This is a genomic window from Shinella sp. OV683 (assembly GCF_057787725.1).
In genome coordinates this window covers 1,423,332-2,333,697 of sequence record NZ_CM173543.1, presented here as the reverse complement: position 1 = coordinate 2,333,697, position 910,366 = coordinate 1,423,332, and the positions used below count along the sequence as shown (strand labels likewise).

General features: G+C 59.2%; 854 protein-coding genes, 4 tRNA genes, 1 other RNA gene, 12 pseudogenes and 2 riboswitches (1 of these 873 running past the window's edge). Of the genes and pseudogenes, 391 read left to right on the top strand and 480 right to left on the bottom strand.

Going from position 1 to position 910,366, the window contains the following annotated elements:
• From tsf to ACXHRN_RS11130, 3 genes are all read right to left on the bottom strand, one after another.
• Positions 1–838, bottom strand: the 5' portion of a protein-coding gene (gene tsf, locus ACXHRN_RS11140) for a translation elongation factor Ts (protein WP_488641379.1). Its footprint begins 89 nt before the window's first position; 838 of the gene's 927 nt are visible here — the first part of the coding sequence; the start codon lies at positions 836–838; the stop codon falls past the left edge of the window.
• Positions 839–1,080: 242 nt separating this feature from the next.
• On the bottom strand, positions 1,081–1,845 hold the full coding sequence (gene rpsB / locus ACXHRN_RS11135; RefSeq protein ID WP_488641378.1) for a 30S ribosomal protein S2: 765 nt from the start codon (positions 1,843–1,845) through the stop codon (positions 1,081–1,083).
• A gap of 174 nt (positions 1,846–2,019) precedes the next feature.
• Positions 2,020–3,006: a hypothetical protein gene (locus tag ACXHRN_RS11130; protein WP_488641377.1), complete on the bottom strand. Its 987-nt coding sequence runs from the start codon at positions 3,004–3,006 to the stop codon at positions 2,020–2,022.
• Positions 3,007–3,104: 98 nt separating this feature from the next.
• Between ACXHRN_RS11130 and ACXHRN_RS11125 the strand changes: the two genes are divergently transcribed.
• Positions 3,105–3,680, top strand: coding sequence for a nitroreductase family protein (locus ACXHRN_RS11125; protein ID WP_488641376.1), 576 nt, complete (start codon positions 3,105–3,107; stop codon positions 3,678–3,680).
• A gap of 4 nt (positions 3,681–3,684) precedes the next feature.
• A complete protein-coding gene (locus tag ACXHRN_RS11120; RefSeq protein WP_488641375.1) occupies positions 3,685–4,290 on the top strand; it encodes a flavin reductase family protein in 606 nt (201 codons plus the stop codon).
• Here ACXHRN_RS11120 and ACXHRN_RS11115 read toward each other — a convergent pair.
• Positions 4,287–4,805 (bottom strand): hypothetical protein, encoded by a 519-nt coding sequence (locus tag ACXHRN_RS11115; protein WP_488641374.1) that lies wholly within the window; start codon positions 4,803–4,805, stop codon positions 4,287–4,289. The genes ACXHRN_RS11120 and ACXHRN_RS11115 overlap by 4 nt on opposite strands.
• Before the next feature lie 145 nt (positions 4,806–4,950).
• On the opposite strand from ACXHRN_RS11115, the gene ACXHRN_RS11110 reads away from it, so the two are divergent.
• The gene (locus tag ACXHRN_RS11110; protein WP_488641373.1) at positions 4,951–6,090 is read left to right on the top strand and encodes a DUF2336 domain-containing protein; all 1,140 of its coding nucleotides are present in this window, start codon (positions 4,951–4,953) and stop codon (positions 6,088–6,090) included.
• On the opposite strand, the gene ACXHRN_RS11105 is transcribed toward ACXHRN_RS11110, so the two are convergent.
• The 5 genes from ACXHRN_RS11105 to ACXHRN_RS11085 form a co-directional block, all read right to left on the bottom strand.
• Positions 6,087–6,515 carry a hypothetical protein gene (locus ACXHRN_RS11105; RefSeq protein ID WP_488641372.1) on the bottom strand — a complete coding sequence of 143 codons (429 nt, stop codon included), beginning with the start codon at positions 6,513–6,515 and terminating at the stop codon, positions 6,087–6,089. The two genes, ACXHRN_RS11110 and ACXHRN_RS11105, sit on opposite strands and share 4 nt — an antisense overlap.
• A gap of 51 nt (positions 6,516–6,566) precedes the next feature.
• The gene (locus tag ACXHRN_RS11100) at positions 6,567–7,004 is read right to left on the bottom strand and encodes an HIT family protein (protein WP_488641371.1); all 438 of its coding nucleotides are present in this window, start codon (positions 7,002–7,004) and stop codon (positions 6,567–6,569) included.
• Between the two features lie 137 nt (positions 7,005–7,141).
• Complete coding sequence (locus ACXHRN_RS11095) at positions 7,142–8,317, bottom strand: GNAT family N-acetyltransferase (RefSeq protein ID WP_488641370.1); 1,176 nt, start codon at positions 8,315–8,317, stop codon at positions 7,142–7,144.
• Positions 8,314–9,042, bottom strand: a complete 729-nt coding sequence (locus ACXHRN_RS11090; RefSeq protein ID WP_488641369.1) for a glycerophosphodiester phosphodiesterase family protein — start codon at positions 9,040–9,042, stop codon at positions 8,314–8,316. The genes ACXHRN_RS11095 and ACXHRN_RS11090 overlap by 4 nt, the downstream gene beginning before the upstream one ends.
• Complete coding sequence (locus tag ACXHRN_RS11085) at positions 9,039–9,509, bottom strand: RidA family protein (RefSeq protein ID WP_488641368.1); 471 nt, start codon at positions 9,507–9,509, stop codon at positions 9,039–9,041. Before ACXHRN_RS11085 ends, ACXHRN_RS11090 begins: the two co-directional genes overlap by 4 nt.
• A gap of 110 nt (positions 9,510–9,619) precedes the next feature.
• Between ACXHRN_RS11085 and ACXHRN_RS11080 the strand changes: the two genes are divergently transcribed.
• On the top strand, positions 9,620–10,453 hold the full coding sequence (locus ACXHRN_RS11080) for a cell envelope integrity EipB family protein (protein WP_488641367.1): 834 nt from the start codon (positions 9,620–9,622) through the stop codon (positions 10,451–10,453).
• A 75-nt stretch (positions 10,454–10,528) separates the two neighbouring features.
• Here ACXHRN_RS11080 and ACXHRN_RS11075 read toward each other — a convergent pair whose 3' ends face one another.
• The 3 genes from ACXHRN_RS11075 to thrS all read right to left on the bottom strand — a co-directional run bounded on the left by ACXHRN_RS11075 (position 10,529) and on the right by thrS (position 14,163).
• Entirely contained in the window at positions 10,529–11,101 is a 573-nt protein-coding gene (locus tag ACXHRN_RS11075) for an NADPH-dependent FMN reductase (RefSeq protein WP_488641366.1), read from the bottom strand.
• A 158-nt stretch (positions 11,102–11,259) separates the two neighbouring features.
• A complete protein-coding gene (locus ACXHRN_RS11070) occupies positions 11,260–12,093 on the bottom strand; it encodes a lysophospholipid acyltransferase family protein (protein ID WP_488641365.1) in 834 nt (277 codons plus the stop codon).
• A 96-nt stretch (positions 12,094–12,189) separates the two neighbouring features.
• Complete coding sequence (thrS, locus tag ACXHRN_RS11065) at positions 12,190–14,163, bottom strand: threonine--tRNA ligase (RefSeq protein WP_488641364.1); 1,974 nt, start codon at positions 14,161–14,163, stop codon at positions 12,190–12,192.
• 253 nt (positions 14,164–14,416) lie between these two features.
• Here thrS and ACXHRN_RS11060 point away from each other — a divergent pair, with 253 nt between their 5' ends.
• The 5 genes from ACXHRN_RS11060 (at position 14,417) to ACXHRN_RS11040 (ending at position 19,581) form a co-directional block, all read left to right on the top strand.
• Positions 14,417–15,118, top strand: coding sequence for a toll/interleukin-1 receptor domain-containing protein (locus ACXHRN_RS11060; RefSeq protein WP_488641363.1), 702 nt, complete (start codon positions 14,417–14,419; stop codon positions 15,116–15,118).
• A 173-nt stretch (positions 15,119–15,291) separates the two neighbouring features.
• Positions 15,292–16,764 (top strand): antiviral reverse transcriptase Drt5, encoded by a 1,473-nt coding sequence (drt5, locus tag ACXHRN_RS11055; protein ID WP_488641362.1) that lies wholly within the window; start codon positions 15,292–15,294, stop codon positions 16,762–16,764.
• Positions 16,765–17,372: 608 nt separating this feature from the next.
• Positions 17,373–17,732, top strand: a complete 360-nt coding sequence (locus ACXHRN_RS11050) for a hypothetical protein (protein WP_488641361.1) — start codon at positions 17,373–17,375, stop codon at positions 17,730–17,732.
• A gap of 104 nt (positions 17,733–17,836) precedes the next feature.
• Positions 17,837–18,499, top strand: a complete 663-nt coding sequence (locus ACXHRN_RS11045) for a peroxiredoxin (protein WP_488641360.1) — start codon at positions 17,837–17,839, stop codon at positions 18,497–18,499.
• Positions 18,500–18,543: 44 nt separating this feature from the next.
• Positions 18,544–19,581: an MBL fold metallo-hydrolase gene (locus ACXHRN_RS11040; protein ID WP_488641359.1), complete on the top strand. Its 1,038-nt coding sequence runs from the start codon at positions 18,544–18,546 to the stop codon at positions 19,579–19,581.
• A gap of 28 nt (positions 19,582–19,609) precedes the next feature.
• Here the strand turns inward: ACXHRN_RS11040 and ACXHRN_RS11035 are convergent, their stop codons facing one another.
• From ACXHRN_RS11035 to ACXHRN_RS11020, 4 genes are all read right to left on the bottom strand, one after another.
• Positions 19,610–21,385: a tetratricopeptide repeat protein gene (locus ACXHRN_RS11035; RefSeq protein WP_488641885.1), complete on the bottom strand. Its 1,776-nt coding sequence runs from the start codon at positions 21,383–21,385 to the stop codon at positions 19,610–19,612.
• A gap of 135 nt (positions 21,386–21,520) precedes the next feature.
• Positions 21,521–22,063, bottom strand: coding sequence for a DUF1697 domain-containing protein (locus tag ACXHRN_RS11030; protein WP_488641358.1), 543 nt, complete (start codon positions 22,061–22,063; stop codon positions 21,521–21,523).
• Complete coding sequence (yidD, locus tag ACXHRN_RS11025; RefSeq protein ID WP_488641357.1) at positions 22,060–22,431, bottom strand: membrane protein insertion efficiency factor YidD; 372 nt, start codon at positions 22,429–22,431, stop codon at positions 22,060–22,062. The genes ACXHRN_RS11030 and yidD overlap by 4 nt, the downstream gene beginning before the upstream one ends.
• Positions 22,415–22,858, bottom strand: coding sequence for an iron-sulfur cluster assembly scaffold protein (locus ACXHRN_RS11020; protein ID WP_488641884.1), 444 nt, complete (start codon positions 22,856–22,858; stop codon positions 22,415–22,417). Before ACXHRN_RS11020 ends, yidD begins: the two co-directional genes overlap by 17 nt.
• A 308-nt stretch (positions 22,859–23,166) precedes the next feature.
• On the opposite strand from ACXHRN_RS11020, the gene folE reads away from it, so the two are divergent.
• The 3 genes from folE to ACXHRN_RS11005 all read left to right on the top strand — a co-directional run bounded on the left by folE (position 23,167) and on the right by ACXHRN_RS11005 (position 25,340).
• The gene (gene folE, locus ACXHRN_RS11015) at positions 23,167–23,802 is read left to right on the top strand and encodes a GTP cyclohydrolase I FolE (RefSeq protein WP_488641356.1); all 636 of its coding nucleotides are present in this window, start codon (positions 23,167–23,169) and stop codon (positions 23,800–23,802) included.
• 3 nt (positions 23,803–23,805) lie between these two features.
• Positions 23,806–24,237: a phosphoribosyl-AMP cyclohydrolase gene (hisI, locus tag ACXHRN_RS11010; protein WP_488641355.1), complete on the top strand. Its 432-nt coding sequence runs from the start codon at positions 23,806–23,808 to the stop codon at positions 24,235–24,237.
• 128 nt (positions 24,238–24,365) lie between these two features.
• Positions 24,366–25,340 (top strand): patatin-like phospholipase family protein, encoded by a 975-nt coding sequence (locus ACXHRN_RS11005; protein ID WP_488641354.1) that lies wholly within the window; start codon positions 24,366–24,368, stop codon positions 25,338–25,340.
• A gap of 76 nt (positions 25,341–25,416) precedes the next feature.
• On the opposite strand, the gene ACXHRN_RS11000 is transcribed toward ACXHRN_RS11005, so the two are convergent.
• Entirely contained in the window at positions 25,417–25,845 is a 429-nt protein-coding gene (locus ACXHRN_RS11000; protein WP_488641353.1) for a CBS domain-containing protein, read from the bottom strand.
• Positions 25,846–25,997: 152 nt separating this feature from the next.
• Positions 25,998–26,768, bottom strand: coding sequence for a rhomboid family intramembrane serine protease (locus ACXHRN_RS10995; protein ID WP_488641352.1), 771 nt, complete (start codon positions 26,766–26,768; stop codon positions 25,998–26,000).
• Between the two features lie 309 nt (positions 26,769–27,077).
• Here ACXHRN_RS10995 and ACXHRN_RS10990 point away from each other — a divergent pair, with 309 nt between their 5' ends.
• Both ACXHRN_RS10990 and ACXHRN_RS10985 read left to right on the top strand, forming a co-directional pair.
• Positions 27,078–27,683 (top strand): PAS domain-containing protein, encoded by a 606-nt coding sequence (locus tag ACXHRN_RS10990; protein WP_488641351.1) that lies wholly within the window; start codon positions 27,078–27,080, stop codon positions 27,681–27,683.
• Between the two features lie 137 nt (positions 27,684–27,820).
• Positions 27,821–29,032, top strand: a complete 1,212-nt coding sequence (locus ACXHRN_RS10985; RefSeq protein WP_488641350.1) for a UbiH/UbiF family hydroxylase — start codon at positions 27,821–27,823, stop codon at positions 29,030–29,032.
• Here the strand turns inward: ACXHRN_RS10985 and ACXHRN_RS10980 are convergent.
• Positions 29,000–29,962 (bottom strand): AEC family transporter, encoded by a 963-nt coding sequence (locus tag ACXHRN_RS10980; RefSeq protein WP_488641349.1) that lies wholly within the window; start codon positions 29,960–29,962, stop codon positions 29,000–29,002. The two genes, ACXHRN_RS10985 and ACXHRN_RS10980, sit on opposite strands and share 33 nt — an antisense overlap.
• A gap of 30 nt (positions 29,963–29,992) precedes the next feature.
• A complete protein-coding gene (locus tag ACXHRN_RS10975; RefSeq protein ID WP_488641348.1) occupies positions 29,993–30,742 on the bottom strand; it encodes a cytochrome c biogenesis CcdA family protein in 750 nt (249 codons plus the stop codon).
• Between the two features lie 187 nt (positions 30,743–30,929).
• Here ACXHRN_RS10975 and ACXHRN_RS10970 point away from each other — a divergent pair.
• The 3 genes from ACXHRN_RS10970 to ACXHRN_RS10960 all read left to right on the top strand — a co-directional run bounded on the left by ACXHRN_RS10970 (position 30,930) and on the right by ACXHRN_RS10960 (position 32,554).
• Positions 30,930–31,005 (top strand) — tRNA-Lys (locus ACXHRN_RS10970).
• A 164-nt stretch (positions 31,006–31,169) separates the two neighbouring features.
• Positions 31,170–31,796 (top strand): hypothetical protein, encoded by a 627-nt coding sequence (locus ACXHRN_RS10965; RefSeq protein WP_488641347.1) that lies wholly within the window; start codon positions 31,170–31,172, stop codon positions 31,794–31,796.
• A complete protein-coding gene (locus tag ACXHRN_RS10960; protein WP_488641346.1) occupies positions 31,793–32,554 on the top strand; it encodes a hypothetical protein in 762 nt (253 codons plus the stop codon). Before ACXHRN_RS10965 ends, ACXHRN_RS10960 begins: the two co-directional genes overlap by 4 nt.
• Before the next feature lie 2 nt (positions 32,555–32,556).
• Here the strand turns inward: ACXHRN_RS10960 and ACXHRN_RS10955 are convergent, their stop codons facing one another.
• Positions 32,557–32,730: a hypothetical protein gene (locus ACXHRN_RS10955; protein WP_488641345.1), complete on the bottom strand. Its 174-nt coding sequence runs from the start codon at positions 32,728–32,730 to the stop codon at positions 32,557–32,559.
• A 186-nt stretch (positions 32,731–32,916) separates the two neighbouring features.
• On the opposite strand from ACXHRN_RS10955, the gene ACXHRN_RS10950 reads away from it, so the two are divergent.
• The gene (locus ACXHRN_RS10950; RefSeq protein WP_488641344.1) at positions 32,917–33,852 is read left to right on the top strand and encodes a transglycosylase SLT domain-containing protein; all 936 of its coding nucleotides are present in this window, start codon (positions 32,917–32,919) and stop codon (positions 33,850–33,852) included.
• A 160-nt stretch (positions 33,853–34,012) separates the two neighbouring features.
• On the opposite strand, the gene ACXHRN_RS10945 is transcribed toward ACXHRN_RS10950, so the two are convergent.
• From ACXHRN_RS10945 to ACXHRN_RS10915, 7 genes are all read right to left on the bottom strand, one after another.
• Positions 34,013–35,674, bottom strand: coding sequence for an HAD-IIIC family phosphatase (locus tag ACXHRN_RS10945; RefSeq protein WP_488641343.1), 1,662 nt, complete (start codon positions 35,672–35,674; stop codon positions 34,013–34,015).
• 121 nt (positions 35,675–35,795) lie between these two features.
• Positions 35,796–36,032, bottom strand: coding sequence for an acyl carrier protein (locus ACXHRN_RS10940; RefSeq protein WP_488641342.1), 237 nt, complete (start codon positions 36,030–36,032; stop codon positions 35,796–35,798).
• 5 nt (positions 36,033–36,037) lie between these two features.
• Positions 36,038–37,474, bottom strand: coding sequence for an SDR family NAD(P)-dependent oxidoreductase (locus tag ACXHRN_RS10935; protein WP_488641341.1), 1,437 nt, complete (start codon positions 37,472–37,474; stop codon positions 36,038–36,040).
• Positions 37,475–37,481: 7 nt separating this feature from the next.
• Positions 37,482–37,883: an acyltransferase gene (locus ACXHRN_RS10930; RefSeq protein ID WP_488641340.1), complete on the bottom strand. Its 402-nt coding sequence runs from the start codon at positions 37,881–37,883 to the stop codon at positions 37,482–37,484.
• Between the two features lie 278 nt (positions 37,884–38,161).
• Positions 38,162–39,001 carry a transglutaminase-like domain-containing protein gene (locus ACXHRN_RS10925; protein ID WP_488641339.1) on the bottom strand — a complete coding sequence of 280 codons (840 nt, stop codon included), beginning with the start codon at positions 38,999–39,001 and terminating at the stop codon, positions 38,162–38,164.
• A gap of 135 nt (positions 39,002–39,136) precedes the next feature.
• Positions 39,137–39,406: a DUF1488 family protein gene (locus ACXHRN_RS10920; RefSeq protein WP_488641338.1), complete on the bottom strand. Its 270-nt coding sequence runs from the start codon at positions 39,404–39,406 to the stop codon at positions 39,137–39,139.
• A 248-nt stretch (positions 39,407–39,654) separates the two neighbouring features.
• Positions 39,655–40,800 (bottom strand): HPP family protein, encoded by a 1,146-nt coding sequence (locus ACXHRN_RS10915; protein ID WP_488641337.1) that lies wholly within the window; start codon positions 40,798–40,800, stop codon positions 39,655–39,657.
• 135 nt (positions 40,801–40,935) lie between these two features.
• Here ACXHRN_RS10915 and ACXHRN_RS10910 point away from each other — a divergent pair, with 135 nt between their 5' ends.
• Positions 40,936–41,502 carry a 5-formyltetrahydrofolate cyclo-ligase gene (locus tag ACXHRN_RS10910; protein ID WP_488641336.1) on the top strand — a complete coding sequence of 189 codons (567 nt, stop codon included), beginning with the start codon at positions 40,936–40,938 and terminating at the stop codon, positions 41,500–41,502.
• 9 nt (positions 41,503–41,511) lie between these two features.
• On the opposite strand, the gene ACXHRN_RS10905 is transcribed toward ACXHRN_RS10910, so the two are convergent.
• Positions 41,512–42,627, bottom strand: a complete 1,116-nt coding sequence (locus ACXHRN_RS10905; protein ID WP_488641335.1) for an anhydro-N-acetylmuramic acid kinase — start codon at positions 42,625–42,627, stop codon at positions 41,512–41,514.
• Between the two features lie 104 nt (positions 42,628–42,731).
• On the opposite strand from ACXHRN_RS10905, the gene tyrS reads away from it, so the two are divergent.
• Positions 42,732–43,985 (top strand): tyrosine--tRNA ligase, encoded by a 1,254-nt coding sequence (tyrS, locus tag ACXHRN_RS10900; protein ID WP_488641334.1) that lies wholly within the window; start codon positions 42,732–42,734, stop codon positions 43,983–43,985.
• Between the two features lie 8 nt (positions 43,986–43,993).
• Here tyrS and ACXHRN_RS10895 read toward each other — a convergent pair whose 3' ends face one another.
• The gene (locus ACXHRN_RS10895; protein ID WP_488641333.1) at positions 43,994–47,374 is read right to left on the bottom strand and encodes a YhdP family protein; all 3,381 of its coding nucleotides are present in this window, start codon (positions 47,372–47,374) and stop codon (positions 43,994–43,996) included.
• A 100-nt stretch (positions 47,375–47,474) separates the two neighbouring features.
• Between ACXHRN_RS10895 and bcp the strand changes: the two genes are divergently transcribed.
• The 7 genes from bcp (at position 47,475) to ACXHRN_RS10860 (ending at position 53,848) form a co-directional block, all read left to right on the top strand.
• Positions 47,475–47,945, top strand: a complete 471-nt coding sequence (gene bcp / locus ACXHRN_RS10890) for a thioredoxin-dependent thiol peroxidase (protein ID WP_488641332.1) — start codon at positions 47,475–47,477, stop codon at positions 47,943–47,945.
• A 40-nt stretch (positions 47,946–47,985) separates the two neighbouring features.
• Positions 47,986–48,810 (top strand): ferritin-like domain-containing protein, encoded by an 825-nt coding sequence (locus ACXHRN_RS10885; RefSeq protein WP_488641331.1) that lies wholly within the window; start codon positions 47,986–47,988, stop codon positions 48,808–48,810.
• Positions 48,811–48,862: 52 nt separating this feature from the next.
• Positions 48,863–49,756, top strand: coding sequence for a hypothetical protein (locus ACXHRN_RS10880; RefSeq protein ID WP_488641330.1), 894 nt, complete (start codon positions 48,863–48,865; stop codon positions 49,754–49,756).
• A gap of 105 nt (positions 49,757–49,861) precedes the next feature.
• On the top strand, positions 49,862–51,097 hold the full coding sequence (locus ACXHRN_RS10875) for a peptidoglycan DD-metalloendopeptidase family protein (RefSeq protein WP_488641329.1): 1,236 nt from the start codon (positions 49,862–49,864) through the stop codon (positions 51,095–51,097).
• Between the two features lie 70 nt (positions 51,098–51,167).
• The gene (locus ACXHRN_RS10870; protein WP_488641328.1) at positions 51,168–51,779 is read left to right on the top strand and encodes a LysE family translocator; all 612 of its coding nucleotides are present in this window, start codon (positions 51,168–51,170) and stop codon (positions 51,777–51,779) included.
• 147 nt (positions 51,780–51,926) lie between these two features.
• Positions 51,927–53,429: a DEAD/DEAH box helicase gene (locus tag ACXHRN_RS10865; RefSeq protein ID WP_488641327.1), complete on the top strand. Its 1,503-nt coding sequence runs from the start codon at positions 51,927–51,929 to the stop codon at positions 53,427–53,429.
• A 2-nt stretch (positions 53,430–53,431) separates the two neighbouring features.
• Positions 53,432–53,848, top strand: coding sequence for an NUDIX domain-containing protein (locus ACXHRN_RS10860; RefSeq protein WP_488641326.1), 417 nt, complete (start codon positions 53,432–53,434; stop codon positions 53,846–53,848).
• 4 nt (positions 53,849–53,852) lie between these two features.
• On the opposite strand, the gene ACXHRN_RS10855 is transcribed toward ACXHRN_RS10860, so the two are convergent.
• From ACXHRN_RS10855 to ACXHRN_RS10840, 4 genes are all read right to left on the bottom strand, one after another.
• The gene (locus ACXHRN_RS10855; RefSeq protein WP_488641325.1) at positions 53,853–54,173 is read right to left on the bottom strand and encodes a TfoX/Sxy family protein; all 321 of its coding nucleotides are present in this window, start codon (positions 54,171–54,173) and stop codon (positions 53,853–53,855) included.
• Between the two features lie 62 nt (positions 54,174–54,235).
• Positions 54,236–56,407: a TonB-dependent receptor domain-containing protein gene (locus ACXHRN_RS10850; RefSeq protein ID WP_488641324.1), complete on the bottom strand. Its 2,172-nt coding sequence runs from the start codon at positions 56,405–56,407 to the stop codon at positions 54,236–54,238.
• Positions 56,408–56,612: 205 nt separating this feature from the next.
• Positions 56,613–58,232, bottom strand: coding sequence for an NTP transferase domain-containing protein (locus ACXHRN_RS10845; protein ID WP_488641323.1), 1,620 nt, complete (start codon positions 58,230–58,232; stop codon positions 56,613–56,615).
• Between the two features lie 115 nt (positions 58,233–58,347).
• Positions 58,348–60,021 (bottom strand): NAD+ synthase, encoded by a 1,674-nt coding sequence (locus ACXHRN_RS10840; protein ID WP_488641322.1) that lies wholly within the window; start codon positions 60,019–60,021, stop codon positions 58,348–58,350.
• A 159-nt stretch (positions 60,022–60,180) separates the two neighbouring features.
• Here ACXHRN_RS10840 and ACXHRN_RS10835 point away from each other — a divergent pair, with 159 nt between their 5' ends.
• Complete coding sequence (locus tag ACXHRN_RS10835; protein WP_488641883.1) at positions 60,181–60,726, top strand: DUF1003 domain-containing protein; 546 nt, start codon at positions 60,181–60,183, stop codon at positions 60,724–60,726.
• Here ACXHRN_RS10835 and ACXHRN_RS10830 read toward each other — a convergent pair.
• Complete coding sequence (locus ACXHRN_RS10830; RefSeq protein WP_488641321.1) at positions 60,720–61,310, bottom strand: hemerythrin domain-containing protein; 591 nt, start codon at positions 61,308–61,310, stop codon at positions 60,720–60,722. The genes ACXHRN_RS10835 and ACXHRN_RS10830 overlap by 7 nt on opposite strands.
• Positions 61,311–61,398: 88 nt before the next feature.
• Here ACXHRN_RS10830 and ACXHRN_RS10825 point away from each other — a divergent pair, with 88 nt between their 5' ends.
• Positions 61,399–62,376, top strand: a complete 978-nt coding sequence (locus ACXHRN_RS10825; RefSeq protein ID WP_488641320.1) for a zinc-binding dehydrogenase — start codon at positions 61,399–61,401, stop codon at positions 62,374–62,376.
• Positions 62,377–62,408: 32 nt separating this feature from the next.
• Here the strand turns inward: ACXHRN_RS10825 and ACXHRN_RS10820 are convergent, their stop codons facing one another.
• On the bottom strand, positions 62,409–62,828 hold the full coding sequence (locus tag ACXHRN_RS10820; protein WP_488641319.1) for a GFA family protein: 420 nt from the start codon (positions 62,826–62,828) through the stop codon (positions 62,409–62,411).
• Positions 62,829–63,047: 219 nt separating this feature from the next.
• Between ACXHRN_RS10820 and ACXHRN_RS10815 the strand changes: the two genes are divergently transcribed.
• A complete protein-coding gene (locus ACXHRN_RS10815; RefSeq protein ID WP_488641318.1) occupies positions 63,048–64,331 on the top strand; it encodes a hypothetical protein in 1,284 nt (427 codons plus the stop codon).
• Between the two features lie 62 nt (positions 64,332–64,393).
• On the opposite strand, the gene ACXHRN_RS10810 is transcribed toward ACXHRN_RS10815, so the two are convergent.
• Entirely contained in the window at positions 64,394–65,767 is a 1,374-nt protein-coding gene (locus tag ACXHRN_RS10810; protein WP_488641317.1) for a class II 3-deoxy-7-phosphoheptulonate synthase, read from the bottom strand.
• Between the two features lie 172 nt (positions 65,768–65,939).
• Positions 65,940–66,110 (bottom strand): hypothetical protein, encoded by a 171-nt coding sequence (locus tag ACXHRN_RS10805; protein WP_488641316.1) that lies wholly within the window; start codon positions 66,108–66,110, stop codon positions 65,940–65,942.
• A gap of 531 nt (positions 66,111–66,641) precedes the next feature.
• Between ACXHRN_RS10805 and ACXHRN_RS10800 the strand changes: the two genes are divergently transcribed.
• Positions 66,642–67,505: a LysR family transcriptional regulator gene (locus ACXHRN_RS10800; protein ID WP_488641315.1), complete on the top strand. Its 864-nt coding sequence runs from the start codon at positions 66,642–66,644 to the stop codon at positions 67,503–67,505.
• 6 nt (positions 67,506–67,511) lie between these two features.
• On the opposite strand, the gene gor is transcribed toward ACXHRN_RS10800, so the two are convergent.
• The 3 genes from gor to rpiA form a co-directional block, all read right to left on the bottom strand.
• Positions 67,512–68,900 (bottom strand): glutathione-disulfide reductase, encoded by a 1,389-nt coding sequence (gene gor, locus ACXHRN_RS10795; RefSeq protein WP_488641314.1) that lies wholly within the window; start codon positions 68,898–68,900, stop codon positions 67,512–67,514.
• 119 nt (positions 68,901–69,019) lie between these two features.
• A complete protein-coding gene (locus ACXHRN_RS10790; RefSeq protein WP_488641313.1) occupies positions 69,020–69,541 on the bottom strand; it encodes a DUF2059 domain-containing protein in 522 nt (173 codons plus the stop codon).
• 23 nt (positions 69,542–69,564) lie between these two features.
• Positions 69,565–70,257 carry a ribose-5-phosphate isomerase RpiA gene (gene rpiA, locus ACXHRN_RS10785; protein ID WP_488641312.1) on the bottom strand — a complete coding sequence of 231 codons (693 nt, stop codon included), beginning with the start codon at positions 70,255–70,257 and terminating at the stop codon, positions 69,565–69,567.
• 220 nt (positions 70,258–70,477) lie between these two features.
• Between rpiA and ACXHRN_RS10780 the strand changes: the two genes are divergently transcribed.
• Positions 70,478–71,152 carry an HAD family hydrolase gene (locus ACXHRN_RS10780; RefSeq protein ID WP_488641311.1) on the top strand — a complete coding sequence of 225 codons (675 nt, stop codon included), beginning with the start codon at positions 70,478–70,480 and terminating at the stop codon, positions 71,150–71,152.
• 2 nt (positions 71,153–71,154) lie between these two features.
• Here ACXHRN_RS10780 and ACXHRN_RS10775 read toward each other — a convergent pair whose 3' ends face one another.
• Positions 71,155–72,264 (bottom strand): LLM class flavin-dependent oxidoreductase, encoded by a 1,110-nt coding sequence (locus ACXHRN_RS10775; protein ID WP_488641310.1) that lies wholly within the window; start codon positions 72,262–72,264, stop codon positions 71,155–71,157.
• A gap of 27 nt (positions 72,265–72,291) precedes the next feature.
• Entirely contained in the window at positions 72,292–73,137 is an 846-nt protein-coding gene (locus ACXHRN_RS10770; RefSeq protein ID WP_488641309.1) for a sulfurtransferase, read from the bottom strand.
• 110 nt (positions 73,138–73,247) lie between these two features.
• On the opposite strand from ACXHRN_RS10770, the gene thiM reads away from it, so the two are divergent.
• Both thiM and ACXHRN_RS10760 read left to right on the top strand, forming a co-directional pair.
• Entirely contained in the window at positions 73,248–74,126 is an 879-nt protein-coding gene (gene thiM, locus ACXHRN_RS10765) for a hydroxyethylthiazole kinase (protein ID WP_488641308.1), read from the top strand.
• Between the two features lie 83 nt (positions 74,127–74,209).
• A complete protein-coding gene (locus ACXHRN_RS10760; protein WP_488641307.1) occupies positions 74,210–74,650 on the top strand; it encodes a DUF488 domain-containing protein in 441 nt (146 codons plus the stop codon).
• 54 nt (positions 74,651–74,704) lie between these two features.
• On the opposite strand, the gene ACXHRN_RS10755 is transcribed toward ACXHRN_RS10760, so the two are convergent.
• Complete coding sequence (locus ACXHRN_RS10755) at positions 74,705–76,648, bottom strand: L,D-transpeptidase family protein (protein ID WP_488641306.1); 1,944 nt, start codon at positions 76,646–76,648, stop codon at positions 74,705–74,707.
• Between the two features lie 337 nt (positions 76,649–76,985).
• Positions 76,986–77,348 (bottom strand): ArsR/SmtB family transcription factor, encoded by a 363-nt coding sequence (locus tag ACXHRN_RS10750; RefSeq protein ID WP_488641305.1) that lies wholly within the window; start codon positions 77,346–77,348, stop codon positions 76,986–76,988.
• Between the two features lie 119 nt (positions 77,349–77,467).
• Here ACXHRN_RS10750 and ACXHRN_RS10745 point away from each other — a divergent pair, with 119 nt between their 5' ends.
• The 4 genes from ACXHRN_RS10745 (at position 77,468) to ACXHRN_RS10730 (ending at position 81,543) form a co-directional block, all read left to right on the top strand.
• Complete coding sequence (locus ACXHRN_RS10745; RefSeq protein ID WP_488641304.1) at positions 77,468–78,703, top strand: hypothetical protein; 1,236 nt, start codon at positions 77,468–77,470, stop codon at positions 78,701–78,703.
• Positions 78,704–78,842: 139 nt separating this feature from the next.
• A complete protein-coding gene (gene fumC / locus ACXHRN_RS10740) occupies positions 78,843–80,231 on the top strand; it encodes a class II fumarate hydratase (RefSeq protein ID WP_488641303.1) in 1,389 nt (462 codons plus the stop codon).
• A 115-nt stretch (positions 80,232–80,346) separates the two neighbouring features.
• The gene (locus ACXHRN_RS10735; RefSeq protein WP_488641302.1) at positions 80,347–80,664 is read left to right on the top strand and encodes a DMT family transporter; all 318 of its coding nucleotides are present in this window, start codon (positions 80,347–80,349) and stop codon (positions 80,662–80,664) included.
• A gap of 135 nt (positions 80,665–80,799) precedes the next feature.
• Positions 80,800–81,543 (top strand): EF-hand domain-containing protein, encoded by a 744-nt coding sequence (locus ACXHRN_RS10730; RefSeq protein WP_488641301.1) that lies wholly within the window; start codon positions 80,800–80,802, stop codon positions 81,541–81,543.
• Between the two features lie 99 nt (positions 81,544–81,642).
• Here the strand turns inward: ACXHRN_RS10730 and gyrA are convergent, their stop codons facing one another.
• On the bottom strand, positions 81,643–84,447 hold the full coding sequence (gene gyrA, locus ACXHRN_RS10725) for a DNA gyrase subunit A (protein ID WP_488641882.1): 2,805 nt from the start codon (positions 84,445–84,447) through the stop codon (positions 81,643–81,645).
• 196 nt (positions 84,448–84,643) lie between these two features.
• Between gyrA and ACXHRN_RS10720 the strand changes: the two genes are divergently transcribed.
• Both ACXHRN_RS10720 and ACXHRN_RS10715 read left to right on the top strand, forming a co-directional pair.
• Positions 84,644–85,285 (top strand): MarC family protein, encoded by a 642-nt coding sequence (locus ACXHRN_RS10720; RefSeq protein WP_488641300.1) that lies wholly within the window; start codon positions 84,644–84,646, stop codon positions 85,283–85,285.
• Positions 85,286–85,433: 148 nt separating this feature from the next.
• The gene (locus ACXHRN_RS10715) at positions 85,434–86,387 is read left to right on the top strand and encodes a homocysteine S-methyltransferase family protein (protein ID WP_488641299.1); all 954 of its coding nucleotides are present in this window, start codon (positions 85,434–85,436) and stop codon (positions 86,385–86,387) included.
• 65 nt (positions 86,388–86,452) lie between these two features.
• Here the strand turns inward: ACXHRN_RS10715 and ACXHRN_RS10710 are convergent, their stop codons facing one another.
• Complete coding sequence (locus ACXHRN_RS10710; protein WP_488641298.1) at positions 86,453–86,971, bottom strand: single-stranded DNA-binding protein; 519 nt, start codon at positions 86,969–86,971, stop codon at positions 86,453–86,455.
• 307 nt (positions 86,972–87,278) lie between these two features.
• Here ACXHRN_RS10710 and uvrA point away from each other — a divergent pair, with 307 nt between their 5' ends.
• Both uvrA and ACXHRN_RS10700 read left to right on the top strand, forming a co-directional pair.
• Positions 87,279–90,200 carry an excinuclease ABC subunit UvrA gene (gene uvrA, locus ACXHRN_RS10705; RefSeq protein WP_488641297.1) on the top strand — a complete coding sequence of 974 codons (2,922 nt, stop codon included), beginning with the start codon at positions 87,279–87,281 and terminating at the stop codon, positions 90,198–90,200.
• A gap of 1,007 nt (positions 90,201–91,207) precedes the next feature.
• The gene (locus ACXHRN_RS10700; protein WP_488641296.1) at positions 91,208–91,975 is read left to right on the top strand and encodes a class II aldolase and adducin N-terminal domain-containing protein; all 768 of its coding nucleotides are present in this window, start codon (positions 91,208–91,210) and stop codon (positions 91,973–91,975) included.
• Between the two features lie 20 nt (positions 91,976–91,995).
• Here the strand turns inward: ACXHRN_RS10700 and ACXHRN_RS10695 are convergent, their stop codons facing one another.
• Positions 91,996–92,307: an HlyU family transcriptional regulator gene (locus ACXHRN_RS10695; protein ID WP_488641881.1), complete on the bottom strand. Its 312-nt coding sequence runs from the start codon at positions 92,305–92,307 to the stop codon at positions 91,996–91,998.
• Between the two features lie 129 nt (positions 92,308–92,436).
• Between ACXHRN_RS10695 and ACXHRN_RS10690 the strand changes: the two genes are divergently transcribed.
• Positions 92,437–93,342: an alpha/beta hydrolase gene (locus ACXHRN_RS10690; RefSeq protein WP_488641295.1), complete on the top strand. Its 906-nt coding sequence runs from the start codon at positions 92,437–92,439 to the stop codon at positions 93,340–93,342.
• An 83-nt stretch (positions 93,343–93,425) separates the two neighbouring features.
• Complete coding sequence (locus ACXHRN_RS10685) at positions 93,426–94,007, top strand: hypothetical protein (protein WP_488641294.1); 582 nt, start codon at positions 93,426–93,428, stop codon at positions 94,005–94,007.
• A 6-nt stretch (positions 94,008–94,013) separates the two neighbouring features.
• Here ACXHRN_RS10685 and ACXHRN_RS10680 read toward each other — a convergent pair whose 3' ends face one another.
• From ACXHRN_RS10680 to proS, 3 genes are read right to left on the bottom strand one after another with little or no spacing between them, the layout of a single operon-like run.
• Positions 94,014–94,697 carry an ABC transporter ATP-binding protein gene (locus tag ACXHRN_RS10680; protein WP_488641293.1) on the bottom strand — a complete coding sequence of 228 codons (684 nt, stop codon included), beginning with the start codon at positions 94,695–94,697 and terminating at the stop codon, positions 94,014–94,016.
• An 8-nt stretch (positions 94,698–94,705) separates the two neighbouring features.
• Positions 94,706–96,007, bottom strand: coding sequence for a lipoprotein-releasing ABC transporter permease subunit (locus ACXHRN_RS10675; RefSeq protein ID WP_488641292.1), 1,302 nt, complete (start codon positions 96,005–96,007; stop codon positions 94,706–94,708).
• A gap of 11 nt (positions 96,008–96,018) precedes the next feature.
• Positions 96,019–97,347, bottom strand: a complete 1,329-nt coding sequence (gene proS, locus ACXHRN_RS10670; RefSeq protein ID WP_488641291.1) for a proline--tRNA ligase — start codon at positions 97,345–97,347, stop codon at positions 96,019–96,021.
• A 49-nt stretch (positions 97,348–97,396) separates the two neighbouring features.
• On the opposite strand from proS, the gene ACXHRN_RS10665 reads away from it, so the two are divergent.
• Complete coding sequence (locus ACXHRN_RS10665) at positions 97,397–97,555, top strand: hypothetical protein (protein WP_488641290.1); 159 nt, start codon at positions 97,397–97,399, stop codon at positions 97,553–97,555.
• Between the two features lie 695 nt (positions 97,556–98,250).
• Here ACXHRN_RS10665 and ACXHRN_RS10660 read toward each other — a convergent pair.
• The 21 genes from ACXHRN_RS10660 to ACXHRN_RS10560 all read right to left on the bottom strand — a co-directional run bounded on the left by ACXHRN_RS10660 (position 98,251) and on the right by ACXHRN_RS10560 (position 119,263).
• A complete protein-coding gene (locus tag ACXHRN_RS10660; RefSeq protein ID WP_488641289.1) occupies positions 98,251–98,520 on the bottom strand; it encodes a DUF1467 family protein in 270 nt (89 codons plus the stop codon).
• A 30-nt stretch (positions 98,521–98,550) separates the two neighbouring features.
• Positions 98,551–100,218, bottom strand: coding sequence for a ribonuclease J (locus tag ACXHRN_RS10655; RefSeq protein ID WP_488641288.1), 1,668 nt, complete (start codon positions 100,216–100,218; stop codon positions 98,551–98,553).
• A gap of 19 nt (positions 100,219–100,237) precedes the next feature.
• On the bottom strand, positions 100,238–101,002 hold the full coding sequence (locus ACXHRN_RS10650; RefSeq protein ID WP_488641287.1) for a biotin--[acetyl-CoA-carboxylase] ligase: 765 nt from the start codon (positions 101,000–101,002) through the stop codon (positions 100,238–100,240).
• Positions 100,999–102,441 carry an NADH-quinone oxidoreductase subunit NuoN gene (gene nuoN / locus ACXHRN_RS10645; RefSeq protein ID WP_488641286.1) on the bottom strand — a complete coding sequence of 481 codons (1,443 nt, stop codon included), beginning with the start codon at positions 102,439–102,441 and terminating at the stop codon, positions 100,999–101,001. The genes ACXHRN_RS10650 and nuoN overlap by 4 nt, the downstream gene beginning before the upstream one ends.
• Positions 102,442–102,458: 17 nt before the next feature.
• Positions 102,459–103,970, bottom strand: a complete 1,512-nt coding sequence (locus ACXHRN_RS10640) for an NADH-quinone oxidoreductase subunit M (protein ID WP_488641285.1) — start codon at positions 103,968–103,970, stop codon at positions 102,459–102,461.
• Positions 103,970–106,000, bottom strand: a complete 2,031-nt coding sequence (nuoL, locus tag ACXHRN_RS10635) for an NADH-quinone oxidoreductase subunit L (protein ID WP_488641284.1) — start codon at positions 105,998–106,000, stop codon at positions 103,970–103,972. The genes ACXHRN_RS10640 and nuoL overlap by 1 nt, the downstream gene beginning before the upstream one ends.
• Positions 106,001–106,007: 7 nt before the next feature.
• Positions 106,008–106,316, bottom strand: coding sequence for an NADH-quinone oxidoreductase subunit NuoK (gene nuoK / locus ACXHRN_RS10630; RefSeq protein ID WP_488641283.1), 309 nt, complete (start codon positions 106,314–106,316; stop codon positions 106,008–106,010).
• A 21-nt stretch (positions 106,317–106,337) separates the two neighbouring features.
• On the bottom strand, positions 106,338–106,952 hold the full coding sequence (locus ACXHRN_RS10625) for an NADH-quinone oxidoreductase subunit J (protein ID WP_488641282.1): 615 nt from the start codon (positions 106,950–106,952) through the stop codon (positions 106,338–106,340).
• Between the two features lie 122 nt (positions 106,953–107,074).
• On the bottom strand, positions 107,075–107,566 hold the full coding sequence (gene nuoI / locus ACXHRN_RS10620; protein WP_488641281.1) for an NADH-quinone oxidoreductase subunit NuoI: 492 nt from the start codon (positions 107,564–107,566) through the stop codon (positions 107,075–107,077).
• A 35-nt stretch (positions 107,567–107,601) separates the two neighbouring features.
• Complete coding sequence (gene nuoH, locus ACXHRN_RS10615) at positions 107,602–108,645, bottom strand: NADH-quinone oxidoreductase subunit NuoH (protein WP_488641280.1); 1,044 nt, start codon at positions 108,643–108,645, stop codon at positions 107,602–107,604.
• 19 nt (positions 108,646–108,664) lie between these two features.
• Entirely contained in the window at positions 108,665–110,746 is a 2,082-nt protein-coding gene (gene nuoG / locus ACXHRN_RS10610; protein WP_488641279.1) for an NADH-quinone oxidoreductase subunit NuoG, read from the bottom strand.
• 1 nt (position 110,747) lies between these two features.
• A complete protein-coding gene (locus tag ACXHRN_RS10605) occupies positions 110,748–111,260 on the bottom strand; it encodes a hypothetical protein (RefSeq protein ID WP_488641278.1) in 513 nt (170 codons plus the stop codon).
• A 4-nt stretch (positions 111,261–111,264) separates the two neighbouring features.
• Positions 111,265–112,569 (bottom strand): NADH-quinone oxidoreductase subunit NuoF, encoded by a 1,305-nt coding sequence (gene nuoF, locus ACXHRN_RS10600; RefSeq protein ID WP_488641277.1) that lies wholly within the window; start codon positions 112,567–112,569, stop codon positions 111,265–111,267.
• A gap of 11 nt (positions 112,570–112,580) precedes the next feature.
• On the bottom strand, positions 112,581–113,681 hold the full coding sequence (locus ACXHRN_RS10595; RefSeq protein WP_488641276.1) for an NADH-quinone oxidoreductase subunit E: 1,101 nt from the start codon (positions 113,679–113,681) through the stop codon (positions 112,581–112,583).
• Between the two features lie 16 nt (positions 113,682–113,697).
• Positions 113,698–113,943 (bottom strand): hypothetical protein, encoded by a 246-nt coding sequence (locus ACXHRN_RS10590; protein WP_488641275.1) that lies wholly within the window; start codon positions 113,941–113,943, stop codon positions 113,698–113,700.
• Positions 113,943–115,133, bottom strand: coding sequence for an NADH-quinone oxidoreductase subunit D (locus ACXHRN_RS10585; protein ID WP_488641274.1), 1,191 nt, complete (start codon positions 115,131–115,133; stop codon positions 113,943–113,945). Before ACXHRN_RS10585 ends, ACXHRN_RS10590 begins: the two co-directional genes overlap by 1 nt.
• Before the next feature lie 76 nt (positions 115,134–115,209).
• A complete protein-coding gene (locus tag ACXHRN_RS10580) occupies positions 115,210–115,812 on the bottom strand; it encodes an NADH-quinone oxidoreductase subunit C (protein ID WP_488641273.1) in 603 nt (200 codons plus the stop codon).
• 12 nt (positions 115,813–115,824) lie between these two features.
• Positions 115,825–116,409 carry a NuoB/complex I 20 kDa subunit family protein gene (locus ACXHRN_RS10575; protein WP_488641272.1) on the bottom strand — a complete coding sequence of 195 codons (585 nt, stop codon included), beginning with the start codon at positions 116,407–116,409 and terminating at the stop codon, positions 115,825–115,827.
• Complete coding sequence (locus ACXHRN_RS10570) at positions 116,400–116,765, bottom strand: NADH-quinone oxidoreductase subunit A (protein ID WP_488641271.1); 366 nt, start codon at positions 116,763–116,765, stop codon at positions 116,400–116,402. Before ACXHRN_RS10570 ends, ACXHRN_RS10575 begins: the two co-directional genes overlap by 10 nt.
• A 310-nt stretch (positions 116,766–117,075) precedes the next feature.
• The gene (locus ACXHRN_RS10565) at positions 117,076–117,585 is read right to left on the bottom strand and encodes a MarR family winged helix-turn-helix transcriptional regulator (RefSeq protein WP_488641270.1); all 510 of its coding nucleotides are present in this window, start codon (positions 117,583–117,585) and stop codon (positions 117,076–117,078) included.
• A 109-nt stretch (positions 117,586–117,694) separates the two neighbouring features.
• Positions 117,695–119,263, bottom strand: a complete 1,569-nt coding sequence (locus ACXHRN_RS10560; RefSeq protein WP_488641269.1) for a phytoene desaturase family protein — start codon at positions 119,261–119,263, stop codon at positions 117,695–117,697.
• A 302-nt stretch (positions 119,264–119,565) separates the two neighbouring features.
• Between ACXHRN_RS10560 and ACXHRN_RS10555 the strand changes: the two genes are divergently transcribed.
• The 4 genes from ACXHRN_RS10555 to ACXHRN_RS10540 all read left to right on the top strand — a co-directional run bounded on the left by ACXHRN_RS10555 (position 119,566) and on the right by ACXHRN_RS10540 (position 123,153).
• Positions 119,566–120,354 (top strand): cyclase family protein, encoded by a 789-nt coding sequence (locus tag ACXHRN_RS10555; RefSeq protein WP_488641268.1) that lies wholly within the window; start codon positions 119,566–119,568, stop codon positions 120,352–120,354.
• Positions 120,355–120,421: 67 nt separating this feature from the next.
• The gene (locus ACXHRN_RS10550) at positions 120,422–122,005 is read left to right on the top strand and encodes a phytoene desaturase family protein (protein WP_488641267.1); all 1,584 of its coding nucleotides are present in this window, start codon (positions 120,422–120,424) and stop codon (positions 122,003–122,005) included.
• Between the two features lie 14 nt (positions 122,006–122,019).
• Positions 122,020–122,526, top strand: coding sequence for a MarR family winged helix-turn-helix transcriptional regulator (locus ACXHRN_RS10545; protein WP_488641266.1), 507 nt, complete (start codon positions 122,020–122,022; stop codon positions 122,524–122,526).
• Between the two features lie 66 nt (positions 122,527–122,592).
• Complete coding sequence (locus ACXHRN_RS10540) at positions 122,593–123,153, top strand: hypothetical protein (RefSeq protein ID WP_488641265.1); 561 nt, start codon at positions 122,593–122,595, stop codon at positions 123,151–123,153.
• A 37-nt stretch (positions 123,154–123,190) separates the two neighbouring features.
• On the opposite strand, the gene ACXHRN_RS10535 is transcribed toward ACXHRN_RS10540, so the two are convergent.
• A complete protein-coding gene (locus ACXHRN_RS10535) occupies positions 123,191–124,390 on the bottom strand; it encodes an IS256 family transposase (RefSeq protein WP_488638174.1) in 1,200 nt (399 codons plus the stop codon).
• Positions 124,391–124,603: 213 nt separating this feature from the next.
• On the opposite strand from ACXHRN_RS10535, the gene ACXHRN_RS10530 reads away from it, so the two are divergent.
• On the top strand, positions 124,604–124,816 hold the full coding sequence (locus ACXHRN_RS10530) for a hypothetical protein (protein WP_488641264.1): 213 nt from the start codon (positions 124,604–124,606) through the stop codon (positions 124,814–124,816).
• Positions 124,817–124,863: 47 nt separating this feature from the next.
• On the opposite strand, the gene ACXHRN_RS10525 is transcribed toward ACXHRN_RS10530, so the two are convergent.
• Both ACXHRN_RS10525 and ACXHRN_RS10520 read right to left on the bottom strand, forming a co-directional pair.
• Positions 124,864–126,411: an indolepyruvate oxidoreductase subunit beta family protein gene (locus ACXHRN_RS10525; RefSeq protein ID WP_488641263.1), complete on the bottom strand. Its 1,548-nt coding sequence runs from the start codon at positions 126,409–126,411 to the stop codon at positions 124,864–124,866.
• A gap of 11 nt (positions 126,412–126,422) precedes the next feature.
• Positions 126,423–128,576 carry a thiamine pyrophosphate-dependent enzyme gene (locus ACXHRN_RS10520; RefSeq protein ID WP_488641262.1) on the bottom strand — a complete coding sequence of 718 codons (2,154 nt, stop codon included), beginning with the start codon at positions 128,574–128,576 and terminating at the stop codon, positions 126,423–126,425.
• A gap of 409 nt (positions 128,577–128,985) precedes the next feature.
• Here ACXHRN_RS10520 and ACXHRN_RS10515 point away from each other — a divergent pair, with 409 nt between their 5' ends.
• From ACXHRN_RS10515 to ACXHRN_RS10490, 6 genes are all read left to right on the top strand, one after another.
• Positions 128,986–130,521: an ABC transporter substrate-binding protein gene (locus ACXHRN_RS10515; RefSeq protein ID WP_488641261.1), complete on the top strand. Its 1,536-nt coding sequence runs from the start codon at positions 128,986–128,988 to the stop codon at positions 130,519–130,521.
• A gap of 110 nt (positions 130,522–130,631) precedes the next feature.
• Positions 130,632–131,645, top strand: a complete 1,014-nt coding sequence (locus ACXHRN_RS10510) for an ABC transporter permease (protein ID WP_488641260.1) — start codon at positions 130,632–130,634, stop codon at positions 131,643–131,645.
• Positions 131,638–132,486 carry an ABC transporter permease gene (locus ACXHRN_RS10505; protein ID WP_488641259.1) on the top strand — a complete coding sequence of 283 codons (849 nt, stop codon included), beginning with the start codon at positions 131,638–131,640 and terminating at the stop codon, positions 132,484–132,486. Before ACXHRN_RS10510 ends, ACXHRN_RS10505 begins: the two co-directional genes overlap by 8 nt.
• Entirely contained in the window at positions 132,483–133,343 is an 861-nt protein-coding gene (locus tag ACXHRN_RS10500; RefSeq protein WP_488641258.1) for an ABC transporter ATP-binding protein, read from the top strand. The genes ACXHRN_RS10505 and ACXHRN_RS10500 overlap by 4 nt, the downstream gene beginning before the upstream one ends.
• Complete coding sequence (locus ACXHRN_RS10495; RefSeq protein WP_488641257.1) at positions 133,343–134,185, top strand: ATP-binding cassette domain-containing protein; 843 nt, start codon at positions 133,343–133,345, stop codon at positions 134,183–134,185. Before ACXHRN_RS10500 ends, ACXHRN_RS10495 begins: the two co-directional genes overlap by 1 nt.
• 118 nt (positions 134,186–134,303) lie before the next feature.
• A complete protein-coding gene (locus ACXHRN_RS10490; RefSeq protein ID WP_488641256.1) occupies positions 134,304–134,903 on the top strand; it encodes a VOC family protein in 600 nt (199 codons plus the stop codon).
• 30 nt (positions 134,904–134,933) lie between these two features.
• Here the strand turns inward: ACXHRN_RS10490 and ACXHRN_RS10485 are convergent, their stop codons facing one another.
• Entirely contained in the window at positions 134,934–135,914 is a 981-nt protein-coding gene (locus ACXHRN_RS10485) for an AraC family transcriptional regulator (RefSeq protein ID WP_488641255.1), read from the bottom strand.
• A 168-nt stretch (positions 135,915–136,082) separates the two neighbouring features.
• Here ACXHRN_RS10485 and ACXHRN_RS10480 point away from each other — a divergent pair, with 168 nt between their 5' ends.
• The 3 genes from ACXHRN_RS10480 (at position 136,083) to ACXHRN_RS10470 (ending at position 138,731) form a co-directional block, all read left to right on the top strand.
• A complete protein-coding gene (locus ACXHRN_RS10480) occupies positions 136,083–136,595 on the top strand; it encodes a flavin reductase family protein (RefSeq protein WP_488641254.1) in 513 nt (170 codons plus the stop codon).
• Between the two features lie 66 nt (positions 136,596–136,661).
• Entirely contained in the window at positions 136,662–137,447 is a 786-nt protein-coding gene (locus ACXHRN_RS10475; protein ID WP_488641253.1) for an SDR family oxidoreductase, read from the top strand.
• Between the two features lie 48 nt (positions 137,448–137,495).
• The gene (locus ACXHRN_RS10470) at positions 137,496–138,731 is read left to right on the top strand and encodes a styrene monooxygenase/indole monooxygenase family protein (RefSeq protein WP_488641252.1); all 1,236 of its coding nucleotides are present in this window, start codon (positions 137,496–137,498) and stop codon (positions 138,729–138,731) included.
• A gap of 200 nt (positions 138,732–138,931) precedes the next feature.
• On the opposite strand, the gene ACXHRN_RS10465 is transcribed toward ACXHRN_RS10470, so the two are convergent.
• Positions 138,932–140,185: a cyclopropane fatty acid synthase gene (locus tag ACXHRN_RS10465; RefSeq protein WP_488641251.1), complete on the bottom strand. Its 1,254-nt coding sequence runs from the start codon at positions 140,183–140,185 to the stop codon at positions 138,932–138,934.
• 164 nt (positions 140,186–140,349) lie between these two features.
• Positions 140,350–140,904 (bottom strand): winged helix DNA-binding protein, encoded by a 555-nt coding sequence (locus tag ACXHRN_RS10460; protein WP_488641250.1) that lies wholly within the window; start codon positions 140,902–140,904, stop codon positions 140,350–140,352.
• Between the two features lie 125 nt (positions 140,905–141,029).
• Here ACXHRN_RS10460 and ACXHRN_RS10455 point away from each other — a divergent pair, with 125 nt between their 5' ends.
• The 10 genes from ACXHRN_RS10455 to ACXHRN_RS10410 all read left to right on the top strand — a co-directional run bounded on the left by ACXHRN_RS10455 (position 141,030) and on the right by ACXHRN_RS10410 (position 151,381).
• Positions 141,030–142,151, top strand: a complete 1,122-nt coding sequence (locus ACXHRN_RS10455) for an LLM class flavin-dependent oxidoreductase (protein WP_488641249.1) — start codon at positions 141,030–141,032, stop codon at positions 142,149–142,151.
• 86 nt (positions 142,152–142,237) lie between these two features.
• Positions 142,238–142,750, top strand: a complete 513-nt coding sequence (locus ACXHRN_RS10450; protein WP_488641248.1) for a flavin reductase family protein — start codon at positions 142,238–142,240, stop codon at positions 142,748–142,750.
• Positions 142,751–142,946: 196 nt separating this feature from the next.
• The gene (locus ACXHRN_RS10445) at positions 142,947–145,271 is read left to right on the top strand and encodes a bifunctional salicylyl-CoA 5-hydroxylase/oxidoreductase (RefSeq protein WP_488641247.1); all 2,325 of its coding nucleotides are present in this window, start codon (positions 142,947–142,949) and stop codon (positions 145,269–145,271) included.
• A gap of 8 nt (positions 145,272–145,279) precedes the next feature.
• Positions 145,280–146,065, top strand: coding sequence for an SDR family NAD(P)-dependent oxidoreductase (locus ACXHRN_RS10440; protein ID WP_488641246.1), 786 nt, complete (start codon positions 145,280–145,282; stop codon positions 146,063–146,065).
• A gap of 2 nt (positions 146,066–146,067) precedes the next feature.
• On the top strand, positions 146,068–146,916 hold the full coding sequence (locus ACXHRN_RS10435; RefSeq protein WP_488641245.1) for an enoyl-CoA hydratase family protein: 849 nt from the start codon (positions 146,068–146,070) through the stop codon (positions 146,914–146,916).
• Between the two features lies 1 nt (position 146,917).
• Complete coding sequence (locus ACXHRN_RS10430; RefSeq protein ID WP_488641244.1) at positions 146,918–148,087, top strand: acyl-CoA dehydrogenase family protein; 1,170 nt, start codon at positions 146,918–146,920, stop codon at positions 148,085–148,087.
• 4 nt (positions 148,088–148,091) lie between these two features.
• Complete coding sequence (locus tag ACXHRN_RS10425; protein WP_488641243.1) at positions 148,092–148,520, top strand: acyl-CoA thioesterase; 429 nt, start codon at positions 148,092–148,094, stop codon at positions 148,518–148,520.
• The gene (locus ACXHRN_RS10420) at positions 148,498–148,896 is read left to right on the top strand and encodes a RidA family protein (protein WP_488641242.1); all 399 of its coding nucleotides are present in this window, start codon (positions 148,498–148,500) and stop codon (positions 148,894–148,896) included. Before ACXHRN_RS10425 ends, ACXHRN_RS10420 begins: the two co-directional genes overlap by 23 nt.
• Before the next feature lie 4 nt (positions 148,897–148,900).
• On the top strand, positions 148,901–150,895 hold the full coding sequence (locus ACXHRN_RS10415) for a 3-hydroxyacyl-CoA dehydrogenase NAD-binding domain-containing protein (protein ID WP_488641241.1): 1,995 nt from the start codon (positions 148,901–148,903) through the stop codon (positions 150,893–150,895).
• Positions 150,896–151,072: 177 nt separating this feature from the next.
• Positions 151,073–151,381: a KTSC domain-containing protein gene (locus ACXHRN_RS10410; protein WP_488641240.1), complete on the top strand. Its 309-nt coding sequence runs from the start codon at positions 151,073–151,075 to the stop codon at positions 151,379–151,381.
• A gap of 37 nt (positions 151,382–151,418) precedes the next feature.
• On the opposite strand, the gene ybaL is transcribed toward ACXHRN_RS10410, so the two are convergent.
• The gene (ybaL, locus tag ACXHRN_RS10405) at positions 151,419–153,110 is read right to left on the bottom strand and encodes a YbaL family putative K(+) efflux transporter (protein WP_488641239.1); all 1,692 of its coding nucleotides are present in this window, start codon (positions 153,108–153,110) and stop codon (positions 151,419–151,421) included.
• Between the two features lie 158 nt (positions 153,111–153,268).
• Positions 153,269–153,565: a hypothetical protein gene (locus tag ACXHRN_RS10400; protein WP_488641238.1), complete on the bottom strand. Its 297-nt coding sequence runs from the start codon at positions 153,563–153,565 to the stop codon at positions 153,269–153,271.
• Between ACXHRN_RS10400 and ACXHRN_RS10395 the strand changes: the two genes are divergently transcribed.
• On the top strand, positions 153,564–154,646 hold the full coding sequence (locus ACXHRN_RS10395; protein ID WP_488641237.1) for an endo-1,4-beta-xylanase: 1,083 nt from the start codon (positions 153,564–153,566) through the stop codon (positions 154,644–154,646). The two genes, ACXHRN_RS10400 and ACXHRN_RS10395, sit on opposite strands and share 2 nt — an antisense overlap.
• Before the next feature lie 160 nt (positions 154,647–154,806).
• Here the strand turns inward: ACXHRN_RS10395 and ACXHRN_RS10390 are convergent.
• From ACXHRN_RS10390 to ACXHRN_RS10380, 3 genes are all read right to left on the bottom strand, one after another.
• A tRNA-Asp gene (locus tag ACXHRN_RS10390) sits at positions 154,807–154,883 on the bottom strand.
• A 269-nt stretch (positions 154,884–155,152) separates the two neighbouring features.
• Entirely contained in the window at positions 155,153–156,310 is a 1,158-nt protein-coding gene (locus ACXHRN_RS10385) for a CaiB/BaiF CoA transferase family protein (protein WP_488641236.1), read from the bottom strand.
• Positions 156,311–156,399: 89 nt separating this feature from the next.
• Entirely contained in the window at positions 156,400–157,104 is a 705-nt protein-coding gene (locus ACXHRN_RS10380) for a GntR family transcriptional regulator (RefSeq protein WP_488641880.1), read from the bottom strand.
• Between the two features lie 66 nt (positions 157,105–157,170).
• On the opposite strand from ACXHRN_RS10380, the gene ACXHRN_RS10375 reads away from it, so the two are divergent.
• The 8 genes from ACXHRN_RS10375 to ACXHRN_RS10340 all read left to right on the top strand — a co-directional run bounded on the left by ACXHRN_RS10375 (position 157,171) and on the right by ACXHRN_RS10340 (position 166,663).
• The gene (locus ACXHRN_RS10375; RefSeq protein WP_488641235.1) at positions 157,171–158,310 is read left to right on the top strand and encodes a mandelate racemase/muconate lactonizing enzyme family protein; all 1,140 of its coding nucleotides are present in this window, start codon (positions 157,171–157,173) and stop codon (positions 158,308–158,310) included.
• A 53-nt stretch (positions 158,311–158,363) separates the two neighbouring features.
• Positions 158,364–159,623: an ABC transporter substrate-binding protein gene (locus ACXHRN_RS10370; RefSeq protein WP_488641234.1), complete on the top strand. Its 1,260-nt coding sequence runs from the start codon at positions 158,364–158,366 to the stop codon at positions 159,621–159,623.
• 90 nt (positions 159,624–159,713) lie between these two features.
• Positions 159,714–160,580, top strand: coding sequence for a carbohydrate ABC transporter permease (locus tag ACXHRN_RS10365; RefSeq protein ID WP_488641233.1), 867 nt, complete (start codon positions 159,714–159,716; stop codon positions 160,578–160,580).
• Between the two features lie 10 nt (positions 160,581–160,590).
• The gene (locus ACXHRN_RS10360) at positions 160,591–161,424 is read left to right on the top strand and encodes a carbohydrate ABC transporter permease (protein ID WP_488641232.1); all 834 of its coding nucleotides are present in this window, start codon (positions 160,591–160,593) and stop codon (positions 161,422–161,424) included.
• 11 nt (positions 161,425–161,435) lie between these two features.
• Positions 161,436–162,497: an ABC transporter ATP-binding protein gene (locus ACXHRN_RS10355; protein ID WP_488641231.1), complete on the top strand. Its 1,062-nt coding sequence runs from the start codon at positions 161,436–161,438 to the stop codon at positions 162,495–162,497.
• Between the two features lie 2 nt (positions 162,498–162,499).
• Positions 162,500–162,829, top strand: coding sequence for an L-rhamnose mutarotase (locus tag ACXHRN_RS10350; protein WP_488641230.1), 330 nt, complete (start codon positions 162,500–162,502; stop codon positions 162,827–162,829).
• A 22-nt stretch (positions 162,830–162,851) separates the two neighbouring features.
• A complete protein-coding gene (locus ACXHRN_RS10345; RefSeq protein WP_488641229.1) occupies positions 162,852–163,832 on the top strand; it encodes an aldo/keto reductase in 981 nt (326 codons plus the stop codon).
• Positions 163,833–164,284: 452 nt separating this feature from the next.
• Positions 164,285–166,663, top strand: coding sequence for a calcium-binding protein (locus ACXHRN_RS10340; protein WP_488641228.1), 2,379 nt, complete (start codon positions 164,285–164,287; stop codon positions 166,661–166,663).
• 74 nt (positions 166,664–166,737) lie between these two features.
• Here the strand turns inward: ACXHRN_RS10340 and ACXHRN_RS10335 are convergent, their stop codons facing one another.
• The 12 genes from ACXHRN_RS10335 to ACXHRN_RS10280 all read right to left on the bottom strand — a co-directional run bounded on the left by ACXHRN_RS10335 (position 166,738) and on the right by ACXHRN_RS10280 (position 179,690).
• Positions 166,738–167,865, bottom strand: coding sequence for a fumarylacetoacetate hydrolase family protein (locus ACXHRN_RS10335; RefSeq protein WP_488641227.1), 1,128 nt, complete (start codon positions 167,863–167,865; stop codon positions 166,738–166,740).
• Positions 167,866–167,888: 23 nt separating this feature from the next.
• Positions 167,889–168,659 (bottom strand): enoyl-CoA hydratase/isomerase family protein, encoded by a 771-nt coding sequence (locus ACXHRN_RS10330; protein ID WP_488641226.1) that lies wholly within the window; start codon positions 168,657–168,659, stop codon positions 167,889–167,891.
• The gene (locus ACXHRN_RS10325; RefSeq protein ID WP_488641225.1) at positions 168,656–169,795 is read right to left on the bottom strand and encodes an extracellular solute-binding protein; all 1,140 of its coding nucleotides are present in this window, start codon (positions 169,793–169,795) and stop codon (positions 168,656–168,658) included. The genes ACXHRN_RS10330 and ACXHRN_RS10325 overlap by 4 nt, the downstream gene beginning before the upstream one ends.
• Positions 169,796–169,807: 12 nt before the next feature.
• The gene (locus tag ACXHRN_RS10320) at positions 169,808–170,563 is read right to left on the bottom strand and encodes an SDR family NAD(P)-dependent oxidoreductase (protein WP_488641224.1); all 756 of its coding nucleotides are present in this window, start codon (positions 170,561–170,563) and stop codon (positions 169,808–169,810) included.
• Positions 170,560–171,741 carry an aldose 1-epimerase family protein gene (locus tag ACXHRN_RS10315; protein ID WP_488641223.1) on the bottom strand — a complete coding sequence of 394 codons (1,182 nt, stop codon included), beginning with the start codon at positions 171,739–171,741 and terminating at the stop codon, positions 170,560–170,562. Before ACXHRN_RS10315 ends, ACXHRN_RS10320 begins: the two co-directional genes overlap by 4 nt.
• Positions 171,742–171,999: 258 nt before the next feature.
• The gene (locus ACXHRN_RS10310) at positions 172,000–172,914 is read right to left on the bottom strand and encodes a sugar phosphate isomerase/epimerase family protein (RefSeq protein ID WP_488641222.1); all 915 of its coding nucleotides are present in this window, start codon (positions 172,912–172,914) and stop codon (positions 172,000–172,002) included.
• Positions 172,915–172,939: 25 nt separating this feature from the next.
• Positions 172,940–174,031, bottom strand: a complete 1,092-nt coding sequence (locus ACXHRN_RS10305) for a Gfo/Idh/MocA family protein (RefSeq protein WP_488641221.1) — start codon at positions 174,029–174,031, stop codon at positions 172,940–172,942.
• 14 nt (positions 174,032–174,045) lie between these two features.
• Positions 174,046–175,110: an ABC transporter ATP-binding protein gene (locus ACXHRN_RS10300; protein WP_488641220.1), complete on the bottom strand. Its 1,065-nt coding sequence runs from the start codon at positions 175,108–175,110 to the stop codon at positions 174,046–174,048.
• Positions 175,111–175,113: 3 nt separating this feature from the next.
• Positions 175,114–176,205, bottom strand: a complete 1,092-nt coding sequence (locus tag ACXHRN_RS10295; RefSeq protein WP_488641219.1) for an ABC transporter ATP-binding protein — start codon at positions 176,203–176,205, stop codon at positions 175,114–175,116.
• Positions 176,202–177,152, bottom strand: coding sequence for a carbohydrate ABC transporter permease (locus ACXHRN_RS10290; RefSeq protein ID WP_488641218.1), 951 nt, complete (start codon positions 177,150–177,152; stop codon positions 176,202–176,204). Before ACXHRN_RS10290 ends, ACXHRN_RS10295 begins: the two co-directional genes overlap by 4 nt.
• Positions 177,149–178,009, bottom strand: coding sequence for a carbohydrate ABC transporter permease (locus ACXHRN_RS10285; RefSeq protein ID WP_488641217.1), 861 nt, complete (start codon positions 178,007–178,009; stop codon positions 177,149–177,151). Before ACXHRN_RS10285 ends, ACXHRN_RS10290 begins: the two co-directional genes overlap by 4 nt.
• A gap of 67 nt (positions 178,010–178,076) precedes the next feature.
• Positions 178,077–179,690 carry an extracellular solute-binding protein gene (locus tag ACXHRN_RS10280; protein WP_488641216.1) on the bottom strand — a complete coding sequence of 538 codons (1,614 nt, stop codon included), beginning with the start codon at positions 179,688–179,690 and terminating at the stop codon, positions 178,077–178,079.
• Positions 179,691–179,979: 289 nt separating this feature from the next.
• Between ACXHRN_RS10280 and ACXHRN_RS10275 the strand changes: the two genes are divergently transcribed.
• From ACXHRN_RS10275 to ACXHRN_RS10255, 5 genes are all read left to right on the top strand, one after another.
• Complete coding sequence (locus ACXHRN_RS10275; RefSeq protein WP_488641215.1) at positions 179,980–180,987, top strand: LacI family DNA-binding transcriptional regulator; 1,008 nt, start codon at positions 179,980–179,982, stop codon at positions 180,985–180,987.
• A gap of 373 nt (positions 180,988–181,360) precedes the next feature.
• A complete protein-coding gene (locus tag ACXHRN_RS10270; RefSeq protein WP_488641214.1) occupies positions 181,361–181,609 on the top strand; it encodes a hypothetical protein in 249 nt (82 codons plus the stop codon).
• A gap of 193 nt (positions 181,610–181,802) precedes the next feature.
• Positions 181,803–182,999, top strand: coding sequence for a polysaccharide biosynthesis/export family protein (locus tag ACXHRN_RS10265; RefSeq protein ID WP_488641213.1), 1,197 nt, complete (start codon positions 181,803–181,805; stop codon positions 182,997–182,999).
• 100 nt (positions 183,000–183,099) lie between these two features.
• Entirely contained in the window at positions 183,100–183,792 is a 693-nt protein-coding gene (locus ACXHRN_RS10260; RefSeq protein WP_488641212.1) for a hypothetical protein, read from the top strand.
• Between the two features lie 155 nt (positions 183,793–183,947).
• Positions 183,948–184,649: a hypothetical protein gene (locus ACXHRN_RS10255; RefSeq protein WP_488641211.1), complete on the top strand. Its 702-nt coding sequence runs from the start codon at positions 183,948–183,950 to the stop codon at positions 184,647–184,649.
• Between the two features lie 133 nt (positions 184,650–184,782).
• On the opposite strand, the gene ACXHRN_RS10250 is transcribed toward ACXHRN_RS10255, so the two are convergent.
• Positions 184,783–185,148 carry an Hpt domain-containing protein gene (locus tag ACXHRN_RS10250; protein WP_488641210.1) on the bottom strand — a complete coding sequence of 122 codons (366 nt, stop codon included), beginning with the start codon at positions 185,146–185,148 and terminating at the stop codon, positions 184,783–184,785.
• Positions 185,149–185,589: 441 nt separating this feature from the next.
• Between ACXHRN_RS10250 and ACXHRN_RS10245 the strand changes: the two genes are divergently transcribed.
• A complete protein-coding gene (locus ACXHRN_RS10245) occupies positions 185,590–191,997 on the top strand; it encodes an apolipoprotein A-IV repeat region-like domain-containing protein (protein ID WP_488641209.1) in 6,408 nt (2,135 codons plus the stop codon).
• 68 nt (positions 191,998–192,065) lie between these two features.
• Here ACXHRN_RS10245 and ACXHRN_RS10240 read toward each other — a convergent pair whose 3' ends face one another.
• Positions 192,066–192,485, bottom strand: coding sequence for a DUF6220 domain-containing protein (locus ACXHRN_RS10240; RefSeq protein WP_488641208.1), 420 nt, complete (start codon positions 192,483–192,485; stop codon positions 192,066–192,068).
• Positions 192,486–192,487: 2 nt separating this feature from the next.
• Complete coding sequence (locus ACXHRN_RS10235; protein WP_488641207.1) at positions 192,488–193,069, bottom strand: NAD(P)H-dependent oxidoreductase; 582 nt, start codon at positions 193,067–193,069, stop codon at positions 192,488–192,490.
• Positions 193,070–193,153: 84 nt separating this feature from the next.
• Between ACXHRN_RS10235 and ACXHRN_RS10230 the strand changes: the two genes are divergently transcribed.
• Positions 193,154–194,050: a LysR family transcriptional regulator gene (locus ACXHRN_RS10230; RefSeq protein ID WP_488641206.1), complete on the top strand. Its 897-nt coding sequence runs from the start codon at positions 193,154–193,156 to the stop codon at positions 194,048–194,050.
• A gap of 3 nt (positions 194,051–194,053) precedes the next feature.
• Here the strand turns inward: ACXHRN_RS10230 and ACXHRN_RS10225 are convergent, their stop codons facing one another.
• The 4 genes from ACXHRN_RS10225 to ACXHRN_RS10210 are packed head-to-tail and all read right to left on the bottom strand — an operon-like array spanning position 194,054 to position 198,047.
• Complete coding sequence (locus ACXHRN_RS10225; RefSeq protein ID WP_488641205.1) at positions 194,054–194,629, bottom strand: ABC-type transport auxiliary lipoprotein family protein; 576 nt, start codon at positions 194,627–194,629, stop codon at positions 194,054–194,056.
• 41 nt (positions 194,630–194,670) lie between these two features.
• On the bottom strand, positions 194,671–196,041 hold the full coding sequence (locus tag ACXHRN_RS10220; RefSeq protein WP_488641204.1) for an MlaD family protein: 1,371 nt from the start codon (positions 196,039–196,041) through the stop codon (positions 194,671–194,673).
• 48 nt (positions 196,042–196,089) lie between these two features.
• Positions 196,090–196,896, bottom strand: a complete 807-nt coding sequence (locus ACXHRN_RS10215; protein ID WP_488641203.1) for an ABC transporter ATP-binding protein — start codon at positions 196,894–196,896, stop codon at positions 196,090–196,092.
• An 8-nt stretch (positions 196,897–196,904) separates the two neighbouring features.
• Positions 196,905–198,047, bottom strand: a complete 1,143-nt coding sequence (locus ACXHRN_RS10210; RefSeq protein ID WP_488641202.1) for an MlaE family ABC transporter permease — start codon at positions 198,045–198,047, stop codon at positions 196,905–196,907.
• A 158-nt stretch (positions 198,048–198,205) separates the two neighbouring features.
• On the opposite strand from ACXHRN_RS10210, the gene dgcA reads away from it, so the two are divergent.
• Positions 198,206–199,189: an N-acetyl-D-Glu racemase DgcA gene (dgcA, locus tag ACXHRN_RS10205; protein WP_488641201.1), complete on the top strand. Its 984-nt coding sequence runs from the start codon at positions 198,206–198,208 to the stop codon at positions 199,187–199,189.
• On the opposite strand, the gene ACXHRN_RS10200 is transcribed toward dgcA, so the two are convergent.
• Positions 199,159–200,370 (bottom strand): MFS transporter, encoded by a 1,212-nt coding sequence (locus ACXHRN_RS10200; protein WP_488641200.1) that lies wholly within the window; start codon positions 200,368–200,370, stop codon positions 199,159–199,161. The genes dgcA and ACXHRN_RS10200 overlap by 31 nt on opposite strands.
• Before the next feature lie 226 nt (positions 200,371–200,596).
• Here ACXHRN_RS10200 and ACXHRN_RS10195 point away from each other — a divergent pair, with 226 nt between their 5' ends.
• Positions 200,597–201,409, top strand: coding sequence for an alpha/beta hydrolase (locus tag ACXHRN_RS10195; protein ID WP_488641199.1), 813 nt, complete (start codon positions 200,597–200,599; stop codon positions 201,407–201,409).
• 22 nt (positions 201,410–201,431) lie between these two features.
• Here the strand turns inward: ACXHRN_RS10195 and ACXHRN_RS10190 are convergent, their stop codons facing one another.
• A complete protein-coding gene (locus tag ACXHRN_RS10190; protein ID WP_488641198.1) occupies positions 201,432–202,274 on the bottom strand; it encodes a UDP-2,3-diacylglucosamine diphosphatase in 843 nt (280 codons plus the stop codon).
• A 200-nt stretch (positions 202,275–202,474) separates the two neighbouring features.
• Here ACXHRN_RS10190 and ACXHRN_RS10185 point away from each other — a divergent pair, with 200 nt between their 5' ends.
• Complete coding sequence (locus tag ACXHRN_RS10185) at positions 202,475–203,584, top strand: DUF2865 domain-containing protein (protein ID WP_488641197.1); 1,110 nt, start codon at positions 202,475–202,477, stop codon at positions 203,582–203,584.
• Positions 203,585–203,656: 72 nt separating this feature from the next.
• Here the strand turns inward: ACXHRN_RS10185 and ACXHRN_RS10180 are convergent, their stop codons facing one another.
• The 5 genes from ACXHRN_RS10180 to ACXHRN_RS10160 are packed head-to-tail and all read right to left on the bottom strand — an operon-like array spanning position 203,657 to position 207,364.
• Positions 203,657–204,352, bottom strand: a complete 696-nt coding sequence (locus ACXHRN_RS10180) for an XdhC family protein (RefSeq protein WP_488641196.1) — start codon at positions 204,350–204,352, stop codon at positions 203,657–203,659.
• On the bottom strand, positions 204,352–204,681 hold the full coding sequence (locus ACXHRN_RS10175; protein ID WP_488641195.1) for an XdhC family protein: 330 nt from the start codon (positions 204,679–204,681) through the stop codon (positions 204,352–204,354). The genes ACXHRN_RS10180 and ACXHRN_RS10175 overlap by 1 nt, the downstream gene beginning before the upstream one ends.
• Before the next feature lie 9 nt (positions 204,682–204,690).
• Complete coding sequence (locus tag ACXHRN_RS10170; protein WP_488641879.1) at positions 204,691–205,935, bottom strand: vWA domain-containing protein; 1,245 nt, start codon at positions 205,933–205,935, stop codon at positions 204,691–204,693.
• 2 nt (positions 205,936–205,937) lie between these two features.
• A complete protein-coding gene (locus tag ACXHRN_RS10165; RefSeq protein ID WP_488641194.1) occupies positions 205,938–206,867 on the bottom strand; it encodes an AAA family ATPase in 930 nt (309 codons plus the stop codon).
• A gap of 47 nt (positions 206,868–206,914) precedes the next feature.
• Positions 206,915–207,364 (bottom strand): flavin reductase, encoded by a 450-nt coding sequence (locus ACXHRN_RS10160; RefSeq protein ID WP_488641193.1) that lies wholly within the window; start codon positions 207,362–207,364, stop codon positions 206,915–206,917.
• Between the two features lie 198 nt (positions 207,365–207,562).
• On the opposite strand from ACXHRN_RS10160, the gene ACXHRN_RS10155 reads away from it, so the two are divergent.
• The 6 genes from ACXHRN_RS10155 to ACXHRN_RS10130 all read left to right on the top strand — a co-directional run bounded on the left by ACXHRN_RS10155 (position 207,563) and on the right by ACXHRN_RS10130 (position 212,193).
• A complete protein-coding gene (locus ACXHRN_RS10155) occupies positions 207,563–208,636 on the top strand; it encodes a branched-chain amino acid ABC transporter substrate-binding protein (protein WP_488641192.1) in 1,074 nt (357 codons plus the stop codon).
• Between the two features lie 94 nt (positions 208,637–208,730).
• The gene (locus ACXHRN_RS10150; RefSeq protein ID WP_488641191.1) at positions 208,731–209,729 is read left to right on the top strand and encodes a P1 family peptidase; all 999 of its coding nucleotides are present in this window, start codon (positions 208,731–208,733) and stop codon (positions 209,727–209,729) included.
• Positions 209,730–209,804: 75 nt separating this feature from the next.
• The gene (locus ACXHRN_RS10145) at positions 209,805–210,293 is read left to right on the top strand and encodes a hypothetical protein (protein WP_488641190.1); all 489 of its coding nucleotides are present in this window, start codon (positions 209,805–209,807) and stop codon (positions 210,291–210,293) included.
• Between the two features lie 135 nt (positions 210,294–210,428).
• The gene (locus ACXHRN_RS10140) at positions 210,429–210,827 is read left to right on the top strand and encodes a hypothetical protein (RefSeq protein WP_488641189.1); all 399 of its coding nucleotides are present in this window, start codon (positions 210,429–210,431) and stop codon (positions 210,825–210,827) included.
• Between the two features lie 101 nt (positions 210,828–210,928).
• Positions 210,929–211,738: a hypothetical protein gene (locus tag ACXHRN_RS10135; RefSeq protein WP_488641188.1), complete on the top strand. Its 810-nt coding sequence runs from the start codon at positions 210,929–210,931 to the stop codon at positions 211,736–211,738.
• The gene (locus tag ACXHRN_RS10130; protein WP_488641187.1) at positions 211,735–212,193 is read left to right on the top strand and encodes a YaiI/YqxD family protein; all 459 of its coding nucleotides are present in this window, start codon (positions 211,735–211,737) and stop codon (positions 212,191–212,193) included. Before ACXHRN_RS10135 ends, ACXHRN_RS10130 begins: the two co-directional genes overlap by 4 nt.
• 11 nt (positions 212,194–212,204) lie before the next feature.
• On the opposite strand, the gene ACXHRN_RS10125 is transcribed toward ACXHRN_RS10130, so the two are convergent.
• Positions 212,205–213,191, bottom strand: a complete 987-nt coding sequence (locus tag ACXHRN_RS10125; protein ID WP_488641186.1) for a magnesium transporter CorA family protein — start codon at positions 213,189–213,191, stop codon at positions 212,205–212,207.
• Between the two features lie 303 nt (positions 213,192–213,494).
• On the opposite strand from ACXHRN_RS10125, the gene ACXHRN_RS10120 reads away from it, so the two are divergent.
• The 6 genes from ACXHRN_RS10120 to ACXHRN_RS10095 all read left to right on the top strand — a co-directional run bounded on the left by ACXHRN_RS10120 (position 213,495) and on the right by ACXHRN_RS10095 (position 217,949).
• Complete coding sequence (locus ACXHRN_RS10120; RefSeq protein ID WP_488641185.1) at positions 213,495–213,899, top strand: DUF1236 domain-containing protein; 405 nt, start codon at positions 213,495–213,497, stop codon at positions 213,897–213,899.
• Positions 213,900–214,027: 128 nt separating this feature from the next.
• Positions 214,028–214,405, top strand: coding sequence for a fluoride efflux transporter CrcB (crcB, locus tag ACXHRN_RS10115; RefSeq protein ID WP_488641184.1), 378 nt, complete (start codon positions 214,028–214,030; stop codon positions 214,403–214,405).
• 27 nt (positions 214,406–214,432) lie between these two features.
• Complete coding sequence (locus tag ACXHRN_RS10110) at positions 214,433–215,443, top strand: RluA family pseudouridine synthase (RefSeq protein WP_488641183.1); 1,011 nt, start codon at positions 214,433–214,435, stop codon at positions 215,441–215,443.
• Entirely contained in the window at positions 215,440–216,096 is a 657-nt protein-coding gene (locus tag ACXHRN_RS10105) for an HAD-IA family hydrolase (protein WP_488641182.1), read from the top strand. The genes ACXHRN_RS10110 and ACXHRN_RS10105 overlap by 4 nt, the downstream gene beginning before the upstream one ends.
• Positions 216,097–216,109: 13 nt before the next feature.
• The gene (locus ACXHRN_RS10100) at positions 216,110–216,907 is read left to right on the top strand and encodes an ATP12 family chaperone protein (RefSeq protein WP_488641878.1); all 798 of its coding nucleotides are present in this window, start codon (positions 216,110–216,112) and stop codon (positions 216,905–216,907) included.
• A 229-nt stretch (positions 216,908–217,136) separates the two neighbouring features.
• Positions 217,137–217,949, top strand: coding sequence for a hypothetical protein (locus ACXHRN_RS10095; protein WP_488641181.1), 813 nt, complete (start codon positions 217,137–217,139; stop codon positions 217,947–217,949).
• A 52-nt stretch (positions 217,950–218,001) separates the two neighbouring features.
• Here ACXHRN_RS10095 and fghA read toward each other — a convergent pair whose 3' ends face one another.
• The 12 genes from fghA to ACXHRN_RS10035 form a co-directional block, all read right to left on the bottom strand.
• Positions 218,002–218,847: an S-formylglutathione hydrolase gene (gene fghA / locus ACXHRN_RS10090; protein WP_488641180.1), complete on the bottom strand. Its 846-nt coding sequence runs from the start codon at positions 218,845–218,847 to the stop codon at positions 218,002–218,004.
• Positions 218,848–218,872: 25 nt separating this feature from the next.
• On the bottom strand, positions 218,873–219,919 hold the full coding sequence (locus ACXHRN_RS10085) for a hypothetical protein (RefSeq protein WP_488641179.1): 1,047 nt from the start codon (positions 219,917–219,919) through the stop codon (positions 218,873–218,875).
• A 20-nt stretch (positions 219,920–219,939) separates the two neighbouring features.
• Positions 219,940–221,247 (bottom strand): replication-associated recombination protein A, encoded by a 1,308-nt coding sequence (locus ACXHRN_RS10080; protein ID WP_488641178.1) that lies wholly within the window; start codon positions 221,245–221,247, stop codon positions 219,940–219,942.
• Positions 221,244–222,638 carry a DegQ family serine endoprotease gene (locus ACXHRN_RS10075; RefSeq protein ID WP_488641177.1) on the bottom strand — a complete coding sequence of 465 codons (1,395 nt, stop codon included), beginning with the start codon at positions 222,636–222,638 and terminating at the stop codon, positions 221,244–221,246. Before ACXHRN_RS10075 ends, ACXHRN_RS10080 begins: the two co-directional genes overlap by 4 nt.
• 133 nt (positions 222,639–222,771) lie before the next feature.
• The gene (locus ACXHRN_RS10070) at positions 222,772–224,391 is read right to left on the bottom strand and encodes an FMN-binding glutamate synthase family protein (protein ID WP_488641176.1); all 1,620 of its coding nucleotides are present in this window, start codon (positions 224,389–224,391) and stop codon (positions 222,772–222,774) included.
• Positions 224,392–224,559: 168 nt separating this feature from the next.
• The gene (locus ACXHRN_RS10065; RefSeq protein ID WP_488641175.1) at positions 224,560–225,516 is read right to left on the bottom strand and encodes a DUF2950 domain-containing protein; all 957 of its coding nucleotides are present in this window, start codon (positions 225,514–225,516) and stop codon (positions 224,560–224,562) included.
• Positions 225,517–225,545: 29 nt separating this feature from the next.
• Positions 225,546–226,973, bottom strand: a complete 1,428-nt coding sequence (locus ACXHRN_RS10060; RefSeq protein ID WP_488641174.1) for a DUF3300 domain-containing protein — start codon at positions 226,971–226,973, stop codon at positions 225,546–225,548.
• 136 nt (positions 226,974–227,109) lie between these two features.
• A complete protein-coding gene (locus ACXHRN_RS10055; protein ID WP_488641877.1) occupies positions 227,110–227,439 on the bottom strand; it encodes a hypothetical protein in 330 nt (109 codons plus the stop codon).
• On the bottom strand, positions 227,439–228,230 hold the full coding sequence (locus ACXHRN_RS10050) for a DUF2092 domain-containing protein (RefSeq protein WP_488641173.1): 792 nt from the start codon (positions 228,228–228,230) through the stop codon (positions 227,439–227,441). Before ACXHRN_RS10050 ends, ACXHRN_RS10055 begins: the two co-directional genes overlap by 1 nt.
• A gap of 297 nt (positions 228,231–228,527) precedes the next feature.
• Positions 228,528–229,511, bottom strand: coding sequence for a SphA family protein (locus ACXHRN_RS10045; RefSeq protein ID WP_488641172.1), 984 nt, complete (start codon positions 229,509–229,511; stop codon positions 228,528–228,530).
• 354 nt (positions 229,512–229,865) lie between these two features.
• Complete coding sequence (locus tag ACXHRN_RS10040; protein WP_488641171.1) at positions 229,866–231,686, bottom strand: hypothetical protein; 1,821 nt, start codon at positions 231,684–231,686, stop codon at positions 229,866–229,868.
• A gap of 95 nt (positions 231,687–231,781) precedes the next feature.
• Positions 231,782–232,033 (bottom strand): hypothetical protein, encoded by a 252-nt coding sequence (locus tag ACXHRN_RS10035; RefSeq protein WP_488641170.1) that lies wholly within the window; start codon positions 232,031–232,033, stop codon positions 231,782–231,784.
• 1,316 nt (positions 232,034–233,349) lie between these two features.
• On the opposite strand from ACXHRN_RS10035, the gene ACXHRN_RS10030 reads away from it, so the two are divergent.
• Positions 233,350–233,493: a DUF1127 domain-containing protein gene (locus tag ACXHRN_RS10030; protein WP_488641169.1), complete on the top strand. Its 144-nt coding sequence runs from the start codon at positions 233,350–233,352 to the stop codon at positions 233,491–233,493.
• A gap of 138 nt (positions 233,494–233,631) precedes the next feature.
• On the opposite strand, the gene ACXHRN_RS10025 is transcribed toward ACXHRN_RS10030, so the two are convergent.
• Positions 233,632–234,510, bottom strand: coding sequence for an alpha/beta hydrolase (locus tag ACXHRN_RS10025; protein ID WP_488641168.1), 879 nt, complete (start codon positions 234,508–234,510; stop codon positions 233,632–233,634).
• Positions 234,511–234,651: 141 nt separating this feature from the next.
• Between ACXHRN_RS10025 and parE the strand changes: the two genes are divergently transcribed.
• The 3 genes from parE to ACXHRN_RS10010 all read left to right on the top strand — a co-directional run bounded on the left by parE (position 234,652) and on the right by ACXHRN_RS10010 (position 238,734).
• Positions 234,652–236,736, top strand: a complete 2,085-nt coding sequence (gene parE, locus ACXHRN_RS10020) for a DNA topoisomerase IV subunit B (RefSeq protein WP_488641167.1) — start codon at positions 234,652–234,654, stop codon at positions 236,734–236,736.
• 113 nt (positions 236,737–236,849) lie between these two features.
• On the top strand, positions 236,850–237,461 hold the full coding sequence (locus tag ACXHRN_RS10015; RefSeq protein WP_488641166.1) for a PilZ domain-containing protein: 612 nt from the start codon (positions 236,850–236,852) through the stop codon (positions 237,459–237,461).
• A 670-nt stretch (positions 237,462–238,131) separates the two neighbouring features.
• The gene (locus ACXHRN_RS10010; RefSeq protein WP_488641165.1) at positions 238,132–238,734 is read left to right on the top strand and encodes a transglutaminase-like cysteine peptidase; all 603 of its coding nucleotides are present in this window, start codon (positions 238,132–238,134) and stop codon (positions 238,732–238,734) included.
• Here the strand turns inward: ACXHRN_RS10010 and ACXHRN_RS10005 are convergent, their stop codons facing one another.
• The gene (locus tag ACXHRN_RS10005) at positions 238,735–239,193 is read right to left on the bottom strand and encodes a DUF6949 family protein (RefSeq protein WP_488641164.1); all 459 of its coding nucleotides are present in this window, start codon (positions 239,191–239,193) and stop codon (positions 238,735–238,737) included.
• A 133-nt stretch (positions 239,194–239,326) separates the two neighbouring features.
• On the opposite strand from ACXHRN_RS10005, the gene ACXHRN_RS10000 reads away from it, so the two are divergent.
• The 3 genes from ACXHRN_RS10000 (at position 239,327) to ACXHRN_RS09990 (ending at position 242,161) form a co-directional block, all read left to right on the top strand.
• Complete coding sequence (locus ACXHRN_RS10000) at positions 239,327–240,058, top strand: hypothetical protein (RefSeq protein ID WP_488641163.1); 732 nt, start codon at positions 239,327–239,329, stop codon at positions 240,056–240,058.
• 233 nt (positions 240,059–240,291) lie between these two features.
• Entirely contained in the window at positions 240,292–241,740 is a 1,449-nt protein-coding gene (locus ACXHRN_RS09995; RefSeq protein WP_488641876.1) for an SPOR domain-containing protein, read from the top strand.
• 151 nt (positions 241,741–241,891) lie between these two features.
• A complete protein-coding gene (locus ACXHRN_RS09990; protein WP_488641162.1) occupies positions 241,892–242,161 on the top strand; it encodes a hypothetical protein in 270 nt (89 codons plus the stop codon).
• 4 nt (positions 242,162–242,165) lie between these two features.
• Here ACXHRN_RS09990 and ACXHRN_RS09985 read toward each other — a convergent pair whose 3' ends face one another.
• On the bottom strand, positions 242,166–242,510 hold the full coding sequence (locus ACXHRN_RS09985; protein ID WP_488641875.1) for a DUF1489 family protein: 345 nt from the start codon (positions 242,508–242,510) through the stop codon (positions 242,166–242,168).
• A 203-nt stretch (positions 242,511–242,713) separates the two neighbouring features.
• On the opposite strand from ACXHRN_RS09985, the gene ACXHRN_RS09980 reads away from it, so the two are divergent.
• Positions 242,714–244,552 carry a calcium-binding protein gene (locus ACXHRN_RS09980; protein WP_488641161.1) on the top strand — a complete coding sequence of 613 codons (1,839 nt, stop codon included), beginning with the start codon at positions 242,714–242,716 and terminating at the stop codon, positions 244,550–244,552.
• On the opposite strand, the gene ACXHRN_RS09975 is transcribed toward ACXHRN_RS09980, so the two are convergent.
• Both ACXHRN_RS09975 and ACXHRN_RS09970 read right to left on the bottom strand, forming a co-directional pair.
• Positions 244,549–244,986 (bottom strand): DUF1489 family protein, encoded by a 438-nt coding sequence (locus tag ACXHRN_RS09975; protein ID WP_488641160.1) that lies wholly within the window; start codon positions 244,984–244,986, stop codon positions 244,549–244,551. The two genes, ACXHRN_RS09980 and ACXHRN_RS09975, sit on opposite strands and share 4 nt — an antisense overlap.
• A gap of 51 nt (positions 244,987–245,037) precedes the next feature.
• The gene (locus ACXHRN_RS09970; RefSeq protein WP_488641159.1) at positions 245,038–246,435 is read right to left on the bottom strand and encodes an L-serine ammonia-lyase; all 1,398 of its coding nucleotides are present in this window, start codon (positions 246,433–246,435) and stop codon (positions 245,038–245,040) included.
• A gap of 172 nt (positions 246,436–246,607) precedes the next feature.
• Here ACXHRN_RS09970 and ACXHRN_RS09965 point away from each other — a divergent pair, with 172 nt between their 5' ends.
• The 3 genes from ACXHRN_RS09965 to ACXHRN_RS09955 are packed head-to-tail and all read left to right on the top strand — an operon-like array spanning position 246,608 to position 248,822.
• Positions 246,608–247,300, top strand: a complete 693-nt coding sequence (locus ACXHRN_RS09965) for a DUF599 domain-containing protein (protein WP_488641158.1) — start codon at positions 246,608–246,610, stop codon at positions 247,298–247,300.
• Between the two features lie 31 nt (positions 247,301–247,331).
• Complete coding sequence (locus ACXHRN_RS09960; protein WP_488641157.1) at positions 247,332–248,318, top strand: heparan-alpha-glucosaminide N-acetyltransferase; 987 nt, start codon at positions 247,332–247,334, stop codon at positions 248,316–248,318.
• Positions 248,319–248,348: 30 nt separating this feature from the next.
• Complete coding sequence (locus ACXHRN_RS09955; protein WP_488641156.1) at positions 248,349–248,822, top strand: methyltransferase family protein; 474 nt, start codon at positions 248,349–248,351, stop codon at positions 248,820–248,822.
• Here ACXHRN_RS09955 and ACXHRN_RS09950 read toward each other — a convergent pair.
• From ACXHRN_RS09950 to mgtE, 3 genes are all read right to left on the bottom strand, one after another.
• Entirely contained in the window at positions 248,819–250,516 is a 1,698-nt protein-coding gene (locus tag ACXHRN_RS09950) for an O-linked N-acetylglucosamine transferase, SPINDLY family protein (protein ID WP_488641155.1), read from the bottom strand. The genes ACXHRN_RS09955 and ACXHRN_RS09950 overlap by 4 nt on opposite strands.
• A gap of 112 nt (positions 250,517–250,628) precedes the next feature.
• Positions 250,629–251,021, bottom strand: coding sequence for a MerR family transcriptional regulator (locus ACXHRN_RS09945; protein ID WP_488641154.1), 393 nt, complete (start codon positions 251,019–251,021; stop codon positions 250,629–250,631).
• A 59-nt stretch (positions 251,022–251,080) separates the two neighbouring features.
• Positions 251,081–252,484, bottom strand: a complete 1,404-nt coding sequence (mgtE, locus tag ACXHRN_RS09940; RefSeq protein WP_488641874.1) for a magnesium transporter — start codon at positions 252,482–252,484, stop codon at positions 251,081–251,083.
• 369 nt (positions 252,485–252,853) lie between these two features.
• Here mgtE and ACXHRN_RS09935 point away from each other — a divergent pair, with 369 nt between their 5' ends.
• The 3 genes from ACXHRN_RS09935 to ACXHRN_RS09925 are packed head-to-tail and all read left to right on the top strand — an operon-like array spanning position 252,854 to position 255,361.
• Positions 252,854–253,396 carry a Spy/CpxP family protein refolding chaperone gene (locus tag ACXHRN_RS09935; protein ID WP_488641153.1) on the top strand — a complete coding sequence of 181 codons (543 nt, stop codon included), beginning with the start codon at positions 252,854–252,856 and terminating at the stop codon, positions 253,394–253,396.
• 25 nt (positions 253,397–253,421) lie between these two features.
• Entirely contained in the window at positions 253,422–254,129 is a 708-nt protein-coding gene (locus tag ACXHRN_RS09930; RefSeq protein ID WP_488641152.1) for a response regulator, read from the top strand.
• Positions 254,126–255,361 carry a sensor histidine kinase gene (locus ACXHRN_RS09925; protein WP_488641151.1) on the top strand — a complete coding sequence of 412 codons (1,236 nt, stop codon included), beginning with the start codon at positions 254,126–254,128 and terminating at the stop codon, positions 255,359–255,361. The genes ACXHRN_RS09930 and ACXHRN_RS09925 overlap by 4 nt, the downstream gene beginning before the upstream one ends.
• A gap of 24 nt (positions 255,362–255,385) precedes the next feature.
• On the opposite strand, the gene ACXHRN_RS09920 is transcribed toward ACXHRN_RS09925, so the two are convergent.
• The gene (locus ACXHRN_RS09920) at positions 255,386–256,090 is read right to left on the bottom strand and encodes a hypothetical protein (RefSeq protein ID WP_488641150.1); all 705 of its coding nucleotides are present in this window, start codon (positions 256,088–256,090) and stop codon (positions 255,386–255,388) included.
• A 101-nt stretch (positions 256,091–256,191) separates the two neighbouring features.
• Positions 256,192–257,115, bottom strand: a complete 924-nt coding sequence (locus ACXHRN_RS09915) for a DMT family transporter (RefSeq protein ID WP_488641873.1) — start codon at positions 257,113–257,115, stop codon at positions 256,192–256,194.
• A gap of 225 nt (positions 257,116–257,340) precedes the next feature.
• On the opposite strand from ACXHRN_RS09915, the gene ACXHRN_RS09910 reads away from it, so the two are divergent.
• From ACXHRN_RS09910 to ACXHRN_RS09880, 7 genes are all read left to right on the top strand, one after another.
• Positions 257,341–258,468, top strand: a complete 1,128-nt coding sequence (locus ACXHRN_RS09910) for an S-(hydroxymethyl)glutathione dehydrogenase/class III alcohol dehydrogenase (protein WP_488641149.1) — start codon at positions 257,341–257,343, stop codon at positions 258,466–258,468.
• A 470-nt stretch (positions 258,469–258,938) separates the two neighbouring features.
• Positions 258,939–259,847, top strand: coding sequence for a LysR family transcriptional regulator (locus tag ACXHRN_RS09905; protein WP_488641148.1), 909 nt, complete (start codon positions 258,939–258,941; stop codon positions 259,845–259,847).
• 255 nt (positions 259,848–260,102) lie between these two features.
• Complete coding sequence (locus tag ACXHRN_RS09900) at positions 260,103–261,263, top strand: ABC transporter substrate-binding protein (protein ID WP_488641147.1); 1,161 nt, start codon at positions 260,103–260,105, stop codon at positions 261,261–261,263.
• Between the two features lie 270 nt (positions 261,264–261,533).
• A complete protein-coding gene (locus ACXHRN_RS09895; RefSeq protein ID WP_488641146.1) occupies positions 261,534–262,535 on the top strand; it encodes an ABC transporter ATP-binding protein in 1,002 nt (333 codons plus the stop codon).
• A complete protein-coding gene (locus tag ACXHRN_RS09890) occupies positions 262,532–263,476 on the top strand; it encodes an ABC transporter permease (RefSeq protein ID WP_488641145.1) in 945 nt (314 codons plus the stop codon). Before ACXHRN_RS09895 ends, ACXHRN_RS09890 begins: the two co-directional genes overlap by 4 nt.
• The gene (locus ACXHRN_RS09885; RefSeq protein ID WP_488641144.1) at positions 263,466–264,281 is read left to right on the top strand and encodes an ABC transporter permease; all 816 of its coding nucleotides are present in this window, start codon (positions 263,466–263,468) and stop codon (positions 264,279–264,281) included. Before ACXHRN_RS09890 ends, ACXHRN_RS09885 begins: the two co-directional genes overlap by 11 nt.
• 17 nt (positions 264,282–264,298) lie before the next feature.
• On the top strand, positions 264,299–265,723 hold the full coding sequence (locus ACXHRN_RS09880; RefSeq protein WP_488641143.1) for a gamma-aminobutyraldehyde dehydrogenase: 1,425 nt from the start codon (positions 264,299–264,301) through the stop codon (positions 265,721–265,723).
• A gap of 56 nt (positions 265,724–265,779) precedes the next feature.
• On the opposite strand, the gene ACXHRN_RS09875 is transcribed toward ACXHRN_RS09880, so the two are convergent.
• The 34 genes from ACXHRN_RS09875 to rpsL all read right to left on the bottom strand — a co-directional run bounded on the left by ACXHRN_RS09875 (position 265,780) and on the right by rpsL (position 286,290).
• Positions 265,780–266,412 (bottom strand): LysE family translocator, encoded by a 633-nt coding sequence (locus ACXHRN_RS09875; RefSeq protein WP_488641142.1) that lies wholly within the window; start codon positions 266,410–266,412, stop codon positions 265,780–265,782.
• Positions 266,413–266,480: 68 nt separating this feature from the next.
• Complete coding sequence (locus tag ACXHRN_RS09870; RefSeq protein ID WP_488641141.1) at positions 266,481–267,002, bottom strand: GNAT family N-acetyltransferase; 522 nt, start codon at positions 267,000–267,002, stop codon at positions 266,481–266,483.
• Positions 267,003–267,080: 78 nt separating this feature from the next.
• Positions 267,081–267,503: a 50S ribosomal protein L17 gene (gene rplQ / locus ACXHRN_RS09865; RefSeq protein WP_488641140.1), complete on the bottom strand. Its 423-nt coding sequence runs from the start codon at positions 267,501–267,503 to the stop codon at positions 267,081–267,083.
• Positions 267,504–267,621: 118 nt separating this feature from the next.
• Positions 267,622–268,632: a DNA-directed RNA polymerase subunit alpha gene (locus tag ACXHRN_RS09860; protein WP_488641139.1), complete on the bottom strand. Its 1,011-nt coding sequence runs from the start codon at positions 268,630–268,632 to the stop codon at positions 267,622–267,624.
• An 88-nt stretch (positions 268,633–268,720) separates the two neighbouring features.
• Complete coding sequence (gene rpsK / locus ACXHRN_RS09855) at positions 268,721–269,110, bottom strand: 30S ribosomal protein S11 (protein ID WP_488641872.1); 390 nt, start codon at positions 269,108–269,110, stop codon at positions 268,721–268,723.
• A 198-nt stretch (positions 269,111–269,308) separates the two neighbouring features.
• Positions 269,309–269,677, bottom strand: a complete 369-nt coding sequence (gene rpsM / locus ACXHRN_RS09850; protein ID WP_488641138.1) for a 30S ribosomal protein S13 — start codon at positions 269,675–269,677, stop codon at positions 269,309–269,311.
• A 58-nt stretch (positions 269,678–269,735) separates the two neighbouring features.
• Positions 269,736–269,912, bottom strand: a complete 177-nt coding sequence (locus ACXHRN_RS09845; protein WP_488641137.1) for a hypothetical protein — start codon at positions 269,910–269,912, stop codon at positions 269,736–269,738.
• Positions 269,909–270,559, bottom strand: coding sequence for an adenylate kinase (locus ACXHRN_RS09840; RefSeq protein WP_488641136.1), 651 nt, complete (start codon positions 270,557–270,559; stop codon positions 269,909–269,911). Before ACXHRN_RS09840 ends, ACXHRN_RS09845 begins: the two co-directional genes overlap by 4 nt.
• Positions 270,559–271,896 carry a preprotein translocase subunit SecY gene (gene secY / locus ACXHRN_RS09835; RefSeq protein ID WP_488641135.1) on the bottom strand — a complete coding sequence of 446 codons (1,338 nt, stop codon included), beginning with the start codon at positions 271,894–271,896 and terminating at the stop codon, positions 270,559–270,561. The genes ACXHRN_RS09840 and secY overlap by 1 nt, the downstream gene beginning before the upstream one ends.
• Before the next feature lie 217 nt (positions 271,897–272,113).
• On the bottom strand, positions 272,114–272,584 hold the full coding sequence (gene rplO, locus ACXHRN_RS09830) for a 50S ribosomal protein L15 (protein WP_488641134.1): 471 nt from the start codon (positions 272,582–272,584) through the stop codon (positions 272,114–272,116).
• A 16-nt stretch (positions 272,585–272,600) separates the two neighbouring features.
• The gene (rpmD, locus tag ACXHRN_RS09825; RefSeq protein WP_488641133.1) at positions 272,601–272,807 is read right to left on the bottom strand and encodes a 50S ribosomal protein L30; all 207 of its coding nucleotides are present in this window, start codon (positions 272,805–272,807) and stop codon (positions 272,601–272,603) included.
• A 12-nt stretch (positions 272,808–272,819) separates the two neighbouring features.
• A complete protein-coding gene (gene rpsE, locus ACXHRN_RS09820) occupies positions 272,820–273,395 on the bottom strand; it encodes a 30S ribosomal protein S5 (RefSeq protein WP_488641132.1) in 576 nt (191 codons plus the stop codon).
• A 144-nt stretch (positions 273,396–273,539) separates the two neighbouring features.
• Positions 273,540–273,902 carry a 50S ribosomal protein L18 gene (rplR, locus tag ACXHRN_RS09815; RefSeq protein ID WP_488641131.1) on the bottom strand — a complete coding sequence of 121 codons (363 nt, stop codon included), beginning with the start codon at positions 273,900–273,902 and terminating at the stop codon, positions 273,540–273,542.
• Between the two features lie 12 nt (positions 273,903–273,914).
• Positions 273,915–274,448, bottom strand: coding sequence for a 50S ribosomal protein L6 (rplF, locus tag ACXHRN_RS09810; RefSeq protein WP_488641130.1), 534 nt, complete (start codon positions 274,446–274,448; stop codon positions 273,915–273,917).
• A 43-nt stretch (positions 274,449–274,491) separates the two neighbouring features.
• The gene (gene rpsH / locus ACXHRN_RS09805) at positions 274,492–274,890 is read right to left on the bottom strand and encodes a 30S ribosomal protein S8 (protein ID WP_488641129.1); all 399 of its coding nucleotides are present in this window, start codon (positions 274,888–274,890) and stop codon (positions 274,492–274,494) included.
• Between the two features lie 12 nt (positions 274,891–274,902).
• Positions 274,903–275,208: a 30S ribosomal protein S14 gene (rpsN, locus tag ACXHRN_RS09800; RefSeq protein ID WP_488641128.1), complete on the bottom strand. Its 306-nt coding sequence runs from the start codon at positions 275,206–275,208 to the stop codon at positions 274,903–274,905.
• A 33-nt stretch (positions 275,209–275,241) separates the two neighbouring features.
• Positions 275,242–275,799, bottom strand: coding sequence for a 50S ribosomal protein L5 (rplE, locus tag ACXHRN_RS09795; RefSeq protein ID WP_488641127.1), 558 nt, complete (start codon positions 275,797–275,799; stop codon positions 275,242–275,244).
• Positions 275,792–276,103, bottom strand: a complete 312-nt coding sequence (gene rplX / locus ACXHRN_RS09790; protein WP_488641126.1) for a 50S ribosomal protein L24 — start codon at positions 276,101–276,103, stop codon at positions 275,792–275,794. The genes rplE and rplX overlap by 8 nt, the downstream gene beginning before the upstream one ends.
• A gap of 18 nt (positions 276,104–276,121) precedes the next feature.
• Positions 276,122–276,490, bottom strand: a complete 369-nt coding sequence (gene rplN, locus ACXHRN_RS09785; protein WP_488641125.1) for a 50S ribosomal protein L14 — start codon at positions 276,488–276,490, stop codon at positions 276,122–276,124.
• 204 nt (positions 276,491–276,694) lie between these two features.
• Complete coding sequence (gene rpsQ, locus ACXHRN_RS09780) at positions 276,695–276,931, bottom strand: 30S ribosomal protein S17 (protein WP_488641124.1); 237 nt, start codon at positions 276,929–276,931, stop codon at positions 276,695–276,697.
• Between the two features lie 12 nt (positions 276,932–276,943).
• Complete coding sequence (gene rpmC / locus ACXHRN_RS09775) at positions 276,944–277,144, bottom strand: 50S ribosomal protein L29 (protein ID WP_488641123.1); 201 nt, start codon at positions 277,142–277,144, stop codon at positions 276,944–276,946.
• 13 nt (positions 277,145–277,157) lie between these two features.
• Positions 277,158–277,571: a 50S ribosomal protein L16 gene (gene rplP, locus ACXHRN_RS09770; RefSeq protein ID WP_201663655.1), complete on the bottom strand. Its 414-nt coding sequence runs from the start codon at positions 277,569–277,571 to the stop codon at positions 277,158–277,160.
• A 31-nt stretch (positions 277,572–277,602) separates the two neighbouring features.
• Positions 277,603–278,313 carry a 30S ribosomal protein S3 gene (gene rpsC, locus ACXHRN_RS09765; protein WP_488641122.1) on the bottom strand — a complete coding sequence of 237 codons (711 nt, stop codon included), beginning with the start codon at positions 278,311–278,313 and terminating at the stop codon, positions 277,603–277,605.
• Entirely contained in the window at positions 278,313–278,702 is a 390-nt protein-coding gene (gene rplV / locus ACXHRN_RS09760) for a 50S ribosomal protein L22 (RefSeq protein WP_488641121.1), read from the bottom strand. Before rplV ends, rpsC begins: the two co-directional genes overlap by 1 nt.
• Positions 278,703–278,704: 2 nt before the next feature.
• Positions 278,705–278,983, bottom strand: a complete 279-nt coding sequence (gene rpsS, locus ACXHRN_RS09755) for a 30S ribosomal protein S19 (protein WP_477883458.1) — start codon at positions 278,981–278,983, stop codon at positions 278,705–278,707.
• Between the two features lie 19 nt (positions 278,984–279,002).
• Positions 279,003–279,833 carry a 50S ribosomal protein L2 gene (gene rplB / locus ACXHRN_RS09750; protein ID WP_488641120.1) on the bottom strand — a complete coding sequence of 277 codons (831 nt, stop codon included), beginning with the start codon at positions 279,831–279,833 and terminating at the stop codon, positions 279,003–279,005.
• An 11-nt stretch (positions 279,834–279,844) separates the two neighbouring features.
• The gene (locus ACXHRN_RS09745) at positions 279,845–280,138 is read right to left on the bottom strand and encodes a 50S ribosomal protein L23 (protein ID WP_488641119.1); all 294 of its coding nucleotides are present in this window, start codon (positions 280,136–280,138) and stop codon (positions 279,845–279,847) included.
• Positions 280,135–280,755 (bottom strand): 50S ribosomal protein L4, encoded by a 621-nt coding sequence (gene rplD, locus ACXHRN_RS09740; RefSeq protein WP_488641118.1) that lies wholly within the window; start codon positions 280,753–280,755, stop codon positions 280,135–280,137. The genes ACXHRN_RS09745 and rplD overlap by 4 nt, the downstream gene beginning before the upstream one ends.
• A 12-nt stretch (positions 280,756–280,767) precedes the next feature.
• A complete protein-coding gene (gene rplC / locus ACXHRN_RS09735; RefSeq protein WP_488641117.1) occupies positions 280,768–281,448 on the bottom strand; it encodes a 50S ribosomal protein L3 in 681 nt (226 codons plus the stop codon).
• A gap of 154 nt (positions 281,449–281,602) precedes the next feature.
• Complete coding sequence (gene rpsJ / locus ACXHRN_RS09730) at positions 281,603–281,911, bottom strand: 30S ribosomal protein S10 (protein WP_137156080.1); 309 nt, start codon at positions 281,909–281,911, stop codon at positions 281,603–281,605.
• A gap of 101 nt (positions 281,912–282,012) precedes the next feature.
• A complete protein-coding gene (gene tuf, locus ACXHRN_RS09725; protein ID WP_488641116.1) occupies positions 282,013–283,188 on the bottom strand; it encodes an elongation factor Tu in 1,176 nt (391 codons plus the stop codon).
• 70 nt (positions 283,189–283,258) lie between these two features.
• Complete coding sequence (gene fusA / locus ACXHRN_RS09720) at positions 283,259–285,358, bottom strand: elongation factor G (RefSeq protein ID WP_488641115.1); 2,100 nt, start codon at positions 285,356–285,358, stop codon at positions 283,259–283,261.
• 24 nt (positions 285,359–285,382) lie between these two features.
• On the bottom strand, positions 285,383–285,853 hold the full coding sequence (gene rpsG / locus ACXHRN_RS09715) for a 30S ribosomal protein S7 (protein WP_488641114.1): 471 nt from the start codon (positions 285,851–285,853) through the stop codon (positions 285,383–285,385).
• A gap of 65 nt (positions 285,854–285,918) precedes the next feature.
• Positions 285,919–286,290, bottom strand: coding sequence for a 30S ribosomal protein S12 (rpsL, locus tag ACXHRN_RS09710; RefSeq protein ID WP_137153564.1), 372 nt, complete (start codon positions 286,288–286,290; stop codon positions 285,919–285,921).
• 581 nt (positions 286,291–286,871) lie between these two features.
• Between rpsL and ACXHRN_RS09705 the strand changes: the two genes are divergently transcribed.
• Both ACXHRN_RS09705 and ACXHRN_RS09700 read left to right on the top strand, forming a co-directional pair.
• Positions 286,872–287,165, top strand: a complete 294-nt coding sequence (locus tag ACXHRN_RS09705; RefSeq protein WP_488641113.1) for a transcriptional regulator — start codon at positions 286,872–286,874, stop codon at positions 287,163–287,165.
• Positions 287,166–287,261: 96 nt separating this feature from the next.
• Entirely contained in the window at positions 287,262–287,969 is a 708-nt protein-coding gene (locus ACXHRN_RS09700; RefSeq protein WP_488641112.1) for an acid phosphatase, read from the top strand.
• A 96-nt stretch (positions 287,970–288,065) separates the two neighbouring features.
• On the opposite strand, the gene ACXHRN_RS09695 is transcribed toward ACXHRN_RS09700, so the two are convergent.
• From ACXHRN_RS09695 to ACXHRN_RS09635, 13 genes are all read right to left on the bottom strand, one after another.
• On the bottom strand, positions 288,066–289,538 hold the full coding sequence (locus tag ACXHRN_RS09695) for a calcium-binding protein (protein ID WP_488641111.1): 1,473 nt from the start codon (positions 289,536–289,538) through the stop codon (positions 288,066–288,068).
• Between the two features lie 499 nt (positions 289,539–290,037).
• The gene (gene rpoC / locus ACXHRN_RS09690) at positions 290,038–294,249 is read right to left on the bottom strand and encodes a DNA-directed RNA polymerase subunit beta' (protein WP_488641110.1); all 4,212 of its coding nucleotides are present in this window, start codon (positions 294,247–294,249) and stop codon (positions 290,038–290,040) included.
• A gap of 200 nt (positions 294,250–294,449) precedes the next feature.
• A complete protein-coding gene (rpoB, locus tag ACXHRN_RS09685) occupies positions 294,450–298,586 on the bottom strand; it encodes a DNA-directed RNA polymerase subunit beta (protein WP_488641109.1) in 4,137 nt (1,378 codons plus the stop codon).
• 194 nt (positions 298,587–298,780) lie between these two features.
• Positions 298,781–299,158, bottom strand: coding sequence for a 50S ribosomal protein L7/L12 (gene rplL, locus ACXHRN_RS09680; RefSeq protein ID WP_488641108.1), 378 nt, complete (start codon positions 299,156–299,158; stop codon positions 298,781–298,783).
• Positions 299,159–299,219: 61 nt separating this feature from the next.
• Positions 299,220–299,738: a 50S ribosomal protein L10 gene (gene rplJ, locus ACXHRN_RS09675; protein ID WP_488641107.1), complete on the bottom strand. Its 519-nt coding sequence runs from the start codon at positions 299,736–299,738 to the stop codon at positions 299,220–299,222.
• A 330-nt stretch (positions 299,739–300,068) separates the two neighbouring features.
• The gene (rplA, locus tag ACXHRN_RS09670; protein ID WP_488641106.1) at positions 300,069–300,767 is read right to left on the bottom strand and encodes a 50S ribosomal protein L1; all 699 of its coding nucleotides are present in this window, start codon (positions 300,765–300,767) and stop codon (positions 300,069–300,071) included.
• Between the two features lie 3 nt (positions 300,768–300,770).
• Positions 300,771–301,202, bottom strand: coding sequence for a 50S ribosomal protein L11 (gene rplK, locus ACXHRN_RS09665; protein WP_488641105.1), 432 nt, complete (start codon positions 301,200–301,202; stop codon positions 300,771–300,773).
• A gap of 195 nt (positions 301,203–301,397) precedes the next feature.
• Positions 301,398–301,928, bottom strand: coding sequence for a transcription termination/antitermination protein NusG (nusG, locus tag ACXHRN_RS09660; protein WP_488641104.1), 531 nt, complete (start codon positions 301,926–301,928; stop codon positions 301,398–301,400).
• 18 nt (positions 301,929–301,946) lie between these two features.
• Positions 301,947–302,147 (bottom strand): preprotein translocase subunit SecE, encoded by a 201-nt coding sequence (gene secE, locus ACXHRN_RS09655; RefSeq protein WP_488641103.1) that lies wholly within the window; start codon positions 302,145–302,147, stop codon positions 301,947–301,949.
• 176 nt (positions 302,148–302,323) lie between these two features.
• A tRNA-Trp gene (locus tag ACXHRN_RS09650) sits at positions 302,324–302,399 on the bottom strand.
• 131 nt (positions 302,400–302,530) lie between these two features.
• Positions 302,531–303,662 (bottom strand): peptide chain release factor 2 gene (gene prfB / locus ACXHRN_RS09645; protein WP_488641102.1). Its coding sequence is split into 2 segments (ribosomal slippage): positions 302,531–303,592 and positions 303,594–303,662, totalling 1,131 coding nucleotides; the frame shifts between segments, so codons are not numbered across the junction.
• A 101-nt stretch (positions 303,663–303,763) separates the two neighbouring features.
• Complete coding sequence (locus ACXHRN_RS09640) at positions 303,764–306,220, bottom strand: penicillin-binding protein 1A (protein WP_488641101.1); 2,457 nt, start codon at positions 306,218–306,220, stop codon at positions 303,764–303,766.
• Between the two features lie 194 nt (positions 306,221–306,414).
• Positions 306,415–307,638 carry an N-acetylmuramoyl-L-alanine amidase gene (locus ACXHRN_RS09635; RefSeq protein WP_488641100.1) on the bottom strand — a complete coding sequence of 408 codons (1,224 nt, stop codon included), beginning with the start codon at positions 307,636–307,638 and terminating at the stop codon, positions 306,415–306,417.
• A 720-nt stretch (positions 307,639–308,358) separates the two neighbouring features.
• On the opposite strand from ACXHRN_RS09635, the gene ACXHRN_RS09630 reads away from it, so the two are divergent.
• The 7 genes from ACXHRN_RS09630 (at position 308,359) to ACXHRN_RS09600 (ending at position 316,370) form a co-directional block, all read left to right on the top strand.
• Positions 308,359–311,247 (top strand): Rne/Rng family ribonuclease, encoded by a 2,889-nt coding sequence (locus tag ACXHRN_RS09630; RefSeq protein ID WP_488641099.1) that lies wholly within the window; start codon positions 308,359–308,361, stop codon positions 311,245–311,247.
• 197 nt (positions 311,248–311,444) lie between these two features.
• Positions 311,445–312,206 carry a DsbA family protein gene (locus ACXHRN_RS09625; RefSeq protein ID WP_488641098.1) on the top strand — a complete coding sequence of 254 codons (762 nt, stop codon included), beginning with the start codon at positions 311,445–311,447 and terminating at the stop codon, positions 312,204–312,206.
• A 220-nt stretch (positions 312,207–312,426) separates the two neighbouring features.
• On the top strand, positions 312,427–312,864 hold the full coding sequence (aroQ, locus tag ACXHRN_RS09620; protein WP_488641097.1) for a type II 3-dehydroquinate dehydratase: 438 nt from the start codon (positions 312,427–312,429) through the stop codon (positions 312,862–312,864).
• Between the two features lie 21 nt (positions 312,865–312,885).
• The gene (gene accB / locus ACXHRN_RS09615; RefSeq protein ID WP_488641096.1) at positions 312,886–313,365 is read left to right on the top strand and encodes an acetyl-CoA carboxylase biotin carboxyl carrier protein; all 480 of its coding nucleotides are present in this window, start codon (positions 312,886–312,888) and stop codon (positions 313,363–313,365) included.
• Between the two features lie 11 nt (positions 313,366–313,376).
• Positions 313,377–314,723 (top strand): acetyl-CoA carboxylase biotin carboxylase subunit, encoded by a 1,347-nt coding sequence (gene accC / locus ACXHRN_RS09610; RefSeq protein ID WP_488641095.1) that lies wholly within the window; start codon positions 313,377–313,379, stop codon positions 314,721–314,723.
• Positions 314,724–314,735: 12 nt separating this feature from the next.
• Positions 314,736–315,347, top strand: coding sequence for a leucyl/phenylalanyl-tRNA--protein transferase (gene aat, locus ACXHRN_RS09605; RefSeq protein ID WP_488641094.1), 612 nt, complete (start codon positions 314,736–314,738; stop codon positions 315,345–315,347).
• 78 nt (positions 315,348–315,425) lie between these two features.
• Positions 315,426–316,370: a DUF2167 domain-containing protein gene (locus tag ACXHRN_RS09600; protein ID WP_488641093.1), complete on the top strand. Its 945-nt coding sequence runs from the start codon at positions 315,426–315,428 to the stop codon at positions 316,368–316,370.
• A 23-nt stretch (positions 316,371–316,393) separates the two neighbouring features.
• Here the strand turns inward: ACXHRN_RS09600 and ACXHRN_RS09595 are convergent, their stop codons facing one another.
• The 4 genes and pseudogenes from ACXHRN_RS09595 to ACXHRN_RS09580 form a co-directional block, all read right to left on the bottom strand.
• Positions 316,394–316,762, bottom strand: a complete 369-nt coding sequence (locus tag ACXHRN_RS09595; protein ID WP_488641092.1) for a SecDF P1 head subdomain-containing protein — start codon at positions 316,760–316,762, stop codon at positions 316,394–316,396.
• A gap of 284 nt (positions 316,763–317,046) precedes the next feature.
• A pseudogene (locus ACXHRN_RS09590) lies at positions 317,047–317,430 on the bottom strand (DUF2155 domain-containing protein); the annotation flags it as partial.
• A 139-nt stretch (positions 317,431–317,569) separates the two neighbouring features.
• On the bottom strand, positions 317,570–317,965 hold the full coding sequence (locus ACXHRN_RS09585; RefSeq protein ID WP_488641091.1) for an NADH:ubiquinone oxidoreductase subunit NDUFA12: 396 nt from the start codon (positions 317,963–317,965) through the stop codon (positions 317,570–317,572).
• A 172-nt stretch (positions 317,966–318,137) separates the two neighbouring features.
• Positions 318,138–318,491, bottom strand: coding sequence for a hypothetical protein (locus tag ACXHRN_RS09580; protein ID WP_488641090.1), 354 nt, complete (start codon positions 318,489–318,491; stop codon positions 318,138–318,140).
• Between ACXHRN_RS09580 and ACXHRN_RS09575 the strand changes: the two genes are divergently transcribed.
• Together ACXHRN_RS09575 and ACXHRN_RS09570 are read left to right on the top strand one after the other, a co-directional pair.
• Positions 318,481–319,041, top strand: coding sequence for an SIS domain-containing protein (locus ACXHRN_RS09575; protein ID WP_488641089.1), 561 nt, complete (start codon positions 318,481–318,483; stop codon positions 319,039–319,041). The genes ACXHRN_RS09580 and ACXHRN_RS09575 overlap by 11 nt on opposite strands.
• Before the next feature lie 54 nt (positions 319,042–319,095).
• Positions 319,096–319,521: a hypothetical protein gene (locus ACXHRN_RS09570; protein ID WP_488641088.1), complete on the top strand. Its 426-nt coding sequence runs from the start codon at positions 319,096–319,098 to the stop codon at positions 319,519–319,521.
• On the opposite strand, the gene ACXHRN_RS09565 is transcribed toward ACXHRN_RS09570, so the two are convergent.
• Positions 319,522–319,980, bottom strand: coding sequence for a GNAT family N-acetyltransferase (locus tag ACXHRN_RS09565; protein ID WP_488641087.1), 459 nt, complete (start codon positions 319,978–319,980; stop codon positions 319,522–319,524).
• Complete coding sequence (gene gatB, locus ACXHRN_RS09560; RefSeq protein WP_488641086.1) at positions 319,977–321,479, bottom strand: Asp-tRNA(Asn)/Glu-tRNA(Gln) amidotransferase subunit GatB; 1,503 nt, start codon at positions 321,477–321,479, stop codon at positions 319,977–319,979. Before gatB ends, ACXHRN_RS09565 begins: the two co-directional genes overlap by 4 nt.
• 254 nt (positions 321,480–321,733) lie before the next feature.
• Between gatB and ACXHRN_RS09555 the strand changes: the two genes are divergently transcribed.
• The 5 genes from ACXHRN_RS09555 to ACXHRN_RS09535 all read left to right on the top strand — a co-directional run bounded on the left by ACXHRN_RS09555 (position 321,734) and on the right by ACXHRN_RS09535 (position 333,479).
• Positions 321,734–322,474, top strand: a complete 741-nt coding sequence (locus ACXHRN_RS09555) for a glycosyltransferase family 2 protein (RefSeq protein ID WP_488641085.1) — start codon at positions 321,734–321,736, stop codon at positions 322,472–322,474.
• On the top strand, positions 322,471–322,788 hold the full coding sequence (locus tag ACXHRN_RS09550; protein ID WP_488641084.1) for a lipid-A-disaccharide synthase N-terminal domain-containing protein: 318 nt from the start codon (positions 322,471–322,473) through the stop codon (positions 322,786–322,788). The genes ACXHRN_RS09555 and ACXHRN_RS09550 overlap by 4 nt, the downstream gene beginning before the upstream one ends.
• Positions 322,772–324,217 (top strand): glycosyltransferase family 39 protein, encoded by a 1,446-nt coding sequence (locus tag ACXHRN_RS09545; protein WP_488641083.1) that lies wholly within the window; start codon positions 322,772–322,774, stop codon positions 324,215–324,217. Before ACXHRN_RS09550 ends, ACXHRN_RS09545 begins: the two co-directional genes overlap by 17 nt.
• Positions 324,218–324,358: 141 nt before the next feature.
• Complete coding sequence (locus ACXHRN_RS09540) at positions 324,359–326,251, top strand: autotransporter assembly complex protein TamA (protein WP_488641082.1); 1,893 nt, start codon at positions 324,359–324,361, stop codon at positions 326,249–326,251.
• A 40-nt stretch (positions 326,252–326,291) separates the two neighbouring features.
• Positions 326,292–333,479, top strand: a complete 7,188-nt coding sequence (locus tag ACXHRN_RS09535; RefSeq protein WP_488641081.1) for a translocation/assembly module TamB domain-containing protein — start codon at positions 326,292–326,294, stop codon at positions 333,477–333,479.
• Positions 333,480–333,724: 245 nt separating this feature from the next.
• Here ACXHRN_RS09535 and ACXHRN_RS09530 read toward each other — a convergent pair whose 3' ends face one another.
• The gene (locus tag ACXHRN_RS09530; RefSeq protein ID WP_488641080.1) at positions 333,725–334,210 is read right to left on the bottom strand and encodes a GNAT family N-acetyltransferase; all 486 of its coding nucleotides are present in this window, start codon (positions 334,208–334,210) and stop codon (positions 333,725–333,727) included.
• A gap of 403 nt (positions 334,211–334,613) precedes the next feature.
• Here ACXHRN_RS09530 and ACXHRN_RS09525 point away from each other — a divergent pair, with 403 nt between their 5' ends.
• Positions 334,614–336,380 carry a serine hydrolase gene (locus tag ACXHRN_RS09525; RefSeq protein WP_488641079.1) on the top strand — a complete coding sequence of 589 codons (1,767 nt, stop codon included), beginning with the start codon at positions 334,614–334,616 and terminating at the stop codon, positions 336,378–336,380.
• Between the two features lie 51 nt (positions 336,381–336,431).
• Here the strand turns inward: ACXHRN_RS09525 and ACXHRN_RS09520 are convergent, their stop codons facing one another.
• Positions 336,432–336,659, bottom strand: a complete 228-nt coding sequence (locus ACXHRN_RS09520; RefSeq protein ID WP_488641078.1) for a DUF4189 domain-containing protein — start codon at positions 336,657–336,659, stop codon at positions 336,432–336,434.
• Positions 336,660–337,036: 377 nt separating this feature from the next.
• The gene (locus tag ACXHRN_RS09515; protein ID WP_488641077.1) at positions 337,037–337,321 is read right to left on the bottom strand and encodes a type II toxin-antitoxin system ParD family antitoxin; all 285 of its coding nucleotides are present in this window, start codon (positions 337,319–337,321) and stop codon (positions 337,037–337,039) included.
• Positions 337,322–337,452: 131 nt separating this feature from the next.
• On the opposite strand from ACXHRN_RS09515, the gene ACXHRN_RS09510 reads away from it, so the two are divergent.
• Together ACXHRN_RS09510 and ACXHRN_RS09505 are read left to right on the top strand one after the other, a co-directional pair.
• Complete coding sequence (locus tag ACXHRN_RS09510) at positions 337,453–339,060, top strand: fumarate hydratase (protein WP_488641076.1); 1,608 nt, start codon at positions 337,453–337,455, stop codon at positions 339,058–339,060.
• A 199-nt stretch (positions 339,061–339,259) separates the two neighbouring features.
• On the top strand, positions 339,260–340,330 hold the full coding sequence (locus ACXHRN_RS09505; RefSeq protein ID WP_488641075.1) for a GGDEF domain-containing protein: 1,071 nt from the start codon (positions 339,260–339,262) through the stop codon (positions 340,328–340,330).
• A gap of 53 nt (positions 340,331–340,383) precedes the next feature.
• Here ACXHRN_RS09505 and ACXHRN_RS09500 read toward each other — a convergent pair whose 3' ends face one another.
• Together ACXHRN_RS09500 and ACXHRN_RS09495 are read right to left on the bottom strand one after the other, a co-directional pair.
• Positions 340,384–340,689, bottom strand: a complete 306-nt coding sequence (locus ACXHRN_RS09500) for a hypothetical protein (RefSeq protein ID WP_488641074.1) — start codon at positions 340,687–340,689, stop codon at positions 340,384–340,386.
• Positions 340,690–340,783: 94 nt separating this feature from the next.
• Positions 340,784–341,038: a type II toxin-antitoxin system Phd/YefM family antitoxin gene (locus ACXHRN_RS09495; RefSeq protein ID WP_488641073.1), complete on the bottom strand. Its 255-nt coding sequence runs from the start codon at positions 341,036–341,038 to the stop codon at positions 340,784–340,786.
• A 216-nt stretch (positions 341,039–341,254) separates the two neighbouring features.
• On the opposite strand from ACXHRN_RS09495, the gene ACXHRN_RS09490 reads away from it, so the two are divergent.
• Positions 341,255–341,932 (top strand): L,D-transpeptidase, encoded by a 678-nt coding sequence (locus tag ACXHRN_RS09490; protein ID WP_488641072.1) that lies wholly within the window; start codon positions 341,255–341,257, stop codon positions 341,930–341,932.
• Positions 341,933–342,017: 85 nt separating this feature from the next.
• Here the strand turns inward: ACXHRN_RS09490 and ACXHRN_RS09485 are convergent, their stop codons facing one another.
• The 4 genes from ACXHRN_RS09485 to ACXHRN_RS09470 form a co-directional block, all read right to left on the bottom strand.
• On the bottom strand, positions 342,018–342,527 hold the full coding sequence (locus ACXHRN_RS09485) for a GNAT family N-acetyltransferase (protein ID WP_488641071.1): 510 nt from the start codon (positions 342,525–342,527) through the stop codon (positions 342,018–342,020).
• On the bottom strand, positions 342,515–342,784 hold the full coding sequence (locus tag ACXHRN_RS09480; protein ID WP_488641070.1) for a type II toxin-antitoxin system TacA family antitoxin: 270 nt from the start codon (positions 342,782–342,784) through the stop codon (positions 342,515–342,517). The genes ACXHRN_RS09485 and ACXHRN_RS09480 overlap by 13 nt, the downstream gene beginning before the upstream one ends.
• Positions 342,785–342,858: 74 nt before the next feature.
• Positions 342,859–343,485 carry a nucleoside 2-deoxyribosyltransferase gene (locus ACXHRN_RS09475; protein WP_488641069.1) on the bottom strand — a complete coding sequence of 209 codons (627 nt, stop codon included), beginning with the start codon at positions 343,483–343,485 and terminating at the stop codon, positions 342,859–342,861.
• A 26-nt stretch (positions 343,486–343,511) separates the two neighbouring features.
• Positions 343,512–344,321 carry a M15 family metallopeptidase gene (locus ACXHRN_RS09470; RefSeq protein ID WP_488641068.1) on the bottom strand — a complete coding sequence of 270 codons (810 nt, stop codon included), beginning with the start codon at positions 344,319–344,321 and terminating at the stop codon, positions 343,512–343,514.
• 254 nt (positions 344,322–344,575) lie between these two features.
• Between ACXHRN_RS09470 and ACXHRN_RS09465 the strand changes: the two genes are divergently transcribed.
• Entirely contained in the window at positions 344,576–345,031 is a 456-nt protein-coding gene (locus ACXHRN_RS09465) for a carboxymuconolactone decarboxylase family protein (RefSeq protein WP_488641067.1), read from the top strand.
• 55 nt (positions 345,032–345,086) lie between these two features.
• Here ACXHRN_RS09465 and ACXHRN_RS09460 read toward each other — a convergent pair whose 3' ends face one another.
• On the bottom strand, positions 345,087–345,695 hold the full coding sequence (locus tag ACXHRN_RS09460; protein WP_488641066.1) for a pyridoxamine 5'-phosphate oxidase family protein: 609 nt from the start codon (positions 345,693–345,695) through the stop codon (positions 345,087–345,089).
• Positions 345,696–345,740: 45 nt separating this feature from the next.
• A complete protein-coding gene (locus ACXHRN_RS09455; RefSeq protein WP_488641065.1) occupies positions 345,741–346,625 on the bottom strand; it encodes an alpha/beta hydrolase in 885 nt (294 codons plus the stop codon).
• Between the two features lie 44 nt (positions 346,626–346,669).
• Here ACXHRN_RS09455 and ACXHRN_RS09450 point away from each other — a divergent pair, with 44 nt between their 5' ends.
• The 3 genes from ACXHRN_RS09450 to ACXHRN_RS09440 all read left to right on the top strand — a co-directional run bounded on the left by ACXHRN_RS09450 (position 346,670) and on the right by ACXHRN_RS09440 (position 347,651).
• Positions 346,670–347,137 (top strand): MarR family winged helix-turn-helix transcriptional regulator, encoded by a 468-nt coding sequence (locus ACXHRN_RS09450; protein ID WP_488641871.1) that lies wholly within the window; start codon positions 346,670–346,672, stop codon positions 347,135–347,137.
• A 73-nt stretch (positions 347,138–347,210) separates the two neighbouring features.
• Positions 347,211–347,453, top strand: coding sequence for a DUF1902 domain-containing protein (locus ACXHRN_RS09445; RefSeq protein WP_488641064.1), 243 nt, complete (start codon positions 347,211–347,213; stop codon positions 347,451–347,453).
• 3 nt (positions 347,454–347,456) lie between these two features.
• Positions 347,457–347,651: a type II toxin-antitoxin system HicA family toxin gene (locus tag ACXHRN_RS09440; protein ID WP_488641063.1), complete on the top strand. Its 195-nt coding sequence runs from the start codon at positions 347,457–347,459 to the stop codon at positions 347,649–347,651.
• Here the strand turns inward: ACXHRN_RS09440 and ACXHRN_RS09435 are convergent, their stop codons facing one another.
• Positions 347,652–348,026, bottom strand: a complete 375-nt coding sequence (locus tag ACXHRN_RS09435; RefSeq protein WP_488641062.1) for a gamma-butyrobetaine hydroxylase family protein — start codon at positions 348,024–348,026, stop codon at positions 347,652–347,654.
• A 141-nt stretch (positions 348,027–348,167) separates the two neighbouring features.
• Here ACXHRN_RS09435 and moaA point away from each other — a divergent pair, with 141 nt between their 5' ends.
• The 14 genes from moaA to ACXHRN_RS09365 all read left to right on the top strand — a co-directional run bounded on the left by moaA (position 348,168) and on the right by ACXHRN_RS09365 (position 361,899).
• Positions 348,168–349,205, top strand: a complete 1,038-nt coding sequence (gene moaA, locus ACXHRN_RS09430) for a GTP 3',8-cyclase MoaA (protein WP_488641061.1) — start codon at positions 348,168–348,170, stop codon at positions 349,203–349,205.
• Between the two features lie 179 nt (positions 349,206–349,384).
• A complete protein-coding gene (locus ACXHRN_RS09425) occupies positions 349,385–350,752 on the top strand; it encodes a sensor domain-containing diguanylate cyclase (protein WP_488641060.1) in 1,368 nt (455 codons plus the stop codon).
• 210 nt (positions 350,753–350,962) lie between these two features.
• A complete protein-coding gene (locus ACXHRN_RS09420) occupies positions 350,963–351,865 on the top strand; it encodes a DMT family transporter (RefSeq protein WP_488641059.1) in 903 nt (300 codons plus the stop codon).
• 20 nt (positions 351,866–351,885) lie between these two features.
• The gene (gene mobA, locus ACXHRN_RS09415; protein WP_488641058.1) at positions 351,886–352,518 is read left to right on the top strand and encodes a molybdenum cofactor guanylyltransferase MobA; all 633 of its coding nucleotides are present in this window, start codon (positions 351,886–351,888) and stop codon (positions 352,516–352,518) included.
• 16 nt (positions 352,519–352,534) lie between these two features.
• Positions 352,535–353,068 (top strand): molybdopterin-guanine dinucleotide biosynthesis protein B, encoded by a 534-nt coding sequence (mobB, locus tag ACXHRN_RS09410; protein ID WP_488641057.1) that lies wholly within the window; start codon positions 352,535–352,537, stop codon positions 353,066–353,068.
• 82 nt (positions 353,069–353,150) lie between these two features.
• Entirely contained in the window at positions 353,151–353,630 is a 480-nt protein-coding gene (locus ACXHRN_RS09405) for a hypothetical protein (RefSeq protein WP_488641056.1), read from the top strand.
• 149 nt (positions 353,631–353,779) lie between these two features.
• Entirely contained in the window at positions 353,780–354,166 is a 387-nt protein-coding gene (locus ACXHRN_RS09400) for an acyl-CoA thioesterase (protein WP_488641055.1), read from the top strand.
• A 148-nt stretch (positions 354,167–354,314) separates the two neighbouring features.
• Positions 354,315–354,659: a DMT family protein gene (locus ACXHRN_RS09395; protein ID WP_488641054.1), complete on the top strand. Its 345-nt coding sequence runs from the start codon at positions 354,315–354,317 to the stop codon at positions 354,657–354,659.
• 72 nt (positions 354,660–354,731) lie between these two features.
• Complete coding sequence (locus ACXHRN_RS09390) at positions 354,732–356,276, top strand: DUF1800 domain-containing protein (protein WP_488641053.1); 1,545 nt, start codon at positions 354,732–354,734, stop codon at positions 356,274–356,276.
• Positions 356,277–356,298: 22 nt separating this feature from the next.
• Positions 356,299–357,474 carry a DUF1501 domain-containing protein gene (locus ACXHRN_RS09385; RefSeq protein ID WP_488641052.1) on the top strand — a complete coding sequence of 392 codons (1,176 nt, stop codon included), beginning with the start codon at positions 356,299–356,301 and terminating at the stop codon, positions 357,472–357,474.
• A 20-nt stretch (positions 357,475–357,494) separates the two neighbouring features.
• Complete coding sequence (locus ACXHRN_RS09380) at positions 357,495–357,815, top strand: PAAR domain-containing protein (RefSeq protein WP_488641051.1); 321 nt, start codon at positions 357,495–357,497, stop codon at positions 357,813–357,815.
• A gap of 250 nt (positions 357,816–358,065) precedes the next feature.
• A complete protein-coding gene (locus ACXHRN_RS09375; RefSeq protein WP_488641050.1) occupies positions 358,066–359,253 on the top strand; it encodes a calcium-binding protein in 1,188 nt (395 codons plus the stop codon).
• 280 nt (positions 359,254–359,533) lie between these two features.
• A complete protein-coding gene (locus ACXHRN_RS09370; protein ID WP_488641049.1) occupies positions 359,534–360,718 on the top strand; it encodes a M10 family metallopeptidase C-terminal domain-containing protein in 1,185 nt (394 codons plus the stop codon).
• Between the two features lie 125 nt (positions 360,719–360,843).
• A complete protein-coding gene (locus tag ACXHRN_RS09365) occupies positions 360,844–361,899 on the top strand; it encodes a calcium-binding protein (RefSeq protein ID WP_488641048.1) in 1,056 nt (351 codons plus the stop codon).
• Between the two features lie 162 nt (positions 361,900–362,061).
• Here ACXHRN_RS09365 and ACXHRN_RS09360 read toward each other — a convergent pair whose 3' ends face one another.
• Complete coding sequence (locus tag ACXHRN_RS09360) at positions 362,062–362,526, bottom strand: cupin domain-containing protein (protein WP_488641047.1); 465 nt, start codon at positions 362,524–362,526, stop codon at positions 362,062–362,064.
• 100 nt (positions 362,527–362,626) lie between these two features.
• Between ACXHRN_RS09360 and ACXHRN_RS09355 the strand changes: the two genes are divergently transcribed.
• Positions 362,627–363,610: a LysR family transcriptional regulator gene (locus ACXHRN_RS09355; protein ID WP_488641046.1), complete on the top strand. Its 984-nt coding sequence runs from the start codon at positions 362,627–362,629 to the stop codon at positions 363,608–363,610.
• 416 nt (positions 363,611–364,026) lie between these two features.
• On the opposite strand, the gene ACXHRN_RS09350 is transcribed toward ACXHRN_RS09355, so the two are convergent.
• Positions 364,027–365,019 carry a DUF3137 domain-containing protein gene (locus tag ACXHRN_RS09350; protein WP_488641045.1) on the bottom strand — a complete coding sequence of 331 codons (993 nt, stop codon included), beginning with the start codon at positions 365,017–365,019 and terminating at the stop codon, positions 364,027–364,029.
• A gap of 124 nt (positions 365,020–365,143) precedes the next feature.
• Between ACXHRN_RS09350 and uvrB the strand changes: the two genes are divergently transcribed.
• From uvrB to ACXHRN_RS09325, 5 genes are all read left to right on the top strand, one after another.
• Positions 365,144–368,176, top strand: a complete 3,033-nt coding sequence (uvrB, locus tag ACXHRN_RS09345; protein WP_488641044.1) for an excinuclease ABC subunit UvrB — start codon at positions 365,144–365,146, stop codon at positions 368,174–368,176.
• A 162-nt stretch (positions 368,177–368,338) separates the two neighbouring features.
• A complete protein-coding gene (locus tag ACXHRN_RS09340) occupies positions 368,339–369,184 on the top strand; it encodes a class I SAM-dependent methyltransferase (protein WP_488641043.1) in 846 nt (281 codons plus the stop codon).
• Positions 369,185–370,083: 899 nt separating this feature from the next.
• Positions 370,084–370,992 (top strand): LysR family transcriptional regulator, encoded by a 909-nt coding sequence (locus ACXHRN_RS09335; protein WP_488641042.1) that lies wholly within the window; start codon positions 370,084–370,086, stop codon positions 370,990–370,992.
• Between the two features lie 702 nt (positions 370,993–371,694).
• Positions 371,695–372,165, top strand: coding sequence for a hypothetical protein (locus ACXHRN_RS09330; RefSeq protein ID WP_488641041.1), 471 nt, complete (start codon positions 371,695–371,697; stop codon positions 372,163–372,165).
• A gap of 150 nt (positions 372,166–372,315) precedes the next feature.
• Complete coding sequence (locus ACXHRN_RS09325) at positions 372,316–373,752, top strand: FAD-binding oxidoreductase (protein WP_488641040.1); 1,437 nt, start codon at positions 372,316–372,318, stop codon at positions 373,750–373,752.
• Between the two features lie 66 nt (positions 373,753–373,818).
• Here ACXHRN_RS09325 and dusA read toward each other — a convergent pair whose 3' ends face one another.
• Both dusA and ACXHRN_RS09315 read right to left on the bottom strand, forming a co-directional pair.
• Positions 373,819–374,832, bottom strand: coding sequence for a tRNA dihydrouridine(20/20a) synthase DusA (dusA, locus tag ACXHRN_RS09320; protein ID WP_488641039.1), 1,014 nt, complete (start codon positions 374,830–374,832; stop codon positions 373,819–373,821).
• Position 374,833: 1 nt separating this feature from the next.
• The gene (locus ACXHRN_RS09315; RefSeq protein WP_488641038.1) at positions 374,834–375,523 is read right to left on the bottom strand and encodes a TerC family protein; all 690 of its coding nucleotides are present in this window, start codon (positions 375,521–375,523) and stop codon (positions 374,834–374,836) included.
• Positions 375,524–375,704: 181 nt separating this feature from the next.
• Between ACXHRN_RS09315 and ACXHRN_RS09310 the strand changes: the two genes are divergently transcribed.
• Positions 375,705–376,226, top strand: a complete 522-nt coding sequence (locus ACXHRN_RS09310) for a gamma carbonic anhydrase family protein (protein ID WP_488641037.1) — start codon at positions 375,705–375,707, stop codon at positions 376,224–376,226.
• Positions 376,227–376,232: 6 nt separating this feature from the next.
• On the opposite strand, the gene ACXHRN_RS09305 is transcribed toward ACXHRN_RS09310, so the two are convergent.
• From ACXHRN_RS09305 to ACXHRN_RS09285, 5 genes are all read right to left on the bottom strand, one after another.
• Positions 376,233–379,226 carry a putative bifunctional diguanylate cyclase/phosphodiesterase gene (locus ACXHRN_RS09305; RefSeq protein WP_488641036.1) on the bottom strand — a complete coding sequence of 998 codons (2,994 nt, stop codon included), beginning with the start codon at positions 379,224–379,226 and terminating at the stop codon, positions 376,233–376,235.
• Positions 379,227–379,392: 166 nt separating this feature from the next.
• Entirely contained in the window at positions 379,393–381,753 is a 2,361-nt protein-coding gene (locus ACXHRN_RS09300) for a heavy metal translocating P-type ATPase (RefSeq protein ID WP_488641035.1), read from the bottom strand.
• Between the two features lie 82 nt (positions 381,754–381,835).
• Complete coding sequence (locus ACXHRN_RS09295; protein ID WP_488641034.1) at positions 381,836–382,237, bottom strand: Fur family transcriptional regulator; 402 nt, start codon at positions 382,235–382,237, stop codon at positions 381,836–381,838.
• On the bottom strand, positions 382,234–383,055 hold the full coding sequence (locus tag ACXHRN_RS09290; RefSeq protein ID WP_488641033.1) for an iron chelate uptake ABC transporter family permease subunit: 822 nt from the start codon (positions 383,053–383,055) through the stop codon (positions 382,234–382,236). The genes ACXHRN_RS09295 and ACXHRN_RS09290 overlap by 4 nt, the downstream gene beginning before the upstream one ends.
• A complete protein-coding gene (locus ACXHRN_RS09285; RefSeq protein WP_488641870.1) occupies positions 383,048–383,971 on the bottom strand; it encodes an ATP-binding cassette domain-containing protein in 924 nt (307 codons plus the stop codon). The genes ACXHRN_RS09290 and ACXHRN_RS09285 overlap by 8 nt, the downstream gene beginning before the upstream one ends.
• A 122-nt stretch (positions 383,972–384,093) precedes the next feature.
• Here ACXHRN_RS09285 and ACXHRN_RS09280 point away from each other — a divergent pair, with 122 nt between their 5' ends.
• Positions 384,094–385,020 (top strand): zinc ABC transporter substrate-binding protein, encoded by a 927-nt coding sequence (locus ACXHRN_RS09280; RefSeq protein WP_488641032.1) that lies wholly within the window; start codon positions 384,094–384,096, stop codon positions 385,018–385,020.
• An 8-nt stretch (positions 385,021–385,028) separates the two neighbouring features.
• Here ACXHRN_RS09280 and ACXHRN_RS09275 read toward each other — a convergent pair whose 3' ends face one another.
• From ACXHRN_RS09275 to ACXHRN_RS09265, 3 genes are all read right to left on the bottom strand, one after another.
• Positions 385,029–385,403, bottom strand: a complete 375-nt coding sequence (locus tag ACXHRN_RS09275) for a hypothetical protein (RefSeq protein ID WP_488641031.1) — start codon at positions 385,401–385,403, stop codon at positions 385,029–385,031.
• A gap of 231 nt (positions 385,404–385,634) precedes the next feature.
• Positions 385,635–386,456, bottom strand: a complete 822-nt coding sequence (locus tag ACXHRN_RS09270; protein ID WP_488641030.1) for a c-type cytochrome — start codon at positions 386,454–386,456, stop codon at positions 385,635–385,637.
• A gap of 12 nt (positions 386,457–386,468) precedes the next feature.
• Entirely contained in the window at positions 386,469–387,143 is a 675-nt protein-coding gene (locus ACXHRN_RS09265; protein WP_488641029.1) for a glutathione S-transferase family protein, read from the bottom strand.
• Positions 387,144–387,287: 144 nt separating this feature from the next.
• On the opposite strand from ACXHRN_RS09265, the gene ACXHRN_RS09260 reads away from it, so the two are divergent.
• The 3 genes from ACXHRN_RS09260 (at position 387,288) to ACXHRN_RS09250 (ending at position 390,588) form a co-directional block, all read left to right on the top strand.
• On the top strand, positions 387,288–388,193 hold the full coding sequence (locus ACXHRN_RS09260) for a LysR family transcriptional regulator (RefSeq protein WP_488641028.1): 906 nt from the start codon (positions 387,288–387,290) through the stop codon (positions 388,191–388,193).
• Positions 388,194–388,303: 110 nt separating this feature from the next.
• Positions 388,304–390,268 carry an O-linked N-acetylglucosamine transferase, SPINDLY family protein gene (locus tag ACXHRN_RS09255; protein WP_488641027.1) on the top strand — a complete coding sequence of 655 codons (1,965 nt, stop codon included), beginning with the start codon at positions 388,304–388,306 and terminating at the stop codon, positions 390,266–390,268.
• A complete protein-coding gene (locus ACXHRN_RS09250) occupies positions 390,265–390,588 on the top strand; it encodes a hypothetical protein (RefSeq protein ID WP_488641026.1) in 324 nt (107 codons plus the stop codon). Before ACXHRN_RS09255 ends, ACXHRN_RS09250 begins: the two co-directional genes overlap by 4 nt.
• Positions 390,589–390,640: 52 nt before the next feature.
• On the opposite strand, the gene ACXHRN_RS09245 is transcribed toward ACXHRN_RS09250, so the two are convergent.
• From ACXHRN_RS09245 to ACXHRN_RS09205, 9 genes are all read right to left on the bottom strand, one after another.
• On the bottom strand, positions 390,641–392,254 hold the full coding sequence (locus ACXHRN_RS09245) for a glycoside hydrolase family 43 protein (RefSeq protein ID WP_488641025.1): 1,614 nt from the start codon (positions 392,252–392,254) through the stop codon (positions 390,641–390,643).
• A gap of 99 nt (positions 392,255–392,353) precedes the next feature.
• Positions 392,354–393,385, bottom strand: a complete 1,032-nt coding sequence (gene mgrA / locus ACXHRN_RS09240) for an L-glyceraldehyde 3-phosphate reductase (RefSeq protein WP_488641024.1) — start codon at positions 393,383–393,385, stop codon at positions 392,354–392,356.
• A gap of 189 nt (positions 393,386–393,574) precedes the next feature.
• Positions 393,575–394,708, bottom strand: coding sequence for a Gfo/Idh/MocA family protein (locus ACXHRN_RS09235; RefSeq protein WP_488641023.1), 1,134 nt, complete (start codon positions 394,706–394,708; stop codon positions 393,575–393,577).
• An 11-nt stretch (positions 394,709–394,719) separates the two neighbouring features.
• Positions 394,720–395,481 carry a sugar phosphate isomerase/epimerase family protein gene (locus tag ACXHRN_RS09230; RefSeq protein ID WP_488641022.1) on the bottom strand — a complete coding sequence of 254 codons (762 nt, stop codon included), beginning with the start codon at positions 395,479–395,481 and terminating at the stop codon, positions 394,720–394,722.
• Positions 395,482–395,580: 99 nt separating this feature from the next.
• Positions 395,581–398,025: a beta-mannosidase gene (locus ACXHRN_RS09225; protein ID WP_488641021.1), complete on the bottom strand. Its 2,445-nt coding sequence runs from the start codon at positions 398,023–398,025 to the stop codon at positions 395,581–395,583.
• 13 nt (positions 398,026–398,038) lie between these two features.
• A complete protein-coding gene (locus tag ACXHRN_RS09220; protein WP_488641020.1) occupies positions 398,039–399,124 on the bottom strand; it encodes an ABC transporter ATP-binding protein in 1,086 nt (361 codons plus the stop codon).
• A 5-nt stretch (positions 399,125–399,129) separates the two neighbouring features.
• Positions 399,130–400,026 carry a carbohydrate ABC transporter permease gene (locus tag ACXHRN_RS09215; protein WP_488641019.1) on the bottom strand — a complete coding sequence of 299 codons (897 nt, stop codon included), beginning with the start codon at positions 400,024–400,026 and terminating at the stop codon, positions 399,130–399,132.
• Positions 400,027–400,028: 2 nt separating this feature from the next.
• Positions 400,029–400,922: a carbohydrate ABC transporter permease gene (locus tag ACXHRN_RS09210; protein WP_488641018.1), complete on the bottom strand. Its 894-nt coding sequence runs from the start codon at positions 400,920–400,922 to the stop codon at positions 400,029–400,031.
• 111 nt (positions 400,923–401,033) lie between these two features.
• The gene (locus tag ACXHRN_RS09205) at positions 401,034–402,269 is read right to left on the bottom strand and encodes an ABC transporter substrate-binding protein (RefSeq protein ID WP_488641017.1); all 1,236 of its coding nucleotides are present in this window, start codon (positions 402,267–402,269) and stop codon (positions 401,034–401,036) included.
• Between the two features lie 428 nt (positions 402,270–402,697).
• Between ACXHRN_RS09205 and ACXHRN_RS09200 the strand changes: the two genes are divergently transcribed.
• Positions 402,698–403,738 carry a LacI family transcriptional regulator gene (locus tag ACXHRN_RS09200; RefSeq protein WP_488641016.1) on the top strand — a complete coding sequence of 347 codons (1,041 nt, stop codon included), beginning with the start codon at positions 402,698–402,700 and terminating at the stop codon, positions 403,736–403,738.
• A 60-nt stretch (positions 403,739–403,798) separates the two neighbouring features.
• Here the strand turns inward: ACXHRN_RS09200 and ACXHRN_RS09195 are convergent, their stop codons facing one another.
• The 11 genes from ACXHRN_RS09195 to cobA form a co-directional block, all read right to left on the bottom strand.
• Positions 403,799–404,647 carry a helix-turn-helix transcriptional regulator gene (locus ACXHRN_RS09195; RefSeq protein WP_488641015.1) on the bottom strand — a complete coding sequence of 283 codons (849 nt, stop codon included), beginning with the start codon at positions 404,645–404,647 and terminating at the stop codon, positions 403,799–403,801.
• A 54-nt stretch (positions 404,648–404,701) separates the two neighbouring features.
• Positions 404,702–405,241: a YbhB/YbcL family Raf kinase inhibitor-like protein gene (locus tag ACXHRN_RS09190; protein WP_488641014.1), complete on the bottom strand. Its 540-nt coding sequence runs from the start codon at positions 405,239–405,241 to the stop codon at positions 404,702–404,704.
• Positions 405,242–405,349: 108 nt separating this feature from the next.
• The gene (gndA, locus tag ACXHRN_RS09185; protein WP_488641013.1) at positions 405,350–406,783 is read right to left on the bottom strand and encodes an NADP-dependent phosphogluconate dehydrogenase; all 1,434 of its coding nucleotides are present in this window, start codon (positions 406,781–406,783) and stop codon (positions 405,350–405,352) included.
• Between the two features lie 155 nt (positions 406,784–406,938).
• Entirely contained in the window at positions 406,939–407,262 is a 324-nt protein-coding gene (locus ACXHRN_RS09180) for a hypothetical protein (RefSeq protein ID WP_488641012.1), read from the bottom strand.
• 231 nt (positions 407,263–407,493) lie between these two features.
• Positions 407,494–408,429 (bottom strand): glutaminase, encoded by a 936-nt coding sequence (locus ACXHRN_RS09175; protein ID WP_488641011.1) that lies wholly within the window; start codon positions 408,427–408,429, stop codon positions 407,494–407,496.
• A gap of 95 nt (positions 408,430–408,524) precedes the next feature.
• Positions 408,525–409,235, bottom strand: a complete 711-nt coding sequence (locus ACXHRN_RS09170) for a PAS domain-containing protein (protein ID WP_488641010.1) — start codon at positions 409,233–409,235, stop codon at positions 408,525–408,527.
• 472 nt (positions 409,236–409,707) lie between these two features.
• A complete protein-coding gene (locus tag ACXHRN_RS09165) occupies positions 409,708–410,136 on the bottom strand; it encodes a L,D-transpeptidase (RefSeq protein ID WP_488641009.1) in 429 nt (142 codons plus the stop codon).
• Positions 410,137–410,304: 168 nt separating this feature from the next.
• Positions 410,305–411,285, bottom strand: a complete 981-nt coding sequence (gene cbiB, locus ACXHRN_RS09160) for an adenosylcobinamide-phosphate synthase CbiB (protein ID WP_488641008.1) — start codon at positions 411,283–411,285, stop codon at positions 410,305–410,307.
• Positions 411,286–412,299 carry a threonine-phosphate decarboxylase CobD gene (cobD, locus tag ACXHRN_RS09155; RefSeq protein ID WP_488641007.1) on the bottom strand — a complete coding sequence of 338 codons (1,014 nt, stop codon included), beginning with the start codon at positions 412,297–412,299 and terminating at the stop codon, positions 411,286–411,288.
• The gene (locus ACXHRN_RS09150; protein ID WP_488641006.1) at positions 412,299–413,588 is read right to left on the bottom strand and encodes a cobyrinic acid a,c-diamide synthase CobB; all 1,290 of its coding nucleotides are present in this window, start codon (positions 413,586–413,588) and stop codon (positions 412,299–412,301) included. The genes cobD and ACXHRN_RS09150 overlap by 1 nt, the downstream gene beginning before the upstream one ends.
• Complete coding sequence (gene cobA, locus ACXHRN_RS09145; protein WP_488641005.1) at positions 413,585–414,418, bottom strand: uroporphyrinogen-III C-methyltransferase; 834 nt, start codon at positions 414,416–414,418, stop codon at positions 413,585–413,587. The genes ACXHRN_RS09150 and cobA overlap by 4 nt, the downstream gene beginning before the upstream one ends.
• A gap of 716 nt (positions 414,419–415,134) precedes the next feature.
• On the opposite strand from cobA, the gene ACXHRN_RS09140 reads away from it, so the two are divergent.
• On the top strand, positions 415,135–415,566 hold the full coding sequence (locus ACXHRN_RS09140; RefSeq protein ID WP_488641004.1) for a hypothetical protein: 432 nt from the start codon (positions 415,135–415,137) through the stop codon (positions 415,564–415,566).
• Here the strand turns inward: ACXHRN_RS09140 and ACXHRN_RS09135 are convergent.
• From ACXHRN_RS09135 to ACXHRN_RS09115, 5 genes are all read right to left on the bottom strand, one after another.
• Positions 415,530–415,814 (bottom strand): type II toxin-antitoxin system RelE/ParE family toxin, encoded by a 285-nt coding sequence (locus ACXHRN_RS09135; RefSeq protein ID WP_488641003.1) that lies wholly within the window; start codon positions 415,812–415,814, stop codon positions 415,530–415,532. The genes ACXHRN_RS09140 and ACXHRN_RS09135 overlap by 37 nt on opposite strands.
• A complete protein-coding gene (locus ACXHRN_RS09130) occupies positions 415,811–416,056 on the bottom strand; it encodes a type II toxin-antitoxin system ParD family antitoxin (protein WP_488641002.1) in 246 nt (81 codons plus the stop codon). The genes ACXHRN_RS09135 and ACXHRN_RS09130 overlap by 4 nt, the downstream gene beginning before the upstream one ends.
• A gap of 70 nt (positions 416,057–416,126) precedes the next feature.
• Positions 416,127–417,077 carry a nucleoside hydrolase gene (locus ACXHRN_RS09125; protein WP_488641001.1) on the bottom strand — a complete coding sequence of 317 codons (951 nt, stop codon included), beginning with the start codon at positions 417,075–417,077 and terminating at the stop codon, positions 416,127–416,129.
• A gap of 81 nt (positions 417,078–417,158) precedes the next feature.
• Entirely contained in the window at positions 417,159–417,569 is a 411-nt protein-coding gene (locus ACXHRN_RS09120) for a cobalamin biosynthesis protein (protein ID WP_488641000.1), read from the bottom strand.
• The gene (locus ACXHRN_RS09115) at positions 417,566–418,492 is read right to left on the bottom strand and encodes a hypothetical protein (protein WP_488640999.1); all 927 of its coding nucleotides are present in this window, start codon (positions 418,490–418,492) and stop codon (positions 417,566–417,568) included. Before ACXHRN_RS09115 ends, ACXHRN_RS09120 begins: the two co-directional genes overlap by 4 nt.
• A gap of 153 nt (positions 418,493–418,645) precedes the next feature.
• Here ACXHRN_RS09115 and ACXHRN_RS09110 point away from each other — a divergent pair, with 153 nt between their 5' ends.
• Positions 418,646–419,431: a TSUP family transporter gene (locus ACXHRN_RS09110; RefSeq protein ID WP_488641869.1), complete on the top strand. Its 786-nt coding sequence runs from the start codon at positions 418,646–418,648 to the stop codon at positions 419,429–419,431.
• A gap of 2 nt (positions 419,432–419,433) precedes the next feature.
• Here the strand turns inward: ACXHRN_RS09110 and ACXHRN_RS09105 are convergent, their stop codons facing one another.
• The 13 genes from ACXHRN_RS09105 to ACXHRN_RS09045 all read right to left on the bottom strand — a co-directional run bounded on the left by ACXHRN_RS09105 (position 419,434) and on the right by ACXHRN_RS09045 (position 432,155).
• Complete coding sequence (locus ACXHRN_RS09105) at positions 419,434–419,853, bottom strand: MerR family transcriptional regulator (protein WP_488640998.1); 420 nt, start codon at positions 419,851–419,853, stop codon at positions 419,434–419,436.
• 68 nt (positions 419,854–419,921) lie between these two features.
• Positions 419,922–420,548, bottom strand: coding sequence for a cob(I)yrinic acid a,c-diamide adenosyltransferase (gene cobO / locus ACXHRN_RS09100; protein WP_488640997.1), 627 nt, complete (start codon positions 420,546–420,548; stop codon positions 419,922–419,924).
• Positions 420,545–420,841 carry a Txe/YoeB family addiction module toxin gene (locus ACXHRN_RS09095; protein ID WP_488640996.1) on the bottom strand — a complete coding sequence of 99 codons (297 nt, stop codon included), beginning with the start codon at positions 420,839–420,841 and terminating at the stop codon, positions 420,545–420,547. Before ACXHRN_RS09095 ends, cobO begins: the two co-directional genes overlap by 4 nt.
• A complete protein-coding gene (locus ACXHRN_RS09090; RefSeq protein ID WP_488640995.1) occupies positions 420,838–421,098 on the bottom strand; it encodes a type II toxin-antitoxin system Phd/YefM family antitoxin in 261 nt (86 codons plus the stop codon). Before ACXHRN_RS09090 ends, ACXHRN_RS09095 begins: the two co-directional genes overlap by 4 nt.
• Before the next feature lie 52 nt (positions 421,099–421,150).
• Positions 421,151–425,053: a cobaltochelatase subunit CobN gene (gene cobN / locus ACXHRN_RS09085; RefSeq protein WP_488640994.1), complete on the bottom strand. Its 3,903-nt coding sequence runs from the start codon at positions 425,051–425,053 to the stop codon at positions 421,151–421,153.
• Complete coding sequence (locus ACXHRN_RS09080) at positions 425,053–425,364, bottom strand: HigA family addiction module antitoxin (RefSeq protein WP_488640993.1); 312 nt, start codon at positions 425,362–425,364, stop codon at positions 425,053–425,055. The genes cobN and ACXHRN_RS09080 overlap by 1 nt, the downstream gene beginning before the upstream one ends.
• Positions 425,364–425,645: a type II toxin-antitoxin system RelE/ParE family toxin gene (locus ACXHRN_RS09075; protein WP_488640992.1), complete on the bottom strand. Its 282-nt coding sequence runs from the start codon at positions 425,643–425,645 to the stop codon at positions 425,364–425,366. The genes ACXHRN_RS09080 and ACXHRN_RS09075 overlap by 1 nt, the downstream gene beginning before the upstream one ends.
• A gap of 57 nt (positions 425,646–425,702) precedes the next feature.
• Positions 425,703–426,767: a cobalamin biosynthesis protein CobW gene (gene cobW / locus ACXHRN_RS09070; protein ID WP_488640991.1), complete on the bottom strand. Its 1,065-nt coding sequence runs from the start codon at positions 426,765–426,767 to the stop codon at positions 425,703–425,705.
• 4 nt (positions 426,768–426,771) lie between these two features.
• Entirely contained in the window at positions 426,772–427,296 is a 525-nt protein-coding gene (gene cobU / locus ACXHRN_RS09065; RefSeq protein ID WP_488640990.1) for a bifunctional adenosylcobinamide kinase/adenosylcobinamide-phosphate guanylyltransferase, read from the bottom strand.
• Positions 427,296–428,033 carry a CbtA family protein gene (locus ACXHRN_RS09060; protein ID WP_488640989.1) on the bottom strand — a complete coding sequence of 246 codons (738 nt, stop codon included), beginning with the start codon at positions 428,031–428,033 and terminating at the stop codon, positions 427,296–427,298. The genes cobU and ACXHRN_RS09060 overlap by 1 nt, the downstream gene beginning before the upstream one ends.
• Positions 428,034–428,045: 12 nt before the next feature.
• Entirely contained in the window at positions 428,046–428,228 is a 183-nt protein-coding gene (locus tag ACXHRN_RS09055; RefSeq protein WP_488640988.1) for a CbtB domain-containing protein, read from the bottom strand.
• A 47-nt stretch (positions 428,229–428,275) separates the two neighbouring features.
• Positions 428,276–428,650, bottom strand: a riboswitch (cobalamin riboswitch).
• Positions 428,651–428,752: 102 nt separating this feature from the next.
• A complete protein-coding gene (locus tag ACXHRN_RS09050) occupies positions 428,753–430,507 on the bottom strand; it encodes a peptidoglycan-binding domain-containing protein (protein ID WP_488640987.1) in 1,755 nt (584 codons plus the stop codon).
• Positions 430,508–430,694: 187 nt separating this feature from the next.
• Positions 430,695–432,155 carry a cobyric acid synthase gene (locus ACXHRN_RS09045; protein ID WP_488640986.1) on the bottom strand — a complete coding sequence of 487 codons (1,461 nt, stop codon included), beginning with the start codon at positions 432,153–432,155 and terminating at the stop codon, positions 430,695–430,697.
• A gap of 156 nt (positions 432,156–432,311) precedes the next feature.
• On the opposite strand from ACXHRN_RS09045, the gene ACXHRN_RS09040 reads away from it, so the two are divergent.
• The 9 genes from ACXHRN_RS09040 (at position 432,312) to bmt (ending at position 441,804) form a co-directional block, all read left to right on the top strand.
• Entirely contained in the window at positions 432,312–432,776 is a 465-nt protein-coding gene (locus tag ACXHRN_RS09040) for an SRPBCC family protein (RefSeq protein WP_488640985.1), read from the top strand.
• Positions 432,763–433,101: an ArsR/SmtB family transcription factor gene (locus ACXHRN_RS09035; protein ID WP_488640984.1), complete on the top strand. Its 339-nt coding sequence runs from the start codon at positions 432,763–432,765 to the stop codon at positions 433,099–433,101. Before ACXHRN_RS09040 ends, ACXHRN_RS09035 begins: the two co-directional genes overlap by 14 nt.
• Before the next feature lie 932 nt (positions 433,102–434,033).
• Positions 434,034–435,629 (top strand): ABC transporter substrate-binding protein, encoded by a 1,596-nt coding sequence (locus tag ACXHRN_RS09030; RefSeq protein ID WP_488640983.1) that lies wholly within the window; start codon positions 434,034–434,036, stop codon positions 435,627–435,629.
• A gap of 123 nt (positions 435,630–435,752) precedes the next feature.
• Positions 435,753–436,709: an ABC transporter permease gene (locus ACXHRN_RS09025; RefSeq protein ID WP_488640982.1), complete on the top strand. Its 957-nt coding sequence runs from the start codon at positions 435,753–435,755 to the stop codon at positions 436,707–436,709.
• A 1-nt stretch (position 436,710) separates the two neighbouring features.
• Positions 436,711–437,544 (top strand): ABC transporter permease, encoded by an 834-nt coding sequence (locus ACXHRN_RS09020; protein WP_488640981.1) that lies wholly within the window; start codon positions 436,711–436,713, stop codon positions 437,542–437,544.
• Positions 437,545–437,546: 2 nt separating this feature from the next.
• Complete coding sequence (locus tag ACXHRN_RS09015; RefSeq protein ID WP_488640980.1) at positions 437,547–439,157, top strand: ABC transporter ATP-binding protein; 1,611 nt, start codon at positions 437,547–437,549, stop codon at positions 439,155–439,157.
• A gap of 91 nt (positions 439,158–439,248) precedes the next feature.
• Positions 439,249–439,596: an MmcQ/YjbR family DNA-binding protein gene (locus ACXHRN_RS09010; RefSeq protein ID WP_488640979.1), complete on the top strand. Its 348-nt coding sequence runs from the start codon at positions 439,249–439,251 to the stop codon at positions 439,594–439,596.
• A gap of 35 nt (positions 439,597–439,631) precedes the next feature.
• Positions 439,632–440,618 carry an aldo/keto reductase gene (locus ACXHRN_RS09005; protein WP_488640978.1) on the top strand — a complete coding sequence of 329 codons (987 nt, stop codon included), beginning with the start codon at positions 439,632–439,634 and terminating at the stop codon, positions 440,616–440,618.
• A 175-nt stretch (positions 440,619–440,793) separates the two neighbouring features.
• On the top strand, positions 440,794–441,804 hold the full coding sequence (bmt, locus tag ACXHRN_RS09000; protein ID WP_488640977.1) for a betaine--homocysteine S-methyltransferase: 1,011 nt from the start codon (positions 440,794–440,796) through the stop codon (positions 441,802–441,804).
• Here the strand turns inward: bmt and ACXHRN_RS08995 are convergent.
• Positions 441,801–442,817: a glycosyltransferase gene (locus tag ACXHRN_RS08995; RefSeq protein WP_488640976.1), complete on the bottom strand. Its 1,017-nt coding sequence runs from the start codon at positions 442,815–442,817 to the stop codon at positions 441,801–441,803. The genes bmt and ACXHRN_RS08995 overlap by 4 nt on opposite strands.
• A 144-nt stretch (positions 442,818–442,961) precedes the next feature.
• Between ACXHRN_RS08995 and ACXHRN_RS08990 the strand changes: the two genes are divergently transcribed.
• From ACXHRN_RS08990 to ACXHRN_RS08980, 3 genes are all read left to right on the top strand, one after another.
• Positions 442,962–444,659, top strand: coding sequence for an O-linked N-acetylglucosamine transferase, SPINDLY family protein (locus tag ACXHRN_RS08990; RefSeq protein WP_488640975.1), 1,698 nt, complete (start codon positions 442,962–442,964; stop codon positions 444,657–444,659).
• A 62-nt stretch (positions 444,660–444,721) separates the two neighbouring features.
• Positions 444,722–445,063, top strand: a complete 342-nt coding sequence (locus ACXHRN_RS08985; RefSeq protein ID WP_488640974.1) for a hypothetical protein — start codon at positions 444,722–444,724, stop codon at positions 445,061–445,063.
• A gap of 159 nt (positions 445,064–445,222) precedes the next feature.
• On the top strand, positions 445,223–446,455 hold the full coding sequence (locus ACXHRN_RS08980) for an acyltransferase family protein (protein WP_488640973.1): 1,233 nt from the start codon (positions 445,223–445,225) through the stop codon (positions 446,453–446,455).
• A gap of 93 nt (positions 446,456–446,548) precedes the next feature.
• On the opposite strand, the gene ACXHRN_RS08975 is transcribed toward ACXHRN_RS08980, so the two are convergent.
• Together ACXHRN_RS08975 and ACXHRN_RS08970 are read right to left on the bottom strand one after the other, a co-directional pair.
• A complete protein-coding gene (locus ACXHRN_RS08975) occupies positions 446,549–448,558 on the bottom strand; it encodes a YfbK domain-containing protein (protein WP_488640972.1) in 2,010 nt (669 codons plus the stop codon).
• 197 nt (positions 448,559–448,755) lie between these two features.
• Complete coding sequence (locus ACXHRN_RS08970; protein ID WP_488640971.1) at positions 448,756–449,277, bottom strand: RNA polymerase sigma factor; 522 nt, start codon at positions 449,275–449,277, stop codon at positions 448,756–448,758.
• A 184-nt stretch (positions 449,278–449,461) separates the two neighbouring features.
• Here ACXHRN_RS08970 and ACXHRN_RS08965 point away from each other — a divergent pair, with 184 nt between their 5' ends.
• Together ACXHRN_RS08965 and ACXHRN_RS08960 are read left to right on the top strand one after the other, a co-directional pair.
• Complete coding sequence (locus ACXHRN_RS08965) at positions 449,462–450,340, top strand: DMT family transporter (protein ID WP_488640970.1); 879 nt, start codon at positions 449,462–449,464, stop codon at positions 450,338–450,340.
• Between the two features lie 18 nt (positions 450,341–450,358).
• Positions 450,359–451,237: a DMT family transporter gene (locus ACXHRN_RS08960; RefSeq protein ID WP_488640969.1), complete on the top strand. Its 879-nt coding sequence runs from the start codon at positions 450,359–450,361 to the stop codon at positions 451,235–451,237.
• A gap of 51 nt (positions 451,238–451,288) precedes the next feature.
• Here ACXHRN_RS08960 and ACXHRN_RS08955 read toward each other — a convergent pair whose 3' ends face one another.
• Entirely contained in the window at positions 451,289–451,768 is a 480-nt protein-coding gene (locus ACXHRN_RS08955; protein ID WP_488640968.1) for a cupin domain-containing protein, read from the bottom strand.
• Between the two features lie 81 nt (positions 451,769–451,849).
• Between ACXHRN_RS08955 and ACXHRN_RS08950 the strand changes: the two genes are divergently transcribed.
• Complete coding sequence (locus ACXHRN_RS08950) at positions 451,850–452,815, top strand: LysR family transcriptional regulator (protein ID WP_488640967.1); 966 nt, start codon at positions 451,850–451,852, stop codon at positions 452,813–452,815.
• Between the two features lie 5 nt (positions 452,816–452,820).
• Here the strand turns inward: ACXHRN_RS08950 and ACXHRN_RS08945 are convergent, their stop codons facing one another.
• From ACXHRN_RS08945 to ACXHRN_RS08930, 4 genes are all read right to left on the bottom strand, one after another.
• Positions 452,821–453,498 (bottom strand): ferredoxin, encoded by a 678-nt coding sequence (locus ACXHRN_RS08945; protein WP_488640966.1) that lies wholly within the window; start codon positions 453,496–453,498, stop codon positions 452,821–452,823.
• A 101-nt stretch (positions 453,499–453,599) separates the two neighbouring features.
• Entirely contained in the window at positions 453,600–455,168 is a 1,569-nt protein-coding gene (locus ACXHRN_RS08940) for a trimethylamine methyltransferase family protein (RefSeq protein WP_488641868.1), read from the bottom strand.
• 158 nt (positions 455,169–455,326) lie between these two features.
• Positions 455,327–457,315: a putative bifunctional diguanylate cyclase/phosphodiesterase gene (locus ACXHRN_RS08935; RefSeq protein WP_488640965.1), complete on the bottom strand. Its 1,989-nt coding sequence runs from the start codon at positions 457,313–457,315 to the stop codon at positions 455,327–455,329.
• Positions 457,312–457,794 carry a putative pterin-binding protein gene (locus ACXHRN_RS08930; RefSeq protein WP_488640964.1) on the bottom strand — a complete coding sequence of 161 codons (483 nt, stop codon included), beginning with the start codon at positions 457,792–457,794 and terminating at the stop codon, positions 457,312–457,314. The genes ACXHRN_RS08935 and ACXHRN_RS08930 overlap by 4 nt, the downstream gene beginning before the upstream one ends.
• 280 nt (positions 457,795–458,074) lie before the next feature.
• On the opposite strand from ACXHRN_RS08930, the gene ACXHRN_RS08925 reads away from it, so the two are divergent.
• Positions 458,075–458,776, top strand: a complete 702-nt coding sequence (locus ACXHRN_RS08925; RefSeq protein WP_488640963.1) for a corrinoid protein — start codon at positions 458,075–458,077, stop codon at positions 458,774–458,776.
• A gap of 61 nt (positions 458,777–458,837) precedes the next feature.
• On the opposite strand, the gene ACXHRN_RS08920 is transcribed toward ACXHRN_RS08925, so the two are convergent.
• Together ACXHRN_RS08920 and ACXHRN_RS08915 are read right to left on the bottom strand one after the other, a co-directional pair.
• On the bottom strand, positions 458,838–458,972 hold the full coding sequence (locus tag ACXHRN_RS08920; RefSeq protein WP_488640962.1) for a hypothetical protein: 135 nt from the start codon (positions 458,970–458,972) through the stop codon (positions 458,838–458,840).
• Positions 458,973–458,996: 24 nt separating this feature from the next.
• Positions 458,997–459,143 carry an entericidin domain-containing protein gene (locus tag ACXHRN_RS08915; protein WP_488640961.1) on the bottom strand — a complete coding sequence of 49 codons (147 nt, stop codon included), beginning with the start codon at positions 459,141–459,143 and terminating at the stop codon, positions 458,997–458,999.
• A 305-nt stretch (positions 459,144–459,448) separates the two neighbouring features.
• Here ACXHRN_RS08915 and ACXHRN_RS08910 point away from each other — a divergent pair, with 305 nt between their 5' ends.
• From ACXHRN_RS08910 to ACXHRN_RS08875, 8 genes are all read left to right on the top strand, one after another.
• The gene (locus ACXHRN_RS08910; protein ID WP_488640960.1) at positions 459,449–460,054 is read left to right on the top strand and encodes a DUF1638 domain-containing protein; all 606 of its coding nucleotides are present in this window, start codon (positions 459,449–459,451) and stop codon (positions 460,052–460,054) included.
• Between the two features lie 205 nt (positions 460,055–460,259).
• The gene (locus tag ACXHRN_RS08905) at positions 460,260–460,931 is read left to right on the top strand and encodes an exopolysaccharide biosynthesis protein (protein ID WP_488640959.1); all 672 of its coding nucleotides are present in this window, start codon (positions 460,260–460,262) and stop codon (positions 460,929–460,931) included.
• A gap of 125 nt (positions 460,932–461,056) precedes the next feature.
• On the top strand, positions 461,057–461,359 hold the full coding sequence (locus ACXHRN_RS08900; RefSeq protein WP_488640958.1) for a virulence factor: 303 nt from the start codon (positions 461,057–461,059) through the stop codon (positions 461,357–461,359).
• Entirely contained in the window at positions 461,352–461,906 is a 555-nt protein-coding gene (locus ACXHRN_RS08895; protein ID WP_488640957.1) for a methylenetetrahydrofolate reductase C-terminal domain-containing protein, read from the top strand. The genes ACXHRN_RS08900 and ACXHRN_RS08895 overlap by 8 nt, the downstream gene beginning before the upstream one ends.
• Positions 461,907–461,914: 8 nt before the next feature.
• Entirely contained in the window at positions 461,915–462,967 is a 1,053-nt protein-coding gene (locus ACXHRN_RS08890) for a methylenetetrahydrofolate reductase (RefSeq protein ID WP_488641867.1), read from the top strand.
• 100 nt (positions 462,968–463,067) lie between these two features.
• Positions 463,068–464,036 (top strand): methyltetrahydrofolate cobalamin methyltransferase, encoded by a 969-nt coding sequence (locus ACXHRN_RS08885; RefSeq protein WP_488640956.1) that lies wholly within the window; start codon positions 463,068–463,070, stop codon positions 464,034–464,036.
• Between the two features lie 55 nt (positions 464,037–464,091).
• On the top strand, positions 464,092–464,370 hold the full coding sequence (locus ACXHRN_RS08880) for a hypothetical protein (RefSeq protein WP_488640955.1): 279 nt from the start codon (positions 464,092–464,094) through the stop codon (positions 464,368–464,370).
• A gap of 183 nt (positions 464,371–464,553) precedes the next feature.
• Positions 464,554–466,596, top strand: coding sequence for an ASKHA domain-containing protein (locus ACXHRN_RS08875; protein ID WP_488640954.1), 2,043 nt, complete (start codon positions 464,554–464,556; stop codon positions 466,594–466,596).
• Between the two features lie 72 nt (positions 466,597–466,668).
• Here ACXHRN_RS08875 and ACXHRN_RS08870 read toward each other — a convergent pair whose 3' ends face one another.
• On the bottom strand, positions 466,669–467,580 hold the full coding sequence (locus ACXHRN_RS08870; protein WP_488640953.1) for a LysR family transcriptional regulator: 912 nt from the start codon (positions 467,578–467,580) through the stop codon (positions 466,669–466,671).
• Positions 467,581–467,697: 117 nt separating this feature from the next.
• On the opposite strand from ACXHRN_RS08870, the gene ACXHRN_RS08865 reads away from it, so the two are divergent.
• The 3 genes from ACXHRN_RS08865 to ACXHRN_RS08855 all read left to right on the top strand — a co-directional run bounded on the left by ACXHRN_RS08865 (position 467,698) and on the right by ACXHRN_RS08855 (position 469,497).
• Positions 467,698–467,886 (top strand): hypothetical protein, encoded by a 189-nt coding sequence (locus ACXHRN_RS08865; RefSeq protein ID WP_488640952.1) that lies wholly within the window; start codon positions 467,698–467,700, stop codon positions 467,884–467,886.
• A gap of 84 nt (positions 467,887–467,970) precedes the next feature.
• Complete coding sequence (locus ACXHRN_RS08860; protein ID WP_488640951.1) at positions 467,971–468,165, top strand: hypothetical protein; 195 nt, start codon at positions 467,971–467,973, stop codon at positions 468,163–468,165.
• A 285-nt stretch (positions 468,166–468,450) separates the two neighbouring features.
• Positions 468,451–469,497, top strand: coding sequence for a GlxA family transcriptional regulator (locus ACXHRN_RS08855; protein WP_488640950.1), 1,047 nt, complete (start codon positions 468,451–468,453; stop codon positions 469,495–469,497).
• Positions 469,498–469,519: 22 nt separating this feature from the next.
• Here the strand turns inward: ACXHRN_RS08855 and ACXHRN_RS08850 are convergent, their stop codons facing one another.
• The 4 genes from ACXHRN_RS08850 to ACXHRN_RS08835 form a co-directional block, all read right to left on the bottom strand.
• The gene (locus ACXHRN_RS08850) at positions 469,520–470,812 is read right to left on the bottom strand and encodes a GGDEF domain-containing response regulator (RefSeq protein ID WP_488640949.1); all 1,293 of its coding nucleotides are present in this window, start codon (positions 470,810–470,812) and stop codon (positions 469,520–469,522) included.
• Between the two features lie 309 nt (positions 470,813–471,121).
• The gene (locus tag ACXHRN_RS08845; protein WP_488640948.1) at positions 471,122–471,955 is read right to left on the bottom strand and encodes a response regulator; all 834 of its coding nucleotides are present in this window, start codon (positions 471,953–471,955) and stop codon (positions 471,122–471,124) included.
• A 167-nt stretch (positions 471,956–472,122) separates the two neighbouring features.
• Complete coding sequence (locus ACXHRN_RS08840) at positions 472,123–474,684, bottom strand: GcvT family protein (protein ID WP_488640947.1); 2,562 nt, start codon at positions 474,682–474,684, stop codon at positions 472,123–472,125.
• A 206-nt stretch (positions 474,685–474,890) separates the two neighbouring features.
• Positions 474,891–475,661 carry a helix-turn-helix transcriptional regulator gene (locus tag ACXHRN_RS08835; protein ID WP_488640946.1) on the bottom strand — a complete coding sequence of 257 codons (771 nt, stop codon included), beginning with the start codon at positions 475,659–475,661 and terminating at the stop codon, positions 474,891–474,893.
• Between the two features lie 83 nt (positions 475,662–475,744).
• Between ACXHRN_RS08835 and ACXHRN_RS08830 the strand changes: the two genes are divergently transcribed.
• Positions 475,745–476,509 (top strand): class I SAM-dependent methyltransferase, encoded by a 765-nt coding sequence (locus ACXHRN_RS08830; protein WP_488641866.1) that lies wholly within the window; start codon positions 475,745–475,747, stop codon positions 476,507–476,509.
• A 180-nt stretch (positions 476,510–476,689) separates the two neighbouring features.
• Here ACXHRN_RS08830 and ACXHRN_RS08825 read toward each other — a convergent pair whose 3' ends face one another.
• From ACXHRN_RS08825 to ACXHRN_RS08810, 4 genes are all read right to left on the bottom strand, one after another.
• Positions 476,690–479,251, bottom strand: coding sequence for a mechanosensitive ion channel domain-containing protein (locus ACXHRN_RS08825; RefSeq protein WP_488640945.1), 2,562 nt, complete (start codon positions 479,249–479,251; stop codon positions 476,690–476,692).
• 113 nt (positions 479,252–479,364) lie between these two features.
• On the bottom strand, positions 479,365–480,384 hold the full coding sequence (locus tag ACXHRN_RS08820) for a FecCD family ABC transporter permease (RefSeq protein WP_488640944.1): 1,020 nt from the start codon (positions 480,382–480,384) through the stop codon (positions 479,365–479,367).
• Between the two features lie 54 nt (positions 480,385–480,438).
• Complete coding sequence (locus tag ACXHRN_RS08815; RefSeq protein WP_488640943.1) at positions 480,439–481,398, bottom strand: ABC transporter substrate-binding protein; 960 nt, start codon at positions 481,396–481,398, stop codon at positions 480,439–480,441.
• Positions 481,395–482,216: an ABC transporter ATP-binding protein gene (locus ACXHRN_RS08810; RefSeq protein ID WP_488640942.1), complete on the bottom strand. Its 822-nt coding sequence runs from the start codon at positions 482,214–482,216 to the stop codon at positions 481,395–481,397. The genes ACXHRN_RS08815 and ACXHRN_RS08810 overlap by 4 nt, the downstream gene beginning before the upstream one ends.
• A 228-nt stretch (positions 482,217–482,444) precedes the next feature.
• Positions 482,445–482,657, bottom strand: a riboswitch (cobalamin riboswitch).
• 179 nt (positions 482,658–482,836) lie between these two features.
• On the opposite strand from ACXHRN_RS08810, the gene ACXHRN_RS08805 reads away from it, so the two are divergent.
• Positions 482,837–484,168 (top strand): M10 family metallopeptidase C-terminal domain-containing protein, encoded by a 1,332-nt coding sequence (locus ACXHRN_RS08805; RefSeq protein WP_488640941.1) that lies wholly within the window; start codon positions 482,837–482,839, stop codon positions 484,166–484,168.
• Between the two features lie 4 nt (positions 484,169–484,172).
• On the opposite strand, the gene ACXHRN_RS08800 is transcribed toward ACXHRN_RS08805, so the two are convergent.
• Positions 484,173–484,577, bottom strand: a complete 405-nt coding sequence (locus tag ACXHRN_RS08800) for a type II toxin-antitoxin system MqsA family antitoxin (protein ID WP_488640940.1) — start codon at positions 484,575–484,577, stop codon at positions 484,173–484,175.
• Positions 484,578–484,643: 66 nt separating this feature from the next.
• Positions 484,644–484,883 carry a type II toxin-antitoxin system MqsR family toxin gene (locus ACXHRN_RS08795; protein WP_488640939.1) on the bottom strand — a complete coding sequence of 80 codons (240 nt, stop codon included), beginning with the start codon at positions 484,881–484,883 and terminating at the stop codon, positions 484,644–484,646.
• Between the two features lie 58 nt (positions 484,884–484,941).
• Between ACXHRN_RS08795 and ACXHRN_RS08790 the strand changes: the two genes are divergently transcribed.
• Entirely contained in the window at positions 484,942–485,367 is a 426-nt protein-coding gene (locus ACXHRN_RS08790) for a cupin domain-containing protein (protein WP_488640938.1), read from the top strand.
• A 16-nt stretch (positions 485,368–485,383) separates the two neighbouring features.
• Here the strand turns inward: ACXHRN_RS08790 and ACXHRN_RS08785 are convergent, their stop codons facing one another.
• Positions 485,384–486,589, bottom strand: coding sequence for an MFS transporter (locus ACXHRN_RS08785; RefSeq protein WP_488640937.1), 1,206 nt, complete (start codon positions 486,587–486,589; stop codon positions 485,384–485,386).
• A gap of 110 nt (positions 486,590–486,699) precedes the next feature.
• Between ACXHRN_RS08785 and ACXHRN_RS08780 the strand changes: the two genes are divergently transcribed.
• A complete protein-coding gene (locus tag ACXHRN_RS08780) occupies positions 486,700–487,539 on the top strand; it encodes an AraC family transcriptional regulator (protein WP_488640936.1) in 840 nt (279 codons plus the stop codon).
• Positions 487,540–487,559: 20 nt separating this feature from the next.
• On the opposite strand, the gene ACXHRN_RS08775 is transcribed toward ACXHRN_RS08780, so the two are convergent.
• Positions 487,560–488,801 carry a class I SAM-dependent methyltransferase gene (locus ACXHRN_RS08775; RefSeq protein ID WP_488641865.1) on the bottom strand — a complete coding sequence of 414 codons (1,242 nt, stop codon included), beginning with the start codon at positions 488,799–488,801 and terminating at the stop codon, positions 487,560–487,562.
• 177 nt (positions 488,802–488,978) lie between these two features.
• On the opposite strand from ACXHRN_RS08775, the gene ACXHRN_RS08770 reads away from it, so the two are divergent.
• From ACXHRN_RS08770 to ACXHRN_RS08755, 4 genes are all read left to right on the top strand, one after another.
• Complete coding sequence (locus ACXHRN_RS08770; RefSeq protein ID WP_488640935.1) at positions 488,979–489,164, top strand: hypothetical protein; 186 nt, start codon at positions 488,979–488,981, stop codon at positions 489,162–489,164.
• Positions 489,165–489,201: 37 nt separating this feature from the next.
• Positions 489,202–490,137, top strand: coding sequence for a transglutaminase family protein (locus ACXHRN_RS08765; RefSeq protein WP_488640934.1), 936 nt, complete (start codon positions 489,202–489,204; stop codon positions 490,135–490,137).
• A gap of 21 nt (positions 490,138–490,158) precedes the next feature.
• On the top strand, positions 490,159–491,019 hold the full coding sequence (locus ACXHRN_RS08760) for a transglutaminase-like domain-containing protein (protein WP_488640933.1): 861 nt from the start codon (positions 490,159–490,161) through the stop codon (positions 491,017–491,019).
• Between the two features lie 113 nt (positions 491,020–491,132).
• Entirely contained in the window at positions 491,133–491,381 is a 249-nt protein-coding gene (locus ACXHRN_RS08755) for a hypothetical protein (RefSeq protein ID WP_488640932.1), read from the top strand.
• Positions 491,382–491,417: 36 nt separating this feature from the next.
• Here the strand turns inward: ACXHRN_RS08755 and ACXHRN_RS08750 are convergent, their stop codons facing one another.
• From ACXHRN_RS08750 to ACXHRN_RS08725, 6 genes are all read right to left on the bottom strand, one after another.
• Positions 491,418–497,333 carry a beta strand repeat-containing protein gene (locus ACXHRN_RS08750; protein ID WP_488640931.1) on the bottom strand — a complete coding sequence of 1,972 codons (5,916 nt, stop codon included), beginning with the start codon at positions 497,331–497,333 and terminating at the stop codon, positions 491,418–491,420.
• Between the two features lie 260 nt (positions 497,334–497,593).
• Entirely contained in the window at positions 497,594–498,391 is a 798-nt protein-coding gene (locus ACXHRN_RS08745; protein WP_488640930.1) for an SDR family oxidoreductase, read from the bottom strand.
• A gap of 73 nt (positions 498,392–498,464) precedes the next feature.
• Positions 498,465–499,472 carry an ABC transporter ATP-binding protein gene (locus ACXHRN_RS08740; protein WP_488640929.1) on the bottom strand — a complete coding sequence of 336 codons (1,008 nt, stop codon included), beginning with the start codon at positions 499,470–499,472 and terminating at the stop codon, positions 498,465–498,467.
• 34 nt (positions 499,473–499,506) lie between these two features.
• Positions 499,507–500,367: a carbohydrate ABC transporter permease gene (locus ACXHRN_RS08735; RefSeq protein WP_488640928.1), complete on the bottom strand. Its 861-nt coding sequence runs from the start codon at positions 500,365–500,367 to the stop codon at positions 499,507–499,509.
• Positions 500,368–500,370: 3 nt separating this feature from the next.
• Complete coding sequence (locus tag ACXHRN_RS08730; RefSeq protein WP_488640927.1) at positions 500,371–501,264, bottom strand: carbohydrate ABC transporter permease; 894 nt, start codon at positions 501,262–501,264, stop codon at positions 500,371–500,373.
• 403 nt (positions 501,265–501,667) lie between these two features.
• The gene (locus tag ACXHRN_RS08725) at positions 501,668–502,927 is read right to left on the bottom strand and encodes an ABC transporter substrate-binding protein (protein WP_488640926.1); all 1,260 of its coding nucleotides are present in this window, start codon (positions 502,925–502,927) and stop codon (positions 501,668–501,670) included.
• A 198-nt stretch (positions 502,928–503,125) separates the two neighbouring features.
• Here ACXHRN_RS08725 and ACXHRN_RS08720 point away from each other — a divergent pair, with 198 nt between their 5' ends.
• From ACXHRN_RS08720 to ACXHRN_RS08700, 5 genes are all read left to right on the top strand, one after another.
• Complete coding sequence (locus ACXHRN_RS08720) at positions 503,126–504,163, top strand: Gfo/Idh/MocA family protein (protein ID WP_488640925.1); 1,038 nt, start codon at positions 503,126–503,128, stop codon at positions 504,161–504,163.
• A complete protein-coding gene (locus tag ACXHRN_RS08715; protein WP_488640924.1) occupies positions 504,112–504,930 on the top strand; it encodes a GntR family transcriptional regulator in 819 nt (272 codons plus the stop codon). Before ACXHRN_RS08720 ends, ACXHRN_RS08715 begins: the two co-directional genes overlap by 52 nt.
• Positions 504,931–505,021: 91 nt before the next feature.
• On the top strand, positions 505,022–506,026 hold the full coding sequence (locus ACXHRN_RS08710; protein ID WP_488640923.1) for an SIS domain-containing protein: 1,005 nt from the start codon (positions 505,022–505,024) through the stop codon (positions 506,024–506,026).
• Positions 506,027–506,038: 12 nt separating this feature from the next.
• Positions 506,039–506,938, top strand: coding sequence for an N-acetylglucosamine kinase (locus tag ACXHRN_RS08705; RefSeq protein ID WP_488640922.1), 900 nt, complete (start codon positions 506,039–506,041; stop codon positions 506,936–506,938).
• Between the two features lie 108 nt (positions 506,939–507,046).
• Complete coding sequence (locus ACXHRN_RS08700) at positions 507,047–507,970, top strand: adenylate/guanylate cyclase domain-containing protein (protein ID WP_488641864.1); 924 nt, start codon at positions 507,047–507,049, stop codon at positions 507,968–507,970.
• Positions 507,971–507,974: 4 nt separating this feature from the next.
• Here the strand turns inward: ACXHRN_RS08700 and ACXHRN_RS08695 are convergent, their stop codons facing one another.
• The gene (locus ACXHRN_RS08695) at positions 507,975–508,382 is read right to left on the bottom strand and encodes a GFA family protein (RefSeq protein WP_488640921.1); all 408 of its coding nucleotides are present in this window, start codon (positions 508,380–508,382) and stop codon (positions 507,975–507,977) included.
• A gap of 185 nt (positions 508,383–508,567) precedes the next feature.
• On the opposite strand from ACXHRN_RS08695, the gene ACXHRN_RS08690 reads away from it, so the two are divergent.
• On the top strand, positions 508,568–509,326 hold the full coding sequence (locus tag ACXHRN_RS08690) for a hypothetical protein (RefSeq protein WP_488640920.1): 759 nt from the start codon (positions 508,568–508,570) through the stop codon (positions 509,324–509,326).
• 257 nt (positions 509,327–509,583) lie between these two features.
• Positions 509,584–509,943: an endonuclease domain-containing protein gene (locus tag ACXHRN_RS08685; RefSeq protein WP_488640919.1), complete on the top strand. Its 360-nt coding sequence runs from the start codon at positions 509,584–509,586 to the stop codon at positions 509,941–509,943.
• 808 nt (positions 509,944–510,751) lie between these two features.
• Here the strand turns inward: ACXHRN_RS08685 and ACXHRN_RS08680 are convergent.
• The 11 genes from ACXHRN_RS08680 to ACXHRN_RS08630 all read right to left on the bottom strand — a co-directional run bounded on the left by ACXHRN_RS08680 (position 510,752) and on the right by ACXHRN_RS08630 (position 523,108).
• Positions 510,752–512,113, bottom strand: coding sequence for an NAD-dependent succinate-semialdehyde dehydrogenase (locus tag ACXHRN_RS08680; protein WP_488640918.1), 1,362 nt, complete (start codon positions 512,111–512,113; stop codon positions 510,752–510,754).
• A 29-nt stretch (positions 512,114–512,142) separates the two neighbouring features.
• The gene (locus ACXHRN_RS08675) at positions 512,143–512,967 is read right to left on the bottom strand and encodes a sugar phosphate isomerase/epimerase family protein (RefSeq protein WP_488640917.1); all 825 of its coding nucleotides are present in this window, start codon (positions 512,965–512,967) and stop codon (positions 512,143–512,145) included.
• Positions 512,968–513,021: 54 nt separating this feature from the next.
• Positions 513,022–514,197, bottom strand: a complete 1,176-nt coding sequence (locus ACXHRN_RS08670) for a dihydrodipicolinate synthase family protein (RefSeq protein WP_488640916.1) — start codon at positions 514,195–514,197, stop codon at positions 513,022–513,024.
• Between the two features lie 3 nt (positions 514,198–514,200).
• A complete protein-coding gene (locus ACXHRN_RS08665; RefSeq protein ID WP_488641863.1) occupies positions 514,201–515,349 on the bottom strand; it encodes a Gfo/Idh/MocA family protein in 1,149 nt (382 codons plus the stop codon).
• 167 nt (positions 515,350–515,516) lie between these two features.
• Entirely contained in the window at positions 515,517–516,224 is a 708-nt protein-coding gene (locus ACXHRN_RS08660; RefSeq protein ID WP_488640915.1) for a TetR/AcrR family transcriptional regulator, read from the bottom strand.
• 244 nt (positions 516,225–516,468) lie between these two features.
• Positions 516,469–517,230, bottom strand: coding sequence for a copper chaperone (locus ACXHRN_RS08655; RefSeq protein ID WP_488640914.1), 762 nt, complete (start codon positions 517,228–517,230; stop codon positions 516,469–516,471).
• A 30-nt stretch (positions 517,231–517,260) separates the two neighbouring features.
• Positions 517,261–519,249: a primary-amine oxidase gene (locus ACXHRN_RS08650; protein WP_488640913.1), complete on the bottom strand. Its 1,989-nt coding sequence runs from the start codon at positions 519,247–519,249 to the stop codon at positions 517,261–517,263.
• Positions 519,250–519,338: 89 nt separating this feature from the next.
• Positions 519,339–520,385 (bottom strand): extracellular solute-binding protein, encoded by a 1,047-nt coding sequence (locus ACXHRN_RS08645; RefSeq protein ID WP_488640912.1) that lies wholly within the window; start codon positions 520,383–520,385, stop codon positions 519,339–519,341.
• Positions 520,386–520,422: 37 nt separating this feature from the next.
• Positions 520,423–521,229: an ABC transporter permease gene (locus ACXHRN_RS08640; RefSeq protein WP_488640911.1), complete on the bottom strand. Its 807-nt coding sequence runs from the start codon at positions 521,227–521,229 to the stop codon at positions 520,423–520,425.
• Complete coding sequence (locus ACXHRN_RS08635) at positions 521,226–522,098, bottom strand: ABC transporter permease (protein ID WP_488640910.1); 873 nt, start codon at positions 522,096–522,098, stop codon at positions 521,226–521,228. Before ACXHRN_RS08635 ends, ACXHRN_RS08640 begins: the two co-directional genes overlap by 4 nt.
• An 11-nt stretch (positions 522,099–522,109) precedes the next feature.
• Positions 522,110–523,108, bottom strand: coding sequence for an ABC transporter ATP-binding protein (locus ACXHRN_RS08630; protein WP_488640909.1), 999 nt, complete (start codon positions 523,106–523,108; stop codon positions 522,110–522,112).
• A 527-nt stretch (positions 523,109–523,635) separates the two neighbouring features.
• Here ACXHRN_RS08630 and ACXHRN_RS08625 point away from each other — a divergent pair.
• From ACXHRN_RS08625 to ACXHRN_RS08605, 5 genes are all read left to right on the top strand, one after another.
• Entirely contained in the window at positions 523,636–524,922 is a 1,287-nt protein-coding gene (locus tag ACXHRN_RS08625) for an ROK family transcriptional regulator (RefSeq protein WP_488640908.1), read from the top strand.
• 104 nt (positions 524,923–525,026) lie between these two features.
• A complete protein-coding gene (locus tag ACXHRN_RS08620) occupies positions 525,027–527,276 on the top strand; it encodes a heavy metal translocating P-type ATPase (protein WP_488640907.1) in 2,250 nt (749 codons plus the stop codon).
• A 159-nt stretch (positions 527,277–527,435) separates the two neighbouring features.
• Positions 527,436–528,086, top strand: coding sequence for a general stress protein (locus tag ACXHRN_RS08615; RefSeq protein ID WP_488640906.1), 651 nt, complete (start codon positions 527,436–527,438; stop codon positions 528,084–528,086).
• 12 nt (positions 528,087–528,098) lie between these two features.
• Positions 528,099–528,584 (top strand): BON domain-containing protein, encoded by a 486-nt coding sequence (locus ACXHRN_RS08610; RefSeq protein WP_488640905.1) that lies wholly within the window; start codon positions 528,099–528,101, stop codon positions 528,582–528,584.
• A 23-nt stretch (positions 528,585–528,607) separates the two neighbouring features.
• Positions 528,608–529,192 carry a DNA-3-methyladenine glycosylase gene (locus ACXHRN_RS08605; RefSeq protein WP_488640904.1) on the top strand — a complete coding sequence of 195 codons (585 nt, stop codon included), beginning with the start codon at positions 528,608–528,610 and terminating at the stop codon, positions 529,190–529,192.
• Positions 529,193–529,321: 129 nt separating this feature from the next.
• Here the strand turns inward: ACXHRN_RS08605 and ACXHRN_RS08600 are convergent, their stop codons facing one another.
• The 4 genes from ACXHRN_RS08600 to ACXHRN_RS08585 all read right to left on the bottom strand — a co-directional run bounded on the left by ACXHRN_RS08600 (position 529,322) and on the right by ACXHRN_RS08585 (position 533,627).
• Positions 529,322–530,677: an FAD-containing oxidoreductase gene (locus tag ACXHRN_RS08600; RefSeq protein ID WP_488640903.1), complete on the bottom strand. Its 1,356-nt coding sequence runs from the start codon at positions 530,675–530,677 to the stop codon at positions 529,322–529,324.
• Positions 530,674–531,135 carry a DUF4126 domain-containing protein gene (locus ACXHRN_RS08595; RefSeq protein ID WP_488640902.1) on the bottom strand — a complete coding sequence of 154 codons (462 nt, stop codon included), beginning with the start codon at positions 531,133–531,135 and terminating at the stop codon, positions 530,674–530,676. The genes ACXHRN_RS08600 and ACXHRN_RS08595 overlap by 4 nt, the downstream gene beginning before the upstream one ends.
• 83 nt (positions 531,136–531,218) lie before the next feature.
• Positions 531,219–533,291, bottom strand: a complete 2,073-nt coding sequence (locus ACXHRN_RS08590; protein ID WP_488640901.1) for an ATP-dependent helicase — start codon at positions 533,289–533,291, stop codon at positions 531,219–531,221.
• 105 nt (positions 533,292–533,396) lie between these two features.
• On the bottom strand, positions 533,397–533,627 hold the full coding sequence (locus ACXHRN_RS08585; protein WP_488640900.1) for a hypothetical protein: 231 nt from the start codon (positions 533,625–533,627) through the stop codon (positions 533,397–533,399).
• Between the two features lie 311 nt (positions 533,628–533,938).
• Between ACXHRN_RS08585 and ACXHRN_RS08580 the strand changes: the two genes are divergently transcribed.
• Positions 533,939–536,284: a glucose/quinate/shikimate family membrane-bound PQQ-dependent dehydrogenase gene (locus ACXHRN_RS08580; RefSeq protein ID WP_488640899.1), complete on the top strand. Its 2,346-nt coding sequence runs from the start codon at positions 533,939–533,941 to the stop codon at positions 536,282–536,284.
• Positions 536,285–536,347: 63 nt separating this feature from the next.
• Here ACXHRN_RS08580 and ACXHRN_RS08575 read toward each other — a convergent pair whose 3' ends face one another.
• Positions 536,348–536,761 (bottom strand): HD domain-containing protein, encoded by a 414-nt coding sequence (locus ACXHRN_RS08575; protein WP_488640898.1) that lies wholly within the window; start codon positions 536,759–536,761, stop codon positions 536,348–536,350.
• A 348-nt stretch (positions 536,762–537,109) separates the two neighbouring features.
• On the opposite strand from ACXHRN_RS08575, the gene ACXHRN_RS08570 reads away from it, so the two are divergent.
• Positions 537,110–538,546 carry a metal-dependent hydrolase family protein gene (locus tag ACXHRN_RS08570; protein WP_488640897.1) on the top strand — a complete coding sequence of 479 codons (1,437 nt, stop codon included), beginning with the start codon at positions 537,110–537,112 and terminating at the stop codon, positions 538,544–538,546.
• Between the two features lie 15 nt (positions 538,547–538,561).
• Here ACXHRN_RS08570 and ACXHRN_RS08565 read toward each other — a convergent pair whose 3' ends face one another.
• A complete protein-coding gene (locus tag ACXHRN_RS08565) occupies positions 538,562–539,287 on the bottom strand; it encodes an SDR family oxidoreductase (RefSeq protein ID WP_488640896.1) in 726 nt (241 codons plus the stop codon).
• Between the two features lie 122 nt (positions 539,288–539,409).
• Between ACXHRN_RS08565 and ACXHRN_RS08560 the strand changes: the two genes are divergently transcribed.
• A complete protein-coding gene (locus ACXHRN_RS08560; RefSeq protein ID WP_488640895.1) occupies positions 539,410–539,562 on the top strand; it encodes a hypothetical protein in 153 nt (50 codons plus the stop codon).
• 8 nt (positions 539,563–539,570) lie between these two features.
• Here the strand turns inward: ACXHRN_RS08560 and ACXHRN_RS08555 are convergent, their stop codons facing one another.
• The 11 genes from ACXHRN_RS08555 to ACXHRN_RS08505 all read right to left on the bottom strand — a co-directional run bounded on the left by ACXHRN_RS08555 (position 539,571) and on the right by ACXHRN_RS08505 (position 550,044).
• The gene (locus ACXHRN_RS08555) at positions 539,571–540,542 is read right to left on the bottom strand and encodes a S1C family serine protease (protein WP_488640894.1); all 972 of its coding nucleotides are present in this window, start codon (positions 540,540–540,542) and stop codon (positions 539,571–539,573) included.
• Between the two features lie 187 nt (positions 540,543–540,729).
• On the bottom strand, positions 540,730–541,998 hold the full coding sequence (locus ACXHRN_RS08550) for an acetylornithine deacetylase (protein WP_488640893.1): 1,269 nt from the start codon (positions 541,996–541,998) through the stop codon (positions 540,730–540,732).
• Positions 541,999–542,071: 73 nt separating this feature from the next.
• Positions 542,072–543,010, bottom strand: coding sequence for an ABC transporter substrate-binding protein (locus ACXHRN_RS08545; RefSeq protein ID WP_488640892.1), 939 nt, complete (start codon positions 543,008–543,010; stop codon positions 542,072–542,074).
• 43 nt (positions 543,011–543,053) lie between these two features.
• Complete coding sequence (locus tag ACXHRN_RS08540; protein WP_488640891.1) at positions 543,054–543,833, bottom strand: ABC transporter permease; 780 nt, start codon at positions 543,831–543,833, stop codon at positions 543,054–543,056.
• Positions 543,830–544,612, bottom strand: a complete 783-nt coding sequence (locus ACXHRN_RS08535) for an ABC transporter ATP-binding protein (RefSeq protein WP_488640890.1) — start codon at positions 544,610–544,612, stop codon at positions 543,830–543,832. The genes ACXHRN_RS08540 and ACXHRN_RS08535 overlap by 4 nt, the downstream gene beginning before the upstream one ends.
• A gap of 46 nt (positions 544,613–544,658) precedes the next feature.
• Entirely contained in the window at positions 544,659–545,366 is a 708-nt protein-coding gene (tenA, locus tag ACXHRN_RS08530) for a thiaminase II (protein WP_488640889.1), read from the bottom strand.
• Between the two features lie 72 nt (positions 545,367–545,438).
• A complete protein-coding gene (locus ACXHRN_RS08525; RefSeq protein ID WP_488640888.1) occupies positions 545,439–546,764 on the bottom strand; it encodes an amidohydrolase family protein in 1,326 nt (441 codons plus the stop codon).
• A gap of 486 nt (positions 546,765–547,250) precedes the next feature.
• Positions 547,251–547,781, bottom strand: a complete 531-nt coding sequence (locus ACXHRN_RS08520; RefSeq protein WP_488640887.1) for a flavin reductase family protein — start codon at positions 547,779–547,781, stop codon at positions 547,251–547,253.
• Between the two features lie 58 nt (positions 547,782–547,839).
• Complete coding sequence (locus ACXHRN_RS08515) at positions 547,840–548,814, bottom strand: quinone oxidoreductase family protein (RefSeq protein ID WP_488640886.1); 975 nt, start codon at positions 548,812–548,814, stop codon at positions 547,840–547,842.
• 8 nt (positions 548,815–548,822) lie between these two features.
• Entirely contained in the window at positions 548,823–549,611 is a 789-nt protein-coding gene (locus tag ACXHRN_RS08510; protein WP_488640885.1) for an alpha/beta fold hydrolase, read from the bottom strand.
• A 46-nt stretch (positions 549,612–549,657) separates the two neighbouring features.
• Positions 549,658–550,044 (bottom strand): Rid family hydrolase, encoded by a 387-nt coding sequence (locus tag ACXHRN_RS08505; protein ID WP_488640884.1) that lies wholly within the window; start codon positions 550,042–550,044, stop codon positions 549,658–549,660.
• A gap of 206 nt (positions 550,045–550,250) precedes the next feature.
• Between ACXHRN_RS08505 and ACXHRN_RS08500 the strand changes: the two genes are divergently transcribed.
• From ACXHRN_RS08500 to ACXHRN_RS08490, 3 genes are all read left to right on the top strand, one after another.
• Positions 550,251–551,162: a LysR family transcriptional regulator gene (locus ACXHRN_RS08500; protein WP_488640883.1), complete on the top strand. Its 912-nt coding sequence runs from the start codon at positions 550,251–550,253 to the stop codon at positions 551,160–551,162.
• 145 nt (positions 551,163–551,307) lie between these two features.
• Entirely contained in the window at positions 551,308–552,435 is a 1,128-nt protein-coding gene (locus ACXHRN_RS08495) for an LLM class flavin-dependent oxidoreductase (RefSeq protein ID WP_488640882.1), read from the top strand.
• Complete coding sequence (locus ACXHRN_RS08490; protein ID WP_488640881.1) at positions 552,422–552,832, top strand: RidA family protein; 411 nt, start codon at positions 552,422–552,424, stop codon at positions 552,830–552,832. Before ACXHRN_RS08495 ends, ACXHRN_RS08490 begins: the two co-directional genes overlap by 14 nt.
• Here the strand turns inward: ACXHRN_RS08490 and ACXHRN_RS08485 are convergent.
• The 15 genes from ACXHRN_RS08485 to ACXHRN_RS08415 all read right to left on the bottom strand — a co-directional run bounded on the left by ACXHRN_RS08485 (position 552,819) and on the right by ACXHRN_RS08415 (position 566,682).
• A complete protein-coding gene (locus ACXHRN_RS08485) occupies positions 552,819–553,589 on the bottom strand; it encodes an IclR family transcriptional regulator (protein WP_488640880.1) in 771 nt (256 codons plus the stop codon). The genes ACXHRN_RS08490 and ACXHRN_RS08485 overlap by 14 nt on opposite strands.
• Before the next feature lie 66 nt (positions 553,590–553,655).
• A complete protein-coding gene (gene kce, locus ACXHRN_RS08480; RefSeq protein WP_488640879.1) occupies positions 553,656–554,594 on the bottom strand; it encodes a 3,5-dioxohexanoate:acetyl-CoA acetone transferase in 939 nt (312 codons plus the stop codon).
• Positions 554,595–554,631: 37 nt separating this feature from the next.
• Complete coding sequence (locus tag ACXHRN_RS08475; protein WP_488640878.1) at positions 554,632–555,645, bottom strand: branched-chain amino acid ABC transporter permease; 1,014 nt, start codon at positions 555,643–555,645, stop codon at positions 554,632–554,634.
• Positions 555,642–556,508 carry a branched-chain amino acid ABC transporter permease gene (locus ACXHRN_RS08470; RefSeq protein ID WP_488640877.1) on the bottom strand — a complete coding sequence of 289 codons (867 nt, stop codon included), beginning with the start codon at positions 556,506–556,508 and terminating at the stop codon, positions 555,642–555,644. The genes ACXHRN_RS08475 and ACXHRN_RS08470 overlap by 4 nt, the downstream gene beginning before the upstream one ends.
• 5 nt (positions 556,509–556,513) lie before the next feature.
• Positions 556,514–557,218: an ABC transporter ATP-binding protein gene (locus ACXHRN_RS08465; RefSeq protein ID WP_488640876.1), complete on the bottom strand. Its 705-nt coding sequence runs from the start codon at positions 557,216–557,218 to the stop codon at positions 556,514–556,516.
• Positions 557,211–557,945, bottom strand: coding sequence for an ABC transporter ATP-binding protein (locus tag ACXHRN_RS08460; protein WP_488640875.1), 735 nt, complete (start codon positions 557,943–557,945; stop codon positions 557,211–557,213). Before ACXHRN_RS08460 ends, ACXHRN_RS08465 begins: the two co-directional genes overlap by 8 nt.
• Positions 557,946–558,008: 63 nt before the next feature.
• Positions 558,009–559,295, bottom strand: coding sequence for an ABC transporter substrate-binding protein (locus ACXHRN_RS08455; protein WP_488640874.1), 1,287 nt, complete (start codon positions 559,293–559,295; stop codon positions 558,009–558,011).
• 43 nt (positions 559,296–559,338) lie between these two features.
• Positions 559,339–560,250 (bottom strand): 3-hydroxyacyl-CoA dehydrogenase family protein, encoded by a 912-nt coding sequence (locus tag ACXHRN_RS08450; protein ID WP_488640873.1) that lies wholly within the window; start codon positions 560,248–560,250, stop codon positions 559,339–559,341.
• A complete protein-coding gene (locus ACXHRN_RS08445) occupies positions 560,250–561,056 on the bottom strand; it encodes an SDR family NAD(P)-dependent oxidoreductase (RefSeq protein WP_488640872.1) in 807 nt (268 codons plus the stop codon). Before ACXHRN_RS08445 ends, ACXHRN_RS08450 begins: the two co-directional genes overlap by 1 nt.
• Positions 561,053–561,403, bottom strand: coding sequence for a cupin domain-containing protein (locus ACXHRN_RS08440; protein WP_488640871.1), 351 nt, complete (start codon positions 561,401–561,403; stop codon positions 561,053–561,055). The genes ACXHRN_RS08445 and ACXHRN_RS08440 overlap by 4 nt, the downstream gene beginning before the upstream one ends.
• Positions 561,403–562,242 carry a cyclase family protein gene (locus ACXHRN_RS08435; RefSeq protein WP_488640870.1) on the bottom strand — a complete coding sequence of 280 codons (840 nt, stop codon included), beginning with the start codon at positions 562,240–562,242 and terminating at the stop codon, positions 561,403–561,405. Before ACXHRN_RS08435 ends, ACXHRN_RS08440 begins: the two co-directional genes overlap by 1 nt.
• A 198-nt stretch (positions 562,243–562,440) precedes the next feature.
• Complete coding sequence (gene hemN, locus ACXHRN_RS08430) at positions 562,441–563,784, bottom strand: oxygen-independent coproporphyrinogen III oxidase (protein WP_488640869.1); 1,344 nt, start codon at positions 563,782–563,784, stop codon at positions 562,441–562,443.
• A complete protein-coding gene (gene cydX, locus ACXHRN_RS08425; RefSeq protein WP_488640868.1) occupies positions 563,784–563,933 on the bottom strand; it encodes a cytochrome bd-I oxidase subunit CydX in 150 nt (49 codons plus the stop codon). The genes hemN and cydX overlap by 1 nt, the downstream gene beginning before the upstream one ends.
• A 12-nt stretch (positions 563,934–563,945) precedes the next feature.
• Entirely contained in the window at positions 563,946–565,091 is a 1,146-nt protein-coding gene (cydB, locus tag ACXHRN_RS08420; RefSeq protein ID WP_488640867.1) for a cytochrome d ubiquinol oxidase subunit II, read from the bottom strand.
• A gap of 13 nt (positions 565,092–565,104) precedes the next feature.
• Positions 565,105–566,682, bottom strand: a complete 1,578-nt coding sequence (locus tag ACXHRN_RS08415; protein WP_488640866.1) for a cytochrome ubiquinol oxidase subunit I — start codon at positions 566,680–566,682, stop codon at positions 565,105–565,107.
• A gap of 144 nt (positions 566,683–566,826) precedes the next feature.
• Here ACXHRN_RS08415 and cydD point away from each other — a divergent pair, with 144 nt between their 5' ends.
• Positions 566,827–568,587, top strand: a complete 1,761-nt coding sequence (gene cydD, locus ACXHRN_RS08410) for a thiol reductant ABC exporter subunit CydD (protein ID WP_488640865.1) — start codon at positions 566,827–566,829, stop codon at positions 568,585–568,587.
• Positions 568,584–570,272, top strand: coding sequence for a thiol reductant ABC exporter subunit CydC (gene cydC, locus ACXHRN_RS08405; protein ID WP_488640864.1), 1,689 nt, complete (start codon positions 568,584–568,586; stop codon positions 570,270–570,272). Before cydD ends, cydC begins: the two co-directional genes overlap by 4 nt.
• Here the strand turns inward: cydC and ACXHRN_RS08400 are convergent.
• The 3 genes from ACXHRN_RS08400 to ACXHRN_RS08390 form a co-directional block, all read right to left on the bottom strand.
• Entirely contained in the window at positions 570,229–570,885 is a 657-nt protein-coding gene (locus ACXHRN_RS08400) for a Crp/Fnr family transcriptional regulator (protein ID WP_488641862.1), read from the bottom strand. The genes cydC and ACXHRN_RS08400 overlap by 44 nt on opposite strands.
• A gap of 349 nt (positions 570,886–571,234) precedes the next feature.
• Complete coding sequence (locus ACXHRN_RS08395; protein ID WP_488640863.1) at positions 571,235–571,807, bottom strand: DUF1349 domain-containing protein; 573 nt, start codon at positions 571,805–571,807, stop codon at positions 571,235–571,237.
• A 79-nt stretch (positions 571,808–571,886) separates the two neighbouring features.
• Positions 571,887–572,957 carry a GlxA family transcriptional regulator gene (locus tag ACXHRN_RS08390; protein ID WP_488640862.1) on the bottom strand — a complete coding sequence of 357 codons (1,071 nt, stop codon included), beginning with the start codon at positions 572,955–572,957 and terminating at the stop codon, positions 571,887–571,889.
• Positions 572,958–572,968: 11 nt separating this feature from the next.
• On the opposite strand from ACXHRN_RS08390, the gene ACXHRN_RS08385 reads away from it, so the two are divergent.
• Positions 572,969–573,646, top strand: a complete 678-nt coding sequence (locus ACXHRN_RS08385; RefSeq protein WP_488640861.1) for a DUF2161 domain-containing phosphodiesterase — start codon at positions 572,969–572,971, stop codon at positions 573,644–573,646.
• 284 nt (positions 573,647–573,930) lie between these two features.
• Here the strand turns inward: ACXHRN_RS08385 and hpaI are convergent, their stop codons facing one another.
• The 6 genes from hpaI to ACXHRN_RS08355 all read right to left on the bottom strand — a co-directional run bounded on the left by hpaI (position 573,931) and on the right by ACXHRN_RS08355 (position 579,709).
• Positions 573,931–574,740: a 4-hydroxy-2-oxoheptanedioate aldolase gene (hpaI, locus tag ACXHRN_RS08380; RefSeq protein WP_488640860.1), complete on the bottom strand. Its 810-nt coding sequence runs from the start codon at positions 574,738–574,740 to the stop codon at positions 573,931–573,933.
• Positions 574,741–574,750: 10 nt separating this feature from the next.
• Positions 574,751–575,554: a 2-oxo-hept-4-ene-1,7-dioate hydratase gene (gene hpaH, locus ACXHRN_RS08375; RefSeq protein ID WP_488640859.1), complete on the bottom strand. Its 804-nt coding sequence runs from the start codon at positions 575,552–575,554 to the stop codon at positions 574,751–574,753.
• 3 nt (positions 575,555–575,557) lie between these two features.
• The gene (locus ACXHRN_RS08370; protein WP_488640858.1) at positions 575,558–576,430 is read right to left on the bottom strand and encodes a fumarylacetoacetate hydrolase family protein; all 873 of its coding nucleotides are present in this window, start codon (positions 576,428–576,430) and stop codon (positions 575,558–575,560) included.
• Positions 576,431–576,691: 261 nt separating this feature from the next.
• The gene (gene hpaD / locus ACXHRN_RS08365) at positions 576,692–577,672 is read right to left on the bottom strand and encodes a 3,4-dihydroxyphenylacetate 2,3-dioxygenase (RefSeq protein ID WP_488640857.1); all 981 of its coding nucleotides are present in this window, start codon (positions 577,670–577,672) and stop codon (positions 576,692–576,694) included.
• A 54-nt stretch (positions 577,673–577,726) separates the two neighbouring features.
• The gene (gene hpaE / locus ACXHRN_RS08360) at positions 577,727–579,241 is read right to left on the bottom strand and encodes a 5-carboxymethyl-2-hydroxymuconate semialdehyde dehydrogenase (protein WP_488640856.1); all 1,515 of its coding nucleotides are present in this window, start codon (positions 579,239–579,241) and stop codon (positions 577,727–577,729) included.
• Positions 579,242–579,316: 75 nt separating this feature from the next.
• Entirely contained in the window at positions 579,317–579,709 is a 393-nt protein-coding gene (locus ACXHRN_RS08355; RefSeq protein ID WP_488640855.1) for a 5-carboxymethyl-2-hydroxymuconate isomerase, read from the bottom strand.
• Between the two features lie 134 nt (positions 579,710–579,843).
• Here ACXHRN_RS08355 and hpaR point away from each other — a divergent pair, with 134 nt between their 5' ends.
• Complete coding sequence (hpaR, locus tag ACXHRN_RS08350; protein ID WP_488640854.1) at positions 579,844–580,323, top strand: homoprotocatechuate degradation operon regulator HpaR; 480 nt, start codon at positions 579,844–579,846, stop codon at positions 580,321–580,323.
• 3 nt (positions 580,324–580,326) lie between these two features.
• Here hpaR and ACXHRN_RS08345 read toward each other — a convergent pair whose 3' ends face one another.
• From ACXHRN_RS08345 to ACXHRN_RS08320, 6 genes are read right to left on the bottom strand one after another with little or no spacing between them, the layout of a single operon-like run.
• Entirely contained in the window at positions 580,327–581,301 is a 975-nt protein-coding gene (locus ACXHRN_RS08345) for a phosphotransferase enzyme family protein (protein WP_488641861.1), read from the bottom strand.
• A gap of 2 nt (positions 581,302–581,303) precedes the next feature.
• Positions 581,304–582,587 carry an aspartate aminotransferase family protein gene (locus tag ACXHRN_RS08340; protein ID WP_488640853.1) on the bottom strand — a complete coding sequence of 428 codons (1,284 nt, stop codon included), beginning with the start codon at positions 582,585–582,587 and terminating at the stop codon, positions 581,304–581,306.
• A 1-nt stretch (position 582,588) separates the two neighbouring features.
• On the bottom strand, positions 582,589–583,947 hold the full coding sequence (locus tag ACXHRN_RS08335) for an aminotransferase class III-fold pyridoxal phosphate-dependent enzyme (protein WP_488640852.1): 1,359 nt from the start codon (positions 583,945–583,947) through the stop codon (positions 582,589–582,591).
• A 14-nt stretch (positions 583,948–583,961) separates the two neighbouring features.
• Positions 583,962–584,621: an HAD family hydrolase gene (locus ACXHRN_RS08330; protein ID WP_488640851.1), complete on the bottom strand. Its 660-nt coding sequence runs from the start codon at positions 584,619–584,621 to the stop codon at positions 583,962–583,964.
• Complete coding sequence (locus ACXHRN_RS08325) at positions 584,618–585,871, bottom strand: Tm-1-like ATP-binding domain-containing protein (RefSeq protein WP_488640850.1); 1,254 nt, start codon at positions 585,869–585,871, stop codon at positions 584,618–584,620. The genes ACXHRN_RS08330 and ACXHRN_RS08325 overlap by 4 nt, the downstream gene beginning before the upstream one ends.
• Positions 585,871–586,656: an IclR family transcriptional regulator gene (locus tag ACXHRN_RS08320; RefSeq protein ID WP_488640849.1), complete on the bottom strand. Its 786-nt coding sequence runs from the start codon at positions 586,654–586,656 to the stop codon at positions 585,871–585,873. Before ACXHRN_RS08320 ends, ACXHRN_RS08325 begins: the two co-directional genes overlap by 1 nt.
• Positions 586,657–586,947: 291 nt before the next feature.
• On the opposite strand from ACXHRN_RS08320, the gene ACXHRN_RS08315 reads away from it, so the two are divergent.
• The 3 genes and pseudogenes from ACXHRN_RS08315 to ACXHRN_RS08305 all read left to right on the top strand — a co-directional run bounded on the left by ACXHRN_RS08315 (position 586,948) and on the right by ACXHRN_RS08305 (position 590,550).
• Positions 586,948–588,399: an APC family permease gene (locus ACXHRN_RS08315; protein ID WP_488640848.1), complete on the top strand. Its 1,452-nt coding sequence runs from the start codon at positions 586,948–586,950 to the stop codon at positions 588,397–588,399.
• Between the two features lie 61 nt (positions 588,400–588,460).
• A complete protein-coding gene (locus tag ACXHRN_RS08310; RefSeq protein ID WP_488640847.1) occupies positions 588,461–589,939 on the top strand; it encodes an aldehyde dehydrogenase in 1,479 nt (492 codons plus the stop codon).
• A 270-nt stretch (positions 589,940–590,209) separates the two neighbouring features.
• Positions 590,210–590,550, top strand: a pseudogene (locus tag ACXHRN_RS08305) (immunity protein Imm33 domain-containing protein).
• A gap of 15 nt (positions 590,551–590,565) precedes the next feature.
• Here ACXHRN_RS08305 and ACXHRN_RS08300 read toward each other — a convergent pair.
• Both ACXHRN_RS08300 and ACXHRN_RS08295 read right to left on the bottom strand, forming a co-directional pair.
• The gene (locus tag ACXHRN_RS08300) at positions 590,566–591,078 is read right to left on the bottom strand and encodes a flavin reductase (protein WP_488640846.1); all 513 of its coding nucleotides are present in this window, start codon (positions 591,076–591,078) and stop codon (positions 590,566–590,568) included.
• 12 nt (positions 591,079–591,090) lie between these two features.
• Positions 591,091–592,656, bottom strand: a complete 1,566-nt coding sequence (locus ACXHRN_RS08295; RefSeq protein WP_488640845.1) for a 4-hydroxyphenylacetate 3-hydroxylase N-terminal domain-containing protein — start codon at positions 592,654–592,656, stop codon at positions 591,091–591,093.
• A gap of 98 nt (positions 592,657–592,754) precedes the next feature.
• Between ACXHRN_RS08295 and ACXHRN_RS08290 the strand changes: the two genes are divergently transcribed.
• The 4 genes from ACXHRN_RS08290 (at position 592,755) to ACXHRN_RS08275 (ending at position 599,090) form a co-directional block, all read left to right on the top strand.
• Entirely contained in the window at positions 592,755–593,630 is an 876-nt protein-coding gene (locus tag ACXHRN_RS08290) for a helix-turn-helix domain-containing protein (RefSeq protein ID WP_488640844.1), read from the top strand.
• 176 nt (positions 593,631–593,806) lie between these two features.
• Positions 593,807–594,916, top strand: coding sequence for an efflux RND transporter periplasmic adaptor subunit (locus ACXHRN_RS08285; protein ID WP_488640843.1), 1,110 nt, complete (start codon positions 593,807–593,809; stop codon positions 594,914–594,916).
• Entirely contained in the window at positions 594,913–595,992 is a 1,080-nt protein-coding gene (locus ACXHRN_RS08280; RefSeq protein WP_488640842.1) for an efflux RND transporter periplasmic adaptor subunit, read from the top strand. The genes ACXHRN_RS08285 and ACXHRN_RS08280 overlap by 4 nt, the downstream gene beginning before the upstream one ends.
• Positions 595,989–599,090 (top strand): efflux RND transporter permease subunit, encoded by a 3,102-nt coding sequence (locus ACXHRN_RS08275; protein ID WP_488640841.1) that lies wholly within the window; start codon positions 595,989–595,991, stop codon positions 599,088–599,090. The genes ACXHRN_RS08280 and ACXHRN_RS08275 overlap by 4 nt, the downstream gene beginning before the upstream one ends.
• A 33-nt stretch (positions 599,091–599,123) precedes the next feature.
• Here the strand turns inward: ACXHRN_RS08275 and ACXHRN_RS08270 are convergent, their stop codons facing one another.
• From ACXHRN_RS08270 to ACXHRN_RS08220, 11 genes are all read right to left on the bottom strand, one after another.
• Entirely contained in the window at positions 599,124–599,861 is a 738-nt protein-coding gene (locus ACXHRN_RS08270) for an ATP-binding cassette domain-containing protein (RefSeq protein ID WP_488640840.1), read from the bottom strand.
• 10 nt (positions 599,862–599,871) lie between these two features.
• Positions 599,872–601,071: an alanine racemase gene (locus tag ACXHRN_RS08265; RefSeq protein ID WP_488640839.1), complete on the bottom strand. Its 1,200-nt coding sequence runs from the start codon at positions 601,069–601,071 to the stop codon at positions 599,872–599,874.
• 14 nt (positions 601,072–601,085) lie between these two features.
• Complete coding sequence (locus tag ACXHRN_RS08260; protein WP_488640838.1) at positions 601,086–602,060, bottom strand: ABC transporter permease; 975 nt, start codon at positions 602,058–602,060, stop codon at positions 601,086–601,088.
• A gap of 170 nt (positions 602,061–602,230) precedes the next feature.
• Complete coding sequence (locus tag ACXHRN_RS08255; RefSeq protein WP_488640837.1) at positions 602,231–603,295, bottom strand: substrate-binding domain-containing protein; 1,065 nt, start codon at positions 603,293–603,295, stop codon at positions 602,231–602,233.
• A 68-nt stretch (positions 603,296–603,363) separates the two neighbouring features.
• On the bottom strand, positions 603,364–604,425 hold the full coding sequence (locus tag ACXHRN_RS08250) for a substrate-binding domain-containing protein (RefSeq protein WP_488640836.1): 1,062 nt from the start codon (positions 604,423–604,425) through the stop codon (positions 603,364–603,366).
• A 64-nt stretch (positions 604,426–604,489) separates the two neighbouring features.
• Positions 604,490–605,746: a M20 family metallopeptidase gene (locus tag ACXHRN_RS08245; protein ID WP_488640835.1), complete on the bottom strand. Its 1,257-nt coding sequence runs from the start codon at positions 605,744–605,746 to the stop codon at positions 604,490–604,492.
• On the bottom strand, positions 605,743–606,957 hold the full coding sequence (locus tag ACXHRN_RS08240) for an ROK family transcriptional regulator (protein WP_488640834.1): 1,215 nt from the start codon (positions 606,955–606,957) through the stop codon (positions 605,743–605,745). The genes ACXHRN_RS08245 and ACXHRN_RS08240 overlap by 4 nt, the downstream gene beginning before the upstream one ends.
• A 312-nt stretch (positions 606,958–607,269) precedes the next feature.
• Positions 607,270–608,352 (bottom strand): ABC transporter permease, encoded by a 1,083-nt coding sequence (locus ACXHRN_RS08235; RefSeq protein WP_488640833.1) that lies wholly within the window; start codon positions 608,350–608,352, stop codon positions 607,270–607,272.
• A gap of 23 nt (positions 608,353–608,375) precedes the next feature.
• Complete coding sequence (locus ACXHRN_RS08230; RefSeq protein ID WP_488640832.1) at positions 608,376–609,923, bottom strand: sugar ABC transporter ATP-binding protein; 1,548 nt, start codon at positions 609,921–609,923, stop codon at positions 608,376–608,378.
• A 73-nt stretch (positions 609,924–609,996) separates the two neighbouring features.
• Positions 609,997–610,920 (bottom strand): sugar ABC transporter substrate-binding protein, encoded by a 924-nt coding sequence (locus tag ACXHRN_RS08225; protein WP_488640831.1) that lies wholly within the window; start codon positions 610,918–610,920, stop codon positions 609,997–609,999.
• A gap of 230 nt (positions 610,921–611,150) precedes the next feature.
• Positions 611,151–611,954, bottom strand: a complete 804-nt coding sequence (locus ACXHRN_RS08220) for a TIM barrel protein (protein ID WP_488640830.1) — start codon at positions 611,952–611,954, stop codon at positions 611,151–611,153.
• Between the two features lie 253 nt (positions 611,955–612,207).
• Here ACXHRN_RS08220 and ACXHRN_RS08215 point away from each other — a divergent pair.
• Positions 612,208–612,654: pseudogene (locus ACXHRN_RS08215) on the top strand (YqfO family protein).
• Positions 612,655–612,660: 6 nt separating this feature from the next.
• Here ACXHRN_RS08215 and ACXHRN_RS08210 read toward each other — a convergent pair.
• Positions 612,661–613,692, bottom strand: coding sequence for a LacI family DNA-binding transcriptional regulator (locus tag ACXHRN_RS08210; RefSeq protein WP_488640829.1), 1,032 nt, complete (start codon positions 613,690–613,692; stop codon positions 612,661–612,663).
• 170 nt (positions 613,693–613,862) lie between these two features.
• Between ACXHRN_RS08210 and ACXHRN_RS08205 the strand changes: the two genes are divergently transcribed.
• The 7 genes from ACXHRN_RS08205 to ACXHRN_RS08175 all read left to right on the top strand — a co-directional run bounded on the left by ACXHRN_RS08205 (position 613,863) and on the right by ACXHRN_RS08175 (position 619,052).
• A complete protein-coding gene (locus tag ACXHRN_RS08205; RefSeq protein WP_488640828.1) occupies positions 613,863–614,954 on the top strand; it encodes a fatty acid desaturase family protein in 1,092 nt (363 codons plus the stop codon).
• 87 nt (positions 614,955–615,041) lie between these two features.
• Positions 615,042–615,356 (top strand): MocE family 2Fe-2S type ferredoxin, encoded by a 315-nt coding sequence (locus ACXHRN_RS08200; RefSeq protein ID WP_488640827.1) that lies wholly within the window; start codon positions 615,042–615,044, stop codon positions 615,354–615,356.
• Positions 615,356–616,591 (top strand): NAD(P)/FAD-dependent oxidoreductase, encoded by a 1,236-nt coding sequence (locus tag ACXHRN_RS08195; RefSeq protein ID WP_488640826.1) that lies wholly within the window; start codon positions 615,356–615,358, stop codon positions 616,589–616,591. Before ACXHRN_RS08200 ends, ACXHRN_RS08195 begins: the two co-directional genes overlap by 1 nt.
• A gap of 24 nt (positions 616,592–616,615) precedes the next feature.
• Positions 616,616–617,410, top strand: coding sequence for a 3-methyl-2-oxobutanoate hydroxymethyltransferase (locus tag ACXHRN_RS08190; RefSeq protein ID WP_488640825.1), 795 nt, complete (start codon positions 616,616–616,618; stop codon positions 617,408–617,410).
• A 102-nt stretch (positions 617,411–617,512) separates the two neighbouring features.
• On the top strand, positions 617,513–617,767 hold the full coding sequence (locus ACXHRN_RS08185) for a hypothetical protein (RefSeq protein ID WP_488640824.1): 255 nt from the start codon (positions 617,513–617,515) through the stop codon (positions 617,765–617,767).
• Between the two features lie 109 nt (positions 617,768–617,876).
• On the top strand, positions 617,877–618,395 hold the full coding sequence (locus ACXHRN_RS08180) for a hypothetical protein (protein ID WP_488640823.1): 519 nt from the start codon (positions 617,877–617,879) through the stop codon (positions 618,393–618,395).
• A 21-nt stretch (positions 618,396–618,416) separates the two neighbouring features.
• Positions 618,417–619,052: an alpha/beta hydrolase family protein gene (locus ACXHRN_RS08175; protein ID WP_488640822.1), complete on the top strand. Its 636-nt coding sequence runs from the start codon at positions 618,417–618,419 to the stop codon at positions 619,050–619,052.
• A gap of 13 nt (positions 619,053–619,065) precedes the next feature.
• Here ACXHRN_RS08175 and ACXHRN_RS08170 read toward each other — a convergent pair whose 3' ends face one another.
• The gene (locus ACXHRN_RS08170; RefSeq protein WP_488640821.1) at positions 619,066–619,830 is read right to left on the bottom strand and encodes an SDR family oxidoreductase; all 765 of its coding nucleotides are present in this window, start codon (positions 619,828–619,830) and stop codon (positions 619,066–619,068) included.
• 123 nt (positions 619,831–619,953) lie between these two features.
• Positions 619,954–620,940 carry a substrate-binding domain-containing protein gene (locus tag ACXHRN_RS08165; RefSeq protein ID WP_488640820.1) on the bottom strand — a complete coding sequence of 329 codons (987 nt, stop codon included), beginning with the start codon at positions 620,938–620,940 and terminating at the stop codon, positions 619,954–619,956.
• A gap of 330 nt (positions 620,941–621,270) precedes the next feature.
• Here ACXHRN_RS08165 and ACXHRN_RS08160 point away from each other — a divergent pair, with 330 nt between their 5' ends.
• The 11 genes from ACXHRN_RS08160 (at position 621,271) to zwf (ending at position 632,673) form a co-directional block, all read left to right on the top strand.
• Positions 621,271–622,011, top strand: coding sequence for an ATP-binding cassette domain-containing protein (locus ACXHRN_RS08160; RefSeq protein WP_488640819.1), 741 nt, complete (start codon positions 621,271–621,273; stop codon positions 622,009–622,011).
• A gap of 44 nt (positions 622,012–622,055) precedes the next feature.
• Positions 622,056–623,054 (top strand): ABC transporter permease, encoded by a 999-nt coding sequence (locus tag ACXHRN_RS08155; protein WP_488640818.1) that lies wholly within the window; start codon positions 622,056–622,058, stop codon positions 623,052–623,054.
• A 428-nt stretch (positions 623,055–623,482) separates the two neighbouring features.
• Positions 623,483–624,205 (top strand): FadR/GntR family transcriptional regulator, encoded by a 723-nt coding sequence (locus ACXHRN_RS08150; protein ID WP_488640817.1) that lies wholly within the window; start codon positions 623,483–623,485, stop codon positions 624,203–624,205.
• Complete coding sequence (locus tag ACXHRN_RS08145; protein ID WP_488640816.1) at positions 624,202–625,368, top strand: PLP-dependent transferase; 1,167 nt, start codon at positions 624,202–624,204, stop codon at positions 625,366–625,368. Before ACXHRN_RS08150 ends, ACXHRN_RS08145 begins: the two co-directional genes overlap by 4 nt.
• 35 nt (positions 625,369–625,403) lie before the next feature.
• Positions 625,404–626,663 carry an ABC transporter substrate-binding protein gene (locus ACXHRN_RS08140; protein ID WP_488640815.1) on the top strand — a complete coding sequence of 420 codons (1,260 nt, stop codon included), beginning with the start codon at positions 625,404–625,406 and terminating at the stop codon, positions 626,661–626,663.
• A gap of 97 nt (positions 626,664–626,760) precedes the next feature.
• Positions 626,761–627,696, top strand: coding sequence for a carbohydrate ABC transporter permease (locus tag ACXHRN_RS08135; RefSeq protein WP_488640814.1), 936 nt, complete (start codon positions 626,761–626,763; stop codon positions 627,694–627,696).
• A gap of 4 nt (positions 627,697–627,700) precedes the next feature.
• Positions 627,701–628,534, top strand: a complete 834-nt coding sequence (locus ACXHRN_RS08130) for a carbohydrate ABC transporter permease (RefSeq protein ID WP_488640813.1) — start codon at positions 627,701–627,703, stop codon at positions 628,532–628,534.
• 4 nt (positions 628,535–628,538) lie between these two features.
• The gene (locus ACXHRN_RS08125; protein ID WP_488640812.1) at positions 628,539–629,603 is read left to right on the top strand and encodes an ABC transporter ATP-binding protein; all 1,065 of its coding nucleotides are present in this window, start codon (positions 628,539–628,541) and stop codon (positions 629,601–629,603) included.
• Positions 629,604–629,702: 99 nt separating this feature from the next.
• On the top strand, positions 629,703–630,215 hold the full coding sequence (locus tag ACXHRN_RS08120; RefSeq protein ID WP_488640811.1) for a hypothetical protein: 513 nt from the start codon (positions 629,703–629,705) through the stop codon (positions 630,213–630,215).
• A 46-nt stretch (positions 630,216–630,261) separates the two neighbouring features.
• A complete protein-coding gene (gene gnd / locus ACXHRN_RS08115; protein ID WP_488640810.1) occupies positions 630,262–631,269 on the top strand; it encodes a phosphogluconate dehydrogenase (NAD(+)-dependent, decarboxylating) in 1,008 nt (335 codons plus the stop codon).
• Positions 631,270–631,296: 27 nt separating this feature from the next.
• A complete protein-coding gene (zwf, locus tag ACXHRN_RS08110; protein ID WP_488640809.1) occupies positions 631,297–632,673 on the top strand; it encodes a glucose-6-phosphate dehydrogenase in 1,377 nt (458 codons plus the stop codon).
• Between the two features lie 10 nt (positions 632,674–632,683).
• Here the strand turns inward: zwf and ACXHRN_RS08105 are convergent, their stop codons facing one another.
• From ACXHRN_RS08105 to ACXHRN_RS08090, 4 genes are all read right to left on the bottom strand, one after another.
• Positions 632,684–632,824: a hypothetical protein gene (locus tag ACXHRN_RS08105; protein ID WP_488640808.1), complete on the bottom strand. Its 141-nt coding sequence runs from the start codon at positions 632,822–632,824 to the stop codon at positions 632,684–632,686.
• A 25-nt stretch (positions 632,825–632,849) separates the two neighbouring features.
• The gene (locus ACXHRN_RS08100; RefSeq protein WP_488640807.1) at positions 632,850–633,320 is read right to left on the bottom strand and encodes a hypothetical protein; all 471 of its coding nucleotides are present in this window, start codon (positions 633,318–633,320) and stop codon (positions 632,850–632,852) included.
• Positions 633,321–633,503: 183 nt separating this feature from the next.
• Positions 633,504–639,014: a DUF4347 domain-containing protein gene (locus ACXHRN_RS08095; protein ID WP_488640806.1), complete on the bottom strand. Its 5,511-nt coding sequence runs from the start codon at positions 639,012–639,014 to the stop codon at positions 633,504–633,506.
• A gap of 265 nt (positions 639,015–639,279) precedes the next feature.
• Positions 639,280–640,053 carry an outer membrane protein gene (locus ACXHRN_RS08090; protein WP_488640805.1) on the bottom strand — a complete coding sequence of 258 codons (774 nt, stop codon included), beginning with the start codon at positions 640,051–640,053 and terminating at the stop codon, positions 639,280–639,282.
• Positions 640,054–640,320: 267 nt separating this feature from the next.
• Between ACXHRN_RS08090 and ACXHRN_RS08085 the strand changes: the two genes are divergently transcribed.
• Positions 640,321–641,490, top strand: coding sequence for an aminotransferase (locus ACXHRN_RS08085; RefSeq protein WP_488640804.1), 1,170 nt, complete (start codon positions 640,321–640,323; stop codon positions 641,488–641,490).
• A gap of 42 nt (positions 641,491–641,532) precedes the next feature.
• On the opposite strand, the gene ACXHRN_RS08080 is transcribed toward ACXHRN_RS08085, so the two are convergent.
• The 9 genes and pseudogenes from ACXHRN_RS08080 to ACXHRN_RS08040 all read right to left on the bottom strand — a co-directional run bounded on the left by ACXHRN_RS08080 (position 641,533) and on the right by ACXHRN_RS08040 (position 650,180).
• Positions 641,533–642,930, bottom strand: coding sequence for an APC family permease (locus tag ACXHRN_RS08080; RefSeq protein WP_488640803.1), 1,398 nt, complete (start codon positions 642,928–642,930; stop codon positions 641,533–641,535).
• A gap of 56 nt (positions 642,931–642,986) precedes the next feature.
• Positions 642,987–643,469, bottom strand: coding sequence for a hypothetical protein (locus ACXHRN_RS08075; protein ID WP_488640802.1), 483 nt, complete (start codon positions 643,467–643,469; stop codon positions 642,987–642,989).
• 95 nt (positions 643,470–643,564) lie between these two features.
• Positions 643,565–644,755, bottom strand: coding sequence for a nitrilase-related carbon-nitrogen hydrolase (locus ACXHRN_RS08070; RefSeq protein ID WP_488640801.1), 1,191 nt, complete (start codon positions 644,753–644,755; stop codon positions 643,565–643,567).
• Between the two features lie 240 nt (positions 644,756–644,995).
• Entirely contained in the window at positions 644,996–645,688 is a 693-nt protein-coding gene (locus tag ACXHRN_RS08065; RefSeq protein ID WP_488640800.1) for a helix-turn-helix transcriptional regulator, read from the bottom strand.
• A gap of 136 nt (positions 645,689–645,824) precedes the next feature.
• Positions 645,825–646,841 carry an ABC transporter permease gene (locus tag ACXHRN_RS08060; protein ID WP_488640799.1) on the bottom strand — a complete coding sequence of 339 codons (1,017 nt, stop codon included), beginning with the start codon at positions 646,839–646,841 and terminating at the stop codon, positions 645,825–645,827.
• The gene (locus ACXHRN_RS08055; protein WP_488641860.1) at positions 646,841–647,929 is read right to left on the bottom strand and encodes a sugar ABC transporter ATP-binding protein; all 1,089 of its coding nucleotides are present in this window, start codon (positions 647,927–647,929) and stop codon (positions 646,841–646,843) included. Before ACXHRN_RS08055 ends, ACXHRN_RS08060 begins: the two co-directional genes overlap by 1 nt.
• Positions 647,903–648,331, bottom strand: a pseudogene (locus ACXHRN_RS08050) (ATP-binding cassette domain-containing protein); the annotation flags it as partial. The gene ACXHRN_RS08055 and the pseudogene ACXHRN_RS08050, both read right to left, overlap by 27 nt.
• A gap of 179 nt (positions 648,332–648,510) precedes the next feature.
• Positions 648,511–649,458, bottom strand: a complete 948-nt coding sequence (locus tag ACXHRN_RS08045; RefSeq protein ID WP_488640798.1) for a substrate-binding domain-containing protein — start codon at positions 649,456–649,458, stop codon at positions 648,511–648,513.
• A gap of 188 nt (positions 649,459–649,646) precedes the next feature.
• Complete coding sequence (locus ACXHRN_RS08040) at positions 649,647–650,180, bottom strand: DUF992 domain-containing protein (protein ID WP_488641859.1); 534 nt, start codon at positions 650,178–650,180, stop codon at positions 649,647–649,649.
• A 519-nt stretch (positions 650,181–650,699) separates the two neighbouring features.
• Between ACXHRN_RS08040 and ACXHRN_RS08035 the strand changes: the two genes are divergently transcribed.
• The 10 genes from ACXHRN_RS08035 (at position 650,700) to ACXHRN_RS07990 (ending at position 663,985) form a co-directional block, all read left to right on the top strand.
• Entirely contained in the window at positions 650,700–651,731 is a 1,032-nt protein-coding gene (locus ACXHRN_RS08035) for a substrate-binding domain-containing protein (RefSeq protein WP_488640797.1), read from the top strand.
• A gap of 90 nt (positions 651,732–651,821) precedes the next feature.
• Entirely contained in the window at positions 651,822–653,369 is a 1,548-nt protein-coding gene (locus ACXHRN_RS08030) for a sugar ABC transporter ATP-binding protein (protein ID WP_488640796.1), read from the top strand.
• Positions 653,370–653,388: 19 nt separating this feature from the next.
• Positions 653,389–654,375, top strand: a complete 987-nt coding sequence (locus tag ACXHRN_RS08025; RefSeq protein WP_488640795.1) for an ABC transporter permease — start codon at positions 653,389–653,391, stop codon at positions 654,373–654,375.
• A gap of 5 nt (positions 654,376–654,380) precedes the next feature.
• Complete coding sequence (locus ACXHRN_RS08020) at positions 654,381–655,388, top strand: sugar-binding transcriptional regulator (protein ID WP_488641858.1); 1,008 nt, start codon at positions 654,381–654,383, stop codon at positions 655,386–655,388.
• The gene (locus ACXHRN_RS08015; RefSeq protein ID WP_488640794.1) at positions 655,385–656,380 is read left to right on the top strand and encodes an aldo/keto reductase; all 996 of its coding nucleotides are present in this window, start codon (positions 655,385–655,387) and stop codon (positions 656,378–656,380) included. Before ACXHRN_RS08020 ends, ACXHRN_RS08015 begins: the two co-directional genes overlap by 4 nt.
• Before the next feature lie 18 nt (positions 656,381–656,398).
• Positions 656,399–658,117 carry a glycerol-3-phosphate dehydrogenase/oxidase gene (locus tag ACXHRN_RS08010; protein ID WP_488640793.1) on the top strand — a complete coding sequence of 573 codons (1,719 nt, stop codon included), beginning with the start codon at positions 656,399–656,401 and terminating at the stop codon, positions 658,115–658,117.
• A gap of 1 nt (position 658,118) precedes the next feature.
• Positions 658,119–658,958 (top strand): class I fructose-bisphosphate aldolase, encoded by an 840-nt coding sequence (locus tag ACXHRN_RS08005; protein WP_488640792.1) that lies wholly within the window; start codon positions 658,119–658,121, stop codon positions 658,956–658,958.
• A gap of 163 nt (positions 658,959–659,121) precedes the next feature.
• The gene (locus ACXHRN_RS08000; protein WP_488640791.1) at positions 659,122–660,615 is read left to right on the top strand and encodes an FGGY-family carbohydrate kinase; all 1,494 of its coding nucleotides are present in this window, start codon (positions 659,122–659,124) and stop codon (positions 660,613–660,615) included.
• A gap of 14 nt (positions 660,616–660,629) precedes the next feature.
• On the top strand, positions 660,630–662,249 hold the full coding sequence (locus ACXHRN_RS07995) for a GMC family oxidoreductase (protein ID WP_488640790.1): 1,620 nt from the start codon (positions 660,630–660,632) through the stop codon (positions 662,247–662,249).
• A 113-nt stretch (positions 662,250–662,362) separates the two neighbouring features.
• Positions 662,363–663,985 carry an ABC-F family ATP-binding cassette domain-containing protein gene (locus tag ACXHRN_RS07990; RefSeq protein WP_488640789.1) on the top strand — a complete coding sequence of 541 codons (1,623 nt, stop codon included), beginning with the start codon at positions 662,363–662,365 and terminating at the stop codon, positions 663,983–663,985.
• A 56-nt stretch (positions 663,986–664,041) separates the two neighbouring features.
• On the opposite strand, the gene ACXHRN_RS07985 is transcribed toward ACXHRN_RS07990, so the two are convergent.
• Both ACXHRN_RS07985 and ACXHRN_RS07980 read right to left on the bottom strand, forming a co-directional pair.
• On the bottom strand, positions 664,042–664,659 hold the full coding sequence (locus ACXHRN_RS07985) for a hypothetical protein (protein ID WP_488640788.1): 618 nt from the start codon (positions 664,657–664,659) through the stop codon (positions 664,042–664,044).
• Positions 664,656–665,579, bottom strand: a complete 924-nt coding sequence (locus ACXHRN_RS07980) for a helix-turn-helix domain-containing protein (RefSeq protein WP_488640787.1) — start codon at positions 665,577–665,579, stop codon at positions 664,656–664,658. The genes ACXHRN_RS07985 and ACXHRN_RS07980 overlap by 4 nt, the downstream gene beginning before the upstream one ends.
• Positions 665,580–665,756: 177 nt before the next feature.
• Here ACXHRN_RS07980 and ACXHRN_RS07975 point away from each other — a divergent pair, with 177 nt between their 5' ends.
• From ACXHRN_RS07975 to ACXHRN_RS07900, 16 genes are all read left to right on the top strand, one after another.
• Positions 665,757–666,533 (top strand): phytanoyl-CoA dioxygenase family protein, encoded by a 777-nt coding sequence (locus tag ACXHRN_RS07975; protein WP_488640786.1) that lies wholly within the window; start codon positions 665,757–665,759, stop codon positions 666,531–666,533.
• Between the two features lie 135 nt (positions 666,534–666,668).
• The gene (locus ACXHRN_RS07970) at positions 666,669–667,691 is read left to right on the top strand and encodes an ABC transporter permease (RefSeq protein ID WP_488640785.1); all 1,023 of its coding nucleotides are present in this window, start codon (positions 666,669–666,671) and stop codon (positions 667,689–667,691) included.
• 34 nt (positions 667,692–667,725) lie between these two features.
• Positions 667,726–668,697, top strand: coding sequence for a sugar ABC transporter substrate-binding protein (locus ACXHRN_RS07965; RefSeq protein WP_488640784.1), 972 nt, complete (start codon positions 667,726–667,728; stop codon positions 668,695–668,697).
• Between the two features lie 62 nt (positions 668,698–668,759).
• On the top strand, positions 668,760–670,265 hold the full coding sequence (locus ACXHRN_RS07960; RefSeq protein WP_488640783.1) for a sugar ABC transporter ATP-binding protein: 1,506 nt from the start codon (positions 668,760–668,762) through the stop codon (positions 670,263–670,265).
• An 11-nt stretch (positions 670,266–670,276) separates the two neighbouring features.
• The gene (locus ACXHRN_RS07955; protein ID WP_488640782.1) at positions 670,277–671,227 is read left to right on the top strand and encodes a ribokinase; all 951 of its coding nucleotides are present in this window, start codon (positions 670,277–670,279) and stop codon (positions 671,225–671,227) included.
• Positions 671,209–671,679, top strand: a complete 471-nt coding sequence (gene rbsD / locus ACXHRN_RS07950) for a D-ribose pyranase (RefSeq protein ID WP_488640781.1) — start codon at positions 671,209–671,211, stop codon at positions 671,677–671,679. Before ACXHRN_RS07955 ends, rbsD begins: the two co-directional genes overlap by 19 nt.
• Before the next feature lie 5 nt (positions 671,680–671,684).
• On the top strand, positions 671,685–672,506 hold the full coding sequence (locus ACXHRN_RS07945; RefSeq protein ID WP_488640780.1) for a 3-methyl-2-oxobutanoate hydroxymethyltransferase: 822 nt from the start codon (positions 671,685–671,687) through the stop codon (positions 672,504–672,506).
• A gap of 152 nt (positions 672,507–672,658) precedes the next feature.
• Positions 672,659–673,675, top strand: a complete 1,017-nt coding sequence (locus ACXHRN_RS07940; RefSeq protein ID WP_488640779.1) for a LacI family DNA-binding transcriptional regulator — start codon at positions 672,659–672,661, stop codon at positions 673,673–673,675.
• Between the two features lie 23 nt (positions 673,676–673,698).
• The gene (locus ACXHRN_RS07935; RefSeq protein ID WP_488640778.1) at positions 673,699–675,018 is read left to right on the top strand and encodes an ABC transporter substrate-binding protein; all 1,320 of its coding nucleotides are present in this window, start codon (positions 673,699–673,701) and stop codon (positions 675,016–675,018) included.
• Between the two features lie 55 nt (positions 675,019–675,073).
• Positions 675,074–675,919 carry a carbohydrate ABC transporter permease gene (locus ACXHRN_RS07930; protein ID WP_488640777.1) on the top strand — a complete coding sequence of 282 codons (846 nt, stop codon included), beginning with the start codon at positions 675,074–675,076 and terminating at the stop codon, positions 675,917–675,919.
• On the top strand, positions 675,916–676,749 hold the full coding sequence (locus ACXHRN_RS07925; protein ID WP_488640776.1) for a carbohydrate ABC transporter permease: 834 nt from the start codon (positions 675,916–675,918) through the stop codon (positions 676,747–676,749). Before ACXHRN_RS07930 ends, ACXHRN_RS07925 begins: the two co-directional genes overlap by 4 nt.
• A 33-nt stretch (positions 676,750–676,782) precedes the next feature.
• Entirely contained in the window at positions 676,783–678,891 is a 2,109-nt protein-coding gene (locus ACXHRN_RS07920) for an ADP-ribosylglycohydrolase family protein (RefSeq protein WP_488640775.1), read from the top strand.
• Positions 678,891–679,970, top strand: a complete 1,080-nt coding sequence (locus ACXHRN_RS07915) for an ABC transporter ATP-binding protein (protein ID WP_488640774.1) — start codon at positions 678,891–678,893, stop codon at positions 679,968–679,970. Before ACXHRN_RS07920 ends, ACXHRN_RS07915 begins: the two co-directional genes overlap by 1 nt.
• 112 nt (positions 679,971–680,082) lie before the next feature.
• The gene (locus tag ACXHRN_RS07910) at positions 680,083–680,679 is read left to right on the top strand and encodes a GNAT family N-acetyltransferase (protein ID WP_488640773.1); all 597 of its coding nucleotides are present in this window, start codon (positions 680,083–680,085) and stop codon (positions 680,677–680,679) included.
• The gene (locus ACXHRN_RS07905; protein ID WP_488640772.1) at positions 680,640–680,981 is read left to right on the top strand and encodes a hypothetical protein; all 342 of its coding nucleotides are present in this window, start codon (positions 680,640–680,642) and stop codon (positions 680,979–680,981) included. Before ACXHRN_RS07910 ends, ACXHRN_RS07905 begins: the two co-directional genes overlap by 40 nt.
• A 445-nt stretch (positions 680,982–681,426) precedes the next feature.
• A complete protein-coding gene (locus ACXHRN_RS07900; RefSeq protein WP_488640771.1) occupies positions 681,427–682,479 on the top strand; it encodes a C45 family autoproteolytic acyltransferase/hydrolase in 1,053 nt (350 codons plus the stop codon).
• 24 nt (positions 682,480–682,503) lie between these two features.
• Here ACXHRN_RS07900 and ACXHRN_RS07895 read toward each other — a convergent pair whose 3' ends face one another.
• Both ACXHRN_RS07895 and ACXHRN_RS07890 read right to left on the bottom strand, forming a co-directional pair.
• Entirely contained in the window at positions 682,504–682,719 is a 216-nt protein-coding gene (locus tag ACXHRN_RS07895) for a hypothetical protein (protein WP_488640770.1), read from the bottom strand.
• A 181-nt stretch (positions 682,720–682,900) separates the two neighbouring features.
• Complete coding sequence (locus ACXHRN_RS07890; RefSeq protein ID WP_488640769.1) at positions 682,901–687,703, bottom strand: NAD-glutamate dehydrogenase; 4,803 nt, start codon at positions 687,701–687,703, stop codon at positions 682,901–682,903.
• 221 nt (positions 687,704–687,924) lie between these two features.
• Between ACXHRN_RS07890 and ACXHRN_RS07885 the strand changes: the two genes are divergently transcribed.
• Complete coding sequence (locus tag ACXHRN_RS07885) at positions 687,925–688,830, top strand: ketopantoate reductase family protein (protein ID WP_488640768.1); 906 nt, start codon at positions 687,925–687,927, stop codon at positions 688,828–688,830.
• 49 nt (positions 688,831–688,879) lie between these two features.
• On the opposite strand, the gene ACXHRN_RS07880 is transcribed toward ACXHRN_RS07885, so the two are convergent.
• The 6 genes from ACXHRN_RS07880 to ACXHRN_RS07855 form a co-directional block, all read right to left on the bottom strand.
• Entirely contained in the window at positions 688,880–689,680 is an 801-nt protein-coding gene (locus ACXHRN_RS07880; protein WP_488640767.1) for an enoyl-CoA hydratase-related protein, read from the bottom strand.
• Position 689,681: 1 nt separating this feature from the next.
• Complete coding sequence (locus ACXHRN_RS07875) at positions 689,682–690,596, bottom strand: hydroxymethylglutaryl-CoA lyase (RefSeq protein WP_488640766.1); 915 nt, start codon at positions 690,594–690,596, stop codon at positions 689,682–689,684.
• Between the two features lies 1 nt (position 690,597).
• Positions 690,598–692,601, bottom strand: a complete 2,004-nt coding sequence (locus ACXHRN_RS07870) for an acetyl/propionyl/methylcrotonyl-CoA carboxylase subunit alpha (RefSeq protein ID WP_488640765.1) — start codon at positions 692,599–692,601, stop codon at positions 690,598–690,600.
• Between the two features lies 1 nt (position 692,602).
• Positions 692,603–694,204, bottom strand: a complete 1,602-nt coding sequence (locus ACXHRN_RS07865) for a carboxyl transferase domain-containing protein (protein ID WP_488640764.1) — start codon at positions 694,202–694,204, stop codon at positions 692,603–692,605.
• 300 nt (positions 694,205–694,504) lie between these two features.
• Positions 694,505–695,677: an isovaleryl-CoA dehydrogenase gene (locus ACXHRN_RS07860; protein ID WP_488640763.1), complete on the bottom strand. Its 1,173-nt coding sequence runs from the start codon at positions 695,675–695,677 to the stop codon at positions 694,505–694,507.
• Positions 695,678–695,780: 103 nt separating this feature from the next.
• Complete coding sequence (locus ACXHRN_RS07855; protein WP_488640762.1) at positions 695,781–696,254, bottom strand: Lrp/AsnC family transcriptional regulator; 474 nt, start codon at positions 696,252–696,254, stop codon at positions 695,781–695,783.
• A gap of 261 nt (positions 696,255–696,515) precedes the next feature.
• Between ACXHRN_RS07855 and ACXHRN_RS07850 the strand changes: the two genes are divergently transcribed.
• The 10 genes and pseudogenes from ACXHRN_RS07850 to ACXHRN_RS07805 all read left to right on the top strand — a co-directional run bounded on the left by ACXHRN_RS07850 (position 696,516) and on the right by ACXHRN_RS07805 (position 706,758).
• Positions 696,516–697,697 carry an acetyl-CoA C-acyltransferase gene (locus tag ACXHRN_RS07850; RefSeq protein ID WP_488640761.1) on the top strand — a complete coding sequence of 394 codons (1,182 nt, stop codon included), beginning with the start codon at positions 696,516–696,518 and terminating at the stop codon, positions 697,695–697,697.
• 12 nt (positions 697,698–697,709) lie between these two features.
• Positions 697,710–698,837, top strand: coding sequence for an acyl-CoA dehydrogenase family protein (locus tag ACXHRN_RS07845; protein ID WP_488640760.1), 1,128 nt, complete (start codon positions 697,710–697,712; stop codon positions 698,835–698,837).
• Positions 698,838–699,080: 243 nt separating this feature from the next.
• The gene (locus ACXHRN_RS07840; protein WP_488640759.1) at positions 699,081–700,313 is read left to right on the top strand and encodes a thiamine pyrophosphate-dependent enzyme; all 1,233 of its coding nucleotides are present in this window, start codon (positions 699,081–699,083) and stop codon (positions 700,311–700,313) included.
• A 1-nt stretch (position 700,314) separates the two neighbouring features.
• Positions 700,315–701,328 (top strand): alpha-ketoacid dehydrogenase subunit beta, encoded by a 1,014-nt coding sequence (locus ACXHRN_RS07835; RefSeq protein ID WP_488640758.1) that lies wholly within the window; start codon positions 700,315–700,317, stop codon positions 701,326–701,328.
• Positions 701,329–701,330: 2 nt separating this feature from the next.
• Positions 701,331–702,569, top strand: coding sequence for a dihydrolipoamide acetyltransferase family protein (locus ACXHRN_RS07830; RefSeq protein WP_488640757.1), 1,239 nt, complete (start codon positions 701,331–701,333; stop codon positions 702,567–702,569).
• Between the two features lie 4 nt (positions 702,570–702,573).
• Positions 702,574–702,648 (top strand): annotated as a pseudogene (locus ACXHRN_RS07825) (hypothetical protein); the annotation flags it as partial.
• Positions 702,637–703,971 carry a dihydrolipoyl dehydrogenase gene (gene lpdA / locus ACXHRN_RS07820; RefSeq protein ID WP_488641857.1) on the top strand — a complete coding sequence of 445 codons (1,335 nt, stop codon included), beginning with the start codon at positions 702,637–702,639 and terminating at the stop codon, positions 703,969–703,971. The pseudogene ACXHRN_RS07825 and the gene lpdA, both read left to right, overlap by 12 nt.
• Complete coding sequence (locus ACXHRN_RS07815; protein ID WP_488640756.1) at positions 703,955–705,046, top strand: enoyl-CoA hydratase/isomerase family protein; 1,092 nt, start codon at positions 703,955–703,957, stop codon at positions 705,044–705,046. The genes lpdA and ACXHRN_RS07815 overlap by 17 nt, the downstream gene beginning before the upstream one ends.
• 18 nt (positions 705,047–705,064) lie before the next feature.
• Positions 705,065–705,961 carry a 3-hydroxyisobutyrate dehydrogenase gene (gene mmsB, locus ACXHRN_RS07810; protein ID WP_488640755.1) on the top strand — a complete coding sequence of 299 codons (897 nt, stop codon included), beginning with the start codon at positions 705,065–705,067 and terminating at the stop codon, positions 705,959–705,961.
• Between the two features lie 26 nt (positions 705,962–705,987).
• Positions 705,988–706,758 carry an enoyl-CoA hydratase gene (locus ACXHRN_RS07805; RefSeq protein ID WP_488640754.1) on the top strand — a complete coding sequence of 257 codons (771 nt, stop codon included), beginning with the start codon at positions 705,988–705,990 and terminating at the stop codon, positions 706,756–706,758.
• Positions 706,759–706,871: 113 nt separating this feature from the next.
• Here ACXHRN_RS07805 and ACXHRN_RS07800 read toward each other — a convergent pair whose 3' ends face one another.
• From ACXHRN_RS07800 to ACXHRN_RS07770, 7 genes are all read right to left on the bottom strand, one after another.
• Positions 706,872–707,213, bottom strand: a complete 342-nt coding sequence (locus ACXHRN_RS07800) for a cytochrome C oxidase subunit IV family protein (RefSeq protein ID WP_488640753.1) — start codon at positions 707,211–707,213, stop codon at positions 706,872–706,874.
• Positions 707,214–707,222: 9 nt separating this feature from the next.
• Positions 707,223–707,945 (bottom strand): heme-copper oxidase subunit III family protein, encoded by a 723-nt coding sequence (locus tag ACXHRN_RS07795; RefSeq protein ID WP_488640752.1) that lies wholly within the window; start codon positions 707,943–707,945, stop codon positions 707,223–707,225.
• Between the two features lie 12 nt (positions 707,946–707,957).
• Positions 707,958–708,662, bottom strand: coding sequence for a cytochrome c oxidase subunit 3 (locus ACXHRN_RS07790; RefSeq protein WP_488640751.1), 705 nt, complete (start codon positions 708,660–708,662; stop codon positions 707,958–707,960).
• Positions 708,659–710,434, bottom strand: coding sequence for a cbb3-type cytochrome c oxidase subunit I (locus tag ACXHRN_RS07785; RefSeq protein WP_488640750.1), 1,776 nt, complete (start codon positions 710,432–710,434; stop codon positions 708,659–708,661). Before ACXHRN_RS07785 ends, ACXHRN_RS07790 begins: the two co-directional genes overlap by 4 nt.
• Positions 710,435–710,491: 57 nt before the next feature.
• Complete coding sequence (locus tag ACXHRN_RS07780; protein WP_488640749.1) at positions 710,492–711,307, bottom strand: cytochrome c oxidase subunit II; 816 nt, start codon at positions 711,305–711,307, stop codon at positions 710,492–710,494.
• A 134-nt stretch (positions 711,308–711,441) separates the two neighbouring features.
• The gene (locus ACXHRN_RS07775) at positions 711,442–711,828 is read right to left on the bottom strand and encodes a c-type cytochrome (protein ID WP_488640748.1); all 387 of its coding nucleotides are present in this window, start codon (positions 711,826–711,828) and stop codon (positions 711,442–711,444) included.
• A gap of 95 nt (positions 711,829–711,923) precedes the next feature.
• Positions 711,924–712,742, bottom strand: a complete 819-nt coding sequence (locus tag ACXHRN_RS07770) for a DUF2189 domain-containing protein (RefSeq protein ID WP_488640747.1) — start codon at positions 712,740–712,742, stop codon at positions 711,924–711,926.
• Between the two features lie 347 nt (positions 712,743–713,089).
• On the opposite strand from ACXHRN_RS07770, the gene ACXHRN_RS07765 reads away from it, so the two are divergent.
• The 7 genes and pseudogenes from ACXHRN_RS07765 to ACXHRN_RS07735 all read left to right on the top strand — a co-directional run bounded on the left by ACXHRN_RS07765 (position 713,090) and on the right by ACXHRN_RS07735 (position 718,869).
• A complete protein-coding gene (locus ACXHRN_RS07765; RefSeq protein ID WP_488640746.1) occupies positions 713,090–713,506 on the top strand; it encodes a hypothetical protein in 417 nt (138 codons plus the stop codon).
• 149 nt (positions 713,507–713,655) lie between these two features.
• A complete protein-coding gene (locus ACXHRN_RS07760) occupies positions 713,656–713,907 on the top strand; it encodes a hypothetical protein (protein ID WP_488640745.1) in 252 nt (83 codons plus the stop codon).
• 570 nt (positions 713,908–714,477) lie between these two features.
• A pseudogene (locus ACXHRN_RS07755) lies at positions 714,478–715,796 on the top strand (glucoamylase family protein).
• A 223-nt stretch (positions 715,797–716,019) separates the two neighbouring features.
• Positions 716,020–717,045, top strand: a complete 1,026-nt coding sequence (gene adhP, locus ACXHRN_RS07750) for an alcohol dehydrogenase AdhP (protein WP_488640744.1) — start codon at positions 716,020–716,022, stop codon at positions 717,043–717,045.
• Between the two features lie 58 nt (positions 717,046–717,103).
• Positions 717,104–717,568, top strand: coding sequence for an NUDIX hydrolase (locus ACXHRN_RS07745; RefSeq protein ID WP_488640743.1), 465 nt, complete (start codon positions 717,104–717,106; stop codon positions 717,566–717,568).
• A 51-nt stretch (positions 717,569–717,619) separates the two neighbouring features.
• Positions 717,620–718,192 carry an aminotransferase class V-fold PLP-dependent enzyme gene (locus ACXHRN_RS07740; protein ID WP_488640742.1) on the top strand — a complete coding sequence of 191 codons (573 nt, stop codon included), beginning with the start codon at positions 717,620–717,622 and terminating at the stop codon, positions 718,190–718,192.
• A complete protein-coding gene (locus ACXHRN_RS07735) occupies positions 718,189–718,869 on the top strand; it encodes an aminotransferase class V-fold PLP-dependent enzyme (RefSeq protein ID WP_488640741.1) in 681 nt (226 codons plus the stop codon). The genes ACXHRN_RS07740 and ACXHRN_RS07735 overlap by 4 nt, the downstream gene beginning before the upstream one ends.
• An 81-nt stretch (positions 718,870–718,950) precedes the next feature.
• On the opposite strand, the gene ACXHRN_RS07730 is transcribed toward ACXHRN_RS07735, so the two are convergent.
• The 3 genes from ACXHRN_RS07730 to ACXHRN_RS07720 form a co-directional block, all read right to left on the bottom strand.
• Positions 718,951–721,413 (bottom strand): phosphoketolase family protein, encoded by a 2,463-nt coding sequence (locus ACXHRN_RS07730; protein ID WP_488640740.1) that lies wholly within the window; start codon positions 721,411–721,413, stop codon positions 718,951–718,953.
• Positions 721,414–721,568: 155 nt separating this feature from the next.
• A complete protein-coding gene (locus ACXHRN_RS07725; RefSeq protein ID WP_488640739.1) occupies positions 721,569–724,079 on the bottom strand; it encodes a glycogen/starch/alpha-glucan phosphorylase in 2,511 nt (836 codons plus the stop codon).
• A 92-nt stretch (positions 724,080–724,171) separates the two neighbouring features.
• Positions 724,172–724,837, bottom strand: coding sequence for a CBS domain-containing protein (locus tag ACXHRN_RS07720; RefSeq protein ID WP_488640738.1), 666 nt, complete (start codon positions 724,835–724,837; stop codon positions 724,172–724,174).
• 565 nt (positions 724,838–725,402) lie between these two features.
• Here ACXHRN_RS07720 and ACXHRN_RS07715 point away from each other — a divergent pair.
• The 6 genes and pseudogenes from ACXHRN_RS07715 (at position 725,403) to ACXHRN_RS07690 (ending at position 731,857) form a co-directional block, all read left to right on the top strand.
• The gene (locus ACXHRN_RS07715; RefSeq protein ID WP_488641856.1) at positions 725,403–727,529 is read left to right on the top strand and encodes a DUF3141 domain-containing protein; all 2,127 of its coding nucleotides are present in this window, start codon (positions 725,403–725,405) and stop codon (positions 727,527–727,529) included.
• 3 nt (positions 727,530–727,532) lie between these two features.
• Positions 727,533–728,582: pseudogene (locus ACXHRN_RS07710) on the top strand (phosphate acetyltransferase); the annotation flags it as partial.
• A 4-nt stretch (positions 728,583–728,586) separates the two neighbouring features.
• Positions 728,587–729,759 carry an acetate/propionate family kinase gene (locus tag ACXHRN_RS07705; RefSeq protein WP_488640737.1) on the top strand — a complete coding sequence of 391 codons (1,173 nt, stop codon included), beginning with the start codon at positions 728,587–728,589 and terminating at the stop codon, positions 729,757–729,759.
• 78 nt (positions 729,760–729,837) lie between these two features.
• Positions 729,838–730,620: an enoyl-ACP reductase FabI gene (gene fabI / locus ACXHRN_RS07700; protein ID WP_488640736.1), complete on the top strand. Its 783-nt coding sequence runs from the start codon at positions 729,838–729,840 to the stop codon at positions 730,618–730,620.
• A gap of 415 nt (positions 730,621–731,035) precedes the next feature.
• On the top strand, positions 731,036–731,353 hold the full coding sequence (locus ACXHRN_RS07695; RefSeq protein ID WP_488640735.1) for an ATPase inhibitor subunit zeta: 318 nt from the start codon (positions 731,036–731,038) through the stop codon (positions 731,351–731,353).
• 27 nt (positions 731,354–731,380) lie between these two features.
• Entirely contained in the window at positions 731,381–731,857 is a 477-nt protein-coding gene (locus tag ACXHRN_RS07690; protein ID WP_488640734.1) for a DUF2721 domain-containing protein, read from the top strand.
• 36 nt (positions 731,858–731,893) lie between these two features.
• Here ACXHRN_RS07690 and ACXHRN_RS07685 read toward each other — a convergent pair whose 3' ends face one another.
• Both ACXHRN_RS07685 and ACXHRN_RS07680 read right to left on the bottom strand, forming a co-directional pair.
• The gene (locus ACXHRN_RS07685; protein WP_488640733.1) at positions 731,894–732,778 is read right to left on the bottom strand and encodes a hypothetical protein; all 885 of its coding nucleotides are present in this window, start codon (positions 732,776–732,778) and stop codon (positions 731,894–731,896) included.
• Positions 732,779–732,859: 81 nt separating this feature from the next.
• On the bottom strand, positions 732,860–733,918 hold the full coding sequence (locus tag ACXHRN_RS07680; RefSeq protein WP_488640732.1) for a glycosyltransferase family 29 protein: 1,059 nt from the start codon (positions 733,916–733,918) through the stop codon (positions 732,860–732,862).
• 262 nt (positions 733,919–734,180) lie between these two features.
• On the opposite strand from ACXHRN_RS07680, the gene ACXHRN_RS07675 reads away from it, so the two are divergent.
• Positions 734,181–734,444, top strand: coding sequence for a hypothetical protein (locus ACXHRN_RS07675; RefSeq protein ID WP_488640731.1), 264 nt, complete (start codon positions 734,181–734,183; stop codon positions 734,442–734,444).
• Between the two features lie 1,868 nt (positions 734,445–736,312).
• Here ACXHRN_RS07675 and ACXHRN_RS07670 read toward each other — a convergent pair.
• A protein-coding gene (locus tag ACXHRN_RS07670; RefSeq protein WP_488641855.1) for an IS3 family transposase occupies positions 736,313–737,391 on the bottom strand; the annotation gives its coding sequence in 2 pieces (ribosomal slippage) (positions 736,313–737,196 and positions 737,196–737,391; 1,080 coding nt in all).
• 32 nt (positions 737,392–737,423) lie between these two features.
• On the opposite strand from ACXHRN_RS07670, the gene tnpA (ACXHRN_RS07665) reads away from it, so the two are divergent.
• From tnpA (ACXHRN_RS07665) to tnpC (ACXHRN_RS07635), 7 genes are all read left to right on the top strand, one after another.
• Positions 737,424–737,825, top strand: a complete 402-nt coding sequence (gene tnpA / locus ACXHRN_RS07665) for an IS66-like element accessory protein TnpA (RefSeq protein ID WP_488640730.1) — start codon at positions 737,424–737,426, stop codon at positions 737,823–737,825.
• Positions 737,822–738,169 carry an IS66 family insertion sequence element accessory protein TnpB gene (gene tnpB, locus ACXHRN_RS07660; protein ID WP_488640729.1) on the top strand — a complete coding sequence of 116 codons (348 nt, stop codon included), beginning with the start codon at positions 737,822–737,824 and terminating at the stop codon, positions 738,167–738,169. Before tnpA (ACXHRN_RS07665) ends, tnpB (ACXHRN_RS07660) begins: the two co-directional genes overlap by 4 nt.
• Before the next feature lie 66 nt (positions 738,170–738,235).
• Positions 738,236–739,822, top strand: a complete 1,587-nt coding sequence (tnpC, locus tag ACXHRN_RS07655) for an IS66 family transposase (protein ID WP_488640728.1) — start codon at positions 738,236–738,238, stop codon at positions 739,820–739,822.
• 98 nt (positions 739,823–739,920) lie between these two features.
• Complete coding sequence (locus ACXHRN_RS07650; RefSeq protein WP_488640727.1) at positions 739,921–740,250, top strand: hypothetical protein; 330 nt, start codon at positions 739,921–739,923, stop codon at positions 740,248–740,250.
• A 135-nt stretch (positions 740,251–740,385) separates the two neighbouring features.
• Positions 740,386–740,859: an IS66-like element accessory protein TnpA gene (tnpA, locus tag ACXHRN_RS07645; RefSeq protein WP_488640726.1), complete on the top strand. Its 474-nt coding sequence runs from the start codon at positions 740,386–740,388 to the stop codon at positions 740,857–740,859.
• Positions 740,840–741,193, top strand: coding sequence for an IS66 family insertion sequence element accessory protein TnpB (tnpB, locus tag ACXHRN_RS07640; RefSeq protein WP_488640725.1), 354 nt, complete (start codon positions 740,840–740,842; stop codon positions 741,191–741,193). The genes tnpA (ACXHRN_RS07645) and tnpB (ACXHRN_RS07640) overlap by 20 nt, the downstream gene beginning before the upstream one ends.
• A 54-nt stretch (positions 741,194–741,247) precedes the next feature.
• Positions 741,248–742,822, top strand: coding sequence for an IS66 family transposase (gene tnpC / locus ACXHRN_RS07635; RefSeq protein ID WP_488640724.1), 1,575 nt, complete (start codon positions 741,248–741,250; stop codon positions 742,820–742,822).
• A gap of 66 nt (positions 742,823–742,888) precedes the next feature.
• On the opposite strand, the pseudogene ACXHRN_RS07630 reads toward tnpC (ACXHRN_RS07635), so the two are convergent.
• From ACXHRN_RS07630 to ACXHRN_RS07580, 11 genes and pseudogenes are all read right to left on the bottom strand, one after another.
• Positions 742,889–743,011, bottom strand: a pseudogene (locus tag ACXHRN_RS07630) (transposase); the annotation flags it as partial.
• 63 nt (positions 743,012–743,074) lie between these two features.
• Positions 743,075–743,329: pseudogene (locus ACXHRN_RS07625) on the bottom strand (transposase family protein); the annotation flags it as partial.
• 115 nt (positions 743,330–743,444) lie between these two features.
• Positions 743,445–744,401, bottom strand: coding sequence for a hypothetical protein (locus tag ACXHRN_RS07620; RefSeq protein ID WP_488640723.1), 957 nt, complete (start codon positions 744,399–744,401; stop codon positions 743,445–743,447).
• A gap of 4 nt (positions 744,402–744,405) precedes the next feature.
• On the bottom strand, positions 744,406–746,007 hold the full coding sequence (locus tag ACXHRN_RS07615) for a GMC oxidoreductase (protein ID WP_488640722.1): 1,602 nt from the start codon (positions 746,005–746,007) through the stop codon (positions 744,406–744,408).
• Positions 746,008–746,259: 252 nt separating this feature from the next.
• Positions 746,260–747,732 (bottom strand): hypothetical protein, encoded by a 1,473-nt coding sequence (locus tag ACXHRN_RS07610; protein WP_488640721.1) that lies wholly within the window; start codon positions 747,730–747,732, stop codon positions 746,260–746,262.
• Positions 747,733–747,916: 184 nt separating this feature from the next.
• On the bottom strand, positions 747,917–748,630 hold the full coding sequence (locus tag ACXHRN_RS07605; protein ID WP_488640720.1) for an HAD family hydrolase: 714 nt from the start codon (positions 748,628–748,630) through the stop codon (positions 747,917–747,919).
• Positions 748,617–749,438 (bottom strand): hypothetical protein, encoded by an 822-nt coding sequence (locus tag ACXHRN_RS07600; RefSeq protein ID WP_488640719.1) that lies wholly within the window; start codon positions 749,436–749,438, stop codon positions 748,617–748,619. The genes ACXHRN_RS07605 and ACXHRN_RS07600 overlap by 14 nt, the downstream gene beginning before the upstream one ends.
• Positions 749,435–750,181 (bottom strand): class I SAM-dependent methyltransferase, encoded by a 747-nt coding sequence (locus ACXHRN_RS07595; RefSeq protein ID WP_488640718.1) that lies wholly within the window; start codon positions 750,179–750,181, stop codon positions 749,435–749,437. The genes ACXHRN_RS07600 and ACXHRN_RS07595 overlap by 4 nt, the downstream gene beginning before the upstream one ends.
• The gene (locus ACXHRN_RS07590) at positions 750,165–750,851 is read right to left on the bottom strand and encodes a flavin reductase family protein (RefSeq protein WP_488640717.1); all 687 of its coding nucleotides are present in this window, start codon (positions 750,849–750,851) and stop codon (positions 750,165–750,167) included. The genes ACXHRN_RS07595 and ACXHRN_RS07590 overlap by 17 nt, the downstream gene beginning before the upstream one ends.
• Positions 750,848–752,128, bottom strand: coding sequence for a DegT/DnrJ/EryC1/StrS aminotransferase family protein (locus ACXHRN_RS07585; RefSeq protein ID WP_488640716.1), 1,281 nt, complete (start codon positions 752,126–752,128; stop codon positions 750,848–750,850). Before ACXHRN_RS07585 ends, ACXHRN_RS07590 begins: the two co-directional genes overlap by 4 nt.
• Positions 752,125–753,858: an adenosylcobalamin-dependent ribonucleoside-diphosphate reductase gene (locus tag ACXHRN_RS07580; RefSeq protein WP_488640715.1), complete on the bottom strand. Its 1,734-nt coding sequence runs from the start codon at positions 753,856–753,858 to the stop codon at positions 752,125–752,127. The genes ACXHRN_RS07585 and ACXHRN_RS07580 overlap by 4 nt, the downstream gene beginning before the upstream one ends.
• 257 nt (positions 753,859–754,115) lie before the next feature.
• On the opposite strand from ACXHRN_RS07580, the pseudogene ACXHRN_RS07575 reads away from it, so the two are divergent.
• Both ACXHRN_RS07575 and ACXHRN_RS07570 read left to right on the top strand, forming a co-directional pair.
• Positions 754,116–754,178: pseudogene (locus ACXHRN_RS07575) on the top strand (type II toxin-antitoxin system RelE/ParE family toxin); the annotation flags it as partial.
• A gap of 438 nt (positions 754,179–754,616) precedes the next feature.
• A complete protein-coding gene (locus tag ACXHRN_RS07570) occupies positions 754,617–755,189 on the top strand; it encodes a histidine phosphatase family protein (RefSeq protein WP_488640714.1) in 573 nt (190 codons plus the stop codon).
• A gap of 70 nt (positions 755,190–755,259) precedes the next feature.
• Here ACXHRN_RS07570 and ACXHRN_RS07565 read toward each other — a convergent pair whose 3' ends face one another.
• The 3 genes and pseudogenes from ACXHRN_RS07565 to ACXHRN_RS07555 form a co-directional block, all read right to left on the bottom strand.
• Positions 755,260–756,162 (bottom strand): hypothetical protein, encoded by a 903-nt coding sequence (locus ACXHRN_RS07565; protein WP_488640713.1) that lies wholly within the window; start codon positions 756,160–756,162, stop codon positions 755,260–755,262.
• A 61-nt stretch (positions 756,163–756,223) separates the two neighbouring features.
• Entirely contained in the window at positions 756,224–756,442 is a 219-nt protein-coding gene (locus ACXHRN_RS07560; protein ID WP_488640712.1) for a hypothetical protein, read from the bottom strand.
• Between the two features lie 603 nt (positions 756,443–757,045).
• Positions 757,046–757,486, bottom strand: a pseudogene (locus tag ACXHRN_RS07555) (IS3 family transposase); the annotation flags it as partial.
• A gap of 481 nt (positions 757,487–757,967) precedes the next feature.
• Between ACXHRN_RS07555 and ACXHRN_RS07550 the strand changes: the two are divergent.
• The 3 genes from ACXHRN_RS07550 to ACXHRN_RS07540 all read left to right on the top strand — a co-directional run bounded on the left by ACXHRN_RS07550 (position 757,968) and on the right by ACXHRN_RS07540 (position 762,583).
• Positions 757,968–759,659 (top strand): ABC transporter ATP-binding protein, encoded by a 1,692-nt coding sequence (locus ACXHRN_RS07550; RefSeq protein ID WP_488640711.1) that lies wholly within the window; start codon positions 757,968–757,970, stop codon positions 759,657–759,659.
• Positions 759,652–761,475 carry an ABC transporter ATP-binding protein gene (locus ACXHRN_RS07545; RefSeq protein WP_488640710.1) on the top strand — a complete coding sequence of 608 codons (1,824 nt, stop codon included), beginning with the start codon at positions 759,652–759,654 and terminating at the stop codon, positions 761,473–761,475. The genes ACXHRN_RS07550 and ACXHRN_RS07545 overlap by 8 nt, the downstream gene beginning before the upstream one ends.
• Positions 761,476–761,665: 190 nt before the next feature.
• On the top strand, positions 761,666–762,583 hold the full coding sequence (locus tag ACXHRN_RS07540; RefSeq protein WP_488640709.1) for a nucleoside hydrolase: 918 nt from the start codon (positions 761,666–761,668) through the stop codon (positions 762,581–762,583).
• A 277-nt stretch (positions 762,584–762,860) separates the two neighbouring features.
• On the opposite strand, the gene ACXHRN_RS07535 is transcribed toward ACXHRN_RS07540, so the two are convergent.
• On the bottom strand, positions 762,861–764,582 hold the full coding sequence (locus ACXHRN_RS07535; protein WP_488640708.1) for a phospholipase D-like domain-containing protein: 1,722 nt from the start codon (positions 764,580–764,582) through the stop codon (positions 762,861–762,863).
• Between the two features lies 1 nt (position 764,583).
• A complete protein-coding gene (locus ACXHRN_RS07530; protein WP_488640707.1) occupies positions 764,584–768,072 on the bottom strand; it encodes an AAA domain-containing protein in 3,489 nt (1,162 codons plus the stop codon).
• Between the two features lie 85 nt (positions 768,073–768,157).
• Between ACXHRN_RS07530 and ACXHRN_RS07525 the strand changes: the two genes are divergently transcribed.
• The 4 genes from ACXHRN_RS07525 (at position 768,158) to ACXHRN_RS07510 (ending at position 772,785) form a co-directional block, all read left to right on the top strand.
• Complete coding sequence (locus ACXHRN_RS07525) at positions 768,158–769,039, top strand: SIR2 family NAD-dependent protein deacylase (RefSeq protein WP_488640706.1); 882 nt, start codon at positions 768,158–768,160, stop codon at positions 769,037–769,039.
• A gap of 926 nt (positions 769,040–769,965) precedes the next feature.
• Positions 769,966–770,523: a DUF3489 domain-containing protein gene (locus ACXHRN_RS07520; RefSeq protein ID WP_488640705.1), complete on the top strand. Its 558-nt coding sequence runs from the start codon at positions 769,966–769,968 to the stop codon at positions 770,521–770,523.
• Position 770,524: 1 nt separating this feature from the next.
• A complete protein-coding gene (locus ACXHRN_RS07515) occupies positions 770,525–771,040 on the top strand; it encodes a DUF2924 domain-containing protein (protein WP_488640704.1) in 516 nt (171 codons plus the stop codon).
• Positions 771,037–772,785, top strand: coding sequence for a recombinase family protein (locus ACXHRN_RS07510; RefSeq protein ID WP_488640703.1), 1,749 nt, complete (start codon positions 771,037–771,039; stop codon positions 772,783–772,785). Before ACXHRN_RS07515 ends, ACXHRN_RS07510 begins: the two co-directional genes overlap by 4 nt.
• Before the next feature lie 301 nt (positions 772,786–773,086).
• Here the strand turns inward: ACXHRN_RS07510 and ACXHRN_RS07505 are convergent.
• The 4 genes from ACXHRN_RS07505 to ACXHRN_RS07490 form a co-directional block, all read right to left on the bottom strand.
• Positions 773,087–773,162 (bottom strand) — tRNA-Lys (locus ACXHRN_RS07505).
• Between the two features lie 129 nt (positions 773,163–773,291).
• The gene (locus ACXHRN_RS07500) at positions 773,292–774,191 is read right to left on the bottom strand and encodes a PhzF family phenazine biosynthesis protein (protein ID WP_488640702.1); all 900 of its coding nucleotides are present in this window, start codon (positions 774,189–774,191) and stop codon (positions 773,292–773,294) included.
• A gap of 77 nt (positions 774,192–774,268) precedes the next feature.
• A complete protein-coding gene (locus tag ACXHRN_RS07495) occupies positions 774,269–775,009 on the bottom strand; it encodes an NUDIX hydrolase (protein WP_488640701.1) in 741 nt (246 codons plus the stop codon).
• Positions 775,009–776,115, bottom strand: coding sequence for an endonuclease/exonuclease/phosphatase family protein (locus ACXHRN_RS07490; protein WP_488640700.1), 1,107 nt, complete (start codon positions 776,113–776,115; stop codon positions 775,009–775,011). Before ACXHRN_RS07490 ends, ACXHRN_RS07495 begins: the two co-directional genes overlap by 1 nt.
• A gap of 325 nt (positions 776,116–776,440) precedes the next feature.
• Here ACXHRN_RS07490 and ACXHRN_RS07485 point away from each other — a divergent pair, with 325 nt between their 5' ends.
• Together ACXHRN_RS07485 and ACXHRN_RS07480 are read left to right on the top strand one after the other, a co-directional pair.
• Positions 776,441–776,821 (top strand): DUF4189 domain-containing protein, encoded by a 381-nt coding sequence (locus ACXHRN_RS07485; RefSeq protein ID WP_488640699.1) that lies wholly within the window; start codon positions 776,441–776,443, stop codon positions 776,819–776,821.
• 142 nt (positions 776,822–776,963) lie between these two features.
• Positions 776,964–778,022: an aldo/keto reductase gene (locus ACXHRN_RS07480; protein WP_488640698.1), complete on the top strand. Its 1,059-nt coding sequence runs from the start codon at positions 776,964–776,966 to the stop codon at positions 778,020–778,022.
• 12 nt (positions 778,023–778,034) lie between these two features.
• Here ACXHRN_RS07480 and ACXHRN_RS07475 read toward each other — a convergent pair whose 3' ends face one another.
• Complete coding sequence (locus ACXHRN_RS07475; protein WP_488640697.1) at positions 778,035–778,844, bottom strand: GNAT family N-acetyltransferase; 810 nt, start codon at positions 778,842–778,844, stop codon at positions 778,035–778,037.
• 70 nt (positions 778,845–778,914) lie between these two features.
• On the opposite strand from ACXHRN_RS07475, the gene ACXHRN_RS07470 reads away from it, so the two are divergent.
• A complete protein-coding gene (locus ACXHRN_RS07470) occupies positions 778,915–779,580 on the top strand; it encodes a TetR/AcrR family transcriptional regulator (protein WP_488640696.1) in 666 nt (221 codons plus the stop codon).
• Position 779,581: 1 nt separating this feature from the next.
• Here the strand turns inward: ACXHRN_RS07470 and ACXHRN_RS07465 are convergent, their stop codons facing one another.
• From ACXHRN_RS07465 to betI, 3 genes are all read right to left on the bottom strand, one after another.
• Positions 779,582–780,814 (bottom strand): aminotransferase-like domain-containing protein, encoded by a 1,233-nt coding sequence (locus ACXHRN_RS07465; protein ID WP_488640695.1) that lies wholly within the window; start codon positions 780,812–780,814, stop codon positions 779,582–779,584.
• Positions 780,815–780,966: 152 nt separating this feature from the next.
• Positions 780,967–781,602, bottom strand: coding sequence for a trimeric intracellular cation channel family protein (locus ACXHRN_RS07460; protein ID WP_488640694.1), 636 nt, complete (start codon positions 781,600–781,602; stop codon positions 780,967–780,969).
• A 25-nt stretch (positions 781,603–781,627) separates the two neighbouring features.
• Positions 781,628–782,272, bottom strand: coding sequence for a transcriptional regulator BetI (gene betI / locus ACXHRN_RS07455; protein WP_488640693.1), 645 nt, complete (start codon positions 782,270–782,272; stop codon positions 781,628–781,630).
• 106 nt (positions 782,273–782,378) lie between these two features.
• Between betI and choX the strand changes: the two genes are divergently transcribed.
• Together choX and ACXHRN_RS07445 are read left to right on the top strand one after the other, a co-directional pair.
• The gene (gene choX / locus ACXHRN_RS07450) at positions 782,379–783,326 is read left to right on the top strand and encodes a choline ABC transporter substrate-binding protein (protein ID WP_488640692.1); all 948 of its coding nucleotides are present in this window, start codon (positions 782,379–782,381) and stop codon (positions 783,324–783,326) included.
• Positions 783,323–784,354 (top strand): alcohol dehydrogenase catalytic domain-containing protein, encoded by a 1,032-nt coding sequence (locus ACXHRN_RS07445; RefSeq protein WP_488640691.1) that lies wholly within the window; start codon positions 783,323–783,325, stop codon positions 784,352–784,354. The genes choX and ACXHRN_RS07445 overlap by 4 nt, the downstream gene beginning before the upstream one ends.
• Before the next feature lie 184 nt (positions 784,355–784,538).
• On the opposite strand, the gene ACXHRN_RS07440 is transcribed toward ACXHRN_RS07445, so the two are convergent.
• Positions 784,539–785,135, bottom strand: coding sequence for a TetR/AcrR family transcriptional regulator (locus ACXHRN_RS07440; protein WP_488640690.1), 597 nt, complete (start codon positions 785,133–785,135; stop codon positions 784,539–784,541).
• 70 nt (positions 785,136–785,205) lie between these two features.
• On the opposite strand from ACXHRN_RS07440, the gene ACXHRN_RS07435 reads away from it, so the two are divergent.
• Complete coding sequence (locus ACXHRN_RS07435; protein WP_488640689.1) at positions 785,206–785,694, top strand: cupin domain-containing protein; 489 nt, start codon at positions 785,206–785,208, stop codon at positions 785,692–785,694.
• A gap of 71 nt (positions 785,695–785,765) precedes the next feature.
• On the top strand, positions 785,766–786,143 hold the full coding sequence (locus ACXHRN_RS07430; protein ID WP_488640688.1) for a hypothetical protein: 378 nt from the start codon (positions 785,766–785,768) through the stop codon (positions 786,141–786,143).
• On the opposite strand, the gene ACXHRN_RS07425 is transcribed toward ACXHRN_RS07430, so the two are convergent.
• From ACXHRN_RS07425 to ACXHRN_RS07410, 4 genes are all read right to left on the bottom strand, one after another.
• Positions 786,128–786,538: a PIN domain-containing protein gene (locus ACXHRN_RS07425; protein ID WP_488640687.1), complete on the bottom strand. Its 411-nt coding sequence runs from the start codon at positions 786,536–786,538 to the stop codon at positions 786,128–786,130. The genes ACXHRN_RS07430 and ACXHRN_RS07425 overlap by 16 nt on opposite strands.
• A 7-nt stretch (positions 786,539–786,545) precedes the next feature.
• Positions 786,546–786,803 (bottom strand): type II toxin-antitoxin system Phd/YefM family antitoxin, encoded by a 258-nt coding sequence (locus ACXHRN_RS07420; protein WP_488640686.1) that lies wholly within the window; start codon positions 786,801–786,803, stop codon positions 786,546–786,548.
• A 78-nt stretch (positions 786,804–786,881) separates the two neighbouring features.
• Positions 786,882–787,799, bottom strand: coding sequence for a hypothetical protein (locus ACXHRN_RS07415; protein ID WP_488640685.1), 918 nt, complete (start codon positions 787,797–787,799; stop codon positions 786,882–786,884).
• Positions 787,717–789,702, bottom strand: coding sequence for an SEL1-like repeat protein (locus tag ACXHRN_RS07410; RefSeq protein WP_488640684.1), 1,986 nt, complete (start codon positions 789,700–789,702; stop codon positions 787,717–787,719). The genes ACXHRN_RS07415 and ACXHRN_RS07410 overlap by 83 nt, the downstream gene beginning before the upstream one ends.
• Before the next feature lie 280 nt (positions 789,703–789,982).
• Between ACXHRN_RS07410 and ACXHRN_RS07405 the strand changes: the two genes are divergently transcribed.
• Genes ACXHRN_RS07405 through ACXHRN_RS07395 form a run of 3 tightly spaced genes read left to right on the top strand, consistent with a single transcriptional unit; the run spans position 789,983 to position 791,040 of the window.
• Positions 789,983–790,192, top strand: coding sequence for an AbrB/MazE/SpoVT family DNA-binding domain-containing protein (locus ACXHRN_RS07405; RefSeq protein WP_488641854.1), 210 nt, complete (start codon positions 789,983–789,985; stop codon positions 790,190–790,192).
• Positions 790,192–790,569, top strand: a complete 378-nt coding sequence (locus ACXHRN_RS07400; RefSeq protein ID WP_488640683.1) for a PIN domain-containing protein — start codon at positions 790,192–790,194, stop codon at positions 790,567–790,569. Before ACXHRN_RS07405 ends, ACXHRN_RS07400 begins: the two co-directional genes overlap by 1 nt.
• A gap of 30 nt (positions 790,570–790,599) precedes the next feature.
• Positions 790,600–791,040 (top strand): DUF4260 family protein, encoded by a 441-nt coding sequence (locus ACXHRN_RS07395; protein WP_488640682.1) that lies wholly within the window; start codon positions 790,600–790,602, stop codon positions 791,038–791,040.
• Positions 791,041–791,122: 82 nt separating this feature from the next.
• Here the strand turns inward: ACXHRN_RS07395 and ilvC are convergent, their stop codons facing one another.
• The 5 genes from ilvC to ACXHRN_RS07370 form a co-directional block, all read right to left on the bottom strand.
• Positions 791,123–792,142 (bottom strand): ketol-acid reductoisomerase, encoded by a 1,020-nt coding sequence (gene ilvC, locus ACXHRN_RS07390; RefSeq protein ID WP_488640681.1) that lies wholly within the window; start codon positions 792,140–792,142, stop codon positions 791,123–791,125.
• Between the two features lie 92 nt (positions 792,143–792,234).
• Entirely contained in the window at positions 792,235–792,879 is a 645-nt protein-coding gene (locus ACXHRN_RS07385) for a TetR/AcrR family transcriptional regulator C-terminal domain-containing protein (protein ID WP_488640680.1), read from the bottom strand.
• Positions 792,880–792,988: 109 nt separating this feature from the next.
• Positions 792,989–793,492 (bottom strand): GNAT family N-acetyltransferase, encoded by a 504-nt coding sequence (locus tag ACXHRN_RS07380; RefSeq protein ID WP_488640679.1) that lies wholly within the window; start codon positions 793,490–793,492, stop codon positions 792,989–792,991.
• Positions 793,492–793,800: a type II toxin-antitoxin system TacA family antitoxin gene (locus ACXHRN_RS07375; RefSeq protein ID WP_488640678.1), complete on the bottom strand. Its 309-nt coding sequence runs from the start codon at positions 793,798–793,800 to the stop codon at positions 793,492–793,494. Before ACXHRN_RS07375 ends, ACXHRN_RS07380 begins: the two co-directional genes overlap by 1 nt.
• 117 nt (positions 793,801–793,917) lie before the next feature.
• Positions 793,918–794,820 (bottom strand): LysR family transcriptional regulator, encoded by a 903-nt coding sequence (locus ACXHRN_RS07370; protein WP_488640677.1) that lies wholly within the window; start codon positions 794,818–794,820, stop codon positions 793,918–793,920.
• A gap of 112 nt (positions 794,821–794,932) precedes the next feature.
• Between ACXHRN_RS07370 and ACXHRN_RS07365 the strand changes: the two genes are divergently transcribed.
• Positions 794,933–795,937, top strand: coding sequence for an aldo/keto reductase (locus ACXHRN_RS07365; protein WP_488640676.1), 1,005 nt, complete (start codon positions 794,933–794,935; stop codon positions 795,935–795,937).
• A gap of 32 nt (positions 795,938–795,969) precedes the next feature.
• Here the strand turns inward: ACXHRN_RS07365 and ACXHRN_RS07360 are convergent, their stop codons facing one another.
• Together ACXHRN_RS07360 and ACXHRN_RS07355 are read right to left on the bottom strand one after the other, a co-directional pair.
• Entirely contained in the window at positions 795,970–797,235 is a 1,266-nt protein-coding gene (locus tag ACXHRN_RS07360; RefSeq protein WP_488640675.1) for an NAD(P)/FAD-dependent oxidoreductase, read from the bottom strand.
• Between the two features lie 103 nt (positions 797,236–797,338).
• The gene (locus tag ACXHRN_RS07355) at positions 797,339–797,803 is read right to left on the bottom strand and encodes an Lrp/AsnC family transcriptional regulator (RefSeq protein WP_488640674.1); all 465 of its coding nucleotides are present in this window, start codon (positions 797,801–797,803) and stop codon (positions 797,339–797,341) included.
• A gap of 164 nt (positions 797,804–797,967) precedes the next feature.
• Between ACXHRN_RS07355 and ACXHRN_RS07350 the strand changes: the two genes are divergently transcribed.
• Both ACXHRN_RS07350 and ACXHRN_RS07345 read left to right on the top strand, forming a co-directional pair.
• Entirely contained in the window at positions 797,968–798,693 is a 726-nt protein-coding gene (locus ACXHRN_RS07350; protein ID WP_488640673.1) for an aspartate/glutamate racemase family protein, read from the top strand.
• 30 nt (positions 798,694–798,723) lie between these two features.
• Positions 798,724–799,146 (top strand): DUF4087 domain-containing protein, encoded by a 423-nt coding sequence (locus ACXHRN_RS07345; RefSeq protein WP_488640672.1) that lies wholly within the window; start codon positions 798,724–798,726, stop codon positions 799,144–799,146.
• A gap of 15 nt (positions 799,147–799,161) precedes the next feature.
• Here ACXHRN_RS07345 and ACXHRN_RS07340 read toward each other — a convergent pair whose 3' ends face one another.
• The 3 genes from ACXHRN_RS07340 to ACXHRN_RS07330 all read right to left on the bottom strand — a co-directional run bounded on the left by ACXHRN_RS07340 (position 799,162) and on the right by ACXHRN_RS07330 (position 802,175).
• Positions 799,162–799,665 (bottom strand): GyrI-like domain-containing protein, encoded by a 504-nt coding sequence (locus ACXHRN_RS07340; protein ID WP_488640671.1) that lies wholly within the window; start codon positions 799,663–799,665, stop codon positions 799,162–799,164.
• 425 nt (positions 799,666–800,090) lie between these two features.
• On the bottom strand, positions 800,091–801,368 hold the full coding sequence (locus ACXHRN_RS07335) for an FAD-dependent oxidoreductase (RefSeq protein WP_488640670.1): 1,278 nt from the start codon (positions 801,366–801,368) through the stop codon (positions 800,091–800,093).
• 54 nt (positions 801,369–801,422) lie between these two features.
• Positions 801,423–802,175: a pyridoxine 5'-phosphate synthase gene (locus ACXHRN_RS07330; protein ID WP_488640669.1), complete on the bottom strand. Its 753-nt coding sequence runs from the start codon at positions 802,173–802,175 to the stop codon at positions 801,423–801,425.
• A 387-nt stretch (positions 802,176–802,562) separates the two neighbouring features.
• On the opposite strand from ACXHRN_RS07330, the gene ACXHRN_RS07325 reads away from it, so the two are divergent.
• Positions 802,563–803,261 (top strand): MerR family transcriptional regulator, encoded by a 699-nt coding sequence (locus tag ACXHRN_RS07325; RefSeq protein ID WP_488640668.1) that lies wholly within the window; start codon positions 802,563–802,565, stop codon positions 803,259–803,261.
• Here the strand turns inward: ACXHRN_RS07325 and ACXHRN_RS07320 are convergent.
• The 4 genes from ACXHRN_RS07320 to ACXHRN_RS07305 all read right to left on the bottom strand — a co-directional run bounded on the left by ACXHRN_RS07320 (position 803,258) and on the right by ACXHRN_RS07305 (position 806,139).
• Positions 803,258–804,385, bottom strand: a complete 1,128-nt coding sequence (locus tag ACXHRN_RS07320) for an ATP-dependent DNA helicase (RefSeq protein WP_488640667.1) — start codon at positions 804,383–804,385, stop codon at positions 803,258–803,260. The two genes, ACXHRN_RS07325 and ACXHRN_RS07320, sit on opposite strands and share 4 nt — an antisense overlap.
• Before the next feature lie 67 nt (positions 804,386–804,452).
• Positions 804,453–805,478 (bottom strand): DUF1254 domain-containing protein, encoded by a 1,026-nt coding sequence (locus ACXHRN_RS07315; RefSeq protein WP_488640666.1) that lies wholly within the window; start codon positions 805,476–805,478, stop codon positions 804,453–804,455.
• A 10-nt stretch (positions 805,479–805,488) separates the two neighbouring features.
• Complete coding sequence (locus ACXHRN_RS07310) at positions 805,489–805,611, bottom strand: hypothetical protein (RefSeq protein WP_488640665.1); 123 nt, start codon at positions 805,609–805,611, stop codon at positions 805,489–805,491.
• 135 nt (positions 805,612–805,746) lie between these two features.
• Entirely contained in the window at positions 805,747–806,139 is a 393-nt protein-coding gene (locus ACXHRN_RS07305; protein ID WP_488640664.1) for a VOC family protein, read from the bottom strand.
• A 79-nt stretch (positions 806,140–806,218) separates the two neighbouring features.
• On the opposite strand from ACXHRN_RS07305, the gene ACXHRN_RS07300 reads away from it, so the two are divergent.
• The gene (locus ACXHRN_RS07300) at positions 806,219–807,499 is read left to right on the top strand and encodes an NAD(P)H-binding protein (protein WP_488640663.1); all 1,281 of its coding nucleotides are present in this window, start codon (positions 806,219–806,221) and stop codon (positions 807,497–807,499) included.
• Entirely contained in the window at positions 807,499–807,981 is a 483-nt protein-coding gene (locus tag ACXHRN_RS07295) for a DUF2269 family protein (RefSeq protein WP_488640662.1), read from the top strand. Before ACXHRN_RS07300 ends, ACXHRN_RS07295 begins: the two co-directional genes overlap by 1 nt.
• Here ACXHRN_RS07295 and ACXHRN_RS07290 read toward each other — a convergent pair.
• Positions 807,973–808,566, bottom strand: a complete 594-nt coding sequence (locus ACXHRN_RS07290; protein WP_488640661.1) for a LysE family translocator — start codon at positions 808,564–808,566, stop codon at positions 807,973–807,975. The two genes, ACXHRN_RS07295 and ACXHRN_RS07290, sit on opposite strands and share 9 nt — an antisense overlap.
• 151 nt (positions 808,567–808,717) lie before the next feature.
• Between ACXHRN_RS07290 and ACXHRN_RS07285 the strand changes: the two genes are divergently transcribed.
• The 4 genes from ACXHRN_RS07285 (at position 808,718) to ACXHRN_RS07270 (ending at position 811,348) form a co-directional block, all read left to right on the top strand.
• Positions 808,718–809,566 (top strand): aldo/keto reductase, encoded by an 849-nt coding sequence (locus ACXHRN_RS07285; protein ID WP_488640660.1) that lies wholly within the window; start codon positions 808,718–808,720, stop codon positions 809,564–809,566.
• A gap of 96 nt (positions 809,567–809,662) precedes the next feature.
• Complete coding sequence (locus ACXHRN_RS07280; protein ID WP_488640659.1) at positions 809,663–810,040, top strand: COG4315 family predicted lipoprotein; 378 nt, start codon at positions 809,663–809,665, stop codon at positions 810,038–810,040.
• Positions 810,021–810,578: an RNA polymerase sigma factor gene (locus tag ACXHRN_RS07275; RefSeq protein ID WP_488640658.1), complete on the top strand. Its 558-nt coding sequence runs from the start codon at positions 810,021–810,023 to the stop codon at positions 810,576–810,578. The genes ACXHRN_RS07280 and ACXHRN_RS07275 overlap by 20 nt, the downstream gene beginning before the upstream one ends.
• Positions 810,575–811,348: an anti-sigma factor family protein gene (locus ACXHRN_RS07270; protein ID WP_488640657.1), complete on the top strand. Its 774-nt coding sequence runs from the start codon at positions 810,575–810,577 to the stop codon at positions 811,346–811,348. The genes ACXHRN_RS07275 and ACXHRN_RS07270 overlap by 4 nt, the downstream gene beginning before the upstream one ends.
• Positions 811,349–811,506: 158 nt before the next feature.
• Here the strand turns inward: ACXHRN_RS07270 and ACXHRN_RS07265 are convergent, their stop codons facing one another.
• The 3 genes from ACXHRN_RS07265 to ACXHRN_RS07255 form a co-directional block, all read right to left on the bottom strand.
• Entirely contained in the window at positions 811,507–813,198 is a 1,692-nt protein-coding gene (locus tag ACXHRN_RS07265; RefSeq protein WP_488640656.1) for a hypothetical protein, read from the bottom strand.
• Between the two features lie 305 nt (positions 813,199–813,503).
• Positions 813,504–814,076 (bottom strand): acetolactate synthase small subunit, encoded by a 573-nt coding sequence (gene ilvN / locus ACXHRN_RS07260; RefSeq protein WP_488640655.1) that lies wholly within the window; start codon positions 814,074–814,076, stop codon positions 813,504–813,506.
• Positions 814,077–814,201: 125 nt separating this feature from the next.
• A complete protein-coding gene (locus ACXHRN_RS07255) occupies positions 814,202–815,983 on the bottom strand; it encodes an acetolactate synthase 3 large subunit (RefSeq protein WP_488640654.1) in 1,782 nt (593 codons plus the stop codon).
• Between the two features lie 326 nt (positions 815,984–816,309).
• Between ACXHRN_RS07255 and ACXHRN_RS07250 the strand changes: the two genes are divergently transcribed.
• The 4 genes from ACXHRN_RS07250 to ACXHRN_RS07235 all read left to right on the top strand — a co-directional run bounded on the left by ACXHRN_RS07250 (position 816,310) and on the right by ACXHRN_RS07235 (position 820,677).
• Positions 816,310–817,407 carry a helix-turn-helix transcriptional regulator gene (locus ACXHRN_RS07250; RefSeq protein WP_488640653.1) on the top strand — a complete coding sequence of 366 codons (1,098 nt, stop codon included), beginning with the start codon at positions 816,310–816,312 and terminating at the stop codon, positions 817,405–817,407.
• A 60-nt stretch (positions 817,408–817,467) separates the two neighbouring features.
• A complete protein-coding gene (locus ACXHRN_RS07245; protein WP_488640652.1) occupies positions 817,468–817,836 on the top strand; it encodes a winged helix-turn-helix transcriptional regulator in 369 nt (122 codons plus the stop codon).
• A 113-nt stretch (positions 817,837–817,949) separates the two neighbouring features.
• On the top strand, positions 817,950–818,528 hold the full coding sequence (locus ACXHRN_RS07240) for an NADPH-dependent FMN reductase (RefSeq protein ID WP_488640651.1): 579 nt from the start codon (positions 817,950–817,952) through the stop codon (positions 818,526–818,528).
• A 127-nt stretch (positions 818,529–818,655) separates the two neighbouring features.
• Entirely contained in the window at positions 818,656–820,677 is a 2,022-nt protein-coding gene (locus ACXHRN_RS07235; RefSeq protein WP_488640650.1) for an ATP-binding protein, read from the top strand.
• A gap of 9 nt (positions 820,678–820,686) precedes the next feature.
• Here ACXHRN_RS07235 and miaA read toward each other — a convergent pair whose 3' ends face one another.
• Entirely contained in the window at positions 820,687–821,553 is an 867-nt protein-coding gene (gene miaA, locus ACXHRN_RS07230; RefSeq protein ID WP_488640649.1) for a tRNA (adenosine(37)-N6)-dimethylallyltransferase MiaA, read from the bottom strand.
• A gap of 22 nt (positions 821,554–821,575) precedes the next feature.
• Here miaA and serB point away from each other — a divergent pair, with 22 nt between their 5' ends.
• From serB to ACXHRN_RS07215, 3 genes are read left to right on the top strand one after another with little or no spacing between them, the layout of a single operon-like run.
• Positions 821,576–822,466, top strand: a complete 891-nt coding sequence (gene serB, locus ACXHRN_RS07225) for a phosphoserine phosphatase SerB (protein WP_488640648.1) — start codon at positions 821,576–821,578, stop codon at positions 822,464–822,466.
• A 49-nt stretch (positions 822,467–822,515) separates the two neighbouring features.
• Complete coding sequence (locus ACXHRN_RS07220; protein ID WP_488640647.1) at positions 822,516–822,806, top strand: BrnT family toxin; 291 nt, start codon at positions 822,516–822,518, stop codon at positions 822,804–822,806.
• Complete coding sequence (locus tag ACXHRN_RS07215; protein ID WP_488640646.1) at positions 822,748–823,068, top strand: BrnA antitoxin family protein; 321 nt, start codon at positions 822,748–822,750, stop codon at positions 823,066–823,068. The genes ACXHRN_RS07220 and ACXHRN_RS07215 overlap by 59 nt, the downstream gene beginning before the upstream one ends.
• Before the next feature lie 72 nt (positions 823,069–823,140).
• Here the strand turns inward: ACXHRN_RS07215 and ACXHRN_RS07210 are convergent, their stop codons facing one another.
• The 7 genes from ACXHRN_RS07210 to ACXHRN_RS07180 all read right to left on the bottom strand — a co-directional run bounded on the left by ACXHRN_RS07210 (position 823,141) and on the right by ACXHRN_RS07180 (position 829,277).
• Entirely contained in the window at positions 823,141–824,706 is a 1,566-nt protein-coding gene (locus ACXHRN_RS07210; RefSeq protein ID WP_488640645.1) for a Do family serine endopeptidase, read from the bottom strand.
• 125 nt (positions 824,707–824,831) lie between these two features.
• Positions 824,832–825,740: a protease modulator HflC gene (hflC, locus tag ACXHRN_RS07205; RefSeq protein WP_488640644.1), complete on the bottom strand. Its 909-nt coding sequence runs from the start codon at positions 825,738–825,740 to the stop codon at positions 824,832–824,834.
• The gene (gene hflK / locus ACXHRN_RS07200) at positions 825,737–826,825 is read right to left on the bottom strand and encodes an FtsH protease activity modulator HflK (RefSeq protein ID WP_488640643.1); all 1,089 of its coding nucleotides are present in this window, start codon (positions 826,823–826,825) and stop codon (positions 825,737–825,739) included. Before hflK ends, hflC begins: the two co-directional genes overlap by 4 nt.
• Before the next feature lie 172 nt (positions 826,826–826,997).
• Entirely contained in the window at positions 826,998–827,504 is a 507-nt protein-coding gene (locus ACXHRN_RS07195; protein WP_488640642.1) for a dihydrofolate reductase, read from the bottom strand.
• 228 nt (positions 827,505–827,732) lie between these two features.
• Complete coding sequence (locus tag ACXHRN_RS07190; protein ID WP_488640641.1) at positions 827,733–828,335, bottom strand: histidine phosphatase family protein; 603 nt, start codon at positions 828,333–828,335, stop codon at positions 827,733–827,735.
• Between the two features lie 40 nt (positions 828,336–828,375).
• The gene (gene thyA, locus ACXHRN_RS07185) at positions 828,376–828,678 is read right to left on the bottom strand and encodes a thymidylate synthase (protein WP_488641853.1); all 303 of its coding nucleotides are present in this window, start codon (positions 828,676–828,678) and stop codon (positions 828,376–828,378) included.
• A gap of 254 nt (positions 828,679–828,932) precedes the next feature.
• Positions 828,933–829,277, bottom strand: coding sequence for a helix-turn-helix domain-containing protein (locus ACXHRN_RS07180; protein WP_488640640.1), 345 nt, complete (start codon positions 829,275–829,277; stop codon positions 828,933–828,935).
• Between the two features lie 129 nt (positions 829,278–829,406).
• Between ACXHRN_RS07180 and ACXHRN_RS07175 the strand changes: the two genes are divergently transcribed.
• Both ACXHRN_RS07175 and ACXHRN_RS07170 read left to right on the top strand, forming a co-directional pair.
• The gene (locus ACXHRN_RS07175) at positions 829,407–829,733 is read left to right on the top strand and encodes a DUF6634 family protein (RefSeq protein ID WP_488640639.1); all 327 of its coding nucleotides are present in this window, start codon (positions 829,407–829,409) and stop codon (positions 829,731–829,733) included.
• Positions 829,730–831,730, top strand: a complete 2,001-nt coding sequence (locus ACXHRN_RS07170) for an AAA family ATPase (RefSeq protein WP_488640638.1) — start codon at positions 829,730–829,732, stop codon at positions 831,728–831,730. Before ACXHRN_RS07175 ends, ACXHRN_RS07170 begins: the two co-directional genes overlap by 4 nt.
• A 507-nt stretch (positions 831,731–832,237) precedes the next feature.
• Here the strand turns inward: ACXHRN_RS07170 and ACXHRN_RS07165 are convergent.
• Positions 832,238–833,131, bottom strand: coding sequence for a LysR family transcriptional regulator (locus ACXHRN_RS07165; protein WP_488640637.1), 894 nt, complete (start codon positions 833,129–833,131; stop codon positions 832,238–832,240).
• Positions 833,132–833,282: 151 nt separating this feature from the next.
• Here ACXHRN_RS07165 and ACXHRN_RS07160 point away from each other — a divergent pair, with 151 nt between their 5' ends.
• The 4 genes from ACXHRN_RS07160 to ACXHRN_RS07145 are packed head-to-tail and all read left to right on the top strand — an operon-like array spanning position 833,283 to position 836,302.
• On the top strand, positions 833,283–834,473 hold the full coding sequence (locus ACXHRN_RS07160) for an MFS transporter (protein ID WP_488640636.1): 1,191 nt from the start codon (positions 833,283–833,285) through the stop codon (positions 834,471–834,473).
• A complete protein-coding gene (locus ACXHRN_RS07155) occupies positions 834,470–834,826 on the top strand; it encodes a cyclophilin-like fold protein (RefSeq protein ID WP_488640635.1) in 357 nt (118 codons plus the stop codon). Before ACXHRN_RS07160 ends, ACXHRN_RS07155 begins: the two co-directional genes overlap by 4 nt.
• A gap of 11 nt (positions 834,827–834,837) precedes the next feature.
• The gene (locus tag ACXHRN_RS07150; protein WP_488640634.1) at positions 834,838–835,854 is read left to right on the top strand and encodes a zinc-dependent alcohol dehydrogenase family protein; all 1,017 of its coding nucleotides are present in this window, start codon (positions 834,838–834,840) and stop codon (positions 835,852–835,854) included.
• A gap of 52 nt (positions 835,855–835,906) precedes the next feature.
• Positions 835,907–836,302 (top strand): (R)-mandelonitrile lyase, encoded by a 396-nt coding sequence (locus ACXHRN_RS07145; RefSeq protein WP_488640633.1) that lies wholly within the window; start codon positions 835,907–835,909, stop codon positions 836,300–836,302.
• A gap of 141 nt (positions 836,303–836,443) precedes the next feature.
• On the opposite strand, the gene ACXHRN_RS07140 is transcribed toward ACXHRN_RS07145, so the two are convergent.
• Positions 836,444–837,088 (bottom strand): metallophosphoesterase, encoded by a 645-nt coding sequence (locus ACXHRN_RS07140; protein ID WP_488640632.1) that lies wholly within the window; start codon positions 837,086–837,088, stop codon positions 836,444–836,446.
• 150 nt (positions 837,089–837,238) lie between these two features.
• Here ACXHRN_RS07140 and ACXHRN_RS07135 point away from each other — a divergent pair, with 150 nt between their 5' ends.
• From ACXHRN_RS07135 to ACXHRN_RS07125, 3 genes are read left to right on the top strand one after another with little or no spacing between them, the layout of a single operon-like run.
• Entirely contained in the window at positions 837,239–837,901 is a 663-nt protein-coding gene (locus ACXHRN_RS07135) for a Chromate resistance protein ChrB (protein ID WP_488640631.1), read from the top strand.
• A gap of 23 nt (positions 837,902–837,924) precedes the next feature.
• Positions 837,925–838,482, top strand: coding sequence for a phosphatase PAP2 family protein (locus ACXHRN_RS07130; RefSeq protein ID WP_488640630.1), 558 nt, complete (start codon positions 837,925–837,927; stop codon positions 838,480–838,482).
• 10 nt (positions 838,483–838,492) lie between these two features.
• Positions 838,493–839,080, top strand: coding sequence for a cation efflux transmembrane domain-containing protein (locus ACXHRN_RS07125; protein WP_488640629.1), 588 nt, complete (start codon positions 838,493–838,495; stop codon positions 839,078–839,080).
• Between the two features lie 108 nt (positions 839,081–839,188).
• Here ACXHRN_RS07125 and ACXHRN_RS07120 read toward each other — a convergent pair whose 3' ends face one another.
• The 5 genes from ACXHRN_RS07120 to ACXHRN_RS07100 form a co-directional block, all read right to left on the bottom strand.
• The gene (locus ACXHRN_RS07120; RefSeq protein ID WP_488640628.1) at positions 839,189–841,105 is read right to left on the bottom strand and encodes a diguanylate cyclase; all 1,917 of its coding nucleotides are present in this window, start codon (positions 841,103–841,105) and stop codon (positions 839,189–839,191) included.
• Between the two features lie 307 nt (positions 841,106–841,412).
• On the bottom strand, positions 841,413–841,751 hold the full coding sequence (locus ACXHRN_RS07115; protein ID WP_488640627.1) for a YnfA family protein: 339 nt from the start codon (positions 841,749–841,751) through the stop codon (positions 841,413–841,415).
• A 100-nt stretch (positions 841,752–841,851) separates the two neighbouring features.
• Positions 841,852–842,559: a cytochrome c biogenesis CcdA family protein gene (locus ACXHRN_RS07110; protein ID WP_488641852.1), complete on the bottom strand. Its 708-nt coding sequence runs from the start codon at positions 842,557–842,559 to the stop codon at positions 841,852–841,854.
• A gap of 6 nt (positions 842,560–842,565) precedes the next feature.
• The gene (locus ACXHRN_RS07105; protein WP_488640626.1) at positions 842,566–842,952 is read right to left on the bottom strand and encodes a thioredoxin family protein; all 387 of its coding nucleotides are present in this window, start codon (positions 842,950–842,952) and stop codon (positions 842,566–842,568) included.
• A complete protein-coding gene (locus ACXHRN_RS07100) occupies positions 842,949–843,491 on the bottom strand; it encodes a hypothetical protein (RefSeq protein ID WP_488640625.1) in 543 nt (180 codons plus the stop codon). Before ACXHRN_RS07100 ends, ACXHRN_RS07105 begins: the two co-directional genes overlap by 4 nt.
• Before the next feature lie 121 nt (positions 843,492–843,612).
• On the opposite strand from ACXHRN_RS07100, the gene ACXHRN_RS07095 reads away from it, so the two are divergent.
• The 4 genes from ACXHRN_RS07095 to istB all read left to right on the top strand — a co-directional run bounded on the left by ACXHRN_RS07095 (position 843,613) and on the right by istB (position 846,849).
• Positions 843,613–844,059, top strand: coding sequence for a MerR family transcriptional regulator (locus ACXHRN_RS07095; protein WP_488640624.1), 447 nt, complete (start codon positions 843,613–843,615; stop codon positions 844,057–844,059).
• 74 nt (positions 844,060–844,133) lie between these two features.
• Positions 844,134–844,409 (top strand): metal-sensing transcriptional repressor, encoded by a 276-nt coding sequence (locus ACXHRN_RS07090; RefSeq protein ID WP_488640623.1) that lies wholly within the window; start codon positions 844,134–844,136, stop codon positions 844,407–844,409.
• A gap of 135 nt (positions 844,410–844,544) precedes the next feature.
• Positions 844,545–846,065, top strand: coding sequence for an IS21 family transposase (gene istA / locus ACXHRN_RS07085; RefSeq protein ID WP_488638460.1), 1,521 nt, complete (start codon positions 844,545–844,547; stop codon positions 846,063–846,065).
• Complete coding sequence (istB, locus tag ACXHRN_RS07080; protein ID WP_488638461.1) at positions 846,055–846,849, top strand: IS21-like element helper ATPase IstB; 795 nt, start codon at positions 846,055–846,057, stop codon at positions 846,847–846,849. Before istA ends, istB begins: the two co-directional genes overlap by 11 nt.
• A 268-nt stretch (positions 846,850–847,117) precedes the next feature.
• Here the strand turns inward: istB and ACXHRN_RS07075 are convergent, their stop codons facing one another.
• The 6 genes and pseudogenes from ACXHRN_RS07075 to ACXHRN_RS07050 all read right to left on the bottom strand — a co-directional run bounded on the left by ACXHRN_RS07075 (position 847,118) and on the right by ACXHRN_RS07050 (position 853,257).
• Entirely contained in the window at positions 847,118–848,773 is a 1,656-nt protein-coding gene (locus tag ACXHRN_RS07075; RefSeq protein WP_488640622.1) for a tyrosine-type recombinase/integrase, read from the bottom strand.
• The gene (locus tag ACXHRN_RS07070; RefSeq protein ID WP_488640621.1) at positions 848,773–849,099 is read right to left on the bottom strand and encodes a hypothetical protein; all 327 of its coding nucleotides are present in this window, start codon (positions 849,097–849,099) and stop codon (positions 848,773–848,775) included. The genes ACXHRN_RS07075 and ACXHRN_RS07070 overlap by 1 nt, the downstream gene beginning before the upstream one ends.
• Positions 849,100–849,142: 43 nt before the next feature.
• On the bottom strand, positions 849,143–851,059 hold the full coding sequence (locus tag ACXHRN_RS07065; protein ID WP_488640620.1) for a hypothetical protein: 1,917 nt from the start codon (positions 851,057–851,059) through the stop codon (positions 849,143–849,145).
• A 152-nt stretch (positions 851,060–851,211) separates the two neighbouring features.
• The gene (thyA, locus tag ACXHRN_RS07060) at positions 851,212–852,135 is read right to left on the bottom strand and encodes a thymidylate synthase (RefSeq protein WP_488641851.1); all 924 of its coding nucleotides are present in this window, start codon (positions 852,133–852,135) and stop codon (positions 851,212–851,214) included.
• Positions 852,136–852,328: 193 nt separating this feature from the next.
• A pseudogene (gene thyA / locus ACXHRN_RS07055) lies at positions 852,329–852,847 on the bottom strand (thymidylate synthase); the annotation flags it as partial.
• Positions 852,848–852,948: 101 nt separating this feature from the next.
• Positions 852,949–853,257 (bottom strand): DUF2853 family protein, encoded by a 309-nt coding sequence (locus ACXHRN_RS07050; RefSeq protein ID WP_488640619.1) that lies wholly within the window; start codon positions 853,255–853,257, stop codon positions 852,949–852,951.
• Positions 853,258–853,361: 104 nt separating this feature from the next.
• Here ACXHRN_RS07050 and ssrA point away from each other — a divergent pair.
• The 3 genes from ssrA to ACXHRN_RS07035 all read left to right on the top strand — a co-directional run bounded on the left by ssrA (position 853,362) and on the right by ACXHRN_RS07035 (position 854,598).
• Positions 853,362–853,722: a transfer-messenger RNA gene (gene ssrA, locus ACXHRN_RS07045) on the top strand.
• A gap of 158 nt (positions 853,723–853,880) precedes the next feature.
• Positions 853,881–854,387, top strand: coding sequence for an SspB family protein (locus ACXHRN_RS07040; protein WP_488641850.1), 507 nt, complete (start codon positions 853,881–853,883; stop codon positions 854,385–854,387).
• A gap of 19 nt (positions 854,388–854,406) precedes the next feature.
• Positions 854,407–854,598: a DUF4169 family protein gene (locus ACXHRN_RS07035; protein WP_488640618.1), complete on the top strand. Its 192-nt coding sequence runs from the start codon at positions 854,407–854,409 to the stop codon at positions 854,596–854,598.
• 121 nt (positions 854,599–854,719) lie between these two features.
• Here the strand turns inward: ACXHRN_RS07035 and ACXHRN_RS07030 are convergent, their stop codons facing one another.
• Entirely contained in the window at positions 854,720–855,253 is a 534-nt protein-coding gene (locus tag ACXHRN_RS07030) for a thioesterase family protein (protein WP_488640617.1), read from the bottom strand.
• A 105-nt stretch (positions 855,254–855,358) separates the two neighbouring features.
• On the opposite strand from ACXHRN_RS07030, the gene ACXHRN_RS07025 reads away from it, so the two are divergent.
• The 3 genes from ACXHRN_RS07025 to ACXHRN_RS07015 all read left to right on the top strand — a co-directional run bounded on the left by ACXHRN_RS07025 (position 855,359) and on the right by ACXHRN_RS07015 (position 861,370).
• Positions 855,359–856,771, top strand: coding sequence for an FAD-binding oxidoreductase (locus ACXHRN_RS07025; RefSeq protein WP_488640616.1), 1,413 nt, complete (start codon positions 855,359–855,361; stop codon positions 856,769–856,771).
• Positions 856,772–856,842: 71 nt separating this feature from the next.
• Positions 856,843–860,484 carry an AsmA family protein gene (locus ACXHRN_RS07020; protein WP_488640615.1) on the top strand — a complete coding sequence of 1,214 codons (3,642 nt, stop codon included), beginning with the start codon at positions 856,843–856,845 and terminating at the stop codon, positions 860,482–860,484.
• 91 nt (positions 860,485–860,575) lie between these two features.
• Positions 860,576–861,370, top strand: a complete 795-nt coding sequence (locus ACXHRN_RS07015; protein ID WP_488640614.1) for an AAA family ATPase — start codon at positions 860,576–860,578, stop codon at positions 861,368–861,370.
• Between the two features lie 50 nt (positions 861,371–861,420).
• Here the strand turns inward: ACXHRN_RS07015 and ACXHRN_RS07010 are convergent, their stop codons facing one another.
• Genes ACXHRN_RS07010 through ACXHRN_RS07000 form a run of 3 tightly spaced genes read right to left on the bottom strand, consistent with a single transcriptional unit; the run spans position 861,421 to position 865,966 of the window.
• Positions 861,421–861,633: a ribbon-helix-helix domain-containing protein gene (locus ACXHRN_RS07010; RefSeq protein ID WP_488640613.1), complete on the bottom strand. Its 213-nt coding sequence runs from the start codon at positions 861,631–861,633 to the stop codon at positions 861,421–861,423.
• 8 nt (positions 861,634–861,641) lie between these two features.
• Positions 861,642–864,779, bottom strand: a complete 3,138-nt coding sequence (locus tag ACXHRN_RS07005; protein WP_488640612.1) for an efflux RND transporter permease subunit — start codon at positions 864,777–864,779, stop codon at positions 861,642–861,644.
• Entirely contained in the window at positions 864,776–865,966 is a 1,191-nt protein-coding gene (locus tag ACXHRN_RS07000) for an efflux RND transporter periplasmic adaptor subunit (protein WP_488640611.1), read from the bottom strand. The genes ACXHRN_RS07005 and ACXHRN_RS07000 overlap by 4 nt, the downstream gene beginning before the upstream one ends.
• Positions 865,967–866,145: 179 nt before the next feature.
• On the opposite strand from ACXHRN_RS07000, the gene ACXHRN_RS06995 reads away from it, so the two are divergent.
• A complete protein-coding gene (locus tag ACXHRN_RS06995) occupies positions 866,146–868,743 on the top strand; it encodes an ATP-dependent helicase (RefSeq protein WP_488640610.1) in 2,598 nt (865 codons plus the stop codon).
• 154 nt (positions 868,744–868,897) lie between these two features.
• On the opposite strand, the gene ACXHRN_RS06990 is transcribed toward ACXHRN_RS06995, so the two are convergent.
• Positions 868,898–870,547, bottom strand: coding sequence for an arylsulfatase (locus ACXHRN_RS06990; RefSeq protein ID WP_488640609.1), 1,650 nt, complete (start codon positions 870,545–870,547; stop codon positions 868,898–868,900).
• Positions 870,548–870,884: 337 nt separating this feature from the next.
• Between ACXHRN_RS06990 and ACXHRN_RS06985 the strand changes: the two genes are divergently transcribed.
• The gene (locus ACXHRN_RS06985) at positions 870,885–871,463 is read left to right on the top strand and encodes a hypothetical protein (protein ID WP_488640608.1); all 579 of its coding nucleotides are present in this window, start codon (positions 870,885–870,887) and stop codon (positions 871,461–871,463) included.
• A gap of 215 nt (positions 871,464–871,678) precedes the next feature.
• Positions 871,679–871,945 carry a hypothetical protein gene (locus ACXHRN_RS06980; RefSeq protein ID WP_488640607.1) on the top strand — a complete coding sequence of 89 codons (267 nt, stop codon included), beginning with the start codon at positions 871,679–871,681 and terminating at the stop codon, positions 871,943–871,945.
• A gap of 190 nt (positions 871,946–872,135) precedes the next feature.
• Here ACXHRN_RS06980 and ACXHRN_RS06975 read toward each other — a convergent pair whose 3' ends face one another.
• Positions 872,136–872,912, bottom strand: coding sequence for a polysaccharide deacetylase family protein (locus ACXHRN_RS06975; protein ID WP_488640606.1), 777 nt, complete (start codon positions 872,910–872,912; stop codon positions 872,136–872,138).
• A 190-nt stretch (positions 872,913–873,102) separates the two neighbouring features.
• Between ACXHRN_RS06975 and ACXHRN_RS06970 the strand changes: the two genes are divergently transcribed.
• On the top strand, positions 873,103–875,196 hold the full coding sequence (locus ACXHRN_RS06970) for a S9 family peptidase (RefSeq protein WP_488640605.1): 2,094 nt from the start codon (positions 873,103–873,105) through the stop codon (positions 875,194–875,196).
• A 31-nt stretch (positions 875,197–875,227) separates the two neighbouring features.
• Here the strand turns inward: ACXHRN_RS06970 and ACXHRN_RS06965 are convergent, their stop codons facing one another.
• Both ACXHRN_RS06965 and ACXHRN_RS06960 read right to left on the bottom strand, forming a co-directional pair.
• Entirely contained in the window at positions 875,228–876,139 is a 912-nt protein-coding gene (locus ACXHRN_RS06965; RefSeq protein WP_488640604.1) for a c-type cytochrome, read from the bottom strand.
• Between the two features lie 136 nt (positions 876,140–876,275).
• Positions 876,276–876,719, bottom strand: coding sequence for a c-type cytochrome (locus tag ACXHRN_RS06960; RefSeq protein ID WP_488640603.1), 444 nt, complete (start codon positions 876,717–876,719; stop codon positions 876,276–876,278).
• 232 nt (positions 876,720–876,951) lie between these two features.
• On the opposite strand from ACXHRN_RS06960, the gene ACXHRN_RS06955 reads away from it, so the two are divergent.
• Positions 876,952–878,178, top strand: coding sequence for a glycosyltransferase family 87 protein (locus ACXHRN_RS06955; RefSeq protein WP_488640602.1), 1,227 nt, complete (start codon positions 876,952–876,954; stop codon positions 878,176–878,178).
• Here ACXHRN_RS06955 and ACXHRN_RS06950 read toward each other — a convergent pair.
• Complete coding sequence (locus ACXHRN_RS06950) at positions 878,126–878,764, bottom strand: LysE family translocator (protein WP_488640601.1); 639 nt, start codon at positions 878,762–878,764, stop codon at positions 878,126–878,128. The two genes, ACXHRN_RS06955 and ACXHRN_RS06950, sit on opposite strands and share 53 nt — an antisense overlap.
• A 144-nt stretch (positions 878,765–878,908) precedes the next feature.
• Between ACXHRN_RS06950 and ACXHRN_RS06945 the strand changes: the two genes are divergently transcribed.
• Positions 878,909–879,634, top strand: a complete 726-nt coding sequence (locus ACXHRN_RS06945; RefSeq protein WP_488640600.1) for a helix-turn-helix transcriptional regulator — start codon at positions 878,909–878,911, stop codon at positions 879,632–879,634.
• A 12-nt stretch (positions 879,635–879,646) separates the two neighbouring features.
• Here ACXHRN_RS06945 and ACXHRN_RS06940 read toward each other — a convergent pair whose 3' ends face one another.
• Positions 879,647–880,249: a superoxide dismutase gene (locus ACXHRN_RS06940; RefSeq protein ID WP_488640599.1), complete on the bottom strand. Its 603-nt coding sequence runs from the start codon at positions 880,247–880,249 to the stop codon at positions 879,647–879,649.
• A gap of 184 nt (positions 880,250–880,433) precedes the next feature.
• Between ACXHRN_RS06940 and ACXHRN_RS06935 the strand changes: the two genes are divergently transcribed.
• Positions 880,434–880,859, top strand: a complete 426-nt coding sequence (locus ACXHRN_RS06935; protein ID WP_488640598.1) for a hypothetical protein — start codon at positions 880,434–880,436, stop codon at positions 880,857–880,859.
• Between the two features lie 49 nt (positions 880,860–880,908).
• Entirely contained in the window at positions 880,909–881,382 is a 474-nt protein-coding gene (locus ACXHRN_RS06930) for an SRPBCC family protein (RefSeq protein WP_488640597.1), read from the top strand.
• On the opposite strand, the gene ACXHRN_RS06925 is transcribed toward ACXHRN_RS06930, so the two are convergent.
• Both ACXHRN_RS06925 and ACXHRN_RS06920 read right to left on the bottom strand, forming a co-directional pair.
• On the bottom strand, positions 881,379–883,388 hold the full coding sequence (locus ACXHRN_RS06925; protein WP_488640596.1) for a hypothetical protein: 2,010 nt from the start codon (positions 883,386–883,388) through the stop codon (positions 881,379–881,381). The two genes, ACXHRN_RS06930 and ACXHRN_RS06925, sit on opposite strands and share 4 nt — an antisense overlap.
• Before the next feature lie 183 nt (positions 883,389–883,571).
• Positions 883,572–883,946 carry a hypothetical protein gene (locus ACXHRN_RS06920; protein WP_488640595.1) on the bottom strand — a complete coding sequence of 125 codons (375 nt, stop codon included), beginning with the start codon at positions 883,944–883,946 and terminating at the stop codon, positions 883,572–883,574.
• Positions 883,947–884,160: 214 nt separating this feature from the next.
• Here ACXHRN_RS06920 and ACXHRN_RS06915 point away from each other — a divergent pair, with 214 nt between their 5' ends.
• From ACXHRN_RS06915 to ACXHRN_RS06905, 3 genes are all read left to right on the top strand, one after another.
• Positions 884,161–885,717: a helicase HerA-like C-terminal domain-containing protein gene (locus ACXHRN_RS06915; RefSeq protein WP_488640594.1), complete on the top strand. Its 1,557-nt coding sequence runs from the start codon at positions 884,161–884,163 to the stop codon at positions 885,715–885,717.
• 46 nt (positions 885,718–885,763) lie between these two features.
• Positions 885,764–886,225 carry a methyltransferase family protein gene (locus ACXHRN_RS06910; protein ID WP_488640593.1) on the top strand — a complete coding sequence of 154 codons (462 nt, stop codon included), beginning with the start codon at positions 885,764–885,766 and terminating at the stop codon, positions 886,223–886,225.
• Between the two features lie 351 nt (positions 886,226–886,576).
• On the top strand, positions 886,577–888,100 hold the full coding sequence (locus ACXHRN_RS06905; RefSeq protein ID WP_488640592.1) for an ABC-F family ATP-binding cassette domain-containing protein: 1,524 nt from the start codon (positions 886,577–886,579) through the stop codon (positions 888,098–888,100).
• Positions 888,101–888,103: 3 nt separating this feature from the next.
• Here the strand turns inward: ACXHRN_RS06905 and ACXHRN_RS06900 are convergent, their stop codons facing one another.
• The 3 genes from ACXHRN_RS06900 to ACXHRN_RS06890 all read right to left on the bottom strand — a co-directional run bounded on the left by ACXHRN_RS06900 (position 888,104) and on the right by ACXHRN_RS06890 (position 890,331).
• Complete coding sequence (locus ACXHRN_RS06900; protein WP_488640591.1) at positions 888,104–888,931, bottom strand: class I SAM-dependent methyltransferase; 828 nt, start codon at positions 888,929–888,931, stop codon at positions 888,104–888,106.
• A 46-nt stretch (positions 888,932–888,977) separates the two neighbouring features.
• Positions 888,978–889,742, bottom strand: coding sequence for a VOC family protein (locus tag ACXHRN_RS06895; RefSeq protein WP_488640590.1), 765 nt, complete (start codon positions 889,740–889,742; stop codon positions 888,978–888,980).
• A 139-nt stretch (positions 889,743–889,881) separates the two neighbouring features.
• Positions 889,882–890,331 carry an organic hydroperoxide resistance protein gene (locus tag ACXHRN_RS06890; protein WP_488640589.1) on the bottom strand — a complete coding sequence of 150 codons (450 nt, stop codon included), beginning with the start codon at positions 890,329–890,331 and terminating at the stop codon, positions 889,882–889,884.
• Between the two features lie 113 nt (positions 890,332–890,444).
• Here ACXHRN_RS06890 and ACXHRN_RS06885 point away from each other — a divergent pair, with 113 nt between their 5' ends.
• The gene (locus tag ACXHRN_RS06885; RefSeq protein WP_488640588.1) at positions 890,445–890,879 is read left to right on the top strand and encodes a MarR family winged helix-turn-helix transcriptional regulator; all 435 of its coding nucleotides are present in this window, start codon (positions 890,445–890,447) and stop codon (positions 890,877–890,879) included.
• A gap of 15 nt (positions 890,880–890,894) precedes the next feature.
• Here the strand turns inward: ACXHRN_RS06885 and ACXHRN_RS06880 are convergent, their stop codons facing one another.
• Positions 890,895–891,734: a L,D-transpeptidase gene (locus ACXHRN_RS06880; RefSeq protein ID WP_488640587.1), complete on the bottom strand. Its 840-nt coding sequence runs from the start codon at positions 891,732–891,734 to the stop codon at positions 890,895–890,897.
• A gap of 77 nt (positions 891,735–891,811) precedes the next feature.
• Positions 891,812–892,387, bottom strand: a complete 576-nt coding sequence (locus ACXHRN_RS06875; RefSeq protein ID WP_488640586.1) for a TMEM175 family protein — start codon at positions 892,385–892,387, stop codon at positions 891,812–891,814.
• A gap of 130 nt (positions 892,388–892,517) precedes the next feature.
• Between ACXHRN_RS06875 and ACXHRN_RS06870 the strand changes: the two genes are divergently transcribed.
• On the top strand, positions 892,518–893,888 hold the full coding sequence (locus ACXHRN_RS06870) for a TIGR03808 family TAT-translocated repetitive protein (RefSeq protein WP_488640585.1): 1,371 nt from the start codon (positions 892,518–892,520) through the stop codon (positions 893,886–893,888).
• Positions 893,889–893,928: 40 nt separating this feature from the next.
• Here ACXHRN_RS06870 and aqpZ read toward each other — a convergent pair whose 3' ends face one another.
• Positions 893,929–894,618 (bottom strand): aquaporin Z, encoded by a 690-nt coding sequence (gene aqpZ / locus ACXHRN_RS06865; protein ID WP_488640584.1) that lies wholly within the window; start codon positions 894,616–894,618, stop codon positions 893,929–893,931.
• Between the two features lie 181 nt (positions 894,619–894,799).
• Here aqpZ and ACXHRN_RS06860 point away from each other — a divergent pair, with 181 nt between their 5' ends.
• Positions 894,800–895,294: a CreA family protein gene (locus tag ACXHRN_RS06860; RefSeq protein ID WP_488640583.1), complete on the top strand. Its 495-nt coding sequence runs from the start codon at positions 894,800–894,802 to the stop codon at positions 895,292–895,294.
• Positions 895,295–895,483: 189 nt separating this feature from the next.
• On the opposite strand, the gene ACXHRN_RS06855 is transcribed toward ACXHRN_RS06860, so the two are convergent.
• Positions 895,484–895,948 (bottom strand): chemotaxis protein CheW, encoded by a 465-nt coding sequence (locus tag ACXHRN_RS06855; protein WP_488640582.1) that lies wholly within the window; start codon positions 895,946–895,948, stop codon positions 895,484–895,486.
• A 247-nt stretch (positions 895,949–896,195) separates the two neighbouring features.
• Between ACXHRN_RS06855 and ACXHRN_RS06850 the strand changes: the two genes are divergently transcribed.
• From ACXHRN_RS06850 to panB, 5 genes are all read left to right on the top strand, one after another.
• Positions 896,196–896,354: a hypothetical protein gene (locus tag ACXHRN_RS06850; RefSeq protein WP_488640581.1), complete on the top strand. Its 159-nt coding sequence runs from the start codon at positions 896,196–896,198 to the stop codon at positions 896,352–896,354.
• 94 nt (positions 896,355–896,448) lie between these two features.
• Complete coding sequence (locus ACXHRN_RS06845; RefSeq protein WP_488640580.1) at positions 896,449–897,054, top strand: SCO family protein; 606 nt, start codon at positions 896,449–896,451, stop codon at positions 897,052–897,054.
• Between the two features lie 2 nt (positions 897,055–897,056).
• Positions 897,057–897,932, top strand: a complete 876-nt coding sequence (locus ACXHRN_RS06840) for a 50S ribosomal protein L11 methyltransferase (RefSeq protein WP_488640579.1) — start codon at positions 897,057–897,059, stop codon at positions 897,930–897,932.
• 693 nt (positions 897,933–898,625) lie between these two features.
• A complete protein-coding gene (gene panC, locus ACXHRN_RS06835) occupies positions 898,626–899,483 on the top strand; it encodes a pantoate--beta-alanine ligase (RefSeq protein WP_488640578.1) in 858 nt (285 codons plus the stop codon).
• Between the two features lie 14 nt (positions 899,484–899,497).
• On the top strand, positions 899,498–900,328 hold the full coding sequence (gene panB, locus ACXHRN_RS06830) for a 3-methyl-2-oxobutanoate hydroxymethyltransferase (protein WP_488640577.1): 831 nt from the start codon (positions 899,498–899,500) through the stop codon (positions 900,326–900,328).
• A gap of 51 nt (positions 900,329–900,379) precedes the next feature.
• Here the strand turns inward: panB and ACXHRN_RS06825 are convergent, their stop codons facing one another.
• A complete protein-coding gene (locus tag ACXHRN_RS06825) occupies positions 900,380–900,664 on the bottom strand; it encodes a hypothetical protein (RefSeq protein WP_488640576.1) in 285 nt (94 codons plus the stop codon).
• 771 nt (positions 900,665–901,435) lie between these two features.
• Here ACXHRN_RS06825 and ACXHRN_RS06820 point away from each other — a divergent pair.
• Together ACXHRN_RS06820 and ACXHRN_RS06815 are read left to right on the top strand one after the other, a co-directional pair.
• The gene (locus tag ACXHRN_RS06820) at positions 901,436–902,146 is read left to right on the top strand and encodes an AzlC family ABC transporter permease (protein WP_488640575.1); all 711 of its coding nucleotides are present in this window, start codon (positions 901,436–901,438) and stop codon (positions 902,144–902,146) included.
• Positions 902,146–902,448 (top strand): AzlD family protein, encoded by a 303-nt coding sequence (locus tag ACXHRN_RS06815; protein ID WP_488640574.1) that lies wholly within the window; start codon positions 902,146–902,148, stop codon positions 902,446–902,448. The genes ACXHRN_RS06820 and ACXHRN_RS06815 overlap by 1 nt, the downstream gene beginning before the upstream one ends.
• Here ACXHRN_RS06815 and ACXHRN_RS06810 read toward each other — a convergent pair.
• From ACXHRN_RS06810 to lpxC, 5 genes are all read right to left on the bottom strand, one after another.
• On the bottom strand, positions 902,445–904,280 hold the full coding sequence (locus ACXHRN_RS06810; RefSeq protein WP_488640573.1) for an aminopeptidase P family protein: 1,836 nt from the start codon (positions 904,278–904,280) through the stop codon (positions 902,445–902,447). The two genes, ACXHRN_RS06815 and ACXHRN_RS06810, sit on opposite strands and share 4 nt — an antisense overlap.
• A gap of 62 nt (positions 904,281–904,342) precedes the next feature.
• Positions 904,343–906,499 (bottom strand): NAD-dependent DNA ligase LigA, encoded by a 2,157-nt coding sequence (gene ligA, locus ACXHRN_RS06805; protein ID WP_488640572.1) that lies wholly within the window; start codon positions 906,497–906,499, stop codon positions 904,343–904,345.
• Positions 906,500–906,560: 61 nt separating this feature from the next.
• On the bottom strand, positions 906,561–908,234 hold the full coding sequence (recN, locus tag ACXHRN_RS06800) for a DNA repair protein RecN (protein ID WP_488640571.1): 1,674 nt from the start codon (positions 908,232–908,234) through the stop codon (positions 906,561–906,563).
• Positions 908,235–908,256: 22 nt separating this feature from the next.
• Positions 908,257–909,105, bottom strand: coding sequence for an outer membrane protein assembly factor BamD (locus ACXHRN_RS06795; RefSeq protein ID WP_488641849.1), 849 nt, complete (start codon positions 909,103–909,105; stop codon positions 908,257–908,259).
• A 204-nt stretch (positions 909,106–909,309) separates the two neighbouring features.
• The gene (gene lpxC / locus ACXHRN_RS06790; RefSeq protein WP_488640570.1) at positions 909,310–910,263 is read right to left on the bottom strand and encodes a UDP-3-O-acyl-N-acetylglucosamine deacetylase; all 954 of its coding nucleotides are present in this window, start codon (positions 910,261–910,263) and stop codon (positions 909,310–909,312) included.
• Positions 910,264–910,366: the final 103 nt, after the last annotated feature.

The window sequence follows — 910,366 nt, the reverse complement described above, 5'->3', positions numbered from 1 at the left end:
CGACTTCAATGGAAGCACCAGCAAGCTTTTCAGCGTCCTTGACGGCCTGGCCGACGGTGACTTCCGGGTTCATGACGAAAGCCTGCGACAGAAGCGCGACTTCTTCGAAGAACTTGCGCATGCGGCCTTCGACCATCTTTTCGATGATGTTGTCCGGCTTGCCGGAAGCGCGCGACTGCTCGATGAACACGTTGCGTTCGCGTTCGGCAACGCCTGCATCGACTTCGTCGGCGCGGATGGCCAGCGGATTGGTTGCAGCAATGTGCATGGCGACCTGCTTGCCGATCGAATTGAGCACTTCCTTGTCGCCGACCGACTTGAGCGCGACGAGAACGCCGAGCTTGCCGATGCCGTCACCGGCAGCGTTGTGGATGTAGGTCGCGACAACGCCGTGCTCGACATGCAGCAGGGCCGCGCGGCGCAGCGTCATGTTTTCGCCGATCGTGCCGATCGCGTCCTTGATGGTGTCGTCAACCGACTTGCCGGTTGCCGGATAGTTCGACTTGGCGATAGCTTCGACAGTGCCGTCTGTGCCGATGGCAACGTTGGCGATGCCGCGGACGAGTTCCTGGAAAGCTTCGTTGCGGGCAACGAAGTCGGTTTCGGAGTTGAGCTCGATGGCAACAGCCTTGGTGCCGGCGCTGACGATGCCGATAAGGCCTTCAGCTGCAGTGCGGCCCGACTTCTTGTCGGCCTTGGAAATGCCCTTGGCGCGCAGCCAGTCGATGGCCGCTTCGATGTCGCCGTTGGTTTCGGTCAGCGCCCTCTTGCAATCCATCATGCCGGCGCCAGACTTTTCGCGCAGGGTCTTGACCATTTCAGCTGTAATCGTGCTCATTTTGATCCTCTTTAAATCGGCAAAGTCGGAACAGCCCCGGATGGGAGTAACGCGACTTCGCGCTTCGAACGGAGTTGAACGAGATGCGTGACAGGGATGTGACGAAAGCGTCGTCTTCCAGATCCCGTCTTGCCCACATCCCGGATATGGGAAAGGCAAAGGCCATAAGCGCATATGCGGTACGGCCTTTGCCCTGAATTCAGCGGACGGGGACCAAAAGTCCCCTGCCCGGCATTTTGTTATCAGGCGTTGTTTTCAGCCAGAGCCGGCTCGTCGATCGGCTCAGCTGCCGCACCGAGATCCACGCCGGCAGCGCCATGCTGGCGGCCGAGGCCGTCGAGTGCTGCACGAGCAAACAGATCGCAATAGAAAGCGATGGCGCGCGAAGCGTCGTCGTTGCCCGGGATCGGATAGTCGATCAGGTCGGGATCGCAATTGCTGTCGATGATGGCCACGACCGGGATGCCCAGGCGCTTGGCTTCGTCGATGGCGATCTTTTCCTTGTTGGTGTCGATGACAACCATCAGGTCCGGCGTGCCGCCCATGTTACGAATGCCGCCGAGGGCCTTTTCAAGCTTCTCGCGTTCGCGCTCGAGGTTCAGGCGTTCCTTCTTGGAATAGCCGGCACCCGAAGTGGCGAGAATGTCGTCGACCTTGCGGAGACGGGCGATCGAGTTGGAGATGGTCTTCCAGTTGGTCATCATCCCGCCGAGCCAGCGCGAGTTGACATAATACTGCGCCGAACGCTTGGCAGCGTCAGCGATCAGGTCAGATGCCTGGCGCTTGGTGCCGACGAACAGAACGCGGCCGCCATTGGCAGCAGTGTCGCTGATGACCTTGAGGGCCGAATGCAGCAACGGCACGGACTGTGCTAGGTCGATGATGTGAATGCCGCTACGGTCGCCGAAGATGAAAGGCTTCATTTTCGGGTTCCAGCGATGAGTCTGGTGACCAAAGTGAACACCGGCTTCGAGAAGCTGGCGCATGGAAAAATCTGGCAAAGCCATGTTTTTAATCCTTTTCCGGTTGAACCTCCGTGAAGCTTGAAGCAGAATTTTGGTCCTGCCACCGGGTGGAACTGACCGGATTTCTCCCGGACAGCACCGACTTCACGTGTGGAATGAGGGGCGCCTTAAACCGAAACAGCTGGGATTGCAAGCGATAGCCGCGAAAAACAGCAATTAGTCCTGCAGCAGAACCTCGATATCCTGGTTTCGTCCAGGAGTAACGTTGAAGTCGCGCTGGTAGATCTTGTCCTTATGCCGCGCAACGGCCGTGTATTTGCCTTCCGCCAGAATGACGACCGGGAATGCGCCGACGCTTTCGCTGACGGCATCGCCCGAGCCGGTGAGGATCGACCACGCCGTGTCGGCGATTGCCTCGCCGCCTTCCTGCGAGACGAGTTTCAGCGTGATCTTCGCCGCCTTGTGCTGGATCGTCGCTTCGGTCAGCTTGCCCGCCTGGATCTGGATATCGGCGCGGATCGTCGCATTGACGTTGCCGTAGTTGGAAACCACGTGATAGGTGCCGGCATTCAGGCGCACGACCTCACCGGGCTTGACGTCGCCCATGATCAGCGGCCGCTCGCCATCTTCCTTCACCTCGTTGGTGTAGACGTTGAAGGTTAGTTCATCCGGCGGAATGGCCATGTCGGCACCGGAGACAGCGTTGAGCACCATGCCGCCGGCATCGAGAACGAAGGTCTGCGGCTCGGGCGCGGCGATATCGGAAACGATCAGCTTCTTGGTGGCGCCGGCGCGGCCAAACGCGACATGAACGAAATACTCGCCGGGCACGAGTTCGAAATTGGTCGAGCCGCCTTCGGAACTCGCCAGCAGCGGCAGCTTGCCGTCGGCGCCGGCGATGGGCTGGAACACCCGCCAGGACAGGCCATAGGTCATCGGCTCGCCCTTCTCGGTCAGACGGGCCTCCAGATGCACGGTCTTGGCGTTTGCAAGCGCGGTATCATGCTCCAGCACGGGTGAGAAACTGTTGAGATGGAGATCTTTGAGTGGATCGACTGCGGGCTTGGCACCCTCCGCGGCGAACGGGTCCGGATCCGGCTCCTGTGCGTGCGCGTATCCGGCATATCCACCAAGCAGCAATAGGCCGAGCGCAGCCGCTATCAGCGGAGATCGAAACGATCCGAACAAAACCGAAATACTCATGTTTTCAGGGTTGACTCTCAATTGGCTGCGGCCCACTTCTCCCGCATCGGTGCGGCAAATTCAAGACCCGCCTGCCAGACATGCTCCAAAGAGGCAAAATGAAGTCCGATATCAAACTCATCGACTACCTCACATCAAGACGTTCCATGCCTGCCTTCCAGATGCGCGCGCCCGGCCCGTCGAAGGTGGAAATTTCCGAGATCTTGACGCTCGCGAGCCGCGTTCCCGACCACGGGAAGATCTCGCCCTGGCGTTTCATCGTCTATAGCGGCGACATCAGGGAGACGATGTCGCTCGAGCTTTCGGCCATTGCCAAGGCGAACAAGCCGGATCTCTCCGAAGAGATGATCAAGGTCGAGGAAACCCGGTTCACGCGTGCCCCCGTCGTTATCGCTGTCGTCTCGACCGCCGCTCCGCATTTCAAGATCCCGGAATGGGAACAGCTGATGTCGGCCGGTGCCGTCTGCCTTAACATGCTGATGGCCGCCAACGCCTATGGCTATGTCTCGAACTGGCTGACCGAATGGATGGCCTATGACGAGCGCGCCTATCCCATCCTCGGCGTCAAGCCGGGCGAGAAGGTCGCAGGCTTCATCCATATCGGCTCGACAGATTTCCCCGTGGTCGAGCGCCCGCGCCCGGAACTCACCGATATCGTCACCTGGACCGAGTAACGCGATGTTCTACGACGCCGGCACCCGCGACCACGGCATGCGCCATGATCCCTTCAAGGCGATCGTGGCGCCGCGGCCGATCGGCTGGATCGGTACAAGGGGCCTCGACGGCTCGCGAAATCTGTCGCCCTATTCGTTCTTCAATGCGATCGCCGATGATCCGAAACTGGTGATGTTCTCGGCCGGTGCCGGTAAGGACAGCCCGCGCAATGCCGAGGAGACGGGTGTCTTTACCGCGAGCTTCGTCAGCCGCCACCTCGCCAGGCAGATGAACGCATCTTCGGTTGCCGTGCCCTACGGTGTCGATGAGTTCGAGATCGCCGATCTCAAGGCGGAAACGGGACGCATGGTGGACGCGCCTTATGTGGCAGAAGCCTATGCCGTCCTAGAGTGCAGGGTCACCGAAATCGTCCACCCCAAAGGCATCGATGACCAACCGTCCGGCAGTATCATGGTGATCGGCCAGGTCATGGGCATCCATATCGATGAGGCGATCATCCGCGACGGCCGGCTGGACATGGCCATAGCCCAGCCCATCGGCCGCATGGGCTATATGGATTACGCAGAGGCCAGCGAGGTCTTCGAGATGATGCGTCCCACGCGTCCCTAAGCGGGCAGAACGACGCCATCATAGCCCAGTGCGCGGGACTGCTCGATGAACGCATCGGATGGTTCGACCACCGCCCCTGAAGCCGCGTCATACGCCAACACCCCCGCCGCCCGCGCCGCGATCACCAATTGGAGCCGCGCCAGTTCCACCGTCGCGGCGGCGAGATCACAGCGAATATCGGCGGCAAAAGCCGTCCGATTCCACGTCAATCCCACAAGCCGCGCCGATTTTCCGCAAAGACTACCGAGCTTCGCATAGCCCAGGGCGGAATCGACCGCGCTGGCAATGATCCGGGTCCGGCCTTCGGCCAGCCCCAGCCTCGCCTCCGCCACCGATAAGATCATGTCGAAGCGCTGCAGGTCCTCGCCGCCTCGGCAATCCCGCAGAATCACACAATCGGTGTCGGATGCATCAAGAACGGTCTCCAGCGACTCGGCATCTTCAAGTTCGGCGACCGGCAGTATGTCGTGCCGCTGCGGCTGGACATAGGAATGAATTCTCAGGAAGCGTGCCACTCTCTTGCCAATCCGGATCTTGACGGTTCCAAACCCAGCAATTCCACATGGTTAATGTAGAGCTAAAGGATATAGTGAACCAATCTTAAACTTTTTGCCGCTACCGTCACCTCCAACAAGTATCGTGTGCAGGGGACGGCAAAGCGTGATCATTGAAACCTTTCTTCGCTGGGCAGACAAGGCAAAGTCAAGTGATCGCGCCAAGGCTGCCAACGCCCTTGGTCGCGCCTGGCTGCAATCCGACATGAGTTCCGAAGAACGACAGGCCGCGTTGATGGCGCAGACCTGGCTGCTCGACGACCCCTCACCCAATGTCCGCCGCGCACTCGCCGAAGCCATCGCCGATGCCGCGCATGCACCGCGCTCGCTGATCCTGCCGCTGGCGGCCGACCAGCCCGACATCGCCTGCCAGATCATTGCCCGCTCGCCCGTCCTCACCGAGATCGATCTCGTCGAACTCGCCGCGCGTGGCGATTCCATCACCCGCGCCCTGATCGCCTCGCGCTTCATCGTCAGCCCACCAGTCTGCGCTGCCATTGCCGAAATCGGCAGCGAGCCCGAGATCGAGGCGCTGCTCAACAATCCCGGCGCCATCATCACCCGCCAGAGCCTTCGCCGCATATCGGAGCGTCTCGGCGCCTCGGCTGAAATCCGCGACCTGCTTCTCTCCCGCGAGGAACTGCCCGCCGACGCCCGCCATGGCCTTGCCGTTAGCATTTCCAACGCACTCGGCGAAAGCGACCTCGTGCGCCACGCCATCGGCGAAGTCAGGTTCGATCTCATCCGCCGCGAGGCCTGCGAGGCCACCACCATCGCGCTGGCCGCCCAGGCCCAGGCATCGGATATCGCCCCACTGGTCGAACATCTCCGCCGCGACGGACGCCTGACGCCGAATTTCCTGCTGCAGGCTTTGTGCACCGGCCGTGTCGATTTCTTTGCATCCGCCATCGTCAGTTTGACAAGCCTTGCCGAAAAGCGTGTGCGCGCAATCATGGCCGACGGTCGCTTCCACGCCATGCGCGCGCTTTATGAATCAGCTGGCCTCAGCCGCGAAATCTCGGAAATCTTTGTCGAGGCCACACTGCAGTGGCGCAAAGCCTCGCGCGGCGATGACGCCTCGCATTTCGCCACCATCGCCGAGCGCCTCGTGTCGAAATTCCGTCTCGGCAAGAAGACCGACGCGGTCGCCGATGAGTTGATCGACATGGTGGAGAAATTGCAGTTCGCCGAACACAGGCAATCCGCCCGTGCCTATGCGTCCTTCCTCACTGTGGAAGCGGCCTAATCGACGATCTTCCGGGCGACCCAGGAATAGGTGTCGCTGACGAAATGCACCGGCTTGGTGATGATGGCCGATTTCAGCGTCTTCCGGCTCGGCAGGGCGTATTCGACCAGCGCGATGGCGCGTGCAGTAATGCCGTGACCTTCGGCTTTCAACACGGCAGGAGGGGTTGGAGGCAGGGCAGCCTGGGTCGGATCGTTCTCGTTGAGGTCCATTTCGGAGTCGGCCAGCGCCGTCGTATCGGCTGTCTGGCAGACGGCGACGACCATCGGAAAATTGACATTCTTGAACTTGTCGAGTTCACGCTCAGAGGCCGCATCGCAGGTGGCGACTGTGGGCCATTCGCGTGCGACGGTACCAACCGGTTGGCACTGGACGCCGCTGTCGTCGCAACCCAAAATGCTCATGACTATGAATGCTGCCTTCATGGCGTGTTCCTCAAGCTTGCAGCCGGGATGTCACATTCAATCATGGTCATTTCATGAAACGTATTTCAGCGCTTCGCGGATCATCTCGGCATTGTGCGCCAGGATGCCACCATCTTCCATCTCGCCGCCATGCGGCTTCAGCGCCACGCCCTCTCGCATGGGAATGACGTGGAAATGCAGGTGGAACACCGTCTGACCGGCTGCGGGCTCGTTGAACTGTATGACCCTGACCCCCTCGGCATGAAAGGCCTTCTTCGAGGCCTTGGCAACCTTCTGCACGGTCGGCATCAGCCACATGAAGGTGGTGGGATCGGCATCGAGAATGTTGCGCGATGGCACTTTGGGGATCACCAGCGTATGGCCCTCGGCCTGCGGCATCACATCCATGAAAGCCAGCGTATGTTCGTCCTCGTAAACGGCATGACACGGAATCTCGCCCCGCAGTATCTTCGAAAAGATGTTGGTGGGATCGTAGGGAATACCGGACATGCGAACTATCTCCTCACGCTGCACTTGCGGGCAAGATTGCTCCCAAAACGCTTTCGCTTCAAGCCTCTAATGGCTTTTCGACGCACAGGCGCACGTATCCAGCCGGCCACCGCGCGGTGAGATAGGTCAAATGGGCTCTATTCCTGTTCCATATGAAGGTTCTTGCGGAAGGGACTGTGTTCCTGAAGATATTCGCCGATCGACTCCACTTCCCGCCGCTCTTCCTGCAGATAGTCGTCGATAGCGCGGCGCAGCCCGGGATGCGAGATGTAATGCGCTGAATGGGTGGTGACCGGCAGGTAGCCGCGCGCCAGCTTGTGCTCTCCCTGTGCGCCTGCCTCGACCGTCTTCAATCCCTTGGCGATGGCGAAATCGATGGCCTGATGGTAGCAGACCTCGAAATGCAGGAACGGGTGATCCTCGATGCAGCCCCAATGACGCCCATAAAGCGCCTCTGAGCCGATGAAGTTGATGGCGCCGGCAACATAGCGGCCATTGTGCCTGGCCATCACCAGCAGGATATCATCGGCCATCCGCTCGCCGATCAGCGAATAGAACTCGCGCGTCAGGTAAGGGCGGCCCCATTTGCGGCTGCCGGTATCCATGTAAAAGGCAAAAAACTGATCCCAGATCGATTCCGTCAGGTCGCTTCCGGTCAACCAGTCGATCTCGATGTGGTTTTCCAGCGCCGTGCGCCGCTCCTTGCGCAAGACCTTGCGCTTGCGGGAACTCAGAGTCTCGAGAAACGCCTCGTGGTTTGCATAGCCTTCGTTGAAGAAATGGAACTGTTGGTCCGTGCGGTGCAAATAGCCACGCCTTTCCAGCAACTGCCACTCACCATCCCGGACAAAGGTGACGTGAGCCGAAGACACGCCAAGCGCGTCGGTCTGGGTGCATATGCCCTCCGCGAGCGCGTTTTGCACGATCTCACTGTCGGCGCCTTCCGCCACCAGCAACCGGGGACCGGTCGCCGGCGTGAACGGTACGGTAAACTGCAGCTTGGGATAATAGCGGCCGCCGGCGCGCTCGAAAGCCTGCGCCCAGCCGTGGTCGAAGACATATTCACCCTGGCTATGGCTCTTGAGATAGCCGGCGACGGCGCCAAGCAGCTTGCCATCGTCGTCCTCCAGCAGCAGGTGCCGGCCAAGCCAGCCGCTCTGGCGAATGGCCGAGCCCGATTCTTCCAGGCTCGACAGATAGGCATGCGAAACAAAGGGATTGTAAGCTGTGTGCCCGCCGAGTGTGGTGCCGGAAAGCGTGTTCCAGCGTCCGGCATCGATATCTCGAAAACTGTCGACGGGCCTTATTCTCAACCTGCTGCCTCGATTGCTCTGGGATCAAACCCCTCGAAGGTGATCTGCTCCGCATTGGCATAGGAATGTGCAGCCTGTGCGGCATTTCGCACCGTCCAGGTGATGATGGGTACGCCTCTGGCCCGCTCTGCGTCGATGAAGGGGTTCGGCAGATGCCTGACATTGTAGGAAATGAAATCCAGGCCGTAGCCCATCGCCTTGCGGTGCTCGGCGAGGTCCTTCTCCGTGGTGCCCTCGGCCGTCAGCCCGACAGGAACCGGGCAATCGAGTTCCTTGAGTTCAGCGAGCAGCCACGTATCGAAGCTCATTAGCGCAAGTTCGCCCTCGTAGCCTTCGATCACCTCAAGCAGCGAGTCGACGAAACCTTCGTCATCGCCCTTGCGGCCCTTGAGCTCGAGCAACAGCGGCACCCTGCCCTTGACCAGCTTCAGCGCTGCCTTGAGCGAAGGCACCTTGTCCCTGGTACCACCGATCGAGGTCAGGCTGAGTTCGGCCACGGTCCGCGACCGGATATCGGCTCTGATGTTGCAAAGCCGCTGCATGTCGTCGTCATGAAAGACCACCGGCTCGGCGTCTGAAGCGTATTGCAGGTCGCATTCGATCGCGAAGCCCGATTCTATCGCCCGTTCGAAGGCCGACAGCGTATTTTCCCACACAAGGTGATTGCCGTCATGCAGGCCCCGATGGGCGACCGGCTGGCGCGTCAGGAAGGCAACATCCTTCATGCCTTGACTTCCACGATGACGTCGATCTCGACCGAGGCATTGAGCGGCAACGCCGCGGTACCAACCGCGACGCGCGAATGCTTGCCGGCCTCGCCGAGAATTTCGGCCAGCAGGTTGGAGGCGCCATTGGCGACCAGATGCTGCTCATAGAAATCCGGCGTCGACGACACCATGCAGTTCAGGCGCACGATGCGGGAAATGCGCGACAGGTCGCCGCCGAGCGCTGCCTTGGCCTGCGCGAGAATGTTGATGGCGCACAGTTCGGCTGCGCGCTGGCCCTCGGAAACGCTGACGCCGGCGCCGAGCTGGCCGGTCTGCGCAAGCTTGCCATTCTCCATCGGCAACTGGCCGGAAATGTAAAGCAGGTTGCCCGTCAGGGCATAAGGCACGTAGTTTGCGGCCGGAGCAGCCGCCACAGGCAGAACAATCCCCAGTTTTTCCAGTCGCGCGTCGATCTCGGCCATCATTTCCTCGCCTTTCCGTAGATTCTTCTTTTATGAACCCAGCGGATCAGATAGTTCCGATGGGATGCGCTTCTAATTAATAGCATTCGTTTGCGGTGCAACAGGAGAATTTGATGATTTCTCGCCGAAGCTTTTATGCGGGCATTCTGGGTGCAAGCGCCGCGTTCAGCGGCCTCCCGGCGACCGCGCAAGGCATTGCCGGCCTCCTGCCACACCGCGCCGTCTACAATCTCGAGCTCAAGGACGCATCCGAAAGATCCGGCATAAACAATATGTTCGGCCGGATGGTCTATGAATTCACCGGTTCTGAATGTGAAGGCTATCGCGTCAACTTCCGATTCGTCACCCAGATCGACAATTCTGGCGAAAAGAAAGTCACCGACCAGCAGAGCACGACGTTCGAGGATCCCAAGACCGGCCGGTTCGAGTTCGAATCAAAGACCTTCAACGACGACCGTCTCGACAAGGAAGTGTCGGGTTCCGCCGAAAAACACTCCGACAAACTCACGGTCGACCTGACCACGCCGATCGAAAAGCAGCTCAGCCTGACGACGGCCCGCTTCCCCACCCAGCACACGATCGATGTGATCGAGCGCGCCAAACATGGCGACCATTTCTTCGAAGCCCGCGTCTTCGATGGCTCCGACGATGGCGACAAGACGCTCTACACCTCGACGATCGTCGGCTCTCCCGTCGGCGTGGCGCCGGATGATCCGGATGATAGCAATGCCGGCAAGCTGAAGGGCGAAAAGACCTGGCCGGTGACCATCGCCTATTTCGACGACAAGGCCGGAACCGACGCGCTGCCCACCTATCGCATGTCGTTCAAGCTCTATCCGAACGGCGTTTCACGCGACCTGACGATGGATTACGGTGACTTCGTGCTGAAGGGCAACCTGGTCAAGCTCGACTTCCTGCCGGAAGCCAAGAGCGCCTGCAAGAGCTGATTGATCGCTCAGGCCGTCGCAGCCCTGGCGTCGCGCGGCCCCATCGCAAAAACGCAATCATAGAGATATTGCAGCTTACGCGTCCCTCGGCAGGACCGAACGAACCCTTGCGACGAAGATATGGAAGTCCTGCATGAAAGTGCGAAGGAACTCGGCTGTGCTTTCGTTTGTGACCTCGCCGTCATCGGTGATTAACCCCGGCGCAAACTGGATATAGGCTTCCGGCGCATTCATCTGGGGCGAGTTGCAGAAGCTGAGTACGCTGCGAAGGCTTTGCTGGGCGACAGCTGTCCCTATCGCGCCCGGCGACGTGCCTATTACCGCCGACGGCTTGCGCGTGAACGAATTGGTGCCGTAGGGGCGGCTCGCCCAATCGATCGCGTTCTTCAATCCGCCGGGTATGGAACGATTGTACTCCGGCGTCACGAACAGTAGCGCATCGACAGCCGCAATGGAATTCTTAAACGCCTTGGCGACCGCGGGAAAATCGGCGTCATAATCGTAACTGTAAAGCGGCAGGTCCTTGAAGGAAATCTCCGACATGACAAGTTCAGGTGGAGCAAGTCGCACCAAAGCCATGGCAAGCTTCCGATTGATAGAGCCCTTAGCGAGACTGCCAATGAGATAACCGACTTTGTGCGTGGTCATCGGATGCTCCTGATACCAAATTGAACGGAAGGTCGATTGCCATCATGTCTCGAACGACATTGTTCTCCTATTCAAAGCAATTGTCACCTTGTTTGTGTGGAGTAGTAGCCGTTGCGAGATGAGATCACGATCAGTTGATCGCCAGGCAAGACCAGCAATCAGACCGTGGCGGGCTTGCTCTCCCGCACGCCCATCGCAAACACGCAATCATAGAGATATTGCAGCATCGCCTTGCGGTCGGTGATGGGGGCGATGTCATCCCAGGCGACAATCGAGCCGATGTTCGAAAAAATCGTCGTGCCCGACAGCTTGCAGAATTCCCGGATCAGGAACGACAGCCTGAGCGTCAGCGAAAAACGGCTGGCGAGATGGAACAGCCAGCTATTCTGGCCCTCGAAATAGATCGGCAGTACGCTCGCCTTGGCCGACTGGATCAGCTTGGCCGGAAACATCTTCCACGGCAGGTCTTCCGCCTGGCCAAAGCCCTTGGGCGCCGTTGCCACGCCACCGGCCGGGAAGATGACAATGGTCACGCCTTCCTTGAGCAGCCTCAGCGCCTCGACGCGGGTGGCCATGTTGATCGCCAGCGCCTCGCGCGTCTCGTCAAACGAGATCGGCAGCGCATAGGGCCGCATTTCCGGCACCTTCAGAAGCTGATCGTTGATCAAAACCTTGAACGGACGGCCGAGCTGTTCGGCCAGCGCCAGCACGGCGATGCCGTCGGCAATGCCATAGGGATGGTTGGCGACCATGACGATCGGGGTATCGGGAAGATCCTTGGGCGGCCAGTTGCCTTTCACCGAGAGATCGATGTCGATCAGTTCCAGCATGCGCGAAAAGATACGATCGGACTTGCCAACCACTTCGGTGCGCCACTGGCGGTAGACTTTGACGTATCTGTTGCGCCCCGACAAATTCTCGACAGTATGAATGACCAAGCGTTTGAATAGCGGGTCGGTTTCATTTGCGTATGAGAGTTCTTTGAACTTCACTTGTCGAGTCACCTGTTGGAGAGTGTTTCGTTGGCATAAGCAACGCCCATGACAATTTGAAGACGGCCGGGGCGTTTATCCCCGGCCGTGCAATGATCAGGCAGCGCGAGCCTTGCGGATCAGGTCCGGCGGCGTCGCTTCCTCGACCAGCGCGGCAATCGCTTCCTCCAGCGTCATCGGCATCTGGTTCTGCGAACCGAGGCGGCGGATATTGACCGAGTTCTCCTCGGCCTCGCGCTTGCCGCAGACGATGATCACCGGAACCTTGGTCACCGAATGCTCGCGGACCTTGTAGTTGATCTTCTCGTTGCGGAAGTCGGTCTCGACGATCAGGCCGGCGGCGCGCAGGCGATCGGCGACCTTCTGGCCGTAATCGTCGGCATCTGATGTGATCGTCGCCACCACCACCTGCAGCGGCGCAAACCACAGCGGGATGTGACCGGCGAAGTTCTCGATGAGGATGCCGAGGAAGCGCTCCATCGAGCCGCAGATGGCGCGATGGATCATCACCGGCTGCGTCTTGTCGGAGTTCTGGTCGATGTAGAAGGCGCCAAAGCGCTCCGGCAGGTTGAAGTCGACCTGCGTCGTGCCGCACTGCCATTCGCGGCCGATGGCATCCTTCAATGTATATTCGAATTTCGGCCCGTAGAACGCGCCCTCGCCCGGCAGGATGTCCGTCTTGATGCGGTTGCCCGATTTCGCCTCGATCGTCTTCATCACGTCAAGCATGACGCTTTCGGCGCGATCCCAGAGCGCATCGTCGCCGACCCGTTTGTCCGGCCGCGTCGACAGCTTGAGGATGATCTCCTCGAAGCCGAAGTCCTCATAGACCGACAGGATCAGGTCGTTGATCTTCAGGCACTCCGCCGCCATCTGCTCGTCGGTGCAGAAGATATGCGCGTCGTCCTGCGTGAAGCCGCGCACGCGCATCAATCCATGCAGCGCGCCCGAAGGCTCGTAACGATGCACGTTACCAAATTCCGCATAGCGAATAGGTAGTTCGCGGTAAGACTTCAAGCCATGCTTGAAGATCTGGATATGGCCGGGGCAGTTCATCGGCTTGAGCGCGAAGATCCGATCATCGTCGTGGTCATCGCCGGCGACCGTGACCTTGAACATGTTGTCGCGATACCAGCCCCAGTGACCGGACGTCTCCCAGAGCGACTTGTCGAGCACCTGCGGCGCGTTGACTTCCTGGTAGTCGACGGCCAGCCTGCGGCGCATATAGGCCGTCAGTTGCTGGAACATCCGCCAGCCCTTGCCATGCCAGAACACCACGCCCGGACCTTCTTCCTGGAAATGGAACAGGTCCATCTCGCGGCCGAGCTTGCGGTGGTCGCGCTTTTCGGCTTCGGCCAGCATATGCAGGTAGGCGTCGAGTTCGGATTGCTCCGCCCAGGCCGTGCCATAGATGCGCGTCAGCATCGGATTGTTGGAGTCGCCGCGCCAATAGGCACCCGCCACCTTCATCAGCTTGAAAGCCGTGCCGATCTGCCCAGTCGAGGCCATGTGCGGGCCGCGGCAGAGGTCGAACCAGTCGCCCTGGTAATAGATCTTCAGGTCCTGGCCGGCCGGGATCGCATCAACCAGCTCGACCTTGTAGGCCTCGCCCTTGTCGGCAAACACTTTTTTGGCGTAGTCGCGCGACCACACCTGCTTGGTGAACGGCTTATTGCGGCCGATGATCTCTTTCATCTTCTTCTCGATGACCGGCAGGTCCTCGGGCGTAAACGGCTCGTTCTTGGCGAAATCGTAGTAGAAACCGTTCTCGATCACCGGGCCGATGGTCACCTGCGTACCCGGCCAAAGCTCTTGGACGGCCTCGGCCATGACGTGGGCGGTATCGTGACGGATCAGCTCAAGTGCTGCCGGATCGCTGCGCGTGACAATGGCAATCTTGCCGTCGACGACGGGATCGCTGAGGTCGCGGATCACGCCATCCAGCGAAATCGCCACGGCCTTCTTGGCCAAAGACTTGGAAATGCTCTCGGCAACATCACGGCCGGTCGTGCCAGCGGCAAATTCACGGACAGAGCCATCGGGAAATGTAAGGGAAATGGGTGCGGACATTTATGCTTCTCCTATCCAATCCCGCCAACGAATGCGGGTGGTAACGATATAGACCGGGAATCCCCGGCGTTTGACGGGTGGGGATATAGAGGGATTTGGTCGGGGTGTGAAGGGGGCGATAGCAGTAGACATCTCTCTGGCCTTGCAAGTAGTTGCGTATTAACCTCTACTACTACCAATAGTGATTCATTGGCGTAAATTACTCGGCGATGAAGCTATTTTTGAAATTTGAGAACATTTTTTGGGGTGGGGAATGACCAAAGTTGCGGCTGGAAGGAAAAGTAGCGGAAGCTTCGAAGAGCGCTTTCTAAAGGAGTTGGCTCGGCAGTGCGACGGGCAAGACGTTGCTATACTTAATCGAGTCATGCGAGAGCAACTTGGCTGGCAGGACGACCGTTTCGATAAAGTCCGGGCTGGCCTCCTAAAAAAAGGCGTCATTAAAGCGGCGACAGGCCATGGAGGCAAAACAAGATTTTCCAATTTCCACGAACCCAAACCAAAAATAAAGGCACTTAGGGTGTTTGTGTCCTACTCACACGCAGATGAGGCCTTGAAAGACAGACTGTTGCAGCACCTCAAGCCATTGGAGCGCCTGGGGTTAATTTCTAACTGGCATGACAGAATGATAAAGCCGGGAGACACGTTCGGTGAAGTTATCTCCAAAGAGCTTGAGGACGCGGAGATCGTTTTACTTCTTGTAAGTGTAGATTTCATAAATTCAAAATATTGCTACGAAATTGAGTTGAATCGCGCGCTCGAGCTGCAGGCAAGCGGAAAAACACGCGTCATTCCGATAATTTTACGCGACTGCCTTTGGACACACGCTCCATTCGGAGGACTCCAAGCTCTCCCGAAAGATGCGAAAGCCGTCGCATCGTGGTCCGACATCGATGAAGCATTCACGTCGGTAGCAAAGACAGTCCACGAGCTGGCAGTTGAACTTGTAGCTGCGTAGATGCGTACAAAATCTAATCGGTACACCAAAAAACACTTTGAACGGATATGTAGGGGTGTATGGGGTCTCAGCTCCACTGAAACCAGGTACGACACATGCCTTCTACCAATTGATATAGCTCACCGTAATCTTGAGATGGAAATTATAAGGCTAATCAAAAAGTTGGAAGACTTATGCAAACCACCACAGATTTCTTTGAGTACGACTACAAGAGTACGCTTTTTCCGATGGAAACATGCAGGTTTCTCTTTTCGAATGGAGCAGTGGAGATTGACGCATATATTCAACGCTGTCTGAGCAAAAACAAGGCCGATGAAGCCTATCAGTTCTTAGCACAAACGAGAGTATATGCGTCCAAACCTCGCGGGCATTTACGACGTACAGTTAAGCTCGATCCTGTGGCAGAATACTTCCTCTATGACATAATTTTTCGAAACAAAACAATGTTTAGAAAACCATTTCAGGAGAACCGAAAACACTTCGGGTATAGATTTGAAGATGGCGAACCGATAAATCCAACCAGTTCTTATGGTGGATTTAAGAAGGCTCTCGTTGCGTACCACGCAAAGTACAAATACTCTATAAGCTTTGACGTTGCGTCGTATTTCAATGGGATATACCACCATGACATAGTCTCCTGGTTCGCGAATTCTGGAGCGGACATCGGCGACGTTAATTCACTTGGTTCATATCTGCGGCAAAGCAATTCCGGACGAAGTATAGACTGTTTGCCACAAGGTTTGTATCCAGCAAAGATGATGGGAAATGACTTTCTGAGATTTGTCGAGCAGCATCATGCACTAAAGTCAGACGCAGTCGTCCGATTCATGGATGATATTGTGCTGTTCTCAGAGAGCCAAGAGCTTTTAGCAGAGGACTTTTACCTGATCCAGAAGTTGCTCGGTCAAAAAGGCCTCTCGGTAAACCCCAGCAAAACGGAGCGAGGTGGTGTCGCTGGCGTGCAGGTCGAAAAGGGAGTGGACAAGATAAAGGCAGATTTGCTTCGCAAGCGCCGACAAGCAATGAAGCATGGGTACGATTTAGAAAACGAATCTGACCGGAATGGTATTCAACTGTCCGAAGAAGAAATAGAATACATTAGAAATCTACTTAAAGACAAAAATCTGAATGAGGAAGATGCTGAGTTAATTCTGAGCATATTCCGGGATCACACTAAAGAGGTGGCTCCCTACCTCGGCCAATTTACAATCGGTTTCCCGCACTTAGCAAAGAGTATTTGGTCTTTTTGCAGCCACCTTAACGACAATCTGTTTGTGGCCCAGTTTCTTTTAGCGGCCTGCAAAAATTCTAGTGTCCAAGAATACCAGTTGTTTTGGTTCGCATGGATTCTCCAGGACTTCTTAATGGGCACACCCCAAGCGCCAGCAATTATTGGTGCGCTATACAATCATCCAAATGCCATAACAATCTCGCGCGCAAAGATCTTGGAGATTCCTGACAACCGGTTTGGTTTGCTGGAAATGAGAGATGAGCATCTTGTGGCCGGTCGTTCTGACTGGCTTGCGTGGTCGAGCGCTGTGGGGCATCGCAATTTGCCCGCAGTGTCCAGAAACCATAAGCTTGAGTATTTCGGCAACTCATCTCCGATGAATTATTTGGTCAAGTCTATTGTAACTCGCGTTTGAGGCTCGATGGATCAATAATCCGCCTACCAGCGTTGAAGAAATTTATTTACAAGCAAATAAAAGTAGCCAAATCAAAACCCGCCACAAACCCAAATTTCCCCAATCTTTCCAATCCCCAAAAAAATATTTCACCCCCTTTCATCCCCGCCCTCTCCACCGCTGTTATCCTACATGTCCTTCCGCCACCGGATGGATCGCCTGACGTGGCGGTCCAGGTGGAAGGAGGCGCTTTCGTCTCTGTCGTAACGTGCGGCTTGGGCGAGAGAGGCGCGGAACGTTGCGGCGGGTGTTTTTGCCCGCTGTCGCTACAGGCTTCCCCCTTCCCCGGGTTCAGGGGTCGGTTTGGGTCCGCCATGCAAGTCTTCGGATGTCACCATCCGGAGATGCAGCGAAGCAGGTCCGTGTCTGAAGGAGGTTGGACCGCCTCCGAAGAACGCCTCAAGGCAGCGCGAGAGCGGAGCCATACTAAACTATATCCAGAGGCAACGCTCTTGCGCGGCTTTCCGGATCGAAAATCAGCGGGGCCAGCGTGCCCCGGAAAGAGAGAATGCCAGTATCAACCCGGTGGGCGCCATGCGGGCGTTTTGCCATGCCTGAAAGGAAGAGCAATGGCCTACAACATCGATGATGATCATTTCTGGGGGATCAGGGCCCGCCGGCGGGTGGCGCGCATGCAGCCGACCTTGCGTCTTGGGGCAACCCATATCGGCAACTTCAAGACCTGCAGCCTGCCCAAGTGCCGGCGATCGAAGCAGTGCCTCGGTTGCCATCTGCCGGAAGAGATCGGCACCACGCACTGGAAGAGCTTTCCGCCCTGTATTTCCGACAGTAATGGACAAATGGCCCTCAAACGCGGCCTGGGCGACTTGGTCGAAAGGGACAAGGCGGCGATGCGCGCCAGGGGCGAGGATGTCGAGGCGTGGGAAAAGTCGCTGTATGACGGCCCGGACCCCTTCGATGAAGATTGAATGACTGGGCGGATTTTGGCGATATTTCGCGTTGCCTAAATCGGAAAAAGGAGCAAACTGCGCCGCGTTGACCAGTATTTCCAGCTCTATGGGAGGTATATATCATGACACTTGCAATCAACGAACTTGCGCCGGATTTCACGGTCGGAACCACCGAAGGCGAGATGCGGTTTCATGACTGGATCGGCGATTCCTGGGCAGTGCTATTCTCCCACCCGAAGGATTTCACGCCGGTCTGCACCACCGAACTCGGCTACATGGCTCGGATCAAACCCGAATTCGACAAGCGCGGCGTCAAGATCATCGGCCTGTCGGTCGATCCGCTCGACCGCCACGCGGGCTGGGTGAAGGACATCGAGGAAACCCAAGGCTTTGCGCCGAACTTCCCGATGATCGCCGACGTGGATTACACAGTGTCGAAGCTCTATGGCATGCTGCCGGCGCCTGTGTCTGGCGATCCGACCGCGCGGACGGCGGCCGACAATCAGACGGTGCGCAACGTCTTCGTCATCGGCCCGGACAAGAAGATCAAGCTGATCCTCGTCTATCCGATGACCACGGGGCGCAATTTCGACGAGGTGCTGCGCGTCATCGACTCCCTGCAGCTCACCGCAAAGCACAAGGTCGCCACGCCGGTGAACTGGAAGCACGGCGAAGACGTGATCATCGCGGGCTCCGTGACGGACGAGGAAGCCAGGCAGAAGTATCCCGATGGCTGGAAAGCGCCAAAACCCTATATCCGCATCGTACCGCAGCCGCAGGGATAGGGCGCCGCCGCCGCCCGCACAAGATACGCGCGATGGAGCCGCCGATGATCTTCCGCCAGCTGTTCGATAGCGTTTCCGGAACCTACACCTACCTTATTGCCAGCCGGCACGGGGGAGAAGCGCTGATCATCGATCCGGTCCTGGAAAAGGTCGATCGCTATCTCAAGCTGGTCGAGGAGCTCGACCTCAAGCTGGTGAAAGCGGTCGACACACACCTCCATGCCGACCACATCACAGGCCTCGGCGCCTTGCGAGACCGCACCCACTGCATCACCGTGATGGGCGAGCAGACGCTTGCCGATGTGGTCTCCATGCGCGTGACCGAAGGCGATCGGGTGTCGATCGAAGGGCTGAGCCTCGACGTGCTCTACACGCCGGGGCATACCGACGATTCCTACTCCTTCCTGATGGGTGGCCGTGTCTTCACCGGCGACACGCTGCTCATTCGCGGCACCGGGCGCACCGATTTCCAGAACGGCAACCCGCGCCAGCAATATGATTCCATCTTCAACAAGCTGCTCAAATTGCCCGACGAAACGCTGCTCTATCCCGCTCATGACTACAAGGGCGACACCGTCTCGACCATCGGCGAGGAGAAGCGGTTCAACCCGCGCCTGAGGGTTCAATCGGTCGACGAATATGTCGACATCATGAATAATCTCAATCTACCCAATCCCAAGATGATGGATGTGGCCGTGCCGGCCAATATCCATGTCGGTCTCCATCAGGCGGAAATCGCGCACAAGGGCTGGGCGGTCTCGGCGACGGAGGCGCTGGCGCTGCGCGGCCGCCCCGACATTGCCATCATCGACCTGCGCGAGAAGGCGGAACGCGAAAAGCATGGAACCATTCCGGGCTCGCTGCATGCGCCCTATCCGGAACTCCTGGAAAACATCAGTGCGGGCGGCATGCTGCACGAACTGGCATCAGCCACCGGCAAGCGGATCGTCTTCTATTGCGCCTTCGGCGAGCGTTCGGCGATGGCGGTCGAGGCCGCCCAGGATGCCGGCTTGACGAGCGCCTGCCACATCGAGGGCGGCATCGATGCCTGGAAGAAGGCAAACGGGCCAGTGGTGCGATGATCCTGACTGCTCGCCCTCGTCCATCGCGTCAGGCGATCAGCCCTGCCTTGCGGATACCCTCGACGCGGCGCTCGAAATCCTCGGGGTTTCGGAATGGCAGCACGCGGCGGCGGCGCTCTACGGAAAAGGCAGGATTGATCTGCAGCGCACGCGCCCAGGCCTGCCTACTCTCCTCAAGCCGGCCAAGATGCCCCAGGCACGATGCGAGCAAGGCATTGGCGGTTTCCGATTGGGGGTTTCGTGCGAGCCGCTGCTCGAGCATGGACATCGCCTCGGCATATTGGCCGAGGGAAAAGCGCGCATCGGCGACAAACTGCAGCACGATTTCCGGATAGTGCGGATCGAGCCGCATGGCAGCATCGAGCGTCTCCAGGGCGGCTGCCGGCTCTCCCGAGAATATCTGCACATGAGCCATCACCATCAGGATTTCGACGGAGTTGGGTGCAAGTGCCAGGCCCCGCTGCGTCTCCGCGCGTGCCCGGTCCAATTGCCGGTCCCACATGCAGGCCACGCCGAGCGCGAAGTGAACGTTGGGCTGTCCCTCGGCCATCTCCACGGCCTGCTCCGCCAACTCCAGCCCCATCCGCAGCGACTGCTCCGGATCGGTGCTCCAGGCGTTGACATAGTCGAGCACATGGGTAAAGGCGACGAGCGCGTGGGCCGCCGCATATCCCGGCTCTCTGGCGATTGCCGCGGCGGCGAGGCTGCGCGCCTCCATGTTGCCGGTGCGTGTGGACGCCAATGCCTGCTCCCGGCTACGCAGGAAGAATTCGTAGGCCTGGACGTTGACTGCGCGCGCCTTGGCCAGCCGATCCTGGTCGACGACCGTGAGCTTCAGCTTGAGCGCCGCCACGATTTCCTGCGTGAGTTCGTCCTGAACCGCAAAGATATCAGTGAGGTCGCGATCGAAGCGGCTCGCCCAGACATGCCCGCCGTTGGTCGAATCGATCAATTGGGCTGTCACCCGCACCCGGTTGCCGGCCTTGCGCACGCTTCCTTCAAGCACGTAGCGAACGCCAAGCGCCTTGGCGACTTCGGGTATCGAAACGGCGGCCTTCTTGTAGACAAACGACGAGTTGCGGGCGATCACATGCAGTTCGGACAGCTTCGAGAGGTCGGTAATGATGTCCTCGCTGATGCCGTCGGAGAAATACTCCTGTTCGGCGTCGCCGCTCATATTGTTGAATGCAAGCACGGCGATGGAAGGCTTGTCAGGAACGGTCGGTGGAGAAAATGGCTCTTGCGATGCGTGGGGTCCGGCAGGTACAGCCGGCTTCGGCTGTGCGGCGATCCCGACCTGGAGCGAATAGACCCTTATCGGCTCGGCGATGTTCTTGAGTTGGGTCGCGCCCAGATCCGTTGCCAGAAGATCGAGTCTCGCCTTCACCTGGCGGTAGGCGTCCTCCGAAAGACAGATAGCGCCGGGCTGGGCAATTCCCTGCAATCGCGCGGCAATGTTGACCCCATCGCCCATGAGATCGCCGTCGCTTTCCTCGACCACATCGCCCAGATGAATGCCGATGCGGAACTCGATACACCGATCCGGCGATACCCCGGCATTGCGTTCGAGCATGGCGTTCTGGACCTCGATCGCGCAGCGCACGGCATCGACGACACTGCGGAACTCGATGAGGCTTCCGTCGCCTGTGCGCTTGACGATGCGGCCATTGTGCACGGCGATGGTCGGATCGATGAGATCGCTGCGCAGAGTGCGAAGCCGCGCCAGGATGCGATCCTCGTCCGCGCCGGCGAGCCGGCTGTAGCCCACCACGTCCGAAACCAGGATCGCGGCGATTTTCCGCATCTCGCTCACAGCGCCACCTCCCTTTGGACCATGAATGGCAAAGGTATGCACAGCATAGCATCCTCGCCAATGCGTCCCAAGCTCGATTTGGATCACCAGGAGAACTGCGGATGCTGGGTAGCGCCGGCCGGGTCTTTACTCCGCCAGCATCTCGCTCAGCCGTCTGACCGTGTTCCAGTTGCGCGCCGTTCCAATGCCGCCCATGCGTTTTGGCGTAAGAATGCCCGCAAGCTTCGACTGGCTCGGCCGGCCGGCAAAGGCGACCCAGACATCGCCATCAACGATCCGCACCTGTTCACCCTGCGTCTGATAGGGCTTGAAAAGTTCGGAGAGCTCGTCCTTCGCCGGCTCGCGCATGACGCGCACCGCCACCAGGTCGGGATGGGCGAGGCTTTGTTCGGGAAACGGGTTGGCGACGACCAGCTTGCGCCAGTCCTCGGCGCTGCGGATGATGATATCCACATGCTTGCCGTGGAAATCCGCAAAGCTCTGTTCGAGCCCGGCTTCAAGTTTTTCGACAGGTTGCTCGTCGGCCTCGAAGATCATGTTGCCCGTCGAGACCAGCGTGCGGACGTTGATGTGTCCGAGCTTCTCGGCGATGCCGCGCAAGTCTGCCATGGCAATGCGCCGACTCTTGTCGATAATGATCGAATAGAGCAGCGCGACATAGGTGGTCATACAGCGTCCACTTTGCTGCGGCGCCAGTATGTCCAGGGGAGATACCAGCGCATGCGGCTTTCAAGTTGTTCGGGAACCGGATCGATGCCGTGGCTACCGAACGGGCCGCAACGGGAGACGCGGAAAAACGTCATCCAGCCACCAGCCCACAGCCCATGCCTGGCAATCGCCTCATATCCGAATTCGGAACAGGTCGGCATGTGCCGGCAGGAATTGCCGATCAGGCTGGAAAGGGTGAGCTGGTACAGACGTATGAAACCCATGCCGAACAGACGCGTCGGCGTTTTCGGGAACGGGCCGGACCAGTTGCGGCCCTTGTATTTCAACCCGCCCGGTGCGGAATGGCCGCAATCAGGCTGGCTGCACATGGCGCGCCGCCTCGATCTGGCCGAGGCAATCGACGACGGCGTCAAATGTCAGCATGGTGGAGGCGTGGCGGGCCTTGTAATCCCTGACGGGCTTGAGGTAGCGCATATCCTCGAAACGGCCACTCGGGCCCTCGCCGCCCTCCTTCAGCATGGCGAGCATGTCGAGCCGCGCCTGCTTGAGCTCGTCCGATGTCGCGCCCACCACATGTCGGGCCATGATCGACGACGACGCCTGGCCGAGCGCGCAGGCCTTGACGTCGTGGGCAAAGGCGGTGACGCGGTCGTCCTCGGTCTTCAGCCACACCTTGACCTTCGAGCCGCAGAGCTTGGAATGAGCCTGCGCGAAGGCATCGGCGTCGTCCAGCAAGCCGGTCAGCGGTATGTTGCCGGCAAATTCAAGGATCTTGTTGTTGTAAATATCGTCCATCGCCATGTCGCAAATATTTCATTGGAGTGTTTGAACCGGGCAGGATTTTCCACCGTATCCAGTAAAAAGACAACGGGGGCCCTTTGCCTCAGCCAGACGCATACTATATGGTATGTCGCGATGGGGCGACAGATTTGCAAGTGCAATTGTTGCCCGTTGTTTGGGAAACCGTGCAGAGGAACCGTCACTGAGACGATGGGACCGACGCCCCGGAGCCCGCCAACGGAGCTCATGCCTGCAGGGACAGGTGAATGGCCAGCGGCGAGTAGTCCGACTTACATGTTCCTTCAGGGATCACGAGGCCATTCATGGACGCAGTTGTGAAGAAATTTTCGCGAGAAGACGAAGTCTCCCGCAAGCCTAGCAAGAAAGAAGCCGAAGAAGCCGTGCGCACGCTGTTGCGCTACATCGGCGAGGATCCGGAGCGCGAAGGCCTCCTGGACACGCCGGCGCGCGTGGTCAAATCCTACGCCGAGCTGTTTTCGGGCTATGAGAAATCAGCCGACGAAGCACTCGGCCGCACCTTCGAGGAAGTGGCTGGCTATGATGATATCGTCATGGTCAAGGACATCCCGTTCTTCTCGCATTGCGAACATCACATGGTGCCGATCATTGGCAAGGCGCATGTCGCCTATCTACCGGACGGCAGGGTTCTGGGTCTTTCCAAGATCGCCCGCACCGTTGACGTGTTCGCCAAGCGCCTACAGACGCAGGAAGCCATGACGGCACAGATTGCCAAGGCGATCGACGAGACGCTGGCACCACGCGGCGTCGCTGTTCTGATCGAAGCCGATCACATGTGCATGGCCATGCGCGGCGTCAAGAAGCTCGGCTCGTCGACCTTGACCACGACCTTCACCGGCGTCTTCAAGGACAACCCGCAGGAACAGGCCCGCTTCATGACCATGCTGCGCGGTTTTTCCTCCGGCGGCTTTTTGAGCTGACCCATGGTGCTCGCCTTCGACGCGCCCTCCCCGGACAAGCTGGTTCTCGAGGAGGGCCTGACCTTCAGCCCTAAATTCGACGCCAACGGCCTGGTCACGGCCGTGGTGACGGATGCGCATGACAATGCGCTGCTGATGGTAGCGCATATGAATGCCGAGGCCCTGTCGCTGACGCTGGAGACCGGCATCGCCCACTATTTCAGCCGCTCCCGGAACAAGATCTGGAAGAAGGGCGAAACGTCGGGAAACCTACAGACCGTCGTCGAGCTGATGACCGATTGCGACCAGGACGCACTGCTGCTGAAAGTGTCGGTCGGCGGTCATGCTGCGACGTGCCACACGGGCCGACGCTCCTGCTTTTACCGCAAGGTGGAATTGGCCGGTGGCATCGCCAAATTAATAATTGCCGACAATGTGAAGCGCTTTGTTCCCTAGGAAATATACAAGGGTTAGGCATCTGCTTCATAATTGCACAAAGGAAGAAATTCTTTGACTTTCTTTAACCTGTTTGCGCAACTAATGTTCCTAGCGGAAGTTGTTCAGCCAGTGTAGGAAAAGTAGCGATGCTGAACTGGAATTTTCATCGCCAGACCGAACCGGCCGTCTCTCTTGAAAACGGCGTCAGCAACATTGCCGGAGTACCCGGAACCATCGAAAAAGCCAAGCCACCCAAGCCCAAGATCGCACTCGCCCTCGGTGGTGGCGCCGCGCGCGGCTGGGCCCATATCGGCGTATTGCGCGCGCTGGATGAGGAAGGCGTCGAGATCGGCATGATCGCCGGCACATCAATCGGCGCACTGGTCGGCGGTTGCTACCTCGCAGGAAAACTCGATGAACTCGAAGCCTTCGCCCGCTCGCTGACCATGCGGCGCATGGCTGCCCTTCTCGACCTGACTATCGGCGGTGGCGGATTGTTTGCCGGCATGCGGCTGACCAAGCGCATGCAGGAACATCTCGAAGGCATCTCGATCGAGGGCCTCGGCCAGCGCTTCGTCGCGGTCGCGACCGAAATCCGTACCGGCCATGAAGTCTGGATCGAATCCGGCTCGCTGATCACCGCCATCCGCGCGTCCTACGCCCTGCCCGGCATCTTCGAGCCTATCACCTGCAACAATCGCACATTGGTCGATGGCGCGCTCGTCAATCCGGTGCCGGTATCGGTCTGCCGCGCCTACGAGCAGCCGCTGGTCGTGGCGATCAACCTGCATTACGACCTCTATGGCCGCTCGGCGGTGGTCAAGCATTCCGCCACCGTCCAGCCGCTTGAAAAGACCTTCGAGCGCGATGGCGACCACCGCAAGATGGGCAATCTCGGCGTAACCGCCGTGATGGTCGAAGCCTTCAACATCATCCAGGACCGTATTTCCCGCGCGCGTCTCGCCGGTGATCCGCCGGATCTGGCACTGCAACCGCGGCTGTCCGATATCGGCCTATCGGAATTCCACCGTGCCTCGGAGCTGATCGACCGCGGCTACGAGGAAGCCAAAGCTATGATCCGCGAGATCAGGCGCCTGCAGGAAGCCATCCGCTCCTATTGATGTCTACTGTCTGGAAATGCAAAAGGCCGCACGGTGGGATGCCGCTGCGGCCTTTCGGATTCGTGCACTGGAATGTTCACCCAGCGATGTATGCCTTGATCTCCTCGGCTTCGCGCTCGATCGCCTTGATATGCGCTTTGACCACGTCGCCAATCGAGATGATGCCAACCAGATGACCATTCATCTCCACCGGCACATGGCGGGCACGCTTGGCGCTCATCAGCGACATCAACTCGCCGATCGACGTATCCTCGCGGCAACGATGCACATTCGGCCACATGATCGATGAGACTGATTTATCGAGGCACTCGGTGCCAAAGCGGGCAATCGCCGAAACGATATCGCGCTCGGCGAGAATGCCGGCGATACGCTCGTTCTTGTCGATTACGATGACCGCGCCGATATGATGATCGTGCAAGGTCTTTGCAGCTTCCCTGACAGTCGCTTGCGGCGAAATCGTCAGAACATTGCGGCCTTTTTCGTCCAGTATCGCCTTCACACTCATGCATTTCTCCTCCTTGCATGGGTACAAATGCCCTGGGTGGCCACCGGGGAGTCTAGTTGGAGCAACATATGCTCCCTACGAATACGCCACCGTCGAACAAAGCAATCGTGCGCTTGAAAATCGGCAAAAGCAAGAATTAGCGGGAAATAAAGTTACCGGCCGGCCGGCGACGTCATGAACCGCGCCGTGTCAAAGAAGCCAAAGGTAAGGTACCCGAACAGGAAGCCGCCGACATGCGCCTGCCAGGCGACATTGTAGCCCTGCGTCGGCACGCCTGCTCCATAGACCACGAGCGCGTTGGAGAGCACCCACATCAGGATGAACATGATCACTGGCCGATAGGTCAGCGCCTCAAAAATTCCGAGCCTTGGCGCAAAGCGTGCAAAGCGCATCGCCGATGTTCCGGAAAGCGCCAGCGAGAACCTGCAGGCCGCCCCAACAGTGGCCGAGATGACGCCTGAGGCACCAATCAGCACGACATTGGCGAAATCGGTGATGAAGGCCTGGAAGAAGGCACTGAAGATCGCCGACGTCACCCACAGCAGGATGAAGCGGACGCTGCCGATGCGCTGCGCAAGCGGCGTTGCGAAGGCGGCTAGCCAGACGCAATTGAAGATCAGATGGACAAAGCCGCCATGCAGCAGCGAATAGCCAAGAGGACCGATCAGCCAGCCGGCGAGATCCTGCTCGGCGAGAGGATGGAGGTAGCGCACCGGTATGAACGCCATCACCATGATCACCGCATCGTCCCATGCCGGTGGCAGCAGAAAAGTACGAACCAGGTGAATGATCACCATCAGGCCGATGAAGAAGATCAGGATGGCAGGAATATTGAAGATCGGCTCAGACTTGGGCGGCGCGATCTCTTCCGTCGCCGCATGCTCGACCACAGGTTCGCCCGACTGGTTTTCCAATTCACTCATCACGCTGCTTTCATGCCATTTGGCGTGGCTATGCTCATAGCAGCAAAAAAAATGCCGTCCAGCATTGTTTGCGGACGGCACGATCGACTTATTGGAGGTCTGACCGGTTTAGTATGTGCTGAAGGAAACCCTTCCTGAGATGGGATTATCCATGCCATTTGGGCGCAAAGATGGCAATGAAAACACAAAATTAACCTTAACATCCACGCGCTGGCATCTTGCCCCGGCGTGGCACGGTTTTCGCTACACCCTTACTAAACGTCCACAAATCTTGAAACAGGACGTGTAAAACAGGTTTAGACGAAACAGATGCGCCACAAAACAACACAGGGAGTTTTGGACTATTTTAACCTCGTACGGAAGCACGAGGCCGCCCCCCTGCGAGCCGATATCGACCCGCAGGCCCTTAAAACAGTCCTGCCCGACGTTTTCATTCTCGAAATGGACCAAGCCGGCACGTTCCGCTTCCGGCTGGCCGGCACGCGTGTCTGTGCCATCCTGGGACAGGAAGCGCGCGGCAATGACTTCCTGTCGTATTTTGCTGCGATGCAGCGTCACAAAATGAAACTCGCAGCCGAAAGCGTACTGGCAAATCGTACGCCGCTGCTCATCGATATTAACGGTCAGGCGGAAGACGAGGAGCCCTTCGCCTACGAAATGCTGCTTTTGCCACTCAGGTCCAAGGATGCGGTCTGCGACCGGCTGTTTGGATCGCTGGCGTCTCTTGATGCCGCGCCCCGAATTGGCGATCGCGGCCACACGCTCGACGCAACCCGTCTCTCATTCCTCAATGACATGACCACCGCATCATTGGTCGAGCCGCTGGCCAGCGTTGCGGTCAGCCAATCCGCGCCGACGCCCCTGATGTCGCGCATCCTGCGTCTCAGGCTGCTGCAGGGCGGCCGCCAGGACTGACCCCTGCCGGCCTGCGCCAAAGAGACCAATGGATTTGGCGCAATCGTTGCTATATTCCTTTGCGAACAAGCACGCTGTCCAGCAAAGCCGAGTCCGGCGATGAGACGCGGCGTTTAGCAAGAAGGGAAGGTTCGCCAATGAACACTTTCGAAATCACTGTGGTGGGCGGTGGCCTTGCCGGCTCTGTGGCAGCACTGGCATTTGCCCGCAAAGGCTTCCACACGGCATTCATCGCGCCTGACGACGGCAGGATCGACGCCCGCACGTCGGCACTGATGGACAATTCGGTGAAGTTCCTCGAGACCCTCGGCATCTGGGATCTTGTCGCTCCACATGCCACCGCGCTCTCCACCATGCAGATCGTCGACGCCACCAACCGCCTGCTGCGCGCGCCGACCGTGGCCTTCCGGGCCTCGGAGATCGACCTGCCCGCCTTCGGCTATAACATTCCAAATGCAGCATTCCTGGAAATCCTCAACACGGCCCTGCAAAGCGAACCGCGGCTGACGCGATTGCCTGCGCAGTTGACGTCCATGGCTGTGATCGGCGAGACCGCTGAGCTGACGCTGTCAACAGGCGAAACAATTTCAAGCGGCCTGGTGGTCGGTGCTGACGGCCGGAACTCGTTCGTCCGCCAGTCCGCAGCCATCGATGTTCGCACGCACAACTATCCGCAGACGGCCGTCGTGTTGAATTTCGCCCATGATCTGCCACACAAGAACATCTCGACCGAATTCCACACCGAGACCGGCCCCTTCACGCAGGTCCCGCTTGCCGGCCGGCGCTCCAGCCTTGTCTGGGTCGTCAAGCCGGAAGAAGCCCAGCCGATCCTCGATCTCGATGAAGCCACCCTCAATCTCAAGATCGAAGCGAAGATGCAATCGATGCTCGGCAAGGTGCGTGTCGAAGGCAAGCCGCAGGCTTGGCCGCTGTCATCCATGACCGCGCATCACTTCGGCAAGGGCCACGTCGTGCTGATCGGCGAAGCCGGCCACGTCTTCCCGCCCATCGGCGCACAAGGCCTCAATCTCAGCCTCCGCGATATCCCCACCGCCGTCGATCTCGCCTATGACGCCAAGCTGCGCGGTGCAAGCCTCGCGATCGGTGATGCCTATGATCGCCAGCGCCGCGCCGATGTCTATACCCGCACCGCCGGCATCGACCTGATGAACCGTTCGCTGCTGTCGGGCTTTCTGCCGGTGCAGATGCTGCGCGCGGCGGGATTGCAGTTGCTGGCGTCGGTGCCACCGCTGCGCCATCTCGCCATGCAGGAAGGCGTGTCTCCCGGTCGCGCCTTCAGGAATTTCCCGAGCTTCCTAAGGAAAAAGGTCGATCGGCAACGCGCCTGATTTCAGCAGATATAGCAGCGCCGAGACAGTCAGAACCGAAACGACGGTGGTGATCAGCACCGTCGCCGAGGCGCGCTCCTGCCAGATGCCATATTGCTGGGCGATGACGAAGACATTGGTCGCCGTCGGCAGTGCCGAAAGCAGCAGCGCCGTCTCCACCCACACGGCCGGGAAGTTGCCGAACAGGCTCATGAACAGATACATCACCACCGGCAGCAACACGAGCTTGGCCGGCACGATGTAAGGGATTTCTGCCGGCACGCGCTTCAGCGGCCTGAGCGCCAGCGTCACGCCCATGGCAAACAGCGCACACGGCGCGGCCGCCTGCGCCAGATTGTCGATCATCGTCTGCAAGGCTGCCGGTGTCTCAAAGCCGCTATAGGCAGCGAGGAAACCCGCAAACGTGGCGATAATGAAGGGATGCAGCGCAATCTTCAGCGCAACATCGCGGGCGAGCACCAATGGCGGGCGCTTCTCATGCCCGTCGAAGGCCATGAATGCCGGCGCCACGGTGAAATGGACAAGGTTCTCAAACGCGAAGATCAGGGCGAGAGGCAGGGCTGCAGCCTCGCCGAAGGCTGCAAAGGCGATCCCGGGACCGAGATAACCGATATTGCCATAGGCCGCCGCCAAGCCCTGCAAGGTCGCCTCCCCAATGGAATTCCTTCGCATCACGCGCCCGATGATGAAGATCAGCGCAAACACCGTGTAGGTCGCGCCAAGGCTGGTGAGGATAAAATCGAAGCGCGTCAGCTGCTCGATCGGCGTGCGGCCGATGATCTTGAAGAACAGCGCCGGCAGCGCGATGTAGATGATGAAGAAATTCAGCCAGCCCAGTGCACTCTCATCGAGTTTTCGCAGTTTGGCAGCGACGAAGCCGAGCAGGATCAGCCCGAAAAACGGCAGGACAAGCGTGGAGATTTCAGCCATTCGGTCTGTTTTCGCGGATCGAGGACGTTCTCAGCCGATCTTCATCAGAATCGGGAAGGTCTGCTGGAACCAGATGGCGATATCACCGACGAAACCGAAGATGAATGCAAGCCCGGTGAGAACCAAAAACGCCCCCATGACCTTCTCCACCACGCCAAGATGCTTCCGAAACCGCATCAGGAAGGCCATGAACAGGCCGGAGAAGGCCGCAGCCAGCCAGAACGGCCCGGCAAGACCAAGCGAGTAGACACCGAGCAGCACCGCCCCCTCGCTCACCGTCTGCTGCGAAGCCGCCACCGCGAGGATCGTTCCGAGAATCGGACCGATGCACGGCGTCCAGCCGAATGCGAAAGCCAAGCCCATGATATAGGCGCCGGTCAGCGTCGCCGGCTTGCCGCCCGACTGGAATCGGGCTTCACGCGACAGGAAGGGAATCTTGAGGATGCCGAGAAAATTCAGGCCCATGGCAATGATGATCACGCCTCCAACCTGGGCAAGTATATCCAGGTGCTGGCGAAGTGCCATTCCGATGGTAGTAGCGCTGGCACCCAGCGCAATGAACACCGTGGAGAAGCCGAGCGTGAAGAACAGCGAGGCGAGCATGACAGCCCGGCGCGGCGTCCTGTCGGCTTCGGCCGCCTGCGGATTCTTGAAATCCTCGATCGAAATGCCGGCCATATAACAGAGATAGGGCGGCACAAGCGGCAGCACGCAAGGCGACAGAAATGAAAGCGCGCCAGCGGCCAGCGCGCTGAAATAGGAAATATCCGAGACTGCCATTCCAACTCCGGGCCAACCACTTCGCGGCTGCTGGTTTAGCCAAGCATGCCGGTTTAAGCCAGTCACCTTTTGTTGAGGGCACCTTTTGCCGCAGATCACTTGAAAAAATTGTTGAATTGAGGGTTGACCGGCAAAAGCCGCTTCGCATATGTATCGCCCACTTCCGCAACGCAAGATCGTTGCCTGGGAGAGCGTAGCTCAGCCGGTAGAGCAACTGACTTTTAATCAGTAGGTCATGGGTTCGAATCCCATCGCTCTCACCAAAAACTATATAACAATCAAATAGATACCGGCGAAAACTAATTTCTTGTCACCCCGAAAACCGCTGGGGTAACGCGTCGCAGTGCACTCACTGGACTCCTGCACGTTTTAAGACATATTCTTCTCCCGGGGAATCACGGCCATCACATGCCGGCGGAGAGAAAATATGTCAAAGGAAGATTTAGACGCTCTTTTGGAGCGTATGCCGAAGATTGCTGAGGCCGCGAACGCATTTAGCTCCGAAGCGGTTCAACAGGAAGCTTTTAAGGCGATGGTTGCAGCTTTTTCGGGCGAAAAGAGCGGACACAAGGAGCGGGTAATCCATGTGTCCAAGCCCCACGATGATGAACAGGACGTCGAAGAGATCGACCAAGGACAGTCCGATGAGCGCGGCAAAAAGGGCGCAGGTCGGAAAAAGCGAGCAAACGGTAAGTCATCATGGTCGCTTAATAAGAACCTTGATCTGCATCCGCAAGGAAAGGCCAGCTTCGAGGATTTCCTAGCTACCAAACAGCTTACCACTGCGCTGTCTGATCAAGATATGATAGCCGCGATCGTCTATTATCTTTCTGAGATACTGGAACTTCCAGCGACTACTATTGATGATGTCGGAACAGTCATCCGCAGAACCCCGGCGAGAAAAGAGCCAACAAACTTGCCGTCGGTATTGCGAAACGCCCAAAGCAGAAAAAGCACTATTGATTGTAGCGATCTTCAAAACATAAAACTAACCTCAGCGGGCCGAAATTTCGTCGAGCATTCTTTGCCGTTGAAGGTGAAAGCTAAGAAGTGACCGCAGCTCCTTCCAACTTTTTACACAATATTCCCTCTGGGCTGCGCGATCCATTGATCGAAGAGTATAATAAGCTTGCGAGGAATTTCCGCGAAGGCCGTTGGGAGCCCGCCGAACTCAGCGGCGGCAAGTTTTGTGAGATTGTATATTCAATTCTAAAAGGACATGTAGACGGAAGTTTTGCTGCCTCACCGTACAAGCCACGATCAATGGAAGGTGAGTGCAAGAAGCTCGAAAACGAGGTGGCTTTCCCGCGCTCGATCCGGATCCAAATACCCCGAATGCTCGTCGCTCTTTACGAAGTCCGCAACAACAGAAATGTTGGGCACGTTGGTGGAGACGTTGATCCAAACCATATGGACGCGACACTGGTATTTTCGATGTGCCAATGGATCATGGCGGAGTTAGTGCGCGTCTTTCATGCTGTGTCGTTAGACGAAGCTGCGGATATCGTTGAAAGTATAATTGATCGCCCGGTTCCCATTCTCTGGAAAGTCGGTGGCCGAACACGCGTCCTTAATACATCCCTTTCGGCTAAAGATAAGATGATGGCATTGATGTACGGTTCGACTGAAGACCTGACAGTTCAAGAAGTTCCAAATTGGATTGAGTATAGTAACGCCAGTGTGTTCAAATCGAAAGTAGCCAAACCCGCCCACAAAGTAGGATTGATCGACTACGATCAAAAAACAGGTAAGCTCAAGATTTCGCCCACGGGGATTTCTTACGTGGAAACGAACATTAAGCTTACACTGTAGCCTTAGTGAAAAGCTTTCAGCCGTGTAACGGCCTGCATAAAGTCACCACCGCCGTCCTCGCCCCCGGTCTTGCCGAATAGCGCATCGACCTCGCCGCTGTCTGCCCACTGGACCGCCGCCGCATGCGCATAGCTGACAACGGCCTTGCCGATCACGAACACCTTGCCGTCGCGCACTGAGAATTTGTGCGGCGAGATAAACGCGCAGTCGTCGCATCCAATGTCTCCGGTCGGAAACGCTCCCGTGTCGCCACCGCTTTAAAGGTCGGACTCGCATTTTTTTATTGGCTTATGCTAATTTAGTCCCAGCAACTTGCCGAACGTGGGGTAGGTTCGAGTTAAAGACGACGTTGGGTGATGGGGATGAGCCGGGTGGCCGCATTGCAAAAACGTATCGTTTTGTGCCTCATGCTCGGAATCTGTCAGGGAGTTGATCCTCGGTCTTCCATTGCGGACCCCGTTGCTTCGACCAAGGCGTGTCTCTACGAACGCCCCGCCAGCCGCCTTGCAAGGCGAATCTGCATTCGTTCCGAGACTTATCCTCAAGATCTGTGCCGTGCCATTGAACAATTCTCGATTGAGAACGGCGTTCCATCCGAATTTTTCGCTCGGCTCATCTGGCGCGAGAGTCTTTTCCAGGCAGATGCCGTCAGCCCCAAGGGTGCTGAAGGCATCGCGCAATTCATGCCGGGGACAGCGAAACTGCGTGGCCTCTCAAACAGCTTCGACGTGGTGCTGGCGCTTGAGGCTTCTTCGCGCTATCTGAGCGACCTGCGCTCCCAATTTGGCAATCTTGGCTTGGCCGCGGCCGCCTACAATGGGGGTGAAGAGCGGCTGCGCACCTTCTTGAGCAGCGGGCGGCTGCCGCTGGAAACGCGCGACTACGTCTTTGCGATTACCGGCCATCCAGTAGAGACATGGCAGGATGATCCTCCTAAAATCGCTGCCGCATCTCTGGATCCGGCAAAACCCTTCCTCGACGCCTGCGTTCGGTTGGCTGTGAGCCGACGTTTGCGCGAGCCGATCCTAATTCAATCCGCCGATTGGGCACCCTGGGGTGTCCAACTCTCTGCACATTTCGATCCAGGCATCGCGAGCCGGCTTTTTCTCCAGGCTGTCGCCAAGTTACCCAAGCCTCTCAATAGCGAGCGCGCGCTGATCGTGCGGCAAAAGCCCAGGAGTATCGGCATGCGCCAGAAGTTTGCAGCAAGAATCGGCCGGGAGACAAGAAAGGACGCCAACAACCTCTGCGATACGATTCTGAAGGCCGGGGTAGCCTGCGCGGTAGTCAAAAATTAGATTTTAATCGATCCGGCCACCGAGGCAGCCGGCGAGAGGGGATCAGAGCCCCTCGCCGCGTTATTATCGTCCTTCTTCTGGAACGTTGATCGCGTCCCAAAAGCAGAGGGCTGGCAACCTCGGTTGCCAGCCTTCTCCCACTCTGAAAAGCTTCGGAGGATCACAAGCCCAGGCGGCCGATTTCCTCGGGCCATTTCGATTTGGCCATGTCGTCGAGAACCCAGCGCTCCGACGATACCTGCTCGAAGCCATAGTCGGAATAGAGACCCGCAACCAGCTGGTTCTTGTTGGTCTTGAGGTAGCTACCCACCAGCTGTTTCGTGCCGCGACGGCTGACGAGGTCGGAGACGGCTGCAAACACCGACTTCTCCACCCCGCGGCCGAGCACGCGGCAGCTCATCAGCAGCGTTTCGATTTCCGACGATTCGTCTTCATGTTCCAGGATGGCCACGCCGACCAGGCCGTAGTCGCCAAAGCGGTCCGAGACCCGCCAGGCCAGAACCGAGTGGTTCGGATCGGCCAGTAGGCGCGTCAGTTCCGCCTCCGTCTTCCGGCGGGTGGTCAGGTTGAACTGGTTGCTCTTGTTGATGAGCTGGACGACGCGGGAAATGTGTTCGTCGCGTACCTCGAACACATCGATCTTGAGCTGCAGATCGCGCCGGAATTCTTCGGGGCTAACTGCGGTCGCGAGATCCCGCCGCTTCTTCTCCTGCAGCATCATGTCGGAGCGAACGCGGTCTTCGCTGCTGATCTTGTCGCGATCGAAACCGCGATAGGCGCCGAATTCCCGCGGGAATGTCGTCAGCTCCGTTGGCACGAGAATGCAGGTGACCATGGGCAGGGCCGCCCTGACATGCTCGATTTCCATCGGGTTGTCATCGACGAAGACAAAGCTGTCGAGGCCGATATTCAGCTCTTCCGCCAGGCTGGCGATATTGGCTGGCTTGTCGATCCAGTTGATCCGGGCAGCAACCACGTCGTCGCGCTTCAGCACCATGCCGTCATGCTTGTCGAACACTTCCCAGACGTCGGCTTCGTTGTTCTTGCTGCAAAGCGCGATCATTACGCCCTGGCTGCGCAAGGTCTTCAGCTGCTCCTGGAAGTCGCGGAAGATCGAACCGGGATGGTCTTCGCTGATCTGGATGCCGCCGAGCCCATCTTCGCCGATGATCCCGCCCCACAGCGTGTTGTCGCAATCAACGACGACGCATTTCTTCGAGGCGGTCGATTGCGAACGAATCAGGGCAGCGCAGCCCTCGGCAATCCGGTCCCAGAACGCTTCGCTATAGGGCTGGCGGTAGAGATACCACTTGCGCCAATCGAGCGACGCCTCAATCCCTGCATAGCGCTGCATGCCGTCGAGATCGAGAAGCCCGACATTGTTGATTTCGCTGATCCGGGACACCCACAAGTCGACGACCTTGCGATGCAGGGCGCCGACCGTGGTCGAGCTCGAAATCGCGCGGATATCGTGGTCCGACTGGTGCGGAAATGGCGGAATGCTGCAGACAATGCGGCCGCCGAACGTCTTGCGTAGCATTGCCACCGCGTCGGCAAGCTCGCCGACCTTCTCGAAGATGGTTGCATCAGAGCCACCGCGCAGCACCGACTGGAAGTCATTGCGCAACAGATCCTCGATGCGCCAGAGAATGACGATGACTTCAGGCGTATGGTCCGCATAATCCATCTGCCAGTTGTGGCAAAGCTGGAAGAGCTGGTTATAGGGCGCGATGGTCAGGACGGGAGGCCGCGCGGGATCGTCGACGAGGCGCGCACCAAGATAGGGAACGATCGGATCTGCGGTGAAGGTCGCCGCGACCACGATTCTGTCTCGCTTTTCTTCGGAGATAGTTGTTGCCCGGCTTACGCGGAGCCAATCCGTTCTAAGCTGCATCAAAGACATGGCTGCCTCACAAAATTGTCGTTTCGAACATGCGTCTGGATTAGACCGCGACTGCGTTGCGCTTTTCGAGCACGGCGCGCACCTTGCCGACGCTTTTCATCGACTCGATTTCGGCCGTCGTCAGCTCGATTTCGTAGGTTTCTTCGATCGCCGCGATCAGCAGCATGTTGGCAAGGCTATCCCACGCCTCGTTGTTGGCCGGCGCCGTATCGTCGTTGATCGCTTCGGCGGGCTGATTGAGGGTGAGTGCAAAGATTTCCACCAGCTTGTCGGTCATTTCATTCATCCATTTCGAAGTTGGTTGGTATTTGTATTCGCCGCGGTCATCCGCCGGCATATGCCCAGCATGACAGCGACCGGATCGGCCGTCGCGACATTCATCAGCGTCGCAGTCTGGTCGGTCGGCAGCCGCGGCAAGCGGTCCACCGTCACGGTCACGGCGTCATCGTATAGGTTCAACATCTCGCAAGCTGCTTCACCTGCCATTTTGCCCACATAGTATTCCGCAAGATCCTTCAAGGGAGCATTCAGCGCATCACTGGAGGGATAGAAAACCGCAAGGTGGCCATCGCTGACCTTTTTGGTTTCCTCCAGCACTGCCAGGAAATCGCTCACATAGGCCTTGATGAATCCCGAGGTCAGATTGTCTTCGAACAGCTTCTTCTTGCGCACGAAAATGTGCGGCGTCGCAAAATAGAACATGTCTGTGACAGTTCGATTTGCGCGTTGCAACATATCGAATGCTTCGCCCGGCGACGACGCGTCGAGGTGAACGGCACTGGCGGTCAGATTGGCCACCCGCAAGGCTTCGGCAGCGGCTTCCGCCTCCTCTCGGCCGTTGCGGTAGGTCAGCACGACGTCTGCGCCACCAGCAGCCAGCAAATTGGCCGTCAGCAACCCCAAGCCGCGCGAACCGCCGATGATCAAGGCGCGACGACCGGAAAACTCTCCTGCCGTGACAGCCTGCCGGCAGGCTTCAAGCGTAACGGCGGCGATCCGCGGCCGGACAAATGTTTCAGCCGACCCCTTGAGCGCGCTGTTCTCAAACTGCAATTGCACATGCGAAAGTTTGGGCGTGACGCGCTTTGCCTGAAAACGCAGCTCAGTTCCCAGCCCCTGAAGCAGCTCGACGGAAAGTGTCGCAAACATCGAATGAAGCCCCGGAACTTCCATCCCGATCACCTGGGTGATTGCAAGCAGGTTGGCGATGCGATTGGCTCCGTAGCCGATGGAAGCACTCGGAAACACGGTGCGGATATCCGCAGGCGATTGCGGCAACGACACGACACCTTCGAGCCCAACCATCTGCTCGATGCTGCGCTCTCGCGGCGTTCTGGGCAGCGTATCTTCGGCGGGCGACCAATCGCCATCGGAAAAACTTGCCGGCTGCGTCAATGTCATCGTCGTCAGTTGCGCACCGTCGCTGGCATAGGAAACTTCCAGCCCGTTCGGGACCGAGCGAATCTCCAGCGACAAGGGCTCATCCAGGAACACCGGGCGATGAAAGCGCGCGACAATCTTGCCGAATGTCGGCACGTCACCCTGCCCCGCGAGCACATCGAGCGCGCGCAGAATCAGGTGCATTCCATGCACGATCGTCCGTCCGAACATGGTTCGCCTTGCGGCCACGTCGTCGATATGGACCGGATTGTAATCACGTGACAGCTGCGCGAACAGGTGTTGGTCCGCCATCGTGAACGGTGCAATCTGCAAGCTCACACCTCGCTCATTCAGCGCTGACACCAGCGGCCGCAATGGGAGCCGCATCGGCGGCAACTTCAGGTGCCGGCAATCTCTGGCCCAGTCTGCCGGTGCGGATGTTTGTCTCGATGACCCGGCCGGGATTTCCGGCAACCACGGAATTGGATGGCACGTCTTTCATCACCACGGCAGCGGTGGAAATGATGCAGCTGTCGCCTATCTTCACGCCTGGATAAATGATCGAACGAGCGCCAATCAGGCAGTTTTTGCCGATCCAGACATCGAGGTGTTTCCGGTTGACGAAATCATGAGTCAAGATCACCGACTCAAACGTCACGGCCGTGTAATCGCCGATATGGATACCCCGGGGATTGGTCTTATCCAGCCGGGCACTATAGGAAACTTCGGTGCCTTCGCCGATATCCATTCCCCAAACGCTACGCAGCCACCAGCGGCGCAATCCACGCGCAAGCGGGTTGAGGCCGGACCGTATTCTTGTTGCTAAGGGCTTCGAAGCCATTCGATATCCACCATGTTGCACTGCGGCATACAATAACAAGGTAAACGTCTATTCAGCAAGTGATCTTTGACGAGAGATCGAAAAACTGCGCATACCGGTCGTGTCACGGGCCTGATTTCTCCGTGTTAAGATCGCCCCGGAAGGCTGATATTCAGCCCCGACAGCTGCCAGAAAAATGTAACCATTCACCCCGTTCGACCCATCGACAAAGGCAGGGGAAGCCCTGTTACGTCATAGGTCCAGACGCGAAATGCCTTGAGTTCATGCGGGCCAAAGGAGTTGATCAAAGGCACATCGGCGGCGTCCCGGCCGCGCGCAACCACGATCCGGCCGATGCGGGGAATGTTGTTGCGCGGGTCGAAAGTCATCCATCGATTGCCGACATAGACCTCGATCCAGGCGCTGAAATCCTGCGGGTCGAGAATCGGCACGCCGATATCGCCGAGATAGCCGTTCACATATCGCGCCGGAATGTTCATGCAGCGCAAAAGGGTAATCGCCAGATGGGCATAGTCGCGGCAAACGCCAATCTGCTCCTCATAGGCTTCGTACGCGGTGCGGGTGCTACGGGCGTCCATGTAACCGAAAGTAATGCGCGAATGGGCAAAATCGCAGATCGCCTGCACACGCCGCCAGCCGGGGGCTACATTTCCGAAAAGGTCCCAGGCGATCTGGCTCAGACGATCTGTCTCGCAATAGCGGCTGCCCATCAAGAATAGCAGGCACTCGTCGGGCAAATCCGAGACCGGTGTTTCCTGTGCGTCGAGGAAGACCGGATCATGCAAGCCGCTATCTTCGATGGTCCCGTCACCCCAGATCGAGAATTGACCGGCCGGAGCCGTGAAGCGCCGGCAGACATTGCCGAACAGATCGACATAGGTTGTCGTCGGCACCAAGGGCTGTGTCGCCACCTGCTCGGGCGACCGGATATCCCCTGCCCGGTCGAGATGGGAACTGAGCAGGCACACCATCGGTGTCTGCTGTTCACACTGGATGGTTATGTCATAGCCAAAGCGGATCAGCATCGTTCACGTTCCCTCTTGTTGTTTTGTGTGCGAGAATTTGGAGCATGAGCGCCCGGCGATGACCAGCGGACGAAAATCCCTATCCGCCCAGCGTTGCAAAATCTCTTGCGACGCTGGAAGGGAGGACCAATGTTTTCAGGCGAAATCGGCAACGCTCAGCGTGCAGATCGTGGCGGCGCGGCCGCGACCATAGGCCTTCTTCGCCGCATCCAATATGGCGTCGCGGCCTGTATCGAAGGTCGAAAGATATTCATTTTCATTTGCCGCTTTACCGGCAAACACCCTGTTGAGAGCTTCGATCTCGATGAAAAAACGGATTTCGAACATGCCGTCATAGCCGGAAAAACGGATGCGTCGGCCGGTCTCGTCATAGCTTCTACTGTGGTTTGGAAAACTTAGTGTCAAAGGAAATGTCCATTCCGGTCAAAGGACCTGGATATCTCCGTATCATAACACGTCCTGAACGAGAGCGTTTGGATATTCGGCAGTGCAATGGAACTCTCTCGCGCTGATCTCGTTGAGTACGGCGCGTCGCGAATTGTCGTCGGACGTCGAACCAAGGAGAGACCGCGCGGGTGCTAAAGCAGATCGCGTCAAAGGCGCGGCCAAAGCCATGGGCCGTCGACAAGCCGGCCTTGCGCGTATTTACCCGGCTAAATTCCCTGCGCACGCTGCATGAATTCTTCGCTGCGAACGGGTGAGGCCAGGCTCTTTGACAAGGCCGCGAGAAGATCGGTTTGAGAAACGATGCCCTCGATCTTCCCTGCCGCATTGGTGATGACTATGGCATGTGTGCGTCCATCGGTCAGCGACGGCAGAAGGCCGATCGCGGGAGCGTCGGCGCGCGCCGTAATTGCGGAGGACACCGGCGTCGTATCCCGGTCAGGCGCTTGCGCCAGTTCCCGCAGCCCAACGGTGCCGACAAGCTTGCCGTCGGGTCCGGTGACCGGCAGCGTTCTCAAATCATGCTTCAGCAACAGGGCCCGCGCTGTGGTCCCGCTCTGATCCATTTCTATGCTGATCACGTCACGCGACATGATGTCGCCGCAAGTCAATTCGCCGTGCTTGCGGATCAGCGCCTTCATCTCGACCTGCCGCAGCAATCGATCGAGATCGCCACGATCGATATCCAGCGTTTCGTTCAAATCGGCGATCGCTGAATCGATATCTTCGTCACGGAAGCCGACCCGCAGAAGTGGCGGTGCATCAGCGGTCTTGTGGATATTGGTCCCGGCGTGCACTGTTCGATGCGGATAATTTCGCCGCGCCAGCCGATGAAACAGCAGGCCAAGCCCAACCAGAATGGCGGAATTGATGGCAACGGGAACAAAGGGAAACCAGAAGCCCGCGGAAGCAACGGCCGGCCCGCCGATCACTGCCGTCAGTGCCGCGGCGCCACCCGGCGGATGCAGCGAACGCGTAAACGACATGGCAGCGATCGCCAACGCCACCGCAAGCCCCACGCCGAGCATCGGATCGTGCACGAATCGGGCAACTGTCACCCCAACCAGCGCCGAAATCGTATTGCCGGCGATAATCGGCCAGGGCTGCGCCAGCGGGCTGGCGGGAACTGCGAACAGCAGTACCGCCGAGGCGCCGATCGGCGCAACAATCAGAGGCAGCGCAACATCGGAGCCGAAGAGGTAGCTGCAGAAAAGGCCAGTGACGCAAATGCCGATCAGGGCGCCGAGACAACCCAGCAATCGCTCTCTGAGAGTCGCGCCGGCAAGAATTGGAGAGAATAGCTGAAATTTAGGCAATATGGTCGAATTTTGATCAGTATGCGGCGCGTCCGTCATATCGACATCCAGTGAATGGGCAGAGAATAATCACAAATCGCTTTATCTGCGCATTATTTAATCATTACAAGATGGCTGAGCGACGTGTTTCCGTCCCAAAGACGGCACTGTTTCAAGGGCGTGGAGGGTAATTCATTGGAGGCCGCAGAAGTCTATGCGTGGCGGAAGCCCGAGCGAGAGCGGTTGATTGCCATGCGCCTACAGCTCTCGGCCGACGAGCGGAATGCAATGACGGTTTCCATCGCTTCCGGGCTGGATCAGACCATTGGCGACGTCAGTGGAAAGGCGATCAGCCTCTATTGGCCATTTCGCGGCGAGCCGGACTTGCGTCCATGGATTGAACGGATCGTCGGGGGCGGCGCAACCTGCCTCCTGCCGGTAGTGGTGACCAAGCGTCAGCCGCTGGTGTTTCGCTCCTGGCGCCCGGGCGAAAGACTCGACCGTGGCGTATGGAACATCCCATTTCCCGCGGATGGCAGGGAAATGCTCCCCGATGTCGTCATAGCGCCGCTCGTTGGCTATGACTCGTCATTTTATCGACTGGGCTATGGCGGTGGATTCTTTGACCGGACGCTCGCAGCCCATCCTGGCAAGCCGACCATCATCGGCGTCGGCTACGCAATCCAGCGACTTTCGACAATTTATCCGCAAACGCACGATATCCCGATGACGCACATCATCACGGAAGAAGGCCGTCTCTAGCCGCCGAAATCAGGGCCTCGCGAGAACTCCGCCCGTAACCGGCTTCTTTACGCCGGTCGTCCCCGGAAACGTCAGTGGCAAGCCACGCGACGAACGAACCGCAAGATAGGCCCAGGCCTCCGCCTCCATGCTGTCGCCATCGAATCCGAAGGCCTCGGCGGGCTCGACCTCCGCGCCGTCCGAAAGCATCTTGAGATCAGCCATGATGACCCGGTTGAGCCTGCCGCCGCCGCAAACGATGATCAGCTCAGGCTTCTGCGGCAAATGTCGCATCGAGCGCACGATCGCGGCCGATGTGACATAGGCAAGCGTGCGAGCGCCGTCATGGAGCCCGGCTTCATCGGGTGCCGGCGGAACAAAATCGTTGCGATCCAGCGACATCCGCGCGTCGGAGGTAAAGAAGGCATGGTCTAGATAGCGATCGACCAATCCACCAAGGACCCCACCCTCGAGCGCTATGGAACCACCCTGGTCGAACGGCACGCCGGCATGGGCCTCAACCCATTGGTCGATGAGTGTGTTGCCAGGTCCGGAATCGTAGGCGACGATGGTGCGGTCCGAACCGATGAAGGTGAGGTTGGAAATGCCGCCGATATTGACGAACATCACCGGCCGGCCGGCGAACCCTTCAATCCCGGCCGCAAGCGCCGCATGATAGACGGGCACAAGCGGTGCGCCCTGCCCGCCATGCACCATGTCATTGGCGCGCATATCGTAGACAACGGAAATACCGGTCTCCTTTGCCAGTAGCCGCCCATCGCCGATCTGCACCGTCAGTGCCTGATGCGGACGATGCAACACGGTCTGTCCATGAAAGCCAATGAGATCAATATCTTCTTTTGCTAATTGAATGTGCAGAAGGAACTGCCGCACCGCATCTACATGCCGTAACGTTAGTTCGTGCTCAACGTCGCCGAGATTTCCGGGACGCTGGTCGCGCTTGTCAATCTGCTTGGCGGTCTCCAGCGCGGCAGCCAGTGTTTTCCTGAATGCCGGCGGGTAGGCAAAGCCGCGCGACGGCCCGCGCTCGACCCGGCCCTCGCCGTCGGTCCGCACAAGCGCGACGTCGATGCCATCCATCGATGTGCCGCTCATCAGGCCGATCGCAGTCTTCAGGTCACTCATTGATGAGCCTCATTCCAAACATTGATAGCCGACAGGGGTGCAAGTCTTGAAAATCTTTGCTAAAGGCGCGGGCAAATACATCGTCCATCCGAAAGCAATCGGTCATGTCCAAGTTCAAATCCGACTTCCTCCACACGCTCTCCGAGCGCGGCTTCATCCATCAGATCTCTGATGAATCAGGCCTTGATGAACTTTTACAGAAGGAAACGGTAACCGCCTATATCGGATTTGATCCGACTGCACCTTCCTTGCATGCCGGCGGCCTGATCCAGATCATGATGCTGCATTGGCTGCAGGCGACCGGCCATCGCGCCGTCTCTCTGATGGGTGGCGGCACCGGCATGGTGGGCGACCCCTCATTCAAGGAGGAGTCGCGCCAGCTGATGACGGTGGACACGATCGCCTCCAACATTGCTTCTATCAAGAAGGTGTTCTCGAGCTACCTGACCTATGGCGACGGCGCCAAGGATGCGTTGATGATCAACAACGCCGAATGGCTGACCAGCCTCAACTATCTCGAATTCCTGCGCGATGTCGGCCGCCACTTCTCGGTCAACCGCATGCTGTCCTTCGACAGCGTCAAGACGCGACTGGATCGCGAGCAATCGCTCAGCTTCCTCGAATTCAACTACATGATCCTGCAGGCCTACGACTTTGTTGAGCTGTCCAAGCGTTACGGTTGCCGTTTGCAGATGGGCGGATCGGACCAGTGGGGCAACATCGTCAACGGCATCGACCTCGGCCACCGCATGGGCACGCCGCAGCTTTATGCGCTGACCTCGCCGCTGCTGACCACCTCGTCCGGCGCCAAGATGGGCAAATCGGTCAATGGCGCGGTCTGGCTGAACGCCGACATGCTCTCGGCCTATGACTTCTGGCAATACTGGCGCAACACCGAAGATGCCGATGTCGGCCGCTTCCTGAAGCTCTACACGACGCTGCCGATGGATGAGATCGCACGCCTCTCCGCGCTCGGCGGCTCGGAGATCAACGACGTCAAGAAGATCCTCGCAACCGAAATCACCGCCATGCTGCACGGCCGCGCGGCCGCAGAACAGGCGGCCGAGACCGCCCGCAAGGTGTTCGAGGAAGGTGCTGCCGATAGCAACCTGCCCACCATCACCCTGCCCGCCGCCGAAATCGAAGCCGGCATCGGCCTGCTGGCATTGTTCGTCAAGGCCGGCCTTGCCGCCTCGAATGGCGAAGCCCGCCGGCATGTCCAGGGTGGCGCGGTGCGGATCAACGACGAAACCGTCAGCGACGAAAAGCGCGTGATCGGCTCGGGCGATCTCAATGCCGACCAGGTCATCAAGGTCTCGCTCGGCAAGAAGAAGCATGTTCTGGTGAAGCCGACCTGACAGCCGGCTCACTCAAACTCGAAGATGTTCCTGAAAACACCCGGCGCGATCAGCGACAGCGGATTGATCGACAGCTTCGGCTGATCGAACGCTCCGACTAGTTTGAAGGTAATGCCCAGCAAGCCGCGGTCGCGGCCATTGCCGAGGATCGTGCCGATCAGGGGAAGCTCGCTGAACAGCCGGTTGAGACCGTAGGCGGGCATGAACGTGCCGGTCATGTCCATATTGCCATTCTGGTCGCGCACCGTGCCCTGGAATGTCGCACCCACCTCGTCGCCGCGCACCACGCCGTTGTCGATCCGCACCAGCTTGCCGTCGATCATCACGCGAGCAAAGCCGCGCCGGAATTTCTGCGAGCTCACGTCAATATCAGCCTTTACGGCTTCCGAAAGACTCCGCCCGTCCTTGCCGGTCCTGGCGGAGACGATCGATTTCAGCCGCGCTTCGTTGACGAGTGCAAAATTGCGAAGGTCGATCGACCCGCGCCAGGAGTCCTTGTCGCGTGCCTTGAGGCTGACATTGAGCAGACCGCCAGTCATGTTGCGGTAGATATCGGCAAACCGTGCAACAGCGCCCGCATCGCCGCTGCTGATTTCCAGAGCGCCCGCTGCGGTATCCCGCGTGATCACAACAGCCTGACCGGAGCGGGTGACCGCGCTGAAGTGCAACGACGAGACCGCACCTTTGATCGTCTGCAATTTGAGATCGATCGCAGACAGCGTTTCCTTGTTATAGCCGACGGCATTGTCGACCGTCGCGGTCACGGTATGATTGCTGCGCGTCGCCGGCTCGCCAGTGTCGCCGGACGGTGACTTTACCTGACTGAGAAAAGGCCGCATGTCGATCGAATTGCCGCTGACATTGATCGCCATACCTGAGGATTTGCGCTGCACCGTCAGGCCGAAATCGTCTGCGGTCGACAGTTTCACCTTGCTGAACTTCGCCGAAACGACACCTTTGCTGTCAAGCACCATGCTGCCTCTGGCGCCGAAACCATCACCGGAAAACTCGAGATCCCTGATGGTGGTCTGACTGTCTTTCTTGTCAATGGTGAACTCGGCCGTCGCGGCAATGCCTGGCCCCTTGCGCCAGCCGAAGATCGGCACCGAGATTTCGGTATTGGTCAGCGCAAGCTTTGCCTTCTGCAACGTGCCATCGTCGCTTTCGATATCGATACCGATATTACCGGCAACGTAACCAGCCAGCGTTGGAGCAACTTTCAGCAACTCGCGCTCCGAGACATCGCCCTTGATCCGCCATTTCCGTTCGCTATCCGACCCTTTCCGGAAGGGTTCCGTCAGCGCAACGTCAAAGCTCATGCCGTCGATATCGGCGGTTCCCTTCATGACGGCCGACTGGGTGTCGATCGCCACGGTGCCATCGACATTGGCGATCCTGCGGCCCTGCAGCGCCTGCTTGAAGCCGACATTATTGAGGCCAAGCGTCACATCCCACGTCGGCTTTGGCGGGTTGTGCTCCTTGTCCAGGCTGAAATCGGCGCTGATATCGGCCTTGACGCTGCCGGTGAGGTCGCCAGGGGCGAACGGCATCCTCGACAGTGCATCGATCGGCTTGAAGCCGGCAAACTCCGCCACCGCTCCGGCATCGCCCGCAGCCGTGATCACCAGCGAAGCCATGATCGGCTTCCGCGAAATATCCTCGATCTGGAACACGCCATTGCTGGCTTGAAGCATCTTGCCGGACGGCAGTGGCACCACGCCATCCTTGATGTCGATCCGGATACTGCGATCTTTCATCTCGAAATGGCCCGACGTCTTGTCGGACTGCGGCATTTCCGGCAGGAATTTAACCTTGGTGTTTTCGGCATCGAACGCAATGCGCAACTCGTTGTCTTTGAAGACCAGCGGTTCCGGATGCTCGGGAATGCGGCCAGCTGCAAGTGAGACATCGATCTCGCCGTTCTTTACCGTTCCGCCAGTGATATTTGCGAGAATCCAGTGGCGCGCCTTCTTGCCAAACCAGAACGGCCAGAGCTGCTTGACTGTTGCGACGCTCAGCGTATCCGAGCGCGCGGCAAAATTGACGGCCGGCGACGGCTTGACGAAATGCACGTCAAGTGAGCCTGCGAAGTTGCCGGAAGCAGCGGCGATGCCGATCTTGTCGAGCCGCAACTCATTGGTTTCGGGCAGAAAGTAACCCGAGGTGGTGGCGTTGAAGTGCTCCGGCGCCTCGTTCGAGCCCTCGGCGCTCGCCACCGCGTCGTTGCCGACGACCTCGAAAGCAAAGCCGTGTGGCTTGTCCTTGGCGACATGATCGAGATCGAGCAGTGTGCCTTCGAGCGGAACGACCGTGTCGCCGAAATCCATCAAGCCATCGGAAAGCTCGATCTTGTTGGCCTTGAAATCATAGGACAAGATAGCGCGCCCGGCATTGACCGCTTGGGGATCGCCATCCGCATAGAAGATGCCCTTGCCGGCCATCACCCTGGCAACGAGGCTCTTGCTACGCTCGGACGCCACCGCAAATTCGAGCGGCAAGTCGATGCCATAGCGCTTCTCGCCGGTGATCTTGCTGTATTTCAGCATCAGCGGCTCGGAAGCAAGATTCTCGATAGAGGCCTGGAAGCCGGTTGCCCTCACGCCGTCGCTCTGAAGCGCCAGCGTCAGTTTCGGCGAGAGCTTGCCATGCAAGAGCGTCGCCGTCAGCTCATATTGATTGTCCTCGGGGCTGGAGAAGTCGACATCGTCCAGCTCGACGCTGTCTCCCATCTCTGTAGGCGTTGGCAACAGAAGCGATAGTTTTCCGGCGATCAATTCCTCTGTGTTGGTCTTTTTCAACATCGCGACCGCCTGGTCCAACATCGGATAGACAACAGCCAGATCTGCCGGCAGACCGTCAATCCTGATCCTGGACCAGTCGATCGGCGGCTGCGGCGGCAGGAAGCGCAGATCGCCCTCGGCCGAACCGATCTCCGTCCGCGCCAGCGCGATCCTCCCATAGAGCAATGCGATCGGGTCGAGCACAGCCTTGATCGAATCAGCTTTCAGCGCCGTTATTCCGCTCGCTTTGTGTTTGATAGTCACATCGCCGGCCTCGAAAGCCAGCATCCAGTTCTGGGAGAAACGAAGCCGGATGGCACCGACCTTCGGCTCGAACCCATCGCCGAGCGAATTGGACAGCGCGGTCTCGGCCTCTACAGTCAATGTGTTGTCGAGATATCCGCCCTCCAGCGCCAGAAACAGCGAACCGACAGCGATGATGGCAATGAGAACGAGAGAAGCGACGAGTTTGATCAGGCGACCGGCAAAGCTTCGGCGCTTCGGGACGGCGAGAACGATCGCGTCCCCTCTCTCTGTCGACGGCATGGCATCAAGAGGGTGGTAATCTGCCTTGCCGAACACGACTTTTTCGCCGCGAATTTCATTCACAAAGCGCTGCCTTTCACATTTGCACGCCGTATAACGGCTTACGTGCCGGCATGATTCCCCACCGGACGATGCTTACGCGCAGAAAGGGTTTCAAGGCAACATGACCGAACTATCCATCGGCGATCAAGCCCCGGAATTCACATTACCCAAAAACGGCGGCGGTGATGTGTCCCTGTCAGAGCTTTCGGGCAAAAACGTGGTCCTCTATTTCTATCCAAAGGACAATACCGAAGCCTGCACGGTCGAAGCCATCGATTTCACCTCGCTGGTCAAGGATTTCGAAAAAGCCAATACCGTCGTCATCGGTGTGTCACCCGACAGCGTCAAGAAACACGACAATTTCTGCCGGAAATACGATCTCGGTATCGTCCTTGTCTCCGATCAGGACAAGACGTTGATCAATGCCTTCGGACTCTGGGTGGAAAAGCAGATGTTCGGCGTCAAATATATGGGCGTCGAGCGCACCACATACCTCATCGACAAGAAAGGTCGGATCGCACAGGTCTGGCACAAGGTGAAAGTCAAGGATCACGCTCAAGAAGTGCTTGAGGCAGCAAAAGCGCTTCAATAGCCTCCGTCGGCACCTCAACTTTTCGCGCCAAGAGACTCAAATGACTCTCGATTTCAACATCCAGACGCTGCGAGCCGGCGCGATTGCGGCGGTATCCGCCGCCGACCTCGACCGCAAGGTGGCGCTGACCAGTGAAACCTATCGCCTGTGGCATGAGCGGTCTCTATCGCTGCGCTCGCCACTTGATCCAACCGTACCGCTGCGTCCGGGAAGGCCGGAAAAGCCGGATCTCATCTCGCCCGGCAAGATGAAGAAACGTTCCCTGCACAGCAGGAGCGGCCGGATCGCGCTCCTGCATGCCATCTGCCATATCGAACTCAATGCAGTTGATCTGGCGCTGGATATCGTCGCCCGATTCGCCGATCAACCTGTGCCTCGCTCGTTCTTTGACGGCTGGATGCAGGTGGCCTTCGAGGAGGCCAAGCACTTTTCGATGGTTCGCGAGCGCCTAAGGCAACTCGACGCCGACTATGGCGACTTGCCCGCCCATGACGGTCTCTGGGAGGCAGCCCATCATACGCGCAACTCGCTGACCGCTCGTCTGGCCGTGGTGCCGCTGATCCTCGAGGCACGCGGCCTCGATGTAACACCCTCGATGCGCGACAAGCTGCGCGAACTCGGAGACGAGGAAAGCGCTGCGATTTTCGACGTGATCTACAATGACGAGAAAGGCCATGTAGCGATCGGCGCCAAATGGTTCCGATTCCTATGTGCTCGCGAGAAGAAGGACCCAGCCGCCGCCTTCCAGGATCTCGTCCGCGCCAATTTCCGCGGCGGACTGAAGGCGCCGTTCAATGACCTTGCGCGTGCCGAAGCAGGCCTGACGCCGGGATTCTACCGTTCGTTGACTTCCACAAGTTCTTAATTCATTCTTACTTTGCTTGCATGCTGCACATCCGGCAGACCAGCGAGGGGACATGGAGGATTTTCTTTCGAATCTGAAAGTGGTTGCGACCAGTCCTTACGCCCTCGTCGGCTACCTAATTCTCATTGGGGCTTGGGTTGTCGTGAGCATAAGCAATTCACGTCTTAAAAATATTGCAGCAAGCCTGAAAGATATACCGGAAGCTGAACGGGCAAAAATACTTGAGAAAAACTTCGGTATTCATCTCAAGGAAGGAATGAGCGCCGACAAATACATTTCAGCAAGAAAGAGCTCCTATTATTTTTATATTGCCTCAATCGCTATACTAGCGCTTCTGATCGGCTATCTAGCCTGGCTGCAGAAAGCAAACTCATCCCCGCCCGACGAAGAAGCTAAGAACTTTTGCGACAAGACATTACTGCTAGCAAACGACCTCGAGGAAAACTTCAAAAGTTCGATCGGGAAAAAAACGGGAGGAACCGCCAAGGAAGTTGAGTACACGTCAAAAAATAACATCCCAAACGGGCGCTTCTCAAACATTCAGCACGACACAGAGGATGACACCTATACTTACTTTACGTCTTTCTACACTGGGGAAGACAGCGAAATCGCAGGAAAGGTTTTTACAAAAACGATTTCTCTTTTTGAAAAATGTCTTCCTGAATGGTTCGAAACAAACGGCGCACTTGACAAAGATCATGACGATGGAAGCTACGTCACATTTGTGGAGGGGGATCGAAAAATAATCCTTCAACTCAGCGGCCCCGAAGAGGATGACGACTTGAACTATGTGATCTGCATGATCACACTAACGCCATCCGCGTTGGAACGCAGGAAAACTCCAATCAAAACAAAGCGACGTGACAAAGTAGACCGTTTATTAACCTTAATAGTTTGTAATCGCCCGCAAGCTGAACATGCATTCAATTCGGCAAATCTCGCGTAAGCGTGGAGGGCGTAGGTCATGACAGGCGGCGGTCAGAGCCAGATATTCGGAAAGCGGAAAGAGAATCACCTGCTCATCCTCGCTTGCGGCGAAAGGGTGAGGCACATGACCATCCGCCCATGGATGGCCGCCGGCACCATCTCCATCTTCGGTCTTTTCACCATCTTCTACCTGACCGCCACCGCCTACCTCGTCGTCCGCGATGACCTGATCGGTGCTTCCATGGCTCGACAAGCCCGCATGCAGCATGAATATGAGGATCGTATCTCGTCACTTCGCGCCCAGGTCGATCGCATCACCTCAAGGCAGTTGCTCGACCAACAGGTCGTCGAGGACAAGGTTGAAAAACTCCTCGAACAGCAGATGGCATTGACCTCGCGCCAGGGCAAACTTGGTTCTGTGCTCGAGCGCGCCGAGAATTCCGGCCTGGACACATCTGGCGACGACAAGACTACCGCCGCAGATGATAGCTCAACAACGGCAGACGACTCGCTCGGCGCAGAACATACCGACGCCGGCGAACTGAAATCCTTCAAGACCCTGCTGAGCGAGCAGCGCGCCGATCTGAGCACAGGCAAGACCCGTTCACTGAGGCTTGCCTATGCCGACGACAACATGGCCGATCGCGCCGACAAGCTGTTTTCGAAAGTCACCTATTCACTGAAGAACATCGAGCAGGAACAGCTCGCTCATATCCAGAACCTGACAGCCGCTGCTTCGGAGCGCACGGAAAACATCCAGCGTATCCTGCAGAACACCGGTGTGAAGATGCCGGAGAAGTTTGCGGCGGCTGACGACGGCTCCGAGAGCGCCATCGGTGGGCCCTATGTCGCCCCGGAAACCGCCGCCGAATTCGAAAACTCGATCTCCGAACTAGACCTGGCACTCGACCAATTCGAGAAGGTCAAGCAATTTGCCCTGAAACTGCCCTTCGCCAACCCCGCCCCCGGCAAGCAGATTACCTCGCTGTTCGGCAACCGCGTCGATCCTTTCTTCGGCAAATTGGCCATGCATGCCGGCATCGACTTCCGCCAGAAGACCGGCACCAACGTGCGAGCCACTGGTGACGGCGTGGTGATCAATGCCGGCCCGTTTGGCGGCTACGGCAACATGGTCGAGATCGACCATGGCAACGGCATCACCACCCGCTACGGCCACCTGTCGAAGATCCTGGTTGGGAAGGGCGACAAGATCAGCGAAGGCGAGACGATCGCTCTCTCTGGCTCGACCGGACGCTCCACAGGCCCTCACCTGCATTATGAAGTCCGCCGCAACGGCCAGGCCGTCGATCCCATGCGGTTCCTGAATGCCGGAATGAAGCTGAATACTTATATCGAATAGTGTTCGGTTCGATTGCCGAAGCGAAGAATCTCTGCCAGCATCCCGCATTGCCTCCAAAGCGGGACCAGCCATGGATTATGTGACACTTCTGACCTTTGCTGCAGCCTTCTTCGTCTTTGCCGCCAGTCCCGGTCCTGACAACATGACCATCGTCGCCCGAGCAATGGCGCATGGACCAATCTCCGGCATCGTCTATGGACTTGGCACTGTCACTGGCATCCTGATATTCCTCGCGCTTGCGACACTGAGCCTCTCTATGCTCGCATCAGAGATGGGCATTGCGATGACCTTACTGCGTTACGCCGGCGCGGCATGGCTGATCTGGACGGGTATTAAGCTCTGGACGGCTAAGCCCGAAATGGCCGAAGTCCCGCCACGATCCGGAACCGGTCTTCTCTCTGCCTATTTCACCGGCATTGCGCTGAACCTTGGTAATCCCAAGATGCCTCTGTTCTATGTCGCTCTTCTGCCCAACATCGCGGGTGATGCGTTGAACCTTGGAACTGCGCTGCAATTGGCGGTGGTCATTCTGCTGGTCGAAACGGTTGTCATCGGCGGCCATGTCTTGCTAGCGCTGCACACCAGCCGCTTTCTTCGCTCGCCGAAAATCGCTCGGCGCATCAACCGAACAGCTGGAACAGTGATGATCGGCACCGGCGCCATTGCGCTTACGGTGCGATAACATAGTCACCTGTTAAGGTTATCGCTGGCAATCCGGTGATTTTCTTGACTTTGCAGGCGTTAACGATTATGAGCACCCCAACCTTGGCGGCGCGTATGCACGCCGATTCCCATGCTAAGAACACAAACCACGGAAAAGTCATTTAACTTGACCACCTTTCAAGACCTTGGCCTTAGCCAAAAAGTCCTCTCGGCCGTCACTGACGCCGGTTATTCGATCCCCACTCCCATTCAGGCCGGCGCCATTCCCCCTGCGCTGATGCGCCGCGATATTCTGGGCATTGCCCAGACCGGGACTGGCAAGACCGCATCCTTCGTGCTGCCGATGCTGACGCTGCTCGAAAAGGGCCGCGCCCGGGCGCGCATGCCCCGCACGCTGATCCTCGAGCCGACCCGCGAACTGGCCGCCCAGGTTGCCGAAAACTTTGAGAAATACGGCAAGAACCACAAGCTCAACGTCGCGCTGCTGATCGGTGGCGTTTCCTTCGACGAGCAGGATCGCAAGCTGGAACGCGGCGCCGATGTGCTGATCTGCACGCCTGGCCGCCTGCTCGACCATTGCGAGCGCGGCAAGCTGCTGATGACCGGCGTCGAGATCCTGGTCATCGACGAGGCCGACCGCATGCTCGACATGGGCTTCATCCCCGATATCGAACGCATCGCCAAGATGATCCCGTTCACCCGTCAGACGCTGTTCTTCTCGGCCACCATGCCGCCGGAAATCCAGAAGCTGGCTGATGCCTTCCTGCAGAATCCGGAACGTGTCGAAGTCTCCGCACCCGCTTCTACGACCAAGACCATCACCCAGCGGCTGGTCGCCAGCCATGGACTGGATTGGGAAAAGCGCGCCGCGCTGCGTGACCTGATCCGCGAAGTCGATGCCGACATCAAGAACGCCATCATCTTCTGCAATCGCAAGAAGGACGTCGCCGACCTCTTCCGTTCGCTCGAGCGCCACGGCTTTGAAGCCGGCGCGTTGCATGGCGACATGGACCAGCGCTCGCGCACCAACATGCTGCAAGGCTTCCGCGATGGCAATCTGAAGATCCTCGTCGCCTCCGACGTTGCGGCACGCGGCCTCGACATCCCCGATGTCAGCCACGTCTTCAATTTCGACGTGCCGATTCATGCCGAAGACTATGTCCACCGCATCGGCCGCACTGGCCGTGCCGGTCGCTCCGGCGCTGCGTTCATGCTGGTGACCAAGCGCGACAGCAAGCATCTTGACGCCATCGAAAAGCTGATTGGCGAAAAGATCGAATGGCATCATGGCGATATCTCCGCCCTTCCCGTGCGTGAAGAGAGCGACGAGAAGCCACGCGGCCGTTCTGGCGGCCGCGACCGCGATCGTGGTGCTCGCAAGGATTCGCGCGGCCCGCGCCGGGACGCTGCTCCCGTTCACACAAATGACACGGTAGCGGCAGATGTTGCTCCGGTGATCGACTTCGAATCGAAGAGAGCGGAAAAACCACCTATGGCGAAGAGCAGCACAGCTCCCAAGAAAGACTATTCCAACCGTCAGGAACGTCCTTATCCGGCTAACGACGACTCGCGTCGCCGCCGCTACCATCAGCAGGACGATGGCCCGACGCCGGTCGGCTTCGGTGACGACATCCCCGCCTTCATGCTGACCAGCGCTGCCCTGAAGTAACAATGGCCGGGCTGCCAGGTATCAATTTTCCCGGTCTCGGGACTGGTCTTGCCATCCTTCGGGATGGCAAACTGCTTTTATACAGGCGCACGCGCCCACCTGAAGCCGGCCACTGGAACATTGTCGGCGGCAAGATCGATCATCTCGAACAGTCCGATATCGCCTCTCGCCGCGAGGCCGAGGAAGAATCCGGACTGATAATCGGCGCCATCCAGTTTCTCTGCATGTCTGAGCACATCTTCGAAAACGAGGGCCAGCACTGGGTCTCGATCATGTACCACACGACAGATATTTCGGGCGAAGCACAGGTAATGGAGCCAGATAAACTGCCGGAATTCGGCTGGTTCGCGCTGGACGATCTTCCGATGCCGCTTTCACGCTTTGCTGCCGATGCCGTAAGGGCACTCAAATCAGCGTAGCACGTCACCTACTCCGGATCGCCGCGGCAAGCGCCACCTTCGCCCATTTCGCCGCCTCGTCGGGATCGTCGAATGCGTCTTCCGGAATTGTCCAATAGGGCATTGAGACCGGCTTGTTGCTCTTCCTGTGGGTATAGGTCCATTGCCGCGAGCCCGCCGCTTCGTAGAGCGCTGCAGCCTCGGCATCGCCCTTGAGGCGAACTTCGTCGCGCAGGTCGACGGCAATGATCATGCCATCGACATAGATGCCCTTGCCACCAAACATCCGCTTGATGGTCACCGGCCCGACGGCCTGAAAAAGATCCTGGAGAGAATCCGCGTCCATGAAAAACCCCCGACAGCCGTTTTGGCCATCGGGGGTATATTCGTCGCGATTGTCAATATCTGTCAGAAGCGCGCAGTGGCGCCGACGATGATCGTCCGGCCGCGGCCATTGGTGATACCGCTGAAAATATCCGATGTGCCCGAATTCGCCGTCCAGTAGCTTTTGTTGAAGACATTCTCGACATTGACGAAAGCGCTGAAATTCTGCGTCACCTTCCACGAGGCATAGGCGTCGTAGAGGGTGTAGGACGGACGCTCGATCGAATGCTCCTTATCGCCGAACGCCTGGAAGCTCTCGCCAGTATAGCGGATACGACCACCAATGGTCACCTTTTGCTCGAAGAAACGAGCACCGAGATCCAGGGTCGCGAAATCGTCCGGCAACTGTCCGACATCGCTGCCGATGCCGGGTGCGATACCGAGGGGCTGCTTGGTATCGGCGATGGTCACAGCGAGTTTTCCATAGGCAAAGCCCGCGTCGTAGCCTCCTTCGAGTTCTACGCCCTGCATCACCGTCGTTCCGGGCAGGTTGATCCACTTCGCCTCATTGTTGGAATCGTAGCCGTAGGTGATGTAGTCGGAGATCTTGTTATGGAAATAGCCCACCTTCACATAGCCCTGGTCGTCGGCAGCCAGCAGGCCCTCGCCCTTGAGGTTGATGCCGATATCCAGCCCCTTCTGGCGCTCGGGAATCAGGTTGGGATTGTTGCTGATCGGGTCGCCCGTGCCGGTGAAGTTATGGCCACCGGGATAGAACATTTCCGAAGCAGTCGGCGGACGCATCGTATGCGCATAAGTCGCATAGAGCTGCATCCATTCGACGGGCGTGACCGTCGCACCGATCTTCGGATTCCACTCGCCGCCATTGCGGGACAGTTCATCACCGTCGCAAAGGCCGTTATGGCCAGCCGGGCAACCCGGCGTGCCGGGTTCGAGATATTCGGTGATACCGTTGGTCTTCCATGCATCGTAGCGCAGCCCACCGTTGACGCTAAAAATGCCGCGCGTCAGTGTCGCGTCGGCGAATGCGCCGCTCTTGACCAGGGTACCATCCGGGTTGGCGCCACGCGCATCGTTGCCCTTGTAGTCGTCGGAATTGACGCCCGCACCATAGAACAGCTTGAGTTCGGTCTCAGCGTTGATATCGACGATGCTGGTATTGCTGACGTCGAAACCCAGCCCGGTATCGGTGCCGGCACGACCGCCAAAGACACCATCCGGAGTGATATTCGTCATCTTGATGTCGGTGATGTTCATATAGGCGTTGATCTTGAGATCGATCAGGTTATCGCCGGGCTGGTAGGCGTATTTCGCCGTATACGTCTGGTTCTTCACCGCCCAGTCGTACCCCGCCGTCTCGACCGCGAAGGCGTTTTTGTAGAGAATGCCGCCCAGTTCCAGCGAATGATCCGAATCCGGGGCGAAGTTGAGCTTGAACAGGCCGGAACTCGGCTGCTGGGCGGCATCGTAGGGATATTCGATGCCGTCGCCGTTCTTGTAATTGGTGAAATTGCTGCCGCTGAGCGCCCCCACCATCGAGATCGAGCCTTCGTGGCTGAGATCGTGCCGCCAGCCGGCGGCGGTCAACCGCGAGAAATTCTGGCCGTTGGTGCCGGCCTTCAACGTCTGCATGACGCCGTAATCCTTGCCCTCCAGCAGCACATCGTTGACGCCGATCGTCCGCAGGTTGGCGGCGCCCGAAAGGGTGCCCAGCCCCTCGTTGCCCGCCACAGCACCACGGGCAATGTCGACACCCACCAGCATGTTGGGGTCGACATAGGCCATGTTGTCGAAGGTGCCGCCGTGACCGGAGAGATTGCGGAACGTCTGTGGCACGCCGTCGATCATGGTGTTGACACGGCCCATGCCCTGCATGCCGCGTACATTGACTGATATGCCAGGCTGTTCGGCGCCTTCGCGGGTAAAGGCGCCGGGCGTCGAGCGGATGGCATCGTTGGTGTTGCCGGCGAAGCGCTGCTGGAAGGTTTCGGTATCTATGGTCGAGACCGGCGCTGGCGTATTGGCGATGTCGCCTGCCGCCTGATCCGAGCCGACCACAAGCCGCTTGAGCTTGGTCACCCCGCCTTGGTCAGCGCTGTCGCCGCTATTGTCGGGGTCGTCGAGCACGATCTGATCCGACTCGTCGGACTGCGCCCATGCGCTGTAATGCGGCATAACCAGAACAAAGGCCGTCCCCGCCATAAGCGTGACGACCACATTCTTCAAAACACTCACGGCAAACCCCCGCCAATTCCAATTCTCGACGTGTCTGGCTTGCCCCGATGAGAATTGGTGGCTGGCTGATGACAGGAACGCACGCGCTTTCGCGTTCCCGTGCAGGCCGGAAAATGCAGAAGTATACTATTTATGTCAAGTTATAATCGATGTTTTTCAAGGCAATAATACGGCGCGTTGCCGAAATCGCGCACACGTTACTGCTCTAGTCAATCAACACGCCGCCAGCGGCCATGATCGCCTCTGGCGTATCGGTATCGAGATGCGCGGCTGCGCCAATTTCCACGTCGATTACCGGCAGGCCGCTTTCCTCCACGATCGGCCGTGCGCCGATATCACCCTCTAGTCGCACAACCGCTTCGAATGTCGCGCGCGGCAGGATCACCGGATTGCCGCGCTTGCCACCCGACACGGCGCGGACGATGGCCGCACCATTCTCGGCACGAAAGGCAGCGATCAGCAGATCGAGGTCGGAACTTGTGAGGCCAGGCATATCGGCGAGCATGACCAGCATCCCATCGGCCTTGTCGCGGATAGCCGCAAGGCCGACCCGCAGAGAGGACGCCATGCCGCTGGCGTAGTCGGGGTTTTGCACAACCGGACAGCCTGTGCCGTCTATGGCATGGACAATTTCATCGGCACGGTGACCGGTGACAACAACCGCGCTGTCGGCGTGCGAGGCCAACACGGTCTGCACCGATTTACGGATCAGCGGTACACCATCAAACTCTGCGAGCAGCTTGTGACGGCCCTCGGTACCCATGCGCCGCGCCTGCCCAGCCGCCAGCACCACGGCGGCGACATGCAGGGCCTGTGAGCCACCTTCGCCCGCCAGACGCGGCTGCGGCCTCGTAGGGATCTCCATCAGCAGGCCGCCGACACCCCAGCCGCTGAGATCGTCCGATGTCGGCGGATCGCCAGAGAGGATACGCGAAAGCACCCAGTCGAAGCCGTTTTCCTTCGGGCTGCGGGCACAGCCCGGTGCGCCGATCACATCGATATCGCCGACATGTCCCAGGACCAGCAGATTGCCGGGATCGACGGGAAGCCCAACCCTTTCCACTCTGCCTCCTGCCATCCGGATCGCAGCGGGAATGACATCGTCGGGATCGGCCACTGCCGACGCACCAAAGACGATGATCATCCGGTGATCGGCCACACTGACCCGGATCGCCTCCGCCACCGCCTCGGTGGTATGCCGGACTCGATGTTCGATGGCGAGCCTGCTTCCTGATGGCTGCAGCCGCGCCTCAAGCAATCGCCGGGTCTTGTCCATTACAGACGGTTTAAGCGACGGAAGCTCCGTGGCGATCAGTGCAACATCACGAGCCTCGAATGGCTTGACCTCGAACGGCCTCGCGGACCTCACGAGCGCTTCCGCCTCAGCAACCCTCCCGCCCGCCACTGCCAGCGGAATGATCTTGATCGTCGCAACCATGTCGCCTGCCCGCACATCGGCGAAATCCTTGAGACAGGCAAGCGTGATGGCCGGGTCGATCCTGTTCAGCCGGTCAACGACGACACGATCGGCGCGGAACAGGCCGTTGACATCAGAAAAGATGTTGACGCGGCCGGTCGTGGCTGGCGACAACTTGAGATGGTCAACCGGGATCGCATGGGCAATGCGGCCCGCGGCCTCATCCTCGAGGAGATCATCGTTGGAGAGTTGCGCAGCGATGACGGTGGAAATCCCGACGCCACGAAGTCTTTCGATGTCGACCGATGTCAGGCGATGCCCCTTGGCATAGTGCAGTTCGCCCGCTTTGAGCGAATGCGCCAGCATCGCACCTTCCGCCTCCTGCAAAGCCACGTCGCCGAATTTCATAGCTTATCTCTCGCATGCATCTGGACGAGCAAGAGACCACGCTGAAACGGCGGCGTAAATGCCGCCGCCTGTCGCTCGGTCTGAATTTCACGCCGGATGGCGCAATTCTGCGCCGTCAGCTGCGATCGCGAAATCTATTGGTAATCGGATAGCGGCGGTCGCGACCGAAATTCTTCTTGGTGATCTTCACGCCTGGAGCGGATTGCCGGCGCTTGTACTCCGCGACATAGAGCAGATGCTCGACACGGTGCACAGTCGCGGCATCATGGCCGCGTGCGATGATCTCCTCGGTGCCCATCTCGAGCTCCACCAGGCATTCCAGGATATCGTCGAGCACCGGATAGGGTGGCAGCGAATCCTGGTCCGTCTGGTTCGGCCGCAGTTCGGCCGATGGCGCCTTGTCGATGATGTTGACCGGGATCACTTCGCCCGAGGGTCCGAGTGCCCCCGGCGGCACATGCGCATTGCGCCAGCGCGACAGGCCGTAGACCTGCATCTTGTAGAGGTCCTTGATGGGATTGAAGCCGCCATTCATGTCGCCGTACAGGGTGCAGTAACCCACCGACATCTCCGACTTGTTGCCGGTGGTCACCACCATCGAGCCGAATTTGTTGGAGATCGCCATCAGGATCATCCCACGCGCGCGGCTCTGCAGGTTCTCCTCGGTGATCCCCTCCTCCGTCCCCTCGAACAGGTCGGCAAGCGCCGTCAGGAAACCGGTAACCGGCTCCTCGATCGCCACGATGTCGTAGTGGCAGCCCAGCGCCTTTGCGCAGGCTTCAGCGTCAACCAGCGAGTCCTTCGACGTATAGCGGTACGGCATCATCACCGTGCGGACGCGTTCCTCTCCGAGCGCATCGACGGCAATTGCCGCGCAGATCGCCGAGTCTATGCCGCCGGACAGTCCGAGCACGACATTCTTGAAACCGTTCTTGTTGACGTAGTCGCGGAACCCGAGCAGGCAGGCGCGATAGTCCGCCTCTTCGTGATCAGGCAGCCGCGACATCGGCCCAGACGTGCAGGTCCAATGTCCATCCCGCTTCTTCCAATCGACCAGGGCGATCGTCTCCTCGAACTGGCTCATCTGGAAAGCCAGGTTCTTGTCTGCGTTATAGGCAAAACTCGCGCCGTCGAACACAAGCTCATCCTGGCCGCCGAGCTGGTTGGCAAAAATCAACGGCAGGCCGGTCTCGTCGATCTGGCGCAGCGCCACTTGATGGCGGACATCGATCTTGCCTCGATAATAGGGCGAGCCGTTCGGCACCAGCAGGATCTCGGCACCGGTGTCCGCGAGCGTCTTGCAGACGCCCTTGTCGTTCCAGATCTCTTCGCAGATCGGCACACCCAGTATCACGCCGCGAAAATTCACCACTGCGGGCGTGCCACCCTCGATAAAGACCCGCTTCTCATCAAACTCGCCATAGTTTGGCAAATCGATCTTGTCGCGGAATCCGAGGATTTTGCCGCCATCAAGAACGGCTACGGAGTTATGCCGACCCTTTTCGCCCTGACGCGGAAAACCGACGATCACACCTGGGCCACCATCGGCGGTGTCTGCGGCAAGCGCTTCCACCGCCTTCAGGCAAGCTGCGAGGAAGGCTGGCTTCAGCACCAGGTCTTCCGGCGGATAGCCGGAAATGAACAATTCGGTCAGCAGCAGCAGGTCGGCACCCTGTCGGGCGGCATCGGCACGCGCCTCGCGGGCCTTAGCGAGATTGGCGGCGACGTCGCCAACCGTGGGGTTCAACTGCGCAACCGCAATGCGGAGAATGTCTGAAATCGTGCTCATGCTACTGATCTAGCGTGCTCGGGCGGCCAATTCAATCGCATTTCAGCGATCGATTGCTTCGATTAATTGATGAAATGGCTTCAGCCATCGTGCGAAAGCCATTGTTTTCGTGAAGAGATTGGAGAAAGGATCAGTCCATCGACACACGGAGTCTCACTTATGTTTCACGATATCGAAAAAGTGCTTTTCGGCAAGACCGCCAACGAGCTCACCGCTGCTGAAAAAAGGGTTCTGAGACTTACGCGCGAACGCAAGACGCTGTCGACCAATGCCAGCGACGATTTCTTCGCGGACTCGACGCCGGGCCAAAGACTGGCGGATGGCATTGCCAGGGTCGGCGGTTCTTGGGCCTTCATCATCACCTTCCTCGTCTTCCTGGTATTGTGGGTCGCGCTTAACACGATCGTGTTGTTCACCCACGCCTTCGATCCGTATCCCTTCATTTTCCTCAACCTCGTTCTCTCGATGCTCGCCGCCATCCAGGCGCCGATCATCATGATGAGCCAGAACCGGCAATCGGAACGCGACCGTTTCATGGCAGCCAAAGACTACGAGATCAACCTGAAGGCAGAGATCGAGGTGCTGGGCTTGCACCATAAGCTTGACTTACAGGTTGTAAATGAAATCAAGGAATTGAGAGAGCAAATTAATGTGCTTTCACAGCACATACAGACGCTGAATTCGGCGGGCGGCACCGGTCAATAACCACCGAACTTTCGTTCGCCCTGGTCGAGCAGCAGCGGGATCAGCAGATCCTCTTCGTCTTCCAGATGCCGCAGCAGTCCCTTGAGCAATTGTTGCGCTTCCTCCGCATAGGCGTCACGTGAATGAGCCAATTTGTCCGAGTTGCTCAAGAGATCGGCATAGAAGTTGTTGGCGGCGTCCGCATTGCGCTCAAGCAATGTGTGAATAAGCTCATGGTCGGCTTCAAGAAGTTCAAATCCATGTGAAAGCCGCGCGTCGGCCGCAGCAAACAACGGAAAATACTGGTGGTCCTCGACTTGATGGTGCCCATCGAGATCGCCGAGGAAATGATTAAGCCGGCGGGCGAACCAGTTTGCAAACACCTTCGTCTCGACCCTACCTTCCCTGAGATCGTCGATGCTGGAAACCAGCGTGCTACCGAGTTCACGAAACATGTCGTGGCGCTGGATCCAGAAACGACCGAGATCGCCCAATGTGTGGACGCTGCCCCAGCCGGAACGCGGATACTTCTCGATCAGGATCTTCAGGTCATCCGGCAGGCCTTGCCGCAGCATCAGCTTGAGCGTGTCATTTTCAGAAGTCATATCTTTACCTTTCCGGCGCTTCGGGATGGCGTATGCTGGCATTCAGAGACGCGCAGGCCTATCTAGACCGCATATATAGGAGCACCCCATGCGCAGCGCTATCCACACCACCTTCGGCAAACCCTCCGACGTCCTGAAGATCAGCGACAGTCCGATCCCTCAGCCAGGCCCCGGCGAAGTCCGGATCAAGACGACGCTTGCAGCGATCCACAATCATGATCTGATCACCGTAGAGGGCAACTATGGCTACAAGCCGGAATTGCCCGCCATCGGCGGCAGCGAGGCGGCTGGCACGATCGATGCGCTCGGCGACGGTGTCTCCGGACTCAAGATCGGACAGCGCATCGCCGTCAGCGGTGTTCATGGCACCTGGGCCGAGTACTTCATCGCCAAGGCAGCATCTGTCGTGCCATTGCCCGACAGCATTTCCGACGAGACGGCCGCCCAGCTTGTGTCCATGCCGCTCAGCGCGCTGGTGCTGTTGGAGTTCGTCGGCGCAAAGCCTGGACAATGGGTGATCCAGAACGCGGCCAATGGCGCCGTCGCCAAGGTTCTGGCGATGATCGCCAAGACCCGAGGCATCAACGTTGTCAATGTCGTCCGTCGCCAGGACAGCGTCACTGAGCTCAACGCACTCGGCATCGACAATGTCGTTGCGAGCGCTGATCCAAAATGGCAGGACAAGGTGCGCGCGATCGTTGGCGACACCCCGATCAGCGCAGCCGTTGACGGCGTCGGCGGCAAATCGGCGGGCGAACTGATGTCCCTGCTTGGCGAAGGCGGCGTACTTGTGTCGTTTGGCGCGATGTCCGGCGAGCCGCTCTATATTTCGCCGGGAGACCTGATTTTCAAGCAGGCGGTCGTCAAGGGTTTCTGGCTGAGCAAGATCGCCGGCACGATGCCGCGCGAGGAAATGGGCCGGCTGATCGGCGAACTGATCGGGCTCGTCGCCTCCGGCAAGGTCACTCTCCAGGTGGGCGGCGTCTTCGATCTCGACGACATCTCCAAGGCGGCCATCGCCAGCGGCGAGCCCGGCCGCCCGGGCAAGATCCTGCTTCGGCTTTGACGCCTATCGAGGCGAGCCCGCCGCGCCTCCTCTCACTCGGTATTGGTCACCAGACCTGGGCTGTCCTTGCGGAACTGCGGCAGCCCATCGTTGATCTCATAGAAATCGCCCTTGTCCTCGCAGAAGATGTGATAGCCGGGCGTGACATTGGTCGGCTGGTCGAGCGTGCCGACCATGATCGAAATATGCTCGACGCCTTCATACTTCCAGAACAGCGCCGAACCGCAATGCTTGCAGAAACCCCGTCTGCCCTTGTCGCTGGAATGATACCAGGTGATCACGTCCCGGCCGTTGACGGCAAGGTCCGCTTCCATTGCGTTCGTCGCGGCATAATAGAGCCCGGTCTGCTTGCGGCATTGGCCGCAATGGCAATAAACCACCTCGCGCAACGACCCCGACGTCTTGTAGGTGACTGCGCCGCAAAGGCATGAACCCGTGTGAACGTCCGACATTGTTTTCCCCTTGTTTTGCCACAGCATTTACCGAAGCTCACGAACAGGTCAAATGAATTGGACTTGAGCGCTGGATCAATTATTTTGAGCAACGTGCTAGTTCGTTCGCGATCCTCTCGAAAATCAACCAACGGCACTGAATTTCCTTGCGCGCATCTCGTATTTCAATTTATCCGTGTCTACGCGCCTTTGTAATAAGCCATTCCTCTTGAAAGCATCATGATTTCATCGACTTTTCTTCTGCGGACAGCCCTGCTTGTGATTGTTCTGCTTTGTCTGCAACTGCTTCGACGGATTGGCAGCGGTCGCGAGATCGTGACGATCAGCCGCCGATCACAGGCCGATGTCGAGACGTCATGGGCAAATCTGCGTAGCGCCTGGGAAAAAACCGGCTTCACCTTCATGCCGGTGGACATCGATGAATCCGAGGATGGCACGCGCAGCATTGTCTCGCGCCTGGCACCCCACACTGGTCCGATCGTATTCGGAACTCTACCAACCGCCGCACCGCACTCCATCGCGTTTACGCTTGTCAGCGAGAACGGCGTGGATTTTCCCCGAGGCCAGGATCACTTCGAACGATGGTCGGTCGAGCCGGACGGAACCGGCTCCCGTATCATTGTCGAAACGCGCTTTGCGCAGCGGCTCAGTGCCACGATCAGGACATTGTGGGCGCTCCGCAAACAGGCAGGCATTCTTGCCTCGCCTGAGGCAGAGCTAATCGTCGCAGCGTTGCAAGCGCAAGCCTCGGTGAATACGCAGACGGCCAGCGCCCAGACAACAACTGCACCGCCGGCTACGCGCCAAAAGGCGGCCCCGACCAAACTGCCATCCTATTACGGGCGCGAGGCGGCGATCTCACTGATCGCCTTCGCCTACCTGCTCACTCAATATACCTGGCAGTCGGCCGTGGTGCTGGCGCTTGTCATCCTCTGGCACGAATATGGCCATCTGCTCGCCTATCGCCTGACCGGCAAGACTGGCAACCGGTTGATGCTGGTGCCGTTTTTCGGTGGTATTGCGGTGGCCGGCGCCCCGCATAAGAGCGAGTTCGAGAAGGCCTTCTGCGCGTTGATGGGTCCGGGCATCTGCGCGCCGCTGACGCTGGCGAGCTTCGCATGGTGGTATTACACCGACAATTATCTCGTCGAGCAATGGATGTGGCGGTTCCTCTATTTCAGCTCGGTGCTCAATCTGCTCAACCTCTTGCCGATCTATCCGCTGGATGGCGGCCAGACCGCCGAAAGCTTCCTGCGCTCCTTCCTGCCGGGATCGATACTGGTGCATCTGTCAGGCCTTTCGGTCGCGGGGCTGGTCGTGCTGGCAGGCCTCGGCTATTACCAGATGATCCTGTTTCTCGGAATCTTCTGCCTGATGGGCCTGAGAACCCTGCCCCCACACTCGCCGCTGCCGGCCATGACGCGCGGCCAGGCGTGGATGATGGCGACCTTCTATGCGATCATCGCTGGCGCCCATGGCTGGGTGTTCTGGTATATTCAGTGAAGACCTGAATCAAAAAGGGCGCCCTTTCGGACGCCCCTTCCAATTTCTACACATCAACCACTTTAAGCGTTGACGGCCAGCTTCTGTTCGTCGCGGCCGGACTTCAGCTTCTCGGCCAGCAGGAAGGCCAGTTCCAGCGCCTGGTCGGCATTGAGGCGCGGGTCGCAATGCGTGTGGTAGCGGTCCTGCAGGTCCTCGCCGGTCAGGGCGCGAGCGCCGCCGGTGCATTCCGTCACGTCATTGCCGGTCATCTCGATATGGATGCCGCCGGGATGCGTGCCTTCCGAATGATGGATCGCGAAGAAGTTCTCCACTTCGGTCAGGATCCGGTCGAACGGCCGGGTCTTGTAGTTGTTGAGCGTGATCGTGTTGCCGTGCATCGGATCACACGACCAGACGACATTCCGGCCTTCGCGTTCCACGGCGCGGATGAGGCGCGGCAGGTGCTCGCCCACCTTGTCATGGCCGAAGCGGCAGATCAGCGTCAACCGGCCGGCTTCGTTGGCCGGGTTGAGGATGTCGATCAGTTCCAGCAGGCCATCGGCAGTCAGCGACGGGCCGCATTTCAGGCCGATCGGGTTCTTGATGCCGCGGCAATATTCGATATGCGCATGGTCCGGCTGGCGCGTACGGTCGCCGACCCAGATCATGTGGCCGGAGGTCGCGTACCAGTCGCCCGAGGTCGAGTCGACGCGGGTCAGCGCCTGCTCGTAGCCGAGCAGCAGCGCCTCATGGCTGGTGAAGAAATCGGTTTCGCGCAGCGACGGATTGTTGTCGGGCGTGATACCAATTGCGGCCATGAAATCCATGGTTTCGGTGATGCGGTCAGCAAGCGCACGATAGCGCTCAGCCTGAGGGCTGTCCTTGATGAAGCCCAGCATCCAGCGGTGAACGTTGTCGAGATTGGCATAGCCACCCATCGCGAAAGCGCGCAGCAGGTTCAGCGTTGCAGCCGACTGGCGGTAGGCCATCAGCTGGCGTTCCGGGTTGGGAATGCGTGCTTCCGGCGTGAATTCGATGCCGTTGATGATATCGCCGCGATAGCTCGGAAGCTCGACGTCACCCTTCTTCTCGATCCCGGAAGAACGCGGCTTGGCGAACTGGCCGGCAATGCGGCCGATCTTGACGACCGGCTGCTGGGCGCCGAAAGTCAGCACCACGGCCATCTGCAGGAACGCGCGGAAGAAGTCGCGGATCGTGTCCGCGCCATGTTCGGCAAAGCTTTCGGCGCAATCGCCGCCCTGCAGCAGGAAACCCTGACCGTTGGCGACCTTGGCGAGCGAGGCCTTCAAACGCCGCGCCTCACCTGCAAAAACCAGCGGCGGATACTTGGCGAGTTCGGCTTCCGTGGCTTGCAACGCTGCCATGTCCGGATAGTCCGGAACCTGCTGAATGGGCTTAGACCTCCAGCTTGTCGGGTTCCAATTCTGTGCCATGATACTCACCTGTTTGACGAAAAATATAGAGGTTTGTTTCGCGTGCTCCTCTCGCGAATGCGCGCTTATATACATTAAGAAGCCGATTGCAAAGGTTCAATGCGCAAAGCACTGGGCTTTGCGCATTTCAGCGGGTGCACGCACCGTCAACCGGATCTGCCATTGAAAGGAACTAGTGCAGCATTTCCCACGCTGCGAAAGCGATCGCACTGATGGCGATGAACGGAAAAAGCGCATAGCTGATGAAGAATCCGCTGCGCTGGGTATCCAGCACCGGATCGTCGATGTTGTAAGCCTGCTCCAGCCTTTGGCGGGCGGCATCGATATTGGCCTGAACAATCATGGTTTCCTCCTGATACAGGTTTCATCCTGCCGGCCGACCCTCTCCCCAGGGCCGGACGAAGCCACGCGTATTTCAACAGTGTCGAATATAACACAGGCAAGAAGAAAAACAATTCAGCCCACAGCGAGTATTGCAATCTCGGTAAACGCGTGGGCTGCGCTAGCTGAGTCGGCGTATCAAAATGGTCGCCACAATGGTTGAGGTACGGCACGGGAATCGCGGCGTCCCGCTGATAGCACGTGTCTTTGCCGTATAAGCCGTTCGACAAGCGGAATTGTCCATCGCAGCCCTGTCCATTCTGCGCCTTCGAGCGGATCAACAAATGCGTCCTTCCTTGGCCTGGCGGAGGTTGCGATCCATCCTACCCAGAGCATACTCCATTGCATTGGCATGATCCTGTCTCCTTTGTTTGCCATGCAACGGAGCTAATGTCCCATGCGACGCCATTGTAGACGCATGCATGAAAGGGGCATTTCATCTGTGAAAGATGCGGAATGACGGCGGATCGCCTATACAAAATGAAAGGAGCAGATGATGAATGATGCCAACTGGGACGATTTGCAACTCTTCTTCCACGTTGCATCGGAAGGTGGCCTGAGCGGCGCCGCCGAGCGCACGGGGTTCAGCGCGCCGACCATCGGCCGGCGCATGCTGGCGCTGGAGCGGACGACGGGTCGATCGCTGTTCATCCGCAGCCAGCAGGGCTATCGGCTGGCGCCGGACGGCGAAGTGCTGGTCGAACATGTCAGGACCATGCGCAAGGCGGCCGACAGCATTGCAGACTGGCACGGCAATGCATTTGCGCTGCCGATCGTCTCGGTCGCCAGCGACGGTTGGCTCTCGGGCTTCATTGCCGATCATGCCATGGAGATTCGTGGCAAGGACGATGGCTTCCGTTTCTGCTGCAAGCATGCTCACGAGACGCTGGATATGACCTTCCGAGAGGCCGATGTCGCTATCGTCGACGAACGCCCGAAATCCGGCAATTTCGCCGTTCTGCGCTCCGTCGCTACGGCCTACGCGGTCTACCGGGCAGCAAATCTGCCGGAACGAGAGGACTTTCCCTGGATCTCGATCGGCACGCAGGATGCCCGTTCGCCGGCCGAAAAATGGGTTTTCCAGAACCGTGAAGCAGAAATCTTCACCTGGACGAATTCGCCGGTGATCTTGCCAAAGCTGATACGGACGGGCGCAGGCCGCGGCGTGTTGCCGTGCTTCCTGGGGGACAGCGATCCCGATCTCACCCGCGAGGGTGATATCATCGAAACACTGTCCCACGCCTTATGGATCGTGGCCAACGACGACGATCGCCATCGGCCCGAAATGCGCACGGTCATCGACCGGCTGGCAGAATTGCTGAAACGCGAGGAAGCACGATTTGCCGGAACAAGGTAGCGGGCTTCAGACTCGCTCGCCGTTCTTCACCCGGTAACTCGGCGAATACATCGTCACCAGCTCTTCTGAAGCGGTGGGGTGAACAGCCATGGTCCGGTCGAAATCGTCCTTGGTGACGCCGGCTTTCAACGAAATGCCGAGCAGCTGCGCCATTTCGCCGGCTTCGTGGCCGAGGATATGGGCGCCGAGAACCTTGCGGTCAGCCGCATTGACGACCAGCTTCATGATCATCTTCTCTGCACGACCAGACAGCGTCGCCTTCATCGGACGGAATTCGGCGCGATAGATGTCGAGATCGGGATAGAGCTTTGCTGCCTGGTCTTCACTCACTCCGACAGTGCCGATTTCCGGCTGCGAGAATACCGCGGTGGCGATAAGATCGAGATCCGGCGAAGTTGGGTTGTTTTTGTACTCGGTCTCGATGAAGCACATTGCCTCGTGGATAGCCACGGGCGTCAGCTGTACCCGGTCGGTCACGTCGCCGAGCGCGAAGATCGACGGCACGTTGGTGCGCGAATAGGCGTCGACGAGGATGGCGCCCTTCTCGTTGGTCGCGACGCCGGCCGCTTCCAGCCCGAGACCTTTCGTATTGGGCGAACGGCCGAGCGCCAGCATGACCTGCGAGACCACAAGCGACTTGCCCTGTTTGGTCGAGGCGGTCAACAAACCATCGGTGTTCTTTTCCACCTTCTGGATCACATCCTCGCAGAGAATGGTGATGCCCTTGGCGACCATCGCTTCGTGCAGGCCCTTGCGCATATCCTTGTCGAACCGCGAGAGAATTTCCTTGCCGCGATAGATCAGCGTCGTTTCGACACCCATGCCGTGAAAGATGTTGGCAAATTCGACGGCGATATAACCGCCGCCCTCGACAACGATGGACTTCGGCAGTTCCTTGAGGTTGAAGGCTTCGTTCGAGCTGATCGTCAATTCGTGGCCCGGCAGAGCCCCATGCACAGACGGCGCCCCGCCGACGGCCACGATGATGCGCTCGGCAGTCACGGTCTTTCCGGAAGATTTGAGCAGGACAGTATGCCCGTCCTTGAGCTCGGCACGGGTCTCGAAAATCTCGGCATTGTTGTTGGCGAGCCCCTTGCGATAGAGGCCTTCGAGCCGGGAAATTTCCTGGTCTTTGGCGGCAATCAGTTTCTGCCAGCTGAACGTACTTTCGCCAACGGTCCAGCCGAATCCGGCCGCATCCTCGAAATGTTCATGAAATTGCGATGCATAGACGAGCAGTTTCTTGGGCACGCAACCACGGATCACACACGTCCCGCCAAAGCGAAATTCCTCGGCAATCGCCACCTTCTTGCCAAGCGACGCCGCAACGCGCGCCGCGCGCACGCCACCAGAGCCGCCACCAATGACGAACAGGTCGTAATCATATCCAGACATGTTAACCCCTAAAAACCACTCTGCCTCCCGCCTGTCATATGGCGACCGCGAGGCAAAAAGAAAAGCCCGCTTCAGATGAAACGGGCCCTATTTCTCGTCCACCACAGAGGCGAAGACTTTTACTTGGTCTTGTTCTGCTCGGCGATCTTCTTTTCGAGCGCTGCGTCGGTCGCCTTGGACATGTCGCGCGAAATACCGGTCGCCCATATGTCGCCGGCCTTGCCAAGTTCGCGGATCGCCAGCGGACCATCCTTGAGAAGCTTCTGGCCTGCCGGAGAGGTGTAGAATGCGGCGATCGCGTTCAGTTCCTCTTCGGTGAACGCCTTGGCGTAGATCTGCGCGGCTTCCTTTTCGAGATCGGCACGACGCGGCACGAGAGCCAGAGCCTGCTCGTCGACGACATCGCTGATGATCGGTTCGTAGTTCGGCGAACCCTGGATCAGGGTGCTCTTCAACTGCATGGAGATCGTCGGCAGGATGTTGTCGAAAGGATTGGTCACCCGGATCGCATTGATCGCGGCGCGTGCGGCCTTGAGATGCGATTCGCTGGCGCCGTCAGCAGCAAACGTGCCGCCTGCGACGATACCAGCAGCAACAAGCGCCCCAAAGGCAATCCCGCCGAAACGTTGAATTTTCATCATGGGATACTCATCTCCTCGTCAGATTAGGGTGCCAGCGTCCGCGCTTCCGCAGGACCGGCAATGATGGCAAGCGAAGCCAGATTGATAAAAAGCCCGTGTTCTACAACGCCCGGGATGGCGTTCAGACTCGTTGCAAGTGCCTCTGCATCAGAAATGCGGCCAAAAGAAGCATCGAGAATGTAATGTCCACCGTCTGTTTTGTAGACGTCTTCGCCAGATTTGCGCTGATGGATCGAACCCGTCAGGCCCAGCCGGGATGCCGTCTTTTCGATAGCGATGCGCGTCGCCGACAAGCCGAACGGATTGACCTCGATCGGCAGCGGAAACGCGCCGAGCGTGTCGACGACCTTGCTCTCGTCAGCAATGACGATCATCCGCTTCGAAGCCGCAGCGACGATCTTTTCGCGCAGCAATGCGCCGCCGCCGCCCTTGATCAGGCGCAACGACCCATCGACTTCGTCGGCGCCGTCGATTGTCAGATCGAGTTCTGGAAGTTCCTCAAGGGAGTTGAGCGGCACACCCAGCTCGAGGCAGAGGCGCGCGGTGCGCTCGGAGGTCGGAACCCCTCTCACCTCGAAACCTTCGGCAACCTTTTCTGCCAATAGACGGACGAATTCCTCGGCGGTCGAACCGGTACCGATTCCCAGTCTCATGCCGTTTTCGACATGTGTCAGCGCCTCGGCGGCGGCTATGATTTTCATTTGCCGGGCGTCCATCCGCCAGGGTCTCCGATTGATCGTGAACGGGCTTTTACACGAGCTTTCAAAGGAGTGAAAGAACTATCGATTATTTTAGGTACCTTGCTCCTCCAATATTTTCGGGGGTCGGAGAAAAACCGCAAAGGGCTATGATTTCCTTCTGCAGCGCTGCGCAACATTTGCTTTTGCCGGCCGTTTGACTTAACCGGCTAGCGACTGATTTTCATGGAGCCCACCCGTGTCGCCTTTGCTTGCCGTCTTCGATCTCGATGGAACCCTTATCGATACTGCGCCCGACCTCGTCGACAGCCTGAACTACACGATCGCGGCGCGCGACCTCGAACCGGTGACCTACGCCGATCTGACATACCTAGTCGGCCATGGCGCAAAAGCAATGATCGAGCGGGCTTTCGCGCTACGCAACGCGCCGCTTGCCAACGGCGATTTCGAGCCGATGCTCGAGCGCTTCATCGAGCACTACAAGGGCGGCATGCCGGGCAAGAGCCTGCCCTATCCGGGCCTTGTCGATGCGCTCGACCGCCTGGCCGATGCTGGCATCCTGCTCGCCGTCTGCACCAACAAGATGGAAAGCCTGGCCCGGCCGCTGATCGATGGCCTGGGCATGACATCGCGCTTTGCCGCGATCACCGGCGGCGACACATTCGCTGTTCGCAAGCCCGATGCCGAACATCTCCTGGGTACGATCCGGCTTGCCGGCGGAACGCCATCCCGTACGGTTATGATCGGTGACAGCCTCAACGACTTCAAGGTTGCTTCGAATGCAGGCATCCCGTCCGTCGCCGTGCCCTTCGGCTACTCCGATGTCGCGGTCGAAACGCTGAACCCGAGCCGTGTCATCCAGCACTTCGACGAATTGACCCCCGACCTGCTCAGCAGCCTGCTGGCTTCCTGAACTCAGCCGATCTCGTTGAGCCGCGGAATCAGCAGATCTGCAACGTTCTGCGCCTCTTCGATCAATGGCCAGCCGGACAGGATCAACGCTGTCAGTCCCGCTTGCTTGTTGTAGAGATCGACATTGGCTGCGATCGAATCCGGATCACCAACGAAATAGGCGGCTGACGAACCCGTGCCAAAAATGTCGAGCGATGACCATGCGGACATGCCGGCAAACACGTTGTGCTCAAGCCTGAGGGATTCGAGCGGCGGCAGCTTGCCGGCAAGCAGATAGTTCACCCATTCTTGCCTCCGGGCATCCGGCGCCTTGTAGGTCGCGAGCGTCTGTTCGCCTCCCGAGCGGCGACGCACCACCTCCTCAAGCTTGGCGCGAAGCAAGTCCACGCCGGTCGCCTCGAAGATCGAGTAGAAGTGCTTCTCCGCCTCGGCCCTGCTCTTGCGGACGATAACGCTGGCAAGGGCACCCATATCGGCGAACTTACGCCCGTGCGCTTGCGCCGCTTGCTGCGCCTTCTGGAGCTTATCCGTGATCTCACTCAGTTCCCGCAGCATGAGGAGGTAGACGTCGACCACCTTGCCGGCATGGACCACACCGGCGGGCGACTCGCCGGTGCCCCACAGTTCGACGCCCTCATGCCGCGTCGGCTCGATCTTGAACTTGGTATTGGGAAACAGCGACGGATTGCCGGCGCGATAATGTTCCTGGAACTCCTGCCAGTAATCCTCGCCGATCCTGTAGCGGTCATCCGATGACATGGAGATATTGTAGGTCTTGACCCGTTCTTCGCGGCCATTGATGTGGTTGAACATCAGCCGCCCACCAGTCAGCGCGTCGAATGTCAAAGCCTGCTCGGCCAGAAGCTTGGCCGGGGTCATGCCGGCGTAAGAGGCCACCAGAAAGCGCATGGTCTTGGTGTAACTGGCGATCGATGACGCAGAGACCAGTGGATCGTTCGGCCAGGTCGCCACGAGCGCGCCATAGAAGCCACCGCGGTCGATGGTCTCGGCGAGCCTGCGGTAGCGGTCGAAATCGACGCCGAAGAAACCATCCTCCATCCAGGGATAGCGACCGTCCGCCATGCTGAGATACCAGAGCGCCTTGATGGCCATGATGTGTCCTTTCAGAATGAAACGTAGCTAGGAGAGCGTGACCATCGGCAGTTCCGGGTCGGCCGACCATTCGTTCAGCGAGCCGTCGTAGACGGCCACGTTTTCGCGACCGAGAACCGCGAGCGCCAGCGCGGAACCGGCCGCGGTGATGCCACCGCCGCAGTAAGTCACCACAAGCCCATTGCCCTCGCCTATGTCGCCTAGGCGTGATTTGAGCGCCCGGGCATCAAGCAGCGTGTTCGTGGCGGGATCGATCAGTTCCTTGTAGGGAACATTGATACTGCCGCGGATATGGCCCGGTCGCGCATAGTTCTGCTCGCTGCCGGCAAAGACCGGTCGTCGCAGGACATTGACCAGCGTCGCCTGAGATTTTCCCTCGACCACACCCTTTACGAAGGCTTTGTCGACGAAGTAGCCATCTTGCTGCTGTGCGATGAACTTGCCGGGCGAATAGGGCCTTGCGCCGCGTTCCAATGGAAATCCCACGCTTTTCCATCGAGCCAGCCCACCGTCCAGAACCGCAACCTGGTCATGGCCGAACGACCGAAGCAACCACCACAGCCGCGCCGCCCATATCCCGTTCGACCGATCGCAGACAGCGATCTGTTCGCTGCCCGAAATCCCAAGACGGGAGGCAGCTGCCTCGAATTGCCGAGCACTCGGACGCGCAAAAGGAAACTCCCCGCCCGGGTCAGAGAAATCATTGACGAGGTCACCAAACCGAGCGCCCGGGATATGACCCTCGGCAAGAAAGGCGCGTTGCCCCTCAGTTGAAACGCCTGGCTGGCCGACCTTGTCCGCGGTCGCATCGACGACAACCCAGTTCCCTAGTTCCGCAAACAGACGATCGACTGAAACAAGTGGCGGAAACATGCTTGGCTCCAGAAAAATCCCGCGTCGGAGCGCAGGGGCAAGAATGAGCCTTGCTAGCGCAAAGCAAAGCGAATATCTACATATTTTATAGATTTTATTCGGAGATCAAAATGCCTGCTTCCCGTTTTGCCAAACACGCTCCCACCGTCGATGATGTCATTGCCGCTCACCGCGCCCTGCGGGAGACCAGACCACTCGTCCAATGCCTGACCAACATCGTCTCCGCCAATTTCATGGCCAATGTCCTTTTGGCGGCTGGCGCGTCTCCGGCCATGGTCGACAACCCGGAAGAAGCCGCTGGTTTTGCAACGATCTCCGGTGCGGTACTGATAAATCTGGGCACGCCCAATACCGAACAGGTCGCCTCCATGCGGCTGGCAGTCGCGGCTGCCGAGCAGGCCGGCACACCCTGGGTGCTTGACCCTGTCGGCGCGGGCGGCCTGCCCTGGCGCGGTGGCGTCGCTGCTGAACTGTTGCGCCACAAGCCCACCGTCATTCGAGGAAATGCATCCGAAATCATCGGCCTTGCCGGACTTGGCGGTGGCACGCGCGGCGTCGACAGTTCCGCAGACCCGGCAGATGCGGTTGGCGCAGCCGTCGAATTGCTGACGCACGCCGCAGCAGTCTCCGCCTCCGGGCCAATCGATCATGCCGTCGGCTGGATTGGTGACACCTATAATACAGCCCAACCCAAGTTGGTGCGCATCGCCGGCGGCAGTGCCCTCCTGCCGAAAGTCACGGCAACAGGTTGCTCGCTAGGCGCCCTGACGGCCGCTTACACTGCTGTTTCCCCCGACGCGCTGACAGCGGTGACCGCAGCGCATGTGCATTTCGCAATTGCTGCAGAACAGGCGAAACGCACCGCCAGAGGTCCGGGCTCGTTTGCGGCCGCCTTCCTCGACGGCCTCGATGCCGTCAGCGAAGAAGAAATCCGCCGCCATGCACAGATCGAGGTGGCAGCCGACCTCGGAATCCGCAAGGTCGCCTGATCGTCTGACCGCCGAAGACCTGTGTTTTGAAACGCCTGCGCCGATGCTATGCTGTGCGGGCTTTTCAACTCTCAGGATCGCCAATGCATACCGTCCACACGATCGGCTTCACCAATAGCACGGCCGAGAAATTCTTCGAGCGGTTGCTTGCTTCCGGATCGCGCAAGGTCATCGATGTCCGGTTGCACAACACGTCGCAGCTTGCAGGCTTTGCCAAGGCAGCCGACCTCTCCTATTTCCTCGATCGCATCGGCGGCATCGGTTACGACCACCAGACGCTACTTGCCCCTGAGGACGAGATGCTGAAAACCTTCAAGCGCGACAAGGGTAGCTGGACGGATTACGAGATCGAATTCAAGAACCTGATGGCGGCCCGAAAGATCGAAGAGAAGCTCAAGCCCGACTACTTCACCGACGCCTGCTTGCTTTGCTCCGAAGACACACCGCACCGCTGCCATCGCAGGCTGATTCTGGAGTATCTCAACGATCGATGGGGCAATGTGCTTGATGTGAAGCACCTGTGAAAAAGGCGGCCACTGGCCGCCTTTTCGCAACATACCCCCAAGGCCACCGCCGCATCAGCTGTCAGCGTGGCGAACCTTCTTCGTCGTATCGAAAGCACGGTTCATGTAGGCATCGCGATCATAGACGTCGTCGAAATATTGCACGACGCCATCCTTGTCCGGGAACGCCGTGAAGTAAGCAACATAGACCGGGAATTTCTCCGGAACCTTCATCTGATGGTTCTGGCCCGTTGCGATTTCGGCATTGATCTGTTCGACCGACATATCCATCACGGCAGCCGCCATCCGCTTCGGATCGACCAGACGCACGCAGCCATGGCTCAGCGCCCGCATGTCGCGCTTGAAGAAGCTCTTCTGCGGCGTGTCATGCATGTAGATGGCATGCGCATTCGGGAACATGATCTTCAACTGGCCAAGCGCATTGCCGTTGCCTGGCGGCTGGCGCACATCGACAGCATCGGTGCTATCCCAGTCGATATCGGTCGATGACATCTGCTGGCCGTTGATCGATGTCTCATAGCCGAGACGGTCGAGATAGCTCGGGTCATCGCGCAGCTTCGGCAGCATCTCGTTGACGATGATCGAGCGCGGCACCCCCCAATACGGGTTGAATTCGACGATTTCGATTACGTCCTGGAAGAAGAAGGTCTGGTGCGCGGGCGAGCCCACGACAACCCCCATGTTGAACTGCTCTTTGTTATTGTTGTGATAATAGGCCGTGAATGCCGGCTGGTTGATCAGCACATAGCGCGGACCGAGTTCGTTCGGCAGCCAGCGCAGTTCTTCCATCGCCACCACAATCTTGTTGATCTTCGAGGAAGCGGTATCGCCCCCCGACAGCAGACGGATCGTGCCCTTGCCGACCACACCGTCCCCCTTGAGGCCATTCTCTGCCTGGAAGGCTTTGACGACATCAACAAGGTCAGGCGTGTAATCCGGCGTGCCCTGATAGGACGCCAGCGTCACGGAGTGATCAAGCTTCAGCGTGTCCGAACCATGTTGACGGATCGCCGCAATGATATTTGCGACCTCGGGATTGGACTGGCCCGGCTTCAGCAGCGTGCCAGGCGCAATCTCGATGCGTGCGACTTCGCCACCGGCAGCCGCTTTGAGCGTCGCCAATTCGCGCTTCAGCGCCTGGAACTGCTCGTTCTGCGGATTGCGGCTTTCGAGATAGGCCTTGATGTCGGCCGAGACGGACGCGTTCAACAATGCGCCGTCGAGGTTTACCGCCTTGCGCTTGAAATCATAGTATTCGGCGATCCGGTTCGGATCGATGCGGCCACGCTGGGTGTCCTGAACGAACGTCAGCACAGCGGCGGAAAGCTCGATCTCGAATTGCATCAACTGGCGCTGCTTGGTGACCGCATCGACCGACGCAAACGTGTCGGTGGGATCCTGTACCGCGTAGTCGGCGGGGTCGAGTCCGACCTGGTCGACTTCGGCCAGCACCGCTAGCGCCTGCTTGGCCTTTTCGGTCACGCCATCGGCGTCGACCCAGAGCAAGCCGTCATGGGTACTGTAGAACTTCTCGATCGCGGCAGCGACATCGGCAGGCGCCTTGGCCCGCACGTCCATCATGAAAGCACGCGGATTGCTGGCGAAGTCGAAGGTCGGGGTGACACTGACCGTCTCGATCGATCCGGTTTGGGTCGGATCGGCCTGAGCGGTTTCCATCTTCGGCGCGAATTTTGAGACGGCGATCAGCTTGAGAGCATCGGCCTTGTAGGTGAAGTATTTCGGGCTGGAAACCTTGGGAAGGGGCTTGCCCTTCAGCGGGCTGTCGGGAAAGGCTCCGAAGTCGTCATCGAGCGAACCCGCCGAATTGTCGCGGCTGCCGAACAGCGTGTTGTTCCGCTTTCCGGCCTTGCCGTCGTTGGATGTCTTGTCACCGCGCAGGAAATCAAGAAGTGTTGCTGAATGTGCGGCCGGTGCGCCGAATGTGATCGCGCAAGACAATGTAAGCGCGGTGATGGCCGCATTCCGAAAGATCTTCATATTGGTATCATTCCCAGCGGTCGAAAGCCGCTCTCACCCGGATCAAAATGTTGCGCAACAGTAGCTGATTGCCCGTCGCTTGAAAAGAAAACGGATCAGACCGGCAGTTCATTCAGAGGGTCACAATTTTGTGACCGGAATCTGGCGCGTCCGTTCGTCTTCAATCAACAACATACTGATTAGCTTAATTTTTATTTAATTTTTACTGCCGGCATCAAGCACTGATCAGCGAAACGTTGCCGCCGCGTAATCCAATTGCCGGCGCGTGTGACGAAAATGGCACGACGCAGTGCACCCGATTGCGCGTTCCATGGCACCGCAATTCGAGATTCGGAATTCAGCGTCGGTTGCATTCCGCAGGCAGGCCGAGTCTCTCGAAAACACCCTCGCTCATGTCGCGGCTGCCGCCACAACAGTCTTCCATCAGGTAGCGCAACAGAAGCCCCATGGACTCCATTCGGGCGAAGTAGCGGATGTTGCGCCCTTCCCGCTCGAAATAGACAAGACCGTTCGCAGCCAGTACCGAAAGGTGCGCCGACAGCGTATTGGCCTTGATATCAAGCTTCTGGGCGATATGGCCGGGCAACAGACCGCTCTTGCCGGCGCCGATCAGCAGCCGGAATATATCGATGCGGTTTTCGTGCCCGAGAGCCGAAAGGGTCGAGAGAGCGCCCGTCTTTTCCATACTTCCAGAAATCATGAAATGATTCCGATAGCAAATGAACTTTCAGTACAGATTTAGGAAGAGGCGAAGGCATTTCCAACCCTTGCATTTCGAACGTCCCGGCCTTTCAATCGCCGCCCAATAGGAGAGATCAGATGTTGCCCCCAATACTGCTTGTTATTCTTGCTTTTCTTTGCAGCACGGCCGTTGCCAGGGCCGAAGACGCTCAGCCGAAATATCTGTGGATGGGAACGCCGGTCGACTGGAACATCAACGATCTCGGCGGGTCCTATAGCTATTCCGATCAGCAGGACAGGACATGGACGGCCAGCCTGACGACGGAAGGCCAGGTCGAAGGCAAACCGAAATTCCTCAAGCTCACAGTCTCGGGACCGAGTGTGAAGCCGGTCTCCATCGATCTGGATGTCGAACTCACCGCCGAGTCCGGCACGCTGGCGGTCTACGATTTCGACAAGGATTACCCGGCCTTCATCGTCACCAACTATTCCATGGGCGCACATTGCTGCATCGTGGCAAAGGCGGTCGCCTTCGACGGGCAAGCCTTGGCTGGTGTCGATGTCGGCGAATTCGACGGGGATGCCATCACCGTTAGGGACATCGACGGCGACGGCACCTATGAGATCGAAACTTACGACCAGCGCTTCCTCTATGCCTTTGATTCTTATGCGGCCTCCCTGCCGGCTCGAAAACTGCTGAAAATCAGCGGTGGCAAGGTCGAGGACGTCACCACCGGCGCCTACTACTCCAACTACCTGATTGGCGAGGTCAATAAGCGGATCGGCGATTGCCTGAAGGAGCCGACGGCGGGCGTTTGTGCCGGCGTGCTCGGCACCGCAGCCAAAGCCGGCCTCTATCAGAGCGTGGCCGCCGAAATTCCATTCAAGCAGATATCGGCGCAGATGGACGCCACCTACCTCGATTGCAGCCCCGACGAATGCGAGACGCAAATCACCTTCGCCTCGTTCCGCAAGGCGCTGGAATATCGGCTGACCAAGTGGGATTACGAGACGCAGTCGTCGATGACCGGCCGCGTGCGCGACTATTTCCGCCAGCTCAGCGCTTTCCCCAAAGGCTTCGGTTCGCCCGACAAGGACAGCGAGATGGCCTGTGGCCGCGGTCCGGTGAAGATCGCCATGAACAAATCGGAGCGATATGTTGAGGTCGAGGGTTATGAATATGTCTGCAATGTCGAGAAGGCCAATATCCTCGACAAGTCGGCTGTGGCTCTAGGCTTGTGCCGTGGCGAAGGCGAGCACTACTCGACCCTGTTGCTGTTCGAATACGACAAGGGCCGGCTGCTCATGAGCTCGATCTATAATGGTGGGGTCAATTCCAACCTGGAGCCGATGGATCTCACGGCGTGCCGCTAGGTACGCGCACTGTGCGAAAACAGATTCCAAATTACATGACGAAAACAATCATATTTTCCGCGACTTGCGGTTTTCAAGCCGGCAAATCAGGCCTACATAAACGGTCCAAGCCACGGAAATTGATTTCGGAGATGGAACGATGAGCACGCGCAGCGAAACCGATACGTTCGGCCCTATCGAAGTCGATGACAGCAAGTACTGGGGTGCACAAGCTCAGCGCTCGCTCGGCAATTTCAAGATCGGCTGGGAAAGACAGCCGCTTTCAGTCGTTAGGGCTCTCGGCATCGTCAAGCAGGCCGCTGCGCGCACCAATATCGCCCTCGGTCAGCTTGATGCCGAACTGGGCAAGACCATCATCTCGGCTGCCCAGGAAGTCATTGACGGCAAGCTCAACGAGCATTTCCCGCTGGTCGTCTGGCAGACGGGCTCCGGCACCCAGTCCAACATGAATGCCAACGAAGTTATCTCCAACCGGGCGATCGAAATGCTCGGCGGCGTCAAGGGCTCCAAGAAGCCCGTCCATCCCAACGACCACGTCAATATGAGCCAATCGTCCAACGACACCTATCCGACGGCGATGCACATCGCCTGCGCCGAGCAGATCGTTCATCACCTGATTCCCGCCCTCCAGCATCTGCACGCAGCACTAATAGAAAAGGTGAAGGCCTTTGCCGACATCATCAAGATCGGTCGCACCCACACCCAGGATGCGACCCCGCTCACGCTCGGCCAGGAGTTTTCAGGCTACGCCGCACAGGTCGCGTCGGCCATCAAGCGGATCGAACTGACTTTGCCCGGTCTCTACGAGCTCGCCCAGGGCGGCACAGCCGTCGGCACCGGGCTCAATGCACCGATCGGCTTTGCCGAGAAGGTGGCGGAGGAAATCGCTGCGATTACCGGCCTGCCGTTTGTCACCGCACCCAACAAGTTCGAGGCGCTGGCCGCCCACGATGCAATGGTATTTTCGCATGGCGCCATCAATGCAGCGGCAGCGGCGCTGTTCAAGATCGCCAATGACATCCGTTTTCTCGGCTCTGGCCCGCGCGCCGGCCTCGGCGAACTGGCGCTGCCGGAAAACGAACCGGGTTCGTCGATCATGCCCGGCAAGGTCAACCCGACCCAGTCCGAAGCGCTGACCCAGGTCTGCGCACACATCTTCGGCAACAATGCCGCCATCACATTTGCCGGAAGCCAGGGCCATTTCGAGCTTAACGTCTATAATCCGATGATGGCTTATAACTTCCTGCAATCGGTGCAGCTGCTGGGCGATGCCGCCCGCTCCTTCACCGACAATTGTGTTACCGGCATCGAAGCCCGCCGCGACAACATCAAGGCCGGCCTCGATCGCTCGCTGATGCTGGTGACCGCACTGGCACCGATCATCGGCTATGACGGAGCCGCCAAGATCGCCAAGACAGCCCACAAGAACGGCACCACGCTGAAGGAAGAAGCCCTTGCAAGCGGTCTCGTCACCGAAGCACAGTATGACGAAGTGGTTCGCCCGGAACTGATGATCGGTCCGCACTGAGCAGCTCTCCGGCGGCCCTTGACCGTTCAGCTCTGGATATCTAAGTCAGGACAAGAGGACGGCCTCGGCCATTTCGGCGCACGTTCAGGGACGGCCCTGGTCAGAGGACTACCAAATGAACTGGATTTTGTTGTTGATTGCCGGCCTCTTCGAAGTGGGCTGGGTCTACGCCCTCAAAGTATCGGACAACTTCTCCAACCTGAAATTCGCAGCACTGGCGGTCATCCTGCTGGTTATCAGCATGGCCTGCCTGTCGCTATCGCTAAGAACCATTCCGGTCGGCACGGCCTATGCGATCTGGACCGGCATCGGCGCCGTGGGCGCTGCTGCCCTCGGCATTACGCTGTTTGGAGAGCCAGCGACAGCCATTCGCCTGATCTGCATCACGCTGATTGTCGCTGGTGTCGTTGGCCTGAAGCTCTCGGCGGCTTAGAGAAATCACGCATAGAGGCTCGGTCGAAAGGCCGGGTCAGTGCCAATTCCCACTTCGGTAAATATTTAGCCTCTGGAAAAAAGCCGGATTCATAGATTGCAACTATGACGAAAGCTCTTTCCTGGAGGTTGAATCATGCTTTTGCGCGCCATCGCTCTTTCCCTGGTCATATCGGCAGCGTCAGCCGCCCATGTCTCCGCTCAAGCCCCCGATCCCGCCATGCGCTGGATTGCCAAGATGATGCTGGGAACGCCGGGCGGAAGGCAACTGAGGCTTGAAACGGCGGAGCGGCAGATGCTGCTCGTCTATAAGTCCATGAACAATGATGGTCTGCCGCGTTTCAACGAACTCGCTTTGCAACTCGACCAAAGCAATCGCGCACCGCGCCAACGGGCGCAAGCGATCGCCCGCTTCCTTGAAAAGGATCTCGACAACGACGGCAAGGTGACCACGGACGAGCTCAAGACGTTTCTCGAACCGCAATCGCGGATGATGCTTCAGTCCACGACCGGGATCCAGGTAGAGCCTACCGCCGAACAGATGGACCAGATCATCCAGCAATTGCTGGCCAAGAATCTCCAGGCCGACACCAATGGCGACGGCACCATCGATTTTGACGAGATGCGGGCGTCAGCAGCACAAGCAACCGCGTTCTCGACACGGATTTCGAGCTTTCGCCTGGCGGACCCGGTGATCATCAAACTGCTGGATACATCAGGTGACAAGACAGTGAGCCAGGAGGAATTCCTGACGGCCGTCCGCAAAACCTTTGTCGCGATGGATCTGGATAAGAATGGCTTTGTCGATGCCACCGAGTCCTGCTCGGCAGACGTCAAATACGTCAAGCCGAAGACCCAAGGCATATATACTTGCTTCTGAGATACTGCGGCAAGTATCGGCTCGGTTCAAATGAAAAGCACCCGCTGCCTGTGAGGCCAGCGGGTGCTTTTTGATCCTAGCAATATCTCCTGAGATTGATCAGGATTCGCTTTCCGGCGCACTGTTCTCGTCAGAAGCCGCGCCTTCAACAGGCGCAGCACCTTCGGCAGCAACCGCGCCCTCAGCGCCCTCGTCCTCATCCTCAGGCTCATTGATCCGCTCGACCGACACGACCTTTTCATCGGCTGCCGTCGAGAAGATCGTCACACCCTTGGTGGCGCGGCTGGCGATGCGGATGCCATTGACCGGCACCCGGATCAACTGGCCGCCATCCGAGACAAGCATGATCTGGTCGGCATCATCGACCGGGAAAGCTGCGACCAACTCGCCGATCTCGCCCGTCTTAGACGTGTCGGTGGCGCGAATGCCCTTGCCACCGCGTCCGGAGATGCGGAAGTCATAGGACGATGAGCGCTTGCCGTAGCCCTTCTCGGAAACCGTCAGCACGAACTGCTCGCGCGCCTTGAGTTCCTGGTAACGCTCCTCGCCGAGCTCGCTTTCTTCCGCGACCTCCTCGCCGACCAGCGCAATATCTTCCTCATCGACGCCCATGGCGCGGCGATCTGCCGCCGAGCGCTTGAGATAGGCGGCGCGCTCCGACGCCTCCGCATCGACATGGCCAAGGATCGTCATCGAGATCAGGCGATCACCATCGGCCATGGTGATGCCCCTCACCCCGATCGAGTTGCGGCCGGCAAATACTCGGACCTCGTCGACCGAGAAGCGGATGGCCTGGCCAAGCGCGGTCGTCAGCAGCACGTCATCAAGTTCGGTGCAGGTTTCGACCGAGAGGATCTCGTCGCCCTCGTCTTCCAGCTTCATGGCAATCTTGCCGTTGCGGTTGACCTGGACAAAGTCGCTGAGCTTGTTACGGCGAACGGTGCCGCGCGTCGTCGTGAACATCACGTCGAGATTTGCCCAGCTGTCCTCGTCTTCCGGCAGCGGCATAATCGTGGTGATGCGCTCGCCTGGCGTCAGCGGCAGCATGTTGATCAGCGCCTTGCCGCGCGATGTCGGCGTGCCGATCGGCAGGCGATAGACCTTTTCCTTATAGACGATGCCACGCGAGGAGAAGAACAGTACTGGCGTATGGGTATTGGCAACGAACAGGCGATTGACGAAATCTTCGTCACGCGTTGTCATGCCGGATCGGCCCTTGCCGCCGCGACGCTGCGCACGATAGGTCGCCAGCGGCACGCGCTTGACATAACCTGCATGCGAAACCGTCACGACCATCTCTTCGCGTGCGATCAGGTCTTCGTCATCGAGGTCGAGACCGTAATCGACGATCTCGGTACGGCGCGGCGTGCCGAACTCGTCACGGATCGATGTGAGTTCGTCCTTGACGATCGTCATCACCCGCAGGCGTGAGCTCAAGATGTCGAGGTAGTCCTTGATCTCGGCGCCGATCTTGCTGAGTTCGTCGCCGATTTCATCGCGACCAAGCGCGGTCAGGCGCTGCAGGCGCAGTTCGAGGATGGCACGCGCCTGTTCCTCGGAGAGATTGTAGGTGCCGTCCTCGTTGATGCGGTGACGGGGATCGTCGATCAGGCGGATCAGCGATTCGACGTCCTGTGCCGGCCAACGGCGGGTCATCAACTGTTCGCGTGCCGTCTGCGGATCGGGTGCGCGACGGATCAGCGCGATCACTTCGTCGATATTGGCAACAGCGATGGCCAAGCCAACCAAGACATGCGCACGGTCGCGCACCTTCTTGAGCAGGAACTTGGTGCGGCGGCTGACGACTTCTTCGCGGAAGGCAATGAAGGCCTTCAGCATGTCGATCAGCGTCATCTGCTCCGGCTTGCCACCGTTGAGTGCCACCATGTTGCAGCCGAACGAACTCTGCAGCGGCGAATAGCGATAGAGCTGGTTGAGGATGACGTCGGAATTGGCATCGCGCTTGAGCTCGATGACAACGCGGTAGCCATCACGGTCGGATTCATCGCGCAGGTCGGAAATGCCTTCGATGCGCTTGTCGCGCACCAGCTCGGCCATTTTCTCGATCATCGTCGACTTGTTCACCTGGTAGGGAACTTCAGTGATGATGATCTGCTCGCGATCGTTGCGCATCGGCTCGATCCGGGCGCGACCACGCATGATCACCGAGCCACGGCCCGTCTCATAGGCCTGGCGGATGCCCGAGCGACCGAGGATCATTGCTCCGGTCGGGAAATCCGGACCCGGCATGATGTCCATGATCTGCGCCAGTTCGATTGCCGGATCGTCGATCATGGCGATACAGGCATTGATGACTTCGCCGAGATTGTGCGGCGGAATGTTGGTCGCCATGCCGACGGCGATGCCGCCCGCGCCGTTGACCAAGAGGTTCGGGAACTTGGCCGGCACGACCACCGGCTCCTGCAGCGAACCATCGTAGTTGTCGCGGAAATCGACGGTTTCCTTGTCGAGGTCGTCGAGCAGCGAATGGGCCGCCTTCTCCAATCGGCACTCGGTGTAACGTTCGGCCGCGGGCTTGTCGCCGTCGATCGAGCCGAAATTCCCCTGCCCGTCGATCAAGGGCAGACGAAGCGACCAATCCTGCGCCATGCGGGCCAGCGCGTCATAAATCGCCAGGTTGCCGTGCGGGTGGAACTTACCCATCACGTCACCGGTGACGCGGGCACATTTTACGTATTTCTTGTTCCAGTCGATGCCGAGTTCATTCATCCCATAGAGAATGCGGCGATGCACAGGCTTGAGGCCGTCACGGACGTCCGGCAACGCACGCGAAACGATCACGCTCATCGCGTAATCGAGGTAGGAGCGCTGCATTTCTTCGACAATGGAGATCGGCTCGATGCCGCTGGGGCCCTTGCCGCCGGGTGGGGTAATCTCAGTCAAATCGGTCACGTTCTTTCAAATGGGAATCGATGCCGCCTTTATAACGGAAAGGCGGCACTAAGGCCAATTTTGCGGCGTCTTTATGAACAGGCTTTTGCCGCATTGGCAAGCCTTTGCGTGCACTTTGGCCTACTCAGCCTGCCCCTTGCCGGAACGAGCTGGCACAGATACGCTGACAAGCAATAAGGGGAAAATAATGACCAGCTTGGAAGCAATGCTGAATGCATTCACGACACTGCTCGTGACCACCGATCCGCCTGGACTCGCGCCGATCTTCATCGGTCTGACGGTGGGTATGACCAGGGTACAGCGACGCCAGACGGCACTGCGCGGCACGATCATTGCCTTCGGCATCCTCACGGTGTTTGCGCTGACAGGCTCCAGCATCCTGTCAATGCTCGGCATTTCGATGCCGGCCTTCCGCATCGCCGGCGGCATGTTGCTGTTCTTCATCGCCTTCGAAATGATTTTCGAAAAGCGCCAGGAACGCAAGGAAAAGACCAGCGAGACGGCGATCACCAAGGATCACATCCACAATCTCGCGGTTTTCCCCCTCGCCATTCCGCTGATTTCCGGTCCCGGCTCGATCTCGGCGACGATCCTGCTGGCCGGCAACCATCCATCCGCCGTCGAGAGGCTGGAGCTGATTGCCGTAATCGCTGTCGTATCGTTGATCCTGCTGGCGGCCTTGCTGGTTGCAGACCAGATCGACCGCCTGCTCGGCCAGACCGGCCGGGCAATCCTCACAAGGCTGCTCGGCGTTCTGCTGTCGGCGCTGGCCGTGCAATTCGTCATCGATGGCGTCAGGGCGACCATGACCGTCTATGTCGGCCCGTAGCGGCGGCCACCTCCAGGGCTCCGGGAATTTCCCTGCAGCTTTGTTGCTCGAAAGAGTCTATGATCGCCCGGTTTTCTGAGAAGATGTCATATCTCGATGCAGCTGCATAAAGCAGCCGGACGCTCTGTTGCAATATCGGAGGCATCCCATGGCAAAATATCGACACGACCTTCCGCAGCTGAAGGGCGGCGACTTTCTTACCGACGGCGGAATGGAAACGACGTTTATCTTCCACCGCGGCATGGATCTGCCCCATTTCGCATCATTTCCGCTGGTCGACAACGAAGACGGGCGCGCCGAAATCATCCGCTATTTCGAGCCCTACGTGGATGCTGCCCGAGATCGCGGGGTCGGCTTCATCCTGGATGCACCGACATGGCGGGCCAACCCGGATTGGGGTCTAAAGCTCGGCTATGACCTCGAGGCACTGGTCGCCCTCAACATCCGCTCCATGGATTTCCTCGACAGCTTGCGGCAACGTTGGGAGACTGCCGATACGCCTGTCGTGCTGGAAGGCGTCATCGGTCCGCGCGGCGACGGCTATAAGGCGGGCAATATGGATCCGCACGAAGCGGAAGACTACCATTCGCTGCAGATTGGCGCCTTTGCCAAATCAGCAGCCGACCTGGTCGCGGCCTTCACCATGAATACGACGGGAGAGCCTATCGGCATAGCCCGCGCCGCCAAGGCAAACAGCATGCCTTGCGCTATTTCGTTCACGGTCGAGACCGATGGCAAGCTGGTGAATGGTACGACGTTGCGCGAAGCGATCGAGCGCACGGACGACGCCACCGGCGGCTCGCCAATCTACTACATGGTCAACTGCGCCCATCCCACGCATTTCGACCAGGCGCTCAAAAACGGCGAGGACTGGGTAAGGCGGATCGTGGGCATTCGCGCCAATTCATCGACCAAAAGCCATCAGGAACTCGACGAATCCACCGAACTCGATATCGGCGATCCCACCGATCTTGCCCGGCGCTATCATGCTCTGCGCAAAGACTATCCCGATATGCGCATTCTTGGCGGTTGCTGCGGGACCGACCATCGGCACATCACCGCGATTTGCGAAGCATGCGCACCAAAGCGTCTCGCCGCATAAACGCAAAGGAGCAGCTCCGGGCAAACCCGGCGCCGCTCCCGATATTTCCATTGCTCAACAAGCGATCAGAACGGAATGTCGTCGTCCATGTCACGCGAGAAGGACGGCGCATTCTGCGGTGCGCGGGCTGCCGGCTGCGAACGGGCCGGCTGGCTCGAGCGGTTGTCGCTGCCGCCGTATCCGGAATCCATATTGTCGTCGTAACCGCCCTGAACGCGGCCGCCGCCTTCACCGCGACCATCGAGCATGGTCAGCGTCGAGTTGAAGCCCTGCAGCACGATTTCAGTGGAGTAGCGCTCGGCGCCGCTCTGGTCCTGCCATTTGCGGGTCTGCAGCGCGCCCTCGATATAGAGCTTGGCGCCCTTCTTGACATATTGCTCGACGACCTTGCACAGGCCCTCGTTGAAGACCACGACAGTGTGCCATTCGGTCTTCTCGCGGCGCTCGCCGGAATTCTTGTCGCGCCACTGTTCCGAGGTGGCGATGCGAAGGTTGGCGATCGGCCGGCCGTCCTGCGTACGCCTGATTTCCGGGTCGGCACCAACATTGCCAATCAGAATAACCTTGTTTACACTGCCCGCCATACCAATATCCTGTTCTCGAAAAGGGACGGTCAACGCCCCGGAGCCATAGTCTCGCCGACTTTACTCGTTTGGTGCGACTATTACGCCCCCGCGGCCGCTGCAATCCACAGATTTCGGGACTTCCATTCGTTCCGTTTTTGTTCTATCCAATCTCGCAAACGATGTCAATCGAGTCGTGACGCTGTGGAAAACCGGAATTTGTGGGAGGCCCCTGACAACCAATGTCAGCATGTCCCGTTATAAGAACCAGATGCCCGTCATAAGAACCAGATGCCCGTCATAAGAACTAGACCATGAAGCAGGCAAGATGAGCGAACTCAAGACCATTTCCATCCGCGGCGCGCGCGAGCACAACCTCAAGGGCATCGACCTCGACCTGCCCCGCAACAGCCTGATCGTCATGACCGGCCTGTCGGGTTCGGGCAAGTCGTCACTTGCCTTCGATACGATCTATGCCGAAGGCCAGCGCCGCTATGTCGAAAGCCTGTCGGCCTATGCGCGGCAGTTCCTGGAAATGATGCAGAAGCCGGATGTCGACCAGATCGACGGCCTGTCACCGGCCATCTCGATCGAGCAGAAGACGACGTCGCGCAATCCGCGTTCGACGGTCGGCACGGTCACCGAAATCTATGACTATATGCGCCTGCTGTTTGCCCGCGTCGGGGTGCCCTATTCGCCTGCGACCGGCCTGCCGATCGAGAGCCAGACCGTCAGCCAGATGGTCGACCGCATCCTCGCCTTCGAGGAAGGTACGCGGCTCTATATCCTCGCGCCGCTGGTTCGCGGCCGCAAGGGCGAGTACAAGAAGGAACTCGCCGAGCTGATGAAGAAGGGTTTTCAGCGCGTCAAGATCGACGGCCAGTTCTACGAGATCGCCGAAGCCCCGGTGCTCGACAAGAAATACAAGCACGATATCGATGTCGTGGTCGACCGCATCGTCGTACGCCCCGATATGGCCAGCCGGCTGGCTGACAGTCTTGAGACCTGCCTGACGCTCGCCGACGGCCTGGCGATCGCCGAGTATGCCGACCGACCGCTGCCGCCGGAAGACACAGCTGAAGGCGGCTCGGCCAACAAATCCGCCAACGAAACCCACGAACGGGTGATGTTCTCGGAAAAATTCGCCTGCCCGGTCTCCGGTTTCACCATTACCGAAATCGAGCCGCGCCTGTTCTCGTTCAACAATCCGTTCGGCGCCTGCCCGTCCTGCGACGGCCTCGGCACCCAGCAGAAGATCGACGCCGACCTGATCGTGCCCGAGCAGCAGCGGACACTGCGCGACGGTGCGATTGCTCCCTGGGCCAAGTCGGTCTCCCCCTATTATAACCAGACGCTGGAAGCACTCGGCAAGGCCTATGGTTTCAAGCTTTCCGCCCGCTGGAACGAGCTGACGGAAGAGGCGCAGGACGCCATTCTCAATGGCACGGGAAGCAAGGAAATCACTTTCCACTACGCCGATGGCGCACGCTCCTACCAGACGACCAAGACCTTCGAGGGCATCATTCCCAACCTCGAGCGGCGCTGGAAGGAAACCGATTCCGCCTGGTCGCGCGAGGACATCGAGCGCTTCATGAGCCAGGCGCCCTGCCCCGTCTGCAATGGCTTCCGCCTGAAGCCCGAAGCGCTGGCCGTCAAGATCGACAAGCTGCATATCGGCCAGGTCTCGCAAATGTCGATCCGTGTCGCCAACACCTGGTTCAACGAACTGCCTGCACATCTCACCAGCAAGCAGAACGAGATTGCCGTTCGCATCCTCAAGGAGATCCGCGACAGGCTGAAATTCCTCAACGATGTCGGCCTCGAATATCTGACGCTGGCGCGCAATTCCGGCACGTTGTCGGGCGGCGAAAGCCAGCGCATCCGGCTGGCCTCGCAGATCGGCTCGGGCCTCACAGGCGTGCTCTATGTGCTCGACGAACCGTCGATCGGCCTGCACCAGCGTGACAATGCCCGCCTGCTTGATACACTCAAGCATCTCCGTGACATCGGCAATACGGTCATCGTCGTCGAACATGACGAGGACGCGATCCTGACCGCCGATTATGTCGTCGATATCGGCCCGGCCGCCGGTATCCATGGCGGCGAGGTAGTGGCTCAGGGCACACCCGCCGACATCATGGCCAATCCGAATTCGCTGACAGGCAAATATCTGTCGGGCGAACTTTCCGTTTCCGTTCCTTCGGAGCGCCGCAAGCCAAAGAAGGGCAAGGAAATCAAGATTTTTGGCGCGCGCGGCAACAATCTGAAGGACGTGACGGCGGCCATTCCGCTCGGTATTTTCACCGCGGTTACCGGCGTTTCCGGTGGTGGCAAGTCCACCTTCCTCATCGAGACGCTTTACAAGGCTGCGGCCCGCCGCGTCATGGGCGCGCGCGAAAATCCGGCCGAACACGACCGGATCGACGGATTCGAGAATATCGACAAGGTCATCGACATCGACCAGTCGCCGATCGGCCGTACGCCGCGCTCCAATCCCGCCACTTATACCGGCGCGTTCACACCGATCCGCGACTGGTTTGCAGGTCTGCCGGAAGCCAAGACACGCGGCTATGCACCCGGCCGCTTTTCCTTCAACGTCAAGGGCGGCCGCTGCGAAGCCTGCCAGGGCGATGGCGTCATCAAGATCGAGATGCACTTCTTGCCGGATGTCTACGTCACCTGCGACGTCTGCCACGGCAAGCGCTACAACCGCGAGACGCTCGACGTCCATTTCAAGGGAAAGTCGATTTCCGACGTGCTCGACATGACGGTCGAGGAAGGCTGCGATTTCTTCGCCGCCGTGCCCGCCGTGCGCGACAAGCTGATCGCGCTCCGCGAAGTCGGGCTCGGCTATATCAAGGTCGGCCAGCAGGCCAACACGCTTTCGGGCGGTGAAGCACAGCGCGTCAAGCTGGCCAAGGAACTGTCAAAGAAATCCACCGGCCGAACGCTCTACATCCTCGACGAGCCAACCACCGGCCTGCATTTCCACGACGTCGTCAAGCTCCTGGAAATGCTGCATGAACTGGTCAACCAGGGCAATTCTGTCGTGGTCATCGAGCACAATCTCGAAGTCATAAAGACTGCCGACTGGATCCTCGATTTCGGCCCGGAAGGCGGCGATGGCGGCGGCGAGATCATCGCCCAGGGCACGCCGGAGCAGGTGGTCAAGGAAGAACGCTCCTATACAGGCCAGTTCCTCAAAGACCTGCTGGAGCGGCGGCCAATCAAGCGGATTGCGGCTGAGTAGATTGAGTGGGGCTTATGCCCCCCGCTCTTGCGATTTCTAACACTTAGGCTTTGCGAGCAGCGCCGCGTTAGTCGAACTGTTTCCGGACGCGAAGTCTAAGAGTTGAAATCGCTTTCTCGCCCGCCGGGGGCGAGATAAACCCGCCGCTACTGCCTCGCCTCCATCTATCCTCGAATGTTCAGCAGCCTCAACAATCGATTTGGGCAAAACGAAAACCGCGAGCGCCTATCTCAGCGAGAAAGCAAAATCACGGCTTAACATCTGCGTCCGGAAACGGTGCGGCAGTCAGCAAGAGCGCTCGCAGTTGTTAAGTCGTAGATTTTGCAAGAGCGGGGGTCATCCCGCGAAAACAATCCAAATCCGCCGATCATCCGAATCGAAATATATCAACATCCTCAATCTCTTATCCGCCAATATCCCCGCCCTCCACACCTCCTTTATAATACCCCTGTTCCGCTGCCGGAGTGTATCGCGAGACGTTCGTGTGCAGGCGGAATGGGGTGCTTTCGTCTTGTTTCAAAACGTATGAAACGAGACGAAAGAGACGCGGGACGCTGCGGCATTGCAAGATGCCGTCGTCACAGGCTTCCCCCTTCCTCCTGTCCGGAGGTCGGTTTGGGTCCGCCATGCAAGCGAGGCTTAAAATCCTCGTGCAGCGAAGCAGGACTGCGTCTGAAGGAGCCCGGACAGGCTCCGAAGAACACCTCGTGGCCGCGCGAAAGCGAAGCCATTAATAAACAAAACCAGAGGCAACGCTTTCGCGCGGCTCTCCGGTCTCATTCTTCATGCCACGGACGGAAACCCGCCGCGTGAACACCATGCCACGCCGGCAACAACCAAGCGGCGCCGGCCAGCCCGGCACCTGTCGGAAGCAAGCAGAGCAAATTCTAACGGGCGCTAGACCCAAAATCCTTTTTGCCAGTCTTGCCCAGAACTTCCACCGATCCGATTGACGGCAATGGCCTAGGCGTTCATCCTCCGGGCGACGAACGAATAGGGAGTGTCACATGTCTGTCAGCGCTGCATCGGTCCACCGGCTGGACAATCTGCCCTTCTATCAGGAGCGCGTCGATCTCGCTGCCGCCTTCCGCTGGACTGCGCGCCTGAACATGCACGAGGCGGTGGCCAACCACTTCTCCCTCGCCGTCAACGACGACGGCACGAAATTCCTGATGAACCCCAATCAGGTGCATTTCTCACTAATCAAGGCATCGAGCCTGCTGTTGCTGGATGCCAACGATCCCAATACGATGGACCAGCCCAATGCGCCCGATCCCACGGCCTGGGGCCTGCATGGCGCAATCCACCGCCATGTACCGCATGCACGTTGCATGATGCACGTCCATTCGATCCACGCCACGGTGCTGGCATCGCTGGCGGACTCGCGGCTGCTGCCGATCGACCAGAACTGTGCCACCTTCTTCAATCGCTATGTCATCGATGACAGCTACGGCGGGCTGGCATTTGAAAACGAGGGCGAGCGCTGCGCCCGCCTGCTCGGCAATCCGCAGCACAAGGTGATGATCATGGGCAATCACGGCGTGCTGGTGATCGGCAAGGACGTCGCCGATACCTTCAACCGGATGTATTATTTCGAGCGCGCCGCCGAGACCTATATCAAGGCGCTGATGACCGGCCAGAAGCTGAGGGTGCTGAGTGACGAGGTTGCCGAGAAGGTCGCCAAGGAAATGGACGATTACCCCGACCAATGCGACCGCCACCTCGCCGACCTCAAGACCTTGCTTGAGCGGCAGGAGCCGGACTTCATGCATTGATGATGACGGGTGACTTGAATTTAAACCTGGCGCTCGGCAGCGCCATCGTTGAACAGTCCCGGGCCATGCTGGTCGATGATCTGCTTGGCCTTGCGGAACGTCGTTTCGACTGTGTCTGTCTCGCTGGAGAACAGGTCGGCACGGACGAAATTGCGGACCAGCACCTGGCCATTGGCCTCATGCTCGATGCGGCCGGCAAGGCGATACTGCGCGCCTTCCTTGCGAGGGGTCGCATAGACGGTGTATTCACCGATTTTCTGCATATGCTCCTTCGACGGGGTAGAGCCGCCAGACGAGGAACCGCCAAACAATTTTGAGAAAAATCCAGCCATGTCCGTCGTGTAGCATAGGCCCATTGCCGGCGAAAGAGGTTTTGACGCAGCAAATTCCATGAAAGTTCTGCCTTAAATTCCCCGTAAGCAGCGCCGTGCTAGACTGCTCATCCTGCATGGAGAAAAGGCATGACTGGCGCCTCAGATTTGAAGTCTCATTCCCCGACGATCGCGGACGATCCCGAAGCCTATGTCCGGGCTTCCGAGGCGCAGATACCAGGCATTCGGCCGGGTTCCGAAAAACAGATCGTCTGGGCGCATCCGGATAGGAGACGCACCGCCTTCGCCATCGTCTATTTCCACGGCTTTTCAGCTTCTGCCGGCGAGATCCGCCCCGTCCCGGACCGGGTGGCAACCAACATCAAGGCGAATCTGTTTTTCGCCCGTCTCACCGGTCATGGCGTCGATGGCGCTGCCCTCGGACGCGCCAACATCGAGGACTGGCTCGACGACATCGGCGAGGCAATCGACATCGGCGAAGCACTGGGCGAAAAGGTCATCCTGATGGGGGTCTCCACCGGTGGTGCGCTGGCCACATGGGCACTTTCCCGGCCTCGACTTGCGGAAAAAGTCGCAGCAGCCGTTTTGATCTCTCCCAACTATGGGCTGAGGACGGTCGGCGCCTTCCTACTCAATGCGCCGTTTGCGCGCCAGCTCGTCCATATCACTCTGGGACGGACGCGCAACGCTGAGGCCCGCACCGATCTGCAGCGCAAGATATGGACAACCAACTACCCCACCGAAGCCCTGCTGCCGATGGCGCGGGTCATTTCGCTCGCCAGAAAGACCAAGGTGGAGGCGATCCATACGCCGGCGCTGTTCTTCTATTCGCCGGACGACAGGATTGTGGATCCCACAGGGACTGTCAGCATGGCGAAGCGCTGGGGTGGACCGCATCGGGTGATATCAGTCGAACATACCGACGATCCCAACCGCCACGTCATTGCGGGAGACGCCTACTCGCCATCCACGACCGATATGGTCATCACGCAGATTTGCGCCTGGCTCGCTACGACGCTCCGCCTCAATTCTTGACCGAATCGAAATATACGGACCTAATTCAAGAGCAGGTGGACATCGATGATTCACGGAAAGGTTTGGCTTTGGCTGAGACGAGCATGTTGAAGACTTTTCGCGGATGCCTGCTTGTTCCCGCACTTTGCCTCGCGGCGCTTTGCCTTCCGGCACATGCCGGGCCGCTCGCCGATCTCGGCACCGAAGCTGATGCGTTGATCGACAGGGGCGATGGGTTGGCCGCTTACGAAAAGCTGCGCCAGTCCCTCGCCCAAGCCTCAGAGAAGATCCCATTCAATATCCGCAAGGCATTCTTCGTCAGCGAAAAGCCGGTGATCTTCGGCAATTACAACAGGGTCAAGAGCAATGAATTCCCGGTGGGCTCATCGCTGATCACCTATGCCGAACCGATCGGCCTTGCCTGGCGGCCGGCCGAAGGTAGCCAGGTGCAATCGCAATTCACCGTGGATTTCGAATTGCGCAATCCCTCTGGCGAGATCCTCGCCGTGCAGAAAGCATTCGGCAATTTCAAAATCACCAGCCGCGAGCCGCTGTTCGAGATCTATACGCCGCTGACGCTGGACGTGTCGGCGGTGCCTGCCGGCGATTATGTGCTGAAATACACCTTCAACGACCTCAATTCGAAGAAGACGTCGGATATCGAGCAGCGGTTCACGTTGAAGTAAGCCGGCTTACAATTCGACGATCTGGCCGTCTTCGAGCGTCACCCGACGATCCATCCGGGCGGCCAGTTCGTGATTGTGGGTTGCGATCATCGCCGCGAGGCCCGACTGGCGCACCAAAGCCTCCAATGCATCGAAGACATAATGCGCCGTCGCGGGATCGAGATTGCCGGTCGGCTCGTCGGCCAGCAGGATCAGCGGTGCATTGGCCACGGCACGGGCGATCGCCACGCGTTGTTGCTCACCACCGGAGAGTTCGGACGGCCGATGTTCACCGCGATGGCCAACCCGCATATAGTCAAGCAGCTGGCTGCCGCGCTCGCGGGCTTCCTTGCGCGACAGGCCGGCGATCATCTGCGGCATCATCACGTTTTCGACGGCAGAGAATTCCGGCAGCAGATGGTGAAACTGGTAGACGAAGCCGATCTCCGAACGGCGGATCGTCGTCCGCTCGCTGTCATCCAGCGAACCGCAATCACGACCGTTGACATAGATATTGCCGGTGTCAGGCCGTTCGAGCAGGCCCGCCAGATGCAGCAGTGTCGACTTACCCGTGCCCGATGGCGCCACGAGACCGATTATCTCGCCCTTGCGCATTGACAGATTGGCATCCTTCAGGATGTCGAGGCGAAACTCGCTCTCGCCGAAATGGCGGCCGACATTCTCTATCTTTAAGATTTCGGCACCAGCCATCTCGAACCCTATTCGTAACGCAAGGCCTGGACCGGATCGATCCGGGACGCCCGCCAGGCTGGGAAAATCGTCGCGAAGAAAGACAGGACAAGCGCCATGACGACCACCGTCATCGTTTCGCCGAAATTCATCTCCGCTGGCAACTGGCTGAGGAAATAGAGTTCGGGATTAAACAGCGTCGTGCCGGAAAGCCAGGAGAAGAACTCCCGAATGCCCTCTACATTCAGGCAGACCACCACGCCCAGCAACACGCCGGCAAACGTCCCGGTCACGCCGATGGCCGCCCCGGTCATGAAGAAGATCCGCATGATCGAACCGGACGTGGCACCCATGGTGCGCAGGATGGCGATGTCGCTGCCCTTGTCCTTCACCAGCATGATTAACCCGGAAATGATGTTCAGCGCCGCGACCAGCACGATCAGCGTTAGAATCATGAACATCACGTTGCGCTCCACTGCAAGCGCGGAGAAGAACGTCTTGTTTCGCTGTCGCCAGTCGGTGATGTAGATTTGCCGGGCAGCCGCGTCCTCGACTTTCAGCCGCATGTCCTCGATCTCGTCCGGCTTGTCGACGAAGATCTCGATGGATTGCGCAATGCCCTCGGCATTGAAATAGAGCTGCGCTTCCTCGAACGGCATGAAGATGATCGAGGCATCATATTCCGACATGCCGATCTCGAAGATCGCCGAAACCTTATAACTCTTGACCCTGGGATTGACGCCCATCGGCGTCACGTCGCCATCGGGAGCAATCAGCGTTATGGAATCGCCTTCTGAAAGCCCGAGTTGTTCGGCAAGCCGGCTGCCGATCGCCACGCCGTCGCCCGCCGCAAAGCCCACAAGATCGCCTTGCTTGATGTTGTCGGCCACCATCTTGAGTTTGGTCAGGTCCTCGGCCCGGATGCCACGCACCAGAGCGCCGGTGCCGGCGCCGTTCTTGCCGGAGGCCAGCGTCTGGCCGTCGATCATCGGGATCGCCATCTTGATGCCCGGGATCTTGGCGAACTTGGCAGAGAGGTCAGCGTAGTCGTTGAGCGTGCCATCGATCGGCTGGACGATCATGTGGCCGTTAATGCCCAGAATCCGGCTAATCAGTTCGGTGCGGAAGCCGTTCATCACAGCCATGACGATGATCAACGTCGCTACGCCCAGCATGATGCCGACAAAGGAGAAGCCTGCAATCACCGAAATGAAGGCTTCCTTGCGGCGGGGCCGGAGATAGCGGAGCGCCACGATACGCTCGAAGGTGGAGAATGGTCGTGCGGATGCCGCAGGCGCCGCCCCCTCCGAAACCGCAGTCGCTTCGTTCATTCCCACACCGTTCAGTTGGCTGCCAAAATCTTGTTGAGCGCCGATTCCATCGTCAGCGTCTCGCGTTCGCCGGACTTGCGGTCCTTCAGTTCGACTTCGCCATTGGCGATCGAGCGCGGCCCGACAATGATCTGAGTCGGCACGCCGATCAGGTCCGCGGTCGCGAACTTCGCCCCGGCGCGATCGTCGGTATCGTCATAGAGAACGTCGAAACCAGCCTTGGAAAGCTGGGCGTAGAGGGATTCGCTCGCAGTATCGCAAGCTGTGTCGCCAGATTTCATGTTGATGATTGAGACGTCGAAAGGCGCCACGGATTTAGGCCAGATGATTCCATTGTCATCATGTGAAGCTTCAATGATGGCTGGAACAAGGCGTGTCGGGCCGATGCCGTAGGAGCCCATATGCACGACATGCTGCTTGCCATCCGGCCCCTGGACGCTCGCGCCCATGGCCTCGGAATACTTGGTGCCAAAGTAGAAAATGTGGCCGACTTCGATACCGCGTGCCGAAAGGCGCTCGCCCTCGGGAATGGCATTGAAGGCTGCCTCGTCGTGCATTTCCGATGTAGCGGCATAAACCGAGGTCCATTTGTCGAAAATTGCCTGCAGGCCGGCAACATCATCGAAATTGGTGTCTTCGGCAGGGATATCGAATTTGACGAAATCCTTGTGCGAATAGACCTCCGACTCGCCGGTATCGGCCAGGATAATGAATTCGTGGCTGAGATTGCCGCCGATCGGGCCGGTATCGGCACGCATGGGAATGGCGCGCAGCCCGAGCCGATCGAAAGTGCGGAGATAGGCAGCGAACATCTTGCGATAGGAATGCTCGGCTCCCTCGCGGTCGAGATCGAAGGAATAGGCGTCCTTCATCAGGAATTCGCGCGAGCGCATCGTGCCGAAACGCGGACGCACCTCGTCGCGGAATTTCAGCTGGATGTGATAGAGGTTGAGCGGCAGGTCCTTGTACGACTTCACGGACGAGCGGAAGATCTCGGTGATCATTTCCTCGTTGGTGGGACCGTAGAGCATCTCGCGATCTTGGCGGTCCTTGATGCGCAGCATCTCCTTGCCATAGGCGTCATAGCGACCGCTTTCGCGCCATAGATCGGCCGACTGCAGAGTCGGCATCAAGAGTTCGATGGCGCCAGCGCGATTCTGTTCTTCCCGGACAATCTTGTTGACCTTGTCGAGAACTCGCTTGCCCAGCGGCAACCATGAATAGATTCCCTGGCTTTGCTGGCGGATCATGCCGGCACGCAGCATCAACCGGTGGGAGACGATTTCCGCCTCCTTGGGATTCTCTTTCAGTATGGGCAGGAAGTAACGGGAAAGACGCATAATACGGATCCAGAAATGCAAGCGTTCTACAATCTTCGAGCAGAATCGCGTGGCTGAGTTCGAATTTCCCCGTTTTCATATCGGCTTCACAGGCGGAAGAAAACCCGCAGGCTGCGGATTTGCCGAAATGTTGCAAACGGAAGTACATCTCAGGCGAGGCTGCTCAAATCATGGGCACGAAGTAAATGAAATTTTCGCCGGTGAATGAGTATCCCCGCTTAACAAGCATGCTACGGCATCGTATTCTGGCGCCTGAAAGCCCTGAATTCACTGCGATAGCAAGTTTTATTTTGTCAACGAAATTTTTTTTCCTATGTGTCGCATTTTTGCAAAAAAGCGGATGACAACGCTTAAATCTTGGGCTACGGTCCGGCCATAAATAAGGCAAGGAGTTCAAATCCTTGCCAAACTCGCGGTCAAGTCTTGGGAGGATGGGATCTTAGGCGCGCTAACCCGCTGCCCCCGCAAGGGAAATAGGTCACGCGAAAATTAATGAAAAACAAGGCTTTATGCCTTGTTTTTTTTTGACTTTAATTTGGATGTCCAATCACCGGAGAGTATGGCCGTGCGCCCCCGCTATCTGCACTCACAGTAGGATTAATGCGCGGTTAATTGAGCATTCGCCCGCTTGTGAGGCAATTGATCAAAAAACACAAGAACAGCCTGTTCCAGACCTGCTTGCTCACCGGGAGCGAACTCATCCTGTCATAAAACCGCTATAAAACTGATGTAAGGGGCCGCGCCAGGCAACGGCATGTGGTCAGGAAATGGCGCTTGCCAGACACTATCGTCGACTGCGCGACCGTGTGCCGAGCCGTCGCAAGACGCATCCGGTTCCAGGCCTCTCAGCATAGTCGCAAGGTGGCCAGCTCTGACAACGAAGACTGAGCACGACAACTGAGATCACTTGAACTGCGGGACGATGCGCGGAAATGACAGCGCGTTGAGACCCAGCACTGTGGTGGCGACATACCAGATCGCGTAGAACACACCCGCCAGCACCGTCGTCATCAGGAACACCCGCAGCGGCCGGAATTTGGCCGGTGCGCTTTCGACGGTGCCGTTGACGACGCTGTTCTCATCGCCCTGTGTGCGCAAGCCGATCGGCAGCACGATGAACAGCGTGATCCACCAGCAGATGAAATACTCGGCGAATACGGATACCCAAGGCATGGCGATGGCTTTCGGTTAAATCTCGGGCCTTTATACCCGCGTGACGAACACAGTCACAATCGGTTTCTTGCCCCAGCTATTATTTGCCGCAGACCGGACCGCGCGACGCGCAGCCTCCTTGACCATGTCGAGGTCCTTGCGCTTGACGCGCGGAATGCTCTCGACGGCGCTGAGGACGGCGTCATAGAGCAGGTCTTCCATGTCCTCGCCATCCTCGTCCTCTGCCGGCAGACCGAAAGCCGTGACATCGGGATCGTCAAGGAAATCATAGCGGCTGTCGAGGATGATGTTGACCGCGACATGGCCGGCAAAAGACAGCTTGCGGCGGTCGCCGATCCCCATCTCGTCGATATCGCCGATCAGGTTGCCGTCCTTGAAGATGCGGCCATGCGGCGCTTGATCGATGATGACGGCAGGGCCTGGAGCAAGCCGCAGCATGCCGCCGTTGCGCACTTCGGCGACTTGGGCGATTCCGGCCCTCACGCCGAGTTCGGCATGCGCGTGCAGATGCGCAGCCTCGCCATGCACGGGCACCAGGATCTGCGGCCGCGTCCATTCATACATGCGCTTGAGTTCGTTCTGGCGTGGATGGCCGGAGACATGCACGAGCGCATCGGTATCGGAGACGACGATCATGCCCTGGTCGATCAGGGCGTTCTTGATTTCGAGAATAGCCTTCTCGTTGCCCGGAATGGTGCGCGAGGAAAACACGAATGTGTCGCCCTTGGTAAAGCCGATGTTGCGCATCTCGTCGCGGGCAATCTTGGCGAGTGCAGCACGCGACTCACCCTGGCTGCCGGTCAGGATGACAACCGCATTTTCACGCGGCAGATAGCCGAATTCATCCTCGGCGATGAACGGCTCGATACCTTCGAGCATGCCGAGGTCGTCGGCGACATTGGTCACACGGCGCATCGACGAGCCGAGCAACAGCACTTCGCGGCCAGCTTCCTCAGCAGCCAACGCGATCGATTTGATGCGCCCGACGTTCGAAGAGAAGGTGGTGACGGCAACGCGGCCGGCAGCGTTGCGGATGACTTCCGCGAGACTCGCCGAGACTTCCATCTCCGAAGGAGAATCGCCTTCGCGCTGCGCATTGGTGGAATCGCAGATCAGCGCCAGCACGCCCTCGTCGCCGACCTGGCGGAAACGTGCCTCGTCGGTGCCCTTGCCGAGCGACGGCGCCGGATCGATCTTCCAGTCGCCGGTATGGATAACATTGCCGAGCGGCGTGCGAATGACCAGCGACATCGCTTCGGGAATGGAATGCGCCACGGTCACCGGCTCGATCGAGAACGGACCAACCTCGATCCGCATCCCCGGCTGCATATTCTTGACCGGGATCTTGTCACCTGTCTTGTCGTAATCGCCCTTGGCTTCCAGCATGCCAGCCGTAAACGGCGAGGCGTAAAGCGGCACGTTCAGCCGTGGCCAGAGATCCCGGACAGCGCCGTAGTGGTCCTCATGCGCATGGGTGATGAACAGCGCCAGGAGATTTTCGCGCTCGGCCTCGATGAAGCTGATATCCGGCAGGATCAGTTCGACGCCCGGCAGTTCGGGTCCGGCGAAAGACACACCGCAATCGACCATGATCCACTTGCGATGTTCGCGCGGGCCAAAACCGTAAAGCGCGAGATTCATACCAATCTCGCCCACCCCACCCAGGGGGAGGAACACCAGTTCGTCGTTTGCGGCCATGAAACTCAGTACCTACTCTTCAAGAGAAAAACACGTCGCCCGAGGCGATCGGCATCACTTCGCCGGTCGGCAATCGCAGTTGCAACCGGCCATCATCTTCTATACCGGAAAACACACCGGATATCGACCTGTCCGGCAGGTTGACCGTGATCGCCCCGCCGATACCTTTTACATGCCGCTTCCACCCATCAACGACAGTGGCGATGCCCCTGCCCTCGTTCCATGCAATCAGAACCTCGGCCATCTCCTGCATCAATCGGGCAAACAGGCTTTCCGGCGATGTTGTTACACCTGCTTCAGTCAGCGTGATGGTCGGATAGAGCGGATTGTCCGGTCGATGGGCGACGTTGACGCCACAGCCGATCACCACAGCCTGCCTGCCATCACCAAGATTTTCAGCCTCCACAAGAATGCCGGAGACCTTCTTGTCATCGACCAGGATGTCGTTCGGCCACTTGATCGCAACGCGCTCGGCAGCCCACGGCATTTCCCCGACAATGGCGCGATAAAGTGCCAATGCGACCGCAATTGGCAGCGATCCGACCGCCGATGCCGGCCCCGGATCGATCAGCAGTAGCGAGGCATACAGATTTCCGGGCTCAGAGATCCACACCCGCCCGCGTCTACCGCGTCCGCCCAATTGACGGCGCGCCGTGACCCAGACATTGCCTGGGTCGCCGGCGCGCGCCATTTCCATGCACACGGTATTGGTCGAGCCGACATCCCCGAGCGCTTCATGCCGGAACCGATCGATTCCGTAGCGCCCCGGATTGCCCACCGTCAAAACAGCGCTGCCGCAGCCGCTTCAGCCGCCGTGCCGATCGGCCCACCGATCAGCACATAACCCAGAACGAACAGGCCGGCGATGCTGAAGATGACCTTGAGGCTGCCCGGAACGCGGGCGATTTCCCTGGTCGCGGCATCAAACCACATCAGCTTGACGATGCGCAGGTAATAGTAGGCACCCACGACCGAGGCGAGAACGCCGATCACCGAAAGCGCATAAAGGCCCGCCTTGATCGCCGCGACGAACACGAAGTATTTCGCAAAGAAGCCGGCGAGCGGCGGGATGCCGGCAAGCGAAAACATCATCGCGGTCAATACGGTCGCCATCAGCGGATTGGTGGTCGAAAGGCCGGCGAGATCATCTACCCGTTCCAGCGCCTGACCGTCCTTGCCGCGCATCGACAGGATGATCGCGAATGTGCCCATCGTCATGACCAGGTAGATTGCCATATAGAGCGCAACGCCGGAGACGCCCTCCTGGCTGCCGGCGGCGAGGCCGACAAGCGCATAGCCCATATGACCGATAGACGAATAGGCCATCAGTCGCTTGATATTGCTCTGGCCGATGGCGGCAAACGATCCCAGCACCATCGAGGCGATCGAGATGAACACCACGATCTGCTGCCAGTCGTGGAAGATCGGCTGGAAGGCTTCCATGACAACGCGCACGAAGATCGACATCGCGGCAACCTTCGGAGCGCCGGCAAGAAAGGCCGTGACCGGTGTCGGCGCGCCTTCATAGACGTCCGGCGTCCACATGTGGAACGGCACGGCCGAGATCTTGAACGCGACGCCAGCCAGCACGAAAACCAGGCCGAAGACCAGGCCGAGCGAGCGGGTTTCGCTCGACAGCGCGGTGGCGATATCGGCAAAGCCAGTGTGACCGGTAAAACCGTAGACCAGCGACATGCCGTAAAGCATCATGCCCGAGGAAAGAGCGCCGAGCACGAAATACTTGAGGCCGGCTTCCGTCGAACGGGCGGAATCGCGGTTCATCGCCGCGACGACATAGAGCGCCAGCGACTGCAGTTCGAGCGACATGTAGAGCGAGATAAGATCGTTGGCCGAAATCATCAGCATCATGCCGAGCGTCGAAAGCACGACCAGAACCGGATATTCGAACTTGTCGATATTGTTGGCCCTGGCCTGGCTGAGCGACATGATCAGCGCCACCGCAGAGCCGATCAGCGCCAGAACTTTCATAAAGCGCGAAAAGCCGTCTGAGCGGAATGCGTCATTGTAGGCAGAGCCGTTCGACGGAACCCAGATCACCCAGATCGCGGCGATGACGAGCAACAGCACTGAAAGCCAGGTGACGGCGGGAGCGGATTTCTCTCCTCCGAACACACCGATCATCAGCAGCGCCAGGGCACCGGCTGCGATGATCAGTTCCGGTGCCGAGAGGCTTAGACTTGCGACAATGGTATCAGCAATCATTTTGCAAAGTCCTGTGATCAGTACGCCGCCGAGGCGACATCATGCGCTGCCTGAACGGCGGCGGTATAATTGTTGACAAGGAGATCCACCGAGGCAGCCGTCGCATCGAAGACGGGAGCCGGATAGACACCGAAGAAGATCGTGAGCGCAACCAACGGATAGAGGATCAACTGCTCGCGCGGCGAGAGGTCGAACAGCTTCTTCAGGCTGTCCTTCTCGAGCGCGCCGAAGATAACCCGACGATAGAGCCACAGCGCATAGGCAGCCGAAAGAACAACACCCGTCGTTGCAAACAGCGCCACCCAGGTATTGGCGCGGAAGGCGCCCAACAGGGTCAGGAATTCACCGATAAAGCCCGATGTGCCGGGAAGACCGACATTGGCCATGGTGAACACCATGAAGGCAACAGCATATTTCGGCATGTTGTTGACAAGGCCGCCATATGCAGAAATTTCGCGGGTATGGGTCCGATCATAGACCACACCGACGCAAAGGAAGAGTGCGCCAGAGACGATGCCGTGCGAAAGCATCTGGAAGATCGCGCCCTGCACGCCCTGCACATTGGCGGCAAAGATGCCCATGGTCACGTAGCCCATATGGGCGACCGAGGAATAGGCGATCAGCTTCTTGATGTCTTCCTGCATCAGCGCCACGAGCGACGTGTAGATGATGGCAATCACCGACAGCGAGAAGACGAAGGGTGCGAAATACTCCGACGCCAGCGGAAACATCGGCAGCGAGAACCGCAGGAAACCGTATCCGCCGAGCTTCAGCAGAATACCCGCCAGGATCACCGAGCCCGCCGTTGGCGCCTGAACGTGTGCGTCAGGCAACCATGTATGCACCGGCCACATCGGCATCTTCACCGCAAACGAGGCGAAAAACGCTAGCCATAGATAGGTCTGCATTTCAGCCGGGAACTTGTGGGCCAGGAGCTGGGTGATGTCGGTCGTGCCGGCATCCCAGTACATCGCCATGATCGCCAGCAGCATCAGCACCGAGCCGAGCAGCGTATAGAGGAAGAACTTGTAGGATGCATAGACGCGATCCTTGCCACCCCAGACGCCGATGATGATGAACATCGGGATCAGGCCTGCTTCGAAGAACACGTAGAACAGCACGATGTCGAGCGACACGAACACGCCGATCATCAGCGTTTCGAGCAGCAGGAAGGCGATCATGTATTCCTTGATGCGCTTTTCGATCGAAAGCCAACTGGCCAGCACGCAGAAGGGCATCAGGAACGTCGTCAGGATGACGAACAGCATGGAGATGCCGTCAACGCCGAGATGATAAGAAATGCCGCTGTTCAGCCACTCCGCCTTCTCGACGAACTGGAAACCGGCATTCGAATTGTCAAAGCCTGCCCAGATGAACAGCGAGACGATGAAGGTGACGACAGTCGTCGCAAGGGCGATGTAGAGGACATTTTGCCGTCCGGCGTCGCTGTCGCTGCGCATCAGCAGCAGCAGACCGGCACCCACCAAGGGCAGGAAGGTAACCAGCGAAAGAATAGGCCAACCGGACATCAGAATGAACTCCCGAGCATCATCCAGGTTACAAGGGCAGCAATGCCGATCAGCATTACAAATGCATAGTGGTAGAGGTAACCCGTCTGCAGGCGGACGACACGACCTGTGACATCGACGACCCTCGCCGCAATGCCGTTCGGGCCGTAGCCGTCGATAACCCGCCCATCGCCTTCCTTCCACAGGAAGCGGCCAAGCCACTTGGCCGAGCGCACGAACAGGAGATCATAGAGCTCGTCGAAGTACCACTTGTTGAGCAGGAACTTGTAAAGACCACTTTGCTGGCTCGCGAGATACGGCGGAATCCAGGGTGAGCGGATGTAGAATACCCAGGCCGTGACCAGACCCACCACCATCGCCACGAACGAACTCCACTTAACCCAGAGCGGTACGTGGTGATAATGCTCGAGGATCTCGTTTGTCGGCAGCGTGAACAGGGCGCCCTTCCAGAATTCGGCATAATGTTCGCCGAAGAAGTAGTCATGGAAGATGAAGCCCGACAGCAGCGCGCCGAGCGCCAGGAGATAGAGCGGCACCAGCATGACATTCGGTGATTCATGCACGTGATGCATGACATCGTGGGGAGCGCGCGGCTTGCCGAAGAACGTCATGAAAATCAGGCGCCATGAATAGAAGCTGGTGAACACGGCAGCAATGACGAGCAACGTGAAGGCAAAGCCTGCAAGCGGACCGTGGCCGGCAAACGACGCTTCGATGATCGCATCCTTGGAGAAGAAACCGGCGGTACCGATCAGGGTGCCAGGGATGCCGACGCCGGTGATGGCAATGGTGCCGATCATCATCGTCCAGAATGTCTTGGGGATATGCGTCCGAAGACCGCCCATGTAACGCATGTCCTGCTCGTCGGAGACGGCATGGATGACCGAGCCCGCGCAGAGGAACAACAGAGCCTTGAAGAAGGCGTGCGTGAACAGGTGGAAGATCGCCGCGCCATAGGCACCCGTGCCGAGCGCCACGAACATGTAGCCGAGCTGCGAGCAGGTCGAATAGGCGATGACGCGCTTGATGTCGTTCTGCACCAGGCCGACCGAGGCAGCAAAGAAGGCGGTGATCGCGCCGACCAGAACAACCACGTTAAGCGCGGTCTGCGACAGATCGAAGATCGGTGACATACGGGCAACGAGGAAGACGCCGGCGGTGACCATGGTTGCGGCATGGATGAGCGCCGACACAGGCGTCGGGCCTTCCATGGCGTCCGGCAGCCAAGTGTGCAGAAGGAACTGCGCCGACTTGCCCATCGCGCCCATGAACAGCAACAGGCTGACTGCGGTGATCGCACCGGCCTTGTCGAGCTGCATGCCGAAGAGGTTGATGACCGCGTCCGTCACAACAGCATGCTCGCCGGTCGCGGCGGCTGCATCGGCACCATGTTCGGCAGCAGCCGGTAGGTACGTGGCGGCAGCGGCGAAGATCGATTCCAGATTGATCGAGCCGAACAGCACGAACAGTCCGAAGATGCCCAGCGCAAAGCCGAAGTCGCCGACGCGGTTGACAACGAACGCCTTGATGGCTGCTGCATTGGCTGATGGCTTCTTGTACCAGAAGCCGATCAGCAGATAGGACGCCAGACCCACGCCTTCCCAGCCGAAGAACATCTGCAGCAGGTTGTCGGAAGTCACCAGCATCAGCATGGCGAAGGTGAACAGCGACAGATAGGCAAAGAAGCGCGGGCGATGCGGATCGTGATGCATGTAGCCGATCGAATAGACATGCACGAGGCTCGACACCGAGTTGACGACGACGAACATCACCGCCGTCAGCGTATCGATGCGGAAAGCCCATTCGACATCCACGCCGCCTGACTGCACCCAGCGCATGACTGGAATCGTGATGTGTTCCTGGTCGCCAAGCGCGACATTGAAGAACACCACCCAGGACAGGACTGCAACGATCAGCATCAGGCCGGTCGTGACATATTCCGACGCCTTTGCCCCGATCGAATTGCCGCCCAGACCGGCGATGATCGCACCGAGCAGTGGCAGGAAGACAATGAGTTTGTAGATGATCATAGCCTTCTCAGCCCTTCATCATGTTGACGTCTTCAACCGCGATCGTGCCCCGATTGCGATAGAAGACGACGAGTATTGCAAGACCGATCGCGGCTTCCGCAGCGGCAACGGTCAGAATGAACAAGGCAAACACCTGGCCGGTGATGTCATTGAGGAACGCCGAGAACGCCACCATGTTGATGTTGACGGCGAGCAGGATGAGCTCGACCGACATCAGGATGACGATGACGTTTTTCCGGTTCAGGAAAATACCGAAGACGCCCAGCATGAAGAGGATGGCGCTGACGGTGAGATAGTGGCCGATTGTGATTTCCATGGTCCTGATCCTTCGTCTTCCTTAGAGCCCTTGGCCGGGCTTGGGGTTGACGATCGAAATTGCGGTTTTCGGCGTACGGGCGACCTGACGAGCGATATTCTGCCGCTTGATGTCGGTGCGATGCTTGAGGGTAAGCACGATCGCGCCGATCATGGCGACCAGAAGCACCAGGCCGGCGATCTGGAAGAAGAAGATGTAGTGGGTATAAAGAACATCGCCGAGCGCTGCGGTGTTGGTGCGCTTTGCGGGATCCGGGATTGGCATCGAGATCGTGCCGGCAATCTTCGGCGACAGCGTCGAACCACCGATGACAATGATCAGTTCAGCCGCAACGATAAGACCGACGAGCACACCGACGGGAGCATATTCCAACGCGCCAGATCGAAGCTTGGCGAAGTCGATATCGAGCATCATCACCACGAACAGGAACAGCACCGCAACCGCGCCGACATAGACGACCAGGAGGATCATCGCCAGGAACTCAGCCCCCGTCAGCAGGAACAGCCCCGCCGCGTTGACGAAGGTCAGGATCAGGAACAGAACCGAGTGAACCGGGTTCTTCGCCCAGATGACCATGAATGCCGACGCGACTGCGACGAAGGCAAACAGATAAAAAAACAGAGCCTGCAGACCCATTTTGGCGCCTTTATATTTTCGGGGAAGCCTGTCGAAAGCCCCTGCCCGTCCCTGTCCGGCAGACCGCCGGAAGTTTCGATTTCATGCCGCTTCGGCCGGTGCCGAAGAATTCTTTGGCCGGATTACCGGTAAGGCGAATCCAGCGCGATGTTGCGCGCGATTTCACGCTCCCACCGGTCGCCGTTGTCGAGGAGCTTTTCCTTGTCGAAATAGAGCTCTTCGCGGGTCTCGGTGGCAAATTCGAAATTCGGGCCCTCGACGATGGCGTCAACCGGGCACGCTTCCTGGCAAAAGCCGCAATAGATGCACTTCACCATGTCGATGTCGTAGCGCACGGTGCGGCGGGTACCATCGTTGCGGCGCGGGCCGGCTTCGATGGTGATCGCCTGAGCGGGACAGATCGCTTCGCACAGCTTGCAGGCAATGCAGCGCTCCTCGCCGTTCGGGTAACGACGCAGCGCATGTTCGCCACGGAAGCGCGGGGAAACCGGTCCCTTTTCATAGGGGTAGTTCACCGTCGCCTTGGGCGAGAAGAAATACCGCAGCGTCAGGAAGAACGCGTTGACGAATTCCCGCAGGAACAACGAGCGGACTGTCTGTGTGATCGCCGACATCGTTTATTCTCCCTTCATTCCAAAATACTTGCCCATCATGCCCATCCCATAATCTTCAGGACGAAGGCGGTGATGACGACCATCGCCAGCGAGATCGGCAGGAAGACCTTCCAGCCCAGACGCATCAGCTGATCGTAGCGGTAGCGCGGCACGAAAGCCTTGACCATGGCGAACATGAAGAACACCATCGTCGCCTTGAGCACAAACCAGATAATACCCGGTACCCAGTTGAACAGCCAGAAGTCGACCGGCGGCAGCCAGCCTCCGAGGAACAGGATGGTGGTCAGCGAGCACATCAGTACGATGGCCGCGTATTCGCCGAGCATGAACATCATGTACGGCGTGGAGCCATATTCGACCATGAAGCCGGCAACCAGTTCCGATTCCGCTTCGGGAAGATCGAAAGGCGGACGGTTGGTTTCAGCCAGTGCCGAGATGAAAAACACCACGAACATCGGAAACAGCGCCAGCCAATGCCAGTCGAGGAACGAGTTCGGCAGACCAAGACGGGTCCCGATGCCATCCTTCTGGGCAAGCACGATGTCGGTCAGGTTCAGCGACCCAACGCAGAGCAGCACGGTGACGATGACGAAGCCGATCGAGACTTCATAGGAGACCATCTGTGCGGCCGAACGCAGCGCGCCGAGGAACGGATACTTGGAGTTCGATGCCCAGCCGCCCATGATGATGCCGTAGACCTCAAGCGAGGAAATGGCAAAGACATAGAGGATGCCGACATTGATGTTGGCAATCACCCAGTTGTCGTTCAGCGGGATGACGGCGTAAGTCGCCAGTGCCAAAGTCACGGCGACCAGCGGCGCCAGCAGGAAGACGGCCTTGTTGGCCCCGGCGGGAATCACCGGTTCCTTCAGCATGAACTTCAAAAGGTCGGCGAAGGACTGGAAAAGTCCCCACGGGCCCACCACATTCGGTCCACGGCGCAGCTGGACGGCTGCCCATACCTTGCGGTCAGCGAGCAGGATATAGGCGATGAAGATGAGCAGCGCTACGAGCAGCAGCAGCGACTGACCAATCATGATCAGCGCCGGCCAGACATAGGTCGTGATAAATGCGTCCATAATACCTTGTCCCCCGCGCCTATTCGGCCGCAGCCTTGAAGTTGTTGCGGGCCAATGCAGAGCATTCGGCCATCACTGCCGAAGCGCGCGCTATCGGGTTCGTCAAATAGAAGTCTTTGACCGGAGAAGCAAATCCGGATTTGCCCATTTTCCGCGGTTTTTTCGCCACTGCGACGATTTCGTCCGAGGAGCCTGGCTTGATCTGGTCGACTTCGGCGAAATGCGGGAACTGGGCGTAAAGCTTGCCGCGCAATTGCTGAAGCGAATCAAAGGGAAGCTTCTTGCCGAGGACGTCGGAGAGTGCGCGGATGATCGCCCAGTCTTCCTTGGCCTCGCCCGGCGCGAAGTTTGCCCGCATACCCATCTGCACCCGACCTTCGGTATTGACCCAGATGCCAGACTTTTCGGTGTAGGTGGAACCCGGCAGGATGACGTCGGCAGCCTGGGCGCCATTGTCGCCGTGCGAGCCGATGTAAACCAGAAGATTTGTGCTCTTCTTGGCGAGGTTGAGCTCATCCGCACCGAGCAGGAAGAGAACATCCATGGTCGCAACCTGGGTCGCGGCATCGACGCCCTTTTCGCCCGGCACGAAGCCGAGATCGAGGCCACCGACACGTGCGGCAGCCGTGTGGAGCACTGCAAGACCATTCCAGTCAGCCTTGACCGCGCCAACCGCTTCAGCAAGGCCGGCGATCGTCGCGAGAACACCGCGACCATCGGTGCGCGACAGCGCGCCCTGGCCAACGATGATCATCGGCTTCTTGGCCTTCTTCAGCTTGGCGGCAAACTTGTTGGTGCCGTCGAGCAGCTCCGAAAGCGTCTCCGTGCCGGCACCGAGATATTCGTAGTCGTAGCGCAGTTCAGCGGCTTCACCGATCACCGCAATCGGGAATTCACCACGGCGCCAGCGCTTGCGGATGCGGGCATTGAGCACCGAAGCCTCGTAGCGCGGATTGGCACCGATGATCAGCAGCGCATCGGCTTCTTCGATCCCGGCAATCGTCGGGTTGAAGATGTAGCTTGCACGACCGAGCGCCGGATCGAGCGCGACGCCATCCTGGCGGCAATCGAGATTTTCCGAACCCAGCGACTTCACCAGTTCGGAGAGCGCGTACATTTCTTCGACCGATGCCAGATCGCCAGCGATCGCACCGATCTTCTCACCCGTCGTTGCCGACACGGCAGCCTTGATGGTGGCAAAAGCTTCCGGCCACGTGGCGGGAATCAGGCGGCCATCCTTGCGGACGTAGGGGCGGTCGAGTCGCTGTGTCTTCAGGCCGTCCCAGATGAAGCGGGACTTGTCCGAGATCCATTCCTCGTTGATGTCTTCGTTGACACGCGGCATGACGCGCATGACTTCGCGGCCACGCGTATCGATGCGGATGGCCGAACCAAGCGCATCCATCACATCGATGGATTCGGTCTTGTTCAGTTCCCATGGACGCGCAGTAAACGCAAAGGGCTTCGAGGTCAGAGCGCCGACCGGGCAGAGGTCGACGACGTTGCCCTGCAGTTCCGATGTCATGGCCTGCTCGAGATAGGTCGTGATCTCGGCATCTTCGCCGCGACCGATCAGGCCGAGTTCAGCGATACCGGCAACTTCCGTCGTGAAGCGGACGCAGCGCGTGCAGTGGATGCAGCGGTTCATCACCGTCTTGACCAGCGGTCCGATATACTTGTCTTCGACGGCGCGCTTGTTCTCGGTATAGCGGGACGCATCGACACCAAAGGTCATCGCCTGGTCCTGCAGGTCGCACTCGCCACCCTGGTCGCAGATCGGGCAATCCAGCGGATGGTTGATCAGCAGGAATTCCATCACGCCTTCGCGGGCCTTCTTGACCATCGGAGTGTTGGTGAAAACCTCGGGCAATTCGCCATTCGGGCCGCCGCGGATATCGCGCACGCCCATGGCGCAGGAGGCTGCCGGCTTCGGCGGGCCACCCTTCACTTCAACCAGACACATGCGGCAATTGCCGGCAACCGACAACCGCTCGTGAAAACAGAAGCGCGGAACTTCGGCGCCAGCCTCCTCGCACGCCTGCAACAGCGTGAAATGATCCGGTACCTCGATCTCTTTTCCGTCAACTTTCAGCTTCGCCATTTCAGCCTTCCAACAGCGCTTTCGCTTGGCTCGCCCAGTCATCCCGGATGATCCGGTTTTCAAGGCCAAGCTTGTCATCTATTTCGCGCATTTCGGCTTCAGTCCATTTGGCGATCTCAGCCAAAGTCTTGATGCCCATGCCGTTGAGTACCTTTTCCAACCTCGGGCCGACGCCCGAAATCTTCTTCAGATCGTCCGCCACCGGCGCCCGATCCTTTTTCACTACACGCAATGGCACAATCTTGGCCGTGCCTGCGCGCTCTTTTCTTGTCTCTGTCGCCGCAGGTGCGGCCGGGGCCGGCTTTGCCGCCTCGCCCCGATCGAGCGCATTGGCGAATGCTCCCATGAACGCACCGGCCATCTGCGCCGTGAGGTTCATGCCAAATGCCGTCATCATCGTCATGGCCGCAGTCTGGTCCGCGAAGAACTTGGCTGAAGCGTCGGCAAGATTCGACGCAGCGGTGGATTGATCCACCGTCTCGTGCCGATCCTGGCTTTTCGCTTCGTTCGTCAAGACCTTACTCCGCAGCCTCGAGCACGGCGCCGTGTGACGTCGAGTTATAGGTGTATTCGTCGATACGCTTTTCGATTTCCGGACGGAAATTGCGGATCAGACCCTGGATCGGCCAGGCAGCAGCATCGCCGAGCGCACAAATCGTGTGCCCCTCGATCTGCTTGGTCACCGCAAACAGCATGTCGATCTCGCGCTTTTGGGCGTTACCCTTCACCATGCGCTCCATCACCCGCATCATCCAGCCGGTGCCTTCGCGGCATGGCGTGCACTGGCCGCAGCTCTCATGCTTGTAGAAAGCCGAGAGGCGCCAGATTGCCTTGATGATGTCAGTCGACTTGTCCATGACGATTGCAGCCGCCGTCCCGAACGACGATTTCACGTCGCGCATGCCGTCGAAATCCATCGGCGCGTCGATAATGTCTTCACCCTTGACGACCGGGCAGGATGCGCCGCCGGGAATGACCGCGAGCAGGTTGTCCCAGCCGCCGCGAATGCCGCCGCAATGCTTGTCGACCAGTTCACGGAACGGAATGCCCATAGCATCCTCGACCGTGCACGGCTTGTTGACGTGGCCTGAAATCATGAACAGCTTGGTGCCGACATTGTTCGGACGGCCGATGGCCGAGAACCAGCCAGCGCCACGGCGCAGGATGGTCGGAGCGACGGCAATCGACTCGACGTTGTTGACGGTTGTCGGACAGCCATAAAGCCCCATATTGGCCGGGAACGGCGGCTTCAGGCGCGGCTGGCCCTTCTTGCCTTCAAGACTCTCGAGCAGCGCTGTTTCTTCGCCGCAGATGTAAGCGCCGGCACCATGGTGGACAAAGATCTCCATGTCCCAGCCATGCTTGTTGTTCTTGCCGAGCAGGCCAGCGTCGTAGCATTCGTCGATAGCAGCCTGCAGCGCCTCGCGCTCGCGGATATACTCGCCGCGAACATAGATGTAGGCGACATGCGCGCCCATCGCGAAAGACGCGATCACGCAGCCCTCGATCAGCGTATGCGGATCGTGGCGCATGATGTCACGGTCCTTGCAGGTACCGGGCTCGGATTCGTCGGCATTGACCACGAGGTAATGCGGGCGACCGTCGCTCTCCTTCGGCATGAAGGACCACTTGAGGCCGGTCGGAAAGCCTGCGCCGCCACGTCCGCGAAGACCGGAAGCCTTCATCTCGTTGATGATCCAGTCGCGGCCTTTTTCCAGTATCTGCTTGGTGCCATCCCAATGGCCGCGCATCATAGCGCCCTTGAGGGACTTGTCCTTCAAGCCGTAGATATTGGTGAAAATCCGATCCTTGTCGTCTAGCATCACGTCTATCCTTAGCGCGGCTTCTTGCCGAAGACCTTGATATATTCCGCTTCGCCGCCCCGGGCCAGGGCATCAGCCTGCTTGACCCAGTCTTCGCGGTCGATGCGACCTTTGAAATTCAGATAACCATCCACCCATTCGCGCTCGGCCTGCTTCCAGGATGCCACCTGAGCATAGGTGAAGATCCCAAGCTCGTGCAGCGTGCCCTCGATCTTCGGCCCAACACCCGAAATCATCTTGAGATCATCCGGAATTGCAGGCTTTTCGACACCGGCAGGCCGGTTCGGATCGTCAAGCGCAGGCTTGGCAACCTTCTGCTCGACTGAAGTGGTGACCTTGATGGGCTCGCCGCCCGGTGTGGCGGTCTTACCGTCAGCCGGCGACTTGATCGCAGGCGTGGTTTCGATGACGTCGGTCTTCGGCTTTGCCGCATTCGACGGCGGAACGCTGACAGCATCTGCAGCCGGAGCAGCCTTGGCCCTCACAGCCTTAGGCTTCTCATCCGGCGTGGTCAGCGACGTCAGGCCGCCAATCGGTGCCGAGAAGATGCGATCGATCTGCGTGCCCGGCTTGACTTCGCTCGCCCTGCCCGCTTCGAAACGCTCGATGACATATTCCAGCTGGCGCGGCGTCAGATCTTCGAAAGTGTCGTTGAAGATTGCCACCATCGGTGCATTGACGCAGGCGCCGAGACATTCGACCTCTTCCCACGACAAGGTGCCGTCGGCATTGAGGTGATGCGGCTCGTGATGAATCTTCGACTTGCAGACCGCGATCAGCTCTTCCGAGCCGCGCAGCATGCAAGGAGTGGTGCCGCACACCTGGATATGAGCGCGGGTGCCGACCGGCTGCAGCTGGAACTGCGTGTAGAATGTCGCGACTTCAAGCACGCGGATATAGGGCATGGCGAGCATGTCGGCGATGGATTCGATCGCAGCCTTGGTGACCCAGCCGTCCTGTTCCTGCGCACGCATCAGCAGCGGGATGACAGCGGATTGCTCGCGGCCCTTGGGATACTTCTTGATCGTTGCCTTGGCCCAGACCGCATTGTCCTTGCTGAACGCAAAGGCTGCGGGTTGAACATTATCTTCGGCTAGTCGACGTACGGACATTCGTTTTCACGCCCTATCACTTGATCTTGCCACATTGCGAAGTGGACAAACCGGCCATCTCGCATGCGTAACCTTCATTGTCTTTCTGGAGGAAGACCACGAACCGCTTGCCATTCTGCACGGCGGCCTTGATCTCGAAACCCTCGGAGATCAGCGTCCCCATCGAGGATCCCTCGACACTCACCGTCTGATCTGTAGTGTCCTGTGCGAAAGCGGCACCGGAAACAGAAATCAGCGTCGCGACAAGTGCCATCCTCAGCATCAGCGGTCTACCTCACCGAACACGATGTCCAGCGAGCCAAGCACTGCCGCCACGTCGGCGAGCTGATGGCCAGCACAGAGGAAGTCCATCGCCTGCAGATGAGCAAATCCCGGAGCCCGGATCTTGCAGCGATACGGCTTGTTCGTTCCGTCTGCCACGAGATAGACGCCGAACTCGCCCTTCGGCGCTTCGACGGCTGCGTAAACTTCGCCAGCCGGCACGTGATAGCCTTCAGTGTAAAGCTTGAAGTGATGGATCAACGCCTCCATCGACCGCTTCATCTCGCCGCGCTTCGGCGGCACGACCTTGCCATCGATCGAATTCACGGGCCCAACCTTGGCGACACCCAGCAGCCGATCGACACACTGGCGCATGATCCTGGCGGCCTGGCGCATCTCGAACATGCGGATCAGGTAACGATCGTAGCAGTCGCCATTTTTGCCGACAGCCACTTCGAAATTCAGATCGGAATAGCATTCGTAGGGCTGCGAGCGGCGCAGGTCCCAGGCAGCGCCCGAACCACGTACCATGACGCCCGAGAAACCCCAGTTCCACGCATCGGCGAGTGTCACGACACCGATATCGACGTTGCGCTGCTTGAAGATGCGGTTTTCAGTCAACAGACCTTCGATGTCGTCGAGCGTCTTGATGAACGGGTCAATCCATTTGCCAATATCTTCTACGAGTTCCGGCGGAATGTCCTGATGTATGCCGCCCGGACGGAAATAGGCAGAGTGCATGCGCGCGCCGCAGGCACGCTCATAAAACACCATCAGCTTTTCGCGCTCTTCAAAGCCCCAAAGCGGCGGCGTCATCGCGCCCACGTCCATGGCCTGCGTCGTCACGTTCATGATGTGCGACAGGATGCGGCCGATTTCCGAATAGAGCACCCGGATCAGCTGGCCGCGGATCGGGATCTCGATGTTCAGCATCTTTTCGACGGCAAGCGCGAAAGCATGCTCCTGGTTCATCGGCGCGACATAGTCGAGCCGATCAAAGTAGGGCACCGCCTGCAGGTAGGTCTTGGTCTCGATCAGCTTCTCGGTGCCACGATGCAAAAGGCCGATATGCGGATCGACGCGTTCCACGATTTCACCATCGAGCTCCAGCACAAGCCGAAGCACGCCGTGAGCAGACGGATGCTCCGGGCCAAAGTTGATCGTAAAGTTGCGGACGTTATGTTCTGTCATTCTGGATGCTCCGAAGTGGAGGCGAATAGGCGGTCATGAAGGCAGCTGGCGCGAGGCCGGCAGTATCAAAAGGCCACTACTGACTCTTCTTCTCGTCCCCCGGCAGCACATAATCGGTGCCTTCCCAGGGAGAAAGAAAATCGAAATTGCGGAATTCCTGCCTCAGCGCCACCGGCTCGTAGACCACCCGCTTGACGGCGTCGTCGTAACGAACTTCGACGAGACCCGTGGTCGGGAAATCCTTGCGCAGCGGATAACCTTCGAAACCGTAGTCCGTCAGGATGCGGCGAAGATCGGAATGGCCGGCAAACGGGACGCCGTACATGTCCCAGCACTCGCGCTCGAACCATTCGGCACCCATGAACAGGCCAGTCAGCGAGGCAAGCGCTTCATCTTCCGCCACCGCAGTCGTGACACGAATACGCAGGTTATGTTTCGGCGACAGCAGGTGAACGACGACATCGAAGCGCTTTTCACGCGACGGCCAGTCGACACCGCACAGATCGATAAAGCTGATAAACTGGCAGCGCTCATCGTCGCGCAGGAATTTCACCAGCTCGAGATAATCGCCGCTGCCCGTCGTCACTGTCAATTCGCCGTAAGCGATGACGGCATCGAGGATGGCTGCGCCACGGCTTTCGCGGAGGTAGACCGAGAGGTCTTCAAGAGACGTTGTCATTTTCAGTCTCCCTTAGCGCTCGATCGTGCCGGTGCGGCGGATTTTCTTCTGTAGCAGCAGCACGCCATAAAGCAGGGCTTCCGCCGTGGGGGGACAGCCCGGAACATAGATGTCTACCGGCACCACACGGTCGCAGCCACGCACCACCGAATAGGAATAGTGGTAGTAGCCGCCGCCATTGGCGCAGGAACCCATCGAGATCACGTAGCGCGGCTCGGGCATCTGGTCATAGACCTTGCGCAATGCCGGAGCCATCTTGTTGGTCAACGTACCTGCAACGATCATCACGTCAGACTGGCGCGGCGAGGCGCGAGGCGCGACGCCAAAGCGTTCCATGTCGTAGCGCGGACCGGAAACCTGCATCAGGCCTTCGACGGCACAGCAAGCCAGACCGAACTGCATCCACATCAACGAACCGCTGCGTGCCCAGGTGATCAGGTCTTCAGTCGCGGTGACAAGAAAACCCTTGTCGGCAAGCTCATTGTTGATTTCACCAAAGAAAGCGTCGTTCGCGCCGATCGGCTTGCCGGTCGACGGATCGATGATACCCTTCGGCTGCGGCGCAACCATGGTTGCGCCCGGGGAGGTCACGCCCATTCGAGCGCTCCTTTCTTCCATTCATAAATAAAGCCGATCGTCAGCACGCCCAGGAAAACCATCATCGACCAGAAACCGAACCAGCCCACGGCGCCGAACGAGATGGCCCAAGGGAAGAGGAAGGCCACTTCAAGGTCGAAAATGATGAAGAGGATGGAGACGAGATAGAAGCGAATATCGAATTTCATTCGGGCGTCATCGAATGCGTTGAAGCCGCATTCAAAAGCCGAAAGCTTTTCCGAATCGGGCGCCTTGAACGCGACGACAAAGGGCGTGACGAGAAGCACGGAGCCGATGACGAGAGCGATGGCGATAAAGATAGCGATTGGCAGATAAGAGCCAAGAAGACCAGTCATTTCAATCCAACCCCGCTTGCCGCGCGACACGAAATTGCGACCTGCGTTCGTGCGCTTCGGCATAGCCGAAAATTGTTGCAACGCAGTCGTGGTTAGCGCAGCTATACTCGATTAGCAAGTCTTTGAATCCATTTTCGCCATATTGTCACACGAATTGGAATTCGCATTCTGCGGCGTCGGCAAAGCCCCGAAATCCAGCATGTCTCGCGGACTATAACATGACTATTTTGATCAACAAAGCACCTGGCACACAGTGGCGAAACAAAGGCGAATAGCAGCCTCCCGCAACGCACATAGCTTGATATGCATTTTAGTCGTCGTCGGAGCCTGAAAGGTGGTTGCTGACGGATTGTTTAACGAGATGCATGTCAACCAGCAGCGTATCGATCTCCGAGGGCTGTACATCGGCCATCATGTCGCGCAGCCAACCCTCATGTGCCTTGGCCATGGCGCCAAATACCTCCGTGCCGCGCCGCGTCAGCTTGGCGACCGTCACGCGGCGGTCGCCTTCCGGCGTCTCGCGAATGATCAGCCCATCGACTTCGAGCCGCTCGACCAGTCCCGTGACATTGCCATTGGTGACCATCGTGCGCTTGGAGAGTTCGCCGAGACGCAGGCCGTCCTTCTCTCTATAGAGCTGGGCGAGCAGATCGAACTGCGGCAGCGTGGCGCCGAATTCGGTGCGCAGCCGCCGGCGGATTTCCTGCGAAATCAGCTTGGTGGTCGACAACATCCGCAGCCAGAGCCTCAGCTCCGGCTTCTTGCCTTCCTGGGTGTCCCGGACGATGATCTCGAGATCGATTGTGTCGTGGTCTGTCATAGTGATGCGCTGCGCCCGTCGCCCAGACGGACCGGCTCCGCTGGATTCGCGGATAGTTTAAATCTCAAAGGATTGTTGGGCAAGCGGCCATTCAGCCGCGTGGCCGCGCTTATTTCGCCAGCATCTTTGCCAGCATGAAACCGGAACCCGCACCGGTGCCCGCGCCCGGCCATGTCGAAGCGCCGCAGAGATAGAGGCCTTTGACTGGCGTCTTGTAGCGCGAATAGCCAGCCACGGGTCGGAACAGGAAATTCTGATCGAGGTGATGGCTGCCGGAGAGATTGTCGCCGCCGATGAGATTGGGATTCTCCCGCTCTATATCCAGCGGCGAATAGACCGAGCATCCGAGAATTTTGGCCTTGGTGCCCGGCGCATAGGTCTCGAGGATATCCAGCACACGATCTGCATAGGCTTCCTTGACGGAATCCCAGTGGCGACCCTCGATCTCGCCCTTGGCATCGCCTTTGATAACGGCGGGCAGGACGCGGACCTGCACCCACAGCACATGCTTGCCATCCGGCGCGCGCGACGGATCGATCGCTGTGGGTTGGCCGACCACCAGGGCAGGTTCGGTCGGCAGCAGCCCGGCCATGGCTTCAGAATAGACCTTCGACATCATCTCAAGGTCTGGCGCGACATGCACATAGGCAAATTGCTTCAACGCCTCGCCGGCCCTCCAGTCAGGCAGGCCATCCATGGCAAGATGGATCATCATGGCGCCCGGACCAGCCCGGAACTTTTCGATCTTCGCGTCGAAGGCAGAACGTGACGAATCCTTGCTCAACAGCTTGCCAAATACGAGTTTGGGATGCGCGTTGGCGATCACCGCCCGCTTGGCCTTGAGAATGCGACCGTCTGCGAGCTTTACGCCGGTCGCAGAGCCGTTCTGGGTGACAATGCTTTCGACAGCCGTCCCCAGCAGCACCTCGCCGCCCTTGCTCTTTAACAGAGCCGTCATGGACTTGATGATGGTATCCGCACCGCCCTGCCCGATCACCATGCCGAAGGACTGATTGGCCATGGACTCAAGATAGGGAAACAGCGCACCTCCAGCGACATCGGGCGCAAAGTCGAGATGCAGGCCCCACGCAGCCATCATCGCCTTGATCTTTGGGCTCTCAAATCGCGCATCGAGGAAATCGCGTGGCGAAGCCAGCAGCAGCCGTGCCGTATCATAAAGCCAGCCGATACCGCGCTCGCGCCAAGCCTTCCAAACCACCTTAGCGGAAGCGAATGACGGCATGGGCGAGCCGAGCAGGCCGAATATATAAGGAGCATCCTTGCCAAACTCGCCGACCAGAGCACGCCAGGCGGCAGCATCGGTAGGCGAAAGCGCCGAAATGTCGGAAACGGTTTGTTCGAGATCGGTTCCGACGCCGAGATAGGTGCCGTCACGGAAAACACTGGCAAAGCAGTGGGCAGCGGGAACGAAGCCAAGGCCATTGGCAAACAAGGCATCTTTGTTTTTATTGAAAAAGGCAGAGCCGGCAAACATCGAAAGGTTCATGGCGCAGAGGTCGTGGCGATAACCCGGCAGCGTCAACTCCCGAGTCTTGACGGCGCCGCCAGCTTCATCCTTGGCTTCGACAACGGCCACTGACCAACCCTTGGAGGCGAGTTCGACGGCCGCGGCCAGACCGTTGTGCCCCGCGCCGACTACCACGGCATCATAGTTCATCGCCCTGCCCCTCCGTTCAGAGTATTCCCCGCTTTAGTCGCATATGCATACATTTTCCAAACGGCATCGCAAGCGTGAAATATTTTAAACATATAATTTTCTGGGATGAACAGTTCAAAAGACCGAATAGTCCAGCCTATACAGTAGCATAGAGCTCGTTTTTTACTCCGTCCACGGCAGCTTTGGGTGCTGGCCGCGATACTTGCAATTCCATATTTATTGGCATAGCTTTTTTCACACGGAGACCGCATGCAGGCTGGTGAAAACGCCGCGCGAGGCTCTGAACCATAGGGAACCTTACCATGACGACAGCCAATATTCTCTCCAACATCGCTTCCGCGCTGCTTTCCGGATCCGTTAGGGTTGTGGACCTCACCGCGCCGCTCGGCCCTGACACGCCGGTGCTTTACCTTCCGCCGCAGTTTGGCAAGAACACGCCGAGCGTCAAGGTGCACGAGATCTCGCACTACGACGAGAACGGCCCCTTCTGGGCCTGGAACTGGCTGGAACTCGGCGAACATACCGGCACGCATTTCGATGCGCCCTGTCACTGGATCACCGGCAAGGACCACAAGGGCAACACCACCGACACCATCCCGCCGCAGAATTTCGTCGCCCCCGTAAATGTGATCGACCGCTCCAAGGAATCGGCTGCCAATCCCGATTACCTGCTGACCGTCGAAAGCATCAAGGAATGGGAAGCCCAGCATGGCGAGATCGAAGCCGGCAGTTGGGTGCTGCTGCGCACCGACTGGTACAAGCGCAACGGCTCGACCGAGACCTTCCTGAACGCCGACGAGAACGGCCCGCATTCGCCCGGCCCGACGGCCGAAGCCATCGAATATCTCGTCTCCAAGAACATCATCGGCTGGGGTCAGGAAACCATCGGCACGGACGCGGGCTCCGCCGGCGGCATGAACCCGCCCTTCCCGGCCCACAACCTGATGCACAAGGCCAACAAGTATGGTCTTGCCAGCCTCTGCCATCTCGAGGAACTTCCGGCCAAGGGTGCGATCCTGATCGCCGCCCCGCTGAAGTTCGTCAAGGGCACCGGCTCGCCGGTCCGCGCATTGGCGCTGGTCACCAAGTAATATTTGGTGGGCGCGGCTTCGGTCGCGCCCTTTTCATTTTCAATGTAATTTTTGCGGTGCGCGTTCAATGACCACCTACGATCACATCATCATCGGTAGCGGCATCAACGCGTTGGTCGCGGCAGCTTTGCTCGGCAAGAAGGGCAAGAAAGTCCTTGTTCTGGAGCGCAACGACCGCATCGGCGGCTGCCTGCGCACTGAGGAAATCACCGCACCCGGCTTCAAGCACGATGTCATGGCAACCACCATGGTGCTGTTCCTGACCTCGCCGGCCTATGGCGCGCTTGCCGCCGATCTCGGCGCGCGTGGGCTGGAATTCTGCCATGCCGACCTGCCCACCGGCGTGCTACGTCCGGATGGCTCGCATGTGGTCTTCTCCAAGGACCGCAAGCGCAACATCGCCACTTTCGAAGCACTCGCCGCCGGCGATGGCCACGCTTTCTCTCGGGAAATGGACAAGCTCGGTGCCGACGCGCCATTCCTGTTTTCGCTGCTCGGCGGTTCGCTATGGTCAGGCAGCATACTGAAAGTCGTCCTCAAGGAGGCATGGAAGCGTGGACTTCGCGGTTTAGCGGGCTGGTTCGGCGAAGCGTTGGTCTCGGCGCGGGCTCACCTCGAATCCACTTACCAATCCGAAGATACCCGCGCGCTATGGGCGCCCTGGGTGCTGCATTGCGGCCTCGGCCCCGAAAGCGCCTATTCCGCCGAAATGGTCAAGGTCATCGGCTTTGCCATCGAGATGGCGGGCTGCCCGATCGTCAAGGGCGGCGCGGAAAACCTGCTGAAAGCCTTTGAAAAGCTGATCACCGACAACGGCGGCACCATTCGCACCAATGCAGATGTCGATGAGATTATCGAAAGTGCCGGAAAAGCCAGCGGCATACGCCTCTCCGGCGGCGAAGTGATCCAGGCGAGCCACGGCGTCATAGCCTCGGTGACACCGAGCCAACTCTATGGGCGCCTGCTCAAGGGCAGCACCAAACTGCCGATTGACGTTACGGAAGGATTGAAGAACTACCGTTACGGCAAGGGCAATATGCAGATCCATTACGCGCTAAAATCGCCGCCACGCTGGAAGGGCAGCGAGGAACTGGGAAAGGTCGCATTGCTGCACCTCACGCCCGGCCTCGACGGCGTATCGCGTGCCTCCAACGAGGCCGAGCGCGGCCTTCTGCCGTCGGTGCCAACCATTTGTGTCGGCCAACCCACCTCTTTCGACCCGAGCCGTGCGCCGGAAGGCAATGCCATCCTCTGGCTGCAACTGCCGGAGGCCCCGCGCTACATCAAAGGCGACGCCGCCGCCGAACTGCCGATCCCCGTCGATGGCAAATGGACGGAGGAACTGCGCGAACGCTTTGCCGACCGCGTCCAGCGCATCCTCGAGCAGCACATCGAGGGCTTCTCGGAAAACATCCTGCATCGCAAATCCTATTCGCCCGGCGATCTCGAGGCCATGAACATGAATCTGGTCGGCGGCGATCCCTATGGCGGCTTCTGCGGCGTCGACCAGTTTTTCCTCTGGCGGCCGTTCAAGTCATCGGTTAATCACCGCACCCACATATCGGGGCTCTATCATATCGGCGCCTCGACGCATCCCGGCCCGGGCCTTGGCGGCGGCTCTGGCTTCCTGCTGGCTTCTTCGCTCAAGTAACAGACGGAACTGACATGAAGGAACGCTTTGCCGGAACAGTGCTGAGAGAAACCGATGGTGAGGAAGCCAAGCGCCCGACCATGGGCGAAATCGGCCTCAATCACTTCGCGCCCTATCTGATGAACCGGGTGATGGCGCGCTGGAACGCCAATCTGGCCACCGAGCTCAAGGCGCTCGACATGACCACCGCCAAGATGCGGGCGCTGGCAATCCTCGCGATCACCCCGTCGGTGACCATCAACGAGCTCTCCGTCTTTGCCGTCACCGAACAGTCGACCATGAGCCGGACGATCGATTCGCTTGAGGAACAGGGTTTCATCAAGCGCCAGCCTCGCCCGGACGACATGCGGGTGCGCGACGTGACGATCACCAAGGAAGGCCGCGCCGCTTTCGAGAAACTCTGGCCGACTATGTATGACTCGCTGATGCAGATGTTTCACGGCATCGAGGAGGACGAGTATCGCGCCTTTATCGGCACGCTGCACAAGATGCTGGTGAATATCCGCAAGCATGAGTTTTAGACGGTTTGTAGAATAGCGGAAATTCTTCGATAGTCTCCGCCTGTATCTAACAGGGGAGACTATACCATGTTCCGTGATTTCATCAGTGTATTGCCCGACTGGATCTCGTCAATAGCATTGGCGGTCGCAGGGAGTTGGGCGTTCCTTCGTATTAAGTACGAACGCGTCTTAGCACCGCAGATCGAATTCACCATTGAGGCCAGTTTTTTTAAAGTATCGGACGGAAGCCGCGCGGCGGAATATGTCCTCGTTTTTAACAACAGAGGCAAAACGAGAGTACAGGTCAATAAGATAAAGTTTCGCGTTCGGGGCATCGGAGCCGGCGAGAACATCGGCTATCGGGAGAAGCAGCAGTCTGCGCTAAAATTTCCCCACGAGGTCGTTCCCACTATTGAAAACATCGTCCCGCCGAGGTTCGAATACATATTCTTTGAACCCGGAGTTCGTCAGGAATTCCGCTACGTCTCGATCGTTCCTTCCAATATCGATCTACTTTTGATCCACGCGGAGTTCAATTATGTCGGGAATGGCGATCCGCACACCGCAGAGAAGGTGGCGCGTGTTACCGACGCCAGCATCGCGCCGGCAAAACACGGATCGTGTCCCGTAGCGTGGTGTAGCTTTTGACAACCACGGTGTCTTCCGGTCTGGGCCGGAGGGAATATCAACGTGCCACGGCAGGCAAGTTGATGAGTGGATCATCGCTCATTTGGGCGATGGTTTCCAGTGTCATGTATCTTGATCGCTGGACGGCCCATTCGTCGTTCTGCTCCAGCAATAGCGCACCGACGAGACGGACGATGGCGTCGTCGTTGGGGAAAATACCGACGACCTCGGTTCGTCGCTTGATTTCGCCATTGAGGCGCTCGATGGGATTGGTCGAATGCAGCTTGGCCCAATGCTGCTTTGGAAAGGTCATGTAGGCCAGCACATCGTTCTCGGCATCGTCCATGAGCGCGGCAAGCTTTGGCACTTTCGGCCTGATCTGGTCGGCGACGCTGCGCCATTGCGTGCTGGCGGCCTCCGGCGTCTCCTGAGCGAACGCCGTGGCGATGAAGGCGGATACGACGCGCCGCCCGCTCTTTCCGGCATGGGCCAGGGCATTGCGCATGAAGTGCACCCGGCAACGCTGCCAGGTCGCGTTGAGCACCTTGCCGACGGCGGTCTTGATGCTTTCATGGGCATCCGAGACGACCAGCTTCACACCCCTCAAACCCCGGCGGGTCAGCTTGCGCAGGAACTCTGTCCAGATCGGCTCGGCCTCGGATGTGCCGATCTCCAGCCCAAGCACTTCACGGCGTCCATCGGTGTTGACGCCGACGGCGATAATCACGGCGACAGAAACGATGCGACCGCCGCGCCGGACCTTGAGATAGGTGGCGTCGATCCAGATGTAGGGCCATTCGCCTTCGATGGGTCGATCGAGGAAAGCCTTGACCCTGACATCGATTTCCTCGCAAAGCCGTGACACCTGGCTTTTGGAGATGCCACCCATGCCCATGGCTTTGACCAAGTCATCGACCGAGCGCGTCGAGATACCCTGGATATAGGCTTCCTGGATAACCGCCGTCAGAGCTTTCTCGGCCATTCGGCGCGGCTCCAGGAAGCTCGGGAAATAGCTGCCCGTCCGCAGCTTGGGAATGCGAAGCTCCACCGTTCCAGCCCGTGTTTCCCAATCACGGTCGCGATAGCCATTGCGCTGGGCGAGCCTGAGTGGCGTCTTCTCTCCATGCGCAGCACCCGTCGTATGGCCGACCTCCAACTCCATCAGGCGTTGGGCCGTGAAGCCTATCATCTCGCGCAACAAATCGCTGTCGGCGCTCTTCTCAACAAGCAAACGCAGGTTCATCATCTCGTCGGTCATCGGTGGTGTCCTTCAGGTTGGCTCTAAGCAACCCGACCCTACCGGAATTCACCGATGGCTATGAAACCCAGCTACACCACGCGCGGGGACACGATCAAAACACGCTGCGGACGAACCAGCGCTCGCAGCGTCCCGATCATGATTACTCTATAGGCTTCCGGCCCATTTCGCGATAAAATGCTTGCTCCGGCATGTGCGTTACGGAGTACGGCCATGAACGAACAGGACAGAGTTGAATACCGTCGCCTTTACGAGGCAACGATGCACCATATCCAGGAAACCGAGGAATTCGTGCGGCAACTGCATGCCGGGCCGGACGCCGGCGTCAAATCGCGCATATTGAACGCCGTCAGCGAAAATCTGCATCAGTTGCAAGAGGATGCGGACGAACTGGAGCAACTGGGCTGGGATAGCGGCAACGCGTGACAGAAAGACGGGTCCGCTTCCGGACCCGCCGCCGAACGTCCGCTCTTTCAGAGCGTCTCAACGGTCTTCAGCGCGCCATCCAGCTCGATGCCGTTTTCGTCGAGCAACGCTGCCTGGCGCAGCCGCTTCATCCACGCCGCGCCGTCCTCGCGACCAATCAGAAGCGGCAACGCTGACATCACCCGATCGAACTTCGACAGGCCCCGCGAATGGGTGTCCGAATAGCCCTTGACCAGCCGTCGAGCATTCAGCACCTCCACGGCGAGCGCATAATTCGTGCCGATCAGATCGGTCGCTTCCTTCAGCCATGCATCGAGATGCTCCATCTCCCGCATATGGCGCAAGGTGCCGAGACGACGGCCGCGCAGGGCGGAAACCATATAGAGCCCGAGGAACCAGAACACCGTGCCGGTCTTCACCCGCCGCCCCCTGTTGACCATCTTGTCTAGACGCGCAAACAGTTTGGGGCTGTTCTCGAGCCACAGGCCGAGGCCTTTCGGCATCGTGCCGCAGACCTCTTCCATGCGCGGATGCATATATTCGGTCATGTAGACGAGTTGGTCTTCCTTGGCGCCGACTTCCTTGCGAACACGATCGAAGCGCGATTCCCGCACTTTCAGATCGGCAACGCGAATGACATCGTCATAGGCGAGCGCATTGGCGAGATATTTTGCAGCCTGTGCGGTGAAGGCAAAACCCTTGTCCTCGCCGCCGGACGTCTTGTCGAGCGCCAGCAGACGCTGCATGCGGTCGAGATAATCCTCGGCATAGGCCGGATCCTGGAAGTCGGTGAGTTTCTTGACGCCGGCAAACAGCAGCGGCCGCGCTTCCTCGGGAAATTCGTTGCGGATGCGCGTCACAAGGCGATCGAGCGCCGGATGACCCACGGTTTCCGGCAGCGCGTCAAAGCGCTTGGTGGGCAGGGCAGACAGCGCATCGTTCGACTTGGCCTTGGCGCGCTCATAGGCAGCGTTGAAAGCCTTGACGCTCGATTCGATGCCCTTGCCACCGGCACGGATCGTCGCCTCGAAATCTTCCTTGGTGAAAGGCAGGACGTCAGCGCCCGCCAGCGCACCAAACAGCGACGAGGACACGACCGTGCCGCTTCGTGTGGCAATCGCCTCCATATCGAAGGCAATCGTCCGCTTGGCCGCGAAATCCGTGGCATCGATGACGACGGTCGGATCACCGATACCGTCGCCGGGACGCTCCTTCTCGACGATTGCGAAGGCGCGATGGGTCGAGGCAATCAGCGTCGTCTTGTCCGGTGTCACAAGCCCCCGCAAAACAGAGCGGCCGGCTTCCATCAATTCGGCAGCGATCACCAGATCGACATCGCCCGGCGTCGGCATCAAAGCCAGGATTGGCGCCTGGCCATCGCGCGATTTCATGATCTCGACATAGTAGATCGTCGCTCCGGTGCGCTGGGCTACGCCCGGCACCGAGGTCGACTGCGCCACCCAGCCCTTGGATTCGGCCAGCGCCACCACCCAATCGGCAAGCACGCCGCCGCCCTGCCCGCCCATGGCGAGGATGGCGATGGCGATCGGCTTGTCAGTGGAGAGCGACGTGTTCATACGGACCATCTCGTTCATGGCAATCTCCCTCAACCGGCAAACATGACGCGCTTGGACTGGCGGCGACGCTGCAGCCAGCCAATCACGGCGTGGCGCATACGCGCGGCGAACTTGTCCCAGCCCGTCGGGTTGTGGATGATATCGGCACGATAGAAGGAAGGACAGAGAACGGCGGCCTCCGAAACCTCGCCGCAATTGCCGCAGCCGACGCAGGTGTTGTCGATTGCCGCGACTGGATCATCCCTGAGCGGATCGTCGGTATGCTTGACCGACAGCGACGGACAACCCGACAGCCTTATGCAGGCGTGATCGCCGGTACAGACGTCCTCATCGACGCCGAACCGCTCCTTGACCATGCGCTTGCCGTCTTTCACCGCCTTGTTGAACTCGGGTTTCACACGGCGCTGCTTGTTGAGGCTGCATTCGGAAGACGCGACGATGATCTTCGGGCCGGGCTCCTTGGTGGTCAGAGCCTCGCGCAGCGTGTCGCGCATCTTGGCAACGTCATAGGTCCGGTCGATCTGCCGAACCCAGGTCGCGCCGATGCCCTTGACCGCGTTGACGATGGAGTTGTTGGTCTTGCGGCGCGGGTTGATCGCCCGCGACGACAGGATATCCTGGCCGCCGGTGGCTGCCGAATAGAAATTATCGACCACCAGGATCACGCCATCCTGCTTGTTGAACACGGCATTGCCAACGGAGGTGGCGAGACCATTGTGCCAGAAGCCGCCGTCGCCCATGACAGAGATCGACCGCTTGTCCGCCTCGACGTTGAAGGCCGATGCAGACGCCGGACCCAGGCCATAGCCCATCGTCGTGCCGCCGATATTGAAGGGCGGCAGGATGGAGAACAGATGACAGCCGATATCGGCCGAGACGTGATGTTTGCCGAGTTCCTTCTCGACCAGTTTCATCGCCGCAAAGATCGGCCGCTCGGGACAGCCCGTGCAGAAACCGGCCGGACGCGGCGGCACGACGGCCGCCAAGGCCTTGACCTTGGGATCGTTGAGAATGGGGCTAGGGTCTGGAATCGGCGGCTGGTTGCCCAGCAACAGCCGGTCATGGGTTTCGACAAAGGCCTTGATGCCCTTGGTCAGCACCGGCGTCGTATATTCGCCGCCGAGCGGCAGCACGTCCTTGCCGGCGATCCGGGTCTGGATGTCGCGGCGGCGCAGCAGCGTGTTGAGCGACTGCTCGATATATTCAGGCGCCCCCTCCTCGACCATCAGCACGGCCTTCTTGCCGACGCAGAACTCGACGACTTCATCGTCGATCATCGGATAGGAGACGTTCATGACATAGAGCGGGATCTTTGAATTGCCATAGACATCGGCAAGGCCGAGCTGCTGCAAAGCCCGCATCACGCCATTGTAAACGCCGCCCTGCAAGATGATGCCGACATCGCCGGTCTCTGGCCCAAAATGCTCGTTGAGCTTGCGCGACTTGACGAACTCGACCGCAGCCGGCCAGCGTTTCTCCAGCTTTTCCTTCTCATGGACGAACGAAGCCGGCGGCAGCACGATACGGTTGACGTCGCTGATCGGATTTTCCAGCGCCTGCCGCAATGTATAGGCCGGCTTCTTGTTGTCTTTGGCATCGAACTGGCCATGCACATGACAGCTGCGAATGCCGACCTGCAACAGGACAGGCGTGTTGGAGGCTTCCGAAAGCTCGAAACCATGCTCCACCGCATCGACGATCGACGGCAGATTCGGACGCGGCGTCAGCAGCCACAACTGCGACTTCATGGCAAAGGCGTGGCTGCGCTCCTGCATGATCGAGGACCCCTCGCCGTAATCCTCACCGATAATGATCAAAGCACCACCGGTCACACCACCGGAGGAAAGATTGGAGAGCGCATCCGAGGCGACGTTGGTCCCGGCCGAAGATTTCCAAGTGACGGCACCGCGCACAGGATACATCACCGAGGCCGACAGCATCGCCGCGGCAGCCGCTTCCGAGGCCGATGTCTCGAAATGCACGCCCAGTTCTTCCATCACGTCCTTGGCGTCGGCAAGCACGTCCATCAAATGCGAAATCGGCGAGCCCTGATAGCCGCCGACATAGGAGACGCCCGACTGCAGAAGTGCCTTGGTAATTGCCAGGATGCCCTCGCCGCGGAAGACGTCACCATCTCCGAGTTTCAGGTCCTCGACTTCGCGTGCGAATGATCTTTCGGCCATATCAGTTCCCTCGGCCTCTTTTCGAGGCTCACAGCTTCATTCATTTGCAAAATCATATTTCTTGTGGAAGCATTTTGTCAAATGGCAAATGATGAATTGCACACAACGCTCGTATCCAAGTGATAAATCGACGAAATTCAAATTCGTAAAGCCGAGCAATTTATATGCATTTACATATATATTGGAGATAGCCACGATGTAGAACTCGCAAAATCAATTAAACGCATCCGCGGCGTACACCTGCACCAACCCACAGAAACAATGGCCAAAATCATAATTCGCGAACAAAAATCCACTTGCGGAATTTTTTATTTATTTTAAGATTAAAACATTCCGATCAATAATTTATCCGGCAGGCCGTCATTCATAAAAAAGCCGTCCGGATTTCAGGGGAACGACGGAGAACATCATGACAGATCTTACACGTCGCCAGACACTGGGTCTTGGCGCAGCCGCATTTCTGACGAGCGTTTTTGCTGGCCGCACCATGGTGCAGGCTGCCGAGAGCGATACATTGACCATCGCCTACAACGTCAACCTGCCGTCCTTCGATCCGACGGTCGGCCCTTCGGCAGTCAATCCGACGATCCAGGCGATCTATCGCTCGATCTTCGACCAGTATGTTGGCCAGGGTCCAGACCTGAAATTCCAGCCGGGCCTTCTGACCGCCTGGGGCTGGAACGATGACAGGACCAAGGTGTGGATGGATGTCCGCGAAGGCGTGACCTGGCACGATGGTTCACCCTTTACACCGGAAGACGTGGTCTGGTCGCTCGAGCGCGCCGCCAACGAAAAGACCGGCAACCCGATCCAGTTCATCTGGTCGACCGCCAACAACTACAAGATCGAAGGCAATAAGATCACCGGCGACGTCGTCCGCTTCGAGCCCACCTTCTTCATGTGGATGGCGTTCCTGACCGGCTACATTCTGCCCAAGGCCTATTATGAAAAGGTCGGTGCTGAAGGCTTCGAGAAGAAGCCGATCGGTACTGGCCCCTATATGGTAGACGCTTATGAAGGCAACGCCTTCCTGCGCCTCAAGGCCAACCCGAACTATTATGGCGGCAAGCCCGCTTTCGACACTGTGATCTTCAAGTTCGTACCCGACGCCACCAGCCGCGTTGCGGAAATCGAATCCGGCTCTTCCGACATCACGCTCGAAGTGCCCTATGAGGAATTCGACCGCCTCAAGGCAATCAGCGGTCTGGCCGGCGTCGCCGCGCCTATCTCCGACATCGGCATGATCTTCATCAACAATATCGAAGTGATGAACGACAAGAATGTCCGTCTTGCCGCCCATCACGCCATCGACAAGGACGCAATCGTCAAGCGCCTGTTGCGCGGCTACGGCGTTCCGATCGACACGCTCGAAGCACCGGAATATTCCGCCTACGATCCCTCGATCAAGGTTGGCTATGACGCCGAAAAGGCCAAGACGCTGCTCGCTGCATCCGGCTTCTCGACCGACAAGCCGGCCAAGTTCAAGATCCAGACGACGCGCGGCCTGAAGCCCAAGGATTACGAGATGATCCAGGCGATCGTCGGCATGTGGCGCAAGGTCGGCATCGAGGCTGAAATCGAAGTCTACGAAATCGCCAAACATTACGAACTTCGCGCCGCCGACCAGCTCGCACCTGCCGCCTTCTACAATTGGGGCAATGCGATCGGCGACCCGACCACATCGACCGGTTTTGCCATGTTTGGCCCATCGCCGCACTCGGTCTGGAACACTGATGATCTCGACGGCATGATCGGCCCGCTCTGGGGCGAAAAGGACGAGGCCAAGCGCATCGCCGGCTGGAAGGCCGTCGACAAGTACATCGCCGAGCAGGGCTATGTGATCCCGCTGCTGCAGTATGCCCAGCCGATCGTCTACAAGGCATCGCTGAAGGTGACCCCGAACGTTTCGGGCGCACTGCAGCCGACGCTGGTGTCGAAGGCCTGATGCCAGCGGCCGGGCAGCGATGCCCGGCCTTTCCTTATGATTGATCCGGCGATTTCGACCGGATACGCTCCGCCGTCACTCGAAGTGTCTGGCGCAAGGCTTTCACATATATGCCATTACTTGCCCTCTCAATTCTCAACCGGCTCGTGCTGGCCGCGATCACGCTGTTCGGCGTCGCGGTCATCGTGTTCGTGTTGCTGCGCGTCGTACCCGGCGATCCGATCGCCATGATGATCTCGCCCGGCTCGACTCCCGAGCAGATCGCCCAGATGCGCGCCCACTACGGCCTCGATGGCAGCATTCTCAGCCAGTTCTGGATCTGGTTGAAGGCCATCCTGTTCGGTGATTTCGGCACCTCCATTTCGCTTCGCCGTAATGTCATCGAGCTTCTCGGCGAGCGATTGCCAGCGACGCTCGAGCTTGCCTTCGCCGCTTTGGTCGTGGCTGTGCTGTTCGGCGGCGGCGTGGCGATCCTCGGCACCGTGCTTCGCCGCACGCCGGCCGAACCGGTCATCGATACGGTCAATGGTACGATGCTGGCAGTACCGGATTTCGTCTGGGCTTTGGCGCTAGTGCTGGTACTCGGTGTGTTTCTGCCGGTCTTCCCGTTGTCCGGCCGCATCAATCCCGGCACCGAGATCGATTTCGTCACACCGTTCTATCTACTGGAAAGCCTCGTACGGCTTCGCTTCGCGGTGTTTGGTGACCTGCTGTCGCATATGGCGATGCCCGTACTGGCATTGGCCCTGCCGCTGGCCGCCATCATTGCCCGCGTATTGAAGGAGGCGCTGCTTGAAGCCATGGTGCAGGACTATATCCTGCTGGCCAAGCTCAAGGGCATGTCGACTTTGCGCCTCGTGCTGCAGGAGGCGCTGCGCAACGCTATCGGCCCGACAATCGCGCTGACAGGCGTGCAATTCACATTCCTGATTGGCGGCACGGTTATTGTCGAGCGAATCTTCTCCTATCCCGGCATCGGCAACATGGCGATCGACGCGGTGATCAATCGCGACCTGCCGCTGATCCAGGGACTGGTGCTGGTGTTCGGCGCCCTCTTCATCATCGTCAATATCCTGGTTGATCTCCTCGTGGCAGCCTTCAATCCGAGGCTCCGCAATGCGTAAGACCCTTCGCGCCATCCTCTCCCAGCCCAAAGCCGTGTTCGGCGGCGGCTTCATCCTGTTGTTGATCCTGATCGCCATCTTCGCACCGTGGATCGCGCCAAAAGATCCGCTCGAACAGGACCTGATGCTCGGCACCCTGCCCCCGGTCGGCAATTCCGGCGCCGAGCCCGGCTACTTCTTTGGCACCGACGATCTGGGTCGGGATGTCCTCTCCCGCCTGATCTACGGCACGCGGGTGGCGCTGATCGTCGCTTTCGTCGCAGCGAGCCTCGCCGCCTTCGTCGGCACCGCGCTCGGCCTGCTCGCCGGCTGGTATCGCGGCTGGGTCGATCTGGTCATTTCGCGATTGGTCGACATATGGATGGCTTTCCCACCGGTGTTGTTGTCTATCTTGCTGGTCGCCGTCTTCGGCTCGGGCGTCCATTCGGTGATCGCCGCCATCGTCATCATCGACTGGACGCGCTTCTGTCGCGTCGTCCGCTCCGAGACCATGGCGCAGGCCGGCCTCGATTATGTCACCGCCGCCCGCACCATCGGCTTTCCGAGCTTCACCATCCTTATGCGCGAAGTGCTGCCGAACGTGGCGCCCGTCTTGATCGCGCTCGTCAGCCTCGAAATGGGTATCGCCGTGATTGTCGAAGCCATTCTGTCCTTCGTCGGCCTGTCGGTGTCCTCCGACACCCCGACATGGGGCGGCATGATCGCCCAGGGCAGGCAGATCGTCTATCAGGGCTGGTGGGTGCTGGTGGCACCGCTGGTGATGCTGTTTGCCACCGTGCTTGCCTTCAACCAGCTCGGCGATGGCTTGCGCCGCGCCCTCGATCCGATGATGCGCCGATGACCGACACCTTGCTCTCCATTACAGGTCTTTCGGCGGTCTCGGATCGCGATGGCGGCGCGCCGATCCTGCGCGATGTCTCGTTGACGCTCAATCGCGGCGAGGTTCGCGGTCTGGTCGGCGAAAGCGGGGCCGGCAAATCGACCATTGCCAAGGCATTGCTCGGGATATTGCCGCGCACCGTGCGGGTCACCGGCGGCTCCATCGACTTCGAAGGTAAGGACCTGCTGACGCTTCCGGCGCATGAGCTCCGCGATATCATGGGCACCGAAATCTCGTTGATCCCGCAGGATCCGCAAACCGCGCTCAATCCGGGTCGTCGCATCGAGTCGCAACTGACCGATGGACTGCGGCTTAGAAAGGGCATGTCCGGCAAGGCGGTCCACGACAAAGCGCTGTCGCTGCTGACGGAAGTCCATATCCGCGACCCCGAGCGCGTGCTCAAATCGTATCCGCATGAACTCTCCGGCGGCATGCGTCAGCGCGTGTTGATCGCGGCCGCCTTCGCACTCGAACCCAAGCTGGTGATCGCAGACGAGCCGACGACGGCGCTCGATGTAACCGTCCAGAAGCAGATCCTCCGGCTGATCCGCGGCATGCAGCAGGCATATGGAACCGGCGTTGTTTTCGTCACCCACGACCTCGGCGTCGTCGCCCAGATCTGCGACAGCGTCACTTTGCTCTATGCCGGCAAGGTGATCGAGGAGGGCTCGACCGCCGATGTGCTGCAAAACCCAAGACATGCCTATACCAAGGCGTTGATGGCAGCCGGCCCGCGCTACGACCGCCCGAATGCGGGGCTGGAACCGGTGCCGCAAGCCGTCTTCGACCAGTTGCGCAACGAGATCGGGATCAAGTGATGGCGGACTCATTGCTCACGGCACGCGGACTGGAAGTGACGTATGGCGCCGGCCGACTGCTCGGCAAAGGGGCCGGCCACAAGGTGCTGCACGGCGTCGATATCGACATTGCCCGCGGCGAGACGATCGGAATCGTCGGTGAATCTGGATCGGGCAAGACGACACTCGGACGCGCATTGCTGCGCCTCGTCGAGACGTCGTCCGGGGAAATCCGCTTCGATAACAGAGATATCACCAAGCTCGGCGACGATGCGATGCGGCCTCTGCGTCGCCGCATGCAGATGATCTTCCAGGATCCGATGGCATCGCTCAATCCGCGCCACTCGGTGCGCCGCATCCTCGTCGAGCCGATGCTGCTGCACAAGCTTGCCCCGAATGCGCAGGCTGCCGAGGAAAAGGTGCTGAAAATCCTCAACCGCTTCACATTGCCCAAGGTGGTGCTGGATCGCAATCCGCATGAACTCTCCGGTGGGCAGCGTCAGCGCATCGGTATTGCCCGCGCCGCATTGCTGGAGCCCGATTTCGTGCTGGCCGACGAGATCGTTTCGGGCCTCGATGTCTCAACGCAGGCGCAGGTGCTCAACCTTCTAAAGGACCTATCGAGGGAGATGGGCCTGGCGATGGCCTTCATCAGCCACGACCTTTCGGTCATCCGAGCCATTTGCGACCGCGTCTACGTGATGCGTTTTGGCAAAGTGGTCGAGGCCGGGCGCTGCGACGAGGTGTTTGCTGCGCCGAAATCGACCTACACTCGTGCGCTGCTCGACGCCATTCCATTGCCAGAGATCGATCCGGCATGGCTGGACCGCCAGAGCCCGGTCGAGGACGTTGTAAACCTTTAGTGCCTGACCGCCGCAAAGCGGCGTGAATCGAATTGATAGCAGACCCAAACACCACGCCGGAGCCGCGGGCGCCGACGCAGGCGGAACCGTGCCCGCACATTAACAAAGGGGAATAGCAATGAAGAATGTTCTCTTGACCACAATCGCCGCAGCAGCTCTCGCTGCGGGAATAGGCACTGCAAATGCTGACGGCCTGCCTGGCCTTCGCGGCCACGACCACACCGGCATCACCGTTCCCAACATGAAGGAAGCTGTGGATTTCTTCGGCGGCGTGCTGGGCTGCAAGACTGCCATGTCGTTCGGACCATTTTCCGACGACAAGGGTACTTTCATGACCGACGTGCTCGGTGTCGATTCCAAGGCGGTGATCAAGACGATCACGCAGGTGCGCTGCGGTTTCGGCTCGAACATCGAACTGTTCGAGTATTCCGCACCGGATCAGCGCGACCTGAAGCAGAAGAATAGCGATATTGGTGCTTTCCACATCGCCTTCTATGTCGACGACGTCGCCGAGGCGAAGAAGTATCTCGACAGTAAGGGTGTCGCAACCCGCGTGGGTCCCGTGCCAATCAACGATGGCCCGGCTGCGGGCCAGACCATTCTCTATTTCCAGGCACCTTGGGGTCTGCAGTTCGAGGCGATCAGCTATCCCAAAGGGATGGCGTATGAAAAGGGCGCAGAGACCTTGCTTTGGGATCCAAAAAATCCGGCCAAATAGGCAAGACGGGCAGGCCTCGCGCCCGCCCCTTCAATTCCGCCTTCTGAGCGTCTCCGAAGGCGTTTCACCGTATCGCTCTCGATAGGCGGCCGCCGCCCGCCCCAGATGTCCGAATCCGGCGGCAAAGGCGATCTCCGCCACGGTTGCGTTGGGTCCAGCAACAAGTAGCCCTTCGCGGAAGCGCCCGAGACGGGCGTTCAGCAGCCCATCGCCAAGCGTCATGCCATGTGTTCGCTTGTAGGCGTCCTGCAGCGATCGCAGCGAAACACCGGCGGCGTCCGCCACCTCGCCCATCGAGATCGCCCGTTCCGCATGGGCACGAATGAACTCTTCGGCACGATTGACGGCCGAAGGCCCGGCCGCAGGTGCCGGCCGAGAAAGCGCCGACGTCTTGTTGTTGGCAAAGCCGCTCAGGAGCAGCGTCGTCAAGCCATCGCGCAGCAGCGTCTGATAGGCACTCGGCACCGCCGGACCGTCTTCGGCAGCCGCCAGCATCATCTGCGCATGCTGCCAAAGTGCTCTTCCAAGCGGCGAATGCAGATCCACGCCGGTCTGGAACTCGATGTTCTGGCTCTTCTCATGCGTCAGCGACTCGAACTGCGCCTCCACCGTCTCGCGGCGGATCAGCAGGATCAGCTTTTCGCAGCCTTCGTTCCAGGTCATGCGCGTCGGCAAGGTCGGCGACAGAACCGAGGCCGAGAAACCCGCCTGCACATCCGCGAAAACAGTGCCGCAGCGCACCTTCGCCGACCCCTTGAGCGGGATCTGCAGCAGGAAGAACCGGGAGAGTTCACCGGGGTCGATCTCGACGGTGGCGCCGTAGCTGACGAAATTGACGGAGTAGCCGGCCTGCTCCACCGTGTGGTGACGGGCATGGAAGGCGCGCGGATTGCGCTCTACGGGGCTCAGGAAATGCGGACAGAAGATCCGGCCGATCGCTTCGCGCGCGTCATCGGGCGAGCGCGTGTCAACGGCTGCAAAGCGTGAGAGCGGCACGTCCTGTGTCTGCATCGGCATTCACTCCGCGAGTCGGCGATACGTCCGGCCCACATCTGGCACATCTGCTTGCCGGATCTGGACAACGGCCCGCGCAATCTGGATTGCGAACGGGCCTTTGCGGGCGGATCATCTACATACTTTAAATGTAAAGCGAATGGAAGCCTCGGGAGGATGGACGCCATGGACAAGGACCAGTTTCGCGCCGCAATGCGCCAGGTCGCGGGTGCAGTCACCATCGTCACTACGCGCGGGCTGAACGGCGAACCTCGTGGCGTCACCGCCACCGCCGTCTGCTCGCTGACAGTCGAGCCGCCCTCGGTGATCGCCTGTGTTAATCGCGAAACGTGGGTGGGCCAGTTCGCGCCCGAAAGCAAGAACTTCTGTGTCAACGTTCTGACACGCGAACAGCAGACGATCGCCGAGACCTTTGCAGGCCGCACCGATCTGGCTGCTGCGGATCGTTTCCAGATCGGCGATTGGTCGGACGCTCATACGGGCGCTCCGGTATTGCAAGGCGCGATTGCCAGCTTCGATTGCGAATTGGAGCAGGCGGTGGATTTCGCAACCCATGTTATACTCATCGGGCGCGTGTTGAAAACCGTCAGCGACAATGCCAGTGCCGAACCGCTCGTCTATGTCGGCGGCGCCTTTACGACGACCCACAGCGAGGTCGCCGCGCCCGCAGCAGCCTGAATAGAAGATTAGATATCGTTTACATTAGCTTGCAAGCAAATCCTGATAAAAAGAATGGGGAACCATATGCGTGGATTGAACGGAAAAACCGCCATCGTTTCGGGCGGTGCCACCCTCATCGGCGAAGGTGTCGCGAAGACACTGATCGACTACGGAACCAAGGTCGTGATCGCCGACATTAATGAAAAGGATGGAGCCGAAGTAGCAGCCCGCCTTGGCGCGAATGCCAGCTTCATCAAGACAGATATTACCAGTGACGACGACATCGCAAAGCTCGTCGCCAAAACTGTCGAGACCACCGGTCGTCTCGACTTTCTCGTCAATGTTGCCTGCACCTATCTAGACAATGGCGCGGAAACCAACCGCAGCGACTGGCTGAAGGCACTCGACGTCAACATCGTCGGTTCCGTCATGCTGATGCAGGCAGCGCATCCGCACCTCAAGGCCAACAAGGGCGCCATCGTCAATTTCGGCTCGATCTCCGCGCGCGTCGCCCAGACCGGCCGCTGGGTCTATCCCGTCTCGAAGGCGGCGATCCTGCAGCTCACCCGCAATCAGGCGATGGATCTGGCGCCGGACGGCATTCGCGTCAACGCAGTATCGCCCGGCTGGACCTGGAGCAACATCATGGTGCAGCTGACCAATGGCAACCGCGAGAAGACCGACAAGGTCGCAGCACCCTTCCATCTCTTGGGCCGTACCGGCAATCCGGAAGAAGTCGCCGAAGCCGTCGCGTTCCTGCTCTCCGACAATGCCAGTTTCGTCACGGGCACCGACATCTGCGTCGACGGTGGATACAACGCCATGGGCCCCGAACAGAACGTGCCGGCCATTCCGAAACTGATGGAATAATTTTCAAGCCAAGACCGTAAATCAACAAAACCAATGGGAACTGAAACAATGGCAAAACGCAAAATCACCATCGTTGGCGGCGGCCAATCCGGCCTGCAGCTCGGCTGTGGCCTGCTTTCCAACGGCTACGAAGTGGAGATCGTCCAGAACCGCACTGCCGAACAGGTGCGCACCGGCAAAGTGCTATCGAGCCAGTGCATGTTCGACGAAGCGCTGCAAAACGAGCGCGATCTCGGCCTGAATTTCTGGGAGAAGGATTGCCCGACCGTCGACTCCATCAATTTCGTCGTGCCGGCACCGGACGGTTCCGGCAACAAGGCGATCGACTGGAACGGCAAGCTCGACCGCTACGCCCAGAGCGTCGACCAGCGCGTCAAGATACCCGGCTGGATGGCCGAGTTCGAAAAGCGCGGCGGCCAGATGACCATTCTCGACGCCGGCCTTGATGACCTAGAGAAATATGCCAAGGCTTCTGATCTGGTGATCGTGGCGGCCGGCAAGGGTGACATCGCCAAGCTGTTCGAGCGCGACGCGGAAAAATCACCGTTCGATAAGCCGCAGCGCGCTTTGGCGCTGACCTATGTGACGGGTATGACCCCTCGCGCGGATCACTCCGCCGTGAATTTCAACCTGATCCCGACGGTTGGTGAGTATTTCGTCTTCCCGGCACTGACGGTCAACGGCCCCTGCGAGATCATGGTGCTCGAAGGGATTCCGGGCGGCCCGATGGACTGCTGGAAGGACGTCAAGACGCCGGCAGAACATCTCGCCAAGTCGAAATGGATTCTGGACACCTTCCTTCCGTGGGAAGCCGAGCGCTGCAGGAACATCGAACTGACCGACGACAACGGCATTCTCGCCGGCGCCTTTGCACCGACGGTGCGCAAGCCGATCGGCAAGCTGCCCTCGGGCGCCATCGTACTGGGCATGGCCGACGCCGTGGTACTCAACGATCCGATCACCGGCCAAGGTTCGAACAACGCTTCCAAATCAGCCAAGGCCTATATGGATGCGATCCTCGCGCATGGCGACAAGCCTTTTGATGCAGCGTTCATGCAGGCGACCTTCGACACCTACTGGAACTATGCCCAGTTCGTGACCGGCTGGACCAATGCCTTGCTGCAGCCGCCGCCGCCACACGTCCTCAACATCATGGGCTCGGCACAAGCCTTCCCAACGCTCGCCAAGCGCATTGCCAACGGCTTCAACAACCCGGTCGACTTCTTCCCGTGGTTTGCCGTGCCGGAAGAGGCCGACGCCTACCTGCAGAAACTCGCAGCCTGAAATCTTCCCCATTTCAAGCGAGAACCTTACCCGCCGGAGCGATCCGGCGGGTTTTTCGTTCAAGCACTGTGCGAGGGCCAACGAAGCATTTAACGCGTGCGCCGGCTGCCTATGGCCGCGCGCTGCCGGTCCTTGTTTCCAAGGATTTGGCAGCGTGCGCTTCCTGGTGGCCCAATTCCCTGCTGCGTTTGGATCGATCTCTAAAACGTTACCTTTTCCAACGGCTTGCGCGTCTTTTCGAACTCCCTCAAAGTTGCCTCCCGTTCCGCGATGTAATTGCGGTCATAGGGGACGGCATCCTGATGGCGGGCGATCTGGATCTGGAAGACAAACAGGCGGTCATGGCGGAAGGCGACTTCCGAGACCGCCAGATAGAATTCCCACATGCGGAAAAAACGCTCATCGTACAGCGCTGCGGCTTCCGCTTTGCGGGCAACAAAACGTTCCCGCCACGCCCTGAGCGTATAGGCATAGTGCATCGGCAGGATTTCAATGTCCTTGACCAGTAGTCCTGCTTTTTCGACCGCAGGCAACACTTCAGCGACAGATGGCATGTAGCCGCCGGGGAAAATGTACTTTTCAATGAACGGATTGGTCGCGTAGTTCGGCTTGGTGCGGCCAATGGAATGCAGGACCATGACGCCCTTCTTGTCGAGGATTTCCGAGACCTTTCTGAAGAAATGCCTGTAGTTGCCGACGCCGACATGCTCGAACATGCCGACCGAAACGATGCGGTCGAACTGGCCCTTGAGGTCGCGGTAATCCGTGAGCTCGAAGCGGACACGACCGGAGAGGTCGCGGTTCGCCGTCCGCGCGCGCGAAACCTTTAGCTGTTCTTCGCTAAGCGTGATGCCGGTGACGTCCACCTCGGCGGCCTCTGAGAGATAGAGTCCGAGCCCGCCCCAGCCGGAGCCGATTTCCAGAACGCGATTGCCTTTTTCCAGCAGCAGCTTGGCAGCGATGTGGCGCTTCTTGGCGAGTTGCGCTTCGTCCAGGCTGATGCCGGACGGCTCGAAATAAGCGCAGGAATATTGCCAGTCCTCGTCGAGAAACAGGTCGAACAGTTTTGCTCTCAGATCGTAGTGATGGGAGACATTTTGCAAATTGCGGTTGATCGGCAAGCGCATGTTGATCTGCGTGCCGACGATGCGCGCCAGGCCGTGGGCCACCATCCTGAGCGTCGCAGCCTTCTTGATGCCGTTGCGACGAACCAGCGACAGGAAATCGAAAATATTGCCCTCATCCAGAATGAAGCGACCATCCATGTACATCTCACCGAGCTTCAACGCTGGATCCAGCGCGATCGCCTGTTCGGCCTCGGCATCAGTGATACGAACGACGATTGTCTTTTCCGAGCTGTCACCGAAGAGATGTGTTTCTCCGGACGCTCGGATGAGCCGCAGCGAGCCCTTGGTGACGATCTTACCAATCATCTTGGAAATGTCGGACGCCATGCTTTCTCCGAATAAGAGCCGGGGACTTATCCTTATGCACATCCGCCCGCGCGGATAACCGGACTTTAGCGTGTTCTAATCCGGGAGCAAGCGTTTAAGCCATCCGCGTCCACCAACTCTAAAACAATACGGCGCAACCTAAGCATGCAACCAACATTCCACTCCTACCGATATGTCCGCCGATGCGTCGCGGCCACGCGTGCCACCTGCTCGTAAATACCTGTGAGCAGCTCCAGCGTCCGTGTCGCCTCTTCGAGCTTCTGGGTAAAATCCGGCACGGACTCGATCGCCTCGACCAGCAACGAGCCGCGCACCTCGGCATAGCGATCGGTAACCTCGCGTCCCCGCTCCGTGACAGAGTAGGTGACCCCTGCCCGCCCCGAGCCCTCCCGCACCACCAGGCCTGCGCCGATCAGCTTGCGCAGGCTATATTGGATGTTGGGGATATCCTCGCGATTGGCCAGCCGCGCCAGATCCTTGATGGTCTTCGGTCGGTCGTTCATGCGGATGATATGCAACATGGCATTTTCCTCGCCGCTCGCTGCAAAATCAATGACTGATGCCAGACACTCGGTCTGCCAGCGCTCGAAAGCCTGGTTGGTGCGCATCAAGGCATACTCAATTTCCGCGACATCGATTTCGACGGCGTTGCGCGCCAAATGCCAGTGCCGATCGAAGCCATCCGACGATTTCGAAGGTCTTTTGTCTTTTTGAATCATCGTCTTCAAACTCCTGCGCATGAACCTTTTCCACATCAACAGGTAGCGGATTTTGGCCGATTGACAAGACTCGATTTATTGATAGACTTTCTATCGTAAATTCTATCATAATTTTGGGGAACTCCATGAGCACGTCACAAAACAGCATGTTCGCCGCCGATCAATTCATCCTCGGTACCTTCTCGTCCAACTGCTCCGGCGGCATGTCGGTCACCAAGATTCCGGAGCGCTGGAACAATTCCTGGGACAACAACCTCAAGCTTGCCAAGCAGCTCGACGCCGCCGGTATCGAGTTCATGCTGCCGATCGCCCGCTGGATCGGTTATGGCGGCGAGACCAATTTCCACGGCAGCGTCCTGGAAACCATGACCTGGGCGGCAGGCCTGCTGGCGCATACCCAGAATCTCAACGTCTTCGCCACGATCCATGTCGCGGCCAATCACCCGGCTGTTGTCGCCAAGCAGATCGCCACGATCGACCAAATCTCCAAGGGTCGTGTCGGGCTGAACATCGTCGCCGGCTGGAACCAGCCGGAATATGAAGCGCTCGGCCTCGACCTGCCAGCCGCCCATGAAGATCGTTACGCCTACGCCGAGGAATGGTTCGACATCGTCAAGACGCTCTGGGAAAAGGCCGAGGCATTCGATTTCGACGGCAAGTTCTTCCACCTCAAGAACATTCTTGGCGATCCGCGCCCATCCCGCAAGGTGCCGATCCTCAATGCGGCAGGCTCAGGTCAGGGACGTGAATTTGCCGCCCGCAATGCCGATTTCCTTTTCACGCCGGCGATCGATCTGACCCGTTCGACGGATGAGATTGCAGCGCTGAAGCAGCAGGGCAAACAGGCCGGCCGCGACGTCGGCGTGCTGACTTTCTCGCATGTCATCTGCCGTCCGACCGAAAAGGAAGCGCGCGACTACCTCAAATATTACTGCGAGGACAATGCCGACTGGGACGCAGTCGACAACCTCGTCCGCCTGCAGTTTGCACATGCCCAGTCTTTCCCGCACGATCTGCTCGCGCTGATCCGCGACCGTATGGCGGCCGGACATGGCGGCTTCCCGCTGATCGGCACGCCCGAGCAGGTCGCCGAAGGCCTGATCTCGCTGCACAAGGCCGGCTTCGGCGGCACCACCCTCTCCTTCGTCGACTATGCCGAAGAATTTCCCTACTTCCGCGACAACGTTCTGCCGCTCCTGGAGCAGGCAGGCATTCGCAGGGCCGTTAAGCTCGCGGAAGCAGCGTGATCGACAACAGGGACTGTCGATCGAGGGCTGCGCGACGGATGTCGCGCAGCCAATTCCTTCAAGCCTAGTCCACCCGGAGTGCCACCATGCTGCATGTTCCCGTCAGGCCTGCCACGGCTTCACCAGAGGCCTTTCGAACCGCCATGCGACAGTTCGTCGGCCAAGTCAGCATCATCACTGCAGGTTCCGGCGATGACCGCTCCGGGCTGGTCGCGACCTCAGCTGTTTCACTCTCTATGGATCCACCGCTGATGTTGGTCTGTGTCAACCGCACATCATCGACGCACCAGCTGTTTGACAGATACGGACATTTCGCCGTCAACATGCTGTCGCCCGATCAGCAGCCGATCGCCGAGCGCTTTTCCGGCAAGGACGGGATCAAGGGAGCGGATCGCTATGCCCTCGGCAATTGGACGACCGAGGTCACCGGGGCTCCCATTTTGCGCGACGCGTCCATCGCGCTCGATTGCGAACTCGAGGATCTCATCGACAAGGCCACCCACTCTATTCTCATCGGTCGCGTCCGCGCCATTCACCAGCGGGACAGCGCTTCCGCACTGGTTTACTGGCGTGGCCAGTACCTTGCGGTAGGCGCCTGATTGGCAGACCCCAAGGCATAACGTTGCCGGAGCGCCAATCGCGCGGCACACCACGTTTTGCGCATATATTTTAAACCTAAAATAAATTCACACCGCCTGCTATTCGGTTGACAACCGTCAAACGCACCTATATTTTAAACTTCAAATAACTGAAGGCTCCGAGCCTTCTTCCGGCATCTCTTTCATGGAGGTCAAGATGCGTATCGTCTGTATCGGTGGCGGCCCGGCTGGGCTTTATTTTGGCCTGCTGATGAAGAAGTTCCATCCGGAACACTCCGTCACCGTCGTGGAGCGCAACAAGCCTTACGACACGTTCGGCTGGGGCGTGGTCTTCTCCGATGCCACGATGGAATCGATGAAGGTCTGGGATCCGGAGAGCGCTGCCGAAATCCAGGATGCCTTCAATCACTGGGACGATATCGAGGTGCTGTTCAAGGGCACGCGCCAGCGTACCTCCGGCCATGGCTTCGTCGGCATCGGCCGCAAGAAGCTGCTGAACATTCTGCAGAAGCGCTGTGAAGAACTTGATGTCGAACTGAAGTTCGAAACCGAATCCAATGGCGATCTCGATTATCCCGATGCCGATCTGGTCATCGCCTCCGACGGCCTGAATTCCAAGGTCCGCCATCGCTATCCCGAGATTTTCCAGCCCGATATGGTCGTGCGGCCCAACCGCTACATCTGGCTCGGCACCGACAAGTCCTTCGACGCCTTCACCTTCGATTTCCGCAAGACGGATCACGGCTGGTTCCAGGCGCATATCTACAAGTTTGACGACAAGACATCGACCTTCATCATCGAGACCACCGAGGAAGCCTATGAGGCGCACGGTCTCGGCGAGATGGACCAGCAGGGTTCGATCGACTTCTGCCAGAACCTGTTCTCCGAAGTGCTGGACGGCTCGTCGCTGATGACCAATGCCCGCCACCTGCGCGGCTCGGCCTGGCTGAACTTCACCCGCCTGATCTGCGGCAAGTGGAGCCATTTCAACGGCAATTCGCATGTCGTGCTGATGGGCGATGCCGCCCACACCGCCCATTTCGCCATCGGTTCGGGCACAAAGCTCGCCATCGACGACGCGATCGAATTGACCCGTCAGTTCCAGGAACTCGGCCACACCAAGGACAAGATCCCGGAAGTCCTGCATGCCTATGAGGAAATCCGTCGCGTCGATGTCGCCCGCATCCAGAATGCCGCGCGCAATGCCATGGAATGGTTCGAGGTCGTCGGCCGCCGCTATGCCGATACGCTGGAGCCGGAACAGTTCATGTATTCGATGCTGACCCGTTCGCAGCGTATCAGCCACGAGAACCTGCGCCTGCGCGATCCTGCCTGGCTGGAAGGCTATGAGCGCTGGTTTGCCCGCAAATCCGGTCTCGACACCACGACCAACGGCCGCTGCCTGCCGCCGATGTTCACGCCCTATACGCTGCGCGACGTCACGCTGCCCAACCGCATCGTCATGTCGCCGATGGCGATGTATTCTGCCAAGGACGGCCTGATCGATGATTTTCATCTCGTGCATATCGGCTCCCGCGCCATGGGCGGTGCCGGCCTCGTCTTCGGCGAAATGACCTGCGTCTCGCCCGACGCTCGCATCACCCCAGGCTGCCTCGGCCTCTGGAATGAAGAACAGGCCGCCCAGTGGAAGCGTCTGGTCGAGTTCGTGCATTTCAACAGCCCGGCCAAGATCGGCATTCAGATCGGTCATGCCGGTCGCAAGGGCTCGACCAAACTCGCCTGGGACGGCATCGACCAGCCGGTCGAGAAGGACGGCTGGGATCTGATCTCGGCCTCGGCCCTGCCCTATCTCAAGCATAGCCAGATGCCCAAGGCGATGGATCGCGCCGATATGGACCGTGTGCTGGCGGACTTCGTTCGCTCGGCCGAGCTTGCCGCCACAACAGGCGCCGATTGGCTCGAACTGCACTGCGCCCACGGCTATCTGCTGTCGAGCTTCCTGTCGCCGCTTACCAATCGCCGCACCGACGAATATGGCGGCAGCCACGAGAACCGGGCGCGCTATCCGCTTGAGGTGTTCGCAGCCGTTCGCAAGGTCTGGCCGGAAGACAAGCCGATCTCCGTGCGCCTCTCCTGCCACGACTGGTTCGATGGCGGCAACACGCCGGAAGATGCTGCGATCTTCGCCGGCATGTTCAAGGATGCCGGCGCTGACCTGATCGACTGCTCGTCGGGCCAGGTGTGGAAGGAAGAAAAGCCGGTCTATGGCCGCCTCTTTCAAACGCCGTTCTCCGACAAGATCCGCAATGAAATCGGCATCCCGACCATCGCCGTCGGTGCGATATCCGAGGCCGATCACGCCAATTCGATCATCGCTGCCGGCCGCGCCGATCTCTGCGCCGTCGCTCGCCCGCATCTGGCAGATCCCGCCTGGGCGCTACACGAAGCGGCCAAGATCGGTATCAACACCATCGCATGGCCGAAGCAGTATTATGCGGGCAAGGCCCAGTACGAGACCAATCTCGCCCGCGAACGCGCTGTCGCCACCGGCACGAAGTGAGCCCTGATATGTCTGAACAAGGTGCACTGAGCGGTCATCATGCTCTCGTCACCGGTGCCGGTAGCGGCATCGGGGCTGCGATTGCCCGCGCCCTGGTTGGCGCGGGTGCCAATGTGACGCTAGCCGGCCGACGTCGTGAGCCGCTCGATACCTTGGCTGGCGAACTCGATGCCTCGCGCGTGTTCGCGGTGGATGACTTCGACGTGACAAACGCCGGCAAGATCGCAGCGGGCCTCGAAAAGGCCCGCAAGACATTCGGACCCGTCTCGATCCTCATCAACAATGCAGGTGAAGCACCCAGCGCGTCTTTCGAAAAGACGACGCTCGATATGTGGTCGCATGTTCTTTCAGTCGATCTGACCGGCGTGTTCCAGGTCACGCAGGCTGTATTGCCGGATCTGAAGGCTCGCGGCGAAGGTGCGCGGATCATCAACGTTGCCTCCACGGCCGGCCTTTCGGGTTACGCCTATGTTTCCGCCTATTGTGCTGCAAAGCATGGCGTCGTCGGCCTCACCCGAGCGCTGGCGCTTGAGCTTGCCAAGAAGGGCGTGACAGTCAATGCCGTCTGCCCCGGCTTTACCGATACGCCGATGGTCGCTCGTTCGCTGGCTGAAATTGTCGCCAAGACTGGCAGGACCCACGAACAGGCGCTCGCCGAGTTCACCAAGTCCAATCCGCAAGGACGGCTGGTGACGCCGGATGAAGTGGCCGCCACTGCACTGTGGCTTGCATTGCCCTCGTCGGGCTCGATCAATGGACAGGCAATCGCGATTGCCGGTGGGGAGGTTATGTAATCATGGGTGAAGCGGCATCGATGCGCGGCCACCTCAAGCCGTTCAAGGACTACAAGGCGCAGCATTTCCTCTGGAATGTCAGCGAAGACGGCCGCGTCGCGACGTTGACGCTCAACCGCCCGGAACGCAAGAACCCGCTGACATTCGAAAGCTATGCCGAGATGCGCGACCTGTTCCGCGACCTCGTCTATGCCTCGGATGTGCGGGTCGTGGTGCTGACCGGCGCCGGCGGCAATTTCTCCTCGGGCGGCGATGTCTTCGAGATCATAGAACCCCTCACCCGGATGGCGATGCCCGACCTGTTGGCCTTCACCCGGATGACCGGCGATCTCGTCAAGGCGATGCGCAAGTGCCCGCAACAGATCATTTCGGCAATCGACGGCATCTGCATGGGTGCCGGCGCCATCCTCGCCATGGCATCCGACATGCGCCTCGCCACGCCCGAAACCAAGACCGCGTTCCTGTTCACCCGCGTCGGACTTGCCGGCGCCGACATGGGCGCTTGCGGCATCCTTCCGCGCATCATTGGCCAGGGCCGTGCTTCGGAATTGCTCTACACCGGTCGCTCGATGTCGGCCGATGAAGGCGAACACTGGGGCTTCTTCAACTCGCTGCATGCCGGTTCCGAGGTTGTAGGGGCTGCCACAAAACTTGCCCATTCGATCGCTGACGGCCCATGGTTTGCGCATGGCATCACCAAGACCATGATGAACCAGGAATGGGCGATGGGCATCGACGAGATGATCGAATCCGAGGCGCAGGCTCAGGCGATTTGCATGGCGACCGGCGATTTCCGCCGGGCCTTCGAGGCTTTTGCCGCCAAGCAGAAGCCGGTCTTCGAGGGCAACTGAAATGACGAGCCGCACAGGTCCAACACGCGAACATCTTGATTGGCCGTTTTTCGACAAGACGCATGCGGATTTTGCCGCTCGTCTGGATGAATTTGCGGGTTCAGGCGTTCTTGCGTCTGTCGATCACCACGACACCGACAAGGCCTGCCGTTCGCTCGTGAAATTGCTCGGCGACGCCGGCCTGCTTGCGGCCGCCACCGGTAATGCCGGCAAGACCGCCATCGATTCCCGCTCTGTCTGCCTGGCGCGCGAAACGCTTGCCTGGCATGACGGCCTGGCCGATTTCGCCTTCGCTATGCAAGGCCTCGGCACGGGAGCGATCGGCCTATCGGCAACGGACGAACTGAAGGCGGCGGTGTTGCCCAAGGTCACGTCTGGCGAATGGCTCTCGGCCTTCGCGCTGTCGGAAAAGGAAGCCGGCTCGGATGTTGCCGCCATGGCCTGCGCGGCACGTGCCGATGGCGACGCTTACGTGCTCGACGGCGAAAAGACCTGGATTTCCAATGGCGGTATCGCCGATGTCTATACCGTCTTTGCGCGCACCGGCGAGGCACCCGGCACCCGCGGTATCTCGGCTTTCGTGGTGTTTGCCGACGATCCCGGCTTCTCGATTGCCGAACGTATCGATGTTATCGCACCGCATCCGCTGGCAACGATCCGTTTCGACAATTGCCGCATTCCCGCCTCCCGGCGCCTCGGTGCACCCGGCGAAGGCTTCAAGATTGCCATGCGGACGCTTGATATCTTCCGCGCATCGGTTGCCGCTGCCTCGATCGGCTTTGGTCGCCGGGCGCTGGACGAGGCGCTGGACCATGCCCGCACCCGCAAGATGTTCGGTGCGACGCTAGGCGACCTGCAACTGACACAGGCGGCGCTTGGCGATATGGCGACATCAATGGATTCGGCTGCCCTGCTCACCTACCGCGCTGCATGGCGCCGCGACGTGCAGAAGCTGCCGACCACCAAGGAAGCGGCGATGGCAAAGATGACATCAACCGAAAACGCCCAGAACGTCATCGACCGTGCCGTGCAGATGTTCGGTGGGCGCGGTGTCAGATCCGGTGAGATCACCGAGAAGCTTTACCGCGAAATCCGCGCACTGCGCATCTATGAAGGTGCTACCGAGGTGCAGAAACTGATCATCGCCCGCGAAATGCTGAAGGCGGGATGACGCGATGTTTTCCGTGATCCGCCCCTTGCGCTTCGGAGATTGCGACCCCTCGGGGATCGCCTATTACCCGTCGTATCTGCGCATCATGGACAGCGCTGTTGAGGATTTCTTTGCCTCCTTTGGTGCCAATCGCAACGAGATGATCAACGATCGCCGCATGGGAACGCCCACGGTCACCCTCGATCTTGCCTTCGTCCGGCCGGGCTTTCATGGCGACGACCTGACATTCGAAATTCGCGTCGAGGCACTGGGCCGCTCGTCACTCGACCTTGCACATACCGTGTCTGCGCACGGTGACACGTTGTGGACCGCGCGCCAGCGGCTGGTCGCCACCTCGCTTGAAACGCACAAATCCTTCGCATGGCCGGACGATATCCGCGCCGCGCTCGCCAATCATCTGGAGAACACCAATGCACACAATCCTTCAACCTGAAGGCTGGGCCAAGCCGATCGGCTATTCAAACGGCGTCGAAGCGCGCGGCCGCACGGTGTTCGTCGGTGGCCAGATCGGCTGGAATGGACAATGCCAGTTCGAAAGCGATGATTTCGTCGATCAGGTCCGCCAGACGCTCAGGAATGTCGTGGCGATTCTCAACGAAGCAGGCGCCGAGCCGCGTCACATCACTTCGATGACGTGGTATTTCACCGACAAGAAGGAATATACCGAAAACCTCAAGGGCCTGGGGCAGGCCTACCGCGAGGTCATCGGCCGGCACTACCCGGCAATGGCCGCCGTTCAGGTGGTGGCCTTGGTCGAGGATCGGGCCAAGATCGAGATCCAGGCGACAGCCGTCATCCCGGAAGAGTAAGCCGATGTCTGCTCATGAGGCGGAAGCCGTGAACGATCTCGAATTCTCGGCCTGCGTCAGGGGTCGCATCAGCGATGGCGTGCTGATCGCCGTCATCGACAATCCCCCGGTCAATGCCGCCTCGGCCGCGATGCGCACTGGCCTCGCGGCAGCCACTTCCTACGGCAACGACACGGCAACCGTCAAAACCATCGTTCTGACAGGTGTAGGCAGGATCTTTGTCGGCGGCGCTGATATCACCGAATTCGGCAAGGTGCCGGCAAACCCGATCCTGCCGGATGTTTGCACGCGGATCGAAAATTCCGCCAAGCCAGTCATCGCGGCCATCAACGGTGCGGCTCTCGGTGGCGGCCTCGAAATCGCGCTCGCCTGCCACTATCGCCTTGCCAGCCCCGCCGCGAGCTTCGCCTTCCCCGAAGTCAAGCTGGGGATCGTACCCGGCGCCGGCGGTACACAGCGGCTGCCGCGACTAACGGGCATCCTCGAAGCCATCGACCTGATCGGCAGCGGCCGCAACGTCAAGGCCAATGCAGCGCTCGTCGCCGGGATCATCGATGAGATCGCAGAAGGCGAACTCCTCACGGATGCTCTTACGCTGGCTAAGCAAAACGACAGCGCCAAATTCCGCAAGACCTCCGCCCAGCACGTAGCGCCCGTCTCATCCGAAGCAATCGAAGCGACATCGAAGAAAATCACCTCACGCGCTCGTGGCCAGCAGGCGCCGGCAGAAGCCATCAGGCTCGTTGTTGCAGCCGCAGCGGTGGATTTTGAAGCTGGCCTTGCCGATGAACGCGCGACCTTCCTGCGTTTGAAGGACTCGCCCGAAGCCGCGGCACTCCGCCACGTGTTCTTCGCCGAGCGCGCTGCGGCCAAGGTGGAAGGACTTGAAGGCGTCGCTCCACGCAAGATCACGACCATCGGCGTGGTCGGAACCGGCTTGATGGGCTCGGGTATTGCCGTATCCGCGCTTGATGCCGGCTATCGCGTCATCGGCATCGAGCTGACCGACGAGGCCGCCCAGAAAGGCCTGGAACGCATTGTCGGCATGCTCGACAAGAATTTCAAGTCCGGCCGCATCGACGAGGCCGGCCTTTCCGATCGCCTTTCGCGTCTCACGGTGCGCGGCGCACTGACTGAACTCATGGATGCCGATCTGGTGATCGAAGCCGTCTTTGATGACTTCACGGTCAAGTCTGAGCTCTTCCAGAAGCTGGATGGCATCGTTCGACCGGATACGATCCTGGCCACGAACACCTCCTATCTCGATCCCGACCAGATTGCCGCGACGACGGCTCACCCTGAGCGCGTGCTGGGACTGCATTTCTTCTCGCCTGCCAACATCATGCGGCTGATGGAAGTCGTCCGTTGCGCTCGGGCGACGCCGGATGTGCTGGCGACCGGTCTTGCCGTCGCCAAAAAACTCGGCAAGCTGCCGATCGTTACCGGCGTCACCGAGGGCTTCATCGGCAATCGCATCTTCTCGGCCTACCGGCGCGAGGCAGAATTTTTGATCGAGGACGGCGCCGAGCCACAGGATATCGACAAGGCGATGGAAGATTATGGTCTCGCCATGGGGCCGTTTGCGGTCTTCGATCTCGCCGGCCTCGAAATCGCCTGGGCACGGCGCAAACGACAAGCAGCCGCGCGCGACCCGAGCGAACGCTACGTCGATGTCGCCGATCGCCTGTGCGAAGCGGGGCGTTTTGGCCAGAAGACCGGCAGAGGCTGGTATACCTATGAGAATGGGAAGCGCGCCGTCGACCCCGAAGTCAGGGCCCTCATCGCCGCTTCGCGCGCCGCCAAAGACATTGCACCGCGAGACATTTCGTCTGAAGAGATCGTTTCGCGCCTGCTTCAGGCAATGGCTGCGGAGGGCGGCAAACTGCTCAACGAGAAAATTGCAGCGCGCGCCAGCGATATAGACCTGGTTGTCATCAACGGATACGGCTTCCCGGCTCACAAGGGTGGTCCACTTTATGCGCTTGGAATGGCTGAATAATACAAGTTTTTTCAGTTGAGTTTGATGCTGCCGGCCGAGTGCCGGCAGTTCCATTTTGGCACGCACTGCACAATTTTCGCTCCATTTCGTTGCAGATAACGCATTGACTTTCTGCACTGCAACATGAATATTTTACCAGAAGACTCTCTGATTTCCATCGCAGCGACGGAGCCGACAATGGAATGGATAGCGCTAAGATCGCGTCTCGTGTCCGAAATCGCCTATGATGCGGAACAGGAAGTGCTGCATATCCGCCTGCGGACAGGCACATTGAAAAGATACGAGAATATCTCGCCGACGATGTTCGATAATTTGCGAACGGCAGAATCGCCTGGCTTCTATTTCAGCTATTATATCGCCCGGACTCACCAAAAAGCTCCAGCTCCAACTCGGAATTCGGCCGTCCCCGCTCGCGCGAAGCGCCTGATGCGTCTACTCGCCGTCACCGGCGTTTTTCTCGCGTCAGCGAACATGTTCATTCACTGACGCGAAAAGTCCAAGCGCGTACTTTGCGAGAAAGCGTCTACTCTCCCAAAATGTCTCGCACCATGCCGCGGGCGATTTCGTCCTCGCCCATGAAAACCGCATCGGCGCCAACGGATCGAAGATACTCCACGCCCTCTACGGAATGGGCGCGAGCAACGATCCGAATGCCGGGATTGGCCCTTCGCGCCACCTCGATGATGTGGCCGGCTTCGAACGGATCGGGAATGGCGGTAATCAGCCATTTTGCCCGCGGCAGATTGAGTCGATCTATCAACGCCTGCTCGCCGCCTGCTCCTACAAACGTCTCGACGCCTTTGTCCTTCAACTCGGCAATTGACGTCCCCTCTTCCTCGACAACCACAAAGGGGACATTGCGCGCTATCAGATCGCGGCTGACCCGAGATCCGACGCGACCATGGCCGACGAGCACAACATGCTGCGTGAGGCTGGTTGGCTGTTCGACGGGAATTGCTTTCAGCGGCTTTTCAGCAGCAACCGGAGTGTTCGGCACCGTAGGAGGGCTCAGTCGATCCAGGACCATGAACAGGATCGGGTTGACGATGATCGACAGGATGGCGCCGGCAACCACCAGATCTCTCGCCGTCTCCGGCAGGATGGCAAGGTTGACACCCAAGACAACCAGAATGAAGGAGAACTCGCCGATCTGGGCAAGGCTCGCCGAGATCGTCAGCGCCACCGAATTTGGATGGCCGAAAGCGCGCACGATGAGGTAGGCCGCGACGGACTTGCCCGCCACGATGATCAGGAAGGTCGCTAACACGACGAGTGGCTGGTCGAGCAAGACAGCGGGATTGAACAGCATCCCGACCGAGACGAAGAACAGCACCGCGAACGCATCGCGCAGCGGCAGCGTTTCCTTGGCCGCCTGATGGCTGAGCGGCGATTCCGCCAGCACCATGCCGGCGAAGAATGCACCAAGGGCAAAAGAGACGCCGAACAGCTTTGCCGAACCATAGGCGACACCGATAGCAATGGCGAGCACCGCCAACCGGAACAGTTCGCGCGAGCCGGTATGAGCGACATAGTGCATGATCACCGGGATGGCGCGCCGGCCGATGACCAGCATCAGCAAGACGAACAGCCCCACCTTGACCGCCGTGACCAACAGCGTCGCGCTAACTGTGTCCATGCCCATATCAGCTATCCAACTGATATCGACGCCGGTCGATTGCTCCTTGCCTCCAAGCAAGCCAGCAAGCGGCGGTATCACCACCAGCGTCAGAACCATCACCAGGTCTTCGACAATCAGCCATCCCACCGCGATCCGGCCGCGCTCGCTCTCGACCAGTCGCCGCTCCTGCAGGGCGCGCAGCAGCACGACCGTACTCGCCACCGAAAGCGTCAGGCCAAAAATCAGCCCGGCCCCGATGCTCCAGCCAAGCAGCCAGGACAAGCCCATGCCCAGCAAGGTCGCCACGACGATCTGACCGATGGCACCAGGGATTGCGATCTTTCGAACCGACAGGAGATCTTTGAGCGAGAAATGCAGCCCCACGCCGAACATCAACAGGATCACCCCGATCTCCGCCAGCTCTGAGGCAAGATCCTGATCGGCCACGAAGCCGGGCGTGAACGGTCCTATGACGATGCCCGCCACGAGGTAGCCGACCAGCGGTGAAAGCTTGAGGCGCTGCGCCACAAGGCCGAACACCAAAGCTAGGCCGAAGCCGGAGGCAAGGATGGCGATCAGGGGGGTACTATGCGGCACGAAATCTCCTAAATTCGGATCGAAGCGGTCATTTGCAATTTAGTCGGTACGCGCAAGAAATAAACCGTGGTCGCGGATAATATGACTAGGACAGCAAGAAATCCGTCTGGTGCTGGCAAAATTTGCCGACAAGCCTGCGTATATTATGCCGTGTCAATTTATTCCAAACTAAATTGTCTGGACAACTTGCTCTGAGTCTCCGGCACGCAGCGGATAAAAGTCCTCGCTTTATAAGGCGAGGCGTTGACAAGCGTGAGCTGCACCGCTGTTTTTGCGTTGCACAAATACTTGCTGGTCTTTAAGAATCCGACGGAAATCGCGCCGGGTTCACGCGGTAACCGGCTGGCCTCGTGCATTGTTTTTCTTTGCGTATGGGGATGCTCCCGAAGCCGCTCCGCGCGTTCGAAAAGGAGCTTGCTGATGTCGTTTCCATCATTGTCGCGTCGATCTTTCATGGCGGCAGCCAGTGCAACAGTTGCCACCGCTGTGACAATGCCAGCCACTGCTTTTTCAGCGAATGCTGCCGGTATCAAGGATCTCGCGGCCTCAAAGGGCTTGTTCTTCGGCACCGAGGTCGCTGCTGAGGCCTTGATGAAGGATGCGCAATATCGTCAGGCGGTGCTGACCGAAGCCGACATCATTGTCGCCGGCTATGAAATGAAATGGGGCCAGACGGAGGCAAAAAGGGGCGTACACAACTACTCGAAAGGCGACTACATCGTCCGCTTCGCCGAGCAGAACCATCTCGTCATGCGGGGGCATGCCGCAATTTGGCACCAGAACATACCGCCCTGGCTGGAAGAGGCACTCTCGGAACCCAACGGCTGCGGTCTCTTAAGCGCAAGGGTGAACGACATCGTCAGTCACTATAAGGGCAGAATTGCCGAGTGGGATGTGCTCAATGAAGTTATCGAACCTGGCGACGGTCGTCCGGACGGACTGCGCGACGACCTGTTTATGAAGGCTTGCGGACAGGATTACATCCTCGACATTTTCAGGGCCGCGCGCGATGCCGATCCGAGCGCCAAGCGCTTTTACAACGATTACGGATTTGAGTATGACACCGACGCTGAAGATCTGCGCCGGGAGAACGTGCTAAAGCTCCTTTCAAATCTTCGCAGCGAAAAGCTGGTGGATGGCCTTGGCATCCAGTCCCATCTAAAGGCAGGCAATCGCTTCAATCAAAGCAAATTTCGAGCTTTTCTCGCTGATGTCGCCGGCCTGGGTATCGAGATCGTCGCTACCGAATTCGACGTCAACGATTCTCGTCTGCCAGAGGAGCTTGGCGAGCGAGATCAGGGCATTGCCGATCACGCGCGCGTCTATCTCGACACTCTGTTAGACGAGCCTGCGGTCAGCGGACTTGTCGTGTGGGGAGTATCCAGCCGGTACAGCTTCCTCAATTCCGGTCAGATGAAGCGCGCCGACGGCGCGCCGACCCGCGGACTGATTTATGACGAAAACATGAAAGCTACGCCGCTGCGCGCCGAAATAGTGCGGGCCATTTCAAGCGCACCCTTGCGTGAAACCAAGTGACAATCAGCTGTTGCGGCCGCCACTTTCAACGCGATTGAACTTCAGCCTAACTCGAAACAAGATTTGGAGTATATTTGTGGCTGGCAGATACTTCCGCCATCTGGCATCTGCGTGCCACCACATCTTCAACGCAATATCCTGCAAGAAGATCGAGAGAAAATGGCGCGAGTGACGGGGCTCGAACCCGCGACCTCCGGCGTGACAGGCCGGCACTCTAACCAACTGAGCTACACCCGCGCATTTTCTGTCTGGTCAGTGTCTCGCTGCGTTTCCGCTTGCGTTTCGCTGCCCGTGAGCGGCTAACTAAGGGGTCGGGCCCAAAGTGTCAAGCAGGTTTTGTGACAAATTATCCGAGGCCAGTTTTTTTATCAGGAAGACTGACTTAAGAGTTTGAAACATATCAATTTTTGCAGATGATAAAGTTCGGTGAAAAAGTTGTCGCGAGGCTGCACGGGAACCTCGCGACAATGAAAATCAGGTCGGCGTAACGAACGATTCCTGCCGGCTCATTTCGCCTCGATTGCGTCCAATTCACTGAGAACCTCGGCGGAATGCGCACCCAGCGTCGGCGCACCCTTGGACAGTTCGAGATTCGATTCCGAGAATCGGATCGGCGTGCGAATCCCCGGCACACCTTCCGGATCGATCTTCATCTGCCGGAACTGGAACTGCGGATCATCGAAAACATCAGCAACGCTGTTGATCGGACCGGCCGGCACGCCCTCCTTCTCGAGAGCAGCAAGCAGATCGTCACGCTTCCAGTCCCTCGTCCTGGCCTCCATGACCTCGGTTAGCCGCTCGCGATTGCGGACGCGCGAAGCGTTGGTCTTGAAATTCTCGTCTTCGCCAAGCGCGGGCAAGCCCAGCAGAGTGACGAGCCGTGTGAACTGTCCATCATTGCCGCAGGCGACGATCAGATGGCCGTCGCTCACCGGGAATGTCTGGTAAGGCGCAATATTGGGATGCGCATTGCCGAGCCGCTTCGGTACCTTGCCCGAGGCGAGGAAGTTCATGGCCTGATTGGCGAGTACGCCGGTCATGCAATCGAACAGCGACATGTCGATATGCTGGCCCTCACCTGTCTTTTCGCGCGCGATCAATGCCGCCTGGATGCCGATGACGGAATAGAGACCGGTAAAGATGTCGGCGAAGGCGACGCCGATCTTCTGCGGCTCACGATCCGGTTCGCCGGTGAGGTCCATGATCCCGCTCATGCCCTGGATCATGAAGTCGTAGCCGGCGCGCGGCGCATAGGGGCCGTCCTGGCCGAAGCCGGTGACCGAGCAATAGATCAGTCGCGGATTGATCGCCTTCAGCGTCTCATAATCCAGCCCGTATTTCTTCAGTCCGCCGAGTTTGAAATTCTCGATCAGCACATCTGCCTGCTTGGCGAGCCGGATCACCAGCACTCTGCCCTCCTCCTTGGTGAAGTCGGCAATCACCGAACGCTTGCCACGGTTGGCGGCGTGGAAATAGGCGGCGGATTGCTCACCGTCCTTCTCTATATAGGGAGGTCCCCATTTGCGAGTGTCGTCGCCTTCCGGGCTCTCGACCTTGATGACATCCGCGCCAAGATCGGCCAGCGTCTGCCCGCACCAGGGTCCGGCCAGGATCCGGGCCAGTTCGAGCACCTTGATACCGGAAAGCGGCGTCTTGTCTGTCATATCCATTCCCTGCACATCATATTTAGAGACGTCAGGTGGATACGCGTAAAGGCGGCTTAAGTCCAGATTTGGGGTTGACGGGCTTCGGCTTAGAAGAAGCCGAGATTGCGTTGCATGGCCGCCTGGAAATGTGCATCAAGTGCGGCCTCGGCCCGCACCGCATTACGCTGAATGCAGGCCTCGATGATCTCGATGTGCTCCTTGATGGTCCTGAGCGCCAGCGGCGCGGTCAGCTTGCGGTCTAGGCGAAGCAGCCGGAGATAGTTGTGCATGCGACGGTAGCTGGTATCGATCAGCGAATTGCGCAGGATGCCGATCACGGCGTCGTGCAGCAGATGTTCCAGGGCATCGAGTTCGACAAGGTCATCCGCCGTCAGTCCATTCTGTTCGATCGCCCCCATCACTGCCCGGTGACGCGCAAGCATCTCGGCCATCTCCTGCTCATCACCCTGCTCTGCATAGACGCGCACCGCCGACCGCTCCAGGATCGAGCGAAACTGATAGGTCGAGCGCGTCAGCTCCAGCCCGGGCTTGATGAACTGGATGCCCGAGCGTGGATGGATGGTCAGGATACCCTCGGCCTCCAGCACCCTAAGCGCATCGCGCAGCGGCGCCACCGGCACATCGACGAGCTCCGAAAGCTCGCCCTGCGACACGAAGGCTCCGGCCTGCACCTTGCGGTCGAACAACGCCTCGAGGATGCGGTCGTAGGCGACGTCGCTCAGCCGCTGCACCGGGATGTCATCAGAAATAGGAACGATTTTTGTCTTGCGGGCCACTTGCGTCATATCCAGTTCTGCCATATTAGATACAGCAACTGATCGATCAGATCAACAGTTTAATATATCAGAGCTCAATTCATGACCATCAGCGCATTCCGCATCACCCGTTTCCAGTTCGCCCGTGACCGTGTCATCGGCGACAGCCAGGTGCGCGCCGATGACGCCAATGTAGCAGCACTTGAGCTTATCTCCGATAGCGGCAAAGTTGGACTTGGCTTTATCCAGACGCTTTTTACCGCAATTCCCTCGCAAGCCGAGATCGAACGGGTATTTGCATCCGAGGTCTTTCCCGGCCTCGAAGGCCAGAAGGCCATCGGCCTCGTTCACCGCGTGTCGCGGCCTCGTGGCGGCAATCTGCGGCCCTACACACTTCCTTTTCACGAAGCGTTGCAGGTTGCCCTATGGGACCTGGCGGCCAAGGAAGTCGACCTGCCGCTCTACAAGCTGCTCGGCGGCACGCGCAACAAGGTCAGAGCCTATGCCAGTGGGTTGGATTTCCATCTCAGCGACGACGAGTTCCAGGCGCTCTTCACCCATGCGACGAGCATCGGCTACAACGCCTTCAAGATCAAGGTTGGCCACAAGGATTTCGCCCGCGACCTCCATCGCATCGAACTCTTGAAGCAGGTCATTCCTGCCGGTTCGAAAGTGATGATGGACGCCAACGAGGCGTGGTCGTCCAAGGAAGCGCTGGTCAAGATGGAGGCTGTGCGCAACACCGGTGTCGATCTTCTGTGGGTGGAGGATCCTATCCTGCGCAGTGACTTCGCCGGCCTAAAGCTGCTGCGCGAATCCGCACCGTGGACGCAGATCAACTCCGGCGAATATCTCGATCTCTCTGGCAAGCGCCTGCTGCTCGAAGCCGAGGGTGCGGATATCATCAATGTCCACGCTCAGGTGGGTGACGTGATGAGAATTGGTTGGTTCGCGGCCGAAAAAGCCATTCCCGTCAGCCTTGGCAACACGTTCCTGGAGATGGGCGTGCACATGGCCTGCGCGCTGCCGGAAGTCGAATGGCTCGAATACTCCTTCCAGAATTTCGACCATCTCGTCGATGACCCCATCGAGATCCGGGACGGCTGGGCCTATGCGCCGGACCGCCCGGGTCATGGTCTGGTGCTCAGCGAAACCGCGCGCCGCGACTGGTCGCGCCCCGAAGTGCTTGCTCGTGCCGATCTGGGACCGGCGCCCGCCAATCCGCGATTGCCCAAATTCTGACGGCCCCTTCTTAAGACGTTGGGCCGTAGACTATTCCAAGGGAGGAAACCACAATGCGCTTTCATTTGAAGACCTTGCTGCTGGTCGGCACCATGCTGACCGCAACCCCGGCACTTGCCGCAGAACTGACCGTCTGGGATTGGAAATCCGGCGATCCGCTCAGTGCGCCGTTCTACGAAAAAGCCAAGGAACTGTTCGAGGCCAAGCATCCTGACGTGACGATCAACTATGTCATACAGCCGAACGACCAATATTACACCCTGCTCGGCACCGCCCTCTCGTCGAATGCAGGCCCCGATCTCTTCCTTATGAATGGTGGCGCACAGGCAAAAGCCCGCTTCGGCGCGCTGGTGAACCTCGACGCCAAGGTCGCCGATATCAAGAGCGATCTCGTCGGCTGGGAAGAATTCAGCGACAAGACAGGCACTTACGCCGTGCCGCTGTCGATCCAGGGTTTCGTCGTCTACTACAACAAGAAGCTCTACACCGACGCCGGGCTCGACGCATCCAAGCCACCGAAGACATGGGCCGAACTTTCCAAGGTTTGTGATGTGATCAAGGCCAAGGGCGCAGTTCCGTGCTTTGCCATGGGCAACAAGGAAGGTTTCGGCATCGAATTCTGGCTGTCGTCGATCGCTGCGACCTCCTGGACCGCGCAGGAACAGGCTGATTTTGCTGCCGGCAAGCTCAAATGGTCGAGTGCACCAGTCAAGGCTGTACTGCAGAGCTGGGTCGACGCCAACAAGGCAGGCTGGTTCCCGCAGGGTGCCAATTCGACAGCCAAGTTCATGGACGAATACGAAGGCTTCATGCGCGGTGAAGCCGCCAACACGATCGGCCTGATCTCCGATGTCGCACATTGGAAGCAGTTCGACGAATTCCTCGGCGCCGAGAACGACGGCGTCTTCCCGATGCCCTCGCCGGCCGTCGCCGCCGACAAGACCGATGGCGAGCCGAAATTCCCGCTAGCGGGCGGCATCGGCTACGGCGTCAACAAGTCATCGCCGAATGCCGAACTGGCAATCGAGTTCGCCAAGGTGCTCGCCTCGCCTGAGCCGGCGCAGATCTTCTTCAACGATGCAGGCGCGATCTCTTCGAACTCCAAGGTCGATATGGCAGGCCTTTCCAGCCCCGCAGCCAAAGCGATCGTGGAAATGATGGCAACATCCGGTGCACCGATGGCGCATGCCAATGCGACCGCCAAGGAACTTGAAGAAATCCACCGTGTCAGCCAGTCCTTGCTGAATGGCGAGACGACTGTGGATGATGCGGTCAAGCGGATGGATGAGGTCCAGGCGGAGGCTCATAAGTAAATCCGCTAGACGGCATCAGCGACCGGGGCGCCATGATAGCGTCCCGGTCGACCTTCCCTATGGAAACGCATTCAATCCTGGACGACAAGCGTGGGCACTTCAGTAGAAAAACGCATCGCATATCTCTTCATCGCGCCCGCGATCCTGTTGGTGACGGTGTTCCGCATCTTCCCGCTGATCTGGGGTTTCGTCCTGTCGTTTTTCGACACAGATGGCATGGCCAAATTTCAGTTCGCGGGCTTCGACAACTATGTCGCCATTGCCAGCGACCACGGATTTCGCGACAGTCTCGAAAACACGCTGATCCTGATCGCCACGCTTCCAATCTGGGTGGCGCTGCCGATGATATTGGCGATCCTCATTCATTCCGGTGTGCCGGGCGGCAAGTTCTTCCGCGCCGTCTATTTCTTTCCCGCCGTGCTTTCGAGCGTCATCATCGGCTCGATCTTCAACATGGTGCTGCGCTTCGACGGCAGCCTCAATGCGATGCTGAAGTCAGTCGGCCTCATCCCGGTCGACTGGCTGGGCTCAGGCACGACAGCGCTGTTCTGCCTGTTTGCGGTCCAGCTCTGGTCGACATTCGGAATGAGCCTGCTGATCTTCATGGCCGGCCTTTCGACGGTGCCGACGGAGCTTACCGAAGCCGCCCGGCTCGATGGCGCCAAGCCGCTGCAGATCTGGTGGCACGTGATCATTCCGGTGCTTCGCCCGATTATAGAATTCGTCGGCGTCGTGACCACGATCGGTGCACTGACGTCGATGTTCGGCCTCATCTACGTATTGACGGCCGGCGGCCCCGGCACTTCAACGGCTTTGCCGGAATTCCTGATCTGGCTCGAACAGGGCAAGATGAACCGTCCCGGCTACGCCGCCGCAATCTCCATGCTGCTCTTCGCGCTGATGGCCGGGCTTGCCTATGTGCAGATCCGCATCATGTCGAAGAACACCAATCTCTGAGGCGCGCACCATGGCACTCACCGGAAAACGCGAAAAGATCTTGCTGCGCGCCGCCTCGCTGCCGATGTGGCTCCTGGCGCTGACCTGCCTCTATCCAATCTATTTCGCCATCAACAATGCGCTGAAGACCGACAAGGGATACATCCTCAACCGTTTCTCTGTTGTCACCGACCCCACGTTCAAGAACTTCGTCAATGCCTGGAATCGTTCGCATCTGTCAGACTACTTTCTGAATTCGGTGGTCACGACTGCGGGTGCGGTAGCGATGCTGCTGATCGTCTCGTCGCTGGCCGGTTTCGCCTTCGCCATGCTGCGCTTTCCCTATCGCAAGGTGCTGTTCATCGTGGTGCTTGCATCGCTGATGATCCCCGTGCAGGTGGTGCTGGTACCGTTCTACCGGACGATCATCACACTCGGACTGGTCAATACTCGCATCGGCCTGATCATCTCCTACACCGCGTTTTTCCTACCGTTCTGCGTCTACCTGATGACCGCCTTCTACTCCGGTCTGCCGCGCGAACTGGTGGAAGCCGCCCGCATGGATGGCGCCAAGCTGCTGCAGATCTGGTGGCACGTGATGCTGCCGCTCGGCAAGCCAGCGCTGATTACGCTCGGGATTCTCAATACGCTCTATTGCTGGAACGACGTGCTGATCTCGCTGCTGGTTCTGCAAAAGGAGCGCACGCTGATGGTCGGCATCGCGGCACTCAAGGGCGAATATACCACCAATGTACCACTGCTCATGGCCGGCATCGTCATCGCTGCCGCGCCCATCGTCATCATCTACATCATCTTCCAGCGACGCATCGTCAATGGCATCGCCACCGGCGCCGTCAAGGGTTGAGGAATATTCACATGCCGCAGATTGAATTGAAGAATGTCGCCAAGACCTACGGTGCCGTCAAGGTCATCCATGGCGTGTCGATGGCGATCGAAAAAGGCGAATTCACCGTCTTCGTCGGCCCTTCAGGCTGCGGCAAGTCCACCTTGCTCCGCATGATCGCAGGCCTTGAGGAAATCACCGGCGGTGACCTGTTTATCGGCGGCGCCCGGATGAACGAGCGCGAGCCATCCGAACGCGGCGTCGCGATGGTCTTCCAGTCCTACGCGCTCTACCCGCATATGACGGTGTTCGACAACATGAGCTTTGGCCTGCGCATGGCCAAGGCGCCGAAAGCCGAGATCGAGGCAAAGGTCAACAACGCCGCCTCGATCCTGCAATTGACGCCTCTGCTGCAACGCAAGCCGGCGGAACTCTCCGGCGGTCAGCGTCAACGCGTCGCGATCGGTCGTGCAATCGTCCGCAACCCCGATGTCTTCCTGTTCGACGAGCCTCTCTCCAATCTCGATGCAGAACTGCGCGTCCAGACCCGCGTCGAGATTGCCAAGCTGCACCAGACATTGGGCAATACGATCGTCTATGTCACCCACGACCAGACTGAGGCGATGACCCTGGCCGACAAGATCGTCGTGTTGCGTGCCGGCTTGGTCGAGCAGATCGGTTCGCCGGTGGAACTCTACGAGGATCCGGACAACGAATTCGTCGCCGGCTTCATCGGCTCGCCGCGGATGAATTTCATCAAGGCAAAAGTGTCCGCCGACGGCAGCCGTATCTGTGCAGGCGGCATTGATATGCCTGTCCCCAAGCTCTCAACGTCACTTGCTGCCGGCACTTCCTTGAAGCTCGGCATTCGCCCCGAGCATCTCGATGAAGCGGAAGGCATAGCGCTTTCGGCAACTGCGGAAGTCATCGAGCAACTCGGGTCGACCGCCTATGTCCATGCCGCCCTGCCCTCCGGCGAAACCGTGATCGCCGAACGACGCCGCACACAAGTGAAGCCCGGCGAGACGCTCCAATTCCGCTTCGATCCTGCCAATGCACGCTACTTCGCTGACGACGGCAAGAGGCTACGCTGACCATGGCGCGCATGGGCATGGTGATCGGCCTGAAGCCGGACAAGGTGGCCGAATACAAGGCACTGCACGCGGCACCCTGGCCGGAAATGAACGCCGCGCTGAAGAACGCCAGCATCCACGACTATTCAATTTTTCTGAGAGAACCGGAAAATTTGCTATTCGGGGTTTGGGATTATCGCGGAAACGATTATCAAGGCGACATGAGGAAGCTCGGCGAGAAGGATGTCACCAGAAGGTGGCTTGCCCTAACCGATCCCTGCCAACAGCCGCTCGCGTCCGCCGAACCCTGCGAATGGTGGAGCTTCATGAATTCAGTATTTCATCTCGATTGAGATTGCCCAGAGGATATTTGCCATGAAAACCCGTCCCATTGGTTCGACAAGCGTCAACGTCACCGAAATCAGCTTCGGCACGGCACCACTTGGCAATCTTTATCATGTCGTCAGCGAAGAGGATGCACGGGCGACATTGCAGCGCGCCTGGGATGCCGGCATCCGCTATTTCGATACGGCTCCGCATTATGGCGCCGGTCTTGCCGAGGAGCGGCTCGGGCGCTTTCTGGCTGGCAAGACAGATTTCGTCACCTCGACAAAAGTCGGCCGGATCATTCACCCGACGACTCGCGATAAAGCCGAAGACCACGGCTTCGTCGATGCCCATCCGGCCATCCTCGAATATGATTACTCCGGCGACGGCATCATGCGCAGCTTGGAGGCCAGCCACAAGCGCATGGGCCTCGACCATTTCGATATCCTGTTCGTCCATGATATCGGCCCCCTGACCCACAAAACTGAGGCCAATGCGCGGCACATGAAGGCGTTCTTCGACACCGGCATCAAGCGCCTCGACGATCTCAGAGCCGCCGGCACGATCGGTGCCTGGGGCGTTGGCGTCAATGAGACGCAAGTCTGCCTCGACATCATGGCCGAGACACATCTCGACGTTATCCTGATGGCCGGCCGCTATACGCTGCTCGACCGCAGCGCCGAAGCCGAACTGCTGCCGTTGTGCAAGCAGCGCGGTACGTCCTTCGTCATTGGCGGCGTGTTCAATTCCGGGATTCTCGCCACCGGCCCTGTGGCCGGCGCGCCATTCAACTACACGCCGGCCAGCGACGATGTGTTGCGTCGTGTCGCAGCCATGCAGGATATCGCCAAAGGAGCCGGTACAGATCTCGCGACAATCGCCTTGAACTTCCCGTTCCAGAACCCGGTAACGGCAAGCGTGCTGCTCGGCACTGCCAAGCCGTCGAGCCTTGCGAGGAATATCGCCGCGCTCGAGCGGACGATCGATCCCGCGCTTTACGCAGCGTTTGAACCCTTCGCGCTGCGCTAAATCGGCTGGAAAGTGCGCAATTTCCATGATTTGAGAAAACGGCCGCTTAACATGATAAAAATAATCAGGTTAACGCCGTTTTAACGCCCGCGTGATGTTGACTCATATTGTCATGTTTTATAGAACGCGCGGTGAAGAAGACAGGCCTGGCTTTCGGCTGATCGACCCCCCACTCTTCTTCTGACGGGATTTGGACTTTTAACATCAGGTCGACTGATTGGTGAGGCTGCGAGCAGATCGCAGCCCATGCTTTCGTGCGCCTGTGTGACAGGTCCGGGGGCGGCAGGATCGGCAAACGTGTTTTCGCCGGCATCAAAGAAAGCCAACCCGAGCATTCCCGAACACCACGATTTCAAGCCGCCGGGTAACTGGCGGGACCAGCGCTTTGTCGATGGCAGGGCAAACACCGCCCCGGGACTCGAGAAGGATCTCGGATTTGCAAGGAGAATAACATGGCTGACATGATCACGATCGACGCTTCGGCGCTCTCGTCCATCGATTATAACCAATACCTTTACGACTATTTCGCCTCGCTCGGCACGACCGCAGGCACGAATACCTATTATGGCGGCAGCTACTCATCGGATCTGGCAGGTTACTACTCCGGCTCGCAATACGGCGTGCGCTATGCCGGCACGACCAACGATGCTCAGGTGCTGATGGAAGGTACGGCAATCCAGTACGATGGCGTCGTGGGTCAGCATGGCGCCTACTCCGGAACCATCGACTCGATCACCTTCGGCTCCTACGACGCCAACACCACCTATACGCAGGACGACACCGCCGGTACGCGCAGCGAACTGACAGGCGTCCTCCAGGGCCTTCTCGTTTCCGACCTCGGCATATCCGAGGACGTCGGCACGACCGCAAGCACAACTGATAACAGCGTCTACCAGCTGATGGATGCCCTGAAGAAGGCGACGACGGCAGAATCCTATATCGACCTGCTCTACCAGATCTTCGCAAGCCAGGCGCAGCACTTCATCGGCTCCGACGGCAACGACAACTATGTCGGCACGGACTATGGCGACCTGATCGATGGCGGACTCGGTGCAGACACGCTTGCCGGCGGTCTCGGCGACGACACCTATGTCATCGATGATTCCGGCGATGTCGTCACGGAAGCCGATGGTGAAGGCAGCGACACGGTCCAGACCGACCTCAACCATTACCAGATCGGCGACTATGTCGAAAACCTGACGCTGACGGGCAGCGATGATCTCTACGGATACGGCAATAGCCTCGACAACGTCATCACCGGCAATACCGGCGCCAACATGCTCTATGGCATGGACGGCGACGACACCCTCGATGGCGGCGACGGAACCGACACGCTGACCGGCGGCGCAGGAGACGACACCTATGTGGTTGGCACGGGCGATGTCGTCGTGGAAGCCGATGGCGAAGGCACCGATACGGTCCAGACCACCCGCAATCACTATCTGCTCGGCGACTATGTCGAAAACCTGGCGCAGACCGGCTCTGATGATCTGTACGGCTACGGCAACAGCCTCGACAACGAACTGACCGGCAACAGCGGCAACAACTACCTCGCGGGCCAGGGCGGCAACGACACGCTCGACGGCGGCGACGGCACGGATACGCTGAATGGCGGTGCTGATGATGACACCTATATTGTCGGCGAGGGCGACGTCGTCACCGAGTTGACACAGGCCAGTGCCGATGCGGGCGGCACCGATACCGTCGAAACGGCAATCGACGGCTACACGCTCGGCGACTACATCGAAAACCTCACGCTGACGGGCACCTCCGATGTAAGCGGCTACGGCAACAGCCTCGACAACGTGCTCACCGGCAATACCGGCACCAACATTCTCGACGGCGTGTCCGGCGCCGACACGATGATCGGCGGTGCTGGAGACGACAACTATGTCGTCAACAGCCTCGATGACGTGGTGACCGAAGCAGACGGCGAAGGCACCGATACCGTCCAGGCGAGCGTCAGCCACTATCAGATGGCGGCTTATGTCGAAGCCCTGCTGCAGACCGGCACCGACAACCTGTACAGCTACGGCAACACTCTTGATAACACCATGACCGGCAATAGCGGTGCGAGCTATCTCGCCGGCCTCGCAGGCGACGACACGCTCGATGGCGGAGACGGCGCCGATACCTTGAGCGGTGGTGCAGACGACGACACCTACATCGTCGGCACCGGCGACACGGTAACGGAATTGACGCAGGCCAATGCGGATGCCGGCGGTACTGACACCGTCAAGACGTCGGTCAACAACTACGTGCTCGGCGATTTCATCGAGAATTTGACGCTTACCGGAACCGTGCTCAAGGGCACTGGCAACGCGCTGGCCAACACCCTCGCCGGCAATGCCAGCAACAACTCACTGTTCGGCCTAGCAGGCAACGACACGCTGAAGGGTGCGGCTGGCGATGACACCCTCAAGGGCGCCGAAGGCAAGGACGTGCTTACGGGTGGCGCCGGCGCCGACAAGATCTATGGTGGCGCAGGCCAGGATACGCTTTCCGGCAACGCCGGGGCCGACGCGTTCGTGTTCGCCACCGGCGACACCTCTGCCAACAAGGCCAAAGCCGATATCATCCTCGACTTCAACTTCAAGCAAGGCGACCACATCAACCTCGTGTCCATCGACGCCAACGAAGATCGCAAGGGCAACCAGGCCTTCGACTTCATCGGCACGGACAAGTTCTCAGGCGATGCCGGCGAGCTGCGCTATCAAAAGATCGGCGGCGACACCTATGTCTATGGCGATACTGACGGTGACAAGAAAGTGGATTTCGCCATTCACTTTGATGGTGGGATCAACTTCAAGGCCGACTACTTCGACCTGTAAGGCGTAGTAAGTCACGATACACAAAGGGGCGGACCACAAGGTCCGCCCCTTATTCGTCTGAAGAACCAGCATTTCTAGAGCAGGCCGCGCGCCGCCAGATTGCGCATCAGCGATGTCGTACCAAAGCTCCAGGGCGCGCATTCTGTCGACAGCTTCACAATGTTGCTCAGGCTGCCGAGCTTGGCGTTGGAAATCGTCACCACATCGCCGATCTTGTGGGTAAAACCCTGCCCCTTGAAATCGCGGTCCTCGACCGGTGCGAACAAAGTTCCCATGAACAGCATGAAGCCATCGGGATACTGATGGTGCTTGCCGATCGTCTGGCTGACGAGATCGAGCGGATCGCGGCTGATCTCTTTCATCGAGCTCTTGCCCGCGAGTTTGAAACCGTCTTCACCGCTGACGGCGAGATCTAGATCGGCGTTGCGAACGTCATCGATCGAATAGGTCGCATCGAACAGGCGAATAAATGGCCCGATCGAGCATGATGCATTGTTGTCCTTGGCCTTGCCGAGCAACAGCGCCGAACGGCCTTCGACGTCGCGCAGATTGACGTCGTTGCCAAGCGTCGCACCCTTGACCTCACCCCTGGAATTGACCGCGAGCACGACTTCAGGCTCCGGATTATTCCACTTGGAGATCGGATGCAGGCCGACGTCGGCGCCGTAGCCGACCGACGACATCGGCTGGCCCTTGGTGAACACCTCGGCGTCGGGACCAATGCCGACCTCGAGATATTGCGACCAGACGCCTTCCTCGATCAGCGCCGCCTTGACCTTCATGGCCTCTTCCGAGCCGGCCTTCAGGTTGCGCAGGGAATCGCCGATCAATGCCGTGACGCGCTCGCGCATCTTTTCAGCCAATGCCGGATTACCGGCCGCCTTTTCCTCGATGACGCGCTCGATCATCGAGCGTGCGAAGGTCACACCGCAGGCTTTCACCGCCTGCAGGTCGCAAGGGGCGAGCAGCGAGCCACTGGCACTGATCTCCGCCAGCGAGCCAATCGGCTTGGCAGGCTGCGCCTTGAGCCATGCCACTGGATCGGCCATTTCAAGCAGGTCCCGAACCGTAGCAACCTCGCGGCTGGTCACATCATGCAGGACGCCATCAACGAGATACACGACGGCCGGACCGTTGACGTCTTTCAGCCAGACGCGACCGACAAAGGTGCCGGACGCAAATGTTTCTGGATTAAGGCTCACTTCAAATCTCCCTCGAAATTCCCTCAACGCCGCTTGAAAACAGGCGAGCGTTTCTCCTTGAATGCGGCGCGACCCTCGGCGGCATCCGCCGTTGCAAAGCATATGGTCTGCAGATCGCGCTCATATTCGATAGCCTTTTCCACAGGCATCGAAAAGGCCGCCTTGAGATTGATTTTCGCTGTCTCGGCTGCGATCGGTGCGCGCGAAGCAATTGTCTTCGCTAGTGTTTTCGCCTTTTCAAGCAGTTCTGCCTGCGGCACCACTTCGCTCACCAGACCCCAGTCCTTGGCACGCGATGCCGGAATGGCGTCGCCGGTCATGATCATGAGCGCCGCATTCGACGGCCCGATGGAGTGGGCGAGATGCACGGCCATGCCACCGCCGCCGATCCAGCCGAGCTTGATCTCGGGCGCGGCGAACTGAGCATTTTCTGACGCTATGCGGATGTCACAGGACAGTGACGTCTCCAGCCCCCCACCAAAGGCATAGCCGTTCACGGCCGCGATGGACGGCTTCAACAGCGCCCGGATCGCGTCGCAATAGTCCGGCCGATTGCGGAATTCCCAGGGCGTCTCGTAGGTATCAAGTTCCTTGATATCGGAGCCGGCGCAAAATGCCCTTTCACCCGCCCCAGTCACGATGACGCAGCGGATCGTATCGCTGTCGTTGCATTCGGTCACAGCAGCGACGATGGCGTCGGCCATTTCCGGTGTGACGGCATTGAGCTTTTGCGGGCGATTGAGCGTGATGATGGCGATATCGCCTTCCACCTCGAAGCTGATGTCTTCGGTCATCGGGAATTCTCCAATGTCTTCCTGTAAGTCTCGTTCAATGTCCGCACGGCCACAGCAGCGCCGACATTGCTTGCAAAGGCTTCACGCAACAGGGCCGATGCCTCGGTCTGGAAGGCAATGTATCCGTTGAAGCGCGGACGCATATAGGCATTTTCCAGCGTGTCAGATTTGTTGCGGTAGAAGTCGCCCCAAACAGCATTGACGCCGGCATCGTGCCAAGCCTCGCGGCGCGATGGCTGGCCCTGGTGAGACGGAATGAAGCGCGTCTGGGCTTCACTGCCCATCAGCCACAGCAGGTGCTGCTTCAGTTCTGACGTTATCTCGCTACGCTTTGAAATGCCGATGCCAGTGCCGCCAAGCGTAGAGCCGGGCCTACCGCCGTGTGCAGCACGCGGGGCATTGTGAAATGCGATGCGATGACCGGAAGCCGGCGCCGAGTAATTCACGTAGCCATAGATCAACGGGCAGAGCGCAACGTCATCGTTGGATGCCATATGGCCGAGAATGCCGATCGGATTGAGCGATATCACCGATCGAGGACTTCTCGCCGCCAGCTCCTGCATCAGCCCATAGGCTGCGATGCCGACGGCGTCGCCGATCAGATAATCATTGCCTTCCCTGCCCGCATCTTCGCCCAGTGACGCGCAGGCCGACAGGAAGGATAGCGCCGCATGCGGCCCAGCAAGTGATAGCGCCACTTTGCCAGTCTTCTCGGACAATGCAGCGACTTCAGTCCATGTCCCCGGCGAGGGACTGCCGAGCAGATCAGGCCTTGCGGCCATTACCTGTGTCGCGGCGTCCAAGGGCAGCGCCCAGGTCGATCCCGCATAAGCATAGCTTTCCAGGCACGGACCAATGGTTTCGCGGCCGATCGCTGCGAGCGCCTCTGCATCAAACACGCCTTCAAGCGGCTGCAGGCAATCTTCTGCGATCGCTTCGCCGACATGCGGATGGTCGAGTACGACGAGGTCATATTTCTGGCAGAGATCAGCAATCGGGTGGGATTCGAAGCCTTCGAGAGGATGCTTGTCCCACGCGATATCGACAAGACCGTCGCGGCGTGCCGAGTCAGACGCGACGGCCAATGCATTGTAGCCCCGGGGGTGATCCCAGGTCAGCGCCTTGTAACTTTTCATATCGGAACTCATTCAGTGCATTACCCAGCCGCCGTCGACATTCAGCGTCTGGCCGGTGATGAAGCCCGCGCCATCCGATGCCAGGAACATCAGGGCATTGGCGATATCGGCCGGCGTGCCACGCACCTTGACCGCCTGGTGGTCCAGCACATGCTTGGCATAGCCTTCGGGATCTGGATGGATCTTCTCGGCGTCGGTCGGAAAGGCACCGGGCGAGACGGCATTCACCGTGATGCCGTCGACGCCATATTCACGTGCCCACGCCCGTGCCAGTCCGATCAGGGCGCCCTTGGACTGTACATAAGGCGCCAGCAGCGCCCAGCCACCGTAGAAGGTGACGCTGGCGATGTTGATGATCCGGCCCCATTGCTGGGCGCGCATATGCGGCAGCGCCGCTTGCACGCAAACGATCGCCGCATCCACATTGATGCGCTGCACGGCCTGATGCTCCTCGACGGTAAATTCGTGGAACGGCTTGGACGGATAGATCGCCGCGTTGTTGATGACCACATCAAATCCACCGAAGGACGCCTGGATGTCGGCCAGTTCCTTCCTCAGCCCATCGAGATCGGAAAGGTCGAAATCGCGGATCAGCAGCCGTTCGGCGTGATGTGTCCTGGCGGCCTCGGCAAGCGCTTTCATCTTGGCCTTGTCGCGATCAATGACAACGACGCGCGCCCCGGCATCGAGAAAATGCATGGTTGTTTCCAGGCCCAAGCCACCGGCGCCACCGGTGTAGAGTATCGTCCTGCCCTTCATATCGATCATTTCCGCCCCCCGATCGGCAGGTGCTTGCCGGACGGCTGGGGATATTCTTCCTGCGGCTGATGGGCGATGGCGCGGATGCGCTTCTCTTCCGAGGCGATCTCGTCCCTGCTGGTCAGAATGCGGAATGTGCTGTCATAACGGCGCTCGTCGCCATGCTCGAGCCAGATCAACTCACCCTTTTCGCGCGCATAATCCTTGCCGAGAACGTGATTGCTCGAAGGTTCGATGCCCAGTGCATATTGGCCGGCCTGCAGGTTCTGCCATTCATACATGCACGGAAACTGTTCCTTTTTCGTGATCAGCTCGAAGCCGATCCCGAGCTCTTCATTGACCAGCGCCACCGGCACTTCGCCATTGGCATCGGAGCCCATCTCGTGCTGCCAGACCTGCTCGTGGAAGTTCATCTGCGGTGCCGGCATGGTACGATAGCCGACCTTCTGCTTATGGTAATCCGCACCGGCATGAGCCGCCCAGACAACGTCCTTGAGCGGCGCGATGTAGCGCGAGCCTTCAGCCAGAACCGGGTGACCGATATTGATGTGATAGCAATACATATGCGGGGTGCGATAAAAGCCTCGATTGACCACGCGATCCGAAATCTTGATGTCGTTGGTGCCTGCCTTGATTTCGATGCGGCGGATCAGTTCGAGATGTTCGGCAAACACCGCTCCCTGTGTCACCGTGCCCTCCGCCCAGAGGTAGCAATCGTCCCCATCCCAGCGCTCGCCGTATCCATTGAGCTTGCCGGGGATCGTGCCGATGCGGCCATGAAGAGAGTGGCTGATCGTCTTGCGCGGACCGTAGACATAATGGTCGCCGGGCTCGTCGTTCATGAACAGAATATGGTCGAGGCCGCAGGTGACCATCAGGCCCGAGAAGGAGCGCAGCCAGCCAAGGCCGCCCTCGCCCTCGTATTCATGCAGGCCAGGATGCTTGAAGCCGGCTGGCGAATTCCAGCCCACCGCCATCCCGCGATACTCACAATCGCCGATATCGAAGGCGCGATCGATCAGCACCGTGAACCGCAATCCCGTGCCGCTGCGAAATTCGAGCATGCGGATGCCGCGCTCGACGCCGTCGCCAAGCGTCATCAGCCGAACGCCGGCAAATTGCGAAAAAGACCCTGCATGGGCCGCAAGATCTCGTCGTGATCTTTGGCCACCATATAACTCAACCATGTCTGCCTTCCTTATGACCTGCGTCGCCAGGCTATTCAGGTAGATGGCCGGAACAAGCCCCCGCCATCCAGTTTGATGACGACTGGACAACATACTCTACGTCATCCTCGGCCTTGTGCCGAGGATCTGCCAAGCCGCGATAAAGCCGGTCCGTTGCAGATGCTCGGGACAAGCCCGAGCATGACGGCAGTGGAGTTCTGCGGCGTTGACATCATTCCAAATGGCCGGAGCAAGCCCCGGCCATCCTGTTTCAATGTTTCAGAGACCCTGAGCGCGCAGCTTGCCGTCAAGGAACTTCTTGGCGCGCGGCACGTCGGATTCTTCCAAATGCTCGATGATCACCGGGATGTTCGGATGCTTGCGCGACAGGAGCTTCAGATAGAGATCGTAGTTCAGCGAACCGAGGCCGGGTGCCGGCAGTTCGATTTCACCGACGCCGCGGAACGTGTGGCTTTCGAGCGCATCGGCATCACCGATATCGGCATGCTTTTCCGACTTGTCGTCGCCTGAACGCTTAACGTCCTTGGCGTGGCCGATCTTGATCTTGTCCTGCAGCGTGTCGAACACCTGGTTGAGGATCGCATCCATCTTGTCGATATTGTGCGTCTCGAAATAGTTGGTCGGGTCCATCAGCAGGCCAAGGCCAGGGTGATCGACCTGCGCAAACATCTTCACCGTCTCTTCAACCGAGCCGACGACATTGTTGACATAGGTTTCGAGCAGGAACATCGCACCATGATCATAGGCGAATTGCGAGAGATCGGCGATAACCTTGCGGCACTCTTCGAAACCTTCTTCCGTCTTGTTCTTCGGGTGATGCACCCAATCGGATTCGGTGTTGTAGGTGCCGGTCTCCGAGATCACATAGGGCGTGCCCAGATATTGGGCATGCTTGATGATCTCCTTGAGGTAGCCAACACGCCTCGCCCGCTCGTCCTTGTCGGGATGAATGATGTTGGTGTAACCCGAAATGCAGCAGATCGGCAGGTTATGATCACGGAACGTGTTGCGGATCGTGTTGCACTTGTCCTTGGTGATCTGGCCGACGCTGACATCGACGTCCTTGAAATGCATGTCGAGCTGAACGGTGTTGAAATCGAGAGCGCGGATCTTCTTTGCGGTCTCTTCCAGCGAGTACGGGAAATATCCCGTGAAAATACCGGTCTGCATCATTGGCGTATTCCTCCCTTTATGATGGTCAGTTAATTGCGATTTCGCTGAGCTTGACAGCGCGGCCTTCGTCCATCGACTTGTAGCCTGCTTCCACCAGAGCCATGGTCTTGACGTTATCGGCGACGTTGAGCACAGGGGTCTCGCCGTGCTTGACGGCATACTGCAATTGCTCCATCACGCCGATGAAGGCATGCGGGAACCACATTGTTTCCCAGCTTGGGGTCACCCATTTGCCGCCGGTGGTCTTCTTGGACGCGTAGGTCAGTGTCGAGGCAGTGCCATTCGGCCAGCCGATGGTGCCCTGTGCGACGCCATGCGTGCCTTCAACGCGCCATTTGATGTAAATGTCGCTGTCGAAGCCCTCTTCACGCGGACCCGACCAGACGTCCTCCAGCGACACCGCCAGAACATTGTTCGGGAACTTGATCGTCGAGACAGTGATCCCATCCTTGTGGTCGAAGGTGGTGCGCGGATCCGAACGGGTGGCGGTGTAGATTTCCTCGGCGTCACCGAACAGGAAACGCAGCACATCAAGATGATGGACGCTCATGTTGGAGAGGGTGAGCCGATCAAGCCCCTCGAGGAACGTCTGCCAATGCGGGATGGCGCGCATATCGATCGTCGCGATCACCACCTGGCCCAGTTCGCCCTTGTCGAGGATCTGCTTGAGAACCCGCATCGACTGGTCGTAGCGCATGTTCTGATTGACCGAGAGCACCTTGCCTGCGGCCTTTGCTTCATCGCGGAGCTTGCAGGCTTCATTGAGCGACAGGGCGAGTGGCTTTTGCGCGAGGATGGCTTTGATGTGCGGCTCCTTGAGCGCCGCACGGATCAGTCCCGGCTGCAGGTCCGGTGGATAGGCAATGTCGAGGATTTCTATCGAGGAATCCTTGATCAGCGCCTCCGGCGTATCATGCACCTTCGGGATATCCCAACGCTTGGCAACCTCTTGCGCCTTCGAAGTCGTACGCGAGGCAATTGCCGCTACCTTGAAGCCAGCCTCCTTGTAGGCAGCCAGATGGCATTCCGCCATGATCATGCCAGCGCCTATTGCACCGATCCTGTATTCGTTGACCCGGACATCGACATCCGGCTTGAAACCTTTGGCGTCGGCCATATCTCCTCCTCCCATCATGATCCGGCCGTCGCTGGCGCGAGCGCCTGTCCGTCCAGTTTGAAAAAGTGGATGCGGCGCGGGTCGCAGGACAGCGCCACATCGGTATCGACAGCGATTTGAGGCTGGCCTCGCATGAGCGCACGCAGCTTCTGCTCGCCCGCCGACAGAGTAACCACCGTATAGCCGCCAAGCGGCTCCACTTCGAACACTCTCGCCGGGATTCCGGGCTTTCCCGCACCCCATGGTTCGGCCTTCAAGTCTTCCGGGCGAATGCCGATGCCGGACGCCCCCTGAGGCACAGCCTGGCTGTCAAGATCGATCGTACCCGCACCTGCGGTAGCGCCGGCGAGCTCGAGCAGATTGATCGCCGGCGAGCCGAGCAGGCCGGCAACGTATTGGCTTTGCGGGTGATCATAGATTTCCGATGGCTTGCCAGTCTGGCGGATTTGGCCGTCCTCCATGATCGCCATACGGTCAGCAATCGACATCGCCTCTTCCTGATCATGCGTCACGTAGACCAGCGTATGGCCGAGCTCGCGCTGGATGCGCTTGAGCTCGACGCGGGTCTCTTCGCGCAGGCGTGCATCAAGTGCCGAGATAGGATCGTCCATGAGGTAGGCGGCGGGATCTCGAACCAGCGCCCGCGCAATCGCCACGCGCTGCCGTTCACCACCCGACAGCTGTGCGGGCGGCTTGTGAAGGAGATGGCCGATATGCAGCTTCTCCGACACGGCGGCCACCCTTGCCTTGATCTTGTCTTCCGCCACCTTGCGCTCGACCAGTGGAAACCGGACATTCTGCTCCGCCGTCATATGCGGAAACAATGCAAGGTTCTGGAACACCATCGCCACGTTCCGTTCGGCAGGTGACAACGCGTTGACCGGCTTGCCGCCGATCAGGATCTCGCCTTCGTCGGGTGCTTCGAGCCCAAGGATCATCTTCAGGATCGTCGACTTGCCGGACAACGGCGGCCCGAAGAAGCAGAAGAACTCATTGTCTGCGATGTCGAACGAGACATTTTTGACTGCAGTTGTATCGCCGAACCGCTTGGTGACATTCTTGAATGAAATGCTCGCCATTGCTCAGGCCCTCCCGATGGCCGCGCCGCTGGCGGCATCAAACAGCCGCACGGCGCCCGGATTGACCGACAACTTCGCCGACATGCCAGCCTCGAGCCCGTTGTCATTGTCCATCACCACCTTGATCGTTGCCTTGTCGCGGCCGAGATGGACGATGGTGCGCGCGCCGATCCGTTCGACGAAGAAGACGGGAATGCCGCCCTCGCCTGCCGAGGTCAGCGTCGCCTGCTCCGGCCGGAAGCCGTAAAAGACCTCGCGGCGGTTTTCGTTGGCGGCCACCCGCGACAGGTTGTCATCAAGCAGATCCGAGAGGCCAAATGCCCCCATATCGGCCACCAGCCCGCCATTCGCCCCGGTCAAGGTGGCGCTGACGAGATTCATGCCCGGCGAGCCGAGGAAACCGGCAACAAAGGTGTTGGTGGGATTGTTGTAGACCTCGACGGGCGAACCGCTCTGCTGCAACACGCCGTGATCCATAACGGCGATCCGGTCAGCCATGGTCATGGCTTCGAGCTGGTCGTGCGTGACATAGACCATGGTCTGCTTGAACTGCCGCTGCAGATGCTTGAGTTCGGTACGCATCACGGCACGGAAAGCGGCATCGACGTTGGAAAGCGGCTCATCGAGCAGGAAGATCGCTGGCTCGACGATGGCGGACCGACCGATTGCCAATCGCTGCAGGATATTCACCGACAGCTTTGCCGAGGGCTGCTGCAGCAGCGAACCCAGTTGGAGAAATTCAGCGATCGCCTTGACGCGGCGGTCGATCTCACCTTCCGGCAGCTTGCGCATTCTCAGGCCGTAGGCGAGATTCTCGTAGACATTCATATGTGTGAAGATGGCGTAGTTCTGGAATACGAAGCCGACGCCACGCTTGCCCATGGCCACGCCGGACATGTCCCGGTCGTCGAATAGGATGCGCCCCGAGGTCGGGTCTTCCATGCCGGCGATCATGTTCATGGTCGTTGATTTCCCGCAACCGGATGGGCCGAGCAGAGCGACGAACTCGCCGTCATTGATGGTGAGATCCATCGTCTTCAGCGCCTGGAACGCCCCAAAACTCTTCTGGAGATTTTCGAGATGGATTGAGGTCACTTGCGGCCTCCTTCGCGGGCAGCGTTCATCTTCTTGATGGCGAAGTTGACGACGACGGAGAGCACGATGAGGATGACCAGTGCGATGGCAGCGACATACCCCCAGATCAGGTCGTTCTGGGTGACCTTGTAGATGTAGACGGAGATCGTTTCGGTCGCCACGCCCGGCCCACCGCCGGTCATGATATAGAGCGTGTCGAAAATCTTGAAATTCTCGATCACCCGGATCGCCAGCGCGATGATGATGATGGTCTTCATCTTCGGCAAGATGATCGTTCGGAACCGTTGCGGCCAGGACGCCCCGAGCAATGTTGCAGCCTTCAGCTGATCCTCAGGCACACCTGCGAGCCCCGCGAGCAGGATGAGGAACATCAGTGGCGTCCATTGCCAGATGTCCGAGATCATCACCGCCACCAGCGCCCATTCCGGGCTCGAAAGCCAGGCAAGTGTGAAACGCGTCCCCGTCAGCGATGAGATAATGTCATTGACCGGTCCGCCGGACTGGAAAAGCATGAAGAACATGTAGCCGGCAACCGCGGGCACCACCATCATCGGCATCAGCAGAACGGAATAGAATACCCGCTTGCCGCGGAAATCATCCATGAACAACAGCGCCAGCGCAAAGCCGAGCAGGAACTCGACCGGCACGCAGACCAGCATGACGATGGCCGTGCGGCCAAGCGCAGACCAGAAACGGTTGTCGACGGCAAGGTCCGTGTAGTTGGCGAATGTGTTCCAGCTCTCCCACGCGCTCCACCAGCCCACGCCATCCAGCGGCGACCAGTCGGTCATGGAAATGTAGAGCTGCATCAGCAACGGAAACACCGAGATGAACAACACGAGGATCTGTGCTGGCAGCGTCAGGCGGAAACCAAGCTTGCGGCTTTCGCGATCGGTGACCACAGGTGCCGGCGTCGCAGCAACCGGCAAGGAAACAGCATCGGTCATTGCTTCAGCGCTCCGAAGGTCAGGCCGCGCACAAGATGCTTCTGGATGGCGATGCCCATGATCACGGGCGGCACGGCGGCAATCAGGCCGAGTGCCGCCTTGGCGCCATAAAGCTGGCCGGTCATCGACGACGACAGCGACGCCATGTAGACCGGGATCGTCACCCATTCGCGCGTCGTCAGCAGCAGGCCGATCAGGTAATCCGACCAGTTGAGGATGAACACGAACAGCGCCGAGCTCGCGAGCGGAGCCCGCATCATCGGCAAGGTGATCTGGGTAAAGACGCGGAACCGCGAGCAGCCTTCGACACGCGCCGCATCTTCGATCTCGCGCGGCATGTCATCAAAGAAGGTTTTCATCAGCCAGAAGGCGAACGGCAGCGTCACAATTCCGTAGATTAACGCCAGCCCCCACCATGTATCGACCAGGCCAAGGAACGCCCACATGATCATCACCGGGATCATCACCGCCATTGGCGGAAACAGGCGCAGCTGGATCAATGCGAGCGGCAGATTGTTGCCCGAGCCGAAGCGCGACAGGCCATAGGCGGCAGACGTGCCGGCAGTCATGGCAATCAGCGTGCCGAAAACCGCCGACAGCAGCGAGGCAAGGATGGGCTTGGCGGCAGTTTTGTCGAGGGCGACGATGAGATCGCTGGTCGAGGTGCCGAAAATGAAGCGGAAATTGTCAAGCGTCGGGTTCTTCGGCCACCATGTCAGGTCGGCGCCGGAAGCGGACCATTCAGCGATTGGCTTGAACGCCATCGAGGCCATCCACAGGATCGGCACCAGCGTCACGGCAACGGCGGCAATCACCGCCACATACCGGAAGATTTCAAAGAGGGGTGAACGTGTCATCGTCTCAATCTGCAAATGAAGGCGCAAGAGAGGGCGGCGAACCGCCCTCTCCGTCTCGAACAAGCAATCAGGCTATCGGATCGGCAAGCGTTGGCCAGGCCGCCTTGTTGGCCTTGATCGCCTCGATCAGCTTGTCTTCACCGGTACGGCGCGCAATGCGCTTCCACTGCTTCTCGGTGTCGGCCATCGCCTGTTCCGGCGTCTTGGACTTGGTCAGCGCCGCAACGAGGTTTTCGTCGAGCGCGTTGTGGAATGCAGTCGCGCCGGGATAGTTGATCGTCGGCACAGTGCGCGCCACGCTCTCCTTGACGATATCCATGTGGTAGGCGTGGTAGGTCTCGCGCACCAATGGATCGGCAAAGTTGGCCAGCTGGAATGGGTCGAAATAGCCGCCCGGATTGGCCGTCATCCACGAATAGATGCGGCTGGAGCCAAGCCACTGCAGCAGCAGGTAGCAGACTTCCGGATGCTTGCTCTGCGACGAGATCGAGGCCGAAAGGTTCAGCCACAGCACAGTGCGGCGGATCAGCTTGCCATCGATTTCGCGGCCCGGCGGCAGCATCGAGCCGATCTTGCCGGTGACCTTGGAGCCTTCATTGCCCTTGTTGTCGAGGAACTTCGGCAGGTTGGAGAAGGCGCAGGTCATAGCCGCGCCGCCGCCGGCAAAGTTGCCATATTGCTCCGGCCAACCCCAGGAAATCGCATCCGGTGAGTGGTGCGCCAACGATTCCACATATTCGAGCGTGGCGGCATAGCCGGCATCCGAATTGATCAGCGCATTGCCGCTTTCATCGAACAGGAATTGGTTGGGATTGCCCATCGAAACGAAGCGCTGATACCAGTTGGTATAGCCCCAACCCTGATTGCGCAGGTCGGTCGAACCGAACAGCCCCTTATCCGGGCGCTGGAAGAAAGCTGCGATATCGGCGTGCTGTTTCCAGGTTGTCGGCGGCGCAAGCTCATAGCCGTGTTTGTCGGAAAACGCCCTTTTTTCGTTCTCGTCATTGAAGAGATCGGTGCGGTAGTTCCATGTTTGAAAATCACCATCCAGTGACACGCCATAGGTATGGCCGCGATACTGGTTGAGCAGCGAAACGCCGGCCGCGCCACCGACATAGCCGCGCTCAGGATCGTCCCATTCCGGCTTGTGACTGGCGACGAAATCATCGAGTTGAACGATGCCGCCGGTTTCGGCGAGGTCGCCCAGTCGGTTCCATTCGACAGCGTAGATGTCATAGGCGCCGCTCTTGGTCGAGATATCCTGCATGGTCTTGGTGAATTCCTGACCATTCGGAACGCCGACGATTTCCAGCTTGATGCCGGTTTCTTTCTCCCACAGGTCCTTGATCGAAGGCGCACCCTTCGGAAAAGGCTGGGTCAGCTGGCCGATCGAGCCATCGGAAAGGCCGAGCACGATCTTCTCTGGGGCCTTACCCGATGCCTTCAAGCTCTTGGCTGCCTCGATCGCCCGCCCCTCGGGCGTGTCGGCACCATATTGATAGCGTTCTGCACCATCGAAGCCGGTCGGACCGCCGATCATGCCGGATGCAAGCGCATCAGCAGCACGGGCGCGGCTCGGACGGATGAACTGCGGCGCGATGCCGATCGCGGCGGTGACGCCGGCCAGTTTCGTGGTCGTGGAAAGAAAGCCACGACGTGACACTTCTAATTTATTGGACATATCAAACCTCCCTCACGCTGGACCTCCATCCGAGCGCGTGAGGCACATTGATTTATCAATTACTTGATGTCAACGTCATATTACATCAATAAATCACCCACAAACACATCTATTTAAATCAATCAGATGGAAATTGTGCTGCATCGCAACAAATGCTCAGAATCCGGAAGATATCCTGATGCATTTTGATTGGGTTATCGGAATATGCGGAATCTCGCACAGTTTCATGTTGCATCCGCGTGGCCTTCGAATACATCATTTCAAATCATTCGAATGAAGGGAATCACGTGTGCGTTCGACACTGATTGACATAGCCCGGGAGTCGGGCGTCTCGACCGCGACCGTAGACCGGGTGCTCAACAATCGCTCGGGCGTCAGCGGACGTACCCGCACCATCGTGCTCGATACAGCCAAGCGCCTCGGCTATTTCGGCCATAGCTCGCAGTCGTCGGACAAGATCCGTCTCGACTTCGTGCTTCCGTCAGGCACCAATTCCTTCATCGTCAACCTGAAGAACCAGCTCGATCGCCAATGCGCGGCGCAAGAGATCATCGAGTACAACATCCACGCGGTCGAAGGCTTTAATCCGATCTCGCTGGCACAGAAGCTGATCGAATTGAAGGACACGACCCAGGGGGTCGCGCTCATCGCCCAGGACCATCCGGCCGTGCGCGAGGCCATGCGGACACTATATGATTCAGGCGTCAAGGTGGTCACGCTGGTTTCCGACATCCTGCACGTCTCCCGAACCGGCTATGTCGGCATCGACAATCGCGCCGCCGGCCGCCTCGGTGGCTATCTGCTCGGCAGGCTGCTGACATCGAAAGAGCCGCGCAAGATCGCCCTGTTTGCCGGCTCGCTGTCCTATCGCGGCCACGAAGAGCGCGAGATGGGTTTTCGCCACATCATCTCCGAAGAGTTTCCACATCTCGAAGTCGTCGAACTTCGTGAAATCCGCGACGACCGCAGCCGCGCCTACGAAGAGGCCGCGGCACTGCTCAAACGCCATCCGGATCTGGCCGGCATCTATAATATCGGTGGCGGCAATTCCGGTATCGGCCAGGCCATCAACGAAGCCGGCAAGCAGAAGTCCATCATCTTCATTGGCCACGAACTCACCGACAACTCCAAAACGCTGCTCTTGTCCGGCACCATGGACGCGGTCATCGACCAGAACCCGCGCGTCGAGGCGCGCGAGGCGATCTCGATGCTGACCCACGCCATCCTCGAAAAATCCTTTGAATATCACGCGCCGAGGCTACAGGTTGTGTTCCGCGAAAACATCCCGGAATTCTGACTTTCTCGCACTTGCAGCATATTCTCCGCCTATTATTCCGCATGATCGGCGCGGCTGTGTACTTTTGAAACAAGTTGAAAGATTCGCGGAGCACACCGGATCAATTCATCCGCCAAGCGCCAGCGATCCCAACGAGCAATCCCCTAATAAAGAAAAATGCGAATTATCAACAGATTGAATAATTCTCAAATCCACTGAGATTAGCCTCGAAATCGAACATCTCGTACGGAAAGCTCTCAATTGCGGGCAGAATCTCCCGATCACAGGACGGAAAAACACCTCCCCGAATGTACAATTTCGTTATTGCACTGCCAAATTCAGTTGAACATTGCCGGTTAACGCTTTATGACGGACTGACCCAAGAGGATACACCATGCAGCGCAAAACCGCAGAGACGCCCGATCATGAGCCCTCCGCCACGCGATCCGCGGAAGACGAAGCGATCAATGCAAAGCTGGTCGGCATCATCAAAGCCAACGCAGTGAGGCTGGACGCAGAACCGGCGACATATCCGCGTGACAGGAAGCTGGGTTATTTTGAGGCAGGTCGGGCATTCATCGGACTGCTCGGCTTGATGTTTGCTGCCTATATCTACAGCCTGTTGGTCAAAAAAGAAGCATAGTTGCGCCGCGGTGAGAGCTCGCCAAATATCCGAGTGACAAATCAGCAACATTGATTCAGTAAGTGTGCCGGTGGGGGAACGTTAACCATTCTTATCTGTCGCTCATGACATGAGCATGTGCAAAAAATTCAAGAACGGCAAAGACTATTCAGCGCTAGACTGACTTGCCGAAGTAGTAAATTAGGGACATCTCATGCAAGGTATCAAAGTAGCGCACTGGTCGGCGACGTTCATCATCGTCGCCAGCTTGAGTTCTTGCACGGCCTTGCCGGCAGCGGGTCCTGGACACCGGGCGATCACCGAGGGCGCCACGACGAGACTGGCATCGACCGCCAAGTCGGTTGGCATCAGCTACGCACTGGTCGATGTCAACAAGCACATCGCCAGCATTTTTGATTACACCGTCATCAATTCGCTCGATAAGGGCTTCGGCGGTGGTCGCGGCCCTGCGCCCGATATTCCGCTTGGCATCGGCGACGTCATCCAGGTCACCATCTTTGAGGCGCAGGCTGGCGGCTTGTTCATTCCTGATGATGCAGGCAGCCGTCCCGGCAACTACATCACCCTGCCATCGCAGACTATCGATCATGAAGGCATGATCAATGTTCCCTACGCCGGCCCTGTAAAGGCCGCAGGTCGTCCGGTCTCGGACGTTCAGGACGATATTCAGAAACGGCTGGCCAACCGCGCCATCGAGCCGCAGGTCGTGATCACCACGACACTCAGCCGCTCTAGCAACGTGTCGATCCTCGGGGATGTCAACACACCGGCCCAGCTCGAAGTCTCCCCGGCCGGGGAGCGAGTGCTTGATGTCATTGCCCGCGCAGGCGGCCTGAACGCCCCGGGCTACGAAACATATGTCACGGTGGAACGGAAGAGCCGCCAGGCGACGGTGCTTTTCCGCACCCTCGTCGATAATCCCAAGGAAAACATCTTCGTCCGGCCGGGTGACACCATCTACGTCAACCGCGAGCGTCGCACTTACCTGCTGTTCGGCGCGAGCCAGCAGGCCGGGCGTGTGGATTTCGAAGACTCGAACCTGACGATGGGCGAAGCGATCGCCAAGGGCGGCGGGCTTCTCGATGCACGCGCAGATCCGTCGCAGGTCTTCCTGTATCGTGAGGTCGATCGCAAGACGCTCGCCGAAGCGGGCGTCGATGTGTCGAAGTACCAGGGCGACGTGATTCCCACGGTGTTCAAGGCCGATCTGCGTGATCCTGCAATCTTCTTTGCAATCCAGCAATTCAAGATGAAGGATAAGGATATTATCTATGTCTCAAATGCTGATGCAGTCGAATTGACGAAGTTCTTGTCGATCATCAATGATGTCTCGGATACAGCCGCAAATATTCCGTCAAACGCGGTGACAACCAAGAATTCAGTCGACTGACTCAACAATTAACCTCGATCATAGACTTTCACGACTTTGATCTTGTCTAGTGCACCGCACCATGTTAATGGCTTGTTAAGTTTAAATTCGGGGAAGTAACGTGCTGACAAAGTCTAGCATTCGCAAAATCTGGGCCACCACTGTCATCGGCGCAGTTGTGGGTTGTGGAAGTATTGCGCTGGCTGAAGAAAAGCCGGCTGCCGCTACACCAGCCAAGACCGACCAATCTTGCCTCGTGGCCCCTGCAAAGCTCGGCGACAAGGAAGTACAAGACTTCATGGCCGCTCCTGCAAAGCTGCTCACGGACAATCCGGCTGGCGGCTTGCCGATGTCCAATCGGGTGCGCGAGCTCGCGGGTTCTTCCAGCGGCGCCATGGATCAGCTTATCGGCCTGACCAAATCAGCCAATGATGGCCAGAAGTCGGCAATCGCGGCGGGTCTTGCGCGCGCCGTATCGGCTTGTGGCACGGTCAATCCGGATTACGCCTCGGTGATCCAGAATGCAGTGGCCGGACTGGGCGATCCAGCCCTTATCGCCGCCTTCGCTCAAGCGACCAATGATATCAAGGTGGCCGCTGTGGGCGCACCTGGTGCGTCATCCTTCGCAGGTGGCGGCGCTACGGGCGTGGGTGGCGTCAGCAAGCAATCCGGCGATAATTCCTACAAGTATTCCAGCGAAGGTGGTGTCGACACCAGCTCCGGCAGCTACGACATCGGTAGCGCCAATTCGGTTTCTGGCCAGGACACCGTGACGACGACCATCATCAGCACGGTCACGACGACCGGCGGCTGAGCCAGACCGCTGATTGACGATTAGAACGCTGGGGCCGAAAGGCGTCAGCGTTTTTATTTGACCGGGGCCCAAATCTCGCCTCGCATCGCCGAGAACAAACCCTTCCACCAGCTTCCATTTACAGTCCCGCCAACTTCCTTCCGGATAACGCGCAGATGCCCCTGCTCCGCATAGCCAGCATTTTGCTCTTTGCGGCAATGGCCGTCTACGGCGCGATGCTCAGCACGACCAATTTCGGTCAGGCGAGGTTGCGAAACATGTCCGAAGACTTGATCATGCGTCGCAACCTGACCGCGACGCAGGTGCACGATGCGGCAGCATCCCCCGAAATCGACGTTGCTGTGTGGAGCTGCCGCAGCGACCTGCTCGACGAGGCCCTGTCCGTTGCCCTGGCTGATCTCAATCAGGTCAATCAGGTCGCCGATTACGGCGAGTGGGCCAAGACGCATGGACGGAGCCAGAAATTCCTCCAGGGAATGCTGCGCTGCCTGCCCATGAACGGCAACGCCTGGATCCGCGATGCGATGGTGTCGAGGGCCATTGCCGAAGATCCCGCGGAGCTGAAGAACAAGCTTGAGCTTGCAAGCCAGCTTGTGCCGTTCGAGCGCCAGCTGATCGTTGCGCGGCTTTCCCTGTGGAAGCAGCTTTCGCCGCGGGCGCTCGCCATCTGCGTGCCGCTTATGCAGGGCGATATCCTCTCGGTTCTTCGCTATGGAACCGATCCCGTCGTCAAGACGCTGTCGGTCGGAGCGCCGGACGGATTCGCGAGCGTTGTTCTAGCCGAACTCGAAAGCGTTGGAAAAGACCGGCGCACCGTGTTGGATCTTCTGCTCGGCACCGCGGCACAGGCAAACTAAAATCGATTGGATTTTGGGCCTCGGCAGATGTTTCCATAGCACGCGAAGCACTGAATTGAACGGGGCAAGATTGCCCCGCAATATCATCGATGACCCTACGCTTGTCCCAGGCGGGTCATCGGACGTCCATTCCTCAGCGCGAAAGCTTCAGGATAAAGTTCTCGGCTTCGATCACCGCAGCACCGAGCTGGGCGATATGGCCCGCATCGACATGGACCTCGACCTGTTCGGCAGCGTTGGAGACATTGAAGGCGCCGATGGCCAGAGCGGCCCCCTTCAGCTTGTGGGCGGTCTTGCAGACCGTGTCATATTCACCTGTGGCAAGTTCGCTCATGCAACTGCGGGCCTGCTTGGCAAATGTGTGCAACACTTCGAGTTCGAGATCCTTGTCACCGGATGTCTGCTGGGCGAGATGGACGAGGTCGATCGGGCAGTGTTTGGAAGGTGAAGCGCCGCTGTAATTGTCGGGAGCTTCGAACGCGATACTCAAGGCAGCCATTGTTTTTCCCTGTTTATGTTTGATTGTGACACAGGCCAATTTCATTTCGCCGCCCATTGTCGCAACGCCGCTTGGATGAATGCTTAATTGCGGCAATTTCGCGGAAGGAAAACTCGAACTATGGTTAATCCACTCTAAATGAATAATTTCGTTCGATTTTTTTGCAGGGGGTACTAAAATACTCGTTAATAAATCGTATACGGTTTATCCAAGGCATGCCCATGTGATTGTATCAAAACGGCTTCTGTGCCACTACGTTACGTGGATTATTGCGGCCCTTTTTAACCAAGGGGCACGAAATGCCAGCCGAAATGCGCCCCGTTGTCGATCCGTAGCGGGTTAAGTGTCATGATCGGCCCTATAGTGCATGGCCTTGAAATCACTGATGTCCGGCGTTTTCGGATCCGGTTCCAGGGCAAGTAAGCGATGAGGCGAAACGGGATGACGATCAAGTCGGAAAAAGACGTGGTGGCAGAGAACGCATACAAAGCGCTCGAAGAGGCCCTTGCCATCGATTTCCAGGATGACCGCCCGCCGGAGGCAAATTTGTCAGATGTAGCCAACCAGACACCCCGGAAATCCGGCAATGATCCTGCCCGTCCGGCCGCAAACCGCGCAGACGAGATCGCGCGTGCACTTTCGCCGGAACCGGGTCCGAAGTCGCCTTCGCACAAGCCCGCCAACGACCAGAACCCTGCCCAGGCCACACAGGCGCTGCGCGGATTCGAGATGCAGCGCTCCGGCTCGCCGTTCAGGATTGCCACGATTGCGTCGGTCCTCTGGGTGCTGCTGGGAATCGGTGCTGCCCACCTGCTCTATTCGCCGGCCATCTGGCAGATCCGTTCACTGCAGGATTTTGCAGCCGTGCCCGGCGCGCTCGGCCTGATCATTGGCATCATCTTCCCCATCCTGATCTTCTACGCCTTCGCCAACATGATCGCCCGCGCCCAGGAACTCCGGCACGCCGCGCGCTCGATGGCTGAAGTCGCATTGCGTCTCGCCGAACCTGAAAACGCTGCAGCGGAACGCATCATGTCGGTCGGCCAGGCCGTGCGCCGCGAAGTCACCGCCATGAACGAAGGCATCGAGCGGACTATCGCCCGCGCCTCCGAACTCGAAACGCTCGTGCATTCCGAAGTCAACGCGCTCGAGCGCAGCTATACCGACAACGAACTGCGCGTGCGCAGCCTGGTGCAGGAACTCGGTTCCGAGCGCGAAGCCATCATAGGCCATGCCGAACGCGTCCGCTCCTCGATCTCCAGCGCCCGCGACCAGTTCAAGGAAGATCTGGCCGCCGCCAGCACCAACATTTCCAGGAACATCGCAACCTCGGGCGAAGCCGTCGCCCAGATGATCGACACCCAGGCCGCGATCATCATGCAAAAGACCGGCAATGCGGCCGACTCGCTTAATGTCATCCTGACCGGCAAGACCGAAACCTTGCTCACCAACCTCAACGAGACCGGCCTGACGCTGGCCGAGGAATTCGACACTCGCATCGAAGCGCTGGGCTCGGCGCTTGGCGATCGCGGCCGTTCGCTGCTGTCCGAATTCGAGACCCGCGCGTCGGTGCTCGATGCCAACACCGAAAAGCTCAATGCCGCCCTGCAGGAACGCACCCGCCAGCTCAACGAGACGCTGATTGCACGCACCCGCCAGATCAACGAGTCGCTGACAACGGGCGCCCAGACCGTCACCTCCAGCCTGGACGACGTGCTGCGCACGCTTAATGCCTCGCTCGACGAAAAGGGCGCAAGCTTCCGCCAGTCGCTCAAGTCCACGGCTGATGAAGCGATCATGGATCTCGACCTGCGTTCGGGCTTCTTCGACGAAAAGCTGCGGTCGTCTGTGGATCTGGTCTCCAGCGCCTTCGATGGGCGTCTCGAGGAGTTTGCCGATGCCTTCGACAAGCGCTCGGGTTCGCTGGACGTCAAGCTTTCCGAGAGCCTGGCTCGCATCAACCATTCGCTCGGCAGCGGCAAGGACGCGCTCGACGGCATCCTCAGCTCTTCGCTCGAACGCCTCGCAGGCGCTTTCACCGGCCAGTCTCTCGCCTTGGAAACGGCGCTGGGCACAGGCCAGGAACTCATCGAAATGTCGCTGGAATCCAAGGTCGGCGACATCACCCAGGTGATTTCGGAAGCCAACCAGAAACTGGACAGCGGCTTCGGCACCAAGGCGGAGGAACTTGCAGCACGGATTACCGAGCGCACCAACGCCATCACCACAGCCGTGACCGACGGCCATGAGAAGATGGCCGCTCTGCTTGACGAGCGCTCAACCGGCATCACCGCGGCCTTCGAGGAAACCCATCGCCGCATGGACGGGACGATCACCGCCGGCCAGCAGGCGATCACCTCGCTGCTTGACGAAAAGTCGTCAGCCTTCGAAAGCGCCTTTGCGACCAGTACGTCGCGCCTGGAAACGGCCGTTGGCGGTGGCCACGAGAAAATCGCTTCGTTGCTCGACGAAAAAGCGACTTCTATAGAGGCGGCATTTGCCGATAACCATCAGCGTCTTGAAACCGCGATTTCGCGCGGCACTGAAATCATCACCGGCAATGTCGACGATGCGCGTACCCGCCTCGCCCGCACGCTCGGCGAAAACGCTATTACCATCGCCGCGACCTATGGCGAGCACCAGAAGCTGCTGGACGATTCCTTGCAGGAACGCTCTGCCGCCATGGCCGACATTATCAACCGCGGTGCAAGCCATATCGAGCAGGCCACTAGCGATGCCACGCGCAACATTGCCGAAACCCTGAGCTCGACCGTCAAGGAAATCGATAGCGCGCTCGAAAACGGCAGCGCCGACCTTTCCATGCAGTTCGCGACAACCCACGAGATGATCCGCGCGACGCTCGAAGATCGCACCAACGCCATTACCATTGCGCTCGAAGAGGGCCGCAAGCATATCGACGACACGCTCGCCGACCAGGCAACCACGATTGGCACCAGCATCGCCATGGGCGCAAGCATGCTGGAAATGTCCTTCGAGGAAGGCGAAAACCGCATTCGCGACACTGTCGAGAAGAACACTCGTACGATCAGCGATACAATCGACAATGCCTCCATCGGCCTGAATGACACGATTGCCAATGCGTCGTCCGGCCTGAGCGGGGCGATCGCCAGCCACACTTCAGCGCTGTCGAGCGCGATGACGCAGAGTGCCACCGAGCTCGAAGAGAGCGCCACGCGCTTTGCCGACAAGATTGAAAGCCGCGAGAAGAACCTGCGCCAAGTGCTTGATGCGACCGCTGATTCTCTCGACGGGCGGATGCAAGCGAGCGCGCTGGCCTTCGCCGGCGGTTCGAAGAAGCTCGAAACGATCCTCACAGAACGTGAAGCCAGCCTGGTGACAGCCATCAACGACATGGCGCAGACCCTGGACGACCGCCTGCTGGGTACTGCGAGCGGCATCAGCATCGGCATCGAGGCTACGCACGACGCACTGCGCAAGACACTCTCCGACAACGCGCTGACGATCGACGAGACGGCAGCAAAGCTGGTAGCCCAGATTTCCGCCCATCGCGATGCTCTGCACGAGACGATCGATGCCAGTGGCGCCTCGCTCGACGAACGCCTGCAGAGCGGCGCGGCAAGCATGCTGTCCAACATCATGACGCTGGACATGCAGCTGGAAGAACGCGAGGAGGCCCTCAAGGCTGCGATCGCGGCCAGCGCTGCCGAACTCGAACAGGCGCTGTCCAGCAGCACCGGCGTGCTGGCGGAGCGCTTCGGCGGCACCGCAAGTGAGATCGCCCGCGCCGCCGACGTGTTCTCGAACCGTATTGACGGCACATTGATCTCGGTCACCCAGCGCTTCGACGAAACGGGCGGGCGCATCCTTACCAGCTTCGACAAGCTCGAAACCGGCATCCACAACGACGCCGGCAAGTTTGCAGAAGCCATCGACACAGCGGGCCTCAAGCTGCAGGGCCTGATGGAATCGCAGATCCAGACCTTCGACCAGGTCACCGACGCAAGCACAGCCAAGATCGCCGAGACATTCGATACGCGCACCGCACGCGTCGAGGAGCGGCTCTCTACCATGGACCGCGCACTGACCATCGGCCTCGACAATGTCTCCAAGACAATTGACGGCAAGGCTTCCGGTCTTGCCTCGACATTGCGCAATGCCGTCGTCGAAACTTCACAGACCATCGATGCCGACGCCGCCCGGATCGTCGAGACGATCGCGACGAAGGGCATGGAGTATGCCGACGAGATGGCTTCACGCAGCGCCGGCTTCTCGACCAAGCTCGCGACCGAAGCCGAGCAGTTCTCGGCCAAGCTCGTATCCGATGCCGACGCCTTCACCTCCGGCCTTGCAGAAAAGGCCGAAGGCTTCACCGGCAAGATCGATCAGAATGCCACCGAGTTCCTCAGCCGCGTCGAGGAAACATCCGGTCGCGTCTCCGAAGAAGCCACAGCGATCCGCACGCAGCTGGATGCCGCCGACAAGGCTCTGGCTGCCCGCAACGCGGAAATTCGCGCCAATTTCGACATGGCAGACCAGGCTCTCGGCGCCCGCAGCGAGGAAATCCGCAGCAATTTCGATATGGCCGACAAGGCTCTCGTCGCTCGCACCGAGGACATTCGCGCCAGCTTCGAGACTGCAGACAAGGCACTCAATGCCAGGACCGAGTACCTTCGCGCCAACTTCGACAATGCCGACAAGGCGCTCGTTGCGCGCAATGAAGAAATCCGCAGCAACTTCGATGCCGCCGAAAAGGCGCTCGCCGCCCGCAACGAAACGATCAAGTCGGTGCTGGACGAGCGGACCCGCGAGCTCAACTCTGTTCTCGCTGCCCGCTCTGCGGAACTGTCGAAGATCATCGATGAGAAGGCTCGGCCGGCAGCCGATGCCTTGACCGACCTCGGCCGTGATGCGGCACTGCGCATCAGCCAGGCCGTTCAGGAGAGCACCAACGCATTGCAGGCCGAGAACACGGCGTTGATCAGCGCCATCGCCTCGCGGACGGAAGAAACCGCCAAGGCCATCGGCAATTCCGAACAGTCGCTGAAATCCACCGTCATGGAATTGATCGGCGCGCTCGACCAAAGCAATGCTGGCCTCCAGAAGCTGGTGGCCGACACCGGCACCAACCTCGGCTCGGTCGATCAGGCACTGAGCGCGACTGCTGACCGGTTCGCAGACACGGCAGCTCGGGCCGCCGATTCCGTCAGCGCCTCGACCCGCCTGCTAGACGGCAACGCAGACCGCCTGACCGCGGTATCCAACGATACGCTCTCGCAGATCGGCGGCATCGTCAACCGCTTCGACGACCATTCCAAGGTCCTGGGCCAAGCGTCCGAACTGCTTTCGGCAGCGCAGTCCAACCTTGTGTCGACACTCGAGGAGCGCGAAGACGCGCTGCAGACACTCGCAGTCGGCCTGGTGAACCGCTCGGAAGACATCGAAAACACCATGCGTTCGCTCGCCGGCCTTGTCGAGGCAGCCTTCGACCGCGCCGAACAGCGTTCCGGCCAAGTGTCCACCAACCTGCGCGGCGGCGTCCAGACCGCCTTCTCGGAAATCGGCAAGATCCTGTCGGAGACCGAAAAGCGCGCCACCGACATGGCCGACGTCATCAAGACATCTGTCACATCAGCCGTGGAAGAAGCATCCGGCTCCGTCGAAGTCTCGCTCAGCAAGGCCAACGAGCGCGCTGAGGACATGGCCAGCCGCCTGCGCGGCGGTGTCTCCTCCTCGCTCGCCGATGTCGACCGGCTGCTGGGCGAAACCGGCAAGCGCTCGATCGCCACGGCCAGCCAACTCCGCGATGCCCTAAAGGACGCGATCGAAGAGGCCGTCGGCCGCTTCGCCGGCGCCACCGACGAAATCCGCCGCACTGCCGGCGAGATCCGCAAGGAACTCACCGACACCCGCGCCGAACTGAAGCGCAGCGCCTTCGACCTCCCGGAAGAGGCCAAGGAAAACGCCGCCCAGATGCGCCGCGCGGTGGCCGAACAGGTCAAGGCACTGCAGGAACTCTCCGGCATCATCGGCGTCTCCGCTGCCCATCTCGAAACGCCGAAGGCCGCTGTCCGGCAGGAAATGGCTGCCGCCGCAGTTGCCCGCCCTGAGCCGGAAGTGATGCAGGTGCAGCAGCGCCAGGCAGAACCGATCGTCGCGCGCGAGCCTACGATCGTGGAGCGTCGTCCTGAGCCGGTGGCCCGGGTTGACCAGCCCCGCCGCGAAGAACCGCGCAGGGTCGAGGAGCCACGCCGCGCCGAGGAAAATCGTCGTGCCGAAGACGTGCGCCGCGCCGAACCGATCATCCGCCCGGCGGAAGCTTCCGGCCTTCGCGGCAGCCTGGGTGTAGAACGCCGTGAACCTGCCAAGGCAGCCATCGTCCCGTCGTCCGAACCGGCCCCACGCCGCGAGGAAGGCCAGGGCTGGATCAGCGACCTGCTGCGCAGCGCCTCGCGTGACGAGGAAGAGCAGGAGCCGCGAGCCAACCCCTCGGCAACCGCCCGCCCCGACAGCCGCAACCCGCGCCATGTCGTCGAATCGCTGAATTCGCTGTCGGTGGATATCGCCCGCGCCATCGATCACGACGCCTCTGTCGATCTCTGGCGGCGCTACCAGCGCGGCGAACGCGACGTCTTCACCCGCCGGCTTTATACGCTGAAGGGCCAGCAGACCTTCGACGAGATCAAGCGCAAATACGACCGCGAGCCGGAATTTCGCACTGCCGTCGATCGCTACATCAACGATTTCGAAAAGCTGCTCGCCGATGTCAGCCGCAACGATCGCGACAAATCGCTGACGCAGAGCTACCTGACCTCGGACACCGGCAAGGTCTATACGATGCTGGCCCACGCCGCCGGCCGCTTCTCCTAAGGGAAAGCAGCCGCGAGAATGCAGAAAGGGCCGCTGTTTCAGCGGCCCTTTTCATTTCTATCGTCTCCTCAGCCTACATTCGCAAGTGCCGATGCCTGGCCACGGCGACGTTCTATCTTGGCAAGCAACACAAGGCTGGCGATCAGCAACAGGCCCGCATTGAGCGGATGCAACGACAGGCCGAGTGGTGCAGCGCCTGCTGCGAGCGCCACTTGACCCAGGTAGAGGGCGAAGACCAAGCCCGCCCACCAGCCAAAGCCACTCAGCCGCGGCAGGATCAGTGAGCCGGCCAGCAGCACCAGGACAGGCACCGACAGGCTGCCGCCAAGTGCGCCGTGCGCGCCCCAGAATTTGCTGTCGCGGAACAGGGCCTGTCCGGCCAGCAGGAACTGGACGAGGATGCCGGCGGGCAGGACCCGGCCCGAAAGCGTGAACCACCAGGGAGTGCCGGCAGCGAGATCGCGAAAGGTGTCGTGCGCTTTCTGCATGATCAAGCCTCCCGGACCGCAGGCAGCGAGGCGATGGAGAGCGGCAGCCTCCGCAGCTGATCGGCATAGTCGCGCGCCACCACGGCCAGTTCGTCCTGCGAAAGCTTGTCGGCACGATAGACCACGAAATGCGGCTCCCAGTTCAGCCCGCAGCGATGCGACGTGGCCATCAGTGGCGCGAGCAACGCCGTCATGGTGAACGCATTCTGGCCGCCGGGCTGATAGGCTTCAGGCACATTGCCGGCGGTGACAGCAACCATCAGCGACTTGCCATAAAGCGCCCGCCCCTCCGTGTCCGGGTGGATGTAGAACATCCTTGTCAGCACGGCGTTCTGCCAGGCCTGGACCAACGGCGTGGCCGAATACCATTGAATCGGAAACTGCAGCACGATGTGGTCATACGCAATCAGGCGCTCCGCTTCCCTGCCGCCATCGCGAAACATGTCGATCTTGCCATCAGGATATTCAGCCTGGACGTTGACGACATCGACACCATCCAGCTTGGCGGCTTCAGCCGCAAGCGCAGCATTGGCATTGGACTTTGAGAGGTCGGGGTGAAATGCGAGGATCAGTGTCTTGGTCATTTCCAGTCTCCATTTTCGATGAAGACAGGATGTGGAAATCTGATACATTACTCCAATCGATTAATGGTATATCCGATTATTGACATGACGAATTTAAGGGCCATCGACCTCAACCTGCTGGTCATCCTAGATGCGCTGCTCGACGAGGCCCACGTCAGCCATGCCGCCGATCGGCTGGGCCTGTCGCAACCGGCAGCATCGGCTGCGCTGCAACGATGCCGTTACCTGTTTCGCGACGAGTTGCTGGAGCGCGGGCGCGGCACGATGTATCTGACGGCGCGTGCGGAAGCCTTGCGTGCGCCGCTGAAATCGCTGCTCGCCGATATCGTGGAGCTGATAGATCCTCCGGAGATCCCGCTCAGCGAACTTCGCCAGACCCTGCGGCTGACGACATCGGACTATCCTGCCCTGGTCATCCTCGGCCCATTATTACAGGAACTGCGGGCCACAGCGCCCGGCATCGATATCGTCATACAGCCTTGGCATGGCGCAGACGCCGCGCAAGCTGCGTTGATCGACGGCAGCAGCGATCTCGCCATTTCGCTCTTTCCCCGCGACCACGAGGAACTGCGACGCGAGTTGCTGCTCGATGAAACCTATCGCGTCGCCATGCGTCGCGGGCATCCAGCGGCCGAAGGCTTTAATCTCGATGCTTGGCTCGCCTATCCGCACATAATCGTATCGGGGCGCGGTGACGTGAGAAGTCCGCTCGACGCTGACTTGGCGACCCGCGGCCTGACGCGGCGGGTAGGCCTGGTTGTTCCGACGTTCCAGATGGTGCCTGAACTGCTCGAACAATCCGAGATGATCGCCATGCTGCCATCGCACTGCTTTCCGGCCTCGGCTGGAGAACACCTGGCAGTGTTCGAGCCGCCCATTCCGGTGGAGGGTTTTCCTCTGCATCTCGCCTGGCATCGTCGTCGCGACAATGACGCAGGTCTGCGGCACGTCGCCGGGATCCTTACTGCAATCCTCAAATAGCGGTCAGATCGACTTCAAGGTCCAGCCGACGATATCGGTCGTCACCTCAGAGAAGGCGGCATCCAGCCCGGCGACGAAGCTAGGATTATCCGAACCGCTGACCGGCACATCGGCGGAAAACACCCGCTGCGCCCTCACTGTGCCATTGCGGTCGTTGAGGATTTTTACGGAAATCTCGACATGGGCGTGCGAGCCGCCGCTCGCCTGGATTTCGAAGGCCCTTATATCACCGACGACCTGGTAGTCGATCGCCAATCCCTCGCCCGGCCTGCCAACGCCGCCGAGCTTGCCGGAATTCTCGAATGCTTCCACGAGCTTCGACTGTACCATCTTCGGCAACCGGTCGCTCCAGCGCGCCTTGCCGAGATACTGGATCTCGGCCGGCGTGACGCGGATAACGATTTGCTCGGAATCAAGCGCCTTGAGCGCAGTCGGCTCGGGGATCAGGATCTGCCTGCCCTTCGCCGATGGACCGGCGACCTCATGGGTCGAAGACAGTGCAAACGTATCGCTCGTCGCCTTGCCGCCGCCGCAGCCGGACAATGCTGCGAGCGCGACAAATATGGTTGCGGCGCGCATGCGGCGCCCTGTTGCTGCTGCCCCCATAGACCCCCGCACCATCAACGCCTCACGCGTCCGTCAAATTGTTTTACTTCATCACCGCCGAACAGCAACCGCTGCGGATCGCTATCGAGCCGTGTAATCGCCCGATCGAGGTTGTTCATCGTCCTACGAGTATCATCCACCAGCGCCTGCACATTCTTGAGACCAGAGCCGGAGAACCGGGCGAGATTGTCGGCGATCGGCCCGATCTTCGCATTCAGCGTATCGGCGACCTGCTTGAACGACTTCATCGTCGCGCGCGCATCGGCAAACAGCGAGGAAGAGTCGCCCGTTCCCAGGAAACTGTCCACCTTGGCAAGCACGCCGTCCACCCGTGTCGAGGCCTTGTTGAGCTTTGCCGACATCTCGGAGATGTTGCTGATCGTCTTGTCGATATCGTCGCGGCGCTTGTTAACGTCTTCCGATATGCCCTTGAAATTGTTGATCGCCGTGCGCGCGTCAGACACCGCTGCCCGTATGTCGGTCAGTGAACCCTGCACCTTCTCAGGGTCGATCGATGCCATCAGCTTGTCGATATTGTCGAGCGCCTTGTTGGCCTTTTCGCCAACCGTCTTGTAGGTGGCAAGTGTCTCGTTGGCGTTCTTGATCGTGGTGGTGATATCACCCGAAGCTGCGGCAAAATCAGCGCTGACCTTTTCGGCATTGGCCAGGATGGTATCGATCTTCTTGGGATCGACTGACTTGATCAGATTGTCCACCGACGCCAGCGTCGAATCCAGCCGGCCGGAGAGGTTTTTCACCGTACCCGAAAGCGAGCTCACCGCCTTCAGGAATTCATCGATGCCATTGGCGTTCTTCTGCAGCGCGTCGGAAAAGACTTCCGCATTGGAAATGGTCTTGGTCAGCGGCGCTCGGTTGTCTTTCACAAATCCCGCGATGTCCACCAGCGCCTTGTCGGTTTTGTTGAGGATTTCGCTCGCGGTCGCGACGATGTTGGTTACGCCGGATTGCCGCGCCTCGAGCATTGCCACCTCGCCCTTCTTGGCGGCCGTTACCAGGATTGGCTCGTCCTTGGGATTGCCGCCCGTCAGCTCGATATAGGCCGCACCGGTGAGGCCCTGGATTTCCAGCACCGCCTGCGTGGTCGGATAGACCGGGGAATCCGAACGTATTTCAGCCACGGCCAACGAGTAATCCGGCCGTTGGCGGTCGAAATCGAGCGCGCGCACCGAGCCGATCGGGATGCCGTTGAAGCGCACCGGCGAGCCGACGCTCAAGCCGTTTGCCGAGCCGGGAATGCGGACAACCATCCGCTCCATCTTGCCCTCGCGGCCATAGGCGGACATCCAGTAGACGAAGCCGAAAGCAAGCAGCATCACCGCGACGGTGAAGAAGCCGACAATTGCGTAATTTGCCTTGGTTTCCATCAATGAGACCGCTTCACGTTCGCGTCTTGCCGCGTCCTGATACTGTTCTTATGCATTTGCGACAAATCCAGGAATGGAACGAGCTCGCTTTCCCCGGAAATAGGACTGAACCCATTCATCCGGGCAATCAAGCATATCTTTGATCGTACCCTCCACCAATACACGCTTTTTGCCGAGCACTGCAATTCGGTCACACACCGAAAATAGACTGTCGAGATCATGGGTTACCATGTAAACGGTCAGCCCCAGCGTATCGCGCAGCTTGGCAATCAGCTGGTCGAATTCTGCCGCACCAATGGGGTCAAGGCCTGACGTGGGCTCATCGAGAAATACCAGTGCCGGATCCAGCGCCAAAGCGCGCGCCAGCGCCGCCCGCTTGATCATGCCGCCGGACAGTTCGGACGGGAACTTGTCACCCGCCTCCGGCGCCAGCCCGACAAGTTCGATCTTCAGGCGCGCCAACTCGTCCATCAAGCCCTGCGGCATGTCGAGATATTCGCGCATCGGAAACTGGATGTTTTCCTTCACCGTCAGCGCCGAAAACAGCGCGCCGTGCTGGAAGAGCACGCCGAGCTTCATGTCCAGTTTGTAGCGCTCGTCGGCGGGCATGCTGTCATAGTCCGCGCCCAGCATCTCTATGGTGCCGCCGCGTCGTGGCAAAAGTCGCAACACTGTGCGCATCAGCACCGACTTGCCTGTACCGGACGCACCCACAAAGCCAAGGATTTCCCCACGGTAGATGTCGAGGTTGAGGTTTTCGAGGACGATATTGTCGCCAAAGCCCACGGTCACGTCCTTAACGGACAGCACCACCTCGCGGCTCCCTTGGGCATTTTCTTTGGCTTCAACGATCATCCATCACCCTAAAAATCGATTGCCGCGTAGAAGATGGCAAACAAGCCATCCACGAGGATGACGACGAAAATCGCCTTGACCACCGAAGCCGTCACCTGCCGGCCAAGCGATTCAGCACTGCCGCCGACCTTCATGCCTTCGACAGCAGCAACGATGCCGATGATCACCGCCATGAAAGGCGCCTTGAGCAGGCCTGACACCACCGTTGACAGGTCGATCGCCTGCTGCAGGCGGCCGAGAAACACCTGGAACGTAATACCTGAATATAGATTGGCGACGACAGCTGCTCCGCCAAGGGCTGCGAAGTTGGAAATGATCGAAAGTAGCGGCAGGGCAATGGTCAATGCCAGCAATCGTGGGAAGACCAGCACACCAACGGGGTTGAGCCCCATGACCTGCAGCGCATCGATTTCCTCGCGCATCTTCATCGAGCCGATTTCAGCCGTGATCGCGCTGCCGGAACGGCCCGCCACCATGATCGCGGTCAGAAGAACCCCAATCTCGCGCAATTGCAGGATGCCGACAAGATCGACGACGAACACCTCTGCGCCGAAATAGCGAAGCTGGAACGCGCCCTGCTGGGCAATGATCGCCCCGATCAGGAACGACATCAGCGCAATGATCGGCACGGCATTGACGCCCATATGCTCGAGCTGGGTAAACACTGCTGCCGGCGAAAGGCCGCTGCCCCGCCCGAGCTTCAGCTGCGCCCCGCGCACCGCCGATCCGATAATGCTCAACGCACTCATCGCATCGTCGGCCAGGTCTGCGACCAGCCTACCCACCGGCGAGAAAATGCGATCGAACAGAGTGCGCTTCTTCTTGATGACTTCCGGTACGGGTAAACTGTCGGGCAACGCCGAAATCAGTTCTGTCATTCCCGGTCGCGCATCGCTGACCGAAAGATCGGAATGCGTCTTCTGCAGTGCCGTCAGCAACCGCCGGATGATCCAGGCGCCACCCGTATCCAGGCTGGTGATACCGCTGAGGTCAACTTTTGCAGAGCCGGAGACTTGAGCCTGTTCCAGCTCCTTCATCTGCTTGTCGATTGCCGAGATAGTCGTGCTGAGCCACGCGCCGGTCATCCGGACCATCAGTCCGCTGCCGGGATAATCAATACTCAGGCCGGCGGTCTCTGCCGAATCCGGCATTTGGCGGTTCCTTTGTGCTGGACGTGGCGGCGCCAGCCAACCTCTGCTTTATAGTGAGCAAAAGCGACGATTCGACAGGCGCGCTGCGGTTTTGACATCTACATTGGGGATGATCAAGGCACGAGCGGCCATTGTTGAAAAATCAGGGAGAATTGGACTTGCCGCGTCACCTCGATACCACAATCGAACATTTTCCGATCGCCGGTGAATTCAAGATTTCACGCGGCTCCAAAACCTCGGCCGACGTGATCATCTGCACGATCACCGACGGTGATATCACTGGGCGCGGCGAATGCGTGCCTTACAGGCGCTACGGCGAGACGCTGGAGAGTGTGGAAGCCGAAATCAGGCGTGTGGCCGACGTTATCGCCGACGGCGCATCCCTGTCCAAAATCGAGGCGCTGCTGCATCCGGGCGCGGCGCGCAATGCCGTCGATTGCGCCCTTTGGGACCTTGAGGCCAAGCTGAGCGGCGTTAGCGTCGCGACCACCCTCGGCCTGCCCTCACCTCAACCGCTCACGACAGCCTATACGCTGTCGCTGGATACACCTGGGGCGATGGCGAGACAGGCGGCGCAATATGCCCATCGCGCGCTGCTCAAGATCAAGATGGGCACCGACGATGACGAGTCCCGCATCCGCGCCGTCCACGCCGCCGCTCCCAATGCCACCCTGATCCTCGACGCCAATGAAGGCTGGACCGAAGCCAACATTCGTCATCATCTGGCAGTCTCGGCCGAATGCAAGGTGGCGCTGGTCGAACAGCCCCTGCCCGCCGGCCAGGATACAATCCTCGCCGAGATCGACCATCCCATGCTGATCTGCGCCGACGAAAGCGCCCATGTCTCAGCCGATCTCGCCGGACTTCTCGGCCGCTACGACGCCGTCAATATCAAGCTCGACAAATCAGGCGGGCTGACGGAGGCTCTCAGGATGAGGCACGAGGCAGAACGGCTCGGCTTTTCGATAATGGTCGGCTGCATGGTCGGCTCGTCGCTGGCCATGGCGCCGGCGGTACTACTGGCACAAGGCGTCGAGTTCGTCGATCTCGATGGGCCGTTGCTGCTGGCGCGCGATTGCGAGCCGGCACTGACCTATAAGGACTCCCTGGTCTATCCGCCGAAACGGACTCTCTGGGGCTGACGCAGCATCGCCGCGAGCACCATCAGAATGCCGATCACGGCTAGCACCGCCATGATGTAGAATCCGTGCACCCCGAACCTGCCGTAGATATAGCCGGAACAGAGAATGATGATGGCGTTGAAGAGCGCGATGAACGTCTGGTAAAAACCTTGCGCCGATGCCTCGCGCGTCTCGCCCACCCGCGTCATCAGGAACCGCTGGATGCCGATATGGATGGTGGCAAATGTGAAGGCATGCGTCGCCATCAGCGCCAGATGTGGCAGGAAGCCTGTGATGTGCGGGAAGATCAGCCAGCGCGCCACAGCCACGACGCTGCCGGTCAGGATCAACGTCCAGATGCTGAAGCGCGACATAAGCCACGTTGAGATGATGAACATGGTGATCTCGGCAACGACCCCCGACATCCAGAAAAGGCCAATCTCTCCACCGGAGAAGCCCAGGCTTTTCTCCCAGTAGATCGAGGCGAAGCTGAACAGCATGCCGTGGCTGCCCTGCACCAGAGCCGCCCCCCCGGTAACCAGTACAAAATCCGGTCGCCAGAGTGGATTATGCGCATTCAGAACCCCACCGACCGGCTCCGCCGCCGGCATCTCGGAGCGCCCAAGCTTCGGCGCGAGTATGGCCATCAGCACCGTCAGCAGGAAGAACCCTGCCATTGACGGAATGACCATGGCGCCACCGAACAGCCCAAACAGCCAACCACCGACAACAGTCGAGACGATGAATGCCACCGAACCCCAGAGACGCAGGAAACCATAGTCGAAGCTCCAGCGGCGAACACCGGTGATCAGGATGGCTTCCGCGATTGGTGCATAGGGCGCGTAGAAAATGCCCTGCAGCGCATAGACGATCAGCACCGCCCAGAACGAATGCGTGTAGAGCATCGCCACCGCCGTGCAGAACGAAATCGTCGCCGACCACAAGAGCACATGCGAGCGATCACTGGAACGGTCCGCTGCCATAGCCCCGAGCGGCGTGCCGATCATGCGCACAAGATGCGGCACGGCGAGGATGATGCCGATCTCGGCCGCGCTCATCTTCAGATAATCAAGGAAGACAGGAAAATACGGCAGACCAATACCATTGACCATCATCGGAGCGCAAAACAGAAGTGCTGCCCTGAGCGCAAAAAGTCGCGGCGCATCCTGCCGGTTGGCCGGCACGGTCTGATGGTACATCATAGAATCCAAGTCAGCCGGCACGATCGCGTGGGAGCCGCGCCGCACCTGTCCTTCGGGAGTCAAAGGGTTTGAATATTTATAGCCCTATCATCGGCATAGATTCGCTAAAAGCCCGAATTATGGTCGTGCAAAAATAGTCGTAAACGATTGCATTCCAGCAACAAAGATCTCTACCTCGCCTTGCAGCGGTGCCAAACACCGCTATGGTCTCGGCATGACGTTCTTCATGACCACGCTCAAGATTCTGGCGGTTGTCACTGGCCTAATCTATCTCGCTGCCTCGTCCTATCTCTATGCAAACCAGGGCCGCTTCCTGTTTCCCGGAGCCTATAGTCCATTGCCATCCGGTGCCGAGGATTTCGGCACGAACTATGGTATGCAATCTGTAGAGATCGCCACATCTGACGGCATCAAGATCTTCGCGTTTGCAAGTCCACCACAGCCAGGAAAGCCGATTGTCATCCTTTTTCATGGCAATGCCAGTTATCCCGAGAGCTACGGATTTCTCTATGTCGGTTGGATGGCTGGCGGTTTTGGCATCGTCGCACCAGCCGCGCGCGGTTATCCGCGCTCGTCAGGCGAAGCCGACGGCGAGAAGATGCTTGTCGATGCGCTCGAGATCTTCGACTGGGCGAGGCAGACCTATCCAGATCACCCAATTGTCCCATTCGGCCAGTCGCTTGGCACGGCTCCGGCCATTCATGTCGCGGCCAATCGTCCCGTCGCTGGCGTCGTGCTGGTCTCGCCCTTCAGATCGATGCTGTCACTCGTGCGAAGCAAGCTGCCATATTTTCCGATATCGGCTTTGCTAACGTCGCCGTTCCGCAGCGATCTCGACATGCCTCGCATCGCGGCGCCAATGCTGGTCTTTCATGGCGATCTGGACCAACTCGTCCCCATAAGTTCGGCCGGCGAACTTGTCGCCCTGACAAAGGCTCCCGTAACGTTTGACACCATCGAAGGCGCTGGCCATGCCGCCGGTCTGTTCGACAACGACATGATCGACCGTATCTACCATTTTATCAGCGCTGCCAAATGAAGGAGAGGCTTCTTTTACTCGCTCAAGCCGCCTGCACTGCCTTCGGCAGGTCGTGCGTCAGCAGCCGAACCGGCACCATCGGGCCGCTGATCGGCGTGGCTTCCGTCAGCGACTGCCAGCGGATGAGCTCCATCCGGCCATCGAAATGCTCGACGATCGCCGTGCAGCTTTCCACCCAGTCGCCGGTATTGATGTAGCGGATGCCACCGATATCCTCGATCACCGCGTGGTGGATATGGCCGCAGATCACACCGTCGACATTGTGCCGGCGCGCTTCCTCGGCCACAACATGCTGGAACTCGCCGATGAAATTCACGGCGCGCTTGACCTGCAGCTTGGCCCAGGCGGAAAACGACCAATAGGGCAGGCCAAGCGCGCGTCGTGCGCGGGCGATCCAGACATTCAGTGCAATCGCGGTGTCGTAAGCCCAATCGCCGAGATGGGCGATGAACTTGGCGTTGCGCACCACCACATCGAACTCGTCGCCATGCAGCACCAGGTAGCGCTTGCCGTCCGCCGCTTCGTGGATGATGCTCTTCTCCACCTCGATCCCGCCGAAGTGAATTCCGGGATAATCGCGCATGAAGGAGTCGTGATTGCCGGGGATATAGACGATGCGGGCGCCCTTGCGGGCCTTGCGCAGCAGTTTCTGCACCACATCGTTGCAGTTCTGCGGCCAGTGCCAGGAACGCTTCAGCCGCCAGCCATCGACGATGTCGCCCACCAGCACGATGGTCTCGGCATCATGGATGCGGAGAAAATCGAGCAGGAAGTCCGCTTTGGCCGCCTTTGAGCCCAGATGGATGTCGGAAATAAACAGCGTCCGGAACCTGCGGTTTTCGTCATTCTCGCCTGCGTCTACCATCGACCTGCTCCGCCAATATTTCATGCTTTGGAAAAGCAGAGTCCTGTTTCACCTTTATGACAACGGCCGTTAACTGCACTCATTAAGCCCAATTTCATTGTTTTAGGACATCGTCACCCACGGAATGCTATGTTGATCCCAAGGCATTTCCCTGCCCGATCGACCCCGCGTCCCACATCCACCGTGCGAGTGAATTCATCATGTTCAGACATGTCGTGACAGCCGCGGTGACACTGCTGGTCGCATCGGGCATTGCGAGCCCGGCATCCGCGTCGGCAATCTGCGAGCAGCTGAGATTCGATCTTGCCAATTTTCGGGATATGTCGGACGCGCAGTCCGACGCCCGCAAATTCGCCCGCGCCATCGCCGACCAGAAGGCCAGCCTCCGCAAACTCGATTTTGTCATGCGCCAGAATGGTTGTTCTGCCGGCAGTATGGTGGTTGTTGACAGCGAACCGGATGCAGAATGTGGTGAGTTGCAAGCCAAGCAGGCGCGCATGGAGCGCAATCTCGACATCCTGGAGGAAAAGCGGATTTCGCTTCTGTCCGACAACCAGAGCGGCCTTGCCCGCCAGCAGTTGGTTCGCGAACTGGACAAAAACGGTTGCAACGACGAGCCCATGTTTGCAAGCGCTCCGGACGACGGTTTTGACACCCAACCCCTTGTCCGCGACGATCCCGACGGCTTCGAGACGATCCGGGTGCCGTCTGATGACCCCGATTATGGCGAGAGCCAGTTTGTCGATCTCGGCGGTGCCGCCGCCAACGGCAATTTCCGGACCATGTGTGTTCGCACATGCGACGGCGCCTACTTTCCGGTGTCCTCCAATGCATCGAGCCGGAATTTCCGGCGCGATGCACAGGTCTGCTCGATGATGTGCCCCGGCACGGAGACAGAACTATTCTACCATTCGATCAGCCAACAGAGCGCTGACATGCGCTCGACGACCACGGGTCGCGCCTACGATGAGCTGCCCAACGCCAATCGCTTCCGCACGGAGAGCGTCGAGAACAAAGGCCAATGCGGCTGCAATTTCTCGCTCTACTACAAGGAAATGATGAAGCGCGAAGCCTATGTGAAGGACCCTGCCAGCCAGCCGGTCAATCAGAGTTCGATCACCTGGATCAAACCTGAATTGCGCGGCGGGCTGAAACCGGCCAAGGAAGTGGCCGAAGTCAAGCCGAAGACAGCCGAGCGCGCCTACCAGCCCAGCGACAAGATCCGCATCATCGGACCACGTTTCCTGCCGGACGACAGCGGCCTCGACTTCAAGACACCGACCGGCTCGGTCGAATCCGACGCTAACTGACCTTAGGTAAGGTGCCGTAACGTCATGCCAGGGCAGAACGTCGCCTGATATTGCTTGCCGTCGCCCTCTTCATCATGCGGCTCCCTGAAGCGTCCGCCTGCGGAAAGCCTGAATGATCGCCCCCATCACCGCAACAGCTATTTCCGAGGGGCTCTGGGCGCCGATATCAAGGCCGATCGGTGCATCGATCCGTGCAATGAGATCATCGCTGATCCCTGTCGCCATCAAACGCTCGACACGCTTTGCATGCGTCTTGCGGCTGCCGAGCGCGCCCACATAAAAGCATCCGGTCCTCAATGCCTCGGCAATCGGGAAATCATCGATCTTCGGATCATGGGTGACCGCAACCAGCGCCGTATAGGCATCGAGCGGCCTCTCCCGCAATACGTCTTCCGGCCAGTCCGCCGTCAGATCGACGCCGGCAAAGCGCTCGGGCGTCGCAAATGCGGTGCGCGGATCGATGATCCGGAGATCGTAACCGGCAATCGGTGCAATCGCCGCCAGTGCCTGGGAAATATGCACCGCACCGATCACTGCGATCCGTAGCGGCGGGACCTGGACATTGAAGAACAGCTTCCTGCCATCCAGTTCCACCAGCCCCGACTTGCCGGTTCTGAACACCCTTTCGGCATCGGCCCGCAGAACGGCATTGATCTGCGCGCCCTCGACAATCACCTGGCCCGCGCCTGTTGCGATATCGGTAACCAGGATCACCGCACGACGCGCGCGGCGCGCTGCATTGATATCAGCGAGATGCTCGCCCCGCATCAGCCGATCCTCTCGACATAGACGGCGATCTTGCCCCCGCAGGATAGTCCCACCCGCCAGGCGGTCTCGTCAGCCACCCCGAATTCCACCATTTTGGCCGTACCAGAGGAAATGACGTCGATCGCCTCGGAAATCACTGCCCCCTCGACGCAGCCACCGGACACGGAACCCTCGAAATTGCCGTCGGCATCAATCACCAGATGCGACCCGACAGGCCGCGGTGCCGAGCCCCAAGTCTCGATGACGGTGGCGATCGCCACATTGCGCCCCTCGCCTTTCCACGCCTCGGCGATGTCCAGCGGGTCGCGAATTTCAGCTATGTCAGTCATCTCTCCTCCTCATGTCGAGGTCATGAATCGTCTGGGATCCGCATCTCTCGCCCGCCCGCCCGAAAGCGCCGTGGCGAGATCGCCGATGGCATCGAGATTATGCACCGCGCGCAGCTCGTCGACATGCGGCACCATTGCGCGTACGCCCCGCGCCCGCGCCTCGAAGCCGTCGAAACGCAGCAGCGGATTGAGCCAGATCAGCCGCCGGCAGGAGCGATGGAGCCGGTCGGTCTCCTGCTCGAGCAGCTCCGCATCATCGCGCTCCAGCCCATCGGTGATCAGCAGCACGATCGCCCCCTGCGACAACACCCGGCGCGCCCAGAGCTTGTTGAACTCCTTCAGCGTCTCGCCGATCCGCGTTCCGCCCGACCAGTCCTTGACGGCCGCCGTGCACATGGCAATCGCCTCATCGGGATCGCGATGGCGCATGGCGCGGGTGACATTGGAGAGCCGCGTCCCAAACAGGAACGTATGCACGCGTCGACGGCGCTCGGTCAGCACATGCATGAAATGCAGGAAGATGCGGGTATATTGGCTCATCGAGCCGGAAATGTCAGCTATGATCACCAGCGGCGGATGGATAGTTTTCTGCTTGCGCCACTTCGGCAGGATCAGCTGGCCACTTGTCTTCATCGCCGCCTTCAGCGTCGCGCGTGGATCGATGCGCGCCACCTTGGACGACGGCTGAAAACGACGGGTCCGCACGTCGTCCATCGGCAGAATCAGCCTGGAAAGTTGCTGCCGCGCCTCGTTGAGCTCACGCGCCGACATCTGCGCAAAATCAGTCTTGCGGAACACCTCACGTTCCGAGACCGAAAAGCGGGAATCGATCTCGATTTCCTCGCGCTGCCGTTCGCGGTCAGGCCGCTCAGCGCAAAGTGATTCCGAGACACGGGCGGCGGCAGCCTTTGGCCTGTCCTTCTCGCCGATATCGGGCGTCATCCGCGACAGCATCTGGATCAGTTTGCCCTCGAAATCCCGAGGCCGCCAGAAGATCCGGAAGGCCTCGTCGAACACCGCCTGATCCTCGTGCCGCTTGACGAAATTGCAGAACAGCGCCGTGTAGAATTCCTCGCGCGAACCGATGCCAATCACTGTGACGGATTCAATCGCGTCACGGATGGCTCCCGGCCCGATCTTCAGACCGGCGCGCCGCAGCACTCGTCCGAAATAGACGATATTGTCGGCAAAGCGTCCATCCCCGAGCGGAACGCGCGGCACCACGATCCCGTCGCTGTTTGCCGCAGGTTTCAACATTACCCCGTCGCCCTGAGCTCGGCCTTGACGGCATCGAGCGCCTGCCGGCCTTCCGAACCGTTGATACGGGCGATGTCATCCTGATACTTCAAGAGCGCTCCAACCGTATCAGAAATCGTCTCGGGATCGAGCGCGACACGATCGAGTTCGGTCAGCGCGGTCGCCCAGTCGATGGTTTCGGCGATGCCGGGATTCTTGAACAGGTCGAGCGTCCTGAGCTTCTGCACGTAGCCGACGATTTCCTGTGCCAGCGCCATGTTGCAGCCCGGCACCTTGCGTCGAATGATTTCCAGCTCCAGCGCCGAAGAGGGATAGTCCACCCAGTGATAGAGGCAACGACGCTTCAGCGCATCGTGCACCTCGCGGGTGCGATTGGTGGTGATAATGACGATCGGCGGCTCATCGGCCTTGATGGTGCCGAGTTCCGGGATAGTCACCTGGAAATCCGAAAGAATCTCGAGCAGGAACGCTTCGAAGGCTTCGTCTGTGCGGTCGAGTTCATCGATCAGGAAGACGGGCGCTCCGCCGCTTGAAGCCGATAGCGCCTGCAGCACGGGCCGGCGGATCAGATGTTTCTCCGAAAACAGATCGCCTTCGAGCCGCTTGCGGTCGCTGATCCCCTCCACCTCAGCCAGCCTGATGTCAAGCATCTGGGCAGGATAGTTCCACTCGTAGACCGCCGAGGAAACGTCGAGCCCCTCGTAGCACTGCAGCCGGATCAATTCGCGGCCGAGCGACTTCGCCAGCACCTTGGCGATCTCTGTCTTGCCGACGCCGGCATCGCCTTCAAGGAAAAGCGGTCGCTTCAGCTTCAGGGCCAGGAACACGACAGTGGCAAGCGAACGCCCGGCCACATAGTCGTTTGCCTCCAGCATGGCGATCGTTTCGTCGATCGTTGCGGGCAAGGCGGTTTTTGCGGATTGATCCATGTTCACTCCAGAGCGCCTGGCCGGAGCCGGGCATTTCTCCATGGAGATTACAGCGTATGGTAGGAACGGTCCATATAGACGAGCGCCGGATTTTTGCCGCCAAGTCGCATTGCTGCGACTTCTCCGATGACGATCGTGTGGGTGGCATGCGGCACCAGCTTGACGACACGGCAGTCATAAGTGGCGATTGCATCCGCCAGCGTCGGCGCGCCGGTCACCAGCGTATCCCAGTTGCCCTTGGCGAAACGCTCCTCCATCGACAGCTTTTCGAGCCCGGAAAAGGCATGGCTGAGCGCCTGATGATGGCCCGCCAGCGAATTGAGCGCAAAGACACCGCTCTCGAAGAAGATGTGGTTCTTCTCGTTGTCATGGTTCAGGCACACCAACACTGTCGGCGGGTTATCGGATACCGAGCAGGCGGCGGTGATCGCAACACCGCGGCGGACGCCGTGCAGCGCTGTTGTGACGACCTGTACGTGGCCTGCATAGCGTGCCATCGCGTTTCGATAAATTTTGCCATCTTCCATGGACAGCGGAGCAAGATCTCGGTTCAGCATGATGTGGTTATATAGGACAACAATTGAGAAAGTCGAAACTCGCAAGCGGAAAAGTCTGGACAAATTCGGGGATCGGCGCGCTTCTGCTTGCGCTTGCTGCCCCTCGGGCTACATTCGCCTCGAACTGGAATAGCCGCAATGAACCGCCACGTCCTTATCGCCGCCTTCACGCTTGCCTTGTCGCCATCGCTCGCGCTCGCGGCCGGGCCGAAGATTGCCGTTGTCGCGCCACAGGACGGCAATCTTGCGATATTGGGCCAGCAGGTGGTCGACGGCGCGAGGATTGCTGCCGACAGCCGGGCTGAGATCATCGTCATTCCGGAAAGCTGCGAAGAGGGTTCCGGCACTGCCATCGCCAACGATATCGTTAGCTCAGGCGCCATTGCTGCCGTCGGCTTCCTCTGCACGGATTCGCTTGAACCGGGCCTGGATGTGCTAGCCAAGGCCAAGATCCCAGCCATCACGCTCTCCGTGCGTGCTTCGATCGTCATGGAAGACGCCCTGAAAAAGGGTTGGCCACTCTTCCGCCTCGCGCCCTCGCCGACTGCGGAGCGCGACAAGATCGTCGAGGCAATCTTCGCCAACTGGAAAGGCAAGCCTTTCGCACTGCTCGACGACGGCACCATTACCAGCCGCGAGACCTCGGAGACGGTGCGCGAAGCACTTGAGGTCAAGGGAATGAAGGCGACCTTCATCGACAATTTCCGTCCCGCACAGGAAGTGCAGACCCAATTGCTCCGCCGCCTGGCCAAGGCCGGCGTCACCAATGTCTTTGCCGCCGCCGATCGCGGCGACATGTCGGTGATGGCACGCGACGCCAAGGCGGCGAACCTGCCGCTGACGTTCATGGGCGGCGATTCCCTCAACGGCAACGACCAGGGTGTCCCGCTCGAAAAAGGCGTGCTGGCCGTCACCCTGCCGGATTACACCACCCTGCCCGCCGCCAAGCCAGTCGTCGATCTCGCCGCAAAGGATGGCAAGTCGGCCGAGGGCTACGTGTTGCCGGCACATGCAGCGGTGGCCATCGTCCTCGATGCCGAGGAAATCGCTACGGGCAGCGGATCACCGCTCCCGGATGCGCTGGTCGATACGCCATTCGACACGGTTCTCGGTAAGATCCAGTTCACCAAAGCCCATGAGCTCGCGGTCAATCCATTTGTGCTGCAAGAATGGAACGGCGAGACCTTCGTGCCGCCGTCCGGCACACAGTAAAAACACTCGCTTTCAACCGCTTGCGCCTGCAAGCGGATTCATTTTGCGAGACCCCGGACGTGCAGGCAAACTTTGAGTATCTGAGGACAAATCCATGAAATCCGGCCCCAAAAACCTGATCACGGACGTTGCGGGCCTGAGAGTCGGCAACGCAGAGGACCGCGCGCTCAAGTCAGGCGTAACGGTGGTGGTGTGCGACCCCTCAGCAACGGCCGCCGTGCATGTGATGGGTGGCGCACCGGGCACGCGCGAAACAGACCTGCTGGAACCGCACAACACGGTGCAGGCAGTCGATGCCATCGCGCTGTCCGGCGGCTCTGCCTTCGGCCTTGATGCCGCCTCCGGGGCGCAGGCCGCCTTGCGCGAAATGGGACGAGGCTTCGCAGTCGGCCCGGTCCGGGTGCCGATCGTGCCGGCGGCCATTCTTTTTGACCTATTGAATGGCGGTGACAAAGGTTGGGGACTCTACCCGCCCTATCGCGAACTCGGCTATGCGGCAACGCTGTCAGCCGGCGATACTTTCAAAACGGGCTCACACGGCGCCGGCACCGGTGCGCTGACGGCTGGGCTCAAGGGCGGGCTTGGCTCAGCCTCCACAGTGCTGCCGAACGGCATCACCATAGGAGCACTGGTCGCCGTTAATGCCCTGGGCTCGGTGACCTGGGGCAACACGAAGCATTTCCGCGCAGCAGGTTTTGAAATCGGCAATGAATTTGGCGGGCTTGGCCTGCCGTCCACAATCCCGCCCGGGGCCGGCGAGATCTTCACCAAGCTCGATCTCGGCCAACCCAAGGACGGCAACACGACGATCGGCGTCATCGCCACCGATGCTATCCTGACCAAGGCCGAGGCAAAGCGGCTGGCGATTGCGGCACATGACGGCTTTGCGCATGCCATCTGGCCCTCGCACACGCCGATGGATGGCGACCTGATCTTCGCGCTCGCGACCGGCACGTCAGGCAAGGCAATCACTGCGGAGGATTTCATCGCGTTGTCTGCGGCCGCTTGCTCGACAATGGCGCGCGCCGTCGCGCGCGGCGTCCATGATGCGACGATGGAATCTGGTGACCTGTTGCCGGTATGGCAAGGCTAAGCCACACTGCCGTTAACGCGGAATAAAACCAGCCGATATTATGCTCCGGCAACACGATTCTGCCGGAGCTTCCCGATGCGCCTGATGTCCGCCACTCTTGCCTTGCTGGCCGTCCTGAGCGGCTCTTCAGCGCTCGCCGATCCCGCCGGAAAATACGACGTCCTCGGCACCAACCCCGATAAATCAGGCGAATACACCGGCACCGTGAAGGTCACGCGAAATGGCGACACCTACAAGGTCGTCTGGACGATCGGCGACAGCCAGACCGTAGGGGTCGGCATTGGCGGCCGCCTGGTCGGCGAAGGTTATCGCATGGGCCCCGCAAGCGACGAAGACACAATCCTTTCGGTCGCTTACTCCTCGGGCAATACGGTCGGCACCGCGCTCTATTATGAAGGTCCAGATGGCGTCTGGCGTGGAGCCTGGGCCTATGACGGCGCCGGCCGTTCGGCGACCGAAAACTGGACGCCAAAGGCAGGCAAGAAGAAGATCGTCGTGCGGGCGCTGAAAACCGAGAAGGCGATCTCAACCCCGAAACCTGTCATGGCCGGCCCCAAATCCTGAGCCGGACATAACGCCTGAAATTCTCCCGATAATAGTACGACGCTCAGCCTTCTAGGCTTTTGAAAAACAGGTGTATCAATCATCGGAATTTGACCGACGCGCCGACACAAGAGCGCGCAACACCGGAGGGACCCTATGCACATTAGAACGATCGCAGCCGCTTGCCTTATCATTGCCGCACCGGCCATCGCCTGGGCCGATCCCACGGGCCAGTACCAGGTCCAGGGCAAGAACCCGGACGGCGGTGACTATACCGGAACCGTTGCCGTCACGCGCAATGGCGAAACCTACACCGTGGTCTGGAATGTCGGCGGCACCGAATTCATCGGCACCGGCCTCGGTGCCAAATTCGTCGGCGATCGGTTCCAGATGGGTCCGGCGAGCCCTGACGACACGGCGATCTCCGTCGGCTATGTCTCGCAGAAATCGTTCGGCATGGCGATGTATTTCCAGCAACCTGACGGCCACTGGCAGGGCGTCTGGACTTATGGCGGCTCCGACAAGGCATCGGCCGAAAACTGGCTGCCAAAGTAAACCAAAAGCATTTTTCTTGCAGAAATCCGGAACATCACCTAGGGTTGTCGCGATCAACGATCGCGGCAGCGCGAGGGCATATATTTGCCGGGAAATCCAAAGTGCGCTCGAACAGAACAGCGTTTGCGGATTACTTTAGTAAGCGTAGGGATGTGGTTGTCCCTCTTGCTTGTTTTGCCGTTGCACTGTTCTTCCTCAAATATCTCGAGATCAAGGCGGACAATATCAGCCTTGCGCTGCTTCTGGTTTTCCCGCTGGTCGTATGGCTACTCATCTCCAACAGGTTAAGCGAACTCTCCCTGCCCGGAGGCATAGCGCTCAAGCTTATTCAGAAGAGCAGCGAGCCGGTGTCCAAGTCGGGCATGCAGAATATGCTCAATACCACGGAAACCATGCACCTCCTGAAAAAGGAAGGAGTGGAGCGTCTGTCGTCGATGGCCAAGAACCTGCCGCGAACCAGCCATATCGCCATCACCATCGATAAGGACAAGCGCCGGGGGTACTATCAAGCGGATGACGTCCGGGACTACATCAAATTCTTCCAAGCCTATGACTACGATACCCACATCGCGGTGGTGGACAAGGATGGTAAGTTCGTAGCGTCCGGCCACGGCAATTCGGTGTTGCGCTATATCGAGATGTCGGCGCAGCCGAGCGGTACGCCGCGCAAGACATTTCAGGCCGTACTAGACTCGACCCGAGATGCCGACTGGCTCGATGCACCATGCTTTAGCACCGACTACATCTCGGCAAACGCAACCAACGCCGAGGCGCTGGAGCGCCTTACCGAATTGGGCCTCACCTATTTGATCGCCGTCGACGCACAACGTCGCCCAGTGGGGTTGATCGACAGAAATTTGCTGTTATCCAAGCTGTTCCAGGAATTGCTGTCCCCTAAGAAAGCCAGATGACCGAGATCTTTGTCGATGCCGACGCCTGCCCCGTCAAACCGGAAATCCTCAAAGTCGCTGAACGTCACGGCCTGAGGGTGACTTTGGTGGCCAATTCGGGCCTGCGCCCCTCGCGCGACCCAATGGTCCGCAACATCATCGTCTCGGCGGGCTTCGATGCCGCCGATGACTGGATCGCGGAAAACACCAACGTCAACGACATCGTCGTTACCGCAGACGTGCCTCTTGCGGTGCGGTGCGTCGCCAAGGGCGCGCATGTCACGGGTCCGACGGGCCGCATTTTCGACGAGAAGAATATCGGCATGGCGTCCGCTATGCGGGACCTCGGCCAGCACCTCAGGGAGACCGGCGAAAGCAAGGGCTATAACGCCGCCTTCAGTCCGCGCGACCGATCCGCTTTCCTTGAAACGCTGGAAAAGCTCTGCCGCCGGGCGAAGGCGGCAGAGCAGGGTTAAGGCAGCGGAGCTCAGAGCCAGCCGCGACGCTTGAAATAGTAGAACGGCAGCGCCGCCGACAGGATCATCAGCAGCATCGCCCAGGGATAGCCGAGGAACCACCGCAATTCCGGCATGCCTTCGAAGTTCATACCATAGATCGAGGCAACAAGCGTCGGTGGCAGGAACACCACCGAGGCGACGGTGAAGATCTTAATGATCTGGTTCTGCTCGAGATTGATCAAGCCCAGCGTCGCATCCAGCAGGAAATTGATCTTACCGGACAGGAACGCCGCGTGATCGCCAAGCGAGGACGCATCCCGCTGCAAGAGCCGGATCATCTGCTTGGTTTCCTTGGTCGGCTTCTTGGCCGAATTTTCGAGCGCCGCATGATAGGCCACGAGCCGCGACATGCTGACCAGACTTTCCCGAATGCCTGTCAGCAGGTCGCCCTTGCGCCCCAGTTGCTCGATCAGCGACTGCAGATCGCGCGTCTTCTTGGTGGCGCTGGCGACCTTGCTGCGAAACACTTCACGCGAAATGCCGTCGATTTCGTTGCCGACGCGTTCGAGCACATCGGCCAACCGGTCGATGACCGCCTCGACGAGGCCCAGCATAATCAACTCGCCGGTGCTATAGGTCTGGCCATTCGTCCTGAGCGCCCTGCTCGCGAAAAGCAAAAACGGCTTCGGCTCGGAATAGCGCACCGTGACCAGCGATGTCCCCTTCAGGGCAAAGGTCACCGGTGTCTTGACCGGGTTGTCGCCGTCGAGATCGATCAGCGCGGTCATGGTCATGAACTCGGCACCGTCCTCCTGATAGAGGCGGGCAGAGAGCTCGATCTCTTCCATCTCATCGCGGGTCGGTATGGCAATCGCCAGTTCCTTCTCGACAAGCCGGCTTTCGTCAAGCGTCGGATTGATGAGATCGTACCAGACGGCGGCGGATGGTGTCTCGGTCGCTACGGAGAGGTCGCGCAGGACAAGCTGTCCGGCTTCGCGGATGTAGGTGCGCAGCATTGGTATGCTCCTTCAGGAATGTCTTCCCGTCCGGAGCAGAAACATGGTTTCCTCAGCGGACAGGCCGTTAGGTTGGCGTCGATCTTCGACTGGAGGGGTCCATGTGTTTCTTCCTTTGAAACTGACGGCTCTCGACCGTCGCGAAACGCATGCGACCAAAGTTCGCTGTTGTCAATCGAGACCTTGAATGAGCACCAGACTGAGCCATTTTGCCGCACATCGTCTCGCTTCGAAACATCGGAACCATCCCCCTGCGGGCACGTTAGCCCTGCATAGGCACAGGCAATGTGAAGGAGAAAAGAGATGAAAACCAAGATTCTTATGGCCGCCGTTGTGGCCCTTTCCGCTGCTGGCTCATATGCTTATGCTGGTGACGATGATGCCAAGGTAACAGGTCTTGCAGGTGGCGCCGTGACAGGTGCCGTCGTCGGTGGCCCCGTTGGCGCCGTGATCGGTGGCGCAGTGGGTTTGGCCGCGGGTGTAGCCCTTGATCCTCCGCCGCAGAAGGTCGTTACTTACGTCCAGCAGCAGCCGATCCCGAGCGACCCTGTCGTCATTGAGCAGCCGATCGTTGTCGGCAAGCCGCTGCCGTCGGCCATTATCGTGCGGCCGGTGCCAGACGATGACACCTATGCTTACGCAATCGTCAACAATCAGCGGGTGATCATTGATCCCCGAACAAATACCGTCGTGCAGGTCTTGCAGTGACCTCACTAAATCTGTGCCTGTGACGAGCCGCTCTTCGGAGCGGTTCGTTTCGTTTGGGCGCGTTTTCCATTGGATTATCGGCTGCGCGTGGCTGGCCTTGGACAAAGTTGAAGCGCTATAAGATGCCTATGCTCCAGATCATCCTTGTCGCCATAGGCGGAGCGATCGGCTCCGTCGCCCGCTATCTTACTGGCTCGTTGACCTTACGTCTGTTCGGGCCGAATTTTCCGTGGGGCACGCTCGCCGTCAATGTGGTCGGCTCGCTCGCAATCGGCGTCTTCACGGAGCTGATAGCGCGACGTTTCGGCGCCTCGCAGGAATTGCGGCTGCTTATCGTCACCGGTTTCCTCGGAGGCTTCACCACCTTTTCTGCCTTTTCGCTTGATGTAGCGGTGTTGGTCGAACGCGGCGCGATGGTGCCGGCATTCGCCTACGTTGCCGTCAGCATGCTGGTTTCCCTGTTCGCTGTGTTTGCAGGACTGGCGCTTGTACGCGCTTTGCTCTAAAGGCACCGGAAAAGGATTGTTTAGACTATGGCAAGCGTAGAACACAGACAGGTCGAAGGCGACGAAGCCGGAATGCGGCTCGACCGCTGGTTCAAGGTTCACTATCCCGGCCTCGGCTTCGGTCCGCTGCAGAAGTTGCTGCGCTCCGGTCAGGTGCGTGTCGATGGCGGGCGGGTGAAATCCGATACCCGCGTCCAGCCCGGCCAGACCATTCGCATCCCGCCGATCGACGCCGATGAAAACAAGGGCAAGCCGCTCAGCGGCAAGGAGCTCTCGCATTCCAGCGACCACGAGCTTCTGTCGCGCATGGTCATCTACGAGGACAAGAAGGTCATCGTGCTTAACAAGCCGCATGGCCTGCCCGTACAAGGTGGTTCAGGGGTCTACCGCAATGTCGACAAGATGCTCGAAGCATGGACGAGCCCCAAGGGCGAAAAGCCACGGCTCTGCCATCGTCTCGACCGCGACACGTCAGGCGTATTGGTGATTGCCCGCACCCGTGGCGCGGCGCAGGCACTGACCGGCGCCTTCCGCGAGCGCGACACCCAAAAGACCTATTGGGCACTGGTCAAGGGCGTGCCGCGACCTGCCGAAGGCAAGGTTTCCACCTGGCTGGTCAAGGAACAGACACCGGACGGCGACCGGATGCGCATCGCCAAGCATGGCGAGGATGGTGCTGACCACGCCGTCTCCTATTTCAAGGTCCGGGAACAGGCCGCCCAACGGCTGGCATGGCTGGTCATGGAACCTTATACCGGCCGCACCCATCAGTTGCGTGTCCATGCCGCCCATATCGGCCATCCGATTATCGGCGACCCCAAATATTTCGAGGCCGAGCAAGGCTGGGATTTCCCTGGCGGCGTTCAAAACAAGCTGCATCTGCACGCTCGCCACATCGATATCCCGCATCCCGATGGAGGCCGGCTGCGCGTCACGGCTCCCCTCCCGCCGCATATGGTGCAGACCTGGAACCTGCTGGGTTTCGAAGAATCCGACGGTGGCGACATCGACGAGGTCAATGGAATTTTCCCGAAATGAAACTCGTTCTTTTCGATTGCGACGGCACGCTGGTCGATAGCGGCCGGCTGATCCATGAAGTGATGGTGCGGACATTCCTGCACCACGGCCTCGAGCGGCCGGACTATGCCAAGACAAAGTCGATCATCGGCCTGACGCTGGACACGGCGATCGCACGCATCATGGGCCACGACGAGGTCGACGACCGGGTGCGGGCCATGACCCAGCACTACAAGGACATCTATGCACCCGTTCGCACGGAGCCGGAATTCCAGGAACCGATGTTCGAAGGCATCAGCGAGATGCTGGCCGCGCTTGAGGCGCGCAACGACGTCGTCATCGGCGCCGTGACGGGTAAGGAGCGCAAGGCGCTCAATCTCATCATCGACGCCCATAACTTCCACAAAACATTCGTCGTTTCGCGTACGGCCAGCGATTGCCCATCCAAGCCTGATCCGGCCATGGTGCTCGAATGCTGCACCGAGACCGGCATCGATCCCGCAGATACGGTTGTCATCGGCGATGCGATCTACGATATATTGATGGCCAAATCAGCCGGTGCCAAGGCTATCGGCGTCTCCTGGGGCTACGGTGAGGTCGATGACCTCCGGGCCTCCGGCGCCGATGTCATCGTCAACCTGCCGCACGAAATCCTCGATCATATCGAGAGGTAACAAGACCATGCCCATCCGAGATATCTTTTCCGACCTCTCCGGCCCGATCCTGTCGGACGTCGATCCGGTTCGCCGCGCCCAGATCCAGATGAAACAACCGCTGCCGAAGCGTTTCTACAAGGACGTGACGACGAGTGGCACACCGGATGGCTTTTCGATCCTGCTGGATGGCCGCCCCGTCAAGACGCCGGGTAAGCGTGCGCTTGCGGTGCCGACTGCCGCAGCCGCCGATATGCTGGCGCGCGAGTGGGATGCACAGATCGCCGAGATCAATCCCGTCAAAATGCCGCTGACCCGTCTGGTCAACACCTCGATGGATGGCATCGAAGCCGAGATCGACGCGGTGTTCGACGATATCGTCAAATTCGCCGGCACCGACCTGCTCTGCTATCGCGCCGAAAGTCCGGAATCGCTGGTAGCCCATCAGGCGCGGCTGTGGGACCCCGTCGTTTACTGGGCCGCAGACGAGCTCGGCGCACGCTTCATTCTCGCCCAAGGCATTATTTACCGCGAGCAGCCCGACGAGGCGATTGCGGCCTATGCCGACACTTTGGAAAAGCACCGCTCGGCGCTGAAACTCGCCTGCCTGCATACGATCACAACCCTCACTGGTTCGGCGCTGCTGTCCCTGGCCTTTGCCGAAGGCAGGCTGACGGCCGAAGAGACCTGGCAGGCGGCCCATGCCGATGAAGACTGGAATATCCAGCTGTGGGGTGCCGATGCTGAAGCGGAAGCGCGCCGCAATACCCGCTGGATCGAGATGAAGGCAGCAGCCGACCTGTTCGATGCGATCATTGATCGGCGCGCCTAGTTCAATCAATACATTAGCATTTTAAGGTATTTGCAGATAAATGCTGATGTACCGAATGAGCTGAAAGCAATCTCGCGGATCAGCCAAGCTTGTGGGCACGTCGGGCACCTTGCAAGCCGACGACGTCAACCGTTTCGTTCGGAAATCCTTAGAGATTTCAGCTATTTTAACCCTTCGCTAACCATAATTGTTAATTCTGGGGCAAGAGTTTTTCCAAGGGATTCGCCCCATGCCTCGCCTTCTGCTGCGCGCTTTGTTTTTCACACTTCTTGCCACGATCCTGGCGGCTTGCGCGCCCCGCCCGAAGACGGTCGACGACATACCGCGCTCGGTGGAAATCCGTGCAGTTGTGGTCACCGCTGCAGCCGACGTTTCGCCTTCCGTGCTGCGCAACACCCAGACCCAACTCAAGAAGGCTGTCCGCGACACCGTTCGGCCCGTACCGATGCTGCACGCGGTCATGCAGGTCCATATTGTCGGCATAGCCAAGGGCCAGGCCTATGATGGCGTGACTGCCCAGGCGGATGTCAATGTCGTGCTTGCGGACGTCGAGAACGGCATGGTGCTGCTCAACCGCGACTTCGCCATCCAGGCCTTCGCCTTCAACCAGCGCGCCCTCAACAATGCCGTGGTCGAAGCCATCGTCTCGCGCCTTCGTGTCGAATACGGGCTGAGCCAGCCGGTCCTCCGCGAACTGCCCAATCAACGCGTGGTAATTTCGACGCGCATGCAGGATGATCAGCCGCGTCTGGCAAAGCATGAAGAAGTCGTTCCAGTCACCGTGGTCCCCCTCAAGTCCATGAAGCGTATCGGCGCTGACGAAGATCCGGTGCTGAATTCGCGCACGAAAGTCGGCGCGGTGGAAAAGCCTGCGAAGGCAGTGATCCTTCCTGGCGCCAAGCTCAAGACAGACAGTGCCGCGACAGCCGAGAACGCGCTCGAATCCGGCGCCAAGGCCAAGGTGACGATCAAACCCAAGACAGCCGAGGCCGCCCCCGCCGACAACGAGCCTTGCGTCGAGACGATGGACAAGAAGTGCTGAGCATCGCGCCTTGAGAACGTTAAAAAGCCCGGTCGATGCCGGGCTTTTTTTGTTATTTCAGCAGCCGTTCCGCATGCCAGCGCAAATGATCTTCCATGAAGCTTGATATGAAATAATAGGAATGATCATAGCGCTCATGGTTGCGCAGCGTCAGCTTGATGTCGGTGTCCTCGACAGCCTCCTCAAACAGCCACGGACGCAGACCCGTCTGCAGGAAGCCGTCGGCCAGCCCCTGGTCGATGAGGATTTCCGGGAAGGTCGCGCCATCCTCCACCAGCGACACCGCATCATACTTGCGCCACGCCGCCTGATCCGGGCCGAGATACTTCTCGAACGACGGTTGCGACCAGTCGGCAGTCGAAGGCTGGACGATCGGCGCGAACGCCGAGCAACTCTTGAAGCGGTCGGGGTACTTGAGCGCGATCGTCAACGCGCCGTGGCCGCCCATCGAATGACCAAAGATCCCCTGCCGCTGCATGTTGGCGCGGAAGGTGCTGCCGATCAGCGCCGGTAACTCTTGCGTAATGTAGGTGTACATCTGGAAGTGCTCAGCCCACGGCGCCTCAGTAGCATCGAGATAGAATCCCGCGCCCTGCCCCATTTGCCAATTTGTGAGTTCGTTCGGCACATCATTGCCACGCGGCGAGGTGTCGGGGCAGACGATGATCAGGCCGAGTTCGGCGGCCAGCCGACGGTATTCGCCCTTCTCCATCACGTTGGCGTGCGTGCAGGTCAGCCCCGAGAGATACCAAAGCACCGGTCGCGGACCCTCGATGGCCTGAGGCGGCACGAAGACCGCAAACGTCATGTCACACTTGCACGCCTCGGATGCGTGCGAAAACACGCCCTGCATGCCGCCATGCGATGCGACTTCGGAGATAATGTTGAGTTCCGGCATGGATAACCTTCTATTCTTGTTTGGTTTAGGCGGTTGGGGTGCCGTGAATGGCGGCGAGCAGATACTGGTCGTATTGCTGCTTGAGACCCGGCTTTACCCTGTCTGCAATCAGACCAGCAATGTGAAACATCTTGTTGATGTCCGGATCGTCCGAATTCACGGCCTCGGCGAGGTGCGGAAACAAATCCATCGCCGCAGTATAGTCAGTCGGCGTCTCGTTGGCACGCGAGATCAGCTTCTTGAGGAAGACTAGGCCAAGGGCATAGGCGGCCTTGTAGCGCTCGGCAACCGGCATGTCGGGGCCGTCGCGAAACATCAGGACATAGCTGTCGAGATAATGGAACAGCAGCATGTAGGGCCGGGCCTCGCGCGGTAGACCGGCATCATCGAACAGCTTGTCCATGGCTTGGCTTGCGGCTTCGAAATTTGCCCAGCGGGCATTGTCGTAGCGAATGGTGATCGACGGATCGTGGACGATCTTCCCGGTCGCGGCGAGCGCATAAACCAGTGCGAAGTCGGAATTGCCGACCTTTGTCGGATGATGGCCAATGAAAAGCCGGTAGATTTCCTTGAGAGCACCACCGCGAAAAAACGAGTAATAGCTGGAGTTACCGCCCCCCATTTTCCGGGAATACTCAATCACGCGAGAGGCCGCATCGCCTTCAGAGAGCGTGAACTCGTTGACTTCGCTGACGCCACCCTCGGCGCTCCAGAGCTCGATGCGCGGCTTGACCCCGATGACATCCGGCAACAAAGACGAGAAGTCGATGCCGGGCACATCTTCCTTGGCGCTGATGAAATCGTCGTCGCCCAGCAGCAGTACGAATTCGCTATCGGCTGCAGACAACGCGGACAAGACGTTTTCGGCTGCACTCTCGGGACCGTCCGCGATGTACTTCACATGCTCCGGCGCCCCGGCAAAGTATTCGCGCTTTTCAAGATCGCCGGAATTGTCCGAGATCACGACTTTCATGCCCTTCGCCTCGGCAAAATTGATCGCGCTCCACAGCGGCTCGACTGCCTCGATCAGAGGTCGATTGCTTGGAATACAGATGGTCGCCAGATTCGTCATAAAAGTCCCGTTCTTGCTTGTCACTTGTTCTGCCGCTCACGCCGCAGGTTGGCCCAATACTGGAGCCGTTTGTTGATCTCACGCTCAAAACCACGATCCGGCGGCTTGTAGAATTGTCGGCGGCCCATTTTCTCCGGAAAGTAGTCCTGGCCGGAAAAGGCGTCGGGCTCGTCGTGGTCGTAACGGTAGCCGTCGCCATACCCTTCGCTGGTCATCAGCTTGGTCGGCGCATTGAGAATATGCTTGGGCGGCAGCAGCGAACCGTTGAACTTGGCCGCCTGCGTCGCTGCCTTGAAAGCGGTATAGACGGCATTCGATTTCGGCGCGGTCGCAAGATAGACCACCGCCTGGGCAAGCGCCAGTTCGCCCTCCGGCGAACCCAGGAAGTCGAAGGCGTCCTTGGCCGCATTGCAGACCACCAGCGCCTGCGGATCGGCCAGGCCGATATCCTCGACCGCCATCCGCACCAGCCGACGGCCGAGAAACAGCGGATTCTCGCCGGCGTCGATCATCCGGGCAAAGTAGTAGAGCGCAGCGTCCGGATCCGATCCACGAACCGATTTATGCAGCGCCGAGATCAGATTGTAGTGGCCATCCTGACCCTTGTCATAGATCGGCGCGCGGCGCTGCACGACTTTCAGCAGATCCTCGGGGCCAAACATCTCGCCGTCGCGCGCGGCCCGCCACGCCTCCTCGGCAAGGGTCAGCACCGCGCGGCCGTCACCGTCGGCAAGCGTGATCAGCAGCGCACGCGCATCCTCGTCGAGCGGCAGCGGCTTTTCCGTCTCTTCCTCGGCGCGGCCGATCAGCGCTTTGAGGCTCTCCTCATCATGCGATTTGAAAGTCAGCACCCGCGCCCGCGACAAGAGCGCGGCATTGAGTTCGAAGGATGGGTTCTCGGTCGTTGCACCCACCAACACGATCGTGCCGTCCTCCATGACGGGCAGAAAGCTGTCCTGTTGCGAACGGTTGAAGCGATGGATCTCGTCGACGAACAGTAGCGTCTGCCGTCCCTGCCCGCGCCGCATGCGCGCGGCCTCGAACACCTTTTTGAGATCAGCGACCCCCGAAAAGATCGCCGATATCTGTTCGAAATAGAGATCGGTCTCGTTTGACAACAGTCGAGCCACCGTTGTCTTGCCGGTTCCCGGCGGTCCCCAGAAGATCATCGAGCCCAGCGACTTGGATTCGATCATCCGCGTTAGCGCCCCGTCCGGACCGGTCAGATGCGGTTGGCCGCTAACCTCAGCGAGCGTCTTGGGGCGCAACCGGTCGGCCAACGGCCGTGGCGCATTTGACGTTCCGGCCTGGGTGAAAAGCTCGTTCATCGGATGAACTGCCGGATGCGCTGGCCGTCGCGCTCGATCTCGACGCGCCAGAAGCTCGCATCAGCCTCGACGACTGTCTGCAATGTGGCGGTGTTGGTAATGTTTTCGCCGTTGACGTTGATGATGATGTCATGCGGCTCGAAACCCAGCCGAGCGGCCGGCGAACCACGGGTCACGTCCTCGATCACCACACCCTTGAGCTCAGTCGCCATCTGCAACGATTCTGCCAGTCGCGGCGAGAGATTGGCCACAAGAGCACCTGCAAACGGATTGCGGCCATCGATCAACCGCTCGTCCTTGGGCTGGGTTTCGGGCGCCTGCTCCAGCTTCAGCGAGACCTCACGCTCCGCGCCATTGCGCGACACAGTGAGCTTGACCGTCGCGCCAAGCCCCGCCGTGGTCAGGCGGTAGCCGAGCGCGTCGGGATGTTCGACGGCGTGACCATTCGCGGCAAGGATCACATCGCCAACCTTGAGGCCCGCAGTTGCTGCCGGACCGCCATCGATGATCTTGGCGACCAGCGCCCCACGGGCGATCGTCAATCCGAGCGCCTCGGCAACTTCAGACGTCACCGGTTCAAAGGATGCGCCGATATAGGGCCGTGTGAAGCCGGGCTGGCCGCCTTCGGCTGCTGATATGAACACCTTCAAAAGATTGGCGGGGATGGCAAAGCCTATACCGTTCGAACCGCCATCGCGCGAATAGATCATCGTGTTGATGCCGATCAATTCGCCCTTCATGTTGATCAGCGCACCGCCGGAATTGCCGGGATTGATCGAGGCATCGGTCTGGATGAAATAGGAGAAGTCGCCCTCGCCGATCTTGCTGCGCGCCAGGCCCGAGACGATACCCGAGGTAACGGTCTGGCCGACCCCGAACGGATTGCCGACGGCAAGTACCAGGTCACCCACCTCAACCGCATCGGAATCGCCGACCGTCAGCGCCTCAAGGCCATCCTTGCCAGCATCGATCTTCAGCAGCGCCAGATCAAGCCGCTCATCCTTGAACGCCACTTTCGCCGCGAACTCGCGGCCATCGGCCAATGCAATCCGCACATCGTCAGCCCCGGCAACCACGTGGTTGTTGGTGATGACCAGTCCCTTCGCATCGATAATGACGCCGGAGCCGAGCGAGCTCTGCTTCTCCGTACGGTTGGGCATCTGCTGGCCGAAGAATTCCTCGAAGAACGGATCGGAGTAGAGCGTCGGGCGCGTTACCTGCTTGTCGGCATAGACATTGACCACGGTGCCGGCGATGCGCTTGACCAGAGGTGCAAAAGAGAGCTGCATCTCGATCTTGTTTTCGGGAACAGTCTTGAGCTCTTCCGCCCATGCCGCATTCGCCAATACACCACCAACCAACATAATCAACGCGGCGAGCCGGATCATCATCTGATTCCCTCATCTCTCAAGAGTGACATTTTCTCACCTTCCTATCCTGCTTGCAAACCGGGCAGGATGATGGAACGGCGAATTCCTGTCGCTTATGACGAACTGGAGAGAGCAAACATTCAACTGCTGTCCTTTAGGCTGCCTGAAACGTCTCGGCACGGGCGATATCCCAGGGAATGCGGAATCGGACGTCTTCGGTGCCTTGCAGTAACTCCTCGGATGCCAGCGCCGGATAGAGATGGGTAAACGTCGTCACCTGGCTGTGGTTGATGCGCTTGTGGAAATGAAAAGGCCGGAATTCAGAGGGGTGATAGAGCCCGGCGCCGGCCACCACTTCGGCCAGCGCTTCCAGCGTCTTGCCATGGAACTGGGCGACGCGCGTCGCCTTGTCGGGCACAACGATCGCCCGCTGGCGGTTGGGATCCTGGGTCGCGACCCCCACAGGACAGGTATCGGTATGGCAGGCCTGCGACTGGATGCAGCCGATGGCAAACATGAAGCCGCGCGCCATGTTGACCCAATCGGCACCCAATGCCATCACCCGGGCAATGTCGAAGGCCGAAATGATCATGCCGGACGCACCGATCCTGACCCGGTCGCGCAAGCCTGCGCCGACCAGCGCATTGTGCACAAAGCTCAGACCCTCGCGAAGCGGCATGCCGATATGGTCGATATATTCGGAAGGTGCTGCCCCGGTGCCCCCCTCCTTGCCATCGACAACGATGAAGTCCGGCGTTATGCCCGTCTCCAGCATCGCCTTGATGATCGCCAGGAATTCATGGGCATGCCCGATACAAAGCTTGAACCCGACCGGCTTGCCGCCGGATAGCTCACGAAGACGCGCAATGAAGGCCACGAGTTCGAGCGGCGTTGAAAATGCCGGATGGCCGGCCGGAGAGACACAGTCCCGATCCCTCTGGATACCACGGATTTCGGCGATCTCTTCGCTGATCTTGGCCATCGGCAGCACACCGCCGTGACCCGGCTTTGCACCTTGCGAGAGCTTGATCTCGATCATCTTGACCTGATCGAGCCCAGCCGTCGCGGCAAAGCGTTCGGGCAAGAAAGTGCCGTCGGGATTGCGGCAGCCAAAGTATCCGGAACCAAGTTCCCAGATGATGTCACCGCCGTTCTCCTTGTGATAGGGCGACAGGCCACCTTCGCCAGTGTCATGGGCAAAGCCACCCAGCTTCGCACCTTTGTTGAGCGAACGAATGGCATTGGCCGACAGCGATCCAAAGCTCATCGCTGATATGTTGAGCACCGAGGCGTCATACGGCTGCTTGCATTCCGGGCCGCCCACACGAACGCGGAAGTCCGGGTCTGCCAGATGGGTCGGCGCCAATGAATGCGAAATCCACTCGTAGCGCGGCTCGTAGACATCGTATTCGGTGCCGAAGGGCCGCTTGTCGAGCTGGCCCTTGGCGCGTTGGTAGGCAAGCGAGCGCTTGTCGCGCGGGAACGGCCTGCCATCTTTCTCGCCCTCGAAGAAGTACTGGCGTATCTTCGGCCGCAGATCTTCCATGATGAAGCGAGCATGACCCGAGATCGGGTAATTTCTCAGGATCGACCGCTTGGTCTGCAGGACATCGTGGACACCGATCGCTGTTAGGAAGGAAAAGACAAATAGCGGCACAAGTGCCCAATAGGACGTCTCGCCCGTCAGGATCAACACCGCACACAGAAGCGCAATCAGCGCCGAGCCCGTCAGTGTAATAAACCGCGGCGAAAGATAGAGTTTCAGGCGTTCCATGCATTCCCCCGAGTGCTGAGCTCGGCAGCATATATCGCTCTATTCTTGCCCGAAGATGACAAGAAAAGCCGGTGGGTGCATTCATTCGTCGGAAAACATGCGGCCGAAAAGCAAAGGCGCCCGGATCGAGTGGCCCGGACGCTTTCGATACTGACCTGTAATCGGCAATTAGTCGTCCGTGATCGTCCACTTGTCGCCGGGATTAAAACGCTTGATATCCCGCGCCAGCTTGTCGGTGTTCTCGCCAAGGTCGGCCTGATAAACGATCCCTTCTTTGCTGACGACGAAGGTGTTCACGCCGGTCTCGCCGTATTTCACCGGCCAGGCGACCAGCCCGAAGCCGACGATCATATTGCCGTTGATGATATAGTCATACTGGCCGCCGGCGATGTTGGCGCCCTGTCCCGTAAGGATGCGGTAGTGGTAGCCGAAGTAGCCCTCGCCGGCTTTCGCCTTGGCATAGGCCGCTGCTGAGAGTGCCGCACCTCCCGGACTGTCATCGTCCTCCTCCGTATCGCCCTCTTCGCGTTGCCAGTAGAGACCATCATGCGTGCCTTCGGTGCTCAGCAGCTTCTGGGAGTATTCGAGCACGCCGTCGCCATCGCGATCGGTCTGCGCATATTCGATCTGCGCATCGACATAGTCGCGTATGGTGTCGATCGTCTGCAATTCGTTCTCGCCGATGCGCCGGCTGAGAATTTCCTGCAACCCGGCAAATGTGTCGAACGACCATTTACCGTCCTCACCCTTGGAGATCGGGAAAGGCATCGGCCAGAGCCGGTCACCCAGGACGAGGATCTTGGCTCCATCGACCTCGCGCACGATAAGGCTTTTGGCCGCCCCGTCGCGGATCGCCTGATACGTGTCCGCAGCACCATCGCTGGTCTTGGCCTTGGCGGCGTCGAGCCCGAGAAGATCGGCGAGTTTGGCGATATCATTGGTGGCAAGCGCCGTCTTGAATGCGGCGACCGCCTCTTCCGGCGTGGCAAAGGTCGGGGGCTCCTTGGTCGACGCATAATCTGCGATAGAGGCCTGCGCTGCGATCGCCTGCGAGAATGCCCCACTCATAAGCACTGTGCCACTGAGCAACGTCGTCAGAACGAGAGAATGATAGAACTTGGACATGATCGTTTTTCCCACCTTGATTGTCATGATCAGCGACGCCGGCCGCCGCCGCGGGGCATCCGCGCGCTGCCTCTGTTGTGGCTCATCGAAGCGCGACCACGATTGGATTGCCGCTGCGCCGTCCTGCCGCTCCGGACTTCGCCGAGCGCCGAGGGGTGGCGACCGCGATTATCCACTCGCCCGCCTGGTTTCGGCTTTCTCGCCTGCCGGTTGACATTGGAGTTCCTCTTGACGTCAGAACGCTTCTTGACATTGTTGATCTTGTTGCTGTTGCGCGCTTGGTTAGCCTTCGAATTTTTGTTGCCGACGTTCTTCCGGTTGGCCGTCTGCTTGTTGTTGACCTTCCGATTGTCGTTGCGGCTCTTATCGACTTTGACGTTGTTGTTGACCTTAACCCTGTTGCCGGAATTCTTCGCCGCACGCACATCGTTGGCCGACACCCTGTTACCCGAGCGGTTGTTACCGATGCTGGTGTTGCCCGACTTGCGGGCGTTGTTCACCCGGTTGTCGAAACTGTTGTTGTTGGATCTCAGGCTCTTGTTGAAGTCGTTGCGGTTGAAATTGTTGAACTGATTGCGATCGAAGTTCATCTTGCTGCGATCAACGTTGCGCCAATCCACGTCGTTCATCCGAACGCGGCCATTGATATTGTTGAGGCACTTGTTGCAGTCGATGTTGACATCATTGTTCCAACGCCCGCCCCAGACACCATAATCGCCCCAGTTGACCGCTGCAGCCCAGACCACCCCGGTCACGGCGGCGGCGAAGTACGGTGCATTCGGATAGTAATAATTGGGATAGGGATCGGGATAATAGGTGATCGGCGCTGGCGCATAGTCCGACGTGTAGAGCATCTCCGGCTCATAGCGCGGTACATAAACCTTGTCGCTATTGACCGGCTGGATAATGACATCGTTGTCCTGCTGGACCACTTTGATCTTGTCGTCCGTCTTGATGATGCCCTTGGCTACGGCTTCGTCCCGAAGCTGCTGGATGGCCACAAGCACATCCTTCTGCTGAGCGGCGAGCGCATCGCCGAGATCCTGCGTCCACTCGAGATCTTCGCTCATCATCTTGACGATGTCGGGGTAATTCAGCAGCGAGATAACGCTGCCGTCCCAGGTAGTCTTCGGCTTCAGCGACTTGTCTTTCTTTTTCTTTTCGAGATAGCGCTCAGCTTCCACGATCTGCAGAGGATAAATCGAGGCAGACGTGACGAGCGCAACCAGGTCGTCCGGATAGAGCGCGATGCGCGCTACGAGCACCTGAAGCTCGTCTTCGCTAAGCGGCTCGTCAGCGTCGCTATCATCGGCGGTTGCTTGAGCCGCATCATCCGCGGCGGCAGTGGTGGTCTGCGCTTGTAGAGCCGATGGCAGTGATATGCCGAGGGCGAATGTGAGGCCGAGCAGGAGCACGGTCCAGAGCGCGGTTTCGGATCGGAAGGGTGACGAAGACATTTCGGTACCTCTCAACATTTGCACGGAGGAAAATGGCGTTCGACGTATTTGCGTACCACCACACACATCTCGTAGTGGCCTTGGGTCCAATGGCACAGACCAGGCAGCGCCAACGGATGAGGAACATCGCATGCAGCTATTCGATAACGACCTTCACGTACGCGCCGCCGCTGCGAGCATAGTAGGCGCCACCACAGCGGTAGTAATAAGATCCGTAGTAGGCCCCGTAGACGCATCCTGCAGGCAATGAGTTCACCCGGATCGTCGTCCGGCGGGCAACCCGGCGCGTGGTACGCCTGGCAACGCCGGCGTAGGACAACGGCGTCAGCGGATGCCCGACCCGGGCCTCGGCGGGCGTTGCCAGCATGACGGTTAATGTGGCGACATTCACGCCATCAATCGACAGGTCGGCCGGCATGAAAGCAAGCGCCAGAAGCAGCGTCGAGAGTTTTTTCCAAGTTATCATCATTGTGCTCCCGTGTCATCGGTGGGCGTTGGCAACTCGTCGATCATGCCGAGTTCGCTCAGATCGACCGTCTTGCTGTTCTTAGGTAACTCGATGCTGAAGCTTGTCTTCGCCACCTCACTGCCGGTCTTGAAGTTGCTGATCTGCAGTGTGTATTGAGGCGCTTGCGCCACATGCTTGGTGGTCACGACATATCTCATCGGCACTGGCTTGGGACCGCTTGATATCCAGATCTGCCAGTCAACCTCTGGCGTCCGGAAGGCCAGATATTCGCAGTCCACCCCGCCGACCACGGCGCTGGCGACATGTTTGGCCTCCGTCACCTCCTCGGTGAGAAGCTCGAAGGAATGCGCAGAAAACAGATCCGAGCCCGGTGCGCCGACATCGTTGGCCGTGAGTTGGTCGAACAGATCGTCCAGCGTGCCCTTGGCCTCGATCTGGGCATAGGCATCCAGGTTCTTACCATGAATCGTGAGCTTCTTGCCGTCGAAGCTGACATCGAGATCGGCAAAGCCGCCTCTGCGGGTCAGCCTCAGCTTGTCGGGTCGGTTGACCGTGGCCGTACCGGAACTGACGAATTGCAGCTTCTCGAAGCTTGGCGTCACCGCCTCGACCGAGGACTGGTAGTCGAACGAAAATGACTGCTGGGAACCCAGATAATCCGACATTGCCTTGAGGAGGACCTCGGCATCATCTGTACTCTCTGCCGCCAATGCCGCCGGCGCCATGAGGCTGAATGCCATCACTCCAGCAAACAGCGCCTTTCGGCCAGGATGAGAATTGGACCACATGCTTTCTTCTCCCCATGAAAATTTCGCCAACTTTAGCAACTACTGATCCATTCTCCGTAGCCAGCGTAAAAACAAGTACGTTACGGTTACATTGCCGTTGCGAAGGCCCCGCTGCCGGCGCCCCTACGATGGGCAGCGGGGATTTTGAGGCCGGGCGGACGCCTCAGGCGGACGCCCGGTCTTCCATATGATCGATCCAGGCCGGGCGGATGTGAAACGCTGCGCGCAAACGAAAAAGGCCTCCCGAAGGAAGCCTTTTAATCTTCATAGCAGATTGGGACGCCGCCCGAGCTCGCCTTATTTTGCCGGCGCGAAAATCGCCAGCGGCATCGACAGGGTCGCAAACACTGCATCGCCTTCGGCACGATTGCGGGCGTCGAATTCGTGGAAATATTTCAACCGCGTCGCGAGCGGCACTTCGCCGACCTTGAAGTTCCAGCCGACGGTGGCGCCGAGAGCCGCAACCCGTCCCTTGAACGCGCCGAGCTTGGCGCCGTCGCCGCTGTCGCCCGTTACCTGATCATAGTAGTAGCCGACGATACCAGCGGAAAACTGCTCATTGAACTGCTTGGAAATCGCGCCTTCAAAGTGGAATTCGTTACCCGTCTTGTAGTCCGTTGCCGGATTTTCGGCATTCATAGTCAGGCCCAGCACGCCGGAAAAGTCCCAGCCGGTTGCAGGATCGAAGTAAGTGCCGGCGGCAAACACGTCAGCACCCCAATGGTGGAAGGCGATATTGGAAATCTCGCCTTTTTGATAGTCGCCAATCGGCACATTGATCAATGTGCCGACCTGCCAGTGGAAATTGCCCTGCTCCCAGCCGAGCATGCCGCTGACGATCGGGTCACCCATGGTGAAGACGTCGTCGGAGACCCCCGTGCTGCGATGCCCAAGCAGCGGTCCATCGAATGTGACGTCTGCGGACGTGTTTTTCCATCCCAGCGGCAGGCTCATGGACAGCCCGACCTTGCCACCGAGGAAATTCTCCGGCAGCACCACGAGCGCGGTCGGAATTTCGATCGCGGCCTTGCCATTGACGCCGACGGCCACCTTGCCGCCCGTCTGCAGCTTCTTGCCGCCACCCAGATCACCGGAATAGTAGTAAAAATCGTTCTGGAAGAAGACCCCAGCCGGGGGCATGATCGCGGCTCCCGGCCCCTTGGAACCGAGAAGGTAGAAGCCCGCTCCGCCCTCAGCGGCTGTCGCATTGCCGGCATGGGCCGCGCAACACGCCAGCATTGACAGCGAAAAAATGGTCCGAAGACGACTACTGGTCATCATAAAACTCCCCGCATCATATTCACGGTCGCCCTGTTCGACCGCGGTCCCATATTAGCAGCGTCACATGATTCCATGCCCCTCGCCACCCCGAAAGTTGCGCACTACCCGCGTTGCGACCGTTTCGACTGTCGCGTTGCGGCAGTATTGCAGCAGTATTGCAACTGCGCCCCGGCCGGCGGCGAACGCAGCGATACGCGCGGTATCATCCGGCAGCCCTTGACGAAACAGTCGCCCCAATCCCGAGCAACAGCGTTTCACTCCGATGGAAAGTTGCAAGTACGTTACGGCAAATGTTCCGTAACGTAAGGTGCATAGCCGATTTTGGAAGGAGCCGTCATAGGCGCAGAACACAGCTCAGCTTTGCGCGCCGGCTGCGGCGAGATCGCGGGTCAGCATTGCCGTGAGGCCGGGGTCGAAGTGTCGGATATCCAGAATCGCGGCAAGCAGTTTGCGAAACTGCGGATGCAGGCGCTGCGCCTCGTCCAGCGCGGCAATCGCTTCCTGCTGCTTGCCCATTCGCACCAGCGCGGCGATCCTCACGGCAGCGCCGATCGTGTCGTTTCCGACCATGGTGTCCAGTTGCCGTAGCGCCGCCTTGAAGGCTCCGCCGCGATAATTTTCGAGCGCAAGCACGAGTTTGGCATCGGAGGAAACAAGTTCGGGCTGCTTCAGGGTTTTGCGTGCAAGTGCCACGCCCTTCGCCCAGGAACCGCTGGCGTAAAGGCGCAACGCAAAGGCACCGGCAATCTCGCCATTCAGGGGATTGGCATTCAACGCATCATTGCCCGCTGACACGGCAGCATCGGGTCGGGAATTCGCGTAAAGCGCCACCATGCGGGCGGCAAGCGCGCGGTCGGAACCAGGCGCCATCGAGACAGCGTTGTTGGCCAGCGCCAGTGCTTCGGCGGAATGTGCGGAGGAACCCGCCGCCTCATCGATTGCCACAAGGACACGTGAAAGTGTCGCATTGGCATCGGCATTGCGTTCGTTTGAATTCAGCGTCGATGTCAGGCAGGAGCGCGCCAGTATGATGTCGGCGGTTCTGCCGCGGCCGAGAGCATATTCACCGCGCAGCACACATATGTTGCCTATGGTGTTGGCCGCAGGGTCCCTGTCCAGCTCAAGATCGCCGAGCAGGCTGAGGCCCGAACCGAAACGCAGCGCGAGCGCAGAAACCAGTTCTGCATCGACATCGTCAATGGAGCGCCCGGCGGTCATCGCGTTCTCCTCACCGGAAGCCAACGTCTCGCCGCTGCGTGCCTCGAGCACAGCCCATTTCACGCTCCGCTCACCCACTCCGACCTTGTATTTGAGGGTAACCTGATAGTTGCTCATATCCTGCCCGAGGCCGCGATAAGCACCGGCCAGCCCCGCAACGGGCTGGATTGCGGCGGTGACCTGATTGTTGGTGATGCGCAACGTGCCAAAGCGTTGCACGGCAACCATCAGGTCGTCTTCGAGATTCTCCATCCGTTCGCCGTTGACCGGATCGCGGGTCGTGACAATGAAACTCACAAGCGGCTTGTCGACGACCCGCTGAGGCGTGGATTTTGCGGGAGCAATGACTTGAATGGTACCGAGCACCAGCAAAGTTCCTGCTGCAGCGAATGCGGCTGCGCCAACCGCAAGCCTGCTCCAGTGGCTCGAACGCACGTTTGAGGCAGCACTTTCGATGGCATCAGCAGCGACAGGCATCGGGCTCGCTTCAATCGCAAGAAAACGTTCGGATGGCGGCAGCCTCTCGTTATGCGGCCGGGAGACAACCCCTTCGGGAATAACGGAAAATTCAGCCACATAGTGGCCGCGCGGCAGGCTGACGCGCAGCTGGTGCGCCATGCCATACGCCTCGTAATACTGATCGAGCGCTGCCCTGACACGCGCAGCCTCGATGCGGACGATAGGGTCCGTTGCCGGGTCGAAACTCGATGGACGGCCGAAAACATCGATCGCCACAGCATAGGCCTTGGCGCCCTTCGGGTTGCCAGCGAAATTCTCGTTGGCAACATAGCGCAGGAAGGCGCGGTTTCGGTCTGTCAGGTGAAAACGGGAGTCCGCGAGCAGACGTTCGATCTCGGCTTTTGCCGCGCACAAATCAACCGCATCCGGCGCAATCGTATATCTATCCTCTTCCACGACACACACCCCCACGGTTATTGTCAGAGTGGAATAGAGCATTGAAGTGCGATCCTAACGCGCAGTATATTAGTTGGCGAGCACAATCTGGAACAGACGGTGAAGATTACCGTAAGTTGTTGCAAACAGTTGTGTTTTTATCGAACACTCGAGCCCCAGACCGAGCACAGCTCCACGACCTCGCTCTCAAGCCCGCTACAGACGGTCTCGTAATCCGAGATGATCGCACCATCGGAATGGGGATTGCTGCGCAGCCGCGCCAGCATCTGCGTGGCCTCGTCATAGGCATCGCAAAGATCACGCAAGGTCCGATCATGGCTGTGCAAGCGCTGCAAGTCGCTCCGCAACGCGGGGAGACGCACCATCAGCTTGAGCAGTCCCCTGGACATGTTGTCTCTGGACATCATTATCGTCACAAAATGGAGTTGCCATGCTCTCGCGTGGGGCACCAGCCAGCCGAATGTGATTTTGCCATGTGTGGACGGGGCCTCGGTTGCAGATGCTAGTCCGCGCGCGGAAAAGAATCGAGTACGTTACGGTTACATAGCCGGCATTTGCAGGCTTTGCAGGGGCCACAACAGTCCTGCGAGACACATCAGAAAGACGTGATGCCGCCGCCAAGCTGCGGAAAACACTTCATGTTACCGTAACGTACCGCGCCTGAGACAATTACCGCGCAAATCCTCAGATCTAGACAACGAAAGCCCCGCCAGGATCGAGGCAAATGAGGTCGACAAAGCGGTCTTCGCCGTCCCTTCTGGGCGTAGGGCATGGCGTAACGCGCATGACGCGGTGGAGCCCAGCAAACATCTGCTGTTCTGAGGATCACGACGAATTTGCGTCGATCTCCAACTGCATATCCCACCCCGAATTTTGTCCGTACAACCGCGGCACGTTCGGGCCTCTCGTTAACGCTTTCTAAATCATCATTTCGTAATGTAGAGCTTACTGAATTCGTTTCGCTCTCGAGCCATGCGGTTTTCGCATAATTCCTATGAGAATATTGCGCTGCACAAAATCGAAACGGCGGTCTATATATAAATCATCGAACGGCAACGAGCTGAACGATGAAAGCGGATCTGGCAGGCCGCGCCCGGCAACGGATGAAAGAGCCCACTTCGGATGAAGTGACATAGAATTCGGAGCAAGCGCACTCCTCCTCCCAGCGCCCTCCGATTTGACTGACGACACTCCTCCTCCCAGTCGTCAGTCATACCCAACGACGGCCACCGGACCTCCTCCCCCGGTGGCCGTTTTGTTTTTAGCCAGCAGTAATCATTACAGTTTTTAACCATGACGCGTTGGCCGCAGCCGGTCTTCGCTCAAATGCCAGCATGCGCGTTTACGCTTTTGTCCGCACGCTATGCGCCTGCGCCTTGCCTGAAGGACCACGGTGCGGCTCAAGAAGTGGCCATCAGCGGCAGAACTGTGCCGGCTAAGCCGGACCGCTCACCCAAAAGTCAAATGTCCAAAACCTCGGCAAATGCCTCGCAATCCAAGATTCGCCGCAATTTCTGCCCGAAAATGCTGCAATGATGAACAAAAAATGAGCTTTATTAATAACTTATCAATAAGCCTTGCGAGAAACGCATAGGTGCGATGCCGCAAAAGCGCTGGTAAATAGTGCAATGCAGCATTATCTTCGGATCATGAAATTCAAACGGCGGCGCCAAACGGAAGCCAGCCAGATCGAAAGGAAATGACCATGAACATCGCACGCGCTTACAACAACTGGGTCAAGTATCGCCAGACCATCACCGAACTCGGCCGCATGACCAACCGCGAACTCGGCGACCTCGGCATCAACCGCGAAGACATCCGCAAGGTTGCCCGCCAGGCAGTTCGCTAACATCGAACTGACGCCGATGGGAAGCAACGCTTCCTAAGTGGTGAGATCTGCAAGAAATTGAAAGACCGCTGGAGAAATCCGGCGGTTTTTTGTTTGCACGCCACCCTCGCCTCGCTCCTTTAAAAGCGAGGCTCAGTGCTACTGGGCGAAGATCCAGTCGAGACTGTCGCGCCAGTCCGTCATCCGCACCGGTGTGCCATGCGAACCGGTCTGGAACAGCACGAAGCGTGTCGGGTAACTCGCCGAGATCAGTGACTTGTAAAGCTTCACCTGGTCGGCCGCGGCATAAACGCTGTCATGCGACCCATGGCTGAAGAACATCGGCAGCTTGGCTTTGTACGCGGCACTGTTGCTGAAATCGGCATCGGTCGCGCCACCCATGACCATCATCCCCGTCAGTTCGCCAACCGTCTTCGCCTCCTTGGTGATGCCCCAGCAAATGAAGCTGCCCATCGAGGCACAGGAAAGCACGATCTTCGCCTGCGGCGCGGTCTGGGCGATATAGCCGATCAACGCCGAGATATCCGCAGCGCCATCGCTGTCGAAGGTCTTTACACTTGGCGCATAATAAACACCGCGATTTTCAACGGCGAGATTCTTGAGCCGATTGAAGTTGCCGCCGAAGCTGAAGTCGTTGGCCCCCAGCTTGCGGTCGCCGCCGCGCCCATGGATGAAGATGACGGCAAACTTGGCGCCGGCGAGATCGCCAACCCGCAGCACGTCGACCGACCGCCCACTTGCCGAGATGTTTTCGAATGCCTGCCCTCGTTTGGCACCAAGCGAGACATATTTGCCTTTAGCCCGTCGCTCCGGAATATCGTCGCGGCCGTTGATGTCGCGCATTTCCTGGTAATCGACCGTGATGAAGGCGCCATTATCTTCCTGCGAGAGGATGGCGGGATAGGCGAACAGGTCGTCCTTGTAGCTCTTGAGTTCGAGCGCGGCGGCGGGTAAATTCGCCACGGCTAGCATCGCAATAGCGGCGCAGCATCTAAAAGCCAAATGAGCTGTGGACATCAGCAACCCTTCCCGTGATACGGATGGAGGGCGCTTGTCATCCCGTCCATTGCGCGCAATCTTTCGCATATTCGCGATTTGTTCGGCTTTCTGGCAGAATCCGGTGATTCGCGGAACCGACAACGCTTGGAAAAGGCAAATATGAGCCACGCATTCGATCTCTTCTCCGGAATGCCCGAGGAACCCAAGAAGCCGGAGACTGCTGTGGCTCCTGCAAGCCCTGCTTCCGTGGAGCCGGCGGCTGCCGCAGTGGCCGCGCCTGCGCCGGGGCACCCGCAAGCGCTGAAGGAATCGGCAGGCGATGACTACGGCGCGTCGGCGATCCGCGTGCTCGAAGGGCTCGAGCCGGTACGCATGCGGCCAGGCATGTATATCGGCGGCACCGATGAGAAGGCGCTGCATCATCTGTTTGCTGAAGTCATCGACAACTCGATGGACGAAGCTGTCGCTGGCCACGCCAATTTCATCGACATCAATCTCGATGCCGAAGGCTTCCTGACTGTCACCGACAATGGACGCGGTATTCCGGTCGAAAACCATCCGCAGGTACCAGGGAAATCGACGCTCGAAGTCATCATGACCAAGCTGCATGCCGGCGGCAAGTTCGATGGCAAGGCCTATGAGACCTCGGGCGGTCTGCACGGCGTCGGCATCTCGGTCGTCAACGCGCTCTCGGATTTCGTCGAGGTCGAGGTCGCCCGTAACAAGCGGCTCTATCGCCAGCGCTTTTCGCGCGGCATTCCGCAGGGCGGGCTCGAAGAACTTGGCGAAGTCCACAATCGACGCGGCACGCGGGTGCGCTTCCATCCAGATGCGCAGATTTTCGGAGCGCACGCAAAATTTGATCCGGGTCGGATCTTCCGCATGTCGCGCTCCAAGGCGTATCTTTTCGGCGGCGTCGAGATCCGCTGGAGCTGCGATGCATTGCTGGTCGAAGGCACGGACGTGCCGGAGAAGGCCGTCTTCCACTTCCCCGGAGGGCTGAAAGACTATCTTGCTGCACAGATTGGCAAGGAATTCACCGTCACCCGCGACATCTTCGCCGGCAAGACGGAGCGACCCGGTGGCCATGGCTCGGTCGAATGGGCCGTCACCTGGTATGGCGGCGACATGATGCTGCATTCCTATTGCAACACGATCCCGACCACCGAAGGGGGCACCCATGAAGCGGGCTTCCGCATCGCGCTCACCAAGGGCCTGAAGGCCTATGCCGAACTGACCAACAACAAGCGCGCCGCCGGCATCACCACCGATGACGTGATGATTTCAGCGGCCGGTATGCTCTCGGTCTTTATCCGTGAGCCGGAATTCGTTGGCCAGACCAAGGATCGCCTTGCAACGGTCGAAGCCCAGCGCATCGTCGAAAATGTCATCCGCGACCCCTTTGACCACTATCTCGCCGACAATCCATCGGAAGCCGACAAACTGCTGGAATGGGTGATCGAGCGCTCCGAAGAGCGCATGCGCCGGCGCAAGGAGAAGGAAGTCAACCGCAAGTCGGCAGTGCGCAAGCTGCGCCTGCCGGGCAAGCTCGCCGACTGCTCGCAGAATTCGGCCGAAGGCGCCGAGCTCTTCATTGTCGAAGGTGACTCGGCCGGTGGCTCCGCCAAGCAGGCGCGCAACCGCTCCAATCAGGCCATCCTGCCGCTCAGGGGCAAGATCCTCAATGTCGCAAGTTCCGGCCGCGAAAAGCTTGGCGCCAACCAGCAGATCGCCGATCTGATCCAGGCGCTCGGCTGCGGCTCGCGCACCAAGTATCGCGAAGAGGACCTGCGCTACGAGCGGATCATCGTCATGACCGATGCCGACGTCGACGGTGCCCATATCGCCTCGCTGCTGATCACCTTCTTCTATCAGGAGATGACCGACCTCGTGCGCAAGGGCCACCTCTTCCTGGCCGTGCCGCCGCTCTATCGCATCACGCAAGGGGCCAAGACGCTCTACGCTCGCGATGACGCCCATCGTGCCGAGCTCGTCGAAACCGAATTCAAGGGCCGCGGCAAGATCGAAATCGGCCGTTTCAAAGGTCTCGGCGAAATGTCAGCTGGCCAATTGAAGGAAACGACAATGGACCCGGCAAGCCGCACCCTGCTGCGAGTCGAGATCGATGAAGTGGATTTCGAAGGCACGCGTGATGCGGTCGACAGCTTGATGGGCACCAAGCCCGAAGCGCGATTCCGTTTCATTCAGGAACGGGCGGTGTTTGCCGACAATCTCGACATCTGAAATGAAACAGAAAATTCGGTCGGCGAAAGCGCACCCACAGCGAAAAGCCAAAAACGTTTTCTTAACGTCGTTTGAGATAGATTGCTGTGCAGTGAATCTCTGGACCGACAAACATGCAAGCATTTCAGACCGCACAAACCATGGCTGCTAACACACCTGTGGACACGCGCGCTTTCCAGCGCGTGGCGGTCAATCTGCAAGGTCGCCTGATGCTCGCCGATCTCTCGGAATTCGACTGCAAGGCCATCGATATGTCGCCGAGTGACATTCGCTTCCAGTGCACGGCGTTTCCAAGAGTCGGCGAACGCATTATCGCCTATATCGATCACATCGGCCGGCTGGAAGGCAACGTCTTCAAGCTGGTGGATCATGGCTTCGTCGTGACGCTTCAGGCAACTGAGCGCAAGCGCGAAAAGCTCGCGGCACAGCTCACCTGGCTTGCCAACAAGACGGCGCTCGGCCTGCCCGAGGATCGCCGCCACGAGCGCGTTGCGCCACGCGCCACCCGCTCCGAGATCGGCCTGGACGATGGCCGCAACTATCCCTGCAAGATTATCGACCTTTCGGTGTCAGGCGCGGCGATCGAAATCGACGTGCGGCCAGCGCTCGGTACGCCGGTCAGGCTTGGCAACATGCGCGGCCGTGTCGTCCGCCACTTCCAGGAAGGCGTCGCGGTCGAATTCTCGAATATGCTGAGCCGTGAAAACCTGGAAGAGTTCGGCTGAGCCAATCAATCGCATGTGATCAATGAGCGCCGGCGGTTTCCGCCGGCTTTTTTGTTTCGGCTCAACTGGGTCGGCGCGGTGGCGGGGCAATGCCTTTCAAGTTTTCCCAATTGCGGACGGTAAACCGGCGCGGTGAGCACTGTTTTATGATGGGCAGATCGACGCTTCCTGCCTCAATACTGGACCAAAATCGAACACCTCTGCCACATTCGCCGAACTTCTGGCGCGTTGCAGCCAACATTTTGCCATCGGCTCGAAATTTTTATTGAACATTTTCTGGGCGCCCTTTGCATCGATTTTGGGGCCTATTCCAGGTTACCGCGATCGTCGCAGACTTTCGACAGAGGTAAGCGAGTGTAGACTTCAAACTAGAAGACCGGACACTTGCCAGCGATCGCGGACGATCCGCGGCTTGCGCGCTCTTCAATAGACATACATTTTCAATGACTTAAGACAAAGCAGTCAGGATTCTCATAAAATTTTCGACGAATTTCGCTCAAAACAACGGAAAACTCGATGAAAATACAAGTCAAAATAACTTAAAATACAAATACGATTTTATTTCAATTTAATACTTATACGCATTAATTCAATACTTGTTTTTACTGGTGTTTTTCGCTTGAGGTAAAAACACCTGTGCCATTGTCTTCCCAGAACGGGGAGACAACACATGCATGCAAAGACTGCCGTGAAGGCAATAATCGCAGCCTTGATGTTCGGGGCCGCAGCAGACGCAGCCCAGGCTTTCTCGGCCAATATGCTCACCCTCGGACGGACCAATCCGCCAATAGGGCATTACGAATTCTGCCAGCAATTTGCCGACCAGTGCGGCTCGAACGGATCCGACGGCGGCCCGATGGAACTGACCCAGGCGCGCTGGAAGTCGATGCTGCAGGTCAACTACAAGGTCAACAGCGCGATCGAGCCAGAGACCGACGAACAGATTTATGGCGTCGAGGAGAAATGGGCCTATCCGACCACAGTCGGCGACTGCGAAGATTACGCTCTCCTCAAGCGAAAGATGCTAATCGGCAAGGGCTTTTCGCCAAGCAACCTGTTGATCACAGTGGTGCTGCAACCGAATGGCGATGGCCATGCCATCCTGACCGTGCGCACCGATCACGGCGACTTCGTGCTCGACAATATGCGCAACAAGGTCCTGCTGTGGTCCGACACTGAATACACATATCTGAAACGTCAATCGACTAAGAATTCAGGACAGTGGGTCAAGATCGAAGACGATCATTCGCCCGCGGTTGGTAGCTTGCAGTAGTCAACTTGGACACAAGGCACCAGTCACCTTTGAGTCCGCCTGTAAATTGATGATTTTGGGCCAGGTCACGTCCCCAATCCCCGTCCTAGACCTGACCCCAATGCCGGTTCCGTTGTCCCCGGGACCGGCATTTTTTTGATTTAAATCCCAAACAGATTTTTTGGCGATTGAAAGCATCACGAAGCCGTAGATACCGGCCCAGCCCAACGTGATAACCACGCCATGGGCAATATCGCCTCGCGACATCGCCCCTTCCCGCCAACCTTCCGCGACGCGATCGACCAGCAGTGCGGGGCCAGCAAGCAGCGCCAGAACCCACGGCAGAGCGCGGCGCTCGAACTGCAGACCGTTGATCTGAAGCGGCAGAGAACCATCCAGGATAGTGCGGGCAGCGTCGAGGATCGCCAATGGCACAGCAAGACCTGCGACCAGGCATACGAAAACATCACCAAATGTCATAATAGGCCAGCCTCACAATATGTACGCATTACTGACGCTTTTTCAGCAAGAAGCGTGCCACCCCCACTCGCTCCAGTTTGGCACAGGCAAATCAGGCTTTGATACATATTTGACAGTCAGACGGACGGCAGCGATGGCGAATGAGCACGAAGATGATACGGTAACTTCGTTGTTCTCCAACGCCTTTCTCCTGAAAGCCACAGCTTTCATCGGCGTCCTGGCACTGCTGACAGCCGGCCTGACGATTGCCGGCAAGATGTATGGTGATCGCCTGGCGATGGACGGGCACACTCTTTCAAAAGATGTATTCCGTATCTCTATTGGCCAGGACCTGCTGTCCCTGCCCGCCAACATGATCCGTTTCGAGAACCAGCGCCACGACGGCGCAGCCCGGGTGGTCAATGCCTACCTGTCCTGGCCGGAAATGGACGGTTATACCGAAGCAAGTGCTGGCCGGTTCTCCGATCCGAGTGGTGCTCGCGACCTGATTTTTATCGAACTCACCCAAAGCGTTATGTCTCGCGACATGTCGGGGCGGCTCGAGCCGATCTACAAGAAGCTGTTCAAGAGGCAGCCGGAGCAAGGCCCCGCCGGCCTTTCCCTGCATCACCTCGACGAGAAATCTGGCTTCGGGTCGGAAGTCCTGCTGACCGGCAGGACAAAAGCAGGCGCTGACTACGTCGTCCGCTGCATCCTGCCCAAGGATTCCGCCGCGGCGACGTCAGCGGATTGCCAGCGCGATGTCCACGTCGGGCGCGACCTGACGCTGCTTTATCGATTTTCGGCCGAGTTGCTGCCTCAATGGGAGACCATCGATTCCAGCATCCTCGCATTTGCCAACAAGCACCTTCAATCCGGCACGTGATCCCTGTCCCGGCATGCGGCCGGACCTCATTCACACCGCCCCGAACAACTGATTTATTTTTCCACAAATCCTCATCAACGCTGAAACAATTCATTCATCATAAACCGATTGGTAACGCTCCCCCGCTACATTTCTCTCTCAAGTTCTCCGGATCCTCGTCCGGACTGCGCAACGAAAAAACGAAGAGTAGCATAGTGTCACAGTCCAAGTTCTCGTTGCCCTCGATCAAGGGCATGTGCGTTCCAGTCGCCAAGGCTTTGTTTTCACTAGTAGCCGCCATATCGTTAAGCGTGCTCGTTGCCAGCCCCGCCTATGCTGGCGCCAGGCCGGCAAGCATCGTGATCGATGTCCGCACGGGCGAGGTCATGGCCTCGGAAGATCCCGATGGCCTGCGCTACCCGGCCTCCCTCACCAAGATGATGACGCTCTATATGGTGTTCGATGCGCTGGAGTCCGGCCGCATTTCGCTCAACAGCCGTGTGCCTGTGTCAAGACATGCCGCTGCTCAGGCGCCGTCGAAACTCGGCGTCCGCGCCGGCCAGACATTTACCGTCGAGCAGGGTATCCTGGCGCTGGTGACACGCTCCGCCAACGACTGCGCGACCGCATTCGCCGAATTCCTCGGCGGCACGGAGCCGCGCTTCGGCAAGATGATGACCTCGAAGGCGCGTGCACTCGGCATGACCCGCACCGTCTACTACAACGCCAACGGCCTTCCCGATCCGCGCCAGGTCACCACCGCGCGCGACCAGGCCCGTCTCGGCATCGCGCTTCGCAAGCATTTTCCCGAATATTACGGCTACTTCTCCACACGCAGCTTCAAATACGGCCGCCAGGTCATCGGCAACCACAATCGCCTTCTCGGTAAGGTTCAGGGCGTTGACGGCATCAAGACCGGTTATACCCGCGCTGCCGGCTTCAATCTGGTCACCTCGGCGCAGGTCAATGGCCGCTCCGTCGTCGGCGTTGTCCTCGGCGGCACTTCCGGCTCGCAGCGCGATGCCAAGATGCGCCGCCTGATCGAAGCCTATCTGCCGCAGGCAAGCCGCCGTGGCGGTGACGCGGATGCTGTTGTGGCTGCCGCAAAGCCGAAGAAGCAGGTTTTCGAGACTGCCTATGCCGAACCGGTCAAGGCATCCGACGCAGCCATGGAAGTTGCCTCGGTCTCCAACGATCTCGACCTGCCGCACAAGGGCCCGGTTCCGGAAGCGCGCTACGATGCGGACGAAGAGGTTGCCGATGCCCAAACCACCAATACGGTTCCGGTGATCCGCACCAAGACGATCAAGATCTCCAAGGCTACCAAGGTTGCCTCCCTCGAAGCTGCGCCTTCGGAAGACATTCCGGCAGTCGCTGAGACCGAGGAAACCACTCGCTCGGTCAGCAAGGTCGAAAAAGTGGACAACGTCACCACCGCCTCCACCGAAACTGCGTCCAAGGGCTGGGTGATCCAGGTCGGCGCCGCACCGGGCAAGGAACAGGCGATGAATCTCCTGCAGAAAGCGCAGGATAAGGGCGGAAAGGTATTGCGTTCCGCCACCCCATTCACCGTTGCCTTCTCCAAGGGCAATGAGCAACTCTTCCGCGCTCGCTTCGGCGGCTTTGCCGACCAGGACGCCGCTGTCCGCGCCTGCAAGGTGCTGAAGAAGAAGGGCGTCAGCTGCTGGGCAAGCCTGCAGTAAGAAATCTGGTGCCGCCCCGCGCAAGCCGGGCGGCATTTTTCCGGCTTAGCGTATTTTGGCTGGAGCTAGTGAATGGAAAACCGGGCGCAACAGTCGCGGCTCAGGTGGTCCAAGTGAACCCTCGATTTGTATTGCGTACGAGGCACCTCTTATGGCTCGAAAAGGAAATCACCCGGACTTTCCGGTTCTCCCTGCCAAGAAGCAGGGCGCGCGTGGCATGGGCCTGCTGCCCCTGCACGAAGCTGCCATGAAGCTCGCCGGCATGGGTCTCGATCGCTCGCAGCACAAGACCAAGGATCTGGTCGCCATGCTGCTCGGCCACGGCGCCCGCGCCTGGCGCGCCGGCCAGCCCGCAGCCGTTCTTCATCTGCATGTGAAAACTCCGAAAGGCCGCCACCCGATACGGCTGCGGCTGCGCTGAAATCTTAAAGCAACCCGAGTTCAGCCAGTTCGCGCTTGAGATCGGCCGGCGTGTCCTGCTCGCTCTGCCCGGCCTCGTAGAGATCGCGAGGCGCATCTTTCGCCTCGTAATAGCGCCAGCCCTGAAGCGGTCGCTGGGGCCACGGCATCGTTTCAATGACCTCAGGATTCAAAGCAGCTTGTGGCGCGCCGCCGCCTGCCTCTTGGTCACCAGCGGAGCGATCTGCTTTCGAGACGGTCGGCCATCCGCTCCTGCACCCTGCGATTGTGCGTTTTGGAGCCCGCCCTACCCGGATCGATGCACTCGGGTCGGCGTATACAACACTGACAAGTTCCGCCAATCTGCCCATTGCCAATCTCGACATCGTCGGTATAGTCAGAAAGTGAACGTGGAAACAGATTTCCTCCAAGTCAATCTCGTGAACTTGCAGGCGCTGCATGTATTGCACGACTACTTTCGAGAAACTGTTTTAATAATCCTCTACGCATTCCCCAATTAGACTATCGCTCGACGCCAACAGGCAGCACTTCAATCCTGCTCCGGGAGTTTCTCATGGCCAAAAAGAAATTCCTTACCGCGAATGACGACACTTACCACGGCATCACGATTGCGGATAATGTCTTTGGTTTGGCTGGCAATGACCAGATCTACGGTCGAGGTGGGGACGATAAACTCGATGGCGGGGACGGCAGTGACAAACTCGTCGGCGGCGACGGCAACGACACCCTTCTCGGTAGAGCCGGCAATGACAAACTCGACGGCGGAGATGGCAACGACGTTTTGAAAGGCAGCATTGGCGATGACACGCTTGTTGGTGGCATCGGCAATGACGACCTTGATGGCGGTGATGGCCGCGACGTTTTAAACGGCGGCGATGGTCGCGACGTCTTGAATGGTGACAATGGCACCGACACACTTATCGGCGGCGACGGCAACGACATACTGGCAGGTGGAGGCGGCAACGACAGGCTGGTTGGCGGCAGCGGAAGCGACACGCTGGATTACAGCAAGGATGCATTGCACGGCGCAACAGCAGGGATCGTCCTGGACTTTGCGATCATTACCGTTGGTGAGAATGCCGGATGGTCTTCGGCCACCGATGGATTTGGCAATGTCGACTACTTCAAAAGTATCGAAAATGCCATCGGTACGAAGTTCGCCGATATCATCACCGGCGATGACGTTGGCAGATCGCTCGACGGCATGGGTGGAAACGATACGCTGACGAGTGGTAGCGGTATTGACACGCTGACAGGCGGTAATGGCAATGACACGCTGATTGGCGGCGCCGGCGACGACAGGCTGCTTGGCGGCAGCGGCAGCGATACGCTGGATTACAGCAAGGACGCATTGCACGGCGCAACGTCCGGGATCGTCCTCGATTTCACTGTTATCACTGTCGGTGAGAATGCCGGTTGGTCCATGGCCACCGATGGATTCGGCAATACGGACTATTTCAAGGACGTCGAACATGTTATCGGCACGGCGTTTGCCGATGTCATGACCGGCGATGCGCTCGGCATTTCGCTGGACGGCAAGGATGGAAACGATACGCTGACAGGCGGCAGCGGTGACGACACCCTGATTGGTGGCGGCGGTGCGGATAGATTTATTGGCGGCGACGGCATCGACACGCTTGATTTTCGCTATGATGTTCAGGCCGGCGGCAATTCGGGCATCTCGCTCACCTTCGACGATAATACGGAATGGTCCGCAACAACCGACGGATTTGGCAATACCGATTATTTCAAGGAAGTCGAACGTGTTATCGGCACGAATTTTAACGACACGATCGTTTGTGGTCCCATTAGCAAGTCGTACAGCGGCTTGGATGGCGTCGACACGATTGTCGGCGCAACGGGCCTGCTGAATGACACGGTTGATTTCCGCGGCAACCTTGCCGAAGAAGGCGTCATCATCAATTTGCAGACTGGCGTGGTGACAAACGACGGCTTCGGCAACGCCGAACACTATAGTTATGTCGAGAACGTTTACGGCTCGAGGTTCAACGATGATCTCACGCCGGGCGGAGCCTATTCGTCGGCGGACGGAGGATTGGGCGATGACATACTCCGGTCAAGCTCCATATATGGACAAAACTTCACGGGCGGCGGCGGCGCCGATACATTCATTTTCACCCTGGCAACGGCTGGCGCGCATGCGATCTATGATTACAGCCGGGCAGAAGGCGACGTCATCCGCTTGGAGGGGTTCGGCCCGATGGTGTTCATCAACTCCTACGAATTTTCGGGAACCCAGGCCGAATGCGTGCTGTATGTAAATCAGTTTACGACCGACGCGATTATCGACGCCGACGCTGACGGGGTGGCCGATTGTCGCATATCCGTCTGGAAGTTCGGTCTCGACAGCAGCGACTTCAATTTTGTTTAGAGAAGACCAAGCTCAGCCAGTTCGCGCTTGAGTTCGGCGGGCATGTCTTGCTCGCTTTGCCCCGCCTCGTAGAGATCGCGCGGCACATCCTTGGGATCATAATAGCGCCAGCCCTGGAACGGTCGCTTCGGCTGCGGCATAGTTTCAATGACCTCGGGGCCAAGCATCAGCCGGCAGCGGCCAATTCCATCCGTATCTGTAAATTCAACGATATCGAGCAGTTTCTGGCGCGCGGCCACCTGCCCCTTGATCACCCAGTAGAGCGAGCCGCCTTCGAGCAGGTCTGTCATGCGCTTGGGCACCATGCGGGTGACATGGCTGGAGTGAGGCTCCTGCCCCGCAGCGATCGCCAACAACGACCGCTCGGTGACCCATTCCTTGAGGTCATCGATAGAGTCGGCACCGACGCAGAGCTTGATCAGATTGAGGGCCATATCCGGTATTTCCGCCAAATGCCGATTGGGGTCAATCGGCAAATCGCACTATCAACACTCCACGACGTTGACGGCGAGACCGCCCATCGAGGTTTCCTTGTATTTCTCGTTCATGTCATTGCCGGTCTGTCGCATCGTCTCGATGCAGGCGTCGAGCGGAACGAAATGTTGGCCGTCGCCCTTGAGCGCCAGCGAAGCGGCGGTAACGGCCTTGACCGCGCCCAGCGCATTGCGTTCGATGCAGGGTACTTGAACGAGACCAGCAACCGGGTCGCAAGTCATGCCGAGATGGTGCTCCAGCGCAATCTCGGCGGCATTTTCGATCTGCTCCGGCGTACCGCCCATGACGGCCGCGAGGCCGGCCGCAGCCATGGCCGCCGCAGACCCCACCTCCCCCTGACAGCCGACTTCGGCGCCGGAGATCGAGGCGTTGTGCTTGACGATACCGCCGACAGCGGCAGCCGTCAGCAAGTAATCGCGGATGCCGTTCTGGTCCCAATCCTCATGGAAATGCTGGTAATAGCGGATGGTCGCGGGAATGACACCAGCGGCACCATTGGTCGGGGCGGTCACAATCCGGCCACCGCCAGCGTTCTCTTCATTGACCGCCATGGCATAGACCGACAACCAATCATTGGCGAGCAGCGGATTGGATTTGTTGGAGCGCCACTCTTCCTGCAGCTTGTCGTGAATCTGCCGCGCACGCCGGCGAACCTTCAGTCCGCCCGGCATGATGCCGTCGACGGCGAGCCCGCGATCGATACAGCTGCGCATCGCATCCCAGATCTTGTCGAGCCTGGCGTCGAGATCCTCACGGCTCATCGTCGATTCTTCGTTGGCCCGCTTCATCTGGGCGATCGTCAGCCCGGAGCGCGCTGCCATTTCCAGCATCTGCTTGGCGCTGGCGAAGGGATAAGGGACCTTGACGGCTTCCTGCTTCTTGCTCGCCCGCATCTTCTCGAGCTCAAGATCCGTGACCACGAAGCCGCCGCCGATGGAATAGTAGACTTGCTTGAGCAGCAAGCGACCAGAGCCATCGAACGCCTGAAACAGCATGCCGTTGGCGTGACCGGGCAGCGGCGTCTTCTTGTCGAGCAGCAGGTCCTCCTTGGGGCGGAAGACGTAATCGGGATGGCCGGGCGGTGAGATCCTGCCTGTGCGCTCGACCTCCGCGACGGCGGCATCCATGGCATCGGGATCGATCGTCTCGGCCGTCGCCCCTGTCAGGCCCAGAATGACCGCACGATCGGAGCCATGCCCAATGCCAGTATGCGCCAGCGAGCCATGCATGCTGACCTTGATCGAGGCGACCTTGGCACCGGTCGGACGCGGCCAATCCGGCGACAGGATGAGGTCAAGAAAGCGATTGGCCGCCGTCATCGGTCCCATGGTATGGGAACTCGACGGGCCAATGCCGATCTTGAAAACGTCGAACACGGATAGAAACATCGTTGACCGCCTTTGAGTCGCCTGTGGCGCATTGCCTGCTTTTTGTACCGTAGTCTAATTTACATATGGCCGCGCCATGAACTTCCGCCAAGTGCTGACACACAGGCGACATCCTGTTGCTTCATGGACAGGGCCGTTCACAAGATCAGCGAATCCATGCAAGATTGCCGTCATGACAACGAATGACTATATCGCCCTCGCCTTCTTCATAGCACTCTGGGCTGCCTTCAACTGGGTGACCAGTGGTGAACGCAGGTTCAAGCGCGTCAGCGTCACCCGTGCCATGACCATGCACCGTGCTGCCTGGATAAAGAACTCGCTGCATCGCGACCTGAAGATGATCGATACATCGATCATGGCGGGCCTGCAGAACGGCACCGCCTTCTTCGGCTCGACCTCGCTTCTGGCCCTCGGTTCGTCGTTTGCCCTGCTCGGAGCGACGGAACAGGCGCAAGCGCTGTTCAATGACCTGCCCAACATCTTCCACGGCAGCCGCACGGCGTTCGAACTCAAGGTCGGCGGGCTCTCAGCGATCTTCGCCTATTCCTTCTTCAAGTTCGGCTGGTCTTACCGGCTTTTCAATTACTGCTCGATCATGTTCGGAGGCTTGCCGATGCAGGCCGACGCGCTTAAAGACCCGCATGCGGCAAATCTGGCGGCCGAACGGGTCATCGCCATGAATGTCATCGCCGCCAAGAATTTCAATGCGGGCCTGAGGGCGCTGTTTCTGTCGATCGGTTACCTCGGATGGTTCGTCAACGCCTATGTCTTTGCAGTGATGTCACTGTTCATCTTCGCCATTCTCATCCGCCGGCAATTCTTCTCCGAGGCACGCAAGGCGCTGCTGCAGGGCCTGGAAGAGTGAAGCTTCGCCTTTCCAGCGGCGAGGCCGCCCAATGACTTCGGCTGACGCGGTCCAACAGCAGATATCAACTACTCACAAGCCGGCACGTTTCCAGTGGCTGGATGTGCTGCGCGGCGCCGCGCTGCTTGCCATGGCAAGCTATCACTTCATGTGGGATCTCGCCGATTTCGATTATCTGGCGTCGGACTTTCCGTCCACCGGCTTTCCAAGGATCTATGCCCGCGCCATTGCCTCAACGTTCCTGTTCCTGGCCGGCTTTTCGCTGGTACTGGCGCACGGCAACGGCATCCGCTGGAAGAGTTTTGGCATCCGCTTCGCCAAGATCGCGGCTGCGGCCGCTCTGGTGACGGTGGGAACTTATTTCGCCATGCCGCGCGGTTTCATCTTCTTTGGCATCCTGCATGAGATCGCGCTCGCAAGTTTGATCGGGCTTCTATTTTTGAGGGCGCCTGCTCTCCTCACCGCTGCCGTGGCTGTGATTCTCATCGCGGTGCCGCAGTTCTATCGCTTCGAAGCCCTGAACGATCCGTGGTTCTGGTGGATCGGCCTCAGCACCCAAACCAAGATCTCCTTCGACTACGTGCCGGTATTCCCCTGGCTCGGACCGTTTCTGCTCGGCATGGCCGCTTCGCGGTTTGCCGGCCCTTGGCTGGCCCTGCGACAAAATAGTCTGGGGATAAGTACGACAAATCCGGTGAAAACCGCTTTGACCTTCCTCGGCCGTCACAGTCTCGTCTTCTATCTGATTCATCAGCCCATACTGATTGCGATGCTCTATGTGTTCTCATTGGTCGTACCCGCCCCAAAGGTGGATCCCGGCCCTCAATACATCGAGAGTTGCGCCCGAACCTGCAGTGCCAACCAGAGTCCTGAATTCTGTAGCCGCTTCTGCTCATGTACCCTGGAACAGCTGCGAGCCGGTGACCTGCTCGAGCCGCTCCAGTCCGGCGCAATCTCGGTGGACAATGATGAGCGCCTCAGTGGAATCGCAATGCAGTGTACAGCGCAGTCCGAGTAATCGGGCTCGAACAGAGGCCGAAGCGTACCCATGAATGCCTATCGCAGCAGACCCTTGAAATATCCCTGGCCCTCGACGCTGTACGTGTTCGCCCTGCTGGCCGCATTCGGCCTACAGAAGGTCTTTCCGCTGGAAATCATGCAAGGCGGGCGCTTCTGGCTGCAGTTTGGCGGCGGCCTGCTTTTCACATTCGGCCTAGTGCTGATCGTCTGGGCGCTGAAGACGCTGCTGCAACACCGCACATCGATATTGTCGACCCGTTCGACCAGCCATCTGGTGACATCAGGGCCGTTCCACCTGACCCGCAATCCCGTCTATCTCGGCTACACGCTGGTTATCCTGGCGCTTGGCATGCTGACGGGTTGCGCATGGACGATCGCTGCCTCGATCCTGACGGCTGCAGTCATCCACCTCTACGTGATCCGCCGCGAGGAAAAGCATCTCCTGGCACGCTTCGGCTTCGATTTCGAACGCTACTGCCGCCGCACGCGAGCATGGATTTAGCGCCTGAACGGCGTATCTCTCTGTGCTAGCGCGGTAATATGCAGATGGTCTGGCTCGTCGCCGTTGCGGCAGCGCATCGCCATCGCCGCGAATGCAGCTTCCAGATGGCGGGTGAAGCGCTCCGTATCGAAGAGCGGCGCGAGGAAACGTCGTTCAAGCAGTTTGCGCCGGACGTTTGCAAGCGTCTGCGGCTCCCGTGCCAGCTTGACCGCCATAGCGACGTAATCGTCCACAGTCTCGGCAACAAGCTCCGGCAATCCAACCGCGTTCAACAGGCTCTCGGAGACACGCGACGCGAAGTGGGTGCCCCTCACCGTAACAACTGGCAAACCGGCCCATAGTTTGTCCGACGTCGTCGTGTGGCCGTTGTAAGGAAAGGTATCGAGCCCAATAGACGCCGCCTGCAGCCGCGAAATGTGAGCATCCTGACCAGTGCTGGAAGCAAAGACGACGCGCTCGGCGCCGACACCGGCCTTGCCGGCATGAGCGAGCAGATTGGTTTGCGCCGCAGGGTCCTTGCACATCATCCACAACACGCTTTCAGGGACTTGGTTAAGGATGCGCATCCAAGCATCAAACACCTGCGGGGCAATCTTGCGAACGGCATTGAAGGAAGCGAAGACAATCTTGTCGGCAGGCAGATCGAGATCTGTACGCCGCGTCGGTGGCGGCAGCGGTCGATAGACATTGTCATTCGGTTGATAGCATTCCGGCAGCCGGCACAGCTTCTCATGATAAAACGGCTTGCTGGAATCCGGCGTGACGACCTGGTCACCGATCACATAGTCACAGTCGATACCCGTACCGCTGCCGGGGAAACCCAAAAACGCGGCCTGGACCGGGGCCAGTCCGAGATTGACAAGATTGCTCCTGCTTTCGAGCGTGTGGCCCTTCAAATCCACCAGCAGATCGAGCTGATGGCTTCGGATCAACTCTGCGGCCGCCGCGTCGTCGAGATGGCCGATCTCGATGATGTTTTTCTGCGCTGCACGAAAACCCTGGTCGATGCGCACAAGGTCGGGCGCCGTGTAGCAGAAAAGCCGAATGTCGAGCTTGTCGCTATCGTGAAGTTCCAGGACACTTCTGAACAGCACCATTGTTGCGTGATAGGTGGAAAAATCGTTGGAGAGATAGCCGACCCGGATCTTGCCTTCCGGTGGCGGTAGCCTGCGGCGTTGCGCACGGCTCTCCGGTGTGAATGCCTTGACAGCCGGATCGAAGATCGCCGCGTTGATCTTTTCGTCCGGGCACCAGCTGACGTTATCCAACGGCAGTTCAGATAAGATTGCGAAGGGATCATTGGCCCTGAGGGCGGCAAGCATCTGTCGATTGCTCGCCTTGAGTTCGTCGAACATAAGATAATATGGAAGATAGTGCCGGCGGAACCGCGTGGCCAACAGGTGATGCGGATCGGCCAAGAGCAGATGCTTTGCAGCTTCCAGCTTCGCCAGCGTGTCCGTCGAAAGAGCAAATGCCAGTTCAAGCAGCTGCTTTTTCGGCGGGTCCCCGGCAAGCGCCGCCCGCAAGAACAATGGTGCTGCCTTGTCGGCCTGCTTCTGCTTGTAGTAGCTCTGCGCGACGACCAGGGGTCCAGTCTCGGAATCCGCCGGCAAGCCATCGGGCTCGCGCTCATAGAGGTCGATCACTGCCTGGAAATTGCCGGATCGGTATTCATCGATGAGAGCTTGAAACATCTGGCGGCATCAAGCCCTTCACTGCGGCACCTCACCGGCGCGATTCGTCTTGCAGGGCCGATTATACAATGCACGCGTCTGGCGACAATGCCGAGGCAGGTAGAAGCGCGGCTTAGGTGCTGACGCCGATTTCCGCCAGGCGGTTGAGGCACGCCTCCTCGATATTGTCGAGTTCGTCGATTGTCTCGTCGATATCCTTGCGCTTCTGGCGCAGGTCGTTGCGCTTCTCGTCCACCCGCTTCATCAGGATGTTCAACTGCCCGACTTCGCCCGGCGGTTCGCTATAGACGTGGATGATTTCGCGAATCTCGGCGATGGTGAAGCCGATGCGCCGGCCGCGCAAGATCTGCGCGATCAGGTGGCGGTCTGCCGGACGATACATGCGCGTGCGGCCACGACGCTCAGGATGGATCAGCCCCTCATCCTCGTAAAAGCGCAATGTACGCGTCGAAATATCGAATTCGCGCGTTAGCTCCGTAATGCTATAATATTTGGTCACAGCCATCCGCCGATTGATTTGAAGTCGGCATTTTATTGACTTTTACGTCAAAGTCAATTTTGCACTCAATGCAGTACTCCAAACCACAAAGTAGCCAGGCCAAGGAAGCCGAAAAACCCAGTCATGTCGGTGACCATGGTCACAAAGACCGATGAGGCGACCGCCGGGTCGGCGCCGAATCGGTTGAGCAGCAGTGGCACGAAGTTGCCGGCGAGCGCTGCGGCCATGAAATTGATGAACAGCGCCAGGCCGATCACGATGCCTAGGTGATAGTCGTGATACATGAAGCCTGCGACAAGGCCCACCATACAGGCGAACATCAGCCCATTGGTCGCGCCGACCCCCAGTTCGCGGCGAATGATCCGCCCGGCGTTATAGATATCAAGGTCGCGTGTCGCCAGGGCGCGCACCGTAACTGTCATGGTCTGGGTGCCGGCATTGCCGCCCATCGAGGCGACGATCGGCATCAGCACCGCGAGCGCCACCATCTCCTGGATCGTGGCCCCAAAAAGCCCGATCACGGTCGAGGACATGAAGGCCGTGCCGAGATTGATGAACAGCCACAGGAAGCGTGAGCGCACCGTGGACATGACATTGTCCGACAGCTCTTCGTCGCCGACGCCGGCGAGGCGCTTGATGTCTTCTTCCGCCTCTTCATGGATGACGTCGACGACATCGTCGATGGTGAGCACGCCGACCAGCCGGCCGTTCTCGTCAACCACGGCGGCGGACAGAAGGTCGTATTGCTGGAAGAGCTGGGCGGCCTCTTCCTGGTCCATCTCGGCCGGGACCGGATGGTTGGTCTCCCGCATAATGTCTTCGACCTTGGTGCCGCGCTGCGAGCGCAGCAGCCGGTCAAGATCGACAACGCCCATCAGCTTGAATGTCGGGTCGATGACGAAAATCTGGGTAAAGCTCTCGGGAAGGTCCTGGTCCTCGCGCATGTAGTCGATGCACTGACCGATCGTCCAGAACGGCGGCACGGCGACGAATTCCGACTGCATGCGCCGGCCGGCGGAGCTTTCCGGATACTCGAGAGCCCGGCGCAGACGCACTCGCTCCGTAAACGGCAGCTTGGCAAGAATTTCTTCCTGGTCTTCCTTGTCGAGATCTTCGAGAATGTAGACGGCGTCGTCGGAATCCAGATCTCCGATCGCCGCGGCGATCTCGTCGTTGGGGATCTGTTCGACGATCTCGAGGCGGATCGCCTCATCGACTTCGGTCAGCGCGGCAAGATCGAAATCGTCACCCAAGAGATGGATGAGCGCCATGCGCTGTTCGGGCAAGATGGCTTCAAGCACATCGCCCAGTTCGGAAATGTGCAGGCGGCCGACATTTTTGCGCAGGAAGATGACATCGCGGTCGGCGATCGCAGCCGCGACCATGACAAGAAAATCGTGCCGCACCGAACCGTCTTCGGTGTAGATATCGGAAAGCTCTGCTTTCTCATCCAGTACGGGGGCTTCCATGACGTCGTCTTCGCTATCTTTTTCCATAGCTAAGCCCCTATCCTGAAATGTCTTGCCTGTGGCGCCTCCCGCTTCTACGGGATATTCGTCAAGGCATGGTTACATGAGCGATTTCTCTTTCCGGCCGAATTCTCCGGCCGCCATGGTGCTAGAACAATTCCGCCCGCCGGTCCACCAAAAACAGGTGCGGGTTTCCGATTTGGCTCGATCCTCATTAAATCAAGCAAATCAAGCGGCTGCGAAGCGTTCCTGAATCGAAAAGCGCGGTCGGTTCAAACTTTACGTTTCTTCACATTCGGGAAAAACCACGGCAACAGAGCCCATCTATCTTGCCCTCATCCAACACGTTCCAAAAGGAAAGATACGGATATGAGCAATAACGAAAACGACTTCCCCGAGAACGGCCGAGACGACTTCACGATCAAGCCCGCTCCGGTCAAGAAAGCCGGTATGGGCCGCAAGCTGATCATCGGCGCTGTCGCCGCCGTCGTGGTGATTGGTGCAGGCGCCGCCGCCTTTGCGGATGGCGACATGAGTCCCGGCCACTGGCGCGGCAAGTTCATGCGCGGCTTCATGGAATATCGCATCGACCAGGTTTTGACGGATGTCGGCGCCTCCGCCGATCAGAAAGACAAGATCAAGGCGCTCTTCAAGACCACCATGGAAAGCGTGCGTCCCGACCACGGCGACCGCAAGGAAATGCGTGCCGAAGTGATCAAGCTTCTCGAAGCGCCGACCATCGACCGCAACGCCATCGAGGCACTGCGGGCCAAGCATGTCGCCGAGATCGACGCCAAGTCGAAAACCATTGCCAAGGCAGTGGGCGATGCTGCAGAACTCCTGACACCCGAACAGCGCAAGAAGCTGGTCGAGGAGCTGGACGATTTCGGCCCCGGACACGACGGCCCGTAATCTCTGTTAGCGAAGGAACGCGTGCATGGCGGCTGACATCCTGATCATCGATGATGACACGAGACTATCGGCCATGCTTGCAGAGTATCTCAAATCCGCCGGCTACCAGGTCCGGGCTGCCCCCAGCGGTGACCGAGGATTGCAGGAGATCGCCCGCAAGGCGCCCGATGCAGTCATTCTCGATGTCATGCTGCCGGACTTCGACGGGTTTGAGGTCTGTCGTCGCATCAGGGCATCAACCATGCTCCCCGTCCTGATGCTGACGGCGCGCGGCGACGAGACGGATCGCGTTGTAGGCCTGGAGCTGGGTGCAGATGACTATCTGCCCAAGCCTTTCAGCCCACGCGAGCTCGCCGCGCGCCTTAAAGCTATCCTCAGGCGCACGCAATTGACCGCGCCGCCTACCTCCGTCCTTCGCTTCGGCACGCTCGAGATCGACCGAGACCAGCGCACCGTGTCGCTCGACGGCACCGAGGCGACGCTGACCGGCTACCAATTCGACCTGCTGATCACGCTTGCGGAAAATGCCGGCCGGGTGCTGAGCCGCGACCGGTTGATGGAGCTCACCAAGGGCGACCAGTTGGAAGCCTTCGATCGCTCGATCGATGTGCATATTTCCCGCATCCGGGCCGCAATCGAGGCTGATCCACGCCATCCCCGCCGCATCATCACCCTGCGTGGCGCAGGCTACCTGTTTGCCCGCAATCAGGATGAGGGGTCGCAGTCGACATGATCCGCTCCCGCCTGTACCTGCAGATCTATGTCACCCTGCTCGTCAGCCTGGCGTTGGTGGCCCTGACCTTGTCGCTGCTGGCCATGATGGGCCGCTTCGACAGCAAGGGCCCGTTTGAGGATCGCGTCGAACGCTTTGCAGCCGCAATGTTCGACCCCGGCATGACGCGCGATGACCGGCAGCACATGATCAACAGGCTCTCGCTCGGCCTCGATGCCGACGTCGCCATCTTCGACCAGCAAGGACGCTTCGTTCAGGGCGCCGGCAATCCCATCAGCTCGCCAGACGAAGTCGGCCCACGTTTCCGGGCCTGGAGTGCGACCCTTCCGGGCGGAGAGCGCATCGTCGCGCTTGTGCGCCGGGAAATGGGGCCGCGCCGCAGCCATCTGGTTTTCGTCTTCCTGATCATCGCCGCCGTCATCGGCATCGCAGCCTACCCGGTCGTCCGCTATCTGACGCGCAGGCTGGACGCGCTTCGCGACGGCATGGAACGCTGGGGCGGAGGCGACCTCTCGGTGCGAGCCCGAGTGGCCGGCCGCGACGAGATCGCCACCGTCGCACGCACCTTCAACACTGCGGCAGACCGCATCCAGGCGCTGGTCGACTCACAGAAAAGCCTACTGGCAAACGCCAGCCACGAGTTGCGTTCACCCTTGGCGCGGCTGCGCATGGCCACCGAGCTCTATGAGGTGAATCAAAGTGAGAACAACAAGAACGAAATCGTCAGAAACCTCGCCGAACTTGATGATCTGGTTGAGGAAATCCTGCTGAAGAGCCGCCTCGGCAGCGATCAGCCCTATGTCCTGGATCAACCAGTGAACCTGCTTGCTCTCGCCGCCGAAGAGGCTGCGAGCGCCGGCGCCAACGTCGAAGGCAGCGACACTGTCGTCCGCGGCAATGAGAAGCTCATCCGCAGGATGATGCGTAATCTCGTGCAGAATGCCGCGCGGCACGGAAAGCCACCCATCGACGTGACGCTTATGGAACAGGCCGGTTTTGTCGAAATCCGTGTCCGCGACCATGGCAAAGGCTTGCGGCACGAGGATATGGCTAGCGTCTTCGAACCATTCTTCCGGCCCGTAGGCCGCAGCGAATCGGATGGCGGCTGGGGATTGGGTTTGGCGCTCGTGGCGGAAATTGCCCGCCTGCACAAAGGCCGCGCCTATGCCGAGGAACCGGATGGCGAAGGCGCCTGCTTCGTAGTTGAGGTGCCGATAGTGAAAACGGCCTGAATCATTCAGGCCGGCCTGAACCCGTCAGGCCGCTTCGTAATCATTGCTGTCGGAAGACACCATCTTCAACCACGGCTCAGCCGAAGCATGGCCATCCTGGTCGCGCACCGCGACCGACTTGATCAGGTAATACCAGGCGGGGTGATTGATCTCGTCGCGGACGATGGCGTCGATCGCCTCGATAACCGCGATTTCGCTGCTATAGAGCACCATTTTGCCGTTATGCACGGAGCCGCGCAGGATCCGGTAGATGAAATCGATATCGCATTGGGAAATGCCCACCCGCTTGGCCATGCGGCGGTCGGAATAGACGCCCTTGCCCGTCTGCATTGCCAACCGCAATTGATCGAGCGCCAGCACAGTCAGCACATCGGGCACGTCGACGGCCATTTCCATCGCGTGCAACAGCAGTTCCAGTTCGGCCTGCGTGCAGATCACGCCGTCTCTCGACAAGTTCTCGATCAGGAAACCGGCATTGGACGTGTCGAGCGCGCCGCGTGGATCGGTGCGCGCGACGACGAAAGCCGCGACAGCTTCTACGAACCAAGTGTCCCATTCGCGAGTGGTCTCAGCGGCGGACTTGTGAACAGCGATCAACTGGGCTGCGTCATCGAGGAACTGCAGGCCCTGGGGAAACATGTGTCTGCGCAATAACATGACGTCATCGGCGGTCAACCGATGCTTGCCGGCGATTGCGGATGCCGGATATGTGAGGGTGCGTGCGAACATCGGCTGGCTCCGGCTTCGTCATGAAACCAGCATGCAGCATGACCGAGAACTGTTAAACCTCGGCAAAAAGAAAGGGTTAAGCACAAATAAATCGCCACATCCTAATGGACTGCGGCAGTCGCCCGGCGCTCGCGCCAGATAATGAACAGGCCGGATCCAACGATGATCACCACGCCCAGCCATTTCGAGGCGGTCGGGAAATCGCCGAACAGCAGAAAGCCGAGAATGGTCGCCGAGATGATCTCGAAATACTGGAACGGCGCCAGAATCGACACAGGCGCCAGCCGGAAGGCGCGAACCACCAGCAGGTGACCATAGCCGGACAAGGCACCCAGCACCACCAATAGCGCCAAAGTGAAGCCGGAGTTCGGCAGCGCCATCGCAAAGTCCGCATTGCCCATCCGGTCGCCGATAAACAGCGCAACACCCATGAACAGCGTACCCCCGACGCCCGAAATCGTCTGCATCGTCAGCGGCGCATCGGCGTCACCGATCGCGCGGTTCAGGAACAGATAGAGCGCAAACAGAAACGCGCAAGCCACCGGCAGCAGCGATGTCAGCCCAAACAGCGCAAAACTCGGCTGAATGACGATCATCGCGCCGCCAAAGCCGATGACGATCGCCAGCCAACGCCGCCAGCCGACCTTCTCGCCGAGGAACACAGCCGACAAGGCCGTCAGCATGAAGGGTTCGACGAAATAGATCGCAAACACATCGGCAAGCGGCATATATTTGACCGCAGTAAAGAACAACAGCGTTGCAGCCGCATGCAACACGCCCCGCAGCAGGTTCATCCATGGGCGCTTCGCCCGGAACGCACCAGCGCCGGCCACGGTCAACAGCAACGGCACGGTCAGCACCATCTGGAAGAAGAAGCGATAAAACGTCACCTGCCCCGGCGACATCGCATGGAACGTCGACATGTATTTGGCAATCGCATCCATGCAGGGCAGGATGGTCATCGCGACAGCCATGATGACGAGGCCTCTGATGAGATGAGGATGCGGATTGGCAGCTTCGGTCATGGGACTCAATGTGTCGATTTTTCCACAATCGTCATTAGAGCAGCAGGCCCGTTGGTGATAGCGGTTTTCTATCGAGGCTGGCGGCAGTCGCTTCGCAGTCGGACCAGTTTTTGAATGGCCATGCCGCATTTGGCTATTGTCGGAACAATCTGCTGCATGCCATTGTGCGCTCAATCAAAAAACCAATCGCACAAACCGACAAGAAACGAACTGGAGGATTATCCAATGGATGTTCGCGCCGCTGTTGCCGTACAGGCCGGCAAACCGCTTGAGATCATGACTGTGCAGCTCGAAGGCCCCCGCGCCGGCGAAGTGCTGATCGAAGTCAAGGCCACCGGCATCTGCCATACCGACGATTTCACCCTGTCTGGCGCCGATCCCGAAGGCCTGTTTCCGGCCATTCTCGGCCATGAAGGCGCGGGCATCGTCGTCGATGTCGGCCCGGGCGTAACGTCCGTCAAGAAGGGCGACCACGTCATTCCGCTCTACACGCCGGAATGCCGCTCCTGCCCGTCCTGCCTCAGCCGCAAGACCAACCTCTGCACCGCGATTCGCTCCACCCAGGGCCAGGGCGTCATGCCCGATGGCACGAGCCGCTTCTCGATCGGCAAGGACAAAATCCACCATTACATGGGCTGCTCGACCTTCGCCCAGTTCACGGTGCTGCCCGAAATCGCCGTCGCCAAGGTGCGCGAAGACGCGCCTTTCGACAAGATCTGCTATATCGGCTGCGGCGTCACCACCGGCATCGGCGCGGTCATCAACACAGCAAAGGTCGAGATCGGCGCCACCGCCATCGTCTTCGGCCTCGGTGGCATCGGCCTCAATGTTCTTCAGGGCCTGCGTCTTGCCGGTGCCGACATGATCATCGGCGTCGACATCAACAACGACCGCAAGTCCTGGGGTGAACGCTTTGGAATGACTCACTTTGTCAATCCGAAGGAAGTCGAAGGCGACATCGTCGCTCATCTCGTCAACATGACCAAGCGGGGAGCCGACCAGATCGGCGGCGCCGACTACACGTTCGATTGCACCGGCAACACCAAGGTTATGCGCCAGGCACTCGAATCCTCGCATCGTGGCTGGGGCAAGTCGGTCATCATCGGCGTTGCCGGCGCCGGCCAGGAAATCTCCACCCGCCCCTTCCAGCTGGTCACCGGCCGCACCTGGATGGGCACCGCCTTTGGCGGCGCGCGTGGCCGCACCGATGTGCCGAAGATCGTCGACTGGTACATGGACGGGAAAATCCAGATCGACCCGATGATCACCCACACGATGCCGCTCGAAGACATCAACAAGGGCTTCGAGATGATGCACAAGGGCGAAAGCATCCGCGGCGTCGTCGTGTACTAAGCCTATATCGACAACCGAATTTGCAGATCGCCGGGCCTCGCCCGGCGTTTTGTTTTCCGCTGTGACATTCCTGCGCTTGCATCCAATGGGAATTTCAACCATCAAGCAGCGCTGACAACAACCAACCACAGGAGGCAACCATGTCACGCAAGCGCAAGCACCTCCACGATGTGAGCTTTTGAGGTCACGTCCAAGCGACGCAAGTCCTTCCCATCCGAAACACGCGTAAAGGCTGGCGACCAAATGGTGCGCGGATCGGTGGAACTCATCGAAAAACTCGGGCGCAACGACCCCTGCCCCTGCGGTGCATGGAGGCGGTTTCAAGAACTGCTGCATGCAATCCGGCGAGTTTGATGGTTCGCTCAGGGACCACTACTTTTAGAGAGAGGTAAGCACATGAGGCCGGATCGGCGGTTCAGCCGGCCAGCCTCGCTTGCCAATCCCGCCCCTCCCATGCCATCACTCCGCACATGGCCTTCACGCTCCGTCAGCTTCAATATTTCATCGCCGTTGCCGAACAGGGCACGGTGAGCGGTGCTGCGCAGGCGCTCAGCATCTCGCAATCCTCGATCACCGAGGCCGTCAAGGAGCTTGAGAGCGATCTCGGCGTCTCGCTGTTCGAGCGGCACTCGCGTGGCCTGACGATCACCCACAACGGCCACCAGTTTCTCAGGCACGCCACAAACATTCTCGCCTCGGTCTCTGATGCAAGACGCACCTTCACCGACAAGAAGGATGAGATGGCTGGATCGCTCAATCTCGGCGTGACCTCGCTGGTTGCCGGTTATGTGCTTTCGGACCTGCTGCGCCGCTACCGCCGCGCTTATCCCGCCGTCGATGTCAGCGCCATCGAGGACAATGGCTCCTATCTCGAACACCTGTTGATCGGCGGCGAGCTCGACATCGCCGTGATGACCATCTCCAACCTGCGCGACCGCATGGCGCTGCAGGCCGAGATCATCGAGACCTCGCCCTATCGCCTGTGGCTGCCGATGGGGCACCCGCTCGGCAGCGCCGATATCATCTCGGTCAAGGATATCGCCCGCGAGCCGCTGATCATGCTGACCGTGGATGAAATCGAGGAGAATACCGGCAAGCTGATGACAGCGCTGGGCGCCAAGCCGCATGTCGCCTTTCGCACCCGCTCGGTGGAAGCAGTCCGCAGCCTCGTGGCCACCGGCGCGGGCGTGGCCCTGCTGCCCGACCTCGTGTACCGCCCGTGGTCGCTGGAAGGTGACCGCATCGAAAGCCGCGACGTGTCCGGCGCCCTGCCCGTCGTCCAGGTCGGGCTGGTCTGGCGGCGCGGCTCGTCTCTTCCCGCCTCGGCCAAGGAATTTCTGCGCATGACCGAAACGGCGCGAGGCGTGAGGGACCGATAGACTAGCCCCTCATCCGGCTGCCGCCACCTTCTCCCCGTTTTGACGGGGAGAAGGGACTCGCGGCGAACTCGAAGTAGATTCCCTCGCCCCGCCTGCGGGGAGAGGTCGGAGCAACTTTGTTGCTCCCGGGGTGAGGGGCAAACTTCGATGATATCGGAAATTCCGATATCACATTTCTGAATAAAGGATTTGCGAAAGCGGCAAAAGTTTGGCTTCATTGCATCCGGGAACAATTGCGAAAAAGGGAGCATCAATATGAAGACTATTCTGAAGTCCACGACCGCCCTCCTCATTGCCATGAATTTTGCCGGACAGGCTGTCTCCGCCGAAATGCTCAAGGCCATCGGGCCTGGCGAAGGCGAGGTTTCGATCGTCGCATGGGCCGGCTATGTCGAGCGCGGCGATAGCGACAAGGCTTATGACTGGGTCACATCGTTTGAAAAGGAAACCGGCTGCAAGGTTTCCGTCAAGACTGCAGCGACCTCCGACGAAATGGTCACGCTCATGAACCAGGGCGGCTTTGACCTCGTCACCGCCTCGGGCGACGCGTCGCTGCGCCTCGTGGCAGGCGGCAAGGTTGCGCCGATCAATGTCAACCTGATCAAGAGCTGGTCGACCGTCGATGATCGCCTCAAGGATGCCGCATGGCACACGGTCGATGGCGTGCATTACGGCACGCCCTACCAGTGGGGCCCCAACGTGCTGATGTACAATACCAAGGTTTTTGGCGACAAGGCGCCGACCAGCTGGAACGTCGTATTCGAGGAGCAGGACCTGCCGGACGGCAAGACCAACAAGGGTCGCGTCCAGGCCTTCGATGGCCCGATCTACATTGCCGACGCAGCACTGTATCTCAAGGCCAAGAAGCCGGAACTCGGCATCAAGGATCCCTATGAGCTCAACGAAGAGCAGTATGCCGCCGTGCTCGAATTGCTCAAGGGCCAGCGCTCGCTGATTGGCCGTTATTGGCACGACGCCATGGTGCAGATCGACGACTTCAAGAACGAAGGTGTCGTGGCTTCCAGCTCATGGCCGTTCCAAGTCAACCTGCTCGTCGCCGACAAGCAGCCTGTCGCGTCGACCTTCCCGGTCGAAGGTGCCACCGGCTGGGCCGACACGACGATGATGCATGTCGACGCCAAGCACCCCAATTGCGCTTACATGTGGATGGAGCATTCGCTTTCGCCCAAGGTGCAGGGTGATCTTGCCGCCTGGTTCGGCTCGGTGCCGGCCGTGCCGGCCGCCTGCAAGGGCGATGCACTGCTGACCGATACCGGTTGCGCCACCAACGGCTTCGATAACTTCGACAAGATCAGCTTCTGGAAGACTCCGGTCGCCAAATGCGCAAGCCAGGGCGAATGCGTGCCATACCATCGCTGGACGTCGGATTTCATCGCCGTGATGGGCGGGCAGTAAGTCGCGTGAGGGGTGACCCCGAAGGCTACCCCTCACCAAGCGCGCCCAATGTGATCGGCTACGCCTCTCACGGGCTTGCTATCCTCTCCCACAAGGGGAGAGGCAGGGTGCCCCACGGCCAGACCTTCCATTTGGGCGAAACGGCGCCGCGAGTTTTTCCTCTCCCCTTGTGGGAGAGGATAGTTCGCCCCAAGAGGCGAAGCCGATTGGCTCGGCGAATTTGGTGAGGGGTATAGCCCCTGGACAAAATTCTATATTCGGAGAATCCCCATGGTTTCGGCAGTATCCTTCCGCGACGTGTCGCGCCATTTCGGCGATGTGAAGGCCGTCGACAAGGTCAATCTTGATATTGCCGAGGGTGAATTCTTCGCAATGCTCGGCCCGTCCGGCTCCGGCAAGACCACCTGCCTCCGGCTTGTTGCCGGCTTCGAGCAGCCGACTGGCGGCGCGATCGAGATTTTCGGCGAGAACGCCAATGGCGTGCCGCCCTGGAAGCGCAGCGTCAACACGGTCTTTCAGGACTACGCCCTCTTTCCGCATATGAGCATCCTCGACAACGTCGCCTACGGGCTGATGGTCAAGGGCGTGGAGAAGTCCACGCGCCGCACGGCCGCGGAAAAAGCGCTCGAACTCGTAGCACTCAGCGGCTATGGGCATCGCAAGACCGGCCAGCTCTCCGGCGGTCAGCGGCAGCGCGTGGCGCTAGCCCGCGCACTGGTCAACAAGCCCAAGGTGTTGCTGCTCGACGAGCCGCTCGGCGCGCTGGATCTCAAACTGCGCGAACAGATGCAGGAAGAATTGAAGACGCTGCAGAAGGCACTCGGCATCACCTTCATCTTCGTCACCCATGATCAGGGAGAGGCCCTGTCGATGGCCGACCGCGTCGCCGTGTTCAACGATGGTGGCATCGTCCAGTCGGGCTCGCCCGAAGATATCTATCAGCGGCCGGCCTCGAAATTCGTCGCCGATTTCGTCGGCTCTTCCAACATCCTGCCCCCCGATTTCACCGCTTCCCTCACCGGCAACCGCGTCTGGGCCAGCCTCAGGCCCGAAATGATCCACGGTGGCGAAGGCACGGCCGAAGACCTGACGGTGCGCGCCCGCCTGACCAACCGCAGCTTCCTTGGCTCGGTCACCCGCGTATCCCTCGACACCGGCACTGCCAAGCTGCATGCCAACTTGCCGGCCTCAAGCAATCTGCCTGCCGACGGCGAGAATATGTTCGTACACTTTTCGCGCGATGCCCTGCATGTCCTGGGTGACGCGGCATGACGACGGCGAACCTCACCACTCCGCCGCAGGAGGGGGCGCTATCGCGCCTCTCCGCCACTTTCTGGCGGCGGCCGAAGCTGCTGCTGGCACTGATGCTCGCCCCGCCGCTATTGTGGCTCGGCATCATCTATATCGGCTCACTTTTCGCGCTGCTGCTACAGAGCTTCTTCTCGATCGACGATTTCACCGGCCTGGTGAAATACCAGCTGACACTTGATACCTATGCGCAGCTGTTCCGATCGTCCAATCTCGACATCATCATTCGTACAGTGACGATGGCGGCGCTGGTGACCATCGCCTCCGCGATCATCGCCTTCCCCATCGCCTATTTCGCCGCCCGCTATGCCAAGGGGCGCTGGAAGGCGATGTTCTATCTCGGCGCGATGCTGCCGCTGTGGTCGAGCTATCTCGTCAAGATCTATGCCTGGAAGCTGATCCTCGCCAAGGAAGGCATCCTCAACTGGTTCTTCGGCAAGCTGCATCTCTCCTGGCTGCTCGACGCGTATCTGTCGATCCCGGTCATCGGCGGCAACTCGCTGTCCGTCAGTTCGACAGGTACGTTCCTCGTCTTCGTCTATATCTGGCTGCCCTATATGATCCTGCCGGTGCAGGCTGCACTCGAACGGGTGCCCGCGAACCTGATTGAGGCCTCCTACGATCTCGGCGGCGGCCCGGGCAAGACATTCCGCCACGTGCTCTTCCCGCTGGCGCTGCCGGGTATCATTGCCGGCTCGATCTTCACCTTTTCGCTGACGCTGGGCGACTATATCATTCCGGGCATCATCGGTTCGTCGCGGCTGTTCATCGGCCAGGCCGTGTATACCCAGCAGGGCACCGCCGGCAATGTGCCGCTCGCCGCCGCATTCTCGGTCGTGCCGATCATCATCATGGCGTTCTATCTTTGGGCGGCTAAGAAGAAGGGGGCATTCGATGCGCTCTGACAAGACCAACTCCGCCCCGCTCGCCCTAAAGATCGCTGCCGGCGCCGGCCTGATCTTCCTGCAACTGCCAATCCTGCTGATCTTCGTCTATGCGTTCACGACGGAAGAAAAGAGCTTCCAGTGGCCGCCACCGGGCTTTACATTGCAATGGTTCGGCCGTGCCTGGGATCGCCCCGACGTCTGGTCAGCGCTATCGCTGTCCGTACAGGTAGCCGCTATCGCCACGGCTGTCGCCCTGCTGCTCGGCACGCTCTGCGCCGCCGCCGTCGCCCGCGCCAGTTTCTTCGGCAAGGAGGCCATCTCGCTTCTGGTCATCCTGCCGATTGCGCTGCCCGGTATCGTCACCGGCATTGCCCTGCGCTCCGCCTTCGGCCTGATGGAGATCCCCTTCTCCTTCTGGACGATCGTGCTCGGCCACGCCACGTTCTGCGTCGTCGTGGTCTACAACAACGCGGTCGCGCGCTTCCGGCGGCTCTCCGGCTCGCTGGTTGAGGCGTCCTACGATCTCGGGGCCAACAGCTTCCAGACGTTCCGCTACATCATCCTGCCGAATATCGGCACGGCACTACTCGCCGGCGGTATGCTGGCCTTCGCGCTGTCGTTCGACGAGGTCATCGTCACGACCTTCACCGCCGGCCAGCAGCAGACGCTGCCGATCTGGATGCTGCAGGAGCTGATCCGGCCGCGCGAGCGACCCGTTACCAATGTCGTGGCCATGTTCGTGGTCATCGTGACATTCCTGCCCATTCTGGGCGCCTATTATCTGACCCGGGACGGCGCGGAAACCGCCGGCGCCGGCAAGTGAGCGAAGGGAGAATAACCATGGACACACAGATGCTGATCGGCGGCGCTTTTGAAGCCGGCACCGAGATGGAGGAGCAGATCCTCAACCCCAAGACCGGCGAGACCGTCGTCGCCATTCCGGAAGCCTCGACGGCACAGATCGACCGCGCCGTCGATGCCGCCGAAGCCGCGTTCACGACCTGGTCCGAAACAACGCCTGCCCAGCGCGCCGGCTATCTCCTGGCCATCGCCGATGCAATCGAGAAGGAAGCCGTGGGCTTTGCGACGCTCGAGGCGCTCAACTGCGGCAAGCCCATCAACGCGGCACTGAATGACGAGATCCCGGCGATTGCCGATTGCTTCCGGTTCTTTGCCGGCGCCATCCGCACACAGCACGGCCCGATCGCCGGAGAGTACCTCCCCGGCTTCACCTCGATGATCCGCCGCGATCCCGTCGGTATCATCGGCTCGATCGCCCCGTGGAATTATCCGCTGATGATGGCCGCGTGGAAACTGGCGCCCGCACTCGCCGGCGGCAACACCGTCGTCATCAAGCCGTCCGAACAGACGCCGCTGACGACGCTCAAGCTCGCCAAGGTTCTGGCCGACGTGCTGCCGGAAGGCGTAGTCAGCGTCGTGCTCGGCCGTGGCGAAACCACTGGCAATTACCTGATCAATCATCCCAAGATCAGCATGGTGTCGATCACCGGTGACATCGCCACCGGCAAGAAGGTGCTGGTTGCAGCCTCCAAGACCGTCAAGCGCACGCATCTCGAACTCGGCGGCAAGGCACCGGTCATCGTTTTCGGCGATGCCGATATCGATGCCACCGTCTCGGCGATCAAGACCTTCGGCTACTACAATGCCGGCCAGGATTGCACCGCCGCCTGCCGCATCTACGCGCACGAGAAAATCTACGACAAGTTCGTCGCCGACCTCGCGGCAGCCGTCTCGACCATCAAGTACAATCAGGCCGACGATACCGAAAACGAGATCGGCCCCTTGATCTCCAAGCGCCAGCGTGACCGCGTCTCGAGCTTCGTCGAGCGCGCCAGCGAACTCGGCCACATGCAGATCGCCGCCGGCGGCAAGATGGGCTCCGACAAGGGTTTCTTCTTCCAGCCGACCGTCGTCACCGGCGCCATGCAGGATGACGAGATCGTCCGCCGCGAAGTTTTTGGTCCGGTCGTATCGGTGACCAAGTTCTCCGATGACGCCGATGCCGTCACCTGGGCCAATGACAGCGACTACGGCCTCGCCTCCTCCGTCTGGACCAAGGACGTCTCCAAGGCGATGAAGGCGTCTGCCAAGCTGCGTTACGGCTGCACCTGGGTAAATACCCACTTCATGCTGACCAACGAGATGCCGCATGGAGGGTTGAAACAGTCCGGTTACGGCAAGGACATGTCAGCCTACGCGCTGGAGGACTACACCGTCGTCCGCCACGTGATGATCGCGCATTGAGCTGAGAAACTATCACCTGATATGAGCCCCGCTTCGGACATCCGCAGCGGGGCTTTTTAGTTCGTCGCCCGGCGGTAAAATGCCAGCGAGCCGGCAAGCAACAAAAGCGCCCCACCGCACACCCGGTCGAGCCACATTGCTCCCGATGTCTTCAACATCCGCACCGCTTGCGAACCGAGAAGCGCATAGAGCAGCATCACCAGAAAATCGATCGAGGCGAAGACAAGGGCGAGCGCCGCATATTGCTGAACCTGCGGTGCATCAGCGACGACGAATTGTGGCAGGAAGGCCGAGAAGAACAGATAGCCCTTTGGATTGGTGACGGCGACCAGAAGACTGCGGAGAAAGATCGCCAGCCGCGACGCCGAACCGCTCTCAGTGTTCCGCAACGCCTGGTCGAGCGTTCCCTTGGATCGCAGCATCATCACGCCCAGAAAGGCCAGATAGCCGACACCGACCCATTTGACGACCGAGAACCAGAATTCCGAGGCTGCAAGCAATGCGCCCAGCCCCAGCGCCACCGCACCGATCAAAATGAAATCCGACAGAACAGCGCCAATCATCCCATAGAGCGAACGCCGGACGCCGTGCCGCGAGCCATTGCTCAAGGCGAGCAATACCGTCGGCCCCGGAGTGGCGATGCCGATGAACGACACGACAGCGAATGTCAGAAGAATGAAGTGATCCATGCACGCCTCCCAGCCAAATCCCTGGCTCGGCATCATGCATAGCGACGACGACCTGGCAAGTCGGCCGATCAGCGCGGCAGCAAACGCTCGCACAGGATCAACGGATTGCCCTTATATGTCGCCTCGGCAAATTCCGAGAAGCCGAGCTTTGCGGCTAGACGCCTTGACACAACGTTCGAGTGATCGATCATGCAGACAGTGCGTTCCGCCGCCACGGTTCTATCAAACCATGCTGCCGCGGCCGTCATCGCCTCCTGTGCATAGCCCTTGCCACGATGCTCGGCCGTGATCTTCCACATGCCTTCCGGCGATATATCAAAGGCTGGTCCATGGCCGCGATGGAAGTAGGCAAAGCCGATCTCGCCACAGATCGTGTTAGACACACGATCCACGGCTACGAACGGCCCAAAACCGAATGTCGCCCAATGCCCGGTCCAGCGCAGGATCCGCGCCCAGACCTCTTCCTCGTTCAGCACCGGCAGGCGCGATGGTGCGCCGTCAGGCCCCGGCTCCTCCTGCCAAAGCGGCATATAGCCGAAAAGGTCATCCGTGTTCACCGGTCGCAGTAGCAGATGTTCGGTCTCGATCATCAGTGGACACCTTCCATGAACGCAAAAAAAGCCGGGCTCAACACCCGGCTTCTTCGTATTACAGTGCTGATGTCGCTATCAAGCGGCTTCGGCAGCCTTTTCAGCTTCAACGCGAACGAGGTCCGCAGAGCCCTTGGCAGAAACGTCGCGGTCAACGAATTCGATGACGGCGAGCGGGGCATTGTCGCCACGGCGGAAGCCGGCCTTCATGATGCGGAGGTAGCCGCCATGACGGTTGGCATAACGCGGTGCAATGGCTGCGAACAGCTTGGCAACCAGTTCGGCGCTACCGATCTGCGAGATCGCCTGGCGACGGGCATGAAGGTCACCCTTCTTGCCGAGCGTCACGAGCTTTTCGACGATCGGGCGGATTTCCTTTGCCTTCGGCAAGGTGGTGACAATCTGCTCATGCTCGATGAGCGAGGCTGCCATGTTTGCAAACATCGCCTTGCGATGGCTTGCGGTTCTATTGAGCTTGCGGCCGACCATACCATGGCGCATTGCTATTCTCCTTTAATCGCAGGTTACCCTAATCTTGTTTGGGCCTGCCGTTTCCTGGCACATGCAGATGAAAACCTGCTGTTTGACGGGGAAAGGCAGGAACCTGCCTTAACTATTGTTAGTACTGGTCTTCGTAGCGCTTGGCGAGTTCTTCGATGTTTTCCGGCGGCCAGGCGGGAACTTCCATACCAAGATGGAGGCCCATGGACGCGAGAACTTCCTTGATCTCGTTGAGCGACTTGCGGCCGAAATTCGGAGTACGAAGCATTTCGGCTTCGGTCTTCTGAATGAGGTCGCCGATATAGACGATATTGTCGTTCTTCAGGCAGTTGGCCGAACGGACCGAAAGTTCCAGTTCGTCCACCTTCTTGAGAAGCGCCGGGTTGAAGGCGAGTTCCGTAATGGTCTCTTCTTCGGTTTCCTTCTGCGGCTCGTCGAAGTTGACGAACACGGAGAGCTGGTCCTGAAGAATGCGGGCCGCAAAAGCGACTGCGTCTTCACCGGTGACCGAACCGTCGGTTTCGATGGTCATGGTCAGCTTGTCGTAGTCGAGAACCTGGCCTTCGCGGGTGTTTTCCACCTTGTAGGACACTTTCTTGACCGGCGAGAACAGGCTGTCGACCGGGATAAGGCCGATCGGAGCATCTTCCGAACGGTTACGGTCGGCAGGAACATAGCCCTTGCCATTCGACACGGTGAATTCCATGCGGATTTCCGCGCCCTCGTCGAGGGTGCAGATGACATGGCCCGGATTGAGGATTTCGATATCACCCACGGTCTGGATGTCGCCGGCCGTTACCTGGCCAGGACCCTGCTTGCGCACGACCATGCGCTTGGAGTCATCGCCGTCCATCTTGATGGCGATTTCCTTGATGTTGAGCACGATATCGGTCACGTCTTCGCGGACGCCCGGGATCGAGGAGAATTCATGCAGCACGCCATCGATCTGCACCGCGGTCACGGCAGCGCCGCGCAGCGAGGACAGAAGAATACGGCGAAGTGCATTGCCGAGCGTCAGGCCGAAGCCGCGCTCGAGAGGTTCTGCAACAAGCACGGCCTTGATACGGCTCGAGGAGGAAAATTCCACCTTGTTCGGCTTGATGAGTTCCTGCCAGTTTTTCTGAATCATGTGTTTTAAGCCTTCCATTCGCGCCACCATCCAATCGTGGCGATCGACATCGAGGAACGCCGGCCGGAGCCGGCGCGTGGATAAATGATCAGACGCGGCGCTTCTTGCGCGGACGGCAACCGTTGTGCGGGATCGGCGTCACGTCGCGGATCGACGTGATCGTGAAACCGGCAGCCTGGAGCGCGCGCAGAGCGGATTCACGACCCGAGCCCGGACCGCAAACTTCCACTTCGAGCTGCTTCATGCCGTGTTCCTGGGCCTTCTTGGCAGCGTCTTCAGCAGCCATCTGGGCAGCGAACGGGGTCGACTTGCGCGAACCCTTGAAGCCCTTGGAACCAGCCGAAGACCAGGCAATTGCATTGCCCTGTGCGTCGGTGATGGTGATCATGGTGTTGTTGAATGTCGAATTGACGTGAGCGACACCCGACGAAATATTCTTGCGTTCGCGACGGCGTACGCGTGCGGCTTCCTTGGCCATATGCTTTCCTTTCATTGATCTCTTCGCCGCCGTAATTCCAGCGGCTACACCGGGAAAGGTACATCGACCCCTGCCCTGTCATTCCAGCCACCGTTTCCGGAGGCTGCATTCCTTCGGATAGTTTTCACTATCCGAAACTAGCAAAAGAGGCCCGTGCCTGCGGCACCAGCCTCTTTTCATTCCGCTTTGAGACGGAAATTACTTCTTCTTGCCAGCAATCGCCTTTGCCGGACCCTTGCGGGTGCGGGCATTGGTGTGCGTGCGCTGACCGCGAACCGGCAGCGAGCGGCGATGACGAAGGCCACGGTAGGAACCGAGGTCCATCAGACGCTTGATGTTCATCGAGGTTTCACGACGCAGGTCGCCTTCAACCTGATAATCGCGGTCGATGGTTTCGCGGATCTGCAGAACTTCAGCATCCGTCAGCTGATGCACGCGACGCTCAGCCGGGATACCAGCCTTGTCGACGATTTCCTGTGCGAATTTCGGACCGATCCCGTGGATATACGTCAGAGCGATTACAACGCGCTTCTGAGTCGGGATGTTGACGCCAGCGATACGAGCCACGCCTGTTCTCCTTGCATTCCGCTTGCCATCCGGCAATCGGCTTTTCGTTACACAGCCGTCAAGCAGCTGCCTGTTTCATTTGTTCCGGTCGCTTCATGTCAAAAACGATCGGGCCGGTCTTCCCCTGCTTCCAGAAGAAATCCACGCCGATCGCATCATGTCTCGCGAGTTGGCGCGTCAATAGCGGAATCGCCCGTAAAAAGCAACTGTCCGCCAAAAGTTTTTTGATCGTCACAAGTTCTTAAGAATCGCTTCGATCGCCTGCGTTACTTCATCGATCTCGGCCATGCCGTCAACCGATTTGAGAAGTCCCTTGGCATGATAGTAGCCGATCAGGGGCGATGTCTCTTTGTAGTAGACCTGAAGCCGCGTCGCCACAGTCTCCGCATTGTCGTCGGGGCGCCGCTTGAATTCATGCGACCCGCACTTATCGCAGATGCCCTCGGCCTTCGGCTTGTGATTCCGGTCATGATAGCCCGCGCCACACTTGGCGCAGGTGTACCGGCCGGAAATACGATCGACGAGTACGGCGTCGTTCACCTGGAGTTCGACAACCACGTCAAGCTTGGTGCCCTTCGAGGCGAGCATCGTCTCAACGGCATCGGCCTGCACGAGTGTCCGAGGATAACCGTCGAGAATGAACCCCTTGGCGCAATCGGCAGCGTCGATTCGCTCGGAGACGATGGCGTTGACGATCTCGTCGGAGACCAGATTGCCGGCGTCCATCACTGCCTTCGCACGCTTGCCGACGTCAGTGCCCGCCTGGACCGCTGCGCGCAGCATATCGCCTGTGGATAGTTGCGGAATACCGTACTTCTCGACGATACGCTGAGCCTGGGTGCCCTTCCCCGCCCCCGGCGGCCCCAACAGAATTAATCGCATTATCCCCTCTTCCCTCCACGAAGTTTCGACTTCTTGATCAGTCCCTCATACTGCGTGGCAATCAGGTGACCCTGTATCTGTGCTACAGTATCAAGGGTGACGCTGACAACAATCAAAAGCGACGTACCACCAAGGTAGAACGGCACACCCGTCTGGGCGATCAGGATCTCAGGCAGAATGCAGACGATGATGAGGTAAGCGGCACCGATAACGGTGATGCGCGTCAGCACATAGTCAATATATTCAGCTGTCCGTTCGCCGGGACGAATGCCCGGAATGAAGCCGCCATGCTTCTTGAGGTTATCCGCGGTGTCCTTCGGATTGAAGACGATGGCGGTGTAGAAGAAGGCGAAGAAGGCAATCAGCGCGCCATACATCACCATGTACAGCGGCTGACCGTGACCGAGCGACGCGACGATGGTCGTTGCCCAATCCGGCAGGTTCGAATTGCCCGAGAAACCAGCCAGCGTTGCCGGCAGCAGCAAGAGCGAGGACGCGAAGATCGCCGGGATGACGCCCGAAGTGTTGAGCTTCAGCGGCAGGTGCGACGTATCGCCCTGGAACATCTTCTGGCCGACCTGTCGCTTCGGATACTGGATCAGCAGGCGCCGCTGGGCGCGCTCGAAGAACACGATCATGGCAATGGCAGCGATGGCGACAACGATGACCAGCAGGATGACGGCGGTCGAAAGCGCGCCAGTACGGCCAAGTTCGAGAGTGCCAGCGAGAGCATGTGGCAGAGCCGCGACGATACCGGCGAAGATGATCAGCGAAATACCGTTGCCGATGCCGCGCGATGTGATCTGTTCACCCAGCCACATCAGGAACATCGTGCCACCGAGCAGCGTAACCACGGTGGAAATACGGAAGAACCAGCCGGGATCGCCGACGATGCCCTGGCCCGCTTCCATCGAGACCGCGATCCCGTAGGCCTGCAGGGCACCGAGAATCACCGTGCCGTAGCGGGTGTACTGGTTGATCATCTTGCGGCCCTGCTCGCCCTCTTTCTTGAGCTGCTCGAGCGCAGGCACGACGGAGGTCATCAGCTGGACGATGATCGAGGCGGAAATGTAAGGCATGATGCCGAGCGCAAAGATCGCCATACGGCTGACCGCGCCACCGGAAAACATGTTGAACAGGCCAAGGATGCCGCCAGACTGGCCCTTGAAGGCGTTGGCGAAGGCTTCAGGATTGATTCCCGGCAGCGGGATATATGTGCCCAGGCGATAGACGAGCAGCGCGCCCAGGGTGAACCAGAGGCGCTTCTTCAGGTCTTCCGCTTTCGAAAAAGTTGAAAAACTCAGATTGGAAGCAAGTTGTTCCGCAGCAGAAGCCATGAATATCTCCGCAACACCAGATCCAGGAACCCTAATGGGTTCGGCTTGGTGGGTCAGTCCTGTCAGTTAAACCGGGAGCGGGCTGCAATACTGGGATTACGGCCTCACTTCTGGCGTCGAATGTCCGAAAACCGCAAGATACGGGTTCCCGGCGTGAGGCTCTCATATAGGAGCAAAAACGCCCGGTGTGAAGCACACCGGGCGTCTAATCTAAGGCTTATTCTGCAGCAGCAGAAAGAAGCTTTACCGAACCGCCGGCCTTTTCGATCTTCTCGACCGCGGTCTTGGAAGCACCGGCCACTTCGAGCGTGACCTTGGCCGTCAATTCGCCATCGGAGAGGACGCGAACGCCATCCTTGATGCGACGGATAACGCCGGCAGCCTTGAGGGCGGCGGCATCGATCGTCTGCTTCGGATCGAGCTTCTTGGCATCGACAGCTGCCTGGATACGGGCAACGGAGACAACCACGAAGTCGTCCTTGAAGATGTTGTTGAAGCCGCGCTTCGGCAGGCGACGGTAGATAGGCATCTGGCCGCCTTCGAAGCCGTTGATGGCTACACCCGAACGTGCCTTCTGACCCTTGACGCCGCGGCCGCCGGTCTTGCCGGAGCCCGAGCCGATACCACGGCCGACGCGCTTGCGGTTCTTGGTAGAACCTTCATTGTCCTTGATTTCATTCAGTTTCATTGTCGTCTCTCCCGTCTCACTTGCCGTCGACGACACGAACCAGATGTCCGACAGCGGCAATCATGCCACGGACAGACGGCGTGTCTTCGAGCGTACGGACGCGATGCATCTTGTTGAGGCCGAGACCGATCAGCGTTTCGCGCTGCTTGGACGGACGGCGGATCGGCGAACCGATCTGTTCAACGGTGACGGTGTTCTTCTTCGCTTCAGCTTTCTTGGCCATTATCTCGGCTCCTTATTCTTCAGCGGCATTGCCGGCACCGCTCTGCGAGCGGCGAGCCTGAAGCGTGGCGTATTTGATACCGCGCTGGGCTGCAATGTCCTTCGGATGAACCTGGTTCTTGAGCGCGTCAAACGTCGCGCGAACCATGTTGTAGGGGTTCGAGGAACCGGTCGACTTGGCAACGACGTCATGGACGCCGAGCGTTTCGAACACGGCGCGCATCGGGCCACCTGCAATGATACCGGTACCGGCCGGAGCCGAACGCAGCAGAACCTTGCCGGCGCCGTGACGGCCCGGAACGTCGTGATGCAGTGTACGACCATCGCGCAGCGGCACGAAGATCAGATCGCGCTTGGCAGCTTCAGTTGCCTTGCGGATGGCTTCCGGCACTTCACGAGCCTTGCCATGACCAAAGCCAACGCGGCCCTTCTGGTCGCCAACGACGACGAGTGCTGCGAAACCGAAGCGACGGCCGCCCTTGACGACTTTCGCGACGCGGTTGATTGCTACGAGCTTGTCGACGAATTCGCTATCGCGTTCTTCGCGGCCCTGACGGTCTTCGCGCGAAGACCTCTTTTCCTGTGCCATTGTCCTTTTCCTTTTTCTTTTCCGGTGCAATCGGCGGTTCAAAACAAGACCCCGGAGCTTCCATTTTTTGGGAAACTATCCAGGGCCCGGTGGGTTGAAGCAAAAGAGCTTCAGAGCGAAAGGCCCGGCAAGCCGGGCCGTCCATTAGAAGTTCAGGCCACCTTCGCGGGCTGCATCGGCAAGAGCCTTGATGCGGCCGTGGAAGATGAAGGAGCCGCGGTCGAAGACCACGTCCTTCACGCCAGCTGCAACGGCGCGCTCGGCTACGAGCTTGCCAACTGCGGCGGCTGCGGCAGTGTCGGCGCCGGTCTTCAGCGAAGAACGGAGGCCGGTGTCGAGGGTCGAGGCCGAAGCAAGGGTCTTGCCGGCGACGTCATCGATGACCTGTACGTAGATGTTCTTGGAAGAACGATGCACGGACAGGCGCGGGCGGCCATTGGCGACCGACTTGAGATGGCGGCGAACGCGGCTTGCGCGGCGCACCATTTGATCTTTTGTGCTAGCCATTTTTGCGCTTCCTTACTTCTTCTTGCCTTCCTTGCGGACAATACGCTCACCGGCGTACTTGACACCCTTGCCCTTGTAGGGCTCGGGACCGCGGTATTCACGGATCTCCGCAGCAACCTGGCCGACAACCTGCTTGTCGATACCGATGACGGTGATTTCCGTCGGCTTCGGCACGGCAATGGTGATGCCTTCCGGCGGCTGGTACACGACGTCGTGGGAGAAGCCCAGCTGCAGCTGCAGGTTCTTGCCCTGCAGGGCCGCACGATAACCAACGCCGTTGATTTCGAGCTTCTTCTCGTAGCCGTCCTTGACACCCTTGAAGAGGTTCTCAACCATGGTGCGGGACATGCCCCACTTTGCGCGGGCGTCCTTGGAGTCGTTGGCTGGGGTAACAGCCACCGTATTTTCTTCGAGCTTTACAACAACTTCATCATTGACGACGAAGAACAGTTCGCCCTTGGGGCCTTTAGCCGTTACCTTCTGTCCTTCGACAGTGGCGGTCACACCTGCAGGAACCTGAACGGGCTTCTTACCGATACGAGACATATTTTCTACCTGTCTGTTCGTTATGCGAGGATCACTTTGCCGATCAGAAGATCGAGCAAAGCAATTCGCCACCAACGTTCTGTTCGCGAGCCTGGTGATCGGCCATCACACCCTTCGGAGTCGAAAGGATAGTGATGCCGAGGCCGTTCGCGACCTGCGGAATGGACTTGACCGAGACATAGACCCGGCGGCCCGGCTTGGACACGCGGTCGATCTTGCGGATCACCGGTGCGCCTTCATAGTACTTCAGCTCGATGGTGAGCTCGGACTTGCCGTTCTCAAAATCGACCTTGGAATAACCGCGGATGTAGCCTTCGGACTGCAGGACGTCGAGCACGCGGGCACGAAGATTCGATGCCGGGGTGGAAACAGACGACTTGCGGCGAGCAACACCGTTGCGGATGCGGGTGAGCATATCACCCAATGGATCAGTCATGGACATGGTTTGCTCTCCTTACCAGCTTGACTTAACAATGCCGGGGATCTGCCCAAAATTGCCGAGTTGACGCAGAGCGATACGCGACATTCCGAGCTTCCGGTAGAAGGCGCGAGGACGACCGGTGACTTCGCAACGATTGCGAATCCGGACCTTCGAGCCATTCCGCGGCAGTTCAGCCAGTTTCAGAGTTGCCTTGAACCGGTCTTCGATCGGAAGATTGCGGTCCGAGATGATTGCCTTCAGCTTTGCACGCTTGTTGGCATGCTGGGCAACCAATTTACGGCGGCGCTTGTTCTTTTCAACTGCGCTCGTTTTCGCCATTTGATAGTTCCTTTTCTACGCTCGTCGTTACGGTTAGGTACGGAACGGGAAGTTGAACTCTGTCAGAAGAGCCCGTGCTTCGTCGTCGGTCTTTGCCGTCGTGCAAACGATGATGTCCATGCCCCACATCTGATCAACTTTATCGTAGTTGATTTCAGGGAACACGATGTGCTCCTTGATACCCATGGCGAAGTTGCCACGGCCGTCAAAGCTCTTCGGATTCAGGCCGCGGAAGTCGCGAACGCGCGGAAGCGCGATGTTGACCAGGCGATCCATGAATTCATACATGCGAGCGCCGCGCAGGGTAACCTTTGCGCCGATCGGCATGAATTCGCGAACCTTGAAGCCAGCGATCGAGTTGCGCGCCTTGGTGATGACAGGCTTCTGGCCTGCAATCGCGGCCAGGTCGGCAGCAGCTACGGTAGGCTTCTTGGAGTCGGCAGTTGCCTCGCCAACGCCCATGTTGATCACGATCTTGTCGACGCGCGGGATCATCATTTCGTTGGAGTAGGAGAATTTCTCCTGCAGGGCAGCGCGTACGCGCTCCTTGTATTCAATCTTGAGCCTCGGCTCGTACTTAGCTTCAGCCATCGATCGACACTCCCGAACGCTTGGCCACGCGGACCTTCTTGTCGCCCTCGATCTTGAAACCGACGCGGGTCGGCTTGCCGTCCTTGGGGTCGGCGATAGCGAGGTTCGAGAGGTGAACCGGGGCTTCCTTGTTGATGATACCGGCTTCCTGGGAAGCGGTCTGGCGCTGGTGGCGCTTCACCATGTTGATACCGCGGACTACAGCGCGGTCTTCCTTCGGCATGACAGTCAGGACTTCGCCGGAGCGGCCCTTGTCCTTGCCGGTCAAAATGACGACCTTGTCGCCTTTGCGAATCTTTTGCATCTCAGTTGTTCCTTTCGATCACAAAACTTCAGGAGCCAGCGAGATGATCTTCATGTGGTTCTTGGCGCGGAGTTCGCGCGGAACCGGTCCGAAGATACGGGTGCCGATGGGCTCTTTCTTGTTGTCGATGAGAACAGCTGCGTTGCTATCGAAGCGGATAACGCTTCCGTCGGCACGGCGGATGTCCTTTGCGGTACGAACCACAACGGCTTTCATCACATCGCCCTTCTTCACGCGGCCGCGCGGGATGGCTTCCTTGATCGAGACGACGATGACGTCGCCGATCGATGCGTATTTACGCTTGGAGCCGCCCAGCACCTTGATGCACATGACACGACGTGCGCCGGAATTATCCGCCACGTCGAGGTTTGTTTGCATCTGAATCATGTCAGGTCGCCTTCTTGTTATGACCGGACTGGTTGGGCAAGGCCTCTCGGCCCGGTCCCCTGATCCGGCTTGTCAATCCAAGTTTCACTGGAATGGCCGCGTCTTATACAAAACACGGCCAAAATCAAGTCATTTCTTAAAAAGAGTTCACGCCCGGAGGATAATCCGGGCGGGCGCTCATCTCTCTAGCGTTTGCGTAACGGCTCAGGAATGAACCGTCACCACCCGCCAGCGCTTGTCCTTGGAGATCGGTGCGCATTCCTCGATGGAAACGACATCACCGGTCTTCACTTCGTTCTGTTCGTCGTGCGCCTTGTACTTCTTGGAACGGCGAACCGTCTTCTGAAGCAAGGGATGGGCAAAGCGACGTTCGACACGGACCACGACGGTCTTGTCATTCTTGTCGCTGACGACGGTGCCCTGCAGAATGCGTTTCGGCATTTCTTAAATCCTTCAAGCCTTTGCGTCGGCCGCCTTCTGGCGGGCGATCGTTTTAATCCGGGCAATATCCTTGCGAACTTCATTGAAGCGAGCGGTCTTTTCAAGTTGACCAGTCGCCTTCTGGAAGCGCAGGTTGAACTGCTCCTTCTTCAGCTTGGCAAGTTCGTCATTCATTTGGTCGGCACTCAGTGCGCGAACATCAGAAGCTTTCATTTCAATTCACTCCTTACTCGGCAATGCGTTGAATGAAACGCGTCTTGACCGAGAGCTTGGCGGCGCCCAGGCGAAGGGCTTCGCGAGCAAGCTCTTCGCTCACGCCGTCGATTTCGAACATCACGCGACCTGGCTTGACCCGGGCTGCCCAATACTCGACAGAGCCCTTGCCCTTACCCATACGCACTTCGGTCGGCTTCGCGGTGACCGGAACGTCCGGGAACACGCGGATCCAAACGCGGCCAGCGCGCTTCATGTGACGGGTAATCGCGCGGCGGGCCGCTTCGATTTCGCGGGCATTCACCCGGTTTGGTTCCTGGGCCTTGAGGCCGTATTCACCGAAAGCAAGGTCAAAACCACCCTTGGCAACACCATGGATGCGGCCCTTGAATTGCTTGCGGAACTTCGTTTTCTTTGGCTGCAACATTTTTTATTCTCCGAAGTGCCTTACGCGCTTATCACGCGTTTTCGCGGCGACGGTTGGTGTTGCCGCCCTGGTTGTCACCTTCGATCGCGCGACGCTCGGAAGCCATCGGATCGTGCTCAAGGATTTCGCCCTTGAAGATCCAGACCTTGATGCCGCACACGCCGAAAGCGGTGTGAGCTTCTGCAACGCCGAAGTCGATGTCGGCGCGCAGCGTATGAAGCGGCACGCGGCCTTCGCGATACCACTCGCTACGGGCGATTTCCGCACCACCGAGACGGCCGGCGCAGGTGATCTTGATGCCTTCGGCACCCAGACGCATGGCCGACTGGACGGCGCGCTTCATGGCGCGGCGGAATGCTACGCGGCGCTCGAGCTGCTGGGCGATGCCCTGTGCAACCAGCGTCGAGTCGATTTCCGGCTTGCGCACTTCAACGATGTTGAGATGCGTTTCGGAGTTGGTCATCTCGGAAACCTTCTTGCGAAGCTTCTCGATGTCCGCACCCTTCTTGCCGATGATCAGACCCGGGCGAGCCGAGTGGATCGTCACGCGGCACTTCTTGTGCGGACGCTCGATCACGACCTTGGCAATGCCTGCAGCCTTGAGCTCGTTCATCAGATAAGCGCGGATCGCGAGATCTTCATGAAGAAGCTTGCCGTATTCGGCGTTGTCAGCAAACCAGCGGCTGTCCCATGTACGGTTGATGCCGAGGCGGAAGCCGACTGGATTAATTTTCTGGCCCATTATGCAGCCTCCCCTTTTTCGGCAACTTCGCGAACAACGATCGTCAGATGCGCGAACGGACGTTCGATGCGCGATGCACGACCACGGCCACGAGCGTGGAAACGCTTCATGACGATCGACTTGCCAACATACGCTTCTGCGACGACGAGCGAATCGACATCCAGATCGTGGTTGTTCTCGGCGTTTGCGATTGCCGATTCAAGGGTCTTCTTGACGGTTTCCGAAATCCGCTTGCGCGAGAATTCGAGTTCGGCAAGAGCCTTGTCGACCTTCTTGCCGCGGATCAGCGCAGCAACCAGGTTCAGCTTCTGCGGGCTGACACGAATGGTGCGGGCTACTGCCTGCGCCTCGTTGTCCTTGAGCCGGCGTTCTGTTTTAGCCTTGCCCATGATTACTTCCTCTTCGCCTTCTTGTCCGCGCCATGACCATAGTAGGTACGGGTCGGAGAAAATTCGCCGAACTTGTGTCCGACCATTTCTTCGTTGACCGACACCGGCACATGCTTGTTGCCGTTGTAGACGCCGAACGTCAGACCGACAAACTGCGGAAGAATGGTGGAGCGACGGCTCCACATCTTGATTACTTCACTGCGGCCGCCTGCGCGCACCTTCTCAGCCTTCTTGAGAAGATATCCGTCAACAAACGGGCCTTTCCATACTGAACGAGCCATATCTGACTTCCTCTCTCAATTAGCGCTGGTGACGGGAGCGCATGATGAACTTGTTGGTCGACTTGTTCGACCGCGTGCGCTTGCCCTTCGTCGGCTTGCCCCAAGGGGTAACCGGATGGCGACCACCAGAGGTGCGGCCTTCACCACCGCCGTGCGGATGGTCGACCGGGTTCATGGCGACGCCGCGAACATGCGGGCGCTTGCCCTTCCAGATCGAGCGACCAGCCTTGCCGTCGTTGGTGTTGCCGTGGTCCGGGTTGGACACTGCACCGATCGACGCCATGCACAGGCCCGAAACCAGGCGCTGTTCACCAGAGGTGAGGCGAAGGATCGCCATGCCCTGGTCACGACCGACGAGCTGCACGTAGGTGCCGGCCGAACGGGCCATCTGGCCACCCTTGCCTGGCTTCATTTCCACATTGTGGACGATGGAGCCGACTGGGATGAACTGCAGCGGCATTGCGTTGCCCGGCTTAACGTCCGCACCCTTTTCGGATGCGATGACCTTGTCGCCGGTTGCCAGGCGCTGCGGCGCCAGGATGTAGCTCAGCTCGCCATCGTCGTACTTGATGAGGGCGATGAACGCTGTGCGGTTCGGGTCGTATTCCAGGTGCACGACGGTTGCTTCAATGTCGAACTTGCGACGCTTGAAATCGACGAGGCGATAGGACTTCTTGTGACCACCACCCTGGTAGCGCGCAGTGACGCGACCCATGTTGTTGCGGCCGCCCTTGGAGCTAAGACCTTCGGTCAATGCCTTGACAGGCTTTCCCTTGTGCAGGCCGGAGCGGTCAACGATAACCAGCTGGCGCAGGCTAGGCGTTACCGGATTGAATGTTTTCAATGCCATTGTCTTATTCCTCAGAGACCGGTGGTCACATCGATCCTCTGGCCTTCGACCAGAGTTACGACGGCCTTCTTAACGTCCTGCTGCGTACCAATCGTCTGCTTGAAACGCTTGGTCTTGCCCTTGCGGACGAGCGTATTGACGGCCTTGACCTTGACGCCAAACAGAGCTTCGACGGCAGCCTTGATTTCAGGCTTCGTAGCATCCTTGGCGACGTTGAACACGACCTGGTTATATTCGGAAACCAGGGTGGACTTTTCGGTGATCGCAGGTGTGCGGATCACGTCGTAGTGGCGAAGATCAGTCATTTGAACCGCTCCTCCAGAGCTTCCACTGCTGCCTTCGTAAGCACGAGCTTGCGGCGACGCAGAATGTCGTAAACGTTGATGCCTTGGACCGGCAGCACATCCACATTCGGGATGTTCTGGGCTGCGAGCTTGAAATTGGCGTCGAGTTCGGCGCCGCCGATGAACAACACGTTGGTCAGGCCGAGGCCGCCGAGCGCACCGAGCAGAGCCTTGGTCTTTGCTTCTGCAGCAACCAGGTTGTCGACGATGATCAGCTCTTCAGACTTGAGCTTGGCCGAAAGGGCGTGACGCAGGGCCAGAGCGCGGACCTTCTTGGGAAGATCGTGGGCGTGGCTGCGAACAACCGGACCATGTGCACGACCACCGCCACGGAACTGAGGAGCACGAGCGGAATGGTGACGGGCGCGGCCGGTACCCTTCTGCTTGTACATCTTCTTGCCGGTGCGGGAGATTTCCGCGCGGGTCTTCGTGGCGTGCGAACCCTGCTGCTTCTTGGCGAGCTGGTAGCGAACCATGCGGGCAATGATGTCTTCGCGCGGGTCAAGGCCGAAAATGGCGTCCGACACGGAGACCTTGCCGGCATCTTTGCCTTCAAGTGTTTTTACGTTGAGATCCATGACAGGGCCCTCTTACTTCGCTGCGCGGATGCCAGCCGGACGCGGAGCGTCAGCCGGGATACCCGCCTTTACGGCGTCACGGACGATGATCCAGGAGCCCTTGGAACCGGGGACTGCACCGCGGACCAGGATAAGGCCGCGATCGTCATCGGTCGAAACAACTTCGAGGTTCTGCGTGGTCACGCGAGTCTGACCCATGTGGCCGGCCATCTTCTTGTTCTTGAAGACCTTGCCCGGATCCTGACGGTTACCGGTAGAACCATGCGAACGGTGAGACACGGAAACACCGTGAGTAGCGCGAAGACCAGCGAAGTTGTGACGCTTCATGGCACCGGCAAAACCCTTACCGATCGATGTGCCCGTCACGTCGACCAGCTGGCCGGCGATGAAGTGGCTGGCGGCAATTTCAGTGCCGACATCGAGAAGGTTGTCTGCGGAAACGCGGAACTCGGCAAGCTTCGCCTTCGGTTCGACCTGCGCGAGAGCAAAAGTGCCGCGCGAAGCCTTCGAGACGTTCTTTACCTTGGCAACGCCTGCACCGAGCTGGACTGCGGTGTAGCCGTTCTTTTCTTCCGTGCGCTGAGCCACCACCTGGCAGCTTTCCATGCGCAAAACTGTGACGGGAACATGCTCGCCTGCATCTGTATAGATGCGGGTCATTCCCACTTTCTGTGCAATTACACCTGAACGCATTGGTTCATTCCTCTTAGAAGTCCATCCGGGGAGCAACCCCCTTCATGCCTCTTGTTTAAGGATTCCGTCCGACCACCGGCCTTCGGGTTTCCCGTTTCTGGAAGACGTTGGCAGATGCCACGTACCTTCCTTGTTATTTCGGCTTTCGCCGGACTTAGAGCTTGATTTCCACGTCGACGCCGGCGGCCAGGTCGAGCTTCATCAGCGCGTCCACGGTCTGGGGTGTCGGATCGACGATATCGAGAAGACGCTTATGCGTGCGCATCTCGAACTGTTCGCGGCTCTTCTTGTCCACATGCGGCGAGCGGTTCACGGTGAAACGCTCGATACGGGTCGGAAGCGGCACCGGGCCACGAACCTGGGCACCCGTGCGCTTCGCGGTCGAAACAATTTCGCGCGTGGAGGCATCGAGGATCCGGTGATCAAACGCCTTCAGGCGGATGCGGATATTCTGGCCGTTCATTCGACTAGTCCTTGCTGATCATGTCCGCTTGCCGGACACTGTTCTTGTTCTTCGAAGGCAGCAGGCAGGGATCGAAACCCCTGCCCTCAATCTGGCGATCGTTATTCGATGATCGAAGCGACGATGCCGGCGCCGACGGTACGGCCGCCTTCGCGGATGGCGAAGCGCAGCTTTTCTTCCATGGCGATCGGCACGATCAGTTCGACAGACACCGTGACGTTGTCGCCAGGCATGACCATTTCCGTGCCTTCCGGCAGGCTCACGATACCGGTCACGTCAGTCGTACGGAAGTAGAACTGCGGGCGGTAGTTGGTGAAGAACGGCGTATGACGGCCGCCTTCTTCCTTGGTCAGGATGTAGGCTTCGGCCATGAACTTCTTGTGCGGCTTGACCGAACCCGGCTTGCACAGGATCTGGCCACGCTCGACGCCGTCACGGGTGACGCCGCGGATCAGCGCGCCGATGTTGTCGCCGGCCTGGCCCTGGTCGAGCAGCTTGCGGAACATTTCAACGCCGGTCACCGTCGTCTTGGTGGTGGCGCGGATGCCGACGATCTCGACTTCTTCGCCAACCTTGACGATGCCACGCTCGACGCGACCGGTCACAACCGTACCACGGCCCGAGATCGAGAACACGTCTTCGATCGGCAGCAGGAACGGCAGGTTGATCGGACGTTCCGGCGTCGGGATGTAGGCGTCAACCGCTGCCATCAGTTCGCGGATCGCGTCTTCGCCGATCTTCTTGTCGGAATCTTCAAGCGCGGCCAGAGCCGAACCCTTGATGATCGGGATTTCATCGCCCGGGAAGTCGTAGGACGACAGCAGTTCGCGCACTTCGAGCTCAACGAGTTCGAGAAGCTCGGCATCATCGACCTGGTCGACCTTGTTGAGGAACACGACGATGGCAGGCACGCCAACCTGGCGGGCCAAGAGGATGTGTTCGCGGGTCTGCGGCATCGGGCCGTCAGCGGCCGAGCACACCAGGATCGCGCCGTCCATCTGTGCGGCACCGGTGATCATGTTCTTGACGTAGTCGGCGTGGCCGGGGCAGTCAACGTGGGCGTAGTGGCGGGCAGCCGTTTCATATTCGACGTGCGCCGTCGAAATGGTGATGCCGCGGGCCTTTTCTTCCGGAGCAGCGTCGATCTGGTCATACGCCTTGTATTCACCGAAATACTTGGTGATCGCAGCCGTCAGCGACGTCTTGCCGTGGTCGACGTGACCGATCGTGCCAATGTTGACGTGCGGCTTGTTCCGCTCGAATTTGCTCTTTGCCATTGTAGGCTCTCCATTCTCGTGACCCCCGAAGGGTCGTAAGTTCAAACAATTCGGTTAAGGGGTATTCCGATCAACGCTGACCGGAATACTTTGCCTGGATTTCCTGGGCCACATTCGCCGGAACCGGCGCATAATGGTCGAAGGTCATCGAATACTGGGCGCGGCCCTGGGACATCGAGCGCAGCTTGTCAACATACTTGAACATGTTGGCGAGCGGCACATGCGCGTTGAGTACAACGCTGACGCCACGAGCTTCCTGACCCTGGATCTGGCCACGGCGGGCATTGAGGTCGCCGATGCAATCACCGACATAATCCTCAGGCGTCACGACTTCGACCTTCATGATCGGCTCGAGCAACTGGGCACCGGCCTTCTTTGCAGCTTCGCGGAAGCAGGCGCGGGAGGCGATTTCGAATGCCAGGACAGACGAGTCAACATCATGGTAGGCACCGTCGATCAGCGTCGCCATGACGCCGAGCATCGGGAAGCCAGCCAGCGGACCGGAGGTCAGAACGCTGAGGATACCCTTTTCGACGCCGGGGACGTATTCCTTCGGCACCGCACCGCCGACAACCTTGGACTCGAACTTGAAGTCGTCGCCATCGGGATTCGGCTTGAAGACAATCTTGACGCGGGCGAACTGGCCGGTACCGCCGGACTGCTTCTTGTGGGTGTAGTCTTCGGTGTGCTCGCGGGTGATGGTTTCGCGATAAGCAACCTGAGGCTCGCCGACGGTGGCTTCGACCTTGAACTCGCGACGCATGCGGTCAACGAGGATATCGAGGTGAAGTTCACCCATGCCGGCGATGATCGTCTGGCCGGATTCTTCGTCGGTCTTGACGCGGAACGAAGGATCTTCGGCAGCCAGACGGTTGAGCGCGAGGCCCATCTTTTCCTGGTCGCCCTTGGACTTCGGCTCGATGGCGATCTGGATGACCGGCTCGGGGAATTCCATGCGTTCCAGGATAACCGGCTTCAACGGATCGCAGAGCGTGTCACCGGTGGTGGCATCCTTGAGGCCGGCGAGAGCGACGATGTCGCCCGAGAAGGCTTCTTCGATGTCTTCGCGGCTGTTGGAGTGCATCTGCAGCATGCGGCCGACGCGCTCGCGCTTGTCCTTGACCGTGTTCAGAACAGATGTGCCCTTTTCGAGCTTGCCCGAATAGATGCGGCAGAAGGTGAGCGAACCGACGAACGGGTCGTTCATGATCTTGAAGGCCAGCATCGACAACGGCTCGCTGTCGTCGGCATGACGTTCGATTTCCGCGTCCGTCTTGAAGTCGATACCCTTGATAGCAGGGATATCGGCCGGCGACGGCAGGAAGTCGACGACTGCGTCGAGCAGCGGCTGAACACCCTTGTTCTTGAAGGCAGAGCCGCAGAACATCGGGAAGAACTTGACGTCGATCGTGCCGCGACGGATGAGCGCGCGGATCTGGTCGTTGTCAGGCATGTTGCCTTCGAGATAAGCTTCGGTGGCAGCTTCGTCGATTTCGACGACCTGCTCGATCATCTTTTCGCGCCATTCGACCGCAGCATCCTTGAGATCGTCCGGAATTTCAACGACGTCCCACTGAGCGCCGAGCGACTCGTCGCGCCAGACCAGTGCGTTCATTTCGATCAGATCGACGACGCCCTTGAATTCGGTTTCAGCGCCGATCGGCAGCTGGCAAACGACGGCAGTGGCGCCGAGGCGGCTCTTGATCATTTCAACCGAACGATAGAAATCGGCGCCGGTCTTGTCCATCTTGTTGCAGAAGATCATCCGCGGGACTTTGTACTTGTCGGCCTGACGCCAGACAGTTTCCGTCTGCGGCTCAACGCCGGCATTGGCGTCGAGAAGAGCGATTGCACCGTCGAGAACGCGCAGCGAACGCTCGACTTCGATGGTGAAGTCGACGTGTCCTGGGGTGTCGATGATGTTGAAGCGGCGGGTCTTGCCGTCACGGCCCTTCCAGTAGGTCGTGGTCGCAGCAGACGTGATCGTGATGCCGCGTTCCTGCTCCTGCTCCATCCAGTCCATGGTGGCAGCGCCGTCGTGGACTTCGCCGATCTTGTGCGACTTGCCGGTGTAATAAAGCACACGCTCGGTGGTCGTGGTCTTGCCAGCGTCGATATGCGCCATGATACCGAAATTGCGGTAGTCTTCGATTTTATATTCGCGAGCCATGACAGACTGCCTTTCTTTCGATGATTACCAGCGGTAGTGCGAGAACGCGCGGTTGGCTTCAGCCATCTTGTGCGTGTCTTCGCGCTTCTTGACAGCCGAACCGCGGTTGTTGGCAGCGTCCAGCAGTTCGCCGCACAGGCGGTCGATCATGGTGGTTTCGTTGCGCTTGCGGGCGGCAGTGATCAGCCAGCGAATGGCGAGAGCCTGACGGCGCTCCGGACGAACGTCGACCGGAACCTGGTACGTTGCACCACCGACGCGGCGCGAACGAACTTCAACATGCGGCGCAATGTTGTCGAGCGCAGTGTGGAAGAGACCGATCGGCTCAGCCTTCGCCTTTGCCTGGGCTGCATCGAATGCGCCGTAGACAATGGTTTCTGCAGTCGACTTCTTGCCGTCATACATGATGGCGTTCATGAACTTGGTTACGATCAGATCGCCGAACTTCGGATCCGGATTGATCTCGCGCTTTTCTGCTTTATGACGTCGGGACATATTTCTCGTCTCTCAACTGGATAAGGGACTGGCCGGGCGGAAAACCGCGACCGGCCAAATACTGATTACTTCGGACGCTTGGCGCCGTACTTGGAACGGCGCTGCTTGCGGTTCTTGACACCCTGGGTATCGAGAACACCGCGGATGATGTGGTAGCGAACGCCCGGCAAGTCCTTGACGCGGCCGCCGCGGATCATGACCACGGAGTGTTCCTGAAGGTTGTGGCCTTCGCCGGGGATGTAGCCGATGACTTCGAAGCCATTGACCAGGCGGATCTTGGCAACCTTACGAAGCGCCGAGTTCGGCTTCTTCGGGGTCGTCGTATAGACGCGGGTGCAAACACCACGCTTCTGCGGGTTTTCCTGCAGAGCAGGCACCTTGTTGCGCTTGACCTGTGCCTGACGCGGCTTGCGGATCAGCTGGTTTACGGTAGGCATGTAACCATCCCTTTAGAAAACTGTTTTCCTAACCCTCTCGGGCCAATGAACGCCGTCTCCGGCACCTCACACGATACATAATGCGCAAAACCGGACCGATCCGCCTATCTGGCAGATGACCCGAAAAAACAGAGGATACCCCGGTAAAGGAGCATCATGCGTGCAGCAATCGCGTATCAACGTGCTTTAGCGAACCTTGTTTGGAGCGAACTTCAGGACGCGTCGTCCCGAACCAGCCAGCCCCACATCGGCTCTGATGAGCGGGGTACTAAAGGTATAAACCCGTCTCGTCAAGAGCCGCCGGTAATATTTTGTGGCGAAGCGCTGGAAACGCCGGACTTCGGGCCGGATCGGGCACCCTGCCCAGCCTACACCACACCTTGTATAGGCCTATTTAGCACTTAACCCCCTGTTAAGACAATAATCTGTTTGAAGAGCAGGTTTGAAAGCGGTATTTTCTCAAGCACGGTGCAACGCCTCCGTCATTGCCCGTCACATCTGATTCTTAAGGCAGAATCACAACAACAAGTCAGCAAGAGGCGAGAAAGACGCCCTGCCCCGCCAATAGGAAAGAATCAGCCATGCAAGAACCCGTCAACGACAACGACCCCAAGGACGGCTTCGTGTTCATCATCATCGGCAAGGCCTATACCGAGGGTGACGACGAGGGCGTGGACATCCATGTCATGCTGCGCGCGCCCGACGACGACACAGCCGTGCGCGACGCCCTGAACGCCCTTACCGAGGAAGGCTTCCACGAAGCGGACCTCGACCAGATCGGCACGATCATGGGCGAGCCCGACGAAGAACCGCACGCCTCCGCCTATCAGGGCGCGCTCGAAGGCGAAGTGGCCATCATCCGGTTCAATACATAAGGTCGGCGACGGGCTGCGCTGCTTACCGGGCATTGTCACAAGGCCATGACATTTGATTGATATGTTTGGGGGTCACCGCCTTGAAGGAGTCCCCCCATGCGTGATCTCACCAAAATTTTCGCCCTTGCCCTGGCCATCGGCTTTGCCGCGCCAGCTTTCGCTGAAGACGCCAAGCCGTTTGCCGACGACAAGCAGATCAACCTGACCGAGCTTCTGTCGCCGCCGCCTGCCAATGACTCCGCCCAGATGAAAGCCGAGCTTGCCGAAATCCTGACGATCCAGGTCACCCGGACGCCTGAGATGGAAGCCCGTGCCATCGCCGATGCCGAGGAAGATGTCTGGCGGTTCGGCGATGTCATCGACAATCCCAAATTCACCAAGGAGAATTTGCCGAAGTTTTCGGCCTTCTTCGACCGCGTGGTTGCGACCGAAGGCGCAGTCGTCGATCCGGCGAAGGATTTCTGGAAGCGCCCGCGTCCGCATCTCTACAGCGATCTCGTCAAGCCGGTCGTCCCGCTGTCGAAGTCGGGCGCCTATCCCTCGGGTCACACCACCGTCGGTACGCTGATGGGTATCGTTCTTTCGAACATGGTGCCGGAAAAGAAGGCCGCCCTGATGGCTCGCGCCTGGGAATACGGTCACAACCGAATGGTCGGCGGCATCCATTACGCCACCGACATCGAGGCTGGCCGCATCGCCGGCACCGTCATCGCCCAGACGATCATGACCCACGACGACTACAAAGCCGAATTCGAAGCGGCCAAGGAAGAGCTCCGCACGGTTCTCGGCCTCGGCCACGTTTAATCTCCAAATATCCCACCTGCATAGAAGAAGAAAGCCGCCGGGTTTCCCCGGCGGCTCGGAGTGCTGACGGACCCAGTCGATCAGCAACTGCCAGTTTCACAAGGACAGATCGCTACCAGCAATGGCGATTACGCCGTTTAACTCCAGCGCGAAGTCAGCCACTCCGTTACCGTCGACATCTCCGAGCAGGAACGTATTAGCCCCGTCCTGCACGTAGCGCAGTTCACCTGCGGTATTGCTGAAAGCGTTGGTGCCGATGAAACTTAGGCCATTAATCGCGCTCAGGTCGATCGTGTCGTTGCCCTGATCGAAGTCCCCTATGAAACCGTGCGCGCCATTTCTCGTGCCGATAGCGGACGTCGAGAGAAACACGAATGTATCTTCGCCGCTGCCGCCTTCGAGGTTGTCTCCCGCGGCACCCGCAGTCAGGATATCATTGCCGTCATTGCCAGAGGCCCAACCGCCGGCGGATCCGAGCTTCAGCTTATCGTCAAAGACGGTGCCACCAAGCGCTTCAATACTCTTTGTCGTCTCGACGTTGCCGAAGCCGTCATCCTTGATCTGATGGTTGGCGAGCGTCAGATCCACGTCGACGCCATGCTGGCCCAGATTCTCCCACCAGTCGAAGTTCACTTCATCCTTGCCTTTGCCGCCATCGAATGAATCGACGCCGCTCAGTCCACGAAACTGGTTGTCGTGGCTGGATCCAATGAACTTGTCATTGAAGTAGGTGCCATAGACTGCCTCGATATTCCTGACCTTGTCGATATTGCCAAAACCATCCTTAACACTGCCAATGGCGAGATTGGCCGTGATCCCGTGATGGCCGCCGTAGCTGTCATCCTTGTGATAGCGCACTTCGTCCCAACCCTTGCCGCCATCGATCACGTCCTTTCCGCGCAGGCCCATGAAAGCTTCATTGCGACCGCTGCCTTTCAACACGTCGGCATAGACCGAACCGTCGAACTCCTCGAATTTGCTGTTGAACTTGTCTTTGTCGCCCCAGCTGTCGAGTATCGTTCCCGCAACCGCATCAAGTTTGATGCCTTGCTTGTCATCGTTTCGGTAAAAGGTATCGTTAAATGAGATCGTATCCCAACCGGCGCCACCCTTCATCGTATCGTTGCCTTCAGAGCCGCCCATGAACGAACCGGCATTTCCCGCGATGATCGTATCGTTACCGTGGTTTTCTGCGAAATTGAGATCATTGCCGACGTTGCTGCCAATGATCTTGTCATTGCCAGCAGTGAGAAGGGTCATAAAGTCGTAAATGTTGTCGTTCTTGATGAGGGCGTCCGACAGCTTGCGCGCATTGTAGGCTCCTTCCGTCACCGAAATGAGCGTTCCACCGCCATCGTCCAGGAATAGGACGCTGTTGACCGTCCCATCGCTCATGTTCTGGCCGTGAAATGTAAGCTTGCTCCCCAACAGGACGATATCGAAACCGTTGATATCTTCGTAAACGGCTTTGCTGCCCGTATGGGATTTCAAGGCAAGGCTGGCTTCATCGAACAAGTCACCGAACCAGGCGTATTCCGGCATGGCATTGCCGACCTTTATCTTGGCCATGATCATTTCCTCCCATGTGGTTCCCCGGTATTGCCGCGCACGGAAATCAACTGGATCCTTCGCACAGCGCAATGTATCGCGGCGCCGAAATTCAGCGGCACGTCACGCAGATTTCCTCCTCCGGCTGCTGACCCGGATGGAACATGTCACCGATGTGCCCGGCGGCTGATTGAAGTGAGAAAAGCAGATCGCAGAACACCAATGACGACAATTGCCCCGCGTTAGCAGGAAGGCAGATATAGTCGCAGTCCCTCTCTCACTCCCACAAGACAACGGTGAGTGAAAATAAAGTATTCAGCTCTGAACGGCGGATAATATACACAAATAAGAATGTAATGCAATTCTTATATATGGATTGAACTGATGCGTAAGCATGAACGTCCAGGATTGACTTCAATCACAACGGTAAATCCTGGAGTCTGCATCGCGCGATTGCCAAATAAAAGGCCGCCGGAGTTTCCCCCGGCGGCCTTTTGCATTTCATCGTTTCGATCAGCGATTACTCGCCGGCCCGAAGCTTATCTTCGCCTGCAAGATCCTGCAGCATCGGGGTTGCGGATTCCGCACCCGAGCCACGCTTGCGTTCCTCGAGGATCATATCGTCGCGGGCCATGGCGATCCGGCGGATCTGGGTCATGGTACCACCCGTACCGGCCGGGATCAGACGACCGACGATGACATTTTCCTTCAGGCCCTGCAGCGTGTCGCGCTTGCCGGCGATCGCAGCTTCCGTCAGCACCTTCGTCGTTTCCTGGAAGGACGCGGCGGAGATGAACGACGGAGTCTGCAGCGACGCCTTGGTGATGCCGAGAAGGACAGGCTCGCCGTAAGCGGGCTTCTTGCCTTCCTCGATCAGGCGCTCGTTGACTTCTTCCAGCTCGATACGGTCGACATTGTCGCCCGTGATATAGCCGGTATCGCCCTGCTCGGTGATCTCGACCTTCTGCAGCATCTGGCGAACGATCACCTCGATGTGCTTGTCGTTGATCAACACGCCCTGCAGACGGTAGACTTCCTGGATTTCATTGACGAGGTAGGAAGCGAGTGCTTCCACGCCCTTGATGGCCAGGATGTCGTGCGGCGCAGGATTGCCGTCGAGGATGTAGTCGCCCTTTTCGATGAAGTCGCCTTCCTGAAGATGGAAAGGCTTGCCCTTCGGGATCAGGTATTCGACCGGATCGACTCCGTCTTCGGCAGGCTCGATGATGACGCGACGCTTGTTCTTGTAGTCGCGGCCGAGGCGGATCGTACCATCGATTTCGGCGATGATCGCATGATCCTTCGGACGACGTGCTTCGAACAGTTCGGCAACGCGCGGGAGACCACCGGTGATGTCCTTGGTCTTGGCGCTTTCCATCGGCGAACGTGCAAGCACGTCACCCTGGGAAACCTTCGTACCAGGCTCGACCGAGAGAATGGCTTCGACCGACAGGAAGTAACGGGCGTCACCACCACGAGCGAGCTTCAGGATGTTGCCGCTCTCGTCCTTGATGACGATTGCCGGCTTCAGATCCGTACCGCGCGGGGTCGAACGCCAGTCGATAACCTGACGCTTGGTGATACCCGTGGATTCGTCGGTCGCTTCGAGGACCGAGATGCCGTCGACGACATCTTCGAACTCGATGCGGCCGCCCACTTCCGTCAGGATCGGGCGGGTATATGGATCCCACTCTGCCAGACGCTGACCGCGACGAACCTTGTCGCCGTCATCGACGTGGATCTTCGAACCGTAGGCAACACGCTGCGACGAACGTTCGACGCCGCGTTCGTCCAGGATCTGCACCGCCATGTTACGACCCATGGCAACGAGATTGCCATCGGAGTTGCGCAACATGTTGCGGTTCTTGATCTGGATCGTGCCTTCGTAGGACGCTTCCAGGAACGACTGGTCGACCACCGTTGCCGTGCCACCAAGGTGGAACGTGCGCATGGTCAGCTGGGTGCCCGGCTCGCCGATCGACTGCGCGGCGATGACGCCGACAGCTTCACCCATATTGACAGGCGTGCCGCGAGCAAGGTCGCGGCCGTAGCAGACGCCGCAAACGCCGGTGCGGATTTCGCAGGTCAGCGCCGAACGGATGCGGACCGACTGGATGCCGCACTTTTCGATAGCTACGACATTGGCTTCGTCGATCATAACGCCGGCCTTGACGATGTTCTCGCCGGTCAGCGGGTTGTCGATGTCGTCGAGCGCCGTACGGCCGAGGATACGCGTACCGATCGAGGCCACGACCTGGCCGGCGTCGATGATCGCCGTCATGGTCAAACCAGTTTCGGTGCCGCAATCGACATGGGTAACGATGCAATCCTGGGCGACGTCAACGAGACGACGCGTCAGGTAACCCGAGTTCGCGGTCTTCAACGCGGTGTCTGCAAGACCCTTACGGGCGCCGTGGGTCGAGTTGAAGTACTCGTTGACGGTCAGGCCTTCCTTGAAGTTCGACGTGATCGGCGTTTCGATGATCGAGCCATCCGGCTTTGCCATCAGGCCGCGCATGCCGCCGAGCTGGGACATCTGCTTCGGTGAGCCACGAGCGCCGGAATGGCTCATCATGTAGATCGAGTTCATCTGCTTCTGACGACCGCTCGGCAGGAATTCAACAGCCTTGAGGCGCTGCATCATTTCGTCGGCGACCTTTTCGGTTGCCTTGCCCCAGGCGTCAACGACCTTGTTGTACTTCTCGCCCTGGGTGATCAGGCCGTCGTTGTACTGCTGTTCGTATTCCTTCACCAAGCTTTCGGTGTCGTCGACGATCGTGTACTTCGAGGCCGGGATGACCATGTCGTCCTTGCCGAACGAAATGCCGGCGCGGCAGGCATGGGCAAAGCCCAACTGCATGATGCGGTCGCAGAAAATGACCGTGTCCTTCTGGCCGCAATGGCGGTAGACCGTGTCGATCATCTTGGAGATGTTCTTCTTGGTCAGTTCCTGGTTGCAGACGTCGAAGGGAACGTCAGGGTTCTTCGGCAGCAATTCGCCAACGATCATACGGCCCGGCGTCGTTTCGAAAATCTTCGAAACGGGCTTGCCTTCGCGGTCGACGCTCTTGAAGCGGCCGCGGATCTTGGTGTGCAGCGTCACGACCTTGTTTTCAAGCGCGTGCTGGAGTTCGCCCATGTCGGAGAACACCATGCCTTCGCCCGGCTCGCCCTTGGCGACGATCGAGAGATAATAGAGGCCAAGCACCATGTCCTGCGACGGCACGATGATCGGCGCGCCGTTCGCCGGATGCAGGATGTTGTTGGTCGACATCATCAGCACGCGTGCTTCAAGCTGGGCTTCAAGCGACAGCGGCACGTGAACGGCCATCTGGTCGCCGTCGAAGTCGGCGTTGAAGGCCGTGCAGACGAGCGGATGCAGCTGGATGGCCTTGCCTTCGACCAGGGTAGGTTCGAAGGCCTGGATGCCCAGGCGGTGCAGCGTCGGTGCGCGGTTCAGGAGAACCGGATGCTCGCGGATAACCTCGTCGAGGATGTCCCAGACTTCCGGCTTTTCCTTTTCAACCAGCTTCTTGGCCTGCTTGACGGTCGAGGAGAAACCCTTGGCGTCAAGGCGGGCATAGATGAACGGCTTGAAGAGCTCGAGCGCCATCTTCTTCGGCAGGCCGCACTGGTGCAGCTTCAGTTCCGGGCCGGTCACGATGACCGAACGACCGGAATAGTCGACGCGCTTGCCGAGCAGGTTCTGACGGAACCGGCCCTGCTTGCCCTTGAGCATGTCGGAGAGCGACTTCAGCGGGCGCTTGTTGGCGCCGGTGATGACGCGGCCACGACGGCCGTTGTCGAACAGCGCGTCCACAGCTTCCTGCAGCATGCGCTTTTCGTTGCGGATGATGATGCCCGGTGCGCGCAGTTCGATCAAGCGCTTCAGACGGTTGTTACGGTTGATGACGCGGCGATAGAGGTCGTTGAGGTCAGACGTCGCAAAGCGGCCGCCATCGAGCGGCACCAGCGGACGCAGGTCCGGCGGGATGACCGGGACGACCTTCATGATCATCCATTCCGGGCGATTGCCGGATTCGATGAAGTTCTCGACGATCTTCAGACGCTTCATCAGCTTCTTCTGCTTCAGATCCGACGTCGTGTCGGCGAGATCCGAGCGCAGTTCGCCGGCGATCTTTTCGAGCTCGAGGCCAGCCAGCATTTCGAAGATGGCTTCGGCGCCGATCATGGCGGTGAACTGGTCTTCGCCATACTCGTCAACAGCCAGCATGTAGTCTTCTTCAGACAGCAGCTGGTTTTCCTTGAGCGCGGTGAGGCCAGGCTCGGTGACGATGTAGTTTTCGAAGTAGAGAACGCGCTCGACATCCTTCAGCGTCATGTCCAGCAGCGTGGAGATGCGGCTCGGCAGCGACTTCAGGAACCAGATGTGGGCAACGGGAGCGGCGAGCTCGATATGGCCCATGCGCTCACGGCGAACGCGCGACAGCGTCACTTCGACGCCGCACTTTTCGCAGATGATGCCCTTGTACTTCATGCGCTTGTACTTGCCGCACAGGCATTCGTAGTCCTTGATAGGTCCGAAAATGCGCGCGCAGAACAAGCCGTCACGTTCCGGCTTGAAGGTACGATAGTTGATGGTCTCCGGCTTCTTGATTTCTCCGTAGGACCAGGAAAGAATCTTCTCGGGCGAGGCGATCGAGATCCGGATGGAATCGAACACCTGTGCCGGGGCCTGCGGATTGAAAAGATTCATGACCTCTTGGTTCATGCTTGTCTCCTTGGGGGCGCCATACCCTGAAAAGGGAAGCGGGGCTGATCTCGTGGGGTGCGGGATCCTTCGCTTCCGAAATGTCAGAAACCGCGTTGTCGCGGCATTCCACCCAAAGTCCGCTCAACGCAATGCCATGCGAAACGGACCAAAAGGTGACGCCGCGCGCGAATGAGTTCGCGCGCGGCTTGTCGTTTGCGTTACTCGGCCGCGTCGGGCAGTTCGACCTGCGCCTCGTCGATAACGGTGTTCTCGAGTTCGACCGAGAGACCCAGCGAGCGCATTTCCTTGACGAGAACGTTGAAGCTTTCCGGAATACCGGCTTCAAATGTGTCGTCGCCACGGACGATGGCTTCGTAGACCTTGGTACGACCCGCCACGTCATCCGACTTGACGGTGAGCATTTCCTGCAGCGTGTAGGCTGCACCGTAGGCTTCGAGCGCCCAGACTTCCATTTCCCCGAAGCGCTGACCACCGAACTGCGCCTTACCACCGAGCGGCTGCTGGGTGACGAGCGAGTACGGACCGATCGAGCGGGCGTGGATCTTGTCGTCGACAAGGTGGTTGAGCTTGAGCATGTAGATGTAGCCCACAGTCACCTTGCGGTCGAATTCCTCGCCGGTACGGCCGTCATAGAGCGTGGACTGCCCGGTGTCGGACAGGCCTGCCTTGGTCAGCAGAGTGTTGATGTCTGCTTCATGCGCACCATCGAACACCGGAGTGGCGATCGACACACCCTTGCGGGACTGCTCGGCAAGACGCACCAGCGACTCGTCGTCGAAGTCCTTGACCGGCTCGGCCTTCGGGCCGGAACCCATCAGCTCGTCCATGGTCAGGCGCAGCGGCTTGATGTCGCCGGATGCCCTGTAGGCATCGATCATGTCGCCGATCTGGCGGCCCATGCCTGCGCATGCCCAGCCCAGATGCGTTTCCAGGATCTGGCCAACGTTCATGCGCGACGGCACGCCCAGCGGGTTGAGCACCACGTCGACCGAAGTACCATCCTCAAGGAACGGCATGTCTTCGACCGGAACGATGCGCGAAACCACGCCCTTGTTGCCATGACGGCCGGCCATCTTGTCGCCCGGCTGGATCTTGCGCTTCACAGCGACGAAGACCTTGACCATCTTCATGACGCCCGGGGGCATTTCGTCGCCACGCTGGACCTTTTCGACCTTGTCCATGAAGCGCTGCTCGAGCAGCGACTTGGACTCGTCGTACTGGCCGCGAAGCGATTCCAGCTCGCCCTGTGCCTTCTCGTCTTCGACGGCGAACATCCACCACTGCGAACGGGGATATTCGGCGACGACCGACTGCGAAAGCTCGGTGCCCTTCTTGAAGCCCTTCGGACCGGCGATTGCCACCTGGCCCTTGAGCATGTCGATAAGGCGGCCGTAGACGTTACGGTCGAGGATCGCCTGTTCGTCGTCACGGTCCTTGGCGAGACGCTCGATTTCCTCGCGCTCGATGGCCATGGCGCGTTCGTCCTTTTCAACGCCGTGGCGATTGAAAACGCGAACTTCCACGACCGTGCCATAGGTGCCCGGAGGCATGCGCATGGACGTATCGCGAACGTCGGAAGCCTTTTCACCGAAGATGGCGCGCAGAAGCTTTTCTTCCGGCGTCATCGGGCTTTCGCCCTTCGGGGTGATCTTGCCGACGAGGATGTCGCCGGGGGTCACTTCAGCACCGATATAGACGATGCCGGCTTCGTCGAGGTTCTTCAGCGCTTCTTCCGAAACGTTCGGAATGTCGCGCGTGATTTCTTCCGGGCCGAGCTTGGTGTCGCGCGCCATCACTTCGAATTCTTCGATGTGGATGGAGGTGAACACGTCGTCCGACACGATACGCTCGGAAAGCAGGATCGAGTCTTCGTAGTTGTAGCCGTTCCAGGGCATGAACGCGACGAGCGCATTGCGGCCGAGCGCCAGATCGCCGAGATCGGTCGAAGGACCGTCGGCAATGATGTCGCCCTTGTTCAGGATGTCACCGACAGTGACCAACGGACGCTGGTTGATGCAGGTGTTCTGGTTGGAACGCTGGTACTTCTGCAGGCGGTAGATATCGACGCCGGACTTGCCCGGATCGAGGTCTTCCGTTGCGCGGATAACGATACGCGTCGCATCGACCTGGTCGACCACGCCGCCGCGACGAGCGCCGATGGCGGCGCCGGAGTCACGGGCAACGATCGGCTCCATGCCGGTACCGACGAACGGTGCTTCGGCACGCAGCAACGGCACGGCCTGGCGCTGCATGTTCGAGCCCATGAGCGCGCGGTTGGCGTCGTCGTTCTCAAGGAACGGAATGAGCGCCGCCGCCACCGAAACAACCTGCTTCGGCGAGACGTCCATGAGATTGATCGTTTCGCGCTGGGCCAGCATGACGTCGCCGGAATGGCGGCAGACGACGAGCTCTTCGGCGAAGGACTGGTCTTCGTTCATGACCGAGTTGGCCTGAGCGATGTAGTACTTCGCTTCTTCCATTGCCGAGAGATAGATCACGTCGTTGGTCAGCTTGCCGTCAACGATCTTGCGGTACGGGCTTTCGATGAAGCCGTACTTGTTGACGCGGGCAAACGTGGCCAGCGAGTTGATCAGACCGATATTCGGGCCTTCCGGCGTTTCGATCGGGCAGATACGGCCATAGTGGGTCGGATGCACGTCGCGGACTTCGAAGCCGGCGCGCTCGCGGGTCAGACCACCCGGTCCAAGTGCCGAAAGACGGCGCTTGTGGGTGATTTCCGAAAGCGGGTTGACCTGGTCCATGAACTGCGAGAGCTGCGAGGAACCGAAGAATTCGCGAACCGCGGCAGCTGCCGGCTTCGCATTGATCAGGTCCTGCGGCATGACAGTATCGATCTCGATCGAGGACATACGTTCCTTGATCGCGCGCTCCATGCGGAGCAGGCCGAGACGGTACTGGTTTTCCATCAGTTCGCCGACCGAACGCACACGGCGGTTGCCGAGGTTGTCGATGTCGTCGATTTCACCCTTGCCGTCGCGCAGGTCAACGAGCATCCGGACCACGGCCAGGATGTCTTCCTTGCGCAGGACGCGGACGGTATCGGCGACGTCGAGGTCAAGACGCATGTTCATCTTGACGCGACCGACGGCCGAAAGGTCGTAGCGCTCGGAGTCGAAGAACAGCGAATTGAACATCGCTTCGGCGGATTCCATCGTCGGCGGCTCGCCGGGACGCATCACGCGGTAGATGTCGAACAGCGCATCCTGGCGGTTCTCGTTCTTGTCGACGTGGATGGTGTTGCGGATATAGGCACCGACATTGATATGGTCGATGTCGAGAACCGGGATTTCAAGGAAACCGGAAGACAGAATGACGGGAAGCGTTTTCTCGTCGATTTCGTCGCCGGCTTCGAGATAGATTTCACCCGTCTTCGGGTTGACCATGTCCTCGGCAAGATAGTTGCCATAGAGATCGTCATCCGAAGCGCGAAGCGACTTCAGGCCCTTCTCGACCAATTGCTTGATCAGGCGCGGAGTCATCTTCTTGCCGGATTCGACAACCACCTCGCCGCTATCGGCGTCGATCAGGTCCGAAAGAACCTTGGTGCCCTTGAGCGTTTCGGCATTGAACGGCACGCGCCATCCCTTGCCATCCCGCGCATAGTAGGACTTGGTGTAGAAGGTCGACAGAATGTCTTCGCCGTCCATACCGAGCGCCATGAGCAGCGACGACACGGGGATCTTGCGGCGACGGTCGATACGCGCATAGACGATGTCCTTGGCGTCGAACTCGATGTCGAGCCAGGAACCGCGATACGGAATGACGCGGGCAGCAAACAAAAGCTTGCCCGACGAATGGCTCTTGCCCTTGTCGTGGTCGAAGAACACGCCCGGCGAACGGTGCATCTGCGAGACGATAACGCGCTCGGTGCCGTTGACGATGAACGTACCGTTGTTGGTCATGAGCGGCATGTCGCCCATGTAAACGCTCTGCTCCTTGATGTCCTTGATGGACTTGGAGCCGGTATCCTCGTCGATATCGAACACGATGAGGCGCAGCGTCACCTTCAGCGGCGCTGCGTAGGTCAGATCGCGCTGGCGGCATTCATCAACGTCGAATTTCGGCGGCTCGAATTCGTAGGACACGAATTCCAGCATTGCCGCGCCCGAAAAATCGGTAATCGGGAACACGGACTTGAAAACTGCGTTCAAGCCTTCGTCGGGACGCCCGCCTGCGGGCTCTTCCACCATCAGGAATTGGTCGTAGGATGCCTTCTGAACCTCGATGAGGTTCGGCATTTCTGCGACTTCCGGGATTTTTCCAAAAAACTTGCGTACGCGCCTACGACCATTGAATGAAAGGGTCTGAGCCATCGTCGCTCCTATCGGTTATAGCATTCGGGCCTGCAACAGACGGTTACCGCTGGCCAAACGGCTCCGTCATAAACTCGGGTACTCTTATCTTTAGAACCCAATACCCAAAAGCCTGTTTCAGGCTTTTGGGTAACCGGTTCGGCAGAACAGACAGTGGGAGACGGTGCCGAGCACCATCTCCCACTGCTTATATATTACTTGATTTCAACCTTGGCGCCGGCTGCTTCAAGCTTCTTCTTGAGGTCTTCGGATTCTGCCTTGTTGACAGCTTCCTTGACAGGCTTAGGAGCGCCGTCGACCAGGTCCTTGGCTTCCTTGAGGCCCAGGCCAGTGATGACGCGGACTTCCTTGATGACGTTGATCTTGTTTGCACCGGCTTCGACGAGGATAACGTCGAATTCGGTCTTTTCTTCAACGGCAGCAGCCGGAGCACCGGCGCCGGCAGCGGCTGCAACAGCAACCGGAGCAGCGGCGGAAACGCCCCACTTTTCTTCGAGCAGCTTGGAAAGTTCTGCAGCTTCCAGAACGGTCAGGCTGGACAGGTCTTCTACGATCTTTGCGAGATCAGTCATTGTTGTATTCCTTATTTTCAGTTCGAACTTGGTTTGGTTTAGGTGACAGCGAAGTACCGCCTTATGCGGCTTCGCTCTTCTCGGCATATGCTGCGAACACGCGAGCAAGCTGGCCTGCCGGTGCCTGGATGACAGCTGCGATACGGGTTGCGGGGGTCTGAATCATACCCACCAACCTTGCACGCAGTTCATCAAGCGACGGAAGGGTCGCAAGCGCTTTCACGCCTTCGGCATCAAGACTTGTGCTGCCCATGGATCCGCCGATAATGACAAGCTTGTCATTGGTCTTGGCGAATTCAGAAGCAATCTTGGGAGCCGTGATCGGGTCATTGCTGTAACAAATCAGCGTCTGTCCCTTGAAAAGATTCTGGATCTTTTCCGACTCCGTGCCCTGAAGAGCGATCTTGGCCAGGCGGTTCTTCGCGACTTTGACGGTGCCGCCGGATGCGCGCATCTTGGAACGAAGATCGTTCATCTGCGCGACCGTGACGCCAGCATAGCTCGCCACGACGACTGAGCCCGAAGCCTTGAAGACTTCGTTCAGTTCGGAGACGAATTCGCGTTTTTCCGCTCTATCCACTGTCTCACTCCAGTTAAGCAGGACCGCTATATTGCCGCGGACCCTGCCGGGTTGCCTTTGCCGCATGGGAATGATCCCAAGCGACGCTTGAGGATCCTGTCCCCTCGCGCCTCATTTCGCGGGCGAAATGCAGCACAAGGCATCCAAGGTTCGAACCGTTCTTTGCGGCATTCGCCGCGGAAACCGGTCGTACCCGTCTCATGCAGGCCAAGTGATTAAGGTTGACCACCTGCAATCTCGGACAGGAATTCGATGGGTTGCCCCATCGATCCCCGGCCCGAAGGCCGGGAATTGGTGAGGGAGCCTGATGGAAGGCTCCCCGAAAACTTATCAAGCGGCTGTAAGAGTAGCCGGATCGACCTTCACGCCAGGACCCTGGGTCGAGGAGATCGCGATCTTCTTGAGGTAGTTGCCCTTGGCGCCAGCCGGCTTCGCCTTGACGACGGCGTCGGCGAAAGCGCGGATGTTTTCTTCAAGAGCCTTGGCAGCGAACGAGGCCTTGCCGATACCGGCATGGATGATACCAGCCTTCTCGACGCGGAATTCGACAGCGCCACCCTTGGAAGCCTTAACGGCGCCAGCAACGTCGACGGTGACGGTGCCGACCTTCGGGTTCGGCATCATGCCACGCGGACCGAGAACCTTGCCGAGACGACCGACGAGCGGCATCATGTCAGGGGTCGCGATGCAACGATCGAAGTCGATCTTGCCGCCGAGGACGATTTCGAGCAGGTCTTCCGCACCGACGATGTCGGCACCGGCAGCCTTGGCTTCGTCAGCCTTGGCGCCACGAGCGAAGACGGCGACGCGAACGTCACGGCCCGTGCCGTTCGGCAGGTTGACAACGCCGCGGACCATCTGGTCGGCGTGGCGCGGATCAACACCGAGGTTCATCGAGATTTCGACAGTTTCGTCGAACTTGGCGACCGCACGTTCCTTGACCATGGTCACGGCAACATCAAGGCCGTAAGCCTTGTTGGGGTCAACGCCTTCGCGGATCTTCTGAATACGCTTTGCAATCTTCGGCATCTATCAGCCCTCTACCGTCAGGCCCATGGAGCGGGCAGAGCCCTCGACCATGGCCATTGCGCCTTCGACGTCGGCGGCGTTGAGATCCTTCATCTTGGCTTCGGCGATCTTGCGAATCTGGTCGCTGGAGATCGTGCCTGCCTTGGCGCCCTTGCCGGGAGTCTTCGAGCCCGAAGTGATCTTGGCTTCCTTCTTGAGGAAGTAAGAAACCGGGGGCTGCTTCATCGCGTAGGTGAAGGACTTGTCCTGGTAATAGGTGATGACGACCGGGATCGGCATACCCTTTTCCATTTCCTGCGTAGCCGCGTTGAACGACTTGCAGAATTCCATGATGTTAATGCCACGCTGACCAAGCGCCGGGCCGATCGGCGGGGACGGGTTTGCCGATCCTGCCTTGACCTGAAGCTTGAGCTGGCCTGCAATTTTCTTAGCCATTTCTCTGCCTTTTCTTCAGGTTCCGTCCCCTTGCAGGGTCCGAAACCGGTGAAAGCCGGTTGCCCGGCTCAAATGCCAACCCGTTTAGAGATGGCGGCTGCGGTTGCGTGGTCGCGGCGCTTGACGGAACCAGGCTAAGGTCCCTCGCCTCCCACGCGTGTATGGATGACGGCCAAAACCGTCACCCAATGCCTATCAGACCTTTTCGACCTGACTGTATTCCAGCTCGACCGGCGTTGCGCGGCCGAAGATCGACACTTCGACCTTGAGGCGCGAACGCTCCTCGTCGACATCCTGAACGATGCCGTTGAACGAAGCGAACGGCCCATCGGCCACCCGCACCTGCTCACCGACCTCGAACGAGACGGAGGGCTTCGGATGCTCGACGCCATCCTGAATCTGGTTCAGGATGCGCTCGGCTTCCGAATCCGGAATCGGAACCGGCTTGTTGTCGGATCCCAGGAACCCGGTGACCTTCGGCGTATTCTTGATCAGATGATACGCTTCGTCGGTCAACTGCGCCCGGACCATCACATAGCCCGGAAAGAACTTGCGTTCGCTATCGACCTTGCGGCCACGGCGAACTTCAACGACCTTCTCGGTCGGAACCACGATACGCTCAAAAAGATGGCTCAAGCCCTTCTGGCGAGCCTTGTCTTCGATCGATTCCGCGACCTTTTTCTCAAAATTAGAATATGCGTGAACGATATACCAACGTGCGGCCATCTTCATCTCCACCCGAAATTAGAAGCCGACATTCAGGATAAGGCCGATTACCCAACCCATAAGCCAATCAGCAGCAAAGAAAAAAATCGCGGCAAGACCCGCCATGATGAATACCATCATGGTCGAAATCATTGTCTCGCGCCGGGTAGGCCAAGTCACTTTTGACGTCTCCGAGCGGACCTGCTGCAGAAACGTAAACGGGTTGGTTCTAGATGCCATTGACTGCTCACGCCATTTCGGCGCGTAAAGCTGACAGTGCCAGCCCCACGCACCGCGTGTCTGATTTAAACCTTACATAGACTCCGATTCCCTTTTTAACAAGGGGTAAATCGAAGCTTTCTCTCACGAACAAGAAATCGCGCCTCAAGCGCGTCATCATCGATCGCTTATTTATTTGGCAGGGGCAGTAAGGCTCGAACTTACGACCTGCGGTTTTGGAGACCGCCGCTCTACCAACTGAGCTATACCCCTATATCTCTTCAAGACCAGCGAAGCGCCGTTCCCAAACGAGATGGCGGCTTATTATTCAATCTATTTTCAAAAGACAAGCCGCTTCGAAAAGAAAGTTTAGGGGCGGCATTGTTTACCGTCCCCAACCGTCGTTACGCCAGATCATCCACCACAGCATCAGCGCTGCCAGAAATCCGGTGTGCGAGTGCCGCTTCCATGAACGGGTTGAGGTCGCCGTCGAGCACGTCGGACGGCGCCGAGCTTTCCACACCTGTGCGCATGTCCTTGACCATCTGGTAGGGCTGCATCACGTAGGACCTGATCTGGTGACCCCAGCCGATATCGGTTTTCGACGCAGCCTCCGCATTTGCCGCCGCTTCGCGCTTCTCGAGCTCGACCTCATAGAGCCGCGAGCGCAGCATTTCCCAGGCCTTGGCCTTGTTCTTGTGCTGCGAACGTTCCTGCTGGCAAGCCACTGCGATGCCGGTCGGAATATGCGTGATGCGCACGGCCGAGTCGGTGGTGTTGATGTGCTGTCCACCGGAGCCCGAGGCACGGTAGGTATCGATTCGGCAGTCGCTCTCGTTGATATCGATATTGATCGAATCGTCGACAACCGGATAGACCCAGATCGACGAGAACGAAGTATGGCGCCGCGCATTGCTGTCATAGGGCGAGATGCGGACCAGGCGGTGAACGCCCGATTCGGTCTTCAGCCAGCCATAGGCATTGTGGCCCTTGACCATGATGGTCGCGGACTTGATGCCGGCTTCTTCGCCGTCGTGCATTTCCAGGATTTCGACCTTGAAGCCCTGGCGCTCCGCCCAGCGCGTATACATGCGCAAGAGGATGTTCGCCCAATCCTGGCTCTCGGTGCCGCCTGCCCCGGAATGTACTTCGAGATACGTATCGTTGCTGTCAGCTTCGCCCGAGAGCATCGCCTCGACCTGCCGGCGGTTGGCCTCAACCAGCATCGCCTTCAGCGACTTCTCGGCGTCCTGGATAATTTCCTGGTCGCCTTCCATCTCGCCGAGTTCGATGAGATCGATGTTTTCCTGCAGCTGCGCCTCGAACTTGCGGACGCTGGAAATGCCATCGTCGAGCTGCTGGCGCTCGCGCATCAGCTTCTGCGCTTCCTGCGCATCGTTCCACAGATTGGGGTCTTCAGCCTTGTTATTGAGCCAGTCCAGTCGCCTTATCGCCTGGTCCCAGTCAAAGATGCCTCCTCAGCAGGCTTACGGCCTGCTTGATTTCGTCGACAACATTCACAATTTCATTGCGCATACAGTTTTACCACCACTCGCATATATCAAATCGGGCCCGTCATTAGTGACTGGCGTAAATAATGTAAAGTCGGCTGGCCGCGAAAACCAAGACCGAGAGGCTCAGAAAAGCCCGCCCTTCTGGCTTTGCACGGCATCCTTGGCCTGCTGCGAGGAATTGAGGATCTCCTCCGGCGTCTGGTAGCCTTCGGCACCGATCACCGAGAACACGTCGGCCGGGCCGGTGCCGGGCTTGAAGGCTTCCATGATCGTGTCCGGATCGCCTTCCGTCGCCTGCATGCCGGTCTTGCGGTTGACGGCAATCAGCTTCATGCCTTCCGGGACGATGAACTTTTCCGGCTTCTCGCCTCGCAGCGCGTCCTGCATGAATTCGTTGAAGATCGGTGCCGAGATCGCGCCACCAGTGCCGCCACGACCGAGCGGCTTGGGATCGTCCATGCCGATATAGACGCCGGCCACCAGATTGGGGGTGAAGCCCACGAACCAGGCGTCCTTTTCATCATTGGTCGTGCCCGTCTTGCCGGCAACATCGGTGTCGAGCTTGATCTTGCCGGCCGCCGTGCCGCGCAGGATGACGCCCTGCATCATCGACGTGATCTGGTAGGCTGTCATCGGATCGAGCACCTGCTCGCGATTGTCGACCACTTCCGGCTCGTCCTGGCCAGTCCAGTCCTCGGCATTGCAGGTCTGGCAGACGCGCTCCTCATGCCTGAAGATGGTCTTGCCATAGCGATCCTGGATACGGTCGATCAGTGTCGGCGCGATCTGCTTGCCGCCATTGGCGATCACGGAATAGGCCGAAACCAGCCGCAGCACGGTCGTCTCGCCCGAACCCAGCGACATCGCCAGCACCGGGGCCATCTTGTCGTAGATGCCAAAGCGCTCCGCATATTCGGCGACGATGTTCATGCCCAGGTCGTTGGCGAGCCGAACGGTCATCAGGTTGCGCGACTTTTCGATGCCAAGTCGTAGCGTCGACGGGCCGGCACTCTTGCCGCCATAGTTCTGCGGCCGCCAGATCTGGCCGTTGCCGGTATCGAGCTCGAACGGCGCATCGAGCACCACCGAGGCCGGGGTGTAGCCATTGTCGAGTGCCGCGGCATAGACGAACGGCTTGAAGGACGAACCCGGCTGGCGCATCGCCTGCGTCGCACGATTGAATTCGGACTGGCTGTAGGAGAAGCCGCCGACCATGGCGAGAACGCGGCCGGTGTGCGGATCCATGGCGATGAAGCCGCCCTGCACCTTCGGCGGCTGGCGCAGCCGATAGCTGCCTTGTTGTTCCGTGAGCGCCTGGACATAGACGACATCACCCGGGCTCAGCACGCCAGCAGGATTCTTGGCGGTCTTGCGATCGCCCGCCGCCGAGCGGTAGGCCCATTTCATCGCGCTGGCATCAAGGCGGCCCGTCACCCTCGCCGGATCGATCTTGCCGGCTGCATCGACTTCCGGGCGGATACCGATATCGACACCACCGTCATCTGTTGCCAACACGATGGCGAGCTTCCACTCGGGAACGTCGCGGAACGGAGTGACCTTGGAAAGCGGCACGCCCCAGTCGGCTCCAGCGTCAATATGCTGGATCACGCCGTGGAAACCGCGTGGCTCGTCATAGGCAAGTAATGCGTCCTGCAACGCCTTGCGCGCATAGAGCTGCAACTTGGGATGGATCGACGTGCGGACAGAAAGGCCGCCCTCAAAAAGCGCGTTCTCGCCATACTTTTCGGTGAGCTGCCGGCGCACTTCGCTGGCGAAGTAATCCGATGCGAAGAGATAGGAATTCGCCTTCTTGGCGTTGACGCCGAGATCGCTTTGCTTGGCTTTCTCGCCGTCGTCCTTGGTCACATAGCCGTTTTCGACCATGCGATCGATGACCCAGTTGCGGCGCTCGAGCGCAGCTTCCGGGTGGCGGAACGGATGGTAGTTCGACGGACCCTTCGGAAGCGAGGCGAGATAGGCGGCTTCGGCGATCGAAAGCTCGGTGACGGGCTTGTCGAAATAGGTCAGCGAGGCGCTCGCCAAGCCATAGGAATTCAGGCCGAAAAAGATCTCGTTGAGATAGAGCTCAAGGATACGATCCTTCGAATAGGCCTGCTCGATGCGGAAGGCCAGGATCGCTTCCTTGACCTTGCGGTCGATCGTCTGGTCGGCCGACAGCAGGAAGTTCTTGGCGACCTGCTGGGTAATGGTCGACGCGCCGACCGGACGGCGGCCCGAACCCATATTCTGGACATTGACGGCGATCGCGCGGACCAGCCCTTGGAAGTCAATACCATTGTGCTGGTAGAAATTCTTGTCTTCGGCCGAAAGGAACGCTGCCTTCACCCGGTCGGGAATGGCCTGGATCGGCAGGAACAATCGCCGCTCGCGGGCGAATTCGGCAATCAGCGTGCCGTCATCGGCATGCACGCGCGTCGTCACCGGCGGCGAATAGCTGGCCAGCACTTCATAATCCGGCAGGTCCTTGGTGACTTCGCCGAGATAGACGGAAACCACCATCGCGGCGCCCAGGAACAGCACCGTGCCCAAACCGAAGAAATAGCCGATCAGTCGTATCATAAAATTCTTTCCGCGGATCGCACGGGGGCGCCAAGTCAGCCGGTTCTACCCCATCCATCAGAGCGATGCCAGACTTACGGCACCACGAACAATACAACGGTCCTTACATCGTGGAATGTGAGGAAAATAGGGCCAGCGTGGCTTTTTCCCCGGTCTCGGCACGCAGCACCGGTTATTTTAGAAAAGAGTGAAACTCATCCGCCACGCATGACGCCAGAGGAATCGAGATAAGAGTCCACCGCCTTGGCGATCAGATCGGCTGTCTTGTTTTGCCATTCCGGATCCGTCAGCAGCTCCTCGTCCTTGGGATTGGAGAGAAAGCCGAGCTCAAGAAGAATGGACGGAACATCGGCCGCCTGCAGCACCCGAAACCCCGCATGGCGCAGCGGATTGTTGATCACGTCGATCTGGCCCTTGAAGGATTTGAGAACATTTTCGGCAAGCTGGATCGAAAAGGCCTGCGTCTCGCGACGCGTCAGATCGATCAGGATGTCGGTCACCTCGGTGGGCTCGTCCTTGATCTCCAGGCCGGCGATCCCGTCGGACAGGTTTTCGCGCTCCGCCAGGCTCTCGGCCAGCTTGTCGGAGGCCCTGTCGGAAATGGTATAGACCGTTGCGCCCCTGATGTCCTTCTGACGCAACGTATCGGCGTGCAGCGAAATGAACAGCTTTGCGCCCTGCTGGCGGGCGATCACCACCCGCTCGGAAAGCGAGATGAAAGTGTCGTCTTCGCGGGTCAGGAAGGCGTGCAGGCCTTTTTCCTTGTTGAGCCGCTCGGTCAACGCCTTGGCGAAGGCGAGCGTGACGGTCTTCTCCTCGACCTTGCTCACCGTACCGCGCGCGCCGGCGTCGATGCCGCCATGGCCGGCATCGACCGCGATCACGAAATCTGAGGTCGGAACTGGCGCGGTGGGTTCGGAACCGAGCCGGTCGGTCTTGCCGGCAGCCACCTTCTCGGTACCCAGCCACTTCTGGTTGGCAACGATCGCGGCGAACTCCTTTTCCGGCACGACCTCGCATTCGATTACCAGCCGGTAGCCCTTGTCGGCGTCATTTTCCTGCACCTTGGCAATGACCGCCTTGATCGATCGATTTGCCGTCATGACGATTCGCGACACCCCCTCGCCCATCTGGCCGTAGCGAATGTCGGAGAACAGCCCAATCGGTTTCAGGTCCTTCTCATCGAAGCCGAATGCGGTCTCGTCGAGATCGACGATCACCCGGTTTGGCCGCGCCGTATAATGGATCGAGAATTTCGGTTCACGATCGAAATCGATGACGATCCTCGTCCGCGCGTCATCGCCTGCGATCCGGGCGGCATAGGCGATCAAAGCGGTGGTTTCAGCGGCTCTCGCCTGCAGCACACCGGCAAGAAGGACGATCAACGTCAAAAAGATGGTTGCGCGCTTACTCGCCATTACAAATCCCGTTTCCCGTGCCGCGATCAGGCGCGCCGTTGCCCGTCGCAGACTCATTATATCTATGCATATGCCGCGCGTTTCGTGACCAGTCGGGGGAAGCACGAAGCAAATCAGACGCTTTCACCGATTCCCTCAAATCCAGTCCTATCGCGCTGGACCGGAGCGAGGCTTGTCATCGCCCCGTCAAGGCAATTCGAGGCCTGCGGCCCTCGGTGGCATGGAATTGAGCAATATTGTGACGGATTTGCGTCACCACTTGATATTCACAACGATAAACCATATTAGGGAAGATAGGGTGAAAGGCGAAGACGGGATTCACTCGCTAGCGAGGCCGCCACAAGATTGGCGCCATGGAAGCGAAAATATCTGCCGCCGAAACGTGCTCACCTCAGGCTCAATCCGAACATGCGGGGATCCCCGCATGGCTTTATGGCGGCTCGCCGCCTCACGCCCGTGCTTCGGGCAAATTCATTGGACCGCAAGGTCTTGGGCATTGGCATTCTCGCTTGGTATTTCGACGTTGGCGCAAGGGAATTTGTTAGTAGCGGCATTCAAGGCAAGACCGGTTGATCCGGTTTGCAGCCGCCCCTTGGCAAAACCGCCTGTCGATACCGGGAGAGTCAAAAAATCCGGCAGCAGTCGCTTCAATCGCATTCATAATCCCTCCGGGGATAGCCTGCGGCAGCACAGCGCCTCTTGCCGAGGAGTTGTAATTACATGGCAGACAAGATGCTTATTGACGCGTCTCACGCTGAGGAGACGCGCGTAGTTGTCGTACGCGGCAACCGCATAGAAGAGTTCGATTTCGAATCGGAACACAAGAAACAGATACGCGGCAACATTTACCTGGCCAAGGTAACGCGTGTCGAACCCTCGCTGCAGGCCGCATTCGTCGATTATGGCGGCAATCGCCATGGCTTCCTGGCCTTCGCGGAAATCCACCCCGATTACTACCAGATCCCGCTCGCAGATCGGCAGGCGCTTCTGCGCGCCGAGGCTGAAGAGCATCGCCGCGACGACGATTTCGAACCGGCAGGCCCAGCGAGCTCCGCACCGGCCGAGGAATGGCCGGTTTCCGCAGATCACGTATCGGAAGAATCACCGCAACCGGTGATCGAATCATGGCAGGGAACCAAGGAAGAGGCCGCCCCCGCTGCGGCCGAACCGGAAGTTGCCGAAGTTGAAGCAACCGTTGCCGAAGAGGCGCCGGCCAAGCCCAAGCGTGTCCGCAAGCCGCGCGCCAAGAAGGTCAAGGCCGAGGACGCCGCAGCCGGCGAAGAAGCCGCTGAAGCCTCCGACGACGACGGCTCGACGCCGCCGGCCATGCCGATGGTCGCCGACATCGACTCGGTCTCCGAAGACGCTCCCCGTCGTTCGAACGACGATGATGACGACGACGATGACAACGAAGAAAAGGAAGTCATCGAGAATGTCGGCGCCGAAGACGCGATGGAAGAAGTTCCCGATCGTGTCCAGCGCAGCAAGCCGCGCAAGCAGTACCGCATCCAGGAAGTGATCAAGCGCCGGCAGATCCTGCTCGTGCAGGTCGCCAAGGAAGAACGCGGCAACAAGGGCGCAGCCCTCACCACCTATCTTTCGCTCGCCGGTCGCTATTCGGTTCTGATGCCGAATACGGCGCGTGGCGGCGGCATTTCCCGCAAGATCACCAGCCCGCAGGATCGCAAGCGTCTCAAGGAGATAGCACGGGATCTTGAAGTGCCGAACGGCATGGGCGTTATCCTGCGCACCGCAGGCGCCAACCGCACCAAGCCGGAAGTCAAGCGCGACTTCGAATACCTGATGCGCCTGTGGGAAAACGTCCGTACCAAGACGCTGGCCTCGACCGCGCCCTGCCTCGTCTATGAGGAAGGCAGCCTGATCAAGCGCTCGATCCGCGACCTCTACAGCAAGGACATCAACGAAGTCATCGTCTCCGGCGAGGAAGGCTATCGCGAAGCCAAGGACTTCATGAAGATGCTGATGCCGAGCCACGCCAAGGTGGTTCAGCCCTATCGCGATCTTCATCCGATCTTCTCGCGCGCCGGCATCGAAGCCCAGCTCGACCGCATGCTGCAGCCGCAGGTGACGCTCAAGTCCGGTGGCTACATCATCATCAACCAGACCGAAGCGCTGGTGGCAGTCGACGTCAACTCCGGCCGCTCGACCCGCGAGCATTCGATCGAGGACACCGCGCTCCAGACCAACCTGGAAGCCGCCGAGGAAGTCGCGCGTCAGTTGCGCCTGCGAGACCTTGCCGGCCTCGTGGTCATCGACTTCATCGACATGGAAGAGAAGCGCAACAATCGCCACGTCGAAAAGCGCCTCAAGGACCATCTCAAGAACGACCGCGCCCGCATCCAGGTCGGCCGCATCTCGCATTTCGGCCTCTTGGAAATGTCGCGCCAGCGCATTCGCGCATCGGTGCTCGAAAGCACGATGCAGATCTGCTCGCATTGCGGCGGTACAGGTCACGTGCGTTCGCAGTCGTCGGTCGCCCTGCATGTCCTGCGCGGCATCGAGGAGTTCCTGCTCAAGAGCACGACCCACGACATCGTCGTCAAGACGCTGCCGGATACCGCCCTTTACCTGCTCAACCACAAGCGCGGCACGATCGTCGATTATGAGAACCGTTTCGGCGTCTCGATCGTCATCGAGTCCGATCCAGAGGTCGGCGCTCAGCATTTCGCCATCGAGCGCGGCGAAGCCGTCGAAAACCCGGTCAAGATCGAACAGCTCATCGCCTTCCCCGTTGACGAGGAAGAAGATGAAGACATTCCGATGATCGAGGACGATGAGGAAGAAGCCGAAGAAAAGCCTGCGGCAGCAGCTCAGACCCAGGCGCAGACACCGGCGGCTCCGCGCAGCAGTGACGACCAGAACGGAAAGAAGAAGAAGCGTCGGCGTCGGCGTCGCGGTGGCAACCGCAGTGGCGGCCCGGAAGGCGCAAATGCCCCGAATTCTTCGTCGGCAACGGCGGAAGACATGGGTGATGGCGCCGAGGACGACGAAGACGACAGCGACGATAATGCTGCCGGCGAAGAAATCTCCACCACCCAGGATCAGGCTGCCGATGCCACCGACAGCGATGGCCGCAAGCGCCGCCGCCGTGGCAAGCGTGGCGGACGTCGTGGTCGCGAAGGCGAAGGCCAGCAGGACGAGGGTTCTGTCGAAGCCGGCGACAGCACGACCGGAACGGTGGTTGCAGCCGACATCGAATCGTCAGCGGTTGTCGAACTGACACCCGACAGCGATGCTGGCGACGAAGGCACTGTGGAACCGGTTGCTGAAAAGCCCGCCAAGCGCCCGCGTCGCACCAAGAAAGCTGCCGCTGAAGCCGAGGCTGCCGCTCCGGCACCGGTCGTTGCCGAACCTGTCAAGGCGCCCGAGCCGGTCAAAGCTCCGGAACCTGTGGCAACGGCACCTGTTGAACCGGAAGCAGCGACTGAAGAACCAGCGCCTGCTGAACCCGCAAAAGTTCGCGCCAACCGTGGCGAGGCTGCGATTGCCGCCTCCCGTCCCGTCGTCTCTTCGAGCACCGCGGAGCCCAAGGACGACGACTCCAAGCCCAAGAAGGGCGGATGGTGGCAAAAAAGGGGGTTTCTTTGATGTGATCCAGAAGATCATCAAAGGCTCTTGAGATCAGAAAACCCGCCGAATGGCGGGTTTTTTCTTGGGCCACGGATTGATCACATTCCTGCGAGCAATAACCACATCTAGATTTTTCGGTTTCGCCGCCCGAAATCTGCCTCTATAGATTCTATAACCAAATCACCGCACTGTGTGATTGTACGAGGATTCACCTGATGAACTTGAAGAAACTGCTCTCCGCGACCGTGCTTTCGGCCGTCGCCTTCTCCATGACCGCAATGTCCGCAAATGCGTTCGACGATGCCCAGAAGAAGGAAATCGGAGCGATCGTGAAGGATTACCTGATCGAGCATCCGGAAGTCATGCTTGAAGTCCAGCAGGCCCTGCAGAAGAAGCAGGAGGAAGCCCGCCTCGCGCAATCCAAGGCTGCCGTCGAGGAAAACCAGGACGCGATCTTCAAGGCTACCGACGATTTCGTGCTCGGAAATCCCAAGGGCAAGATCACCGTCGTAGAATTCTTCGATTACAACTGCGGTTACTGCAAGCGCGCCATCGGCGATATGGATGCCGTGATCAAGAGCAATCCGGAAGTCCGTTTCGTGCTGAAAGACTTCCCGATCCTCGGACCGGATTCGCTCGCTGCCCACAAGGTGGCAGACGCGTTCCGCCGCATCGCTCCTAACAAGTATGGCAAGTTCCATCGCGAACTGCTTGGCGGCCAGGCGCATGCCAATGAGGCGCGCGCGCTCGAAGTGGCGGAATCGCTCGGCGTCAAGGAAAGCGCGATCCGCAAGAAGATGACGGAAAACACCGAAGACAGCAGCGTCCAGCAGACGTACAAGCTGGCAAGCCAGCTCGGCATTTCCGGCACGCCGTCCTACATCCTGGCCGACGAGGCGATCTATGGTGCCGTGGGTGCGGATACGCTCAACGAAAAGGTCGCCAATGTCGCGCAATGCGGCAAGACGGCCTGCTGATTTTTCAATGCCCGTCGGCCTGAGACAGTGAATCAGGCCGACTCCATGCCTCCGAAATCGATAGCGATTTCCGGAATATGGTCGCAAAGCGACCCAAAGCCCCCAATTCGACACATTTTCACGTTTGCAGCTTGTGGACAAACGGGCAGACTCTTCTTGCCCCTTTTCCTCTCCTCTTCCGGGGGGTATAGGAAGACGTGCAGAATTCCGGGAAGAGTTGATGAAGCAAACAGTTTTTATCCTGAACGGGCCCAATCTCAATATGCTGGGAAAACGGGAACCGGGGATATATGGCGGAAAGACGTTGGACGCCATCGCCGAGGAATGCCGGAACAAAGGCGCAGAACTTGGTCTTGAAGTCGATTTTCGCCAGTCCAACCACGAGGGTGTGCTTGTCGACTGGCTGCATGAATCCAATGACAAGGCGTCTGCCGTGTTGCTCAATCCGGGCGCCTATGGACACACCTCGATTGCCCTTCACGATGCGATCCGCGCCATCGGCGTGCCGGTGATCGAGTTGCATCTCTCCAATATTCATGCGCGCGAAGAATTCCGGCACAAGACCTGGACTGCACCCGCAGTCAAGGGTGTCATCTGCGGCTTCGGCCCGGACTCCTACCTTCTGGCGCTTCAGGCCGCCAAAACGCTTATTAAATAACAAGAATCGGGACATTGAAAAATGGCTGACAAGAAAACGACCATCGACCAGGCACTGATCCGCGATCTCGCGAATATCCTCAAGGATACCGACCTGACCGAGATCGAAGTCGAGCAGGACGACCTGCGCATCCGCGTTTCGCGCAATAGCCAGACTCCGCAGGCGGTCTATGCGCCGCAGCCCTACCCCTACCCCCAGCAGCAGGCAATGCAGGCTCCGGCTGCTATCCCGGCGGTTGCCGCAGTGCCTGAGAAGGTCGTCCCGAACGGCTTTACGCTGACGTCGCCGATGGTCGGCACCTGCTACTATTCCCCGGCTCCCGGCAGCCCGGCTTTCGTCGAAGTCGGCGCCACCGTCAAGGAAGGCCAGACCGTCCTCATCATCGAAGCGATGAAGACGATGAACCAGATCCCCGCTCCGCGTTCCGGCAAGGTCACCGCCATTCTGGTGAGCGATTCCGCACCGGTTGAATTCGGCGAGCCCCTCTTGATCATCGAATAGGCGGAATTGGCATGATTCAAAAAATCCTGATCGCCAATCGCGGTGAGATCGCCCTCCGGGTGCTGCGCGCCTGCAAGGAACTCGGTATCGCCACGGTCGCCGTGCACTCGACCGCCGATTCCGACGCGATGCATGTGCGCCTCGCCGACGAAAGCGTCTGCATTGGCCCGCCGCCGTCGCGTGACAGCTACCTCAACATCCATCAGATCGTTGCGGCCTGCGAAATCACCGGTGCCGATGCCGTCCATCCGGGCTACGGCTTCCTGTCGGAAAACGCCAAGTTCGCCGATATTCTCGATGCCCACGGCATCATCTTCATCGGACCGACCGCCGACCATATCCGCATCATGGGCGACAAGATCACCGCCAAGCAGACGGCACAAGATCTCGGCATTCCGGTTGTGCCAGGCTCCGCGGGCGAAGTGATGGATGAAGCCGACGCGCTGAAGACAGCCAAGGAAATCGGCTATCCTGTCCTGATCAAGGCAACGGCCGGCGGCGGTGGCCGCGGCATGAAGGTCGCCAAGACGGAGGCTGACCTGCTTGAGGCCTTCAACACCGCCCGTTCGGAAGCCGCCAATGCCTTCGGCAACGATTCCGTCTACATGGAAAAGTACCTCGGCAAGCCGCGTCACATCGAAATCCAGGTGTTCGGCGATGGCGAAGGCAATGCGATCCATCTCGGCGAACGCGACTGCTCGCTGCAGCGCCGCCACCAAAAGGTCTGGGAAGAAGCCAATTCACCGGCGCTCAATGTAGAGCAGCGGATGAAGATCGGCGAAATCTGCGCCGCCGCCATGCGCAAGCTGAAATATCGCGGCGCCGGCACCGTCGAATTCCTCTACGAAAACGGCGAGTTCTATTTCATCGAAATGAACACCCGCCTGCAGGTCGAGCACCCCATCACCGAAGCCATCACCGGCATCGATCTTGTCAACGAGCAGATCCGCGTTGCCGCCGGTGCCGGTCTTAGCGTCACCCAGGAAGACATCGTCTTTTCCGGTCATGCGATCGAGTGCCGCATCAATGCCGAGGACCCGCGCACCTTCGTGCCCTCGCCCGGCACAATCACGCATTTCCATGCGCCCGGCGGTCTTGGCGTCCGTGTCGATTCCGGTGCCTATCAGGGCTACAAGATCCCGCCCTATTACGACAGCCTCATCGGCAAGCTGATCGTGCATGGTCGCACCCGCGTCGAATGCATGATGCGCCTGCGTCGCGTGCTCGATGAATTCGTCATCGACGGCATCAAGACGACGCTGCCGTTGTTCCAGGATCTCGTGACCAATCCGGATATCGCCAATGGCGACTATGATATCCATTGGCTCGAGGACTATCTGGCAAAGACGTCTGCGTAACGGACTCGCGTGATGGTGCGGTACAGCAGTCCCCCCGCCATCACGCCTGAAATCCTGCTGCGCGCCTATTCGGCGGGCCTGTTCCCGATGGCGGAATCGGCCGACGACCCGGACATCTATTGGGTACAGCCCGAACTGCGCGGCGTCATCCCGCTCGACCGATTCCATGTCTCGCACAGCCTTGCCAAGACCATCCGCGCCAAGCCTTTCGAGATCCGATTCAATACAGCCTTTTCGCAGGTCATCGAGGCCTGCGCTGAAGCGACCGACGACCGGCCGACCACCTGGATCAATCCGCTTATCCTGACGCTCTACAAGGAGCTGCATCGCATGGGCTACACCCATTCGGTCGAGGCATGGCAGGGCGATGAACTGGTCGGCGGCCTCTACGGCGTCACGCTCGGCTCGGCCTTCTTCGGCGAAAGCATGTTTTCGCGCCGCTCCGACGCCTCCAAGATCTGCCTCGTCTACTTGGTGGAGCGGCTGAAGGAAAAAGGCTTTACCCTGCTCGACACGCAGTTCACCACCGAGCATCTCAGGACCTTCGGCGCCATTGACGTGCCACGCAAGCAATACGAGAAGCTGCTCGCCAAGGCGATGCGATCCGACGACTTGGTCTTCTGAAAACTCACAATATTTTCGTCCGATGCCATTGAAGTATTCGCGCTGTCGTTGCAATGTCTCCCTAAACAGGGGACGTTCATGCGCAAATTTGGAATCATGTTGTTGGTCGGCGTCGCCTGGTCGACACTTGCGGAAGCCAAGACCTACAAGGAAATGTTCGGAGCCGATCCGGATGTCGACCCGAAATACAAGACGGTGCTGGAGACACTCGATTTCAAACAGGGCAAGATAGCTTTAGCTCGAGCACACGCAAGCCTGAGCACCGGCGCCGACTTCTATTACCTCGATGCTGCCGACACAGCGAAGGTCCTCAGCGCCCTCTGGGGTAATCCGCCCGATCAAGCCGGAAACACGCTTGGCATGATCTTTCCTGCCAAAAGCACCCCTGAAGGTGCAAACAGCTGGGGAACCATCATCGAATATTCCGACGATGGTTACGTCTCTGACGAAGAAGCCGAGAACGCGGATTTTTCGAGCGTGCTTGCGGATCTCCAGAAATCTACAAATGAAAGCAACGAAGAGCGCAAGAAGGCCGGCTACGAGCCGATCACCCTTGTCGGCTGGGCCTCACCGCCATTTTACGACAAGGCAACACATTCGCTGCACTGGGCGCGCGATCTCATCTTCGGAACCGACATGAGCGCACGCCACACCCTGAACTATCAGCTTCGGGTGCTTGGTCGCGAAGGCGTGCTGGAGATGAACTTTGTCGCCGGCATCGATCAACTGTCTGACGTAAAGGCCAGTATCCCCAAAGTCACCGATCTGGTCGCTTATGACGCCCTGAAGAAATACAACGACCACAAGGACGGCGACAAAGTCGCAGCTTACGGGCTCGCGGGTCTGATCGCCGTCGGCGCAGGCGCAAAGATTGCCGCAAAGGTCGGCTTCCTGGCGCTGGCGCTTGCGTTCTTGAAAAAGGGCTTCGTGGTGGTGCTGATCGCAGCCGGCGCCATCTTCCGGCCAGTGGCCAACTTCTTCAAAAAGAAGCCAGCGAAGACACCACCAGATGATCTGACATGAGATAGGAGGAGGCGAGCAGCTTCCTACCTGTCGCTGCCTTCAACATCGAGAGTACCGCCCGCAGCTTTGATGTTGTCGACCAGTTCGCCGGCGCTGGCTTCGGTGAAGTTGCCCGACATGACAAGTGCGCCGCCGGCAATCGGTTCGCGGACGATCGGCTCCATCAGAACCTGGTTTCCGAAACGCACCCGAACCTGTTCGCCGACATGCGCCTTGGTGAAATCGGCAAAGGCAGCGGTGCTTTTCGGCGAAAGCTGGATGCTGACGATCGGCTGGCCCGTCGCCTGGTCAAGACCGGCCTCGGCATGCTCGACCTCCACCTTCAGCGTCTCTGCAAGGACGGGTTGGCTGACCAAAAAAACCGAAGCAATTACAGCCAATGGCTTCAGCATCCCATGCCCTCGCTCTTCGTTGTCGCCGACGGGGAGCATGTAAGAACACGGCTCAGCCCGGCGCCAACGCATTCTATCAGAGAAAGCGTGCTGGCACAGGCGTCTTCAGGAGTTGCCTGATAGCGGAAATTTTACTGCTGCGGTGCCGTGCCGATATCAGTATTCGGATCGAAATCCAGATTCAAATTCTGATCAGCGTCGGTCGCCGTATCGGGAACAGGCTTGATCTGGTCATCCGGCTTGGTTTCGGTTGTTGTGTCCGACGGCGTCGTGTTGTCGGTCTTGGCCTTGGTTTCGGCCGGGGCCGGTACGTCGGAGGACTGCTTGCAATCGGTCAGCCAAACGTCATAGATCGGATGATCGACAGCGTTCAGGCCCGGCGAGGCGGCAAACATCCAGCCGGTAAAAATCCGGCGGATCTTGCGGTCGAGCGTAATCTCGTCGACCTCGATGAAGCCGGAAATCTTTTGAGGTTCGGATTCGTCTCTGGAGTAGCAGACCTTGGGCGTCACCTGCAGCGCGCCGAACTGCACGGTCTCATCGATATAGACGTCGAAGGATGTCGTCCGGCCGGTGATCTTGTCGAGACCCGAAAAGACAGCAACGGGATTCTTGATCTTTGCGGCCAAGGACGGGTCGGCCAATCCTGCCGCCAGCAGACCGAGCATGAGGACTGAGAGCGCCCGTGTCCGTCTTGCCGCAATCGCTGTCGCTAAATTCATCGATGCCATCCGTCGCCAGGCTTTCTGCAATTCAAAGCCCAGCGCTAAAGATCAAATATGGCCGGAAAAGGGTTTGGACCAGAGTTCAGCCGCGCGGCGTCCAGGCGTCATAATCGCCCGTGACCTGCGGCCGCACGCCACCCTCGGCAATCGAGCCCTTGGGGCGATAGGCCTTGGCCGAACCCGTCAGGTTGACCTGATGCGGCTTCTGCCAGTCGCGCGGCTTGTAGTCTTCCCGGCTCGGCGGCGTGTCGGTGCGGTGATGCATCCAACCGTGCCAGCCCGGAGGAATGGCACTGGCTTCGGCGTATTCCTTATAGACCACCCAGCGCCTTTGCAGGCCGTAGGTAGACAGCGGGCCCTCGTAATACACATTGCCCAATTCGTCGGTACCGACCTTCTTGCCGAAGCGCCAGGTAAAGAAACGCGTACCGATGGTCTGACTGTTCCACCAGGTGAAAATCTGCAGAAGCAATTTCATATCGAGAGTACCCTGAATGAGGCGGTCCACGCGACGGCGCGCTGCCCTATATTGTCACCCGCTTATGCCGCCTCGGACCTGAATTGTCCAGTGTGTTTTGGTGCATGGCACCCCTTTCGCACTTGCATTCCGGCTGCCGCCCGACCATGCTTCGAGAGGGGAAACGCATATTCTAACAAGAGTTTGGGGAGGACAACTCGATGCGGCGCATCGGCCGGATTCTACCTGCCTTGCTATTGTTGATTCGCGCTCTGCCGGCGGCATGGGCCGATGGCATCGCCATCGTCCAGGCTCCTGAACAATCCTCAGGCATCTGCGCCGGCAAATCAGCCAAGGAAGCCTTTGCCTGCGCCATCAGGAAATGCGTGGCGGGCGGCGCTGCGGCAAGGAAGCCGAATCTGCCGGCAAGCTGGCTTGCAACAAGACGCGCATGAAGGAATTGATGGAATGCAGCGCGGTGCAGTTCTACGATCCAAGCGGCAAGCCGCAGCTTGAGAATTGATGGGAAGAGGGAAATGACCAGCATTGCAGACATGGGCGCCAGGGCGCTATGGGAACTTGGCACCTGCCTCGATGGCATCAACGAGAGCGAGATGACCGAACTCATCGAGATTCTCGCCACGTCGCGCCGCATCTGTCTCTATGGCTGCGGCCGTGAAGGGCTGATGATGCAGGCGCTGTGCATGCGCATGTATCACCTCGGCCTCGACGTCCATATGGTGTTCGACATGACCACGCCGCCGGTCGGCCCGGGAGACCTGCTGTTGGTGAGTTCCGGCCCCGGCTACACGTCGACGGTGTTGGTCCTGCTCGCTCAGGCACGCGCAGCGGGCGCCGGGACAGCCTGCTTCACCGCCGAACCGGGTTCCGAAGTGACTGATCTATCCGACTTCACGTTCGTCATCCCCGCGCAGACCATGGCGCGTGACGAATTCGGCGCCAGTTCGTTCCTGCCCATGGGCAGCCTCTACGAAGGTGCCCAGTTCCTGCTCTACGAAATCCTGGTGATGAGGTTGCGCGACCGGCTGGGCGAGACCGCCGAGTCCATGCGCGACCGCCACACCAATCTCGAATAAACCGCAAAAATCGGCTATGATCTCCCGTTGTCGTTCCAGACATGGGAGGTCGGAATGATCAAGCTCTCTTCGACGATACTCTTGGCCATACTCTTGCTGCTCGTGACCGCCGTCGCCGTCGAAGCCGGCGGTCTGGCCGCAGCCTTCTCCGGCTATGGAAACCCCGAGCGCGGCTTTTGCGTCGGGCCTGACGTTACGGCGGCCTCAATCTGCGCGGTCGATGCCTGTATGAAGAGCGGCGGCAAAACCGTTGAATGTGCTCAACTTCGCACCTGCGCTTTTCCGGGCTGGTCCATGTCCGTGTCGCTGGTCAGCAAAGACGGATACAAATGGGAAGAGTTCCACTGCGGCTTCCCGAGCCAGGCAAGTGCGCTGACCGTGCTGAGAATCATGTGCAATGAAGACCGCATGAATGCACTACGTGCCTGCCGGATCGCCTCGCTTGCTGATCCCGACGGCAAGCTGATGCCGATCAAGTGATCAGAAGCTGAGGCTCTTTTCGAGGATCAGCACCTCCGCTTCAGCAGGCCGGTCCGTTCCGTGCTTGGCCCAGCCGGTTTCGGCAAAGCCCAGTCCCTGGAAGAAGCCCAGCGCAGCCGCATTGTCCTTTTCGACTTCAACGCGCATGCGCTTGGCATCGGGAAAGCAGGTCTCAAGCTCGGCAAACAGATCGCGACCGATCCCCTGTCCTTCGAACGCCGCGTCGACATGCAACCGGTGCAGGATCACCACATCGGTCTCGTCCTTGGCCGCGGCGGCATAAGCCATGCCGCCGATCTGGCTGCCATCGTCGGCAACCACGAATTCGGAATCGGGCCGCACCATGTCAGCCTTGAGGTTGAGCACCGAACGCGGGGCGCCGGGCTGGCGCGCTTCGATCAGTTTCGACACGACAGCGAGATCGCCATCAGCTGCCGAGCGTATGAAGAACAGGCTCATTCCTCGATCCCCAACTTGGCCTTGACCAGCGCCTGCACCGCCTGTGGATTGGCCTTGCCGCCGGTCGATTTCATCACTTGGCCGACGAACCAGCCGACCAGCGACGGCTTTGCCTTGACCTTCTCGACCTGATCCGGATTGGCAGCGATGATCTCGTCAACGGCTTTCTCGATGGCGCCAGTGTCAGTCACCTGCTTCATGCCACGGGTCTCGACGATTGCCTTGGGGTCGCCGCCCTCAGCCCAGACGATCTCGAACAGATCCTTGGCGATCTTGCCCGAAATCGTGCCGTCCTTGATGAGATCGAGGATCGCACCGATTTGCCTTGGACCGACGGGTGTTTCTTCGATCGACTTGCCTGCTTTGTTGAGCTGGCCGAGCAGATCGTTGATCACCCAGTTGGCGGCGATCTTCGCGTCGCGGCCTTCGGCCAACTGCTCATAGTAGTCGGCAATCGCCTTTTCGGACACGAGCACCGAGGCATCATAGATCGTCAGGCCCAGATCCTTGACGAAGCGGATCTTCTTGTCGTCTGGCAGCTCCGGCAGCGCTTCCAAAAGCTTGCCGACGAACTCGTTGTCGAATTCCAGCGGCAAGAGATCCGGATCGGGGAAATAGCGGTAATCGTGCGCATCTTCCTTGGAGCGCATCGAGCGTGTCTCGCCCTTGCCGGCATCGAACAGGCGGGTCTCCTGGTCGATCGAACCGCCCTCTTCCAGAATGCCGATCTGGCGGCGGGCTTCATACTCGATGGCCTGGCCGACGAAGCGGATAGAGTTGACGTTCTTGATTTCGCAACGCGTGCCGAAAGCACCGCCCGGCTTGCGCACGGACACATTGACGTCGGCGCGCATCGAGCCTTCATCCATGTTGCCGTCGCAGGTGCCGAGATAGCGCAGGATAGTGCGCAGCTTGGTGACGTAGGCCTTTGCTTCATCCGCCGAGCGCATATCGGGCTTGGAGACGATTTCCATCAGCGCCACACCCGAGCGGTTGAGGTCGACATAGGACATGGTCGGATGCTGGTCGTGCATAGACTTGCCGGCATCCTGTTCGAGATGCAGCCGCTCGATGCCGATCTCGACATCCTCGAACTGGCCCTGGCGATCCGGGCCGATCGAGATGACGATCTTGCCCTCGCCGACGATCGGATCCTTGAACTGCGAGATCTGGTAGCCCTGCGGCAGGTCGGGATAGAAATAATTCTTGCGGTCGAACACCGAGCGATGGTTGATCTGCGCCTTCAGCCCGAGGCCGGTGCGCACTGCCTGCTTGACGCATTCCTCGTTGATGACGGGCAGCATGCCGGGCATGGCGGCGTCGACAAGCGAGACGTTGGAATTCTGTGGCCGGCCGAATTCGGTCGAGGCGCCGGAAAACAGCTTCGAATTGCTAGTGACTTGCGCGTGAACTTCCAAACCGATAATAACCTCCCAATCGCCGGTAGCACCGGGGATGAAGCGTTTCGGATCGGGGGTACGGACATCGACGAGGGTCATGTGAGGCTCTTCTCAGATTTTGGCTTTTCCGTTTTCTCGGTAGAGCAATTGGCTGGGAGGCGCAAGAGATCGTGCTTTTCCCCGGCCTTCTCATGATGTATCTGTGTGCTCCAAGCGCTCGACACAATACCTTCACAAAACCAAGGTATCGAGCGCCCCTTGGCCGGGACGATCCTGCTTGGCGCATTTGCCGCGCCTCGCCGCCATTCCTATAATCGCGCAAGCGCAAGAGCAGTTTCAAAAGATCCGTGACCATGTCGACATCGAATCATCCCCTCTTTTCCGTCGTCGTACCGATGAAGAACGAGGAAGAAAATGCAGGCCCCCTGCTGAAGGAAATAGCCGAAGCCTGTTCCGGATATGACTTCGAAGCAATCCTCATCGATGACGGATCGTCCGATAGGACGCTTGCCCGGCTGAAGGAACTGTCTCCCGTATATCCCTGGCTTCGGATTATTCAGCACGTCTCCTCGGGAGGGCAATCGGCCGCGGTCCATTCCGGCGTGCAACTGGCGCGGGCGCCTGTCATCTGCACGATGGATGGCGATGGCCAGAACCCGCCCTCGCACATCCCCTCCCTGGTCGCTCCCTTGCTCGCGGTTGACGCTCCCGACCGCCTCGCGCTGATCGCCGGCCAGCGCGCCAAGCGTCAGGACACACTTTCAAAGAAGCTTGCATCGCGCTTCGCGAACTGGGTTCGCTCGAGCCTTCTCAACGACGGAACCCGCGATACCGGCTGCGGCCTGAAAGCCTTTCGTCGCGACGCGTTTCTGGAACTTCCCTTCTTCAACCACATGCATCGCTATCTGCCCGCTCTGTTCAAGGCACATGGCTGGACGGTCGAGCTGGTCGACGTCTCGCATCGTAACCGCAACGCCGGTAAGTCGAACTACAACAACCTGCAGCGAGGCCTCGTCGGGATCCACGACCTGATCGGCGTCATGTGGCTCATCAAGCGCCGCAAAGCAGTACAACCCAAGGAAATTGCCACATGAGCGACCTGCTGGCCTATTTCAAGATTCACGATGCCGGCGATCTCGTCTGGCTGCTGATCGGCATCTTCGCCCAATTGATGTTCTCGCTGCGCTTCATCATCCAGTGGCTCAGCTCGGAACGCGAACGCCGCTCGGTCGTGCCGACCGCCTTCTGGTGGTTTTCGCTGTTCGGCGGTGTCACACTGCTCGCCTATGGCCTGCATCGCCGCGAGCCGGTCATCATTCTCGGCCAGGCATTCGGCATCATTATCTATGCGCGCAATCTCATGATGATCCATCAAGCCAAGAAGGCCGACAGTGTCGCGCAGGCTTAGCCTCCTCCTGATACTGGCCGTCACGGCCTACCGTATCATCCTGCTCGCCTTTGACTCCACCGACCTGTTCGTGGACGAAGCGCAGTATTGGCTGTGGGCCCAGCATCTCGATTTCGGCTATTATTCCAAACCGCCAATGATTGCCTGGGTGATCTGGCTGTTCACCAATCTGGCGGGATCGGACGACATCTTCTGGATCCGGCTGGCAGGCCCCATTTTCCACATGGCCGCCGCCCTCGCCCTCATTCCCGCAACCAGACGGCTGACGGGCAGCGCCGAGGCCGGATGGTGGGCCGGCGCGACCTATGTCACGCTGCCGGGCATCGCACTTTCCTCGATCCTGCTGTCGACCGACACGATTCTATTGCCGTTCTTCGCGGTTGCCCTCCTCGCCTACAGCCATCTCATCGAAAAACGTTCGGCTTCCTGGGCGCTCACGATGGGCGTGGCGATCGGGCTGGGCATGCTGTCGAAATATGCGATGCTCTATTTCGCGCTGACGGCCGGTCTTGCGGCGCTGGTGATGGCCACCGCCCGGCTTTCCCTCCGGGATGCCGCCATCGCCGCCGCAGCCGCCGTCGCCGTGCTGGCCCCGAACATCTGGTGGAATGCCGCCCACGATGCGACCACGCTCCGGCACACCTCGGAAAATGCCGGCTGGAACGGCCTCAATTTCCATCTCGGAAAGGCAGCCGAATTCCTCGGCGCGCAGTTCGGCGTCGTCGGACCGGTCATCTTCGCGGCCATGATCGCAGCGCTCTTCGCACTCCTGAGGGGACGCGGAATACCTCGGGAAAAGCATCTGGCGCTGCTTTCCTGGCCCATCGTGATTGCGATCGTCATTCAGGCCCTGATGTCGCGCGCTTATGCCAACTGGGCGGCGACTGCCTATGTCGCCGGCATCATGCTCGCCATCTCGTTCCTGCTTCGCACCTATCCCCGTGCCCTGACGGCCTCGCTGATCATCAATCTCCTCGTCAGCCTGGTGCTGCCGATGTTGTTCTTTCTCGCCGGCCGCGCGCCCCTGCCCGTCGCAGAAGCGGTGACCAGCCGATATCTCGGACGGGCAGCGCTCAGCCGCGAGCTCGCGACGATCGCCCAAAAGGCAGGTGTGAATACCATTGTCGCCGATCAGCGCGATGTCCTCGCCGACCTGTTCTACACCCTTCGCGACCAGCCAGTGACCATTCGCGCGCGTACCCTCAAGGGTTTCCCGCGGAACTATTACGAGCAGGAATTTCCGCTGCGACAAGACGAAACCGCGGGCAAGGTTCTCTATGTCACCCGCGGCGAACTTTCCTGCCCTGGCCTTGGTCCGCAGCAGCCGGCTGCGACAATCAAGCCGGCGAATGGCTACATCGAGGGCAAGGTCTTAAAGACCTTTGTGGTCCCCGCCGATTGCCTGGCCGCAACAGCTTCAAGCAACTAGATCAGCCGAGCTGGCATGCACGCAGCAAGCGATCGCCGTTAACCTTCAGCTGCGGATTGTTGAATCAAATCAGCGCCGGGGTTCTATTTCGGGTTCCTTTCTGTTACGTTTTGGGTCCAAGGCGGGAAGATTAACGGGTACATGCGTAAATTTTCGGCACATATCAGGGCTTCGAGCATGCTTGCTGCGTTTGCCCTCCTCGCAACCGCCTCCGTGCCGTCGGCCAACGCTTTCGAGATTTTCGGTTGGAAATTCTTCGAGGACGAGGAAGATACCGTGGCCGTTTCCGACCCCGTCCACTACTCCTTGCAACTGAACATTCCGGAAGAAGATCTCACCAAGGACCTGCAGAACGCCTCGGCGCTCTATGCCGACCAGAAGAAGCCGGTTTCCGGTGACCTCGGCGTGGTGATCAAGGCACGCGACGATCGCGACCGCCTGCTGGCCGCACTCTACGAGAAGGCCCGCTACGGCGCCGTGGTCACCGTCAGGGTCGCCGGCACCGAGATCGGTCAGTTGCCCGCCGTGCCCAGCTTCCCGCGCGACCACCCGGTGCCCGTGACCGTGGACGTCCGACCCGGCCCGGTCTTCACCATCGGATCGGTGAAGCTGACCGGCGATGCCGCCAAATTCAATCCGGACGACTATGGCCTGGTGGCCGGCATCCCGGCCGAATCCCGGCTGGTGCTGAGGGGCGCCGACAAGATGGTTGCTGATCTTGAGGAAGAAGGTCGCCCGCTGGCCAAGCTGACCGAACGCCAGCTCGTGGCCGATCATGCGCACAACACCGTGGCCATCACCATCGGTGCCGATGGGGGGCCAGTGGCTCCGCTCGGCGATATCAGCGTCTCCGGGTCCAAGCTCGTCAATCCGGAATTCATCGAGAAATGGTCGCGGCTGCGCGAGGGCCGTCCCTATTCGCCGCAGGAGATCAAGGATTCGTCCGAACGCCTGCGCAAGCTCGGCGTCTTCTCTTCGGTGACGATCACCCACGCCAACAAGCTCGACACGTCAGGCCAGATCCCCATGGCGATCAATGTGTCGGATGGCAAGCAGCGCTATTTCGGCGCCGGCGTGCAGTTCTCCTCGCTCGACGGTGCTGGTGTGCTGGGATACTGGGGTCACCGGAATCTGTTCGGCAATGCCGAATCGATCAAGATTTCCGGCTCCGTGTCCCGTCTGGGCGAAGCCACCGACGTCAAGGATCTGGATTACTCCGCTTCGATCGTCTTCTCGAAGCCGGCGGCCTTCAGCGACATCACCACCTTCAACGCGGGCATCGTGGCCGCGGCGGTCCATCCCGACAGTTATCGCTCGGCTCAGGTTTCCATCTACACGAACATTGACTGGGAGCTTTCAAAACAGGATACTGTCACCGGCGGCTTCGACCTCAGCTGGAACGAGACGGAAGACACATTCGGAACGCACCAATACCTGATTAAATCGCTGCCGGTGAGCTGGACGCGCGACGCGAGCAACAATACCCTCGACCCGACAGAAGGCTATAAATTCACTCTCAAGACGCAGCCGAGCTACGAATTCTACTACAAGAACATCTTTACCTCGCTGGAAGGCTCGGTCTCCGGCTACTACGGCATCGGTGAAGACGACGGCGTGGTGCTGGCGGGCAAGCTGTCGCTGGGCTCGTTAGTCGGCGTTAGCGAGATCGAGGAAATCCCGGCAACCCGGCGTTTTTATGCCGGCGGCGGCGGCTCGGTGCGCGGTTATGCCTATCAGGAAATCTCGCCCTACAATCATGAAGGCGACGCCATCGGCGGCCGCTCCTATTTCCTCGCCTCGTTCGAAACTCGCATCAAGATCAACGACACATTCGGCGTCGTGCCCTTCCTCGATGTGGGCACGGTCAGCCGCGAAGAATATCCCGATTTCAGCGATATCCGCGCCGGCTTCGGCATCGGCATCCGCTACGCCACCCCATTCGGGCCTCTGAGGCTCGATGTCGCCATGCCCCTTAACCGCTACGAAGATGGGAGTGCCTTCGGCGTCTATGCCGGCATCGGCCAATCGTTCTGAACCTTAACTCCGCCGCGAAAGACAATTAGATTCTGAATTCATGATGATGCAGTCGTTTGTTAAATTTGCCTGGAGCTTCTTCAAGGGCCTCGTCTGGGGCCTGCTGTTTCTGCTCGTGCTGCTCGTGGCTGCCATCTCGTTCATCGGTTTCACCGCCTACGGCAATCAGTTTGCCGCCAACCAGATCGCCAATCTCGCCTCGACGCCCGATCTGAAGATCTCGCTGCAGGGCGCGCGCGGACTGCTGCAGGGCCATTTCCGGCTGGACACGATCACGCTTGCCGATACCCAGGGCGAATTTGCCCGCATCGACGGCCTGAAACTCGACTGGACGCCGACTGCCCTGCTCAGGCAACGCTTCCACGCCGAAGAGGTCGCCGCGGCCAAGGTGGTCTTCAGCCGCGCTCCCGTCCAGACAATTCCGTCTCCACCTTCCCAAGGCGGGCGATTCTCGTTGCCCATCGAAGTCGCGGTCGACAAGATAGACCTACCGCTGGTGGCTCTGGGCGAGGCGGTCGTCGGCAAGGACACGGAAGTCGCAATTGCCGGATCGGCCAAGGCGATCACCGACCAGATCTCGCTCGACATCAAGGCCAATGAAAAGGCCCGACCCGAAGCCGGCGCCACCGCCAAACTCGCCTATGGAGTCAATGCCCGCACGCTCACTCTCGACGCCAGAGTTGCCGAGCCGCAAGGCGGGTTGCTCGCCCACGCGCTGGCACTGCCCGGCATGCCGCCCGTGGTGATCACCGTCAAGGGCGATGGTCCGCTCGACGCCTGGCAGGGCGCGATATCCGGCAAGGTCAACAATGTCGATGTCCTGCACCTCGCGGGCAAACACACGAGATCGCAAGAGGGGCTGCATGAGCTGATAGTCAACGGCGGCGGCCAGGTGTCCGAGCTGTTGCCGCCTGCTCTGCGAAGCCTGTTTGCCGGCGAGACCAAGGTCGATATCAATGCCGAGTTCAACCAGGTCGGCCTCGTACAGATCCGTGCGGGCTCCATTGCCAATGACAGCCTGTCCGTCACCGCAAGCGGCAGGCTCGACCCCAAGGGCGACGCCGCGCTAAAGGCGACCGTAACCCCGGCCAGGGAAACGATCGACATCTCCCTGCCGCTGGCGTCAGGTGCGCTGGAGGCAGCACTCAAGAGTGTCGACGCAACGCTGATCGGCCCGTTCCACCAGGCGCGCTTGAATCTCGATGCCGTGGTGGACCACATCTCAACTCCGGATGCAGCCGTGGAGGCCATTGCGCTGAAGGCCTCGTCGCCCGCTTTCAACCTTGAGAACAAGTCCGGGCCGCTGGTGCTGACCCTGAACGCCGGCAAGACCAGTTTCAAGAATGAGCAGGCCGCAAAACTTGTACAAGGCCCACTCAAGATCGACGCCGCCATGGACATCGATTCCGAACTGATCGATGTCGAGAAAATCGCTATGGAGAGCCCGAAGTTCGGCGGAATGATCACTGGCGAGTTCAAGCCGCTCACCAAGGACCTGACCGCCGACCTCAAGCTGTTCGTGCTGCCGGACGCGCTGCTGCCGCCGGACCTTGCAGCCAAGGCAAAAGGCACCATCGCGCTCTCAGGCAAGGTCGCAGCCACTCTGCCTGGCAAGGCAGCGGTCACCGACCTCAAGCTTGCCTCCAATCTCGTCAACACCGAGGGCACTGCAAGCTACAATGCCGGCGCTCTGACTGCCAGCCTGCGCGGCGCGCTTGCCGATCTCTCGCTGTTCCAGCCGGGTGCCGCCGGCAAGCTGGATTTCGCGGTCGATGTTTCGGGCAAGGCCACATCACCAAAAATCGCAGCGCTGGTGAGTTCGGCCGAAGTGAAGGCCGCCGGCCAAACGCTGACAGACCTCGACGTGAAATTCGACGGGATTGTCGACCCCAAGCGTCCGGGCGGCAAGGTCAGCGCCGCCGTCACGGTGCTTGGCCAGAAACTCGATGCCAGCGCCGATGTGGTCTCGCAGGACGGTGTGGTTTCCGTCCCCGCCTTCAACGTCAAAGCCGGCGCCAACGCGTTGTCCGGAGCGATCACCCTCGACAAGGCGTTCAAGCCATCGGGCAAGATCGACATCGACCTCGCCGACATCGCCTCGCTGGCAGCCATCGCCAACCAGAAGGCCGAGGGCGCGTTGAAGGGCAGTTTCGAACTCACCTCTGCCGACGGCAAAACATCCGGCCAGCTGACGCTCGCTGGTGCCCAGATCAAGGCCCAGGGCGTCGATATCTCCAGCCCGACGATTGCCGTCAGTATCGCCGACCTCGCCTCCAAGCAGATCGACGGCGTGGTCAAGGCCACGACCATCGCTTCGGGCACCAACAAACTCGCTGATGTCGCACTGAACTTCGCGCTTGCTGGGCCTCAGACCAAGTTCGATCTGTCCAGCCAGTTCGATGGTGCACCGCTGACCTCAACGGGTTCTGTCGAGCAGAGCGATGGTGCCATCGCCGTGGTTCTGCAATCCTTTGCAGCGGCGCCCCGCAAGATCCCGGTCAGGCTTTCCGCCCCGACCACGATCACCGTCCGCGATGGTACGGCGCTGATCGACAACCTGCTGATCTCAGCCGGGGAAGGCACGATCGCGGTCAAGGGTTCGGCCGGCAAGGCACTGAATCTCGAGGCCAGGATCGACGCCCTGCCCGCCAGCCTCGCTGACACTTTCGCCAAGGATCTCGGCGCCGAGGGCGCGCTCTCCGCCAACGTCACCGTCAAGGGCACCGGCGCCGCGCCGATCGTCGCCTTCGACGCAAACCTCACCGGCGCCTCGACAGTGCAGACGCGCGCACGCGGGTTGGAAAATCTCGACATCACCGCCAAGGGACAGTTGGTGAACAACGTCCTGAATGCCGATGCCACAACCACACTCAGGGACCAGCCGACACAGGCGACCGTGCAAGTCAATCTCGCCGGTGGCAAGGTCGACATACCCTCGATCAAGCTGACGCTGGGCGACACGACGCTGACCGGCAATGTTGCGCTGGATGCGGCCGGCAAGCCTTTCGGCAAGTTCAATTTCGACATTCCCGATGCTGCCCAGCTGGCAGCCGTTGCCGGCCAGAAGGCCGAGGGTGCGCTGAAGGGCACGGTCGACTTTGCCCAGGTCGGCAATGCGATCAAGGCCACGGTTGCCTCGACGGGCAGCCTGCGCGGCCAGCCGATCGCCATCGATCTCGACGCCATCTCCGAAAAGGGCGCGGTGTCGCTGCCGTCGCTCAAGGTCGATATCGGCAAGAACAGCATTTCCGGCTCCATCAATCTGAACCCAGAGTTTTTGCCGACCGGCAGTGTCACCTTCGACCTGCCCGATCTTGCCCTGCTTGCCGCCATGGCCGGCCAGACCGCGGAAGGTTCGCTCAAGGGCAAGGCTGATATCACGTCGGCAGACACCAAAATCACCACCAACGTCGATGCCACCGGCGCCATTCGCGGCCAGGCCGTCACCCTACAAATTCAGGCGATCGAGGACCAGGGCGCGATTTCGCTGCCGATGCTCAACGTCAAGACCGGCGCCAACACGTTGTCGGGAGCGATTACCCTCGACAAGGCGTTCAAGCCATCGGGCAAGATCGACATCGACCTTGCAGACATCGCTTCGCTGGCGGCCATTGCCAACCAGAAGGCCGAGGGCGCATTGAAGGGCAGTTTCGAACTCGCCTCTGCCGATGGCAAGACGTCCGGTAAGTTGAAGCTCGCCGGTGCCCAGCTCAAGGCTCAGGGCGTCGATATCTCCAGCCCGACGATTGCCGTCAGTATCGCCGACCTCGCCTCCAAGCAGATCGACGGCGTGGTCAAGGCCACGACCATTACTTCGGGCGCCAACAAACTCGATGATGTCGCGCTCAACTTCGCGCTCGCCGGACCGCAGACCAAGTTCGATCTGTCCAGCCAGTTCGATGGTGCACCGCTGACCTCGACGGGCTCTGTGGAGCAGACCGACGGTGCCATCGCCGTGGTTCTGCAATCCTTTGCGGCGGCACCCCGCAAAATCCCGGTCAAGCTTTCCGCCCCGACCACGATCACCGTCCGCGATGGTACGGCGCTGATCGACAACCTGCTGATCTCAGCCGGCGAAGGCACGATTGCGGTCAAGGGCTCGGCCGGCCAGGCACTGAACCTTGAGGCCAGGATCGACGCCCTGCCCGCCAGCCTCGCCGACACTTTCGCCAAGGATCTCGGCGCCGAAGGCGCACTGTCCGCCAATGTGACCGTAAAGGGCGACAGCGCCGCCCCGGTCGTCGCCTTCGACGCAAACCTCACCGGCGCCTCGACGGTCCAGACACGGGCACGCGGCCTTGAGAACCTCGCCGTCACCACCAAGGGACAACTCGCCAACAACGTCCTCAACGCCGACCTGACCACCACGCTCAGGGACCAGCCGACGCAGGCGAGCGTGCAAGTCGATCTCGCCGGCGGCAAGGTTGACATCCCCTCTATCAAGCTGACGCTGGGCGACACGACGCTGACCGGCAATGTCGCGCTGGATGCCGCCGGCAAGCCTTCCGGCAAGTTCAATTTCGACATTCCCGATGCTGCCCAGCTGGCAGCCGTTGCCGGCCAGAAGGCCGAGGGTGCGCTGAAGGGCACGGTCGACTTTGCCCAGGTCGGCAATGCGATCAAGGCCACGGTTGCCTCGACGGGCAGCCTGCGCGGCCAGCCGATCGCCATCGATCTCGACGCCATCTCCGAAAAGGGCGCGGTGTCGCTGCCGTCGCTCAAGGTCGATATCGGCAAGAACAGCATTTCCGGCTCCATCAATCTGAACCCAGAGTTTTTGCCGACCGGCAGTGTCACCTTCGACCTGCCCGATCTTGCCCTGCTTGCCGCCATGGCCGGCCAGACCGCGGAAGGTTCGCTCAAGGGCAAGGCTGATATCACGTCGGCAGACACCAAAATCACCACCAACGTCGATGCCACCGGCGCCATTCGCGGCCAGGCCGTCACGCTTCAGGTCCAGGCAATCGAGGACAATGGCGCGATTTCACTGCCGGCGCTCAAGGTCGATGTCGGCAAGAACACCATCAACGGTGCAATGACCCTCGATGAGGCCTTCATGCCGTCCGGCAGGGTCGACTTCAATCTGCCTGACATAGGACTACTGGCGGCCATGGCCGGCCAGAAGGCGGAAGGCGCAATCCGGGGCATCGCCGAGATCAAGTCGGCGGATGGCAAGATCACCGGCACGATCAAGGCAAGCGGTCCAAAACTGGTTACCAGCGGCACGGAGATCATCAAGCCGGTCGTCGACCTGCAGATCGTCGATCTCGCCACGGGCCAGATTTCTGGCACCGTCACATCGAACAGGATCGCTTCGGGCACCAATCAGTTCTCCAACCTGGCACTCGGTTTCCAGCGCAACGGCCCCGAAACCGCCTTCGACCTGAAGAGCCAGTTTGATGGTGCACCACTGATCGCCAAGGGCGCGATCGAACAGCAGGCAGCCGGTGCGCTCTCGTTGAAGCTCGCGTCGTTCTCCGCGGCGCCGAAGCGGATCCCCGTCAGGCTCGATGCCCCTGTCGAGATCAAGATCGCCAACGGAAATGTGGCATTCAACAACGTCTCCATCACTGCCGGCCAGGGCAGGATTTCCGTCACCGGCTCGGCCGGCAAGGCACTCGATATCAAGGCCAGGATCACCGCCCTGCCCGCGAGCCTCGCCAACACCTTTGCGAGCGGTCTCGACGCCACAGGCACGATATCAGCCAATGTCACGGTATCGGGTTCATCATCGGCTCCGACCATCGCATTCGACACCAACGTGCAGAATGCTTCGATTGCCCAAATCAGAGCCGCAGGCCTCAGGCCACTGGCGATATCGGCAAGGGGCAATCTCGCCCGGAATGTGCTGACGATCGACACAACGGTCCGCAATGCCGACGGCCTGTCGCTGACGGCCAGGGGCACGGTCGGCGTCACCGGTGCAACGCCGCTGGCGATCAATGTCAACGGCCAGCTGCCGTTCACCGCAGCCGGCGCCCAACTCGCAGCTCAAGGCATTGCGCTCAGGGGCGACGCCCGCTTCAATCTGGTGATCAGGGGTACGGCGGCCAGACCGGCGGTTTCAGGCTCGATCAACACATCGGGCGGCACGCTGACGGTTATCCGCCAAAATCTGGTCATCAAGAACCTCGCTGCAAATGTGACGCTCTCGGGCGAACAGGCGCGCATCGTCAATATCTCCGGTACGCTCGATGGTGGCGGCACGATTTCTGTTACAGGCACGATCGGTTTCGCGCCGGGCTCGGGGCTACCCGCCAACCTCAAGATCAATCTCAAGAATGCCGTCTATGTCGACGGCAGTATTGTTGCGGCCAAGCTTACCGGCGATCTCGCAGTCAATGGCAGGCTGCAGAATTCGCCGGCACTGACCGGCACCATCCGCCTCAATCGCGCCGACATCACCATTCCTGAACGGCTTCCGGGTTCGCTCTCTAAAATCGACGTCAAACACAAGAATGCGCCGGCCGATGTCAAAGCACAGAGCGCCGAAATGCGGGCCAAGACAGAGGGCAGAAGGAGGGGTGACAGCGCCGGTGGCATCAGGCTTGAGCTGACGATATCGGCGCCCCGTCAGATCTTCGTGCGCGGCCGCGGCCTTGATACCGAACTCCGCGGCGAGGTGAAGATCACCGGCACCTCGAACAACCCCAACGTGGCGGGTAGCTTCAAGATGGTGCGCGGTCGGCTGGCGATCATCGGCAAGCGACTCGATTTCACCACCGGCCAGATCACATTCGGCGGCGGCATGATGCCCTATCTCAACATGGTGGCGTCCTCGGCTGCCGGTTCGACCACGGTCTATGTCAATGTCAACGGCCCGGCCAACAGCCCGACATTCACCTTCACCTCATCACCGGCCCTGCCGCAGGATGAAGTACTGGCGCAGTTGATTTTCGGCCGCTCCTCCTCGAGTCTGTCCGCGGTGCAGATTGCGCAGCTTGCCGACGCGGTCGCAACGCTGGCCGGCGGCCAGTCGAATTCGCTGTTCAACAGGCTGCGCCAAGGCCTCGGCGTCGACGATCTCGACATCGGCAGCGACGAGAACGGCAGGACCAATGTCACCGCCGGCAAATATCTCAACAAGCGCACCTATCTGGAGCTTCAGCAGGGCGCGACGTCGAAGGCGATCATCAATCTTGATATCGGCAAGGGTGTGAAGCTCAAGGGTGAGGCAGGAGCCGATGGCTCGACCGCGACCGGCCTCTTCTACGAGAAGGAATATTGAGCAAGCTGCTTCAAAGTTTGGAAGTCTTTTTCAGGCGCCAACCTATCCTCCGTCATTCCCTGCTTTATGCAGGGAATCCAGCAGCGCCGCGTCGGCGGCGCGGAAGAGTCTTTTGCACTCAAGGACTTGAGTGCGCTGGATTCCTGTGACAGGCACAGGAATGAGGGGTGGTGGAGGCTTTGCTCGAACTCAGCCACAGCCGTTGAGTTTACAAAAAGTGCCGCAAACAACTCTTACAACAGCAGCTAAAATTCCGCGTAGGCATCGACCCGCTCGGTCACCGTCAACCGCTTGACCAGACCGACCGTGTCGACATCGCGGTCGAGCTTCGGCGACCAGATCGCCGTCATCCAGTTGATCGAATAGCCACGGCTCTTGAGGAAATCGATTGCCCTGATGTTCTGGGCATGGGTTTCGAGTGTCACCGTCTCGTAGTCCTGCGCCTTGATCTCTTCCTCGAGCTTGTCGAGCAGGGCTATGCCGTACCCCTGGCCCTGCCAGATCGGATCGACCCAGAGGTCGCTGATGTGATTGTCGAAGTTCTCCCGCGCTGCCCAGCCCGTGACCTGCCCGCCCTTTTCGGTGACGTCGATGGTCAGATAGCGCTGACGGGTGAAATCCACGAAAGCGCGATGGGCATTTTCGCGCAGCAGCTCGATACTGATCCAGCCGGCCACGGCGCTTTCCCAGGCCCGGATGCCTATTCCGGCCAGTTCATCGGCATCGTCCATTCGAGCACTGCGAATTGACGCCATAGCTGCGATCCCCTCTCGCACGCCTCCCAAGAGCAATCGAAACGCGGATTCGCGCATAGGTCAAGACGCATGAAGCCAGGATGTTGCAGTTTGAACGATTCCAGGCCCAGTAAAACAGGTGATCCACAGGGGCTCGCCGGATTCGTGAGCTAAACCGCTGGATTATGCGGGATTCTAGGCCCATACAACAGTCGTGGCGTCGAACGCGCCACAGAATCGCATGACGGTCCGATTGATCGTCACCCCCGCCTTCGCGCATTGGCTGCAATCGATGTTGCGGTTCCGATTTCGTAGAGAGACTTCCGAAAATGTGCGCCGCAAACGACCTGCGTGACAAATGATCCCAGGCACCAGGACCATGCAACCGATGGAGACCTTCTTGCTGAAACGAACCGCTCTCGTCCTCTTGCTCTCCTGCTCATCTCTTACTGTCTCTTTCGCCCAATCGGCAGAGCGTACATTGTTGCGCACAGCCGATCTCGGCATGCCGGTCCAGGCCTATGCGCTAGTAGAAAACAAGGCCTTCCTGCCGCCGGAAGACGCCCAACCCGCGCTCGATGAATTCTCCGGCAAGTTGGTCCTCACCGAAGGCCCGATGTTCACCATGCCGGCCAAGTTCAAGAGCAACAAGGTGCTCGGCAAGGATCCGCAGGTCTTTCCGGGCGTCACGCTTGCCTTCACCACGGTCGGTGACGATCTCGTGCCCGAAACCCAGGACGTGATCCGCAACGGCACGACACCGGACGGCAAGAGCTTCTGGGATATCATCGTCCAGCCAGGCAAGGTCTGGTCCGAAGGCGCCGATAAAGGCTGGTCGCGCGCCTCCTTCCCATTCTCTTTGATGAATTCGATTGAAGGCGAGACCCACAATGGCGTCGCCACCTTCCTTTATCGCAATGGCGAAGTCAGTAACCTGCGCTTCCAGATCCTGACGCAGACCTCGCCCTTCTATGTCGAAGACTATTTCACCGCCTCAGGCTCGGTGCCCGCGACCTACCAGCCCGGCAAACTCGCAGACGAAGATGCCCTGAAGGCGCTTCACAGCAAGGCAATGGCCATCCGCGAACCACTGCAGCCATGGTCTGATCTCGACGCCAAGTATGGCAAGGACAAGCTCATCGGCTTTGACAGCAAGATCCGGCCGGGCGAGATCGTTCTCGACGGGCTTTCGATCGACGGCAACTTCTACCTGAAGTCTTGCCCGACGCCGGCCGGCGACCTGCCCTATTGCGATCGCCAGCGCTTCGGCGTCTGGTCGGTGACCAAGTCAGCCGGCAATGCCGCTGCCATGCTCGCCATCGCCGAGAAATACGGCCCCGGCATCTTCGACGCCAAGCTCATCGACTACATCACCGAAGCCAAGGACGTTGCCGGCTGGAAGGACGTTACCTTCGGCGATGCGCTCAACATGGCCACCGGCGTCGGCTATGGCTCGGATAAGGCTGAGCCCGCAGCAATCTCGGAACCGTTCGGCGATGCATACTACGCCTGGTACGAAGGACGGACCACCAAGGACAAGATCGACGCGCTGCTGAAGGGCGCCAAGCCCTATCCATGGGGTCCGGGTAAGGTGGCACGATACCGCGACGAGGACATGTTCCTGCTGGGTGTCGCCGTGACCCGATTCCTGCAGGCAAAAGAAGGCCCGGAAACCAATGTCTGGGACTTCCTCAGACGAGAAGTTTACGAGCCGATCGGCATCTACTATGCACCGATCAACAAGACCATCGAGGCCGATCCCAAGAACGATCAGGCACTGATGGCCTACGGCTTCTATCCGACCATCGGCGACCTCATCAAGATCGCCCGCCTCTACCAGAATGGTGGCAATTTCCAGGGCAGGCAGATCCTCAATGCTGAAAAGCTGGCGGACATCATGCCCGCAAAGCAAGCGGTGGGCCTCGCCACCGGCAATCCGGAAAAGCCACAATATTACAAGGCGTTCTGGCGTTCTGCTTACAAGGCGCCCAGCGGTTGCTCCTTCAGCTATCCACTGATGGACGGCTGGGGCGAGAATTATGTCATGCTGCTGCCCAGGGACGTCACCGTCTTCCGCCTCGCCAAGAACTGGGACGGCGATCCCGGCGCCGGCAACCTCGAAAACATGACCGAGGTGGCCGGCAAGCTGAAGGATCTGTGTGATTGAGGTCGATCGTTGCCGGATACTCCCCTCGCTGTAACGAGGGGAGTGGCGCGCCTAGCCGTTCGGATCGCACTGGTCCGTCTGGCAATCGTCTGTCTTTGTCCGCTTGTCGCATTCCTTGAGCGCCGTCAGTTCCGCATCCTGCTCGTCAGGCCAGTTGTAGCTGTAGCCATACGCGCCATCGCTGGCGACCGCCGTGCAGCCCCAAGCAAGAGCCTCGCCCGATGACGCCGCGCCGATTGCCAGCAAGGCCAGGCCAGCCAAGATCATTTTTACACGCATTTACGGTCCCCCTCAGAATCCGAGGCGGTTTTACCCCAAACGCGGAAAACTGGAAAGCTGGCTCAACTCGTATTTCCGAAATCGAGCGCCGCAGCCTAGTTCAGCCAGTTCGCAACGTCCCTCGCTCCATACACAATCGAAACTACAAATATCCCGTAGGGCATAGGCTCGTAGATGATGATGTAGTTGCCCTCGATCGGGATGCGAGCGGAAGGGCTCAACTCCGGGCGAGGCGATCCCATTAGCGGCTGCTCTGACGCAAGCTCCGCCTTATCAAAATCCGCATCAAAAGAGCATCGGCGGCAGCCTCATTATCTGGCGCGATCTCACGCCATATTTCCCGCAAATCCTGTTCTGCCTTGGGACTCAGGATGTACTTAGCCACGGGAGCGCGCTTCTGCCTTCAATTCCGTCAGAAGTGTTTTGGCGTCGATCTCGCGTCCCTCGCCGCTCGCCATGCCTTCGTCGTAAGCACGCTTCAATCGCGCAAACTCAAGCTGCCGGCGTTCCTCCTGCTGCTCCCAAAGACGCAACGCATCCCTGACCACTTCGCTGTTTGACGCATAGGCACCGGACTCCACCGCATCTTGCAAGCGGGCGACCTGTTGCGATGAAAGGGAGACAGTGAGAGTTTTCATAGGTTCGGTTTTCATGAGTTCCATTTAACACCACTAATAGAAACTAACAAGATCTGTTAGGCCTGCGCCAATCGCCTCACCCACCTTAGAATCATTGCAATTCGCCGCCGAGCCTCTTAAACCACCGCCATTGCAACATCTCGAAGGGCAGCCTGATGGCCGGTGATCTCTTTCCGCTTGGTGACGACAAGACGTCCTACCGCAAACTCACCTCGGATTTCGTGTCCGTTGATACGTTCAAGGGCCAGGACATCCTGACGGTCGAACCCGAGGGCATGCGCCTACTGGCCGAAACCGCCTTTGCCGATATCAACCATCTCCTGCGCGCCGACCATCTCAAGCAACTCGCCTCGATCCTCGACGACCCGGAAGCGACGGCCAACGACCGTTTCGTTGCCTATGACCTGCTCAAGAATGCCAATATCGCCGCCGGCGGCGTGCTGCCGATGTGCCAGGACACCGGCACCGCGATCATCATGGGCAAGAAGGGTCGCCGCGTTTGGACCGAGGGTGGCGATTACGAAGCGCTGGCCGGCGGCGTTATGGACGCCTATCTCAAGAAGAACCTGCGCTATTCGCAGCTGGCGCCGATTTCGATGTTCGAAGAGAAGAACACCAAGAACAACCTGCCCGCCCAGATCGACATCTACGAGGAAGGCACCGACGCCTACGACTTCCTGTTCGTCGCCAAGGGCGGCGGTTCGGCCAACAAGACCTATCTCTACCAAGGCACGCCATCGCTCCTGACACGCGACCGCCTGGTGGCGTTCCTCAGGGACAAGATCCTGTCACTCGGCACCGCGGCCTGTCCCCCATACCATCTCGCCATCGTCATCGGCGGCACCTCGGCCGAGATGAACCTGAAGACGGTCAAGCTTGCCTCCACACACTATCTCGACGAACTGCCAACCGAGGGTTCCGAAAGCGGCCATGCCTTCCGCGATCTGGAGATGGAAAAGGAAATCCACAAGCTGACGCAGAGCCTCGGCGTCGGCGCCCAGTTCGGCGGCAAGTATTTCTGCCACGATGTCCGCGTCATCCGCCTGCCCCGTCACGGCGCCTCGCTGCCGATCGGCCTTGGCGTCAGCTGTTCCGCCGACCGCCAGGCCAAGGGTAAGATCACCAAAGACGGCATCTTCCTCGAAGCGCTGGAAACAGATCCCTCCAAGTATCTGCCGGAGATCGAGGACAAGCATCTCAACGACGATGTCGTCAAGATCGACCTCAACCGTCCAATGGCAGAGATCCTCGCCGAACTCAGCAAATGCCCGATCAAGACGCGGCTATCGTTGTCCGGCCCGATCATCGTCGCCCGCGATCTGGCACATGCGAAGATCCGCGAACGGCTGGAATCCGGGCAGCCCATGCCGGATTATTTCAAGAACCATCCGATCTATTATGCCGGTCCGGCCAAGACGCCGGAAGGCTATGCCTCGGGCTCGTTCGGTCCCACCACCGCCGGCCGCATGGATAGCTATGTTGACCAGTTCCAGTCTTTCGGAGGATCGATGGTCATGCTCGCCAAGGGTAACCGTTCGCGACAGGTCCGCGAGGCCTGCGGCACCCATCACGGCTTCTATCTCGGTTCGATCGGCGGTCCCGCCGCCCGCCTTGCCAAGGATTGCATCAAGAAGGTCGAGGTTGTCGAATATCCTGAACTCGGCATGGAAGCGATCTGGCGCATCGAGGTCGAAGATTTTCCGGCTTTCATCGTCATCGACGACAAGGGCAACGACTTCTTCAAGGAACTCAACCTAGAATAGAAACGACGCGAGTGACGGCCGCGCGGCAAGCGTGTCGCGCCCCGCGCCTGATCTGACAAGCGATCATGTACAAGTTCATGCTGCCAGACAGCAACAAAACAAGTAAAAACAAAAGAATCTCAGTCATCTGAAGTTAACCGTTTCCCAACATTTGAGGCCTAGAACGAATTAGGGAACGAAGCGGTTTCAGGAGTTTCGAATGAGTGTGGCACAGCCGCAGCCAAAGATGCAGGTGCCGGATATTGCGGCGCAGGTGACATACGCCATGCGCCAGATGGGTGTTTCTCCAATCCCGCGCAATTACGAGCTGTTTTACGAAGCCTATATCGGCTCGAACCCGAAGTTGACCAAGGAATTGGCAAGCCTCGGCGTCCGCGCGACGCAGGACGAGCTGGATGCGATCGGCTCGCAGTATTTCGGACATCACCAGCCCAATGTTGTCGATGGCGCCCATACCAAGATCGTCTCCGAGCTCGAGGAACTGGTGACGATGCTGCGTCAGGAGCATTCCTCGCTTGAGAGCTATAACAAGCTGCTTGGCGAAACCTATTCGCGCATCACCTCGAAAAGCGCCTCCAGCGCCGACCTCCTGCACAATGCGATCTCGCTGCTCTCCGATGCCACCGGCTCGAAGATGGCAACCGGCCGCGTGACGATGGATGGCGTCGAAGCGAAATCCCGCGAGATGGAAGACATCCGCAAGGAACTCGACGAGTACAAGCGCATCGCCAATACCGACTCGCTGACGCGTCTTCACAATCGCCGCGCCTTCGACGACCGTCTGGCCGCGATCTATGACAGCCCGCTTGGTCATGCCACGACGACGCTGATCATCGGCGACATCGACAATTTCAAGAAGATCAACGACACCTTCGGCCATCCGGTCGGCGACAAGATCCTGGCGACAGTCGCCAACGTGATCCGTTCCAACCTCCGCAAGGATGTATTCGTCGCCCGCACCGGCGGCGAGGAATTTGCCGTGATCATCGAAGGTTCATCGATCGACGACGCCGCCATTATCGCTGAACGCGTCCGGCGCTCGCTCGAACAGACGCCCTTCAAGAATTCCAAGACGGGCGTCAACTATGGGCCGGTCACCATGTCGTTCGGCCTCTGTGTCGCCGCAGAAGGCGAGAATCCGCAGGATCTCTACCAGAAATCCGACGTGGCGCTCTATTGCGCCAAGAGCAACGGCCGCAATCGCACCGTCGTCTACGAAGACGGCATGAAGAAAGAGCTCTCCAAGAGCTGGCTGCTCTACAAGAAGTAGCTCATCGGGACATTCAGACTGGAAACGCCGGCTCGACGCCGGCGTTTTTGCGTTTATCGTCTCGGTACCGCGCGCGAAGCGCCCGCTCGCATGACCGCGGCGGCTTCCGCGGCAATCGTTGCCATGAATGCCCGACTGAACCTGCCAAGCGCCTTTGCAGCTTCGACCACAAAAGATGTTTCCAAGTCATCGGTATTGAATTCGTCGACGATCACCCAAGCTGGCGTATAGAGTTTTGCACGCCTTGCTTCCGTTTCAGGTATTTCAACGGCATGATCGCCTTTGCCAGGGGCCTTACTGGTAATGGGGAAAATCAGCGATGTCTCCTGCCCATCCTTGCCCGCGACGATGATCATCACGCAGGCTGGCCTCGCCTTTCGCCCGCTCTCCTCGCCGCGATCATGCTCGCGTGCCCAGAGATAAGAGTATAGGATCACTTGGCCGTGGAGTGGCTTAGTCATCGTCCAGCCGTCCCTCGCGGGCGACGGCTTCAAGACCTGTCAGAAAGAACTCCCTGTCCTCCTCCGACAAATCTTCTGAGCGATAAGCACGCTGACGCGTCGCGCCAGCGAGACGATCAAAATCTTCGACCGTCATCAGCACGAATTTCCGTTTGCCACGCTTGGTGATTTCCACCGGCCCCCGGAAGGCGGCCTCCGCAACTTCGCCTGATCGGTTGCTAAGATCAGTAAGACTGAATTTGGTCATATCGAACTCCATTGTCACCATTTTAGCTAAAATCACGATTATGGCAACTCTGCTCTGCCAAGCGGCCCATTCCCTCAAAATTGAATAAAATTAACCTTGTTCCTTAAGAAACAGCGCCGATACCGACCGTGTCCTAGAACCTCTCCATCAGACAACGGGATGAGGCGCGGCCAGGGCATCAACGGCCCCTCTCCTCAAACGAACGGAGAGACTTCAATGAACAAGGCAATCACACTCCTCGCAGCAGCAGTCGCAACCACAATCGCGTTCGCGGCCCCTGCCCACGCCGGCTTCTTCTTCAAGAAGCACTCCCAGACCACCGACGCCCAGTTCGTCTCGCTGCAGACCAAGAACACCAAGCTTGGCTGGATGCAGATCCTCTCCGACGAGACCCCGGTCAAGCCACGCGTCAGGAAGGTCAAGGCCGACATCAACGCCTCACCGATCGCCCGCAAGCTGATCCCCTATGACGAGAATGTCGCCGTCGGTACGATCATCATCGACCATTCGGATCGCCGCCTCTACCACGTCATCTCCAAGGGCATGGCCATGGTCTACGGCGTCTCGGTCGGCCGCGAAGGTTTTGGCTGGACGGGTTCGGAAGTAGTCACCGCAAAGTCGGAATGGCCGACTTGGAACCCGCCAAAGGAAATGCGGGTCCGTGAAGCCAAGAAGGGCCACATCCTGCCGGAAACGATGGAAGGCGGCCTCGACAACCCGCTCGGCGCCCGCGCCATGTATCTCGGCAACACCGAATACCGCATCCACGGCACCAACCAGCCCTCTTCGATCGGCAAGGCGATGTCCTCCGGCTGCATCCGCATGGCCAACGAGGATGTCGAAGACCTCTATGCCCACGTCAAGATCGGCACCCGGGTCATCGTCCAGCAGTGATCGACTCTATGAACCTATCACAAAGCCGGCCTCGTGCCGGCTTTGTGTCGCTTTAATTTCGAAGGAATTTCCGCGCAACTCTCTACTAACCAAATCCATTGAACTCGAGATCGACCATTCGCACAATCATACTTCGCTTGGGATCGAAAGGCAGATCAACGAAGCCGAAGCGGGTGTAAAACGATCGCACGCCGTCATCTAGCGGATGCGTCACCACCCCAAAGCAGCCGATGTCGCGCGAAACCTGCATCGCCGTTTTGAGAGCATGGAAAAGCAAAGATGCTGCGTGCCCCTTGCCGGTATAGCGAAGATCGACCGCAAGCCGCCCTAGAAGGATCACTGGCACGGGGTCGGGCCGATTCCTCTGATCGGTCTTGGGCAGAATTTCCCGCTCGACCTGCGCGGCACTCAGTGAGACATAGCCGACAATCAAGTCCTTGGAGCCATCCGCGATCACGCTAATACGAGACATACCCGACGCGTGGTTTCGCCAGCCGTGCCTTCGAAACCACAAATTCATCGACTCGCGACCGCAATCGAAAGCTTCCCTTTCATCCGTCTGCAGAAGCGGCCGTGGAAGGCTTATTTTGTCCATTCGGCTCTGGCTTGAGCTAGCTTCTTCAGAGCGGGAATTTCCTTCGCCGGCGCATCCCGCCAAGCCTCGAATCTCTCCCAAGCTTCTGCGGGAATTGTAATCACGGTTTGCTCGGAGAGCTCGGATTCCGCAGCGGCCACGACCCGGCGGCGTATGAAATCGCTGATGTTAGTTCGCGCGTGTTCCGCTGCCGCCCTGACAAGATCGCGCTCTTCAGGCGTCAAACGAACGCTGACAGGTTGCATTGCCTCGGTCATCGGATTTCACCTCATCGTATGACATCAGCATACGCCGTCAAAATCAAAAGGCAATGGTATTCGCGGTACGCTCCTCAATCATCATTACTCGCATCCAGCTCGTCCGGCCGCTTGCCGTTGTCCCTCGCCTGCGTCTTGATCTGCGCGGCAAGCGTCTTCAGGCACTCCTCGAACCCGGTCAAATCCGTATAGAGCGCATCGGCGGCGGCCTTGTGGACCGCCACGTGGCCGCCCCGCCGCTCGACGCCGCCATGCAGCATCAGATTGTCGATCATGTCGAAATCTTCCAGCGACAGGCCGTCCGGGCCGCGCTTGTAACCCTGTGCGTCTTCGCTGATCCGGCCGTCGTAATAGCCAACCGTCCGCTGGTAATGATCCTCAACGACGTTGGTATAGGCGGCCACCAGCTTGCCCTGTGCGCACATATAGCCAAGCTCGAAGCAGGTACCGACATCGGCCGCGATACCGCGGAACGGCGTGAGGTTGGCGATCACGGCATCTGCGCTGTCCATCATCTCTTCGTCGACCTTGCTGATCGCCAGCCCGAACGCCTTCATTGTCTCGGCGGGCGGAATGTCGAGATCGCCGGGGCAGATCGCGGTAAAACCATATTTCTTGCAGAGCGCGGTCTTGGCATCCATGATTTCGCGGGCATTGGCGAGAAAGACTTCCGGTCCGGCGGTGTAGATTTTCAGCGACATTCGTTCCATCCCATCATTTCATCCCATCACTTGCAGGCCGCAACGCCCGAACGCCTGCCGATTTCCAACAATTCTGGGCGATATTCAAAATGCATCGTGTCGTAGTGATACCAGCGCCCGCCCCAGATGAAACCGTGTTTTTCGAAGATCTCGACGATATCCATCGGGAATTGGTTCTTGTAGACCGGCACATTGCCCGGCTTGCCGCCAGACCAGACCCAATAATCCGCAAACTTGGTGTCAAGGTCGATCGCAGCGCCAAAGCTATGGACGGAGAGATTGGATTGACCGGAAACCTTGCGCCAGTTGAACACTCCAGCCGATGGGCTCAGATATTTCCTCAGATCACTGCGTGAGACGAGGTCATCACGCACCTTTTCGAGCGCCTCGTTGACGCCGTTGATTTTGGTGACATGCAGAGTCTCGCCAAACCATTTGACATCGACCAGATTGGCCTGAACTTCCTTGGCACTGTCGCCATACATGACCCGCAAAAACCGCTCAGAGCGGATACGGCCGGGATCCTCGTTCCTCTGCGGCTTGGTCTCGCAGGGGCCGGCTTCGTAGAGCTGTTCCAGGCTGTCCTCGATATCGCCGTTTTCAAGTTTCTGGAAATGATCACGCGTCTTGCCATCGTCAACAACAACGGCTTCGGCCTTGAGCTTGAAGACAACATGGTTGTCGCCCGCGCTCAGCAGCGTCTCCGGATAGGACTTCACGAGGATGTCGAGCTTCTCCTCCAGCGTCAGCGCGCCGGCCTGAACGACGCCGGCGATTGCCCACATCACCAATGCAATTGCGACCGTCCCTACGCCATACGTGATCGATTTCGCCATTGGCGGCTCATCCCCCTGCTCATGCCTTCTAATTGGTAGACGCTTGAGGATACTCCGGAATTCGAGGCAGGAATACCGGATTCGCGTGCAGTCATCAATCTTACACGCCTCCTGCGGGCCTCGCGATCCATGCACGGCAATGTGAACGAACGAATCCCCGAACGCCGATTCTTCCCTTGCATTTCTTACGCTGTAAACTTATTAATGTTGCCAACCTTACAGTGTAAGGCCAACCCGAAACAGGAGGAATGGATATGATTACCCGCAGTCTTAAAAATCTCGCCGTCATGTCTGTCATCGCAAGCGCAGCACTTCTGTCTTCGACGGCATATGCGGCCGACGCCCAATCGCCGGCCGATGCCGCCTATGCCGAAATGCAAAAAATGTTCGGTGGCGTTCCGACATTCGTGAAGGCCTTTCCGAAGGCAGGCATCGCCGGCGCCTGGGCTGAACTCCGCGACATCGAGTTCAGCGACAAAACAGCGCTCGACGCCAAGACGAAATCGCTGATCAGCCTTGCGGTCGCCGCACAGATTCCCTGCACCTACTGCATCTATGCCGATACGATTTCTGCCAGGCGTGCCGGTGCAACCGACCAAGAAATACAGGAAGCCGTCGCCATGGCCGCGCTGACACGCCACTGGAGTACGGTCTTCAACGGCATGCAAGTCGATCTCGACACGTTCAAGAAGGAAATGGGCGACCACTGATACTGTAGTCTTCACCCGAAAGCGAAAACCCGGCGTAGGTCGGGTTTTCCGCCAGTCACCACATCGTCTTGGCGGCCCTACCGGGCCAATCCCGATCATAGGCCTCGCCGTCGAAACCCTCCTTGATCGTCTTCATCATCTGGCCGACGGTCGGCAGGCAGCCGGGCGCCACGAATTTCTCAGCGTTCCAGAGATCGGCGCGGATCACCGCGCGGGCGCACTGGGTGTAAACCTCGTCGATGGTGATCACCACGACGGAGCGCGGATGCTTGCCGTCCATCTCGAAGCGTTCCAGCAGGTCAGGCTCGATCGCAACCACGCCGCGTCCATTCACCCGCATCGTCGTTGTCGAGCCGGGAATCAGGAACATCAGGCCGATACGCGGATCGCGGACGATGTTGGAAAGCGAATCGACCCGGTTGTTGCCGCGCCAGTCCGGCATCAACAGCGTCTTGTCGTCATCGACATAGATGACCTGGCCGGAGTCACCGCGCGGTGAGCAATCCAGGCCCTCCGGCCCCACCGTCGCCAGCGCAACGAAGGGAGACGCCTCGAGCGTCTGCCGGTATTCCGGCGTCAGCCTCGGCGTGACCTTGATGATGGATGCTTCCACGGGCTGCCCGTAGAGCCGGTTCAATTCCTCGACGCTTTCGATCTTGCGCATGGCTGCCTCCGGTTAGGAGTTTCAGATAGCCAATATCAGCGCAAATTACCCGAGAAAAGTTTTGATGGTTTCAATCGCTTGGGGTGAACTGACGATGCGCCGGTGACCGAGACCATTGACCCATTGAAGATTCACATGCGGCCCGGCACGGCCATAGCGACGGGCAGCACCAGCCCCGACCTCCTTGTCGTCCTCGGCATGCAGCACCAGCACCGGCAGATTCGGAACCGTTGCCAGCATCTGGTCGGCGGCAAAAAATTCGATCGGCCGGCCAACGATCGCATGCGCCTGATCCTCGAGCGCACGATGGACCCGCGAGGTAAATCCCATCATGCCGGCATAGCCGTCGAAGACATGCTTGGCAGCCACCGGGGCGGCGATCAGGACCAGTTTCTTCGGCATGCGCCGGCGCACCCAATCCTCGGGGCCAGCGGCGACCATGGCGGCGACAAAACCACCGAAGGAATGGCCGATCATCGCATCGAAACTGCCGAACTGACGCCACGCCGCGTCGATCGCACCCACCGCCAGCGGCACCGTCAGCACGCGCCCCGTCGAGCCGCCATGGCCGGGCAGATCGAGGCCCACAACCTCCGCGCCGGTCTGTCGCAGCGCGGTGACCAGCGACTGCATATAGTCGATCCGCGAGGCCCAACCATGCACGACAAGATAGCGCCTGCCGCTCGGCGCGCCGATGGGCGGGAAGCGATGCGCGGCCACGTGGCCTTCCGGCACCGGCAATAGCAATCTTTCGGCCTGACGCATCGAGGCCTGCGAGACCTCATAGAGCTTGCGCGCCTTGCCCTTGGCCGGCACATCCGGCTTTGTGGCGGAAAACAGCCGGAACGCCATGCGGCCTGCCGCTTGTGGGGCGACGAGCCCGGTCAGATTGATCGCTTGCCCTGCTATCTTGGCAATATATGATGACATGACGAGAATCCTGAAAGTTCAATGCTGAACAATAAAGTACAATGATGAACAAAAATCAAGTCCTGCCTTGGGACCATCCGCGTTTTCGCACCTGGATTGCTGTCGGCCGTGCCTGCCAATTGATGCAGCTGACGCTTCAGCGCAATATCGGCCATCTCGCTATCAAGCCGCCGCATCTCGATATCCTGATCAATCTCTACCGGCGCGAGGGCATTTCCCAGCAGGAACTGGCGCGCAAGCTATTGGTCGGCCGCTCCAACATGTCGATGCTGCTGCCGCAACTTGAAAAGCGCGGCCTGGTCGAGCGCCGCGGCGACGGCAAGGACAAGCGCGTGCTGCGCCTGTTCCTGACCGCGGAAGGCAAGGAGATCACCGAAAAGGCAATGGCAATCCAGACCGAACTGATCGACCTGGTGATGGGAACCTCCAGCGAAAGCCAATGTCTGGGGATCGCCGACCACATGGAGAAGATCGTCGGGATATTGCTGGCGGAGGAAGCGAAGGAGGAGTGAGGCAGGTCACGCGTCGTCTGATTGCAAATCAGTATCCCAAGCTCTATTTATGATCTGAACAGGAGCCATTTCGATGAAGAATCTTTCAATCGTCGTTCGTGCATTCTGGGACGATGAGGCCCGGGTCTGGGTCGCCACAACCAGCGACATCGACGGCCTTTCCGTCGAAGCGGATACGATGGAAGTCCTGCGAACAAAGGTGTTGGACGCTATTTCCGATCTGATGGAACTGAACGGCGAAACCTCGGACTTGCCGGAAATTCCTGTTCACATCGTTGCCGAACAGACCAGCCGAATTCCCAATCCGGCTCTCTAGCCAGTGGCGAGTTTTCTTAAGCAGCTGAAAGAATTGCTGGAAGCCGGCGGTTGCTATTTCCACCGCGACGGCAAGGGTGATCATGAAATCTGGTTCAGCCCGATCACCAAACGTTACTTCACCGTCGACCGCGGAACGAAATCGCGACATACCGCTAATGAGACCTTGAAACAGGCCGGATTGCCGAAGGCGTTTTGATTACCGCGGCTTTTCGCTGACATCCCTCGTCATTCCCTTTGCCGCCAGAGCCTTCTCATAATCGGCAAACATTTCCGCGCCTCGCTCGCCAAGTTCGCGCAGATAGGTCCAGGTGAAAATGCCGGTGTCGTGGAAATCGTCAAAGCCGATGCGGATCGCATAGTTGCCGGTCGGCGTCACCGCGATGATTGCCACGTTGCGCTTGCCCGGCACAGTGACTTCCTGGCCCGGGCCATGGCCCTTGACCTCGGCGGACGGCGACAGGACCCGCAGCATTTCCGCCGACAGGTTGAATGTCTCCGCGTCGTTGAAGGTCACGGACAGCGATTGGCGATCTTTCGAAACGCGGATCTCGGTCGGCCAGAAATTCGTCATGCAAACGTCCTTTTTTCGCCGGATTAGCCTTTGCGTGTCGCATCCGCAAGACATTTTGACTACCAAAAATGCCATCAATACCTATATAGGAATTGACGGCCACGCCTGCGCCAGCAACATGGTGCGTGGAGGAAACAGCATATGAATACGCATCCGGGTCCGCTCGGCCCGACAGTTCAGCCCGCGCCCATGATCGACCCTTTCGGCCGGATGGTGAGCTATCTGCGCGTTTCGGTGACCGATCGCTGCGATTTCCGCTGCACCTATTGCATGGCCGAGAAGATGGTCTTCCTGCCGAAGAAGGACCTGCTGACGCTCGAGGAACTCGAGCGTCTCTGTTCGGCCTTCATCGACAAGGGCGTCAGGAAGATTCGACTGACTGGCGGCGAACCGCTGGTGCGTCACAACATCATGTACCTCGTCCGCGCGCTTGGCCGGCAGGTTCGCGATGGCGCGCTTGAAGAAGTCACGCTGACCACAAACGGCTCGCAGCTCGCCAAATATGCCGACGAGCTCGCCGACAGCGGCGTCCGCCGCATCAATGTATCGGTCGACACACTCGATCCACAGAAGTTCCACGAAATCACCCGGACAGGCGACCTCTCCAAGGTGCTTGCCGGCATAGACGCCGCGCAGAAGGCTGGTATTCATGTCAAGCTCAACGCCGTGGCGCTGAAGGATTTCAACGAGCGGGAAATTTCCGAGATCATGCGCTGGGCGCATGGCCGCGGCATGGACATGACGGTCATCGAAACCATGCCGATGGGCGAAATCGAGGAAGACCGCACCGATCGCTACCTGCCGCTTTCCGAGCTGCGCAACACGCTGGAACAACAGTTCACGCTGGAAGACATCGGCTTCCGCACCGGCGGCCCCGCGCGCTACGTCAAGGTTGCGGAAACCGGCGGCAAGCTCGGCTTCATTACGCCGATGACGCATAATTTCTGCGAGAGCTGCAACCGCGTTCGTCTGACCTGCACCGGTACGCTCTATATGTGCCTCGGCCAGGAAGACGCCGCCGACCTGCGCGCCGTACTACGCGAAACCGACGACGAGGCGGTGCTTAGCGCCGCCATAGACGAAGCGATCCGCCGCAAGCCCAAGGGCCACGACTTCATCATCGACCGCACCCATAATCGCCCGGCGGTCGCCCGTCACATGAGCGTTACCGGCGGCTGATTCAGCAGACTGCCGTTACGTCAGGTGCCGCTACGGCACACTTTTCTGCATCATTTATATTTCATTAACCGCTTTATTAAGCGAAACCTGAATATTCGACTGCTAATCTTGGCCCAGTGCTAATGGGCAACACTATGAATCAGGCGTCAGCAGAAACAAGCCAGGCATTTACACGAAGAGTGATCTTTCCACTCTCGGCGCTGGTGGTCATGCTGCTGATTTTTGCAGTTGGTGGCATTTTCTGGACCGCCGATTACCAGACCAGGATCGCTATTGCCCAGCAGGCAAGGCTCGCTAGTGGAGCATTGCGCATCCACGCGGAAAAACTCGCGGTCAGTGCCAGTGATTACGGCTATTGGGATGAAGCGGTCACGGCACTGGTCGAGGCGCCGGATTATCAGTGGATGAAGGACAATATCGGCACGGGCGCGGCAAAAAGCCTGGGCACGGACATGGCCTTTGTCATCGATGCCAACGGCCACACGATGTTTTCCTACGTCAACAAGACAGACGCCACGCCGGATACCGTCGTGGCGATGCCGATGGCCTTCCTGAAATCCTACGATGACTGGAAAGCCCGTGCCGCGGGAGCCAGCTACTCGGGCCTGCAGCCCTTTGCGGATTCTGCCGTGGCCATCGCCATCGCACCTGTGCGTTCATGGACCGATGCCGAGAAGCCCCCAACCGGCTACGCCATCGTCTTTGTCGACCTCGTGGATACCGATCTGCTCACCGACCTTGCGCGCGACTTCGAGCTTGCCAATTTCCGCTCGGTCAAGTCCGACGCTGACATCAGTGACAACAGGGCACTGATCACCCTGGGCGAAGCCGACAGAAAAGGCGCTGGCGTTGCCCGCTTCACCTGGGATGCGCAAAAGCCCGGCAATGGCCTGCTGCAGATCGCCCTGCCCTTCATCGCCATCTTCCTGCTGGCTCTGTCGCTGTTGGCCGCGATGTTGCTGCGCTATCTCGCGACTTCGGCCCGGATCATCAACGACCGCGAGACGAAGGCCTATTGCGACCCACTGACCGGCCTTGCCAACCGCACGCGTTTCTTCAGCGAACTCGACCGCTGCATCGACCAGATTGTCCCAAGCCTGACCGGCGTGGTCGTCATGTATCTCGATCTCGATGGCTTCAAGAAAATCAATGACACGATGGGCCATTCCGCCGGCGACGAGTTGCTCGTCCAGGCAGCACAGCGCTTCAAGTCCTGCATGCGCGATTCCGACCTGGTGGCGCGCATCGGCGGCGACGAATTCGCCATCATCATGTCCGGCCGTATCGAAAAGGCCCACATCCAGGCCGTCGGCGCCCGTATCCTGATTGCTCTTTCCGAGCCATTCCACCTCACGGCCGGCTTGGCCGAAATCGGGTGTTCGATCGGCATTGCCGATTGTTGGCAGCGCGGCATCCAGAGTGCCGACCTGCTCAACCGCGCCGACAAGGCACTCTATCAGGTCAAGGCATCCGGCAAGAATGCACTGCGCTTCGCAGAGGAGGAGCCGGCTGAATCCGGCAGCCGCGACGACCTGATGGTCGCCTGATCCCAATCCCAGAATTGGCCTTGAAAACACGAATCTTTTGGTATTGCCTGCCCCGGCACGGGAGGTGCAATCGCGGCAAATCCATGTCGCTTGATCGCCAGTGCCATAGCGGGCAAACGAAATAGGCCGGGAATGTCCCCGGCAGCCGTTGTATGGCGGGTGCGGAGCGTTCTATACACAACTGGAACTGGGTGGCGGACTCCTGACATAATGGCGATGAACGACAACTACAAAGGCGCTTTCCTGATGTCGTTCGCGATGGCGGGATTCACGGTCAACGATGCCATGGTCAAGCTGGTCGCGCACGATCTCAATACCGGACAGATCATGTTCATTCGCGGCGCCCTGACCACGGTGCTGATCTTCACCGTTGCCTGGCGGCTCGGGGCCTTGCGCCCGCTCAGGCTTCTCGCCGACCGCTACCTCGTGCTCAGGACATGTGGCGAGATCTTCGCTTCGATCACCTATGTCAGCGCACTTCGCATGCTGCCCCTGCCGAATGCGGCAGCGATCCTGCAAGCATTGCCGCTGGCGGTAACAATGGGTGCCGCATTGTTCTTTGCCGAACCGGTCGGCTGGCGGCGTTGGGCGGCGATCCTCGTCGGCCTGTTCGGCGTCATCGTCATCATCCGCCCCGGCGCCGAAGGTTTTACCGTTGGTTCTCTGCTGGTGATCGGCTCAGTTGCTGCCGCCGCTGTCCGCGACCTTGCCACACGCCGCATCAATCCCGAGATTCCATCGCTGCTGATCTCGGCAGTCACCGCACTGGTGATCACGATCGTCGGCGGCCTCCTGATCGGACCGTTCGGGGGCTGGAAGCCAGTCAGCACATTCGAATTGGGCGCTCTGGCATTTGGCGCCTTCGCGCTGTTTGCCGGCTACCAGACCGTGATCATGGCGATGCGCGCCGGCGACATATCCTTCATCGCGCCGTTCCGCTATACTGGATTGATCTGGTCGATCATCCTTGGGATCTTCATGCTGGCTGAGTTCCCGGACTTCTGGATGCTGATTGGCTCGGCAATCGTTATCGCTGCCGGCCTCTACTCCTTCTATCATGAGAGCCGGCTCAGCCGTGAACTCGATGCCAGCGCAAACCTCACTTCGTCCTGACGACAGCCGGAGAACAAGTCATGACGGCAAGATTTCCGGGTGTGATCCTCAGCGGCGGCAAGTCGTCGCGCATGGGCGAACCGAAGGCATTACTGCCCTTCGGCCCGGCGCGGCTGATCGACCATGTCGCAGCACGCCTTGGCCCGCAGGTCACCACGTTGGCACTCAATAGCAACAGCGAGGATATCGCGCTCCCCGATGTTGTGTCCTTCACTGATCGGTTTGCGGATTTTCCGGGGCCGCTGGCCGGGATTCACGCAGCGCTTGCCCACACCCAACTTGCCTGGCCGGATGCCAGCCACGTTGCTGTCGTCCCCACCGATGCACCGTTCTTCCCTCTTGATCTGGTCGATCGATTGGCTGCAGCATTGACCGGCAGCGACGATATCGCCTTGACCATGTCCGACGGCCAGTTGCATCCAGTCATCGGCCTTTGGCCGGTTTCAGTGCTGGACAAGCTCACGATCTGGCTGGAACACCCGCCGACGCTGAAAGTACGAGCTTTCCTCGACGGCCTGCCGGTGCGCACGGTCGTCTTCGAAGCGATCGAGACACCGCTGGGTCCGCTTGATCCGTTCTTCAACGTCAACACACCGGATGACCTTGAACATGCGCGCAAAATCCTGGAAGCAATGAACTCCATTTCGATTTGACTGGGAACACAACGTGGTGACATCACCTAAAATCTTCGGCATCGCCGGTTGGAAGAACTCCGGCAAGACCGGCCTCGCAGTCCGTCTTGTGACCGAGCTCACAGCGCGCGGCTACAAGATCTCGACTATCAAGCACGCCCATCACGATTTCGATATCGACAAGGTCGGCGCCGATTCCTTCCGCCATCGCGAAGCCGGTGCGTACGAAGTGACGATCGTCTCCGGCACGCGCTACGCCATCATGCACGAGCTGCGTGGCGCCCCCGAGCCGAGCCTCGCCGAAGTGCTTGCCCGTCTCGCACCATGCGATATCGTGCTGATCGAGGGCTACAAGCGCGAGCCGGTGCCGAAAATCGAAGCCCGACGGCTGGAAGCGAATAGCCGCGAGCCGCTCGCACCCACCGATCCCTACATCGCGGCAATCGCCGCCGATCATCCGGTGCCGGACACGACGTTACCCACCTTCGATCTCGATGCCACGGAAGAGATCGCCGACTTTATCCTGAAAACGCTCGGCATGCCGGCCTCGAATAAAGCTGACCTTGAATAAAGCCGACCTTGAATAAATATCAGGCTTCGCGCGTCCATGATTTTGCAGCTATTGTCGGCTGAACGATCCGGGAGCCACCGCCATGAGATGCCTTGCCGCCCTGCTTTTCCTCACGCTGCCGTTGCCGGCACTTGCCGACCAATGCGATCACTGGACCGCGTCGATGGAAGAAGACGAGGGCGGCAAAGTCATGATGGCCCATGTCTGCAAGGGCACCGGCAACGCCGCCCATGAACTCTATCTCCAATGCGGCGCGCCGGACGAACTGTCGATGCGCTTCATCCCGGTCGCGCCCACCAATTACCCACCGAATGACGGCAACTACTCCACCGATTTCACGCTGTCTTTCGGCGACAAATCCGTCACCCACAACGCCATCTACGAGGATATGGATGGTGCGATGTCCTTCAATTTCCCGATCAATGACCCGGTAACCGCCCTCATCCAATCGGCACCCGACATGACGCTTTCCGATGTCGGCGGCAAAGTGCCTGGCGCCACCTTCCCACTCAAGGGCTCGAAGAAGGCCGTCGACACCCTCATCAAGAGCTGCGCGAAGTAATTCAGCTTCGCCCTCAAACCAAAAAGGCGTGGATTGACCACCCCCATTTGCCGACATCGGCACTGCCGGCTTGCGCTACGGCCGACTTGACCTAAAACTGAGCCATGACCTCCGAGCCCGGACAACCCGGACAACATGATGAGCGCCATATGACCATTCCAACCCATATCGCCGGAGACTTGACGCTCCGCACCATCGCCATGCCAGCCGACGCCAATGCCGCCGGCGACATCTTCGGCGGCTGGGTCATGGCGCAGATGGATCTGGCGTCGGGCATCCGCGCCGCCGAGCGTGCCCATGGCCGCGTCGTCACCGTGGCTGTACGCGAGATGGTGTTCGAGCTTCCAGTCAAGATCGGCGACACGCTTTCGATCTACACCGAGATCATCAAGGTCGGCCGCACCTCGATCACGCTGAATGTGGAGGCCTGGGCACAGCGCTACCTTCTCCACCAGATGGACAAGGTCACCGCCGCCATTTTCGTCATGGTCGCACTGGATCAGAACGGCGAGCCGACGCCGGTGCCGCGGGATTGAGCCGTCATATTTGGGGTCATGCCATCTTCCAGGCAGAATCGCTCCATAGAAATTTAGCGGCAACCTAATCTCGGCATGCACGTTTGACAGCGAGCGCCCAACGCGCTTGATCCTGCCGTATCTTCCACCCTCCGATTCGAGTTTCCTCATGCTGCTTTCTGCCAAGATCGCCCCGATCGCCATGCTTGTCCTCTCCAATGTGTTCATGACCTTTGCCTGGTACGGGCACCTGAAGTTCAAATCGTCGCCCCTTATCATCGCCGTTGTCGGCAGTTGGGCAATCGCCTTCTTCGAATATTGCCTGGCAGTGCCCGCCAACCGCTATGGCAGCGCTTACTATTCCACCGCCCAGTTGAAGACGATGCAGGAAGTCATCACGCTGATCGTGTTCGTTGGTTTCTCGGTGTTCTGGCTCAAGGAGAGCGTCACCTACAACCAACTCATCGGGTTTGCGCTGATTGCCGCCGGAGCGTCTTTCATCTTCCGTTCATGATGGCTTTGCTAATCGAATTGTTGACGAATTTCGGAGCGATGATCCACCGTCGCCCGCTTCCGAGGAGAGACCATGTCCCTGTCCAGGCCGACCATGAGCGCCATCCGCTTCGGCTACGGTATCCGCCCCGGTGAGGCCCCGCCTGACGGCGCCGATGCGCTGCTGGCGCAGCTGGACAAGGCCGCCGAACAAAAGCTGCGCTTTCCAGTCGGGGGTGTCGAGCAGCGCTATCTCAAGCTCAAGGAGTTCAACGACAGGCTTGCGTCGATTCACACCAAGGACAAACGCGAAAAACGCCTCAAGATGCGGCCGATCCGGCGCGAAATCTATCATGTCCTCGGCCCGGATCAGCATGCACGCATCGCCCAATCAGCCTTCTCGCCCTACGGATTTCACGAGCGGCTCGCCACCTTCTGGTTCGACCACTTCTCCGTCAGCGCCCGTAAATTCCGCACCATGTACCTGATCGTGCCCCTTTACGAGGTCGAAGCCATCCGCCCGAACATGACAGGATCGTTTTCCGACCTTCTGCGCGCAGCCATCCTGCATCCGGCGATGCTGACCTATCTGGATCAGATCAAGTCGGCCGGGCCAAATTCGCCTCGTGGTATGCGCAAGGGCAAGGGTTTGAACGAAAATCTCGGCAGGGAACTGCTCGAACTGCACACGCTCGGCGTCGACGGTGGCTACAAGCAGCGGGACGTCCATGATGCGGCGATGATCCTAACCGGCCTGGGAATCGACAAGGAGACCGGCCAAACCGATTTCAAAACGCTGCTCGCCGAGCCGGGTCCGCTCACCTTCATGGACAAGTCCTACGGCAGCAGCCGTCGCTCGATCGACGATGTCTACCAGATGCTTGACGACATTGCCGCAATGCCACAGACGGGCAAACATATCTGCCGAAAGCTCGCGGTGCATTTCGTCTCGGACAAGCCGCCCGAAGCACTTGTTGAAGCGATGAACGGCGCATGGACGCAATCAGGCGGCAATCTCCGCTCGGTCTACGAGGCCATGCTTCGCCACCCCGCAGCCTGGGACAATCCAGGCGAGAAGGCGCGGCAACCCTATGATTTCGTCGTTGCCGGCCTGCGCGCGCTCAGCGTTCCCGAGCAGGCGCTCGCCTCGCCGTCTGGCGACGACGACCAGCAGATGGACGGTGGCAGCGATCCTGGCAAGCCCGCGCCAACCATGGCGTCCAATTCCGCGGCAAAGACCCCGGATATGCAGCAGGATGAGGATATGCGCGACGATGAGGCTGCCGACCGCGAGGCGAAAGCCAGGAAAGGTCGGCGCATGGCAATGCAGCCAAGCCTCAATCCGCTGACGGCCGGCGCTGTCCGGAAGCTCGGCCAGCCGGTATGGGAGCCATCAAGTCCGGCCGGTTTCGAAGAGGGATTTTCGACCTGGATTTCCTCGAGCCAGATTACCGGCCGCATCGAATGGGCTCAGCGCGCAGCCGCAAAGTTTGGCGGGCGCGACAGCCCGGATGCATTGCTGAAGGCCGTGCTGAGCGATGCCGCCCGCGACGACACGATCAAGGTGGTATCGCAGGCCCCGAACAAGACGGCCGGCATGGCGCTGGTGCTCGCCTCTCCCGAATTCAACCGCCGCTAAGCGGTCAGGAAGGATATTGATAATGGAAAAGTTTGTCCTGAGCCGGCGCACGTTCCTCGCTTCCGCCTGCTGCGCGGCAGCCTCGCCGTTGCTGACGCCGATGTCGTTCGCGGCAGTGCCCGGCGACAAGCGGATGATCACCATCATGCTGCGCGGCGCACTCGACGGCCTGGATCTCGTCCAGCCCTATGGCGATCCGCTCCTGAAGCAATATCGACAAGACCTCGCCCTCGACCCCTCCATGGGTCTGCTCGACCTCGACGGCTATTTTGGCCTGCACCCACAGGCAGCCGAGCTGTTGCCCCTCTGGAAATCTGGCGATCTTGGTTTCGTGCATGCGGTTTCGACACCCTACCGGGATGCGCGCAGCCATTTCGACGGCCAGGATATGCTGGAATCGGGCGGCCAGCATGTGGCAGATATCAATTCTGGCTGGCTCAATCGCGCGCTGTCCGCCATTCCTCGTTCCGAGAGCCGCAAGGCGATCGACATCAGCACGTCGGCCGAGTTGATCCTGAGCGGTCCAAATAAGGTCGACGTCTGGTCGACCGAGTCCGATCTCAACATCGAGCCCGATGAACTGGCCTTCTTCACCCGGCTCTACAAGAATGACCCTGCTTTCGCGCAGGCCTTTGGTGAGGCTGTGGGAACAGACACCGATTCCGATAATGTCTTCAACGGCATCCAGCGGAAGGACAATCCAACCGGCATCGCCAAGCTCACCGCCGGCATGCTCAAGGCCGAATATCGCATCGCCAACTTCTCGATTGGCGGCTGGGACACTCATATTGGCCAGAGGAGTGTCTTTCATCGACCATTGAAGGGCCTTGTCAAATCGATCACCGCCCTGAAGGCGGAGCTTGGGCCGGACGTCTGGTCAAAGACTGCAATCCTGGCGATGACCGAATTCGGCCGGACAGTGCGCCAGAATGGCTCGAAAGGTACCGACCACGGCACGGGCGGCGTCGCCATCATCGCCGGTGGCGCAATCCGCGGCGGCAAGGTCTATGGCAAATGGCCGGGCATCAAGGAGAACCAGCTGTTCGAGAACCGCGACCTGATGCCGACCGCAGATGTGCGAGAAATTGCTGCTGCTCTGCTCAATAGTCAGTTCGACATCGCTCCAAGCGCCCTGTCGTCCAAGGTCTTTCCGGGCCTGTCGCTGGACCTCCGGAGCCAGGGCTTCCTCAAGGGCTGATGCGGCCAGGGAGAATAAGCATGTTCAGGACGTCCGCCTTAGTTCTTCTGGTGACGCTTCCCACCGCCGCCGTCGCCCAGGATATTCCCGCCTGCGCCCTGTCCGGCAGCATGACGGTGATGATCGGCGGCAAGCCCGCACTACGTCTCTCCGACGTTGCCAACTGCCCGCCGGAACTCTACGAGACCATCAGTTCGATCATGATCGACGGCCAGCCTGTGGTGCATTTCAAAACCGGTGCGGCGGGCAAGACACGTTGTGCGGCCAAGGCCAATCCCACCGTTTCGGTGGAGGGCCATGATGCCCAGACGCTCGGCGATATCAGCTGCAAGGCCGACTAGTCCGACCGGTAACTTCCGTGCCGATGCAATCCGGCTGTGTCCGGAAACATTTGAAACGGAACTGTTTCTTGGCAGACACATTTCTGAAACGCTGCGACTGCACACCGGCGTTAGTCGAATAAATCAGCGGCTTCCGACGTCTCTCATTCAGCCTACGGAAACTTTCACGCAACTTCCAAACGTCTTTTGTCACTGTGGCAAGCCGCATGGGCGGGAGCATCCCTCAACGGCAGCGCTTACAGGACATCACATGGCCAAGCACCACATAACGGGCAATACAAGCCAGCCATTCCACGTCACCGGCTCGGGCGACACCTGGATCGTCGACAAGACGGCATCGATCATCACCGCCCAGGATTTCCACGAAGCCGCGATTTCCGACGATGTGAATTCTCATGACTCCCGGATCGTCATCAACGGCCACATCACCGGCAGCCCTGAAGGCGATGACTACGGCGTGCTCCTCCAGGGGCGCAATGCCAGCGTCGAGATCGGGCAGTCCGGCGAAGTGACTGGCTACATCGCCCTCTATGCGACCGGCAGGCATCAAAGCGTCATCAATCATGGGGATATTCTCTCTGACGGGTATGCAGTCTATTCGGGGCATCGCATCACCGTCGACAACAGCGGCAACATCATCACCGGCAGCGGCATCCACACGACATCCGGCGGCGGCGATATTACCAACGAAGCTGGTGCAAAGATCATTGTCCAGGATGCGGCCGTTCGCCTTGCCACTCTCGACGGGGACGTGTCGACAGTCGTCAACCGCGGATACATCGAGGCGGGTTATTACGTCATCGATGGTGGGTACGGCGATGAAACCGTGATCAATCGCGGCGTCATGAAAGGTGTGATCAGCCTCAAGGCCGGAGACGACACGTTCGACAATCGCGGCGGCTCTGTCGATCACGACATAAGCAGCGATGAGGGAAACGACACGCTGATCACCGACGATAGTGCGGTCAAGCTGGTCGAGGCCAACGGCGGCGGAACCGACACCGTCAAATCCACTGTCTCCTACACCCTTAACGACTATGTCGAAAACCTGCTGCTGATTGGCAAGGCCGATAGTAACGCAATCGGCAACACCTTGAAGAACCGCCTCGACGGCAACGCTGGTAACAACCATTTGTCGGGCGACGCAGGCAAGGATCACCTCGATGGCCACAAGGGCAATGACATCATGACCGGGGGGGTCGGTGGCGACACCTTCGTCTTCGCCAAGGACTACGGTCATGACACCATCTCCGATTTCGAGAAGGGCGTCGACCGGGTCGACCTCAGGGGTTGGACCGATGTGACCAGCTTTTCCGACCTCAAGGCGCATCACTTGCATGAGGTCGGCAATAATCTGGTCATCCAGACGGGCGACGACCGACTGACTTTGAAGTCGGTCGATATCACCGATCTTCACGCTTCGGATTTCATCTTCTGATCCACCCGACTTTCGTCCACACCGGGCGGGCGGCCTCGGAGGCCACCGCCCGATGTCACGACGCAAGCGTCACGTCCGCCCCATTCCGCACAGAAACAATTGAAACGAACGTCATCCCATCAAGATATAAAGCTGAAACAAACTCGCGCGATCTTCGACGCACTCCGAACTGCCTTCGGCCGCTCAATTCCCGAGCGGTCTGTCCAGGCTCACCAGGAAATTCCGTCTTTTGTCATTGCTCAGGTCGCAAGGGCGAACGCCGACGTAAAGGATCAGGACGATGACGACACACATAATCGAAGGCGATACGAGTGTCCCTTTCAACATAAACGGCTCCGGCGACAAATGGGTTCTTGGCGCGGGCAAGGTTATAGAGACCGCGCTGCCTGCCACCGAAAGTGCACTCTACGAAGCGGCAAAATATCATGACAACAAGATCGTGCTCGGAGGTCATCTGAAGGGCGGTCCGGAGGGCGAAGATTCCGGGATGCAAATCCTGGGTTTGCGAACCAGCGTGGTCATTCAATCAACGGGCGAGTTGGAGGGCATGACTGCACTTTACGGAAGCGGCAAAGGCCAATCGATCGTCAATCATGGCGCGATAAGCGCCGACGGCTATGCCATCTCCGCGCTCCATGCCACAAAGATAGAAAACCATGGCCACATTGAAGGCGGCACCGCGATCAACCTGTCCGAAGACGGCAACACGATCATCAACGGGACAGGGGGTACGATTCTCGCCGCATACGACGCGGTATCGGTATACTATGGTCATGGCAGCGCGCACCTGACCAATCACGGCGTCGTTGAAGCCGGTGGCGTAGCGTTCTTCGGCGGAACCGCCACGGACACTGTCATCAATGACGGTATCATCAAGGGCCTGATCAACATGTCGGCCGGCAACGACCGGTTCGACAATCGAGGCGGCTCTGTCGACCACGCCATTCAGGGCGGCGCGGGCAACGACCTGCTGATCACGGATGACAGCGCCGTGGAACTTGCCGAAAAAGCCAAGGGCGGCACCGATACGGTCAAATCCTCAGTGTCCTATACGCTCGGTGCCAATGTCGAGAACCTGGTCCTGATCGGCAAGGCAAATGTCGATGCGACTGGCAATGACAGAAGCAACCACCTGGATGGCAACGCAGGCAGCAATGCGCTGTCAGGCGCGGGCGGCAAGGACCATCTTGATGGTCACAAGGGCAACGACATCCTGGCCGGAGGCGCTGATGCCGACACCTTCGTCTTCACCAAGGGCTCCGGCATGGACACGATCATCGATTTCCAGAAAGGCATCGATCAACTCGATCTGTCTGGCTGGAGCGATGTCACCAGCTTTGCCGATCTCAAGGCACATCATCTGACGGTTTCAGGTGATGATTTGCTGATCTCGACCGGAGAGGACAGCCTGATCTTGAAGAATATCGACAAAGCAGACCTGCACGCCGCGGATTTCATCTTCTGATCAGCGACTTGATGCTGTCGATTTTGACGCCGTCGACCTCACGCAGCCATCCCCTACCCCATCAACGCGCGAACGCCTGCGTTTGAACCGCCGGCACGCTACACAGCCAATGACAGGATCCGACTATGACCACTTGGAGATACCCCACAAGCGTCACGCAGGCAGGAGACGTCGTCAGTCTGATTACGGACGAGAACGTCTATGTCGGATCCGGCGTCTCGATCGCAACCACGGCGGCGGGCGGCGTCACGATCAGTGGAGGCACCTACCACCAAGAGGCCTGGATCGACGGATCTGTTGCCGGCAGCACCGCGATTTACTTTGGAGAGAGCACCCAGACGTCCTACGACGCAAAGGTCGTGGTTTCCGACAGCGGCAAGCTTTTCGGAGCAGCACATGCGATCAAGCTGGTGGCTTACGGATCCGAGGTCGAGAACGACGGACAGATCACTTCGATGGGCGACGGCATCTCGATGGGCGGTGCCAATGCCGGCACGCTTTCGCAAATCCACAATAGCGGCACCATCCGGGCCGAAAACTTTGCCATTCACAAATTTCTCGGCGCCGAGAGTTTGTACGTCGAGAATTCAGGCACGATCAAGGGCGGCAATCTCTCGTTCTTTAACGAAGGTTCGGGCGTCACCACGATATCGAATACCGGCACAATCATCGGACAGGCCATCCTCGGCGACGGCAACGATGTCTATGACGGCAGGAAAGGAACGTTCCAGGGAGTGTTCATGGCCGGTGGCGGCGATGACCATCTGCAATTCGGCAAGGAAGCCAACCAGATACAAGGCCAGGCAGGCAAAGACACGATCGAGGGCGGCAAGGGCGGCGACCGGATGTCGGGAGGCAGCGATGCCGACACCTTCGTCTACAAATCGGTTGCCGAGTCCACCGTCAAGAGCGCGGGCCAGGACACGATCATGAGCTTCCTGCGCTCGGAGCACGACAGATTGGACCTCCATGCCATCGATGCCGATACGCATGCGGCCGGCAACCAGACGTTTGATTTCATCGGCAAGCACGCCTTCACGCATCATGCCGGAGAACTACGCTTCGAAAAGGTCTCCGGCGACACGCATGTCCTCGCCGATATCAACGGCGACGGCAAGGCGGATTTCGACATCCATCTCGAAGGTGTCGTGAAGTTCACCGACAGCGATTTCCTGTTGTGATCGCCAGCGGAGTCCGACGAGCGCCCGCGCGTCGGACGGACCTCAATCAGCGGGTCGGTGGCTTGCCGGCGTTAACCGCCAGTTGAGCGTCGAAAGCCCGCGTGTAGGCCGGCCACGTTTCGCCGCGGGCGACATAGGCGGCGCAAGGAGATAAGAGCGTGACTAAGGCCGTTCTTGGCGCGATGTCTGGGCCAGCCCGGGGCCGGTAAATTGCGAGCCATAGCGTGCCGCACATTCGGCAACAGCGGCTATGTCACGCGGTATTTGAAAACCGCCTGCGGCGACTTCTTTGAAAAAGCCTTCAAAGCCACCCGGCGTCAGCACGGTGATGCAAACGGCGCCGTCGGGACCGGTGCGGAAGCTGTGACGCTTGCCACGGGGGATATATGCAGTCTCCATCGGACCGCGTCGAAACACGGCGCCTTCAAGTTCGAAGTCAATGACGCCTTCCAGCACAAGGAAGGTTTCGTCCTCGGCCTCGTGGACGTGCGAAGGCGGGCCTTCAAGCGGGCCGGCAACGCCGTGGACGATGGACATGGCGCCTTGAGTTTCGGCGGAGGACAACAGGATGCGATAGGTGGTGCCGTTCCAGCTATGAGACTGCTGTGGCTGGGTGTATATGTTCATGATGCAGGGACCTTTTTGGTTGGTTGATGGGAACGTCCCCGATGTAGCGAACCGCCGGGCTTGTGATAAATTGAATGATTATATCGACTGAATTGGTCCCATGAATTTATCCGCGTTCGACCTCAACCTGTTGAAAGTGCTGGATGCCTTGTTGCGCGAACGGTCTACCGTGCGCGCCGGGGAGCGGGTTGGCCTATCGCAGCCGGCCGTGTCGGCGGCCCTTGGGCGGTTGCGCGCCGCCTTCGGCGATCCGCTGCTCGTGCGTGATGGCCAGCAAATGCGCCCCACCGAATTCGCACTTGGTTTGGTGTTGCCGCTGACGCAACTGCTTGAGGATTCAAGCCGCTTCTTGAACCCGGCAAGCTTCGATCCAGTGAGCGCGGTGCAGACTTTTCGCATTGCAGCGTCGGATTTTTTCACCGAGATGATGCTTCCCGGCCTGCTGGCTAACCTGGAACAGCGGGCGCCGGGCATTTCGCTGCGCTATACCGACTCGCTCAATCTCCAGACCATGGACGACCTACGAGAAGCCAGGCTGGATCTGATCTTGTTGCCTGCGGGCAATTTTTCGCCCTGGGTCGATTGGCGACCGATTTTTCATGCCAGTTACGTTGTTGTAGCGCGGCAGGATCATCCGGTTCTACGCCAGCACGATGTTACGCCAGCGGCGGCGATGCCCGTCGAACTGTATTGCAGCCTGCGCCACGCCGCCTTCCGCGTTATGGAGATGGCGCCCGATCGAGAAACGGCGGCACTTGCTGCACTGGGCCTGCAACGCGAGGTAGTCCTGTCAGTACCGACCTTTACGGCCGTCTGGCGGTCTGTGGCGGCGACAAACCTCGTCGGAATTATACCGCGCCGGATGGCCCTGAAAGTGGCCATCGCAGAGGGGCTTGCCATTCATCCGCTGCCGTTTGCTTTGCCGCCAACGCTGTTGGCAATGACTTGGCACCGGCGCAATTCCGCCTCCCGTGCGCACGCCTGGCTGCGCGATCAGGTCTCCGAAATACTCACGCCACTCGATGATCTTGAACAGGCCAGCGTCGGTAGCGCGGCATTGGGAAGCGCTGGCAATCTCGATTGATTGCGGGCCAGGTTTGCGTCCCGCATCGGGCGTTCTGGAACGGCTGCTCTCGATACTTAGAAGCCGAAAACCGACCGTCAGCTTCCGGCCATTTCGGGCCTCCGGCGTAGTAGGGCAAACGTCTCCTTCTGGCACAAAGGAGACCTCTGCAAACTCAAATTTCATCTGATGTGATATCGTGATTCAAGCCCGGCAGGAGGACCTGCCGATGTCCGATCAACCGCGAGCCAAACGCCGGTTGCCCGCAACATGTGCAAGACTTTGTATCGATAGCGACACAAGGTCGAGAATATGTTCGCAAGGCTAGAAGACTGGCGGCGTATCTCAATGCGCTACGCCCGCTGTGCCCACGAGTTCTTCAGCTATCTGCAATCGCGGCAACCGTGATCTCCTGGCTCGATCAATGTGTCCTGACCTTAATGCGCGTCCCCGACCGGTGACTCACCTGCAACCTCCGCCTCCGGCACGGCCACCTTGCGCATCAGATGCGCCACCGCCAGCAGCACGGCCATCTCGCGGATCATCGGCTTGACGTCGTCATAGGCGACGTCGGTGTGGATGTCCGGAAGGGCGAAGTAGTCCTGCTTCGACGGCAGCAGCAGGAAGCATTCGTCGCCTCTCAGCGCGATCCGCACTTCCCCTTCATACCATTCCCCCTTCAGGTAGTGCAGCGCCGAGGCGAGCGGCCCTTCGACGAGCGGCTTGGCGGCGGAATAATTGTCGGTGTGGAACTCGTGCGTCTCATCGATCGCCCAGTCGCCGGAAGCGATCATGTCCGAGTTGCTGCCGAACATCTCGCGCACCCATTGTTGCAGCCAGTTGCTGCGCTTGGCGGCATAGAGCAGTCCCGGAAATGGCTTGTCGAGGTTGAAATGGAAGATCAGCCCCTGAAACACCGTCTCCTTGTGCTTGCCGCTGCCCATGATCAGCTTGGCCTCGACCAGCTCGAAATACAGGCCGTCATGGGTGCCCTTGATCACATCGTCGTTTTCGGTCGAGGAAAAGCGCACCATCTTCATCGCGTTGATGTCATCAACGAAGCCCGGTGAGTAGCCGTGACTGTAGGAGACATCCTCGATAAAGCCGAAAATCTCGGGAAACAGCCGGTAGCGCAGCGTCAGCTGGTGATCCCTGATCGGCCGCATCAGATATTCCCACAGCTTGAAGCCGCCGAACATCACCAGCGCCCCGACGATGCCGGCCAGCTTGTGCTTCTCGTCGAGATTGAAGGCGCCGATCACCAGAACCGCTGCCACGGCCACATAGGCCGCCATGCTCAGCGTCGCCATCGTGTAGCAGTTTTTCAAGATCCCCGGCCGCTCGAGATTGTACTCGTCGATGGCCGCCCGGATCTTCTCCTGGCGGGCGGCGTCCGGCATATAGGCATTCACGTCGGTGGAACTGTCCATAGGCATATCCCCTCGCTGATATTGCAATTCGGATCGATACTGCTGTCAAGTTCTGTCAGGGTGCGTTTCCCTTTTGTACGCATGCGGCCTTTATTTTATTCGATTCTCTTGCCATATATTCGCCATGGCAAAATCCCCGAAAAATTCTCCTTCCGGTTTTGAAGAAGGCCCGCAGGCACCCTTTGAAGGAGCGCCGCTTTCGGGATCCGTTTCCGATTGGGTCAAGCAGCTCGAACAGGAAGCCGAGCAGGCCTCGCGCGCCGAAAGCATGCGCGAAATCCGCTCCAAAGCCGGCAAGCACCGCAAGACCGTCGAGAACGCCGCCCGCAAGCATTCCGAGACAGTTGCAGTCGGCGAGAAGCGCTCGGCGCGCGGCGGCTCGCTCGGCGGTTCGAACGATCCGCGCACCCGCGCCGCCGCCGGCCTCAATCCGGTCGCCGGCCTCGATCTGTCGCTCGAGGAAGCCGAACGGCTGAATGCCGAAGGCAAGGCGCGCGAAAAGGCCAATCGCGGTGCAAAGTCCGCCACACCGGGCTTTGCCGAGAACGATCCGCTCGACAGCACCCCCGCTGGCGCCGTGACCGCCACGGTCGCAGCCCTGTCGCAGCTCATCGAGTCCGGCAATCCACTGTTCAAGGACGGCAAGATCTGGACGCCGCACCGCCCTGCCCGCCCCGAAAAGTCCGAAGGCGGCATCGCCTTCAAGCTGGTGACCGACTATCAGCCGGCCGGCGACCAGCCCACGGCGATCCAGGAACTCACCGGCGGCCTGAAGACGGGCGAGCGCAATCAGGTGCTGCTCGGCGTCACCGGCTCCGGCAAGACCTTCACCATGGCGCAGGTGATTGCCGAGACCCAGCGACCGGCCGTAATCCTGGCGCCGAACAAGACGCTGGCCGCGCAGCTCTATTCCGAATTCAAGAACTTCTTCCCCGACAATGCGGTGGAATATTTCGTTTCCTACTACGATTATTACCAGCCCGAGGCCTATGTGCCGCGCACGGACACCTATATCGAGAAGGAATCGACCATCAACGAGCAGATCGACCGGATGCGCCACGCCGCCACCCGCGCGATCCTCGAACGCGACGACTGCATCATCGTCGCGTCTGTCTCCTGCATCTACGGTATCGGCTCGGTCGAGACCTATACCGCCATGACCTTCCAGATCGAGATCGGCGACCGGCTGGATCAACGTCAGCTATTGGCCGACCTTGTCGCCCAGCAATACAAGCGCCGCGAGATGGACTTCCAGCGCGGCTCCTTCCGGGTCCGTGGCGACACGATCGAACTCTTCCCCGCCCACTTGGAGGATGCCGCGTGGCGCATCACCATGTTCGGCGACGAGGTGGAGTCGATCACCGAATTCGACCCTCTGACCGGCCAGAAGACCGGCGATATGAAGTCGGTGAAGATCTACGCCAATTCGCACTATGTGACGCCCCGCCCCGCGCTCAATTCGGCGATCAAGTCGATCAAAGAAGAACTCAAGCACCGCCTTGCCGAGCTCGAAAAGGCCGGCCGCCTGCTCGAAGCCCAGCGGCTGGAGCAGCGCACCCGCTACGACCTCGAAATGCTCGAGGCCACCGGCTCCTGCCAATCGATCGAGAACTATTCCCGTTACCTCACCGGCCGCAAGCCTGGCGAGCCGCCACCGACGCTGTTCGAATATATCCCCGACAACGCCATCCTGTTTATCGACGAGAGCCACGTGACCATCCCGCAGATCGGCGGCATGTATCGTGGCGACTTCCGCCGCAAGGCGACGCTGGCGGAATTCGGCTTCCGCCTGCCCTCCTGCATGGACAACCGGCCGCTGCGCTTCGAGGAATGGGACGCGATGCGCCCCGAAACCGTCGCCGTCTCGGCCACCCCGAGCAAGTGGGAGATGGAGCAGGCCGGCGGCGTGTTTGCCGAACAGGTCATCCGTCCCACCGGCCTCATCGATCCGCCGGTGGAAGTCCGCCCGGCCCGCAGCCAGGTCGACGACGTGCTCGGCGAGATCCGCGAGACCACGCTCAACGGCTACCGCACGCTGGTCACCGTACTCACCAAGCGCATGGCCGAGGATCTCACCGAATACCTGCATGAGCAGGGCGTCCGCGTCCGCTACATGCATTCCGACATCGACACGCTGGAGCGCATCGAGATCCTGCGCGATCTCCGCCTCGGCGCCTTCGACGTGCTGGTCGGCATCAACCTGTTGCGCGAAGGCCTCGATATTCCCGAATGCGGCTTCGTCGCCATCCTCGACGCCGACAAGGAGGGCTTCCTGCGCTCAGAGACCTCGCTGATCCAGACCATTGGCCGCGCCGCGCGTAACGTCGACGGCAAGGTCATCCTCTATGCCGACAACATCACCGGCTCGATGGAACGCGCCATGGGCGAAACCGCCCGCCGCCGCCAGAAGCAGATGGACTGGAACACCGCCAACGGCATCACCCCGGAAAGCGTCAAGTCGCGCATCTCCGACATTCTCGACAGCGTCTACGAGAAGGACCATGTCCGCGCCGACATCGGCGTCAAGGGCGTCAAGGGCGGCGCCACCGATCTGGTCGGCGGCAATCTGCAGGCGCATCTCAACGCGCTGGAAAAGCAGATGCGCGACGCCGCCGCCAATCTCGACTTCGAAACTGCCGCCCGCCTGCGCGACGAGATCAAGCGCCTCAAGGCCGTCGAGCTCGCCAGCATGGACGACCCGATGGCTAGGCAGGAGGCGATTGCCCTGGAAAGCAGCGGCAAATCAGCCAAGGGCGGCAGAGGAAAGGCAACCGCACCCTCGACCTCCCTCTTCGCCAAACCCTCGCTCGACGACATGGGCCCCGGCACCGACATGGCCAGGCCGCTGTTCAAGAAGAATGACCGTTCGGACGCCTTGTCCGGCGAAGCCGGGCAAGACAGCGGATCCGAACCAACAGGGGATCCGGGCTATTTCAAAAGAAATAGCCTCGACGAGATGACCGTCCGCCGCACCGAAAGGCCCGCCTCTTCCGGCCCGCTGCCCGAAAAGCCGCAGGAGCTGGCCGCCAGGGTGATCTCCAAGGACGACCCGCGCCCGGTCATCCGCGCTCGCACCGGCGTTGGCTCCTACGAGGACCCGGCGGATGTGAAACGCGAAAAACGCGGCAAGGGAAAGAGCGGTAAGCCGGGGGCGTGAGAACAACGCCTCATAGCTGGCGGGACCAGCTCCCGGCTTGCGACCCGCATCACTCTCGGGCAACCTGCCTCCCGCTGTTCAACGGTTGCGAAAATGCTATGTTGCACTTTCTACCGGGCGGGATGCTGCGCCATGCCGCATCAGGAGAGTGGAAGACACACGATGAGCAACCCCTCGAATTCCGATCAAATCACATCGGCCGGGCACAAGCTCAGCGCCGGAGGACATCTTGACCTCCATTACCTGGCGCTGAAGGACGAGTATGACGCCACCCTTCGTGCCGCCGGCATCCAGCCCGGCTGGTCCGTGCTTGACGCAGGTGCGGGCAACGGGGTCTTCCTGCCGTTGATGGCGGAATTGCTGGGCAGCCAGGGACGCATCGAGGCTCTGGATCTGACACCGGAAAATGTCGAGGCAATCCAGGGCCTGATTGCGAGCCGGCAGTTTGCCTGTCCGGTCAGCGCGCGAACCGGCGACATCACCGCGCTGCCCTATGAGACCGGCACGTTCGATGCCGTCTGGAGCGCCAACGTCATCCAGTATCTGAGCGACGACGAACTCACCCGGACGATCGAGGAATTCCGCCGCGTCGTCAGGCCGGGCGGACTTGTGGCTGTGAAGGAGGTCGATATCTCGGTCTGGCAGTATCAGCCGCAGGATCCCAAACTGACATGGCGCCTGCTCGATGCGCTATCGGACGACAGGCAGATGTCCGGCGCCATGCGGGGCACGCGCGTGCCCGCCTGGTTTCGAGCGGCGGGCCTTGAGAACGTCTCGGCCATCACCACGCTCGCGGAGCGCCGTCAGCCACTAAGGCCCGTGGAGCGCCAATACATCCGCAACAACCTCGAATTCCTCTCCGGCCTCGCCCGCACGCGCGACTTGCCGGAAGCGGATCAACACCAATGGAAGGCGATCGGCGAAGAGCCGGACCGCCTGCTGTCCGACCCCGACTTCTGCTATCGCGAAATGTGGGTCCTCAGCTCGGGTACGGTGCCGAACGGCTAAGTCAACGTCGGCTGGGCGTTGTTGTGCAAGCGGCAAGCCGAGGGCGTGAGAGATCACCCCTCACCAAGTTCGCCAAGCCAATCGGCTGCGCCTCTTGGGGCTCACTATCCTCTCCCACAAGGGGAGAGGCAGAAATGCCGCGCCGCCGCGAGTCTACCTCTCCCCCGTGGGCTTCGGAGCGGTGGCCGAAGGCCAGAAATCGACGAAATCGATTTCAGCGAACGGAGGCCTGAGCGCGACGTCGCGCGAAGGCGATAGCAAGACCGCGAGAGGCGCAGCCGATCGTTTGGGCGCGCTTGGTGAGGGGTAACCGCCGCAGCTTGAAGCATCACATCTCTCCGGCTTGCCGAAGCAAGCCGATGCCTAGTTCAGCATGTCCAGGAACACATTTTGTATTCTTGTCCGCAGTCGCGTGCCCTGCTGGTCGTGCAGCTGCTGAAGACGTGCACGCAATCCGACAGGCAACTCTTTCGTTCGCCGGCATCTGCCACGTGAACAAAGCCGGAAAGGGAGTGACTGTTGCTGGTGCTCATACTGGAATCTAAACCACATTGATGTGAAGAGGCCGACAGAGATGTTGACGAGGAGCTGTCTCCGCATTCTTCAGCAGCGTTGGCCGGCACATTTGCAATGCCAAGCGAAACAAGGAATGCCAAGCGAGTTCCAATCTCTAGATAACGCATGATCTTCTCCCTTATTGTATTGAATTGACGGCAGATATCCTTAATGCAATCAAGTCTTCTTCTTGACTGGGCTTTCGAACACCGGCGATTCAATACGATGTTGTTATCCGCCATGCATGGCGACAGCATCATTTATTCAGATGACGCTGTTTCTGTCTTGTGCTAAGTTTTCGCTGGGCCGGTGCAAAAACTGCATCGGCAACGCAGAGGCTGCCCATGCGTTATCTGACCTCCGCTCACTACGTTGATGTGGTGGCCAAGGCTGGCTCCATCCGTGCCGCAGCTGAATCGCTTGCCATAACCTCGACAGCACTTAACCGCCGTATTCTGGCCATGGAGGCTGAGCTTGGGGTTGCTATCTTCGAGCGCCTGCCGCATGGAGTGCGGCTATCCAGTGCAGGCGAGCTTCTCGTCCACCACATGCGGCACCAGCTCTCGGATATGGAACGGGTAAAATCGCAGATTGCGGATCTAGCCGGCGCCCGGCGCGGCCACGTCGCAATCGCCTGCAGCCAAGCGCTTTTGCCCCATCACCTGCCGACCCAGATCGCGCTTTACCGAACGAAACACCCAAATGTAACTTTTGGCGTGCATCTGCGTGATCGCGAGGAGGCCGAGCGAGCATTGGTCGATCATACCGCCGACATCGCCATCGTCTACGAGCCGGCGCGGTTGTCCGCTTTCATGACCCTAATGCGGGTGCATCAGCCGGTGCACGTGGTCATGCGGCCGGGTCATCCGTTGGCCATGCATCAGACTGTCCGGCTGCGCGCTTGTCTCGATTATCCGATCGGGCTGCCCACATCACCTTATGGCGTGCGTTATCTGCTCGACATTGCGGCGCAATCGTCGACAATGCGCCTGGAGCCGGTGGTCGAGTCAGACAGCTTCGAATTCCTGCGCAACCACGCTATCTCGGAAGATATTATCACCTTCCATTTTCCCATTGGCCTCTCGGCGCAGACGATGACTGGCGAAATGATTTCTCGCCCGCTCGACCCGCGAGACGTCCCGCCCGGCGTGCTTTATGTAGGTCAGCTCAAGGGGCGCACTTTGCCAGTTGCCGCCGCCCGCTTCGCTGATCAGCTTTGCGCCTCTATCGCGGAGGTGAATCAAGCCTCCTGACTCGGTTGGGGCGCTGGGAAATGGCGCTCATTGAGGCACCGGCAGGCCGCACGACCGCTAGGAATGTGCCGGCCACGCGCACTCATGTAGGTAGCCTCAGTTGCACAAGGTGGCGTTAGGAGCTTCGATCCGGAATGCACCGATGCGACTATCCCCGCATTCGCCATAGTTGCCAGCGGCGTGAGAGCCACTTGATTGCGAGCACCCAGGCGAACTCCCCAAGTAATGACCACCCTGGGTCAGACGCAGCCTCGAAAATAAATTTCACCCCCTTTATCCCCGCCCTCCGCACCTCCCGTATAATACCCCTCGTCCCATCACGGATACACCATGAGGCGTCATGGCGAGGTGGGGCCGGTGCCTGGTTTGAGAGGACGACGTAAATTCTCTTATCGGGGGCTTGTGAGAAACGGAGCCCTCTTCGGCGGCGTTCGAAAGGACGTGGCTGGCCGCGGACGTGCCTCAGAGGCACACATCTCCCCACCGGGCACACTGCCGCGGTGGGGAAGCAGATCTCCAGGTTCGCAGGCAAAAACCACCGAAACGGGGCACATTGCGTGTCACCTATAAAACTTACCTGAGGCACACGATGTGCCCCGGCCTAAATGCCCGCACCCTCTGGAGGGAAACGGGCCGACAATATTCAAGCCACGGAGCGGAAACGCTCGCGCGAATGCAATCCCGTGCCCAAAGGAGCGCCCCATGCCGATACAAGAAGAAGCCGCCGTTGCTCATGTCAGCGCCGTGCTTCTGCGCGGTTGCATCAACGAGCTGCGCTTTCCCCGCATCTGCCCGTCGCGCTCCTGCCGCCGCCACCACAACTGCCGCGACATCAGCGATGGCGAGCCGCGCTGCCTGACGGCGCTTCACCACATCGACCATCGTGCCCTTGCTGATCTGTTCGAGCTCGCCACGGCAATCCTTTCGCGCCGCCATCCGCCCCGCCGCTCGAAAGATGCGGTCCAACGTGACCTGGAAGATCAGGCAATCGTGGTCATCTACGTCAGCCTCGGCGCCCTGCCCGCATACAGGCCGTGGTTCCTCGACTGGACCGACCGCTACAACGCTCCGGAAGCGCCGCCGGTCGACACATCTGCCGTGCTTGCCGAGATGAAAGCGACGCTGGCACGCGACAAGATAATGAGCGATTTCAGAAACTTGCGAACCAGTTAACGTAAGGTGTGCCATCTCCGCACCTTTCGCGTGCTTGCTTTGGGCGGGTCGAAGGAGCAAGATTCGCCGCGTCGAACATGCAGCCTTCAACACTGAGTGCAACCATTTACCGGTGAAAGGCTCTAACCCCAAAAAGGGAGGACCCCAATCATGAACGACGCAAGACTCACCACATTGCAGACCGGCCAGACCACTGTCAGCGGCGCAATCATCGACGCCCTCGCCATGCAGGAGCGCGGACGCGTGCTGCAACCCGGTGACGCCGCCTATGAGGAGGCCCGCAAGATCTGGAATGCCATGATCGACCGCAAGCCGGCCCTCATCGTTCAGTGCTTCGGCGCCGCCGACGTCATGCATGCCGTCGAGCTGGCCCGCGACAACAACCTGCTCGTCGCCGTGCGCGGCGGCGGCCACAACATTGCCGGCAATGCCGTCTGCGATGGCGGCCTGATGATCGATCTGTCGCCGATGAATTCCGTGCGCGTCGATGTCGCCGCAAGGCGGGCCTGGGTCGGGCCGGGCGCAACGCTCGCCGATGTCGACAAGGAGACCGCCGCCTTCGGCATGGTCATCCCCACCGGCATCAATTCCACCACCGGCATCGCCGGCCTGACGCTCGGCGGCGGTTTTGGCTGGACCACCCGCAAGTTCGGCCTGACGCTCGACTGCCTGATGTCCTGCGACGTGGTGACGGCGGATGGCCGCATGCTCAAGGCCAGCGCCACCGAAAACGCCGACCTTTTCTGGGCGCTGCGCGGCGGCGGCGGCAATTTCGGCATCGTCACGTCGTTCGAGTTCAAGCTCAATCCGCTCGGGCCGCAGGTCATGGCCGGGCTGGTCGTGCATCCCTTCGCCGATGCGCGGCATATCCTGTCCGAATATCGCAAGGCGCTGGAAACCGCTCCTGATGAGTTGACCTGCTGGGTGGTGATGCGCAAGGCGCCGCCGCTGCCCTTCCTGCCCGCCGAATGGCACGGCAAGGAGATCCTGGCGCTCGCCATGTGCTATTGCGGCGATATGGCCAAGGCCGAACAGGCCTGCGCCCAGCTGCGTGGCATCGGCAGGCCGATCGCCGACGTGGTCGCACCCTGCCCGTTCACGGCCTGGCAGCAGGCCTTCGATCCGCTGCTGGAAAAGGGTGCCCGCAACTACTGGAAGAGCCATGATTTCATGGAACTTTCCGATCCGGCGATCGACGTCGTGCTCGAGGCGGTGCGCAACCTTCCGGGACCGGAATGCGAGATCTTCGTCGGCCATGTCGGCGGTGCCGCCGGGCGCGTGGCGGCCAATTCGACCGCGTTCCCGCAACGCAATTCGCATTTCGTCATGAATGTGCATGCCCGCTGGCGCGAACCCGCAATGGACAAGACCTGCATCGACTGGGCGCGCAAGCTGTTCGACGCGGCAAAGCCGCATGCGATCGGCACGGCCTATATCAACTTCATGCCGGCCGACGAAGGCGATCGTGTCGAAGCTGCCTATGGCGGCAACTACCAGCGGCTGTCGCGGATCAAGAAGATGTATGACCCGCAGAACATGTTCCGGATGAACCAGAACATCCGGCCTGATATGGGCATGGCCCATTGACGGCAGAGCGGGATGAGGAAAAGTGTATGCGGTTTTCCGCCCGCATCCCGCTCCTATTTGAATCGATCACTCCGCCGCGACACCAGCGGCGGAGCCGATGCCAACCGCCTCGAAGGCGAGAGCGATGACCTCCGCCCCCGCCCCCGGGCGGTTGGCGTCGGTCGACAGGATCTGCCGGTAGCGACGGGCACCGTCGATGCCGACGAACAGGCCGATCATGTGGCGGGTGACGTTGCCGAGCCGTCCGCCTGAGGCAATGAACTGCCCGGCATAGTCCATCATCGCATCGCGCACGAAAATCCAGTCTGGTTCCACCGCCGGCGCGCCGAACAAACGATGGTCGACATCGGCGAGGATGGCAGTATTGTGATAGGCAGCGCGGCCGAGCATGACGCCGTCGACATGATTCAAATGCTCAGCGGCCTGATCGAGATCGGCGATACCACCATTGATACCGATGAAAACATTCGGATATTTCTGCTTGAGACGATAGACCCGATCGTAATCCAGCGGCGGGATTTCGCGATTTTCCTTCGGCGAAAGACCCTTGAGCCAGGCCTTGCGAGCGTGCACCCACAGCGCATCGGCGCCGGCATCAAGGACGCGGGCGGCAAGTTCGTCCAGCGCCGTTTCCGGGTCCTGCTCGTCAACACCGATCCGGCATTTGACGGTGACGGGAACACTGGAAGCCTTTTTCATCGCGGCGATGCAATCGGCCACGACATCGGGCGTCTGCATCAGACAGGCGCCGAACGTACCGGATTGCACCCGGTCCGACGGACAGCCGACATTGAGGTTGATCTCGTCATAGCCGAAGTCGAGGCCGATACGTGTGGCTTCGGCCAGTTTGCCGGGGTCGGAGCCGCCAAGCTGCAGCGCTGTGGGATGTTCGCTGGCGTCGAAACCCAGCAGCCGCTCGCGCTTCCCATGGATCGCCGCATCGGCGACAATCATCTCGGTGTAAAGCAGCGCCTTCCTGGACAGCAGGCGGTGCAGGTAACGACAATGGCGGTCCGTCCAGTCGATCATCGGCGCGACGGCAAACACCTTCGTTCCGGAACTGAGGGCGGCCGCGTACATTTTAGTTCACCACGGCTACGCTGCTCTTGAGCAGCGGAATGGCCGGCAGCGTGTGGCCGAGCACTTCGTCGGCGCCTTCGTAGACCATGCGGACGGCGACGAAGAGGATGATGATGAAGCCGACCCAGGCGATCCACTTGAACTTGTTGAGCAGCTTGGCAATGACGGCAGAGGCCGCACCCATCATCACAACGGAGAGTGCGAGACCGAAGATCAGCGCCCAGAGATGGTCACGCGCAGCACCCGCAACGGCCAGCACATTGTCCAGCGACATGGACACGTCAGCGATGATGATCTGTGTCACCGCCTGACGCAACGTCTTGCCGCCATTCTTGGCGCCAACCGTGCCGTCAGAATTCTCATCGAGACCAGTCAGCGCCTCCTCGGCCTCGTGCATTTGGCGTTCGGTGGTCACCAGTTCGCGATACATCTTCCAGCACACCCAGAGCAGCAAGATACCGCCGAGCAGGATCAGGCCGACGATCTGCATCAGCCATGTCGTCGCCAGCGCAAAGACGATTCTGAGCACGGTGGCGGCAAGAATGCCGATCAGGATCGCCTTCCTGCGGAGAGGCGCAGGCAACCCTGCCGCAGCCATGCCGATCACGATAGCATTGTCGCCAGCAAGCACCAGATCGATCATGATGACTTGCAGGAGGGCGGCGAGAGCCGCATAATCGAGACCGAGCATGAGGTTGGATTTCTCCGGTTAAGCGTTGCCCTGGGGCGAAATTTCAGGTTGCTTGCCAATTGGACGGAATTATCGCTGCTGTCAACCAGCCAGCGGCAGGCTAGCGCCAAAGTGGGGTCGTGGGCTCAAATTGCAAGGTTTTTCCACGACCCTGCACGAATGATGAAATGGAGAATGAAGCATGCCGCTCTATGCATTGGGGGAACATCGCCCCCTCACCCTCGGTTCCCATTGGCTGGCGCCGGGCGCCCATGTGATCGGCAAGGTGGTGTTGGGGACCGATGTCGGCGTCTGGTTCGGCGCCGTGCTGCGCGGCGACAATGAGACGATCTCCGTGGGTGCCGGCAGCAACATCCAGGAAGGCGCGATGATCCACACCGATATGGGCTACCCTGTCACGATCGGCGCCGGCTGCACCATTGGCCATCACGCCATCATCCATGGCTGCACGATTGGCAACAACTCTCTAGTCGGCATGGGCGCGACCATCCTCAACGGCGCCAGGATCGGCAACAATTGCCTGGTCGGCGCCAATGCGCTGGTGACCGAAGGCAAGGAGTTTCCGGATGGCTCGCTGATCGTCGGCAGCCCCGCCCGCCTCGTCCGACCGCTGGATGAGGAAGCCATCGCAGGCCTCAAGAAATCGGCAGAAAGCTACGTGGCCAACTGGCAGCGCTTCGCCGGTGAGATGAAGCTTCTTTGATTCCGCTTATGCGGAACGCAGGCTATCCTCGCGGAATAGCTTGAAAGTTTCGGCAGATGGCATCGGCCGCCCGAAATAGTAGCCCTGGGCGAGGCCACATCCCAACTGGCGAAGCACATCCGCCTGGCCGAGCGTTTCCACCCCTTCGGCCGTGGTTACCATGCCGAGGTCGCGGCAGAGATGGGTCACTGCGCGGATGATGGCGAGCGATTCCGGATTGTCGCTCATGCCGCGCACGAAACTCTGGTCGATCTTGATGCGGTGGAACGGGAATTTCCTGATGTAGCTCAGGCTCGAATAGCCCGTTCCGAAATCGTCCATGGCGAAATGCACGCCGAGCGCATGGATTTCGTTGAGCGACGCCATGGTCTGGTCGGTGTCGTTGAGGAACACACCTTCGGTGATCTCCAGCATCAGCCGATCTGGATGCAGTCCGCTCTTGGCAAGGGCCGCCGCCACAGTCAGAGGCAGGTGGCCCGAGTTGAACTGCAGCGGCGAAATATTGACCGCAATGCTGATATGCTCCGGCCAGCGCGTTGCCATGGCGCAGGCGGTATCGAGGATCCAGACACCCATCTCGTTTATCAGCCCGGCTTCCTCGGCGACGGGAATGAACTCCGCAGGTGAAACGTTGCCGCGGCGCGGATGCGACCAGCGGATCAGAGCTTCGAAGCCGACGATGGACTCGTCGCCAAGGCCGACGATCGGTTGATAGTGGAGTTCGAACTGCTTGAGGGCCAGCGCCTCGCGCAGATCGTGCTCCATTTCGTGCCAGTCGCGCATGCGACGGTCCATGTCCTTCTCGAAGAACCGGTGCTGCCCCTTGCCCTCCTGCTTGGCGCAGTAGAGCGCAAGGTCAGCATTCTTGGAAAGGTCGTCAGCGTCCGAACCATCGATGGGCGCGATCGCAATGCCGATCGAGGTGCCAATGACAATATGGTGGCCACTGATATCGAAAGGCTCGGAGATGCGGCGGATTATTTCTTTTGCCAGTTGTTCGGCGCCGTGCGGTTGGGCAACACCAGTCTGGTAGACCGCAAACTCGTCGCCGCCGAGGCGGGCGGCAAAGCAATTATCGTCAAGGCCGGTGCGCAGGCGTTCGGCTACTTGCACCAGCAGCGCATCGCCGACAGGATGGCCCAATGTGTCATTGACGATCTTGAAGCGATCGAGATCAAGGCAGAGCAGCGCCGTTTGCGATTGGGGATCGCTATCCATCGCATGACGGGTGATATGGGTGCGAAACAGGGTTCGGTTGGCGAGATCAGTCAAGCTGTCATGTAGCGCCATATGGGCGATCTTGGCGCTCGCGGCCTGCTTTTCGGTGATATCCTCGTGGGTCACGACGTGGCCGCCGTCAGGCAGGCGCATCACGGTCATGGTCATGATGCGACCGTCGTCGAGTTCGACCACACGCTGGGATGTCTGGTAGCCGGAGCCGCCATCATTCTTGCCCGAGAGGATATCGTCTGACAGCGTGCGGCGGACACCTGCCCCACCTTCACGACAAAGCGCAATGAAATCACTGACCTGCATGCCGAAGAGTTTCGTCGCAGAGCCGATATTGTAAAGCTCCTGTAGCCTGCGATTGGCGATAATGATGCGGCCATTGCGATCGAGCATGTAGAGGCCTTGCGGCATGTTCTCGATCGCGCCGTGCAGGCGATCTCGCTGCAGGCTGATTTCAGCCCGCGTCGTTTCCTGCAACTCCCGCCTGGCGTTCGAAAGCGCGTGGAACGTGCGGGCGAACTGATTGGCGAGGTCGCCGATTTCATCGCGTCGCATCAGCAACTCGGCGTCGACCGGCGTCGTCTCGCTGCGCATCGCCAGGCCGAGGTTGCTGACATTGTCCGTCAGCGCTTCGAGCGGCGTGGTCACCGCCCGCTTCAGATACCAGCCGATCAGCAGCGCCAGCACAGCGCCGACAACGACACCAGCGGCAATTTCCCAGTTGGCAAGGTTGGCGTCGCTTTCGGTGCGCAATTGCGCATTGCGGTTAATACGCTGGGCGACGTCCATGATGTTGAGGAGTGCCACCGAGAACTGCCCCTGCTCCCGCTGCAGGCGTAGCACCAGCGACTGCTTGACGCGTTCGTTTTGCAACAACGCCGCCTGCGAGTTGAACAGCGATTCAGCCGCGGTGTGCGACATTTGCTTGGTCTGGTCGGCGAGCACCAGCAGATTGACATACTCGTTGGCGCGACCGTTCGCAGTGAAATAGGATCTGAGCCCCTTCACGTTCTTCTCGAGCGCCAGGATCTTGATCCAATAGCCTTTCCGGAGACGCTCGAGCTCGAAGGACTTGGTGGTGCTGCCGAGCACCGAACCGACATTGACGAGATCGGTCACCAGGATTTTGAGGCGATAGAAATCCCGCAGCCGGCTCCAGGTTTCGCGTGCCTGGTCACCGGCGGCATCAGCCTCCAGAACAGCGGAAACAGGAACCTCGGCCCCCAGTGCCATGCCGTAGCGAATGTCCGGCAACTGCGCTTCGAGCATGATGATGTTCATCGATGCCTGCACCGCGATCAGGTTCGCGGACGAGCGCATGGCGTTCTCGGCGGTCGAAACATGGCTCCGTGCCGTGGTGCTCTTGCGGCAGATATCGAGCAGCGCCTGGCGCGTCTTGAAGATCTTGTTGCCGGAAAATTCGTAGCGATTGAGCTCGGTCGCAGCATCCGCGACTTTGGCAAGCTTTTTCAGCTCGATGAGCTTGACACGCTGGTTTTCCTGGGACTGCTCCAGATAGCGTGTAGCGCCCTCCAGGCCCGCGCAATTCTTCATCACCGGATCGAAGATGCTTTGCAGTTTCTGGTAGCTTTCGGAGAGCGAAATGACGCCGATCAGCAGTGGTGAAGCCGACATGGCGGAGAAATTGACCGAGGCTTCCACCTTGCGGACATTGTAGACGGCGTTGACGCCGGAAAAAGTCGCGGCGATCAGCGAAATGCCAACGCCGAGCATAACCTTGTTGCGGAATCGAATATTCGATCCCTTCAAGGTATCGCCCAATCTAGCCCAGAAAGCGCCCGCCATCCTGCACCCGTCATGCCCTGAAACAGGCATATGTCTCCCACGGCGCAATTGTTATAGAATACTACTTGAAAATGAATTAATCGATTGAACAATCATTCTTTGAGCCGCTTGGGTTGCTAAGCTAGGTATTTCACAGCCTCGCGCGGCGCAGCCGCAACGCGTTCGCCACCACCGAAACGGATGACAGGCTCATCGCACCCGCGGCGATCATCGGTGACAGGAGCATGCCGGTAACCGGATAGAGCACACCGGCCGCGACCGGAACACCGACGACGTTATAAGCAAAGGCAAAGAACAGGTTCTGCTTGATGTTCGATATCGTTGCCTCGGCAAGCTTGCGGGCCCGCAGGACTGCGGCCAGCTCGCCTTTGAGCAGGGTAATGCCCGCACTTTTCAACGCCACGTCAGCGCCAGTGCCCATGGCCATGCCGACATCGGCAGCAGCCAGCGCCGGCGCATCATTGATGCCGTCGCCGGCCATGACCACCACGCGACCGCTCGCCTGAAGCCTGTCGATCAGGGTCTTCTTGTCCTCGGGCGACTGGCTGGCATGGATTTCGGCAAGGCCGAGCGCCTTTCCGACATGACGCGCCGTGGCCTCGCTGTCTCCGGTCGCCATGATCACCCGCATGCCCGATTTCGTCAGCGCATCCACCATCGCCTTGGCGTCCGGCTTGATTGGATCGGAGACGGAGATCAGCGCGGCGATCTCACCGTCGACGGTGCAGTAGAAGACGGTTTCGCCAAAGTCTCGCATTGTGTCGGCCATCTCACGGACATCGCCCAGATCGACTTCATTGGCGCCCATCAGCGACTCGTTGCCAAGCATGATCCGGGCACCGCCAACCGTGCCGATAATGCCGCGACCATTGACAGCCTCGAAATTCTCGACCTTTTCGAGCGTCAGCCCCCTGGCACGGGCGCCTTCGACAATCGCTTCGGCAATCGGGTGCTCCGAGCCATTTTCCAGCGCTGCCGCCAGCGCCAGCACACGATCGGCCGTCAGTCCCGTCACCGGCATGACGGAGCGAAGGGTCGGCTTGCCGAGTGTCAGGGTGCCGGTCTTGTCGATCACGAGCGTGTCGGCGGATGCGAGGCGCTCGAGGCTGGCAGCATCGCGGACCAGCACACCTGCTTCCGCCCCACGGCCAGTCGCCGTCATCACCGAAATGGGCGTCGCAAGCCCCAGCGCACAGGGGCAGGCAATGATCAGCACCGACACCGCTGTAATCACGGCGTAGACCAGTCGCGGCTGCGGCCCGAGCATCAGCCACGCGGTAAATGCCCAGATCGCCACCAGCAGGACAATCGGCACAAACCAGGCGGAAACGCGGTCGGCGAGTTTCTGGATCGGTGCCCGAGAGCGTTGCGCTTCGGCAACCATCTGCACGATACGCGAGAGCAGGGTGTCGGCACCGACAAGGCCGGCCCGCATCACGAATTGTCCGGAGCGGTTCATCGTCCCGCCAGTGACGGCGGAGCCCACGGCCTTTTCCACCGGCACAGGTTCGCCGGTGATCATGCTCTCATCGACCGTGGAATTTCCTTCGGTGACATCACCGTCGACCGGCACCGTTTCGCCGGGCCGGACGCGCAACAGGTCACCGGGCAGGATGTTTTCGAGCGGCGCATCGAACTCGATACCGTCGGGCTGTAAGCGTCGTGCAGTCTTGGGTGCCAGCTTGCTCAGCGCCCGGATCGCTTCGCCGGTGCGTGCCCTTGCCCTCAGTTCGAGGACCTGCCCGAGAAAGACCAGTGCCACGATGACAGCAGCGGCCTCGAAATAGACGGGTATTTCCCCCATATGGCCGGCAAGCGCCGGCGGGAAAAGCTGAGGCGCCACGGTCGCAACCACGCTGTAGGCGAAGGCGGCGAGCACGCCAAGTGCGATCAGCGTCCACATATTGAGATGCCAGGTGCGGACCGACACCCATCCACGCTCGAAGAACGGCTTGGCCGCCCAGAGTACGACGGGAGCGGCGAGCAGCAACTCGAGATAATTGGCAATACCATGACCGATCCAGTCTCGGATCGGCAGGCCCAGCATCGGGCCCATCGACAGGATAAGCAACGGAATGGAAAAGGCCGTACTGACAAGGAAGCGACGGGTGAAATCCACCAGCTCGGGATTCGGGCCCTCGACCTCCGCCGGATTCATCGGTTCGAGCGCCATGCCGCAGATCGGGCAAGCGCCGGGTTCCGAGCGGACGATCTCCGGGTCCATCGGGCAGAAATACTGCACGGCGGCCTTTGCCTGCTTCGGCTTCTCCTTCGAGCGGCCCGATACATAGAACCGCGGATCGGCGGCAAACTTGCCGCGGCAGCGCTCGCTACAGAAATGATACTCGGTGCCTTGATAGGCGATGCTCGGCTTGCCGATGCCGAGCTTCACCGACATGCCGCAGACGGGATCGATGGCTGTGCCGCTCTCTGCGATAGCATTCTGAGCGTCAAAAATGTGATCGGTGGAATGAGAGTCGTGATGTTGCATTCTGCCTTTGTAGCAGGTTCAGCATCGCTGTCATCTGCGTCCGGAGCGCGCAGTCAAAGGAAGTTCGCGGCGCTGATCCAGATCAGGCGCAGGCCTTGCAGGCACCACGGATCTCGATCGTGGTTTTTTCGGGCTTGAAATGGCTGGCCTTCTGCCACTCCGCCAGCCGATGCTCGATCGTATGATCGTGGAATTCGGTGACATTGCCGCAGCTGTCGCAAATGGCGAAAGCGGTCACGCCATGCTGATGGGCTTCATGGTCATGCGGATCGGCGCAAGCGACAAACGCGTTGATACTTTCAAGCCGATGCACCAACCCGAACTCGATCAGCTTTTCCAGCGCACGATAGACCTGCAGCGGCGCACGAAAACCATCGCCGCGCAATCGGTCGAGAATATCATAGGCGCTCTGTGGCCCGCCTGTCGCACTCAGCGCCGAGAGCACGAGCGTCTGGTTGCGGGTAAGATCCTGCTGGGCGGTCATGACCGTCCTCCTTCCTGTGCGGCCATGCGCCGGCCGAATGGCATCGGCAGAAGGCTGAACACAAACAAAACAAGTGCAGCGACCACGATCGACGGCCCCGATGGCGTGTCGAAGGTCAGCGAACCGTAGAGCCCGCCGACTACGGCAATCACACCGATCAGCGCTGATAGCACCGCCATGATCTCCGGCGACACCGAGAAACGTCTTGCTGCCGCAGCCGGAATGATCAGCAGCGAGGTGATCAGCAAAATGCCGACGATCTTCATGGCGATGGCAATCACCAGCGCCAGAAGAAGCATGAAGATCAACCGGGCGCGCTTCGGGTTCAGTCCTTCGGCTTCGGCGAGATCTTCCGATACCGTCGCAGCAATCAGCGGCTTCCAGAGATAGACGAGCGTCATCAGCACAAGGATGCCGCCGCCCCAGATGATGTCGATATCGCCCTCACCCACCGCGAGAATATCGCCGAACAGGAAGCTGACCAGATCGACCCGCACCCATGTCATGAACGCCAGGATCACCAGCCCGACCGATAGCGAGGCATGCGACAGAATGCCGAGCAGCGCGTCCGCGGACAGCGTTCCGGCGCGTTGCAGCAGCAACAGCAACAGCGACACGCCGGCGGCGACCACGAAAACCGCGATCATGATGTTGAGATTGAAGAGCAGCGACAGCGCCACGCCCAGCAAGGCCGAATGCGCCATCGTGTCGCCGAAATAGGCCATGCGCCGCCAGACGATGAAGCAGCCGAGCGGACCGGTGGTGAGCGCAAGCCCTGCTCCGGCAACGATGGCGCGAACGAAGAAATCGTCAAACATCGGCGCTGTCCTCCTTGGCGGACTTCACAGGCGCCAGCCGGCTGTGATCATGACCGCAGGAGCAGTTCGCCCCATGCACATGATCATGGCCGGCGTGATCGTCATGCTGATGGCCGTCATGGTGCCCATCGCCGGGGTGGCAACTATCGGTCACCGAGCCGTCGTTGTGCAACACGCGACCGTCAGGCAGATGCGTATGGTCGTGATGATGCGTGTAGATCGCCAGCGCGCCCGCTCCGCGCATGCCGAACAAACGCTGGTACTCCTCGCTCTGCGAAACCATTTCGGGCGTTCCAGTGCAGCAGACATGGCCATTCAGGCAGACCACCGTATCGGTCGCCGCCATCACCACATGCAGGTCATGCGAGATCAGCAGCACGCCGCAGCCGGAGCGGTCGCGGATCTCGCCGATCAGCTCGTAAAGCGCAATTTCGCCGTTGTAGTCGACGCCCTGCACGGGCTCGTCGAGCACCAGCAGGTCTGGCTTGCGGGCAATGGCGCGGGCGAGCAGCGCGCGCTGGAACTCTCCACCCGAGAGATGCTGGACCTCGGCCTTGGCGAGGTGCGAAATGCCGGTCTCGGCCAGCGCGGCCGAGATTTCCTTGCGCGAAGGCGAGCCCGTGAGCGTCATCAGTCTCTCGACCGTCAGCGGCATGGTGCGATCGATCTGCATTTTTTGCGGCACATAGCCGATCCTGAGATCGGGCCGCGCCGCCACTGTACCCTCGTCCGGCTTGAGCAGCCCGAGCGCCATGCGCGCCGAGGTCGACTTGCCGGAACCGTTGGGGCCGATCAGCGTGACGATCTCGCCGCGCTTGATCTCGAAGGAGACGCCGCGCACCAGCCAGCGGCCCTGGCGGCTCGCGCCAGCATTGTCGAGACCGACCAGTCTCCCTTTTTCTTCCGCGCGCTTCAGCATGAAAAATTTCCGTTTTCGGGGCTTGGCACTGGGTATGCCATACGTTATAGCATAACACAATAAATGTAATAACATAACATTCCATTTATCTAGGCAGCATGATGAGAAGGATCAAGTCCATGCTTTCGAAATCCCGCAAAACCCTGCTCGCGACGCTTCTGCTGGCGGCTTCATATACCACCGCCTTCGCAGCACCTGATGTGATCGTCTCGATCAAGCCGATCCATTCGCTGGTCGCATCGATCATGAAAGGTGTGGCCGCACCCGGGCTGATCGTCGATGGTGTCGCCTCGCCGCACACCTACCAGATGAAGCCGTCGGATGCGACGCGGCTGCAGAACGCGGAAATCGTCTTCTGGGTTGGCCATGATCTCGAAAAGTTCATGGAAAAGCCGCTGGAGACGCTGGGCTCGAAAGCCAGGATCGTCGAGCTTGATGACGCACCCGGATTGATCAAGCTGCCGACGCGTGAGAGCGGCACATTCGAGCCGCATGCCGATGGTGACGAGCATCATGAGGGGGAAGTCGAATACGACCTGCATCTCTGGCTGAACACATCAAATGCCAAGGCAATGGCGGCGGAGATCGAAAAGACGCTTGTCGACGCCGACCCCGGAAATGCGCAGCTTTATGTCAAGAACCTCAATGACTTGAACGCCAAGCTTGATTCACTTTCTGCAGAAATCAGGCAGACGGTCGCGCCGATCAAGGACAAGCCTTTCATCGTCTTCCATGACGCCTACCAGTATTTCGAGAAGGAATTCGGGGTTGCCGTGGCCGGCTCCATAACCGTGACGCCGGAAAACATGCCCGGCGCAGCCCGGATCAGCCAGATCCACGACAAGGTCAAGACGCTTAAGAGCACCTGCGTGTTTGCCGAACCGCAATTCGAGCCAAAGCTGATCAGCGTCGTGCTGGAAGGTACCGATGCCAAGACCGGCACGCTCGATCCGGAAGCCGGCGCATTGAAAGCCGGCGAGAACCTCTATGGCGACATGATGCTGGGCATCGCAAAGTCGTTGAAGGAATGCCTTTCGGCTGGGTGACGATACGCTTACTGATCCCGCTTAAACAGCTCTTTTAAGGACTTCGGTTTGGACGAAAAACCAACCCATTCGAGCTGTGCGAAAAAGCAAGATAGCGTTCCCAGCAGGTGCTGACCCGCAAGGAATAGAACAAACGCTGTTCCGCCAAGAAGCGCTGCAAAGGCCAGCGCTATCCATTTCTTGTACCCAGTAAGCACCACCGGCCAGGATATAACGGCGCCCAATAAGATCAGTGTGAAGTAGGGAAAGATTCTACTGGTTTCGAAGCCCATAAAACTGGGATTTGCCGCATGAAGAAAGCAAAATACAACGGCACCGGCTGTAAGAAATAAACCCAAGATAAAATGCTTCAACGAGGCGCTGCCAAAAACAAGTGAAAACATAACCAACTTGAAACGTAGAGAAATCTTAGCTTGCAACTACGAGATTAAACACTTGCAGTCCATCCCTTGGCTGCCCACGGAGACGTTTCTCCACAGCAGGCCAACCGATGACCAGAAACTAAGAAGCACCCGGCCCGAACCGGGTGCTGGCAGCGTTGACAGATGCGCTCTTAAGTACCGCCGCCGTGGTGATCGTGAAAGTCAGGCGCAGGCTATGATGCTCGCGCCTCTCTAATCCTTCACCAGGTAATCATAGATCGCCCGCTTCTCCGTATCGGTAAAGTGGGCAAAATCCACCCGAGCCAGTTCCGACATCAGCCCGACCTCCCGACCGCCTTTGGCCTTGCCGGTCTTGAAGAAATCGGCGAACTCCTCGAAGGTGTAGCTCTGCACCATCATCTTCAGCGGTGGCGCCTTCATGCCGAAACCATTGTCGCGCGCTTTGTCGAGGTCGTGGCAATGCGAACAGGTCGCTGCAACAAGATAGGGCGCGACATCGTCGGGCCGCGTTTTGGGATGGCTGAACTGGGTGACGTGATCGGCCTCGTAGGGGATCTTGCCTAGCGCAAGCGCCAGCCGTCCAAGCGGACCGAATTCGATCTTGCGCTTCTCCTCGTCATCCCGCGGTGCGCGGCTGCGCATGAAGGTGATGATCGCGGCAACGTCCTCGTCGGCGAGCTTGGCATAGGTGGCGGACGGCATGGCGATCACGCCGGTGCCGTCTTTCTTGATCCCCTTGCGGATCAGCCGTTCCAGTTCGCTGTCGGTGTATTCCGGTATCTTCTTGCTGAGGTTGGGCGCGACGAGGCGACCGACATTCTTTTCCTCGAAGATCACATGTCCCGCCTCGCCGTGGCAGCTCAAGCACATCAGCGATTTGGCGCGCTGTTCGGCCACTTCAGGCGCAAAGTGGAATTTCGTGGCATCGAAATCGACCAGCGCCGTGTCATAGGTCCTTGACAGCCGCATCTCGGAGGCCGCGTAGACGGCGGCGATTGCCAGGATGGTGATCGCCACGAGAGCCGTGGCGATGCGATTGAACCATTTCTTCATTGGCCGATCCTGTCAGGCAATCTTCAGGACATGGCGGCGCGTGGCGCCGACCACCCGGTCGAATTCCTCATAAGCCGGCGCCCATCCGTCGCGGCACCGCAACGTATCCAGCCAGCGTGCCACATTCGGGTAATTGCTGAAATCCATGCCGGCAAACATGCCGAGCGACACATTGGCGGCGCCGACATAGTCGGCAAGCGTGATCTCGTTTCCACAGATGAAGCGATTGGCGCCAATCATGTGGTTGTTCAGCACTTTCAGATACTTCTCGCTGCCGCCGGCGCCGATCGCCCGCATTGTCGCGAGCGTCTTCGGATCAAGCGCCTGCATGTTCGGAAGGATGTAGCTGTAGGAGAGCAGCGCGCAATGGTACGTGTGAAAATTGGTCTGCAGCCATGAGATCGCCTCGTCAACTTTCGCGCGCCGCTGCTGGTCGAATGGATAGACTTCGAGCCCGTACTTCGTCGCGACATAGCGGATAATCGACGAGCTCTGCGACAGGCTGAAGCCATTCCGCTCGATGAGCACCGGCACTTCGCAATTGGGATTGACGAGTGCGAGCTCCGGCTGGCGTTGTTCGCCGCTGGCGATGGCGATACGCCGGTCGTCGAAAGCGATATCCTGGTCGTGCAGGAAGAAGGTCACGATGCGTGAGGATGTCGATGCTGGATCGTAAATCAGTTTCATGGCGAAGCCTCAATTGTAATAATCGTTTCAGATATGTCCCTGCACTCCATTACGTTTGACTTCGATTTTTCCATTTGCATTTCTATTCTGCATTATTGCATAACGATTGCGGCATAGATTTCTCCTCTCCCTGGACGGCCGGCCATGCCCGATTGGAACGATTTGAAATATTGCCTGCATGTGGCGCGCGAAGGGTCGACGCTTGCGGCGGCCCGCGTATTGGATATCAGCCAGACAACGGTGATGCGCCGCATCGCAGCACTGGAAGAGCAGCTCGGCTATGAGCTGTTCGAAAAGCGCCGCAACGGCTACAGCCCGACCCAAACGCTGCGCGACCTGCTGCCGCAACTCGAGGCGGTCGAACAGGCCCACGCCGCTTTCGATCACGCATCGGCCCACGCGGGACGAACGCTGAAGGGAACTGTGCGGCTGACGGCTGCGGAACTGCTAGTTTCGCATTTCGTGAGCACTGCATTGGCCGAATTCGGGCGCGAATATCCCGACATCAAGATTGAGCTGTTCACCACAGATGCTCTGCTCGACCTCACCAAGGGCGAGGCAGACATCGCCTTGCGGGCGGGCGATCCGCCGACCGAGGCGACCCTGTTCGGCCGAAGGATCATCGCCGACGATAGATGGAGCATCTGCTGCAGCCGCGTCTACGCGGCCAAGCACGGCATTCCCAGAAACATCGATGAGCTGCAGCAGCACATGCTGGTCTCGGTGATTGAAGGACAGTTCCAGAGCGCAATCGTCGACTGGGTGCGCGAAAACGTGCGCGAGGAGAATATTGCCATCCGTCACAACAGCCTGATGGCCATCTACATGAGCGTCAAGGCTGGCCTTGGTGTCTCCCCCTGCCCTGATATGCTGTCGGCCGTCGACCCCGACCTCATCCGCTGCATGCCGCTGGAAATGGGCGCCAACAAGGAGGTCTGGATCCTTGCGCCAGAACGGTTGCGCCAGACCCGACATGTGCGCATCGTCCTCGATTTTCTCGCCAACCACATTATCAACGCGTTGAAGCAAGCGGAACGGTCCACGTCTTGAGACTGGAAAGCCGTCCGTCACTTTAAGGCAAGGCTGAGAGTGTCTCTAGATCGTAAAACAGGCGCGATTCGGATGAATCATGCTTGTGGAGTTCATTTGCGAGAACCTTGATGCCGGATCCATTCCAACAAGCACTCGAAGCATGGCAAGCAGGAGACCTGCCCACGGTATTCGAGGCGATCAATCTGGCCATGCAGTCTCCGGCCGCATCCAATCCAGCCCTGTTCGACTTGCTGGGCCAAGCTTTGTCGAAGGCGGGCATGCCTGCGGAAGCCGCCGAGGCCTTCGAGGCTGCCGCCGCTCGCGCGCCGGACGGAGGCTTTGTCCATCTCAAGCAGGCAGTCCTGGCTCGATCCGCTGCAGGCGACGAGGAGCGGGCTTTCCTGCTGGCACTGAAGGCGCAGAAGCTCGATCCCACTGACATGGATATGGTCTTCGTGCTGGTGAAAGGCCTGAAGCTCCGCAATGAGAAGGAGCTGCTGAGCTTCTTCCAGAACAAGCTCACGGCCAGCGACAGACCGGAGCACCTGCAATTTGCCGCGGAACTGATCAGCGCCGAGAACCGCAACCCCAACAACCTCGCCCTCTTCAAGAAGCTTCTCAGCCATTATCCGGACGACCACTACACGCATTTCAAGCTGATGTCGGTGGCGCGCGAATTCTGCGACTACCAGACAGTCGCCGAACAGGAAGCCTGGTTGCAGGATCAAGTGAATGCCGGTCGGGAATGGATCTTCGAGGGCGAGACACATTTCGCCAACCTTCTGCATTGCGCCGATGAGCGACTGAACAGGCTTGCCACCAACAATATCTGCATCAAGGGCACGCCGCCCGCCTTGGCGACCCAGGCGCGCCGCTCCATGCCGCACCGATGGGCCGAGCGGATCAGGATCGGCTATCTCTCAAACGATTTCGGCAGCACCCACGCCACAATGCGGCTGTTGCGCAATGTTCTGGAGCTTCATAACAAGTCGCGCTTCGACGTCACGCTGTACTGCTACACATCAGATGACCACATCGTCCGCGATGATGGCGGGCGCAATCAATGGGGCCGGATCGTCCCGGTCGGCGACCTCAGCGCCGAAGCGACCGCCAACCGCATGCGGCAAGATGGCATCGACATAGCCGTTGATCTCAAGGGCCATACCGGCAATTCGCGCAGCCAAATCCTCAACTTTGCGGCGGCGCCTGTTCACGTCGCATGGCTTGGTTTCCCGGGTTCGACGACCGGAGTGGATGTCGATTACGTCATCGGCGACCATTTCGTGCTGCCCGACAGTTCGCGCCCGCACTATCATGAAAAGATCGTGCGGATGCCCGCGAGCTACCAGCCCAACGACCGCCGCCATCGGCCTCTTCCGGATGCGGCGCAAAGAAGCGATTTGGGACTGCCGGAAGACAAGATCATCTTTGCGACCTTCAACTCCAACCGCAAGATCACACGACAGACGCTCGATCTATGGATCGCCGTCATGCAGCGTGTGCCCAACTCCGTCCTCTGGGCAATGCTCTATCATGACCAGGCGCGGAGCAACTTCCGCGACTACCTCGCCGCGTCAGGTATTTCGGCGGACCGGGTGATCTTCACCGACGCGGCACCTTACGAGGAACACCTGGCTCGCGTTCAGGCCGCCGATCTTGGCCTCGACACCTTTCCCTACAACGGCCACACGACCACATCAGACATGCTTTGGGCCGGCCTGCCGGTGTTGACCAAGCGTGGCAGCAATTTCGCCTCCCGCGTTTCGGAAAGCCTGCTGAACGCCGTTGGCTTGCCAGAGCTCGTCGCGAGAGACCAGCGGCATTTCGTCGATCTCGCAGTCGAACTGGCCGAAAATGGCACTCGCCGTGCAAACCTGCGCGAGAGACTGGTTCAGACCCGCCCAACCGCTTCTCTCTTTGATCCCGAAGCTTTCTGCGCGGCGCTCGAGAGCGCTTTCATGGCTATGGCCGAGCGTGCCCGGAGCGGACTGCCGCCTGAGCATTTCGATGTTTCGCCGCCCGTCCCCAGGCATGTGGTTGATTTCGAATCGCGATTTGCAACCAATCGGCAGGCCCGATCAAACACCAGTTGACGAAACTGACCCCTCACTTCTATTTTCGTGTCGAAAGTCGAATCAAAGAAAGGAAACACCCCATGAAACTTCCTGCTCTCAAGACCCCGGCAATCATTGCAATTTCCATGGCAATCGGCATCACTGCAGGCGCCGGCGTCACCGCCATTGCCGCCGTGCAGCCGAACATGCAGGCAGCACTGGATCGCCTCATTACGGCCGACGGTTATCTTGCACGCGCAAACGCCGATAAGGGTGGCCATCGTAACAAAGCAAGGCAGCTTATTGGCGCCGCCATCGCAGAAGTGAAGGCCGGCATCCGTTACGCGAACAGCAATTAAGACTGTTGGTTTCCTTGAGGCCCGGGGAAACGATACGCCGGGCTTCCTCTTCTCAGAGCCTTTGATAGACAAAAGCGTCGAAGTCCGCCGTCGCCCCTCGACCGCTGATATCATAGGCAAACATGCCGACGAACGCACCGGTAAACGAGCCATGCTCGCCCACACCGCCTTCGTCAGAGACGACGCCGGCGTCCAGCACCGGTCCGATTGCCCGCCACTCCGTCTCACCCTCTTCATGCCAGAAGAACTGCAGGTCGTTTAGATATACCTCGGCTGCCAGATGGATGCGCCCCTCGGGAAGGGACAAACCGCTGCCGATCGGAAACTCGAGCTTTCCGTGCGGATAATCACCGACACAGGACTGGATCACCAGCACCCGGCCGAGGTTCTCGTGCCATGAGACGCCCAAGGCATGGAACTTGAAGCGGTTATAATAGTGCGTCAGCCCCGCGACGTGCTGATAGGTCTCCGGAGAGAAGTCGATCACAGTCTCGGCCCCGAACGAATGATCCTCCTGCCGGCGTGCGACCAGCGAAAACTCAAACCACGAACCGATGCTTTCGCGACCAAACAGGCGCAGATGCCCCGCTCTTTCGCTGAGCGAAAACAGCCGCTGCGGCTCCGGCGTGCGCAACCACTGGAAATCGGTGGGCAGAAAGCCGTCGTCGAAATCTGTCGCAACGAGCCGCGGTGGCGGTTGTGTCGCAGCCCCGGTCGGCGACGGCACATGAACGGCCGGCACCATGCCGCCATGCGCCAACCTCAACCAGCCATCCTCACCCCAGACGCATTTCTGCAATGCGGTTTCCCGGCCGAGCGTGCAACGGCGATGCGGCGCCAGCGGCCGCCCACAAAGATGCGTGTGATAGACCTCGCCCTCCGGCGTCTCGACATATTGCCCATGGCCGGAACGCTGCAGCACCGCATCCGGCGCATCCTTCGAGGTGATCAGCCACTTGTCAGGATGGATCTCATACGGCCCCAGGACATCGCGAGACCGGCCCATGGTGATGGCGTGATCATAACCGGTGCCGCCCTCGGCCGCCGTGATATAGTACCAGCCATTCTTCTTGAAAATATGCGCCCCCTCGACAAGACCAAGATCGGTGCCGCCGAAGATATTGTGAACCCCGCCGATGAGCTTCTTCGTCTTTGGGTCCCATTCCTGGCAAAGTATGCCGTCAAACGCAGTATTCCCGCCATTGGTGTTATAGGCCTCAGGCCGATGGTTCCATTGCATCTGGATGAACCATTTGCGGCGCCCGTCATCATCGTGGAAAAGCGACGGGTCGAAGCCTGACGAATTGACATAGACCGGGTCCGACCACGGCCCTTCGATCGTGGATGCGGTGACAATGTAATTATGCGCGTCCTTGAAATTGCCGTCGAACCGCTTGACGTCGGTATAGACCAGCCAGAACAGACCATCGGCATAGGACAGGCACGGCGCCCAGACGCCACAGCTATCAGGATTGCCGCGCATGTCGAGCTGGCTCTTGCGATCGAGCGGCCGCGTCACAAGCGTCCAGTTGGCCAGATCTCTAGAATGATGGATCTGGACGCCCGGATACCATTCGAAGGTTGATGTGGCGATGTAGTAGTCTTCGCCGACACGGACGATCGAAGGATCCGGATTGAACCCGGTCAGGATGGGATTCTTGATCATTTGAGCCACTCCTCACGCAGCAAATGAAATCTTGGTGTACGTACATCAAGATTGAGCAAAAAGACGCCCGGATGTCTCCATCCGGGCGCATCATATCACTTAATCGCGTTCAGCCGACTTGGCCCAGAGATTGATGTCAGCTTCCTTGGCATAGACATCGATCTCCCGCAGTTCTTCCGCCGTAAAGTCTTGGTTGCCCAAAGCGGCGACGCAATCGACGATCTGCGACGAACGGCTGGCGCCGATCAGCGCCGACGTCACGCGGCCACCACGTAGCACCCAGGCAATGGCCATTTGCGCCAACGTCTGGCCGCGCTTTTCGGCGATCTCGTTGAGCTTCTTGATGTTGTCGATGATCGACGGGCGGATGAAATCGCGCTTCAGGAAGTGGTTCTGGGCTGCACGGCTGTCCTCAGGGATACCGCCGAGATACTTGGTCGTCAGCATGCCCTGGGCCAGCGGCGAAAAGACGATCGAACCCATGCCGGTATCGTCAAGCGTGTCCAGCAGCTTGTCGTCCTCGACCCAGCGATTGAGCATCGAGTAGCTGGGCTGGTGAATGATGCAGGGCGTGCCGAGTTCCTTGAGGATTTTGGCGGCTTCCCGCGTGCGCTGGGAATTGTAGGACGAGATGCCGACATAGAGCGCCCGGCCCGAACGGACGATATAGTCCAGCGCGCCACAGGTTTCTTCAAGGGGCGTCTCGGGATCGAAGCGGTGCGAGTAGAAAATATCGACATAGTCGAGGCCCATGCGCTGCAGGCTCTGGTCGCAGGAAGCGATGAGATACTTGCGGCTGCCCCATTCGCCATAGGGGCCCGGCCACATGTCGTAGCCAGCCTTGGACGAGATGATCAGTTCGTCGCGCAGGCCCGAAAACTCAGTGCGCATGATTTCGCCGAATGCGGTCTCGGCACTGCCCGGAGGCGGGCCGTAATTGTTGGCGAGGTCGAAATGGGTAATGCCGAGGTCGAAAGCCGTACGGCACATGTCGAGCTTGCGCTCATGCGGTGTGTCATCGCCGAAATTGTGCCAGAGACCGAGCGAGATAGCCGGCAGCTTCAGCCCGCTCTTGCCGACCCGGTTGTATTTCATTTTGTCGTAGCGATTTTCGGCGGGTTGCCAGGCCATGATGTCTCTCTCCAATAGTATGATTTGTATTGGGTGTCTTTACCCCTCCCCGACCCCTCCCCACAAGGGGGAGGGGTTAAACCGCGACGCTGTCCCAGCAAAAAGATTCCTTAAGCAAATGAGGAGCGCCAAAGCCAACGAAGCACGCGAGATAGAGCCCCTCCCCCTTGTGGGGAGGGGTTTAAGTTCTCAACGCAGCAACGATTTTGCCTCTTCAATTCCCAGCGCCGCCGGCTGTGAGCAGGTCGTCTTGATGTCGACCGCCCTACCCTCTTCCGCCGAGTGCAGGATCGACGTCAGCACATCGATCGTGTGCAGTGAACGATCCAGCGAGCAGCGGTGATCGCGGCCGGTTTCGACGCCGACCATCATGTCGGCAAGGCCAACACCGCGATAGTTGGCCTGCAGGCCCCACTCGAAATTGTAGTTCTTGGCAGTGAGAGGATGATCCCAGACCTCCGCCTCATGCACTTCCTTGTCGGTGCCGGCAACTTCGACCTTGCCGCCGAAGAAGTTAGGATCCGGCACGAAGATCGCGCCATCCGTGCCGTAGAGCTCCATGTTCTGGTGGCGATTTGCCCACACGTCCCAGCTCGCCATCAGCGACACCTGCGCACCGGACTGAAACTCCAGCACCGCATGCACATTGGTCATGACGATGACTGGCACTTTCTCGCCGCTGCGGGGACCATTGCTGATGGTCCGCTCCTGCTTGGCCTTGTTGGCCATTGCCACGACGCGCTTGACCGGTCCGATCAGGTTAACGAGGTTGTTGACATAATACGGCCCCATGTCGAGGATCGGCCCACCGCCCGGCTGGAAGAAGAAGTCCGGGTTTGGATGCCACATTTCCATGCCCGGTCCGAGCACATGCGCCGTGCCCGACATGATCTTGCCGACCTTGCCGCTGTCAATCAGATGACGGGCGAATTGGTGGGAGCCGCCAAGATAGGTGTCCGGCGCCGAGCCGACCCGCAGGCCCTTGGAATCGGCTGTTTTGCGAAGATCTTCGCCCTGCTCGATCGACAGCACGAAGGGCTTTTCCGAATAGACATGCTTGCCGGCTTCGAGCGCCTTCTTCGACACCGGATAATGCGCCTCCGGAATCGTCAGGTTGACGACGACTTCAACAGCCGGATTGGCGAGCAGCGCGTCGATATCCTGCGCCTCAACGCCGAACTCCTCGGCACGTGCCTTGGAGGCGGCCGGGTTGATGTCGGCGCAGGCGACGACTTTCAGGTTCTTGTAGAGCGGAATGAGCCTGAAGTAAGCCGCCGAGATGTTGCCGCATCCAATGATGCCGACGCCATATTCTTTTGCCATTGTGGTGATCCTCAGAAAGTCTTGATGGTTTCGATCGAACGCGTTGCGCAGCGCACGAGGTCGGACGGATTGTCATGCTCGACGATGAAGTGCTTGGACTTTGTGGCCTTCAGTGCCGCCCAGAGCTTGCTCCACTGAACGGTGCCATGGCCGACATCGGCCCAGCCACCTTCATCCTCGTTCTCGCCGGCCGGCGCGATGTCCTTGACATGGACGGAGGTGATCCGGTCCTTGTAGCTATCGATGAACTTGAAGGGGTCGGCGCCACCGCGGATGACCCAGGCAACATCCATTTCCCAAGAAAGACCGGGTGCTGCTTCAAACAGGCGGTCATGCGGCAGCGAGCCGTCGGAAAGCGCGACGAACTCGAAGTCGTGATTGTGCCAGCCGAATTCGAGGCCGGCATCCTTGAACGGTCTGGAAGCCTTCTCGAGCCTTGCGCCAAAGGCCTTCCAGCCATCAGCATCCTTCGGGCGATCTTCGGGCATCAGGTAGGGGCAATAGATCGAGTCCATGCCGAACGTGCGAGCGATCGACAGCATCCGCGAGGGCTCGTCTTCGAGCTGGTCAATGCCGAAATGGCCGGTGGCCATGACAAGGCCATTGGCGTCGAGCTCGGATTTCAACGACTTGATCGCGCTATCGTCCATCGGTCCGTAGATGCCGCCGAAGCCTTCGACCTCATTGTAGCCCAGCGAGCCAAGCAGGGCGAGGACATCGGAAAGCGGCGGATAATTGCGGGCGCTATAAAGTTGGAAAGAGACTTTGGTCATGGGATGGATCCTCCTTCTTGGGCTGAGATCGCCCGGATCTTCAAACAATGTATTCCCCGCCCCGCGGATCTGCGGGGAGAGGGCTGGTAGCTGGAGCAATCACTCCGTCGCCTGGCAGGAATGGAGATCGCGGACGACAAAGCCGGGCTTTGCGGCGCCTGCCTCGGGCGTAAAGATGATGGTACGGCTCTCGCCGGCCAGCATGTCAAAGGCGTTGTCGGAGAAGCGTCCGGCACAATCGGCCTCGATGGATACGAATAGGGCCAAGCCTTTCGATGACAACGCGATCGACCAGGTTCCATCGGCTTGTTCCGAAACGACATGGCCGAGCCCGGCAGGCTCAAGATCCAGCGTTTTGTAGGTAGACACCAGATGGTGGCCCCTGCCCTCCGTTCCCGCCGATGTGTGGAAATCCCAGAACAACAGCCTGTCTGTACCGATCTCCGAGACATCGACTGTCGCCAGCACCATGGACTTGTCTGGCCGGCAGGTTGCCCTGGCTGATTTGAGCGGCGCGCGCGTGCCGTCCAGCCCAACCGTATAGAGCTCGGCGGAAACCTCTGTATTGTCGAGGAGGTCGTTGACCATTGCCATCTCGACAGTCTTGCCGTCCTTCGAGGGGATGGCGAACAGCGCGACCGGAGCGAAGAAGCGGCGCGCCTGATAGTGCATGCTCTTCCAGTTGCCGCCGTAATCGAGGCTGGCCCAGGAGGCCACCGGCCAGGTGTCGTTGAGCTGCCAGATGATCGTACCCATGCAATGCGGCTTCAGCGAGCGCCAGTATTCCACCGCCGTCTTGATCGCCAGGCCCTGCTGGATCTGGCTGAGATAGACGAAGTTGGAAAAATCCTTGGGGAAACGGAAATAGCGAAACATCGTGCCCGCGATGCGCTCGTTGCCGCCGGCATTCTTCTGGTGGACCTCCATCACCGGCGAGGCGATGTTGATGTCCTTCTTGTCGGCGAACTGCGAGATCAGCAGGTTCGACGTGTAGGACTGGAACCCGAACTCCGAGCAGAAGCGCGGATTGACCGTGCGGTAGTGGTCGAAACTCTTGTTCTCATGCCACACCGACCAGAAATGCATGTCGCCGGAACCATCGGCGTGCCAGGCATCGCCGAAATCCAGCGGCCCGACCGACGGGCTCGACGGCCACCAGATCGTGTCGGGATTGGCCTTCTTCATCGCCATTTCGATCGTGCGGTTCAACCGGTCATAGGAGACTAGGTAGCGGTCGCGATCCTTCTTCGACACATCGAACCAGGTCAGCGCGCCGACAAGCTCGTTGTCGCCGCACCAGAGGGCAATAGAGGCGTGATGCGACAGGCGCTTGACCTGATAGTCGACTTCCTGGGTGACATTTTCAAGAAATTCAGGCGTCGACGGGTAAAGGTTGCAGGAGAACATGAAATCCTGCCAGATCAGCAGGCCGAGCCGGTCGCAGATGTCGTAGAACCAGTCGTGCTCATAGAAGCCGCCGCCCCAGATGCGGATCATGTTCATATTGGCGTCGACCGCCGATTGCAGCAGCGCCCCGGTCTTGGCCTCCGACGTGCGCGAGAACAGCGCATCGGCCGGAATCCAGTTGGCGCCGCGGCAGAACACTTCCTGGCCGTTGATGCGGAAGGCAAAGCGGCTGCCGGCCTCGTCCTTGTCGGTGATCAGCTCGATTGTGCGCAGCCCGACCTGGCGGGTGATACTGTGGCCGGAGGTTTCCACCGAAAGCGTGTAGAGCGCCTGCTCGCCGCTGCCGGCTGGCCACCAGAGTTTGGGCCGGTCGATGACGAAGACGTGCCGAAGCGTGGTCTCGCCGGGATACACGGCGCATTCCAGCCGCACATTCTCCCCATCAAGATCGAAATGAACCGGCACGATCGCCTGCTCGGCGGCAAATAGCGTCACGATGACATGCAGTTCGACGGCACCATGGGCGTGGTGCACCTGCCGCGTCGTCACATGTTCGATGCGGGCCGGGTCAAGCTTGCGGAGCGCGATCGTCCCGTAGAGGCCCGATGGCGCCAGTGCGATGTTCCAGTCCCAACCGAAATCGCATTGCGGCTTGCGCAGCATATTGCCGTAGGGGATCGGCGAGTTCCAGGAAATCCACGGCACTTCGAAGGGCTGGCGATCATAAACCTTCTTGCCTTCGGCCACCGGCGAATGCAGCGTGACCTCGATCCGGTTGTCGCCGACCTTCAGTGCCTTCGACACATCAGGTCGATAGCGGCGGAAGCAGTTGTCGGCTTCGAGCACCACGGTGCCATTGATGCGGATCGTCGCGACCGTGTCGACGAAATCGAGATCGAGATACCAGTGACCATCCACCTCATCGAGATGGAACTCGCGCGACAGCACCCAATCCTGATGCGCCACCCACTGCACATCGGCTTCGTTCTTGCCGAAATACGGGTCGGGGATCACGGCTTGAGCCTGCAGCGCCGAATGCACGTCACCGGGCAGCGAGATCGTCAGGCCCGCTTTCTGATCATGGGAGCCAAGCGTCCAGACCCCGCTGAGGTCGAGATTGTTTGCTGAATTGCTCATGCCAATGCTTCCGTCAGATCCTCAGTTCGGATTCTGCATCGAACAGGGAGGCTAGCCCCATGGCGAATGACAGCTTGATGTGCGAGCCGGGCGCATAGCGCCGGGCGCCAGCGATGCGGACCGAAATCGTATTGCCGGCGAATTTAAGCCATAGCAGATTATCGGCGCCCATGGGCTCCTCAATATCGACGACGGCGTCAAAAGTCATCGTAGCGGCGGGATCATCGACGTGAATATGCTCCGGGCGGACACCGAGGACGACCTTGCGGCCAGCTTCCGGCATCGCTTTGGTTTCATAACCGGCCAGCGGAATGCGGACATCATTGGTATGGATCACCGGCCCGCCTTCACCGACTTCGACCACGCCCCGCAGGAAGTTCATCGCCGGTGAGCCAATGAAACCAGCGACGAACAGGCTTTTCGGCTTGTTGTAGATGGTCATCGGATCATCGAGCTGCTGGATGATGCCGGCCTTCATGATCGCGATGCGGTCGGCAAGCGTCAGCGCCTCGATCTGGTCGTGGGTGACGTAGATCATGGTGTTGTTGAGTTGCTGGTGCAGACGCTTGATCTCGACGCGCAGCTCGGAACGCAGCTTGGCGTCAAGGTTCGACAGCGGCTCGTCGAACAGGAACACATCGACGTCGCGGACGAGTGCGCGGCCAATCGCGACACGCTGCCGCTGCCCGCCGGACAGTGCCGACGGCTTGCGGTCGAGCAGCGCCTGGATCTGCAGGATTTCTGCGGCCCGGGCCACGCGGCTGTCGATCTCAGATTGCGGCAGACCCGCGATCTTCAGGCCGAAAGACAGGTTCTTGCGGACCGTCATCTGCGGATAGAGCGCATAGGACTGGAACACCATGCCGATGCCGCGGTCCTTGGGTTCTTCCCAGGTGACGTTCTTGCCCTTGATGAAAATCTGCCCTGCAGACACGTCGAGAAGGCCCGCGATGCAGTTGAGCAAGGTGGACTTGCCGCAACCCGAAGAGCCGAGCAGCACGAGAAACTCGCCGTCGTTGATCTCGAGATTCAGGTCCTCGAGCACTTTGACCGCTCCGAAATCCAGCGAGAGGTTCTTGATGGAGACACTGGTATTCATCGGGATCAACCTTTCACTGCGCCGGCGGCGATGCCGCGAACGAAAAGTCGTCCGGACAAGAAGTAGATGATAAGCGGCACCGCGCCCGTGAGCAGCGTGGCGGCCATGTTGACGTTGTATTCCTTGACGCCCTGCACCGAGTTGACGATGTTGTTGAGCTGCACCGTCATCGGATAGGTGTCCGGACGGGTGTAGACCACACCGAACAGGAAGTCGTTCCAGATGCCGGTGATCTGGATGATCATCGAGACGACGAAGATCGGGATCGACATCGGCAGCATGATCCGGAAATAGATGCCCCAGAACCCAGCCCCATCGACACGCGCAGCCTTGAACAATTCAGGCGGCAGGCCGGAGAAATAGTTGCGGAACAGCAGCGTGTTGATCGGCATGCCGAAGATCGTATGCACGAGGATCAGGCCGGCGAGCGAGCCATAAAGCCCGAGTTCGCGCAGGATGATGACGATCGGATAGAGCATCACCTGATAGGGAATGAAGGCGCCGATCAGCAGGATGGTGAAGAAGATGTCCGCACCGCGAAAGCGCCAGTTGGCCAGCATGTAGCCATTCACCGAAGCAATCGCGATCGACAGGATCACCGACGGAATGGTAATGCGTACCGAATTCCAGAAGCCCTTGCTGAGGCCGGTGCAATCAAGCCCCGTGCAAGCGGTCGACCAGGCCTTCACCCAAGGCTCGAAGGTGAATTCGACCGGCGGCGCGAAGATGTTGCCGAGCCGGATTTCCGGCATGGTCTTGAACGAGGTCACGACCATGACATAGAGCGGCAGAAGGTAATAGATCGAAACCAGGATCAGCGTACCATAGACGAAGATGTTGCCGGCGGAGAATATCGGGCGCGGCTTGGCGCCGCTAGGCCCGGAAAGAGTTGTTTTGGCCATGTCTATTTCCGCCTTCCGAATTCGAAGTAAGCCCATGGCACGATGATGATTGCCACGAACATGAGCATCATGGTCGAGGCTGCAAAGCCCTGGCCGAGATTCTGCGCATGGAACATGTATTCGTAGACATACTTCGCCGGCACTTCCGACGAGATGCCCGGCCCACCCGATGTCTGGGCGACGACGAGATCGTAGACCTTGACGATGCCGGCAGCGATGATCACCAGCGTCGTCACCAGGACCGGCCGCATCATCGGCAGAATGATGGAAACATAGGTGCGCCAGGTCGGGATGCCATCGACACGGGCTGCCTTCCAGATATCCTCGTCGATGCCGCGCAGGCCTGCGAGCATCAGGCACATGACCAGGCCGGTCCCCTGCCAGAGTGCGGCAACCATGATGCCGTAGATGACGATATCGGAATTGTAGAGCGGATCGAAATTAAAACTCGTCCAACCCAGCGACCGCACGACGTGCTGGATGCCGAGATCCGGATTGAGAATCCACTGCCAGACAAGACCTGTGACGATGAACGACAGGGCGAATGGATAGAGCAGGATCGACCGGAACGTGTTCTCGAAGCGGATCTTCTGGTCAAGCAGCGTCGCCAGCACGAAGCCGATGACCAGCGAGAACACCAGCATGCAGATGCCATAGATGAACAGGTTCTCAACGGCGATCAGCCAGCGAGGCGTCTTCCACAACCGGTAATATTGATCGAGACCAACAAAACGCAGCCTCGGCAGCAGCTTGGAATCGGTGAAGGAATAGAAGATCGTCCAGAATGTGCCGCCGACAAAGACCACAAGGGCAGTCAGGATAAGCGGGATCGCTGCGATCTTTGCGCTGACGTTGCGCAGGAGCCGGTTTGGGCGTCCGGTCGATAGTTCGGCCATGATTTTTGCCTCCGGAGGGCGTTTCCGGTTACAGAACGGAACGATGACCGTCCCGCACCAAAAGATCCCGGCGACCGGGAAAACCGGCGCCGGGACGATTCTAGCGGTAAGTTACTGAGCCGAAGCGATGATGTCAGCGAAGCGCTTCTGGGCAGCTTCAGGTGTCATCGCCGGTGTTGCGAAGAACTCCGAGAACAGATCGTTGATCTGCGTGTTGGAATCTTCGGTCATCATCTGGTTCGTAGAAGGAACGGTATTGCCCTTGGCAAGGATATCGAGACCCTTCTTCATGCAATCGTTGGCAGCATTGGTGTCAACGTCGCCACGCACTGGCAGCGATCCCTTCTTGAGGTTAAACGCGACCTGAGTTTCCGGCGATAGCATGACCGAGGCCAGCACTTCCTGTGCCTTGCTCTTGTCAGCGTCGGCAAGCTTGGGGAAGTAGAAGGAATCGCCGTCGGTCGAAATCACCGCGTTGACACCCAAGCCCGGCAGGCAAGTATAATCCTTGCCGGCGACCTGCTTTGCCACCTGGAATTCACCCTGTGCCCAGTCACCCATGATCTGGCCGCCGGCAGCGCCCGTGATCACCAGATTCGTCGCCTGGTTCCAATCCTGAACGTTCGACTTGGCCGCCATCTTGCGTGCGTCGTCAGCCGCCTTGAACACCTTGGCAACTTCCGGGCCGGCCGCAACAGTGGCATCCTTGTCGCCATAGACCTTCTTGTAGATGTCCGGTCCGCCGATAGCGACCATCAGCACGTTGAAGGCGCCTGAGGTCTGCCAGGACTGACGACCAACGGCGAGCGGAATCTTTCCTGCCTTTTCAAGCGCAGGCGCCGCGGCAACGAACTCGTCCCAGTTCTTCGGAACCGCTACGCCAGCGTCCTCGAAAGCCTTGTTGGACAGCCACAGCCACTGCCAGGAGTGGATGTTGATCGGCACGCAGTAGACCTTCCCGTCGACGGTGCATTCATCGAGCAGGCTGGCGGGGCGGATCACATCCTTCCAGTGTTCCTTTGCCGCGACGTCGGTCAGATCGCGCATCAGGCCAGCGGCAACCAGTTCTTCAGCCTGACGGCCATGATTGAACTGCGTTGCGGCCATCGGATCACCACCGGTGATACGGCTGATCATGATCGGGCGGGCAGTATCGCCGCCGCCGGCGATGGCACCATCGACCCAGTGATTGCCGGTGGCGTCGAATGCCTTGGCGAATTCGGCGACGGCAGCGGCTTCGCCGCCGGACGTCCACCAATGGGTGACTTCAAGATCGGTCGCGTAAGCCGCACCTGCGGAAAGCGCTACGGAAGCCGCGAGCGCTGCTGCGAATAGACGAGATTTCATGAGTTTTCCTCCCTCACTGAAACGTTGCCGGAAAAACTTATGCGAATTGGCGGAAAGCCGCAACAGGGCTGAGTGAAAAATTATTCGATGCTCGAAGAAATACATCCGCGGGTTGCCGATGCGGATTATTTTTCCTTTAAATCGGTTTAAACTCCGGCGGATGTGCATATGCAAAACAGCCAATTTAACACCTGAATTCATTGAATAATACCAGATGTGAACGCTATCTTAAACTTTTGAAACTCTTCGCAGGCGCAAAATTTTTCCACAGGGCTAATTGTTGCACCACAGAATTGATTTTCTGCAGGTGTCGAAAAAAATGCTCGACATTTCACCTGTAACGTTACAGATTTTTACCAATGCGGAGGAGGACATGGCGTCTCGGAGAAAATTGTCCTAGAGGTCATGCTGCGTTCAGGAAAGAATCGATGAAGGGCATTTTACAGGCGGGTAACGGGTCGGCGACGGGGGAAAGACCGACTCTGAAAACCATTGCCTTCATGACCGGCCTGGGTGTCACGACCGTGTCGCGCGCGCTGAAAGATGCGCCTGACATCAGCCAGGAGACCAAGGAACGCGTCCGGCTCGTCGCCACCCAGATTGGCTACCACCCGAACCGTGCGGGTGTCCGCCTGCGCACCGGCAAGACCAACGTCATCAGCCTGATCCTCAATATCGATGAAGAACTGATGGGCCTGACCTCGCACATCGTCTATGGCATCTCCGAGATTCTCGCGAACACCAATTACCACCTGATCGTCACACCCTATTCACGTACCAAGGATCCGATGGATCCGGTCCGCTATATCCTTGATACCGGTTCGGCAGACGGCGTGATCCTGTCATCGACCCAGCCGGATGACCCGCGCATCCGGCTGCTGCTGGAGCGCAACCTGCCCTTCGCCACCCATGGGCGAACCAATATGGGCCTGGTTCACCCCTATCATGACTTCGACAACGAGGCCTATGCCTATGAGGCCGTGCGGAAACTGGTCGGCCGGGGTCGCAAGCGGCTGGCGATCCTTGAACCGCTGCCGAAATACACCTTCTATCACCACATGCATGCCGGCTTTCAGCGTGGCCTACGCGATTTCGGTGGCGAGGAAGTACCGCTCCCGGACGCCAGCCTGCACGATTCACTCAATGTGGTTCATCAGGCGGCGATGCGGTTGATGCTGCATTCCGATCCGCCGGACGGGTTTATCGCCGGCTCAAGCGCGGGCGCCGTGGCAATCGCGTCAGCCATTGAAATGAGCGGCAAGGTGCTTGGCCGCGACATCGACATGGTGTCCAAGCAACCCGCCAATTTGCTGCGCTTCATGAAACCGGAGATCATGACGGTGAGCGAGGACATCAGGCTCGCGGGCCGCGAGCTCGCCAAGGCAGTGCTCGCCCGCATCGAGGGCGTGCCGCCCGAGCGGCTGCAAAGCATCAGCCTGCCGGATGGGCGGCTGGTTTATCCGAACTAAAGCATGTTGCGCAAAAGTGTGCAGCGGTTTTGCGCCTAAAACATGCGCTAAAACAAAGAGCTAAAGCGCGACAAGCGAATCCGCGGGATCGCGACGCGCTTTAGACCGGTGATGCCCTCGGATTGCGCTCGGCGGAAATCCGAACCGATCTCGGAACCGGATGGCAAAGCGGCTCTGTGATTCAAAGCCCGAACTTGCGGCGATCGCCGAAACCGGCATCTGCGACGATTGCAGCAGGCCCATCGCATGCGTCATGCGAATATCGGTCAACACTTCGCGCAAGCTGATGCCCTCTTCCTGCAGACGCCGCCTGAGTGTGGCATCGCTGACGCCGAGCGTCGAGGAGATCTCCGCGCTCGACCAGGCATGATCCGGCCGCCGGCCGACGAGCCGCCGGATGCGAGCGGCAAAACTGTCGGGCTGGGCGATGCTGAAGCGAAAGCCGCTGGCCCCCAGCCACGCCAGCAATTCCGTCACCCTATGGCGGATCACGGCATCGGGCAGTTCTCCATCACCGCACAGCGCTGACACAGCCTGCTCGAAAGCATGGGAAAGCCCGTCGCTCATATGTCCCAGCAATCTGGCCGGCATCACCGGCTCCGACTTCTCGGGATCGCCAAAAGCCTCGACCACGGCGGGGTCCAGCGCCAGCCACCGGGCTTCATAATCGCCGTCGCCAGCGGGAATGTTTTCGAAATCGAAGACTTGTCCCTGGGCAATGGCGATCGCTTCGCCTGCTTCTAGTTCATACGAATAGCCAGGTGACCGGATGACCTTGCGGCCTCGCCGGACGATGATGATGATCGGTGCCGTCGTGGTCAGCGAGGTGAAATTCAACCTCGTCGCCTGGGTGATGTGACCCGTGGCGCCGATCCCGGGCTTCTCGGCAATCATATGTCGTATCTGCATATCCATCGTTCCACCAATAGCCGATCTGCCCGGAATCATCAGTCCATCATCCCATCAACGGCCGCCCGTTGCCACGACGGAGGCTTCCGCGAGCTTGTTCATGTTGGACACGAAGCCTACCAGCGCCGGCGTCGCATTGGCCGGAATTTCGAGCTTTGCAACTTTCAGCGCCTTCACTGTGATCTTGTATTCGTGCGTCTCGCCGGGAGGCGGGCATGCACCGAGGAACGCCGCGACACTGGCGTCGTTGTTGATCATATCAGCGCCTTTGGGCAGCTTTGCGACAGCAGCGCCTGCCCCCGCCGGCAGCGATGTCGCATCGCCGGGAATGTCGACGACCACCCAATGCCAGAAGCCCGAGCCGGTCGGCGCGTCCTTGTCATACATCGTCACCACGAAGCTCTTGGTACCCTCCGGTGCACCGGACCAAGAGATATCAGGCGAGATATTGCCCCCCGTGCAGCCGAAGACATTTGAGAACTGCGCCTCCTGCACTTTTCCGTCTTTGAAGTCAGCGCTGGTAGCCTTGAACTCATCCGCCTGGGCAGCACTTGCCATCATCAGCGCTGCTGCAGTCATAGCAAAGAATTTCATCGTCTTTTCCTTTCATCATTCTCGATGACAGGAATCTACAAAGGCAAAGAGCGGGCTGATATGCCCGCTCCCGTCAACTTTGGTGCCGAAACGCTCAGGTCGACGAAATCAGAAATCGGCCAAACCGCTACCCCACGGGCCGTGGTGCTTATCGACGCCGTCGACCCGGTCGAAGCCATGCGCCCCGAAGAAATCGCGCTGTGCCTGGATAAGGTTGGCCGTGCCGCGGCCGCGGCGGTAGGAGTCGAAATAGCTGAGCGCCGAAGCCAGTGCCGGCACCGCGAATCCGCCGAGCGCAGCCGTGGAGACCACGCGCCGCAGCGCGCCGTCGGTCTCCTTCACCAAAGCAGCGAAAGCAGGCGTGATCACTAGATTGTCGGCATCCGGCATGGCGCGGAAGGCCGAGGTGATATCATCAAGGAACTGCGAGCGGATGATGCAGCCAGCGCGCCAGATCTGGGCAATGGTCGGCATCGGCAGTTTCCAGCCGAATTCCTTCGATGCCTCTGCCATGACAGCAAAACCCTGCGCATAGGCGCCAATCTTGCCGGCGAGCAGTGCCAGTTCGAGGTCGGCGATCAGCTGCTCCTTGTCGGCGCCGCTGATCTTGCCACCACCGGGCAGGCCGAGGATCTTCTCGGCGTTTTCACGCTGGGCCTTGAACGACGACAGGCTGCGGGCGGCCACGGCGGCTTCGATACCGGTCGCCGGCACGCCCATGTTCTGCGCTTCGATTGCCGACCATTTGCCGGTGCCCTTCTGGCCCGCCTTGTCGACGATCATGTCGACCATCGGCTTTCCGGTAATCGGATCACTCTTGCTCAATACCAGTTCGGAAATTTCGATCAGGTAGGATTCAAGGCGCCCCTTGTTCCACTTGCCGAAGATATCGCTGCATTCCTTGGCTGAAAGTCCCAGTCCATCGCGCAGGATGCCGTAGATTTCGGCGATCATCTGCATGTCGGCATATTCGATGCCGTTGTGGATGGTCTTGACGAAATGACCGGCGCCGTTTTCACCCAGCCAAGCGCAGCAATCCTCGCCCTTGAACTTGGCGGAGATCGAGGTCAGCACCTTTTCGACGCGCTTGTAGGAGGCTTCGGTGCCGCCGACCATGATCGAAGGTCCATGGCGGGCGCCCTCTTCTCCACCCGACACGCCCATGCCGATAAAGGTCAGGCCGGAATCCTTGAGGCCCTCGAAGCGGCGGATCGTATCGCGGAAATTGGCGTTGCCGGCATCGATGATGATATCGCCTTCCGACAGGTAGTTGCGCAGCGTGGCGATCAGCTCGTCGACCGGATCACCAGCCTTGACCATGATGATGACCGGGCGCGGCGGACGAATGGCGGCGACGAACTCCTCGAGCGTCTTGGTCGGGACGATCTGGTCTTTCAGCGCACCGGCCTCGGCGAAGAACGTATCCGTCTTGTCCGGCGAGCGATTGAAAACGGCGATCCTGTTGCCTTTTTCAGCGATATTGAGCGCGAGGTTCGAGCCCATCACCGCCAGTCCGATCAGTCCGATTTCCGCCTTTTCCATGCCGGTCTCCCTTGAGGATTCTATAGGATAATTTGGCCGGACTATAGGCATCGCCCACAGCCGGACGCAAGGCTATATGCAGGAAAATCCGGCAGGTCTGCATTGCGGTGAGCGTGCCTCGCCTTGGAGGCTTCAGGCACGCGCGCCGCAGACCATCACTTGATATAAACGATCAATCGTCCACTGAACGGTTTGCTGATACCGATGACATTGTTGATTTCCACGCCACGGGCGCGGAGTTCGGCGGCAAGCGCGCGATCGCCCTTGATCTGCGCCTGTGCTTCGGACTTGTTGGCATGCGCCTTGATAAAGGCGGATGTGCCCTTGCTCTGGTCGCCGGGACGGATCACCGTGAAGAGCTCGGGACGGTTATACTCCGATGAAGAGGGATAACCGAGAATCTTTTCGCCGGCAAAGGCGGCCGGAGAGACAAATACGGCGGCAGCAATGGCAGCAGCCACAACAGCAATGTTGCGCATGGTAGACTCCTATTGTTCACTATCTATTGACAGTCGAAACTTTAATTCGCTCTGCCGAGTAACAGTTAGGAGTTCGAGATTGCCGCTTCAAGGGTCGTCACGGATGTGGATAGTTCACTATTTCATGAAATATTATTTTAGTCGTTGATTTCGCTTGAGATTTTCGACGCCTGTCACAAATAATTCATGATTTTCATCAGCTTAGAGCATACTGTTCGTTTGAACGCAAAACTAGCGCGGACCAAAAATAGACCAACCGGCCTGCTTGGCCAGGCTTTCGAGTGCCCTTGTTCCGGTTGCAGAATTGCCATTGTGGTTCAATCCCGGCGACCAGACGGAGATCGCCGCCTTCCCCGGCACAATTGCCAGAATGCCGCCGCCGACACCGCTCTTTCCCGGCAGGCCCACACGAAATGCAAAATCGCCAGACGCATCGTAGTGGCCGCAAGTCAGCATCACGGCATTGATGCGCCGCGCGCGTTCGGCCGACACGGCATGGTGGTTGCTGCCCGCCAGCCGGCCACTGTTGGCGAGGAATACACCAGCCTTGGCCAACTGGACGCATGTCATCGACAGTGCGCATTGGTGATAATAGACACCAAGCGTCTTTTCGACGGGATTGTGGATATTGCCGAACGCATGCATGTAGTTTGCGAGCGCGGCATTGCGAAAGCCTGTATGCTGTTCCGACCGCGCGACCTCGGCATCGATCACGATCGTCTCGTCTTCGGCGAGATGCCGGACGAAGCTGAGGATCTCGCCGAGCGTTTCCCTCGGCTCGTGCCCCGACAGCAGCGTATCGGCAACCACAATCGCACCCGCATTGATGAACGGATTGCGCGGGATTCCGTGCTCGCTTTCGAGCTGGACGATCGAATTGAACGGCGTGCCCGATGGCTCCCGCCCGACCCGCTTCCAAAGTCCCTCGCCCACGCGGCCAAGCGCCAAGGTCAGGGTGAACGCCTTGGAAATACTCTGGATCGAAAACGCCTCGTCGGCATCGCCGATCGAATGCACCCGCCCATCGACCGTGACGATGGCCATGCCGAACTTCTTCGGATCAATCTTGGCGAGGGCCGGAATGTAGTTGGCGACCTTGCCGTCACCGATATAGGGCTCGATGTCGGCATAGACCGCCGCCAGCAACTGATCCAGATCCACAGACATTCTCCGAGACGACAGAAACGACACGTTTCCTCTGTCTTAAAGCACGCCCACCGCAGCGCACAAGACCGCCTGGCGAAATGCGTCGCGAAGAAACATCAGCAGGATATTTGCAGGGGAGACAGCGCAAACTGGCGAAAGAGCACCATCACGCCAACTGCCGGTCCCTTGTCGAGAAACAGCGGCTTCAGTTCAACCGGTTCGAACCCCCGGTGCGATACGCGCTGCGTCGGCGGATTGTCGAAGCGCGCCTTTTCTTCGCCGAAGCACGCTTCGATGCGGCTATCAAAATCCAGCGGCAAACCATTGCCGAATTCGAATTCGTGGAAATGCCTGCCGACACATTCGAGCGGGCGCCGATGGTGGGCGCTGGCAAAGGCAAGGTTGGCGAAGATAATCCGCGCATCGCGCCCGACCAGCGCGACCTGATCGCTCATCGCATCAAGCATGGATTGGTAAAGGTGGGCATCGTCGGCCAGCTGGAGATCGTCGCCCCTGCGCAACGGCGGCGCAATTCGCCGCCTTGCCTCCGAGCCGGGCCGCTGGAAGCTGCGGTCAAGCAGCTGCAGCAGGGCATTCATGCTACGCCGCACACTTTGCGGATCGCCGGCATCGCTGAGCACCAGTTCGCCGACGAAACGCAGCTGCTGGTAAAGCTCCCTCGGAGAGGTGGCGTGCGCGTCGAGCAAAGTATGGAGCGACTGGGCAATGTCACGGTCGAGGAGGTGCACAAGCCGGTCGTCGCCTCCCGTCACTGCTTGGTTCAATTGCTGAAACTTCATCTTCAAGCGTTCAATCAATTGATACACGGCAAGCCTGCTCTCAGTCTGCCCTGCTGCGCCAATCTGGCGAAGCGGAACGGGGCATTGTAACTCGATGATACTGAAGCGCATCGCGGTTGTAAAGTTCTTGCCATCCGTTCTTAAATAGATAGAGTGACACCGCCACCTATATGTTCGATACATCTATATTTCAGGAAGATGTCTTCGTCTTACGCGCAAGTCTTAAAGCTTGGTTGACTGGGCAACTTGTAAATGTGACACACAATCACTTCCGACGAAATTTAGGAAAATATTTCATTCTCGCAATCTCAATTAGATCGCCAATATATAGGTGGATGTTTATTTGCACCCAAGTCGCCAATGCTTGGAGTGAAAAACGCCACAGATTCGGATAATCCACGGCGTTTTGCTTATTCATCTACTTTTGATACGTAAACGCGAGCAAATCGGATCAAAAATCCGCAAGATTTTCTGCCGACTATTTGTGCAGAAACGCCATTCAGCGACTGATAATGACTTTCGTATTGCCCAGACCATTACGCTCGGCGAGGCTGAAGAAGACTGCGGCATTGTCCGGATGCAGACGTACGCAGCCATGCGACGCCGGCCGACCGAGATGCTTGAGATCAAAGGTCGCATGCACGGCATAGCCGCCGTTGAAGAAGATCGCATAGGGCATCGGCGCATTGTCGTATTTGCGCGAACGATGGTGGCGGGAGGCGAGATACGCGCGATAGCTGCCGACAGGCGTGACATAGCCGCGGCGCGCCGTGGATATCTTCCACTGGTAGCGGACGAAGCCGTTTTCGGTGACGGTCATCGTCTGCTTGGATATGTCGATCCGTGCAACAATCGTTCCGGCTTCGGCGATGGAAGCGGTGAAACTGAAAGTCATGAGAGCCGCCGCGGCTACCAGCATCCTGCGCATGTCATTCTTCCCCATTGCCCGCGCGTGACGCGCCGTTACCCCTTGAGAAGAATACAACTACCTCACGATCGACTATATTTACTTAAGATCGGTGGTAAATCGAGATTGAACAAGACTTGATTGCGCACACGACAATTGCAGATCACGCTGGGCAAGTTATTTTCGATTTTAGACTATGATCGCCAGTACAATCAGCAGCGCTGGAACCAGCAAATTGAAGACGGTGCAGGCCGAACCGAACACCGAAATCGCCGCGTCGATATCCGCTGGTCCAAGATCCGATCGACCGGCGGCGTTCTGCATCGGTTCCTGCACGCGCTCGCCGGCATAGACCCGCGGACCGGCAAGAGCCACATCAAGCGCGCCGGCCATGGCCGATTCCGGCCAACCGGAATTGGGCGAGCGGTGCAGGCCGTGGTCGGTGAATGCGGTTTTCAGCGACCGGCTGGCGGCACTCGTTCCGCGCTCGATGCAGGTACCCGCTGCGATCAACAGCGCAGACAACCGCGCGGCGGGCCAGTTGGCGAGATCGTCGAGCCGCGCCGAGGCCCAGCCGAATTGCAGATGGCGCGCGGTCTTGTGGCCGATCATTGAATCCGCAGTATTGAGCATCTTGTAGGCGAATATTCCCGGCAATCCGAAGACGGCATAGTAGAGTGCCGGCGCCACCACACCGTCGGAAAAATTCTCGGCGAGGGTTTCGATCGCCGCCCGGCAGATCGCCGGCTGGTCGAGCGTTTCGGGATCCCGCCCAACGACCATGGCGATGGCCCGCCGGCCGCCCGCCAGCCCATCCTGGCGCAACCCGTTTGCAACGGCCGCGACATGATCCGACAAACTTTTCTGCGCCAGCAGCACGGCGACAATCAATATCTCGATCAGAATGCCAAAATTGCCAGTGGCGCGCAGCAATCGATGCGCCAGCCAGCCGGCAAGCACGCTGGCGATCAGCAATGCCAGGATCGACATGATGCCATAGGCCCGACGATCACGGCTCGCAAGCCCGCGGCCATTGAACTGATGGTCGAAGAAGGAGATCGCCTTTCCGAACAGCACCACAGGGTGCGGAATCTTCGACCACAGCCGCGGCGGATCACCAAGAACCCGGTCAATCAGCAATGAAAATGTCAAGATGAGAAGCGTCAGCATTCAATCCCGAAACGAGGCGAGCGTGTCCGCCAGCCTCTTGTCCCCCTGCTCATCCGGCGCCAGTCCGATCCGCAACCAGCGCGGTTCATAATCGAACTTGCGCACCAGTATATGGGAGCGTGCGAGATGTTCAAAGAGTTTCGGAGCACTGTCCAGTGCGACGAGCGCAAACAGTTCCGTGCCGCCAGCGATCGCAAGCCCAGCGCCATCTAGCGCGTTCTGCAAGCCGCGCCTGCGCTGCCTCATCGCCTCGAGTACGGGCGCACGGTCGCGCTGCATCATTTCCTTGGCAAGAAAAAGTGCCGGACCAGAAACTGCCCATGGCCCCAGCGCCGAATCGATCGTGTCGAGCGTCTCAGCTATTGCAAGGACAAAACCGAGACGAATGCCCGCCATGCCGAAGAATTTTCCAAAGGAGCGGCTGACGCTCAGTCCCTCCGACGTCGATGCCGCGCCAGCAAGACTGAGCTCGGACCGAGCATCGCCGAATGCTTCATCCACATGCAAATGGCCACCTTGCGCGCACATGCGGGCATGGACATCGAGGAGTTCCTGTCGCTGGAGTGTCCGTCCATCGGGATTGTTTGGATTGACGATGACAAGCGTGCCATGCTCGTCTTTGAGTGCGTCCAATGATCTGATTGGATCGACTTCAAATCCTGCCTTCTGGAAGCAATGGGCGTATTCTCCGTAGGTCGGAGACAGAATTGCGACAGGTCGATTCTGCGGCACCAGTTTCGGCAGTACCTGGATGAAGGCCTGCGTACCGGGCACAGGAAGCGGGACAGGGTTTGAGGTTCGAGTCTTCTCGACTGCATACCAATCCCTTGCCGCCATCCTCGCCGCCTCGACGAGCGCCCGGTCCGGCAGACGATTCCATATATCGACCGGAATCTCCGGCAGCGCCGGCGTGTTCGGATTGATACCCGTCGACAGATCGAGCCATTCCGCTGGCTCTCCGCCATAGACCTCGATTGCCGCCGTCAACCCACCCCCATGGACTATGCCGGCCATCACGCGGCTCCAGCGAGGTCGATGACATGCATGTAGGAGCCGGAGACATTGCCACGGCACAACCCCGATGGACCAACCATCTCGCCGGCCGCATCGACAGCATCAAACAGCCGCTCGGCCTGCCCCTCCTGGACGATGGTTGAATAGTGAAATTCGTGGGCGGTCAGTTGCAGCCCGGCAAATGCACCGCTCAAGCCCGTGACCTTGCGGTAACCGAGATGCCGCTTGTGCGTCTCGAACGATGTCACCAGCGGCAGCAGGCCGAGCATTTCGTGGCAGGCGCCTTGCGCATCGACGAGCCCCTCGCCCAAAGTCATGTAGCCCCCGCACTCGCCATAGATCACCGCTCCAGCATCCGCCTGTGCCAGCATCCCGCGTCTGAAATGCTCAGCGGCACTGAGACGCCCGGCATGCAGTTCCGGATAGCCGCCCGGCAGGAACACGGCGTCAGCCCCGTCCTCCGGCGCCTGGTCGGCCAATGGTGAAAAGAAGGACAGTTCCGCGCCCTGAACTCGCCAGCCGGAGACGAGATGCGGATAGAGGAATGCGAAGGCCTCGTCGCTGGCAATCGCCATCCGCTGCCCCAATGGCGGGATGAGGCTCGGCGTATCGCCACCCTTGTCGGAATGCCGCCCGGCGAGGTCGGCCAGCAATTCGATATCACAACACGCAGCCACCCTTTCGGCCGCATGGTCCATAAAGGCATCGATGCCGACAATCTCGCCGGCCTGCACGAGGCCGAGATGCCGCTCCGGCAGCGCGAGTTGCTTGTCCTGCATGATCACGCCAACGATCGGCACCGGTACCGAGGCAAGCCCGGCCCGCAGCATCGCCTCATGGCGTGCACTGCCAACGCGGTTGAGGATCAGGCCCACAATCCGCACAGAGGGATCGAAGCCTATATAGCCTGACACCAGCGCACCAACCGAATGCGACATGCGCGCGCAATCGACAACCATGATCACCGACAGATCAAGCAAACGCGCCAAGCTTGCGGGCGATCCAGTATGATCAGCCGCGCCATCATAAAGGCCCATCATCGCCTCGATGATCAACGGACCCTGTGTTTGAGCTTGCTGGTGCAGGAGTTCGGAGCGCATAGCCCAAGGGTCGAAATTGACGCATTCGTGGCCACAGGCAATGCGGTGGAAGGCAGGATCGATATAGTCCGGACCAGCCTTGCCGGGCTTGACCGCAATCCCCCGATTGCGCAACGCCCGCAAAAGCCCGAGCGTCACGGTCGTCTTGCCGGAGCCCGATGTCGGTGCCGCGATCAGAAGACCGCTCATGCCGGATCTTTCAGGCCGCGAGATTGCAGGGGATCCGCGACCAGCACCTTACCCGACAATGCTCCCAGCCAATCCAGCCCTGCACGGAGGCGCACAACCTCGCCGATGACGACGATGGCGGGTGGCTCAAGGCCGGCGGCGTCACGTTCGGCATGCTCAAGCGTCGACTCGACGACAGATTGCCCCGCCGTGGCGGCATTGCAGACAAAGGCAAGCGGCTCGGATGGTGGACGGCCGGCGGCGATCAATTGCTTGGCGATCTGGCCCATATGTTTCATCGCCATATACATGACGATGACGGGCGATCCGCGACCGACCGCCTGCCAATCGATGGCGTCCGGGATCAGACCCGAAGAATCATGCCCGGTCAGGAAGGTTACCGTGTGATTGATTTCCCGATGGGTCACGGGAATACCGGCATAGGCCAGGCCCCCGATGCCGGCTGTAATGCCCGGCACGATCCGAAACGGAATGTTGTGATCGACCAGCGTCAGGGCCTCTTCGCCCCCACGTCCGAACACCAGCGGATCGCCGCCTTTCAGCCGCAACACGCGCTTGCCGGAACGTGCAAGTTCCACCAGCCGCAACGAGATATCGCGCTGCTTGGAGGACGGCTTGCCGCCGCGCTTGCCGGCATATTCGAGCACCGCGCCGGGATGCGCGCGCTTGAGGCAGGTCTCGTCTACGAGCGCATCATAGACGATGACATCAGCTTCCCTCAGCCCCTTCAGCGCAAGCAGGGTCAGCAGCCCGGGATCCCCCGGACCCGCACCCGTCAGCCATACGCTGCCAGGCTCGAATGCCGGCAGATCTGCGAAGATATCGTCCATCCCTGCTTCCTATGCCGCCGAAAGCGGAAATGCAATCAAGTGCTGTTCAGATGTCCCTCGGTATCGAGGGCACCTGTCGACCATCAAGTCTGAACGCTAGACCGCGCATTGGCGCCGACATTGCCTGACAGCGGCATCGGATGATCCACGGACGAAGCTGGTATTGGAACGCTAGGGTCAGGACCTATTAATCTGGCATCAACTGCCAAGACCCATCGCTTTCGGAACAGGCCACGAACGGCAACTTCCCGCCATTATGAGATTTAGACCAAGGTCTCAAAAGCGCCAGAAGCAGTCATGTGTAGCCCATAGTCAAGGAGGGTTTCCTTGACTATCAGATTGGCGGGAACGGTCGGACGATAGCTTCCGCTGAAGCAACTGGCTTTCAGGATATTCGCTGTGTAATGACACTGACGCGGGGGCGGCCTTGGTCGTCAGTCTCGCGAGCGACTCTTACTTCGAATGTGTAACCCGGCTTAGTGGCCCGCTCATAGGCAAGGCGTACGTCGTGGGAGTGGCGCATTTCAGCATCGGTAAGTATTATTTTTGCACTCATGGGAGCTCCTTTCTGTTAGACTTGAAATATCATACGCCTAGATCTCCGCCATCGAAAGAGCCCCTCGATTCCCGACGATGCGGTTGCGATTGATGTAGGTCAGAGCGGGTGCATATTTGGCAAGCGGGTGAGATCAGACCGGGGATTTACGATGAGAGCAATGTATTTTCCGAAGGTACTGGAGACGATCAGCGATCACATGGTGCCGCTGATCGGCTATGAGGCCGAGTGGGATTATTCGCATCACGTCGACACCGGGCCCTACGCCGGGCAAGCGGCGTTTTACATGAGCCGAGATGATCCGCGGCATCTTGATACCCTCGCGGCATGGGTGCCGCTGGAAGATTTGGTGCCCGTGTACGAGGCGCTAGAGCGCTTGGTGAGTGTCGATGGGAAGGATACGCTGTGGCTGCAGGCTTCCTTTATGCCGAATAGCGGTATCCGAATCGCGACCACTAAAGCCCTTATAGGCGGAGAGCTTGCTGGGTTCTATCTTGGTCCAGAAGACGCCAACGCACTCGGACAGGCATTGATCCGTTGGGCCAAGGCGGGACGTCAGGGGAATCCCATACCAACCACTTTCGTGTCGTGACGCCCGACCGCAATGGGCCAACAGGGGACGGTGGCATTTCCACTTGCGGCGTCATCGAGAATGCTGCGGATACTAAGATCGAGATCGGTTCGCGTCCTACCCATCTTCGGCATAGCTGCTGCTCTGCCAAACGCGTCGTAAAGCCCGTCGATATAGTCGTCGGCCTGGGCCTTGCTCCATTCCTCGATTGAATAACCATAGATGTTCAAGAGGTCGATCTGAGCCTCCTGAGACAGAACATATGTCACGCCGACTTCTTCCGCCCGGCGGCCAAGCGCTTGATATCCTCGGCGGTCGCGTGACTTACCCGACCAGCCTGTATCGAAGCCAGTCCAGCAAGAAGATCGGAACGCAGGATTTCGCGCTTGGCAAAGTATTCCATTTGCCGCTGAAGCGCATCTTGAACCACATCGCTTGCACTGTCGAAGCGGCCTGCCTTAACCTGCTTTTCGACGTAGTCCTGCCAGCTTTTCTCTAGCCTTACATTCATCACGACCTCTTGCTTTGGTGAAGCATGATGCCGAAAAATGAGCCTTGAGGCTAGCGTTTTCTGTATGCACTCAAACCCGAACAAGCGTCTCTTCGACCAGTGTCATGATGCCTGCAGCGTTGACATCGACGGAGACGAACTGGGTCGGCTGATCGTCCCAGACGCTGGGACCGAAGCGCATGCCGTCCGGCTTCTGCATCGTCCTGCCTTCGCCGACGCCTTCCACCTGTACCCGCACAGAGCCGGAGCGCAGGGTGAAGAGTTCGGGGGCCACGACATAGACACAGGCGCAAGTGTCGTGCACGACCATGCTGTCGGCGACTTCGCCATCGTAGAAATCGATGTAAAACTGCGAAATCCGGTCGAGGAGCGCGACTTCGGCACCGCCCTTCTTGACAAGTTCCGCAAGCCTGGGCCGCGACATCGTGGTCTTCAGCGTAACATCGAGGCTGATCGCCACGACCTTCCAGGGGGCGATGAACACCACGTCTGCGGCAAGCGCATCGCCATGGATGTTGGCTTCGGCAGCCGGCGTGACATTGCCAGGAACGTCGAAGGCGCCGCCCATCATCACCACTTCCTTGACCAGGCCGGTGATTTCGGGGGCTTCCTTCAGCGCATTAGCGAGATTGGTCATGCGACCGACAGCGATGATCGTCACCTCGCCGGGATTGGCCTTGACCGTATCGATGATGAACTGATGCGCCGGACGGGGATCGAGCGCAATGTCGATCATTTCAGGCACATCGATGTTGCCCAGTCCGTCATGGCCATGGACATAGGTCGGGTAGTGATAGATCTCGCCGGTTGCGAGATATTTCTGGCCGTAGCCCTTGGCGACCGGCGCGGCGATGTTCCATTCGCGCTTCAGGAACAACGCATTGCGCGTCGTCGTTTCGATCGAGGCATTGCCGAAGGTGGTGGTGATGCCGAGGAGATCAATGTCGGGATGGCGCGCCAGGAAAAGCAGCGCCATCGCATCGTCTACGCCCGGATCGGTATCGAATATCACCTTATGCATCACATCAACCTCATCTTTTCTCTCGTGGGGGCGAGCTTTGACAAAGGCGGAGGAAAATATCCACCCCTTTTTACCAGCCGGTCAAAATATTTCGTCGGCAACCGCCACGGCAACAGTCGCTTGGCACGACTTCATCTTGCCGACGACAAGCCTGCCCGCCGGCCCGGCCGAGGCCAACGCCGCAGCCTCGGCGACACCATGACATCCGGTCCGAGCGAATACCTCGTCGGACGGATTTAACAGGCGCGGTGTCTCCGCTTCAAGGACATTCGCTGGGAAGGAACCAACGGAAAGACCATGGTGCGCGGCAAGTGCGACGACTGCCGGATGATTACAGCGGGTATCGATCGTGGCGATGCAAACAAGCCTGCCTTCAGCGATATTGGCCGACTTCAGCGCCCGCTTAGCAAGCGCGATCAGATCTTGCGCCTCTGCGGTCTCGGCAACTCCGACACCAAGATACAAGGTCGCCGGCGCCTGTAGATCCGTCATCGCGATGCTTCGGCCTCAGGCACCTGTCGGACGTCGAGCAGCGGCAGGTCGGTTAGGTATCGCGCCGAAAGAGTGGCTGCCATTTCGGCCGGCAGGCTTACTTTTTCGCTGTTGGAAAACCTCTCAAGCGGCAACAGGCCATAGCGCCGACCCATGTGATGGATAGTACGGCGGGATTTCGAACTCCAGGAAATCGCATCCGCGATGCGATTCCATCGCCGGTAAACATCCACCATGCCCGCCCCGATGGATGGGTTCTTGCTCGGCAATTCTCGTCCAGCGTCTCCCAGCGCCGCCATAATTTCCGGAAAGGCAGTTGTCAGGAAGCCATAGGAATTCCTGACCAGATCTGCATGATCGAAAACACCGACCTTCGCCGGGTCGAAATGCTTGCGCAAAGCGTCGACCGGGGTTTGCCATGTGACAGTCGAAAAATCATAGGTGCCGAGAAAGTTAGCAAGCGTATGTTTCGACCCCATGCGCACCGACTGGACATACCACGATGCCAGGAAGGCGGCGTAATCGCGAACCACGAAGCGAACTTCGATGTCATGATCCTCGAGCGCCAGCGCCAGCCGCTCGGCCGTCTGAACGGCCCTTGGATAGAAGCCGGTGTAGCGAGGGACGAAGGGCTTTCCGAGCATCCCCTCGTTGGAGATGATCAGCGTATGCGCATCGGTCTCGGCGTAAAGCCTGTCCAGCACGTTGCGAATGCGGTGAAGGAAAATCTGATTGTCGTTCTCAGGCCTCAGAACGTCGGACAGCAGAATGCGGATATCGTCCTTAACGCGCTTCTTGCGCGATACGGCGGGGCTGTAGAAGCCCGCCTTCAGCAGCAGTTCGCGGTTCGCATACAGCATATGCTGGAAACTGGTGGAGCCGGTTTTCGGCGCCCCGCAATGAAGTATGATTTTCCGTGTCATGTATTCCGGTGTCCATTCGTCGTCTTTGCCGACACTTCGCATTCGAGGGTGGCGCGGTCAAGGTTCAAGCCATGCAGTTGGAAATGGGCATTTGCAGGCTTGAATGGGCCTAAAGCCTATGCGAAGACGAATGGCGACCACATCGAGACTGCTTTGCCTGAAATCACCCTTCATCTCATAGCCCTGCTTTTTCTCGCGGCTTTCGTCGCGGGGTTCATCGATTCCATCGCCGGCGGCGGCGGCATGATCACCGTGCCGGCGATGCTGATTGCAGGGTTTTCGCCGATCGTCACGCTCGGCACCAATAAACTGCAATCGCTGTTCGGCTCCGGGTCGGCAACGCTTGCCTATGCGCGCGGGGGTCATGTCTCGCTTCGAAGCCAGTTGCCGATGGCTGTGATGTCAGCCTTGGGATCGGCGGTCGGCGCGGTCGCGACTACCTTTATCCCAGGCTATGTGCTGCAGGCGATGATGCCGCTGCTGCTGATCGCGATCGCACTCTATTTCGGCTTCAAGCCATCCATGAGCGATATCGACCAACATCAGAGAATGGCTCCGTTTTTGTTCGGCCTGACCATTGTACCGCTGATCGGTTTCTACGACGGCGTATTTGGTCCCGGCACCGGCTCGTTTTTCATGCTGGCCTTCGTGACGCTCGCGGGTTTCGGGCTGCTCAAAGCAACCGCCCATACAAAGATGCTGAACTTCGCCTCCAATATCGGCGCGTTTTCGGTCTTTGCGTTTTCGGGCGTTGTCCTGTGGAAGGTCGGGCTGGCCATGGGCATCGGGCAGTTTCTCGGCGCCCAGGCCGGATCCCGGCTAGCCATGAAGAATGGCGCAAAAATCATCCGCCCATTGCTGGTTATTACCTGTATCGCACTCGCGATCAAACTGCTCGCCGACCCAGCCAATCCCGTCAGGATCTGGCTCGGCCTTTAACGTCAGTGGTCGCTGCTGCAGTGGCTGTGGTCGCTGAGCACCTCGATGATCCGGCAATCTGCGGCCGAGCCGCCGCAATGCCCCTCGACCATCCGCTCCAGCTCAACCTCCAGCCGTCGCAGCCGGGCAATCTTGCTCTTCACCTCGGCAAGCCGCTCGGCCGCGATGGCGTCGGCATCGTTGCATGGCCGTTCGGGATGATGGGACAGTTCGATCAGGCTACGGATTGCATCGAGCGGAAAGCCCATCTCGCGTGCATGGGCGATGAAGGCGAGCTGATCGCGTGCCTTGCGGTCATAGCGGCGCTGGCCACTCTCAGTACGAGGCGGCGCGGTGAGCAAGCCGATATCCTCGTAATAGCGTATTGTCGGCACCTTGACGCCGGTGCGCTTCGACAATTCTCCGATCGGAAACTCAGCCATATCCAAACCCTCTAGTCTCTAGAGGGTAATGTAGTGCCACAGCCGAGAATTCCAAGCCAGAAAACGGCTTAGAATTCGATGCCCTTCTGACCCTTGATGCCGGAGCGGAAGGGGTGCTTGATCAGTTCCATCTCGGTGACGAGATCGGCAATCTCCATCAGTTCGTCCTTGGCATTGCGCCCCGTCAGCACGACATGGGTCATCGGCGGCTTGTCGGTTTCGAGGAACTCGATGACGTCCTTGATGTCGATATAGTCGTAACGCAGTGCGATGTTGATTTCGTCCAGCAGCACCAGCGATTTCCCACCTCGGATCAACTCCTTGGCTTTTTCCCAGGCGGCCTGGGCAGTGGCGACATCCCTCGCCCGGTCCTGCGTTTCCCAGGTAAACCCCTCGCCCATCGTGTAGAATTCACAGATGTCGGAGAAATGCTTCTCGATCAATTCGCGCTCGCCGGTGACCATCGCCCCTTTGATGAATTGCACGACCGCGCAGGGCATGCCGTGAGCAATGTGGCGGAAGATCATGCCGAAACCAGCGGTCGACTTCCCCTTGCCCTTGCCGGTATGGACGATGATCAGGCCCTTCTCGCCCGTCTTGGTGGCCATGATCTTGTCGCGCGCGGCCTTCTTCTTGGCCATCTTTTCGGCGTGGCGGGCGTCATCGTGGGTGACTTCCTGGGTTTCTTCGGTCAATTGATTCTTCTTTTCTGCAAATTGTCATAGTGGAAGCGGCATGCAATGACCGATAGAACAAAGTTATCCGGCTTGCCGAAAACTTTGTAGATGAAGCGGTGTTCAGCTGTTACTCGACGCGACCAAAAGCCGGATAGCTCACCTCTCAACGGTTCAGGCTTTCCAATGCCAATAAAGGGAGACCGAAGGCAATCTTTGACAAGGGCATTTATTTTGGACGCCATTTGTCCATCGTTCTCTTGCCAGTAGATATATTCTTCCCAAGCCTGCTCGGTCCAATGAATGTTCTTCATTCATCGAAATCCGAAGCGTCCTTCATGATGATCCTACCAGCCTCCAGCGACGCTATCGAATCTCTCAGTCGCTGAGCGTTCACCGGATTTGACAGCAAATGCAGAGTTTCTGCCATGCTTTCGTACTCTTCTTCAGAGATCACCACGAACGCCTTGCCTTTGCTGCGGGTCACGAAAAGCGGAGCGCGGCTTTCTTCGACTGCATCCAGATGCGCCGCCAGGTTCTGGCGAAAGTCTGAAACGTTGATATGAGCCATGACTAAAATCCTTTTTATGTACGTAAACATGTACACTAAGCGGTATGGATTTTCAAGGCTCAGCCAATTTGGCCGGTCTCACCATCTCCTCCAATTCAAATCGCGCCGAATTCGATTTCGGCGCCCATAGCGATCGATCCATCGCTTCAAGAAACTTTGCCGCCAATTCCTTCAGCGCCGCCGGGTTCTTCTCCGACAGGAAATCCTGAACCTGCTGATCGACAAGGAAAGCCTCGTAGGCTGCCTCGAAATGGTGACTTTTGACCGCGCCGGTCGTGGCGGCATAGGCGAACATGAAGTCGACCGTCGCGGCAATCTCCGCCGCACCTTTGTAGCCGTGGCGCATGGCGCCGGCGATCCATTTGGGATTGACGACCCGGCCGCGAACGACGCGCGAAATCTCTTCCTCGAGCGAGCGGATGACAGGTCTCTCAGGCCGTGAATGGTCGTTGTGATAGATAGAGGGCTGCTGGCCGGAGAGATGCGCGACCGCCGCCGCCATACCGCCCTGGAACTGATAATAGTCATCGGAATCGAGCAGGTCGTGCTCGCGATTGTCCTGGTTCTGGACAACGGCCTGCAGGCTCTTGAGCCGCTCGGCAAACAACTCCTTATCTTCGACGCCTTCGCCATCGACGCCATAGACATAGCCGCCCCACTCCAGGAAGCTTTCGGCCAGCTCGGCTTTGTCTTCCCAGCCGCCTTCATCCATCAACGCCTGCAAGCCGGCACCATAAGAGCCCGGCTTGGAGCCAAATATGCGATGGCCAGCGCGACGCCTGTCATTGTCGGAAGCCTCAGCCTTCATGCGCGCGGCGATCGGATTGTCCGCAGCATCCTCATCGAGCGCGCCGATGGCACGCACTGCACGATCAAACAGCGTGATCTGCTCGGGAAAGGCATCGCGAAAGAAGCCGGAAATCCGCAGCGTCACGTCCACCCGTGGCCGGCCAAGCATGGCCATCGGGATGATCTCATAGCCCGTGACCCGTGCCGAACTCATGTCCCAGAGCGGCTTGGCGCCAATCAGCGCCAGCGCCTGGGCGATGTCGTCGCCGCCGGTGCGCATATTCGACGTGCCCCAGCATGTGATGCCGAACGAGGTCGGCCAATCGCCGTGATCCTGCACATAGCGGGTCACCAATAGCTCGGCGGACTTCTTCCCCAGTGTCCAGGCCGTCGGCGTCGGTACCGAGCGTGTGTCGACCGAATAGAAATTCTTGCCGGTGGGTAGCACATCCGGCCGCCCGCGCGTCGGCGCGCCGGATGGCCCGGGCGAGACGAACCGGCCGGAGAGGCCGCGCATTAGGGCATCGATCTCGGCTTTGCCGCAGGCTGTGATGGACGGCTTTAGGTGAGCGACGACCTCTTGCATGACGAGGCGTGTTTGAGGCCAATCGTCTGGACAGGTGATTTCGCCCGCCACCAATTTTGCAGCCAGCAATTCTATCCGCTCGACCGTGTCGCCGTTGGTGCGCCAGGGGGTGTCGGCGAGCTCAGACAAGACGGCTGGCTTTGGGCCAGTCCATTCGCTAGCCATATCACAGTCGAGAGGGTCCAATGCTGCAGCACCCCCCTCTGCCCTGCCGGGCATCTCCCCCTCAGGGGGGGAGATTGACTCGCGGCCGCCGCTCTGCCGCGAGCTGCCATCCGGTTCTGAACTTGCCACGGCGTTTTGAGCCGATAGGGGAACTCCATCCGTTCTCCCCCCTTGAGGGGGAGATGTCCGGCAGGACAGAGGGGGGTATGCCAGCAAATCCCCCGCAATCGCCCGATGCAAACTCTGCTCGCCGCCCTCGCCAGTCCCTCGCGGAACGCGGGCGAGCGCAACCGTCAGATCGGTCAGCAATCGCCCCTCTGGCGACACGCCGAACACATGCAGGCCATCGCGGATCTGCAACTCCTTGAGGTCGCAAAGCCAAGCGTCGAGCTTCTGCAGCGCCATGTCCTCATCGAGTCCGTCGATACCGGCATCGTGACGCAGGCCGGTATCGCCCGCCAGCTCGAGGATCTGTTTCTTCAGGAGCACCAGCCGTCGCGGATCCGTGCCCTGCGCCTGGTAATATTCATCGACCAGCGCTTCCAGATCCTTCAGGTAACCGTAGCTTTCCGCGCGTGTCAGCGGCGGCGTCAGGTGGTCGATGATGACGGCCGACGAGCGCCGCTTGGCTTGCGTGCCTTCACCGGGATCGTTGACGATGAACGGGTAGAGATGCGGCATCGCACCGAACGCCGCTTCTGGGTAGCACGTTGCCGACAACGCCATGGCCTTGCCGGGGAGCCACTCCATATTGCCGTGCTTGCCCATGTGGATCACGGCATCGGCGCCAAAGGCTTCGCGGATGAAAGCATAGAAGGCGAAATAGCCATGCGGCGGCACGAGGTCCGGCGAATGGTAGCTGTCCTTAGGATTGATGTTGTAGCCACGCGCTGGCTGTATGCCTGTCAACACATTGCCAAAGCGCGCCAGCGGCAAGGCAAATACGCCGTCGAGAAAGAACGGATCATCTTGCGGCTTACCCCAGCGTGCCGTCACCTCGTCCTGAATCTGAATGGGCAGACCAGCGAAGAAGGCATTGTATTGATTGAGGGAAAGCGTCTCGCGGATCACCCGCCCATCGGTCGCCGCATTTGTCGGACCGTTCATAAGATGGTTGATCAGGCTATCGCCGTCGGCAGGCAGATCGCCCGTGAGATAGCCTGAATCGCGCATGGCCTTCAAGACCTCCAGCGAACCTGCCGGAGTGTCGAGGCCCACGCCATTGCCCAGCCGCCCGTCCCGGTTGGGATAGTTGGCGAGGATCAGCGCTATGTGCTTGTCGCTGTTTCCGAGATGCCTGAGCCGCGCCCAGCGGGCAGCCAACTTGGCGACGAACTCGATCCTGTCCGGCTCGGCCACCGGCGCGACAATATTGACCTCAGCCCGCTCATCGAAGGTCGCGGCACGCTTGAAGGACACGGCACGCGTCAGCACACGGCCGTCCACTTCGGGCAGCGCAACATTCATGCCGAGGTCGCGGGCCGAAAGCCCCATCGAAGAACCCAACCAACTCTCTCGGGTGGAGCTGGAGAAAATTACCTGGAAGACCTGGGCGCCGGTCTCGTCCAGCACCGTGCCGGTCTTGTCAGCGCCGGGCGACACGACAGCAAAGCTCGTGGAATTCAGTACAACGTCAGGGGCATGATCGGCGAACAGATCTCGGATCAGCTTCGCGGACACCGGTTCCTTGAGGCTGGAAACGAAGATCGGCAACACGCGGAGGCCGTGACGGGCCAGCGCATCGACCAACGCCTCGACAGGCTCCGTCTGCCCGCTTTGCACGAGGGCTCGATAGAAGGTGATGACGGCGAGAGGTCCCGCGTAAGCCAGTGACCGGCCGGACAGAGCCTGCCATTCGCTAACATCAATCACACCCCTGCCCGGCCACCAGATACCAGCCTTGGCGAGCTTTTCTGCAGCTTGCGGCCGCTCTCCGCCCGAAACCAGCGCCTCTGCAAAACAAGCAAAGCGGGCGAGATTTTCGCTGCCACCCTCCACCAGATAGGACCAGAGTGCCCCGCTATCCTCTTTCGCCACCGTCGACCAAGGATCGAGCCCTGCGTCGGGCCGGTCGTCGCCCGGCAAGACCGCAAGCTGAAAGCCATGCGCGCGCGCTGCGGCCATCAGTGCTTCGATGAGATAGGAGAAATAGCTGACGCCGCCGAGCCCGCGAAACACAACGAGCTTGGCATGCCGCGCCGTCTTTTCGATCCACATGTCGATCGACATCGGATGTTTCAGGCTGGCAAGATTGACCAGCCGCCAGGAGACCGCGCCTCGATTTGCCACAACAGCAACGCTGGCGATCTCGGTATCGGCTGCCGACAGGAACAGGATATCGCCCGGCGTCTGGCCAAGGTCGAACGCCTCGTCGCTATCGGAAATCGAGCCTTTCTGGGCAAGAAGAAGATGCATCAGGCCGCTTCAAGCGGGACAATCGCCTTGAGCGATTCCGCTTTCTCGACTTGCGCGATCTTGAAATCATACCCCGTCTGCATCGACATCCAGAGATCAGGGCTGGTACCGAAAAACTTTGCCAGGCGAAGCGCGGTATCGACGGTCACGGATGTCTCCTCCGCAATCAATCGTTCGATACGCGTCCGGGGCACGCCTAGACGCTTTGCCAATCCGCCGGCGCTCAGGCCAACAGGCTTCAAATACTCTTCCCTGAGGATTTCACCTGGATGAATGGCAGGGAGTTCAGCGTAGTATTTCATAGTTTCCATCAGTGATAATCCACGATCTCGACATCATCCGGTCCATGTTCCGTCCATCTGAAGCAGATGCGCCATTGCGCATTGATCCGGATGGAATATTGGCCGTCACGATTTGCCTTGAGTTTCTCCAGCCTGTTTCCCGGCGGAATACGCAGATCTTCCACCGATTTGGCATAGTGAAGGATCGTTAGCTTTCGGCGAGCAGACTGCAGCACATCCGGCGGAAAGCCCCTCGGCGCCTTTCCTTCAGCAATCTCCGCGCTCCGCTTGTCACGATAGGAGACAATCAACTTTGCCTCCTCGACAGGGCACTCGTTCGCATCTCAAGACTGCGTCAATGTATCATTTCATGATACATTGTTCAACCCCAGCGCCTTGATCTCGCCGATAATAGCCACATCGTCCATCTCGTCATGTAGGCCAATCACCACCAAGCGGGTGCTGCGAACCTCATCGGGCGCCCACGGGCGGTCGAAATAGCTGTCGATGCGCGAGCCGACGGCCTGGATGACCAGCCGCATCGGCTTGCCCTTGACTTCGGCAAAGCCCTTGAGACGCAGGATGTCGTGCTTGTCGATCAACGGCTTGAGCTGATCGATGAAGCTCTTGGGCTCAGCAATCGCGCCCAGCTCGACCACGAAGCTCTCGAACTCGTCATGGTCATGATCGTGCGGCGCACCTTCATGCTCGAGCTCGTGATGCGACTTGCGGTTTTCGATGTCGCTTTCGGTGCCGACACCCAGACCGAGCAGTACGGAGGCCGGAATATCGCCATTGCGTGCCTCGATCATGCGCGGCTTGCGGGCGATTGCGCCCGAGACGATATCGCGCACGCCCTGCAAACCCTTGGCATCCAGGAGATCTGCCTTGTTCAGAATGATCAGGTCGGCGGCAGTCAGCTGGTCTTCGAACAGTTCTTCGATCGGGCTTTCGTGATCCAGCCCCTGATCCTCGACGCGCTGAGCATGCAGCGCATCATGATCGTCGGCAAAGCGCCCGGCGGCGACAGCGGCGCTATCGACAACGGTAATAACGCCATCGACCGTGACCGCCGTCTTGATGCCTGGCCAGTTGAAGGCCGCGACCAGCGGCTGCGGCAGGGCAAGGCCGGATGTCTCGATGATGATGTGATCGGGGCGGTCTTTGCGGGCCAAGAGCTTTTCCATCGTCGGGATGAAATCGTCGGCAACCGTGCAGCAGATGCAGCCATTGTTGAGCTCGATGATATCGTCCTCAGTGCAGGCTTCCGCACCGCAGCCCTTCAGCACGTCGCCATCGACGCCGAGATCACCGAATTCATTGATGATCAGGGCAATCTTGCGGCCTTCGGCATTCATCAGCATGTTGCGGATCATCGTCGTCTTGCCGGCACCCAGGAAGCCGGTGATCACCGTCGCAGGAATCTTCTGCATCTCTTCAACCCTTCATCTTCAGCGGCAACCCGGCCGCTATGAAATAGACTTCGCGTGCAATCGCCGCGATTTGCTGATGGAGCCGTCCCGCGTGATCGCGGAAGTCGCGCGCCATCTTGTTTTCCGGCACGATGCCGAGGCCGACCTCATTGGAGACGAGCACGACCTTTGCCTTCATCCCACTGAGACACGCACATAAGTCGGAGCTCGCAGCCGCAATGTCGCGCTCTTCGAGCATCAGATTCGTGACCCAGAGCGTCAGGCAATCGATGAGAATTACATTGCCTGCATCATCCAACGCACCCAGCCGCGAAACCAGATCGAGCGGCTCCTCATGCGTGGTCCAGCCGTCACCGCGCGTTTGGCGATGATGGGCGATCCGCGCCTGCATCTCCGCATCCCAGGCACGGCCCGTGGCGATGTAATGACGCGAGAGGCCGGTCTCGGCGACCAGCCCCTCGGCAAAAGCGGATTTTCCGGAGCGTGCTCCGCCCAGTACCAGAACGGCGCCGGAGGGAGCGTTTTCCATCAGGCGGTCTTGAGCCAACGGTCGTTGATCGCACCCATGACGAGCCCGAGCACGATCCAGAAGAACAGACCGGCCGAAAGCGTGGCGACGGCAAATTCTGCGGCCAGGATCGCCGGCACGTTGGTGGCTTCGTCAGCCGGCTGCGGTGCGCCGATCAGGTGGGGCACGAACAGCAGCACGACACCGATTGCCTTGGCCCATGGCTCCTTGCGCAGGATGATGAGATAGAGTGCAATCGCTGACACGACCACGGTGCCAAGCCACCACATCTGCCGATCGAAAAGATCAGCCGCCGGAAATCCGGGAAGTTCGGGCGGCAGGCCGATCGCCGGAAACAGATGGAATGTCAGCCACGCAACGCCACCCCAAAGGGCGCCAGTCGCCAACGTCACGGTCCGCCCGGTAAACAGGCTGACCGCCATCATCAACAACGCAAAGCCGGCACCCGTGACCAGATCACCCATCAGCGTTCCGGTGATCCGGCTGACGCCGAGCAGCATGCCGCCTTCTTCTTCCTCGCCGGCAGGTGTAGCAGCAGCTTCGTGCTCGTGGGCACTGGCCTTGCTGACGATCAACAGGTTAAGGCCCGTCGTGTGATCTGGTGTCGCCACCGGAGCATTTTCATACTTTTCGGCTTCGAGAATCAACGGCACGACTTTGGCTTGCTGGGCGACGGTTTGAATCGCACCAGCAATCAGCCCGGCCACAAGCGCAGCCAAGAGATATTTGACAACCATTTGAGTGGACCTTTAGTGGCAGGGAAAGCCGTTGGCGTGGCGAACGTCATGCGCCGTGTCATGCAACACGTTCGAATGCGCAAAGCCTGCACCAAAGATCAGGAAGGAACCGACGAGCAGGGCAAGAATGCCTGCCGTGAAACGATCCGAAACGGTAACGATCTTGGTAGAAGAAATAGAAGAAGCCTGAGCCATAACAACCTCCGTGCTGCTGGCAAAATACAAAAAGAGACGCGGATTAGGCGCCGTGGTCTTGTCTGGCAGGTCTCCTGGCTCACGGTTCCCGCCCAAAGGACTAGACCTTTGGGCATGCAGCATCCCCTCGCCTTCCCGAAACTTTTAGCCATGCGCGAGTGGACGATTCGTAGAAAGGAGGCGTCCCGCCCGTGTTGCCGCAAGGCCGTTTCAGTGGCTTTGGAACTGCTTCGAAAAAAAGCGCCTCGGGCACCACGCCCTTTGCACGCAACCTCTTCCAAACAGTTCCTGGGAATACCTCAGCCGCTCTACAGTCGCGGGGTCGGCCGGGATAGAAATGCCCAATATGGGTCCATTCGTCCCGTTCCCTTTTGATCCCTTGGGCTTTGCGCCCGCTGGGAACCAAACACATCACGATGATTATGTTTTTGACGGCTCGAAGTCAATCTCATTCGCGACACCGCCAGACGCGAAAACGGGCCGCAATGCGGCCCGTCGTCCTAAAATTTGATAGGCCGGTCAGTTCAGCAGCGGCGCTTCTTACGGCATCCTTGAACCTTGCCGAACTTGAACTTGCCGATAACCTGAACACGGCCCGGTCGCGCGCGTCCAACCTTGTACCGGCCGACCCGGTGAGCACCGACGACAGCGCCGAGTACGCCGACCGCAATCGCCGCATCAAGAGCCGGGTTGCGACGTTCCTCGATCACCACGATCTTTTCGCGACGCGGACGAACGACCTGCTGCTCGACCACCGCCTGCTGAGAATTCAGCCAGTTTGCGTAAGAGACCTGCGACAGCTTGCGAATCTGGGCGATCTGGTCGCCGGAGAGATAGCCGGTCACCGGTGCGCCGTTGTCGGTCTGCCAGTTGCTGATCGCAGTGCGGCTGTTGGGGCCGAAGGAGCCGTCGCTGCCGAACGTGTCATAGCCGAGCGAAGTCAGGCGGCCCTGCAATTCATGTCGAGCTTCGCGGTTGAGGAATTCATCCTCGGTTTCCGGCGTGCCTTCGGTGTATTGGATGTTCTGGTCCGGCTGGGCATTCTGGCCCATGTCGTTCTGATTCTGGTTATCCTGCTGATTGGCAGCCATCTGCGACTGGTCATCGGCCTGCGCCTGATTGGGATCCTGGTTCGGATCCATCTGGTTGGCCTGGTCCGTCTGGTTGGACTGATCGTCAGCTTGCGGCTGGTTCTGGTCCTGGGCCTGATCTTGCGGCTGATCCTGATTTTGGTCCTGCGACTGAGTCTGGCTATGATCGTCAGGCTGCTTGGCAGTGTTTGCCTGCTGGTCGAGTGGCTGCTCGTCACCTTCCGCAACATTGTCTGCGGGCTGCTCGGCAGCGGCCAGCTGGACGATGCGGGCCTGCGCGATCGCTGCGAACTTGCCCTTCGGATAAGTGCTCAGATAGGCCTCGTACTCCTTGACGGTATTGCCGTCGGAGGCAGCCTTCCACAGAGCATACTCCTGTTCCCAGTCACCGGCAGGCGCCTTTGCCTGTTCCTGCGGCTGGGCATCATCGGCCTGCGCTGCAGCCTGATCCTGCTGTTGGGCGTCGTCCACCTGGGCCTGATCCTGCTGACCGGCATCATCGGCTGGGGCAGACTGATCCTGAGCTTGTTCCTGACCCTGATCCTGCGATTGATCCTGCGCCTGCTCCGGCTGCCCCTGATCGTTGGCCTGTGTCGCGTCATCGGCCTGCGCAGCTTCCGTATCCAGCGCGTCAGCCGCCGGCGGTGTGGCGGCGGCTATAAGGCTTTCGATCCGCGTCTTGGCGATCTTGGCGAACTTGCCCTTTGGGAAGGCCTTCAGATATTTCTCATAGTCGGCCTGCTTGCCGGTCTTGGAAACCTGGCGCCAGAGCTCGAGGTCGCGCTTCTTTTCCGCGTCCGCATCGACCGCATCCGCAGCCATGACCGGCTTGGCGTCAGCAGCCTGATCGTCGGCGACAACCGCCGTCTGCTTGGCAGCCGTGGCGTCATCGGCCGGCTTTGCAGCGTCGGTGGTGACAACACCATTCAGGCTGTCGATGCGCTGCTTCGCAACACTTGCGAATTTGCCGGCCGGATAGGCCTTGAGATAGGATTGATAGTCAGCAGCCTTGCCGGACTTCGACACCGAGCGCCAGAGCTGGAACTCCTTCTGCCAGCCTGCATCGCTGGGTGCTTCCGCGGCGGGAGCATTCTGTGCATAGGACGGCATCACGCCGATCGGTGACGCGGCGAGCGACACGCTGACAGCAGACGCCATCAACATATTGAGATGCTTGGACAGTTTCATGACTTCCCCCTGTTCCCGCTGAAAACTCGTTTCAGAACAGCCCCTTGTCGTTGCGAAATACATATCCGAACTGGAATAAAAAGCACGACAATTCAGCAGTTTTAGCTTTTACTGCTTGTGAGAACGGGCGTTAAACGGGCTTTATTCGCAACAAGGCGCGTTATTGTTTGTTTTATTTCAGATACGCTCACGCGCGCCCAAGAAACGAGGCAAGCCATTTCTCGTCGAGCACCGCCTCAAGCTCGGCCGCCACCTCGTCGAGCGCGGCGTCAACATCAGCACGATAATCAAAGCCGCCGCCACGAATACCAAAGCTCGCCAGCAGCTCGCGGCGGAAATCATCGCTGTCGAACAGCCGGTGCAGATACGTACCGACGACATTGCCATCGGCCGACATGGCGCCATCCGGCCGGCTCTCGATCGAGACATAGGGACGCGCGCAGTCAGCGCCCGTCGTTTCACCGAGATGGATCTCGTAGCCTGCAAGCCCGACATCATAGGCAAGCGAGCGCGCCTGGCTATTGGCAAGCCGCTTTTCCGGCGCCATGACTGTCGTCACATCCAACAGGCCAAGCCCCTCGACTTCGCGCACCGAGCCCTCGAGGCCGAGCGGATCGCGGATCGTCTGGCCAAGCATCTGGTAGCCGCCGCAAATACCGATGACCCGGCCGCCACGCCGCGCATGCGCCTTGATCTCAGCATCCCATCCTTCGGCCCGTAGCACAATGAGATCGGCGATCGTTGATTTGGAGCCAGCCAGCACGATCAGGCCTGCGTCGGACGGCATGCGTTCGCCCGGCTTGACGAAGACCAGCTCGACTGCCGCCTCGCCCTTCAGCGCGTCGAAATCGTCGAAATTGGCAATGCGAGGCGTCACCGGAACAGCAATCTTCAGCGCAGCGCGCTCGCCCTTTGCCAACCTCTCCAGCGTCACGGAGTCCTCGGCCGGCAACCGTCCTGCAGCCTTCAGCCAGGGCACGACGCCGAAACAAGGCCACTGGGTAAAGCCTTCGATCGCCTTGATCCCATCATCGAACAGCGAGATATCACCGCGGAACTTGTTGATAATGTAGCCCGCCACCATCGCCCGGTCCTCCGGTGGCAGTATCAGATGCGTCCCGACCACGGACGCGATCACCCCGCCGCGATCGATATCGCCGACCAGTACCACGGGCACGTTGGCGGCACGTGCAAACCCCATATTGGCGATATCGCCCTTGCGCAGGTTGATCTCCGCCGGCGAGCCGGCGCCTTCGACGATAACGAGATCCGCATCCTCGCCGACAATAGCAAAGCTCTCGAGCACCTTGCCCAGCAGTTCCGGCTTCAGCCGCTGGTAATCGCGCGCCTTCGCCTGACCATAGACCTTGCCCTGGACGATGATCTGGCTGCCATGATCGGTCTGTGGCTTGAGCAGCACCGGATTCATATGCACCGACGACGGCACCCGGCATGCCAAAGCCTGCAACCACTGCGCCCGGCCGATCTCGCCGCCATCGTCGCTGACGGCGGCATTGTTGGACATGTTCTGCGGCTTGAACGGCTGGACTTTCAGGCCGCGATTGGCCGCAAGCCGGCAGAGGCCGGCGACCAGCACAGTCTTTCCGACATCCGAACCCGTGCCCTGCAACATGACAGCCTTGGCCATTTCAGCTCCGATGAAAACCTCACCCCGCCATGCCATTTGCCGATGCAAGGCGCAAGTCGACATCCGCCTTCCATTGCCGCAAAGGCAAATAGGCAACTTTTTGGTTGCCATTCATGTTGGAATATGGGTAAAATAGGCAACCAGGAGGTTGCTGATATGTCAAATGTCGTCGAGAATACCAACACCATCGAAAAGACAATCGAGATCAAGGCGCCTGTCGAACGCGTCTGGCGCGCGCTGACAGACCATCGTGAATTCGGCCAGTGGTTTCGCGTCAATATCGAGGCACCATTCGAGCCGGGAAAACCTGCACGCGGCAAGATCACCCATCCCGGCTTCGAACATGTTGTCTGGAATGTGATGATCAAGGAAATGAAGGAACCCGATCTCTTCTCCTTTACCTGGCACCCCTACGCGATCGATCCCAAGGTCGATTACGACAACGAGATGCCGACGCTCGTCGAGTTCCGCCTCAAGCCCACGGCCAATGGCACCCACCTGACCGTCACTGAGAGCGGCTTCGACAAAATCCCCGCAAACCGCATGCCGGAAGCCTTCAGGATGAACGATGGCGGCTGGGCAGAGCAAGTCAAGAATATCAAGACCCATGTCGAATCTTGAAACCCTGCCGACTGCCTTGAACACCGCACCGATCTTTGCTGCCCTGGGCGACCAGACACGCCTGTCGCTGCTCGCGAAATTGAGCGGCGGCGAGCGCCAGTCGATCGCCCGGCTCTCTTCTGGCACTGAACTGACACGCCAGGCCGTCACCAAGCATCTCAGGGTACTTGAGGATGTCGGCCTGGTCGTCTGCCATCGTATCGGTCGCGAGAGCCAATATGCCTTCCGGCCAGAACCGATGATTGAGGCCCGAAACTATCTGGATGGCGTCTCGCAACTTTGGGGTGAAGCGCTGGGTCGCCTTCAGGCTTTTGTGGATCGTTGAGCGGCACCACTCAAGCCATAAAGCGGCGAAAACCGTGCCGTCCCCTTTCGGAGCGAAGCACGGTTCGCCAAAACTCGATGGCTCCTCGGCGGTTACGCTGCCGAGTGCATCTCCGGTACGCAATACCTGATCCGGAGTGGCGGATTTTTCAGCCGCCGCGTTAAAACCATTAGCGACACAATCTTACCGGATCGTTAGTGAGAGCTTAAACAATGGTGAATTTGGACTTTTTTGCATTAAATTCTAAAAAAATTCACGCGTCGCGATCAGGCAGGAAATGCGTATTTGCGACACAAAACGTCTTGCCCCGGCCCGTGATTGCATCAGAACTTTGAAACGGCAGACAAAAATACCCCAAACAAGACACTAATGTCCATAATAGACAATTACAGGTAGCAAAAACGCCAGTATTAGAGGCCTAAAATTGATCGATTTGCCCATGACATTGGCGGATGTACCTGCATTGGGCAGTTGATTTCTTTTCGAGAACCCGTAAATTCGCAATGCACAAGGATGAAAATAGTGCGGTGATGACAGGGTTCCATCACCGTGCAAAACAAAAAACGCCTTGGCATGGGAACAAAAAACTCCGTTGATAGGCCCTGGACCTGCGGAAACCGTTTGCAGCCGGACCATCAAAGGAACAACGTCGAGATCTTGCGGCGCATATTGTCATGCGGGCGCGAACTGGGAGACTGCAGGATGAACATTCCGGAGCTGGCTTGGCGTCTGAACTCCGCTGACTGTTGCTTTTTATCTTCCGATCCGAACCAATGATGTGCAGCCGCGCGTATCAACGCAGGTAGACGAAGCTTTTGCGTCGTTTTCCAATGTTGACGCTAAGGTGTGAAAGTGAAATCTTTCGGAAATTGCCCTCGGGGAACAACAACTTGGGCACGCATTCAAAGACCAATAACAAGGGAGACTAAAAAATGAACGACTTCGAAAGCAAACTGAAGAGCGCCGAGCAGATGGCCCGCAAGGGCAGTCTGTCCCGCCGTGACTTCATGCAGCTCGCAATGGCCGCTGGTATCGCCATTCCGGCTGCCTCCACGATGTTCTCCAAGGCCCAGGCTGCAGAACCCAAGAAGGGCGGTACGCTTCGTCTCGGCATGGAAGGCGGCTCGGCCTCCGACTCGCTCGACCCGCGCACCTACGCCGACTCCATCATGATCGGCGCTTCGCTTGCCATCATGAACTGCCTGGTCGAATTCGACGCCGACGGCAACCCTACCGGTGAACTGCTCGAAAGCTGGGATGTGCAGCCGGGTGCCCAGGATTGGGTGTTCAATGTCCGCCAGGGTATCAAGTTCTCGAACGGCAAGACGCTCGATGCCGACGACATCATCTATTCGATTGGCCTGCATCGCGGCGAAACCAAATCGCCGGCCAAGGGCATCCTCGAGCCGATCGTGGAGATCAAAGCGCTTTCGCCCACGCAGGTCGGCATCACGCTCAGCGCCGGCAACGCCGACTTCCCGGCCATCCTCGGCGACTATCACCTCGTGGTTGTCCCCAAGGACCACACGGACTGGGACAAGCCGATCGGCACGGGCGCCTATACGCTGGAAAGCTTTGAGCCCGGCGTCCGCATCGTCTTCAAGAATCGCGGCGACTACTGGAAGCCGGGCCGCGGCAATTTCGACCAGGTCGAAATCCGCTACATCCAGGATCCAGCCGCTCGTACCGCCGCACTGCAGTCTGGCGAAGTCGATGTCGCCAACCGCCTCGATGCCCGCACGGTCGACCTTCTGATGAAGGACCCGAACCTCGCCATCGTTCGCACCAAGGGCACGGGCAACCGCTTCTGCTTCGTCTCACGCGTCACCATGGATCCCTTCACCAACAAGGATCTCCGCCTGGCGCTCAAGTATGGTATCGACCGCGAAAAGATCATCAAGCAGGTCTATAACGGCTATGCGATCCCCGGCAACGACCACACGCTCGACCCGTTGAACCCTTACTACAACTCGACGATGCCGCAGCGCGCCTACGATCCGGACAAGGCCGCCTTCCACTTCAAGAAGGCAGGCCTCGCCGCCGGCACCAAGATCGAACTGCAGACGTCGGAAGGCGCCTGGGGCTCGGCCGTCGACTGCGCCCAGATCTACCAGGAATCCATCAAGAAGGCCGGCGTCGACCTCACGGTCACCAAGGTCTCCGCGGACGGTTACTGGGACAATGTCTGGCTCAAGGTTCCGTTCTGCGCCGTTTACTGGGGTCGCCGTCTCACGGCCGACCAGACCTTCACACAGGAGTTCGGTTCGGCTTCGGATTGGAACGACTCCAACTGGAAGGTGCCGGAATTCGATGCTCTGGTCGCCGAGGCCCGTATCGAGCTCGACGATGCCAAGCGCAAGGAAATCTATGGCAAGTGCCAGGAAATGATCGCCGAAGACGGCGGCATGATCTGCTTTGCGATCACCGACTACCTCGACGGCTACTCGCCGAAGGTGCAGGGCGTCAAGCCGCATGCACGTTACGACCTGGACGACCAGCGCGTCGCTGAAAAGGCCTGGTTCGCTTGATCCAAGCCTGTGCAGGCCGGCTCGTCCGGCCTGCACATTGCCTATGCATTCGACTGTCGGTTCGTGGGGAACAACGGAACCGGCATAGGCAACATGCCCATAACAACAAAAAGGGGCGGCTAGATGCTACGCTTGTTATTGACCCGACTGATTCTCGGCATAGTCACGTTGTTTGCCGTCAGCATACTGATTTTCGCAGCGACGGAAGTCCTGCCCGGAGACGTCGCGAGTGCGGTGCTCGGCCAGGGCGCGACACCTGAAACACTCAAGGAATTCCGCCACGAACTCGGCCTCGACCGACCAGCCTATGTCCGCTACGGCGAGTGGCTGGGCGGCGTGATGCATGGAGACTTCGGCAAGGCGCTCACCAACAAGCGAGACATCGTCAAGACGCTCGGACCACGCTTCCGCGATACGCTGTTTCTTGCCGGCTTTGCTGCCTGCATCGCCGTTCCGCTCGCAGTTGGCCTGGGTATCCTTGCCGCGATCAACGAAGGCAAATGGATCGACAAGCTGGCCAATATCTTATCGCTCGCGGCGATTTCAGTTCCCGAATTCTTCATCGCCTACCTGCTGATCCTGTTTTTCGCCGTCAGGCTCCATTGGTTTCCATCCCTGGCGACGGTGTATTCAGACATGTCATTCGGGCAGAAGCTCTATACGGCCGCCCTGCCCGCGGTGGCCCTGACGCTGCTGGTCATGGCGCACATGCTGCGCATGACGCGCTCCTCGGTGCTGTCGATCATGTCGCAGCCCTATATCGAGATGGCGTTCCTCAAGGGGCTGTCGCGCTCGCGCGTTATCGTGCGGCACGCCCTGCCGAATGCTGCGGCGCCGATCATCGCGGTTATCGCGCTCAACCTCGCTTACCTGATCACCGGCGTGGTGGTCATCGAAGTGGTGTTCGTCTACCCCGGCGTCGGCCAGTACATGGTGGATGGCGTGTCCAAGCGAGACCTGCCGGTCGTCCAGGCCTGCGGCCTGGTGTTTGCCGGCGCCTTCATCATTCTCAATACATTTGCGGACGTCCTGAGCATCCTCGTCAATCCGCGTCTTCGCAAACCGTCGATGGGGAAGTGACATGAAGATAATGGGTCGCAAACCAACCATATCCGCCTGGGTCGGCATCACCATTGTCGCGCTCTTCATCCTGATCGCCATTTTTGCCCCCTGGATCGCCCCCTACAGCGAGGCCGAAACAGTGGGCGATACATGGGCTGGAAGCTCGGCACAGTTCTGGCTCGGCACCGACAATATCGGCCGCGACATGCTGAGCCGCCTGCTATATGGCGCCCGCATGACGATCGGCGTGGCACTTGCCACGACCATCCTGTCGTTTACCATCGGCACCATCGCAGGGCTTTTCGCCTCAATCGGCGGACCGGTTGTCGATCAGGTCCTGTCGCGCTTCGTCGACATCATGCTGTCGATCCCGCTGCTGGTCTTCGCGCTGATCGTGTTGTCGATGTTCGGCTCGTCCATTCCGACGCTGATCCTGACGATCGCTATCCTCGACTCGACACGCGTCTTCCGCCTGTCGCGCGCCGTGGCGATGAACATCGCGGTGCTTGAATATGTCGAAGCCGCACGCCTGCGTGGCGAAGGCAACTGGTGGATCATGCGCAGGGAGATCCTGCCCAATGCCCTGCCGCCGATGATTTCGGAATTCGGCCTGCGCTTCTGTTTCAACTTCCTGTTCGTTGCCGGCCTCTCCTTCCTCGGCCTCGGCATCCAGCCACCTTATGCGGACTGGGGCGGCATGGTGCGTGACAACGGCAAGGCGATTTCCTTTGGTCTGGCGGCGCCACTCTGGCCGGCAGCGGCAATCGCGCTGATGACCGTTGGCGTCAACCTCGTCGTCGACTGGATCCTGTCCATCAATGCCCGTCCGTCGGGCGCATCGGCGGAGATGTAACCATGGCCCAACCGGTTCTCAAACTCACTGACCTCCGCGTCGAAACCGTCAATGGCCTCGTTCTGGTCGACAATGTCTCGCTGGAACTGCAGCGCGGCGAGGTTGTCGGCCTGATCGGCGAATCCGGTGCAGGCAAGTCCACTATCGGCCTGTCGTCGATGGTCTATGCCCGCGCCGGCTGCCGCATCACCGGCGGCAAGATCGAGATCGACGGCGTGTCGGTCCGCGACCTCTCCTATGAGGGTCGTCGCGACATGCGCGGCCAGCGGATCGCCTACATTGCCCAGTCGGCGGCGGCATCGTTCAATCCTGCCCATACGATCATGGACCAGGTCACAGAAATGCCGATCCAGCACGGCTTGATGAAGAAGGAGGAGGCGCAGAAGGCTGCCGTCGATCTCTTCCGGTCACTCGGTCTTCCCAATCCGGAAACCTTCGGCAATCGCTATCCGCACCAGGTTTCGGGCGGCCAGCTGCAACGCGCCATGACCGCCATGGCGATCTCCTGCCGGCCGGACATCCTGGTCTTCGACGAGCCGACCACCGCGCTCGACGTGACGACACAGATCGAAGTGCTGGCGCTGGTCAAGAAGTTGATCAAGGAGCTCAACACCGCAGCGCTCTACATCACCCACGATCTTGCTGTCGTCGCCCAGGTCGCCGACCGCATCATGGTGTTGCGCGGCGGCAAGATGATCGAACTCGGCGCCACCGAACACATCCTGATGAGCCCGACCAATCCCTATACCCAGGCACTGGTCCACGAACGTGCCGCCGCCGACAAGTTCGATGAAGATATCGAGGAACCTGTACGCGGACCGACGGTGCTGAAGGTCGACAATGTCGTCGGCAAATACGGCGATTTCACCGTGCTCAAGAACGTCTCGATCAATGTGTCGAAGGGCGAGACGGTGGCCGTCGTCGGCGAGTCCGGTTCCGGCAAGAGCTCGCTCGCGCGCCTGATTGTCGGCCTGTTGCCGCGCAGTTCAGGCTCGGTGAATTTCGGCGGCAAGGAACTCGCACCGGTAACCAAGGACCGGACAAAGGATGACCTGCGGCGCATCCAGCTGATTTATCAGCTTCCCGATGTGGCGCTCAATCCGCGCCAGACCATCGGCGAGATCATCGGCCGGCCCTACGCCTTCTACTTCAACAAGTCGGGTGCCGAAGTGAAGGCGCGCGTTGCCGAGTTGCTGACCCAGGTGGGCCTGCCCACCGATTATGCTGGGCGCCTCTCAACCGCGCTGTCGGGCGGCCAGAAGCAGCGTATCTGCATCGCCCGTGCGCTCGCCGCCAATCCGGAACTGATCATCTGCGACGAGCCCACTTCGGCGCTCGACCAGCTGGTCGCCGAGGAAATCCTCAAGCTCCTGAAACGACTGCAGGATGAGCTTGGTCTGAGCTACCTCTTCATCACCCACGATCTCGGCATCGTCCGCCGCATTGCCCATCGAACGGCCGTCATGCTGCGCGGTGAAGTGGTAACCGAAGGCCCGACGAAGCAGATCTTCGCACCACCGTTCCACCCCTATACGGAGAAGCTGATTTCATCCGTTCCGGAAATGCGGACTGATTGGCTGACCGACGTGCTGGACAAGCGCAAGGTGATCTGAGAACGCCTTTGTGCCCTGATTTCAAAGCCGCCATTCGTGGCGGCTTTTTGCTGACTTCACCTCTGAGGTGATAGTCTGCTAGAAAGGTCTCATGACCTTCGAAGACCTGACCGCCCTGCTCCTGACCTGGCCGCATGTCGAGGCATCGACATCCTATGGCACGCCGTCGTTCAAAGTAAGGGACAAGCTGCTGACGCGCCTGCGTGAGGACGGCGACTCCCTGCTGATAAAAGGCGTGCCGCCTGACGAGCGCGTGATGCTGGTCGAGGCCTATCCGGATCTTTATTACTTCACCGACCATTATCGCGACTATCCGATGGTCCTGATCCGCCTGTCTCGCGCCGATGAGCAGACGGTGGCGACGATGCTCCAGCGCACCTACCGGGAAATACTCCCCAAAAGATATCGACAAACTATTGACTCCTCGCGTGCCGGCTGAGAGGTTCCGCGCAACAAAAATCAGGAGATTGCCCAATGAAATCACGTCAATTCAGCCGCACGCCATGGTCGGTATCCGAGATCGGTTTCGGGGCATGGGCCATTGGTGGCTCATGGGGCGACGTCTCCGAAGCCGACGCCAAGAACGCCTTGAATTCGGCGCTCGATGCCGGCATGACGTTCATCGACACCGCCGACGTCTATGGCGACGGCCGCTCGGAGAAGATCATTCGCGAGGTGCTGAAAGAGCGCGGCGGCACACGGCCGATGGTGGCCACCAAGGCTGGCCGACGGCTCAATCCACACGTCGCCGACGGTTACACCAAGGCCAATCTCGAGGGCTTCATCGACCGCTCGCTTGCCAATCTCGGCGTCGATACGCTTGATCTCCTGCAGCTTCATTGCCCTCCGAACGCCGTCTACTACCATCCCGAAGTGTTTGGTGCGCTCGACGACTTCGTCACCAAGGGCAAGTTGCGTTACTACGGCGTTTCGGTCGAGAAGGTCGAGGAAGGCCTGAAAGCCATCGAATATCCCGGCGTCGTCTCGGTGCAGATCATCTACAATATCTTCCGCCAGCGGCCGCAGGAATTGTTCTTCCGCGAAGCCAAGGCCAAGAATGTTGCCACGATCATCCGCGTTCCCCTCTCCTCCGGCATGCTGACCGGCAAGATGTCGGCCAAGAGCGAATTCGCGACCGACGACCACCGCGCCTTCAACCGCAACGGCGAATTCTTCGACATGGGCGAAACCTTCTCCGGCGTACCCTATGAGGTCGGTCTCGAAGCAGTCGAAGCACTTCGTCCGCTGGTTCCGGGCGGCGCCACAATGGCGCAGTTCGCACTTCGCTGGATCCTCATGCAGGACGCCGTGACTGTCACCATTCCAGGCGCCAAGAACAAGCAGCAGGCCGGAGACAATTCCGCAGCCTCCGTGCTTGCTCCGCTTTCGACCGATGTGATGGCAGAAGTGCGCAAGATCTACGAAGGCAAGATCAAGCAGTACGTGCATCAGAAGTGGTAATGAGACTCACAAAGCGTTTTGTTGATAATTCGGTCGCGCTCGTCGCGACCGAATTCCCGCGAGTCTGCCTGAAACAATGAGGTCGTAGCGGATACCACTGCAAATGGGATCACCCCTTGCTTTCACATAAAGATATCTTTATATCTTTCTACAAATTGAAATTCGAGGATTCCCGATGACCGTAGCCGCCAATCCGCTTTCCGATCTCCTTGCCGAAAAAGGCGTGCTGCTTGCCGACGGCGCAACGGGCACGTCGCTGTTTGCCATGGGCCTTGAGGCTGGCGAAGCACCGGAACTCTGGAACACCCAGAAGCCGGAAAACATCACCAAGCTGCATCAGGATTTCGTCGATGCCGGCGCCGATATTATCCTCACCAATTCCTTCGGCGGCACGCGCCACCGGCTGAAGCTGCACCACGCGCAGGACCGCGTCCATGAACTCAACAAGCGTGCGGCAGAAATTGCCCGCGCCGTAGCCGACAAGGCGCCGCGCAAGGTCATCGTCGCCGGTTCCGTCGGCCCGACCGGCGAGTTGCTGATCCCGCTCGGCGCAATGTCCTACGAAGACGCGGTCTCCTCCTTCGCCGAGCAGATGGAAGGCCTCAAGGCCGGCGGCGCCGATGTCGCCTGGATCGAAACCATGTCTGCACCGGACGAAATCCGCGCCGCGGCCGAAGCCGCCGTCAAGACCGACATGCCCTATGTCTATACCGGCTCGTTCGACACGGCAGGCAAGACGATGATGGGTCTCGCACCCAAGGATCTGCCCGGCGTTGCCGCCGATATCGGCGACGGCCCGATTGCCGTTGGTGCCAATTGCGGCGTCGGCGCGTCCGACATTCTGGCGACGCTGCTGTCGATGTCCGAGGCAAACCCGGACGCGACCATCGTCATCAAGGGCAATTGCGGCATTCCTGAATTCCGCGGTGAAAAGATCTATTATTCGGGCACCCCGCCGCTGATGGCGGAATATGCGCATCTGGCCATGGATGGCGGCGCCAGGATCATTGGCGGCTGCTGTGGCACGTCCTGCGAGCACCTCGCCGCGATCCGCGAAGCCGTTGATGCACATGTACCCGGCCCACGCCCGACGCTCGATGTCATTGTCGAAAAGATCGGCCCGTTGCGCAACAAGACCTCCGAAGAGCAGGCCGCGCCGCGCGAGCGCCGCAGCCGCCGCACTTAAGCGGCCATCGAGACCTGGTGGAACGCCCGGTATCGCGCTGTGAGGCCGGGCAACACCTGATCTGCCAGTTGCAAGGCCAGTTCGAATTGAGCGTCAGTGTCCGACTCGGCGCCGATCCGCCGACAGAACTCGATCACCTCTTCGGTATAGGCTGATGGGTCGGTGGCGACCTTCTTGCAAAAGCCCCCGAGAATAGGCCGGCCCGCCTGGCTGGCGAGATTGCGCTTGCCCGCTTCATCCAGCGGCGATCCGCTCCATCGCGCCAGAATCATCAAGTCTAGGTAGAAAAGCAGCAGGCTCAGCCTGTAGCTGTCGCCTGGCAGTCCGACCGCCTCATACATACCTTCGAGCTGGCCGTCGATTTTGTCGTGCTTGTCCCAGCGATGATAATTGTATTTGAAAATCGTCCCGGGATCGTAGGGCATCTTGCCCCACGAAAACAGCGCGGTGGCCAGCGCCCAGTCGCAATAGCCGCCCTTCAGCGGATGATGGCCGAAGAAAAATCGATGCAGGTCGATGAACGGTTTACGCCGGAAGATGCTGTAATAGGCGGCGTTGTCACCCTTTGCGTGGTCGTTGTAGGTCATGACGCGGCCGCCGGGCGTCTCGTCCATAACGCCGAAATCCTTGACCCGGATCACTTTTCCAGCAGAATTTGCCACTGCAATCATCGGCCGGACACCGACAAACGCTGGATCAAGTGTATTGAGATCCAAAGGCATATCCTTGGGGCTGACGAACAGCTCGTCGTCGTCACCGATCATCAGGACGAACTCGGTCTCGGCTGCGGCGTAGACATTGAGAAGATTGGCCTCGAGGCCATCTTGTTCGGGAACGATATAGCGGAGCCGAGGCGAGGCAGCTTCGAGCAATTGCCGCTTTTCCGGATCGCGCGAATTGTCCGATACGATCAACAACGCGTCCTGCTTTTCGCAGAATCGGAGCGCCGTCTCGATCGAACGCCGGCTGGCAGCAAGATCGCGGTTGGACGGCATAAGCACGGAGAGAAGCATGTCTGGAGATCCGAAGCGGTAGGGGCTTGCGGTTTCATAGCCCGCGTGCCCTGCCCCGCGCTTACGCTGCGACAGGTCAGGGCAAGCCAGGACATGCGATCATAGTAGGCCATATCTGATTACCGCAGCTGAAGTCGGACTCCCATGACCCATCCCCTCGAAAGCGCCCTCAGGCAATACAAGGCAGGCGACTATCAAGGCATCATTCGTGACCATGGGCCGGCGGCAAACAATCCCGGTACAATTGATCAGAATCTACTTGTCATCATTGCGCAGAGCCTGATGAAGACCGGCGCGCCTATGCAGGCTGCACACCACTTTCGCCGCGCCGCCAATGCCCCCGGCCAGAATCATCTCAACTATCTGCTGATCGCGGGCAATCTCTTCCTCAAGCACGGCGCCGTCGGCGAAGGCTATGAGGCGGCCAAACGCGCCCGTGCCATGATGCCCGGCGATCCGCAGGTGCTTGAACTCTATTACAGAGCACTGCGCCAGACCTGCCTGTTCGAGGAAATTGAAAGCGAGAACGCCAAGCTACTGGAGCAACTGAAGCGCGGCGATAAGCTGGCGACATCGGTCGACAATCCCTTCAGCAACATCTCGTGGTGCGCCGATGAGGCGATCAATGCCAGCCTTGTGCCGAAGGCAATCGAAAAGCCGGTGACGCCGGCAATGCAGGCTGCACGTCGTGCACGGCCGCATCAATGGGGCGAAAAACTGCGGATCGGCTACCTCTCCAACGATTACTACGACAGCCACGCCACCATGCTGCTGTTTCAGGGCGTCATGCTGAGCCACGATTCCTCGCGCTTCGAGGCAACGTATTTTTGCTTCAGCGAGGCTCAGCAGATCAAGTCTGACGGCGGCAACCGCGCCCATTATCCCAATCTCGTGCCGGTCGGCCACCTCAACGATGCCGACGCCGCCGCTCTGATCCGCAGCCATGGCATCGACATCCTCGTCGATCTCAAGGGCCATACGCAGGGCTGCCGGCCCAATCTGATCAATCTGGGACTGGCACCGGTGCAAGCGGCCTATCTCGGCTATCCCGGCTCGGGCAATGGCATCGATTGCGATTATGTGATCTCCGACAGGATCGTCACCCCGGACGCCTCGATCCCGCATTATCACGAAAAACTCTGCCGCCTGCCCGACAGCTACCAGGCCAACGACAGCATGTTTCGCGCCCTTCCGCCGGCAAAGAGCCGAGCAGCGCTGGGACTCCCGCAAGACAAGATTGTCTTCGGCTTCTTCAACGCGACCCGCAAGATCACGCCGCAGACCTTCCGCCTGACGGTCGACATTCTGCGACGCGTCGAGAATTCGGTCTTGTGGATCCTGTTCTTCAACACCTTCGCCCAGGATAATTTCCTCGCGGCGATTGAACGCGAAGGCATCGATCCCGCGCGCATCGTCCTCGCACCCAAGGCGAGCTACATCGATCATATCGCTCGACTGCAGGCTGCCGATATCGGCCTCGATTCCTTCCCCTACAATGGCCATACGACCACCTCGGATGCGCTTTGGGCGGGCGTGCCGGTGGTGACTGCGAAAGGCATGCATTTCGCTTCGCGTGTCTCCGAAAGCTTGCTGACGGCATTGCAAGTTCCCGAACTCGTTGCCGAGAGCCCCGATGCCTATGTCGCGCTTGCCACCTCGCTTGCCACCAATCATCAGGAGCGACTCGCCCTTCGCGAGAAGATCGCCGCCAAGCGGATAACCGCGCCTCTGTTCGACACCGCGCGCTTCACCCGCCACTTGGAGCGGGCGTATGAGATGATGGCCGACCGGGCTAAGCAAGGCATGGTGCCGGATCATTTCGACGTGCCGGCGCTGGTTTGAAAGCACTGGCATGCCTGGCGATCTTTGCTATATGAGCGCTGCAACCAAACGACGGTGAAACCATGAATGCCGCCCCCTTCCCCGACCGCGACGCCGTCGCAGACAAGCTGAACTCGTTCTCAGAGTCAGATCACTCCTATCTCAAGCTGCTGATGGAAAATGCCGTGCAGGACGACAACCTGCTGGCAGGTCTTGCACTATGGCTCAACAGGGCTTCCGATGCGCGTATCCTCAACACGATGAAGCTGGACCGAACCGGCGAATGGCTGGGTAAAAATGCGCCGAACCGCTTGCAAGTGCGGTTGATGGAAACCGCAAAGTCTTCGCAACATCCGGCATATGTGGCTTTTCGTGACGGACTGACGCGCTCCAAAGGGCTGGAGAAAGCCTATCCCAAAGTATGACTGTCCCGTTGATACACACTAAAGGCCCACTGGAAGCTTGAAATTTTGTGCACTGCGGCATAGGTTGCCGCATCTTGATAGCGTTCGACCCGACATGTCTGGCGCTTTATCTACAGCTGGCTGCCCTGTTTTTTAGGCATACAAGCTTCGGACGGAAACATGAAAAGCAGCTCGACCAACGTCGTCGTTTCATCTGATAATTTCTCCACATGGCTCGATTTCTTCCGCTGGGCAGCAGCCCTTGCAGTGGTGTTTGCGCATACCAATCACCGAATGCTCGTCCCCATCATGCAGCTGCCGCATTCCGAGCGAAGCATTCCCCACATCATCTTGGCCGGCATATCTTCGTTTGGCTGGCCGGCGGTGATGATCTTCTTCGTCCTGAGCGGCTATCTCGTCGGCGGGACGACCGAGGAACGATTCCAGACCCAGAAGAAATTCGACTATCCTCTTTACATGATCAGCCGCTTTTCGAGACTTTGGAGCGTGCTGATCCCGAGCTTTGCGCTCATATACATTGTCAATTCGATCGGCATGCACCCCTTTGGCGCCGAGCAGATCGGCATATACACCGCACCGGGTGCGGAGGGTGACACAGGCTTTCGGCAGGACTTCGCGGCAGCAGCCTGCACCACCGCTTTTCTGCATTTGGTGGCATCGTGCTCAGGCTTTGGTGGCAATGGGCCGCTCTGGAGCTTGTTTCATGAGTTCTGGTATTACTTCACCTTCCCGATGATCATGCTGGCGATCTGGGGCGGCCAGAAGCCTGCTGTGAGGGTGGCTCTGGCGGGCCTTGCGATCCTCTTTCTTTTTCTGCTTGGACAGGTACAAACCGCTGGACCAAACGTGCTGGGCTATTTCGGCATCTGGCTCATGGGCGTCTGGGCAGCCCGGCGCGAAAAGCCATTCCTGCCGGTGGGCGCACTCGGCGCCGCCCTTGTCTTCGTGGTAAGCTTGCTGGCGTGGCGACTTCTTTCGCCAACAGGGACTGTCGGCCCGGACAACTTCTTCTCGCTGAACTCCCTGCTCGACTACATCATCGGACTTGCCTTCACCAATCTCATCATCGCGATGAAGGCTTCTCCGAAGCTTGTTGCGCCGCCGCTGGCTGCCATTCATGAGAAGCTGGCAGGGTTCTCATTCTCGCTCTATGTCTTGCACACCCCGTTGATCAACTGCTTCGTGGCTTTCCTGGTGATGCAGACCGGTCGCGGCTGGCACAACAAGCCCGAAAGCGTTGCAGATTACATCTACTTCCTCTGCTGTATCGCCATCTGCGTGGTCGTCGCCTGGCTTTTTTCGCTGGTCACCGAGCGCCACACGATGGACGTTCGACGTTTCGCCACAAGGCAATACAAACGTCTGCTTCCGACCGGCGCCGGAGTGACCTGAGAAACAGAAACCCTCCCCTCGAGGGCGCGAGGGAAGGGCCGGAAGCCTTTGCAGGCTCCCATGAAGGGCGAATAATGCAAGTGGGAACGGGGATCACTCGCCCTTCAGACTTTTGGCCAACTCGACCATTTTCAGGAATTCTGCGCGGTAGCCGAAAGGATCCATGCCCTTGGAGTCGGTGCCGAGCTTGAGGATATTATCCCAGCTGTAATCCGAGACTTGGTCTTCACCCTTGAGCTTCTGGCCGAAAGCGGCAACCGCCACCGAGAAGCGCACATCCGGGTCGGCATCATCCAGCTTGATCTTGGCTTCATCACCCTTGACCGGCATGGTAATAAGGTTGCTCTTGTCCTCATTCGGCTTCTTGTAGCGAATCTTGATGAAGGCGAGCTCATCGCTTGGCGCATTCTTCGTATCCACTGCTGCAGCGTCCTGCTCGGCCTTTTCGGCATAGCGCAGGTCGTCGTTGAGCACCGCCGGGCTGCCCTTCGGCGTGATCTCGTAGATGGCTGTAACACGGTGGCCCGAGCCGATTTCGCCGGCATCGATCTTGTCGTTGTTGAAATCCTCGCGCTTCAGGGCGCGGGTCTCATACCCGATCAAGCGATACTCGGCGATTCTCTCCGGATTGAACTCCACCTGGATTTTTACATCCTTGGCGATCGGGAAGAGCGAAGCCGTGGCTTCCTGCACCAACGTCTTCTGCGCTTCCGACAGCGTGTCGATATAGGCAGCGATACCATTACCATTCTGCGCCAGCGTCTGCATCAGCGCGTCATTGTAGTTGCCGGTGCCGAAGCCCAGCACGGACAGGAAAATGCCTGTCTTGCGCTTGGCCTCGATCATCTTCTTCAGCGCCTCGTCATCCGACGGGCCGACATTGAAATCGCCATCAGTCGCCAGAAAGATGCGGTTGACGCCATCCTTGACGAACGCCTTTTCCGCCAGCCGGTAAGCCGCCTCGATACCTTCAGCGCCGGCGGTCGAGCCGCCCGGGGTGAGGTTGTCGATCGCGGCAAGGATCTTCGCCTTGTCGGATGCCTTGGTCGGCTCGAGCACCACACCGGAATTGCCGGCATAGACGACGATCGATACCGTGTCGGTCGGCTTCAGCTTGTTGACCAGCAGCCGGAAGGCGCTCTTGAGCAGCGGCAGCTTGTCGGGCTCGTCCATCGAACCGGACACGTCGATCAGGAAAACGAGATTGGCCGCCCTCTGCTCCTGCTGCTGAATCTCATAACCCTTGATGCCGATATGCATCAGTTGCGTGTTGGCATTCCACGGCGTCGGCATGACGGTGATGTTGGCATTGAACGGTTGGTCGACGCTCTGCGGCGGCTTCCAGTCATAGGGGAAATAGTTGACCATCTCCTCGACACGCACGCTGTCCGGCTCTGGCAGGTGACCATTCATGATCGCCTGTCGAGCATAGGCATAGGAAGCCGTATCGACGTCGATCGAGAAGGTCGAAACAGGATCGGCAACCACGGAATGCACCGGGTTGATGTCCTTGGAGGTGAACCGATCGCCGGATTCTTCCTGAAGGACAGGTGGCTGGCCGACCATGCTTTCGCTGTCGACAGCACCGCCAAGGATTTTCTTGCTCAAAACACCCGTGGGCTGCGCCGACATCGGTTTGGCCGCAGCCAGTGCATCGACACGAGTCTCGACTTGAGCCTGGTCGAACGCACTCGCCTTCTTCCGCGGAGCCACCGCATCTGCAGCACTGTCATTCAACAGCGCGGGTTCCTGTACCAGGCCATCAACGATTGGGGCTGTTGACGTTGCCGATTCAGCAGGTAAGCCGGCGGAGTTCTGATCCGACTTGGCATCGACTTCTGCGGGCTTCGGCTCGGCCTTGATCTCCGACTTTACGACAGGCTTGTCGGCGGGCTGCTTGCCGGCTGCGATCTCCACCTCGCCGGCCTTCTGCTTCTGCTCGGCACGCAGGCGGGCGTCGTCGCCTTTGTCCGTCGCCGTCAGCACCGGCACTTCGCCAAGACCAACCGTCTTGTTGTTGAGCATTCCAAACGTGATATAGCCGGCGGCGGGCACGACCAGCAGCGTGGCGAGGGCCGAGCCGGCAAGCAATTTTCCATTCATGATAGTGCTCCACAGTTGCGTTGTTATGGAGCTTTGACGACGGGGCTTTTCGCTTCCTTGGGGTGCAGTCGAAAATTCTTCTCTCGCGTCGAATGCTGCCATGGCAGCAGCAAGCGCGCGCTCACGGGCAGCGTCCGAAGCTTTGGGCGGGGACATCCGGTTGAGTTTGTCGAGTTCGTTTTCCATCAAATGCTCCTTCACGCCACTTCACGGCCGAGAATGGTCTTCAACCGCTTGCGGGCCTCGTGGAGATGCCACGAGACCGTACTTTCCGAGCAGCCCAGCACATCCGCAGCATCGCCGTGGTCGAGCCCTTCGGCATAGACCAGCATGACCGCATCGCGCTGCTTGGGAGAAAGTGTCTGCACGGCTGTCCAGATTTCCTGCATGTCATCCTCTTGGGCACCCTCGCCTTGCGACGAAGGATCGAGGCTCCATTCCGCAGTTTTGCGCCGCTCTCGTTCCGCTTTTCGGGCGAGGTCGCGCACCGAGTTCAGCACCAGACTGTAAAGCCAGGTGCGAAACCGCCCCTCGCCACGAAAACCAGCAATCGCATAGGCGAGCCGGACACAGACATCCTGGGCGATATCATCGGCGTCGGTGCGATTGCGCGTCCATTTCCAGGCGACCGCATGGATAAAATCATAATGCATCTCCAATAGCTCGCCGAAAGCCATCCGGTCTCCCTGGGATGCTCTTCTGATCAGTTCAGGTTCCAATTCCCATCGCCCTCTCACACCACTTTCAGGAGTAAGACGTTTGCCCCTGCCAATTCCTTGGGTAGGCGTGGAATATTTTGTCCGACGCACCCATCGGGATCGTGTACAGGAAGCGCTTGCCGTTCCGACCCTGTCCGGCAAACCGATTCCTGTTCGTAAAAACGCCGCTTATCAAGGCCATTCAATGTCTTCGCGCCGCGACTACCAAATCGGTCTGCTTTTCGTGACCATATCGGCCATTGCCTGGAGCACGGCGGGATTCTTCACGCGCCTCATCCCGCTCGACAGCTTCACCATGCTCGCTTGGCGCGGCATTTTCGGGTCGCTCAGTCTGCTCGTGGTCATCATCGCGATGAACGGCCGCGGCTGGGTCGGCGAATTCACCCGCTTCGGCCGGGCCGAATGGACCTACGTCGGGCTGACCGTCGCCGGCATGATCATGTTCATCACCTCGCTCGGACACACGTCGGTTGCCCATGGCGCGGTGATCTACGCGACAATCCCCTTCCTCGCCGCGTTCCTAGGCTGGATTTTCCTCGGCGAGATCCCGGGACGAAGCGCGATCATTTCCAGCGGCGTGGCGATCCTCGGTGTGTTGCTGATGGTCGGTTTCGGCAGCGATGGAGGGCTGCTGGGCGATCTCCTGGCTTTCGGGATGACTCTGTGCATGGCGCTGTCAATCATCGTCATGCGCAAGAACCCGACAATGTCGGCGGCGCCGGCCGCCTGCATCGGCGCCGTCATCAGCATCTTCATCTGCTGGCCGCTCGGCACGCCGCTGGAGGTGACCGGCATTCAGATTGTCCACCTCGCCCTTTTCGGAATGATCAATTCCGCTGTAGGTCTCGCCTTTTTCGCTTGGGGATCACGCAAGTTGCCAGCCGTCGAAACCGCGCTGATCGGTGCGCTCGACACACCGCTTGCGCCGCTCTGGGTCTGGCTCGCCTTCAATGAGAAGCCCGGTATCAATACATTTATCGGCGGCGGCATCGTCTTCTTGGCTGTCGTCGGCCATATCATTGCCAGCCAGCGGTCGCAGGCCGTACCGCAACCGGTGGGCTGATCATTTCAAGGGATTTGCATGGACCCGCGTCGGGAATATCAACTTGGCCTGCTCTTCGTTATTGCCTCGGCCATCACCTGGAGTTCGGCCGGCTTCTTCACCCGCCTGATCGGGCTTGACTACCCTACTATGATCGCAGGCCGCGGCATCTTCGGTGCACTGGGCCTGATCATCGTCATCATCGCCGTCAACGGCCGCAAGTGGCCGCGCCTGTTCATGACAATGGGCCGTAATGAGGCCACCTATGTCGCCCTCGTCGTCTTGGGCATGATCGCGTTTGTCGGCTCGCTGGGCCTGACATCTGTTGCCCACAACTCGGTGATTTTCGCAACGCTGCCGCTGATCGCGGCTTTCCTAGCCTGGGTCTTCCTGAAGGAACTGCCCTCCGCACATGCGCTCATTGCCGCTGTGTTCGCAATCTTCGGCGTCGGCATCATGGCGGGTTTCGGACTGGACGGAGGGCTCTCGGGCGATATCCTTTCGCTGCTCGCGACGCTCTGCATGGCACTATGCATTATCATTATTCGCAAGAATCCAATGATCTCCGTCACGGCCTGCGCATGCGTCGGCTCGTTTATGAGCGGCGCGCTGTGCCTGCCCTTCGCAGATCTCGGCGCTATCGACGGCACACATTTGATCTATCTCGTTCTGTTCGGCCTGTTGAACTCGGCCGCAGGCCTGACGCTGTTTTCACTCGGCTCCAAACGCCTGCCGGCGATCGAGACAGCCTTGATTTCGACGCTCGACACGCCACTCGCACCGCTTTGGGTATGGCTCGCCTTCAACGAGGCTGCCGGCCCGCAGACGCTGCTCGGTGGAATCATCGTGCTGAGCGCGGTGACCGGATACATCGTCGCGAGCCAGCGAGCCCGGATAGCTGCCAGGCCAGCCGAATGAAGCCAGTGCGAGAGCAGCGATACGCAGCCCTCGCGTGAGCCCAGCGCGTCGCTAGCCGATCGGCGCGCCAATAATGTCGATATTGTTGGCGGCACAGGCGCTCGACAGCTTCTCGATCAATTCGGGGGTCGGGGCAACCGCTTCCGGCAGGTCGGCATACGCAGCGGCGCGACTGGTCTGGCGCACCATGGTCTCGAAGTCTGCGCCCTGGGTAATTGTCAGGCAACGCGCGCCAGCCGTGCTTTCGACGCGGAATGCATGCGGCACGCCCTTGGGCGCCAGCAGCGTCTGGCCCGCCTGCCCGACCAGTTCTCCGTCGCCGACGCGAAAGCGGATAACCCCTTCCAGGATGTGAAAGACCTCGTCCTCGCGCTGATGGATATGCAGGGGCGGTGCCTCGCCGTGGGGCATCCAGTGCTCCACCACCGAGATGCCGTCCGCACCAGCGCGGGATGCTAGCCGGATTGCGACCAGGGTGTTGCCGAACCACAGAAGATCATCGTTCAGGCGAACGCTGTCGTGAATGTTCATGCTCACAACCTTTCATAAATGTGAACTTCGAATGAAATCGATGTACAATTCGTTACAGGATCAGACCAATCGAATGATCATATGGGGTCCATCCACGTCATGAATTTCAATGCGATCGACTTGAACCTGATTCGTGTTTTCGATGCGCTCTCCCGCGAGCGAAGCGTGACACGGGCCGGAGAACGCATCGGGCTTTCCCAACCCGCTGTAAGCGCCGCGCTTAACCGGCTGCGCCATGTCTTCAATGACGCGCTGTTCGTGCGCCATGGCCACGAAATGCTGCCAACGCCGCTTGCGTTGGAACTCGGCGCGCGCGCCCGCTCGGCGCTTTCCGATATCGAATGCATGATCCGCGCGGTGCGTGGCCTCGACCTCTCCGGCCTCACCAGAACATTCACCCTTATGGGTGCGGATTTCTTCTCGATGCTTCTCATGCCCCATCTCGCGCATAAGGCACACGCACAGGCGCCACTGGCCAGAATCCGCATGCTTGACAGCGCGCGTGGCGATGTGGCGCGTCTGCTGCTTGAAAACGCAGTCGACATAGCGCTGGAACCGGACATGGACATGCCCGACTGGATCTCAAGCACACTGTTGCTGAGATCGCCCTTCGCGATCATTGCCTCGAAGGACAATGCGCGTCTCGCAACCGTCAAGGAAGGCTCGATGATCCCGATGGAGATTTATACCGAGCTGCCCCACGTCCTGCGGTCGATCGACGGTTCCATGTCGGGCTGCGTCGACGAAGCGCTCGCCGCAAACGGCCTGAGCCGAAGGCTCACGCTGGCGCTCCCCAATTTTCATGGAGTGACGCTGGCCGTGGCTGCCGGCAACCACATCGCCGCCATACCGGTGCAATATGCCAATGCCATGCGTTCGCAGCTCGGCCTGCGCCTTTACCTGCCGCCGGTGGATGTCCCGGCTCCTGAGGTCAAACTCTATTGGCATGCGCGCTACGACGATGATCCGGCACATGCCTGGATGCGGACGCAAATTATTGAAGCCTCGGCCGAGCTTCGGCTGAACGAAGTCTCGCTCGCGCTCTGACTGGATCAGCCAAGCGCCACCATGTGAAACCTGATCTGCTCCGGCGAGTAGCGATACGCGCCTCCCACCGGACAAGCGTTGCGCGCCAGGCATCCTGAAACCATGCAGCCAACCTGCCCTTCTGGCGAATGAATATGCGATCGGCAGCCGCCGACGTCGAAAGCCGCTGATGTCACCGCACCGACGGGACAGTGTGTCAGGCAAGGCTTGTCAAGACAGTGATCGCAGGGATGGCTATCGACGCGGCCGCTGGCCTCGCCAATCCTCTCGGCAAAGCCGATGGCACCGCGATAGCCGTGCCACAAACCATATTCGGGATGAATGAGAATCCCCAGCGGCGAAGGTTTCAGGCCCTCTACCCTCATTGCCCATTGCTGGAAGGGATGCCATGGCTTTTCCGAAGGAAACCAGGCGGTTGCGTCGAGTTCCTCAGCCACCGGCCAAATGGTTGCCATCGACCATGTGTCGAGCGGGTCGGCAACGTCAGTATTCTCCGAACGCCAGCGATCGAAGGCCGGCCAGATCGATCCGCCGATATTTCCCAGCAGGATCACGGTAGCAGCGCGGCCGCCTGTCTGAAGTTCAGGCCCGTCGCCGTCGAAATGCAGCACGCCACGCAAAAGAATTCCGTGCGGGGCAAGCCTCGCACGGATCGTTTCAATTGTGGTTTCGCTCGTGCCCATTATGTCCGGTCAGGTGGCTTGTAGTGAGGACGCCAGACGTCGCGCTGGATCCAATCCGCCACCTGAAACCGTCCGCCACTCTCCCTGGCTTCGGGACCCTTTCAAGTGAAAGCGTCGGGCATCGAATCCTTCTTCTGCTTGATGTAGGCGAGAAGGGCTTCGTCGATCGCAGGATCGAGCGCCGGCGCTTCATACTGGTCGAGCCAGGAGCGGCAAAGCGCATTTGCACGTTCCTCAACTCGCTTGGCGCCTTCCACTTCCCACTGTTCAAACGAGTTGTTGTCAGCCAGAGCCGAACGGTAGAACGCCGTCTGGAAGTTGGCCTGCGTATGGGCGCAGCCGAGATAATGGCTGCCCGGGCCGACTTCCTGGATGGCATCCAGCGCCTGCGCATTTTCAGAAAGGTCGATACCTTCGGCCATCTTCTGCATCATGCCGAGCTGATCCTGGTCGATCATGAACTTCTCGTAGGACGACACAAGTCCGCCTTCGAGCCAGCCTGCGGCATGCAGCACGAAGTTGGTGCCGGCCAGCAGCGTCATGTTGAGCGTGTTGGACGATTCGGTGGCTGCCTGCGCATCCGGAACCTTCGACGCGCAAAGCGAACCACCGGTACGGAACGGCAGGCCGAGGCGGCGGGCGAGCTGGGCTGCACCGTAGGAGACCAGCGACGGTTCCGGCGTACCGAAGGTCGGAGCACCCGACTGCATCGAGATCGATGCCGCGAAGGTACCGAACAGCACCGGCGCCCCCTTGCGGATCAGCTGTGTGAACGACGCACCAGCCAGCACTTCGGCGAGGATCTGCGTCAACGTGCCTGCCACAGTCACCGGGCTCATGGCGCCCGCCAGGATGAACGGCGAGATCACCGTGGCCTGGTTGTGACGGGCATAGACTTTCAGCGCGCCGACCATGGTCTCGTCGAACACCATCGGCGAGTTGGCGTTGATCAGGTTGAGCGTGACGCAATTGTTCTCGACGAACTCATCGCCGAAAACCAGCTTGGCCATGGCGATCGTGTCTTCGGCGCGTTCCGGCGCAGTGACCGAGCCCATGAACGGCTTGTCGGAATACTTGATATGGGAGTAAATCATATCGAGGTGGCGCTTGTTGACCGGCACGTCGACCGGCTCGCAGACAGTGCCGCCCGACGAATGGATCGACGGCGCCATATAGGCGAGCTTCACGAAATTGCGGAAATCCTCGATCGTCGCATAGCGGCGGTTGCCTTCCAGGTCGCGGACGAAGGGAGGGCCGTAAACCGGCGCGAACACGGTCGCCTTGCCGCCGATATGGCAATTGCGCTCCGGATTACGGGCGTGCCAGGTGAAACTCGACGGGGCGGTCTTCAGGATTTCGCGGCAAAGGCCCTTGGGGAAATGCACGCGCTCACCACGCACGTCGGCACCGGCTTCCTTCCACAGCGCCAATGCTTCTGCATCTTCGCGGAACTCGATGCCGATCTCTTCGAGGATGCGGTCAGCATTGTTCTCGATCAGCTGCAAGCCTTCTTCGTCGAGCACTTCATATTCGCGAATCTTGCGGATGATATAGGGAAGAGATGGGTTGGGACCACCGCCCGTGCGCGCCGCGCGCCGCGCGGCCGCACCACGTCCACGGCGACCGCCACCTTCTGCCGGCACTTCAGCCTGTTCGTTTGTCTGGTCCATCATCGTTTCCTCTACCGATTTGCCCGCTCCAACGGGTGACTGTTGTCGCTGATCCTAAACAATGCCGCAAAAGGAACATTCCTCAAAGCGCCAATGAGTAGGCTGGAAGCGAAGCGACGGAAATAGGATGCATCGCGGCTAGATCATCGAAAATGGGTTCAGACCGCCTTCAGTTGCGGTCCGTCACTGGAATTGGGCTTTGCGGGCGCCGATGGCGCGAGATAGGCAAGAAGCGACAGCGCACTCATCGGCCGCGCATAGTGAAAACCCTGGCCAAGCGCAATTCCGAGCTCCAGCAGCACCGCGGTCTGGTCGGGGCTTTCGATACCCTCGGCGACGACATTGATGCCGAGTTCGCTTGCCATACGGCTGATTCCGCGAGCGATGCCGAGGCTGCGATCGGATGTGGTCACGCCGTCCACAAGCGACTTGTCGAGCTTGATCTTGCGAAACTCAAGACTGGCGAGCCGACTGAGGTTGGAGTAGCCCTTGCCGAAATCATCGACGGCAAGGTAGATGCCGAGCATACGAAAATGCTCGACGTTCTGGTCGACGATCTCACTTTCGGCCATGACAGCATCTTCGGTCAGTTCGAGAAGCAATTGTCCGCGCTGCATGTCATGGCGCTTGGCCACCTCGCCTACCGCCCGGGCAAAGCCGGACAACGCCATCAGTCCCGGCGAAACGTTGGCCGTGACCTGGATGTGGTGGCCGCATGCCGCCATGTGATTGCGGGTCGCACAGGCCTTGTCGATCACATAGAGCGTCAATGGCAGGATCTGGCTGGTCTGCTCTGCCGCTTCGATGATTTCGATGGGCGGGACCGCGCCGAATTCCGGATGATTCCAGCGCACCAGTGCTTCGATGCCCCTGGTCTCGCCGGCGCTGAGGGAGACGATCGGTTGATAGGCGACGTCGATCCTGCTGTCGAGGATCGCCCGCTTCAGGTCGGCCCGCAGCGTGCGTTTGCGATTGCTGGCACTGGTGATCGCGGATGATGTGAACTGCACGCAGTTGCGGCCAGCAGCCTTCGCCGCATAGAGTGCCGCATCGGCATTGCGCAGCATACAGCCGGTCGTGGTGATCGGCACATCGCCACTATGCGCGACACCGATGCTGGTCGCAGCCTTGATCGGATTGCCCTCGAACAGCACGGGATCGGCGAGCCGCAGGATGACGCGATTTGCAAAAGCAGCTGCCCGTTCCTTCGAGCCCCGCAGAAGCACGGCGAACTCATCGCCGCCCAGCCGGCAGACCACGTCGTCGACGCCGCAGGTCGACGACAGTATCGATGCGACATGCCTGAGAAGATGATCCCCTGCCGCATGGCCCAACGTATCATTCACGGCTTTGAAGCCGTCCAGGTCGAGCACAACGAGGCTGAAGTTGTCTGATATGTTGCGACATTGCAGCGCCGTCTCGAAGCGACGGCGGTTGCCGATACCGGTCAGATGGTCGGAGATCAGCATATGCTGTTTCTCTTCCACCGCCAGGTTGAGTTTGCGGTTGCCGCGGCGCGACAGATAGAGCTCGAACAGCACATAGAGAAAGGTCAGGCAGGCAAGACCGGCATATTCGAATTGCAGAATCTTGAGATTGTCCAGGCTATCGATTTCCCTCTCGACCATGCCGCGCATCTGGTTGCGGCGCGCCGAGTAGGCCTTGTCGCTATAATGAGCGATATCCGCCTGGTAGCGAATTGCAAACTGGCCCATTTCCGCATAGGTGGCGGGCTGGTCGAACTTCAGGGCCTGAACCGCCTTTTCGAGCTCCGGCAGCGCTGCAAATAGATCGGGGATGATCGAGGTCTCGACGACGCCTGCTCCAGTCAAGGCATCCCGATAGCTCGCTGTCTTCAGCACATTGACGCGTGACCAGAAGATGTCGAGTGCCAGAGCAATATCAACATCCCTGACACTGCCGTCGCCGGAAGAATAGCGATAGGCTTTGCCCAGCAGATCGTTGAACTCCATCTCCGCCCGCGTCGCCTCTTCGAAACGCGCCGACTTGAAGAGATGCATGCTGATGCCGTCGGTAATCGACGCGATATTCTGGCTGCCAATCACCATCATCGCCGCAAACAGCGCGAGAATCGCAGGAAACCGAATAAGCAGCAGGTTCGACCGTGTCACACGCGGCAGCTTCATTTGATGCTGATTTCTTTCAGTTGCCAGATACTCCGGGCTTCGTAAATCGCGCTTTTGCGCAGATCCGGATTATCGCCCGAGGGATAGACGACCCATGCTGGCCCCTTGTCCCGGATAGATATCGGCTTGCCGTCGATTTCAATGGCGGCGATGACATCGAACTCCTCGAAATCCTTGGTCGGGATCTCGGCTTCGTAGTTGTCGAGAGCAACGGCGTAGGCTGTCGTACCGCTGGCACCTGCCGCCTTCAGCAGATCCCGCAACAGCGGCCCGCGCGCCTCATGCAATGCATCGTCCATTCCCGGCAGCAGGGCCATGTACTTCGTCGTGCCGACATTCGCGATCACCTGATCGGTCACCTCGAAGGCCGCCGTCTTGCCGTCTCTGGCAACAATGGAGAAGTAGACCTTATCTGCGCTTGCAGCCGGAGACAAAAATACAACCAAAAGGAAAGCCAACCCTATGATTAATTTTGACAAAACGGTCGCGCTCCACTGAAAAACCACCACTTCCAACTAGATTGAATTGATTAAAATTGAATTATTGCGACACCGGCTCAGGACGAAATCACCAAACCTATTGCGCAACCTCACGTATCAACAGCAACTAAAAGTGGGCAACCCTTCAAAATGCGACAGCACCGTCGTTTTTCGCCATCGCCTGCGTCGTTTTCGAAAACGCTTTGCAAACGTCCATGGCTAACTATAGTGGACGATAGGATTTGTCGAAATCCGGCACCATTCAATTGACGAGGATCCAATGGCAGACGATGAAATCATTCTTTCGGAACTCTCCGACGAGGAGCTTGTGCAGCAGATGCACGACGACCTCTACGACGGACTGAAGGAAGAGATCGAGGAAGGCACCAACATCCTGCTCTCACGCGGCTGGGTGCCCTATGACGTTCTGACTCAAGCGCTCGTCGAAGGCATGCGCATCGTCGGCATCGATTTCCGCGACGGCATTCTGTTCGTGCCGGAAGTTCTGCTTTCGGCCAACGCCATGAAGGCCGGCATGTTCATCCTGCGTCCGCTGCTCGCCGCCACCGGCGCGCCGAAGCAGGGCAAGATGGTCATCGGCACCGTCAAGGGCGACATCCACGACATCGGCAAGAACCTGGTCGGCATGATGATGGAAGGCGCCGGATTCGACGTCATCGACCTCGGCATCAACAACCCGGTCGAGAACTATCTCGATGCGATCGAGCGCGAACAGCCTGATATTCTCGGCATGTCCGCCCTGCTGACCACGACCATGCCCTATATGAAAGTCGTGATCGACACGATGAAGGAAAAGGGCATCCGCGACGACTACATCGTTCTCGTCGGCGGCGCTCCGCTCAACGAGGAATTCGGCAAGGCCGTCGGCGCCGACGCCTATTGCCGCGACGCCGCCATCGCGGTGGAAACCGCCAAGGAATATATCAAGCGCAAGCACAACACGCTGGCTGCGCGCGCCTGATCATTCATCAAAGGATAAAAAGAGCTGGCCGCACACATGTGCGGCCAGTTTCGTTTTGGGATTAGTTGGCCGCGTCCTTGACGGCGTCCTTGGTATTCGACATGTCACGTCCCGCCCCGCGGATGGTGTTTGCACACGAGGACAGGAAGAGTGCGGCAATCAGGGCGCAAATAATCTGGGTGGTGACCTTAGGCATTGGAATCTCCCGACCGTGCTCGGTTTAGTTCGCGACATCCTTGGCCGCCTTCTCGGTTGCGTCCGCGGTATTGGCCACGTCGCGACCGGCACCGCGGATAGTGTTGGCGCAGGAGGTAAGGAACAATGCCGCAGTCAGGGCGATCACAATTTTAGCAGAAATATTCGTCATCTCAGCTCTCCAAATGGCAATGGGATGGTGCGGCAGCAATGCCGCATATGTTGCAGAGAGCGGCCTTCGACAAGGAAGGAAAATACCTCCCGGCGCGCCGCATGGGGGCACAACGCGCGAAACGGGAAAATGTTCACTCAATAGCAATTCCTTCGGAAGAAATGCGGTTCGGGAGCCTCTCGCCGTTCAGCGGGGCTATGCAGGCAGAACAAGCCCGCCGCGTTCGGCATCACCTTTTGCCGCAACCGGCATTCCATGCTGAGAAAATTTCCCTATATTAGCGGGGCGAAACAGTCAGGACGCCCATGAACGAGGATTTAACGAAACCCGAACCGCTCCGCATCATCGCATGCGGCGCGATTGCGCGCGAAATCCTCGCGGTCAAATCAGCCAATGGCCTCGACCACGTCGACCTGCAATGTCTTCCCGCCATATGGCACGTCTATCCGGAAAAGATCGTGCCCGGTCTGCGCGAAAAAATCGCCGAGGCGCGTGCTGAAGGCTTCAAGCGCATCTATATCGGCTATGCGGAATGCGGCACCCAGGGCCAGCTCGACAAGCTCTGCGAAGAGGAAGGCATCGAGCGGATCGCCGGCCCACACTGTTACGCCTTCTTCACCGGCACGGAGAAGTTTCTCGCCGAATGCGAGGACGAATTCACCGCCTTCTACCTGACCGACCTGATCACCCGCCAGTTCGAGGCTTTCGTCATCGAGCCCCTGAAGCTCGACAAGCATCCCGAGTTGCGCGACATGGTGTTTGGCAACTACACCAAGATCGTCTACCTCGCCCAGACCGTAGACCCCGCTCTGCAGGAGAAGGCAAAGTGGGCAGCCGACTACCTGAAGCTGGATTATGAATACCGCTTCACCGGCTATGGCGACCTTGCGCCGGCCCTGATAAGGGCATAGCCTGCTCCGACAGGGCAGTTCTCCGAAAATACGACAAAATATTTGGCGACGGTCATACGTTGTCTTATTTGCATGATAATCGCGCCTTAAGGATCGCCCTTTAGAGTATCCCGGTGGGAGACTTTGCTAGAAACATCACCAAGATTTTCCGGTAAATCGCACTCCGCGCCATGAAAACAGTAGGTGCCAAGTGTCGGATGCCAGCATGGAACTAAGCCTCAGGGAAAAAGTGGTCAAGGAAAGGCCGGAGCGGCTTTCGGAACTGCTGCGTCACGTTTCGCAGCAAGCAGGTGACAAGATATCGCTCGGCGTGATCGCCGAAGCCATGGCCGACCGATCCTTCGGCGCCTTCCTCGTCGTCTTCTGTCTTCCCAACCTTATTCCACTGCCGCCGGGCGCGACCTTCATCCTCGGCATGCCGCTGGTGTTTATCGCCTTCCAGATGGCGTTTTCACGCCTTGATACGATCTGGCTGCCGAAGCGGCTGCATGACTATTCCTTCGACAACAAGGCTTTTGCCTCCGTCCTCGACAAGTTCGTGCCATGGATGGAAAAAGCCGAGAAGCTGATCAAACCGCGTTTCTGGAGCGGCAATACCCGCCTCTATGAGCGCTTTATCGGCATCTTTGCCCTGCTGCTGGCGATCGTCATCTTCCTGCCGATACCGCTTGGAAATATGGGCCCGGCCTATTCGCTGGCCTTGATGGGACTTGGCCTGACCGAACGCGACGGCATCGTCCTGATGATCGGCGCCGTGATCGGCCTCGTCTTCTCGGCGGTCGTCGGTTATGTCGGATATGAGCTCCTTCATCTTATCCCCTACTTCTTCCATCAGATTCCGCATTATTGGGATGTCTTCCTGCATTTCTTCGCTTGATCGCGTCAGCGTTTTTTGTGAGGATTTTTGCGGTGTCGCAATAAGGCCAAAGCGACGTCGTGCCTAGCCGGGCAGCGACACCCCCTCTCATTCCATTGTAGCCGCAGCATAGGGAGTTTCGGGGAATGGCTGACCGCATCATCGTCTACTGGCGCGATATACCTGCGCAGGTAATCATCAAGAAGGGCCGGACAAACGCCAAGCGCGAATTGTCGCTGCGGTTCACGGAAGCCATCGACATGTGCGCCATGCGCACCGGCGCCGCGGAAAGCGGCGATTACCTCGCCGACTGGCGCAAGGCCGACCCCGTCGAGGTCTCCGACGATCTCGAGGCCGAGGCCGACAAGACAGCCGCCGAGCTTGAGGCCACCTATGACCGCGAGCGGCTTGTCGCACTCGTCAAGCGCGGCGGTCGCGAAAATGGTTGAGCTGAAAATCCACAAGAAGCCACCAACGGCCTATGTACCGTCCGGCGTTTCCGCTGTCGGCCGCCAGAAGCGCAGCTATACGATCCGCCTCTGGTCGATCCGTCATTCGCGCATGCTCGAATGGTTCTACGACAAATTCGCGAAATTCTTCCTGCTGCTACATCCGGTCTGGAACAAACTCGGCTATCAGCGTGTCGAATGGCCGATCAAGGCCGTGGAGAAGCGGGTCAAGGGACTGATGTTCGACTGTCGCATGTGCGGCCAGTGCGTGCTTTCCTCGACCGGCATGTCGTGCCCGATGAACTGTCCCAAGCAGCTTCGCAACGGACCTTGCGGCGGCGTTCGCGCCAACGGCAATTGCGAAGTCGAGCCCGACATGCCTTGCGTCTGGGTGAAAGCCTGGGAAGGGTCGCGCAACATGGTGCATGGCGACAAGATCATGACGGTGCAGAAGCCCGTCGATCAGTCCCTGCGCGAAACGTCCGCCTGGCTGCGCACGACGGCGACTGCCGCCGCCGCCAATGAAGCTCTGAAGAAAGAAGCGTGACCGCAATGGTGCATATCGATGAGAACCCGCTCGGCCCGCACCTGCCTCTCGATCCCCTGCCCGGCCATTCCTCTCTAGGCCGGCTGGAACGCGTGCTGCGTCGCGGCGAATTCGCCGTCACCGCCGAGCTGAACCCACCCGACAGTGCCAACCCTGAAGAAGTCTATGAGCGCGCTGCGATCTTCGAAGGCTGGGTGGACGGTATCAACGCTGTCGATGCGTCGGGCGCCAACTGCCATATGTCGTCGGTCGGCATCTGCGCGCTGCTGACCCGCATGGGCTATGCGCCAATCATGCAGATCGCCTGCCGCGACAAGAACCGCATCGCCATCCAGGGCGATGTGCTGGGTGCCGCCGCCATGGGCGTCGCGAACATCATGTGTCTGACCGGGGACGGCGTCCAGGCCGGAGACCAGCCGGGCGCCAAGCCGGTCTTCGACCTCGATTGCATGTCGCTGCTCGAAACCGTTCGCACGATGCGCGACGAGTCAAAGTTCCTGTCGGGCCGCAAGATCACCACGGCACCACAAGTGTTCCTGGGTGCCGCAATCAATCCCTTCGCTCCGCCCTACGATTTCCGCCCCTATCGCCTCGGCAAGAAGATCGAAGCCGGCGCGCAGTTCGTCCAGAGCCAGTACTGCTTCGACGTGCCGATGTTCCGCGAATACATGAAGAAGGTCGTCGACCTCGGCTTTGCCGAAAAATGCTTCATCCTCGCCGGCGTCGGCCCGATGGCGTCTGCCAAGACGGCCAAGTGGATCCGTTCCAACGTTCCCGGCATCCATATCCCCGATTCTGTAATCAAGCGCCTCGAAGGCGCCGAAAACCAGAAAAAGGAAGGCAAGCAGCTCTGCATCGACATCATCAACGAGGTGAAAGAGATTCCGGGCGTCAGCGGCATCCATGTCATGGCTTACCGCCAGGAAGAATATGTATCCGAGATCGTTCATGAGTCCGGCGTACTCAAGGGCCGCACGCCCTGGAAGCGCACGCCACGCTCGGACATTCACGAATTCATCGAAGAAACCGCCAATGGCCTGGTGGACCATTCCGTCAGATGATCTGCGCATGCAATTGACCCACTGTCGACTCGTCGGCTTGCCACCAATCCAATAAAGACTTAGTGCAAACCCTCTGTCTTTGAGCTCTCAAGGGATAACAATGACCCGTACCATCGTCGCATCCGCTACCCGCGAAATCATCATCGGCTTTGACCAGCCGTTCTGCGTCATCGGCGAGCGGATCAATCCGACCGGCCGCAAGAAGCTGGCCGCCGAAATGGCCGCCGGCAATTTCGAGACCGTCATCAAGGATGCGCTGGAACAGGTCGCCGCCGGCGCCACCATGCTCGACGTCAATGCGGGCGTCACCTCCGTCAACCCCAACGAGACCGAGCCGGGCCTGCTGGTGCAGACGCTCGAAATCGTCCAGGGCCTCGTGGATGTACCGCTGTCGATCGACAGCTCGGTGACCGCTGCCATCGAAGCCGCTCTCAAGGTCGCCAAGGGCCGCCCGCTGGTCAATTCGGTTACCGGCGAAGAGGAAAAGCTCGAAGCCATCCTGCCGCTGGTCAAGAAGTACAACGTTCCGGTCGTGGCGATCTCCAACGACGAAACCGGCATTTCGATGGACCCGGACGTGCGCTTTGCAGTCGCCAAGAAGATCGTCGAACGCGCCATGGACCACGGCATCAAGCCGGAAGACATCGTTGTCGACCCGCTGGTCATGCCGATCGGCGCTCTGGGCGATGCCGGCCGCCAGGTCTTTCAGCTGCTTTATCGCCTGCGCAACGAACTCAAGGTCAACACGACCTGCGGCCTCTCCAACATCTCCTTCGGCCTGCCGCACCGCCATGGCATCAATGCCGGCTTCATCCCGATGGTCATCGGCGCCGGCATGACTTCGGCGATCATGAACCCCTGCCGCCCGCAGGAAATGGAGGCCGTCCGCGCCGCCAACGTGCTCAACGGCACCGACCCCCACTGCAGCCACTGGATCAAGACCTATCGCGACCACAAGCCCAATGAACTGGGCGCTGCCGCTGTCCCGACGCCGGCGGCATCGTCGGCCCCGGCTGGTCGCCGCGGCGGACGTGCAAGCCGCGTGGGTGCTGGTGGCGCGGCGGAGTAACTCTCGAAAAGTGGTCTTGAATTTAACAAAGACGAAGATAATCACGGCTCTCAGGATGGTCGTGATTATCGTTCCGCTGGTGTTCCTGATCATCAAGTATGGACTTAGCGCCGCGGAGTTTAGTCACTTGTACACGGTCATGCATTCCACCATTGGCGCCCTCTTTTATCTGATACCCTTGCCATTGGTAGGTCTCGCAGGACTGGCAGTCATCAACTTCGTTGAACCAGACCAGCCGGAGCGGCGGGATTCAATCATGTCCTGGGCAAGTGTACTGGCTGTCGCAACAACGTTTCTGGCGTTGACTGCCTATGCCAAGATCACGACACCTTAGCGTGGGCGGCGGCCAGTCGGCAGTTCCAATTGTTAGATCACCCTGCACAAATGCTGCAGGGTGATCTTTGCATGTCGGGATTTGGATAATATTCAAGGCGATGAGGGTGCACTCTGCTAGAGAGCTGCATTCAGAGAGAAATTTGATATGCGATACGACGACACGTCGGGAAATGAGTCCGCAATGGCCGAAGGCGCAAGCAAGGATCCGCTCGTTCTATTCATGCCATCTGGCAAGCGCGGGCGCTTCCCGGTTGGCACGCCGGTTCTCGAAGCCGCCCGCAAGCTCGGCGTCTATGTCGAAAGCGTCTGCGGTGGCCGCGCCACCTGTGGCCGCTGCCAGGTCGAAGTGCAGGAAGGCAATTTTGCCAAGCACAAGATCGTCTCGTCCAACAACCACATTTCGGCACGCGGCCCCAAGGAAGAACGGTATGACCGCGTCCGCGGCCTGCCGGAAGGCCGTCGCCTCTCCTGTTCCGCCGAGATTCTTGGCGATCTCGTCATTGACGTGCCCCAGGATACCGTCGTCAACGCCCAGGTCGTCCGCAAGGCCGCGAGCGACCGCGTCATCGAGCGCAATGCCGCCGTCCAACTCTGCTATGTCGAGGTCGATGAACCCGATATGCACAAGCCGCTCGGTGACCTCGACCGCATGAAGATCATGCTCGAAAAGGATTGGGGCTGGAAGGATCTGCTGATCGCGCCCCACCTGATCCCACAGGTCCAGAAGATCCTCCGCAAGGGCAACTGGGGCGTCACCGCCGCCATCCACCGCGACATGGATTCCTCGCGTCCTTTCATCGTCGGCCTGTGGCCGGACCTCAAGAACGAGGCCTATGGCATCGCCTGCGATATCGGCTCGACCACCATCGCCATGCATCTCGTATCGCTGCTGTCTGGCCGTATCGTTGGCTCCGCCGGCACCTCGAACCCGCAGATCCGCTTCGGCGAAGACCTGATGAGCCGCGTCTCCTATGTCATGATGAACCCGGATGGCCGCGAAGCGATGACCGTTGCCGTGCGTGATGCGATCAACGGCCTGATTGGCAAGGTCTGCCAAGAGAATGGCGTCGACCGTGACGACATCATGGACATGGTATTCGTCGCCAACCCGATCATGCACCACCTGTTTCTCGGCATCGACCCGACCGAACTCGGCATGGCGCCCTTTGCACTCGCCGTTTCCGGCGCCCTGCAATATTGGGCGCACGAGATCGACATCAAGGTCAATCGCGGTGCACGCGTCTACATGCTGCCATGCATCGCCGGCCATGTCGGCGCCGACGCCGCTGGCGCGACCCTGTCGGAAGGCCCCTATCGGCAGGACAAGATGATGTTGCTGGTCGATGTCGGCACCAATGCCGAAATCATCCTCGGCAACAAGGATCGTGTCGTCGCCGCCTCCTCCCCCACCGGCCCGGCCTTCGAGGGCGCGGAAATCTCTTCGGGCCAGCGCGCAGCACCAGGCGCGATTGAGCGCGTGCGCATCGATCCTGTGACACTGGAGCCGAAGTTCCGGGTGATCGGCGTCGAGAAATGGTCCGACGAGGAAGGCTTCGAGGAAGATGCGGCAGCGGTTGGCGTCACCGGCATCTGCGGCTCGGCGATTATCGAAGTGGTTGCGGAAATGTATCTCTCCGGCATCATCTCGGAGGACGGCGTCGTCGACGGCGCGATGGCCGAACGCAGCCCGCGCATCATCGCCAATGGCCGCACATTCTCCTACCTGCTGCGCGGCGATGGCGAACAGCGCATCACCGTCACCCAGAACGACGTGCGCGCCATCCAGCTCGCCAAGGCCGCACTCTATGCCGGCATCAAGCTGCTGATGGAGAAGCTCGGCATCAACAAAGTCGATACGATCCGTTTCGCTGGCGCCTTTGGTTCGTTCATCGATCCGAAATACGCCATGGTTCTCGGCCTCATCCCCGATTGCGACCTCAACGAGGTCAAGGCCGTGGGCAACGCAGCCGGCACCGGCGCGCTGATGGCCCTGCTCAATCGCAACCACCGCCGCGAGATCGAGGGAATGGTCAAGAAGATCGAAAAGATCGAGACCGCACTGGAATCGAATTTCCAGCAGCTGTTCATCGACGCGATGGCGATGCCCAACAAGGTCGACGCCTTCCCGGAACTGGCCAAGGTCGTCACCCTGCCCGAGCGCAAGTCCGTGACCTCGGGTGGCGAAGATGGCGGCGGCCGCAGGCGGCGCCGCGAGCGCGGGTGAGAGCCCAGCCCTCATCTTGAATCAAAAAGCGCGCCACGAGGCGCGCTTTTTGCATTTGTTGGATGTTTTGGTTTACGCCGCCATTGCCGCGGGACGGCCAACCTGCAGGTCGCCGAGGGCTGCGCGCACATAGTCGGCAACGGCCCGCGCGGGTGCCTCTGCTCCCTCGCGGATGGCAAGGCCGATATCATAGGTGCCGAGATCCGGCAGGCCTTCGCGTTCGCCCAGCACGACCATGTCATCCTGGACCAGGAAGCGGGCCAGCGGCGCGATGGCAATATCGGCACGGATCGCCGCGGACTGGCCCATATGGCTGCCGCAATAGTAGGCGATGCGGAATTCCTTCTCCGACTTGGTGAGCTCTTCGAGCGCACGCGACCGCCAGATGCAGCCGGAATCCCACACGGAGATCGGCAGCGGTGTCTTCAAATGCGCCTGACCATGCTTCTTGCCCACCCAGACGAGTTTCTCCGCCATTACCTTTTCCGAGGGATCGGACCTGACGCCACCCAGGAAATTGTAGAGCGCCAGATCCAGCCGACCGTCTTCGATCGACTTGTGCAGGTTGGACGAAGAGTCGATCGTCACTTCGATCGCGAGGTTCGGCCAGGTCTCGGAGAGATGCTTGAGAATGCCGCCTAGCATCAGCTCGCCGATATCGTCAGGCGCACCGAGGCGCACGATGCCGTTCATGTCGGGGACGATGAAGCGCGACACCGCTTCGTTATTGAGTGCAAGCATGCGCTTGGCATAGCTCAGCAAAATTTCGCCATTGTGCGTCAGCGTCACCGAGCGCGCATCGCGGCGGAAAAGAGAGGCGCCAAGCGTTTCCTCGAGCTTCTTGATCTGCATCGACACAGCAGACGGCGTGCGGAACACCGCTTCGGCCGCCGTCGTGAAATTGCCGGTGTCGGCAATTGCGATGAATGTCTTCAACACATCCAGTTCGAGGACCGGCAGCGTTGCGGGGATTGCATTGGCCATTTCTGCACCTTCAATTTAATTGAACGATATCATCATTCCATTTCGTTTGATTGAACATCAAATAAATCCGATAGTCAAGCCGTCACCAAGGCTCGCCTCTCAAGAAAGGAAACGGCAATGCAGAATATCCTCTTCTCCGGTTCTGGTTCATTCCTCAACTATATTCAGGTCCACGCTCGCAGGGCACGCCTCGCCAAGCAACAGGCCCGGCTTCAGCGCGAACTCGCACGTCTGCCTCGTTATGTTGCAGATGATATCGGCGCCGGTCCCAATCAAGATCGATTCATCAATATTCTTGACGACTAGCATAAGACATATTCGTTTGTCTTATGAGACGCATCGGTAGATAAATTTAGCGGGTTCAACCCACCATCACGAGGAAGTACGACAATGAGCATCTCCAGTTTCGATAGCGGCCACTATTCCGGCATCCCGTCCCGGCATTCTTCAGGCATCTCCGGCTTCATCGCCTTCATCAGCGCCAAGTGGTCTGAGTACCGCCTGATGCGGTCGATCGAATCCGTTCCCTATGATGTCATGAAGGACGTCGGCTTCCCGGCCGCCGAGCGCACGAATGAAATGTAATCCCTGTCGCAAATAGGTCCGGAGTTCTCGGCATGATGCCGACGACCTCCGGACTACGCATTCAACCGATCGCTTACTCAACCTTTGTCTGCATATATTTTCAAAAACGATATTATCGCTAATTGCAGTTCGCTTCTGGAATACCCCTCCCTCCCCGGTTTTCTCCATCACCACCTGTGAACTTTTTGCGCCTGCCGCAATAAAGCTTGCAAGTGTCGCTAATACGCTATTCTTTTGTGACGCATTCAGACCAATTTTGTTCTACGCGACATAGAGAGAGTGACCATGCGCCCCGAGAGCTATTCGATCACCAAAAAGCCCGCCGCCATCAAGCGCACGATCGTGTTCTTTCTGGTGCCAAACTTCACCATGCTGCCGTTTTCGGCTGCGGTGGAAACCCTCCGCATCGCCAACCGCATGCTGGGCTACGAGGCCTATCAGTGGCGCCTGGCATCTGCTGACGGCCAGAAGGTCTACTCTTCCTCCGGCATCGGGCTTGAAGCCAAGACGTCGCTTATGGACGAGCGCAAGAACCTCTCCGGCGAAATGCGTCCCAACATGGTGCTGATCTGTTCGGGCATCTATGTCGAGGAATACCGCAACAAATCCGTCAACGCCTATCTGCGCGAAGTCTACAATCGCGGCATTGCGGTCGGCAGTCTCTGCACCGGCGCCCATGTTCTGGCGCAGGCCGGCCTGCTCAACGGCAAGCGTTGCGCCATCCACTGGGAGAACCTGCCCGGCTTTGCCGAAGCCTTCCCGCAGGCCGAAGTGCATGCCGACCTCTTCGAGATCGACGGCAACATCTACACTTGCGCCGGCGGCACCGCCTCGCTCGACATGGTGCTCTATTTCATCCGCCAGGATTTTGGCGAAAACCTCGTCAATCGAGTCTGCGAACAGCACCTGACCGACCGCGTCCGTTCCGCAAGCGACCGCCAGCGCCTGCCGTTGCGCGCCCGTCTCGGCGTACAGAACTCCAAGGTCCTGTCGATCATCGAGATCATGGAAAACAATCTGGCCGAACCGTTGTCCCTGGTCGACATTGCCGACAAAGCTGGCCTGTCGCGCCGCCAGATCGAACGCCTGTTCCGCCAGGAAATGGGCAGGTCCCCCGCCCGCTACTATCTCGAAATCCGCCTCGACCGCGCCCGCCATCTCTTGGTGCAATCCTCGATGCCGGTGGTCGAAGTAGCGGTGGCCTGTGGCTTCGTCTCCGCCTCGCACTTCTCCAAATGCTACCGCGAGCTCTACGGCCGTTCGCCGCAACAGGAACGCGCAGATCGCAAGCAGCTTGCGACCCAGCCGAGCGTCAACGGCGCCGTAATGTAAGACCGACAGACAAGATCATGGCTTACGAAGCCATGATCTTGGTAACCTGATAATCCGAAAACACCTGGTTTCGACCGGAATGCTTGGCCAGATAGAGATACTGGTCGGCAGCGTTCAGGTAGTTGTCGAAGGTTTCGGCCCCCGAGATCGTCGCGAGCCCCATCGACACGGTCACCGACAGGTCCTCGTCATCCACGACGACGCGCACCCTGGCGATCTCCTCGCGGATATGGTCGCAGAATTCAAAGGCCTGCTGGATATCCAGCCCACAATAGAGGACGCCGAATTCCTCGCCGCCGAGCCGCGCCACCATGTGCCGCTTTTCGCCGACCACCGCCAGCAGCCGCTTGGAAACCGCTTTCAGCACGAGATCGCCGACTTCGTGACCATAGGTGTCATTGAGCCGCTTGAAATGATCGATATCCATCAGCGCCATGGAGACAGGCATGTCCTGCCGCAAACAGACATCGACGATCTTCGGCCCACGATCGAAGAAGTACCGCCGATTGAGAAGGTCGGTGAGATAGTCGCGGCTGGCCATGCGCTGCAGCGCCTGGATCTGCTTGTGGATCGTCATCACATGGTTCAAACGACCGGCAAGGTCCTCGGAGCTTATCGGCAGGTGGACGAAATCGTCACCGCCGGCCCCTAGAAAGCGCGCCACGTCATCCTGCCCCGTGAGCTTGGAATAGCCGACAACCCGCAATGTGCTCTCGCCGTAGCGGTTCTGCAGCGCCGTGATCAGCTCGAAGTTGTTCGGAGCGGCGAGATCGGCGCGCACCAGGATCAACTCGATATTGCGGCATTTATCCAGTTGTGTTGCCGCCTGTTCTTCCGAGTTCACCACAAGCGGGAAATAGTCGACTGCGCTCAGCAAGTCGGCGATGGCGCAGTTCTCGTCGGAATCAATCACCAGCAATTGCGCGTGGCTCTGCTGCAGGCAGCGGTCGACCACCCCGGTCAGGTCGTCTATCGAATGAATGGAACTCTTGGCGACGTAATCGTAGACGTTGCGAGCCAGGATTTCCGCCCTGCGGATATCGCTGCTGATGCCAGAGAAAACGACCGAGGGGATATTCTCCGACAACACGAGTTCAAGCGCCTCGCCGTTTGGCGCATCCGACTGGCAAAGGTCGAGGATTGCAAGCGCGAAGGTCTCGCGTGAGGTCGACAGAAGATGCCGAAGTGCAGCCAAGGTCGCACAATGCGTCACCGTCACGCCAAACAGTGTTTCGAGCCGGTCCTTGATGGCGATGGAATAGAAACGCGTATCCTCGACAAGCAGAACTTGCCGGCCTTGATATTTCCCAGGCATCAAAGACTTACGGATCGCTTCGCGAAAAGCCACGTTTCGCACATCCCCTAGACGTATCGATTTTATTGGTAGCAGGACGGTATGCGCTGCTAGCCGCTGCCGGGAGGGAATAACCCGCCTCACCAGTGGAGCACAGTATGTTTTTCTTATATGCAGACGTTATTCCGTGTGCACTTTCCAAAGTGTTAAAGTATCTGAATCTTTGTACTGCTTTGGGAATACAGTTTACTTCGTCCTAAATATTAGTGATTCCTAACATTAGAGTTTTTGCTTCGACTTATTTAAGACTATCCTTCGACACCTGCGCGATCAGCTCGCCTTCTTCTGACGCGACAGCAGCAGCTTCATCTGCGACAGCGTGTCGAGGTTCTGGTTGACGCGGCAGTAGAATTCCTCGTCGATGAACGGGCGCATCATGAAGTCGTTGCCGCCGGCCTTCAGGAAACGCGCCGAGAGAAGGCGATCGGTCGAAGACGACACGCCGATGATCCTCAGCTGGTGCGAACCGATATGCGCACGCGTCCGCCGCGTCAGTTCGAAGCCGTCGATATCGGGCATGTTGTAATCGGTGATCATCAGCGAGATGTCGCGATTTGCCTTCAGGATATCGAGCGCCTTCTGGCCGTTTTCGGCGGCGCTGACCTTGAAATTGTAGCGCTTGAGGCGCGTGGTCAGCAGCGCGCGTGCGGTCTGGCTGTCATCGACGATCAGTACATGGTGGGTATGGTTGGTCAGGAAGCGGCACACGGCTTCGACAAGCATGTCGACGGCAAACACGCTGTCCTTGATGATGTAATCGACGATCTGGTTCGACAGCAGCTTGTCGCGCGTCGTATCCTGCAGCGTGCCAGTGAAAACGATGGTCGGGATCGCCACATCGACGAGATAGTCCAGGGCCTCGCCCTGCTCGGCGCCCGGCAGGTTGATATTGGAAATCGCCAGCTTGATCGGGATGTCGGACTTCTCGTTGGCCTGCTGCAACTCTTCGAAATTGCGGCAAATCTCGATATCGATATGCAGCAGTTCCTTGATCCGCTGGCTGATCATCGAGGTGAAGACATTGGAGTCCTCGGCAACGATAATGCGGTTGCCCTTCAGCGACACGCCGGAATAGTGCATTCCGGAAACACCCAAGAAATCCATGACTTGCCTTTGCCCAGATTGAAATTGCCCCGATCCGGGAAGCTATGCGACAGGCTTTGAAAATTGGTTAAGGACGAACTGCAAGAAAACCGGGCATAACCATGAAAAACGGCCCCTGTGACGGGGCCGCAATTCAGTTTCCAAATGGCTTTCCGGATTACGCCGGCTCACGTCTTGGGCTTGAGGTTCTGCGGGTCGTAGAGCGGCTTGTAACCGATGCCGACGACCTCGACCGGATAGGTCTCGTTGAAATACTCGACCACCAGCTTGCGGCCTTCCTGGCAATAGGACCAGGGAAGATATGCGAGCGCAATGTTTTTGCCGATCGTCGGGCCAAAGGCGACCGAGGTGGTGTAGGAGCGGCGTCCCAGTTCGTCGACCAGTACTTCCTTGGTCTCCGGGTCGATGACCGGCATCGTGCCGACGGGATAGCGTTTGACACCCCTGGAGTCGGTATTTTCAGTCATGACAAGCGTGCAGAGCATTGCCGGCTGGTGTTCGCGCGCCTTGTATTCGAGATGCTTTGCCTTGCCACGGAAATCGGATTCCTTGACCTTCGGGCGGGCGAGATCGGCCTCGATGAGGTTGTATTGGGTGAGCAGGTCGGCATTCTGCAGACGCAGGCTCTTTTCCATGCGGCGGGAATTCGCATAGGTCTCGACGCCGAAGGCCATGACGCCCGTGGAGCGAAGCGCATCCCAGACGGCGAGGCCGTCCTCGTATTTCATGTGAAGTTCCCAGCCCTGCTCGCCGACATAGGAGATGCGGAAAGCGGTGACTTGTCTGCCGCCGATCTCAATCTGCTTGATGGCGGCGAAGGCGAAGTTCTCCGCATCGAGTCCCGCGGGGTCCTTGACAACCTTCTTCAGCGTGTCGCGGGCGTTCGGCCCCCAGATGCCGATGGTGATGAATTTCTCGGTCACATCGGTGATGGTGACGTCGAGGCCACGATCCTCCGCCACACGTTTCATGTAGTGGAAATCGCGCGGGCCGGCATCGGCGCCGTTGATCAGCCGGCAACGGTCAGCCATGCGGATGACGGTGAAGTCGGCGCGCACCATGCCCTCATCATCGAGGAAGTGGGTGTAGATGCCCTTGCCGATATTGTTGTCGCCACCGATCTTGGCAGCGCAGAGCCATTCGAGAAGCTCGACATGGTCCGGCCCCTCAATGTCCACCATGTGGAAGTGGCTGAGGTTGACGATGCCGCAATCCTCGGTCATCGCCAGATGCTCGGCATTGGAGACGCGCCAGAAATGGCGGTTGTCCCACTCGTTCTCGCGGACCGGGACCTGATTGCCGTACTTTTCCAGCAGGTGCTCATTGGCGGCGTAGCCATGGGCACGCTCCCAGCCGCCGAGTTCCATGAAGTAGCCGCCGAGTTCCTTCTCGCGCTCGTAGAAGGGCGAGCGCTTGGCGCCGCGGCCGGAGGCGTAGGGCTCGCGGGTATGGACGGCCGGGAAATACACCTTCTGCGCGGCTTCGAAGCAGCGGCCTTCGATGAATTCCTCGGTCAGCTGGTGTGGATAGAAGCGCGAATAGTCGATCGAGTTGTGGTCGATCTCCGTACGGCCGTCGGTCATCCAGTCGGCGATGAGCTTGCCGTAGCCCGGGCCATCCTTGACCCAGATCGCCACGCAATACCACAGGCCGCGGACCTTCTGGCTTTCGCCGCAGGACGGGCCGCCGGCAGCGGAAACCTGCAGCAGGCCGTTGAAGGAATGACCTTCGTTGTAGCCGATTTCACCGAGGATCGGCGTCAACTCGATTGCCTTTTCGAGCGGCTCGAGGATCTGCTCCATCTCGAGATCGCGCTGCGAGGGCGAGAGGCGGGCCTCGTTCTTTTCAAGGATATCTCTGGGGTGGCAGAGGCGCGGATTGGTCTGCTCGTAATAGCCCCATTCGATCTGGCCGCCCTCGGTCGTCTTTGGGTCGCCAGTGTCGCGCATGTAGGCCGAGTTGCCCTGGTCGCGCAGCAGCGGAAAGCCGATTTCCTTGCCGGTGCCTTCGAACTCATTGTAGGGGCCGAAGAAGGTCAGGGGATGGTCGACCGGCATGACCGGAAGATCCTCGCCGACCATTTCGGCGATCAGGCGCCCCCAGATGCCGGCGCAGACGATGACGTGGTCGGCCATGATGGTGCCGCGGTGGGTGACGACGCCCTTGATGCGGCCGTTCTCGACGATCAGAGACTTGGCTGGCGTGTTGGAAAAGGACTGCAGCTTGCCGGTCTTTTCGGCAGCATCCACCAGCTTGCCGGCAACGGTCTGCGAACGGGGAATGACGAGCCCGGCATCGGGATCGAACATGCCGCCCATCACCTTGTCTTCCTCGATCAGCGGGAACATCTGCTTGATCTCGGCAGGGTCGACATAATGGGCGCGGGTGCCGAAGGCCTTGGCGGAGGAGAGCTTGCGCTTGATCTCTTCCATCCAGGAGTCGTCGCCGGTGCGGGCAACTTCGAGGCCACCGATACGAGCGTAGTGGCCCATCTTCTCGTAGAAATCGATCGAATACTGGGTGGTCCATACCGACAGGAAGTCATGGCTCGTTGTGTAGCAGAAGTCCGACGCATGCGCCGTGGAGCCAATGTCGGTCGGGATGCCCGATTTGTCGATGCCGACGATATCGTCCCATCCACGCTCGATGAGATGATGAGCGATGGAGGCTCCCACGATGCCACCCAACCCGATGATGACGACTTTCGCCTTTTGCGGAAACTCTGCCATTTGCCTTACGATCCTGATTGATGTTGAGGACGGATTTTGGGGTCTGCGACATCTACGCGTTCCCGAAAATCGAATTGAGAGGACTATGATGAAGTCGCAACAAGGCTAGCCGCTCGTTTGCGACATGAGAAGGGGATCACGCGACTTGCCAGAAAAAAACCAAATCGTGACGCAAATTCGCTATTCACCGAACAGGCGCCGAAGAGTCAGGCAGGCATCAGGAAGACCAGTTTGTAGTCCGGGCGATCCGAGGGACGAAGCGTGTGCTGCTCGAACGTGAGCATGCCGCGCTTTGCATGCGAGAAGGTTCGGGAGCCACCCTCACGATCAAGCACGCTCTGTTCCTTCCAGGTCCGCGCAAAGAAGGGGCTTGCCCGCTTCAACTCATCGAGCAACGCATTCATTTCGGGATCGTTGAAGCTGTGGCTGTAGTCCGCACGCAACTCCGCCAGAACCCGCGCCGCGCGGTGTTCCCAGGCGGGAATGAGTTTTTTCGCCACGGGATCCAGAAAGATGAAACGCAGCAGGTTTCGCTGGCAGCCGTCGCAGAGCCAGCCGTCGAACAGTTCCGCTGCCGCCTCGTTCCAGCAGCAGGCATTCCAGAAGCGGTCTAGCCCATAGGCGGGATGCTCAAGCGAATCGACCACCGCCCGCAGCGATGCCGGCGCATTGTCGGTGTCCTCATGTGCCTCGGCGTCTGGATCGCGTCGACCAGCCAGGTCGAACAGATAGACCCGCTCGGCCCGCGTCAGTCTCAATGCGACCGCCAGCCTGCTCAGCGCCTGTGGCGAGGCCTGCACCTCCCTGCCCTGTTCGATCCAGGCGCACCAGGTCGCCGAAATGCCGGCGCGCACCGCAAGCTCCTCGCGGCGGAGACCGGGCGTTCGCCGCCGTCCCGCCGGCTGTTCGGGCGTCAGCCGCTCGCGATGCGCACGCACGAATTCCCCCAGCAACTGTCTTTGATCGTCATCCAGCATGGGATCACTTATACCAGGATAAACTGTCATCTTGTAACAGAATAATTTTCAGGCATGCTCTCTCCAATCCAAAGGAGAAAATGATGAAACCCGCCCATGACAGAAACGTCCAGAACCAGTTCGGCCCGCGCGCCACGGCCTATGTCGAAAGCGCCGTCCACTCGCAAGGTGAGGACCTGATCGCGCTCGAAAAGATCGTCAGGGACATTGCTCCCCACCATGCGCTTGATCTGGGCTGCGGCGGAGGCCACGTCGCCTATACGATGGCGACCTATGCGAGGCAGGTCACGGCATCGGACCTGTCTGCCGACATGCTGTCGGCGGTCGCCGAGACTGCACGGTCGAGGGGTCTCAGCAACATCGAGACGGTCGAGGCATCCGCCCAGGATTTGCCCTTTAACGACGGCACATTCGATTTTCTCGGCTGTCGCTATTCCGCCCACCATTGGTTCGACATCGAGCAAGGCCTCCGTGAAGCGCGCCGTGTACTGCGGAAGGGCTCGACGGCGGTCTTCATCGACGTCTATTCGCCTGGTCGCCCGTTGCTGGATACCCATCTGCAGGCGATCGAACTGCTGCGCGACACGTCACATGTCCGCAACTATACGGCCGCGGAATGGACCAACATGCTGGCGCATGCCGGCTTCACGGTCAGCGCTACGAAGACTCGCCAGGTGCGGATGCATTTCGAGACCTGGATCGCCCGCATGGCGACACCGCCTGTCTACGAAAAGGCGATCCGGGCTTTGCAGGAAGCCGCGCCCGCCGAGGTCCGCGAGCATTTCGCCATCGAGGCCGACGGGTCGTTCATGCTCGACATGCTGATGGTCGAAGCTGTCGCGGCGTAAGGCACGTCAGACTACTGACAAAGTCTCCGTCGTCATCCTCGGGCTCGTCTCGAGGATCTGCCACCGTGAAATATAATCATCATTTTCAATTACTTAATGAGTCGAAGTAGATCCTCGCCACAAGGGCGAGGATGACGATGCGGGGCTGTACAGGTTTATCAACAAGCAGGTGAGCGCTGCTTAGCGCGCGTCATCCCCATCGCCATCATCGCGCGGGCCGTTGTCGGGTGTGTTGTCGCCGTCCGCATCGTAATTGTCATCTGACCGGTCGAGATCCCTTGCCTTGGCCTCGGCCTGCTTGCGGCTACGTTCACGTTGATGGCGGATGTTCCTCGCCGCTTCAGGTGAAAGCCCTTCGGTATCCTCCAACTCGCCCTCTCGTTCAAGCCGCACGCTAAGCTCGCGCCGCGGGAACGGAATCTCGATTCCCTCCTCCTTGAAACGCTCGAGGATGGCGATCCGCACGTCGTTGCGCACGGGACCACCATTGAGAATATCCGCCAGATAGAAACGCAGCTCGAATTCCAGCGCGAATTCGCCGAATCTGAGAAAGCTGACATTCGGCTCCGGCACCGTCAGGATTGTCGGATGCGCATTGGCGATTTCCATCAGGATTTCCATCACTTGGCGCGGATCGCTTTCATAGGCAACCGAAACCGCAACCTCGCTGCGCGCCAGCGAATTGCGCAGCGTCCAGTTGCCGACGGCAGCGTTGATCAGCTGCGAATTCGGCACGATGATCGACTGGTTCTGGAAGGTCTCGACTTCAGTGGCGCGCACGGAAATCCGGCGCACAAACCCCTCCGTCGGTCCCGCCACGATCCAGTCGCCGACCTTGAAGGGACGCTCGGCCAGCAGGATCAGGCCCGAGACGAAATTCTGCACGATCGTCTGCAAGCCAAAGCCGATACCGAGCGAGAGAGCACCGGCGACCAGCGCAAGGCTGGACAGGTTGATGCCCGCCGCGGAAATCCCGATCAGGCCGGCAAGCGCAATCCCGACATAGCCGAGTGCGGTGTTGACCGAGTTGCGCACGCCCATATCGACATGCGAGCGCGCCATGACATTGCGGTCCAGCCACTTCTGGAACCAGCGGGTGCCGAAATAGCCCGCCACGAACAGCAGCAGACCGACGAGAATGCCGAGCAATGATATGGTGATGTTGCCGATCTTGATCTCGGTAAACAGCCGCACGAACAGCGCCCAGATATCCTCGCTGCGAAATCCCCATTGCAGCATGATCAATGGCAGGCCGATGATCGTCACCAGAACATAGATCGCCAGGCCGATCACCAGCCCCAGCTGGTCGAGTTTGATGTCATCGAATTTGTGATTTTCGGCAAGACGATGCCCGGCCGCCGTGTCGCGGAAGACATTGTGCTTGGAGATTGCATGACCGGTGAGAAAGCCGATGTAGATTGTGATGAGAAGCGCACCGGTAATGACGATCTGCGTTGAGGCGAATTGCGCAAGCCCGATATAGCCGACCAGCGCAGTGATGATCAGCGCAATTCCGCCGATCAGGAAGACGACCCGGATGAAGCGAGGCCATGGGAGATCAGGGCCTCCCGCCGGGTCTCGCATCGGCCGCACGAAGGCCAGGGCGATCAACAGCAGGCCAATAATGACCGAGGACAGGAAGCCGCGGGCAACCGAGAGCGCAATTGGAGAATCGAGCGCTTCAGTCGCCTCGCCGGCAAGATAGCCGATGCCGTTGATCACGGCCATGATTGTCACGTAAGCGAGCAGGATCTGCGCCCCGCGGTCAGACACGTCGATCAACCGCCAGGCTGGCTTGCGCGGCGCCACGATCGATCGCGCCAGCTTGTAGACGAAGTAGATACCAGCGAGCACCCACATCAGTGCCTGGAATATCTGCGCGATATCCTGGCGCAGGACATTGAAGTAATTGAGCAGGAACAAGCTGGTAATCACAAAGCCCGCAGTGGCGATATTGGGAATGAGGGTCGACCAGAAGGCTCTGGAAAGCCGGGTGATGTAGGCAGGGTTTTCGTCCTGCTCTTCCCTGCGGATCAGCGGCGCAAACGCCCAGCGCACCAGCCACATGAAAATCATCGCCGCACCGAGCGACAAGAACAACGCCGAGAGCAAACTGCTGCGCTTGTAGTTCCACATGAAGTCCAGCGAAGAACTCGTCTTGGTGACCAGTTCCTGGCTCTCTCCGCGCGCTGCTTCGACAGTCTCTTCGAGCAATTGCGGCGTAACCTCGGTGCGGCGCAGCAGGGTCTCGGTGAAAAGCTTGCGCCTCAAATCACTGATATGGGTGGAGAGTTTCGTCGCAGCCGTGTCAAGCGCTTCACCATCCGTGAGGATAGTGTTCATCTGGGCCTTCTCGCCCTGCAGGCGCTTGCGGTCGCTGGAAAGGCCAGGATTCTCCACAGGCTGGCCTTCGTCAGGCGCCTTGCCGATCTCGTCCAGCCGCTTGGCGACCAGATTGTAGCGATGCTCGAGCGATCCCATCGCCGTCGAGATGGCCTTGCCGATGCTTTCGGCCTGTATCTTGAGCTTGGAGAGCTGCGCATCGGCGGTTGCCGCTTCATCGACCTTCTTCTGCAAGGCCTCCAGCGATTGGCCAGCCTTCTGAAGATCCGCCTTTACCTGCTCCTGCAATGCTGCGACAGCGGCGACGACCGCACTCTGCGACTCGCCATCTTCCTGCGCGAAGGCAGGCGTAGCGGTCGTCGCACCCAGTGCCAGCCAGCCGGCCAACAGCTGGATCATCAGGAGTTTCGTCACCGTCGTGAAGCTGTGCAAGTCTCAAGTCCTCGTCATCTGGTTGCCAGCGGCGCTGCCCGTTCATGAAAGAAAAGGCCCTGCACGGCAAGCAAAATCCGTCAGTCCGACCGGCTGAGGATCCAGATGAATGCCAACCCGCCCGCCAATCCCGTCACCACGCCGATCGGCATATCCTCGGGCGCCATGACGATGCGCGCCACGAGATCTGCCCAGATCAGCGTCAGTGCCCCCGTAAAGGCGGAAAGCGGCAACACCTTGGCATTGTCGCCACCGACCACCAGACGCACGAAATGCGGCACCATCAGCCCGACAAAGCCGATCGCGCCGGAAAATGCCACCATCACGCCGGTCAGCAGCGCAGTAACGACAAACAGCGTCATGCGAAACCGAACGACCGGAATGCCGAGCGTGGCTGCCGTCTCGTCGCCCATGGCAACCGCATTGAGCGCGCGTGCATGCGCCATCAGATAGGCCAGCGTCGCCCCGAGCACGACAGCGGGAAAAATGAGCTGCGGCCATTGCGCCAGACCCAGCCCGCCCAGCATCCAGAACACCACCGATTGGGCCGCGCGCGGATCGCCCATGAAAACCAGCAGGTTGGCGAGCGCCGTGAAGATGAAAGCCACCGCCACGCCTGCCAGAACCAATCGGTCCGCCTGCATGGAATTGGTGGCTCGCGCCACCAGGGGCACCGCCATGATGGCAATCAACGCGCCGCCGAAAGCAAATAGCGGGACGGTCAGCAATCCCAGGAACATGCCAGTATGCAGCAGCGCCAGCACAGCCCCGAACGCCGCCCCCGAGGACACGCCGAGCAGATGCGGATCGGCCAGCGGATTGCGCGTCAGCGGCTGCAGCACAGCCCCCGTCAACCCGAGCCCCGCCCCCACCAGCGCACCCAGCAGCACACGCGGAAACCGCACATCCCAGACGATGCTCTCGCGCCCAGCCGACCATGTCGCGGCGAATGTGCCGGGCGAGACCTTGTTGATGACGATCTGCCAGACGGTGACGAAAGGGATATCGGCGGCGCCGAGGGAAACGGCTGATGTAATGGAGAAGAGTGCGAGGAGGATGAGGATAAGCGAAATCAGAAAAGTCGGAAGGCGGCGGGACATCAACAGGTGCCCCACATCGGGGCCTTGCGCCCGGGTGTGCTCAGCATGCAGATCTCACGTCCCCTTCGGGTGAAACGCCCTGGCCAGCCGCGCGATCGCGTCGATATTGCGCGGGCCTGGCGTTGCCTCGACGTAATCGAGCACCACGAAACGATCGTTCTTCACCGCATCGATGTTTTTGAAGGCCGGATTGTTCTTCATGAAAGCGATCTTCTGTTCGGCCGTTACCTCGCCGTAGTTGACGATGACGATCACCTCCGGGTTCTTGTCGATCACGGGCTCCCAAGAGACTTCCGTCCAGCTCTTCTCCACATCGTCCATGATGTTGGTGCCGCCCGCCGCCTTGATCTCGGCAGTCGGAATGCCGAAGCGACCGGCCGTAAACGGCTTCTCCTCGCCGGAATCATAAACGAACACCCGTACCGGCCGGTCGATCTTGCCGATACCAGCCTCGATCCCGGCGAGCTGTTGGCGGTAGCCATCGACCAGTGTTTGCGCCCGATCCTCGACATGGAAGATCTTGCCGAGATTGATGAGATCGACATACATGTCGTCCATCGTGGGCTTGTTCTTCGCCATGATGTGGATGCAGCTTTCGGTGAGTTCATAGACCTTGATGCCGAGCGGCTCCATCGTCTCGGGCGTGACGTCTCCGCCCACCTTCATGCCGTAGTTCCAGCCCGCGAAATAGAAATCGGCATCGGCATTCAGCAACACTTCCTTGCTCGGATATTTCGGCGACAGCTCCGGCAGCTCCTTGACGCCCTCGCGTAATTTCGCATCAAGCGTCTTCCAGCCGGACACGCCGGTATAGCCGACCATATGGTCCTGCAGCTTCAGCGCCAGCATCATCTCGATGAGATTGACGTCATTGGCGATCGCCCGCTTCGGCACATCGGCAAAGGTGACATCGCGGTTACAGCTCTTGACGGTGACCGGCGCGGCGAGCGCAGAAGTGGCAAGAAAGACCAGCGCCGCGGCGCTCGCAAAAGCTAGAAAAGGCTTATAGATCACGCAATTGCTCCTATTTGTTCAGAGATTGTGTCAGAAAGCGAAAAGGTAAAACGAGCCTGCTTGCTCAAGCCGCCGGCATGCGCAGTCGCACTCACCCCGAAAGCCTGGGAAATGTTGCTCGCGGTGAGCACGTCACGCGGCTCGCCGAAGGCGACGAACCGGCCATGATCGATGATCGCCGCCTTGGTGGCGAAATCGGCGGCCAGATTGATGTCGTGCAAGGTGGTGATGATGGTGATGCCGAGCACCTTGATGCGCTCGATCACTTCAAGCTGATGGCGAATGTCGAGATGATTGGAGGGCTCATCGAGAACAAGCAGTTTGGGCGATTGGGCAAGCGCTCGCGCCACCAGCACCCGCTGCTTCTCACCGCCGGAAAGCGTAGAAAACTTGCGATCCTCCAATCCCTCAAGGCCGAGATGGCCCAGCGCATGCGCGGCATGCTGATGATCGGCGTCCGACCAGCGCGTATAGCCCTTGCGCCAGGGAATGCGCCCCATCAGCACGATATCGCGAACGCTGAAGGGAAAATTCGCCGGCGTCTCCTGCAACACCACAGCGATGATACGCGCCACGTCCGAGGGCGATTGCGCCCAGATGTCCTGTCCACCCAGTCGCACCATACCGGCATTCGGCTTGATGGCACGATAGAGGCAGCGCAGCAGCGTCGACTTGCCGGCGCCGTTCGGCCCGACGATCACCAGCCGATCACCGGGCGCCACCGAAAAGCTGATATCCCTGATCAGGCTGTCGCGTCGACGCGGTGCCCAGCTGAGACCCGTAACGTCGAGGCTGACTCCAGAGGTGACGCAACTCATCGGCCCCGCCCTCCGAGAACAGGTTCCATGCTGCGACCAGCCGCCAAGAGACGTCGATATGTCAGGTCATGCGGGGAGATCCGCAGCCGAAAGCGTGCGGTGAAATGATCTGCTCGATCCATGAAGTGCCTCCCGGAGCCTGTCCGGAGGCAAAATTCCATGCAGAGATGCGGACGCAAGGCGCCGTCCGCGCAACCATGTATTTTCCATCGGAACACCCCGTCCGTTGCGGTTTACGTCGAGATGGCAGGTCTCCTGGCTTGCGGGTCGCTGTCGGTTTGCGCCTTCCCGGCTTGCGCCAGTGGCAGAATGCAAACAGACTCACCGCTCACAGTTGCGGGGGCAGCCACGGAATAGGACCCCATTTGGGTCATCCCTACCGTGTTCCCTTTTCAGCCACCGCCCATTGTCTTGGCGGCAGCACCATCGCGGTCATCACTGCCATGCCCTGCCGGCGAAGACAAGATGAACTTCGAGGAATCTCATCCAGCATCCGCTTCATTCGCAATACGTTATGATATTACATAACGTCAATAGTCCTATGCGAATTTTAATGTTCCACGCACAGGTCCTGTTTACCCCTGCCCGATATCATCGCGGCACCATCCAGGGATCGCCGTATGCTGAAGTGGAACATCATCTCCGATCACAAGACCTACAGCACCGAGCGTTTCGAGCTGCTGGTTCTGCTCGAAGGCTCGACCTCACTGCCCTATGTGGATTCGGTGGGCGATGCGACCATCGGCATCGGCTTCAATCTGGTCTACAATCTCGACCCGGTGCTGAAAGCGATGATCGGCGCCAAGCACTGGAGCAACACATTGCGCGACCGGCTCGAGGCGCAGATCGACAAGGACTATTCGAGCGGCCAGAACACCACGCTTCGCGCCAATCTCGACAAGGTTATGGCCGACTGGCACAACAAGTACGACAGCGGCGTGCCGACGACCTTCGCATTCAAGAACGACGCCCAGATCACCAGGGCGCTCGATGCCATGGACGATGACTATGACGACCACATCGACAACTGGATCTCCGGAATTCCCGAATCCAGTGAACGGTCCGCCCTGTTCTCGTTGTGCTGGAATGCGCCCAGCATGCTCGGCCCAAAACTAAAAGCCGCGATCGAAAGCGGTGACCGCGCCGAAGCGTGGTATGAGATCCGCTACAATTCCCTGTCGAGCAGCCTGCCCGCCTCGGTCAAGCCAGCCATTGCCTATCGAAGATATGTCGAGGCCGACGAATTCAATCTCTACGACAGGGACGGCAGCGTTAGATATGCCGAGGCCGTCGAGACCGGCCAGATGCTCGCCAATCATCACGAGCGCATTCTCGGCTACGAGGCGAGCTATAGCCCGCTGAAGGCCGCCGAAATCAAGGGCATCGCGACCATTGGCACAATCGCGACCGAGCTGCAGCCGGCGATCAAGGTGGTGTTGGGCAAGTTCGAGCTGCCAACTTCGAGGCATATGGAAGAACTGCTCGTCGCCAGCAAGACGATCGCCGATATCCATGGCGACGGCACCGCCTACGACAGCAGCAAGAACGATGACGACTTGATAATCGGCACGACAGCATCCAACACGCTCTCGGGCGGCGCCGGCCACGATGTCGTTGTCGGCATCGGCGGCAAGGACACACTGACGGGCGGCGGCGGTGCCGACTGGTTCGTCTTCACGGCGATCAAGGACAGCGCGATCAATTCCGCTGACATCATCACCGATTTCCAGCACGGCACCGACAAGATCGTGCTCAACAAGCTGATGGATGGCATCGGTGCGCATCTGCTCGACAAATCAGCCGATTTCACCGGCGACGCAGGCGAGATCCGCTGGTTTGTGTCGGGGAAGTCGACAAAGGTCGAGATTGATCTCGATGGCGACGGCCATGCCGATATGGGCCTGACACTGACCGGTAAGCTCATCTTGAGCGACGGAGATTTCCTGCTCTAGCGTCTCAGTTCTCAAGCTCCTTGACGAGTTCCGGATGCCGGTCGAGCAACCGCATCAGCTTTGCCGCAGGCCCGCTTGGCATGACGAGACCGCGTTCATACTTGTCGAATGCCCTCTCACCCACGCCGAACAGTTGCCCAGCCTTACGCTGCGACAGTTTCAATTTCGTTCGAAGTCCGCGAATTGTCGCCGGCGCCGGGATGCCATCGATTTCCTCGCGCAAACCACGCAGCGCATCGTCCACCACCTGCATGTCTGCACCAACATGGACCGCTTCTCCGTCGCCTTGCGGATAGTATCCAGGCAGGCCGACCTCAACGCTATGTCCTTTGTAGGTCACGGCGAAATTTCTGATATCACGACGCAAGACTTCACCGGTGTCTGGAGAGATCATCGTTTCAGCGTCCATCTCACTTCTCCTTGAACGACACGACCCGAAACTCGGTCACCGTATCGGCTTGAAACTTCACATAGATCAGCCACCCGTCGTAGGCACGTGGTAGACGTCCTGCCATATCCGATGATCGAAATTAGTGGTCATCGATTTGAAGAACATCTTTGATGTGGTGGACCGGATGACCTCCACGATCCCAATCCGGTCGAAGCCCATCTCAATTGCGCCTTTCAGAGCCGTGGTCGTCAACGCCAGCCGGTCGACATTGCCGATCGACTTCTTGATCGCCTCGAGATTATAAGTGGGGCGAAGCTTTTCCATCACAAAAATATGACACCATTATGGTGTCGTTGACAAGACACCGACAGCAGGGAAATTCATGACGACCGCAGCCGACATCATCTCCGCCCTCAAGCTCGAACCGCATCCGGAAGGTGGATGGTATATCCAGACGTTCAAGGACGAATCCGGCGTGGATGGTAGGGCGCGATCAACGGCGATCTTTTATCTGCTGGCGGCAGGTAGCAGGTCTCATTGGCATAAGGTCGATGCAGTGGAGATCTGGCATTACTATGCCGGAGCACCGCTCGAGCTCAGTCTGTCGATGGATGGCAAGGAGACGCGTGCGCTGGTGCTCGGGCCGGATGTTCTGGCTGGCCAGACACCACAGGGCATTGTCCGGCAGGACGAGTGGCAGAGCGCCAGAAGCCTTGGCGAGTGGACGCTGGTCGGCTGTACGGTAGCGCCGGGCTTCGAATTCTCGGGCTTCGAGATGGCGCCCCCGGCCTGGGAGCCGGGAGCCTGATTTCTTGTAACGCGCCTTAGGCGTGCGCCTGCTTCGGCAGGCGCGGCAGAAAGATGGTCAACAGACCCAAAAGCGGCAGATACGAGCAGATCTCGTAGACGAAGGCGATGCCATGCGTGTCGGCGAATTTGCCGAGGAAGGCCGCGCCCAGTCCACCCGCACCGAATGCAAAGCCGAAGAAGATGCCGGCGATCAGGCCAACCCGTCCCGGTATCAGTTCCTGTGCGAACACCACGATCGCCGAAAATGCCGAGGCAAAGATCAGGCCGATAACCACGCTGAGCACACAGGTCCAGAACAGATTGGCATAGGGCAGCATCAACGCAAACGGAATAACGCCGAGGATCGAGAACCAGATCACGAACCGCGCACCGAACCTGTCACCGATCGGTCCACCGAGGAAGGTGCCGGCGGCGACGGAGCCCAAGAACAGGAACAGCATCAACTGCGAATTCTGCACGCTCATGCCGAAGCGCTCAATCACGTAGAAGGTGAAGTAGCTGGAAATGCTCGACATATAGACATTCTTCGTCGCGGTCAGCAGCACCAGGATCGCAAACGCCCAGAGCACGCGGTTCTTCGACAGCGGCAGGGCGCGGCTGACTGGCGCCTTAGTCGCGGACTGCTTGCGATGCTCGACATACCAGCGACCAACCCAGCTCAAGATCAGGATGCCAACCATGGCGATCACCGAGAGCCATGCGACGCTGCCCTGTCCGTTGGGCAGCACGATGAAGGCCGCGATCAGCGGGCCGATGGCCTGGCCGGCATTGCCGCCGACCTGGAACAGTGACTGCGCAAAGCCATGCCGACCACCCGAAGCCAACCGCGCGATGCGTGACGATTCAGGATGGAACACCGCCGAGCCGAAGCCGATCAAGCTCGCGGCAATCAAGAGGACCGTGAAGTTGTGCGCATTGCCCAGCAGGATCAGCCCGAAGAACGTGCTCGCCATGCCGACGGGTAAGGCATAGGGCATGGCCTTGCGGTCCGTGACGATGCCAACGATTGGCTGCAACAAGGACGCGGTGATCTGGAAGGTAAGGGTCAGCAGGCCAATCTGCACGAAGTCGAGATTATAGTTCTCTTTGAAAAGCGGATATAGCGATGCGAGTAGCGACTGCATGATATCGTTGAGCAGGTGGCCGAAGCTCACTGCAAACAGAATGGACAAGGTCGCCTTTTGAAACCGGGGGACTGCCCCCTCTATCGCTATCGTCATCAGAACTTCCTCTTGGGTCGCAGTCTTTCCGCCGCGAACGAGGTGTCTTAACGCGATTGCATGTGACCTTCTTTTGTGATTTGGTCCATTTCTTTCGCGTTTGGGCCAAAATGAAAAAACTGTCGCCGCAGCTTCTGGAAACGCTGCATGAGAATCATCATCGCAACATCGCCTGGATGGAGCGCTCGAACGCCGACGTGCTGGTCCACAGTTCGGAAGATCCGCCGGGTTATGTCGTGCCGACGCACAGCCACAGCCGCACGCAATTGCTATGCGTATTTTCTGGCGTCGTGCTGGTCACCACCGAGAAGGGGCGCTGGATGATGCCTCCCGGCCATGCTTTGCTGATCCCGGCGCGACTGCTGCATTCCGTCGAGATGTTGAGCGAGGTGACGATGAAATCCGTCTACATGTTCGACAAGCCGGGTGATACGCCGGCCATCGCGCCCAGGGTGCTGGAGGTGACCGATCTTGCCCGCAGTCTCGTACTGGAAGCAATCCGCCTGCGCGAGGCTCAACAATCCGACCGCAAGGCCGATCTGGTGCTGACACTGCTCATCGAGGAGATCGCGACCCTAGTCGAGCGCCCGCTCAGCCTGCCCTTCCCAGCAGATCGTCGCCTGTCCGCTCTCTGCCGCGACTATATGGCAAACCCCTCGCCCAATGTCCGGCTCGACGACTGGGCGGAAAAGCTGGCCATGAGCAGGCGCACGTTCACGCGCTTCTTCCGGGAGCAGACAGGCATCAGCTTCGTCACATGGCGTCAGCAGGCCAGTGTCTTCGCCTGCCTGCCGATGCTCGCCGAAGGGGTGCCCGTGACGCTGGTTGCCATGGAGGCCGGCTACGAGAATGTAGCAGCCTTTACAACCATGTTCCGCCGCATGCTGGGCAGCGCCCCACGCTCCTATATGGTAGAACGCCACGCCTTTGGCCGGGCGTATAGTGGCTGAAGCGGTGGTGGCGATAAATCTCAAAACAACAGGTTCAGCGCCTTCTCTTTTTCGATATAGGCGCGCTGCGTGTCGGTGATGTAGTCGCGAACGACGGGCGCCGCGTCGCGCTTGCGCGACAGTTGCAGGTGGAACACCAACTGGCTGCCAGTGCGGAACATCATCTCGGCAGATATCAGGTAGAATTCCCACATCCGTGCGAAGCGCTCGTCATACATCGCCACGACCTTGTCGCGATTGGCATCAAAGCGCTCGCCCCAGTGCTTCAGCGTCGTGGCGTAATGCACCCGCAGGAATTCGAGATCTGTGACCCACAGCTGGTTCTGCTCGAGCACCGGAAACACTTCCGACAGAGCAGGCGAATAGGCGCCGGGGAAGATGTACTTCCGCAGCCAGGCACTCGCCATGCCGGGCGGGCTCATGTGACCGATCGAATGCAGCACCATGACGCCGTCATCCGGCAGCAGCGAATTCACCTTCTTGAAGAACTCGTCGTAGTGGTGAACGCCCACATGCTCGAACATACCCACCGACACGATGCGGTCGAACGGCCCGGTGACATCGCGGTAATCGCGCAGTTCGAAGCGCACGCGGCCTTCCATGCCCGCAGCCTTGGCGCGCTCTGTGGCGAGCGCCTGCTGTTCCTTGGAAAGCGTGACGCCCAGCACTTCAACATCCTCGAGTGCAGCGAGATAAAGCGCCAGATCACCCCAGCCGCAGCCGATATCCAGCACTTTCATGCCCGGCCTCAGCCCCAGCTTGCTGGCCAGCAGCCTTAGCTTGTTGCGTTGCGCCTCCTCCAGCGTCTCCGCGGGATCGCGGAAATAGGCGCAGGAATACAGCATGTTCTTGTCGAGGAAGAGCTTGTAGAATTCATTGCCGAGATCGTAGTGATGGGCGACATTCTGCTGCGCCTGGCCCTTGCGATTGGATTGCTGCTTCTTGCGGAATTTCATCCGGATCGCCCGCAATATCTTCTGGAGGGGATATGAACCCAACGACAACCTGTTGGTCGAAAACAGCTGCAGGAAATCCCTGAGCGTCGATCCCTCTTCGAACCGCATCGTGCCGTTCATATAGGCTTCGCCGGCCGCAAGCTCGGAATTGAAGACCAGGCTCTTATAGAGCTTCTTGTCCGTCAGCCGCATCGTCACATGCAGGCCCGGTTCGCCCTCGAAAACATGGCGTTTGCCATCGGCGTCAATAACTGTCAAACGTCCTTTGCGGATGAAAGCCTTCATCATGTGGGCGAGTGGAAACATGCGCACCTCACGCTTGAGAAAAATCTTCGTCACGCGAGTTATGCAACTAAATTAGCCGAACGCCACCCCAAAAACACAAAGCAGGCATTTGATTCAACAAGATGGAACTATCCGAGCGGCACCGCCGTTAGCCGGAAGTACCTTCGAACCGAATGCAAGACGTGAATGGAGTGCGTGATGCCAGGACGATATCCGGAAGCCGAAGACAGGGACGAACAGGCCGCCAATGCCGACTCAGTGGTGATCGACATGCAGCAGTTCCGCAAGAGCCGCAAGATTGTCGAATACGATACCAATGCCAACCAGCGGCCAAGGCCGACTGGCGGAAGCGGCGCCGGCGCCAGAAACGAGCCCGTGGAATAGATCTTCGCCTCCCGCTGGCGGAGGACCGAGGAAATACATGACGATATATGCCGTCCGGCACATCACCGACTACCGCTACCGGCGGCCGGTCGAATTCGGCGAACATCGCTTGATGTTCCGCCCGCGCGACAGCTATGACCAGACACTTCTCGGCGCGACGCTCCACGTGGAGCCTGCGCCGGAAAATATCCGCTGGATCCACGATGTATTCGGCAACTGCGTCGCCATCGTCACCTTTGGGGCGCCTTCGAACCATCTGCGGTTCGAGACCAATATCAGGCTCGATCACAGCACGATCGCTCCGCTCGATTTCGAAATCAACGACGCGGCGCGCACCTATCCCTTCGCCTACGATCCCGACGAGGCACCGGACCTCGAGCCGCTCTGGACGCGCCACTACCCCGACATCAATGATGATCTCGGTCATTGGACGCGACGGTTCCTGAAGCTCGGAAAGCCGACGGACACCGGCCACCTGCTGATGACCTTGTGCTATGCGATCCGCGAGAGCTTCATCTACTCGAAGCGCATTGAGCGGGGAACGCAAACGCCGCTGGAAACCTTGTCGAAACGCCAGGGCACCTGTCGCGATTTCGCCGTGTTGATGATGGAAGCGGCGCGAACGCTCGGCCTAGCCGCCCGTTTCGTCACCGGCTACATCTATGTGCCGGAACGCGACGGTTCGACGACGCGTGGCGGCGGTTCGACGCACGCCTGGTGCCAGGTCTATCTGCCCGGTGCCGGTTGGGTCGAGTTCGACCCGACCAACGGCATTGTCGGCAACCGTGACCTGATCCGCGTCGGCGTAGCGCGTTTGGCGAGCCAGGCAATCCCGCTCTATGGCAGCTTCGACGGCGAACTCGAAGACTGCACCGACATGGATGTGCAGGTCAATGTGGTGACCCAGCAGCCGGATTTGCCCCAGCGGCGACTGGAACCCAATGCGGCCCGAGGCGTTAGGGAAGCATCGTAGTACTGACGGGAAGAACCACTGATGAAGATACGCGCCGGCTTTCGCCTTGGCTATGAATGCACCCAGCCGACACCGATGCTTCTGGTCCTCAACATCCACCCTTCCCGCCGCATCGATCTGCTCACCGAGCAAGTCCTGACCTTCGATCCGCCGATCGACTGCTGGGAATATGTCGACAGTTTCGGCAACGCCTGCAATCGCATCCTGGCACCCGCGGGCCTGACGACGATCTCCACCGAGTTCGAGATCTATGACAGCGGCCTGCCCGATCCCGTTCCGGAGGATGCCGTGCAGCATGCGATCCAGGACCTGCCGGATGAAGTGTTGCCCTTTCTGCTCGGCAGTCGCTATTGCGAGACCGACCGCATGGGCGATTTCGCCTGGACGACCTTCTCCCAAACACCGCTGGGCTGGGCGCGTGTGCAGGCGATCCTCGATTTTGTCCATGACCACATCGCCTTCGACTACCTGAAAGCGGATGCGACCCGCACCGCACATGGCGGCTACACCGATGGCACCGGCGTCTGCCGCGACTTTGCCCATCTCGCGATCACGCTGTGCCGCTGCATGAATATCCCTGCCCGCTATTGCACCGGCTATCTCGGCGATATCGGCGTGCCCCCCGATCCGGCGCCAATGGATTTCAACGCATGGTTCGAGGTCTATCTCAGCGGCCGCTGGCACACCGTCGACGCCCGGCACAACACTCCCCGCATTGGCCGCATACTCATGGCAACCGGGCGCGATGCCACCGATGTAGCACTGTCGACCAGCTTCGGCCCGAGCCTGCTGACGCATTTCGAGGTGATCACCGAAGAGGTCGGAAACGCCGAGCGCGAAATCCCGGAAGCCGCCGCTCCGCGGCTTCGAAGCGCAGGTTGATGCGCAGCGCGGGCTGACATGCTCGCGCGTTGCCAACTCGCTGCTCCTGCGATCGTCGACAAGTCGGCCCACCGATCCGATATCTCGCTGAAGCAACAAGGGAGGAAACGGCCATGACTCCGGAAGCGATGGAAGGCAAGCTCAACGCCTATCGGGGGATTTTGATCTCGCTGCTTTCCCTTCTCGTCAATGACGAGAAATACAAACCTTTGTTCGACGAACTTGAAAGCGACGCGCTGTTTCAGGACGGCGAGGAAGATCCCGGCACCGTCCCGAGCGAAGGCTACGCCACCGACGCAGCCGCAGCAGCGGAAATCCGCTCGCTGATCGATGCGGCCAGAGCCAGATCGAAATACCGCTGACCTCGTGGGTGGCTAAGGCAGGTAGTCGGACTCCTGCTAAAGCAGGTAGTCGGACTCCCCAAATGAGCCGCCCAGCGCCGATGGCGCGTGCCCCTCAGCGTGAGTATCAATTTCGTAATGAGCCGCAGATTTTGCTCTTCCGGGGAAGTCGAAACCGTCATTCACATCGTGAACATTGAAGCGGAGGCTTTCCGAATCCTCGAAACTGTTGCCGATTGACTTGTCATCCACCCGCACTTTGACATCGAGGTGGCGGTTGGTTTCAAAATCGAGTGAAACGCCGGCTCTCAAATAGAGTGCGCCGCCGGAAATGCGAAAGTACCAGGCGTCGTCGCCCGCGAGGTAGAGCTTATTTGTCCCCAGGCTGTCATCGGTAACGACAATATCGGCAACCTTGCGATCTGCGCCGAGAACGGTATTCTCCGGAAGTGATTTGAGCACCTGTATCAGCTGCAGCTTGGGCGCTTCGTTGACATCCGTCACCTTCAGCTGGAAATTCTTCGTCACCTCCGGCTGGTTGCCATTGATCGAAGGATCGTTCAACTCGACTGAAACGGAGTACGTCTTCTTGTCTTCGTAGTCGAGATCGACGCCGCGTCTGAGATAGAGGCCATCACCGGAAATCTTGAAATATTTGGCATCCGCACCCGACAGGCTGAGCTCGTCCTTCCCGAGAGCGTCGTCAGAGATGACGATATCCGCAACCCGGCGATCGCTCGAGGTCGATGCAGATTCGGCAAGTGATTTCACCTGGTTTGCCAGCTTCATCTCCGGCGCTTCATTGATGTCTGTAAGCCTCAGCTGGAAGTTCTTGGTAAGTTCGGGATGATTGCCATTGATCGTCGGGTCGTTGACTTCGACTGTGACGTTGTAGGTCTTCTTGTCCTCGTAATCGAGATCGACGTCCTGCTTGAGATAGAGAGTGTCGCCGACGATGCGGAAATATTTGGCATCCTCGCCCGACAGGCTGAGCTCGTTGGTACCGAGATTGTCGTCGGTAACGCCGATGTCGGCGAGCTTGATCTGCGAGTTGGTGTTGGTGTTTTCAGCGATCGTATTTGTCACATGGCTGAACGAGATCGCCGTCGGCGCATCGTTGATCTCGGTGACGCTGAAATTGAACGTCGACGGTGTCGGCGTGGAGCTATCTTCATTGCCGTCTTCAACCACCACGTCGAATGAGCCGATGGTGGTTTGCGAACCATCGTGTTTGAAAGTGACCAATCCATCCGTCAGCTGTTGGCCGGTAAAGCTGGTGGCAATGACGCCATTCACCAGCACCTTGCCATTGGCCAGGTTCGAAATGGTGAACGTCACGTCGCTCGGATCGTCGTCCGGATCGGTATAGCTGAGATCGGACGATGTCAGCGCGTAGTTTTGACCGTTGCCGATCGTCGCAGCGAGATCGCCACCCAGCACGGGCGCGTCGTTGACGGGCGTGATCGTGAAATTGAAGGTCGATGGCGTGGGCGTCGAGCCGTCTTCGTCGCCGTCCTCGACAGCCACCTCGAACGAGGCGGTCGCGGCTTCTCCGGCATCATGGACGAATGTGACCAAGCCGCCCTGCAACTCCGCAAAGGTGAAACTGCCAGCCGCAACGCCACTGACCTGCAAGCTACCGTGGCTGAGATTGGAGATCGTGAATATCACGCCGATCGAAGTGTCGTCCGCGTCGGTGAAATTCAGATCGGTCGTGGTCAACTGATAAGTGTCGCCTTCGAGCATGGTTGCGGTGAGATCGCCAGCGACGATCGGAGCATCGTTGACCGGCGTGACCGTGAAGTTGAAAGTCGATTCACTCGGCGTCGAGTTGTCTTCATTGCCGTCTTCGACGGATACCTTGAAGGAAGCGGCAGAAGCCTCCGAGCCATCATGCAGCACCGAAACCAACCCATTGGCGAGCTGCAGGCCGGTGAAGCTGGTGGCCATCACGCCATCGACCTTGAGCGTGATACCGCTGAGATCGGAAACCGTGAATATCACGCCGCTAGCGGTGTCGTCGGCATCGGTAAAGCCGAGATCGGCCGACGTCAGGGTGTAGGTGCCCCCCTCCGCAACAGTGGCCGCGAGATCGCCCGTCAGCACCGGCGCATCGTTGATGGCGTTGACAGTGAAATTGAAGGTCGATGAGCTCGGTGTTGAACCATCCTCAATGCCGTCGTCGACGGACACATCGAATGAACCTGTCCCGGTATCGCTGCCATCATGCTGAACGGAAACCAGGCCGTCTATCAGCTGCTGTCCGGTAAAGGTGGTGGCGGCAACGCCATTGACGGTCATAGTCAAGCCGCTGAGGTTCGAAATGGTGAAGGTCACCCCACTGGCGATGTCATCCGGGTCGGTAAAACCGAGATCGCTCGATGTCAGCTCGTAGCTGCCGCCTTCGATGATGACGGCGGCAAGATCGCCGGTCAGCACCGGCGCATCGTTGACAGGCGTTACAGTCAGATTGAAGGTCGAGGCGACGGGCGTGGACGCATCTTCGTTGCCGTCCTCGACGGACACATCGAAGGACGCAGCCGTTGTTTCGCCGCCATCATGGGTGAACGTTACCAGCCCACCCGTGAGCTGAGCATAGGTGAAAGTTGTAGCGGCTGCACCGTTGACCAGCAGCGTACCGTGGCTGAGGTTTGAAACCGTAAACGTCACGCCACTGGAAGTATCGTCCGTATCGGAGAAATTGAGGTCCGTCGTCGTCAGCGTATAGCTGCCGCCTTCCAGCACTGTGCCAGCCAGATCTCCGTTGACCACGGGCGCATCGTTGACCGGGGTGACCGTCAGGTTGAATGTCGATGACGTCGGCGTGGAGGCATCCTCGTTGCCGTCATCGACGGAAACGTCGAACGACGCCGACGTGGTTTCCGAGCCATTGTGCTGGATCACCACGAGCCCGTCCGTCAATTGCTGACCGGTAAAGCTGGTTGCGGCAACGCCATTCACCAACACGGTGACATAGGTCGCATTGGAGATCGTGAAGGTGACGCCGGTCGCGATGTCGTCGACATCGGTGTAACCGAGATCGCTCGATGTCAACGTATAGCTGCCGCCTTCCGCAAGGGTGGCCGTCAGATCGCCGGTGAGTACCGGGGCATCGTTGACCGCGCTGACGGTGAAATTGAAGGTGGATTGCGTTGGCGTGGAACTGTCTTCATTGCCGTCTTCAACCGACACCTTGAAGGACGCCGTCGTCGTCTCGCCGCCATCGTGCTGGAAGGAGACCAGGCCGTCGGCGAGCTGCTGGCCGGTGAAGCTGGTGGCTGCAACGCCGTTGACGGTCATCGTCACGCCGCTGATGTTCGACACGGTAAATGTCACGTCGGCGGCGATATCGTCAGCATCCGTGTATCCGAGATCGGCAGATGTCAGCTGATAGGCCCCGCCTTCGCTGATCGTCGCGGCAAGATCGCCCGTCAGCACCGGCGCATCATTGACCGCGGTGACGGTGAAATTGAAGGTCGACGGCGTCGGTGTCGAATTGTCCTCGTTTCCATCCTCTACAGATACGCTGAAGGACGCCGTGCCCGTCTCATCGCCATTCTGCTCGAATGTCACGACACCGCTCTGGAGCTGCGCATAGGTAAAGGTGGTCGCCGCCGAACCATTGACCAGCACCGTGCCGTGGCTGAGGCTGGAGACTGTGAAAGTGACACCCGTGGAGGTGTCATCTGCATCGGTGTAACCGATGTCGGTCGTCGTCAGCGTATAGCTGCCGCCTTCCACCACGGTCGCGCTGAGGTCGCCCGTCAGCGTGGGAGGCAGATTTGCCGGGCCTACCGTGAAGTTGAAGGTTGATTGCGTCGGCGTCGAGCTGTCTTCATTACCGTCTTCGACCGATACCTTGAACGATGCGGCCAGAGTGCTGGTGCCATCGTGATGAAAACTCACCAGGCCGCTGGCCAGCTGCTGGCCTGTAAAGCTGTTGGCAGCAACCCCATTCACCCACACGGTACCGTTTGTCAGGTTCGTCACGGTGAAGGTGACGCCGCTTGCGGTATCGTCGATGTCGGTGAAATTGAGATCGGTGGTCGTCAGGACGTAGGACGCGCCGTTGTTCATGCTCGCTGCAAGGTCACCCGTCAGGACCGGCGCGTCGTTGACGGCGGTCACCGCCAAGCTGAACGTCGAATTGCTCGGAGTAGAATTGTCCTCATTGCCATCCTCCACCGAAATACTGAACGAGGCAGATGACGTCTCGCCTCCGTCATGGGTGAAGACGACGAGACCGCCAATCAGCTGGCTGTAGGTAAAGCTTGTCTGAGAAACGCCGTTGACCGTCAACGTGCCGTGGCTGAGGTTCGAAACGGTGAAGGTAACGCCGCTCGAGGTGTCGTCCGGATCGCTATAGTTGATATCGGACGATGTCAGCGTATAGCTGCCGCCTTCAAGCACAGTCGCACCAAGGTCGCCGGCCATCACTGGCGCGTCGTTGACGGTGTCGATGGTGATCGTGTTCTGGCCGGTGTTCTGGCCGACCGGATTGCCGGAAGCGCCATCATTGACCTGCCAGGTGATCGTGCGCGTGGTATTGCTGCCGGAGTTGGTGGGGTTGTTGCTGTTGGCAACGAAACGGATATCGCCGAGCACCTGCTCGTAATGGGCGATGGTATCATAACCCGTCAGCGTCATCGTCTGGTTGCCGCTGCCATCGGTGCTGATCGACACGACGATGTTGGTGCCGCTGATCGTGCCGCTGGTGACGCCTGCCACCGAAAGCTGGTCGCCGCTGCCGGCAAAGCTTCCGCTGGTCTTGACGGTGGCGCTGGCCAGATGATTGCCATCGACATCTGTGATGGTGGGATCGGCAATCAGTAGCGTGTAATTGGTCTGTTCGACCGCATGCGCACTGCTCGCCGAAAGGCTGAGAGAGGCGAGACTGTCAAAGATCATGCCGCTCAGATTGGTGTAGTTCTCCGTGAATGTCGGAGAGATGGTGTCGATCAGCGTCGCTGACGTGCCGGCGCCATTGAGCTGGAAAACCAGGATTGCATCATCGCTGCCGCTACTGTCCACGCCCTGCTCGGATTCGACGTAGAGGATGCGATTGACTTCGTCGAGCTGCATGTCGCCGGGATAGAAATTTGCGGTGTTGACGCCGCTCAGCGTGACCTTGGTCGCAGCCGTGCTGCCATTGGCCGAGGTGCTGATATACCAGATCGCGTTTTGCGCCGTATTGCCGCCGCCCGGCTCCTCCTCCTGCGTCGTGAAGTAGACCAGGCCGTGGCTGGAATCGACTTCCACGTCGATGATGAAACCATTGGCGGTGACAAAGTCAGAGCCGTTGCCATCCAACGCAAATTGCGATTGCTGCAGCACCGGTGTGGCCGCCGCGGTGGGATTGTCGAGATCGATCTTCCAGATCAGGTTGGATTCAAATCCATCCCCGAGAGTGAGCTGGGTGAAATAAAGCGTGTTGGTTGACAGATCCAGATCGAAATCGCGCGGCGCCATCACGTCGACGCCGCTGGCCACGCTCGATTGGATATTGGCCGTCGCCTGGGTAACGATGAAGCTGTTGTTGATGGTACCATTCATGGGCACCGCGGCACCGGTGGTCGGATTGTAGTTGAACTGGATGACGCCCTGGAGACTGTTGTTCAGATCAACGTCGGTATAGCTGACATAAAGACGGTTGGTGGTCGGGTCGATCAAAATCGCGTTGACGAGATCGTCAGCCGGGAAGGTTTGAATGACGGTCGGCGCGGCGGAACTGCCGATATGCCCCATCAGCAGGGTGGCGGTGTCGCCGTTGCCGCCATTGTTCAGAATGTAATAAAGCCCGGCAGCTGAATCGATTGCGATGTCCTGCGGAAAAGCACCGCCGAGCGGTTCCGGCAGGGCGCCGTCGTTTTGCAGTAGCGTCGTGGCGCCGGTTTTGTCGCTGTTTATGAATGCGAGCCGGGCGTCAGCATTGCTGCCCTGCGATAAATACCAAAGCTGCCCATTGACCGCCATATGCGTTCTCCATCCCGAGAATTTTTTCTGAAGGTTTATTGATGCAATGAATTACCCGCCGCTCGTCACAGCAGTATTTTATTAACTGATAAAGAAATCGCGTGAAAATTGCAATGAGAGGGGCGAGTCGTCCCAATAAAAGTCAATTTTAGGTTTTGCTAAACAACCGTTTTTTAAGTATCTCGGTCGCATCCAGACTGAAATCTCGGAGTATCTATCTGGCGTCGCTGCCTTTTTGACCTAATATCTGGCAACAACGTTTAGCTGTAGCGGCCGACATTGGGCGCGCCCGGAACGGCCTGTTCAAGGTCGATCAAAGCGCCGGTCAACAGTCCTGAGAGATCGCTGAGTAGGAAAAGCGTCAGGTGCGCCACCTCGTCCATCGTCAGCAACCGCTTGAGTGGCAGGCCGGCGGCAACATCCCGTTCCCAGCCGGCGCCCTTGCCCAGCGTCTCCCCCTGCATGCGGTTTTCGTTCGGCGTCGCCGTCCAGCCCATATTGATGCCGTTGACACGTATGCTCTCGGAAAGATGGGCGTTGGCTGCATTGCGAGTCAATGTCGCGAGCGCGCCCTTGGTGGCGGAATAGATGGCGAGATCAGGTGTGCCACAATGAGAATTGGTCGACAGGATATTGACGATGGCGCCCGGTGCCCTGCGGGCCAGCATGTCGCTGATCACGCCTTGCATCAGGAAGAACGGCGCTCGCGCATTGACCGAAAACAACCGCTCCCAGTCGTCGCTCGTACCGTCGAGCAGCGATGCCCGATCGGTCGAGGCTGCGGCGTTGACCAACAGGTCGATCCGGCCGAATGCCTCTATTGTTCCTGCCACGATCTTACCAGGTGTATCAGCGTCGCAAAGATCGGCAGGGATGTAGAGAACCCGGCAACCGTGTGCCGCAAGTTTGGCTTGCATCGCCTGCCCGGCGGCGGCATTTCGCCCACAGATGGCAATCGCCTCGACACCGCATTCCGCTGTGCGCTCGGCAATGACGGAACCGAGCCCCTGCGTGCTGCCGGTCACCAGCAGCACTTTTCCTGCCAAATCGATCTGCAAGCCAACCTCCCGAATGGAATTGCATGTCCATCCCGGAAAACTGCTTGCGGCAATGCTGAGTGTCAAGTTGCCATCAATGAGCGACAGGCATGCCCCCGGCATCGAAGAGATGGTAGTTGTCGCCCAGAGGCGAAAAGCCCAGCACCTCGCCGGCGCGATGAAACGACTTGCCGCTCTGGCGGATGATGATCGGCTTGCCGGCATCCATGTCGATGTAGATGTAGGAATCCGGTCCCAGATTTTCCGAATGCACCACCTTGCCCGACCAGACGCCACCGGAAGGCTCCACCACCAGATGCTCCGGCCGCACGCCAACGGTCGCCGCCTTGTAGCCCTCTGCATTCCTGCCGGTCATGAAGTTCATTTCCGGAGAGCCGATGAACTGCGCGACAAACAACGTCTGCGGCGTCTCGTAGAGCTCCATCGGCGTGCCGACCTGCTGGACGACCCCATCGCGCAAAACGACGATACGGTCGGCCATGGTCATCGCCTCGACCTGGTCGTGGGTGACGTAGACCATGGCGGTGTCATCGAGGTTCTTGTTGAGCTGTGCGATCTCCATGCGCATCTGCACGCGCAAGGCGGCATCGAGATTGGAAAGCGGCTCGTCGAACAGGAAGACCTTCGGGTTGCGGACGATCGCCCGGCCGATCGCCACGCGCTGCCGCTGACCACCGGACAAGGCGCGCGGATGGCGCTTGAGATAGGGCGTCAGCTGCAGCTTGTCTGCCGCCGCCGTCACCATCTCCCTGATCTTGTCCTTGGGTATCTTCTGCAGCTTCAGCGAATAGGCCATATTGTCGTAAACGGTCATGTGCGGATAGAGCGCATAAGACTGGAAGACCATGGCAATGCCGCGGTTCGACGGCCCTACATCAGTGACATCGACGCCGCCGATTTCCAGCGTGCCTTCGGTGATGTCCTCAAGCCCGGAAATGCAGCGCAGCAGGGTGGACTTGCCGCAGCCCGACGGGCCGACAAAGGCGACGAATTCGCCCGACTTGATCTCGAGATTGATGTTCTTCAGCACTTCGACCGCGCCGTATCGCTTGAAGAGATTGCTGATTTTCAAATCGGCCATGGGGCACTCCATCGAATAGAAAGGACTGGCATTCTCACTTGCCGACACCCTGGCTGAGGCCGCGAATGAACTGGCGCGAGAAGATCACGTAGAGAACGACTAGCGGCACGATGCCGAGCGTCAGCGCCGCCAGCAGCGCGGGATAGTCGTTCATGAACTGGCCGACGAATTGCTGCACGCCCAGCGTCACAGTCTGGTTCTGCTTGCTGGGCGCCAGGATCAGTGGGAACCAGAGATCGTTCCACACCGGCAGCATGGTCAGCGTGGCGACCGCAGCGAGGCCCGGCTTGACGATCGGCACGGCGATCAGGAAGGTTCGAAATTCCCCCGCCCCGTCCATGCGTGCCGCCTCCTTGAGCTCGGTTGGCACGGTGCGGAAATAAGCCACCATCAGCGTCACGGCGATGGGTATGCTCATCGCGGTGTAGACGAGGATGAGCGACGTCAGCGTATCGACCAGATGCCAGGCGATCATGATCTCGAGGATCGGTACCGTGCCCAGCCGGATCGGCAGCATGATGCCGAGCACGAACAGCCCGGCCAGCACCGGCGCCAGCCGCACCCTGTACTCAACCAGCGCAAACGCGGCGAGCGCCGAGGTGACCACCGTCAGCACAATCGTCGTCACTGTGACGATGAGGCTGTTGGTGTAGTTGCCGACGATATTGCCGCGTGTGAACACACGGAAATAGCCGTCGATGCTGAAGGTCTTGGCATTCGGCAGATCGAACGGTCCGAGGAAGATACCGGGTGTCGTCTTGAACGAATTCAGAATGACGATCGAGATCGGCCCGAGCGCCAGAGCCACGAAGAAAATCAACAGAGCATGCACGACGATCCGGTCGGTCGACCAGGCCGATTTGCGCTTGCGGGTTTGGGATGGGGTTGCGGTCATGGCTCAGATCTCCACTTGCTTCAGGCGGCGGAGAACCAGCCAGAAATACACTGCGGTAACGGCAAGGATGAGCATGAAGATCACCGTCGCCACGGTCGCGCCAAGGTCGAGGTCGGCCACCTGCCCGCTCGAACCGAAGAACGTGCGATAGAAGAATGTGCCCAGGATATCGGTGCTGTAGTTCGGGCCGGGTGCCGATCCGTTGAGCGCGAAGATCAGGTCGAAGCCGTTGAACGTCCAGATATAGGTGAGGATGACGATCAGCCCGAATTGCGGTGCGATCAGCGGAAACTTGATACCCCAGAAGATCCGCCAGTTACCGGCACCATCAAGCCTTGCCGCCTCGACGATATCCTCCGGCACAGAGATCAATGCGCTGTAGAGAAACACCATCGGAATGCCGACATATTGCCAGACCGACATCAGCGAAATCGTCGGTAGTGCCGTCATCTCATTGCCGAGCAGCGGAAAATCGACCAGCCCCCACAGCGGATTGATGATCAGTCGCCAGATGAAGCCGACAATCACCACAGACAAGGTCGCGGGAATGAACAGCAGCGTTCGGTAAACGCCTTCGGAGCGCTTCAGCAGGCCCGAGGTCAGCAGACCAGCCATCAATAGGCCGATCGGCACTTCGACGATCAGATGGATGGCGAAATACTCGAAATTGTTGAGCAGCGCGTTCCAGAAACGGGCTGATGTGACCGGATGGGTAAAGAGATAAACGTAGTTCGCGAAGCCTACGAACACACTCCCCGGCCCGCTCGTATCGAAGAAACTCATCACGATTGATGCGATTAGTGGCAGGACGGCGAAAGCCAGGTAGATCAACAGCGCCGGCAGGACGAAAAGGATCAGGCTCCAGCGGGCGGTGGATTGTTTGCTGGGGTTAGCCATTACGAACACCGCCGTCTACTGCGAGCATCGAACGTCGAAAACCGGCGGCTACGGCTTGCTCCCTCTTCTCCCCAGCGGGGAGAAGTGCCGAGCAAAGCGAGGAGATGAGGGGGTCGGCAGTCGATATCGGTGCAAGCAGCCCCCTCATCCGACCCTTCGGGCCACCTTCTCCCCGCTGGGGAGAAGAGGCAGCAAACCAAGCAGCGCTGAGCGATGGCTCGAATGGAACTATCCTGCCCCTAATCGGAGGCGCGCTAAGGCTCGATCCGGGTGCTCCCGGAGCACAATCCATCGAAATATTCACCACCGTCACACCAGTCTCCGTAGTCCAAACGCAAATAGTAGATAAGAATTGGGCCTCATGTGCCACCGCGAAGCGACACACGAGGCCCTACACTGTCACTTATTTCTGCTGCGGACCGTACCAGGAGGACAGGCCCTTCTGCAGCTCGGCCGTAGCCTTTTCAGGCGTCACGTCAGCGCCGTTCATCATCGTCTGCAGCACGCGCCAGGTTTCGTCGTCGAGCGGCGGATTGCCGGCCGACAGGCGATCGAGCGCAAGCCGCGGCGTCAGCTTGGCACCGGTCTTCAGGTCGGCCCATTTCTGCGCCAGCGCATTCTTGTAGGTGACCTTCTGGTTGCTCATGGCGAAGAAGCCGGGAGCTTCGTTGACATAGAGCTCCTGGAATTCAGGACCCGCCAGCCAGTTGACGAAGGTCTTGGCGGCATCCATGTGGGCGCTCTTGGAATTGATGCCGATTGCCATGTCAGGCATTTCCTGCATGTATCGATCGCCGCCATCCGTTGCCGCCGGCGGAGCGAAGGCGCCGACATTCAGGCCGGTCGAGGTCACCTGGTTGATGTCCCAAGAACCATCCGGCAGGATCGCCGCCTTGCCGATGGTGAAGAGCTGCGTCATGTCGGAATAGTTCAGGCTCTGGTAGCCATTCGGCAGGAACGGTTTCCATGCATCGAATGCCTTGAACGCTTCCACGAATTCCGGATCCGTCAGCTTCTTCTTGCCGTCGATCAGGCCGAGCCGGCCTTCCTCGCCCTTCCAGTAGGTCGGACCGACATTGTAGAGGCCGTTATAGGCCAGCTGCCAGGAATCGGCCGCGCCATAGGCGAGTGGCTCATACTTGCCGCTGTCCTTGATCTTCTGCAGCACGGCGATGAACTCGGCCTGTGTCTTGGGAGGCTGGATGCCGAGTTCGTTGAAGATATCGATATTGTAGAAGAAGCCTGCGAGAACGGCGGCGACCGGCAGGCAGAAGGACGTGCCCTTGTCGTCGGTCCAGGCGGCGCGCGACGTCTCGTCGAAATTCTTGAGGCCTTCGAGGTCCGTCAGCGGCGCGTAATAGCCGCGCTTGATCCATTCGCGATTGACGTCGAACGGACGGCAAGTGATCAGGTCCGGGCCTGCACCCGCTTCCATCTGTGACTGGATGGCGGCGTTGTATTCATTGGTATTGATCGGGGCGAATTCCACCTTGATGTCGGGGTTCTTCGCCTCGAACGCGGGCAGGATCTTGTCCTGCCAGACGGCGAGGTCTTCCGTCCGCCAGCTTCCCAGCTTCAGGGTGACCTGCTCAGCCATCGCGCCACTGGAAACCAGCGTCGCGATGGCAAGGGCGCACCCCATCAAACCATGCTTTGAACGCATTTCTTATTCTCCCCTTTGAAAGGCTAAAAATTTCTCCCGTCGCAGCCCCACTCCCGAAACTGCGATCTACGGGCCAGACGATACCTCTCAATACCAGTTGTGACAAGTTATATTTTTTCTTTCCCATTTTTGTATCATGTGGTATGCGGTCAATCCATGTGTTATGGCATGAACGAATAGCATTGAGGGAGGACGGGAATGATTGGTGTCGGCTTGCTGGGGTCAGGCTTCATTGGTGACTGCTATGCGGATTCGCTGCTCGACGTGCGCAACGCGCAACTGGTCGCCTGCTATTCGCGCAGCACCGAACGGTCCACAGAATTCGCCAAGAAGTGGGGACCGGATGTGACGGCCCATGCGTCGATGGATCAGCTTTGCGCCGACCCGAATGTCGATATCGTCGTCATCGCCCTGCCCAATGAGGTCCACCTCGAGGCAACCCGCATTGCAGCCACGCATGGCAAGGCCGTCATCTGCACCAAGCCGCTGGCCCGCACCGAGAAGGAAGCGGCCGAAATGCTGAAGATCGTGCTCGATGCGGGTATCTGGCACGGCTACGCGGAAAGCGCAGTCTTCTCCCCCAAGATCGCCAAGGCCTATGACATGCTCAAGGCAGGCGGCATCGGCAAGCTGTTGACCATGCGTGCCCGCGAAGGCCATTCCGGCCCGCATGCGCCGCATTTCTGGGACGCCGAGACGGCCGGCGGCGGCGCGCTCCTTGACATGGGCTGCCACACCGTCGAATCCGCCCGCCATTTCTTCGGCAAGGACAATCCGGTCATCGAGGTGATGGGCTGGGGCGCAACCATGGTTCACTCCGACAAGACGACGGGCGAAGATGCCTGCATCGTGTTGCTGAAATTCGCCGGCGGCGAACTTGCCACGCTCGAATCGTCCTGGATCGAAAAGGGCGGCATGCAGTTGCGCCACGAGCTGGTCGGCTCCGAGGGTCGGATTGTTACCGACAGTTCCGTCGGGCCCGTCTGGGGCTTTGTCGGCAAGCCGGTCGGCTACACCGTCGAGAAGGCGGACAGCGAAACCGGCTGGGTCTATCCGGTGCCGGAAGAAACGCGCGCCTACGGCTTTTCCCAGCAGATGCGGCATTTCGTGGATTGCTTCGTGGCAAAGAAGCCGCCGGTGGAAACCTATGAAGATGGTGTTATCGTCAACAGGATCATCGACGCGTGCTATCGCTCGATGAAGACGAAGCAGTGGGAAAAGGTGGCGGTGAACTGATGGTCAGCAAGGTCGGCACAACAGCGCCCCTGGATGAGAATTCGCCGGAACCGCTGTGGCAGCAGGCTGCCAGGGCGATCACCCGCGAGATCGCATCGGCAAAGCTCACATCAGGCAGCCGCCTGCCGCCGGAGCGCGACCTGCTGACCCGGCTGTCGATCAGCCGTGTGACCCTGCGCAAGGCCCTGCACAGCCTGGTCAACACCGGGGTGCTTGTGTCGTCTCATGGCCGCGGCTGGTATGTCGCCACCGAAGCCCATCAGGAGTTCCCGCAAACGCTGGAATCGTTCAGCGAGACGGCCGCCCGGCTCGGCCTCGTGCCCTCCTCCGACGTGCTGCGTGCCCAGGAGGCTCCGGCCACGCTCGACGAGGCAGAAGAACTCTCGGTCGCGCCCGGCTCGCCGCTCTTTCATCTCGAGCGCATCCGCCGGCTCGATGGCGTGCCGGTGGCTGTCGACGTCTCGTATTTTCCGGCCATCCGCGGCCTTGATGTCTCGACGGTGGATTTCAGCACCGCTTCGCTGTTCCGGTTGCTGATGGATGCGGGCTTCGATCTTGCCCGCGCCGATTCGACCATCGAGGCGCGCGCGGCGGATTTCACGCTGGCCCGTCATCTCGGCATTGAGGTCGGCATGCCGGTGCTCGCCATGTGGCAGCTGATCGAAGACAGCAACGGCAGGCCAGTCTGCTCGTCAAGCATCACCTATGCGGGCGACCGCTATCGATTAAGGACTTCGTTTTCCCGCATCGGAAAATCAGGCGGATAGCGTCGCAGACAACACAACGATTTTAGACACGCGGACATGGTTCGCGGGCCCGGACCAACACGGGCCGATGACAGACTTTAGGAGACTGCAGGTGATCAAAGGATACATAACCCTTGCCGAGGCACGCGCCGCGCAGGCCGATGCGCTCGAAGCGGCCGTCAGCCGCGTCAGTGGCGAGGTTCGCAGCGCACAGGCCGACGGCAAACTTGCCGGGCCGGGCCCTATCTTTCTCGGCATTGGCGCAAGCTTTGCTGCCAGCGCCGCAGCTGTCTGGACACTTCGTGCCCGCGGCATCCACTCCTGGCGCCTCAATTCCGGCGAATATCCGTTGCCCTTTCCGACGACACCGCATCCTCTGGTCGGCGTCTCCCAGAGCGGCAAGAGCGCGGAGACGCTCGCGGTCTTCAACACCATCGATCGAGCCCTGCGTATCTCGGTGGTCAATGTGCTGGAATCGCCGATCGCCAATATTTCCGCTGCCAATATCTCGCTGGGCGGAATCCCCGACAGCTACGCCTCCACCATCGGCTACACCGCCACGATCATGGCGCTCGGCATGATCGCCGAAGCCTGGGATGGTGGCGCGATTGACCCGTCCTGGTCCGCCCTGCCCGCAGCCTTCCGCATGCTGGAATCAACGCTCAGCCGGGCCACCGGGCCCCTGATCGACAAACTGGCTGCCGCCACCTATCTCGATTGCGCCTCCAGCGCCGCCTCGGTCGGCTCGGCCGAAGTCGGCTCGCTGCTGTTTCGCGAAATCGCCCGCCTGCCCTCGACCGGCATGTCGACGCGGCAATATCTGCACGGCGCGATGGAATCGGCCGGCAAGGGCGTGCACATCCTGTTCGGCGAGGAACGTGAGGCCGATCTCGCCCGGACATTGGCGCGCGCCGGCCACGAGACGATCCTCGTCAGCCCGTTGGACATTGCCGCCGAACCCCATCTCGACCATATTGCCATCCCGGCTCTGTCGGCGGCGCAGCGGCCCATTCTCGAATCGCTTGTTATGCAGACGCTGGCTGTCGAAACCGCCATTGCCCGCGGACACGATCCGGATGCCTTCGTGTTCCACCACAACGATACCAAGGTCGCCTAGGGAATAACCGGTATGAAAGACTGCATCATCGCGCTGGATATCGGCGGCACAAAGGCGCATCTCGTGATCGAAACCGTGGATGGCAAGCGCCTGCTGGACACGCAGATCCCCAGCCAGGACTGGGATGCCGAGCCGATCGACCAGGGCGCCGCCTGGCTGGCCGGCAAGCTCAGGGCGAATGTCCCGTCCGACATCAACATCGTCTCCCTGGCCTTCGGCGCGCAGGGAATCAACAGTTCAGCCATCGCGCGCGACCTCAAGGCAGCCCTTGCGACGCATGGCTACCACGCCACCGTCGTCAATGACGCAGCCCTGATCGTTGCGGCGGCGGGCTTCGATAACGGCATCGGCATCATCGCCGGCACCGGCGCCATCGGCATCGGCAAGGATGCATACGGCGCCCACATATCAGCCGGTGGCTGGGGTGCCGTCATCGGCGACGAAGGCGGCGCCGCAGCTCTGGTGCGCGAGGCATCGCGAGCGGCGCTGAAGGCGCTCGACGAAGGCAAGCCGGACGACGGCTTGCTATCTGCACTGATCGCGGATTTTGGCGTCAGCGACGCCGAACGGCTGACGCGCCGCGTCAACGACGACCCGACATCGGAAAACTGGGCGCCACATTGCCCTGCAGTGTTCGCGGCCGCCGAGGCCGGCTCGGCACTCGCTAACAAGGTGATCGTCGAAGGCGCGCAATGCCTCGCCGCGCTCGTCGGCCAGTTGCTGGCGCGCGGTGCGGTCGGCTCCGAGGTGGTTGTGGCTGGCAGCGTGATCGTCAACCAGCCGAGGCTCTATGATGCCTTTGAGCGGGCCGTTCACAAGGCGCATCCGCAGCTCAAGGTCCGCAAGCTCACGGTCGGCCCGGTCGAGGGTGCAGTCTATCTCGCGCGCAAGACTCTCGCAAAAGCTGCTTAGCAATTGCAAAACTTCGTGCTGTGGTTCTTTAAATCCTGCCCCTGATACCGCATATCTACCTGCGACCACTCTATGCGGAGAGCGCAGATGAACGAGAGGCACGGACATATGGCCGAAACGCGTCGCAAGCTGACGACGATCTTCTCTGCCGACGTGCAGGATTATACGCGCCTGATGGGCGCCGACGAGGAAGGCACGCTTGCCACCCTCAAACGCTATCGGGAGTTGATGGGTGGATTGATCGAGGCCCATGGCGGGCGGGTCATCAATACCTGGGGCGACGGGCTGATCGCGGAGTTTCCGAGCGTTGTCGAGGCCGTACGAACGGCCATTGACGTTCAGAACGAACTGGCCGGCCTGAATGCCTCGCGCCCTGCGGATGGTCAGATGCTGTTCCGCATCGGCATCAATCTCGGCGACATCATCGTCGACGGCGACGATATCTATGGCGACGGCGTCAACATTGCCGCGCGCCTGCAAAGCTCGGCGCAACCGGGTGGCATCGTCATCTCCCACACCGTCTACGACCAGGTCCGCAACAAAATGTCGGTCGGTTTCGATTTTCTGGGAAATTTGATCGTCAAGAATGTCAGCGAAGGCGTCCCCAGCTATGCGGTGCTGATCGGTGATGCGGCCGGAGATGCACCCAAGGAACGGCCACACGATTTTTTCCAGCAGCCCGAGCCGCAGAGGGCGGTCGCGGAAAAAGAGGTGGTGGTGTTCACACCGGGCAGCGCCAGAATGTATGGTCTGCTGCTGGTGATTTCGATCGCGCTCGTAGCGATCAATCTGCTGGCCTCAAGGGACTCGTTCTGGGCGAAATGGCCAGTGCTCGTTCTGGCCTTTATCGCCGCGCTCCAATGGGCACGCAGCCAGAATTGGTTCGACCGGCGGACAACCGTGCTGATCGTTACCGGCCTCGGCGTAACAGCGATCAATATTCTGTCCTGGAGCGGAACGTTCTGGGCGCAATGGCCGCTGCTCGGAATAGCGATCGCCATCGCTATTCGCTGGTTCGCCTTCCGCCGCTAGCTGATCACAGATGCCGCACCTCGGCTGGCGTCGATCCCCAGTCGTCGTGGAGGCCATCATAGTAGGTCACCGGCGCCACCATCAGCTCGTCGAGATCGACGCCGTCAAGACAGGCAACATTGATGTTGTAGTACTTGGCTCCGGTCATGTTGGGCACATCGACCCATTCGAACGGCCTTATGCCGCAGGTCCGGCAGAATGTGTGATGCGCCACCATGTTGGTGAGCTGGTAGTCGGCAATGCTGGTCTCATCGCAGAGCAGCCTGAAGACCTCCGGCTTGGCATCCACGCTCCACAGCCGCGCCTTGGTGCAGAAGGTGCAGTTGCACTTGCCGGTGCCGGCGCTGATATCGACATCCACCTCGAACCGAACTGCGCCGCAATGGCACCCACCTGTATAGGTCTTGAGCATCCGCTGGTCCTCCCCCACAAAGCCATCCACATGATATGCCCGATGACATCAACGGTTGCAATTTCTGGCAACTGTTTTTCAAGATCCGTCTCAATTATCTCGAGCGCGTGAATATTCCAGCCGCGGCAACGTCCTAGGTTAGGACCTCAGAATCGGATTTAGCGCACGGAGCACACGGAGTTGGCATGAAGCGATATTTCCTACCCACGATCACTTGCCTGCTGTTGTTCAGCGGGAAGGCCGTTGCAGGTTGGTATCATGTAGAAAATTACATCGGCTTTGTCGGGCCGGATCCCGTCCACTTTTCCGTACAGCGATACGACGGCTTCGGAAGCGGCATTACCGCCGAGGGCAGCTATTTCTATGATGCCAAGCGAAGCCCTGCGGCGATCTACGGCAAGGCCAACGGCACCAGATTGGAACTTTGCGAAATAGCCGACGACAGGGAATTTCACCAGAAAATCATCATGGGTTCCAAAACGCCCATCGACACCAGCACCTGCCCGCTTTCACTCGACATCAACGAAAGCGGCGCGACCGGCACCTGGAACAGGGGTACTGCGAAATATCCCGTCACACTCAAGAAGGTGGGCATGCTGGACGATACCGGCCCCGGCAAGGTCGAGGGAACGGTCGAGATTCCCTTCTGGGCGCAGACCAAGAAACACATGTTTTCCGGGATTTACACCAGCCGTGAGACCGGCATCTGCATGGAAACACTGCAGATCATCAACAAGCGCAGCAGGAAGGTCGACCAGACCATCCATTTCAAAGACGACGACATCTGCACCTCGGGAACGCTGATGACGACGATCTACAGGAACGTCGAAAAGGATACTCCGAACGGCGACGCGATCTATGTGAATTTCAGCAATAACAGCGCCGGATATTCGGTGGATTATGTCTATGATCGCAAGGCGGGGAAATATGAGCTGAAGCGGTGAGGATGCTTGGGCGTCGTGAGCGCACTACCCCTCACCAAGCGCCCCCAAGCGATCGGCTCTGCCTCTCGCGGGCTTGCTATCCTCTCCCACAGGGGGAGAGGTGGGGAGGATGCGCCGCCGCGACTTTGCCTCTCCCCTTGTGGGAGAGGATACGCAGGCCGAGTGGGCGGAGCGAGCTCTTGGCCGGAGTTGGTGAGGGGTGAACCGCAACGCCAAATCCAGTTGCACAGTTCAATTTTTCGCGTCACTACTTTGCCATGCCCCATCATGAGCCACCCGAACAGCATCGAAAATCTGCTCGCGCCATGCGGATCGACTCGACCAAGGCCGAGGAAATGCTCTGGCGGCAGTTGAAGGGCCGCCAGATCGGCGACGCGAAATTCAGACGACAGGTTCCACTCAAGGGCTTCATTCTCGATTTCGTCTGCTTCGATGCCAGGTTGGTTGTCGAAGTCGACGGCAGCCGGCATGCGGAAAGCACAAGAGATATAGTGAGGGATGCCCTGTTTCGGGCAGAGGGTTTTCGCGTGCTGCGGTTCTGGAACGAGGAGATCGAGAAAGACCTCGATTTTGTCGTCAGGAAGATTTTGGCGGAGTTGCATGGTACCGTGGGGTGAGTGCTCGTCGGGCGTTCAAAGCACCCCTCACCAAGCGCACCCAAGCGATCGGCTTACGCCTCTCGCGGGCTTGCTATCCTCTCCCACAGGGGGAGAGGTAAAGTCGGAGCAGCGCCGCAGCTCTGCTTCTCCCCTTGTGGGAGAAGAAGCAATTTCATCGGCTTAGCGATTGCGCCCGGAGAGGGTTCCTCGAAGCACAACAGTTCGCGCAATTGCTAAACGATAGAAATTGCAGATGAGGGGCTCATGAGGCAAATCATCGTCAATCGTATGAAGCGAAATACACCAACATTATCAATATATTACCTGCAAATATCCCCGCCCTCCAAACTCCGCCTATACTGATTCCCGTCCCATCACGGATACACTGTCAGGCGTGACAGCGAGGTGGGGTCGGTGCCTGGTTGGAGAGGACGACGTAAATTCTCTTTCCGGGGGCCTGTGAGAAACGGAGCCCTCTCCGGCGGCGTTCGAAAGAGCGCGACTGGCCGCGGACGTGCCTTAGAGGCACACATCTCCCCACCGGGCGCACTGTCGCGGTGGGGAAGCAGAGCTTCAGGTTCACAGGCAAAAACCACCGAAACGGGGCGCATCATGCGCCATATATTTATTACTTACGAGGCGACTGATGCGCCCCGGCCGTATCTGCGTTTGTGAAGCAAATCGCTCTGCGTTTGCGCAGCAGACAAAACCCGACAGGCTTCAGCGAAGCTGATGCCGAAAGGGATCGAAACCCACACCACGGACGGTAACCCCGCCGCGTGAACGCTCTTTCACATCTTGAATCCACCTTGTGCATCGACAGCTTTCAGCCGCCGCGCCACACCAGCTTGGCATTGGTCAGTTCACGTGCGCCAAGCCCGCCGAGTTCGCGGCCGAAGCCGGAACCCTTTATGCCGCCGAATGGCGCGCGCGGGTCCGAACGCACGAAATCGTTGATGAACACCGCGCCCGCCTCGATCCTTGAGGCCACACGGTCGGCGCGCTCCGGATTGCCGCTCCAGACAGTCGCCCCGAGACCGTATTCTGTGTCGTTGGCCAGCGCAATCGCCTCATCCTCGTCCTTGAAGGTGAACAGCATCGCCACCGGCCCGAAGAACTCCTCGCGCGCCACCTTGGCATCATGCGGCAATCCAGACAGCACGGTCGCTTCGTAGAAATTGCCGGGTCCGGCGATCGGCTTGCCGCCAACCAGCACTTTTGCGCCGGCCTTGACCGCGTCATCGACCTGCCGCTGGACATTGTCGCGGATATCGCTGCGCGCCAGTGGGCCGAGCTTGGTTGCGGCATCCATAGGATCACCCACCGGAATCTTGCCCACCGCCTCGACAAAGGCCTTGGTGAAGCGCTCAGCGATCGACTCCTCTATGAACAGGCGCTTGGCGGCAATGCAGCTCTGGGCATTGTTGGAATACCGCGACGTCACGGCCATCTGCACCGCCTTGTCGAAATCGGCATCGGCAAACACCAGGAACGGGTCGGACCCACCGAGTTCCAGCACCACCTTCTTGCCCAGAGAACCGGCCTGCTGGGCAACCGTCTGGCCGGCCAGCGTGCTGCCGGTTACCGTTACTGCGGCAATGCGCGGATCTCCAATCACCTTTGGTGCCCGCTTCCGGTCGATGACCAGATTGGTATAGAGCCCCGCCGGCCCGCCCGCATCGAGCACCAGCTTCTCGATCGCCGCTGCGCAGCCCTGCACGGTCTCGGCGTGCTTGACGATCACCGTGTTGCCGACCAAGGCAGCAGGAATGAAGAACCGCAGCACCTGCCAGAACGGCAGGTTCCACGGCATGATGCCGAAGATCGGGCCGATCGACTGGTAGATGATCTTCGACGGCGTGCCGGGGACCACCTCGTCAGCGATATAGGCCGGACCGTCGGCGGCAAAATGCCGGGCGCCGAACGCTGATTTGTTGACCTCGCCCTTGGCCTCGCTGAACGGCTTGCCCATTTCCGAGACGATCAGCGCGGCGTACTCGTCGGCGCGCTGTTCCAATAGGTCGGCCAGCCGGATGAGGAACGCGGTACGCTCGGCAATCGGCTTTTGCGACCAGCTCTTCCATGCGTCATGGGATTGCTGGATCAGGCGTTCGACCTCGGCATCGCTCTGCTCCTCATAGGTGCCGATCAGCGCGCCGGTCGTCGGATTGTGGGATTGAAAGCTCATGTCCGTCTCCTCCAGGTTCTCAAATTTACTCAGCAGACAGTCTGAAACCGCTCGACGCAGGTCTTCAGGACCTCACCGCCGGACCGCTTCCACCAATTGTTCGTCGAGAAGATCTCGACCTCCTGCGGGCCGGAAAAGCCGGCCTTCTCGATCACGCCACGGATGCGCTTGAGATCGATGACGCCGTCGCCCATCATGCCGCGATCCAGCAAAAGGTCGGTGGTCGGCACGAGCCAGTCACAGATATGATGCGCGAGAATCTTGCCTCGGTTGCCGGCGCGACCGATCTGCTCGTGGAGCTTCGGGTCCCACCAGACATGATAGACATCGACCGCAACACCGATGCCATCGCCCAGCAGGTCGCAAATATCGAGCGCCTGTTCGAGCGTATTCACGCAGGCGCGGTCGGCGGCATACATCGGATGCAGCGGCTCGATCGCCAGCGGTACGCCCGATGCCCTAGCATGCGGGAGGATCGCTGCCATGCCCTCGGCGACCATCTCTCTTGCGTGATGAATGTCCTTCGAGCTCGCCGGCAACCCGCCGACCACCAGCACTAGGCAATCCGCATACAGGGCCGCCGCCTCGTCGATGGCACGGAGATTGTCGTCGATGGCCGCCGCCCGCTTTTCCTTGTCGGCGGCGGGAAACATCCCACCGCGGCAAAGCCCGGTCAGCCTGAGATGATTTGCCTCGACGATGCGCACGGCTTCCGCGAGCCCAATCTTGTGGATCTGGTCGCGCCAAGGCGAGATCGCCGTGATGCCGAGCTCCAGACAGGCATCGACCGCCCCGTGGAAATCATACTGCTCGCGCACCGTGGCGAGATTGATGGATAGGCCTTCGATGGCCATTCTGGCATTCCTCCCGAAATAAATGCGTTCCCGCCCTTGAGGGCGGGTCGTGCCTTAGAAAACACCGGCCGTGGCCAGCACGGCTTTCATTCGTTGGGCCGCAAGATCCGGGTCCTGCAGCACCCGCGCCTGATCCGCGAGCCGAAACAGTTCGGCGAGATGGACGATGGAACGCGTGCTCTGCTGGCCGCCCAGCATGTGGAAATGGTTCTGGAAGCCGTTGAGATAGGCGAGGAAGACGACGCCGGTCTTGTAGAACCTGGTCGGCGCCTTGAAGATATGACGCGACAGCGGCACCGTGGGCGCTAACGCGGCATGGAAGCCATCGAGATCACCCTGGGCCAGCCGCGCCAGCCCGGCGCTGGCCGCCGGCGCGATCGCATCGAAGATCCCGAGCAGCGCATGCGAAAAGCCATGCTCGTCGCCCTCGATCAGTTCGGCATAATTGAAGTCGTCGCCGGTATACATCTTCACCCGGAGATCGAGCCGCCGGCGCATGGCGATCTCCTTCTCCGCCGACAGCAGCGAGATCTTCACGCCATCCACCTTGGCGGCGTTGTCGTTGATGACATCAACGGCGGTGTCCATGGCTTGCATGAGATCAGACGATCCCCAGTAGCCCGCTAGCGCTGGGTCGAACATATCGCCGAGCCAATGGATGATCACCGGCTCTCTGACTCCACCGAGAATGCGATTGTAGACCTTGATGTAGTCATGGGGCCCCTTGGCAGCCGCCGCCAGCGCCCGGCTCGCCATCAGGATGATCCGGCCGCCCTCGCCTTCGACAAACGCCACCTGCTCCTCATAGGCGCGAATGACATCATCGATCGTCACGTCAGGCCCCGGGGCCAGATGATCTGTACCGGCACCGTAGGCAATCAGCGCATCCGAGCGATTGCGCGCCGCCGACTGCAAATGCCGGATCAGTTCCTGCGCGCCTTGCCAATCCAGCCCCATGCCGCGCTGCGCCGTATCCATGGCTTCAGCAACGCCGAGACCGAGATCCCAGAGATGCTCGCGAAATGCAATCGTCCGCTCCCAGTCAATATTGCGGTCAAGCCATGGGTCGTTGTTGGCGAGCGGATCGACAACGATGTGTGCTGCGGCATAGGCAACCCGGTTGAACCTGTGACCGGAGGCAGGTCGCCTTGGCGCCGCGATCGGAGTGTTGACAACAGCATAATCGACAATGCTGCCATCGAGGCCCGGAAGATGAAGCGTGACGGGCATCGATCAGGCCACCTTCAGCGCAGCAGCACCGCTAAGCGAGGGAACATCGATCCAGCGACGCTCGGCCCAGCTTTTCTGTGCGAGTTCGGCGAGTTGCACGCCCTTGGCGCCTTCGCGCAGCGAAAACTTCCATGGCGCGTCTTCTACGACATGGCGAAGAAAATCCTCCCACTGCGCCTTGAAACCGTTCTCGAAACCTTGCGTTTCCGGCACCTCGTCCCAGGTTTCGAAGAAGTTGATCGGCTGGGGCTGGTCAGGATTCCAGACCGGCTTCGGCGTATTGACGCGATGCTGCGTCCAGCACTTCATCAGGCCGCAAACTGCGGAACCATGCGTGCCATCGACCTGGAAGGTCACGAGATCGTCGCGGCGGACGCGCACTGCCCAGGACGAATTGATCTGCGCAACCACTCCGCCTTCAAGCTCGAATGTCGCATAGGCGGCGTCATCGGTGTCGGCCTTGTAGGTCTTGCCGTTTTCATCGACGCGGCTCGGAATATGGGTGGCGCCGTAGCAGCTCACCGCCTTGACCTCGCCGAACAGGCCGTCAAGCACGTAGCGCCAATGCGGCAGCATGTCGAGGATCATGCCGCCGCCATCGGCCTTGCGGTAGTTCCACGACGGCCGCTGCGCCTTGACGCCCCAATCGCCCTCGAAAACCCAGTAGCCGAACTCACCGCGCACCGACAGGATCTTGCCGAAGAAGCCGCTGTCGCGCAGCAGCGCAATCTTGCGCAAGCCGGGCAGATAGAGCTTGTCCTGTACGACGCCATTCTTGACGCCACGCTCTTCGGCATAGGCGGCGACCGAGAGAGCCTCGTCGAGTGTCTCGGAAATCGGCTTTTCGCAATAGACATGCTTGCCGGCAGCAATGGCCTTCTTGAGTAGGGCCACGCGCATCTGGGTGGAGCCGGCGTCGAAGAAGATCTCGTTATGCGGGTCGGCAAGCGCGGTATCGAGATCGGTGGCCACGCGGGCAATGTGATGCTTGTCGGCAACCGCCTGGATCTTGTCGAGGTTGCGCCCGACGAGGATGAGGTCGGGTATCAGCCTGTCACCATTGGCGAGCGCAAGCCCACCCTGATCACGAATGGCAAGCATCGAACGCACCAGATGCTGATTGTAACCCATGCGTCCGGTAATGCCGTGCATGATAATGCCGATGGACTTTGTCGCCACCCGAATTCCTCCACATAAATAACTATACAGTTACAAATTGGCACCAAAAAATTCAGCTGTCAACCGACAACGAGCAAAGCACCTGGCAAGCCAAATGCGCATCGGCAGAATCAGGAAATGGAAAGAAAAGAGCGACGCGCTTAACCGCGCAGATAGGCGAAGATCACATCGATGATGTGCTCGCCCCAAGCATCCACTTCCGATTTCTCGGAAAGATTGCGCGCGAAGATAGTCGACAGCGTCCAGCGATTCGTCAGGAAAAACGAACCGAGTGCCGCGATGCTCATGTAGATCTTCACGGGGTCGAGCCCCTCTCGGAACTCACCTGTGACGACACCCCGCGCCAAAAGCCCATGGATCTCGCTGACCAACGGGGAATTGAGTTCGAATATCCGCGCCGAACGCTTGAGGAACTTCGCCTTATTGAGATTTTCCGTGCCGAGAATTCCCAAGAACTCCGGGTGCTTCAGGAAATATTGCCACGTAAAAACAATAAGTTCCCTCATGCCTTCAGTGGGCGTCTTTTCCGACAGATGCAGCCGGGCCTCCGCCGAACGGATCGCCACGTAGCTGCCTTCGAGCACGGCGATATAGAGCGCATCCTTGCCGCCGAAATAGTGATAGAGCATCCGCTTGTTGATGTCGGCCCGTGCCGCGATCGCATCGATCCGGGCACCGCCATAGCCGCGCTCGGCGAATTCCTTGGTGGCGGCGGCCAGGATCGCGGCACTGGTCCGCTCGGGATCGCGGGAGCGCGAGCGCTTGCTGGACGGCGCTGCGCCGGCTGAACTCGGCGATGCAGCATCGCTAGTCCCCTGGCTGCCTTCGGCTGCAACTGTCTCGTTCATCCCGATCCTCGATTGGCTTCCTGCGGTTCACTTCTTGCCGCATATACAGGGAGTGTTACCCGATCGACGCATGCATGCACAGCCCCTCAAGAACTTCGAGCATTAGTAACCATATAGTTATACAATAAACAAGGAAGTACTCCTGCCGGAATGACCACCCCGGCATGGCACCTGATAACGTTCGAGGCTGTACGAGCTGGATACGCGGTCTACCTCTCGATGTCGGTTGAAGCGCATGTTCCGATCACAGCATCGCTCCGGCCAGTGACAGGCTGCCGGCGGTCAACAGCCCGATTGCCGAAAATGCCGCCAGCTTTTCACGCAAGGGCGATAAGGTCTCCAGCATCATCCAGAGCGAAAGCGCAGCCATCCAGAGGACACTCATCGAACCCACCGCAAACTGGACTGCAATCATCGCCACGCAGCAGGCGATCGATCCGCAGCCATGTGAAAAACCCGCAGACAGCGATGCTGACCGTCCCCGCCGATAAGCGCTACAGCCGCGAATCTTTCCCAGATGCTGCAAGGCCGGATAGAGCGCGGCAGCGATCAGCAACATCCCGCGCGTGGCGGGATCGACGCCGCGTGTATCGTCACTGAGCCAATCGGAAATCTCCAGCACCCATTGCAAGACGCCAGCGCCAACCGCCAGCCCAAGCACCACGCCAAGATAACCGCAGAGAAAAGCCAGGGCAGATCGGCCGGACACCGCTTGAACTGCGTCGCCACGCAGCAATCCCAGCACCGCGACTGGAAGCAGCATCGCGACCATCATGCAGGACCACATGGTGATGAGCGAAAACACCCGTTCATCACCGCCGGCGGGAGCAACGATACCCAACGCCGCCTGCCCGCAAACCAATCCCTCGAGCATCGGCGCGAAAGACAGCATGGCCGACCAGGCCAGCGCCGCCGTCAGCGCGCAACCTGTCAGCACCATTTGCATCTGCCTGTCCCTCCACACCACCATCAGCGTCATGTTCTCACCATGGAAGATTGCACCCATCTGCCCAACCGAGCAGGCAGGATTTGCAGATCAGCTGCAGCAACTGCCTTTCGTGTCGCCGGCGAGCACGCTTGCGGCATTCATGCTCGGCGGCAGGTTGTTGGACGGGTTCATTTCGAAAAAGCCAGCAGGGGCCAGCGAAAAGCCGCAGGAAATGCAGGGCTGCACGGGGAAGTCTTCTGGCCGGACAACGTGATGAAGGCCGAATGTATGCCAGAGCACGATATCGGTATTTTCCACCGAGCGATCCTGCTTGACGAGTTCCGCGAGACCGTCCTTGCCGTCCGAGTTGGCGACGAACTCGCCCGCCGGATAGCGCTCGCTTTCATTGAACGGCGTTACCCAGATGTGGTTGCGAATGAAGTTGGAACGGATGCCTGAAGGGCCGTCCTCCTGTATCATCGGCGTCACGCAATTGGGTGCGTGCAGCTTGTAGCCGACTGGCTTGCCGACATGGTTGAGCTTGTTGGGATTGATGACCTTCCAGCTGCGATGCGTCGAGGCATCGGCGCGACGAGCCGCGGCAAGCTCCGTCTTCAGCACCGTTTCCTCGGCATAAAATGCGTTGCCATGCGGATTGGTGGCGCTGGTCGACTCCATGTAGCTGTTGGTCTCGACGACACTGTTGCCGCCGCCGTCAACGGCCATGTCCAAGCGCGCGCAGAACACGTGCTGGTGTATCGGGGCGCCGAGGCCTGGCTGGATCTCGACCGAATACTTGTCGGGCTGGCCGGGATGGCAGGCATTGGTATTGACGATGCCGGTCGCTTTCATCTCGAATTCGATCTCGCCAGCCTGGCTGAGATACCAGTACTGTGCGTATTCGTAGTTGCCGACGGTGCAGATCGACGAGATCACCAGCTTGCGGCCACGATGCAGGACAGTGCGGCCGGTGCGGAAATCCCAGTGCTTCCACAACACGCCGGCATCCTCTTCGTGGATGCAGACGGCCTTTTCAATGGTCACGACCTCGCCCTGCAAGCCATTGACATGCGCATCGAGATACTGGATCTGGCCGAGGCAGTCGCAGCCGAGCTTCAGCGAATTGGTAAGCTTGCCGAAGCCGTACTCGCCGACGTCGAAAATGTTCTGGCGGGCATGGCCATAGAGCGGCGAACCGTAGGGCACGACAAGTTCGGCAATCGCCGCGCGGCGCAGGACTGACCGCCCGTCATAGCGGATATCATGCAGAACCAGGCCGTCGCGGGGGGTGAAGCCGATAGCCAGCGTCCACTTGTCCCAGGAGATCGCATGATCCCGCACGGTGAAGCTCACGCCTTCCGGCTGCACGACATTGAGGGGCTTCAGCGGCGCGTCCGGCGCGGGAAGGAATTCCGGATCGTAGTCGTAGCGCGTCATCGGGATCGGCGGGCAATCCGAATGCTCGTCAACGCGCAGCACTTCGCCGGTCTTGACGTCTATGACGGCATTCAGGCCCTCGATTGGATGCGCATAGTAATTGCCGAATTCAGCTACCCGTAGCCAGGAGAAGGTGTGCGAGATTAGTCGCCCCTCTTCTTCCTGATAGCCGAAATTGCCGCCCGACCAAGAGTCAACAATGACGCCGGTCATGTCGGTGATCCCGCGCCGACGGCAGGCCTCGATGAAGCGCGGATCGTTCTTGACGTTGACCTCGACGCTGCCCATCTGCTCGACCTGGAATCCAGCACGTGCGGTCGGGAAATGCTTGCGCGCGATGACCTTCTTATCCGCCAGCGACACGATCAGTTGCCAGACACCCGGCTTGTCGAGATGATTGACGTTGACGCGCGCCTCACGCTGCAAGGTCTTACCGTCGAGATGCAAGCGGTACTCAGCCGGCGTCGGCTCACGCAGATCGATGTTTTCGAACAGGACGCCAGTTCCGAGCTCGGGATCCGCCTTGACCACGGCGGCGGCGATGTTGATCTCGTCCGGCGTCAGTGGTGCCAGCACGTTGAGATGAGCGGGCGGCGGCGGAGCGGCAACGCCCTTGAGCGTCGTGGGATTGACGGCTTCGTTCATGATCATGTCCTTCATGCAGAGGCCGCCTCAAGCCTTTGGGATGGCCTTGGCGGCAGTTGATTGAACGGCATGCCGCTCGGGCCGGCATGCCTGAGATTGGCGTGTTACTGACGCAGCTCGGTCCAGATACGATCATAGGCGCGGGTTGCCTTTTCGGGGCAGGACGGCGCGAAAACGATCTTGAGGTCCTGCGGCGGGTTGAATTCCGGGGACTCGCCAGTTTCCTTGGGTAGGAACTTGTCCGAACCCATCACGGCACTCTGGTAGCCCGTGGATTTCTGCTGAAGCGCAATGTTCTCCGGATCCATCAGGAAGTTGAGGAACTTCTTGGCATTCTCCAGATCCGGCGCGCCTGCGGGCACGGCGACATTGTCCATCCAGCCGATCGCGCCTTCCTTCGGATAGACATACTTGATCGTGGATTTTTCGATCCGCGACGCCAACGCCTTGCCCGACCACTGCTGGTGCATCACGGTCTCGCCCGACACCTGGCGCTCGGTTGTGCCATCGGAATTGTAGACCTTCACGAATGGCTTCTGTGCCTGCAGCAGCGCGTTCAGTGCCTTGAGGTCATCAGCATTGGTGTTGCACTGGTCCTTGCCGAGATAAAGCAGCGCCAGCGACATCACCTCGCTTGGCGAGCCGAACATGCCGATCTTGCCCTTCATGTCTTCGGAGGGCTCGAACAGTGTCTTCAGCGTATCGGTCGGTCCCTTGTAGACGGCCGTATCAACCGAGAAAGACGTCGTGCCCCATACCCACGGCACCGTGTATTTGGCATCCGGGTCCCAGGAGCGTTTCTGCCATTTCGGATCGAGATTCTTGAAGTTCGGCATCGAGGCGACGTCGACATCCTGGAACAACTTCTGGTCGACGAAGATGGGCACGAAGTCATTGCTAATGATCATCACGTCATAGCCGGCGGCACCGGAGGAGAGCTTGGCGAGTGCCGTCTCGTTGGAATCATAGGTGTCTATCGTCACCTTGATGCCGGTTTCCTTCTCGAACTTCTTGACCATCTCGTCGGACGTGTAGTCCGTCCAGTTGTAGATATGCAGTTCGCCGGCATCGGCCAGCGCATGGCCCGGCAGCGCAATCGCGACACCGGTCAAAAGGCAGGCGGTGGTGAGCGACTTCTTCAGATTTTTCATTGTTGTTCCCTCTGTTGTTTTGCTCTGATTTTCCCAGTTATCGCGTGTTGTCCGTGCGCCTCCCGAGCAATAGCGCCGCCGACACGATGACCAGCGAAACGCCCAGCAGGATGGTGGAAATGGCATTGACCTCCGGCGTCACGCCGAGCCGCATCATGCCGTAGACATAGACCGGCAGCGTCGTGGAGCCGGCGCCCGACACCATCAGGCTGATCAGGAAGTCATCGAGCGAGACGACGAATGCCATCAACGCACCGGCGGCGATGGCCGGCGCCAGAAGCGGCAGTGTTACGCGCCGGAAAAGCTGCCATTCGCTGGCATAGAGGTCGCGCGCCGCATCCTCGAGCACGCCGCCCATGTCGCGCAGCCGTGCCTGGATCGGCAGCAGCGCAAACGGGATGCAGAAGACGGTATGGGCGATCATCAGGTTCACCAGTCCGTTCTTCATGCCGATGGCCGAAAAGAAGATCAGCGTGGTGATGGCGACGATGATTTCCGGCACGATCAGCGGCAGCGCGATCATCGCGGCCATGACGCCGCGACCGCGCGCGAGGGTACCGCGCTCGAGCGCCAGGGCGCCGGCAGTGGCTATCGCCGTCGAGGCAATGGTAGCGACGATGGCAATCACCACGCTGTTCCAGGCGGCGCGGCGGATGTCATCGTTTTGCGCAACCACGACGAACCAGTCGAAGCTGAAATGCGACCACACCGTCACCAGCCGGTTGGCATTGAATGAATAGACCACCAACACCAGCAGCGGCGCATAGAGAAACAGTAGGATCAGCGTGGTAAAGGGCGACAGGCCCGGCGTATAGCGCCATGTGAAGGGCTTTGCCGATCTCATCGCAGCACCTCCGCTTCGGCCTTGCGCGAGCGGGCGAGAAAAAGCGCCAGCACGGCGATCGTGACGACGATCGAGATCGCTGCACCGAACGGCCAGTTGCGCGAGGAGGTGAACTGCATCTGCACGAGACTGCCGATCAACAGTTTCTTGCCGCCGCCGAGCAGATCCGGAGCGAGGAAAGAACCCAGCGCCGGGGCAAACACCAGGCTCGCTCCCACCAGCACGCCGGGCTTGGCCAACGGCCAGATGATGCGTTTGAACACGGCAATCCGGCTGGCATAGAGGTCGTGCGCCGCCTCGATCAGCCGTGGATCGATGCGCTCCAGCGTCGAATAGATCGGCAGCACCATGAAGGGCAGAAACGTATAGACCAACCCGAGCAGGATCGAGCCGTCATTGTAGAGCAGCGGCAGCGGCGATGCCGTCAGACCCGCTGCCTTGAGCGCTCCATTGGCGAGACCTTCGTCGCGCAGGATCAGCACCCAGCAATAGGTGCGGATCAGCGTGTTGATCCAGAATGGCAGGGTGACCAGAAAGAGAATGAGGCGTCGGCGATCGGGCTGCTGGCAGACGATGTACCAGGCAACGGGAAAGCCCAACACCAGGCACAGAAAGGTCGTGGCCGCCGCCAGATAGACCGAGCGAGCGATGATGACAACGTAGCTCCAGGAAAACACCAGCGTATCATCGAAATCGCGCTGGAACAGGAACTGCACATAGGCATCCAGCGTCAGCGGCATGGTGACACCGCCGTAGGGATTGGCGGTCATGAAGGAATAGCCAACTGCAATCAGCAGCGGCAGCACCATGAAGATGCCGATGACTAGAAAGGCCGGAGCGATGAGAGCGAGCGTTCGGTTACCGTTCATCCCGCCTCCCCTCAGTTGACCAGATGACGTTCGACGTCGTCGCGCCAGTCGGCGACCACGGCATCGCCCATGCTGAGCGGCGCATCGCCGTCACGGCAGCGGCTGCGCAGACGGATCTCGCTGTCGAGCGCCACTTCGTAGAGCGTGTCGAGGCCGAGGAAGGTGACCGAGGTCACAGTACCCTTCACCCTGCCCCTGCCGAGTGCAGCAGGCGAAAGGCTGATCCGCTCCGGACGGATGGAGACCATGATCGCGTCATTTCGCCCGAGCGCGGCGCCGGGCAGCAGGTTGGATTCGCCGATGAAATCGGCCACGAAGCGATTTTCCGGGTTGTTGTAGATCTCGCGCGGCTCTCCAACCTGCAGCACGCGCCCCGCCGACATCACCGCGATGCGGTCCGACATCGCCAACGCTTCTTCCTGATCATGGGTGACGAGCACGAAGGTGATGCCGGTCTCGCGCTGGAGGCGCTTGAGCTCGCTCTGCATCTCCTTGCGGAGTTTCAGATCCAGCGCAGAAAGTGGCTCGTCGAGCAACAAGACCTTGGGCCTTGGCGCGAGCGCGCGGGCAAGTGCGACGCGCTGCTGCTGGCCGCCGGAGAGCTGGCGCGGCATGCGCGAGGCGAAATCCTCGAGCCTGACAAGCCGCAGCGCTTCCTGCACCCGCGGCCCGATCTCGGCCTTCGCAACTCTCTGCATCTCGAGCCCGAAGGCAACATTTTCGGCCACGCTCATATGCGGAAACAGCGCATAGCTCTGGAAGACCGTGTTCACCGGCCGGCCCTGCGGCGGCAGCATCGCCGCCTCCAGCCCGCCAATGCGGATGGAGCCCGAAGTCGGCGCCTCAAAGCCACCGATCAGACGGAGAAGCGTGGTCTTGCCACAGCCGGACGGCCCGAGCAGTGTGAAGAATTCCTTGTCCAGAATGCGCAGGCTCACGGCATCGAGCGCCAGCGGCGATGCCGCAGCCTTGGTCGAAAATGACTTCGAGACCTCCTCAATGTCGATCATGGCCTGCAAAGCGCGTCCTCACCCCGCTAAATAACCGTATGGTGCAAAGCTAGCAGCGCCGAGATTTGCTTGTCAAGCAGAGTTATCAAAGAGTGTTTAAAATAAGCGCATGGCGTAGAATGGCCGCGCATGACGCCACGGACAAAAGAGCACGGCAGAGACTACGTATCTTGCTGTTTGCATTCACATTATTAGCTAGGATCAGGAGATCGTTCATAGCCGGCTGCTGCTGGAAAAACCGAGGCGCAAGGACCGCGATTTCCGAAAATAGGGCACCAGATCAACGCCAAAAGTAACCGTATGGTTATTAGTACGGCGAACTGCCCAGAAGATGCCTGTTATCAGCCTGTCTGCTCAGTATCTGCCCGTTTGTCTGGCCCATTCGAACATCTGACAGCGATTGCGCACCAATTTGCGCACTACAAGACTAGGTTACGCCGGTCTGGAACCGCTTTAAAACAACACCTTTTAATTAAATCCTTTTTGATTATCTTGTAAAGACGCCACTGAAGCACGAGACCTATCGAATGAATGCGCATGCAGGCCGAAAAGGCGCCATTTCAGGCACCAATCTTGATCACACCAGAACGCTCAACCGTCGCGCCGTTTTCGATGCCGTCAGGCGTACAGGCCCCGTGACCCGCGCCGAACTCGCAGGCACGATCGGGCTTACCGTACAGGCGATCTCCAACATATCATCGGAGCTGGAACAGGCAGGCCTCATCCGTCAGGAGGGCAAGCGCCTCGGCCAGCGCGGCCAGCCCGCGGTGGAACTGTCGGTCAATCCCGGTGGCGGCTACACGATCGGGCTCAGCCTCGCCTATCGCCGCGTCACGGGTGTGCTTGCCGATCTCGCTGGTGCCGTGGTCGTCAGCGAGTCGCAGGACGTCGTGGAGCGCGCGCCGGCTGATATCGCCGATCTACTTGGTGCCCTCGCCCTGCGGCTGATCGCGCACTCCGGGGTCAAGCACGAAAAGATCTGGGGCATCGGCTGCAGCGTGCCGGGCACGGTGGAGAATGGCCGCTTTTGGTATGACAAGGTGCAGGAGGCTGACGAGTGGACGAAATTTCCGCTGACCGACCAGCTCGAAGCGCTGACCGGCGTCCGCGCCATGGTCGAGAATGACGCGACGGCGGCGGCCATCGGCGAAAAACTCTATGGCATCGGCCGGGTCGCGGGCAGCTTCTTCTACCTGCATTTCAATCTCGGCATCGGCGGCGGGCTGATCATGGAAGGCAATTCTTACCGCGGTGCATTCGGCGGCGCGGGCGAGATCGGCCACATGATCGTCAAGCCGGGCGGCAGGCTTTGCGCCTGCGGCAGTCGTGGCTGCCTCGAACAATATGTGTCCTACTACTCCGCAGCGGAAGCCGTGTGCGGCCCTGACCGCACGCCGGACGAAGTACCGGCCGAGGAAATCGTCGGCTATCTCAGCGACAATGATCCGCGCATATCGGCCTGGCTGAAGGAAGCCGGCCAATACCTCCGCATCGCCATCCGCAATGTTGAGGCGATGCTTGACCCGGATACCGTGGTGATTGGCGGCGGCATGCCGCCGGAATTGGTCGAGGGCCTGATTGCAGCCACCGCGCCACTCCTGCCCCCGATGGCCCATCGCCGTGGGGCCACGCTGCCGCGACTTATGCCCGCCGAGCATGCCGCCGAACTGCCCGCCCGGGGCGCTGCGGCCTTGCCGATGGCGGCAGCCATGAACAGCGATATTTCGAGTTCCGCCTGGATGTTCTCGACCAGCGCATCCCAGCCGGTCAATTCCGCGCTTGCTGTGCTGGGTGTCGATCCCGCACAACATTGACGCGAAAGATTTGTCGGCGGATTGTCGCTTTTATCGATTTTTCCGCTTGCCCCTCTAGTCGCTAGAGGGTGTAGGCAGAAGGAAATTGAAAGAGGATTTTGGCAATGACCGAGGCAGCGAGCAGCAAGCGATATCATATTGGCGGCATGGATTGCGCGGGTTGCGCGGCCAAGATCGACACCGCCGTGCGTCGCCTGCCAGGCATATCGGATGTCAATGTCTCCGCCACAGCTGGTACGATGAAGATCGACTTCGGCGCGGATGCCGATCTCGAAACGGTAGAGAAGGCGGTGACCAGACTCGGCTACACCGTCAGCGAAAAGACGGCATCGACGCAACCTTTCAAGGCGCATGATCACGACCACGGCGCCCACGATCATCGCGACCACGAGCACGACCGTGATCACCACGATCATGCGCACAGCTCTGGCGAAGAACCTTTGGTCGAGGGCCTGCATGGCCACGATCACAGCATCGAGGACGGGCCATGGTGGCGGTCGAAGAAAGCCTTTCTGACGCTGGCCAGCGGCGGTGCCCTGATCGTTGCCTATGTCGTCGGGCATCTCGTGCCGGCGATCGCGCCCTATGCCTTTATCGTCGCGATGCTGGTCGGGCTGATCCCGATCGCCAGGCGAGCCGCTATGGCGGCGCTGGCGGGCATTCCCTTCACCATCGAGATGCTGATGACGATCGCGGCAGTCGGCGCAGTGCTGATCAATGCCGGCGAGGAAGCCGCAACCGTCGTCTTCCTCTTCCTGGTCGGTGAATTGCTGGAAGGCATTGCCGCCGGCCGCGCGCGCGCCAGCATCCAGTCGCTCAGCGCACTGGTGCCAAAGAGCGCATTCCTGGAAGTGGATGGCAAAACGCGCGAGGTGCCCGCAGATTCGTTGGTCATCGGCGCCACCATTCTCGTCCGCCCCGGCGACCGCATTCCGGCAGACGGCACCATCATCGAGGGCGAAAGCTCAGTCGATGAGGCTCCGGTTACCGGCGAAAGCATACCCGTTCGCAAGGGCAAGGACGCCAATGTCTTTGCCGGCACCATCAATGGCGAAGCTGCCTTGCGTGTTCGCGTCACGGCGGCAGCCTCGGACAACACCATTGCCCGTGTCGTCAAACTGGTCGAGGAAGCCCAGGAATCCAAAAGCCCGACCGAGCGCTTCATCGATCGTTTCTCGCGCTACTATACACCGGGCGTTCTCGTCGCCGGCGCCCTGATCGCCATTGTCCCACCGCTTGCTGCGGGCGCGAGCTGGTCCGAGTGGATCTACAAAGGCGTCGCCGTGCTGCTGATCGGCTGCCCCTGCGCATTGGTGATCTCCACCCCGGCCGCTATAGCCGCCTCGCTTTCGTCCGGCGCCCGCCGCGGCCTGCTGCTCAAGGGCGGCGCGGTGCTCGAAGGCATGGGCCGTATCACAGCCGTCGCGCTCGACAAGACCGGCACGCTCACCGAAGGCAAGCCGGTGGTCACCGATATCATTGGCGTCAACGCTTCCGACGCCGACGTGTTGCGCCTTGCTGCCGCGCTTGAGACGGGCTCCAGCCATCCCCTGGCGCTGGCCATCCTCAAAAAGGCGGCGGACGACAAGACCGACGTTCCAGCCGCAACCGATCTCGCGGCCATGGGCGGCAAGGGCGTGACGGCAACGGTCGAGGGCCAGCCACTGTTTCTCGGTTCGCCGCAGGCAGCAGGTGAGCGTCAAGCGTTGCCGGCAGGTCTCCAGTCACGGATCGAAGCACTCAACGAAGACGGCAAGACGGTCTCCATCCTGATCGCGGGCGACCAGATTGCCGGCGCCATCGCCATGCGCGACGAGCGGCGCGCCGATGCCGTGGCCGGCCTCAAGGCTCTGCGCGATGCCGGTATCCAGACGGTCATGTTGACCGGCGACAATGCCCGCACAGCCAAAGCGATCGGTGCCAAGCTCGGCATCGACGACGTCCGCGCAGAACTGCTGCCCGAAGACAAGCAGCGCATCGTCGGTGAACTCAAGGCCAAGGGTCTGGTTGTCGCCAAGGTCGGCGATGGCATCAACGATGCGCCGGCGCTGGCGGCGGCCGATATCGGCATCGCCATGGGTGGCGGTACGGACGTGGCGCTGGAAACGGCGGATGCGGCAATCCTGCATGGCCGCGTTGGCGACGTCGCTGAAATGGTGAAGCTGTCCCAACGGACCATGGGCAACATCAAACAGAACATCACCATCGCGCTGGGGCTGAAAGCCGTGTTCCTGGTGACGACGATCATGGGCATCACCGGGCTCTGGCCGGCCATTCTCGCCGACACCGGCGCCACCGTTCTGGTGACGATCAATGCCCTGAGGCTGCTGGCCGCGCCACGTTCAGCAGCCTGAAAGCGCATAGCCGGCTTCAAACTTCCGATCCTGCCACAAGGAGCGTATAATGCCGACTGAGCAAAGGCGCGCAGCCTGATGGAACTCTCCGTCCAAGGCTGCGTTCTGGCCTCGACTCCAGAACATTGTCATGACCAGAATCCATGAGGAGGAAAGTCCATGAAAACGATAATCGGTCTTTTCGACAACCGCGATGAAGCGCTCGCGACCGTCAGCGAGTTGCACGCCCGCGGCATCCCCTCTGCCGATATCTCACTGATATCCAACCATGGAGACGGCTGGTACGCTGAGGATTCTCAAGCCGAGGCCGGTGCGGAGACCGGGGCGGGCCTCGGGGCGATGGTGGGCGGTGTGGGCGGATTGCTCGCGGGCCTCGGTGTCATCACCCTGCCCGGTATCGGCCCGGTCGTTTCGGCCGGCTGGCTGCTCTCGACTTTCGCCGGCTCCGCCGCGGGCGCGATTATCGGCGGTGCAGGCGGCAGTCTCGTCGGCGCATTGAAGGCGCATGGCGTCGATGAACATGACGCCCATGTCTATATCGAAGGCATCCGCCGCGGCGGCACGTTGGTGACCGCACGTGTCGAGGAGGCCAGGATCACCGCAGCAGAGACGATCATGATCAAGCATCGTGTCGATATCGCCGCCCGCCGCGACGAACTGGCGGCCGAAGGCTGGTCGCGTTTCGACGACCATGCGGAACCCGGCGACGGTGCCGAGCCCGGCGAGCAATCCGAGCCCGGCGAGCAATCCGAGCCACGGCTCGCAGACCGTGCAGGCACACCGCCGCCGGTATTTCCGTTCCACGTGTAAAGGAGACGCATCATGCCAGGCCCGAACAGGACCACCCACGAAAAAGACCGCGAAGAAGACTACCGTGACTTCGAACAGCGCGATCTCGGCGAAGGATGGCCCTATGCGGATGGCGAACCGGTCAAGAGGCGCAACGCCGACTACGGCGAGGCCTCCGACGAACTCGATCCGAAAAACACCCAGATTGCGAGTGAGCCGTTCATCGAAAGCCAAGGCGGGCCGAACCTTTTCCCCGACGAGGAGCATGGAACGATCAACGACGACGACATCGAAGAGCGGATTTCCAATCGTCTCTCCGACAGCGGCCGCTGGAGCGACAACCAGATCGAGATCACGGTCCATGATGGTATTGCCGAGATCAATGGCGGGGTCGATACCGAACAGGACAGCCAGATCATCAACCAGCTCGTGCTGCGCACCGCAGGCGTCCGCGACACGAGAAACAACTTGATTCTGCTGGGGGCCGACAGCCATATTCCCTTCGACGCCGACGAATAGGCAGACATCGACAAAGGCTTGCCGTGACCATAGCTTCGCAATCAACCACGACGGACGCTGAGACGATAGATGCCCGCTTTTTCGAACGCCCTCCACAATATGTCGCCGCAGACCTGATCGGCGCGACGCTTCTCTTCGATGGCGTCGGCGGCACCATTCTCGAAACCGAGGCCTATCACGATCAGGATCCGGCATCGCATAGCTATCGAGGTCGCACGCCTCGCAACGGCGCGATGTTCGGCCCACCCGGACATATCTATGTCTATCGCATCTACGGAATGCACTGGTGCCTGAATTTCGTCTGCCTGCCGGGCAGCGCGGTGCTGATCCGCGCGATCCATCCGGACCACGGCGTCGGGGTGATGCGCGAACGGCGGGGGGACGTCGCAGCCCGCCTCCTCTGTTCGGGGCCTGGCCGATTGTGCCAGGCATTGGCCATCACCGGCGAGCATGACGGGATGTCGCTGCTTGAGCCGCCTTTCGAGCTTCAAGCACGCGTCGAAGACCATCCCGTTGCCGTCGGCACGCGCATCGGCATCACCAAGGCGGTCGAAGAGCAATTACGCTTCGGGCTTGAAGGCTCACGGATGCTGAGCAAGAAATTCTGACTCGAACTATCGATTTCTCACGAAACGCAGTACGCTTTTGGCCGGAAAACGTGTTGCGTGCGTTTGAATATCATCTGGATGTCGCGCTCGCGTTCGACGGTCTGGGCTTTTCGCCATGGAAATGAGGACCTATTTAAGGTCGCCGATCAGCGTCGGGATCAGCTCGGAGACCGTCGGATGGATCGGCACCGCCCATTTCAGGATGGGATAAGTGGCCTTGGCATTCATCATGTCGAGAATGCCGTGGATGGCCTCGTCACCGTCCACGCCGAGAATAGCGGCACCAAGAATTTCCTTGGTGTCGGCATCGGCCACCACCTTCATGAAGCCTTTGGTCTCGCCCTTTTCCACCGCCCGGCCAACGCGGGTCATCGGCCGGGTCGAGACGAGGATCTTGCGGCCGCTCTTGCGGGCCTCGGCTTCAGTCATGCCGACGCGGCCGAGCGGTGGGTCGATATAGAGCGCATAGGCCGGCACGCGGTCGCTGACCTTTCGGTCGCCGCCATCGAGCAAATTCGCAGCAACGATCTCGAAATCGTTATAGGACGTGTGGGTAAACGCGCCGCGCCCGTTGCAATCGCCGAGCGCCCAGATGCCGTCGACTGTGCTCGAGAGGCGATCGTCGACCACGATAAAGCCACGGCTGTCGGTCTTGACGCCAGCCTTGTCGAGGCCGAGGTCATCGGTGTTGGGCGCACGGCCGGTGGCTATGAGCACATGGCTTGCAGCGATCTCGGCACCACCGAAGGCCACGACGATGTTCGCCCCGGACTTGCCGAAGCTGACATCGGTGGCGTTCTTGTGAACAGCGATGCCCTCGGCGATCATGATATCCTCGATCGCCTGGGAGATATCGGTATCCTCGCGTGAAGCCAGCCGCTCGCCGCGCTCGATGATCGTTACTTCGGCGCCAAAGCGGCGATACATCTGGCCAAATTCCAGCGCGATGTAGCTGCCGCCGATCACCGCAAGGTGACGTGGCACCTTGTCGAGCCCAAGTATGGTCGTACTGGTCAGGAAATCCACCCCATCCAGCCCCGGCATCTTGGGTATCGACGGTCGCCCGCCGACATTGAGGAATATCTTCGGCGCTGTCAGTTGCTCGCCATTGACGCTGATGGTCTTGCTGTCCGTGAATTGCGCGTGGCCGCGAATGAAGGTCAGCCCGTCCATTCCGGCAAACCAATCCTCAAGACCTTGGCGAGCATTGTGGATCACCGTGTCTGCACGGCCTTTGACGACAGGCATGTCGATGCCGACATCGCCGGCAATCTGCACTCCGTACTCGCCACCGCGCCGCGCGACATAGGCTGCCCGCGCGCTGGCAACCAGCGTCTTGGTCGGCATGCAGCCATAATTGACGCAGGTGCCGCCCACCAGCTTTCGCTCGATCAGAGCCACCTTCATGCCGGCGCCAGTCAGCCGGCCGGCCATGGACGGACCGGCCTGGCCCGCCCCGATCACGATCGCGTCGAAACTCTTCATGCGACTGCCGCGACGATCAGCACCGCGCCTCCGATTGCCACCACATCCTCGATCAAAGCGGCCGGCAGATCCTTGCCGAACATCCCGGCAAGGCGACCACGCGCTGCTGCGCCGCCGTAGGTGCCAATCACCGCACCCACCACGCCGGCGATAGCGCCCGCCACCAACTGGCCGCCGACGGCGCCGATCGCGGCGCCCGACAAGACGCCCATGACGATGCGGGTGCCGAACTGTACCGGAACCTTACGGCTCGGGGTCGTCGGCAACTGGCCTGTGATCAACTCGACAATCGCAAACAGGGTGAACACCCACGGCGTCCATTGATATCCGAGGAAAGCCAGCGGCGTCTGCGAGAGGTCGAACCAACCGAGATGCGCAGCCCAGGCAACGGCTGCGGGCGCGGTCATGGCGCGCAGGCCAGCAATAACACCTATAAGCAGAGCGAGCAGAATAATCATACACGTCCCCTGAATTTATGATCTCAATCGGGGCAGTAGAACGCAATTCATCCGAGAACTCAACTTCCCTTTGTGCAGCTAAGCTACCGCCACATGCCTCGCATCCGGGCGCCGACATCGACCTTGATCTGACGCGCCTCGCGCCGTTCGGCATCGTTCGCAGACACCTTCGGCCAGGCGCCGACCTCGAAGAATTGCAGCAATGTTGCCGGGATGAAACGGGTCCGCGACGCATAGACATGCCGGTCACCCTGCGGGTTCTGCCCATGAGTATAAAAGCGCTGCGGAATGATCAGCGAAAGATTGTCCTTGGCCCGGGTCATGGCGACATAGAGCAGCCGCCGCTCTTCCTCGATCTCATCGGTGCTGCCGACCGCCAGGTCGGATGGAATACAACCGTCAACGCAATTGAGCACGAACACCGATTTCCACTCCTGCCCCTTGGCCGAATGGATAGTCGAAAGGATCAGATAGTCTTCATCAAGCAGCGGCACACCGGGCTGGTCGCTGGTCGCGTCCGGCGGATCAAGCGTCAGCTCAGTCAGGAAGCGTTCGCGGCTCTGATAGCCCGAGGCGATCTGCTCAAGCTGCAAAAGGTCAGCCTTGCGCATGTCGGCATCCTCGTGGATGCGGTCGAGATGCGGCTCGTACCACAGCCGTGCCTGCTCGATCTCCTGCGGCCAGCCGGCGCTCCGCCTATGCAGGCCTTCGAGCAGGTCGACCAGCGTATTCCAATGCTCGCTGGCCTTGGGCGGCACCGCCATTTCGGCGAGCTCCATCAGCGGATTGGGCGCCACCAGCATCGTATCGAGGACCTTTGCGGCGGTCTGCGGCCCGATGCCGGGTAAAAGCTGCATCAGCCGGAAACCGGCCACCTTGTCGCGCGGGTTCTGGGCAAACCGCAGGATGGCGAGCAGATCCTTGACATGGGCACTGTCGAGGAACTTCAGTCCGCCGAATTTCACGAACGGAATGTTGCGGCGCGTGAGCTCGATTTCGAGTGCTGCGCTGTGATGCGAGGCACGGAACAGCACCGCCTGTTGCTTGAGCGTCTCGCCGCGCTCGCGGTTTTCGAGCACCGTCTCGACGATGAATCGTCCCTGCTCGCCTTCATCGCGCACAGTCACCAGTCGGGGACGCTCGCTGGCTTCGCGATCGGTCCAGAGGTTCTTGGTGAAGCGCTCGCGCGCCAGCTCGATAACGCCATTGGCGGCAGCCAGGATCGGCGCCGTCGAACGGTAGTTGCGATCGAGCGTGATAATATCGGCGCGTGGCTCGAATATGCCGGGAAAATCGAGGATGTTGCGCACCGTGGCCGCACGAAAGGAATAGATCGACTGCGCATCGTCTCCGACCACTGTCAGGCCGCGCCCATCGGGCTTGAGGGCGCTCAAGATCGAGCTCTGCAGACGGTTGGTGTCCTGATACTCATCGACGAGGATGTAGTCGAAGCGCGTCGCCATCTCCTCGGCGATTGCCTTCTCGCTCGCGGCCTGCGCCCAATAGAGTAGCAGGTCGTCGTAGTCGAGCACGTTTTGCGCCTGCTTGGCGTCGACATAGCCGGCAAACAGTTCGCGCAATTGCGCTTGCCAGTTCTGGCACCAGGGAAAGGCTGTTTTCAGCACATATTCCAGCGGCTGTTCCGAATTGACGACCCGGGAATAGATCGAGAGGCACGTCGCCTTGGTGGGAAAGCGGCTCTCCATCTTGGAAAAGCCGAGCTCATGGCGAACCAGATTGAGGAGATCGGCGCTGTCCTCGCGGTCATGGATGGTGAAGTCCGGGTTGAGGCCGATCTCGTAGGCGTAGTCGCGCAGCATCCGCGCGCCCACACCGTGAAACGTGCCGCTCCAGGCCAGTGCATCGGTGATCGCTCCGCCACCTGTGCCCAACACCTTGGTGCAAATCCGCTCGACACGCCGGGCCATTTCTGATGCGGCACGCCGCGAAAAGGTCATCAGCAGGATGCGGCGCGGATCGGCGCCATTGACGATGAGATGGGCGACCTTATGGGCGAGCGTATTGGTCTTGCCCGAACCGGCACCGGCAATGATGAGCAGCGGACCGGCCACGGCCTCACCCCTGACGTCTCCACAGCCGTGCTCGACAGCACGCCGTTGCGCATCATTCAGCTTTTCAAGATAGGCCGCCGCCATGCCACTCCAAATCCGCAGTCCCCGGAACAGAATATGAACGTACGGGATTCGCTGCGACTTGGAAAGCCGGCAGCAATTGCCGTGCAAACGTGGTGCAACCTGATATCAGCAGTCCGGCCGTATCACCCTGACGATCCCGACAAGATGCAAGCGACCGTCGTCGGAGCGCACGAACAGCAGCAGGGGCCTGGCCTCGTTGCCGTTTGAACACACGCCTTCGACGGGTTGCTCCGGCATGCTGGCTGGATGGATGGCGGGGCTTTCAGCTTCTGCGGGCTGGACGGAGGCGGACGCACTCGATGTCCAGAGAAGCATGATCATCAATAGCTTGCGCATTCGGTACCTCCAAGGCGCTCCCTCAGTCGTACCCCCGCGTCATCAAAACGGTACTCACCGCATCTAGGTTCCATCCATACGCGAGAATGACGACGCATTACGCTGTGTCGTCTCTTGGAACCAAAGCGATCTTGCCGCGTTGTTTTCGCAATTACTTTTCTGATTGCGAGGGTGTAGGTTGCACGCATCAAACCGCTGGTCGCAACTCGACTTGTCGCCACTCGGGGTAAACCACGACTGCGTCATCGCAGGATTCACGAACCATTTTTCAAGCCGGATGCGGCAATGCCCGTCCAACAGGGGAAATTCTCATGATCCTTATCATCGTGACGGCCCTGATATCGGCAGCGATCGGTGCATCGCTGCTGGTCGGTGGAGCCGAACTCGTGTCGCTCGGCGGCAGCTATTTCTATTTCATCGCCGGTGTCGTCTTCATCCTCTCGGCCCTGCTATTGCTTTTCAGGCGGCGCGAAACGCTCTGGGTCTATGGCCTGTTCGTCCTGGGCTCGTTGGGCTGGGCGGTCTGGGAAATCGGTTTCGACTGGTGGCAGCTCGGCCCGCGCGGCGGTATCATCGTGCTGTTCGGTCTGTGGCTGCTGACGCCGTGGGTCCGACGCCGGCTTGGTCGCAGGTTTCAGCGCGAAGCCGGAGCCAGGGCGCCCCTTTGGCCGCTTGGCCTGCCCACGCTGATTGCGCTTTGCATCGCCATCTTCTCGATATTCCAGCATCCGCATGACATGGCGGGGACGCTGCCCGATGCGCCGGCCGCCAACGCCGCCGACGTCGCAAGCAACGTGCCGCCGGGCGAATGGCATCACTATGGCCGCACGCTGCTCGGGCAACGATATTCGCCGCTCGACCAGATCACCACGGAAAACGTCAAGGACCTCGCGCAGGTCTGGCAATACCAGACGGGTGACGTCAAGGGCCCGGACGATATCGGGGAAACGACCTATCAGGTGACCCCGCTCAAGGTTGGCAACACGCTCTATCTCTGCACGCCCCACAGTTGGGCGATCGCGCTCGATGCGACGACCGGCAAGCAGAAATGGAAGTATGATCCTAAGGTCGGCCTCAACCCGAACCGTCAGCACCAGACCTGCCGCGGCGTCTCTTACTATGCGGACGCGGCAGCGCCGGACAACTCGCCCTGTAAGACGCGCGTCTACCTGCCGACGTCGGATGCGCGGCTGATCGCGCTCGACGCCGAAAAGGGTGAAGTCTGCAAGACATTCGCGCAGGAAGGCGTGCTGCATCTCGAAACGGGCATGCTCTACAATCCGGCCGGCTATTACTATTCGACGTCGCCTCCGGCCATCGTCGCGGACAAGATCATCATCGGCGGGGCAGTCAACGACAATTACTCCACCAAGGAACAATCCGGTGTCATCCGCGCCTTCGACGTTCATACGGGCGCGCTGATCTGGAACTGGGATTCCGGCAATCCCGATGTCACCACGCCGTTGCCAGCAGGGCAGACATATACGGTGAACTCACCCAATAGCTGGTCGGTCTTCAGCGTCGACGAGGGTCTCGGCCTCGTCTACATCCCGCTCGGGAACCAGGTGCCGGACCAGTTGGGCATCGGCAGAAGCGCCAATGTCGAAAAGTACTCGTCCTCCATCGTCGCGCTCGACGTTAGTTCGGGCCAGGTCAAGTGGGCGCGGCAGACCGTCCGTCACGATCTCTGGGACATGGACGTGCCCGCCCAGCCTGCACTTCTCACGTTGACAAAAGCCGATGGAACCGCCGTTCCGGCTTTGGTCGGCGCGACCAAGCAGGGCGACATCTACGTGCTCGATCGCCGCAGCGGCGAACCGATCATCCCTGTCAAGGACGTGCCGGCACCCTCCGGTGCGATCAAGGAAGACTTCACCGCGCCCACCCAGCCAGTGTCAGACCTGACATTCATGCCGCGGCCACTGGAAGAGCGCGACATGTGGGGTGTGTCGCTGTTTGACCAGATGATGTGCCGCATCGAGTTCCACAAGTTGAAATACGAGGGGCGCTATACGCCGCCGTCGCTGCAAGGCACATTGGTCTATCCCGGCAACTTTGGGGTCTTTAACTGGGGTTCTATTGCGGTGGATCCTGAACGCCAAGTGATGTTCGGCATGCCGACCTATCTGGCGTTCACTTCGCGGCTGGTGCCGCGCGACCAGATCCCGCCGAGAGGGCAGGACGAAAAGGGCAGCGAACAAGGTCTTAACCGAAATGATGGCGCACCTTATGGCGTCTATATGGGGCCGTTCCTGGGACCATTGAAAATCCCCTGCCAGGCGCCCCCGTGGGGCTACGTTGCCGCTGCAGACCTGCGCACCGGCAAGATTGCCTACAAGCGCGTCAACGGCACGGTACAGGACATGACACCGCTGCCGCTGCCCTTCAAGGTTGGTGTGCCCGGCATCGGCGGACCGATCATCACCAAGGGTGGCGTGACCTTCCTCGCGGCAGCCGTCGACAATTTCCTGCGTGCCTATGACCTATCGACAGGCAAAGAACTCTGGCGCGGCAGGCTGCCGGCCGGCGGCCAGGCGACACCCATGACCTATACTGATGACGGCGGCCGCCAGATCGTGGTAATCGTCGCAGGCGGGCATGGTTCGATCGGCACAAAGCCGGGCGACTACGTCATCGCCTATGCGTTGCCGAAGTAGGAGAAACATTGAGCCGCCGTCATTTGCCCGCCTTGTTGGGGACTTGACGGCGGAGGGCGCACACTACGACGCTATCAGATGCAAGCCACGCTGATATTTTTCCGTGTCGCCGCCTTGCGCCTGGACCTGATGGAGATTGTCTTCGAGGTCGGCCTTCTTGACCGGGCGGGCGAGTTGATTGGCCATTGCCCGGCGGACGAAGGCGTCGTCGCTCTCTCCATGGCGTTTCGTCAGGGCATCGACGGCCGTGATGATCGCCTGCGAAAAGCCCTCGCCTGCGAGCCGGGTCAAGGTCCAGCCCGGACCTTTCTCGATCACGTCATGCAGGTAAGCTATGATCTTCTCGTCGTCGTCCGATTGCGCATTCGCGACACGCTGGCAATGGGCAAAATAAGGCCGGCCGAGCTTGTCGGTCTGGCCGTAATGGGCCTTTTCGGCGATAGCAATCGCGTGGTTCAAGCGTCCGGCACCCAGCATGTCCGTCTCCCATCCCCTGCTTAGGCACAATGAGCGGGCAACGGCTTTGTTCCACGACAGTGAACAATGGCGATGTCCTGGCAAGTTCGCATCATTCGAACGGTTGGATTCATTCCATTACCCCCGATGCTGGAACCATCGGCGATATCCCACCCGACCGAAACGGAGGATACTGCGCCCTGCTGGACAAACCACCTATGGTCGCATAAATTAAACCCGACGGCTTCCGAAAACCCGGAGCTGTTCAATTGCCAGTGCCGCGGATTCCCTAGCGTCAAGTAGCAGATACCTCTCATATAGGCAGTAGTTGTCGGTTCTATTCCAGCGGCGTGCATTCGGAGAGATGCCATGTTTCGATTGGGCAAGAAGTATCAACACCTCATTCACGGCCAGGGCTGTGGTTGTGCGAATCCCCTCTTGCAGCAGCGGAACGCCCACCTCAGCGAATATTCGCGACGAAATTTTCTCGCAGGCCTGGGATCGGCCGCGGTTGCCGGAGCATTGCCAAGGTCTGCCAAAGCGCAAGCAGGGCCGTCCAAGATCCTGCTCAGGCAGGCAAGACTGTTCGATGGGCAAGCAGATACCCTGGCAGTGGGTGTGCAAGTCCTGATCGATGCCAACAGGATCGCCGCCGTCGATAAGTCTAACAATCCACCACCGTCAGATGCCACCGTCATTGATTGCGGCGATCGCGTTCTGACGCCCGGCCTGATCGATGCTCATTGGCACACCATTTACGCCGCGGTTCCATTGCAGGTTCTCATGATGGGGGATCCCGGCATTATCTTTGCGACGTCAACGGCTGAAGCCGAGCGCACCTTGCTGCGCGGTTTCACGACCGTGCGTGACCTTGGAGGACCAATCTTTACCTTCAAACAGGCAATCGACACCGGCATCATCCCCGGTCCGCGTATTTTTCCTTCGGGCACGATGATCACAACATCCGGTGGGCATGCAGACCTGCGGATGCCATTCGAGATCCCCGCAAGAGAAGGTCGGCTCAGTCTGAGCGAGCTGATGGGAGCGGCCTCTATTGTCGACGATGTGGGCGACTTGAAACGCCGCATACGCGAGCAGCTTGTGCAAGGCGCTTCACAGATCAAGCTGGTGGGAGGGGGAGGTGTATCGTCTCCGCGCAGCCCTCTCGACATGTCGACATTCAGTGAGGAGGAAATTCGCGCGGGCGTCGATGTGGCGCGGGACTGGAATACTTACGTGACCGTCCACGCTTATGCACCCACTACTGTTCAGCGCGCCATCGCGGGCGGCGCGGCCTGTGTCGAGCACGCACATCTGATGGACGAGAATACGGCCAGGATGTTTGCAGACAAGAATGTCTGGCTAAGCACACAGCCTTTCTTGACCACGGCAGACGCGGGCCCGCAGACCGGCCCGAGTGCCGATCGTATCAAGCAACTCTTCGCCGGAACGCCTAAGGTCTATGAATATGTGAAGAAGTACGGGATCAAGACAGCGTGGGGCTCTGACGTGCTGTTTACTCGTGAGTTGACGCCCCGCCAAAACACCATGCTCAGCCACTTGGCCAACTGGTATTCTAACGCTCAGGCATTGCGCATGGCGACATCAGGAAATGCGGACCTTCTTGCGCTTTCCAACCTGCGTACGCCCTATGCCGGCAAGCTCGGCGTCATCGAGAAAGACGCTCTGGCCGACATCCTCGTCTGGGACGGCAATCCGCTTGATGACCTGAAAATAGTTGAAGATCCGCAACGGAATCTAAGCGTCGTCATCAAGGATGGCCACGTCTTCAAGAACACTCTGTAGGCCATCGCCAGCGCGTCAGGTGATCGTCAGCCCGCCATCAACAGGCAACGACACGCCATTGATCATCGCGGCCGCGTCGCTGAGCAAAAACAACACTGCCTCGGCAACATCTTCCGGCTCCACGAAGCGCCCCATCGGAATACGCGCCTTGACTGGATCTGCCTTCGCGGGATCGCTCCAGGCGAGCTTGCCCATGGCAGTCATCGTCACCGCGGGATGGACGCTGTTGACGCGGATCCCATGTGGACCGAGCTCCAGCGCCATGACCCGCGTCAGGGCATCCAATGCCGCCTTGGAGGCACAGTAGGCAGCATGGTTGGCGACGGCGCGGGTCGCCGCATCACTGGACACATTGACGATCACCCCCTTGACGCCATGCCGGATCCAGTCACGCACCACGACCTGCGACAGCACCATTGGCGCGGCCGCATTCACCGCCATCACACGCGTGAACTCATCCAGCGTGCCATCGAGGAAGGATTGCAGTGTTGTCGTGCCGGCGCAGTTGACGAGCATGTCGACCGGCAGCGCGTGTGCAATATGGGGGCCGATGGTGGTGACATCGGCGAGATCGACGTCGAGCATCTCGCAGCCGATCTCATCTTGAAGGTTTTGCAGATCGGCTTCGCTACGGCTAAGCGCGACGATCTTTGCTCCTTGCCGCGCAAGCATGACCGATATCGACCGACCTATTCCCTTGCCGGCGCCAGTGACCAGCACACGCTTTCCGTTCCAGTTCATATGGCCCTCCGCGGTGTAATGCTCGGTGTCCTGGCCGGGAATATAGGCTCGCAACCGGCGTGAGTCCAATCAAGGGAACGGGGTCTTTAGAGAAACGTTCCGATTTCAAAAGGAGAACTCCGATGTATGACGCAATCCTGAAATTGTTCGAGAACAAGCCCGCCACGCCACGCAGCCAATCGGCAGGCGACGAGCTGATCGAGTTACCGGACAGCATCACAACCGAAGCCTCCGCGCCGCGTCGGCGGGTTACCTTCTCCCGCTGGCTGCACTAAGGTGCCGGCTATGGCCGCGCCGTCGGCAGCACCGCGCGGCGCTCAATGGCATTGTCGAGCGTGAGCACCAGGAATTCCGTCGCCTGGTCTATCCGCTCGCCATTCAGCAGCCGGACCATGTCATCGACACCGTTAACGGGGTGGCCATCGATCGACAGAACCAGATCGCCTTCCTTCAATCCCGCCTTCGCCGCCGGCCCATCCGTCTCCACCCGCCGCAAGCGCACCGAGGTCCCACCGGTCAAGCCTGCGCGCACGGCGATATGCCGGGGCAAGGCGATAGTGTCGGCGGCCACGCCGATAAACGCACGCCGCACCCGGCCAAAGCGCAGTATCTCGGAAATCACGAAGTTTGCGGTGTTCGACGCCACGGCAAAGGCAATGCCTTGGGCGCCACGAATGACGGCCGTGTTGACTCCGATAACCTCGCCTGCCGAAGACACCAGCGGCCCACCGGAATTGCCGGGATTGAGAGATGCATCCGTCTGGATGACATCATCAATCAGCCGACCACTGGCAGCCCGCATCGAACGACCGAGTGCCGACACGACGCCCGCTGTCACAGTCCATTCAAAGCCGAGCGGATTGCCGATGGCGACCGCAATCTGGCCACGCCTCAGGTTCTGCGAATTGCCGAGCGGTGCCCAGGCGGAAAAGCTGGAATCGGCCCTGACCAGCGCCAGATCGGTATCCGGGTCTCGCCCGATGATGCGGCCTTCCGCGATAGAACCGTCAGGCATCTTGACGCGGATGCTGCCTCCACCTTCGACGACGTGATTGTTGGTGACGAGCAAACCGTCGGGCGAAATGGCGAAGCCCGAGCCGGACCCTCCTCCGCCGGGCCGCCCGGGTCCCGCCGCGATGACGATTTGCGCAACGGCCGGGCCAATGTGGTCGACGGCGCTGGAGACCGTCTGGGAATAGGCGTCGAGCAATTGAGCATCCGAAGCCGTATGCATATTCTTGTCAATGTAGCCCATGGATGATCCTTCCCGGCCAAACCGGGGCGGAGCAAAGTCCGTCGCCAAGCTTCAGCATCCCTGCTGCGCCAAGCGTCGAAATCTCCGCAAAATGAGTGTGTCGATCTTCTATGAGAATGAAATATGAACGCGGACGGCCGGATTCAAGCATCCGGCCGTTCGCGCGTCCTCGCCTTGCCCCAGCAGATTATCTTGGCGTGTTCGACCACTCGACGATGAAGCCCAGCAGCACCTTCACGAATGTCTTGAGTTGGTCGATCGACACCTGCTCATTGACGCTGTGCGCATAGCGCAGCGTGCCCGGCCCGTAGATGACAGCGGGGATACCCGCATCGCCAAACCAGCCGCCATCGGTGACACTCGGCGAAACCTTGATCTCGGCCTTCTCGCCGGTAACGCTGTTGTGGCTGGCCATCAGCAGCTTGACGCCGGCGTGGTGCGGATCGACTTCGAGCGATGGGAAGATCTCGCCGCGATCCTCGATCATCGACGTGCCGCCCCACTTGAACTGCACGGGATTTTCGCGAAGCCAGAGATCGGCATTGGCGATGCCGTTGATGTGGTCCTCGATCTCCTTGACGACTGTGTCGTGGTTCTCATTCGGGTAATAATGGACTGTCACCCAGAGCCGGCATTCGTCGGCGATAAACGCCGCATGCCGTCCGCCCTCGATCACGGCCGGATTGATGGTGGTCGAACCGAGCGGGCAGCCGGGATAACTTTTCGTCACCGCCCAGTGGCGTTCCAGTTCCTGCAGGCCCTGGATGATCTTCATCATCTTCTCGATGGCGCTGGCGCCGAACAATCCGCCGCCGGCATGGATCATCTGGCGGCGCGTGCCGTCGTGAAAGGTCTGCTTGCTCTTGACGGTGATCCAGCCGGTGATGACACCGCCCTGCCCCTGCAATTGCAGGTTCGACGTGTCGACGACCACGGCCAGATCGGCCGTATAACCCTTCTTGCAGCATTGCAGGGTGCCGGCCTCACCGACCTCCTCGCCGATCACGGATTGGAAGGTGATGTCTCCGGCCAGTTCAACGCCCTGATCCCTCAGAAGCTTGAGTGCAAACAGGGCGCCCGCCAATCCACCCTTCATGTCGGCCGCACCACGGCCGATCACCACACCGTCGCGAACGATCGGCTGGAACGGGCCGGTTTCCCAGGCTTCGTCCGGGCTGACTTCGGCGACATCCATGTGGCCGTTGATGATCAGGCTCTTGAAGGCATCGGAACCCTTCAGCACGCCGACCACGTTCGGATCATTGGGATAGACGTCCCACATGTCGATGGAAAAGCCGAGTTGCGAGAGATAGTCACCGACGAACGTCTGCGCCTTGCTGGTGTTTCGCGCCGGTGGTGCCGGCGTCTCGTAGGAAATCAATGTGCAGAGCAGATCCACCAGTTCGTCCTGGCGCGCGTCCACAAGGTCCAGGATCGACGTAAGATCGGCTGGCATGGGCATCCCTCGACAATTTTAGGAAGGTAGGGAGGGTGGCGCGGCCGCCTGGACACGCCACTCTCAGGCTTGGTTACTTCAGCTCGATCGCATAGTCGCCGACCGGCAGTTCCTTCTTGATCAGTTTGTTGTCCGCCAGGAACTTGCCATAGGCTTCGTAGCGGGCGACATCGAGTTTGGCCGGGTCGGTCGAAAACATCGGGATCGTCTCGGCCCAGGCCGTCTTGTTCAGCTTGTTGTCAAGATCCTTGTGCGTCTTGGCGAAGGCTTCCCAGGTTTCGTCGGGATGGGCGATCAGGTATTCGGTGCCCTTCTTCAACGCATCGAGGAACTTCTTGTATTTGGGATCGGTGGCATTGTCCTTGTTGGCAAGGATGATCAGCTCGTCATAGGCGGGGACACCGTAATCCTCGATCTTGAAGACGGTCGGCTCGGCGCCATGGTCTTTCAGTTCGTTGGCCTCGAAATTACGATAGCCGCCGATAACACCATCGACCTGGCCGGACATCAGCGCGCTGACCAGCGCGAAGTTGACATTGACCATGGTGACGTCTTTGAGCGTCAGGCCATCCTTCTGCAGCATCGTGCCGAGGGTCGCCTCTTCGACGCCGCTGACCGAATAGCCGATCTTCTTGCCCTTGAAATCGGCCATCGACTTGATGTTGCTCTTGCCCAGCGACAGCACTGTGTTGAGCGGCGAATTGACCAGCGTTCCTATACGCACGAGCGGCAGGCCTTGTTCGGCATACATGTAGAGTTGCGGCTGGTAGCTGATGGCAAGATCAGCCTGCTTTGCAGCCACAAGACGCGGCGGCATGCTCGGGTCTGCAGGCGGCACAATCTCGACTTCGAGACCGGCTTCCTTGAAAGCGCCGATCTGCTCGGCGACCATGATCGGCGCGTGGTCGGGGTTGATGAACCAGTCCAGCAGGACGGTCACTTTGTCTGCCGCATGGGCAGAGGTCATCGTCATCAGCGCAACAGCTGCGCCGAGGGCTACTTTCTTCAGCATTGGTTGTTCCTTTCTGGTGGTTCTTTTCTTGTCGTCTTGGGAGTCATGCAGGCTGGTTGGCGTCGGGTACCCAGTAGAGCAGTCGCTTGAGGAAGACATCGACCAACTGCCACAGGGCAACAGCCATGATCGAAAGAACGAAGAGCGCGGCAAAGCAGACCGCCGTCTGCATGCGGGCATTGGCATTCAGCATCACATAGCCGAGACCACCGGCCGAGCCGACCCATTCGCCGATCACGGCACCGATCGGCGCCACGGCTGCAGCAACGCGCAGGCCGGAGCCAAAGGCGGGCAGAGCCGCGACCAGCCTGATATGCCGCAGCTGGGCATAGGGCGAGGCGCGCATCGTCTGCGCAAGCTCCATCCAGCCGGTCTCGGTGCGCCGCAAGCCGTCATAAAAGGAAGCTGCGACCGGAAAGAAGATCACCAGCGTTGCGGCTATGACCTTGGATGACAGGCCGAAGCCGAACCACAGCACCAGCAGCGGCGCCAGCGCAAAGATCGGGATTGCCTGGCTGACCACCAGCACCGGCATCAGCCAGCGCTGCAAGGTCGGCGAAAACACCATGGCCAACGCCAGCAGTGCACCGAACAGCAGCCCGAAGAACAGGCCGAGGATGATTTCCCAGGCGGTGATCAATGTATGTTCGAAGAGATAGTCGCGGCCATCCCACAGCGCTTCGGCGACCAGCGGCGGCGTCGGCAGCATATACGGCGGGATCTGGAAGATGACCGCCGATGCCCACCATATGAGGATCAAGCCGACGAAGATGACAAGGCCACGGCCGCCGGTGATGAATTTTGAATAGAAAGCGTCGATCATCGCGCGATCTCCACGAGCAGGCGCAGCAGTTCGCCCTGGCTTTTCAACAGATTGAGGTCGTCAGGCGAGCGCGGCGGCGCGCCTTCGACGGTGATCGGCGTCCCGAGCTTGGCCGGATGGCCGGACAACACCATCAGGTGATGGCCGAGCCGGCAGGCCTCCATCGGATCGTGGGTGATCAGCAGCACCGTGCGGCCTTCGAGCAGTTCGGCCGCCAGCTCCTGCACCATGGCGCGGGTGATCGCGTCGAGTGCCGAGAATGGTTCATCCATCAGCACGATCGGCTGCCGCTCATAGAGCGTGCGGGCGATGGCGGCGCGCTGGCGCATGCCGCCCGAAAGAGCCTGCGGCAAGGCCTTGTGGCGCGTCGAGAGCCCTACCCGCTCCAGCAGATGTTCGGCCCAGGCCTTGTCGACCTTTTCACGGCGCAGGCGCGCACCGAGCGTGACGTTTTCGATGACGTTCAGCCAGGGAAGCAGCAGGTCCTGCTGGCCCATATAGGCGATGCGTCCCTTGATCGGTTGCCCGTCGGTGCCCACCACCCTGCCCGCCGTCGGCTTGGCAAGTCCTGCAATGATCTTCAGCAAGCTGCTCTTGCCGACGCCGCTCGACCCCAAAAGGGCGATGAACTCGCCGCCGGTCGTCTCGAAAGTCAGGTTCTCAAAGATCGTGTGCTTGTCGAAGCGCAACGTCAGGTTCTCCACTCGAATGCCGGGCGGGGTCTTCTTGCCGGGCAGTTCGGCTGCAAGCGACGGGTTGATTTTGAGATGCGCGGTCAAATCATTTCACCATGTCATGCAAGGAGTGTCGGATGCGGAACGTCGCCTACTCGGCCGCCGCCCGCGAAAGCGATGTGTCGGCGTTCAACCCCATCTGCCAGAAGGCGGATTCGAGCTGGGTTGCCGTCGTGAAAATCTTGGAGAGCCTTTCAAGGCGAACCTCGGCGCCACGACGCTTGCCGACCGCATCGAAATTGTTGATCGCATCCTGCACGCTCGACTGGTAGCTCTCGCTCTCGTAGTTCTTGATCCAGTCGCCGTAGGTATTGCCCTCTATGACCGTCTTGCTGTCGGCAAGCATGATTTGACCGATCTCGCCATAACCCGCAACGCATGGCATCAACGCCGCCATGAGTTCGAGAATGTCGCCGGAATGGCCGATGTCGAGGACATAGCGGGTATAGGTCATGGTTTCCGGCGCCTCGGGCTCGAATTCCATCATCTCTTCGGTCAGGCCCCAGGATTTGCAGTATTTCACATGCACCGGCAATTCATCGACGATGGCCTCTAGCGTCGAGGTAGCCGAACGAATTTCCGAGAGAGTTGCCCCCTTCGAGGCGAGCAATGCATAGGCGCGCGCATAGTGGATCAGGAACAGGTAATCCTGGGTCAGGAAGCGCTTGAAGCAGAGCTCCGGCAGCGTACCGACGGCAAGCTGCTTGACGAAGGAATGGTTGACGTAACCCGTCCATTCCGCGCCGGCCATCGCCCGCAACTTTCCGAAAAGACCGTAGTTGAAATCGATATTTGGCATGTTGGCTCCCATAGCGCTTTTGTTTCGGCGCGGCAGATTTCGCGCGCCGAAGAGATGGCAGGCAAGGCAGGCTCAAGCCTGGCTTCGCTTGACCACCATCTTGTCCTTGATGCGCCGGAAAGCGGCATTGGCTTCCCGAACGATCTGGTTCTCATCGACGCGCGTCAGCTTGCGTCCGCGCATCACGACATTGCCGTCGATGATCGACGTGTCAACCACGCTGCCATTGGAGGCAAAGACCAGGTGGCTGGTCATATGCACCGGCGTATCGCGCAGAAGCGGCGTGAAAATCGCGCTGTTGGTCTCCACCAGAATGATATCAGCCTTCTTGCCGACCGCCAGTTGACCGGTCTCATGACCGAGCGCCTTGGCGCCGTTGTTGGTGGCCATGCGCAGCACGTCCTTGGCCTGCATCAGGCTGGCATCGACGCGGCTGGCGCGCTGCAGCAGCGAGGCATATTTCATCACCTCGAACATATCAGCAGAGTTGTTGCACTCCACCGCGTCATGGCCGAGGCCGACATTGATGCCGGCGGCGATCATCTCCGGAACGCGGGCAATACCGTTGCCGAGCTTGGCATTGGAATTCGGATTGTGCGAGATCTGGGTGCCGGTCTCGGCCATCATCTCGATTTCGCGGTCGTTGAGCCAGACGCAATGCGCGGCTATCGTGTCAGGCCCCAACAGCCCGGTCTCGTAGGCGAGCTCGGTCGGACGCTTGCCGAATTTTTCGAGGCAAAAATCGACTTCGGTCTTGGATTCGTTCAGATGAACATGGATGCCGGTCTTCAGGTCATTGGCCATGGCGCGGGCTTCGCGCAGCAGTTCCGGCGAGGCAAGCGGCAGCCACTCGATGCCGATGCGCACCTGTATCCGACCATTCGCCTTGCCATGATTGGCCTGGAAGGCATCGTAATTGTCCTGCAGGCTGTCCAGGTCATGTTCCGGCGATGCGACGTCGTTGGAAAGCACGGCGCGGATGCCGATGTCCTCGGCGGCCTGGGCCAGCGAATTCAGCTGCCGGTACATGTCGTTGACGGTGGTGGCACCTGATTTCACCGACTCGGTATAGCTTGCCAGCGCCGCCCAATAGGCGGCTTCAGGATCCAGCGCACGGATCAGCGGATACCAGCATTCGTCGAGATATTCCCACAGCGGCATGTGGTCGTTGAAACCCTTGCCGATCGCGGTGTGATAGTGAAGGTCGATCAGGCCGGGCATGACGATCTTGTCGGTGGCGTCGATCACTTCGTCACCGGGCTGCCTGTCGACACTTTCACCCGCGCCCCTGATCGCAACGATCCTGTCGTTCTCGACGACCACCGTCCCGCTCTCATGATAGGTCCCCGCATCGTCGAGGCTCAATATCATGCCGTTTTCGATCACAATCCGTGACATGCTGGCTTCATTCCCTTTTTAGTTCCCCTTGTGGAACGTGCCCCTTCTCGAGGAGAAGCATCATTCCGACCCTCACGCTATCAGCATTGATGCAGAGCACAATAAGAGAATGATCCACGGCGCGTTGCCGATTCGGCAACACCGGTTGCCAAAGCCTGTTGAGCATCGAACGGATCGCGAGGCTGCGCCAATGGACAAGTAAATCCCGCGCGATCGGCTGAGAGGCGCGGCGATAATTCTCGTTAAGCTGTTGAATAGTTTTATTTTACGAAGAATTTTGGCAGCTCGGACCGGCAGGCGGCACCGGTCGCCGAGCGCATCGGGAAATCAGTTCTCGAGCGCCACGGCACGACGAGATGGCTTTACACATAGCGCAACCCGTTGCTTACCAAGCATGAAACTTCGGCCGCCTCTCCGCGAGGGCAGCCCGCTCGTATCAGGCAGAGCACGGCATCATTTTGCCCTGCACAAAACCGACGCCGTTGGTCAGTTGAACCGGCCGTAACGGCCGTCGCTATAGACCAGCGGCGCCTCCTGCGCGACGCGGATCGCAACTGCCCGGCCAAGCACGATGCCATGGCTGTGCCGCTCGATCAGTTCATCGACGACGCAATCGACAATGGTTGCCGCATCATCCAGCACCGGCGCCCCGCTGACCAGGGTCGTCCAGCCCGCGCCCTCGTAGCGTGCCTCACCCTTGATGCCGCCCATGCCGGAAAAGCGGCTGGCGATCTCATGCTGGTTATGTCGCAGAATGTTGACGCAGAAATGGCCTCGCAGCTGGATGGCCGGCCAGGTCGACGAGCTGCGGTTGATCGTAACGATCATCATCGGCGGCTCCATGGAAAACGCCGTCGCCGAGGTGACGGTCGCACCCGTTCGATCACCTGGCACCCCGGCCGTGATCACGGAGACGCCACCAGCCACCGTACGCATCGCACGCTTAAGGTCGGCCGCATCGACACTTTGAAGTCCGGAAGCACTTGCGATGTCTTTCTCTCTGCAAATCGAATTCATGGCGACCTCCCAGCGGTTTGGAGACCGCCCGCATTTTGCGGGCGGCGAAATGTCGTTCTCAGACTGTCAGCACCAGCGAGCCGACGGTCTTGCGGGCCTCGAGATCCGCCTGTGCCTGTGCCGCGTCTGCGAGCTTGTAGGTGGTGATCTTGTCTGCCGTCACAACGCCGTTTTGCAGCATGTCGAACAGCGCTGCAGCACCCGGCTCCAGCTGGTCGCGGCGCGCCATGTAGTGCGCGATCGAAGGTCGGGTGAAATAGAGCGAGCCCTTGGCGCCGAAGATGCCGCCATCGTTTGGCGGGATGGGTCCGGAGGACGTACCGAAGCTGACCATCATGCCGCGCTGCCTGAGACTGTCGAGCGAACCCGCAAACGTCGTCTTGCCCACCGAGTCATAAACGACATCTACACCGTTCGGAGCAATCTCGCGCACCTTGGGTGCAAAGGAACCGTCAGTGTCGACGATAACGTGGTCAGCCCCGGCGGCCTTTGCAATCGCGGCCTTCTCGTTAGTGCTGACGACGCCAATGACAGTAGCGCCGATGTGCTTGAGCCATTGTGCGGCAATCCTACCGACACCACCGGCGGCAGCATGAAGCAACACGGTTTCGCCCGATTTCACTGGGTAGGCGGCATGGATGAGGTATTGCGCCGTCAACCCCTTGAAAAGCATGCCCGCTGCAACCTCGAAAGACACGCCATCGGGGATTTTTACCACGCGGCCCGCCGGGATCAGACGACCAGTGGAATACGCTGCCGGAGGACCACCGGCATAGGCGACGCGGTCGCCGGCCGAGACATGCTTCACGTTGCTGCCGACCGCCTTGACCGTGCCTGCACCTTCAACACCCAGGCCGCTCGGCAGCGGCAGGGGGTAAAAGCCGGTGCGATGATAGATGTCGATGTAGTTGACGCCGACTGCGCCATGCTCGATCAGCACCTCGTCTGGTCCAGGAGCGGCAACCTCTGCCTCGACCCATGTCAGAACCTCAGGTCCGCCGGTCGCGGTAAATTTGAAAGCGCCGTAATTCATTGTCGACCTCAATAATTCAGGAATGGAATGACCGCATCGTTGAAAGCCCTTGGCTCGCAATAGGACACGGCGTGAGCACCGTAAGGGAGCACCATCAACTCGGCGCCTCTTATGGCTTCGTGTAGTTCCTCGGACACCAATCGCGGTGTCAAAATATCGTCTTGGGCGACCAGCACCAGTGTCGGTGCGGCAATGCTGCCGAGATAGGGACGCCCATCAAAACTCGTCACCGCGTCGATACGTGCGTCGAGAATGCTCGGCGTCGTCGAATTGCTGACATTGATCTCGAGATCCTGCTCGATCCGGTCCCAGGCCTCGCAGACGTATCTGGGGGGATAAAGAAATAGGGGCGAGGCGCGGTGGAACGCCGCCGGACCTTCCGCCCGCAACACCGTCTGCCTCAAATCCATGCACATTTTCATTTGCGGGCAGAGAGTTGCCCAAGTTGCATACAAAATGAGCTTTTCGATCCGTTCAGGCGATTTCGCCGCGATCACCTGCCCGATTGCGCCGCCGGTGGAATGACCGACCAATGAAGCTCTTTCAATATGGAGCGCATCCATCAGGCCGATCAGGTCATCTGCCAGCAATTCGATACTATAGGTCTGCTCCGAACGTGTGCTGCGGCCGGTGCCCCGGTGGTCGTAGCGCAGCACGGTATAATGCTTGGCGAGCTCGACGACATTGGGCTCCCAATACGAGGCCACGCCCGCAAGGCCTGAAACCAGGATGACCGGCGGCCCCTCGCCGGTGATTTCGTAGAAGACGTCAGTTCCGCCGACAGACGCAATCGCCATGTGAGCGCACTCCTTATCAAATGCACGTATCGATGGTTGAATGCGCCTAATTTTTCACCGCGGCGATCGTGGCGATCTCAACCAGGAATGCCTCGCGAACAAGCGGCGTCTGGATCGTGTAGCGCGCCGGCCGGTGGACGGGGAAGTAGGATGCGTAGACCTCGTTCATCGCTGCGTAGTCGGCGAGATCCTTGAGGAAGATGTGGTTGAAAACCACTGTTTCCATCGATCCGCCACCAGTCTCAATGGCAGATTTGATCAGTTCCAGCACAACACGGGTCTGTTCCCGGGCATCGCCTTCGCCCAGAATCTTGCCATTGACATCCATGGCCAGCGTGCCCGAAACATAGATCATGCCATTGGCTTTGGTCGCAGAGCTATAGGGCGCGAGCGGCGGCGGGGCTTGCGGCGGCACAATGATTTCAACCGTCATGATATGTGGGTCCTCGTTCGATGCTGATGGGCTCGGCGGCGGTTGCAAGCAAAGGCGCCTTTGATCGCTTTCTAACAAAGTCCCGGACGGATGCGTAAATCAGATTGAGGGATGGCGCGTTGCCTGCTCGGCAACACAAACCGAAGCAGCCATGGCATGGAATTTGCGTTTCACTGGGGAAGAGATTTCCGGAGTGATGACGCCAGATGAATTTCAATACGTATCGATATTTCAACGAAGTGGCCGAGACCCGTTCCATCCGTCGTGCCGCCGACCGGCTGCATATCGCGCCGTCGGCAATATCCAGGCAGCTCGCCATTCTCGAACACAGCCTCGGCACGCTGCTGCTGGAGCGTACCAATACCGGCATCCAGTTGACGCCAGCAGGCTTGATGCTGGAGCGCTACACGCGCCACATGTTCCGCGACCTGGAACGGGTGCAAGATAGCATCAAGAACCTCAAGGGCCTGCGCCAGGGCGAGGTGAAAATCTGGGTGATCGAGGGCCTGATCCTCGATTTTCTGCCGCGCGTGATCTCGGAATTCAACGACAGCTTTCCGGCCATCAAGTTCTCGGTGTTTTCCGAGTCGACCGACCGGATCATCGAAGCCATCATTCGCGACGAGGCGGATATCGGCGTCGTCTACAACGTCAAAAACCGGCCGGGAATCGAGATCGTTGCGCAATATTCCGAGCCGGTGATGTGTCTCGCCGGCAAGGACCATCCGTTTGCCGACCGCGAAAGCGTGACGCTCGCCGAGGTCTGCAGCCAGCAAATCTCCATCCCGTTTGCGAGTTTCGGGCTTCGCCAGCTTTTCGACAAGGCGGTGTCGCGGCAGGGTCTGACGCCCGACGTGCTGGTCTCGTCCAACAATCTCGAGCTTACCAAGACCATGGCGCTGACCGGCAAGACATTGGCTGTCGGCCCCGCACTCGCCGCCCGCAAGGAAATCCGCGACGGTTCGCTCAAGGCCATCCCCATCCATGACGCCGATTTTGCCGATGCGACATCTGCAGTCTGCGTCCATCGTGACCGGCGGCTTTCCTATGCGGCCAACGAATTCCTCAAGAAGATCAACAAGGCATTCACATCAGCGGCGCAGGGACGCTTTCCTTAAGTCAGGCCGCTGGCGTTGCTCCCACCGTTGCCAAACAGGCAACGCGACATAGACCAAACTCGTTTACGTCAGAGAGAATTTTGCTGCTAGCGTCATGCTCAAGGACAGCGATGCGCAGTCGAGAAGAATAAGGGAATTGAGAGAAATGACAGCTCAGGGGAAATCTGTGGAACTCGGCGTGTTCATCCCCGTCGGCAACGGCGGCTGGATCACCTCGACCACATCACCGCAACTGCCGGCTACCTATGAATACAACAAGCAGGTGACGCTGCTGGCCGAGGAGCTGGGCTTCGATTTCGCACTTTCGATGGCGAAGTGGCGCGGCTATGGCGGCCCGAGCCAGCATTGGGATTTCACGCTCGAGTCGCTGACCACCATGTCCGGCCTCGCCGAAGCGACAAGCCGCATCGGTGTCTGGGGAACCGTGCACACGATGATCTTCCACCCGGCAATCGTCGCCAAGATGGCCGCGGTACTAGACCAGATTTCCGGCGGCCGCTTCGGTCTCAATCTGGTGGCCGGTTCCAACCCAGCCGATCAGGGACAGATGGGCCTCTGGCGCGATCTCGATCATGAGGGCCGCTACGCGCTGGCCGAGGAGTGGATCACAGTCGCCAAGCGTCTCTGGACGGAAGATCGGGTCAATCACGAGGGCACGTTCTACAAGCTTGAAGACTGCATGTCGAACCCCAAGCCGAAGACGGCACCGCCAATCATCTGCGCCGGCGCCTCTGATCGCGGCTTCCGCTTCACGGTTCAGAACTGCACGGGCAGTTTCCTGCTCGGCAGCAACCGTGACGACTTCGTCAAGACCGGCCTGCGCGCCAAGGAAATCGCCCGCGAAATGGGTCGCAACGATTTCAAGACTTACGGCCTGTTCACCATCGTTCCCGGCGCCACCGACAAGGAAGCCCAGGACCGCGTCGATTATTACAATTCCGGAGTCGACGTCATCGCGCTCGACAACCAGACGCGCGAATATTCGTCCGACCCGAGTCTCAAGCAAAACACCATGGCCAACCGCTTCATCGACCAGGGCAACATGCGCAGTTCAATGAGCCAGGCGGCGGTGATCGGCTCACCGGAAACCATCGCCGACAAGCTCGCCTACATCATCAAGAATGCCGACCTCGACGGCATGACCGTCATCGTGCCGGATTTCATCGACGACCTCAAAACGATTGGCACGGAAGTGGTTGCCGGGCTGGAGGCCGCCGGTGTGATGACCACGGCATTCACTCATCAGCATGGTGGCGCCGATGCCCGTCATTAATCCGAAAGGATTGAAACAGCAGACATTCTATAATCACGCCATCGCCCGGACCGGCACACCAATCTTCCTCACCGGCCAGGTCGCCTGGGATGAAAATGGTAATGTCGTGGGCGCTGGCGATATCGATGCGCAGGTGGCGCAGGTCTACAAGAATATCGAATTGGCGCTCGAAGGCCTTGGTGCGACGCCCGCCGATATCGTCAAGACCACCACCTATGTCACCGAGCGTGGCCTCGCACCTTCGATCCACAAAGGTCGGATCGCCTTCTTCTGCAACGTCCCCTTGCCCGCCAGCACCTACATACAGGTTACCGGGCTCGCCGATCCGGAACTGATGCTGGAAATCGAAGTGATCGTCATGTTGCCTGCAGACAGCGCGGTCTTCAGTTCGCCCTGAAAATCTCAAGCGCGACGATCTGCTTCAGCGTCCGGTCGAGTTGCTCGACCAGCGACTTCTCGTGCGTGCGAAAACGCGCGCTGGGCGTGGGGATCGAGATCGCATAGAGATCGCCCTGCAGATTGTAGAATGCAGCACCCACCGCCGAGATACCCTCGGTATGCTGGTTGCGATCAAACGCGATGTTGGAGGCACGGACATCCTCGATTTCGCGCATGAACGCCTCTGCCTCGGCGGGATCGGACGCCGCCGCCGGCCGCTCCTGCGCCAAGAGGTTGAGAATCTGTGTGTCGCCAAGCTTGGCGAGGCAGGCTTTGCCATTGGCCGTATCGCAAAGCGGAAACGTCTCGCCGACGAAGGACACCGTGCGCAGTCGGTGCGTACCCGGAATCTGGTCGACGAAGATCAGCCGCTTGCCACGCAAGACGGCAAGATCGACCGTCTCCTTGGTGCGACGGGCGAGATCAACGAGGTAGGGCCTCAGCATTTCAAGCACATCGATCCGCGCCGCCTCGGCCAACGCCCCGAGTTCGGGCCCGAGGCGAATACCGCGCTCCGGGCTCGCGGCAATGACGAACTGCTCGGCCTGCAAGGCGTTGACGATGCGCTGCACCGTCGAGCGCGGCAGGTCGACACGATCGGCGATCTGGCCGAGGCTCAGGCCGTCGTTTTCGTTCTTGAGGCTTCTCAGGATGGCGGCCGCACGCGCAATGACCTGAATGCCTGCCTTGCTGTCGCCATCGTCTTTGTCTGCCATCTCAGTGCCTTCGTAATGCGTCGGTGATGCCGACTACAAGAAATATGCCCGGCGATCCAGATCAGATCAGAAACCAACCTGGTCGCCGCCCTTGAGACCGAGTATTTGACGGGCCTCCGCCGGTGTGGCGATCTCGTGGCCAAGCTCGGTAAGGATGCGCCGCACCTTGGAAACCTGCTCGGCGTTGGATGAGGCAAGTTTGCCCTTGCCGATATGCAGCGAATCCTCGAGGCCAACCCGCACCGAGCCGCCGAGCATCGCACTCTGGGTCGCAAAGGGCATCTGGAAGCGTCCTGCCGCCAGCACAGACCAGCGATAGTCCGCGCCGAACAGGCGGTCGGCCGTGCGCTTCATGAACATGAGATTGTCCATGTCAGGCCCGATGCCGCCAAGGATGCCGAAGATCATCTGTACGAAGAACGGACCCTTGACCAAGCCGCGATCGACGAAATGTGCTAGATTGTAGAGATGGCCGACATCGTAGCATTCATGCTCGAATTTCGTTCCATGCTCCTCGCCCAGCATCTTCAGAATTCGTTCTATGTCGCGGAATGTGTTGCGGAAGATGAAATCGTCCGTTCCACGCAGATACGGCTCTTCCCAGTCGTATTTCAACGAGGAGTAACGGTCCGCCAGTGGGTAGATGCCGAAATTCATCGAGCCCATGTTGAGCGAACACATTTCCGGTTTGGCGATCAGGGGCGCGGCCAGCCGTTGCTCGACCGTCATGTTGAGTCCGCCGCCGGTGGTGACATTAATCACCGCATCCGTCGCCTGCTTGATGCGCGGCAGGAACTGCATGAACACCGCGGGATCGGGCGTCGGCCGCCCGTCCCTGGGATCACGCGCATGCAGGTGCAGGATCGATGCGCCTGCCTCCGCCGCCTCGATCGACTGGCGGGCGATATCGTCCGGCGTGAAAGGCAGCGCGTCGGACATTGTCGGCGTGTGGATGCCGCCGGTTACCGCACAAGTGATGATGACCTTTTTCGAGATGTCTGCCATGTCCAAGTCCTTATGTCAGTCTGCCGCAGAGCGGCTCTCATTGCTTTTCGAACATCACCCGGCGCCGGATCGGTACGAGTGAAACTCCGGTCTTCTCGGCAAAGATACCCCAGAGACCGCGCGGCGCTTTCAGCATCACGGCGATTGCTACCGCACCCAGCACCATCAGATAGACGGTACCGAGATCCGCCAGCGTCTCGCGCAGCACGAAGAACAGGATCGTGCCGATGATTGGTCCCTCGATCGTGCCGATGCCGCCGATGACGGCGATGAAGATCACATAGGCCGTCCAGTCATTGACGCTGAAGGCGGCGTCTGGCGAGATGCGCAGCTTCTGCAGGAAGATGAAGGCGCCAACCATCGAGGTGCATGCGGCGACCGCCACATAGACACCGAACTTGGTCACCCAGCCGTCGACACCTAGGCTTTCGGAGGCGATCTGGCTGTCGCGCAACGCCGTCAGTGCCAGCCCGGTGCGCGAGCGCAGCAGCAGGATGACGAAGACGAGTGCACCAACGGCCAGCGCCAGGCCCGTCCAGTAGATCATGATTTCCCGCCAGGCACGGCTGCCGGCCATCGCCGAAACGACCGATGTCGGAAGTGATGTGCCCGACCCGCCGCCGAGTGTCGAGACCTGCGCAAAGCCGAGCCGTAGCACCTCTGCAAACACCCAGGTGCCGATCGCGAAATAGGCACCATGCAGCCTGAAAAGCAGCGGCGCGATCGGAATGGCGATCAGAGCGCCCAAAAGCCCGGCGATCACGATCGCCAGCAGCGGATGGACGCCGAAAAAAACGCACAGAGCAAACAGCGCATAGCCGCCAAAGCCGACATAGGCTTGCTGCCCCACGGATACCAGACCGGTGTAGCCGGCCAGCAGGTTCCACAATGTGGCCAGCGCGATGAAGGAATAGACCTCGCCAAGCAGCCGGACACTGGCACGTCCCATCAACCAGGGTGCGGCCACCAGCGCCACGAATGCGAGCAGTGCAAGAACGGCGGTGATACGGCTGGTTCGGGTGGATCGTTCGATCTGGAAAGCCATGCTCATCCGTCCATTCTCGGGAAAAGGCCCTGCGGCCGGACCGCCAGCACGATGAAGAAAACGATGTGACCGGCAAGGATCTGCCAGCCCGGCGAGATCTGCGCACCGATGGCCTGTGCAACACCCAGCACGATGCCCCCGGCCAAGGTACCCCATAGGTTGCCGAGCCCGCCGATGATGACGGCCTCAAAGCCGAACAGTAGTCGCGACGGCCCGGACGATGGATCGAAATTCGTCCTGATCGCCAGAAACACTCCGGCAATCGCCACCACGGCGGCCGACAGTGCCATGGCCATGCCGAAGATATGGCCGCGGTCCAGCATCATCAGCTGGGCGATTTCCCCATCGTCGGATGTCGCGCGGAAGGCGCGGCCCAGGCGTGTGCGGAAGAACACCCATTCCAGCCCGAAAATGACCAATACCGACGCAATGAACATCATGAGCGGCATCACGCCGATGCTGAGACCCGGAACGAGATGCACACTCGCGGTTTCGATCGACCCGGCGGTCAGCCGCCGGCTGTCGGCGGTGAAGCCAGCCAGCAGGCCGTTCTGCAGGATGACTGAAATCCCGAACGTCACCAGCAATGGCGAAAGTAAGTCCTTGCCGATGGTCGGATTGAGCAGGAAGCGCTGCATGAGATATCCGATGATCGCCATGATCGGCACCACCAGCACAGCCGAGGCCAGCGGATGCAGGCCGGTCAGCTGGACGATGACCAGTGCGACGTAAGAGGCCAGCACGATCAGATCGCCATGGGCGATATTGACGAGGCGCATGACGCCGAAGATCAGCGAGAGACCTGCCGCAAAGAGCGCGTATAGTCCCCCCAGCAATATTCCCTGCGTGATGGCATTGATCCAATCCATGGCGATCACGTTCCGAAATATGCGGCGGTAATTTCCGCGCGATTGAAATCCGAAGGCGCGCCCGCAAGCGAGACACGGCCTTCCTGCATGCAGATGAACTGGTCGGCGACACCCAAGGCGCGCGACACATCCTGCTCGACCAGCACAACGGAGACGCCGGTCGCCACGATACTCGGCAGCGCCGCATAAATGTCCTTGATCACCACGGGCGCGAGACCGAGCGAGATCTCGTCGAACAGGATGATCTCGGGGTTGGCCATCAGCGCCCGGCCGATGGCCGCCATCTGCTGCTGGCCACCCGACAGCGCCGTGCCGGGATTGTTGCGCCGCTCGGCCAGGATCGGAAACAGCGCGTAGATGCTCTCGAGTGTCCAGTGCCCGGCAGGCGCGCGTTCACCGCCAATGATCAGGTTTTCCTCGACAGTCAAAGAACGAAAGAGCCGTCGCCCCTCCGGCACCATGGCGATGCCCAGCCGGGCGATCCTGTCAGGACGCATGCCGCCGATCGGCTGGCCACGCAAGGAGATCATCTCCGGTTTGCTGGACACGAGGCCAGTGATCGCCTTGAGCAACGTCGATTTTCCGGCGCCGTTCGCGCCGATCAGCGACAGCACCTCCCCGGACTTGAGCTCGAGACTGATGCCGAACAGGGCCTGGAAGTCGCCATAACCAGCCTTCAGGTCCTGCACCCTAAGGATCGTCTCAGCCATGCGCTGCCTCCCCCTCGATGCCCATGTAGATCGCCGCAACCTCCGGGCTCGCCATGATCGCCTGCGGCTCCCCTTCGGCAATCTTCTTGCCGAAATCGATGACGGCGATGCGATCGACGACGGCCAGCAGCGCATGCACCACATGCTCGATCCATATGATCGACACGCCGTGGCTGCGCACGGTCTTGATCGTCTCGATCAGTTGCTTGCATTCGGGCTCGGTCAGGCCACCTGCAATCTCATCAAGCAGCAGGAGCTTCGGCGAGCTTGCGAGCGCGCGCGCCAGCTCCAGCCGCTTGCGTTCAAGCAGGGTCAGCTGGCCGGCCAGAACATTGGCCTTGCGGGCAAGCCCGGTGAGTTCAAGCACTTCGACGGCGTATGCCTCGCTGTCACGCTCCGACTTGCGGCGGCCGAAGGCGGCACCCACCAGCACATTCTCGTATGTCGTCATCCCGATGAAAGGATGTGGGATCTGGAACGACCGTCCGATGCCACGGTGGCAGCGCGAACGCGCCGGCAGCAGTGTCACATCCCCGCCATCGAAGCGCACCGTGCCGGCATCCGCCCGCACCGTGCCGGCTACCAGATTGAACAAAGTCGTCTTGCCGGCGCCGTTCGGGCCGATAATCCCCAGCGCCGCGCCCGGCTCCAGCGACAACGAGACATGATCCGTCACCTGTATCGCGCCATATCGCTTCGATACATCTTCGATTTCGAGAATGGCCATGGTCCGCCCTTGAATGAATAAGAAGCCGGACCTCCTCGCCCGGCTCCCCAGAAGAGCACATGCTCAAAGCAGCTGCAATTCGCCGCCCACAGGAATTTCCGGCGCCGTTTTGTTGGTGGTGATCACCAGCTCCATCTTGCCGTTCTGCTTTTGCCATTGGCCGGCGACCAGCGGCGTCTTGGTAACGTTCTTGACGGGTCCCTTCGACCAGTCGACGGGGCCGACAATGGTCTTCATGCTGGTCGCCTTGATCGCCTCGACGATAGCAGCGCTGTCCTCGAGATCACCGGCGCGCTTGACCACATCGGCCACCACTTCAAAAAGGGCGTGCTTGAACCCGATTGGCTGCGTCCACGGCCTCGATGTCGCTGATACATAACCCTCGGCGAGCGATTTTGCGCTATCGCCCGTCAGGCTCGAGGAGAACGGATGATTGGGCGTCCACCAGATCTCCGACGATAGCCCGACGCCGCGATCGCCAAGTGACGCGATCACCGCCGGAAACAGCAGTGCCTTGCCGATGGTGACGATCTTCGGCTTGAAACCCTGCTGGCCTGACTGGCTCCAGAATGTCGCGAAGTCCGGCGGGATCATGTTGCCGGTGACGATCTCCGCACCCGCCGCCTTGAACGCCGAGATCTGCGCCGTGAAATCGTCAGACAGCGGCTGGTAGCGGCCGGGATCGGTGAGCTTGTAGCCCGCGCCAGACAGCGGCTTCGGAAAACCACGCTCCGCATCACCCCAGGCATTGCCATCGGCATCATTGGGGAAAAGCCCGCCGACGTCCTTCTTCACGCCTGGATGGTCCCAGAGCGACAGGAATGCGCCGATCACGTCCTCCAGGCCCCAGAAGAAGTGGTAGGTGTTCTCGAAGCCGGTCTCGGGATTGCCGTTGCGGCCGAAAAAGTAGGGCTGCCATGGGCAATCAGTGGTGATGCAGGGCGTGCCGTTGGCCTCAGCCTGATCCGAGACCGGGTTGACGGTATCGGGTGTCGAGGCCGCGACGATGATATCGACCTCTTCCTTGAGGATCAGTTCGGCAGCGACCTCGGCCGCGCGATTGGGATTGGACTGGCTATCCTTCGAGATAATCTCGATTGCCCAGCTCTTGCCGTTGTTCTCGATGCCGTTGGCGAGCGCCTTGTTGATGCCCGCGAGAATATGGTCGTCGGCTTCGGCAAAGCCCGCCAGTGGCCCGGTGCGCGGACTGACATGGCCGATCTTCAATTTCGGGGTATCGGCATAGGCGCGAGTGAAATGCAGGATGGCGGGCGTGGCCAACGCCATCGCGCCGGCTTTCATAAAGGTGCGACGCGAGACGCCGTTCAGTCCTCTGATATTCATCGTCATGGTTTCTCCTCCCTGATCAACCAATTGAATTGCTATGCGATTTCTATTCGATAGGCTTGAATTCCTTGAGATATCGATAGACGCGCGCCCTCAGCGCCTGCGCCTTGTCCTCGGACCAGGACCGGAACCCTTCCCCGGACTTCATCCCGAGTTTTCCCTCTCTCACAAGGCCAGAAAGATAGGATGACGGCTCGATGTCGCGATTGAGATGCTTGAGCACGACATTGTGGATGTCGAGCGTCAGGTCGGTGCCGACCAGATCAGCGTTTTCGAGCGGCCCCAGCACCGCGAGCCGTCGGCCGAAGCTTGCCTTCACAACCGTGTCGACGGTCTCTGCATCGGCAATGCCTTCCGCCACAATGGCGATGGCCTCACGCCACAGCGCGTGCTGTAGCCGGTTGCCGACGAAACCTGCGACATCCTTCTTGACACGCACGGGCGTCTTGCCGACGGAGGCGAGCAGATCAACCATCAGGCTTATGACATCCGGCGAGGTCCTTGCGGTTCCGACGACCTCGACCAGCGGCACGAGGAACGGCGGGTTCCACCAATGCGTCCCGAGGATGCGGTAAGCCGTGGCGAGATCGCCGACAATCTCGGTGATTGGGATAACCGAGGTATTTGAAGCCAGGATTGCCGTGGCGGGCGCATGCCTGACCAGATCCGCAAAGATCGACCTTTTCAGCTCAAGCTTCTCTGGTGCAGCCTCGATGACGACGTCGGCGTCGCCCACCACCTCACCAAGATCAGCATGCCCCAACACTCGCTCCTCCGCCCCGGTCGGCAACTCGAGATCGGCCAGGTTCTTGGCGATCCGTCCCCGCAGGCTGTCGAGCGCCGGTCGATGGGCGTCGAAAACTTTGACGCTGTGGCCAGCAACCGCAAATACCTGCGCTATGCCGTGGCCCATAAGGCCAGCGCCGATGACGGCGATCTTCTCTTTCCCAGCCATCATCACCCCGCCGTGTAGCCGCCATCGGCATAGAGAGTGTGGCCGGTGTAGAAATCCGACGCGCGAGACGTCAGGAACAGTAGCGGACCGGCAAGATCGTCGGGCTCACCAAGTCGACCCTTTGGCACGCGCGCGAGAAAGCCCTTGCGGACCTCCTGCGCCTTGTCGGTGTCCTCGAACATCCAGGCCGTCAGCGGTGACCGAAAAACGGTCGGCGCAATCGCATTGACGGTAATGCCGGTCGGTCCCCATTCGCAGCCCAGCGCCCTGGTGATCCCATCGACAGCGGACTTGGAGGCGCAATAGGCGGTGTAGCCGGCGGGATGGCCGAGAAGCCCGCGCGCCGACGACATCAGCACCACCTTGCCACCTTCCCCCTGCGCCAGCATCTGCTTGCCAGCGGCACGCGCCATCAGCCAGCTCTGCGTGACATTGGCATCCATCACGTCGAGGAACCGCTCTGGCGCCATCTCGGTGATCTTCGACACATCGTTCTTGCCAGACGCAACCACGAGAATGTCCAGCCGCCCGAAGCGAGCGACAGTATCGGCGATGATCGCCTCACAGGACGCTTCGTCGGACGGACGACGATTGATCGTAAGCGTTTTCGCGCCAACCCCCTTGCAGGCGGCTTCAGTCTCGGCAAGGGCCGAGGCGTTGCCGGCCACAAGTGCGACCTTGGCCCCCGCGCCCGCCAGGATACGTGCGGCCAATGCGCCGAAGGCTCCGGAGGCACCCGTAACCACAGCCACCTTGCCCCTGATATCGAACAAAGCGAGCGGATTGCGTATGACATCGCCGTCGGTCATGGCGAAACTCCCGGTGGATAAGGAATGACGACCAGCATCTTGCAGACATGGTTCGAACGATTGACTATCTCTCGGACTTCGCCGGGCGGGATCGTCGCGCTGTCATAGGCTGCGAGCACGGTCTCCTTGCCGTCTACAATCACAGTCATCTCGCCTTCGAGCACCACATACACCTTCTCGAACGGCGTGGAATCCGGACCGGCGCCAGCGCCGGGCAGGAATTGTGACAGGCCTACCCATTGGTTTTTGGGTCCGGCATCTTCGAAACCCTGCAGACGCAGGCCAACCACGCCGCGGTGATTGGGCGCATCATAGGGCTTCGCCTCGGCAAAGCGCTTGACGTGCATCAGAATGCCTCGCCTTTTTCGATGCGGTAATTCTGGCCCTTGTCGATCATCGCCACGAGCCGGATGATGCAGCCGTCGCCGCGATCCCAGTTGATCGGGAAGAAAGCGAAGGTGCAGCGCTTGCCAGTGACCGCATCGAGGTCGCCGCCGACATTCTCGATGCCAAGGATACCCGCCTTGAAAATCTTCTGGTGCACGGGCTCCCATTCTGGAAACGCATCCTTCCAGTCCACGCCGCCGGACCACTGCTTGTATTCCTCGGCGAGATGCGGCAGCAGCGGACCGTTGCGCTGCGGACCGATCGCGGTTGCCAGCGGATGGTCGTTGGCCTGGGTGTCGTGACCGACAACCTTGACGCCCTTTTCGATCATCCAGTCGGCAGCGGACGGCACGAAGCCCGGGCAATAGGCGAAGTAGTCGCCATCCTCATAGACCTTGTGCCAGCCGGTGTTGATGACCAGCACATCGCCCTTACGGATCGACTTGCCGCAGGCCTTCTCGAGATCGTCATAGGTGATCTGTTCCCACTTCTTCTTCGGGATCGACACGACGATGCCCGAGCCGAAGAAATGCGGCAGCGGCACTTCATCGATAAATGGCGTGCCCTGCACCACATGTGCCGGCGCATCGATGTGGGTCGTGACATGCATCGTCGTCGTGATGGTCTGGCTCAGCACACCGGACTTGGCCATGTAGTGCATGCGCTCGATACGGACGTCGCGGAAGTATGGCCAATTGGGGCACTGGTATCCAAAGCGATGCGACAGATTATAAAACTCGATCCCCATCGGGTTGTCGAGATTGTCCTGAAATTCAATACCGCGCACCGTGATAGACATGCAAAACTCCTCCCTCGCAAGCGCACAGCGCTTGCGTAGCCTTCAAATCAAAAGTTGGGTAACTCCTCCCAGAGCGCCGTGTATTTCAATACGGTACATCTGTATCGTTTTTTGTCAAGGATGATTTTTGATGGTATGAGAGACCCCGCTATAGCGAGGTCTCTCACGGACTTGAGGCTTAGTTTGAAGATAGATCTTTCAGATCGCCGGGCTGAAACTGCCCGTGACCTGCTTGCGATATTGATCGAAGACCGCAGCCACGACACGCACCACCGGCCTGCCCGCTTCGGTCATTTCGACCACACGGTCACGGACCGTGACGATGCCATCCGCAACCAGCGGGCGGAGCAGCGCCATCTCGTCGGAAAAGTCCTCGCCCGATCCTGTCCCTTTGAGGTCGACCCGGAAATTGCAGAGGAGTTGGGAGATGATGAAGCTACGGATCTCATCGGCGCGGGTCAGTGCCAGCCCCTTCACCGTTGCCAGTTGCCCTTCCCCGATCAGGCGGCAATAGCGCGGATTGTCGGATATGTTCTGGGCATAGCCGCCCGGCAGCTTGGAGATCGCCGAGGCGCCCAAGCCGATCAGCACATCATTGTCGTCATCGGTGTAGCCCTGGAAATTGCGTCTGAGGCGGCCTTGATAAGAGGCGGCCAACAGCGGGTCCGTCATCCGGGCGAAATGGTCGATGCCAATCGCCTCATAGCCGTTTGTGAGAAAGGCATCAGCGACCGCACGCGCCAGCTCGATACGCGCCGCCGCATCCGGCAGGTCGCGCGGATCGATGAGCCGCTGGTTTGCTCGCCGCGAGGGTATATGCGCATAGCCGTAGCAGGCGATCCGGTCCGGCGCCAATCGCGTCACCGCGGCCACGCTGCGGGTCAACGATCTGACCGTCTGCAGGGGCAATCCGTAAATGAGGTCGAAATTCAGGTTCGTGATGCCGGCATCCCGCAGATACGCCACCGCCGCCTCGACGACCTCGAACGGCTGGATGCGCCCGATTGCGGCCTGTACCAGCGGATCGACATCCTGCACCCCAAGACTGGCGCGGTTGACGCCGAGCGCCTTGAGGTCACGCGCCATCGCTTCATCGACGGTGCGAGGGTCGAGCTCGATCGCATGCTCGATCTCGGCCTCGATATCGAAATGCTCGCCGAGCACTTCCAGTACCGATGCCAGCCCATCGGCCCCGAGACTGGTTGGCGTACCGCCACCCCAATGGATGCGCGCCACCTTCAAGCGCCCCCTTGTGCGCGCCGCAACAAGAGCGATTTCGCCCTCCAACGCCTGCCTGTAAGCATCAAGCACGTGGTCGCGATGCACCGCCTTGGCGTGGCAGCCGCAATAGTGACAGAGCTCCCGACAATATGGCACGTGCAGGTAGACGGACACATGCTGGCCCGCCGGCAGAGCGTCGAGCCATTTTGCATGCTCCGCGCCACCGACATCGGTGCCGAACTCCGCCGCCGTCGGATAGGACGTGTAGCGCGGCACTGGCAGCACCGCATAGCGCTGAAGGGTTTCTGCCGCGACGCTCATTAGTGTTCTCCGGCCTTGCGCGCCTTGGCGGGCTTGCGTGCGTTCTTGCGTGCGTTGATGCGGTCCTCGCGCATCTCGAACCACATTGCGTTGAGAATGGCGAAGCTGCAGGCTAGGCCGACGCCGAGTATCCAGGAAAAGTACCACATGATTTGCTCTCCTCAGTAGGCGTTGGGGTTGGTGGAGATCGTGTCCGCCGAAACTTTGCCGCGCATCACGCGGTAGACCCAGGCCGTGTAGGCGAGGATCAGCGGCAGAAAGACCGCAGTTGCGAACAGCATGACGAACAGCGTCAGATGACTGGAGGATGCATCCCACACCGTCAGGCTGACATTCGGATTGAGTGAGCTCGGCAGCAGGAAGGGAAAGAGCGAAACACCAGCTGTCGAAATGATGCCGAAAATCGCCAATGTCGTTCCAAGCAATGTCAGCCACGGCATGCGCGCGAAGCCCAGGAAGGCGAGTAGAGCGCCGGCAAAGCCAAGAACAGGAGCCGTGATCATCCATGGATGCGAACCGTAATTGGCAATCCAGGCGCCCGTAGCCAGAGTAACGACTTTTCCCAGAGGATTGGACGGACCCGCAACGTCCTGCACGCCACTGACGACATAACCGCTGATGCCATAGGCAATCCAGAGACCCGCAAGCGCGAACAACACGATCGTCGCCAACGCCGCCATGCGGCCATATTGCTTGGCGCGCCGGGCAACAGGTCCCTCGGTGCGCAGACCGATCATCGCCGCACCGTGGCTGACCAGCATGGCGACACTGACGAGACCAGCGAGCAGCGAGAAGGGATTGAGCAGGCCAAAGAAATTGCCTGCATAGGACGGCCGCAAGGTTTCATCGAGATTGAAGGGCACGCCCACCAGCACATTGCCGACCGCCACGCCGAAGATCAGTGCCGGAACGAAGCCGCCCACAAACAGCGCCCAATCCCAGAAATTGCGCCAGCGCGGGTTATTAAGCTTGCCGCGAAACTTGAACCCTACCGGCCTCAGGATCAGCGCCAGTAGGATGATGAGCATCGCAAGATAGAAGCCCGAGAACGACACGGCATAGAGCGCCGGCCACGCGGCAAAGATCGCGCCGCCGCCGAGGATCAGCCAGACCTGGTTTCCTTCCCAGGTCGGTCCGACGAGATTGACGAGGATACGGCGCTCCTCGTCTGTGCGGGCAACGAATGGCAACAGCGCACCGGCGCCGAGATCGTAGCCGTCCATGACCGCAAAGCCGATGAGCAAGACGCCAAGCAGCAGCCACCAGATAAGCCGTAGAGTTTCATAATCGAGAGGTATCGTGTCCATTGTTCTATCTCGCTTATCGTTGATGTGCTGGAGCAGCGTTGGGAAGGGCGCTTTCGTCGCCATCGCTCGGAAGGCCCGAATGGGCTGCGGGTCCGGCTTTGATCGTCTTGACGATCAGGAAGATCATGACGATGAACAGCGCCGTGTAGAGCGTGACGAAGAAGGTCAGGCTGATCGCCAGGTCCATGACCGACAGACCCGAGACCGCGTAGAATGTCGGCAGCACGCCTTCGATTGCCCAGGGCTGACGGCCATATTCCGCGACGATCCAGCCGGCTTCGATGGCGATCCACGGCACCGGCAGGCTGATGAAAGCGATCCTGAGGAAAGTCCGATAGTCGCCGATTTTATGCAAGCTGCTCAGCACCAGCGAGACAGCGAAGAATGCGATCATATAGAGGCCCATCGCCACCATGATGCGAAAGGTCCAGAACAGCACCGGGACATTCGGGATCGTATCGAGCGCCGCCTTCTGGATCTGCTCCGGCGTAGCATTGCCGATATCGGTTCGGTGGCGCTTGAGCAGCAGGCCGTAACCGAGGTCCCTCCAGTTCTGGGCGAAAGCCTCGCGCGCCGCCGGGTCCTTGGGATTGGCGCGGACGGCATCGAGTTGCGCCGAGGCCACCATACCGTTGCGGATGCGCTTTTCGGCGAGTTCGACGAGTGACCGGATGCCCGGCACTTCGGTGTTGAGGCTGCGGGTGGTCATCAACCCGAGCACCCAGGGAATCTTGACCTCGAAGCGATTGCCGTCCCTGCCGGGAATGGCAAACAGCGTGAGGCCAGCGGGGGCGGGTTCGGTCTCCCACATCGCTTCTATCGCAGCGATCTTCATCTTCTGGTGTTCGGTCGCGACATATCCGCTCTCGTCACCGAGCACGACCACTGACAACGCCGCGGCCATGCCGAAGCTCGCTGCCACCGCCATTGAGCGCTTGGCCATATCGACATGCCGTCCCCGCAGCAGATACCAGGCGCTGATTGCCATGACGAACATCGCGCCGGTCGTGTAACCGGCGCTGACCGTATGAACGAACTTCGCTTGTGCCACCGGATTGAAGACAACATGCAGGAAGTCGGAGACTTCCATGCGCATCGTATCGGGATTGAAGGTCGCGCCGACCGGATTTTGCATCCAGCCATTGGCGATCAGGATCCACAGTGCCGAGAAGTTGGTGCCCAAAGCCACCAGCCAGGTGACCATGAGATGGCCTACCTTCGAAAGCCGGTCCCAGCCGAAGAAGAACAGGCCGATAAAGGTTGCTTCGAGGAAGAAAGCCATCAACCCCTCGATGGCGAGCGGCGCACCGAAGACATCACCGACATAGTGGCTGTAGTAACTCCAACTCATGCCGAACTGGAATTCCATGACGATGCCGGTCGCCACGCCCATGGCGAAGTTGATGCCGAACAACGTGCCCCAGAACAGCGTCATGCGACGCCAGACTTCCCGGCCGGTCATGACGTAGGTGCTCTCCATGATGGCCATCATCACGGAGAGGCCGATGGTGAGCGGCACAAAGAGAAAATGATAAAGCGCAGTGGCCGCGAATTGCCACCGCGCCAGATCCACTACAGTCATGTCGATCATATCAAAGGTCCCATGCAAACATCCGGCGCTCCGCCGACGATGTGTCGAGTCGTAAACTCGACCGTGCCAATTCGCATTGATTTCAATCAATGCACCTCACGCGCGCCTATTCCATAAAGACCAGATGCATGTGAAAGGGCTGGCATGGCAGATCTAAATTCATCGCTGGACGACAAGGCCGTGAGTGAACGCGCATGGCTGAAACGACTTGGCAAATCGGGCGGCAGCGCCTTGCGTATCGCCTGCCTGTTGCCGCTGATTTCGGGTGGATTGCTGGTGGGCCAGGCCTATCTGCTCGCGCACATTCTCGATCTTGCAATCACTCACGCTGCAAGCATTGAAACGCTGGCTCCCCTCACCTTCGGCCTGCTCTGCCTGATCGCCATCAGGATAGTCCTGAACCTTGCAAGCGAAACCGCTGGTATAGCCGCAAGTGAGCGGATCAAGACCGCGCTGCGCACCGAGCTGTTCGGCTCACTGATGCGACATCGCCCCGATTGGAAGGCAACGCGCTCGTCCGGCGCGCTGAGCGCTGTCATTGTCGACCAGACGGAGGCTCTGGACGGTTACTTCGCCCGCTTCCTGCCGGCCATGATCCAGGCCGCCTTACTCCCTGTGGCTTTTGCAGTCGTCGTCATGCCGTTTGACTGGGTGGTCGGTCTATTGTTTCTCGTCACGGCCCCGCTCATTCCGCTGTTCATGGCTTTGGTGGGCTGGGGCGCGGAGGCCGCTTCCCGGCAACAGGCCGACGCCATGACCCGGCTTTCGGGCCTGTTTGCCGACAGGCTGCGCGGTATCGTGACCCTCAATCTATTCGGGCGCGCAGAGACCGAAACGCGCGATGTGTTCGACGCCAGCCACGACCTGCGCCGTCGCAGTCTCAAGGTGCTACGTATCGCCTTCCTGTCTTCCGCGGTCCTCGAGTTCTTCGCGGCACTCGGCGTCGCGGGCGTGGCGCTTTACGTCGGTCTCACCTATCTCGGGTTTGTCGATCTGCGCGTAACGCCACTCGGTCTGGGCGCCGGACTGTTCTGCCTGCTGATGGCGCCGGAAGTTTATCAGCCGCTCCGACTGCTTGCTGCGCACTACCACGACAAGCAATCGGCAAAGGCGGCGATCTCGGAGATCACGGCGTGCTTCGGCGAACTGGATGCAAGTCCGCAGATAGCGGTGACCGCTGCAAACAAGCCGCAACCTCGGACCACGGCGTTGAATATCCGCGCCCTGACGCTAAGCACGCCGGACGAACAACGCACCATCCTCGATCACGCATCCCTGCATCTGCCCGCCGGAACACATGCCGTCATTCTCGGCGAAAGCGGCATCGGCAAATCGAGCCTGCTTGATGCGATTGCCGGATTGCGCGACTTCACGGGGGTGATTGAGATCGGCCCGCATCCGATTCAAACCATTGCGGAATCCGATCTCCGCCAGCAGGTCGCCTACATCAGCCAAAGCCCAACTCTGTTCGGCGACACGATCGCCGAGAACGTTCGCTTTGCCGATCCTGAAGCGACCGACGATGCGGTTCGTAAAGCGGCGGCACAGGCGCATGTGCTCGATTTCACCGACCGCCTACCACTCGGCCTCGACACTTCGATAGGCGAGCGCGGCCTTGGCCTCTCCGGCGGCGAGGCGCACCGCGTCGGCCTGGCTCGATTGTTCCTGCGTAATCCGCGCCTGATCCTGCTGGACGAACCAACGGCACATCTCGATCCCGACACCGAAATACGCGTGATCGATGCTCTCAAGCACTTTGCAACTGGTCGCACCATGTTGATCTCCACACATTCCGCGACGCTCGCTGCCCGCTTCGATCATGTCTTCCGCATCAAGGACGGCAAGATCGAGTCTCTAGGTGGGGAAGCTGCGAAACTCACGACTACCGAGGAGTTCGCAGCATGAAAGCGCTCCTCGCCTTCGCCCCCCTCTACGCGCTGCAATGGAAGCTGCTGGCGCTATCGCTTGGTCTGGCAGCCATCACCTTGCTCGCCGGCCTGCTCCTGCTGGGCGTCTCCGGCTGGTTCCTGACGGCGGCGGCACTGACCACGGCAGCGGCAAGTTTCAATCTCTTCGGCCCCTCATCATTGATCCGCGGCCTCTCGCTTGTGCGTATCCTCTCGCGCTATGGCGAAAAGCTGGTGGGCCATGATGCGACGCTCAGACTGCTCGCCGACCTGCGCGGCTGGCTGTTCGGACGCCTGTTCCCGAGGCTGCCGATTGCCGATCGCTCGCTTGCGCATGGCGACCTGATCAGCCGCCTGACCGCCGATATCGACGCACTCGATACTGTTTTCCTGGTGGCCGTCGGCCCGTTCCTGACGGCGATCTTGATCGCCGTGGTCATGTCGATCCTGCTCATCGCCGTGGCCCCGGCCGCCGCAGCGATCTACATCGTGGCGCTCGGACTGGCGATCTTCGCCGTGCCTCTCGTCCTCGTGGTCTGTACCCGCCGCCTAGGGGCGCAAACTGTCGCCCGATCCGCTGATGCCCGGGTTCGTGTCCTGCAGGGCATTGAAGGCCACAAGGATTTCGTTGCCCTCGGTCAAGTCGATCTTGCCGAGCAGAATTTGGCGCGCGCGCTGAACGACCTCAGCACCAGCAAGCGGCAGCTAGCTTTTCGCGGCGCCGCAGCCTCTGCTGCTATCCAGGCGCTTGCTGGTACGGCACTGGTTGGTGTGTTGTGGTTCGGCATCTCGGCCTATCGTCAGGGCACCATTGACGCACCATGGCTTGTCGGACTGCTGCTGGCGACAATCGCCAGCTTCGAGGCAGCCAATGCCATCGTCCGCAGCGTGGCGCGCTTCAGCACGGCCATTGCCGCCGCCGGTCGTATCCATGCTTTGGCAGGCGGACCAGCCGCTGTCGTCGAAAGTGCCTCGCCCAAGCCGTTGCCCGCGAGTTCCCACCTTGAATTTCGTGATGTCGGTTTTGCCTATCCGGCACAAAAGCAGGTCCTCCGCGGAATCAACCTGACTGTGGAAGCTGGCCAGCGCGTGGCCGTCATCGGCCCCAGCGGCTCGGGCAAATCGACATTGCTGAGCCTGCTTGTCCGGCTACATGATCCCCTCAGCGGTACGATCGCTCTTGGTGGCGTGGATATCAGGGAACTCGGCCTTACCCATCTGCGCAACCGTATCGCGCTGATGACCCAGGAAAGTCATGTCTTCATGGGAACGATCCGCGACAACCTGCTGATCGGCAATGACAAAGCCAGCGAGGCCGAAATGTGGCAGGCGCTCTCGGATGTTCGCCTCGCAGACCTCGTGCATGCGCTGCCCGGCGGGCTTGACACCTATGTCGGCGAATTCGGGGCGACGCTTTCGGTCGGCCAGGCGCGCCGCCTGTGCCTTGCCCGTTCGCTATTGTCGAAAGCTGAAATTCTGCTGTTCGACGAACCGACCTCCGGTCTCGACCGGCAGACGGAACTTGCCTTTCTCGGTGACCTCGTCAGCCTGACAGCGAACCGCACCGTGGTCATATCAACCCACGCCGCGCTGCCCGAAGGCAGCGTCGACATGGTTTACGACATGAGGAATGGCAAGATCAGTGCGACAGATCCATACCGGCCACTGACGTCAGCAACCTGACGCTACAGATCTCCACGACATGCGGCTCGGGCAGATGGATCAGCCCCTGCATCCTGAGCTTGGTGAAGCTGCGGCTGACGGTTTCGATCGTCATGCCGAGATGGTCGGCGATATCGGTGCGGTTCATCGATAGCTGCACCGGGTTGGCGACCAGCCCATGCTTTTCCAGCCGCGCCGATAGCAGCAGCAGGAAGCTCGCAAGCTTCTCGACCGGCGCAAGCCGCCCGAGCATCATCTGGCTATCGCGCGCCTGACGCAGCGCATCGCGGGTCAGGCCATAAAGCCGGTCCCTGAGCGCCGGAGACTCTTCCATCAACTCGTCCATGTCGCGCACCCGGAAGGCACAGAGCGTAGAGGGAACGACGGCATCCACCGTCTGGGAATAGTTTTCCTCGTCAGCAAGCCCAAGATAGTCACCGGGCAGCAGGAAGCCGGAAATCTGGCGGCGGCCATCCGGCAACTCGCTGTAGAGGCGCAGCATGCCGCTGGTCAGCGTATAGACCTGGCGGCGAGGCGCTCCCTGTTCGATGAGCAACTCGTCGACGGCAAGCGATTTGGTGCGCATGATTTTCTCGAGGCGTTCGATATCGGCCTCGCCGGCGCACAGCGCCATCTGCCGGACGGTGCAGCGCGCGCAGACAGAACGCTTCTTAGCGTGTTCAAGACAGTGATCGTCGTGGACCTGCAATTTCTGACCCCTATAGGCTGTCGGGACACTCTCGCGCCCCTGCGGCCGTCTCTTGCCGCTGTGTCTCCCTCCCGTGGCCGTGGGTATCCTCCGAAAATGCCTGGGCCACGCAGTTCATAGTCGAAAACTCAACATCTTACCGTGCGACAATAGCGCCCTGCGTCAATTTCGCAGAGTATTCCTTCAACTTAGCATAGCATTTGAATGTGGGGGTGGCTAGCTTGCGGAGGGACACGAGCTAAACGAAACCGGGCGGTATTGCTTCCCAGCTGGTTTAATCGTGCAGCTTGCGTGCTATCGGCGGCCCCACCTCGAAATCCTCGAACCGCGCGCGGAATCCGGAGCGTTCCGGTGAGCAGGCAGTGACCCCGATCAATGCTTCGCCGGCTGGGAATGGGCAGAGCCGTGCCATCTGCCATGCGCCAGCGCCGAGGTGAAATTGCACCCGCACCGCGTCGCCGTGCCGTGTCAGCCGCACATGGACGGCAGTTGCGGGCGATGCCTGATGCAGCGGGATCACCGACCAATCGGAAATACCACGGGTGACAACCACGGAGAAATGCATCAGCCCATCGGTAAACTCGATGCCGGCCTTGATCCAGTGCGTCTCGTCGATGCGCAACATCATGCCGGCTTGGTCGTAGAGCGCCTGATAGTCGCCCTTGATGGTTACAACAGCGGAGAAATCCCCGGATACCGGCTGCAGCCAGGCATGGCCGCTGTCGCGCTTGAAGCCGTAGAAAGTTTCCTGCCAGAAATCTGTGTTGTCGCCCGTAGTGAGCGTAAGTGCCTTCGCATCGCCTTGCCACTCCGGCGGCTCGTTCAGCCAGTGGAATTCGTTCCCCATCTCCGCTCCCGATCGGTCTCGTTCGGGAGCGACGATATAGATTTGGCGATCGAAAACAATGCGGCAGTATCCTTGTCGATCACGCCGGCCCTGTGACGGCAGCCTTGGCCTTGCCCCTGAGCTTGGTGGGTGTCAGGCCGAAATTCTCACGAAACTTCCGGCAAAAATGCGAGCTGTTTTCAAAGCCGACATCGAGCGCGATTTCGATCAGCGGCTTGGTCGTCCGCTCCACCAGGAACATCGCCCGATCCAGGCGAATGCGCATATAGGCAGCCGCTGGCGATGTTCCTGTCTTCTCATTGAACAGCCGCTCCAGCTGGCGGCGAGACAGGCCGACATTGTCCGCGATCTTTTCGATGCCGACGACATCGTCGATATTCTGCTCCATGTAGAGCAGGCTGGCCTTGATGCGGGTGTCGTTGTGCAGCGGCAAGGCAATCGGTGTGCGGCTCTGCAGCTCGTCGCCATCGCGGCGACGCTCCACCTGCAGGATTTCCAGCGCATTCTTCTCGGCATTGACGCCGACATGCCGCTTGACGAGGAACGCCGCCATGTCGGCCACCGCACTGCCGCCTGCGCAGGTAATAATGCCCCGATCTTCGACATAGAGCCGATGCGATGTCAGCCGGTTCCTGGCAAAGCGCGCCTTGAATTCCTCATGATGCAGCCAGCTGACGCAGGCCAGCCGCTCCTTCAGCAGCCCGGCCGAGGCCAGAATGAAACTGCCGGTGCAGACACCGATGATGCGCACTTTCTTCTTGGTCGCCTCATGCAGATAGGCGATCGTTTCTCGATCCAACGGCTCCTCGATATCCAGCAGGCCGCCGACCACGGCGATGTAATCGAAACGCTCCGGATCGCCCAGCTTGGCGGTCGGTGCGACCTGGATGCCGCTCGAAGACTTGATCATGTGATTGGTGGCGCTGATCACGTCCCAATCGCAAAGCACTCTGCCCGACCGGTCTTCAAAATCGCTGGCAAGCCGGAGTGTGTCGACGAATAGCGAAAACGCGCTCAGCGTGAAATGCCGGGCGAGAATGAACCCGACCTTCAGCTTAGCGGGTGCGGATGTATCGCTCTTTGCCAATCGGCCTCCATCCCCTCTTCGTTTCGCAACGACTCTGTTATGCCGCAGATCGACTATCGACATGAGGAACCAGCTTGGAAACTACGCTCTATCTGCCCATCAAGGGTTTTCTTGAAGCGGCAGGCTATGTCGTCAAGGGTGAGATTGGCGGCTGCGACGTCGTCGGCATCAACCAAGGCGAGCCATCCGTCGTTGTCGTCTGCGAACTGAAGCTGACCTTCAACCTCGAACTCATCCTCCAGGCGGTGGACCGCGCGACGATCTCCGACGAGGTCTGGATCGCCGCCCGCGTCTCCGCCAAGGGCAAGGGCCGCGAGAGCGACCGCCGTTTCCGCGATCTCTGCCGAAGGCTCGGCATCGGCATGCTGTCGGTCGCCGATAGCGGCACCGTCGATATCATCATCAGCCCGGAATCGCCCGCCCCGCGCAAGAACGCCAAGCGCCGTTCGCGGCTTGTGGCGGAACACAAGCGCCGCAAGGGCGATCCCGCCTTGGGTGGCATCAACCGCTCGCCGATCATGACTGCCTATCGCCAGCAGGCACTCACGTGCGCCGCGGCTCTTCAGCAGGGATTGGTGCGGCCGCGCGATATCCGCCCCTTCGCGCCCGACGTCGCCAATATCCTGCGTGGCAATGTCTATGGCTGGTTCGACCATGCCGATCGAGGTGTCTACGGTTTGACAGCGGCGGGCCTTGAAGCGCTCCAACGCTGGCCACAGGAATTTGAGTTGCCTGCGATAGTGGCTACTTGAATCGGCTCGTGAGCCGAATGAATCGGAATGCGAACAGGTCCGCTTAAGCGATTCATACGACTGGGCTTTCATTGGGACAGCAATCCTTTTTTGCCGGGCAACAAACGCTCTTCTCGTCATCCTCGGGCTCGTCCCGAGGATCTTCCTATGGTTCTTTAAGCCATTGAAATATTCGCCACATGCAAAGCGATTAGATCCTCGGGACGAGCCCAAGGATGACGCCGTGGGGCGATGCTTCAAAGACTTGAGTGCCCTCGCAGAATGACTCGTGACGAGGTGACGCCTCAATAAACTTGCCCTGCCTTCGCCGGTTCCGCTGCCACGGCTCCCGACCTGAAGTCCGCGACCAGCTTCGACGTGGCATTGGAGAACAGGCTGACATCGCTGCCGATACCGACGAAGGTGGCGCCCAATTCAACATAGCGTCCGGCAAGCGCTTGGTCCGCGGTGAGAATGCCTGCGGCCTTGCCGTGGCTCTGGATACGGACAAGTGCTGACTCCACCGCCTGCTGCACCTCCAGCGCGCCCGGCTTGCCGAGATACCCCATGTCCGCAGCGAGATCGGCCGGGCCGATGAACACGCCGTCGACACCTTCAGTTCCAGCGATAGCATCGAGATTGGCGAGCCCCGCCCGACTCTCGATCTGCAGGAGCAGGCAGATCTCGTCATTGGCCGTCTGGAGATAATCGGGAATGCGGTTGAAACCCGAGGCGCGGGCGAGCGAGGCGCCAACGCCACGAATGCCGTGTGGAGGATAGCGCACTGCGCGCACCATTGCCTCGGCCTGTTCCTGCGTCTCGACCATCGGCACCAGGATGGTCTGGGCGCCGATATCGAGGATCTGCTTGATCATCCAGGCCTCGCCGATCGGCGGCCGGACAATCGCATGAGCCGGATACTTCGCAAGTGCATGCAATTGCGCCACCAGCGTCTGGATATCGTTGGGTGCATGTTCGGCATCAAGCAGCAGCCAGTCGTAGCCGGCGCCCGCGCAAATCTCCGCCGTATAGGCGCTGGTCAGGGCAACCCAGAGACCGATTTGGGTGCGATGCTCGGCAAGCGCAGTCTTGAAGGTGTTCTTTGGTGCGGGCATTCTGTTGGCCTTATTTGAAGAAGCAGCTGATCGTGCCATACGGGCCGAAATCGGCCACGATCGTATCGCCATGACGTGCCTCGATCGGCCTTATGAACGATCCCGCAAGGACGACCTGCCCCGCCTCGATGCCCGCGCCATACTGCGCCAGCCTGTTGGCCAGCCAGGCGATGCCGCGCGCCGGATGGTTCAGCACACCTGCGCCAAGTCCGGTTTCCTCGACTTCGGCATTGCGCGAGACGATGGCACCCATCCAGCGCATATCGACATCGTCCGGACGCATCTGTCGCCCACCGATGACGATACCGGCATTGGCGGCATTGTCGGAGATCGTGTCGACGATGGTGCGGGCTTTCTTCGTCTCCGGATCGACACGAAGGATGCGTGTGTCGAGGATCTCCAATGCGGGCGTCACATAGTCGGTGGCATTGAGCACATCGAAGATAGTGACATCGGGACCTTTCAGAGGAGCCTTCATGACAAAGGCGATCTCGGCCTCGATGCGTGGCTGGATGAAGCGATCGGCGGGGATCACCGCACCGTCCTCGAACAGCATGTCGTCGAACAAGACTCCGGAGTCAGGGATGTCGATGTTGAGCGCATATTGCATCGCCTTCGACGTCAGCCCGATCTTCCAGCCGATGACCTTGCGCCCGGACGCGATCTTCCGCTTCACCCATGCGTCCTGGATGGCATAGGCGTCATCCATATCCATGCCCGGATGCTTGAGCGACAACAACCCCGTCTGCGTTCGCGTCTTCTCCGCGACGTCAAGCCCGGAAGCGGCAGCGGTGATCTGTTCTTCTGTCAACATGGCTCAGGCCTCGTCGGCGATGGTGTTGCGCAGGATGCCGATGCCATCGGCCTCGACCTCGACGACATCGCCCGGCTTCAGCCAGATCGGCGGATCGAAACGGGCGCCGGCGCCGGTCGGCGTACCAGTGACGATGACGTCGCCCGGCACCAGCGTCGTAAAGGTCGAGATATAGTTGATGATCTTGCGGAAGGAAAAGATCATGCGTGAGGTGCGGTCCTGCTGGCGCACCTCACCATTGACCCGTGTCTCGAGCCTGATGTCGGCGAGCTGCGCCTCGTCGGTAAACGGCACCAGCCATGGACCGATCGAGCCCGTGCGGTCGAAGTTCTTGCCCTGCGTGACATTGAATTTGGCATGCCGAACCCAGTCACGGATCGTGCCTTCGTTGCATAGCGATAGGGCCGCGATATGGTCGAGCGCCTCAGCCTCCGGAATGCGACGGCCGCCCTTGCCTATGACGATGACAATCTCGCCTTCATAATCCAGTTGCGGGCTTTCGGGCGGCCGGATCAGCGGCTGGTCGTGGCCAGTGAACGACCGCGGGAAACGGATGAACAGGGAAGGATTGGCCGGAGCCGCCTGCCCGTCCTTGTACTCTTCGTTGCGGTCGGGGAAATTAACGCCGACGCAGATCAGCTTTTCCGGGTTGGGGATGGGGATTTCGAAGTTGATATCGGCCATCGCCAGGTCAGGCTCCATCGTCGACGCTTCGTCAGCCAGCCGTGCGAGCGCGCCGGCTTCAATGACTTCACGCAATGTCGACCAACGGTCGCCATTGCGGGCGGATAGATTGATGACGCCATCGCCCTTGATCAGGCCATAACCGTGGCCCTTGGCCGTGGAAAAACTTACGAATTTAGACGGCACGGTCATTCCTTCTCTCTCGACATCTCCGGCGGGGCGCCATACCCCTCACCAAGTTCGCCGCTCCAATCGGCTACGCCTCTTGGGGCGAACTATCCTCTCCCACAAGGTGAGAGGCAGTCTCGTGGCACAGCTTTACCTCAAGCAGAGGCTCGGAGGTTGTGGCCCCTACCTCTCCCCTTGTGGGAGAGGATACGAAGGCCGGGCGAGCTTTGCGAGCCCTTGGCCGAAGTTGGTGAGGGGTAAAGTCCGCCCAAACCGCACAGCCAATCAAGGCGCCACGATCGGCTGCGCCTTCAGGATCGAATCCACGACCTCGGTGCCGGCAAAGGTGCTGCCTTCCTCGAACCAGGACTTTGGCGCCGGAGCACCCCACAGCGTCTGGCGCTGCGGATCTTTCAAGTCCCACTTGATCGGCTCGAGATCGGGATCAACCGTCTGGTAATCCGAGCAATAGATCTCGATCCGGTGGCCATCAGGATCACGGATATAGAGGAAGAAGGCGTTGGAAATGCCGTGCCGGCCCGGGCCGCGCTCGATATTCGACAGCCAGCCGGTGGTCGCCATCAGGTCGAGCAGGTCGATGATGTTGAGCGGCGTCGGAACCCAGAATGCGGTGTGGTGCAGGCGCGGACCGCGGCCATTGGTGAAGGCGATATCGTGCACGCCCCCCTTGCGATGCGTCCAGGCAGCCCAGAGGCGACCAGTTTCCTCGTCAGCGGTGTATTCCGTCACGCGAAAACCGAGTTCGTTGTAGAAGGCGACGCTCTCATCGACATTCGGCGAGAAGCAATTGAAGTGGTCGATCCTGAGCGGCTTGACGCCCTTGTAGAGCGCATATTTCTGGTGGATCGGCGGCAGGCGGTCCATCTTCGAGTAGAACTCAAGCGGAATGCCATGCGGATCGCGGGTGCGGAACGTGCGCGACTGATACGGCCGCTCGACCCAATCCACAGGCAGGCCTTTGCCCTTGAAGAAATGCTCCGCTTTGTCGAGGTCTTCCTCGGAAAACACCTTGAAGCCAAGATCCTTGGCTTCGGCCTTGGCGGCCTTCTTCAGCACGATGCAATGGTGGCCACGTTCTTCCATAGCGCGAAGATAGATCGTGTCCTTGTCCTCGTCGGTCACCTGCAGGCCGAGCGTATCGACATAGAAGGCGCGCGACTTGGCAAGATCGGTGACGGCCAGCTCGACATGGCTGAGCCGGACGATATTGAAGGCGGGATAGAGATTGGGTTTCGGCAGAGCCATTATTTCCTCCTCAGATGTGTTTTGCAGAAACGGGCGTTGGACGCATCATGGTTCTCAGCCGCCAAGTTTCTGGATGGAATGCGCCGTGTTGGCGAAGGCGATATTCTTGGTTTCCATGTAGAAATCGAATGACCAGTCGCCGCCGTCACGGCCGATGCCGGAACTCTTGACGCCGCCGAATGGCGCCGGCAGGTGGCGGACATTTTCGGAATTGACCCAGATCATCCCGGCGTCGAGCGCGTCGGTGAACCGGAAGGCGCGGGTGACATCGTTGGTCCAGAGATATCCCGTCAGGCCGTATTGGACGTCGTTGGCCAGTTCGAGCGCGTCGGCTTCGTCCTTGAACGGAATAGCCGTCAGCACAGGCCCGAAAATCTCTTCCTGGGCAATCCGCATCTGGTTGTTGGCGCCGGTGAACAGCGTCGGCGAGATGTAGCAGCCGCCACCCGGACCATCGAACTTGGTGCCGCCGGCTGCGAGCGTCGCACCCTCGCCCTTGCCGATATCGATATATTCCAGCACCTTTTTCTCATGCACCGGATGGATCAGCGGACCGACCACCGTCTCGGGATCGAGCGGGTGACCAATCTTGATGCGCTTGGCCTTTTCGGCAACGATATCAGTGAACTTGTCGTAGACACTCTCCTCGACCAGCAGGCGCGAGGACGAGGTGCAGCGCTCGCCGTTCAGCGAGTAGATCATGAACACGGCGGCATCGGCTGCTCGCTCGAGATCGGCATCGGCAAAGACGATGACCGGGTTCTTGCCTCCAAGTTCGAAATGCACGCGCTTGAGCGTATCTGCGCCCTGCTTCATGATCATCGATCCAGTGCGACTTTCACCGACGAAACCGATGGCTTTGATATCACGATGCTCGGTTAGCGCCCTGCCGGCATCCTCGCCAAAGCCGTTGACCAGATTCCAGACACCCTTCGGCAGGCCGGCTTCCTCGGCGATCTCAACCAACAATCGCGCCGTCAACGGCGAGAATTCTGCCGGCTTATGGACGATCGTGCAACCGGCGGCGAGCGCCGGTGCAATCTTCCAGGTCGACAGCATGAACGGCGTGTTCCACGGCGTGATGATCCCGACCGGACCGATTGGCACGCGCGTGGTGATATTGACCTGGCCGGGGCCACGCAGCGCCTGACCGTCACGCGCTTCCGGCGCACGGTCTGCGAAGAATCGGAAGTTCTCTGCACCGCGCAGGGCAGCCTTGGCCATGAACTTGAGGGATTGTCCGGTATCCATGCATTCGACGAAGGCGATCTCTTCGGCCCGCGCCACGATGGCGTCGGCAATCTTGTGCAGCAGCTTCTTGCGCGCAGTGCCATCCATCGCTGCCCAGGCTGGAAACGCAGCCTTGGCCGCTTTCACGGCACGGTCGATATCGGCTGACTTGCCAAGCGCCACACTTGCAAGCGGTTTGAGATCGACAGGGGAAATCGTCTCGAAGGTCGAGTCATCGACGGCAGGCACATCCTCGCCGTCGATGCGGTTCATGACTCCGTTCTCGAACTTGGCGAGATAGGCCTTTGCTTTTGCGATGTTTTCGTCGAGCTTTGACATGTCGTCTCCATCAGGCAGTCGATCGCCCCGGCATTCCTGTGGGCGAAATATTCGGATCAGCGAACTTGAATCTATCTATGAGCTCTTGGCTCGAAGTCGCGGGTGGATGGCATTCTTCTTCCAACTGAGCGCGGGATCGATCTCGCGGATCTCCAGCGTCAGCGCGAAATGCGGGGTGGCAAATTGCGGCGCCAGAAACTCGGTCACGGCAGCAAAAATTGCATCACCCGTTGCCTTGCGCTCCACCTCGCTACGGCCGGTGCCGACGCGAAAGGACATGTCGATGAACCCGTTTTCCGGCAGCAGATCCGCCACCGCATAGGCCTCGCAACGGATGGCGCGCACCCGCACGGCTCCGAGTTCGAACAGGCCCGACTCCAGGATCGTCTTGTGCACGACGCTGCAAAGTGCGGCAAAATCGACAGAACCATCCAGGTTCGCCGAATACTCTATCGTAAAGTGCGGCATCTTTCCTCCCCAGGTGTCTTTCTTATATATTTAACATGTTAATGATATCCGCTCGTCTGTCAAGAGGTTTCATCGTCAAACCCTCTTGAAACGCCCAATTGCAAAGCTGCGAAAAATGGACGATAGAACGCGATATGACCGATCGATCTTCACCCAAGCCGAAGCTGGCACAAGACTCCTTCCTGCCCCGCAATATCAGGCGCTCGCTGCCGATCGCCCTGCTCCGCGCCCGCGAAGCGGTGATGGGCCATTTCCGCCCGATGCTTGCCGAGCACGACATCACCGAGCAGCAATGGCGCGTGATCCGTATCCTTGCCGAGCAGGAAACGGTCGATGCCTCCGAGATGGCCGACAAGGCTTTCATTCTTGCCCCGAGCCTGACCCGCATCATCCGTTCGCTGGAAGAGCGCGGCATCATCACCAAGCACAAGGACGAGAATGACGGCCGCCGGGTGCTGCTGCAGATCACGCCTGCCGGCATGGCCATCATCCACGAAGTCGCGCCTGAAAGCCGCATCATCTACGACCGGCTGGAAAAACATTTCGGCCGCGACAAGATCGAGCAGCTGCTCGACATGCTTGACGAGGTCGCGACATTCAACGAAGCGAAGTGATCGCTAAAGCGCATCGGCCAGCTCCCGAGCTTCCCTGACGTAGCGTGTCATGCGTTCCGCAGAGTCAGGCAATTCCGGCCGCTCGCCGGCCCAACCGATATAGGTGAGGCCACGCAACGTCAGGAACAATGGCAGATGTGCCAGACTTTCGTCGCTCAGGGCGCGTTTTGAACGATAGCCGTCCAGAAGAGATTGCTTGATCAACGGGTAATGCGGTTCGCGGCGATTGCGCAGCAAGGCTGTGGCGATGTCGAACAACCGCCAGCCACAACCGCAATCGTCGAAGTCGATCATCGCAACGCGATCGCCGGAGACCAGCACGTTTTCGCGCACAAGGTCGGCATGGATCAGCCCGTAATCGAGGTCGGATGAGATCGCCTGCAATCGCTGAATCAGATCTGCGCGAAGCCGGGCCAGGAAATCCCGATCATCGGATGACACCCCGGCGCAATCCCAGAACCGGCCCCAGACCGGCGCTTCACCCAACAAACCATCGGCATCCCAGGCGCTGCGCGAAAAATTGGCCGGTGGCGTCCAGCGATCAGAAACGTTATGCATCTCGGCCATAGCGGTGCCCACCGCGTGAAACAGCGGCACAATCCGGTCGCTGTTATAGCCAAGCGGCTTGCCGGTCTCACCAAGCTGCGCTCCGTCGACCCAGCCGATCAGGTCGGCGAATTGCGGCTCGATGCCAGCCAATTCCACAAGCAATCGTCCGTCGCCGGTAGCGATCGGCTGCGGCACGGACAGGCCGTTGCGGCGCAGATCGTCCATCCATTGCAGTTCGGACAGCAGTGCCTGTTCGGAATGATAACCCGGCCGATGCAGCCTCAGCGCCGCCTTGCTGCCATCGGCAAGACACACCTTGAACACCGCGTTCTCGCGATATTTCAACAGTTGCGGTTCCTGTGCTGGCAGCCCCCACTCGGCGAGCGCCGCACACGCCCTCTCCTGCAAGTCCTCCAGAATCCTGTCCACCATCAGAGACCCGTCAGCACGTCATCGAGCGCGGACAGCATGAAGTCGGCATTCTCCGTGGTGAACGGCATGGGCGGGCGGATCTTCGTGGCATTCTGGTGAATGCCGAGCTTGCCCATCAGCACACCGCGTTCGCGCATCTCGTTGATGACAGTGGTCGCAAGTTCCGTCGCCGGCGCCTTGGTCGCCTGATCGAGAACCAGTTCCGCGCCGAAGAACAACCCGCTTCCCCGCACATTGCCGATGATGTCGTGCTTCTCGGCAAGCTTGCGCAATCCCGCCTGGGCATAGTCGCCCACCACACGCGCATTTTCGATCAACTTCTCATCCTCGAGCACATCGAGCACCGCCATACCAGCGGCGCACGACACCGGATTGCCACCAAATGTGTTGAAGTAGCGAAAGGCCTTGCGGAAGGCATTCAGCGTCTCCGAATTGGCGACGACCCCGCCGATCGGATGACCATTGCCCATCGGCTTGCCCAACGTCACCACATCCGGAACGACGCCGGCGCGCTGATGGCCCCACATATGCGTGCCCGTCCGACCGAAACCGGGCTGCACTTCGTCGCAGATCAGCAGCCCGCCAACCTTCCTGACGATGGCAGCGGCCTTGACGAGAAAGCCTTCCGGCAGCTCTGGGAAACCCTCATTGGCGAAGAACGGATCGATGATCAGAGCCGAAAAACCGTGTGGCGCTTCCTGCAATGAAGCGATGGCCTTTTCGATTTCGGCTGCCCATGCATCGGTGAAGGCCTCGCCCGGAATTCCACCCAGGGGACGATAGCCATCCGGTGCCGGCACATGCCGAACATGGCCGCCATAACCGCCAACCGGCGGCATGCGCGTCGAGAGCTGCGACACCGCCGTCGTGTTGCCGTGATAGGTGTGATTGGTAGCGATGACGCCCGTCTTGCCGGTGACTGCCTGCGCCATGCGCAGCGCGATATCATTGGCTTCGCTGCCCGTGCAGGTGAGAATCGCGGTATCGAGGCTGTCGTCGAAAGTGGCGGTCAGCCGCTCGACATAGTCGAGAATTCCCTCATGCAGGTAGCGCGTGTGGGTATTGAGCGTCGAGGCCTGCCGCGTGATCGCCTCGACCACGCGCGGATGGCAATGGCCGACATGCGGCACATTGTTATAGCAGTCGAGATACTTCCTGCCATCGACATCCCAGAGCCAGACGCCCTCGCCTTTTACGAGATGCACCGGATCCTGGTAAAAAGTCGACATGTTCTTGCCGAGCAGCTTTTCGCGCCGCGCCAGTAGGGCCGCGTTATTCGACATCTCACTTGCCTCCGGCAGCGGCAAAGCCGGCATCGAGCGCCGAGACGATCCGGCTGACATCGGCTGCTGTGACCACCAGCGGCGGCGAGATGATGACATTCGCGCCCGACGTGCGCACCATGACGCCTTCCTCGTACGCGACGTCGAAGACTTTCTGCACGACGTCCTTGACCGCGGCTGCCTTGGCCTGGCGGTCCGACACCATTTCCAGCGCGCACATGAGGCCGAGACCACGCACGTCGCCGATCAGTTCGTGCTTGTCCTTCAGGCCCTGCAATCCCTTGAGCAATTCCGCGCCGCGTTCGCCGGCATTGGCCGCAACGTTGAGCCGTTTCGTTTCCTTCAGCGTCGCAAGGGCCGCGGCCGCACCGACGGGATGACCAGAATAGGTATAGCCATGGCCGATAGAGCCGATCGTCCCCTTTGACGCCTCAAAGGCCGTCGCGACCTTCTCGCAAATCATCACGGCGCCGAACGGGAAATAGCCGTTGGTGATGGCCTTCGCCGTGCACATGAAATCCGGCTTGACACCCCAGCCGCGCGAACCTGTCCAGGCACCGGTGCGGCCAAAAGCCGTAATGACTTCGTCGGCGATCAACAGGATGCCGTGCTTGTCGCAGATCGCCCGCATCAACGGCATGAAGGTCTCGTGCGGTACGATCACGCCACCCGAACCGAGCACCGGCTCCATGATCATCGCAGCGATCGTATCCGCCCCCTGGAACGCGATCTCGTCCTCGAACTGACGCGCTATCGCCTGCGCGATCTCGGCGGGATCTGACGTGTTGAACGGATTGCGATAGGCGTAGGGGGCGGCAAGATGGAAGACGCCGGGCAGCAGCGGCTCATAGTTGCGGCGGAAATTGGCATTGCCGTTGACCGATGCGCCGCCGAAATGCGTGCCGTGGTAGCCCTTCTTCAGTGCCACGAATTTGGTGCGCTCCGGCTGACCATTGATCTTGTGGTACTGCCGCGCGAGCCGCAAGGCGGTCTCGACTGAATCCGAACCGCCCGAGGTGAAGAAGGCGCGCACCAGCCCATCTTCCTTGAACCATTCAGCCAGTTCATAGGACAGTTCGATGGCCGGCGATGTCGAGGTGCCACGGAACGCAGAGTAATAGGGAAGCTCGTCCAGCTGGTCGCGGATCGCTTTTTTCACCGGCTCGCAGGAATAGCCGAGATTGACGTTCCAAAGCCCGCCGACAGCATCGAGCAGCTTCTTGCCATTGACATCGGTGACTTCGACGCCCTCGGCCGCATTGATGATATGCGGTGGATTGGCCTGCATCTCGGCAGGGTGTGCCATCGGATGCCACATGTGGCGGGCATTGTTCTCGGTCAGGAAATTGGTCTCGCGCATGGTCATTCCCCTTCTCAAAGGCCAAGCATTTTCAGTGCTTGGGCGTAGCTCTCAGCGGGGCGAGTCACGTCGAAATGCACATGCGGCAGATCGACCGCGACGGCCCCCTCAATGTTCTTCTTCTGGTCGTCGACGAAAACGCAGTTCTTGCGTTCAAGTCCGAGTTCCGCCAGCACCAGCTCATATGCACGCGGGTCGGGCTTCAGGATCTTCGTGTAGGTCGCATCGACAATGATGTCGAAAAGGTCAATCAGCGGAAAACGCTTGCGGAACTCGACGCCATAGAAGAGGTCGAGTTCATTGGAGAGGATGGCGAGCCGGATTCCCGCATCCTTGGCACGAATGATGGCCGCGCGCGCCTCCGGCCGCAGCACAAGTTCGGCCTCTGCCCCCCTCGCCCGCTGCACGAATGTCTTCATGTCAGACCAGTCTTCGCCCAGCAGCGCGCCGACTTCCCTGGTCCGCGTCATCCAGTAATCGCGCTCGGTGATCTGGCGGTTCTGCATCTGGCCCCAGAGCGGATCGGTCGAGGGATCGAACGGTCCAAGCCAGGTCAACGTACCGGGTCTGAGGCCCAGCGCACGCTCGGTGATGTCATGCGTCTCGAACAGCGTCCGCGTGACCACGCCGCCGAAGTCGAGAATCAGGGCTTTCTGCGAATTGTGCACGCTCATGCCCGCCCCCTCGGCACGATGCCTTCGGCAACCCAGCGGTCGAAGATCTCCAGCGCCTTGGCGGAAAACTCGGCGGAATTGATGTGCGCATCGACCTCTTCGAACACGGCCGATGCAGGGATCGCACTGCGCATCTCGTCCACGAAGGCATCGAGGCCTTCCGGATCGAAAAGCGGCTCGCCTTCCTTGTCCCACTCCTGGATGCCCTGCACCGGCAGGATGAAAGCCACCGGCGACGCCGAGCCACCGAGCTTCTCGCCGATGACGCGGGCAATGCTGCGACGGCCTTCGGGGTCGGTCGTTATAGAGCCGATCAGCCGGTTGTGAGCATGATATGGCCGCCCCGAAAAATGCCCGGGTAGAGGCTGCCAGGCCTGCAGGTCGACCATGTCGATCGCACCGGGTGCTACTATCTGCGGAATGCCGGCACGACCGGCATTTTCCATCCGGTCCGGACCGGAGGTGACCACGGTTCCATTGTGATGGTTGGAAATTTCCTGGATGCAAAGGTCGAAGACAGCCGCAAAACCCTTCTGCGCCGCAATCGCCTCGAATGCACGGCCGCCCATGCCGGTCGAATGAAAGACGGCGACGTCGTAACCACGCTTTTCCAGCTCCGGCTTGAGGAATTTCATGTATTTCAGGCAGGACGTGCCGAGCGAGGTCATACCGATCAGCGGCCGGTCGCCGGCCGGCTTGGTGCCGTGCTTGGCAGCTCCAACGACCGCGCCGCAAGCCTGTGACAACACCGAACTGCAGATACCATTCAGACCGTAAAGCCCGCCGGCCCAGAGGATCATCATCAGGTCAGGCGCGATGCGCTCGGGCGGCAGAAGATGTGAATAGGCGATGGTGGAAATGACGAATTTCGGCACGCCGAGCGGCAAGACAGCCGCTACATCGAGCGCCAGATCGGTGCCCATCGAGCCGCCGAGTGCAATCACACCGTCGACATGACCGGCATCGTAAAGACCCTTGACCAGGTTCGATGCGCCCTTTGCCATCAGCTCCATGGCGGTGTTTTCATCGCCGCTGTCGATGATTGCCTGTATGGTGGTTTCCGCCGCAGCAGCGATATCGTGCTTCGAGTAGTCCGGCTTGTAGGGTGGATCGCCAAGCACGCTCACATCAACCATGACCGGGACTCCGCCGGCCTGGCCGATGACATCAGCCATGAACAGCAATTCGTCACTCTTCGTGTCACCGGTGCCGATGACCAGAATTTTGGGCAAACGAGCATTCACGCCCATCAGTAACTCCTCCTCGATTGCGACGCCGGCCGGTTCTCCCGGTCTGCGCCGAAAAATGCGTGTGAAATGCGCTTGGCGGCGGCAGCCGCAGCAAGCCCATGCTCGCGAATCTGCGCGGCATCGGTGCGCGCCAGAGGTGCTGCGACGGTGATGCAGCCGATAGGCCGGGCGCCCGGCGCAGCTATTGCAGCCGATGCGCTGATCACCCCAACCTCGATGCCCTGTCGGCTGACGGAAAATCCGTTGGCTTGTGTCTCCTCGACGCGCCGCCGAAAATCCTCGGCCTTGGTCATCGTGAATTCCGTAAACGCCTCCAGCGACTGCGCGGCCGCAACCTCGATCTCCCTGGCGGGGCACGCGGATATGAACGCCAGACCGGAGGCGGTGGCATGGAATGGCAAAAGCGTGCCTACGGCCACGAAGACACGATGCGCCTTGGTCGAGTCCTCGACATGCACCGTCGACAAGCGACCACCCGCAAATTCGGAGAGATGGACGGTCTCATCGACCTGTTCGACCAGTCGCCGAACGAAAGGAAGAGCGGTCCTGAGAAACGGATAGCGTTGCTCGCGAATACGGGCGAGACGCACCGGTGCAGCACCAATCCTGTACTTCCGCGACTCGGAGAGTTGTTCGACGAATCCGTGCTTTTCCAGCTCGACGAGGAATCGCCGTGTCGTTGCCTTGTCCAGCCCACAGGCTTGGGCGATCTCGGTCAGACCGGCCTCCTTGTCCAGCAGCGACAGCGTATCGAGCAGTGTCAGCGCTTTGCTGATCGTTCCCATTTTCTCTCGTTTCCTCATCTGACTGAAGCGCTTTCAGGGCTTCGGTTTGGTGGCTCTCCCCACCCGTCAAGCGCGCTTCCTCAAGCACCGAGATACTTAACATGCGAAATAACTTGACAGGTACCGGCACTTTTTGCAAGTCTATATTTGAAGCTAGGGTTCAAATAATGAACCATACTTTTGAGCCGGCCCGCAAGCTTAAAAACAACAACAATGCAGGCTGCATCAAACTGGGAACCGCCGCAGGATCGGCGGAAAGGAAAATCGCAACGCCAAAGGGGAGCTAAGGCGATGAGCAATTCAATTTCACAGGGCAGCGGTGAAAACCAGCTGCGCAAGAACAGCCTCGGTGTCGGGGCTGTAACGTTTCTGGTCGTCTCAGCGGCTGCACCGCTGACGGCGGTCGCGGGCGGCGTGCCACTTTCCATGCTGCTCGGCAATGGCGCGGGCATCCCGCTGACCTTCCTGCTGGTCACAGCCATCCTGCTGTTGTTTGCAGTCGGCTATGTCGCCATGGCCCGCCACATTCGCAATGCCGGTGCCTTTTATGCCTATACGGCTCAAGGCCTTGGCGGCATGATGGGCGGTGCAGCCGCCTGGGTCGCCATCCTTGCCTACAATGCCATGCAGATCGGCGTCTTCGGACTGTTCGGCGCGGCAACGTCTGGTCTGTTCGCCAGCATGGGCCTCGAAGCCCCTTGGTGGGTCTGGACCTATATCGGCATCGCCATCGTTGCCGTGTTCGGCTATCGCCGTGTCGATCTGTCGGCCAAGGTGCTGACAGTCCTGGTCATCCTCGAATATCTCGTCGTGCTGATCATCGATGCCGCGATCCTGTTCAAGGGCGGCGACAGCGGCCTTTCAGCGGTGCCGTTCACACCATCCGCCTTCTTGAGCGGCGCGCCGGCCATCGGCATCCTGTTCTGCTTTGCCGCCTTCATCGGCTTCGAAGCCACGACCATCTACAGCGAAGAAGCCAAGGAACCGCACAAGACCGTGCCGCGCGCCACCTACATCTCCGTCATCATCATCGGCCTGTTCTACATGCTGACGTCGTGGCTAATGGTCAACGGTGCCGGTGTCGACAAGCTTGTGCCGGAATTGCAAGGCCTTGCCGATCCCACCACATTCCTCTTCGGTCTTGCCGAGCGCTATGTCGGCCATTGGATCGTGGTGACCATGAACGTGCTGTTCGTCACCAGCTTGTTTGCCGGTGTTCTCGCCTTCCACAATGGTGTCGCCCGCTACATGTATGTCGCCGGCCGCGAAGGCTTGCTGCCAAAGTCCGTTGGCGTCACGCATCCGGTGTTCCAGAGCCCGCATGTCGGCTCGGTGATCCAGACGATTATCGCTGTTCTGGTCATTGCGCTGTTCGCCTTTACAGGACAGGATCCGGTGCTGGCGCTGTTCTCCTGGCTGACCAATGTCGGTACGCTGGCGATCATCCTGCTGATGGCCTTCACCTCCTTCGCCATCGTGGCTTTCTTCAGCCGCAATCCGGGGCTCGAAAACAGTGCCATGGCGACCAAAGTGCTGCCGATCATCACCGGTCTGGTCCTGCTGGCACTGGTGATCTACATCGCCATCAACTTCGGCAACATCGCCGGTGCAACCGGCGTTCTTGCCGTGCTTCTTCCGGGACTGGTGGTGATCGCAGCGATCATCGGCTTCATCGCGGCGGCGCGGCTGAAGTCCTCGGACTCGGCGAGTTTCGCCAAGCTGGGCGCAGGGCAGGAAGCCTGATTAAGTCAGCTACAATGGCGGGAGCTTCTCCCGCCATTTTCATCTTTTGAGGACAACGGCCATGCAGGACAAGATCGACCAACTCCGGACACTGGATGTCGCGCCGCAATCGCTATTCATCGACGGTGAATGGCGCTCACCCATCGGTGGCGCCACGATGGATGTCATCTCGCCGATTGACGGCAAGCGGCTGACCACGATCGCCGATGCCGGTGCCGAGGACGTTGATCTGGCAGTCAGAGCCGCGCGCACAGCCTTCGAAAAAGGCTCATGGTCGAAAGCCGCACCCGCTGAGCGCAAGAAAGTCCTGTTGAAAATCGCCGAGCTGATCGAGAAAAATGCCCTGGAACTGGCCGTCCTTGGCGTCAGAGACAACGGCACGGAGATCTCGATGGCGCTGAAGGCTGAGCCGGGCAGCGCGGCGGGCACTTTCCGCTATTATGCCGAGGCGATCGACAAGGTCTACGGCGAGATCGCCCCGACTGCCGACAACATACTTGGCCTGATCCACCGCGAGCCGATTGGCGTTGTTGCGGCGATCGTGCCGTGGAATTTTCCGATGATGATCGGCGCATGGAAGATAGCGCCCGCGCTGGCTGCCGGCAATTCCGTCGTGTTGAAGCCAGCAGAAGGCGCATCGCTGTCGCTGCTCCGGCTCGCCAGCCTCTGCGTCGAAGCCGGTCTACCTGAAGGCGTATTGAATGTGATCACGGGCCGTGGTGCCGTCAGCGGCGAAGCCCTCGGCCTGCACATGGACATCGACGTGCTCGCCTTCACGGGGTCCGGTCCAGTCGGCCGGAGATTGCTCGAATACTCCGCCCGCTCCAACCTCAAACGCGTCTATCTCGAACTCGGTGGCAAGTCGCCCAACATCGTCTTTGCAGATGCGCCCAATCTCGACCAGGCAGCAAAGGTGTCAGCCTATGGCATCTTCCGCAATTCCGGCCAGGCCTGCGTCGCGGGCTCGCGGCTACTGGTCGAGAAATCGATCCAGGAAGAGTTTTCCGAAAAGGTGGCCAAAATTGCAGCCAGCATGAAGCTCGGCGATCCCCTCAACCTGACCACAGAGGCCGGCGCCATCTCGAGCGAAATCCAGCTGCAAAAGGATATTGGTTATGCGGAGCAGGCTTTGTCGGAGGGCGCATCCATGCGCACCGGTGGCAAACGGATCATGCAGGAAACCGGCGGCTTCTACATGCAGCCGACCGTCTTCGACGTGACGCCGGAAATGACACTTGCAAAGGAAGAGGTGTTCGGCCCGATCCTGTCGATCATCCCCTTCGAGACCGAAGCCGAGGCCCTGCAAATCGCCAACGCCACGGACTACGGCCTCGCATCAGCCGTATGGACATCCAACCTCTCCCGCGCCCACCGCATGGTGCGCGACATCAAGGCTGGCGTCGTCCACGTCAACACCTATGGTGGCGCCGACAACACCGTGCCGCTCGGCGGTGTGAAACAGTCCGGCAACGGCCACGACAAGTCGCTGCATGCGCTGGACAAATATGTGGATCTGAAAACGGCTTGGATTCAGTTGTAACGGGGCGAAATCACCCCTCACCAACTTCGGCCAAGGGCTCGCAAGCTTGCCCGGCCTGCGTATCCTCTCCCACAAGGGGAGAGGCAAGCTTGTGGAATTGTCAAGCCGCAAGTAAAGCCGCCGATCGCGGCGCCTTACCTCTCCCCTTGTGGGAGAGGATAGCAAGTCCGCAGGCGACTTTCAGTCGCGTGCTTGGACGCGCTTGGTGAGGGGTAAGACCGCTGACAAAAGTCCTGAGGGCTGTTACTGAACTCCAACCACATCAAGGGCATGATCTTGGATCCGCAGCGCGAACTATGTCGTCGGCACAAAGCGGCCTATTCGCCACCCCAGCCGGACTCAAAACTTGGCATTGCAAGCAATGTTAAGGCCGGACTTGTCCCATTGAATGGCCTGCGGCATCCTCCCGATGGAGGAACCTGCGGCTGGTATATCTGGGCTGGAAAAGAAGTCAGCGAAGCGTCCGACTTTTCCAGCCACTGCATATCAGTCATATTGCCGAACGGAGTGCCCTGGTGCTGCCATATCTTGCATTGCCGCCCGGATGGCGCTTCCTCATTGCGGACGGTTATGAGGATGTATGGTTCGATCCAACCTTGCTCGACGTCTGAGAAGCAGAGGCAAATCTACCCCCCAAAACTCCCCACCTGTGTCGGCACGTTGACGTAGCTGCGATCGAAATAGAGCAGCGCATTGCCATCCACCCTTGAGCGGATGCCGATGACCTGACCAATGAAGATATGGTGCGTGCCGACGAGACGTGCTTCGGTCAGGCGGCAATCGAACGAGACCATGGCATCGGCCAGCGCCTGGCTGCCGGACGGCATGTCGACCCATTGCGCGGCGGCGTAGCGCGCCGCCATGTCGGCTTGGCGGCCGGCAAAATAGCCGGCCAGTTCCTGATGATCGTCGGCCAGAACATTGACGCAGAAGCGGCGGTTTTCCAGAAACAGGCCGCATTGCGCCGACTTGCCGTTCATGCAGACCAGCAGCGTCGGGGGCTCATCGGTGACGCTGCACATCGCGGTGGCGGTAAAGCCGCCGCGACCCGCCGCACCATTGGTGGTAATCACGTTGACCGGCGCGCAGACCCGCGACATGGCGTTGCGAAATTCTGCCTTGGAAACCGCCTCCTCCATCTCGGCTCCTCCTCAGCCCTGACCGAGCGGCGGCAGCCAGGTGTCGCCGGTCCAGCCGTTTTCATCGTAGTCGCTCATGCAGGTATCCACGAGCGCTTCCATTTCGCGAAGCCGTCCACCGCGCTCGGCGCCCTTCAGCACCTGTAGGCGCACCTCTTCCGGCGCACCGGCATAGTTGAGTTCGTAAAGCGCATGACGGCCGCCAAATTCCGTGCCGGTCGCATCCCAGAGCAGCTTCATGATCTTGATGCGCTCGATATGGCCCATGTCGTTGGAACCACGCACATATTGGGCGAGATAGCGGTCGATCTCGGGATTATTGAAATCCTTGGCCGAGGACGGCAGGTAGATCAGGCCGGACGCAATGACCCGACGCACCGTGTCGATGACACGCGGATAGGCCTCCGACATGAATGTACGGTAGCTGAGTGCGGCCTCCATGTTGGGCAGCACAGCACCGCCAGCCCAAGGCTGCGGATTATAGGCCATGGCATTGGAGAAGCTCCAGAACATGTGCCGCAGCGCAATCACTTCACCGAGTGCTGCCTGATTGCCGCGGAATGCATCACCGCCGGTGGCGCGCAGTGCCTTGGCGAGCAGCCCGGAGAGGAAATCCAGCTTGACGGCAAAGCGTGTGCAGCCTTGGAAGCAATAGCCATGCATGAAGCCCGATGCCGGATGGAAGGACAGGATCTTCTGTGCATCTCGCAACACCAGCACATCTTCCCAAGGGATGAAGACATTGTCGAGCACGAGAATCGCATCGTTCTCATCGAAACGTGACGACAGCGGATAATCGAACGGCGTACCCACGGTATTGGCCGTCTGCTCGTAGGAGACGCGGCAGAACATCTTGATGCCGGGCGCGTTCATCGGCACGATGAACATCACGGACAGCGACGGATCCTCGGTGACGGTCGCCGAACTCTGGGCCAGGAAATTGTAGTGCGTCAGCGCCGACGAGGTCGCCACGACCTTGGCACCGGAGACGTAGATGCCGGCATCGGTTTCCTTGGTGATATGGACAAAGACATCTTTCACTGCATCCGCCGGCTTGTGCCGGTCGATCGGCGGGTTGACGATCGCATGGTTCATGAACAGGACCGACTCCTGCGCCCGCTTGTGCCAGGAAAGTGCATTGTCCTTGAACTGACCGTACCAGTCGGCATTGGCACCGAGCGTGTTCATCAGCGCCGCCTTGTAATCGGCGGTGCGGCCCATCCAGCCGTAGGACATGCGTGCCCAATCGGCGATGGCGCCCTGCTGGGCAACCAGCTCCGCCGAGGACTTGGCGACGCGGAAATACTTGTGGGTATAGCCGCCATTGCCGGTGTCGGTCGGCGAGGTCAGGCGTTCCCTGGTCTTTTCCGCGTGCAGCGCATCATACATCCGGGCGAGCGACCGGACGGAATTGCGCATGGAGGGATGGGCCGTAACATCCGCCACCCGCTCGCCATTGATATAGACCTCGCGGCCATCACGCAGCGATGCCAGATATTCGGCGCCTGTGAATGGACGCGTCTTGTCGGCGCGAAAATCCTCCGACTTCTGGAATTGGTGCTGGTCGTGGATATTCATGAAACTCCTCCATTCAATGTTGCCTTACAATAGGCCTTGCACTTCCCTCCATCCATGGACAGAATTGCAAATTCGCTTGTACTTTTTCGGGTATCTTCATGACATCAACGGTTCCCAGCTTCTTTGTCTACGGCGAGCCGGACAGGCCGCTCGACGTCGGATTCATGCATGTCGAGACAGTGATGGCGCGCAAAAACGTTCATCTTGGTCGGGTCGATGCGCACCAACATGCCCGCATGGCGCAGATCACCTTCTGGACGAAAGGACACGGCACCTACTTCATCGAAGACGAGCGTTTGGATTTTTTGGCGCCGGCCGTCAGCTTCGTGCCGAGCGGCGTGGTGCATGGTTTTACCGTCGAGCCGAACGAGACGGATGCCATCGTCGTCTCGATTGCCGACAGTGCGCTGGTGCCGATGCGCGCGCAAACCATCCTGCCGCTGGATGCGCCGCTGCTGGTTGCGGGTGTGGGAGACGCTGCTTCCTGGGACAGGCTCGGAACCGTCATGCAACAGCTCGCCGACGAATATCGCTGCGGCCGGCCGGGAATGGAGAAAGTGCTCTCGGCCTTGGCCGTCGTGGCGCTGACCGAAATCGGCCGATTCGGCACCGAAACATCCACGGAGACGAAAACCGGCCACACAATCATCGCCTCCGAATTCCGCAGGCTGGTCGACCTGCACTTCCGACAGAACTGGCCAGTCGAGAAATATGTCTCCGAACTGGGCACCACCCCTCACCTGCTCGCCAAGGCCTGCCAGTCTGCCTTCGGCCTGTCGATCAAGGAATTCCTCAACGAACGGCGGCTGCTGGAAGCCAAGCGCCTGCTGCTCTTCACCGTGCGCCCACTTGAAGACATCGCCTACGAAATCGGACTGAAAGACGCCGCCTATTTCTCACGCTTCTTTAAGACCCGCACCGGCATGCCGCCCAGCGAATGGCGCGCACAGCATCTGGCGCCGAAAGCTGGCTGACGTTCATCCGCATTCCGTATATTTAACGTGTGAACTATATTGGCCAAGCCGCGCTGTTCGAAATGGTAGCGCTCACATACGCTTGGCAATCCTGAGTTTTCGGTTGCGCAACGGCATGCTGCCGACATAGCATCGGCATGTGAAGACCGGTGGTCGAATTTTCCATGGAGGGTGGCATGGGATCTGGACGCAACACGACACTCGCCGGCCGGATATCGCTGATATCCGCCTCCCTGCTCTTTCTTTTAGCCCTACAGGCATGCCAACCAAAGCAAGCGGCCCAGGCACGGGAGCCACTGCAGGTCGTTGTGCAGCCAGCAAGTTACACCGATTACAAACGATCCATCTCGCTGACCGGTGTCATCCGGCCGCGGACGGAAAGCGCGCTTGCCTTTCGCACCGCCGGCCGCATGACCGTCCGCAAAGCCGATGTCGGTGACCATGTCAACGCCGGCGACATCCTTGCCGAGATCGATGATAGCGAGCAGCAGGCAGGTCTCAAGGCCGCCGATGCCTCGCTACAGGCCGCCAATGCGGTTCTCACCCAGGCGCAACTGTCCTACGACCGGATGAAGACCCTGCTCGCGCAAGGTATATCGACCCGCAAGCAGTTCGATGCCGCCAATGAGTCGCTGAGCCGTGCGCAGCAATCCGTCCAGTCTGCCGAGGCGCAACGCGGCACGGCGCTGGACGATCTCGCAGCCACAAAATTGAAAGCGCCGGCCAACGGCATCATCACCACGCGCGATGGCGAGCCCGGCCAGGTCGTTCAAGCCGCCCAGACCGTGTTCAAGATGGCCGAAGATGGTCCTCGGGACGCCGTCTTCAACCTCTATGAATCCATCCTCGCCGATCCCCCGCCCGAGAACCAGATCGAGCTTTCATTGGTGACCGATCCCTCGGTCAAGGCGATCGCCAAGGTGCGGGAAGTCTCCCCGACCGTCGACCAGCGCACGGGAACCGTCGAAGCAAAGATGGTGCTTGAAAAGACACCGCCGCAGATGAAACTTGGCTCCAGCGTCGTGGGCATGGCTTACCTTAGACCGGTCAAGGCGATGGTGTTTCCGTGGACGGCAATGTTCTCGCTCAACGGCGTGCCTGCCGTCTGGGTCGTCGATCCCAAATCGTCCGTAGCGTCTCTGAAGAAAGTTGAAATCTTTCAATACGATGCTGGTGTGATCGTGCTCTCCAAGGGCCTTGATGACGGAGAGCTTGTGGTCACCGAGGGCGGCAAATTGCTGCGACCCGGCCAAGTGGTCAAGTATTCGCAGGAGGCCACGCAATGAAGACCTGGCTGAGAATGAGCATCGCCATCGGCATGCTTGGCTGCCTTGCCGCCTGCAGTGAGGAAAAGAAGGATGCGCCGCCGCCCGTTCGCCCGGTGATGTGGACCACGGTGGTGCCGCAGAACAACGCATCGATCGTGTTTGCCGGCACGATCGAACCGCAACTCACAACCAATCTCGGCTTTCAGGCGCTGGGCCGCATCGTGGCGCGCGATGTGAATATCGGCGACCGCGTCGTCACCGGCCAGAAGCTCGCCTCGCTGGACCCAATCTCAGCCGAACTGGCACTCAAGATCGCCGAGTCCGACCTGATCAGCGCCCAGGCCCAGCAAACAAACGCCCTGACCACGGCACAGCGACAGGAATCGCTTTTGGAGCGAAACGCGGTGGCGCAAGCCGATGTCGACATTGCCCGCCAGGCACGTGATTCCGCTATCGCCTCGGTGTTGCAGGCGCAGGCGAATGTCGACAAGGCGCGTGAGCAGCTGGGCTACACCGAGCTGAAGGCAACGTTCGACGGCGTTGTGACCGCCGTCAGTGCCGAAGTCGGCCAGACCGTCTCGCCGGGCACCGCCGTGCTGACGATCGCCGAGCCCAACCGCCGCGATGCAGTCGTTGACGTTCCCGACGGTCTCGATGAGGCCTTCAAGCTGGGTACGCCATTCGTGGCCGCCATGCAGGCCAATCCCTCGATCATGGCAAAAGGCACGGTTCGTGAGGTCGCACCCGATGCCGACCCCATCACCCGCACACGGCGGATCAAGATCGGCCTGGATAACCCTCCCGTGAACATGCGGCTGGGTACCACGATCACGGCAACGCTGGCCGCAAGCGGCAAGGCGGCAATCTATGTGCCGAAATCGGCAATCCTCGAAAAGGGCGGCAAAACCTTGGTCTGGGTCATCGACACCGGCAAGTCTGTCGTCAATGCACGCGAGGTCAATCTTGGCGCCGACGGCCACGGCGGCGCCGAAGTAAAGTCCGGTTTGGAAGCGGGCACGAAGGTGGCGACCGCAGGCGTCCACAGTCTCGAAGAGGGCCAGGCCATCAAGTTCTACGGGGAAGAGAGCCAGTGAAGAAGTTCAATCTCTCGGAATGGGCCCTCGCCCATCGCTCGCTCGTCTGGTACTTCATGTTCGTGTTCATGGCGGCGGGCGTCTATGCCTATGTCGGCCTGGGCCGCGAGGAGGATCCATCCTTCTCGATCAAGACGATGACCATCACCGTCAATTGGCCCGGTGCCACCGTCGATGAAACCATCAACCAGGTGACCGATCGCGTCGAGCGCAAGCTCGAGGAACTCGACACGCTCGACTTTACCCGCAGCATCACCACGCCGGGACAAACCACCGTCTTCGTTAACCTCAAGAGCACGACGCGTGGCAACGCGGTGATCGCCGCCTGGACCCAGGTCCGCAACATGATCGGCGACATCCAGAGTTCGTTCCCGCAGGGTGTGCTGTCACCGTCCTTCAACGACCGCTTCGGCGATGTCTACGGCAATATCTACGCATTTACCGCAGACGGTTTCACCAATCGCCAGCTACGAGACTATGTCGAGGCCGCCCGGTCCAAGATCCTCACTGTTCCCAATGCGGGCCGCATCGACCTGATCGGCGCCCAGAACGAGGTCATCTATCTCGAATTCTCGACCCGCAAGTTAGCCGCGCTCGGTCTCAACGTGCAACAGATCATCGCAACCTTGCAGGCGCAGAATGCAGTCACGCCATCCGGTGTCATCGAGGCGGGACCTGAGCGCATCGCACTTCGTGTCGGCGGCCAGTTTGCGTCCGAAGATAGCATCCGCAACATCAATCTCCGCGTCAACGACCGCTTCTTCCGGCTCAGCGACGTCGCCACGGTCTCGCGCGGCTATACCGACCCGCCGAGCGGCATGTTCCGGTTCAACGGGGAACCTGCCATCGGCCTTGCCGTCGGCATGAAGCCCAATGCCAACCTTCTGGAATTCGGCAAGGCGCTCGATCATGAGCTCAACACCATCGTCGCCGATCTGCCGATCGGCATCGGCGTCCATCTGGTGTCCGATCAGCCGCTGGTGGTCGAGGAAGCCGTATCGGGCTTTGTCCGCGCACTGTTCGAAGCCGTCGTTATCGTGCTGATCGTCAGCTTCGTCAGCCTGGGCGTACGCGCCGGCTTCATCGTCTCTCTGTCGATCCCGCTGGTGCTGGCCATCACCTTCCTGGTCATGTGGTATTTTGGCATATCAATGCAGCGCATCTCGCTGGGCGCGCTGATCATTGCGCTCGGTCTGCTTGTCGATGACGCGATGATTGCGGTCGAGATGATGGTCGCCCGTCTCGAACAAGGCGACCCGATCGAGAAAGCCGCGACCCACGTCTATACCTCGACCGCATTTCCCATGCTGACGGGCACACTGGTCACGGTCGCGGGCTTCATTCCCGTCGGCCTCAACAGCTCCTCGGCAGGTGAGTTTACTTTCACGCTGTTCGTGGTCATTGGCGTCTCGCTGCTGGTTTCCTGGGTGGTCGCGGTTCTTTTCGCACCACTGCTCGGCGTGACCTTCCTGCCCAGGACGATGAAGAAGCATACGGAGAAACCCGGCTGGTTCGCCAGTGCTTTCGCCCGTTTTCTCGAAGGCGCTATGCGGCTGAAATGGATCACGATCGCGGTGACACTGGCGATGTTTGCCGCCTCGCTCTATGGCCTCGGTTTCGTCCAGCAACAATTCTTCCCAAGCTCCGACCGGCCCGAACTGATCGTCGACTGGAACCTGCCGCAAAACAGCTCGATCCGTGAGACGGAACGCCAGATCGCCGCGTTTGAAAAGGAGATGCTGGAGGGCAACAAGGACATCGAGCGCTGGAGTTCCTACGTGGGACAGGGGGCGGTGCGCTTCGTGCTGTCCTTTGACGTCCAGCCCCCGGCGGCATCCTTCGGCCAGACCATCATTGTCACCAAGGGGCTCGAGGTCCGCGACCAGCTCAAGGCCAAGCTCCAGGCCTACCTCAGGCAGAAATTCCCCGGTACCGATGCGCTGGTTAAGCTGCTCGACATCGGCCCTCCGGTCGGCCGACCGTTGCAATACCGGGTTAGTGGACCTGATATCCAGAGAGTGCGCGACGCCGCCATGGGCCTTGCCGAGGTTCTCGGGAAAGACAAGCGCCTTGGCGATGTCATCTATGACTGGAACGAGCCCGCCCGTGTGGTCAAGATCGAGGTGTTGCAGGACAAGGCACGGCAGTTGGGCGTCAGTTCCGAAGATATTGCCAACGCGCTCAATGGCATTGTCGGCGGCGTGACCGCCACGCAGGTGCGCGACAGCATCTACCTCATCAACGTCATCGGCCGCGCGGAAGCTGCCGAACGCAAATCAATCGCAACCCTGCAGGATCTGCAGCTTTCCGGCTCCGGTGGCGTGACGATCCCGCTCGCGGCAATCGCCAAGTTCGAATACAACGTCGAACAGCCCGTCGTCTGGCGGCGTGCCCGCATCCCCACCATCACTGTCAAGGCCGGCATTGTTGATACCACCCAGCCGGCAACGGTGGTGGCGGGCCTGAAGAAATCAGTTGACGCCTATGCCGCGACCCTGCCCGCCGGATATTCGATCGCCACCGCCGGCACGGTCGAGGAGAGTGCCAAGGGCCAGGCACCGATCATCGCCATTGCACCGCTGATGCTGCTCGCCATGACGACGATCCTGATGCTGCAACTACAGAGCTTCCAGCGGCTGTTCCTGGTGTTCGCCGTCGCGCCGCTGGGGCTGATCGGCGTCGTGGCTTTCCTGTTGCCGGTGGGTGCGCCTATGGGCTTCGTCGCCCTGCTCGGCGTGCTGGCACTGATCGGCATCCTGATCCGCAATTCGGTCATCCTGATTGTGCAGATCGAAGACCATCGACGCGCGGGAATGGAGGCCTGGGCTTCAGTCCTCGACGCAACCGAACACCGAATGCGACCGATCATCCTCACCGCTGCAGCGGCCAGCCTTGCCCTCATCCCGATCGCGCGCGAAATCTTCTGGGGTCCGATGGCGATCGCCATGATGGGCGGCATCATCGTCGGCACGGTGCTGACGCTGATCTTCCTGCCGGCGCTTTATGTCGCCTGGTTCCGGATCAAACCGCCGCCACGGCGCGAGGAAGAAGAGGTGGCACCCACAGGGGAGCCGGACGCAGCAACCGCCAGCCCATGAGCGGTCGCTGACGCAAGGCATCCGCGGCCGGATTCATTGAACGCCGGTGATCATCGAGACGATCTCGTTCTTGTCGGTCTCCGCCGTCTTTCGGATACCGATCTGCTTGCCACGACGCAGCACGCAGATGCGATCCGATAGCTTGAAGACCTGATCGAGGCTGTGGCTGATGATCAGCACGCCGATGTTCCTGGATTTCAGCGACTGCACGATCGCCTCGACCTTGGCGGTCTCCGCGACACCGAGCGCTGCGGTGGGCTCGTCGAGCAGGATCAGCTTCTTTGCCCAGCGGGTGGCGCGTGCGATGGCCACGCCCTGACGCTGGCCGCCGGAGAGATCCTTGATCGTCGCATGCGCCGACGGAATCCTGACGTCAAGTTCCTGCACCAGCTTCTCGGTCTCGGAAATCATCGTCTTGCGGTCGAGCAGGCCGATGCTGTTGGTCAGTTCCCGGCCGAGAAACATGTTCATGTAGACCGTCTGCTTGTCGGCGAGCGCCAGATCCTGATAGACGACTTCGATGCCATGCGATCGCGCCATCGTGGCGCTCGACATGGCAACGGTCTCCCCTTCTATGGTGATCGAGCCTGCCGAGGGCGCATAGACGCCCGATACGATCTTGATCAGCGTCGACTTGCCGGCGCCATTGTCGCCGACCAGGGCGACGATCTCGCCGGGATAGATGTCGAGCGAGAAGTTCTCGATGGCCACGACAGCATCGAAATGCTTCTTGATATCCTTGAGCGACAGCACGGGTGCGGAAGCATTCATCTCAATTCTCCTAAACCGGCCAGGATTCGGTCTCGCCGAAGCCGTTCTCGATGGTTTCGACCTTGGGCTGGCCTCTGGATATGCCGGAAACACCAACGACATAGGCACGGGTGACGAAGGCCTGGCCTCGGAAGCCGAACACAGCAGTCTCGCCGGGCTTTGGCGCAGTCGGGCCGGTCGCGTCGATCATCGCGTAGTAGTCGATGGCAGAGGGCGGCGGCACTTCAACGCTTCTAAGCGCCGACGCCGCAACCGTCGGCTCATCCGAGACAATCGCCTTGACGTCATAATCCGGGAAGATCGGATCGATATAGAAGCCGCCGCCAAAGCAATAGGCCTTCCCGCCGGAGAGGTGCGAGACCTCGGTGAGGTAGCAGACAGCCGGCAGTTCCGGCAGATCCTCGACAACATGCAGCGCCGTCGTGCCATGCAGCCCATTGCCCGGTTCGCACTGGGTAGCGCCGGCATCGGCCAGCGCCTGTAGCAGCACGGATGACGTGGTGCCGGGCGCATTGACCTCGATATGGTTCCGACCGGACTTTGCCAGAGCCTCGGCGGCCTTGGTCAGGGTCGACAGATTGTGGGTCGGCAATACCTTACGGGTCTGATGGTCAAAGAGCAGCGCCGGAAACGTGGTGATGCCGGCAAAGCGCCCGCCAGCCAGCCGGTCGAAACTTTCGGCAACGGCGGCGATATCGGTGGCATCGAAACCACCCTCGTGGCCGCGATAGAATGTGTCGCCCTCCGCTTTGATACGCGCGAGGAGATCTTGCGTGTAGCCGGCGGCCTTGGCCCCGGCAGCGGCTTCTCTCGCCTTGGTGTCGTTGAAGACCGTCCAATAGTCCGGCTTGAAGGTTGCCGCGGCCGCATTGGCTTCATGGCGCGCGACCTGCTGCAAATGGCCGAGATGGCCGACCTTGAGGCCCGCACGATGGGTGGCGCGGGCGCAGGCCATGTCGACCGCGACGGAGCGGTCGATGCCACCACGCATGACGGCATGCGAAAATGAACTCGCGCGGCCGACTTGCTTGGTCATAGCAAAGATCTTCATGCCGAGGCGATCGGCTTCGGTCTTCAGGATACGGGCATTGGCCTCGACCGTATCGAGGTCGAGCACGTAAGAATTGGCCGGGATTTTCCCTTCACGATGCAGCGCGATGGAGGCTTCGATGAATTTGGGATTGCGGCGGCGGAGAATGTCGAGAAACATCGGAAAACCTTTCTTCAGCGCTGCTTTTCGCGAAGCGATACTGCGACCGCCGCCAGAATGATGAAACCGCGCACGATCATCTGGTCAGAGACTGAGAGCCCCATGAGGATCAGGCCGTTATTGAGCATGCCCATCATCAGCGAACCCACCAGCGCGCCTATAATAGAGCCCTTGCCGCCATTCAGCAGCGTGCCGCCGACGATGACGGCAGCAATAACCGTCATCAGGTCGGTTTCGCCGAGCGTGTATTTCGCCGCTTGCAGGCGGCCGGCATAGAGCAGGCCCGCCAGACTGGCGAGACCGCCGCTGAGCATCATCACGGCAAGTCGGATACGCGGTACGTTGATGCCCGAGACGCTGGCCGCGCGATTGTTGTCGCCGGTCGCCAGCACGTGGGCGCCAAACCGCGTTTCGCGGAAGACGATGTGGCCGATTGCAATGGCAATCACCGTCCACCAGATCAGCGACGGAATGCCAAGCAGCGCGCCCGAACCGAAAAATCCGGTGAATGTGGCATCGCTGACGGGAATGGAACGGAGGTTGGTCAGCGAACGAGCAACACCCGCAAACAGCCCCAGAGTCGCAAGCGTCACGAGAAAGGACGGCAATCGGACATAGGCAACCAGCAGGCCGTTGGCCAGGCCGATCAGCAGGCCCGCCGACATGCCGGCAAGGATGCCCGCTGCCATGCCGTAGTTGGCCATGACGACGGCCGCCGCCAGTGCCGAGACGGCGACGGTCGAGCCGATAGACAGGTCGATCTCGCCTGCCGACAACACAAAGACGAGGCCGATCGCCATGATCGTCACTGGCGCCGTCTGCAGCACGATGTTGGAAAGGTTGCGGGCGGTCAGGAAGCCGCTGTCCTTCAGCACCACAGCGAAGAACAGGAAGATCGCCAGGAAGCCGAAGTAGACGACATATTGCTGCAGGTTGATGCGGCTGGCGAAACTTCTGGCAGGCGCGCCGGCATTGGTTGCGGTGGACATAGCGGTTCCTCGAAAGAGCGGAGTGGCGGCGGGAGGATCGCTCCTCCCGCGCTACTGCATAATTTCTCAAATCGGAATCGATTTAAGGGTAAAATTATGCAGCAATTCAAAGTGCTACAGCGACCTTTGCTCGTCTTTAAAGACGCGCGGCGCTGTAGTCTTACTTCAGCTTACTTCAGCGCGTCGGCGATGCTCGCCGGCACATCCTTGTTGAGCGACTTCTTCCAGCCGTCCTTGACCGTGTCCTTGGTGACAGCCAAAGAGTCCACCACCAGGAACGGCTCAGCCGTCTTGCCGATCAGCGAGCCGGCAGAGGCGCGCGCGACGGTCACGCCGATATTGTAGGCCTCGTCGGCGACCAATGCAGCAACATTGCCGCCCTTGATCATGTCGAGCGCTGCCGGTTCGTTGAGATCGAGTGCGACGATCTTGGTATGGGTGTTGCCGGCCGAGCGCAGCGTCGAAAGCACACTCAGCGCCGGCTCTGCCCAGGTCACGTAGATGCCGTCGAGATCGGGATGCTGGGTGACCATCGCCTGGGCGATTTCCTCGGCACGTGCGGGATCGGCCATGCCGGCTTCGGCGACGATCTTCATCTCCGGATAGTCCTGCTCGATGGTCTTCTTAAAAGCCTGGTCGCGCTGGTTGGTCACATAGAAATCGGCGTCATGGAAGATATAGCCGACCTTGCCCTTCTTGCCCAAAGCTTCCGCCATGGCGACGCCGGCCTTGTGACCCATCTGGAAAAGATCGTCCGAGACGATCGTCACATAGTCCTTGCCCTGCACATAGCCGGCAGGAGAATTGTCGACGAAACCGAGCTTGACGCCAGCCTTCAAAGCCGGATCGTAAACCGGTGCGGCGCTGGCGGGGTCGACCGGCAGCGACACGATGATCGACGGTTTCTTGGCGAGCACTGTCTCGACATCGGCCTTCTGGCGCGCGGCATCAAAACCGGCATCGGTCTGCGCGATGACGTCGATGCCGAGGCGCTTGAATTCGGCCTGCGCGCCGGCGTTTACGGCGTTGGTGTATTCGCTCATCTCATGCCAGACCAGCGCTGCCGTGAACTTGCCGTCCTTGATCTTCTGTTCTTCGGCTGGCGTCAGCGTATAGCTGGCAGCTGGTGTCGGCTTTTCGCCATGCGGGCCGGTGGTCGCGCCATCGGCTGCAATTGCGGGGGTGGAAACGAGGGCTGTCGCCAGCCACAGGGATGCTATCGATAGCTTGCGCATCGTTCTGCTCCGTTGAAGTGGATTTCGAGGTTGGCCGGTGGCGATATCCGCCGCCGGCGGCGCTTATCTTACTTGTTGGCGTCGAGCACCGATTGCGGCGCATCGCGGTTGAGCGACTCTTTCCAGCCATCGGAGACATTGGCCTTGGTCACGGTCAGCGCCGGCGCGACGATGAACGGCGGGGTCTTTTCGCCGAGCAGCGACTTCAGGCCGGTAGCAGCCATGGCGCGACCCAGTTCATAAGCCTTGTCGGCGACGATTGCCGTCACATTGCCACCCTTGACCATGTCAAGGCCAACCGGCTCGGAGAGATCAAGCGTAACGATCTTGGTATGTGTATTGCCAGCACCGCGCAGGGCAGCCAGCACGCCATCGGCAGGCTCGGCCCAGGTCACATAGATGCCGTCGAGATCGGGATGCTGCAGCAACATGGCGTTGGCCAGTTCTTCGGCGCGGGCCGGATCGGAAATGCCCTGCTCGGCCACAATCTTGATATCCGGATAGTCCTTTTCGATCGTCGACTTGAAGGCCTGGTCGCGCTGGTTGGTCACGTAATAGGTGGCATCGTGGAAGATGTAGCCGACCTTGCCCTTCTTGCCGATTGAGGCAGCCAATGCGTCAGCCGCCTGCTTGCCCATCTGGAAGAGATCGTCGGTGACGATCGCGGCATAATCGGTACCCTGCTTATAGCCTGCCGGCAGGTTGGACAGGAACACCAGCTTGGTGCCGTCGCTGATCGCCTGCTTGAAGGCAGCGGCCGACGTCGTCGGGTCAAGCGGCAGCGCCAGGATCACATTCGGCTTGGCTGCCAGCGCGGTTTCGATATCGCTACGCTGCTTGGCAGCATCGAAGCCCGCGTCCGTCTGGACAACCACCTCGACGCCAGCCTTGGCAAACTCATCCTTGGCGCCGGCCGAAACCGCATTGGTGAAGTCAGACGAGGTGTGCCAGAGAAGGGCCGCCTTGTAGCCCTTGCCCTTCAGCTCACTGAGATCGGCATCCGAAAGCTTCATCTCGGCGCTCGGCGTTGCGGTCTCGCCGGACGGGCCAACCGTCTGAGCGTGCAGAGCCGTGGCGGTCATCAAGGCGCTGGTCAGAAGCGCAGTAATCAGTATTTTCCTCATCAGCATTGTCGTGTTCCCTTTTGCGATTATTGACGTTGCATTCTCGGGTCTGGCACTCTCGGGTCTGGCCCTATTCCGCCACGCCGCAGTAGCGTGCCATGAAGGTGGCAAACGCGACTATTCCGGCGAGGTATTCCTCGATGTCGACATGTTCTTCAAAAGTGTGGCAGTTGCGGATATCGCCCGGCGCACAATAGATCGCCGGCACACCAAGCCGATTGACGAAGAATGGCGATTCCGACCAGAACGGCGCCCCCTGGATCTCGCCCCTGCCCGGCATCGCATCGCTGACCGATTGGCAAAACAGCGTCACCTCCGGAAGGTACTGGTCGATCTCGGCTGCCGAGCCGCCAAGCGCATGATCGCGGCCGGCCGGATAGGAAATCTCGACACGAATTTCCGGATCGGCAATCGCCCCGCGAATGACGCTTTCCATCTCGGCTGCTGCCGCGTCAAGCGATTCACCAGGCAGCAGCTTGCGGATCAGCGACAGCGTGCATTCCTCCGGCACGGCGATGAAGCCACCGCCCTTGAGGCCGGTGATCAGCAGGAAGCCACGCCCGATCAACGGATGCTCGGCACGCGCGGAGACCGCGTCGGAATGCTCCCACAACGCAGACATCACGGCGTGGCTTGCCTTCAAGGCATCCTTGCCGAGTTCCGGCACACCGAAATAGGCCGACTTTCCGGTAATGGTGATATCCGCAATGAAAAAACCGATCTGAGCGGGATAGACCGCGAGCTGGGTCGGCTCGACATAGCAGGTGAAATCGGGACGAGCGATCTCGCCGGCCTCGACACGCGCCGTAAAGTCCTTGATGCCGGCGGAAACGCCCGTTCCCGGCTGGCCGCTTTCCTCATCACCGACAAAGGCAAAGGCGAGATCACCCTTCAGCTTGATCCCGGCTTTGTCGAGCAGCGACAGCGCTGCAAGCGAACTGCAGATGCCAGCTTTGAGGTCGCCCGAGCCGCGCCCCCAGATCTGGCCTTCGATGATCGCGCCGCCAAAGGGATCTTCGCGCTCCGTGCCTGCCCAATGTTCACGCCATCCATCCACATGGACGGTATCGGTATGGCCGATGAACTGCAGCCTCTTGCCGCCACCCTTGCCCTTGCGTTCGCCCCAAATGTTCGGACGGCCGGGGAGGAATTCGGCCGTCTGCACATCAGCGATCCCGCGCGACTGCATTTCAGCCTTGAGGAGCAAGACGAAATTGGCTTCGTTACCGGTTATGCTCTCATGCCGGATCGCAGACTGCAGCAAAGACAGAGCGTCGTCGCGATCAAGTGCGGCCCGCAGCCTTTGGGTGAGACCGTCCGCGCTCATCTTGCAGCCTCCTTGAAGGTGACCGTCTCGGCGGGAGGCAGGGACATCCGGCTGTCGGGAGCATCTGCACCGAACAATGCATTGTGCAGATGACTGAGACCGATGGCCGTGGCACCGACGATTGCTGCCCGCGCGCCCAGCACGCTTGCCTCCACCTCCACCGGATAGGGAAAGCATTGCGGCAGGAAAACCCTAACCCGCTCCAGAAGTTCGGGGCGCAAGCCGATGGAGCCGCCGAGAATAACCTTCTGCGGGTTGGCAATCGCTGCAATCGCGCCAATGCCGCGCGCCAGCAGCTTTGCAGTGTCATCGAGCACCGACACGGCATGGGCATCGCCCGCGGCAGCCATCTCGAAGATCGCCGGCACCGTGGCCTTCTTGCCGGCCATTTTTTCATAGCGTTCGATGATGCCAAAGGAAGCAACAACGCGCTCGTAGGCACCTGCGCGCAGCGATTCCGGATCAAACGCATCGGACCCGAAAGGCAGGAAAGCGAGTTCACCAGCCGCGTTGCTGACACCCCGCACCAGTTGTCCGTTGACCATCAACCCGCCGCCGATACCGGTGCCGACCGCAATATAGGCGAGGTTGTCGATCCCCTGCCCCTGGCCGAGCCAGTTCTCGCCGATGACGCAAAGATTGACATCATTTTCGAGCGTCACATCAAAGCCCAGCGCTTTCTCAAGCGCCGCCGCGACATTCATCTGGTCGAGACCGGGAATATTGGGCGCGAGCAGGATGCGTCCCGTAGCCTGATCCGGCGCGCCGGGCGCACCGACAACGGCCATGCGGATGCGCTCGCGCGGAATATTTTGATGAGCGGCGGCCTGCCAGCACAGATCAGCGATCTGGTCGACGACGAACTGCCCGCCCCGACGATCGGTCGGCGCAACTTCTTCGGCAAACACCTGGCAGGCAAGATCGGCAATCGCCACCCGCACCTTGGTGCCGCCGAGATCGACTGCTGCGATGTAAGCGGCGTCGGGAATGAGTTCATAGGTCACGGCCGTCCGACCGATATGGCCCGATGTGCGGCCAGTTTCCTGCACCCAACCATCCAGCTCAAGCTGGCGGACAATTTCGGAAATGGTCTGCTTGGAAAGCCCGGTCTGCTTGGAGATCGAGGCGCGGGAAATCGGACCATTCTGAACGATCGCCTCCATGACGGCGCGCTGGGAAAACTTCCGGGAGATACGAAGAGTTTCGCTCACATCAACCTCAATTAATTCGTTCAGTCACCGAACTATGTACCTGACGCCGAAATCTGTCAACGGGATTTTAGGATTTGCACAGCGAGTTGGGAATAGAACTGACAGCTTCGGGAGAACAACAAGCACGAAAAAGCCGCCGGCTTCAGGGAAGCCGGCGGCGAGGCTGGGAGGAATAGTTCTGCTACTCTAAGTGCTTGCGCGATGCTTGGGAGTCCGCGGCGTCACCGCAAAAGCGTGAATCAAATTCTTAGCGATGGCGCTCAAGCGATTCACCGGATTCGTAAATCCGGTGAATCTTCTGAACGCCAGATCCTACGCGCGTCCTCGACGCTTCTGCCGGTAGACGTCGATGACGACAGCCGTGACGATGATCAGTCCCTTGACGATTTCCTGATAATAGGCACCGACCTTGAGGAACGTGAAGCCGGAGGTCACGACGCCGAGGATGATCGTGCCGATCACCGTGCCGGTAATGCGCCCTACCCCGCCAGCCAGAGACGTACCGCCAATGACGGCTGCCGCGATCGCATCGAGTTCAAACGCCACGCCCATATTCGGCTGACCGGACTGGGCGCGAGCCGCGAGCATCACGCCAGCGAGACCAGACAGCAGTCCTGCCACGGCATAGACCTTGATCAGATGATTGCCGATATTGATACCCGAGACGCGGGCAGCCAGCGGATTGGCGCCTATCGCATAGGTGAACTTGCCGTAGCGCGTGTAGGAAAGCGCAATGTGACAGATGAACGCCACGATGAAAAACACGATCACAGTTCGCGGAACCGGGAAGCCCCAGACCTCGAAACTCTGGCCGAACCAGGTGAATTCAGGGTTCAAAAGCGCAACGGGCTGGCCTTCCGTATACCATTTTGCCAGCCCGCGCACCGACACCATCATGCCAAGCGTGGCGATAAAGGGAGGAATGCCTGTCTTGGCGATGACGAGGCCGTTCAGGAAACCCAGCGCAAGCCCCGCAATCAGCCCCACCGCGATCGGCCAGAATGGATTTGAATCGATGAACCAGGACATGCCGAATGCTGCATATTCAGGCTGCAGAAACACGGCGCGCGCATTCAGCGACGTTTGCGCAAAACTCGCCGCGATCATGGCGATGAAACCGACCATCGATCCGGACGAAAGATCGACGCCCGCCGTGATGATCACCTGCGTAACGCCGACGGCGATGATGCCTATGACCGCCACCTGAAGCACGATGATCGACAGCCGCTGCTTGTTGGCGAGAAAGCTCTCTCCAACGAAATACCAACCGAGAATTTCGAAAACCAGCGCGATTCCGATCAACACGCCGAGGATCGATACCTCTGGTGGAAGTCGCCGAACCTTCTTCAGGCCGGTGGTTGAAGTGCTGCCGAGTTCGTTTGTCCTGTCAGACATGTCTATTACTCCCCCGCCACACGTCAGTGCGACGCCAGTTCCATGATTTTGACCTGGTCCGCATCTTTGCGATCCAGAATGCCCGTCATCCGTCCTTCATGCAGCACCATGATCCGGTCGCTCATGCCCAACACTTCTGGCATCTCCGAAGAGATCATGATGACCGCGACCCCCTGCCCTGCCAGCTGCGAGATCAGCCGATGGATTTCCGCCTTGGCGCCGACATCGATGCCGCGCGTAGGCTCATCGAGGATCAGGATTTTCGGATTAGTCATCAGCCAGCGGCAGATCAGCACCTTCTGCTGGTTCCCGCCGGAAAGATTGACGATCGGCTCGTGCATGTCAGGCGTGCGGACGCGCAGGCGGTTGGCCATCTCGGTTGCGTCCTTGTTCAGCTTGCTTTGCTGGACAAAGCCGAAATTCGCATAGCGGTTTTGCAGGACCGCCATCTGGGCGTTGTCCTGGATATCGAGCAGCAGGAAACAGCCGGTATCCTTGCGGTCTTCCGTCAGGAAAGCCATGCCGTGCTTCATGGCCACGGAAGGCGAACTGATCGTCACTTCCTTGCCGTTGATGTGAATTGTGCCCGCATCCGCCGGGGTCACGCCGAAGATCGTCTCGGCGACATTCGAGCGGCCGGAACCGACCAGCCCCGCAAGCCCGAGGATCTCGCCAGCGCGCACGTCGAAGGACACGTCCCGGAACACCTTGTTGAGCGTCAGTCCCTTGACCGACAGGACAACATCGCCGATCGCCACCGTCTCCTTCGGAAACATCTGGGTGATCTCGCGGCCGACCATCATGCGGATGATGTCGTCGCGGGTAATGTCGGTCGAAGCCTTGGTTGCGATGTAGTGGCCATCGCGAAACACCGAGACTTCGTCGGCGATCTCGAACAGCTCGTTCATCTTGTGGGTGATGTAGATGATGCCCTTGCCCTCATCCCGCAGCGATCGAATGATGCGGAAGAGATGGTTCACTTCCTTTTCGGTCAGCGCCGAGGTCGGCTCATCCATGATCAGCACGTCGGAATTGAACGACACCGCCTTGGCAATTTCCACCATTTGGCGGTTGGCAACGCTGAGCTTGCCGATCTTGATAGTCGGATCGATGTCGATGTCGAGCCTCGTAAACAGCTCCTCGGTCATCCGGTACATCTCGCCGTGATTGATCAACCCGAAGCGGTTGGTCGGCTCGCGGCGGATCCAGATGTTTTCGGCCACGGTCATCGGCGCCATCAGGTTGAGTTCCTGGTGGATCATAGCGATGCCATTTTCGAGCGCATCGAGCGGGCTGGTCAGGCGGATGCTCTGGCCACGCAATTTGAATGTCCCGGTATCGGGCGTGTAGATGCCGGCAAGAATTTTCATCAGCGTCGATTTGCCGGCGCCGTTTTCGCCCATCAGCGCATGCACGGTGCCGCGCTTGAGCCTGAGCTGGACATTGTCGAGTGCGACGACGCCAGGAAATTCCTTGCGTACGTCCTCAACCTCGAGGAGATATTCGGCACCCGGCACCGCGCCGCTTTCGCGGACGGCTTTCATGGTGGTGGGACTGACAACACTGGGCATGGAAATGGCTCCTCGAGCGCGTGCCCGCCACCCTCCGGCAAGAGAGTGGCGAACCGCTTCAGATATTGGCCGATCAGTTCTTGGTAACGAACTTGTCCATGTTTTCAGGCGTCACGAGCTGGAACGGAATCCAGACCTTGGTTTCCACCTTTTCGCCCTTGGCGAGCTTCAGCGCAGCATCGATCGCGCCGGCACCCTGGCCAAACGCATCCTGGAACACCGTCACGTCGAGATCGCCAGCCTTCATGTAGGCAAGCGCTTCCTGGGTGGCGTCGACACCGCCCACGACCACGTCCTTCATGTCCCAACCAGCGGATTTCATCGCATTGATGGCGCCGATCGCCATGTTGTCATTGTTGGCAATGACGGCGGCGGGCTTGTGGCCGGCAGCGATCCAGTTGGTCATCAGGTCCTGCGCCTTGACCGGATCCCAGACAGCGGTCTGTTCGTCGAGAACCTTCATCCCCGCGCATTCCGGCGTGGCGATCACGTCGTGGATGTCCTTGGTGCGCTGTACTGCAGCCTGATTGGCCAGATCGCCGACCATGACAAGGATATCGCCCTTGCCACCGAGAAGGCGGCAGACTTCCTTGGTTTCGAGCGTGCCGGAATCGGCTTCATTGGATGCCACGAAAGCACCCTTGGCGCCGAGCGTATCGACGTCGATCGGCTGGCGGTTGACATAGATGATCGGGATGCCGGCATCGTTGGCCAGCTTGGTCATCGGCGCGGTGGCCGATGTGTCGACGGCGTTGACAATCACTGCATCGACCTTGGCAGCGATGAAGTTCTGGATCTGCGAGAGCTGCTTCTGGACGTCGTCATCGGCGATTTCGATCTGTACCGGCTGGTTGGCATCGGCCGCAGCCTTCTCGATCCCCTTGCGCAGGACGGTCAGGAACGTATCGGAATTCGCCATCGACACGCCGATGTCGCCGGCATAGGCCGAACCCGACATCAACATGGCGATAGCCGTGCCCATAAGAAATTTCTTCATGTTCATTCTCCTCCACTGGCTGGTGTCCGGCGGCACCTGATTTGGCCGGAGCCCCGCGATCCTCCCGGGGGGCTGGCATGCATCGCGAGATCAACGCGATTCTCTTAAATGGAATGAATAATTCCGTCTCTTGCATTTCGGAATATACATTCCATCATCTCCGGCTGTCAATGCGAGCCACTCCGCTATTTGCGGAATAAGCCGGAATATTCATTCCATTTTACGGCCCATCACACGTGACGGGCTATAAACTCCATACTGTCTTCGATCATCTGCCGAGGCTTGTGATTGTCGTGCACCTCGTCCGCGAACGGCTCGAAGGAAAACGGGCCTTTATAACCCGCGTTGCTGAGCGCACGGATCTGCCCGACATTGTCGATGCGGTCGCCGTCACCAACCATGACACGATGTTTATCGAGCATGGCGTCAACACCGATTGCAGCGTCAGTCACCCCGGAAATGTGCACGAGCCCGGTTCGATCGGGGAATATTGCCGGCTCGCCTGCCAGCACATGGTGGAACGTGTCATGGACTACACGAAATGTGGCCCCACCATCAACGGCATCGATCGCGTCGATGGCCTCTTGCTTGGAGCGCAACGAACAGATCTGGAAGCCGAGCGGCTCGACAAGACCAATAATACCATTGTCCGTCAGGATTGGCTTCAACGCACTGAGGGCGACGCGCAGATTTCCCTGCCGCTCACCATTCGCCTGCCCGCTTCCGTCGTTTACCGGCACCAGCACCAGCGCCTTGGCTCCGCATTCCCGCGCATAGGAGGCAAGTTCAATCGCCTCCTTCTCGCGCGCATCCGTCCATTCGTTGAAGCGTTGCAACGCGTTGATCGAAATGATCTCGACGCCAGCCTCCTCAGCCAGCGCCCGGATATCGTTGGGTGATGCTCCGTCAAGAATAGCATTGCCATCCAGATCATTTCGGATCTCGACGGCGTTGATGCCAAGCGACTTTGCCAGTTCGAAAAACCGAGCGATATCGAGCTGCGGCGCGACCATATGATTCAATGCGAATTTCATGCGTGTCCTCATGGCCGACCGATCGCTATCGCCGGCTCCTCCCGTGTTTCTGTCCTTAGGTCAGCAGGTTAGCCGTCTTTCGTCAAAACAAAACGGCGAGAGATGATTTCATTTATGCAAGAAAGAAAATCCATGAATGAGAGAATCCAATCATTCTTAAGGCTGTACCAGGCGCGAATTCCTGCGGTTCGGCCTGCTGCTGACAAAGCGTGGTCGACGATGTGACATACCTTTCAACGATTGAAGGGAGAACATCATGGAACAGGGATTTGAAACAAGGTCAGTGCGCATGGAGCGAATGCTGCTGATGACCATCCAGGCGCCGCTCGATGACGTTGACCGCATCATGGACGCGGTCGGAGTGTTCGCTCCACTGGCGATGGGAAATTATGATTTGCAATGCCTATCAATCGGGACCCGGGATTGAACCCTACCGGCCGCTCGCGGGCGCGGCCGCCGGGGCGGAGAGCGAGATCAGGAAGCGACCGGGAACGGTTGAGATATCCTTCGAACTGCCGGAAGATCAGACGCTTGTCGAGCAAGTTATCGAAGCCATCTTCGAGTATCACAGCTATCAGGAGCCGGTCATCCGCATCGCCCCCCCGTTCTCACAGGCCGCTCCAAGGGTTTGGACGACAAGGACAATCCGCATCGCTGGTGGAACACCACGGGCGACTGGAAGACCAAAGCTCCGGAGTAAATATCGTCAGATATTCTCCGACACATACATGTCGAATGGAAGAAAAGTCTGACCCGGCACGGTCGCGGCGCCCTTCTCGATCGCTCCGACCATGAGCCCGACCAACTCGCGACAGAGATTCTGCAACGGTGTGCTGATCGCCATCATCACCACGTCATCTGCCAGCGCTGCGCGCGAATCGGGCGTCAGCTCGTTGACGACGATATTGAGCTTGCCTGCGAGATTTTCCTCACGAATGGCCGAAATCAGGCCTTCCATGCCCCCGCCAGCGACGTAGAGACCAACAAGATCGGGATGCTTGTGCAGCAGATCGATCGTCGATTCGTGGGTCAGCTGCTGGCTGTCGAGATTGACGATCGTGTCCAGCACCTCGAAATCGGCCGCGCATTCGCGAAAATAGGAGCGGAAGCCGATTTCCCGCAGCTCATGCCCATGAAAACGGTGGCTGCCGACAAAAACAGCAACCTTTCCCGGCTTCTTGGCAGCCTTGGCAATCATCCAGGCTGCGGTGCGGCCGACCTTGCGGTTGTTTAGACCGACATAGCCCTCGCGCACGCCGGAACCGAAATCGGAAAGCAGCGAAAAGACCGGGATGTTCTTTTGCTTGAGCTCCTCGATTGCGGCGGTAATCGCGGGGTAGTCCGGAGAAACCATTGCGACCGCATGGCATCGGACACCAACCTCCCTGAGCTTTTCGGAGCGTTCGGCAGGGGTCTGGCTATTGCTGAAGTCCACATGCGCCATGCCGCGAATGCCGGGATGGCTCTGCACCGCAATCTCTATTTCGCGCGCGAACGCCTGGTAGAAGCCCTGATCCGGCTTTTGCAGGATGAAGCCCAGCTTGTATTGCGGCAGGCCCTCGAGCACCCGCTGTCGCAACAGGCTGGTAGCGTGGAAGCCGATCTCGGAAGCCGCATCATAGACGCGGCGCGACGTGTCTTCGCGCACCTTGTGCCGGCCGTTCAGGACGCGGTCTACCGTCGCAACGCTGACGCCCGCCGCTCTCGCGACGTCGGAAATTGTAGGTCGAGATGCCACGTGCTTCCTCCCGTTTTGATATGTTCATATCATCACAGGATGGCATTTTGCAAGAAATGATAGAATATATCACGCACCTGTTGAGCCCCGCCGGCAACCGCCCTATTTTCCCGACCAATCGTTCACGCGGATCCAGACCATGGACGCGACGGGTTTTCCGGGAGGAAGAAATGAAGACGCCAACAAAGCGAGATTACAGCCTGCTGGGCTACGATAGCCAGAAGGCGGTCGACGATGGCCTGGCTGCTGCGCAATGGTATCAAACGGAGATCCCGCGCAAGGAGATGAAGGAACTGATGCAGCGCGTCGATGCCCCGGCGATCCGCGACACACTGATCTGGTTTGCATGCCTGCTCGGCTTTGCCGGCGGCGCAATTGCGCTGTGGGGAAGTTGGTGGGCATTGCCCTGCCTGATCTGCTACGGCGTGCTCTACGGCTCGGCGTCGGATTCGCGCTGGCACGAATGCGGTCATGGCACCGCCTTCAAGACGCGCTGGATGAACGACACCGTCTATGGCATCGCCTGCTTCATGATCATGCGCAACCCGACGATCTGGCGCTGGAGCCACACGCGGCACCACACCGACACGATCATCGTCGGCCGCGATCCGGAAATCGTTGCGATGCGCCCTCCGGCACTGTGGAAGATCGCGCTCAATTTCTTCAACATCATCAATGCACCGCTTGGGCTTTGGGGCATGCTCAAGCATGCCAGCGGACAATTGACCGAGGAAGAAAAGACCTTCGTGCCCGAGAGCGAATGGCCAAAGGTCTATGCTGTCGCGCGGATCTGGACTGTGATCCATGTCGCGCCGGTGATCCTGGCAGTCTATCTGCAGTCCTGGCTGCCGGTGCTGCTGGTCGGCGTGTTACCCAGCATGTATGGCGGCTGGTTCTCGGCCATGGTCGGCCTGACCCAGCATGCCGGTCTTGCCGAAAATGTGCTCGATCACCGGCTGAATTCCCGCACGGTCTATATGAACCCGGTCTTCCGCTTCCTCTACTGGAACATGAACTACCATGTGGAGCATCACATGTTCCCAATGGTGCCTTATCACGCGCTGCCACGGCTGCATGAGCGGATGAAGGCGGATACGCCGATCCCCTATTCCTCGACCTGGGCTGCCTATAAGGAAATTCTGCCTGCGCTCTGGCGCCAGCGCCACGAGCCGGAATGGTTCGTCGAACGCAAGCTGCCGACATCTGCCAAGGCCTACCGGCCCGAATTTCACGGAGAAGTTATCGCGGCCCCCGCGGAATGACGCGGAAAGTTGAGAAAGCTTGAAACCATGAAGGCTGCGTTCCGTAGTATTTCTGTGGAAGGTCATACACAATTGGAGGAAAAGACTATGAGCGAATGGATCGAAGTCTGCGAGAAAGACGACATCGACGAGGAGGATGTCATGCGCTTCGATCACGGCGGCAAGACCTACGCCGTCTATCGCAGCCCGGAAGATACGTTCCATGCGACCGATGGGCTCTGCTCCCACGAAAAAATCCACCTCGCCGACGGCCTGGTCATGGACGACATCATCGAGTGTCCCAAGCATAACGGCCGCTTCGATTACAAGACAGGCGCCGCCAAGGGTGCCCCGGTCTGCGTCAATCTGCAGACATATCCGGTCAAGGTTGAGGGCGGCTCCGTCTTCATTCAGGTGTCCTGATGACAACTGAACAGCAGACCGTCGTTATCATCGGAGCAGGCGAATGTGGCGCGCGCGCGGCCTTTGCCCTGCGTGAAAACGGCCACGAGGGACGCATCGTGCTTATCGGGTCCGAAACGCTGCATCCCTATGAGCGGCCACCGCTTTCCAAGGCCGGCCTGGCCGATGGTGCCGAACCGACGCATGTCGCGCCCCGCGAACGTTTTGCCGAGCACAATATCGAGCTGATGACTGGTGTCTCGGTGGCATCGATCGATCCGCAATCCAGGCGCATCACACTCTCCGACGGCAAGGATCTCACCTATGACACCGCGCTGCTCGCCACCGGCGCCAATCCGCGCCGCCTGCCCTTCGGTCCCAAGGAAAGCAAGCGCATCCTGACACTGCGGACCCATGAGGATGCACTCGCGATCCGCCGGCATCTGGGCGAAGGCAAGCACCTCGCCATCATCGGCGGCGGTTTCATCGGACTGGAACTGGCAGCAACCGCGCGCAAATCCGGCGCCCGCGTTACACTGGTCGAAGGCCTGCCGCGCGTCCTTAGCCGCGGTGTGCCGACAACAATCGCCGAGCAGATCGCCAGCCGCCACATCGCCGAGGGGGTAGATCTGCGTTGCGGCGTGTCGATCTCGTCGCTCGAAGAGACTGACGCCAAGGCGGCGATCATTCTCGCCGACGGGGCACGGATATCCGCCGACCTGATCATCGTCGGCGTCGGTGCCGCTCCAAATGTGGCGCTCGCGGAGAGTGCCGGCCTCGCGATCGAAAATGGCATTGCCGTGAACGATCGCCTGCAGACTTCGGCTGAGGGAATCTATGCTGCCGGAGACTGCTGCTCTTTCCCACTGGCGATCTATGGCGGCCGTCGCGTTCGGCTCGAAGCCTGGCGTAATGCTCAGGATCAGGGCACGCTCGCCGCCCGCAACATCCTCGGCCACGATGAGCCGATCAGCTCGGTCCCATGGTTCTGGTCGGATCAGTATGACCTGACCCTTCAGGTCGCGGGCCTCGCTGATGGTGCGACCACCCACGTGACGCGCAGGCTCGGCGACAACGCCTTCATCGAATTCCATCTCGCCGATGATGGCAGATTGCTGGCCGCAAGCGGCATTTCCGAGGGCAACGCAGTCGCCAAGGATATCCGGATCGCCGAAATGCTGATCGCCAGATCAGCCAAACCGGATCCGGTCCAACTTGCCGATCCCGCCATCAAAATGAAATCTCTTTTGAGCTGACAGTCCATTTACCGGGAGAACACCATGAAACAGCGCCGCCCGACGGTCGCCGATATCCTGTCGATGAAAGGCAAGCGCCAGCTCTCGATGCTGCGCGTCGTCACCATCGATGAAGCTGAAGCGGCGGAACGCGCCGGCATCGAAATGGTGTCGGTGCCGCCCGCCCTGCTCGGCGCGGCGTTTCGCGAAGCCGCACCAACGGTGTTTGCTGTTCCCGGACTGGAATATGGCGACCTCGTCACCGAAGAAGACTATCTGCGTGCTGCGTTCAAGGCCTTGAAAGCAGGTGGCGACGCCGTCTATTGCGCGGCAAGCCTCGGCACCATTCGCCGTATGCGCGACGAAGGCATCCCCGTCTGCAGCCATACCGGCCTGATCCCTTCCAAGGCAACATGGACGGGCGGCTTCAAGGCGGTCGGCAAGACCGCCCAAAGCGCGCTCGATATCTGGAAATCCGTCAAGGCACTCGAGCAAGCCGGTGCCTTCAGCGCCGAGATCGAGGTCGTGCCGGGCGAGATCGCGGCTGCGATCAGCGAGCGGACATCGCTGTTCATGATCTCGATGGGCGCGGGCACAGGCTGCGACGCCCAGTATCTGTTTGCCGATGACGTGCTGGGCCAGAACCGCGGACATTATCCCCGCCACGCCAAGGTCTACCGCAATTTCGCCGCCGAATTCGATCGTCTGCAGCAGGAGCGCATTTCCGCTTTCCACGAATTCCGAGCCGACGTTCAATCGGGTGCCTATCCGGAAAAGAGCCACATGGTTGGGATCGATCCCGGCGAATACCGAAAGTTTCTCGAAGCCATGGGCGCCTGAGACAGACTTGCCGCTTATACAGGTGTATGCTGCGCCGCACGCTCTCGACTCTCCCCGCGACTTCTGATTTCATCGCAAGATGATCGCGGGGAGAACTCTGACATGAGCTTGAGATTCATCCTGATCATTTGCTGGCTGATGCCGATGATCATGCTGGTGCCGATCCTCTACGAAGAATTCCGTCCGCGCCCGGAACCGGTCGTCGAAACCAATGCCAAAATGCGCATTCGCATGTGCCGGGAACATATCGACGCTGCAAAAGCCAATCCGGGCGATCAGGATGCTGAGGATGCCGTGGCGGAATGCGTAACTGCCGGATACATTTCGGGCGAAGAACTGAAAACCGCCCTGGATTGAGCCTCGCAATCTCCTGCGAAACTTCCCGCACGAGGCAGTTTCCGTAGCATTGCCGCGTTGCCGATGCCGAATTTTATGCTATGTGCCCGGCAAACGAATGCCGGAGGATATGATGGCTGCACAGTTTCAAGCGGATTTGGTCAAGGAAATCGCCGACCTCGCTGGTGAGTATCGCACGGGCGGTGCGGGCCTCGTGAAGTTCGGCATGAAATGCGCCATCGCACTCAATAAAGTGCCCAGCGCCGCCGGCATCATGCACAGCCCAAAGCATTCGGATGAGAACTTCAAGATCAATGATGCTGAATTCCGGGCGAAATATGGTTCGGACAAGGAAGCCTTCTTCGCCGCATTCGATCAGTTCGTCGCCAACGGCCAATTCCTCGCCTGGCACGGCATAGTGCCGGACGCCCGCTTTGTTGCGATCCCGGAATTGAGCGAGAATTTCACCTGGCCGACGATGATGATCGAGATGGTCTATCGCAAGCGCGGTTCAGACCAAGAAAAGAAGGTCAGCATGTTCTTCATCGGCTTTCCCGATGATGCCACCGCAATCGCCTATGCCCAGAGAAACTTCGATCATCTCGTCGCGACAAAGCCGTTTCGCGGCAAGTTTCACGATTGGGCATGAGCAAAGCTTATAAAGGTCCGGATGAACGATAGCTTCCTGATCAAGGGCCCCGAGAGCGCCCATTTTACCATTCTGCTGGCGCACGGTGCCGGCGCGCCGATGGATTCCAAATCGATGGATGCCGCGACGGATGCGCTGACCGCCGTCGGATTTCGCGTCGCACGCTTCGAATTCGGCTATATGGCCGCACGGAGAACGACCGGCACCAGCAAGCCTCCCCCCAAGGCCGAAACGCTTAATCCGGAATATCGGGACGCCGTCGCACAGCTCGGCGCCACCGGCAAGCTGATCATCGGTGGCAAATCGATGGGTGGCCGCGTCGCCAGCATGGTGGCCGACGACCTGTTTACCACAGGAGCGATATCGGGCCTGCTCTGCCTTGGATACCCCTTCCACCCGCCGGGCAAGCTGGACAAGCCGCGCACGCAGCATCTCGCTGATCTGAAGACGCCGACCCTGATCTGCCAGGGCACCCGCGACGAATTCGGCACAAGAGAGGACGTGGCGAGCTACACGCTCTCGGATGCGATTGAAATTCTATGGCTGGAAGATGGCGACCACGACCTCAAGCCGCGCAAGAAAATCTCCGGCTTTTCAGCCGCAGATCACCTCATGACGATGGCACAGGCCGTGAAGGACTGGACGGAGCGACTATAGCGCTGGCATTCGCTTACCAGCAGACGAAGCCACCATCGACGATGAGGTCAATGCCCGTCACGAAGGACGAGGCGCCGCTGGCCAGGAACACCGCCGGGCCAACCATTTCGTCAACGCTTGCCAGCCTCGCCATCGGCGTCTCCTCGGCAAAACGCTCGTTCTGGCCAGCCACCACACCGCGCATGTTCATCGGTGTCAGCGTATAGCCCGGCGAGATCGCGTTGACGCGAATGCCATGGCCGACCCACTCGACCGCGAGGCTCTTGGACATGTGGATGACCGCGGCCTTCGACGAATTGTAGTGCGCCTGAAACAGGCCACGATTGACGATTGTGCCGGACATCGAGGCAATGTTGATGATCGAGCCGCGTTTGCGGGGGATCATCACCCGTGCCTGGGCTTGGCAAGACCGGAAGACGCCCGTGACGTTGATGTCGTAGAGGTGCTCCCACGTCGACACCTCGAGTTCCTCGGCCTTGCCCGCCCCGCCGATGCCGGCATTGTTGACGGCCACCGACAAAGGACCAAGCTCGGCTTCGACCTGCGCAATCGCGCGGTCGATATCGTCAGCTGACGTCACGCTGCCGACCTGGACCAGTGCCTTGCGGCCAAGCTTGCGAATGGCGGCCGCGGTCTGCTCAAGGCCGTCGCCAGAAGCATGTCCGAAACAAGCGACGTCTGCGCCCGCTTCAGCCAGCCCAACGGCAATCCGCGCGCCGATGCCAGCGCCCGCACCGGTGACGAACGCCACGTCATTTTTCAAAGAGAACAAATCCATTGTCGAACCCATCGTTTGCACGGCCCCGACAAGGCCGGAACCAGACGCATCCGTGATCGTTTCAACAGTGTCTGGCGAGAGATTGCTCCGGCCAGAGAACTGGCCGGAGCAAAGATCAAGTGGTTATTTCTGGATGCACGTATCGACGGTGTCCTTGGTGCATTCGTCAAGACCGGTGAACACCGGATCGTCGACCTTCTTGCCGGCGACCAGATCCATCATCACCTTCGGAGCCAGATAGCCCATTTCAAACGGGCGCTGGCCGACGAGTGCGGTTACCAGACCTTCGCGGGCAATCGCCACTTCATCGCCGATCGTATCGGCAGCGGAAACCACGAAGTCGTTGCTGGCGATCCGTTCAGCCAAAGGCTTCATCAGGTCGCGATACGGCTGCGGCGCGCCGAACAGCGGCCAACCGCCTTCGATTGCGAATGCATCGAGCTTCGGGTTGGCGGCCAGAATGTCCGTCATCGCCTGAACGCCCTTGGCGCCGTCGTCATTGGTGAACACCGGGCAACCGGCAACTTCCGTCCAGCCACCCTCGCCCGCCAAGGCAGCAAGATCCTTCTTGCCGCTCAGCGCATCGCGCGTGCCCTGGGCACGGCGAAGAATATTGTCAGCACCGGTATTGCCTTCGATCAGACAAACGGTGCCGCCATTCGGCTTGGCCTTCTTGATATATTCGCCGATCTTGAAGCCCATCAGGTAATTGTCGGTGCCGAGATAGGTCTTGCGCAGTGCAGCGTCTTCCTTCGCAAGGTCGGCATCGACCGTCATGATCGGTATCGTCGTATTGGCCGACTTGATCGTCTGCGCGATCAACTTGGCATTGGATGGCGAAATTGCCATGGCCACCGTGTCGGGTTTGCCGAGCATGTCGAGCACGATCTGCGCTTCGCCGGCTTCATCTGATGTCGATGCCGGGCCGGTATAGAAGCACTCGTATTCGGAATCGGCATTTTCCTTGTTCCACTTCTGGCAACCTTGATTGATTGCTTCGAAGAATGGATTGTCGAGGCCCTTGACCACGATAACCAGTTGTTTCTTGGCCAAGGCGGGGCCAGCTATCAGGGCAAGCGCAGTCGCAGCAAGTAAGATTAACTTCCTCATCTTCTCTCTCCCAAATAAACGACGGACGACATATCCACCGTTGCAAGCAACCGGATACGACCGGACTCGAACCCTCCCGAAGTTCGATCACACCACAATATTCATAGATTGTATTAGTATTATAATTCACTCCCACGATGATGTCGCACCCGTTGCGTGCAAACGTCAAGTGAATTCTATAAGCTGTCTCTTCGCTTTGGTTTTAAACATTTATTTAATCACACAATTCGTTGACTTCACAGACAAGCCAGGCATAGTTTCTTGAAAATTCGAATGAGCGCGCCGTAACGCGCCAGCCATGACTTACCACGTGCGGGGAGGCACAGGCAGTTGGCGGTTCTCGAACTTACAAACATTGCCAAGCATTTCGGTGCGATCAAAGCGCTGAACGATGTCTCCATATCGCTCGAGGCCGGCGAAGTCGTCGGGCTGATGGGCGACAACGGCGCCGGCAAATCGACCCTGGTCAAATTGATCGCCGGCAATTTCCGGCCGAGCCATGGATCGATGCAGATGGATGGCCAGGATCTGGTGATGAACCATCCTGTTGACGCCCGCAAACACGGCATCGAAATCGTCCACCAGGATCTCGCGCTCTGCAACAACCTCACTGCCGCCGCCAATGTCTTCCTCGGACGCGAATTGCGCCGTGGAGTAGGACCGCTCCGCATCCTCGACTATGCCTCGATGTACAAGCGTGCCGGCCAGATCTTTGCGGAATTGAAGTCGGAAACGAGGCCCCGCGATCTCGTCAAAAAGATGTCTGGCGGCCAGCGGCAGGCGGTCGCGATTGCCCGGACCCGGCTGACGAACCCGAAGATCGTGCTGCTGGACGAGCCGACCGCCGCCATTTCCGTCCGTCAGGTCGCCGAGGTGCTGAACCTCATCCGCCGCCTGCGCGACCAGGGCATCACCGTCGTGCTGATCAGCCATCGCATGCCCGATGTCTTCGATGTCGCAGATCGCATCATCGTGCTTCGTCGCGGCAACAAGGTCGCCGACAAGAAGATCGCAGACAGCTCCGCAGAAGAAGTGACTGGCCTGATCACCGGTGCGATTACCCACGCCTGATCGAGGCCACCGCCAACAGCACACAAGAAAACCGAAGGTCGACGATGACAACCAATCTGGAAAGTGCGATCGAAGAAAAACAGGGCAACTGGTTGTCCGACATCGTCAACACCCAGACGTTCTGGGTTTTCATTGCCGTGATGCTGGCCTGCCTTTACTTGTCCTTTGCGACGGATTCCTTTGCGACCGCCAAGAACCTTTACAACATCACCCGCAACGTCACCTTCGTAGCGATCATCGCGCTCGGCATGACGCTGGTCATCATCACCGGCGGCATCGACCTGTCGGTCGGTTCGGTCCTGTGCCTCACCAGCATGGTGCTCGGGGTCGTCATGCATGCGGGCTATGGCATCGAAGTCGGCATTCTGGCAGCAGTCGCGACTGCGCTGCTCGTCGGTGCGATCAACGGATTTTTCATCGCCTATCTCGGGATGCCGCCCTTTGTCGTGACGCTCGGCATGCTGTCCATCGCACGAAGCCTGGCGATGGTCGCCTCAGGCAACACGGTTGTCTTTCAGTTCGGCCCTGATCACGACAAACTGCTGGCATTGGGCGGCGGCGCCTGGCTGTTCGGCATCGCCAATCCGGTCGTCTATATGATCATCCTGGCGCTGATCACCGGCTTCATCCTGCGCTGGACGCGCTTCGGCCGCTATCTCTACGCCATCGGCGGCAACGAGCACGCAGCCACCCTGACCGGCGTGCCTGTCCCCGCGATCAAGATGGCGGTCTACATGGTTTCGGCACTGACGGCAGGTATTGCCGGCATCGTCCAGACCGGGTGGCTGGGCGCGATCACCACCAATATCGGCTCAGGTCTCGAACTGCAGGTCATCGCCGCAGCTGTCATCGGCGGCGCCAATCTTGCCGGCGGCATCGGCACCGCCAAGGGCGCGCTGATTGGCGCAGCGCTGATCGAGATCATCCGCAACAGCCTTGGCCTGCTGGGAATCAATGCCTTCTGGCAAGGTGCCTTCATCGGCGGCGCCATCTTGCTCGCCGTGCTCTTCGATCGTATTCGCAGCTATCGTCAGAGCGACTAGGACGGCAGCAACAGCCGTTTGCAGTAATTTTGTTCACTCAAGGACGACGAGTGAGTTCGAGCAAAGCCTCCCCACCCGTCATTCCTGGGCTTGTCCCAGGAATCCAGCCGGCTTGCGTCTGCAAGCCGAAAAGACTCTTTCGCGCCGCCGACGCGGCGCGGCTGGATTCCTGTCACAAGGACAGGAATGAGGGCGGATAGATTCGCATCTGGAAAAATACCCAGATAAAACAATGCGGTAATTGGCATTCCTCTAGTTCCAGATTCAACCCGGCGCCATACAGCCGTTGACGCCGAACATCCGTCTGCATCCTCCACTTACTTTTCCTCATCCCGAAAGATCACCGATTGACACAGCTCGCTTTGTGATAAATGCTAGGATGTCAGACCAATTTGAGAAGCTGACATCAAACGGGGAATATCGCCGCAATGACGGCTACAGTGAATGACAAACCGCACATCGCGGCGCTTCCGCCTCTGGATCGCGCTGCCCAGGTGATCGAGGCACTGTCGACCTACATCGACCGCGCCAGCCTCAAGGCCGGTGACCGCCTGCCGGCCGAACGAGAGCTGATGTCCGCACTCGCCGTCGGCCGTTCGACCATTCGCGAAGTCATCAGCCATTTCCAGGCGCTCGGGGTCATGGAGACCCGAAAGGGCAGCGGCACTTATCTGCTGAAGCCAGTATCGACCGGCACCATCCACATGCCGTTGTCGCTCGATACACCGCTGCTGCGCGACGCCTTGCTGCAGACACTGGAAGTCCGCCGCGGCATCGAATGCGAAGCCGGAATGGTTGCCGCCCGGCGCCGGACGGCGGCTGATCTGGCCAACATCGAAGAGAAACTCGACGAGATGGAACGCGTCCATCTTTCGATGGGCACTTCCGGCCCCGAAGACTTGGCCTTCCACCTCGCCATCTACGACGCCACGCACAATCCGCTGTTCAAGCAACTGCTGGAGCAGATGCGCGAGGCCTTCTGGCGCTTCTGGTCGCATCCGTTCGACCGCGAGGATTTTGCTCGTCGGTCCTTCCCTTTTCACCGCACTCTTTTCAACGCCATCGCCGCTCAAGACACTGAAGCAGCGCGCCGCGAGACGCTAAAAATCCTCGACGTGGTCGAGGAAGATATCAAGGAAATGTCGAAATGACTGACGGCCTCGACCCGTTTGATCTTGCCTCGCTGATCGTCACTCACGACGAGGGCAATTATGCTGAAGCCGTCGTGCCACCGATCTTTCAAACCTCGCTTTTTACTTTCTCCGACTATGACGATATGATCTCGTCCTATCGCGGCGAAAAGGTCCGGCCCATTTATACCCGTGGCCTGAACCCGACCGTCCGCATGTTTGAGGAAACGCTGGCAAAGCTCGAAGGCGCCGAGGATGCGCTCGGATTCGCCAGCGGCATGGCGGCAATCTCGTCGACCGTCCTCAGCTTCGTGGAGCCTGGCGACCGCATCGTCGCAGTCAAGCACGTCTATCCCGACGCCTTCCGCCTGTTCGGCACAATTCTCAAGAAGATGAAGGTCGAGGTGACCTATGTCGACGGCCGTGACGAGGAAGAGGTCGCGCGCGCCCTGCCCGGCGCCAAGCTGCTCTATCTCGAAAGCCCGACAAGTTGGGTGATGGAAGCTCATGACGTCGGCGCGCTGGCCGCTCTCGCCAGGCAGCACGGCATTATCAGCGTCATCGACAACAGCTGGGCAAGCCCGATCTTCCAGCAGCCGATCAAGCTCGGTGTCGACCTCGTGCTGCACTCGGCATCGAAATATCTCGGCGGCCATAGCGATGTCGTTGCTGGCGTGGTTGCCGGCTCGAAAGATATGATCGCCCGCATCAAGGCCGAGGCCTATCCCTATCTCGGCGGCAAGCTGTCGCCGTTCGATGCCTGGTTGCTGATACGCGGCATGCGCACGCTGCCGATCCGCATGAAGGCGCATGAGGCGTCCGGCCTGGAGATCGCCCGCCGACTGCAGGATCATGCGCTGGTCGAGCAGGTCTGCCATCCCGGCCTCGCCAACCGCCTGCCCAACGGGCTCAACGGCACGTCCGGCCTATTCTCATTCATATTCCGCGAAGGGGTGGATATCCGCGCCTTCGCCGATCACCTCAAGCTCTTCAAGTTGGGCGTCAGCTGGGGTGGACACGAAAGCCTGATCGTACCGGGCGAGGTCGTGCTTCAGCAAAAAGCACAGCCAAATTCCGCGCAAGCCTTTGGCATAAACAAGCGGTCCGTACGCCTCCATGTCGGCCTCGAAGGAACCGAGGCGCTGTGGAAAGACATCGAAGCGGCAATGGCAATCGCTTCGTAAAGCCTTGAAACAAAATACAAACTGGGAGAACGAATATGAAAAGACTGGTTACTGCAGCGCTCTTCGCGGCAATGATGGCAGGCACCGCGCTCGCCGACACGACACTTAAGCTGGTTGAGGTGATCACCAGCCCTGAGCGCACCGAAACCCTGAAATCGATCGTCGCCAAGTTCGAAGCCGCCAATCCCGGCACCAAGGTCGACATCATCTCGCTGCCGTGGAACGAAGCCTTCCAGAAGTTCGCCACCATGGTCTCCGCTGGCGATGTGCCTGACGTGATGGAAATGCCCGACACCTGGCTGTCGCTCTACGCTAACAACGGCATGCTCGAAAGCCTGGAACCCTATCTCGATAGCTGGGAGCACACCAAGGAACTGACGCCGCGCGCGCTCGAACTCGGCCGCGATGTCAACAACACCGCCTACATGCTGCCCTACGGCTTCTATCTCCGCGCCATGTTCTACAACAAGAAACTTCTCACTGAGGCCGGTGTCAAGGAGCCGCCGAAGACGCTGGAGGAATTCACGGCCGCGTCTGCCGCCGTCTCTAAGCTCCCAGGCAAGTACGGCTACTGCATGCGCGGTGGCCCCGGCGGTCTCAATGGCTGGATGATCTTCGCCGCCTCGATGGCTGGCTCCAACAAGTATTTCAACGAAGACGGCACCTCGACCATGAACAGCGAAGGCTGGGCCAAGGGCATCGAATGGATGGTCGATCTCTACAAGAAGGGCTATGCGCCGAAGGACAGCGTCAACTGGGGTTTTAACGAAGTCGTGGCCGGCTTCTATTCCGGCACCTGCGCTTTCCTTGATCAGGATCCGGATGCGTTGATCGCGATTGCCGAACGCATGAAGAAGGAAGACTTCGGCGTCATGCCGCTGCCCAAAGGCCCGGATGGCAAGTCCTTCCCGACCATTGGCTATGGCGGCTGGTCGATGTTTACGTCAGCCAAGGACAAGGACCTTTCCTGGAAGCTGATCGCCACCCTCGAGGGCCCGGAAGGCAATATCGAGTGGAACAAGCGCATCGGCGCCCTGCCCGCCTATACAGCGGCCTCGGAGGATCCCTTCTACAAGGGTGACCAGTTCAAGGGCTGGTTCGAGGAATTGGCCGACCCGAACACCGTGCCGACGGTGATGCCGACCTACCTGGAAGAATTTGCCTTCTTCAAGGATTCGATCGCCATCAAGACGTCCCAGCAGGCGCTGCTGGGCGACATCACGCCGAAGGAACTTGCCGACCAGTGGGCTGACTATCTCACCAAGGCGCAGCAAAAGTTCCTCGCCAAGAAATAAGCAGGGCGAGCATGCGGTGGCGATCGACAGGGGTGTCGGTCGCCACCGACCTTAACGACAAAAGGCGCAAAACGCCTGATATGGGAATACTTGGCTGATGACCATCACTGCCGACATGAGCGACGGGCGGCGTGACCGCAAGCCGTGGCTGAAGCGTCTTGCCGATGCTTCAGGCCCCTATCTCTATAGCGCACCGTCGCTTGTCCTGATCGCCGGTGTCATGCTGGTGCCGCTGGTGGTTGGCATCTCCTATGCTTTCAGGGATATCGTCCTGCTCAATCCGTTTTCCGGCGGCTTTGTTGGCCTCGATCACTTTCGTGAATTGTCGCAGGATGCCGCCTTCTATGGTGCGCTGAAGAACACGCTGTGGTGGACAGGCGCGTCCGTCAGCCTGCAGTTCATCTTCGGCCTGATCCTGGCGCTGCTGCTGGACAAGCCATTTGCCGGCCGCGGCATCGTCCAGGCGCTGGTCTTCCTGCCCTGGGCCGTCCCGAGCTTCCTCGCTGGCCTTAACTGGGCGTGGCTGTTCAATCCGGTTATCGGCCCGATCCCGCATTGGCTCTACGCCATGGGCCTGATGAGTGAGCCCGGCAATATTCTCTCCGATCCGCACTACGCGATGTGGGGGCCGATCATCGCCAATATCTGGTGGGGCATTCCCTTCTTCGCAATCACGCTGCTCGCGGCGCTGCAAGCCATCCCGCGCGACCTCTATGAGGCGGCGTCCATCGACGGTGCCGGCTGGTTCCAGCGGTTTCGCTCGATCACCCTGCCCTTCCTCGCGCCGACCATCGCCATCACCGTTCTGCTGCGAACCGTCTGGATTTCCAATTTCGCCGACCTGATCGTCGTCATGACCAATGGCGGCCCCGCCGACCGGACGCAGATCGTGGCGAGCTACATCTTCACCATGGCCTTCAAGCGGCTGGATTTCGGTTATGCCTCCGCGATCGCACTTGTGCTGCTGGCACTGCTGCTCGCCTATTCCATGCTGATCATCCTGCTCCGGCAGATGCTGCTGAACAAGGACTGAGCCTATGCGAACCGGCGTCATCATCCCCACCATCGCACATCGCCTGGCGATCCTGTGCTACATCGTGTTTGCGCTGTTTCCGCTGTTCTGGCTGCTCAAGGTGTCGGTGACACCCAATGACCTGCTTTATTCTGAGGGGGTCAGGATGTGGCCGTCGCGAACGACATGGGAGCACTATTCCTTCGTGCTTCAGCACAGCGCCTTCCCGACCTTCTTCAAGAACAGCTTGATCGTCTCTGCCGCGACCGCGGTCACAGTGACTATCTGCGCCTCGCTCTCAGGCTATGCGCTGTCGCGATTCAGCTTCCGGGCGAAGTATTGGATCGTGGCGCTAATGCTGCTGACGCAGATGTTTCCGCTGGTCATGCTGGTGGCGCCGATCTTCAAGATGCTCTCGCCACTCGGCCTGACCAACAGCCTGACGGGCCTGGTGATTGTCTACACCGCCTTCAACGTTCCCTTCGCGACTTTCCTGATGCAGTCGTTTTTTGATGGCATTCCCAAGGATCTGGAAGAAGCGGCTATGATCGATGGCGCCACGCAGTTTGTCGCCTTCCGGCAGATCATCCTGCCGCTGACCCTGCCGGGAATCGCCGCGACGCTGGGCTTCGTGTTCACCGCCGCATGGAGCGAGCTTCTGTTTGCACTCATGCTGATCAACGGCAATGACGCGGCAACTTTTCCGGTCGGGCTGCTTACCTTCGTCTCGAAATTCTCGGTCGATTTCGGGCAGATGATGGCGGCCGGCGTCATGGCGTTGATCCCCGCCGGCCTCTTCTTCCTGCTCATACAGCGTTATCTCGTCCAGGGCCTGACGGCCGGCGCGGTCAAAGGTTAAAGTCATGGCATCGATTACCATCCACAACGTCCAGAAATCCTTCGGCACCGTGCGGGTGCTGCACGGCGTCGATCTTGACATCAGGGACGGCGAATTCATCGTGCTGGTCGGCCCGTCCGGCTGCGGCAAGTCCACGCTGCTGCGCATGATTGCAGGTCTCGAAGAGGTTAGCGGCGGCGATATCAGCATTGCCGGAAAGCGCGTCAACGACCTCGCGCCCAAGGACCGCGACATCGCCATGGTGTTCCAGTCCTACGCGCTCTATCCGCATATGAATGTCGCCAACAACATGAGCTACAGCCTCAAGCTGAGAAAGCAGGCGAAGGAAAAGATCGCCAGCGCCGTGGCGGCCGCATCCTCCAAGCTCGGGCTCGATCCGCTGCTGGAACGCCGGCCGAAAGCGCTCTCCGGCGGCCAGCGCCAGCGTGTCGCCATGGGCCGCGCCATCGTTCGCCAGCCCAAGGCATTCCTGTTCGACGAACCACTGTCGAATCTCGATGCCCGCCTGCGCGAGCAGATGCGGGCCGAAATCAAGAAACTGCATGGCGACCTCAAGGCGACATCGATCTACGTCACCCATGACCAGATCGAGGCGATGACTTTGGCGGACCGGATCGTCGCCATGCATGGCGGGGTGGTACAGCAGGTTGGCTCGCCGCTCGACCTCTACGACCGACCCGCCAATCTGTTCGTCGCCGGCTTCATCGGCTCACCCGGCATGAACTTCCTCGAAGGGGAATGCGCGGTCTCCGGCGAGCGCACCGAGGTACTGCTGGCCGACGGTGCTGCCATCCCGATCAACACCAAGACCGTCATCGCACCCGGTGCGCGTATCACGCTCGGCATCCGCCCCGAACATGTCTTGGTCGAGGATGGTGGTATGATCGCCAACATCGAATTGATGGAGCCGACCGGCTTCGGCATCATCGTGCACGCATCGATGCAGGGCGTGCCGTTCAAACTGTTCACGCTCAACCGCGACATCCTGAAATCGGGGTCGAAGATCTCGGTGAATTTCCCTGCCAAACATCTGCATCTGTTCGACGCAGCCGGCCAGCGGATCGATTAGTCCCGGCCTTGCTGGAGAGCTCAAAGATATTCCCGCAGGGGGCTGCTATTTCCTGTCTGCAGGCTATGTTGGGGCATCGTTGCTTTGGGGAGCGTTGTGATGGGATTGTTCGATTGGCTGACCGGAACGAAAGCCGCGCCGGCGGGTATGGCACGCCAATCCACTGCGGTTCTGCGCGAGCGATTGCTCGCAGCCAACCGCGATACCGCCCCCTTCACCATTCGCGATGGCGCCCCGGAAGGCGTTGATCTTGTTGCCGAATGGAAGATCGTCGACACCAGCTGGTATGAAATCTTCGCCAAAGCCGGCCTGAAAAAGGTCTTCAAGATCCTGATGAAGTTCGACGACGCCAATGGCGAAGTCCGGGCGGTCGATCAGGAATGGTCCGTCGAATGGCGGGCCGGAGTTCCAAGCCTGAGTCTGAGCGCGGAAGCCTTTCGCGGCCAGAAATGGGAAATGAGCTTTGGCACCGCCTATGCCTTCAAGGAAGACCTCTCCTACGGCAAGGTCTACGAATATCGCTTCAACACCGAAGAGATCAAAACACCGCTGATCGAGACCACCAACCAGGCCGGTTGGGGCTGGAAAGGCGTCGCCTTCGGCAAACTTTGAAGCATCCCCCAATTATTCGAAGCATCCCCAAAGCGAGAGGCGAGACATGCAGATTGGAATGATGGGACTGGGCCGAATGGGCGCCAACATGGTCAGGCGGCTTCTGCGCGACGGCCACGAATGCGTCGTCTATGATATCAATCCCGCAAGCGTCGCAGTACTGGTGGCGGAAGGCGCGATCGGTGCGGGAAACATGGAGGAGTTTGTTGCAAAACTCACGCCGCCCCGCAGCGCCTGGCTGATGCTGCCTGCTGCAATCACCGGTCGGATCGTGGATCAAGTCGCCGGCCTTATGGCGCCCGGCGATACCATCGTTGACGGCGGCAATTCCAACTACCGCGATGCCGTGGACCACGCGGCGCATCTCCAACCCAAGGGCATCAGTTACGTCGACGTCGGCACCAGTGGCGGCGTCTGGGGGCTGGAACGCGGCTACTGCTTGATGATCGGCGGGCCGGACGCAGCGGTCAAGCGCCTCGATCCGATTTTCGCGACACTCGCACCAGGTGCCAACCCAGGCGCGCCGGGAGCCAAGACAACGGCTGAACTCGGTTACCTGCATTGTGGTCCAAGCGGCGCGGGCCACTTCGTCAAAATGGTCCATAACGGCATCGAATACGGCGTCATGGCCGCCTATGCCGAAGGCCTCAACATTCTCAAAGCCGCCAATGCCGGCAGCGGCAAACGTGAGGCAGATGCGGAAACCAGCCCCTTGCATGACCCGCAATACTACCAGTTCGACCTCGATCTTGCTGCAGTAACAGAGGTCTGGCGGCATGGCAGCGTCATCGGCTCATGGCTCCTCGACCTGACCGCTGACATGCTGAAAGGCGATGCGACACTGGCACAATTCGGCGGCCGGGTCTCGGATTCCGGCGAAGGCCGCTGGACACTGAAGGCCGCGATCGACACCGGCGTGCCGGCGCCCGTCCTGTCTTCGGCGCTGTTCGACCGCTTCAGTTCGCAAGGACAATCCGAATTCTCCGACAAACTGCTCTCGGCCATGCGTTATGCCTTTGGCGGCCATGTCGAGAAACCGAAGGCCGGCTCCTGATACGGCTGGCATAGGAGACAGATGATCATGACAAGCGAACGATCCGACACGCTGGTGCTGTTTGGCGCCACCGGCGATCTGGCACGCAAGAAGATTTTCCCCGCGCTTTACGCCATGGTGGCGCGCGGCACATTGACCGAGCCGATTGTCGGTGTGGCGCTTGAAGATTGGGATGCAAGCCAGCTTCAGGCCCGCGCCCGCGAAAGCATCACCCAGGCGCTTGGCAGCATTGATGAAGCGATTTTTGCCCGGCTCGCAGGCCTGTTTCGCTATGTCGGCGGCGACTATCGCAACCAGTCGACCTTTGACAAGCTCAAGGAAACCCTCGGTTCCGCACGGCATCCGCTTTACTATCTCGCCATTCCGCCGAGCATGTTCGAGCCGGTCGTGCAGGGCCTTGAGCAATCCGGTGGGGCTGCGGGAGCCCGGCTGATGGTGGAAAAGCCCTTCGGCCGTGACTTGCAATCGGCGCGCTGGCTGAACCGGGTGTTGCACATCGCCTTCGAAGAAAAGTCGATATTCCGCATTGATCACTATCTCGGCAAGGAAGCCATCCAGAACCTGCTCTATTTCCGCTTTGCCAATTCCTTTCTCGAGCCGATCTGGAACCGCAGCCACGTCGAAAGCGTGCAGATCACCATGGCCGAGGATTTTGGTATCCAAGGCCGCGGCCGCTTCTATGACGAGATCGGCTGCATTCGCGATGTCATTCAGAACCACCTGCTCAACATCCTGCTGCTGCTGGCGATGGAGCCGCCGGCAACCAGCGCGGCCAACGATCTGATTGACGAAAAGGTGCAGGTGCTGAAAGCGATCCGCACGCTGACCGCGGACGATGTCGTGCGTGGCCAGTTCAACGGCTATCTGCAGGAACCCGGCGTGGCGCCTGCCTCCCCGGTCGAGACTTTTGCCGCGGTGCGGTTTGCCGTCGACACCTGGCGCTGGCAGGGTGTGCCCTTCTTCATCCGGGCCGGCAAATGCCTACCTGTTCGGACCACCGAGGTTGTGGTCAGGCTGAGGCCGCCGCCGCTCGGCATTTTCGACGAGATCAGGCCTGAGAATTCCAACTACATCCGCTTCCGCATCACGCCGGAAGTGTCGATTTCGATTGGCGCCCGCCGCAAGATCGCCGGCGACGACATGGCGGGCGAGCAGGTCGAACTCAGCGCGGTCGACGACGCAGCAGGCGACATGGAACCCTACGAGCGGCTGATCGGCGATGCCATGAACGGCTATACCCAACTGTTCACCCGCGAGGATGCCAGCGAGATCGCCTGGCGGATCGTCGGAAGGGTGCTGGACGACAAGACACCACCGGCGATCTATGAGCCGGGGACATGGGGGCCGGCCGATGCCATGGCCAACTTCGGGCCTCCGAACGGCTGGGTCAATCCGACGAAGTGAGAAACGAGGGTCAGCGAATGGAGAGGACTTCTATCTCTTCCTCGCGGCCCGCGGCCTCGAATTCCACGACATCGCCGACGACGGCCCCGTCCACGGCACGGGCGAGCGGCGGAGGCGCGTCGTCGATCTCCTTGGTAAACGCCCGGCTCATCGCTATCGCCCTCCCCGCACCGTCGCTATCTGGAAAGCCATGCCCGCGCCCTCGCGACCATCATGTTCTTGGCCGAGATAATCACATCTCGGACCTGCTTGATTTGTGTCATGGCCCACGCAAACCAGGGATAGGTCAGAAGCTTGCCGTGACCAGCCTCATAGATACGCTCTACAATCAGGAACGTCATGAGGTAAGCGAAGATCAGCAGGACGATGCCGGTGATAACAAGGCCACGCGCCACCAGATACAGCGCGAAAACCTTGAGCGGCTCGGCAATGGCAAACGGTACGCCGAACAGGATCAGGATCGTGAACCGCGGCAGTGGCTCTATCGCCGCCCGGAACCGCTCCATGATCCGTCGCGTGGCAATCCAGTCGAGGATCGGCCGATAGATCGGCCGCACCAGATCATCGATCAACAGGATAATGGCAAGAACGATGCTGAATGGCCACAGCAGCCATCGCCAGGGAGATTTATCAGGCGGAAGGGTCACAGATTTTCACGTCTAGCTGGCCCTTCACGGGCACTCGGGAAACAGGCGGCGTATGCTCATGACATTTTCATGACCTGGCATAGATAGCGCTTGGATATCCCGAATTCAAAGGGAATGACTACAGACTCCCGCACAGCAGATTTGCGGTGCGAGCGGCCGAGATCTGCCGACATTTCCCTTTGCCTATAAGAGGAAATCGCCCTTCGTCAGGTGGATGATGCCTGTGAGCTCAACCTGGAAATCGGCGCGTCCATCCAGATTGGTGTCGCCATAGATAATCGTCATGTCCTTGGCGGTACCGGCATGGTCGAATGTGCGGTAGGTCAGTTCGCCCGCCTTGCCGGTAAAATCGCCCTGCCCGCGCCAGACGAAGGCCTGGTCGCCGGCAAGCTTGGTATTTGCATCAATGGCCTTGAAGCTCAGGATGTCGCCGTCGCCGAAATCGGTGATAATATCGCGCTTGTCGGCTCCCGAAAGCGGATCAAACGAGCCGTTGTTGACGAACCCAGACATGCCCGGTGCGGAATCCTTGATCGAGACGAAGATGAACGTGTCGTGGCCGGCGCCGCCGGTCATTGTGTCGACTCCCTTGCCGCCGATGAGCTTGTCATCGCCGCCGCCACCCTTGATGACGTCGTCACCGCCCTTGCCGTCGAGAACATCGTCGTTCTTGCCGCCGACAAGCTTGTCGTCGCCCGTGCCGCCTGGAATCTGCTCGACGACATCGGTGACCGAAATCTTGACCGATTGGGAGTCCTCGTAACTCGAGCCGATGGCCGGATCGTCCAGCCGCACCGTAACATCGAGCTTCAGATTGGTCTCGAAATCGAGCTTGGCGCCCGCCTTCAGCCATAGATCGCCGTTGCGGATTTCAAAGAGCGACGCATCTGCGCCAGCCAGCGAAAGCGTATTGGTGCCTCCATCCACATCGCCGATGGCAATATCGGCCACCTTGCGGGCGGACGCGGTTGAGGCATCTTCGGCAATTGACGTGAATTTCTGGGTCAGCGTCAGGCTGGGCGCATCGTTGACAGCATCGACATCGAAATTGAATGTCGACTGAACCGGCGCCGAGCCATCCTCGTTGCCGTCTTCGACCTCGACTTTGAAGGATGCAGCTGACGTTTCCGAGCCGTCATGCTTGAAGGTGACAAGGCCGGCTGCCAGCTGCGCTCCGGTAAAGCTCATGGCTGCCGTGCCATTGACCTTGACGGTGCCATGGCTGAGCGACGAGATCGTGAATGTGACGCCGGAAGCACCATCGTCCGGATCCGAGAAGTTGAGGTCAGTCGTGGTCAGCGCATAGCTTCCGCCTTCGAGCACGGTGGCGGCCAGATCGCCGGTGAGCAGGGGTGCGTCATTCTCGATCTGCACACCCGTGGTCGAGCCGACATTGTTCAGCGTCGTAACCGCGTTATTACCAGCGGCATCACGGATCGTGCCGCCATTCAGGTCGATGGTCGTCGCGACCGAGACGCCGTCCATGTCCATCTGGCTATCCTGGACAGTCATCCGGAACACCAATGCGCTGGAGCCACTGCCGCTGACATACGTTGCATAGACCGTGCCGCCCGTATCGAGCGTGATCGCAATCCGCGGTGTGCCGCCTGTCGTGTCGATGACGACCGCCTCCGAAACATTGACGGTGAAATCGAGATTCTGGCCTCCCTCGTAGACGCTATCGGCTGGCACGCTCACACTCGATACTGTGGGTGCGATCCCGTCGACGACAATAGCGTGCTGCCCAGCGATCGAATGAGCACCACCCGTTGTCGGCAAGGTCAGGACAGCGTCGATATGAGAGCCGCCAACACCCCTGATCGTGGCGCCGTTCAGCGTCAACGCGGCCGTTGAGGCAAAATCGAGATCGGCGCTCTGGTCGCCGGCCTGCACGATATAGCTGAATGTCAGCGTATCCGTCCCCGATCCGGAGACATACACGATGTTGCGGTCCGTCGTTCCGGTTTCGAGCAGCAGTGTGGGAGTCCCGCCCGTTGTATCGACAGAAACCGCCTCATCGAAACTGACAGTGACGGTGATCACATCGCCTACATGGTAACTGCCATCCGCATTGGTCACCGACACATCGCTGACGACGGGACTTGGCTGCGCGATCGACAGCGAGATCGTGTCGGTGTCAGTCTGGGTACCGCCCGAGCCTGTATTCCCGAGATCGCTCGATGTGATCTGAATGATGGCGGCACCGTAATAGCCCGGCGTCGGAGCATAGACCATGCCGCTGAGCGCCGTGTTGATGGCAGTCAGCGTGCCTTCAAATGTCATGGTCAAATCGCCTGCACCACTGCCGACGAGAAAGGAGAGACCGGTGGTACCCGAAAGGGTCAGATCGCCATGGGTGACCGTCAACGTGACACGGACCGTATTAGAACCCGCATCCACGTCGGAAACCGAGATCAGATTGCCGTTGCCGCTGTTGAAAGTGATGCTCACATCCTGTTCGCCGCTTTGCGTTCCCGGCACGGTATTGACCGGCGCGTCATTGGCGGCCGACACGGTGAGCGTCACCGTCGTGCTGGCGGCTTCGCTGCTGCCGGTTCCAGAGTTGCCGGGATCGCTGCCGGTATTGCCGCCGTCATCGATTGCCGCCGTAAGCGTCACGTTGCCTGTCGCATTGGCAGCGGTCGTGAAAGTAACGTTACTTCCGGCGACAAAGGCGTTGATATCGGCGATCGAGCCGGTGAGCGTCATGCTGCCTGTTCCGGTGCCAGAGACGACAACGCCGCTGCCGCTGGTCGCAGCCAGCGTGCCGGACCCGACCGAGAGGGTTGCGGTAACCTGCCCGTTACCCGCATCGACATCCGAAAAGCTGATTCCTGACAGGGCCGAGGCGACATCCTCGCTGACAGCAATCGATCCCGGCGCCGTGATCGTGGGCGCATCGTTGACGGCAGTGACCTCCAGAGTGACGGTCTGGCTGTCGGTCTTGGCACCGCCACTACCGGTGTTGCCGCCATCGTCGATCGAGGCCGTGAGCGTGACGTCACTCGTGGCATTGCTGGCCGTCGTGAACGCAACGTGACTAGCAGCGATGTAGCTGTTGATATTGGCGATCGTGCCCGTCAACGTCAGGGCAGTCACAGAGCCGCCAATGGTAACGCCGCTCCCGCTGGTGGCGGCAAGGCTTCCCGAACCGACAGAAAGCGTCACCGTGACATTGGAACTGCCGGCATCCACATCTGAAAAACTGATCCCCGTAACAGCGGTCGACGTATCCTCGTCAACGGCAATAGACGCTGGAACGCTGACGACAGGCGCGTCGTTGGCTGCGCTGACGGAAAGCACCTTTGTGGCGACGCTGCTGTCGGTCGTCCCGTCGTTGACGCTGAACGAAATTGTCCTGTTGCTGGTATTCGGGGCGTCCGAAGAGTCGCTGTAGGTCACCGATTGCAAGGCGGCCTGCCATTGGGCAAGCGTTGCCGTTCCACCGCTCGATATCAGCGTCATCACCCCGGTCGTGCTGTCAAACGACGCCGAGATGTTACCCATCGTCGAGCCATTATTGACGAAGGCCAGCACATCCTCGCCAGAGTGGTAATTGCCGGTGATCGAGACCGTGGCGGTGGCCAATGTCGAATTATCGGCGTCCGAAAGCGTCAGGCCGCTGTCGACCACTTGTACCGAGCCTTCGGCAGCCGCCGTGGTTCCGCCAGATGTCACCGCGACAGGCGCATCGTTCGCCGCAACCACGCTGACCGTCGCTGCGATGGAAAGCGCCGATGTATCGACGCCGCCGCTGGCCGTGCCGCCATTGTCCTGGATCGACGTCAGCGTCACGACCCGGTCGGCCTCGGTCGGCGTATCGCTCGCATTGCGGTAGCTGATACCGTCGACCAAAGTTGCATAGGCCGAAGCGCTCAGCCCGGCAGTCTTGGTCAAGGTCACCGTGGCGGTAGAGCCAACCAAGGTCACCGAGACAGTCATCCCATTGCCTGTCGTGGTGACCGAATTGCCATTGGTCAGCGCGATATCGGTGCCGTCGATATGCAGGATCTCGCTTGCACCGTCTGTCACGTGGCTGACGGTGAGAGCAAGTCCCTTGAGGTTTTGGCCGGATTCGAAGGCGGACGCCGTGACACCCGAAAACAGGTCAACGCCGGCATCGTTTTCCGTATATGTCACGGTGCCGCCCGTGGCCGAAAGTGTCGGTGCATCGTTAACAGGCGTCATCGCAACGGTCGAAGTGATGCTCGTCGATACCGTGTTGTTGCTGCCACCACTGTCGGTCAGGCCAGTAATCGTCACGACGCGGCTCGTGCTGCCCGGATCGTTGCTGCTGTTGGTATAGGTCATGCCATCGATCAGCGAGGCCATCTGGGCGTCGCTCCGCGTCATGCCACTGAGCGTGATCGTGGCAGTCCCGCTGCTGACACTTACGGAATAGCTGCCAATGCCGGAGATGGTGCCGGAATTGCCATTGGTCAGCGAGACGGTCGTTCCACCAATCGACAACGTCTCGGATGCGCCGTTCGACACATTGGTGACGGTCATCGTCATGCCGGCAAAGGTCTGGCCGGAATCGTTGGTCGCAGTGCTGACGCTGCCGAACAGGTCGACAGCCGATCCATTTTCCGTGAAGCTCGGGCTCACCCCTGTCGCTGTCGCCGTTGGAGAAGCGAGAGGCACGACGGCGTCGGCGATCTGGAAATTGTTGATCGCTCCCCAGCCAGCCCCGGAGGAGAACGTGATACGAACTTCATCGACGTAATCGAAGGTGGCATCGAATGTCGGCAGAACGCTCGTACCATCAGTATTCGAGACAAAAGTCGTCGAGGCAACCTGGACACCATCGTGATAACCGACAACGACAACGTCCTCGCCTGTCCAACCACCCCAGTCGTACCATTCGAACCCATTGAGCTGGAATTCAGAGCCGTCGGCGCTTTTGATTTCGAATCCAGCCCAGCCGGTCAAGGATAGATCCGTATCAAAAGTAGTCAGACCGGTAACGACAGCTCCGCCGGTCGACAGCTCGTTGTCGTCGTGCCATTCAATAGGCACATCAATCTTCGTGCCGCTGGTGTCGCTGATATTGTATATTTGAAATGTGATGCCAGACAGATCCGTGGACCCGCCCTCGCCATCCTCGGCGATACCGTCAGCCCAGTCAGTTGGGTCGTCGGAGGTGAAAGTCAGCGTCCCGGACGCAAGCAGCCCGGCATAGCCGGGAATCGACAACAGCTGCGCCTCAATGGCGCCGATGCGGCTATCGAGCACCCAGTCGCCGCCAAGCTCTGCCATGCCGGTTGGTGTGGCCGATGCCGCGACATCGGCTCCGGTCGCATTCGCCCAGGCGGCAATGTAGGCCCGGCCCTGTTCACCGGACGCGGCCTCGCAGCCATAGAGCAGGATATCGCCAGTTGCTGTCAGCGCATTCCCGAGCGCACCCAACTCATCTCTTCGTGCCTGCACAACGGAAAGATCGAGCAGCATATTGCCGAGCAAAAGCGCGCCCGGCTGGCCGTGGGAGATGATGTGGACGGCATCATAGCCGGATTTGCCGTGCGCCCATTCCGCGAGCTGAGACAGTCCGTCCCGCGACGCATCGATCCATGCGATTTCAGCACGCGGCGGAAGAGCTTCAACGATGCTTGTGGCATCGGCGACCCCGGCATCGATGAAGAATATCTGGCGCGCTGGGTTGCGTTCGGCAACGGTGATCGCGAACTCGGTCATGGCTTCCCCCGGGAAAATGATGTCGGACGAAATGGGCAGCAAACCGGACGGCGTGCCCTCGATCCCCTCGATGAACTCTGGGATTCGCGTAGCACCTCCCCCGCGAACCCGCCTCGTTACACTTGCCGATAGCTCAGCAAGACTTCCAAACGGCCTTCTACAGCGCCGCGCGTCTTAAGAGACGCGCAAAGGTCGCTGTAGCACTTTGAATTGCTGCATAATTTTGTCCTTAAATCGATTCCGATTTAAGGAATTATGCAGTAGCCTAGAACCGCCATTTCAGGCCGACCCGCACGGTGTCGAAGGCGACATCGTTCTTGAAGCGCGGAAATGCTCCCGTCGGCACCAGTGCAGCGCCGGTGGCCGTGATCGAGCCGAAATCGTAATGCAGGTATTCAACACCGATCGACCATTGCGGCTTGATGCGCCATTCGGCGCCGGCGCCCACGACCCAGCCTGCCCTGACGCCATCTTTCGAGACATCCATCAGCCCCTGCGTGGGGAAGATTGTCGTGTCAAACGCGCGCACATTGATATCGGCAATTGCCACACCGCCGGTACCGTAGAGAAGCACGTCCGATACCGCGACGCCGGCCCGTGCGCGGGCGCTGGAGGTCCAGTCCATGCCAAAGCTGGTGCGCGTGTCGCTGACAATTGCCGATGTGCCGGTCCCACTCAAATTCGCCACATCGAAATCGACGACGCCACCCAGCACGAATGCTGCACTGCCAAAATCGAACTGCCGGTCGCAACCCGCCTCGACCCCGCCGACAAAACCGGAATCCCTTGAGCTGATCGTCTCGTAAGGTCCGGCCGCGCTGTTCCAGGAAAAGCCCGTTCGCGCAAATGGTCCTTTGGTGAACGGCGAATCGGTCGCGTCCGCAGTGGCGCGTCCCGCGCCCACATGCGCGCCGAAATAACAGCTGTTCCATGAGGGTGACGTGGCCTCCGGAGTGAAAAAATCAGCAGCGGAAGCAGTGGAAACGCCGAGCAACATCAAACCTGAAGCGGAGGTCGCAAAAAGCAAACGATTGGCCAAGAAACGTCCCCAAATCCAGGATTTATCAGAATGAATATACGCAACTTCATGATGTTAATGACACCACTATATCGCGACCTGCAAATTAAGAAAAGCTGCGTTTGAAGTTTTGGAAAGAAGTGATGCCTTTCTAACACGACTGTGCTTCCAGCCTTTCGAGGAGACCAAAAGGACTTTCAGCCAGCCGCCGCGCCTGATAGAGCCCAAAGCTGGAAAATCCGCGAAATCCAGGCGGAATGTTGATATCGATCCGGAGGAATAGTCCCGATGCCCGCCTTTAATCCACTTGTCTCCCGGCTGTCACCTCCGCCCATCCCATCCGTGCTTGCCTGGGCAACAGCCTATGACGGCGCACGTGGACCGCTGATCGACCTGAGCCAGGCCGTGCCCGGCTACCCGCCCCACCCCGACATGCTGGCATGGCTGGCCGAGATGGCGGGTTCCCGCCGGTATACCGGCTATGGTGCGATCGAGGGCGAGGACGTGCTGCGCGCGGCCTATGCGGCCCATGTTTCGGAACTCTATGGCGCGCCGGTGGCTGCCGCCAACATTCACATCACCTCGGGGGCCAACCAGGCCTTCATGTGCCTGGCGATGGCCGTTGCGGGCTATGGCGATACGGTCGTCATGACCAACCCCTTCTATTTCAATCAGGAAACCACGCTTGCAATGCTCGGCATCAAGTCCGCGCTGATAGTCTGCGACCCGCAAAAATCCTTCCTGCCGGATATTGATGCGGTCAAGGCTGCGCTGGTACCAGGCATGAAGGCACTGGTTCTTGTGACGCCGAACAACCCCACCGGCGCGGTCTATCCTGCTTCACTGCTGCACGAAATCTTCATGCGATGCCGCGAGAACGGCACGTGGCTGATCCTCGACGAAACCTATCGAGACTTCCTCGACGAGGGTTCGGGGTCGCCGCACGACCTCCTCTCCATCCCGAACTGGGAAGACACTCTTGCCCTGACCTACAGTTTTTCCAAGTCCTACTGCATTCCGGGTCACCGCCTCGGTGCGATTACCGCCGGCGAGGCGATGGTCGATCAGGTCGCCAAGATCATGGATAACCTGCAGATCTGTGCGCCGCGCGCGCCGCAAGCTGCTGTTGCCAAGGCAATTCCGGCACTTTCGGATTGGAGAAAAAGCAATCGCGGCGAAATCACGGTGCGCGCTCAGGCGCTGAAGGATGTGATGAGCAGGTTGCCGCAGTGGGGGCTTCAGGCAATCGGCGCGTACTTCGCCTATATTCGCCATCCATTTGGTGATGTACCATCAGAGCGTGTCGCCGAGCAGCTAGCGAGAGAGGCTGGAATCGTCTGCCTACCCGGCATGTATTTCGGCGAGCGACAGGAAAACTACCTGCGCTTTGCCTTTGCCAATGCCGATGCGCCGACGATCCGGAAGCTGGAAGAACGGCTGGCTGGCTTCAGTATCTGATATCGATGACGCCGCCGACACTGCCGGCGGCGTCAGATTGATTTAGGCCAATGCGTGGTCCTTGCCGACATTCGGGCGGTTGGCCACGACGATCCCGACCACCGCTGCAATCGGAATGAGCCACGGCGCGTAATCCAGAAGGCCAAGGCTGCCAGTAAGCGTCGAGTAGTTGACCATCACCAGCACTGCCGCAACGGACAATCCCGCAGTGGACAGGATGGCGATCAACAGGTTGAGCGCCAAACCACTTGCGCCATGGCGTGTTTTCCAGGTGAAGATCACCACCGAGAGCGAGGTCGCCGCCTGCAACAGGATAATGCCGAGCGCCGCCAGGCCGAAGGTGCTCGAAAGCACTGTCATCAGCGGATCGGCATCGCCGATGGCAAACAGTGCCACGACTGCGGAGCTGATCACAGAGACGACCACGCTGGCGACATGTGGCGACTGCAGTTTTGGATGCAGCTTCGCCAACGAGCGAGGCAGCATGCCTTCGCGACCCAGAGCAAAGAGATAACGAGCGGCTGCATTGTGCAAGGCGATCGTTGCGGCAAGCGCGCTGGTCACCATCAGGAATTCCGCCGCGACGATGAAGCCCGGATGCAGGTATTGGGCGAAGGCGCGGAACACCAGGGTACCCGGATTTTCAGCCGCTTCCGCGACGACCTTGTCGTCACCAAAAGCGATGATGACGCTCCACATCGCGATGGCATAGAAGACGGCGATGAAAAGCACGGCCGCGATCACTGCCCGGCTGACGGTGCGATGTCCCTCGCGGGCTTCCTCGCTGTAGATGGCTGCGGATTCGAAGCCCAGGAAGGACACGAAGGCAAACATCAGGCCGATGCCCAGCGAACCGCTGAAGATCGCTGACGGAGCGAAGGATGTGAACGTTACCGTCGCGGCACTGCCGGGCGAGAAGACGGCGACAACCAAGGCTACCAGGATCAGCACTTCCAGCGTCAGCAAAACAGACAACACGCGTGCACCGAGGGTGATCTCGCGATATCCGACCAATCCGACCAGCAGCAGCGAGACTGCGGCCCAAATCTTCCAGGAGATATCAAGACTGAGATTTTCAGCAAAGAACAGGCTTGCGAAGAAACCGAATCCCGCGGCGCTGCCGATGACCATCATGCCATAGACGACGATGGCCACATAAGCCGCGGCGCCACCAGCGTAGCGCCCGAGCCCATGGCGGACATAGGCATAGAATGCGCCGCCGTGGCGGACATGCGGGCTCATGCGCACGAAGCCGACGGCAAACAGGATCAGCACGAAGCCGGCGATCAGGTAGGATCCCGGCATGCCGACGCCGTTGCCGAGCAGCACGCCGAGCGCACCGTTGCTGACGATGGCCGCCAGTGGTGCGGCCGCCGCGACGACCAGGAAGAAGATATCAAGAGCCCGTAGCGAGCGTGTGGGCGAAGTAACAGTTGACATGGTGGTTGTCCGAAAAAGACTGAAGATGAGATGGCGACGCCGATGCAGTCCTGCTGTTATGGCAGGGTAACCCGCTTGCCTGCGAGAGGCGTCGGGAATGGCCCACGCAGCAACTTATCGTTCTCGTCAAAGAATTTCGCCGAAGCAGTGCCGGTAAACGTATCGCCAGCAACCGCCATCTCGTAGGAGATTTCGCCGCGGGTTGCAAATTTGTGCGTCGTGCGATCGGCGGTGATCTCTACGAATTTGCCGATGATCTTGCCGTCCTTGTTGATCCAGACGCCTTTGCCATCGCTGTCGCTGGTGTTCTCGTCGCCAGCATCGGGATTGGCCTGCTGCATGGTGCCGTCGGCGTTGAAGACGAACATGTGGTAGGCAAATGGCGCATCGGCTGCCTTGACGAACCATGTGCCGACGATGGGGTCGCCCTTGGCGGCGTCCTCGGCCGCAGCCGGAGCAAGCATGGCGCCTGCGCAGAACAGCCCAATGGCCGCAGCCGGCGCCAACGTCTTGGCCAGTCTAGATCTTGAAATTCGCATCTGAAGTCTCCCAGTTGTCGTTTGTTTCCCGCCCCCTGCCGCCCCCAATTGTCATTGTTTTTCTTGGGAGCGTTTCGTGGCCGGGCAGTCTCAGGTTATCCGTTGTGCCAAGGGCGCCACATGACCTTGGCCTCATTCCAGTTGTCCTCGCCGTCGGGCGATGACGGCGTGTAGCGTGCGCCCGGAACCTCGCGCGATGGCAAGGTCCAAGTGCCGCGTTCGACCAGCCGATTGATGTTGGCGCGATAGATTTCGTCGACCGCGGCATGACGTTCGGGATCCTTGTTGAGCCAGAGATTGCGGGGATGGATGGGCTTTTCATACATGCGCGAGAAGAGCTCGGTGCGCAGATCCTTCATCCAGTTGGAATTGAGGTTCATGGCGCGGAACTGCCGCAGGGCCTCGATATCGATCATGCTCGCAACCATGGTATTGGCGCCGCTCGACGAGTAGGAGGTGATGTTGCCGCGATAATCGACGATGTGGCCATTGCCGCCGGCAATGTCGATCGGATGCTTCGAGCTTGGCGACAGATAGACCGGGCCGACATTCGGGCAAAGCATGTAGACGCTGTTGAAATCGGCATGGGCGCGGTTCTGGATCATCCAGCTGCCACCACCGGGATAGCCGGAGCCCGTCATCGGCATGGCTTCGGAGGGACGATAGACGACTTCAGCACCGCTGAATGCAAGCGCCCGCACCGCCTCCGGATATTCGCCATCCGAGCAGCAGATCGTACCGATATTGCCGATATCGTCGGTGCGCAACACCGGGTAAAAGGCCTCGGGGCCATCGCCGAACAGCTCCACCCAGCGGTCATAGACATCGTGAGGGGTGCAGCTGCGTTCACGGCACCAGATGTGGTTCTTGGCGGCGCGATGCACGACCTCGCCCTTGCGGTCGATGACGAACAGCGTGTTGAAGAAGCGGTCCTTCATCACATCCGGCCAGCGCGCCTTGCACTGGCCGATAATGTAGGTGTCGTAGTGCCGTGCGAGCTTGCCGAGCGCCTCGGTTTCCTCACCGGGCAGGTCGATGAACATGTCCTTCGCTGCCGTCACATGCGGCACGTCGAAGATCTCGTCGGTGAAGCCGGTCAGTGCGCCCTCGGCCAGCGCGACGACGCGCACGGGCGCGTTGATCGAGCAGATCGAGATCGAGGCGTGAATGGCCTCCTCGATGGTTTCGAGATTGTGCCGGATGTGCCGGCGCTCGGCGATGCCGGTGACGATGGTTGAAAGCCCGATCGCCATATAGGGCGCGACATAATCCGGACGTTTGGTCATTTGCTTCTTCCATTCACTGCTTGCTGGGGTTGATAGAGAGACGGGCCGAATGCTGCGTCGCACTGATGCGCGAGGCTGATTCCTGGCGATTCCGATGTCCCTCAATTCCCCTGAAGTGGCTGGAGTGTAGGCAAACTTGCAGAGCCGGGGATATCATACTGAAGTACGACATCGGCTCAGCCGGCCGCGTGATGGCAGTCCGGGACGGTCGATGATTGTTTTAGGGTGGATGGCCGCTGTCTATTGCGGCAATGGAGATGTGCCGCGGCTGTCATGAAGCTTCTTCATGAGTTCGGCGCGGCTGCGAACGCCGGCCTTGGCCAGGACGCGGCTGACATGCGTCTTCACCGTCGGCAGCTCGATATTGAGACGCCGGCAGATTTCCTTGTTGCAGATCGCAGCACCGATCAGGGTGGCGATTTGCTGCTCGCGCGGCGTCAGTCCCTCGATGCCCTGAAATTGGTCGTCTTCGGCAGGAAGCTCGAACACGCTGCCTTCGACGAACTCGACGAGCTTTTCGAGGAACGTCAGATTGTCCGAGGTGAAGGCACCGGTTGCTTCATTGCGCAGCAGCGACGCCCCGGCGACGATCTGCGAGCCGCGGCGGAAATAGAGTTCGGTCTGATGCGCTGCCTTCTGCGGCGTCAGGAACTTTTCGAAATATTCCAGCGTATCAGGGTCATGATGGGCGGAATCGCGGCTCAGTAACTGCAAGCGTGCGCCCGACTGGCTCATACGCCCCGGGTGAAGCGGGTCGAACCGCCAGAAGTGATGATAGTAGCGATCCAGCCAATAAGGCGAGAGGCTGAACAACTGATGGCCCAGCACGTGTCGGCCACCCTCGACACGATAAAAACAGCATCCCGTCAACGGCATCGCCGATGTCACGAGGGATAGGAAATGATCACCAAAAACTGCCCGGTCGAACTGCATCCGGTCGCCTGACTGAGGATACTATGTGGAAAAACTGCAGATAAACTGCAATCCCATATGCTAGCACCGCTTCTTCACGTCCGCCAAGCAAAATATCCGGGGCGTGAGGCCCCAGTAATATCATAGCCCTGTGCGGCTAAACCCTCGCCCGCGATTTGAGCCACCGGTCGAAAGCAACCGCCAGGATCAGAATCAACCCGATGACCACAGACTGGGTGTAGGACGAGACATTGTTGAACTGCAGGCCGTTTTGCAGCACGCCGATCAGGGCGGCACCTACAACGGTCCCCCCAACGCTACCGATGCCGCCGAACAGGGATGTGCCGCCAATCACGACAGCCGAGATGACCGTCAATTCATAGCCCAGCCCGGCCACGGCTTCCGCCGAGTTCAGGCGCGCCGCAAGCACGAAGGCTGCGAGCCCTGAAAAAAAGCCGACGATGACGTAAACGGAAATCAATATCCGATCGACCCGCAGACCCGACAGCCGCGCCGCCTCCGCATTGCCGCCAACGGCGTAGACTGCACGGCCATAGCGCGTATAGCGCAGCACGATGTGGCAGAGGATCGCCGCCACCGCAAAGATGATCACCGGCACAGGCACTGGCCCCACGAGACCTGTGCCGAACCAACGCATGCCGGACGTAAAGCCGGAGATCGGGCCGCCGTTAGAAAGCATCAATGTCAAGCCGCGAAAGATCGTCAACCCGCCCAGCGTGACCACGAACGGCGGCACCTTCAGTCGGGTAATCGCCAGTCCTTGCAAACCACCGCCTGCCGCACCGACAATCACCGCCGCCAGCAGTGCCGCAAACCAGCCATAGCCAGTGCCTTCCGACGCCGACAGCGACAGCGTACTGGCCGCACCACCCTTGGCAACGATCGCCGCCACCATGCCGCACAGCGCCAGCAGCGCCCCGACGCTCAGGTCGATGCCGGCAGTCAGAATGACGAAGGTCATGCCAAGCGCAATCAGCCCGGTGATCGAGATCTGCCGCATGATATTGAAGACATTGATCGGATCGATGAAACTCGGCTTCAGCGCCGTGAACACCGCCATCAGGATGATCAGGAACAGCAAGGGGCCGAACTGCTTGAGAATGCGGAAGATATTGGGCCCCTTGCGCTCGGCCGTGTCCGTCGTCGTGGTCATCAAGCGTCTCCCCGCCGCTGCCCGTTATGATTTGAACCCAGCGCCATCAGCGCCATGAGTTTTTCCTCGGTCGCCTCGACCGCCGGCATTTCGCCGGTGATCCGGCCCTGGCGCATGGTAGCGATGCGGTCGCTCACCGCCAGCACTTCAGGCAACTCGGACGAAATCACCATCACCGCAATACCGCGGGCAGCAAGTTGCACAAGGATCTGATGGACTTCCGCCTTGGCACCGACATCGACCCCGCGTGTCGGCTCGTCAACGATCAGGACTTTGGGGTCTCGTGCAAGCCAGCGGGCGATGATGACCTTCTGCTGATTGCCTCCGGAAAGGCCCTCAATCGCCTGGTCAGGCGACGCCATGCGGATCGACAGCGCCTTCTTGTATTCGGCCAGCGCCAGCTTCTCGCGTCCCTCGGCCATGAAGCCCAAGCCATTCGAATAGGTATCGAGCGATGCCACCGAGAAATTCTGCTGGATGCCCAGCATGGCAAAAATCGCCTGGTGCTTGCGGTCTTCCGGCACCAGCCCGATGCCGAGATCGATGGCGTCGGCCGGCGATTTCGGCGCAATCGGCTTGCCATCGAGTTCAATCGTTCCCGCAGCAATACGGTCGGCACCGAAGATCGCCCGCGCAAGTTCGGTGCGGCCTGAGCCGACCAGCCCGGCAACGCCGAGGATTTCGCCTGCCTTCAGGTCAAGGTCGACGTCGTCGAGAACGATGGCATGCGGCGCTTCAGGATCACGCACAGTGCGAAGGCCACGGACGCTAAGACGTACGGCCCCGGCGACCTCGCGCTGGCTCGGCCGTGCGTAAAGTTCGGAGGCAGCCCGGCCCACCATCTTTTCGATGATCTGCGGAAGCGGGATTGGCTGGCCATTCTCGCGCAGAAGATGCCCCGCCAGTCGGCCATCGCGCAGCACGGTCATCCGGTCGCATATCGCGCTCGCCTCCTCCAGCCGGTGCGTCACGAACATGATGGCGACGCCTTCCTTGCGCAGCCGATCCATAATGCCGAGCAGCTTCTGTACCTCGGATTCCGTCAGCGCCGAAGTCGGCTCATCCATGATGATCAGCCGGCCTTTGATCGAAAGCGCCCGGGCGATTTCGACAAGCTGCTGCTCGGCAACCGAAAGGGCGGAGACCGGCGTATCCGGGTCAATGGTGAGGCCAACGCGAGCGATGTGCCCGCGCGTCTCCTGCCGCATCCGCCGCCAGTCGATCAGCCCGACCACGCCGGTGGGCGCGCGGCCGATGAAGATGTTCTCGGCAACCGAAAGCGTCGGGATCAGGCTGAGTTCCTGATAGATGGTGACGATACCCGCCCGCTTGGCTGCATCGGGGCTCGACGGCCGGTAATCGGCCCCGGAAAAGACGATGCTGCCGCTCGATGGCGGCTGCGCACCGGATAGTATCTTCAGCAGCGTCGACTTGCCCGCACCATTCTCGCCCAGCAGCCCGAGGATCTCCCCCGGGCGCACATCGAGCGAAACGTCGCGCAGCGCCGCAACACCGGAAAAGTGCTTTGATATGCCGTTCACTTCGAGCAGCGGCGCATCAGGTTGTTCCGCGGCAGCCAGCGCAGCCATCGGCCTCTCCCAAATTCAATTGCTGTATGCGCGTTGCCGGCGCGGCGTCATGAGACGGCACGCCGGCAATTCGACTTCAGTTACTTGGCTTCGCCGATACGCTCGGCCTTGTCGATATTGTCCTTGCCGATCACGATCGGGGTCAGGAGCACGAGCTTTTCCTTCGGCTCGGTCTTGTCCTTGGCATAGGCGACCGCTATCTTGACTGCGGTGCGTGACTGCTCGCCCGGGAATTGCTCGACCGTACCGGCAAGCTTGCCGTCGCGGACAGCGACAAGTGCTTCCGGAAGCGCATCGAAGCCGTAGATCTTCACATCGCTGAAGCCGCGGGCCGCGCAGGCCTCCAGGGCCCCAAGCGCCATATCATCGTTGGCACAGATGATCGCATCCGGCTTGCCATTGGCTGACAGGCCGGCTTCCGTGACCGCCAGACCCTGGTCGCGGGCAAAGTTCCCCGTTTGCTCGAAGATGATCTGGTACTTGTCCTTCAACGGATCGAGGACGTTGTGAACGCCCTTGTTGCGATCGATTGCCGGACCGGCACCCGGCTGGCCTTGCAAATGGAACAGCTTGGCGCCATTCGGGAAGGCATCGACCACGGCTTGCGCCTCGGCTTCACCGCCCTTGACATTGTCCGCGCCGACATGGGCGAGGATGCCATCCACGCCATCGACACGGCGGTCGATGGTGACGACGGGTACGCCAGCCTGGATGGCCTGCTCGATGGCCGGCGCAAGCGCATTGACGTCAAGCGGGGAAATAACGATGGCATTGACCTTCTGGACGATCGCCGCTTCGATATCGGCGGTCTGCTTGGGCGCGGAATTCTGTCCATCACTCTCGATGATATCAACGCCCTGCGCTTGGGCCTCAGCCTTGATCTGGTTGAGCATGTGCACGAAGAACGGGAAGCCGAGATTGGGCACCGAGCCCAGGATCGTCAATTTATCGGCGGCAAATGCGCCCGGAGCTAATGTTGCAAGAGTGGCAAGTGCTACGGACGACAATAAAAAATCGCGTCTATTCATAAAACTATCCTCCTCCAAGGTTTCACGAAAGTGCGCAATTCTCCTCAAGGCGCACATCGCCGGGAAAACATATGGAGCGGAACAAGATAACGCAAGAGTAGACCGGCTCAAAAAGCGAGCGCTCACTCTCGGTAGGCGTGATAATGATGCCCCCTCCCGCATCAGCGGAAGGGGATCTGCAAATAGTGTCAATTCACCGAATGCAGCGTCACCGACGCCCCGGCAGCCGCAACGTTGAGACCGAGTTGTCCCGTCAGGCTGACGACCTGCAACTGCACGGAGCCTCCAGTACCGCCGATTAGCACATTGGCACCGACGCCGGCCCCGAGGGTCGCCTCGGCGGCAGCGCCCATATAGATGCCGCCCAGCGAACCATGGTGATAGCCGGCCGTCGGTGCAAACACCGCCCAGACGAGCCGGCCTTGCGTCGTATAGCCAAGGTCGATACCGAGCTTCTTGACCGATCCGGCATAGTGGTCAGGGCGATCTCCCCGGAAGCTTGAGCGGAAAACGCAATCAAGCTCCTTGGCCGAACCAAGGAGATAGCCGCCGCCGCTGCCGATGTCGCAGGTCAGCGTACCGATCTTGACGCCGCTATGGCCGTCCGTTTCTTCGTAGGTCGGTGCATTGTCCCTATAGGAAAGGTCGGCAGCGTGGACAGCCATGGCGCCAGCGAGAGCCAGTGAGGTTGCGGCAAATGTCGTGGCAAGTGTCTTGTTCATCATTCTTTCCTTCTAAAATCACGACCGATGCGTGAAGCGCGGCCATTCAGCCCATGAACAACGAATGTTGTCGGCATGCGTTCCGGACGACGCATGCGACAGACAGCCTCATCGTTCAGCTTCCATTGGGACTTTTAAAAGGCGTGTGGGGGTGAAAGGCGATATCGCATCGAGTTCCATGAAGGCGACGAACTGCGGTCGTCGGACGAACTGTAGTCGTCGATTGTCTCAACATCATCCTATTGATTATGCCACGACCGTCAGCTTGCGCTTGCGCTCATCCAGCAGCACGATCGTCAATCCACTCGCAACGAACTGTTTTATTTTCACCTAAAGGCAGTCAAACTACGCAAAATTGTGAAATATATTTCATGATGTGAATTATATTGACAGTCCGTATCCATCTGCGCATATTCCGCCTCACCGGGGTTCGAGGAGGAATTCTGGTTCCACCAATCATTCGCCGCTCGGTCGGCGACCATAGCAATTTTGGGAAGGCTTCGGCCTCGAGGAGGAATCTTGCGTAAATTTCTAGGCACAATGGTACTTGCGGCACTGGCATCGACGGCTCTGTCGGCCGGCTTCGCGCATGCTGCCGACGACAATCCGTTCCGGTGCAAGCCGGGCGAAAAATACGTGATGAACGTCATGGTCTCGGGCGTCGAATACTGGTTCCCGGTCTATGAAATGTTCAAGCAGGCCGGCAAGCAGTTCGGCTGCGAAACCGAATATACCGGCACGCCGGAATATGACGTCAACAAGCAGATCGCCAGCTTCGACCAGGCACTGGCGCAGAACCCGGCGGGCATTCTCGTCCATCCGATGAACTCCGATCCGTTCATCGAGCCGATCAACCGCGCCATCGATCAGGGCACGGCTGTCGTGACCTTCGCGGCGGATTCCCCGCTTTCCAAGCGCGTCTCGTTCATCACCTCGGACAACACCCGCGAAGGCACCTATGCGGCCGATGCGATCGCGGCGAAGCTGGGCGGCAAGGGCGAATATGCCGTGCTGGAAAACCCCGGACAGGACAATCACGACAAGCGCATCTCGGCCTTCATCGCCCGCATGACGGAAAAGTATCCGGACATGAAGCTGGTCGGTCGCGCTGCGTCCAACCAGGATCCGACCAAGGCCTATCAGGGCCTGATGAGCATCATCCAGGCCAATCCGAACCTCGGTGCCGTGTTCATGCCGGAAGCCAATTCCGCCATCGGCGCTGCCCAGGCCAACAAGGAAAGCGGCGGCAAGATCCTCGTCATGTGCGCCGACGTCAACGCCAACATCCTCGACATGATCAAGGCCGGCGAAGTGTTCGGCTCGATCAACCCGAACCAGGGCATGCAGGGCTATATGGGCTTCATGCTGCTGTGGCTTGCCAAGCATCCCGACCTTATCGACCCGATGAACGACGCCAAGCGCTCCGGCTTCAACGGCATGAGCGTTCCGTTCGTCGACAACGGCCTGTCGATCGTCACTGCTGAAAATGCGGACGACTTCTACTGGGACAAGTACCTCAAGCGTCGCGGCACCAAGGGCATCGACGAGTAACCACGAGGACATCCGGCAAGCCATGCGCGCCATGGCTTGCCGGACGCGACAAGACAGCATGAATGCAATGAGCGAGTGGAGGCGTACGACATGACATCAGATCCGGTCCTGACGATCCGAAATGTTTCGAAGTCCTACGGCTCCATCACCGCACTCACCGATGTCGGCATGACATTGGAGCGCGGCGAAATTCACGCCCTGTGCGGTGAAAACGGTGCCGGAAAATCGACGTTGATGAACATCATCGCCGGTATTGTCCAGCCCAATGGCGGCGAAATCCTGATTGACGGCCGGCCGGCCAAGATCGCCTCGCCTGCCGCAGCCCAAAGACTTGGCATCGGCCTCGTGCACCAGGAGATCGCGCTCTGCCCGGATGCCACGGTTGCCGAAAACATCTTCATGGCCGCGACCACCCTGCGGCGTAAACCGCTGATGAATTTTCGCCAGCTTAACGACGACGCCAGGAGGATCATGCATCGGCTGGCGCCGATCGCCGTCGAGCGCAAGGTTGCCGAACTCTCCATTTCAAACCAGCAACTCGTCGAAATCGCCAAGGCGCTGTCCTTGGATTGTCGCATCCTGATCTTCGACGAACCGACTGCGGCGCTCACCGAAAGCGAGACACGCACTCTGTTCGACATCATTCGCCAGATGAAGGCGCAGGGCATCTCGATCATCTACATCAGCCACCGAATGGCCGAGATCTTCAGCCTCTGCGACCGCGTCACGGTGTTTCGTGACGGACGCCATGTCTGCACCGATCGCGTCGCCGACATCGACGCCGATCATATCATGCGCCGCATGGTCGGACGCGAGATCACTCAGCTCTACCCCGAAAAAGCGGATCCCCAAAGTGCCTCCCAAGCACCGCTTCTCTCGGTCCGCAATCTCGGCGATGGCGATCGCTTCGCCCATGTCGATCTCGACGTCCGCAAAGGCGAGATCCTCGGTGTCGGCGGTCTGATCGGCGCTGGCCGCAGCGAGATCGCCCAGGCGATTTGCGGCCTGAGGCCGGTCAGGGAAGGCGATGTCAGCCTCAATGGCGAGCCACTGACGATCCATCATTACAAGGACGCGATCAGGCGCGGCATCGTCTACCTCTCGGAGGACCGTAAGGGCTCCGGCGTATTTCTAGACCTGTCGATCGCCTCCAACATTTCAGCGCTCAATCTCGATGCCATCACCAACCGTTTCGGCCTGCTTGATCGAAAACGCGAAGAGGCGCAGGCACGCGATCTCAGCCGCAAGCTCGGCGTCCGCATGGGCGGCATCGATTATCCGGTATCGTCGCTCAGCGGCGGCAACCAGCAGAAGGTGGCGATCTCCAAGCAGCTTACCGTCGATCCCAAAGTAATGATCATGGACGAGCCAACGCGCGGCATCGATGTCGGCGCCAAGTCGGAAATCCATCGCCTGCTGCGTGATCTCGCCAATTCCGGCATCGGCGTGGTGGTCATCTCGTCCGAACTGCCTGAATTGATCGGCCTCTGCGACCGCGTCGTCGTCGTCCACGAGGGCACCATCGCCGGCGAGCTCAGCGATGAGGCCCTGACCGAAGAAAACATTATCCGGCTCGCCTCGGGTATCAAACTCGACGGCGAAGGCGACAGGCCGCCGGAGGTCCGCAATGTCGGATAAGACCAATAGGGAGGAAAACATGGCCATCGAAACAATGCCCGCGACGGGCGGAGAAATGTCATCGCTTCGAAGGCTCGCCTCGATGCGCGAAGCGGGACTTGTCGCGATCATTCTGGTGTTGAGCGTGGCCATGAGCTTTGCATCGCCATACTTCCTGACGCTCGGAAATTTCCGCGCCATGCTGATGTCATTCTCGGTTGACGGTATCGTCGTCGTCGGCATGACGATACTGCTGATCGTCGGCGGCATCGATCTCGCCGTCGGCTCTGTCGTTTGCTTTGCGATGGTGTTGTCCGGCTCGCTCTATGTGATGGGGCTTGATCCCTGGACCGCGTCGCTGATCGGCATCGCAGCCAGCGGCGGCATCGGCGCCATCATGGGCTTCTTCGTCACCGTCGTTGGCCTCAACCACTTCATCGCCTCGCTGGCAGGCATGGTCATCGTTCGCGGCCTGTGCCTGATCATCACCAAGGGCACGCCGATCTCGCTGTTCACCCTGCCCGCCTCGTTCAAGGTCGTCGGCCAAGGCACATTCTACGGTGTGCCCTATGTGATCCTGATTTTCGTGGCGATCGTGCTGCTGTTCGACTTCCTGCTGCGGCGGGCCACGGCTTTCCGCAAAGTGTTCTATACTGGTAGCAACGAGAAGGCCGCGCAGTATTCCGGCGTCCGCACCAATCTCGTCAAGTTCTGGGTCACTGTCCTGTGCTCGACACTCGCAGGCATTGCTGGCGTCATCTATATGTCCCGCTTCGGAGCGGCCACCCCGACCTTCGGCGTCGGCATGGAACTCAACATCATCGCCGCAGCTGTGATCGGCGGGGCCTCGCTGAATGGCGGATCGGGCACCATCTTCGGCGCCATCCTCGGCATCGCGCTTCTGTCGCTGGTCACAAGCTCCTTGGTGTTGTTGAATGTATCCGTCTACTGGCAGGATATGATCAAGGGTTGCATTCTGCTCTCCGCCGTATCCATCGACCACTTCATCCATAAGCGAAAGGCCTGATCATGATGATCGGCAAAACCAACAGAAAGCCGAAGATCGTCACCCCGCCTCGCGAGGAGATCGTCATCGCCCGGCAGATGCATCAGGCGCTCGTCCTTCATTTTCTCGAAGGCCTGACGCAGGCGCAGATCGCCGACCAGCTCGGCATCTCGCATGCCACCGTCAACCGGCTGATCAAGCGCGGCCGTCAACTTGGCCTAGTCGAAATCAAGATCAAGTCGCCGGTCGAACAACTCGTCGATCTGGAGCAACAGCTGCAATTGCTCGGCGGCATCTCGCGGGCCGTCGTCGTCCCCACCGTTTCGGACAATCCGCAGACAGCGCTGCAGGCCACCGGCGAAGCGGCCGCCCGGCTGCTACTGGAAACGATCAAGGACGGCGACACGATCTGTATCACCGGTGGCAAGGGCGTCAGCGCGATCGTCGCGGGCCTGAAGCCGACGCGGCGCTACGATGTCGAGATCATCCCGGCCACCGGCTGCGTCCAGGGCAAGCATTACACCGACGTCAACCATGTGGCGATGCTGCTGGCCGACAAGCTCGGCGGACGCGCCTACCAAATCCATGCGCCGTTGTTCGCCGAAACGCCTGAACAGCGCCAGATGCTGATCGACATGCGCTCGGTGAAAGACGTCTTCAAGCGGGCACGCGAAGCTGATCTGGCACTGGTCGGCATCGGCTCGATCCTGACCGACGATTCCAGCTATTATGACCTGCACCCCTCCTCCAGCACCGACCGCAGGGCGATTGAGCAATCCGGCGCCAATGCCGAATTGCTGGCGCATCTGCTGGATCGCAATGGCGCGCCTTGCGACTACAGCCTGAACCATTCGCTGGTGTCGCTGACGCTCGATGAATTCAGTTCCATCCCGCACAAGATCGGCGTCGCGAGCGGTCCCAACAAGGCCAATCCGATCCTCAGCGTCATGCGCGGCAACCATCTCGACACATTGGTCACTGACGAGGCGACCAGCGCGAAGATCCTCGAACTCGCCCATGGGGAAATGGCATGAACGATACGCAAATCACCCGCGAAATCGGTAGCTCCGGCGTCCGCGCCTCGGCAGTCGGCCTCGGCACCTGGGCCATCGGCGGCTGGATGTGGGGTGGCACGGACGAGGCTCAATCGATCGACGCCATCCATGCCTCGCTCGACGCGGGCATCACCCTGATCGATACCGCGCCCGCTTATGGCCTTGGTCGTTCCGAGGAGATCGTCGGCACAGCCCTCAAGGGTCGCCGCGACAAGGCCGTCATCGCCACCAAATGCGGACTGATCTGGCACACGCAGAAAGGTCGGCATTTCTTCGATGAGGATGGCCATGCCGTACATCGCTATCTCGGCCGGGACGCGATCGTTCATGAAGTCGAGCAAAGCCTCAATCGGCTGCAGACCGATCACATCGATCTCTACATCACCCATTGGCAGGACGAGACGACGCCGATCGAGGAAACCATGCGGGCGCTTGAAGATCTCCGCCAGTCCGGCAAGATCCGCGCCATCGGCGCCAGCAATGTCAGCAAGGCCGATCTCGACGCCTATATCGCATGCGGCGGCCTCGATGCGATCCAGGAGCGCTACAGCCTGCTCGATCGCGAACTGGAGCCGGAAATCCTGCCGATAGCGCAAGGTAACAATGTCTCGGTGCTGAGCTACTCTTCGCTGGCGCTGGGCCTTCTCTCTGGCCTTATCGGTCCCGACCGCACTTTCAACGGCGACGACCAACGCAAGGACAATCCGCGCTTCTCCGCCGCCAATCGCGTGAAGGTCAGCCAGTTCGCCAAGGCAATTGCGCCCGTCGCCGAAGCGCATCAGGCCACGACAGCACAGATCGTTATCGCCTGGACCATCGCCCGACCCGGCATAACATTTGCCCTTTGTGGCGCGCGCACCCGCGCCCAGGCACTCGACAATGCCCGTGCCGGCTCGCTCCGGCTCTCCCCGGAAGACATCGCCGCCATCGATACGGCGGCCAATGGCTTTCTCACCGGCATGGATGGATGAGGGAGCGGGACTGACATCATGGACAGGCAGCAAACTCTGGAAGAACTGCGGCGCAATCCGCGGGCGGATGTGCTCGTCATTGGCGGAGGCATCAACGGCATCAGCGTGTTTCGCGAATTGGCACTGCAGGGCGTCCGTGTCGTGCTGGTCGACAAAGCAGACTATTGTTCCGGCGCTAGTGCTGCCCTCTCGCGCATGGTGCATGGCGGACTGCGCTACCTCGAAAATGGCGAATTCAAGCTGGTGCGGGAATCGCTGCTGGAACGCGACCGGCTGCTTGCCAACGCGCCGCACTACGTGGCGCCGCTGCCTACCGTCGTGCCGATCTTCGACCGCTTTTCGGGCTTGGCAAATGGCGTCGTCCGCTTCCTCGGTCTAAGCCGCAATCCGAGCCGGCGCGGAGCGATCGTTGTCAAGGCGGGGCTGACGATCTATGACCTGTTCACGTCGTCACGCAGGAAGATGCCGCACCATCAGTTTCGCAATCGCAAGGCGACACTGTCGAAATGGCCGATCCTCAACCCTGCAACGCTGAGTTCCGCGACCTATTACGATGCATGGGTCAGCCAACCTGAACGGCTCGGCATCGAAATGCTCGAAGATAGCCGTGACGGCCGCAGCAACGCCCTTTCACTCAATCACGCGAAGGCCGTACGCGCCGAGGACGGGACCTATCTGATCCGCGACCTCATCGGCCACTCCGATCTCGCCATTCAACCGCGCATCATCGTCAATGCGACCGGCGGCTGGATCGACCTCACCAATGGCGCACTCCTGCCGCCGAATGTCGATCGGCCTGCGATGATGGGTGGCACAAAAGGCTCGCATCTCATCGTCGACAATGCCGAACTGCGCGACGCGCTCGACGGCCACATGATCTATTACGAAAACGAAGATGGCCGCATCTGCATCCTGTTTCCCTATCTCGGCAAGGTGCTGATCGGCTCCACCGACATCCGCGTCGATAATCCCGACACGGTGCGCTGCGAGCCCGACGAGCGCGACTATATCCTCCAATCACTGGCCTTCGTGCTGCCGGGCATCAGGATCGAGCCGGAGGAGATCGTCTTCCAGTTCAGCGGTGTCCGACCCCTGCCCTCCAGCCAGGATTCGTTTACCGGCCGCATCCCGCGCGACCATTTCTGCACCTGGCTCGACGCTGCATCGACCGAACTGCCGATCCTCTGCATGATCGGCGGCAAATGGACCACGTTCCGCTCCTTCGGCGAACTGGCCGCCGACATGGTGCTGGAGCGCCTCGGCCGGAACCGCTCGATCCGGACCGAAGACATGGCGATTGGCGGCGGCCTGGATTTCCCAAAAGACACAAGTGCTTGGGTCAGAAACTTCGCCCAGCAGATCAACCTACCCGCTGACCAGATCGCCAAGCTGTTTGCGCGCTACGGAACCCGCGCCGACAAGATCGCCCGCTTTATCGTATCGGGCAGCGACTCGCCGATGCCGCACCCCGCCTATTCCAGCCGCGAGATCGAATATCTGATCCGCCACGAGGCCGGCGAACGGCTCGATGATATCCTGCTCAGGCGCACAACGCTTGCCATCACCGGAGAACTTTCCATGGCGATGGTCGATGCCGTGCTGGATATCATGGCCAACACGCTGAACTGGACCGGCAGCCAGCACGACCGCGAGAAATCCTGGTTTCTCGCCAACCTGCTGGAGCGCCATGGCATCGATCAACAGACGCTGACGACACGCAACGAAAAGAGGATTTGAGATGAGAACCAACACCAAGGTCCGGATGAACCGGCTTTTCAACAACGGCCGTTGCCTGGATGTCGCGATCGATCACGGCGTCTGCAACGAGCCGACATTTCTCTCCGGCCTTGAGGATATCGATGCCGTTGTCGCCTCGCTGGTCGCGGCCGCACCGGATGCGATCCAGATGAACTATGGACAGGCCGATATCCTGCAGGCCGGCGACAAGAACAAGCCGGCGCTGGTCATGCGCATCGACATGGGCAATCCCTACAACAAGATCCGCCACCGGGCGATGTGGGCCGTGCTGCAGAACGAGAACGAACCGCTGATCGGCGCGCTGGAAATGGATGCGGCCTGCGTCGTCGTCAACCTGTTCATGCTGCCCGACGAGCCCGATCTCTTCCGCCAATGCGTGCAGAACATCGCCCGCGTCCGCGCCGATTGCGATCGCTACGGCATGCCGCTGATGATCGAGCCGCTGGCCATGCAGCCGGTCACCGAAAAGGGTGGTTACATGGTCGATGGCGACACCGACAAGATCGTCACCCTGACCCGGCTTGCCCGCGAAATGGGCGCCGACATCATCAAGGCTGACCCGACCGACAATGCCGAGGATTTCCACAAGGTCGTGCAGGCGGCGCGTTGCCCGGTTCTGGTGCGCGGAGGCGGCAAGGAAGATCTCAAAGCCGTGTTCACGAAATCCGCAGCCTTGATGACCCAGGGCGCGCAGGGCATGGTCTACGGCCGCAACATCTACCAGCACGCCAATCCGACGGCAGTGGTTCGGGGACTGATGGCCATCATCCATAGTGGCGCCAGCAGTGAAGAGGCTTTTGAACTTTATTCGAAGGGCTAAAGCTAACGCCTAAGGAATACCGACTACTGCATAATTCCTTAAATCGGAATCGATTTAAGGACAAAATTATGCAGCAATTCAAAGTGCTACAGCGACCTTTGCGCGTCTCTAACGACGCGCGGCGCTCTAGTGAGAGATCGGGAGTCTCTCGGGAGGAACTGGAATGTCACGATACGTGCTCGGCCTCGACGCCGGCAACACGGTCATAAAGGCCGTGATCTTCAGTCTGGACGGGCGCGAAATCGCCATGGCGGCGGCCGAAGGCCATAGCACGATGGCCAAGCCCGGCCATGTCGAGCGCGGCCTCGGCGAGCTGTGGCGCGAAGCCGGCAAGGTCATTTCAAGCTGTATCCGCGAAGCCGGTATCGCACCCGCCGAGATCATTGCCATCGGCTGCGCCGGCCATGGCAACGGCCTTTATGCACTGGATCGTGCCGGCGAACCACTGATCGGCATCCAGTCGATCGATACGCGTGCGGCAAATCTCGTGCAAAAATGGGCGCTTGAGGGGAAAGGCTCATCCTATGCCATCAGCGGCCAGAGTTCCTGGCCGGCCCAGACACCGACGCTGCTGGCATGGCTGAAACTGCACGAGCCGGAGCTTTTTGCACGCATCGGCACGGTTCTGCTGTCGAAGGACTTTATCGTCAACCGGCTGACCGGACAAAAGGTCAGTGACGTCTCCGATATGTCAGGCTGCGGACTGCTCAATCTGGCGACGCGCGCCTATGACCGCGCGATCATGGCTTCCTTTGGCCTCGAAGACAGCATGGACATCCTCCCTGCCCTGCACGAAAGCGATGCGATAGTCGGTCACGTCACCGCCAACGCCGCTGACGTGACCGGTCTGCGCGAAGGCACGCCCGTGGTTGCCGGCCTGTTCGATGTCATCGCCAGCGCCGTGGGTTCCGGTGTTACCGAAACCGGCTCCGCGTCGATCATCGTCGGCACATGGAGCATCAATCAGGTGATCACGGAGGAGCCAATCCTGGCGTCGCCCGTGTTCATGACATCGACCTTCGACCGCAAGCGCTTCATGGCTATGGAAAACAGCGCCACCTCGGCCACCAATCTCGAATGGATGGTGCGCGAGTTTTTTCCCGACGCCAAATCGCCGTTCGGCCTCTGCAGCGACCTGGTGGCTGCGGTTGATCCACGGGACGACGTGCCGATCTATCATCCCTTCCTCTACGGCGCCAACAGCTATGCCAATGCACGCGCGGGCTACTACGGTCTGGCGGGCTGGCATAGCCGTGGCCACATGCTCCGCGCCCTGTTCGAGGGCGTGGTCTTTGCCCATCGCCAGCATATCGAGATCCTGCGCAAGGCGGGTGCACGCTTCGATCAGGCTGTGCTGTCGGGCGGAGGCTCGAGAAGCCAGGTCTGGGCACAGATGTTTGCCGACATTCTCGGCGTGCCGGTGGCGACTTCGGGCTCGCAGGAGACCGGCGCGCTCGGCGCGGCGATCGCGGCGGGCACCGGAGTTGGGGCGTTTGCAAGCTTTGCCGAAGGCGCTGGCGCCATGACCAGAATTATCCGCATCCATCAGCCCAATCGTGATCTTGCTGATGTCTTTGAGCGCCGCTATCGGCTATTTCTCGATATCGGCGAAGCAATGCGACCAGTCTGGCAGCGCATGGCGGAGGGCAATGCGTGAAGACGGAAAGCAGCATGACGGCACGTGATGAAGGCAGCTACGATTTCATTATCATCGGCGCGGGCTCGGCGGGCTGCGTGCTGGCAAACCGGCTGTCGGCCGACCCTGCTAACCGGGTGCTGCTGCTCGAGGCTGGCGGCAGCGACAATTATCATTGGGTGCACATACCGATCGGCTACCTCTATTGCATGGGCAATCCGCGCACCGACTGGATGATGCGCACCAAGGAGGATCCGGGCCTCAATGGCCGCACGCTCGCCTATCCTAGAGGCAAGGTGCTCGGCGGCTGCTCATCGATCAACGGCATGATCTATATGCGGGGGCAGTCGGCTGACTACGACCAATGGCGGCAAATGGGCAATCCCGGATGGGGCTGGGACGATGTCCTGCCCTATTTCACCAAATCCGAGGACAACTACCGCGGCAAGTCCGGCATGCATGGCGCAGGCGGCGAATGGCGGGTGGAGAAGCAGCGGCTGTCATGGCCGATACTCGACGCGTTCCGTGACGGGGCTACTGAACTCGGCATTCCCAAGACCGATGACTTCAACACCGGCACCAATGAAGGTTCCGGTTACTTCGAGGTCAACCAGCGCAGCGGCATCCGCTGGAACACGGCCAAGGCATTCCTGAAGCCGGCCAGAAGGCGACCAAACCTGCGTATTCTCACCGGCGCGGCTACCCATAAACTTGTCATGGATGACAAGCGCGTGTCTGGCGTGGAGTTTTTTCTCAATGGCTTACATGTCGTTGCTCATGCAAACCGTGAAGTCATTCTGAGCGCCGGCGCAGTCAATTCGCCGAAAATGCTTGAGCTCTCCGGCATCGGCCGAAGCGATATCCTCTCGGCGAATGGCGTCGAGATAGTGCACGAATTGAGCGGCGTCGGCGAGAACCTGCAGGACCACCTGCAGATCCGCACCGTGTTTCGCATCAGCGGTGGCAAGACGCTCAACCAGCTCTATCACAGCATTCCCGGCCGCGTCGGCATGGGCCTGCAATACCTGTTGAGCCGATCAGGACCATTATCGATGGCACCGAGCCAGCTCGGCATCTTCGCCAAGAGCGACCCGTCGCTCGACATGCCGGATCTGGAATATCACGTCCAGCCGCTGTCCACCGACAGACTGGGCGAGCCCCTGCATCGCTTTCCGGCGGTGACGGTTTCAGTCTGCAATCTGAGACCTGAAAGTCGCGGCAGCGTCCACATCGAAAGTGTGGACCGCGATGCGCCACCGGCCATCCGCCCGAATTACCTGTCAACGCTCAGCGACCGCATGATCGCGGCAAAATCGATCCGCCACGCGCGGCAACTGATGCAAACCGACGCCATCAGGCAATATGCGCCCGAGGAAATGCTGCCGGGCACCGAGTACCAGACCGACGAACAGCTGATCCAGCGCGCCGGCGATATCGCCACGACCATCTTCCATCCCGTCGGCACCTGCAAGATGGGCAACACCAGCGACGCCGTGGTCGACAGCCAGCTGCGCGTGCACGGCCTGTCAGGGCTCCGGGTCGTCGATGCGTCGATCATGCCGACAATCGTATCCGGCAACACCAACTCGCCGGTGATCATGATTGCCGAAAAGGCCGCGGAGATGATTTTGCGTGGCGGCTCGGCAACAGGCTGACCGCATCCTTCTTGGTGATGCAATTTGACGACGGACCGGCATGCTGAAAACCTGCGACAGGCTGGAAAACGCGTGCCATAAGGGCGCCGAAACTCCTCGGGCTCTACAAAAACATGATTCGTATCGAAAACATCAGCAAGCAGAACAGCCATCGGCTCCTCTTCATCGAGGCGTCGGCTGCCCTTAACAAGGGCGAGAAAGTCGGTCTCGTCGGACCCAACGGGGCCGGCAAGACGACGCTTTTCCGGATGATCACCGGAGAGGACCAGCCCGATGAAGGCCAGGTGTCGGTCGAAAAGGGCATGACGGTCGGATACTTCAACCAGGACGTCGGCGAAATGTCGGGCCGCAGCGCGGTCGCCGAAGTCATGGATGGCGCCGGCCCCGTCAGCATCGTCGCCGCCGAACTTCGCGAACTCGAAACTGCCATGTCCGATCCCGATCAGGCCGACAACATGGACGCGATCATCGAGCGCTATGGCGAAGTCCAGGCTCGCTACGAGGAGCTTGACGGCTACGCCCTCGACGGCCGCGCGCGAGAAGTGCTCGATGGCCTCAGCTTCACTCAGGAAATGATGGATGGCGATGTTGGCGCACTGTCGGGCGGCTGGAAAATGCGCGTGGCGCTTGCCCGCATCCTGCTCATGCGCCCCGACGTTATGCTGCTCGACGAACCGAGCAACCATCTCGATCTCGAAAGCCTGATCTGGCTGGAGGAGTTCCTCAAGAACTATGATGGCGCGCTTTTGATGACCTCGCATGACCGCGAGTTCATGAACCGCATTATCAACAAGATCGTCGAGATCGACGGTGGCAACCTGACGACCTATGCCGGCGACTACGGGTTTTACGAGCAGCAGCGCGCCCAGAACGAGAAGCAGCAGCTCGCCCAGTTCGAGCGCCAGCAGGCGATGCTCGCCAAGGAAATCAAGTTCATCGAGCGGTTCAAGGCGCGCGCCTCGCATGCCGCCCAGGTGCAGAGCCGTGTCAAGAAGCTCGACAAGATCGAACGGGTCGAGCCGCCCAAGCGCCGCCAGACCGTCGCCTTCGATTTTCTGCCGGCACCACGCTCGGGCGAAGATGTCATCAGCATCAAGAACGTCCACAAGAGCTATGGCAGCCGCAGCATCTACGAAGGGCTGGATTTCATGGTCCGCCGCCGGGAGCGCTGGTGCATCATGGGCATCAATGGCGCCGGCAAGTCGACACTGCTGAAGCTGGTGACGGGTTCGACCACACCGGATCAGGGCAGCGTCGCTCTGGGCGCCAGCGTCAAGCTGGGCTACTTCGCCCAGCACGCCATGGATCTGCTCGACGGTGAGAGCACCGTTCTCGAATGGCTGGATAGTTCCTTCCCGCAGGCCGGACAGGCGCCGTTGAGGGCATTGGCCGGCTGCTTCGGCTTTTCGGGCGACGACATCGAGAAGAAATGTCGGGTCCTGTCAGGCGGCGAGAAGGCCCGGCTGGTCATGGCGAAAATGCTGTTTGATCCGCCGAACCTGCTGGTCCTCGACGAGCCGACCAACCATCTGGATCTCGACACCAAGGAAATGCTGATCAAGGCTCTCTCCGAGTACGAGGGCACGATGCTATTCGTCAGCCACGACCGGCATTTTCTCGCGGCGCTATCAAACCGCGTGCTGGAGCTGACACCCGACGGCATCCATCAGTATGGTGGTGGCTATACGGAATATGTCGAGCGCACCGGGCAGGAAGCGCCTGGCCTCAGGAGCTAAGAAGGGACAATGGGCGGCACGGCGAAAAGGCTGGCGCCGCCAATCCCGGTTCAGGCTCAAGAAATGATGCTGGGATGCAGGATTGGCCTATATCCGGCTCTCAGAGCCACGAGCGTGGAAGGCGGCGTCAGCAGCCCGTCTGCATGGCGCATTTCCGGAGCCTGCTGATAGCCACCTTCCGTCCAGCGAAAGGCAAGCCCCTGCGCAATCGTAAAGGCGGCATCGGCGGCAACGACGACGGCGCCGTCAGGCAACCCCGAGATTGTTCCTGATAGGCGATGGACGCGCTGGCGCCCATTCTCCATGCGCTCGGCATGCAGCGCGACGTCCATCGCTCCAGCAGTCGGCGGTTTATCGCCACGCCCATCTGCCCAGGCCGCCTGAAAGGCACGTGCCGCATCGCGGCGGCAAAAGAAGCAGGGGCGATGACCCGCAGCCAACGCGATTGACTCATCAAGAAAAAACAGCTCCGTCCAGCTCCGCCCGCCCATCACCTCGCGTCGGCGCCCTTGAAAATCACAGACGCAGATAATCCACGCCTTGTTCGTCCATCGCCGCTTCAGCAGCGTCCTGGTCTCGGGATCATGAATGATCCCGCGATTGCCCATCACCAGGCCCCGTTGCGGTATGGCGACGATGTCGCCAAATGGCGTCACGCGGTTTTGCAGCGTCACGGCTTCGCTCCGTTGTCATTCTTTCTCGGCGCCGCAGAGCCTAAATCTGGCAACGGTCGCGTCGCGCTTGAGAAATTCGCCTTGCCAAGCTCCTTGCGCCGCCACGCAGCCGGAGGCGTACCGATCGATTGCTTGAACTCGCGGCTGAAATGATAGACGTCGCAAAAACCGCAGGTCTCGGCGATTTCCGCCAGCGGCATCGTGCTGTCGGCGATCAGCGTCTGAGCACGTGTGAGCCGCTCGCGCAAAAGCCATTGATGCGGGCTGGTGCGAAGGTGCTTCTTGAACAGGCGGCGCACATGCGAGGCGCTGAGTTTGGTGAGCGCAGAAAGGTCCTCGCTATCCCACAGCCGGCTCAGGTCGGCGCGCATCGCCAGCAGCGTTGCCTTGAGCGGTTCCGGAAGATCGCTACGTCCATCTCCATGCCTGATCTGGTCGATCACGGCGAAGAATTCTCCGACAAGCTGGTTGAGCCGCAGATCGACACCCGTGCCACCACCACGCATGACCAGAAACAGCCGGTCGAACCACGCCTGCAGCGACATCGATTCCGGCACGGACACCAATGGCAGACCGTCGCCGAACAGCTTTAGGCGCAGGCCCGTCGTGTCGGGTCCATCAAGACGAAACCACAGCAATGTCCAGGGATCCTTGCGGTCGGCATAGTGGGCGTGAGGATGCTCATTTGCGATCCAGGCCAGCTGTCCAGCTGAAATATCCAGCCGATGGCCGAGCGTCTCGACGATGCCGGCGCCGCTGAGGCAATAGAGAATGTCCTGGCCGATATGCATGTCGCGGACGATGCGGTAATCCGGGCCGGCCGACACTTTGCCGGCCCGCACGACGCTGTAGGCAGTCCGCGCCCAGCCGGGCTCGGGAACATAATGCAGGCTCTCGAGGAAAGACGGCTTAATTGTCATGCGCGTATTATACAAAGAATGCGGGCCGTTTGTCCATTTCCCCCTGACTGTGACGCGACTATCTTTTTCATCAAGACGAGGAAGCGCATGGATCAAGGTGGCCGCCGGGCGCTTTCGTCTTTGATGAGGAGGATCGCCGGGAGGATGGCGATCGGGATCTGACGTTTGGAGATGACGATGCTTACCATGACCGACGCCGAAGCGGCCGCCTATGCCCGCGATGGCTACATTATTCGCAAGGGTTTGCTGACGCCTGATGAGGTCAGTATTTTCCGTGACCGCGCCCGTGCGCAGCTCGAAGCAGAAAACAAGGCCGGCGCCGTCATGGCAAAGGGCGACAAGGAGGGCAAGACCACCCTGCTGAAGATGTGGAACAAGGCAGAGGACGACCAATATGGTTATCTCGCCCGCGATGAACGCCTCGTTGACCTCGCAGAGGATGCGATCGGCAAGCCGATCTATCTCTACAGCCACAAGATGACGATGAAGCAGCCCAATGAAGGTGGCGCCTGGGAATGGCATCAGGACTTCGGCTACTGGTACAATTATGGCTGCCTCGCGCCGGAAATGATGAGCATCTATGTGTCGCTCGATAAGGCGACCAAGGAAAACGGCTGCCTGCAGATCCTCAAGGGAACGCATAAGCTCGGCCGTCTCAACCACGTCAGGGAGAACGACCAGACCAATGTCGAGCAGGAACATCTTGAAGCCGCGTTGAAACGCTTCGAGCATATGTATGTCGAAATGGAAGCCGGCGACGCGCTGATTTTCGACGGCAACCTGCTTCACCGCTCCGATGCCAACCGCTCCGACACCTATCGTTGGGGCTATATCAGCTCCTACAACGCAGTCGAAAATGCGCCCTTCAAGCGGGTGCGCGACTACGGAAATTACGAGGCCCTGAAAAAGGTGCCGGCTGGCACTTTTCGCAACCTGCCTGAAAAGGCGGCCTGACGAAACATCATCGGCGGCAGGCCGGGAATCCGGCCGCCGATGAACTGAAACGCCGATTTGATGCGGCGTCTGCATGAGGCAAAGAGGTATGGCGCATGGAGGATATGCGCCTGGCTCTTGATGGGAGGATACACAATGATCGATACGGTCAGGACCGGCGCGCGCGCGCCAGCCATCGACCGGCTTAGTCTCGCACGGCTTTTGCGAGCGCGAGAAGCAGGCGTGTTCATCGCCCTGCTCGTGCTCTGTATTTTCCTGTCGTTTGCGACCCAAGGCTTTCTCACGTCCCTGAACCTCCTCAATGTCGGACGGCAAATATCGCTGCTCGGCATCATGGCCGTTGGCATGACATTCGTGCTGATATCGGGCGAGGTCGACCTGTCGGTCGGCTCCACCTACGCCTTTTCGGGATTGGCGACGGGAATGCTTATTGTCGCCGGGTGGGCGCTTTTGCCCGCTCTGGCAGCAGGGCTCGCCACCGGCGTCGTGATCGGATTGATCAACGGCCTGCTGTCGACCTACGGCCGTCTGCCATCGCTGATCGCTACGCTGGGCATGCTGAGCATGGTCCGCGGCGCGGCGTTGATACTAACAAATGGCCAGCCTGTGACGGTCAATGTGCGCAAGGGCGCCCTGCCCGATGTGTTTGAATCCTTCACCACGATGGGCCAGGGCTATCTGTTCGGCACAGTGCCGATGCAGCTCGTTTTCTTCATTATTATCGCCGCCATCGCCTGGTTCATCCTGTCCTACACGAATTTCGGCTTTCGCATCTTCGCGGTTGGCGGCAGTGCCAAGGCCGCGCGCGTGTCTGGCATTTCAGTCAATGCGGTCAAGATCTGGGCCTTCGTCCTAATGGGTCTGCTGGCCGCAGTTGCAGGCATACTGGGGCTGGCGTTCCTGCCGAGCAGCCAGGCCGGCCGCACGGGCGTCGGTCTCGAGCTCGACGTCATCGCAGCGACCATCGTCGGCGGCGCATCGCTGTCGGGCGGCGAAGGCACGATCCTCGGAACCATACTCGGCGTGCTGATCATCGGCGTCATGCGCAATGGCCTGGTGCTGATCGGCGTCTCGCCCTTCATGCAGGAATTCATGATCGGCCTCGTCATCGTCATCGCGGTCGGAATCGACAAATGGACATCACGAAAAGCCAGCTGAGGCAGTCAGCAACGTTAACTGGGAGGACTAACGGATGAAACTAAGGAACATACTTCTCGCCGCGGCGATCACACTGTTGCCGCTTTCCGTACATGCCGAGCAAAAACTCGCCGACTTCAAGCTGGCCGACCGCATCAAGGCCAAGATCGATGCCGGCCAGACGCTGGATCTCTATGTGTCCTATCAGGACCTTTCCAACGAGTTTGCACCGTTCCTGAAAGCCGGTGTCGAACGCGGCGCCAAGGAAGACAAGGTCAATGCCAAGTTCATCGGACCCGTGGGCTCCGACGCCGATGGCCAGATCAACGAAATCGAAACGCTCATGGGCACGATGGACGGATTGGCCGTTTCATCAGTCTCCACGGATGCGCTCGCGCCAGTGATCGATCGCGTCCTGGCCGCCGGCATCCCGGTCGTCACCTTCAATACCGATAATCCGGACAGCAAGCGCCTTGCATTCGCCGGCCAGGATCTGGTCCAGTCCGGCGTCGAGGCCGGCAAGTTGATGGCCAAGGTGCTCGACGGCAAGGGCAAGGTGATGATCGTCACACTCGATGCTGCCGCGCAATGGTCGCTCGACCGAGAAAAAGGCGCTCGCGAAGGCCTGAAGGCCGCAGGCCCCAACATAGAGATCGTCAATACGCTCAACACCGGCAGTGACCCGCAGAAGATCTATGCTGCCATCGAAAATGCAATGCTTGCCGACCCGAGCATCACCGGTCTGCTGTCGCTTGAATGCTGTTCAACACCCGCAGCCGGCAGCTGGGTAGAGCGCAACAGCAAGACCGATCAGGTCAAGGTCGTTGGTTTCGACCTTCTCGACCAGACAGTCGAACTCGTCGCGAACGGCAACATCCAGGCAACCATCGACCAGGCGCCGGAAAAGCAGGGCTTTGCCGCCGTCGACATGCTCGTCAAGTTCCTGGCTGGGCAGCCGATCGACAACCTCGACACGGGCGTCGGCATCTACACCAAGGAAAACATCGCCGAAGTCGCCATGAAATAGCTCCCAAGCACTGGCCGGCCGCCGGTATCTGCCGGCGGCCGCAAACCCGGAGCAGGACAGGCATGACAAGCAGTTCAACCAATATCGTCGAGATCAACGGCGTTACCAAAAGGTTTCCCGGCGTTCTTGCGCTCGACAATGTCTCGCTCGGCTTCTTGGCCGGCGAAGTCCATGCGGTTGTCGGTGAAAACGGCGCCGGCAAATCGACGCTGATGAATATCCTCGCCGGCGATCTGCATCCCACCGACGGCGAGATCCGGATCGACGGCAAGCCTGCACGTTTCCGCTCGGCGCTGGACAGCCGGGCCGCGGGTATCGTCGTCGTTTATCAGGAACTCGCACTCTGTCCGACGCTCAGCGTCGCCGAGAACATCATGATGTCATCGGTCGCCGAAAGCTCGCCGATCTCGCTCGTGCCGCGTGCGGAGATGCGACGGCAGGCGCGCGCGGCGCTGACCCGCCTCGGCATGGGCGCAATCGATCCCGACACAAAAGTCTCGCGGCTGTCGATCGCCGAAAAGCAGCTGGTCGAAATCGCTGGCGCCATCCGACAGGCTGCCCGCGTCCTGGTGCTGGATGAACCCAATTCCGCCCTGTCGCCACGCGAGAGCGAACGACTGTTCGAGATCGTCAGGCAGTTGCGTGCCGACGGCGTGACCGTCATTTACGTGTCCCATCACCTGCGCGAAGTGCTCGCCATCGCCGACCGGATCACCGTGATGCGCGATGGCCGGGTTATTGAGACAATCCAGAATGACAACACTTCCGAGGACCAGTTGATCCGCGCCATGGTCGGCCGCGACCTGGGCGCCACCCGTCCATGGGCACTTGATGCTCCGGCACCGGAAGGCGATGTCGCGCTTTCGGTCAGCAACCTCAATGCGCCCGGTCTTGTCGACATCAGCTTCGAGGTTCGGGCCGGCGAAATCCTCGGCATCGGCGGCTTGCCGGATTCCGGCAAGGATGGCCTTGGCGAGGCTCTGTTCGGTCTTGTCGCTCGAGAGGGCAGCGTGGTGGTCGAAGGCAAGGAATTGCGTGCTCACGATCCCCTGGCATCCATTCGCAACGGCATGTCCTTCGTTCCCGCGGACCGGCGTGGCGCCAGCGGATTGCTGTCCATGAGCGTGGCGGACAATGTCGTCTCAGCGTCGCTGGCACGGTTTTCCTTCGCCGGCATGCTGCGTCGCGGCTCGATCCGCAGGGAAGCACGTGCACAGGTGGCCCGCCTCGATGCACGCATTTCCTATCTGTCGCAGAAACTTGGTACGCTGTCTGGCGGCAACCAGCAGAAGATCATCCTCGGCCGCAGCCTGGTTACCAATCCCCGCGTGCTGATCCTGCACGAACCGACCCGCGGCATCGATGTCGGCGCCAAGGCAGAGATCTATTCGATCCTGCGCGGCATCGCCACTGAAGGCGTGGCCGTGCTGATGATCTCCTCCGAGATCCCCGAGCTGATCATGAATGCCTCGCGTGTGCTGGTCTTGCGCAACGGGCGGATCTCGGGTGATCTGACCGGCGCCGAGATCAACGAGGAAGCGCTGCTGGCGCGCGCCATGGCATCATGAATGGAGACAAGATGAAAAAACCGCAGGTGACCGTCGTCGGCTCGTTTGCCGTCGGATTGACGATGCGCGCGCCGAAGCTGCCGATCTTCGGCGAAACCATGCTCGGCACCGATTTCGACATGGGACCGGGCGGCAAGGGCTCCAACCAAGCCGTGGCAACCGCGCGCCTCGGCGCCAACTCCGCCCTTCTGGCGGTCATCGGCATAGACAAGCTGGCCAGCATCGCCACCGATCTCTATGCGGCCGAGGGCGTCGACGCATCATTGCTGCAGGCGCGTACCGAGCGCGCCACAGGCGTCGGCTTCATCATCCTCAACGACAAGGGCGAGAATTTCATCATCCTCGACATGGGTGCCAACGAGCTGATGGATGCCTCGACCGTCGATGGCGGCGAGCAGCGCATCAAGGCCAGCGACGTTGTCATGACCGTGCTCGAAATCCCGATCCCGGCGGCGGCACGCGCAATGGAACTCGGCCGCAAGCATGGCGCCAAGACGATCCTCAATCCCGCCCCGGCCCGTGCCCTACCCGACTCCATCTTCAGCCACGTCGATTACCTCACGCCGAATGAAAGCGAGTTGCGCATCCTGCTCGGCCTGCCCGCCGATGATTCGCGTTCCTCGCGCGAACTCGCCGGCGAACTCCGCCGCCGCGGCGTCCGCAACGTTGTCGTCACTCTGGGCCGCACGGGCGCGCTGATCCTGACCGACGAACTCGACGTCATGGTGCCGGCGATTGCTGTCGACGTGGTCGACACGACCGGCGCTGGCGATGCTTTCAACTCCGGCTTTGCCGTCGCACTCGCCGAAGGTCGAGACATCGTCGACGCCGTTCGTTTCGGTGTCATTTGCGGCGGTCTCGCTTGCACAAAGCTCGGTGTCATTCCCGGCCTGCCGCAACGTGCCGATGCCGACGCCCTGTTTGATGAAACCAGAAAAACACTATGGAAGGACGCAAAGTGAACCGCAACCGCCTCCTCAATGCCGAACTTGCACATGCCATCGCCACGATGGGCCATGGCGAATTGATGATCATCTGTGATGCAGGCTTCCCCATTCCGTCGAGCGCCTGGCGCATCGATCTCGCGATCACGCCCGACGTGCCGGATCTCGAAACCGTTCTGGTGCCGATCTCGGAGAACCTGATTGCCGAGAAGGTTTCCTACGCCTCAGAGCTGAATGCGCACAACGCGCCGCTCTTAGCCAAGGTCGAAAGGATTTTCGCGGGCGCCGAATTCGCGCCGATACCGCACGCAACCATCCTCGGCGAGATGGCCGCCAAGGCCAAGGTCATCGTCCGCACAGGCGCATTCGATCCCTGGGGCAACATCCTGCTCTATTCAGGCGTCGATGTTCCCAAGTGGTTCAGCAAGCCCGGCGTGGTCGCTCCCGATTATTACGCGAACAAGATGTAACGCCAATGCCGCGCATTTTCGATTTCGGCGGCCGCGAGGTCGATCGCAGCCAGACAGTCGCCGGGTTGCGTACGCTCAAGGGCAGCGGCCGGCACGCGACGCAGGTCACGGCTGAAACGGCCGATGAAGCAGCTGCCGCCGAGGCTGCCGGTATCGAGATGGTGGTGTGCCGCGCGGCCAATGTGCCCCGCGTCCGGGAAGGCTCGAAAGCAGTGTTCGTCACCGCCGCCCTGGGCTTTGCCGACGCGATCACTTCAGACGAAATCCTGAAGACGGCATTCGGCGCGATCACTTCAGGCGCCGATGCCGTGATCACCGGCCGTGGACACAAGACAGTGCGGATGCTCGCCGACGAGCAGATTCCGGTGATGGGCCATCTCGGCCTTGTGCCGCGCAAATCGACCTGGGTGGGCTCCGTGCGCGCTGTGGGCAAGACATCCGCCGAGGCACTGGCGCTCTGGGACAGCTTTCGCCGGCTCGAGGACAGCGGCGCGTTCGCCGTCGAATGCGAGGTCGTAGCGGCGCCGGTCATGGCGGCGATCAACCAGCGCACCGGCTTGGTCACCGTCTCTCTGGGGTCGGGGTCGGACGCCGATGTGATGTTCCTGTTTACATCAGACATCTGCGGCGAAGCATCCAGGCTGCCGCGCCATGCACGCGCGTGGGGCGACCTCGCCAGCCTCCACGACGCCGTTCGCAAGGAGCGGGTCCGCGCCCTCACCGGCTTCCGCGCTGCCGTCAGCTCGGGCGATTTCCCCCGAAAATCGGAAACGGCCGGCATCGCTGACAACGAGCTTGAGGAATTCCTCAACAAGCTTGGCGACTGAATCGCGGCCACTGAGCCAATCTATCCCTGCCGCAAGCGTTTTCCAGAAATTGTCCCCAAATTGGCGACGCAGGTATCTCAATCTGCGCCTTGACTCTTCAGAAGTCGGCCTCTACTGATACGTATCACTAATACGTATCAGTAGAGGCTGCTTTGGTAGGCGCACGAGCAACACAGAAGGATGTAGCCAAGGCTGCGGGGGTCTCACAGGCCACCGTGTCGATGGTCTTGAGCGGCGGCAGCGCCCCCTCGATCCCGGCTGAAACCTGGGCTCGCATCACCAAGGCGGCCAAGGATCTCGGCTATGTGCCGAACCGGTTCGCACAGGCGTTGAAGACCAGTCGGTCCATGACCATCGCCTGCATCGTCCCCGATATCACCAACCCGTTCTATCCGTCGTTGATCCGGGGCATCCAGTCGGTCACCGATGGCTTGAGTTACGATGTCATCGCGGTCAATACCGATGGCTCTCCCGAGCGTGAGAGGCATTTTCTCGATTGGGCCCGCCAGGGCCGCGTCGATGGCGTCATCGGCGTGTTTTTCACCCTGCGCGCCACCGATTTCAGTTCGCTGGTCGAGGCTGGCGTGCCGGTGGTCCGCATTGAATCGTCCAAGAAGCAAGGTGGCGATATCGCGATTGACGATATCTTTGTCGACAGCCACGCGGCTGCTCTGGCGGTGACCGAATACCTCATCGCCCAAGGCCATTCCCGCATCGCCATGGTGGCAGGCAAAGGCGGTCCCCAGGGCAACCGCATCAAGGGATATCGCGCAGCGCTCGCAGAGGCCGGTTACCCGGAGCACGTCGTCATCGACGAGGAGTTCAACGAGATCGGCGGCACACGGGCGGCGGAAGCCATACTCGCCAGTTCCTTTCGTCCGACAGCGATCTTCGCCGCCAACGATCTCATGGCCATCGGCGTCATGCAGGCGCTGCGCGAGCGCGACATCGATATCCCCCGCGACATCGCCGTCGTCGGCTTCGACGACATTTCCGCCGCCAAGCTGGTGACGCCGCCGTTGACCACGGTCGCGCAGTTTCAGCGGCAAATGGGAGAGCGCGCCGCGCAAACGCTGATGGAGCGGCTGCGCGGCACCAAGACTGGCGCGGGTACCGCGCTCGAAATGCCTTTCAACCTAATCCAACGGGGCTCGACACGAGCCACCTGAGGCAAATCCTGGAGGAGGAAACCATGCAACGTCGTACTATCCTGAAGGCTGGACTTGGTCTGGCTGGCCTGCCGCTTCTCTCGCGCTTCGCATTTGCAGCCGACCAGAAGCCGGTCGCATTCTGGTATGAATCCGCATCGCCGGAGAACCAGGAAAATCTCGCCAACCTGCTGGTGGCTCCATTCAATGCGGCCCATCCCGAGGATCTGCTAAGCATCGATTTCCGCGGCTCCGATCTCGACAAGCAGTTGCGCGTCGCCATGCTGTCCGGCACCGGCCCGGATGTCGTCTTCACCGCCGGCCCGAGCTACGTCGCAGCCATGGCGCAGGCCGGGCAGTTGCTGCCGCTCGATGATTACGCCAAGAAATACGGCTGGAACGAACGCCTGCTGCCGCTATTCCAGGATCTCGGCAAGTACGACGGCAAGCTTTATGCCCTCGCCAAGACCTATGAAACGCTCGGCCTGTTCTACAACAAGACGCTGTTTGCCACCAACAACTGGAAGGCACCGACGACGATTGCCGAGTTGGAAGCACTGGCCGACGAAATGAAGGCCAAGGGCCTCGTTCCTTTCGGCGCCGGCAATGCCGATTGGCGTCCGGCCAACGAGCATTATGTCTCGATCATCCTCAATTCCGTGGCAGGACCGGAAAATGTCTACAAGGCTCTGACCGGTGCCATCCCCTGGACCGATCCCGCGTTCGTTGCAGCGATCGACAAGCTGGCAGAGTGGTGGGACAAGGGCTATTTCGGCGAAAACTATTTCTCGCTGACGCTGGAGCAGGCTTTTGCGCAGATCGCGACCGGCCAGGCGGGCATGGCCCCGACCGGCACGTGGAACTTCACCGCCGTGCAGACCTATTTCCCGCAGAACAATGCCGAACCGGGTTTCGTCGGCTTTCCGAGCTCCTCGGGCGACCCGATATTCGCGCTCGGCATCGGTTCGACGCTTTCGGTCAACGCCAAGTCGGAAAATCCGGACGGAGCGGCAGCCGTGCTCGACTACATGTTCCAGGACGATTTCTACGGCACGATCAATTCGGTCTGGCAGGGAGAATGGAACCTGCCGCTGGCCGACCTCTCGAAGGTCAAGCTCTCCGACAAGGTCTTGCCGCTCTATACCGAGACGATGAAGAACCTCTCCGAGGCTGTTGGCGCCGGCAAGTACGGCTACACGACCTGGACTTTCCTGCCGCCGGCCACTGATACCTATCTCGTCAGCGGCATGGAGGAAGTCTGGCTCAAGAAGATCAGCTCGGCTGACTTCCTGAAAAAGCTCGACGAGAGCTTCAAGGCCGAAAAGGATGCGGGCAAAGCTCCGGCCATCCCGCCCCGCGCCTAACATCTCGCCCTAAAAGAGGTGGTGCGGCGCACCACCTCTCCTTGGAGGATTTTTCATGCACCGGCTCTTCATCGTTCCGACGATGATCATCAACTTCGTCATCGTGCTGATACCGGCGCTACTGACGGTCGTACTGGCCTTCTGTAACTGGGACGGCATCTCGACACCGACTTTTGCAGGCCTGGATAATTTCCGGGCGCTGGCTGCAGACAGCGTGTTCTGGTCGGCACTCGGCAACAATATCATCTGGACGATCGTCTTCCTTATCGTGCCGATCGCGATGGGGCTGCTGGCTGCATCGATGCTGCTGATTGTCCGGCGCAGCAGTAATTTCTTCCAGATCGTCTATTTCCTGCCCGTGGTCATTGCCACGGCAATCACGGCACGCGTCTGGCAGGGGATGATCTACAGCCCGGTGACCGGCATCTTTGGCATCCTCAAGAAATACGGCCTAGCCATTCCCAACCCCCTCACCCAGACGTCGATGTCACTGTTCGGCGTTGCCACGGTCGATCTCTGGCATTGGTGGGGCTTTCTCTGCGTCATTTTCTTCGCAGCCCTTCGCCAGGTTCCGCAGGAACAGATCGAAGCCGCCCGTATCGAAGGTGCCACCTATCTTCAGATGATGCGCTATGTGCTGCTGCCCGGCATCCGCCCGACGATCACGCTGCTGATGATCATGACAGTCATCTGGTCGTTCCTGGCCTTCGACTTCGTCTACATCCTGACGCAAGGCGGACCGGCCTTCTCGAGCGAGTTGCTCTCCACCCTGGCCTATCGCAAGGCCTTCTATGACCTCAATGTCGGCCAGGCAGCCGCAGCGGCCATGGTCATCAGCCTCTTCGGACTCGTTGGCACATTCTTCTATGTGCGCATCCAGACACGGGAGGGCGAGCAATGAGGCTGGTCGAAAGTCGCTCTACACTGGTCGTTTCCTACGTCGCACTCGGCATTTTCGCGTTCATCGCGCTGTTTCCGATTGCTTTGCTGGTGCTCAATTCCCTCAAGCCGGCCGCACAGATCGTGCAGAACCCCTTGGCACTGCCCGAGACGATCCGCTGGGAGAACTTTTCAAATGCATGGAAGCATGCCCGGTTCTCCCGAACCTTCATCAACTCGCTGATCGTCAGCGGCACGACCATCCTGCTGGTCTGCAGCACGTCGTCGCTGACCGCCTACGTGCTGGCCCGCAAGAAGATCAAATCTTGGAAAATCCTCACCTTTTACCTGCTCGCGACCACGACCGCACCGATCCAGCTTTACATCTTTCCGCTTTATTTCGGCTTCGCCAAGCTCGGTATGATCAACAACATCTTCGGCGTGGCACTGATCTACACGGCAATTTTCAGCCCGTTCGCAGTCATGCTGCTCAGGACCTATTTCATCGCTGTTCCCAAGGAACTCGAGGAAGCCGCCATCGTCGATGGCGCCACCTCCTGGCAGGTGTTTTCCAAGGTGATGTTGCCGATCGTCTCGCCCGGCATCCTGACCGTGGCGCTGATCATCGGGCTGAATTCGTGGAACGAATTCCTGATCGCCACGACATTCCTGCAGAAGCAGGACAACGTCACCGCCGTCATCGGCTTCTATCTGCTTTCCGGCCAGTACAGCTCCGACTGGGGTGAGATCATGGCCGCAGCACTCATCATCGTCGTGCCCGTGGTTGCGCTCTTCGTCTTCATGCAGAAGCGCTTCATCGAAGGCATGGCAGGCGGCTCGGTCAAGGGCTGAGCCAAACCGAATTCATCTCTGGAGTATCATCAAATGCAGCTTCCCAACGACTATCTCGAACGTGTCTATGCCGGCGTCCTCGGCAAACTGGTGGGCGTCTATCTCGGCCGGCCTTTCGAAGGCTGGACCTACCAGAAGATCATGGAAGAGCTCGGCCCGATCGAATACTACGTGCACGAGCGCCTCAACCAGCCGCTGGTGGTCACTGACGACGACGTTGCCGGTACCTTCACGTTCGTCCGCGCGCTCGAGGATTATGGCGTCAAGGCCAACCTCTCCGCCGAAGAGATCGGCAAGGCCTGGCTCAACTACATCGTCGAGGAACGCGCCATCCTCTGGTGGGGCGGCAATGGCAATTCGACGGAGCATACTGCGTGGCTGAACCTCAAGAAGGGTGTCCCGGCCCCGGCTTCCGGCTCGATCGCCACCAACGGCCAGGCCGTGGCCGAGCAGATCGGCGCGCAGATTTTCATCGACGGTTGGGCCATGGTCGCTCCCCGCCAGCCGGAACTCGCCGCCAAGCTCGCCGAACAGGCCGGCAAGGTCAGCCACGACGGTGAATCCGTCTACGCTGCAATGCTGTGGGCAGCGATGGAGGCCGAGGCGTTTGGCTCCGCTGATATCGACCACCTCATCGATACCGGTCTTGCGCAGATTCCCCGCGACAGCCTGATCGCCAAGCTGATTGCCGATGTCCGCGCCTGGCACAAGGCAAACCCGGACTGGCGCGACACCCGCCAGAAGATCCAGGACGACTATGGCTACGACAAATATCCCGGCAACTGCCATGTCGTGCCCAACCACGCGCTGATGGTCATGGCCGTACTTTACGCACCACATGATTTCCAGAAGGCGCAGATGATCGTCAACACATCGGGCTGGGATACCGATTGCAACGCCGGCAATGTCGGCTGCCTGCTTGGCATAATGAACGGCCTTGAAGGACTGGACGAAGGTCCGGACTGGCGCGGCCCGATTGCCGACCGGATGCTGATCTCCTCGGCCGATGGCGGCAACTCGATCAACGACGCCGTGCGGCAGGCCTATTACCTCACCAATCTCGGCCTCGAACTCGCCGGCGGCCAGAAGCTGGACGCGCCAAAGGATGGTGCACAATTCCACTTCTCCCTGCCCGGCAGCCAGCAAGGCTTCCGCCCGCAGACTGGGCTGGACGTAAGCCAGGCGGTCCGCGTTGGCAGCGTAGAGTTCGAAGGCAGCCAGGCGCTGTCCATCACCTACGAAGCACTCGGACCAGCACAGATCGCCGCCGTCACCAGCCCGACATTTTCGCCGCGCGAAATGCTCGACATGCGCACCTATGACCTGATGGCGACGCCGCTGGTCTATCCCGGACAGGTCGTCAAGGCTCGTGTGATCGCTGCCGCCGCCAACAAGGGCATAGTCGAAGTAAAGCTGCGCGCCCGCATCTATGACGAGCGGGACCAACTCACTGATATCGAAAGCGCGCCCGTAAAGATCGAGGCCGGCAAGGAGGCCGTGCTCGAATGGACACTGCCCGATGCCGGCGGCCAGCCTATTGCCGAAATCGGCCTGGCCATTTCCAGTACCGGCAAGCGTGCCGACGGCAAGTTGGTGCTCGACTACCTGCGTTGGGATGGTGCACCTGCCTTCACGTTGAAGCGTCCGGCCGGCGACGGTGACTTCTGGCGGATGTCCTGGGTCAACGGTGCGAGCTTCTTCTCCAAGCGCTTTCCGCAGGCGTTCCGCATCGCACAGAACAGCGGTGAAGGCATCATCATCCATGGCACACGCCAGTGGACCGACTATCAGGCATCCGGCGATGTGATGATGCATCTCGGAAACTACGGCGGCATGGCCGTGCGGGCACAAGGCTTGCGTCGCTACTACGGCGGCCTCGTTACACGCGACGGCAAGATGCAGATCGTGCGCGTCCGCGACGAGGACACGAAAGTCCTGGCCGAAACCGCATTCAAGACCGAGTTCGAAAAGCCGATCTCGATGCGGGTAGCAGCTCAGGGCGACACGATCACCTTTGAAGCCGATGGCATCTCGCTGTCGGTGGACGACAGCAGCCCCGAAGCCTTGAACGACGGTGGCATCGGCCTTCTGGTGCATGAAGGCGCCCTCTCTGCCAACGAAATCCGGATCGGGGCCGTCTGATGGCGACCGTCAACATCGACAAGGCCCGCAAGGCCTATGGTGCGGTCGAGGTGCTGCATGGCGTCTCGGTCGACATCACGGACGGCGAGTTCGTCGTCCTCGTTGGTCCATCCGGCTGCGGAAAATCGACGCTGCTGCGCATGATCGCAGGCTTGGAGGATATTTCCGGCGGTACGATCAGCATCGGCGGGCGGGTCGTCAACGACCTGCCCCCCAAGCAACGCGACATCTCGATGGTGTTCCAGAATTATGCGCTCTATCCGCATATGACAGTGGCCGAAAACATGGCCTTCTCGATGACGCTTGCCGGCGCGCCGAAAGCGGAAAAGGCCAGACGCGTCTCCGATGCGGCGCAGATCCTTGGCCTCACGCCGCTGCTGGAGCGATATCCGCGCCAGCTCTCCGGTGGCCAGCGCCAGCGCGTCGCCATGGGACGCTCGATCGTGCGCGATCCCAAAGTGTTCCTGTTCGACGAGCCGCTCAGCAATCTCGACGCAAAATTGCGCGGCGCCATGCGCGCAGAGATCAAGAGCCTGCATCGCCGCCTCACGACTACCACGGTCTACGTCACCCACGACCAGGTCGAGGCCATGACCATGGCCGACCGGATCGTCGTGATGAACGAGGGCCGGATCGAGCAGATCGGCGCGCCGCTCGAACTCTATGACAATCCGCAAAGCGTATTCGTTGCCGGCTTCATCGGCTCGCCATCCATGAACCTGCTGAACGGAACATTCGAGACCAGGGAAGGCGCACCGATCTTCAGGATCAGCGAGGATGTCTGGCTTCCCGTCCCGGCAGGCATCCGGCAATCACCTGGAGCATCCGGCATCTATGGCGTTCGGCCTGAACATCTCGGCATAGCGGCGCCGGGTCAAGGCATCGCCGCGAAAGTGATCGTTGTCGAACCGCTCGGCCCCGAAATACAGGTGATGATGTCAGCGGGCGATCAAACCCTGGTCGCTGTGTTCCGCGACCGGGTGAACGTCGAGCCCGACCAGATGTTGTCCCTGACGCCACAGATGGATCGCGTCTGCCTGTTCGATGCCCACGGCAAGAGACTCGTCGCCCGCGCCTGATCATAGGGTGATGGCCATGCGGTGCGTGGCCATCCCGCCGATATGTGGATCGCGCATTTACCCGACCCACGCGACATTGCTATTGATCGGCACGATATGCCAGTATTAGGTCATGACAACAACGCAGAACGCCTTCGACACCCAGCCCCATCTGACCGGGAAGACCCTTGTTCTCAGGCCATTGCTGGCCGAGGATTTCGACGGCCTCTATGCCGCCGCAGGCGACCCGGAAACCTGGGCCGGGCACCCCGCCAAGGATCGTTATAAGAAGGAAGTCTTCCAGGGCTATTTCGATTACCTGGTGAACAACGCCACACTCGCAATCACCGAACGTGAGACCGGGAAGATCATTGGATGTTCCCGCTACTACAAAGCGCCCGACCAGCCCAATGACATCTCGATCGGCTTTACCTTCCTCAACCATGCGCATTGGGGCGGGGTCACGAATTTCGAGTTGAAGTGCCTGATGCTCGATCATGCCTTCGAGACATTCCAGACCGTGTGGTTCCATATCGGCCCCACCAACATCCGCTCGCAAAAGGCCACGGCAAAGCTCGGCGCGATCCACGTCTATGACGCAACGCTGGATCTTTCGGGGACACCCACCGAATGGGCATGTTTCAGCTTGAGCAAACAGGACTGGCAGAAGGCGCGCGATCTGAAGCTTTCATGGCCGCGCATATCGCTCTCAGCATCGGCCTCGCATTGATGTTCACGCCGCTATTTACCGTCAGTCTGGGATCACTGCCGCCAAACCTCTACTCGCACGGCAGTGCGATGATCGGCACCACGCAGCAAGTCGCTGGCGCTGCCGGCACGGCGTTGTTCGTGGCGATCATGACCTTGAAGGCGACGAGCGCATCCGCTGGTGGCGCGACCATACTCGCGGCGACGACCGACGGCATCAAGGCTGCATTTCTGTGCGGGGCGATCATTTCGCTCGGCGCTGTGGTCGCGGCCTTCTTCATCAGGAAGCCGAACAATCAACAAGGTGTTGATCACAGGCACTGACGCCGGAGCACAACACTAGAAATACAACATCTGCAGACTTACACATGAGTTGGATCGACCGGGTTTGCGGCGTAGGGCGCGCAGGATTCGCGGACGATCAAGGTCGGGGCGAAGACCTCGCGATTGCCCTCGGCGGCGTCCTGCCGGAGATTTCGCCGAGAAGCGCCGCGATCGATGCTTGTGCCATTTCCAACACGGGTGCCGAAACCACGGTAGGCGGCGATGAACCTGCTCAGGGGCACGCTGGCGCGCACACAGCACCTATGTGAACTGACGCTTCATGCGATCCGAACTTGAATGACACCCGCCAGCTTTGTATGTTGGCCCATGGCGGGCTGCCAATCCCTTCGGGACTGGATCAAGTCGGGTGCATCCCAGGCACATTCTGCCGCGGGCGCGACGCGATTCGACCAATCCTTCCCTAAATCATTTCAGGACCAATGCTATGACGACGGTTTTTCGATCGACCACGCACGATCCGCGCGAGCGCGGGCGAGAATTCGGCTCAATTTTTTCGGCTAAGGTACAGAACAATGTCCGCACCTATCGGGCGATGTTCGATCGGCTGTCGGGGGGTAGCTATGATGTTGCCGCCGCTGGTCGCGAGGCGCTGAAGGCAACGGCTGGCTTCGCCCCTGCCCTCTACGAAGAAATGCTCGGCATCGCCGAAGGTGCTGAGGTCGAGCCGGCGCTGATCGGCGCACTCAATGCCCGCACCGAGATTCTCGGCGCGATCGGCGCCGGCACGCGTGGCGAATGCTCCGCCGTCATCCACCTGCCGCCGGAACTCGACGCACCCGTCGCCGTGCAGACGTGGGACTGGTTCCAGACTTTTCACGATTCGTGGCTGGTCTGGGAAATTCCGCTCGCCGATGGCAGCATGACCAAGACGATGACCGAATATGGCATCGTCGGAAAATCCGGCCTCAACACCCGCGGCCTTGGGCTGCTTTTCACCATCCTGCACCACACAGCCGATGGCGCCGGCATCGGCGTGCCGGTGCATGTTGCTGCGCGCTGGACGCTCGACACTGCCAGGGACATTTACCGTGCCGGCCAGTTGCTCGCGAGCGCAGTGGTCTCGGCATCGAGCTCGATCAACGTCGTCGCCTATGAGCACAAGATCGGCAAGGCGATGTCGGTCGAACTGCATCCCGGCGGACCGAGCTTCATCCTCCCCGACGCAGCCGGCTTCATCATCCATACCAATCATTTCCTGGCCCCCGGTCCTGCCGCGCACGACACCGAACCCAAGAGCTTTCCCGATACGCTGCTACGCCATGATCTGCTCCGCCGCCGGCTGGGCACCTTCGCGCGACCGACCACCGACGATGTGCTTGCGGTCATGAAGAGTCTCGAAGGGGGCGAAGGCGCGGTGTCCTGCCATCCCGAGCCGGGCGATGATCCGACAACCGCCTATGCGACCCTATCCACCGTCATCCTCGATGTGAAAAACGGTGAGCTCAAGGTGCTGAAAGGTGGTCCCTCCGCACATTGAACGCGCCAACGATATGTTTCGGCGTCAGGAATGCTTGGTGTTCTTGGCCAGTTGCCACTCACCTGTCGCATCCGGCTCGACGCGCTTGTTGCCGCGGTAGAAGATTGGCAACCCGGTTTTCTTGTCGATCGAGAAGCGGCTGGGCGCATATTTGTCGGCCTCGCGGCCATTGACGGCGAGGTTGAGCGCATCCTTGAACTTACCGGTCTTGCACAGGTTGCTGAAGAGAGTTTGGTCCATCGTTTGCTCCAGTATCCGCTGACGGCCCATGGACTGGCTGGAAGGGCTGACTAGGTCAGCCCTTCCAGCCGTACTACAGGTTCCGCTATCCTTGCCGTCTGTTATCGCGGTCTAGTGCAATCGACCAGTCCCTTCAAGCCGTTGCGTAGCGATCGGGCGCCGCTACGCGTGGCTCATCACCTCAACGCGCCGGGTGAATATCCAATCCCTTTCTCGCCATGTCGCGCGCAAGATCGGTCAGCAGACCAGCGGCAACCGTCATGCGCGCAAGGTTCAAGTCGCCGCTGTCGCTGAGGCCCGAAAGCTCTTCGGCAATGCGGTTGATGCGGACACGATCTTCAGCGTGCCAGGCCCGTACCGGCAGCTTCTCCTTGCCGTGGTTGGTGAGTGCGGCAATGACGATGTCGCGCCGGCAACTGGCGATCTGGTCGATGCTGCGGGCAAGTGCGAGATTTTCATAGTGGTCCGAGGTGACGATTTTGCTGCCTGCGACGAGAAGACGCCCGACCCGGAAAGTCTGCGACACGGCGAAGTAGCTTTCGGCGGCGCGGGTCAGCGGTTCGCCCGTACGATCGGCAATCTGCATGATCTCCGGCACCAATGCGAGGCTCAGGAGACCGGCAATCTCCGCGGCCAGTTTCTCCGGCACTCCCGCGTGCTCATATTCGGTCTGCCGTGCGGTAATCTCCGGCGGTAACTGGGTGGCGAAGATCGGCTTCAGCTTCTTGAAAGCGACCTGGATCCGGCTGACAACATCAGACATATCTCCCTTCATCATATCGGTCTTCAAGAGCAGACGGGTCAGCACGGTGAAGATCTGGCCGATTTCCTCATAGATGCGGTTCTGCATCTCGCCGGAAATCGTGCCATCCAGCGCGTCCGTCTCAGTCCAGAGACGCGTCAGGTCGAAGCCGTCGCGGGCAACGATCGAGGCGCACACCACGTCTGGTGCCGAGGCCGCGGTCGCGTCCATCATGCTGACGGTGAAAGCCGGGCCACCACGATTGATTGCCTCATTGGCAAGGATGGTGGCGACAATTTCGCGCTTCAGGCGGTGGCTGGCGATGTCGGCCTCGTTCGATTTCTGCATCTTCGCCGGAAAGTATTGGGCAAGGGTCGCAGCGAAATAGGGATCGTCTGGCAATGGACTTGCCACCAGTGCATCGAACAGCACGATCTTGGCATAGGACAGCAGGACGCCGATCTCCGCACGCGTGAGCGGCTTTCCGGCGGCGTAGCGTTCGGAAAGGGTGCTGTCGTCCGGCAGTGTCTCGACCTTGCGGTTCAAGAGCTTGGCGCCTTCGAGCACGGTCATGAAGCGTGCCAGCTCCAGTCCGTTTGCCGTACCCTTGCGCTCGACCAGAGAAATCGCCAGCGATTGCAGATAGTTGTTGCGCAGGACGAGTGCTGCCACCTCCTCGGTCATCGACGGCAGAAGCTGGTCGCGCTTTGCCCGCGTCAGCCGTCCGTCATGCATGGCAGCGGCCAGCGCAATCTTGATGTTGACCTCGACGTCGGAGGTATTGACGCCGGCGGAATTGTCGATCGCATCGGAATTGCAGCGACCGCCCTTCAGGCCATAGGCGATGCGCCCCCTCTGCGTGACCCCAAGGTTGGCCCCCTCGCCGATCACCTTGGCGCGCACCTCGTCAGCGGTGATACGGATCGGATCGTTGGCGCGGTCGCCGACATCGGTGTCCGTTTCCGAAACCGATTTGACATAGGTACCGATGCCACCGAACCAGAGCAGATCCACCGGGCTCCTGAGGATGGCGGTAATGATCTCGAACGGCGTCGCCACCGTCTTGTCTATCCCGATCGCCGACGCTGCCTCCTGTGTCAGCGTCACGGATTTCGAGGCGCGCGAAATGATCATCGCGCCCTTCGACAGAATGCTCTTGTCGAAATCCTGCCAGCTGGACCGGGCAAGGTTGAACAGCCGCTGCCGCTCGGCGAGTGTCTTTTCCATATCCGGATCGGGGTCGATGAAGATGTCGCGGTGGTCAAAAGCGGCGACGAGCCGGATTTTCGGCGAAAGCAGCATGCCGTTGCCGAAGACATCGCCGGACATGTCGCCGACACCGGCCACCGTGAACGGCGTGGTCTGGATATCGGTATCCATCTCGCGGAAATGACGCTTGACGGTTTCCCAGGCGCCGCGGGCGGTGATGCCCATCTTCTTGTGGTCGTAGCCCGCTGAGCCGCCGGAGGCGAACGCATCGTCCAGCCAGAAACCTGCTTCCTGCGCGAGCGCATTGGCCGTGTCGGAGAAGGTTGCCGTTCCCTTGTCGGCTGCGACGACGAAATAGGGATCGTCGCCGTCAAGTCTGACAGTATCGTTCGGCGGCACGATGTCGACGCCCGAGATGTTGTCGGTGATCGACAGCAGCGTGCGGATATAGGTCTTGTAGGCTTCGCGGCCGGTATTGAAGATCTCGTCGCGGCTGCCGCCGACCGGGAGCTTCTTCGGATAGAAGCCGCCCTTGGCGCCGACCGGCACAATCACGGCATTCTTCACCTGCTGCGCCTTCACGAGGCCCAGCACTTCCGTCCTGTAATCCTCGGCACGATCCGACCAGCGCAGGCCGCCGCGGGCCACCTTGCCGAAGCGCAAATGTACACCTTCAACCTCAACGCCATAAACAAAGATCTCGCGGAACGGTCGTGGTTCCGGCAGCCCGTCAACCAGCTTCGGATCGAGCTTGAAGGCAAGCATTGCCTTCGGCGAACCATCCGGATTGCGCTGGAAGTAGTTGGTGCGCAGCGTCGCGTCGATGACATTGACGTATCGGCGAAGGATGCGATCGTCATCGAGGCTCGGCACACCGGCAAGTGCAGTTTCGATCGTCGCGTGTAGCTCGCCGAGCGTCTTGAGGCGGGCCCCTTCTGTGAGCTTGATGTCCAGCGCACCGTGAAAGAGACGGAACATGGCGGCGGCGATATCGGGATATTTATCCAGCGTCGTTGCGATGTAGTCCTGCGAATAGGCGATGCCGGCCTGCCGGAGATAGCGTGCGTAAGCGCGAAGAACGTTGGTTTCGCGTGCCGAGAGTCCTGCGGACAGGATCAGCCGGTTGAAGCTGTCATTGTCGATCGTGCCGTTGAAGGCAGCGACGAAGGCCTCCTCCAATGCCGCACCGTAACGTCCGAGATCGATTGCGCCACCGCTGCGGACTTCGATCGTCATGTCATGCAGCACGACGAGCCTCGTCGCACTCGCGCCCGCCGGCACTTCGATATCGAATGTTCGCTCGCTGACGACGTTGAAGCCAAGATTTTCCAGCAGCGGCACGCGACGTGACAGTGCCAGCTGGCCGCCGGCATGGAAGATCTTCAGTGACAGCGCCGGGCCCTGCTCTTCCTGACGATAATAGAATTTGATGCGGATCGGTTCGCCGTTGGCGCAGGCGAGGATATTGGCGAGATCGGATACCGTTTCTTCCGGCGTGAAGGAATCCTGAAAGGCATTGGAAACGCCGATGGCCGGCGCCTTGTATCCAGACAGGGCCTGGAAACGCTCGTCCCAGCGCGCGGTGATGCCGCGGATCGTGTCTTCAAGCTTCGCCTGGGAAATGCGTGGTGTCTCCCCGCCGGAACGGCCGATGATGAAATGCACGCGCGCAACCCCGCCCTCGGGAAAGGCCGGATAATAGGCGGAGACGCGGCCGTCATAGACCGTCTTCAGATAGGTGCCGATCTTCTCGCGGACGATGGAATCGTATTCCTCGCGCGGCACGTAGACGATGACCGAGACGAAACGATCGAAGTGGTCGATGCGCGGCAGCACCCGCACCCGCGGCCGGTCAGCCAGATCATTGATCTGCTCCGCGAAGCCGGCGAGCAAAGTGGTGTCGATCTGGAAGAGGTCGTCGCGCGGGTAGGATTCCAGCGTGTTGGCCAACATGCGGCCCGAATGGCTCATGGGATCGAAGCCGAAATGGGCCTTGACCCGCTCGACCTTGGAACGCAGCAACGGAATCTCGTCAGCGGCCGCCGTATAGGCCGTCGAAGTGAAAAGTCCGACGATGCGCAGCTCGCCAGTAACATTGCCCTTGTCGTCGAAGCGCTTGACGCCGACGTAATCCATATAGGCACGACGATGCACGACCGATTTGACGTTGGCCTTGGTAACGATCAGAAAATCGGGGCCATCGAGAAAGGCGAGGATTTCCGGCGAGGTGGTCACGGCATCCTTGCCCGTTCGCAAGACGCGGACGTCCGGATCCGACAGGATGCCGAGCCCGGCGCCCTTGTCGCGCTCGACTTTGGCATCCAATCCCTTGCCGGAATAGATGTATTCCCGCATGCCGAGGAAAGTGAAATTCTCGTTGCGCAGCCAGCTGAGGAAGGCGATCGCCTCGTCGCGATCGGCCTTCTTGCGACTGGCGCTATAGGCCGACAACTCCTCGATAACGGTGTCCACCTTGGCAAGCATCGGCTTCCAGTCGGAGACGGTAAGCCACACCTGTTCCAGCACCGATTTCAAACGCTTCAGCAGGTCGGCAGATTGCTCTGTCGACAATGGAGCGAGATGAATCTGGATGTGGCTGACGCGATTTGCCTCAGCACCGCGACGTTCGGCGGAATAGAGTTCCGGAGGCTTGCCATCCTCCAACACCAGGATTGGATGAACTGCCATGGAGAGATCGCGATAGCTGCTCGTCACTTCGCCCATGACCGATTCGTAGAGGAAGGGCATGTTGTGGTCAGTCACGGAAAGCACCGAGACAGCCACTCCGCCCGGCTCGACATTGGCCAGCGCGGAGATACTGACATGGGGCGCCTTGCCTTTCCATTTGGCCAGTTCGCTAGCGGAATGCATGGCCGAGTGGGCCAGCATGTCCGGGGTGTAGAGCTTAAGATCGTCGTCGCTGGCCCTGTTGAAGAGAACTGTCGGGTCGAGGTAGCGTTGGCCGGTCGCTGCGGCAATTTCTCGTGCAACTTCGAACTTCTTTTCCCGCTTGGGATCAAGTCTTTCAGCCATTGGTCGCTCCTCCGATTGGCGTGTTCTTTTTGGCCACGATACAAGCAGATCGTGACGACAGCCACTTCTCAAATCATAATTCGACAATTAGCGCTTTGCGCTCCAATGACGAAGGGGACAGAATCGCTAGCCCATCAGCAACAACCGCCTAAATGCAGAAATTATTTCCGCGTGCGGCAGCAGTTTGCTAGTGTTGAATCTCATATTCGGGAGCCAGATCAGTGAACATTGGCGTAATGGGAGCCGGCGCGGTCGGATGCTACTACGGAGCACTGCTCGCACGGGCTGGGCATCGTGTCACTCTCGTAGGGCGACAGGCCTTTGTCGATCGCGTCGCCACCGACGGCTTGCGATTGGATATGGGCGGGACTGGCGACCGCGTGCAAGTGATTGCCTCGACCGACACTTCCGCCCTGGCAGACGCTGACATCGTGCTGTTTTCGGTGAAGTCTACCGACACGCAAAAGGCAGGCTATGCACTTGCTCCCCACCTCAAGCCAGAGGCTGTCGTGTTGACGTTTCAGAACGGCGTTGACAATGCGGAGCGGCTGGAAATCGTGCTCAAGCGGCCCGTTATCCCCGCGGTCGTTTATGTTGCGACCGAGATGGTTGGCCCGGGTCACGTCAAGCACAACGGTCGTGGCGACATCGTCATTGGCCCTTTCTCGCAGAGTGCCAACGTTGCCAAGACATTCGCGGCGGCCGGCATTCCAACGACCGTATCCGACCACGTTCGAGAGGCTCTCTGGGGAAAACTGATCATAAACTGCGCCTACAACGCTCTCTCGGCTGTTTCGCAGGTGCCATATGGCCCGATGACGAAGGTCGACGGCGTAAGCGAAGTGATGACCGACGTTGTCCTCGAATGCGTTGCCGTCGCAAGGGCATGTGGCGTGGCCGTTCCCGATCCTGACTTTGAAACGATCTTTGGCATCGCCCGGGCAATGCCGAACCAGTTTTCCTCCACTGCCCAGGACATGATGCAGCAGAAGCCGACCGAGATCGACTATCTCAATGGCTACGTCGTGAGGAAGGGGCGAGAGTTCGGAATTCCCACCCCGGCAAACCGGGCGCTTCATGTGATGGTCAAGCTACTGGAATCAAAGCGCTTCGGCATACCTGACTAATACGCGACGTATGTGAGTCGCTGCTCGGTGCAATCAACCCACATCGACATCATTGCCCTGGCGCCGGGCCACCTGCCCACGTCCCTGCCCATCGTGGCTTTCGTTTCTCGGCGAAGGCCGCGCGCCCTTCTCTGGCATCCTGGCTGTCGCCCAATGCGGCGATCATGCGTTCCGCATAAGCCAGCATCTCAGGCTGCGCCATGCCTTGCATGTCGACAATCGCCTTCTTTCCCGCCGATATCGCAGTCGGAGAATTGAGCATAAGCCGGGCAAGCACATCTTCGATTGAGCGGTCAAGGCGGTTTGCCGGAACCATAGCGTTGATCAGCCCATACTGCCGGGCTTCGGCCGCATCTATCGGATCGCCGAGATAGACCATCTCCTGAAATCGCCGTCGTGGCATTTGGTTCATGATCAGGGTCGTGACCATCATCGGAAAGAGCCCGACGCGCACTTCCGGCAGGCCGAATTTTGCATGATCGACGGCATAGGCAAGGTCGCAGGCCGCGACGAGGCCAAGCCCGCCGGCCAGCGCCGAACCGTTGACGCGGGCTATCACCAGCTTGCGGCAATTCTGGATGGCGCGCAGCACATTGCCGATCGGGTTCGAACCATCCGCCGACCGGAACATGCCGCCGGCACTCTCCTTGAGGTCGGCCCCCGAGCAGAAAGTTCGCTCACCGGAACCCGTCACCACCACGGCCCGCAGCGAGTCGTCCTTTGATGCATCCTCGAATGCCGCAACAAGCGCCTCTGTCATCGCCGCGTTCAGCGCGTTGTGAATCTCGGGCCGATTGAGCGTCAGCCAGAGCACGTCACCGCGCCGTTGGGAGAGTAGTTCATCAGCCATGTCAAACTCCCGCATCTCTCTTCGCCAGCAGTGCACGTCCTGCCCGCGACGCATTCGGACGATTGAGCCGGGCGCTGATCCAGCCGCCCGTTTCCACAACAGCCGTGAGATCAACCCCTGTTTCAATACCAAGGCCGTGCAGCAGATAGAGCACATCCTCGGTCGCGACATTGCCACGCGCGCCGGGCGCAAACGGGCACCCGCCGAGCCCCGCGACAGAGCTGTCAAACACCGATATCCCCTCCATGAGACTGGCATGGACATTGGCAACGCCCTGGCCATAGGTATCATGGAAATGCATCGCGATCCTGTCACGGGCAACGGCGGCGGCAACATGGTCGATGATACCTCGGACTTGCGACGCCGTGCCAACGCCGATCGTATCCCCAAGCGAGATCTCATAGCAGCCCATCGCGACAAGCTCCTCGGCCATCGCCACAACCTCGGCTGCTGGCACGTCCCCTTCATAGGGGCAGCCTGCGATGCAGGAGATATAGCCGCGAATCTTCATTCCGCGCGCACTTGCAAGATCAACCACAACCGTAAGCCGAGCGATGCTTTCGATGCGAGAGCATGCGATGTTTTTCTGGCTAAAGCCTTCCGATGCCGAGACGAAAATGGCGATCTCCTCGGCTCCGGCAGCGACCGCCGCTTCAAGCCCCGTCAGGTTCGGCACCAATACTGGATAGGATGTACCGGGGCGCCGCGAGATTCCGGAAAGAACCTGAGCTGAATCCGCCATCTGCGGCACCCGTCTTGCCGAAACGAAAGAGCCGGCCTCGACCACAGGCAAGCCGGTGGCGGCAAGGCGCTCCACCAATTCGACCTTGGTCGCCAGATCGACTTCTGCGCTTTCGTTCTGCAGTCCGTCGCGTGGACCAACCTCGACCAGCTTGACCTTTTCTGGAAGGACCATCTCAGTCGTCCTCCGGTTCGAACTCGACCAGCACGACGCCAGCTTCGGTCATCGCACCGACGACGCAATTCAACGTCTGGACTACGCCATCAGCCGGCGCGCGGATCGTATGTTCCATCTTCATCGCCTCCATCACGACGAGCGCCTGCCCCTTCTCGACGCGCTCGCCCACGTCAACCAGGATCGAGCGGATAAGGCCGGGCATCGGCGCAGCCAGCCCGGCGGCCGCAACGTGGTCTGTAGCCGCATTCATCGGATCAGGCAGCGTAATGCGATGATGGCTACCGCCAATGATAAGATCAGAGACTTGCCCGCTTTCAAGATAGTAGCCGGAATGCTTACGTCCCTCGATCGTGGCCGACAGTCTGCCTTCCGCATCAAGCTTGCCTTCGGCAGCAAGCATCGCGCTGCCGCATTGGAGCACATAGCCGTTTCGGTCGTGCGTCACCGGCAGCTCAATCGCATGCCCGTCGATGAAGAAGCGTAGCACCTCGCGGGCCGGACCATCCAGCCGGAAGCCGCTCACACCGGCCCACGGACTATGCGGATCGGCCGAAGCCGCCGCCACCCTGGCCGCAGACTCCTTTCGCTTCAGAAGCATGCCCAAACCAGCCATGACAACAACGATATCATCGATCTTCGGTTCGGCGAACAAGGTCTCTTCGTTCTGCGAGATGAAGCCGGTGTCGAGCTGGGCTGCCTCGAATGCAGGCACGTGGCTCAGCCTCGCAAGGAAGCCGACATTGCTGGTGACGCCGGTGATAGCAATCGATCCCAGCGCCTTCCGCAATCGTCTGACCGCGGACAAGCGATCGACATCCCAGACGATCAGCTTGGCGATCATCGGATCATAGTGGATGGTGACAGTGTCGCCGGCGCACACGCCGCCGTCTACGCGGACATTCGGGCTCGGTTCGGGCATGACGAGATGGGTGACGGTGCCGATCGACGGCAGGAAGTCATGCACGGCGTCCTCGGCATAGATGCGGGCCTCGATCGCGTGACCATGCATCGACAAGTCGCTCCAGGTCGCCGGCAGCTTTTCGCCAGCGGCAACGCGAAACTGCCATTCGACGAGATCAAGCCCGGTGATGAACTCGGTGACGGGATGCTCTACCTGCAACCGCGTGTTCATCTCCATGAAATAGAATTCGCCGCGCGCATCGAGCAGAAATTCGACCGTGCCCGCACCGGAATAGCCGATGGCGCGCGCGGCCGCGATCGCCGCGTCCCACATGCGCTTGCGCAACTCTTCGGAAAGGCCGGGCGCCGGCGCCTCCTCGATGACCTTCTGATGCCGTCGCTGGATCGAGCAGTCGCGCTCGAACAGCGAATAGCAGTTGCCGTGATTGTCGGCAAAAACCTGCACCTCCACATGCCGCGGCCGGACGAGGTATTTCTCGATCAGCATCCTGTCGTCGCCGAAGGAGGCCATCGCCTCGCGCTTGGCGCCGGAGAGGTCTGCCGCAAATGTTTCGGGCGTCTCGGCGATGCGCATGCCCTTGCCGCCGCCGCCAGCAGAAGCCTTGATCAGCACGGGATACCCCGTCTTTGCCGCCTCGGCCGTGAGCCGGTCAAGCGACTGGTCGTCGCCGTGATAACCCGGCACCAGAGGCACGGCAGCTTTGGCCATCAACGCCTTGGCCTCGCTCTTGCCGCCCATGGCCCGGATCGCAGAAGCCGGCGGGCCGATGAAGACTATCCCGGCTTCCGCACAGGCCTCGGCGAAGGCGGCATTCTCCGACAGAAACCCATAGCCGGGATGGATCGCCTGCGCGCCGCTCGCGACCGCCACACCGATGATCCTATCTCCATCGAGATAAGACTCCCGCGCCGGCGCTGCACCGATTGCATAGGCTTCGTCGGCCAGCGCGACATGGGCAGCATCGCGGTCCACGTCGGAATAGACGGCGACCGTCGCAATTCCCATTCGCTGTGCCGTGCGGATGATGCGGCAGGCGATCTCACCGCGATTGGCAATCAGGATTTTTGAGAACTTTGTCATGTCACATCCTGAATATGCCGAAGCGCGTCGGCTCGATCGGTGCATTCAGCGATGCGGAGATGCCGAGCCCCAACACCATGCGCGTATCAGCGGGGTCGATGATGCCGTCATCCCAGAGCCGGGCGCTGGCATAATAGGGATGACCCTCGGTCTCGTATTTCTCGCGGATTGGCGACTTGAACGCTTCCTCTTCATCGGCGCTCCAGCTTTTGCCCTGCGCCTCCATTCCGTCGCGCTTGACCTGTGCAAGTACCGACGCGGCCTGCTCGCCCCCCATCACCGATATTCGCGCATTCGGCCACATCCAGAGAAAGCGCGGCGAATAAGCCCGGCCACACATGCCGTAATTGCCCGCGCCAAAAGACCCGCCGATGATTACAGTGAATTTCGGCACCTTGGCGCAGGCAACAGCCGTCACCAGCTTGGCACCGTCCTTGGCGATACCGCCCGCCTCATATTTCTTGCCAACCATGAAGCCGGTGATGTTTTGCAGGAAGACCAGCGGAATACCCCGCTGGGCGCAAAGCTCGATGAAATGCGCCCCCTTCAGCGCCGATTCCGAAAACAGGATGCCATTGTTGGCGACGATGCCGACGGGATAGCCGAATATGTGTGCAAAGCCGCAGACCAGCGTCGTGCCATAGAGCGCCTTGAATTCGTCGAACTCGGAACCGTCGACGATGCGGGCAATGACATCGCGCACATCAAACGGCTTACGCGGGTCAGCAGGGATGATGCCGTGTAACTCGCTTGCCGGATAGAGGGGATGGATCGGCGGCCGAAGATCGAGGTCGACCTTCTTCGGCCTGTTGAGTGTACCGACAATGGAGCGCGCCAACGCCAGCGCATGCCGGTCGTCATTGGCAAGATGATCAGTGACGCCTGACGTGCGGGAGTGGACATCCGCCCCACCGAGCTCTTCCGCTGTCACAACCTCGCCGGTCGCCGCCTTCACCAGCGGCGGCCCCGCGAGGAAGATCGTGCCCTGGTTCTTCACAATAACCGACTGGTCGCTCATCGCAGGCACATAGGCGCCACCAGCCGTGCAGCTGCCCATGACGACCGCGATCTGCGGGATCGCCTCGGAAGACATGACAGCCTGATTGTAGAAGATACGGCCAAAATGATCGCGATCCGGAAACACCTCGTCCTGATTGGGCAGGTTGGCGCCCCCGGAATCGACGAGGTAGACGCAAGGCAGCCGGTTTTCGCGGGCAATCTCCTGAGCGCGAAGATGCTTCTTCACCGTCAGCGGATAGTAGGTGCCACCCTTCACCGTCGCATCATTGGCGATGACAACGCATTCACGCCCAGAGACCCGACCAACGCCGGTCACAATACCCGCTGCCGGAACGGGTTCGTCATAGACCTGATATGCCGCAAATTGCGAGAACTCGAGAAAGGGCGTGCCAGGGTCGAGCAGTCCGTCGATCCGGTCACGAGGCAGCAGCTTGCCGCGCGACAGATGCCGTTCGCGTGCCTTCTCGCCACCACCTCGAACGATATCGGCAACCTTGCTTTTCAGGTCGTCCACCAACCCGCACATAAACGTGGAGTTTGTTTCGAAGGATGGGTCGCGTGTGAGCGTGGAGGTGAGCTTCATCGGGCGAGCCCCTTGCACAATCCGCGAGAAGCTTCACCCCTCACCAAGCGCGCCCAGATGCTCAGCGTCGCTTCGCATGGGCTTGCTATCCTCTCCCACAAGGGGAGAGGCAGACCCGCGGCACCGCAGCGACTTTCTGCAACGTTGCGTATGAGGCGCGGCAGTGCAGCAGATATGCCTCTCCCCTTGTGGGAGAGGATACGAAGGCCGGGCAAGCGTAGCGAGCCCTTGGCCGAAGTTGGTGAGGGGTGAAACCTCATCCAAAGCATGGCATGTGTCTCAAAACCGATCATCATCCCCTCACGCATTGCTTTTGAAGAGTTCGCGGCCGATCAGCATGCGGCGGATCTCGCTGGTGCCCGCGCCGATCTCGTAAAGCTTGGCGTCGCGCAGCAACCGGCCGGCCGAACTGTCGTTGACGTAGCCCGAACCACCGAGAAGCTGGATTGCGTCGAGCGCCACATGCGTGGCGCGCTCGGCGGCAAAGAGGATGGCTCCGGCCGCATCCTGCCTGGTGATCCGGCCATTGTCGCAGGCGCGCGCCACGGCGTAGACATAGGCGCGCGATGCGGTCATTGATGTGTACATGTCGGCGATCTTGCCCTGCACGAGCTGGAATTCGCCGATCTGCTTGCCGAACTGGCGCCGTTCTCGACTGTAGGGCAACACCAGATCGAGCGCGGCCTGCATGATGCCGACAGGCCCGGCCGCCAGCACTGCGCGTTCGAAATCCAGCCCGCTCATCAGCACGCCGACGCCATCGTTCAACTTGCCGAGGATATTCTCCTCCGGCACTTCGCAATCCTCAAACACCAGCTCCGAGGTCGGCGAGCCGCGCATGCCGAGCTTGTCGAGTTTCTGGCCCGGCCGGAAACCTGCAAAGCCCTTTTCGATCAGGAAGGCGGTAATGCCGCGTGGGCCGGCTGATATGTCGGTCTTGGCATAGACGACCAGCGTATCGGCCTCGTGGCCGTTGGTGATCCACATCTTGGTGCCGTTCAGCACGTAGCGATCGCCCTTGCGATCAGCTTTCAGGCGCATCGACACCACGTCCGACCCGGCTTCGGTTTCGCTCATCGCCAGAGAGCCGACATGCTCGCCGGAAACGAGCTTCGGCAGGTAGCGCGCTTTCTGCGTGGAGGTGCCCCACCGATGGATCTGGTTGATGCAGAGATTGGAGTGAGCGCCGTAGGAGAGGCCAATCGAGGCGGAAGCGCGGCTCACCTCCTCCATCGCCACGCAATGGGCGAGATAGCCCATATCAACGCCGCCATAGTCCTCTGAAACGGTAATGCCATGCAGGCCCAGAGCACCCATTTCAGGCCAGAGCTGGCGCGGGAACTTGTCTTCCCGATCGATATCCATCGCCAAGGGCGCGATCCTGTCGGCGGCAAATTTCTGCACGCTCTCTCGAAGAGCGCCAATCTCCTCCCCGAGATCGGCATCGAAAATGGCAGCGAGATCCATGCTCATCGCGCTCTACTCCTCCATTTGGACCGGATGATACCGCAACCGTCCCCGGCAATCAAAATGACGCCGGGCGCCTCCTCGCGCCCATCGTCACAGCTAGTCTGCACTATCCCTTGGCATCTCCAGTGAACGATGCCGAACGGCGCACGAATGTCTTGATGGCGAAATTGGACTGGATGCGCGCAACACCGGGCACCGTGGTCAGGAAATCGAGAAGCTGCTGGTAATGCGGCAGGTCGCGCACCATCGCGTGGATCAGATAGTCCGAACTACCGCTCGTCTGGTAACCGCCGACCACCTCGGGAATCGACGCGACACTGTGCTCGAAGGCCGTCAGCGCCTCCTTGATCTGCCGTTCCAGCGTCACCGAAATGAAGACGCCCATCGTGCCCAGCAGCCTGTTCTCGTCAAACACAGCGGTGTAGCCGCGGATGATCCCTTCCTCCTCGAGCTTGCGCACGCGGCGGAGCGTCGGAGAGAAGGACAGGCCGATTCGAGCAGCCAGATCACGCCAGCTGACACGCCCGTCCTCTCCCAGGACATGGAGAATCTTCTGATCGAAGCTGTCGAGTTCATTCATGGATCAAATGATCTAACGTTTTCAGTGTTTGTGGATCACAAGATATCGAAGTTGTGTTAACTGTCAATCAAAATAGCTTTGAAATGAACTCTGCATGGTGATATCGTTCACGCATGGCTGGCACGATGGATCATTTGATCTATGTGCCATGGTATTTGAGTGCATTTCGACCCCGATGGCAGGCGACAACGAGTTGCCCGCCGTCTGGAGGAGGGCTGAAATGCAGTAATCGGGTTCTTTCCAGGGAGGTGGAGAGTCACGATGCAGGATCCAGTCGTCATCGTCGCTGCTGCCCGCACCCCGATGGGCGGGTTCCAGGGCGATCTCAAAAGCGCCACCGCGCCGGAGCTCGGTGCGGCATCCATCCGCGCGGCCCTGCAGCGAAGCGGCGTCCCAGCCGGCGAAGTGGATGAAGTCCTGTTCGGCTGCGTTCTCTCTGCCGGCCTCGGCCAGGCACCTGCCCGCCAGGCCGCCATCGGTGCGGGCATTCCTGACACTACGGGCGCCACGACCGTCAACAAGATGTGCGGATCCGGCATGAAGGCCGTCATGCTGGCCCATGATCTCATCGCGGCCGGCAGTTCTGCGATCGCAGTCGCCGGCGGCATGGAGAGCATGACGAACGCGCCTTACCTGCTCGATCGCGCCCGTGGCGGCTACCGCCTCGGGCACGGCAAGGTCACCGACCATATGTTTCTCGACGGGCTGGAAGATGCCTATGACAAGGGCCGGTTGATGGGCACCTTCGCGGAGGATTGCGCCGAAGCCTATCAATTCACCCGCGAGATGCAGGATGCTTATGCGATCACCTCCCTGACCCGCGCGCAGAAGGCGATCGAAACGGGCCGTTTCGACGCGGAAATCGTCCCCGTGACAATGAAGAATGGCAAGAGTGAACAGATCGTCAGCCGGGACGAGCAGCCGGGCAAGGCGAAGCTCGACAAGATCCCGACGCTAAAGCCTGCTTTCCGGGACGGTGGCACGGTGACGGCCGCCAACTCCAGCTCGATTTCGGATGGCGCGGCGGCACTGGTGCTGATGAGGCGCTCGGACGCTGACTGGAAGGGGCTGACGCCGCTCGCCACGATCACCGGCCACGCCACCCATGCACAAGCGCCAAACCTGTTCGCCACCGCCCCGATCGCAGCACTGAAGAAACTCAGTGAACGCACAGGATGGAACCTTGGTGATGTCGATCTCTTTGAGATCAACGAGGCCTTCGCTGTCGTGGCGATGGCCGCGATGCGCGACCTCGACCTGCCGCATGACAAGGTCAATGTGCATGGCGGCGCCTGTGCGCTCGGCCATCCCATTGGCGCTTCAGGCGCACGCATCATCGTCACGCTGCTGGCCGCTCTGCAACAGCATGACCTCAAGCGCGGCATGGCGGCAGTCTGCATCGGCGGTGGCGAGGCAACCGCCATCGCCATCGAATTGACTTGAGCGGGAGCCCCCATGATCCTGACCGAAGCACAGCAGCAGATCCGAGACATGGCCCGCACCTTCGCCGCCGAGCGCCTTGCCCCAGGCGCAGCCGAGCGTGATCGGACCAGCCGCTTCCCCAAAGCGGAGCTGCGTGAAATGGGAGAACTCGGCTTTCTCGGCATGCTGGTGCCTGAAGCCTATGGCGGTTCGGATACCGGCGCGGTCGCCTACGCGGTTGCGCTCGAAGAAATTGCCGCGGCCGACGGCCCCTGCTCCACCATCATGAGCGTGCACAGTTCGGTGGGCTGCGTTCCCATCCTGAAGTTCGGCACGGACGAACAAAAGCAACGCTTCCTGCCGACTCTCGCGAGTGGTGAATGGATCGGCGGCTTTGCACTGACCGAACCGCAGGCGGGATCCGACGCCTCCAACCTGAAGACACGGGCGAAGCTCGATGGCGACCACTATGTCCTGAACGGCGCCAAGCAATTCATCACCTCGGGCAAGAACGGCGATGTGATCATCGTCTTCGCGGTCACTGATCCCGACGCCGGCAAGAAGGGCATCACCGCCTTCATCGTCCCCACTGAGACGCCGGGTTACGAGATTGTGCGCGTCGAAGAGAAACTCGGGCTGCATTCGTCCGACACCTGCCAGATCGCGTTCACCGACATGCGAATCCCAGTGGAAAACCGGCTGGGCGATGAAGGCCACGGCTATCGGATCGCGCTTGCCAATCTCGAAGGCGGTCGCATCGGGATCGCCGCGCAGTCGGTCGGCATGGCACGCGCGGCTTTTGAGGCGGCGCGCAACTACGCAAAGGAACGCATCGCCTTCGGCAAGCAGATCATCGAGCATCAGGCCATCGCCTTCCGCCTCGCCGACATGGCGACCCGCATAGAGGCCGCGCGGCAAATGGTGCTGCATGCGGCAGCGCTTAAGGAAGCGGGCGAACCCTGCCTGACAGAGGCCTCTATGGCCAAGCTGTTCGCATCCGAGATGGCCGAACGTGTCTGCTCGGACGCCATCCAGATTCATGGCGGCTACGGATACATGGCCGACTACCCCGTCGAACGGATCTATCGCGATGTCCGCATCTGCCAGATCTACGAGGGCACCAGCGACATCCAGCGCATCGTGATCGCGCGGAACTTGTGAGGAAGAACTTATGGTGATGCGATTACGCAGCCCCCTCATCCGCCCTTCGGGCACCTTCTCCCCGGTGGGGAGAAGAGGGAATTCCAGACTCACCTCCGCTATCCCAAATCACGTCTTCGCCTGCTGCAACGGCAGATGGGCAGCGGCGTGCCAGCAGATCGCTGCCTCTTCTCCCCAGCGGGGAGAAGGTGCCCGAAGGGCGGATGAGGGGGTCGTTTACACGCGACGGGAGATCGAACGCGCATGACCGAATTCGCACGACTGAGCCTGCATGTCCCTGAACCCGCGGTGCGGCCCGGCGACCAGCCGGATTTCTCCAACGTCAAGATCCCGAAGGCCGGGTCGGTGCCGCGCCCCCAAGTGGATGCCGCACCGGAGACGATGCGTGAGCTCGCCTATTCGATCATTCGCGTGCTCAATCACGAGGGCGAGGCGGTCGGCCCCTGGGCCGGACTGCTCTCCGACGAGGAGCTTCTCACCGGCCTGCGCAACATGATGCGGCTGCGTGCCTTCGACGCGCGCATGCTGATGGCGCAGCGGCAGGGCAAGACATCTTTCTACATGCAGCATCTTGGCGAGGAGGCCGTCAGCTGTGCCTTCCGAAAGGCGCTGACCAAGGGCGACATGAACTTCCCGACCTATCGCCAGGCGGGTCTGCTGATATCAGACGATTATCCACTGGTCGTGATGATGAACCAGATCTTCTCCAACGAGCTGGACCCGCTGCACGGTCGGCAGATGCCGGTGCTGCATTCTTCCAAGGAGCATGGCTTCTTCACCGTCTCGGGCAATCTCGCCACGCAATATGTCCAGGCGGTGGGCTGGGCTATGGCCTCGGCGATCAAGGGCGACACCAAGATCGCGGCAGCATGGATCGGCGACGGCTCGACGGCCGAGTCCGATTTCCATTCCGCCCTGGTGTTTGCTTCGACCTACAAGGCGCCGGTAATTCTCAACATTGTCAACAATCAATGGGCGATCTCGACCTTTCAGGGCATTGCTCGAGGCGGCTCTGGCACATTTGCGGCGCGTGGCCTCGGCTTTGGCATCCCGGCGCTGAGGGTCGACGGCAACGACTACCTCGCCGTGCACGCCGTCGCCCGCTGGGCAGCTGAGCGCGCCCGCAGCAATCTGGGACCGACGCTGATCGAATACGTCACCTATCGCGTTGGCGCACATTCGACCTCGGACGACCCTGCCGCCTATCGCCCCAAGACCGAATCGGAAGCCTGGCCGCTGGGCGACCCGGTGCTGCGGCTAAAGAAACACCTGATCCAGCGCGGTGCGTGGTCCGAAGAGCGACATCTGCAGGCCGAGGCGGAGATCATGGACGAGGTGATCCAGGCACAGAAGGAAGCCGAAAGCCACGGCACGCTGCATGCCGGCGGCAAGCCGTCAGTCCGCGATATCTTCGAAGGCGTCTATGCGGAGATGCCGGCACACATCCGCCGCCAGCGGCAGAAGGCAGGATACTGAAATGACCAGAATGACCATGATCGAGGCGGTGCGCAGCGCCATGGACGTATCGATGGGGCGTGACGAGGACGTCGTAGTGTTCGGCGAGGATGTCGGCTATTTCGGCGGCGTGTTCCGCGCGACCCAGGGCCTGCAGGCGAAATACGGCAAGACGCGCTGCTTCGATGCGCCGATCAGCGAGTCTGGCATAGTTGGCACCGCTATCGGCATGGCGGCCTATGGCTTGAAGCCCTGCGTCGAGATCCAGTTCGCCGACTACATGTATCCCGCCTATGACCAGATCACCCAGGAGGCCGCGCGCATCCGCTATCGCTCGAATGGCGATTTCACCTGCCCGATCGTGCTCAGGATGCCGACCGGCGGCGGCATCTTTGGCGGGCAGACCCATAGCCAAAGTCCCGAGGCACTTTTCACCCATGTCTGCGGGCTCAAGGTGATCGTGCCATCCAACCCCTACGACGCCAAGGGGTTGCTGATTTCATCGATCGAGGATCCAGATCCGGTGATGTTCCTCGAGCCGAAGCGCCTCTATAACGGCCCGTTCGACGGCCATCACGAGCGGCCGGTCATTCCGTGGTCGAAGCATGATCTCGGCGAAGTGCCGGAAGGCCACTACACAATCCCGATCGGCAAGGCGGAGATCCGCCGGCCGGGCAAGGCGGTCACGGTGATCGCCTACGGAACGATGGTGCATGTTGCACTTGCGGCGGCCGAAGAAACCGGTGTGGACGCTGAGGTGATCGACCTCCGCAGCCTGCTGCCTCTCGACCTCGATACGATCGTGCAGTCCGTATCCAGGACCGGCCGCTGCGTCATCGTGCATGAGGCCACCCTGACATCGGGCTTCGGCGCCGAGGTCGCAGCACTGGTGCAGGAGCACTGCTTCTACCATCTCGAAGCGCCGATCGTGCGGGTGACGGGTTGGGATACGCCCTATCCGCATGCGCAGGAATGGGATTACTTTCCCGGCCCCGCGCGCGTCGGTCGTGCGCTCACCGAAATCATGGAGGCCTGAGGATGGCCGAATTCGTGATCAAGATGCCGGATGTCGGCGAAGGCGTGGCCGAGGCCGAACTGGTCGAATGGCATGTGAAACCCGGCGATCCGGTCCACGAGGACATGGTGCTGGCCGCCGTGATGACCGACAAGGCGACAGTCGAAATCCCCTCCCCAGTCGCGGGCACCGTTGTCTGGCTGGCTGCCGAAGTCGGCGATATCGTCGCGGTCAAGGCACCACTTGTACGGCTGGAAGTCGGCGGAGATTCTCTGACTGAGGCGACACCTGCCGTTGTGGCAAAAGCACCAGAGGCTGCCAAACACAAACCGCCCGAACCCAAAAAGCCGGCTGCGGCCACGGTGCTCGCTGCCGCCCCCGACCGCGACCACAAACCGCTTGCCTCGCCCGCCGTCCGCAGGCAGGCCCAGGACAAGGGCATAGACCTCCGGCAGGTCCATGGCAGTGGGCCGGCCGGGCGGATCACCCACGAAGATCTCGATCTCTTTCTTTCGGCAGGCGCATCATCCACATCGACGCAACACGCACTTCAGCGGAAAACGGCAGTCGAGGAGATCAAGATCACCGGACTGCGGCGCAAAATCGCCGAGAAAATGTCCATATCCACCTCGCGGATTCCCCACATCACCTATGTCGAGGAGGTCGACGTCACCGACCTTGAAGACCTGCGCGCCATGATGAACAAGGATCGCAAGCCCGACCAGCCGAAGCTCACCATCCTGCCCTTCCTGATGCGGGCCATGGTCAAGACGATTGCGGAACAGCCGGGCGTCAATGCCACGTTCGACGACGCCACGGGTGTCATCACCCGATACGGCGCGGTGCATATCGGCATCGCCACCCAGACCCCCACGGGCCTGACGGTTCCGGTCGTGCGTCATGCCGAAGCACGAACCGTCTGGGATTGCGCCGCGGAAGTCGCGCGATTGGCGGAAGCAGCCCGCACCAGCAGCGCGCAGCGGGACGAACTGAGCGGCTCGACGATCACCATCACCTCGCTCGGCACGCTCGGCGGCATCGCATCGACACCGGTCATCAATCATCCCGAGGTCGCCATCATCGGCGTCAACAAGATCGCGATGCGGCCGCAATGGGATGGAACCCTGTTCATTCCGCGCAAAATGATGAACCTGTCGTCGAGCTTCGACCATCGAGTAGTGGACGGATGGGACGCGGCAACCTTCGTCCAGCGGATCAAGACGCTGATGGAGACCCCCGCACTGATTTTTATCGAAAGCTGACGCCATGCGAGAAATCATCTGCAAGCTTCTGGTCATCGGCGCAGGCCCCGGCGGCTATGTCTGCGCGATCCGCGCCGGCCAGCTTGGCCTCGATACCGTCATCGTGGAGCAGCAAAAGCCTGGCGGCACCTGCCTCAATGTTGGCTGCATCCCTTCGAAGGCGTTCATCCATGCGGCCGACGAATTCGACAGGGTGAGAGGCATGGCGAGCGCCGGAAACCCCATGGGCATTTCGGCCAGCGCGCCGCATATCGATCTGGGCCGGACCGTGGAGTGGAAGGACCGGATTGTCGGCCGGCTGACCAGCGGCGTGACCGCCCTGCTCCAGAAGGCGAAAGTGAAGATCGTGCATGGAGCGGCTCGCTTCCGGGATGGCAAGACCGTCGAGGTCTCGACTGAAACCGGCATACAGGTCATTCGCGCCGAAACCATCGTCATATCAACCGGCTCCGAGCCGATCGAGCTGCCCGCCCTGCCCTTCGGCGGCAACGTGATTTCCTCGACCGAAGCGCTGGCCTTGCGCAGTGTGCCCGGCAAGCTGGCCGTGGTGGGCGGCGGCTATATCGGGCTGGAACTCGGTACTGCCTTTGCCAAGATAGGATCCGAGGTCACGGTCATCGAGGCCACAGGGCAGGTCTTGCCGCAATACGACGCGGATCTCGTCAAGCCAATCCTGAAACGGCTTGCAGCGCTCGGCATCAAGGTTCGCATCAGCACCAGCGCCGAGGGCATCGCCGAAGACGGACGGGGATTGCGCATTAAGGCCGCCAGTGGGGAGACTGAAACGCTGCCGGCCGACAAGATCCTCGTCACCGTCGGCCGCAAGCCGCGCACCGAAGGCTGCGGTCTCGAAGAGCTCGATCTCGACCGTGCCGGCCAGTTCATCCGCATCGACGACCATTGCCGCACCTCGATGCGCGGCATCCATGCGATCGGCGACGTAACAGGCGAGCCGATGCTGGCCCATCGCGCCATGGCGCAGGGCGAGATGGTTGCCGAAATCCTCTCCGGTGCCAAACGATCGTGGGACAAGCGCTGCATTCCCGCCATCTGTTTCACCGACCCGGAGATCGTCAGCGCCGGATTGTCGCCAGCCGAGGCGCGCGCGCAAGGTCACGATGTCAAGCTCGGCCAGTTTCCCTTCTCCGCCAATGGCCGCGCCATGACCATGGCAGGCGAAGACGGCTTCGTGCGCGTCGTGGCGCGCACCGACAATCATCTCGTGCTTGGCATTCAAGCAGTGGGTTCCGGCGTGTCCGAACTCTCGAGCACATTTGCGCTGGCGATTGAAATGGGAGCCCGTCTGGAGGACATTGCCGGCACGATCCATGCCCATCCGACCCGCGGCGAAGCGCTGCAGGAAGCATCCATGAAAGCACTCGGCCATGCGCTCCACATCTGAAAATCTGGCGAACGTCATTCCCGGCGACGATACGGTTATTACCGGCCGCCAGGGCTCGCTTGGCCGGATTCGGCTCAACCGGCCGAAGGCGCTCAACAGCCTGACGCTGGATATGGTGCGCACGATCGAGCAGGCGCTCGATGACTTCGAGCACGACCCACTGGTCGCGGCGGTGTTGCTGACCGGCGAAGGCGAACGCGGATTGTGCGCTGGCGGCGACATCCGGGCCATGTGTGACAGCGGCAAGGCAAGAGATGGCATGGCGGCAATCTTCTGGCGCGAGGAATATCGCCTCAACGCCCGCATCAATCGCTACGCGAAGCCCTATGTGGCACTCATGGATGGCATCGTCATGGGCGGCGGGGTTGGCGTCTCGGTCTATGCCAGCCATCGGATCGTGACGGAACGCACCCGTTTTGCCATGCCGGAAACCGGCATCGGCTTCTTCCCCGATATCGGCGCCTCGTGGTTCCTGACCCGGCAGCCCGGCGAACTAGGCACCTATGTGGCCCTGACAGGAGAGGGAGTAGGAGCGGCTGATGTGATTGCAGCCGGTCTTGCCGACACACACGTGCCATCCGTTCGTTTGCCGGACGTCGTCGAGGCCTTGGCGTCGCTTCCAGCCAGTGCTTCCAAAGAGCAAATCTCATCTGCGATTTCTGGTTTTTCTGATGCTGCGCCCGCCGGGAAGCTTGCCCGCGAGCGTGAATTCATCGACCGCCTGTTCGCCTTTGACCGGATCGAGGACATTCTGGCGGCGCTGGATCGCGACGGCAGTGATTTCGCACAGGGTACGGCGGCAACTTTGCGGACAAAATCCCCATTGAGCCTGAATGTGACGCTGCGTCTGTTGCGGCTCGGCCGACAAACGAAAACACTCGAGGACTGCCTGGAGCGTGAATTCGCGGCCACGCAGGCGGTGCTTGAAAGCCACGATTTCTACGAGGGCGTTCGGGCCGCGGTGATCGACAAAGACCGCAATCCGCAATGGCGACCTGCCAGCCTCGCCGACGTCACGGCGGATCAGGTCGCCGCCTATTTCCCGACGTCGCACCAGAAGCTGTTTGCAGATTGACCATGGGAGGAGATGCATATGACATCGATCGGGTTCATCGGCCTCGGCCATATGGGCGGCCCTATGGCGGCCAATCTGGTCAAGGCTGGCCACGCCGTCAAAGGCTTCGATCTCTCGCCGGAGTCGCTTGAACAGGCACGTCAAAGCGGCGTAGCAATCTCCGGTTCGCTCAACGAAGCCGTAAAAGGCAGCGACGTCGTGATCACCATGCTGCCGGCCGGCAAGCACGTGACATCCGTATGGACGGAACTGGTCGCGCTGGTGCCAGCCGGCACACTGCTAATCGATTGCTCGACCATCGACATCGACAGCGCCCGGCAGGCACATCAACTCGCAGCCGGCCATGCCTGCCCTTCGCTCGATGCTCCGGTCTCCGGCGGTACATCGGGCGCCGCAGCCGGGACGCTGACTTTCATGGTCGGCGGCGAAGAAACGGCATTTTCGCGCGCCGAACCCATTCTGCAGGCGATGGGCAAGCGCATCATTCTTTGCGGTGGCGCCTCGATGGGACAAGCCGCCAAGATCTGCAACAACATGATCCTCGGCATCAGCATGATCGCGGTGGGTGAAGCCTTCGTACTGGCCGAAAAACTTGGTCTTTCCCATCAGTCCCTGTTCGATGTCGCCTCCGTCTCGTCAGGCCAATGCTGGTCGCTGACCACCTACTGTCCGGTACCGGGGCCGGTTCCCGCCTCACCCGCCAATCACGGTTACCAGCCGGGTTTTGCCGCAGCGCTGATGCTGAAGGATTTGTCGCTGTCGCAGGCGGCTGCAACGGCAAGTGGTGCGACCACGCCGCTGGGGAAAGAGGCCGAACGTCTTTACCAGCTATTCAACGACCTCGGCTATGGCGAAACAGATTTCTCCGGCATCATCAACCTTCTGCGGGAAAAGTCGCAAGCGACCGATCGCTGATCGCACGAAAACAGGAAGAACGTTTCATGGAAAAACCCATCCTCATCGAACAGCGGGATCGTGTCGTGATCGTCACGCTCAATCGGCCGGCGGCCCGCAACGCGCTGAACGCCGACATCATGCATGCAATTGCAAACGAACTTGCGCCGCTGGACCGAGATCCAGGCGTCGGCTGCTTCGTGTTGACCGGATCCGACAAGGCTTTCGCTGCCGGCGCCGACATCAAGGAAATGGCGGACAAATCATTCACCGAAATGTTCAGCGAGGACTACTTTGCAGCGTGGGAACGTTTTGCGGCATTCCGGACGCCGAAAATCGCCGCCGTTTCTGGCTATGCGTTGGGCGGCGGCTGCGAGGTGGCAACGATGTGCGACATGATCTTCGCCTCGGAGACGGCGATGTTCGGCCAGCCGGAGATCAAGCTCGGCGTCATCCCCGGCATGGGCGGCTCGCAGCGGCTGACGCGGGCGATCGGCAAGGCAAAGGCCATGGACATGATCCTCACTGGTCGGATGATGGACGCAGCCGAGGCCGAGCGCAGCGGTCTGGTCGCACGCGTCGTCCCGGCGGCAAGGCTGATGGAGGAAACGCTGGCGGCAGCGCAAACGATTGCCGGATACGGCAAGATTGCCGTCGTCGCCGCGCGCGAGGCAGTCGAACGGGCACAGGAAGGCAGCCTTCGGGAGGGTATCCTCTTCGAGCGCCGGGTCTTCCATTCCCTGTTCGCAACAGCAGATCAAAAAGAGGGAATGGCTGCGTTCCTGGAGAAGCGTTCGCCCGATTTCCAAGGCAGCTAGCCCGGAGTGCAACTGCGCCATGGGCGGGGCGTTGTCGCGGTGTTTTTGGCTTCACTGCTGAAGTGCTATTTGCTTGCCACCACGACGTTGCTCGTCGGGTTGCGACAGGCCCCTCAAGACCCCGTACCCAAGAACAAGACGCGAGTCAGGCTTGTATAGTGCGACTCCGATACCATCAGGGTGACAAAGACGAGCACCAGAATCGGCGGCAGGACGATGGCATAGATCAGCGCCAGCCGCTCCCAGGCCATATGCATGAAGACGGCGACGATGAGCCCTGCCTTCAGCATCATGAAGACGATGATCAGGGACCATCTCAGATAGCCCTGGATGCCCAAGTAATCGACCATATAGGAGCAGGCGCTGAGGACAAAGAGCAGGCCCCAGACCACGAGATAGAGCCTGATCGGGTGCTGTTGATGCTGCTCCGGAGTATGTGCTGCGGCTTCTGCCATCACGTCACCTCACCAAAGATAGAAGAATGCGAAGATGAAAACCCAGACCAGATCGACGAAGTGCCAGTAAAGGCCCGTGATCTCGACCACCTCGTAGTTGCCTTTCCGGCTGGTGAAGAAGCCCCGCCTCTCGGTGTCGAAGTCTCCCCGCCAGACCTTGCGGGCGATGATCAGCAGGAAGATGACGCCGATCGTGACATGGGTGCCGTGAAAGCCGGTGATCATGAAGAAGGACGAGCCGAATTGTGCCGCCCCCCACGGATTTTCCCAGGGCCGCACCCCTTCGGCGATCAGCTTGCTCCACTCGAAGGCCTGCATTCCAACGAAAGTGGCGCCAAGCGCCGCAGTCAGCAGCATCAGGGCGGCCGTCTTGCACCGATCCCGGCGGTAGCCAAAATTGACGGCCATGGCCATCGTGCCGCTACTGCTGATGAGCACGAAGGTCATGATGGCAATCAGAATGAGAGGGATCTTCTGGCCTCCGATCGTCAGGGCAAAAACCTCGCTGGGATCGGGCCATTCGACGAGCGTCGACATGCGCGCCGTCATGTAGGAGAGCAGAAAACACCCGAAGATAAACGTATCGCTCAGGAGGAAGATCCACATCATGGCCTTGCCCCAGGAGACATTCTTGAACGCCCGCTGGTCCGACGACAGATCGGCCGCGACGCCGCGCAGCCCCACTGGCCGCGCTAGCGGATCGAGCGAAGGTGTGTCCACGGGATGGTCCATTTTCCAAGCTCCTCAGGTAACCAATTGCCGGCAAATATCGACAAAGTCATTCGCCCAGCCACCAAACAGCGCAAACAGGATCAGCCAGACGACGAGCATGAAGTGCCAATAGAGCGTGCACAGATCCACGCTCAGGTACAATTTTTCACGTGCCAGGCCGCTTCGGGCACGGATGGTCGTCCGCCCGAGCACCAGAAGTCCGCCCAGAATGTGCAGGCCGTGCAGCCCGGTGATCATGTAGAAGAAGCTGTTTGCCGGGTTGTCGGCGAGCACATAACCTGCCGACACCAACTGCCGCCATGCCAGGAGCTGGCCCAGGAGAAAGAGGATAGCTGTCGCAAGTGCCAGCGTAAGCGCGGTATTCAGGGATTCTCCGCGGCCGGCGCGGGCTTCGCGTTTCGCCCATTGCAGTGCCGCACTGCTGGTCGCAAGGGCTGCAGTATTCACCCACAAAGTGCCGGGGATCGGAATCCCCCACCAGTCGGCTCCGCCCATGCGAATGAGATAGGCGCTGATGAGAAGCGCAAACAGGGCGCCGATGACAGCGAGAAAGATGCCGAGGCCGATTTTCGCGGTCGGCAGCGGCGATCCCTGCATGTGCCCCATGTCGCTTGCCCGCCCGGCCTCCAGCCAGGGCTTGGAGGTCAGCCGCTGCCGTGCCATCCACCAGACGATGATGCAGGCAATCCCGGCCATGAAGATGAGGATCGCGCTCATTCCAACCCGCCTCTGGATGCGGCCGACGCCGGCTGATTCTGCGGGACGAAGTCCTCGTCCGCCCCGGGCACGCTGTAGTCATAGGCCCAGCGATAGACCACCGGCTGCTCCTTGCCCCAGTTTCCGTGTGCGGGCGGCGTTTGCGGCGTCTGCCATTCGAGCGTCGTTGCACGCCATGGATTGCCTCCAGCCTCCTTGCCCCTGAAAAGACTCCAGCCCAGATTGAACAGGAACACCAGCTGGGCTGCGCCGACGATCAGCGCGACCACGCTGATGAACTCGTTCAGCGTATGCGCAGATGGAGGAATGAAGGCTGTGTCGCCCAGCTCGAAATAGCGGCGCGGCACGCCGAGAAGGCCGAGATAGTGCATGGGGAAGAAGATTGCATATGCGCCGACAAACGTGACCCAGAAGTGGATATGGCCCATTGCCTTATTCCACATGCGCCCGGTGACTTTCGGATACCAGTGGTAGATCGCCCCGAACACCACCATGATCGGCGCCACGCCCATCACCATGTGGAAATGCGCGACGACGAACATCGTGTCGGACAAAGGCACGTCGACGACAACATTGCCGAGAAACAGACCGGTAAGCCCGCCGTTGAGGAAGGTGACGATGAAGGCCAGCGCAAACAGCATGGGCAGTGTCAGATGGATGTCGCCGCGCCAAAGGGTCAGCACCCAGTTATAGACCTTGATCGCAGTCGGGATTGCGATGATCAGCGTCGTGGTCGCGAAGAAGAATCCGAAATTCGGATTCATGCCGCTGACATACATATGATGCGCCCAGACGACGAAGCTCAACGCCGCGATGATGAGGATCGCCCAGACCATCATCCGGTATCCGAAGATGTTTTTACGAGCGTGTGTGCTGATCAGGTCCGAGACGATGCCGAAGGCGGGAAGCGCCACGATATAGACCTCGGGATGGCCGAAGAACCAGAACAGGTGCTGAAAGAGGATCGGGCTGCCGCCGCCCTGCTTCAGCTGCTCGCCCATCTCGACGATGGCGGGCATGAAAAAGCTCGTGCCGAGCAGCCGGTCGAACAGCATCATCACGGCGGCGACGAAGAGTGCGGGAAAGGCGAGCAGCGCCATGACCGTCGCCGTGAAGATGCCCCACACGGTCAAGGGCATGCGCATCAGCGTCATGCCACGCGTGCGGCCCTGCAACACGGTGACGACGTAATTCAACCCGCCCATGGTGAAGCCGATAATAAACAGGATCAGCGACAACAGCATCAGGATGATGCCCCAATCGCGTCCCCCCGGCGTGCCCGACAAAACGGCCTGCGGCGGATAGAGCGTCCAGCCGGCGCCGGTCGGGCCGCCCGGTGCGAAAAAGCCGGCGACCAGCACCAGCACGGCGAGCAGGTAGAGCCAGTAGCTCAGCATGTTTGCGTAGGGAAACACCATGTCCCGCGCGCCGACCATCAAGGGAATGAGATAGTTGCCGAAACCGCCGAGAAACAGCGCCGTCAGCAGGTAGATCACCATAATCATGCCGTGCATGGTGATGAACTGGTAGTAGTGCTCCGCGTCGATGAAGTCGAAGGTGCCGGGAAATCCGAGCTGCAGGCGCATCATCCAGGACAGCACCAGCGCCACCATGCCGATGGCGGTGGCGGTCAGTGAATACTGAATGGCGATCACCTTGGCATCCTGGCTGAAGACATATTTCGTCCACCAGCTCCGCGGATGGTAGAGGTCCACATCCGCGACTTCAGCAGGTGGGATGACGGCCCCATTGCCGGATCGAATGTCGACCATACTGCATCCTCTCTGTGGCTCCCGGCATGGCCTTTGTCCCTGGCCGTGCTGCCGGATTCAATTCGCCGGTTGCTTTTCTGCCGATGCCAGCATCTGCGTGAACGTCGGCTGTTGTTGCAGCCACGCCTGATAGGCGGCCTCGTCATCGACGATAACCGTTCCGCGCATTTGCGGGTGTCCGACACCACACAACTCAGCGCACAGAACCTCGAAGGTTCCCGTTCGCGTTGGCGTGAACCAGAAATAGGTGACGCTGCCGGGGATCATATCCATCTTGGCGCGGAATTCGGGGACATAGAAATCGTGCAGAACGTCGATCGAACGCAGCAGAACGTGGACCGGCTTGCCGAGGGGCAGGTGCAATTCATCAGTCTGGACGATGACGTCGTCAAGGCCGGCGGCATCGCTCTTGTTCACGCCGAGAGGATTGTCGGCGCTGACGGCGCGCGTGTCGGCGCGGCCCAACCGTCCGTCTGCCCCCGGCAGCCGGTAATTCCACAGCCATTGCTGGGCCACGACTTCCACCGTGCTGGCGTCGGAGGGAACCGTGACGAACTGTTTCCAGACAATCAGGCCAGGCGCGAGCATAGCCGCCACGCCAACCGCGGTTCCGCCCGCAAGCCACCATTCCAGCCGCTTGTTCTCGGGCTGATAGGCTGCCACGTTTCCAGGACGATGCCGGAAGCGCCAGACGCAATAGGCCATAAAAGAAACGACGAGCGTGAAGACAAGACCGGTGATCCAGAACGTTATGACAATCGTGTTGTCAATGTAGCTCCAGTTCGATGCAATCGGCGTCCACCACCACGGGCTAAGCAGGTGGAACACGATGGATACCACCACTATCAGAACGAGAACCAGCACAATTGCCATTTTCGCTCCTGACCCAGCCGCGAGCTCAAACCCGCAATCCGTCCAGATTATCTTTTAGCACTATCTCATAAATTGATCGCGCGAGCAATTAGCGCAAACCGACACCGCGGAGGGCGACGGCGCATGCATATCAGCTATTTGGAGACCTGCTCCAGATAGGCGATGAGATTGGTAATGTCGGCGTCGTCCTTCAGTCCAGCAAAGGCCATCTTGGTGCCCTTCACCTTGGCCTTCGGATTGTGCAGATAATCGCGCAGCGATGCCTCATCCCAGACGAGCCCGCCCGCACCGGCCTCCCGCATCGCCGTGGAGTAGCTGAAGTTCGGGTGCGTGCCAGCCGTTCTGCCGAACACACCGTGCAAGGAGGGGCCGACCTTGTTCTTGTCGGTGTCAGCGATGTGACAGATGGCGCATTTCTTGAAAATGGTCGCGCCAGCCTCGGCGTCACCTTCCTGAGAGAGCGCTCCGACCGCCGAAACAGCGAAAAGTGGCAGACTGATCAGAACAACACGATACCACATGGCAATCCTCATTGTTGGTCAGTCCGCCCGAAGCAAAAACCGGCGCAGTCTGACATAGTGTGACGGCTGTAAGCGAAAATCCAAGACGGCGATTCTCAAGACAGTGTTTGATCCTCGCTGACGGGGGCGATCAATTTGCGATAGAAATGCCAGGTGGAGTGCCCAAGGACAGGTATGATAATTGCGAGTCCAATAAAGAGCGGGATCGTGCCGACAACGAGCAAAACCCCGACAATCAGGCCCCAGAGTGCAACCGGCCCCGGATTGGCAAACGTGGCACGTATGCTTGCATTGATGGCCACACCGGCGCGGACGTGACGGTCGAGCAACAGCGGGAAAGTGACCACCGTCGTCGCCAGAACCACCACCGCGAATACGAATCCGGCCAGATTTCCCCACAGGATGAGAAACCGCCCCTGAGGGGTCGCAAATACGTCTGACAGGAAGGTGAAGATCGACGTCGGAGCCGCGTCACCGAAGGCTGAGACATACATTCGCTGAGCCACAATCAACCAACAGATAAAGAGTGCGAACAGCATGACGCTGACCGCGATGATAGACGGCAGTGCCGGAGAGTGGCGCACTTCCAGCGCGTGATGCCAGGAACTGTCCAGCCCCTGTTCGCGACGCCGGCTGATCTCGTAGAGACCGAGTGCAGCAATCGGGCCTACCAGGGCAAAACCCGACATCAATGGATAGAGCAACGGCACCAAATTCGCCCCCGCACTCCAGTATGCCAGGAAGATGCCCGCTATCGGATACATAAGACAGAGAAAAACGTAGTGTGACGGCTTTGCGCTGAAGTCTTTGAGCCCCAGCCTCAGTGCATCGGTGATATCCGCGATGCCAATCTTTTGAACCACGGGGCGCGCAAATTCCCCGTGCGCATTGACCATGACATGCGATGTTGCCATAGCGCGTCTCCTTCTCAGCCGTAATCCGGCTGGCAGTGAATAGACGCCCGGCAATCATTCACCGTCGCGTCGAACCACAACTGGCGATTTGGTTTTACCAGATCCTACCGGCTTTGTCGCCTGCTCACACGACTACGGAATCCTACGCTTCTGCGGCACCTTATCGAAACATCCTTGGCGCCATGGTCACCATGAGAACGGCGGCAGCACCGAGAGATGTTACAGGTCTCTCGTTGTTCCATGTCGGATTTACCCCTGAACTTGTTGAACGCGAAATGCGGGCGAGGCTCGGCTGTCGTCGCACAAGAGGTCCACGATCCCAGAAAAGCAGGCTTAGGTGGAAACGAATGGGAAAGCATGACAACAGCAAGATCACCAAAAGCCCTGTATTCCAAGGCTTTCTGGCAATCTGTGGCGTACCTATGAACATCCACTCCCCTTCAATTGAAATGCTGCCGTTGACAGCACCTCGCCCCTATTCCGGCAATGCCCGCTCGCAGGCGACGTTTATCGGCCTCGCCCAAAAAGCCCATGAGGCCGAAGCTTTGCAAAGGGGAAAATCGATTGAACGCTGGACGGAATACAAGCGGGTTTGGTCAGCTGAAATCGCTGAAGCAAAAAAGCGCGGTGAACCAGCTCCAAGTATCCTTCCGCATCCCGATGACATTATCATCGACCACACCGAGGGCCGCAGTTCGTTGGGCCGTTTGACAAGAACGAGGAAGCCAAGCTCAACGAGACCATCCGTCTCCGCGACACGTTGATCATTCAAGATGAGTTGGACCATCGCAGCACTCTTAGGCTTGGCGGGGAGCCGTTGACTGAACCGGGATCGGCTGGGTTGATCTCGTTTCTTCTGGAAAGAGGTATACCACCGCGGCTGCAACTGTCGGATATTGGACGAACTCTGTTGATGATGAAGTACCAAGATATGTCAAAGCCAGCGCTGCTCAAACTGCTGTTCGGCGCCTGGCAGCGCTGTGGCTCGCCTCACCCACGTGGCTATGTATCGCCAAACCTGAGCCATACGGAGAAATATCTCAGGCTGCTGTTCGGATTGATCCAAAGCATTCGTGAGGGAGCGATTGACCCTATGAGCATGACGCAAGACGAACTCGCGGGGATTATTTATGAGCGGGCAAAGACATATGGAGTTGCGGGTTGATCGGCAACTGACAGGTCGAGCGGGGGCATCAAATCGGGCGTTGATAAGAGTGCTCGTGCGGCTTCGTGCGCGAGCCTCCTCGACCGCCTGGCCCACCACTGCGAGCTTGTCGAAACGGGAAACGCGTGCCGGCGTGTCAAAAACCGAAGCTAAAGCCGATGAACACTATCACCCGCCCTTGGCCTACCTCTGCAACCCCAGTCAGCACCGCAAGGCCAATCGCCGATCGTTTTGTATTGTTGAATGCCCATGTCTTTGCGCCGACAACTACCCTGCCATCCCCTTCGGGCGCGGTGGTAGCTGGATGTGGTATACTGGATCGGCGCACGGTTGCATCGTATTGTACCTGTCTTCGCCAAGTGGAGCAGGTTCGTCGATTGAGCCACACGTTGCGTAGTATTGGCCGGGGTATGACATGAGCCACACTATATCAACATCAACGACAGTCTGCGTCAACGTAGACAACAAAGCTGGGGTTTGCCGCGGTATGCGTTGCCAGTTTTTGGGCTGCGAATTTCTTGCCGAGGGCGGCCGCGCCCCACGACACTAGAGTGACCTCTGGTTAGGTACATGTCCAAGTTGTTATCAACCGACCCAGCACATCACGCTCTGCCCACCGGGCGAGACCTTGGCCGCCTGCAGTTCTTGTCGCTTCTGTACTATCTTCATTGCACCAATCCGACAACGGATTGGTTCAAGATAAGACACAAGCCGATGCTCCCGCAAGTATCGCCGCAATCGGAATGGCATTGGCGACGATTCCGGTTGTGGTGGAACGCGGCATCATGATCCGCAAGTTTGCGGCCACGATTGCCCGGAGGCGATTGCAGTTTCTCTTGGAGTGCCCGCAAGGACCAGACCCTGATGCGTCCGGATACAAGGGCTTTTTCTATCATTTCCTCGACATAGAGACCGGCCGCCGGGTCTGGCAATGCGAATTGTCCACCATCGACTCGGCGTTCCTGTTTGCAGGCGCGCTGACCGTGGCCACCTACTTCGACGGCGATACCGCTGACGAAGCCGAAATTCGGCGACTTGCCAACACCCTCTATGAGCGAGCCGATTGGAACTGGGCTTGCGATCACGGGCTTACACTGACCCACGGTTGGCGCCCGGAAAACGGCTTCATTCCCTATCGATGGCGGGGATACGACGAGGGCCTGCTGCTCTACATCCTCGGACTGGGGTCGCCGACCCATCCGTTGCCGTCCGAAGCCTATTCCGCCTATGCCGAAACCTACGAGTGGAGGAACATCTACGGGCGCGAACTGCTTTACTCGGCACCGCTTTTCACACACCAGCTCTCGCACATGTGGATCGACTTCCGCGGTATCCGCGACCAGTTCATGCGAGACCATAACAGCGACTACTTCCTGAACAGCCGACATGCGACCTACGTCCAGCAGGAATATGCCATTCGCAATCCAATGAACTTCGTGGGTTATGGTGAGCACTGCTGGGGGTTTACGGCAAGCGATGGACCTGGCTGGATTACGAAGGAGGTCGATGGTGTGCAAAGGGAGTTCTTCGACTACCTCGGTCGCGGAGCACCATTCGGACCGGACGACGGAACTGTGTCGCCATGGGTAGTTGTGGCTTCATTGCCTTTTGCTCCGGAGATCGTCATTCCGACCGTCAGGGCCTTTGCACAAATGCACTTGGGTATGACGCGTCTCTATGGCTTTAAACCCTCCTTCAACCAGACATACAGGGTGGAAGACAGTGATACAGGATGGTGGGTCAGCCCCCATCATTTCGGCATAGACCAGGGGCCGGTTGTACTGATGGTCGAAAACTACAGGACCGGCCTGCTATGGAACATCCTGCGCCGGTGCCAGCCGATGGTGACCGGCCTGCGTCGCGCGGGTTTCAATGGAGGTTGGCTTTAGGATGTCGCCGTCCCCCGATATCGCGATTGACTGAATACGACGACAGAGCCGCTATCGCCATTTCTGAATTTCAGTTTCGACTAATATGCCCTATGATATCCTGATTGTGTTTACTTAAATCGATCAGCGTCGACGCTCCCCTTTGGGAGTGTCGCCGGCCGCTTGGGTAGCCCCGGGCCTCGACCGACAATTGCGCACTCAAAGCGCTAGGGGAGGACAATCAATGCCGAACATGATGAAAGCAGGCGTCGTGCGCGAGTTTCGCAAACCTCTCACCATTGAGGCATGGCCAATTCCCGAACCTGCGGACGACCAGATCCTCGTCCGGTTCGCTGCAACCGGCGTATGCCACACAGACTTGCATGCAGCCCATGGCGACTGGCCAGTGAAGCCGAACCCGCCCTTCATCCCGGGCCACGAAGGCGTCGGTTACGTCGCAAAGGCCGGCAAATCAGTCAAGCGCCTGAAGGAAGGCGACCGCGTTGGCGTCCCTTGGCTTCACACCGCTTGCGGCTTCTGCCCCTATTGCCGAACCGGCTGGGAAACGCTCTGCGGCAGCCAGCAGAATACCGGCTATTCGGTTAACGGATCCTTCGCCGAATACGGCCTGGCCGATCCCGACTATGTCGGCATCCTGCCCTCCAAACTGGAGTTCGGTCCCGCCGCGCCGGTGCTGTGCGCAGGTGTCACCGTCTATAAGGGGCTCAAGGAGACTGAGGCCAATCCCGGTGAATGGGTCATGATTTCAGGCATCGGCGGCTTGGGCCATATGGCGGTTCAGTATGCGAAGGCCATGGGCTTGCATGTCATTGCTGTCGACGTTTCCGAAAGCAAGCTTGATCTCGCCCGCAAGCTGGGCGCCGACCTGACCGTAGATGCGCGCGAGCCGGACGCGGTGGATCAAGTGCAGAAGCGGGTTGGCGGCGTGCACGGGGCGCTGGTGACGGCGGTTTCGCCAAAAGCCATGGAACAGGCTTTCCACATGCTACGCTCCAAGGGCACGATGGCGCTTGTGGGCCTGCCGCCGTCGATGATCAGCCTGCCCGTGTTCGATACCGTCCTCAAGCGCATCACGGTCCGGGGCTCGATCGTCGGCACCCGCCAGGATCTTGAGGAAGCGATCGAATTTGCCGCCGAAGGAAAGGTCAGTTCGCATTTCAGCTGGGACAAGCTCGAAAACATCAACGACATCTTCGCCCGCATGGTGGAAGGCCAGATCGACGGTCGCATCGTCATCGACCTTCAGTAACACTCGTCGCAAGAGACGCCCAAAATTGAACACGCCAGCCTTGGGGGAGGATATCGGCATGGTCGAAGTAAAATCGTTGGATCTTGAGCGAGGTGCTTTATCCGGCCCTGCCAGCGCAACAGTCATCGTCGAACAAGCCGCTGCTTTGTGCATCCGCAACAACAGCGGCGTTCAGGAAGTGTTGTTGGTCAGCAGCCTGCGCACGGGTCGATGGGGCATTCCCAAGGGGCACATGGAGCCCGACGAGCCAGCCTGGACCACAGCCGAACGCGAAGCGTTTGAGGAAGCGGGCGTCTTAGGGACCGCCAGCAAGTCACCGATAGGCGGCTATTCCTACCGAAAATCCACCGGGGACGGGATCTATTGCGTGCGCGTCCACCTTGTGGAAGTCCATGATCGCGCGACGGATTACCCGGAGAAAAACCTTCGCGGAGTTAAGTGGGTCCCGATCGCCGCGGCAGCGAGAGCCGTTTCGCGACCTGGCTTGCGGAGGATATTGCTTGAAGTAGATGACTGTGAATAGCCGACATACCCTGTCTACGCACTCTTCCCCACCACAACGAGGAGAAATGCAATGCAAGCGCCCATCACCCGCAGGTCCCTGATCCAGATTGCCGGCGCGGCCGCAGCCGCCGCCACGACCTCCAGTCTTCTTGCGTCGATTGCAAGCGCCGACACCATCACCGGCGACATGTATTGGGACCTGATCCGGCACCAGTTCATATTTCCCGAAACAGCCACACCCATGAACAGCGCCAATCTGTGTCCCTCGTTTCAGGCCGTAGCCGACAAAGTGGCAGAGCTCACCCGTATCGTGGATTATGACGTATCGCTGAACAACAGGGCGCAATTCAACGACCGGCTGAGCAGTTCCCGGGCGAAAGTGGCTGCTCAGATCGGCGCCGATCCGGATGAGATCGCTCTGGTGCGCAATACATCGGAAGCAAACAGCGTCATCACCAACGGCCTCAACTACAAGGAAGGCGACGAAATCGTCCTGTGGGAGCAGAACCATGTCACGAACAACGAGGCATGGGACATCAGGGCCAAACGTTTCGGCCTGAAAATCGTCCGCGTGGCGGTGCCGCGCCTTCCAGAAAGCGATGAGCAGGTTGTCGAGCCTGCACCGATCGCACCACGGCTTTGAGCTTTACAGAATGCTCCAATGTTAGCGGGCTGAAGCTGCCCGCAAAGAAACTCGCGGCAATGGCCCGCGGTAGGGGCATCCATTGCCATGTCGACGGAGCTCAAAGCTGGGGTGCATCGGTCCTCGACCTGCATGACATGGGATGCGACTCGTTCTCTGCCAGCGCACACAAGTGGTTCATGGGGCCGAAAGAGGTTGGCATCCTGTATGTCCGCAAGGGCCGCGCGCCAGAGATATGGCCGAACACCATCGGCTATACCGGGGAAATCAAGGTCGAACTCGACCTTGAAAATGCAAAAAAATTCGAAACGCTCGGCCAGTGCGACGATGCGGCGATCGCTGCAATTGCGGACACCGCCGATATCCATGCGCAGATTGGACCGCAACGAATCGAGGCTCGCATTCGTGACCTTGCAACCCAGCTGAAACAAGGCCTCAAGGAACTGGGCGCAACCCTCGTCACTCCTGAAAATCCGGCGATGAGCAGCGGCGTGGTCATCATCGAAGTTCCCAAGCAGAACCAGAAAACCGTCGTTGATACGTTGTACGGCAAGTACGGGATCGCGGCATCGTCGAGTGGTGGCCTTCGATTATGCCCGCACGTCTACAACACACAAGCGCACATCAAACGGGCCCTCGACGGCGTCGCGTCGATGCGGGATCTGGTCAAGATCTGACTGATCAAGGTCGCTTGCTCCAAGGCGGGATCCTTGCGGCACGAGCCGCAAGGCTTGTTCCTATTCAAGATAAGAGCGCACCTATACGTTGTCCCCCTCGGTCGAGGTTTTGCCCGTCTCTCTTGGCGAAGTGGCGGTTCCCCATTTCCATCCACTGATCTCGGGCATGTCATCGCCGTATTTTTCGATATGTTGGCGGTGTTCTATCAGCTTCTCGTGAACGGCCTGCTTGAAGTAGGCTGCCCGAGCACCCAACTGCGGCAGGCGGTCAATGACATCCTCGACGAGATGGAAACGATCGAGCTTGTTCAGCACCACCATGTCGAAAGGCGTGCTCGTCGTCCCCTCCTCATTGTAGCCGCGAACGTGGAAATTCGCGTGATTGGTACGGCGATAGGTCAGACGGTGGATGAGCGTGGGATATCCGTGAAAGGCGAATATAACCGGCTTGTTCTTCGTGAACAGTGCATCGAAGTCATGATCTGACAGCCCATGCGGATGCTCGCGCTCGGGCTGGAGCTTCATCAGATTGACCACATTGATGACGCGCACTTTCAATTCCGGCAGATGTTGACGGATCAATTGAACAGCGGCAAGCGTCTCCAGCGTCGGAACGTCCCCGCAGCATGCCATCACGACGTCAGGCCCGACGCCCTTGTCGTTGCTCGCCCACTCCCAAATTCCGAGCCCTTCGCTGCAATGCGTGATCGCCTCGTCCATCGTCAGCCATTGCGGCGCAGGCTGCTTGCCGGCGACGACCACATTGACGTAGTTGCGGCTGCGCAGGCAGTGGTCCGTGACCGACAAAAGCGTGTTGGCGTCCGCCGGCAGATAGACCCGGATCACGTCGGCCTTCTTGTTCACGACGTGGTCGATAAAGCCTGGATCCTGGTGACTGAAGCCGTTGTGATCCTGCCGCCAGACATGCGAGCTGAGGAAGTAGTTCAGGGATGCCACGGGCCTGCGCCAGGGGATCTCGTTGCACACTTTCAGCCACTTGGCATGCTGGTTGAACATCGAGTCGATGATGTGGATGAAAGCTTCGTAGCAGGAGAAGAAGCCGTGGCGACCGGTCAGCAGATAGCCTTCCAGCCATCCCTGGCACTGGTGTTCGCTGAGCACTTCCATCACGCGCCCGTCCGGAGACAGGTGGTCGTCCTCGGGATAGATTTCCGCCATGTAGCAGCGATCGGTAACCTCAAGGACATCCTGCCAGCGGTTTGAGTTGTTCTCGTCCGGACTGAACAGGCGGAAGTTTTTTGCCCCCATGTTGAGCTTCATGACGTCGCGCAGGAATTTGCCCATCGCACGCGCGGATTCGGCTGTCGTTTCGCCGGGCGCGGGAACCGGCACCGCATAGTCGGCGAAGTCCGGCATCTTGAGGTCGCGCAGCAGGACGCCGCCATTGGCGTGCGGATTGTCGCTCATACGGCGGTGTCCCGTCGGCGCCAGAGCAGCCAGTTCGGGTTTGAACCGGCCGTCGTCGTCAAACAGTTCCTCCGGCCGGTAGCTTTTCATCCACTGTTCCAGAATGCGAATGTGCTCCGGCTTGTCCATCTCGCCCATGGGCACCTGGTGGGCTCGCCAATAGCCCTCGCATTTCTTGCCGTCTATCTCCTCGGGGCAGGTCCATCCCTTCGGTGTCCGGAAGACGATCATCGGCCAGGCCGGGCGCTTGACATTTCCATTCGTTCGAGCATCGGCCCAGATCGCCTTGATTTCCGCGACGGCTGTGTCGAGCACGCTGGCAAGTTGTTGATGCACCGAAACCGGATCACTGCCTTCGACGAAATACGGCTTGTAGCCCATGCCCTCGAAGAACTTCGTCAATTCGCCCTCAGGAATGCGGGCAAGAAAACATGGATTGGCGATCTTGTAGCCGTTGAGGTGCAATATCGGCAGCACGCAGCCGTCACGCGCCGGGTTCAGGAACTTGTTGCCGTGCCATCCGGTTGCGAGCGGCCCGGTCTCGGCCTCACCGTCACCGACTACGCAGGCGACGATCAGGTCTGGATTGTCGAAGGCCGCGCCATAGGCGTGGCTCAATGCATATCCGAGCTCTCCGCCCTCGTGGATGCTGCCGGGGGTTTCCGGCGCGACGTGGCTTGGAATCCCTCCCGGGAAGCTGAATTGCTTGAACAACTTCTGCATTCCCTCGATGTCGCTGCTGATGTTCGGGTAGAATTCGCTATAGGTGCCCTCAAGGTAGGCATGCGCGACCAGCGATGGGCCGCCATGCCCCGGGCCTATTATGTAGATCATTTCCAGGTTATCGCGCTTGATGACGCGATTCAGGTGGGCATAGAGCATGTTTAGCCCGGGCGATGTGCCCCAGTGGCCCAGCAGGCGCGGCTTTATGTGTTCACGCTTCAGCGGTTCACGTAGCAGCGGATTGTCGAGAAGGTAGATCTGCCCGACCGAAAGGTAGTTCGACGCCCGCCAGTAGGCGTCGATGAGCTCGAGTTCTTCCGCCGATAGCGGCTTGTCATCCACTCGGTCGCCGGTTGCGGTCGATACGTTCCTTGCCGTCTGAAGCGAAGCCATGGAGGTTTCCTCACCTTGTTTGAACTGATGCTACAAGCGCGATCCAGCATTTCGGTTGCAGGCGCGCCACGCGCCTAGCGTTGCGCCTGTCTTGGTGGCCAGCCGGCTCCATTCACAAACTCGACTTTGCGCCCCGCATCCGATCTCGCTTGCGCTCAAGTGACCGGGCAGGGCTTGGCATTCCAGATTTCGTTGGCATATTCTGCAATGGTGCGGTCGCTTGAAAACTGCCCCGAACTGGCAATGTTGAGGATCGCTTTTCCTGTCCATTCGTCTGGTCGACGGAAGAGCATTTGAAGGCGTTGGTCAGCATCGAGGTAGGGACCCAAATCCGCCAGATGGCAATATGTGTCGCCGCCCGCCAGCAGGACGTTGCGCATGGCGTTCACGACCTCCGGCTCGTGCCGGCAGAAGTGGCCAGAAAGGATCAAGTCGAGAACCGCTCGGGTTTCGGCCTCGTTCTCGTAATGCCACCACGGACTATACCAGCCGCGACTGCCGGCGACCTGCTCCGCTGTCAGGCCGAACAGGAAGAAATTCTCTTCGCCTGCCGCTTCCGCCATTTCGATCGTCGCGCCATCTCGCGTGCCGATGGTCAGCGCGCCGTTCATCATGAACTTCATGTTGCTCGTCCCGCTGGCTTCATAGCCTGCGGTCGAGATCTGGTTGGACACATCGCTCGCCGGGATCAGACGTTCGGCCAGCGAGACGTTGTAGTCCGGCAGGAAAACCACCTTCAGCCGACCGCGTATCTCGGGGTCGCCATCGATCGTCGCGGCGACATTGTTGAGAAACTTGATGATCAGCTTGGCGACGTGATAGGCCGGCGCAGCCTTGCCGGAAAACAGGAACGTGCGAGGCTGGATATCGAGGTTCGGATTCGACTTCAGCCTGTTGTAGAGTGCAACGATCCGAAGTCCGTTTAGCAACTGTCGCTTGTATTCATGGATACGTTTCACCTGACTGTCGAAGATGCTGTCGGGATCGATCGCGATGCCGGCACTCGCCTCCAGCCAGTCGCGGAAGCGCAATTTGGCTTCCCGCCTGGCGCCGCGGACGGACGTCACGAAGCTCGTGTCGCTGGCAAGCGGCATCAGCCTGCGCAGTTCCGAGGCATGGGTGATCCAGCTGTCCCCGATAGCTTCGGTGATGCAACGTGCCAGTCGCGGATTTGCGAGCAGGAGCCACCTGCGCGGTGTAATTCCATTCGTCTTGTTGTTGAACCTCTCCGGGAAGAGTTCGGCCAAATCCCTGACTGTGACGTCGCGCAACAGCCGGGAATGAATGGCGGCCACGCCGTTCGTGCTATGCGAGCCTGCGATCGCGAGATTGGCCATGTGCACCAGCCGTCCGCCTTCCGGCTCGACGATGCCGACCCTAGCAGCGCGACCGTCATCACCAGGCCAGCGGGCCGAAGCCGCCTGCCTGAGATTGCGATCGATCTCGAGGATGATCTCGAGGTGGCGCGGCAGCAGCAGTTCGAACCAGCGCATCGGCCACGTCTCCAGCGCTTCGGGAAGGAGAGTATGGTTCGTATATGCAAGGGTCCGCCTTGTGATGTCCCATGCAGCCTCCCACTCCAAAGCCGCCTCATCGAGCAGGATGCGCATCAGTTCGGCAACAGCAAGGCTCGGATGCGTGTCGTTCAGCTGGATCGCCACCTTGTCGGGCAGGCTGTGCCAGTCCGGGTTACCGCTCCTAAAGCGTCGGATCAGATCCCCAACGGAACATGCTACGAGAAAATATTCCTGGACGAAACGCAGGCCGCGACCTTCCGCCGTCGAGTCGTCGGGATAAAGGACGCGTGTCACGGTTTCCGCCGTAAGCCGTTCCGCCAGCGCGTCGACGAAGTCGCCTCCGCTGAACTCCTGGAAATCGAAATTATCGGGGGTTGCCGACGCCCAGAGCCGCAAGGTGTTGATTGTCTTTCCACCATACCCGACGATCGGTCTGTCGTATGGCATGCCGATCAAGCTCGACGGAATGCCTTCTATCGCGCGCAGGCTGCCTCCGCGAATTTCGAAAGAGCATCCAAGCCTGATCTCGACCGCTTCACCCGGACGGGCAACTTCCCAGGGATCGGGCCGTCGGAGCCAGTTGTCGGGCTGCTCTCGTTGCCAGCCATCGACGATCGACTGTTTGAACATGCCATACTCGTAGCGCAGGCCGTAACCCATCGCGGGCAATTGCATCGTCGCCATCGAATCCAGGAAACATACCGCAAGCCGGCCCAATCCCCCGTTGCCAAGTCCGGCGTCCGGCTCTTCCTGCAGGATGGCTGATTTATCGAGCTGATGCCGGCTGAAGAGCTTGGCGGCGACCGGATCGAGCTGAACATTGACGATGTTGTTGCTCAACGAACGACCGATCAGGAACTCCATGGAAAGATAATAGACGCGTTTCGGGTTTTCGCGCCGATATGTGGCGTCTGTTCGTTGCCACTGATCAGAAAGAAGGTCGCGCACGGAACGCGCCAGCGCTTCGTAGCGCTCTCGATTTCCGACCTCCGATGGCGGCATAACGTTGTCGAACAGCAGGTGGCCTTCGAAAAGCGAGTCCGGATAAGCGGCTGGCTGGATCGATTCGCGATCACGTTCCGACGAGCGACCGCGCGGGGTAGCAGGCTGCGCGCGATCGGCCCGAATTGCTGCGCCCTCGTTGGCCATGCTAGGAGACCTCCCGCCAGGAACTCAGCCTCGTCACGGCGAGCCTCGCCCATCGTTTCAAGCTGCCGCGTGATGCGGTCAGATGTCAGCAGTCACGACGGCTGTGAGAAGTGTTCAACGACCCCTCGTACACCGCGGACGTTCTCGGCCACGACGCAAGCTGCCCTTCTGCATTCGTCTGTCGTCACGTCACCCCAGAGATGCACAATGCCATCTGAAACGGTGACTTTCAGATCGAATCCCTCCAGACCCGTATTCTCGCCCAATCGGACAGAAATGCTGCGACGGATAGCATCGTCTCCCGCGGCAATTTCGTCCAGGTCGGCCATGACGATGGCCTTCAGCAAGTCCGCGCGGCTGACAATGCCGATGAGTTCGCCGTTCCTTGTTATCGGAACTCGCTTGATGCCATGCTCTTGCATAAGTTTGGAAATGTGAGCGAGCGAGGTGTCCTCGTCGATCGTGATCGGATTGCGGCTCATTGCGTCGCCGATTTTCCAGGAAGAGCGTCTGATGAACGCGCTTGCCCTATCCTCCGCCGGCAGCGCACTGTCGGCAAGGGAGGCGATGGCCTCGCTTCCAAGCTCCGTCCTTCGGATCAGGTCACCTTCGCTGACGATACCGACGAGAAGTCCACTACCGTCGATCACGGGTAGGCCGCTGACATGGTTTATCAACATTATCTCGGCTGCATGCCGGACACTGTTTTCCGGCGAAACGCTGACGATTGTAGTCGTCATCACATCTTTTGCCTGCATCTCGGTTTCAACTCCAGAATGTCCCAAGCGTCAACCAGCTGTTTGTCAGAGTAAACCCCTCGCGCGTTTTAGACAACTGGAATACATCACCATTGGTCAGCTCGCGGTGTCGAGCGAACCGACGGCCAGCCTCAAGCACGCACATTCCCATTGCCTTGAAGACGCCCAAGGGGCCGCCACATATGCGGGCTTTCAACAGCGACATAGACCGTCAGTTCACGATAGCCGTTTCGACAAAATCGCAAGCTCATCACCTACCTGACACACTGCGATGCTAGTCTTGGACAGAATGGATGCAATGTAGGAGTACAGTGTCTGACTGAAGGGTTGAACAGCCCCGGCTGTTCTGATAGGTATTCTGCTGCACTGCAGCGTAAATCGACACACCCAACTTGCATGCGAATGAGATCGCCTAACGCAACTCCGTTTCCAAGGAGGTCGCCGAATGAGTGCTTCTCCTGTTCCGCAGTCTGCCAGCCTCAAGCTGTCTGAAATCATCAAGTCATCGCCAGCAGTCGAATACCTGGTCGATGCCAGCCAGCGCACCGTTCTGTACTGGGATGTGATGCACCAACGAGGCAACCAGTACCGCGAACACATCGCCAGTTCCGCGCCGCACGTGCTCTCTTTCACCCCTGAGATAGTGATGGACGGCCGCACGCTCGAGCGACCTGTCAATTACGGACTTGTGCGGATCGTGCCGCCCGACGACGTCACAATCGATGAGGGGCTCAGGCCTTTCGTGGTGGTCGACCCACGTGCAGGCCACGGACCCGGAATCGGCGGCTTTAAGGCTGACAGCGAAATCGGTGTCGCGCTCAAGGCCGGCCATCCCTGCTATTTCATCGGTTTCCTGCCCGAGCCGGTACCTGGCCAAACCATCGAGGACATCTGCCTCGCCGAAGCGATATTCCTCGAAAAGGTCATCGCATTGCATCCCAGGGCGGATGCCAAGCCTTGCGTCGTCGGCAACTGTCAGGCCGGCTGGGCGGTCATGATCCTGGCGGCACTGCGCCCGGAACTTTTCGGCTCCGTCATCATTGCAGGTGCGCCGCTCTCCTATTGGGCAGGCGTACATGGCAAATATCCCATGCGCTACAGCGGTGGCCTGCTCGGCGGTAGCTGGCTGACTGCACTAACCGGCGATCTCGGCAGCGGCAAGTTTGACGGCGCGTGGCTGGTCCAGAACTTCGAGAACCAGAACCCCGCCAATACGCTGTGGACGAAGCAATACAACCTCTATTCCAAGATCGACACCGAAGCGCCGCGCTACCTCGACTTCGAGCAATGGTGGGGCGGTCACGTCAACCTGAACGCCGAGGAAATCCAGTTCATTGTCGATGAGTTGTTCATCGGCAACAACCTTGCGGCCGGGCGGATCAAGACCTCGGCCGGCCAGACGATAGACCTGCGCAATATCCGATCGCCCATCGTGGTGTTCTGCTCTCAGGGGGACAATATTACTCCGCCGCAGCAGGCGCTCGACTGGATTCTCGATCTCTATGACGACGTCGATGAAATCCGCTCTCATGGCCAGACGATCGTCTACACTATCCACGAAACGATCGGCCATCTCGGCATCTTCGTGTCGGCGGGCGTCGCGCGCAAGGAGCACGGCGAGTTCTCAAGCAATATCGACCTGATCGACGCGCTGCCGCCCGGACTCTACGAGGCGATTTTCGAACCACGAACCGCCGATACTGCCAACAGCGATCTCGTTACCGGCGAATGGATCATGTGCTGCGAGGCACGGACCCTGGACGACATCCGGGCGCTTGGCGGCAACGACAGCGCTGATGAAAGACGCTTCGCCACGGCGGCGCGCGTTTCCGAGATAAACCTCGCACTCTATCGGACCTTCATGCAACCGTGGGTCAAGACCATGATGCCGGAAGCTTTCGCCGAGCGCTTGCGTGCGATGCATCCGCTGCGACTGCAATACGAGTTGTTCTCCAACGCCAACCCATTCATGATGCTCATGGACGATGCGGCCGAAGTTACTCGCGAAGATCGGGTGCCTGTCGCCAAGGACAATCCCTTCCTTCAATTCGAGCAGTTCATGTCGAAGCAGATCGTCGCCGGGCTCGATACGTGGCGGCAACTCACCGAAACGGCCGCCGAACAGGCGTTCCTGTCCGTCTACGGCTCGCCCCTGCTGCAGGCGGCGCTTGGTATCGATCCCGCCGACGACAGCCCGCGACGCCGAGCCGGAAAGACCGGGTTGCACCAGCAGGTCCTTGCCGAACATGTTGCCGAACTGAAGTCGCGCATATCCAAGGGCGGGTTCCTGGAATGCCTGGCGCGCGGCCTGATCTATGTCGGCATGGTCCGCGGCGGCGTGGACGAGAGGGGCTTTGCTGCCATCAAGCGGTTGCGCAATTCCCAGGAGGGCGCATCGTCAATGACGCTGGCAGGGTTCAAGGAGCTCATTCGCGAACAGTTCCTTATGCTGCTGATTGACGAGGAAGCCAGCCTTGCCGCCATTCCCAGCCTGTTGCCGGACGATATGGAAGCGCGACAGAAGGGCTTGGCTGCTTTGCGTGAAGTGCTCACTGCCCCTGGCGAATTGCCGCCCGAAGGTGAAGAGCGCTGGCAGCGCCTGCAGGCCCTTTTCGGAGCAGATCAGGCTGAGGGATCGCAAGAGACAACGGCGCCAGCCAAGGCAAGGCTGGTCAGGGCCGGCAGGCACTGATTTCTTGTTCGTCCCGAACTATGCAGCCGCCGAAATGGTGTTCGAGGCCGCAGACGTAACGGGTGTGTCAAATCACGAGGAGCATTGCGGATGTCCGTTCCCGAAGCATCCTATCCAACGAATCTGCACCGGAAGTATGATGCGCTGATCGCTCGCGCCGCAGAAGTCCCTACGGCAAGGATGATCTTAGTTCATCCCTGCGACGAGACATCGCTGCGCGGAGCCGTCGAAGCTGCCGAAGCCGGCCTCATTGTCCCTGTATTCGTAGGGCCAACGCACAAAATAAAGGCCGTCGCCGATGCCCACGGGCTCGACATCTCCAAATTCGAATGCATCGACACCCCGCACAGCGATGCGGCTGCAGCCAAGGCCGTGGAACTCATTCGGGAAGCCAAGGGCGAACTGCTGATGAAGGGCAGCCTTCATACCGACGAATTGATGCGGGCCGTCACGTCCTCAACGACGGGTCTGCGCACCTCGCGCCGGATCAGCCACGTCTTTGTCATGGATGTTCCGACCTATCCGGATCCGCTCTTCATCACCGATGCCGCCATCAACATTGCCCCCGATCTCGATGTGAAGCGCGACATCATCCAGAATGCCATAGACCTCTTTATCCAGATAGGGCTGGGCACACCGCGCGTCGCGATCCTCTCGGCCGTCGAGACAGTAACGTTGAAGATACCCTCCACCATCGATGCCGCTGCACTCTGCAAGATGGCCGAGCGCGGTCAGATTACCGGAGGAATCCTGGAAGGACCGCTCGCCTTCGACAATGCCATCGATCCCGAAGCGGCGAAAATCAAGGGCATCAACTCGCCGGTTGCCGGCCATGCCCAGATCCTCGTCGTGCCCAATCTCGAGGCGGGCAACATGCTGGCGAAGAACCTGACCTTCCTCGCAAGGGCAGATGCCGCCGGCATTGTGCTGGGTGCGCGCGTGCCGATCGTGCTGACATCGCGCGCCGATTCCGTCCGCACGCGGCTTGCTTCCTGTGCGATCGCTGTGCTGATGGCAGATGCGCGCCGTGCATCGGCCCTGACAAAAGTGTAGCGCCATGGACGCAATTCTGGTCATCAACGCGGGGTCGTCCAGCCTCAAGTTCGAGCTTTTCGCAATCGAGGGCGATCTCAAAAGACTGGCGAAGGGACAGATGGAGGGGATCGGCACCTCACCGCGTCTTCGCGCCAAGGACTATGCCGGAAACACGATGATCGACGAGGCCTTTTCCTCGTCCGAAGTGGTCGATTTGATGGCTGCCACGAGGAAGGTGGGTGGCTGGCTGCGTGAAAAGCTGTCCGGTAATCTGGTCGCGGTCGGCCACCGGGTCGTCCATGGAGGCCCTGACTATTTCAAGCCGGTGCGGGTCGACGAAAAGGTGCTGGCCGACCTTGAACGCTTCATCCCGTTGGCGCCGCTGCACCAGCCGAGCAACCTGGCTCCCATCCGCACCTTCCTCGAACGGATGCCACAAATTCCGCAGATCGCCTGTTTCGATACGGCCTTCCATCGCGGCCATAGTGCCGTGGCGGATCACTATGCCATCCCCGCACACTATTTCGCCGAAGGCGTGCGGCGATATGGTTTTCATGGGCTTTCCTATGAATATATCGCAGGTTGCCTGCCCGAGGTCGCGCCGGAGATCGCCGCCGGGCGGGTGATCGTCGCCCATCTGGGAAGCGGGGCCTCGATGTGCGCATTGCGCGATGGCCGGAGCATCGAAAGCACCTTCGGCTTTACGGCGCTCGACGGGCTGCCGATGGGTACTCGATGTGGCCAGATCGACCCCGGCGTGGTGCTCTACCTGCTCAACGAAAGAGGAATGACCGCTCAGCAGGTCCAGGACATGCTCTACAAGGAATCCGGCCTGAAGGGCCTTTCGGGTGTCAGCAACGACGTGCGCGACCTGCTCGAAAGTTCAGATCCGCGCGCGAAATTCGCGCTCGATCATTTCGTCTATCGCATCGGCCTGTATGCGGGGCAGTTGGCGGCAGCCCTCGGAGGTCTGGATGCCTTCGTATTCACCGCGGGGATCGGCGAAAACTCCCCTGTGATGCGCTCCCGGATTGCCGAGACACTGGCTTGGCTGGGCGTTCGGGTCGATGCTGATGCAAATGCGGCCGGAAAAACGCTTCTGTCTCCGCCTGCCAGCAAGCCGCTGCTGTTCGTCATTCCCACCGACGAGGAACTGATGATCGCGCGGCATACGAAGGAGATCATTCGCATCTAGGACAGAAAGTAGCATGAGCTGCGACCGACGCCTGCCGGCGAACACGTCCGCGGCCAATATCAGGGGAGTGCCACGCCAATGATACCGGACGTGAAAGCAAAGCTGCTCGAAGGAAAGAAGGGGCTCGTCGTCGGCATCGCCAACGACCAGTCGATCGCCTGGGGCTGCGCCAGGGCCTTCCGGGCCTTGGGCGCCGAACTCGCGGTAACCTATCTCAATGACAAGGCACGCCCGCATGTGGAGCCGCTGGCGGAGGTGCTCGAAGCGGCGATCGTCCTGCCGCTTGACATGGCTGTTCCCGGCCAGTTGGAAGCCGTCTTCGAGAGGATTGGCGAAGAATGGGGCGAGCTCGATTTTCTCGTCCATTCCATCGCTTTTTCGCCAAGAGACACGCTCCAAGGCCGCGTGGTGGATGTGCCCCGCGACGGGTTCCTGACCACCATGGACATTTCATGCTGGTCCTTCATCCGCATGGCGCACCTCGCCGAACCGCTGATGAAGCGCGGCGGTACGCTCTTCACGATGACCTATTATGGCAGCCAGATGGTGGTGAAGAACTACAATGTCATGGGCCTTGCCAAGGCGGCACTCGAAAGCGCGGTCCGCTACATCGCCGCCGAACTTGGACCCAAGGGTATCCGGGTGCATGCCATTTCGCCGGGACCTCTAGCGACGCGCGCTGCGTCCGGCATACCCGAGTTCGATGAACTCCTTCACAAGGCGCAGGAGACCGCACCGACGCGCAGCCTCGTGAGTATCGACGACGTCGGCATGGCCGTCGCCTTCCTGGCGCATGACGCCGCGCGCCTCATCACTGGCGAAACGCTGTACATCGATGGCGGCTATCACATTATCGATTGAGGTGGCGACTGACCGGTTTTCCTCGCCGCGATACTGCAGACGGCAACGCGTGTATCGGATGGTGCGACGCACGGCGGTCTAGCCTTTGCGGCTGCCGACATTGTGAAGGTCAAAGATCTCAGCCAGTAGACAAGGTGTGCTTATCCGTCGATTGGTCCGCCCGAGCTTGCAGCGCAAGGCATGCAATTGGCAGCTAAGAGCAAACCGCGTCTTGGCTGGCGCGCTATTTAAATCACGGCGGCGTGGATACCGCCGCGCGTGCATAAGGCCGGAACACCAATGGCACGGTTTCGACTGTGGCGCGCCGCCCCTTTCCGCGCTCAAAATGGCTTCCCCTTGGCGACTCGTTCAGGCAAAATCAACCTAGCTGACAGTCCGATGAAATTGGCGCCTTCCAGCGCAACGGAGGATCGCAATGACCAGGTATGACGCAGATATGCAGAGAATCTCACGGCGCAACAAGCTGGTTGGCATGTGGGCAGCCGAAAAGCTGGGGCTCGCCGGCGAAAACGCCAATGCCTACTCCAGCGACCTCGGTAAGCTCGACTTCGAACGCAATGACATACTCGCCATCATTCGCAAGGACTTCGATGCCGCGGGTGTCGTTGAAACCGACGACCAGATCATGAAAGTGGTGAACCAGGCGTGGCTGGCGGCCGGACGACAGACAAACAGCGCCGATGCGAGTGACGTCGCGCTGGTGCAAATAGTGCGCAACCTAAGGTCGCCGTGACCGCTTTTGGTAGTTGGAGCTTCGAGCATGGATAGTTCCACTACGGCGCTTCCCGAAATTGTAAGTATCATCGAAACGGCACTGACCCCTGTCTTTCTCTTGGCGGGCACCGCAGCGGTTCTCAATGTGGTTTCGATTTGTCTAGCCAGGGTTTCGGATCGCGCCAACGATATCGCCGACCTTGTACTTTACGGTGAAGATGCGAATGAGGCACGGCGAGAGCAACTCCGCTATCTGCGGCGCCGCACGCTGGCGCTTGAAGCTTCCGTCATACTTGCAACCCGTCTGCCGTATTCACCTGCCTGTCGACGCTGGGCCTGCTGGCCGGTGCAGTACGGGAAGACTATCACAGCTCTGTTCTGGTTTTTCGGCTGCGCACTGGTTGCCTTCACACCGTCGTTCTTCGCCTTCATCTACGTTGGTGAAGCGGTTCCAATGCTATTGCCGGCAGCTTCACAAAGCACATGCCTACTTCTTGCGCAAAAGCGGCCGGCCCCCAATTGAGAGTGGGGCGAGTGGAAATCGGCGAGATCCCAAGCTTCAGCGAAAAATGCGTTGCACCTTCGACCAGACACTCGCAATCGTTCCTGACGATGGATCTGTGCCGTCGGCCATCAGGTAGTGAGCAGGCACCCCGCGGCTTTCCGTTTCATACAGCCGGGGCGAAACCTCGCCAACAAGGTTTACAAAAAGCCTGCTATGCGGGCTCGGTTGGCGCACGGTCACTCCGTGGATAGAGTCTAAGGTATTGATGAACAGCACGAGCAAATTTTTGTCATATTTAATCGTCTGAAAGACATCCAGGTATTTGTCATCCACGTAATTGCCGTCGAATTTCCACGCTCTGTCGCCAGGAGCGATCGATTGCTTGAACTTTCCGATTGTTAGATCACCGCCTACAGCATCGTAGGTTTCGGGTCGCATGTAAAACAGCCCCGAGAAAAGCTTGTTTCCTCGATCCAAGTGGCTGCTGCGCACGGAAGACGCTGTCGTGACGGGCGTATTCCCACTGATCATGGCATCCATCAGGATGTCTCGGTCATCGAAATCATGCTGCTTGCGAACCCCCGCCTTGTAGTGCGTCAGGGTCTCGCGGGTGGGGTATCGTTCTGGATACCATTTGCTTATCGCTGCATAAAAGAGACCGGCAATCTCGTCAAAAAAATCCTGCGACGCGTGATATGCGATGAACTGTCGCCAGATTTCAGGAAGAGCCGGGTTGTCTTTGACCTTGTGTGCCGGATAATCCCATCTTTTATTGTTTTGGTCTGTCGAAATACTCATGAGATCAGGCGACGGGTAGGACCGAGCCAGCTCATTGTAAAGATCCTCGGGTAGTGCATTGGGGATAACCAAGTAGGGATAGGGATCAAGACGCACCTGATGGGACTGGGCATTTTGTAGAACTGACAATCTGTTGGGCATTGAGTGCAAGCTCCGTCTCAGACGAAAGGAGATTTCATTTGGTATTCACAAGGCGAAAAAGGTCGTGTGTCAACAGTGGCGTTATCGGCGCAGTTCGAATCGAGGGTCTGTGCTCAGCAATGCCCGAACGAAATCCTCTTCCCGATCGAACGCATGTGGGGCAGCCTCTTTTGTTTGATGAGAGGATGAGGATTTGCTCTCATAAAAATCAAAGCCATACAGGGCTATGGATCGGCAGGCTGATTTACGAAGCAGGTCGATTGCTACCAGCCCGGTCGATGGTCGCTCCACGGATGCAGCCGAGGCAAGCGCCTTCATCTCGCTGACTGGGTGAACATAGAGGTTCTCAACAGATGCCGTTTCAGCCGGGATTTTTCGGCGAAAAGGTGATAGCCACAAAAGTCGTTTGGCCCCCAATTCGTTGAGGCGCCGTTGGTCTAAAGGGACCCCGACGGCAGCCCAGTCTGTCCTATATCCATGTGATCGGCGACTTACGATGGGTGCTCGATTAAGACGGATCACCAGGTCGTGTGAATCGATCTCACGACCATATGAGGAATCCCCAAGCGATCTCGCGTTGCCGACCAAAGCGACGGATTTGTCACGCAGATCTTCCAATAACCTTTTTTGGCTTACTGTGCGTCCCGAGGCGACCCGCGCAAACAAAGAAATTCGCAGGAAAAGGCGTTCGAACTCCGTCCCCGATACAGAGCTCTCCGACAGGGATTTGAGACATTCTGAACTGACTGGAAAGTTTGTAACCACCACATCACTGTCTCTTTTTTGAAATGTCTGCAGAAAACTCGTTTTCTCAAAATATGTGCGAAATATATTCGACCACCAATCCGCCGATTGAACAGTCTTGTGAAGATTTTCGCCGCTTGGCAAAACAATGTCAGAATAATATGTTGAAACGACAATGAAACATTTGGCTTTTGATGCCACTAATCTAGACAAAAGATCTCGTGTCTCACTTTCGCTAAGCTGGGGGAGAAGATCCGTGATATTTAAGAACTCGTTGCTCTTAATATCTTCTTGGGCGGCTTGCGCAGACAGGAATTGACTGGCCGCGTTTGTTTGAAAACCAGCGTATGCGGCGACAATCGCTGCGGCTTTTTGATAATAGGCCTGCCTGTTCATATCAGCACCAAATCCCGACTGAGTACGTAACCTTCAGCTGTGGTTTACCTGCGCAAGTCGAAAGAGTCCACGCGCGTTGAGCATTCCGATGAGCCTCACCGGCGTATTAAATACTACTCGACTCCAACACCTTTTTGAAGCCGACGGACCTCACCAAACGCCTAGCGACGGCGGCCGTAGGTGTCATCCGCCCGTGTGGTCGCGGTCAACTTAAGAGGGCCTGTGAGATGGTTCCGCAAACCCAGCCGCGATCGATCAGACATTGATCGACATGCTCGCCAGAGCGCATATTGCGCTCAGTGCCCTCACCAGTGCATCAAACCGCGGCATCGCCGATGTCGCACAATCGATGGGCATGGATGCATCCGATCTCAGCCGTATACTTCCCCTCGCCCTCCTCTCACCCAAGTTCACCGAGGCGATCCTCACCGGACGCCAGCCGGCCGATCTGACACTCCGCAAACTGACACGTAGCATCGAACTGCCCATCGACTGGTCGAGCCAGGACGGACTGCTCGCTCGCTGATTCAACAGTAGCTCTAACGCAATCGACATCCTCTGGGGCTGGCCCGTGCGCCGGCCTCATGTCTTCCGCTGTAGATTTCAGGAGTGGCCGGATTACAGGGCGACTAGCTCAATCCCACCGGCTTGGCAAAAACAACGGGTCGCACAAGTGGGTCGACAGAGACCGTCTCTGTATTTCTGGCTATCTTGGCGCGAAAGCGAGACGAATTCGACGTCTCTCGCGAAGAAAGACCACGCAAGCCACCGAAATCGTTAAGCTATTTTAGGAAACACCAAAGTCACCAAATTCCTGGAGACTGATTGGTGGTGGAGGCAGTCCTGCGAGCACTGGTCTCCACTGCGCCAATTCTCGGCCTGAGAAACAGGGAATTTCACCGCGCCTACTGGCGAAATGATATTTTCCATGGTAATATCAGTATGTTAGGTTAAGACAACCAACGCAGCAGTAGGGAACTCTTGTCGACACAACAGGGAATTTTGTTGCCGTTATGTGGGATTGGATTGTCATTAGATGGGATCGGACTGTCGTTACGCGGGATTCGATTGCCGTTAAGTGCGATGCGACTACCATCTTCTGGGATCGCCTTGCCGTTGTACAGGAAGGCATTACCGCTAACCGGGACGCGATTGCGCTTAAACAAGATCGCATTGTTGTTATGTGGGAGGCCCCTTCACGGGGAAGACCACGGGCTAAGTGATCGCAAATGCGGTCCGCCTGCAGACCGGCACCTGGCGGTCCGGTGCCTATCTTCAGGATGCGGATCGCTGCCCGGTCAGCTTGCGGCACAAATTAGCTCTGGCGGCGATTAATTCAAGTTGTACCGAACGACGCCTCACCTGAACTAAGTGGGCGGACCACCGGAGGTCCGCCCTGGGCTGCAGCCTACGGAGGGCCTGCCGGCGGCCACGTCTGCAGCTCCTTGACCATCAAGGGGGTACGCCACTCTCCCCGTAACGGTAGCCTGCTGCTAGGGCAGGACTCATCCAACCGGACCGGCGATTTCCCGGTTGTCATGACGACCGGGTGCGGTGTTAGAGGGTGTCGGAGGAGAATTCAACCCTCATAGAGGGAGCAATATCAGCACATCTCGCTATGACGGCATTTACACTAGCTGCTTCTGGATGCCGCCCTGTGAACAACGTGACGTACTGCTCGCGAGCAACGTGCCCGAGTTGCCGGACCGCCTACGAGTACACAGCACGCTGCTGGTTTGCGGGCTCCCCACTTGGATGAGGTGGGCGGACCACCGGCGGTCCGCCCTGGGCTGCAGCCTAACGACGTCCTGCCGGTGGCCTCGTCTGCAGCTCCTTGACCATCAAGGGGGTACGCCACTCTCCCCGTAACGGTAGCCTGCTGCCAGGGCACCCAACCGGACCGGCGATTTCCCGATTGTCATGACGGCCATGTCAGGTGTTAGAGGGTGTCGAAGCAGAGCTCAACCCTCATAGAGGGAATAATGGAAACAATTCTCGCTATGAGAGTATTCGACTTAGCCGCGTCTGAACGCGGTCTTGTGAACAGCGTCGCTTGTCCCTCGAACGCAATGCTACCCCACCTGCCGGATCTGTGTCCCCCGGGAGCACGCCTGCGCATCGCTACCAGCGTGCGGTCAGCGATCTCCATAAAAGTTGTGTTCCAACGCCCTCGCCAAGAGGAAAATTTGCAAAAGCGTGCTCAACCCGTTGATAAACCTAACTTAAAGTTATCCACAACCTTTATTGCAGACCTGATTTCGAGATAATTCAATTTAAAATTGTAAAAATCCTTAAAAGGCTCTTTGAAGCGGTCTTGAAGGGTGTTTGAAGCCCTCTTAAAGGCGTATCGCGCCAATCAACTGAATAGCCCCGAGTTTCATAGACGCCCTCGGGTTACGTTTTCTGCTGCTTTTCGAACTCGACGGGCGACAGCATCCCGTTTCTGACATGTTTGCGCTTCGGGTTGTAGAACATCTCGATGTAATCGAACACATCCTGCCTGGCTTCGTCTCTTGAGCGGTAGACCTTTCGGCGTATCCGCTCTCGCTTCAACAGATTGAAGAAACTCTCAGCCACGGCGTTATCGTGGCAGTTCCCTCTTCGGCTCATCGAGTGAACCAGATTGTGATGCTTTAAGAACGCTGCCCAGTCCATGCTAGTGAATTGTGATCCCTGATCGGAGTGGACTAGAACCTTTTCCTTTGGCTTTCGCCGCCAAACAGCCATCAGCAACGCCTGCAACACGACGTCCGTCGTCTGTCGGCTCTGCATCGACCAGCCGATGACTCGGCGGGAATACAGGTCGATCACCACCGCCAGATAGGCGAAACCCTCGCAGGTCCGGATGTAAGTGATGTCCGTGACCCAGGCTTTGTCCGGAGCCTCAACGTCGAATTGCCGATCCAACGTATTGTCGATGACAACGGAAGGCCTGCCACCATAGATGCCGGGGCGGCGTTTGTAGCCGATCTGAGCTTTTATCCCGGCAATCCGTGTCAGGCGGGCAACCCGGTTCGGACAGCATGTCTCACCGTGATCGAGCAGGTCGTCGTGAAGCTTGCGGTAGCCGTAGACCTTGTCACTTTCCACCCAGGCCTTCCGAAGCAGATCAATTTGTCGCTTGTCTTCGCAGGCACGCTTGCTCAATGGCGTCTGGAGCCAAGCGTAGAAGCCGCTGGGATGGATAAGCAAGAGGCGGCACATCATCCGCACCGAAAATCGTTGTTGATGCTGGGCAACGAACGCGTACTTCACTTTACATCCTTGGCGAAATACGCGGCCGCTTTTTTTAGGATGTCGCGCTCCTCGGTCATTCGAGCCAGCTCCTTCTTGAGCCGCCTGATCTCCTCGGTCTGATCGTTGCCCTGGCTGCCAGCCGCCGAGGAAAACTTCTTCTTCCACTCATAGAGAGTAAGCGTCCGGTGAACCTGCCTTTGAGAATTCCGCCGAACACCTGAAGTTACGTCACTAATTCCGTCATTAGCGACGTCATCAAGGATGAACTATGGGCCGTATTGAGATTTTGACGGGTATCGAGCGTCGGCGTGACTGGTCTGATGACGACAAGCTGTCGATATTGGAAGAGGCTGCCGTTGCAGGTGCAAGGATCGTCGATGTCGCCCGTCGGCACGATATCCATCCTCAGCAGATTTACACCTGGCGCAGGAAGTTCGCGGCCACCCGGACCAACTCGGTGGTTTCGTTCCTGCCTGTCGCACTGATCGCGTCGGAGCCGACCAGTGAAGCGGAGCGGCCGAATCCAGCGGACAAGCCTGCTGCTGCGAAGAGGTCGGCACGGCCATCGCGCATTGAGATCGGCTGCAAGGGCGGCCGTGTATTGAGAGTCGAGGCTGATATTGCACCTGACATGCTGAAGGCGCTGATCCGCTCGGTGGAAGAGGCATGATCACGCCAGGCGCAAATGCCCGGGTCTATCTCGCCTGCGGCGTGACCGATATGCGCACGGGCATCAATGGCCTGATGGCGCTGGTGCAGTCGTCTCTGCGCCAAAAGCCTGCGTCCGGTTCGGTGTTCGCGTTCCGTGGACGTCGGGGTGACCGCATCAAGCTGTTGTTCTGGGATGGTCAGGGCTTCTGCCTCTATTACAAAGTGCTGGAGAAGGGGCGCTTTCCCTGGCCATCGGCAACCGATGGAACGGCACGACTGACGGCGGCGCAATTGGCGATGCTATGGGAAGGTATTGACTGGCGACGACCAGCCTGGACCTCTGCACCGACACGCGTTGCTTGAGATAAAGCGCAATATTTACAGAGACATATATGGCGATTTTGGGTCAAATCAGCTATAAATCCGACCATGGAACAGAGCCATTCCAACCTGCCGGATGACGTGGAAGCGCTGCGAGCCATCATCGCAGCGCAGGCTCTGCAACTGGCCAAACGCGATAGCCTGATCGACAAACTGAAGGCGCAACTCGCCGTTCTCAAACGGGCACGGTTCGGAGCATCCTCGGAGAAGATCGAGCGGGCCATCGAGCAACTCGAACTGGCACTGGAAGATATCGAGACGGCGGAGGCGGAGATAACGCTACCGCTGTCCGCGTCGAATACTGGCACGGCAAAAGCCAAACCGAGCCGCCAGCCATTGCCCGATCATCTGCCGCGTCATGATGTCGTCCACCAGGCGGCCTGCTCATGCCCGGTCTGTGGTGGCTCCGACTTCATTCGCAGCGGCGAGACCGTCAGTGAAGTGCTGGACTATGTCCCGGCCTCTTTCCGCGTGGTGCGCCATGTCCAGCCCCGCTTTACCTGCAAGGGCTGTGACACGCAGGTCAAGGCCGTGATGCCATCACTGCCCATCGAACGCGGCAAGCCGGGATCGGGTCTCGTTGCCCATGTGCTGGTTGCCAAATATTGTGATCACCTGCCGCTCTATCGTCAGTCGGAGATTTATGCACGGGAAGGCGTCGATCTTTCCCGTTCGACCATGGCCGACTGGATCGGCAAGGCCAGCCGTCTGCTGGAGCCGCTACTTGCAAAGCTCAGAGGGCATGTGTTCGCAGGCCATCGTCTTCACGGCGATGACACACCAGTTCCGGTGCTGGAGCCTGGGAAGGGCAATACCAAAACAGGGCGATTATGGACCTATGTTCGAGACGGCCGCCCCTGGGGCGACAAGACGCCGCCTGCAGCCTGCTACTTCTTCAGTTCGGATCGCAAAGGCCAGCATCCCAAGGAGCATCTGGCCACATTCTCCGGTGTTCTGCATGCCGATGGCTATGCAGGCTTTCGTGATCTCTACGAACCACGCAAGCCCGGTGAAGCGCCGACCATTCTGGAAGCGTCGTGTTGGGCGCACGCAAGACGCAAGTTCTTCGATCTGACCACGTCCAATCCGGCACCGATTGCCGAGGAAGCCTTACGTCGGATCGGCGAACTCTACGATATCGAGAAGGCCATTCGCGGCGAGCCGCCGGACGTGCGGAAAGCTGCACGGCAGCAAAGCAGCAAGCCCAGGATCGAAGCTCTGCGGTTATGGCTGGACGACAATCTCAAACGCCTGCCGCACAAATTCGGGACGGCAGAGGCGATCCGCTACGCGCTTTCCCGCTGGGCATCGCTCTGCCGCTTCCTCGACGACGGCAGCATCGAGATCGACAACAATGCCGCCGAACGGGCGATCCGGCCAATTGCGCTCGGCAGGAAGAATTGGTTGTTCGCTGGATCAGACAAAGGTGGTGAACGCGCTGCGGCGATCCTGTCGCTGATCGAAACTGCAAAGCTAAACGGCATCGACCCAGAAGCCTACCTTCGGGACGTCCTCACCAGAATTGCCGATCATCCAATCAACAAGGTCGGCGAACTACTGCCGTGGAACATGCTCCGTGCCGGTGGCGACAATCAAACGAACGAGCTTTTTCATAAAGATGTAGCGATTGTTTGAACGTCACGGCAACACGCCTTCGATTAGGATGACGTCTTCCAAGGTAGGCGTGAGCGGCAGAAATGTTGATATTACTTTATGTATTGGCCGGAATTGCCATGACTATTACCATGGGATGGCAGGCGCATAAGCAGCTTTATACCAACAGCTACTCCTGGAAAGGCTTTGCCTTTGTGGCCCTCGCTTGGTCGGCAATGACACTTCCATTTATCGTGTCGGCATGCGACGAGTCTACCTGCCGATGGAGCCTGAAATTTGGCTGGTGGGCCAATCTGATTCAACAAGTGCCATTTTTTGATAAATTTGATCCCGGCACGACGGTCACGGTGGTGATGCTCGCCTATGTAGTCCTGACGATCTACTTTCTTGGCCATTGCCTTGGATGGGCGCTGTATGGAACGAGAAGAATTCTTCGGCTTGCAGCGTAGCAGTCATCTTCCGGTGCCAATTGCACTTCACCGGACGCTTACCATAGAGAGAAGTAAGCGCGAATTTCTCCGCACCTTCTGCAATTGAGTACTCTGATGCATGAGGTGTCCACCAAAATAGGTGGACACCACGTGATGGAAGAAGATGATCGGAAACTGCAGGTGAGGCTTGTCGGCCGCAACGGCCGACGTCGCTTTGAGCCCGCATCAAAGGACCGCCTTGTCGCGGCCTGTCTTGAGCCTGGCGTATCGGTATCGCGGCTTGCGCTCGAGCATGGGATCAATGCGAACCTTCTTCGGAAATGGATAAAGAAGCGCACGGAGACCCAGTCCCTCCCGCCGACATCATCACCGGCGTTTATCCCGGTTCTGATTGAAAGCACTCCCGATCGGGCTTCGCCTCGACAGAGCAGCATGGCTGCGATCGATTTGCCTGGGACTTGCGATGACGTGCGTGGGTCGACATCGAAAAGGGCTGCGCCTTTCTCTTTGCCCGCTAAAGTGAGTGCGTCACTGCCGAACGGCGTGAAGCTCTCGCTGGAATGCGGTGATGTGGATGCATTGACGGCGATCATTGGAGCTCTGGGTCATGTTCAGACTGGGCGCTGATCTCAAGGTCTACCTGCACCGCGAGCCCATCGACTTCCGGGCTGGCATCAACAGCCTTGCGGTCCTGGTGCAGGAGGCGATGGCGCTTGACCCGTTTGCGCCTGCGGTCTTTGCCTTTTGCAATCGCCGCCGCGACCGGATGAAGTTGTTGTTCTTCGATCGGTCCGGTTTTGTGATGGTCCTGAAGCGGCTGACCGAAGACAAGTTCCGATGGCCGCGCCGGGAGACGGCGGTGGTGGCGCTTTCGACCGAGCAGCTCCATTGGATCCTCGACGGTATCGATATCGACGCGATGGTCCGCCATCCGGTTCGGCAATACCAGATCGCCGGCTGACGGCTCTCGGCTTCTGCGGTTGACGGGGCGAAACGGTTCAGATTCAAGAATCTGATGATCCGATCCGGCGAACCCACTGTTGAGGAGTTGATGGCGCGCATTGCGGCGCTGCAGGCGCAGAACCGTCAGCTCGCAGACCGCGTGTTCAAGCTGGAGGAAGAACTGGCGCTGGCGCGGCTGCATCGTTTTGCGCCGAAAAGCGAAAAGCACATCGATCGTCTCTTCAATGAAGCCGAGCAGGTTGGCGATGAAGACGACGCCGCCAGCGAAGATGGCGAGGTCGTCGACCTGCCAGACACCGGCTTTGCGTCGACCGGAAAGCCGGAGGGCAAGAAGCGTGGCCGCAAGCCTCTGCCGGAACACCTGCCGCGCGAGCGCGTCGAGTATGATCTTGCCGACGACCAGAAGGCCTGTCCTTGCTGCCGCCACCAGATGCATCGCATGGGTGAGGCCGTCACCGAGCAACTCCATATCGAGGTGAAGGCGAAGGTCCTGCAGAATGTGCGGTTCAAGTATGCCTGCCGCCATTGCGATCGCACCGGCATCAACACGCCTGTTGTCCTCGCGCCGATGCCCGCGCAGCCCTTGCCGGGCAGCATCGCCACGGCCTCGACGCTGGCCTTCGCGCTCGTCCACAAATATGTCGACGGCACGCCGCTCTACCGCTTGGCCCAGGCCTTCGAGCGCGCCGGCGTTCCTATCAGTCGTGGTGCTCTGGGGCATTGGGTGATCGGCTCGAGCGAGAGGCATCTCTCCCGCATCTATGACGCACTGAAGCTGCGGCTCAGGTCGCAGCCTCTCATCCATGGCGACGAGACGACGGTTCAGGTGCTGAAGGAAAAGGATCGAGAGGCCACCAGCACATCATACATGTGGGCCTATCGCAGCGGCGAGGACAGCGACGAGCCGATCGTGCTTCTCGATTATCAACCCGGCCGCGGCCAGATACACCCACGGGCCTTCCTCGGTGATTACCGCGGCATATTGATGAGCGATGGCTATACTGCCTGGCGCACACTGAATGGCGCGACCCATTTGGGATGCATGGCCCATTCCAGACGGCGCTTCGTCGATGCCCTCAAGGCAAGAAAGAAGGGGGGTGGCCCGCCGGAGCAGGCGCTCAGGTTCTTCGAGCAGCTCTACCGGATTGAAGGCCAGGCGCGGAACGAACAGCCGGACAAGGGCGAAACGCGAGATCATTGCATTCGCCGTTCCCGCCAGCAACACAGCGTCCCCATCCTCAATGCTCTCAAGGCATGGCTCGACGACATAGCGCCGAGGGTCTTGCCCGACAGCAAGATCGGCGACGCCGTGTCCTACACCCTGAACCAGTGGGAATATCTGACGCGATACACAGAAGACGGCAGGATGCCGATCGACAACAACCTCCTCGAACGCGATATCAGAATCTTCGCAACCGGCAGAAAATCCTGGCTGTTCAGCGACACCGTGGACGGAGCAAGGGCCAGTGCCGTCGTCTACAGTCTGATGCTGACCTGCCGAGCTTGCAACATCGGGCCTTTGGCCTACTTGCGCCATGTCCTCAGCGAATTGCCGCAGCGCGCCACAGACGCCGACATCACCGACCTGTTGCCCTTCAAATTCCCGCAAGCAGCAGCCGCTGCATGATCCCATGCAACTGGCCGACAGACACCCCGCTTAAACGGCCCGCATCAACGCGCATGGAAATGAGCGCTTACAGAGAGAATGCTGGCTCACACCCAGCCGCTGCGAAACTTCGGCAACGGCATAGCCCCGCTCCGTGATCTGACGCACTGCGTCGCGCTTAAACTCTTCGCTGAAATTCGATTTGCTCATGATGATCTTCTTGCCTCAAATTTAGGAAAGAAGACGTCTACAAATCTAGGGGCTATTCAAACCGCGCCTGGAGAAGGTCCAGCTTTGCACGCGTCGTGCCGACAGTCGTAATTGAACCTTAGTGCCAGCACAGGGCAAATCGGCAATTATCCGAACGTAACGGCTATGAATACGATCAGAAACGCGTTTGCACAAAGGACAGGAACGCCGATCGGTGGCAGCCCGCGCTGAAACAACGATAACCCCGTCGCTCTCGTCGGAACGCTCTACAATCAATCCGGCCGGGATCAGGGATGACAGACGAAATTCGGTCGTCATAGTGCTGATTCCTTTTGATAACCGCACCAGTTTCGACTGGAAAGTCATCAAATGTGAGTCAGACCCAACGTTCGACGCCTATGGCGGGGTCGAACACCGCGCCGAAACACAATAATCAGCGAGGAATCCCTTGCGAAGATAAGCGTTCACGATCCGTTTGGCTTAAATAAACGCCACTCTTATACAGAAGATTCCTTTCAAGATATATTCCACCTCTCCTTTTCCACCCGCCACCCAAATGCAATACTCCGATCGGCAAGTGAGGCTCCAATGTCGTTCTGACAACACCATCATTCGATCGAAACGGTGGGTTCCACATACACATATAGTTATACAACGGATCGATTAGCGTCACGCAATCAACGTCCTTAAGAAGATAATTCAAGGATGCTTGATCACCAAAGTGAAAATAGCGTCCATCTTTCAAGCGATCATAGTCCTCGACATAGATTCTTTGAATTTCTCTCCTCCATTTCGACCATATGTGATTTGGCCTACTCATAACAAAAAAGCCTGAATTGTAGGTCGGGTATTGACTGAGAATGGAACCAATTTCGCTACCATACAAATAGCTAAATATGGCTTCTTCACCATCAATTCGCGCCTTGAAGGTGAACCCGGGCCAAACGAATCCTTGATGAACCTCCTGGGAAATATATATCCGGTCTTCATTGTCGGCAGCGGTACTCAGTATCGACAAGAACCCAGGAACGTCCTGCACCCATATATCAGGGTCCATCCATGTAATGACAGATGCCTCCGGAAAAAGCTGAGGTAAAAACGCTCTGCATATTTGTCCGCGCCTATACCCATATTTGTCATCGCTGAGTTCACCCATTATGTTCTTATCAAGCTCGCGAACAACGATTCCATTGGACTCAAGCCAAACGACATTAGCTCGACTGCAACCAATATCAAGGAAGGCAAGAGTGACGTTGCTTGGTAATTCTCCCGATTCAATGAGCGATAAGTAGAGGCCCTTAGCAAGAGGGAAGTAGTTTTCATCGCAAGCGGATACCAAAATAATACTCGCCTGTCTTTCTTTACGATTCTGAACGTGTGAAAATAGCATCGCTCTACTTAAGCTCCAAGTTGGTTTGATCCCTATGTTTCGTCATCTCTTCAACGATATTTCGCGCGCCCAACACCGCAAGTGCGACAGAGGTCAACGTTGGATTGCCGGCCGTCTCGGTTGGTATGACACCATTTCCGGCAACGTAGAGATTTCGAGTATTCCATACTCGGCTGTTTCGATCGCATACGCTCAGGCCATCATCACTCTCTCCCATACGAATGGTACCTTGATAATGAAGTGAGCTTCCGAGAGGCCACTTAAGTGGGCTTTGTCCTGGGTAAGGTCGTCCGAGGGCATGGCAAATATTATTCAGATTGACGAACGCGGATTTCATGCGTGCCTCGTCTCGTTGCGACATCTTTAAATGCAGACTGATTGCAGGTCGCCCAAGCCAATCGGTCTTGGAATCGTTAAACCAAACCCTGTTTTCCCATTGCAGCTCGAGTGGCAGAAAAAACCTAACGAAAAGCAAGGGGTTTGGTGATGGCCACCGATGCTTGGCTTCCAATGGATGTGATTCTTTCGCGAACGGCCGAATCTGTACATGGAATGGAAAGCTCTCGCCATCATACGGTATCCAAACCATTTCCCCTGGACTTTGCGACGCAATTGCCCTATCCGATGCTGCGCCAGCGTCACCAAGGCGATCCATCATCGCATCACTGCTTCTCACGCCATCAGACTCAGCAACCATCGAGATCATGGCGTGATCATTGAGATATCTGCCGAGCACCGGGGGGCGGATATCGGAGGCGAACAACAATTGTGGCGTATGCAGTGAATCAGCAGCTATGACGATGGTACCGGCGGCAATATGCATTTTCTCACGTTGAACTCGATCCCAGACAACGACACCGCGAGCTCTGTCCCCATCCATGATAATCCGCTGGCACACCGTTTCTGGCTTCAGCGCAAATGCCCGCTTCTCAACCATTTCCCCAAGGATAACGTCTCCTCCCGTCTGGATATTTCCGGAGGCGGTAGGGGTGCTGGCGATAGGCATCGGTTGAACGCAACGATCGCCTTTACGCCCACTGTTGAAGAGAGTTCCCAACCTATTTTCAACCAGATGCATAATATGCGTACTTGGAAATGGAGTTTGCGACACCTTCAGCAGGCTTTCGGCGTCATCCAAAGCTTGGTCGAGCGCAGCGGGATCGATAAACTGTATGCGCTCACTGTTTGCGGGCCTCGGGCACGCGCCAGACCACTGGGAGCCCATCCCTCCGACATTACAGGCTGCCTGTACAGCTGGAAGGCCGTTGCCGCTGAGGTGCCCACTACCTACACGGAAAAGCCCAGGCCGACGCAACATGGCGTCATTGGGCTTACCAAGGGTATGCTGTAGAGCTTCTGCCTCACTCATTGGTTCGTATGCGATTTGATAAGGTCCCTGAGAAGCGACAAGGGCTCTATTTAGCTGGATTTCATCGACAATATTGCAGACGTGCGATCCAGGCGGTTTTGTAACGACAGGTCCTGCTTCAATCATCAGAATACTAGCGCCAGGCAATTCCTCCAATAAAATCCTGGCATACGTTGAACCTACCGGGCCGCTTCCGACAATTATAACGTCTGCGTGCTCCGCATAGTTTGTATCCACAACTTATTCCTCAAACTCGGTTCCCGTAAGATGAGATTGCCGCTGCCGCCGGAATGAGGTCAACTAACCTCAGACTAACCTTAAGTCACTAAATTTAGTGCTGACTGCCTGCGCCCATAAACATCGTCATACAAGCTGTTCACCACTGTTCATCTGTAATCTTTTGGGAAATTTCCTCATAAGCGCAGATCGGCCTCTCCAATAGGATCGCGTAAAGGTAAACCAGCATGTCTTTAATCTGCGTTCCAGTAGTCATTGGAAGGTAAGAGCGGTGATACTCAAACAATCGTATACTCTTTCATCGTGTTCGGAGACGGAGATTACAACACAGCTGTCATCCGATGACCCCTCTCGATCCCGAAGATGGATGCGCATGGCTCCATCTTCGTAATAGTAGTGTGCAACGCGATCAGCGCCTAAGCCGTTTGCTCTAAAACGATAAATCCCCGATGTTTCCACATAAAACTGGAAAACATCCCCCTGACTATCAACTACGATCCTTATAGCGTGATGGCGCGGAGCAATCCAGAGCGACATGTTCAACGTGTCATCCTTGCGTTCCCGAATGGCGCGGGCTTTGATCCCTGGAATTTCCTCCTCGGTATTCGCATTATAAAAGTTTGCTATTCGCTCATTGCCATTTGATCTAACGAGCTGCGGAAATTTGGTCTCCAGCATTCTAGCAAGCCAATGCGTACCGGGGTGGGAGGCAATGCTCTCCTCCACCGACCGTTCACAATGATACCACAACCCGTACAAAACCGTTCGATAGCCACCGTTGGTCGATGGTATATATCTAGCCGCATTGCTAGATAGCATCGAAGCTAGTGTGCCGTGTAGCGGAAAGATGACCGCAAAGATATTGGCCATCCAGCGAACAAGTGGCTGCATTTCATGCAAGTTCATAAAATCTGCAAAAATATTCAAGTTAAAATCTGGATCATCAAGTATTTCATTCAGTTCCATAAGCTCTCCTAGCCTAATTGGAGCACGATCCCGACCATGAGGAAGATTGCATGCAGCATAATCGTAATACATACTTGAAATTGATATTAGCGCTGCGATCTCTGCTCGCGGAATACGCACGTTTCCACCGGGAAAACTTGCAGCCAATATCGAATTATCCTTTATCAATGACTGTTCTATTGCTCCATAATTCGCGGAGCACATTACGATACTTGAGTCAGTCACTCGTGCAGGTTGGCATATCGGGAAAAACGCGTGGACGTCAAAGCTCACTCCTTTGTAGTCGAAGTGCGCGATCTCATGGGGCGGCAAGCGGCGATCGGTCTCGGTCATTTCGATGTCTTTAAATGCAGCCAGGCGCTGCATGAAATCATCCGGGAGCATTGCATCAACATCCCAAGCGCGTCGAACGAGAGACAAGTCCCCTGTCCGAAGGAAGCTTCTGATGCCCTTCAATATTACTAGTGCCTCACCATCCTTCAATTGATCGGCCAATAGGCCTATTGCATTGCGCTGACCAATGGCATTGAGCCTAAAAACCTCCAATTGATCTTTGATCTTTTTATAAAGTTCCGGATAGTTTTCTTTATAAAAAGCCCAGTGTTTTGAGTATGCTCTGGATTCAATTCTATGAGTAACTAACATATCGAAGTATGCCGCACTATCCGACCCAACATTCGGGGCACCTAAAGCAATTAAGCCCACCGCTTCCAATAGGGTCTTGAAATGTGCGGTCTGCAAACCTGTCTCGTTGAGCATTGTGTGCCTTACTCCGACATCGCGTTGGCTATAGTGAAATTTCCGAATTTCAGCTCAGGCTCTAAGCCGGCTTTGAAACGGCATGTAATCTGAGGATCATGCGTTTCCGGCATCGTGCTGGCGCATGCGACCAGCAAAAGCGGCGTCCTTCCTCCTGGACCTCGGAATCTCAGCGGCATGATTGCTATCGTAAAACATTCAAAAGATGTTCGCCGAAGGGTCCGTTCATTCGCAAATCGCACGCAGTTTTCGTACATCCTGCTTCCTGAAGAATTCGCTCTTTTTTCTGGTCGCGAGCAATACCAATGAAATCAACCTGACAAACTCGGGCGGCAATGACGTCGGGAACCTGATCTCCCACAAATACGATTCTGTCAGACTTTAAGCCGGCATGTACTTTATGACATTTACTGATTGCTTCCGCGAGTATTTCGGATTTCGTCCGGCCATCCTCAGCGTATGAGGAGACGTCGAACATGCTCCCCAAGCCAGCTTTATACAAACGCATTTCCCCGGCGCCTCGGAGGTTCGCTGTCGCTAGGCCGATCAGACAATGCTCCTGGGATTTGAGAAATGATAAGGTTTCGCGCGCGCCGTTTACCGCAGCGGCAACGAAGTGAGGAGACGACAAAACGCGTTCGAGTCGACTCAAATAGTCTTGTTTGAACGACACCATTATCGCGTCGATATCCGCACCGTTATACGCCTCAGCAATGACCTGGTTTGCCACGCCGACGTCGGTTCGCACTGGATATCGCGCCCAGTCAACATCGAACACGCCGCCGGATGCCACCTGAAGGGCATCAATGTAAGTCGAGTTCTCGACATCCGACAACTCGAGGATCGTGCCATCCAGGTCGAATACAATAAAAGATGGTGACGGCTTATGCGATCGCATCTTCGATTGCTTCCATCGCCATTGCGATATTATCGTGAACGGGTTGGTCGAGCATTGTAATCGTAATCCATCCCCACGCCTCGGCGGCGTGACGGAAGATCGTGTCCGTCTCCGTCTGAAGGCGGAGGAAGCCCTCCGCGCCTGGAGCGCCGATAATACGACAATCTTCAAGCGGGCCAAAATCAGCCCCGTCAGCGAGCCTCCACTTGAGCGCGAGCTCGGGATCACCGGTGACATAAATACCGAGCGAGGGGCGGAGTCGTTCAAAGGCATTGGTCATGGAGGAAAGCAGCTCTTCTTCCGGACGATCGGATGAGGACGTCCCTTTCACTTCCCTCAAATACCTCGCGAGCATCAGTGCCTTAACACCGTGCTTAAAGGCCCAGCTTTCATATATCGGCACGATTCCTTTATCCACCATGGTACGTTCAACTCCACAATGGAGTAACATGCCGCCACCAAACTCAACCAGCGCAGCGGCCAAAAGAGCGTTCTCTTCATTTTTTGGGGGGTCAGCGGTGTCGCCGGGAATTTCAAGCGACAATGTGTCAACTCCCATGCTTTTCCCAAAATCATGATCGGTAAAGGTGAAAAGGCTCCGCAAAGAAAGATCCGAAACACCGCTCATCAAATGTGTAAGTGCGGAGCCATCGTTTTGTTTGTGAAGCTTCGTCACCGACACAATCTCGCTTCGCCGTCCGCCCCGGTCGAACTTCTTCTTGAGTTCTTTCGCTATTGTTGACTTGCCTATCCCATCCATTCCCAGGAATGCGACAGATCTAACGGTGGATTTCGAAAGGGAATTCATTTTTTCATTCCGACGAGGATGATTTTCCGATCAAGATGAGAAATTGGGGCTTTGGAAAAATCCGAATAGGTGCCGTCAATATCCAAACCAGAAGCGTGGAAAGCACTTATGAGTTCGTGCAGTGAGTATAAACGATGCTGAAGAGATACCGTCTTCACTAGATTTACGCCGGTATAAAAATACCAATCCAGTGTCCGTCTGCTGGTGCTCAGATCGAATCCGTTATGCTTTTCGCAGCGACCATGTTCGCCCCATGGAAGCGTTTTTACGTCCGCAATGTCTCGGCAAACGGCATCTCTCGAAGTCATATCCAACACGAAAACGCCGCCCCGTTTAAGTGACCGAGTGATATTGCCCAGACACGAAAGGTTCTCCGCGTCCGAATGATATCCAAACGAGGTATAAAGAGAAATGGCGAGATCGAATTCATCCTCACGGGTAAAATCTCTCAGATCGGAATTTATCCAATCAAGACTTACCCCGGCCAACTTTGCTCTTTTCAAAGCCTCTTGAGAGTATTCGACGGATTTTTCGATGGAAGAAATGGTGTGCCCCAATTTTGCAAGGAAAATGGAATGTCGCCCCAAGCCGGCGCCGACATCCAAGATTTTAAGCTTGCCTGTTTGTCTCGCCGAAGAAATGCAAAATTGCACCTCTTTTGAGGTATCCTCTTCGCTCTTACGATCAAGTGAGACATCTGCCACTTCTTTGCAAAAGTACCCGTCATCAAGGCTCTTTGACATGTTCCACCATCGAATTATGGGACAAGCTTCGATATTCTTTCAATTTCGCCGCCCGTTTTTCTGGGCTATCCGTAAACCGTTGAATCTCCAGAGGCTTGCCAATCCCTGAATAGTACCGGTTGAGATAAATCGGCAGCGGCATTTCCTCCAATTTCACTTCGTCGCCGCGGATCCAGTGTTCACTGACGAGGCATTCTACGGCACGGCCGATAACGCAGTGATGCGAAGGCTTCGAAATTCCCAACTCCGCGCCAGTCAGAATGGTGGTCACTTCGCAACCAATGACAATAGGGCACTCATCGAGATATGGGAGTTTGCTGCGAGGCATTTGCCTCACTTCAAACCCAGACTGCTCGACCTTGTCAGGAGTAGATCGCAACTTGCGGGTTCCGACGTAGTCGGCTCCCCAGAGGTCCGCTTCCAGTGGAAGATTTATCGCAAACTTCTGGGTTCTCCGGATATTTTTATATGTAAGCCTCGACGGCTTTATCCCGATGGATATCAAGGGAGGGTCAAGGCAAACGACGCCAGCAGCTGACATCGTTGAGAGATCTACCTTGTTGTCGGATCCTAGCGTACTGAGAATAATGACTGGAGAAGGGATGTAAAATGCCATTGGCGGCGTGTCTACTTTGTCCCCATGAGAATCCTCGGTGGATTTTGATCTCATGATAGCTTCCGCTCCAATTCGCTGGAATTCCAGGATATTCTTCTCAGTGCTAACGCATATTGGTCGAGCAAATCATCGCAACGGTAATGGAGCCGTGTGGTTGGAAAACTTACTGAATTTGCGTAGTAGGCTTCGGCAACTGGAAAATCACCGGGCTTATAAGCGGTTGAAGCTGAACCGAGATGAGTGAGCGTGTTTTGAGCTCTTTGGAACATCGGCAGAAGGTTGAGAGGCGGCGATCCGGGCCGCTTTAGCTTCATCCCCTCGACATTCGCCGCCGCCAGAAACTGCTTGTACGTTAGGCCGGACATTTCGCTGGAGTTGAATCGAGTTTTGTATCCGTACCAAGCCCCGCGATGGTTGCCAGCCAACGTTTGCGGTACCTCGATTCCCGGAATATCACGGATGCGATCAGACAACCCTTCCAATACCGAGGTTTTTTCAGATATCCTGGAGTCCAGAGATTTGAATTGATCCAAACATATTGCCGCCGATATAGGCGTAATGCGGTAGTTTCCGCCGCCCCCCGCGTCGACCATCCACCTGTATTTCTCACCTACCAATGTTTCCCCGGCTCGCCCTTTGCAATGGCCGAGGACAAGCGCCCGATCAAAGATTTCGGCGTCGTTGGTGATGAGCGCGCCCCCCATGCCCCCTGTTACCATCTTCTGGGCACCCAGGCTGAAGATGCCGACATCGCCGATCGTCCCGACTTTGCGACCTTGGTAGTGAGCGCCGTGGGCATGTGAGCAGTCTTCCACAACCTTGAGACCGTTTTTTCGAGCGACCTGGAGTATGCCTCCCATGTCGGCGGGATCTCCCCAAACGTGCGTCACCACGATGGCTTTGGTTTTTGGAGTAATCAGATCCGGAAGCTTGGCGGGATCCATATTCCCCGTTTCTGGATGCGCATCACAAAGTATCGGTGTAGCACCGCACAGAAATAGAGGGGTCACGGTCGCCATATAGGTGTAAGCTGGAGCGATAACCTCGTCGCCTGGTCCGATACCTAACCCCACATACGCCGCGTGCAAGGCGGCAGTGCCGGAACTATGTGCCAGACAATAGGTACTATCATGGTAGTGGCGAATAAACTCCTCCAGTTCCTCGATGATTCCACCGGAATGATATCCGTACAACTTGCCTTGGACGAGTAGCTCCAAAACCGAGTTACGCGCTTCTGGTGAGATGATTGGCCAATCTGCAGGGTGTGGAAGGGTTACGACCTTCCCCCCCCCCAGCGACACGGGTAGATCTTGAGATTGCATTGATTTCATAGAAGTTCCGCCGAAAGCAATTTGCTCTGAGTAAGAGCAGTTTCGTTGATGTTAGCAACCTCATGTAGATCGACGCTTCGCGAACCTTCCCTATATGCGGAAATGCCCTTACACCCGAGCTTCCAACTCAGATAAAAAGCGTCGCTGATTTCTTCAATAGTGCCGTCCCTCGGGACGTTTATAGTTTTCGAGACACCATTGTCAGTGTGCCGTTGCCAAGCCGCGAGCATCCGCACATGCCAGGTGGGCGAGATGTCGTGAGCGTAACGAAATATCCTGCGTATCTGCTGCGGAAGTTGGGCATGGCCATTTGCAAGGTTGCCGACGATTTCTAGGGCTTCGCTTTCCGTCATGCCACTCTGGGTCAAAGCAGCGATGATGTCGTTATCAAGATAAACAATTCCGTCTTCCCGAATCACATTCTTTCGAAAATTCGCGGCGAACCTGGGCTCGATTCCACTGCTGCAGCTGGCTATCATGGAAATCGTTCCGGTTGGAGCGATCGATGTGACCGCGCAGTTGCGCACCGGATCGCTGAAACTGGACTTATCGAAATTTGGAAATGGCCCCCTTGATTTCGCCAATTCCGAACTCGCTTGCCACGCACGATCAGCAATAAAGGAACCCAATTCTTCCGCGATCTCTAACCCCTCTTCCGAATCGTATTGGACGTTCAGCCTGATCAAGAGGTCCGCAAAGCCCATCACCCCGAGCCCGATACGGCGATTAGCCTTGGCCATCTCGGAGATACGTGGGTCTGGATAGGTTGAGAGGTCGATCGCATTATCCAGCAACCTGACGCCGAGCGCGACGCAGTCACCAAGCGCGCCCCAGTCGATGCCGGAAGGGCTGCCGAATTCCGCCAAATTGATCGACGCTAGATTCGACGCCTCAAAGGGATACAGACCGTGCTCACCGCATGGATTGGTAGCGCGTATAGGTCCCAAGCACTCTATCAAACGATTATTTCGGTTTATGTTGTCGAGAAAAAGCAACCCTGGATCGCCGGTTTTCCAAGCGCAGTTTGCTATTTCTCTCCACAGTGTCCTGGCCGGCATCCGGTTGACGACTTGCCAGCTCAGAGGACTGACGAGTTCAACATCAAGATCAGCTTCAACGAGCTTCATAAAGGCGTCGTCTATGAGGACGGACAGGTTAAAATACGGAAGCGTTCCGACCTTCTCTTTGCATCGGATAAATGCCAGCACGTCCGGATGATACACGCTGAGCGTGCCTAGATTAGCTCCGCGCGTTTTTCCGCCCGCCATTACGGTGCGGGTTGCGGCGTTAAATAGGTCAATCCAAGCGATAGGACCGCTAGCACCCCTCGCCTGGCTTGACGCTATTTTTGCGCCGCTTTCCCGGAGGGACGAGAAGTCGAAGCCGGTGCCTCCACCCGTGCGGTGACATTTTGCTGCTACGCCAATGCAATCAAAAATCGATTCGAAATCATCCTCGACGGGTATTACAAAACAAGAGCCTAATTGTCCCTGCTTGCTGCCCGCATTGTTTAGTATCCGTCCGGAGGGCCACAATTTGTTGGACGCCATCGCCGCCAAAAGCTTAATTTCAAAGTTCCGAACGGATTGATCCTCAGCGCCATAAAGCCGATCGACCAGTGCGATTTCTCGGGCCACTCGAGCCAAGACTTGGTCAGCATTCTCAATGGCCCCGTCATCTAAGCGCAACGCCAGTTGACTCCCGATAACACTTGCACCGTCGGCATTCATTTATGCGCCTTTCAAAAGGGAAAGCGGGCCCGGCCAATTTCTTGACGATTGATCACACTAAACCGAGGGCGAGGTGTGGCCGCCCGCGCTTGCCCACCACACGTTGCCATTAGCAACACCTAGCGCTAGATACACTTTCATGCAAGCGTAAATCTGATTTTATCAATCCCTAGATGTGAGCTTTCAGAAAGTTGTCCATTCGGAGGAGATCGGGGAGACTGGAGTTACCACACAACACTCTTCCAGGATCGCTCCGAATGAACATCCACAAGAATGCCCGACTGACGCCGTTGCGTCGAGAGCAAATGGCCTTGGCCGTCTCTCTGTCGACATCCTGCGCGCTGCCATCGCCTATTACGCCAGTCTTGGCGTTTGCGTCTTGCGCGTTGTGACCGACAACGGTCCCTGTTACACATCTGCAGCATTCGGCGAGGCTTGCCGAGAGCTCGGTCTCCAGCCGCCTTCGCGCCAGCCTCCTGCTCCTTCAGCACCGCAATGATCTGTTCTTCCGTAAATCTCTGCTTCTTCATTTGTCCGTCCTTCATCAGGCCGGACTCTAATCAAATCTGGAGGAAATTCGCAGTGGCAGGTCAAAATTGGTCTTGGGTTTCCCGCGTCTCTGGATTAGAACATCAAGACAACTGAGATGTAGTGTTGGCACGGTACTCAACTTTGAATCTTTCACCAGCAATCAAACAGCCATATTTGTGCTATCTTAGTTGACCTGCTCTCGCGGTTCAGGAAAAAGGTTAGGGTAAGTGGCAGCTGAAACTGTGATATATTTTCTTCGCCACGGTCAGTCAGAGTTCAATGAGGCTTTCGCGAAAGATCCCACACGGGATCCCATGATGATTGACCCTCATCTGACAGCGCTTGGAAGAATCCAGGCAACAGAAGCTGGGAAGGCTTTTAGCGGGATTTCGCTTGACCTTGTAGTTACCTCTCCTTTTACGAGAACACTGCAAACAACCCAACTGGCCTTTGAATCTCGGCGCTTAAAAATAGCTGTTGGATCGCTGCATAGAGAGAGACTGGAGCAAAGCTGTGATGTTGGAAACCCTAAATCGCAACTGGCTTGGAATTTTCCCGAATTCGATTTTACCGACATTCCCGAAAGATGGTGGCATCTTTCAGACATTGACCCACTAAAGAAAATTGTTGTTGAGCCCGAAGAAATTGTAAGCGACAGGATTCATAGGTTCCGCTTCTGGCTTGCTAGTAGAACTGAACGCTGTATTGTCATTGTCGGTCACGGTGGCTTCTTTAGAAGAATGGCGGGACGCCATCTGCAAAACGGCGAATGGATGGAGTATATGGACCACAGATTTTAGTCCGTATATTTCCACGTTTAGTGAAAACATGTCCAATTGTTCTACGAGCCCGCGCTCTATCGCAGCACGCCTACGCAAAATGCATCCTGGCGGCTCCATCGATCAGCGCTAAAACATCAGCATAAAGATCATCCCAGGAAATAGCAAGGCGAGCTATTTCCTCTAAATTAGTGCTATCCAGCGATCCGGCCAGCGTGGTCAATTCCAAGAAAGCAAGAGTAGAAGCCGGCAGTTGAGTTGACGTGCGAACCGCTCTTAGCTGGAGGAGTAGGTGCGATAGTGGGAAGCGCTCACCATCCAAGCAATCTGCCTTGTCCACAGCCGATAGAACAAACCCATCACAGAAATCCCGGTATGCAGGTGAGCGACCAAGAGTGTTCAATATTCTTGTGCAGAGGCGATAGACATCTGGAGCCTCTTGCTGGAGGGCATACATTGCCCATTTCAGCTTCAACACACGAAATGAAGTTGCGGCGCACGCAAGGAGAACGCAACATTGGACCGATTGGTTCAATGCTTTTAATCTCTGCACTAAGTCTCCTTCAATGAGATTCTTCGCATAACCGGCGGCAACCTCCAGGTAAAACAATGCGATGTCCGGTCTCAGCACTGCGCTTTGATTGCGTTTAAATGCTTGACTACGGATAACTTCACCGCCTGCTATAGGAATTCCACTTGCTAAATTGCTAAGAATCCTGAGCTGTACGAGGTCAAGAGCATCTATACCTAGAACACGGTCTACACTTGACCGATCTAAGTACATAACTGAAATTTCAGAGGCGATCCAGGATTCTAGGTCACCTCTGATCTTAAAAGGTGAAATTATAGCGACATCAATGTCCGACGACTGTTCAAACCAACCCCGAGCAGTAGATCCAATAACAAGCGCGTGTTCCTGCCGCGCGTCAAGTTGCCAGCTTGCGACTACCCTCCGTGCCCGGTCTACCCTCTCAAGTCGCTCAAGCTCACGCATCGCCACCACCTCGTAGATGAAGCGATCCTGCCTTCCCCCGAGACGAGGCCAGGAGGCCCGTTTAGCCACCAATTTTTGACGCGTACGATGCTAGAGAAGACTGAGCTGCCGGGGACGAAACGCCAAGCTGAAGATAGTTTGCGTCCTCTTTTGCTGCCTCCTGCCCCAATAGCAATTCCCGGGCTTTACTCCAGTTTGCCGGATCGAATTCTGGTAGACCTGCTGCTTGCAAATAAGCGCGAACAGCGGCTGCTGCATGTACCATTTGAGCGCTAGCCATCAACATATCCTTATTAAGGGAGGGCCAATCTTGCGTGAGCAAGATACAACCTTAACATTAGCATAGGCAAGAGATATTGTGTGGGTCGAGAAAATGAGTTTGCCAACCCGATCTCAAGACTCCTGCCCACCCGTCAATCTCAAACTGTGCCGTATGGGACGGCACATTGCTTTCTGGTTACGGGATAGCGGATAAAGAGCTGATATGAACTCGTCGGCCAGCGGTTGCAAGCTGGTCATCCGGCGGTACGGGTTATAGCAATTCTACACGGAACGCCGCATCATGAGGGGCTGTTGCCGCACGGATTGCACAACGCCCGAGACATGCTCACGACCGACGTTCTGAAGCAAACCCGCTCATATGAGCAGGCAAGTCATGCCATCTAAAAGACTTCGGAGTTGGCCGCGCACACGATCGAGGTTTTTCCGTAAGATAAGGACGCGCTGGCAGCAAAGATCTTGAACCTGGCGTGGAAGGCCGTGTACGCGCAATGAAAATCGGCGATATCCATAAGCGGGTTGGGCCTGAGATTCCAAGGTCGCAAATCCACCGCAGCGTCGAACAAGTAAGTGAATAGCCCCGAGTTTCGTGGACACCTTCGAGTTAGGTTTTCTGTTGCTTTTCGAACTCGACCGGTGACAGCATTCCGTTCGTGACGTGCTTTCGTTTCGGGTTGTAGAACATTTCGATGTAGTCGAACACGCCCTCGCGTGCCTCATCGCGTGAACGATAGACCCTGCGGCTATCTGTTCGCGCTTTAGAAGATTGAAGAAGCTTTCCGCAACTGCATTGTCGTGGCAGTTACCTCGGCGGCTCATCGAGTGAACCAAATTGTGGTGCTTGGGGAACGATGCCCAATCCATGCTGGTGAACTGCGAGCCTTGGAACTGAATGGATCAGCACTTGGTCCTTTGGCTTGCGTCGCCATACGGCCATGAGCATAGCCTGCAACACGACATCCGTGGTTTGGCGGCTTTGCATCGACCAGCCGATCACCCGGCAGGAATAGAGATCAATGACGACAGCGAGGTAGGCGAAGCCCTCACCGGATGTCGCCTGCACTGACCCTATGGACACATCCCCTGCTTTTTCGGCGAAGGTATTCCCCCGTCACTACCGCGATCTTGACAATCGCTAAAATATCTCGATCTTTCACAAACATGGGTGGTCATATTGCAACCTCAAAACAACATTGGAGAGCGCTTGCTTTCAAAAATTGTCCAGTCCAAAGTTTGCTGATTATATGCGGTATCGCAGTTGTAGGACTGTCAGATCCTGTACAAACAAACTGAGCCACTTCTGTTTATGCGCGCACCTAGAATTAGGGGAGCGATCTAGCTGACACGGCCGAACGTTTTGTAGTGAGAGTCAAAAGGCAATAAAGATTGACACTGTGTGGAACGCTATGAAATCACCTAGATCGCCCTCGAACAAATCGCCTGACCAGACTTGGATGCCTTTTGGAATCTGGACGCTGTTGCGCCTTTCGCGTTGGACGCGCCCCTACCGCTGGCGCATTATAGTAATGGTCTTAGCTGACGTCTTCGCTCTAGTCGCGAAGACCGTAATTCCTTTTGTCGTTGCCATGATGATCGACGGTCCTATATCAAGCGGCGATTATAGTGGCCTCGGGTGGTACTCCGCTATTTTGCTCGCGCTGACACTTGCGCAAACCATCTGCTTTGGGTTGCGATTTTGGCCGAGCCCGGACATGATAAACGTTGAGGCGGCGGTTCGTAGCGATCTGTACCGCCATGTGCAGCGATTGCCCGCACTTTTCCATGACCGTCACGGTAGTGGTGCGACCTTATCTCGGCTGATTGGAGACGTGACTCAAATTGGCTATGCGCTGCACAGCGCATTGGCTTGGACGATATCGACCGCTGCAGCGATTGCGATTACTGCAGCCATGCTTATCTTCATTCACCCTGCACTTGGGTTGGCCGTGATAGTCGCTCTCGTCCCTCTTAGCATTTCCAGCAAGGTTTTCCAGAGCCATTTCTATGGTGCGTCGAATGCGGCGCGAGAATGCGCGAGTACCTTGGCGACTTCGGTCGAAGAGTCGGCACTTGCGATTAGAGTACTTAAGGCACTCGGCGGTGGCTCGTTCGCGATTGACCGTTTTGAAAGCGTCGCCCACAAGTCGCGAGATGCCGAGCTTGAAAAGATCCGTCTGAACGCGCTGTTCAGCGCTTATCTTGCTGGATATCCAATTATAGTATTGGCAATGGTGGTAGTCGGCGGTGGTATCGCGGTAAGCCACGGCGCCGTCTCGACAGGTGCTTTTGTTGCTTTTGTTGCCTTTTATTTTCGAATTTTAGGACCGGTGCAGGCAATGGGGATGGCAGTGTTTGAGTATCAACTTTCGGTTAATGCGGCAGCTCGCGTCTTCGAGATATTTGACACACAATCGGATATCGCCGATCCCGACAAGCCGTTAACGCTTCCGGCGGCCGGTGCTTTGAGCGTTTGCTTCGAGGGTACCCGCTTTGGTTATCCCGGCGCCGGGACAGAGGTGTTGGCGGGTGTCGATCTTGATATTTGCGCTGGCGAAACAGTCGCTATTGTGGGATCGACAGGTTCGGGCAAGAGTGTTCTCGGTTCCCTTGTCGGACGTTTGGCTGATGTGACCGGTGGACGAGTAACTGTGGGCGGCCTCGATGTGCGGCAGATTTCTCTCGTAGAGCTGCGCGAAGCTGTTGGAATGGCGTTTGAGGATGCAGTGCTGTTTTCAGTCAGTATACGCGAGAACCTGACGTTTGGGCGTCAAGGGATCAGCGAGGACGATATTGCGATGGTACTTTCCCTGACCCAATCCGGATTTGTAACGACATTACCCGATGGCCTTGATACCGTCGTTGGCGATAGAGGGCTGACGTTGTCGGGTGGGCAGCGGCAACGTATTGCATTAGCTAGGGCATTGCTCGGGCGGCCACGGGTTCTCGTGCTTGACGATCCGATGTCGGCGCTAGATGTTCGAACCGAGGAAGCACTTCAGCGTGCATTACGGCAGGCTTTCAGGGGCATTACTACTATTATCGTAGCTCGCCGTCCATCCACGGCACTACTTGCCGATCGCGTAGCTTTGCTTGAAGAAGGGCGGATCACCGCTATCGGAACCCACAGCGAGCTGCTGGCGAGTTCGGCCGCTTATCGACGTGTCCTCATCGCTGCGAGTGACATCGAGTCAACAGCAGAAAGAGCATGCAATGCTTGACGAGAGGAACGGGGCACCGCCGCAACGGACCCGTCGTCTATTGCTACGTCTGGTGCGACCACATCTTTTTCGCATTGTTGCGCTGTTCGCTGTCGCATCTGTACAGACAGCGTTAATGACCGCGCCACCGTTTCTGGTCAGCGTGGCGATTGATTCCGGTCTCCCTGCGGCACAGATGTTCAATTATTGGCCGCTAGTTGGTGTTGGAGCCATTATCGCCGCCTGTGCCATAGGGACTGCAATACTCAGCTTGCTATGGCGGCAGCAGACGGGGAAAATCGGGCAATCTGTCGTGCTCAATCTTAGGTTAGAATTGTTTTCCAAATTTCAAATACTATCGATCGCCTTTCACGAGCACTTTAATTCAGGCAGGACTATTGCACGCCTAACGTCAGACATGGAGGCAGTTAATACTTTATTTGGAGTCACCCTTGGTGTGTTGTTACAGGCTGTGCTTGGCATTATGGCGACTACTCTGGCGATGTTGTTTCTCGATGGGTGGTTAGCTACCGTCACCTTTGTTTTGCTAACACCGCTCGGTCTCCTGCTTGTCTGGGCTAGGATACGGTTCAGTGAAGCCATCCGCGTCAATCGAGTAGCGATTGCTGAGGCCACGGCGCATGTAGTGGAGTCGCTCAATGGTATCCGCGTCGTTCAGGCTTTCCGCCGTGAGCGCCACCACGACGAAGTGTTTGGTTCGATCATCGAACAAGCGAGGATCTCCGGTCGTCAGGTTCAAAGGGTTCGCGGCGTTAATGTCACCATGATTGAGCTAAATTTGGGCATAGCTGCGATTGTCATTCTGACTATCGGAGGTGCCGCAGCCTCAAGGGGCGAATTGGAGATAGGTGTACTTGCGGCCTTTGTTCTCTATATCGGCCAACTTTTCTTCCCGTTATTTGCGATGACGACCGTTCTGGACGCTCTTCAGTCGGCCATGATAGCACTCTCCAAAATAGCCGAGGTAATTGACCTTGACGTCGACGTTGTAGAACCTGAGCATCCCGTCACCCTACCCGTTCCGATCGGCGGTGAGGTAGTTCTTGAAGGCGTGCAGTTTGCCTATAATGCTCCCGAGATATCGACTACAGCCGAACCGATTATTTCCGAGATCAATTTACGTCTGGCCCCTGGCCAGGTCGTTGCAATGTTAGGTGCTACTGGCGCAGGCAAGTCGACCATCGCTAAGTTAATCGCCCGCTTCTACGATCCAACAGCTGGACGTGTCCTTCTCGATGGCGTTGACCTGCGTGATCTAGCCAATCGTGATCTGAGGCGTGCAGTGGTAATGCTCACTCAGGAAGGATTCCTATTCTCGGGATCTGTAGCCGACAATATACGCATCGGCAAGCCATCGGCGACGGACGCGGAGGTCCGCCGCGCCGCACTCTCGGTAGGAGCGGACGAGTTCATCAGCGCTTTACCGGAGGGTTATGAAACCGATGTGTGTAAGCGTGGGACAAGGTTGTCTGCTGGACAACGCCAACTCGTCGCATTTGCACGCGCTTTCCTCGCTAATCCAGCAGTGTTGATCCTTGATGAGGCTACATCGGCACTCGATATTCCCACCGAACATGCAATGCAGAAGGCACTGCGCATCCTTCTCACTGGGCGCACCGGGTTGATCATCGCGCATCGACTATCGACGATAAAGATTGCCGACCGCGTGCTTGTAATGGCGGCCGGGAAAATCGTCGATGATGGAACCCCAGCCGAAATGCTAGCTCGAGGAGCCGATGAATTCGCAGAGCTTTACCGCGACGGCTACGGTCTGCCTTTACGGCACACCGGTTTGCCGGCAGTTCCTTTGAACTAATGCGAACTGTAAATCGGGTTGGGCCGCAACTGATTATCGTGAAATGCCTAGTACCGTGATCGGCCTTTGGAGCGAAATCAGTCCGTGGATTGCGGCATGAGGTATTTAGCGGATCGATCCCTATGAATGAGACACGTCTCATTCTTCGACTGTTCCGAATTGTGTAGTATTTAAAACTTGGGGGCGATGCATGAAGGTTGTTATGGACTGTGATACGGGACACAATGACGCCCTTGCGATTCTTCTGGCTGCTCGTCACCTGGAACTAATTGGCATTACTACCGTCTATGGAAGCAGTTCTGTGAAGAACACGACGGACAACACGCTCCGCCTCGTCGCGCTAGCGGGCCTCGAAGTGCCTGTGATCGCCGGCTGCGGCGCACCGATGTTGGGCACCCAACAGTCCGGACCGAACCACGCGAGAACTGGGCTGGAGGACGCGAAGCTGCCGTTGGCAACGCGCGGGCCAGAAGACTGTCATGCTGTTGACTTTCTGATCGACGCTGCAAGGAAGTATCGGGAAGAGCTGATAGTGATCGCGACAGCGCCCCTCACCAATCTCGCGATCGCACTCCGTAAAGAACCAAGGCTCGCTTCTTGGATCGGGGGTGTGTCAATCATGGGTGGCAGCGCCGGTGTGGGAAGCCGCACGCCGGTGGCCGAAGGAAATATTGCCTCTGATCCTGAAGCGGCGTCCATCGTGCTCGCTGCTGAGATGCAATGTGATCTAGTCGGATATGATTTAACGCGGACGTTCGGGTTAACCGAAGCCAACATTGCAACTCTTGCTGCGTCAGATAGTGCTGTCGCTCAAGCAATTGCCGGGCTGTATCAACCTGCCCTTCTCAGGCAGAGTGAGATCTTTGGCCTGAAATACGCTCCAATTCACGACCCTTGCGCCGTGCTTCGCTTCGTTTCACCGTCGTCGATCGAGTATGAGAACACCTCCGTCCAAGTAGAACTCGTTGGCAGGTGGACTCGCGGCATGACGGTATACGATCGACGTGGTTTAATAAGCTCGGAAGGCTGTCCGGTGCGACGGGCAACGTCTATTGACACAGAGACTGCAATCTCAGTTATCCTCGAGGCTATCGAATCTTACAAGTGAGGTTCAAAATATTAATTGTCGCAGTAAATCTCGATCTCAACGCCTACAGTTGGGAGCCAATGTCAAACTTATCCAAGTTTGAGAAAAGTCAGTAAGCTTGTTGCCGGCTATGCCTTGCGCCAAATTATTGATGTGCTTACAAAGCCAGCGTCGAAGGCACACAATAGCCCTAGAAGAAGAGAACTCTTTAGCACTCTCGACATTATCGTCCTCTTTGACACCCTTAAGCTTAACCGTGTTGGCGACAGGCAGTTCCAAAAGCTTTATTTTTCAGAAGCTATCGTGGAACAATCCCATAACGCGAGAGCTTAGCAAGCAACATTGTCGCCGCGTCAGGCCCGTTAACGAAAACCCCTAGCTCTGCCCCTTTACTGCGATTCCCGACTACAGTTGAAAGCCAATTGAAACTGGTGACTACGGCGGCGTCATGATCCCAGGTCAAGAACTTGCCATGTAGCTTATCGACCGTCGCGACATTCAGTCCGCGAGTTCCTAGCTCTTCTGGGTTGGGGGTGCGACCCGTTTGAGCAAGTAGTTTGCTCGGTCGCTGATAGTACAGCGACGGTTTGCGTCCAAGTTCTGCGGCTCGCTCTAAAGGCACGAGTACTGACGTCTCAGCCGCCAATCCGAACAAATCGCAACCAACAACTATATTTTTTCTAGCTACATCCCTTGCCATTGTCACACAAGCGTAGTGGTCAGAGTCCGAAGCCAATGTAAGTACGTGTGGCCCGGTCTCAATACTTCTACGAGTAAGTAATTTTATCTCATTCCAGCTTCTATTCAATCGCCGCACCACTCCTGGCCAAGCACCTGACGCTGGCAGCTGCGCTGATATAAGGTGACTCAGGATTTCAGAGATTAACCGTGAGCTGTTCGTGCGAAGAGAAACATCGATCGAGTCATACCACGATGAGAGAAAGTTGCAGCTGCCAATAATCGCTGTCCATCCACCACCTTGCCGATCATCATAAATAATCGCCTTTGCGTGTGAACCAGACGATGTGGGAGATAGCTGCACTCGAACTCTCAACGATGAGGGCAACTCATCTAGAACCGCAGTTGTTTCAATTATCGGTCGCGGCTTTTCCTCCGACTCCGGATCAGAATGCAGCCCCCATAACAGATCCACCTTAACACGCCGCCTGGCTGCTTCCACCAAGCCTGGTAATAGCTTGCGGATAACTTCGGAATGAATAAAGCAGGAATGAATAATAACGTGTGTTTTGGCCCGTGATAAGGCGATTTGTATAGCGGCAAGATGCTCTGTCCCACCAACGATAAAGCTATCGTCGGTAATCGTTTCCCTAGCGGAATATACCGATTGCGTACCTCTGTATTCCTCGCTTTCTTCATACTCCAGTTCAGGCAATTCTGAAGCGGCTTCAAGAATATAAGCTTTGAGATGGAGAGGAATGTTTCCGTTTAGCCCCCTACGGATCTCGTCGTAGTGGACAACTATTCTCGCAAATGGTCTCGATGGCCCCTTTGAGGCTGGAAGAAACCCGTCGAAACCTTCGCTTGAATTTAAATATATTAGATCACGCACACCGGGATCGTCATAGTTCAAGCTGAAATGCAGCGGCTCCAGCGTGAATGCATCCTCCGGCAGATCATCTTCATATACGAGTTCGAGATCGTCAGTGCGCAGCCAAGATCCGGTGGCTCTGTCCATGCAGAGGGATGCATACCTTAATTCGCGACGCAGTCGGGGCTCAAGTTCAGGGTCATCCGCCCGCTTTTTGCCGATGGGTGTGGCGCCGAAGAGTGACGTCTCGGTCGTTGACCGCACCTCAATCCATCCTGCTCTGAGCAGATTGATGAGCGACTCAATAACGAGGCGTCGCGGGAGATCGGCCAAACTTGCTAGTTCGTCTAGTGATCTGCGCTCAGCAGAGAGCGCCACAAGTAGCATATGCTCCAAAAGGCTCCATCGTTGTCCAAGGGTCACATTGTAGCCAATGGCCGCTCTGAAGACCGGCAAATATAAGATTTTCATTTCACATATCTACCCGCGCCAGTTTACCCGCTACTCGGGCTTCTTCCATGCGCTTCATCAGACGCCCGATGTAAGCATACTCTTCATCTGGCGAGGTATGCTCATTGCAGCGTGTATTGAAGAAATCCCAACTACCGACAATAATCAGCTTTTGCTTCGCCCGACTTAACAACACGTTCATGCGGTTCGGTTCCCGCAGAAAACCTACACTTCGCCACGCTACAAGTGGATTGTTTCTCACCAGGCTTACTATAACAATGTCTGCCTCACTCCCTTGAAACTCGTCAACCGTAGCCCCTATCCGCTTTCCTTTGGACAGATCGAAAGGTTCGGAAAACATGTGTTCGAGTGACCCCGACCGCCTGGCATTGTTGATTGCGTCACGGATAGCATGCAGCTGATCATTGTATGGAGAAAGAATTTGGATCTCGCATTGCTCGTCGTTGCGCTGTCGCAGTTGAGCGAGGATGTCGACAACAGCAGCAGTTTCGGCCGGAGCCTCGAATACACCGTCACGCTCGCCCTCGGCATCTTCCCGTCGCTGCTTCCAAGGCACGTTGCACCATACGATTCGATTTTCTGGTAGCCAGGACCCATGAACGATCTGGAATGGTGGGGGTGCAGCGAACTTGTCATGAGTAACAGGTGGCGACCTCAGCAAAGTCTCTGTTTCTGCCTTTTCATCGGGATAGAAGACTTTGCCAACTAGATCAGCGATTTCGGGATGCATACGGTGCTGGTCAGTCAATGTCGCAGCAGGGCTTCGGTCATCATCTTGAGAAATACTATTTTGAAAAACTCGCGCGAAAAGGTCTACCATCCGCCGCCACTTATCGCAGCGTTCTTCGAACGAACCGGAGGCTTCTCCGTCTTCCAGAATAGAGTCGTCAACCAGCTTACCTGCAAATTCTTGCCCGGTTTCGATAGCGCGTTTTACGCGCAAGGCGTCGCCAAGCAAGTCTTTGAACATCTTTGAATCGAACGGTGGAAGCTGGAAATGATCACCGATCAAGAAAACCCTATGGCTCTCAGTTAGGGCAACCGCCATATCAAAGCCATGGGCCTTTCCAGCCTCCTCGACAACCGACCAATCAAAGCGCCGACCCCTTTCTGACAATTCAGCGAGGTCCGGCGAATTAAGCGTAGTAAAGGTTACATTTGCTGCATCCTGGACGAGCAATTGCATCGTTCGCAGATCGATGTCCGCAACATCGCCATGGTTTTCGCTTTCCGGCATAACCGCTTCAGCTCTTCTACGCAGCCGTTCCGGCGAAATTTTCGCAAGCTCGCTATCTCTCAGCTTGCGAAGCAATGTTTTTGTCACTGGCGCGATATCATGTTTTGTCGCTTCTTTGGGGCCAAGTCGCAAAAGTATAGGTTGCTTTTCCTCAGGCAATGACTCGAACATATCACTTAGTTTTTGCCTTACGTCATCGACAGTGTGGTGTGAATGAGCCGTCAAAAGAACTTGAGCAGTACTGTCGACATTGAACAGTCGGTCAGCGAAAGCCTTAATTAAGGTCGTTTTACCTGTGCCCGGAGGTCCCTGCAAAGCAAACGAGGGCTGCGTCGCCCATAGTCTCGTCAACGCGGTTTTCTTTGAATCGTCCAGCGCAATATCCGTCCGAGGGGAAGGGAGTTTCTCACTAGTAGGGCGGCTGGTCCCAGCAGGATCCCCTAAAAACCTTAGGAGATTTTCGTGATTTCGCATTTCTTCAATTGCGTTAAAGCGCCTTTTGATTTGCGCAATTGTTCCGCCGTGGTTTTTTGCAAGATACATCGTCGTTTGACGAACCGGAACGTTACCTTGAGCTCGAAAGTAATACCGGGGTCCGTCCTGCTGTGAGTCAGACATTAGAAACTTCCAGTCGGCAGGACCTCGGTCGCTGTCAATCAGCTTTTTTTCAAGCAGAGCGAACGTGTCCCCTTTGGGGTCGTCATCGTCAGTTCCGAACGCTTCAGCGCCAAGGCGAAACCAGTCACGTAATTGCTCAGAAGGCTTCGGAAGCATCAGATGCTGCGCCAGAAGATTTCGAGCTGCCTCTTCTTTAGGCGTTACGACAATGGTGGTGTACTGCTGGGTGCGGTGCACATCGATTATTTGTATCGGGCAGATCCTTGCGGCTGTTAAAACTGTGTCGAGCTGCTGAGTGACACGAAAGAAATCATGAATTAGCTTCAAATGTGGATCAAGCTGTCGTTGGCGCCTGGGAAATGTGAAAACTTGGTTCCAAGGTGCGCTTCGATCTCGTACCTTTTGGTATGTAGTTACGATATTAGGATAACCGATGATCTCGAGCTGACGCTCGCCCAGCCCGAAGTATTGATCAGCGGTAGAGCTTCGAGGGTGGGCTTCCACATAATCACAGTAGCCAATATCCCACGTCTCCAAGGTTTTTATCTGCCATTGTCTCACTTTATATTGTAGCTTTTCTCCACAAATAACAAAATGTTCCTGTGGCGACGATCTTGCGATAATTTTTGGATCCCCGCGCAAGTCACGCTCTACCCATTCCTTCTGCAAGACTGGTTGATCAACACGAGCTGATTTTTGTGAGGCGATCTCGATAGCTTTAGAAAGATTTGTCTGCCCGAAACGCATAGCAAGCACGAGATTGCGGCCATATCCGGCATTGGCAGTTGCCAGATCTCTGACCAGATTGCGCATATCCTGTAAGATTTCATCCGCGTTTGCCAGTCGCGTTTCGTGGTTCTCTTCCAAAAGCTTCAGAATTAAGCGCTTCTCCCCCTCTCTTAGAGGTTGCAGACCAGCGACAGACGTCCGAATCGATTCCCTCTTCTTTTGAACACGTACATTGACCCCAAATATTTCCGCCGCGACCAAACCAAAATCGAACCAATCCGTGGACGTCGAGTATTCTCCATTGGCCTTTTCTAGTTCTGGCGCAATGACCTCTGTGACACGGCTAACCTTAGCGGCCGATCCGTCCGTCCCCGCAATTCGAAGCGACCATTCAAAGCCACTCAGGCGAAATTCGCCAGCGCCATCTGGATTCACGAAGATAGCATTAGGTGACATCGACCGATGCAACGTTCCCTCAGAGTGAAGGAGAGCCAATGCCTCACCTACTCTTACTAGCCCCTCCCAAAGCGCGCGACGGCGCCCGATTTCGTAAAGGTTCGAAAGCCACGGGGACCGGCTTCGATCCTTCAACACCTCCGACAAAATAACCCGCCGGCCGCCATCTAGCACGGCGTAATACTGTTGCTCGTCGAAGCTCAAATCTTGTAACCGGACGAACAGCTCGCTTGCACCTGGGAACCCTTGCAGTCTCGAAAGTGCGCGAACTTCGCGGTTCCACAGGGCCTTAATATCTGCTTCGTCGTTTGGGCGACGCTTCCAGATTTTAGCGTAATATAGATCGCCAGCATCCTGTGCCATCCACAGTTCAGGAATACCACGGATTGGATCTCCTGTAACGATTCTCTTACTCAAGCGATAGCGACCGCCTAAAATATTCTCCGCCATCAAAGATCCCCCTCGAATGTTTCGCCAGCCTAGACTAGGCTGCAACCTCTGCGCAAGTTAAACAAATTTTAAAGGGAGTTACAAAATGGCGGACACCGACGATAACCTCGACGATTTTGTTGACAACTGGACGTCGTTCAAAGGACGTCTCACCATATTTTTGGGCGCCGGTGCGTCGATTGGAGCCACAAATCTGAACGGTGTAAGATTGCCGTCCGCCTATCAGTTGCGGAATGAACTTTGGGAGAAGTACAAATGGCATCCATCTCAGGGAGTCTTCGATTCAGCCGAGTTGCGATTGATGAGTTTAGAGCACGCAGCGGCAATCATAGAGGCGAAAACTGGTAGAGTTGTCCTCGGTGAGTATCTCCATGAGGCCTTTCAATGTGATAAGCCGTTGTGGCAACACGTCGCACTGCCTCACCTAAATCCAAAAGCAATATTTACCACGAACTATGACCAATTGATTGAACTGGGATATTCCACGCAAGCAAAATTGGTCGACGTAATCTGCAACGATAGAAATCCGATGAATGGCCACACGGCTCTTTTCAAGCCCCATGGTAGTCTTAGCCACATTAATCAAGCTGTGGGCCAAGGCGGACTTGTTATAACTCAATTCGACTATCTGGAGATGATTTCGGATTACAGAAAGATGTTGCGAAAATCCATGACAGGATTTTCGACAACTTGCGTGTTGATTATCGGTTATTCATTCGGGGATATGGACATTGGCTCCGAATTGTATTCGTTGAGGAAGCAGAGCGATGGCATTCCTTGGTATGCAGTCTTTCCTCGAGGCGATCGCGAAGTTCGACGGATGTATTCTAAACGCTTCGGTATTGAGCAAATAAACAGGACTTTTGAAAGTTTTATGGCTGATCTTGATGAGCGGGTGAATTTTATTCCCGCCGCCCACAAGCATTCAGAGATTCCAAATTTGCTATCTTCTGGGGTTATTCAGTGAATTGACGGCAAATCGGTCTTGTTCCTGCTAAAATCCACCTCCTTTCCGAAAATCAACGAGGATTTTATCCACGGCACCCCAGGTTGCCCTTGCAGTTCTTCGCGACAGAGCGGAAGACACCAACGAGTACGATTGGCATCGCCAGGCCAACAATCAGGTGTTTGTCAAACAATGCGGTGATGCGTCCAAACATGTATTATCCCTTCTAATCCTGCGGTGGATCGCACGAAGGTGATCGTTGGCTAGACCCAGTCCGCGTGATCAGTAATCGCGGAAGCCGGGCCCGACCTTGTGGAGGATTTCCGAACCGTCGACGGTGCGGGCGAACAGTATCCATCCGGTGAAGGCCGCAGGCTTATAGTTTCGGCTCATCCACCATGATGCGCTCGATCATTTTTTGGTCGCACTTCCTCTACGATCCGGATCCTCTCTTCGTCCGTCCAATCCCGCCGACGGCCAAGATCGTCGGCAGCGAGAACCTCAATGGGTGAAATAACTGTAGCGCATGACATAAGCCATGGACTTAAAGCCAATCAGTGTATTTGGGCAGACGGCCTTCGGCGAAGGGATACGGCGAATAGGAAGCCCACGACCAGAAGCTTAGTGATGCCGTGCAACGTAACCGGTCTTTCCGCTAGCATGCCTGTCCCGCCGAAATAGTTGACGCCAATGATCATCAGAGCAAATAATCGGCTTCGATTGTGCGGAGTTATTTTTTGGAGGCACCTTATAAATATCACGAAACACGCAATCTGTTATGTTTTTTCGTCCGTCATACGCGTCAGTGGGCTGGACTTCTCCCGCATAGGAAGGATTGGTATTGGCGAAGGCGGCCGCGATGACGCCAGTAACGCACCTGCCCGCTTTTGCGGGCTTCCGTCAGTGTAAACACCGGATTGGCCGGGCTTATATTGACGGAGAAACTTATGTTCAATATCGCTGATATCATTCACGCCGTGCGGAACGACAGCTCGGTATCCTCACTCGTTGCCGAAGCTAAAGAGCCAAGCGAAGTGCAGGCTTCGGTACCTCCGTTGGAAAAGAAGAGGCCATCGCGCCGTCAACGGTCAAGCGGCGCTGTCAAACCAACGGCCGATCCGAACCCAAGTTTGATCGAGCAAACTACCCCGAAAATTTCAGAGGCCATCACCGCCGCGCCGATTACGAGTATCAGCAAGTGCGACTGCGTTGTCGGTCTGCTGCGACGCGAAAGCGGAGCAACCATCCATGACCTTATGGCCGCGACCAATTGGCAGGCGCATTCGGTCCGTGGCTTCCTCTCCGGCACAGTGCGGAAGAAGCTCGGTCTCAACCTGATCAGCGAAGTGAACGGTGAAGGTGCACGCCGGTATAGAATTGAAGCCGTCACCAAGGCGGAGGTTTCCACCGACATCAACCAGGATGAGCCCATCGACCTGCCAGCGTTTGGCCCATTCAGAATTCCGAAGGACATGGAAGCTGCCGTCAGCGATCAGGTGCTGTGACATGGCGAGATCCAGTATTCAAGAAAGAGTCGCCACACTCGGCGACCTGTCGCGAAGCGAACTGGTGGAGCTGTGGGTAAAGCAGTATGGCTGCCCGCCGCCCTCAGGGGTCCGGCAGCCGCTCCTCGTCCGAGCAGCAGCCTGGCATGTTCAGGAGAGGCAACTCGGCGGATTGTCGACCAACGCAAAACGTCTCCTCAAAGCGTCTTTGAAACGGGTTTCAGGAAAGGCGGGCGGCGGCGGTCATTCAGACGCTGCATCAGCCGTTGATGTCCCCGGAGTCCAGAACGACACCGCTGACAAGTCAGTCAGTGGGTCACGCAGCACAGTTGCATCAGTCCGCCCCCTGCCCTTGCCCGGCGCTCGCCTCATCCGGGACTGGAACGGCAGGCGCTATGTCGTGGAGGTCGTCGATGGTGGCTTCTTCATGGACGGCAAACTTTATAAGTCGCTGACGGCCATCGCCTTCAGCATCACCGGTGCCAGATGGTCCGGGCCGAGGTTCTTTGGCCTATGAGTGAGACAAGAAAACTACGTTGCGCGGTCTACACCCGCAAATCGAGCGAAGAAGGTCTCGACCAGGCCTTCAACTCGCTCGATGCGCAACGGGAAGCCTGTGTTGCCTATATCGCTTCACAAGCAAGCCTCGGCTGGAGACTGGTGCCTGACCACTATGATGATGGCGGCATCTCCGGCGGCACACTTGAACGGCCCAGCATTCAACGGCTACTGCAGCATATCAAGGACGGAAAAGTCGACGTAGTGGTGGTCTACAAGATTGATCGGTTGACACGGTCGCTGATGGACTTTGCCAAACTTGTCGAGGTGTTCGACGGCCACTCCGTCTCGTTTGTCTCCGTCACCCAGCAATTCAACACGACTACATCAATGGGTCGGCTAACACTTAACGTTCTTCTCTCCTTCGCCCAATTCGAACGGGAAGTCACCGCCGAACGCATCCGCGACAAGGTAGCAGCTTCCAAGAAGAAGGGCATGTGGATGGGCGGCATTGTACCGTTTGGCTATCGCGCCGAGGACAAAAAGCTGGTGATCGACGAGGCCAATGCAGCCCAGGTTCGTCACATCTTTCAGCAGTATTTGAAGCTGCGCTCCGTCGCAGCGTTGGTCCGAGAGCTGAGTGCTGCCCAAACAACCTCACCGGCTGACGATGCCGATGGCGACTGCCGGGCCACGGCTCGTCAAAGCCGCGGCAAGATTTATTACCTGCTTTCCAATCCGATCTACATCGGCAAGATCCGTCATAAGGGAGAACTGCACGAGGGCGAGCACGGAGCAATCATCGAGACGGAAACTTTCTCCGCGGTGCAGTCCCTGCTCGCACAACAGGCAGCCAGCCCGCGTGGCTCGGCCGTTCATTCCGACAATCATCTGCTCACCGGTCGGATCTACGATGAACACGGCAATCGCCTGACGCCGGTCCACGCCCAAAACCATGGAAAGCGATACCGCTACTATGTCACGGATACGAGACGATCAGGCAGCGTCAATGTCGAGAAGTGGCGGATCCCTGCATCAACCATTGAGCCGATCGTCGAGAGTCAGCTGACTCAGTTGCTCAGAAACCGCTCGCAACTCAGTCGCTGGATTGAGCAATTCGGCAAAGCTGAAGATCTACATGAACAGCTGAACAATGTCGCGAAACTTGAGCAATACATGGCCGCCGACCAAACCGGCGCGTTACGAAAGGCGATCGTCAACGCGGTATTTCGGCGCGTGGCTCTCGGATCGGAAGGGCTCCGTTATGACGTCAACGCCGGAAACCTGATCGACATCATATCCAGGCATACGCTGTACCCCGACACCAAAACAATCCACCAAACGATAAGCAAATCTGAACCGGCCCAAGCCGAAACAGATCCAGACGATCTCTCAACTATCGTCCAGATCACACAAGCAATTACGCTCAAGCGCCGTGGCGTGGAGATGCGCATCGTTGTCGACGATGCTGCGGCGAACCCAGCCGCGATCGATCAAACATTGATCGACATGCTCGCCAGAGCGCATGTTGCGCTCGGTGCCCTCACCGATGGATCAAACCGCAGTATTGCCGATGTGGCACAATCGATGGACATGGATGCATCCGATCTCAGCCGCATCCTGCCCCTCGCCTTTCTGTCACCAAAGCTCACCGAGGCGATCCTCACCGGCCGCCAGCCGCCCGATCTGACACTTCGCAAACTGACACGTGGCATCGAACTGTCCGTGGATTGGTCGAGCCAGGACGAACTGTTGGCCCGCTAATCCAGCCGATCTTCCCAAAACAATCGCCAACATCTGAGGCTGGCCCGCGCGCCGGCCTAGCGTCTTTCGCTGTAGATTTCAGAGCTCACAGGTTTGCGGACCGACGAAATCCATGCCAGCAGCCTGGCAAAAACAACGGGTCGCACAAGTGGGCCGACAGAGACTGTCTCTCTATTTTGGAGCATTCGGGAGGCAATGAGAGACGAATTCGGCGTCTCTCCCAAAGAGAGACTCCGCAAGCCTCGGAAGTCGCTAAACTATTCCTGGAAACACCATAGTCACCGGTTCTATGGAGACTGAATGGTGGGTGCTGTAGGGTTCGAACCTACGACCCGCTGATTAAGAGTCAGCTGCTCTACCAACTGAGCTAAGCACCCGCCGTGACCCGCTTTGCTGCGCGTCTGACGGGGCGTATAAAGGGGAAGTTTTGGCTTGGCAACCCCCGTTGTCCGAAATCTTCAAAAAAACTACACATTCCACAGCGCCAAAAATTATCGCCTTGAAAATCAAAGATAAAGCCTGCCTTCCGCAATCTTGACCGCCTCGCCGCCGATCCGCGCCTGGCTGATTGCGCCGCCTTTCACATCGAGATGCAGGTGGATATGCGAGGGCCGGCCCATCTCCACGCCCTGCTCGATCATCAGCGCGTGATGACCATCAGCAAGTGCGTCGAAATGGTGGATCGCCCCGCTCATCGCTGCCACTGCGCCACCGGTCGCAGGGTCTTCCGCTATGCCCATGTCGGGCGCAAACATGCGTGCGTGGAAGCTCGCGGTGTGATCGGCGCCGCCCCGGCAATAGATGTAGGCGGCCGTCGTCTTGTCGACCGCCTTCTGCCAGCGGCCTGGATCGAAGACGATGGCTTCCGCCGCCGCCATGTCGCGCACTGGCACCATCAGGAACGCCACGCCGGCGCTCCAGACAGAGAGTACATGATTTTCAAAGCCAATATCGGCCGGGCTGATGCAGAGCGCGTCGGCGACCTTCTGCGGGTCGAAGTCGCCTGCGAGGCGCTCGGAGACGCGCGGCAGGTCGAACTCGGCCGAGCTCGGCTTTCCCGGAGAAAGCCGCACCATGCAGCGCACCGGCCCTACCCTCTCCTCCAACACGCTGACGAGATCGATGTCCTGGCCGGCATGGGCGGCCTCGCCGAGCGCCACTGCGGTACCGACGGTCGGATGGCCGGCAAACGGCAATTCCCGGCTCGGCGTGAAGATGCGAATGGAGGCCGTGTGCGCGGGGTTTTCCGGCGGCATCACGAACACGGTCTCAGAGAGATTGAACTCGCGGGTGATCGCCTGCATCCTCTCCGTCGAAAGACCTGTGCCATCGAACACCACAGCCAGTGGATTGCCGGCAAGCGCCTGGCCGGTGAACACGTCGTAGATGCTGTATTGTCTGGCCAAATTGACCTCCTGAGATTGCATGAATTCTGCCCGCGGGCGGCAAACTGCCCCACGAATGAGAAGCCCGCAAGCCCAGTTCAGCTGGGTCTGGAAAAGAAATGATCGAGGATCGGCCGCATGGCTGGGCTGTAGTCATGCAGCAAAGGATCGGCCGAGCGAATGGCAAACGCCGCGTCGATCTCCTGCTCCTCGTCTTGCCTCATATGCTCCTCGATGCGTGCGATCAGCGCATCAGCGCTTTCGGCAAAATGAAAGAAGCGGAACACGGTGAATTTGCCGCCGATATGGAACGCGAAGAGATCGCCCTCGGCACGAGCCGCCAATAGATCGAGCCCGGTTTCCTCGCTGAGTTCGCGTGCCATGTTGGCATATAGATCGCAGCGGCCCAAAACAATGTCGGACTCGTCGAGAGACCCTGCGGCGCAATAGACCTTGCCGGGATTGGCGGTATGGTCGCTCATGCGCACCGCGATGATCGCGCCGTCGGAAGAGACCGGAACCGCAAATCCGAAGAGATGGAAACCCGCTCGTGGCGGCTGCTGTTTTCGCCACCAGAGGAAGGTGGAGTAAGGCACAAGATGGCCGACGCCGCAGATCCGTCCGGACTCAATGTGGATGTCGCGTTGCAGGATCATCAGTCCGTCAAACAGCGCGGGATTGGCAGCGCTCTCAGCGCGCCAGTTTGCCGCTATACGCTCCTGCTCGGCGAGATGAAACGGATGCGGCGCCGCATCGACCAGCAGGTCGAGCGACGAGACCGGGAAAACCTGGCCCTCCGGCGGCCAGTTTGCGGGATTGGAAACGATCGAATGCAGCATCAGAGATTGAGTTCCATGACGACGGGGCAATGATCCGAGGCTTTCGGCCTGTCCCAGCCGGTGCGCGGATAGCGCTCCACCAATTGCCCGCTCGGGAATGGCGTTCGATAGGGTTGTCCGTTGCGGATGATTTCGGGCACCGACTTGGGATTGGCATCCGCAAGCGCGCGCGACAGCCAGATGTAGTCGAGCTGGCAAAGATGCCGCTCGATCAACCCATGTGCGTGAAACAGCGTCCAGCGGTCATTGACCGGTCGCCGAAGCACTGCATTTTCGGCAAAACCATCGGCGGTGAAAATATCCAGCGCACTATGGATTTCCTGTTCGTGGGTAAATGAGAAGCCCTGGCGCTTGCTTCCCGAGATCGTCAGCTTCTCCTGGTAATCGTTCATGTCCCCGCAGATGACGAAATTCTTGTGTCCGGCCCCCTCCTTGCCGAACCGTGCCTCGATGATGGCGCGTACCGCGGTCACCTCGGCGCGGCGGACCGGCATCGTCGCCGTGCGGCCGTCCATGCCATTGCGCGGCGTGGTCATCGATTTCAGATGCACGACGTAAATGGTCAGCGGCCGCCCGCCGATCCTGACATCGAGCTCCAGGCAATCGCGCCGGAAGATGCGGTCGTCCGGCTTTTCGGTTTCGGCGAGCTGATCGTTGAACAGTCCCATCTGCCGGAAGGTCAGCGAGGAGTTGCTGCGGATGTCGACAAATTCGATGGGCTGTCCGTCGCGCGTCTGATCGCGCATCATGACAGCAACATCGATGCCGCGGGAATCGTTGCCCTCGATCAGATATTTCTGCCGGTAGCCCTCGCCCATCATCCGGTAGAGATAACCGTTCTCGAATGCGTTCAGTGCAGCCAGGCTCTCGACTTCCTGCAGGCACAGAATGTCGGCGTCGGCATCCGCAATCGCCTGGGCAGTCAGTTGGCGGTTATCGTCGGTGGAGGCCACCATGCGGGCTTCCTCGAGCCGCTCATATTCGGCTTCGTTGCCTATCGCATACAAACGTAGAACCCGGTCCTGACGAAGTTGGTTGCGAAATCCGGTAAAGTCGAAGCGGGTCAGGAGATTTTCTATGTTGAAGGTGCCGATCCTAACCGCCATGCAAATCTCCCTTGCGATAGGCCCGCTTATAGCATCATTCATTCGCCGGAAAAGTAGCCAAAAGCCATCTGCACCGTCATCGAGCCGTCAACGCATGCAAGTATTACATCCAATATACCAGCACGTTTCTGCAAGACTCCGCACAAGTTGAGAATTGATCCACAATTGGTCGCCTGCAATGCACTGCAGCATGAAATATCCCCGATTAACCATGAATTTCATGGGGTTGGACCAGAATCGAAAAAATTCGCTGGACTCGCGAATATTACCAAAACATAGTCCGTCATAGGGTGTGAGACCATCAACACTTCTAAAGGGGGACGAAATGAAAAATATCAGCAAGTATCTCTTGGCGGCAACAATCGGCTTTACTGCGATGTCGGCGCCCGTGGCAGCACTGGCTGCCGATCTTTACGGTGCGATCGCCTATTCGCCGTCTTCCAAGGCCTATGGCTGGGCCAAGGATTATGGCACCCAGGTCGAAGCGGAAAACGCCGCGATGAACGAGTGCTACAAGCGCGCGGGCGATTGCCGTGTCGCCGTCTGGTTCGTCAATGCCTGCGGCTCGGTGTCTGCTGGTCCGGAAGGCTGGGGGGCTGACTGGGGCAACAACAATCACGAGGCCGAACGCAAGTCCACCCGTCTGTGCTCGGATTATTCCTACGGCTGCCAGACCGTGACCACGCAGTGCGTCTCGGGCCGCTAAACCCGGCCAATTCTACCTAGAGGACTCCGCCGAAGACCCGCTGGCCCCTGCCCGCGGGTCTTTGCTTTGCGCGAGCGCGTTTCCACCTTGGCACCGCCGCCAAATCGTCATACCAATCCCTCCACACTTGATGGAGGATGACATGGAATATCGACTTCTCGGCCGATCAGGCCTGAAAATCTCCACGATCACCATGGGCACGATGACCATGGGCGGCAAGGGCTGGGCAAACATGGTCGGCAGCCAGGGCGTCGATGAAGCCCGCCGGCTGGTCGATATGTGCCTCGATGCCGGCGTCAACATCCTCGATACCGCGGATGTCTATTCCGCCGGCGCCTCGGAAGAAATCCTAGGCGAAGTGCTGGGCGGCACGCGCAAGAACGGCGTGTTGCTTGCCACCAAGGCGCGCTTTCCGATGGGCGACGGTCCCAATGATGTCGGCTCGTCCCGCCAGCACCTGATCGCTGCCTGCGAGGCGAGCCTCAGGCGTTTGCGCACCGATGTCATCGATCTCTACCAACTGCATGAATGGGATGGCCAGACGCCGCTCGAAGAGACGATGGAGGCGCTCGACACGCTCGTCCGTCACGGCAAGGTCCGCTATATCGGCTGCTCGAATTTCTCCGGCTGGCACATCATGAAGGCGCTCGGGGTCAGCGACAAGGAGCACCGCCAGCGCTTCGTCAGCCAGCAGATCCACTACACGCTCGAAGCTCGCGAGGCGGAATACGAGTTGCTGCCGATCACCGTTGACCAGGGTCTCGGCGTGCTGGTCTGGAGCCCGATTGCCGGCGGCCTGCTTTCGGGCAAGCATCGCCGCAACCAGGCGGCGCCCGAAGGCACCCGCCAGTTCGCCGGCTGGACCGAACCGCCAATCCGCGACGAAGATCGTCTCTGGAACATTGTCGATGCATTGGTGGAAGTCGGCGAAAGCAAGGGCGTCTCAGCTGCCCAGGTGGCGCTCGCCTGGACGCTCGGCCGGCCGGGCATCACCTCGGTCATCGCCGGTGGCCGCACCGAGGCGCAGTTTGCCGACAATCTCAAGGCAGCGGATCTCAAGTTGACGGCTGAAGAGCGAGAGAAACTCGACAAGGTCAGCTTGCCGCCCCTGCTCTACCCCTACTGGCACCAGCGCAACACGGCAAGCGACCGCCTGAGCGACGCCGACAAGGTGCTGCTGGCGCCGTTTCTCGACCAATAGGCTGATCAATACTCAGCCGTTGAGCGTCCAATTGGTGCGTTCATGCAGGCATTCAAAGCCGGTGCGGTACATGTTGGCCAGCGACGGATTGGGGCCTTCGAGAATGCCGGTCTCGGTATAAGCCCACGGCTTACCGAGTTCGGCGGCATCGGCAACGCGTCGTGCAAGCAGCGCGCTCTGTGCGCCGTGTTTGCGGGCCGAAGCCAAGGTCGCGGCAATACCCAGCCACACGGAATCGACGCCGACATACATGGCGGCGCCCGCCACGACCTCGCCATCAGCCTCGGCGACATAGCAACGCCATCGCTCGCGGCCCGGCAGCGTCGCGAGCCACGGCACGAAGAACGGCGGCATGCCGAAGCCGCTGACCACGACCTGCGCGAAGGCATTCGCCCTCTCCGGCCCTGCGGCAACGATCCTGAGCGCGGTGTCGATCTTCGGAGGCGTGTCGGTTCGGCGGCCCATCTTCGCCCAGGTGACCCCGGACCGCGCGAAACCCGCCGCCTCGAGCTCGTGCTCCAGATTCGGCGTGAGCACATAGGGGGCGATCTGCAACTGCGCGACGGGCGCCGAAGCCTTGCGCATATGCGCTCCGATCGCCTCCAATGCCGCGATGTCGGCACGGTGCGAAAGGCCAAGTCCCATGACCCGGTTGAAGGTGACGAGCGGGATCTTCCGGGCACTGACCGACAGGCTGTCGGCAACCACGGAGCAATCACCCTCTATCATCGCCATGGTCTCGTCCGGCATGGCCTCCATCAGGTCGGCCCATGCTTCCATTTCCATCAATTCGACTGCAAGGCTTTGCTCGGAGATAGTCATCGCAGTTGCCTCCCTTTGCCTTACAGTGTAAGATAGCGCAAATTCTTACGTTGTAAAGGAATTTCCGGACGTGACTGAAAAGGCTGGCAAAAAGCAAAAATTGACACGCGATGTCATCGTCGATGCCGCTATCGAACTGATCGAGAGAGAGGGATTGGACAACCTTTCCACCCGCTCGCTCGGGAGTAGCCTCGGCGTGCAGGCCATGGCGCTTTACCATCATATCGAAAGCAAGGACGCGTTGCTGGACCTGATCACCACGCGGCTCGCGCTGATGATCGAATTCCCGGCTGAAGAGATGGATTGGCGCCCAGCGATCGAGATGGTCTCGCACAGCTATATCGGCATTGCGCGACGCTATCCCCGCTCCTTCCCGTTGCTCGCGGCGCGCCGCTTCAACACGCCGGAGACATTGCCGGTGCTCGAAAAGATTCTATCGATCTTCCGGCGTGCCGGCCTGCCGCCGGTTGGCGTCGCGATGGCGTTCCGCATCATGGGATATTATCTGAGCGGCGCAGGACTGACCGAGGGAGCGACAATGGAAGCCGGGCGGCGGACCGATTTTCACCTGCAAGACCCGGAGTTTCTGCAGGGTTATCCTGTCTCGGGTGAAACGGTGCCGCATCTCGCCCTGTCGAACCTGCCCGGCATCTTTGATCGAGGGCTGTGCATGATCCTCGATTTCATCGAGGAAGAGATAGAGCGGACCCGCCCAAGCAAGGCCCGCTCCGCATGATTCAGGCCGCAGCCTTGGCAGCCATTTCGGATTCGATGAGCTTGCCCAACTTGCCGATGCCCTGATCGATCATCTCATCGGAGGCACAGGAGAAGCTCAGCCGCATCGTGTTGGCACCACTGCCATCGGCATGGAACGCCTTGCCCGGCACGAACGCAACCTTCACCGTCTCAAGAGCACGAGCCAGAAGTGCCGCACCATCCATCCATTGCGGCAAGGTCACCCAGACGAACATGCCGCCCTCAGGCTTGGTCCACTCGACACCGGCCGGCATCGACTTCTCCAGCGCAGCCAGCATGCGCGTGCGGCGGTGGCTGTAGACGCCCTTGATCTTCTTGACCTGCTCCTCGAACACTGTTTCGGCAACCTTGGCGATGACCATCTGGTTGATGGTCGAGGAATGCAGGTCTGCCGCCTGCTTGATCAGCACCAGCTTGCGGACGACCTCCTCGTTGGCGACGACCCAGCCGACGCGCAGGCCGGGAGCCAGCGTCTTCGAAAAGCTGCCGCAATAGAAGGTACGGGTCTTGTTGATGTCGCCGCCGTGGCGGGCAATATCCAGAGACAGGATCGGCGGCACAGGCTCGCCGTCGTAGCGTAGCGCCTGATAAGCTGCGTCCTCGACCACCGCGATGTCGAGCGTCTCGGCAAGATCGAGCAGCCATTCGCGCTCGCCGCGCGACATTGTTTCGCCGGTCGGATTGTGGAATTCGGCGACCGCGTAGGCAAACTTCACCTTGCCGCCGGCCTTCTCGGCGGCTTCGACATAGGAGGCAGCCGGACGATTGCTCAGCGGCAGCAGCTTGTCATAGGTCGGCTCATAGGCATTGAAGGCGCCGAGTGCACCCATATAGGTCGGCCAGGTCACCAGCGCGGTGTCCTTGGGCGACAGGAACAGCTTGCCGAGATAGTCCAGCACCTGTTGCGAGCCCGAGGTGATGAAGACGTTGCCTGCCGTGCAGGGAATGCCGATCTTGGCCATCTCGGCAACGATCCAGTCGCGCAGCGGCTTGTAGCCCTCGGACACGGAATATTGCAGCGCTGCATCGCCCTGGTCACTGGCCAGAACGTCGGCATAGGCCTTGCTCACCGCTTCCTTGGGAAAAAGCGCCTTATCGGGAATGCCGCCGGCAAAAGAGATGATTTCCGGCTGTTCCAGCAGTTTCAGCAATTCACGTATTTCAGACGCCTTCATGCGCATCGCGCGCGAGGCGAAGATATTTTCCCAATCCATGCGATATTTCCTCGTGATCTTATTATCCTAGCAGGACATCACGAGTTGGGAAATATGTCAACATTACTGACCTAATATGAGAACCAAAAAATGATCACAATTTCTTTCATTTCGGGACTGCGAAACTGCGGGCATGAATGTACGGTTGCTGATCAGGCGGCAACCACCGGCAGGTGCCAATGCTGCCAGACGGCCACGAGCCGGAGGATGCAGCATATCGCCCCACCAGCGAGCGCTGAGATGTTGGCCGGCACGCCGAGTTTGCGGGCAATGACCAGCACAGCAGCGCCAATGATCGCCGCCGTCGCCAGGAAATCCACCCGCAGGATAGCCGGAATTTCTGCCAGCAACAGATCGCGGATGGTATAGCCACCAGCACCGCTGACAGCACCCATAGCAACCGCAGCCACCGGCGAAAGCCCGGCCTCAAGCGCCTTTTCCGCGCCCACGACCGCAAGCAGCGACAGGCCAAGGGCATCAACAATGATCAAGTAGTGCTCAGGCACGGCCTCCACAGAATGGAAGGCAAAGAATGTCAGGAATGCTCCGACAAGCGCAGTCAGGATCAGCGACGAGCCGCGCAGGGCCTCCGGTGGTGTCTCGCCGAGTAGCAGGTCGCGCAGGATGCCGCCGCCGAGCGCTGTCGCCAGCGACACGACCACGACACCCAACATGTCGAGCCCTTTCATCGCCGCAATCACCGCTCCCTGGATCGCCAGCGTCAGCGTGCCGGCAAGGTCGATGAAATGCAGCAGGCGCTGATGATGGGCGGCTTTATGCTCGGACAAGACCGGACCTTTCTAAACTTCGGTGTTATACGCTTTTTGCTGCAATCGTCGCGGATTTCAACTGCTCAATCATTTCCTCGCCCAGCATCTTGATCGAATATTCCGTGAGTAAGGCTTTGGCACTTGCGAGCCCGATGTCTTCCTCAGAGTGGCCGCGGCGCAGCCAGAGCCCGTCGAGCATGGCGGCAAAACCACGCACGAAGTGATCGATCTGCTGTTTCGAGCAAAGAGGCGCGAGCACCGAGGCGATGTTCGATCCCAACCGCCGGTAGAACAGCCGCTGCAAGCGCGCATAGCGCTGGTTATGGCCGGCTTCCGCATAAAACGAGATCCAGGCATTTGCGGTATTGCGATCGAATTTTCCGGTCGGAAAGTTGCCGTCGATAATGGCGACCAGCCGTTCCCAGCGCGTGGTGGCCCCTTTGAGGTTAACGACGACCTCGTCCATCAGCACGCGATTGGCAACCCGCACCATTTCGAAAAGAACTTCGTCCTTGTCCTTGAAATAATAGGTCAAAATGCCCTGCGACATGCCGGCCTCGTGACAGATGCGGGTCGTCGTCAGCCCCCTCAGCCCCTCGCGCAGAAATATGCGATGGGCCGCCTCGATCAACTCGATGCGGCGGATGTCCTCGATACGGGTCTTCTGTTTGTTCTTGCGTGTCGCCATAATTTCTAAATAGCCCAAAAATTTTTTGTACGCTCTAACAATTTTTTATCTTGCCAGATAATTTTCACTCGATAAGCTGCCGCCATAAACAAAAAGGGGAAGGCCAATGCGTAAATTCACGACTGCCATGATGATTGCCTTGAGTTCAGCATGCCTGCCGGCCGCAGCACTCGCCGCCGACAAGGAGGAATGCCGCGCGGTACGAATGTCCGATCTCGGCTGGACCGATATCGCGCTGACCAACACGACAGCCGAGCTTATCCTCAAGGCGCTCGGCTACCAGCCGACCCAGACGTTGCTGGGTCTCAATGTTACCTTCGATGCGCTGAAGCGAGGTGACATGGATGTCTTTCTCGGCAATTGGCGCCCGGTGCAGGACATTGACTACAAAGCCTTCTTTGACGATGGCTCGGTTATTCCCGTCGCAACCAATCTCGAAGGCGCCAAATATACACTCGCGGTTCCGAAATACGTCTCGGATGCCGGCGTGAAATCCTTCGACGATCTCGCCACCCACGGCGACAAGTTTACCCGAACCATTTACGGCATCGAACCCGGCTCCAACCAGCCGCTGCTCGATATGATCGCCCAGAAGCGCCACGGCCTCGACAAGGACTGGCAGGTGGTGGAATCGAGCGAGGCGGCAATGCTGGCGCAGGTCCGCCGCGCCGTCGGCAACAACGATTGGATCGTCTTTCTCGGCTGGCAGCCGCATCCGATGAATGTCAACATGCAGATGACCTATCTGTCGGGCGGCGACCAGGAATTCGGCCCGAATTTCGGTGGTGCGACCGTGCGCACCATCGTCCGCAAGGGCTATCCGGAACTCTGCCCGAATGTCACGAAGCTGTTCAAAAACCTCGTCTTCGACATCGATTATGAGAATACCGGCATGAACATGATCATGACCGATAGCGAGGAGGTTCCCGCTGCGGCCAAGGCGATGATGGCCAAACACCCGGATAAGGTTGCAACCTGGCTCGATGGCGTTACCACATTCGACGGTAAGCCCGGTATCGATGCGGTCAAGGCAGAACTCGGACTAGCCAAGTGACCTTGCATACATCAACCATGCGCGCCGCCGTGCTCACGGAGCACGGCAAGTCTCTCGATGTCACCGATGTGGCCCGGCCGAAGCCTGGCCCCGGCGAAATCCTCGTAAGGCTTCAGGCCTGCGGCGTCTGCCATTCCGATGTGCATATCTGGAAGGGCGATGTCGTGCCGCCGCACGCCCCCTCGCCATTCGTGCTCGGCCACGAAGGTGTTGGCATCGTCGAAGAAGTCGGCGACGGCGTCACGGATTGGCAACTCGGCGATCTCGCCGGCGTGCCCTGGATTCACGATACCTGCTGCCGCTGCGATGAATGCCTGGACGAGATGGAGTCCTTCTGTCAGCACCAGCGTGCCCATGGGCTGAACGTGCCGGGCGCCTTTGCCGAATATGTCGTTGCAGATGCGCGATTTGCGGTTGCCCTGCCCTCCGGTATGGATCCGGTTGCCGCCGCTCCCGTCATGTGCGCCGGCGTGACCGCCTACGGCGCGGTGCATCGCGCTGGACTCGTCGCGGGAGAAAGCTGCGTCATTTTTGGCTGCGGCGGGCTCGGCCTCTATGCCGTGCAGATCGCCGCACGGCTGGGCGTCGAGGTCACGGCAGTCGATCGAGACCCGGCGAAGCTGGAACTCGCAAGATCTTATGGCGCAACGAGAACGGAGATTGCCGATCAGGGTCTGGCCGAGCGTCTCGGCGCGACAGAACCGAGATTTCACGCCGTCATCAATTTCGCCCCGACAACGGCGACTTGGGAAGCGATGATATCAGCCATCCGACCGCGCGGCCGCATTGTCGCAGCCGCACTTGTCTCGGAACCTGTTCCACTCAATCAGGAATGGCTGACGGGGACCGGCGTGACAATCACCGGCACCAGCGTCGGCACGCGGCAGGAAATGCGCGATGTCGTGGCCATGCATGCCATGCGACCACTCGAAAACGAGATCGTCATGGTCAATCTCGAGCAGGTCTCCGATGCCCTCACCGCTCTGGACGAAGGAAGGGCAAGAGGCCGCTATGTCATCAAGTACTGATCAGAGGCATTAACTGACCGAGCCGTGCCCGGCAAAGCCTATCAGCACCACCACAACAAGCGCCGTCAAAATGGCGGCGTCGAACCAGCTGAAGTAATCGAGAACGAACATCGCACACTCCTCCTGACGATGGTAATTCGCAAATACTATAACACACTCTTCCGTGCTTTTGTTCCCCAAATTGCTAATCTTTTGAAACGCCTGCGAGAAGTGTCCTGGCGGCCCACAGCGTTACATCCTCGGCTTTCCGGTTGTCGAGGCCGCAGACGTCCTTCAGCACCACCAGCGTCTCGATGCCAGTCAGCAGGCTGAGACTGTAGACCAGCCGGTCAAGCTCGGCTTTTGGTACTTTGCCGGCAAGCGGTTGCAAAATCTCGCGCAACCAGATCACACACCTGCCGCCGCGTTTCTCGCCATCCTTGCCGGTGACCGAGTTTGCCAGAAACGTCCGAAACATCATCTCGTTGTTCTCGACCATGGCGAATATCTGGCTGACGAGATCGGCAAGCGCTTCCGGCACCTCCTTGGAACTGCTGGTCAATTTTTCCGTATGCGGCTTTATCGCAGTGGCAATCGCGTCCAGCACCGCCTCACGCAGCAGATCCTCCGGCTTCGAGAAGTAGCGGTAGGCCGTCGCTCGCGAAATGCCGGCATGATCGGCGACTTCGGCGACTGTCGGTTGCAATCCCTGCTCTGCAAGTTCGGATGCGGCCCGCAACAATTCGGCACGCGTCCGCCGCTTCTGATTCACACGTTCAAAACTTTTTTCTTGACTGCTCATTCTCATTTCCTTATGAGACAATAATCTCATTACAAGCCAAATGTATCACGAACAACGAAGGATGTAAAACATGAATGCCCATGCACAAACTCTCAACGCCTCTGCCCAGCTTCCCCAGACAATCCACTTTCTCGGTAGCCTTCTGACATTCCGCGCCCGGGCTCAAGACACCAATGGCAGTTTTTCTGTCATCGAGTGCCTGTCCGCCCCGGGTGCCGGCGCACCACCGCACCACCAGTCGGACGAGGAAGCCTTTCTCGTCACCGAAGGGTCGTTCGAGTTCATGCTCGACGGCGCCGTGAAGATGTGCGGTCCCGGCGAGTTCCTCTATGTCAAGCCGGGCTCGGTGCACGCCTTCCGGAACATGAGCGCGGCACCCTCGAAAATGCTGATCTTCAACCTGCCGGGCGGATTGCATGAAGGTTTCTTCCTCGCCGCCGGCGACGTGGTTGCGTCCGGCCAGACCGAATTTCCGCCGATGAGCCCACCTGACGTGCCCTTCCTGGTGACCACCGCGGCGCGTTTCGGCATCGAGATCCTGCCGCCGCCGGGCGGCTGAGCCCACTGCATGGCCGCCGGGCGCATCTGTCCGGCGCCTCTTCTCAAACGATTTTACAAGGGATCAGACCCATGCGCGGTCTCGCATTTTACTGTCTTCTCTCCGCCGCGATCTATGCGTTTATCGGCATGGGCCTCGGCATCTTCATGGCCGCCTCGCATGATCACACGATGTCGACGGTGCACGCCCACCTCAATCTGCTCGGCTGGGTGTCGATGGCGCTTTTCGGCCTTTATTACCACGCCGTGCCACAAGCGGTGAACCGGCTGGCCATTGCCCATGCGGCTGTCGCGACCATCGGTCTGTGGCTGTTGATCCCCGGCATCGCCATGGTCTATCTCGGCATGAACGAGGGTATCGCCATCGCCGGTTCGCTGGCTACGATCTCCGCTATGGCGCTGTTTGCATTGATCGTCGTGCGGAATCGGACGGTTCAGGAGATCGGTTGAAACGGATCGAGCATGCGCACGCCGAATTGGCCGAAATCCCTGGTGTTTCGGGTGACGACGATCATGTTGTGATGAAGAGCGGTCGCCGCGATGAGCGCGTCGACAACAAGAACCGGATTGGCGCGTTCCACAATCGTGCCCCATATCCGAAAAACATCGGGACCCGGCTCGATCCATTGCGAGCGCGAGACGATCTCGTCCAGCCAGGCAGACAGGTCCGACGCCTTCTCGATATTGTCCTTTCGACTACGCTCTATGCCAATCTGAATTTCACCCGCTACGATAGAGGGCAGAAATATGCTGTCGTCCGACACTGAGGCAAACCAGGCACGCACTGCTCCGTGAGGACGGGGGCGTCGCATCTCCGAAATGATGTTGGTATCCAGAAGGTACATGAGTGACCTACTCGAAATCCGGAATATCGCGCAATTTCCATTGCTTGCGATCGGGCAATTCCAGATCGAACCTGGGCTCGGGCGCCAGCAGCAAATCCTTCAGTGTCGGCCTTGCGCGCTTCTGCAGGTTTTCCCATTCCTTCAGAGGCACCAGCACAGCCTTGGGCTCGCCGCGCTTGGACACCATCTGCGGCCCTTCGGCAAGGCAGGTTTCCAGGAGTTCGCTGAAATGGGCTTTGGCATCCTGGACGGGCCACTGGCGCATGATCGTGCCTCGTAAACTGACTAGTCAGCAAACTAGTCAGTTTACTCCATTCTGTCAAGGAGAGCTGCGGTTTGCACCCTACTTCGCCGCCTGCTCGTCCAGCGATTTGATCTCCATCGCCGCCGCGGCTCGCGCTTTTGCCTCCGTCCCAGCCGGGCCACTGGCCTTGGCATAGGCGATCACCGCCGCCATCGTCTGCTCGTCGCAGCCATCCGAACCGATAGCATCGATGCGGGCCTTCTTGGCCGCGGCCAGCACGGCCTCGCAGGCCTCAGGTGCGAAGATGAATTGCTTCATCACACCACCCAGCGTCAGAGGATCCTGCAGGTGTTCGTCATCGCGAATAGCGTCAAGCACTGCCTTGCCAAATGCGCCGGATTTGCCATCCTGGGCGATCTGGGTGGTGTTGAAGATGAATTCAAATTCCGCCTTGTCCATGCCTTCCGGTCGCTTGACCAGAATATCCAAGCCGTAGCGGCTGATTTCTTCCGGGCTGGTGGCTTTGCGAACCACACGCCCCTGATGGTAGTTGCGGACCAGCACCCAGCGCGCGGCCAGGTCACCGTAGCGGGCAAGGACATTGATCTTCTTCAGCGCCGCAATCTTCTGCTTGTCGCTCTTGGCGGTCTTCGCCTCCTCGAAGGCACGGTCACGGACACGATCGACGATTTCCATGGCCACAACGTCCTTGCCGTCAGCTGCCGCCTGCTTGGCCTTTACGGGAGCGGCTTGCGCCACCTCGGAACCCATCGGGCCGTTCGCATAAACCCAATCGGTGAGCGCCGTGCGCGCTTCGGGACCGAAGAAACCTTGCGGCTCGCCCTTGTAGAAACCTTGCTGCTTGAGCCTTCGCTCGATCGCGGCACGGATTTCATCAGGCAAGGCCTTGCCAATACCGACAAGTGTCTTTTCCTCAAGCCCCGCCGGAGCTTCGCGAAACGCATCCATCACCGCGCCGGCCACAGCATCGGTGCCCGCTTCGGAAGCGCGTCCCATGAACAGGCCGGAAAACTCCATCTCCGCCAGGCTGTCGCTCGCAATCCCCATGCCGTCGAACTTGCGGTCGACGCCGTTGTTGTAGAGCGCAAAGCGCTCGGTGATGCCTTCCTTGAGCGTCAGAAGTCTGTCGAACGTATCGAAGGTGAACGCGCCGGCGAGCTTCTTCCTCGCCTCGAGCGAGCCCATGAGCAGCACGACGCCATGCGCGTGTCCTTTCACGTGGGTCCTTCTGTGTGCCCAGTCCGTCGTCATAGGCATCGCCGAGCAAGACCAGCGCCTCGACATTGCCGAGATTCGCCGCCTCCACCAGCATCTTGGTCGCCACCTGGTCATCCTGCGGATAAAGTACACCGCGCCGCAGGAATTTCGCCGAAAGCAGGTAGGCGTCTGCTTCCTTCTTGGCGATACCTTCCTCCACCAGCCGTTTGAGGTCGCTGTCGCTCAGCCCACCCTCCTGCCGCAAGGGTTGATAGCTGGTGGAATCGAGGTGCAGATATTGCGAACCGGCATAGAGCCAGAGCGCCTGTCGATCATTGGCCTCTGCTAGCGGCTGCAGCAGCGCACGAGCGCCGGCCACATCGGTGAACTGCGAATTGTCGGACAGCTTCAGCCGCGCCAGCGCCAGTGCTGCGCCGGGCTCTCCCGCTTCTGCACCATCGGACAATCTTTCGACAACCGCCTCGGGACCGTCGAGACGTGGCCGGTAATCGAGAAGCAAGCCTGCAAGCTGGATATAAGCATCGAGATCATGGCTGCTGTAGAGCGCCTGCATCGCCTCCTGCGGCTGCCGGCCGACAGTCTTGCCGTCCAGCAACAGTTCGGCCAGTACCTTGCGGGCGTCGGGGACGTATTTCATTTTCTCGTCGCGCAGCATTCCCAGCGCCCGCTTGGGGTCAGCTGGACCGCCTTCACCCCGGGCAACCATGTCAGCCAAGGTCGCCACGGCATATCTGTCGACAAACGTGTTTCCGGGCTTCTCCAGCAATTCGCGTGCCTTCGCGACACTCTTTCGAGTGCCCTTTCCTTCCCGCAGCGCCTTGGCATAGGCCAACACCGTGAACGTCATCTCGCCACGCGATTTCTGCGCTTCGGCTTCGACGGTGCGAAATGCCGCCTTCACTTCCTGCGGCCTGAAGCCGTCGGGCCTTTCCAGGATCGTCATCGCGATCGACAGCTGCATGCCTGCCTTGGTTTGCCGCTCCCACTCCGTCTCGGTCAAGCCCTGCGGGGGAGCACTTTCGATGCGCCTTCCCATCTTGACTGCCATCGCAGCATCACGACGGAAAATCGGGCCAATGCGATATTGCCACATCAGTTCCGTCATCGCCGGCAAGTGGCCCTGCTCCGCCGAAGCCCTGAGGTACTTTATGGCGTCCTGCCGTTCCACCCGGAAGGAGACCCCCTCGGTGCTCTTGCGGTGGTTGCTGTACAGGCTGAACATGAGATATTGCGCCTCGGCGCTACCGCCATCGGCAAACAGCTTGAGTTGCGGAATCGTCCAGTCGATGCCCGCCTCATTCAGCGCCACGGTCACCCTCAGCCATTGCAATTGCAGCCGTTTCTGGCCGGGCGCGCCGGCCCAGGCCTCCTGGCATTTCGCCTGCAGGGGTTTTAGCTTCTTCATGTCGAAATCCAGCGGGAACAACTCCTGGAACTGGACCGGCGGTGCCTTGGCAGTCGGGTCGAGCGGCACGGCCGCGCCCTTGTCACAAGCAGCGATTGCTTCCGCCGGCCGCTTGGCCTTGGCTTCAGCCTCTGCCTTCGCCCTGGCGTCGGCATCCGCGCGTTTCTGGGCATCCGTGTCTGACGCAGCAGCAAAGGCCGCATCGCTGTGAAATGCTGCTGTCGCCGGCAGAATTGCCAGGCTCGAGAGAAGAAGAATGCGCATGGACTGAAGCATCAGCGTTTCCCCTTGAGGTCATCAGGTCATGAAGGGCGCATTTGGCGCGCCGTCACCGCGGCGGGCTTCAAGATATCATGACGTGTCGCAGCCGGCACGCCGCTTTGCCATCGAAGTGCAGGACCAGTTTATGCCGATCTGTGCTAGGGCAATTCACGAGGGATAACGGCGGGAAGGCCGGGATTATTCGCCGCAACGGCCACAAGACCAGTTCAGGCTTTGAATCTTGTCCAAGTGTGCTATCTTACGACAGGCTTATCGATCGAGAAAAGTAAGAATGATGTCTACGGCAAAGCTCTCCTCCAAGTTCCAGATCTCGATACCGAAAGACGTGCGCGAACAGCAAAACTGGCGTGCCGGACAGGAATTCGTCTTCATTCCGAAAGGCACAGGCATGCTCGTGATGCCGGTGCCGGCACTGCAGGATCTCAAGGGCCTCGCGAAGGGGGCGGAGACGTCAAACTACCGCGACCGGAGCGATCGCCTCTGATGCGTGTCATCGACAGTTCCGCTTGGATCGAATGGCTCGTCGATAGCCCAACCGGCCAGAGCCTGGAGGATCAAATTCCGGATGCGGAGGCTTGTATCGTCCCGACCATTGTCCAGCTGGAACTTTCGAAATGGCTCTTTCGGGAAAAAGGCGAAGACGTAGCGGACCGCTTCATCGCCTTCACGATGAAATGCAATATCATTCCGCTGGATACCGTCATCGCCCTTCTCGCCGCGGATTGCACCCGGAAGTTCAAACTCTCGACAGCAGATGCTATCATCTACGCCACCGCGCTGCATGCAGATGCGGATCTGCTGACCTGCGATGCACATTTTGAAGGCCTTGAGCAGGTGTTATTTATTGACAAATCCAGATGAACCCACATCTCGAAATTTCAGGAGGATGCAATGGCGGAACAATCGCAAAAGACAATGTTTGCCTTTGAAGCCGCACAGCCGGGCGTGGTGACCGGCGCGCCCAACATGCTGTTGAGGATCGAAGGATTGGCCGTTTTCATAGGCGCCACCTATGCCTATAGCCAACAGGATTTGAGCTGGTGGCTCTATGCTCTTCTGCTGCTTGCCCCCGATCTGGCGATGCTCGGCTATCTCGGCGGAACACGGCTCGGCGCCGCCTGCTACAATGCAGCCCATACCTATGTCGTCCCGCTCATGCTTGCGGCCATCGGGATTGTTATGAACAGCCCGGTTGCGATTGGCAGCCAGCTTGCGATTGGCATTGCAGCGATCTGGGCCGCCCATATCGGGCTCGACCGCCTGCTTGGCTACGGACTAAAATATGCCGATGCATTCAAGCACTCGCATTTAAGTGCAAGCGCGGAAAAATAGACCTGCAATTTGCTGCGGCGATATGAAAAAACCGGGGAAGTTGCCCTCCCCGGTTTCGAATTTCGCCGTCAACCGAAATGGCTTAGTTGACCGACTTGTCGACCAGCTTGTTCTTGCCGATCCAGGGCATCATGCCGCGCAGCTTGGCGCCGACTTCTTCGATCTGGTGGCTGTCGTTCATGCGGCGGATGCCCTTGAAGCGGGCAGCGCCCGAACGGTATTCCTGCATCCAATCCGAGGTGAACTTGCCGGTTTGAATATCATGCAGGACGCGCTTCATTTCAGCCTTGGTTTCAGCCGTGATGATGCGCGGACCGGAGACGTATTCGCCCCACTCTGCCGTGTTGGAGATCGAGTAGTTCATGTTGGCGATGCCGCCTTCATAGATCAAGTCGACGATCAGCTTCACTTCGTGCAGGCATTCGAAATAGGCCATTTCAGGCGCATAGCCGCCTTCGACCAGTGTTTCGAAACCGGCGCGGATGAGCTCGACGAGACCGCCGCAGAGAACGACCTGTTCACCGAAAAGGTCGGTTTCGCACTCTTCCTTGAAGTTGGTTTCGATGATGCCCGAACGGCCGCCGCCAACGCCACAAGCGTAGGACAGAGCAAGTTCAAGCGCATTGCCTGAAGCGTTCTTGTCGACCGCAACCAGGCACGGCACGCCGCCGCCCTTCTGGTATTCGCCGCGAACGGTGTGGCCCGGGCCCTTCGGCGCGATCATGACGACGTCGAGCGTCGACTTCGGCTCGATGAGGCCGAAATGAACATTGAGGCCGTGGGCGAAAGCAATCGCCGCGCCGTCACGGATGTTCGGGGCGATCTCGGCCTTGTAGATGTCAGCCTGAAGTTCGTCCGGAGTTGCCATCATCAAGAGGTCGCCCCACTTGGCGGCATCGGCGACGGTCATGACCTTGAAGCCATCGGCCTCGGCCTTCTTGATGGTCGGCGAACCGGCCTTGAGCGCGATCACGACGTTGGCAGCGCCGGAATCCTTGAGGTTCAGCGCATGGGCACGGCCCTGCGAGCCATAGCCGACGATGACGACGTTCTTGGACTTGATGAGGTTGAGATCGGCATCACGATCGTAATAGACGCGCATTTGAATGTCCTTCCCTTTGCTTGTCTTGTTTAGAAATGCGGGCTTGTCTTGTCAGAAACGAGGACCGGCCCGAATGAAATCCCGGCGGGTTCTTATCCCGCCTGCCTGGTCCCGTAAAGGCGCAGGAAGGCCGAAACCGACCTCTTCGCCCGCGGGCCAAAATCCTTCGCGCGTTCGGCCATATCCTCGCCCAGCAGCATGCGCACATGCCAGTCCTTGACGATCAATCCGTAGAGCGTCTCATAGGCTTCCCCGGCATCGTCGAAGTCGAGCAGACCTGCCCGCTTGGCTGATATCAGCAGGCTAGCGGCGCGGCGGCCGATCTGCTTGCGGCCGCGCTCCAGCAGCATCTCGCCAAGCATCGAGCCATCGCGGCTCGACTGGCCGATCGCCAGCCGATTGAGCGCCAGCGAGACATCCCCCGAAAGCACTTCGAGCAGCGCAATGGCGAATTCATCGAGCAGCCGCTCTAGCGTATCACGCGTCAAGGCCCCGGACGAGACTTCACCGGTACGGACCTTCGACGCCTGATAGGCAATCATCGCCTCCATCAACCCATCGCGATCGCCGAACCACTTGTAGAGGCTCTCCTTGGAGCAATTGGCGGCCCTCGCCACGCCGGCCGTCGTCAAAGCCTTCTCGCCGCCCGACACCAGCAGGCGCAACGCCTCTTCCAGAACGGCGTTCTGGCGGGGCGAGAAATGATCCGGACCTTGGCTGTCAGCAGTGTTCAACATCGCAAAACCTATACGTACCGTACGGTACGGTTCGCGATGTTTATGCGCCGGTTTTTTGAGGAGGTCAAGCCAACTTCACGAAAAAAGGACGATGACTATTGAAGACTCGTCAATCGGCATCGTTCAGCCACGAGCGGATATCCGCAACGGACCTGAACAGCAGTGACGGATCTTCCTTGGACGGGATGAACCCGTTGGACTGCCAGTAATGCTCCGCGCCCCGATCGATCGCGCGGACGATCACCGCGCGCCCTCCGATTGCATCGGCACCAGTGATGGCTCGATGCAGCGCGTCACGCAACAAGGAGCTGCCGATGCCCCGGCCGGCAAAGATTGAATCAACGGCAAACTGTCCGAGCAGGATCGCAGGGATAGGATCGGGGTGACGCCCGGTTCTTACTCCGCGCGATAGCCGGGATGGGACAACGGCGGTGGGTGCGACACCGTAAAATCCGACAACCCTTTTGCCCTCAGTGACAACGATAACGCGCGAGAACCCTTTGCCTTGATTGGAGAGCGCGTGAGATTTCAGCCAATCATTCAGAGCAGGCTTGCCACAATCGAACGCCGAACAATCGTGTTCTTCATTGAGAAGTTCGGGCAGTGAAATCATCAGCTGGATGTAGATTGAGTGGAGCCCGCATCCCACGGAGGTCTGCGGCTGAGCCGTTCCCTCAATTTGTCCGGAACAGACACCACAGGACGATCGATCGCAATACAAAACTGTTCGAAAGCATCGGGCGAAACCCGCACGAGGGTCTCATTCATAAGCGCCATTTGCGCCTCATGCAGCGCCGCACGGCGCATGAATTCGGTTCGCGAAAGTCCATTCAGCGCCGCACCGCGATCGATCAGGTCGAGATCGTCCTCGCGAAGTCGCATCGAAACGCCGACATCACGTTTTAGAGTGACTTCATTCATTTGCGCCTCCAAAAGCGTATTGCATTCCTATATACATCCGTATGGAAGAGAATTCCAGCTTCCGGCCATCACTTTCACGATCTGCTTGAAAAGAGTCCCACAAAGTCAAGTCGGCGGCTACTCCACCCTATGCGCCTTCACCCAATCCACGAACGCCCTCAGCGGCCCCGGCATATGTCGCCGGCTGGGATAATAGAGATACGGCCCCGAAAACGGCTGCTGCCAATCGGCCAACACCTCCACCAACGCACCGCTTTCCAGATCGGACGCGAGCGTATCGCGGAATGTTGCAATGATACCGAGCCCGCCGAGGGCGGCTGCCAGTTCCATCTGCAGATTGTTGGCGATCAATGGGCCTGTGGCCGGATTGATCCGCACCGTCTCGCCGTCGCGTTCGAATTCCCAATTGTTCAAGCGCCCGCTCTCGAAGCGGTGACGAATGCAGGCATGCTTGAGCAGGTCGTGCGGATGCTTCGGCACGCCATGCGCGGCCAGATAGGCCGGTGATGCCGCGACGGCAAAACTCTGCTGGCGCGGCCCGATCGGCACAGCGATCATGTCGAGTTCCAAACTCTCGTCGTAGCGGATGCCCGCGTCAAAACCCTCGGCAAACACATCGATGAAACTGTCCCTGCCCTCTACCTCCATGGAAATGCCCGGATTGGCTGCGAGAAACGGGATGGCGATGTCAGGAAGAATGTGGAGCGCAACGATGGTCGGCACATTGAGCCGTAACCGCCCCGCCGGGCTCGCATCCGAACTCCTGACCTGGTCGAGAGCTCCCGATATCTCGCTTAGCATCGGCGCCACTCTTTCCAGCAAGCGCTGTCCGGCTTCCGTCGGGGTCACGCTACGGGTGGTGCGGTTGAGTAACCTAGAGTCAAGCCGTGCCTCCAGTCGCCGCACCGCCTCGCTGAGCGACGATGCCGAAACCGCCCGCAAGGACGCCGCCTTGCGAAAGCTCCTGACCTCGGCCACAGCGGCGAAAGCTTCAAGGTCGGCCAGTGGCAGAGAGTTCATTGTGCATTTTTCCGTACGGGTCGTTCATCAATGAGCGGATTATCGCACAGACTGATACGCGGTAAAAGCACCCATCCCGTTGAGTCAAGCGACGCCTTGAAGGAGTACCACCATGAAATACGTTACGTTAGGCAAATCTGGCCCCGAGGTCTCTGCATTCGGACTGGGCTGCATGGGCATGTCGGGTGTGTATGGCCCGTCCGACCGCGCAGAAAGCATCGCCACCATCCATGCCGCGATGGAAGCCGGCGTCACCCTGCTCGATACCGGCGACTTCTACGGCATGGGCCACAACGAAATGCTGATCGCCGAAGCGCTGAAGGGCAAGGATCGTGACAAGGTCCAGCTCAGCGTCAAGTTCGGCGCCCAGCGTGATCCTTCGGCTGGCTGGATCGGCTTTGACGCACGCCCGGCGGCCCTCAAGACCGCGCTGGCTTACACGCTCACCCGCCTCGGCGTCGACTATATCGATATCTACCGGCCGGCACGCCTCGACCCGAATGTGCCGATCGAGGAGACGATCGGCGCGATCGCCGACATGGTCAAGGCCGGTTACGTCAGGCATATCGGCGTATCCGAACTCGGCGCGGAATCGCTTCGCAAGGCGGCATCGGTGCATCCGATCGTTGACCTGCAGATCGAATACTCGCTGATGTCGCGTGGCATCGAGGATGAAATCCTTGCCACCTGCCGCGAATTGAGCATCTCGATCACTGCCTATGGCGTTCTCTCGCGCGGCCTGTTGAGCGGCAACTGGAGCAAGGACAGCGCAACAAGCAAGGGCGATTTCCGCGCGCAGAGCCCGCGCTTCCAGGGCGACAATGCCGAAAAGAACATGGCGCTGGCAGCGGCCCTGCAGAAGGTCGCAGCGGAGAAAGGCATGACTGCCTCGCAAGCCGCCATCGCCTGGGTTGCGGCTCAGGGCGACGATATCGTGCCGTTGGTCGGCGCCCGCAAACGCAGCCAGCTGACGGAATCGCTCGGCGCACTCGCTCATACGCTGACTGCAGCCGATCTCGCCACGCTGGAAGCCGCGGTCCCCACTGAAGCCGTCGCCGGCAGCCGCTATGCGGAAGCACAGATGGCGCATCTCGACAGCGAACGGAAGTCCGCCTGAACCACGAAGGCCCGACAACATGCCGGGCCTTTCTACGCCTCGGCCTGCGGGGCTTCCTTCTGGGTGATCAGCCGGGCGCTGTGCTGGCCGCTGATATAGATCCAGAACCAGCTCCAGGCGACGGCGAAACGCGAGCGCGTGCCGATCAGAAAATAGATGTGGGCGATGCCCCAGAACCACCAGGCCAGCCATCCCTTGAGTTTGATCCGGCCGAAATCGACGATGGCTGCACTTTTGCCGATCGTCGCAAGGCTGCCCTGATGCCGATAGCGGAACGGCTCGACGGCTGGCCTACCCGCGAGACGCGCGCGGATCACCTTTGCCACGTAGCCACCTTGCTGCTTGGCCGCAGGCGCGATGCCGGGCACGGGGGCGCCGCTTTGCTGGATCACCGAAGCCGTGTCGCCTATCACGAAGACATCCGGAAACCCGGGCACGGTCAGATCCTTCTCTACGATCGCGCGCCCTGCCCTGTCAGCCGGAATATCGAGCCACTTGGCGGCCGCTGACGCCTGCACACCAGCGGCCCAGACGATCGTTCGGCTCGGAATGAACACATCGCCGATCATCACGCCCTCGGCAGTGCAGTCCGTCACCCGGGCACCGACATGCACTTCGACCCCGATCTTTTCGAGCGCTACCTGCGCATAAGTAGAAAGCTCCGGGGCAAAGGTTGCCAGCACCCGGTCACCTGCCTCGACCAGCACCACCTTGGCCTTGCGTGTATCGATGTTGCGGAATTCCTTCGGCAGCGTGTAATGCGCAAGTTCGGCGATGATGCCCGCAAGCTCGACGCCGGTCGGTCCGGCACCGACGATGGTGAATGTGAGCAGCGCATCCCGCGCCGCCGGATCGGTTTCCAGCTCAGCCCGCTCGAAGGCCAGCAGCACACGTCGCCTGATTGTGGTGGCATCCTCAAGCGTTTTCAGTCCGGGCGCGACCGGCGCCCATTCTTCGTGCCCGAAGTAGGCGTGGGTGACCCCGGTCGCCAGCACCAATGTGTCATAGCCGATGCTGACACCGTCATCCAGGCTGATCGTCTTTGCCACCTTGTCGACGCCGGTGACCTCGGCCAGCAGCGTCGTCACGTCAGGCCTGTCGCGATAGAGCTGGCGGATCGGCCAGGCGATCTCGGATGTGGCGAGGATGGTTGTCGCCACCTGATAGAGCAAGGGCTGGAAAAGGTGATGGTTGCGCCGGTCGATCAGCGTGATGCGAACGCCCGCACCCTTCAGGCCATTGGCCAGCTGCAACCCGCCAAATCCACCACCAACGATGACGACATGGTGCTCGCTCATGAACCAACCCTTTGTTTTCGCTTCTGCTGGATGGTTTCATTTCTCCTGGGCACAATCAATTGCCGTTTTGGCATGGCTGCCGTGATGCGGGACGCACTTGAAACTAAATGGCGTAGCCGGTCGGGATCGCGCCACCTTCCTTCAGGGCATCCATCGAGATCGACGCCGAGACATCGAACAACTCGACCTGCCGGATGATCTGCTTGTAGATCACATCATAGTGCTCGACACGCGGCAGCACGATCTTGAGAATATAGTCGTAAACACCCGTCAGCCGGTGGGCCTCGACAATCTCGGGAATATCGGCGATCGCCTTGCGGAAAGCGTCGAGCCAATCGTCGGAGTGTTTCGAGGTCTTGATCAGTGCGAAGAGAGTGGTGGGCACACCCATCTTCATACGATCGAGGGTCGCCCTGCGGCCTGTTATGTAACCCTCGTTCTCCAGGCGCAGTATCCGTCGCGAACAGGCCGAAACCGACAGGCTGACGGCATCGGCTAGTTCAGTCACTGCAATCGCCGCATCGGCTTGCATGAGAGTGAGGATTTTTCGGTCTCGGTCATCCAGCATTTCGTCTCCCTTCGACGCAGCATCGCAAATTTCAGGCGCCGATGCCCTAGGTGGCGCGCAAAACTTGCAGACGATCACAACGATACGCAAATCTTTGCAAAAAATCGCCATCGAATTCATGCCATTCTGGGTCAAATCGTAAATAGCAAACTGGCAGGACAGAGATGAAGACTATCGGATTGATCGGCGGCATGAGCTTTGAGAGCACCTCCGTCTACTACACGACACTGAACGAACTGGCCCGCGCCCGCTTCGGCGGATTGGCCTCGGCCGAAATCCTGCTGCATTCCGTCAATTTCGCTGATATCGTTGCCATGCAGAAAGCCGGCCGCTGGGCCGATGCCGCCGACCGGCTCGCCTGCATCGCCAAAAATCTTGAGGCGGCGGGCGCCGATTGCGTGCTGATCTGCACCAACACCATGCACAAGGTCGCGAGCGAGGTGCAAGCCGCCATCGGCGTGCCGCTTATCAACATCATCGATGAGACCGCTACCGCCCTGCAAGCCGCGGGCCGGAAGCGGCCGGTGCTGCTCGCCACGCGCTACACGATGGAAGATGGCTTCTATCATCGCGGCATGGAGATGGCCGGCATTGATGTGATGGTGCCGGAAGAGCCTGGCCGCACCCGCACGCACGACATTATCTTCAAAGAACTGTGTGCGGGCAAGGTTCTGGATTCGTCACGCCAGGAATTGCTCGCCATCATCGAGCAGGCGAAAGCCGCGGGCGCCGACAGCGTCATCCTTGGCTGCACCGAAATTTGCCTCAGCCTGGATCCTGCTAACCTGCCGCTGCCGGGCTTTGACTCCACGTCAATTCACTGTGACGCAGCAGCGCGCTTTGCATTCTCCGACCAAACGGCATTGGAAACCGAAAGGAAGTATGCATAATCCAGCCGCTTTGCGGTGGAGATTATGCCTATGAAGATACTTGCGATTCTGGTTTATCTGAGCGCGTCCACCACCACGATAACGCCACCTGCGGACGCGACCCCGCCGGTGGTGCAAACGCCGCCCGCAGCGGTGGAAGAGAAGCATTGCGGATGGCTGGTAAATCCCGCCTTTAGAAACTGGTGGCTGTCGGACCAGGACGGGAAATGGATCATCAGCGAACCGGACGGCTATGAAGCCGAGGGCATGGACGCCATGCCCGACTTTACCGCCGGCGAATATAATTCGACGTCCAGCTACGGCAACTATGGCTATGCATGCGCCTGCGTACTCGGCAAGGCAGATGAGGACAGCCACCAGTTCCTGAGCGTCAAGGGCGTAAAAATGAATACGCTTGCCGAATGCGAAGCCGACATGAACCTGCCTCTCCCGCCAGACAACACCGACCAATAACGGGAAAAATCCGCCTCAGGCGGCGGCTTTGTGCAGGAACGCGAGTTCCGTCATCCAATCCTTGGGATCCGGCTCGGTGCGCGAGGTCTTGTGAAAGATCGCCAAGCGGCAGCCGCGAAAGCCGCCTTGATCCAGGGCAGCGCATTCCCACTGGACGTTTGTCATATTGCCCCACCCGATCAGCAGGGTGTTGACGTCGGTGAGTTTTTCATAGTCCCCGCGCCAGGTGGTCGAGGTGAACATGCCGCCCGGCAGCACGCCTGAACGAATGGGCGAAGGCGCAACATGTTGCTTCTCGGTAAAGAATCCGAACTCCATGTCACCTTCGCCATTTTCATCGAACGCATTGTAACGCACGAACGCCGGCCCAAAATCCTGTATCCTCTGACCTTCGAGATAACCACGTATCTCCGACATGAAAAGCAAAGCCTGCTTCTCGATCTGCCGGCGAAACAGGCGTGAGCGGATTGCAAGGTAGGGCTGCTTTTTACGGCGGATTTTTACGGGCAAAGTCATCATGGCGGGTGAAGTCTCGTAGTCGGATAAGCATCAAGGGGGTAATCTGAAGGATGATCACATTTTTGTGATATATGGCTTCTCATGAAAAAAATAAAGTGTTTTTCAGAATATTAGCATAATTCTAAAAATGACACACAATTCCAACATGATAGATGAATTAAAATTGAAACTCAATACAAAAACTGTATGATTTTACACATAGATAGCTTATTTACTTGTACTTAATTGTATATATCCCGTTGAGAATACCTCGTGGCCGCCAAGCGAGAGGAAATACATATGTTTACTTCAGTATATTAGCATATTGCATCGCCTATAAATGCCCGGAAATGTGACAGGAATCGACTGAATATTATAGGCTTAAACCATTTTTGACGACAGTTCTTGCAATCGCGAGAAACCGCCTGGGATCGTTTGGCCAGTTCTCACGCAGTTGCCCTCATTTTATGCTCGCCGGCCGCAATCTTGCCCCGCCAGTCGACTTCCACGAGCCCCGCAGCCGCGAGCGGATCGAGCATTGTGCCTGAAACGATCGAGGCCAGCAGCCTGGGAATCGGTGGCAGCTTCGCTGTAGTGGCAACCAGGCGATCGCGAAATGCCGATATCAAATGCGAGTCGCTTTGATAGAATGGCGTGAAGATGCGCGACAGCGCCTGGAACAGGCGGACGTGATTGCGGCGCAGCCGGCAATAGGCGGTAGCAGCGTCGAGCACATCGGCATAACAGCCAAGAGCAAAGGCGAGTGCTGCGGCATCGAGCAGCGCCATGTTTGCCCCCTGCCCCAATTGCGGGCTGGTGCAATGGGCGGCGTCACCGATGAAAATGACCTTGCCGGCTGCGGGTCGCCTGAGCGTCCGGTGCTGGTAGCGCGCCAGGACCATATCGTCCCAGCTGTTGACCTGAGCGATCAGCGGCCCCATCTCCGGCCAATAGAAGAGCACCCTGCTCTTCCAGGCATTGAGCCCGCTTGCGTGCAGCGAAGAGGTCTCGCCGACCTTTTGACTCCAGAAGAATGCCAGCTTTTCCGGCGCCTTGGGCCCGGAACGTCCGATCGGCAGGGCACCAATCATCACTTCGGCGTGCTCATAGCGCTGCAGCAGCGCGTGGCGCTCGTAGGGAAACGACCCGACATCCAACGTCGCCCAATAGGCACCATAGGCCAGATCCAGCGCCTGCTCCTGCGGCAACAACTCTGCGACAAGCTGCGAACGAGTGCCGCTCGCATCGACAACGAGATCATAGGGGCCGGCCCGATCGCCGTCGGCAAGCTGCAACAGCGGTTGGGTCTCGATATCCGTGATGCCGGCAATCGTGGCGTTGGAGCGAACCGCAATGCCTTCTGCGCGGACGGAGGCATAAAGCGTGTCGAACAACGCCGCCCGCTGCACGGCAAGCCCGAACCGGCCATTCGGACCCGAAGCATATTTGACGTCGAGCACCGTCCGGCCGCTCTTGGTATCGGAGCCATGTAGCCGATCGATGCGATGGCCCAGCGCGAGGATCGTATCCAGCAGCCCGAGCGCCGCCAGCACCGTCAGCCCCGTCGGCTGCAGGATCAGCCCGGAGCCGATGGCTGCCGGCTCGGCGAAACGCTCGATGATTTCGACCCTGTGGCCGGCGCGATGGAGAAACAGCGCCGCAGCCAGCCCGGCGGGTCCGGCGCCGCAGATGGCGATATGCTTGACTGAACTTGTTGTTTTCAAGATGCCCCTCGAATTCAAACCATCGTGGCTCTTTCGAGGATACGCATCAAGACTCTAAATTATTTCCCCAAGCGCACGTCGATAACGTCGCACCGTCTCGGCCATGCCATGCTCCAGCGCATCGGCCGTCAAGCCGTGACCGATCGACACCTCGGCCAGTCGAGGAATACGGGCCGTAAGCGCCGGCAGGTTGGCGATCGTCAGGTCGTGGCCGGCATTGACGTCCAGACCGAGTGCCAGCGCACGGTCGGCGGTCTGGCCGAGAACCTCGACGATGCTTGCCGCCTCGGCAGGATCCGCGTAGCAGCTTCCATAAGGACCCGTATAAAGCTCGATCCGGTCGGCACCCGCGCCCTTGGCAATCTCAAGCCCTTCCTGGTCGCTGTCGCCCTCGGCAAACAGCGACACGCGCATGCCAGCCCGCTTCAGACGACCACAAACCTCGACCAAGCGGTCACGCTCCGCCTTGAAATCCCAGCCGTGATCGGATGTCGCCTGGCTCGGATCATCCGGCACCAAAGTCACCTGATCGGGAAGGTGTTTCTCGCAGAGCTTCAGGAAATCCTCGGACGGATAGCCCTCGATATTGAATTCACGCCCCGGAAATTCCGTCATGATCAGCGACTTCAGCGCCGGCACGTCGGTGAAGCGGACATGCCGCTCGTCGGGGCGAGGATGCACGGTGAGGCCCGCTGCGCCTGCGGTGAGCGCGATGCGGCCGAAGCCGACCACATCAGGCCATGGCAGTTCGCGCCGGTTGCGCAGCATGGCGATCGCATTGAGGTTCACGGAAAGTCTGGCGGGCATGGTGCGGTCCGATGATGCTTGATCTGAAATCTCAGTAAAGGATTGAAAAGACTGATGCCAGCGACATTTCGTCATGGACATATCGAGAATCGTGATTGATCGCGCGTTGCCGCACCTTCCGGACCCCCGCTGGTTGAAAATTGTAGTTACAATTGTTCTAAAATTCTCGTATAGGTACATGGTGAACCGCTAAAAACCCCTTTTTTGACGAATTCTGGCGAAATATTTTCGGATGATGTTGATTTGGAAGCGGTTTTAGCAAGAATAGAATTAGGGGAATTCAAGGACGACCGCTTTTGCCGGAAGTGGTCATCGTTTTGGCGGCAACGCCAGGGCGAGCAAAAACCGGCGGGAGCAGACGACCCGGAGCAATGGGGGCGCGCTGGCATGCATAGAAGTACGGACAATTCGCGACCGTCTTCATCGGGAGATTCCGAAAGTACGGGCGATGCCCAGTTCTTGCCCGGCGTGCCATTGCCGCAGAAAATTCCAACCAAACCCGTCGCCATCGCCGATATGGCCAACCTGTTCGGTGTCACCCATCGCACCCTGCACTTCTACGAGGAAAAGAAGCTTCTGCAGCCGAGCCGGATCGGTGCGATGCGGGTCTATAGTCCACGCCAGGTCAAGGTGATGGCGCTGATCAATCTCTGCCGTGAAACCGGCATGCCGGTACTTCAGATCCAGGACCTGTTGACCGAACTCAGCGAAGCCGGCAGCCAGCAGGAATGTGACGAGATTTTCCGGGCAGCACTGACTTCGCGCAAAAAGGAACTGATGTCGGATGAATCGCTGCTGCGCCGCCAGATGCAGCAGATCAGCGAAATCCTCAGCGACGGGTCCGACGAGAGCCTGCTTGAAGGCAACGATAACCGCCAACTGTCCACGCCGTTCCTCAGCGAGGCAGAGTTCCAATGCCTCAAGCTGATGGCAGAGGGCTATACACCAGTCCGCATCGCCAACACGCTGCGCAGGCCGTTCGAGGACATTCTCGCGACCGAAGCCAACATCGTCAAGAAATTCGGTTCCTCGAACCGCTTCCAGGCGGTTGCCAAGGCAGTCCTGCTCGGGTTGCTGGGGGATTAGCGAACGATCGTCAGCCGCTCGGCGGCGCGCGTCACCGCCGTATAGAGCCAACGCTCTCGGGTGTCGCGAAATGCCCACGCCTCGTCGAACAGCACCACGTTGTTCCATTGCGAACCCTGCGCCTTGTGCACCGTCAGCGCATAGCCGTAGTCGAATTCGTCGTAGCGCTTGCGCATGTTCCAGGGAATCTCGCCGTCGACATTTTCAAAGGCGGCCTTGAGCAGCTTGATCTTGGCCGCACCGCGATCCATGTCGTCGTCTTCCGGCCGGATCAGCAGGTTGATGCCGGGCTTGGTGGTTTCCTTTGAAGACGACATCACCTGCCAGAGCGAGCCGTTGAGCAGGCCCTTGACCTGGTCGTTGCGCAGGCAGACCAGCTTGTCGCCGGCCGCCGGATAGTCGTTGGGAAAGCCCTTGAGCTCGCGGAGCCGCTGGTTGTAGCGCTTGCGGGTCTTGTTGGTGCCGACCAGCACCTGGTCGGCCTCCAGCACCATTTCCTGTGTAACTTCATTGCGGGAAATCACCTGCGCGGTGCCGTAATCACCATGCATGATTTCCTTGCCCTCGCGGATATGCATGGCAAGCTGGATGATCGGGTTGTCGCGCGCCTGACGATGGATCTCGGTCAGCAGATAGTCCGGCTCCTGCTCGGTGAAGAAGCCACCACCCGAGACCGGCGGCAGCTGCCCGGGATCGCCGAGCACCAGCACCTTGGTACCGAAGCTGAGCAAATCCTTGCCGAGCGCCTCATCGACCATCGAGCACTCGTCGATGACGATCAGCGGCGCCTTGGCGACCGGGCTCTGCCTGTTGATGGAGAACATCGGCGTCATGTTGGTCTTGCCGGTGACCTCGTCGCTTACCTCTTCCTCGCCACGTGGGCGATAGATCAACGAATGGATCGTCTTGGCATTGGTCGCTCCCTTGGACCGCAGCACCTGCGCTGCCTTGCCCGTGAAGGCGGCAAACAACACCTCGCCATCGACATGGTCGGCAAAATACTTGGCGAGCGTCGTCTTGCCGGTGCCGGCATAGCCGAACAGCCGGAAAACCTGGCTCCTCGGCTCCTTGAGCCAGCGCGAAACGGCCTGGAGGGCCTCATCCTGTTGTGTCGAGAATTGCATGGCCGCACTCATGCAGGATTCGCGCGGCAAAACAAGGCAGCATGCCTCATTCGGCAGCTTTAGACGCTTACTTCAACTTCTGCGCATCTGGAAATTTCCACGTGCCGTCAAGGATCTCCGAACGTGGCCGATAGAGCCGCACGATATAGTTCCAGCCCTTGGCAATCGGCAGGCAGTTCGGAATCTTCCCGTCACACCCACCAAACTGCACGGTGATGGCGCCATCCCCTGCCTTCTGGCCGGTGATGTTGTTGATCGAATAGGAATCGTAAGGGTTTTTCTCGAAATAGCCCTGCGCATTGTAAACACTGATCGACCAGAATCCGTCCACCGGCACGTCCTTCACGGTGAGTGTTCGTGGATCGGTATCGTCATTGTTCGGCGGCGTGATCGTAAGATAAGTCGCGTCCTTTTCGGGATTGCCTCCCCAGGCCATAGCCGCTCCGATCAGCCGCCGCACGGGATCGACCTGATCCTTGCTACCGAACATCCCCCTGGAGTCGGGCAATGTCGTCCCCAGAACCAACAGGGCATCACGAACTTTCTTCTGGCTTTCCGGGTCCCAGCTCGGCACCTCGAACTTTCCGGAAGCGGCCTGCTCGACCTTGATTGCATCCTGCAGCGCGTGCACATCCGCCACGTCCTTGGGATCATTCGGATCGACCAATGTGCGCACCCCAGCCAGAAGGTAGCGCGTGCCGATTTCATCTCGTGTCAGCGTCACGCTGCCGGGCTTATAGACCACCATCGGCGTATACTGATCTTCGTTGATCACCTGCATGGACATGAAGCGTTTGCCTGCATCTGGCAGGGTCAGCGTCACCGGCCCGGCGTCAAGGTCGAAGACCGCACCGGAATAGAGCGTGTCTCGGTTCATCCTGATAACGGGTTGCTTCTCGACCCGCGTGGGCTCGCGATGATGAAAGAACTTGCCCGTGCCGCCCGCATCCTTTTGCGCATTGCCGAAATACAGGTCCGTTTCCGCTCGAATGAAATTATCGGCAGTAACGGGGACGGATTGAGCCGTTGCGCCGGTTGCGCCTGCAATTAGCGACAAGACGCCGACCAAGGCAGATAAATCGAAAGTCTTCATGACGTTTTCCTCACCTTATCCGCTCGACATCTGGCATTGTCCACTTCTTGTCGAAGAGGTCCTTAGTCGACGCGTAGAGCCGGAACATCAGCTCGAAACGGCGGTTGGGATCGGTCGGCACCCAGTTGGCCATTTTGCGGCTCCCCGATCCACCTGCGCAGGCTGGCCATTGGCCTCGCACCGCGATCATGCCCATTAGGGCGCTGATACGTGCGACGGGGGAAGTACGTTACGGTAAATTCGAACGTAACAAGCTGACCAAGCCGCGTTAAAGTACGCAAAACACCGCGATCTTGTTGCCGACGGGATCTCGAAGATAGCCGACATAAAAGTCCTCGGCGTAGTATTCGCGTATGCCCGGCGCACCCTCGTCGGTGCCGCCGGCAGCAATGCCCGCCGCATGCAAGCTCTGCACCATTTCGACGCTGAAAGCCCTGAAAGCCGGCATCATGCCATTGCCCGGCGTCGCTTTTTCACCATCGAACGGCCGCTGGATCCAGACCGTGCCCGGGCCATTATCCTTGTCAGCAACATCGGGAAGCGAAAAGCGGATCGACTCGCCGCTTTCTGCCCGCTCATAACCAAGCGGCAGCAGCACGGCTTCGTAGAAGCGCCCCGACGCGACGGGGTCGTTTGCACCAATGCTCAGATAGCTCAGCATATCGCCTCCTCTTTACCGCAGATGAAGATAACAGCATAAGTGCTGAAGTCTGTCAGGGGAAACAGCGTCGGGGTCACAGATGAACATTCTGATACTAGGTGCCACCGGCTTCATCGGCTCGGCAGTGGCGCGCCGGCTGGCAGCCGGCGGCCACTCGATAACCGGGCTAGGCCGCAATCCTGAGCGGGCGCGAAACCAGCTAAAGATCTTGAAGTGGTTGAAAGCCGATCTCAACAACCTTGTGCAACCCGCAGATTGGATTCAGCTTCTGCGTGATCAGCATGTGGTCGTCAATTGCGCCGGCGCCCTTCAGGACGGTCTGCACGACGACCTCGCCGCCAGCCAGGAACGCGCAATGCTGGCGCTCTATGCAGCAGCAAAGCAAGCGGGTATCGGCCTGATCGTGCAGGTTTCGGCCAACACTCACTCGGCGGGTTCGGACACTCCGTTCCTTGCGACCAAACGCCGAGCGGACGAAGCGCTGGCGGCGTCTGGCTTGCCACACGTGATCTTCCGCCCTGCCCTCGTCATCGGCCGCAACGCTTTTGGTGGCACGGCACTGCTGAGGGCACTGGCGTCCATCCCTGACGTCATCCCCCTGGCCTATCATGACAATACGGTGGCGACGGTATCGCTGGACGATGTCGCCGACTGCGTCGCCAAGGCGGTGTCGGGCGAAATCGTCGCCAATGGCGACTACGATCTCGCCTCGCCAAAACCGGAGACACTGGAAAGCCTCGTGCGCTTTCATCGCAGCTGGCTCGGTCTGCCGCCGGCCCCGGTGATACCGGTTCCTGCGCTGCTTGCGCGACCTGTCAGCTGGGTCGCCGATCGGCTGGGACAACTGGGCTGGCGCTCGCCGCTGCGGTCGACGGCGATGGCGGTGATGGCGGGCGGACTGACCATCCTCAGGCACCCTGCCGACCATATCTTCAGTTCCGCCGAACAGACGCTAGCCAATCACCCCGCCGGGATCCAGGACCTCTGGTTCGCCCGCCTTTACCTCGCCAAGCCGTTGGTCTTTTTGGTCCTGTCGATCTTTTGGCTGCTATCCGGACTGATCCCGCTGCTCGCCCCCCTGCGCGCCGCGGCCTTCATGGAACCTTTCATGCCGGCTGGCGTCGCGATCACTCTGACATTGCTGACCTGCGCCCTCGATATCAGCCTCGGACTCGCTGTGGCGTTCAGACCCTGGGCCCGACGATCGCTGATCGGCATGCTCGTGATATCCGCCGCCTATCTCCTCGGCGGCACGATGCTGGCACCTGGCCTATGGCTTGATCCGCTCGGCCCCTATGTAAAAGTCCTGCCGTCGATGATGTTGGCCCTGGTCGGCCTCGCCATCCTGGAGGAACGCTGATGCCGGAATGGGTGGATGTCCTCAGGCTTACCCATGTCATCGGCGCCACCGTGCTGTTCGGCACCGGCGCCGGCATCGCCTTCTTCATGGTCATGGTCCATCGGACGCGCGATCCCGCCCTGATCGCCCATGTCTCCGGAACCGTCGTGATTGCCGACACGCTGTTTACCGCGACCGCCGCGATCGTGCAGCCGATCACCGGCTATTTGCTGACACGCGAAATCGGCTGGTCGCTGGCGGAGGGTTGGATCGTGCTGTCGCTGGTGCTCTATGTGTTTACCGGCCTGTTCTGGCTGCCGGTCGTCCGCATACAGATCCAGATCAGGAATTTGGTTCGCACGGCAGTAGCCAACAACCAGCCGCTGCCACCGGATTATTTCAGGCTTTATCGCATCTGGTTCGCCTGCGGCTTTCCCGCCTTTTTCGCCGTCATCGGCATCATCTGGTTGATGCTGACCAAGCCCTACATTCCACTATTTTAGCATCGGCCAGAGCGACAGTACCAAAAGCACCGCCATCGAGATGTTGAACCATTTCAGCCGCACCGGATGGCTCAGCCATTCGCGCAGCACCGAGCCGAAGCCGGCCCAGACGCCCTGGCATGGGAAGGTCAGGACTGCGAAGGAGAAGGTGATGATGGATACAGTCAGGACCAGATGATCCGGATCGGCAAACGCCGCCATCGATGACACCGCCATCACCCAGGCCTTGGGATTGACCCACTGAAAGGCCGCAGCGGCCCATATTCCCATTGGAGAGGCGCTGCTGTTGCCATCCCCGAGCGATCGCGACATGCTGATCGAGTAGGCTATCCAGAGGAGATAGAGCCCGCCGGCAATCTTCAGCACGATGTACAGCACCGGCAGCGCCTTGAAAATCGCCCCCATGCCAAAGCCGACCGCGAGAAGCACGCTCGCAAACCCCACCTCGATGCCGAACATATGCGGGATCGTGCGACGGAAGCCGAAATTCACGCCTGACGCCAGCAGCATCATGTTGTTCGGCCCCGGCGTGACCGAGGTCGTGAATGCAAACAGCAAAAGGGACAAGAAAATTTCGAGTGACATGCAGACCTCCGATTAGGTCATTCATACTGACCTATCCCTCCTCGTCCAATGAATAGAAATGGCATTCGTCGCACGGAAATTGATTGAAGATCATTTGACCTCGCGTTGGGAGGCAATATGCTCCAATCATTGCAAGCGAGGTGAAATGTTCATGCAGGACGACCCGATTCCGACCATCATTTTTCCTAACGGCGTTGAAGTCCCGGCTCTCGGCCAGGGCACATGGAACATGGGCGAGAGCGCCAAGGAAGCAAAGCACGAGATCGAAAGCCTGCAGGCAGGCATCGATCTCGGCATGACACTGATCGACACGGCGGAAATGTATGCCGATGGCGGCGCCGAGAAGATCGTCGGCGAGGCGATCAAGGGACGACGCGATGGGCTCTTTTTGGTCAGCAAAGTCTATCCGTGGAATGCCAGCCGCAACGGCACGATCGAGGCCTGCGAGCGCAGCCTCTCGCGCATGGGTATCGACCATCTCGATCTCTACCTGTTGCATTGGCGCGGCAACTACCCCCTTGGCGAAACCATCGAGGCCTTCGAGGCTCTCAAGGCCTCCGGCAAGATCGGCGCCTGGGGCGTATCCAACTTTGACACCGACGACATGGAGGAACTGCTGGGTGTTCCGGCTGGCGGAAACGTCGCCACCAACCAGGTGCTCTACAATCTCTCCCGCCGCGGTCCGGAGTATGAGTTGCTGCCCTGGTGCCAGAAGCGCAACATCCCGCTGATGGCCTATTCGCCGATCGAGCAGGGCCAGCTTCTGCGCCACCATGAACTGATCCGCATCGCCAAGGCCTATCAGGCGACGCCGGCGCAGGTGGCGCTGGCCTTCCTGCTGGAGCGCGATGGCGTCATCCCCATTCCCAAGACATCGAGCAAGCTACGTGTCGCTGAAAACCGCGAATCCGTATCGCTTGAGATCACCGACGAGGACTGGGCCTCGCTCGATGCCGCCTTCCCGCCACCGGCGAGAAAGACGCCGCTGGAAATGATCTGAGATTTTTTCGGATCCGATGGAATAAATTCCCGACGCCATGTGTCTCATGGATAGCCGCACGAAATGGCTGTGGCATCACATCATAGGGAGACCAAAATGCGTATCCGAACTCTCGTTCCTCTCATGCTGCTGGCCAGCGCCTCGTTCGCCTTTGCCGAACCGCCGGTCAAGACCGTCAAGACGGAGAAAGGCAATGTGATCGCTGGCGAGAAGGGCATGACGCTCTACACCTTCAAGAAGGACAAGAAGGGAAAGTCGAACTGCAATGACGCCTGCGCCGAGGCATGGCCGCCTTTCATGGCTGCAAAAGGCGACAAGGCCGACGACGACTATACGATCATCAAGCGCAAGGATGGCTCGATGCAATGGGCATACTATGGCAAGCCTCTCTACTATTGGACGGAGGACAAGAAAGAGGGCGACGTGACAGGTGACGGCTTCAAGGGTGTTTGGGATGCCGCACGGCCCGAATAAGCCGCCACCTCGGGCGGAGGAGGCAAATGCGCCTCCGCCCGGCAGTTTCGAACGTGGACTGCTGACCCTCCTGCCCGACCTGCGCCGCTATTCGCGCAGCCTGACCCGTTCCGATGCCGACGGCGAAGACCTGCTGCAGGACAGTGTCGAGCGGGTGCTCGCCAGCCGTGCCGCATGGTCCGGCTCCAACCTGCGCGGCTGGGTCCTGACTATCATGACCAATCTCTATCGCAACGGCACGCGACGCGGACGGCGCTTTCCCGAAGTCGAGATCGGAGAGGCCGAGCATATCCAGGCAACAGACACGACGGGTGATCCGCTGGAACGCGCCCGTCTTGCACGCGCGCTCGATACGCTCAGCCCCGAGCATCGCGCCGTGCTGATGCTGGTGGTGATCGAAGGCTATGCCTATGCCGAAGTTGCCGCAATGCTCAAAGTGCCGCAGGGCACGGTCATGTCGCGGCTCGCCCGCGCCCGCGAACAACTCGGCAAGCAGCTTGCCGGGGATAACATCATACCGCTCTGGAGATCCGAATGAGTGACGAGGAAAAACCAGTCACCGCAAATGACCTGCACGCCTATGCCGACGGCCAACTGCCGGCCGGAGATTTAGCGCGCGTAGAGCAATGGCTCGATGACCATCCGGAAGATCGGGCCGAGGTGCTGGTATGGCAGGCACAGAACAGCGACATCAGGCGCATGTTTGCCCCTTATCAGCGCTCGCTGCCCAATGATGCCACCCTGCTGCACCTGACGCAGCATCCGGCATCCCGCCCGTGGCTGGCGCGCACTGCATTGGTCGCTGCCGGCATCTGCTTGTTTGCCGCTGGTGCCGTGACCGGGCACTGGATCCCCTCAACGGAAAAGGTCGAAATACAGCAGGCATCGCTGCATGACGAGGCCAATTCCGCCTTCCTGATCTATGCGAGCGAGGTCCGCCACCCCGTCGAGGTGCGCGCCGACGAGAAGGACCATCTCGTCACCTGGCTTGGCAAGCGCCTCGGCCACAAGTTTTCGGCACCCGACCTCTCAAGCCTCGGCTTCAGCCTGGTCGGCGGCCGGCTGGTACCGGTCAATGGCAAGGCGGGCGCGCTGTTGATGTATGAGGAGGCAAGCGGCAAGCGGCTGACCGTTCTTGTCGGACAGAGCGAGGAAGATGCCATCACCAGCTTCCGCTTCGCCGCCGACGGCCCCGTCGAGACCTTCTACTGGATCGACGACAACCTCTCCTACGCCGTCACGGGAGAAATCCCCCGCGACGTCCTGAGAAGCATCGCCGATATTTGCTATCAGCAGTTTGATACGTGAGGGATGCGTATGAAAGACCGCTTTGGCGGCCGTAGCGGGCCGACAGCTTTTGGGACAATCGCGTCGACAAGCCGCCATTCCGCTGACGACTCAAAGCCGATTTTCATCGACTAATCTTGATACTCAATAGTGAACATAGCGAACACCGGCACGAAGAATCAACTTATGGAATCGGGACAACGGACTTTGCCGCCGACGGTGTTGTGCCGCAGCACTGCCCACAGGCGCTTCTTGTCCCGGGCAGGCTGACGTTCGATCTCCCGCTCCGCCGCTTCGATGCCGCCCAAAGCCGCCAGCGCAACGATCAGGTTGCTGTTCTCCGGACCTTGTTCGAACAACATGGTCCGGATGACAGGTAAGATCGTGGCGGCGTCCGCTGATGCCCGGCAGGCGGCGTTAATGGCGTCTATGCGGATCATAATGTCCGCGGAACCCAGGCCTGCCAGCACTGCGGGCGTTGCATCCGCGCCAAGTCCGACAGCCGCTACAAGCAGCGGCGAAGTGTTGCGTGACAGGCGGTCCCGCACGATCGCAACCAGCGCCGCCGAGTGCGCCGACAGGAAGGCCTTGTCCTGTCTTTGCACCAGGTGCGCCAGTTGTCGGTCCTGGTCGTAGTATGGGTCACTCACCGGCCATGCCAACCGTGTCAGGATCGGTTCGGCCAGCAGCGTTACCATGTCTGAACGGCCTCGCCACAGCACATGCAGACCACCGATCCGCGACATCCGGCGGTCGAGCGTTACGGCGGACAATGTCGAACGGTCTTCATCGTCCGGGTCGACCTTGCCGGACCAGAACTTTTCCGTCCATTGGTTTACCGCATCCTGCACGTCACGATCGAAGCGATCCGCGCCGGGCTGGGCCAGGATCGACAACACTATGGTCCTGTCGGGTTGCAGCGGCCCGTCGGCAAGGGAGATCATCGCCTGGACCGGCATGTTGTCCCGTCGTTTCCCATCGGGAACGAGCGAGAAGCCGAGTTGGTCCATCAACGCCAGCAAGGGTTGCGTGTTGACGGTGCGGTGGTCCTTCGCGATGCCAGTCCCGCTGACCGTCGTCAGCAACCCGGCATAGGGAAAGATCATGAAGGGTGCTGACGCGCTGCCGATCGTCACTTCAGTGGTGCGCAGCAGAGGAATGTCCTCTCCCTGTCGTCTCTTCGAGACTTCCACCCGCCGGGCCAGTTTGACGGTGGTCAATGAGAATGTGGGGACCGAACGGTGGGCGAGTTCCCGCTCGCTGATACTGATGCCATCGGTCATGCCGATACCGCGCGCCGGGGTGATGCAAAGGCCGGCAATCCTGGCCTTTGTCGTCGATCGAAGTACATTGGCATGGCGGCTGTCGAAGGCTGTGGGACACCTAGCCATCGCCGCGAGCGAGTAGCTGACCACGATCGGCGGCTTGCCGTACATCGCATGGGCGATGACGGTCACGGTTGTGATCTGATGCGTCAGCAGCAGGTGCTGGCAGATTTCGTCGCAGGCCGCGTGCTCGACAGGATCGTCGCCCTTGCGGACAAAGGCCACCTGGTCGCGGATCAGCTCGATCCGCTCCGGCCTGCGTGGCAAGGGCTTGCGGAAGTCATCGGCGGTCAGTTCGAGCAGGGTCTGCTCGGCGCGCGGTGCGGCGATCCTGGCGGGTATGATGGCGAGCGCCGCTGCCGCCGTGACGCTGACGAGCGCCGCAAGCGACCAGTGAACACCACTCCTGTGCAGCAACAGTCCTGGTATCATCGCCGTGACGTAGAGCCAGATCGAGGGGATCAGCACTCCGAGCCCAAGGGTCAGAATGCCGACAAGGATCGCCAGCGGCGGAACTGCAACCATCAAGGCGGTTACTACGGTCAAGGCCGCATATGCGATAAAGAGGGTTCGGGCGACAATCATCCCGCAGAATTATGCATGCGATCATTAATTGTTCGCCAAGTCCAAGCCTGAAATTCTAATTGAACGTGGTGCTTTAAGCCCAAAACTGCGCTTCGAACGATGGTCCGCGTTGGAGTGGCGCGAAGAATGTCTGAAAATGGCGCACTAGCACAACCAGCATGGCACCCGCGATGTCCGCTTCCGGGCAGAGGCAAGTTTGCCGCAACGGCTGAAATTGGCGCAAAGCGGATGCAAAGGCGACGCTTTCGCGCCGCCTTCTTATGTGATCACATCCCCTGCGGGCCACGGTTCATGGCCGCAATACCCGTGCGGCAGACTTCGATCAGGCCGAGCGGCTGCATGATGGCGATGAACTGATCGATCTTCGACGACTTGCCGGTGATCTCGAAGACGAAATGGGTGACGGTCGCGTCGCTGACCTTGGCATGGAAAGCCTCGGCGAGCCGGAGGGCTTCCACGCGGTGATCGCCATTGCCGGCAACCTTCACCAGCGCTAGTTCCCGTTCGATCGGCCGTTCCTGGCCGAGGTCATGGGCGCGAACCGTGAGGTCGACAACGCGGTGTACCGGCACGATGCGCTCGAGCTGCGACTTGATCTGTTCGAGCACATGCGGCGTGCCGCGCGTCACGACCGTGATGCGCGACAGGTGCGATGCGTGTTCGGTCTCGGAGACCGTCAGGCTCTCGATGTTGTAGCCGCGGCCGGAAAACAGGCCGATCACCCGGGCAAGCACGCCCGGTTCGTTGTCGACGAGGATCGATAGCGTGTGGCTTTCGGCCAGCGCCGTGTCCTTGGAGATGAAGTAGGCCGAACCGGTCGGCTGAAGGTGTGCGGTCATTGGTATTTCACTCCCAAAATCCCGGGCAGGTTCCGGAAAAGTGTCCTTGCGGTTTTCCGACAAGAACCTGCCCTAAACAAAATCTCTAAGCTGCCGAAGCGTTGGCATGCCAACGCAGAGGCGGCTTAGACTAGCTGGCGGCCCTTGGCGTCGATTGCGTTGGCGACTGCATCATCGCTCGCCTCGTCCGGCAGCAACATCTCGTTATGTGCCTTGCCCGATGGGATCATCGGGAAGCAGTTGGCGAGATTGGCAACCCGGCAGTCGAACAGGACCGGCTTCTTGACGTCGATCATCTCCTGGATGGCCGCATCGAGATCGCCCGGCTTTTCGCAGCGAATGCCGTGGCCACCATAGGCCTCAGCCAGCTTGACGAAATCAGGCATCGCTTCGGTGTAGGAGTTCGACAGGCGATTGCCGTGCAACAGCTGCTGCCACTGGCGGACCATGCCCATATACTGGTTGTTGAGGATGAAGATCTTGATCGGCGCATTGTACTGCACGGCGCAGGACATTTCCTGCATCGTCATCTGCACGGATGCGTCACCGGCAATGTCGATGACCAGGCTGTCGGGATGGGCGATCTGCGCACCCAAAGCTGCCGGCAGGCCGTAGCCCATTGTGCCGAGGCCACCCGAGGTCATCCAGCGGTTCGGCTCGTCGAAATGGAAGAACTGCGCCGCCCACATCTGATGCTGGCCAACTTCGGTGGTGATGTAGGTGTCATGCTTCTTCGTCGCCTCATAAAGGCGTTCGATGGCATATTGCGGCATGATGACATCGTTGTTCATCGCATAGGCCAGCGAATTGCGGCCGCGCCAGCGATTGATCTGCTCCCACCAATCCTTCATCCGGCTCTTGTCGGCAGTCTTGGCAGTCGCACGCCAGATGCGCAGCATGTCTTCCATCACCGAGGCGCTGTCGCCGATGATCTTGACGTCCACCGGAACGTTCTTGTTGATCGAGGACGGATCGATGTCGATGTGGATCTTTTTGGAATGCGGCGAGAATGCATTCAGGCGGCCGGTGATGCGGTCGTCGAAGCGGGCACCGACACAGAGCATGACGTCGCAATCATGCATGGCCATGTTGGCTTCATAGGTACCGTGCATGCCCAGCATGCCCAGCCATGCCGGACCGGAAGCCGGATAGGCGCCCAGGCCCATCAGCGTCGACGTGATCGGCAGGCCGGTGACCTCGACCAGTTCGCGCAGCAGCTTGGCCGCCGTAGGGCCGGAATTGATGACGCCACCACCGGAATAGATGACGCCCTTCTTGGCGCCGGCCAGCAGTGCGACAGCCCTCTCGATTTCAGACAGGTCGCCCTGGATCTTCGGCTGGTAATGCGCTTCCATCGGGATCGCCGACGGCGGCTGGTAGGTACCGGTGGCGAACTGGACGTCTTTGGGAATGTCGACGAGGACCGGGCCCGGACGGCCAGACTGAGCAATACGGAAGGCTTCATGCAGAACCCGGGCGAGATCGTTGACGTCCTTGACCAGCCAGTTGTGCTTCGTGCAGGGCCGGGTGATGCCGACCGTGTCGCATTCCTGGAAGGCGTCGGAACCGATCAGGCTCGAAGGAACCTGGCCGGAGATGCAGACGAGTGGGATGGAATCCATCAAGGCGTCCTGCAGCGGCGTGACCGCGTTGGTCGCACCCGGACCCGACGTGACCAGCATCACGCCGACCTTGCCGGTCGACCGGGCATAACCTTCGGCCGCGTGACCGGCGCCCTGCTCGTGGCGGACGAGGATGTGCTGGACGTCTTCCTGCTGGAAGATCTCGTCGTAGATTGGCAGCACCGCACCACCGGGATAGCCGAATATGTGCTTGACGCCGTTGTCCTTGAGCGCACGTAGGACCATCTCGGCCCCCGTCATCCGCATATCATCTTTGCCCGTCATTTTTAGAGTTCCTTCCCTTCGATTTCCGCGCACATAGCAAGTTATAGGGCATAAAAAAAGGCCCCCGGAGGAGCCTCGTCTAGCGCATGGGAGCTTTCGCCGGATGGTTACACCATCCTGCCCATGCGCCTACCCACCACAAGAATGCTTGCAAATTTAATCATGGGCGGAACTGTTAATAGGAAATGCGGCAATCGTCAATCAGAAAAATTTCATAGCAATTCCCACATATTGCGCTGTTTTCAGGTGATTTTGTGGGAACCCACACGGGGGCGCTTGACTTTCCATACGTGTAGGCAATTGTCATTCAGGAGAAACAAATACACATGGCACCTGAAAGTAGCATTATAGACCGCATCTACGAAGCCGCTCTCATGCCAGAGCTGTGGGTTGCGATGCTCGACGAGCTCTCGGCCATTGCCGATGCAGAAGGTGCACTATTGCACTCAACCCGCGATTATCGGGCAAACCGCACCATATCAACGCAGGGCGCCGAGGAACTCATGGTCAAAGCCCGGGAGGGTGATTGGTGGAGCCGCAACACCCGCGGTGAAGTACTGATGGGCCTTTCCCCCAACGAATTCCATTCGGACGCCGATCACTACACATCAGAGCAAATGGAAAAGGACCCGATCTATCGCGATCTCCTCTGGCCGACCGGGCTGGGCTATGCGGTCGCCAACCATATTCCCCTACCCAATGACGACATCCTGATCCTGTCGATCGAGAAGGCTCGCAGCAAAGGCCCGGTAGCAAAGGAAGCGGTAGACCGATTGACTGCGCTTCGCCCTCATATCGCCCGCTCGGCGATGCTCGCCTCGCGCCTGGCGTTCGAACGAACTCAAAGTGCCAACGAGGCTTTGGGCATGACCGGCCTGCCGTCCGCTGCGGTCGATGAGCGAGGCCGGGTGATCGATTGCAATGGGCAGTTTGCCGAATTGACCGACCAGATCGCGATCCAGTCCAATGACAGGCTCAGGCTGCTCAACGACAGTGCCAACCGGTTGCTCGACGAATGCCTGTCGGCGTTCCGCTCCGCCGACCATAGCGTCCGGCTCGCCAACCGGTCGCTGGCACTGCCGCGCGCAGCAGATCGCAACGCCGCGGTCCTGCATCTCATGCCGGTCAAGGGGCGTGCCCGCGACCTGTTCACCAAGGCCGCCTTCTTCGTGATTCTCACGCCGATCGACGTCGCCAAGCAAGCACCGACCGCGCTGATCCGCGGCCTCTTTGACCTCACCACCATGGAAGCGCGCGTCGCACAGGCGATCGCCGGCGGCAAGGACATTGGCGGCATTGCACTGGCCTTCGGCATATCGCGCGAAACCGTGCGCCAGCATCTCAAGAACATCTTCGCCAAGACCGGCTTCTCGCGCCAGACCGACCTCGCGGCCGCCATCTCGCTTGTCAGATCGATGGATTGACACCATCTCTGGCAGAGCACGGGGCTTTTTCACCCCGCTGACATTGTGATAAGCACGCTGATGGCCAAACCGAACGAACATCTCTCAGAGGACTGCCGGGCAGTTGCTCATATCCTGTCGCGCGTCGGCGACAAGTGGACGATCTTGCTTCTGCAGCAGCTCGGCGACAAACCTTTGCGCTTCAAGGAGCTGCATCGTGCCGTCCCCGGCATCTCCCAGCGTATGCTGACCGTCACCGTCCGCAATCTCGAGCGAGACGGGCTGATCATCCGCACCGTCTATCCGACCATTCCGCCACGTGTGGATTACGAACTGTCACCGCTGGGCCGCTCGCTGAAAACCGCCGTCGATCCTATCGGCCAATGGGTGATGCAAAACCGCGACGGCATCGAAGCATCGCAAAGCGCCTTCGACTCGTCGGACAGGTAGCCCGGCTTCCAATACTTACCTTTGTGTGCGTCACTTCCCAAAAAGTGCCGTCTTGTCAGCTCCTTTGGTTACTCCTAGTTCATTGCTTACCATTCGTAAGCATAGGAGCAAACATGACTGGCAAACCCAAAATCGGCGTTATCATCGGCACAACGCGGGCGGCACGTTTCGCCGACAATCCGACCAACTGGCTGATGAAGATCGCAGCGGCGCGCAACGATGCCGAATTCGAAGTCGTCGACCTCCGCGATTATCCCCTGCCCTTCTTCGAGGAGAACGGCTCGCCCTTTTACGTGCCGGTTCAGAACGAAGTCGCCAAGAATTGGGCTGCGAAGATGGCAAGCCTCGACGGCTATGTCTTCATCACCGCCGAATACAATCACTCGGTCAGCGGTGTGCTCAAGAACGCGCTCGACTATGCCTATGCCGAGTATAACCGCAAGCCCGCAAGCTTCGTCGCCTATGGCGGTTCGGGCGGCGCACGGGCGGTGGAACATCTGCGCGGCATCCTGGCCGAGCTGCAGGTCGCCTCGCTGAAATACCCCGTCCACATCGGCATGGCCGAAATGCTCGGCATCATGCGCGAGGGCAAGACGATGGCCGATTTCGGCTATCTGGATGAAGGCGCGGCCAAGATGCTCGACGAGCTCGTCTGGTGGACCAATGCACTGAAGGCAGCGCGCGAAGCTTAAGTTTCGACATACATCACAGGCCGGCAACTCGCCGCCGGCCTGTGTCATTTCGATACATTAGCAAAGAAAGGAGAATGTTAACTCGGCACAGATATTGTGGGCGTTCGAATGCAATCGGAGCCGCGTTTTGTATAGCAAGGATTTGCAGAATTCTCCCAATGCGGGCCTGCAGGAACGGCGCAAGATCGAGCAGCCGGAAACCCGCTCCCTCGGCCATGTCATTGCCTGCGACGGCAGCAAGGCGATCATCTCATCGAGCATCGTCGGTAGCGATGCCGAAATGTTGAGCGACTGGTCGGTCGGGCGTCTGGTGACGATCGTTGTCGGTGTAAACCGCGTAGTGGCGCTCACAAGGTCGATCCATGCAACGGCTCCGCTCTGGGCGGAAGACAAGCCGAACGCCTTCCAGGTTGAACTGGAACTGATGGGTGAGGTCAGGCAGTTACCCGACGGCACGGAGAAGTTTTCCTCGGGCATTTCAGCCTATCCCTATCTCGGCGCCCATGCCCATCATATCAGGTCCTCGGATCTCATCCGCATCTACGATCACGGCAAGACCGAGACTCGTGTCATCGGCCGGCTGAGCCAGGAAGAAAGCATCGAGGCGGCGATCCATATGCCCTCGATGCTGTCGAAGCACTTTGCCGTCGTCGGCAGCACCGGTTCGGGCAAATCGACCGCCGTGTCGCTGCTGCTGCGTGAGGCGATTGCCTCCAATCCGCGCCTGCGCGTGCTGATCCTCGATCCGCACAACGAATTCGCCGCCGCCTTCCCGGACCACGCGGTGGTGATCGATACCGACAATCTCGACCTGCCCTTCTGGCTGTTTAGGCTCGACGAGTTCGCCGAGGTGCTCTTCCGCGGCCGGCCGCCGGTGGCTGACGAAATCGATGCGCTGCGTGACTTGATTCCGGAAGCCAAGAAATCCTTCCGCGGCACGGAACAAGGTGCCGGCCGCCGGCTCAGCGAACGCAACGGCTTGACTGCCGACACGCCGGTTCCATACCGCATTGCCGATTTGATGGCACTGATCGACGAGCGCATCGGCAAGCTCGACGGCCGCAATGAAAAGCCTTACCTGAGAGCATTGAAACTTCGCCTCACCGCGGCGATCAGCGATCCCCGCTATCGCTTCATGTTCTCGTCCAATACGATCTCCGATACGATCGCCGAGACCGTGGCCTTCATCTTCCGCATTCCCGGCGGCGACCGGCCGATCAGCACGTTCCAATTGGCCGGCATCCCGTCCGAAGTCGTCAATTCCGTCGCCTCCGTACTCTGCCGCATGGCCTTCGAGGTCTCGCTCTGGAGCAAGGGCGCGATCCAGATCCTCGTCGTCTGCGAAGAAGCGCACCGCTACGTGCCGGCCGATCCCTCGCTCGGCTTCTTCCCGACCCGCCAGGCCATCGCCCGCATCGCCAAGGAGGGCCGTAAATACGGCTGCTCACTGGGGATCATCACCCAGCGCCCCAATGAACTCGACCAGACCATCCTCTCGCAGTGCTCGACGGTGTTCGCACTGCGCCTCTCCAACGACCGCGACCAGGAGATCATCGCCAAGGCGCTGCCCAATTCGTCGGCTTCGGCATTGAGCTTTATTTCCTCGCTGGCCAATGGCGAAGCGATCGCCTTCGGCGAAGCCGTACCGGTGCCGATGCGTCTGCGGTTCAACCGCGTCAAGGAAAGCCTGCTCCCGAGCGCGCACGGCGCCGAGGTAAACAGCACCGATTTCGATCCCGGCACTATCAATCTTTCGACGATCATCGACAGGATGCGTACCAGCGGCGGTCCAGACATTTCCGATTTCCAGAGCCGTGTCTCGGCCGTTGAAGCGTCCGTGTTTCAAGCCGTGCTTGGCAGCCACCCCGACAGCGCCACTCCGGTCGAGCCTACTACTGCGCATACAGACATCCTGCCGCAGCGCGAAACGCTTGAACCGTATAATCCAGGGATGTTGCCGGGTCTTGCCCGCAATGGCATGGAACATGATACCAGAATCGATCGCTATAGCGCGCTGCTCGGACGCGAGCGCGAAAATACCGGTTCCGACCAGACGCATCTCCCTTCCTCCGACCACTTGAGTCCCGAACGCCAGTTGCGCCGCGAAAGCCTGCTCAAGAAGCCGCTCGACACGCTCTTCAAGCGATAGAGCGCCGTTTCAAAGACGCTTCCAGCTCTCATCCATCTGGTTGCGGAACCAGGTCATCTGCCGTTTGGCATATTGCCGTGTGGCGGCGGAGGCCTTTTCGATCACCTCGTCTTTAGACATCTCGCCGCGCAGCATGGCGGCAATCTGCGGTACGCCTATCGCCTTCATCACCGGCATGGCCGGATCGAGATCGAGAGTCCGCAACGCCCGCACCTCCTCGACTGCGCCCATGTCGAGCATCTTGGCAAACCGCCGGTTGATGCGATCGTGCAGCACGGCGCGATCCGGCTCGACAATGAGCTTTTCTGCGCGATCCGGCGAGATGACCGCCCTGCCTGCGGCGGCCTGCAGATCGACGATCGACCGGCCGCTCGCCTCCATCACCTCCAGCGCCCGCACGATGCGCTGCCCATCGGCAGGTTCGAGGATGCTGGCTGCCTTGGCATCGATGCTCTGAAGCTCGCCGTACAATGCACCGGGGCCTTCTGCGACAAGACGACTGCGCCATTTCTCTCGTATTGCATCGGGGATATCCGGCATGTCAGAGAGGCCACCCGTCAGCGCCTTGAAGTAAAGCCCGGTTCCGCCGACAAACACAGGCATGCGCCCGCGCGCGCTCACATCTGTGACCACTCGCTCGGCGCTGCGCAGCCATTCACCTGTCGAATATTTGGCGCTCGCCTGCACCGTTCCGTAGAGATGGTGCGGTATGCCGTCCATATCCCGCTCGAAAGGCCGCGCCGTCAGCACATGCAAGGTGTCGTAGACCTGCATGCTGTCGGCATTGATCACCTCGCCATTATGCTTTTGCGCCATCTCCACCGCGAGAGCAGACTTGCCGCTGGCCGTCGGCCCGGTTATCAGGATCGCGTCCATTCCATTCCCCAAGGATATCCTTATGGCCCTCGTTGCCACGCTTATAGCCAATCCGTCAAATCCAGTTCTCACGGTCGCGCTCGCCGAGAAGGCCGCCGCCGCCATCAATGCCTCCGGTCTCTACTGGCTGGCAGACGGCATCGCCGCGGATATCGCCATCCGTGACGACATGACCGAGGGCGATGCGGAGGCTGCACTTCGGGCAGCGCTGGACGGGAAACCGATCGATGTCGTGGTCCAGGAGGCCGAACTGCGCCGCAAGAAACTACTGATCGCCGACATGGATTCCACCATGATCGACCAGGAATGCATCGACGAACTCGCCGCGGAAGTCGGCCTCAAGGACCAGGTCTCGCAGATCACCGCGCGCGCCATGAACGGCGAGATTGCCTTCGAGCCTGCTTTGCGCGAGCGTGTCGCATTGCTGAAGGGCCTGCCGACATCGGTCGTCGGCGAGGTCATCGAAAAGCGCATCACGCTGACGCCGGGCGGTATCGAGCTCGTCCGCACCATGAAGGCCAAGGGATATTTCACCGCCTTGGTGTCCGGCGGCTTCACTGTGTTCACCGGCCCCGTGGCTGAAATGATCGGCTTCGACGTCAACCGCGCCAACATCCTGCTCGAAGAAGACGGCAAACTGGTTGGCGAGGTCGCCGAACCTATTCTAGGCAAGCAGGCAAAAGTCGACGCGCTCGTCGCCTTCGCCGAGATGCTGGGCATCACGCCGCAGGATGCCATTGCCGTTGGTGACGGCGCCAATGATCTTGGCATGATCCATCTGGCAGGCTCGGGCGTTGCCCTGCATGCCAAGCCTGCCGTCGCAGCGGAAGCTAAAATGCGCATCAACCATGGCGACCTGACAGCGCTCCTCTACATCCAGGGATACCGGAAGAGCGATTTCGTGACTGCGTAGCTGTACGTACATTTTTGTATGTACATTTTAGAGAGTGTGGTACACTGCGATGCAGTTCGAATGGGATGAAAACAAAAACCGGATCAACAAGGCCAAGCATGGCGTTTCGTTCGAGTATGCATGCGAAATCTGGCTCGATCCGAAACATCTGCTACTAATGGACAGTGGCTCGGCGGACGAAGAGAGATGGCTCGCAATTGGAACGGTTGGTTCATACGCCTTGGTGGTCGCAGTTCACACCCACCGTGGAACGGAAGACCAGGAAATAGTGAGGATTATCAGTGCCCGAAAAGCTACGACGGTTGAACGGCGACGATATCAGTCAGGAGATGACACCTGAGCGCGAAGCCGAGCTTCGCTATCTCTCGGAATTGCCTGACGATCAGATCGATACGAGCGACATTCCTGAAATTACCGATGCGCAATGGACCACCGCCCGTCGCGGTGCATTGTTTCGTCCCGTCAAAACACCAGTGACTATCAGGCTCGATGCCGACCTCCTGGAATGGTACAAGGCGCATGCGGAAAACGGCCGATACCAGACAGAGATCAACCGCGCCCTTCGGCTTTACATGCAAGAGGCAATTAAAAAGGCAAGCTAAGACTCAAGCAACTGCCACGGCATTGCGCGCCCAATCTCATCAGGGTATCCCGCGTCAACAGCCGCCCAGCCGCTATTCGAGCGGCACGGCAACGAGCCGGAGATCGCCCTTGGTATTGGCAATCATCAGATAGGCGTTGCGGCGGTCGTCCTGCTTGAGTTCGGCAATCTTGGAGGAAACGTCTTCCGGCGAATTGACGAAATCCTGAGCGATCTCGACGATCACGTCACCCTTGCGGACGCCTTTCTCGTAGGCCGGCGTGCCTTCGGGAACATCGAGTACCAGGACCCCCTCCACGCTTTCCGGAATCTTGAATTCCTTGCGATTTTCGGCCGTCAGCGCCGCCAGCGAAAGATCGAGCGTGTCGACAGACGGTTCGGGAACCGTTGCATCCGGATTGTCCTGGCTGTCGGGATTGTCAGCATCGGGCGCCGCATTGTCGTCATTGAGCACTGTCGGCTTCGCATCAGCGGCCTTGACGTCGGTTTCCGACTGCTTGCCAAGCGTGACCGTGACTTCGATCTGCTTGCCGTCGCGGAGAATGAGCGCCTTCATCGGCTTGCCGATCGGGCTCTCGGCGACAATACGGGTCAGGTCGCGCATCTCTATGATATCGGTGCCGTCGAGCTTGAGGATAATGTCGCCAGCCAGGATCGAGCCATTGTCCACCGGTCCGCCCTTGATGACGCCGGAAACCAGGGCGCCATGCGGCGCGTCCATCTTCAGGTCGGCGATCATGTCGTCAGTCACCGGCTGGATACGAACGCCGAGCCAGCCACGGCGGGTCTCGCCGAATTCCCGGAGTTGGGCAACCACGGTCGCGGCGATTTCTGTCGGCACGGCAAAGCCGATGCCGATCGAGCCGCCCGAGGGCGAGATGATGGCAGTGTTGATGCCGATGACGTCGCCGAACATGTTGAACAGCGGCCCGCCGGAATTGCCGCGATTGATCGCAGCGTCCGTCTGGATGAAATTGTCGTAGGGACCGGCATTGATGTTGCGGTTGCGCGCCGAGATGATGCCGACGGAAACCGAACCGCCGAGGCCGAACGGATTGCCAATCGCCATCACCCAGTCGCCGATCCGCATCTTGCGGGAATCGCCGAATTTCACGAAGGTCAGCGGCTTCTTCGGCTCGACTTTCAGAAGCGCGATGTCGGTCTTGGTATCGGTGCCGATCAACTTGGCCTTGAGCTTGGTGCCGTTGGCGAAATTGACCTCGATGTCGGTCGCGCCTTCGATGACGTGGTTGTTGGTCACGATATAGCCGGCGGGATCGATGACGAAGCCCGAACCGAGCGAACTGACCTTGCGGGCGCTGTTGGCGCCTTTGTCCTTGTCCTTGAAATAATCGTCGAACAGATCCTTGAACGGCGCGCTGTCCGGCAGGTTCGGCGATGGAAAGCCCTCGTCGCCTTCCGGCTTGACGCTCTGGGTAATGGCGATGTTGACCACGGCATCCGTCAGCGTTTCGGCCAGATCCGCGACCGATTCCGGCCCATGCTGGGTGCGGTGGTCGGTCGTGGCTTCCTGTGCGTGCAGCGGATGGCCGACGGACGCCGCCAACACCGCGGCGACCGCAATGGTGGACAGTCCGGCTCGCAAAGCGCCTTTGCTGTTCAGGATCTGCAATGCCATTCGAAACCTCCGCCGCCCGGCCGCGCCGGGACTTCATTTCACTTACTATGCGCCATTTACGACGAAATGAGGGGCTGCCCATAGAGCAACCCCTCGATATCAACTAAAAATCGACGACCTGTCGATCATTGAGCACTGGCCGGCGCCGGAGCCGTCTTCGGCACTTCGCTGTTGAAGTACTGGAAGAACTCAGAATTCGGCGACAAGACCAGCGTCGCATCGCCTCCGCCCAACGACTGCTGATAAGCGGTCATCGAACGATAGAAGGCGTAGAACTCCGGATCCTTGGTGAAGGCTTCGCCATAGACACGGTTGCGTTCGGCATCGCCCTGACCACGCAGGATCTGCGCGTCCTTGCCGGCAGCAGCGACGATTTCCACCTTGCCGCGGTCGGCCACCGCCTGGCGGCGCTGGGCGCCCTCATTACCGCGGGCTCGGATCGCTTCGGCCTCGGCCAGACGTTCAGCCTTCATGCGGTCGAAGGTCTGTTGCGAGACTTCCTTGGTCAGGTCTGTGCGACGGATGCGCACGTCGGTGATCGTAAGGCCGAGCGATTCAGCATCCTTGGTGATGTCGTTGCGCACTTCCTTCATCATCGAGGCACGCTCGTTGGAGAGAGCGGCTTCAAAGCCACGCAGACCGTAGACGCGGCGAAGCGCCGAATCGAGACGGGTGCGAAGGCGCGATTCAGCCTGCGCTACGTCACCCGAGGCAACTTCGCGGAACAGCCGTGCATTGTTGATCTTGTAGACCACGAAGGCGTCGACCTCATAGAACTTGCCGCCAGAAACCTGGACACGCATGTTGTCGAGATCGAGCCTCAGTTCCTGGTTGGATACATACTGGACACGGTCAGCATCGAGGAACGCGAAGGGCAGCTTGAAATAGATGCCCGGCTCGGTCTTCACGTCGGTGATCTGGCCGAAACGGATGACGATTGCCTGCTGGCGCTGGTTGACGATGAAGAAAGACGAGAAAATCCCGAACAGCAGCACAAGCACGATGGCTGCGGAGACGACGATACGATTACTCATTTCGCGACCTCCTTGGTGGCGGGCTTCATCAGCTCGTTGAGCGGCAGCACGGGCAACACACCGTTGCTCGGAGCATTGCTATCGGTGATCACCTTCTTGGAGTTCTGCAGCACTTTTTCCATTGTTTCGAGATAGAGGCGCTTGCGGGTAATCTCCGGCGCCTTCTTGTATTGCTCGTAGACCGACAGGAAGCGCTGGGCCTCACCTTCAGCTTCCTTGACGACGCGGTTCTTGTAGGCAGCCGCTTCTTCACGGATCTGCGCCGCTTCACCATTGGCCTGGCCGCGCACCTTGTTGGCGTACTGGTTGGCCTGCTCGATCATCTTGTCCTCGTCCTGTTCGGCACGCTGGACTTCATCGAATGCACTGGAGACTTCCTTCGGCGGCGACACGTCCTCGATCGACACCGTATTGACGGCGATGCCGGCGTGATAGTTGTCGATGGTCTTCTGGATGTGGTCCTTGACTTCCTGTGCGATCGCCTGGCGGTTGTCGCGGAAAATGTCCTGCGCCGGACGGCGGCCCACCACTTCGCGCATCACCGAGTCGGCAACCTGGGCCAGCGTCTTGCCGGGTTCGGCGACGTTATAGAGATAGGCGCGCGGATCGGTGACGGAGAACAGCAGCGAGAACTGCACGTTGACGACGTTCTGGTCGCCGGTCAGCATCAGGCCTTCGCCCTGCTGACCGCTGGCGGAAGCACCGATCTTCTGCTGCTGTTCGGTCACATTGACGAGTTCGACCGTCTCGACCGGCCAGAACATGAAATGCAGACCTGGGCTGGCAACCTCGTCCTTCGGCTTGCCGAACACGGATTCGACGCCACGCTCGTCCGGCTGGACGGTATAGACGGCCTGCATCAACCAGAATGCAGCGACGAGCAGCAGCGCGATCACTGCCACGCCGCCATTGAAACCACCGGGCAAGATGTTCTTGAGCCGATCCTGGCTGCGGCGGATGATCTCATCGAGATCAGGCGGCGTATTGCCACCGGGTCCGCGCCCGCGGTTCGGCCCTTGTCCCCAAGGGCCCTGGTTTTTGCCGCCGCCCCAAGGGCCGCCGCCATTCTGATTACTCCAGGGCATTCATACCTCTTTATTGAGTGAACCTCGACCGCCACCGTTGCGGGTGCCGGCATTCCCGTGACCGTTATAGGTATCCCCGGTTTACGTTTCAACGCATGCGGTCAGAGATCAGTGATTTTTGATGAAAATATGTCTTTACCGCTCCGGTTTCGGCAGAAGTCGATTCTATCCGTCAGTCGACGCGGGCATAGGTGACGAATTTCGTTGAATATTGGTCCTTTTCGCCGGCCGGAACGGCCTCTTCGCGAACCGGCTTCCACATCACAGGGTCGATCGATGGGAACCAGGTATCGCCTTCGATCACCGCATTGACATGCGTCACCTGCAGGATGTCCGCTCCCTCCATCGCCAGCCGATAGATTTCCCCGCCGCCGATGACGGCAATCTCGTCGGTGCCGAGCTTGTCGGCCTCCGCAGTCGCGAGCGAAATTGCCTCGTCATAGGAATGCGCGACCATCACGCCGTCTGCATGATAGGCCTTGTCACGGGTGATGACGATATTGGGGCGGCCCGGCAATGGCTTGCCGATCGACTCGTAGCATTTGCGGCCCATGACGATGGGCTTGCCGATGGTCAAAGCCTTGAACCGCTTGAGATCGGAGGACAGCCGCCAAGGCAGGCCATTGTCCCGGCCGATCACGTAGTTGTCCGCCATGGCGACGACGAGCGAGATCTTCATGCGACAACCGGCAACTTGGCGCCAACAAGCTTTCCGGCAGTCCAAATCGTTTGCATCGTCGCCATCACTTCCTTCGCTTCCACAATCTCAGGGTCACCAAAGGCACGATACTCGGAGGAACCGGCCCGTAAAGGGTTTCATGTTTCCTCTCCTAGCATGAGATAGCGCGACACCGATATGGAAAACACCACTCGATACTGGCAGCAGACGGGCAACGCCGTCCCCGCGCTACTCACCGCCAGCGCGCTCGGGTTTCAACAAAACCTGCCGCCCGAACGACCGTAATGCCCATCGCCGGCCATCGCTGCGGATATCGGTGAGGCTGAGGTGCTCGACATCTATCTTCCAGAAAGCCTGCGCTGGCGCGCCGAGCGTAGCGATGATCATCGCCCGGATCACCGCCGCATGGGTGACAATGACATGATGTCCTTCCCATGCGAGATGGCCCGCCATCCAGTCCGACATCCGTTCGAGCAATTGCGAGTTTGATTCTCCGCCGTGCGGCGCAGCGTCCGGCTCCGATATCCATCGCGCCAGGCCATCTGCCTCGCCAGCACTGATGTCATCGATCGTGCGACCTGCCCAACGACCATAATCTATATCGCGAAAGGCGGTGTGAACGGTGTAGTCGAAGCCCAGAGCCTCGGCGGTCTGGCTCGTGCGCAGTTCCGGCGCGCACAGCACCTTGTCGACCCGCCCGAGAAATGCGCCGATCTTGGCGGCTCGTTCAGCCTGACCATCGGCGAGCGGGTCATCGGCGGGAAACCCCGCCGCACGGCTCATCGTCGTCGCGCCATGGCAGAGAATCGTAAGGCGAAGGGCGCGGGGCAATCAGAACCTCAAATGCATCGCTCGCGGCGAAAACCAGGGCCTATACCGCGATCGGTGCTTTGATCGTGGCATCCGCCTGATAGTCGAGCAACTCAAAATCCTCGAAGCGGAAGGAGAAAATGTCCTTCACCTCGGGATTGATCTTCATCACGGGCAGTTGCTTCGGCGTCCGACCGAGCTGCAGCTTCGCCTGTTCGAAGTGGTTGGCATAGATATGTGCGTCGCCGAGCGTGAGGATGAAATCGCCGGGTTCCAGCCCCACCACCTGCGCGACCATCATCGTCAGCAGCGCATAAGACGCGATGTTGAATGGTTTTCCGACATCACTATTTTTTTTCATCATTCGGTACCACAAAAACTGTTGATCGATGGCTTTATGATAGGCGCGATCAGCGGCAGCCGCCAGCTGATCTATCGTGACCGGGCCGAAGCTGCGCGTTTCCAAATTACGCTGTAGCTGCTTCGGCCTGGTGGAGCGAGGCGGTGCGAGTTTGCTCCCTGGGACCCCGGCCCGCAGGGCTGGGGCCTTGAAAGTCCGCCAGGCCATAAGTGCTCGCTCCATACTCCTCCCCTCCCTCGGGTAGGACTGTCGTGCAGTCATTTCTCGTCCGATGAGATGGTCAACTTGTTCTTCGGGGACTTAAAGCGTACGCCCATTCCAAAGACATCCGTCCCATCGGTAAACTCGACTCCGCGTCGTTCAAGCTCTGCACGGATTTTTCCCAGCACCCCGATATCGAGACGCACTCCCTCGCCTTCTTCCAAGCGAGCAATAGTCCTTCGATGAACCTCAGCTGACTGCGCCAGCTGCTCCTGGGAAATACCGGCAAGCACACGTCCTGCCCGCAAAATAGGTCCAAAAAAATACGCGCTCATAAACGCAAAAGCAGGCCAAAATTCGAAAATGTCAACATTATGCACAGTGTGACAAGAATCGCTCATTGAGTTACATCACGGCGCACAAAATGTGACAACTATGTTGACATTTTCGACGACGAATCTCAATGTGCGGACGTCAACCACGGGACGCTGCCGAATCGAGGCAGAACCATTCGTATTGTCGAGGATGCCATGAACGACCTTCTAAAAGGATCAGGTTACTCCCCCGAGGACCTGCTGAGCACCATCGCCAGCTTGCGAGCATTGGCCGACGATCTGGAATCTGTCTGCAACGGGCGTGTTCCTCCCCTGCCACCGGTTTCCATCAGTCAGTGGGCTGTGTCCCGTCGTTCTGTGCCCTGCCTTATTGGGCGGGTGCGAGGGCATCCAATTTTGAAAACGGCTTCGGCAGTAACCTCCGAGGTTTTCTTCATGAACCCATCACTTGGATTGGCGCGAACGTTCAGCCGCTGGTATCGCCTGGGAAGTGCAGGAGACGCTCTTGGAGAATTGCAATGATGAGCGTTTTTCGGAAAGATAACAAAACTCTTAAGGAAGAATTCCTTCGGCTTGAAACAGCAATTGCAAATGTGGCTAGTGCCACTTTTTTTGAACCAGCCCTTCGCCTTAATCGAAAGGCACCGCTACTAGCGCTCGCAAGCAGGCCCACGACCTATTTGACGTACTGTGCCGTCGTGGCCTCCCTCAAACATCACGCCGCCCTCTTTCACTCACGCAGTGAAGTGTTAGTCATCATCGTGCCACGGCGGTGGCAGCTTGATCTTCTCGCACATGCCTTTGATTTGTGTTTTGGAGACGTGGGCACGGGCGAGACGGATATTCATCTGCACCTCTATTCGCCTCCCAAGGCCAAGCGCGTTAAGGAACCGCTTGATCCAGTTCTGCTGCAGTCGCGGACGCTCGTTGTGTGCATCCACGAAGGGCAGAACATCCCATCTGATCTTTCTATCGTCACTGACACCACGCTCAGCCTAGATATCGGCGCAGCTGAACATTTTAAATCACTTGCTCGACTCCGAAAGTGCGGCCCGCTCTCGGAAGAGGATTTGCGGTACCTCGCAACGCTGCCCAGCGAAACGATAGATTGTGTTTTCAGACATGGAAAATCAACGGCGATTGCTCTCGCACGCCACAGGGAATACGAGCGTAGTGCGAAAGAGGATTCAGCGAATCCGCTGAAAACGTCAGTCGGCTTTGGGAACGCAGGGGTTTGGGCACAGCGCGTAAAAGCCGACTTAGCGCTCTGGCGTGAAGGAAAGCTGTCTTGGACGGATATCGACAAAGGAATTCTGCTTGCAGGCCCACCAGGTGTGGGAAAAACCAAATTTGCGGCGGCATTGGCAGCGGAATGTGGAGCGCATTTTGTTCAGGGCTCGTACGCAAAGTGGCAAGCTGCGGGGCATCTCGGAGATTTTCTGAAGGCGATGTACGAGTCCTTCAGGGAAGCTACGCAAAACGCACCGTCTATCCTCTTAATCGATGAGCTTGATGCCATTGGCAAACGTAGCCAGTTTACGGGAGACAATTCCGATTACTCGGTAAAAGTGGTCAACGCAGTATTGGAAGCCCTTGATGGTGTTCAGGGGCGCGAGGGAGTGGTGGTAGTTGGGGCGACCAATCGTCCGCAGGACATCGACGAGGCAATCCTACGAAGTGGACGCCTAGAGACCCACGTCCGCATTGGTCTTCCGGACGCCCAATCCCGTCAGCAAATCCTTGAACTTTATCTCCCCTCCGTTGCCCAGCACCCCGCGCTGCCATCAATCGCTGAGAGGTTCGTAGGCTTATCTGGAGCAGATTTGGAGCGGCTTGCAAGAGAAGCACGCCGCCTGGCTCGCTCCGATGAGCGCCAAGTTCGGATAGAAGACCTGACGCAACTCGCCCCTCGGGCAATCGAACTGTCGATGGAAGATCGTTTCCGAATTGCGGTTCACGAGGCCGGGCACGCCATCGTCGCCCGCGTTCTCGGCGGTTCGAAGTTACTGTCCGTCGAAATCTTTCCAGAAGGTGGAGAGGTCGACGGCACAACGTCCCACGGCGTGACTCGGCTCGATTCGGCGCATCAAAGAATTGAAACGCGACAATCGCTCTCAAAGCAGGTCGCAACACTTCTTGCGGGGTTGTGCGCGGAGGACCTATTGCTTGATGATCGGTCTGTCGTCGCTGGAGGCGATCCGAGAAGCGATATCGGCAAAGCGTCTGCCTTGGCCGTTCGCATGTTCGCTGAACTGGGGTTAGGCACCGGCCTTAGCTACCTTGCCCCGAGTTCGACACAGAAACAGCCAAGCGAATATCTGGCCGATCCTAACGTGCGCCAGATAATCGAAGAATTCCTCGATGACCAATACGACACTGCGCTGTCTATTCTTCAGAAAAGAAAAACGCTACTTGTTGCCATGGCCACGGCACTATCTACAAAATGCCGCTTGGAAGCGAGCGAACTCGAAAGCCTATTCCAATCAGCTGGAGAATATGAATCTTTGAGAGGCACTTAGTGCGAAAAGCTCTCGAACTTGTTTAGCGAAAGTCTGTTCACCGAAACCATATTCTGCTTGTTAGAGGGCGGCAGCGTACTGCCCTTTTCCTTGCAGACCATCGATCAGGAATAAGCTGGCGCAACAGAGAGGCGGTCGTCATCGGGCCTGAGCTACCAGCTCCCTCCCCGTGCATGTCGAACCTCCTGAGAGGGACAGTAACCAGAGTCCCATGGACCTCGTTATCAGGCCTTTTGGGGCCGTCAGACCCCGAATGCGGCGAACCATTGAAGATCACCTGTCTCGCCCTTAAGACTGGGTCGGACATCCCCTGGATTAGATGTGCCGGAGCGGGAGTCTCTATGATCGTCGGTGCAGGCGCGGCGAGCGTATATATGCGGCGATGCGTGAAGATGACGCGGAATTGGACCGGGATCACGTCCAGCCGCCCGGCTATATCCTCGCCAAGGCGATGCAGCCAAATATATCTCTGATACCTTGCCAAAAATCACTGTGCGCAATTTTAGATTAGCCTCGATGCCGGAGGGCATCCACTATCACCGAGAAAGCGGGGAGATTCTGCCGCCTGCTTGGATAATATAGATAATAGCCAGGAAACTTTGGTGACCACTCGTCCAGCACCAGACGTAGGCGACCATCGTACATCTCCTGCTCTACGGTGCTTTCAGGAACGTAGATTATTCCATGGCCTTCGATTGCAGCGTCAATCATCGCCTGTGAGTTGTTGAAAGTCAGTTGACCCTCGACCCGAACGCGGACTTCTTCTCCGTCCTTGCTGAACTCCCATGCATAAAGGCCGCCTGCCGTTGCAAGTCGCCGGTTGATGCAATTGTGATTCATCAGGTCTTGAGGACGGGCAGGCACGGATCGGCTTGCAAAATAGGCGGGCGACCCCACGGCGACGAGACGCCAGTCTGGTCCGATTCTGACCGCGATCATATCCTTTTCCAGGCTCTCACCCAGGCGTACACCGGCATCGAAGCCGTGTTCGACGATGTTGCGAAAGCTATCGTCGATGCTCAATTCCAATTTGATATCGGGAAATTCTTTCAGGACTGGAGACAGCTTGGGCCACACGACCGTGTCCAAGGCGTGGTCGGAGAGAGTGATCCGCACTGCCCCGGCCGGTTTCTCGCGATAGGCCATAACCGCATCGATCTCCGCTTCTATTTCGGAGATGCGAGGGGCCATGGATTGTTTGAGGCGTTCTCCAGCCTCCGTGGTGGCTACGCTTCGCGTCGTTCGATGAAGTAGTCGCAAGCCCATTCTGGCTTCCAACTGCTTCATCGCATGACTGAGCGTCGACTGCGCGATGCCGAGCTTGGATGCCGCCCTGGTAAAACTGCGCTCTTCGGCAACGGCGAGAAACCAAAGCAGCTCGTTGAAGTTTCCACGGTTCATGAAATGTCCAATCAAGAATGACTGTCGCGCATATTATTGGTCCAGTTCGATAAGTCCAAGCGAATTGCGATGGCTAATCGAAGCTTTCGATTGGTGCTATCTGTGGGTCTATCGGCCCAGAAGGTGCCGTTTTCAATCCTGGAGAACTCGGATGCAAGTAGCCTATGACGAGAGGCTGGTCGGACAGCGTGCAGCGTGGGGCGCGGTCATTTCCATGGCGCTCTGCGTCTTCGTGTTGATCGCCTCGGAATTCATGCCAGTCAGCCTTTTGACGCCCATGGCAGGTGACCTTGGAATTACTGAGGGCCAGGCGGGCCAGGCAATTTCCATATCCGGAATTTTCGCGGTCATCACGAGCCTGGCAATCGCGACCCTCACTCGAAATATTGATCGCAAACTCGTGGTGACTTCTCTGTCGCTGCTGCTGGCAGTTACCGGAACCGTCGTCACTTTCGCTCCCAACCATATTGTCCTGATGATCGGCCGCGCACTCCTCGGCGTAGCGATTGGTGGATTCTGGTCAATGTCCACTGCAATTGTCATGCGCCTGCTGCCGAAGGAATCAGTGCCTAAGGGTCTGGCAATGCTCAATGCCGGTAATGCCATCGCCGCAACGGTGGCAGCTCCGCTCGGAAGCTTTCTCGGCGATTTCATCGGTTGGCGTGGCGCTTTTTTCCTCGTCGTTCCGCTCGCGCTCTTGGCTCTGGTCTGGCAGGCAATCAGCCTGCCTCCGCTTGTCCCGCAACAGGTGTGGAAGTCGACCAATCCATTTGCGCTCCTGAAACGTCCGCAGGTCGCTTTGGGCATGCTGTCAATGATTCTGCTCTTTGCAGGGCAGTTCGCGCTCTTCACCTATCTCAGGCCCTTCCTGGAAACGGTGACGAAGGTCGATGTCACGACCCTTTCCATGATGCTCTTTCTCATGGGGCTCTCGGGCGTCGCCGGGACCTGGCTCATCGGTCAACAGCTAAACAAGCGCCTCTACAGCATTCTAGTCGTCATTCCTTTGATCATGGCGGTTCTCGCTGCTGGACTGATCGCATTCGGCTCTCATACCGCAACCACCGCAGCACTTCTGGCGCTCTGGGGCTTTTTCGGAACAGCGGTACCGGTCGGCTGGGGAACATGGCTAAGCAAAGTATTGCCCAATGACGCGGAGGCCGGTGGTGGTCTGCAGGTTGCCGCTATTCAGTTCGCCATAACCGGAGGAGCGGCGGCCGGAGGTTTCCTGTTCGATGCCATGGGTTGGTGGAGCGCCTTCGCGCTAGGCGCTATTCTCTTGGCGTGTTCTGGGTTGGTAGCAGGCGTGGCGGCAATCGAAAACAGGAACCACGCTCCATGATCATCAAGCTCGTTGTAAATGGGACCAGCATAGAAGCGACGCTGTTCGACAATCCGAGTTCACGCGACTTCTTTTCCATGCTGCCACTTGATCTCCAAATGGAGGATTACGTCAGCAAGGAAAAGATCGGTTATCTCCCCAGGAAACTGACAACAGAGGGCAGCGCCCCATTTGACGACGAGGCAGCCGGAGACATTGCCTATTATGCGCCTTGGGGAAACCTCGCGATCTTCTACAGCAGTTACCGCTATTCGCACGGACTCACACGCCTAGGCCGCCTGGACGGTCCGATAACTCCATTACTGATCGATGGGTCCTTCAGCATCGCCATCGAACCCGTTTCGGATAAATAAGGAGAATAACAATGCTCGGAACAGTTCTGCATGCGCCCGGCGACATCCGTTGTGAGGAAGTCGCGGAGCCGAAAATCCTGAAACCGACAGACGCGATCATCAAACTATCCGCATCCTGCGTTTGCGGGTCCGACCTCTGGCCGTTTCGCGGCCTTCAGCCGGTGAATGAACTTGCTCACATGGGTCACGAATACTGTGGTATCGTTGTCGAGATCGGCAGCGAGGTGAAGACCATTCGTCCCGGCCAGTTTGTCGTGGGGTCCTTCTGCATCTCGGACAATACCTGCCCTCATTGCAAGTTCGGCTTTCCGTCGTCCTGCGAGCAGCGTGAGTTCATGTCTGCCGCACAGGCCCCCTATGCAAGAGCGCCCCTGGCTGACGGTACCCTTGTGGCCACGGCTGAAATCCCCTCGGATGACCTCATCCCGAGCCTGCTGGCCACATCCGACGTTCTTGGGACCGGCTGGTATGCTGCAGATGCCGCCCGTGTTCAACCAGGCTGCACGGCCGTTGTTGTCGGCGATGGTGCGGTCGGGCTCATGGGCGTGCTTTCCGCGAAACAGATGGGTGCCGAAAGGATCATCGCCATGAGCCGTCATAAGGCTCGGCAGGAGTTGGCGCTCGAATTCGGTGCGACCGACATCATCTCCGAGCGTGGCGAAGAAGGCGTGGCAAAAATCAAGCAATTGACCGGTGGTGTCGGCGCGGAGTCCGTTCTCGAATGCGTAGGCACCCAGGAATCCATGATGCAGGCGATCAACTGCGCAAGGCCTGGTGGTTCTATAGGCTTCGTCGGCGTACCACATGGCGTGCAGCTTGACGGCCAGTTTATGTTCTTCCAGCAGAAGAGCTTGCTGGGCGGGCCCGCCCCGGTTCGCCGCTATCTCCCTTACCTGATGGAACTGGTGCTGAAACGGGAAATCAACCCCGGCAAGGTCTTCGACCTCGAAGTGCCGCTCGCCGATGTCGCTGAAGGCTACCGCGCCATGGACGAGCGCCGCGCGATCAAAACGCTGCTGCGAATGTAAGGCATCCCCAGGTCCACGGCCGAGACCGTGGTCCTCGATCAAGGAGACAATCATGGAAATCAAACGCGCTGGTAGCCAGCCTTCCGGTAAAGGGCCCTCGGACTGGTTCACCGGAACGGTGCGGATCGACCCGCTCTTTCCGGTGCGCGACCCAGCGAAGGCGGCTGGAAACGCCGTCACCTTTGAGCCCGGCGCACGGACCGCCTGGCACACCCATCCTCTGGGTCAGGTCTTGGTCGTCACCGCTGGATTTGGGCGTGCGCAACGAGACGGCGGACCGGTCGAAGAAATACTCCCTGGTGATGTTGTCTGGTTTGAACCCGGCGAGAAGCATTGGCATGGTGCCGGTCCGACGACTGCAATGACGCACATCGCCATCCAGGAGTCACTCGATGGCAAGGCCGTGGAGTGGTTGGAGAAGGTAAGTGACGAGGACTATTCGGGGTGAGCAATGCGATGGCGGCGGCACAATGTGCCGTCTGCCGAACTAGAACTGATCGCCAATGGTAGTGTGGCCGTGAGCGCAAGCCCTTTGAAGGCAAATTCGTGAAATCATCGTTGCGCAAGACGTGTCATTTATCACGGACCATCAGATTGTGATCAATTTAAAGGGTTCGAACTGTTCGTTTTCAACCTCTCGCCCGGCAAAAGTCCGCCTGACGTAGCCCCTAGGATTGCAGACGATCCTCGTTCTGTTGATGTAGTAGTCGAACGAGCTGTGTGTGTGTCCATGCACCCACAACTCCGGCTGAAAGCGTTCTATCAAGGTTGATAAATCAGAGGTGAAGGCCGGGTTCAGTCTGTCTCCTGCATAACGTTGGTGAATCGAGCGAGGGTGCGGGCAATGATGCGACACGACCACTGTCTGTCCGGCGAAAGGCATCGCGAGTTCTCGCTCTAGCCATTCGCGGCTATACTGATGGATTGCCAGCGCATCTTCCGGCCAGAACCGGCCGCGCCGTCCTGCCGCATCGACTGTATGAATATGACGGTGGTCGTTCATGGAGAGTAGCGCGACCTGCATACTTTCGTCAGGCCGCTGATGGAGATCATAGTCGGTCCACAAGGTGGCCCCAACGAACCTGATTTCATTGATGACAACGGTTTCGTTTTCCAGCCAATGCAAACCAGGATATCGCTCGCGTACCGCATTGCCGTCTTCCATCGAGTGCTGGAGGATGTGTCCGTAGTGTTCGTGGTTTCCGGCGACGAATACCACCTGCAAACCCTGCATGACTATACGCTCGTATAACTGCCGTTCCTGGGAAAACGACTCCGACAACAGGCAAAGACTCGGACGCCGCAAGAATGAGAATTGCGGCATAGGCGAGATGTGGATGAACCGCGATAAAAGAAGTGACTGATGTGATTGCGGAGTCCAGCAATGAACGTTCCTCTTGAGGGTTTGGGGACGACCAAATGGCAGCAGTCATCCAACTGCACTACCATCGCATACATTGACATGCAACGACCGTTACATTATGCGGAATCTATGGTTGACTCTTCCTGGTTGCTTCTCACCTACAAAGTCCCGGCCGAACCCGCGACAAAGCGGGTAGCTCTCTGGCGCAAGATCAAGGCCCTGGGTGCAATCTATCTCCAGAACGGAGTTTGCCTCCTTCCCAAATCTGACGACAACATGCGCCGTCTCAAAATGATGGAAAATGACATCTCGGAGATGGGTGGGGAATCCGTCATTCTCGAAACCACTGCCCTCGATCCGGGCCAAAGCGAGAAAGTGATCGCGCGTTTCAGGGCCGACCGTAACGAACATTATCGTGAGTTCATGGGACGGTGCGACGATTTTGAAAAGGAAATCGCCAAAGAAATCTCGATTGAGAAGTTCACCTATGCCGAGCTTGAGGAAGAAGACACCGATCTCAGAAAGCTGCAGGACTGGTTGGGGAAAATTAGGAAGCTGGATTTTTACGGAGCCTCCCTTGCTGAGGAAGCGTCCGAGCGCCTGAAGACCTGCGAGGCCGTATTAGATGCCTACGCCAAACGCGTATTCGAAGCCAATGAAGAGGCCAAAGGCGGCTCCATTTAACCTCAAAACTAGAGTAGTCCCGAATGTCTGTTTATTCCATCGACGCAACCACCACTCACGCCATCAATGGCCTTGCTGGGCACAGCAGCCTTTTGGATACGATGTTAATCTGGATTTCAAATGCGGGAGTGCCGATACTAATCGCACTGGTGGCGATCCAGTGGTGGTTCAACGTAGAAAAGGCGAAGGACCGCCACGTCATCCTCTCGGCAGGGCTATCATTCCTCATTGGTCTGGGTCTGAACCAGTTCGTCCTGCTCATGGTTCATCGGGTACGTCCGTACGATGGCGGCATCACCCATCTGCTCATCGAGCGAAGCGCCGATTTCTCGTTCCCTTCAGATCACGCCACGGCAGTTTTTGCCATCGCAGCCACGTTCCTCCTCCACGGGCTATCCCGCCGTGGCTTCTGGTTGTTGGCTGCCGCAATCCTGGTCGCGATCTCGCGGGTCTACATCGGTACGCACTATGTTTCCGATATTCTCGGCGGCGCACTCACTGGAACAATCGCTGCTGCTTTTGTCGGCGTTCTCTTTCGTCGGGAAAGCCGCCTCAACCGCTTCTTCTCAAGCATCCTGTGAGGCCAAGACCATGATGACAATCGATCATGGACTGATGCGTGTCGTGAAGCGGGTGGCTTTTCTCAATCTCGGCTATTTCGGCATCGAATTCGCGGTTGCGCTGACCATTGGTTCGGTCGCCCTGTTTGCTGATAGTGTCGACTTCCTGGAGGATGCGTCAATTAACCTCCTGATCGCGCTCGGTATGAACTGGAGCATCCGCAATCGAGCCCGCCTCGGAATGGCACTTGCGGGTATACTAATGATCCCAGCACTCGCGACGCTTTGGACCGCATATCAAAAATTCGTGGCTCCGGTCACGCCCGAGCCGCTGCCGTTGACACTCACAGGCCTTGGTGCGCTCGTCGTCAATTTCGCCTGCGCAATGATGCTGGTACGTTATCGGCATCATAAGGGCAGTCTCACGAGAGCGGCCTTCCTATCGGCTCGGAATGATACGATAGCCAATATCGCCATCATCGCGGCGGGCCTGGCGACGGCATTCATCTGGCCGACAATCTGGCCTGACCTCATCGTCGGCATCGCAATTGGCATTATGAATCTGGATGCCGCTGCAGAAGTGTGGGAAGCCGCTCAAAAAGAACGAGCGGAGGCCTGACGTGCATAGCTCGCCGAGCTGCGGGTGGCGATTTGGACTAGCCAAACTTGTCTCTGCTACGAGAGAATCTGCAGTTCCGCTTCGACACTGCCGATAAGATTGCCAAAGCTATGCTGAAACTTCCATGGGATGTTCAGGCCATCCCTCTGCACTGAACGCATCGGCACGATTTCTGCCTCTTTCCTTCGCCTGATAAAGCGCTTCGTCCGCCCGCACCAATAGCTGGGAGGGCGACAGAAACGGATCGCTGCCCGCAATCGTCGATACTCCGATGCTTGCCGTAATGACTTTGTGCTCACTCCCTGTGTGGGGTATGCCAAGTTGTTCCAGCGCGGAACGGCATTGCTCGGCGAGACCCAATGCTGCGGTAAGGTTGGTCCCCGGCAGGAGAACTGCGAACTCCTCCCCACCATACCGCGCCACCACATCCGTGGGCCGACTTACTGCTGTTCGCAGGCACTCACTCACCTTCTTCAGACATTCATCGCCTGCAGGGTGGCCATAGTGGTCGTTGTATGCTTTGAACCGATCCACATCGATCATCAATAGGCTAAGCGGACCATTGCGCCGGTTGGCCCGAGAACATTCGGTGCCAATCGCCTCATCGAACACCCTGCGGTTAGAAATGCCTGTCAGCGCATCAGTCTCGGCTAGACCCTTCATCTGGTTTGCCAGTTGACGCAATGACAACTCGGCTTGCTTGGTAGCACTGATATCGGAGACAACCACGAGAGCTGAGCCATCCTGGGTCATGCGCGTGCGCAGGCTCAGCCATCGATCATCGGAAAGTGGAATTTCCGTATCGCGTGTAACGTGAAGTTCGTTCGCGGCATCCTGAAGCCAGACTTCACTCACGTCCGTGGGGAAGTCTTTGCGTTCGCCGTTCAAAGCCGCCGCACGGAGTATGTCTGTGATGTGCGCACCCGGTTGACGAGCATAGGCGGATAAAGGGAAGAGAGACCTGTACCTCTCATTGCAGAACAGCAGATATCCAAGATTATCAAACATCGCCAGGCCATCCGACATTTCTGCCATAGCTTGCGAAAGAAGATCGCGGCTTTCCACCAATTGATGTTCCAGGTGCTTCTGTTGGGTGATGTCCCTTGTGACCCCTGCCACGCCCACCATGTCCCCATGGCGGTTTCTAAGAGCTACCTTCGAAGTGGAATACCATTTCCTATTTCCCTGCTCGTCAGCCAGTTCCTCCTCGAAATCCGCAATCGGCTGACCTGAGCGCATGATCTCCTGTTCAACCTCGAACAACGTTTGAGCGCGTTCCGCCGGAGCTGTGTCAAAGTCTGTCAGACCGACCATTTCCGAGGATTTCTGCCGACCATGAAGCTTGGCGACATTCAGGTTGGCAATGACAAACTCGCTCTCCAGGTTCTTGACGTAGTGGAAATCAGGAGCCTGGGTGAGCGCCGCATAGAGAATGTCGCGCTCCTCTGTAAATCTGCGGAAATATGTAATCACACTTCCACAAACAATGATGGCGACGGTATTGAGGAGTGCCATCAGAAAAGACATCTGATAAATGGCATTTGGAGCATTTGGCCTGGCAAGTGAAATCATCAAGACGAGCAGAGTTACTGGCACAGCAAGCGCACTCGCCGCGATGCCCCATGTTCCTACTGCCCGCTTCCCAAGCGTCAGGTGAATGATCAGGCAAACGGCCGAGATCACGACAATGCCGGTCAGGCCATTTGTAACTCCCACCCCACCCATCATCGCGCGGAACACAAGTGCCATTGGCGCAGTGACGGCAATCGCAAGCGGCCCTCCAAAAATAGCTGAGACCGCTAGCAGCGAACTCCTCAAGTCGAAGTAGATGCCCTTTTCGAATTCCACGGAAAGCAGCATGGAGAGGACGACGCCCAAGCCCATTGTTGCGCCAAAACCCAGCTTCAGCAGGTTTTTCGAGAGTCGATAAAACTTGTAGTGTAAATGCATCCAAATCGCGATCAGCAAAGCCACCGACGTCAGATTGCCAATCAATACCTGCCAGACTGATGTCATCTCACCCATTGCCGCCGTATGCAAACATTCACCCGGCAATATCATTAAAACCTTGCACAAAACTTAGTGACCCGAGCAACTACTCGCAAAGCGGGCAGATCGTCGGCAACGCCAAACTAGGCTGAAGGAACGGTCCGCTTGGGCTGCCTTGCTCAAGGCAAGCCGATGGCGGCTCCGGTGTCAGCAAGACGCGCGTGCCTTGAACCAAGCAACCGAGCGAGCCCACAACACGTAGAATTCCGTGTGACCATTTGACGGAGCCCGCCTAGCTGAGTGGACCGGAAGATCGGCGTTCGGCGGGTTGATCTCCTTGAGATTACACTCCTCTTGGAGCGAACAGGATTATCGCTGACGCCACCAGAGCAAGACCCGATCCTGAGAGGTCCCAGCGATCTGGTTGGTGTCCTTCAACCGCCCAAAGCCAGATCAGAGAGGCAACAATGTAGATGCCGCCATAAGCTGCGTATGCCCTGCCTGCCGCCGCACTTGGGACAAGCGTCAGCAGATAGGCGAACGCCAGCAGTGACAAAGTACCGGGGACGAGCCAATAGATTGACTTCTCAAGCTTGAGCCATGCCCAAAATGAAAAACATCCCGCAATTTCACAAATCGCTGCTGCAGCAAAAATCAGGCCGGTGGAAAGGATTATTGGCATATAAAACTCGCATTCAGAGTCTGTATCACGGACTCGAAGGTCTCCCATACAATTTGCAGGAAGGCCACCCAGGATAAGAAATTGCCGGTAGCCGCTTCGGCTATATTTTCGTTGTCACGCTGACGATCCACGGTGGCATGACACTAGCCAGCGCGGTCTGGATCGAGCGATCAAGGCCAGTCAGGGTCATGGCTCCGGCCAGGATAAGCAAGACGCCTAGCACCACCTTCAGGTTCGACGCGGCACCGGTCATTCGCCCCCGCCATTTCGCAAGCGCTTCGCGAGAAACCATCCCGAGCGCCAGAAGTGGCAATGCTGTCCCAACGCCGAACATCAGCATGGTAAAGGCAACCGTTTCAAGGTTTTCGCCTCTCGCCGCCATGACAGATGCCGCGCCCAAGGTTGGCCCGATACAAGGCGTCCAGACTGCCCCTAGAAGAAGCCCGACCCCGAATTGACCACCTATGCCAGAAGGCGAGAAGCCTACAAAGCGGTTTTGCGTCCAGTTGCTCACCGGTCCCGCGACGGTGGCAAATCCCACCTGAAAGCGCGGAACCATTAGCACGGCCCCGACGACGACCAAAAGGATCGCCGAGACCGTCCGAAATACCGTCATGTCGATGCCGATTGAAAATCCGGCCGTCGCAACGAAAAGGCCGATGGCAGTGAACGACAAAGCAACACCAGCCGCTAATCCGACTGGCGCGAACCGATGTTCTGCAACTGCGCTCGCCAGGACGACAGGAACGAGGGGCAGCACACAGGGCGACAAGATCGAAAGGACTCCTGCGACCAAAGCGAGGATCATCATCGGTCAAAGTGCCTTGCGCAGAAAGGCTTCGATTACAGCTGGATCGGTTTCGCCCACTTGCCGGTCTATCTCCGTGCCATTTTTGAAAATGATCATAGTGCTCTGCGTTTGCACACGATAGCGCCGCAGGATTTCCTTCTGGCTGTCGAAATCCACGTCAAATTTCTTCATTCTCGCGAAGTCGGGTGACTCAAGTAGCTTGGCGACGATGGGCTTTTGGGCCTGGCAGACTTCACACCATGGTGCTGTGACATGAATAAGGACCGGGTTGCCCGCTTCGGCCGCCTCGTCAAATCCGGGAATAGTCTCGTCACCGTTTTGAGCTGCAAGCGGCGTGGCGATGCCGAGAGCGATGCCGGTGGCACATAGAAGGAAGTTGCGGCGGTTCATTGAGCAGGCTCCAGATTGTTGGTTTTGTTGAGTATGAAATGGTTGAAGAGTTCATCCGCAGCCTCGGCCGCTCTCTCGGGCGCAATGATCGTGAGATGAACCCCGTTACGGTCATGCGCGAGGTTGAACGTCAGAAAGGCGCAGCACGTCTGTTCCTCGCGGACGAGGTCCCGCACATCTGAGAGCGCATCAGCAGAATAGGTAAGATCGAGCCTTAAACCGTCTCGTCGAGCCGAGAGAAGCTGATTGGCAGATAGGTCCTCGATAAGCCGGGTTCGGGCCTTGAAATCATTGGCGTCCAATGTACACGCAATCGGTGCCTCCCCTTTTTGACCCGACCTGCATTTCTCACCACATCCGCACGCGTCTGCTGGCTCCACGAGATTTCTGATACTTTGTGTTGGTGAAGACTTGCGGCGGACATAGAAGACGAGGCCAGTGGCCGGGATGGTCAGCAGCAACGCCGCAGCGCCCCAATAGGGGATGGCCTGCGCCTCCGATAAGCGCAGGGATTGCAGGGAACGCACAGCATGCGACACAGGCCACCGCCGCCGCCCCGGCGAATTTCGTCGTCTTTTGCATACTTTCGACCTTTCGAATTTGTGATTGGTCGAAGCCTACTCCTTCAAGTAACTTTAAGGGCAAGGAGCAAAATCAGTCATGACCCTTCACATTCGCGTGTACACAATTGGAAACCTGGCAAAAGCAGCTCGCGTCAGCGCCCCGACGATCCGCTACTACGAGGATATTGGTCTACTTCCCAAGGCACGCCGGTCCGAGGCGGGCCAGCGCCATTATGAGGAAAGTGATCTCTCTCGACTGACCTTCATCAAGCAATGTCGTGATTTCGGCTTCACCATCGAACAAGTCCGGGTGCTTCTCGATCTCTCGATCAGTGGGGATCGCGATTGCTCAGAAACCCGAGATATAGCCCAGGTGCACCTTGATGAGGTTCGTCAAAAGCTGATTGAACTGAAGCAATTGGAGACGAGATTGCAGGGGTTCGTAGATCAGTGCAACGAAGCCTGTGCTGGCGGCCCAGGTGACAAGTGCGTCATCATCAAGGAAATGGCAACACCCGTCAGCTCCTGTTGCGGAAAGAGATGATAAGTCGCCGTCGCGCCACATCATAATCTTTGAATCTGTCTTGAATTATCCCCTCCAGGGGGATAGGAAAAAGCATGACAGACCATATCCATGAATCTCACCCCGAAATCGTCAAGCGCCTGAAGCGTGCCGAGGGGCACCTCAAAAGCGTTATCGCCATGATCGAGGGTCATCGACCTTGCCTCGACATTGCTCAGCAGCTCCACGCCGTAGAAAAGGCAATCACGCAGGCCAAACGAACCCTGATCCAGGATCACCTCGATCATTGCCTCGAAGACGCGGTGGGAACAGTCGGTCGTGACCAACGCCAAATCGTCGACGAATTCAAAAACATCGCCAAATATCTATGAGCACCGTCATGTGGAATAAGCTTGTTGGTTTCCACGCAGAACTGAGCCGGTTAGGCGCATAATTTCCATTGAGAATTGAGCCATGTGAACCTTCCCCCCAACGCGGTCAGCGACGGGGGCAACGGAGTGATCCACATGGGACTTTTAAATATTATCCGGCGGATGGCGCTGCGCGAGAAGCAGTCGATCCGCGAGATCAGCCGGCGTACTGGGCTGTCACGCAACACGATCGCGAAGTATCTGAGCGCAGGCACCATCGAGCCGACGTTCACGGTACCGGAACGACCGAGCAAGCTTGATCCCTTTTCCGACAAACTGGCTGGCTGGCTGAAGACCGAGGCCGGGAGGTCGCGCAAGCAGCGCCGAACGCTGAAGCAGCTTCATGCCGATCTGGTGGCTCTTGGCTTTACCGGCTCCTATGGCCGGGTTGCCGCTTTCGCCCGTGATTGGCGGGCTGAGCAGCAGACGACGGGCCGCGGCATATTCGTTCCGCTATCTTTCCGCCCAGGCGAAGCATTCCAATTCGATTGGAGTGAAGATTATGCCGTGATAGGCGGCGAGCGCACGAAGCTTCAGGTTGCACATATCAAGCTATCGCACAGTCGGGCCTTTCTGGTCAGGGCCTACCTACTGCAAACGCATGAGATGCTCTTTGACGCCCACAGGCACGGCTTCCGTGTGTTTGGCGGCGTACCTGGTCGCGGCATCTACGATAACATGAAGACAGCGGTCGATCGGGTGGGTCGCGGCAAGGAGCGACAGGTCAACATCCGCTTCCTCGCTATGACGAACCACTACGTCTTTGCACCTGAGTTCTGCAATCCGGCGGCAGGCTGGGAGAAGGGTCAGGTCGAGAAGAACGTCCAGGATGCTCGTCCACGACTGTGGCAACAGATGCCTGACTTCCCGGACTTGGCGGCATTGAATGCCTGGCTGGAACAGCATTGCCAGGACCTGTGGCGGGACACGGCGCATGGCACCTTGTCCGGTTCGATCGCAGATGTTTGGGCTGATGAGCGGGCAGCATTGATGGCATTGCCTATCGCGTTTGACGGCTTCGTCGAGCAGAGCAAGCGCGTCTCGCCGACATGCCTGATTACCTTTGAGCGGAACCGCTACAGCGTGCCTGCGTCTTTTGCCAACCGGCCCGTCAGCCTGCGGATTTATCCCGAGCGACTGGTCGTTGCGGCGGAGGGCAATATCCTATGCGAGCATGAGCGGGTCATTGAGCGCAGCCACGACAAACCGCCGCGAACGATTTACGATTGGCGACATTACCTTGCCGTCATCCAGCGCAAACCCGGTGCCTTGCGCAATGGTGCACCCTTCCTGGAATTGCCGTTGCCCTTTCGGCAACTGCAGGACCAGATGCTTCGCCGCCCCGGCGGTGATCGCGAGATGGCCGATATCCTTGCCCTTGTCCTTCATCACGACGAACACGTCGTACTCAGGGCTGTGGAACTCGCCCTGGATGCAGGAGTAGCGACCAAGACGCATGTGCTGAATCTGCTGCATCGGCTGATCGACGGCAAGACGGCTGACGGTCCCGACATCGATACGCCACAGGCGCTGACCTTGCTGCGTGAACCCAAGGCCAACGTCGAACGCTACGATGGCCTACGCGCCCGGATCGCAGGAGGTCGCCATGCGTCATGATCCCGCAAGTGCTGCCGTCGTCATCATGCTACGGAGCCTCAAGATGTATGGCATGGCCCAGGCCGTCACAGACCTTATCGAGCAAGCGGCTCCCGCCTTTGATGCGACCGTGCCCATCCTGTCCCAGTTGCTGAAGGCTGAATTGGCCGAGCGCGAGGTTCGCTCGATCGCCTATCACATGAAGGCTGCCCGCTTCCCGGCTTATAAAGACCTCTCCGGCTTCGACTTCGCCGCCAGCGAGATCAACGAGGCCACTGTGCGCCAACTACACCGATGCGAGTTCATGGATGGGGCGCAGAACGTTGTCCTTATCGGTGGCCCTGGCACTGGTAAAACGCATGTCGCGACCGCTCTTGGAATCCACGCCATCGAGCATCATCGCCGCAAGGTCCGCTTCTTCTCGACCATCGAACTGGTCAATGCTCTCGAGCAGGAGAAGGCCAAGGGCAAGGCAGGTCAGATCGCTGAGGCCCTGGTACGGCTCGACTTGTTGATCCTGGACGAGTTGGGGTATCTGCCGTTCAGCGCGTCCGGCGGTGCATTACTCTTTCACCTGCTGAGCAAGCTTTACGAACGCACCAGTGTCATCATCACCACCAATCTCAGCTTCAGTGAATGGGCCACCGTATTCGGTGACGCCAAGATGACAACCGCTCTACTCGACCGCCTGACCCATCGTTGTCATATCCTGGAAACCGGCAACGACAGCTTCAGATTCAAAGCCAGCTCGGCGGCGGCAGCCCAGAAGAGAGGAGAAAAAGCCAACCCCTTGACCAAACCCTGATCAGAAAATCATACTTAGAGGTGGCTCACTTCTCGGTGGAAAAACCGGCTCAGTTCCGCGCGGAAACCAACACGTCCTGGCTGATACTGTCAGGTGTCTTCTTGAAATCGACTTGGTCGCCTTCGCCTGCCGCCAGAAGGGAGCGCGTTAGCGGACTTAGAACCTTCAGGCGTTTATTGGATGACATGATTGGCCCTGTATCTCCATATATTGCGATATCCCAACGATCTGCTGGCCGCCCAAACACGAGCATGATCAAAGCATAGCGCTACGCGGCTTTTCGCTCAATCTCGTCAGCGATATTACGAAGCATTGCCGCCGCTGCCAGTTTATTCGTACCCAAAAGGCGATCAACCTCAGCAAGGTCGCGATTCTGCTTCACCTGTTCGAACAGTTCGCGATTTAGAACGGTTATATTCTTCACTCCCTCCCCCTGTTCGCGGCGTTTAACCTGGCCGTCTGACAAGACCCGACGAATTTGAATTTCATTGAGATACGGGCGCAGTGACATCACGTGCGAATGTCCCATACGGTTTCGGGCAACAATGAGGATTGTCTCACCCCAATCTGTTGTTAGATCAAGGGATTGTCCGCTCTCAGCGAAGTCATCAAGTACGCTTTCTATCATCTCGGTGATGAATCTGGCACGAAGACGATGGATGTTTGCGTTCACGATCTTTGCTTTTTCGAAGAATCCGGCGCAAATTCGTGTGACGCTATCTGTGGTGAGAACACCACCCTTCTCCGACAAAAACAAAAAGTCGTTATCCTTGCGTGGATACTTTGCGACTATGTCGGCCCGATACTTGTCAGCCCAGATATAATGCAGGGTCGCAAGAACGACCTCAAGTGGAACGATTAGCGAATTCTTCCCGCGATTCTTACGGTTGACCGTTATAGAAATCTGTTCGTCTCCGCGATCTAGGAGTTCGCCAATACCTTCTTCATCCGGTAGGTCGGTTACGCGAACTTGAAGCAGTTCGTTGACCCGACCGCCTGTGCGCAACGCCCAAGAAACCAGCAAGCCGTTTCGGACTGCATTTCTCTTGTGGGATGCCACTTCGAGAATGAGCCGCTCTACTTCGGCAGCCGTGGGAGTATGTCGGGACCCGAACGAACTGGTGCCGCCTGATTCAATGAGTGTCGAAACCCAGGTAGTGTATGTCTGCCCATGCCGTTTGACCAATATCTCTTGGCTTGAAATTGGAAAAACGTACTCTTCCGGTAGTAACACATATTCGGCCTTCGACCGCATTTGGACATGGTTTGTAAGCAGCCCCTGCTCCTCCGCCCACTCAAAAAAGCTGTACACGGTCGATATGCAATCGTTCCTCCTCGTGACCGAAAGCCCTGCCGCCTCCATGGAATGCCGCCACGCCAGAAGCACATCGTCCGTAACATCCAAGTAGCTCATTTTGTGGTTACGCTGAAAGCGGCGAAATATTCGCAATTTCTTCGCCGTTTCATGAACACTGGAATATGCCAACTTACGCCTGATCAGAAGGTAGCGGAGATAGCGGCTGACCCATTCGTCGATGCGGTCACCATCGTAGAGTGTCGGAACCGTAAAAACCTTGCCCACTGAGTCCAACTGGACAGGCAAGATGAGGTCGCTCAGGTGCTGTTTTCTAAACGATACCACAGTCTCCGAAAATGCGGTCGCCTGTTCTTCAGTAGTGACGTCAGGTGGCCGAGCCTCGGTTGGAGCGTGGTTGCGTTCCCATTGGCCCAATACTTTCCGCAGTCTCGGGCTCTCTGAAAGAGTTCCCTTTGAGCACATGATCTTTTCGGCCACCCATTGCCGTGAGACGCGACCACGTCTGGACGGGATTTCTGATGGCTCGCATTCGGCCAACAACGTTGTAAGTCGTTCGACAAGAAGGTGGCTACGCAGGATTGTGGAAATTGCGTTTGAAGGCACCATCAATTTACTATCCTCAGCCCGCCACCATGATTTGCAAGTTCCCGCTTCAATCTGGCGTTTTCATCTTGCAGCTGATCAAGCCTACGCAACAGGCCGCGATAGCGCTCTTGCTCAGCGCCTAGATCACGACGCGCCTTTTGCAGGGCTTCGTCCGTTTCGCCATATTGCTTACTGACGCCTTCCAACCTGGTTTTGTACTCCAGCATCAAGGTTTCCATGCGTAGCGTCTTGGCTTTCGCCGTCGCGTGTTGACGCGGCTTTTTCTCTTTTTGGGGCTGCAGCTTCTTGATGACCTTGCCAAGAGCGGTGACGGCTGAACCATACACCGAATGCCTGGTATTAAAGTCCCGCTTCGAACCAATTCCGGTGTTAATGCCGTGTTCTGGGCAGGTCCAGGTTCGGGCTGCGGTCAACGATTTGGGAAACGCGATACCATGCGGCACGCCTTTCGTTGCCCATGTGGAAAACAGGACGTTCAAAGCGGCCAAACAACGCATCGAAGATCGTTGTCACCCGACGCAGGCTGTTGACACTACTCGCCTGTTCCAGCATCGAAGTCGCAAAGATTAGGTAATCGTCGACGTGTGGCTTTGATCGAGCACCAGTCTGACCGCTGGTAACTTCGGCAACAGACGGCAGGTGGGTGCGGCGACCCCGCCCTGGTGGCTTGAGCTGGCAATCAAGAGGAGGCAGGACGCCATCGTTTGCTAGATTTCGGAGCACCGAATTGGTCGCTGAGATAACAGACTTCAAAGTGCCGGGGTTCTCGTAGGTCGCCGCGAGGGCGTCGCTGAAATCAAGCGTAGCTAGCGCCCACTCCCTTGCCAAGAAACGGACTGGGACCTGTGCGTGGACGGCATCTCTTATAGCCTGAGCAGATGACGATGCGTTGCTTGACAAATAATCGATCAAACAAAAGATAATCTTATAGTATATCTTAACATTTCTTCCAGCTTTACCATAATGACGCTCAAAGCTTTCTTTTATGCGTATGGAAAATTTATTCGGCCAGCCGAATTTTACTAAAAATTCGAACCGATATATTCGAGGCTCCACAATGCATATCAACGGATCACTTTTGATCTGCTCATGGTAATCTTGCTCGGCGCGAGTTATGACATCCTTAAACGGAGCACGATTGCATGCAGCGGGCGTTATTCCAACTTGATTTTGCAGCGCTTCTCGACTCAGCGACAAACCCTTGACAGGTGGATCATTGGCGAGAAAGTCTTTGAGCGCCTGAAGCTTGGTCATTACTTCGCGCGGGTGATATTCCAAGTCTTTGATGCGCTTGTCATAACGTTCGAAAAGCTCAGCAAGCTTCGGGTAGTTGCCGACCCAGATTGCGCCGTTGTACCCAAATTGGGTGAAGAACTGTTTTCGGCTGAACTTGCCATCCGACATCGAAAGGGTTCCGTCTTCAATGCCTTGATCTAGCCATCTCTCCATCTCAGGAATTTTGTAGTAGTGCGTGGACTCCGCTTTGCCGAGAGCATCTTCGTAGTCTTTAAGTATACCTCGGTAATCCGCAAATCCACGCTCACCGACGCCAACTACTCCGCATATGTGCAGTCGATGTATCTTGCCGCCACGAGTTCTAACGATGTCTTCTTCAAATACCTGGCGGTTAAGTTCCTTCACTATTCCGAAAGCAAAACGTCCAACGAGATAGAACTGGTGCTTTCGCAACGTCGGATAAAGGGAAACCACATGTCTGGACGCCTCATCTAACTCGGTTTCGCTCTTTCCGTAGTCGACTCCGAACGCGCGTTCGGGTATTTCCGATACGGGTTCCACAAGTGGTAAGAGAGTATTGTACGCTTCCAATAACGGCGCTCGACGTAGGATTGACTTGCGGGACGCTCCGACTGCGCTTTCGAAATAGTGTTGATTGATAAGAGTGGAGCCCCTCTCCCTCGGAACCCTTCCCTGGAGAAAGCAGGTGTTCAGCATCGCTACCAGGCGAGCATCTAAAGAACCAATTGCACAGTCTTGAAAGGGAAGCAGTGATGGGAAGCGTTCCATCAATCGTGCAACATCGGCGTCCGTCGATGATGGAATTGAGCGGGTGTTGCGGTGGGCTGGTTCGTGTACGCTTGGCGGTTCAATCCCGGGAACTGATTGCAGAACATATCGCTTAGTTTTGCTAGGCGCATTATGCGCCGTGTCCGGGCACTGGTCCATGTCACCATTTACGTCGTGCGTACAGCCTATCCCTATTATGTCTAGGTCTGGAGATAGCATTTCGTCAGGTGTCAGACGATTGTCCGCCTCGTCGCTAGGCATGTGTTCTCCCTCTCTGTTCCTCAACGAAAGGAAACATAGATTCCAAGGGTTTAATTTCTTTTGATTTCCGTCGACACGATGAGGCGAACGGCCAGCTTACGCGCCAGCCGTCTCGTCGGTCGAACGCGCGAAGGTAGTCAGTCCCTAGTTACCTACACGGCAACTGGTGCTTCAATGGCGGAATGGGGATCGTATCCCACAACGTCGAAGTCCTCGATCCGGTAGTCGTCAATTGACGGAGGACGCCGCAGCAGCCGCAGTTTGGGAAATGGTCGCGGCTCTCGTGCAAGGAGGGTTTTGGCCATTTCAAAATGATTAAGATACAGGTGGACGTCGCCGCCCGTCCAGATCAGTTCACCAGGTGTCATGTCGACCTGCTGCGCGACCATGTGCAGCAATGCCGCTTGCTGGCATACGTTGAAGGGGTTTCCTAACCCAAGATCGCAGGAACGCTGGCCAACGAGAAGAGAGAGCTTACCGCGCGATCCGCTGCCGTCTTCGGAGAGTTCGCTAACATGGAACTGATATGTCATGTGACAAGGATGCAATGCCATCTGATCGAGTTCGCCAACATTCCATGCGTGGAACAGCATCCTCCGGCTGGAAGGATTCGTCTTCAGCATGTGAATGATCCCCGCGACCTGATCATGCTCCTCCCCGCGAGAGTCAACCCAACGTCGCCACTGTTTTCCGTACACAGGCCCGAGGTCACCCCATTCGCGTGCGAACTTATCGTCTTCGAGAATTCTAGCTTCGAAATCCTCTTGCGAAATCGCTTCGCCGGTTTTCTTCCGGTATTTGTCCAGAGGCCAGTCCGTCCAAATACGAACGTTTTCACGAAGGAGAGATTGGATATTGGTTTGGCCGGTCAGGAACCACAACATTTCCTTAACAGCTGTTTTCCAAAAGACCCGCTTTGTCGTGTAAACTGGGAAAGTTCCGGCTGACAGGTCGAACCTCATCATCGCCCCGAACTTCGACAGCGTTCCAACGCCGGTCCGGTCGATCCGCCGATCACCGGTTTCAAGGACATTCTGGATCAAATCGAGATACTGATATTCGGGGTGTCGAGGCATCATAAAAATCCGTGTGGAACCTAGTGCTATGGTGCACATCTCATATCGAGGCTGCAATAGGTACCAGCTCTTACGCGGCCACAGCGGCGAACTCAACACTTGGTACCGGTACCATCTGCCGAATTAGTAAAGTTATTTTCTTCCAATATGTTAGAAGCGATGGTACCAACCCGATGAAGGAAAAGTATATCACGCCCAGGAAGATGTCCCCCGAGCGCTGGTAGAGCTGGCACGACAGCTTGCCATCGGCGACATAGAACTGGAACAGGCAATGGCATGGCGGCAGCGCCATTTCGTCGACCAGCGCCGGATTCCAGGCCGAGACGATATGGCGGCGCGAGTATGGGCTGGTCTTCAAACCTTCGATCAGGTTCTTGATCTGGTCGACATGACTGCCATCTGGCGCCGGCCAGGAGCGCCACTGATAACCGTAGACCGGACCAAGGTTGCCCTTGTCATCGGCCCATTCATCCCAGATCGAAACGCCATTGTCCTTGAGATAGGCGATATTGGTGTCGCCTTTCAGGAACCACAGGAGCTCGTGGATGATGGACTTGAGATGCAGCTTCTTGGTCGTGGTGACCGGAAAACCCTTGGAGAGGTCGAAGCGCATCTGGTGGCCGAACACGGAGCGCGTGCCCGTGCCGGTGCGGTCGCCGCGATCGGTGCCCGCTTCGAGCACATGTGACAGCAGATCGAGATATTGTTTCATTGGAAGCCGCCTGCGAATCCGAATTCACGCCAATATAATGCGTTATGCGGCAAGCTCCAATAAGCCGAGGGGCCTGTCCCCGGCTTATTTCGATAGCTGGCTCAGAGCGTGTCCAGCTTGCCCAGTTCCTTGGCGACGAGATAGTAGAATGTGACGCGCGACTTGGAGTTGTCGGCTTTCATGGCGGTAGCGACCGCTGCAACGGCAGCCTTTGCCGACGGGCCGGTCACGCCGAGCTTCTTGCCGCACCACTTTTCCTCGACGCGATCGAGTTCGGTCTGGTCGGTGGCGGACACCAGCGAAGAATCGCGGTTGCGCAGCGCGATACCGAGATGCTTGACGATCTTGGCAACCACGGCTTCATCCGCTTTGGCATCATATTTACGTACATCTGCAATATAGTCCGACATAGTCTGCTCCTCGCTGGTTGTGCGAGGGTGAGACTGCTCCAAGCCTCATTTTCTGTCAAGCGCCCGGCAAGTCGCCGACGCCAATCCAAAAAAGTCGACGATATCGCCTTTCCAAACGCGTACACGCACCCTATATAGGGGATGCCGGCTTGCCGGCTATGGTGATAAATGAGCGGTGAAATAAGCCCATTGGACCCGGGGGCGGTACCCGGCGCCTCCACCAAAAACCGGACGATCTAGACCGGCTTTTGATGGGGGCGAAATAGGATCGACAAGGGTGTAAAGATCGACTTTTTGCTCGGCATGATACCGCCGTTATCGGGTCAACAGAGTAGTTGCAAATGACAACAATGCTCAGGGTTACGCTGTAGCTGCCTAATGGCGGTTCCAGAAACCCAATTTAAGTCCTTGCGGGTAGCACTGTAAGGCGGGGTTCGGAGGTACCTGGCAACAGAAACCTCCACTTAATCCCCTCTCCTGCTGTTGCGTTTCCTGTGGCCTTTGTGGCATGCGTGCCAATTCCGGCGATGTCATCCCCGCTGCCGATGCGGTAAGGGCTTTGCCAATCGACGAGAAAATGGCATAGTCGGCACGAAGTCCAAGAAAGAAAAATGGGAATCAACATGGGGCAGGATCACATCCGCTACGATATTTTGGCTCAGGACGCGCTACGCGGTGTCATCCGCAAGGTTTTGTCCGAAGTCGCCGCGACGGGTAGCTTGCCTGCTGATCATCATTTCTTCATCACCTTTCTGACCCAGGCACCGGGCGTGCGGATTTCCCAGCACCTCAAGTCCAAGTATCCCGAGCAGATGACCATCGTCGTCCAGCATCAGTTCTGGGACCTCAAGGTGACCGAAGCGCTGTTCGAGATCGGCCTCTCCTTCTCCGACAAGCCGGAAAAGCTGACCGTGCCATTTGCAGCCGTCCGCGGCTTCTATGACCCGTCGGTGAATTTCGAACTCGAATTCGACGTTGCTGTCGCCGAGGGCGAAGAAGAGAGCGCCGAGATCACGGCTTACCCGATTTCGACGGCCGAGGAAGGCCAGCCCGCCGAAGAGAAGAAGGACGGCGAGCCCAAGCCTGCCGGCTCGGTCGTCTCGCTCGACTCATTCCGCAAGAAGAACTGACATCAGCGAAAGGCGGACAATGGCAGCCGACATCGTCAATCTCCGCCAGTTCCGCAAGCAGAAGGCCCGCTCCGAAAAGGACAAGGCCGCCGATGCCAACCGCCTTCAATTCGGCCGTACCAAGGCCGAAAAGACCCTGACCAAGGCGATCAACGAGAAAGCTGAAAAGGCACTCGACCAGGGCAAGCTGGACACGCCGGATATTTCTTGAAGTGTTGATATATCATTGAACGCGGGCGCTTAGCGGCGGCAGCGGAATCCGTTTGTCCGTACGTTGAATCAACTTCCGAAAACTCTGAATCGAAATATCAAGTCGGATCCAAAGTGCCAGTCTAGCGCCTTATCCCGATCAGCCGACCGACATATTTCGATTTCGGTAGCGAGCGATGGTATCTCAGCATCGTCTGCACATCGCTGTAGATGTCATCGGCAAAGGCCGTGACCTTCGGGCCGTCGAGATCGACATACAACATCATGTTTTCCGATGTCGCGGCCAGCCAGCCGTCGCTGTGATAGAGCTCGTAGTAGACATGCAACCGCTTGCGGTCGGCATCGAGCAGGCGGAAGGTGCCGCGCACGCGCGCATCCTTCTTCAATTCCCTGATGTAGGTGACATGCGCCTCGGCGGTCATCAGCGTCTTGTTGGTCGCCCTGCGATAGGCCTCGCCGATATTGAGGATATCGACGGCAAAGTCACCCGTCCGGTCAAACAGCACGTTGTAGTAGGCCATGTTGAGATGATCGTTATAGTCGATCCACTGCTCCTCGACGGTCATTTCCGGGGCAATGACGGGCGTATCAAAATTGGCGGAATGAGAGATCAATGAGGGGCTCGAAGGCTGGACATGGGGCTGTGTTTGGAACATTACTCATCCTCTCCGCAAACACAAGGCGTTGGAACTGTTCAACACGCCCACAGTTGATACGGCAATTCAATAAACCGGATCACTGTTCAACTTTTCGAGAATGAGATGGGTCTTTCACATATCAAACCGGGTATCCGCAACGAGGCCGGCCTGAAGGCGATGGCGAGCGATCTGCAGGCACGCTTCGGTGATCGTTTCCAGACCAGCCAGGCGATCCGCGCCCAGCACAGCCACACCACCACCTGGGTGCCGTCGCAATTGCCAGATGGTGTGGTGTTCGTGGAAACGGCAGATGATGTGAAGACTGTCGTGCGACTTGCCGACCAGCATGGCGTGCCGCTCATTCCCTTCGGCGCAGGCTCGTCTCTCGAAGGGCAGACCAATGCGCCGTCCGGCGGCTTCTCGCTCGATTTCACCCGCATGAACAAGGTGCTTTCAGTCAATGCCGAGGATCTCGATTGCACAGTGGAGCCCGGCATCACCCGCGAAGACCTCAACGCCTATCTCCGCGACACCGGCCTGTTCTTCCCCATCGATCCCGGCGCCAATGCCACGATCGGCGGCATGACGGCCACCCGCGCCTCCGGTACCAATGCGGTGCGCTATGGCACGATGAAGGACAATGTGCTGGCCGTGACCGCCGTCATGGCCAATGGCGAGGAAATCCGCACCGCTCACCGTGCCCGCAAATCGTCGGCCGGCTACGACCTCACCCGGATGATGGTCGGCGCTGAAGGTACGCTCGGCATCCTGACCTCGGTGACGCTCAGACTGCAGGGCATCCCCGAAGAGATCGCCGGCGGTTATTGCACATTCCCGACGTTGAAGCAGGCCAGCGAAGCGGTCATCATGACCATCCAGCTCGGCATTCCCGTGGCCCGCATCGAGTTGATGAACGCGCCACAGGTTGCGGCCTGCAACGCCTATTCGGGCCTGAACCTGCCGGAAATGCCGTCGCTGTTTCTCGAATTCCATGGATCACCCGATTCTGTAAAATTGCAGTCTGAAGCTTTTGGCGAGATCGCCAGCGAAAACGGCTCCAGCGGCTTTACCTGGACACAAAACCCGGAAGAGCGCACCAAGCTCTGGAAGGCGCGGCACGACGTCTATTGGGCGGCCAAGGCTCTGCGCAACAATGGCACGGTGATCTCGACCGATGTCTGCGTGCCGATCTCACAGCTCGCCGAATGCGTCACGGCAACCGAAGAGGATATCGACGCCCACGGCTTGATGGGTCCGATCGTCGGCCACGCAGGCGACGGCAATTTCCACGTTTCGCTGGTGATCGACGCCAGCGACCCCGCCGAAATCCATGCGTCGGAAGAATTCATCGCCCGCCTGAATGGCCGCGCTCTAGCCATGGACGGCACCTGCACCGGCGAACACGGCATCGGCCAGGGCAAGCAGGAATTCCTCGTTGCCGAGCTCGGAAGTGCCGTCGATGTCATGCGGCAGATCAAGCGATCGCTCGATCCGAAAAACATTCTCAATCCCGGCAAAATCTTCACGCTGGATTAGTCCAGTTCAGGCTTGCGCTGTGGCAGGCAAGCCCTTTACCTTGCGGCACTTAAACGTAGGGAATAAACGAAGTGCTTGGCCGCATACTGGTTTTCTTCGGCGGACTTCTGGTGCTGGCGCTGTTTGCGGCGCTGCTTGCGCCGTACTTCATCGACTGGACGAATTTCCGCAAGGATTTCGAAACTCAGGCGAGCCGTATCATCGGCAAGAAGGTCGTGGTGCATGGCGCGGTCGACGCGCGTCTGCTGCCCTTTCCCACCGTGACGATGAACGATGTCCGGGTCGGCGAGGATGAAAGCGGTCAAGGTCTGGTCACTGCCGATCGGTTCTCGATGCAGACAGAGCTCGCCCCCTTCCTCAGCGGCGAGGCGCTGATCTACAACATGCGCATCGAGCATCCCAGGCTGCGGCTTCGGCTGACCGAGGATGGCTCGCTCGACTGGGTCAAGACCGGCAATCCGCAGATCCCCGCTTCCAGCGTCGTGCTCGAAAACGTGGCGATCGACGATGGCGAAGTGCTGTTCGTCGATGAGCAGACCGGCCGGGACCGGCATATCACCGACCTCAATCTCAAGCTCTCGGCCAAGACGCTGGCAGGCCCCTGGAAGATTGCCGGCACGGGCAAGCTCGATAACCAGGCTGGCAGCGTCGTCATCAACACCAGCGTGCCGGAAAACAACAGCGTCTTCCTGAAGATGCGGCTGCTGCCGGACAGGCCAGGCATCGTTGCCGAACTCGACGGCACGATTGGCCTCAAGGACCTCCGGCCGCAATACAAGGGCTCTTTCCGCATTCGCGAACGCTATGCGAGCGAAAACACCGGCGCAGACGCCGAGGTCAAGCAGACCGAGGCGCCGCGCATTTCCGGCGCGTTCGAGCTTTCCAACGACCGCATCCGGATTGATAAATACGAATTCCAGATGGGCAGCACCGCCGATCCCTACATCGTTACCGGCGAGGCAACGATTGATGCGGGCCGCAAGCCGGAATTCCTGCTGACGGCCGTCGGCCAGCAGATCGATCTCAGCCGCTTTGGCAGCGACAACGAGGGCGCCGCTGACGATGCCGCGGTCAGCGCCGTGCCGGTGCGCGAGCGCGTCAAGGCACTGATGACGCTGCTCGCCGACGTGCCGATCCCGCAAATGCCCGGCAAGGCGCACGTGTCGCTGCCGGCGCTGCTCGCCAAGGATACCGTCATCCGCGACGTCAAGCTGGAGATGCAGCCGGCCAAGGACGGCTGGCAGATCGACCAGGCCGAGGCGCAATTGCCCGGGCGCACAACGCTACAGGCCAAGGGCAAGCTGACGGTCATCAACCGCCAGTCCTTCGAGGGTGAATTGCTGCTGGCATCCAACCAGCCCTCGGGCTTTGCCGAATGGGTCACGGGCAATGTGCCGGACAGCGTGCGACAATTGAAGACGGCGGGCTTTTCCGCCAATGTCAGCATCACACCCGATCTTCAGCGCTTTGAGAATCTGGAAATCGCCTTCGGCTCAGCGAGCCTCAAGGGCCGCCTCGAACACCAGATGAAAGACGGCGAAAGCCCCGCGCTTTCCACCGAGCTCTCCGGCAACCGGTTCGATCTCGATACGGTCGTGGCTCTCGGTGGACTGCTGACCGGCGAGGCCTCACTCGGATCGCTCCTGAACCACCAGATCGCCGCCAAGCTGAAATTTGCCAATTTCTCGGCCTTCGGCTTGCAAGCGGCAGGCGTCGACACAGCGTTTTCGCTCGCCAATGGCGGCATCTCCGACCTGAGACTGGCGGTTGACGATTTCTATGGTGCCAAGGTTGGTGCAACAGGCAACTTCACCGAACTGGCCAAACAGACGTCGGGCGAGGCGGACATCACGATCAAGGCCAAGGACCCCACCGCGCTCTTCAAGCTGATGGCCGACCGCCTGCCACCGCATCCGGCGCTGGCCCGACTGGCCCAAAATGCAGGCTTTTTCGCCGACAGCGATCTTGCGCTGAACCTCAAGCTCGGCAAGGGCGACTGGCCCGTGGAGGCCAAGCTTGCGGGCACGGCGCTGGGCAGCCGGATCGATGCCAGCCTTGCTGCGCAGTCCTTCGGCCTCGCCAATCCCGAAGGCATGGTGCTCGACGCAACGATCAGCAACCCGGAAGCCTGGGTGATGCTGGGTCAGGTCGGCCTGCCGACCATAGCCTTCGATGCCGACCAGGACGGCATCCTGACCTTCAAGCTCAATCAGCCCGCTGAAAGCGACCCGCAGATCAATGCGGGCTTCGCGTCCGGCACGACGACCATCGATATCGACGGCCAGATGGCGCTCGACGCGCCGCATTTCCTCAACGGCTCCTATACGCTCAGCGTCGATAGCGGCGACCTTGCGCCCTACCTGCTGATGAACGGCATCGTGCTGCCGCGGCTGAGCGAAGGCCTGCCTTTCAATGCGACCGCGCATGTCTATGCTGCGCCGGAGGCGATCACACTCGACACGATCAAGGGCGACACCGACGGCAACGCATTCAGCGGTATCCTGTCGATGAACCGCCGTGATCCCGAGCCGGTGTTCGCCGGCCAGCTGCAGATCGCCTCGGCCGATCTCGACTGGCTGGCGGAAGCCGTCTATGGGCAGATCAGCGACCCGCTCACCGGTGCGCTGTCGAAAATCCCCGTGCCGAAGGACACCGGCCTGCCAGTGCCGGCAAGCGTGGCGCTTTCGGCAAACCAGTTCCATTTCGGCAATCTCGGCACGGTCGATGGTTTCAAGGCGAATTTCGATGCATCGCCGGGCCGGATCAACATTTCGAATGCGAGCGGTGCGTTCTCCACCGGCCGCTTCAAGGGCCAGGTCGAACTCGGCAGCACGGATGGCACGGCCTTCTTCCGTTCGCGGTTCGATATCGCCGATGCCGCGCTGAAAACCGCGTTCTGGCAATATCAGGGCGCACCGGCTGCCTCTGCCCAATCCAATCTCTCGCTCGTTATCGACAGCACTGGCACCACGCCGCAAGCAATGCTGGAGACGGCCACCGGCTCCGGCGCCTTCAAGCTGACAGGCCTCAAGATCGCCGGCATAAACGGCAACGCCTTGCCCTCGATCCTCGCCAATGCCGACCAAGTGAAGTCGGACATTTCGGAAGCGACGATCACACCCTTCGTTACCGCGTCATTGTTCAGCGGCGGTATCGAACTGCCGGCCCTCGATATCCCCTTCACCATCACCGGCGCCAAGCTGCAGGCTGACAAGATCAACGCCGTCAGCGACAATCTCTCCATCGATGCCCAGACCAGCCTGTCGCTTGAAGATGCAAGCATCAACGCCAATATCAACCTGACCTTCAAACCCGGCGAGCAGGCTGTCGCAGGCGCCGACCCCACCGTCGCACTTGGCTGGAAAGGCTCGTTCATCGCCCCTGAGCGTACGATCGACCTCACCCAGATGACCAGCTTCCTGTCGCTGCGCAGATTCGAACAGGAGCGGCGGCGTGTCGAAATCCTGCAGGCAAAGATGCAGGAGAAGCAAAGGCTTCGGCGCGAATCCGGACTCTATCGCGCAAGACAGGCGGAACGCCAGCGCCTGAAGGAAAAGGCGGCGGCCGAAGAACGGTTGCTGAAAACGGCCCAAGAGAAACTCGGCGAACTCGCCCGCGAGGAAGAAGCCGCGCGCAAGAAGCGCCGGGAGGAGCAAGACAAGTCAGGCGACGCGCAATTGCCCAACCTGAACCTGGACGGCCTGCCGCAATGAGTACCACCTAATATTCCAAGCGCAACATGATCGTAGCGCGACAACAGGATTCAGTTCCTGAACGTTGCCGCATCTGGTCTAGGATCAAATCATGCCTCCTCGCAGGACCATTCTCAGGGCGCCATTCCTGAAGCGGATGTGGCTTGATCGGGATCGGCCTTTCGATCCCCAGCAATACCCGTTTTGCCTGCCGCTGTTTCGCAAAGGTGATTTCGAACTCAACTTCACCAACCCGATCACCATCATTATAGGCGAGAATGGCACCGGCAAGTCTACGCTGCTCGAAACCATCGCGGCGCTCATCGGCTTTGACCAATCAGGTGGCGGAGTGGGGTATCGGCCCGTCGATCACAGCAGATCATTGGAGAAATCAGGGGAAGAAGCATCGCGCCTGTTTCGCGCCTCCTGGCTGCCCAAGGCAACGGCTGGCTGGTTCTTCAAGGCGGAAACGTTCTTCTCCGTCGCCCGCTATCTCGATGTTGCGGCACTGGATGCACACGAAGCCCCTCCGGACTTCCTCTCGCACTCACATGGCGAGGGCTTCCTGCGCTTCTTCGAGGAGCGGCTGCGAAGCAAGGGTATCTATATCTTCGACGAACCGGAATCGGCGCTGTCACCCGCACGCCAGATCGAGTTGATGAAGATCCTCAAGCGCGTGCGTCGCGAAGGTCAGGGACAGATCATCATGGCGACCCATGCGCCACTGCTGATGGCCTTTCCGGGCGCCGAGCTGCTGGAGATCAAGCGCGACCGGCTCGAGCCCATCCAGCTGCGCGACACGAGCCACTACAGCATTTACCGCTCGTTCCTCGATGCGCCCGAGCTGTTTATCGATGAGCAGCTTGAAGACAAGGGCTATGAAGAACGAAATCTGTTTTCCGTTTGATTTCAGCGGCTTGCGCAGCCCAACGGAATCAGAATCAAAACATCAACAAGTCATGAACTTTCCTGCAGCGTTCGGAGCACAAACACCCGCAACGCCGAGGAAAGATTCACGTTTTCCGCGCGCGTCTCGTCGATTTCGACGATCAGTCCAGCCAGCGACATCTGGCGCTCTTCGGCAATCGCCTTGAGCGCCTGATGGAACTCCTCCTCCAGCGAAAACGAGGTCCGGTGTCCATGCAGCGTGGTCGAATATTTGCGGACCATGCGTGAAATCACTGCGCCGGCGCGGGCGGCGGAGCCTGCAGCCCCAGCGCATGCGCCTCTTCCATTTCCTTGGCGAGCCGCTCTTCTTCATGCGCCTGTGGCTTGGTCAGGCCCGCGATCAGCAAATACGCGACCGGCGTGATGTAGAGCGTTACCAGCGTAGCCAATCCGAGGCCACCGACGATGACCCAGCCGAGCGCGATACGGGCTTCCGCGCCCGCACCTTCGGCGAGGATCAGCGGCACGCCGCCGAGCACGGTGGCGATCATCGTCATCATCACGGGACGCAGGCGAATGCGGCAGGCATTGCGGATCGCATCCCGGACATTCTGGCCTTCGTCGCGCAGTTGGTTGGCGAATTCGACGATCAGGATGCCGTTCTTGGCCATGATGCCCACCAGCATCACCAACCCGATTTGGCTGTAGATATTGATACTCTGGCCAGTCAGCAGCATGGCGAAGACAGCGCAGGCCAGCCCGAGCGGCACCGTCGACATGATGATGATGGCCGACAGGAAACTTTCGAACTGCGCCGCCAGCACCAGGAAGATGATCACCAGCGCAAAGCCGAACACCGCGGCCATGCCCGACGAATTGTCGTTCAAGGTCGCCGCTTCCGCGAGCGGCAGGATATTGACACCCGATGGCAGGATCTGCTTGCCAAGGTTTTGCGCCAGGGCCAATGCATCCCCGAGCCCGACGCCTTCCTTGGGCACGCCGGTGATCGACACCGAGCGCGTCTGGTTCTCGCGCGCCAGCTGCGGCGGGATCGACCGTTCCTTGAGCGTCGCTACCGCCGACATCGGCACGAACTTGCCGTCTGTGGTCTTCAGGAAGATGTTTTCGAGATCCTGCGGATCATTGATGGGATTGTTGGAGGAGACGAGCAAGATGTCGATGGCGCGGCCTTCGATGAAGACATCGCCAACACTGGTGCCGTCGAGCAGCGCCTGCAGGGCCTCAGACAGGCCGGTGATATCGACGCCGAGATCCGCCGCCTTTTCACGGTCGATATTGACCGAGATCTGCGCCTGGGTCGGGTCGGCATCGAGCCGCACGAGATCGAACTTGCCGCTGGCATTCAGGGCATCGATCATCTTGGTGGCGTTCTGGTAGAGCAGGTCGTAATCATTGCCGGTTAGCGCGAAATTCAGGCCGCTGCCCGCACCTCGAATACCCAGGCTATTGGGCTGGACGATGTTGGCTTGCAGTGCCGGCGACACCCTGAGCGCCTTGCGCACATCGGCAGAAACATCTGCCTGCGTCCGTACACGCTTCTCCCACGGCGCCAGTGTCAAGACCATGAAGCCCTGGTTGGACGAGCCGCCCTGGCCGCTGATGGTGAAGATATTGAGGATCTCACCGTCATCGACCATCGGCTGCAGCTGCGATTCCACCTTGCGCAGTTGGTCCTCGGTGAACTCAAGGCTAGAGCCCTGCGCGGCCTGCGCGCGCACCATGATGATCGAGCGATCTTCCTGCGGCGTCAGTTCCTGGCCGAGCGAGAAGAATGTCACCACGGCTGCAAACGAGATGAGCAACGATATCGCGATGACGATGCCCGGTACCGCCAGCACCACACTCAACGACTTCTCATAGACCGCTGCAAAGCCGCGGCCGAACAGCCCAAGCAAGCCGCCGTGTTCTTCGACATCGTGGCGGCCAAGCATGCGCGAGGCCAGCATCGGGCAGAGCGTCAGTGCGACGATACCGGACAGCAGCACCGACACCGCCAGCGCAAAGCCGAATTCGCGGAACAGACCGCCCGCCTGGCCCGGCAGGAAGGCGAGTGGCACGAACACTGCCGCCAGAGTGACCGTCGTTGCCACGACAGCGAAAAACACCTGCGTCGTGCCGAGAACGGCGGCTGCACGCGGTCCCATGCCTTCGGAGCGATGCCGGACGATGTTTTCCAGCACCACGATGGCATCGTCGACCACCATGCCTGTCGCCAAAACGATGGCCAGCAGCGTCAGTATGTTGATCGAGAACCCTGCGAGATAGATCGCCGCCAGCGCCCCGATCAGCGCCACCGGCATAGTGATCGTCGGGATCAATGTCGCCCGGAAGCTTCTAAGGAACAGGTAAATAACCGCGACCACGATGACCACGGCAAGTATCAGCGACACAATGACTTCGGTGATCGCACCGCGAATGAAAGTCGCGTCGTCACTGGTGACGCGGATCTTCATGCCTTCCGGCATGGTCTTCGACAGCTCTGCGACGACCTTGCGGACGCCATTGGAAATATCCAGCGTGTTGGACTGCGCCTGGCGGATGATGCCGAGGCCGACACCCGAAACACCATTGGAGCGCATTGAGGACGTACCCTCCTCCGCGCCCAGCGTCACATCAGCGATATCCCCCAGTCGCACCTTGCCGTTGATGATCACCGCCTCGAATTGTTCTGGTGTGGTGATGTCGGAGGTGGCGCGCACGACGATATCGGTGGATGCGCTCTCGATTGAACCGGCCGGAATATCGAGCGCGGCCGTGGCGAGCGCCGTCTTCAGGTCGGCAACCGTCAGTCCGCGACTGGCAAGCTTGGCCTGGTCGATATCGATGCGGAAAGCCTTCTGCTTGTCACCGAAATATTGCACGTCGGCGACACCATCGACGGCCGCAAGCCGACTCTCGATGCTATCCTCGACATAGACGGTGAGGTCTTCGGCCTTCATCGTCGAAGATGTCACTGCAAGCCGCATGACAGGCTGCGAATCTGCGTCGGCCTTGATGATACGCGGCGCGACGATATCGTCCGGCAGCGCATTGCTGACGCGGCTCAGCGCATCGCGGACATCGGCGGCGGCAGTGGCTAGATCGGTTGTCGCGGAAAATTCCAACGTCACGCGGCTGTTGCCGAAAGCGGAAATCGACGAGACCGATTTCAGGCCGGTGACGCGCGCGACCGCGCCTTCGATAACATCGGTGACCTCGCGATCGACCGTCTCCGGCGAGGCGCCCTCGAGATCGGTGCGCACGGTGATGACGGGCTGGTCGACGGAAGGCAGCTCGCGCACCTCGATACCGCGGAAGGCGGCAAGCCCGGCCACCACGATCAGCGCATTCAAGACCAGCGCCAGAATAGGCCGGCGCACGAAAAGCGAGGCCGAAAAAGCCTGCTGGACCTTGGCTGCGGCGCTCATTTCGCAGCTGCCTTGCCGGCGTCTGCCTCCGCAATCTTATCCGTGTCGTCCTTCTCTCCGAAGATCTTCACCGTTGCGCCAGCGCGAAGCCGCTGCAGGCCCTCGGTGACGACCATGTCACCGGTCTCAAGCTTGGCATCCACCAGCACATGGTCCGGATCGCGCTCGATGATCACGGCTGCGACACGTTCGGCCTTCTTTTCCTTGTTGATGCGCCAGACATAGGAGCCGTTGCTGTCCCACTGGATCGCCAGCGGCGGCACGGCAGGCCACGCATCACCGGGCAGATTGAGCTGCACCTCGAAGGACTGGCCGGCGCGCAATTCGTCGCCATCGTTGGCTATCTCCGCCTGCAGGTGCAGCGTGCGGCTGGCAATGTCGATGCGATTGTCGATAGCCGAGATCTTGCCCGGATAGGTCTTGCCGGGCCGGGCGATCGGCAGCGCCTGCACTTCCTGGCCTTCCCTGACCAGGCCGGTGAAGCGCTCCGGCACCCAGAAATCGACCAGCAGCCGCGAGCGATCGTCGACCGTGACAATGGCCGAACTGACTGTGACATAATCACCGCGCGAAACATTGACGATGCCGGCAATACCGCTGACCGGCGCCCGGATCGCCCGACGTTCGAGATTGAGTTCGGCGGCAGACAGCGTCAGCCGCGCGGTTTCCACCGCCGTCTGCGCGTCCTGCAAATCAGCGCGCGAGATAATCTTCTGCAGATCCTTGTTGCGGGTCAGCGTGTTGACCGCGCCTTCGAGCGCTACCTTGGCCGAAGCAACCGCGATCTTCTCGACATCGTCGTCGAGCCTTGCGACAACATCTCCCGCCTTGACCATCTGGCCGGAACGGATCAGCACCTCACTGATCTGGCCAGACACCAGCGGCGTGACGATGACGGAATGAATGGCATCACCATCGCCGATCGCCTTCAGCCGGTCATTGACCTTGCCGATTTCGGCGGGCTTGACCACCACCACGAGCGGGCCAGCGAGATTGCCGCGCCGGCTGTTCTGGCCGGCGGCTTGCGGCTTTGCCTCGGGCGTTTCGCGGGCCACCAGCTTGACAACTGCTTCCGGCACTCCAATCGAACGGGCAAGCTGCGCCGAGCCCGACATGAAGTGCAGCAGGATAAGCGCACCGACAACGAAAAAAACCAGGCCGGTCAGAAGTTGGGTGACAAAGCGCATCAAGGAACTCCGGGCACGCAGATGGATTCTCTCCCCCGTCGTGCTTATCTGAGATTAACACCCAAGCGGCAAGTTTCCATTTGCCACATGGACGAATTGTAATGTAATCGTGAACGTAGATTGCGAACAAACCGTGACCGGGCTTTGCCAAAATCTGCCGAATCATACATGGAATGCCGATGATGAACGGCTTTGATGACATTCCCTTCTTCGATGAGGAGCCGGCTGCTCGCCCCGCAAAACCTGAACGTGCGCCCGAGCGCCCCCAAGGCAGCGCAAATGCGGGTGGCATCGCCGCGCGCGCCATGGCCGCCCGTCAGGCATCCGCGCCAAAACCATCCTATCTCGAAGGCCTGAATCCCGAACAATTGCGCGCTGTGGAAACGCTCGATGGCCCGGTCCTCGTGCTCGCGGGCGCCGGCACCGGCAAGACCCGGGTACTGACCACTCGCATCGCCCACATTCTCGCGACCGGCCGCGCCTATCCCAGCCAGATCCTGGCGGTGACCTTCACCAACAAGGCGGCCCGTGAAATGCGGGAAAGGATCGCTCATCTCGCCGGTGAAGCGGTGGAGGGAATGCCATGGCTCGGCACGTTCCACTCGATCGGCGTCAAATTTCTCCGCCGGCATGCCGAACTCGTGTCGCTGCGCTCCGATTTCACCATTCTCGACACCGACGATGTCATCCGCCTCCTCAAGCAGATCATCCAGGCCGAGGGGCTGGACGACAAGCGCTGGCCGGCGCGCCAGTTCGCCCAGATGATCGACAACTGGAAGAACAAGGGCCTCGACCCCAACCAGATCGCCGAGGGCGACGCACGCTCCTTCGGCAATGGCAAGGGCCGCGAGCTCTACACCGCCTACCAGAACCGGCTCATCAGCCTGAACGCCTGCGATTTCGGCGACCTGCTGCAGCACCCGATCCGTATCCTCAAGAACAATCCCGATATCCTCGCGGACTACCAGAGCCGCTTTCGTTACATCCTAGTCGACGAATACCAGGATACCAATACGGCGCAATATATGTGGCTGAGGCTGCTCGCCCAGCGGCCGGGCGGCAAAAAGCAAGCGACGAGCAGGGCAGCGCCGGCCGAAGGCCGAGCCAGCGACGGCTGGCCGGGCGACGTTTCGCCCGCCCCCGCGGAGCGCAGCCGCGATAGCGGCGCAAGAGAATCGCAGCAAATCAATATTTGCTGCGTGGGCGATGACGACCAGGCAATCTATGGATGGCGCGGCGCCGATGTCGATAATATCCTGCGCTTCGAGAAAGACTTTCCGGGCGCCACCGTCATCCGGCTCGAGCGCAACTATCGCTCCACCGCCCATATTCTCGGCGCGTCGGGCCATTTGATCGCCCACAACGAAGGCCGGCTCGGCAAAACGCTGTTTACGGAAAAGCCCGATGTCGACGACGACAAGGTGCAGGTGCACGCCTCCTGGGATTCGGAAGAGGAAGCCCGCGCCATCGGCGAGGAGATAGAGCAGCTGCAACGCCAGAGCCACAATCTCAACGACATGGCGATCCTCGTGCGTGCCTCATTCCAGATGCGCGAATTCGAAGATCGCTTTGTGACGCTCGGCCTGAACTACCGCGTCATCGGCGGCCCGCGCTTCTACGAGCGGCTCGAGATCCGCGATGCCATGGCCTATTTCCGGCTGGTGGCGCAACCCGCCGACGATCTCGCCTTCGAGCGCATCATCAACACGCCCAAGCGCGGCCTCGGCGATACCACCGTCCGCCATCTCCACGATTATGCCCGCGCCCGCGATATCCCGATGCTGGCGGCTGCCGCCGACATGGTCGAAACCGAAGAGCTGAAGCCCAAGGGCCGCAAGGCGCTCTATGATGTCGTCGCCAATTTCCAGCGCTGGCAGAACCTGCTGCCCAACATGCCGCATACCGAGCTTGCCGAGCAGATCCTCGAGGAGAGCGGCTATACCGACATGTGGAAGGCCGACAAGACGGCCGAAGCGCCGGGACGGCTGGAAAGCCTCAAGGAACTCGTCCGCTCCATGGAGCAGTTCGAGAGCCTGCGCGGCTTCCTCGAGCATGTCTCGCTGGTCATGGATGCCGACAAGAACGAGAACATGGATGCAGTGTCGATCATGACACTGCATTCGGCCAAGGGCCTGGAATTCGACACCGTCTTCCTGCCCGGCTGGGAGGAAGGCCTGTTTCCGCACCAGCGGGCGCTCGACGAAGGCGGTCGCAACGGGCTGGAAGAAGAGCGCCGGCTCGCCTATGTCGGCCTGACTCGCGCCAAGAAGCGACTGCATATCTGGTTCGTCTCCAACCGCCGCATCCACGGCCTCTGGCAATCGACCATCCCGTCGCGCTTCCTAGACGAGTTGCCGGAAGACCATGTCGAGGTCGCGCAGATGGAGCAATCCTACGGCGGCTATGGCCGCAACCAGTACGGCCAGTCGCGCTTCGACAAGGAAGAACCCTTCTCGTCCGGCTATTCGTCGCCCGGCTGGCAGCGCGCCCAGGCCAACAAGACCGAAGCCACCCGCAACAACTGGGGCAGCCGCTCCGGCCACCAGGTGGAAAAGATCGGCTACGGCGAAGCCGGACCGACCGGTCGCGTCATCCAGGGCGAACTGGTCGCCAAATCCAAGATCGACACCCCCTCCGCCTTCACAGTCGGCGACCGGGTGTTTCATATCAAGTTCGGCAATGGCAACGTGGCAGGCATCGAGGGCAACAAGCTGACGATCGATTTTGACCGTGCCGGGCAGAAGCGGGTGCTGGACGGGTTTGTCGAGCGGGTGTGAGGGAAACCTTCGCGATGGGCTGCTTGTGGCGCCCATTGCGGACGCCCACAGCTCCATATTCAACTTCCTCTAGACGCCATTTCCGGGCCGGATAGGCACATCAACGGGTAAGGCAAACGGCCCTCGCGGGCCGTCCACCTGCTTCAGAATTCTGCTACTGCGCGTGTTTCCTTATAGCCTCCTCGATCTGCTCCTTGACGGCACTCAGACCGAAACTTGCACCTCTCTGCAGTGGTGGGAACGCGATGGCGGATTGCGCAAGTTCTGCCACCTTCTTCTGCACGAGGACGAACCGCCAGAACTCGTACTTGTACCACTCGAAGTACTCAAGGGAGCCATTGGTTCCCTTGTAGAATGCCGTACGTTCGAATGGATCGAGGCGCAGGTTGGTGATAGTGGGCGCACCAAGCGTAACCGTGTCTCCGAGCCAGCCCCCAGGTTGTTCCTTAAAGGTGTACTTGTAGTCGTCGATGCGAGCTGCGCCCAGAGTACTTTCGGCGAAGTACCAGATTTCATGCCGGTTTGACTTGCCCGTGCCAGTGATCATGCTGGTCTGGTCGTAGCCGTCGAGGTGGACCTTGTACATTTGGCCGTTGAGTTCTTTTCCTGCCTTCAACTCGACGACAATGTTCGGGTCGCCTGCGGCAGTCACGAAGGTGGGAAACCAGTCAAGCCCTGAGAACAACCCGTTGCCAATCGCGCCAGCGGGAACATGACCGGGCCAGCGGATCATCGCTGGGGCACGGAAGCCCCCCTCATAGGTCGTGCCCTTGCCTGCAAAGAATGGGGTCTGTCCGCCGTCTGGCCACGTGAAGTTCTCGGTGCCGTTGTCGGTGGTGAACATGACGATGGTGTTGTCATCCACCCCAAGTTCCTTGAGCTTGTCCATAGTTGCGCCGACGATGTCGTCGAGCTGCGCCATACCGGCTTCGTGAATGGTCCACCCATTCTCGGACGTGCGCATCTTCTCGTACTTCTCCGACAGATGGGTGACGATGTGCATGCGTGTTGGGTTGAGCCAAAGGAAGAACGGCTTACCATCGTCCATCGCCTTATCGATGAATTTGAAGGAGAGTGCCTGAATTTCATCATCAATAGTTTCCATCCGCTTGGGGTAGAGTGTTCCGGCATCCTCGATCTTCTGTTTGCCGACCTTGCCCCAACGCGGCATCTCCGTTGGGTCGTCAACCTCAGTAGCCCACGAATGGACCATGTTGCGCGGCCCGACTTCATTCAATAGTTCCTGAGGGTAGCCAGGGTGGGACGGGTCTTCCATCGCATCCAGATGATAGAGATACCCGAAGAACTCGTCGAAGCCGTGCACCGTGGGCAAGAATTCGTTGAGGTCGCCTAGATGGTTTTTGCCGAACTGACCTGTGGCATAGCCCATCGACTTAAGGACTGTCGCAATGGTCGGGGCGGCCGCTGGCAGACCGACGGGTGATCCTGCCTGACCGACCGTGGTCATGCCAGTGCGTATGGGGAGCTCACCCGTGATGAAGTTGGCGCGGCCAGCCGTGCAGCTCGCCTCCGCATAGTAATCTGTAAATAGCATGCCCTCCGCAGCGAGCTTGTCGAGGTGTGGTGTCCGTCCTGCCATCATTCCGCGATTATAGGCACCGATGTTCCAGATGCCCACGTCGTCCGCCATGATGACGACGATGTTCGGCTTCTTGCTTGACGAGGCCGCCTTTGCGGCGGTGCTCACTGCTGTATTCGCAATCGTTGCGACGGCTGAGGCGGCGATCAGTGATCCCCCTGCCAACAGAAGGTCGCGCCTAGTGGCGTTGATGCTCTCTTTCATCGGATTTTCCCTCTCTAACGTGCCAAACGGCGCCAGCAGGCGCCTATGGACTTGTTCAGATCAAACTATTGATTGGTGGCGCGAAGAGTATGCAAGGAACCAGAATGGTAGTGCCACGCCACAGAGATGGATCGTCTCCGTTTATTAGATGATATGCAAGTACGTTACGGTAACATGGCCGCAACGTCGGGCATGAAAGAATGTCCGCTTGTGGCGGCGCAAAGCGGAAGTGGGCGTTCTTCCGCCACCAGCCCTGAGCGCCCATCCGCACCCCACGCCTACTGCGCGCTTGAAATTCGCCGCGCCGCTGCGATACTCCACTGCAGGAACCAAAACGATGACGCATCACTTGCGAATTCTGGCTGCGTTGCTGGCACTGTCATTCATCAGTGCCGGACTGGCTGACGACGGGCGCTGGTATGCTGGGGCTTATTCCTTCTCCGATGAGCTTAGCGGCTTCCGCATCCTCTCAGTGACAGGCTCAGGCACAAGAGCCGATCCGATCGAAATCAGCGAGGAACTCTATTCCGCCAACCCCGTCACCCTGGTGATCAGGGCCGCCAAGCCAATTCGATCGCAAACGACTCCCGAAGGGGCGTTCCACCTGCGCGTTGTCGTTCTGAACAAGAGCGGATTGGCCTGGATCGAGTTTGAATTCGAACTTCAAGAGACGCGTGGCAAACCAAGCGACTTCTACGATGGCCTGTCATTTGATCAGGTCCACCCCAATCCGGACTTCATTTCGTCCAACCGGTTTGCCAGTTTCGAGAACCATTTTGAGCACTTCGACCGGCTACGCTTCAAAGATGGTCACGCCGATCCCCAGGACAGAACGTTGTTCGGCTTTTTTATCACCGACGTCACGCCGGTTGACGAGTTCTACCTGGTGCAGGACCCGCACATACCTTTCTCGTGAGCCACGTGCCATGGTGCAAGCGCGAGCCAACCGGCTGCCGGACGCGGTTGTACTTCAACGGGAGCGACAGTCCTGGCCATCGTCGTTTCTATGTGGTTCTGCGCCCGACAGGTTGCTTGACAGTCCAAGCTACGGGGCGTTTCGTGAATTGACGTGGATGGATCTTGGCGCTCTTTTCTGCCGCCGGACCTTCATGTCACAAAAGGGAGGATACAATGCCGACAGTTGTTGCCTACCATACCATCACCAAGGGCGCGGAACATTGGCTCAAATCGCCAAAGCGCAAGGAGTTTTTCGGTCCACTCGGCGTGACCAACATTCGAACATTCGTTGATCCGCAGGACCCGACACGGGTTGGCGTTCTGATGGACGTTTCTGACATGGACGCTGTCAAGCAAGCGATGCAGAGCAAGGCAGCGGCTGACGCCATGGCTTATGATGGCGTGGTGCCGGAGTCCATGGTGATTCTGGTCGAAGCGTGAGTTTGGCTGCTCAGCAAGCCGGTTTCGCTCGTGTTGGTCCCTGATTGCGGAGCGGATACGGTCATTCTGGAAAGCAGCAGATTCAGACGCAGAAATCTCCGCCAGTCAACGCGGCTGGCGGGTCAAACGAGCTTGTGCCCGACCGGGACTGGCCGAAATACAAGCGCCGCGCCTCTCGTTGAAGAGGCGCCTATCGCCCTGCCGTCTTCATCACTTCGGCCTGATCGCGCAACAGCACGAACCGATACCCGCGCTTCTGGAGGTCGAGCACGCCGCGCACAACGCCGTCGCCGGCTTTGTGATCGGGCTGGTTGATATGCGAGATGATCACGTCCCCATCCCTAGCCGATGCTATGCGCTTTTCGGTGATCTTGTCGCCAAGCAGCGAACCGCCGTCGCCATTGATGGAGAAGCCGGCGATCTTGTAACCCATGGCCTCGATCTGGGCGATCGATTGCGCCGAATACTTGGCCGTCGCGCCACGGAACCACAGCGGCCTGGCGCCACCAGCCTGGATGATCGCATCGGCGCCGCCGGCAACTTCCGCCGCTACCGCTTCGGGCGACCCCGCCGCCTTGATGCCATAGATACTGACGGGACGTTCGACTGCCGGCACGTGATTGGCACCGTGATCCTCGATCTCGAAGAGTTCGGGATGCGCCTTCAGCACGATAAATGCGTCGGGATTGCGCTTCAGCCAGCGTGCGGTGACGAAAATCGTCGCCGGGATTTTTTGCTCGACCAGCATGTCGAGAATGCGGTGATCGACCTTGCCCATGCAGGCATCGAAGGTCAACGCCACTTCCGGCACGCCCACGGACTTGGCCGAGAGGCGCAGGCTCGGTTCGAGCAGGCGATGGCTTGTTGGCTTGACGGTCGGCGCAACAGCCCCTGAGGCCGGCAGCCCGAAGGCAAGCACACTAAGGACGAGACCAGCGGAGCGGACCAGGCTGATTTTCTTGAGCACGAAGGGAAACCAATAACGATGCTTGCGGCGCTGAAAGGTGCGACTTTCGCACCTCTTAGCGCATTCTGATCAAGAAGCACTACAGATTTCTAAAGCGCCGTTCAAAATGCGTGATTGGTGCACCAAGCTTGAAGTCGGTGGTGAACCTCTTTATCTCTGCGACACAAGAAAATAACAGCGAGGACACCGCGTGCCAGCCTTCAACAACCTGCCTACTCCGCCGAAACCCGCCAAGAAGCCCGTGACCGATACCCATCACGGCATCACCAGAACGGACGATTATGCCTGGCTGAGGGCGGATAACTGGCAGCAGATGTTCAAGGACACCTCGATTCTCGACAAGGAAATCCGCGCCTATCTCGAAGCCGAAAATGCCTATCAGGATGCGGCGATGGCCGACACGGCGGATTTGCGCCAGACGCTGTTCAACGAGATGAAAGCGCGCATCAAGGAGGACGATTCCTCCGTGCCGATGAAGGACGGCCCGTTTGCCTACGGCACGCTCTATGTCACCGGCGGCGAGCAGGCACATTACTTCCGTACCCCGCGCAACGATAGCGGCCTCAAGGAAGTACTGCTCAACGGCGACCGCGAAGCTGAAGGCAAGGACTATTTCCGCGTTGCCGGCCTTGGTCATGCGCCGGGCCACGACAAGGGCATCTGGGGCTTCGATGACAAGGGTTCGGAATATTTCACCCTCAGGATCCGCGATTTCACCAGCGGCAAGGACCTGCCCGATGTCATTGAGAATACCGGCGGCGGCGGCGCCTGGGCGCCGGATGGCAACAGCTTCTTCTACACCTTGCAGGACGACAACCATCGTCCTTCCAAGGTCTATCACCACATCATCGGCACGCCGCAATCCGAAGACCGGCTGGTGTTCGAGGAAGAGGATCCGGGCTTCTTCATGGGTGTCGGCGGCTCGCTGCTCGATGATTACATCTTCATCGACATTCATGATCACGAAACCTCGGAATACCGCATCCTGTCGACCAAGGACCTGACGGCAGAGCCCAAGTTGGTGGCCGTGCGCGAAACCGGCATCGAGTATGAGCTTAACGAGGGCGGCGACGTCTTCTACATCCTCACCAATGATGGCGGCGCCAAGGATTTCAAGATCATGCAGACCCCGGTTGACAAACCGGGCAAGGAAAACTGGACTGAGGTCGTGGCGCACCGCCCGGGCACGCTCGTGCTGTCGGTCAGCGCATTTTCCGGCCACATCGTCTGGATGGAGCGCCATGAAGGCCTGCCGCGCATTCTCATCCGCGACCGGGTGACGGGCGAGGATCATGCCATCGCCTTCGATGAGGAAGCCTATTCGCTGGGTCTTGGCGGTGCGCTGGAATATGACACGGACTGGATCCGCTTCTCCTATTCGTCGATGACCACGCCCAGCCAGCTCTACGACTACAACATGCGCACCCGCGAACGCGTGCTGCTCAAGACGCAGGAAGTGCCGTCAGGCCACACGATCGAAGACTACGTGACGCGTCGCATCTTCGCGACCGCGCCGGACGGCCAGAAAGTGCCGGTCTCGATCCTTTACAAAAAGGACACCCGGCTCGACGGTAGCGCGCCCTGCCTGCTCTATGGCTACGGCGCCTATGGCATCTCGATCCCGGCTTCGTTCAGTACCAATTGCCTGTCGCTTGTCAATCGCGGCTTCGTCTATGCCATCGCCCATATCCGCGGCGGCAAGGACAAGGGTTTTGCCTGGTACGAGCACGGCAAGATGCAGCATAAGACCAACACGTTTTCGGACTTCATCGCCGCCGCCGACCATCTCGTGGCCGAAAAGTTCACGTCCTATGGCAAAATCGTCGCCGAGGGCGGCTCGGCCGGTGGCATGCTGATGGGCGCCATCGCCAATATGGCGCCGGAAACGTTCGGCGGCATCATCGCCGCCGTGCCCTTCGTCGATGTGCTCAACACCATGCTCGATGACACCCTGCCGCTCACACCACCGGAATGGCCGGAATGGGGCAACCCGATCGACAGCGCCTCGGACTACAGGAACATCGCTTCCTACTCGCCCTACGACAATGTTGCTGGTCTGCCCTATCCGCCGATCCTGGTCCTGTCGGGCCTCACCGATCCCCGCGTCACCTATTGGGAGCCGACCAAGTGGGTGGCGAAGTTGCGCGATTTCTCGACCAGCGGCAACCCGGTTCTGCTCAAGACCAATATGGGCGCAGGGCATGGCGGCGCATCGGGTCGTTTCCAGCGGCTCGAGGAGATCGCCTATGAATATGCCTTCGCGCTGAAGGTCGCTGACAAGTAAGCCGGTACAATCCGTTTCAGCAGCCGTAGTCTCAGTGCTTCGGTATCACCTTGAGATAGGCCGCGATCGCCTCGCGGTCTTCCTTGGGCAACTTCGCCATGTTCTTTTGTACGTCTACCATCGTGCCGCCGACGCTGTCGAAATCCGGGGTAAATCCCGTCTCGAGATAGCTGGCGATATCGGCCTCGCTCCATGAGGCGATCGGGCCACCCGGCGTGATGTCGGGGATCTTGCCCTTACCCTCGGGATTGGGGGCACCTGCCAGCCACATATCGGCTTTGAAGCCGCCGAACTCGTCGCGCGGCGTATGACATTCGCCGCAATGGCCCGGCCCCTCGACGATGTATTGGCCTCGCTTGACCACCGCATCGGCGTTCGCCAGATCGACGCGCGGCTGGTCATTGAAATACAGGAATTTCCAGCCACCCAGCGCCAGCCTGATATTGAACGGGAAGCCGAGTTCGTGCGACGGCGCGACATTGTCGCTCTTGGGGAGCGTCTTGATATAGGCAAACAGATCTACGACATCCTTGGCCATCATCCTCGAATAGGAGCCGTAGGGCAGCGAGGGATAGAGATGGCTGCCGCCGGGGCCTACACCGCGTGTCACTGCATTGCCGAATTCGGCCAGCGTCCAGCCACCGATGCCCGCTTTCTCGTCCGGCGAAATGTTGGGAACGTGGAATTTTCCGAACGGGCTGTTGATGGCAAGTCCGCCGGAAAGCACCAGCGTGTCTGCGCCTTTGGCACCCGGTTTCTGATGACAGCTGACACAGCCGCCCATCGAAAACACCAGTTCGCCGTTCTTGACATCCGGCGTACCGGCCTTGGCCCAGTAATCGTCGGGTTGCGGCTGCGGACGAGTGACGACAAGAAAGGCACCGCCAGCGATCACGGCCAGTCCGACGAGGAAGCCGATCGCTTTCACCAGTCTGCTGGCCATCTCTCTACTCCCCCTCGCTGCTCACCCGATCATGTCGATAGTGCCACGGCCCGCGCTATCGTAGAAGTGGAATCATTGAAAAAACCGCCGCAACCGCCTGGAGGTCAGGCAGTCGCGGCGGGCAGGGAGAAGGATATTATTGCTTCGTCAGGCGATAGAGCTTGTGGCAACCGGCGCAATTGCCTCCAAGCGTCTCCAAGGACGCACCGACCGCCGCCTGGTCGGCAGGAAGCTGGGCGAGAAGCGCATCCGCATCAGAGCCGAGTTTGGCGGCACGCGCCTTGAAATCCTCCATATTTGCCCAGATTTCAGGCTTCGCCACATCGTCGTCCTTTTCAGAACCGGCGGGGAAGTAGCTCGGGAAAACCTTGATGGTTTCACTGATGGTCGTCAGGGACGCTTTGACCGTATCCGCATCATAAGGCTTCTCGCCCTTGGCGATGGCCACCACAGCACCTATAGATGCCCCGACCTTCTTCATTGCGGCTTTGCGGTTGTCGTGCTGGTTTTCCGCCGAGACGACCGCAGTCGCCCCGAAAAGACAGAGGATGGTTACGGCTAGAATTCTTCTGAACAGCATAGTGTGTCTCCCGGTTACCACGTGTGCCCCGTTGGTACGAGTGACGCACCGCTCGGGATCACCATCAAGCAGCCATACCAAACTGAAGGAAAATAACTTTTATGTGATCGTCGCCGGGACGCGGCCGAGACCGACGACAGGTCCCGGTCCATCCCGCGCGTTGGCAGCCGCCGTTCAACGATCCTTAACGGGGCGTCAACTATAACTCGATCTCCAGACGCCGAAGGTAATCATGAGCCAATCCGCTGCCAGGCCAAGCCCAGGAACGATCCGCCTCGCAGCGGCAATCGTCCTGCTGGCCGTACTGTGCGCAATCGGCCTGCAGATCATCGATATTTCGATCGACGCCCTGCCCTTCCAGCTGAAGAACAAGGATTTTGCCAACTACTGGCTGGGCGGCAAGCTCGGTTTGTCCGGCGAGGCGCCCGTGTTGTTCGGCGATCCCCAGCTTTACTTCGAGCGGATGAAAACGATCTTCGGAGCAGACTATCCCTGGCACAACTGGAGCTATCCGCCGCATGCGGTTTTGTTCTGCCTGCCATTTGCAAAGCTAAGCTATCTGCCGTCGATGGTGCTGTTTCTCGGGCTGACGCTGGCGCTCTATGTTCTGGCTATCGGTACCCTGCCCGCTCGCTGGACGCCAATCAGCGCTATCCTGCTCATGCCATTTTTAGCAGCCAATCTCGTTGCGACACAGAACGGCTTCCTCACCGGCGCGTTGATGATCGGCGGGCTGGCACTTCGGGAACGTCGGCCATTGCTGGCGGGCATCTTCTTCGGCCTTTTGACCTTCAAGCCGCAACTCGGCCTACTGCTGCCGCTGCTGCTGCTTTACGAACGCCAGTGGCGAGTGATCGGGGCGGCAGTCCTGACATCGGCGTTTCTGGTCCTCGTCTCAATTGCCTTTTTCGGGGCGGATAGCTGGCGCGACTTCTATCTCAATATCGTGTCGCAACAGGCCAAAATCATGAACACGTTCGGCGGCGACTTCCCGCATATGATGGCCTCGGCCTTCGGCTCGGCGCGCAGCCTCGGTTATGATGCCACCGTGGCAATGAAAGTGCATCTGCCTTTCGTGGCGATTGGCGCCGTGCTGTTTGCCCTCAGCCTGTTTCGCTTGCACGATGCCAGCGCCCGCGCCTTCTCGATGTTGCTCGCGAGTTTCCTGATCGTGCCATATTCTGTCGCATACGATCTTGGTGCGCTCGCGGCGTTTGCCGCCCTGTGGCCTCTGACCGACAAGCGAGCCCCTTCCTCGCCTCTGCGCATCCTGCTGATCCTCGTGGCAGTGCTGCCGATCGCCATGCTGCCGCTTGGGCAGGCAGGTTTGCCCGTGACCCCACTCTTGCTGCTCGCCACCTACATCCTGCTGCTGCAGGCTGAGGGTGCTTTCACCTCAAGATCCGTCAAGCCTGATACGTCCAGCCCTGCCACCCCGTCCACACAGCCGCCGCGATAAGCAGCACGCCAGCCAGCCGGCCAGCCCAGGCGGTGGCGCTGTGGTTGGTCAGCAGGAAATTGCGACTGGTCGCAGCCGCCAGAACGATGGTGCCATAGATCAGCAGCTGCATGGCAATGGTCAGCAATCCCATCACGATTGCCTGCTGCCAGAGCTGCCCGAACTGAGGCTTCATGAACTGCGGATACACCGCCATGATGAACAGATAGGCCTTTGGATTGAGCAGGCAGGTGACCAGCCCCTGCCGGAAGATCTTCGGCAGCGAGCGGGTCTTTGCCGTGCCTACCTCATCCACGACGATGCTGCTGCGAAGCAAGGTATAGCCGATCCAGACCATATATGCCGCGCCAGCCAGAATGAGCGGCTGCCGTACCAAAGGCATAATCAAAGACAGCACTCCGACGCCGAGCGTACCGGTCAAGGTATGCACCGCGCCGCCCAGCATGATGCCGCCGACAGCCGCAAAGCCGGCACGCCGGCCTCCCGTCAGCGCGTTGGTCAGCGTAAGCAGCATGTCCATGCCGGGCACAATAATGATGCCGAACAGGAGCGCAGTGAAAATAACCAGGTTCTGTATGTAATCCATTGTCAGTATCCTCATTTCCGATCGTCGCGCGCTCCGGACAAACTCCAGTAAATTCATGCGATTGGGGGATCTGATACCGCAAGCCAATTGACAGCATTGTGTCAGGAGTGTTTGCTCAGAAGCATCTGTTGTGGGGAAATTTCCGTGCGCAAGGCATCGCGTCTTTTCGAGATCATCCAGATCTTGCGGCTGGCCGGAAAGCCGGTGACCGCAGCACAGATCGCAGAGCGCCTCGAGGTCACGCCACGGTCGATCTATCGAGACATCTCAGCTCTTCAGGCGATGCGGGTGCCGATCGAGGGCGGCCGCGGCATCGGCTATATCCTGCGCGCAGGCTTCGACCTGCCGCCGCTGATGTTCACCATCGAGGAATCCGAGGCGATCGTGCTGGCACTGGCGCTACTGAAGCGCACGGGGGACGTGGAACTGAAGAAAGCGGCAGACCGCGTCACCGACAAGATCGCTGCCGCGATGCCGCCACCGCTTCGCCAGACACTCTCCGCCAATGCGATCTATGCGTGGGGAACGGTTGCCCAGCCGCCAGGCGGCACGGATTTCGCCGTCCTGAGACAGGCGATCCGGGACGAGCAGAAGCTGAAACTGCGTTATCGCGACGAAGGTGGTAACGAGACAGCTCGAACGATCCGTCCGATCGCGCTGATCTACTATTCAGCCTGGGCCGTCATGGTCGGCTGGTGCGAATTGCGGCAGGGAATCCGGAATTTTCGCGCCGACCGCATCGAGCACAGCGCGGTCATCGACGAATTCTTCATCGGCCAGGGCGACACCCTGCGTGCCGAATGGATAGCCGGCTGGAACACCACAAACGAAAAAGCCCCGCCCGGATCGCTCCGCACGGGGCCTCTCTAAGATCAGTCGCGACTACTTGGTTGCGGCTTCGTACATTTCCAGCACGTAATCCCAGTTGATCAGGCTGTCGACGAAGGCTTCGAGATACTTCGGACGCGCGTTGCGGTAGTCAATGTAATAGGAATGCTCCCAGACGTCGACGCCGAGGATCGGCTTGGCGCCATACACGAGCGGGTTTTCACCGTTGGCGGTCTTGGAGATGGCGAGCTTGCCGTCCTTGACCGAAAGCCAGGCCCAGCCGGAGCCGAACTGCGTGGTGCCGGCAGCGACGAAATCAGCCTTGAACTTGTCGTAGCCGCCGAGATCGGAAGCGATTGCAGCTTCGAGCTTGCCCGGCAGCTTGGTGCCGCCGCCACCCTTCTTCATCCACTTCCAGAAATGGATGTGGTTGTAATGCTGGCCGGCATTGTTGAACAGGCCGGCATTCTTGCCGAACGACTGGACGACGACCTCTTCGAGCGAGAGATTTGCCAGGCCGGCTTCTTCGGCCAGCTTGTTGCCGTTGGTCACATAGGCCTGATGATGCTTGTCGTGGTGGAATTCGAGCGTTTCCCGGGACATGAACGGTGCGAGCGCATCGTAGTCATAGGGCAGAGGCGGAAGTTCAAAAGCCATTGTGGTGTCTCCTTCGTCATTCTGTGCATATAGGGTGCAAACCGGAATGGAACATAAGTTTGCCGCTCTTCGATGGCAACAGCTTTAGGCGAATAAATTCCGGCCCTTGCAACGTCTGAGGGCTGATAACCATTTGCAATCCGGACGATAGTCCGGGATAAACCAACTTTTGTGGAGGTTGAACATGATTGCTGCCGCTAGAACCATTTCCCTCGTTGTCGCTACCCTGATGCTGCCCGGCGCAGCCTTCGCCTCTTCCGACGCGGAATGGGCAAAATTCGCCAAGGACGTCGAGCAGAAATGCACCGATGCCACGGCCGAAACATTCCGCAAATCGCAAGTCGTGGTGGACCCCACGGGCAGCGAAAATTTCGGCCTGGCAATCGTCTACGGTCGTTCGAAGCAAGCCAAGGGTCCTGCTGCCGTCATTTGCGTCTATGACAAGAAGACGATGAAAGTCGAGGTCGGTGGCGAAATGGGCAAGGATCTCATCCGTGTTCGCAAGCCCAAACCTGACGGCCAGGACGACAAGAACGCCGATGCGAAGCAGAAGCAAAGCGGCGCACAGACCGGCAACACCGGTAACGCGGATGACGACGATCAGCAGTAAGGCTTGATCTTTCATTCCATGCTCTGCCGACAGAGAATGGGTAATCGATGTGACCATGGCTCGAAGAACCACCGTATCGAAAGTTATCCACGCTCCGGCCGACGCAATCTACCTCGCCTATCTCGACCCGCAGGCGGTGGCCATATGGCTGCCGCCGGGCAGGATGCGCGGCGTCGTGCATGAATTCGACGCAAGCGAAGGCGGTGCCTTCAGCATGTCGCTGGTCTATCCCGAAGACGTCTCCTCCAAGGGAAAAAGCTCGGACCACACCGACACGTTCAAGGGCCGCTTCGCAAAACTCGTCCCCGATCGCGAAGTCGTCTGGGCGACAGTGTTTGATTCCGCCGATCCGTCCTTCCAGGGCGAGATGACCGTGCAAACCCTATTGACGCCGAAGGAGGCAGGCACTGAAGTCGCCATCACCTGTGAAAACATCTCACCCGGCATCCAGCTAGAAGACAACGAAGCCGGCTGCCGCGAGACTTTGGAAAAGCTCGCGGCATATGTGGGCGGTGAGTGCTAGTCGTCGCGGCGGATCATGCCGGTAATGGCTGCCGCCACGATTGCCGTCACACCCCAGCCCAGAATCACGAACAGCTTCTGCAGATAGAACAGCCAGTAGCCCCACTCTCCTCGGGCCGGCGACGGCGACCAGGCTGCCGTCTGGCCGAGGTTCAGGACGGGAACCACCACGTCTATGGCGTAAGCAACGGGCCAGAAGGTCTCATAGTCCTTACCGGGTCCACCCTTTTCCTGAGGCTTGGAACCCGGACCTTCCGACCAGTCATTGGCGGGATTAGCAGAGGGCGCGCGCTGCGCTGTGCCATCCGCATAAGCCTTCCAATCCGTCGATGTAAGAATGACATCGGAATTCGGCGCGAAATCACCCGCCTCCCAGGTGAGATAGGATAGTACGGTCATGATGGCGACGAGCGTCAGCAGGGGGCCGAAACTCAGCCATGGCCGATATCCATAGCCGGTGATCCAGCGGCTGAGCAAATCCCATATCCAATGAACGGCGATGAGAACGTTGGGCTCCAGAGGGTTCTTTTTCGCGCTTCGACCTTCGCTGATGGCAGCACGCGCAGCCCTGCGTTGCTCGATTTCCTTTTCGATCAGAATTTCCTGCGCTTCGCGCCTGTGACCGGTGTCGCGATAGAACTTCGCCAATTGCTGATAGGGCTGAGGGTGAAAGAGGCCCTTAGAGCGGGCGCCGGTTCGAAGCCAAGCCTTGCGAAACTCAAGATCCAAAGGACCAGTCAGGTTCTCATAGGTAAGGCCAATCAGAGACAAATTCGAGACCAACTCCCAGCTTGCCGCATCGTCAGCGAGAATACCTAAATGAGCGGCGCTTAGGTTGACCTCGCCAGTCACAGATAAGACCTCCCGCCATATAAGTCCGCGCCGCACAATCATTTTCTGGCCGTTCAAGGCTTTGCCATCGCCTCCGTTCAACTCCGCCGCTTCGAATGAGAGCTGTCCGCTGATCTCTACACCGCTGAAGAACAAAGCACCGGTGCTTTTGGCACGGCGTAAAAAAACGCCGCCCTTGATCATGGCACCTTGGACATTCAGCGCATCTCCCTCACCGCCATTCAGTTCAGCCCCTTCGCATGAGAGCTGTCCACCGATCTCGGTGCCGGAGAACAGCACAGTGCCGGTGCTTTTCGTGTCATGCAAGAAAACGCCGCCCTTGACCGCAGCATCCTGGATATGCAGTGCATAGCCATTGGCACCATTCAATTCAGCGCCCGCGCAGTCGAGCTGGCCGCTGATCTCGGCGCCAGAGAACGACACAGTCCCGATACTTTTCACGCGACGCAAAAAGGCGCCTCCCTTGATCGTTGCGGTCCGGGCGTCCAATGCATCTCCCTCAACACCGTTCAACTCAGCCTCGCTGCAAGAGAGCTGTCCGCCGATTTCGGCACCAGAGAACGAGACTGAACCAGTGCTTTTCGTGCCATTCAAGAAAGCGTCACCCTTGATTGCAGCACCCTGGACATTCAGCGCATATACCTCGCCACCATTTAGCTCAGCCTCGCAGCAGGACAGCTGTCCGCCGATCTCGGCACCTGCCAAAGATACGGTGGTGGTACTTTTAACATTGTCCAAGAAGAAATCCCCCTTGATCATGACGCCCTCGACATCAAGACCGGGCAGCGCACTGCCGCTGAGGTTCACGTGTTCCAGCCGGGCTTGCTGGGCCGAAACAGGCTGATCAAAGCCACAGTCCAGGAACGCCGTTCTGCCTTTCGCGACTGCAAAACTCAGATCCAGTTGGCCTTCGATCCAGGCTCCTTGGAGTTGCACGCCCAACTCATGCCCCGGACATGCATCGCAGCCACCAAGGACAAGATAGCGTAGAAGGCCGGAACGAATGCTGCGATCCGGGCTTGGCCCCTCCGGTCGGCCAACGCCGAGAACCGTTGGCTCACCGATTTTGAAGTTATCGAGAAGGGTCTGTTCGGCCTTGGTCAGCTTCGCCTTGCCGATCAGTTTTTTGATATCTGCATAAGACCGTATCAGCATGCCCATCCCCCGCTTTGCTGGGGATCAGAGATTAGCTTGCCGGATACGCGCGTGCAATGTTCTGCGTGCCACAATTAACGCGCGTTGCTTATCCACATGAACTATAGTGTGGTGAGGACTGAAATTCACAAAAACCGCCGGGCAGCGCCCGGCGGCCTCTCTATTCTACAATCTAGTATTCACTCAAACAAACTGCCCCAAGCCAGGCACCGAAGCGACGACCTTGTCGACAACTTCTTCGCCGGCATGTTGCTTGGCAATGGCGATCGTCTGCTTGGCCAGCGTGGTGATCTCACCCATGCCCATGCCCAGGCCCATCAGTTGCTGGCCGAGGCCCATGAGGCCACCACCGACCAGGCTGGTCAGGAAGCCGCCGCTATTTTTGCTGCCATACTCGGAAATGAGTTGTCTTGCGCCCGGGACCGCGGCGATCATCTTCTGCACGGCGTCATCATCGGCTTCCTCTTCAAGAAATCCCAGCATCATGCCGATGGCCTTCTCTGCGACATCCGGCGCGAGACCTGTGGCCGCAGCGATCTGGTTGACGACTTCTCTCATAGGTGTCTCCGTTGTTTATTGACGTTTACGTCAAAGTATTTTGTGGTTCAGCCCTTGGCAAGAGGCTCCTTGAAAAAGCATCGGAATTTCATCGGCTTCCACAAGAAGCACAGTTGTGCGGCCGGTCCTCACCTTATAACATTGAGGCCAATATTCAATCACAGGCGCAAGGCTAAGGCGACTAAGGTCGATGTCGCGCAAGGGAGACCAAGGCATGCTCGAAGAAGGCAAGATCTATCTCGGCACCAGCCGCAAGCCGGACGATTCGATCAACAGGCCGGAATATCTCGATCTGAAGTTCGGCAACCGCCACGGGCTCGTCACAGGCGCCACCGGCACCGGCAAGACGGTGACGCTGCAGGTGATGGCCGAGGGTTTTTCCAATGCCGGCGTGCCGGTGTTTTGCGCTGACGTGAAAGGCGACCTGTCCGGCATCGGCGCGATGGGCGTTGAAAAAGACTTCCTGATGAAGCGCGCCCAGGACATCGGTTTTGCCGACTATGATTTCCAGGAGTTCCCGGTGATCTTCTGGGATATCTTTGGCGAAAAGGGCCACCGCGTTCGCACGACGCTGACCGAAATGGGCCCGCTGTTGCTGTCGCGGCTGATCAATGCGTCCGACGCCCAGGAAGGCGTGCTCAACATCGCCTTCAAGATCGCCGATGAAGGCGGCTTGCCGCTGCTCGATCTCAAAGACATGCAGGCGATGCTCAACTATATGGGCGAGAATGCCACCGAGCTTTCCAATAAGTTCGGCTTCATCACCAAGGCCTCGGTCGGCTCGATCCAGCGCGAACTCCTGATCCTCGAACAGCAGGGTGCGGCCAAGTTCTTCACCGAGCCGGCGCTGAAGATCAGCGACATCATGCGCACCACCAATGACGGCCGTGGCGCGATCTCGGTGCTCGCCGCCGAAAAGCTGATGATGAATCCGCGCCTCTACGCGACCTTCCTGCTCTGGCTGATGTCGGAGCTGTTTGAACAACTGCCCGAAGTTGGAGATCCGGAAAAGCCGAAGCTGGTGTTCTTCTTCGACGAGGCGCATCTGCTGTTCAACGATGCGCCGCCGGTGCTGATCCAGCGCGTCGAACAGGTGGTGCGCCTGATCCGCTCAAAGGGCGTCGGCGTCTATTTCGTCACCCAAAACCCGCTCGACGTGCCGCAAACGGTGCTCGCCCAGCTAGGCAACCGTGTCCAGCACGCTTTGCGCGCCTATACACCCAACGAGCAAAAGGCGGTGAAGACTGCCGCAGACACGTTCCGGCCCAATCCGGATTTCGATTGCGCCACCGTCATCACCACGCTCGGCACCGGCGAAGCGCTGGTCTCGACCATCGAAGGCAAGGGCATTCCGTCAATCGTCGAGCGCACGCTGATCCGCCCGCCTTCGTCCCGCCTCGGTCCGCTGACCGATGACGAGCGCAAGGCGGTCATGGATGTCAGCCCCGTGAAAGGCCTGTACGACGAGGACTTCGATCGCGAATCCGCCTACGAAATTTTGGCCAAGAAGGCGGAGGCCGCCGCACAAGCTGAGGCGCCCGCTCCTGCGCCGGACCAACCGAAGACCACCGGCACGATCGGCGGCTGGACGTTGCCGGGCTTCGGCACCGACGACACACCGGCGCCGCAGCAGAAGGAACAGAAGCGCTCCGGCTACCAGCGCGAAAGCGTGGTGGAAGCAGCAATGAAGTCGGCGGCCCGTGCAGCGGCAACCGCCGTCGGCGCAGCCATCGTCCGCGGTATTCTCGGCAGCCTGCGAGGCCGACGGTAGCAATCCCAGCGCGTTGCTGCGCGAGCGCATGAGAGGAGGTTAGCAAATGAGTTTTCTCGAAAGCCGGATCCCGCCGCCGTTGGTCGGATTGGCCATCGCCATACTCATGTGGCTCGCCGCCCAATGGCTGCCCGCCACTTCCCTGCCGCGCGGCGTGACTTATACCGCGGCGGCTGTGTTTTTGCTCGCCGGTGCCTCTTTCTCCGTTCGAGGGATGCGCTCCTTCCGGCGTGCCGGCACGACGGTCAACCCGATCAGGATCGAAAATGCTTCCCACTTGGTGACGGGCGGCATTTACCGCATAAGCCGCAATCCGATGTATGTCGGCCTGACGCTCGACCTCTGCGCATGGGGTTTCTTTCTCGGTTGCCTCTGGACACTCATTGGCCCCGCAGTCTTTGTGGCCTATACCACCCGCTTCCAGATCATTCCCGAAGAGAGAGTTCTGGCAATGAAATTCGGCGACAGCTACCGCGATTATTGCCGGCTCGTACGCCGCTGGCTGTAGCTGTTTGTCAAAGTATGACTCGCGCTGCCATCGTGTCCCGGCATTGCCGGCAGTCTGCGCGACCGGCGATAGACCAATTGAAATTGTCAGCGGCCGATGCTAGCGTCGGCCGTCGATTTCAAGAAAGGAGGGCCTGGCGATGACGCATTTTTGTTGGCAACACCGCCAGTTTGGCCCCAACCAAGCCCTGCAAATGCGTTTGCAGGGCTGACCAGAGATCGACATTTCTCCTCCTGGTCTGCCTCTGCGGAACCGCGATCCGAGCCTTTGGGCTTGTGGCGCGACCGTTAGATTTCCGAGCATCGTTATCTGCACGCTTTGCAATCGGGCTCGACAGACCAGAGACCTCTCATGACCTTGATCAATATTCGCAATCTCGGCGTCACGCGCAGCACGCCGCTGTTTTCCGCCCTCAATCTCGTCATCAATGCCGGTGATCGCCTGGGCATCGTCGCCGCCAATGGCCGCGGCAAATCCACGCTTCTGCGCTGCATCGCCGGGACAGACGAAGCAACGACCGGCGACATCACTCGCGCTCGCGGCCTCACAGTTGGATACGTCGAGCAGAATGTGCCCGAAGCGCTGCTGGGCACCACATTCTACGATGCCGTGCTCAATGCCCTGTCGCAAGATCAGGCCGAGAGTGAAAGCTGGCGTGTCGACATCATCCTCGATGATCTCGGGGTTGAGGAAGCGCTGCGCGCGCGATCCCTGTCGCAGCTGAGCGGCGGTTGGCAGCGGCTGGCGATGCTGGCACGCGTCTGGGTGACGGAGCCCGATGTGCTGCTGCTCGATGAGCCCACCAACCATCTCGACCTCGCCAGAATCGCCCAACTTGAGGCTTGGCTCGGCACCTTGCCGCGCGATACGCCGGTTATTATCGCCAGCCACGACCGCGCCTTTCTCGACGCGGTGACGAACCGCACGCTGTTTCTGCGCGCCGAACAATCACCTTGCTTTTCCCTCCCCTACACACGGGCGAGAACGGCGCTGGATGACGCCGATGCGGCCGACGAGCGTCGCTTCGAGCGCGACATGAAGGTCGCCAAACAGCTTCGGCAGCAAGCGGCCAAGCTCAACAATATCGGTATCAATTCCGGCAGCGACCTGCTGGTGGTCAAGACCAAGCAGTTGAAGAGCCGAGCCGACAAGCTCGAAGCGTCGGCGAAACCCGCACACATGGAACGCTCGGCCGGCGCAATACGCCTCGCCAACCAGGGTAGCCATGCCAAGGTACTGGTGACGCTGGACGATGCCACCGTCGAGACACCCGACCGCACGCAATTGTTCCGCACCGGAAAACAGTTCATCTGCCAAGGCGACCGCATCGTCCTTCTGGGCCAGAACGGCACCGGCAAGACGCGGCTGGTCGCGATGCTCAAGCAGGCGATCGAAAAGCCGCTATCCAGTCCGGCAGGCATCAAGGCAACGCCGTCGCTCGTGCTTGGCTATGGCGATCAGGCCCTTGCCGATCTCGATGATCGAGACGTGCCGATGAATGTTCTGGTCCAGCGGTTCGAGCTACCGGAGCAGCGCGCCCGAACCCTGCTGGCCGGAGCCGGCATCAATGTAGATATGCAAAGCAAGGTGCTGGGGCTGCTCTCCGGCGGACAGAAGGCGCGGCTCGGCATGCTGGTCTTGCGGTTGACCAACCCGAATTTCTATCTGCTCGACGAGCCGACCAATCATCTCGATATCGACGGACAGGAAGCGCTGGAGGCCGAGCTTCTGAACCAGCAGGCGAGCTGCCTGCTGGTTTCGCACGATCGCAGTTTCATCCGCAATGTCGGCAACCGCTTCTGGCAGATCGACAGGCGCAAGCTGGTCGAGGTCGATGACCCGGAGGAATTCTTCGCATCGTTCGAGAGCGAGTAACCGCTACGCGGCGCGAGCGATGATCTCGACCGGCGAGATTACGCCACCCTGAAGCATGCTCATGATATTGGCGAGCCGCACGGTGGCGGTTTCACCCATCAGCGTGTGCATTCCGAGCGGCGGCGGGCCTTCGCGCTCGATCTTCTCACGCATCTCGCGGGCGAGCGTCCGCGCGAGCTCGCCACGATCTGTCTCGCTCTCGATCACAAACCCTGCGCCTTCGAGATACCGTCGATAGTCTGCCGGTCGCTCGACGAAGCTCGTCTCGGCGCTCATGGCCCAGGGCATGGGATAAGGCAGCTCCCCCTCGCCCACACGCATCGCGTCATAGACGCCAAACAGGCCGTCCGGCTTCAATGTCCGCCGGACCTCCTCAAAGACTTTGTGCTTGTCCGGAATGTTCATACCGACATGCATCATCGTCGCACGATCGAAGGTGCGATTGGCAACCGGCATTTCCGTGGCGCTCGCCTGCTGGAAAGTCACCATCTCGGAAAGCCCGACGCGGCGCGACAGCGACGTCGCGACATCGACGAATTCGCGGCTGAGATCGATCCCATAGACCTCACAGTCGAACACCTCAGCGAAATACCGCGCCGGCCCGCCGATGCCCGAACCGACATCGAGCATCTTCATGCCGGAATGGAGATGAAGATGCTTGCCAAACTCCACGGTCGCAGGGTGCCAGCCGAGATGGAACTGGTCGATGGCTGCGAGGTCGGCGATGGCAAGCTTGCCGATATCCTTGCCCGCCTTGCGCAGCCCGCCGAGGATCGCCTCCTCCAGCGCGCCATGGGTATAGTTGTCCTCAATTTGTTGGTCGATGTTCATTGCGCAAGTCCTCCCAAACTTGAGCTGGCAGAGTGTCCGCCGCAGATCAGGCCAGCGGCCCAAGCACGGCAAAAGCCGCGCCCTGCGGATCGATCGCCTGGACGATATGGGCGCCGCCGGGCACTTCCATCGGCCCGTTTAGCACCTTGCCGCCGAGTTCTTCCAGCGTTTTGACCGCGGCCGTGACACTCGGGACATTGACGTAATAAAGCCAGCTTGGCACGGGAACCATTTCCGGCTTGGTCATCATGCCGCCGATCATCATGTCGCCATGCATGAAGATCTGGTAGATGCCCATTTCGCCCATATCCATGGCCTCGCCCTTGGTCCAGCCAAACAGGGCGGAGTAAAAAGCGAAAGCCTCGTCGAGATTGCCGGCAAGCAGTTCGTTCCAGCCGAACAGCCCGGGCGCCCTTGGATCAGGGAAGCTTGGCGGCTCGGAGTCGCTGGAAAACAGCGCGAACACCGCACCATGCGGATCGGCGATAATGGCAAAGCGGCCGATTCCAGGAATATCCGTTGGTTGGTGGTGGATGGTGCCACCCAGCGAACGGGCCTTCTCCGCCGAAGCGTCGACGCTGTCGACGCCGACATAGCCGGTCCACATTGGCGGCACGCCCATCGCCTTGACTTCGGCCGGCTGGTTCATCGCTCCGGCCACCTGCCCGCCTTGCGCATGGAAGAGGTAATAGGTCATGTCGGGCATGCTGGAATCGCGGACTTCCCAACCGACGGTCTTGCTGTAGAAGGCGGTGGCCGAACTCAGGTCGGTTGTCGCGAGTTCGTACCAGACATATCTTCCCTGTGCCATTGTATCCTCCCATGGCCATCTGCCGGTATCAAAGCCTATTCCTGTGACCTTCTCATGTCAAAACCGATCCCCGACATGGAAATGCCGCCGAACCTCGCGGCCCGGCGGCATGGTGATGAAACAACAAATAGTCCGTCGCTTAGGCAATCGCCATCGGCACTTCGGTCGAGGCGACCGTCACCGCTACTTCCGTCGACGTGCGCATCGCATGGCTGTAGGGGCAGACAATGTGAGCCTTGGCAGCCAGATCTTCGGCAGTGGCGCGGTCTAGGCCCGGAATATTGACCGACAGCGAAACTTCGATGCCGAAGCCGCCGCCATCTTCGCGCGGGCCAAGGCCAACGGTCGCGGTGACAGTGGTTTCAGCCGGGATCTTCACCTTGGCCTGTCCGGCAACGAATTTCAGCGCGCCGAGGAAGCAGGCGGAATAGCCGGCTGCAAAAAGTTGTTCGGGATTAGTGCCGGGAGCGCCATCGCCGCCGAGCTCCTTCGGCGAGGTCAGCGTGACGGCCAGGTTGCCGTCTTCAGACTTGGAGGAGCCGACGCGGCCGCCGGTGGAGGTTGCCTTGGTGGTGTAAAGGATAGGCATTCGATTTTCCTTTTTGATTGAACGAGATCGATATAGGTTAAATTTATATTGTGCACAACATAATTTTGCAAAATATTTTCGCTCGGATTATGGTGAGGCAGAAGGATATGACGATGAACCGAGACATGACATCACTGGACAATCAGCTGTGCTTTGCGGTTTATGCCGCCTCTCATGCCTTTACAAAGGCTTACAAACCGCTGCTGGCAGAGCTGGGCATCACCTATCCGCAGTATCTGGTCATGCTCTATATATGGGAAAAGCGTGTCGCCGGGGTGACGGAAATCGCCGCCGCCCTCGGCCTCGACACGGGCACGCTGTCACCTCTACTGAAGCGGCTGGAAAAGACAGGCTACATCACGCGCGAGCGCGGCACGCAGGATGAGCGGCAGGTGGCGATCCGCCTGACGCAACAGGGTGAAGCCAAGCGGGCAGTCGCCAACCGTATCGTCGCGGCCATCGGCAAAGCAACGGGCTGCGATCTGGATTCTGCCGGTCGGCTCTTGCAATCGATAAAGGCACTACGGGAGAATTTGGAAAAGGCGTAAGAGTTTGAATCGCCCTTATTTGACGACGATCTTCGCCCCATCCCGCACCCGGCCATAAAGGTCGATGACGTCCTGGTTGAACATCCGGATGCAGCCGGACGATGCCTGCTTGCCGACCGATTTCCAGTCCGGTGTACCGTGGATGCGGAACAGCGTGTCCTTGCCATTGTCGAAGATGTAGAGGGCGCGCGCGCCGAGCGGATTGTTGATGCCGCCGACGAGGCCGCCGTAGGAGGCCGAAAACATCTTCATCTCGGGCTTGTCGGTGACATAGGCCTCCGATGGCGTCCAGCGCGGCCACTTCTTGCGATATTGAATGCGCCCCTCGCCTTTCCACGCATAGCCCTGCCGGCCGATGCCGACACCGTAGCGCATCGCGCGGCCGCTGCCGAGGATGAGATAGAGATGGCGGGTGCGCGTATCGACGACGATCGTCCCCTTGGGTTCGGCGCTCTCGTAGCGAACTTCACGGCGCAGAAACTGCCCAGGCACGCTTTCCAACGGGATCGCCGGCAACCAATGGCCATCGTCATCGAGCTTGCCGTAGAGATTGGACGTCTGCTGCATCGGCACGGACTGGGTCGTAAAGCCCTCATCGACTTCACCGACCACGACGGGTTCGGCACGCGGCGGCACATAGAGCGATTTCTGCTGGACGATGTCGTCCTCGCGGAACATGTCCCGTTCCTTGTAGGGACCCGGCACATTCCAGACCGGATAGGTCTGCTTGGCAAACCGGTCGGCGTCCATCGAGCCACTGTCATAGAAATCGTAGTCGGATGTCTTGTTGCAGCCGCCAAGTGCTCCTGCAAGCAGGCACAGCGCGAGAAATTTGGTTGCCGATTTTGTCATCATGACAGTGTCGCCCCGATTCCAGATGGTGCAATCATCTTGCACAACCATCTGGCGCGGGGCTTGCGGGGAACTGTCGGCTACTTGCTCAGCCGGCCCTCGAACCGCCGGTCCGGGATCAGCCAGACCAAGGCGACGAAGATAAAAATTGCGAAACTCAACAGCGGAACGAAGAAGGCGAGCGGCACCGAGACACCATACGCAACAGCCGAGAACGTCCCCTTTCGATCATTTCCGATCGCAGCTGCAAATGCGCTGTCGGCCGGATGGCAGCGCAAGAGGGCGTGGGAAAGGATGTAGTAGGCGACCCCGCACATGAAGAGGTCAAATCCGTAGACCGCCACCGGAATGGTGTCGAAATGATTCTCGCCCATCCACGCGGTAGAAAACGGCATCAGCGACAGCCAAAACAACAGAAACAAATTGGCCCAGAGCACGCCGCCGGTGACCGCCTTCACTGCCTGGAACATATGGTGATGGTTGTTCCAATAGATCCCGACATTGATGAAACTCAACACATAGGAAAGAAACACCGGCCAGAGCGCGATGAGATCATGCCATTCCGCACCATGCGGCACCTTCAGTTCCAGCACCATGATGGTGATGATGATGGCAAACACGCCATCCGAAAAAGCTTCCACTCGTCCCTTGTGCATGCATTCCCCTCGACTGCCCCTGAGCGATAGTTAGTGCGATTTCCAGAGATTATCAAACGTTGAATCCGCAGGGGAACGCTGTCCCATTCTGGCACGGGTGCCGTGGCATGGTTCTTGCGAAAAGCCGGGTATGACGATCATCACGCCGCTGACCAGACGCACGTTCCTTGCCGGGCTCGCACTCTCAGTGCCGGCAGTTGCGCGCGCCACGCCGCTGATGACCGATATCGATTTCCGCGGCTCGCTTAGCGCCAAGGACTTCGGCATCGAACCCGGCGTGCTCGATCGCGGCTCGAAGGCTTTCGGCAAGCTGCTCAAGGAAGCGTCGAGCCGCAACACACCAATTTTCCTTCCACCGGGCACCTATCAGCTCGCCAATATCGACCTGCCGGAGAATGTCCGCCTGCAGGGCGTGCCAGGTGCGACGCGGCTGCTCTATACCGGCGATGGAAAGTTCCTCAGCGCCCTGGGCAGCAAATTCGTCTCACTTTCGGGCCTGACGATCGATGGCGCCAATCGTTGGATTGCCGACGACCAGCAGGCACTGCTGACATTCAAAGACGTGGCCAACCTGACGATCGAGAATTGCGAGATCATGGGTGCGGGCAAATTCGGCATCTGGGCAGAGGCATCAAGCGGATCGATACGCCGGAACACGATTTCGGGCGCGGCGGAATCCGGCATCTATGCCGTCGACAACAGCGATTTTGAAATCCGTGAGAACAAGGTCTCGGATTGCGGCAATGGCGGCATTCTCGTGCATCGCTGGAAGAAGGGCCATGACGGCACGATGGTGGCCGGCAACCGTATTGCGCGGATTTCGGCCCGTTCCGGCGGCACCGGCGAGAATGGCAACGGCATCAATGTGTTCCGCGCCGACGACGTGCAGATATCAGACAACCACATCAACGATTGCGCCTTCACCGCCATCCGCTCGAATGCCGGCTCAAACGTCCAGATCACAGCCAATCACTGCATGATGTCGGGCGAGACCGCGATCTATTCGGAATTCGGTTTTGAGGGTGCGCTGATCGCCAACAATCTCATCGATGGTGCGGCGAACGGCATTCTGTCGGTCAATTTCAACGAAGGCGGACGGCTCGCCGTCATCTCAGGCAATGTGATCCGCAACCTGAAGCTCACCGCGCCTTATGCACAGGAGGATGCGTTCTTCGGCATCGGTATCGAGGCGGAGGCCGACGCAGCTGTGACCGGCAACGTCATCGAGAATGCGCCACGCTGGGGCATGCTGCTGGGCTGGGGACCATATGGCCGCAATGTCAACGCAACGGGCAATGTCATTCGCAAGGCCGGTGTCGGCTGCGCGGTGACGGTGGTCGAAGGCGCAGGCAAGATCCTCGTCCAGAACAACACCTTCTCCGAGATAGTAGAAGCGGCAATCGCCGGCTACCGCTGGATCGACAAGGTTACCGGCGACCTGATGGTGGATGGAGCCGAGAAATTCCCGCATCTGACGATCGGCAGCAATCAGCTATCGTGAAGGAAACGGTGGCCGTCTCCGGCCACCGTCAATTCGGATATCAATCCTTCTCGCCGATTGCCTTCCAGACCAGGCCGGCGATCACTGCACCGACGATCGGTGCCACCCAGAACAGCCACAACTGGCCAAGCGCCCAGCCGCCCTCGGCAAAGAATGCGACGCCCGTCGACCGGGCCGGATTGACCGAGGTGTTGGTGACCGGGATCGAGATCAGGTGGATCAGCGTCAGGCCAAGGCCGATGGCGATCGGCGCAAAGCCGGCGGTGACGCGCGCATGCGTCGAGCCCAGGATGATGATCAGGAACACGAAGGTCAGCAGCGCCTCGATCAGGAAGGCCGAGGTCATGTTGTAGCCGCCCGGTGAATGTTCGCCATAACCGTTGGAGGCAAAGCCGCCTGCCGCAAATCCCGCCTTGCCGCTGGCGATCAAGTAGAGCACGCCGCCGGCGATCACCGCGGCAACCACCTGCGCGATGACATAGGGAATCAGGTTCGAGACGGGGAAGCGGCCGGACGCCGCAAGGCCGCACGACACGGCCGGATTGAAGTGGCCGCCGGAAATACCCCCGACCGCATAGGCCATGGTCAGCACCGTCAGGCCGAACGCCATCGCAACGCCGACAAAGCCGATCCCGAGATCCGGAAATGCCGCAGCAAGGACAGCGCTTCCGCAACCGCCGAACACCAGCCAGAACGTGCCTATGAATTCCGCAATCAACTTCTTCGTCATTTTACCCCTCCAGGTAAGAGTTTCCTCGCCCCTTCAGGCTTATCATCTCGTTGGCATTTTTCAACAAATACGTGCAGTTAGTCGGTAGCGACAACGATTTCTGCACAACTGTTTGCGGCCAACCTTGAATCCCGCGTCGGCACAGTCCACGTTTGCAAGCAGGCAATGAAGGAGACATCAGATGAGAAAGCCGCTTCTGGCAATTTTCGCGTCGATCGCGATCATCAGTGGGGCGACTGGCGTATCGAGCGCCGAGCGAGTCGGCGAAGTCGGAGTGGATTGGACCGGCAACGACATCGTCATAGATGCGGTCCACGACCCCAAAGTCGAGGGCGTCACCTGTCACGTCACCTATTTCGACCGCGGCGTCATCGACCGGCTTCGCAACGGCAACTGGTTCGAGGATCCGTCCAATTCCTCGATCGCCTGCCGTCAGACGGGACCGGTAGTGATCGGCGACATCGATCTCTCGACCGAAGGCGAGGAAGTGTTCAAGGCCGGCCTGTCGCTGATCTGGAAGTCGCTGGTTGTCAACCGCATCTACGACAAGCAGAACGATACTCTGATCTACCTCATCCATTCACGACAGGTTGTCGATGGCTCGGCAAAGATGGCGATCTCAACGGTGCCGCTCTTCAACCAGAATGCGACCTGGACCAACGGCAAGCCGAAGTAACAGCTCGCCTCGTTGAGGTAGCCCCCTCATCCGGCCTTCGGCCACCTTCTCCCCGCTGGGGAGAAGCGGGAGGATACTTCAGTAGCCCTCGGACAAGAGGCGCTGCAGGTTCAGCCGTGCAAAGGCGCAAAAAAGCGAGCGCCACGCTTTCGCATGGGCCCGCTTATGATTGTGCAGCGTATCAGGCTATCAGGCAGCCTGCTTGAGTTCGTCGGCGATGACCGTGTCGAGGTTCAGGAAGCAGACCATCGACTTTTCGAGCGCCACGATGCCACGGCAGAAGGCGCGCTGGGCTTCCGGGATGATTTCCGGCGCCGGCTGCAAGTCTTCATTCTTGATGGTCATCATGTCGGAGACCTGCTCGACCAGCAGGCCGACCAGCTTGCCACCGATATCGGTGACGATGATCGCCGAGCGCTCCGACGGTTCGGTCATTTTCATACCGAGGCGGCAGGCCATGTCGATGACCGGGATAACCGCGCCGCGCAGATTGATGAGGCCGAGCACATAGGGAGGCGTGTGCGGCATCGGGGTGACCGGCGCCCAACCGCGGATTTCGCGGATGGCCATGATGTCGATACAGAATTCCTGGTCACCGAGGTGAAAGGAGACGATTTCGAGGTGCGCACCTGATTGCTTGATCGACATGTTCATGATCGGAATTCTTCCCAAGAGTTGCTGGATGCGCCAGCAGCGGCGGCCGGTTTGGTGTCACGGTAATCCTTGTGCCAAAAACCCTGCAATCCGGTTAACAAACCTCTACGAGAGATCAGGCATCTCGCCGAACTCGTAATCCCCTGCAGCGATGGACGACGAAGATGAAGCAGCCCCGAATTTCACAGCAGCGGACATTGCCGAAATCGTTTGAGTTCGAGCATGAAAACATGCGAAAACCCCATACATGAGCAACACCTCGTCGAACAACATCAGACACTGGCCGCTAGTGGGCGTGAGCATCGTCGCTCTGCTCCTGCTTGCCGTCGCCTTTGCCGGATGGCTGCATTTCGGAAGTTCCATCCTGCTCGACATGGCCGCAGCCGGACTTTCCTGGTGTTTCTGACCCTCAATGGGCGCTGCAACCATTTGCCGCCTTGCGCCTGCCTTCAATCTGTTGGATAGGCCATGGAATAAGATCTATTCGCCAAGGCTTTGATATGAAAACCGTCCGGATTGTCCTGTTCGTGCTTGCCGCCATGATGGCCGGCTTGTTCTTTTGGCTTTGGAACGAAGTGTCCAAGAAAGATACGGCACTCACCGAAGCGCCGTTCGGGGTGCCGTTCAGCCTCGTCCAGCAGGACGGCAAGCCGATCACGGAACAGGCTTTCCGCGATGGCAAGCCGACAGCTTTGTTCTTCGGCTTTACCCATTGCCCCGAGATTTGCCCGACCACAGTTTATGAGCTCTCCGGCTGGCTGAAGGCCGTCGATCCCGACAAATCCAAGCTGCAGGCCTATTTCATTTCGATCGATCCTGACCGCGATACGCCTGAAATACTCGGCACCTATCTCTCCAACGTCACCGACCGGATCACCGGCATTTCCGGCGATCCGGCAAAGGTCGAGGCAATGGCCAAGGGTTTCAAGATCTATTTCAAGAAGGTCCCCACCGACCCCAACGATCCGAATGGCGACTACACGATGGACCATGCGGCATCGGTCTTCCTGCTTGACAGGCAGGGCCGGTTTGTCGGCACCATCGCCTATGGCGAAAATCCCGATGTCGCCCAGAAGAAACTCGAAAACCTGATTGCGAGAAACTGACCTTGTCTGAGATTCGCCTGTATGTGAGCACCTCCGAAGCCGTCGCCGCGGAGGTGATGAACGCACTCTCCGACCTGTTCGGCGACGACGACTACGCGATCGCCACGCAGGAGGTCGATGAGGCCAACGAGATCTGGGAAGCCTCGATCTACATGACGGCAGCCGATGAGGAAGAGATTGCCGAGCGCTTTTCCGGCCTGGTCGCAGCCGATTTCCCCGATCTTTCTGTCGAGCGCGAGGTGCTGCCGGATATTGACTGGATCGCCAAGTCGCTCGAAGGACTAAAGCCGGTGCGCGCCGGACGCTTCCTCGTCCATGGCAGCCACGATGCCGACAAGGTGAAGATCAACGACATCGGCATCCTGATCGAAGCCGGCCAGGCATTTGGTACCGGCCATCACGGCACGACCGCCGGCTGCCTGGCGATGATAGGCGATGTGCTGAAATCACGCCGGGTCCGCAATGCGCTCGACCTAGGCACGGGCTCGGGCGTATTGGCGATCGCCGCACACCTGATGTCGCGCATTCCCGTCGTCGCCACCGACATCGATCCGGTCGCCGTGCGCGTGGCGTGCGACAATGTGCGCATCAACGGCATCGCCAATGGCGTCAAACTGGCGACCGCGCCGGGTTTTCATCACACGGTGTTCCGCGATAACGGGCCGTTCGACCTGATCATCGCCAATATCCTCGCCCGCCCGCTGATGAAGCTTGCGCCCAGTGTCGTCGAACACCTCAGCGCCGATGGCACCGTCATTCTCTCGGGAATTCTCGCCAGCCAGCGCTGGAAGGTGATTGCGGCCTATAACGGCGCCGGCCTGAAGCATATGCGCACGACCTGGATGAACGGCTGGGTAACCATCGAACTGCGACGGTAAGACTTCGCTTTCTCAATGTTCGAAGGTCTTTCGGCTTGCGGACGCAAGCCGCCTAGATCCCTGTGACAAGCACAGGGATGACGGAGCGTTGGGCTGCCTTGCGCTCAGCCGCTGCCGACAGCAGGTGGGACTGCCAATGGTCGCGGGCGGTTCCACCAAAGCCGTCATCCCTATGCTTGTCACAGGGATCCAGCGGCGCCGTGTCTACGGCGCGAGAGACTAACTTAAATTGAAGAGGGGCTGTTTGGAAAAACGGCAATAAAAAAGGCGGTGCCGGGAGGAGGATGGCACCGCCTTAGATCAGCAAGGCTGATCAGTCCTGGAAGAGCTGGGAGGAGGAGTGCTCTTCGAGGACAATATCATGTTCCAGATTTGCCGGGCCTGGGAGGAGGAGTGGCCAATGCAGATCTCGCGGAACATGAAACTCTGGCCTGTCGGCCGAAACTTCAGTTCATCTTTGTTTGGGATTATTTCCCGCCCGCCGATGATTAATAGATAGTTCAATCAAACCGATTTAGTAAGGGGGCTGCGCACATGGGAGCCATGCGTTTTTTGCATATTTTGAACATGCTCCGAAGCCGCTATACGGGCTTTATGCGGCGAGCTTTGCACATTTAAGAGACGTATTGCCCATATTGTCATCTTGCGCTGCAACATATATTGAAGAGCGGCGAATGCCGCAGGGAGGCGCAAGTGCAGACAGTTTCCTCGATTTCCGCGATGCGCGAGCATCTGCGTCCGCTTCGGCGCGACGGCAAGCGGATAGGTCTTGTGCCGACGATGGGCTATCTGCATGAAGGCCATATGACACTGGTCGCCCGCGCCAAAGCCGAGAACGACATCGTCGCGACATCGATCTTCGTCAACCCCCTGCAATTCGGCGCCAACGAAGACCTTTCGAAATATCCGCGCGACCTCGCCCGTGACAGCGCCATGCTGGAAGCCGCCGGCGTCGATTACGTGTTCGCGCCCGGCGTGGCAGACATGTATCCCCAGCCAATGGAAACTGTCGTCGATGTGCCAAGCATCGGCAGGCAGCTGGAAGGCGAGGTTCGTCCCGGACACTTTGCCGGCGTCTGCACCGTTGTCACCAAGCTGTTCAATATCATCCAGCCCGACCACGCCTATTTCGGCGAGAAAGACTACCAGCAACTGCTGATCGTCAAGCGCATGGTCGAAGATCTTGCACAGCCGGTCAACGTCGTCGGCGTGCCGACGGTGCGCGAGGCCGACGGGCTCGCCATGTCATCGCGCAATGTCTATCTGTCGCCTGAAGAGCGTCGCGCTGCGGCCATCGTACCCAAAGCGCTCGATGAAGCCAATCGGTTGCTCGCCAGCGGTTTGACCGATCCGGCAGAAATCGAAGTAGGTCTGACAACATTTCTCTCAACCGAGCCCCTCGCCAAGCCTGAAGTCGTCGCCCTTCGCGATCCCGACACGCTCGAACGCATCGCGACAATTTCGAAAAAACCTGTACTCCTGCTGCTTTTCGTCAGGTTCGGCAGCACCAGATTGCTTGATAATCGCATCCTCACAGCCCACATGCGCTGAGAACGGAGACTTCCATGAGCGTCCAACCCCTGCAGAAGCGCCGCACCGCGGCTTCGATCCAAGCGCTCAAGGGCGACCGCCCGATCGTCTGTCTCACCGCCTATGCCGCTCCGATCGCCAAACTGCTCGATCCGCATTGCGACCTGCTGCTGGTCGGCGACAGCGTCGGCATGGTGATCTACGGGTTTGAATCGAGCGTGCAGGTGACGTTGGAGATGATGATTGCCCACGGCCAGGCTGTCATGCGCGGTTCCAAGGATGCCTGCGTCGTGGTCGACCTGCCTTTCGGCGCCTATCAGGAGTCCAAGGAACAGGCCTTCCGCAACGCTGCCCGCATCATGAAGGAAACCGGCGCCTCCGCTGTCAAGCTCGAGGGCGGCGAAGAAATGGCCGAGAGCGTGCATTTCCTGAGCCAACGCGGCATACCGGTCTGCGGCCACGTCGGGCTAATGCCGCAACTCGTCAACGCCACCGGCGGCTATCGCTCGCTCGGCCGCTCCGATGCGGAGGCCGACAAGATCCGCCGCGATGCCAAGGCGATCGACGATGCCGGCGCATTCGCGATCGTCATCGAAGGCACGATCGAAACGCTGGCGCGCGAAATCTCTTCGAACCTGAAGGCTGCGACTATCGGCATCGGTGCCTCCGCCGCTTGCGATGGCCAGGTTCTGGTCAGCGACGACATGCTTGGCATCTTCACCAACTTCAAGCCGCGTTTCGTCAAGCATTTCGCCGATCTCGCCCCCGAGATTTCCAAGGCCGCTGAAAACTATGCGGCGGAAGTCAGGGCGCGCACCTTCCCTGCCGAGGAACACACCTATCAAATCAAGCGGCAGAAGCTCTAAGTATTGCTGTTCCGCCACGAGGGTGGCCGCTATTGGCGCAACGGCGGTTACTCAAGCCCCCGGCTGAGGTGGTGGCAACGGGCCGACACCGGGTGCTTGGGAACCGGCTGCTGCAAGTTCTGACATCTTGGCGATCAGCGCCGTCGAAAGCAGCCGCCAGTGGTTCGCGAGCTTGTCAGCGATCTCAAGCGCGGGATCGAACGGGCCGAATTCGTCGCGCAGCCGCGCCAATACTCGTTCATGAGCCGATGCAAGGCCACCGATCTCATGCAGAAGCACCGAGACTCGCAGCGAGGCATCCGACGCACTGAGCGCATCCTCTACTTCCCGACTCATGCGGGAAGCCAACTGCACCTGTTCGGCTATTTCGAATATTGTCCACTCGCTCATCATTGCACACCCCCTCATGGACGGCGTTGCCGTTTCTGTCTGGGTCGCCCCAAGACGATGAACTCGATCATGCATTCGACCAATGCGTCGGAAAAGACAGGGATGATGCCCAAGCCATCGTCAGCCGGAACTATCCTCCAAGCAGCAATAGAGCCATGCCAGCATCATCAACAGGATGACACAAGCCAGTGCCGCGGCCTCACGTGACAGCGGCTGAGGCTTCACTCTGGAGATTGAAGGGATACGGGAATGCCTTTGCACAGCGACATTGCTCATCGGCCGATCCTCCGATTGATGTAGTTTAGCTCAGTCTAATGGAAACCGCAATTTTCGGCACATCAGCCGCAGGCTGGCCAGCGCGGCGCTTCAATGTGATGCACTTATGTGCAAAAACGCGACAAAGATTGTATCAAAACGCGACCGGCCGTGACCCGAAAACCGTCGATGGCTTGTGGCCAGGCGGCACAGCCCACGCATCAAACACTCAAGAACATTGAAGAGGTCAAACCCCGGTTGGTTGATTGAAGCTTCCTACGGGTCCGATTTGGAGGCAATGACCGCAGTTGGGCACGAATCTGCCACTAGTAACTCATCTCCAACATGCATGTACAACCACACTCCCCACCCTTCACCAAATCTTATGCACCTATCTCAAGGCTTCGATTGTCATAGCGGCTGATTTCGCATAGGTCGGACATCTCCCAGGATATCTGATCGATGAATCGCGACGAAATCTCCGCCGGCATCCGCGCCGCCCTGCCCACGCTGCTCAGTGCCCTGCCCTTCGGTATCCTGCTCGGCGCCGTCTCGGCCAATATGGGTCTGTCGATCGGCGAGATCCTGATGAACATGACGATCTATGCCGGCGCCAGCCAACTGGTCGGCATCGACCTCTTCAAGCACAATGTCGCGCCCTGGATCGTCGTCGCCTCGATCGTCGCCGTCAATTTCCGCCACATCCTCTATTCGGCAGCCATCGGCAGCCATATCGAGCACTTCAGCATCTGGCAGAAAATCGCCGCCTTCTTCCTGCTGGTGGATCCGCAGTTCGCTGAAAGCGTCAAGCGATCCGAAAGCGGCAAGAGACTGACCTTTACCTGGTACATGGCCTTCGGCCTGACCTTCTATATCACCTGGCAGATCACGGCCGTGCTCGGCGCCATCTTCGGCAAATTCGTCGGTGACCCCAGGGCGTTGGGGCTCGACGTACTGCTGACGGTCTATTTCCTCGGCCTGGTTCTGGGTTTCCGAGCCAAGGACAACTGGCTCCCAACCGTCATCGCGAGCTCGATTGCCTCGACGATCGCCTATCACTTCATCGGCACGCCCTGGCACGTGTCGATCGGCGCGTTGGCCGGCATCGCGGTTGCGGCCGCCCTGCCCCTCAAGCCCGGCCCTGACATGAACCTCGCACCGGAGGCAGCGTGATGGATCTCGCCTTCAACCTGACGATCCTCGCCGCAGCACTCGCCACATACGCCACGCGCGCTGGCGGCTATCTGCTGATCAAGTCGATGAACACCATCCCGCCGCGCATGGAGGCCGCACTGAATGCCGTGCCCGCGGCGGTGCTGACCGCGCTGGTGGCACCGAGCTTCGTCTATGGCGGTGTCGACGTCACATTGACGCTGATCGTGGCACTGCTGATCGGCCTGCGCGCGCCGACGCTGACCATGCTCGGCATCGCCTGGGCCTTCGTCGTGGCCTTCCGGCATTTCACGGGCTATTAGCCGCCGATTGGCGCGGTTGCCTTCCTCAGCCAGGATTTCACTTCGGCGCCGTCGATCAGGGGCAGCAGCCGCTCGCGTGTCTCGGCGTGATAGGCGTTCAGCCAACGCAGTTCTTCGTCATTCAACAGATCCGGCAGGATAAGACGCCGGTCGATCGGGCACCAAGTCAGCGTCTGGAAGCCCAGCATCGGCCGGTCGCCACCCTCGATCATCTCCATCTCGGTCACATAAACCAGATTTTCGATACGGATGCCGAAGGCGCCGGGACGATAATAGCCCGGCTCGTTGGACAGGATCATGCCCGGCAAAAGTTCCTGCATAGCCGCGCGTGAAATTCGCTGCGGGCCTTCATGCACCGAAAGATAGGAACCCACGCCGTGGCCCGTACCATGGCCATAATCGGCGCCGGCCTTCCACAGCGCGATGCGCGCCAGCGGATCGAGATCGACACCACGCGTGCCCTTGGGAAACCGTGCCAGCGAGATGGCGATCATGCCCTTGAGGACCAGCGTGAAGAACCGCTTCTGCTCCGTCGGCACGTCGCCGATCGCCACTGTGCGGGTAATGTCGGTCGTGCCATTGATATATTGCCCGCCGGAATCGACCAGGAACATTTCGCCGGACTTAAAGGTGCGGTTGGTCTCGTTGGTCACCCGATAATGGATGATCGCCGCATTCTCGCCCGAACCGGAAATCGTGTCGAACGAGATGTCCTTGAGTGGGTTTTGCATGCGCTCGCCGACGCGGGCACGGGCCGCTTCCAGCGCCTTGGCCGCCTCGATCTCATTGAGCTGTTCGACCGGTTGGCTGTCGAGCCAGTAGAGATACTCGACCATCGCCGCACCATCCTGCAGATGCGCCTTGGCGGCGCCTTCCAGTTCGACCTTGTTCTTGGTGGCACGCGGCAGGCTGGCAGGATCGACCTCGGCCAGCACCTTGCCGCCCGCCTTTTCGATGATCTGATAAAGCGCATAGGGCGCGAGATTGGGGTCGAGCATGACAGGCGCGCCGGAACGGGCTTTTTTCTCGATGCTCGAGACGAAATCCGACGGCGGCAGTTGACCGGCCATCTGGCCGAGATAGGCCTCAGGTTCGATGCCGGTCTTCTTTTCGTCGAGGAAGATTTCCGCGCGACCATCGGCAAAGATGATCGCCCGCGCCAACGGGTGCGGCGTGTGCGGCACGTCGGCGCCCCGGATATTAAAGGTCCAGGCCACGGACGACGGATCGGTGAGCACCACAGCGGCGGCGCCAGCCTTGGCGACATCCGCCGCTATCTTTGCGATCTTGTCGGTCGCCAGCACGCCGGATTGGCCTATATCCTGGATCGTCACCTTGCCCATAGGCGCTTCGGGGCGATGGTCCCAGATCTCGTCGAGCGGATTGCTCTCCAGAAACACCAGGCTGCCATCCTTGGCACCGAGAGTGGCTTCCAGCTTGGTCACTTCGGAATCGGTGTGCAACCACGGGTCGATGCCCAGCTTGAATCCTTGCGGCGCATGCTCCGCCAGCCACTTATGCGGCGGCGCGCCGACGAGATCGCCACCAGTGAACACATTGCCGTCCATCTGCTCTTTGAGCTGCGTCGTATAACGACCATCGACGAACACTACAGCCTGGTCCCTGAGGATCAAGGCCACTCCGGCCGACCCCGTAAACCCTGTAATCCACGCAAGCCGCTCGGCCGAGGCCGGCACATATTCGCCCTGATACTCATCGGCACGCGGCACAAGAAACCCGTCGATGCCAAGTGCGGCCATCTTCTCGCGAAGCTTGGCAACGCGGGCAGCGCCGAATTGCGGCTCGGCGGATGTTTCGAAGGACTGGAACATGGGGCACTCCGGGAATGGGATTCTATCGGTAGTTTAGCCGAGCGGGCTGGAGACTGAAAGGACTATCCCCCAATCAACTCCAGCCACTCGTCCTCGGTCATCACGGCGACGCCCAACTCAGTCGCCTTGTCGAGCTTGGAACCCGCACCGGGGCCAGCGACGACATAGTCTGTCTTTTTCGATACCGAGCCGGCCACCTTGGCGCCGAGGCTTTCGGCGCGCGCCTTGGCCTCGTCGCGGGTAAATCTCTCGAGTGAGCCGGTAAACACCACAGTCTTGCCGGCGACTGGACTGCCTGTCGTCTTCGGAGCTTCGACCGCCTGTGGGGTCACCTCGCGGAGCAATTGGGCGATGACACCGAGATTGCGCGGCTCCTTGAAGAATTCGACCAGTGCGCGCGCTACGATCTCGCCGATGCCCTCGATCGCGTTGAGCTCGTTCCACGCGTCGCCGGATAGCGCGGCGGCCTCCTTCATGCCGGCCTCAAACGCTTCATAGGTGCCATAGGCTCGGGCCAGCAGCTTGGCATTGGTCTCACCGATATGGCGAATACCGAGCGCGTAGATGAAACGATTGAGCGGAATTTCACGCCGGGCGTCGATGGCGTTGAAGAGTTTTGTGACGCTCGTTTTGCCAAAACCCTCGATATTCTCAAGCTTGGTGAGCGGCGACGCAGCCTGGCGCTCCTTGAGCGTAAAGATCTCGGACGCTGTGCGGATCATTAACGCCGGATCTTCGCTCGCGAAGAAGAACTCGATCTGCTTGGAGCCCAACCCCTCGATGTCGTAGGCATCCCGGCTGACGAAATGCTTGAGATGTTCGATGGCCTGTGCCTGGCAGACGAAGCCACCGGTGCAGCGCGTAACCGAATCGAGCTTGCCAGTCTTCTCGTTGCGCTCGCGCACTGCGTGGCTGCCGCAGACCGGGCAGATCTTCGGGAACTCATAAGGCACGGCATCGCTCGGCCGCTGTTCCATCACCACATCAACGATCTGGGGGATCACATCGCCAGCACGCTGGACGATGACAGTATCGCCGATGCGGATGTCGCGGCCCTCGCGCAACGGCTCACCAGTATTGCCGATGCCCTTGATGTAATCTTCGTTGTGAAGGGTAGCGTTGGTGACCACGACACCACCGACGGTCAGGGGCACGAGCCGTGCGACAGGCGTCAACGCGCCGGTACGACCGACCTGGATATCGATGGCGGTCAGCGTCGTCGTTGCCTGCTCGGCGGGAAATTTGTGTGCCGTCGCCCAGCGCGGACTGCGCGAGCGGAAACCCAATCGCTGCTGCAGATCCAGCCGATCGACCTTGTAGACGACACCATCGATATCGTAGTCGAGCGAGGCGCGCTCCAGGCCGATTTCATTGTAGTGAGCGATGATCTCCTCGACGCTCGAGAGCTTTTTCATCAACGGATTGGTCGGGAAACCCCATTCGGCGAATTTCTCCACCATGCCCAGTTGGGTATCAGCCGGCATTTCGGAGATCTCACCCCAGGCATAGGCAAAGAAGCGCAGCTTTCGCGTCGCAGTTATCTTCGGATCAAGCTGGCGGAGCGAACCGGCGGCTGTGTTGCGCGGATTGACATAGGTCGGCTTGCCCTCTGCCTCCATCTGCGCGTTCAATGCCGCAAAGTCGGGCTTGGCCATATAGACCTCGCCACGCACCTCGACGACACCAGGTACGCCAGCCGGCAGCACCTGCGGGATTTCCTTGATGGTGCGGATATTGGCGGTGACATTCTCGCCCACCGTGCCGTCACCACGCGTCGCCGCCGTCACCAGCCGTCCGCGCTCGTAGCGCAAGGACATCGAGAGGCCATCGATCTTCGGCTCGGCGGTAAAGGCAATGGAACCGTCGGGAAAGACACCCAGGAAGCGATAGACGCCGGAGACGAAATCGCGCACGTCTTCGTCCGAAAACGTATTGTCGAGCGATAGCATCGGCCTTGAATGGGTGACCTGCTGGAAGCCGGAAACGGGAGCCGCGCCCACCTTGCGCGACGGGCTGTCGGTCCGCACGAGATCAGGGAATGCCATTTCGATCGCATCATTACGGCGCTTGAGCGCGTCGTAATCGGCATCGGTGATCTCGGGCGCATCCTTGCCATGATAAAGCGCATCGTGATGTGCGATCTCGTGCGCCAGCGCTTCGAGTTCAGCGGCGGCCTGTTCTGCGGTGAGATCTGGAATCGCTGTGGTGGAAATCGGCATGGCTCTCCCCGGAATGCTTCGGGGAATATCTAGACCGGGAAAAAGACGATTGGAAGGGGTGTCAGCCTTCGCCCTTCAGCAACTTTCCGGCAGCCGCCCTCGCCTCTTCGGTGATCGAGGCACCGGCCAGCATGCGCGCGATCTCCTCGCGCCGCTCGCCGGTATCCATCGTCGCGACCTTGGTGGCGATCCGGCCCGATGTGTCTTCCACAGGCCCCTTGGAGATCAGCAGATGGGTGTCTGCGCGTGCCGCCACCTGCGGAGCATGCGTCACCGACAGCACCTGCACCCGCGAGGACAGCCGCTTCAACCGCTGTCCGATGGCATCCGCCACCGCACCGCCCACGCCCGTATCGATTTCGTCGAACACCAGCGTCGGCGCAGAACCGCGATCGGCCAGCGCCACTTTGAGCGCTAGGAGAAAGCGCGAGAGTTCACCGCCAGACGCGACCTTCATGATCGGTCCCGGCCGCGTGCCCGGATTGGTCTGCACATGGAACGCCACCTGGTCGATGCCGGATGCGCTGGCATTGTCCTCGTCCGCGGAGATCTCGGTCATGAAGCGAGCGCGCTCGAGTTTCAGCGCCGGCAGTTCGGCCATGACCGCGTCGGAAAGCGACTGGCCGGCATTGTGCCGCTTGGACGAGAGATTGCGTGCAGCGAAGAGATAGGTAGCCGCGCTTTCCTTCTCTCGAACTTCAAGCACTTTGAGCTTTGTCTCTCCCTGATCGAGATCGGCGAGATCGGCAATCATCTGTGCGGCAAGCGCCGGAAGGCCGGTCACCGGTACCGAGAACTTGCGCGAGGCGGCGCGTAGCGCAAACAGCCGCTCCTCGACCCGTTCCAGTTCCTTGGGATCGAACTCGGTACGTCGTAGTGCTTCCTCGACCATGTTCTGGGCGTCCGACAGCAGGTTCAGCGCTTCGTCCAGCGCACTCACGGTATCTTCGAGCAGGCCCGGCGCTTCGGCTGCCTTGCGCTCCAGCCGCCGCACCAGCGAGGCGATATGCGGCACCGGCGAGGCCGAGCCGTTGAGATAATCGGATGCTTCGGAGATGTCGCCAGCGATCCGCTCGGACCTCATCATCCGCGAACGTTTCTCAGCCAGCTCGTCCTCTTCGCCATCGACGGGCGTCAACTTTTCCAGCTCCGCGACCGAGGCACGCAGATAGTCGGCCTCGCGCGCTGCCGCCTCGACTTTGGCACGATGCGTACGCAGCTCGCGGCCGGCATCCTTCCAGGTGCGATAGAGCCCGCCAAGGGCTTCAGCCTCCTCCTGCAGTCCGGCGAAGGCATCCAGCAGCATTCTGTGGGCATCGGCATCGACAAGTGCCCGGTCGTCGTGTTGACCGTGGATTTCGACGAGACGGGCACCGGCATCGCGCATCAGCTGGACGCTGACGGGCTGGTCGTTGACAAAGGCGCGGCTGCGACCGTCGGCGGATTGAATGCGGCGGAAAATCACATCGCCATCGTCATCGATGCCGTTCTCCCGCAGCAGCTGGCGAAGAGGATGGGCCGTGCCAAGATCGAAGATGGCGGTCACCTGCCCCTTGTCTTCACCATGGCGCACGAGCCCGCCATCGCCCCGGCCTCCGAGGGCAAGCGAGAGAGAATCCAGCAGGATGGATTTGCCGGCGCCGGTCTCCCCCGTAAGCACGGAAAGGCCAGGCGCGAAAGATAGGTCGAGCCGATCGATCAGAACGATATCGCGGATCGACAGCTGAACGAGCATGGATGCTTCAGGTCCTTAAACGTCAGGACTCGCCGAGGAGCAGCTTCTTGCCGGCGCGAGAAATCCACGAGCCCTGGTTTTCCTGCGGGGCGAGACCCTTGGACTTCAAGAGAGCGAAGCTGTCCTTGTACCACTCGCTGTCCGGATAGTTATGTCCGAGAACGGCGGCGGCGGTCTGCGCTTCGTCGACAAGGCCGAGCGCGTAGTAGCTTTCACACAGTCGCGACAATGCTTCTTCCACCTGGTTGGTGTTGGAGAAGGACTCGACCACGTTGCGGAAGCGCGAAATTGCAGCAAGGTATTCCTTGCGCTCTTCGTAATAACGACCGATCTGCATTTCCTTGCCGGCGAGCTGGTCGCGGGCATAGCGGACCTTGGTCTGTGCGTCGTCGACATATTCCGAGGTGGGATAGTCGTTGATCACCTTGTTCATCGCTTCGATGGTCTTGGCGGCAGCACGCTGGTCCTGGGTAACGACCGCAATCTGCTTGGAATAGGACAGGCCGACTAGATACTGAACATAGGCAGCATCCTTGGTCTGCGGATAGAGGCTCATATAGCGGGTGCCGGACATGATGGCGCCGTCATTGTCGCCCTGGCGATATTTGACGAACGTGTTCATCACCAGCGCCTTGCGGGCATATTCCGAGAACGGCTCCTGACGGTCGATTGCATCGAACTTGCGCTGCGCCTCGGCCATCTTGCCGGCATTCAGATTGGCAAGACCTTCATTATAGAGCTGGTCGGGAGGATCTGTCGCGGCAGAGAGCTTGGTGATGTCCAGATCGGGATCGCTCGTGCAGCCTGCCAGCAGGGTGCCTGTGGCACCAACAGCTAGCATCAGAAGCACGGCGCGCGCGGATAAATTCATCATGTCTCTTCCTGCAAACCCCAACCAATGACGTCGATGGACGGGACGGGTGTTGCCCGCCCGTTTTGCCCAGGCAGTTCTAGCCACAAATCAGCTGGAACCGCAACGCCGTGTTAACCGATTCCTATATCTTTATGGCAAAAGCGGGTCAGGGTGTTGCCGCAATGGTCAAGAAATTGCGGCAATCCCCAAATGCATGACGGCTCATGCCGTCCAGGGTGCATATTCCTGATGGGTCACGGCAATCATTTCCGGGACCGCAACGCGGGGCCGCTGACCAGCGGATTCCACGATCTCATAAGCCGAGCTGTCGGACAGCAAGGCCTTGAGCGCCAGGGCGTTGACCTTGTGGCCACCGCGATAGGAGCGATAGAGGCCAAGGAACGGTGCGCCGGCAAGAGCCAGGTCGCCAACGGCATCGAGCGTCTTGTGACGGGCGAACTCATCGGGATAACGCAGGCCTTCCATATTGATGACACGGTTGTCGTCACCAATGACCACGGAATTTTCGAGCGACGAACCGAGCGCCAGGCCAGCAGCCCAGAGGCGCTCGACGTCGCGCATGAAGCCGAATGTGCGGGCGCGCGACAGCTCTGACTTGAAGGTCGAGCCGTTGATGTCGCCCTTCCAGGCCTGACGGCCGATCAGCGGGCTGGTGAAGTCGATTTCGACTTCGAAGCGCGTGCCGTCATAGGGATGGAACTCCGCCCAAGACGGGCCCATGTCGATGCGGACCTGCTTCTTGACGCGGATGTAACGGCGCTTCTTGACGAGCGAGCGGATGCCCGCCTGTTCTATCGCATCGACGAACACGGCCGAGCTGCCGTCCATGACGGGCATTTCGGCGCCGTCGACTTCGATGACCGCATTGTCGATGCCCAGCGCATAAAGTGCGGCCATGACATGTTCGACAGTTGCGATCGAGCGAGCGGGCGTCGTGCCGAGAACGGTGCACAGGTCAGTGCTGCCGACGGTCGCCGAAACGGCCTTCAGCTCGGTGACTTCGCCGTTCGGCCCAAAGCGCTGGAAGACGATGCCGGTGCCGGCTTCGGCTGGATTGAATGTCGCACTGACATCGACGCCAGAATGAACGCCGATTCCACGGAGCGTGAAGGGGTTTGCGAATGTTGTCTCAAATCCCGGAAGTCCTGATGCCATGTAGCCCCGCTTTTCCTGACGGCTCCGGTGCGTGCCGCCTGTCCGTATCGTCCGGACATTCTCGTATCAAAAAACAAAATGCGTATTCGCATTCAACTCAATT

What these genes read in the sequence shown, in the direction of transcription:
- uvrA (WP_488641297.1), top strand. Translation starts at nt 87,279, where the DNA reads ATGAGCGAACTCAAGACCATTTCCATCCGCGGCGCGCGCGAGCACAAC.
- ACXHRN_RS07680 (WP_488640732.1), bottom strand. Translation starts at nt 733,918, where the DNA reads ATGAACAGGCAGGCCTATTATCAAAAAGCCGCAGCGATTGTCGCCGCA.
- ACXHRN_RS08775 (WP_488641865.1), bottom strand. Translation starts at nt 488,801, where the DNA reads ATGTTTCCACTCGCCCACATGATGAAGGCTTTCATCCGCAAAGGACGT.
- ACXHRN_RS08260 (WP_488640838.1), bottom strand. Translation starts at nt 602,060, where the DNA reads ATGTCCACCGCAACCAATGCCGGCGCGCCTGCCAGAAGTTTCGCCAGC.
- ACXHRN_RS07525 (WP_488640706.1), top strand. Translation starts at nt 768,158, where the DNA reads ATGGCGGACACCGACGATAACCTCGACGATTTTGTTGACAACTGGACG.
- ACXHRN_RS09450 (WP_488641871.1), top strand. Translation starts at nt 346,670, where the DNA reads ATGAACAAAAATCAAGTCCTGCCTTGGGACCATCCGCGTTTTCGCACC.
- ACXHRN_RS08760 (WP_488640933.1), top strand. Translation starts at nt 490,159, where the DNA reads ATGAAGATACGCGCCGGCTTTCGCCTTGGCTATGAATGCACCCAGCCG.
- ACXHRN_RS10465 (WP_488641251.1), bottom strand. Translation starts at nt 140,185, where the DNA reads ATGGCGTCCGACATTTCCAAGATGATTGGTAAGATCGTCACCAAGGGC.
- ACXHRN_RS07125 (WP_488640629.1), top strand. Translation starts at nt 838,493, where the DNA reads ATGATGACAATCGATCATGGACTGATGCGTGTCGTGAAGCGGGTGGCT.
- ACXHRN_RS08910 (WP_488640960.1), top strand. Translation starts at nt 459,449, where the DNA reads ATGAACGAGGATTTAACGAAACCCGAACCGCTCCGCATCATCGCATGC.
- ACXHRN_RS10375 (WP_488641235.1), top strand. Translation starts at nt 157,171, where the DNA reads ATGACCATCAGCGCATTCCGCATCACCCGTTTCCAGTTCGCCCGTGAC.
- ACXHRN_RS07620 (WP_488640723.1), bottom strand. Translation starts at nt 744,401, where the DNA reads ATGCTATTTTCACACGTTCAGAATCGTAAAGAAAGACAGGCGAGTATT.
- ACXHRN_RS07160 (WP_488640636.1), top strand. Translation starts at nt 833,283, where the DNA reads ATGCAAGTAGCCTATGACGAGAGGCTGGTCGGACAGCGTGCAGCGTGG.
- ACXHRN_RS07760 (WP_488640745.1), top strand. Translation starts at nt 713,656, where the DNA reads ATGATGAAGTACCAAGATATGTCAAAGCCAGCGCTGCTCAAACTGCTG.
- ACXHRN_RS10660 (WP_488641289.1), bottom strand. Translation starts at nt 98,520, where the DNA reads ATGCCTTGGGTATCCGTATTCGCCGAGTATTTCATCTGCTGGTGGATC.
- ACXHRN_RS11105 (WP_488641372.1), bottom strand. Translation starts at nt 6,515, where the DNA reads ATGAAGGCAGCATTCATAGTCATGAGCATTTTGGGTTGCGACGACAGC.
- rpsB (WP_488641378.1), bottom strand. Translation starts at nt 1,845, where the DNA reads ATGGCTTTGCCAGATTTTTCCATGCGCCAGCTTCTCGAAGCCGGTGTT.
- ACXHRN_RS09640 (WP_488641101.1), bottom strand. Translation starts at nt 306,220, where the DNA reads ATGATACGACTGATCGGCTATTTCTTCGGTTTGGGCACGGTGCTGTTC.
- ACXHRN_RS08045 (WP_488640798.1), bottom strand. Translation starts at nt 649,458, where the DNA reads ATGAATAGACGCGATTTTTTATTGTCGTCCGTAGCACTTGCCACTCTT.
- rpsJ (WP_137156080.1), bottom strand. Translation starts at nt 281,911, where the DNA reads ATGAACGGCCAGAATATCCGCATCCGCCTGAAGGCGTTTGATCACCGG.
- ACXHRN_RS08150 (WP_488640817.1), top strand. Translation starts at nt 623,483, where the DNA reads ATGACGGCTACAGTGAATGACAAACCGCACATCGCGGCGCTTCCGCCT.
- ACXHRN_RS09035 (WP_488640984.1), top strand. Translation starts at nt 432,763, where the DNA reads ATGTCGAATCTTGAAACCCTGCCGACTGCCTTGAACACCGCACCGATC.
- ACXHRN_RS08020 (WP_488641858.1), top strand. Translation starts at nt 654,381, where the DNA reads ATGATCGGCAAAACCAACAGAAAGCCGAAGATCGTCACCCCGCCTCGC.
- ACXHRN_RS08765 (WP_488640934.1), top strand. Translation starts at nt 489,202, where the DNA reads ATGACGATATATGCCGTCCGGCACATCACCGACTACCGCTACCGGCGG.
- ACXHRN_RS09635 (WP_488641100.1), bottom strand. Translation starts at nt 307,638, where the DNA reads ATGGCGAGTAAGCGCGCAACCATCTTTTTGACGTTGATCGTCCTTCTT.
- ACXHRN_RS10940 (WP_488641342.1), bottom strand. Translation starts at nt 36,032, where the DNA reads ATGACCGACAAGCTGGTGGAAATCTTTGCACTCACCCTCAATCAGCCC.
- ACXHRN_RS08595 (WP_488640902.1), bottom strand. Translation starts at nt 531,135, where the DNA reads ATGATTATTCTGCTCGCTCTGCTTATAGGTGTTATTGCTGGCCTGCGC.
- ACXHRN_RS08525 (WP_488640888.1), bottom strand. Translation starts at nt 546,764, where the DNA reads ATGTCACGGATTGTGATCGAAAACGGCATGATATTGAGCCTCGACGAT.
- ACXHRN_RS07610 (WP_488640721.1), bottom strand. Translation starts at nt 747,732, where the DNA reads ATGCTCAACGAGACAGGTTTGCAGACCGCACATTTCAAGACCCTATTG.
- ACXHRN_RS07925 (WP_488640776.1), top strand. Translation starts at nt 675,916, where the DNA reads ATGAGGCTGGTCGAAAGTCGCTCTACACTGGTCGTTTCCTACGTCGCA.
- ACXHRN_RS08555 (WP_488640894.1), bottom strand. Translation starts at nt 540,542, where the DNA reads ATGGGCTACATTGACAAGAATATGCATACGGCTTCGGATGCTCAATTG.
- ACXHRN_RS10545 (WP_488641266.1), top strand. Translation starts at nt 122,020, where the DNA reads ATGAAGGAACGCTTTGCCGGAACAGTGCTGAGAGAAACCGATGGTGAG.
- ACXHRN_RS07585 (WP_488640716.1), bottom strand. Translation starts at nt 752,128, where the DNA reads ATGAAATCAATGCAATCTCAAGATCTACCCGTGTCGCTGGGGGGGGGG.
- ACXHRN_RS07705 (WP_488640737.1), top strand. Translation starts at nt 728,587, where the DNA reads ATGGACGCAATTCTGGTCATCAACGCGGGGTCGTCCAGCCTCAAGTTC.
- hpaR (WP_488640854.1), top strand. Translation starts at nt 579,844, where the DNA reads ATGACCGATCGATCTTCACCCAAGCCGAAGCTGGCACAAGACTCCTTC.
- ACXHRN_RS10575 (WP_488641272.1), bottom strand. Translation starts at nt 116,409, where the DNA reads ATGGGCGTGACCTCCCCGGGCGCAACCATGGTTGCGCCGCAGCCGAAG.
- ACXHRN_RS08015 (WP_488640794.1), top strand. Translation starts at nt 655,385, where the DNA reads ATGAACGATACGCAAATCACCCGCGAAATCGGTAGCTCCGGCGTCCGC.
- ACXHRN_RS10180 (WP_488641196.1), bottom strand. Translation starts at nt 204,352, where the DNA reads ATGCGGGGCGAGCATCTCGCTGATATCAATGCAGCGCGCCGCGCGCGT.
- hpaI (WP_488640860.1), bottom strand. Translation starts at nt 574,740, where the DNA reads ATGCCCGCACCAAAGAACACCTTCAAGACTGCGCTTGCCGAGCATCGC.
- ACXHRN_RS08795 (WP_488640939.1), bottom strand. Translation starts at nt 484,883, where the DNA reads ATGGAAAAGCTTCGCCCCACTTATAATCTCGAGGCGATCAAGAAGTCG.
- ACXHRN_RS10070 (WP_488641176.1), bottom strand. Translation starts at nt 224,391, where the DNA reads ATGGAACGCCTGAAACTCTATCTTTCGCCGCGGTTTATTACACTGACG.
- ACXHRN_RS10470 (WP_488641252.1), top strand. Translation starts at nt 137,496, where the DNA reads ATGGCAAAACGCAAAATCACCATCGTTGGCGGCGGCCAATCCGGCCTG.
- ACXHRN_RS08805 (WP_488640941.1), top strand. Translation starts at nt 482,837, where the DNA reads ATGCTGAAGTGGAACATCATCTCCGATCACAAGACCTACAGCACCGAG.
- ACXHRN_RS10210 (WP_488641202.1), bottom strand. Translation starts at nt 198,047, where the DNA reads ATGCCGGATTCGGCAGAGACCGCCGGCCTGAGTATTGATTATCCCGGC.
- ACXHRN_RS07385 (WP_488640680.1), bottom strand. Translation starts at nt 792,879, where the DNA reads ATGTTGAACACTGCTGACAGCCAAGGTCCGGATCATTTCTCGCCCCGC.
- ACXHRN_RS09295 (WP_488641034.1), bottom strand. Translation starts at nt 382,237, where the DNA reads ATGACCGCCCAGCAGGATCTTACCCGCAACCAGACGCTCGTGCTCTCG.
- ACXHRN_RS07370 (WP_488640677.1), bottom strand. Translation starts at nt 794,820, where the DNA reads ATGAACTCTCTGCCACTGGCCGACCTTGAAGCTTTCGCCGCTGTGGCC.
- ACXHRN_RS10370 (WP_488641234.1), top strand. Translation starts at nt 158,364, where the DNA reads ATGCGCTTTCATTTGAAGACCTTGCTGCTGGTCGGCACCATGCTGACC.
- ACXHRN_RS09255 (WP_488641027.1), top strand. Translation starts at nt 388,304, where the DNA reads ATGCCGGATCCATTCCAACAAGCACTCGAAGCATGGCAAGCAGGAGAC.
- ACXHRN_RS07800 (WP_488640753.1), bottom strand. Translation starts at nt 707,213, where the DNA reads ATGGCAGAAGCCGCAGCACATACTCCGGAGCAGCATCAACAGCACCCG.
- ACXHRN_RS07715 (WP_488641856.1), top strand. Translation starts at nt 725,403, where the DNA reads ATGCACCAACGAGGCAACCAGTACCGCGAACACATCGCCAGTTCCGCG.
- ACXHRN_RS10885 (WP_488641331.1), top strand. Translation starts at nt 47,986, where the DNA reads ATGACTCTCGATTTCAACATCCAGACGCTGCGAGCCGGCGCGATTGCG.
- ACXHRN_RS07135 (WP_488640631.1), top strand. Translation starts at nt 837,239, where the DNA reads ATGAACGTTCCTCTTGAGGGTTTGGGGACGACCAAATGGCAGCAGTCA.
- rpsN (WP_488641128.1), bottom strand. Translation starts at nt 275,208, where the DNA reads ATGGCGAAAACGAGCGCAGTTGAAAAGAACAAGCGCCGCCGTAAATTG.
- ACXHRN_RS07835 (WP_488640758.1), top strand. Translation starts at nt 700,315, where the DNA reads ATGACCAGAATGACCATGATCGAGGCGGTGCGCAGCGCCATGGACGTA.
- ACXHRN_RS07250 (WP_488640653.1), top strand. Translation starts at nt 816,310, where the DNA reads ATGGCACCTGAAAGTAGCATTATAGACCGCATCTACGAAGCCGCTCTC.
- ACXHRN_RS07340 (WP_488640671.1), bottom strand. Translation starts at nt 799,665, where the DNA reads ATGATGACTTTGCCCGTAAAAATCCGCCGTAAAAAGCAGCCCTACCTT.
- ACXHRN_RS10345 (WP_488641229.1), top strand. Translation starts at nt 162,852, where the DNA reads ATGAAAACCCGTCCCATTGGTTCGACAAGCGTCAACGTCACCGAAATC.
- ACXHRN_RS09555 (WP_488641085.1), top strand. Translation starts at nt 321,734, where the DNA reads ATGTCGACATCGAATCATCCCCTCTTTTCCGTCGTCGTACCGATGAAG.
- ACXHRN_RS09910 (WP_488641149.1), top strand. Translation starts at nt 257,341, where the DNA reads ATGGATGTTCGCGCCGCTGTTGCCGTACAGGCCGGCAAACCGCTTGAG.
- ACXHRN_RS08355 (WP_488640855.1), bottom strand. Translation starts at nt 579,709, where the DNA reads ATGCCGCACTTTACGATAGAGTATTCGGCGAACCTGGATGGTTCTGTC.
- ACXHRN_RS08330 (WP_488640851.1), bottom strand. Translation starts at nt 584,621, where the DNA reads ATGAGCGTGCACAATTCGCAGAAAGCCCTGATTCTCGACTTCGGCGGC.
- ACXHRN_RS08230 (WP_488640832.1), bottom strand. Translation starts at nt 609,923, where the DNA reads ATGCCCAGTGTTGTCAGTCCCACCACCATGAAAGCCGTCCGCGAAAGC.
- ACXHRN_RS09010 (WP_488640979.1), top strand. Translation starts at nt 439,249, where the DNA reads ATGACCTTCGAAGACCTGACCGCCCTGCTCCTGACCTGGCCGCATGTC.
- ACXHRN_RS07545 (WP_488640710.1), top strand. Translation starts at nt 759,652, where the DNA reads ATGCTTGACGAGAGGAACGGGGCACCGCCGCAACGGACCCGTCGTCTA.
- ACXHRN_RS10325 (WP_488641225.1), bottom strand. Translation starts at nt 169,795, where the DNA reads ATGAAAAGTTACAAGGCGCTGACCTGGGATCACCCCCGGGGCTACAAT.
- ACXHRN_RS10475 (WP_488641253.1), top strand. Translation starts at nt 136,662, where the DNA reads ATGCGTGGATTGAACGGAAAAACCGCCATCGTTTCGGGCGGTGCCACC.
- serB (WP_488640648.1), top strand. Translation starts at nt 821,576, where the DNA reads ATGGCCCTCGTTGCCACGCTTATAGCCAATCCGTCAAATCCAGTTCTC.
- ACXHRN_RS10085 (WP_488641179.1), bottom strand. Translation starts at nt 219,919, where the DNA reads ATGACGAATCTGGCGACCATCTGTATTCCAAGCAATCGACCTCTGATC.
- folE (WP_488641356.1), top strand. Translation starts at nt 23,167, where the DNA reads ATGGACGCAGTTGTGAAGAAATTTTCGCGAGAAGACGAAGTCTCCCGC.
- hflK (WP_488640643.1), bottom strand. Translation starts at nt 826,825, where the DNA reads ATGCCCTGGAGTAATCAGAATGGCGGCGGCCCTTGGGGCGGCGGCAAA.
- ACXHRN_RS08940 (WP_488641868.1), bottom strand. Translation starts at nt 455,168, where the DNA reads ATGGACCAGACAAACGAACAGGCTGAAGTGCCGGCAGAAGGTGGCGGT.
- ACXHRN_RS10425 (WP_488641243.1), top strand. Translation starts at nt 148,092, where the DNA reads ATGTTTTCCGTGATCCGCCCCTTGCGCTTCGGAGATTGCGACCCCTCG.
- ACXHRN_RS10905 (WP_488641335.1), bottom strand. Translation starts at nt 42,627, where the DNA reads ATGAGTGACCTGAAGACTGCGATCGGCCTGATGAGCGGCACATCGATG.
- ACXHRN_RS10565 (WP_488641270.1), bottom strand. Translation starts at nt 117,585, where the DNA reads ATGACAGACCACGACACAATCGATCTCGAGATCATCGTCCGGGACACC.
- miaA (WP_488640649.1), bottom strand. Translation starts at nt 821,553, where the DNA reads ATGGACGCGATCCTGATAACCGGGCCGACGGCCAGCGGCAAGTCTGCT.
- ACXHRN_RS08610 (WP_488640905.1), top strand. Translation starts at nt 528,099, where the DNA reads ATGCCAGGCCCGAACAGGACCACCCACGAAAAAGACCGCGAAGAAGAC.
- ACXHRN_RS09195 (WP_488641015.1), bottom strand. Translation starts at nt 404,647, where the DNA reads ATGCAGATACGACATATGATTGCCGAGAAGCCCGGGATCGGCGCCACG.
- ACXHRN_RS10160 (WP_488641193.1), bottom strand. Translation starts at nt 207,364, where the DNA reads ATGGCACGCTATGCAGGCCACGTACAGGTCGTCACAACAGCGCTGCAC.
- ACXHRN_RS08455 (WP_488640874.1), bottom strand. Translation starts at nt 559,295, where the DNA reads ATGACGATGAATATCAGAGGACTGAACGGCGTCTCGCGTCGCACCTTT.
- ACXHRN_RS07415 (WP_488640685.1), bottom strand. Translation starts at nt 787,799, where the DNA reads ATGGGACGCGCTTCCGAAGCGGGCACCGATGCTGTGGCCGGCGCGGTG.
- ACXHRN_RS10840 (WP_488641322.1), bottom strand. Translation starts at nt 60,021, where the DNA reads ATGAGCACGATTTCAGACATTCTCCGCATTGCGGTTGCGCAGTTGAAC.
- ACXHRN_RS07210 (WP_488640645.1), bottom strand. Translation starts at nt 824,706, where the DNA reads ATGGCATTGCAGATCCTGAACAGCAAAGGCGCTTTGCGAGCCGGACTG.
- ACXHRN_RS10315 (WP_488641223.1), bottom strand. Translation starts at nt 171,741, where the DNA reads ATGGTTGAGTTATATGGTGGCCAAAGATCACGACGAGATCTTGCGGCC.
- rbsD (WP_488640781.1), top strand. Translation starts at nt 671,209, where the DNA reads ATGGAAGGACGCAAAGTGAACCGCAACCGCCTCCTCAATGCCGAACTT.
- ACXHRN_RS08255 (WP_488640837.1), bottom strand. Translation starts at nt 603,295, where the DNA reads ATGCGCAAGCTATCGATAGCATCCCTGTGGCTGGCGACAGCCCTCGTT.
- ACXHRN_RS10125 (WP_488641186.1), bottom strand. Translation starts at nt 213,191, where the DNA reads ATGCTGCGCACCTACATCCGCGAAGCCGGACAGCTTGTCCTGCGCGAC.
- ACXHRN_RS08505 (WP_488640884.1), bottom strand. Translation starts at nt 550,044, where the DNA reads ATGACGGTTGAAATCATTGTGCCGCCGCAAGCCCCGCCGCCGCTCGCG.
- ACXHRN_RS09990 (WP_488641162.1), top strand. Translation starts at nt 241,892, where the DNA reads ATGGCTCGAAAAGGAAATCACCCGGACTTTCCGGTTCTCCCTGCCAAG.
- ACXHRN_RS09455 (WP_488641065.1), bottom strand. Translation starts at nt 346,625, where the DNA reads ATGTCATCATATATTGCCAAGATAGCAGGGCAAGCGATCAATCTGACC.
- ACXHRN_RS07475 (WP_488640697.1), bottom strand. Translation starts at nt 778,844, where the DNA reads ATGACTATCTCCGAGCAAAGCCTTGCAGTCGAATTGATGGAAATGGAA.
- ACXHRN_RS10985 (WP_488641350.1), top strand. Translation starts at nt 27,821, where the DNA reads ATGAACACTTTCGAAATCACTGTGGTGGGCGGTGGCCTTGCCGGCTCT.
- ACXHRN_RS08105 (WP_488640808.1), bottom strand. Translation starts at nt 632,824, where the DNA reads ATGAGCCGGGCGTTTACCAAGGAGATCGACGACGCGCCTCCGCCGCTC.
- rplX (WP_488641126.1), bottom strand. Translation starts at nt 276,103, where the DNA reads ATGCAAAAGATTCGCAAAGGCGACAAGGTCGTCATTTTGACCGGCAAG.
- ACXHRN_RS09705 (WP_488641113.1), top strand. Translation starts at nt 286,872, where the DNA reads ATGCAAGAACCCGTCAACGACAACGACCCCAAGGACGGCTTCGTGTTC.
- ACXHRN_RS07365 (WP_488640676.1), top strand. Translation starts at nt 794,933, where the DNA reads ATGAAATACGTTACGTTAGGCAAATCTGGCCCCGAGGTCTCTGCATTC.
- ACXHRN_RS07855 (WP_488640762.1), bottom strand. Translation starts at nt 696,254, where the DNA reads ATGAATGAACTCGACAGCTTCGATCAGAAGATTCTCCATGTCCTGGGA.
- ACXHRN_RS09045 (WP_488640986.1), bottom strand. Translation starts at nt 432,155, where the DNA reads ATGGCCAAGGCTGTCATGTTGCAGGGCACGGGTTCGGATGTCGGAAAG.
- ACXHRN_RS06855 (WP_488640582.1), bottom strand. Translation starts at nt 895,948, where the DNA reads ATGAACATGTCGATCAAGCAATCAGGTGCGCACCTCGAAATCGTCTCC.
- ACXHRN_RS10950 (WP_488641344.1), top strand. Translation starts at nt 32,917, where the DNA reads ATGAGCCGGGTGGCCGCATTGCAAAAACGTATCGTTTTGTGCCTCATG.
- ACXHRN_RS08625 (WP_488640908.1), top strand. Translation starts at nt 523,636, where the DNA reads ATGAATGCGCATGCAGGCCGAAAAGGCGCCATTTCAGGCACCAATCTT.
- ACXHRN_RS08615 (WP_488640906.1), top strand. Translation starts at nt 527,436, where the DNA reads ATGAAAACGATAATCGGTCTTTTCGACAACCGCGATGAAGCGCTCGCG.
- mobA (WP_488641058.1), top strand. Translation starts at nt 351,886, where the DNA reads ATGACGGCAAGATTTCCGGGTGTGATCCTCAGCGGCGGCAAGTCGTCG.
- rplL (WP_488641108.1), bottom strand. Translation starts at nt 299,158, where the DNA reads ATGACTGATCTCGCAAAGATCGTAGAAGACCTGTCCAGCCTGACCGTT.
- ACXHRN_RS10720 (WP_488641300.1), top strand. Translation starts at nt 84,644, where the DNA reads ATGACCAGCTTGGAAGCAATGCTGAATGCATTCACGACACTGCTCGTG.
- ACXHRN_RS09025 (WP_488640982.1), top strand. Translation starts at nt 435,753, where the DNA reads ATGCTACGCTTGTTATTGACCCGACTGATTCTCGGCATAGTCACGTTG.
- ACXHRN_RS10440 (WP_488641246.1), top strand. Translation starts at nt 145,280, where the DNA reads ATGTCTGAACAAGGTGCACTGAGCGGTCATCATGCTCTCGTCACCGGT.
- choX (WP_488640692.1), top strand. Translation starts at nt 782,379, where the DNA reads ATGCGTAAATTCACGACTGCCATGATGATTGCCTTGAGTTCAGCATGC.
- ACXHRN_RS09095 (WP_488640996.1), bottom strand. Translation starts at nt 420,841, where the DNA reads ATGAAGAACATTCATTGGACCGAGCAGGCTTGGGAAGAATATATCTAC.
- ACXHRN_RS08315 (WP_488640848.1), top strand. Translation starts at nt 586,948, where the DNA reads ATGAGCAATTCAATTTCACAGGGCAGCGGTGAAAACCAGCTGCGCAAG.
- ACXHRN_RS07805 (WP_488640754.1), top strand. Translation starts at nt 705,988, where the DNA reads ATGGAAAAACCCATCCTCATCGAACAGCGGGATCGTGTCGTGATCGTC.
- ACXHRN_RS08885 (WP_488640956.1), top strand. Translation starts at nt 463,068, where the DNA reads ATGACCCGTACCATCGTCGCATCCGCTACCCGCGAAATCATCATCGGC.
- ACXHRN_RS10625 (WP_488641282.1), bottom strand. Translation starts at nt 106,952, where the DNA reads ATGGGTCTGCAGGCTCTGTTTTTTTATCTGTTTGCCTTCGTCGCAGTC.
- rplC (WP_488641117.1), bottom strand. Translation starts at nt 281,448, where the DNA reads ATGCGTTCAGGTGTAATTGCACAGAAAGTGGGAATGACCCGCATCTAT.
- ACXHRN_RS08470 (WP_488640877.1), bottom strand. Translation starts at nt 556,508, where the DNA reads ATGGATTGGATCAATGCCATCACGCAGGGAATATTGCTGGGGGGACTA.
- ACXHRN_RS07110 (WP_488641852.1), bottom strand. Translation starts at nt 842,559, where the DNA reads ATGATCCTCGCTTTGGTCGCAGGAGTCCTTTCGATCTTGTCGCCCTGT.
- ACXHRN_RS10710 (WP_488641298.1), bottom strand. Translation starts at nt 86,971, where the DNA reads ATGGCGGGCAGTGTAAACAAGGTTATTCTGATTGGCAATGTTGGTGCC.
- ACXHRN_RS07280 (WP_488640659.1), top strand. Translation starts at nt 809,663, where the DNA reads ATGCGTATCCGAACTCTCGTTCCTCTCATGCTGCTGGCCAGCGCCTCG.
- ACXHRN_RS06960 (WP_488640603.1), bottom strand. Translation starts at nt 876,719, where the DNA reads ATGCTGTTCAGAAGAATTCTAGCCGTAACCATCCTCTGTCTTTTCGGG.
- ACXHRN_RS09495 (WP_488641073.1), bottom strand. Translation starts at nt 341,038, where the DNA reads ATGACCAAATTCAGTCTTACTGATCTTAGCAACCGATCAGGCGAAGTT.
- ACXHRN_RS06910 (WP_488640593.1), top strand. Translation starts at nt 885,764, where the DNA reads ATGAGTTTTCTCGAAAGCCGGATCCCGCCGCCGTTGGTCGGATTGGCC.
- ACXHRN_RS08235 (WP_488640833.1), bottom strand. Translation starts at nt 608,352, where the DNA reads ATGTCTGACAGGACAAACGAACTCGGCAGCACTTCAACCACCGGCCTG.
- ACXHRN_RS08395 (WP_488640863.1), bottom strand. Translation starts at nt 571,807, where the DNA reads ATGGGGAACGAATTCCACTGGCTGAACGAGCCGCCGGAGTGGCAAGGC.
- ilvC (WP_488640681.1), bottom strand. Translation starts at nt 792,142, where the DNA reads ATGCGCGTCTATTACGATCGTGATGCCGATCTCAACCTCATCAAGTCC.
- parE (WP_488641167.1), top strand. Translation starts at nt 234,652, where the DNA reads ATGAGCCACGCATTCGATCTCTTCTCCGGAATGCCCGAGGAACCCAAG.
- rplO (WP_488641134.1), bottom strand. Translation starts at nt 272,584, where the DNA reads ATGAAACTGAATGAAATCAAGGACAATGAAGGTTCTACCAAGAACCGC.
- rpsC (WP_488641122.1), bottom strand. Translation starts at nt 278,313, where the DNA reads ATGGGCCAGAAAATTAATCCAGTCGGCTTCCGCCTCGGCATCAACCGT.
- ACXHRN_RS08155 (WP_488640818.1), top strand. Translation starts at nt 622,056, where the DNA reads ATGACAACCAATCTGGAAAGTGCGATCGAAGAAAAACAGGGCAACTGG.
- ACXHRN_RS09520 (WP_488641078.1), bottom strand. Translation starts at nt 336,659, where the DNA reads ATGCGTGTAAAAATGATCTTGGCTGGCCTGGCCTTGCTGGCAATCGGC.
- ACXHRN_RS10655 (WP_488641288.1), bottom strand. Translation starts at nt 100,218, where the DNA reads ATGGCCGCAAACGACGAACTGGTGTTCCTCCCCCTGGGTGGGGTGGGC.
- ACXHRN_RS09150 (WP_488641006.1), bottom strand. Translation starts at nt 413,588, where the DNA reads ATGAGCGGTCTTCTGATCGCGGCACCGACATCGGGCTCCGGCAAGACG.
- ACXHRN_RS10715 (WP_488641299.1), top strand. Translation starts at nt 85,434, where the DNA reads ATGGCAAAATATCGACACGACCTTCCGCAGCTGAAGGGCGGCGACTTT.
- gor (WP_488641314.1), bottom strand. Translation starts at nt 68,900, where the DNA reads ATGTCTGGATATGATTACGACCTGTTCGTCATTGGTGGCGGCTCTGGT.
- rplV (WP_488641121.1), bottom strand. Translation starts at nt 278,702, where the DNA reads ATGGGCAAGGCTAAAACAGAACGCCGGCTCAAGGACAACGAGGCGCAG.
- ACXHRN_RS10855 (WP_488641325.1), bottom strand. Translation starts at nt 54,173, where the DNA reads ATGGACGCGGATTCTCTCCAGGATCTTTTTCAGGCCGTCGGGCCGGTG.
- ACXHRN_RS07040 (WP_488641850.1), top strand. Translation starts at nt 853,881, where the DNA reads ATGGGGCAGGATCACATCCGCTACGATATTTTGGCTCAGGACGCGCTA.
- ACXHRN_RS09220 (WP_488641020.1), bottom strand. Translation starts at nt 399,124, where the DNA reads ATGAATACCAGTGTCTCCATCAAGAACCTCTCGCTGGATTTCGGAGCG.
- ACXHRN_RS07295 (WP_488640662.1), top strand. Translation starts at nt 807,499, where the DNA reads ATGCCGGAATGGGTGGATGTCCTCAGGCTTACCCATGTCATCGGCGCC.
- ACXHRN_RS09995 (WP_488641876.1), top strand. Translation starts at nt 240,292, where the DNA reads ATGTGCGTTCCAGTCGCCAAGGCTTTGTTTTCACTAGTAGCCGCCATA.
- panB (WP_488640577.1), top strand. Translation starts at nt 899,498, where the DNA reads ATGAGCGTCCAACCCCTGCAGAAGCGCCGCACCGCGGCTTCGATCCAA.
- ACXHRN_RS08435 (WP_488640870.1), bottom strand. Translation starts at nt 562,242, where the DNA reads ATGTCTATCACGGTGCGCGGTATTGAATTTCAGGACAATCTCGACAAC.
- ACXHRN_RS07730 (WP_488640740.1), bottom strand. Translation starts at nt 721,413, where the DNA reads ATGGCTTCGCTTCAGACGGCAAGGAACGTATCGACCGCAACCGGCGAC.
- ACXHRN_RS08190 (WP_488640825.1), top strand. Translation starts at nt 616,616, where the DNA reads ATGAAACAGCGCCGCCCGACGGTCGCCGATATCCTGTCGATGAAAGGC.
- ACXHRN_RS10005 (WP_488641164.1), bottom strand. Translation starts at nt 239,193, where the DNA reads ATGACATTTGGTGATGTTTTCGTATGCCTGGTCGCAGGTCTTGCTGTG.
- ACXHRN_RS07240 (WP_488640651.1), top strand. Translation starts at nt 817,950, where the DNA reads ATGACTGGCAAACCCAAAATCGGCGTTATCATCGGCACAACGCGGGCG.
- ACXHRN_RS08690 (WP_488640920.1), top strand. Translation starts at nt 508,568, where the DNA reads ATGAAGCGATATTTCCTACCCACGATCACTTGCCTGCTGTTGTTCAGC.
- ACXHRN_RS07815 (WP_488640756.1), top strand. Translation starts at nt 703,955, where the DNA reads ATGCGCTCCACATCTGAAAATCTGGCGAACGTCATTCCCGGCGACGAT.
- ACXHRN_RS08460 (WP_488640875.1), bottom strand. Translation starts at nt 557,945, where the DNA reads ATGGCCATTCTCGAAATCGAAGATGTATCGAAGCGATATGGCGCGATA.
- ACXHRN_RS09390 (WP_488641053.1), top strand. Translation starts at nt 354,732, where the DNA reads ATGTCCCTGTCCAGGCCGACCATGAGCGCCATCCGCTTCGGCTACGGT.
- ACXHRN_RS08925 (WP_488640963.1), top strand. Translation starts at nt 458,075, where the DNA reads ATGGCAGACGATGAAATCATTCTTTCGGAACTCTCCGACGAGGAGCTT.
- ACXHRN_RS08205 (WP_488640828.1), top strand. Translation starts at nt 613,863, where the DNA reads ATGAAGACGCCAACAAAGCGAGATTACAGCCTGCTGGGCTACGATAGC.
- ACXHRN_RS10175 (WP_488641195.1), bottom strand. Translation starts at nt 204,681, where the DNA reads ATGACTGACATAGCTGAAATTCGCGACCCGCTGGACATCGCCGAGGCG.
- ACXHRN_RS09180 (WP_488641012.1), bottom strand. Translation starts at nt 407,262, where the DNA reads ATGCGCAACATTGCTGTTGTGGCTGCTGCCATTGCTGCCGCCGTATTT.
- ACXHRN_RS09905 (WP_488641148.1), top strand. Translation starts at nt 258,939, where the DNA reads ATGGCCTTCACGCTCCGTCAGCTTCAATATTTCATCGCCGTTGCCGAA.
- ACXHRN_RS08630 (WP_488640909.1), bottom strand. Translation starts at nt 523,108, where the DNA reads ATGATCGACATTGAGGAGGTCTCGAAGTCATTTTCGACCAAGGCTGCG.
- ACXHRN_RS11045 (WP_488641360.1), top strand. Translation starts at nt 17,837, where the DNA reads ATGACACTTGCAATCAACGAACTTGCGCCGGATTTCACGGTCGGAACC.
- ACXHRN_RS10280 (WP_488641216.1), bottom strand. Translation starts at nt 179,690, where the DNA reads ATGTCCAATAAATTAGAAGTGTCACGTCGTGGCTTTCTTTCCACGACC.
- ACXHRN_RS10480 (WP_488641254.1), top strand. Translation starts at nt 136,083, where the DNA reads ATGGACAAGGACCAGTTTCGCGCCGCAATGCGCCAGGTCGCGGGTGCA.
- recN (WP_488640571.1), bottom strand. Translation starts at nt 908,234, where the DNA reads ATGCTCGTTCAGCTGTCGATCCGCGATATCGTTCTGATCGATCGGCTC.
- rpsH (WP_488641129.1), bottom strand. Translation starts at nt 274,890, where the DNA reads ATGTCCATGACTGATCCATTGGGTGATATGCTCACCCGCATCCGCAAC.
- rpsL (WP_137153564.1), bottom strand. Translation starts at nt 286,290, where the DNA reads ATGCCTACCGTAAACCAGCTGATCCGCAAGCCGCGTCAGGCACAGGTC.
- mgrA (WP_488641024.1), bottom strand. Translation starts at nt 393,385, where the DNA reads ATGGCCTGGCAACCCGCCGAAAATCGCTACGACAAAATGAAATACAAC.
- ACXHRN_RS09380 (WP_488641051.1), top strand. Translation starts at nt 357,495, where the DNA reads ATGTTCAGGACGTCCGCCTTAGTTCTTCTGGTGACGCTTCCCACCGCC.
- ACXHRN_RS08000 (WP_488640791.1), top strand. Translation starts at nt 659,122, where the DNA reads ATGTCACGATACGTGCTCGGCCTCGACGCCGGCAACACGGTCATAAAG.
- ACXHRN_RS07720 (WP_488640738.1), bottom strand. Translation starts at nt 724,837, where the DNA reads ATGCAGGCAAAAGATGTGATGACGACTACAATCGTCAGCGTTTCGCCG.
- ACXHRN_RS10460 (WP_488641250.1), bottom strand. Translation starts at nt 140,904, where the DNA reads ATGATTCAAAAAGACAAAAGACCTTCGAAATCGTCGGATGGCTTCGAT.
- ACXHRN_RS07400 (WP_488640683.1), top strand. Translation starts at nt 790,192, where the DNA reads ATGCGTGTCATCGACAGTTCCGCTTGGATCGAATGGCTCGTCGATAGC.
- kce (WP_488640879.1), bottom strand. Translation starts at nt 554,594, where the DNA reads ATGGCAGACATCTCGAAAAAGGTCATCATCACTTGTGCGGTAACCGGC.
- ACXHRN_RS06915 (WP_488640594.1), top strand. Translation starts at nt 884,161, where the DNA reads ATGCTCGAAGAAGGCAAGATCTATCTCGGCACCAGCCGCAAGCCGGAC.
- ACXHRN_RS08635 (WP_488640910.1), bottom strand. Translation starts at nt 522,098, where the DNA reads ATGAACGGTAACCGAACGCTCGCTCTCATCGCTCCGGCCTTTCTAGTC.
- ACXHRN_RS08850 (WP_488640949.1), bottom strand. Translation starts at nt 470,812, where the DNA reads ATGCCTGGGAAATATCAAGGCCGGCAAGTTCTGCTTGTCGAGGATACG.
- ACXHRN_RS10875 (WP_488641329.1), top strand. Translation starts at nt 49,862, where the DNA reads ATGACCATCCGCCCATGGATGGCCGCCGGCACCATCTCCATCTTCGGT.
- ACXHRN_RS10800 (WP_488641315.1), top strand. Translation starts at nt 66,642, where the DNA reads ATGATGAATGATGCCAACTGGGACGATTTGCAACTCTTCTTCCACGTT.
- ACXHRN_RS09030 (WP_488640983.1), top strand. Translation starts at nt 434,034, where the DNA reads ATGAACGACTTCGAAAGCAAACTGAAGAGCGCCGAGCAGATGGCCCGC.
- ACXHRN_RS06885 (WP_488640588.1), top strand. Translation starts at nt 890,445, where the DNA reads ATGAACCGAGACATGACATCACTGGACAATCAGCTGTGCTTTGCGGTT.
- ACXHRN_RS10290 (WP_488641218.1), bottom strand. Translation starts at nt 177,152, where the DNA reads ATGACCGATGCTGTTTCCTTGCCGGTTGCTGCGACGCCGGCACCTGTG.
- tnpA (WP_488640730.1), top strand. Translation starts at nt 737,424, where the DNA reads ATGGGCCGTATTGAGATTTTGACGGGTATCGAGCGTCGGCGTGACTGG.
- ACXHRN_RS08245 (WP_488640835.1), bottom strand. Translation starts at nt 605,746, where the DNA reads ATGAGCGCGGACGGTCTCACCCAAAGGCTGCGGGCCGCACTTGATCGC.
- ACXHRN_RS09020 (WP_488640981.1), top strand. Translation starts at nt 436,711, where the DNA reads ATGAAGATAATGGGTCGCAAACCAACCATATCCGCCTGGGTCGGCATC.
- ACXHRN_RS10420 (WP_488641242.1), top strand. Translation starts at nt 148,498, where the DNA reads ATGCACACAATCCTTCAACCTGAAGGCTGGGCCAAGCCGATCGGCTAT.
- ACXHRN_RS09360 (WP_488641047.1), bottom strand. Translation starts at nt 362,526, where the DNA reads ATGAACATATACACCCAGCCACAGCAGTCTCATAGCTGGAACGGCACC.
- ACXHRN_RS10990 (WP_488641351.1), top strand. Translation starts at nt 27,078, where the DNA reads ATGCGCCACAAAACAACACAGGGAGTTTTGGACTATTTTAACCTCGTA.
- ACXHRN_RS10300 (WP_488641220.1), bottom strand. Translation starts at nt 175,110, where the DNA reads ATGGCGAGCATTTCATTCAAGAATGTCACCAAGCGGTTCGGCGATACA.
- ACXHRN_RS10120 (WP_488641185.1), top strand. Translation starts at nt 213,495, where the DNA reads ATGAAAACCAAGATTCTTATGGCCGCCGTTGTGGCCCTTTCCGCTGCT.
- ACXHRN_RS09205 (WP_488641017.1), bottom strand. Translation starts at nt 402,269, where the DNA reads ATGAAATCTCGTCTATTCGCAGCAGCGCTCGCGGCTTCCGTAGCGCTT.
- ACXHRN_RS08620 (WP_488640907.1), top strand. Translation starts at nt 525,027, where the DNA reads ATGACCGAGGCAGCGAGCAGCAAGCGATATCATATTGGCGGCATGGAT.
- ACXHRN_RS07330 (WP_488640669.1), bottom strand. Translation starts at nt 802,175, where the DNA reads ATGCCCGCCAGACTTTCCGTGAACCTCAATGCGATCGCCATGCTGCGC.
- ACXHRN_RS08440 (WP_488640871.1), bottom strand. Translation starts at nt 561,403, where the DNA reads ATGCACGTCAAGCGCTTTGCCGAGGCGAAGCCCTATGATGCGCCCAAT.
- ACXHRN_RS10580 (WP_488641273.1), bottom strand. Translation starts at nt 115,812, where the DNA reads ATGACAACGTCTCTTGAAGACCTCTCGGTCTACCTCCGCGAAAGCCGT.
- ACXHRN_RS07565 (WP_488640713.1), bottom strand. Translation starts at nt 756,162, where the DNA reads ATGCGTGAGCTTGAGCGACTTGAGAGGGTAGACCGGGCACGGAGGGTA.
- rpsG (WP_488641114.1), bottom strand. Translation starts at nt 285,853, where the DNA reads ATGTCCCGACGTCATAAAGCAGAAAAGCGCGAGATCAATCCGGATCCG.
- ACXHRN_RS10775 (WP_488641310.1), bottom strand. Translation starts at nt 72,264, where the DNA reads ATGGCCATCAAGGCGCTCTGGTATCTCAGCATGGCGGACGGTCGCTAT.
- ACXHRN_RS09395 (WP_488641054.1), top strand. Translation starts at nt 354,315, where the DNA reads ATGCTGCTTTCTGCCAAGATCGCCCCGATCGCCATGCTTGTCCTCTCC.
- ACXHRN_RS07795 (WP_488640752.1), bottom strand. Translation starts at nt 707,945, where the DNA reads ATGGACCATCCCGTGGACACACCTTCGCTCGATCCGCTAGCGCGGCCA.
- ACXHRN_RS09885 (WP_488641144.1), top strand. Translation starts at nt 263,466, where the DNA reads ATGCGCTCTGACAAGACCAACTCCGCCCCGCTCGCCCTAAAGATCGCT.
- ACXHRN_RS10750 (WP_488641305.1), bottom strand. Translation starts at nt 77,348, where the DNA reads ATGATTTCTGGAAGTATGGAAAAGACGGGCGCTCTCTCGACCCTTTCG.
- ACXHRN_RS08960 (WP_488640969.1), top strand. Translation starts at nt 450,359, where the DNA reads ATGGACCCGCGTCGGGAATATCAACTTGGCCTGCTCTTCGTTATTGCC.
- zwf (WP_488640809.1), top strand. Translation starts at nt 631,297, where the DNA reads ATGACAAGCGAACGATCCGACACGCTGGTGCTGTTTGGCGCCACCGGC.
- ACXHRN_RS10230 (WP_488641206.1), top strand. Translation starts at nt 193,154, where the DNA reads ATGACGAATTTAAGGGCCATCGACCTCAACCTGCTGGTCATCCTAGAT.
- ACXHRN_RS08285 (WP_488640843.1), top strand. Translation starts at nt 593,807, where the DNA reads ATGGGATCTGGACGCAACACGACACTCGCCGGCCGGATATCGCTGATA.
- ACXHRN_RS08730 (WP_488640927.1), bottom strand. Translation starts at nt 501,264, where the DNA reads ATGGCTAACCCCAGCAAACAATCCACCGCCCGCTGGAGCCTGATCCTT.
- ACXHRN_RS09580 (WP_488641090.1), bottom strand. Translation starts at nt 318,491, where the DNA reads ATGCTGGTCATTTCCCTCTTCCCATCAATTCTCAAGCTGCGGCTTGCC.
- ACXHRN_RS08900 (WP_488640958.1), top strand. Translation starts at nt 461,057, where the DNA reads ATGGCTGACCGCATCATCGTCTACTGGCGCGATATACCTGCGCAGGTA.
- ACXHRN_RS10810 (WP_488641317.1), bottom strand. Translation starts at nt 65,767, where the DNA reads ATGGCACAGAATTGGAACCCGACAAGCTGGAGGTCTAAGCCCATTCAG.
- thyA (WP_488641851.1), bottom strand. Translation starts at nt 852,135, where the DNA reads ATGCCTCGACACCCCGAATATCAGTATCTCGATTTGATCCAGAATGTC.
- ACXHRN_RS09625 (WP_488641098.1), top strand. Translation starts at nt 311,445, where the DNA reads ATGAACTTGAAGAAACTGCTCTCCGCGACCGTGCTTTCGGCCGTCGCC.
- ACXHRN_RS07375 (WP_488640678.1), bottom strand. Translation starts at nt 793,800, where the DNA reads ATGAATGAAGTCACTCTAAAACGTGATGTCGGCGTTTCGATGCGACTT.
- ACXHRN_RS09920 (WP_488641150.1), bottom strand. Translation starts at nt 256,090, where the DNA reads ATGTTCGCACGCACCCTCACATATCCGGCATCCGCAATCGCCGGCAAG.
- ACXHRN_RS10435 (WP_488641245.1), top strand. Translation starts at nt 146,068, where the DNA reads ATGGGTGAAGCGGCATCGATGCGCGGCCACCTCAAGCCGTTCAAGGAC.
- ACXHRN_RS10555 (WP_488641268.1), top strand. Translation starts at nt 119,566, where the DNA reads ATGACGACAGCCAATATTCTCTCCAACATCGCTTCCGCGCTGCTTTCC.
- ACXHRN_RS09465 (WP_488641067.1), top strand. Translation starts at nt 344,576, where the DNA reads ATGATTACCCGCAGTCTTAAAAATCTCGCCGTCATGTCTGTCATCGCA.
- betI (WP_488640693.1), bottom strand. Translation starts at nt 782,272, where the DNA reads ATGGCGACACGCAAGAACAAACAGAAGACCCGTATCGAGGACATCCGC.
- cbiB (WP_488641008.1), bottom strand. Translation starts at nt 411,285, where the DNA reads ATGCTGACGCTTCTCATCTTGACATTTTCATTGCTGATTGACCGGGTT.
- rpmD (WP_488641133.1), bottom strand. Translation starts at nt 272,807, where the DNA reads ATGGCCAAGAAAGCTGAAGCGAAGAAGAACACCGTCACCGTTGAACAG.
- ACXHRN_RS11120 (WP_488641375.1), top strand. Translation starts at nt 3,685, where the DNA reads ATGTTCTACGACGCCGGCACCCGCGACCACGGCATGCGCCATGATCCC.
- ACXHRN_RS10965 (WP_488641347.1), top strand. Translation starts at nt 31,170, where the DNA reads ATGTCAAAGGAAGATTTAGACGCTCTTTTGGAGCGTATGCCGAAGATT.
- rplR (WP_488641131.1), bottom strand. Translation starts at nt 273,902, where the DNA reads ATGGCTAGCACAAAAGATCAAATGGTGCGCCGCGCAAGCCGCGTTCGC.
- ACXHRN_RS06850 (WP_488640581.1), top strand. Translation starts at nt 896,196, where the DNA reads ATGAGCAACACCTCGTCGAACAACATCAGACACTGGCCGCTAGTGGGC.
- ACXHRN_RS07035 (WP_488640618.1), top strand. Translation starts at nt 854,407, where the DNA reads ATGGCAGCCGACATCGTCAATCTCCGCCAGTTCCGCAAGCAGAAGGCC.
- ACXHRN_RS11050 (WP_488641361.1), top strand. Translation starts at nt 17,373, where the DNA reads ATGGCCTACAACATCGATGATGATCATTTCTGGGGGATCAGGGCCCGC.
- ACXHRN_RS10195 (WP_488641199.1), top strand. Translation starts at nt 200,597, where the DNA reads ATGACCACGCTCAAGATTCTGGCGGTTGTCACTGGCCTAATCTATCTC.
- ACXHRN_RS08085 (WP_488640804.1), top strand. Translation starts at nt 640,321, where the DNA reads ATGCCCGCCTTTAATCCACTTGTCTCCCGGCTGTCACCTCCGCCCATC.
- ACXHRN_RS07490 (WP_488640700.1), bottom strand. Translation starts at nt 776,115, where the DNA reads ATGGCGGTTAGGATCGGCACCTTCAACATAGAAAATCTCCTGACCCGC.
- ACXHRN_RS09475 (WP_488641069.1), bottom strand. Translation starts at nt 343,485, where the DNA reads ATGTCGCTGAAAATCTACACCGCCGGACCGGAAGTCTTTCTCGCCAAT.
- ACXHRN_RS06965 (WP_488640604.1), bottom strand. Translation starts at nt 876,139, where the DNA reads ATGGCCAGCAGACTGGTGAAAGCGATCGGCTTCCTCGTCGGACTGGCC.
- ACXHRN_RS10045 (WP_488641172.1), bottom strand. Translation starts at nt 229,511, where the DNA reads ATGATGACCAGTAGTCGTCTTCGGACCATTTTTTCGCTGTCAATGCTG.
- ACXHRN_RS06950 (WP_488640601.1), bottom strand. Translation starts at nt 878,764, where the DNA reads ATGGATTACATACAGAACCTGGTTATTTTCACTGCGCTCCTGTTCGGC.
- ACXHRN_RS10215 (WP_488641203.1), bottom strand. Translation starts at nt 196,896, where the DNA reads ATGATCGTTGAAGCCAAAGAAAATGCCCAAGGGAGCCGCGAGGTGGTG.
- thiM (WP_488641308.1), top strand. Translation starts at nt 73,248, where the DNA reads ATGCCTGCTTCCCGTTTTGCCAAACACGCTCCCACCGTCGATGATGTC.
- fghA (WP_488641180.1), bottom strand. Translation starts at nt 218,847, where the DNA reads ATGCCGGAACTCAACATTATCTCCGAAGTCGCATCGCATGGCGGCATG.
- nuoF (WP_488641277.1), bottom strand. Translation starts at nt 112,569, where the DNA reads ATGCTAGACGACAAGGATCGGATTTTCACCAATATCTACGGCTTGAAG.
- ACXHRN_RS08025 (WP_488640795.1), top strand. Translation starts at nt 653,389, where the DNA reads ATGGCCATCGAAACAATGCCCGCGACGGGCGGAGAAATGTCATCGCTT.
- ACXHRN_RS07075 (WP_488640622.1), bottom strand. Translation starts at nt 848,773, where the DNA reads ATGGTGCCTTCAAACGCAATTTCCACAATCCTGCGTAGCCACCTTCTT.
- ACXHRN_RS09595 (WP_488641092.1), bottom strand. Translation starts at nt 316,762, where the DNA reads ATGCTGAAGCCATTGGCTGTAATTGCTTCGGTTTTTTTGGTCAGCCAA.
- ACXHRN_RS07605 (WP_488640720.1), bottom strand. Translation starts at nt 748,630, where the DNA reads ATGCGATCGCATAAGCCGTCACCATCTTTTATTGTATTCGACCTGGAT.
- ACXHRN_RS07165 (WP_488640637.1), bottom strand. Translation starts at nt 833,131, where the DNA reads ATGAACCGTGGAAACTTCAACGAGCTGCTTTGGTTTCTCGCCGTTGCC.
- ACXHRN_RS10200 (WP_488641200.1), bottom strand. Translation starts at nt 200,370, where the DNA reads ATGATGTACCATCAGACCGTGCCGGCCAACCGGCAGGATGCGCCGCGA.
- ACXHRN_RS08265 (WP_488640839.1), bottom strand. Translation starts at nt 601,071, where the DNA reads ATGTTTCTCGACATTCTCCGCCGCCGCAATCCCAAATTCATCGAAGCC.
- ACXHRN_RS08875 (WP_488640954.1), top strand. Translation starts at nt 464,554, where the DNA reads ATGGCCGAAGGCGCAAGCAAGGATCCGCTCGTTCTATTCATGCCATCT.
- ACXHRN_RS10065 (WP_488641175.1), bottom strand. Translation starts at nt 225,516, where the DNA reads ATGTCCAAGTTCTATCATTCTCTCGTTCTGACGACGTTGCTCAGTGGC.
- rplN (WP_488641125.1), bottom strand. Translation starts at nt 276,490, where the DNA reads ATGATTCAGATGCAAACAAACCTCGACGTGGCGGATAATTCCGGCGCA.
- ACXHRN_RS07690 (WP_488640734.1), top strand. Translation starts at nt 731,381, where the DNA reads ATGGATAGTTCCACTACGGCGCTTCCCGAAATTGTAAGTATCATCGAA.
- ACXHRN_RS08005 (WP_488640792.1), top strand. Translation starts at nt 658,119, where the DNA reads ATGAGAACCAACACCAAGGTCCGGATGAACCGGCTTTTCAACAACGGC.
- ACXHRN_RS08220 (WP_488640830.1), bottom strand. Translation starts at nt 611,954, where the DNA reads ATGAAATTCGCATTGAATCATATGGTCGCGCCGCAGCTCGATATCGCT.
- secE (WP_488641103.1), bottom strand. Translation starts at nt 302,147, where the DNA reads ATGGCATCTAGAACCAACCCGTTTACGTTTCTGCAGCAGGTCCGCTCG.
- ACXHRN_RS07145 (WP_488640633.1), top strand. Translation starts at nt 835,907, where the DNA reads ATGGAAATCAAACGCGCTGGTAGCCAGCCTTCCGGTAAAGGGCCCTCG.
- ACXHRN_RS08570 (WP_488640897.1), top strand. Translation starts at nt 537,110, where the DNA reads ATGTTTCGATTGGGCAAGAAGTATCAACACCTCATTCACGGCCAGGGC.
- ACXHRN_RS08950 (WP_488640967.1), top strand. Translation starts at nt 451,850, where the DNA reads ATGGGGTCCATCCACGTCATGAATTTCAATGCGATCGACTTGAACCTG.
- ACXHRN_RS07000 (WP_488640611.1), bottom strand. Translation starts at nt 865,966, where the DNA reads ATGCGCTTTGTCACCCAACTTCTGACCGGCCTGGTTTTTTTCGTTGTC.
- ACXHRN_RS08725 (WP_488640926.1), bottom strand. Translation starts at nt 502,927, where the DNA reads ATGCGTTCAAAGCATGGTTTGATGGGGTGCGCCCTTGCCATCGCGACG.
- ACXHRN_RS07535 (WP_488640708.1), bottom strand. Translation starts at nt 764,582, where the DNA reads ATGAAAATCTTATATTTGCCGGTCTTCAGAGCGGCCATTGGCTACAAT.
- ACXHRN_RS08790 (WP_488640938.1), top strand. Translation starts at nt 484,942, where the DNA reads ATGACGACCGCAGCCGACATCATCTCCGCCCTCAAGCTCGAACCGCAT.
- ACXHRN_RS10860 (WP_488641326.1), top strand. Translation starts at nt 53,432, where the DNA reads ATGGCCGGGCTGCCAGGTATCAATTTTCCCGGTCTCGGGACTGGTCTT.
- ACXHRN_RS10340 (WP_488641228.1), top strand. Translation starts at nt 164,285, where the DNA reads ATGGCTGACATGATCACGATCGACGCTTCGGCGCTCTCGTCCATCGAT.
- ACXHRN_RS08965 (WP_488640970.1), top strand. Translation starts at nt 449,462, where the DNA reads ATGTCTTCGCGCCGCGACTACCAAATCGGTCTGCTTTTCGTGACCATA.
- ACXHRN_RS10150 (WP_488641191.1), top strand. Translation starts at nt 208,731, where the DNA reads ATGAAATCCGGCCCCAAAAACCTGATCACGGACGTTGCGGGCCTGAGA.
- ACXHRN_RS07695 (WP_488640735.1), top strand. Translation starts at nt 731,036, where the DNA reads ATGACCAGGTATGACGCAGATATGCAGAGAATCTCACGGCGCAACAAG.
- uvrB (WP_488641044.1), top strand. Translation starts at nt 365,144, where the DNA reads ATGGCAAAATCCCCGAAAAATTCTCCTTCCGGTTTTGAAGAAGGCCCG.
- ACXHRN_RS11040 (WP_488641359.1), top strand. Translation starts at nt 18,544, where the DNA reads ATGATCTTCCGCCAGCTGTTCGATAGCGTTTCCGGAACCTACACCTAC.
- ACXHRN_RS09840 (WP_488641136.1), bottom strand. Translation starts at nt 270,559, where the DNA reads ATGCGATTAATTCTGTTGGGGCCGCCGGGGGCGGGGAAGGGCACCCAG.
- hpaD (WP_488640857.1), bottom strand. Translation starts at nt 577,672, where the DNA reads ATGGCTCTGCCGAAACCCAATCTCTATCCCGCCTTCAATATCGTCCGG.
- ACXHRN_RS08905 (WP_488640959.1), top strand. Translation starts at nt 460,260, where the DNA reads ATGGAACTAAGCCTCAGGGAAAAAGTGGTCAAGGAAAGGCCGGAGCGG.
- thrS (WP_488641364.1), bottom strand. Translation starts at nt 14,163, where the DNA reads ATGTCCGCACCCATTTCCCTTACATTTCCCGATGGCTCTGTCCGTGAA.
- ACXHRN_RS08750 (WP_488640931.1), bottom strand. Translation starts at nt 497,333, where the DNA reads ATGGCGGTCAATGGGCAGCTTTGGTATTTATCGCAGGGCAGCAATGCT.
- ACXHRN_RS10415 (WP_488641241.1), top strand. Translation starts at nt 148,901, where the DNA reads ATGTCTGCTCATGAGGCGGAAGCCGTGAACGATCTCGAATTCTCGGCC.
- ACXHRN_RS08370 (WP_488640858.1), bottom strand. Translation starts at nt 576,430, where the DNA reads ATGACCGTGCCGTCTAAATTCGTAAGTTTTTCCACGGCCAAGGGCCAC.
- ACXHRN_RS09060 (WP_488640989.1), bottom strand. Translation starts at nt 428,033, where the DNA reads ATGGTTGTCAAATATCTCTTGGCTGCGCTTGTGGCCGGGCTGATTGCT.
- gatB (WP_488641086.1), bottom strand. Translation starts at nt 321,479, where the DNA reads ATGACCCTCGTCGATGTCCGTACCCCCGATCCGAAACGCTTCATCCCC.
- ACXHRN_RS07015 (WP_488640614.1), top strand. Translation starts at nt 860,576, where the DNA reads ATGCCTCCTCGCAGGACCATTCTCAGGGCGCCATTCCTGAAGCGGATG.
- ACXHRN_RS06955 (WP_488640602.1), top strand. Translation starts at nt 876,952, where the DNA reads ATGAGCCAATCCGCTGCCAGGCCAAGCCCAGGAACGATCCGCCTCGCA.
- ACXHRN_RS08540 (WP_488640891.1), bottom strand. Translation starts at nt 543,833, where the DNA reads ATGATCGACGCTTTCTATTCAAAATTCATCACCGGCGGCCGTGGCCTT.
- ACXHRN_RS07410 (WP_488640684.1), bottom strand. Translation starts at nt 789,702, where the DNA reads ATGCTTCAGTCCATGCGCATTCTTCTTCTCTCGAGCCTGGCAATTCTG.
- ACXHRN_RS10745 (WP_488641304.1), top strand. Translation starts at nt 77,468, where the DNA reads ATGTTGCCCCCAATACTGCTTGTTATTCTTGCTTTTCTTTGCAGCACG.
- ACXHRN_RS08985 (WP_488640974.1), top strand. Translation starts at nt 444,722, where the DNA reads ATGAATGCCGCCCCCTTCCCCGACCGCGACGCCGTCGCAGACAAGCTG.
- ACXHRN_RS09280 (WP_488641032.1), top strand. Translation starts at nt 384,094, where the DNA reads ATGCTTTCGAAATCCCGCAAAACCCTGCTCGCGACGCTTCTGCTGGCG.
- ACXHRN_RS09325 (WP_488641040.1), top strand. Translation starts at nt 372,316, where the DNA reads ATGAACGACGCAAGACTCACCACATTGCAGACCGGCCAGACCACTGTC.
- ACXHRN_RS08030 (WP_488640796.1), top strand. Translation starts at nt 651,822, where the DNA reads ATGACATCAGATCCGGTCCTGACGATCCGAAATGTTTCGAAGTCCTAC.
- ACXHRN_RS06980 (WP_488640607.1), top strand. Translation starts at nt 871,679, where the DNA reads ATGCCGACAGTTGTTGCCTACCATACCATCACCAAGGGCGCGGAACAT.
- ACXHRN_RS11125 (WP_488641376.1), top strand. Translation starts at nt 3,105, where the DNA reads ATGAAGTCCGATATCAAACTCATCGACTACCTCACATCAAGACGTTCC.
- ACXHRN_RS09090 (WP_488640995.1), bottom strand. Translation starts at nt 421,098, where the DNA reads ATGGCTCATATCAACGTTTCAGACTTTCGCCAGAACCTGGCGGCGCAT.
- cobD (WP_488641007.1), bottom strand. Translation starts at nt 412,299, where the DNA reads ATGGCCGGCATAGTCCATGGGGGTGGGTTGACGGCGGCAATCGAGGTC.
- ACXHRN_RS08520 (WP_488640887.1), bottom strand. Translation starts at nt 547,781, where the DNA reads ATGAATTCGATTTGCAGAGAGAAAGACATCGCAAGTGCTTCCGGACTT.
- ACXHRN_RS07685 (WP_488640733.1), bottom strand. Translation starts at nt 732,778, where the DNA reads ATGCCCAACAGATTGTCAGTTCTACAAAATGCCCAGTCCCATCAGGTG.
- ACXHRN_RS08565 (WP_488640896.1), bottom strand. Translation starts at nt 539,287, where the DNA reads ATGAACTGGAACGGAAAGCGTGTGCTGGTCACTGGCGCCGGCAAGGGA.
- ACXHRN_RS07425 (WP_488640687.1), bottom strand. Translation starts at nt 786,538, where the DNA reads ATGTACCTTCTGGATACCAACATCATTTCGGAGATGCGACGCCCCCGT.
- ACXHRN_RS06815 (WP_488640574.1), top strand. Translation starts at nt 902,146, where the DNA reads ATGGATCTCGCCTTCAACCTGACGATCCTCGCCGCAGCACTCGCCACA.
- rplF (WP_488641130.1), bottom strand. Translation starts at nt 274,448, where the DNA reads ATGTCTCGTATCGGTAAGAAGCCCGTTCAGGTTCCTGCAGGTGTGACC.
- ACXHRN_RS09385 (WP_488641052.1), top strand. Translation starts at nt 356,299, where the DNA reads ATGGAAAAGTTTGTCCTGAGCCGGCGCACGTTCCTCGCTTCCGCCTGC.
- ACXHRN_RS07745 (WP_488640743.1), top strand. Translation starts at nt 717,104, where the DNA reads ATGGTCGAAGTAAAATCGTTGGATCTTGAGCGAGGTGCTTTATCCGGC.
- ACXHRN_RS07520 (WP_488640705.1), top strand. Translation starts at nt 769,966, where the DNA reads ATGTTCAATATCGCTGATATCATTCACGCCGTGCGGAACGACAGCTCG.
- ACXHRN_RS09335 (WP_488641042.1), top strand. Translation starts at nt 370,084, where the DNA reads ATGCGTTATCTGACCTCCGCTCACTACGTTGATGTGGTGGCCAAGGCT.
- ACXHRN_RS10455 (WP_488641249.1), top strand. Translation starts at nt 141,030, where the DNA reads ATGAGCACGTCACAAAACAGCATGTTCGCCGCCGATCAATTCATCCTC.
- ACXHRN_RS08120 (WP_488640811.1), top strand. Translation starts at nt 629,703, where the DNA reads ATGGGATTGTTCGATTGGCTGACCGGAACGAAAGCCGCGCCGGCGGGT.
- ACXHRN_RS10680 (WP_488641293.1), bottom strand. Translation starts at nt 94,697, where the DNA reads ATGGCTGGTGCCGAAATCTTAAAGATAGAGAATGTCGGCCGCCATTTC.
- ACXHRN_RS09985 (WP_488641875.1), bottom strand. Translation starts at nt 242,510, where the DNA reads ATGGGCAGATTGGCGGAACTTGTCAGTGTTGTATACGCCGACCCGAGT.
- ACXHRN_RS09550 (WP_488641084.1), top strand. Translation starts at nt 322,471, where the DNA reads ATGAGCGACCTGCTGGCCTATTTCAAGATTCACGATGCCGGCGATCTC.
- ACXHRN_RS07095 (WP_488640624.1), top strand. Translation starts at nt 843,613, where the DNA reads ATGACCCTTCACATTCGCGTGTACACAATTGGAAACCTGGCAAAAGCA.
- ACXHRN_RS06905 (WP_488640592.1), top strand. Translation starts at nt 886,577, where the DNA reads ATGACCTTGATCAATATTCGCAATCTCGGCGTCACGCGCAGCACGCCG.
- ACXHRN_RS08735 (WP_488640928.1), bottom strand. Translation starts at nt 500,367, where the DNA reads ATGACCGCAACCCCATCCCAAACCCGCAAGCGCAAATCGGCCTGGTCG.
- ACXHRN_RS09875 (WP_488641142.1), bottom strand. Translation starts at nt 266,412, where the DNA reads ATGGATCACTTCATTCTTCTGACATTCGCTGTCGTGTCGTTCATCGGC.
- ACXHRN_RS11030 (WP_488641358.1), bottom strand. Translation starts at nt 22,063, where the DNA reads ATGACCACCTATGTCGCGCTGCTCTATTCGATCATTATCGACAAGAGT.
- istA (WP_488638460.1), top strand. Translation starts at nt 844,545, where the DNA reads ATGGGACTTTTAAATATTATCCGGCGGATGGCGCTGCGCGAGAAGCAG.
- ACXHRN_RS07345 (WP_488640672.1), top strand. Translation starts at nt 798,724, where the DNA reads ATGAAGATACTTGCGATTCTGGTTTATCTGAGCGCGTCCACCACCACG.
- ACXHRN_RS07395 (WP_488640682.1), top strand. Translation starts at nt 790,600, where the DNA reads ATGGCGGAACAATCGCAAAAGACAATGTTTGCCTTTGAAGCCGCACAG.
- ACXHRN_RS08145 (WP_488640816.1), top strand. Translation starts at nt 624,202, where the DNA reads ATGACTGACGGCCTCGACCCGTTTGATCTTGCCTCGCTGATCGTCACT.
- ACXHRN_RS10450 (WP_488641248.1), top strand. Translation starts at nt 142,238, where the DNA reads ATGCTGCATGTTCCCGTCAGGCCTGCCACGGCTTCACCAGAGGCCTTT.
- rplE (WP_488641127.1), bottom strand. Translation starts at nt 275,799, where the DNA reads ATGGCTGAAGCTAAGTACGAGCCGAGGCTCAAGATTGAATACAAGGAG.
- rpsE (WP_488641132.1), bottom strand. Translation starts at nt 273,395, where the DNA reads ATGGCACAGGAAAAGAGGTCTTCGCGCGAAGACCGTCAGGGCCGCGAA.
- ACXHRN_RS09355 (WP_488641046.1), top strand. Translation starts at nt 362,627, where the DNA reads ATGAATTTATCCGCGTTCGACCTCAACCTGTTGAAAGTGCTGGATGCC.
- ACXHRN_RS08655 (WP_488640914.1), bottom strand. Translation starts at nt 517,230, where the DNA reads ATGGGTGCAATCTTCCATGGTGAGAACATGACGCTGATGGTGGTGTGG.
- ACXHRN_RS06810 (WP_488640573.1), bottom strand. Translation starts at nt 904,280, where the DNA reads ATGTTCCAGTCCTTCGAAACATCCGCCGAGCCGCAATTCGGCGCTGCC.
- hemN (WP_488640869.1), bottom strand. Translation starts at nt 563,784, where the DNA reads ATGAGCGTCGCGGCAGAAACCCTTCAGCGCTATGCGGTGCTGCCAGTG.
- ACXHRN_RS09700 (WP_488641112.1), top strand. Translation starts at nt 287,262, where the DNA reads ATGCGTGATCTCACCAAAATTTTCGCCCTTGCCCTGGCCATCGGCTTT.
- ACXHRN_RS07900 (WP_488640771.1), top strand. Translation starts at nt 681,427, where the DNA reads ATGACGACGGTTTTTCGATCGACCACGCACGATCCGCGCGAGCGCGGG.
- rpsS (WP_477883458.1), bottom strand. Translation starts at nt 278,983, where the DNA reads ATGGCTCGTTCAGTATGGAAAGGCCCGTTTGTTGACGGATATCTTCTC.
- ACXHRN_RS09050 (WP_488640987.1), bottom strand. Translation starts at nt 430,507, where the DNA reads ATGAAACTGTCCAAGCATCTCAATATGTTGATGGCGTCTGCTGTCAGC.
- ACXHRN_RS08070 (WP_488640801.1), bottom strand. Translation starts at nt 644,755, where the DNA reads ATGACCAAACGTCCGGATTATGTCGCGCCCTATATGGCGATCGGGCTT.
- ACXHRN_RS09630 (WP_488641099.1), top strand. Translation starts at nt 308,359, where the DNA reads ATGGCAGACAAGATGCTTATTGACGCGTCTCACGCTGAGGAGACGCGC.
- ACXHRN_RS06845 (WP_488640580.1), top strand. Translation starts at nt 896,449, where the DNA reads ATGAAAACCGTCCGGATTGTCCTGTTCGTGCTTGCCGCCATGATGGCC.
- ACXHRN_RS08485 (WP_488640880.1), bottom strand. Translation starts at nt 553,589, where the DNA reads ATGGCAGACAAAGACGATGGCGACAGCAAGGCAGGCATTCAGGTCATT.
- ACXHRN_RS07175 (WP_488640639.1), top strand. Translation starts at nt 829,407, where the DNA reads ATGAACGACCTTCTAAAAGGATCAGGTTACTCCCCCGAGGACCTGCTG.
- ACXHRN_RS10570 (WP_488641271.1), bottom strand. Translation starts at nt 116,765, where the DNA reads ATGACTGGTCTTCTTGGCTCTTATCTGCCAATCGCTATCTTTATCGCC.
- ACXHRN_RS08645 (WP_488640912.1), bottom strand. Translation starts at nt 520,385, where the DNA reads ATGAAAAATCTGAAGAAGTCGCTCACCACCGCCTGCCTTTTGACCGGT.
- ACXHRN_RS07030 (WP_488640617.1), bottom strand. Translation starts at nt 855,253, where the DNA reads ATGTTCCAAACACAGCCCCATGTCCAGCCTTCGAGCCCCTCATTGATC.
- ACXHRN_RS07435 (WP_488640689.1), top strand. Translation starts at nt 785,206, where the DNA reads ATGAATGCCCATGCACAAACTCTCAACGCCTCTGCCCAGCTTCCCCAG.
- ACXHRN_RS10240 (WP_488641208.1), bottom strand. Translation starts at nt 192,485, where the DNA reads ATGCAGAAAGCGCACGACACCTTTCGCGATCTCGCTGCCGGCACTCCC.
- ACXHRN_RS09935 (WP_488641153.1), top strand. Translation starts at nt 252,854, where the DNA reads ATGAGCAATAACGAAAACGACTTCCCCGAGAACGGCCGAGACGACTTC.
- ACXHRN_RS09565 (WP_488641087.1), bottom strand. Translation starts at nt 319,980, where the DNA reads ATGAGCCTGTTCTTCATACGCTCGGCAGCTGATGGCGATCTCGCTGTC.
- cydB (WP_488640867.1), bottom strand. Translation starts at nt 565,091, where the DNA reads ATGGACACGATACCTCTCGATTATGAAACTCTACGGCTTATCTGGTGG.
- aat (WP_488641094.1), top strand. Translation starts at nt 314,736, where the DNA reads ATGGTGCGGTACAGCAGTCCCCCCGCCATCACGCCTGAAATCCTGCTG.
- ACXHRN_RS07320 (WP_488640667.1), bottom strand. Translation starts at nt 804,385, where the DNA reads ATGCAATTCTCGACACAACAGGATGAGGCCCTCCAGGCCGTTTCGCGC.
- ACXHRN_RS09005 (WP_488640978.1), top strand. Translation starts at nt 439,632, where the DNA reads ATGAAATCACGTCAATTCAGCCGCACGCCATGGTCGGTATCCGAGATC.
- ACXHRN_RS07005 (WP_488640612.1), bottom strand. Translation starts at nt 864,779, where the DNA reads ATGAGCGCCGCAGCCAAGGTCCAGCAGGCTTTTTCGGCCTCGCTTTTC.
- ACXHRN_RS09535 (WP_488641081.1), top strand. Translation starts at nt 326,292, where the DNA reads ATGATGATGCAGTCGTTTGTTAAATTTGCCTGGAGCTTCTTCAAGGGC.
- ACXHRN_RS07380 (WP_488640679.1), bottom strand. Translation starts at nt 793,492, where the DNA reads ATGATTTCACTGCCCGAACTTCTCAATGAAGAACACGATTGTTCGGCG.
- ACXHRN_RS08580 (WP_488640899.1), top strand. Translation starts at nt 533,939, where the DNA reads ATGATCCTTATCATCGTGACGGCCCTGATATCGGCAGCGATCGGTGCA.
- ACXHRN_RS07355 (WP_488640674.1), bottom strand. Translation starts at nt 797,803, where the DNA reads ATGCTGGATGACCGAGACCGAAAAATCCTCACTCTCATGCAAGCCGAT.
- ACXHRN_RS10835 (WP_488641883.1), top strand. Translation starts at nt 60,181, where the DNA reads ATGTTTCACGATATCGAAAAAGTGCTTTTCGGCAAGACCGCCAACGAG.
- ACXHRN_RS10350 (WP_488641230.1), top strand. Translation starts at nt 162,500, where the DNA reads ATGGCGCGCATGGGCATGGTGATCGGCCTGAAGCCGGACAAGGTGGCC.
- proS (WP_488641291.1), bottom strand. Translation starts at nt 97,347, where the DNA reads ATGCGTCTTTCCCGTTACTTCCTGCCCATACTGAAAGAGAATCCCAAG.
- ACXHRN_RS07790 (WP_488640751.1), bottom strand. Translation starts at nt 708,662, where the DNA reads ATGAGCGCGATCCTCATCTTCATGGCCGGGATTGCCTGCATCATCGTC.
- tyrS (WP_488641334.1), top strand. Translation starts at nt 42,732, where the DNA reads ATGTCCAAGTTCAAATCCGACTTCCTCCACACGCTCTCCGAGCGCGGC.
- ACXHRN_RS10515 (WP_488641261.1), top strand. Translation starts at nt 128,986, where the DNA reads ATGACAGATCTTACACGTCGCCAGACACTGGGTCTTGGCGCAGCCGCA.
- ACXHRN_RS08915 (WP_488640961.1), bottom strand. Translation starts at nt 459,143, where the DNA reads ATGACGAATATTTCTGCTAAAATTGTGATCGCCCTGACTGCGGCATTG.
- nuoK (WP_488641283.1), bottom strand. Translation starts at nt 106,316, where the DNA reads ATGGAAATCACAATCGGCCACTATCTCACCGTCAGCGCCATCCTCTTC.
- ACXHRN_RS07580 (WP_488640715.1), bottom strand. Translation starts at nt 753,858, where the DNA reads ATGAATGCCGACGGTGCAAGTGTTATCGGGAGTCAACTGGCGTTGCGC.
- ACXHRN_RS08665 (WP_488641863.1), bottom strand. Translation starts at nt 515,349, where the DNA reads ATGCACGGCATTACCGGACGCATGGGTTACAATCAGCATCTGGTGCGT.
- ACXHRN_RS08295 (WP_488640845.1), bottom strand. Translation starts at nt 592,656, where the DNA reads ATGAATATCCACGACCAGCACCAATTCCAGAAGTCGGAGGATTTTCGC.
- ACXHRN_RS07220 (WP_488640647.1), top strand. Translation starts at nt 822,516, where the DNA reads ATGCAGTTCGAATGGGATGAAAACAAAAACCGGATCAACAAGGCCAAG.
- ACXHRN_RS08310 (WP_488640847.1), top strand. Translation starts at nt 588,461, where the DNA reads ATGCAGGACAAGATCGACCAACTCCGGACACTGGATGTCGCGCCGCAA.
- ACXHRN_RS06860 (WP_488640583.1), top strand. Translation starts at nt 894,800, where the DNA reads ATGAGAAAGCCGCTTCTGGCAATTTTCGCGTCGATCGCGATCATCAGT.
- ACXHRN_RS08590 (WP_488640901.1), bottom strand. Translation starts at nt 533,291, where the DNA reads ATGGCGGCGGCCTATCTTGAAAAGCTGAATGATGCGCAACGGCGTGCT.
- ACXHRN_RS07275 (WP_488640658.1), top strand. Translation starts at nt 810,021, where the DNA reads ATGCCGCACGGCCCGAATAAGCCGCCACCTCGGGCGGAGGAGGCAAAT.
- ACXHRN_RS07440 (WP_488640690.1), bottom strand. Translation starts at nt 785,135, where the DNA reads ATGAGCAGTCAAGAAAAAAGTTTTGAACGTGTGAATCAGAAGCGGCGG.
- ACXHRN_RS10815 (WP_488641318.1), top strand. Translation starts at nt 63,048, where the DNA reads ATGATTTCATCGACTTTTCTTCTGCGGACAGCCCTGCTTGTGATTGTT.
- ilvN (WP_488640655.1), bottom strand. Translation starts at nt 814,076, where the DNA reads ATGACCGCACACCTTCAGCCGACCGGTTCGGCCTACTTCATCTCCAAG.
- ACXHRN_RS09210 (WP_488641018.1), bottom strand. Translation starts at nt 400,922, where the DNA reads ATGGCCGAACTATCGACCGGACGCCCAAACCGGCTCCTGCGCAACGTC.
- rpoC (WP_488641110.1), bottom strand. Translation starts at nt 294,249, where the DNA reads ATGAACCAAGAGGTCATGAATCTTTTCAATCCGCAGGCCCCGGCACAG.
- ACXHRN_RS10915 (WP_488641337.1), bottom strand. Translation starts at nt 40,800, where the DNA reads ATGACGGACGCGCCGCATACTGATCAAAATTCGACCATATTGCCTAAA.
- ACXHRN_RS08340 (WP_488640853.1), bottom strand. Translation starts at nt 582,587, where the DNA reads ATGTCGAATAACGCGGCCCTACTGGCGCGGCGCGAAAAGCTGCTCGGC.
- ACXHRN_RS08585 (WP_488640900.1), bottom strand. Translation starts at nt 533,627, where the DNA reads ATGCGCAAGCTATTGATGATCATGCTTCTCTGGACATCGAGTGCGTCC.
- ACXHRN_RS09955 (WP_488641156.1), top strand. Translation starts at nt 248,349, where the DNA reads ATGAATGCCTATCGCAGCAGACCCTTGAAATATCCCTGGCCCTCGACG.
- rplQ (WP_488641140.1), bottom strand. Translation starts at nt 267,503, where the DNA reads ATGCGCCATGGTATGGTCGGCCGCAAGCTCAATAGAACCGCAAGCCAT.
- ACXHRN_RS10505 (WP_488641259.1), top strand. Translation starts at nt 131,638, where the DNA reads ATGCGTAAGACCCTTCGCGCCATCCTCTCCCAGCCCAAAGCCGTGTTC.
- ACXHRN_RS07150 (WP_488640634.1), top strand. Translation starts at nt 834,838, where the DNA reads ATGCTCGGAACAGTTCTGCATGCGCCCGGCGACATCCGTTGTGAGGAA.
- ACXHRN_RS06880 (WP_488640587.1), bottom strand. Translation starts at nt 891,734, where the DNA reads ATGATGACAAAATCGGCAACCAAATTTCTCGCGCTGTGCCTGCTTGCA.
- ACXHRN_RS07915 (WP_488640774.1), top strand. Translation starts at nt 678,891, where the DNA reads ATGGCGACCGTCAACATCGACAAGGCCCGCAAGGCCTATGGTGCGGTC.
- gndA (WP_488641013.1), bottom strand. Translation starts at nt 406,783, where the DNA reads ATGGAAAAGGCGGAAATCGGACTGATCGGACTGGCGGTGATGGGCTCG.
- ACXHRN_RS10285 (WP_488641217.1), bottom strand. Translation starts at nt 178,009, where the DNA reads ATGACACGTTCACCCCTCTTTGAAATCTTCCGGTATGTGGCGGTGATT.
- rplK (WP_488641105.1), bottom strand. Translation starts at nt 301,202, where the DNA reads ATGGCTAAGAAAATTGCAGGCCAGCTCAAGCTTCAGGTCAAGGCAGGA.
- ACXHRN_RS08475 (WP_488640878.1), bottom strand. Translation starts at nt 555,645, where the DNA reads ATGAGCATGGCTTTCCAGATCGAACGATCCACCCGAACCAGCCGTATC.
- ACXHRN_RS09860 (WP_488641139.1), bottom strand. Translation starts at nt 268,632, where the DNA reads ATGATTCAGAAAAACTGGCAGGAACTCATCAAGCCGAACAAGGTGGAA.
- ACXHRN_RS10220 (WP_488641204.1), bottom strand. Translation starts at nt 196,041, where the DNA reads ATGGAAACCAAGGCAAATTACGCAATTGTCGGCTTCTTCACCGTCGCG.
- ACXHRN_RS09505 (WP_488641075.1), top strand. Translation starts at nt 339,260, where the DNA reads ATGAGTGTGGCACAGCCGCAGCCAAAGATGCAGGTGCCGGATATTGCG.
- ACXHRN_RS08270 (WP_488640840.1), bottom strand. Translation starts at nt 599,861, where the DNA reads ATGAATGCTTCCGCACCCGTGCTGTCGCTCAAGGATATCAAGAAGCAT.
- ACXHRN_RS08840 (WP_488640947.1), bottom strand. Translation starts at nt 474,684, where the DNA reads ATGGCAGAGTTTCCGCAAAAGGCGAAAGTCGTCATCATCGGGTTGGGT.
- ACXHRN_RS08550 (WP_488640893.1), bottom strand. Translation starts at nt 541,998, where the DNA reads ATGCCAGCCGATCTTACGTCGATCCTGGACCTTGTGGACGCGCGCCAG.
- ACXHRN_RS07740 (WP_488640742.1), top strand. Translation starts at nt 717,620, where the DNA reads ATGCAAGCGCCCATCACCCGCAGGTCCCTGATCCAGATTGCCGGCGCG.
- ACXHRN_RS08500 (WP_488640883.1), top strand. Translation starts at nt 550,251, where the DNA reads ATGAATTTCAATACGTATCGATATTTCAACGAAGTGGCCGAGACCCGT.
- ACXHRN_RS06940 (WP_488640599.1), bottom strand. Translation starts at nt 880,249, where the DNA reads ATGGCTTTTGAACTTCCGCCTCTGCCCTATGACTACGATGCGCTCGCA.
- ACXHRN_RS07285 (WP_488640660.1), top strand. Translation starts at nt 808,718, where the DNA reads ATGCAGGACGACCCGATTCCGACCATCATTTTTCCTAACGGCGTTGAA.
- ACXHRN_RS09870 (WP_488641141.1), bottom strand. Translation starts at nt 267,002, where the DNA reads ATGATCGAGACCGAACATCTGCTACTGCGACCGGTGAACACGGATGAC.
- ACXHRN_RS09275 (WP_488641031.1), bottom strand. Translation starts at nt 385,403, where the DNA reads ATGTTTTCACTTGTTTTTGGCAGCGCCTCGTTGAAGCATTTTATCTTG.
- ACXHRN_RS09235 (WP_488641023.1), bottom strand. Translation starts at nt 394,708, where the DNA reads ATGGCAAAAGAATATGGCGTCGGCATCATTGGATGCGGCAACATCTCG.
- ACXHRN_RS10700 (WP_488641296.1), top strand. Translation starts at nt 91,208, where the DNA reads ATGTCTGTCAGCGCTGCATCGGTCCACCGGCTGGACAATCTGCCCTTC.
- ACXHRN_RS07350 (WP_488640673.1), top strand. Translation starts at nt 797,968, where the DNA reads ATGAAGACTATCGGATTGATCGGCGGCATGAGCTTTGAGAGCACCTCC.
- yidD (WP_488641357.1), bottom strand. Translation starts at nt 22,431, where the DNA reads ATGTGCAGCCAGCCTGATTGCGGCCATTCCGCACCGGGCGGGTTGAAA.
- ACXHRN_RS10410 (WP_488641240.1), top strand. Translation starts at nt 151,073, where the DNA reads ATGGAATGGATAGCGCTAAGATCGCGTCTCGTGTCCGAAATCGCCTAT.
- ACXHRN_RS07115 (WP_488640627.1), bottom strand. Translation starts at nt 841,751, where the DNA reads ATGCCAATAATCCTTTCCACCGGCCTGATTTTTGCTGCAGCAGCGATT.
- ACXHRN_RS09435 (WP_488641062.1), bottom strand. Translation starts at nt 348,026, where the DNA reads ATGACGAATTTCTGGCCGACCGAGATCCGCGTTTCGAAAGATCGCCAA.
- ACXHRN_RS09315 (WP_488641038.1), bottom strand. Translation starts at nt 375,523, where the DNA reads ATGCTCGGTCTCGATTATGCGGCTCTCGCCGCCCTCCTGCAAGTCATC.
- ACXHRN_RS08770 (WP_488640935.1), top strand. Translation starts at nt 488,979, where the DNA reads ATGCCAGGACGATATCCGGAAGCCGAAGACAGGGACGAACAGGCCGCC.
- ACXHRN_RS10360 (WP_488641232.1), top strand. Translation starts at nt 160,591, where the DNA reads ATGGCACTCACCGGAAAACGCGAAAAGATCTTGCTGCGCGCCGCCTCG.
- nusG (WP_488641104.1), bottom strand. Translation starts at nt 301,928, where the DNA reads ATGGCCGCACGTTGGTATATCGTTCACGCATATTCTAATTTTGAGAAA.
- ACXHRN_RS08510 (WP_488640885.1), bottom strand. Translation starts at nt 549,611, where the DNA reads ATGGCGATTGCGTCTGTCGGCGGAACTGACGTCTTCTACGAAATCACC.
- ACXHRN_RS06935 (WP_488640598.1), top strand. Translation starts at nt 880,434, where the DNA reads ATGATTGCTGCCGCTAGAACCATTTCCCTCGTTGTCGCTACCCTGATG.
- ACXHRN_RS07845 (WP_488640760.1), top strand. Translation starts at nt 697,710, where the DNA reads ATGATCCTGACCGAAGCACAGCAGCAGATCCGAGACATGGCCCGCACC.
- ACXHRN_RS10395 (WP_488641237.1), top strand. Translation starts at nt 153,564, where the DNA reads ATGGCGGCAGCCAGTGCAACAGTTGCCACCGCTGTGACAATGCCAGCC.
- ACXHRN_RS06920 (WP_488640595.1), bottom strand. Translation starts at nt 883,946, where the DNA reads ATGAGAGAAGTCGTCAACCAGATCGCTGCGGCCACAGGTCTCGCGCCG.
- ACXHRN_RS10735 (WP_488641302.1), top strand. Translation starts at nt 80,347, where the DNA reads ATGAACTGGATTTTGTTGTTGATTGCCGGCCTCTTCGAAGTGGGCTGG.
- nuoN (WP_488641286.1), bottom strand. Translation starts at nt 102,441, where the DNA reads ATGATTGCTGATACCATTGTCGCAAGTCTAAGCCTCTCGGCACCGGAA.
- ACXHRN_RS07895 (WP_488640770.1), bottom strand. Translation starts at nt 682,719, where the DNA reads ATGGACCAAACTCTCTTCAGCAACCTGTGCAAGACCGGTAAGTTCAAG.
- ACXHRN_RS08250 (WP_488640836.1), bottom strand. Translation starts at nt 604,425, where the DNA reads ATGCTGATGAGGAAAATACTGATTACTGCGCTTCTGACCAGCGCCTTG.
- lpxC (WP_488640570.1), bottom strand. Translation starts at nt 910,263, where the DNA reads ATGGCATCAGGACTTCCGGGATTTGAGACAACATTCGCAAACCCCTTC.
- ACXHRN_RS10760 (WP_488641307.1), top strand. Translation starts at nt 74,210, where the DNA reads ATGCATACCGTCCACACGATCGGCTTCACCAATAGCACGGCCGAGAAA.
- ACXHRN_RS08800 (WP_488640940.1), bottom strand. Translation starts at nt 484,577, where the DNA reads ATGGACGCTGAAACGATGATCTCTCCAGACACCGGTGAAGTCTTGCGT.
- ACXHRN_RS07785 (WP_488640750.1), bottom strand. Translation starts at nt 710,434, where the DNA reads ATGGTCGACATTCGATCCGGCAATGGGGCCGTCATCCCACCTGCTGAA.
- ACXHRN_RS08130 (WP_488640813.1), top strand. Translation starts at nt 627,701, where the DNA reads ATGCGAACCGGCGTCATCATCCCCACCATCGCACATCGCCTGGCGATC.
- ACXHRN_RS08685 (WP_488640919.1), top strand. Translation starts at nt 509,584, where the DNA reads ATGCCCCATCATGAGCCACCCGAACAGCATCGAAAATCTGCTCGCGCC.
- ACXHRN_RS07170 (WP_488640638.1), top strand. Translation starts at nt 829,730, where the DNA reads ATGATGAGCGTTTTTCGGAAAGATAACAAAACTCTTAAGGAAGAATTC.
- ACXHRN_RS10075 (WP_488641177.1), bottom strand. Translation starts at nt 222,638, where the DNA reads ATGATGATCCGGCTCGCCGCGTTGATTATGTTGGTTGGTGGTGTATTG.
- ACXHRN_RS07920 (WP_488640775.1), top strand. Translation starts at nt 676,783, where the DNA reads ATGCAGCTTCCCAACGACTATCTCGAACGTGTCTATGCCGGCGTCCTC.
- mgtE (WP_488641874.1), bottom strand. Translation starts at nt 252,484, where the DNA reads ATGGAAGCCCCCGTACTGGATGAGAAAGCAGAGCTTTCCGATATCTAC.
- ACXHRN_RS07600 (WP_488640719.1), bottom strand. Translation starts at nt 749,438, where the DNA reads ATGAATTCCCTTTCGAAATCCACCGTTAGATCTGTCGCATTCCTGGGA.
- ACXHRN_RS07865 (WP_488640764.1), bottom strand. Translation starts at nt 694,204, where the DNA reads ATGAAGCTCACCTCCACGCTCACACGCGACCCATCCTTCGAAACAAAC.
- ACXHRN_RS08125 (WP_488640812.1), top strand. Translation starts at nt 628,539, where the DNA reads ATGGCATCGATTACCATCCACAACGTCCAGAAATCCTTCGGCACCGTG.
- ACXHRN_RS10165 (WP_488641194.1), bottom strand. Translation starts at nt 206,867, where the DNA reads ATGGATCAATCCGCAAAAACCGCCTTGCCCGCAACGATCGACGAAACG.
- ACXHRN_RS09270 (WP_488641030.1), bottom strand. Translation starts at nt 386,456, where the DNA reads ATGAAGAAATGGTTCAATCGCATCGCCACGGCTCTCGTGGCGATCACC.
- ACXHRN_RS08450 (WP_488640873.1), bottom strand. Translation starts at nt 560,250, where the DNA reads ATGATGGCTGGGAAAGAGAAGATCGCCGTCATCGGCGCTGGCCTTATG.
- ACXHRN_RS09165 (WP_488641009.1), bottom strand. Translation starts at nt 410,136, where the DNA reads ATGCGCAGGATGCTGGTAGCCGCGGCGGCTCTCATGACTTTCAGTTTC.
- ACXHRN_RS07140 (WP_488640632.1), bottom strand. Translation starts at nt 837,088, where the DNA reads ATGCAGGGTTTGCAGGTGGTATTCGTCGCCGGAAACCACGAACACTAC.
- ACXHRN_RS09975 (WP_488641160.1), bottom strand. Translation starts at nt 244,986, where the DNA reads ATGGCCCTCAATCTGATCAAGCTCTGCGTCGGTGCCGACTCTATCGAT.
- ACXHRN_RS10925 (WP_488641339.1), bottom strand. Translation starts at nt 39,001, where the DNA reads ATGCTGATCCGCTTTGGCTATGACATAACCATCCAGTGTGAACAGCAG.
- ACXHRN_RS09890 (WP_488641145.1), top strand. Translation starts at nt 262,532, where the DNA reads ATGACGACGGCGAACCTCACCACTCCGCCGCAGGAGGGGGCGCTATCG.
- ACXHRN_RS10830 (WP_488641321.1), bottom strand. Translation starts at nt 61,310, where the DNA reads ATGACTTCTGAAAATGACACGCTCAAGCTGATGCTGCGGCAAGGCCTG.
- ACXHRN_RS07010 (WP_488640613.1), bottom strand. Translation starts at nt 861,633, where the DNA reads ATGGTCCGCAAATATTCGACCACGCTGCATGGACACCGGACCTCGTTT.
- ACXHRN_RS09175 (WP_488641011.1), bottom strand. Translation starts at nt 408,429, where the DNA reads ATGTCTGTGGATCTGGATCAGTTGCTGGCGGCGGTCTATGCCGACATC.
- ACXHRN_RS08870 (WP_488640953.1), bottom strand. Translation starts at nt 467,580, where the DNA reads ATGGCCAATGCAATCCCCGCAACGCTGCCGGTCCTCGAACTGGATGTG.
- ACXHRN_RS10025 (WP_488641168.1), bottom strand. Translation starts at nt 234,510, where the DNA reads ATGTCCACAGCTCATTTGGCTTTTAGATGCTGCGCCGCTATTGCGATG.
- ACXHRN_RS08335 (WP_488640852.1), bottom strand. Translation starts at nt 583,947, where the DNA reads ATGCGCGAGACCAATTTCCTGACCGAGAACAATGCCCGCCACATGTGG.
- fusA (WP_488641115.1), bottom strand. Translation starts at nt 285,358, where the DNA reads ATGGCTCGCGAATATAAAATCGAAGACTACCGCAATTTCGGTATCATG.
- ACXHRN_RS10770 (WP_488641309.1), bottom strand. Translation starts at nt 73,137, where the DNA reads ATGTTTCCGCCACTTGTTTCAGTCGATCGTCTGTTTGCGGAACTAGGG.
- ACXHRN_RS09140 (WP_488641004.1), top strand. Translation starts at nt 415,135, where the DNA reads ATGTATTTTCCGAAGGTACTGGAGACGATCAGCGATCACATGGTGCCG.
- ACXHRN_RS10270 (WP_488641214.1), top strand. Translation starts at nt 181,361, where the DNA reads ATGCAGCGCAAAACCGCAGAGACGCCCGATCATGAGCCCTCCGCCACG.
- ACXHRN_RS07890 (WP_488640769.1), bottom strand. Translation starts at nt 687,703, where the DNA reads ATGGCTGAAAGACTTGATCCCAAGCGGGAAAAGAAGTTCGAAGTTGCA.
- ACXHRN_RS08225 (WP_488640831.1), bottom strand. Translation starts at nt 610,920, where the DNA reads ATGAAGAAATTTCTTATGGGCACGGCTATCGCCATGTTGATGTCGGGT.
- ACXHRN_RS10010 (WP_488641165.1), top strand. Translation starts at nt 238,132, where the DNA reads ATGCATGCAAAGACTGCCGTGAAGGCAATAATCGCAGCCTTGATGTTC.
- ACXHRN_RS10305 (WP_488641221.1), bottom strand. Translation starts at nt 174,031, where the DNA reads ATGGCCGACGCCAAAGGTTTCAAGCCGGATGTCGATGTCCGGGTCAAC.
- ACXHRN_RS08825 (WP_488640945.1), bottom strand. Translation starts at nt 479,251, where the DNA reads ATGATCCAGCTGTTGGCCGGCTGGCTGGCACTGGGTGCGACGACCGCT.
- dusA (WP_488641039.1), bottom strand. Translation starts at nt 374,832, where the DNA reads ATGTACGCGGCCGCCCTCAGTTCCGGAACGAAGGTGTTTGCCGTCGCG.
- ACXHRN_RS07420 (WP_488640686.1), bottom strand. Translation starts at nt 786,803, where the DNA reads ATGCGCCAGTGGCCCGTCCAGGATGCCAAAGCCCATTTCAGCGAACTC.
- ACXHRN_RS08945 (WP_488640966.1), bottom strand. Translation starts at nt 453,498, where the DNA reads ATGGGCACGAGCGAAACCACAATTGAAACGATCCGTGCGAGGCTTGCC.
- ACXHRN_RS07130 (WP_488640630.1), top strand. Translation starts at nt 837,925, where the DNA reads ATGTCTGTTTATTCCATCGACGCAACCACCACTCACGCCATCAATGGC.
- ACXHRN_RS07960 (WP_488640783.1), top strand. Translation starts at nt 668,760, where the DNA reads ATGACAAGCAGTTCAACCAATATCGTCGAGATCAACGGCGTTACCAAA.
- ACXHRN_RS06825 (WP_488640576.1), bottom strand. Translation starts at nt 900,664, where the DNA reads ATGAGTCGGGAAGTAGAGGATGCGCTCAGTGCGTCGGATGCCTCGCTG.
- ACXHRN_RS06820 (WP_488640575.1), top strand. Translation starts at nt 901,436, where the DNA reads ATGAATCGCGACGAAATCTCCGCCGGCATCCGCGCCGCCCTGCCCACG.
- ACXHRN_RS11080 (WP_488641367.1), top strand. Translation starts at nt 9,620, where the DNA reads ATGATTTCTCGCCGAAGCTTTTATGCGGGCATTCTGGGTGCAAGCGCC.
- ACXHRN_RS10685 (WP_488641294.1), top strand. Translation starts at nt 93,426, where the DNA reads ATGTTGAAGACTTTTCGCGGATGCCTGCTTGTTCCCGCACTTTGCCTC.
- ACXHRN_RS07945 (WP_488640780.1), top strand. Translation starts at nt 671,685, where the DNA reads ATGCCGCGCATTTTCGATTTCGGCGGCCGCGAGGTCGATCGCAGCCAG.
- ACXHRN_RS09480 (WP_488641070.1), bottom strand. Translation starts at nt 342,784, where the DNA reads ATGACCGAGGCAATGCAACCTGTCAGCGTTCGTTTGACGCCTGAAGAG.
- ACXHRN_RS06925 (WP_488640596.1), bottom strand. Translation starts at nt 883,388, where the DNA reads ATGCTGATACGGTCTTATGCAGATATCAAAAAACTGATCGGCAAGGCG.
- ACXHRN_RS09055 (WP_488640988.1), bottom strand. Translation starts at nt 428,228, where the DNA reads ATGGCTCAGGCTTCTTCTATTTCTTCTACCAAGATCGTTACCGTTTCG.
- ACXHRN_RS08325 (WP_488640850.1), bottom strand. Translation starts at nt 585,871, where the DNA reads ATGGGCGTGAATGCTCGTTTGCCCAAAATTCTGGTCATCGGCACCGGT.
- ACXHRN_RS09290 (WP_488641033.1), bottom strand. Translation starts at nt 383,055, where the DNA reads ATGTTTGACGATTTCTTCGTTCGCGCCATCGTTGCCGGAGCAGGGCTT.
- ACXHRN_RS10110 (WP_488641183.1), top strand. Translation starts at nt 214,433, where the DNA reads ATGGCAAGCGTAGAACACAGACAGGTCGAAGGCGACGAAGCCGGAATG.
- nuoG (WP_488641279.1), bottom strand. Translation starts at nt 110,746, where the DNA reads ATGGCGAAGCTGAAAGTTGACGGAAAAGAGATCGAGGTACCGGATCAT.
- rpsK (WP_488641872.1), bottom strand. Translation starts at nt 269,110, where the DNA reads ATGGCCAAGGAAGCCGCACGCGTACGCCGTCGCGAACGCAAGAATATT.
- ACXHRN_RS08845 (WP_488640948.1), bottom strand. Translation starts at nt 471,955, where the DNA reads ATGGATTTCTTGGGTGTTTCCGGAATGCACTATTCCGGCGTGTCGCTG.
- bmt (WP_488640977.1), top strand. Translation starts at nt 440,794, where the DNA reads ATGACCGTAGCCGCCAATCCGCTTTCCGATCTCCTTGCCGAAAAAGGC.
- ACXHRN_RS08785 (WP_488640937.1), bottom strand. Translation starts at nt 486,589, where the DNA reads ATGACGATAGCGATAGAGGGGGCAGTCCCCCGGTTTCAAAAGGCGACC.
- ACXHRN_RS10975 (WP_488641348.1), bottom strand. Translation starts at nt 30,742, where the DNA reads ATGGCAGTCTCGGATATTTCCTATTTCAGCGCGCTGGCCGCTGGCGCG.
- ACXHRN_RS08680 (WP_488640918.1), bottom strand. Translation starts at nt 512,113, where the DNA reads ATGAGCTTTCAATCCCACAATCCGACGACCGGCGCGCTGATCGGCACC.
- ACXHRN_RS09695 (WP_488641111.1), bottom strand. Translation starts at nt 289,538, where the DNA reads ATGGCCAAGATAAAGGTCGGCAATGCCATGCCGGAATACGCCTGGTTC.
- ACXHRN_RS09950 (WP_488641155.1), bottom strand. Translation starts at nt 250,516, where the DNA reads ATGTTTCAAGCTCTCATCGATGAATACCGATCCGGCAATTTCCAGGCA.
- ACXHRN_RS08980 (WP_488640973.1), top strand. Translation starts at nt 445,223, where the DNA reads ATGAAAAGCAGCTCGACCAACGTCGTCGTTTCATCTGATAATTTCTCC.
- cobW (WP_488640991.1), bottom strand. Translation starts at nt 426,767, where the DNA reads ATGCAGAAGATTCCTGCGACGGTGATCACCGGCTTCCTGGGTGCCGGC.
- ACXHRN_RS07990 (WP_488640789.1), top strand. Translation starts at nt 662,363, where the DNA reads ATGATTCGTATCGAAAACATCAGCAAGCAGAACAGCCATCGGCTCCTC.
- ACXHRN_RS07935 (WP_488640778.1), top strand. Translation starts at nt 673,699, where the DNA reads ATGCAACGTCGTACTATCCTGAAGGCTGGACTTGGTCTGGCTGGCCTG.
- ACXHRN_RS09370 (WP_488641049.1), top strand. Translation starts at nt 359,534, where the DNA reads ATGACGACACACATAATCGAAGGCGATACGAGTGTCCCTTTCAACATA.
- ACXHRN_RS07065 (WP_488640620.1), bottom strand. Translation starts at nt 851,059, where the DNA reads ATGCCTAGCGACGAGGCGGACAATCGTCTGACACCTGACGAAATGCTA.
- ACXHRN_RS07880 (WP_488640767.1), bottom strand. Translation starts at nt 689,680, where the DNA reads ATGGCTGATGAACTACTCTCCCAACGGCGCGGTGACGTGCTCTGGCTG.
- ACXHRN_RS08140 (WP_488640815.1), top strand. Translation starts at nt 625,404, where the DNA reads ATGAAAAGACTGGTTACTGCAGCGCTCTTCGCGGCAATGATGGCAGGC.
- ACXHRN_RS10225 (WP_488641205.1), bottom strand. Translation starts at nt 194,629, where the DNA reads ATGCGCGCCGCAACCATATTTGTCGCGCTCGCAGCATTGTCCGGCTGC.
- ACXHRN_RS10095 (WP_488641181.1), top strand. Translation starts at nt 217,137, where the DNA reads ATGCCTCGCCTTCTGCTGCGCGCTTTGTTTTTCACACTTCTTGCCACG.
- ACXHRN_RS08185 (WP_488640824.1), top strand. Translation starts at nt 617,513, where the DNA reads ATGAGCTTGAGATTCATCCTGATCATTTGCTGGCTGATGCCGATGATC.
- accB (WP_488641096.1), top strand. Translation starts at nt 312,886, where the DNA reads ATGGCTGACAAGAAAACGACCATCGACCAGGCACTGATCCGCGATCTC.
- ACXHRN_RS10040 (WP_488641171.1), bottom strand. Translation starts at nt 231,686, where the DNA reads ATGCTCTATTCCACTCTGACAATAACCGTGGGGGTGTGTGTCGTGGAA.
- tnpC (WP_488640728.1), top strand. Translation starts at nt 738,236, where the DNA reads ATGGAACAGAGCCATTCCAACCTGCCGGATGACGTGGAAGCGCTGCGA.
- ACXHRN_RS10845 (WP_488641323.1), bottom strand. Translation starts at nt 58,232, where the DNA reads ATGAAATTCGGCGACGTGGCTTTGCAGGAGGCGGAAGGTGCGATGCTG.
- fumC (WP_488641303.1), top strand. Translation starts at nt 78,843, where the DNA reads ATGAGCACGCGCAGCGAAACCGATACGTTCGGCCCTATCGAAGTCGAT.
- ACXHRN_RS11085 (WP_488641368.1), bottom strand. Translation starts at nt 9,509, where the DNA reads ATGATGGCCGAGATCGACGCGCGACTGGAAAAACTGGGGATTGTTCTG.
- cobN (WP_488640994.1), bottom strand. Translation starts at nt 425,053, where the DNA reads ATGCATCTTCTTCTTGCCCAGAAAGGCTCGATTTCCGATAGCGACGAG.
- ACXHRN_RS11000 (WP_488641353.1), bottom strand. Translation starts at nt 25,845, where the DNA reads ATGAGTGTGAAGGCGATACTGGACGAAAAAGGCCGCAATGTTCTGACG.
- ACXHRN_RS08810 (WP_488640942.1), bottom strand. Translation starts at nt 482,216, where the DNA reads ATGAGTTGCGTCACCTCTGGAGTCAGCCTCGACGTTACGGGTCTCAGC.
- ACXHRN_RS10255 (WP_488641211.1), top strand. Translation starts at nt 183,948, where the DNA reads ATGCCCCTGCTCCGCATAGCCAGCATTTTGCTCTTTGCGGCAATGGCC.
- ACXHRN_RS06990 (WP_488640609.1), bottom strand. Translation starts at nt 870,547, where the DNA reads ATGAAAGAGAGCATCAACGCCACTAGGCGCGACCTTCTGTTGGCAGGG.
- ACXHRN_RS09490 (WP_488641072.1), top strand. Translation starts at nt 341,255, where the DNA reads ATGAACAAGGCAATCACACTCCTCGCAGCAGCAGTCGCAACCACAATC.
- ACXHRN_RS10445 (WP_488641247.1), top strand. Translation starts at nt 142,947, where the DNA reads ATGCGTATCGTCTGTATCGGTGGCGGCCCGGCTGGGCTTTATTTTGGC.
- ACXHRN_RS08320 (WP_488640849.1), bottom strand. Translation starts at nt 586,656, where the DNA reads ATGGGAACGATCAGCAAAGCGCTGACACTGCTCGATACGCTGTCGCTG.
- ACXHRN_RS08720 (WP_488640925.1), top strand. Translation starts at nt 503,126, where the DNA reads ATGATTGGTGTCGGCTTGCTGGGGTCAGGCTTCATTGGTGACTGCTAT.
- ACXHRN_RS10930 (WP_488641340.1), bottom strand. Translation starts at nt 37,883, where the DNA reads ATGGATATCGGCGAAGGCACCGAAGTTTCCTATAGTGCCCGGCTGGAT.
- ACXHRN_RS09200 (WP_488641016.1), top strand. Translation starts at nt 402,698, where the DNA reads ATGAAGGGCATTTTACAGGCGGGTAACGGGTCGGCGACGGGGGAAAGA.
- ACXHRN_RS10595 (WP_488641276.1), bottom strand. Translation starts at nt 113,681, where the DNA reads ATGTCCGTACGTCGACTAGCCGAAGATAATGTTCAACCCGCAGCCTTT.
- ACXHRN_RS08835 (WP_488640946.1), bottom strand. Translation starts at nt 475,661, where the DNA reads ATGCTGGATGACGATCAAAGACAGTTGCTGGGGGAATTCGTGCGTGCG.
- ACXHRN_RS08495 (WP_488640882.1), top strand. Translation starts at nt 551,308, where the DNA reads ATGACAGCTCAGGGGAAATCTGTGGAACTCGGCGTGTTCATCCCCGTC.
- bcp (WP_488641332.1), top strand. Translation starts at nt 47,475, where the DNA reads ATGACCGAACTATCCATCGGCGATCAAGCCCCGGAATTCACATTACCC.
- ACXHRN_RS08300 (WP_488640846.1), bottom strand. Translation starts at nt 591,078, where the DNA reads ATGGAGGAGGCGGTTTCCAAGGCAGAATTTCGCAACGCCATGTCGCGG.
- ACXHRN_RS08010 (WP_488640793.1), top strand. Translation starts at nt 656,399, where the DNA reads ATGGACAGGCAGCAAACTCTGGAAGAACTGCGGCGCAATCCGCGGGCG.
- ACXHRN_RS07970 (WP_488640785.1), top strand. Translation starts at nt 666,669, where the DNA reads ATGATCGATACGGTCAGGACCGGCGCGCGCGCGCCAGCCATCGACCGG.
- istB (WP_488638461.1), top strand. Translation starts at nt 846,055, where the DNA reads ATGCGTCATGATCCCGCAAGTGCTGCCGTCGTCATCATGCTACGGAGC.
- ACXHRN_RS09300 (WP_488641035.1), bottom strand. Translation starts at nt 381,753, where the DNA reads ATGCAACATCACGACTCTCATTCCACCGATCACATTTTTGACGCTCAG.
- ACXHRN_RS07430 (WP_488640688.1), top strand. Translation starts at nt 785,766, where the DNA reads ATGCGCGGTCTCGCATTTTACTGTCTTCTCTCCGCCGCGATCTATGCG.
- ACXHRN_RS09125 (WP_488641001.1), bottom strand. Translation starts at nt 417,077, where the DNA reads ATGCATAAGGTGATATTCGATACCGATCCGGGCGTAGACGATGCGATG.
- ACXHRN_RS10500 (WP_488641258.1), top strand. Translation starts at nt 132,483, where the DNA reads ATGACCGACACCTTGCTCTCCATTACAGGTCTTTCGGCGGTCTCGGAT.
- nuoI (WP_488641281.1), bottom strand. Translation starts at nt 107,566, where the DNA reads ATGTCGGCGATCACACAGACAGTCCGCTCGTTGTTCCTGCGGGAATTC.
- ACXHRN_RS07875 (WP_488640766.1), bottom strand. Translation starts at nt 690,596, where the DNA reads ATGGTCCTTCCAGAAAAGGTCAAGCTGGTCGAGGTTGGTCCACGCGAC.
- ACXHRN_RS10140 (WP_488641189.1), top strand. Translation starts at nt 210,429, where the DNA reads ATGCACATTAGAACGATCGCAGCCGCTTGCCTTATCATTGCCGCACCG.
- ACXHRN_RS09340 (WP_488641043.1), top strand. Translation starts at nt 368,339, where the DNA reads ATGAGCAACCCCTCGAATTCCGATCAAATCACATCGGCCGGGCACAAG.
- ACXHRN_RS07860 (WP_488640763.1), bottom strand. Translation starts at nt 695,677, where the DNA reads ATGAGCATGGATCTCGCTGCCATTTTCGATGCCGATCTCGGGGAGGAG.
- fabI (WP_488640736.1), top strand. Translation starts at nt 729,838, where the DNA reads ATGATACCGGACGTGAAAGCAAAGCTGCTCGAAGGAAAGAAGGGGCTC.
- ACXHRN_RS09960 (WP_488641157.1), top strand. Translation starts at nt 247,332, where the DNA reads ATGACTTCGGCTGACGCGGTCCAACAGCAGATATCAACTACTCACAAG.
- ACXHRN_RS09375 (WP_488641050.1), top strand. Translation starts at nt 358,066, where the DNA reads ATGGCCAAGCACCACATAACGGGCAATACAAGCCAGCCATTCCACGTC.
- ACXHRN_RS09970 (WP_488641159.1), bottom strand. Translation starts at nt 246,435, where the DNA reads ATGTTTCTATCCGTGTTCGACGTTTTCAAGATCGGCATTGGCCCGTCG.
- ACXHRN_RS09105 (WP_488640998.1), bottom strand. Translation starts at nt 419,853, where the DNA reads ATGGCTGAGTTTCCGATCGGAGAATTGTCGAAGCGCACCGGCGTCAAG.
- ACXHRN_RS10485 (WP_488641255.1), bottom strand. Translation starts at nt 135,914, where the DNA reads ATGCAGACACAGGACGTGCCGCTCTCACGCTTTGCAGCCGTTGACACG.
- ACXHRN_RS07025 (WP_488640616.1), top strand. Translation starts at nt 855,359, where the DNA reads ATGGGTCTTTCACATATCAAACCGGGTATCCGCAACGAGGCCGGCCTG.
- ACXHRN_RS10535 (WP_488638174.1), bottom strand. Translation starts at nt 124,390, where the DNA reads ATGACCGACGAGATGATGAACCTGCGTTTGCTTGTTGAGAAGAGCGCC.
- ACXHRN_RS06890 (WP_488640589.1), bottom strand. Translation starts at nt 890,331, where the DNA reads ATGCCTATCCTTTACACCACCAAGGCAACCTCCACCGGCGGCCGCGTC.
- ACXHRN_RS08065 (WP_488640800.1), bottom strand. Translation starts at nt 645,688, where the DNA reads ATGCAGTTCGACCGGGCAGTTTTTGGTGATCATTTCCTATCCCTCGTG.
- ACXHRN_RS06870 (WP_488640585.1), top strand. Translation starts at nt 892,518, where the DNA reads ATGACGATCATCACGCCGCTGACCAGACGCACGTTCCTTGCCGGGCTC.
- ACXHRN_RS07120 (WP_488640628.1), bottom strand. Translation starts at nt 841,105, where the DNA reads ATGGGTGAGATGACATCAGTCTGGCAGGTATTGATTGGCAATCTGACG.
- cydD (WP_488640865.1), top strand. Translation starts at nt 566,827, where the DNA reads ATGGCAGATCTAAATTCATCGCTGGACGACAAGGCCGTGAGTGAACGC.
- ACXHRN_RS09230 (WP_488641022.1), bottom strand. Translation starts at nt 395,481, where the DNA reads ATGACCAAAGTCTCTTTCCAACTTTATAGCGCCCGCAATTATCCGCCG.
- ACXHRN_RS08935 (WP_488640965.1), bottom strand. Translation starts at nt 457,315, where the DNA reads ATGAAGCTGCCGCGTGTGACACGGTCGAACCTGCTGCTTATTCGGTTT.
- ACXHRN_RS08640 (WP_488640911.1), bottom strand. Translation starts at nt 521,229, where the DNA reads ATGAGATCGGCAAAGCCCTTCACATGGCGCTATACGCCGGGCCTGTCG.
- ACXHRN_RS08975 (WP_488640972.1), bottom strand. Translation starts at nt 448,558, where the DNA reads ATGAATGGAAAATTGCTTGCCGGCTCGGCCCTCGCCACGCTGCTGGTC.
- ACXHRN_RS10495 (WP_488641257.1), top strand. Translation starts at nt 133,343, where the DNA reads ATGGCGGACTCATTGCTCACGGCACGCGGACTGGAAGTGACGTATGGC.
- ACXHRN_RS08290 (WP_488640844.1), top strand. Translation starts at nt 592,755, where the DNA reads ATGACATCAACGGTTCCCAGCTTCTTTGTCTACGGCGAGCCGGACAGG.
- ACXHRN_RS07770 (WP_488640747.1), bottom strand. Translation starts at nt 712,742, where the DNA reads ATGGCAACATCGCATGTCATGGTCAATGCGCACGGGGAATTTGCGCGC.
- ACXHRN_RS08695 (WP_488640921.1), bottom strand. Translation starts at nt 508,382, where the DNA reads ATGCTCAAGACCTATACAGGTGGGTGCCATTGCGGCGCAGTTCGGTTC.
- ACXHRN_RS10385 (WP_488641236.1), bottom strand. Translation starts at nt 156,310, where the DNA reads ATGACAGACAAGACGCCGCTTTCCGGTATCAAGGTGCTCGAACTGGCC.
- tuf (WP_488641116.1), bottom strand. Translation starts at nt 283,188, where the DNA reads ATGGCAAAGAGCAAATTCGAGCGGAACAAGCCGCACGTCAACATTGGC.
- ACXHRN_RS07850 (WP_488640761.1), top strand. Translation starts at nt 696,516, where the DNA reads ATGCAGGATCCAGTCGTCATCGTCGCTGCTGCCCGCACCCCGATGGGC.
- ACXHRN_RS07270 (WP_488640657.1), top strand. Translation starts at nt 810,575, where the DNA reads ATGAGTGACGAGGAAAAACCAGTCACCGCAAATGACCTGCACGCCTAT.
- ACXHRN_RS09915 (WP_488641873.1), bottom strand. Translation starts at nt 257,115, where the DNA reads ATGACCGAAGCTGCCAATCCGCATCCTCATCTCATCAGAGGCCTCGTC.
- ACXHRN_RS08705 (WP_488640922.1), top strand. Translation starts at nt 506,039, where the DNA reads ATGAAAGACTGCATCATCGCGCTGGATATCGGCGGCACAAAGGCGCAT.
- ACXHRN_RS10430 (WP_488641244.1), top strand. Translation starts at nt 146,918, where the DNA reads ATGACGAGCCGCACAGGTCCAACACGCGAACATCTTGATTGGCCGTTT.
- ACXHRN_RS08060 (WP_488640799.1), bottom strand. Translation starts at nt 646,841, where the DNA reads ATGACCACGACGACGGACACGGCCGAGCGCAAGGGGCCCAATATCTTC.
- ACXHRN_RS09115 (WP_488640999.1), bottom strand. Translation starts at nt 418,492, where the DNA reads ATGACACGGAAAATCATACTTCATTGCGGGGCGCCGAAAACCGGCTCC.
- ACXHRN_RS09540 (WP_488641082.1), top strand. Translation starts at nt 324,359, where the DNA reads ATGCGTAAATTTTCGGCACATATCAGGGCTTCGAGCATGCTTGCTGCG.
- rplA (WP_488641106.1), bottom strand. Translation starts at nt 300,767, where the DNA reads ATGCCGAAGATTGCAAAGCGTATTCAGAAGATCCGCGAAGGCGTTGAC.
- ACXHRN_RS08180 (WP_488640823.1), top strand. Translation starts at nt 617,877, where the DNA reads ATGATGGCTGCACAGTTTCAAGCGGATTTGGTCAAGGAAATCGCCGAC.
- ACXHRN_RS09965 (WP_488641158.1), top strand. Translation starts at nt 246,608, where the DNA reads ATGACAACGAATGACTATATCGCCCTCGCCTTCTTCATAGCACTCTGG.
- ACXHRN_RS07930 (WP_488640777.1), top strand. Translation starts at nt 675,074, where the DNA reads ATGCACCGGCTCTTCATCGTTCCGACGATGATCATCAACTTCGTCATC.
- ACXHRN_RS08990 (WP_488640975.1), top strand. Translation starts at nt 442,962, where the DNA reads ATGACCCATCCCCTCGAAAGCGCCCTCAGGCAATACAAGGCAGGCGAC.
- accC (WP_488641095.1), top strand. Translation starts at nt 313,377, where the DNA reads ATGATTCAAAAAATCCTGATCGCCAATCGCGGTGAGATCGCCCTCCGG.
- ACXHRN_RS10520 (WP_488641262.1), bottom strand. Translation starts at nt 128,576, where the DNA reads ATGGCCGAAAGATCATTCGCACGCGAAGTCGAGGACCTGAAACTCGGA.
- ACXHRN_RS08135 (WP_488640814.1), top strand. Translation starts at nt 626,761, where the DNA reads ATGACCATCACTGCCGACATGAGCGACGGGCGGCGTGACCGCAAGCCG.
- ACXHRN_RS07775 (WP_488640748.1), bottom strand. Translation starts at nt 711,828, where the DNA reads ATGTGGTATCGTGTTGTTCTGATCAGTCTGCCACTTTTCGCTGTTTCG.
- ACXHRN_RS09400 (WP_488641055.1), top strand. Translation starts at nt 353,780, where the DNA reads ATGACCATTCCAACCCATATCGCCGGAGACTTGACGCTCCGCACCATC.
- ACXHRN_RS10235 (WP_488641207.1), bottom strand. Translation starts at nt 193,069, where the DNA reads ATGACCAAGACACTGATCCTCGCATTTCACCCCGACCTCTCAAAGTCC.
- ACXHRN_RS10190 (WP_488641198.1), bottom strand. Translation starts at nt 202,274, where the DNA reads ATGGTAGACGCAGGCGAGAATGACGAAAACCGCAGGTTCCGGACGCTG.
- ACXHRN_RS07550 (WP_488640711.1), top strand. Translation starts at nt 757,968, where the DNA reads ATGGTCTTAGCTGACGTCTTCGCTCTAGTCGCGAAGACCGTAATTCCT.
- ACXHRN_RS10310 (WP_488641222.1), bottom strand. Translation starts at nt 172,914, where the DNA reads ATGATGCAGACCGGTATTTTCACGGGATATTTCCCGTACTCGCTGGAA.
- ACXHRN_RS07780 (WP_488640749.1), bottom strand. Translation starts at nt 711,307, where the DNA reads ATGGCAATTGTGCTGGTTCTCGTTCTGATAGTGGTGGTATCCATCGTG.
- ACXHRN_RS08415 (WP_488640866.1), bottom strand. Translation starts at nt 566,682, where the DNA reads ATGATCGACATGACTGTAGTGGATCTGGCGCGGTGGCAATTCGCGGCC.
- ACXHRN_RS07765 (WP_488640746.1), top strand. Translation starts at nt 713,090, where the DNA reads ATGGGAAAGCATGACAACAGCAAGATCACCAAAAGCCCTGTATTCCAA.
- ACXHRN_RS08755 (WP_488640932.1), top strand. Translation starts at nt 491,133, where the DNA reads ATGACTCCGGAAGCGATGGAAGGCAAGCTCAACGCCTATCGGGGGATT.
- ACXHRN_RS11005 (WP_488641354.1), top strand. Translation starts at nt 24,366, where the DNA reads ATGCTGAACTGGAATTTTCATCGCCAGACCGAACCGGCCGTCTCTCTT.
- ACXHRN_RS11035 (WP_488641885.1), bottom strand. Translation starts at nt 21,385, where the DNA reads ATGCGGAAAATCGCCGCGATCCTGGTTTCGGACGTGGTGGGCTACAGC.
- ACXHRN_RS07840 (WP_488640759.1), top strand. Translation starts at nt 699,081, where the DNA reads ATGACCGAATTCGCACGACTGAGCCTGCATGTCCCTGAACCCGCGGTG.
- ACXHRN_RS10995 (WP_488641352.1), bottom strand. Translation starts at nt 26,768, where the DNA reads ATGAGTGAATTGGAAAACCAGTCGGGCGAACCTGTGGTCGAGCATGCG.
- ACXHRN_RS08095 (WP_488640806.1), bottom strand. Translation starts at nt 639,014, where the DNA reads ATGACCGAGTTCGCGATCACCGTTGCCGAACGCAACCCAGCGCGCCAG.
- ACXHRN_RS10185 (WP_488641197.1), top strand. Translation starts at nt 202,475, where the DNA reads ATGTTCAGACATGTCGTGACAGCCGCGGTGACACTGCTGGTCGCATCG.
- ACXHRN_RS10880 (WP_488641330.1), top strand. Translation starts at nt 48,863, where the DNA reads ATGGAGGATTTTCTTTCGAATCTGAAAGTGGTTGCGACCAGTCCTTAC.
- ACXHRN_RS09900 (WP_488641147.1), top strand. Translation starts at nt 260,103, where the DNA reads ATGAAGACTATTCTGAAGTCCACGACCGCCCTCCTCATTGCCATGAAT.
- ACXHRN_RS07155 (WP_488640635.1), top strand. Translation starts at nt 834,470, where the DNA reads ATGATCATCAAGCTCGTTGTAAATGGGACCAGCATAGAAGCGACGCTG.
- ACXHRN_RS10560 (WP_488641269.1), bottom strand. Translation starts at nt 119,263, where the DNA reads ATGAACTATGATGCCGTGGTAGTCGGCGCGGGGCACAACGGTCTGGCC.
- ACXHRN_RS10105 (WP_488641182.1), top strand. Translation starts at nt 215,440, where the DNA reads ATGAAACTCGTTCTTTTCGATTGCGACGGCACGCTGGTCGATAGCGGC.
- ACXHRN_RS08175 (WP_488640822.1), top strand. Translation starts at nt 618,417, where the DNA reads ATGAACGATAGCTTCCTGATCAAGGGCCCCGAGAGCGCCCATTTTACC.
- aqpZ (WP_488640584.1), bottom strand. Translation starts at nt 894,618, where the DNA reads ATGACGAAGAAGTTGATTGCGGAATTCATAGGCACGTTCTGGCTGGTG.
- ACXHRN_RS07905 (WP_488640772.1), top strand. Translation starts at nt 680,640, where the DNA reads ATGGCCGCGCATATCGCTCTCAGCATCGGCCTCGCATTGATGTTCACG.
- ACXHRN_RS10030 (WP_488641169.1), top strand. Translation starts at nt 233,350, where the DNA reads ATGAACATCGCACGCGCTTACAACAACTGGGTCAAGTATCGCCAGACC.
- ACXHRN_RS07995 (WP_488640790.1), top strand. Translation starts at nt 660,630, where the DNA reads ATGACGGCACGTGATGAAGGCAGCTACGATTTCATTATCATCGGCGCG.
- ACXHRN_RS10695 (WP_488641881.1), bottom strand. Translation starts at nt 92,307, where the DNA reads ATGGCTGGATTTTTCTCAAAATTGTTTGGCGGTTCCTCGTCTGGCGGC.
- ACXHRN_RS10050 (WP_488641173.1), bottom strand. Translation starts at nt 228,230, where the DNA reads ATGTGGTCCAATTCTCATCCTGGCCGAAAGGCGCTGTTTGCTGGAGTG.
- ACXHRN_RS08650 (WP_488640913.1), bottom strand. Translation starts at nt 519,249, where the DNA reads ATGAAGGACATGATCATGAACGAAGCCGTCAATCCCACGACGCTCAAG.
- ACXHRN_RS10355 (WP_488641231.1), top strand. Translation starts at nt 161,436, where the DNA reads ATGCCGCAGATTGAATTGAAGAATGTCGCCAAGACCTACGGTGCCGTC.
- ACXHRN_RS10790 (WP_488641313.1), bottom strand. Translation starts at nt 69,541, where the DNA reads ATGATGAAAATTCAACGTTTCGGCGGGATTGCCTTTGGGGCGCTTGTT.
- ACXHRN_RS10585 (WP_488641274.1), bottom strand. Translation starts at nt 115,133, where the DNA reads ATGACAGAACATAACGTCCGCAACTTTACGATCAACTTTGGCCCGGAG.
- ACXHRN_RS07650 (WP_488640727.1), top strand. Translation starts at nt 739,921, where the DNA reads ATGACTATTACCATGGGATGGCAGGCGCATAAGCAGCTTTATACCAAC.
- ACXHRN_RS08075 (WP_488640802.1), bottom strand. Translation starts at nt 643,469, where the DNA reads ATGCGAATTTCAAGATCTAGACTGGCCAAGACGTTGGCGCCGGCTGCG.
- ACXHRN_RS06795 (WP_488641849.1), bottom strand. Translation starts at nt 909,105, where the DNA reads ATGAATTTATCCGCGCGCGCCGTGCTTCTGATGCTAGCTGTTGGTGCC.
- ACXHRN_RS09310 (WP_488641037.1), top strand. Translation starts at nt 375,705, where the DNA reads ATGCCGCTCTATGCATTGGGGGAACATCGCCCCCTCACCCTCGGTTCC.
- ACXHRN_RS09365 (WP_488641048.1), top strand. Translation starts at nt 360,844, where the DNA reads ATGACCACTTGGAGATACCCCACAAGCGTCACGCAGGCAGGAGACGTC.
- ACXHRN_RS07830 (WP_488640757.1), top strand. Translation starts at nt 701,331, where the DNA reads ATGGCCGAATTCGTGATCAAGATGCCGGATGTCGGCGAAGGCGTGGCC.
- ACXHRN_RS09420 (WP_488641059.1), top strand. Translation starts at nt 350,963, where the DNA reads ATGGCGATGAACGACAACTACAAAGGCGCTTTCCTGATGTCGTTCGCG.
- ACXHRN_RS09745 (WP_488641119.1), bottom strand. Translation starts at nt 280,138, where the DNA reads ATGACTGATCTTCGCCACTACGACGTGATCCGCACACCTGCGATCACC.
- drt5 (WP_488641362.1), top strand. Translation starts at nt 15,292, where the DNA reads ATGCAAACCACCACAGATTTCTTTGAGTACGACTACAAGAGTACGCTT.
- ACXHRN_RS10000 (WP_488641163.1), top strand. Translation starts at nt 239,327, where the DNA reads ATGGCGAATGAGCACGAAGATGATACGGTAACTTCGTTGTTCTCCAAC.
- ACXHRN_RS07495 (WP_488640701.1), bottom strand. Translation starts at nt 775,009, where the DNA reads ATGCTGCATTCGATCGTTTCCAATCCCGCAAACTGGCCGCCGGAGGGC.
- ACXHRN_RS07590 (WP_488640717.1), bottom strand. Translation starts at nt 750,851, where the DNA reads ATGAGATCAAAATCCACCGAGGATTCTCATGGGGACAAAGTAGACACG.
- rpoB (WP_488641109.1), bottom strand. Translation starts at nt 298,586, where the DNA reads ATGGCTCAGACCCTTTCATTCAATGGTCGTAGGCGCGTACGCAAGTTT.
- rplP (WP_201663655.1), bottom strand. Translation starts at nt 277,571, where the DNA reads ATGTTGCAGCCAAAGAAAACGAAGTTCCGCAAGCAATTCAAGGGCCGC.
- ACXHRN_RS07105 (WP_488640626.1), bottom strand. Translation starts at nt 842,952, where the DNA reads ATGAACCGCCGCAACTTCCTTCTATGTGCCACCGGCATCGCTCTCGGC.
- ACXHRN_RS10820 (WP_488641319.1), bottom strand. Translation starts at nt 62,828, where the DNA reads ATGTCGGACGTTCACACGGGTTCATGCCTTTGCGGCGCAGTCACCTAC.
- ACXHRN_RS08400 (WP_488641862.1), bottom strand. Translation starts at nt 570,885, where the DNA reads ATGGCGCTGTGCGCCGGCGAGGCCGATATCGAACGCCTCGAGAAAATC.
- adhP (WP_488640744.1), top strand. Translation starts at nt 716,020, where the DNA reads ATGCCGAACATGATGAAAGCAGGCGTCGTGCGCGAGTTTCGCAAACCT.
- ACXHRN_RS10155 (WP_488641192.1), top strand. Translation starts at nt 207,563, where the DNA reads ATGAACCGCCACGTCCTTATCGCCGCCTTCACGCTTGCCTTGTCGCCA.
- ACXHRN_RS08675 (WP_488640917.1), bottom strand. Translation starts at nt 512,967, where the DNA reads ATGGCCATCGAAGGCCTATCCATCAATCTCGCCACGGTGCGCGAGCAG.
- ACXHRN_RS08280 (WP_488640842.1), top strand. Translation starts at nt 594,913, where the DNA reads ATGAAGACCTGGCTGAGAATGAGCATCGCCATCGGCATGCTTGGCTGC.
- ACXHRN_RS09945 (WP_488641154.1), bottom strand. Translation starts at nt 251,021, where the DNA reads ATGGCTGTGACCAAATATTATAGCATTACGGAGCTAACGCGCGAATTC.
- cydX (WP_488640868.1), bottom strand. Translation starts at nt 563,933, where the DNA reads ATGTGGTACTTTTCCTGGATACTCGGCGTCGGCCTAGCCTGCAGCTTC.
- ACXHRN_RS08600 (WP_488640903.1), bottom strand. Translation starts at nt 530,677, where the DNA reads ATGAAGAGTTTCGACGCGATCGTGATCGGGGCGGGCCAGGCCGGTCCG.
- ACXHRN_RS09515 (WP_488641077.1), bottom strand. Translation starts at nt 337,321, where the DNA reads ATGGAACTCATGAAAACCGAACCTATGAAAACTCTCACTGTCTCCCTT.
- ACXHRN_RS08860 (WP_488640951.1), top strand. Translation starts at nt 467,971, where the DNA reads ATGAGCATCTCCAGTTTCGATAGCGGCCACTATTCCGGCATCCCGTCC.
- ACXHRN_RS09445 (WP_488641064.1), top strand. Translation starts at nt 347,211, where the DNA reads ATGAAGAATCTTTCAATCGTCGTTCGTGCATTCTGGGACGATGAGGCC.
- ACXHRN_RS06875 (WP_488640586.1), bottom strand. Translation starts at nt 892,387, where the DNA reads ATGCACAAGGGACGAGTGGAAGCTTTTTCGGATGGCGTGTTTGCCATC.
- ACXHRN_RS09265 (WP_488641029.1), bottom strand. Translation starts at nt 387,143, where the DNA reads ATGAAACTGATTTACGATCCAGCATCGACATCCTCACGCATCGTGACC.
- ACXHRN_RS07480 (WP_488640698.1), top strand. Translation starts at nt 776,964, where the DNA reads ATGGAATATCGACTTCTCGGCCGATCAGGCCTGAAAATCTCCACGATC.
- ACXHRN_RS07360 (WP_488640675.1), bottom strand. Translation starts at nt 797,235, where the DNA reads ATGAGCGAGCACCATGTCGTCATCGTTGGTGGTGGATTTGGCGGGTTG.
- ACXHRN_RS10525 (WP_488641263.1), bottom strand. Translation starts at nt 126,411, where the DNA reads ATGAACGAGATGGTCCGTATGAACACGTCGCTCTCCACTGACAAGCCG.
- ACXHRN_RS09925 (WP_488641151.1), top strand. Translation starts at nt 254,126, where the DNA reads ATGATCCGCTCCCGCCTGTACCTGCAGATCTATGTCACCCTGCTCGTC.
- mmsB (WP_488640755.1), top strand. Translation starts at nt 705,065, where the DNA reads ATGACATCGATCGGGTTCATCGGCCTCGGCCATATGGGCGGCCCTATG.
- crcB (WP_488641184.1), top strand. Translation starts at nt 214,028, where the DNA reads ATGCTCCAGATCATCCTTGTCGCCATAGGCGGAGCGATCGGCTCCGTC.
- cobA (WP_488641005.1), bottom strand. Translation starts at nt 414,418, where the DNA reads ATGGACGATATCTTCGCAGATCTGCCGGCATTCGAGCCTGGCAGCGTA.
- ACXHRN_RS10980 (WP_488641349.1), bottom strand. Translation starts at nt 29,962, where the DNA reads ATGGCTGAAATCTCCACGCTTGTCCTGCCGTTTTTCGGGCTGATCCTG.
- ACXHRN_RS08515 (WP_488640886.1), bottom strand. Translation starts at nt 548,814, where the DNA reads ATGAATTACGGCGCTTTCAAATTTACCGCGACCGGCGGACCTGAGGTT.
- ACXHRN_RS07305 (WP_488640664.1), bottom strand. Translation starts at nt 806,139, where the DNA reads ATGCTGAGCTATCTGAGCATTGGTGCAAACGACCCCGTCGCGTCGGGG.
- ACXHRN_RS07245 (WP_488640652.1), top strand. Translation starts at nt 817,468, where the DNA reads ATGGCCAAACCGAACGAACATCTCTCAGAGGACTGCCGGGCAGTTGCT.
- ligA (WP_488640572.1), bottom strand. Translation starts at nt 906,499, where the DNA reads ATGCCGATTTCCACCACAGCGATTCCAGATCTCACCGCAGAACAGGCC.
- ACXHRN_RS08195 (WP_488640826.1), top strand. Translation starts at nt 615,356, where the DNA reads ATGACAACTGAACAGCAGACCGTCGTTATCATCGGAGCAGGCGAATGT.
- hpaE (WP_488640856.1), bottom strand. Translation starts at nt 579,241, where the DNA reads ATGTCAAAGCTCGACGAAAACATCGCAAAAGCAAAGGCCTATCTCGCC.
- ACXHRN_RS11020 (WP_488641884.1), bottom strand. Translation starts at nt 22,858, where the DNA reads ATGGACGATATTTACAACAACAAGATCCTTGAATTTGCCGGCAACATA.
- ACXHRN_RS10675 (WP_488641292.1), bottom strand. Translation starts at nt 96,007, where the DNA reads ATGAACGAAGCGACTGCGGTTTCGGAGGGGGCGGCGCCTGCGGCATCC.
- rplB (WP_488641120.1), bottom strand. Translation starts at nt 279,833, where the DNA reads ATGGCATTGAAAACATTCAATCCGGTAACGCCTAGCCTGCGCCAGCTG.
- gnd (WP_488640810.1), top strand. Translation starts at nt 630,262, where the DNA reads ATGCAGATTGGAATGATGGGACTGGGCCGAATGGGCGCCAACATGGTC.
- ACXHRN_RS08170 (WP_488640821.1), bottom strand. Translation starts at nt 619,830, where the DNA reads ATGGATTTGTTCTCTTTGAAAAATGACGTGGCGTTCGTCACCGGTGCG.
- ACXHRN_RS07195 (WP_488640642.1), bottom strand. Translation starts at nt 827,504, where the DNA reads ATGAAGATCTCGCTCGTCGTCGCCATGGCGGACAACTACGTGATCGGC.
- hflC (WP_488640644.1), bottom strand. Translation starts at nt 825,740, where the DNA reads ATGAGTAATCGTATCGTCGTCTCCGCAGCCATCGTGCTTGTGCTGCTG.
- ACXHRN_RS08865 (WP_488640952.1), top strand. Translation starts at nt 467,698, where the DNA reads ATGCAGAATATCCTCTTCTCCGGTTCTGGTTCATTCCTCAACTATATT.
- ACXHRN_RS09015 (WP_488640980.1), top strand. Translation starts at nt 437,547, where the DNA reads ATGGCCCAACCGGTTCTCAAACTCACTGACCTCCGCGTCGAAACCGTC.
- ACXHRN_RS10540 (WP_488641265.1), top strand. Translation starts at nt 122,593, where the DNA reads ATGTTCCGTGATTTCATCAGTGTATTGCCCGACTGGATCTCGTCAATA.
- ACXHRN_RS08660 (WP_488640915.1), bottom strand. Translation starts at nt 516,224, where the DNA reads ATGAACGAGACAGTTGCAGCCGAAGGCAGCCAGGGGACTAGCGATGCT.
- ACXHRN_RS10870 (WP_488641328.1), top strand. Translation starts at nt 51,168, where the DNA reads ATGGATTATGTGACACTTCTGACCTTTGCTGCAGCCTTCTTCGTCTTT.
- ACXHRN_RS10245 (WP_488641209.1), top strand. Translation starts at nt 185,590, where the DNA reads ATGACGATCAAGTCGGAAAAAGACGTGGTGGCAGAGAACGCATACAAA.
- ACXHRN_RS10730 (WP_488641301.1), top strand. Translation starts at nt 80,800, where the DNA reads ATGCTTTTGCGCGCCATCGCTCTTTCCCTGGTCATATCGGCAGCGTCA.
- ACXHRN_RS09040 (WP_488640985.1), top strand. Translation starts at nt 432,312, where the DNA reads ATGTCAAATGTCGTCGAGAATACCAACACCATCGAAAAGACAATCGAG.
- cobU (WP_488640990.1), bottom strand. Translation starts at nt 427,296, where the DNA reads ATGGAAAACGCTCCCTCCGGCGCCGTTCTGGTACTGGGCGGAGCACGC.
- ACXHRN_RS08080 (WP_488640803.1), bottom strand. Translation starts at nt 642,930, where the DNA reads ATGTCAACTGTTACTTCGCCCACACGCTCGCTACGGGCTCTTGATATC.
- ACXHRN_RS08040 (WP_488641859.1), bottom strand. Translation starts at nt 650,180, where the DNA reads ATGAACAAGACACTTGCCACGACATTTGCCGCAACCTCACTGGCTCTC.
- ACXHRN_RS07465 (WP_488640695.1), bottom strand. Translation starts at nt 780,814, where the DNA reads ATGGATTGGGAAAATATCTTCGCCTCGCGCGCGATGCGCATGAAGGCG.
- ACXHRN_RS07540 (WP_488640709.1), top strand. Translation starts at nt 761,666, where the DNA reads ATGAAGGTTGTTATGGACTGTGATACGGGACACAATGACGCCCTTGCG.
- ACXHRN_RS09575 (WP_488641089.1), top strand. Translation starts at nt 318,481, where the DNA reads ATGACCAGCATTGCAGACATGGGCGCCAGGGCGCTATGGGAACTTGGC.
- ACXHRN_RS11100 (WP_488641371.1), bottom strand. Translation starts at nt 7,004, where the DNA reads ATGTCCGGTATTCCCTACGATCCCACCAACATCTTTTCGAAGATACTG.
- ACXHRN_RS08855 (WP_488640950.1), top strand. Translation starts at nt 468,451, where the DNA reads ATGCGCCCCGAGAGCTATTCGATCACCAAAAAGCCCGCCGCCATCAAG.
- ACXHRN_RS09600 (WP_488641093.1), top strand. Translation starts at nt 315,426, where the DNA reads ATGCGCAAATTTGGAATCATGTTGTTGGTCGGCGTCGCCTGGTCGACA.
- ACXHRN_RS08490 (WP_488640881.1), top strand. Translation starts at nt 552,422, where the DNA reads ATGCCCGTCATTAATCCGAAAGGATTGAAACAGCAGACATTCTATAAT.
- ACXHRN_RS08920 (WP_488640962.1), bottom strand. Translation starts at nt 458,972, where the DNA reads ATGCCTAAGGTCACCACCCAGATTATTTGCGCCCTGATTGCCGCACTC.
- rplD (WP_488641118.1), bottom strand. Translation starts at nt 280,755, where the DNA reads ATGGATCTCAACGTAAAAACACTTGAAGGCAAAGATGCCGGCAAGGTC.
- ACXHRN_RS08200 (WP_488640827.1), top strand. Translation starts at nt 615,042, where the DNA reads ATGAGCGAATGGATCGAAGTCTGCGAGAAAGACGACATCGACGAGGAG.
- ACXHRN_RS07965 (WP_488640784.1), top strand. Translation starts at nt 667,726, where the DNA reads ATGAAACTAAGGAACATACTTCTCGCCGCGGCGATCACACTGTTGCCG.
- ACXHRN_RS07560 (WP_488640712.1), bottom strand. Translation starts at nt 756,442, where the DNA reads ATGGCTAGCGCTCAAATGGTACATGCAGCAGCCGCTGTTCGCGCTTAT.
- ACXHRN_RS08895 (WP_488640957.1), top strand. Translation starts at nt 461,352, where the DNA reads ATGGTTGAGCTGAAAATCCACAAGAAGCCACCAACGGCCTATGTACCG.
- ACXHRN_RS09330 (WP_488641041.1), top strand. Translation starts at nt 371,695, where the DNA reads ATGCCGATACAAGAAGAAGCCGCCGTTGCTCATGTCAGCGCCGTGCTT.
- ACXHRN_RS09460 (WP_488641066.1), bottom strand. Translation starts at nt 345,695, where the DNA reads ATGCGCAAGATCGAAAGCGTCGAGGAATTGAACCGGCTCTACGGGCAG.
- ACXHRN_RS09980 (WP_488641161.1), top strand. Translation starts at nt 242,714, where the DNA reads ATGGCCAAAAAGAAATTCCTTACCGCGAATGACGACACTTACCACGGC.
- ACXHRN_RS07315 (WP_488640666.1), bottom strand. Translation starts at nt 805,478, where the DNA reads ATGAAGACTTTCGATTTATCTGCCTTGGTCGGCGTCTTGTCGCTAATT.
- ACXHRN_RS09880 (WP_488641143.1), top strand. Translation starts at nt 264,299, where the DNA reads ATGGACACACAGATGCTGATCGGCGGCGCTTTTGAAGCCGGCACCGAG.
- ACXHRN_RS09405 (WP_488641056.1), top strand. Translation starts at nt 353,151, where the DNA reads ATGAGATGCCTTGCCGCCCTGCTTTTCCTCACGCTGCCGTTGCCGGCA.
- ACXHRN_RS10825 (WP_488641320.1), top strand. Translation starts at nt 61,399, where the DNA reads ATGCGCAGCGCTATCCACACCACCTTCGGCAAACCCTCCGACGTCCTG.
- ACXHRN_RS10755 (WP_488641306.1), bottom strand. Translation starts at nt 76,648, where the DNA reads ATGAAGATCTTTCGGAATGCGGCCATCACCGCGCTTACATTGTCTTGC.
- rpiA (WP_488641312.1), bottom strand. Translation starts at nt 70,257, where the DNA reads ATGGACGCCCGGCAAATGAAAATCATAGCCGCCGCCGAGGCGCTGACA.
- ACXHRN_RS09485 (WP_488641071.1), bottom strand. Translation starts at nt 342,527, where the DNA reads ATGGACAAAATAAGCCTTCCACGGCCGCTTCTGCAGACGGATGAAAGG.
- ACXHRN_RS09895 (WP_488641146.1), top strand. Translation starts at nt 261,534, where the DNA reads ATGGTTTCGGCAGTATCCTTCCGCGACGTGTCGCGCCATTTCGGCGAT.
- ACXHRN_RS10550 (WP_488641267.1), top strand. Translation starts at nt 120,422, where the DNA reads ATGACCACCTACGATCACATCATCATCGGTAGCGGCATCAACGCGTTG.
- ACXHRN_RS08955 (WP_488640968.1), bottom strand. Translation starts at nt 451,768, where the DNA reads ATGAACATTCACGACAGCGTTCGCCTGAACGATGATCTTCTGTGGTTC.
- ACXHRN_RS08465 (WP_488640876.1), bottom strand. Translation starts at nt 557,218, where the DNA reads ATGGCTGAGACGATCCTTAGGGTGCAGGACCTGAAGGCTGGTTATGGC.
- ACXHRN_RS08390 (WP_488640862.1), bottom strand. Translation starts at nt 572,957, where the DNA reads ATGTCGATAGTCGATCTGCGGCATAACAGAGTCGTTGCGAAACGAAGA.
- ACXHRN_RS07530 (WP_488640707.1), bottom strand. Translation starts at nt 768,072, where the DNA reads ATGGCGGAGAATATTTTAGGCGGTCGCTATCGCTTGAGTAAGAGAATC.
- ACXHRN_RS10490 (WP_488641256.1), top strand. Translation starts at nt 134,304, where the DNA reads ATGAAGAATGTTCTCTTGACCACAATCGCCGCAGCAGCTCTCGCTGCG.
- ACXHRN_RS07255 (WP_488640654.1), bottom strand. Translation starts at nt 815,983, where the DNA reads ATGACGGGCAAAGATGATATGCGGATGACGGGGGCCGAGATGGTCCTA.
- tnpB (WP_488640725.1), top strand. Translation starts at nt 740,840, where the DNA reads ATGTTCAGACTGGGCGCTGATCTCAAGGTCTACCTGCACCGCGAGCCC.
- ACXHRN_RS09120 (WP_488641000.1), bottom strand. Translation starts at nt 417,569, where the DNA reads ATGACGGATCTACAGGCGCCGGCGACCTTGTATCTTGGTGTCGGAGTT.
- ACXHRN_RS08820 (WP_488640944.1), bottom strand. Translation starts at nt 480,384, where the DNA reads ATGTCCCGCCGCCTTCCGACTTTTCTGATTTCGCTTATCCTCATCCTC.
- tnpA (WP_488640726.1), top strand. Translation starts at nt 740,386, where the DNA reads ATGGAAGAAGATGATCGGAAACTGCAGGTGAGGCTTGTCGGCCGCAAC.
- ACXHRN_RS10035 (WP_488641170.1), bottom strand. Translation starts at nt 232,033, where the DNA reads ATGTCCAGGGGACTGCTCAAGCTGATGGTGCGTCTCCCCGCGTTGCGG.
- moaA (WP_488641061.1), top strand. Translation starts at nt 348,168, where the DNA reads ATGAATACGCATCCGGGTCCGCTCGGCCCGACAGTTCAGCCCGCGCCC.
- ACXHRN_RS09225 (WP_488641021.1), bottom strand. Translation starts at nt 398,025, where the DNA reads ATGAGCAATTCAGCAAACAATCTCGACCTCAGCGGGGTCTGGACGCTT.
- ACXHRN_RS10590 (WP_488641275.1), bottom strand. Translation starts at nt 113,943, where the DNA reads ATGCTGAGGATGGCACTTGTCGCGACGCTGATTTCTGTTTCCGGTGCC.
- ACXHRN_RS06985 (WP_488640608.1), top strand. Translation starts at nt 870,885, where the DNA reads ATGACGCATCACTTGCGAATTCTGGCTGCGTTGCTGGCACTGTCATTC.
- ACXHRN_RS09350 (WP_488641045.1), bottom strand. Translation starts at nt 365,019, where the DNA reads ATGGACAGTTCCACCGACGTGAATGCCTATATGCCGGACGCCGCCCGC.
- ACXHRN_RS07910 (WP_488640773.1), top strand. Translation starts at nt 680,083, where the DNA reads ATGACAACAACGCAGAACGCCTTCGACACCCAGCCCCATCTGACCGGG.
- ACXHRN_RS09570 (WP_488641088.1), top strand. Translation starts at nt 319,096, where the DNA reads ATGATCAAGCTCTCTTCGACGATACTCTTGGCCATACTCTTGCTGCTC.
- ACXHRN_RS11090 (WP_488641369.1), bottom strand. Translation starts at nt 9,042, where the DNA reads ATGAAGGATGTTGCCTTCCTGACGCGCCAGCCGGTCGCCCATCGGGGC.
- ACXHRN_RS07510 (WP_488640703.1), top strand. Translation starts at nt 771,037, where the DNA reads ATGAGTGAGACAAGAAAACTACGTTGCGCGGTCTACACCCGCAAATCG.
- ACXHRN_RS06900 (WP_488640591.1), bottom strand. Translation starts at nt 888,931, where the DNA reads ATGAACATCGACCAACAAATTGAGGACAACTATACCCATGGCGCGCTG.
- ACXHRN_RS08165 (WP_488640820.1), bottom strand. Translation starts at nt 620,940, where the DNA reads ATGAGGAAGTTAATCTTACTTGCTGCGACTGCGCTTGCCCTGATAGCT.
- hpaH (WP_488640859.1), bottom strand. Translation starts at nt 575,554, where the DNA reads ATGTTGACAGAAGAACAGATCACCGCTGCCGCTTCCGGGCTTGACGTC.
- ACXHRN_RS08560 (WP_488640895.1), top strand. Translation starts at nt 539,410, where the DNA reads ATGTATGACGCAATCCTGAAATTGTTCGAGAACAAGCCCGCCACGCCA.
- ACXHRN_RS10130 (WP_488641187.1), top strand. Translation starts at nt 211,735, where the DNA reads ATGACCGAGATCTTTGTCGATGCCGACGCCTGCCCCGTCAAACCGGAA.
- ACXHRN_RS08545 (WP_488640892.1), bottom strand. Translation starts at nt 543,010, where the DNA reads ATGCTGAAGAAAGTAGCCCTCGGCGCAGCTGTTGCGCTGATGACGATG.
- ACXHRN_RS08445 (WP_488640872.1), bottom strand. Translation starts at nt 561,056, where the DNA reads ATGACCGACGGCGATGTCATACGCAATCCGCTCGCTTTGTTCGATATC.
- ACXHRN_RS07870 (WP_488640765.1), bottom strand. Translation starts at nt 692,601, where the DNA reads ATGACAAAGTTCTCAAAAATCCTGATTGCCAATCGCGGTGAGATCGCC.
- ACXHRN_RS07515 (WP_488640704.1), top strand. Translation starts at nt 770,525, where the DNA reads ATGGCGAGATCCAGTATTCAAGAAAGAGTCGCCACACTCGGCGACCTG.
- ACXHRN_RS07090 (WP_488640623.1), top strand. Translation starts at nt 844,134, where the DNA reads ATGACAGACCATATCCATGAATCTCACCCCGAAATCGTCAAGCGCCTG.
- ACXHRN_RS08700 (WP_488641864.1), top strand. Translation starts at nt 507,047, where the DNA reads ATGGCCGAAACGCGTCGCAAGCTGACGACGATCTTCTCTGCCGACGTG.
- ACXHRN_RS10080 (WP_488641178.1), bottom strand. Translation starts at nt 221,247, where the DNA reads ATGAACGAGCTTTTCACCCAGGCCGGAACGTCAAATGCGCCACGGCCG.
- ACXHRN_RS08575 (WP_488640898.1), bottom strand. Translation starts at nt 536,761, where the DNA reads ATGCTGGGTGCCGGACGCTTGAACCACGCGATTGCTATCGCCGAAAAG.
- ACXHRN_RS10805 (WP_488641316.1), bottom strand. Translation starts at nt 66,110, where the DNA reads ATGATTGTTCAGGCCAATATCGATGCCGCCCGCCAAAGGCTGGAGCAG.
- ACXHRN_RS10145 (WP_488641190.1), top strand. Translation starts at nt 209,805, where the DNA reads ATGCGCCTGATGTCCGCCACTCTTGCCTTGCTGGCCGTCCTGAGCGGC.
- ACXHRN_RS10055 (WP_488641877.1), bottom strand. Translation starts at nt 227,439, where the DNA reads ATGATAACTTGGAAAAAACTCTCGACGCTGCTTCTGGCGCTTGCTTTC.
- hisI (WP_488641355.1), top strand. Translation starts at nt 23,806, where the DNA reads ATGGTGCTCGCCTTCGACGCGCCCTCCCCGGACAAGCTGGTTCTCGAG.
- ACXHRN_RS10690 (WP_488641295.1), top strand. Translation starts at nt 92,437, where the DNA reads ATGACTGGCGCCTCAGATTTGAAGTCTCATTCCCCGACGATCGCGGAC.
- ACXHRN_RS07725 (WP_488640739.1), bottom strand. Translation starts at nt 724,079, where the DNA reads ATGGCCAACGAGGGCGCAGCAATTCGGGCCGATCGCGCGCAGCCTGCT.
- ACXHRN_RS08995 (WP_488640976.1), bottom strand. Translation starts at nt 442,817, where the DNA reads ATGCTTCTCTCCGTGCTTATGCCGTCCAACCGCGATCTTGCTGCCAGC.
- tnpC (WP_488640724.1), top strand. Translation starts at nt 741,248, where the DNA reads ATGATCCGATCCGGCGAACCCACTGTTGAGGAGTTGATGGCGCGCATT.
- rpmC (WP_488641123.1), bottom strand. Translation starts at nt 277,144, where the DNA reads ATGAAAGCTTCTGATGTTCGCGCACTGAGTGCCGACCAAATGAATGAC.
- ACXHRN_RS10265 (WP_488641213.1), top strand. Translation starts at nt 181,803, where the DNA reads ATGCAAGGTATCAAAGTAGCGCACTGGTCGGCGACGTTCATCATCGTC.
- ACXHRN_RS06995 (WP_488640610.1), top strand. Translation starts at nt 866,146, where the DNA reads ATGATGAACGGCTTTGATGACATTCCCTTCTTCGATGAGGAGCCGGCT.
- ACXHRN_RS10400 (WP_488641238.1), bottom strand. Translation starts at nt 153,565, where the DNA reads ATGAAAGATCGACGCGACAATGATGGAAACGACATCAGCAAGCTCCTT.
- ACXHRN_RS10060 (WP_488641174.1), bottom strand. Translation starts at nt 226,973, where the DNA reads ATGTCTTCGTCACCCTTCCGATCCGAAACCGCGCTCTGGACCGTGCTC.
- ACXHRN_RS08830 (WP_488641866.1), top strand. Translation starts at nt 475,745, where the DNA reads ATGAAACCCGCCCATGACAGAAACGTCCAGAACCAGTTCGGCCCGCGC.
- ACXHRN_RS11060 (WP_488641363.1), top strand. Translation starts at nt 14,417, where the DNA reads ATGACCAAAGTTGCGGCTGGAAGGAAAAGTAGCGGAAGCTTCGAAGAG.
- ACXHRN_RS07050 (WP_488640619.1), bottom strand. Translation starts at nt 853,257, where the DNA reads ATGTCGGACTATATTGCAGATGTACGTAAATATGATGCCAAAGCGGAT.
- ACXHRN_RS10510 (WP_488641260.1), top strand. Translation starts at nt 130,632, where the DNA reads ATGCCATTACTTGCCCTCTCAATTCTCAACCGGCTCGTGCTGGCCGCG.
- ACXHRN_RS10330 (WP_488641226.1), bottom strand. Translation starts at nt 168,659, where the DNA reads ATGACCGAAGACATCAGCTTCGAGGTGGAAGGCGATATCGCCATCATC.
- cydC (WP_488640864.1), top strand. Translation starts at nt 568,584, where the DNA reads ATGAAAGCGCTCCTCGCCTTCGCCCCCCTCTACGCGCTGCAATGGAAG.
- ACXHRN_RS09130 (WP_488641002.1), bottom strand. Translation starts at nt 416,056, where the DNA reads ATGAATGTAAGGCTAGAGAAAAGCTGGCAGGACTACGTCGAAAAGCAG.
- ACXHRN_RS09215 (WP_488641019.1), bottom strand. Translation starts at nt 400,026, where the DNA reads ATGGCCAAAACAACTCTTTCCGGGCCTAGCGGCGCCAAGCCGCGCCCG.
- aroQ (WP_488641097.1), top strand. Translation starts at nt 312,427, where the DNA reads ATGAAGCAAACAGTTTTTATCCTGAACGGGCCCAATCTCAATATGCTG.
- ACXHRN_RS09190 (WP_488641014.1), bottom strand. Translation starts at nt 405,241, where the DNA reads ATGAAATTCTTTGCTATGACTGCAGCAGCGCTGATGATGGCAAGTGCT.
- ACXHRN_RS09930 (WP_488641152.1), top strand. Translation starts at nt 253,422, where the DNA reads ATGGCGGCTGACATCCTGATCATCGATGATGACACGAGACTATCGGCC.
- tenA (WP_488640889.1), bottom strand. Translation starts at nt 545,366, where the DNA reads ATGCCAAATATCGATTTCAACTACGGTCTTTTCGGAAAGTTGCGGGCG.
- ACXHRN_RS07980 (WP_488640787.1), bottom strand. Translation starts at nt 665,579, where the DNA reads ATGACAATTAAGCCGTCTTTCCTCGAGAGCCTGCATTATGTTCCCGAG.
- ACXHRN_RS07975 (WP_488640786.1), top strand. Translation starts at nt 665,757, where the DNA reads ATGCTTACCATGACCGACGCCGAAGCGGCCGCCTATGCCCGCGATGGC.
- ACXHRN_RS10250 (WP_488641210.1), bottom strand. Translation starts at nt 185,148, where the DNA reads ATGGCTGCCTTGAGTATCGCGTTCGAAGCTCCCGACAATTACAGCGGC.
- ACXHRN_RS09510 (WP_488641076.1), top strand. Translation starts at nt 337,453, where the DNA reads ATGGCCGGTGATCTCTTTCCGCTTGGTGACGACAAGACGTCCTACCGC.
- ACXHRN_RS10320 (WP_488641224.1), bottom strand. Translation starts at nt 170,563, where the DNA reads ATGATCGATATGAAGGGCAGGACGATACTCTACACCGGTGGCGCCGGT.
- rpsQ (WP_488641124.1), bottom strand. Translation starts at nt 276,931, where the DNA reads ATGCCGAAACGCATTCTGCAGGGCACCGTCGTCAGCGACAAGAATGAC.
- ACXHRN_RS09585 (WP_488641091.1), bottom strand. Translation starts at nt 317,965, where the DNA reads ATGAAATTGCTTCTGCAGATTTTCACCTGGTGGAACAGTCAGACCATC.
- ACXHRN_RS07485 (WP_488640699.1), top strand. Translation starts at nt 776,441, where the DNA reads ATGAAAAATATCAGCAAGTATCTCTTGGCGGCAACAATCGGCTTTACT.
- ACXHRN_RS08740 (WP_488640929.1), bottom strand. Translation starts at nt 499,472, where the DNA reads ATGGCCGATTTGAAAATCAGCAATCTCTTCAAGCGATACGGCGCGGTC.
- ACXHRN_RS09245 (WP_488641025.1), bottom strand. Translation starts at nt 392,254, where the DNA reads ATGATCAAGAATCCCATCCTGACCGGGTTCAATCCGGATCCTTCGATC.
- ACXHRN_RS09080 (WP_488640993.1), bottom strand. Translation starts at nt 425,364, where the DNA reads ATGGAAACTATGAAATACTACGCTGAACTCCCTGCCATTCATCCAGGT.
- ACXHRN_RS11130 (WP_488641377.1), bottom strand. Translation starts at nt 3,006, where the DNA reads ATGAGTATTTCGGTTTTGTTCGGATCGTTTCGATCTCCGCTGATAGCG.
- ACXHRN_RS09470 (WP_488641068.1), bottom strand. Translation starts at nt 344,321, where the DNA reads ATGGCGAAATCGATCACGTATGGCGTAGGGACGGTCGCAATTGCATTG.
- ACXHRN_RS06895 (WP_488640590.1), bottom strand. Translation starts at nt 889,742, where the DNA reads ATGGCACAGGGAAGATATGTCTGGTACGAACTCGCGACAACCGACCTG.
- secY (WP_488641135.1), bottom strand. Translation starts at nt 271,896, where the DNA reads ATGGCTTCTGCTGCGGAACAACTTGCTTCCAATCTGAGTTTTTCAACT.
- ACXHRN_RS10640 (WP_488641285.1), bottom strand. Translation starts at nt 103,970, where the DNA reads ATGTCCGGTTGGCCTATTCTTTCGCTGGTTACCTTCCTGCCCTTGGTG.
- ACXHRN_RS10530 (WP_488641264.1), top strand. Translation starts at nt 124,604, where the DNA reads ATGAACGAACAGGACAGAGTTGAATACCGTCGCCTTTACGAGGCAACG.
- ACXHRN_RS07180 (WP_488640640.1), bottom strand. Translation starts at nt 829,277, where the DNA reads ATGAGCGATTCTTGTCACACTGTGCATAATGTTGACATTTTCGAATTT.
- nuoH (WP_488641280.1), bottom strand. Translation starts at nt 108,645, where the DNA reads ATGGACGCATTTATCACGACCTATGTCTGGCCGGCGCTGATCATGATT.
- ACXHRN_RS09260 (WP_488641028.1), top strand. Translation starts at nt 387,288, where the DNA reads ATGCCCGATTGGAACGATTTGAAATATTGCCTGCATGTGGCGCGCGAA.
- ACXHRN_RS10015 (WP_488641166.1), top strand. Translation starts at nt 236,850, where the DNA reads ATGCAAGCATTTCAGACCGCACAAACCATGGCTGCTAACACACCTGTG.
- ACXHRN_RS08780 (WP_488640936.1), top strand. Translation starts at nt 486,700, where the DNA reads ATGAAAAAACTGTCGCCGCAGCTTCTGGAAACGCTGCATGAGAATCAT.
- nuoL (WP_488641284.1), bottom strand. Translation starts at nt 106,000, where the DNA reads ATGATCATCTACAAACTCATTGTCTTCCTGCCACTGCTCGGTGCGATC.
- ACXHRN_RS07595 (WP_488640718.1), bottom strand. Translation starts at nt 750,181, where the DNA reads ATGTCAAAGAGCCTTGATGACGGGTACTTTTGCAAAGAAGTGGCAGAT.
- thyA (WP_488641853.1), bottom strand. Translation starts at nt 828,678, where the DNA reads ATGATGAAAAAAAATAGTGATGTCGGAAAACCATTCAACATCGCGTCT.
- ACXHRN_RS07325 (WP_488640668.1), top strand. Translation starts at nt 802,563, where the DNA reads ATGCATAGAAGTACGGACAATTCGCGACCGTCTTCATCGGGAGATTCC.
- ACXHRN_RS09530 (WP_488641080.1), bottom strand. Translation starts at nt 334,210, where the DNA reads ATGGACGATGCCGATGAACTGGCCGGAATAGGCATCCGGGCCTGGGAA.
- ACXHRN_RS07955 (WP_488640782.1), top strand. Translation starts at nt 670,277, where the DNA reads ATGAAAAAACCGCAGGTGACCGTCGTCGGCTCGTTTGCCGTCGGATTG.
- ACXHRN_RS08880 (WP_488640955.1), top strand. Translation starts at nt 464,092, where the DNA reads ATGGTCGTGATTATCGTTCCGCTGGTGTTCCTGATCATCAAGTATGGA.
- ACXHRN_RS07300 (WP_488640663.1), top strand. Translation starts at nt 806,219, where the DNA reads ATGAACATTCTGATACTAGGTGCCACCGGCTTCATCGGCTCGGCAGTG.
- tnpB (WP_488640729.1), top strand. Translation starts at nt 737,822, where the DNA reads ATGATCACGCCAGGCGCAAATGCCCGGGTCTATCTCGCCTGCGGCGTG.
- ACXHRN_RS11075 (WP_488641366.1), bottom strand. Translation starts at nt 11,101, where the DNA reads ATGACCACGCACAAAGTCGGTTATCTCATTGGCAGTCTCGCTAAGGGC.
- ACXHRN_RS07310 (WP_488640665.1), bottom strand. Translation starts at nt 805,611, where the DNA reads ATGGCCAACTGGGTGCCGACCGATCCCAACCGCCGTTTCGAGCTGATG.
- ACXHRN_RS07290 (WP_488640661.1), bottom strand. Translation starts at nt 808,566, where the DNA reads ATGTCACTCGAAATTTTCTTGTCCCTTTTGCTGTTTGCATTCACGACC.
- ACXHRN_RS08670 (WP_488640916.1), bottom strand. Translation starts at nt 514,197, where the DNA reads ATGCCCGTCACGCTTCATCTTCCGGGCCTCGATGGCAGCATTGTCGAT.
- ACXHRN_RS07405 (WP_488641854.1), top strand. Translation starts at nt 789,983, where the DNA reads ATGTCTACGGCAAAGCTCTCCTCCAAGTTCCAGATCTCGATACCGAAA.